The 913,667-nt window shown below is 71.7% G+C and carries 815 protein-coding genes, 15 tRNA genes, 2 other RNA genes, 9 pseudogenes and 3 riboswitches (1 of these 844 only partly in view); of the genes and pseudogenes, 453 read left to right on the forward strand and 388 right to left on the reverse strand.

Annotation, left to right across the window (positions count from 1 at the left end; translation table 11 throughout):
• Positions 1-384 carry the 5' portion of a GNAT family N-acetyltransferase gene (locus HEP81_RS23990; protein ID WP_037661678.1) on the reverse strand. Its footprint begins 189 nt before the window's first position, so only the first 384 of its 573 coding nucleotides appear in the window; it begins with the start codon at positions 382-384; its stop codon lies off the left edge, out of view.
• Positions 385-637: 253 nt separating this feature from the next.
• On the opposite strand from HEP81_RS23990, the gene secA reads away from it, so the two are divergent.
• Positions 638-3,451 carry a preprotein translocase subunit SecA gene (gene secA, locus HEP81_RS23995; RefSeq protein WP_037661619.1) on the forward strand — a complete coding sequence of 938 codons (2,814 nt, stop codon included), beginning with the start codon at positions 638-640 and terminating at the stop codon, positions 3,449-3,451.
• 158 nt (positions 3,452-3,609) lie between these two features.
• On the opposite strand, the gene HEP81_RS24000 is transcribed toward secA, so the two are convergent.
• A complete protein-coding gene (locus HEP81_RS24000; RefSeq protein ID WP_037661617.1) occupies positions 3,610-4,119 on the reverse strand; it encodes an Rv3235 family protein in 510 nt (169 codons plus the stop codon).
• 288 nt (positions 4,120-4,407) lie between these two features.
• Between HEP81_RS24000 and HEP81_RS24005 the strand changes: the two genes are divergently transcribed.
• Both HEP81_RS24005 and HEP81_RS24010 read left to right on the forward strand, forming a co-directional pair.
• Positions 4,408-4,911, forward strand: a complete 504-nt coding sequence (locus tag HEP81_RS24005; protein ID WP_037661616.1) for a DUF6912 family protein — start codon at positions 4,408-4,410, stop codon at positions 4,909-4,911.
• 57 nt (positions 4,912-4,968) lie between these two features.
• Complete coding sequence (locus HEP81_RS24010) at positions 4,969-5,637, forward strand: HAD family hydrolase (RefSeq protein ID WP_037661614.1); 669 nt, start codon at positions 4,969-4,971, stop codon at positions 5,635-5,637.
• Positions 5,638-5,654: 17 nt separating this feature from the next.
• Here the strand turns inward: HEP81_RS24010 and HEP81_RS24015 are convergent, their stop codons facing one another.
• Positions 5,655-6,221 carry a DJ-1/PfpI family protein gene (locus HEP81_RS24015; RefSeq protein ID WP_037661611.1) on the reverse strand — a complete coding sequence of 189 codons (567 nt, stop codon included), beginning with the start codon at positions 6,219-6,221 and terminating at the stop codon, positions 5,655-5,657.
• Positions 6,222-6,808: 587 nt separating this feature from the next.
• Between HEP81_RS24015 and HEP81_RS24020 the strand changes: the two genes are divergently transcribed.
• Complete coding sequence (locus HEP81_RS24020; RefSeq protein ID WP_037661609.1) at positions 6,809-11,764, forward strand: NAD-glutamate dehydrogenase; 4,956 nt, start codon at positions 6,809-6,811, stop codon at positions 11,762-11,764.
• Positions 11,765-11,946: 182 nt separating this feature from the next.
• A complete protein-coding gene (locus HEP81_RS24025) occupies positions 11,947-13,461 on the forward strand; it encodes a hypothetical protein (protein WP_421673936.1) in 1,515 nt (504 codons plus the stop codon).
• 93 nt (positions 13,462-13,554) lie between these two features.
• Here HEP81_RS24025 and HEP81_RS24030 read toward each other — a convergent pair whose 3' ends face one another.
• From HEP81_RS24030 to HEP81_RS24045, 4 genes are all read right to left on the reverse strand, one after another.
• Complete coding sequence (locus tag HEP81_RS24030) at positions 13,555-15,228, reverse strand: glycosyltransferase family 2 protein (protein ID WP_037661603.1); 1,674 nt, start codon at positions 15,226-15,228, stop codon at positions 13,555-13,557.
• A complete protein-coding gene (locus tag HEP81_RS24035) occupies positions 15,225-17,420 on the reverse strand; it encodes a CDP-glycerol glycerophosphotransferase family protein (protein ID WP_037661600.1) in 2,196 nt (731 codons plus the stop codon). Before HEP81_RS24035 ends, HEP81_RS24030 begins: the two co-directional genes overlap by 4 nt.
• A gap of 181 nt (positions 17,421-17,601) precedes the next feature.
• Entirely contained in the window at positions 17,602-18,411 is an 810-nt protein-coding gene (locus tag HEP81_RS24040; protein WP_037661676.1) for an ABC transporter ATP-binding protein, read from the reverse strand.
• Between the two features lie 79 nt (positions 18,412-18,490).
• Entirely contained in the window at positions 18,491-19,402 is a 912-nt protein-coding gene (locus HEP81_RS24045; protein WP_037661598.1) for an ABC transporter permease, read from the reverse strand.
• Between the two features lie 208 nt (positions 19,403-19,610).
• Here HEP81_RS24045 and HEP81_RS24050 point away from each other — a divergent pair, with 208 nt between their 5' ends.
• On the forward strand, positions 19,611-20,249 hold the full coding sequence (locus HEP81_RS24050; RefSeq protein WP_037661674.1) for a TetR/AcrR family transcriptional regulator: 639 nt from the start codon (positions 19,611-19,613) through the stop codon (positions 20,247-20,249).
• Positions 20,250-20,344: 95 nt separating this feature from the next.
• Here the strand turns inward: HEP81_RS24050 and HEP81_RS24055 are convergent.
• The 4 genes and pseudogenes from HEP81_RS24055 to HEP81_RS24070 form a co-directional block, all read right to left on the reverse strand.
• A pseudogene (locus HEP81_RS24055) lies at positions 20,345-21,034 on the reverse strand (ADP-ribosylglycohydrolase family protein); the annotation flags it as partial.
• Between the two features lie 220 nt (positions 21,035-21,254).
• Positions 21,255-22,250 carry a UDP-glucose 4-epimerase GalE gene (gene galE, locus HEP81_RS24060; RefSeq protein ID WP_037661596.1) on the reverse strand — a complete coding sequence of 332 codons (996 nt, stop codon included), beginning with the start codon at positions 22,248-22,250 and terminating at the stop codon, positions 21,255-21,257.
• A 109-nt stretch (positions 22,251-22,359) separates the two neighbouring features.
• Positions 22,360-24,009: a glycosyltransferase family 2 protein gene (locus tag HEP81_RS24065; RefSeq protein WP_078967641.1), complete on the reverse strand. Its 1,650-nt coding sequence runs from the start codon at positions 24,007-24,009 to the stop codon at positions 22,360-22,362.
• A gap of 44 nt (positions 24,010-24,053) precedes the next feature.
• A complete protein-coding gene (locus HEP81_RS24070) occupies positions 24,054-25,325 on the reverse strand; it encodes a glycosyltransferase family 87 protein (RefSeq protein WP_037661593.1) in 1,272 nt (423 codons plus the stop codon).
• A 180-nt stretch (positions 25,326-25,505) separates the two neighbouring features.
• Between HEP81_RS24070 and HEP81_RS41630 the strand changes: the two genes are divergently transcribed.
• On the forward strand, positions 25,506-27,125 hold the full coding sequence (locus tag HEP81_RS41630; protein ID WP_243279578.1) for a glycosyltransferase family 39 protein: 1,620 nt from the start codon (positions 25,506-25,508) through the stop codon (positions 27,123-27,125).
• On the opposite strand, the gene HEP81_RS24080 is transcribed toward HEP81_RS41630, so the two are convergent.
• Positions 27,070-27,555 (reverse strand): MarR family winged helix-turn-helix transcriptional regulator, encoded by a 486-nt coding sequence (locus tag HEP81_RS24080; protein ID WP_037651366.1) that lies wholly within the window; start codon positions 27,553-27,555, stop codon positions 27,070-27,072. The genes HEP81_RS41630 and HEP81_RS24080 overlap by 56 nt on opposite strands.
• Before the next feature lie 123 nt (positions 27,556-27,678).
• Here HEP81_RS24080 and HEP81_RS24085 point away from each other — a divergent pair, with 123 nt between their 5' ends.
• Entirely contained in the window at positions 27,679-28,092 is a 414-nt protein-coding gene (locus HEP81_RS24085) for an organic hydroperoxide resistance protein (RefSeq protein ID WP_037651368.1), read from the forward strand.
• 121 nt (positions 28,093-28,213) lie between these two features.
• On the opposite strand, the gene HEP81_RS24090 is transcribed toward HEP81_RS24085, so the two are convergent.
• The 3 genes from HEP81_RS24090 to HEP81_RS24100 form a co-directional block, all read right to left on the reverse strand.
• On the reverse strand, positions 28,214-30,418 hold the full coding sequence (locus HEP81_RS24090) for a bifunctional glycosyltransferase/CDP-glycerol:glycerophosphate glycerophosphotransferase (RefSeq protein WP_037651370.1): 2,205 nt from the start codon (positions 30,416-30,418) through the stop codon (positions 28,214-28,216).
• Positions 30,419-30,420: 2 nt separating this feature from the next.
• Positions 30,421-32,622 (reverse strand): bifunctional glycosyltransferase/CDP-glycerol:glycerophosphate glycerophosphotransferase, encoded by a 2,202-nt coding sequence (locus tag HEP81_RS24095; protein WP_037651372.1) that lies wholly within the window; start codon positions 32,620-32,622, stop codon positions 30,421-30,423.
• Positions 32,623-32,791: 169 nt separating this feature from the next.
• The gene (locus HEP81_RS24100; RefSeq protein WP_037651374.1) at positions 32,792-35,041 is read right to left on the reverse strand and encodes a bifunctional glycosyltransferase/CDP-glycerol:glycerophosphate glycerophosphotransferase; all 2,250 of its coding nucleotides are present in this window, start codon (positions 35,039-35,041) and stop codon (positions 32,792-32,794) included.
• Positions 35,042-35,385: 344 nt separating this feature from the next.
• Between HEP81_RS24100 and HEP81_RS24105 the strand changes: the two are divergent.
• Positions 35,386-35,712: pseudogene (locus tag HEP81_RS24105) on the forward strand (DUF6879 family protein); the annotation flags it as partial.
• Positions 35,713-36,356: 644 nt separating this feature from the next.
• On the opposite strand, the pseudogene HEP81_RS42700 reads toward HEP81_RS24105, so the two are convergent.
• The 5 genes and pseudogenes from HEP81_RS42700 to HEP81_RS24135 form a co-directional block, all read right to left on the reverse strand.
• A pseudogene (locus HEP81_RS42700) lies at positions 36,357-36,655 on the reverse strand (IS256 family transposase); the annotation flags it as partial.
• A 617-nt stretch (positions 36,656-37,272) separates the two neighbouring features.
• Positions 37,273-38,178, reverse strand: coding sequence for a carbohydrate ABC transporter permease (locus HEP81_RS24120; protein ID WP_037651376.1), 906 nt, complete (start codon positions 38,176-38,178; stop codon positions 37,273-37,275).
• Positions 38,175-39,518: a carbohydrate ABC transporter permease gene (locus tag HEP81_RS24125; protein WP_078967132.1), complete on the reverse strand. Its 1,344-nt coding sequence runs from the start codon at positions 39,516-39,518 to the stop codon at positions 38,175-38,177. Before HEP81_RS24125 ends, HEP81_RS24120 begins: the two co-directional genes overlap by 4 nt.
• Before the next feature lie 7 nt (positions 39,519-39,525).
• Positions 39,526-40,902 (reverse strand): ABC transporter substrate-binding protein, encoded by a 1,377-nt coding sequence (locus HEP81_RS24130; RefSeq protein WP_037651378.1) that lies wholly within the window; start codon positions 40,900-40,902, stop codon positions 39,526-39,528.
• A 228-nt stretch (positions 40,903-41,130) separates the two neighbouring features.
• On the reverse strand, positions 41,131-44,448 hold the full coding sequence (locus tag HEP81_RS24135; RefSeq protein ID WP_037651380.1) for an FHA domain-containing protein: 3,318 nt from the start codon (positions 44,446-44,448) through the stop codon (positions 41,131-41,133).
• A gap of 416 nt (positions 44,449-44,864) precedes the next feature.
• On the opposite strand from HEP81_RS24135, the gene HEP81_RS24140 reads away from it, so the two are divergent.
• From HEP81_RS24140 to HEP81_RS24155, 4 genes are all read left to right on the forward strand, one after another.
• Positions 44,865-46,568: a serine/threonine-protein kinase gene (locus HEP81_RS24140; RefSeq protein WP_037651873.1), complete on the forward strand. Its 1,704-nt coding sequence runs from the start codon at positions 44,865-44,867 to the stop codon at positions 46,566-46,568.
• Positions 46,569-46,680: 112 nt separating this feature from the next.
• Positions 46,681-47,913 (forward strand): serine/threonine-protein kinase, encoded by a 1,233-nt coding sequence (locus HEP81_RS24145; RefSeq protein WP_037651382.1) that lies wholly within the window; start codon positions 46,681-46,683, stop codon positions 47,911-47,913.
• A 148-nt stretch (positions 47,914-48,061) separates the two neighbouring features.
• Positions 48,062-49,168, forward strand: coding sequence for a peptide chain release factor 2 (gene prfB, locus HEP81_RS24150; RefSeq protein WP_037651385.1), 1,107 nt, complete (start codon positions 48,062-48,064; stop codon positions 49,166-49,168).
• A gap of 306 nt (positions 49,169-49,474) precedes the next feature.
• Positions 49,475-50,383 carry a hypothetical protein gene (locus tag HEP81_RS24155; protein WP_037651387.1) on the forward strand — a complete coding sequence of 303 codons (909 nt, stop codon included), beginning with the start codon at positions 49,475-49,477 and terminating at the stop codon, positions 50,381-50,383.
• Between the two features lie 129 nt (positions 50,384-50,512).
• On the opposite strand, the gene HEP81_RS24160 is transcribed toward HEP81_RS24155, so the two are convergent.
• Positions 50,513-50,704, reverse strand: a complete 192-nt coding sequence (locus HEP81_RS24160; RefSeq protein ID WP_037651389.1) for a hypothetical protein — start codon at positions 50,702-50,704, stop codon at positions 50,513-50,515.
• Between the two features lie 227 nt (positions 50,705-50,931).
• On the opposite strand from HEP81_RS24160, the gene ftsE reads away from it, so the two are divergent.
• The 6 genes from ftsE to HEP81_RS24190 all read left to right on the forward strand — a co-directional run bounded on the left by ftsE (position 50,932) and on the right by HEP81_RS24190 (position 55,458).
• Positions 50,932-51,621, forward strand: a complete 690-nt coding sequence (ftsE, locus tag HEP81_RS24165) for a cell division ATP-binding protein FtsE (protein ID WP_037651391.1) — start codon at positions 50,932-50,934, stop codon at positions 51,619-51,621.
• A gap of 43 nt (positions 51,622-51,664) precedes the next feature.
• On the forward strand, positions 51,665-52,582 hold the full coding sequence (gene ftsX, locus HEP81_RS24170; RefSeq protein WP_037651393.1) for a permease-like cell division protein FtsX: 918 nt from the start codon (positions 51,665-51,667) through the stop codon (positions 52,580-52,582).
• 67 nt (positions 52,583-52,649) lie between these two features.
• The gene (locus tag HEP81_RS24175; protein ID WP_172636951.1) at positions 52,650-53,816 is read left to right on the forward strand and encodes a S41 family peptidase; all 1,167 of its coding nucleotides are present in this window, start codon (positions 52,650-52,652) and stop codon (positions 53,814-53,816) included.
• Between the two features lie 57 nt (positions 53,817-53,873).
• Positions 53,874-54,416: an SsrA-binding protein SmpB gene (smpB, locus tag HEP81_RS24180; RefSeq protein ID WP_037651396.1), complete on the forward strand. Its 543-nt coding sequence runs from the start codon at positions 53,874-53,876 to the stop codon at positions 54,414-54,416.
• 92 nt (positions 54,417-54,508) lie between these two features.
• Positions 54,509-54,877: a transfer-messenger RNA gene (gene ssrA, locus HEP81_RS24185) on the forward strand.
• 119 nt (positions 54,878-54,996) lie between these two features.
• Entirely contained in the window at positions 54,997-55,458 is a 462-nt protein-coding gene (locus HEP81_RS24190; protein WP_037651399.1) for an ankyrin repeat domain-containing protein, read from the forward strand.
• Here HEP81_RS24190 and HEP81_RS24195 read toward each other — a convergent pair.
• Complete coding sequence (locus HEP81_RS24195) at positions 55,415-56,239, reverse strand: class I SAM-dependent methyltransferase (RefSeq protein ID WP_037651401.1); 825 nt, start codon at positions 56,237-56,239, stop codon at positions 55,415-55,417. The two genes, HEP81_RS24190 and HEP81_RS24195, sit on opposite strands and share 44 nt — an antisense overlap.
• A 481-nt stretch (positions 56,240-56,720) precedes the next feature.
• Here HEP81_RS24195 and HEP81_RS24200 point away from each other — a divergent pair, with 481 nt between their 5' ends.
• The 5 genes from HEP81_RS24200 to HEP81_RS24220 all read left to right on the forward strand — a co-directional run bounded on the left by HEP81_RS24200 (position 56,721) and on the right by HEP81_RS24220 (position 63,672).
• Positions 56,721-58,133 carry an FAD-binding oxidoreductase gene (locus HEP81_RS24200; RefSeq protein ID WP_190276031.1) on the forward strand — a complete coding sequence of 471 codons (1,413 nt, stop codon included), beginning with the start codon at positions 56,721-56,723 and terminating at the stop codon, positions 58,131-58,133.
• Between the two features lie 105 nt (positions 58,134-58,238).
• A complete protein-coding gene (locus HEP81_RS24205) occupies positions 58,239-58,802 on the forward strand; it encodes a CGNR zinc finger domain-containing protein (RefSeq protein WP_037651404.1) in 564 nt (187 codons plus the stop codon).
• A 139-nt stretch (positions 58,803-58,941) separates the two neighbouring features.
• On the forward strand, positions 58,942-61,296 hold the full coding sequence (locus tag HEP81_RS24210; protein ID WP_037651406.1) for a HelD family protein: 2,355 nt from the start codon (positions 58,942-58,944) through the stop codon (positions 61,294-61,296).
• A 369-nt stretch (positions 61,297-61,665) separates the two neighbouring features.
• Entirely contained in the window at positions 61,666-63,081 is a 1,416-nt protein-coding gene (locus HEP81_RS24215) for an NAD-dependent malic enzyme (protein WP_037651408.1), read from the forward strand.
• 309 nt (positions 63,082-63,390) lie between these two features.
• A complete protein-coding gene (locus HEP81_RS24220; protein ID WP_014673024.1) occupies positions 63,391-63,672 on the forward strand; it encodes an HU family DNA-binding protein in 282 nt (93 codons plus the stop codon).
• Between the two features lie 185 nt (positions 63,673-63,857).
• On the opposite strand, the gene murA is transcribed toward HEP81_RS24220, so the two are convergent.
• On the reverse strand, positions 63,858-65,198 hold the full coding sequence (gene murA, locus HEP81_RS24225; RefSeq protein WP_037651411.1) for a UDP-N-acetylglucosamine 1-carboxyvinyltransferase: 1,341 nt from the start codon (positions 65,196-65,198) through the stop codon (positions 63,858-63,860).
• Positions 65,199-65,469: 271 nt separating this feature from the next.
• Between murA and HEP81_RS24230 the strand changes: the two genes are divergently transcribed.
• The 7 genes from HEP81_RS24230 to HEP81_RS24260 all read left to right on the forward strand — a co-directional run bounded on the left by HEP81_RS24230 (position 65,470) and on the right by HEP81_RS24260 (position 76,022).
• A complete protein-coding gene (locus HEP81_RS24230; RefSeq protein ID WP_037651413.1) occupies positions 65,470-66,042 on the forward strand; it encodes a YqgE/AlgH family protein in 573 nt (190 codons plus the stop codon).
• Positions 66,043-66,071: 29 nt separating this feature from the next.
• Entirely contained in the window at positions 66,072-66,365 is a 294-nt protein-coding gene (locus HEP81_RS24235; protein ID WP_037651876.1) for a DUF3039 domain-containing protein, read from the forward strand.
• 189 nt (positions 66,366-66,554) lie between these two features.
• A complete protein-coding gene (locus HEP81_RS24240) occupies positions 66,555-68,252 on the forward strand; it encodes a beta-N-acetylhexosaminidase (protein WP_078967133.1) in 1,698 nt (565 codons plus the stop codon).
• Between the two features lie 292 nt (positions 68,253-68,544).
• Positions 68,545-69,438, forward strand: coding sequence for an FAD binding domain-containing protein (locus HEP81_RS24245; protein ID WP_037651415.1), 894 nt, complete (start codon positions 68,545-68,547; stop codon positions 69,436-69,438).
• Positions 69,435-72,413 carry a 2Fe-2S iron-sulfur cluster-binding protein gene (locus tag HEP81_RS24250; RefSeq protein ID WP_037651417.1) on the forward strand — a complete coding sequence of 993 codons (2,979 nt, stop codon included), beginning with the start codon at positions 69,435-69,437 and terminating at the stop codon, positions 72,411-72,413. Before HEP81_RS24245 ends, HEP81_RS24250 begins: the two co-directional genes overlap by 4 nt.
• Positions 72,410-74,713, forward strand: a complete 2,304-nt coding sequence (locus HEP81_RS24255) for a xanthine dehydrogenase family protein molybdopterin-binding subunit (RefSeq protein ID WP_037651419.1) — start codon at positions 72,410-72,412, stop codon at positions 74,711-74,713. The genes HEP81_RS24250 and HEP81_RS24255 overlap by 4 nt, the downstream gene beginning before the upstream one ends.
• 148 nt (positions 74,714-74,861) lie before the next feature.
• Positions 74,862-76,022 carry an SUKH-4 family immunity protein gene (locus HEP81_RS24260; RefSeq protein ID WP_037651421.1) on the forward strand — a complete coding sequence of 387 codons (1,161 nt, stop codon included), beginning with the start codon at positions 74,862-74,864 and terminating at the stop codon, positions 76,020-76,022.
• Between the two features lie 127 nt (positions 76,023-76,149).
• Here the strand turns inward: HEP81_RS24260 and HEP81_RS24265 are convergent.
• A tRNA-Cys gene (locus HEP81_RS24265) sits at positions 76,150-76,224 on the reverse strand.
• Positions 76,225-76,398: 174 nt separating this feature from the next.
• Between HEP81_RS24265 and HEP81_RS24270 the strand changes: the two genes are divergently transcribed.
• From HEP81_RS24270 to HEP81_RS24295, 6 genes are all read left to right on the forward strand, one after another.
• The gene (locus HEP81_RS24270) at positions 76,399-77,847 is read left to right on the forward strand and encodes an MFS transporter (protein WP_037651423.1); all 1,449 of its coding nucleotides are present in this window, start codon (positions 76,399-76,401) and stop codon (positions 77,845-77,847) included.
• Positions 77,848-77,889: 42 nt separating this feature from the next.
• Complete coding sequence (locus HEP81_RS24275; RefSeq protein ID WP_037651424.1) at positions 77,890-78,090, forward strand: CopG family ribbon-helix-helix protein; 201 nt, start codon at positions 77,890-77,892, stop codon at positions 78,088-78,090.
• Complete coding sequence (locus HEP81_RS24280) at positions 78,087-78,482, forward strand: type II toxin-antitoxin system death-on-curing family toxin (RefSeq protein ID WP_037651426.1); 396 nt, start codon at positions 78,087-78,089, stop codon at positions 78,480-78,482. The genes HEP81_RS24275 and HEP81_RS24280 overlap by 4 nt, the downstream gene beginning before the upstream one ends.
• A 112-nt stretch (positions 78,483-78,594) precedes the next feature.
• Entirely contained in the window at positions 78,595-80,385 is a 1,791-nt protein-coding gene (locus HEP81_RS24285; protein WP_037651428.1) for a DEAD/DEAH box helicase, read from the forward strand.
• Between the two features lie 301 nt (positions 80,386-80,686).
• Positions 80,687-81,328, forward strand: coding sequence for an IclR family transcriptional regulator (locus HEP81_RS24290; protein ID WP_037651430.1), 642 nt, complete (start codon positions 80,687-80,689; stop codon positions 81,326-81,328).
• Between the two features lie 155 nt (positions 81,329-81,483).
• Positions 81,484-82,275 carry a S16 family serine protease gene (locus HEP81_RS24295; RefSeq protein ID WP_037651432.1) on the forward strand — a complete coding sequence of 264 codons (792 nt, stop codon included), beginning with the start codon at positions 81,484-81,486 and terminating at the stop codon, positions 82,273-82,275.
• Here HEP81_RS24295 and HEP81_RS24300 read toward each other — a convergent pair.
• The 3 genes from HEP81_RS24300 to HEP81_RS24310 form a co-directional block, all read right to left on the reverse strand.
• Complete coding sequence (locus tag HEP81_RS24300) at positions 82,272-82,487, reverse strand: hypothetical protein (RefSeq protein WP_421673937.1); 216 nt, start codon at positions 82,485-82,487, stop codon at positions 82,272-82,274. The genes HEP81_RS24295 and HEP81_RS24300 overlap by 4 nt on opposite strands.
• Positions 82,484-83,068, reverse strand: coding sequence for an ArsR/SmtB family transcription factor (locus HEP81_RS24305; RefSeq protein WP_037651435.1), 585 nt, complete (start codon positions 83,066-83,068; stop codon positions 82,484-82,486). Before HEP81_RS24305 ends, HEP81_RS24300 begins: the two co-directional genes overlap by 4 nt.
• A 97-nt stretch (positions 83,069-83,165) precedes the next feature.
• The gene (locus HEP81_RS24310) at positions 83,166-83,633 is read right to left on the reverse strand and encodes an Lrp/AsnC family transcriptional regulator (protein WP_037651437.1); all 468 of its coding nucleotides are present in this window, start codon (positions 83,631-83,633) and stop codon (positions 83,166-83,168) included.
• Positions 83,634-83,755: 122 nt separating this feature from the next.
• On the opposite strand from HEP81_RS24310, the gene hppD reads away from it, so the two are divergent.
• Positions 83,756-84,904, forward strand: coding sequence for a 4-hydroxyphenylpyruvate dioxygenase (hppD, locus tag HEP81_RS24315; protein WP_037651439.1), 1,149 nt, complete (start codon positions 83,756-83,758; stop codon positions 84,902-84,904).
• An 87-nt stretch (positions 84,905-84,991) separates the two neighbouring features.
• Here the strand turns inward: hppD and HEP81_RS24320 are convergent, their stop codons facing one another.
• Positions 84,992-86,482 carry a tetratricopeptide repeat protein gene (locus tag HEP81_RS24320; RefSeq protein WP_037651442.1) on the reverse strand — a complete coding sequence of 497 codons (1,491 nt, stop codon included), beginning with the start codon at positions 86,480-86,482 and terminating at the stop codon, positions 84,992-84,994.
• A 92-nt stretch (positions 86,483-86,574) separates the two neighbouring features.
• On the opposite strand from HEP81_RS24320, the gene HEP81_RS24325 reads away from it, so the two are divergent.
• On the forward strand, positions 86,575-87,999 hold the full coding sequence (locus HEP81_RS24325; RefSeq protein ID WP_037651444.1) for an FAD-binding oxidoreductase: 1,425 nt from the start codon (positions 86,575-86,577) through the stop codon (positions 87,997-87,999).
• A gap of 29 nt (positions 88,000-88,028) precedes the next feature.
• Here the strand turns inward: HEP81_RS24325 and HEP81_RS24330 are convergent, their stop codons facing one another.
• Positions 88,029-88,442: an SsgA family sporulation/cell division regulator gene (locus HEP81_RS24330; protein WP_037651445.1), complete on the reverse strand. Its 414-nt coding sequence runs from the start codon at positions 88,440-88,442 to the stop codon at positions 88,029-88,031.
• Positions 88,443-88,687: 245 nt separating this feature from the next.
• Here HEP81_RS24330 and HEP81_RS24335 point away from each other — a divergent pair, with 245 nt between their 5' ends.
• Positions 88,688-90,313: an RDD family protein gene (locus HEP81_RS24335; RefSeq protein WP_037651446.1), complete on the forward strand. Its 1,626-nt coding sequence runs from the start codon at positions 88,688-88,690 to the stop codon at positions 90,311-90,313.
• A 157-nt stretch (positions 90,314-90,470) separates the two neighbouring features.
• The gene (locus HEP81_RS24340) at positions 90,471-91,259 is read left to right on the forward strand and encodes an RDD family protein (protein ID WP_078967134.1); all 789 of its coding nucleotides are present in this window, start codon (positions 90,471-90,473) and stop codon (positions 91,257-91,259) included.
• A gap of 10 nt (positions 91,260-91,269) precedes the next feature.
• On the opposite strand, the gene HEP81_RS24345 is transcribed toward HEP81_RS24340, so the two are convergent.
• Positions 91,270-91,509: a hypothetical protein gene (locus HEP81_RS24345; RefSeq protein WP_037651448.1), complete on the reverse strand. Its 240-nt coding sequence runs from the start codon at positions 91,507-91,509 to the stop codon at positions 91,270-91,272.
• Between the two features lie 317 nt (positions 91,510-91,826).
• On the opposite strand from HEP81_RS24345, the gene HEP81_RS24350 reads away from it, so the two are divergent.
• Together HEP81_RS24350 and HEP81_RS24355 are read left to right on the forward strand one after the other, a co-directional pair.
• Entirely contained in the window at positions 91,827-94,184 is a 2,358-nt protein-coding gene (locus HEP81_RS24350; protein WP_037651450.1) for an immune inhibitor A domain-containing protein, read from the forward strand.
• 121 nt (positions 94,185-94,305) lie between these two features.
• Positions 94,306-94,626: a hypothetical protein gene (locus HEP81_RS24355; protein WP_037651452.1), complete on the forward strand. Its 321-nt coding sequence runs from the start codon at positions 94,306-94,308 to the stop codon at positions 94,624-94,626.
• A 4-nt stretch (positions 94,627-94,630) separates the two neighbouring features.
• Here HEP81_RS24355 and HEP81_RS24360 read toward each other — a convergent pair whose 3' ends face one another.
• Together HEP81_RS24360 and HEP81_RS24365 are read right to left on the reverse strand one after the other, a co-directional pair.
• Entirely contained in the window at positions 94,631-95,224 is a 594-nt protein-coding gene (locus tag HEP81_RS24360; protein WP_037651454.1) for a nicotinamidase, read from the reverse strand.
• An 83-nt stretch (positions 95,225-95,307) separates the two neighbouring features.
• Positions 95,308-96,654 (reverse strand): nicotinate phosphoribosyltransferase, encoded by a 1,347-nt coding sequence (locus HEP81_RS24365; RefSeq protein ID WP_037651455.1) that lies wholly within the window; start codon positions 96,652-96,654, stop codon positions 95,308-95,310.
• A gap of 56 nt (positions 96,655-96,710) precedes the next feature.
• On the opposite strand from HEP81_RS24365, the gene clpS reads away from it, so the two are divergent.
• The 8 genes from clpS to HEP81_RS24405 all read left to right on the forward strand — a co-directional run bounded on the left by clpS (position 96,711) and on the right by HEP81_RS24405 (position 104,447).
• Positions 96,711-97,028: an ATP-dependent Clp protease adapter ClpS gene (gene clpS / locus HEP81_RS24370; RefSeq protein ID WP_037651456.1), complete on the forward strand. Its 318-nt coding sequence runs from the start codon at positions 96,711-96,713 to the stop codon at positions 97,026-97,028.
• A gap of 12 nt (positions 97,029-97,040) precedes the next feature.
• On the forward strand, positions 97,041-97,646 hold the full coding sequence (locus HEP81_RS24375) for a DUF2017 domain-containing protein (RefSeq protein WP_037651458.1): 606 nt from the start codon (positions 97,041-97,043) through the stop codon (positions 97,644-97,646).
• Between the two features lie 327 nt (positions 97,647-97,973).
• Positions 97,974-99,407 (forward strand): amino acid permease, encoded by a 1,434-nt coding sequence (locus HEP81_RS24380; protein WP_037651459.1) that lies wholly within the window; start codon positions 97,974-97,976, stop codon positions 99,405-99,407.
• A 145-nt stretch (positions 99,408-99,552) separates the two neighbouring features.
• Positions 99,553-99,975 (forward strand): M67 family metallopeptidase, encoded by a 423-nt coding sequence (locus HEP81_RS24385; protein WP_037651880.1) that lies wholly within the window; start codon positions 99,553-99,555, stop codon positions 99,973-99,975.
• A gap of 187 nt (positions 99,976-100,162) precedes the next feature.
• The gene (locus HEP81_RS24390) at positions 100,163-100,507 is read left to right on the forward strand and encodes a MoaD/ThiS family protein (protein ID WP_037651460.1); all 345 of its coding nucleotides are present in this window, start codon (positions 100,163-100,165) and stop codon (positions 100,505-100,507) included.
• 5 nt (positions 100,508-100,512) lie between these two features.
• Positions 100,513-101,463 (forward strand): PLP-dependent cysteine synthase family protein, encoded by a 951-nt coding sequence (locus tag HEP81_RS24395; RefSeq protein WP_037651462.1) that lies wholly within the window; start codon positions 100,513-100,515, stop codon positions 101,461-101,463.
• A 283-nt stretch (positions 101,464-101,746) separates the two neighbouring features.
• A complete protein-coding gene (locus tag HEP81_RS24400) occupies positions 101,747-103,834 on the forward strand; it encodes a putative Ig domain-containing protein (RefSeq protein ID WP_037651464.1) in 2,088 nt (695 codons plus the stop codon).
• Between the two features lie 178 nt (positions 103,835-104,012).
• On the forward strand, positions 104,013-104,447 hold the full coding sequence (locus HEP81_RS24405) for a hypothetical protein (protein WP_037651465.1): 435 nt from the start codon (positions 104,013-104,015) through the stop codon (positions 104,445-104,447).
• A gap of 14 nt (positions 104,448-104,461) precedes the next feature.
• Here the strand turns inward: HEP81_RS24405 and HEP81_RS24410 are convergent, their stop codons facing one another.
• Positions 104,462-104,989 (reverse strand): type II toxin-antitoxin system PemK/MazF family toxin, encoded by a 528-nt coding sequence (locus HEP81_RS24410; protein ID WP_037651467.1) that lies wholly within the window; start codon positions 104,987-104,989, stop codon positions 104,462-104,464.
• A 247-nt stretch (positions 104,990-105,236) separates the two neighbouring features.
• Between HEP81_RS24410 and HEP81_RS24415 the strand changes: the two genes are divergently transcribed.
• Positions 105,237-105,989 (forward strand): MBL fold metallo-hydrolase, encoded by a 753-nt coding sequence (locus tag HEP81_RS24415; protein ID WP_037651469.1) that lies wholly within the window; start codon positions 105,237-105,239, stop codon positions 105,987-105,989.
• 67 nt (positions 105,990-106,056) lie between these two features.
• Here HEP81_RS24415 and HEP81_RS24420 read toward each other — a convergent pair whose 3' ends face one another.
• Entirely contained in the window at positions 106,057-107,322 is a 1,266-nt protein-coding gene (locus tag HEP81_RS24420) for a PTS transporter subunit EIIC (RefSeq protein WP_037651471.1), read from the reverse strand.
• 191 nt (positions 107,323-107,513) lie between these two features.
• The gene (locus HEP81_RS24425) at positions 107,514-108,806 is read right to left on the reverse strand and encodes a PTS transporter subunit EIIC (protein ID WP_037651473.1); all 1,293 of its coding nucleotides are present in this window, start codon (positions 108,804-108,806) and stop codon (positions 107,514-107,516) included.
• 197 nt (positions 108,807-109,003) lie between these two features.
• On the opposite strand from HEP81_RS24425, the gene HEP81_RS24430 reads away from it, so the two are divergent.
• The 3 genes from HEP81_RS24430 (at position 109,004) to HEP81_RS24440 (ending at position 110,534) form a co-directional block, all read left to right on the forward strand.
• A complete protein-coding gene (locus HEP81_RS24430) occupies positions 109,004-109,237 on the forward strand; it encodes a PTS sugar transporter subunit IIB (protein WP_037651475.1) in 234 nt (77 codons plus the stop codon).
• A 98-nt stretch (positions 109,238-109,335) separates the two neighbouring features.
• Positions 109,336-110,073, forward strand: coding sequence for a ribonuclease PH (gene rph, locus HEP81_RS24435; RefSeq protein ID WP_037651477.1), 738 nt, complete (start codon positions 109,336-109,338; stop codon positions 110,071-110,073).
• A gap of 74 nt (positions 110,074-110,147) precedes the next feature.
• On the forward strand, positions 110,148-110,534 hold the full coding sequence (locus tag HEP81_RS24440; protein ID WP_037651478.1) for a hypothetical protein: 387 nt from the start codon (positions 110,148-110,150) through the stop codon (positions 110,532-110,534).
• 21 nt (positions 110,535-110,555) lie between these two features.
• Here HEP81_RS24440 and HEP81_RS24445 read toward each other — a convergent pair whose 3' ends face one another.
• Genes HEP81_RS24445 through HEP81_RS24460 form a run of 4 tightly spaced genes read right to left on the reverse strand, consistent with a single transcriptional unit; the run spans position 110,556 to position 113,811 of the window.
• Complete coding sequence (locus HEP81_RS24445; RefSeq protein WP_037651480.1) at positions 110,556-111,218, reverse strand: DUF1707 SHOCT-like domain-containing protein; 663 nt, start codon at positions 111,216-111,218, stop codon at positions 110,556-110,558.
• A 9-nt stretch (positions 111,219-111,227) separates the two neighbouring features.
• Positions 111,228-112,190, reverse strand: a complete 963-nt coding sequence (locus HEP81_RS24450; RefSeq protein WP_037651482.1) for an ABC transporter ATP-binding protein — start codon at positions 112,188-112,190, stop codon at positions 111,228-111,230.
• Between the two features lie 6 nt (positions 112,191-112,196).
• Positions 112,197-112,961 carry an ABC transporter permease gene (locus tag HEP81_RS24455; RefSeq protein WP_093892982.1) on the reverse strand — a complete coding sequence of 255 codons (765 nt, stop codon included), beginning with the start codon at positions 112,959-112,961 and terminating at the stop codon, positions 112,197-112,199.
• Between the two features lie 49 nt (positions 112,962-113,010).
• Entirely contained in the window at positions 113,011-113,811 is an 801-nt protein-coding gene (locus HEP81_RS24460; RefSeq protein ID WP_037651484.1) for an ABC transporter permease, read from the reverse strand.
• 847 nt (positions 113,812-114,658) lie between these two features.
• Between HEP81_RS24460 and HEP81_RS24465 the strand changes: the two genes are divergently transcribed.
• Positions 114,659-117,463: a transglycosylase domain-containing protein gene (locus HEP81_RS24465; RefSeq protein ID WP_037651882.1), complete on the forward strand. Its 2,805-nt coding sequence runs from the start codon at positions 114,659-114,661 to the stop codon at positions 117,461-117,463.
• Between the two features lie 8 nt (positions 117,464-117,471).
• On the opposite strand, the gene HEP81_RS24470 is transcribed toward HEP81_RS24465, so the two are convergent.
• The 3 genes from HEP81_RS24470 to HEP81_RS24480 form a co-directional block, all read right to left on the reverse strand.
• Positions 117,472-117,789: a DMT family transporter gene (locus HEP81_RS24470; RefSeq protein ID WP_037651884.1), complete on the reverse strand. Its 318-nt coding sequence runs from the start codon at positions 117,787-117,789 to the stop codon at positions 117,472-117,474.
• Positions 117,790-117,825: 36 nt separating this feature from the next.
• A riboswitch (guanidine-III (ykkC-III) riboswitch) is annotated at positions 117,826-117,889 on the reverse strand.
• Between the two features lie 71 nt (positions 117,890-117,960).
• Entirely contained in the window at positions 117,961-118,320 is a 360-nt protein-coding gene (locus HEP81_RS24475) for a GroES family chaperonin (RefSeq protein ID WP_037651486.1), read from the reverse strand.
• Between the two features lie 75 nt (positions 118,321-118,395).
• Complete coding sequence (locus HEP81_RS24480; protein WP_037651488.1) at positions 118,396-118,722, reverse strand: DUF3618 domain-containing protein; 327 nt, start codon at positions 118,720-118,722, stop codon at positions 118,396-118,398.
• 103 nt (positions 118,723-118,825) lie between these two features.
• Between HEP81_RS24480 and bcp the strand changes: the two genes are divergently transcribed.
• The 4 genes from bcp (at position 118,826) to HEP81_RS24500 (ending at position 120,861) form a co-directional block, all read left to right on the forward strand.
• The gene (gene bcp, locus HEP81_RS24485; RefSeq protein ID WP_037651490.1) at positions 118,826-119,293 is read left to right on the forward strand and encodes a thioredoxin-dependent thiol peroxidase; all 468 of its coding nucleotides are present in this window, start codon (positions 118,826-118,828) and stop codon (positions 119,291-119,293) included.
• Positions 119,294-119,441: 148 nt separating this feature from the next.
• On the forward strand, positions 119,442-120,098 hold the full coding sequence (locus HEP81_RS24490) for an HNH endonuclease signature motif containing protein (RefSeq protein WP_037651491.1): 657 nt from the start codon (positions 119,442-119,444) through the stop codon (positions 120,096-120,098).
• Complete coding sequence (locus tag HEP81_RS24495; protein WP_037651493.1) at positions 120,095-120,760, forward strand: HNH endonuclease; 666 nt, start codon at positions 120,095-120,097, stop codon at positions 120,758-120,760. The genes HEP81_RS24490 and HEP81_RS24495 overlap by 4 nt, the downstream gene beginning before the upstream one ends.
• Positions 120,761-120,785: 25 nt before the next feature.
• A tRNA-Leu gene (locus tag HEP81_RS24500) sits at positions 120,786-120,861 on the forward strand.
• 52 nt (positions 120,862-120,913) lie between these two features.
• On the opposite strand, the gene rdgB is transcribed toward HEP81_RS24500, so the two are convergent.
• Together rdgB and HEP81_RS24510 are read right to left on the reverse strand one after the other, a co-directional pair.
• Positions 120,914-121,516: an RdgB/HAM1 family non-canonical purine NTP pyrophosphatase gene (gene rdgB, locus HEP81_RS24505; RefSeq protein WP_037651495.1), complete on the reverse strand. Its 603-nt coding sequence runs from the start codon at positions 121,514-121,516 to the stop codon at positions 120,914-120,916.
• A gap of 807 nt (positions 121,517-122,323) precedes the next feature.
• Positions 122,324-123,697 carry an SGNH/GDSL hydrolase family protein gene (locus HEP81_RS24510; RefSeq protein ID WP_421673958.1) on the reverse strand — a complete coding sequence of 458 codons (1,374 nt, stop codon included), beginning with the start codon at positions 123,695-123,697 and terminating at the stop codon, positions 122,324-122,326.
• A 220-nt stretch (positions 123,698-123,917) separates the two neighbouring features.
• Here HEP81_RS24510 and HEP81_RS24515 point away from each other — a divergent pair, with 220 nt between their 5' ends.
• Together HEP81_RS24515 and HEP81_RS24520 are read left to right on the forward strand one after the other, a co-directional pair.
• Positions 123,918-125,237 (forward strand): DUF445 domain-containing protein, encoded by a 1,320-nt coding sequence (locus HEP81_RS24515; RefSeq protein ID WP_243279580.1) that lies wholly within the window; start codon positions 123,918-123,920, stop codon positions 125,235-125,237.
• Between the two features lie 96 nt (positions 125,238-125,333).
• Positions 125,334-126,926, forward strand: coding sequence for an MFS transporter (locus tag HEP81_RS24520; protein WP_078967136.1), 1,593 nt, complete (start codon positions 125,334-125,336; stop codon positions 126,924-126,926).
• A gap of 73 nt (positions 126,927-126,999) precedes the next feature.
• Here HEP81_RS24520 and HEP81_RS24525 read toward each other — a convergent pair whose 3' ends face one another.
• Entirely contained in the window at positions 127,000-127,302 is a 303-nt protein-coding gene (locus HEP81_RS24525) for a hypothetical protein (protein ID WP_037651499.1), read from the reverse strand.
• A 194-nt stretch (positions 127,303-127,496) separates the two neighbouring features.
• Between HEP81_RS24525 and HEP81_RS24530 the strand changes: the two genes are divergently transcribed.
• Both HEP81_RS24530 and HEP81_RS24535 read left to right on the forward strand, forming a co-directional pair.
• Positions 127,497-127,922 carry an Hsp20/alpha crystallin family protein gene (locus HEP81_RS24530; protein WP_172636954.1) on the forward strand — a complete coding sequence of 142 codons (426 nt, stop codon included), beginning with the start codon at positions 127,497-127,499 and terminating at the stop codon, positions 127,920-127,922.
• 181 nt (positions 127,923-128,103) lie between these two features.
• On the forward strand, positions 128,104-128,712 hold the full coding sequence (locus HEP81_RS24535; RefSeq protein WP_243279582.1) for a DUF2267 domain-containing protein: 609 nt from the start codon (positions 128,104-128,106) through the stop codon (positions 128,710-128,712).
• A 111-nt stretch (positions 128,713-128,823) separates the two neighbouring features.
• Here the strand turns inward: HEP81_RS24535 and HEP81_RS24540 are convergent, their stop codons facing one another.
• Both HEP81_RS24540 and HEP81_RS24545 read right to left on the reverse strand, forming a co-directional pair.
• Complete coding sequence (locus HEP81_RS24540; RefSeq protein WP_051849861.1) at positions 128,824-129,237, reverse strand: very short patch repair endonuclease; 414 nt, start codon at positions 129,235-129,237, stop codon at positions 128,824-128,826.
• Between the two features lie 97 nt (positions 129,238-129,334).
• Positions 129,335-130,345 carry a hypothetical protein gene (locus HEP81_RS24545; protein ID WP_037651503.1) on the reverse strand — a complete coding sequence of 337 codons (1,011 nt, stop codon included), beginning with the start codon at positions 130,343-130,345 and terminating at the stop codon, positions 129,335-129,337.
• A 311-nt stretch (positions 130,346-130,656) separates the two neighbouring features.
• On the opposite strand from HEP81_RS24545, the gene HEP81_RS24550 reads away from it, so the two are divergent.
• From HEP81_RS24550 to HEP81_RS24560, 3 genes are all read left to right on the forward strand, one after another.
• Complete coding sequence (locus HEP81_RS24550) at positions 130,657-131,649, forward strand: permease (RefSeq protein ID WP_375139888.1); 993 nt, start codon at positions 130,657-130,659, stop codon at positions 131,647-131,649.
• Entirely contained in the window at positions 131,646-132,380 is a 735-nt protein-coding gene (locus HEP81_RS24555; RefSeq protein WP_037651506.1) for a TIGR03943 family putative permease subunit, read from the forward strand. Before HEP81_RS24550 ends, HEP81_RS24555 begins: the two co-directional genes overlap by 4 nt.
• A 75-nt stretch (positions 132,381-132,455) precedes the next feature.
• A complete protein-coding gene (locus HEP81_RS24560; protein WP_037651508.1) occupies positions 132,456-133,238 on the forward strand; it encodes a class E sortase in 783 nt (260 codons plus the stop codon).
• 35 nt (positions 133,239-133,273) lie between these two features.
• On the opposite strand, the gene HEP81_RS24565 is transcribed toward HEP81_RS24560, so the two are convergent.
• Positions 133,274-134,755, reverse strand: a complete 1,482-nt coding sequence (locus HEP81_RS24565; protein WP_078967153.1) for an MFS transporter — start codon at positions 134,753-134,755, stop codon at positions 133,274-133,276.
• Positions 134,756-134,909: 154 nt separating this feature from the next.
• Between HEP81_RS24565 and HEP81_RS24570 the strand changes: the two genes are divergently transcribed.
• From HEP81_RS24570 to HEP81_RS24585, 4 genes are all read left to right on the forward strand, one after another.
• The gene (locus tag HEP81_RS24570; protein ID WP_172636956.1) at positions 134,910-135,437 is read left to right on the forward strand and encodes a winged helix-turn-helix transcriptional regulator; all 528 of its coding nucleotides are present in this window, start codon (positions 134,910-134,912) and stop codon (positions 135,435-135,437) included.
• Between the two features lie 49 nt (positions 135,438-135,486).
• Positions 135,487-135,813 carry a DUF6412 domain-containing protein gene (locus HEP81_RS24575; protein ID WP_037651512.1) on the forward strand — a complete coding sequence of 109 codons (327 nt, stop codon included), beginning with the start codon at positions 135,487-135,489 and terminating at the stop codon, positions 135,811-135,813.
• A gap of 90 nt (positions 135,814-135,903) precedes the next feature.
• Entirely contained in the window at positions 135,904-136,623 is a 720-nt protein-coding gene (locus HEP81_RS24580; RefSeq protein WP_037651515.1) for a YidC/Oxa1 family membrane protein insertase, read from the forward strand.
• A gap of 136 nt (positions 136,624-136,759) precedes the next feature.
• On the forward strand, positions 136,760-137,617 hold the full coding sequence (locus HEP81_RS24585) for a fumarylacetoacetate hydrolase family protein (RefSeq protein WP_037651516.1): 858 nt from the start codon (positions 136,760-136,762) through the stop codon (positions 137,615-137,617).
• A gap of 216 nt (positions 137,618-137,833) precedes the next feature.
• On the opposite strand, the gene HEP81_RS24590 is transcribed toward HEP81_RS24585, so the two are convergent.
• The 3 genes from HEP81_RS24590 to HEP81_RS24600 all read right to left on the reverse strand — a co-directional run bounded on the left by HEP81_RS24590 (position 137,834) and on the right by HEP81_RS24600 (position 140,403).
• Complete coding sequence (locus HEP81_RS24590; RefSeq protein WP_037651517.1) at positions 137,834-138,709, reverse strand: LLM class F420-dependent oxidoreductase; 876 nt, start codon at positions 138,707-138,709, stop codon at positions 137,834-137,836.
• 120 nt (positions 138,710-138,829) lie between these two features.
• On the reverse strand, positions 138,830-139,342 hold the full coding sequence (locus HEP81_RS24595) for a heme-degrading domain-containing protein (protein ID WP_037651518.1): 513 nt from the start codon (positions 139,340-139,342) through the stop codon (positions 138,830-138,832).
• Positions 139,339-140,403: a Gfo/Idh/MocA family protein gene (locus HEP81_RS24600; RefSeq protein WP_037651520.1), complete on the reverse strand. Its 1,065-nt coding sequence runs from the start codon at positions 140,401-140,403 to the stop codon at positions 139,339-139,341. Before HEP81_RS24600 ends, HEP81_RS24595 begins: the two co-directional genes overlap by 4 nt.
• A 56-nt stretch (positions 140,404-140,459) precedes the next feature.
• Between HEP81_RS24600 and HEP81_RS24605 the strand changes: the two genes are divergently transcribed.
• From HEP81_RS24605 to HEP81_RS24670, 14 genes are all read left to right on the forward strand, one after another.
• Complete coding sequence (locus HEP81_RS24605) at positions 140,460-141,593, forward strand: ROK family transcriptional regulator (protein ID WP_037651522.1); 1,134 nt, start codon at positions 140,460-140,462, stop codon at positions 141,591-141,593.
• Positions 141,594-141,714: 121 nt separating this feature from the next.
• Entirely contained in the window at positions 141,715-142,050 is a 336-nt protein-coding gene (locus HEP81_RS24610; protein ID WP_063755197.1) for a hypothetical protein, read from the forward strand.
• Positions 142,051-142,114: 64 nt separating this feature from the next.
• A complete protein-coding gene (locus tag HEP81_RS24615; RefSeq protein WP_037651523.1) occupies positions 142,115-142,390 on the forward strand; it encodes a hypothetical protein in 276 nt (91 codons plus the stop codon).
• Positions 142,391-142,480: 90 nt separating this feature from the next.
• On the forward strand, positions 142,481-143,437 hold the full coding sequence (locus tag HEP81_RS24620; protein ID WP_157854314.1) for a hypothetical protein: 957 nt from the start codon (positions 142,481-142,483) through the stop codon (positions 143,435-143,437).
• 38 nt (positions 143,438-143,475) lie between these two features.
• Entirely contained in the window at positions 143,476-144,231 is a 756-nt protein-coding gene (locus tag HEP81_RS24625) for a GntR family transcriptional regulator (protein WP_037651526.1), read from the forward strand.
• A 153-nt stretch (positions 144,232-144,384) separates the two neighbouring features.
• Entirely contained in the window at positions 144,385-145,509 is a 1,125-nt protein-coding gene (locus HEP81_RS24630; RefSeq protein WP_078967137.1) for a TIGR03364 family FAD-dependent oxidoreductase, read from the forward strand.
• Positions 145,510-145,517: 8 nt separating this feature from the next.
• Positions 145,518-146,216, forward strand: coding sequence for an HAD family hydrolase (locus HEP81_RS24635; protein WP_037651898.1), 699 nt, complete (start codon positions 145,518-145,520; stop codon positions 146,214-146,216).
• Position 146,217: 1 nt separating this feature from the next.
• On the forward strand, positions 146,218-147,264 hold the full coding sequence (locus HEP81_RS24640; protein WP_037651528.1) for an ABC transporter ATP-binding protein: 1,047 nt from the start codon (positions 146,218-146,220) through the stop codon (positions 147,262-147,264).
• Complete coding sequence (locus HEP81_RS24645; RefSeq protein WP_051849863.1) at positions 147,257-148,135, forward strand: 2-aminoethylphosphonate ABC transporter permease subunit; 879 nt, start codon at positions 147,257-147,259, stop codon at positions 148,133-148,135. The genes HEP81_RS24640 and HEP81_RS24645 overlap by 8 nt, the downstream gene beginning before the upstream one ends.
• Positions 148,122-148,919, forward strand: coding sequence for an ABC transporter permease (locus tag HEP81_RS24650; RefSeq protein ID WP_172636959.1), 798 nt, complete (start codon positions 148,122-148,124; stop codon positions 148,917-148,919). Before HEP81_RS24645 ends, HEP81_RS24650 begins: the two co-directional genes overlap by 14 nt.
• A 54-nt stretch (positions 148,920-148,973) precedes the next feature.
• On the forward strand, positions 148,974-150,029 hold the full coding sequence (locus tag HEP81_RS24655) for a 2-aminoethylphosphonate ABC transporter substrate-binding protein (RefSeq protein WP_037651529.1): 1,056 nt from the start codon (positions 148,974-148,976) through the stop codon (positions 150,027-150,029).
• A gap of 70 nt (positions 150,030-150,099) precedes the next feature.
• Positions 150,100-150,921, forward strand: a complete 822-nt coding sequence (locus tag HEP81_RS24660) for an alkaline phosphatase family protein (protein WP_243279584.1) — start codon at positions 150,100-150,102, stop codon at positions 150,919-150,921.
• Positions 150,922-151,025: 104 nt separating this feature from the next.
• Entirely contained in the window at positions 151,026-151,805 is a 780-nt protein-coding gene (locus HEP81_RS24665; protein ID WP_037651530.1) for an HAD-IIA family hydrolase, read from the forward strand.
• Between the two features lie 108 nt (positions 151,806-151,913).
• Positions 151,914-152,420 carry a hypothetical protein gene (locus HEP81_RS24670; RefSeq protein ID WP_037651532.1) on the forward strand — a complete coding sequence of 169 codons (507 nt, stop codon included), beginning with the start codon at positions 151,914-151,916 and terminating at the stop codon, positions 152,418-152,420.
• A gap of 16 nt (positions 152,421-152,436) precedes the next feature.
• Here the strand turns inward: HEP81_RS24670 and HEP81_RS24675 are convergent, their stop codons facing one another.
• Positions 152,437-153,108, reverse strand: a complete 672-nt coding sequence (locus HEP81_RS24675) for a FadR/GntR family transcriptional regulator (RefSeq protein ID WP_037651534.1) — start codon at positions 153,106-153,108, stop codon at positions 152,437-152,439.
• 186 nt (positions 153,109-153,294) lie between these two features.
• Positions 153,295-153,368 (reverse strand) — tRNA-Lys (locus tag HEP81_RS24680).
• Positions 153,369-153,544: 176 nt separating this feature from the next.
• Here HEP81_RS24680 and HEP81_RS24685 point away from each other — a divergent pair.
• The 3 genes from HEP81_RS24685 to HEP81_RS24695 all read left to right on the forward strand — a co-directional run bounded on the left by HEP81_RS24685 (position 153,545) and on the right by HEP81_RS24695 (position 156,782).
• Positions 153,545-154,831: a peptidoglycan-binding protein gene (locus HEP81_RS24685; RefSeq protein ID WP_037651536.1), complete on the forward strand. Its 1,287-nt coding sequence runs from the start codon at positions 153,545-153,547 to the stop codon at positions 154,829-154,831.
• A gap of 73 nt (positions 154,832-154,904) precedes the next feature.
• The gene (locus tag HEP81_RS24690) at positions 154,905-156,107 is read left to right on the forward strand and encodes an SPFH domain-containing protein (RefSeq protein ID WP_051849865.1); all 1,203 of its coding nucleotides are present in this window, start codon (positions 154,905-154,907) and stop codon (positions 156,105-156,107) included.
• A gap of 69 nt (positions 156,108-156,176) precedes the next feature.
• Positions 156,177-156,782, forward strand: a complete 606-nt coding sequence (locus HEP81_RS24695) for a lytic polysaccharide monooxygenase auxiliary activity family 9 protein (protein ID WP_037651537.1) — start codon at positions 156,177-156,179, stop codon at positions 156,780-156,782.
• Between the two features lie 153 nt (positions 156,783-156,935).
• Here HEP81_RS24695 and HEP81_RS24700 read toward each other — a convergent pair.
• From HEP81_RS24700 to HEP81_RS24730, 7 genes are all read right to left on the reverse strand, one after another.
• Positions 156,936-157,009, reverse strand: a tRNA-Lys gene (locus tag HEP81_RS24700).
• A 98-nt stretch (positions 157,010-157,107) separates the two neighbouring features.
• Entirely contained in the window at positions 157,108-157,866 is a 759-nt protein-coding gene (locus tag HEP81_RS24705; RefSeq protein WP_037651539.1) for an IclR family transcriptional regulator, read from the reverse strand.
• 228 nt (positions 157,867-158,094) lie between these two features.
• On the reverse strand, positions 158,095-158,877 hold the full coding sequence (ehuA, locus tag HEP81_RS24710) for an ectoine/hydroxyectoine ABC transporter ATP-binding protein EhuA (protein ID WP_037651541.1): 783 nt from the start codon (positions 158,875-158,877) through the stop codon (positions 158,095-158,097).
• Complete coding sequence (gene ehuD / locus HEP81_RS24715) at positions 158,867-159,517, reverse strand: ectoine/hydroxyectoine ABC transporter permease subunit EhuD (protein WP_037651543.1); 651 nt, start codon at positions 159,515-159,517, stop codon at positions 158,867-158,869. The genes ehuA and ehuD overlap by 11 nt, the downstream gene beginning before the upstream one ends.
• Positions 159,514-160,233 (reverse strand): ectoine/hydroxyectoine ABC transporter permease subunit EhuC, encoded by a 720-nt coding sequence (gene ehuC, locus HEP81_RS24720; protein WP_037651545.1) that lies wholly within the window; start codon positions 160,231-160,233, stop codon positions 159,514-159,516. The genes ehuD and ehuC overlap by 4 nt, the downstream gene beginning before the upstream one ends.
• Entirely contained in the window at positions 160,230-161,144 is a 915-nt protein-coding gene (ehuB, locus tag HEP81_RS24725) for an ectoine/hydroxyectoine ABC transporter substrate-binding protein EhuB (protein ID WP_037651546.1), read from the reverse strand. Before ehuB ends, ehuC begins: the two co-directional genes overlap by 4 nt.
• 138 nt (positions 161,145-161,282) lie before the next feature.
• Positions 161,283-162,281: a D-2-hydroxyacid dehydrogenase gene (locus HEP81_RS24730; RefSeq protein WP_051849866.1), complete on the reverse strand. Its 999-nt coding sequence runs from the start codon at positions 162,279-162,281 to the stop codon at positions 161,283-161,285.
• 287 nt (positions 162,282-162,568) lie between these two features.
• Between HEP81_RS24730 and HEP81_RS24735 the strand changes: the two genes are divergently transcribed.
• Both HEP81_RS24735 and HEP81_RS24740 read left to right on the forward strand, forming a co-directional pair.
• The gene (locus tag HEP81_RS24735; RefSeq protein WP_037651547.1) at positions 162,569-163,300 is read left to right on the forward strand and encodes a maleate cis-trans isomerase family protein; all 732 of its coding nucleotides are present in this window, start codon (positions 162,569-162,571) and stop codon (positions 163,298-163,300) included.
• A 145-nt stretch (positions 163,301-163,445) separates the two neighbouring features.
• A complete protein-coding gene (locus HEP81_RS24740) occupies positions 163,446-164,576 on the forward strand; it encodes an LLM class flavin-dependent oxidoreductase (RefSeq protein ID WP_051849867.1) in 1,131 nt (376 codons plus the stop codon).
• Between the two features lie 90 nt (positions 164,577-164,666).
• Here the strand turns inward: HEP81_RS24740 and HEP81_RS24745 are convergent, their stop codons facing one another.
• Complete coding sequence (locus HEP81_RS24745) at positions 164,667-166,469, reverse strand: putative bifunctional diguanylate cyclase/phosphodiesterase (RefSeq protein WP_037651549.1); 1,803 nt, start codon at positions 166,467-166,469, stop codon at positions 164,667-164,669.
• Between the two features lie 323 nt (positions 166,470-166,792).
• On the opposite strand from HEP81_RS24745, the gene HEP81_RS24750 reads away from it, so the two are divergent.
• Positions 166,793-168,052 carry a M6 family metalloprotease domain-containing protein gene (locus HEP81_RS24750; RefSeq protein WP_037651551.1) on the forward strand — a complete coding sequence of 420 codons (1,260 nt, stop codon included), beginning with the start codon at positions 166,793-166,795 and terminating at the stop codon, positions 168,050-168,052.
• A gap of 90 nt (positions 168,053-168,142) precedes the next feature.
• On the opposite strand, the gene HEP81_RS24755 is transcribed toward HEP81_RS24750, so the two are convergent.
• The 7 genes from HEP81_RS24755 to HEP81_RS24785 form a co-directional block, all read right to left on the reverse strand.
• Positions 168,143-168,216: transfer RNA gene (locus tag HEP81_RS24755), tRNA-Lys, on the reverse strand.
• Positions 168,207-168,749, reverse strand: a complete 543-nt coding sequence (locus HEP81_RS24760) for a hypothetical protein (protein ID WP_063755185.1) — start codon at positions 168,747-168,749, stop codon at positions 168,207-168,209. Before HEP81_RS24760 ends, HEP81_RS24755 begins: the two co-directional genes overlap by 10 nt.
• 124 nt (positions 168,750-168,873) lie before the next feature.
• Entirely contained in the window at positions 168,874-169,242 is a 369-nt protein-coding gene (locus tag HEP81_RS24765) for a hypothetical protein (protein ID WP_037651553.1), read from the reverse strand.
• A gap of 492 nt (positions 169,243-169,734) precedes the next feature.
• The gene (locus HEP81_RS24770) at positions 169,735-171,072 is read right to left on the reverse strand and encodes an AAA domain-containing protein (protein WP_037651555.1); all 1,338 of its coding nucleotides are present in this window, start codon (positions 171,070-171,072) and stop codon (positions 169,735-169,737) included.
• A complete protein-coding gene (locus HEP81_RS24775) occupies positions 171,069-172,658 on the reverse strand; it encodes a hypothetical protein (RefSeq protein WP_037651556.1) in 1,590 nt (529 codons plus the stop codon). Before HEP81_RS24775 ends, HEP81_RS24770 begins: the two co-directional genes overlap by 4 nt.
• Positions 172,649-173,845, reverse strand: a complete 1,197-nt coding sequence (locus HEP81_RS24780; RefSeq protein WP_078967139.1) for a hypothetical protein — start codon at positions 173,843-173,845, stop codon at positions 172,649-172,651. The genes HEP81_RS24775 and HEP81_RS24780 overlap by 10 nt, the downstream gene beginning before the upstream one ends.
• Complete coding sequence (locus HEP81_RS24785) at positions 173,742-174,674, reverse strand: phosphatase PAP2 family protein (RefSeq protein ID WP_037651910.1); 933 nt, start codon at positions 174,672-174,674, stop codon at positions 173,742-173,744. The genes HEP81_RS24780 and HEP81_RS24785 overlap by 104 nt, the downstream gene beginning before the upstream one ends.
• Positions 174,675-174,912: 238 nt before the next feature.
• Between HEP81_RS24785 and HEP81_RS24790 the strand changes: the two genes are divergently transcribed.
• Positions 174,913-175,509, forward strand: a complete 597-nt coding sequence (locus tag HEP81_RS24790; RefSeq protein WP_037651559.1) for a histidine phosphatase family protein — start codon at positions 174,913-174,915, stop codon at positions 175,507-175,509.
• Between the two features lie 73 nt (positions 175,510-175,582).
• Here HEP81_RS24790 and HEP81_RS24795 read toward each other — a convergent pair whose 3' ends face one another.
• On the reverse strand, positions 175,583-177,064 hold the full coding sequence (locus HEP81_RS24795) for an NsdA family TPR-like regulatory protein (protein WP_106979835.1): 1,482 nt from the start codon (positions 177,062-177,064) through the stop codon (positions 175,583-175,585).
• A 266-nt stretch (positions 177,065-177,330) separates the two neighbouring features.
• Here HEP81_RS24795 and HEP81_RS24800 point away from each other — a divergent pair, with 266 nt between their 5' ends.
• Both HEP81_RS24800 and HEP81_RS24805 read left to right on the forward strand, forming a co-directional pair.
• Positions 177,331-177,738 (forward strand): hypothetical protein, encoded by a 408-nt coding sequence (locus tag HEP81_RS24800; RefSeq protein ID WP_051849868.1) that lies wholly within the window; start codon positions 177,331-177,333, stop codon positions 177,736-177,738.
• Between the two features lie 34 nt (positions 177,739-177,772).
• Positions 177,773-178,642 carry a spermidine synthase gene (locus HEP81_RS24805; protein ID WP_037651565.1) on the forward strand — a complete coding sequence of 290 codons (870 nt, stop codon included), beginning with the start codon at positions 177,773-177,775 and terminating at the stop codon, positions 178,640-178,642.
• 16 nt (positions 178,643-178,658) lie between these two features.
• Here HEP81_RS24805 and HEP81_RS24810 read toward each other — a convergent pair whose 3' ends face one another.
• Entirely contained in the window at positions 178,659-179,174 is a 516-nt protein-coding gene (locus tag HEP81_RS24810; protein WP_037651912.1) for a hypothetical protein, read from the reverse strand.
• Positions 179,175-179,284: 110 nt separating this feature from the next.
• On the opposite strand from HEP81_RS24810, the gene HEP81_RS24815 reads away from it, so the two are divergent.
• The 3 genes from HEP81_RS24815 (at position 179,285) to HEP81_RS24825 (ending at position 182,946) form a co-directional block, all read left to right on the forward strand.
• A complete protein-coding gene (locus HEP81_RS24815; RefSeq protein WP_037651566.1) occupies positions 179,285-179,992 on the forward strand; it encodes a response regulator transcription factor in 708 nt (235 codons plus the stop codon).
• Positions 179,989-181,392 carry a sensor histidine kinase gene (locus tag HEP81_RS24820; RefSeq protein WP_037651568.1) on the forward strand — a complete coding sequence of 468 codons (1,404 nt, stop codon included), beginning with the start codon at positions 179,989-179,991 and terminating at the stop codon, positions 181,390-181,392. Before HEP81_RS24815 ends, HEP81_RS24820 begins: the two co-directional genes overlap by 4 nt.
• A 111-nt stretch (positions 181,393-181,503) precedes the next feature.
• Positions 181,504-182,946 (forward strand): glycoside hydrolase family 18 protein, encoded by a 1,443-nt coding sequence (locus tag HEP81_RS24825; RefSeq protein WP_037651914.1) that lies wholly within the window; start codon positions 181,504-181,506, stop codon positions 182,944-182,946.
• 71 nt (positions 182,947-183,017) lie between these two features.
• On the opposite strand, the gene HEP81_RS24830 is transcribed toward HEP81_RS24825, so the two are convergent.
• The 4 genes from HEP81_RS24830 to HEP81_RS24845 all read right to left on the reverse strand — a co-directional run bounded on the left by HEP81_RS24830 (position 183,018) and on the right by HEP81_RS24845 (position 187,834).
• Positions 183,018-184,445 carry a GH1 family beta-glucosidase gene (locus HEP81_RS24830; protein ID WP_037651569.1) on the reverse strand — a complete coding sequence of 476 codons (1,428 nt, stop codon included), beginning with the start codon at positions 184,443-184,445 and terminating at the stop codon, positions 183,018-183,020.
• 154 nt (positions 184,446-184,599) lie between these two features.
• Positions 184,600-185,493: a carbohydrate ABC transporter permease gene (locus tag HEP81_RS24835; RefSeq protein ID WP_172636960.1), complete on the reverse strand. Its 894-nt coding sequence runs from the start codon at positions 185,491-185,493 to the stop codon at positions 184,600-184,602.
• Entirely contained in the window at positions 185,490-186,512 is a 1,023-nt protein-coding gene (locus HEP81_RS24840) for a carbohydrate ABC transporter permease (protein WP_037651572.1), read from the reverse strand. Before HEP81_RS24840 ends, HEP81_RS24835 begins: the two co-directional genes overlap by 4 nt.
• Positions 186,509-187,834, reverse strand: a complete 1,326-nt coding sequence (locus HEP81_RS24845; protein ID WP_037651574.1) for an ABC transporter substrate-binding protein — start codon at positions 187,832-187,834, stop codon at positions 186,509-186,511. Before HEP81_RS24845 ends, HEP81_RS24840 begins: the two co-directional genes overlap by 4 nt.
• A 348-nt stretch (positions 187,835-188,182) precedes the next feature.
• Here HEP81_RS24845 and HEP81_RS24850 point away from each other — a divergent pair, with 348 nt between their 5' ends.
• Positions 188,183-189,238, forward strand: coding sequence for a LacI family DNA-binding transcriptional regulator (locus HEP81_RS24850; protein ID WP_037651575.1), 1,056 nt, complete (start codon positions 188,183-188,185; stop codon positions 189,236-189,238).
• Between the two features lie 136 nt (positions 189,239-189,374).
• Here HEP81_RS24850 and HEP81_RS24855 read toward each other — a convergent pair whose 3' ends face one another.
• On the reverse strand, positions 189,375-189,902 hold the full coding sequence (locus tag HEP81_RS24855) for a universal stress protein (protein WP_037651576.1): 528 nt from the start codon (positions 189,900-189,902) through the stop codon (positions 189,375-189,377).
• 354 nt (positions 189,903-190,256) lie between these two features.
• On the opposite strand from HEP81_RS24855, the gene HEP81_RS24860 reads away from it, so the two are divergent.
• The 4 genes from HEP81_RS24860 (at position 190,257) to HEP81_RS24875 (ending at position 193,257) form a co-directional block, all read left to right on the forward strand.
• Positions 190,257-190,646, forward strand: a complete 390-nt coding sequence (locus tag HEP81_RS24860) for a hypothetical protein (RefSeq protein WP_037651577.1) — start codon at positions 190,257-190,259, stop codon at positions 190,644-190,646.
• 380 nt (positions 190,647-191,026) lie between these two features.
• Positions 191,027-192,253, forward strand: coding sequence for a helix-turn-helix domain-containing protein (locus tag HEP81_RS24865; protein WP_037651578.1), 1,227 nt, complete (start codon positions 191,027-191,029; stop codon positions 192,251-192,253).
• 163 nt (positions 192,254-192,416) lie between these two features.
• Positions 192,417-193,022, forward strand: coding sequence for an oligoribonuclease (orn, locus tag HEP81_RS24870; protein WP_037651580.1), 606 nt, complete (start codon positions 192,417-192,419; stop codon positions 193,020-193,022).
• Between the two features lie 162 nt (positions 193,023-193,184).
• Positions 193,185-193,257 (forward strand) — tRNA-His (locus HEP81_RS24875).
• A gap of 143 nt (positions 193,258-193,400) precedes the next feature.
• Here HEP81_RS24875 and glmS read toward each other — a convergent pair.
• Positions 193,401-195,218 carry a glutamine--fructose-6-phosphate transaminase (isomerizing) gene (gene glmS, locus HEP81_RS24880; RefSeq protein WP_037651581.1) on the reverse strand — a complete coding sequence of 606 codons (1,818 nt, stop codon included), beginning with the start codon at positions 195,216-195,218 and terminating at the stop codon, positions 193,401-193,403.
• A gap of 12 nt (positions 195,219-195,230) precedes the next feature.
• A complete protein-coding gene (locus tag HEP81_RS24885; RefSeq protein ID WP_037651583.1) occupies positions 195,231-195,488 on the reverse strand; it encodes a hypothetical protein in 258 nt (85 codons plus the stop codon).
• Positions 195,489-195,749: 261 nt separating this feature from the next.
• Between HEP81_RS24885 and HEP81_RS24890 the strand changes: the two genes are divergently transcribed.
• Positions 195,750-197,351: a beta-N-acetylhexosaminidase gene (locus HEP81_RS24890; RefSeq protein WP_037651585.1), complete on the forward strand. Its 1,602-nt coding sequence runs from the start codon at positions 195,750-195,752 to the stop codon at positions 197,349-197,351.
• A 64-nt stretch (positions 197,352-197,415) separates the two neighbouring features.
• On the opposite strand, the gene HEP81_RS24895 is transcribed toward HEP81_RS24890, so the two are convergent.
• From HEP81_RS24895 to HEP81_RS24940, 10 genes are all read right to left on the reverse strand, one after another.
• Entirely contained in the window at positions 197,416-199,185 is a 1,770-nt protein-coding gene (locus tag HEP81_RS24895) for an IucA/IucC family protein (protein ID WP_037651586.1), read from the reverse strand.
• Positions 199,182-199,715: a GNAT family N-acetyltransferase gene (locus HEP81_RS24900; RefSeq protein ID WP_037651589.1), complete on the reverse strand. Its 534-nt coding sequence runs from the start codon at positions 199,713-199,715 to the stop codon at positions 199,182-199,184. The genes HEP81_RS24895 and HEP81_RS24900 overlap by 4 nt, the downstream gene beginning before the upstream one ends.
• The gene (locus HEP81_RS24905; protein WP_037651591.1) at positions 199,712-200,995 is read right to left on the reverse strand and encodes a lysine N(6)-hydroxylase/L-ornithine N(5)-oxygenase family protein; all 1,284 of its coding nucleotides are present in this window, start codon (positions 200,993-200,995) and stop codon (positions 199,712-199,714) included. Before HEP81_RS24905 ends, HEP81_RS24900 begins: the two co-directional genes overlap by 4 nt.
• Positions 200,979-202,421, reverse strand: coding sequence for a lysine decarboxylase DesA (gene desA, locus HEP81_RS24910; protein WP_037651593.1), 1,443 nt, complete (start codon positions 202,419-202,421; stop codon positions 200,979-200,981). The genes HEP81_RS24905 and desA overlap by 17 nt, the downstream gene beginning before the upstream one ends.
• A gap of 146 nt (positions 202,422-202,567) precedes the next feature.
• Positions 202,568-203,413, reverse strand: coding sequence for a siderophore-interacting protein (locus HEP81_RS24915; RefSeq protein ID WP_037651594.1), 846 nt, complete (start codon positions 203,411-203,413; stop codon positions 202,568-202,570).
• 33 nt (positions 203,414-203,446) lie between these two features.
• Positions 203,447-204,493 (reverse strand): ABC transporter substrate-binding protein, encoded by a 1,047-nt coding sequence (locus HEP81_RS24920; RefSeq protein WP_037651596.1) that lies wholly within the window; start codon positions 204,491-204,493, stop codon positions 203,447-203,449.
• Between the two features lie 245 nt (positions 204,494-204,738).
• Positions 204,739-205,899: an acyl-CoA dehydrogenase family protein gene (locus tag HEP81_RS24925; protein WP_037651917.1), complete on the reverse strand. Its 1,161-nt coding sequence runs from the start codon at positions 205,897-205,899 to the stop codon at positions 204,739-204,741.
• Between the two features lie 5 nt (positions 205,900-205,904).
• Positions 205,905-206,828, reverse strand: coding sequence for a hydroxymethylglutaryl-CoA lyase (locus HEP81_RS24930; protein ID WP_182790104.1), 924 nt, complete (start codon positions 206,826-206,828; stop codon positions 205,905-205,907).
• Between the two features lie 17 nt (positions 206,829-206,845).
• Positions 206,846-208,759 (reverse strand): ATP-binding protein, encoded by a 1,914-nt coding sequence (locus tag HEP81_RS24935; RefSeq protein WP_037651600.1) that lies wholly within the window; start codon positions 208,757-208,759, stop codon positions 206,846-206,848.
• 11 nt (positions 208,760-208,770) lie between these two features.
• Positions 208,771-210,387 (reverse strand): carboxyl transferase domain-containing protein, encoded by a 1,617-nt coding sequence (locus tag HEP81_RS24940; protein ID WP_037651602.1) that lies wholly within the window; start codon positions 210,385-210,387, stop codon positions 208,771-208,773.
• Between the two features lie 97 nt (positions 210,388-210,484).
• Here HEP81_RS24940 and HEP81_RS24945 point away from each other — a divergent pair, with 97 nt between their 5' ends.
• From HEP81_RS24945 to HEP81_RS24960, 4 genes are all read left to right on the forward strand, one after another.
• A complete protein-coding gene (locus HEP81_RS24945) occupies positions 210,485-211,081 on the forward strand; it encodes an SACE_7040 family transcriptional regulator (protein WP_037651604.1) in 597 nt (198 codons plus the stop codon).
• Positions 211,082-211,259: 178 nt separating this feature from the next.
• Positions 211,260-212,417 carry an acyl-CoA dehydrogenase family protein gene (locus tag HEP81_RS24950; RefSeq protein ID WP_037651920.1) on the forward strand — a complete coding sequence of 386 codons (1,158 nt, stop codon included), beginning with the start codon at positions 211,260-211,262 and terminating at the stop codon, positions 212,415-212,417.
• Between the two features lie 36 nt (positions 212,418-212,453).
• Positions 212,454-213,383 (forward strand): acyl-CoA thioesterase II, encoded by a 930-nt coding sequence (gene tesB, locus HEP81_RS24955; RefSeq protein ID WP_051849869.1) that lies wholly within the window; start codon positions 212,454-212,456, stop codon positions 213,381-213,383.
• Between the two features lie 493 nt (positions 213,384-213,876).
• Positions 213,877-214,068: a hypothetical protein gene (locus HEP81_RS24960; protein ID WP_157854316.1), complete on the forward strand. Its 192-nt coding sequence runs from the start codon at positions 213,877-213,879 to the stop codon at positions 214,066-214,068.
• Between the two features lie 99 nt (positions 214,069-214,167).
• Here the strand turns inward: HEP81_RS24960 and HEP81_RS24965 are convergent, their stop codons facing one another.
• Together HEP81_RS24965 and HEP81_RS24970 are read right to left on the reverse strand one after the other, a co-directional pair.
• Positions 214,168-214,962: a phosphatase gene (locus tag HEP81_RS24965; protein WP_037651925.1), complete on the reverse strand. Its 795-nt coding sequence runs from the start codon at positions 214,960-214,962 to the stop codon at positions 214,168-214,170.
• Between the two features lie 90 nt (positions 214,963-215,052).
• Positions 215,053-216,687, reverse strand: coding sequence for a PucR family transcriptional regulator (locus tag HEP81_RS24970; protein ID WP_037651605.1), 1,635 nt, complete (start codon positions 216,685-216,687; stop codon positions 215,053-215,055).
• Between the two features lie 180 nt (positions 216,688-216,867).
• Between HEP81_RS24970 and speB the strand changes: the two genes are divergently transcribed.
• The 8 genes and pseudogenes from speB to HEP81_RS25010 all read left to right on the forward strand — a co-directional run bounded on the left by speB (position 216,868) and on the right by HEP81_RS25010 (position 229,257).
• Positions 216,868-217,839, forward strand: coding sequence for an agmatinase (gene speB / locus HEP81_RS24975; RefSeq protein ID WP_037651608.1), 972 nt, complete (start codon positions 216,868-216,870; stop codon positions 217,837-217,839).
• 5 nt (positions 217,840-217,844) lie between these two features.
• Positions 217,845-219,539 carry a thiamine pyrophosphate-binding protein gene (locus HEP81_RS24980; RefSeq protein WP_037651610.1) on the forward strand — a complete coding sequence of 565 codons (1,695 nt, stop codon included), beginning with the start codon at positions 217,845-217,847 and terminating at the stop codon, positions 219,537-219,539.
• 638 nt (positions 219,540-220,177) lie between these two features.
• Positions 220,178-220,720 (forward strand): annotated as a pseudogene (locus tag HEP81_RS24985) (GntR family transcriptional regulator); the annotation flags it as partial.
• A 183-nt stretch (positions 220,721-220,903) separates the two neighbouring features.
• Entirely contained in the window at positions 220,904-221,824 is a 921-nt protein-coding gene (locus tag HEP81_RS24990; RefSeq protein ID WP_037651612.1) for a serine hydrolase, read from the forward strand.
• 72 nt (positions 221,825-221,896) lie between these two features.
• Positions 221,897-222,946, forward strand: coding sequence for an esterase-like activity of phytase family protein (locus tag HEP81_RS24995; protein WP_037651615.1), 1,050 nt, complete (start codon positions 221,897-221,899; stop codon positions 222,944-222,946).
• Between the two features lie 83 nt (positions 222,947-223,029).
• Positions 223,030-226,755: an ABC transporter ATP-binding protein gene (locus HEP81_RS25000; RefSeq protein WP_037651617.1), complete on the forward strand. Its 3,726-nt coding sequence runs from the start codon at positions 223,030-223,032 to the stop codon at positions 226,753-226,755.
• Between the two features lie 133 nt (positions 226,756-226,888).
• The gene (locus HEP81_RS25005) at positions 226,889-227,278 is read left to right on the forward strand and encodes a hypothetical protein (protein ID WP_037651618.1); all 390 of its coding nucleotides are present in this window, start codon (positions 226,889-226,891) and stop codon (positions 227,276-227,278) included.
• Positions 227,279-227,397: 119 nt separating this feature from the next.
• Positions 227,398-229,257 carry a glycoside hydrolase family 3 protein gene (locus HEP81_RS25010; RefSeq protein WP_078967143.1) on the forward strand — a complete coding sequence of 620 codons (1,860 nt, stop codon included), beginning with the start codon at positions 227,398-227,400 and terminating at the stop codon, positions 229,255-229,257.
• Positions 229,258-229,341: 84 nt separating this feature from the next.
• On the opposite strand, the gene HEP81_RS25015 is transcribed toward HEP81_RS25010, so the two are convergent.
• The gene (locus tag HEP81_RS25015; RefSeq protein ID WP_037651620.1) at positions 229,342-230,136 is read right to left on the reverse strand and encodes a sugar phosphate isomerase/epimerase family protein; all 795 of its coding nucleotides are present in this window, start codon (positions 230,134-230,136) and stop codon (positions 229,342-229,344) included.
• Between the two features lie 175 nt (positions 230,137-230,311).
• Here HEP81_RS25015 and HEP81_RS25020 point away from each other — a divergent pair, with 175 nt between their 5' ends.
• Positions 230,312-231,739 (forward strand): alkaline phosphatase family protein, encoded by a 1,428-nt coding sequence (locus HEP81_RS25020; protein WP_037651622.1) that lies wholly within the window; start codon positions 230,312-230,314, stop codon positions 231,737-231,739.
• A gap of 378 nt (positions 231,740-232,117) precedes the next feature.
• On the opposite strand, the gene HEP81_RS25025 is transcribed toward HEP81_RS25020, so the two are convergent.
• Positions 232,118-233,164, reverse strand: coding sequence for a LacI family DNA-binding transcriptional regulator (locus HEP81_RS25025; protein WP_037651624.1), 1,047 nt, complete (start codon positions 233,162-233,164; stop codon positions 232,118-232,120).
• Between the two features lie 258 nt (positions 233,165-233,422).
• Here HEP81_RS25025 and HEP81_RS25030 point away from each other — a divergent pair, with 258 nt between their 5' ends.
• The 4 genes from HEP81_RS25030 to HEP81_RS25045 all read left to right on the forward strand — a co-directional run bounded on the left by HEP81_RS25030 (position 233,423) and on the right by HEP81_RS25045 (position 237,316).
• Complete coding sequence (locus HEP81_RS25030) at positions 233,423-234,577, forward strand: Gfo/Idh/MocA family protein (protein ID WP_037651931.1); 1,155 nt, start codon at positions 233,423-233,425, stop codon at positions 234,575-234,577.
• The gene (locus tag HEP81_RS25035; protein ID WP_037651625.1) at positions 234,574-235,725 is read left to right on the forward strand and encodes a dihydrodipicolinate synthase family protein; all 1,152 of its coding nucleotides are present in this window, start codon (positions 234,574-234,576) and stop codon (positions 235,723-235,725) included. The genes HEP81_RS25030 and HEP81_RS25035 overlap by 4 nt, the downstream gene beginning before the upstream one ends.
• Positions 235,726-235,760: 35 nt before the next feature.
• On the forward strand, positions 235,761-236,558 hold the full coding sequence (locus HEP81_RS25040; RefSeq protein WP_051849884.1) for a sugar phosphate isomerase/epimerase family protein: 798 nt from the start codon (positions 235,761-235,763) through the stop codon (positions 236,556-236,558).
• 68 nt (positions 236,559-236,626) lie between these two features.
• Positions 236,627-237,316, forward strand: a complete 690-nt coding sequence (locus tag HEP81_RS25045) for an SDR family oxidoreductase (RefSeq protein ID WP_037651627.1) — start codon at positions 236,627-236,629, stop codon at positions 237,314-237,316.
• A 31-nt stretch (positions 237,317-237,347) separates the two neighbouring features.
• Here the strand turns inward: HEP81_RS25045 and HEP81_RS25050 are convergent, their stop codons facing one another.
• From HEP81_RS25050 to HEP81_RS25060, 3 genes are all read right to left on the reverse strand, one after another.
• A complete protein-coding gene (locus HEP81_RS25050; RefSeq protein WP_037651629.1) occupies positions 237,348-238,562 on the reverse strand; it encodes an esterase/lipase family protein in 1,215 nt (404 codons plus the stop codon).
• A 145-nt stretch (positions 238,563-238,707) separates the two neighbouring features.
• Entirely contained in the window at positions 238,708-238,917 is a 210-nt protein-coding gene (locus HEP81_RS25055) for a DUF397 domain-containing protein (RefSeq protein WP_037651630.1), read from the reverse strand.
• On the reverse strand, positions 238,904-239,728 hold the full coding sequence (locus tag HEP81_RS25060) for a helix-turn-helix domain-containing protein (protein ID WP_037651632.1): 825 nt from the start codon (positions 239,726-239,728) through the stop codon (positions 238,904-238,906). Before HEP81_RS25060 ends, HEP81_RS25055 begins: the two co-directional genes overlap by 14 nt.
• Before the next feature lie 129 nt (positions 239,729-239,857).
• Here HEP81_RS25060 and HEP81_RS25065 point away from each other — a divergent pair, with 129 nt between their 5' ends.
• From HEP81_RS25065 to HEP81_RS25085, 5 genes are read left to right on the forward strand one after another with little or no spacing between them, the layout of a single operon-like run.
• Positions 239,858-240,049 (forward strand): hypothetical protein, encoded by a 192-nt coding sequence (locus tag HEP81_RS25065; RefSeq protein WP_037651633.1) that lies wholly within the window; start codon positions 239,858-239,860, stop codon positions 240,047-240,049.
• The gene (locus HEP81_RS25070; protein ID WP_037651635.1) at positions 240,046-240,342 is read left to right on the forward strand and encodes a hypothetical protein; all 297 of its coding nucleotides are present in this window, start codon (positions 240,046-240,048) and stop codon (positions 240,340-240,342) included. Before HEP81_RS25065 ends, HEP81_RS25070 begins: the two co-directional genes overlap by 4 nt.
• Positions 240,343-240,346: 4 nt before the next feature.
• Positions 240,347-240,832: a hypothetical protein gene (locus HEP81_RS25075; protein ID WP_037651637.1), complete on the forward strand. Its 486-nt coding sequence runs from the start codon at positions 240,347-240,349 to the stop codon at positions 240,830-240,832.
• Positions 240,833-240,869: 37 nt separating this feature from the next.
• Entirely contained in the window at positions 240,870-241,241 is a 372-nt protein-coding gene (locus HEP81_RS25080; protein WP_037651639.1) for a YciI family protein, read from the forward strand.
• Positions 241,238-242,500 carry an RNA polymerase sigma factor gene (locus HEP81_RS25085; RefSeq protein ID WP_051849871.1) on the forward strand — a complete coding sequence of 421 codons (1,263 nt, stop codon included), beginning with the start codon at positions 241,238-241,240 and terminating at the stop codon, positions 242,498-242,500. The genes HEP81_RS25080 and HEP81_RS25085 overlap by 4 nt, the downstream gene beginning before the upstream one ends.
• Here HEP81_RS25085 and HEP81_RS25090 read toward each other — a convergent pair.
• The 8 genes from HEP81_RS25090 to HEP81_RS25125 form a co-directional block, all read right to left on the reverse strand.
• Positions 242,451-243,260, reverse strand: a complete 810-nt coding sequence (locus tag HEP81_RS25090) for a hypothetical protein (protein ID WP_157854318.1) — start codon at positions 243,258-243,260, stop codon at positions 242,451-242,453. The genes HEP81_RS25085 and HEP81_RS25090 overlap by 50 nt on opposite strands.
• Positions 243,261-243,342: 82 nt before the next feature.
• Positions 243,343-243,723, reverse strand: coding sequence for a D-ribose pyranase (rbsD, locus tag HEP81_RS25095; protein WP_037651643.1), 381 nt, complete (start codon positions 243,721-243,723; stop codon positions 243,343-243,345).
• A complete protein-coding gene (locus HEP81_RS25100; protein ID WP_037651644.1) occupies positions 243,720-244,619 on the reverse strand; it encodes a ribokinase in 900 nt (299 codons plus the stop codon). Before HEP81_RS25100 ends, rbsD begins: the two co-directional genes overlap by 4 nt.
• A gap of 142 nt (positions 244,620-244,761) precedes the next feature.
• Positions 244,762-246,711, reverse strand: coding sequence for an ABC transporter permease/substrate-binding protein (locus HEP81_RS25105; RefSeq protein WP_037651646.1), 1,950 nt, complete (start codon positions 246,709-246,711; stop codon positions 244,762-244,764).
• Positions 246,701-248,236, reverse strand: a complete 1,536-nt coding sequence (locus HEP81_RS25110; protein ID WP_037651648.1) for a sugar ABC transporter ATP-binding protein — start codon at positions 248,234-248,236, stop codon at positions 246,701-246,703. The genes HEP81_RS25105 and HEP81_RS25110 overlap by 11 nt, the downstream gene beginning before the upstream one ends.
• On the reverse strand, positions 248,233-249,285 hold the full coding sequence (locus HEP81_RS25115) for a LacI family DNA-binding transcriptional regulator (protein ID WP_037651650.1): 1,053 nt from the start codon (positions 249,283-249,285) through the stop codon (positions 248,233-248,235). The genes HEP81_RS25110 and HEP81_RS25115 overlap by 4 nt, the downstream gene beginning before the upstream one ends.
• Before the next feature lie 226 nt (positions 249,286-249,511).
• Complete coding sequence (locus HEP81_RS25120; RefSeq protein WP_037651652.1) at positions 249,512-250,420, reverse strand: NADP-dependent oxidoreductase; 909 nt, start codon at positions 250,418-250,420, stop codon at positions 249,512-249,514.
• Positions 250,421-250,501: 81 nt separating this feature from the next.
• Positions 250,502-251,575, reverse strand: coding sequence for an alkene reductase (locus HEP81_RS25125; protein ID WP_037651935.1), 1,074 nt, complete (start codon positions 251,573-251,575; stop codon positions 250,502-250,504).
• A 183-nt stretch (positions 251,576-251,758) separates the two neighbouring features.
• Here HEP81_RS25125 and HEP81_RS25130 point away from each other — a divergent pair, with 183 nt between their 5' ends.
• Complete coding sequence (locus HEP81_RS25130) at positions 251,759-252,280, forward strand: MarR family winged helix-turn-helix transcriptional regulator (protein ID WP_078967144.1); 522 nt, start codon at positions 251,759-251,761, stop codon at positions 252,278-252,280.
• A 31-nt stretch (positions 252,281-252,311) separates the two neighbouring features.
• Here HEP81_RS25130 and HEP81_RS25135 read toward each other — a convergent pair whose 3' ends face one another.
• Both HEP81_RS25135 and HEP81_RS25140 read right to left on the reverse strand, forming a co-directional pair.
• Positions 252,312-252,554: a hypothetical protein gene (locus HEP81_RS25135; protein WP_037651654.1), complete on the reverse strand. Its 243-nt coding sequence runs from the start codon at positions 252,552-252,554 to the stop codon at positions 252,312-252,314.
• A gap of 29 nt (positions 252,555-252,583) precedes the next feature.
• Positions 252,584-253,477, reverse strand: coding sequence for a hypothetical protein (locus HEP81_RS25140; protein ID WP_037651656.1), 894 nt, complete (start codon positions 253,475-253,477; stop codon positions 252,584-252,586).
• Positions 253,478-253,603: 126 nt separating this feature from the next.
• Between HEP81_RS25140 and recD2 the strand changes: the two genes are divergently transcribed.
• Together recD2 and HEP81_RS25150 are read left to right on the forward strand one after the other, a co-directional pair.
• Complete coding sequence (gene recD2, locus HEP81_RS25145) at positions 253,604-255,877, forward strand: SF1B family DNA helicase RecD2 (protein ID WP_063755187.1); 2,274 nt, start codon at positions 253,604-253,606, stop codon at positions 255,875-255,877.
• 178 nt (positions 255,878-256,055) lie between these two features.
• Positions 256,056-257,345 (forward strand): citrate synthase, encoded by a 1,290-nt coding sequence (locus HEP81_RS25150; protein WP_037651658.1) that lies wholly within the window; start codon positions 256,056-256,058, stop codon positions 257,343-257,345.
• 512 nt (positions 257,346-257,857) lie between these two features.
• Here the strand turns inward: HEP81_RS25150 and HEP81_RS25155 are convergent.
• The 3 genes from HEP81_RS25155 to HEP81_RS25165 all read right to left on the reverse strand — a co-directional run bounded on the left by HEP81_RS25155 (position 257,858) and on the right by HEP81_RS25165 (position 261,498).
• Positions 257,858-260,131 carry a heavy metal translocating P-type ATPase gene (locus HEP81_RS25155; protein ID WP_037651659.1) on the reverse strand — a complete coding sequence of 758 codons (2,274 nt, stop codon included), beginning with the start codon at positions 260,129-260,131 and terminating at the stop codon, positions 257,858-257,860.
• An 86-nt stretch (positions 260,132-260,217) separates the two neighbouring features.
• Positions 260,218-260,457 (reverse strand): heavy-metal-associated domain-containing protein, encoded by a 240-nt coding sequence (locus HEP81_RS25160; protein ID WP_037651940.1) that lies wholly within the window; start codon positions 260,455-260,457, stop codon positions 260,218-260,220.
• 87 nt (positions 260,458-260,544) lie between these two features.
• Positions 260,545-261,498, reverse strand: coding sequence for a PrsW family glutamic-type intramembrane protease (locus tag HEP81_RS25165; RefSeq protein WP_037651661.1), 954 nt, complete (start codon positions 261,496-261,498; stop codon positions 260,545-260,547).
• A 183-nt stretch (positions 261,499-261,681) separates the two neighbouring features.
• On the opposite strand from HEP81_RS25165, the gene HEP81_RS25170 reads away from it, so the two are divergent.
• Positions 261,682-262,725, forward strand: a complete 1,044-nt coding sequence (locus tag HEP81_RS25170; RefSeq protein WP_037651663.1) for a zinc-dependent alcohol dehydrogenase family protein — start codon at positions 261,682-261,684, stop codon at positions 262,723-262,725.
• 35 nt (positions 262,726-262,760) lie between these two features.
• Here the strand turns inward: HEP81_RS25170 and HEP81_RS25175 are convergent, their stop codons facing one another.
• Positions 262,761-262,961 carry a helix-turn-helix transcriptional regulator gene (locus tag HEP81_RS25175; RefSeq protein WP_037651666.1) on the reverse strand — a complete coding sequence of 67 codons (201 nt, stop codon included), beginning with the start codon at positions 262,959-262,961 and terminating at the stop codon, positions 262,761-262,763.
• Positions 262,962-263,331: 370 nt separating this feature from the next.
• Between HEP81_RS25175 and iolC the strand changes: the two genes are divergently transcribed.
• The 8 genes from iolC to HEP81_RS25215 all read left to right on the forward strand — a co-directional run bounded on the left by iolC (position 263,332) and on the right by HEP81_RS25215 (position 274,968).
• Positions 263,332-264,282, forward strand: a complete 951-nt coding sequence (gene iolC, locus HEP81_RS25180) for a 5-dehydro-2-deoxygluconokinase (protein WP_037651669.1) — start codon at positions 263,332-263,334, stop codon at positions 264,280-264,282.
• 110 nt (positions 264,283-264,392) lie between these two features.
• Entirely contained in the window at positions 264,393-265,289 is an 897-nt protein-coding gene (locus HEP81_RS25185; protein WP_243279586.1) for a Cgl0159 family (beta/alpha)8-fold protein, read from the forward strand.
• Entirely contained in the window at positions 265,286-266,110 is an 825-nt protein-coding gene (gene iolB / locus HEP81_RS25190; protein ID WP_037651671.1) for a 5-deoxy-glucuronate isomerase, read from the forward strand. The genes HEP81_RS25185 and iolB overlap by 4 nt, the downstream gene beginning before the upstream one ends.
• Entirely contained in the window at positions 266,107-267,978 is a 1,872-nt protein-coding gene (iolD, locus tag HEP81_RS25195; RefSeq protein WP_037651674.1) for a 3D-(3,5/4)-trihydroxycyclohexane-1,2-dione acylhydrolase (decyclizing), read from the forward strand. The genes iolB and iolD overlap by 4 nt, the downstream gene beginning before the upstream one ends.
• 17 nt (positions 267,979-267,995) lie before the next feature.
• On the forward strand, positions 267,996-269,498 hold the full coding sequence (gene mmsA / locus HEP81_RS25200) for a CoA-acylating methylmalonate-semialdehyde dehydrogenase (protein WP_037651676.1): 1,503 nt from the start codon (positions 267,996-267,998) through the stop codon (positions 269,496-269,498).
• 398 nt (positions 269,499-269,896) lie between these two features.
• On the forward strand, positions 269,897-271,297 hold the full coding sequence (locus HEP81_RS25205) for an APC family permease (protein ID WP_037651678.1): 1,401 nt from the start codon (positions 269,897-269,899) through the stop codon (positions 271,295-271,297).
• 171 nt (positions 271,298-271,468) lie between these two features.
• Entirely contained in the window at positions 271,469-274,120 is a 2,652-nt protein-coding gene (locus HEP81_RS25210) for an alpha/beta fold hydrolase (RefSeq protein WP_037651679.1), read from the forward strand.
• The gene (locus tag HEP81_RS25215; RefSeq protein ID WP_037651680.1) at positions 274,117-274,968 is read left to right on the forward strand and encodes an ABC transporter permease; all 852 of its coding nucleotides are present in this window, start codon (positions 274,117-274,119) and stop codon (positions 274,966-274,968) included. Before HEP81_RS25210 ends, HEP81_RS25215 begins: the two co-directional genes overlap by 4 nt.
• Before the next feature lie 69 nt (positions 274,969-275,037).
• Here the strand turns inward: HEP81_RS25215 and HEP81_RS25220 are convergent, their stop codons facing one another.
• Together HEP81_RS25220 and HEP81_RS25225 are read right to left on the reverse strand one after the other, a co-directional pair.
• On the reverse strand, positions 275,038-275,445 hold the full coding sequence (locus tag HEP81_RS25220) for a rodlin (RefSeq protein ID WP_037651681.1): 408 nt from the start codon (positions 275,443-275,445) through the stop codon (positions 275,038-275,040).
• 204 nt (positions 275,446-275,649) lie between these two features.
• Positions 275,650-276,060 carry a rodlin gene (locus HEP81_RS25225; RefSeq protein WP_037651682.1) on the reverse strand — a complete coding sequence of 137 codons (411 nt, stop codon included), beginning with the start codon at positions 276,058-276,060 and terminating at the stop codon, positions 275,650-275,652.
• Positions 276,061-276,307: 247 nt separating this feature from the next.
• Between HEP81_RS25225 and HEP81_RS25230 the strand changes: the two genes are divergently transcribed.
• The 10 genes from HEP81_RS25230 (at position 276,308) to HEP81_RS25275 (ending at position 282,977) form a co-directional block, all read left to right on the forward strand.
• Positions 276,308-276,718, forward strand: coding sequence for a rodlin (locus HEP81_RS25230; RefSeq protein WP_037651683.1), 411 nt, complete (start codon positions 276,308-276,310; stop codon positions 276,716-276,718).
• A gap of 284 nt (positions 276,719-277,002) precedes the next feature.
• A complete protein-coding gene (locus HEP81_RS25235) occupies positions 277,003-277,230 on the forward strand; it encodes a chaplin (protein WP_037651685.1) in 228 nt (75 codons plus the stop codon).
• A 131-nt stretch (positions 277,231-277,361) separates the two neighbouring features.
• On the forward strand, positions 277,362-278,096 hold the full coding sequence (locus HEP81_RS25240) for a chaplin (RefSeq protein ID WP_037651687.1): 735 nt from the start codon (positions 277,362-277,364) through the stop codon (positions 278,094-278,096).
• Positions 278,097-278,312: 216 nt separating this feature from the next.
• On the forward strand, positions 278,313-278,552 hold the full coding sequence (locus HEP81_RS25245; RefSeq protein ID WP_037651690.1) for a chaplin: 240 nt from the start codon (positions 278,313-278,315) through the stop codon (positions 278,550-278,552).
• Between the two features lie 197 nt (positions 278,553-278,749).
• Positions 278,750-279,598, forward strand: coding sequence for a hypothetical protein (locus HEP81_RS25250; RefSeq protein WP_051849873.1), 849 nt, complete (start codon positions 278,750-278,752; stop codon positions 279,596-279,598).
• Between the two features lie 146 nt (positions 279,599-279,744).
• Positions 279,745-280,035, forward strand: coding sequence for a hypothetical protein (locus tag HEP81_RS25255; RefSeq protein WP_037651691.1), 291 nt, complete (start codon positions 279,745-279,747; stop codon positions 280,033-280,035).
• 154 nt (positions 280,036-280,189) lie between these two features.
• A complete protein-coding gene (locus HEP81_RS25260; RefSeq protein WP_037651692.1) occupies positions 280,190-280,681 on the forward strand; it encodes a DUF5949 family protein in 492 nt (163 codons plus the stop codon).
• A gap of 241 nt (positions 280,682-280,922) precedes the next feature.
• Positions 280,923-281,426, forward strand: a complete 504-nt coding sequence (locus HEP81_RS25265; RefSeq protein ID WP_037651694.1) for a hypothetical protein — start codon at positions 280,923-280,925, stop codon at positions 281,424-281,426.
• A 104-nt stretch (positions 281,427-281,530) separates the two neighbouring features.
• On the forward strand, positions 281,531-282,127 hold the full coding sequence (locus HEP81_RS42705; protein ID WP_078967145.1) for a tyrosinase cofactor: 597 nt from the start codon (positions 281,531-281,533) through the stop codon (positions 282,125-282,127).
• A complete protein-coding gene (locus tag HEP81_RS25275; RefSeq protein WP_037651696.1) occupies positions 282,111-282,977 on the forward strand; it encodes a tyrosinase family protein in 867 nt (288 codons plus the stop codon). Before HEP81_RS42705 ends, HEP81_RS25275 begins: the two co-directional genes overlap by 17 nt.
• A 132-nt stretch (positions 282,978-283,109) precedes the next feature.
• Here HEP81_RS25275 and HEP81_RS25280 read toward each other — a convergent pair whose 3' ends face one another.
• The 4 genes from HEP81_RS25280 to HEP81_RS25295 form a co-directional block, all read right to left on the reverse strand.
• Positions 283,110-283,406 carry a chaplin gene (locus tag HEP81_RS25280; protein WP_037651698.1) on the reverse strand — a complete coding sequence of 99 codons (297 nt, stop codon included), beginning with the start codon at positions 283,404-283,406 and terminating at the stop codon, positions 283,110-283,112.
• 139 nt (positions 283,407-283,545) lie between these two features.
• A complete protein-coding gene (locus HEP81_RS25285; RefSeq protein WP_037651700.1) occupies positions 283,546-284,505 on the reverse strand; it encodes a D-2-hydroxyacid dehydrogenase family protein in 960 nt (319 codons plus the stop codon).
• A 447-nt stretch (positions 284,506-284,952) separates the two neighbouring features.
• Positions 284,953-285,510, reverse strand: coding sequence for a GNAT family N-acetyltransferase (locus tag HEP81_RS25290; RefSeq protein WP_063755191.1), 558 nt, complete (start codon positions 285,508-285,510; stop codon positions 284,953-284,955).
• Positions 285,511-285,655: 145 nt separating this feature from the next.
• Positions 285,656-285,728 (reverse strand) — tRNA-Arg (locus HEP81_RS25295).
• Positions 285,729-286,002: 274 nt separating this feature from the next.
• On the opposite strand from HEP81_RS25295, the gene HEP81_RS25300 reads away from it, so the two are divergent.
• The 4 genes from HEP81_RS25300 (at position 286,003) to HEP81_RS25315 (ending at position 292,193) form a co-directional block, all read left to right on the forward strand.
• The gene (locus HEP81_RS25300; protein ID WP_037651701.1) at positions 286,003-287,625 is read left to right on the forward strand and encodes a dynamin family protein; all 1,623 of its coding nucleotides are present in this window, start codon (positions 286,003-286,005) and stop codon (positions 287,623-287,625) included.
• 315 nt (positions 287,626-287,940) lie between these two features.
• Positions 287,941-289,881: a GTPase gene (locus HEP81_RS25305; RefSeq protein ID WP_421673959.1), complete on the forward strand. Its 1,941-nt coding sequence runs from the start codon at positions 287,941-287,943 to the stop codon at positions 289,879-289,881.
• Positions 289,882-290,100: 219 nt separating this feature from the next.
• On the forward strand, positions 290,101-290,577 hold the full coding sequence (locus HEP81_RS25310) for a single-stranded DNA-binding protein (RefSeq protein WP_037651706.1): 477 nt from the start codon (positions 290,101-290,103) through the stop codon (positions 290,575-290,577).
• 215 nt (positions 290,578-290,792) lie between these two features.
• On the forward strand, positions 290,793-292,193 hold the full coding sequence (locus tag HEP81_RS25315) for a TQXA domain-containing protein (RefSeq protein ID WP_421673938.1): 1,401 nt from the start codon (positions 290,793-290,795) through the stop codon (positions 292,191-292,193).
• A gap of 21 nt (positions 292,194-292,214) precedes the next feature.
• Here HEP81_RS25315 and HEP81_RS25320 read toward each other — a convergent pair whose 3' ends face one another.
• On the reverse strand, positions 292,215-292,595 hold the full coding sequence (locus HEP81_RS25320) for a hypothetical protein (protein ID WP_037651708.1): 381 nt from the start codon (positions 292,593-292,595) through the stop codon (positions 292,215-292,217).
• A 120-nt stretch (positions 292,596-292,715) separates the two neighbouring features.
• Here HEP81_RS25320 and HEP81_RS25325 point away from each other — a divergent pair, with 120 nt between their 5' ends.
• The 4 genes from HEP81_RS25325 (at position 292,716) to HEP81_RS25340 (ending at position 295,816) form a co-directional block, all read left to right on the forward strand.
• Positions 292,716-292,913, forward strand: a complete 198-nt coding sequence (locus tag HEP81_RS25325) for a hypothetical protein (protein WP_157854320.1) — start codon at positions 292,716-292,718, stop codon at positions 292,911-292,913.
• A 120-nt stretch (positions 292,914-293,033) separates the two neighbouring features.
• Positions 293,034-294,698, forward strand: coding sequence for an energy-dependent translational throttle protein EttA (gene ettA, locus HEP81_RS25330; protein ID WP_037651712.1), 1,665 nt, complete (start codon positions 293,034-293,036; stop codon positions 294,696-294,698).
• Positions 294,699-294,704: 6 nt separating this feature from the next.
• Positions 294,705-295,127: an acyl-CoA thioesterase gene (locus HEP81_RS25335; protein ID WP_037651715.1), complete on the forward strand. Its 423-nt coding sequence runs from the start codon at positions 294,705-294,707 to the stop codon at positions 295,125-295,127.
• Positions 295,124-295,816, forward strand: a complete 693-nt coding sequence (locus HEP81_RS25340; RefSeq protein ID WP_037651716.1) for a DUF8185 domain-containing protein — start codon at positions 295,124-295,126, stop codon at positions 295,814-295,816. Before HEP81_RS25335 ends, HEP81_RS25340 begins: the two co-directional genes overlap by 4 nt.
• 24 nt (positions 295,817-295,840) lie before the next feature.
• On the opposite strand, the gene HEP81_RS25345 is transcribed toward HEP81_RS25340, so the two are convergent.
• Positions 295,841-296,245: a globin gene (locus HEP81_RS25345; RefSeq protein ID WP_037651720.1), complete on the reverse strand. Its 405-nt coding sequence runs from the start codon at positions 296,243-296,245 to the stop codon at positions 295,841-295,843.
• A gap of 80 nt (positions 296,246-296,325) precedes the next feature.
• On the opposite strand from HEP81_RS25345, the gene HEP81_RS25350 reads away from it, so the two are divergent.
• Positions 296,326-297,297 (forward strand): methyltransferase domain-containing protein, encoded by a 972-nt coding sequence (locus tag HEP81_RS25350; RefSeq protein ID WP_037651722.1) that lies wholly within the window; start codon positions 296,326-296,328, stop codon positions 297,295-297,297.
• Between the two features lie 28 nt (positions 297,298-297,325).
• On the opposite strand, the gene HEP81_RS25355 is transcribed toward HEP81_RS25350, so the two are convergent.
• The 15 genes from HEP81_RS25355 to HEP81_RS25425 all read right to left on the reverse strand — a co-directional run bounded on the left by HEP81_RS25355 (position 297,326) and on the right by HEP81_RS25425 (position 317,299).
• Positions 297,326-299,248 (reverse strand): FHA domain-containing protein, encoded by a 1,923-nt coding sequence (locus HEP81_RS25355; protein WP_190276033.1) that lies wholly within the window; start codon positions 299,246-299,248, stop codon positions 297,326-297,328.
• A gap of 59 nt (positions 299,249-299,307) precedes the next feature.
• Complete coding sequence (locus HEP81_RS25360; protein WP_037651727.1) at positions 299,308-300,645, reverse strand: vWA domain-containing protein; 1,338 nt, start codon at positions 300,643-300,645, stop codon at positions 299,308-299,310.
• A gap of 88 nt (positions 300,646-300,733) precedes the next feature.
• Entirely contained in the window at positions 300,734-302,098 is a 1,365-nt protein-coding gene (locus HEP81_RS25365) for a PP2C family protein-serine/threonine phosphatase (RefSeq protein ID WP_037651729.1), read from the reverse strand.
• A 3-nt stretch (positions 302,099-302,101) separates the two neighbouring features.
• A complete protein-coding gene (locus tag HEP81_RS25370; protein WP_063755193.1) occupies positions 302,102-304,588 on the reverse strand; it encodes a serine/threonine-protein kinase in 2,487 nt (828 codons plus the stop codon).
• Positions 304,588-305,859, reverse strand: coding sequence for a coiled-coil domain-containing protein (locus HEP81_RS25375; RefSeq protein ID WP_037651734.1), 1,272 nt, complete (start codon positions 305,857-305,859; stop codon positions 304,588-304,590). The genes HEP81_RS25370 and HEP81_RS25375 overlap by 1 nt, the downstream gene beginning before the upstream one ends.
• A 41-nt stretch (positions 305,860-305,900) precedes the next feature.
• The gene (locus tag HEP81_RS25380; protein WP_037651736.1) at positions 305,901-306,929 is read right to left on the reverse strand and encodes a glutamate ABC transporter substrate-binding protein; all 1,029 of its coding nucleotides are present in this window, start codon (positions 306,927-306,929) and stop codon (positions 305,901-305,903) included.
• Between the two features lie 14 nt (positions 306,930-306,943).
• Positions 306,944-308,413, reverse strand: a complete 1,470-nt coding sequence (locus tag HEP81_RS25385) for a hypothetical protein (RefSeq protein WP_037651738.1) — start codon at positions 308,411-308,413, stop codon at positions 306,944-306,946.
• 211 nt (positions 308,414-308,624) lie between these two features.
• On the reverse strand, positions 308,625-309,611 hold the full coding sequence (locus HEP81_RS25390) for an N-acetylglucosamine kinase (RefSeq protein ID WP_037651740.1): 987 nt from the start codon (positions 309,609-309,611) through the stop codon (positions 308,625-308,627).
• Positions 309,602-310,867, reverse strand: coding sequence for a 6-phospho-beta-glucosidase (locus HEP81_RS25395; RefSeq protein WP_037651742.1), 1,266 nt, complete (start codon positions 310,865-310,867; stop codon positions 309,602-309,604). Before HEP81_RS25395 ends, HEP81_RS25390 begins: the two co-directional genes overlap by 10 nt.
• A gap of 7 nt (positions 310,868-310,874) precedes the next feature.
• On the reverse strand, positions 310,875-311,768 hold the full coding sequence (locus HEP81_RS25400) for a carbohydrate ABC transporter permease (protein WP_037651744.1): 894 nt from the start codon (positions 311,766-311,768) through the stop codon (positions 310,875-310,877).
• Positions 311,769-311,770: 2 nt separating this feature from the next.
• Positions 311,771-312,712 (reverse strand): carbohydrate ABC transporter permease, encoded by a 942-nt coding sequence (locus HEP81_RS25405; RefSeq protein WP_037651746.1) that lies wholly within the window; start codon positions 312,710-312,712, stop codon positions 311,771-311,773.
• A gap of 3 nt (positions 312,713-312,715) precedes the next feature.
• Positions 312,716-314,068: an ABC transporter substrate-binding protein gene (locus HEP81_RS25410; RefSeq protein ID WP_167739831.1), complete on the reverse strand. Its 1,353-nt coding sequence runs from the start codon at positions 314,066-314,068 to the stop codon at positions 312,716-312,718.
• 88 nt (positions 314,069-314,156) lie between these two features.
• Entirely contained in the window at positions 314,157-315,368 is a 1,212-nt protein-coding gene (locus tag HEP81_RS25415) for an ROK family transcriptional regulator (RefSeq protein ID WP_037651747.1), read from the reverse strand.
• Positions 315,369-315,500: 132 nt separating this feature from the next.
• The gene (locus HEP81_RS25420) at positions 315,501-316,130 is read right to left on the reverse strand and encodes a Uma2 family endonuclease (RefSeq protein WP_037651749.1); all 630 of its coding nucleotides are present in this window, start codon (positions 316,128-316,130) and stop codon (positions 315,501-315,503) included.
• 83 nt (positions 316,131-316,213) lie between these two features.
• A complete protein-coding gene (locus HEP81_RS25425) occupies positions 316,214-317,299 on the reverse strand; it encodes a mechanosensitive ion channel family protein (protein WP_172637106.1) in 1,086 nt (361 codons plus the stop codon).
• Between the two features lie 349 nt (positions 317,300-317,648).
• On the opposite strand from HEP81_RS25425, the gene HEP81_RS25430 reads away from it, so the two are divergent.
• The 4 genes from HEP81_RS25430 (at position 317,649) to HEP81_RS25445 (ending at position 321,135) form a co-directional block, all read left to right on the forward strand.
• On the forward strand, positions 317,649-318,185 hold the full coding sequence (locus HEP81_RS25430) for an HNH endonuclease (RefSeq protein ID WP_037651754.1): 537 nt from the start codon (positions 317,649-317,651) through the stop codon (positions 318,183-318,185).
• A 174-nt stretch (positions 318,186-318,359) separates the two neighbouring features.
• The gene (locus HEP81_RS25435) at positions 318,360-318,647 is read left to right on the forward strand and encodes a hypothetical protein (protein ID WP_106979837.1); all 288 of its coding nucleotides are present in this window, start codon (positions 318,360-318,362) and stop codon (positions 318,645-318,647) included.
• Positions 318,648-320,795: a 4-alpha-glucanotransferase gene (gene malQ / locus HEP81_RS25440; protein WP_037651756.1), complete on the forward strand. Its 2,148-nt coding sequence runs from the start codon at positions 318,648-318,650 to the stop codon at positions 320,793-320,795.
• A gap of 58 nt (positions 320,796-320,853) precedes the next feature.
• Positions 320,854-321,135 carry a hypothetical protein gene (locus HEP81_RS25445; RefSeq protein WP_037651758.1) on the forward strand — a complete coding sequence of 94 codons (282 nt, stop codon included), beginning with the start codon at positions 320,854-320,856 and terminating at the stop codon, positions 321,133-321,135.
• A gap of 129 nt (positions 321,136-321,264) precedes the next feature.
• On the opposite strand, the gene HEP81_RS25450 is transcribed toward HEP81_RS25445, so the two are convergent.
• Both HEP81_RS25450 and HEP81_RS25455 read right to left on the reverse strand, forming a co-directional pair.
• Positions 321,265-321,627, reverse strand: coding sequence for a cytidine/deoxycytidylate deaminase family protein (locus tag HEP81_RS25450; protein ID WP_078967146.1), 363 nt, complete (start codon positions 321,625-321,627; stop codon positions 321,265-321,267).
• Between the two features lie 43 nt (positions 321,628-321,670).
• On the reverse strand, positions 321,671-322,258 hold the full coding sequence (locus HEP81_RS25455; protein WP_037651761.1) for a TetR/AcrR family transcriptional regulator: 588 nt from the start codon (positions 322,256-322,258) through the stop codon (positions 321,671-321,673).
• A 172-nt stretch (positions 322,259-322,430) separates the two neighbouring features.
• On the opposite strand from HEP81_RS25455, the gene HEP81_RS25460 reads away from it, so the two are divergent.
• Both HEP81_RS25460 and HEP81_RS25465 read left to right on the forward strand, forming a co-directional pair.
• Entirely contained in the window at positions 322,431-323,966 is a 1,536-nt protein-coding gene (locus HEP81_RS25460) for an FAD-dependent monooxygenase (RefSeq protein ID WP_037651763.1), read from the forward strand.
• A gap of 183 nt (positions 323,967-324,149) precedes the next feature.
• Positions 324,150-325,064 carry a methyltransferase domain-containing protein gene (locus HEP81_RS25465; RefSeq protein WP_078967155.1) on the forward strand — a complete coding sequence of 305 codons (915 nt, stop codon included), beginning with the start codon at positions 324,150-324,152 and terminating at the stop codon, positions 325,062-325,064.
• Here HEP81_RS25465 and HEP81_RS25470 read toward each other — a convergent pair.
• A complete protein-coding gene (locus HEP81_RS25470) occupies positions 324,985-325,455 on the reverse strand; it encodes a DUF1203 domain-containing protein (RefSeq protein ID WP_037651766.1) in 471 nt (156 codons plus the stop codon). The two genes, HEP81_RS25465 and HEP81_RS25470, sit on opposite strands and share 80 nt — an antisense overlap.
• Positions 325,456-325,567: 112 nt before the next feature.
• Between HEP81_RS25470 and pepN (HEP81_RS25475) the strand changes: the two genes are divergently transcribed.
• A complete protein-coding gene (gene pepN / locus HEP81_RS25475) occupies positions 325,568-328,144 on the forward strand; it encodes an aminopeptidase N (RefSeq protein ID WP_037651768.1) in 2,577 nt (858 codons plus the stop codon).
• A 60-nt stretch (positions 328,145-328,204) separates the two neighbouring features.
• On the opposite strand, the gene HEP81_RS25480 is transcribed toward pepN (HEP81_RS25475), so the two are convergent.
• Positions 328,205-329,224, reverse strand: coding sequence for an aspartate-semialdehyde dehydrogenase (locus HEP81_RS25480; RefSeq protein ID WP_037651770.1), 1,020 nt, complete (start codon positions 329,222-329,224; stop codon positions 328,205-328,207).
• 299 nt (positions 329,225-329,523) lie between these two features.
• Here HEP81_RS25480 and HEP81_RS25485 point away from each other — a divergent pair, with 299 nt between their 5' ends.
• From HEP81_RS25485 to HEP81_RS25500, 4 genes are all read left to right on the forward strand, one after another.
• Positions 329,524-330,072 (forward strand): RNA polymerase sigma factor, encoded by a 549-nt coding sequence (locus HEP81_RS25485; RefSeq protein WP_037651772.1) that lies wholly within the window; start codon positions 329,524-329,526, stop codon positions 330,070-330,072.
• Position 330,073: 1 nt separating this feature from the next.
• Entirely contained in the window at positions 330,074-330,967 is an 894-nt protein-coding gene (locus tag HEP81_RS25490) for a hypothetical protein (protein ID WP_051849874.1), read from the forward strand.
• 251 nt (positions 330,968-331,218) lie between these two features.
• A complete protein-coding gene (locus tag HEP81_RS25495; RefSeq protein WP_037651774.1) occupies positions 331,219-332,970 on the forward strand; it encodes a TIGR03767 family metallophosphoesterase in 1,752 nt (583 codons plus the stop codon).
• Positions 332,971-333,046: 76 nt separating this feature from the next.
• Complete coding sequence (locus HEP81_RS25500; protein WP_037651776.1) at positions 333,047-334,210, forward strand: serine hydrolase domain-containing protein; 1,164 nt, start codon at positions 333,047-333,049, stop codon at positions 334,208-334,210.
• Between the two features lie 31 nt (positions 334,211-334,241).
• On the opposite strand, the gene HEP81_RS25505 is transcribed toward HEP81_RS25500, so the two are convergent.
• Positions 334,242-334,688: a hypothetical protein gene (locus HEP81_RS25505; RefSeq protein WP_051849875.1), complete on the reverse strand. Its 447-nt coding sequence runs from the start codon at positions 334,686-334,688 to the stop codon at positions 334,242-334,244.
• Positions 334,689-334,698: 10 nt separating this feature from the next.
• Positions 334,699-335,454, reverse strand: coding sequence for a nucleotidyl cyclase domain-containing protein (locus HEP81_RS25510; protein WP_037651778.1), 756 nt, complete (start codon positions 335,452-335,454; stop codon positions 334,699-334,701).
• Between the two features lie 104 nt (positions 335,455-335,558).
• On the opposite strand from HEP81_RS25510, the gene HEP81_RS25515 reads away from it, so the two are divergent.
• The 3 genes from HEP81_RS25515 (at position 335,559) to HEP81_RS25525 (ending at position 339,170) form a co-directional block, all read left to right on the forward strand.
• Positions 335,559-336,290 (forward strand): Crp/Fnr family transcriptional regulator, encoded by a 732-nt coding sequence (locus HEP81_RS25515; protein WP_063755195.1) that lies wholly within the window; start codon positions 335,559-335,561, stop codon positions 336,288-336,290.
• A gap of 160 nt (positions 336,291-336,450) precedes the next feature.
• Positions 336,451-338,925: an ATP-binding protein gene (locus HEP81_RS25520; protein WP_051849876.1), complete on the forward strand. Its 2,475-nt coding sequence runs from the start codon at positions 336,451-336,453 to the stop codon at positions 338,923-338,925.
• Between the two features lie 23 nt (positions 338,926-338,948).
• Complete coding sequence (locus HEP81_RS25525; RefSeq protein ID WP_037651780.1) at positions 338,949-339,170, forward strand: hypothetical protein; 222 nt, start codon at positions 338,949-338,951, stop codon at positions 339,168-339,170.
• 1 nt (position 339,171) lies between these two features.
• On the opposite strand, the gene HEP81_RS25530 is transcribed toward HEP81_RS25525, so the two are convergent.
• Complete coding sequence (locus HEP81_RS25530) at positions 339,172-340,236, reverse strand: hypothetical protein (RefSeq protein WP_037651968.1); 1,065 nt, start codon at positions 340,234-340,236, stop codon at positions 339,172-339,174.
• Positions 340,237-340,477: 241 nt separating this feature from the next.
• On the reverse strand, positions 340,478-343,048 hold the full coding sequence (gene pepN, locus HEP81_RS25535; protein ID WP_037651782.1) for an aminopeptidase N: 2,571 nt from the start codon (positions 343,046-343,048) through the stop codon (positions 340,478-340,480).
• A gap of 140 nt (positions 343,049-343,188) precedes the next feature.
• Here pepN (HEP81_RS25535) and HEP81_RS25540 point away from each other — a divergent pair, with 140 nt between their 5' ends.
• Positions 343,189-343,851, forward strand: a complete 663-nt coding sequence (locus tag HEP81_RS25540) for a mycothiol-dependent nitroreductase Rv2466c family protein (RefSeq protein WP_037651784.1) — start codon at positions 343,189-343,191, stop codon at positions 343,849-343,851.
• 98 nt (positions 343,852-343,949) lie between these two features.
• Here the strand turns inward: HEP81_RS25540 and HEP81_RS25545 are convergent, their stop codons facing one another.
• Both HEP81_RS25545 and HEP81_RS25550 read right to left on the reverse strand, forming a co-directional pair.
• Positions 343,950-344,972, reverse strand: a complete 1,023-nt coding sequence (locus HEP81_RS25545; protein WP_037651786.1) for a 2-hydroxyacid dehydrogenase — start codon at positions 344,970-344,972, stop codon at positions 343,950-343,952.
• A 216-nt stretch (positions 344,973-345,188) separates the two neighbouring features.
• On the reverse strand, positions 345,189-345,836 hold the full coding sequence (locus tag HEP81_RS25550) for a superoxide dismutase (RefSeq protein WP_037651788.1): 648 nt from the start codon (positions 345,834-345,836) through the stop codon (positions 345,189-345,191).
• 107 nt (positions 345,837-345,943) lie between these two features.
• Here HEP81_RS25550 and HEP81_RS25555 point away from each other — a divergent pair, with 107 nt between their 5' ends.
• Positions 345,944-346,714 carry an HAD hydrolase family protein gene (locus tag HEP81_RS25555; protein ID WP_051849877.1) on the forward strand — a complete coding sequence of 257 codons (771 nt, stop codon included), beginning with the start codon at positions 345,944-345,946 and terminating at the stop codon, positions 346,712-346,714.
• Between the two features lie 88 nt (positions 346,715-346,802).
• Here the strand turns inward: HEP81_RS25555 and HEP81_RS25560 are convergent, their stop codons facing one another.
• The 7 genes from HEP81_RS25560 to HEP81_RS25590 all read right to left on the reverse strand — a co-directional run bounded on the left by HEP81_RS25560 (position 346,803) and on the right by HEP81_RS25590 (position 354,622).
• Entirely contained in the window at positions 346,803-348,185 is a 1,383-nt protein-coding gene (locus HEP81_RS25560; RefSeq protein ID WP_037651790.1) for an amino acid permease, read from the reverse strand.
• A 136-nt stretch (positions 348,186-348,321) separates the two neighbouring features.
• On the reverse strand, positions 348,322-349,236 hold the full coding sequence (locus tag HEP81_RS25565; RefSeq protein ID WP_037651792.1) for a TauD/TfdA dioxygenase family protein: 915 nt from the start codon (positions 349,234-349,236) through the stop codon (positions 348,322-348,324).
• Between the two features lie 25 nt (positions 349,237-349,261).
• Positions 349,262-350,599: an LLM class flavin-dependent oxidoreductase gene (locus HEP81_RS25570; protein WP_037651794.1), complete on the reverse strand. Its 1,338-nt coding sequence runs from the start codon at positions 350,597-350,599 to the stop codon at positions 349,262-349,264.
• Entirely contained in the window at positions 350,596-351,336 is a 741-nt protein-coding gene (locus tag HEP81_RS25575) for an ABC transporter ATP-binding protein (protein ID WP_037651796.1), read from the reverse strand. The genes HEP81_RS25570 and HEP81_RS25575 overlap by 4 nt, the downstream gene beginning before the upstream one ends.
• A complete protein-coding gene (locus HEP81_RS25580; protein WP_037651798.1) occupies positions 351,312-352,157 on the reverse strand; it encodes an ABC transporter permease in 846 nt (281 codons plus the stop codon). The genes HEP81_RS25575 and HEP81_RS25580 overlap by 25 nt, the downstream gene beginning before the upstream one ends.
• The gene (locus tag HEP81_RS25585) at positions 352,154-353,200 is read right to left on the reverse strand and encodes an ABC transporter substrate-binding protein (RefSeq protein WP_037651801.1); all 1,047 of its coding nucleotides are present in this window, start codon (positions 353,198-353,200) and stop codon (positions 352,154-352,156) included. The genes HEP81_RS25580 and HEP81_RS25585 overlap by 4 nt, the downstream gene beginning before the upstream one ends.
• Positions 353,201-353,413: 213 nt before the next feature.
• Positions 353,414-354,622 (reverse strand): ROK family transcriptional regulator, encoded by a 1,209-nt coding sequence (locus HEP81_RS25590; RefSeq protein WP_037651803.1) that lies wholly within the window; start codon positions 354,620-354,622, stop codon positions 353,414-353,416.
• Positions 354,623-355,110: 488 nt separating this feature from the next.
• Here HEP81_RS25590 and HEP81_RS25595 point away from each other — a divergent pair, with 488 nt between their 5' ends.
• Positions 355,111-355,692 carry a biotin transporter BioY gene (locus HEP81_RS25595; RefSeq protein WP_037651805.1) on the forward strand — a complete coding sequence of 194 codons (582 nt, stop codon included), beginning with the start codon at positions 355,111-355,113 and terminating at the stop codon, positions 355,690-355,692.
• An 82-nt stretch (positions 355,693-355,774) separates the two neighbouring features.
• Here HEP81_RS25595 and HEP81_RS25600 read toward each other — a convergent pair whose 3' ends face one another.
• Positions 355,775-357,196: an amino acid permease gene (locus tag HEP81_RS25600; RefSeq protein WP_037651807.1), complete on the reverse strand. Its 1,422-nt coding sequence runs from the start codon at positions 357,194-357,196 to the stop codon at positions 355,775-355,777.
• Positions 357,197-357,512: 316 nt separating this feature from the next.
• Between HEP81_RS25600 and HEP81_RS25605 the strand changes: the two genes are divergently transcribed.
• The 6 genes from HEP81_RS25605 (at position 357,513) to HEP81_RS25630 (ending at position 362,744) form a co-directional block, all read left to right on the forward strand.
• Positions 357,513-357,998, forward strand: a complete 486-nt coding sequence (locus HEP81_RS25605) for a ribose-5-phosphate isomerase (protein WP_037651808.1) — start codon at positions 357,513-357,515, stop codon at positions 357,996-357,998.
• 215 nt (positions 357,999-358,213) lie between these two features.
• Positions 358,214-359,023, forward strand: coding sequence for an Fpg/Nei family DNA glycosylase (locus HEP81_RS25610; RefSeq protein WP_037651809.1), 810 nt, complete (start codon positions 358,214-358,216; stop codon positions 359,021-359,023).
• 125 nt (positions 359,024-359,148) lie between these two features.
• On the forward strand, positions 359,149-360,321 hold the full coding sequence (locus tag HEP81_RS25615) for a PP2C family protein-serine/threonine phosphatase (RefSeq protein ID WP_037651811.1): 1,173 nt from the start codon (positions 359,149-359,151) through the stop codon (positions 360,319-360,321).
• Between the two features lie 165 nt (positions 360,322-360,486).
• Positions 360,487-360,819 carry a hypothetical protein gene (locus HEP81_RS25620; protein ID WP_037651814.1) on the forward strand — a complete coding sequence of 111 codons (333 nt, stop codon included), beginning with the start codon at positions 360,487-360,489 and terminating at the stop codon, positions 360,817-360,819.
• Positions 360,820-360,886: 67 nt separating this feature from the next.
• Entirely contained in the window at positions 360,887-361,201 is a 315-nt protein-coding gene (locus HEP81_RS25625; protein WP_037651816.1) for a pore-forming ESAT-6 family protein, read from the forward strand.
• A 37-nt stretch (positions 361,202-361,238) separates the two neighbouring features.
• Positions 361,239-362,744, forward strand: a complete 1,506-nt coding sequence (locus HEP81_RS25630; RefSeq protein ID WP_167739832.1) for a DUF6177 family protein — start codon at positions 361,239-361,241, stop codon at positions 362,742-362,744.
• A gap of 25 nt (positions 362,745-362,769) precedes the next feature.
• Here the strand turns inward: HEP81_RS25630 and HEP81_RS25635 are convergent, their stop codons facing one another.
• Positions 362,770-363,885, reverse strand: a complete 1,116-nt coding sequence (locus tag HEP81_RS25635) for an acyltransferase family protein (protein ID WP_037651817.1) — start codon at positions 363,883-363,885, stop codon at positions 362,770-362,772.
• Positions 363,886-364,418: 533 nt separating this feature from the next.
• On the opposite strand from HEP81_RS25635, the gene HEP81_RS25640 reads away from it, so the two are divergent.
• Complete coding sequence (locus tag HEP81_RS25640; protein WP_037651818.1) at positions 364,419-364,613, forward strand: hypothetical protein; 195 nt, start codon at positions 364,419-364,421, stop codon at positions 364,611-364,613.
• A gap of 98 nt (positions 364,614-364,711) precedes the next feature.
• Here HEP81_RS25640 and HEP81_RS25645 read toward each other — a convergent pair whose 3' ends face one another.
• The 3 genes from HEP81_RS25645 to HEP81_RS25655 form a co-directional block, all read right to left on the reverse strand.
• A complete protein-coding gene (locus tag HEP81_RS25645) occupies positions 364,712-365,350 on the reverse strand; it encodes a TetR/AcrR family transcriptional regulator (protein WP_037651819.1) in 639 nt (212 codons plus the stop codon).
• Positions 365,347-365,733 (reverse strand): VOC family protein, encoded by a 387-nt coding sequence (locus tag HEP81_RS25650; protein ID WP_037651820.1) that lies wholly within the window; start codon positions 365,731-365,733, stop codon positions 365,347-365,349. Before HEP81_RS25650 ends, HEP81_RS25645 begins: the two co-directional genes overlap by 4 nt.
• Positions 365,734-365,863: 130 nt before the next feature.
• Positions 365,864-365,934 (reverse strand) — tRNA-Gly (locus HEP81_RS25655).
• 160 nt (positions 365,935-366,094) lie between these two features.
• Here HEP81_RS25655 and HEP81_RS25660 point away from each other — a divergent pair.
• The 5 genes from HEP81_RS25660 to clpX all read left to right on the forward strand — a co-directional run bounded on the left by HEP81_RS25660 (position 366,095) and on the right by clpX (position 370,935).
• Positions 366,095-366,171, forward strand: a tRNA-Pro gene (locus HEP81_RS25660).
• A 243-nt stretch (positions 366,172-366,414) separates the two neighbouring features.
• Positions 366,415-367,782: a trigger factor gene (gene tig / locus HEP81_RS25665; RefSeq protein ID WP_037651823.1), complete on the forward strand. Its 1,368-nt coding sequence runs from the start codon at positions 366,415-366,417 to the stop codon at positions 367,780-367,782.
• 356 nt (positions 367,783-368,138) lie between these two features.
• Positions 368,139-368,744 (forward strand): ATP-dependent Clp protease proteolytic subunit, encoded by a 606-nt coding sequence (locus tag HEP81_RS25670; RefSeq protein WP_051849878.1) that lies wholly within the window; start codon positions 368,139-368,141, stop codon positions 368,742-368,744.
• 69 nt (positions 368,745-368,813) lie between these two features.
• Positions 368,814-369,479, forward strand: a complete 666-nt coding sequence (locus tag HEP81_RS25675; protein ID WP_037651827.1) for an ATP-dependent Clp protease proteolytic subunit — start codon at positions 368,814-368,816, stop codon at positions 369,477-369,479.
• 169 nt (positions 369,480-369,648) lie between these two features.
• The gene (gene clpX, locus HEP81_RS25680; protein WP_037651828.1) at positions 369,649-370,935 is read left to right on the forward strand and encodes an ATP-dependent Clp protease ATP-binding subunit ClpX; all 1,287 of its coding nucleotides are present in this window, start codon (positions 369,649-369,651) and stop codon (positions 370,933-370,935) included.
• Positions 370,936-371,043: 108 nt separating this feature from the next.
• On the opposite strand, the gene HEP81_RS25685 is transcribed toward clpX, so the two are convergent.
• Positions 371,044-372,051: a membrane protein gene (locus HEP81_RS25685; RefSeq protein WP_037651830.1), complete on the reverse strand. Its 1,008-nt coding sequence runs from the start codon at positions 372,049-372,051 to the stop codon at positions 371,044-371,046.
• 137 nt (positions 372,052-372,188) lie between these two features.
• Here HEP81_RS25685 and HEP81_RS25690 point away from each other — a divergent pair, with 137 nt between their 5' ends.
• The 11 genes from HEP81_RS25690 to HEP81_RS25740 all read left to right on the forward strand — a co-directional run bounded on the left by HEP81_RS25690 (position 372,189) and on the right by HEP81_RS25740 (position 387,681).
• Entirely contained in the window at positions 372,189-374,813 is a 2,625-nt protein-coding gene (locus tag HEP81_RS25690; protein ID WP_037651833.1) for a valine--tRNA ligase, read from the forward strand.
• 154 nt (positions 374,814-374,967) lie between these two features.
• Positions 374,968-376,512, forward strand: coding sequence for a bifunctional tetrahydrofolate synthase/dihydrofolate synthase (gene folC / locus HEP81_RS25695; protein WP_220511570.1), 1,545 nt, complete (start codon positions 374,968-374,970; stop codon positions 376,510-376,512).
• A gap of 10 nt (positions 376,513-376,522) precedes the next feature.
• Positions 376,523-376,876, forward strand: a complete 354-nt coding sequence (locus tag HEP81_RS25700) for a DUF4233 domain-containing protein (RefSeq protein ID WP_037651837.1) — start codon at positions 376,523-376,525, stop codon at positions 376,874-376,876.
• A gap of 66 nt (positions 376,877-376,942) precedes the next feature.
• Positions 376,943-377,356 carry a nucleoside-diphosphate kinase gene (ndk, locus tag HEP81_RS25705; RefSeq protein ID WP_037651838.1) on the forward strand — a complete coding sequence of 138 codons (414 nt, stop codon included), beginning with the start codon at positions 376,943-376,945 and terminating at the stop codon, positions 377,354-377,356.
• A 207-nt stretch (positions 377,357-377,563) separates the two neighbouring features.
• Complete coding sequence (locus tag HEP81_RS25710; RefSeq protein ID WP_037651840.1) at positions 377,564-378,583, forward strand: rod shape-determining protein; 1,020 nt, start codon at positions 377,564-377,566, stop codon at positions 378,581-378,583.
• Positions 378,584-378,749: 166 nt separating this feature from the next.
• Positions 378,750-379,760, forward strand: coding sequence for a rod shape-determining protein MreC (gene mreC, locus HEP81_RS25715; RefSeq protein WP_051849879.1), 1,011 nt, complete (start codon positions 378,750-378,752; stop codon positions 379,758-379,760).
• A 13-nt stretch (positions 379,761-379,773) separates the two neighbouring features.
• The gene (mreD, locus tag HEP81_RS25720; protein WP_037651842.1) at positions 379,774-380,454 is read left to right on the forward strand and encodes a rod shape-determining protein MreD; all 681 of its coding nucleotides are present in this window, start codon (positions 379,774-379,776) and stop codon (positions 380,452-380,454) included.
• 173 nt (positions 380,455-380,627) lie between these two features.
• Entirely contained in the window at positions 380,628-382,883 is a 2,256-nt protein-coding gene (gene mrdA / locus HEP81_RS25725; protein ID WP_037651844.1) for a penicillin-binding protein 2, read from the forward strand.
• Positions 382,880-384,076 (forward strand): rod shape-determining protein RodA, encoded by a 1,197-nt coding sequence (gene rodA, locus HEP81_RS25730; RefSeq protein WP_037651846.1) that lies wholly within the window; start codon positions 382,880-382,882, stop codon positions 384,074-384,076. Before mrdA ends, rodA begins: the two co-directional genes overlap by 4 nt.
• A gap of 73 nt (positions 384,077-384,149) precedes the next feature.
• Complete coding sequence (locus tag HEP81_RS25735; RefSeq protein ID WP_037651847.1) at positions 384,150-385,649, forward strand: CYTH and CHAD domain-containing protein; 1,500 nt, start codon at positions 384,150-384,152, stop codon at positions 385,647-385,649.
• Positions 385,650-385,719: 70 nt separating this feature from the next.
• A complete protein-coding gene (locus HEP81_RS25740) occupies positions 385,720-387,681 on the forward strand; it encodes a TIGR03960 family B12-binding radical SAM protein (protein ID WP_037651848.1) in 1,962 nt (653 codons plus the stop codon).
• Positions 387,682-387,726: 45 nt separating this feature from the next.
• Here the strand turns inward: HEP81_RS25740 and HEP81_RS25745 are convergent, their stop codons facing one another.
• Positions 387,727-388,071 carry a hypothetical protein gene (locus HEP81_RS25745; RefSeq protein WP_157854322.1) on the reverse strand — a complete coding sequence of 115 codons (345 nt, stop codon included), beginning with the start codon at positions 388,069-388,071 and terminating at the stop codon, positions 387,727-387,729.
• Between the two features lie 39 nt (positions 388,072-388,110).
• On the opposite strand from HEP81_RS25745, the gene HEP81_RS25750 reads away from it, so the two are divergent.
• Positions 388,111-388,305: a hypothetical protein gene (locus tag HEP81_RS25750; RefSeq protein ID WP_037651851.1), complete on the forward strand. Its 195-nt coding sequence runs from the start codon at positions 388,111-388,113 to the stop codon at positions 388,303-388,305.
• 300 nt (positions 388,306-388,605) lie between these two features.
• Here the strand turns inward: HEP81_RS25750 and HEP81_RS25755 are convergent, their stop codons facing one another.
• Entirely contained in the window at positions 388,606-389,472 is an 867-nt protein-coding gene (locus HEP81_RS25755; protein WP_274599498.1) for a YhjD/YihY/BrkB family envelope integrity protein, read from the reverse strand.
• A 272-nt stretch (positions 389,473-389,744) separates the two neighbouring features.
• Here HEP81_RS25755 and HEP81_RS25760 point away from each other — a divergent pair, with 272 nt between their 5' ends.
• From HEP81_RS25760 to obgE, 7 genes are all read left to right on the forward strand, one after another.
• On the forward strand, positions 389,745-390,521 hold the full coding sequence (locus tag HEP81_RS25760; RefSeq protein ID WP_037651853.1) for a TIGR03936 family radical SAM-associated protein: 777 nt from the start codon (positions 389,745-389,747) through the stop codon (positions 390,519-390,521).
• Positions 390,522-390,784: 263 nt separating this feature from the next.
• On the forward strand, positions 390,785-395,380 hold the full coding sequence (locus HEP81_RS25765; RefSeq protein ID WP_190276034.1) for an Rne/Rng family ribonuclease: 4,596 nt from the start codon (positions 390,785-390,787) through the stop codon (positions 395,378-395,380).
• A gap of 120 nt (positions 395,381-395,500) precedes the next feature.
• Complete coding sequence (locus HEP81_RS25770; protein ID WP_190276035.1) at positions 395,501-396,253, forward strand: phosphocholine cytidylyltransferase family protein; 753 nt, start codon at positions 395,501-395,503, stop codon at positions 396,251-396,253.
• Positions 396,241-397,308, forward strand: a complete 1,068-nt coding sequence (locus HEP81_RS25775; RefSeq protein ID WP_037651978.1) for an iron-containing alcohol dehydrogenase family protein — start codon at positions 396,241-396,243, stop codon at positions 397,306-397,308. The genes HEP81_RS25770 and HEP81_RS25775 overlap by 13 nt, the downstream gene beginning before the upstream one ends.
• Before the next feature lie 170 nt (positions 397,309-397,478).
• Positions 397,479-397,799, forward strand: a complete 321-nt coding sequence (gene rplU / locus HEP81_RS25780; RefSeq protein ID WP_009188585.1) for a 50S ribosomal protein L21 — start codon at positions 397,479-397,481, stop codon at positions 397,797-397,799.
• Between the two features lie 14 nt (positions 397,800-397,813).
• Positions 397,814-398,068: a 50S ribosomal protein L27 gene (rpmA, locus tag HEP81_RS25785; RefSeq protein WP_030779398.1), complete on the forward strand. Its 255-nt coding sequence runs from the start codon at positions 397,814-397,816 to the stop codon at positions 398,066-398,068.
• Between the two features lie 120 nt (positions 398,069-398,188).
• Positions 398,189-399,634: a GTPase ObgE gene (obgE, locus tag HEP81_RS25790; RefSeq protein ID WP_037651858.1), complete on the forward strand. Its 1,446-nt coding sequence runs from the start codon at positions 398,189-398,191 to the stop codon at positions 399,632-399,634.
• Positions 399,635-399,735: 101 nt separating this feature from the next.
• On the opposite strand, the gene galU is transcribed toward obgE, so the two are convergent.
• Both galU and HEP81_RS25800 read right to left on the reverse strand, forming a co-directional pair.
• Positions 399,736-400,644 carry a UTP--glucose-1-phosphate uridylyltransferase GalU gene (galU, locus tag HEP81_RS25795; protein WP_154823261.1) on the reverse strand — a complete coding sequence of 303 codons (909 nt, stop codon included), beginning with the start codon at positions 400,642-400,644 and terminating at the stop codon, positions 399,736-399,738.
• Positions 400,645-400,753: 109 nt separating this feature from the next.
• Positions 400,754-403,057: a bifunctional glycosyltransferase/CDP-glycerol:glycerophosphate glycerophosphotransferase gene (locus HEP81_RS25800; protein ID WP_037655007.1), complete on the reverse strand. Its 2,304-nt coding sequence runs from the start codon at positions 403,055-403,057 to the stop codon at positions 400,754-400,756.
• A gap of 779 nt (positions 403,058-403,836) precedes the next feature.
• Here HEP81_RS25800 and proB point away from each other — a divergent pair.
• From proB to HEP81_RS25825, 5 genes are all read left to right on the forward strand, one after another.
• Positions 403,837-404,955 carry a glutamate 5-kinase gene (proB, locus tag HEP81_RS25805; RefSeq protein WP_037655010.1) on the forward strand — a complete coding sequence of 373 codons (1,119 nt, stop codon included), beginning with the start codon at positions 403,837-403,839 and terminating at the stop codon, positions 404,953-404,955.
• Between the two features lie 132 nt (positions 404,956-405,087).
• Entirely contained in the window at positions 405,088-405,513 is a 426-nt protein-coding gene (locus HEP81_RS25810; protein ID WP_037655012.1) for a hypothetical protein, read from the forward strand.
• An 85-nt stretch (positions 405,514-405,598) separates the two neighbouring features.
• The gene (locus HEP81_RS25815; protein WP_037655015.1) at positions 405,599-406,885 is read left to right on the forward strand and encodes a glutamate-5-semialdehyde dehydrogenase; all 1,287 of its coding nucleotides are present in this window, start codon (positions 405,599-405,601) and stop codon (positions 406,883-406,885) included.
• Between the two features lie 86 nt (positions 406,886-406,971).
• The gene (locus tag HEP81_RS25820; RefSeq protein WP_037655017.1) at positions 406,972-407,520 is read left to right on the forward strand and encodes an SCO2584 family spore wall biosynthesis protein; all 549 of its coding nucleotides are present in this window, start codon (positions 406,972-406,974) and stop codon (positions 407,518-407,520) included.
• Between the two features lie 80 nt (positions 407,521-407,600).
• Positions 407,601-408,665 (forward strand): SCO2583 family membrane protein, encoded by a 1,065-nt coding sequence (locus HEP81_RS25825; RefSeq protein WP_037655019.1) that lies wholly within the window; start codon positions 407,601-407,603, stop codon positions 408,663-408,665.
• A 6-nt stretch (positions 408,666-408,671) separates the two neighbouring features.
• Here the strand turns inward: HEP81_RS25825 and HEP81_RS25830 are convergent, their stop codons facing one another.
• Entirely contained in the window at positions 408,672-409,751 is a 1,080-nt protein-coding gene (locus HEP81_RS25830; RefSeq protein ID WP_037655021.1) for a M48 family metallopeptidase, read from the reverse strand.
• A gap of 100 nt (positions 409,752-409,851) precedes the next feature.
• Here HEP81_RS25830 and HEP81_RS25835 point away from each other — a divergent pair, with 100 nt between their 5' ends.
• From HEP81_RS25835 to HEP81_RS25900, 14 genes are all read left to right on the forward strand, one after another.
• On the forward strand, positions 409,852-410,019 hold the full coding sequence (locus HEP81_RS25835; RefSeq protein ID WP_037655024.1) for a hypothetical protein: 168 nt from the start codon (positions 409,852-409,854) through the stop codon (positions 410,017-410,019).
• A 131-nt stretch (positions 410,020-410,150) separates the two neighbouring features.
• Positions 410,151-410,306, forward strand: coding sequence for a hypothetical protein (locus HEP81_RS25840; protein WP_164932529.1), 156 nt, complete (start codon positions 410,151-410,153; stop codon positions 410,304-410,306).
• Positions 410,307-410,362: 56 nt separating this feature from the next.
• Positions 410,363-411,064 carry a nicotinate-nucleotide adenylyltransferase gene (gene nadD, locus HEP81_RS25845; protein WP_037655026.1) on the forward strand — a complete coding sequence of 234 codons (702 nt, stop codon included), beginning with the start codon at positions 410,363-410,365 and terminating at the stop codon, positions 411,062-411,064.
• 16 nt (positions 411,065-411,080) lie between these two features.
• Positions 411,081-412,889: an LCP family protein gene (locus HEP81_RS25850; protein ID WP_037655028.1), complete on the forward strand. Its 1,809-nt coding sequence runs from the start codon at positions 411,081-411,083 to the stop codon at positions 412,887-412,889.
• 133 nt (positions 412,890-413,022) lie between these two features.
• Positions 413,023-413,466: a ribosome silencing factor gene (gene rsfS / locus HEP81_RS25855; protein ID WP_037655031.1), complete on the forward strand. Its 444-nt coding sequence runs from the start codon at positions 413,023-413,025 to the stop codon at positions 413,464-413,466.
• Positions 413,466-414,134, forward strand: coding sequence for a histidine phosphatase family protein (locus HEP81_RS25860; RefSeq protein ID WP_037655255.1), 669 nt, complete (start codon positions 413,466-413,468; stop codon positions 414,132-414,134). The genes rsfS and HEP81_RS25860 overlap by 1 nt, the downstream gene beginning before the upstream one ends.
• 97 nt (positions 414,135-414,231) lie before the next feature.
• Positions 414,232-414,304: transfer RNA gene (locus HEP81_RS25865), tRNA-Ala, on the forward strand.
• A gap of 133 nt (positions 414,305-414,437) precedes the next feature.
• On the forward strand, positions 414,438-414,671 hold the full coding sequence (locus HEP81_RS25870; RefSeq protein ID WP_037655034.1) for a hypothetical protein: 234 nt from the start codon (positions 414,438-414,440) through the stop codon (positions 414,669-414,671).
• Positions 414,672-414,796: 125 nt separating this feature from the next.
• Positions 414,797-414,869, forward strand: a tRNA-Ala gene (locus HEP81_RS25875).
• Positions 414,870-415,119: 250 nt separating this feature from the next.
• Positions 415,120-417,993 carry a leucine--tRNA ligase gene (leuS, locus tag HEP81_RS25880; RefSeq protein WP_037655035.1) on the forward strand — a complete coding sequence of 958 codons (2,874 nt, stop codon included), beginning with the start codon at positions 415,120-415,122 and terminating at the stop codon, positions 417,991-417,993.
• A gap of 128 nt (positions 417,994-418,121) precedes the next feature.
• Positions 418,122-418,778, forward strand: coding sequence for a hypothetical protein (locus HEP81_RS25885; protein ID WP_037655036.1), 657 nt, complete (start codon positions 418,122-418,124; stop codon positions 418,776-418,778).
• A gap of 126 nt (positions 418,779-418,904) precedes the next feature.
• Positions 418,905-419,750: a DegV family protein gene (locus tag HEP81_RS25890; RefSeq protein WP_037655038.1), complete on the forward strand. Its 846-nt coding sequence runs from the start codon at positions 418,905-418,907 to the stop codon at positions 419,748-419,750.
• A gap of 134 nt (positions 419,751-419,884) precedes the next feature.
• Complete coding sequence (locus HEP81_RS25895; protein WP_106979905.1) at positions 419,885-420,934, forward strand: ComEA family DNA-binding protein; 1,050 nt, start codon at positions 419,885-419,887, stop codon at positions 420,932-420,934.
• Entirely contained in the window at positions 420,931-423,753 is a 2,823-nt protein-coding gene (locus HEP81_RS25900; protein WP_078967333.1) for a ComEC/Rec2 family competence protein, read from the forward strand. Before HEP81_RS25895 ends, HEP81_RS25900 begins: the two co-directional genes overlap by 4 nt.
• On the opposite strand, the gene HEP81_RS25905 is transcribed toward HEP81_RS25900, so the two are convergent.
• Positions 423,750-424,289, reverse strand: coding sequence for a DUF3761 domain-containing protein (locus HEP81_RS25905; protein WP_037655043.1), 540 nt, complete (start codon positions 424,287-424,289; stop codon positions 423,750-423,752). The two genes, HEP81_RS25900 and HEP81_RS25905, sit on opposite strands and share 4 nt — an antisense overlap.
• A 254-nt stretch (positions 424,290-424,543) precedes the next feature.
• Here HEP81_RS25905 and HEP81_RS25910 point away from each other — a divergent pair, with 254 nt between their 5' ends.
• The 3 genes from HEP81_RS25910 to holA all read left to right on the forward strand — a co-directional run bounded on the left by HEP81_RS25910 (position 424,544) and on the right by holA (position 426,812).
• Positions 424,544-425,434 carry a YceI family protein gene (locus HEP81_RS25910; RefSeq protein ID WP_078967347.1) on the forward strand — a complete coding sequence of 297 codons (891 nt, stop codon included), beginning with the start codon at positions 424,544-424,546 and terminating at the stop codon, positions 425,432-425,434.
• 41 nt (positions 425,435-425,475) lie between these two features.
• Positions 425,476-425,721 (forward strand): hypothetical protein, encoded by a 246-nt coding sequence (locus HEP81_RS25915; RefSeq protein ID WP_037655046.1) that lies wholly within the window; start codon positions 425,476-425,478, stop codon positions 425,719-425,721.
• A 101-nt stretch (positions 425,722-425,822) separates the two neighbouring features.
• On the forward strand, positions 425,823-426,812 hold the full coding sequence (gene holA, locus HEP81_RS25920; protein WP_190276036.1) for a DNA polymerase III subunit delta: 990 nt from the start codon (positions 425,823-425,825) through the stop codon (positions 426,810-426,812).
• 203 nt (positions 426,813-427,015) lie between these two features.
• On the opposite strand, the gene rpsT is transcribed toward holA, so the two are convergent.
• Positions 427,016-427,282 carry a 30S ribosomal protein S20 gene (gene rpsT, locus HEP81_RS25925; RefSeq protein WP_037655051.1) on the reverse strand — a complete coding sequence of 89 codons (267 nt, stop codon included), beginning with the start codon at positions 427,280-427,282 and terminating at the stop codon, positions 427,016-427,018.
• A gap of 227 nt (positions 427,283-427,509) precedes the next feature.
• On the opposite strand from rpsT, the gene lepA reads away from it, so the two are divergent.
• From lepA to HEP81_RS42385, 5 genes and pseudogenes are all read left to right on the forward strand, one after another.
• A complete protein-coding gene (gene lepA / locus HEP81_RS25930) occupies positions 427,510-429,384 on the forward strand; it encodes a translation elongation factor 4 (protein WP_037655054.1) in 1,875 nt (624 codons plus the stop codon).
• Positions 429,385-429,655: 271 nt separating this feature from the next.
• The gene (locus tag HEP81_RS25935) at positions 429,656-431,533 is read left to right on the forward strand and encodes an AMP-dependent synthetase/ligase (protein ID WP_037655056.1); all 1,878 of its coding nucleotides are present in this window, start codon (positions 429,656-429,658) and stop codon (positions 431,531-431,533) included.
• Between the two features lie 161 nt (positions 431,534-431,694).
• A complete protein-coding gene (locus tag HEP81_RS25940; protein WP_172637108.1) occupies positions 431,695-433,491 on the forward strand; it encodes a SpoIIE family protein phosphatase in 1,797 nt (598 codons plus the stop codon).
• A 364-nt stretch (positions 433,492-433,855) separates the two neighbouring features.
• Positions 433,856-435,088 (forward strand): radical SAM family heme chaperone HemW, encoded by a 1,233-nt coding sequence (gene hemW, locus HEP81_RS25945; protein WP_037655058.1) that lies wholly within the window; start codon positions 433,856-433,858, stop codon positions 435,086-435,088.
• A gap of 193 nt (positions 435,089-435,281) precedes the next feature.
• A pseudogene (locus tag HEP81_RS42385) lies at positions 435,282-435,542 on the forward strand (Uma2 family endonuclease); the annotation flags it as partial.
• Here the strand turns inward: HEP81_RS42385 and HEP81_RS25955 are convergent.
• Both HEP81_RS25955 and HEP81_RS25960 read right to left on the reverse strand, forming a co-directional pair.
• The gene (locus tag HEP81_RS25955) at positions 435,520-436,389 is read right to left on the reverse strand and encodes a DUF3097 domain-containing protein (RefSeq protein ID WP_051850136.1); all 870 of its coding nucleotides are present in this window, start codon (positions 436,387-436,389) and stop codon (positions 435,520-435,522) included. The pseudogene HEP81_RS42385 and the gene HEP81_RS25955 sit on opposite strands and share 23 nt — an antisense overlap.
• Before the next feature lie 68 nt (positions 436,390-436,457).
• Positions 436,458-437,180 (reverse strand): MBL fold metallo-hydrolase, encoded by a 723-nt coding sequence (locus HEP81_RS25960; protein WP_037655060.1) that lies wholly within the window; start codon positions 437,178-437,180, stop codon positions 436,458-436,460.
• 172 nt (positions 437,181-437,352) lie between these two features.
• On the opposite strand from HEP81_RS25960, the gene hrcA reads away from it, so the two are divergent.
• From hrcA to HEP81_RS25995, 7 genes are all read left to right on the forward strand, one after another.
• Complete coding sequence (hrcA, locus tag HEP81_RS25965; RefSeq protein WP_037655062.1) at positions 437,353-438,369, forward strand: heat-inducible transcriptional repressor HrcA; 1,017 nt, start codon at positions 437,353-437,355, stop codon at positions 438,367-438,369.
• Positions 438,370-439,506 carry a molecular chaperone DnaJ gene (dnaJ, locus tag HEP81_RS25970; protein WP_037655064.1) on the forward strand — a complete coding sequence of 379 codons (1,137 nt, stop codon included), beginning with the start codon at positions 438,370-438,372 and terminating at the stop codon, positions 439,504-439,506.
• 156 nt (positions 439,507-439,662) lie between these two features.
• The gene (locus tag HEP81_RS25975; protein WP_037655065.1) at positions 439,663-440,736 is read left to right on the forward strand and encodes a nitronate monooxygenase; all 1,074 of its coding nucleotides are present in this window, start codon (positions 439,663-439,665) and stop codon (positions 440,734-440,736) included.
• Positions 440,733-441,479 carry a 16S rRNA (uracil(1498)-N(3))-methyltransferase gene (locus HEP81_RS25980; RefSeq protein ID WP_037655068.1) on the forward strand — a complete coding sequence of 249 codons (747 nt, stop codon included), beginning with the start codon at positions 440,733-440,735 and terminating at the stop codon, positions 441,477-441,479. Before HEP81_RS25975 ends, HEP81_RS25980 begins: the two co-directional genes overlap by 4 nt.
• Positions 441,480-441,496: 17 nt before the next feature.
• Complete coding sequence (locus tag HEP81_RS25985; RefSeq protein WP_037655071.1) at positions 441,497-441,889, forward strand: VOC family protein; 393 nt, start codon at positions 441,497-441,499, stop codon at positions 441,887-441,889.
• 115 nt (positions 441,890-442,004) lie between these two features.
• The gene (locus tag HEP81_RS25990; protein WP_243279591.1) at positions 442,005-442,538 is read left to right on the forward strand and encodes a hypothetical protein; all 534 of its coding nucleotides are present in this window, start codon (positions 442,005-442,007) and stop codon (positions 442,536-442,538) included.
• Between the two features lie 45 nt (positions 442,539-442,583).
• The gene (locus HEP81_RS25995) at positions 442,584-445,796 is read left to right on the forward strand and encodes a S41 family peptidase (RefSeq protein WP_037655075.1); all 3,213 of its coding nucleotides are present in this window, start codon (positions 442,584-442,586) and stop codon (positions 445,794-445,796) included.
• An 8-nt stretch (positions 445,797-445,804) separates the two neighbouring features.
• Here HEP81_RS25995 and HEP81_RS26000 read toward each other — a convergent pair whose 3' ends face one another.
• Positions 445,805-446,128: a putative quinol monooxygenase gene (locus tag HEP81_RS26000; protein ID WP_037655077.1), complete on the reverse strand. Its 324-nt coding sequence runs from the start codon at positions 446,126-446,128 to the stop codon at positions 445,805-445,807.
• Positions 446,129-446,241: 113 nt separating this feature from the next.
• On the opposite strand from HEP81_RS26000, the gene HEP81_RS26005 reads away from it, so the two are divergent.
• The 9 genes from HEP81_RS26005 to HEP81_RS26045 all read left to right on the forward strand — a co-directional run bounded on the left by HEP81_RS26005 (position 446,242) and on the right by HEP81_RS26045 (position 454,420).
• Positions 446,242-446,595, forward strand: a complete 354-nt coding sequence (locus HEP81_RS26005) for a histidine triad nucleotide-binding protein (protein WP_037655080.1) — start codon at positions 446,242-446,244, stop codon at positions 446,593-446,595.
• A gap of 6 nt (positions 446,596-446,601) precedes the next feature.
• Positions 446,602-447,507: a ribonuclease Z gene (locus HEP81_RS26010; RefSeq protein WP_037655082.1), complete on the forward strand. Its 906-nt coding sequence runs from the start codon at positions 446,602-446,604 to the stop codon at positions 447,505-447,507.
• Positions 447,508-447,527: 20 nt separating this feature from the next.
• Positions 447,528-448,517, forward strand: a complete 990-nt coding sequence (locus HEP81_RS26015; RefSeq protein ID WP_037655085.1) for an adenosine deaminase — start codon at positions 447,528-447,530, stop codon at positions 448,515-448,517.
• A 315-nt stretch (positions 448,518-448,832) separates the two neighbouring features.
• Positions 448,833-449,975: a carbohydrate kinase family protein gene (locus tag HEP81_RS26020; protein WP_037655086.1), complete on the forward strand. Its 1,143-nt coding sequence runs from the start codon at positions 448,833-448,835 to the stop codon at positions 449,973-449,975.
• A 147-nt stretch (positions 449,976-450,122) separates the two neighbouring features.
• A complete protein-coding gene (locus HEP81_RS26025) occupies positions 450,123-451,199 on the forward strand; it encodes a PhoH family protein (protein ID WP_078967336.1) in 1,077 nt (358 codons plus the stop codon).
• A gap of 12 nt (positions 451,200-451,211) precedes the next feature.
• Positions 451,212-451,709: an rRNA maturation RNase YbeY gene (gene ybeY, locus HEP81_RS26030; RefSeq protein WP_037655090.1), complete on the forward strand. Its 498-nt coding sequence runs from the start codon at positions 451,212-451,214 to the stop codon at positions 451,707-451,709.
• A gap of 9 nt (positions 451,710-451,718) precedes the next feature.
• Complete coding sequence (locus HEP81_RS26035; RefSeq protein ID WP_037655092.1) at positions 451,719-453,005, forward strand: hemolysin family protein; 1,287 nt, start codon at positions 451,719-451,721, stop codon at positions 453,003-453,005.
• Positions 453,002-453,361, forward strand: a complete 360-nt coding sequence (locus HEP81_RS26040; RefSeq protein ID WP_037655094.1) for an MmcQ/YjbR family DNA-binding protein — start codon at positions 453,002-453,004, stop codon at positions 453,359-453,361. The genes HEP81_RS26035 and HEP81_RS26040 overlap by 4 nt, the downstream gene beginning before the upstream one ends.
• A gap of 39 nt (positions 453,362-453,400) precedes the next feature.
• A complete protein-coding gene (locus HEP81_RS26045; RefSeq protein WP_037655096.1) occupies positions 453,401-454,420 on the forward strand; it encodes a S66 family peptidase in 1,020 nt (339 codons plus the stop codon).
• A 15-nt stretch (positions 454,421-454,435) separates the two neighbouring features.
• Here the strand turns inward: HEP81_RS26045 and HEP81_RS26050 are convergent, their stop codons facing one another.
• Complete coding sequence (locus tag HEP81_RS26050; RefSeq protein WP_037655097.1) at positions 454,436-455,854, reverse strand: MFS transporter; 1,419 nt, start codon at positions 455,852-455,854, stop codon at positions 454,436-454,438.
• A 119-nt stretch (positions 455,855-455,973) separates the two neighbouring features.
• Here HEP81_RS26050 and HEP81_RS26055 point away from each other — a divergent pair, with 119 nt between their 5' ends.
• The 6 genes from HEP81_RS26055 to era all read left to right on the forward strand — a co-directional run bounded on the left by HEP81_RS26055 (position 455,974) and on the right by era (position 461,473).
• Entirely contained in the window at positions 455,974-456,852 is an 879-nt protein-coding gene (locus HEP81_RS26055; RefSeq protein WP_037655099.1) for a helix-turn-helix transcriptional regulator, read from the forward strand.
• Positions 456,853-456,889: 37 nt separating this feature from the next.
• Positions 456,890-457,255, forward strand: coding sequence for a cytidine/deoxycytidylate deaminase family protein (locus HEP81_RS26060; RefSeq protein WP_037655101.1), 366 nt, complete (start codon positions 456,890-456,892; stop codon positions 457,253-457,255).
• A 243-nt stretch (positions 457,256-457,498) separates the two neighbouring features.
• The gene (locus HEP81_RS26065; protein WP_037655262.1) at positions 457,499-457,972 is read left to right on the forward strand and encodes a hypothetical protein; all 474 of its coding nucleotides are present in this window, start codon (positions 457,499-457,501) and stop codon (positions 457,970-457,972) included.
• A 167-nt stretch (positions 457,973-458,139) separates the two neighbouring features.
• On the forward strand, positions 458,140-459,462 hold the full coding sequence (locus tag HEP81_RS26070; protein ID WP_037655103.1) for a hypothetical protein: 1,323 nt from the start codon (positions 458,140-458,142) through the stop codon (positions 459,460-459,462).
• A 62-nt stretch (positions 459,463-459,524) separates the two neighbouring features.
• Positions 459,525-460,514, forward strand: a complete 990-nt coding sequence (locus HEP81_RS26075; protein WP_063755225.1) for a WxL protein peptidoglycan domain-containing protein — start codon at positions 459,525-459,527, stop codon at positions 460,512-460,514.
• 5 nt (positions 460,515-460,519) lie between these two features.
• Entirely contained in the window at positions 460,520-461,473 is a 954-nt protein-coding gene (gene era / locus HEP81_RS26080; RefSeq protein WP_037655106.1) for a GTPase Era, read from the forward strand.
• Between the two features lie 8 nt (positions 461,474-461,481).
• Here the strand turns inward: era and HEP81_RS26085 are convergent, their stop codons facing one another.
• A complete protein-coding gene (locus HEP81_RS26085; RefSeq protein WP_037655108.1) occupies positions 461,482-462,735 on the reverse strand; it encodes an MFS transporter in 1,254 nt (417 codons plus the stop codon).
• The gene (locus HEP81_RS26090) at positions 462,732-464,048 is read right to left on the reverse strand and encodes a GH1 family beta-glucosidase (protein ID WP_078967337.1); all 1,317 of its coding nucleotides are present in this window, start codon (positions 464,046-464,048) and stop codon (positions 462,732-462,734) included. Before HEP81_RS26090 ends, HEP81_RS26085 begins: the two co-directional genes overlap by 4 nt.
• A gap of 149 nt (positions 464,049-464,197) precedes the next feature.
• On the opposite strand from HEP81_RS26090, the gene HEP81_RS26095 reads away from it, so the two are divergent.
• Positions 464,198-465,214, forward strand: a complete 1,017-nt coding sequence (locus tag HEP81_RS26095) for a hypothetical protein (protein ID WP_037655109.1) — start codon at positions 464,198-464,200, stop codon at positions 465,212-465,214.
• Positions 465,215-465,228: 14 nt separating this feature from the next.
• Here HEP81_RS26095 and HEP81_RS26100 read toward each other — a convergent pair whose 3' ends face one another.
• Together HEP81_RS26100 and HEP81_RS26105 are read right to left on the reverse strand one after the other, a co-directional pair.
• Positions 465,229-465,495: a protealysin inhibitor emfourin gene (locus HEP81_RS26100; RefSeq protein WP_037655111.1), complete on the reverse strand. Its 267-nt coding sequence runs from the start codon at positions 465,493-465,495 to the stop codon at positions 465,229-465,231.
• A gap of 52 nt (positions 465,496-465,547) precedes the next feature.
• Entirely contained in the window at positions 465,548-466,618 is a 1,071-nt protein-coding gene (locus HEP81_RS26105; RefSeq protein WP_037655265.1) for a M4 family metallopeptidase, read from the reverse strand.
• A 374-nt stretch (positions 466,619-466,992) separates the two neighbouring features.
• Between HEP81_RS26105 and leuA the strand changes: the two genes are divergently transcribed.
• The 3 genes from leuA to HEP81_RS26120 all read left to right on the forward strand — a co-directional run bounded on the left by leuA (position 466,993) and on the right by HEP81_RS26120 (position 471,164).
• Entirely contained in the window at positions 466,993-468,714 is a 1,722-nt protein-coding gene (gene leuA / locus HEP81_RS26110) for a 2-isopropylmalate synthase (protein ID WP_037655113.1), read from the forward strand.
• A 184-nt stretch (positions 468,715-468,898) separates the two neighbouring features.
• Entirely contained in the window at positions 468,899-469,594 is a 696-nt protein-coding gene (locus HEP81_RS26115; RefSeq protein ID WP_037655116.1) for a TerB family tellurite resistance protein, read from the forward strand.
• A 346-nt stretch (positions 469,595-469,940) separates the two neighbouring features.
• Positions 469,941-471,164 carry a sialidase family protein gene (locus HEP81_RS26120; RefSeq protein WP_037655118.1) on the forward strand — a complete coding sequence of 408 codons (1,224 nt, stop codon included), beginning with the start codon at positions 469,941-469,943 and terminating at the stop codon, positions 471,162-471,164.
• Here HEP81_RS26120 and HEP81_RS26125 read toward each other — a convergent pair.
• The gene (locus HEP81_RS26125; protein WP_078967338.1) at positions 471,089-471,751 is read right to left on the reverse strand and encodes a ScbR family autoregulator-binding transcription factor; all 663 of its coding nucleotides are present in this window, start codon (positions 471,749-471,751) and stop codon (positions 471,089-471,091) included. The genes HEP81_RS26120 and HEP81_RS26125 overlap by 76 nt on opposite strands.
• Positions 471,752-472,084: 333 nt before the next feature.
• Here HEP81_RS26125 and HEP81_RS26130 point away from each other — a divergent pair, with 333 nt between their 5' ends.
• Positions 472,085-472,792 carry an HAD family hydrolase gene (locus HEP81_RS26130; RefSeq protein ID WP_037655120.1) on the forward strand — a complete coding sequence of 236 codons (708 nt, stop codon included), beginning with the start codon at positions 472,085-472,087 and terminating at the stop codon, positions 472,790-472,792.
• Positions 472,793-472,845: 53 nt separating this feature from the next.
• Here the strand turns inward: HEP81_RS26130 and HEP81_RS26135 are convergent, their stop codons facing one another.
• The 11 genes from HEP81_RS26135 to HEP81_RS26185 form a co-directional block, all read right to left on the reverse strand.
• Entirely contained in the window at positions 472,846-473,772 is a 927-nt protein-coding gene (locus HEP81_RS26135; protein WP_037655123.1) for a dihydrodipicolinate synthase family protein, read from the reverse strand.
• The gene (locus HEP81_RS26140; protein WP_037655268.1) at positions 473,769-474,791 is read right to left on the reverse strand and encodes an oligopeptide/dipeptide ABC transporter ATP-binding protein; all 1,023 of its coding nucleotides are present in this window, start codon (positions 474,789-474,791) and stop codon (positions 473,769-473,771) included. Before HEP81_RS26140 ends, HEP81_RS26135 begins: the two co-directional genes overlap by 4 nt.
• A 26-nt stretch (positions 474,792-474,817) precedes the next feature.
• Positions 474,818-476,773: a dipeptide/oligopeptide/nickel ABC transporter permease/ATP-binding protein gene (locus tag HEP81_RS26145; RefSeq protein WP_037655125.1), complete on the reverse strand. Its 1,956-nt coding sequence runs from the start codon at positions 476,771-476,773 to the stop codon at positions 474,818-474,820.
• Between the two features lie 2 nt (positions 476,774-476,775).
• On the reverse strand, positions 476,776-477,732 hold the full coding sequence (locus HEP81_RS26150; RefSeq protein WP_037655127.1) for an ABC transporter permease: 957 nt from the start codon (positions 477,730-477,732) through the stop codon (positions 476,776-476,778).
• A gap of 4 nt (positions 477,733-477,736) precedes the next feature.
• Entirely contained in the window at positions 477,737-479,368 is a 1,632-nt protein-coding gene (locus HEP81_RS26155; RefSeq protein ID WP_037655129.1) for an ABC transporter substrate-binding protein, read from the reverse strand.
• Between the two features lie 244 nt (positions 479,369-479,612).
• The gene (locus HEP81_RS26160) at positions 479,613-480,209 is read right to left on the reverse strand and encodes a hypothetical protein (RefSeq protein WP_243279592.1); all 597 of its coding nucleotides are present in this window, start codon (positions 480,207-480,209) and stop codon (positions 479,613-479,615) included.
• The gene (locus tag HEP81_RS26165) at positions 480,206-482,140 is read right to left on the reverse strand and encodes an alpha/beta hydrolase (protein WP_037655131.1); all 1,935 of its coding nucleotides are present in this window, start codon (positions 482,138-482,140) and stop codon (positions 480,206-480,208) included. Before HEP81_RS26165 ends, HEP81_RS26160 begins: the two co-directional genes overlap by 4 nt.
• Positions 482,137-482,574, reverse strand: a complete 438-nt coding sequence (locus tag HEP81_RS26170; RefSeq protein WP_037655134.1) for a hypothetical protein — start codon at positions 482,572-482,574, stop codon at positions 482,137-482,139. Before HEP81_RS26170 ends, HEP81_RS26165 begins: the two co-directional genes overlap by 4 nt.
• 159 nt (positions 482,575-482,733) lie before the next feature.
• Positions 482,734-483,882 carry an FAD-dependent oxidoreductase gene (locus tag HEP81_RS26175; protein ID WP_037655136.1) on the reverse strand — a complete coding sequence of 383 codons (1,149 nt, stop codon included), beginning with the start codon at positions 483,880-483,882 and terminating at the stop codon, positions 482,734-482,736.
• A gap of 124 nt (positions 483,883-484,006) precedes the next feature.
• Positions 484,007-484,702, reverse strand: coding sequence for a TetR/AcrR family transcriptional regulator (locus HEP81_RS26180; RefSeq protein WP_037655138.1), 696 nt, complete (start codon positions 484,700-484,702; stop codon positions 484,007-484,009).
• A gap of 147 nt (positions 484,703-484,849) precedes the next feature.
• Positions 484,850-485,086, reverse strand: coding sequence for a cellulose binding domain-containing protein (locus HEP81_RS26185; RefSeq protein ID WP_037655140.1), 237 nt, complete (start codon positions 485,084-485,086; stop codon positions 484,850-484,852).
• A 257-nt stretch (positions 485,087-485,343) separates the two neighbouring features.
• Here HEP81_RS26185 and HEP81_RS26190 point away from each other — a divergent pair, with 257 nt between their 5' ends.
• The 3 genes from HEP81_RS26190 to HEP81_RS26200 are packed head-to-tail and all read left to right on the forward strand — an operon-like array spanning position 485,344 to position 487,214.
• On the forward strand, positions 485,344-485,547 hold the full coding sequence (locus HEP81_RS26190; protein ID WP_037655141.1) for a helix-turn-helix domain-containing protein: 204 nt from the start codon (positions 485,344-485,346) through the stop codon (positions 485,545-485,547).
• Between the two features lie 37 nt (positions 485,548-485,584).
• Positions 485,585-486,334, forward strand: a complete 750-nt coding sequence (gene recO / locus HEP81_RS26195) for a DNA repair protein RecO (RefSeq protein WP_037655142.1) — start codon at positions 485,585-485,587, stop codon at positions 486,332-486,334.
• 49 nt (positions 486,335-486,383) lie between these two features.
• Complete coding sequence (locus HEP81_RS26200) at positions 486,384-487,214, forward strand: isoprenyl transferase (protein ID WP_037655145.1); 831 nt, start codon at positions 486,384-486,386, stop codon at positions 487,212-487,214.
• Between the two features lie 13 nt (positions 487,215-487,227).
• Here the strand turns inward: HEP81_RS26200 and HEP81_RS26205 are convergent, their stop codons facing one another.
• From HEP81_RS26205 to HEP81_RS26220, 4 genes are all read right to left on the reverse strand, one after another.
• Positions 487,228-487,644, reverse strand: a complete 417-nt coding sequence (locus tag HEP81_RS26205; RefSeq protein ID WP_037655147.1) for a Fur family transcriptional regulator — start codon at positions 487,642-487,644, stop codon at positions 487,228-487,230.
• 61 nt (positions 487,645-487,705) lie between these two features.
• On the reverse strand, positions 487,706-488,608 hold the full coding sequence (locus HEP81_RS26210; RefSeq protein ID WP_037655148.1) for a metal ABC transporter permease: 903 nt from the start codon (positions 488,606-488,608) through the stop codon (positions 487,706-487,708).
• A complete protein-coding gene (locus tag HEP81_RS26215) occupies positions 488,608-489,384 on the reverse strand; it encodes a metal ABC transporter ATP-binding protein (RefSeq protein ID WP_037655150.1) in 777 nt (258 codons plus the stop codon). Before HEP81_RS26215 ends, HEP81_RS26210 begins: the two co-directional genes overlap by 1 nt.
• 11 nt (positions 489,385-489,395) lie before the next feature.
• The gene (locus HEP81_RS26220) at positions 489,396-490,355 is read right to left on the reverse strand and encodes a metal ABC transporter substrate-binding protein (RefSeq protein WP_037655152.1); all 960 of its coding nucleotides are present in this window, start codon (positions 490,353-490,355) and stop codon (positions 489,396-489,398) included.
• 194 nt (positions 490,356-490,549) lie between these two features.
• On the opposite strand from HEP81_RS26220, the gene HEP81_RS26225 reads away from it, so the two are divergent.
• Positions 490,550-491,932, forward strand: a complete 1,383-nt coding sequence (locus tag HEP81_RS26225; RefSeq protein ID WP_037655153.1) for a glycine--tRNA ligase — start codon at positions 490,550-490,552, stop codon at positions 491,930-491,932.
• A 97-nt stretch (positions 491,933-492,029) separates the two neighbouring features.
• Here HEP81_RS26225 and HEP81_RS26230 read toward each other — a convergent pair whose 3' ends face one another.
• The gene (locus HEP81_RS26230; protein ID WP_037655155.1) at positions 492,030-493,076 is read right to left on the reverse strand and encodes a chitinase; all 1,047 of its coding nucleotides are present in this window, start codon (positions 493,074-493,076) and stop codon (positions 492,030-492,032) included.
• 171 nt (positions 493,077-493,247) lie between these two features.
• On the opposite strand from HEP81_RS26230, the gene HEP81_RS26235 reads away from it, so the two are divergent.
• Together HEP81_RS26235 and HEP81_RS26240 are read left to right on the forward strand one after the other, a co-directional pair.
• On the forward strand, positions 493,248-494,264 hold the full coding sequence (locus tag HEP81_RS26235) for an aldo/keto reductase (RefSeq protein ID WP_037655158.1): 1,017 nt from the start codon (positions 493,248-493,250) through the stop codon (positions 494,262-494,264).
• 25 nt (positions 494,265-494,289) lie between these two features.
• Entirely contained in the window at positions 494,290-494,877 is a 588-nt protein-coding gene (locus tag HEP81_RS26240; RefSeq protein WP_037655160.1) for a TetR/AcrR family transcriptional regulator, read from the forward strand.
• 15 nt (positions 494,878-494,892) lie between these two features.
• On the opposite strand, the gene HEP81_RS26245 is transcribed toward HEP81_RS26240, so the two are convergent.
• Together HEP81_RS26245 and HEP81_RS26250 are read right to left on the reverse strand one after the other, a co-directional pair.
• Complete coding sequence (locus HEP81_RS26245; protein WP_037655162.1) at positions 494,893-495,411, reverse strand: hypothetical protein; 519 nt, start codon at positions 495,409-495,411, stop codon at positions 494,893-494,895.
• Between the two features lie 219 nt (positions 495,412-495,630).
• The gene (locus HEP81_RS26250; RefSeq protein ID WP_037655164.1) at positions 495,631-497,061 is read right to left on the reverse strand and encodes an MFS transporter; all 1,431 of its coding nucleotides are present in this window, start codon (positions 497,059-497,061) and stop codon (positions 495,631-495,633) included.
• Between the two features lie 102 nt (positions 497,062-497,163).
• Between HEP81_RS26250 and HEP81_RS26255 the strand changes: the two genes are divergently transcribed.
• Together HEP81_RS26255 and HEP81_RS26260 are read left to right on the forward strand one after the other, a co-directional pair.
• Positions 497,164-498,045: a helix-turn-helix transcriptional regulator gene (locus HEP81_RS26255; protein ID WP_233359950.1), complete on the forward strand. Its 882-nt coding sequence runs from the start codon at positions 497,164-497,166 to the stop codon at positions 498,043-498,045.
• A 136-nt stretch (positions 498,046-498,181) separates the two neighbouring features.
• Positions 498,182-499,552 carry a S53 family peptidase gene (locus HEP81_RS26260; RefSeq protein WP_037655167.1) on the forward strand — a complete coding sequence of 457 codons (1,371 nt, stop codon included), beginning with the start codon at positions 498,182-498,184 and terminating at the stop codon, positions 499,550-499,552.
• Between the two features lie 72 nt (positions 499,553-499,624).
• Here the strand turns inward: HEP81_RS26260 and HEP81_RS26265 are convergent, their stop codons facing one another.
• Entirely contained in the window at positions 499,625-501,076 is a 1,452-nt protein-coding gene (locus HEP81_RS26265; RefSeq protein ID WP_037655275.1) for an MFS transporter, read from the reverse strand.
• Between the two features lie 166 nt (positions 501,077-501,242).
• Between HEP81_RS26265 and dusB the strand changes: the two genes are divergently transcribed.
• On the forward strand, positions 501,243-502,373 hold the full coding sequence (dusB, locus tag HEP81_RS26270) for a tRNA dihydrouridine synthase DusB (protein WP_037655168.1): 1,131 nt from the start codon (positions 501,243-501,245) through the stop codon (positions 502,371-502,373).
• Between the two features lie 119 nt (positions 502,374-502,492).
• On the opposite strand, the gene HEP81_RS26275 is transcribed toward dusB, so the two are convergent.
• Both HEP81_RS26275 and HEP81_RS26280 read right to left on the reverse strand, forming a co-directional pair.
• Positions 502,493-504,433 (reverse strand): amylo-alpha-1,6-glucosidase, encoded by a 1,941-nt coding sequence (locus HEP81_RS26275; protein WP_037655170.1) that lies wholly within the window; start codon positions 504,431-504,433, stop codon positions 502,493-502,495.
• A 147-nt stretch (positions 504,434-504,580) separates the two neighbouring features.
• Positions 504,581-505,936 carry an MGH1-like glycoside hydrolase domain-containing protein gene (locus HEP81_RS26280; protein ID WP_037655172.1) on the reverse strand — a complete coding sequence of 452 codons (1,356 nt, stop codon included), beginning with the start codon at positions 505,934-505,936 and terminating at the stop codon, positions 504,581-504,583.
• Between the two features lie 134 nt (positions 505,937-506,070).
• On the opposite strand from HEP81_RS26280, the gene HEP81_RS26285 reads away from it, so the two are divergent.
• A complete protein-coding gene (locus tag HEP81_RS26285) occupies positions 506,071-507,300 on the forward strand; it encodes an ROK family transcriptional regulator (RefSeq protein WP_182787601.1) in 1,230 nt (409 codons plus the stop codon).
• Positions 507,301-507,697: 397 nt separating this feature from the next.
• Entirely contained in the window at positions 507,698-510,418 is a 2,721-nt protein-coding gene (gene ppdK, locus HEP81_RS26290; protein WP_037655177.1) for a pyruvate, phosphate dikinase, read from the forward strand.
• 1,754 nt (positions 510,419-512,172) lie between these two features.
• Here ppdK and HEP81_RS26295 read toward each other — a convergent pair.
• Complete coding sequence (locus HEP81_RS26295; protein ID WP_051850137.1) at positions 512,173-512,529, reverse strand: ATP-binding protein; 357 nt, start codon at positions 512,527-512,529, stop codon at positions 512,173-512,175.
• 322 nt (positions 512,530-512,851) lie between these two features.
• Between HEP81_RS26295 and HEP81_RS26300 the strand changes: the two genes are divergently transcribed.
• Complete coding sequence (locus tag HEP81_RS26300; RefSeq protein WP_037655179.1) at positions 512,852-513,952, forward strand: helix-turn-helix domain-containing protein; 1,101 nt, start codon at positions 512,852-512,854, stop codon at positions 513,950-513,952.
• Between the two features lie 13 nt (positions 513,953-513,965).
• Positions 513,966-514,634 (forward strand): YdcF family protein, encoded by a 669-nt coding sequence (locus tag HEP81_RS26305; protein WP_037655181.1) that lies wholly within the window; start codon positions 513,966-513,968, stop codon positions 514,632-514,634.
• A gap of 293 nt (positions 514,635-514,927) precedes the next feature.
• Here HEP81_RS26305 and HEP81_RS26310 read toward each other — a convergent pair whose 3' ends face one another.
• Positions 514,928-515,560 carry a hypothetical protein gene (locus HEP81_RS26310; protein WP_157854423.1) on the reverse strand — a complete coding sequence of 211 codons (633 nt, stop codon included), beginning with the start codon at positions 515,558-515,560 and terminating at the stop codon, positions 514,928-514,930.
• A 267-nt stretch (positions 515,561-515,827) separates the two neighbouring features.
• On the opposite strand from HEP81_RS26310, the gene HEP81_RS26315 reads away from it, so the two are divergent.
• Genes HEP81_RS26315 through HEP81_RS26325 form a run of 3 tightly spaced genes read left to right on the forward strand, consistent with a single transcriptional unit; the run spans position 515,828 to position 518,829 of the window.
• Positions 515,828-517,084: an ABC transporter substrate-binding protein gene (locus HEP81_RS26315; RefSeq protein ID WP_190276037.1), complete on the forward strand. Its 1,257-nt coding sequence runs from the start codon at positions 515,828-515,830 to the stop codon at positions 517,082-517,084.
• Positions 517,081-517,980: a carbohydrate ABC transporter permease gene (locus HEP81_RS26320; RefSeq protein ID WP_037655188.1), complete on the forward strand. Its 900-nt coding sequence runs from the start codon at positions 517,081-517,083 to the stop codon at positions 517,978-517,980. Before HEP81_RS26315 ends, HEP81_RS26320 begins: the two co-directional genes overlap by 4 nt.
• Positions 517,981-517,995: 15 nt before the next feature.
• On the forward strand, positions 517,996-518,829 hold the full coding sequence (locus tag HEP81_RS26325) for a carbohydrate ABC transporter permease (protein WP_037655190.1): 834 nt from the start codon (positions 517,996-517,998) through the stop codon (positions 518,827-518,829).
• 39 nt (positions 518,830-518,868) lie between these two features.
• Here HEP81_RS26325 and HEP81_RS26330 read toward each other — a convergent pair whose 3' ends face one another.
• The 5 genes from HEP81_RS26330 to HEP81_RS26350 all read right to left on the reverse strand — a co-directional run bounded on the left by HEP81_RS26330 (position 518,869) and on the right by HEP81_RS26350 (position 524,560).
• The gene (locus HEP81_RS26330) at positions 518,869-519,546 is read right to left on the reverse strand and encodes a class F sortase (RefSeq protein WP_078967342.1); all 678 of its coding nucleotides are present in this window, start codon (positions 519,544-519,546) and stop codon (positions 518,869-518,871) included.
• Positions 519,547-519,705: 159 nt separating this feature from the next.
• Positions 519,706-520,254, reverse strand: coding sequence for a hypothetical protein (locus tag HEP81_RS26335; RefSeq protein ID WP_037655191.1), 549 nt, complete (start codon positions 520,252-520,254; stop codon positions 519,706-519,708).
• Positions 520,255-520,579: 325 nt separating this feature from the next.
• On the reverse strand, positions 520,580-522,229 hold the full coding sequence (locus HEP81_RS26340) for a M4 family metallopeptidase (protein WP_037655193.1): 1,650 nt from the start codon (positions 522,227-522,229) through the stop codon (positions 520,580-520,582).
• 149 nt (positions 522,230-522,378) lie between these two features.
• Entirely contained in the window at positions 522,379-523,848 is a 1,470-nt protein-coding gene (locus HEP81_RS26345) for a hypothetical protein (RefSeq protein ID WP_037655195.1), read from the reverse strand.
• A 4-nt stretch (positions 523,849-523,852) separates the two neighbouring features.
• The gene (locus HEP81_RS26350; RefSeq protein WP_037655197.1) at positions 523,853-524,560 is read right to left on the reverse strand and encodes a SanA/YdcF family protein; all 708 of its coding nucleotides are present in this window, start codon (positions 524,558-524,560) and stop codon (positions 523,853-523,855) included.
• 194 nt (positions 524,561-524,754) lie between these two features.
• Between HEP81_RS26350 and HEP81_RS26355 the strand changes: the two genes are divergently transcribed.
• The 4 genes from HEP81_RS26355 (at position 524,755) to HEP81_RS26370 (ending at position 530,600) form a co-directional block, all read left to right on the forward strand.
• On the forward strand, positions 524,755-526,044 hold the full coding sequence (locus HEP81_RS26355; RefSeq protein ID WP_037655199.1) for a deoxyguanosinetriphosphate triphosphohydrolase: 1,290 nt from the start codon (positions 524,755-524,757) through the stop codon (positions 526,042-526,044).
• A 104-nt stretch (positions 526,045-526,148) separates the two neighbouring features.
• Positions 526,149-527,414: an NAD(P)/FAD-dependent oxidoreductase gene (locus tag HEP81_RS26360; protein ID WP_037655202.1), complete on the forward strand. Its 1,266-nt coding sequence runs from the start codon at positions 526,149-526,151 to the stop codon at positions 527,412-527,414.
• Positions 527,415-527,461: 47 nt separating this feature from the next.
• Complete coding sequence (gene dnaG, locus HEP81_RS26365) at positions 527,462-529,369, forward strand: DNA primase (RefSeq protein WP_037655204.1); 1,908 nt, start codon at positions 527,462-527,464, stop codon at positions 529,367-529,369.
• A 115-nt stretch (positions 529,370-529,484) separates the two neighbouring features.
• On the forward strand, positions 529,485-530,600 hold the full coding sequence (locus HEP81_RS26370) for an RNA polymerase sigma factor (RefSeq protein WP_078967344.1): 1,116 nt from the start codon (positions 529,485-529,487) through the stop codon (positions 530,598-530,600).
• 64 nt (positions 530,601-530,664) lie between these two features.
• Here the strand turns inward: HEP81_RS26370 and HEP81_RS26375 are convergent, their stop codons facing one another.
• From HEP81_RS26375 to HEP81_RS26390, 4 genes are all read right to left on the reverse strand, one after another.
• Complete coding sequence (locus HEP81_RS26375; protein ID WP_037655207.1) at positions 530,665-532,593, reverse strand: ABC transporter ATP-binding protein; 1,929 nt, start codon at positions 532,591-532,593, stop codon at positions 530,665-530,667.
• Positions 532,593-534,326: an ABC transporter ATP-binding protein gene (locus HEP81_RS26380; RefSeq protein ID WP_037655209.1), complete on the reverse strand. Its 1,734-nt coding sequence runs from the start codon at positions 534,324-534,326 to the stop codon at positions 532,593-532,595. The genes HEP81_RS26375 and HEP81_RS26380 overlap by 1 nt, the downstream gene beginning before the upstream one ends.
• 179 nt (positions 534,327-534,505) lie before the next feature.
• Positions 534,506-535,954: a xylulokinase gene (locus tag HEP81_RS26385; protein WP_078967345.1), complete on the reverse strand. Its 1,449-nt coding sequence runs from the start codon at positions 535,952-535,954 to the stop codon at positions 534,506-534,508.
• 29 nt (positions 535,955-535,983) lie between these two features.
• The gene (locus tag HEP81_RS26390) at positions 535,984-536,289 is read right to left on the reverse strand and encodes a hypothetical protein (protein WP_037655214.1); all 306 of its coding nucleotides are present in this window, start codon (positions 536,287-536,289) and stop codon (positions 535,984-535,986) included.
• A 159-nt stretch (positions 536,290-536,448) separates the two neighbouring features.
• On the opposite strand from HEP81_RS26390, the gene HEP81_RS26395 reads away from it, so the two are divergent.
• The 3 genes from HEP81_RS26395 (at position 536,449) to HEP81_RS26405 (ending at position 536,853) form a co-directional block, all read left to right on the forward strand.
• Positions 536,449-536,521, forward strand: a tRNA-Asn gene (locus tag HEP81_RS26395).
• Positions 536,522-536,527: 6 nt separating this feature from the next.
• Positions 536,528-536,600, forward strand: a tRNA-Asn gene (locus HEP81_RS26400).
• A 176-nt stretch (positions 536,601-536,776) separates the two neighbouring features.
• Positions 536,777-536,853 (forward strand) — tRNA-Ile (locus HEP81_RS26405).
• A 686-nt stretch (positions 536,854-537,539) separates the two neighbouring features.
• Here HEP81_RS26405 and HEP81_RS26410 read toward each other — a convergent pair.
• The gene (locus HEP81_RS26410; RefSeq protein WP_037655216.1) at positions 537,540-538,223 is read right to left on the reverse strand and encodes an ANTAR domain-containing response regulator; all 684 of its coding nucleotides are present in this window, start codon (positions 538,221-538,223) and stop codon (positions 537,540-537,542) included.
• 177 nt (positions 538,224-538,400) lie between these two features.
• Here HEP81_RS26410 and HEP81_RS26415 point away from each other — a divergent pair.
• Positions 538,401-539,336: pseudogene (locus HEP81_RS26415) on the forward strand (anti-sigma factor RsbA family regulatory protein).
• A 57-nt stretch (positions 539,337-539,393) separates the two neighbouring features.
• Here the strand turns inward: HEP81_RS26415 and HEP81_RS26420 are convergent.
• Complete coding sequence (locus HEP81_RS26420) at positions 539,394-540,242, reverse strand: EamA family transporter (RefSeq protein WP_375139830.1); 849 nt, start codon at positions 540,240-540,242, stop codon at positions 539,394-539,396.
• Between the two features lie 112 nt (positions 540,243-540,354).
• On the opposite strand from HEP81_RS26420, the gene HEP81_RS26425 reads away from it, so the two are divergent.
• Positions 540,355-541,227: a MurR/RpiR family transcriptional regulator gene (locus tag HEP81_RS26425; protein WP_037655282.1), complete on the forward strand. Its 873-nt coding sequence runs from the start codon at positions 540,355-540,357 to the stop codon at positions 541,225-541,227.
• A gap of 23 nt (positions 541,228-541,250) precedes the next feature.
• Here the strand turns inward: HEP81_RS26425 and mreB are convergent, their stop codons facing one another.
• The 5 genes from mreB to HEP81_RS26450 all read right to left on the reverse strand — a co-directional run bounded on the left by mreB (position 541,251) and on the right by HEP81_RS26450 (position 549,809).
• On the reverse strand, positions 541,251-542,288 hold the full coding sequence (mreB, locus tag HEP81_RS26430) for a rod shape-determining protein (protein WP_037655219.1): 1,038 nt from the start codon (positions 542,286-542,288) through the stop codon (positions 541,251-541,253).
• 193 nt (positions 542,289-542,481) lie between these two features.
• A complete protein-coding gene (locus HEP81_RS26435) occupies positions 542,482-546,444 on the reverse strand; it encodes an SAV_2336 N-terminal domain-related protein (protein WP_037655222.1) in 3,963 nt (1,320 codons plus the stop codon).
• Positions 546,434-547,495 (reverse strand): AAA family ATPase, encoded by a 1,062-nt coding sequence (locus tag HEP81_RS26440; RefSeq protein WP_037655223.1) that lies wholly within the window; start codon positions 547,493-547,495, stop codon positions 546,434-546,436. The genes HEP81_RS26435 and HEP81_RS26440 overlap by 11 nt, the downstream gene beginning before the upstream one ends.
• 35 nt (positions 547,496-547,530) lie before the next feature.
• Positions 547,531-549,420 (reverse strand): VMAP-C domain-containing protein, encoded by a 1,890-nt coding sequence (locus tag HEP81_RS26445; protein ID WP_037655225.1) that lies wholly within the window; start codon positions 549,418-549,420, stop codon positions 547,531-547,533.
• Complete coding sequence (locus HEP81_RS26450; protein WP_037655227.1) at positions 549,417-549,809, reverse strand: CU044_2847 family protein; 393 nt, start codon at positions 549,807-549,809, stop codon at positions 549,417-549,419. The genes HEP81_RS26445 and HEP81_RS26450 overlap by 4 nt, the downstream gene beginning before the upstream one ends.
• 297 nt (positions 549,810-550,106) lie before the next feature.
• Here HEP81_RS26450 and HEP81_RS26455 point away from each other — a divergent pair, with 297 nt between their 5' ends.
• A complete protein-coding gene (locus HEP81_RS26455; RefSeq protein WP_037655228.1) occupies positions 550,107-553,745 on the forward strand; it encodes a S8 family serine peptidase in 3,639 nt (1,212 codons plus the stop codon).
• Here HEP81_RS26455 and HEP81_RS26460 read toward each other — a convergent pair.
• The 3 genes from HEP81_RS26460 to HEP81_RS26470 all read right to left on the reverse strand — a co-directional run bounded on the left by HEP81_RS26460 (position 553,723) and on the right by HEP81_RS26470 (position 557,992).
• On the reverse strand, positions 553,723-555,129 hold the full coding sequence (locus tag HEP81_RS26460) for a carboxyl transferase domain-containing protein (protein WP_078967346.1): 1,407 nt from the start codon (positions 555,127-555,129) through the stop codon (positions 553,723-553,725). The two genes, HEP81_RS26455 and HEP81_RS26460, sit on opposite strands and share 23 nt — an antisense overlap.
• Positions 555,122-556,585: an acyl-CoA synthetase gene (locus HEP81_RS26465; RefSeq protein ID WP_037655230.1), complete on the reverse strand. Its 1,464-nt coding sequence runs from the start codon at positions 556,583-556,585 to the stop codon at positions 555,122-555,124. Before HEP81_RS26465 ends, HEP81_RS26460 begins: the two co-directional genes overlap by 8 nt.
• A gap of 375 nt (positions 556,586-556,960) precedes the next feature.
• Entirely contained in the window at positions 556,961-557,992 is a 1,032-nt protein-coding gene (locus tag HEP81_RS26470; RefSeq protein ID WP_037655232.1) for a MerR family transcriptional regulator, read from the reverse strand.
• Between the two features lie 134 nt (positions 557,993-558,126).
• Between HEP81_RS26470 and HEP81_RS26475 the strand changes: the two genes are divergently transcribed.
• The 3 genes from HEP81_RS26475 to car all read left to right on the forward strand — a co-directional run bounded on the left by HEP81_RS26475 (position 558,127) and on the right by car (position 563,392).
• Entirely contained in the window at positions 558,127-559,008 is an 882-nt protein-coding gene (locus HEP81_RS26475) for an ATP-grasp domain-containing protein (RefSeq protein WP_037655234.1), read from the forward strand.
• A gap of 137 nt (positions 559,009-559,145) precedes the next feature.
• Positions 559,146-559,832: a FadR/GntR family transcriptional regulator gene (locus tag HEP81_RS26480; RefSeq protein WP_037655236.1), complete on the forward strand. Its 687-nt coding sequence runs from the start codon at positions 559,146-559,148 to the stop codon at positions 559,830-559,832.
• Positions 559,833-559,864: 32 nt separating this feature from the next.
• Positions 559,865-563,392 (forward strand): carboxylic acid reductase, encoded by a 3,528-nt coding sequence (gene car, locus HEP81_RS26485; protein WP_037655238.1) that lies wholly within the window; start codon positions 559,865-559,867, stop codon positions 563,390-563,392.
• On the opposite strand, the gene HEP81_RS26490 is transcribed toward car, so the two are convergent.
• From HEP81_RS26490 to HEP81_RS26505, 4 genes are all read right to left on the reverse strand, one after another.
• Positions 563,385-563,942 (reverse strand): hypothetical protein, encoded by a 558-nt coding sequence (locus HEP81_RS26490; protein WP_106979907.1) that lies wholly within the window; start codon positions 563,940-563,942, stop codon positions 563,385-563,387. The two genes, car and HEP81_RS26490, sit on opposite strands and share 8 nt — an antisense overlap.
• A gap of 53 nt (positions 563,943-563,995) precedes the next feature.
• Positions 563,996-565,225, reverse strand: coding sequence for an MAB_1171c family putative transporter (locus HEP81_RS26495; protein WP_037655243.1), 1,230 nt, complete (start codon positions 565,223-565,225; stop codon positions 563,996-563,998).
• Positions 565,222-565,827 (reverse strand): toxin-antitoxin system, toxin component family protein, encoded by a 606-nt coding sequence (locus tag HEP81_RS26500; protein WP_182787553.1) that lies wholly within the window; start codon positions 565,825-565,827, stop codon positions 565,222-565,224. The genes HEP81_RS26495 and HEP81_RS26500 overlap by 4 nt, the downstream gene beginning before the upstream one ends.
• A gap of 155 nt (positions 565,828-565,982) precedes the next feature.
• Positions 565,983-568,928, reverse strand: coding sequence for a glycoside hydrolase family 35 protein (locus HEP81_RS26505; RefSeq protein ID WP_037655245.1), 2,946 nt, complete (start codon positions 568,926-568,928; stop codon positions 565,983-565,985).
• 75 nt (positions 568,929-569,003) lie between these two features.
• Here HEP81_RS26505 and HEP81_RS26510 point away from each other — a divergent pair, with 75 nt between their 5' ends.
• Positions 569,004-569,462, forward strand: a complete 459-nt coding sequence (locus HEP81_RS26510) for an RrF2 family transcriptional regulator (RefSeq protein ID WP_037655247.1) — start codon at positions 569,004-569,006, stop codon at positions 569,460-569,462.
• Positions 569,463-569,492: 30 nt separating this feature from the next.
• Here the strand turns inward: HEP81_RS26510 and HEP81_RS26515 are convergent, their stop codons facing one another.
• Entirely contained in the window at positions 569,493-570,542 is a 1,050-nt protein-coding gene (locus tag HEP81_RS26515; RefSeq protein ID WP_051850139.1) for an Lrp/AsnC family transcriptional regulator, read from the reverse strand.
• A gap of 125 nt (positions 570,543-570,667) precedes the next feature.
• On the opposite strand from HEP81_RS26515, the gene HEP81_RS26520 reads away from it, so the two are divergent.
• Complete coding sequence (locus HEP81_RS26520) at positions 570,668-572,185, forward strand: DHA2 family efflux MFS transporter permease subunit (protein ID WP_037655249.1); 1,518 nt, start codon at positions 570,668-570,670, stop codon at positions 572,183-572,185.
• Positions 572,186-572,216: 31 nt separating this feature from the next.
• Here the strand turns inward: HEP81_RS26520 and HEP81_RS26525 are convergent, their stop codons facing one another.
• Both HEP81_RS26525 and HEP81_RS26530 read right to left on the reverse strand, forming a co-directional pair.
• Entirely contained in the window at positions 572,217-572,405 is a 189-nt protein-coding gene (locus HEP81_RS26525; protein WP_037655251.1) for a DUF397 domain-containing protein, read from the reverse strand.
• The gene (locus HEP81_RS26530) at positions 572,405-573,229 is read right to left on the reverse strand and encodes a helix-turn-helix domain-containing protein (protein WP_037655253.1); all 825 of its coding nucleotides are present in this window, start codon (positions 573,227-573,229) and stop codon (positions 572,405-572,407) included. The genes HEP81_RS26525 and HEP81_RS26530 overlap by 1 nt, the downstream gene beginning before the upstream one ends.
• A gap of 116 nt (positions 573,230-573,345) precedes the next feature.
• On the opposite strand from HEP81_RS26530, the gene HEP81_RS26535 reads away from it, so the two are divergent.
• From HEP81_RS26535 to HEP81_RS26545, 3 genes are all read left to right on the forward strand, one after another.
• Positions 573,346-573,828 (forward strand): ATP-binding protein, encoded by a 483-nt coding sequence (locus HEP81_RS26535; protein WP_051850140.1) that lies wholly within the window; start codon positions 573,346-573,348, stop codon positions 573,826-573,828.
• 37 nt (positions 573,829-573,865) lie between these two features.
• A complete protein-coding gene (locus tag HEP81_RS26540) occupies positions 573,866-574,549 on the forward strand; it encodes an SCO2400 family protein (protein ID WP_182787536.1) in 684 nt (227 codons plus the stop codon).
• A 115-nt stretch (positions 574,550-574,664) separates the two neighbouring features.
• Positions 574,665-575,825 (forward strand): EstA family serine hydrolase, encoded by a 1,161-nt coding sequence (locus HEP81_RS26545; RefSeq protein WP_037661487.1) that lies wholly within the window; start codon positions 574,665-574,667, stop codon positions 575,823-575,825.
• A gap of 115 nt (positions 575,826-575,940) precedes the next feature.
• Here HEP81_RS26545 and HEP81_RS26550 read toward each other — a convergent pair whose 3' ends face one another.
• Positions 575,941-576,966 carry an NADP-dependent oxidoreductase gene (locus HEP81_RS26550; RefSeq protein WP_037661488.1) on the reverse strand — a complete coding sequence of 342 codons (1,026 nt, stop codon included), beginning with the start codon at positions 576,964-576,966 and terminating at the stop codon, positions 575,941-575,943.
• 72 nt (positions 576,967-577,038) lie between these two features.
• On the opposite strand from HEP81_RS26550, the gene HEP81_RS26555 reads away from it, so the two are divergent.
• From HEP81_RS26555 to HEP81_RS42195, 4 genes are read left to right on the forward strand one after another with little or no spacing between them, the layout of a single operon-like run.
• A complete protein-coding gene (locus tag HEP81_RS26555) occupies positions 577,039-577,473 on the forward strand; it encodes a MarR family winged helix-turn-helix transcriptional regulator (protein WP_037661491.1) in 435 nt (144 codons plus the stop codon).
• Between the two features lie 10 nt (positions 577,474-577,483).
• Entirely contained in the window at positions 577,484-578,293 is an 810-nt protein-coding gene (locus HEP81_RS26560; RefSeq protein WP_037661492.1) for an EI24 domain-containing protein, read from the forward strand.
• A gap of 20 nt (positions 578,294-578,313) precedes the next feature.
• A complete protein-coding gene (locus tag HEP81_RS26565) occupies positions 578,314-578,514 on the forward strand; it encodes a hypothetical protein (protein WP_037661494.1) in 201 nt (66 codons plus the stop codon).
• Positions 578,514-578,648, forward strand: a complete 135-nt coding sequence (locus HEP81_RS42195) for a hypothetical protein (RefSeq protein WP_274599502.1) — start codon at positions 578,514-578,516, stop codon at positions 578,646-578,648. Before HEP81_RS26565 ends, HEP81_RS42195 begins: the two co-directional genes overlap by 1 nt.
• Positions 578,649-578,676: 28 nt before the next feature.
• Here the strand turns inward: HEP81_RS42195 and HEP81_RS26570 are convergent, their stop codons facing one another.
• On the reverse strand, positions 578,677-579,669 hold the full coding sequence (locus tag HEP81_RS26570; protein WP_037661497.1) for a GlxA family transcriptional regulator: 993 nt from the start codon (positions 579,667-579,669) through the stop codon (positions 578,677-578,679).
• A 41-nt stretch (positions 579,670-579,710) separates the two neighbouring features.
• Between HEP81_RS26570 and HEP81_RS26575 the strand changes: the two genes are divergently transcribed.
• The 3 genes from HEP81_RS26575 (at position 579,711) to HEP81_RS26585 (ending at position 582,257) form a co-directional block, all read left to right on the forward strand.
• Complete coding sequence (locus tag HEP81_RS26575; RefSeq protein WP_051850542.1) at positions 579,711-580,232, forward strand: cysteine hydrolase family protein; 522 nt, start codon at positions 579,711-579,713, stop codon at positions 580,230-580,232.
• Complete coding sequence (locus tag HEP81_RS26580; protein ID WP_078967637.1) at positions 580,232-580,951, forward strand: cysteine hydrolase family protein; 720 nt, start codon at positions 580,232-580,234, stop codon at positions 580,949-580,951. The genes HEP81_RS26575 and HEP81_RS26580 overlap by 1 nt, the downstream gene beginning before the upstream one ends.
• Positions 580,952-581,183: 232 nt before the next feature.
• On the forward strand, positions 581,184-582,257 hold the full coding sequence (locus tag HEP81_RS26585; RefSeq protein WP_243279596.1) for a hypothetical protein: 1,074 nt from the start codon (positions 581,184-581,186) through the stop codon (positions 582,255-582,257).
• Between the two features lie 51 nt (positions 582,258-582,308).
• On the opposite strand, the gene HEP81_RS26590 is transcribed toward HEP81_RS26585, so the two are convergent.
• Positions 582,309-583,286 (reverse strand): aldose epimerase family protein, encoded by a 978-nt coding sequence (locus tag HEP81_RS26590; protein WP_037661505.1) that lies wholly within the window; start codon positions 583,284-583,286, stop codon positions 582,309-582,311.
• Between the two features lie 46 nt (positions 583,287-583,332).
• On the opposite strand from HEP81_RS26590, the gene HEP81_RS26595 reads away from it, so the two are divergent.
• Complete coding sequence (locus HEP81_RS26595) at positions 583,333-583,830, forward strand: SRPBCC family protein (protein WP_037661507.1); 498 nt, start codon at positions 583,333-583,335, stop codon at positions 583,828-583,830.
• Here the strand turns inward: HEP81_RS26595 and HEP81_RS26600 are convergent.
• Positions 583,805-584,689 carry an SGNH/GDSL hydrolase family protein gene (locus HEP81_RS26600; protein ID WP_037661509.1) on the reverse strand — a complete coding sequence of 295 codons (885 nt, stop codon included), beginning with the start codon at positions 584,687-584,689 and terminating at the stop codon, positions 583,805-583,807. The genes HEP81_RS26595 and HEP81_RS26600 overlap by 26 nt on opposite strands.
• 256 nt (positions 584,690-584,945) lie before the next feature.
• Here HEP81_RS26600 and HEP81_RS26605 point away from each other — a divergent pair, with 256 nt between their 5' ends.
• Positions 584,946-585,440, forward strand: a complete 495-nt coding sequence (locus HEP81_RS26605) for a DUF3145 domain-containing protein (protein ID WP_037661510.1) — start codon at positions 584,946-584,948, stop codon at positions 585,438-585,440.
• Positions 585,441-585,532: 92 nt separating this feature from the next.
• Here HEP81_RS26605 and fabF read toward each other — a convergent pair whose 3' ends face one another.
• The 5 genes from fabF to HEP81_RS26630 form a co-directional block, all read right to left on the reverse strand.
• A complete protein-coding gene (gene fabF, locus HEP81_RS26610) occupies positions 585,533-586,795 on the reverse strand; it encodes a beta-ketoacyl-ACP synthase II (RefSeq protein WP_037661512.1) in 1,263 nt (420 codons plus the stop codon).
• Between the two features lie 114 nt (positions 586,796-586,909).
• Positions 586,910-587,158 (reverse strand): acyl carrier protein, encoded by a 249-nt coding sequence (locus HEP81_RS26615; RefSeq protein ID WP_037661514.1) that lies wholly within the window; start codon positions 587,156-587,158, stop codon positions 586,910-586,912.
• A gap of 81 nt (positions 587,159-587,239) precedes the next feature.
• Positions 587,240-588,271 carry a ketoacyl-ACP synthase III gene (locus tag HEP81_RS26620; RefSeq protein ID WP_037661516.1) on the reverse strand — a complete coding sequence of 344 codons (1,032 nt, stop codon included), beginning with the start codon at positions 588,269-588,271 and terminating at the stop codon, positions 587,240-587,242.
• Positions 588,272-588,305: 34 nt separating this feature from the next.
• Positions 588,306-589,232 (reverse strand): ACP S-malonyltransferase, encoded by a 927-nt coding sequence (locus HEP81_RS26625; RefSeq protein ID WP_037661519.1) that lies wholly within the window; start codon positions 589,230-589,232, stop codon positions 588,306-588,308.
• An 89-nt stretch (positions 589,233-589,321) separates the two neighbouring features.
• Positions 589,322-590,527, reverse strand: coding sequence for a PucR family transcriptional regulator (locus HEP81_RS26630; RefSeq protein ID WP_037661520.1), 1,206 nt, complete (start codon positions 590,525-590,527; stop codon positions 589,322-589,324).
• Between the two features lie 93 nt (positions 590,528-590,620).
• On the opposite strand from HEP81_RS26630, the gene HEP81_RS26635 reads away from it, so the two are divergent.
• Positions 590,621-591,277 (forward strand): pirin family protein, encoded by a 657-nt coding sequence (locus HEP81_RS26635; RefSeq protein ID WP_037661521.1) that lies wholly within the window; start codon positions 590,621-590,623, stop codon positions 591,275-591,277.
• Positions 591,278-591,281: 4 nt separating this feature from the next.
• On the opposite strand, the gene HEP81_RS26640 is transcribed toward HEP81_RS26635, so the two are convergent.
• From HEP81_RS26640 to HEP81_RS26650, 3 genes are all read right to left on the reverse strand, one after another.
• The gene (locus HEP81_RS26640; protein ID WP_037661523.1) at positions 591,282-593,006 is read right to left on the reverse strand and encodes a serine/threonine-protein kinase; all 1,725 of its coding nucleotides are present in this window, start codon (positions 593,004-593,006) and stop codon (positions 591,282-591,284) included.
• 76 nt (positions 593,007-593,082) lie between these two features.
• On the reverse strand, positions 593,083-593,910 hold the full coding sequence (locus tag HEP81_RS26645) for a serine hydrolase domain-containing protein (protein ID WP_037661525.1): 828 nt from the start codon (positions 593,908-593,910) through the stop codon (positions 593,083-593,085).
• Positions 593,911-593,929: 19 nt separating this feature from the next.
• Entirely contained in the window at positions 593,930-594,418 is a 489-nt protein-coding gene (locus HEP81_RS26650) for a GNAT family N-acetyltransferase (protein WP_037661527.1), read from the reverse strand.
• Between the two features lie 96 nt (positions 594,419-594,514).
• On the opposite strand from HEP81_RS26650, the gene HEP81_RS26655 reads away from it, so the two are divergent.
• Together HEP81_RS26655 and HEP81_RS26660 are read left to right on the forward strand one after the other, a co-directional pair.
• Positions 594,515-594,979 (forward strand): MerR family transcriptional regulator, encoded by a 465-nt coding sequence (locus HEP81_RS26655; RefSeq protein ID WP_037661530.1) that lies wholly within the window; start codon positions 594,515-594,517, stop codon positions 594,977-594,979.
• Positions 594,976-595,992 carry an aldo/keto reductase gene (locus HEP81_RS26660; protein WP_037661533.1) on the forward strand — a complete coding sequence of 339 codons (1,017 nt, stop codon included), beginning with the start codon at positions 594,976-594,978 and terminating at the stop codon, positions 595,990-595,992. Before HEP81_RS26655 ends, HEP81_RS26660 begins: the two co-directional genes overlap by 4 nt.
• Here the strand turns inward: HEP81_RS26660 and HEP81_RS26665 are convergent, their stop codons facing one another.
• The 3 genes from HEP81_RS26665 to HEP81_RS26675 form a co-directional block, all read right to left on the reverse strand.
• Positions 595,993-596,832 carry a DUF4429 domain-containing protein gene (locus HEP81_RS26665; protein WP_037661576.1) on the reverse strand — a complete coding sequence of 280 codons (840 nt, stop codon included), beginning with the start codon at positions 596,830-596,832 and terminating at the stop codon, positions 595,993-595,995. It abuts the gene before it with no gap.
• A gap of 66 nt (positions 596,833-596,898) precedes the next feature.
• A complete protein-coding gene (locus HEP81_RS26670) occupies positions 596,899-598,119 on the reverse strand; it encodes an alpha/beta hydrolase (RefSeq protein ID WP_037661536.1) in 1,221 nt (406 codons plus the stop codon).
• Positions 598,120-598,303: 184 nt separating this feature from the next.
• Positions 598,304-598,930 carry a TetR family transcriptional regulator gene (locus tag HEP81_RS26675; RefSeq protein ID WP_037661538.1) on the reverse strand — a complete coding sequence of 209 codons (627 nt, stop codon included), beginning with the start codon at positions 598,928-598,930 and terminating at the stop codon, positions 598,304-598,306.
• A 207-nt stretch (positions 598,931-599,137) separates the two neighbouring features.
• Here HEP81_RS26675 and HEP81_RS26680 point away from each other — a divergent pair, with 207 nt between their 5' ends.
• Entirely contained in the window at positions 599,138-600,673 is a 1,536-nt protein-coding gene (locus HEP81_RS26680) for an MFS transporter (protein WP_375139886.1), read from the forward strand.
• Positions 600,674-600,889: 216 nt separating this feature from the next.
• On the opposite strand, the gene aceE (HEP81_RS26685) is transcribed toward HEP81_RS26680, so the two are convergent.
• Positions 600,890-603,637 (reverse strand): pyruvate dehydrogenase (acetyl-transferring), homodimeric type, encoded by a 2,748-nt coding sequence (gene aceE, locus HEP81_RS26685; RefSeq protein ID WP_037661540.1) that lies wholly within the window; start codon positions 603,635-603,637, stop codon positions 600,890-600,892.
• Between the two features lie 460 nt (positions 603,638-604,097).
• Here aceE (HEP81_RS26685) and HEP81_RS26690 point away from each other — a divergent pair, with 460 nt between their 5' ends.
• The 6 genes from HEP81_RS26690 to HEP81_RS26715 all read left to right on the forward strand — a co-directional run bounded on the left by HEP81_RS26690 (position 604,098) and on the right by HEP81_RS26715 (position 608,523).
• Complete coding sequence (locus tag HEP81_RS26690; protein ID WP_037661542.1) at positions 604,098-604,535, forward strand: DUF3052 domain-containing protein; 438 nt, start codon at positions 604,098-604,100, stop codon at positions 604,533-604,535.
• A 121-nt stretch (positions 604,536-604,656) separates the two neighbouring features.
• Positions 604,657-605,115 carry a peroxiredoxin gene (locus HEP81_RS26695; protein ID WP_037661544.1) on the forward strand — a complete coding sequence of 153 codons (459 nt, stop codon included), beginning with the start codon at positions 604,657-604,659 and terminating at the stop codon, positions 605,113-605,115.
• A 138-nt stretch (positions 605,116-605,253) separates the two neighbouring features.
• On the forward strand, positions 605,254-605,829 hold the full coding sequence (locus HEP81_RS26700; RefSeq protein WP_037661546.1) for a calcium homeostasis/redox stress adaptation protein: 576 nt from the start codon (positions 605,254-605,256) through the stop codon (positions 605,827-605,829).
• Positions 605,830-605,926: 97 nt separating this feature from the next.
• Positions 605,927-606,505, forward strand: a complete 579-nt coding sequence (locus HEP81_RS26705; protein WP_037661547.1) for a TerD family protein — start codon at positions 605,927-605,929, stop codon at positions 606,503-606,505.
• Between the two features lie 63 nt (positions 606,506-606,568).
• On the forward strand, positions 606,569-607,708 hold the full coding sequence (locus tag HEP81_RS26710) for a DUF475 domain-containing protein (protein WP_037661549.1): 1,140 nt from the start codon (positions 606,569-606,571) through the stop codon (positions 607,706-607,708).
• An 89-nt stretch (positions 607,709-607,797) separates the two neighbouring features.
• Positions 607,798-608,523 carry a TerD family protein gene (locus HEP81_RS26715; RefSeq protein WP_037661551.1) on the forward strand — a complete coding sequence of 242 codons (726 nt, stop codon included), beginning with the start codon at positions 607,798-607,800 and terminating at the stop codon, positions 608,521-608,523.
• A 79-nt stretch (positions 608,524-608,602) separates the two neighbouring features.
• Here the strand turns inward: HEP81_RS26715 and HEP81_RS26720 are convergent, their stop codons facing one another.
• Positions 608,603-609,364, reverse strand: coding sequence for a TerD family protein (locus tag HEP81_RS26720; RefSeq protein ID WP_037661553.1), 762 nt, complete (start codon positions 609,362-609,364; stop codon positions 608,603-608,605).
• Between the two features lie 179 nt (positions 609,365-609,543).
• On the opposite strand from HEP81_RS26720, the gene HEP81_RS26725 reads away from it, so the two are divergent.
• From HEP81_RS26725 to HEP81_RS26735, 3 genes are read left to right on the forward strand one after another with little or no spacing between them, the layout of a single operon-like run.
• Positions 609,544-610,710 (forward strand): HpcH/HpaI aldolase/citrate lyase family protein, encoded by a 1,167-nt coding sequence (locus tag HEP81_RS26725; RefSeq protein WP_037661554.1) that lies wholly within the window; start codon positions 609,544-609,546, stop codon positions 610,708-610,710.
• Between the two features lie 35 nt (positions 610,711-610,745).
• On the forward strand, positions 610,746-613,220 hold the full coding sequence (locus HEP81_RS26730; protein WP_037661555.1) for a phosphoribosyltransferase: 2,475 nt from the start codon (positions 610,746-610,748) through the stop codon (positions 613,218-613,220).
• A complete protein-coding gene (locus tag HEP81_RS26735) occupies positions 613,220-614,035 on the forward strand; it encodes an HAD family hydrolase (RefSeq protein ID WP_037661557.1) in 816 nt (271 codons plus the stop codon). Before HEP81_RS26730 ends, HEP81_RS26735 begins: the two co-directional genes overlap by 1 nt.
• Positions 614,036-614,088: 53 nt before the next feature.
• Here the strand turns inward: HEP81_RS26735 and HEP81_RS26740 are convergent, their stop codons facing one another.
• Positions 614,089-614,292 (reverse strand): FmdB family zinc ribbon protein, encoded by a 204-nt coding sequence (locus HEP81_RS26740; protein WP_037661578.1) that lies wholly within the window; start codon positions 614,290-614,292, stop codon positions 614,089-614,091.
• A gap of 281 nt (positions 614,293-614,573) precedes the next feature.
• On the opposite strand from HEP81_RS26740, the gene HEP81_RS26745 reads away from it, so the two are divergent.
• The 3 genes from HEP81_RS26745 (at position 614,574) to HEP81_RS26755 (ending at position 619,367) form a co-directional block, all read left to right on the forward strand.
• A complete protein-coding gene (locus HEP81_RS26745) occupies positions 614,574-616,709 on the forward strand; it encodes a transglycosylase domain-containing protein (protein ID WP_078967640.1) in 2,136 nt (711 codons plus the stop codon).
• Between the two features lie 45 nt (positions 616,710-616,754).
• Positions 616,755-618,056: a polysaccharide deacetylase family protein gene (locus tag HEP81_RS26750; RefSeq protein WP_037661558.1), complete on the forward strand. Its 1,302-nt coding sequence runs from the start codon at positions 616,755-616,757 to the stop codon at positions 618,054-618,056.
• A gap of 174 nt (positions 618,057-618,230) precedes the next feature.
• Positions 618,231-619,367 carry an amidase domain-containing protein gene (locus tag HEP81_RS26755; RefSeq protein WP_243279826.1) on the forward strand — a complete coding sequence of 379 codons (1,137 nt, stop codon included), beginning with the start codon at positions 618,231-618,233 and terminating at the stop codon, positions 619,365-619,367.
• On the opposite strand, the gene HEP81_RS26760 is transcribed toward HEP81_RS26755, so the two are convergent.
• Complete coding sequence (locus HEP81_RS26760) at positions 619,355-619,951, reverse strand: DUF4383 domain-containing protein (RefSeq protein WP_037661563.1); 597 nt, start codon at positions 619,949-619,951, stop codon at positions 619,355-619,357. The genes HEP81_RS26755 and HEP81_RS26760 overlap by 13 nt on opposite strands.
• A gap of 104 nt (positions 619,952-620,055) precedes the next feature.
• Positions 620,056-621,459: a coiled-coil domain-containing protein gene (locus HEP81_RS26765; protein ID WP_037661564.1), complete on the reverse strand. Its 1,404-nt coding sequence runs from the start codon at positions 621,457-621,459 to the stop codon at positions 620,056-620,058.
• 320 nt (positions 621,460-621,779) lie between these two features.
• On the opposite strand from HEP81_RS26765, the gene HEP81_RS26770 reads away from it, so the two are divergent.
• Complete coding sequence (locus tag HEP81_RS26770; protein ID WP_051850545.1) at positions 621,780-623,363, forward strand: transposase; 1,584 nt, start codon at positions 621,780-621,782, stop codon at positions 623,361-623,363.
• Positions 623,364-623,433: 70 nt separating this feature from the next.
• Positions 623,434-623,505, forward strand: a tRNA-Val gene (locus HEP81_RS26775).
• A gap of 57 nt (positions 623,506-623,562) precedes the next feature.
• Here HEP81_RS26775 and HEP81_RS26780 read toward each other — a convergent pair.
• Genes HEP81_RS26780 through helR form a run of 3 tightly spaced genes read right to left on the reverse strand, consistent with a single transcriptional unit; the run spans position 623,563 to position 626,934 of the window.
• On the reverse strand, positions 623,563-624,285 hold the full coding sequence (locus tag HEP81_RS26780; RefSeq protein WP_157854564.1) for a lysoplasmalogenase family protein: 723 nt from the start codon (positions 624,283-624,285) through the stop codon (positions 623,563-623,565).
• A 57-nt stretch (positions 624,286-624,342) separates the two neighbouring features.
• The gene (locus HEP81_RS26785; protein WP_037661568.1) at positions 624,343-624,696 is read right to left on the reverse strand and encodes a hypothetical protein; all 354 of its coding nucleotides are present in this window, start codon (positions 624,694-624,696) and stop codon (positions 624,343-624,345) included.
• 51 nt (positions 624,697-624,747) lie between these two features.
• Positions 624,748-626,934, reverse strand: coding sequence for an RNA polymerase recycling motor ATPase HelR (helR, locus tag HEP81_RS26790; protein ID WP_051850544.1), 2,187 nt, complete (start codon positions 626,932-626,934; stop codon positions 624,748-624,750).
• Between the two features lie 289 nt (positions 626,935-627,223).
• Here helR and HEP81_RS26795 point away from each other — a divergent pair, with 289 nt between their 5' ends.
• From HEP81_RS26795 to HEP81_RS26805, 3 genes are all read left to right on the forward strand, one after another.
• The gene (locus tag HEP81_RS26795; protein ID WP_037661569.1) at positions 627,224-627,472 is read left to right on the forward strand and encodes a DUF2277 domain-containing protein; all 249 of its coding nucleotides are present in this window, start codon (positions 627,224-627,226) and stop codon (positions 627,470-627,472) included.
• 283 nt (positions 627,473-627,755) lie between these two features.
• Positions 627,756-628,214 carry a DoxX family protein gene (locus HEP81_RS26800; protein WP_037661570.1) on the forward strand — a complete coding sequence of 153 codons (459 nt, stop codon included), beginning with the start codon at positions 627,756-627,758 and terminating at the stop codon, positions 628,212-628,214.
• Between the two features lie 157 nt (positions 628,215-628,371).
• The gene (locus HEP81_RS26805; protein WP_037661571.1) at positions 628,372-628,995 is read left to right on the forward strand and encodes a DedA family protein; all 624 of its coding nucleotides are present in this window, start codon (positions 628,372-628,374) and stop codon (positions 628,993-628,995) included.
• 113 nt (positions 628,996-629,108) lie between these two features.
• Here HEP81_RS26805 and HEP81_RS26810 read toward each other — a convergent pair whose 3' ends face one another.
• The 3 genes from HEP81_RS26810 to HEP81_RS26820 all read right to left on the reverse strand — a co-directional run bounded on the left by HEP81_RS26810 (position 629,109) and on the right by HEP81_RS26820 (position 631,508).
• Positions 629,109-630,071 carry an IS481 family transposase gene (locus HEP81_RS26810; RefSeq protein WP_190275998.1) on the reverse strand — a complete coding sequence of 321 codons (963 nt, stop codon included), beginning with the start codon at positions 630,069-630,071 and terminating at the stop codon, positions 629,109-629,111.
• Positions 630,072-630,669: 598 nt separating this feature from the next.
• The gene (locus tag HEP81_RS26815) at positions 630,670-631,200 is read right to left on the reverse strand and encodes a hypothetical protein (RefSeq protein WP_037656185.1); all 531 of its coding nucleotides are present in this window, start codon (positions 631,198-631,200) and stop codon (positions 630,670-630,672) included.
• Positions 631,201-631,349: 149 nt separating this feature from the next.
• The gene (locus tag HEP81_RS26820; RefSeq protein ID WP_157854439.1) at positions 631,350-631,508 is read right to left on the reverse strand and encodes a hypothetical protein; all 159 of its coding nucleotides are present in this window, start codon (positions 631,506-631,508) and stop codon (positions 631,350-631,352) included.
• Positions 631,509-631,885: 377 nt separating this feature from the next.
• On the opposite strand from HEP81_RS26820, the gene HEP81_RS26825 reads away from it, so the two are divergent.
• Both HEP81_RS26825 and HEP81_RS26830 read left to right on the forward strand, forming a co-directional pair.
• Complete coding sequence (locus HEP81_RS26825; protein ID WP_037656187.1) at positions 631,886-632,467, forward strand: TMEM165/GDT1 family protein; 582 nt, start codon at positions 631,886-631,888, stop codon at positions 632,465-632,467.
• A 169-nt stretch (positions 632,468-632,636) separates the two neighbouring features.
• Complete coding sequence (locus HEP81_RS26830; protein WP_037656188.1) at positions 632,637-633,311, forward strand: HAD family hydrolase; 675 nt, start codon at positions 632,637-632,639, stop codon at positions 633,309-633,311.
• A gap of 168 nt (positions 633,312-633,479) precedes the next feature.
• Here HEP81_RS26830 and HEP81_RS26835 read toward each other — a convergent pair whose 3' ends face one another.
• A complete protein-coding gene (locus HEP81_RS26835; protein ID WP_037656190.1) occupies positions 633,480-634,382 on the reverse strand; it encodes a peptidoglycan-binding domain-containing protein in 903 nt (300 codons plus the stop codon).
• A 142-nt stretch (positions 634,383-634,524) separates the two neighbouring features.
• Here HEP81_RS26835 and HEP81_RS26840 point away from each other — a divergent pair, with 142 nt between their 5' ends.
• Positions 634,525-636,585: an MDR family MFS transporter gene (locus HEP81_RS26840; RefSeq protein WP_037656192.1), complete on the forward strand. Its 2,061-nt coding sequence runs from the start codon at positions 634,525-634,527 to the stop codon at positions 636,583-636,585.
• Here HEP81_RS26840 and HEP81_RS26845 read toward each other — a convergent pair.
• Positions 636,578-637,081 carry a GNAT family N-acetyltransferase gene (locus HEP81_RS26845; protein ID WP_397911643.1) on the reverse strand — a complete coding sequence of 168 codons (504 nt, stop codon included), beginning with the start codon at positions 637,079-637,081 and terminating at the stop codon, positions 636,578-636,580. The genes HEP81_RS26840 and HEP81_RS26845 overlap by 8 nt on opposite strands.
• Positions 637,082-637,241: 160 nt before the next feature.
• On the opposite strand from HEP81_RS26845, the gene HEP81_RS26850 reads away from it, so the two are divergent.
• Together HEP81_RS26850 and HEP81_RS26855 are read left to right on the forward strand one after the other, a co-directional pair.
• Positions 637,242-637,835 carry a hypothetical protein gene (locus HEP81_RS26850; protein ID WP_037656382.1) on the forward strand — a complete coding sequence of 198 codons (594 nt, stop codon included), beginning with the start codon at positions 637,242-637,244 and terminating at the stop codon, positions 637,833-637,835.
• Positions 637,836-638,262: 427 nt separating this feature from the next.
• On the forward strand, positions 638,263-638,745 hold the full coding sequence (locus HEP81_RS26855) for a hypothetical protein (RefSeq protein WP_172624857.1): 483 nt from the start codon (positions 638,263-638,265) through the stop codon (positions 638,743-638,745).
• 141 nt (positions 638,746-638,886) lie between these two features.
• Here HEP81_RS26855 and HEP81_RS26860 read toward each other — a convergent pair whose 3' ends face one another.
• A complete protein-coding gene (locus tag HEP81_RS26860) occupies positions 638,887-639,930 on the reverse strand; it encodes a zinc-dependent alcohol dehydrogenase family protein (protein WP_037656197.1) in 1,044 nt (347 codons plus the stop codon).
• A 158-nt stretch (positions 639,931-640,088) separates the two neighbouring features.
• On the opposite strand from HEP81_RS26860, the gene HEP81_RS26865 reads away from it, so the two are divergent.
• Positions 640,089-641,018, forward strand: a complete 930-nt coding sequence (locus tag HEP81_RS26865; protein ID WP_051850178.1) for a LysR family transcriptional regulator — start codon at positions 640,089-640,091, stop codon at positions 641,016-641,018.
• A 52-nt stretch (positions 641,019-641,070) separates the two neighbouring features.
• Here HEP81_RS26865 and HEP81_RS26870 read toward each other — a convergent pair whose 3' ends face one another.
• Positions 641,071-641,481, reverse strand: a complete 411-nt coding sequence (locus tag HEP81_RS26870; protein ID WP_037656200.1) for a DnaJ family domain-containing protein — start codon at positions 641,479-641,481, stop codon at positions 641,071-641,073.
• A gap of 102 nt (positions 641,482-641,583) precedes the next feature.
• On the opposite strand from HEP81_RS26870, the gene HEP81_RS26875 reads away from it, so the two are divergent.
• Positions 641,584-641,976 carry an FHA domain-containing protein gene (locus HEP81_RS26875; protein WP_037656201.1) on the forward strand — a complete coding sequence of 131 codons (393 nt, stop codon included), beginning with the start codon at positions 641,584-641,586 and terminating at the stop codon, positions 641,974-641,976.
• A gap of 9 nt (positions 641,977-641,985) precedes the next feature.
• On the opposite strand, the gene HEP81_RS26880 is transcribed toward HEP81_RS26875, so the two are convergent.
• The 3 genes from HEP81_RS26880 to proP all read right to left on the reverse strand — a co-directional run bounded on the left by HEP81_RS26880 (position 641,986) and on the right by proP (position 645,421).
• The gene (locus HEP81_RS26880) at positions 641,986-642,657 is read right to left on the reverse strand and encodes an O-methyltransferase (RefSeq protein WP_037656202.1); all 672 of its coding nucleotides are present in this window, start codon (positions 642,655-642,657) and stop codon (positions 641,986-641,988) included.
• A 114-nt stretch (positions 642,658-642,771) separates the two neighbouring features.
• Positions 642,772-643,884 carry a DUF2330 domain-containing protein gene (locus tag HEP81_RS26885; RefSeq protein ID WP_037656204.1) on the reverse strand — a complete coding sequence of 371 codons (1,113 nt, stop codon included), beginning with the start codon at positions 643,882-643,884 and terminating at the stop codon, positions 642,772-642,774.
• A 157-nt stretch (positions 643,885-644,041) separates the two neighbouring features.
• On the reverse strand, positions 644,042-645,421 hold the full coding sequence (gene proP, locus HEP81_RS26890) for a glycine betaine/L-proline transporter ProP (RefSeq protein WP_037656205.1): 1,380 nt from the start codon (positions 645,419-645,421) through the stop codon (positions 644,042-644,044).
• A 411-nt stretch (positions 645,422-645,832) separates the two neighbouring features.
• Between proP and HEP81_RS26895 the strand changes: the two genes are divergently transcribed.
• Entirely contained in the window at positions 645,833-647,860 is a 2,028-nt protein-coding gene (locus HEP81_RS26895) for a bifunctional glycosyltransferase 87/phosphatase PAP2 family protein (protein WP_037656207.1), read from the forward strand.
• Between the two features lie 45 nt (positions 647,861-647,905).
• On the opposite strand, the gene HEP81_RS26900 is transcribed toward HEP81_RS26895, so the two are convergent.
• Positions 647,906-649,075 (reverse strand): steroid 3-ketoacyl-CoA thiolase, encoded by a 1,170-nt coding sequence (locus HEP81_RS26900; protein WP_037656209.1) that lies wholly within the window; start codon positions 649,073-649,075, stop codon positions 647,906-647,908.
• Between the two features lie 271 nt (positions 649,076-649,346).
• Here HEP81_RS26900 and HEP81_RS26905 point away from each other — a divergent pair, with 271 nt between their 5' ends.
• Complete coding sequence (locus HEP81_RS26905; RefSeq protein WP_037656211.1) at positions 649,347-650,582, forward strand: cytochrome P450; 1,236 nt, start codon at positions 649,347-649,349, stop codon at positions 650,580-650,582.
• Positions 650,583-650,611: 29 nt separating this feature from the next.
• Here the strand turns inward: HEP81_RS26905 and HEP81_RS26910 are convergent, their stop codons facing one another.
• The 7 genes from HEP81_RS26910 to HEP81_RS26940 all read right to left on the reverse strand — a co-directional run bounded on the left by HEP81_RS26910 (position 650,612) and on the right by HEP81_RS26940 (position 657,827).
• Entirely contained in the window at positions 650,612-651,337 is a 726-nt protein-coding gene (locus tag HEP81_RS26910) for a YoaK family protein (RefSeq protein WP_078967388.1), read from the reverse strand.
• A 138-nt stretch (positions 651,338-651,475) separates the two neighbouring features.
• Positions 651,476-651,886, reverse strand: a complete 411-nt coding sequence (locus HEP81_RS26915; RefSeq protein WP_233534456.1) for an aggregation-promoting factor C-terminal-like domain-containing protein — start codon at positions 651,884-651,886, stop codon at positions 651,476-651,478.
• Positions 651,887-652,179: 293 nt separating this feature from the next.
• Positions 652,180-653,025 (reverse strand): ECF transporter S component, encoded by an 846-nt coding sequence (locus HEP81_RS26920; protein WP_051850179.1) that lies wholly within the window; start codon positions 653,023-653,025, stop codon positions 652,180-652,182.
• A complete protein-coding gene (locus HEP81_RS26925; RefSeq protein ID WP_037656212.1) occupies positions 653,022-654,707 on the reverse strand; it encodes an ABC transporter ATP-binding protein in 1,686 nt (561 codons plus the stop codon). The genes HEP81_RS26920 and HEP81_RS26925 overlap by 4 nt, the downstream gene beginning before the upstream one ends.
• A complete protein-coding gene (locus HEP81_RS26930; RefSeq protein ID WP_243279598.1) occupies positions 654,704-655,753 on the reverse strand; it encodes an energy-coupling factor transporter transmembrane component T in 1,050 nt (349 codons plus the stop codon). Before HEP81_RS26930 ends, HEP81_RS26925 begins: the two co-directional genes overlap by 4 nt.
• Positions 655,754-655,965: 212 nt before the next feature.
• Positions 655,966-656,619, reverse strand: coding sequence for an SCO2322 family protein (locus HEP81_RS26935; protein ID WP_037656213.1), 654 nt, complete (start codon positions 656,617-656,619; stop codon positions 655,966-655,968).
• Positions 656,616-657,827: a prenyltransferase/squalene oxidase repeat-containing protein gene (locus HEP81_RS26940; protein ID WP_037656215.1), complete on the reverse strand. Its 1,212-nt coding sequence runs from the start codon at positions 657,825-657,827 to the stop codon at positions 656,616-656,618. The genes HEP81_RS26935 and HEP81_RS26940 overlap by 4 nt, the downstream gene beginning before the upstream one ends.
• 347 nt (positions 657,828-658,174) lie before the next feature.
• On the opposite strand from HEP81_RS26940, the gene HEP81_RS26945 reads away from it, so the two are divergent.
• The 5 genes from HEP81_RS26945 to HEP81_RS26965 all read left to right on the forward strand — a co-directional run bounded on the left by HEP81_RS26945 (position 658,175) and on the right by HEP81_RS26965 (position 663,435).
• A complete protein-coding gene (locus HEP81_RS26945; RefSeq protein ID WP_037656217.1) occupies positions 658,175-658,846 on the forward strand; it encodes a phosphotransferase in 672 nt (223 codons plus the stop codon).
• 201 nt (positions 658,847-659,047) lie between these two features.
• The gene (locus HEP81_RS26950; RefSeq protein ID WP_233359941.1) at positions 659,048-659,587 is read left to right on the forward strand and encodes a toxin; all 540 of its coding nucleotides are present in this window, start codon (positions 659,048-659,050) and stop codon (positions 659,585-659,587) included.
• Positions 659,584-660,720 (forward strand): DUF6545 domain-containing protein, encoded by a 1,137-nt coding sequence (locus tag HEP81_RS26955; RefSeq protein WP_051850180.1) that lies wholly within the window; start codon positions 659,584-659,586, stop codon positions 660,718-660,720. The genes HEP81_RS26950 and HEP81_RS26955 overlap by 4 nt, the downstream gene beginning before the upstream one ends.
• Positions 660,721-660,736: 16 nt before the next feature.
• The gene (locus HEP81_RS26960; protein WP_037656219.1) at positions 660,737-661,918 is read left to right on the forward strand and encodes an MAB_1171c family putative transporter; all 1,182 of its coding nucleotides are present in this window, start codon (positions 660,737-660,739) and stop codon (positions 661,916-661,918) included.
• A gap of 110 nt (positions 661,919-662,028) precedes the next feature.
• On the forward strand, positions 662,029-663,435 hold the full coding sequence (locus HEP81_RS26965) for an NAD(P)/FAD-dependent oxidoreductase (protein WP_106979926.1): 1,407 nt from the start codon (positions 662,029-662,031) through the stop codon (positions 663,433-663,435).
• Here the strand turns inward: HEP81_RS26965 and HEP81_RS26970 are convergent.
• Together HEP81_RS26970 and HEP81_RS26975 are read right to left on the reverse strand one after the other, a co-directional pair.
• The gene (locus HEP81_RS26970; protein WP_037656221.1) at positions 663,419-663,865 is read right to left on the reverse strand and encodes a nuclear transport factor 2 family protein; all 447 of its coding nucleotides are present in this window, start codon (positions 663,863-663,865) and stop codon (positions 663,419-663,421) included. The genes HEP81_RS26965 and HEP81_RS26970 overlap by 17 nt on opposite strands.
• 42 nt (positions 663,866-663,907) lie before the next feature.
• Positions 663,908-664,939, reverse strand: a complete 1,032-nt coding sequence (locus HEP81_RS26975; RefSeq protein WP_037656222.1) for an MBL fold metallo-hydrolase — start codon at positions 664,937-664,939, stop codon at positions 663,908-663,910.
• Positions 664,940-665,060: 121 nt separating this feature from the next.
• On the opposite strand from HEP81_RS26975, the gene HEP81_RS26980 reads away from it, so the two are divergent.
• Together HEP81_RS26980 and HEP81_RS26985 are read left to right on the forward strand one after the other, a co-directional pair.
• The gene (locus tag HEP81_RS26980) at positions 665,061-666,512 is read left to right on the forward strand and encodes an aldehyde dehydrogenase (protein WP_037656223.1); all 1,452 of its coding nucleotides are present in this window, start codon (positions 665,061-665,063) and stop codon (positions 666,510-666,512) included.
• 3 nt (positions 666,513-666,515) lie between these two features.
• A complete protein-coding gene (locus HEP81_RS26985; RefSeq protein WP_037656224.1) occupies positions 666,516-666,749 on the forward strand; it encodes a ferredoxin in 234 nt (77 codons plus the stop codon).
• A 12-nt stretch (positions 666,750-666,761) separates the two neighbouring features.
• Here the strand turns inward: HEP81_RS26985 and HEP81_RS26990 are convergent, their stop codons facing one another.
• Positions 666,762-667,376 carry a TetR family transcriptional regulator gene (locus HEP81_RS26990; protein ID WP_037656226.1) on the reverse strand — a complete coding sequence of 205 codons (615 nt, stop codon included), beginning with the start codon at positions 667,374-667,376 and terminating at the stop codon, positions 666,762-666,764.
• A 220-nt stretch (positions 667,377-667,596) separates the two neighbouring features.
• Here HEP81_RS26990 and HEP81_RS26995 point away from each other — a divergent pair, with 220 nt between their 5' ends.
• From HEP81_RS26995 to HEP81_RS27010, 4 genes are all read left to right on the forward strand, one after another.
• On the forward strand, positions 667,597-669,060 hold the full coding sequence (locus HEP81_RS26995) for a glycosyltransferase family 4 protein (protein ID WP_037656228.1): 1,464 nt from the start codon (positions 667,597-667,599) through the stop codon (positions 669,058-669,060).
• Positions 669,054-669,800, forward strand: a complete 747-nt coding sequence (locus tag HEP81_RS27000) for a class I SAM-dependent methyltransferase (protein WP_037656231.1) — start codon at positions 669,054-669,056, stop codon at positions 669,798-669,800. The genes HEP81_RS26995 and HEP81_RS27000 overlap by 7 nt, the downstream gene beginning before the upstream one ends.
• Positions 669,797-670,864 (forward strand): prenyltransferase/squalene oxidase repeat-containing protein, encoded by a 1,068-nt coding sequence (locus tag HEP81_RS27005; RefSeq protein ID WP_037656233.1) that lies wholly within the window; start codon positions 669,797-669,799, stop codon positions 670,862-670,864. The genes HEP81_RS27000 and HEP81_RS27005 overlap by 4 nt, the downstream gene beginning before the upstream one ends.
• A gap of 129 nt (positions 670,865-670,993) precedes the next feature.
• On the forward strand, positions 670,994-671,581 hold the full coding sequence (locus HEP81_RS27010) for a hypothetical protein (protein ID WP_037656234.1): 588 nt from the start codon (positions 670,994-670,996) through the stop codon (positions 671,579-671,581).
• 14 nt (positions 671,582-671,595) lie between these two features.
• Here the strand turns inward: HEP81_RS27010 and HEP81_RS27015 are convergent, their stop codons facing one another.
• From HEP81_RS27015 to HEP81_RS27035, 5 genes are all read right to left on the reverse strand, one after another.
• A complete protein-coding gene (locus tag HEP81_RS27015) occupies positions 671,596-672,606 on the reverse strand; it encodes an LLM class F420-dependent oxidoreductase (RefSeq protein WP_037656235.1) in 1,011 nt (336 codons plus the stop codon).
• Positions 672,607-672,710: 104 nt separating this feature from the next.
• Complete coding sequence (locus HEP81_RS27020; protein WP_037656236.1) at positions 672,711-673,478, reverse strand: hypothetical protein; 768 nt, start codon at positions 673,476-673,478, stop codon at positions 672,711-672,713.
• A gap of 115 nt (positions 673,479-673,593) precedes the next feature.
• Positions 673,594-674,487 (reverse strand): N-acetylmuramoyl-L-alanine amidase, encoded by an 894-nt coding sequence (locus tag HEP81_RS27025; RefSeq protein ID WP_190276038.1) that lies wholly within the window; start codon positions 674,485-674,487, stop codon positions 673,594-673,596.
• Between the two features lie 22 nt (positions 674,488-674,509).
• On the reverse strand, positions 674,510-675,160 hold the full coding sequence (locus HEP81_RS27030; RefSeq protein ID WP_037656238.1) for a class I SAM-dependent methyltransferase: 651 nt from the start codon (positions 675,158-675,160) through the stop codon (positions 674,510-674,512).
• 126 nt (positions 675,161-675,286) lie between these two features.
• A complete protein-coding gene (locus tag HEP81_RS27035; protein ID WP_037656239.1) occupies positions 675,287-677,032 on the reverse strand; it encodes an MFS transporter in 1,746 nt (581 codons plus the stop codon).
• Positions 677,033-677,193: 161 nt separating this feature from the next.
• Here HEP81_RS27035 and HEP81_RS42710 point away from each other — a divergent pair, with 161 nt between their 5' ends.
• Both HEP81_RS42710 and HEP81_RS27050 read left to right on the forward strand, forming a co-directional pair.
• Complete coding sequence (locus HEP81_RS42710) at positions 677,194-677,535, forward strand: thiolase C-terminal domain-containing protein (RefSeq protein WP_037656241.1); 342 nt, start codon at positions 677,194-677,196, stop codon at positions 677,533-677,535.
• 87 nt (positions 677,536-677,622) lie between these two features.
• The gene (locus HEP81_RS27050; protein WP_106979927.1) at positions 677,623-679,053 is read left to right on the forward strand and encodes an MFS transporter; all 1,431 of its coding nucleotides are present in this window, start codon (positions 677,623-677,625) and stop codon (positions 679,051-679,053) included.
• Between the two features lie 94 nt (positions 679,054-679,147).
• Here HEP81_RS27050 and HEP81_RS27055 read toward each other — a convergent pair whose 3' ends face one another.
• Genes HEP81_RS27055 through HEP81_RS27070 form a run of 4 tightly spaced genes read right to left on the reverse strand, consistent with a single transcriptional unit; the run spans position 679,148 to position 682,802 of the window.
• Positions 679,148-679,774, reverse strand: coding sequence for a response regulator transcription factor (locus HEP81_RS27055; RefSeq protein ID WP_037656244.1), 627 nt, complete (start codon positions 679,772-679,774; stop codon positions 679,148-679,150).
• A gap of 24 nt (positions 679,775-679,798) precedes the next feature.
• Positions 679,799-681,094 carry a sensor histidine kinase gene (locus HEP81_RS27060; RefSeq protein ID WP_037656246.1) on the reverse strand — a complete coding sequence of 432 codons (1,296 nt, stop codon included), beginning with the start codon at positions 681,092-681,094 and terminating at the stop codon, positions 679,799-679,801.
• A gap of 17 nt (positions 681,095-681,111) precedes the next feature.
• Positions 681,112-681,828 (reverse strand): ABC transporter permease, encoded by a 717-nt coding sequence (locus tag HEP81_RS27065; protein ID WP_037656248.1) that lies wholly within the window; start codon positions 681,826-681,828, stop codon positions 681,112-681,114.
• A complete protein-coding gene (locus HEP81_RS27070) occupies positions 681,828-682,802 on the reverse strand; it encodes an ABC transporter ATP-binding protein (protein ID WP_106979928.1) in 975 nt (324 codons plus the stop codon). The genes HEP81_RS27065 and HEP81_RS27070 overlap by 1 nt, the downstream gene beginning before the upstream one ends.
• Positions 682,803-683,091: 289 nt before the next feature.
• Between HEP81_RS27070 and HEP81_RS27075 the strand changes: the two genes are divergently transcribed.
• Genes HEP81_RS27075 through HEP81_RS27085 form a run of 3 tightly spaced genes read left to right on the forward strand, consistent with a single transcriptional unit; the run spans position 683,092 to position 686,020 of the window.
• On the forward strand, positions 683,092-683,952 hold the full coding sequence (locus HEP81_RS27075; RefSeq protein WP_037656249.1) for a MaoC/PaaZ C-terminal domain-containing protein: 861 nt from the start codon (positions 683,092-683,094) through the stop codon (positions 683,950-683,952).
• Positions 683,953-683,986: 34 nt separating this feature from the next.
• Positions 683,987-685,063, forward strand: coding sequence for a Zn-dependent alcohol dehydrogenase (locus tag HEP81_RS27080; protein ID WP_037656251.1), 1,077 nt, complete (start codon positions 683,987-683,989; stop codon positions 685,061-685,063).
• A 12-nt stretch (positions 685,064-685,075) separates the two neighbouring features.
• Positions 685,076-686,020, forward strand: a complete 945-nt coding sequence (locus HEP81_RS27085) for a 3-oxoacyl-ACP reductase (RefSeq protein WP_037656253.1) — start codon at positions 685,076-685,078, stop codon at positions 686,018-686,020.
• 322 nt (positions 686,021-686,342) lie between these two features.
• On the opposite strand, the gene HEP81_RS27090 is transcribed toward HEP81_RS27085, so the two are convergent.
• Complete coding sequence (locus tag HEP81_RS27090) at positions 686,343-687,578, reverse strand: hypothetical protein (RefSeq protein ID WP_037656255.1); 1,236 nt, start codon at positions 687,576-687,578, stop codon at positions 686,343-686,345.
• Positions 687,579-687,764: 186 nt separating this feature from the next.
• Here HEP81_RS27090 and HEP81_RS27095 point away from each other — a divergent pair, with 186 nt between their 5' ends.
• From HEP81_RS27095 to HEP81_RS27105, 3 genes are read left to right on the forward strand one after another with little or no spacing between them, the layout of a single operon-like run.
• Positions 687,765-688,604 (forward strand): Nif3-like dinuclear metal center hexameric protein, encoded by an 840-nt coding sequence (locus tag HEP81_RS27095; protein ID WP_037656259.1) that lies wholly within the window; start codon positions 687,765-687,767, stop codon positions 688,602-688,604.
• A 13-nt stretch (positions 688,605-688,617) separates the two neighbouring features.
• A complete protein-coding gene (locus HEP81_RS27100; protein ID WP_078967394.1) occupies positions 688,618-689,361 on the forward strand; it encodes a zinc ribbon domain-containing protein in 744 nt (247 codons plus the stop codon).
• Between the two features lie 12 nt (positions 689,362-689,373).
• The gene (locus HEP81_RS27105) at positions 689,374-690,555 is read left to right on the forward strand and encodes a bifunctional RNase H/acid phosphatase (RefSeq protein WP_037656263.1); all 1,182 of its coding nucleotides are present in this window, start codon (positions 689,374-689,376) and stop codon (positions 690,553-690,555) included.
• Here the strand turns inward: HEP81_RS27105 and eda are convergent.
• Positions 690,541-691,200 (reverse strand): bifunctional 4-hydroxy-2-oxoglutarate aldolase/2-dehydro-3-deoxy-phosphogluconate aldolase, encoded by a 660-nt coding sequence (gene eda / locus HEP81_RS27110; RefSeq protein ID WP_037656397.1) that lies wholly within the window; start codon positions 691,198-691,200, stop codon positions 690,541-690,543. The two genes, HEP81_RS27105 and eda, sit on opposite strands and share 15 nt — an antisense overlap.
• Before the next feature lie 63 nt (positions 691,201-691,263).
• Positions 691,264-692,046, reverse strand: a complete 783-nt coding sequence (yaaA, locus tag HEP81_RS27115; RefSeq protein ID WP_037656264.1) for a peroxide stress protein YaaA — start codon at positions 692,044-692,046, stop codon at positions 691,264-691,266.
• A gap of 75 nt (positions 692,047-692,121) precedes the next feature.
• On the opposite strand from yaaA, the gene HEP81_RS27120 reads away from it, so the two are divergent.
• Complete coding sequence (locus HEP81_RS27120; protein ID WP_037656266.1) at positions 692,122-693,573, forward strand: RNB domain-containing ribonuclease; 1,452 nt, start codon at positions 692,122-692,124, stop codon at positions 693,571-693,573.
• Here the strand turns inward: HEP81_RS27120 and HEP81_RS42390 are convergent.
• A complete protein-coding gene (locus tag HEP81_RS42390) occupies positions 693,560-693,844 on the reverse strand; it encodes an aromatic-ring hydroxylase C-terminal domain-containing protein (protein ID WP_387904015.1) in 285 nt (94 codons plus the stop codon). The genes HEP81_RS27120 and HEP81_RS42390 overlap by 14 nt on opposite strands.
• Positions 693,845-694,272: 428 nt before the next feature.
• On the opposite strand from HEP81_RS42390, the gene HEP81_RS27125 reads away from it, so the two are divergent.
• From HEP81_RS27125 to rnpB, 3 genes and pseudogenes are all read left to right on the forward strand, one after another.
• Positions 694,273-695,118: an AraC family transcriptional regulator gene (locus tag HEP81_RS27125; RefSeq protein WP_037656270.1), complete on the forward strand. Its 846-nt coding sequence runs from the start codon at positions 694,273-694,275 to the stop codon at positions 695,116-695,118.
• Positions 695,119-695,173: 55 nt separating this feature from the next.
• Positions 695,174-695,920: pseudogene (locus tag HEP81_RS42715) on the forward strand (DMT family transporter); the annotation flags it as partial.
• A gap of 115 nt (positions 695,921-696,035) precedes the next feature.
• Positions 696,036-696,441: RNase P RNA component class A (gene rnpB / locus HEP81_RS27140), an RNA gene on the forward strand.
• Between the two features lie 4 nt (positions 696,442-696,445).
• On the opposite strand, the gene HEP81_RS27145 is transcribed toward rnpB, so the two are convergent.
• From HEP81_RS27145 to HEP81_RS27155, 3 genes and pseudogenes are all read right to left on the reverse strand, one after another.
• The gene (locus HEP81_RS27145) at positions 696,446-696,655 is read right to left on the reverse strand and encodes a DUF397 domain-containing protein (RefSeq protein ID WP_037656272.1); all 210 of its coding nucleotides are present in this window, start codon (positions 696,653-696,655) and stop codon (positions 696,446-696,448) included.
• Positions 696,642-696,863: a DUF397 domain-containing protein gene (locus HEP81_RS27150; RefSeq protein WP_037656275.1), complete on the reverse strand. Its 222-nt coding sequence runs from the start codon at positions 696,861-696,863 to the stop codon at positions 696,642-696,644. The genes HEP81_RS27145 and HEP81_RS27150 overlap by 14 nt, the downstream gene beginning before the upstream one ends.
• Positions 696,860-697,707: pseudogene (locus HEP81_RS27155) on the reverse strand (helix-turn-helix domain-containing protein). The gene HEP81_RS27150 and the pseudogene HEP81_RS27155 overlap by 4 nt, the downstream one beginning before the upstream one ends.
• Positions 697,708-697,856: 149 nt before the next feature.
• Here HEP81_RS27155 and HEP81_RS27160 point away from each other — a divergent pair.
• The 9 genes from HEP81_RS27160 (at position 697,857) to HEP81_RS27200 (ending at position 703,890) form a co-directional block, all read left to right on the forward strand.
• Positions 697,857-698,351: an ATP-binding protein gene (locus HEP81_RS27160; RefSeq protein ID WP_243279600.1), complete on the forward strand. Its 495-nt coding sequence runs from the start codon at positions 697,857-697,859 to the stop codon at positions 698,349-698,351.
• Positions 698,352-698,399: 48 nt separating this feature from the next.
• Positions 698,400-698,825: a WXG100 family type VII secretion target gene (locus HEP81_RS27165; protein ID WP_037656276.1), complete on the forward strand. Its 426-nt coding sequence runs from the start codon at positions 698,400-698,402 to the stop codon at positions 698,823-698,825.
• A 43-nt stretch (positions 698,826-698,868) separates the two neighbouring features.
• Positions 698,869-699,180 (forward strand): WXG100 family type VII secretion target, encoded by a 312-nt coding sequence (locus tag HEP81_RS27170; RefSeq protein WP_037656278.1) that lies wholly within the window; start codon positions 698,869-698,871, stop codon positions 699,178-699,180.
• Complete coding sequence (locus HEP81_RS27175; RefSeq protein WP_063755231.1) at positions 699,180-700,925, forward strand: RNase A-like domain-containing protein; 1,746 nt, start codon at positions 699,180-699,182, stop codon at positions 700,923-700,925. Before HEP81_RS27170 ends, HEP81_RS27175 begins: the two co-directional genes overlap by 1 nt.
• Positions 700,926-701,165: 240 nt before the next feature.
• Positions 701,166-701,597: a hypothetical protein gene (locus HEP81_RS27180; RefSeq protein ID WP_154823374.1), complete on the forward strand. Its 432-nt coding sequence runs from the start codon at positions 701,166-701,168 to the stop codon at positions 701,595-701,597.
• Entirely contained in the window at positions 701,587-702,324 is a 738-nt protein-coding gene (locus tag HEP81_RS27185) for a Fic family protein (RefSeq protein ID WP_063755232.1), read from the forward strand. The genes HEP81_RS27180 and HEP81_RS27185 overlap by 11 nt, the downstream gene beginning before the upstream one ends.
• 6 nt (positions 702,325-702,330) lie before the next feature.
• Positions 702,331-702,888, forward strand: coding sequence for a hypothetical protein (locus tag HEP81_RS27190; protein WP_037656282.1), 558 nt, complete (start codon positions 702,331-702,333; stop codon positions 702,886-702,888).
• 13 nt (positions 702,889-702,901) lie between these two features.
• A complete protein-coding gene (locus tag HEP81_RS27195) occupies positions 702,902-703,201 on the forward strand; it encodes an RNase A-like domain-containing protein (protein WP_037656285.1) in 300 nt (99 codons plus the stop codon).
• Between the two features lie 20 nt (positions 703,202-703,221).
• The gene (locus HEP81_RS27200) at positions 703,222-703,890 is read left to right on the forward strand and encodes a contact-dependent growth inhibition system immunity protein (RefSeq protein WP_037656287.1); all 669 of its coding nucleotides are present in this window, start codon (positions 703,222-703,224) and stop codon (positions 703,888-703,890) included.
• A 12-nt stretch (positions 703,891-703,902) separates the two neighbouring features.
• Here HEP81_RS27200 and HEP81_RS27205 read toward each other — a convergent pair whose 3' ends face one another.
• A complete protein-coding gene (locus HEP81_RS27205; RefSeq protein WP_037656289.1) occupies positions 703,903-704,247 on the reverse strand; it encodes a MazG-like family protein in 345 nt (114 codons plus the stop codon).
• Positions 704,248-704,299: 52 nt separating this feature from the next.
• Positions 704,300-704,848 (reverse strand): DoxX family protein, encoded by a 549-nt coding sequence (locus HEP81_RS27210; protein WP_037656290.1) that lies wholly within the window; start codon positions 704,846-704,848, stop codon positions 704,300-704,302.
• A gap of 126 nt (positions 704,849-704,974) precedes the next feature.
• On the opposite strand from HEP81_RS27210, the gene HEP81_RS27215 reads away from it, so the two are divergent.
• Together HEP81_RS27215 and HEP81_RS27220 are read left to right on the forward strand one after the other, a co-directional pair.
• Positions 704,975-705,301 carry a nuclear transport factor 2-like protein gene (locus tag HEP81_RS27215; RefSeq protein ID WP_037656292.1) on the forward strand — a complete coding sequence of 109 codons (327 nt, stop codon included), beginning with the start codon at positions 704,975-704,977 and terminating at the stop codon, positions 705,299-705,301.
• A gap of 119 nt (positions 705,302-705,420) precedes the next feature.
• Positions 705,421-706,689, forward strand: a complete 1,269-nt coding sequence (locus tag HEP81_RS27220) for a D-alanyl-D-alanine carboxypeptidase family protein (RefSeq protein ID WP_078967395.1) — start codon at positions 705,421-705,423, stop codon at positions 706,687-706,689.
• A gap of 211 nt (positions 706,690-706,900) precedes the next feature.
• Here HEP81_RS27220 and HEP81_RS27225 read toward each other — a convergent pair whose 3' ends face one another.
• Positions 706,901-707,659 carry an SDR family oxidoreductase gene (locus tag HEP81_RS27225; protein ID WP_037656294.1) on the reverse strand — a complete coding sequence of 253 codons (759 nt, stop codon included), beginning with the start codon at positions 707,657-707,659 and terminating at the stop codon, positions 706,901-706,903.
• 140 nt (positions 707,660-707,799) lie between these two features.
• On the opposite strand from HEP81_RS27225, the gene HEP81_RS27230 reads away from it, so the two are divergent.
• The 4 genes from HEP81_RS27230 (at position 707,800) to HEP81_RS27245 (ending at position 712,405) form a co-directional block, all read left to right on the forward strand.
• Positions 707,800-709,158 carry a multidrug effflux MFS transporter gene (locus tag HEP81_RS27230; RefSeq protein WP_037656296.1) on the forward strand — a complete coding sequence of 453 codons (1,359 nt, stop codon included), beginning with the start codon at positions 707,800-707,802 and terminating at the stop codon, positions 709,156-709,158.
• Positions 709,107-710,279 (forward strand): serine hydrolase domain-containing protein, encoded by a 1,173-nt coding sequence (locus HEP81_RS27235; protein WP_106979931.1) that lies wholly within the window; start codon positions 709,107-709,109, stop codon positions 710,277-710,279. Before HEP81_RS27230 ends, HEP81_RS27235 begins: the two co-directional genes overlap by 52 nt.
• Before the next feature lie 331 nt (positions 710,280-710,610).
• Positions 710,611-711,552, forward strand: a complete 942-nt coding sequence (locus tag HEP81_RS27240) for a small ribosomal subunit Rsm22 family protein (RefSeq protein WP_051850194.1) — start codon at positions 710,611-710,613, stop codon at positions 711,550-711,552.
• A 106-nt stretch (positions 711,553-711,658) separates the two neighbouring features.
• Positions 711,659-712,405 carry a bifunctional DNA primase/polymerase gene (locus HEP81_RS27245; protein ID WP_037656299.1) on the forward strand — a complete coding sequence of 249 codons (747 nt, stop codon included), beginning with the start codon at positions 711,659-711,661 and terminating at the stop codon, positions 712,403-712,405.
• 9 nt (positions 712,406-712,414) lie between these two features.
• Here the strand turns inward: HEP81_RS27245 and HEP81_RS27250 are convergent, their stop codons facing one another.
• From HEP81_RS27250 to HEP81_RS27270, 5 genes and pseudogenes are all read right to left on the reverse strand, one after another.
• Positions 712,415-713,407 (reverse strand): SCO2278 family lipoprotein, encoded by a 993-nt coding sequence (locus HEP81_RS27250; RefSeq protein WP_078967390.1) that lies wholly within the window; start codon positions 713,405-713,407, stop codon positions 712,415-712,417.
• Complete coding sequence (gene efeU / locus HEP81_RS27255; RefSeq protein ID WP_037656301.1) at positions 713,367-714,239, reverse strand: iron uptake transporter permease EfeU; 873 nt, start codon at positions 714,237-714,239, stop codon at positions 713,367-713,369. The genes HEP81_RS27250 and efeU overlap by 41 nt, the downstream gene beginning before the upstream one ends.
• Before the next feature lie 2 nt (positions 714,240-714,241).
• Positions 714,242-715,492, reverse strand: a complete 1,251-nt coding sequence (efeB, locus tag HEP81_RS27260) for an iron uptake transporter deferrochelatase/peroxidase subunit (protein WP_037656303.1) — start codon at positions 715,490-715,492, stop codon at positions 714,242-714,244.
• A 15-nt stretch (positions 715,493-715,507) separates the two neighbouring features.
• Positions 715,508-716,644 carry an iron uptake system protein EfeO gene (gene efeO, locus HEP81_RS27265; protein ID WP_037656305.1) on the reverse strand — a complete coding sequence of 379 codons (1,137 nt, stop codon included), beginning with the start codon at positions 716,642-716,644 and terminating at the stop codon, positions 715,508-715,510.
• A 90-nt stretch (positions 716,645-716,734) separates the two neighbouring features.
• A pseudogene (locus HEP81_RS27270) lies at positions 716,735-717,440 on the reverse strand (ATP-binding cassette domain-containing protein).
• 173 nt (positions 717,441-717,613) lie between these two features.
• On the opposite strand from HEP81_RS27270, the gene HEP81_RS27280 reads away from it, so the two are divergent.
• Complete coding sequence (locus HEP81_RS27280) at positions 717,614-718,258, forward strand: PhzF family phenazine biosynthesis protein (protein WP_037656306.1); 645 nt, start codon at positions 717,614-717,616, stop codon at positions 718,256-718,258.
• Between the two features lie 34 nt (positions 718,259-718,292).
• Here the strand turns inward: HEP81_RS27280 and HEP81_RS27285 are convergent, their stop codons facing one another.
• Both HEP81_RS27285 and map read right to left on the reverse strand, forming a co-directional pair.
• On the reverse strand, positions 718,293-718,940 hold the full coding sequence (locus HEP81_RS27285; RefSeq protein WP_037656307.1) for a biliverdin-producing heme oxygenase: 648 nt from the start codon (positions 718,938-718,940) through the stop codon (positions 718,293-718,295).
• A 154-nt stretch (positions 718,941-719,094) separates the two neighbouring features.
• The gene (gene map, locus HEP81_RS27290; protein ID WP_037656308.1) at positions 719,095-719,952 is read right to left on the reverse strand and encodes a type I methionyl aminopeptidase; all 858 of its coding nucleotides are present in this window, start codon (positions 719,950-719,952) and stop codon (positions 719,095-719,097) included.
• 62 nt (positions 719,953-720,014) lie between these two features.
• On the opposite strand from map, the gene HEP81_RS27295 reads away from it, so the two are divergent.
• On the forward strand, positions 720,015-720,254 hold the full coding sequence (locus HEP81_RS27295) for a hypothetical protein (protein ID WP_037656311.1): 240 nt from the start codon (positions 720,015-720,017) through the stop codon (positions 720,252-720,254).
• Here HEP81_RS27295 and HEP81_RS27300 read toward each other — a convergent pair whose 3' ends face one another.
• Complete coding sequence (locus HEP81_RS27300) at positions 720,255-721,532, reverse strand: MFS transporter (protein WP_078967391.1); 1,278 nt, start codon at positions 721,530-721,532, stop codon at positions 720,255-720,257. It lies immediately after the preceding gene.
• 161 nt (positions 721,533-721,693) lie between these two features.
• Between HEP81_RS27300 and npdG the strand changes: the two genes are divergently transcribed.
• The gene (gene npdG, locus HEP81_RS27305; RefSeq protein ID WP_037656313.1) at positions 721,694-722,398 is read left to right on the forward strand and encodes an NADPH-dependent F420 reductase; all 705 of its coding nucleotides are present in this window, start codon (positions 721,694-721,696) and stop codon (positions 722,396-722,398) included.
• 101 nt (positions 722,399-722,499) lie between these two features.
• Positions 722,500-722,706 carry a hypothetical protein gene (locus tag HEP81_RS27310; protein ID WP_037656317.1) on the forward strand — a complete coding sequence of 69 codons (207 nt, stop codon included), beginning with the start codon at positions 722,500-722,502 and terminating at the stop codon, positions 722,704-722,706.
• Here the strand turns inward: HEP81_RS27310 and HEP81_RS27315 are convergent.
• Positions 722,696-723,502 (reverse strand): site-2 protease family protein, encoded by an 807-nt coding sequence (locus HEP81_RS27315; protein WP_037656319.1) that lies wholly within the window; start codon positions 723,500-723,502, stop codon positions 722,696-722,698. The genes HEP81_RS27310 and HEP81_RS27315 overlap by 11 nt on opposite strands.
• 285 nt (positions 723,503-723,787) lie before the next feature.
• On the opposite strand from HEP81_RS27315, the gene HEP81_RS27320 reads away from it, so the two are divergent.
• Both HEP81_RS27320 and HEP81_RS27325 read left to right on the forward strand, forming a co-directional pair.
• Positions 723,788-723,925, forward strand: coding sequence for a hypothetical protein (locus tag HEP81_RS27320; RefSeq protein WP_157854441.1), 138 nt, complete (start codon positions 723,788-723,790; stop codon positions 723,923-723,925).
• A 35-nt stretch (positions 723,926-723,960) separates the two neighbouring features.
• Entirely contained in the window at positions 723,961-727,476 is a 3,516-nt protein-coding gene (locus HEP81_RS27325) for an AfsR/SARP family transcriptional regulator (protein WP_037656321.1), read from the forward strand.
• Between the two features lie 15 nt (positions 727,477-727,491).
• On the opposite strand, the gene HEP81_RS27330 is transcribed toward HEP81_RS27325, so the two are convergent.
• Both HEP81_RS27330 and HEP81_RS27335 read right to left on the reverse strand, forming a co-directional pair.
• Positions 727,492-728,316 (reverse strand): ABC transporter permease, encoded by an 825-nt coding sequence (locus HEP81_RS27330; RefSeq protein ID WP_037656324.1) that lies wholly within the window; start codon positions 728,314-728,316, stop codon positions 727,492-727,494.
• Positions 728,313-729,338: an ATP-binding cassette domain-containing protein gene (locus HEP81_RS27335; protein WP_037656325.1), complete on the reverse strand. Its 1,026-nt coding sequence runs from the start codon at positions 729,336-729,338 to the stop codon at positions 728,313-728,315. The genes HEP81_RS27330 and HEP81_RS27335 overlap by 4 nt, the downstream gene beginning before the upstream one ends.
• Positions 729,339-729,441: 103 nt before the next feature.
• Between HEP81_RS27335 and HEP81_RS27340 the strand changes: the two genes are divergently transcribed.
• On the forward strand, positions 729,442-730,320 hold the full coding sequence (locus tag HEP81_RS27340; RefSeq protein ID WP_037656327.1) for a class I SAM-dependent methyltransferase: 879 nt from the start codon (positions 729,442-729,444) through the stop codon (positions 730,318-730,320).
• 79 nt (positions 730,321-730,399) lie between these two features.
• On the opposite strand, the gene panB is transcribed toward HEP81_RS27340, so the two are convergent.
• On the reverse strand, positions 730,400-731,266 hold the full coding sequence (panB, locus tag HEP81_RS27345; protein WP_037656329.1) for a 3-methyl-2-oxobutanoate hydroxymethyltransferase: 867 nt from the start codon (positions 731,264-731,266) through the stop codon (positions 730,400-730,402).
• 227 nt (positions 731,267-731,493) lie between these two features.
• Between panB and HEP81_RS27350 the strand changes: the two genes are divergently transcribed.
• The 4 genes from HEP81_RS27350 to HEP81_RS27365 all read left to right on the forward strand — a co-directional run bounded on the left by HEP81_RS27350 (position 731,494) and on the right by HEP81_RS27365 (position 736,453).
• A complete protein-coding gene (locus HEP81_RS27350; RefSeq protein WP_172636980.1) occupies positions 731,494-733,080 on the forward strand; it encodes an MFS transporter in 1,587 nt (528 codons plus the stop codon).
• Positions 733,081-733,238: 158 nt separating this feature from the next.
• The gene (locus HEP81_RS27355; protein ID WP_172427494.1) at positions 733,239-733,868 is read left to right on the forward strand and encodes a TetR/AcrR family transcriptional regulator; all 630 of its coding nucleotides are present in this window, start codon (positions 733,239-733,241) and stop codon (positions 733,866-733,868) included.
• A gap of 273 nt (positions 733,869-734,141) precedes the next feature.
• On the forward strand, positions 734,142-735,101 hold the full coding sequence (locus HEP81_RS27360) for an endonuclease/exonuclease/phosphatase family protein (protein ID WP_063755235.1): 960 nt from the start codon (positions 734,142-734,144) through the stop codon (positions 735,099-735,101).
• A gap of 137 nt (positions 735,102-735,238) precedes the next feature.
• Entirely contained in the window at positions 735,239-736,453 is a 1,215-nt protein-coding gene (locus HEP81_RS27365) for an MFS transporter (protein WP_037656337.1), read from the forward strand.
• Positions 736,454-736,835: 382 nt separating this feature from the next.
• Here HEP81_RS27365 and HEP81_RS27370 read toward each other — a convergent pair whose 3' ends face one another.
• From HEP81_RS27370 to HEP81_RS27385, 4 genes are all read right to left on the reverse strand, one after another.
• Positions 736,836-737,300 carry a hypothetical protein gene (locus HEP81_RS27370; protein ID WP_051850185.1) on the reverse strand — a complete coding sequence of 155 codons (465 nt, stop codon included), beginning with the start codon at positions 737,298-737,300 and terminating at the stop codon, positions 736,836-736,838.
• Positions 737,301-737,408: 108 nt separating this feature from the next.
• Positions 737,409-738,410 (reverse strand): AraC-like ligand-binding domain-containing protein, encoded by a 1,002-nt coding sequence (locus tag HEP81_RS27375; RefSeq protein ID WP_051850195.1) that lies wholly within the window; start codon positions 738,408-738,410, stop codon positions 737,409-737,411.
• Positions 738,411-738,628: 218 nt separating this feature from the next.
• Positions 738,629-739,102 (reverse strand): ATP-binding protein, encoded by a 474-nt coding sequence (locus tag HEP81_RS27380; RefSeq protein WP_063755234.1) that lies wholly within the window; start codon positions 739,100-739,102, stop codon positions 738,629-738,631.
• On the reverse strand, positions 739,099-739,326 hold the full coding sequence (locus tag HEP81_RS27385; protein ID WP_037656341.1) for a hypothetical protein: 228 nt from the start codon (positions 739,324-739,326) through the stop codon (positions 739,099-739,101). The genes HEP81_RS27380 and HEP81_RS27385 overlap by 4 nt, the downstream gene beginning before the upstream one ends.
• 162 nt (positions 739,327-739,488) lie before the next feature.
• Between HEP81_RS27385 and HEP81_RS27390 the strand changes: the two genes are divergently transcribed.
• From HEP81_RS27390 to HEP81_RS27400, 3 genes are all read left to right on the forward strand, one after another.
• Positions 739,489-740,322, forward strand: a complete 834-nt coding sequence (locus tag HEP81_RS27390; protein ID WP_037656406.1) for a helix-turn-helix domain-containing protein — start codon at positions 739,489-739,491, stop codon at positions 740,320-740,322.
• The gene (locus tag HEP81_RS27395; RefSeq protein WP_037656344.1) at positions 740,294-740,569 is read left to right on the forward strand and encodes a DUF397 domain-containing protein; all 276 of its coding nucleotides are present in this window, start codon (positions 740,294-740,296) and stop codon (positions 740,567-740,569) included. The genes HEP81_RS27390 and HEP81_RS27395 overlap by 29 nt, the downstream gene beginning before the upstream one ends.
• A 226-nt stretch (positions 740,570-740,795) precedes the next feature.
• Positions 740,796-741,206 carry a hypothetical protein gene (locus HEP81_RS27400; RefSeq protein WP_037656345.1) on the forward strand — a complete coding sequence of 137 codons (411 nt, stop codon included), beginning with the start codon at positions 740,796-740,798 and terminating at the stop codon, positions 741,204-741,206.
• A gap of 73 nt (positions 741,207-741,279) precedes the next feature.
• Here the strand turns inward: HEP81_RS27400 and HEP81_RS27405 are convergent, their stop codons facing one another.
• A complete protein-coding gene (locus HEP81_RS27405) occupies positions 741,280-742,206 on the reverse strand; it encodes a DMT family transporter (protein ID WP_037656407.1) in 927 nt (308 codons plus the stop codon).
• A 93-nt stretch (positions 742,207-742,299) separates the two neighbouring features.
• Here HEP81_RS27405 and HEP81_RS27410 point away from each other — a divergent pair, with 93 nt between their 5' ends.
• The gene (locus HEP81_RS27410; protein ID WP_037656346.1) at positions 742,300-743,214 is read left to right on the forward strand and encodes a LysR family transcriptional regulator; all 915 of its coding nucleotides are present in this window, start codon (positions 742,300-742,302) and stop codon (positions 743,212-743,214) included.
• Between the two features lie 6 nt (positions 743,215-743,220).
• On the opposite strand, the gene cutA is transcribed toward HEP81_RS27410, so the two are convergent.
• The 5 genes from cutA to HEP81_RS27435 form a co-directional block, all read right to left on the reverse strand.
• The gene (gene cutA / locus HEP81_RS27415) at positions 743,221-743,553 is read right to left on the reverse strand and encodes a divalent-cation tolerance protein CutA (RefSeq protein WP_037656347.1); all 333 of its coding nucleotides are present in this window, start codon (positions 743,551-743,553) and stop codon (positions 743,221-743,223) included.
• Positions 743,554-743,596: 43 nt separating this feature from the next.
• Positions 743,597-744,826, reverse strand: a complete 1,230-nt coding sequence (locus tag HEP81_RS27420; protein ID WP_037656349.1) for an epoxide hydrolase family protein — start codon at positions 744,824-744,826, stop codon at positions 743,597-743,599.
• A gap of 427 nt (positions 744,827-745,253) precedes the next feature.
• Positions 745,254-747,173, reverse strand: coding sequence for a S53 family peptidase (locus HEP81_RS27425; protein WP_243279827.1), 1,920 nt, complete (start codon positions 747,171-747,173; stop codon positions 745,254-745,256).
• Between the two features lie 271 nt (positions 747,174-747,444).
• Positions 747,445-748,098 (reverse strand): DUF305 domain-containing protein, encoded by a 654-nt coding sequence (locus tag HEP81_RS27430; protein ID WP_037656352.1) that lies wholly within the window; start codon positions 748,096-748,098, stop codon positions 747,445-747,447.
• Positions 748,095-748,805 carry a DUF3105 domain-containing protein gene (locus HEP81_RS27435; protein WP_037656353.1) on the reverse strand — a complete coding sequence of 237 codons (711 nt, stop codon included), beginning with the start codon at positions 748,803-748,805 and terminating at the stop codon, positions 748,095-748,097. The genes HEP81_RS27430 and HEP81_RS27435 overlap by 4 nt, the downstream gene beginning before the upstream one ends.
• 141 nt (positions 748,806-748,946) lie before the next feature.
• On the opposite strand from HEP81_RS27435, the gene HEP81_RS27440 reads away from it, so the two are divergent.
• Positions 748,947-749,399, forward strand: coding sequence for an RrF2 family transcriptional regulator (locus HEP81_RS27440; RefSeq protein ID WP_037656355.1), 453 nt, complete (start codon positions 748,947-748,949; stop codon positions 749,397-749,399).
• A gap of 25 nt (positions 749,400-749,424) precedes the next feature.
• Here HEP81_RS27440 and HEP81_RS27445 read toward each other — a convergent pair whose 3' ends face one another.
• A complete protein-coding gene (locus HEP81_RS27445) occupies positions 749,425-750,606 on the reverse strand; it encodes a globin domain-containing protein (protein ID WP_037656357.1) in 1,182 nt (393 codons plus the stop codon).
• Positions 750,607-750,878: 272 nt separating this feature from the next.
• Between HEP81_RS27445 and HEP81_RS27450 the strand changes: the two genes are divergently transcribed.
• Positions 750,879-752,240, forward strand: a complete 1,362-nt coding sequence (locus HEP81_RS27450; RefSeq protein WP_037656358.1) for a glutamine synthetase family protein — start codon at positions 750,879-750,881, stop codon at positions 752,238-752,240.
• A 75-nt stretch (positions 752,241-752,315) separates the two neighbouring features.
• Here the strand turns inward: HEP81_RS27450 and HEP81_RS27455 are convergent, their stop codons facing one another.
• The 6 genes from HEP81_RS27455 to HEP81_RS27480 all read right to left on the reverse strand — a co-directional run bounded on the left by HEP81_RS27455 (position 752,316) and on the right by HEP81_RS27480 (position 758,010).
• A complete protein-coding gene (locus HEP81_RS27455) occupies positions 752,316-753,584 on the reverse strand; it encodes a tyrosine-type recombinase/integrase (RefSeq protein ID WP_037656359.1) in 1,269 nt (422 codons plus the stop codon).
• 88 nt (positions 753,585-753,672) lie between these two features.
• A complete protein-coding gene (locus tag HEP81_RS27460) occupies positions 753,673-753,915 on the reverse strand; it encodes a helix-turn-helix transcriptional regulator (protein ID WP_078967392.1) in 243 nt (80 codons plus the stop codon).
• 441 nt (positions 753,916-754,356) lie between these two features.
• Positions 754,357-755,829 carry a hypothetical protein gene (locus HEP81_RS27465; RefSeq protein WP_037656362.1) on the reverse strand — a complete coding sequence of 491 codons (1,473 nt, stop codon included), beginning with the start codon at positions 755,827-755,829 and terminating at the stop codon, positions 754,357-754,359.
• Between the two features lie 2 nt (positions 755,830-755,831).
• Complete coding sequence (locus tag HEP81_RS27470) at positions 755,832-756,671, reverse strand: bifunctional DNA primase/polymerase (protein WP_037656365.1); 840 nt, start codon at positions 756,669-756,671, stop codon at positions 755,832-755,834.
• On the reverse strand, positions 756,668-757,318 hold the full coding sequence (locus HEP81_RS27475; protein WP_190276039.1) for a DNA cytosine methyltransferase: 651 nt from the start codon (positions 757,316-757,318) through the stop codon (positions 756,668-756,670). Before HEP81_RS27475 ends, HEP81_RS27470 begins: the two co-directional genes overlap by 4 nt.
• A complete protein-coding gene (locus HEP81_RS27480) occupies positions 757,315-758,010 on the reverse strand; it encodes a class I SAM-dependent methyltransferase (RefSeq protein ID WP_037656367.1) in 696 nt (231 codons plus the stop codon). The genes HEP81_RS27475 and HEP81_RS27480 overlap by 4 nt, the downstream gene beginning before the upstream one ends.
• 198 nt (positions 758,011-758,208) lie before the next feature.
• Between HEP81_RS27480 and HEP81_RS27485 the strand changes: the two genes are divergently transcribed.
• Positions 758,209-759,126: an HNH endonuclease signature motif containing protein gene (locus HEP81_RS27485; protein WP_063755236.1), complete on the forward strand. Its 918-nt coding sequence runs from the start codon at positions 758,209-758,211 to the stop codon at positions 759,124-759,126.
• Positions 759,127-759,250: 124 nt separating this feature from the next.
• On the opposite strand, the gene HEP81_RS27490 is transcribed toward HEP81_RS27485, so the two are convergent.
• The 9 genes from HEP81_RS27490 to HEP81_RS27530 form a co-directional block, all read right to left on the reverse strand.
• Positions 759,251-759,754, reverse strand: coding sequence for a hypothetical protein (locus tag HEP81_RS27490; RefSeq protein WP_051850187.1), 504 nt, complete (start codon positions 759,752-759,754; stop codon positions 759,251-759,253).
• Positions 759,755-759,922: 168 nt separating this feature from the next.
• The gene (gene traB, locus HEP81_RS27495) at positions 759,923-761,968 is read right to left on the reverse strand and encodes a plasmid transfer protein TraB (RefSeq protein ID WP_106979929.1); all 2,046 of its coding nucleotides are present in this window, start codon (positions 761,966-761,968) and stop codon (positions 759,923-759,925) included.
• Between the two features lie 11 nt (positions 761,969-761,979).
• Positions 761,980-762,504: a plasmid transfer protein TraA gene (gene traA, locus HEP81_RS27500; RefSeq protein ID WP_037656369.1), complete on the reverse strand. Its 525-nt coding sequence runs from the start codon at positions 762,502-762,504 to the stop codon at positions 761,980-761,982.
• An 18-nt stretch (positions 762,505-762,522) separates the two neighbouring features.
• Positions 762,523-763,020, reverse strand: coding sequence for a hypothetical protein (locus HEP81_RS27505; RefSeq protein WP_037656370.1), 498 nt, complete (start codon positions 763,018-763,020; stop codon positions 762,523-762,525).
• 47 nt (positions 763,021-763,067) lie between these two features.
• Positions 763,068-763,406, reverse strand: coding sequence for an RRQRL motif-containing zinc-binding protein (locus tag HEP81_RS27510; RefSeq protein ID WP_037656372.1), 339 nt, complete (start codon positions 763,404-763,406; stop codon positions 763,068-763,070).
• A complete protein-coding gene (locus tag HEP81_RS27515; protein WP_037656373.1) occupies positions 763,406-764,413 on the reverse strand; it encodes a hypothetical protein in 1,008 nt (335 codons plus the stop codon). Before HEP81_RS27515 ends, HEP81_RS27510 begins: the two co-directional genes overlap by 1 nt.
• Positions 764,410-765,048, reverse strand: a complete 639-nt coding sequence (locus HEP81_RS27520) for a hypothetical protein (RefSeq protein ID WP_037656375.1) — start codon at positions 765,046-765,048, stop codon at positions 764,410-764,412. The genes HEP81_RS27515 and HEP81_RS27520 overlap by 4 nt, the downstream gene beginning before the upstream one ends.
• On the reverse strand, positions 765,045-765,308 hold the full coding sequence (locus HEP81_RS27525) for a DUF6284 family protein (protein ID WP_037656377.1): 264 nt from the start codon (positions 765,306-765,308) through the stop codon (positions 765,045-765,047). Before HEP81_RS27525 ends, HEP81_RS27520 begins: the two co-directional genes overlap by 4 nt.
• Positions 765,309-765,399: 91 nt before the next feature.
• Positions 765,400-765,852: a hypothetical protein gene (locus HEP81_RS27530; protein ID WP_037656378.1), complete on the reverse strand. Its 453-nt coding sequence runs from the start codon at positions 765,850-765,852 to the stop codon at positions 765,400-765,402.
• Between the two features lie 692 nt (positions 765,853-766,544).
• Here HEP81_RS27530 and HEP81_RS27535 point away from each other — a divergent pair.
• Positions 766,545-767,216, forward strand: coding sequence for a phospholipase D family protein (locus tag HEP81_RS27535; RefSeq protein WP_243279609.1), 672 nt, complete (start codon positions 766,545-766,547; stop codon positions 767,214-767,216).
• Complete coding sequence (locus tag HEP81_RS27540; RefSeq protein ID WP_037656380.1) at positions 767,213-767,683, forward strand: NUDIX domain-containing protein; 471 nt, start codon at positions 767,213-767,215, stop codon at positions 767,681-767,683. Before HEP81_RS27535 ends, HEP81_RS27540 begins: the two co-directional genes overlap by 4 nt.
• Here HEP81_RS27540 and HEP81_RS42720 read toward each other — a convergent pair.
• Both HEP81_RS42720 and HEP81_RS42725 read right to left on the reverse strand, forming a co-directional pair.
• On the reverse strand, positions 767,676-768,236 hold the full coding sequence (locus HEP81_RS42720; protein ID WP_078967393.1) for an HD domain-containing protein: 561 nt from the start codon (positions 768,234-768,236) through the stop codon (positions 767,676-767,678). The genes HEP81_RS27540 and HEP81_RS42720 overlap by 8 nt on opposite strands.
• A 4-nt stretch (positions 768,237-768,240) precedes the next feature.
• On the reverse strand, positions 768,241-768,705 hold the full coding sequence (locus HEP81_RS42725; protein ID WP_421673939.1) for a GntR family transcriptional regulator: 465 nt from the start codon (positions 768,703-768,705) through the stop codon (positions 768,241-768,243).
• A 735-nt stretch (positions 768,706-769,440) separates the two neighbouring features.
• On the opposite strand from HEP81_RS42725, the gene HEP81_RS27555 reads away from it, so the two are divergent.
• The 5 genes from HEP81_RS27555 to HEP81_RS27575 all read left to right on the forward strand — a co-directional run bounded on the left by HEP81_RS27555 (position 769,441) and on the right by HEP81_RS27575 (position 776,638).
• Complete coding sequence (locus HEP81_RS27555; RefSeq protein ID WP_157854443.1) at positions 769,441-770,880, forward strand: ApeA N-terminal domain 1-containing protein; 1,440 nt, start codon at positions 769,441-769,443, stop codon at positions 770,878-770,880.
• 92 nt (positions 770,881-770,972) lie between these two features.
• Complete coding sequence (locus HEP81_RS42730) at positions 770,973-771,209, forward strand: hypothetical protein (RefSeq protein WP_421673940.1); 237 nt, start codon at positions 770,973-770,975, stop codon at positions 771,207-771,209.
• Positions 771,210-771,307: 98 nt separating this feature from the next.
• Positions 771,308-771,937 carry a response regulator gene (locus HEP81_RS27565; RefSeq protein ID WP_051850189.1) on the forward strand — a complete coding sequence of 210 codons (630 nt, stop codon included), beginning with the start codon at positions 771,308-771,310 and terminating at the stop codon, positions 771,935-771,937.
• A gap of 46 nt (positions 771,938-771,983) precedes the next feature.
• Positions 771,984-772,838: a DUF72 domain-containing protein gene (locus tag HEP81_RS27570; RefSeq protein ID WP_093892951.1), complete on the forward strand. Its 855-nt coding sequence runs from the start codon at positions 771,984-771,986 to the stop codon at positions 772,836-772,838.
• 785 nt (positions 772,839-773,623) lie between these two features.
• Positions 773,624-776,638, forward strand: a complete 3,015-nt coding sequence (locus tag HEP81_RS27575) for a bifunctional [glutamine synthetase] adenylyltransferase/[glutamine synthetase]-adenylyl-L-tyrosine phosphorylase (protein WP_037652821.1) — start codon at positions 773,624-773,626, stop codon at positions 776,636-776,638.
• Here HEP81_RS27575 and HEP81_RS27580 read toward each other — a convergent pair.
• Positions 776,611-777,483: a phosphatase PAP2 family protein gene (locus HEP81_RS27580; protein WP_037652822.1), complete on the reverse strand. Its 873-nt coding sequence runs from the start codon at positions 777,481-777,483 to the stop codon at positions 776,611-776,613. The genes HEP81_RS27575 and HEP81_RS27580 overlap by 28 nt on opposite strands.
• Positions 777,484-777,571: 88 nt before the next feature.
• Positions 777,572-778,606 carry a LacI family DNA-binding transcriptional regulator gene (locus HEP81_RS27585; RefSeq protein WP_037652823.1) on the reverse strand — a complete coding sequence of 345 codons (1,035 nt, stop codon included), beginning with the start codon at positions 778,604-778,606 and terminating at the stop codon, positions 777,572-777,574.
• Between the two features lie 343 nt (positions 778,607-778,949).
• Here HEP81_RS27585 and HEP81_RS27590 point away from each other — a divergent pair, with 343 nt between their 5' ends.
• The 6 genes from HEP81_RS27590 to pulA all read left to right on the forward strand — a co-directional run bounded on the left by HEP81_RS27590 (position 778,950) and on the right by pulA (position 791,257).
• Positions 778,950-780,221: an extracellular solute-binding protein gene (locus HEP81_RS27590; protein WP_037652824.1), complete on the forward strand. Its 1,272-nt coding sequence runs from the start codon at positions 778,950-778,952 to the stop codon at positions 780,219-780,221.
• 96 nt (positions 780,222-780,317) lie between these two features.
• The gene (locus HEP81_RS27595; RefSeq protein WP_037652826.1) at positions 780,318-781,322 is read left to right on the forward strand and encodes a carbohydrate ABC transporter permease; all 1,005 of its coding nucleotides are present in this window, start codon (positions 780,318-780,320) and stop codon (positions 781,320-781,322) included.
• A gap of 19 nt (positions 781,323-781,341) precedes the next feature.
• Positions 781,342-782,247, forward strand: a complete 906-nt coding sequence (locus HEP81_RS27600) for a sugar ABC transporter permease (RefSeq protein ID WP_037652828.1) — start codon at positions 781,342-781,344, stop codon at positions 782,245-782,247.
• Positions 782,248-782,403: 156 nt separating this feature from the next.
• Complete coding sequence (locus tag HEP81_RS27605) at positions 782,404-784,143, forward strand: glycoside hydrolase family 13 protein (RefSeq protein WP_037652831.1); 1,740 nt, start codon at positions 782,404-782,406, stop codon at positions 784,141-784,143.
• Between the two features lie 136 nt (positions 784,144-784,279).
• Positions 784,280-785,653: an alpha-amylase gene (locus HEP81_RS27610; protein WP_172624307.1), complete on the forward strand. Its 1,374-nt coding sequence runs from the start codon at positions 784,280-784,282 to the stop codon at positions 785,651-785,653.
• 186 nt (positions 785,654-785,839) lie between these two features.
• Complete coding sequence (gene pulA / locus HEP81_RS27615; protein ID WP_243279612.1) at positions 785,840-791,257, forward strand: pullulanase-type alpha-1,6-glucosidase; 5,418 nt, start codon at positions 785,840-785,842, stop codon at positions 791,255-791,257.
• A 16-nt stretch (positions 791,258-791,273) separates the two neighbouring features.
• Here the strand turns inward: pulA and HEP81_RS27620 are convergent, their stop codons facing one another.
• The 12 genes from HEP81_RS27620 to HEP81_RS27675 all read right to left on the reverse strand — a co-directional run bounded on the left by HEP81_RS27620 (position 791,274) and on the right by HEP81_RS27675 (position 803,960).
• The gene (locus HEP81_RS27620; protein ID WP_172636984.1) at positions 791,274-791,990 is read right to left on the reverse strand and encodes a TetR/AcrR family transcriptional regulator; all 717 of its coding nucleotides are present in this window, start codon (positions 791,988-791,990) and stop codon (positions 791,274-791,276) included.
• Between the two features lie 68 nt (positions 791,991-792,058).
• Positions 792,059-793,108 carry a PDR/VanB family oxidoreductase gene (locus HEP81_RS27625; RefSeq protein WP_037652837.1) on the reverse strand — a complete coding sequence of 350 codons (1,050 nt, stop codon included), beginning with the start codon at positions 793,106-793,108 and terminating at the stop codon, positions 792,059-792,061.
• Entirely contained in the window at positions 793,108-794,031 is a 924-nt protein-coding gene (locus HEP81_RS27630) for a metal-dependent hydrolase (protein ID WP_037652840.1), read from the reverse strand. Before HEP81_RS27630 ends, HEP81_RS27625 begins: the two co-directional genes overlap by 1 nt.
• A 90-nt stretch (positions 794,032-794,121) precedes the next feature.
• Positions 794,122-796,053 carry a hypothetical protein gene (locus HEP81_RS27635; RefSeq protein ID WP_037652842.1) on the reverse strand — a complete coding sequence of 644 codons (1,932 nt, stop codon included), beginning with the start codon at positions 796,051-796,053 and terminating at the stop codon, positions 794,122-794,124.
• Positions 796,054-796,399: 346 nt separating this feature from the next.
• A complete protein-coding gene (locus tag HEP81_RS27640) occupies positions 796,400-796,906 on the reverse strand; it encodes a tetratricopeptide repeat protein (protein ID WP_190276040.1) in 507 nt (168 codons plus the stop codon).
• A 53-nt stretch (positions 796,907-796,959) separates the two neighbouring features.
• Positions 796,960-797,616 (reverse strand): LuxR C-terminal-related transcriptional regulator, encoded by a 657-nt coding sequence (locus HEP81_RS27645; RefSeq protein ID WP_037652848.1) that lies wholly within the window; start codon positions 797,614-797,616, stop codon positions 796,960-796,962.
• On the reverse strand, positions 797,601-798,860 hold the full coding sequence (locus HEP81_RS27650) for a sensor histidine kinase (RefSeq protein ID WP_051849975.1): 1,260 nt from the start codon (positions 798,858-798,860) through the stop codon (positions 797,601-797,603). Before HEP81_RS27650 ends, HEP81_RS27645 begins: the two co-directional genes overlap by 16 nt.
• Before the next feature lie 31 nt (positions 798,861-798,891).
• A complete protein-coding gene (locus HEP81_RS27655; protein WP_190276041.1) occupies positions 798,892-799,953 on the reverse strand; it encodes an NAD-dependent epimerase/dehydratase family protein in 1,062 nt (353 codons plus the stop codon).
• A 65-nt stretch (positions 799,954-800,018) separates the two neighbouring features.
• Positions 800,019-800,648: a winged helix-turn-helix domain-containing protein gene (locus HEP81_RS27660; protein ID WP_037652853.1), complete on the reverse strand. Its 630-nt coding sequence runs from the start codon at positions 800,646-800,648 to the stop codon at positions 800,019-800,021.
• Between the two features lie 527 nt (positions 800,649-801,175).
• Positions 801,176-802,207: a glutamine synthetase gene (gene glnII, locus HEP81_RS27665; RefSeq protein ID WP_037652855.1), complete on the reverse strand. Its 1,032-nt coding sequence runs from the start codon at positions 802,205-802,207 to the stop codon at positions 801,176-801,178.
• Between the two features lie 219 nt (positions 802,208-802,426).
• Entirely contained in the window at positions 802,427-803,356 is a 930-nt protein-coding gene (locus tag HEP81_RS27670) for a CDP-diacylglycerol diphosphatase (protein WP_037652857.1), read from the reverse strand.
• A 229-nt stretch (positions 803,357-803,585) separates the two neighbouring features.
• Positions 803,586-803,960, reverse strand: coding sequence for an arsenate reductase family protein (locus HEP81_RS27675; RefSeq protein ID WP_172636987.1), 375 nt, complete (start codon positions 803,958-803,960; stop codon positions 803,586-803,588).
• A 165-nt stretch (positions 803,961-804,125) separates the two neighbouring features.
• Here HEP81_RS27675 and HEP81_RS27680 point away from each other — a divergent pair, with 165 nt between their 5' ends.
• Positions 804,126-804,440, forward strand: coding sequence for a hypothetical protein (locus HEP81_RS27680; RefSeq protein ID WP_037652862.1), 315 nt, complete (start codon positions 804,126-804,128; stop codon positions 804,438-804,440).
• Here HEP81_RS27680 and HEP81_RS27685 read toward each other — a convergent pair.
• The 4 genes from HEP81_RS27685 to HEP81_RS27700 all read right to left on the reverse strand — a co-directional run bounded on the left by HEP81_RS27685 (position 804,428) and on the right by HEP81_RS27700 (position 806,607).
• Positions 804,428-804,628 carry a hypothetical protein gene (locus HEP81_RS27685; protein ID WP_157854340.1) on the reverse strand — a complete coding sequence of 67 codons (201 nt, stop codon included), beginning with the start codon at positions 804,626-804,628 and terminating at the stop codon, positions 804,428-804,430. The genes HEP81_RS27680 and HEP81_RS27685 overlap by 13 nt on opposite strands.
• A 10-nt stretch (positions 804,629-804,638) precedes the next feature.
• Positions 804,639-805,223, reverse strand: a complete 585-nt coding sequence (pspAB, locus tag HEP81_RS27690; protein WP_037652863.1) for a PspA-associated protein PspAB — start codon at positions 805,221-805,223, stop codon at positions 804,639-804,641.
• A 62-nt stretch (positions 805,224-805,285) separates the two neighbouring features.
• A complete protein-coding gene (htpX, locus tag HEP81_RS27695; RefSeq protein WP_078967208.1) occupies positions 805,286-806,212 on the reverse strand; it encodes a zinc metalloprotease HtpX in 927 nt (308 codons plus the stop codon).
• 137 nt (positions 806,213-806,349) lie between these two features.
• Positions 806,350-806,607, reverse strand: a complete 258-nt coding sequence (locus tag HEP81_RS27700) for an SCO2583/SCO2584 N-terminal domain-containing protein (protein ID WP_037652871.1) — start codon at positions 806,605-806,607, stop codon at positions 806,350-806,352.
• Positions 806,608-806,953: 346 nt separating this feature from the next.
• On the opposite strand from HEP81_RS27700, the gene HEP81_RS27705 reads away from it, so the two are divergent.
• Positions 806,954-807,214, forward strand: a complete 261-nt coding sequence (locus HEP81_RS27705) for a hypothetical protein (RefSeq protein ID WP_037652872.1) — start codon at positions 806,954-806,956, stop codon at positions 807,212-807,214.
• Between the two features lie 262 nt (positions 807,215-807,476).
• Here the strand turns inward: HEP81_RS27705 and HEP81_RS41660 are convergent, their stop codons facing one another.
• Entirely contained in the window at positions 807,477-807,845 is a 369-nt protein-coding gene (locus HEP81_RS41660; RefSeq protein ID WP_243279615.1) for a hypothetical protein, read from the reverse strand.
• 771 nt (positions 807,846-808,616) lie between these two features.
• On the reverse strand, positions 808,617-810,083 hold the full coding sequence (locus tag HEP81_RS27715) for a hypothetical protein (RefSeq protein ID WP_243279828.1): 1,467 nt from the start codon (positions 810,081-810,083) through the stop codon (positions 808,617-808,619).
• Between the two features lie 238 nt (positions 810,084-810,321).
• Here HEP81_RS27715 and HEP81_RS27720 point away from each other — a divergent pair, with 238 nt between their 5' ends.
• Positions 810,322-811,179, forward strand: a complete 858-nt coding sequence (locus HEP81_RS27720; RefSeq protein WP_243279616.1) for a hypothetical protein — start codon at positions 810,322-810,324, stop codon at positions 811,177-811,179.
• Positions 811,180-811,263: 84 nt separating this feature from the next.
• Here the strand turns inward: HEP81_RS27720 and glnA are convergent, their stop codons facing one another.
• Entirely contained in the window at positions 811,264-812,673 is a 1,410-nt protein-coding gene (glnA, locus tag HEP81_RS27725; protein WP_037652883.1) for a type I glutamate--ammonia ligase, read from the reverse strand.
• A gap of 210 nt (positions 812,674-812,883) precedes the next feature.
• Here glnA and HEP81_RS27730 point away from each other — a divergent pair, with 210 nt between their 5' ends.
• Positions 812,884-813,351 (forward strand): RDD family protein, encoded by a 468-nt coding sequence (locus HEP81_RS27730; RefSeq protein ID WP_037652885.1) that lies wholly within the window; start codon positions 812,884-812,886, stop codon positions 813,349-813,351.
• Positions 813,352-813,467: 116 nt separating this feature from the next.
• Here HEP81_RS27730 and HEP81_RS27735 read toward each other — a convergent pair whose 3' ends face one another.
• The 4 genes from HEP81_RS27735 to lipB form a co-directional block, all read right to left on the reverse strand.
• The gene (locus tag HEP81_RS27735) at positions 813,468-814,169 is read right to left on the reverse strand and encodes a DUF4191 domain-containing protein (RefSeq protein ID WP_037652887.1); all 702 of its coding nucleotides are present in this window, start codon (positions 814,167-814,169) and stop codon (positions 813,468-813,470) included.
• Between the two features lie 63 nt (positions 814,170-814,232).
• Positions 814,233-814,430, reverse strand: a complete 198-nt coding sequence (locus tag HEP81_RS27740) for an SCO2195 family GlnR-regulated protein (RefSeq protein ID WP_037652890.1) — start codon at positions 814,428-814,430, stop codon at positions 814,233-814,235.
• Positions 814,431-814,672: 242 nt separating this feature from the next.
• Complete coding sequence (gene lipA, locus HEP81_RS27745; protein WP_037652891.1) at positions 814,673-815,638, reverse strand: lipoyl synthase; 966 nt, start codon at positions 815,636-815,638, stop codon at positions 814,673-814,675.
• 116 nt (positions 815,639-815,754) lie between these two features.
• Complete coding sequence (lipB, locus tag HEP81_RS27750; RefSeq protein WP_037652892.1) at positions 815,755-816,552, reverse strand: lipoyl(octanoyl) transferase LipB; 798 nt, start codon at positions 816,550-816,552, stop codon at positions 815,755-815,757.
• Between the two features lie 232 nt (positions 816,553-816,784).
• Here lipB and HEP81_RS27755 point away from each other — a divergent pair, with 232 nt between their 5' ends.
• The gene (locus HEP81_RS27755) at positions 816,785-818,239 is read left to right on the forward strand and encodes an NsdA family TPR-like regulatory protein (RefSeq protein ID WP_037652895.1); all 1,455 of its coding nucleotides are present in this window, start codon (positions 816,785-816,787) and stop codon (positions 818,237-818,239) included.
• Positions 818,240-818,317: 78 nt separating this feature from the next.
• Here HEP81_RS27755 and HEP81_RS27760 read toward each other — a convergent pair whose 3' ends face one another.
• Positions 818,318-819,685 (reverse strand): NAD(P)/FAD-dependent oxidoreductase, encoded by a 1,368-nt coding sequence (locus tag HEP81_RS27760; protein WP_037652897.1) that lies wholly within the window; start codon positions 819,683-819,685, stop codon positions 818,318-818,320.
• Positions 819,686-819,996: 311 nt separating this feature from the next.
• Here HEP81_RS27760 and HEP81_RS27765 point away from each other — a divergent pair, with 311 nt between their 5' ends.
• On the forward strand, positions 819,997-820,485 hold the full coding sequence (locus tag HEP81_RS27765; protein WP_172636988.1) for a GNAT family N-acetyltransferase: 489 nt from the start codon (positions 819,997-819,999) through the stop codon (positions 820,483-820,485).
• A 28-nt stretch (positions 820,486-820,513) separates the two neighbouring features.
• Here HEP81_RS27765 and HEP81_RS27770 read toward each other — a convergent pair whose 3' ends face one another.
• Positions 820,514-821,695, reverse strand: coding sequence for a MarP family serine protease (locus tag HEP81_RS27770; protein WP_037652901.1), 1,182 nt, complete (start codon positions 821,693-821,695; stop codon positions 820,514-820,516).
• Between the two features lie 382 nt (positions 821,696-822,077).
• Here HEP81_RS27770 and HEP81_RS27775 point away from each other — a divergent pair, with 382 nt between their 5' ends.
• Positions 822,078-822,965, forward strand: coding sequence for a peptidoglycan recognition protein family protein (locus HEP81_RS27775; RefSeq protein ID WP_243279829.1), 888 nt, complete (start codon positions 822,078-822,080; stop codon positions 822,963-822,965).
• On the opposite strand, the gene HEP81_RS27780 is transcribed toward HEP81_RS27775, so the two are convergent.
• The 8 genes from HEP81_RS27780 to HEP81_RS27815 all read right to left on the reverse strand — a co-directional run bounded on the left by HEP81_RS27780 (position 822,955) and on the right by HEP81_RS27815 (position 834,654).
• A complete protein-coding gene (locus HEP81_RS27780) occupies positions 822,955-823,473 on the reverse strand; it encodes a DUF4240 domain-containing protein (protein WP_037652903.1) in 519 nt (172 codons plus the stop codon). The genes HEP81_RS27775 and HEP81_RS27780 overlap by 11 nt on opposite strands.
• A 58-nt stretch (positions 823,474-823,531) precedes the next feature.
• Positions 823,532-824,509, reverse strand: a complete 978-nt coding sequence (locus HEP81_RS27785; protein WP_037652906.1) for a helix-turn-helix transcriptional regulator — start codon at positions 824,507-824,509, stop codon at positions 823,532-823,534.
• 76 nt (positions 824,510-824,585) lie between these two features.
• On the reverse strand, positions 824,586-827,297 hold the full coding sequence (aceE, locus tag HEP81_RS27790; RefSeq protein ID WP_037652908.1) for a pyruvate dehydrogenase (acetyl-transferring), homodimeric type: 2,712 nt from the start codon (positions 827,295-827,297) through the stop codon (positions 824,586-824,588).
• A 315-nt stretch (positions 827,298-827,612) separates the two neighbouring features.
• Entirely contained in the window at positions 827,613-828,236 is a 624-nt protein-coding gene (locus HEP81_RS27795; RefSeq protein ID WP_037652910.1) for a GntR family transcriptional regulator, read from the reverse strand.
• A 192-nt stretch (positions 828,237-828,428) separates the two neighbouring features.
• A complete protein-coding gene (gene sucB, locus HEP81_RS27800; RefSeq protein ID WP_037652912.1) occupies positions 828,429-830,231 on the reverse strand; it encodes a 2-oxoglutarate dehydrogenase, E2 component, dihydrolipoamide succinyltransferase in 1,803 nt (600 codons plus the stop codon).
• Positions 830,232-830,291: 60 nt separating this feature from the next.
• Positions 830,292-831,680, reverse strand: coding sequence for a dihydrolipoyl dehydrogenase (gene lpdA / locus HEP81_RS27805; RefSeq protein ID WP_037652914.1), 1,389 nt, complete (start codon positions 831,678-831,680; stop codon positions 830,292-830,294).
• Between the two features lie 364 nt (positions 831,681-832,044).
• A complete protein-coding gene (locus tag HEP81_RS27810; RefSeq protein ID WP_037652917.1) occupies positions 832,045-833,589 on the reverse strand; it encodes a leucyl aminopeptidase in 1,545 nt (514 codons plus the stop codon).
• A 279-nt stretch (positions 833,590-833,868) separates the two neighbouring features.
• Positions 833,869-834,654: an adenosylcobinamide-GDP ribazoletransferase gene (locus tag HEP81_RS27815; RefSeq protein ID WP_037652919.1), complete on the reverse strand. Its 786-nt coding sequence runs from the start codon at positions 834,652-834,654 to the stop codon at positions 833,869-833,871.
• A 64-nt stretch (positions 834,655-834,718) separates the two neighbouring features.
• Here HEP81_RS27815 and HEP81_RS27820 point away from each other — a divergent pair, with 64 nt between their 5' ends.
• Complete coding sequence (locus tag HEP81_RS27820; protein ID WP_037652921.1) at positions 834,719-835,486, forward strand: hypothetical protein; 768 nt, start codon at positions 834,719-834,721, stop codon at positions 835,484-835,486.
• Here HEP81_RS27820 and HEP81_RS27825 read toward each other — a convergent pair.
• The 3 genes from HEP81_RS27825 to cobT form a co-directional block, all read right to left on the reverse strand.
• A complete protein-coding gene (locus tag HEP81_RS27825) occupies positions 835,423-836,145 on the reverse strand; it encodes a hypothetical protein (protein WP_037652923.1) in 723 nt (240 codons plus the stop codon). The genes HEP81_RS27820 and HEP81_RS27825 overlap by 64 nt on opposite strands.
• 24 nt (positions 836,146-836,169) lie before the next feature.
• Positions 836,170-837,984, reverse strand: coding sequence for a phosphatidylglycerol lysyltransferase domain-containing protein (locus HEP81_RS27830; protein WP_037652925.1), 1,815 nt, complete (start codon positions 837,982-837,984; stop codon positions 836,170-836,172).
• Positions 837,985-838,057: 73 nt separating this feature from the next.
• A complete protein-coding gene (cobT, locus tag HEP81_RS27835; RefSeq protein ID WP_037652927.1) occupies positions 838,058-839,140 on the reverse strand; it encodes a nicotinate-nucleotide--dimethylbenzimidazole phosphoribosyltransferase in 1,083 nt (360 codons plus the stop codon).
• A gap of 136 nt (positions 839,141-839,276) precedes the next feature.
• On the opposite strand from cobT, the gene HEP81_RS42395 reads away from it, so the two are divergent.
• Positions 839,277-839,819 carry a methyltransferase domain-containing protein gene (locus HEP81_RS42395; RefSeq protein WP_051849976.1) on the forward strand — a complete coding sequence of 181 codons (543 nt, stop codon included), beginning with the start codon at positions 839,277-839,279 and terminating at the stop codon, positions 839,817-839,819.
• A 26-nt stretch (positions 839,820-839,845) separates the two neighbouring features.
• Here HEP81_RS42395 and HEP81_RS27845 read toward each other — a convergent pair whose 3' ends face one another.
• Positions 839,846-841,048, reverse strand: coding sequence for a bifunctional adenosylcobinamide kinase/adenosylcobinamide-phosphate guanylyltransferase (locus tag HEP81_RS27845; RefSeq protein WP_037652928.1), 1,203 nt, complete (start codon positions 841,046-841,048; stop codon positions 839,846-839,848).
• Between the two features lie 80 nt (positions 841,049-841,128).
• Here HEP81_RS27845 and HEP81_RS27850 point away from each other — a divergent pair, with 80 nt between their 5' ends.
• The gene (locus HEP81_RS27850; RefSeq protein ID WP_037652930.1) at positions 841,129-841,341 is read left to right on the forward strand and encodes a hypothetical protein; all 213 of its coding nucleotides are present in this window, start codon (positions 841,129-841,131) and stop codon (positions 841,339-841,341) included.
• Between the two features lie 84 nt (positions 841,342-841,425).
• Here HEP81_RS27850 and HEP81_RS27855 read toward each other — a convergent pair whose 3' ends face one another.
• The 3 genes from HEP81_RS27855 to HEP81_RS27865 form a co-directional block, all read right to left on the reverse strand.
• Positions 841,426-842,508: a S1C family serine protease gene (locus HEP81_RS27855; RefSeq protein WP_037652932.1), complete on the reverse strand. Its 1,083-nt coding sequence runs from the start codon at positions 842,506-842,508 to the stop codon at positions 841,426-841,428.
• 115 nt (positions 842,509-842,623) lie between these two features.
• A complete protein-coding gene (locus tag HEP81_RS27860; RefSeq protein ID WP_037652934.1) occupies positions 842,624-843,325 on the reverse strand; it encodes a class I SAM-dependent methyltransferase in 702 nt (233 codons plus the stop codon).
• Between the two features lie 83 nt (positions 843,326-843,408).
• Positions 843,409-844,032, reverse strand: a complete 624-nt coding sequence (locus tag HEP81_RS27865; protein WP_086808848.1) for a DUF3043 domain-containing protein — start codon at positions 844,030-844,032, stop codon at positions 843,409-843,411.
• Between the two features lie 256 nt (positions 844,033-844,288).
• Here HEP81_RS27865 and HEP81_RS27870 point away from each other — a divergent pair, with 256 nt between their 5' ends.
• The 5 genes from HEP81_RS27870 to HEP81_RS27890 all read left to right on the forward strand — a co-directional run bounded on the left by HEP81_RS27870 (position 844,289) and on the right by HEP81_RS27890 (position 850,808).
• Positions 844,289-845,086 carry a PspA/IM30 family protein gene (locus HEP81_RS27870; RefSeq protein ID WP_037652938.1) on the forward strand — a complete coding sequence of 266 codons (798 nt, stop codon included), beginning with the start codon at positions 844,289-844,291 and terminating at the stop codon, positions 845,084-845,086.
• A 37-nt stretch (positions 845,087-845,123) separates the two neighbouring features.
• Positions 845,124-845,402: a PspA-associated protein PspAA gene (gene pspAA, locus HEP81_RS27875; protein WP_037652940.1), complete on the forward strand. Its 279-nt coding sequence runs from the start codon at positions 845,124-845,126 to the stop codon at positions 845,400-845,402.
• A gap of 76 nt (positions 845,403-845,478) precedes the next feature.
• A complete protein-coding gene (locus tag HEP81_RS27880; protein ID WP_037652942.1) occupies positions 845,479-846,756 on the forward strand; it encodes a sensor histidine kinase in 1,278 nt (425 codons plus the stop codon).
• On the forward strand, positions 846,753-847,433 hold the full coding sequence (locus tag HEP81_RS27885) for a response regulator (protein WP_037652945.1): 681 nt from the start codon (positions 846,753-846,755) through the stop codon (positions 847,431-847,433). Before HEP81_RS27880 ends, HEP81_RS27885 begins: the two co-directional genes overlap by 4 nt.
• Positions 847,434-847,703: 270 nt before the next feature.
• Positions 847,704-850,808 carry an efflux RND transporter permease subunit gene (locus tag HEP81_RS27890; protein WP_037652947.1) on the forward strand — a complete coding sequence of 1,035 codons (3,105 nt, stop codon included), beginning with the start codon at positions 847,704-847,706 and terminating at the stop codon, positions 850,806-850,808.
• Between the two features lie 202 nt (positions 850,809-851,010).
• Here the strand turns inward: HEP81_RS27890 and nadA are convergent, their stop codons facing one another.
• A complete protein-coding gene (gene nadA / locus HEP81_RS27895) occupies positions 851,011-852,195 on the reverse strand; it encodes a quinolinate synthase NadA (RefSeq protein WP_037653252.1) in 1,185 nt (394 codons plus the stop codon).
• Positions 852,196-852,471: 276 nt separating this feature from the next.
• Here nadA and HEP81_RS27900 point away from each other — a divergent pair, with 276 nt between their 5' ends.
• Positions 852,472-852,828, forward strand: a complete 357-nt coding sequence (locus HEP81_RS27900) for an iron-sulfur cluster assembly accessory protein (RefSeq protein ID WP_037652949.1) — start codon at positions 852,472-852,474, stop codon at positions 852,826-852,828.
• Positions 852,829-852,942: 114 nt separating this feature from the next.
• Here the strand turns inward: HEP81_RS27900 and HEP81_RS27905 are convergent, their stop codons facing one another.
• The 3 genes from HEP81_RS27905 to HEP81_RS42200 form a co-directional block, all read right to left on the reverse strand.
• Positions 852,943-853,962: a DUF4331 family protein gene (locus HEP81_RS27905; RefSeq protein WP_037652951.1), complete on the reverse strand. Its 1,020-nt coding sequence runs from the start codon at positions 853,960-853,962 to the stop codon at positions 852,943-852,945.
• 176 nt (positions 853,963-854,138) lie between these two features.
• Positions 854,139-855,527, reverse strand: a complete 1,389-nt coding sequence (locus HEP81_RS27910; protein ID WP_037652953.1) for a hypothetical protein — start codon at positions 855,525-855,527, stop codon at positions 854,139-854,141.
• Between the two features lie 111 nt (positions 855,528-855,638).
• On the reverse strand, positions 855,639-855,767 hold the full coding sequence (locus tag HEP81_RS42200) for a hypothetical protein (RefSeq protein WP_274599504.1): 129 nt from the start codon (positions 855,765-855,767) through the stop codon (positions 855,639-855,641).
• 238 nt (positions 855,768-856,005) lie between these two features.
• On the opposite strand from HEP81_RS42200, the gene HEP81_RS27915 reads away from it, so the two are divergent.
• Positions 856,006-856,980 carry a carbohydrate kinase family protein gene (locus HEP81_RS27915; protein WP_037652955.1) on the forward strand — a complete coding sequence of 325 codons (975 nt, stop codon included), beginning with the start codon at positions 856,006-856,008 and terminating at the stop codon, positions 856,978-856,980.
• Positions 856,981-857,008: 28 nt separating this feature from the next.
• Here HEP81_RS27915 and HEP81_RS27920 read toward each other — a convergent pair whose 3' ends face one another.
• The gene (locus tag HEP81_RS27920) at positions 857,009-858,391 is read right to left on the reverse strand and encodes a cysteine desulfurase/sulfurtransferase TusA family protein (protein WP_037652956.1); all 1,383 of its coding nucleotides are present in this window, start codon (positions 858,389-858,391) and stop codon (positions 857,009-857,011) included.
• A gap of 289 nt (positions 858,392-858,680) precedes the next feature.
• On the opposite strand from HEP81_RS27920, the gene ctaC reads away from it, so the two are divergent.
• From ctaC to HEP81_RS27940, 4 genes are all read left to right on the forward strand, one after another.
• Positions 858,681-859,640 carry an aa3-type cytochrome oxidase subunit II gene (ctaC, locus tag HEP81_RS27925; RefSeq protein WP_037652958.1) on the forward strand — a complete coding sequence of 320 codons (960 nt, stop codon included), beginning with the start codon at positions 858,681-858,683 and terminating at the stop codon, positions 859,638-859,640.
• Complete coding sequence (ctaD, locus tag HEP81_RS27930) at positions 859,637-861,370, forward strand: aa3-type cytochrome oxidase subunit I (RefSeq protein ID WP_037652960.1); 1,734 nt, start codon at positions 859,637-859,639, stop codon at positions 861,368-861,370. Before ctaC ends, ctaD begins: the two co-directional genes overlap by 4 nt.
• Positions 861,367-861,765: a cytochrome c oxidase subunit 4 gene (locus tag HEP81_RS27935; RefSeq protein ID WP_037652961.1), complete on the forward strand. Its 399-nt coding sequence runs from the start codon at positions 861,367-861,369 to the stop codon at positions 861,763-861,765. The genes ctaD and HEP81_RS27935 overlap by 4 nt, the downstream gene beginning before the upstream one ends.
• 160 nt (positions 861,766-861,925) lie before the next feature.
• Positions 861,926-863,185, forward strand: coding sequence for a L,D-transpeptidase (locus tag HEP81_RS27940; protein ID WP_037652963.1), 1,260 nt, complete (start codon positions 861,926-861,928; stop codon positions 863,183-863,185).
• A gap of 59 nt (positions 863,186-863,244) precedes the next feature.
• Here the strand turns inward: HEP81_RS27940 and HEP81_RS27945 are convergent, their stop codons facing one another.
• A complete protein-coding gene (locus HEP81_RS27945) occupies positions 863,245-863,646 on the reverse strand; it encodes a response regulator (protein WP_037652966.1) in 402 nt (133 codons plus the stop codon).
• Positions 863,647-863,803: 157 nt separating this feature from the next.
• Here HEP81_RS27945 and ctaE point away from each other — a divergent pair, with 157 nt between their 5' ends.
• The 6 genes from ctaE (at position 863,804) to HEP81_RS27975 (ending at position 870,877) form a co-directional block, all read left to right on the forward strand.
• The gene (ctaE, locus tag HEP81_RS27950; protein ID WP_037652968.1) at positions 863,804-864,424 is read left to right on the forward strand and encodes an aa3-type cytochrome oxidase subunit III; all 621 of its coding nucleotides are present in this window, start codon (positions 863,804-863,806) and stop codon (positions 864,422-864,424) included.
• A gap of 63 nt (positions 864,425-864,487) precedes the next feature.
• Complete coding sequence (qcrC, locus tag HEP81_RS27955; RefSeq protein ID WP_037652970.1) at positions 864,488-865,300, forward strand: cytochrome bc1 complex diheme cytochrome c subunit; 813 nt, start codon at positions 864,488-864,490, stop codon at positions 865,298-865,300.
• The gene (gene qcrA / locus HEP81_RS27960) at positions 865,297-866,355 is read left to right on the forward strand and encodes a cytochrome bc1 complex Rieske iron-sulfur subunit (protein WP_037652972.1); all 1,059 of its coding nucleotides are present in this window, start codon (positions 865,297-865,299) and stop codon (positions 866,353-866,355) included. The genes qcrC and qcrA overlap by 4 nt, the downstream gene beginning before the upstream one ends.
• Complete coding sequence (gene qcrB, locus HEP81_RS27965) at positions 866,352-867,989, forward strand: cytochrome bc1 complex cytochrome b subunit (RefSeq protein WP_037652974.1); 1,638 nt, start codon at positions 866,352-866,354, stop codon at positions 867,987-867,989. The genes qcrA and qcrB overlap by 4 nt, the downstream gene beginning before the upstream one ends.
• Before the next feature lie 122 nt (positions 867,990-868,111).
• Complete coding sequence (gene trpD / locus HEP81_RS27970) at positions 868,112-869,176, forward strand: anthranilate phosphoribosyltransferase (protein WP_037652976.1); 1,065 nt, start codon at positions 868,112-868,114, stop codon at positions 869,174-869,176.
• 82 nt (positions 869,177-869,258) lie between these two features.
• Positions 869,259-869,375, forward strand: a riboswitch (SAM riboswitch).
• A gap of 161 nt (positions 869,376-869,536) precedes the next feature.
• Entirely contained in the window at positions 869,537-870,877 is a 1,341-nt protein-coding gene (locus HEP81_RS27975; protein ID WP_037652977.1) for an aminotransferase class V-fold PLP-dependent enzyme, read from the forward strand.
• Between the two features lie 39 nt (positions 870,878-870,916).
• Here the strand turns inward: HEP81_RS27975 and HEP81_RS27980 are convergent, their stop codons facing one another.
• Positions 870,917-871,198 carry an Lrp/AsnC family transcriptional regulator gene (locus tag HEP81_RS27980; RefSeq protein ID WP_037652980.1) on the reverse strand — a complete coding sequence of 94 codons (282 nt, stop codon included), beginning with the start codon at positions 871,196-871,198 and terminating at the stop codon, positions 870,917-870,919.
• Positions 871,195-871,932: a rhomboid family intramembrane serine protease gene (locus tag HEP81_RS27985; RefSeq protein ID WP_051849988.1), complete on the reverse strand. Its 738-nt coding sequence runs from the start codon at positions 871,930-871,932 to the stop codon at positions 871,195-871,197. The genes HEP81_RS27980 and HEP81_RS27985 overlap by 4 nt, the downstream gene beginning before the upstream one ends.
• A gap of 148 nt (positions 871,933-872,080) precedes the next feature.
• Here HEP81_RS27985 and HEP81_RS27990 point away from each other — a divergent pair, with 148 nt between their 5' ends.
• From HEP81_RS27990 to HEP81_RS28010, 5 genes are all read left to right on the forward strand, one after another.
• On the forward strand, positions 872,081-872,320 hold the full coding sequence (locus tag HEP81_RS27990) for a hypothetical protein (RefSeq protein ID WP_037652985.1): 240 nt from the start codon (positions 872,081-872,083) through the stop codon (positions 872,318-872,320).
• 52 nt (positions 872,321-872,372) lie between these two features.
• Positions 872,373-873,716 carry an NYN domain-containing protein gene (locus HEP81_RS27995; protein WP_037652987.1) on the forward strand — a complete coding sequence of 448 codons (1,344 nt, stop codon included), beginning with the start codon at positions 872,373-872,375 and terminating at the stop codon, positions 873,714-873,716.
• A gap of 211 nt (positions 873,717-873,927) precedes the next feature.
• A complete protein-coding gene (locus HEP81_RS28000) occupies positions 873,928-874,962 on the forward strand; it encodes a C40 family peptidase (protein ID WP_037652991.1) in 1,035 nt (344 codons plus the stop codon).
• A 242-nt stretch (positions 874,963-875,204) separates the two neighbouring features.
• A complete protein-coding gene (locus HEP81_RS28005) occupies positions 875,205-876,248 on the forward strand; it encodes a C40 family peptidase (RefSeq protein ID WP_176736012.1) in 1,044 nt (347 codons plus the stop codon).
• 30 nt (positions 876,249-876,278) lie between these two features.
• Entirely contained in the window at positions 876,279-877,466 is a 1,188-nt protein-coding gene (locus tag HEP81_RS28010; RefSeq protein ID WP_051849977.1) for a hypothetical protein, read from the forward strand.
• Here HEP81_RS28010 and HEP81_RS28015 read toward each other — a convergent pair.
• The gene (locus tag HEP81_RS28015) at positions 877,447-877,980 is read right to left on the reverse strand and encodes a PadR family transcriptional regulator (protein ID WP_037653257.1); all 534 of its coding nucleotides are present in this window, start codon (positions 877,978-877,980) and stop codon (positions 877,447-877,449) included. The two genes, HEP81_RS28010 and HEP81_RS28015, sit on opposite strands and share 20 nt — an antisense overlap.
• 111 nt (positions 877,981-878,091) lie before the next feature.
• Here HEP81_RS28015 and HEP81_RS28020 point away from each other — a divergent pair, with 111 nt between their 5' ends.
• Positions 878,092-879,396 carry an MATE family efflux transporter gene (locus HEP81_RS28020; RefSeq protein ID WP_037652993.1) on the forward strand — a complete coding sequence of 435 codons (1,305 nt, stop codon included), beginning with the start codon at positions 878,092-878,094 and terminating at the stop codon, positions 879,394-879,396.
• Between the two features lie 6 nt (positions 879,397-879,402).
• Here the strand turns inward: HEP81_RS28020 and HEP81_RS28025 are convergent, their stop codons facing one another.
• Complete coding sequence (locus HEP81_RS28025; RefSeq protein WP_037652995.1) at positions 879,403-880,632, reverse strand: glycosyltransferase 87 family protein; 1,230 nt, start codon at positions 880,630-880,632, stop codon at positions 879,403-879,405.
• A gap of 131 nt (positions 880,633-880,763) precedes the next feature.
• On the opposite strand from HEP81_RS28025, the gene HEP81_RS28030 reads away from it, so the two are divergent.
• Positions 880,764-881,906 carry a glycosyltransferase family 4 protein gene (locus HEP81_RS28030; protein WP_037652997.1) on the forward strand — a complete coding sequence of 381 codons (1,143 nt, stop codon included), beginning with the start codon at positions 880,764-880,766 and terminating at the stop codon, positions 881,904-881,906.
• Between the two features lie 86 nt (positions 881,907-881,992).
• On the opposite strand, the gene HEP81_RS28035 is transcribed toward HEP81_RS28030, so the two are convergent.
• Entirely contained in the window at positions 881,993-883,789 is a 1,797-nt protein-coding gene (locus tag HEP81_RS28035; RefSeq protein ID WP_037652999.1) for an AMP-dependent synthetase/ligase, read from the reverse strand.
• Positions 883,790-884,087: 298 nt separating this feature from the next.
• Between HEP81_RS28035 and HEP81_RS28040 the strand changes: the two genes are divergently transcribed.
• The 6 genes from HEP81_RS28040 to HEP81_RS28065 all read left to right on the forward strand — a co-directional run bounded on the left by HEP81_RS28040 (position 884,088) and on the right by HEP81_RS28065 (position 889,121).
• A complete protein-coding gene (locus HEP81_RS28040) occupies positions 884,088-884,885 on the forward strand; it encodes a metallophosphoesterase family protein (RefSeq protein ID WP_078967223.1) in 798 nt (265 codons plus the stop codon).
• Positions 884,886-884,996: 111 nt separating this feature from the next.
• Positions 884,997-885,434 (forward strand): SRPBCC family protein, encoded by a 438-nt coding sequence (locus tag HEP81_RS28045; protein ID WP_037653004.1) that lies wholly within the window; start codon positions 884,997-884,999, stop codon positions 885,432-885,434.
• Positions 885,435-885,489: 55 nt separating this feature from the next.
• Positions 885,490-886,668, forward strand: coding sequence for an ArsA family ATPase (locus HEP81_RS28050; RefSeq protein ID WP_037653006.1), 1,179 nt, complete (start codon positions 885,490-885,492; stop codon positions 886,666-886,668).
• A gap of 63 nt (positions 886,669-886,731) precedes the next feature.
• Positions 886,732-887,232, forward strand: a complete 501-nt coding sequence (locus tag HEP81_RS28055) for a DUF5304 domain-containing protein (RefSeq protein ID WP_037653009.1) — start codon at positions 886,732-886,734, stop codon at positions 887,230-887,232.
• A 66-nt stretch (positions 887,233-887,298) separates the two neighbouring features.
• Positions 887,299-888,252: an ROK family glucokinase gene (locus tag HEP81_RS28060; RefSeq protein WP_037653011.1), complete on the forward strand. Its 954-nt coding sequence runs from the start codon at positions 887,299-887,301 to the stop codon at positions 888,250-888,252.
• A gap of 101 nt (positions 888,253-888,353) precedes the next feature.
• Positions 888,354-889,121 carry an endonuclease/exonuclease/phosphatase family protein gene (locus HEP81_RS28065; RefSeq protein WP_037653013.1) on the forward strand — a complete coding sequence of 256 codons (768 nt, stop codon included), beginning with the start codon at positions 888,354-888,356 and terminating at the stop codon, positions 889,119-889,121.
• Between the two features lie 161 nt (positions 889,122-889,282).
• Here the strand turns inward: HEP81_RS28065 and HEP81_RS28070 are convergent, their stop codons facing one another.
• Together HEP81_RS28070 and HEP81_RS28075 are read right to left on the reverse strand one after the other, a co-directional pair.
• Positions 889,283-889,921 (reverse strand): hypothetical protein, encoded by a 639-nt coding sequence (locus HEP81_RS28070; RefSeq protein WP_037653016.1) that lies wholly within the window; start codon positions 889,919-889,921, stop codon positions 889,283-889,285.
• Positions 889,914-890,693: an alpha/beta hydrolase gene (locus tag HEP81_RS28075; RefSeq protein WP_037653019.1), complete on the reverse strand. Its 780-nt coding sequence runs from the start codon at positions 890,691-890,693 to the stop codon at positions 889,914-889,916. Before HEP81_RS28075 ends, HEP81_RS28070 begins: the two co-directional genes overlap by 8 nt.
• A 174-nt stretch (positions 890,694-890,867) precedes the next feature.
• Here HEP81_RS28075 and HEP81_RS28080 point away from each other — a divergent pair, with 174 nt between their 5' ends.
• The 4 genes from HEP81_RS28080 (at position 890,868) to HEP81_RS28095 (ending at position 894,785) form a co-directional block, all read left to right on the forward strand.
• Entirely contained in the window at positions 890,868-891,644 is a 777-nt protein-coding gene (locus HEP81_RS28080; protein WP_037653259.1) for a lysophospholipid acyltransferase family protein, read from the forward strand.
• Positions 891,645-891,690: 46 nt separating this feature from the next.
• Positions 891,691-892,926 carry a MacS family sensor histidine kinase gene (gene macS / locus HEP81_RS28085; RefSeq protein WP_037653021.1) on the forward strand — a complete coding sequence of 412 codons (1,236 nt, stop codon included), beginning with the start codon at positions 891,691-891,693 and terminating at the stop codon, positions 892,924-892,926.
• Positions 892,923-893,600, forward strand: a complete 678-nt coding sequence (locus HEP81_RS28090; RefSeq protein WP_037653022.1) for a response regulator — start codon at positions 892,923-892,925, stop codon at positions 893,598-893,600. The genes macS and HEP81_RS28090 overlap by 4 nt, the downstream gene beginning before the upstream one ends.
• Positions 893,601-893,756: 156 nt before the next feature.
• Positions 893,757-894,785 carry a 6-phosphofructokinase gene (locus tag HEP81_RS28095; protein WP_037653023.1) on the forward strand — a complete coding sequence of 343 codons (1,029 nt, stop codon included), beginning with the start codon at positions 893,757-893,759 and terminating at the stop codon, positions 894,783-894,785.
• Positions 894,786-894,848: 63 nt separating this feature from the next.
• Here HEP81_RS28095 and HEP81_RS28100 read toward each other — a convergent pair whose 3' ends face one another.
• Together HEP81_RS28100 and HEP81_RS42735 are read right to left on the reverse strand one after the other, a co-directional pair.
• Positions 894,849-896,708 carry an anthranilate synthase family protein gene (locus HEP81_RS28100; RefSeq protein ID WP_037653024.1) on the reverse strand — a complete coding sequence of 620 codons (1,860 nt, stop codon included), beginning with the start codon at positions 896,706-896,708 and terminating at the stop codon, positions 894,849-894,851.
• Positions 896,709-896,830: 122 nt separating this feature from the next.
• Positions 896,831-896,887 (reverse strand): trp operon leader peptide, encoded by a 57-nt coding sequence (locus tag HEP81_RS42735; protein WP_359376605.1) that lies wholly within the window; start codon positions 896,885-896,887, stop codon positions 896,831-896,833.
• Between the two features lie 104 nt (positions 896,888-896,991).
• Here HEP81_RS42735 and HEP81_RS28110 point away from each other — a divergent pair, with 104 nt between their 5' ends.
• A complete protein-coding gene (locus HEP81_RS28110) occupies positions 896,992-898,344 on the forward strand; it encodes a class II 3-deoxy-7-phosphoheptulonate synthase (protein ID WP_037653260.1) in 1,353 nt (450 codons plus the stop codon).
• Positions 898,345-898,500: 156 nt separating this feature from the next.
• Positions 898,501-898,728: a (2Fe-2S)-binding protein gene (locus HEP81_RS28115; protein WP_037653026.1), complete on the forward strand. Its 228-nt coding sequence runs from the start codon at positions 898,501-898,503 to the stop codon at positions 898,726-898,728.
• A gap of 10 nt (positions 898,729-898,738) precedes the next feature.
• Here HEP81_RS28115 and bfr read toward each other — a convergent pair whose 3' ends face one another.
• Positions 898,739-899,248: a bacterioferritin gene (gene bfr / locus HEP81_RS28120; protein WP_037653027.1), complete on the reverse strand. Its 510-nt coding sequence runs from the start codon at positions 899,246-899,248 to the stop codon at positions 898,739-898,741.
• Positions 899,249-899,437: 189 nt separating this feature from the next.
• Here bfr and HEP81_RS28125 point away from each other — a divergent pair, with 189 nt between their 5' ends.
• On the forward strand, positions 899,438-900,070 hold the full coding sequence (locus HEP81_RS28125) for a sulfite oxidase-like oxidoreductase (protein WP_037653029.1): 633 nt from the start codon (positions 899,438-899,440) through the stop codon (positions 900,068-900,070).
• A 54-nt stretch (positions 900,071-900,124) separates the two neighbouring features.
• On the opposite strand, the gene HEP81_RS28130 is transcribed toward HEP81_RS28125, so the two are convergent.
• The 5 genes from HEP81_RS28130 to thiO form a co-directional block, all read right to left on the reverse strand.
• Positions 900,125-901,015 carry a deoxyribonuclease IV gene (locus HEP81_RS28130; RefSeq protein WP_078967212.1) on the reverse strand — a complete coding sequence of 297 codons (891 nt, stop codon included), beginning with the start codon at positions 901,013-901,015 and terminating at the stop codon, positions 900,125-900,127.
• 87 nt (positions 901,016-901,102) lie between these two features.
• Entirely contained in the window at positions 901,103-903,013 is a 1,911-nt protein-coding gene (gene pknB / locus HEP81_RS28135) for a Stk1 family PASTA domain-containing Ser/Thr kinase (protein WP_037653032.1), read from the reverse strand.
• Positions 903,014-903,230: 217 nt separating this feature from the next.
• Positions 903,231-904,025: a thiazole synthase gene (locus tag HEP81_RS28140; protein ID WP_037653035.1), complete on the reverse strand. Its 795-nt coding sequence runs from the start codon at positions 904,023-904,025 to the stop codon at positions 903,231-903,233.
• Positions 904,026-904,028: 3 nt separating this feature from the next.
• On the reverse strand, positions 904,029-904,250 hold the full coding sequence (thiS, locus tag HEP81_RS28145) for a sulfur carrier protein ThiS (RefSeq protein WP_037653037.1): 222 nt from the start codon (positions 904,248-904,250) through the stop codon (positions 904,029-904,031).
• Positions 904,247-905,440 carry a glycine oxidase ThiO gene (gene thiO, locus HEP81_RS28150; RefSeq protein ID WP_037653039.1) on the reverse strand — a complete coding sequence of 398 codons (1,194 nt, stop codon included), beginning with the start codon at positions 905,438-905,440 and terminating at the stop codon, positions 904,247-904,249. Before thiO ends, thiS begins: the two co-directional genes overlap by 4 nt.
• A 36-nt stretch (positions 905,441-905,476) precedes the next feature.
• A riboswitch (TPP riboswitch) is annotated at positions 905,477-905,588 on the reverse strand.
• 53 nt (positions 905,589-905,641) lie between these two features.
• Here thiO and HEP81_RS28155 point away from each other — a divergent pair.
• The 6 genes from HEP81_RS28155 (at position 905,642) to HEP81_RS28180 (ending at position 910,443) form a co-directional block, all read left to right on the forward strand.
• Positions 905,642-905,992, forward strand: a complete 351-nt coding sequence (locus HEP81_RS28155) for an avidin-fold protein (protein ID WP_037653042.1) — start codon at positions 905,642-905,644, stop codon at positions 905,990-905,992.
• Between the two features lie 32 nt (positions 905,993-906,024).
• Positions 906,025-907,257 (forward strand): NAD(P)/FAD-dependent oxidoreductase, encoded by a 1,233-nt coding sequence (locus tag HEP81_RS28160; protein WP_037653044.1) that lies wholly within the window; start codon positions 906,025-906,027, stop codon positions 907,255-907,257.
• Between the two features lie 61 nt (positions 907,258-907,318).
• A complete protein-coding gene (locus HEP81_RS28165) occupies positions 907,319-907,684 on the forward strand; it encodes an Rv2175c family DNA-binding protein (RefSeq protein ID WP_037653045.1) in 366 nt (121 codons plus the stop codon).
• Positions 907,685-907,789: 105 nt separating this feature from the next.
• Complete coding sequence (gene thiE, locus HEP81_RS28170; protein WP_037653047.1) at positions 907,790-908,437, forward strand: thiamine phosphate synthase; 648 nt, start codon at positions 907,790-907,792, stop codon at positions 908,435-908,437.
• Positions 908,438-908,545: 108 nt separating this feature from the next.
• Positions 908,546-909,469: a methylenetetrahydrofolate reductase [NAD(P)H] gene (gene metF, locus HEP81_RS28175; RefSeq protein WP_051849978.1), complete on the forward strand. Its 924-nt coding sequence runs from the start codon at positions 908,546-908,548 to the stop codon at positions 909,467-909,469.
• 56 nt (positions 909,470-909,525) lie between these two features.
• The gene (locus HEP81_RS28180) at positions 909,526-910,443 is read left to right on the forward strand and encodes an SCO2102 family sporulation regulator (RefSeq protein WP_037653051.1); all 918 of its coding nucleotides are present in this window, start codon (positions 909,526-909,528) and stop codon (positions 910,441-910,443) included.
• Positions 910,444-910,503: 60 nt separating this feature from the next.
• On the opposite strand, the gene HEP81_RS28185 is transcribed toward HEP81_RS28180, so the two are convergent.
• The 3 genes from HEP81_RS28185 to HEP81_RS28195 all read right to left on the reverse strand — a co-directional run bounded on the left by HEP81_RS28185 (position 910,504) and on the right by HEP81_RS28195 (position 913,654).
• On the reverse strand, positions 910,504-912,009 hold the full coding sequence (locus tag HEP81_RS28185) for a phytoene desaturase family protein (protein ID WP_037653053.1): 1,506 nt from the start codon (positions 912,007-912,009) through the stop codon (positions 910,504-910,506).
• 106 nt (positions 912,010-912,115) lie between these two features.
• Positions 912,116-912,718, reverse strand: coding sequence for a DUF4126 domain-containing protein (locus HEP81_RS28190; RefSeq protein ID WP_037653056.1), 603 nt, complete (start codon positions 912,716-912,718; stop codon positions 912,116-912,118).
• Between the two features lie 306 nt (positions 912,719-913,024).
• Positions 913,025-913,654 (reverse strand): TetR/AcrR family transcriptional regulator, encoded by a 630-nt coding sequence (locus HEP81_RS28195; protein WP_037653061.1) that lies wholly within the window; start codon positions 913,652-913,654, stop codon positions 913,025-913,027.
• Between the last annotated feature and the right edge of the window lie 13 nt (positions 913,655-913,667).

Consider the following 913,667-nt stretch of genomic DNA (forward strand, 5'->3'; position numbering starts at 1 on the left):
CTCGACCCGGTCGACGCCCAGGTCGGTGAAGATCCAGCGGCAGGCGGCGAGCACGGCCTCCGTGACATGGCCGAGGCCGCGGTGCTCCTTGGTGGCCCAGAAACCGACCTCCGCGGCCGCGGGGGCGCGCATGGTCAGGCTGAGCATGCCGGCCAGCTCCCCGCCGGCGAGGAAGATCCCCCAGGTGAACATCGAACCGTGCGCCCAGCCGCCCGGGACCATCTCCTCCGTGAAGCCGCGCGCGTGCTCGGGCAGGTACGGGGAGGGGATCGTGGTCCAGCGCTGGATGTCGGGGTCCTGGGCGGCCTCGTACACCGCCTCGGTGTCGGCCGGTCCGACGGCACGCAGACGAAGACGGCCGGTGGTGAGCGTGACGGGTTCCATCGGGCGATTCTGCTCGTACCGCCCGGCAAGGGCCATCGGTTTCCGCGATCCGTGAGCGCGCGATCACATTTCGCACAAATCCCTGCGCCGATGCGGCACTATCCGCATATCGCGTCCGTTGTTCCTGTGAAGCAGCGGCCGGGGTACCAGGCACTCCCGGCGCGGCGGGGTCCTCGCATACGATGGCCGTTGCTCAGTACGTCACATGGAAACCCGACCGTCCCAGGCCCGACCGGCAAGGAGACCAGCCCCCGTGTCCGTCCTCTCGAAGATCATGCGTGCAGGCGAAGGCAAGATCCTGCGCAAGCTGCACCGCATCGCGGACCAGGTCAACTCCATCGAAGAGGACTTCGTCGACCTCTCCGACGCCGAGCTGCGGGCCCTCACCGAGGAGTACAAGCAGCGGTACGCCGATGGTGAGAGCCTGGACGACCTGCTCCCCGAGGCGTTCGCCACCGTCCGCGAGGCCGCCAAGCGCGTCCTCGGCCAGCGTCACTACGACGTGCAGATGATGGGCGGCGCAGCCCTCCACCTCGGCTATGTGGCCGAGATGAAGACCGGCGAGGGCAAGACCCTCGTCGGCACCCTGCCCGCGTACCTGAACGCGCTGTCCGGCGACGGTGTCCACATCGTCACGGTCAATGACTACCTGGCCGAGCGCGACTCCGAGATGATGGGTCGCGTCCACAAGTTCCTGGGCCTCGACGTCGGCGTGATCCTCGCCAACATGACGCCGGCCCAGCGCCGCGAGCAGTACGCCTGCGACATCACCTACGGCACCAACAACGAGTTCGGCTTCGACTACCTGCGCGACAACATGGCGTGGTCGCAGGACGAACTGGTGCAGCGCGGCCACAACTTCGCCATCGTGGACGAGGTCGACTCCATCCTCGTGGACGAGGCCCGTACGCCGCTGATCATCTCCGGCCCGGCCGACCAGGCCACCAAGTGGTACGGCGACTTCGCCAAGCTCGTCCTGCGCCTGAAGAAGGGCGAGGCCGGAAATCCGCTCAAGGGCGTCGAGGAAACCGGCGACTATGACGTGGACGAGAAGAAGCGCACGGTCGCCATCCATGAGTCCGGTGTCAGCAAGGTCGAGGACTGGCTGGGCATCGACAACCTCTACGAGTCGGTGAACACCCCGCTCGTCGGCTATCTGAACAACGCCATCAAGGCGAAGGAACTGTTCAAGAAGGACAAGGACTACGTCGTCATCGACGGCGAGGTCATGATCGTCGACGAGCACACCGGCCGTATCCTCGCCGGCCGCCGCTACAACGAGGGCATGCACCAGGCGATCGAGGCGAAGGAGGGGGTGGACATCAAGGACGAGAACCAGACCCTCGCCACCATCACCCTCCAGAACTTCTTCCGCCTCTACAACAAGCTCTCCGGCATGACCGGTACGGCGATGACCGAGGCCGCCGAGTTCCACCAGATCTACAAGCTCGGCGTGGTCCCCATCCCGACCAACAAGCCGATGGTGCGCATGGACCAGTCGGACCTGATCTACCGCACCGAGGTGGCCAAGTTCGAGGCGGTCGTCGACGACATCGCCGAGAAGCACGAGAAGGGCCAGCCGATCCTCGTCGGCACCACCTCGGTCGAGAAGTCCGAGTACCTCTCGCAGCAGCTCAGCAAGCGCGGCATCCAGCACGAGGTGCTGAACGCCAAGCACCACGAGCGTGAGGCGTCGATCGTCGCCCAGGCCGGCCGCAAGGGCGCCGTCACCGTCGCCACCAACATGGCCGGCCGCGGTACGGACATCAAGCTCGGCGGCAACCCCGAGGACCTCGCCGAGGCGGAGCTGCGCCAGCGCGGCCTCGACCCCGAGGAGCACATCGAGGAGTGGGCCGCGGCGCTGCCCGCCGCCCTGGAGAAGGCCGAGCAGGCCGTCAAGGCGGAGAAGGACGAGGTCGAGGCGCTCGGCGGCCTGTACGTCCTCGGTACCGAGCGGCACGAGTCGCGACGTATCGACAACCAGCTGCGCGGTCGTTCCGGCCGTCAGGGCGACCCCGGCGAGTCCCGCTTCTACCTCTCCCTCGGCGACGACCTGATGCGCCTGTTCAAGGCCCAGATGGTCGAGCGCGTGATGTCCATGGCGAATGTGCCGGACGACGTGCCGATCGAGAACAAGATGGTCACCCGCGCGATCGCCTCCGCGCAGTCGCAGGTCGAGCAGCAGAACTTCGAGACGCGTAAGAACGTCCTGAAGTACGACGAGGTGCTCAACCGGCAGCGCGAGGTCATCTACGGCGAGCGCCGGCGTGTGCTGGAGGGCGAGGACCTGCACGAGCAGATCCAGCACTTCATGGACGACACCATCGACGCGTACGTCGCCGCGGAGACCGCCGAGGGCTTCCCCGAGGACTGGGACCTGGAGCGGCTGTGGGGCGCCTTCAAGCAGCTCTACCCGGTGAAGGTCACCGTCGAGGAGCTGGAGGAGGCGGCCGGTGACCGTGCCGGTCTGACCGCCGAGTTCATCTCGGAGTCCATCAAGGAGGACATCCACCAGCAGTACGAGTCCCGTGAGGGTCAGCTCGGCTCCGAGATCATGCGTGAGCTGGAGCGGCGGGTCGTGCTGTCGGTCCTCGACCGCAAGTGGCGCGAGCACCTCTACGAGATGGACTACCTCCAGGAGGGCATCGGCCTGCGCGCGATGGCGCAGAAGGACCCGCTGGTCGAGTACCAGCGCGAGGGCTTCGACATGTTCACCGCGATGATGGAGGGCATTAAGGAGGAGTCCGTCGGCTATCTGTTCAACCTGGAGGTCCAGGTCGAGCAGCAGGTCGAGGAGGTCCCGGTCGAGGAGGCCGAGCAGGTCGGCGAGGGTGTCGAGGACGCGGTGCCGGCGCAGGCCGGTGCGGGGCGCCCGGAGATCCGCGCCAAGGGGCTCGATGTCCCGCAGCGCCGGGATCTGCACTTCTCCGCGCCCACGGTGGACGGCGAGGGCGGCATCGTCGAGCGCGACCTGGAGGACGACGGGCCGGTGCGGTCCGAGTCGGACGGGCTGACGCGGGCGGAGCGGCGCAAGCAGGCGAAGGGTGGGCGTCGTCGCAAGAAGTGACGCGCACTCCGTGAGGGGGCCGGGTTCCTTTGGAGCCCGGTCCCCTTCGCGTTGCCGGTCTCTTGTGAAGCCGCCGGTCGCTAGTGAAGGGGCGCGGGGAACGGCGCGAGCGGCCACGACGGAGCCGCACCCGGCGGCGCGCGGGAGTGCCCGCCCGGCTACGGCATGGGCCGCGGGCCCGTTTCCACCGCTGTGCAGCGCCAGCGCAGGTCCGCGCCCCGTTCGAGGCGGAAGGCCAGGGCGCGGAGCCGGCTGCCCGCCCCGATGCGGGCGAAGACCTCCAGCGCGCCCTCGCCTGCGACGTAGTAGCCGATGTCGCGGACGACCGGCCGGGCGGCGCCCCGGGTGCGCAGGGGACCCTCGGCGGCGAGGCGGGCCAGGTCGTCGTAGGCGCGGCCCGCGGTGTGGCGGAGCATCCAGTGGACCGGGCGCTGACCACTGAGGACGGCCACCAGACGGTCCGCGAAGAGGTCCGTGGGGCGAGTGGGCCGGGCGGGCTCCTGAGGGGCCGTACGGGGCGGCTGGGGGCGTGCCGGGCGGGTGGTCGCGGTCGTACGGCTGTCGGCGGCCGCCCGGCGGGAGCCAGAGGAGGGGCGGCGGGTGTCGTGGCGGGTCGGCGGGCGGTGCCGGGGGCGGGGGTGAGGGGTGCGGCTCATGACCTTGTTCATGGGGGTCCCCGTTCGACGGCCCGGCGGATACCGGGCGGTAACTAGGTGGTGGGGATCTTGTACGGGGCCGGGGACCGCGCGGCAAGGACGTGGGCGGTGGTGGCGAGGGGCCGAGGGGATTCACCCTCCGGGGGGATGGACAGAGGGCTGAGCCCCGAGATCATGCGGGTGCCCCGGGTGAAGTACGACGTACGGGGCTGACACTTACGGGGTGTGGGCAGGGACTCGAAAGGGGACAGCCGCACGTATCCTGAAGCCCCCCGGAACGACCAGGAAAGAGCGGCGAGCATGCGCGTCTACGTCCCCCTGACCCTCCCCGGTCTCGCCGAGGCGCACAGGACGGGTGAGCTGGGGGCCGGCCCCTTCACCGGGTACGCCGTCACGCCCGCCCTGCGCGCCTGGTACCGCTCCGACGACGTCGAGGAACTGGAGTACGCCGCGCTCGGCCGGGCCGCGCTGGCCTCCCTGCGCCTGCTCGCGGCCGACGAGGACGCGCCGCGGCGCCGGATCGTGGTGGCCGTGGACGTGGCCGACGGCGCGGTCACGGCCGCGTCCGACGGCGGGGCCGAGCCGGGCGAGGTGAGCGTGAAGGTGACCGTGCCGCTCGCCAAAGCGGCGGCGGTCCACGCCGACGCCGACGACGCCGAGCGGGACGTGACCGCGGCGGCGCGGGCGCTGGCGGCGGCGGACGGCGGGGACGAGGCGGCGCAGACCACCGTGGACGAGGCGGAGGACCATGAGCTGCTGTGGTTCGCCACACAGGAGCTCCCCAACCTCCTCGGGCGGGCCTGACCAGGCAGGATCGGCCGACCTCCGGGATTGTCAGTGGGGGCGGGTACGGTCTTGGGCATGGGGAAGCACGCACGCGCGCACATCGTCTGGGACTGGAACGGCACGCTGTTCCATGACAACGAGGCGATCATCGAGGCGACCAACGCCGCCTTCGCGGAGCTGGGCCTGGCGCCGATCACGCTGGAGCAGTACCGCGCGCTGTACTGCGTGCCGGTGCCGAAGTTCTACGAGCGGCTGATGGGGCGGCTGCCGAGCCAGGCCGAGTGGGAGCTGATGGACGGGATATTCCATCAGCGGTACACGGAGCGGCGGGCGCGGTGCGCGCTGACCGAGGGGGCGGCTGAGCTGCTCCGCGGATGGCGGACGGCGGGGCACAGCCAGTCGCTGCTGAGCATGTACGGACACGAGGAACTGGTGCCGCTCGTGCGGGGGTTCGGGATCGAGGAGCAGTTCGTGCGCGTCGACGGGCGGACGGGGCCGTCCGGCGGGAGCAAGGCGGAGCACATGGTGCGGCATCTGTCGTGGCTCACCGGAGCGGTGGAGCCGGGGCGGACCGTGGTGATCGGGGACGCGGCGGACGACGCGGTCGCGGCGCGCCATGTGGGGGCCGGTGCGGTGCTGTACACCGGCGGGTCGCACAGCAGGGCCAGCCTGGAGGAGGTCGGCGTCCCGGTGGTGGACACGCTGGCGGAGGCGGTGGAGGTCGCACAGCGAATAGCCGTGTGAGGGGGCCTGCGCGGGTCTCAGTTCACCGGCGCCTTCGTCCGCAGCACCTTGATGAACTCCCGCATCCAGGACGGGTGGTCCGGCCAGGCCCGCGCGGAGACCAGTGTGCCGTCCGTCACCGTCTCCGTGTCCTGGAAGCTCGCGCCCGCGGCCTGCATGTCGGGTTCCAGGGCCGGGTAGGCCGTGACACGGCGGCCGCGCAGGGTGTCGATCGCGGCGGTGAGCAGCGGGCCGTGGCAGATCTGGGCGACCGGCTTGTCCGCGTCGAAGAAGGCCTTGAGGATCTTGCGCAGTTCGGGATCGTTGCGCAGATACTCGGGGGCCCGGCCGCCGGGGATGACCAGGGCGACGTACCCGCCGGGGTCCACCTCGGCGAAGGAGAGGTCGGCCGGCCAGGTGTACCCGGGCTTCTCGGTGTACGTGTCGTAACCGGGCTCGAAGTCGTGCACCACGAAGCGCAGCGTCTTGCGGGAGGGGGCCGCGATGTCGACGTCGTAGCCCTCCTCGCGCAGCCGCTGGTAGGGGTACATGACCTCCAGGGACTCCGCGGCGTCGCCGGTGACGATGAGGATCTTCGCGGGCATGTCGGCGCTCCTCGGGACGGACGGGGACGGACGGGGACGGACCCCTCGGCCGGACCCCCGGGGTCGTAGCTCTCAGGGTGCGGCGGAAGAGGCGGGGCCGCTACCCCACCCCGCCTACCACCTGGCCGAATCCGGTTACGCCACCCGGGCGGCCTCCGATGCTGTGCAGAACGTCAAACTTTGACCCCCTGTTTTGTACACATACGGCTCATGACGGTTCCGGGGTGAGGGGCGATAGCCTTGTGGCGTGATCAGCGCGATAGCTCGCGGGAGCGATCAGGCTCCCGCCCTGCGCCCGGGTTGCACGGAGGACCTCCGTGACCGGGCGGCGGTCGCTGGTCCGCGCGGGCGGGACGGGGGCGCCGCAGCCCCCAGGACGCCGAGGCCGGCCCGGAACACGACGGTGCCGAGAGCAGCGTCACATCCCGTGGTCGTGTCGGAAATGGCCGAATACCCCCCGCTCATCTCACCTGTCGGCATAGCGTCGGAACGGACCGGAAACTCCGGGCCGTGGCGTCGAGCCGCAGGGGAAGAGCCAGTACTTCCTTCTACGTCACGCAACGGCGCGCGACAGGAGCCAGAGGACAATGCAGACCAAGCTGGACGAAGCCAAGGCCGAGATGCTCGAACGGGCCGCTCGGGTAGCTGAGAACAGCCCGGTCGGGGGGAACCTACCGACCGGGTCGACGGGCGAGGGCTCCCCGGACACCCCGGACAGTGAGTCAACCCTCGCGTTCCTCCAGCGCTACTACCTGCACACCGCACCGGAAGACCTCACCGACCGCGACCCGGTGGACGCCTTCGGTGCCGCGGTCTCGCACTACCGCCTGGCCGAGAGCCGCCCCCAGGGCACCGCGAACGTCCGGGTGCACACCCCGACGGTCGAGGAGAACGGCTGGACGTGCAGCCACACGGTCGTCGAGGTCGTGACCGACGACATGCCGTTCCTGGTCGACTCCGTCACCAATGAGCTGACCCGGGGCGGGCGCGGCATCCATGTCGTGATCCACCCCCAGTTCGTGGTCCGCCGCGACATCACCGGCAAGCTGCTGGAGATCCTGCCGACCCCGGCCACCTCCGTCGACCCCGCCGAGCTGCCGCACGACGCGCACATCGAGTCGTGGATCCACGTCGAGATCGACCGCGAGACCGACCGCGCCGACCTCAAGCAGATCACCTCCGACCTGCTGCGCGTCCTGTCCGACGTCCGTGAGGCCGTCGAGGACTGGGACAAGATGCGGGAGGCGGCGGCCCGGGTCGCCGACGAGCTGGGGAGCGAGCCGGTCCCGGCCGACCTGCCGAAGGCCGAGGTCGAGGAGGCCCGCGAGCTGCTGCGCTGGCTCGCCACCGACCACTTCACCTTCCTGGGCTTCCGCGAGTACGAACTGCGCGGCGACGACACCCTGGCCGCCGTGCCCGGCACCGGCCTCGGCATCCTGCGCTCCGACCCGCAGCACGCCGAGGACGACCAGCACCCGGTCAGCCCCTCCTTCGAGCGGCTGCCGGCCGACGCCCGCGCCAAGGCCCGCGAGCACAAGCTGCTGGTGCTGACCAAGGCGAACAGCCGGGCCACCGTGCACCGGCCGTCGTACCTGGACTACATCGGCGTCAAGAAGTTCGACAAGGACGGCAATGTCGTCGGGGAGCGCCGCTTCCTCGGTCTGTTCTCCTCGGCCGCCTACACCGAGTCGGTGCGCCGGGTCCCGGTGATCCGCCGCAAGGTCGCCGAGGTCCTCGACCGCGCCGGGTTCTCGCCCAACAGCCACGACGGCCGCGATCTGCTCCAGATCCTGGAGACGTACCCGCGTGACGAGCTGTTCCAGACGCCGGCCGCCGAGCTCCAGTCGATCGTCACCAGCGTGCTCTACCTCCAGGAGCGCCGCCGGCTGCGCCTGTACCTGCGCCAGGACGAGTACGGCCGCTACTACTCGGCCCTCGTCTACCTGCCGCGCGACCGCTACACCACCGGCGTGCGCCTGCGGATCATCGACATCCTGAAGGAGGAGCTCGGCGGCACCAACGTCGACTTCACCGCCTGGAACACCGAGTCGATCCTGTCCCGGCTGCACTTCGTCGTCCGCGTCCCGCAGGGCACCGAGCTGCCCGAGCTGTCGGACGCCGACAAGGACCGTATCGAGACCCGCCTGGTCGAGGCCGCCCGCTCCTGGGTGGACGGATTCACCGAGGCGCTCAACGCCGAGCTGGGCGAGGAGCGCGCCGCAGAGCTGCTGCGCCGCTACACCAACGCCTTCCCCGAGGGCTACAAGGCCGACCACACCCCGCGCGCGGCCGTGGCCGACCTGGTGCACCTGGAGCGGCTGACCGAGGAGCCGGGCAACGACTTCGCGCTGAGCCTGTACGAGCCGGTCGGCGCCGCCCCCGACGAGCGCCGCTTCAAGATCTACCGCAAGGGTGCCTCCGTCTCCCTGTCCGCCGTGCTGCCGGTCCTCCAGCGCATCGGCGTCGAGGTCGTGGACGAGCGGCCGTACGAGCTGCGCTGCTCGGACCGCACCACCGGCTGGATCTACGACTTCGGACTGCGCATCCCCAAGTCGCCCGCCGGCGGCGACTACCTGGGCGACGACGGCCGTGAGCGCTTCCAGGAGGCGTTCGCCGCGACCTGGACCGGTCGCGCCGAGAACGACGGCTTCAACTCCCTCGTGCTCAGCGCCGGACTGAACTGGCGCGAGGCGATGGTGCTGCGCGCCTACGCCAAGTACCTGCGCCAGGCCGGTTCGACCTTCTCGCAGGACTACATGGAGGACACCCTCCGCAACAACGTCCACACCACCCGGCTGCTCGTCTCCCTGTTCGAGGCGCGGATGTCGCCGGAGCGGCAGCAGGCCGGCGTGGAGCTGACGGACGCGCTGCTGGAGGAGCTGGACGCGGCCCTGGACCAGGTGGCGAGCCTGGACGAGGACCGCATCCTGCGCTCCTTCCTGACCGTCATCAAGGCGACCCTGCGGACCAACTTCTTCCAGCGGCGCCCCGACGGCCACCCCCACGACTACGTGTCGATGAAGTTCGACCCGCAGGCCATCCCGGACCTGCCCGCGCCGCGCCCGGCCTTCGAGATCTGGGTGTACTCGCCGCGGGTCGAGGGCGTGCACCTGCGCTTCGGCAAGGTCGCGCGCGGTGGTCTGCGCTGGTCCGACCGGCGGGAGGACTTCCGTACCGAGATCCTCGGCCTGGTCAAGGCGCAGATGGTGAAGAACACCGTCATCGTGCCGGTCGGCGCCAAGGGCGGCTTCGTCGCCAAGCAGCTGCCGGACCCGGCGCAGGACCGGGACGCGTGGCTCGCGGAGGGCGTCGCCAGCTACAAGACGTTCATCTCGGCGCTGCTGGACATCACCGACAACATGGTCGGCGGCGAGGTCGTCCCGCCCAAGGACGTGGTGCGGCACGACGGCGACGACACGTACCTGGTCGTCGCTGCCGACAAGGGCACCGCCACCTTCTCCGACATCGCCAACGGGGTCGCCGAGAAGTACAACTTCTGGCTCGGCGACGCCTTCGCCTCCGGTGGTTCGGCGGGTTACGACCACAAGGGCATGGGCATCACCGCGCGCGGCGCGTGGGAGTCCGTCAAGCGGCACTTCCGCGAGCTGGGCGTGGACACCCAGTCCGAGGACTTCACGGTCGTCGGCATCGGCGACATGTCCGGTGACGTGTTCGGCAACGGCATGCTGCTGTCCGAGCACATCCGCCTGGTCGCCGCCTTCGACCACCGGCACATCTTCATCGACCCGAACCCGGACGCGGCGACCGGATACGCCGAGCGCCGCCGCCTGTTCGAGCTGCCCCGCTCCAGCTGGGCCGACTACAACACCGAGCTGCTCTCGGCCGGCGGCGGGATCTTCCCGCGCAGCGCCAAGTCGATCCAGCTCAACGCGCACATCCGCGAGGCCCTCGGCATCGAGGACAAGGTCGCCAAGATGACCCCGGCCGACCTGATGAAGACGATCCTCAAGGCGCCGGTCGACCTGCTGTGGAACGGCGGCATCGGCACCTACGTGAAGTCGTCCGCCGAGTCGAACGCGGACGTCGGCGACAAGGCCAACGACGCCATCCGCGTCGACGGCGCCGACCTGCGCGTGAAGGTCGTCGGCGAGGGCGGCAACCTGGGTCTGACCCAGCTCGGCCGTATCGAGTTCGCCCACCAGGGCGGCAAGATCAACACCGACGCGATCGACAACAGCGCCGGCGTGGACACCTCCGACCACGAGGTGAACATCAAGATCCTGCTGAACGGCCTGGTCGCGGACGGCGACATGACCGTCAAGCAGCGCAACAAGCTGCTCGCCGGGATGACCGACGAGGTCGGCGCGCTGGTGCTGCGCAACAACTACGCGCAGAACACCGCGCTCGCCAACGCGCTGTTCCAGGCCAAGGACATGCTCCACGCCCAGCAGCGCTTCCTGCGCCACCTGGTGCGCGAGGGCCACCTGGACCGGGCGCTGGAGTTCCTGCCCACCGACCGCCAGATCCGCGAGCGCCTGAACCAGGGCCAGGGCCTGACCGGCCCGGAGACGGCCGTCGTCATGGCGTACACGAAGATCACGGTCGCCGAGGAGCTGCTGGCCACCTCGCTGCCCGACGACCCGTATCTGCGCGGCCTGCTGCACGCGTACTTCCCCTCCGACCTGCGCGAGCGGTTCTCGGAGGCCGTCGACAACCACCCGCTGCGCCGCGAGATCACCACCACGGTGCTGGTCAACGACACGGTCAACACGGGCGGTACGACGTATCTGCACCGGCTGCGCGAGGAGACCGGCGCCTCCCTGGAGGAGATCGTCCGCGCCCAGACCGCGGCCCGCGCGATCTTCTGCTCGGCCCCGGTGTGGGACGCGGTGGAGGCCCTGGACAACCAGGTCGACGCGGCCGTGCAGACCCGCATCCGGCTGCACTCGCGGCGCCTGATCGAGCGCGGCACCCGCTGGCTGCTCAACAACCGGCCGCAGCCGCTCCAGCTCGCCGAGACGGTGGAGTTCTTCGCCGAGCGCGTCGAGCAGGTCTGGCAGCAGCTGCCCAAGCTGGTGCGCGGCGCGGACCTGGAGTGGTACCAGCACGTGTACGACGAGCTGTCCGCGGCCGGTGTCCCGGACGAACTCGCCACCCGCGTGGCCGGGTTCTCCTCCGCCTTCCCGGCGCTCGACATCGTCTCGGTGGCCGACCGCATGGGCAAGGAGCCGCTGGACGTCGCCGAGGTCTACTACGACCTCGCCGACCGCCTCGGCATCAGCCAGCTGATGGACCGCATCATCGAGCTGCCGCGCAACGACCGCTGGCAGTCCATGGCCCGCGCCTCCATCCGCGAGGACCTCTACGCGGCGCACGCGGCGCTCACCGCGGACGTGCTCGCGGTGGGCAACGGCACCGCGTCGCCGGAGCAGCGGTTCGCGGACTGGGAGCAGAAGAACGCCCCGATCCTGGGCCGGGCGCGCACCACCCTGGAGGAGATCCGCAGTTCGGACGCCTTCGACCTCGCCAACCTGTCGGTGGCGATGCGGACGATGCGGACGCTGCTGCGCACGCACTCGTAGCACTACCGCGTCAGCGGAGGGAACGCCCCGGGCCGATGGAGAATCGGTCCGGGGCGTTCCTTTTCTTGCCGTCCTTTGTACAAAGGAGATAGGCGGATTTACCGTTTCCTGCTTATCGGTGCGTTTCGGATAGGGTCTGCGCTGTAATTACCTGGGCTTCCACGATTGGGTGTTCCAGCAGAATGCACGCAGCACAGTCCGACCTCGAAGAACAGCTGAGCAGCCCGGAGTCCCCGGGAGGTGGCGCGCGGGTGGCCCGAGCGGTGCCGCAGGTGGCCGCGGTGCTGGTGATGGCGCTGCTGCTGGCGGTGATCGTCCGGCTGCCGTGGATCGGCGACCTCGGCATGCACGCGGCCACGATCCAACGCCTCGGCCACAGCCTGCTGCACCCCGGCAACCCGCTGGTCGACGCGGACACACCGAGTCCTTACTACTCGCCGTGGATGCTGCTGCTGGGCGCGCTCGCCAAGGTGACCGGTCTGTCGGTGTTCGTGGTGCTGCGCATCGGGGCGCTGATCGGGCTGACCCTGCTGGTCACCGGGGTGTGGCGGTACGTCCGGACGCTCAGCGCCCAACGCGCGGCGCCGGCGCTCGCGCTGCTGAGCCTGGTGCTGCTGTGGGGGACGGCCGTCCTCAACTGGAGCGGGTTCATCGGCCTGCACTCGCTCGCCCTGACCATCTCCTACCCGAGCGTGTTCGCGCTGGGCCTGAGCTTCCATTTCTGGGCCTGGCTCACCCGGGCACTGCGCGAGCGGGCGTCCTGGGGACGGTGGCTCGCCCTCGGGCTGCTGTGGGCGCTGATCCTGCTCTGCCACCAGTTCACGGGCGTCGTCGCCACGCTCGGGGCGCTGGCCATGGTCGTCTCCGCCCGTCCGGGGCGGCAGGTGTGGCTCCGGCTCGGGGCCGGGCTGCTGCTCGGGGCGGCGCTGCTGTGGGTGTGGCCGTACTACGACTTCTTCTCGCTGTTCTCCGCCGGGGCGGATCTGGAGGCCATCCACAAGTCGCTCTACCAGCATCTGTTCGCACGGTTCGGGCTGGTACTGCTGGGCGTGGTGGCGCTGGCGCTGCGGCTGCGGCGCGACCGGTGGGACGCGCTGGCGCTGTTCTTCGCGCTGGGCGCGCTGGTCGTCGCGGCGGGCGGGCTGACCGGGCACTACTCCTGGGGTCGCGCGATGCCCGCCGCGCTGATCCCGGCGCAGCTCGCGGCCGCGCTGGAGGTGGTGTCCGCGGGGCAGCGGGCGGTACGGGCCGGGTGGGCGTGCGTGCTCGGGCTCGCGCTGGCGGTGGGTTTCTGGGGACAGGCGGGGACGATCGGGTACGCGACGGGGAAGCCCGCGCTGCCGTCGGTGCTCGCGGACAAGTACGAGACACCGTGGGTCGGTTATCACTGGATCACACCGTGGGTGCGGTACGGGGACGTGGTGATGGCGCGGACGATCGCGGCGCGGCAGATCCCGGCGTACGGGGGATACACCGTGGCGCCGGGCTATCCGGATGTGTTCCTACGGGACTCGGCGCGCCGCTCCGCCGCGGTGGACCGGTTCTTCGCCGCGGGGACATCGGCGGCGGAGCGGCGGGGGATCCTGCGGGAGTACGGGGTGCGATGGGTCGTCGCCTCGGCCGACCTGGCCGGACCCGGCCTGCGGAAGGTGACGACGGGGCCCGGGGAGCAGGTGCTGTACCGAGTGGTGGGCTGAGCTGGGCCCGTGCCCCGAAGGGGCGCGGGAAACCGCGTGGGCGGCCACGACGCAGTCGCAGCCGCCCACGCGCCCGGAGCCCAGCGGCGCTCGCTACTTCAGCAGGCTCGCCACCAGCTTCGCCGCCTTCCGCACCCGCGGCCTCGCCACCTTGTGCAGGACCGGCCGGATCACCGCCGTCATCCCCACCGGCTCCCAGCGGAGCTGAAGCCGGCCGGGGTTGCGGCCCTCCGGCTCCACCGTGACCGTGTGCGGTGTCGTACCGGAGCGGTAGTCCACGCGGGTCGTGGCCGGCGGGAAGTCCAGCGGGGCCAGCAGGACACCGGAGTTCCACAGGCCCTGCTGGTTCAGACGGACCAGCGGATGCCGGATGCCCTGGAAGCCCTGGAGGGGGATCCGCGCGGCGGAGAGATCCAGCCGCACCGTGCCCTCGAAGACTCCGGGGCTGACCGGGTCGAGCCGGAAGGGCACCGTCATCCGGCGCCCACCGGGGGAGACGATCAGACCGGCGCGCTGCGGCCCGACGGGGAGCCGCAGCCCGGGGTCGTACGTCCGGACGGCGAGCGTCAGGGTCGCCCCGCCGCCCCTGCTCAGCTCCGTGATCTCGTGCCGGAACTGCGCCGTCGGGAACGGCCGGGTCTCCAGCTCCAGGTCGGCCACGGACAGTTCACGCCGGCCGCGCTCGGTGTCCGGGATGCTCCCGCCCCAGTACGGCACGCCCGCCGCGTCCGTCGTGACCTGGCGCGGCGCCACCTCCTGGCCCAGCCCCCGCGCCGCGAGCCGCGCGTCGGCGAGGCGCCCGGAGCGCAGCAGTTCGAGGACCACCCGCTCGGGCCGGGGCAGCCGGGCGAACGCGCCCGGGGCCAGGGTGTCGAGGTAGGGGTTCATGATGTCCGCGAACGCGGCCAGCCACTCCTCGTCCCGGTAGGGCAGGTCGCCCGCGTACATCCGGAAGTCGTGCTTGAGGAACTTGAAGTCCTTGTCCTCACGCAGCCCGGCGTGCCCGCTCTCCACCAGGAAGTCGTCGATGAGCCGCTGCACATGGACCCGGTCGCGCACATTGGTGACCTTGTGCCGCTGATTGGAGATGGACGCCGACGCGGCCGCCGCGAACGGGTCGATGTACCAGACGTACACCGGGTCCGGGATGATCGTGAACGCCTTCGCCAGGCAGTACGCCTGGGCCGAGAACAGCTGGTCCTCGTAGTGGATGCCCTCGGGGAAGCGCAGTTCGTGCCGGTCCAGGAAGGAACGCGCGTACATCTTGCTGGTCGACAGGTGCTCGAACAGCAGCCGGGGGTCCGCCTCGATGCCCTCGACCGTGCGCCGCTCGGCGACCAGGTGCGGCATCCAGGTCGTACGCCGGCCGTTGTCCACCCGTACCCGGCGCACCGCGCCCATGGTGAAGTCGACCTCGCGCTCGCGGTGCGCGGCCAGCAGCAACTCCACGGCCTGCGGAGGGAGTTCGTCGTCGCTGTCCAGGAACATCAGATAGGGCGCGCGGGCGATCTCGATGGCCCGGTTGCGCGGCGCGCTGCACCCGCCGCTGTTCTCCGGCAGCCGGAGGTAGCGCACCCGCGGGTCCTCCGCCTCCAGACGGCGCGCCACCGCGGGCGTGTCGTCGGTGGAGTGGTCGTCGCTGATGACGATCTCGATATTGGCGTGCGTCTGCGCGCGCAGCGAGGCGACCGCCCGGGGCAGGCGGTCCGCGTCGTTGAACACGATGACGGTGACCGTGACGTCGGGGGTCGTGGCCGGGGTCGTCATGCCGTGGCCTCCTCGGGGGTCGGGGCGGGGGTGCGGTCCTCGATCGGCAGCACCGGTGGCAGGGCGTCCTCCGGCTCTCCCAGGAACACCCGTCGTACGACCCGTTCGGCGGCGCGGCCGTCGTCGTACTCGCAGAACCGGCGCCGGAAGGCGGTGCGGGCCTTGGCCGCGGTCTCGTCGCGCCAGGCGCCGGAGCGGAAGATCTCCGTCAGCTCCTCCTGGGTGCGGGCGACCTGGCCCGGATGGTCCGTCATCAGGTCGAAGTAGACGCCGCGGGTGGTGCGGTAGGTCTCCCAGTCATCGGCGTAGACGACGATCGGGCGGTCCAGGTTGGCGTAGTCGAACATGATCGACGAGTAGTCCGTGACCAGCGCGTCGGCGGCCAGGCACAGCTCCTCGACGGGGTCGTAGGAGGAGACGTCGATGAGCCGCCCGGAGCGGCGCAGACCGGTCAGCGGGGAGGTGGCGCCGCCGTAGAAGTAGTGGGCGCGCACCAGCAGGACCGTGTCCTCGCCGAGCCGGTCGGCGAGTTCGGCGAGGTCGAGGCGGGGGGTGAAGCCGGCCTCGTAGTCGCGGTGGGTGGGGGCGTAGAGGACCGCCGTCTTGCCGGGGGCGATGCCGAGCCGGGCGCGGGCGGCGCGAACCGCGTCGGCGCCGCTGGTGTAGAAGACGTCGTTGCGTGGATAGCCGTGGTCCAGCGAGGTGTAGCGGGCCGGGTAGGCGCGCTCCCACATCCGGGTGGAGTGGCTGTTGGCGCTGACGCTGTAGTCCCAGCGGTCGATGCGGGCCAGCAGCGCTTCGAAGTCCAGTCCCTTGGCGGCGGCCGGGTGTTCGATCTGGTCCAGGCCCATGCGCTTGAGCGGGGTGCCGTGATGGGTCTGGAGGTGGATCGCGTCCGGCCGTTTGACCACCGCGTTGGGGAAGTTGACGTTGTTGACGAGGTACTTGGCGGTGGCCAGCACCTCCCAGTAGCGGCGGGTGCCGGGCACCACATGGTCGGTGCCGGGCGGCAGCAGGGCCGTGTTGTCCTTGGAGACCACCCACACCGGGTGGATGTGCGGGGCCAGTTCGGCCAGCTTGGCGGCGATCGCGGCCGGGTTGCAGGCCACCCCGCGCTCCCAGTAGGCCGCGAACACCGCGAGGTCCGCTTCGACGGGACGGCTCAGGGCGCGCCGGTACTGCTGCTCGCGCAGCTTGGCGCCGACCTGCCGCTTACGGGTGCGTACGCCCTTGCGGGCGGCGCGGCGGGCGCGGTTGGCGGCCTGGAACGCGCGGTACTTCGTGTACGCGCCCTCCTCCAGCAGCGCATGCCGTACGCCCTCCACGCCCGGCGGGTGCTCATGGCGCTCGGGCCGCCAGCGCACCGCCGCGAGGGAGGCGCGGCGGAAGAACTCGCGGGCCACCTCGTCGGGCAGGTTCTCGCCGGCGAAGGTGCGCACCAGGTCGCGCATCATCAGGTCGTAGAGCACCACGCGCGGGGCGCGCCGGTCGCGGGCGAGCGGCATCAGCGACTCGTAGCGCTCGACCAGCTCGAAGCGGTCCTCGGCGGCGAGCGGCGGCAGGCTCTCGGGGCGCAGCTCCCGGTTCTCGTACGCCACCTGGTTGAGGCAGGCGACGCGGCCCGCGCACAGCAGGGATGCGCTGGCGGCGCGCGGCTCGTCGTCGGTGGTCAGCCGCGCCTCGTGGGCCGCCCAGAACTCCCTGCGCAGGGCGCGGTTGCCGAGCAGCGGGGTCAGCCGGAGCAGGTCGACGGCCTCGTCCAGGGGGAGGGCGGCGCGGCCGACGGCGGCGAGGAAGCGGCCGTCGCGGGAGGGCCGGGCGGCGGCCTGCCAGGTGGTGGTGAGGTGGTCGAGGAGGAGGACGTCCACGGAGTCGTCCAGCTCGGCGGCGCGTTCGGCGATCAGACGGGGCGCACCGGCCGGCAGCCCGTCCTTGGCGTGCACGAAGTGCAGCCAGCGGCCCGTGGCGCGGGCGGCGCCGGCGGCCCGGGCGGCCGCGTCGGTGGTGCCGTCGGGCAGCGGGACCACGACCGTGTCGGGGGCGTGGGCCTCGGCCGTCTCCCGGGCCCAGTCACCGACCGCGGCGACCACGACCTCGGCGTCGGACAGGGGGTGCGCTTCCAGGGAGTCGAGCAGCTCCGTCAGATGCCCCTGCGCGTTGGGTCCGTAGACGATGACGCTGAGTTGGGGCATCGCGGTGGACTCCTTCGGATCGTCGGTGGAGGATCACCCTTCATAACATACTGTCACTAAGCGGATGAAAGGGATGACCACGTTCGGGGTAAGAAGAAAGGGACCCGGGTGTTAGACAGGCGTTCCGGGTCCCTGGTTGCCCTCTTGGCCACTTTCATGTGGTGAGGGGTTTGTGAGCGCGTTACGCGGCCTTCTTCGGGGCGGGCTTCTTCGCCTTGTCGCCGGTGAAGGCCTCGTACTCCTTGAGGACCTCCTCGGTGGGGCCGTCCAGGCGCAGCTCGCCGCGCTCCAGCCACAGCGTCCGCTCGCAGGTGTCGCGGATCGAGTTGTTGTTGTGGCTGACCAGGAACACGGTGCCCGCCGTCTCGCGCAGCTCGCGGATCCGCTCCTCCGAGCGCACCTGGAACCTGCGGTCGCCGGTGGCCAGGGCCTCGTCGATGAGCAGCACGTCGTGGTCCTTGGCGGCGGCGATGGAGAAGCGCAGCCGGGCGGCCATACCGGAGGAGTACGTGCGCATCGGCAGGGTGATGAAGTCGCCCTTCTCGTTGATCCCGGAGAAGTCGACGATGCCCTGGTAGCGCTCCTTGACCTGCTCGCGGGACATGCCCATGGCGAGGCCGCCGAGGTAGACGTTGCGCTCGCCGGTGAGGTCGTTCATCAGCGCCGCGTTGACGCCGAGGAGGGAGGGCTGGCCGTGGGTGTAGATGTGCCCGCTCTCCACCGGCAGCAGGCCGGCGACGGCCTTGAGCAGGGTGGACTTGCCGGAGCCGTTGGTGCCGATGAGGCCGATCGCCTCGCCCTTGTAGGCGACGAACGACACCTTCTTCACCGCGTGCACCCGGCGCACGCCGGCGGCCTTGTCGGCCTGCTTGCGGCGCATGATGCGGTTGAGGGCGGCGGTGGCGGAGCCGCGGCCCGTGCCGGTGCCGTTGACCCGGTAGACGATGTCGACGCTGTCGGCGACGACGGTGGGGATCCGCTCGCTCTGCATGCTCTGCCCGGTCTGCTGGGTCCGATGGGTGGTCTGCTGGGGCTGCTGGGGGGTGGTCTGCGGGATCCGCTCGCTCTGCTCAGCCACGGCCGTACGTCTCCTCAGCCTTCCAGAAGTAGATGAAGCCGCCGACACCGGCGAGCAGGGCCCAGCCGACGGCGATCGGCCACACATGCGGGGGCAGCTGCTTGGCGTGGAAGCTGTCGATCAGCGCGAAGCGCATGAGGTCGATGTAGACCGCGGCCGGGTTGGTCTGGAGCAGCACCGTGACGATGTGCGGCAGGTGGTCGTTCTTGGTGAGCTTCTCGATGCTCCACATCACGCCGGACACATACATCCAGGTGCGCAGGATGAACGGCATCAGCTGGGCGATGTCGGGGGTCTTGGCACCCCAGCGCGCCATGATCATCGCCACGCCGGCGTTGAAGGTGAACTGGAGGATCAGCGCGGGGATCACCAGCAGCCAGGAGGCGCTGACCGGCACGCCGAAGCAGAGCAGGATGACGACCAGGGCGGCCATCGAGAACAGCAGCTGCTGGAGCTGCTGGATGCAGAAGGAGATCGGCAGGGCGGCGCGCGGGAAGTGCAGGGCGCGCACCAGGCCGAGGTTGCCGGAGATCGCCCGGGTGCCGACCTGGATCGAGCTCTGCGTGAACGTCCATACGAACACGCCGGTGACCAGGAAGGGGACGTAGTCCGGGACGCCCCTCTTGGTGCCGAGCAGGACGCCGAAGATGAAGTAGTAGACCGCCGCGTTCAGCAGCGGGGTCATGACCTGCCAGACCTGGCCGAGCTTCGCCTCGCTGTACTGCGCGGTGAGCTTGGCGGTGGCGAAGGCGGTGATGAAGTGGCGGCGGGCCCACAGCTGGCGGATGTACTCCGGCAGGGAGGGGCGGGCGCCGCTGACCGACAGGCCGTGCCGGGCGGCCAGCGCCTTGAGGTCGTCGGCCGGGGCCTGGATCGGGGGCGGTGTGTCGAGGACCTGGCTCACATCCGCTGCTTTCGCTCGGGGGGAGGGGGGTGCCACGGCTCCGACTGTGTCCGGAACCAGGGCCAGCCGGTCCCGTCGTCCGGCGTTTCCTTACGTTTCTCTTCACGTTCTCTTACGACGGGACGGGACCGTATCGTCGTGACGTGAGCGTAGAACGTTGTGACGTCGCAACGCAACCGTTTCGTCGTAACGCCCTATGCTGGGATCCATGACCACGAACGCCGCCGAGCCCGCCGCCGAACCGCCGCAGCGCGCACGCCGCCGTACCCCTGCCGGGGCCGCGGTGCTGCGTCCGGATGTGACCGAGGCCATCCGGGCGGCCGTCTTCGAGGAACTGGCCGCGGTCGGCTACGCGCGCATGAGCATCGAGGGAATCGCGCGGCGGGCGGGGGTCGGCAAGACGGCGGTGTACCGGCGCTGGCGCTCCAAGCTGCATCTGGTGCTCGACGTGGTCTCCGCGATGGCGGTCCTCGGCCTGCCGGCGCCGGACACGGGCTCCCTGGAGGGCGATCTGCGGCTCCTCTACGAGGTGACCTCGCGCGCGCTGCGCCACCCCGTGGCCTCCCAGATCATCCCCGACCTCCAGGCCGAGGCGGCCCGCAACCCCGAGATCGCCGAGGCGTTCCAGAAGGCTCTGCGGGACGGTCAGGAGGGCGTGGCCAGCAAGGTCATCGCGGCGGCGACGGCCCGCGGCGAACTCACCCCCGACCTCGACCCCGACCTCGCCCTGGACCTCATCTCCGGCCCGCTGTACTGGCGCTCGGTGGTCATCCGCTCCCCGAAGCCGCCGAAGGGGTACCTGGAGAAGCTGGCACGGGCTACGGCGGGGGCGCTGAAGGCGTTGTGAGGGGGGCTCAGGGGTACCCGTGAGGCTCAGGGGGGCTCGGGGTGAGGCCGGGGACGAGGCTCAGAGGGGACTCGGGGCGAGGCTCGGGGTGCGGCTCAGGGGGAAGTGAGGCGGCGGGCGAGGGCGGTCAGCTCCGGCGTCCGCAGCACCCGCCCGTCGAAGCCGGGGAGCGGCACGTGCAGGGCGCGCGTCCACCGCTCCGGTACGGCCCCGAGCCCGTACACGGCACCCGCCAGCGCACCGGTGACCGCCGCCACGGTGTCCGTGTCGCCGCCCAGGTCGACGGCCGCGCGCACGGCCTCCTCGTACGACGCCGTGGTCCGCAGCGCCCATACGGCGGACCCCAGGCAGGGCCACACCGCGCCGTTGAACTCGGTCGCCTCGTCCGGATGCCAGCCGGGCGCGAGCACCACCGCGAACCGCTCACGCTGATCGGCCCGCACCGCGGCGAGCGCCTCCGGTACGGCGGCCGACGGATCCCCGCCGGCGAGCGCGACCCGGATCAGATCGTGCAGTACGGCGGTGCCCTCGCCGGCGGCGGGATCGCCGTGGGTCAGGGCGGAGAGGCGGCGGGCGGCATCGAGGGTGGCGCTACGGCCGTGCCGCGCGAAGTACACGGCGGAGGGTGCGGCCCGCATCAACGCACCGTTCCCGGCGGCCCGTTGACTGACCCGGAAGTGCAGGTCGGCGGCGGTGTCCCAGGGATGCCCGCCGGTCAGCACCGCCTCCGTCTGCAACCCGATGTCCTTGGGCTCGGCCGCGGCCCAGCGCCGGAACCGTCGGAAGGGTATCGAGGCGGTGGCACTTGGCCAGGGTGCAGCGCCGGTCCGTGTTCGACGGGCGGTGGGCGCAGTTCCCTCAGGAGCACGGGGAACCGCGCGACGAGCCACGGCATACCCGCACCCGGCGTACGACCTGCCCCCTACGGCGCACCCCGGCATACGCTCCGCCCCCTACGGCACGCTCCAGGCATACGACCCGCACCCCCCCACGGCGCGTCCCCGCTCAGTCCCTCAGCATCTTGTCGCGGACCGGGATCCATTCCAGGGCCGAGCGGATGCCCTCTTCCAGGGAGAGGGCCGGGGTCCAGCCGAGCAGGCGGGACGCGCGGTCGCTCGTGGTGTAGCCGCCGGCCACGTCCCCCGGCCGGGGATCCGTGTCGACCGTGGCCAGGGGCGTGCTCACGACGTTGTTGAAGGCCGCGCAGAGCTCGCGGACCGTCGTACCGGAGCCCGTGCCCAGGTTGATCGCGATCGACGGCGCGGACGCGGTGAGGAGGGTGTCGAAGCGCTCGATCGCCGCGATGTGGGCCGCCGCGAGGTCCCAGACGTGCACGTAGTCACGGATGCCCGTGCCGTCGCGGGTCGGATAGTTCACGCCGGTGACCGGGAACGGCGTCCCGGCCTGGTGGGCCCGGATCAGCATCCCCAGCGCATGGCTGGGCCGCTTGAGCTGGAGACCGGTGCGCAGCAGAGGATCCGCGCCGACCGGGTTGAAGTACCGCAGGGACAGCACCCGCATCTGCCCGGCCGCGGCGATGTCCGCGAACATCTCCTCGCACACCGCCTTGGTCCGCGCGTACGGGCTCTGCGGTGCCAGCGGCGAGTCCTCGGTGACGGGCGAGCCGTCCTCGGCCCGGTAGATGGACGCCGAACTGCTGAAGACGAGGCGGTCGCACCCGTTGCGCCGCAGATGCCCGACGAAGGCCAGGCTCTTGGTGACGTTCGCCTCGTAGTAGCCGATCGGATCCGCCACCGACTCCGGCACCACGATCAGCGCCGCGCAGTGCACCACCGCGGAGATGTCCGGGTGCTCGGCGAAGATCCGGTCGACCAGGGCGCCGTCCGCGATGTCGCCCTCGTAGAAGATGCGCCCCTCGGTGAACTCGGCACGGCCGCGGACCAGGCTGTCGAGGATCACCGGGGTGATGCCGGCGTCCAGACAGGCGGACGCGACGGTGCTTCCGATGTAACCCGCTCCACCGGCGATGAGGACAGACACGTTGATTCTCTTCCCGGTCTCGTTCCAGACCCAGTAGTTCCAGACGACCCAGCAGTTCCGGACGGTTCAGCAGTTCCGGACACAGTACGAGCAGGCGGCCCGCCGTCCGTCAGCGCAGCAGCCGCCGCAGCCGGCCGCGCAGTATCCGGGCGAGCCCGCGCACGCCCGTCGCCACGCGCAGCGCCAGCGCGCCGGAGTGCGTCGCGTACGGCTGTACGAGCAGCACGCCGTGCCGGAGGTCGGGCACTGCGCGTCGGCGCAACCGTCCGGCGCCCGCCCGGGCGGCCGCCGTGACCTCGCGCTCCGCGCCGTCCGCGAAACGCACGGCCAGCCGCAGATCCCAGACACCCGCACCGAACGCGCCCACGTCCAGGGGCAGTTCGGCCGCCCAGAGGTCCGGCCCGGCGGGGGCGAGGGCAGCCGTCGTACGCCCCCGGGTGCGCGCGTCGTCCCGGGACTCCCAGCGCACCTCCACCTCGCGCGGCCCCGCCTGTGCCACCCTGCCGTACAGCTCGTGCAGCCGCAGCGTGAGCGACCCGGTGCCCGCCCGCGGGCGCACCTCCGCGTCCAGCGCGAGGGGGAGCGTCTCGACGGGATCGGTCAGGAAGGGCGCGAGGGACACCTGGGGCAGGTCCGCGGACCAGACCGGGGCGCCGTCCGGGGTACGGGCGTACGGCGGGAGCAGCCGGCCGGGACGCGCGGCCAGGTCCCGCAGCCGGGGCAGATCGCGCGGCTCGGGCGACTCCAGGAGCAGCCGGCCCAGCAGCCGGCCGGGGGAGCCCGGATCCTGCTCCCAGTCGGCGGCGTCGTAGCGCCCGAGGTACGCACGGGTGTGCGTCCACCAGGCGCGCCGGTACTCCGCGTCGCGCAGACCCAGTTCCCGCGCGTACATCCGCACGTCATGGTCGAGGAACTTCGCCCGCGCCGCCCGCGCCAGCTCCTTCTGACCGGCGGCCAGCAGAATGTCGTACGCCAGCGCGCACGCCCGCGTGCGCGCCTCCCAGTTGTCGATGTGCCCCCGGTCGAGGGAGAGCGACAGCCGTTCGGCGGCGCGGCGCACATGCCAGACGTAGACACGGTCCGGCACCAGCGCGATGCGCGGACCCGCGGCCAGGACCCGGGCGGTGAAGACGAAGTCCTCGTAGAGGAAGCGGCCTTCGGGGAAGCGGATGCCGTGCTCGCGCAGGAAGTCGGTGCGGTACAGCTTGTTGACGCACAGCGTGTCGTGGACCAGAAGCGGACGCTGGGCGGGGCGCGCGAGAACGGAGTGCGCCGTGTAGAGGGGCTCCTGCCAGGGCTGTTCACGCCCCGAGGGCAGCTCCCGGCGCACGCACAGCCCGCTCGCCACCGCGGCGCCCGCCCCCTCGGCGGCCGTCAGCAGCGCGTCCACCGCGCCCGGCGGCAACACGTCGTCGCTGTCCAGGAACATGACGTACGGCGCCGTCACCGCGTCGATCCCGGTGTTGCGCGGACTGCCGCAGCCACCGCTGTTGACCTCCCGCCGGATCACCCGCAACCGGGCGTCGCCGGCGGCCATCCGGTCGAGCGACTCGGCGCTGCCGTCGGTGGACCGGTCGTCCACCGCGAGGACCTCCGCGACCGAGGGCCCCTGCGCGAGCGCCGAACGCACGGCGTCGGCCACATGGGCACGGTCGTTGTAGCCGATCACGACGACGCCGACGGCGCCGGTGCGCGGAGTGTTCTGTGGGGTCTGTGTGTTCTCGGAGTTCTCTGACTGGGCGGGCGAGTCGGGAAGCATAGGGTCCACAGGCCGGGAGCGTAGAAATGTTCGGTAATACTCCGTTAAGAGATGCTTAGGGCTCGGTTTGGTAGACGGTCGGAATCAGGGCAAGGTTGTGTTCTTTGCCTACGATTTACCATCGGTGCGGTCGTGGCCCGCCACAACCTGACGAAGGACAGCACCGCCGCGGCCGTCAGCAGCCCGTTGCGGCCCAGCATCAGCAGACAGCCGGCCCAACTCCCTCCGATCACCTGCCCGTAGCACAGCGGGTACACCACCGTGCTCAGCGCCGACGCCGCCAGAACCAGCACCGCCACCGGACGCTGACCGGTGTGCCGCGAGACCAGGCACACCGCGGCGAGCCCGATCAGCCAGACCATGTACTGCGGGCTGATCACCCGGCTGGTCACCGTGAACAGCAGCACCGCGGACAGCGCCGCGTCGGCCGCCGTCGCCTCGGTCCAGCGCCGCGCCCGCACCCGCCACAGCACCAGCAGCCCGAAGGCGGCCGCCGTCAGCGCGAGGGACACGGCGGCGACGACGGGCACGTACGGACCTACCAACTCGATGGCGCCGTACTGGTAGTGGGGCCGGCCGGACCACCCCGCGTGCCGGGCCAGATTGAGCGCCGTACCGCCCAGCGACTCGATCTGCACCCCGCGCCCGCCCTGTTCCGCAAGGAAGGACAGCGGATGCCGGAACGCGACGGACAGCAGCCCCAGGACGACGACCCCGGCGCCCGCCGCCCAGCTCCACGCGCTCCGCGTCGTCGCACCCCGGGGCGTGCCCAGCAGCACCAGCGCGGGCCAGCCTTTCACCAGCGCGCCGAGCGCCCCGAGCACACCGCCCGCGCGCGGGGAGCGCGTCAGTGTCAGCAGGGAGAGGACGGCGAGGGCGGTGACCTGGACGTCGTACCGCGCGAGCGGCAGATGCAGCAGCAGCGGGAGCCCGCCCGTCCACAGCGCCGCGCCGAGCAGACTCCGCCCCGGCCGCCGCCCCGCGCGCACCAGCGCCACCTCGATCAGCGCGTCCGCGGCCAGCGTGAGCGCCACGAACGCCTGGACGTACGACAACCCCGGCACCAGCCCCGGCGCCAGCAGCACCGCGCCCGCGCCCGGCGGGTACTGCCACAGGGTGTCGTGCACCGGGTACGACCCCTGTTCGAGCACGCCGTACCAGTGGACGTACAACCGCCCCACCTCCCGCGCCACCGAACCCCCGCTGAGCAGCGGCGAACTGTCATGCGCGAGCAGCCACAGCATCAACGCCCGGGTGGCGAACCAGCCGAGGGTGAGCTTGAGGACGGGGCCGGGGGTGACACGGGGACCGTTCATCGCGTTGGAGCCTAAGCCGGGTGGATGGAGTATCGGCGGCGATACGCCGCAAACACCCGCAAACATCGTCTCATCGCAAAAGATCGGGCCGTGGTGAACGTCGGGCTCCCTGTGGAAGCTGTCGAAGCTGTGCCAGCGCCGTCGCGGAAGCCGCCCGGGGGGCGGGGGCGGCGCGGGGTCGTGGTGGGGGTGCCGGCGGCGGTGATGCTGGCGTTCGGGCTGTGGGGCGTGGACCGGGGTGGGATGTGGCGGGACGAGGCGGTCACGTTCCAGGTCGCGGAGCGGACGGTGCCGCAGATCTGGCGGCTCGTGCACGGGGTCGACGCGGTGCACGGGCTCTACTACCTCCTCATGCACGCCGTGCTCGCCGTGCATGCCGACGAGGTGGTGCTGCGCCTGCCGTCGGTGGCCGGGGCGGTGCTGACCACGGCTCTGGTAGCCGAGGTGGGCGCGCGGCTGGCCCGGCCGCGGGCGGGGCTCTGGGCGGGGCTGCTCTACGCCGTGAACCCGATGGCCGGCCACTACGCGCAGGAGGGCCGGTCGTACGCGCTGGTCGCCGCCGGGGTGATGGGCGCGACGCTGCTGCTTCTGCGCGGGGCGTGGTGGGGGTACGGCCTCGTCCTCGGCGTCACCTGCTGGCTGCACGAGTTCGCGGTGCTGGTGGTGCTGGCCCATGGCCTGTCCCTGGCACTGGCCCGGGTACGGGGACGGGTCTGGCGGGGATGGGGCTGCGCGGCCGGGGCGGTCCTGCTCTCCCTGCTGCCGATGGTGGTGGTGTCACGGGCACAGGCGGCACAGGTGGCATGGCTGCGCAGGCCGACGGGGGAGACGGTGGCGGGGCTGGCGCGGCAGTTCTTCGGCGCGTCGGAGGGCGTGTACTGGGTCTGCCTGGGGCTCGCGGTGGTGGGGTTGCTGGCGGGGGCGGTCGGGGGGAGGGGCACGCGGAGGGGGGAGTTCGCGCTCGCGGGGGTGGCGGCGCCGTTGGTCGTGGTGCCGCCCGGGGTGCTGATGCTGGCTTCGCAGTCCTCGCCGCCGCTGTATGTCGACCGGTATGTGCTGTACGCGCTGGCGGGGGCGCCGCTGTTGGTCGCGGCGGGGGGCGAGTGGGTGGCGGGGACCGCGGAGCGCCTTCGGCACGGCGCCCGGCGTGCTGTCGCCCCCGCCCACCTTCGTCCACGCGGAAACACCAATCCCCGCCCGCACAGCGGCGATCGGCCGGAGACGGTGGGGCCGGAGGCGCCGGTGGCGGTGCGCCTGTCGCTCCGGACTTACTCCGGCACCCTCCTCGGTCTCCTCGCCGTCGCCCTCGTCCCCCTCCAGCAGTTCTCCCTCCTCCAGCAGGACCGCGACCCCGCCCGGCGTCCCGATGACCTCGCGGCGATCGCGCGGGCGGCGGCGTACGGGGTGCGGAAGGGGGACGCGGTGCTGTATCTGCCGGCGTACACGCGCAACACCGAGCTGGCGTACCCCGGGGCGTTTCGCGGGACGCGGGATCTGGTGCTCGCGCGGACCGGAGGCGTGTCCGGGACCCTGTACGGAGTGGAGGTCCCGGCCGCGGAGGTGCGCGGCCGGGTGGCCGGGGTCCAGCGGGTGTGGGTCGTCGCCGACCGGGCCGTGCTGGCGGGGCGGTGGACGCCGCGCGACCCCGGCGAGCGGGCCAAACTCGACCTGCTTCAGCGGGAGTTCACGGTGCGCGGCGAGGCCGTGCGCGGGCGGACCGCCGTACGTCTCTATGTACGGCCCCTCAGTCCCGCGAGTCTTCGGCCTCCGTCGCTGCCGCCGCGTCCAGCGCGCTGGTGAGCCGGTCGAGGCGGGCACGCAGCTCGGCGATCTCGGCGCGGTCGAAGCCGGTGGAACGCATGATGCGGCGCGGCACCTCCAGGGCCCGCTCGCGCAGGGCGGTGCCCTCCTCGGTGAGCAGCACCCGCACCGAGCGCTCGTCCTCGACGCTGCGCTCCCGACGCACCAGGCCCGCCGCCTCCAGCCGCTTGACCAGCGGGGACAGTGTGCCGGAGTCGAGCCGCAGCTGTTCGCCGAGCTTCTTGACCGGCAGATCGCCCTGCTCCCACAGCACCAGCATCACCAGGTACTGCGGATAGGTGAGGCCGAGGTCCTTGAGGACCACGCGGTAGACGCCGTTGAAGGCGCGGGACGCGGCGTGCAGCGAGAAGCAGATCTGGTTGTCCAGGCGGAGCCAGTCCGTCTCGGTCTCGGCGGGAGTAGCGGTCATGGGTCCAGGGTAGCTCTTCGTCCGGCATTTGATTGTGCGCAACTAAATTGTGTGCTCTACTTGTGGTGGCAGAAAGCCAACGAAGCAACACGACGCAGGACACATCGAGAGGGATGGTTCGTCATGGACGCGCTCTACACCGCCGTCGCCACCGCCACCCACGGCCGTGAGGGCCGTGCCGTCTCGTCCGACGGCAAGGTCGACGTCAAGCTGGCCCCGCCGGTGGAGCTGGGCGGCAACGGCGAGGGCACCAACCCCGAGCAGCTCTTCGCCGCCGGCTACGCGGCCTGCTTCGGCGGCGCCCTCGGTGTCGTCGGCCGCAAGGCGAAGGTGGATGTCACCGACGCCGCCGTCACCGCCGAGGTCGGCATCGGCAAGGTGGGCGAGGGCTTCGGTCTGAAGGTCACCCTGCGGGTCGAGCTGCCCGAGAGCGTGGACCAGGAGACCGGCCGCAAGCTCGTCGAGGCCGCCCACCAGGTCTGCCCCTACTCCAACGCGACCCGCGGCAACATCGAGGTCGACCTCGTCGTCGAGTAAGCCGGACAGGCCGGGAAAGTCCGGTGAGCCGAGCAGGACCGAGCAGGTCCTGTAGCCGCCGTACCGGCCGTGGTCCCCGCCATCGGCCGGTACGGCTTTTCGCGTACCGGCCGTACGGCCTTCACGCCGACGTCAGCGCGCCCCGTCCCGCCGTCGTCTGCCCCGGCAGCCGTACCGTGCCCGGCATCGGCTCGTCCAGGAGCAGGGTGCGCACGACGCGTTCGGCGGCTCGGCCGTCCTCGAACTCGCAGTGGCGGGCCCGGAATCGGGAGCGCAGGCGGGCCGACTCGCCGTCCTGCCAGCGCCCGGAGGCGAAGAGGGTCGCCAACTCCCGCTGGGAACGGGTGACATGCCCCGGCGGCTCGGCCATCAGGTCGAAGTAGACACCCCGGGTCTGCCGGTAGAGATCCCAGTCGTCGGCGTGGACCACGATCGGCCGGTCCAGGTTGGCGTAGTCGAACATCACGGACGAGTAGTCGGTGATCAGGGCGTCCGCCGCGAGCAGTACGTCCGCCAGCTCGGGCTCGTCCGTCGCGTCGAGCACGATGCCGCGCCGGGCCAGCTCCGTGAGGCCCAGACCGCGCGCGGGACCGGTCGCCAGCGCGGGATGCAGCCGGACCACAAGAGTGTGGCCCTCGCCGAGGTCGGCCGCGAGCCGGGCCACGTCGATCCGGTCCACATGACCGCCCCTGCGGTAGTCCCGGCGGGTCGGCGCGTACAGCACCACCGTGTGGTCGTCCGGGATGCCGTGCCGCTCACGGAAGTCGCTCGAACCGCCGTTGACCAGCACGTCGTTGCGCGGGCTTCCGGTGCGCGCCGAGGCGAAGTGGCAGGGGTAGGCCCGCTCGTACACCAGCTCCGCGTGGCGGCCGGCGACCAGGCTGTGGTCCCAGCGGTCGGCGCGGCGCAGCAGCTGCGGTACGTCGACGCCGAGCCGGGCGCCCGGCTTGTCCAGCAGATCGGCGCCGAGGTACTTCAGCGGGGTGCCCTGATGGGTGTGGATGTGCACACTGCCGGGCCGCTTGGCCGGGACCCCGGTCCAGGGCACGTCGTTCACCAGGAACGCGGCCCGCGCCATGATCTCGGCGCAGCGCCGGGTGCCCACGATCACATGCTCCACGTCCGGCGGCAGCCCCGCCGCCGTCTCCGCGTCCCGCACCACCCACACCCCGCGCAGCTGCGGGGCGATCCGCAGGGCCGCGCGATGGACCGCGGCCGGGTCGCCGAGGAAACCCCGGTGTGCGGACGCCGAGTACACCACCAGCTCGGGGTCGAGCGGCCGGCGGGCGTGCAGCGAGGCCCAGCCGGCGCGGGCCCGCCCGGCCGCCACCCGTCGTACCGCGCCCGCCCGCCGTGCCGCCCCCTGCCTGACCCGGCCCGCCTGCCGCCGCAGCCGGTAGCCCGCCCAGCCGCCCTGCAACAGGGCGGCCTCTCCGTCCACTTGGGCGCCCTCGGGCTTCAACCGGCGGAACAGATCGGCCGTACGGCGGAAGAACTCGGCCTTGTCGGCGGGCGGCAGCCGGTCCGGCTTCGCCAGGATGTCCAGGCAGTGCTCGCCCATCTTGCGGTGCAAGTAGGGCCGCCAGGAGTCGAGTTCGGGATGCGAGTCCAGGAAGGCGAAGACCCGCTCGTACTGGTCGTGCACGTCGAAGTGCTTGCGGCTGGTGGTGGACAGGATGTTGCCCTGCCTGCGCTGGCGGTAGTTCAGGCAGATCCGGTCCAGTGCGGCGATCCGCCCGGCGCTGAGCATGACCGGGAAGGTCCAGGGGGTGTCCTCGTAGTAGCCGGGCGGGAAGGTGAAGCCCCGCGCGGCGACGAACTCCCGCCGGTAGACCTTGTTCCACACCACCATCAGCAGATCCAGGATCCGCGGATACCCGGCCGCCGTGAAGGTGTCCGGGCCGGCCTCCGCGAGCACCTCCGCGAGCGCGTTGCGCCGGGTGCCGCCCCACCAGTACGTGCGCGCGTAGTCGAACACGAGCACATCCGGGTCGCCGCTCTCCGCCAGCCGGTCGGCGATCGCCGCGAGCGCGCCCGGGGTGAGGGTGTCGTCGCTGTCCAGGAAGAAGAGGTAGTCCCCGGTGGCGTGTGGCAGCCCGGCGTTGCGGGCGCGCCCGAGGCCCATGTTCTCCGGGAGGTGCAGCACCTTCACCCGGGGGTCGCGCGCGGCGTACTCGTCGAGGATCGCGCCGCAGTCGTCCGGCGAGCGGTCGTCCACGGCGATCACCTCCAGATCCCCGTACGACTGCGCCAGCACCGAGTCCAGGCACTCGCGGAGGTACGCCTGCACCTGGTAGCAGGGCACGATCACACTGAAGCGGGGCACGGTCAGCTCCTCACGAGGGTCACGGCGGCGGGGGCGGGGACGCGTTCGGCGAGCGGCAGCACCGGTGGGAGCGCCTGCGGCGGCTCGCCCAGCAGCACCCGCCGTACGACGCGTTCGGCGGCCCGGCCGTCGTCGAACTCGCAGAACCGTGCCCGGAATCCGGCCCGCAGTGCCGTCGACTCCGCGTCCGCGTAGACGCGTTCGCGGAAGACGGCGGCCAGTTCCTCAGGGGTGCGGGCGACCGGCCCCGGCGGCTCGGCCATCAGGTCGAAGTAGACGCCCCGCGACTGCCGGTAGACCTCCCAGTCATCGGCGTAGATCACGATCGGCCGGTCCAGGTTGGCGTAGTCGAACATGATGGACGAGTAGTCGGTGATCAGCGCGTCCGCGGCCAGGCACACGTCCTCGGTGCTGCGGTGCGCGGTGACGTCGATGATCCGGTCCGAGTGCCGGGTGCGGCCCTGGTCGTAGAAGTAATGGGCGCGCAGCAGTACGACGACGTCCTCGCCCGCGGCCGCGCAGAACTCCTCCAGGTCCAGGCCGGGTTCGAAGCCGGAGTGGTGGTCGCGATGGGTGGGGGCGTAGAGCACGGCGAGCCGGTTCTCGGGGATGCCCAACTCCCGCCGGATGCGGGCCACATCGGCGGCGGTCGCCGTGTAGAAGACGTCGTTGCGCGGATAGCCGTACTCCAGGGCCTCCCAGGAGCCGGGGAAGGCGCGCTCCCACATACGGGTGGAGTGCCGGTTGGCGGAGAGGTTGAAGTCCCAGCGGTCGACCCGGCCCAGCAACCGGGTGAAGCTGCCGGAGCGCGCGGCCACCACCGGGTATGTCGACTGGTCCACGCCCATCGTCTTCAGCGGGGTGCCGTGCTGGGTCTGGAGGTGCACGCTGCCGGGCCGTTTGACCACGCCCTCCGCGAAGTTGGCGTTGTTGACCAGATATGTGGCGCGGGCCAGCAGCTCCCAGGCGCGGTGCGAGCCGAGCACTGCGTACTCCACGTCCTCCGGCAGTGTGTGCTCCTGCCCGGCCTCCACCAGGAACACCGAGCGCAGCTGCGGGGCGAGTTCACGGGCCTTGGCGTGGATCGCGGCCGGGTTGCAGGCGTAGCCGCGGCCCCAATAGGCGCAGTACACAACGAGGTTGGGGTCCAGGGGGCGGCGCAGGGCGGCACGGTAGCGCAGCCGGGTGCGGACCGCGTGCGGGCGCGGCACGGTCTCGACGGCCCGGCCCGCGAGCCGGTTCGCGTCGCGCAGGGCGCGGAAGGCGTCGTACGCGCCGACCGCGAGCAGCCGGTGCTGCACCCCGAGGCTGCCGCGCGGCATCCGGTGCCCGGCCGGCCGGAACCGCCGGTACAGGCGGGCCGCGCGGCGGAAGAACGCCCGGTGTCCGCGGGCCAGCCGCTCCGGCCGGGCCGCGGTCTTCAGGACCAGCGCGAACAACTGGTCGAAGAGGGGCCCGGTGCGTTCGGCGGGCAGCGCGTGCTCGGCGGCCCGCGCGAGGACCAGTTCCACCTGGTCGAGCAGCGCGTGCTGGCCCTCGCCGGGCAGGTTCAGCCGGCTGCCCTGCCGACGCAGCCGGTGCCGGACCACGACCCGGCGCAGTACGGCGATCCGCCGGGCGGCGACCGTGACCAGGCCGCCCCAGCCGAGGTCCGTGAAGTGTCCGTCGGGGAAGCCGAGTTCATGCTCGGTGAGGAAGGTACGGCGGTACACCGCGCTCCACGCGGGCAGCGCGGCGCCGGTCAGCCCCGGCAGCTCGGCGGGGGCGAAGGCGCCCTTGGGGGCACCGGCGAACAGCGGCCCGACCGGGTTCACCGGATCGCCCTCCCACCACGGGGTGCGCTCATGCTCCACGTACAGCACATCCACCCCGGCGGTCTCGGTCAGCCGGGCGTCCACGGCCGCGAGCCCGCCCGGCAGCAGCAGGTCGTCGCCGTCCAGGAAGAGCACATACGCGCCGCCCGCCGCCCGCAGCCCGGCGTTGCGCGCCCCGCCGAGCCCGGCGGACGGCGGTGAGTGGACCGGCTTCACCCGGGGGTCCCGTCCGGCGTACCCGGCGGCCACCTCGGCGGCCGGGGCGTCGGGCGCGTCACAGACCGGGATCAGCTCCAGGTCGCCGAAGGACTGGCCGAGGACCGAGTCCAGCGCCTGGGACAGCCGGCCGGCGACCCCATGAGTGGGGACGATAATGCTGAAGCGGGGCATTCTGCTCTTTCTGTCGTTCTTCCTGACGTCCTGCGGACGCGTCTCTACGGCCCCGCGCGCACCCGGCCCACCGTGCGTCCCCGTCCCGGTCGGCCCGCCGGGCGCCAGGTGGGCGGGCGGCTCGGGGCGGGCCGTGTCGAGCCGAGGGGCAAGGGAACTCCCGTGGGGATCAACGGTGTTCGGCGGCCTTGGTGACGGGGCGCGGGCCGGTCGGATGCGGCACGGTGACCAGCGGGGACCGCGCCGGGTACGGGGTGTCCGCCATGGCGGAGCGGACCGGGCGGCGCTCGCCGAGCGGCACCACCGGGGACGGCTCGGTGCGGCCCAGCACGATGTGCCGTACGACCCGTTCGGCGGCCCGGCCGTCGTCCCACGGGCAGAACCGCTCCCGGAACGCGGCCCGCAGCAGCGCGGCCCGCGCGCCGTTCCAGTGGCCCTCGGTGAACACGTCGATCAGTTCGTCCTCGTCGCGCCCCACCGCGCCGGGCGGAGCGCCGGGAAGGTCGACATAGGCGCCCCGGACGGCCGCGTACGCCGCCCAGTCACCGGTGTGCAGCACGATCGGCCGGTCGAGCCCGGCGTAGTCGAACATGAGCGGCGACTGGTCGGTGATCAGCGCGTCCGCGGCCAGGCACAGGCCCTCGGGACAGGGGTGCGCGGAGACGTCGATGACCCGGGGGCCCTCGACCGGCACGTCCCCGTGGGCGCGGACGAGCAGCACGAAGCGCGAGCCGAGACCGCGCGCGAGCCTCGGCAGGTCCAGCGGGAGGTGCTGGGTACGGCGGTGGTCGCGGTGGGCGGGCGCGTAGAGGATCGCGACCGCGCCCGCGGGGATGCCCAGGGTGGCGCGCAGCCGGGCCACGTCGTCCGGGGTGGCCCGCTGGAAGACATCGGTGCGCGGGCTGCCGTACTCCAGGGCGGTCCAGCGGCCGGGGTGGACCCGCTGCCAGGTCAGCGTGGAGTGCCGGTTGCCGGAGATGACGTGGTCCCACCGGTCGACGTCCCGCAGCAGGCCCACGGGGTCGGCGCCGGGGACGGCCGCCGGCCGCTCCACCAGATCAAGTCCCGTATGGCCCAGGGGCGTTCCACCAAGCATGCGCACGACGATCTGCCCGTCCCGCTTGCGCAGGTCCCGGGTGAGGTGGGCGTCGCCGAACAGGTACGTGGAGCGGGCGAGCGCCGTCCAGTGGGCGGCCGTGCCGGGGACGACGAGGCGGGGCCCTGCCGGGAGCGGGCGCGGGTGCGCCGGGTCGGCGATCCAGGAGGAGCGCACATGCGGGGCGTACCGGCGCATCGCCTCCTCCAGCGCGGCCGGGTCCCCGCCGTACCCGCCCTCGACGGCGAACACCGCGCGCTCGGGCCGCAGCGGCAGCCGCAGCTGGATCCGGTAGTGCAGCCGGAGCGCGGCGGAGCGCACCGCGCGCGCCGGACCCAGTACGAGCCCCCGCAGACGGCGGCGGGCGGCGGCGATGTGGCGCAGGGCCCGGAAGGTGCGGTGCAGCCCGAACCGGATCAGCAGATGCCGGCGCCGCAGCCGCGCCTTCGGCACCCGGTAGCGGCGGTGGTGGTCGCGGGCCCGGCGCAGGAACTCCCCGTGGCTGCCGTGCGGCAGCCGTCCGGGGCGGGTGAACACCACGCCGTAGTGGTCGATCATCCGCCGGTACAACTCGGTTTTCCAGGAGGCGAGTTCGGGGTGGTCGGCGACATAGGCGAAGACCCGCTCGTACTGGTCGAACAGATCGAAGTGCTTACGGCTGGTGGTGGACAGGATGCTGCCCTGGCGGCGCTGCCGGTAGTGCACGCACACCCGGTCCAGCGTGGCGATCGAACGGGCCGCCATCAGCACCGGGAAGGTCCAGGGGGTGTCCTCGTAGTAGCCGGGCGGGAAGGTGAAGCCCTCGGCCGCGACGAACTCCCGCCGGTACGCCTTGTTCCAGGCCACCATCAGCACCCGCAGCAGCCCCGGCCGGTCCGCGAGCCGGAAGGGCGCCCGGCCCCACTCGCTCAGCTCGGCCGCGAGATGGTTGCGCACCCGCCGGCCGTCCCAGTACGTGCGCTCGTAGTCGTACACCAGCACATCCGGCCCGCCGGTCGCATCGATCCGCTCGGCGATCGCCGCGAGGGAACCCGGGGTGAGGGTGTCGTCGCTGTCCAGGAAGATCAGGTACTCGCCGCCGGCCTGCGCGATCCCGGCGTTGCGGGCCCGGCCGAGCCCCCGGTTCTCGGCCAGGTGTAAGGGCTTCACCCGGGGGTCCCGGGCCGCGTACTCATCGATGATCTCGCCGCACGCGTCCGGCGAGGCGTCGTCCACCGCGATCACTTCGAGATCCGGGTACGACTGCGACAGCACCGAGTCCAGGCACTCGGAGAGGTACGCCTGGACCTGGTACGCGGGGACGATGACACTGAACCTGGGCACGGGACATCCATGGGTCTGACGGCGCGGGCGTTCTGCCCGGGAACGGCCGAAAGGGTGACGGGGTTACGGGCCGTACGGCATTCGGGGGATGCCCGGGGAACGGGGAGGGGCGGATCGGCCCTGGCCTACAGGTGGCCAACACGCCTTCTACGGAGCCGCGTTCACGTCTCGGTCACCACATGACGACGACTCCCTCGTGCGCTCGAAGACAACCCGGGGGACTGTCGTACCGTGGAGTGCTACTTCCACGCGCACGTTGTCGGCGGCGCTGTAACTGCTTCTGAATCAACCGGCGTTCGCGGGCCGTCCCGTGGCTGACGTCTCGTTGATCAGGGAGGCGTGTGATGCCGTCGAGCGTGCCCGGTTTCGCTGAGCTGCTTGGCCAGTGCGAGCGGTCCGCCATCCACTTGGAGCTGCGTGACTCCTACGCGTCGACGGACCGCTTCGAGGCGTGGAAGCGGGGCGAGCGGATCAGCTGGGAGGACCGTGAGTCCTGGCGGCATCCCTACGATCAGTTGATCACTGACACCGCGGCCCGGGGCGTGACGATCCGCCGAGCCCGGGTGATCTCCGAGTCGGTATCGGACTACATCCGGTGGGAGCACTACGTCACCCGCGCCAACGTCACGGCCGGTGAGGAAGTGCGGTGGCTGCCACGGAGGCAGGCGGCGGCATCCAACGGGTTCGGTCCTATGCTGACGGTCGTGCAGGTACTGGGTGTGAGCAGTGATGACGAGATGGTCGCCTGCTTCTTGAGCGGCGAGCTGTCCAGCCAGAGGTTCGGCCAGAACCTCCGGTCCCACCTGGCGGCAGCCGGACAGGCCGAGCAGCTGCTGACGCATCCGGACCTCTCCGACACTGGAGCCAACCTCGCACGTCGCGCTCTGCTCGCTGCGACGCGCGGGTACGGCGAGAGCCGCGACCTGTTCGAGAACTTCCCCGATCACGTCACGTGGACCAGGGCACGCCTGTCCGCCGACGAGGCGGCCGGCGTGCGCTACCTCGACTATTCGTACTGGGTCGAACTGTCGGGTGGCAGCCGCCGGCCGACCGACGCAGCCGCACGTATCAAGGCAGGGATACGGGCGTTCGACGTGCCCAACGATCCGTTCGTCGACGCGGCCCACGCGTTCATCAGAGGTGAGCGATTTCCTCCGCTCATCCTCGTCGGCGAGAGGCAGGACAACCTGGTCTGTCTTGAGGGCCACCTGCGCCTGACCGCCTACGCCCTCGTTGGCTTCCCGACCGACATCGAGTGCCTGATCGGCACCGCGGCGGCCATGGGACGCTGGGCGCGGTAGTCCATTTCAGTCGCTCAAGCGGCCTGCTCCTCGCGTTCGACGAGGATGCCGTTCTCGAACTGTGCACCTGCGCGGACCGGCGGTACGAGGGGTGTGCTTTGGTGATCCCGCGCCGGCGGTTCTGGGCGGACTCGACGAGCTTGAACACCATCGCCAACGCGGCCGCCGGGCTGCCAGGCCCTAGGTGCGGAGCTTGACCGTGGAGAAAGTCGACTCCCTCGATCGCCTTCACCGCGCCGGGCTGGGCGGACTTCGGCAGGCGGTTGGTGACGTTGCGGGATTTGTGAACCCAGCACCTCTGCGGCCTGGCGGCCGACGACCGTGTGATCGCCACATGCGGCGTGCACACGGTGCCGGCTGACTGGCTCGCGCAGACACGACCCGGCGGTGAGGTCCTGGTCACGGTCGGCGGATGGACGCACGCATCCGAACTCGTACGGCTCACCGTGGCCGACGACGGCACGGCCGACGGCCCGGTACTCGGCGGACAGGTCTCGTTCATGCCGGCCCGCCCTCACCTTCCGCCCCCGCTGGGCATCCTGCCGAACCTCGGAGGAGGCGACGCGGTGCCCGCCGCACTGGGCGCGGATGTGCTCGACGACTGGACCGCCCGGTTCGTCGCGCAGTTCGCCGCGCCGCGCGCGCAGCAGCTCACCCTCGAACGCGACAGCCGCGCGGTGGATGGTCCGGCAGGGCGGCACCGCGCCTCTGTGGGACCGGATCACCGGGCGCGTCACACAGTGGCAGGCGGACGGGCGCCCCTCGGCCGACCGCATGCGGCTGCGCGTCGGCACCGAGGGGCGACGCCTCACCTGGACGTAGGGAGCCCGCCGCCGTTCAGGGCCCCTCCGTGATCGTCCCGCTGGAGTCGTAGACGGCCCCGGCCCCCCCTGAACGGGCACCAGGGCCGTCGCCGTCCTCAGGCGGTGCCTACTTCACCGCCCCCGCCATCACCCCCGACACGAACTGCCGCTGGAACGCGAAGAACACGGCCAGTGGGATCACCATGGAGATGAAGGCGCCGGGGGCCAGGACGTCGATGTTGTTGCCGAACTGGCGGACCTGGGTCTGGAGGGCGACCGTGATCGGTTGGGTGCCGGACTTGGTGAAGACCAGGGCGACCAGCATGTCGTTCCAGACCCAGAGGAACTGGAAGATGCCGAGGCTCGCGATGGCCGGGCCGCCCAGGGGCATCACCACGCGGGCGAACAGGCGCAGTTCACCGGCGCCGTCCAGGCGGGCGGCCTCCAGCAGTTCGCGGGGGATCTCGGCGAAGAAGTTCCGCAGCAGGAACACCGCGAACGGCAGTCCGAAGCCGGTGTGGAACAGGACCACGCCGAGGATCGTCCCGAACAGGCCGATCTTGCCGAAGAGTTCGGCGATCGGGATCAGCGCCACCTGCACCGGCACCACCAGCAGACTGACCACGCCGAGGAACCACCAGTCCCGGCCCGGGAACTCCATCCAGGCGAACGCGTATCCGGCGAGCGAGCCGATGACCACGACCAGGACGGTCGCCGGGACCGTGATCAGGACCGTGTTCAGCAGGGAGTGGGTGATGTCGCCGTTCTCCAGCAGCTTCTGGTAGCTGTCGAAGGTCAGCTGGGAGGGCTTGGTGAACACCGTCCACCAGCCGCTCGCGCTCATGTCGTCGGGGGAGCGGAGAGAGGAGATCAGCAGGCCGATGGTCGGCACCAGCCAGAAGAGGCCGACCAGGACGAGGACGACACGGACCAGGGGGCCGCCCAGCGCGCGAGTGATCCGGGCGCCGAGTGAGGGCCGGGGCGCGGAGGCGGGTGGGGTCGTCCCGCGTGTATCGGTGGCGAGTGCCGTCATCGTCGTACCTCCCGCCGAAGCCGTCGGATGTTGAACAGCATCACCGGGATCACCAGCACCAGCAGGAACACCGCGATCGCGCTCGCCACGCCCGGCTGGCCCTCCGCGAAGCCCCTGCGGTACAGCTCCAGGGCGAGCACGTTCGCGTCGTCCTGGGAGGAGCCGGGGGCGATGATGTAGACGAGGTCGAACACCTTGAGCACGTTGATCATCAGGGTGACGGCGACGACCGCGAGGACCGGTGCGAGCAGCGGTACGGTGATCCTGCGGAACACCTGCCACTCATTGGCGCCGTCCACCCGCGCGGCCTCCAGCAACTCCCGTGGCATGCCCGCGAGTCCGGCCGCGATCAGCACCATCGCGAAGCCCGCCCACATCCAGACGTACGCGCCGATGATCGCCGGGGTGACCAGCGAGGGGCCGAGCCATTCGACGCCGTTGTACGGCTCCCGGAAGTTGGCCGCGGGAAGCCGCAGCCGCGCCCCGTCGGCCGCCGCGGGCAGGGTGAAGGTGCCGTCCGCCGCCGCCTTCGTGGAGGCCACGACCTTGCCGTCCTTCACCGCCTCGATCCGCATCCCCGGATAGCCCAGCTCGCCCGGGTCGGGCGCGCCGAGCCGGCCGACGCCCTTGCCGCGGGTGAAGTCCTGCCAGGTGGTGCCGGTGACCTTGCCCGGCTCGGCGTGCGCGGCCGCCGCCCGGTGCGCGTCGCCGGGCATCTTGTCCGGGGCGACCCCGACGAGCGGCAGGGTGACCGGCTGCCCGGCGTGCACGGCGGCCCTGGTGACGAAGCCGCCGCTCTGCGGGACGAGCGGCGACTCGCGGCCCGGGTGGGCCATCGGGAACGCCGAGGACTGCGCGAAGGTGTCGTGCACCGACACCCACGCGGCGTTGGCGACGCCCTTGCCCGGGTCCTGGTCGTACACCAGCCGGAAGATGATCCCGGCCGCGAGCATCGAGATCGCCATCGGCATGAAGACGACCAGCTTGAACGCCGTTCCCCAGCGCACCCGTTCGGTCAGCACCGCGAAGATCAGCCCGAGCGCGGTGGAGACGGCGGGCGCGAACACCACCCAGATGACGTTGTTCTTCAGGGCGGTGAGGATGCCGTCGTCCGTGAAGACCGTCTTGTAGTTGTCGAGTCCGGCGAACCCGTGCCCGGAGTTCGTGCCGAAGCTGCGGACGATCGAGTACCCGATCGGGTAGACCACGAGCGCGCCCAGCAGCACCAGGGCGGGCAGCAGGAACAGCACTGCCACGGCCCTGCGGGTGCCGGTCACGCTCTTGCGCGCGCGGGGCGCGGCGGGACCCGGTGGGGCCCCGGCCGCCGCTGCCGACGCCATGGCCGGCTCAGCTCCCGCTTCCGTACGCGGCCGCCGCGTCCTTCTCCAGCGCGGCCTGGGCGCCCGCGACATCGCCCGGGTTCTTCAGGAAGTCCTGGAGATCCTTCCACTCGCCCTTGCCGGGGGTACCGCCGAACGCCTGCGGGGCCTGGTCGGACATGTCGAAGCGGAAGTCGTCACCGGACGCGATCAGCGACTTGGCGATCTTCTGCTGGACGCTGTTCGGGTACGCCGAGATCGCCACGTTCTTGTTCGGCGAGAGATAGCCGCCCAGCTCGGCCTGGATGGTGGCCGCGTCCGGGGAGGCGAGGAAGGTCATCAGGGCCTGCGCGGCCTTGGAGTCCTTCAGGGCGACCGCCGCGTCACCGCCGGAGACCACGGGCGCGGTGGAGCCGACGGCCGGGAACGGGAACACCTTGGCGTCCGTGCCCACCTTCGCCTTGGTCTCACCGATGTTGACCTGCACGAAGTCGCCCTCGTAGATCATCGCGGCCTTCGGCTGGTCGCCGCCGGTGAAGGTCTGGGTGACCGAGTTCGGGAACTCGGTCTGGAGCGCGCCGTCCTGGCCGCCCGCCAGATAGTCCTTCTTGCCCCAGATCTGCGCCAGCGTCTGGAGCGCCTGCTTCACCGAGGGATCGGTCCACTTGATCTTGTGCTGGGCGAGCTGGTCGTACTTCTCGGGCCCGGCCTGGGAGAGGTAGACGTTCTCGAACCAGTCCGTCAGCGGCCAGCCGTCCGCGCCCGGCACGGAGAAGGGCGTGACCCCGGAGTCGTAGACGGCCTGCGCGGTGGTCAGCAGGTCCTTCCACGTCGTGGGTTCCTTGGCGCCCGCGTTCTCGAAGACCTTGGCGTTGTACCAGATGAGCGACTTGTTGGCGGCCTTGTAGTAGACGCCGTACTGCTTGCCGTTCACCTTCCCGATGTCCTGCCAGCCCTGCGAGTAGTTCTTCTGGACCTCCTTGAGCGCGTCCGGCCCGACCGGCTTGGCCCAGCCCTTGTCCACGGCCTGCTTGATGGCGCCCGGCTGCGGCAGCAGCGCGATGTCCGGCGGCTGCCCGCCCGCGATCTTCGATCCGAGGAAGTTGATGATCGGGTCCTGCGCGGGCACGAAGGTGACCTGCGCGCCGGTCCGCTTCTCGAACTCCGCCAGTACCTTCTTGAAGTTGGTCTGCTCCTGCCCGGTCCACACGGCCGCGATCTCCAGATGCGCGCCGTCCAGCTTGGGCAGCGACACGGAGCCGCCGGCGGACGGCGCGCTCCCCTTGTCCTTCTTGTCGTCGCCGCCCCCGCCGGAGCACGCGCCGAGCACAAGGCCCCCCGCGAGCAACGCGGCGACCGCGCCGACGGCCCTGCCGGTCCGGATGGTGCTGCTCCTGCTGTGCATCACTTCCCCGTTCGTCGTTCTCCGCCGCGCACCGCGCACGTCCGCGCACCTCCGTGCACCGTCGACGTCCGTGCACCGTGAACGCCGGAACACTGTTCGTGCGCTCCGGTGTACGCGGGCCGCGCAGGCGGGGCAAGAGCGCCTGCGGGCGCGAAGGGGTGATCGTGACCGGGTCGTGATCAGCGGTGTATGCCCCTTGATCCAGGATGAGTTGGGGCGTACCGGCGCCTACAGCAGCGAGGGCACCTGGGCGGCCGCGACCTGGCGGGCGGCGCGTTCCACGGCACTGGCCAGCAGGGCCAGGTCGGTGGGGCCGTTGCCGAGTTCGCGGACGGGGCGGCGGGTGGGGGGATCGCCCATGCGGTGCCAGTCCAGCGGGACGACCGTGGGGCGCTGGGTCGCGGTGCGCGGGATACGGCCGGTGACCCGGCCCGCCTGGAACCCCACCGCGGACGCGTCCAGATGGGCCAACTCGCCGCGCCCCGGGGCCGGTTCGTCGGATCCCTGCTGGGGGGCCGCGAGCCGGATGCGGAGGGTCGCCCGGCGGGCCGGTTCGCTGTCCGCCGTACGGCCGTCCGTGCCGGCCGCCGCCACCAGGTGCACACCGAGCCGCTCGCCCTCCCGGGCCACCGCCTCCAGGGCCCGTGTCACCGAGCCCGCGGCGGGCCGGCCCGGGGCGCCGAGCGCGGGGGAGACCAGCGCGTCCAGATCGTCGACGACCACCACCAGTCGGGGCAACGGCGGTACCGCCTCGGCGCGTTGACGTGCCGCCGCGCCCGGCCGCAGCCGCAGCGTGGAGCTGGGCGGCGTCTCGATGTCCCCCGCGCCGGGCGGGGTGCGCTGTGCGATCACCCGGCCGGGTGCCACCCGCCCCGCGTGCCACTGCGCGAAGTCGGTCCGGCCCAGCAGCTCGGCGCGCCGCTTCAGCTCCGCGCTGAGCGACTGCGCGAACTCCCGCATGCGCACAGGGTCGTTGGCGATCAGATGGGTCGTCACATGGGGTATCTCCACGCAGACCCGCAGGCCCTCGTTGCGCCCGTTGCCGGTGCCGACGCCGTCCCGGCCGTCGATGAGCACCATGCCGAGCCGGTCCGGCCGTTCGGCCGCGGCCAGCGAGGCCACCACGGCCCGCAGCAGCTCGGTACGGCCGCTGCCCGCCGGGCCCTCGATCAGCAGATGCGGCCCGTCGGCCACCAGGTCCGCGGTGACCGGGCCGTGCGGTCCGGCGCCGAGCACGGCACGGGCCCGGCCGCCCAGCGCCTCCGGATCGTCGGCCGCGTCCGCCCAGCGGGCCATCAGCGAGGCGGGGGTGGCCCGGGCCAGGCCCAGCTCGTCCAGCAGCCGCGCCGACTGCGGCAGCGGCGCGGCCACCCGCGCGTGCCCGGCGCCGGCCGGGCCGTCCGGCCGCAGCGGGGCCAGCGCCCGCGCGAACCGCTCCGCCCACGCCGGGGACACCGCGTCCACCGTGGCGAGCACCCCGGGCGTCACCGGGCCGCCGGGCGCGACCCGCATCAGCTGGAGGGTGCCGGCCACATCGCCGCTGAGCAGGGCCACGGCCCCGCAGTGCCGCAGCGTCGGGGTCACCGTGCACGCGGTGTCGTAGGTGCGGGCCACCGGGGAGGCCGCCGAGGACGCGGAGACCTCCGCCAGACACAGCACATGCACCCCGGCCCGGGGGCCCACCGCGGCGAGCCGGGCCAGGGCCTCCTGGAGACCGGTCCCGCCGGGGTCGCCGTCGACCACGACCACCGTGTAGGGGCCGGGGAAGCCGGTGCCGCCCAGGTCGGCCTCGTCCTTGGCCCAGGACGGCCGGCGCGGGCTCCGGGGCGGCGTGCCGAAGGCGGGGGAGAGGGTGCCGGAGGCCGGGGCACCGAGCGGTCCGGCGGGCGTACCGGGCGTACCGGGCGTGCCGGGTGCCTGGCTCTGGTGGGGGATCAGCGGAGTGTCGTACGACCTCGGGTACGACCGCGTCCCGGAGCCCCCGGAGCCCCCGGAGCCCCCGGAGCCCCAGCCCACGGAGCCCCCGGTGTTCTGCGCCGGGATCGAGCGGGCCCCGGCGGTCCCCGTGCCGCGCGCCGTGAGGTCGTCCACCCGGCGCAGCAGTTCCTCCGTGCGGGCGGCGGCCTGTTCGCGGTCGTAGGCCAGCAGGAGGCGGCAGTCCTGGCCGTGGTTCGGACGGACATGCGGCAGCCAGCCCAGCCAGGACCACTCGGCGGCCCGCTCCTCCACCGGGCGGGAGCCGTCCGCGCTGATCAGCACGATCTCCAGCAGATCGGGGGAGTGCAGCGCGGCGAGCTGGGCCAGCACCGCACGGGCCAGCCCGGACAGCCGGGGCCGGGGACCGGCGAGGCCCAGCGCGCCCGCCTCCCGCAGCGCGGCGGTCACCGGTACGGCGGGCAGCAGGCCCGAGCCGTCCGGCGCGCTCCGGTCGGCGGTGCCGAGCCGCAGGGTCAGCGCCTCAGGATGGCCGGGGCCGCGCTCCCACAGCCGGGGGCCGGGGCCGAGCGCGGTGAGCAGCAGGGCCGCGGGGTCCGGCCAGGTGTCGGGCCGCCGCGGGACCCCGGCGTCCGGGGCGCCACCGGCCGAGGCCGCCTCGCCGTACCCGGGCGCGCCGTCCGCCGGCTGCTCCCCGCGCCCGCCGGCCAGCCGCCGGGCCCAGGCGCCGAGCCCCCGCCGCCGTACGCTCTGCGCCCCGTCGCCGACGCCGAACCGGCCCGCGTGGGTGTCGCCGTCGCGTCCGGTGAGTCCTGCGTCCGCGGCTCCCCAGGAGGCGGAGCCGTAGGCGTGCCCGGTGCCCTCTCCTGACGGCCGCGGTGCGTCGGCGGGACTGGTCCATGTCCCGCCGGGCGCGGCAGGGGGGAACCCGGTGTCCGGCGCAGCCGCACCGGGCCCCACGCGCAGGCAGCCCTCGCCGTCCGCGACCACCGGCACCCGCGTCCGCGGGCCCCCGGGCGCGAGGCGCAGCGCCGACTCCCCGACCCGCAGCAGGCCCCCGGCGGGCACCCGCACCGCCCGCTCCCCGATCCGGGTGCCGTCCAGCGTCGTACCGTTCGTGGAACCCAGGTCCGCCACGGACACCCGGCCGTCCGCGCCCACCGTCACCGCGCAGTGCAGCCGTGAGACATCGGGATCGTCCAGCGGTACGTCCGCGTCCGCGGAGCGCCCGACCGTGATCCGGCCGCCGTGCAGCAGATGCACCCCGCCCGCGTCCGGGCCCGCCACCACATGCAGCTGCGTGGGCGCGTCGTCCAGTTCGGGATGCGGTTCGGCGGCCAGGGGCGCGCCCAGGGCCAGTACGGCGCCGTCGACCAGCGGTGGCTCCCCGAGCACGGCGCGACGCGGATCCAGCCGCTCAGCACCGGCGTAGAGCACGACCGCCGCGCCCCCGGTGTCGCGGCCCGCGCCCTCCCCGGTGACCGCTCCGGCCAGCGCGGACGCGACCGCGGCGAGGTCGGTGCCCACGGGCGCCGTGACCAGCACATCCCGGCTCGCGCCTCGCTGTGGGGGCGGGCCCGGCGGGTCTACGACGGTCAGCCGGATCTGCATCGGCGTCAGCGGTCCCTTCTGCGCGGGTCTGCGCGGGCGCGGACTACCCCCCACCCCACATGAGCACGTCGGCCAGTACGGGGAGCATCCTCGCACCTGCCGCCGACACCGTGCCCGCCACCCGGTGCGAAGTGATCTTGATTGGTCGGCTCTGACCCCAAAAGTGCCTGACATGGACCACGGCGGCGATCAGTTGAGATCGGTCACGTCCCCTCTTATGGCGGCTTCCGTACCCTCCGATGGCTGCTTCCGGCTGCTTCCGTCCGGCTTCGGGCAACCGCGGACGAAAGACGCGCGTCTTTCCATCGAGCCTGCCCGGGAACGCTTACGTGGCGTCCCACGCGGCACCACTACAGTGGTTCGGAACATCCGGAATGCAGGCAAGCAGCATCAGCAAGCAGCAGGGAGCGCGTGACGTGCGGCCAGTCGGCAGCAAGTACCTGCTTGAGGAGCCGCTCGGACGCGGCGCCACAGGCACCGTCTGGCGTGCCCGCCAGCGCGAGACCGCGGGCGCGGAGGCGGCCGTCGCCGGCCAGCCGGGCGAAACGGTCGCGATCAAGGTCCTGAAGGAAGAGCTGGCGAGCGACCCGGACATCGTGATGCGCTTCCTGCGTGAGCGCTCCGTCCTGCTCCGGCTCACCCACCCGAACATCGTCCGGGTCCGCGACCTGGTCGTGGAGGGCGAGCTGCTGGCGCTGGTCATGGACCTGGTCGACGGTCCCGACCTGCACCGCTATCTGCGCGAGAACGGCCCCCTGACGCCGGTCGCCGCCTCCCTGCTGACCGCGCAGGTCGCCGACGCGCTCGCCGCGAGCCACCGCGACGGCGTCGTCCACCGCGACCTCAAGCCCGCCAACGTGCTGCTGCGGCAGCTGGACGGCGAGATGCACCCGATGCTGACCGACTTCGGCATCGCCCGCCTCGCCGACTCCCCGGGCCTGACCCGCACCCAGGAGTTCGTCGGCACGCCCGCCTACGTCGCGCCGGAGTCCGCCGAGGGCCGCCCGCAGACCTCCGCCGTCGATGTGTACGGCGCCGGCATCCTGCTGTACGAGCTGGTCACCGGTCGTCCGCCGTTCTCCGGCGCCACCTCGCTCGAAGTGCTGCACCAGCACCTCAGCGCCGAGGCGCGCCGGCCCTCCACCGTGCCGGACCCGCTGTGGACGGTGATCGAGCGCTGTCTGCGCAAGAACCCCCTGGAGCGGCCCAGCGCCGAGAACCTCGCGCGCGGCCTGCGGGTCGTCGCCGAGGGCGTCGGGGTGCACGCGAACTCCGCCCAGATCGCGGCGGCCGAGGGCGTCGGCGCGCTGCTCGCCCCCGACCCGGCCCCGACCTCGGTGCCGGGCGAGCCGGGCATCGTCGGCGCGGCCGATCCCACCGCCGTACTGCCGACGGGCGCCCCGCAGGGCTCGTACGACCCGAACGGCGCCACCAGCGTCCTGCCGCACACCGCGGGGCCCGCCGGTGCCGCCGACCCCACCGCCGTACTGCCGCACACCGGCGCGGCCGATCCGACGGCCGTGCTGCCGAACACCGGGCCGCAGGGAGCCGGGCCGCAGGGTTCCGGACCCGAGCAGCCGCACCCCTGGCAGAACCAGCTGCGGGCCGCCCGGGACCGCAATGAGCAGACGCAGATCCAGTACCTCTCCCCGGAGGACGACCCGCTGCACCACCGGCCCCAGCGGCAGGTGGCCCGCCCGCAGCACCAGCCGCGGCAGGCGCCGCAGCCGCGCCCGCAGCAGCCGCAGCAGCGCGGCCGGCAGCAGGGGCAGGGCCAGCAGGGCTACCAGCAGGGGTACGGCTACGCGCCCCAGCAGCCTCAGCAGCACCAGCCTCAGCGCCAGCCCCAGCAGTACGCCCCGCCGCAGCAGCCGCAGCGGCCCGCGCGGGAGCCCAGGGCGCCGCGGCAGCGCAGCGCCAACCCGATGAAGATCCCCGGGCTCGGCTGTCTGAAGGGCTGCCTGTTCACGATCGTCATCCTGGTGGTGGCGAGCTGGCTGATCTGGGAGCTGACACCGCTGCACACCTGGGTCGGCCAGGGCCGCGGCTACTGGCACCAGCTGTCCCACTGGGCCGGCCAGGTGAGCGACTGGGTGAAGGGCCTGGGCGGCAACAACTGATCCGTGGGGTAGTGGATTTGTCGACATCTGACGGGTGATTTCCGCCTCCACGGTGAAGGTTGGCTCCCCGGACGCGTAGTTTTAACGACAACACGCGTCTGTAGGAGCAGTCTTGGCACGGAAGATCGGCAGCCGGTACACCGCGCACCAGATCCTGGGGCGGGGCAGCGCCGGCACGGTGTGGCTGGGCGAGGGGCCCGAGGGACCCGTCGCGATCAAGCTGCTGCGGGAGGACCTCGCCTCGGACCAGGAGCTGGTCGGGCGCTTCGTCCAGGAGCGCACCGCGCTGCTCGGGCTGGAGCACCCGCACATCGTCACCGTGCGCGACCTCGTCGTCGACGGCAATGACCTGGCCCTGGTGATGGACCTGGTGCGTGGCACCGATCTGCGCACCCGCCTGGAGCGGGAGCGCAGGCTGGCGCCCGAGGCCGCGGTGGCGATCACCGCCGATGTCGCGGACGCGCTGGCCGCGGCGCACGCGGCGGGGGTCGTGCACCGGGACGTCAAGCCGGAGAACGTACTGCTCGACATGCAGGGACCGCTCGGCCCCGGCGGGGCGCATCCGGCGCTGCTGACCGACTTCGGGGTGGCCAAGCTGATCGACGCGCCCCGGCGGACCCGCGCCACGAAGATCATCGGTACACCGGACTATCTGGCCCCGGAGATCGTCGAGGGGCTGCCCCCGCGGGCCTCCGTGGACATCTACGCGCTGGCCACGGTGCTCTACGAGCTGCTGGCGGGTTTCACGCCGTTCGGCGGCGGCCACCCGGGCGCGGTGCTGCGCCGCCATGTCACCGAGACGGTGGTCCCCCTCCCCGGCATCCCCGAGGAGCTGTGGCAGCTGATCGTGCAGTGCCTCGCCAAGGCGCCCGCGTCCCGGCTGCGGGCCTCCGAGCTGGCGGCGCGGCTGCGGGAGCAGCTGCCCACACTGGCCGGGCTGCCGCCGCTGGACGTGGACGAGCCGGACCTCTCGGAGGAGGCGGCCGAGGAGGAACCGGCGACGCCCGCGCCCCCGGCGGGCGGTGAGCCGGTACGACGACGGGGCGCGGTCTCCCTCGTCCAGGGCTCCCGGCCCGACTCCAACCGCGACACGCACACGTCGATGCGGGTGCCCGCGCCCGACGAGCTGGCCGGCGGCGCGCACGGCACGGCCCGGGCACCGCGCTCCGCGGGAGCCCCCCGGCCGGGCTCGGCGAAGCACCGCGCGGCGGTACGGCGGCGGCGGATCACCCTGGGAGTGGCGGGCGTGGCCGTGGCCGCCCTGGTGTCGGCCGGCGCGTGGTGGGCCACCTCGGACTCCCCGCAGGACACTCCGCCCCCGGCCTCGACATCCTCGACCCCCTGACCCGCCCGCCCCGTCGTCCCCGCCCCGCACGAGGCACCCGGCATGCCCGCCCTTCCCGCTCGCCCACCGAGACGGGTGGACGGGTGGGCGAGACCCGGCCAGGAGCAGCGCGGCGGAGGTCGCTTGCCACAGCCGTTACGCTTGAACCGTGGCAGTCGTCGATGTATCCGAAGAGCTGAAGTCCCTCTCCTCGACCATGGAGTCGATCGAGGCCGTCCTGGACCTCGACAAGCTGAGGGCAGATATCGCCGCGCTTGAGGAGCAGGCGGCGGTCCCGTCCCTGTGGGACAACCCGGACGAGGCGCAGAAGATCACCAGCAAGCTCTCCCACCTCCAGGCCGAGGTCAGGAAGGCGGAGGCGCTGCGCGGTCGCATCGACGACCTCTCGGTCCTCTTCGAGATGGCCGAGGAGGAGGACGACCCGGACACCCGCGCCGAGGCCGAGTCCGAGCTGGCCGCCGTACGCAAGGCGCTGGACGAGATGGAGGTCCGTACCCTCCTGTCCGGCGAGTACGACTCCCGCGAGGCCCTGGTCAACATCCGCGCCGAGGCCGGTGGCGTCGACGCCGCCGACTTCGCCGAGAAGCTCCAGCGGATGTACCTGCGCTGGGCCGAGCAGCGCGGTTACAAGACGGAGCTCATCGAGACGTCGTACGCCGAAGAGGCCGGCATCAAGTCGACCACCTTCTCCGTGCAGGCGCCGTACGCCTACGGCACCCTCTCCGTCGAGCAGGGCACCCACCGCCTGGTGCGCATCTCGCCCTTCGACAACCAGGGCCGCCGCCAGACGTCCTTCGCCGGTGTCGAGGTGCTGCCCGTGGTCGAGCAGTCCGACCACGTGGAGATCGACGAGTCCGAGCTGCGCATCGACGTCTACCGCTCCTCCGGCCCCGGCGGCCAGGGCGTCAACACGACCGACTCCGCGGTCCGCATCACCCACCTGCCCACCGGCATCGTGGTCTCCTGCCAGAACGAGCGGTCGCAGATCCAGAACCGCGCCACCGCGATGAACGTCCTCCAGGCCAAGCTGCTGGAGCGCCGCCGCCAGGAGGAGCAGGCCAAGATGGACGCCCTCAAGGGCGACGGCGGCAACTCCTGGGGCAACCAGATGCGTTCGTACGTGCTCCACCCGTACCAGATGGTCAAGGACCTGCGTACCGAGCACGAGGTCGGCAACCCCGAGGCCGTCTTCAACGGTGAGATCGACGGTTTCCTGGAGGCCGGCATTCGCTGGCGCAAGCAGCAGGAGAAGTAAGTTTGTCGACATGACAACTGCCGCCCGTGTGGCGGCAGTTGTTGTTTTGTCCGGCTTTTACGTCACAGTCACACGTTTCAAATCCCCTTGAATCCCCTCCGGTTCGGGCAAAGCGAATAGAACGCCCTTGACGTTGCTTTGAAAAATCGGAAGGGTGAGCGCGGCATGCGTGTATCTGGGGTGCATGTGAACCGGGGGTGCCGAATCGCTCGACCTTGATTCGGGCTTCGCCGGCTGCCTCCGTCGATCACTGCCAGCCCCACTGCGCGGCCTCATTGACGAACAGCTACTGGGGGTAGCAACCATATGACGAAGAAGACGCGGATCCGGGTCGCGCGGATAGCCGCGGGCGCCGTGATCGCGGCCGGTGCGTCGCTGACCGCCGCCGGTGCGGCCTCCGCCCTGGACCTCAATGTCCAGGCGGGCCCGATCAGCCTCGGTGCGAGTGTCGACGGCCAGAACGACGGTGGCGACACCGATGGCGGCTGCCCGATCGGCATCTGCACCGACGGCGGCAACGACACCACGGGTGGCGACCAGACCACCGGTGGCGACACCACCACGACCGGCGGTGACCAGACCACCGGTGGGGACACCACCACGACCGGTGGCGACCAGACCACCGGCGGGGACACCACCACCACGGGCGGCGACCAGACCACCGGTGGCGACACCACCACGACCGGCGGTGACCAGACCACCGGCGGGGACACCACCACGACCGGTGGCGACCAGACCACCGGCGGCGACACCACCACCACCACCACGGGTGGCGACCAGACCACCGGCGGCAACGGCAACACCGGTGGCAACGGCAACTCTGGTGGCAACGGCAGCACCGGCGGCAACGGCAACACCGGTGGCCAGGGCAACTCCGGTGGCAACGGCACCGGCGGCGGCAACAGCGGCGGCAACGGCGGTGGCGGTCACCACGGCGGCGGCACCGGTGGCGGTTCCGGCACCGGCGGCAACGGCACCGGTGGCGACAGCCCCCAGGGCGGCGGCAATGACAACGCCACCCAGGAGGAGGGCTCCTCGGCCCTCACCGACACCGGGTCGGACAACCCGCAGCCGCAGACCGGTGGCAAGCAGCTCGCCGAGACCGGTGCCGGGCAGACCTCGTTCCTGATCATCGGCGCCGCGACGATGATCGCCGGCGGTATCGGCTTCCGCGTCCTGCCGCGCCTGGCGGGCCGGGGCGGCGCGGCCGCCTGACGGTAGCCGCCCGCGTACCCGGCGTACGCACAAGGGCCCGGAGCTTCCGCTCCGGGCCCTGACGTGTTTCTGGGGTTTTTCTCGGCCGCCTCTTACGCGACCGTCTCTTACCTGGCCGGGCTCACGGGGTCAGGCGGTCTGGTGGGCCAGCAGCACCACCGCGGCGATCAGCACCGCCAGCAGCGCGATCAGCGCCATGGGGTTGATCCCGCCCAGGAAGCCCTCCTGCTGGAGACGCTCGCGGTTGGCACGGCACACCGGGCACCGGCCCTCGCTCACGGGCGCCGCGCAGTTCGCGCACACCAACCGGTCGTACGTCATGCGCTCGCCCTCCTCGCACCGGCCGTATCACTTCGTACAACGCTCACAGGAACGCGAACGTTCCCCTCCCACTGTGCCAGTTTCCACCGCACCGTGCGCGGGGCCCCTGCCGCGGCGGCCGGTGCAAAAGCGTACAAGTCTTGCCCAACCTCTGCCTGCGCCTGCGCTTGCGCACCCGGTTCGCGTATGGTCACGCTCATCTACCCCCGGCGACCCGTGGTGCATCCGTGATCCGATTCGACAATGTCTCCAAGGTCTACCCCAAGCAGACCCGTCCCGCACTCAGGGATGTCTCACTGGAAGTGGAAAAGGGCGAGTTCGTCTTCCTCGTGGGGTCCTCCGGCTCCGGAAAGTCCACCTTCCTGAGGCTGGTCCTCCGTGAGGAGCGGTGCAGCCACGGCCAGGTGCACGTGCTGGGCAAGGACCTCGCCCGCCTCTCCAACTGGAAGGTGCCGCAGATGCGCCGCCAGCTGGGGACCGTGTTCCAGGACTTCCGCCTGCTGCCCAACAAGACGGTCGCGGAGAACGTGGCCTTCGCGCAGGAGGTGATCGGCAAGTCCCGCGGCGAGATCCGCAAGTCCGTGCCCCAGGTGCTCGACCTCGTCGGCCTCGGCGGCAAGGAGGACCGGATGCCCGGCGAGCTGTCCGGCGGTGAGCAGCAGCGCGTGGCCATCGCGCGCGCGTTCGTCAACCGGCCCAAGCTGCTGATCGCCGACGAGCCCACCGGTAACCTCGACCCGCAGACCTCCGTCGGCATCATGAAGCTGCTCGACCGGATCAACCGGACGGGCACCACCGTCATCATGGCGACGCACGACCAGAACATCGTGGACCAGATGCGCAAGCGCGTCATCGAGCTGGAGAAGGGCCGCCTCGTCCGCGACCAGACCCGCGGCGTCTACGGCTACCAGCACTGACCTCGCGCCCCAGTTCGTCCACGGAAAGGCACAACCCGACGCCATGCGCCCCCAGTTCGTCCTGTCGGAGATCGGTGTCGGTCTCCGCCGCAATCTGACGATGACCTTCGCGGTCATCGTCTCCGTCGCCCTGTCCCTGGCCCTCTTCGGCGGCTCCCTGCTGATGAGCGACCAGGTGAGCACCATGAAGGGCTACTGGTACGACAAGGTGAACGTCTCGATCTTCCTGTGCAACAAGCACGACGCCGAGCAGGACGTGCACTGCGCCAAGGGCGCGGTCACCGAGGACCAGAAGAAGCAGATCCTCTCTGACCTGCAGAAGATGCCGATCGTCGAGAAGGTGTCGTACGAGTCGCAGGACCAGGCGTACAAGCACTACAAGGAGCAGTTCGGCAACTCCCCGCTGGCCGGCTCGCTGACGCCGGACCAGATGCAGGAGTCGTACCGGATCAAGCTCAAGGACCCGCAGAAGTACCAGGTGGTCGCGACCGCGTTCAACGGCCGGGACGGCGTGCAGTCGGTGCAGGACCAGAAGGGCATCCTGGACAACCTCTTCCAGCTGCTCAACCTGATGAACCGCGGCGCGCTCGGCGTGATGGCGCTCATGCTGTTCGTGGCGCTGCTGCTGATCGTCAACACCGTGCGTGTGTCGGCGTTCAGCCGTCGGCGTGAGACCGGGATCATGCGCCTGGTCGGCGCCTCCGGTTTCTACATCCAGGCGCCGTTCATCGCCGAGGCCGCGGTCGCCGGGCTCATCGGCGGTGGTCTGGCCTGCGTCTTCCTGGTGGTCGGCCGGTACTTCACCATTGACCACGGCATGGACCTCTCGCACAAGCTGACGCTGATCAACTTCGTCGGCTGGGACTCGGTGCTGACCAAGCTGCCGCTGATCCTCGCGACCAGTGTGCTGATGCCGGCCCTGGCGGCGTTCTTCGCGTTGCGCAAGTACCTGAAGGTGTGACGCAAACCAAGACGGCGGGCGGGGCAACGGGCCGTGACAGGAGGCCCGTTGTCCTAGACTCACCGCCATGTCCGGCCGAGACCCGCTCTGTCCGCCTCGGCGCGCCCGTCAAGGGGCCGCGCTGACCTTGGTCTTCGCCGGAGTCCTCGCCGCCGGAGCGGTCACCGGGGCCTTCCCGGACCCCGACCATCCGGCCCGCCGTACGACGACGGTGCCCGTGGGCGCCGTCCGCAAGGAGGACGTACGGGAGGCCGCCGCCCGCGCGATGGCCGACGGCACGTCCCCGATGGAGGCCGCCGAGCGGGCCGTCAGCCGCAGCGGCGACCGCTGGGGCGCCGTCTACTCCGAGGGCGACTACCAGGAGTTCCAGGACTCCCTCGACGGCCGCTACACCGGCGTCGGACTCTCCGCGGCGCGCGAACAGGACGGCCGTATCGAGGTCACCGGGGTGCGGCCGGGCTCGCCCGCCGCCGCGGCCGGCATCCGCACCGGCGACCGGCTGCGCAGCGTCGACGGCGCCAGCGCGGACGGCCTCCCGGTCACCGAGGTGGTCTCCCGGCTGCGCGGCGACGCCGACGACGCGCCCGCAGGGACGACCGTCACCCTCGGCCTCCAGCGCGGCACCCGCGCCTGGTCCGAGACCCTGCGCCGGGCGACCCTGACGACCGACTCGGTCAGCGTCCGCCGGCTGTCGGCACGGGCCACCCTGATCAGGATCGCCGCCTTCACCAAGGGCACCGGCGCCCAGGTCCGCGAGGCGCTGCGGACCGCCCCGCCCGGCGACGGGATCGTGCTGGACCTGCGCGGCAACTCCGGCGGCCTGGTCGCCGAGGCCGTGGCCACCGCCTCCGCCTTCCTCGACGGCGGCCTGGTCGCCACCTATGACGTCGACGGCGCCCCGCGCGCCCTGCACGCCACCTCCGGCGGGGACACCGCCCGCCCCCTGGTCGCCCTGGTCGACGGCGGCACCATGAGCGCGGCCGAGCTGCTCACCGGCGCCCTCCAGGACCGGGGCCGCGCGGTGGTGATCGGCTCCCGCACCTTCGGCAAGGGCTCCATCCAGATGCCGACGAGCCTCCCGGACGGCTCGGTGGCCGAGCTGACCGTGGGCCACTACCGCACCCCTTCCGGGCACGCGGTCGACGGCCGGGGCATCACGCCCGACCTGGAGGCCGGGGACGGCGTGCTGCAACGCGCCGAGACCGTGCTCACCGGCCTGGGCGACGCCGAATAAGGGCTGGCCCCGAGCCCCCCGCGTAGTGCGAAAATGGACGGCACTATGAGCAAGGGAATGTACGTACCCAAGGAGTCCCAGCCCAAGCAGGGCGGCGGGGCGGGCAAGGCCAGGGACGGCGAGAAGGGCGGCAAGCGCAAGATCGTCGCCCAGAACAAGAAGGCCCGGCACGACTACGCGATCATCGACACCTACGAGGCCGGGATCGTGCTCACCGGCACCGAGGTCAAGTCGCTGCGCGAGGGCCGGACCTCGCTGACGGACGGCTTCGTCCACATCGACCGGGGTGAGGCGTGGCTGCACAACGCCCACATCCCCGAATACCACCAGGGCAGCTGGACCAACCACTCCGCGCGCCGCAAGCGCAAGCTGCTGCTGCACCGCGAGGAGATCGACAAGCTGGAGTCCAAGGCCCAGGAGACCGGTCACACCATCGTGCCGCTCGCCCTGTACTTCCGGGACGGCCGCGCGAAGGCCGAGATCGCGCTCGCCCGGGGCAAGAAGGAGTACGACAAGCGGCAGACCCTGCGGGAGAAGCAGGACCGTCGGGAGTCGGACCGCGCCATCGCCGCGGCGAAGCGGAGGCAGCGCGGCGTGTAGGGCGGGAATACGGTGGCACGGAGCCGCGTTGTTCCCGTACGATGGCGGCAGCATCGGACGTCAGCCCGGTGCGCACCTTGAAAAAACAACATGGGGATGATCGGTTTCGACAGCGGATGTCGAAGCAGGGGAAGCGTGTCGAGGAAGCGGCCATGATCTCGTAAACCACAGGCCGAAAACAATAATCGCCAACACCAAGCGCGATTCCTTCGCCCTCGCTGCCTAAGTAGCGACTTGCGAAGTGTCAGCCCGGGGCTGTTCCCGACCCGGATCCTGGCATCAGCTAGGGGACTAAACCTTGATCCCGGTCACGGGGTGAAGAGGGAAATCAAACAGTGACTGAGCCCGTCGGCGACTTGTTCGCGTGATCGCCGGGGCTGAGAAAAGCACAGCGAACTGCACACGGAGAAGCCCTGATTCCGCACCGTTGGACGCGGGTTCGATTCCCGCCATCTCCACGAACCTCCTCCGGGAGGTAACCCCATGTGGGCAAAGGCCCCGTCGCTTCACGCGGCGGGGCCTTTGTCATGCGCCTTTATCGCCGGCACCGCCCCATGGACGGCTTCTACTGTTGCCTCCCATGAATCAGCGGCGACGCAAGAAGCTCTCCCGACGCCTGTTCACCGCGATCCTGATGGGGGACGCGGCCGGTGTGAGGGCGGCCCTGCGCTCCGGGGCCGACCCCGCGGGCGCCGACGGCGACGGCACCACCCCCCTCTACACGGCGTCCGTGAACGGCGAGGCCGAGATCGCCCGGTTCCTGCTGACGGCCGGCGCCCACCCCGACACCGAGAGTGCCGGGCCGGGGGCGGAGGGGACGCCGTTGTGCGCGGCGGCGTGCTGGGGCCATACCGAGACGGTGCGCGCCCTGCTGGCCCACGGCGCCGACCCGAACCTCCGCGAGGATCACGGCACCGGCCGTACGCCCCTTCAGTGGGCGCTGATCGGCCCGCACACCGAGACCGCGGACCGGTTGGCCGCGGCGGGAGCCGTGTGCGTCAGACCGGCCGGGCGAGCCGTGCCGAGGCCAGGTGCACCGTGAACCCGCAGGGCACGATGCCGTCCGGCGTGACCAGGTCCGCGACCTCGGCGAGAAAGTCCTGACGGAGCCGGGCGACGGCCTTCTCGGTCATCGGCGCGAGATCGTAGAGCCCGGACATGGACTCCCACACCTGCTCCAGGGTCCCGCCGATGTCGATGGGCACGGTCTCCCACTCGACATCTCCGAACCCCACCGGCCGCAGCACCTCGTCGAGCCCTTCCCGGCTGCGCACCCGCCTGTCCCCCAACGCGGGGATGCGCGCGGGGTTTTCCTCGCCCGCGCGCCGCAGCAGCCGCACGAACCGCTCGTACGCCTCCCCGCCGACCGCCCCGCCGCCCATCACGCACGCGAGCACCCCACCCGGTACGAGGACCCGGGCCGTCTCGGCCGCGACCTGCTCGATGTCGCCCATGAGCATCAGCGCGAGGTGGGAGACACAGGCGTCGAAACTCCCCTCGGCGAAGGGCAGTTCCTGCGCCCGCCCGGTGTGCAGCCGTGCCCCGCTGAGCGCCGGCCGCCGCCGGGCGAGGGCCAGCGACCGGGGCGAGAGGTCCACCCCGGCCAGCTCCCTGTCGCCGTCCCGGGCGAGCAGTTCGAGCAACAGCCCGTCCCCGCAACCGAGATCGAGCACCCGCCGATGCCCGGCCACCCGGTCGCGCAGCAGCTCGTAACTGGACCGCCCGTCCGGCCCCCGCCCCCGCCCGAACGCCTCGGCGGTCACGGCGGGCCGGACGGCGTGGAAGGACCGGAGGAACTCCTCCTGCACAGCGCTGTTCGTCATCTCCCGACCCTACGGCTCCCCGTACCCCCTCGGCCCCGGTGCGCGAAACCCGATGGCGATCTCGGGAGTTCACCCCCCGACGATGGCCGTGTGACCGACCGACCCGTGCGCTGGACCAAGTCGACCGTTCACGCCGACATGTGGGTCGACCCGGAGGACGATCCGCGCGAGAGCGTCGGTGGCTCCGTGGCGGGCGGGTCGGCCACGCTGCGGGACCACCTGGCCGGCTGCTCGGCCTGGTGCGGCATCTCGCCGAGGTGGAGCGGGACCGGCGGGGCTGGATCGGTGACGAGGAGCCGCGACCGATGCCGCGTCGGCGGCGCATCCGGACCTCGGGGAGCGGCCGGGCGAGGACGGCATCCCGGTCCGTGAGCGCCGCCCGCTCCGAGGCCGGCGCCCGGCGTGCGAAGGCCCCGTCCCGGGCGGACAATGTTTGCGGCGTTTGGCAGGGGTTTTGCTGCGCGAACCGAGGTGTTCGGCCATGAGCGTCATCGACGAGACCGCTCTGGACATTCTGCGGGGGGCTCTGCGGGGAGGCGTCGTAGGACCGGGGGATCCCGGGTACGACCGGGCCCGCGGCATCTACAACGCCATGATCGACCGGCGCCCCGCCGCGTTCGCGCGGTGCGTGGACGTGGCGGACGTACGGACCGCGCTCGCCTTCGCACGGGACAACGGCATGGCGACGGCCGTGCGCGGGGGCGGGCACAGCGGACCGGGGCTGTGCCTGGTGGACGGCGCGCTCACCCTGGATCTGACGCCCATGCGCTGGGTGCACATCGACCCGGAGGCCCGGACCGCCCGGGTCGGCGGCGGGAGCCGGCTCGGCGATCTCGATCACGCGGCGCACACCTTCGGGCTGGGGGTGCCCTCGGGGATCATGTCGACCACCGGGGTCGGCGGGCTCACCCTCGGCGGTGGCCACGGACATCTCACCCGCCGTTACGGCCTGACCATCGACAGCCTGCTCGCCGCGGACGTGGTGCTCGCCGACGGGAGCTTCGTCACCGCCTCCGCCGACCGGCACCCCGATCTGTTCTGGGCGCTGCGGGGCGGTGGCGGGAACTTCGGCGTCGTCACGTCCTTCGCCTTCCGGCTGCACCCGGTGGACACCGTCGGGGTCGCGATCACCCTCTGGCCCGTCGACCAGGTGCGTGAAGTGCTGCGCTGGTACCGGGAGTTCCTGCCGGGCGCGCCTGAGGAGCTGAGCGGGTTCTTCGCGCTGCTGACGGTCCCGCCCGGGCCGCCGTTCCCCGAGCCGCTGCACGGAAGGAAGATGTGCGGGGTGGTGTGGTGCCACACGCCGGCGCACCCCGGGACGGCCCCGGAGGAGGAGCGGGCGCGGCTGGAGAAGGCCGTCGCCGGCGTGGCCGCCGCCGGGCCGCCCGCCTTCCACTTCACCACGGTCATGCCCTACCCCGCCCTCCAGACCATGTTCGACCAGCTGCTGCCCACGGGGCTCCAGTGGTACTGGCGCGGGGACTTCTTCGACGCCATCTCCGACGACGCCATCGCCGTGCACGAGAAGTACGGCCAGAACCTCCCCACCGGCCTGTCCACCATGCACCTGTACCCCGTGGACGGAGCGGCCCATCGCCCCGGCCCCGACGAGACGGCCTGGGCCTACCGGGACGCCCTGTGGTCCGGCGTCATCGCGGGCATCGACCCGGACCCGGCCAACGCCGCCCTGCTCCGCCGCTGGTGCGTCGACTACTGGACCGAGCTGCACCCGCACTCCATGGGCGGCGGCTACCTCAACTTCCTGGGCGAGGAAGAGTCCACCGACCGGGTACGGGCCACCTACCGCGCCAACTACGACCGACTGGCCGAGGTCAAACACACCTACGACCCGGCCAACTTCTTCCGGGCCAACCAGAACATCTCGCCGGCCTGAGCACGACCGGCCCCCGTGCGGGGGGTTCCGGGGAAGCGGTCGGACGGGCACTGTGGGAGGGAGGTGGCTGTACGACTCCCCGTATGCCTAGGCGGTGACAGGCACATGGCGCTGCGGTTCGATGCCGGACGGGTTTGTCTGGATCTGTTGGCGACCGGTCATCCAGGTGAACGGCTCGACTCCGTCCGGGCGTTGTGCGGCTGGATCGAGGAGGCCGGGCTGGTGCCGGCCGGCACGGGGCTCGGGCACGCCGACGAGACCTGGGTGGTGCGGTTCAGGGAAGTGCGGGAGGACATAGGGCAGTTGGTACGGCGCGGCGGCGGGACGGTGTCGTACGCAAGGGCGCTCGGACGGGTCAACGAGGCGGCGCGGGCGACACCGCCGGTGCCCTGTGCCGTACGGCACGGCGACGGGCCGCTCGTCCGGGAGCTGGTCGCGCCGCCCGGGCCCGCCGCCCTGCTGGCGCTCCTCGCCCGGGACGCCGTGGAGCTGCTCACCGACCCCGTCGCCCGAGCCGCCCTTCGCGAGTGCGAGGGGGACAAGTGTCCGCTCCTCTACCTCGACACCTCCCGGGGCCGCCGCCGGCGCTGGTGCTCCAGCGAAGTCTGCGGCAACCGCGAACGGGTGGCCCGCCACCGCCGCCGGGCGGCCGCCCTGACCCGTGCGTGAGCGCTGGGGCCCGCGCGTGAGCCGTCGGCACCCTCACATACAAGATCGCCGTATCCGGGAAAGCGCCCGGGTCCCGTAGCCTCGCCCGCCTCCCTTCGCGTACGGTTGACGGCTGCCCAGCACGTCAGAAGGGGGCCCGGTGGCCGCTCAGGTTCAGCATTCCGCGGTCGGCTCGGAACACGACGCACAGGACTCCGTGCGCGACCGAGAGATCAGCGTCGAACAGGCACATCTGGACCGGGTGTACCGGCGGCTGGAGGAGAAGATCCACGAGGCCGAGTTCCTGATGAACGACGCGGCCCAGCGGGGCCAGGTCGGCACCCCCGGCGCGCTCGCCGAGCGGGACGCGCAGGTCTTCCGCGCCGGGGTCCACCTGAACCGGCTGAACAACGAGTTCGAGGACTTCCTGTTCGGACGCATCGACCTGCTGCTCGGCAAGGACGGCAAGAAGGGGCCCGACGGGGCCTACACGGCGGTCGAGCCGGCCGAGGGCGCCGTGCGCGAGGACGACACCGCCGACATCGCCGAGACCCTGCACATCGGGCGGATCGGCGTCCTCGACGCGGACTACGCCCCGCTCGTCATCGACTGGCGCGCCCCCGCCGCCGCGCCCTTCTACCGGGCCACCCCCGTGGAGCCCGGACGGGTGGTGCGCCGGCGGGTCATCCGGTCCAAGGGGCGCCGGGTGCTCGGCGTCGAGGACGACCTGATGCGGCCCGCGCTCACCGCCTACCTCGACGGCCGGCAACTGCCCGTCATCGGCGACGGCGCCCTGATGGCCGCTCTCGGCCAGGCCCGCGGCCACACCATGCGGGACATCGTCTCCTCCATCCAGGCCGAGCAGGACCTCGTCATCCGGGCCCCCGCCGCCTCGATCACGTACGTGGAGGGCGGCCCCGGCACCGGCAAGACCGCCGTCGCCCTGCACCGCGCCGCCTACCTGCTCTACCAGGACCGCAGGCGGTACGCGGGCGGCATCCTGATCGTCTCCCCGACCCCGCTGCTCGTCGCCTACACCGAGGGCGTGCTGCCCTCGCTCGGCGAGGAGGGCCAGGTCGCGATCCGGGCGATCGGCTCGCTGGTCGACGGCGTGACGGCGACGCTGTACGACTCCCCGTCCGTGGCCCGCGCCAAGGGCTCGTACCGGATGCTGAAGGTGCTGCGGAAGGCCGCCAGGGGAGCCCTGGAGCTGGGCGCCGCCGTCCGGGCGGGCCACGAGGAGTACGACGACGACACGCCGCGTCCCGTCGACCCCGCCCGGCTGCGTGTCGTCGCCTTCGGCCGCCGGCTCGAACTGGAGGCCGCGGAGCTGGACCGCATCCGCCATGCGGCCCTCGGCGGCACCGCCCCCGTCAACCTGCTGCGCCCGCGCGCCCGCAAGCTGCTGCTGGACGCCCTGTGGCAGAAGTCCGGCGCCGGGTCCCGGCACACCGACCCGGAGCTGGCCGCCGAGCTGCGCTCCTCCTTCGACGAGGACATCACCGGCGAGGACGCCTTCATCGGCTTCCTGGACGCCTGGTGGCCGGAGCTGACCCCGGCGCGGGTGCTCGACGCCATGGCCGACGAGAAGCGGCTCGGCCGCTGGGCGCGCCGGATCCTCAACCCGGGCGAGGTGCGCAAGGTGGCCCGTTCGCTCAAGCGCGACGGCCGCACGGTGCACGACATCGCCCTGCTGGACGAGCTCCAGGCGATCCTCGGCGCCCCCGCCCGGCCCCGCAAGAAGCGGGAGCTCGACCCGCTGGACCAGCTCACCGGTCTGGAGGAGCTGATGCCGGTGCGCGAGGAGACCCAGCGGGAGCGGGCCGAGCGGCTGGCGCAGGAGCGCACCGAGTACGCGCACGTCATCGTGGACGAGGCGCAGGACCTCACCCCGATGCAGTGGCGGATGGTCGGCCGCCGCGGCCGGCACGCCACCTGGACGGTCGTCGGGGACCCGGCCCAGTCCTCCTGGTCCGACCCGGACGAGGCGGCCGAGGCCCGGGACGAGGCCCTGGGCAGCCGCCCCAGGCGCCGCTTCCAGCTCACCGTGAACTACCGCAACCCCGCCGAGATCGCCGAGCTGGCCGCCCGGGTGCTCGCGCTCGCCATGCCCGGCTCCGAGTCGCCCCGCGCCGTACGCTCCACCGGCGTCGCGCCGCGCTTCACCGTCGTACAGGAGTCCCTCCAGGCCACCGTGCGGGCCGAGGCGGAGCGGCTGCTGGACCTGGTGGACGGCACGGTCGGCGTGGTCGTCGCGATGAACCGGCGCGAGGAGGCGAGACGCTGGCTCGCCGGGCTCGGCGACCGGGTGGTGGCGCTCGGCAGCCTGGAGGCCAAGGGACTGGAGTACGACGCGACGGTCGTCGTCTCGCCCGCGGAGATCGCCGACGAGTCCCCGGCCGGGCTGCGCGTGCTCTACGTGGCGCTCACCCGGGCGACCCAGCAGCTCACGGTGGTGTCGGGGGAGCGGGACGAGCCGGATGCGGCCGGGGTGCCGGATCTGCTGCGCGACTGAGTTTTCGACGAACTCCCCGCGCGGGGAACGGCATCCGGCATCCGTTTGTTAGCCTGGGTACGGCACCGGCTCGATCCAAGCCCCCGGGCCCAACCTTCGTCCCTTCGAGGGACCACTTGCCGCGAGGCGAGCATGGCGGGTCGGTGTCATCAACGTGGGAGGCCCACGTCACGACAGAGTGACGTGGGCCTCTTTCTTATGTCTGACGACTCTCGTATGGTGGAAGTCGTTTTCCGAAAACGCGCACCACTCGGTAGCCACCCATGAACAAAACGTCCGCAACCGAGGGCGACTACCACGTACTGATCGGTAGGTGCGACGATCGGACGGCACAACTTAGCGACACGGTGAAAGCAGAGGAAGTCGGCCATGGCAACGGCGCCCAGCGTCTCCTACTCGATGACCATCCGGCTGGAGGTGCCCGCGAGCGGAACGGCCGTCTCGCAGCTCACCAACGCCGTGGAGTCCTCCGGAGGCTCGGTGACCGGCCTCGACGTCACCGCGTCCGGGCACGAGAAGCTCCGTATCGACGTGACCATCGCGGCCACCTCCACGGCCCACGCCGAGGAGATCGTCGAGAAGCTGCGCGGCATCGAGGGCGTCACCCTCGGCAAGGTCTCCGACCGTACGTTCCTGATGCACCTCGGCGGCAAGATCGAGATGCAGTCCAAGCACCCCATCCGCAACCGTGACGACCTCTCCATGGTCTACACGCCGGGCGTGGCGCGCGTCTGCATGGCGATCGCCGAGAACCCCGAGGACGCCCGCCGCCTCACCATCAAGCGCAACTCGGTTGCGGTCGTGACGGACGGCTCCGCGGTGCTCGGTCTCGGCAACATCGGCCCCAAGGCCGCGCTGCCGGTGATGGAGGGCAAGGCGGCCCTCTTCAAGCGCTTCGCCGGCATCGACGCCTGGCCGCTGTGCCTGGACACCCAGGACACCGACGCGATCGTGGAGATCGTCAAGGCGATCGCCCCCGGCTTCGCGGGCATCAACCTGGAGGACATCTCCGCGCCCCGCTGCTTCGAGATCGAGGCCCGGCTGCGCGAGGCCCTGGACATCCCGGTCTTCCACGACGACCAGCACGGCACCGCCATCGTCGTGCTCGCCGCGCTGACCAACGCGCTGCGCGTCACCGGCAAGGCGATCGAGAACATCCGGATCGTGATGTCCGGCGCCGGCGCGGCCGGTACGGCCATCCTCAAGCTGCTGCTCGCGGCGGGCGCCAAGAACGCCGTCGTCGCCGACATCCACGGCGTGGTGCACGCGGGCCGCGAGGACCTGGTGAACGCCCCGGCCGACTCGCCGCTGCGCTGGATCGCCGACAACACCAACCCGGAGGGCCTCACCGGCACCCTGAAGGAGGCCGTGCGCGGCGCGGACGTCTTCATCGGTGTCTCGGCCCCGAACGTCCTGGACGGCGACGACGTGGCCGCCATGGCGGACGGCGCGATCGTGTTCGCGCTCGCGAACCCGGATCCCGAGGTCGACCCGGCGATCGCCCGCCAGACGGCCGCGGTGGTGGCCACCGGCCGCTCGGACTTCCCCAATCAGATCAACAATGTGCTGGTCTTCCCGGGTGTCTTCCGCGGCCTGTTGGACGCGCAGTCCCGTACCGTCAACACTGAGATGATGCTCGCCGCCGCGAAGGCACTCGCCGATGTGGTCAGCGAGGACGAGCTGAACCCCAACTACATCATTCCGAGCGTCTTCAACGACAAGGTCGCGGGCGCTGTCGCCGGCGCGGTCCGTGAGGCCGCCAAGGCGGTCGGCGCAACGGTCTGACCAGGGCGGATCGCCCGATCACGGCGTGTCGCACGGTGCTGGGGGCTGTGAGGATCACCACGGTGGCCCCCCGCACCGGCGCGTCGTGGAACCACCTGACGCCGGGTGCCCTCTAGGGTGACGCCGATCAGGCGCTTTTCGTGTGACTCCCCAGGGTGTTCTCACGACTCCTACGGGTGCCGGATTGGCTTTCCCGCCGCAGGTAGGGGCAGGATGCGTCCCTGGGCGCGAGCGCATCGGCATCGCAGTGCCACGGGCATAACCGCCGCGTGGCGCACCCCAACGGCAAGAAAACACGGGAGTAACAACATGAACCGCAGTGAGCTGGTGGCCGCGCTGGCCGACCGTGCCGAGGTGACCCGCAAGGACGCCGACGCCGTGCTGGCCGCGTTCGCCGAGACCGTCGGCGAGATCGTCGCCAAGGGCGACGAGAAGGTCACCATCCCCGGCTTCCTGACCTTCGAGCGCACCCACCGTGCCGCTCGTACCGCGCGCAACCCGCAGACCGGCGAGCCGATCAACATCCCCGCCGGGTTCAGCGTGAAGGTCACCGCGGGCTCCAAGCTCAAGGAAGCGGCCAAGGGCAAGTAAGCGCTGCGCTTGCAACGCCGTTCACCGAAGCGCCGTTGCGCGCCAGCGCCGTGGGTGGCTGCGAGACCGCTGTGGCTGGTCGCGCAGTTCCCCGCGCCCCTTTCGGGGCATGTCAGCCGAAGGCGTGAAACAGGGCGGTCCCCCTCCTCGGAGGGGGACCGCCCTGTTTGCTTGTTTGCTCGGGGTCAGCCGAGGGCTTTGCCCGGGAGTTCGACCTTGGCGCCCAGTTCCACGAGCTTCTCCATGAAGTTCTCGTAGCCGCGGTTGATCAGCTCGATGCCGTGGACCCGGGAGGTGCCCTCGGCGGCGAGGGCCGCGATCAGGTAGGAGAAGCCGCCGCGCAGGTCGGGGATGACCAGGTCGGCGCCCTGGAGCCGGGTCGGCCCCGAGACGACCGCGGAGTGCAGGAAGTTGCGCTGGCCGAAGCGGCAGTCGGAGCCGCCCAGGCACTCGCGGTAGAGCTGGATGTGCGCACCCATCTGGTTGAGCGCCGAGGTGAAGCCCAGCCGGGACTCGTAGACCGTCTCGTGGATGATCGACAGGCCCGTGGCCTGGGTGAGCGCCACCACCAGCGGCTGCTGCCAGTCGGTCTGGAAACCGGGGTGCACGTCCGTCTCCAGCGCGATCGACTTCAGCTGGCCGCCCGGGTGCCAGAAGCGGATGCCCTCGTCGTCGATCTCGAAGGCGCCGCCGACCTTGCGGTAGGTGTTCAGGAACGTCATCATCGAGCGCTGCTGGGCGCCGCGGACGTAGATGTTGCCGTTGGTCGCCAGCGCCGCCGAGGCCCAGGACGCGGCCTCCAGGCGGTCCGACAGGGCCCGGTGGGTGTAGCCGCCGAGCTGGTCCACACCGGTGATGCGGATGGTCCGGTCGGTGTCCATCGCGATGATCGCGCCCATCTTCTGCAACACGCAGATGAGGTCCTCGATCTCCGGCTCGACGGCCGCGTTGGACAGCTCCGTGACGCCCTCGGCCAGTACGGCCGTCAGCAGCACCTGCTCGGTCGCGCCCACCGACGGGTACGGCAGCGTGATCTTCGTACCGCGCAGGCCCTTCGGCGCCTCCAGGTACTGCCCGTCCGCGCGCTTCTCGATGGTCGCGCCGAACTGCCGCAGCACATCGAAGTGGAAGTCGATGGGCCGGCCGCCGATGTCGCAGCCGCCGAGGCCGGGGATGAACGCGTGCCCGAGCCGGTGCAGCAGCGGGCCGCAGAACAGGATCGGGATACGGCTGGAGCCGGCGTGGGCATCGATGTCGGCCACGTTGGCGCTCTCGACGCGCGTCGGGTCGAGCACCAGCTCGCCGGGCTCCTCACCCGGACGGACCGTCACCCCGTGCAGCTGGAGCAGCCCGCGCACGACGCGCACGTCACGGATGTCCGGAACATTGCGCAGCCGGCTCGGCGCGCTGCCGAGCAGCGCGGCGACCATGGCCTTCGGCACGAGGTTCTTCGCACCGCGGACACGGATCTCGCCCTCAAGCGGGTTTCCGCCGTGGACAAGCAGGACATCGTCGTTGACGGTCATGAATCTCGCGTTCCGATCAGATGGGCATGGGGTCCGCCGATCACGGGCGGGCCGTGGGACAGGGTAATCGCCGATCACCCCCCGTCCGTAAGTCCGCGTACCGCCCTGTCGCGTCATGGGTGTGTCACAACACGAACCGTTTGCAATCGAACACACGGGGTCACCGGCCGTAAGTGTGCGCCGTGCCTGCTTCCACGCTCCTTGAACTGCGTTCACCCAGGCACTCCGATTGGCTCCCCACTCCGGGGGAAGATGCGGGATCATGTCTGGCATGACCGAGGTGTCCTCGCTCACAGGGCGGCTGCTCGTGGCCACCCCCGTCCTGGCGGACCCGAACTTCGACCGCGCGGTGGTGCTCCTCCTCGACCACGACGAGGAGGGTTCCCTCGGCGTCGTCCTCAACCGCCCCACCCCGGTGGGCGTCGGCGACATCCTGGAGGGCTGGGCCGAGCTGGCCGGCGAGCCCGGTGTCGTCTTCCAGGGCGGGCCGGTCTCGCTGGACTCCGCGCTCGGCGTGGCGGTCATCCCGGGCGGGGCGCACGGAGAAGGGGCCCCGCTGGGCTGGCGGCGGGTGCACGGCGCGATCGGCCTGGTCGACCTGGAGGCGCCGCCCGAGCTGCTCGCCCCGGCCGTCGGCTCGCTGCGGATCTTCGCCGGATACGCGGGCTGGGGGCCCGGCCAGCTGGAGGAGGAGCTGGCCGAGGGCGCCTGGTACGTGGTGGAGTCCGAGCCCGGCGACGTGTCCTCGCCGGAGCCCGAACGGCTGTGGCGCGAGGTGCTGCGCCGCCAGCGCAGCGAACTGGCGATGGTGGCCACGTATCCGGACGACCCTTCGCTCAACTGATGCCCGGCCGCTTCAGTACCCTGGGCAATATGAGCACTCTTGAGCCCGAGCGCGGGACTGGTACGGGGACCCTCGTAGAGCCGACGCCGCAGGTGTCCCACGGCGACGGCGACCACGAGCGCTACGCCCACTACGTCCAGAAGGACAAGATCATGGCGAGCGCCCTCGACGGCACCCCCGTCGTGGCGCTGTGCGGCAAGGTCTGGGTGCCGGGCCGCGACCCGAAGAAGTACCCCGTGTGCCCCATGTGCAAGGAGATCTACGAGTCCATGGGCAGCGGCGGCGACAAGGACAAGGGCGGCGACAAGGGCAAGGGCAAGTAAGGCCCCGCCTCCCGTGGTGACCCGCGAGGGCCCCGGCGCGCTTCGGTGTGCGCCGGGGCCCTTTGCATACCCGATTGGTCGAGACCTCTTGTGGGCCGGTTCCGGGGGTCCTAGCCTTCCTGCCGATCGACTGGTTGTGCGGAGCGAAACGGCTGTTGCACAGGGTGCAACACGGGGCGTGGAGGCCACATGGGTGAAATCGGCGGCGGGGAAGCGGCATCGGCCGGGGAGGCGGCGCTGATCCCGGCGCCGGACCGGGTCTCGGTGCCGGGCGGCGCGGCGGCGGGGGCACGCTGTGTGGTCGACACGGACACCGGGATCGAGGCCGCCGAGGGCACCGAACGGGTGGCCCGCTGGCTGCGGTCGACGGTCGGCGCGGCGACCGGGCTGCCCTTCGCGCCGTACCGCGAGAGTGAAAGCCGTCTACGGGACGGCCGGGTACGGCTGCGGATCGTGCCCGCACTCGCGGACGAACTCGGCGGCCCGGAGTCGTACCGGCTGACCGCCGAAAACAGGGTGGTCACCCTGGACGGGGCGAGCGAGGCCGGGCTGTTCTGGGCCGCGGGCACCTTCCGGCAGCTGCTCGGGCCCGAGGCCTTCCGGCGGGCCCCCGTCAGCAGCCGCGACACCTGGGAATTCCCCGCGCTCACCGTGCACGACAGCCCCCGATTCGGCTGGCGCGGGCTGCTGCTCGACGTGGCCCGGCACTTCATGCCCAAGGACGGGGTGCTGCGCTATCTCGATCTGATGGCCGCGCACAAACTCAATGTGCTGCATCTGCATCTGACGGACGACCAGGGCTGGCGGATCGAGATCAGGCGCTATCCGGAACTGACCGGGACCGGCTCCTGGCGGGCGCGGACGAAATTCGGTCACCGGGCCTCACCGCTGTGGGAGGAGAAGCCGCACGGGGGTTACTACACCCAGGACGACATCCGGGAGATCGTCGCCTACGCGGCCGAGCGGCATATCACCGTCGTGCCGGAAATCGATGTGCCGGGGCATTCGCAGGCGGCCGTCGCCGCGTATCCGGAACTCGGCAACACCGATGTCATCGACACCTCCGCGCTCTCCGTCTGGGACACCTGGGGGATCAACTCCAACGTACTGGCCCCCACCGACAACACCCTCCGGTTCTACGAAGGGGTGTTCGAGGAGGTCCTGGAGATGTTCCCGTCACGGTTCATCCACATCGGTGGTGACGAATGCCCGAAGGACCAGTGGCAGAAGTCGTCGGCCGCCCAGGAGCGCATCGCCGCTCTCGGCCTCGCCGACGAGGACCAGCTCCAGTCGTGGTTCGTACGGCATTTCGACACCTGGCTCGGGGCGCGCGGGCGCCGGCTGATCGGCTGGGACGAGATCCTCCAGGGCGGGCTCGCCCCGGGCGCCGCGGTCTCCTCCTGGCGCGGCTACGAGGGCGGGGTCACCGCCGCGCGCGCCGGACACGACGTCGTCATGTGCCCCGAGCAGTACGTGTACCTGGACCACCGGCAGGCCCCCGGCGACGAGGAACCCGTGCCGATCGGCTTCGTGCGCACCCTGGAGGACGTCTACCGCTTCGAACCCGTTCCCGCCGCGCTCACCGAGGCCGAGGCGCGCCATGTGCTCGGCACCCAGGCCAATGTGTGGACCGAGGTCCTGGAGGACGCCCGGCGCGTGGACTACCAGGCGTTTCCCCGGCTCGCCGCGTTCGCGGAGGTCGCCTGGAGCCGGCTGCCCGCGCCCGCGGAACGGGACTTCGCGGACTTCGAGCGCCGGATGACCGCGCACTACCGCCGACTTGACGCCCTGGGCGTCGCCTACCGGCCGCCTACCGGACCCCGGCCGTGGCAGCGGCGACCCGGTGTGCCGGGCCGCCCGCTCGACGGACCGCCGCCCAACAGGTGATCCCGAACGGCCGGAACCCGCCAGGTGCACCCCAACAGGCGCCCCACGCACGCGGATAGAACAGATAGCGGAAAAACCTCGCCAGCTTCACCGAAGAGTGGCAATTCGCGCGCACCGGTGAAGCGGTGCGAAACCGGACCATCTCCTCGGTGAGGTGGGCGAATGCCTCCTAGCGGACCCCCGCGTTCGAGCCTTGCGAAGATGTGCCAGAGTTGCCACGTCCGCCCTGTCAGCACGTACCGTACGGCGCAACAGGCGGGACCAGGTGGGGCAGCGGGAAGGGGCAGCCGGGTTGACCACGCACGCACCGCAGGTGGGGCAGGCCGTCACGCTGCCCACGACGCTGGACGAGGCGGTGGCGGCGCTCGCCGCGATGCCCGCCGCGGTCCCGGTCGCGGGCGGCACCGACCTGATGGCCGCCGTCAACTCCGGGCAACTGCGGCCCGCCGCCCTGGTCGGCCTCGGCCGGATCAGCGAGATCCGCGGCTGGCAGTACCAGGACGGCCACGCGCTGCTCGGCGCCGGACTCACCCTCGCGCGCATGGGCCGCCCCGACTTCGCGGCCCTGATCCCGGCGCTCGCCGCCGCCGCGCGCGCCGCGGGACCGCCGCACATCCGCAACGCGGGCACCCTCGGCGGCAACATCGCCTCCGCCGCGCCCACCGGGGACGCGCTGCCGGTGCTCGCCGCGCTGGAGGCGACGCTGATCGTCGCCGGACCGGGCGGGGCGCGCCGGGAGGTCCCGGTCTCGCACCTGCTGGCGGGCGTGGAGATGCTGGGCGCCGGCGAACTCATCGGCTTCGTGCGGGTGCCGCTGCTGCACGCCCCGCAGGTCTTCCTGAAGGCGACCGGCCGCACCGGACCCGGCCGCGCGCTGGCCTCCGTGGCCCTCGTCCTCGACCCCGCCCGGCGCGGTGTGCGCTGCGCGGTCGGGGCCATCGCGCCGATGCCGCTGCGGCCGCTGGAGGCCGAGCAGTGGGTCGCGCGGCTCATCGACTGGGACAACGACCGCGCGCTCGTCCCCGAGGCGCTCAGCGCCTTCGGCGAGTACGTCGCCGCGGCCTGCATCCCCGACCCGGCGCCGGAGGCGGACGGCACGGTGCCGTCGCTGCCGCCCGCCGTACTGCACCTGCGGCGCACCGTCGCCGCGCTGGCCCGACGAGCACTGGGGAGGGCGCTGTCGTGACCGACGACCGGCACGGAGAGGGCGCGCCCGAGGGCGGCGGCCGCTGGAACCCGCTGCCCCAGGGCGACTACGACGACGGCGCCACCGCCTTCGTCAAGCTCCCCGAGGGCGGCATAGACGCCCTGCTGTCCGGCAACAGCCCGCTGGCCGCGCCGGGCCACGGCTATGTGCCGCCGAGCATCCCGGGGGCACCGGCCGAGGGCGGCTGGCCCGCGCCGGAGGGCGGTGCCGCCCGGTGGCCCGACCCGAACGGCGGCCAGGGCAGCGGCCAGTGGCCCGACCCGGACACCGGGCAGGGGGCGACGCAGGGCGGCGACCGCTTCACGTACGACCCCGCGGCCACCCAGCACTGGAACTTCGAGGGGCCCGCGCCCGCCGCGCCCGGCCACGACGTCACCGGGCAGTGGTCCATCCCGGTCGCCGATGGGGAACTTCCGGACGAATCGGGCGAGTTCACCACGTCGTCCCTGGTGGAGCAGTGGGGCGGCACTCCGCCCGCCACCCTCCCGGGCGGCGCGCCGGCCCCTTGGGCCACCAACGCGGGCCAGCCCTGGGGCGACCAGGGAGAGACCGCGCAGGGACCGGACACGTACGGCTCCGGCGAGGCGTACGGGCACGAGACGTACGGCGCCGAAACCGGAGCGGGCGTCGAGGGCGAGGCGTTCGGCCCCGAGGCCAGCGGCCACGCCGAGGCGTACGACCCCGGGAGCGGCGAATTCCGCGCCGGGCGCGCGCAGAGCACGGCGCAAGGGGTCGGCAGCGCCCGCGCGCGCCGCCAGGCCCGCGCCCAGGCCGCGTACGAGCAGTCGGGGTACGAGCAGGGCGGGTACGAGCACGCGGGTCCCGAGCAGGACGCCCAGGGCCCGGCGGGTCACGGACACGCCGTGCAGGAGCAGCCGGGCGCCGCTTACGGCCCTGCCGCCCCTGGGCAGAACGGTCCCGTCCCGGGCGCACACGAGCAGAACGGCCGCGCGCCGGAGCACAGCGTTTCGGCGCCGGGCGCGTACGGCCAGGACACGCTGGGGCACGACGCGTACGAGCAGGGCGGCGCCGGGGAGCCCGCGGTGGCGCCGGGAGCGTACGACACCGGCGGGCATGCGCAGGGCGCGGACGCGCGGGGCGGCTACGAGCAGGGCGGCGCCGAGCGGGTCGAGGCGGCGCCGGGAGCGTACGACCCGTCCGGGCACGCGCCGGGCGCGCACGAACTCGGTGGGCCTGCGCAGGGCGCTGACGCACAAGGTGTGTACGAGCAGGGCGGCGCCGAGCAGTCCGGGATGGCGCCGGGCGCGCACGACCCCGCCGGGCAGGCACAGGGCGCCGATGTACAGGGCGCGTACGGCCAGGGCGGCTACGAGCGGCCCGGGCAGGCGGACGGTGCGGCCGTACCGGGTCCGGACGGGGCCGGGGCGCAGGAGCACGCCGCGCACGGGCAGGACGGCCGGCACGGCGGGGACGGGCGCGTAGAGGGCCCGTTCGGCCGGCCCGGACACGGGCAGCCGGGGCGCCCGGACGCCGGGCGCGGTCAGGTGCCGCAGGCGGGTCACGCGCCGGGGCACGCGCCCAGTGCGCATCCTCAGGACGGCGCCGTACCGGGACCCGAGCAGGGCGCGCACGAGCAGCTGGGCCATGAGCGGTCGGTCCGTGAGCAGGGGGGCCACGAACAGGCCGGTCACCCCGGTTCGGCGCACCCGGAGCAGGGGCTGGAGCCCGGCCCGGAGCCGGACCCCGAGACGGGACACGCCCAGCCCGGCGGCCACCCCGCCGCCGCGCATCTCCCCGCGCCCTCCGGCGAGCCGTCGTACCCCTCCCCGGACGGGCACCCGGCGCACCCGAGGGGCGACGCCGCGGCCGAGCACCGTACGCCGCCCGCGGGCGTCCCCGTGGGCCCGGACGGCCACGGCCCGGCCACGCCCCCCGTCGACGGTCCCGCCGAGCACACGGGCCAGGACAGCGCGCCCGAGGCCGCCACGCGGCCGGAGACGGCGCCCGACCCGGCCGCCACGCCGGCGCACGGCACCCCGGCATCCACCGCAGACCCGGCCGTACCCGTCGCCCCCGTCGTACCCGAACAGCGGTCCGGCGCGGCCGTGCCCGGCGTTCCCGGGCAGCGGTCCGACACGCCCGTGCCCGCGCCCGCCGTACCCACGGAGCCCGCTCCGGCGCACGACGGCGACACGCCGACCCCCGCGCCGGAGGCGGTCGAACACGCCGGCACCGAGCCCGAGCAGGCCGAGGCATCCGAAGCCCCCGAGGCGACGGAAGAGCCGGAGCCCGCGCCCCTCCCGCTCCACGACGACCACCCCCTCGCCTCCTTCGTCCTGCGGGTGAACGGCGCCGACCGGCCCGTCACCGACGCCTGGATCGGGGAGTCGCTGCTCTACGTGCTGCGCGAGCGGCTCGGCCTCGCCGGGGCCAAGGACGGCTGCTCGCAGGGCGAGTGCGGGGCCTGCAACGTGCAGGTCGACGGGCGGCTCGTGGCCTCCTGCCTGGTGCCCGCGGTCACCGCGGCCGGCACCGAGGTGCGCACCGTGGAGGGGCTGGCCCAGGACGGGCACCCCTCGGACGTGCAGCGGGCGCTGGCCCGGTGCGGTGCCGTGCAGTGCGGATTCTGCGTGCCCGGCATGGCGATGACCGTGCACGACCTGCTGGAGGGCAACCCCGCGCCCACCGAACTGGAGACCCGGCAGGCCCTGTGCGGCAACCTGTGCCGCTGCTCCGGCTACCGGGGCGTCGTCCAGGCCGTCCAGGAGGTCGTCGCCGAACGCGAGAGCGCGCACGCCCCCGAGCCGGAGACGGCCGCGGACGCAGACGACGCGCGCGTACCGCACCAGGCGGGCCCCGGCTCCGGCGGCATGGGCCCGTCGGTGTTCGAGGCGCCGGGCGTCTTCGACACGCCGCCACCCACCCCGGACGGCTACGGGGACACGCCCGGCCCGTACGACCAGCACTACGGCCAGGACGGAGGCCAGGCGTGAGCGACGAAGCCGCCACCGCCACCGCGGAACCCGCCCCCGAGCCCGAGCAGGTACTGCACGGCCTCGGCGTCTCGCTGCCGCACGCGGACGCCCGCGCCAAGACCGAGGGCACCTTCCCGTACGCCGCCGACCTGTGGGCCGAGGGCCTGCTCTGGGCGGCCGTCCTGCGCTCCCCGCACGCACACGCCCGGATCGTGTCCATCGACACCTCCCACGCCCGCGAGATGCCCGGTGTGCGCGCCGTCATCACCCACGAGGACGTGCCCGGCGCCCCCCGCCACGGCCGGGGCACCCCCGACCGGCCGGTGTTCGCCGCCGAGGTCGTACGGCACCACGGCGAGGCCATCGCCGCCGTCGCCGCCGACCACCCGGACACCGCGCGGATGGCCGCCGCCGCGATCATCGTCGAGTACGAGATCCTCGACCCGGTGACCGACCCCGAGCAGGCGTTCGAGGCCGAACCCCTGCACCCCGACGGCAACTTGATCCGGCACATCCCGCTGCGCCACGGCGACGCGGACGCGGCCGGCGAGGTCGTGGTCGAGGGGCTGTACCGGATCGGCCGCCAGGACCCCGCCCCGATCGGCGCCGAGGCCGGACTCGCGGTACCGCGCCCCGACGGCGGGGTGGAGCTGTACCTGGCCTCCACCGACCCGCACCACGACCGCGACACCGCCGCGGCCTGCTTCGGGCTGTCCCCGGATCGGGTGAAGATCGTGGTCACCGGGGTGCCCGGCGCCACCGCCGACCGCGAGGACGGGAGCTTCCAACTCCCGCTCGGCCTGCTGGCGTTGCGCACCGGCCTCCCGGTGAAGCTCACCGCGAGCCGCGAGGAGTCCTTCCTCGGTCACGCCCACCGCCACCCCACCCTGCTGCGCTACCGCCATCACGCGGACGCCGAGGGCAACCTGGTGAAGGTGGAGGCGCAGATCCTCCTCGACGCGGGCGCGTACGCCGACACCTCCGCGGAGGCGCTGGCGGCCGCCGTCTCCTTCGCGTGCGGGCCGTACGTCGTGCCGAACGCCTTCATCGAGGGCTGGGCCGTCCGCACCAACAACCCGCCCTCCGGCCATGTGCGCGGCGAGGGCGCGATGCAGGTGTGCGCCGCGTACGAGGCCCAAATGGACAAGCTGGCCCGCAAGTTGGACGTGGACCCGGCCGAACTGCGGCTGCGCAACGCCCTCGCGACCGGCGATGTGCTGCCCATCGGCCAGACCGTGACCTGCCCCGCGCCGGTCGCCGAACTCCTCCAGGCCGTACGGGACTTCCCGCTCCCGGAGCTGCCCAAGGACACCCCCGAGGAGGACTGGCTGCTGCCCGGCGGACCCGAGGGCGCGGGGGAGCCGGGCGCGGTGCGCCGGGGCGTCGGCTACGGCCTCGGCATGGTGCACATGCTCGGCGGGGAGGGCGCCGACGAGGTGTCCACGGCGACGGTCAAGGTCCACGACGGCATCGCGACCGTGCTGTGCGCGGCCGTGGAGGCCGGTCAGGGATTCACCACGCTGGCCCGCCAGATCGTCCAGGAGACCCTGGGCATCGAGGAGGTCCGGGTCGCCCCGGTCGACACCGACCAGCCGCCGTCAGGACCGGGCAGCCGGGGCCGGCACACCTGGGTGTCGGGCGGCGCGGTGGAGCGGGCCGCGAAGATGGTCCGCACCCAGCTTCTCCAGCCGCTGGCCCACAAGTTCGGCATGTCGACGGAGCTGCTCCAGATCGACGACGGCAAGATCACCTCGTACGACGGGGTGCTCTCGACCACCGTCACCGAGGCGCTGGACGGCAAGGAGCTGTGGGCCACCGCGCAGTGCCGTCCGCATCCCACGGAGCCGCTGGACGCGGCCGGGCAGGGTGACGCGTTCGTGGGCCTGGCGTTCTGCGCGATCCGCGCGGTGGTGGACGTGGACATCGAGCTGGGCTCGGTGCGGGTGGTGGAGCTGGCCGTCGCCCAGGACGTGGGCCGGGTGCTCAACCCCGCCCAGCTGGCGGCCCGGATCGAGGCGGGCGTCACCCAGGGCGTGGGCATCGCGCTCACCGAGAACCTGCGCACCCCGCGCGGGCTGATCCGGCACCCCGATCTGACCGGGTACGCCCTGCCGACCGCCCTGGACGTGCCGGACATCCGGATCGTCAAGCTGGTGGAGGAGCGGGACGTGGTCGCGCCGTTCGGCGCCAAGTCGGTCAGCGCGGTGCCGGTGGTGACGTCGCCGGCGGCCATCGCCTCCGCCGTCCGCGCGGCCACCGGGCGCCCGGTCAACCGGCTCCCGATCCGCCCCCAGGCGGCCGTGGTCACCGACCGCTGACCGTCGCCGCGCAACGCCTCGGGGCCGCCCGACGTCCCTCTGTCGAGGGGGCGTTGTCAGTGGGGCGGCGTAGTGTGCTCAGCGGTGGGGGAGCCGGGGCACGGGCGCTCATGCCTTTGTCACGCACGGGCACGATCGCGGGGGAGCGATGGGTACGACGACGGATGCCGGGACAGCGGCGATCACGCTGACCGAGGCCGAGCTGGACCGCCATGTCACGCATGCCGCGACGCGCGGACTGCTCGCGGGCCCCGGGCTGCCCGCCGTCACCGATGTGCTGACCTTCTCGACCCTGCGCGCCCACGGTCTGCGCACCCTCGCGGACGCGGCGGACGGCCCCTTCCATCTGGCGGAGGAGCTGCGGGACCGCCTGGTGATAGGTGAGCTGCTCAATCCGGTCGGCATGGAGCGCGAGTCGATCCTCCTCGACGGCGACACGGGCGAGATCACGACGGCGTATCTGCGGGACCCCGCCGCATGGCGCCCCTTCGCCCCGTCCCTGGACACGCTGCTGCGGTTCGCCGCCCTCACCGAGGAACTGGCGGGCCTGCGCGGCCGGTTCGCCTCGCTGGCCGGGCAGTACGGCCCGCGGACGGTCGCCGAGGCGTCCCGCAGGCTGCTCGCCCTCTTCGAGGAGGGCACGGACGGCCGGGTGCCGCCGTACTGGAAGGCGGCGGCCCTGATCCGCCCGCTCGCGCTCGCCGCGGGCCCCGGTGCGAGGTCCGGACTCACCCTGGACATCCCCGCGCGCGTCCTCGACCAGGAGTTCGGGCACGGCAGGGTGGCCCGCTTCGAGGACGTCGACTTCCCGGTCACGCTCACCCATGAGCCGACCCGCCGCTTCCTGTGCGAGACCGGGCTGCCCGAGGAGGCGGTCCTCTTCTTCACCGACCCGGACGCCCCGCTGCCGACGCTGCGCGAGTACTTCACCCTGGAGCGCGCCGACTATCCCCTGGCCGAACTCCCGGCCCATTGCGACCACTTGATCCGCCTCGGCCACCTGGTCGAGGACCACAGCCTGGTCGTCGACGGCCGCACGGGCGCGGTACTGACCTTCTCCGCCCCCGAGGCCGCCCTCTACCCCCTCAACACCGACGTCTCCACCCTCGCGTTCACCCTCTGGCTCCTCCACCACGAACGCACCATCGACCAGCACCTCTCCCACGAACTGACGACGACCTCCTACGACCAACTGGCCGCCGCCATGCTCCACACCCTGACCACCCTCGACCCCACCGCCACCCTCCCGGGCACGACCTGGCACTTCTGGACGGACACCTTCCAGGACGAGACGGGCGGGGTGCTCTGAGAACACCCCGCCCGTCGAAAAAGGCCGTGGCGGGATTCGAACCCGCGTAACTCCCCGCGAGCGGAGCTCGCCGATGGATGCGGTGCAGGCGAGCCCCTGAACCGCTCCGGCGCGCTCGGCCAGCGCTTGGAGGCCGTGGCGGGATTCGAACCCACGTAACTCGCTTTGCAGGCGAGCCCCTGAACCACTCGGGCACACGGCCGTGTTGATGGGACGACCGTATGGCGGGGGCGAAGGGGTGCTCAAGGGATCCGGGCCGGATGCAATGTGACTGCCATACGGCGTTCATGGGAGGGCGGACTAGGTCCAAGGTCGCAGAGGGAGCTGCGACCTTTGACAGGAGTCATTCGGGGTTGTGGGCCTTACCCTGGCGGGCATGAGTGTGCTGGGGTCCCGGGTCGACGACGTCGTGGTGGAAGAAGGCTTCGAGCAGGGCGGCGGGGTGCTGGGCCGGGCCCATCGGGCGCTGAGTGTCGGCATCGTGTCCGTCGTGTTCCTGATCGCCTTCGAGGCGACCGCGGTCGGCACCGCCATGCCCGTCGCGGCCCGCGAACTGAACGGCGTGGCGAGTTACGCCTTCGCGTTCTCCGGCTTCTTCACCACCAGCCTCTTCGGCATGGTCCTGGCCGGTCAGTGGGCCGACCGCCGCGGCCCGCTCGCCGCGCTGACCACCGGCATCGGCTCCTTCGCCGCGGGCCTGGTGATAGCCGGCACCGCCCAGACCATGTGGGTGTTCATCCTCGGCCGCGCCGTACAGGGACTCGGCGGCGGCCTCGTCATCGTCGCGCTGTACGTGGTCGTCGGCCGCGCCTACCCCGAGCGGCTGCGCCCCGCGATCATGGCGGCGTTCGCGGCCGGCTGGGTCGTGCCGTCCATCGTCGGCCCCCTCGCCTCCGGCGCCGTCACCGAACAGCTCGGCTGGCGCTGGGTCTTCCTCGGCATCCCCGTCCTCGTCGTGTTCCCGCTGGCCCTCGCCCTGCCCCAGATACGCCGCCGGGCGTCGGGACCGGTCGACGCGGAGGCCGCCCCCGCCCCCCTCGACCGCCGGCGCATCCGGCTCGCCCTCGGTATCGCCCTCGGCGCCGGGCTCGTCCAGTACGCCGCCCAGGACCTGCGCCCCCTCTCCCTGGTCCCCGCCGCGGCCGGCGCCGCTCTGCTGGTCCCCGCCGTCCTCGGCCTGCTGCCGCGCGGCACCTACCGCGCCGCCCGCGGTCTGCCCTCCGTCGTCCTGCTGCGCGGGGTGTGCGCCGGATCGTTCGTCGCCGCCGAGTCCTTCGTGCCGCTGATGCTCGTCACCCAGCGCGGCCTGTCGCCGACGCTCGCCGGACTCTCCCTGGCCGCGGGCGGCGGCACCTGGGCGCTGGGCTCCTGGCTCCAGTCCCGGCCGCGCCTCGCGCCGTACCGGGAGCGGCTGATGACGGCCGGGATGGTGCTGGTAGTCGCCGCCCTGGCGACCGCGCCGAGCGTGCTGCTGCCCGCAGTACCGGCCTGGATCGTCGCCGTCGTCTGGGCCTTCGGCTGCCTCGGCATGGGCCTGGTGATCTCCTCCACCAGCGTCCTGCTGCTGCGCCTGTCCGCCCCCGAGGAGGCCGGTGCCAACTCCGCCGCCCTCCAGATCTCCGACGCCCTCTCCAACGCCCTCCTCCTCGCCGCCGCGGGCGCCGCCTTCGCGGCCCTCGGCGGCGGCACCGCCGCCCACCCCGCCGCGTTCGCCGTCGTCTTCTTCGCCATGGCGGTGGTGGCCCTGGCGGGTGTGTGGGTGGCGACCCGTTGCGGGAGCGGGGACCGGCCGGCCACCGCGAAGACGGCTCCGGCGGGCTCGTAATCCCGTGGTCCTGCCCCTGATCACGCGCTCAGGGTGGCCGTCATGCGCTCACTGACCGTGCACCTCGACCCCGCCACCCACCAGGCACTCTCCGACCTCGCCGACGCACAGGGGCGCACGCCAGAGCAGGTGGTGGTGGAGGCCGTACGCCGGTATCTGGCGACGGAGGAGACGGCCGTGCGCGAGACCGCCGAGCGGCTGGCGGGCGCCCACGCCGACTTGCTGAGGAGGCTCGGCGAATGAACACCCGGGCCACCCCCGCCACCCGTCACCTCACCATCGCCGACGTCACCGCCCTCGCCACCCTCGCCTTCGGCGGTCGGCCGCCCGAGGCGCGGGAGCCGGGGCTGCTCGCCTCGGCCGTGCACCGCCCCCGCGCCCGGATGTTCGGCACCGCCGCCTACGACGACCTGTACGAACAGGCCGCCGCCCTGCTGCGCGCCCTCGCCGCGAACCACCCCCTGGTCGACGGCAACAAGCGCACCGCCTGGCTCGCCACCGCCACCTTCCTCGCGCTCAACGGGGTCGACCTGGCCGGAGTCGACCAGGACGCGGCGTACGCGCTGGTCATCGATGTGGCGGCGGGGACACAGAGCGACGTCGGCGTGATCGCGGGGCGGCTGCGGGGGCTGTGACGTGGGTCCCACCCGGCGGTGACCCCGGGTCGTTCGGGGCGGGAGGGGAGGGTGACGCCGGTAGGGTGGCCCGGTTGTCATACGTAGCCGACTGAACCTGACCACGGAGACCGTGACTACCACCGCCGCTTCCTCGCATCACCTTTCCCCCGCCTTCCCCGGCCGCGCGCCGTGGGGCACGGCCAACAAGCTGCGTGCCTGGCAGCAGGGGGCGATGGAGAAGTACATCCAGGAGCAGCCGCGTGACTTCCTCGCCGTCGCCACACCCGGCGCCGGCAAGACCACCTTCGCGCTGACGCTGGCCTCATGGCTGCTGCACCACCACGTGGTGCAGCAGGTGACCGTGGTCGCGCCCACCGAGCACCTGAAGAAGCAGTGGGCCGAGGCGGCGGCGCGGGTCGGCATCAAGCTCGACCCGGAGTACAGCGCCGGGCCGCTCGGCCGGGAGTACGACGGCGTCGCCGTCACCTACGCGGGCGTCGGCGTGCGGCCCATGCTGCACCGCAACCGCGCCGAGCAGCGCAAGACCCTGGTGATCCTGGACGAGATCCACCACGCCGGCGACTCCAAGTCCTGGGGCGAGGCGTGCCTGGAGGCGTTCGAGCCCGCGACCCGGCGGCTCGCGCTGACCGGTACGCCGTTCCGCTCCGACACCAACCCCATCCCCTTCGTGACGTACGAGGAGGACAACGCCGGCATCCGCCGCTCGGCCGCCGACTACACCTACGGGTACGGCTCCGCGCTCTCCGACGGCGTCGTGCGCCCGGTCATCTTCCTCTCCTACAGCGGGCAGATGCGCTGGCGCACCAAGGCCGGTGACGAGATCGCCGCCCGGCTCGGCGAGCCGATGACCAAGGACGCGGTCAGCCAGGCCTGGCGCACCGCGCTGGACCCGCGTGGAGAGTGGATGCCCAGCGTGCTGCGCGCCGCCGACCAGCGGCTCACCGAGGTCAGGAAGGCCATCCCGGACGCCGGCGCCCTCGTCATCGCCTCCGACCAGGACTCCGCCCGCGCCTACGCCAAGCTGATCCGCGAGATCACCGGTACGAAGGCCACGGTCGTCCTGTCCGACGACACCGGCGCCTCCAAGCGCATCGACGACTTCAGCGCGAGCGAGGACCGCTGGATGGTCGCGGTCCGCATGGTGTCCGAGGGCGTCGACGTGCCCCGCCTCGCGGTCGGCGTGTACGCCACCACCATCTCCACCCCGCTGTTCTTCGCGCAGGCCGTCGGCCGTTTCGTGCGCTCCCGGCGGCGCGGCGAGACCGCCTCCGTCTTCCTGCCGACCGTGCCCGACCTGCTCACCTTCGCCAACGAGATGGAGAAGGAACGGGACCACGCCCTCGACAAGCCGAAGAAGGAGGGCGAGGAGGACCCGTACGCCGAATCCGAGAAGGAGATGGAGGAGGCGAACAAGGAGCAGGACGAGGACACCGGCGAGCAGGAGCAGTTCTCCTTCGAGGCGCTGGAGTCCGAGGCCGTCTTCGATCGGGTGCTCTTCGACGGCGCCGAGTTCGGCATGCAGGCCCACCCGGGCAGCGAGGAGGAGCAGGACTACCTCGGCATCCCCGGACTGCTGGAGCCCGACCAGGTGCAGATGCTGCTCCAGAAGCGGCAGGCCCGGCAGATCGCGCACAGCAAGAAGAAGCCGGACACCGAGGCCGATCTGCTCGAACTGCCCGCCGAGCGGCGCCCCGTGGTCTCCCACAAGGAGATGATGGAGCTGCGCAAGCGGCTCAACACGCTCGTGAGCGCCTACGTCCACCAGAGCGGCAAGCCGCACGGAGTGATCCACACCGAGCTGCGCCGGGTGTGCGGCGGACCGCCGAGTGCGGAGGCGACGGCGGGACAGCTGAAGCAGCGGATCACCAAGGTGCAGGAGTGGGCGACCCGGATGCGCTGACGCGCGGCTGACGGGGCTGGTTACGCTGCCGTACGTATCCGGACGTATACCGTCAGTTCGTCTTCGTCCTTGCCCGGATTCTGGACCAAGACTTCCGCTCAGCGAACCCGCTTCGCTACTGTCCCGCTACGCAACGCCCCGTGGCAGCGCCGCCGCGGAGCGCAGCCGTGAAAGCGACAGGGTCCGGAGCCGCCGGGCCGTCCTGCCGATCGGCGGCCTCTGGAGCGCGTCGCCGACGGGACTCGGTGACGCATTTCCCGCTCGGGGGTACGCCGACCTCACCGCCGAAGGAGTGGGCGTCGTGACCGCGGAGACCTCTCAGACGCTCGACCGGGGACTGCGCGTCCTCAAGCTGCTCGCCGACACCGACCACGGCCTCACCGTCACCGAGCTGTCCAACAAACTGGGCGTGAACCGGACCGTGGTGTACCGGCTGCTCGCCACGCTGGAGCAGCACGCTCTGGTACGACGTGATCTGGGCGGCCGGGCCCGCGTCGGGCTGGGGGTGCTGCGGCTCGGGCGCCAGGTGCACCCGCTGGTCCGGGAGGCCGCGCTGCCCGCGCTGCGGTCGCTGGCGGAGGAGATAGGCGCGACGGCGCATCTCACGCTGGTCGACGGCACGGAGGCGCTGGCGGTGGCGGTGGTCGAGCCGACCTGGACCGACTACCACGTGGCGTACCGCGCGGGCTTCAGGCATCCGCTGGACCGGGGTGCCGCGGGCCGCGCGATCCTGGCCGCCCGCCGGGCCCCCGCCGCGGAACCGGCCTGCACCCTGACCCAGGGCGAACTGGAGACCGGCGCGTGCGGAGCGGCCGCGCCGCTGGTGGGGGTGACCGGGGTGGAGGGCAGCGTGGGCGTCGTCATGCTCGCGGACTCCGTACCGGAACGCGTGGGCCCGAGGGTGGTGGAGGCGGCCCGGGAGGTGGCGGAGGCGTTGCGCTGAGCCGCGGGACGCGTTGAGGGCGCCGCAGCGGCCCCTTGAGGGGCGCGGGGAACCGCGCGCGAAGGCCCCACCGGGCGGCAGCCGAAAACGGTGCCGTGCGCCCCTGTCGGTCACCGCCAGGCCGCCGGACGGCACACGTCACGTAAATTGAACTCGTGCTCTCACGTCTCACGCGCCCCCAGGCCCTCACCCTGTGCGCGCTTCCCGTCGTCGCGCTCCTCGCCACCGCGGTGTTCGCGCCGCTGCCGTTCTCCGTGGCGCAGCCCGGGATGACGGCGAACGTGCTGGGTTCGAACCGGGGCGCGCAGGTGATCACGGTCAAGGGCGCCGACACCCGCCGGACGAGCGGGCAGCTGCGGATGGTCACCATCGAGGCGACCGGCCCCGACGCCCGCCTCACCCTCTCGGACCTGGCCGGCGACTGGTTCCGTACCGACCGGGCCGTGATGCCCCGCGACGCGGTGTACCCGAGCGGCAATACGCTCAAGGAGATCGAGCAGCACAACACGGCGCAGATGCGGCAGTCGCAGGACGCGGCGACCAGCGCGGCGCTGAAGTACCTCGATCTGAGCCCCGACAAGGTCAAGGTCACACTGAAGCTGGCGGACGTGGGCGGCCCGAGCGCGGGCCTGCTGTTCACGCTGGGGATCATCGACAAGCTGGACGGCGACGGCCACGGCGGCGATCTCACCGGCGGCCGCACCGTCGCCGGTACGGGCACGATCGACGAGGCCGGCAATGTGGGCGCGGTCGGCGGGGTGGGCCTCAAGACGCAGGCCGCCCGCCGGGACGGTGCCACCGTCTTCCTGGTCCCGAGGGCCGAGTGCGCCGACGCCCGCGGCGATCTTCCCAAGGGCCTGCGCCTGGTCCCGGTGACCACCCTGAAGAGCGCGGTCGACTCCCTGCGCGCCCTGGAGACCGGCAAGGGCCCGGTACCGGCCTGCTAACGCGCGAGCGCCACCGCCGGGCGGGACGTGGAGACGAGCCGCAGCCCCAGGTCGACGAGGGTCCAGCCGACGCGGGTCCGCAGTTCCGTCGCCGGCTTCACCGCGGCGGCGTGGTGGTGGGCGCTGGCCCGGGCGCGGAGGTCGGCGTGGTGAAGCCGGGCGAGCTGGGCGTTGATCTCCATGGCGGTGCCTCTCACTTCGGGTCGGGTCACTTCGTGTCGATGGGGAACAGGTGCGTGTGGACGCGGACCTGCTCCGCCTCGGGAGCGTCCGCGGCGATCTCGCGGTCGCGGTAGCCGTCGATCAACTCATGCATCTTCTCGATGAGTTCGAGCGCGAGGTCGGGCGTGAGCCGCAGCTTCATGTCGCTCATGTCGGTGGCCCGGGACCATGCGGGCGACCATGCGTCGCGGGTGCCGAGCCAGGCGGCCAGCTCGCGGGCGTGCCGGGCGGCGCCCTCCTGGAGGAAGACCTCCGTGAGACCCCGTACCTCGGGGCTCGCGTCCTCGAAGTCCGTGCTGTCGTACGCCAGTCCCTGGGCGACCGCCTGCCACCAGCGCTCCCGGCCCCTGCCCAGTTCCGGCGCGTCCTCGACGAAGCCGTGGTCGGCGAGCTGGCGCAGGTGGTAGCTGGTCGCGCCGCTGGACTCACCGAGCCGCTCGGCCAGTTGGGACGCGGTGGCGGGGCCGTGGTCCCGCAGGGCGTCCAGCAGCTGCATCCGCAGGGGATGGGCGAGCCCGCGCAGTGAGCGGGCGTCCAGCCGGCGCTGTTTCGGTGTCTCGTGCTCCGTCATGCGTACAAAGGTAGCTATGCAAAGCCTCCTTTGCAACGCTTCTTTTGCATCAACTTCTTTGCGTCAACTCCCGCACGTCAGTCGTCCGTTGGTCCCCTCACTCCTCCGCCGCCTGCTCCACCAGCGGAATCACCCGCAACGGCACCGGGTTCTCCATCACGATCGCCGTGGAGGCCCGCACGATGCCCTCGAAGCCGACGACCCGGTCGATCACCCGTTGCAGATCGGCGTTCGAACGGGCCACCAGACGGCACAGCATGTCCCCGCTGCCGGTCGTGGTCAGCAGCTCCAGCACCTCCGGCACCGTGGTCAAGTACGCCCGCACGTCGGCCCCCTGGCCCTGCCGGATCTGGAGCGTGGCGAACGCGGTCACCGGATAGCCGAGGGCCGCGGGGTCCACCTGGGGGCCGAAGCCGCGGATCACGCCGTTGGACTGGAGCCGGTCGAGCCGGGCCTGCGCGGTGCCCCGGGCGACCCCGAGCCGCCGGGACATCTCCAGCACGCCGATCCGCGGCTCCCGCGCCAGCAGCACAATGATCTGCCCGTCCAGATGATCGATCGCCACAGCCGCTCCCGGGGTGGTCATCGTGTACAGAAAGTCCGGCCACTGGGCCGTTTCACCTAACAAAATGCCCAGTGAATACGGAAACTATTGCGCACCTTGCAGAGTCCGGTCACCCTTCCGCTATGACGCAGACCACACAGCACACTCCCGACGCGACCGCCCGGCAGGCCGACCCCTTCCCGGTCAAGGGAATGGACGCGGTCGTCTTCGCCGTGGGCAACGCCAAGCAGGCGGCGCACTACTACTCCTCCGCCTTCGGCATGAAGCTGGTCGCCTACTCCGGACCGGAGAACGGCAGCCGTGAGACCGCCAGTTACGTCCTGGAGAACGGCTCGGCCCGGTTCGTCTTCACCTCGGTGATCAAGCAGTCCAGCGAGTGGGGCCGCTTCATCGAGCAGCATGTCGCCGAGCACGGTGACGGCGTCATCGACCTGGCCATCGAGGTCCCGGACGCCCGCGCCGCGTACGAGTACGCCGTCGCGCAGGGCGCCCGCTCCATCGACGAGCCGTACGAGGTCAAGGACGAGCACGGCACCGTCGTCCTCGCGGCCATCGCCACCTACGGCGAGACCCGGCACACCCTGGTCGAGCGCACCGGCTACGAGGGCCCCTACCTTCCCGGCTTCGTGGCCGCCCAGCCGATCGTGCCGCAGCCCGAGCACCGCACCTTCCAGGCGATCGACCACTGCGTCGGCAACGTCGAGCTCGGCAAGATGGACGAGTGGGTCGGGTTCTACAACAACGTCATGGGCTTCACGAACATGAAGGAGTTCGTGGGCGACGACATCGCGACCGAGTACAGCGCGCTGATGTCGAAGGTCGTCGCGGACGGCACCCTGAAGGTGAAGTTCCCGCTCAACGAGCCCGCGATCGCCAAGAAGAAGTCCCAGATCGACGAGTACCTGGAGTTCTACGGCGGCCCCGGCGTCCAGCACATCGCGCTGAACTCCAACGACATCGTGCAGACCGTCCGCGACATGCGCGCGGCCGGCGTCGAGTTCCTCAACACCCCGGACTCGTACTACGAGACCCTCGGCGAGTGGGCCGGCGAGACCCGGGTGCCGGTGGAGACCCTGCGCGAGCTGAAGATCCTCGTCGACCGCGACGAGGACGGCTACCTGCTCCAGATCTTCACCAAGCCGGTCCAGGACCGTCCGACGGTGTTCTTCGAGATCATCGAGCGGCACGGCTCGATGGGCTTCGGCAAGGGCAACTTCAAGGCCCTGTTCGAGGCGATCGAGCGCGAGCAGGAGAAGCGCGGCAACCTCTAGGCGGCAACCTCTGGACAGAGCGACCGCCACCCCCCGCGTGACGGGGACCGCCCGGTGCCGCACCCACCGGCCGGTCCCCGTCACGGCTCAGCCCGGCACCGCCACATCCGGCGGATTCCCGAGCGCCGCCAGGGCCGACTTCGCCTCGCGGGCCCACAGCGGGGAGAACGCCGGGCTGATCTGGAGCGCCTCCTGGAGGCTGCGCCGGGCGGGCCCGTCCAGTTCCAGGGCGGATTCGATCGCGCCCCGGTGATAGGCGTACAGCGCGCTGCGCACGCCTCCGCCCTTCGTGCCGTCCGTGGCCGTCGTGGCGTACTCCAGGGCCTCGTCGTCCTCGCCGACCCGGTGCAGCGCCCAGCCGAGGGCGTCGGCCACCTCGGTGCCGGGCTGGCGGTCGTACTCGCCGCGCAGCCGCTCCACGGCCTGCTGCGCGTCCCCGTGGTCGGCCTCGTACCGGCCGAGCACCAGCTCGTCGTCCACCCCGTTCGAGGTCTCCCGCTGCGCCAGCTCCCGCACCCGGTCGTAGCTCTCGCGGGCCTGCGCGGCCATGCCCAGCGACTCGTACAGCTCGCCCAGGTCGAGCGCGTCGCGCGGGTCCGGGCGGCGGGCCAGCGCGGTGCGGTACGCGGTCACCGCCTCCGTCGAACGGCCCAGCGCCGCCAGCACCCGGGCCCGCCCCGCCGGCGCGGCCGGCTGGTCGGCGTCCTGGCGCAGGGCCGCGTCATAGTGCCGCAGCGCGTCCTGGAGATCGCCGCGCTCGAAGGCCAGCTGGCCCAACTGGGTGAGATACGTGGCCTGTTCGGCGGGGGTGCGGGCGGCGGCGGCCGCGTCGGTCAGCTGGGCCACCGCGTCCTCGCGCCAGCCCCGGTTGCGGTAGACCGCGGCAGCCCGCGCCATCACCGCGGGGCGCTCGGCCGCGCCCGGCTTGAGCGCCATCAGCTTGTCGAAGGAGTCGCCGACCGCGTCGTAGTCGCCGAGCCCGGTATCGGCGTCGATGAGCTGGGAGTACGACGACCACCGCGCCGGCGCCAGCTCCTGGGCCTGCTCGGCGTAACGTTTCGCCTCGGTGAAGTCACGGCGTGCCAGGGACAGCGCGGTCAGGCCGTCCAGCGCCTGGAGGTTCTGTTCCTCGTCCACCATCCGGAGCGAGGTCTCCAGCGCCTTCTCGGCCCGCGGGAAGTCCGCGGCCCCGGCGGTGGCGCGCCCCCGTTCGACGTACGCCGTCCCCAGCACCGCCCACGCCTTCGCGTCCTGCGGCTGGGCCCGTACCCGCTGCTCCTGCTGTCCGATCAGTGCCGTCAGGGCCGGCAGCGTCGCCGGCATCCCGGAGGTCACCGCGGTCAGCGCCTGCGCCGCCTGCGCCGGGGCGCGCAGCTGCGCCCGGTGGGCCCGCGGCCCCGGGGCCGGCGGACTCACGGCCTGGGGGCCGATCCCCGGCCAGATGGCAAGGACCGCTCCCGCGACCACCCCGCTGGTCAGCGCGGTGATCAGTACTCGCCGCAGCAACCGCCGGGAACGGCGGGGCGCGGGCGGCCCGCTCGGCAGGGGCGTTCCCGGCTCGCTCACTCGGTTGTCCATGGCGCTCACTGTGCGTCAATATGACAAGAAGATCGCGCCGGGCGTGGCGAGAGGCTGACGGGGTTCACACCGATGGCCGTGAGTGCGAACCTGTGATCATGAGCCGCATCGAAGCACGTCGCGATGAAGCCATCGAAGCCATCGCAGCAACCGGCAGCCTCACCGACCGGCTCCTGGCCGGACTGCCCCCCGAGGCCGTGCTGACCGACCCCGACGTCACGGCCGCCTACGCCCACGACATGGCCAGCTTCTGCCCCGCCGGAGCCCCCGCCGTCGTGGTCCTGCCGCGCACCGTGGAGCAGGTGCAGCACGTCATGCGCACCGCCACCGCACTGCGCGTCCCCGTCGTCCCCCAGGGCGCCCGCAGCGGACTGTCCGGCGCGGCCAACGCCTCGGACGGCTGCATCGTGCTGTCCCTCACCAAGATGGACCGCATCCTGGAGATCAGCCCCGTCGACCGGGTCGCCGTGGTCGAACCGGGCGTGATCAACGCGGACCTCTCCCGCGCCGTCGAGGAGCACGGACTGTACTACCCGCCGGACCCCTCCAGCTGGGAGATGTGCACCATCGGCGGCAACATCGGCACCGGCTCCGGCGGCCTGTGCTGTGTGAAGTACGGCGTGACCGCCGAGTACGTCCTCGGCCTGGACGTCGTCCTCGCCGACGGCCGGCTGATGTCCACCGGACGGCGCACCGCCAAGGGTGTCGCCGGCTACGACCTCACCCGGCTGTTCGTCGGCTCGGAAGGCTCCCTCGGCATCGTGGTGCGCGCGGTCCTCGGCCTCAAGCCCAAGCCGCCCCAGCAGCTCGTGCTGGCCGCCGAGTTCCCCTCCGCCGCGAGCGCCTGCGACGCCGTCTGCCGGATCATGGCCGGCGGCCACCTCCCCTCCCTCCTCGAACTGATGGACCGTACGACCGTCAAGGCGGTCAACGACCTGGCCCACATGGGCCTGCCGGAGACCACCGAGGCACTGCTGCTCGCCGCCTTCGACACCCCGGACCCGGCCGCCGACCTCGCCGCCCTCGGCGCCCTGTGCGAGGCCGCCGGCGCCACCGAGGTCGTCCCGGCCGAGGACGCGGCCGAGTCCGAGCTGCTCCTCAAGGCCCGGCGGCTCTCGCTGACCGCGCTGGAGGCGGTCAAGGGCACGACGATGATCGACGATGTGTGCGTACCCCGCTCCAAGCTCGGCGCCATGCTGGAGGGCATCGACCGGATCGCCGCGAAGTACGGCCTGACGATCGGTGTCTGCGCCCACGCGGGCGACGGCAACACCCACCCCACCGTCTGCTTCGACGCGCAGGACGAGGACGAGTCCCGCCGGGCCCGCGAGTCCTTCGACGAGATCATGGCCCTCGGCCTGGAACTGGGCGGCACCATCACCGGCGAACACGGCGTCGGGGTGCTGAAGAAGGACTGGCTGGCCCGGGAGATCGGGCCGGTCGGGGTGGAGATGCAGCGATCGGTGAAGCAGGTCTTCGATCCGCTCGGCATCCTCAACCCGGGCAAGCTCTTCTGAGGCCGCCGGGCGCGTCGCTCCGGCCGGTTTCACCGGGCGAGCAGCTGGTCGAGGGCGTCGTCGATGCCGAGCTGCCCGCCCTCCGTGCCCGGCGGGACCACCCGCAGGGTGCGCTCCAGCCAGGCGGAGACCTGCGGGGTCGGCGCCTCCAGGAGCGCGTCCCCGTCGGGCGAGGTCAGCGCCATCAGGACGACGCTGCGCCCCGCCGACTTCGTCGGCCACACCCGCACGTCCCCGTGCCCGCACGGCCGGAACACCCCCTCCACCAGCAGATCGCGGGCGAACGTCCAGTGCACCGGGAACTCGGAGTTGATGTGGAAGACGACATGGACGGCGTAGGGGTCGTCGGAGCGGTAGACGAGCCGGGCCGGGACCGGGATGCTCCGCTCGGGCGACAGGATCAGATTGAGTTCGAGCTCCCGCTCCACCACGGTGTGCTGCATGACCTGGGTTTCCTTTCGTGCCGGGGACTGCGCGGGGCCACTCGGCGCGGGCCCGTACCAGGGGAGAGGGGGCAACGGCCCGGGCATTACGCGGGTCCGGAGAAATTTTTTTCGGCCCGGTCCGTGCGGCGCGCGCGGCGTTGCCCGGATGGAGTGGGTCCTGCGGGACTGGCGGTGGCGCGTGCCCGCGTCTGATAGATGTGGGAGGCCCCATCCCACCCACGAGCAGATACGGGACGACGGACATGAGCGCCCCAACCCCGGCCCCCGGTGACGACCGGCCCCGCGAGGGCTACTACCCGGACCCGTCCATCCCCGGCTACGTCCGGTACTGGAACGGCGCCGCCTGGGTGCCCGGCACCAGCCGCCCGGCCCCGAAGGACGGCGAATCGCTCGCCCCGCCCCCGGGTGTCACCCCGGCCGTGGAGGAGACGGGCCCGCACTTCTTCGACGAGGAACCCGGCGGCCCGGCCGCCTCGGGCCCGGCGGTCACCGGCAACTCCGCCCAGCAGCCGGGGGGTTCGGGAGCGCCCGGGCCCTGGCCCGCGGCGGACGGAGCCGGTGCCCCGGGCCGGGCGGGGGTGCCCGGTCAAGGGGGCCACACGGGTGATTCCGGCCAACCTTCGGAAGCGGCGGGACAGTTGGGCCGCTCAGGTGCCGCCGCCGGCCGGCAGGGAGGCCGTCCGGGGCCGTCCGGGCAGCCCGGCGCGGGCGTGCCCGGCCAACATGCGGGCCAGGCAGGCGTGTCGGGGCCCGCGGGGGAGTGGGGCGGCAGGGCGGGGCAGGGCGGCCCCTGGGACCAGAGTGCCGCCGCCGGGCAGACCGGGCCCGCCGATCCGCGGCAGGCATCCGTGCCCGCGCAGGCCGGTGCCCCCTGGGGTGCCGACCCCCGGGTGCCCGCCGAGGGGACCGCACCGCCCGACGGGCGGGCCGAGCGCGCCGACGGCACCGCCACGATCCCGCCGGCCGATCGCGACGCCCCCGACCCCGGCACCTTCGTCTTCCGGCGCCCGGTCACCGGTCGTACGGACGACGGCACGATGACGATGCGTCCGGTACCGCCGAAGCAGGCCGATGTACCCGGCCGCCACACCCAGGGCCCGGTCGCCGCGCCGAACCCCGCGACACCCCTGACCCCCGCGACGCCCCCGGCGCCCGGCACGCCCGCGGCCCCCGCCCCGGGGCCCGGCTTCGGCGCCGTGCAGCCGCCCCAGAACCGGGGGCCCGCGCCCGCCGCCCCGCAGGTTCCGCCCCAGGGCGGGCCCGGACAAGGGTCCTGGGCGCAGCAGGTGCACCAACTGGCCGGGAGCGCGGCAGAGGAGCAGCCCGTCGCGCCGTGGAAGCCGCCGGTGGAGGACGTCTTCCAGGCGGCGGCGCGCAGACAGGCCGCCGCCCGCCCCGCCGGACTCGGCAGGCGGCTCGCGGCCCGGCTGATCGACACCGTGGTCGTGGGCGCCGTGACCGCCGTCGTGGCCGTCCCGCTCGGCACCCGGGCCCTCGACCACATCCAGCAGAAGGTGGACGCGGCCCGGCAGTCCGGGCACGAGGTCACCGTCTGGCTGCTCGACGGCGCCACCGGCACCAGCCTCGGCATCGTCATCGCCGTACTGCTCGTCCTCGGTGTCCTCTACGAAGTGCTGCCCACCGTCAAATGGGGCCGCACCCTCGGCAAGAAGCTGTGCGGCCTCGACGTCCGCGACATCGAGGGCCATGAGCCTCCGGCCTTCGCCCCGGCGCTGCGCCGCTGGCTGGTGTACAGCGTTCCGGGGCTGCTCGGCATCGGGATCGTGGGCGTGCTGTGGTGCCTGTTCGACCGGCCCTGGCACCAGTGCTGGCACGACAAGGCGGCGCACACCTTCGTCGCGGGCTGACCTAGGGCCTCTCGTTTGGATCAGCCCGGACTCGCGGGCCCTGATCCGGCCTGATCCAAACGAAAGACCCTAGGCCGTCGGCGGATCGGCCGTACCCCGTACCCCGTACGGCCGTCCGTCGGATGCGGAGCCGGGGCGTTCGCGATCCACTCGGGCCATGAGCAGCGCACCGCCCCCCGGCTCCGGAGAGCAGCCACCCGAGGACGACCCGTTCAGGAAGCCGCCCCCGCCGAACCAGGGGCAGGGCTCACCGTACGACTCCCCGCCCCCGGACGACGGCCGGCAACCGCCTCCCTACGACGGTCAGCAGCCCCCGCCCTACGGGGGTCAGCAGCCACCTCCTTACGGGGGGCAGCAACCCCCGCCCCCGGGCGGCCCTTACGGGAGCGGCCCCTACGGCGGCGGTCAGCCCCCGCCCGGTGGCGGCCCCTACGGGGGCGGCCCGCACGGCGCCGGGGGCTACCCCGCCGACCCGCTGGCCGGCATGCCCCCGCTCGCCGACAGCGCCAAGCGGACCCTCGCCCGGATCATCGACATGATCCTGGTCGGCATCGTCGTCTACCTGCTCACCTGGGCGTTCAACGTGCGCGAGTACGACGTGAACGGCGACCGGATCGACGCCGCCCGCTCCCTTGGGCAGTCCGTCATCGCCGCCGTGCTCTACATCGCCTACGACACCTTCCTCATCCACAAGACCGGCCAGACCCTCGGCAAGAAGTGGCTGCACATGCGGGTGGCCAACCTGTCCGACGGCGCCACCCCCAGCGCGCAGACCTCACTGACGCGCGCGCTGGTGCTGTGGCTGCCGTTCGCCTTCTGCTGCGCCTGCATCTGGACCGTGATCTGCGGCGGCTGGAGCTTCTTCGACAAGCCCTACAAACAGGGTCTGCACGACAAGGCCGCCAAGACGGTCGTGGTCAGCACCGAGACCGAACCGCGACGCTGAGCGGTCGGCCTCACAGGGCCGTCGGGACGCGCTCCCCCTCCGGGGCCGTTCCGGCGGCCTCCTGCTGTGCGCCGCGGGCCCCCGGCACTGGCACCGTCATCGCGACCAGCAGTCCGAGCGCGAGCGCCGCGAGGGCGATGACGGCGATCCCGACGCCCGAACTCGTCTGGGACAGCAGCAGCATGGCGAGGGTGGAGAAGATCACGGTGCTCGCGCCGTAGGCGAGCTGGGCGACGGTCGGACGAGGCATGGCAATCGTGTCCTCGGAGGTCTTCGGGTGTCGGGGTGGCCGTTCGACTCTCTCCTCGCCTGCATGCCCGAGCGGGCGTGCCGGTAAGCGTGACCTAACCCACGCCGCCGATGCACGGGGGGCGCACAGGAAGCACGCTCTGTCTAAAGCCGGTGTCAACTTCGCATAGTGCACCGAGCCTTACCGAGTCAAGATCTGTCTTTTCTTCTAAACCTCTAGTCAAATGTCGTCACTTGAACACGCGCTTGTCATGCGCGCACGGACTTCCGAACACGGGAACCCCCTGTCCGCGCGCGGGGCGCGGGGGAGGAACTCAAGTGACCAGCAGATCCTGGACGTTCAGAGCGGCGGCGATCGGTGTCACGATCGCGGCGGCCTCCGCCACGTTCGCCACCTTCGCGGTCGCGGAGGCGAGCACCCGGCAGGCACCGGCCGGCACCGTGCACCGGCACGACCCGGCCCCGGTGCAGCAGAAGTCGCACGACCTCGACGGCCCGCTGAGCAAGACCCAGAAGGCTCAGCGCGAAGAGGCGCTCAACCAGATCATCGCGGGCAAGGCGAGCGCGCAGGAGCGCGGCGGCTCCAAGGTCGTCAAGCTCAAGAGCGGCAAGGGCAAGAGCAAGTACGTCGAGCTCAGCCGCGAGAAGACCGACAAGATCTTCACGATCCTGGTGGAGTTCGGCGACAAGACCGATCCCAAGTTCGGCGGCACCCCCGGGCCGCTGCACAACACGATCGCCGCGCCGGACCGCAAGCAGGACAACTCCACGGCCTGGCAGAAGGACTACAACCAGAAGCACTTCCAGGACCTCTACTTCGGCACCGGCAACAAGACCGAGTCGCTGAAGAAGTACTACGAGAAGCAGTCCTCGGGCCGCTACTCCGTGGACGGCGAGGTCTCCGACTGGGTCAAGGTCCCCTACAACGAGGCCCGTTACGGCAACGACGCGTGCGGCTCCACCAACTGCACCAGCGTCTGGAACGTGGTCAGCGACGGCCTGAACTCCTGGGTCGCCCAGCAGAAGGCGGCCGGCAAGTCCGAGGCCGACATCAAGAAGGACCTCGCCAAGTACGACCAGTGGGACCGTTACGACTACGACGGTGACGGCAACTTCAACGAGCCCGACGGCTACATAGACCACTTCCAGCTGGTGCACGCCGGTGAGGACGAGTCCGCGGGCGGCGGCGCCCAGGGCACGGACGCCATCTGGGCCCACCGCTGGTACGCCTTCGGCACCGACGCCGGCGCCACCGGCCCCGACGCCAACAAGCTCGGCGGCGCGCAGATCGGCGACACCGGTGTCTGGGTCGGCGACTACACCATCCAGCCGGAGAACGGCGGACTCGGCGTCTTCGCCCACGAGTACGGCCACGACCTCGGGCTGCCGGACGAGTACGACACCGACGGCGGCGACAACTCCACCGGCTTCTGGACCCTGATGTCCTCCGGTTCCTGGCTGGGCACCGGCAAGGAGTCCATCGGTGACCTGCCCGGCGACATGAACGCCTGGGACAAGCTCCAGCTGGGCTGGCTCAACTACGACACCGCCAAGGCCGGCAAGAAGTCCTCGCACAAGCTGGGCGTCGCCGAGTACAACACCAAGAACAAGCAGGCCCTGGTGGTCAGCCTGCCCGACAAGGCGGTCACCACCGACATCACCCAGCCCGCGCAGGGTGCCACCCAGTGGTGGAGCGGCAGCGGCAACGACCTGAAGAACACGCTGACCCGGTCCGTCGACCTCACGGGCAAGTCCTCGGCCACCCTGAGCCTGGACGGCTGGTGGGCCATCGAGAACAACTACGACTACCTCTACACCGAGGTGTCCACCGACGGCGGCGCCAACTGGACCGCCCTGGACGGCACCGCGGACGGCCAGGCCATCCCGCGTGACGGCGGTGGCAAGCCCGCGCTGACCGGCTTCTCGGAGACCAGCAAGAAGCTGTCGTACTCCCTGGACGCCTACGCCGGCCAGAAGATCCAGCTGCGCTTCCGCTACCTCACGGACGGCGGCGTCGCGGAGAACGGCTTCACCGCGGACGAGATCACCGTGACCGCCGACGGCACCGCGCTCTTCTCGGACGACGCCGAGTCGGCGGACAACGCGTGGACCTCCAGCGGGTTCTCCCGCATCGGGGCGTCCTTCACCAAGGACTACAAGCAGTACTACATCGCCGAGAACCGCCAGTACGTGTCCTACGACACGACGCTCAAGACCGGCCCGTACAACTTCGGTTCGAAGGCGCGGCCCGACTGGGTGGAGCACTACCCGTACCAGAACGGCCTGTTGATCTGGAAGTGGGACCTGTCCCAGGCGGACAACAACACCAACGCCAAGGACCACCCGGGCGTCGGCCAGATCCTCCCGATCGACTCGCACCCGACCGCGCTGCGCTGGAACGACGGCACGCTGATGCGCAACCGTATGCAGGCGTACGACTCCCCGTTCAGCCTGTACCGCACGGACGGCCTGACGCTGCACAACGCGGACGTCGCGACGAAGATCAAGTCCTCCAAGGGCGTCTCGGTCTTCAACGACCACACCAGCACCTACTACGACCCGGCGAACCCGTCCGGTGGCGTGAAGGTAACTGACACCAACACCAAGATCTCGATCGTCCGCGAGGCCAAGGACGGCTCGACGATCTCGGTCAAGGTCGGACCCGCGGTGAAGTAACCAGAATCTTCGCAGGTCAGAGGCATATCGGCGGCAACCCCCTGGCGGGTTGCCGCCGATCGTGTTTAGGTGCGTTCTGTGATTCGCTTATTGACACCGACCGGAACGGGGATGTGACCGCATGGCCGCTGGAGGCTTCTGCAAACTGCCGAACGGCACCGTCGTCGTCGCGCTGAACCTGCCCGACGACGCCGTCGGCGTACGGGTCCTGGTGCACGCGGGCAACCGCGCCCGCGCCCTGACCCGGCTGCGCAATCTGGGCCTGCGGCCGATCTATCTGCGGGGCAACACCGCGCCTCCGACGCCGGACGAGATCACGGCGGTCCTGCACCACCCCGACGGCCTGATATGGCGCACGGCCCCCGCGGACAACGGTGTCCTGCCGCCGGAGCTCTGGCATCCGATCCGGGCGCTGCTGCGCAGGTCAGCGATGGTGCAGTAGCGGCTCAGCCGCTCACGACCGGCTTGCCGGCGAGCTCCACGCCCGCCTCCCGCAGCTCCTCCAGGGCCCGCTCCGTCGTCGCCGGGGAGACGCCCGCCGTCAGGTCCAGCAGGATCTGGGTGCGAAAGCCCTCCCGGACGGCGTCCAGGGCGGTCGCGCGCACACAGTGGTCCGTGGCGATGCCCACCACGTCCACCTCGTCGATCTCACGGGCCCGCAGCCAGTCGGCGAGCGGGGTGCCGTTCTCGTCGGCGCCCTCGAAACCGCTGTACGCGGCGGAGTAGGCACCCTTGTCGAACACGGCGTCGATCGCACCCGAGGCGACCGCCGGGGCGAAGTTCGGGTGGAAGCCCACCCCCTCCGTGCCGGCGACGCAGTGCGCCGGCCAGGAACGGACGTAGTCCGGGTCGTCCGCGAAGTGGCCGCCGGGCGCGATGTGGCAGTCCCGGGTGGCCACCACATGCCGGTACCCCGTGCCCCCCGCCTGCCCGATCAGCTCGGTGATCGCGGCGGCGACGTCCGCACCCCCGGCCACCGCGAGGCTGCCCCCCTCGCAGAAGTCGTTCTGCACATCCACGACGATCAACGCGCGACGCATGATGGTGTCCTTCTACTGGTGTGAAGTAACCGAGCCTAGAGAATGACGGGCCCGTAGGGGAGGGGGCGGACGACGGTCCCGCTCTAGCTACCCGAGCGCTCGTGGACGTACTCCGTCGGAAGGACCGGTTCCCCCCGCGACAGCTGCGTCGCGGACAGCGGGAGGTTCGCCCGCGCCGCGATGTGCCGCTCGCGCGCCACGTCCAGCGGCTCGCGCGCCACGACCCGGCCGGCCTCGACCAGCCGTACCAGCAGCTGCCGGTCGGCAAGCTCGGCCGGCACCGCTCCGGTGCCCACGACCTCCGCCTCGGCCACCCCGTCCGCGTCCAGCCGCCGCGCCGCCCACTTGCGGCCCCCGACGGACGCCTTGCCGCCGCTGGACTTCTTCGCGACCGGCACCAGCGGCGCCCCCGGATCCGCGGTCTCGGCTCGCGCGACCAGCTTGTAGACCATGGACGCGGTCGGATGCCCGGAACCGGTGACCAGCTGGGTGCCCACCCCGTACGCGTCCACGGGGGCCGCGGCCAGCGAGGCGATGGCGTACTCGTCCAGGTCCGAGGTGACCACGATCCTGGTCCCCGTCGCGCCCAGCTCGTCCAGCTGCTGGCGGACCCGGTGCGCGACCAGGAGCAGATCGCCGGAGTCGATGCGCACCGCGCCCAGCTCGGGCCCGGCCACCTCCACCGCCGTACGGACCGCCTCGGCGACGTCGTACGTGTCCACCAGCAGCGTGGTGCCGGGGCCGAGGGTGTCCACCTGGGCCCGGAAGGCGTCCCGCTCGCGGTCGTGCAGCAGGGTGAAGGCGTGCGCGGAGGTGCCGACGGTCGGGATGCCGTAGCGGAAGCCGGCCGCGAGGTCGGACGTGGTGGCGAAACCGCCGACGTAGGCGGCGCGCGCGGCGGCGACGGCCGCCAGCTCATGGGTGCGGCGGGCGCCCATCTCGATCAGCGGGCGCTCACCGGCGGCGGAGGCCATCCGGGAGGCGGCGGCCGCGATCGCCGAGTCGTGGTTGAGGATGGAGAGCATCACCGTCTCCAGCAGCACGCACTCGGCGAAGCTGCCCTCCACCCGCAGGATCGGGGAGCCCGGGAAGTACACCTCGCCCTCGGGGTAGCCCCAGATGTCCCCGGTGAACCGGTAGTCGGCGAGCCACGCCAGGGTCTCCTCGTCGACGATCCGCTGCTCGCGCAGGAAGCCGAGCTGGCCCTCGTCGAAGCGGAAGTTCTCCACCGCGTCCAGGACGCGCCCGGTGCCCGCGACCACGCCGTAGCGCCGCCCCTCCGGCAGCCGCCGGGTGAAGACCTCGAACACGCTGCGCCGCTCGGCCGTACCGGCCTTCAGCGCGGCCTGCAACATCGTCAGTTCGTACTGGTCCGTGAAGAGCGCCGTCGAGGGCACATCCACCGGCAGCCCAAGGTCCGCTGTGTTCATGGCGAGGATGGTACCCCCTATTCGTCAGTGTGACGATTTCCGGGCCACGTGGCAGCATGGGCACTGTGACGTCACCCGCGCCCGTAGAGATCGAACGCACCGAGTCGGCGGAGGATGCCTTCGCCGTACCCGAGCCCGACGTCCCCTGGGTCACCATCGTGCACAACGACCCGGTCAACCTCATGAGCTATGTGACGTACGTCTTCCAGACGTACTTCGGCTACTCCAAGGACAAGGCCAACAAGCTCATGCTCGACGTCCACCACAAGGGCCGGGCGGTCGTCTCCAGCGGAACCCGCGAGGAGATGGAGCGCGACGTGCAGGCGATGCACGGCTACGGTCTGTGGGCCACCCTCCAGCAGGACCGGAAGTAGCGACCCAAATCCATGCCCGGACAATTCGAACCGCTCCCCGGCGGCGGCGCGGCCGTCGCGCTCGACGATGTCGAGATCTCCATCATCCGCTCGCTGGCCGTCCAGCTCCTGGAGCTGATCGGACCGGGCCCCGGCGGGGACGCCCCCAGCGATCCGCTCGCCGAGCTGTTCGCGGAGGGCCCGAGCGAGCCGCCCGCCGACCCGGTGCTGCACCGGCTCTTCCCGGACGCGTACAGCGACCCGGAGAAGGCCCCGGACTCGCCCGCCCAGGCCGAGGAGCGGCGCGCGCACTCCGCCGAGTTCCGCCGCTTCACGGAGAACGACCTCAGGGCCGGCAAGCGGGAGAACGCCCTCGCGGTGATCCGCAGCCTCGACGCGCTCGCCCCGGTGGACGAGGGCAGCGCCGTACTGAAGCTGTCGCCCGAGGAGTCCCGGCGCTGGCTCGGCTCGCTCAATGACCTGCGCCTCGCGATCGGCTCCCGTCTGGAGATCGCGGACGACGACGACACCGAGCTGCTCTACCAGCTCCCCGACGAGGACCCGCGCAAGCCGATGGTGATGGCCTACCTGTGGCTGGGCGGCCTCCAGGAGACCCTGGTGTCGACTCTTATGTCGTGATTTTGGCGATCTCGGTGATTTATGCGTCCGCTCAGCGGACGCTCAAATCCGGATAACGATCCCGTCACCCTTGCAGCCGGGTTTGGCGTATTCACCGGCTCTTTGTCCGCTTTTCCCTGTGAAGCGCGCCACATTCCCGTCCCGCGATCAATATTGCGGTCGTGATAAATCTTCACGACCGCCCGGCGAACACCACCCTTGTCCGCCGGGTGCGCCACCGAGCCGACGACCGTCGGCCAGGCACCAACTCCATCAATCCGGGGGGATTCGAAACCCGGTCCGCGGCCGACGAAAGGCACGGACCGGAATGGAGAAAGGCGCACCACCATGACCTCAGCGCAGGTCGATCAGCGTCCCGACGGCACGGAGTCCGCGTCGGCGGAGGGCGGCGAGGGCGAGGGTTATCAGCGCGGGCTCGGCTCCCGCCAGATCCAGATGATCGCCATCGGCGGGGCCATCGGCACCGGTCTTTTCCTCGGCGCGGGCAAGGGCATCTCCAAGGCGGGACCCAGCCTCATCCTGGCGTACGCCGTCGCGGGCCTCGTCATCTTCTTCATCATGCGCGCGCTCGGCGAACTGCTGATGTACCGCCCGGTCTCCGGCTCGTTCTCGGAGTACGCGCGCGAGTTCATCGGCCCCTTCGCGGGCTTTGTCACCGGCTGGACGTACTGGCTGTTCTGGGTGGTCACCGGCATCACCGAGGTCACCGCCGCGGCCGCCTACATGACGTACTGGTTCGACATTCCGCAATGGGCCTCGGCGCTGATCTTCACGTTCGTGCTCTACGCCGCCAACCTGATCTCCGTGAAGCTCTTCGGTGAGCTGGAGTTCTGGTTCTCCATGGTCAAGGTGACCGCGATCATCGGCATGATCCTGATCTGCGCGGGCATTCTGACGGTCGGTTTCTCCGACGCGGGCGACACCGCCTCGGTGAGCCATCTGTGGAACCAGGGCGGCTTCTTCCCGCACGGCGTCGGCGGCACCCTGATGACGCTCCAGATGGTCATGTTCGCCTTCCTCGCCGTCGAACTGGTCGGTGTGACCGCGGGCGAGTCCAAGGACCCCAAGAAGGTGCTGCCCAAGGCGATCAACACCGTGCCGTGGCGGATCGCCGTCTTCTACGTCGGCGCGCTGATCATGATCCTGTCGGTGGTGCCGTGGACCGAGTTCCACCCGGGGGTCAGCCCTTTCGTGGCCGCCTTCCAGAAGATGGGCCTGTCGGTCGGCGCCGGCATCGTCAACTTCGTGGTCCTGACCGCCGCGCTGTCCTCCTGCAACTCCGGTATGTACTCCACCGGCCGCATGCTGCGTGACCTGGCGCTCAACAACCAGGGCCCCAAGCTGTTCACCCGGCTGACCCGCAGTGGTACCCCGCTCGTCGGCACCACGTTCTCCGCCGCGCTGATGCTCGTCGGTGTCTGGATCAACTACCAGTGGCCGGGCAAGGCGTTCGACTACGTCGTCTCCTTCGCGACCATCTCCGGCATGTGGGCGTGGATCGTCATCCTGATCTGCCACATCCGCTACCGGAGGGCCTCCGACCGCGGGCTCCTGCCCCGCTCGGAGTTCCGGGCCCCCGGCGCCCCGTACGCCAGCGTGCTCTCCCTGCTGTTCATCGGCATGGTGATCGTGCTGATGGGCATCGACAAGGACGCCCGGGTCTCGCTGTACTGCGCGCCGCTGTGGGGTCTGATCCTCGGCGTCTCCTACGCGGTGCTCAAGCGCCGCAACCCGGAGGCCGCGGCCTTCGCCAAGCGCTGACGCCACCGCCGGACCCTCACCGGGACGTCCGGCCGCCGGGAGCACTCGTGGCGCCCCCGGCGGCCGCCGCTCAAGGACGTCCAGCATGCGGGCCGTCTCGTACCATCCCTCGGTACGAGACGGCCCTTTGCTTATCCTGACCACCATGCTGACCATCACCCAGGCCCTGTACGACCAGATCGTCGCCCACGCCCGCAAGGATCACCCCGACGAGGCGTGCGGCGTCGTCGCGGGCCCGGCCGGTTCGGACCGCCCCGAGCGGTTCATCGCGATGCTGAACGCGGCCATGTCGCCGACCTTCTACGAGTTCGACTCCGGCGATCTGCTCAAGCTCTACCGCGAGCTCGACGACCGCGACGAGGAGCCGGTGGTCATCTACCACTCGCACACCGCGACCGAGGCGTACCCCTCGCGCACGGACATCTCGTACGCCAATGAGCCCGGTGCCCACTACGTCCTGGTGTCCACGGCCGACACGGACGGCCTCGGCGACTTCCAGTTCCGATCCTTCCGGATCGTGGACGGAGTGGTCACCGAGGAGGAGGTCAGGGTCGTCGAAACCTACTGATCTCAGCATCCGACCCGGATCCGTCCGCCAGATGGGATCACATTCCGGTCTGCGGACCGGGAATCGATACGATGAGCCCATGGTTACGACTGTGGTGCGCGCCCTGGGCTTCTGACGGTGGCGTGCCCCTCGGCTGACGTACCGAGCCCGCAGCCCCCGAAGACCCTTCCGACAGGAGCCCGCAACCATGGCCATCGAGGTCCGCATCCCGACCATCCTCCGCACGTACACCGACGGCCAGAAGGCCGTGGAGGGCAGCGGGAACACCCTCGCCGAGCTGTTCACCGACCTGGAGAGCCGGCACGCGGGCATCCAGGCCCGCATCGTGGACGGCGACCAGCTGCGCCGGTTCGTCAACGTCTATCTGAACGACGAGGACGTCCGCTTCCTGGACGGCATCAACACCAAGCTGTCGGACGGCGACAACGTGACGATCCTGCCGGCCGTCGCAGGAGGATCTGCCGCGGCGGAGCCGCGTCCGACCGGGGTTGGCGGTCGGGCGACGGGCGGGCATGCGCTGATCGGTCGCTGAACAGCATGCGCTACGACTCCCCGCTGGCCGCGGTGGGCAACACCCCCCTGGTGCGTCTGCCGCGGCTGTCGCCGTCCCCCGAGGTCCGGATCTGGGCGAAACTGGAGGACCGCAATCCCACCGGCTCGGTCAAGGACCGGCCCGCCCTGCACATGATCGAGCAGGCCGAGAAGGACGGCCGGCTCACCCCCGGCTGCACCATCCTGGAGCCGACCTCCGGCAACACCGGCATCTCGCTGGCCATGGCGGCCAAGCTCAAGGGGTACCGGATGGTGTGCGTGATGCCGGAGAACACCTCCCAGGAGCGCCGGGACCTGCTCGGCATGTGGGGCGCGGAGATCATCCCCTCGCCGGCCGCGGGCGGCTCCAACACCGCGGTGCGGGTGGCCAAGGAGCTGTCGGCCGAGCACCCGGACTGGGTGATGCTCTACCAGTACGGCAACCCGGACAACGCGGGCGCGCACTACGCCACGACGGGCCCGGAGATCCTCGCCGACCTGCCCTCGATCACCCACTTCGTCGCGGGCCTCGGCACCACGGGCACCCTGATGGGCGTGGGCCGCTACCTCCGCGAGCACAAGCCGGACGTCAGGATCGTGGCCGCCGAGCCGCGCTACGACGACCTGGTCTACGGCCTGCGCAACCTGGACGAGGGCTTCGTGCCTGAGCTGTACGACGCCTCGGTCCTCACCACCCGCTTCTCGGTGGGCTCCGCCGACGCGGTCACCCGCACCCGTGAACTCCTCCAGCAGGAGGGCATCTTCGCGGGCATCTCCACGGGCGCGGCCCTCCATGCCGCGATCGGTGTCGGCAACAAGGCGGTGAAGGCGGGCGAGTCCGCCGACATCGTCTTCATCGTGGCCGACGGCGGCTGGAAGTACCTCTCCACGGGCGTCTACACGGCCACCACCACGGAAGCCGCCATCGACACCCTTCAGGGCCAGCTCTGGGCGTAGATCCCCGGGCGCGGGTTTCGGCCGAGTTACGTCTCAAGTGATCACCGGCCCCCTCTCACGAGGGGGCTAAGCCGTTCCTATGGGGAAGCAAAGAAATCCTTCTGGCACTGCCCGCTGGTCGGTGTCCGGGGCTAGGTTCCTCCCGCACCCTGTCATGTCACGCTCAGCGACATGAGAGGGGTGTCTGAGGTGTCATGCTCATGACTGCGTGGTCGCCGCTACGCGCGTCACGGGCTGCCAACCAGTGCGAGAAACCCCACTTCCCGATGGAGGCAGTACCCACATGCGTGAGTCACGCCCGAGCGGACGAACCCGAAGTGCGCGAAGACTTCTGGCCGTCGCCTTTCCCGCTCTCTCCCTGACCGTCGCCGGATTCGCCGCCGCGCCGACGGCCGGCGCGGCCCAGCCCGCTGTCGCGGCCCACCCGCAGACCAGCAAGGTCACCACGAACAACAAGGCGCTGACCGACCCCGAGCGCCAGACGTTCCACTCGACCGGCAAGGCCGGCCAGAAGGTGCCCACGACCCACGTGTGCGCCGTGGACCACACGCCGGGTCACGCGTCCTGCTTCGCCCAGCGCCGCACGGACATCAAGCAGAAGCTGGCCGCGGCGATCACGCCCAACGCCACGCCCTCCGGCCTCTCCCCGGCCAACCTGCACAGCGCCTACAACCTGCCCACCGCGGCCGGTTCGGGCATGACCGTGGGCATCGTCGACGCCTACAACGACCCCAACGCCGAGTCGGACCTGGCCACTTACCGGTCCCAGTACGGCCTCTCCGCCTGCACCAAGGCCAACGGCTGCTTCAAGCAGGTCAGCCAGACCGGCTCCACCACCTCGCTGCCGACCAACGACAGCGGCTGGGCCGGCGAAGAGATGCTCGACATCGACATGGTCAGCGCGGTCTGCCCGAACTGCAACATCGTCCTCGTCGAGGCCAACTCGGCGAACGACACCGACCTCGGCATCGCCGAGAACGAGGCCGTCTCGCTCGGCGCCAAGTTCGTCTCCAACAGCTGGGGCGGCTCCGAGGCGTCGACGCAGACCTCCGAGGACACGTCGTACTTCAAGCACCCGGGCGTCGCGATCACCGTCTCCGCGGGTGACTCCGGCTACGGTGCCGAGTACCCGGCGACCTCCCAGTACGTGACCGCCGTCGGCGGTACCGCCCTCACCACCGCCTCCAACTCCCGCGGTTGGAGCGAGTCGGTGTGGAACACCAGCTCCACCGAGGGCACCGGCTCCGGCTGCTCGGCGTACGACCCCAAGCCGAGCTGGCAGACCGACACCGGCTGCTCCAAGCGCATGGAGTCCGACGTCTCCGCGGTCGCCGACCCGGCCACCGGTGTCGCGGTCTACGACACCTACGGCGGCAGCGGCTGGGCGGTCTACGGCGGCACCAGCGCCTCCTCGCCGATCATCGCCAGCGTCTACGCGCTCGCGGGTACCCCGGGCTCCAGTGACTACCCGGCGAAGTACCCCTACAGCCACACCAGCAACCTGAACGACGTGACGAGCGGCTCCAACGGCTCCTGCACCACGTCGTACTTCTGCAAGGCGACCACCGGCTACGACGGTCCGACCGGCTGGGGCACCCCGAACGGCACCGCCGCCTTCACCTCGGGTGGCAGCACCGGTGGCAACACCGTCTCCGTGACCAACCCGGGCAACCAGTCCACCACGACCGGCAGCTCCGTCAGCCTCTCCATCAAGGCTTCCGACAGCGCGGGCGCGGCCCTGACCTACAGCGCCTCCGGCCTGCCGACCGGCCTGTCGATCAACAGCTCCACCGGCGTGATCTCCGGAACCGCGTCCACCGCGGGCACCTACCAGGTCACCGTCACCGCGACGGACTCCACCGGCGCCACCGGCTCCACCTCCTTCACCTGGACCGTGGGCACCGGCGGCGGTGGCGGCTGCACCTCCTCGCAGCTGCTGGCCAACCCGGGCTTCGAGTCGGGCAACACCGGCTGGACCGCGTCCAGCGGTGTCATCACCAACGACACCGGTGAGGCCGCCCACGGCGGTTCGTACAAGGCGTGGATGAACGGCTACGGCACCTCGCACACCGACACCGTGTCCCAGTCGGTGACGATCCCCGCGGGCTGCAAGGCGACCCTGACCTTCTACCTGCACGTCGACACCGCCGAGACCTCCACCAGCACCGCGTACGACAAGCTGACGGTCACCGCCGGTTCGACCACCCTGGCGTCGTACTCGAACCTGAACGCCAACTCGGGCTACGCCCAGAAGACCTTCGACCTGTCCTCCCTGGCGGGCCAGACGGTCACCCTGAAGTTCAACGGCGTGGAGGACTCCTCGCTCCAGACCAGCTTCGTCGTGGACGACACCGCCCTGACGACCAGCTGATCGGCCGCACCACCCGCATCACCTGAACCACCTGCGATCCCGCACGCGGCAGTGTCCGCGTGCGGGATCCGTTCGTTGGCCGGTACTTTGCCTGATGGCGGGATCCGTTCGCGGCCGCGGTACGTCCCATCCGTACCAGGCGGGCCAACCGGCGGCCCCGCAGAAAGGCGGTCCCCCCATGCGCCGTACGACACTTCTCGCCCTCGCGGCCACCCCCCTGCTCCTCGCGGGCTGCGGCACCCACAGCAGTTCCAGCGCGAGCCAGAAGGTCTCCCCGGTCCCCGGGGGCCCGGTGTGCCGCAACGACGTCCGGCTGACGGCCGCCGACAGCGGCCGTACCGTCTGCGTGGCCAAGGGCGGAGAGGTACGGCTGAGCCTCGGCGGTACGAAGGAGCGCCCGTGGAAGCCGGTCACGGTCACCGGCGGCGCCCTCAAGGCGATCAACTCCGGTCTCGTCATCCGGCCGGGCAACGCCGAGGCCGCCTACCACGCGAGCGCACCCGGCACCGGGAAGCTGACGTCCTCCCGCCCCATGTGCGCGACCGCCCCCGGCCAGATGTCCTGCAAGGGCATCCAGGAATGGACGGTCACCGTGACGGTGAAGAGCGGCTGACCTGCTGACAGGCCCTAGCGGGCGAGGTGGCGCACCTGGTCCCACAGGACCGGGTCGACCACCCCCACCCGGCGGCGGAAGTCGCCGACCGGCACCTCGCGCAGCTCGTCGGTCTGGAGGAAGCTCGGGCGGCCCCGCGCGTCGCCCACCGCGCCGGGCGGCAGCGGGATCACCCCGGCGCGCTCGTCGTGGTACTTGGTGGTGATCTTCGCGACCGTGGCCCGGTCCCCGCGCACGGCCAGCACCAGACAGGGCCGGTCCTTCGCCCGCCCGTCGCCCGCCACCACCCTGTCCGACGCGCTGCGCGCGGCCCCATTGGAATCTGCCCGGTCTTCGTACGGCACGTTCGCCCACCAGATGTCGCCCGGCGCCGGGCGCCCGCCGCGGGGCGCCGCGGCATGCCGTTCCCGGGTGCCCGCCCGGCCCGGGGGACGCAGCCGCCGCCCGGCGGGCCGGCGCCCGCGGCCCCAGCCGTCGACGACCGTGGCCACCAGCGCGAGCAGCACCACCGCGGCGAGCGCCAGCCACCACGACGTGTCCATACGACGACGTTACCGGCGCGCGGCGCGGGCCGCGCGCCCTTGTACGGATCCCGTGCGCCCCGGGGTCCAGCCGAACCGGTGACAGCACAGGTGAGTTCGCCCACAACGGCCCCTGGCAGAGGAGCGGCCCGCGCCCGGGCGCCGTACGCTCGACGGACCGCACGACCCCCGTCAGCCCTTTTCGAGGTTCCTCGGCCCTGTGAGGACCCTCGACCCACCTGTCTTCGCCTACGGAGGTTTCTGCTTCATGAAGCTCACCGTCGTCGGCTGCTCGGGGTCGTTCCCGTCCGCGGAATCGGCCTGCTCGAGCTACCTCGTCGAGGCCGACGGCTTCCGGCTGCTTCTCGACATGGGCAACGGCGCCCTGGGCGAGTTGCAGCGCCACTGCGGTCTCTACGACCTCGACGCGATCTTCCTCAGCCATCTGCACGCCGATCACTGCATCGACATGCTCGGGTATTTCGTCGCACGCTACTACCGCCATGACGGCGGCCGCTGCGAGGCACTGCCGGTCTACGGCCCCGAGCGCACCGAGCACCGTCTGACCACGGCGCACGGCGACACGCCTGCCGCCTCCTCGATGAGCGAGGTCTTCGACTTCCGCACCGTCAAGCCGGCCACGTTCGAGATCGGCCCCTTCACGGTGCACGCCGACCGGGTCCGCCACCCCGTGGAGGCGTTCGGGATCCGGATCGAGCACGGGGGCAGGTCCCTCACGTACTCCGGGGACACCGGGGTCACCCCCGTACTGGACGAGCTGGCCCGGGACACCGACCTGTTCCTGTGCGAGGCCGCCTTCACGTACGGCAAGGAGGACATCCCCGATCTCCACCTCAACGGCCGCGAGGCCGGCGAAACCGCCACCCGCGCCGGCGCCCGCCGCCTGGTCCTGACCCACATCGCCCCCTGGACCGACCCTGAGGTCAACCTCCGCGACGCCCGCGAGGCATTCCCGGGCCCGGTCGAACTGGCGGCCAGGGGCGCGGTGTACGAGATCTGAGGGACGGTACGACAGGCCGAGGGCCCCGGAACCACCAAGGTTCCGGGGCCCTCGGCCGGTGCGGGTGCTACTTGGCCTCGGCCTTCTGGAGTTCGGCGAGTTCCTCGTCGGACTCGCGGCCCGGGGTGGGCAGGTTGAACTTGGTGATGGCGAAGCGGAAGACGACGTAGTACACGGCGCCGAAGCACAGGCCGACCAGGGCCAGGCCCCAGGGGTTGCTCGCGATGCCCAGGTTCAGCAGGAAGTCGATCGCGCCGGCGGAGAAGCCGAATCCGTCCTTCATGCCCAGCGCCCAGGTCAGCGCCAGCGCGACACCGGTGAGGACCGCGTGGATCGCGTACAGGGCCGGGGCGATGAACATGAACGTGAACTCGATGGGCTCCGTGACACCGGTGACGAAGGACGTCAGGGCGAGGGAGAGCATCATGCCGCCGACGACCTTGCGGCGCTCGGGGCGGGCGCAGTGCACGATGGCGAGGCAGGCGGCCGGCAGGCCGAACATCATGATCGGGAAGAAGCCGGTCATGAACTGCCCCGCGGTCGGGTCACCGGCCAGGAAGCGGGCGATGTCGCCGCTCTTGCCGTGGTACTCGCCGGCCTGGAGCCAGGGGAAGGAGTTCAGCAGGTGGTGCATGCCGATCGGGAGCAGCGCGCGGTTGGCGACACCGAAGATGCCCGCGCCGATCGCGCCCGACCCGACCAGCCACTCGCCGAAGTTGTGCAGACCCGTGCCGAGGACCGGCCAGATGTAACCGAAGACGACACCGAGCACCAGACCGGCGAAGGCCGAGAGGATCGGGACGAGCCGGCGGCCGCCGAAGAAGCCCGCCCAGTCGGGCAGCTTGGTGCGGTAGAACCGCTGGTATATGAGGGCGACGACGAGGCCCATCACCACACCGCCGAGGACCTTGGCGTCCGCCGTGGCGTCGACCATGACGACCTTGCCGTCGACGGCGGTGGCCACCTTCGGCAGGCTCTTGTCGGTGAACGTGCCCAGCACGTTCTTGAAGACCAGGTAGCCGACGACCGCGGCGAGCCCCGTCGAGCCGTCCGACTTCTTGGCGAAGCCGATCGCGATGCCGACCGCGAACAGCAGCGGCATGTTGTCGAGGATGGCGTTGCCGCCGGCCGACATGAAGGACGCGATCTTCGTCAGGAACGCCGGGAAGTCCGAGCGGCCGAGCATGTCGGTGTTGCCGAGGCGGACCAGCAGGGCGGCGGCCGGCAGCACCGCCACCGGCAGCATCAGGCTCCGGCCGATGCGCTGTAGTACAGCCATCACGCCGGCGCCCTTCTTCTTCTCGGCCGCCGGAGCGGTGGTCGCCGTGGTCACGTGTTCCTCCAGTAGGCAAGGCGCCGCCCGGGAACCATGGAAGGGGACGGCAGCGTCTCTGGTCTACACCACTCACTGGTGTAGACCTGTTGTAGCACGATGAAGGCGCCGTAAGGAACCACGAATTCCGCGACCGGAGCGCTACGCGCCGTGCAGGGCGAGGCCGCCGCCGCACGGGCGGGCCAGGAGGGTCAGAGTTCGGTCACGTCCTCGACCTCCGCCTCCGGCTCGCGGCCCGGGGTCTTGAGGTCGAAGCGGGTGATGGCGAAGCGGAAGACGGCGTAGTAGACCACCGCGAAGCACAGGCCGATCGGGATGATCAGCCACGGCTTGGTCGCCAGATGCCAGTTGATGACGTAGTCGATCAGCCCCGCCGAGAAGCTGAAGCCGTCATGCACCCCGAGCGCCCACGTCACCGCCATCGACACCCCGGTCAGCACCGCGTGGATCGCGTACAGGACCGGTGCGATGAACATGAACGAGTACTCGATCGGCTCGGTGATCCCGGTGACGAACGACGTCAGCGCCACCGACAGCATCAGCCCGCCGACCTCCTTGCGGCGATGCGGCTTGGCGCAGTGCGTGATCGCCAGCGCCGCGGCCGGCAGCGCGAACATCATGATCGGGAAGAAGCCCGAGGTGAACTGCCCCGCATGCGGATCACCCGCCAGGAACATGCTGATGTCACCGTGCACCACCGTCCCGTCCGGCTGGGTGTAACTGCCGAACTGGAACCAGATGGGCACGTTCAGGAACTGGTGCAGGCCCACCACCAGCAGCGCCCGGTTGGTGACACCGAACAGCCCCGCCCCCCACGCCCCGGCCGCGTGCAGCCAGTGGCTGAAGCTCTCCAGCCCCGCACCGATCGGCGGCCACACCCACAGGCACAGCGCCGCGAAGAGGATGGCCGCGAACGCCATCAGGATCGGCACCAGCCGGCGGCCGTTGAAGAAACCCAGCCAGTCCACCAGCCGCGTCCGGTGGAACCGTGCCCACAGGAACGCGGCCACCAGACCCAGCACGATCCCCCCGAAGACCCCCGGATTCTGGAAGGTGAACGCCGCGACCGTCCCGTCCCCGGCCCGGCAGCCGACCCCCGCCAGCGCCGTCGAACCGGCCGGACAGTCCTCGGGGAACTGGTGCAGCACCCCGTAGTAGACGAGGAAGCCCGCGACCGCCGCGAGCGCCGTGGAGCCGTCCGCCTTCTTCGCCATCCCGATCGCCACGCCCACACAGAACAGCAGCGGCAGCCCCAGCGAACCGTCCAGCAGCGCCCCGCCCGCACCCCGCATCACCTTCGCGACCGTCGTCCAGCCCAGCCCGTCGGCACCCACCACACCCTGCTGCCCGAGCCCGATCAGCAGCCCCGCCGCCGGCAGCACCGCGATCGGCAGCTGAAGACTCCGCCCCATCTTCTGCAGCCCCTGGAACAGCCGGCCCCAGCGCTCCCGCACCGCGCCCCCTGTCGCGCTCCCCTCGCTCATGGGCGTCCTCCGGCCACTCGGCGGCCACTCGACTCGGGCGCGGTTTGGCGACCGTCCCTCCGCTGGTGTAGACCAGTTGCCCGGACGGTTCCGCTGTCGTGAACGCCATCTTTCGGCACGGACGGCATGACCGCTCGCGAAGATGGGCCAACTGTGGGTTACTGCGACAAAGCGGTTCGGATCAGGGGAGAAGCAACATGGCCAGCAAGGCTGAGAAGATCGTCGCCGGCCTCGGCGGGATCGACAACATCGAGGAGATCGAGGGCTGCATCACCCGCCTGCGCACCGAGGTGTCGGACCCCTCGCTCGTGAACGACGCCGCCCTGAAGGCCGCCGGCGCCCATGGCGTCGTCAAGATGGGCACCGCCGTCCAGGTCGTCATCGGCACCGACGCCGACCCGATCGCCGCGGAGATCGAAGACATGATGTGAACCCCGGGACCCATGCGGGTTCCGCCGGGATTCACCGGTAAGGGGCTCTTCCCGACGCGGGAGGAGCCCCTTCCGTATCTACGGCTAGGCTCCATGCCATGTCTCGCATCGACGGCCGTACCCCCGATCAGCTCCGCCCGGTCACCATCGAACGCGGATGGAGCAAGCACGCCGAGGGCTCCGTCCTCGTCTCCTTCGGTGACACCAAGGTCTTCTGCACCGCCTCCGTGACCGAGGGCGTCCCGCGCTGGCGCAAGGGCAGCGGCGAGGGCTGGGTCACCGCGGAGTACTCCATGCTGCCCCGCGCCACCAACACCCGCGGCGACCGCGAGTCGGTCAAGGGCCGCATCGGCGGCCGTACCCACGAGATCTCCCGCCTCATCGGCCGCTCCCTGCGCGCCGTCATCGACTACAAGGCGCTCGGCGAGAACACCATCGTCCTCGACTGCGACGTCCTCCAGGCCGACGGCGGCACCCGGACCGCGGCCATCACCGGCGCGTACGTCGCCCTCGCCGACGCCGTCGCCTGGGCGCAGGGCAGGAAGCTGATCAAGGCCGGCCGGCAGCCGCTGACCGGCACGGTCAGCGCGGTCTCCGTCGGCATCGTCGGCGGCGTCCCCCTCCTCGACCTCTGCTACGAGGAGGACGTGCGCGCCGAGACCGACATGAACGTCGTCTGCACCGGCGACGGCCGCTTCGTCGAGGTCCAGGGCACCGCCGAGGCCGAGCCGTTCGCACGCGACGAGCTGAACGCGCTGCTCGACCTCGCCGTCGGCGGCTGCGACGCGCTGGCCGCGCACCAGCGGGCGGCCCTGGAAGCCACGCTCGCCTCCTGACGGGCAACCCGGCGGCCCCTCCCCGCGTCCTACCTCTACGCAGTAGAGGGACACCCGGGGAGGGGAACATCATCATGGCCGCCAGCCGAGGCCGTCTCGCCGCCGTCATGGCGACCGCCGCGCTCACCGCAGGCCTCGTCGGCGGCTGCGGCGCCGTGCACAAAGCGATGGACTGCGTGCACACCGCCGACACCATCGCCGACAGCGTCACGGATCTTCAGCAGGCGGTGGAGAACGCCGCGCACGACCCCGGGCGGGCCGATTCCGCGCTCGACGCGATCGAGAAGAACGTGCGGAAGATCGGCGACAAGACGGACGACGCCGATGTCAACAAGGCGGTGGACGATCTGAACAAGGCCGTGGGCCATGTCCGTACGGCCATCCGCGACGGGGACCGGACACCGGACGTCGGGCCGGTGACGGACGCGGCGGGGGAGCTGACGAAGGGGTGCGCGAAGTAGTCGGGTGCGGGCCCCTCGTGGTCAGTCGCGCAGCTCCCCGCGCTCCTTCTGGGCGCGCTTCAGCGACCGCTTGCTCGCCTTGCGCTCCACCCCCACCCCGCCCCAGAACGCGAAGCCGCCGATGACCACCCTCGGGGCGCCCGGCTCGCAGAGGCCCTCGTCCCGCGGGTGTTCGAACGCGCCCATGATGCCCAGACCGCGCACGACGACCTCGACGCCCGGCGGCACGGTGATCTGGGCGCCGCCGAGGAGGGCCACGATGTTGATCTCCACCTCGCGGTCGGCGAAGTTAGCGTCGCGCAGATCGAGATTGGCGCCGCCCAGGAACGCGAAGCACTTGAAGCGCTTGGGCACGGTCCAGCGGCCCTTGCGCTCGAAGCCGGACAGGATGGCGATGCCACCCGAGGACGAGCCCTCGCCGCCGACGATGCGGGAGGCCCAGCCGTCGTCGCCCTGAACCGGCGCCTTGCTGAAGGAGACCGGCGCGGGGGCCGAGCCCGCGGGCAGATCGCGGGTGATCGGGACCAGCTCGCCGTACGTACGCGCCGCGTACGTCGCCTCCAGCCGTTCCTCGAACTCGCCCATGTCGAGGCGCCCTTCGGCGAGGGCGTCACGCAGCACCTCGGCGACCCGCTCCCGGTCGGTGTCGGAGGCGCGGAGTTCGGGACGTGCGTCGTCGGTCATGGCAGCAGCCTACGAGACCGCCTTCTCCACGTACATCTTCGCGATGACGGCCTCGATGTCCGGCTCCCGCACCGACAGGTCCACCAGCGGATACCTCGCCGCGAGATCCGCGACCAGCGGCGCCGCCGACCGCCCCGCCGGGAACGCCAGCCACTGCCGGGGCCCCTCCACCCGCACCACCCGCGCCGACGGCACGTCCACCGGCGGCAGCTCCCGCTCCAGGTCCACCACCAGGGTGCGCTCGCTCTCCCCGGCCTCGTGCAGCCCCGTGAGCGGACCGTCGTACATCAGCCGGCCGTGGTCGATCACCATCACCCGGGAGCACAACTGCTCGATGTCCTGGAGGTCATGGGTGGTCAGCAGCACGGTCGTACCGCTCGCCGCGTTCAACTCCCGCAGGAACCCCCGCACCTTGGCCTTGGAGACGACGTCAAGACCGATCGTCGGCTCGTCCAGGTACAGCACCTCCGGATCGTGCAGCAGCGCCGCCGCGATGTCCCCGCGCATCCGCTGCCCCAGCGAGAGCTGGCGCACCGGCGTGTCCAACAGGGTGCGCAGCTCCAGGAGTTCGACCAGGCGGTCCAGATTCTCCCGGTAACGGGCGTCCGGGATGCGGTACATGCGATGGGCCAGCCGGTAGGAGTCGAGCAGCGGCAGGTCCCACCACAACGTGGTGCGCTGTCCGAACACCACCCCGATGCGATGCGCGAGACGCGCGCGCTCCCGCGAGGGGTCGATGCCCGCGACCCGCAGCCGGCCGCCGCTCGGCGTCAGGATGCCGGTCAGCATCTTGATCGTGGTGGACTTCCCGGCGCCGTTCGGCCCGATGTAGCCCACCATCTCCCCGCGCGCCACGGTGAACGACAGCGAGTCCACCGCCCGCACCTCGTGCCGCTCCCGCTTGAGGAAACCGGTCTTGCGGCGCACCGAGAAGACCTTCTCCACCTCTTCCAGCACGATGAAGTCGTCCATGAGGTCCTAGCTCCCTGTGCTCCGGTACGAACGAAGTCCCGCCCGCCAGGCCAGCCCGGCCAGCGCGCAGCAGCCCGCCGCCACCAGCGGGGTCGTCCAGGCCACCCAGCCCGGCAGGTCCAGCGGATAGGGCCGCCCGAGGATGTAGCTCGCGGGCAGCCAGTTGACGAAGGCCAGCGGCAGCACGAACGTCACCCCGCGCACCAGCTCCCTGCCGAACACCGTCGGCGGGTACTGGAGCAGCGTCGTACCGCCGTACGTGAACGCGTTCTGCACCTCGGCCGCGTCCTGCGCCACGAACTGGAAGGCCGCCCCCGCCACGAACACCGCGCAGAAGATCCCGCAGCCCGCGAGCAGCGCCACCGGCATCAGCAGCAGCCGGCCCACGCTCCAGTCGACGTCCAGCCGGGTCAGCGCCCAGCCCAGCACCAGCGAGCCCTGGGTCACCCGGCCGAGCCGGCGCAGCGCGAACCGGTCCGCCGCGACCTGCGCCAGTATCGGCGCCGGCCGCACCAGCAGCGCGTCCAGCGTGCCGTCCCGCAGCCGCCGGCCCAGCCGGTCCATCGAGCCGATCACCAGGTCCGCGAGACCGAAGGAGACCGCCGACAGGCCGTACAGGAACGCCACCTCGGGCAGCGTCCAGCCGCCGAGGGCACGCACCCGCGAGAACATCAGCATGATCGCGACGAAGTCGAAGAAGGTCGCCGCGAAACTCCCGAACGTGGTCATGGCGAACGACGCCCGGTACGCCATCGTCGACCGGATCCACATCCCGGCGATCAGCCCGTACGCCCGCACCCCCGCCACGAGCCGCCCCCGCTCAGCCACCCTGCACCACCACCCGCCGCGTCGCCACCGACTGGAGCAGCCGCCCGCCGCCCAGCAGCACCACGGCCCACGCCCCCTGGAACAGATACGTGCGCAGCAGATCCCCGTGCCCGAGCAGGATGTCCGCGGGCGCCTGGAGGAGCGAGGACCAGGGCAGCGCGCGTACGACGGTGCCGAGCGCCCCCGGGAACACGTTCAGCGGCAGCAGCATCCCCGAGCAGAAGTAGCCGAGCAGCCACGTCATCTGGCTCACCCCGGTGCCGTCCAGCAGCCAGAACGCGCTCAGCGCCACCAGATAGCGGATGCCGAAGCCGACCAGCATCGCCAGCAGCACGGCCAGCAGGAACGCGGCCCAGGTGCCCGGGTCCGTCGGCAGGTACGCCGGAAAGACCAGCGCGCCGAAGACGAACGGCACCACACCCCGCCCCAGCAGCTGGAAGAACGCCCGGCCCAGGTCGGCGGAGAGCCACCACAGCTGGAGGTCGGCCGGCCGGTACAGATCGATCGCCACGTCCCCCGTGCGGATGCGTTCCATCAGTTCGTCCTCGACGCCCCCGCCGCTGATCGCGAGCGTCGACAGGAAGGCCTGACCCAGCCACACATAGGTGACGGCCTGCGCCTGGTCGTATCCCCCCAGATGCGGTTTCAGGTCCCATAGGGCCTTGTAGGTGTAGACGAGAATGAGCCCGAAGACCGTGTTGGTGAAGACCCCTGCCGCAGTGGCGGCCTTATACGTCGCGTACCGTCTGAATCCCCCCAACGCGACGGCCACGTACAACCGTCCCGCGCCCACGTCAGTCGACCTCCTCGGACCGCTCGACACCGAAGCGCAGGAGCCTAGTCCGGAGGCCCGGCGGCCTGCCACGCATTTTGTGGCCGAAGCGTGCCGAAATCCGGGAACGGAACGCCAGGTGCGAGAGTCTTCAACGTGGGGGCGCAGAAGGCGTACGAGGCGTACGGGAACGTACGACGCGAAACAGGAGTCCGTGCACGACATGAGCGACGAGCCACAGCCGCAGCAGCCGAACGAAGGCGTGGCGCCGGATAAGCCGCTGCCGGCTGCGAGGCCCGGGACCCCGACGCCGGGATCCCCCGCCACCCCGTCCAAGGGGGCCGGCCGAGTGAAGGACACCGAGGAATCGGGGAGGGACGAGGAGTCGGAGACGGCCGGGGCATCGCCGAAGCCCGAGGGATCCGGGAAGACCGGGAGGCCCGAGCGGGCCGGGCGGTCCGAGGGGCGCGCCGAGGGCGTGGACCGGGGCGCGGGCGCCGAGCGCGGCGGGACGTCCGACGCGTCCCGGTCCGAGGGCTCCGGCAAGGCCGGGGCGGCCGGGAAGGCGCAGGGCGCCGACGAGACCCGGGGCGAGGACACGTCCGCCGGTGACCGTGGGGCGACCCGGGACTCCGGGGCGGCGACCGCGGACGCGGCGCGCCGTGCCGTGCCCGCGCCCCAGGACCGTACGGCCTCCATCGCCCGCGCCCGCCAGGCGGCGCGCGACGCCCGTACCGAGAAGGGCGCGGCCACGGCCGCCGAGGGCGAGGGCACCGCCGAGCGCGGCGGGACCGGCAGGCCCACCGGCGCCGGCAAGCCGCAGGTTCCGGGCGCCCGTACCCCCGAACAGCCGGCCGAGAGCACCCAGGTGCTGCGCCGGATCACGCCGCCCCGCGAGCCCGAGGGCCCCGCGAAGGGATCCGGCACGCCCGGTCAGCCCGGCAAGCCCGGCCAGGACACCCCGGCACCCGAGACGACCCAGGTGCTCCGCCGCGTCAACGCCCCGCGCAAGGGCGAGCCCGGCGGCCCCGCCACGGCGGGCACGTCCACGACCGGTTCGAACGCGAGCGGACCCACCGGCCACACGACCGGCTCCCGGCGCCCCTCCGCCCGCGCGGCGGGTGCGGCAGGCGCGGCCGCCGCGGGTGCCGCAGGTGCCGTGGGCGCCGCGAAGGCCGCGGGCACGGCCGGTGCCGCGAGCGCCGCGAACGCTGCCGACGGCGCCGCCCCCGGCCCCCGTACCGGCACCGGCCCGACCCCCGGCCAGACGCCCCCCGCCGCCTCGGACACCTCCACCGGCACCGGCGCGGACGACGGCAAGGGCAAGGGCAGGACCAAGGCCAAGAAGCCCAAGCGCACCGGATGGCGACGCCTCGTACCGACCTGGAAGATGGTGCTCGGCACCTTCGTCTTCCTGGTGCTCGCGGTCGTCGGCCTGTTCTTCGTGGGCTACTCGCTCGTCAACATCCCGCCCGCCAACGCCCTCGCCACCAAGCAGGCGAACGTCTACCTCTACGCCGACGGCTCCCAGATCGCCCGCGACACCCGCGACAGCCAGGTGAACCGGGAGAAGGTCACCCTCGCCGAGATCTCCAAGAACGCCCAGCACGCCGTACTGGCCGCCGAGGACCGCGACTTCTACACCGAGTCCGCCATCGACCCCAAGGCGATGCTCCGCGCCGCCTGGAACACCGCGACCGGCAAGGGCAAGCAGTCCGGATCCACGATCACCCAGCAGTACGTGAAGAACTACTACCTGGCCCAGGAACAGACGGTCACCCGTAAGGCCAAGGAGTTCTTCATCTCGATCAAGCTCGACCGGAACAAGTCCAAGGACGAGATCCTGGAGGGCTACCTCAACACCAGCTACTTCGGCCGCAACGCCTACGGCATCCAGGCCGCCGCCCAGGCCTACTACGGCCGCGACGCCAAGGACCTCGACCCGGCCCGCGCCGCCTACCTCGCCGCGCTCGTCAACGCGCCCAGCGAGTACGACGTCGTCGCGCACCCGGAGAACAAGTCCGCGGCCGTGGCCCGCTGGAACTACGTCCTGGACGGCATGGTCAAGCAGGGCTGGCTCAGCCAGTCCGAGCGCACCGGGATGAAGTTCCCGATGCCCAAGGAGCAGACGCTGTCCACCGGCATGTCCGGCCAGCGCGGCTACCTCGTGGACGCCGTCAAGCACTACCTGATCGCGAACCACATCCTCGACTCCGACCAGCTGGAGGCCGGTGGCTACCGCATCACCACCACCATCCAGAAGAGCAAGCAGGACGCCTTCGTCAAGGCCGTGAACGACCAGCTGGTCTCCAAGCTGGACAAGAAGACCTTCAAGGCCGACAACTACGTCCGCGCGGGCGGCGCCTCCGTCGACCCGAAGACCGGCCAGGTCGTCGCCATGTACGGCGGCATCGACTACGTGAAGCAGTACACCAACGGCGCGACCCGCGGTGACTTCCAGGTCGGCTCCACCTTCAAGCCGTTCGTCTTCGCCTCCGCGGTCCAGAACGGGTCCACCACCCAGGACGGCCGCCGCATCACCCCGAACACCCAGTACGACGGCACCAACGAACGCCCCGTACAGGGCTGGAGCGGCGGCGCGTACGCCCCGCAGAACGAGGACCAGAAGTCGTACGGCCAGATCACCGTCACCAAGGCCACCGACCTGTCGGTGAACGCGGTGTACGCGCAGATGGCCGTCGACGTCGGCCCGAGCAAGGTCAAGCAGACCGCGATCGACCTGGGTATCCCCGCCGACACCCCGGACCTCCAGCCGTACCCGTCCATCGCGCTCGGCCCCGCCACCGCCAGCGTCCTGGACATGGCGGAGGGGTACGCCACGCTCGCCAACCACGGCAAGCACGGCACGTACACCATGGTCAAGAAGATCACCCGCAACGGCACCGACGAGATCAAGCTGCCCGACAACACCGTCAAGCAGGCCGTCAGCCGCGCCGCCGCCGACACCACCACCGCCATGCTGAAGAGCGTGGTCCAGGGCGGCACCGCCACCGCCGCGCAGGCCTCGGGCCGGGTGGCGGCCGGTAAGACCGGTACCGCGGAGAACGACACCGCCGCCTGGTTCGCCGGCTACACCCCCGACCTCGCCACGGTGGTCTCCGTGATGGGCCAGGACCCGGTGACGGCCAAGCACATGCCGCTGTACGGCGCGCTCGGCCAGGCCCGTATGAACGGTGGCGGCCCGCCCACCCAGATCTGGGCCCAGTACACCCACGACGCGCTGAAGAACACCCCGGCCTCGTCCTTCGACCTCCAGCTCCAGGAGGGCGCGGACCAGCCGCAGCCGCCCGGCCCCGGCGACCCCAGCGCGTCCGCCACCACGGACGGCGGCGACACCGGCGGCTCCACCGAGCCCGGCGGCGGCACCCCGAGCGACACCCCGTCCGGCGGCACCACCGGCACCCCGACCGACGGCGGCGCGGCGACCGGCGGTGACACCACCGGCGGCGACACCACGGGCGGTGGCACGACCGGCCCCGGCCCGGCCACGGTCGGCGGCGGCACGGGCGGCGATCCCACCACCGGCGGCGGCACCGGGGCGGGCGGCGCCCCGGGCGGCGGCGATACGGCCACGGGCGGCGGGGGTACGGCCGCGGGCGGCGGCACCGGCACCATCGCCGGCGACGGCCCCGGCGGGGGCCCCGGCACCTGAGCCCCGCGTCAGCCGCTGGTCGCCTTCAGCCCCACCACGGCGACCAGCAGCAGACACACGAAGAAGATCCGGGCGGCGGTGGCCGGCTCACCGAGCACCACCATGCCGAGCACCGCCGCCCCGGCCGCGCCGATACCGACCCACACCCCGTAGGCGGTACCGATGGGCAGGGACCGGGCCGCGTACGACAGCAGCACCATGCTGGCGACGATCCCGGCACCGGTGAGCACACTGGGCACCGGCCGGGTGAAACCCTCGCTGTACTTCATCCCGATCGACCAGCCCACTTCCAGCAGACCGGCCACGACAAGCAGAACCCAGGCCACGACGGCCACCTCCGAGACGTACGACGTTTCTCTTCCGGTGCGTCGTCTTTGCCTGCATCCCGGTACGGCGCGTCTCGTCGGGCTCGCTCCCGAACCTAGCAAAACCACGAGGAGGAGGGCTGGTGACCGTGGTCACCAGCCCTCCTCCTCGTCGTTCGGGCCGCTACGGCCTCACAGATACAGCCCGGTCGAGTCCTCCGAACCCTCGAACCGGTCCGCGGCCACGGCATGCAGGTCGCGCTCGCGCATGAGCACGTACGCCACGCCCCGCACCTCGACCTCGGCCCGGTCCTCCGGGTCGAACAGGACGCGGTCGCCCGGCTCCACGGTCCGTACGTTCTGGCCGACCGCGACCACCTCGGCCCAGGCCAGCCGGCGTCCGACCGCCGCGGTGGCGGGAATCAGGATGCCACCCCCCGACCGCCGCTCGCCCTCACCGGTCTCCTGCTTGACCAGCACCCGGTCGTGCAGCATCCGGATGGGCAGCTTGTCGTGCTGCGGGGTGCTCTGCTCGTGTCTCTTGGCGCTCACGCCTCGAACCTACCTGCCTTCCACCCGCCCGTGGCCCCCTGGGTGGCCATCGTCCGCACCCGGTCGCCCGTGGCGTCAGCGCCCACGCCGCCGGGACAGCGCGACCAGACCCACTACTCCGACGACCACGAGCGCGGCCGGTACGACCCGCTCCGCGCGCAGCCGCCCGTCCTCGTCCGTGAACTGCGCCCTGACCTCGCTCACCACCCGGTTGACCTGCACATACGCCCGCCCGACGGTGTGGTCGATATTGGCCACGGCCTTGGCCTTCACATCCCCGACGATCGTCTTCGGGTGCACCCGCACCCCGATCTCGTCGAGGGTCTCGGCCAGCACCTCGCGGCGGCGCCTGATGTCCGCCTCGATCTGCGCCGGGGTTCTGGTGTCCGCCGTGTCCGCCACCGTACGGCCTCCGAAGTCTGCCGAAATCCTGCTGTCCTGTTCCGGACAGTCTGTCAGCTCCTGCCCGCGCCGCACCGCAAGGGGCCCCGGTTACGCTGGTCCGATGAGCGAGCGACTCCAGCCGGGGGACGTGGCCCCCGCCTTCACCCTCCCGGACGCCGACGGTAACGAGGTCTCCCTCGCGGACCACAAGGGCCGCAAGGTCATCGTGTACTTCTACCCCGCGGCGCTTACCCCGGGCTGCACCAAACAGGCCTGCGACTTCACCGACAACCTCGATCTGCTGGCCGGCGCCGGCTACGACGTCATCGGCATCTCCCCGGACAGCCCGGAGAAGCTTGCCAAGTTCCGTGAGAAGGAGTCCCTCAGGGTCACCCTCGTCGCCGACCCCGACAAAAAGGTCGCCGAGTCCTACGCCGCCTTCGGCGAGAAGAAGAACTACGGCAAGACCTACATGGGCATCATCCGCTCCACGTTCGTCGTCGACGAGGACGGCAAGATCTCCCACGCCTTCTACAACGTCCGCGCGACCGGCCATGTAGCCAAGATCATCAAGGATCTGGGCATCTGAGCGGTTCCCTCTCTCCGACGGCGGCCCGCACCAGGCGATCCTGGCGCGGGCCGCTTTCTCCTCCCCCCTCCCGGCCCGTGACCGTCCGACATCCGGTTCGTTGATCCATGCGGGCTACGAACATCTGCCCGAGACCGGAGGGGGCTCGATGGGGGTCAGCGCGTACACCGAGGAACGACTGCGAGAGGCGGCTCGCGGGGCACGGACGTTGTCGGAGGCGTTGGAGAGGTTGGGGGTGGAGCCGGGGAGTTCGACGCGGCGGTACCTCCTGGGACGGATGAAGAAACTCGGCGTCGACGTCTCCCACTTCGAGCGGGAGGGGGTGAAATGGACGAAGGAGCTGCTCGAAGAAGCCGTGGCCGCCTCCACGAACATGTGCGAGGTGTTGCGCCATCTCGGTCTGGAGGTCGTCGGCGGCCACCACACGTACATCAGCCGCAGGATCAAGGCGTACGGGATCGATACCTCGCACTTCCGGGTGCCGACGCAGCGAAGGAAGGCTTGGCGCGCCCGCACGCCGGAGGCGCTGCTCACCGAGCAGCCTGCCGGCCAGGCTCGGCGCATCCAGGGCGACCGGCTCAAGCGGGCGATGACGACCCTCGGTGTGCCGGAACGCTGCGCCCGCTGCGGCACGGATCCGGTGTGGCGGGGCCGCCCGCTGCCACTGGAGGTCGACCACATCGACGGCGACTGGCGGAACAACCGCATCGAGAACCTCCGCTTCCTCTGCCCCAACTGCCACTCGGTCACGGACAATTACCGGGGCCGGGGCAAGGGGCGCCGCGCGGGGTCAGGTGCGGTATGAGCGGCGGTGTGCGGTACACGCGTGAGCGGCTGGCGGAAGCCGCCGAGCAGTGCACGAGCCTGGACGAGGTGATGGCCTTCTTCGGTACCCGGCCGTACGTCAATGCGCGCCGCCATCTCGCCAGGCGGTTCGCCCACTTCGGTATCGACATCTCGCACTTCGACCACCGTGGCGCTCTGGCCGGGCGCAAGACCCGCCCTGCTGCCCAGGAACTGCGTACGGCGGTGGCCGAGTCGATCTCCATCGCCGGGGCGCTGCGCCGCCTTCAGCGCTCGGACACCTGCGTACAGCGCGCACTGCTGCGGAGGTGGATCGCCGAAGCGGGCATCTCCACCGCGCACTTCCTGGGGCAGGCGCACCACAGAGGCAGCACCGGGACCGTGCGCGCGAAGCGCCCCGAGGACATCCTGGTCAAGCACGACGGCCGGCGTCGGACACGCACCCGTCTGCTGCGCCGCGCGCTGCGCGAGGTGGGCGTACCGGAGCAGTGCGCCGAGTGCGGCATCGGTTCCGAGTGGCGCGGAGATCCCATGACGCTGGAGGTCGACCACATCGACGGAAACTGGTCCGACGACCGGCAGGAGAACTTGCGGCTACTGTGCCCCAACTGCCACGCGACGACCAGCACCTGGTGCAGAGGGGGCGGACGTCGAACGGCGTAGCACAGTAGAGTAGGGCGCGGTTTACGCGCCCGTACGCCAACGGCCGAGCGGCGATCTTTAGGTGGTCGTGTTTGTCGGTTCGAATCCGACCGGGCGCACCAGTAGAAACGGCCCCGCACCTTCGTTTCCAAGGTGCGGGGCCGTTCCATGAAGTCAGCCGAGCAGCTCCCGCATCACCGGCACCAGCGCCCGGAACGCCTTGCCGCGGTGGCTGATGGCGTTCTTCTCGTCGGCGGTGAGTTCCGCGCATGTGCGGGTGTCGCCGTCGGGCTGGAGGATCGGGTCGTAGCCGAAGCCGTTCGTGCCGGCGGGGCCGTGCCGCAGGGTGCCCCGGAGCTGGCCCTCGACCACGCGTTCCGTGCCGTCCGGCAGGGCCAGGGCGGCGGCGCAGGCGAAGTGGGCCGCGCGGTGCTCCTCGGCGATGTCGGCGATCTGGGCGAGAAGCAGATCGAGGTTGGCCTTGTCGTCGCCGTGCCGGCCGGCCCAGCGGGCGGAGAAGATGCCGGGGGCGCCGTTCATGACGTCCACGCACAGGCCGGAGTCGTCGGCGATCGCCGGCAGCCCGGTGGCCTGCGCCAGGGCGTGCGCCTTGAGCAGGGCGTTCTCGGCGAAGGTGACGCCGGTCTCCTTGACGTCGGGGATCTCGGGGTAGGCGTCGGCGCCGACCAGCTCATGGGGGAGCCCGGCATCGGCCAGGATGGCCCTCAGCTCGGTGATCTTTCCGGCATTACGGGTGGCGAGGATCAGGCGGGTCATGCCGCCCAGTATTCCTCGCCCCACCTGACCACCGACGCCCGCCTCCGAGCGCCGAGGCTCATACCGGACCGCCGATGCCGATGCCGAGCCGATGCCGATGTCGGCTCCGAGCACGGCTGCCCGCATCCGCGCCTCAACGCCTGCCTCCGCCCGGCGCGCCCGCATCCGCGCCTCAACGCCTCTCTCCGCCCGGCGACGCCCGCCTCCGAGCGCCGAGGCTCGTACCCGACCGCCGAGGCTGACGCCGACGCCGATGTCGGCTCCGAGTATCGCTGCCCGCATCCGCGCCTCAACCCCTGCATCCGCCCGGCGCGCCGTATCCGCCCCTCAACGCCCGCATCCGCCCGTCGACGCCCGCCTCCGAGTGCCTAAGCTTTCCGGCCGCCGCGTCCGCCCCGACCGCTGTCATCCGCTTTCGCGTATCGACGCGTGCCCCGGTCCCCGTAGTCGCTTTCGAGCACTGACGCGTGCCCCCGGTCTCCGTAGCCGCTTTCGAGCACCGACACCTGTCCCCGGTCTCCGTAGCCGCTTTCGAGCACCGACACCTGTCCCCGGTCTCCGTAGCCGCTTTCGAGCACCGACGCCCGCCCCCGGTCTCCGTACCCGCTTTCGAGCACCGACACCTGCCCCCGGCCCCGTACCCGCTTTCGAGCACCGACGCCCGCCCCCGGCCCCCGTACCCGCCTCCGAACACCGACGCCGCCGTACCCGTCGACTGCCGCCCGACGCACCCTCGGTATCGGCCCCCCGTCGCCCTGCCCGTTCCCGAATCGCCGGCCGCCCGTTTTCGAGTGCCGTCGCCCCGTCTCACAGCTCCGCCTGCCCGCCGCCCTTCAGCGTTCGCAGGTCGAAGACCTTGGCCATCGTGGCGAAGCCGAGATCGCTGGGGTGGAGATGGTCGCCCGAGTCGTAGTCGGGGCGCAGTCGGCGCGGGTCGTAGGGGTCGCGAAGGGCCTTGTCGAAGTCGGCGACCGCGTCGTACACCCCACCCGCGCGGATCTCCGCGTTGATCTGCTGTCGTACGGCCTCCCGGGCGGGGGTCCAGCCCCGGTGGCCCTTGAACGGCATCAGGGTCGCCCCCACGACCTTCAGACCGCGTGCGTGGGCCTCGCGGACCAGGGTGCGCAGGCCGGTGAGGATGCGGTCGGGGCCGTCGAGACGCGGATCGCGCAGAATGTCGTTGATGCCGAGGTCGATGACGACGACCTTGACGTCGGTGCGGGAGAGCGCGTCGCGCCCGAAGCGGCCCAGCCCGCTCTGGTTCTCCGCGGGGCGGCCGAGCCCGTCGGCGAGGACCTGGTTGCCGCTGATGCCCTCGTTGACGACGCTGTAGCGCGGCAGCCGCTGCCCGTTCGCGAGCGCGGACCGCAGCCGGTCGCCGAGGACGTCGGGCCAGCGGCGGTTGGCGTCGACGGTGGAGGTGATGCCGTCGGTGATGGAGTCGCCGAAGACGACGACCGTGCCGTCGGCCTCGTTGCTGAGCACGTCCAGCGCGGTCAGATACCGCCAGTACGGCGTCTGTTGGGTGTAGGGGGCACCGGTGGAGTCCTCGGTGCGGTCCCCGGTGGCGACGTACGAGGTCTGCTGCGCGTGCGGGTGGTAGGTGACCGGCCCGGAGGGGGTGGGTGAGTACGTGGTGACCAGGACGTCGGTGTTGTGGGGTATGAGAAGGTGCACGGCGTCGCTGACGACCTGTTCGCCCGCGGGTATGACGACACGGTTGGCGCCCCCGAAGGTGAGCCGCCGCATGGTGTCCGCGTCGGCGGCCGCCGTGGCGTCCCCCGCGGAGAGCGCGAGGGTGGCGTGGGTGATGTCCAGCGGTGTCTGGCCGTAGAGGTTGGAGAGCGTGATCCGGGCACTCGTACCCCCGGCGTCCGCGTGGACGACGTTGCGCACGGAGTGGCCCGCGAGGCCGGCCGTCTCGGTGCCCGGTTCGCCGCCGACGGGGGCGCTCGCCCAGGAGCCGACCCAGGTGCCGGTGGAGACGGGCGCGGCGGAGCCGCGGTGGGGGCGGTCGTCGGCGAGGGTGCCGCCGCGGGTGCGGTCGCCGGGCGCGGCGGTGACGTAGATACCGGCGCTGACGGCCACCACCAGCGCGACGAGCGCGCCGAGCAGGGCGAGGTACTTGGTGTGGTGCTGTGCGCGGGGGGCCTCGGGGGCTCCGTCGGGGCGCGTGGTCACGCTCGTGCCGTTCTCCTCGGGAGGGGAGTCCCGGGTCTCCTCGGGGAGGGACCTGCGGGCTCCGATCTTGATGGGGTCATGATGCTTCATGGGCCGGGCCGCACCGTCGGGGCCCAGGGCCCAAGCCCCCGCCGGAACAGACGCCGGGAACTCCTGTTCCGTTCCGGGAGTCGGTCAGGAGGGGACAATTGTGCGCGGGATCACCGAACGGGTGGAGCTGATGGAACCTACCGAGACCGGAACTGCCGGACCGGCCGTGTCGTCGTCGTACCGGACGATGACGGCCTTCACCCCTGCCGACGAGGAGCGCCGGCGCGGGGTGCGGCGGATGAAACTCACCGCGACGGGCCTGCTGCTGTTCGTCGCCGTGGTCTACGTCCTGGCCAAGCTGGCCGGGAACGCGGGCGCGGGGGCGTGGGCGGACTACGTCTCCGCGGCGGCGGAGGCGGGCATGGTGGGCGCGCTGGCGGACTGGTTCGCGGTGACCGCGCTGTTCCGGCATCCGCTCGGGCTGCCGATCCCGCACACCGCGATCATTCCGACCAAGAAGGATCAGCTGGGTGTCTCGCTGGGCGAGTTCGTGGGGGAGAACTTCCTGTCCCAGGATGTCGTACGGCAGCGGCTGCGCGCCGTCGGCATCGGCGCCCGGCTGGGTTCCTGGCTGGCCGAGCCGGAGCATGCGGACCGGGTGACGGCGGAGCTGGCGACCGCGTTGCGGGGCGCGCTCACGGTGTTGCGGGACTCGGATGTGCAGGCGGTGGTGGGGGAGGCGATCACCCGGCGGGCCGGGGCCCGGGAGATCGCGCCGGGGCTCGGCAAGATGCTGGAGAAGGTCGTCGCGGACGGCGGGCACAAGCGGGCCGTGGATCTGGTGGTCGCGCGGGCCCATGACTGGCTGGTGCTGCACGGCGAGAATGTGATGGGTGCGGTGCAGGGCGGGGCGCCGGGGTGGACGCCGCGGTTCGTGGACCGCAAGATCGGTGAGCGGGTCTACAAGGAGTTGCTGCGGTTCTGCGCGGAGATGCGGGACATGCCGTCCCATCCGGCGCGTGGCGCCCTGGACCGCTTCCTGACCGATTTCGCCTCCGACTTGCAGTCGGACACCGAGACCCGGGCGCGGGTGGAGCGGCTGAAGGGCGAGGTGCTGGGCCGGGGTGAGGTGCAGGATCTGATCGCGTCCGCCTGGACGGCCGTACGGTCGATGATCGTCGCGGCGGCGGAGGACGAGCGCAGTGAGCTGCGGACGCGGCTGCGGTCGGCGCTGCTGTCCCTGGGCGCGCGGATGGCGAGCGAGCCGAAGATGCAGGAGAAGGTGGACAGCTGGCTGGAGGGCGCGGCGGTGCATGTCGTGACCACCTACCGGGCGGAGATCACCTCGCTGATCACGGACACGGTGGCGGGCTGGGACGCCGAGCACACCACCCGGAAGATCGAGGCGCACATCGGGCGCGATCTGCAGTTCATCCGGATCAATGGCACGGTGGTGGGATCACTGGCGGGGCTGCTGATCTTCACGGTGTCGCGGGCGGTGGGTGGCTGACGGCGGGTCATCCGGCGCCTGGATCGGCGGCGCGGGGGTATCCGTCGTCCTGCCGTCCCCCCGCTTCGGGGGGCGTCCTCGACGAGGAGGAAGCCGATGACAGGAGCCGAGAAATCGTCCGCGGGGGCGTCTGCGGGGGCGTCTGCGGGGGCGTCCGGGGAGGCCGGTGCGGGCGGCCGGACGGGTGATGGTGGGCGGACCATCAGCACCGACATCCCCGCCCGCCTCGACCGCCTCCCGTGGTCCCGCTGGCACTGGACGATCGTGATCGGCCTCGGCACCGTATGGATCCTGGACGGCCTGGAGGTCACGGTCGTCGGCAACATCGCCAGCCGGTTGGCCGAACCGGGCAGCGGCCTGTCGATCACATCCGGTCAGATCACGGGCACGGCCGCCGCGCTGTATGTCGCGGGCGCGTGCGTGGGCGCGCTGTTCTGGGGCCGGCTGACCGACCGTTACGGCCGTAAGAAGCTGTTCATGATCACCCTGGCGGTGTATCTGGTGGCGACGGCCCTGACCGCGGTCTCCTGGGAGGCCTGGTGGTTCTTCCTCTTCCGCTTCCTGACCGGCTTCGGCATCGGCGGCGAGTACGCGGCGATCAACTCCGCGATCGACGAGCTGATCCCGGCCCACTACCGCGGCCGTGTCGACCTGATCATCAACGGCAGTTTCTGGCTGGGCGCGGTGGGCGGTTCGCTGCTGTCCATCGTGGCGCTGAACACCGGCCTGCTGGCGATGAACGTGGGCTGGCGGCTGACCTTCGCGCTGGGGGCCGTACTGGCGCTGGTGATCCTGCTCGTACGGCGGCACGTCCCGGAGAGTCCGCGGTGGCTGCTGATCCACGGCCGGGATGAGGAGGCGGAGGAGATCGTCACCGGCATCGAACGGCAGGTGGAGGCGGAGAAGGGCGTCCGGCTGCCGGCGACGGACGCGCGGCTGGCCATCCACCAGCGCAAGAGCGTCACCTTCCGGGAGATCGCCCACACGGTCTTCGGGCGGTACCGCAGGCGCGCGGTGCTCGGCTTCTCGCTCTTCATCGGGCAGGCGTTCCTGTACAACGCGATCACCTTCGGCTTCGGCGCGATCCTGACGAAGTTCTTCGCGGTGCCGACGGACCGTACGGGCTACTACTTCGCGGTCATCGCCGTCGGAAACTTCTGCGGCCCGCTGCTGCTGGGCAAGCTCTTCGACACGGTCGGCCGCCGGGTGATGATCTCCTCGACGTATCTGCTGTCGGGTCTGCTGCTGTTCGGTACGGCGTGGCTGTTCGACCGGGGTGTGCTCAACGCGACGACGCTGACGGCGTGCTGGTGCGCGGTTCTCTTCTTCGCCTCGGCGGGCGCGTCCAGCGCGTATCTGACGGTGTCGGAGATCTTCCCGATGGAGACGCGCGCGATGTCCATCGCCTTCTTCTACGCCCTGGGTACGGCGGCCGGCGGTATCAGCGGCCCGCTGCTCTTCGCGGACCTCACCGGCACGGGCCGGGTCGGCGACACGGTCCTGGCCTTCTCCATCGGGGCGGCGCTGATGTGCGCGGCGGGCTTGGTGGCGGCGGCGCTGGCGGTGCGGGCGGAGCGGCGGCCGCTGGAGGAGGTGGCGACGCCGTTGACGGCGGTCGCGGAGGGTACGGCGGCGTCGGCGGGCCCGGGCGCCGGTACCCAGGGCCCGCCGACGGTGGGCAGGGCGTGAGCCCCGGCGGTGGGCAGGGCGTGAGCCCCGCGCCTGCCCGCGTCCGTCCCTGGCCCTGGGCCCGCCTGTCCGCTCAGGCCCTGCGGTCGGCGACGGCCCAGGAGGCGAGGGCTACGGCACCGGCGACACCGAGGACGGAGGGCCAGGCGCCGATCTTCTTGGCGAGCGGGTGGGATCCCGCGAAGGCGCCGACATAGGCGGCGGTCAGCACACCGGCGGTGGCGTTCCCGGCCTGCTTGCGCCACTGCTGGGCGGCGGCGGCGCCGGCGACGGCGAGCACGGCCCCGCCGAGCGGCCGCTTCTTCGTCCACCGGGCGACCCCGTACCCGCCGACGAGCCCGCTCGCGGCGACGACAGCGCTGGGAACCCTGGCCATGCATGCCTCCGTATGTCGTATCCGAACGTCGTGTCCGGACGTCGTATCCGAATGTCCGTAGAGGATGCCGAGGCTAGCGCGCGGGCGGCGGCGCTTACCTAACCTGAGTCGCGGCTTGTCAACTTTCCGGCTGCGCGCTATATAAATACGCGTAGGGCATCGCACCCAGTACCTTGAGAAGGGAGTGACCCGTGATGCTCATGCGTACCGACCCGTTCCGCGAACTCGACCGACTCGCGCAGCAGGTGATCGGTGGCACCGCCCGTCCGTCGGCGATGCCGATGGACGCCTACCGTTCCGGTGACGAATTCCTGGTCCACTTCGACCTCCCCGGCATCGATCCGGAGACGATCGAACTGGACGTCGAACGCAATGTCCTCACTGTCCGCGCCGAGCGCCGCGATCCCGCCCCCGAGGACGCGCAGAAGCTGGTCGCGGAGCGGCCGACGGGCACCTTCACCCGGCAGCTCTTCCTCGGCGACACCCTGGACACGGAACGCATCGACGCCTCCTACGAGTCCGGCGTCCTGACCCTGCGCATCCCGGTCGCCGAGCAGGCGAAGCCGCGCCGCATCCGGATCACCGGCGGCACCCCCTCCCGCAAGCAGCTCACCGGCTGACCCCCTCCGGGGAGGGGCGGTACCCATAAGTCCCGCCCCTCCCCGGGCCGTTCGGCCCCCCGACCTGCCCACCCGTCCCGATCCACCCGTACGGCGACGGGGTACGGAACCACCGGACGTACCGGACGCCCGCGCGCCCCCGCAGAGGCAGCGGGGGCGCAGAAGGAGCGCAGAAGGAGCCATGACGATGACCACGACGGTGCCGAAGCCCGCTGTGCGGCCCACCGCGAAGAACGCGACGGCACCGCGGCCCGCCCCGAGCCTCGCCCGGGAGGACCTGGCGGCGCGGGAGGGAGCCTCAAGGGCCGCGTCGAAGGACTTGGGGGCGCCGGAGTCTGCCTTGAGGGCCGGCCGGGAGAATGCGGCGGCACCGAAGCCCGCCCCGCGGACCACCTGGGAGGCCCTGACCGAGGCCGTCCGTGAGACGGGCGGCTACCCGACCCGGGCACAGGCCGAACACCTCAGCCGCCTCGTCCTCACCGCCCTCGGCACCCACCTCACCGGCGACGAACGCGTCGCCCTGGCCCAGTCCCTCCCCCCGGAGGCCGGCCACCTGATCGCCTCCCAGATCCCCCTGCCCCACCCCCTGACGGCCCGCGAATTCGTGGACTCGGTGTCCACCCAGCTCCCCGACTCCACCCCGGCAACGGCCCGCTGGGACGTCAGCTCGGTCCTGACCGCCGTCTCCACCACAATCGGCCCCGCCCTGACGGACCAGGTCCTGTCTCAACTGCCGCGGGGGTACGCGTTGTTGTTCGGGAGGGCGGAGCTGGCGGCGGCTATGGCGTGACCTTGCTCAGCGAGTTGGTGATGCCAGCGGCGATGACCAACCGGGCTGGGAGAATCCCTCGGAGGCCGAGCGGCCCATCCGTCCTTGGCGACGGTGAGCCCGTCAGCCCGGTCATCGCCCCGCCCCCCTGGGTCGCCCCCGCTCCATGGCCGCTCGGCGTCGGCGGACGGTCTCCTCGATGCGCAGGGCCACCGTGACGGGTGATTCGTGTTCCCAGAAGCGCAGTACTTCCCAGCCGGCGGCCACGAGATGTTCCGTGGTCTCCGTGTCGCGGGCGATGTTGCGGTCCAGCTTCTGGCGCCACCACTGTGCGTTCGCCTTCGGGTGCGTCGCGTGTTCCGGGCAGCCGTGCCAGAAGCATCCGTCGATGAGGACGGCCACCTTGGTCGAGGTGAACGCCACGTCGATCCGGCGTCGGGCCATGCCCGGCACCGGGTATTCCACGCGATAGCGCAGCCCGGCCGCGTGCAGGAGGCGGCGTACGGCCAGCTCGGCCGCCGTGTCCTTGCTCACCTGCTTGCTCATGCGGGCGGAGACGGCGGCTGAGGAAGGGGTCACGTGGGACACGGGAGCATTTTGCCAGGGGGAGGACCATCGAGTGGAGCCCGGGAAGGGGACTGTCCTACGCCCCGTGGCACTCCACGTACCCCCGCCCCTCCCCACACCAGCACCCCGCCCCCCTCCCCGGAGGCCAGGCGATCGCCTTGCCCCGGGCTGCGAGGGTCGTCGCGTATTGGGGGAGCAGGGTCGGGTCGTCGGGGGAGGTTGCCTCGGAGGCGGCGAAGGCCTCGTAGGAGGGGACGGTGCCCGTGACGATGCCGAGGTTGTCGGTGCCGGAGGTGGAGAGTTCGCGGAGGGAGGACTCTATGGTCGCGAGGTGCGACTCGTGGGAGGGGTACTCCGTGGAGAGGGCGGGGTAGGCCGAGAGGAGTTCGGCCAGTTCCGGGGCCGGCCAGTGGAGGACGGCCACCGGGAAGGGGCGGGAGAGGGCCTCGCGGTAGGCGCCCAGTTCCGTGCGCAGGCGGGAGATCTCGGCCTCCAGCTCGGCCGGGTTGTCCGAGCCGAGGGACCAGACGCGCTTGGGGTCATGGAGCTCGTCCAGGGTGACCGGCGCGGTGTGCAGGGTGTCGGCCAGGGTGTCCCAGTCGTCGTGCGGCAGGCCCCGCATACGGCGGACGCGGTGGCGGCCGTAGAGGAGGGGGTGGAGGGCCTGCGGGGGCTCCGCGGCGTCCGGGAGCAGCAGCCGCGCCGCCTCCGTGAACGTCTCCTCCGCCGACTCCAGCTCGTCGTGGGCCTCCAGGGATTCCGCGATGATCACCCAGGGGCCCGGCTCGCGCGGGGCCGTCGTACGGATGCCGTCGATGATCGCCCGGGCCTCGGCCTCATGGCCGTACTCCCAGAGGTTGGACGCCTTCAGGGCCCGTACCAGCGACGGGTTCTCCAGGGTGGCCGGGGTGGACAGCAGGCGGTCGTAGAGGGTGGTGGCCGCGGGGCGGTCGCCGGACAGCTCCAGGTGGGCGGCAGCCCGCAGGAGCAGGGCCTCGGCGTCCTCCGGGTACAGGCCGGCGGTCCGCTCCAGGCGTGCCGCTTCGGCGGTGTGGTCGACGTTCTCGGCAGGCGTGTCGGGGCGCATGGGGGACACCGTACTGCCGGGCGCCGACAAACGTGAGGGCGGTCCGGTGGGGTGATCCCTGAGGGGGACACCTCGCATATAACGGCCGCTGTCGGGATATACCGGTCCGCCGGTCCAGCGGTCCGCCGGTCCGTGGATGCGCGGGGGTGCCGGGCTGTCACGCCCCGGCCCGCCGTACACAGGACCACTCGCTATCTTCTGTGCGTACATCGACATCCACGCGGACCTCCGGTCTGTGTGGACATCTGGACGTGGGGTCGTGGGTCGGGATGCGCGTGACGGGGGAGTCGGTCCACGCCGAGCGGGAGGGGCTGGACGCGGCCCGGGCGGAGGACGAGGGCGCGGGGGCGCTGCCCCGGTACTGGCCGCTGCTGCTCGTCGGGGCCGCCGTCGTGCCCGGCACCCTGCTCTTCCTCGTCGGGCGGTGGGGGGACGCCCCGGCCGTCGAGGCGTGGCGGACCGTGTGCCTGGCGGTGACGGTGCAGGCGCTGCCGTTCCTGCTGCTCGGTACGGCCCTGTCCGGGGCGATCAACGCCTTCGTGCCCGAGCGGGTGTTCCGGCGGATGCTGCCCCGGCGGCCCCTGCTCGCCGTGCCCGTGGCGGGGGTCGCGGGGGTGGTGCTGCCGGGCTGTGAGTGCGCGTCCGTGCCGGTGGCCAACAGCCTCATCGGGCGGGGGGTCACCCCGGCCGCCGCGTTCGCCTTCCTGCTGTCCGCGCCGGCCATCAACCCCGTCGTCCTCACCGCCACCGCGATCGCCTTCCCCGGCAACCCGGCCATGGTGCTGGCCCGGCTGCTCGCCTCCCTCGCGACGGCCGTCGCCATGGGGTGGCTGTGGCTGCGGTTCGGGCGCAGCGAGTGGCTGCGGCCCGCCGTACGGCACACCGGGCACCAGGCCGGGCACAGCAGGTGGGACGAGTTCCGGGCCGGGTTCCAGCACGACTTCCTGCACGCCGGCGGGTTCCTGGTGCTGGGCGCGATGGCGGCCGCCACCTTCAACGTCGGCGTGCCGCGCTCCGTGCTCGCCACCTTCACCGGCACGCCCTGGCCGGCCGTGCTCTTCCTGGCCGCCCTCGCCGTGCTGCTCGCCGTCTGCTCCGAGGCGGACGCCTTCCTCGCCGCCTCGCTCACCGGGTTCCCGCCGGTGGCGCGGCTGGCGTTCATGGTGGTGGGGCCCATGGTCGACCTGAAGCTGATCGCCCTCCAGGCGGGCACGTTCGGGCGGGCCTTCGCCGTACGGTTCTCCGCCGCCACCTTTGTCGTCGCCGTCGCGTGCAGCGCGCTGATCGGAGGTGCCCTGCTGTGAAGCGGACCCTGCAATCGGGGCTGCTGGTGCTGTGCGGGCTCGGCCTGCTGCGCATCTCCCTCGTCACCGACCTGTGCCTGCGGTACGTCAAGGAGAGCATGCGGCCCCTGCTCATCGCCTCCGGGTGCGTCCTGGTGCTGCTGGGGGTCGTGAGCGCGATTCTCGATCGGCGGGGGCGGCGGCGGGAGCACGACACGCACGGGCACGATCACTCGCATGTGCCCCGCGTCGCCTGGCTGTTGCTGCTGCCCGCGCTCAGCCTGCTCTGTTACGCCCCGCCCGCCCTCGGCGCCTACACCGCCTCCCGGCAGCCGCCCAGACCCATGGTCCAGCAGAGCGAGTTCGCGCCGCTGGCCGCCATCTCACCGCTGCCGATGACCCTGTCCGACTTCACCAGCCGGGTCCAGCAGGACCGCGCGCGGGCCATCAAGGGGCGCACCGTCCTGATGACCGGCATCGTCACACCGCACGGGAAGGGTGGCTGGGATCTCACCCGGATCATCATCAACTGCTGTGCGGCGGACGCCCAGTCGGTGAAGGTACGGGTCTACGGCGGTCCCGTGCCGCCCGCGAACACCTGGGTCACGGTCACCGGCGTCTGGCACCCCGCCGGCACCCTGGGCACCTCTTCCGCGGCGGTCGCGCTGGACGCCCGTACCGTCAAGAAGGTGCCCCGGCCCGTCAACGGCTACCAGGACGCCCTTCCGCTGCCCACCGCGCGCACCTCCTGAAACCGGGCTTCCCTCTGGCCAGTTGAGGGCGGCGCGCCTATCGTGCGGGCGGCTCCCGGTGGAGGTGGTGTGCGGATGCGGACCGCGGCGGGCGTCCGGGTCGTCGGGCACGGGGATCGACGTAGAAGTGTCCGGCACCGGCGGATCCTGTTCGGTGGCGGTGAACTGCTCGTCACCGTCGGGGTGTTGCTCCTGCTGCTGGTGGCGCACCAGTTGTGGTGGACCAACCGGGAGGCGCGGCAGGGGGCCGAGCGGACGGTGGCGGCGCTGGAGAGGCGGTGGGGGCCGCCTGCCGACGGCCCCGCGCCGGAGACGGGCCCGCCCACGACACCCGAGCCGACGGCACCCGCACCCCTCGCGCCGAATCCGTCGCGGCGGCCGTCGTACCCCGTCGTCCGGCCCCGCCCCGCCCAGGCGTACGCCGTCCTCGTCGTCCCCCGGCTCGGGCTGCGTGTCCCCGTCGCGGAGGGCGTCGGCAAGGCGGACGTCCTGGACAAGGGATACGTCGGCCACTACCCGGGCACCCAACAGCCGGGCCAGGAAGGGAACTTCGCGCTCGCCGGGCACCGGAACACCCACGGGGAGCCCTTCCGGTACCTGCCCCGGCTGCGGCGCGGGGACGCCATCGAGGTGGAGACGGGGGCGGCGACGTACACGTACGACGTGGACAGCGTGCTGCCGCGGACCTCGGCGACGGACTCCGGGGTCGTACGGCCTGTTCCGCGCTCCCTCGTCCGGCCGGGGTACGGGTACCGCGAGCCGGGCCGCTACATCACCCTCACCACCTGTACGCCCGAGTTCACCTCCCGGTACCGGATGGCGGTGTGGGGGAAGCTGGTGTCGGTCCGCCCCCGGTAGCGACCGCTCCCGGTAGCGACCGCCCCGGTGGTGGCCTACTTCCGGTCCCGCAGCACCAGCACGCCGATCGCGCCCGTGACCGCCAGGCCCGCCGAGACCAGCAGGGCGAGGTTCGTGCCGTGGGCGAGGTGGCCGCCGGAGGTGGCGAGGGCGATGGTCAGGGCGACGCCGACGCTGGAGCCGATGTAGCGCAGGGTCTGCTGGGCGCCGGAGCCCATGGCGGCGCGTTCGCGCGGGACGGATTCGACGGCGAGGAGCGGAAGGGCGCCGTTGAGGAGGCCGCTGCCCACACCGCTGATGATCAGACCGGGCAGCAGCCGGGTCCAGGAGCCGGAGCCGATGGCGCCGAGCATGGTCAGGGCGCCGACGGCGTGCAGGGCGAAGCCCAGGGCGAGTTGGCCGCGCGGGGGGATGGTCAGGCGCTTGACCTGGAGGGCGACGCCGAAGCTCAGACCGGACCAGAGCAGCAGCAGACCGGCGGTGGCCAGCGGGGAGAGGTGCATGGTCCGCTGGACGACCGAGGGCAGATAGCTGAAGACGGCGATCACCGCGAGGCCCGTGAACAGGCCGCCCGCCGAGGAGGCCAGGAAGCGGCGGTGGCGCAGCAGGCCCAGGTCGATCATCGGGGTGCCGGAGCGCCGTTCGACGGCGACGAAGACGGCGATCAGCGCCACGGCCGCCGCCAGGAGCAGGCCCACCGGCGCCCGCAGCCAGCCGTCCCGGCCCAGCGTCAGCGCCGCGACCAGGGCGACCAGCGCGAGTCCGAAGGTCAGTGCGCCGGGTATGTCGGGGCGGCCGCCGCGGGGTGCGCGGGACTCGGCGAGGGTGCGGGTGCCGAGCGCGGCCAGGAGCAGGGCGAGGGCGCCGAGGACGCCGTAGCCGACGCGCCAGTTCGGCAGCGCGGCCGCGACCAGGGGGCCCGCCGCGATACCGCCGCTGACGAACGCGCCCCAGACACCGGTGGCGTGCAGCCGGCCGCGCGGACTGGGGAAGGCGTGCACGATCAGGCCGAGGGCGCTGGCCAGCAGGGCCGCGCTGGCGGCGCCCTGGGCGATGCGGGCCAGGGTGAACTGCCAGGTCGAGGTGGTCAGCGCGCCGAGCGCGGTGGTCACACCGAGGGCCAGGGTGCCGGCGAGGAAGATCCGGCGGCGGCCGTAGTCGTCGGCGAGGCTGCCGGCCACCAGGAGCAGGGCGGCGAGGCCCAGCGGGGTGCCGTTCAGGAGCCATGCCTGGCCGGAGAGCGGGGTGTGCAGGGCGGCCGCGGTCCCCGGGAGCGTGACCATCGGGGCCGTGTAGTTCATCAGGGTCACGGCGGTCGCCGCGCTGACGAGGGCGAGGGTGGCGCGGGGGCGGACGGGGGAGGGGACGGTGGAGCCCGGCCCAGGGCGCGGGCCCGAGTGTGATTCCGGGTGTGATCCCGGGTGCGGGCCCCTGCCCGGGGCCGGCTTCGAGTCGTGAGCGCTGCCCGCCCCCGGTGCCTCGCGCGCTCCACGCGCTCCACGCGCCGCCTCTCGCACTCCCGGCGCCTCGTGCGCCTCGCCCACTGCGGCGGAATCGAGCCCGGTCATGGCAAGTCCTCAGTTCGGTCACTGAACCTAGCTGTCCCGGCCACCGTAACACGCTCGGTTCGATGACTGAACCTATCGTCGGAAAGTGGCTACAGTGGAGGGCATGGCACTGGGCAAGGACTACGCGACACAGGAGTGCTCGATCGCCCGCGCGCTCGAGATCGTCGGCGAGCGCTGGACGCTGCTCGTCGTACGGGACGCGCTGTACGGCGTACGGCGCTACAACGACTTCCTCGTCCACCTCGGCATCCCGCGCGCCGTCCTCGCCGCCCGGCTCCAGACGCTGACCGCGGAGGGGATCCTGGAGAAGCGCCGGTACCAGGAGTCGCCGCCCCGCGACGAGTACGTGCTCACCGAGCGCGGCATCGCCCTGTGGCCCACCCTGCGCGCCCTCGGCGCCTGGGGCCGCGAGCACTTCACCGACGGCCGGCTGCGTTACTTCCGGCATGCCGACTGCGGCACCGAACTCGGCCCGTACGGCGAATGCGCCCGGTGCGGAACCATCGTGCCGGTCGCCGACGTTCTCATGGAGCCTGGCCCCGGTCTCGATCCGGACCCGGTGGATCCGATCAGCCGCGCGCTCCTCAAGCCGCGCCGGCTGCTGGAGCCCATGGAGACCGACCAGGCATAATCCGGTGCGGGACGAGCACCGATCAGTGGAGTCAGGGGAGGGGGCGAGGATGAGCGGGACCATGGGCCGTGGCCCCGGCCGCGCCGTCGCGTTCCTGCTGGCCCCCCTGTTCTTCCTGCTCCCCCTCGCGCTCCTCGACACCGGTGGCCTCACCACCGCCGTCGCCCTCGCCGCGACCGCCGCCGCCGGTTCCGCGCTCGCCCTGTGCACCCTGATCGCCGCCGGCCGCGCACCCGCCGTACCGCCCACCCGTATCCGTACGGCGATACGCGACCGGGCCCGGCGTACGGCCTTCCTGCCCCAGCGTGATCCCGACGCGCGCGGCCGCCGCAGGCCCCGGGCGCCCGGGCGGACCCTTCCGGCGACCGCCGCGTAGGGCACGCTCCTCGTATGCCGTGACCCCGCGCGGGTCGTTCTGCCGAACTCACCTTTCCCCGGCACGACGAGACCCCCGGAGGGCTCACCCATGTCCGTCTTCTCCGTGTTCGCACACCTGGTCGAGCGGCTCGCCGACCTGCTCGCACCGCTCTGCCACGGCTCCGCGACCGCCGCCGCGATCGTCCTGTTCACCGCGCTCGTACGACTCCTCGTCCACCCGCTCTCCCGTGCCGCCGCCCGGGGTCAGCGGGCCCGTGCCGCGCTCCAGCCGAGAATCGCCGAGCTGCGCAAGCGGCACGGCAAGGACCAGGAGCGGTTCCGCAAGGCGCTGCTCGAACTGCACACCGAGGAAAAGGTCTCGCCGCTGTCCGGCATCCTGCCGAGCCTGCTCCAGCTCCCCGCGTTCTTCCTCCTGTACCACCTGTTCTCCAGCACCTCGGGCAACGCGCTGCTCGACCACCGGCTGTTCGCCGCGCCGCTCGGCGGACGGTGGGCCGACGCGCTCGCCGGTGGCGGGCTGTTCGGCGGCGCCGGGGTGGTCTACCTGGTGCTGTTCGCCCTGGTCGCGGGCGTCGCCACCTTCAACTACCTGCGCACGAAGAACCAGATGGCGCAGAACCCGGTCATGGCCGCCGCCGGTGGCGAGGAGCAGGTGCCGGGGCTCGGCGCGGTCGGCAAGGTGATGCCGTTTTTGTCCTTCCTCACCCTGGTCAGCGTGGCCGTCGTACCGCTGGCCGCCGCTCTGTACGTCGTCACCAGCACGACGTGGAGCGCGGTGGAGCGGGCGGCGCTGTACCGGCAGCCGTAGCGGCCGGACCCGCCGGGGTTACGGTCCAGTACGTGAACAGGGTCTTGCCGGGTGGACGGGGTGATTGGAGGATCGTCCAGCCCTCCGACGGCCGCACACGTCGGCCGGGCGCCCGCGATCGAGGGAGAGGGTGACCATGAAGTTGCTGCGAGTGGGTACGACGGGGGCCGAGCGGCCCGCGCTGCTCGACGCCGACGGAACCCTGCGTGACCTGTCCGCACTCGTGGACGACATCGACGGATCGCTGCTCGCCGACGCCGCCGCGCTCGGGCGGGTGCGGGACGCGGCCGCCGCCGGTGCACTGCCCGTACTGGACGCGGCGGGGCTGCGCGTCGGGCCGCCGCTCGGGCGGATCGGGAAGATCGTGTGCATCGGGCTGAACTACCACGACCACGCGCGCGAGACCGGCGCCGAGCCGCCCGCCGAGCCGGTCGTCTTCTTCAAGGCGCCGGACACGGTGGTCGGGCCGCACGACACCGTGCTGGTGCCGCGCGGCTCCGCCAAGACCGACTGGGAGGTGGAGCTGGCCGTCGTCATCGGGCGGACGGCACGCTACCTGGAGTCGGCCGAGGAGGGGCTCGCGCAGGTCGCCGGGTACGCGGTCGCGCACGATGTCTCCGAGCGGGAGTTCCAGATCGAGCGGGGCGGGACCTGGGACAAGGGCAAGAACTGCGAGACGTTCAACCCGCTCGGGCCCTGGCTGGTGACGGCCGACGAGGTCCCGGATCCGCAGCGGCTGTCGCTGCGGCTGTGGGTCAACGGGGAGCTGAAGCAGGACGGCACCACGGCCGAGCAGATCTTCCCGGTCGGTGAAGTGGTGCGCTACGTCAGCCAGTTCATGACCCTGTATCCCGGTGACGTGATCAACACGGGGACGCCGGCCGGAGTGGCGATGGGGCATCCCGAGCCGAAGCCGTATCTGCGGGCCGGGGACGTGGTGGAGCTGGAGGTCGAGGGGCTCGGGCGGCAGCGGCAGGAGTTCAAGGACGCGTAGGCGCTCCGCCGGGGCGGCCGGGGTACGGGTCCTCGCCGTCGGGCGCGGTCGGTTCGTGGTCCGTCGCGCCCGCACGGCGCAGTCGTGCGTCCGGACAGCCCCGCGCCCCTGATCCGGTCGGGGCCGGGGCACGCGTGCCGCGGGCCCCAGCCGGATCAGGGCGGGGGAGAACGCCTCGAACGGGCGGTGGCCGGGGGGGTAAGAGGGGTGGCCCGGTCACCGCAGCAGCAAGGCCAGCCTGCGCCATTGTTCGCGGGGGATGGTGTGGCCCGTTTCCTCCGTGACGACCTGGAGGGCCACATGGTCGGCGCCCGCCTCGTGGAAGGCGTGCACACGGCGGCGGATCCGGTCGTCGTCGCCCCAGGCGAAGACCGCGTCGATGAGCCGGTCGCTGCCGCCGCCCGCGACATCGGACTCGTCGAAGCCGAGGCGGAGGAAGTTGTTGGTGTAGTTGGGGAGTTCGAGGTAGCGGGCCAGATAGGCGCGGGCGATCTCGCGGGCGCGGGTCGGGTTCTGCTCCAGGACGACCTTGAACTCCGGGGCGAGCAGCGGGCCTTGGCCGAGGATCTCGCGGGCCTTCGCCGTGTGCTCGGGAGTGACGAGGTAGGGGATGGCGCCGGCCGCGCGGTCCCCGGCCAGGTTCAGCATCTTGGGGCCGAGGGCGGCGAGGACGCGGCGGCCGGCCGGGACACCGGCCTTGTCCAGCGCGTCCAGGTAGTCGACCATCGCGGAGTAGGGGCGGTGGTAGCCCTCCACCCGGGGCCCGTGGCTCACGCCGAGGCCCAGGAGGAAGCGGCCGGGGTGGGAGGACTCCAGCCGGGCGAAGTCGGCCGCGGTCGTGGCGGCGTCCTGCTGCCACACGCTCTGGATGCTGGTGCCGACCGTGATGTGGTGGGTGGCCTCGATGAGCGGGGTGGCGTTCGCGGCGGTGCTGTTGCCGCCGAGCCAGATCGCGCCGAAGTCGAGTTCCTCCAGCTCGGCGGCGGCGTCCTCCTGCTCGCCGCGGCGCGCGGGGTCCTCCGCGCGCAGCGCGACGTCCCAGACGCCGTGCCGGCCGAGGCGTTGCTTCAGCGTGCCTGTGCTCTGACTCATGCGGGCGATCCCTCCGGAGGGTGGGGCGGTGCTGTTGTGATCATCACGTCTGTGCCCACTGCCAACCGGAGGGCGTTCCCGCTGATTCCCGGGTTCCCTCGGTCTGATCGCCCGGTTCCCTCAGTCGGTCGAACCGCCGGGGGGCCGAGCCGGGCGGCCGAGGAACTTCTCCAGCGCCGCCACCACCAGCCGGTGGTCCTCGACCTGGGGCAGGCCCGAGACGGTCACGGCGCCGATGATGCCCGCCTGCTCCAGACGGATCGGGAAGGAGCCGCCGTGCGCCGCGTAGGTGTCCGCGTCGAGGCGGGAGGAGTTCTCGAAGGTGGTGCCCTTGGCGCGGAAGCGGGAGCCGACCAGATAGGAGGCGGCGCCGTAGCGCTCGACCACCCGGCGCTTGCGGACGATCCAGGCGTCGTTGTCCGGGGCGGAGCCGGGCAGGGCCGCGTGGAAGAGCTGCTGTCCGCCGCGGTGGATGTCGATCGCCACCGGCAGCCGGCGCTCACGGGCCAGCTCGACCATCAGGGAGCCGAGCGCCCACGCGTCGTCGTACGTGAACCGGTCGAACGTCAGGCGCTGTTCCTGCTCCTCCAACTCCTCGATGGAGGGCGCGAGCTGCTGCTGCTGTGTGGTCACAGGGTCACCGTCACCTTCTCCTGGGCGGACCTGCGGGCCGCCTCCAGTACGTCAAGGGCGGCGGCCGCCTCCAGGGCGGTCACCGGGTTGGGGCCCGCGCCGGTGAGGGCGGCGGCGACGGCCGCGTAGTAGGCGGGGTAGTCGCCGGGCAGGGTCTTCACCGGGGTGCCGCCGCCGGTCAGCGGGGACTCACCGGCGCCGATCCGGCCGTACAGGGACTCGGGCTCGGCGCCCCACCGGGGGCCGGGGTGCAGCCCCTCGCGCAGGGCGGCCTCCTGGGGGTCGAGGCCGTACTTCACATAGCCGGCCTCGGAGCCCAGTACCCGGAAGCGCGGGCCGAGTTGTGGGGTGGTCGCGGAGACGTAGAGGTGGGAGCGGACGCCGCTCGCATGGGTGAGCGCGATGAAGGTGTCGTCGTCGGCCTCGGCGCCCGGACGGCGGACGTCGGCCTCCGCGTACACCTCGGCCGCCGGGCCGAACAGCACCAGGGCCTGGTCGACGACATGGCTGCCGAGGTCGTAGAGCAGCCCGCCGATCTCCGCGGGGTCGCCGGACTCGCGCCAGCCGCCCTTGGGGCGCGGGCGCCAGCGCTCGAAGCGGGACTCGAAGCGGCGTACGTCGCCGAGCGCGCCGTCTTCGAGGAGGGCGCGCAGGGTGAGGAAGTCATTGTCCCAGCGGCGGTTCTGGAAGACGGACAGCAGCAGGCCGCGGTCCTCGGCGAGGGCGGCGAGCGCCCGGGCCTCGGCGGCGGTGCCGGCGACCGGCTTGTCCACGACCACGGGCAGGCCCGCCTCCAGGGCCGCGGTGGCGAGCGGGACATGCGTCTTGTTCGGGGAGGCGATGACGAGCAGGTCCAACTCGTCCGCACGGGCGAAGAGTTCCTCGGGGGTCGCGGCGAGCGTCACATCCGGGAACGCGTCGCGGGCCTGCTGCTGCCGCTCCGGGTTCGAGGTGACGACCGTGTCGAGGACGAGGCCCTCGGTGGCGGTGATCAGGGGGGCGTGGAAGACGGAGCCGGCGAGGCCGTAGCCGACCAGGCCGACGCGGAGGGGAGTGCTCATGCCCTCTACTTTCGCAACGCTGTTGCCAAAGTGCAAGCGACGAGGACAATGGGCGTGTGAGCGAGGACAGGGTGAACAGCGGGCGGGCCGGAGCGAACCTGGGGGCGGTGCGGTCGCACAACAGCGCGCTCGTGCTCGGGCTGCTGCGCGGGGCCGGGGCGGAGGGCATCAGCAGGCTGGAGGTGGCCGAGCGGACCGGGCTGACCCCGCAGGCCGTCAGCAAGATCACCGGACGGCTGCGGGAGACGGGGCTCGCGGCCGAGGCCGGCCGCCGGGCGTCCACGGGCGGCAAGCCGCGTACCGTGCTGCGCCTGGTGCCGGAGGCGGGGCACGCGGTGGGGGTGCAGCTGGACCGGGACGCGCTGCGCGTGGTGCTCGTGCGACTGGACGGTGCCGTGGTGGGGGAGCGGCGTGGTGAGCTGGACCTCGGGGCGGGCGCAGAGGCTGTGCTCGGGGTGGTCGTGGAGGCGGTGACGGGGCTGGTCCGCTCCTGCCTGGGGCCCTTCGGAGAGCTCGCCGAGGCGGGGTCGCTGCTGGGCGTGGGGGTGGCCCTGCCGGGGCCGCTCGACCATGTGCGGGGGGTGCTGCACCGGGTGACCGGCTTCCCGGGGTGGGACGGCTTCCCGCTGCGGGAAGCGCTGGGCGATCGGCTGGGGGTGCCGGTGGTCGTGGACAAGGACACGAACGCGGCGGCGGTGGGGCTCGCGGTCGGGGGCGCGGGCGGATCGTTCGCGTATCTGCACCTCGGTACGGGACTCGGGGCCGGGCTCGTGATCGGCGGGCGGGTGCACCGGGGCGCGCGGACCGGGGCGGGGGAGTTCGGGCATCAGGTCGTCCAGCTGGACGGGCCGCGCTGCGAGTGCGGGGACCGGGGGTGCCTGGAGGCGCTGTGCCTGTCCGCGGTGGCACGGGGCGAGACGGAGCGGGCGGCGCGGGTCCTCGGGGTGGGGGCCGGGAATCTGGTGGGGCTGCTGGACATCGACCGGGTGCTGCTCGGGGGGCGGACCGTGCTGGCGGACCCGGAACCGTTCATACGGGGGGTGTCGGCCGAGCTGGACGCGCGGGCACGGCGGGAGGGGCTCCGGGAGGGGGTCGCGGTGGATGTGGTGCGCCAGGGGGAGCGTGTCGTGGCGGAGGGGGCGGCGGAGATGGTGCTGGGGGCGCGGGTCTTCGGGAGGGGTGAGGGGTGAGGGGCTGACGAGGGCCGTGCCGGGCCGTCGGATTTCGGGCGCGCCGCGCGAGCGCCGGGGCCGGACATGGGTACTCATGCTGTTGGGGTTGCTCGTGGGACGGAGGTGCCCGGTGGGGTCGATGAGGGCCAGAGTGTTCGTCGGGGCGATCGGAATCGGTCTGCTCTGCGTTTCCGGGGGCGGCACGGCCGTCGCGGCGCAGGGCGCGAGCGTCCGGTACTGCGGAGCCGATCCCGCCTCCGGGCTCGGTGTGCTCGCGGGCAAGGGGGTGACCTGCGGCGTGGCCCGCCAGGTCGCGGCCGCCTATACGAAGGTCTGGCACGGCGCGCCGACCGGGGCCGAGGTGGGCGCGGCCGGGGCCCGCTGGAAGTGCGGGGAGCGGCAGGGGAACCCCGATCCGTACCAGGCATGTGTGGAGGTGAAGGGCAGCGGGCGCGTCGTCACGTTGTCCTCCTGAGCCGTAGCCGTAGCCGTACGTACGACCCGAACGACCCGTCACACCGGAGGTTCCCATGAGGTCCATGCGAACGTTCGCGGCCGGTGCCGTCGCGCTTCTCGCGTTCTCCTTCGCCGTGCCCACGGCCCACGCCGCCGCCCCCCGGACCGACTGCGACAAGGCCCTCGCCGCCGCCCAGCAGGCGGAGCGTTACTACGACGGCCTGAAGACCGACCTGCTGCGCAGCATCGCCGACGGCGGACACCCCGGCACCGCCCAGCGGCAGGCGCTGCAAAAGGCCGAGAGCGTACGGAACTCGACGTCCACCGAGGCCGAGCGGGTCTGCGCCGGCGCGTCCTGACCGACCGTCTCGGCCGATCGAGCGGCATTCCGGGCCGCCCCGGAGTGGCGGCCCGGCCCTCCGCCCCTGACCCGGCATGGTCATGTGTTCATGCGACTGCGTACGTCCCTGTCCCCCGGCCGCATCTCCCTCCGCCCCCTCGGCCTCGCCGCGGCCGCCGTCCTCGCCCCCTTTCCGGCGTCGGCTCTCGGCGGCCCCCTCCCGGTCGCTGCCGCCACCCCCGCGCCCCCCTGCGCCGTGCCCGGTGAGCACGCCTTCCCGCTGGCCACCCGGATCCGCGGCGGCCCCACCGAGTACCAGCCCGGCGATGGCTCCAGCACCTGGTACATCGATCTCACCAACACCACCCGCCGCTCCTGCGCGGGCATCCGCCCGGTCGTCGTCCTCGTCGACGACCGGCACGAACTCAAGGCCGGGCAGGCCCGGTTGGACTTCGACGACGGCTCCCGCGTCCACCCGGTGACGTTCGAGAGCACCGATGAGAAGGAGTTGGTCGGCGTGCTGGACGCACCCGGATTCGGCGGTTTCTCCGTACCGCCCGGCAAGACGGTCAGTGTGCGGGTCCGCCTCGCGCTCACCCAGGAGGCCGCCGTACCCGACCAGGTCACCGCCAACGCGGCCGCCGTGCAGCGACGCGGTCAGGACGGGGACTGGGTGGGCGAGTCCAACGCCTACCGGTTCGGGGTCGGCACCCCGATGTCCCCGGCGCCCGAGCCGCCCGGGGACCAGGACGGCACCCCGGTGGCCCAGGACCTCACCGGCACGGGTACGGGCACGGGCGCGGGGCAGACTCAGGGCACCGGCGGCAGCACCGGCCCCGGCACCCCGGCCCCCGGCACCGGCTCCGCCGGGCCCGGCACCCCGCGCCCCACGGGCACCGCCCCCGTCCCCTCCCTCCCCTTCGCCCGGGACGCCCAGGAGGCCGGGCGGCGCGCCCGCGAGCTCGCCCGGACCGGCCCCGCCCTCACCCACGGCCTGCTCGCCGCCGCCGGTGCCCTGCTCTGTGTGACCGGAGCCGCGTTCCTCCTGGCCCGCAGACGCCGCTGAGTTGAGGTGCCGCCACCTCCATCTGCAACGATCCCTGCGTGGACTACCCGTATGAGCAGGCCCCAGGCGCCCCCGTCCGGTCCGGCATCCCCGAGCACGGCCGGATCCCGAAGTACTACGCGGTGAAGGCGAGGATCGCCGGACTGCTGGAGCAGCTCGGGGAGGACAGCGTCATCCCGACCGAGCGGGACCTCGCCGAGCGCTACGACGTCGCCCGCGAGACGGTGCGCCAGGCGGTGCGGGAGCTGGTGCTGGAGGGGCGGCTGCGCAGGCGCGGGCGCGGGACCGTGGTGGCCGGGCCCAAGCTGGCCCAGCCGCTGTCGCTGGCGAGCTACACCGAGGGCGTGCGCCGCCAGGGCCGTACCCCCGGCCGTACCCTCGTCACCCTCGACCGCTTCCCCTGCCCGGCGCCCCTGGCCGCCGAGACCGGGCTGACGAGGGGCGAGCCGGTCTGGCACCTGGAGCGGGTGCTGCTCGCGGACGAGGAGCGGGTCGGCCTGGAGAGCACCTATGTCGCGGTCGAGCGGGTGCCCCGGCTGGACGCCGACTTCGACGCCGACTCCTCCTTCTACGGCTATCTCGCCGCCCAGGGCATCGGCTTCGGCGACGCCGACGAGCGTCTGGAGACCGTGCTCGCCACGCCCCGTGAGGCGCTGCTCATCGGCACCCCGCCCGCCCTGCCGATGCTGCTGATCCACCGGGTGTCCCGGGACACCGCCGGCCGGCCGCTGGAGCGGGTGCGGTCGCTGTACCGGGGGGACCGGTTCTCCTTCACCGCCCACCTCCAGGGCTGAGGAAAGTCCTCTTTCGGTAGAGAGATCCGGACATAGTCACCTCACCTTTGATCACGAGAAGATAACGGGTCTAGCCCAAACGTGATGGGCAGTTCACGCCCCCGTCGACCGGCGGACGCCTCCGGTTACCCGCCCCCGAGCACCGTTGGCGCCGTGAGAGTGACAGTCGTCGGAGGTGGCGTGGTCGGCACCATGCACGCCTGGCAAGCAATCGAACGTGGCCACGAGGTCGTCCAGATCGAGCGGGAGGCCGAGGCGCGCGGCGCCTCGCTGCGCAACTTCGGACAGATCTGGGTCAGTGGCAGGGCCGGGGGGGAAGAGCTGGAGACCGCGCTGCGGGCGCGGGAGCTGTGGGAGGGCATCGGCGGCCGGGTGGCCAAACTGGGCTTCCGTGCCACCGGCTCCCTGACCCCGGTGCGCACGGAGCTGGAACTGGCCGTCGCCGAGGCCGCCGTGGCCCGCCCGGACGCCGCGGCCCGCGGCTACAAGCTGCTGACCCCGGGCGAGGCCCGCGCCGTCAACCCCGCCCTGCGCGGCGAGTTCAGCGCCGCCCTCTTCTGCGAGCGGGACGCCGCAGTCGAGCCGCGCACCGCGCAGCTCGCCCTGCGCGAGGAGTTGCGCAGGTCCTCCAACTACACCTTCCTGCCGGGCCGCGAGGTCCGCGAGGTGGTCGGTACCGGGGCCGTCCGCGACGACCACGGGGACGTGCACCACGCCGACGCGGTCGTACTCGCCACCGGCGCCTGGCTCGGCGGCCTGGTCCGCGAGCTGGCGGGCCCCGACCTGCCGGTGCGCCGGGTCCGGCTCCAGATGATGCAGACCGACCCGCTGGGCGAGCCGCTGCCGACCTCGGTCGCCGACGGCGACAGCTTCCGCTACTACCCGGCCTACGCCTCGAAGGCGCTCGACGCGCTCAACGCCGGCCAGCCGCAGTCCGAGACGGCGGCCGCGCACAAGATGCAGCTGCTCATGGTGCAGCGCGCCGACGGCGGCCTGACCATCGGCGACACCCATGAGTACGAGCACCCCTTCGCCTTCGACACCGTCGAGGAGCCGTACGAGCACCTGACCGGCGTCGTGGAGCACCTGCTGGGCCGGCCGCTGCCACGCGTCCGGCACCGCTGGGCGGGCGTGTACGCGCAGTGCACCGACACGTCCCGCGTCGTGCACCGCCAGCAGGTCGCCGACGGGGTATGGCTGGTCACCGGGCCCGGCGGGCGCGGCATGACCTGCTCCCCCGCGATAGCCGAGACCACCGCGAACGAACTGGGCTGGTGAGCACCCCCATGACCGACACTTCCCCCGACATCCGGCTCGTCGTCCTCGACATGGCAGGTACGACCGTCGCCGACGGCGGCCTCGTGGAGCGCGCCTTCGCCGTGGCCGCCGCCGAACTCGGCGTCCAGGAGGGCACGGCCGAGCACGCCGAGCACCTCGCCTACGTCCGCGCCACCATGGGCGAGTCCAAGATCTCCGTCTTCCGGCACCTGTTCGGGGACGAGGAGCGGGCCCGGCGCGCCAACGCCGCCTTCGAGAAGGCGTACGGCGAACTGGTCGACGCCGGTCTGATCGCCCCCGTCCCCGGCGCCCGCGAGGCCATCGAGGAACTGCTCGCGAGCGGCCGCGCCGTCGTCCTGACCACCGGCTTCGCCCGGATCACCCAGGACGCCGTCCTCGCCGCCCTCGGCTGGGCGGACCTGGTGCCGCTCACCCTGTGCCCGGCCGACGCCGGCGGGCGCGGGCGGCCCTTCCCCGACATGGTCCTTGAGGCGTTCCTGCGCACCAAGGCCGCCGAGGACGTACGGCAGGTCGCCGTGGTCGGGGACACCTCCTACGACGTGCTCAGCGGCGTGCGCGCCGGGGCCGGGCTGGTCGCCGGCGTACGCACCGGGGCCCACGGCGACGCGGAGTTCCAGGCGGCGGGCGCCACCCGGGTCCTGGACTCGGTGGCCGACCTGCCCGCGCTGCTCACGGGAGCCCGGTGAGATGAGCATCCGCTTCGATTCCGTCACGGTCGCCTACGACGGCAATGTCGTCCTCGACAGTCTCGATCTGACCGTCGAGCCCGGCGAGGTCATGGCGCTCCTCGGGCCGTCCGGCTCCGGCAAGACCACCGCGCTGCGGGCGGTCGCCGGGTTCGTTCGGCCCACGTCCGGGCGGGTGCTCCTCGGCGGCCGGGACGTGACGGACCTGCCGCCGTACCGGCGGGGCATCGGGATGGTCGTCCAGCAGTACGCGCTCTTCCCGCATCTGCGGGTCGACGAGAACGTGGCCTTCGGGCTCAAGGCGCGCGGCACCGCCAGGAGCGAGATACGGCAACGGGTCGGCGAGGCCCTGGAGATGACCGGCATGGCCGGCTACGCCCGCCGCCATCCGCGCGAGCTGTCCGGCGGCCAGCAGCAGCGCGTCGCCATCGCCCGCGCGCTCGCCATCCGGCCCGGCGTGCTCCTCCTGGACGAGCCGCTGTCCGCGCTCGACACACAGCTGCGTTCCGGGATGCTCGCGGAACTCGCCCGGCTGCACCGGGAGCTGCCCGAGGTCTCGATGCTGTATGTCACCCACGACCAGGTCGAGGCACTGACCCTCGCGGACCGGATCGCGGTGATGGACAAGGCGAGGCTGCGGGCGTGCGGGACGCCGAAGGAGCTGTACCGGGCGCCCGCCGACGCGTTCACGGCCTCCTTCGTCGGCGGCGCCAACCTGCTGCCGGTGACGGTGAGTTCGGGCGGTGTCGACCTCGCGGGCCGGGAGGTGAAGGTCGACACGGCGGGCGTGGCCGCGGGGGCGCGGGCCACGCTGTGCGTCCGGCCGCATCTCGTGGGGATCGGTGAGGGCCCCAATCAACTCACCGGCATCGTCCAGGAGATCCAGTGGCGAGGGTCCACGCACCGGCTCCACGTCAGGATCGGCGAGCACGATGTCATGGCGGACGTACGGGAGTTGAGGGACCCGCCCTGGCGGGGTGACGAGGTCACGCTGCACTTCTCTCCCGATGACGCGGTGCTGCTGCGCGCGGGGGTCGGTCATGGCTGATGCCGTACCGGGAGTGCGGCTCGGCCGTGGCCGGTCGCGCAGCTCCCCGCGCCCCTTCAGGGCGCTCGTCTGGGCCCTGCCTCCCCTCGCGGGCCTCGCCCTCTGCTTCCTCTACCCCCTCGCCCTCGTCGTCCAGCAGTCCTTCCGGCCGGACAGCGGAGGGACCTCTGTCCAGCCGTACGCCGATGTGTTCGCCTCGGAGGCGTTCCAGCAGGCGTTGTGGACCACCGTGTGGCTGGCGCTCGCGTCGACCGCCGGGTGCCTGGTGCTGGGGTTCCTGCTGGCGCTGGTGATCGCTTTCGTGCCGTTCCCCGGGGCGAAGGCGGTGGCGCGGTTCGTGGATGTGTTCCTGTCCTTCCCGTCCTTCCTGATCACGCTGGCCCTGCTGTTCATCTACGGCGGCGTCGGCATGGCCAACGGGGCCTGGACCGGACTCACGGGCGCCGCGCAGGGGCCGTTCCAGTTCCTGAACACACCCTGGGGCGTACTGCTCGCGGAGATCACCTACTTCACGCCGTTCGTGATGCGCCCGCTGCTCGCCGCGTTCTCGCAGCTGGACACCGCCCAGCTGGAGGCGGCCAGTGCGCTGGGGGCGCGGGCGCCGCGGATCGTACGCCAGGTGATCCTGCCGGAGGCGCTGCCCGCGCTCGCGGCCGGCGGCAGCCTCGTCCTGGTGCTCTGCCTCAACGAGTTCGGCATCGTGCTCTTCACCGGCGCGAAGGGGGTCACCACCTTGCCGATGCTCGTCTACAGCAAGGCGATCCTGGAGTCCGACTATCCGGGCGCCTGTGTGGTCGCCGTGGTCAACGTCCTGATCTCCGTGGGTCTCTACGGCCTCTACCGGGTGGTGAGCCGTCGTGCTGGTGCATAGCCGATGGGCCGGACGGGCCCTGTGGGCGGTGTTCCTCGTCCTCTTCCTGCCGCTGTTCGCGCTGCCGCTGCTCGTGGTGCTCGGCGCCTCCTTCGCCACCCACTGGTCCAGCGTCCTGCCCTCGGGCCTGACGCTCGCCAACTACCGCTCCGCGACCCGCGGCGAGGCCCTCCAGGCGCTCGTCACCAGCCTGCTCACCGCCACCGGCGCCAGCCTTCTCGCGCTGGTCGTCGGCACCTGGGCGGCGCTCGCCGCAGCGGCCCTGGGAAAGCGCGGCAAACGGGTGCTGGACGCCCTGTTCGTGCTGCCGGTCGCCGTGCCCTCCGTGGTGGTGGGCCTGTCGGTCCTGGTGGCCTTCTCCCAGCCGCCGCTGCTGCTCAACGGCACCCGGTGGATCGTGATCCTCGCGCACACCGTGCTGGTCACCGCCTTCGCCCACCAGTCCGTGTCGGCGGCGATCACCCGCCTCGACCCGGCCTACGAACAGGCCGCCGCCTCCCTCGGCGCCCGGCCCTCCTATGTGCTGTGGCGGGTACGGCTGCCCCTGCTGCTGCCCTCACTGACCGCGGCCGCCGGCCTCTGCTTCGCCCTGTCCATGGGCGAGTTGAGCGCCACGATGATGCTCTATCCGCCGGACTGGACCCCGTTGCCCGTCCTGATCTACGCGGCCACCGACCGCGGCGCCCTGTTCACCGGCTCCGCCGTCGCCGTGGTGCTGATGGCCGCGACCCTGCTCGTCCTGTTCGCCGTCTCCCGGGTCCGCACCCGGGCGTCGTACCGCTGACCAGCCACTCCCGTACCCCCGATCGCCCTGAGAACGCCAGGAGTTCGTCTCGCCATGTCCAGGACCAGACTCTCGCTCGCCATAGCCGTCGCCCTGCTCGCCGCCCCCGCGCTGTCCGCCTGCGGTTCCTCCTCCGCCGCCTCCGACGCCAAGGAGGTCACCGTCTACAGCGCGGACGGCCTCAAGGGCGAGAACGGGGACGGCTGGTACGACAAGGTCTTCGCGGACTTCACCAAGAAGACCGGCATCAAGGTCAAGTACGTCGAGGGCGGCTCGGGCGAGGTGGTGCAGCGCGCCGTCCGCGAGAAGAGCAACCCGCAGGCCGATGTGCTGGTCACGCTGCCGCCGTTCATCCAGGAGGCCGACGCCAAGGGTCTGCTCCAGAAGTACGAGCCCGAGGGCTCGACCGCGGTCAGCGGCGCCGACAAGGCGCCCGACGGCACCTGGACCTCCGTCGTGAACAACTACTTCGGCTTCGTCTACAACAAGAAGGAGCTGAAGACGGCGCCGAAGACCTGGGACGACCTGCTCGACGCCTCGTACAAGAACAAGCTCCAGTACTCCACCCCGGGTGTCGCCGGTGACGGCACGGCCGTGCTGCTCCAGACCATGCACGACCTCGGCGGCAAGGACCAGGCCCTCGCCTATCTGAAGAGGCTCCAGGCCAACAACGTCGGCCCGTCCGCCTCCACCGGCAAGCTCGCGCCCAAGGTGGACAAGGGCGAACTGCTCGTCGCCAACGGCGATGTCCAGATGAACTACGCCCAGTCCAAGACCATGCCCAATCTCGGCATCTGGTTCCCGGCGGGCAAGGACGGCAAGCCCTCCACCTTCGCGCTGCCGTACGCCGCGGGCCTGGTCACGAAGGCCCCGCACAGCGCCAACGGCAAGAAGCTGCTCGACTTCATGCTCGCGCGGCGGGCGCAGGCCGAGGTCAGCTCCATCGGGGGCGGCTTCTCGGCCCGCGAGGACGTCAAGGCCACGGACGCCAACGCCATCGCCCTCACCAAGCTGATGGACGGCGTCGACTTCTTCCAGCCGGACTGGAACGACATCGACAAGAACCTGACGTCGTACGTCGAGGACTGGAAGTCGGCGACCGGGAGCTGATTGATTGGCAGGGCGCCGCCCCCGGCCCGCGCCGGGGCGGCGCCCTGCCGCCCTCTCCTCGGAGGTTTCCGTGCCCCGTACGCCCAAAGTGCTCGTCATCGGTCTGGACGGCGCCCTCCTCGGCCGCATCGAGGACGCCGACGCGCCCCACCTGGCCGCGCTGACGGCCGCCGGGCTCACCGCGCCGAGCCTCATCGAGCCGGGCGCGCCCACGCTGTCCGGGCCCGGCTGGGCCACGATCCTCACCGGTGCCCGGCCCGCCAAGCACCGGGTGCGGGACAACTCCTTCACCGGCAACGCGTTCGCGCGCTACCCGGACTTCCTCACCCGGCTCGCGTCCGCCGAGCGCGACCTGGCCACCTGCGCGATCACCTCCTGGGCGCCGCTCGCCGAGAAGGTCTTCTCCGCGCGGGTCGGCACCCGGGTGGCCACGCCGGACGCGGAGTACGACGCCGGTACGACGGACCGGGCGGTCGCCGAGCTGCGACACGGGAACCCGGACGCCCTGTTCGTCCAGCTGGACGCGATCGACGACGCCGGCCACCGGCACGGCGCCGCCTCCCCGCGGTACCTGGAGGCCATCCGCGGCGCCGACGCCCAGGTCGGACGGATGGTGGCCGCGGTCCGGGCGCGGCCCGCGGATGAGGACTGGCTGGTGCTGGTCACCGCCGACCACGGCCACACCGACACCGGCGGCCACGGCGGCCCCAGCCTCCCGGAACGGGAAACCTTCCTGATCGCCGTCGGCGACGGCCTCGCGCCCGGCTCGGTCCGCACGGACGTACGGATGCCGGACGTGGCCGCCACCGCCCTCGCCCATCTCGGACTCGCCCTCGACCCGGCCTGGGACCTGGACGGGCGCCCCCTGCGCGCGCCGCCGGCCACCGGCTGATCGGGGGGGTACGGATCAGCCGGGGCTGATTAGGCTGGGGGCGTCGGTACGCCGTGGTTCCGGCCCCCGCTCGTAGATCTCACGCATGCCAGGAGACGCACAACATGGCAGACCGCAAGCCGATCGAATCGTGGCTCACCGACATGGACGGCGTCCTGATCCACGAGGGCGTGCCGATCCCCGGTGCCGAGGCCTTCCTGAAGAAGCTGCGCGACTCGGGCCGCCCCTTCCTGGTCCTCACCAACAACTCCATCTACACCGCCCGCGATCTGCACGCCCGGCTGCGCCGGATGGGCCTGGACGTGCCGGCCGGGAACATCTGGACCTCGGCGCTGGCCACCGCCCAGTTCCTGAACGACCAGCGGCCCGGCGGCAGCGCCTATGTCATCGGCGAGGCCGGTCTGACCACCGCGCTGCACGACGTCGGCTACGTCCTCACCGACCACGAGCCCGACTTCGTGATCCTGGGCGAGACCCGCACCTACTCCTTCGAGGCCATGACCAAGGCCGTGCGGCTGATCAACGACGGCGCCCGGTTCATCGCCACCAACCCCGACAACGTCGGCCCCTCCACCGAGGGCGCGCTGCCCGCCACCGGCTCGGTCGCCGCCCTGATCACCGCCGCGACCGGCCGCAAGCCCTACTTCGTCGGCAAGCCCAACCCGCTGATGATGCGCGCGGGCCTGAACGCGATCGGCGCCCACTCCGAGACCTCCGCGATGATCGGCGACCGGATGGACACCGATGTCCTGGCGGGCCTGGAGGCCGGGATGCGCACCTTCCTGGTGCTCAGCGGGGTGACCCAGCCGCAGGAGGTGGACGCCTATCCGTTCCGGCCCTCCCAGGTAGTGGACTCCATCGCCGACCTGGTCGACCTCATCTGACATCGGCGGCTCAAACCCGGTCTCACCCGGACGGAGCAGCGGGGCACCCCTTCGGGATGCGGGGGCGCCCCGGCCGGGAGAACCTCCTTACGTGTCTGGAGGTTCACGATGGGCTCACTTCCCCTCACTGTGTGCAGCGGCCTGCTGGTCGTAGCCGCGCTCGGCCCGGCGGCCCAGGCCGCCCACGCGGCGGACGGCGGCACCCTCGTCGCGGCACCCGCCGCCCCCGCACCGGGGGCCGAGGTGGCCCTGAAGGTCAGCGGCTGCACCGGGAGCCAGGCCGTCGCCGCCTCGCGCGCCTTCACCGCCGACGCCCGCCTCACCGGCACTCAGGGCGCCCTCTCCGGGAGCGCCCGCGTCGGCTCCACGGTCGGGCCGGGCGCCTACGAGGTCAAGGTGACCTGCGCCGACCGGGTGGTGAACGGCAGGATCACGATCGCGGCCATGGGCAAAGGAGCCTCCGCCGCTCCGGTCGACGCCGCCGCGCACTTCGCCACCGTGGCCACCAGCGGCTCCGGACCCGACACCGCGCAGGCCATGACCGGGCTCGCGCTGGCCTCGATCGCCGCCGTCGCCGTGGGCCTGCGCACCCGCCGGGGCCGCCGTACCCGCTGAACCGCCGGCGGCGGGCTCATCCCGACAGACGGGTCCGTACGTTCCCGAAGTGGTCCCTTATGGCGCGCTCCGCACGCGGTGAGTCCCCGGAGCGGACCGCGTCCAGGATCTCCCGGTGCTGGCGGCAGGTCACCCGGGGGTCCTGCGGCACATCCAGCAGATCCCGGCGCACCCGGTGGAAGGCGTCCCAGAACGCCTCGAGGACCTCGCTGAGCAGGGCGTTGTCCAGACCCCGGTAGAGCGTGGCGTGGAAGGCGCGGTCGGTGTCGGCGAGCCCGGCGCCCTGGGCCGCCTGCTGCTCCATGCGGTCGACCAGCGCGTCCAGCTCGGCCAGGTCCGCCTGCGGCAGCCGCCCGGCGAGCCGGGAGACGAGGCCGGTCTCCACGGCCTCGCGCAGTTCGAGGAGCTGGAGCAGCGAGTCCTCGCCGCGATAGTGGCCGACGACCGTGCGGAAGGCGAGGCCCTCGATCATCGGCGCGAACGACATCGGGCCGACGTACGTCCCGAAGCCGTGCCGGATCTCCACGATGCCCATCGCCTGGAGCGCCTTGAGCGCCTCGCGCACCGAGTTCCGGCTCGCCCCGAGGAACTCCATCAGCTCCGGCTCGGTCGGCAGCGGGGCCCCGGGAGGCAGCCGCCGGTCCACGATCAGCCTCTTGATCCGCTCCTGAAGGTCCCGCGCTGCCATGGCCAGAGAGTAGCGGCCCCATGAAGCGGGGCATACGAAAAGGTCCCCCGCCGATGGGAGGGGCTGAGGCTGGGTTCCGGGGGGCGTGGGTGGCGAAGCCCCCACCGCGCGCGGCGAAGCCGCGCAATAACAGAGATGGCGACCTATTTCCGCGTTGTCTGCGGAAATAGGTCGCCATCGTCATCGTGCGCCGCCAGGGACTCGAACCCCGGACCCGCTGATTAAGAGTCAGCTGCTCTAACCAACTGAGCTAGCGGCGCCTGCTGACAGAGAGAACTCTACCTGACCTGTGCGGGTGCTTCTGACCGTCGGGAGGGGGCTTCGGAGGGGGCCGTACATCATTCGGACCGTCAAAGTGCGCGTCGCGCGGACAGTTGGGAAACTGATCAACGTGCACACAAGCGGACAAAAACACCATGAATGTGAGGCAGATCGCATGACCGCTCCGGCGTTCGAGGAGTTCGAACCCGCGCGCGACTGTGGCTGTCCCGGCTGTGTCCACCGGCGGCGCCCCCGTCCCCGCCAGCCACCCTGCCGCCCCGCCCGCCTCCCCGCGCGGCGCGGGATGGTCGTCGTGGCCGCCGTGTCCGCGGCCCTCGGCGTGGTGACCCCGGCGGCCGCCCTACCCGCCGGCCACCTCCCGCACCGCCAGGCCGTCCCCGGTGACGGCCCCGACACCCCCCAGGGCGCGGAGGCCCCCCTGCACGGCCCTGGCAGCGGCTCCACCCGGCCCGGCGGCGTCCTCACCCCGCGCACCACCCGCAACGCCATCATCAAGCGGGCCAAGTCCTGGGTGACCGCGAAGGTGCCGTACAGCATGGGCCGCTACTGGACCGACGGCTACCGGCAGGACTGCTCCGGCTATGTCTCCATGGCCTGGGGCCTGAACAGCAACCAGTGGACGGGCAGCCTCGCCAAGTACGGCGTGAAGATCAAGAAGTCTCAGCTCCAGCCCGGCGACATGCTGCTCTTCCACAACACCGCCAACCCACAGAACGGCTCGCACGTGGTGATCTTCGGCGGCTGGACGGACTCCGCCCACACCCACTACAAGGTCTACGAGCAGACACCCCCGCACACCCGCAGCCGGACGACCCCCTACCCCTACTGGAGCAACGCCGGGAAGTACGTCCCCTACCGCTACAGGGGCCTGGACACCGGCAGCGCGGGCGCCGAGGCGACCGGCGGCAAGACCTCCTTGGAGTTCCCCGGCGCGGACTCCTTCGGGCCGGGCGCGGTCAACGAGTACGTCACCGAGCTGGGCCGGATGCTGATGGCCCGGGGCGCGGCGCCGTACTACCCGAAGGGTCCGGGCCCGGCCTGGAGCGAGGCGGACCGGCGGGCCACCGAGGCGTTCCAGCGGGCCCAGGGCTGGGACGACGAGGAGGCCGACGGGCTGCCGGGACCGCGCACCTGGGACCTGCTCACCTCCGGCCGGGGCCGGGACATCGCCCCGGACGCGGCGGAGCCCGCCTCGCACGGCGTCTCCGGCTACCCCGGCAAGGGCTACTTCCGTCCGGGGCAGAGCAACGACTACGTCACCCGGCTCAGGGTCCAGCTGACCCGTAAGGGGTTCGGCCGGTTCTACGGCGACGGTCCGAGGCCGCGCTGGGATGAGGCGGACCGGCAGGCGGTGGCGGCCTTCCAGCGCGCCCAGGGCTGGCGGGGCGGCGCCGCCGACGGCTCGGTCGGCCCCGAGACCTGGCGCCGCCTGTTCCTCTGACCGGCCCCGACCGCGGTACCCCACCCATCAGTTCACGTTCATGACGCATCTGGCGCGGAGGCTGGAGGCACGCATGAGTACGACCACCCACACACCGTCCGAGTCCGAGGGGCGACCCCACCCGGCCACGGCCACCGGCACCCGCCCGGCCCGGCTGATCCGCAACGAGTCCACCACCGAGATCCCGGTCCATCTGCTCTTCCGCGACGACCCCGGGGGCCACGACCGTCCCGCGGCGGACGATCCCGTACGGGTGCCCCCCAAGCCCGCCGTGGTGAGCCGCCGGCAGGGCACCGGTGAACTGCCGCGCGCGAGCCGCCCGGCACCGCCGCCGCGGCGCCCGCTGCCCCGGCTCGACCCGGAGCTGACGGAACGGGAGGCACGGGTGCTGCCCGGGGCGGCCGGGGTGCTCGCCGGGGCCTGCGGGGTCACCGGCTGCCTGGCCGCCTCCTGGTGGGCGGGGGTGCTGCCGCCGCTCACCGCCCAGGCGCTGCGCCTGCCGCAGCCCGCGGGCACGGGGCTCGGCCCCGCGCAGTGGGCGGCGTACGCCGGGGCCGGACTGCTCGGCACGGCCGGGTTCGGCGGGCTGGCCCGGGGGCGCACCGGACGGGCCTGGGTGGTGGGCCTGTTCGGCCGCTACCGGGGGACGGTACGGCGCACCGGGCTGCTCTGGGTCAACCCGCTGCTGCGGCGCCGGCGGGTCGACGTACGGCTGCGGCACTGGCGCAGCGAGGCGCTCCCCGCGACCGATCCGGGCGGCACGCCGCTGCGGGTGGTGGTGCTCGTGGTGTGGCGGGTGCGGGACACCGCGCGGGCGGTGCTCGGCCTTGAGGACCATGAGCGGTATCTGCGCGAGTGCGTGGAGGCGGCGCTGGCCCGGGTGCCGGTGGAGCCCGCGGGCGGCGGCCGGGGCGGGCCCGCGGCGGCGGGGGAGACGCTGACCCGGCTGGTGACGGCGGAGACCGCGCCGACCGGTCTTGAGGTGTACTCCGTGCGGCCGCTGCGGGTGGAGTACGCGCCGGAGGTCGCGGCGGCGATGGAGCGCCGCCGGAACGCCGCGCTGGACGCCCGGCAGCGGGCCAGCATGCTCAGCTCGGTGGTGGACTCCGTGGAGGACACGGTGACCCGGCTGACCACGCGCGGCCTGGTCGAGCTGGACGAGGGCGAGCGCAAGGTGCTGGTGCGGGATCTCACGGTGGCGTTCTGCGCCGGGCACGGGGAGCTGGGGAGCACCGTCTCCGCCACTGGTATGGACATGCTCAAGTGCCGCCCATAATCTGTGACTTGGTCTAGACCTTCCCCTGCATGGCTCAGTGAACTCCCCACGTTCTCCAGGAGCGGCAGTATGCGCATCAAGACCAAAATGTCCGCAGTCGCGCTCGGGGTGGTGACCGCCGGAGCGTTCGCGCTCTCCACCGGCGGCGCCAGCGGGCACGGCTACACCGACCTCCCCATCAGCAGACAGAAGCTCTGCGCCAACGGCACGGTCAAGGGCTGCGGCGACATCCAGTACGAGCCGCAGAGCGTCGAGGGGCCCAAGGGCTTCCCGGCCACCGGGCCGGCCGACGGCCAGCTCTGCAACGGCAGCGTGGACCGTTTCGCCCAGCTCAGCTCACCGACCACGCCGTCCGGTGCCGCCTGGCCCACCACCCAGGTGACCGGCGGGCAGTCGTACACCTTCCGCTGGCAGTTCACGGCCCGGCACGCCACGACGGACTTCAAGTACTACGTCACCAAGCAGGGCTGGAACCAGAACCACCCGCTGTCCCGCTCGGACCTCAACCTCACGCCGTTCCTGACGGTGCCCTACAACGGCCAGCAGCCGCCGGCCACGCTCAGCCACAGCGGCGTCCTGCCGACGGGCCTGTCCGGACATCACGTGATCCTCGCGGTCTGGACGATCGCCGACACGGGCAACGCCTTCTACGCCTGCTCGGACGTCAACTTCTGAGGTACGCGGAAGGGCCCCTCGCTGTTGCGAGGGGCCCGACCTTGGCGTTGGGGGTGTGGGTGGCGAAGCCCCCACCGCGCGGCGAAGCCGCGAAAAACAGAGATGGCGGTCCATGTTCGCGCTTTTTGCGAACATGGACCGCCATCGTCATCGTGCGCCGCCAGGGACTCGAACCCCGGACCCGCTGATTAAGAGTCAGCTGCTCTAACCAACTGAGCTAGCGGCGCGTGACTCTCGCCTTCCGCTCTCGCGGCCGGCGACGAAGAAAATACTACCTGGTCCTCGGGGGTGCTCATGACCACCCGAGAGGCCGCCCGGGATCCGCTCAGATGGCCAGCGACAGCAGCACCGGCGCCGCGTTCCGGTTCAGCGTGTCCGCGGCCTGTTTCAGGCGGTGCGCGTGTTCCACCGGGAGGGACACGGCCAGGCAGCCCACCGAGGCGCCCGCGGTGATCGGGACGGCCGCGCAGACCGTGCCCACCGCGTACTCCTGGAGATCGAGCACCGGCACCGTCGGCGGCTGGGACTCCAGACGGGACAGCAGCAGCTTGTCGCTGGTGATGGTGCGCGAGGTGAGGCGGGCCATCTTGTGCCGGGCGAGATGGTCGCGGCGCCCGTTGTGGTCCAGCTGGGTCAGCAGGCTCTTGCCGACCGCCGTGGCGTGGGCCGAGTAGCGGAAGTCCACCCACTCGTTGACCGCGGGGGCGGTGGGCCCGGCCGCGTACTGGGTGATCTTGACCTCGCCGTCCACGTACCGGCTGATGTAGACCGCCGCGCCGACCGAGTCGCGCAGCCGGTCCAGCATGAGCTGGAGCTTGTCGGTGAGGGCCCGCTCGCGGTCCTGGGCCGAGGTCAGCCGGCGCAGCGTGTCGCCGGTGATGTACGCCCCGCCGCCGATCTGCTCCACATACCCCTCGCGGCGCAGCATCCGCAGCAGCACGGTGAGCCGCTCGGGACCGAGGCCGGTGTGCCGGGCCAGTTCGGTCTCGGTGACCCCGGCGGCGGTGTGCGCCACGGTCTCCAGCACGCGCAGCGCGTCCTGGGCGGAGTGGTACGGGGCGGTCGGCTCGTGCTTCAGCGCCACGGTGGGTCCCCCCTGCGCTCGCTTACTGGGCCGTGGATTCCGGACGGTGCGGCGCTACCACGATAACGGGCGAACGGCCGCCGGGGAGAGGGCGTTGACAAGTTCCCGGCTTGTCCCCCTCGCCCCGGCGGCCGTTCTCAACTGCGGTGAAGACCCACTGGCATATGCCACAGTCATGCTCCAGTGGCTGGACCTCGTCCGTTGCCCACGAATCTCACCCGGCCGCGCTCACAGCACCGCGCCGAGGAATTCCCGGGTGCGGTCCTGCTCCGGGTCGCTGAAGATCTTCTCCGGGGAGCCCGACTCGATCACCCGGCCGCCGTCGAACATCAGTACCTGGTCGGAGATGTCCCGGGCGAAGCCCATCTCATGGGTCACGCAGAGCATCGTGATGTCGGTGCTGCGCGCGATGTCCCGCAGCAGATCGAGGACGCCCGCGACCAGCTCCGGGTCGAGCGCGGACGTCACCTCGTCGAGCAGCAGCACCCGCGGCCGCATCGCCAGCGCCCGCGCGATCGCCACCCGCTGCTGCTGCCCGCCGGACAGCTGCGCCGGACGCGCCCCGCACTTGTCGGCGAGACCCACCAGCTCCAGCAGCTCCCGCGCCCGCTCCTCCGCCTCGTCCTTGGACAGGCCGAGGACCTGCACCGGCGCCTCGGTGAGATTGCGCAGCACCGACATGTTCGGGAACAGGTTGAAGTGCTGGAACACCATCCCGATCTTCTTGCGCACCTCCCGGACCTGCTTCTCCGGCGCCGGGAACAGCGGTTCGCCGTCGACGGTGATGGTCCCCTCGTCCGGTTTCGTCAGGGTCATCAGAAGTCTGAGGATCGTGGTCTTGCCGGAGCCGGAGGGCCCGATCAGGGTCACATGCCTGCCCGGCCGGACCGCGAAGTCCAGGTGGTCGAGCACGGTGTTGGCGCCGAACCGCTTGGTGACCTGCTCCAGACGGATCAGATCTGCCGGCCGGGCGGCGGTGGCGGAGGGCTCGGTACGGGTCTCAACGGACAAGGCGTCGCTCCAGGGCTCGCAGGAGAAGGGAGGCCAGGTAGGAGATGAGGACGAAGGCCACGCCGATCACGGTGAGCGGCTCGGTGAACTGGAAGCGCTGCTGGGAGAAGAGCCGGGCCTGGCCCAGCATCTCCAGCACGGTGATCACCATCAGCATCGGTGTGTCCTTGAGCATGGAGATCACGTAGTTGCCGAGTGCCGGGATCACCCGGCGGATCGCCTGCGGCAGGATCACCGCGGTCCAGGTCCGCCGCCTGGGCAGGTTCAGCGCGGTCGCCGCCTCCCACTGGCCGACCGGCACCGCCTCGATGCCGGCCCGGTAGACCTGCATGGTGTACGTCGAGTAGTGCAGCCCGATCGCGAAGACGCCGGTGGCCAGCGCGGAGAAGGTCAGGCCCCACTCCGGCAGTACGTAGAAGAGGAAGAACAACTGCACCAGCAACGGGGTGTTGCGCACGAACTCCGTGACCACCCCGACCGGCCAGCGCACCCAGCGGGTCGGCGCCCGCATCAGCAGCGTCCACACCAGGCCGAGGGTGAAGGACAGCAGCGAACCGAGGGCCAGCGCCTGAAGGGAGACCAGCAGGCCGTCCCAGAAGTGCGGCATGAAGTCGCTCACCGCGTGCCAGTCCCATGTCATACGACACCACCGCCCACCCCGGTCGTCCGCGCCCGCTTCAGCTCACGTGCCGCCGACTCCGTGCCGGGGTCCCGGCCGAGCCCCGCCTTCAGCCGCTTCTCCAGGCCGCGCATCAGCCGGGTCAGCACGAAGGCGATCACGAAGTAGATGACCAGCACATACGTGTAGATCTCCGCGCTCTGCTGGAGCGCGAGACGCACCAGGTTGGCGCTGAACGTCAGATCGCCCATGCCCATCACCGACACCAGCGCGGTGCCCTTGAGCAGCTCGATCAGCAGATTGCAGAAGGAGGGGATCATCTCCGGCACCGCCTGCGGCAGCACGATCAGCCGCATCCGCTGCGCCGGGGTGAAGCTCAGCGCGATCCCGCCCTCCTTCTGCGCCAGGTCCACCGAGTTCAGCGCGCCGCGCACGATCTCGGAGCCGTACGCGCCGTACGTCAGGCCGAGCGCCAGCGTGCCCGCCCACATCGGCACCAGCTGCCAGCCGAAGGCGATCGGCAGCACGAAGAACACCCAGAAGATCATCACCAGCGCGGAGGTGCCGCGGAAGATCTCGGTGTAGACGCCGGCCACGAAGCGCACGATCCACCGGCGGTGGGTGCGCGCGAGGCCGACGACGAAGGACACCGCGGCGGCCAGCAGCGCGCTGAACAGCAGCAGTTGGAGGGTGGTCCAGACGCCCTTGAGTACCAGTTCCCAGAGCCCCGAGGTCATTGCCCGCACAGCTCCTTCGCCGTCAGGTCCGTCATCTCGGCCTCGGTGAAGCCGAACGGCCGCAGGATCCGGAACAGTTCACCGGTCCGCTTGAGCTGGTGCAGCTCCGTGTTGAACGCGTCCCGCAGCCGGGTCTCGGTCGGCCGGAACGCGAACGCGCCTCCGTCGACGTGCCGTTCGCCCTTGACCAGCGGTGCGAACGGCGTGGTCGCCTCCGCCTTGGCCGACTTCTTCACCACCTCGCGGGTGGTGAGCGCCGTACCGGCGAACACATCGACCCGGCCCGCCTCGACCGCGTTCAGACCGGCCACCTGGTCCGGCACGATCAGGATGTCGCTCTGCCTGTAGCCCGCCTCGACGGCGTACTGGATCTCGGCGTATCCGGTGCCGGTCGCGAACTTCGCGTTCTTCGCGACGACGTCCCGGTAGGAGTGCAACCCCTTCGGGTTCCCCTTGCGGACGATGAACGAATCCAGCATCTGGTAGTCGGGATCCGCGAAGATGACCTGTTTGCAGCGGTCGGCGTTGACGTACATGCCGGCCGCGACGACATCGAACTGCTGTGAGTTCAGGCCGGGTATGAGCGAGCCGAACTCGGTCGGCACCGGCTGCACCCGGTCGACCCCCAGCCGCTTGAACACCGCCCTCGCCAACTCCGGTGCCTCACCGGTGAGATGGCCGTCCTTGTCGATGTATCCGAAGGGGATCTCACCCGCGATCCCGAGCCGTACGACGCCCTGTGCGCGGAGCCGGTCGAGCAGTTCGCCGCCGTTCCCGCTCGCGGCGGCCACCCGGGTACAGCCCGCGGCGCCCAGTGCCCCGAGCGCCGCGATCGAGCCGAGCAACGTCCGCCGGCTGGGTCTGAGTTCTGGCCGAAAAACATGTCCGTCGTTCCCATGTGGTGGAGCCATGGCGGCGCCGCTACCCAAGCCGATCCGGGGTATGCGCCTCGGTTTCCCGGCCGGACGGCGCGTCCCCGCTCCCCACCCCGCACCTCCACACAACCCCCACGGGAGCACCCGGTGGAGAGCTCCCGAGGTCCTGCCGGGTCAGTGGCCGGGCACGTACCCCCGCTTCTTGTCGACCACGTTCACCAGGGGTCTGCCCGCCGCCCAGCGCTCGTACAACTCCACGAACTGCCGACCGAGTTCGTCCCGCCAGCCCACCGTGTCCCCGCTCATGTGCGGGGAGACGATCAGACCGGGAAGGCCCCACAGCGGGCTGTCGGGCGGCAGCGGTTCGGCGGCGAACACGTCCAGGGCGGCGCCCGCGATCCAGCGCCGGGTCAGGGCGCGGGCGAGCGCGTCCTCGTCCACCAGATCGCCGCGCCCCACGTTCACGAAGAACGCCGAGGGCTGCATCACCCCGAAGACATGGGCACCGAACATGCGGTACGTCGCCTCCGTCAGCGGCGCCGCCGCGATCACCCAGTCCGCGCGGGAGACCAGCCGGTCCAGGTCGGCCGGGCCGTACACCCCGGTCCGCGGCACCCGTCCGACCAGCGCCGTCGTCACACCGAGCGCCTTGAGCAGCCGTACGATCGCCCGTCCGACGGGCCCCGACCCGACCACACAGGCACGGGTACCGGCCACCCGCCGGCTCTCCCGGTGCCGCCAGACCCGCTCCCGCTGCTGCTCCAGGGTGCGCGGCAGATCCTTGGCCACGGCCAGCACCAGCGCCGCCACGTACTCGGCGATCGGCTGGTCGAAGACCCCGCGCGCGTTGGTGACCACCGTGCCGGACGCGGCCAGCTCCGGGCACAGCAGATGGTCCACGCCCGCGCTCGCCGTGTGCACCCAGCGCGGCCGGGGCCCCGCGCCCGGCCATGCCTCGCGCACCGCGGTCGAGGTGAAGTCCCACACCAGCAGCGCGTCCGCGCCCGGCAGCCGCTCGGCCAGGTGCGCCGCGTCGGTGTGCACGATCCGGGCCCGTCCGGTCAGCCGGCCGAGCCGGGGCGGCGGCTCGGCGTCCAGCACGAGCAGGGTGGGGACGCCCCCCGTACGGGACGGCTCCGGGCCTTCGGCGGAACGGCTCCCGACCTCCGACATGCGCGGCTCCCGGCGATCCGTGGCGGGTGCTTCCGAGACGCCCCGGAGGTGCCCTCCGACCGCCCGGGATGCACGGATCGCCCACGCTCGCACCCGGATCCACCGGCGTCAACACGACCGGGTCCGCCATCGTCCGCCCCGTCCGCGAGCGGCGGCCTCGGCCGATCAGGTGCCGAGGTGGGCTGCCTCGTGAAGGCTGGGTACCCGGATGCCGGGGCAGTACCGCCTGCCGCCACGGCGGTGTGCGGCCGTCCCGTACCGCCCGATCGCACGCAGGAAGGCTGGACATGACCGCACTCGGATTCCTCTACCCGGGCCACTTCGCCGAGGACGACTATCCGCGCATCGAGCAGCTCCTGGGCAGCGACATCCGGGTGGACCTGGTCCACACCGAGATCGGCGAGGAGGCGCTCCGGGTCGAGGCACTGCGCGGGACGGGTTCCGCCGAGCGGCTCGGCGCGGGCATGGAGCGGCTGCGGCTCGCCGGTGCCGAGACCGTGGTGTGGGCGTGCACCGGCGGCGGCTTCGTGCACGGCTGGCAGGGCGCCCAGGACCAGGTGCGCACCCTGGCCCGGCTGGCCGGTATGCCGGCCTCCTCGACCTCCTTCGGCTTTGTGCACGCGGCCCATGAGCTGGGGGTACGACGGGTCGCCGTCGGCGCCACCTACCCCGAGGAGATCACCGCGCTGTTCGCGGAGTTCCTGCGGGCCGGGGGCCTGGAGGTGACCGGGACGCGCTCCTCGGGGGTCGGTACGGCCGCCGAGGTCGCGGGCTGGGGCGAGGAGGACGTACTGACCCTGGCACGGGCCGCGGACGACGCGGACGCGGAGGCGGTGCTGCTGCCGGACACCGCCCTGCACACGGCCGCCCACCTCGGCCTGCTGGAGAAGTCCCTGTCCAAGCCGGTGCTCACCGCCAACCAGGTCACCGTGTGGGAGGGGCTGCGGCTCGCCGACCGCCGGGTGAACGCGCCGGAGCTGGGGGCGCTGTTCACCCGGGAGCCGATCGTCCAGGTCTGAGGGGGCAGGGCGGGCAGGCGGGCCGGGATGGGGCGGGGCGGCTCCGGTGGCCGGGGGAGCGTGGTGCAGGCCGCGGAATAAGCGGGGAGAGCCACCTGTTACGACACTCCGGCACAGCTCACGCCGGAAACAGGAGGCCCCCACCGTGTCGGCAGACGAGGCAGCTCAGGCACACGAGAACCGCGAGGCCGCGGACGGCATCCGGGGTACGGCGCACGGCACCGCGCCCGTCCCGCTCTCCGTCCTTGACCTGGTGACCGTCGGCGCGGGCCGCACCGCCACCGACGCGCTGCGCACCAGCGTCGAGCTGTCCCGCCGTACCGAGGCCCGCGGCTTCCACCGGTACTGGGTGGCCGAACACCACTCCATGCCGGGCGTCGCCTCCTCCTCGCCTGCCGTGATCCTCGCGCATCTCGCCGCCCACACGGAGCGCATCCGGCTCGGTTCCGGCGGTGTGATGCTGCCCAACCACGCCCCGCTGGTGATCGCCGAGCAGTTCGGCACGCTGGAAGCGCTGGCACCGCGCCGGATCGACCTCGGCCTCGGCCGCGCCCCCGGCACCGACGGTGCCACGGCCGCCGCCCTGCGCCGCAGCGACACCCTGAACGAGGGCGCCGACGACTTCCCCGAGCAGCTCGCCGAGCTGATCCGCTTCCTGGACGACGACTTCCCCGACGGCCACCCCTACCGGCGCATCCACGCGATCCCCGGCCCGGTGCAGGGCAGCGCCCCCGGCGGGGTCCAGTCCGCGCATCGCCCGCCGGTCTGGCTGCTCGGCTCCTCCGGCTTCAGCGCGCAACTGGCCGGAATGCTCGGCCTGCCGTTCGCCTTCGCCCACCACTTCTCGGCGCAGAACACCGTCCCCGCGCTGGACCTGTACCGGCAGACCTTCCGCCCCTCCCCGGTGCTCGCCGAGCCGTACGCCCTCATCGGCGTCTCCGCCCTCGCCACCGACGAGGAGCGCGAGGCCCGCCGCCAGACCCGCGCCATGGCCCTCAACATGCTCCGCCTGCGGATGGGCCGTCCCGGCCTCTTCCCCGACCCCGCGGAAGCCGAACAGGCGGAACTCGGCGCCATGGAGGAGGAGTTCATCGCCTCCTGGTCCGCCAACGTGGTCCACGGCACCCCGGACGAGGTGCGCTCCGGCCTGAACGACCTGCAAAAGCGCACGGGCGCCGACGAGTTGATGCTCACCACGCATGCCCACCGGGGTGAGGTGCGGGTCCGTTCGTACGAACTCATCGCGGATGCCTACGAGTTGCCGATGGTCGGGTGACCGTCGGGGGCGGGGCACGGCGGCCACCTGACGTGGGCCCACGACGGCGGACGGGAGGCAGGCGTCACCCGCCCCGGCGCGGGGCCCGTCTCACGTCGTCGCCGTGTACGCCCGCGCCCCCAGCAGCTCGGAGATGCGGTCCGGCGGGACCGGGCGGGAGTACAGCCAGCCCTGGCCGGTGTCGCAGCCGATGCGGCGCAGGCGGGTGGCCTGGGCCGCGGTCTCCACGCACTCGGCGGTGACCGTGAGGCCCAGCCGGTGGGCAAGTTGGATCATCGCCTCCACGATCACCTCGTCGGCGGGGTTGGGCGCGGCTCCCTTGGACGCCTCCTCGTACTGGAAGCCGCGGACGAAGGAGCCGTCCAGCTTCAGCGCCGAGACCGGGAGCCGGCTGAGGTAGGCGAGGTTGGAGTAGCCGGTGCCGAAGTCGTCGATGGCGATGCGTACGCCCATGTCGCTGAGGGCCTGCAACGCCTGGAGCGGACGGCCCGCCGAGCCCATCACCGCGGACTCGGTCAGCTCCAACTGGAGCAGATGCGGGGCCAGTCCGGTGTCCGCCAGGGTCTGAGCCACATCGGCCACCAGGTCGGAGTCCCACACCTGGCGCACGGCCACGTTCACGCTGACGAAGATCGGCGGCTCACCGGGATGCGCCAACTGCCAGCGGCGGGCCTGCCGGCACGCGGTGACCAGCGCCCAGCGGCCGAGCTGGACGATCGAGCCGTCCTCCTCGGCCAGCCCGATGAACCGATTCGGCGTCAGCGTGCCGAACTGCGGATGGTGCCAGCGCACCAGCGCCTCCACCCCGGACAGCCGGCCGTCCTCCATGCCCACCAACGGCTGGTACTCCAGGGCGAATTCACCCCGCTCGATGGCGGGCCGCAGCGTGGAGGACAGCGCCTGCCGGGTCATCCGGTGCGCGTTGCGCTCGGGGTCGAACAGCGTCCAGCGGCCCTTGCCGTCGGCCTTCGCCCAGTAGAGCGTCGTATCCGCCGCCTGCATCAGACCGGTCGCCGTGGTGCCCGCCGCATGGCGCTCCACGACCCCGATGGACGCCGTCAGCGACAGCCGCTGACCGGCCAGGTCGAAGGGCTCCTGGAGGGCCCCGAGCGCCGACTCGGCGAGATCGGCGAGCTGTTCGGTGCCGGTGGAGTCCTCCACCAGCAGCGCGAACTCGTCCCCACCGAGCCGGGCCACCAAGGGAGTCGCGGCCCGCGCGAACCCGGCCTCGTCGGCGACCCTGGTCAGCCGCTCGGCCACGGCCGCGAGCAGCCGGTCCCCGACACGATGGCCGAGAGTGTCGTTGACCGCCTTGAACCCGTCGAGGTCCAGATAGCACAGCCCGATCCGGCCGGTGCCGCTCTGCTCGTACGACTCCGCCTCCAGCGCGGCCGAGAGGCGCTCGAAGAACAGGGTGCGGTTGGGCAGCCGGGTCACCGGGTCGTGCATCTGCAAGTGCCGCAGCCGCGCCTGGAGTTCACGGCGGGCGCTGATGTCGGCGACGGACAGCAGCACGCCCGCCTCGCCGTCGGCCAGCGGTACCACGGTGAGCTGCACCCACACCGAGGTGCCCCCGGGATGCTTCAGTCGGCGGGTGCAGCGCAGCCTGGCCTGCCGCCCGCACAGCACCTCCCGATAGGCATGCCAGGAACGCGCGTCGGCGGTCAGGTCCACCAGGTCGGCGGCCGACCTGCCGGAGAGTGTGTCGCAGTCGGTGCCGAGCAGCTCGCCGAAGGCCGGGTTCGCGCGCAGGACGAATCCCCCGCGATCCACGACGGCCATGGCGAGCGGCGCCGCTCCGAAGACACGGTCGTAGGTGATGTGATCACTGTCTGTGACGGCTGACCGGTCGAGGTCTGCCGCGGGCGTCGGCCCTTCGGACGTTCCGCTCACCGCTCGCTCCCGCAGTGCACTCGATCTCTGTCCGTGCCGGAAAGTGTGCCGATCATAGAGGCTGGCCCCGGGCCCTTCCAGCCATCGTCCAGTGTCCCGGACCGGACAGACTTTCTGACAGATCGTTTCTGCCCGCACCTGGACGGGTTATTGAGCCCCTCGACCAGTTGTGACGTTCCGTGAGTGAATCGGGGGTGTCGAGCGCCGTAGTGCGCCGGGCGCCCAAATGGGGAGCGCTCACCCTTCTGGTGCAGACAAAAAGGGCATTAAGTGGCGAAACATAGCAACCTGGGTGCGGGTCTGTCGAACCGCGTCCGGAGGTCATGTCCGTGCCCCTGCTGCGCAGCACCGCCGCCGTGTGCACCACGCTGTCGGCGCTGGCCGCGACCTCGATCTTCACCGGCCCGTCGGTCGCCGAGCCCTTCTCCACCGCCCCGTGTGCGCTGCATCGCACCGAGGCCCACCACTCCGAGGGCGTCGACACCTGGGACTCCGACTACACGCGCCCCATCCGGGCGCTTGACGCGGTGATGATCTTCCTGTCCTTCCCGGACGGCACCCCGCGCGCCACCCCGGCGGAACTGACCGCCGACCACTTCCCGCAGACCAGCCGCTACTTCGAGCAGGTCTCCTACGGCAGATTCACCGTTCGCCCGCATCCACTGACGCACTGGCTGCGTATGCCCCGTCCTTCGACGGCGTACGCCATGCGGCGGGACTGGGCCGCCGAGGACCGGGCCGCATATCTGAACGACGCCTTCAAAGTGGCCGACAAGGTGGTGGATTTCTCCCGCTACCAGGTCGTGTACCTCGTCGCCGATCCGGACGCGCCCGGCGTGGACTCCGACGCCACCAAAGTCGTCAACCTCGATACGCCCCTCCATGTGGACGGCACGGATGTGCGGCGGGTCGTCACGGTGTTCGAGAAGCATCCGCCGGATCGGCTGGTTCTCGCCCATGAGAGCGGGCATGTCTTCGATCTGCCCGACCTCTACCACCGCCCGGCCGACGGCAAGGGTGACTGGGACACGTACGTCGGCGACTGGGACCTGATGGGCAGCCAGTTCGGGCTCTCCCCCGATCTGTTCGCCTGGCACAAGTGGCGGCTGGGGTGGCTGGATCCGCGCCAGGTGATGTGTGTACGCGGCGCGGGTCCGACCCGGATCACCCTGGAACCCCTCGCCGCGGGGCCGGGCATCCCCGTCCAGGGCACCGGCGGGGCGCCCGCCTTCGGGCTCGGCGACGGGGTGAAGCTGGCGGTGGTGCGCACCGGTCCGGACAGCGCCCTCGCCTTCGAGGCCCGTGTCGCCGCCGGCAATGACCGAGCCACCTGCCGTGAGGGCATCCTCGTCTACCGGGTGCGCAGCGGTGCCGAGTCGGGCGGTGGCCCCATCGAGGTGGTCGACGCCCACCCGCACACCTCGGCCTGTCCCGACGACTCCGTCTACCCGCCCCTGGCCGACGCCCCGGTCGCCCTGGGGGAGAGCTTCACCGTGCCGGGGGAGGATGTGAAGGTCGAGGTGGAGGACAGGACGGCTGCCGGGGCGTGGACGGTGCGGATCACGCAGCGGATCAGGGGCTGACCCCTCACCTCGCGCGGTGAAGCCGCGCAGAAACAGCGATGGCGAGTCCGGACCGTGTTTCTACGGTCAGAACTCGCCATCACCATCGCGTGCGCCGCCAGGGACTCGAACCCCGGACCCGCTGATTAAGAGTCAGCTGCTCTAACCAACTGAGCTAGCGGCGCCTGCTGACGTCGTAGACCTTAGCATCCTGATCCGGGGGAGGAAAAATCGATATCCGCACCGCCGCCCTGGCCGCCCGCACCGCCGCCCACAGCAGCACCTCCGGGCCCGGTAGCCAGGGGTGACGCGCGTCCGGGGCGACCAGCCAGCGGGGGTCGGCCGAGGGGTCGCCGTCCGGCGCGGGGACGGTCACCGCGTCGCCGGTGCCGTGGCACAGCAGGGGCGGTACGGCCGCCGCCCGGTGCGAGCCCCATTCCTCCCAGGCCAGCAGCGAGGGCAGCCGGTGGGCGGTGCCGGGGGCGCAGAACAGCAGCATCCGGCCACGGGACATCGCGACCGGGCCTGAGCCGGGGCCGTTGTCCCAGAGCCGGTCCAGCATCCGGCGTCCGAAGACGGCCGGGGCGCTCACCACGTCGAAGACGGTGCCGCAGGGCAGGACGGCCGGGGCGGGCGCGCGCCGCGGGTACGGCCCGGCCGAGGCGAGCCAGGCGGCGCCGTCGGAGGTGACGCGGGTGACGTTCGGAGTACCGCTCATGCCGATCAGGTCTACCGGCAGTGAACAACCGGTTCTGCTGAGTTGCGGAAAACCGGGACAAGGGGTGGGGGAGAGGAGTATCTTGCCCGCCTGGCATATGCCAGGTGAGGGTCACGTCGGGTTATCACACGGGATCGGCGGTGGTACGGCCCTCGCTGTTCCCGCGCATCAGATCCCGGCCGAACTCGACCATCCTCTTGGCATAGTCCTCGGTCCACTCCGCGCGCTCGGCGATGTCGGCGGTGGTCAGCCGGTCGAACCGGCGCGGATCGGCGAGCTGTGCCGCGGCGATGGCCTGGAACTCCACGGCACGGTCGGCGGCGGCGCGGAACGCCTGGGTCAGCTCCGTCGCCCGGCACAGCAGCGCCCGGGGATCCTCGATGGACTCCAGCTGGAAGAAGTGCTCGGGATCGGCGGCCGCTTCCGCGGGCTCGAAGATCAGGGGCGCGGGGCGTAGCCGCGGTTCGTTCCGACGCGGCGTGGGCTCCGCCATGTCTTCATCTCCTCCTCGTACGGCTCTGACAACCGGACCCCGCGGGTCTGCCGGGCCATCGTCCATTGTCTCGCGCGTGCGCAAGGGCGCTGCCGCGCCGGGACCGTCGCGCCCGCCCGCCGTCGTGTTCCGCGGGTTCGCCGTGGCTGGTCGCGCAGTTCCCCGCGCCCCTGGGTAACTGCGGTGGTGTCGGCTGCCATGGCTCCGGGGCGTCGGCACGCGGTGTTCTGCCAAGTGCGCCAGGACCGTGTGGTTCGCCTCCCAGCCGTCCGGGCTGTTTCATCGGCCGCCTGCGGCGGCGTGCCGGACTCCGTCCGGCGGGGGGGCAGGGGGCTCCGGGGTGTCGGTCACGGTCGCCAGCGCACGCGGTGTTCCGCCAAGTGCGCCAGGACCGCGTGGTTGGCCTCCCAGCCGTCCGGGCTGTTTCATCGGCCGCCTGCGGCGGCGTGCCGGACTCCGTCCGGCGGGGGGCAGGGGGCTCCGGGGTGTCGGTCACGGTCGCCAGCGCACGCGGTGTTCCGCCAAGTGCGCCAGGACCGCGTGGTTCGCCTCCCAGCCGTCCGGAAACTTGACCAGGGTGCCCAGTTGGACCGGTTCCGTGGAGGGGTAGTCGTCCAGGAGGTCGCTCACGCCCTCGCGGCAGACCACGATGCAGGCGTGCCGGTGCCGGGAGGCGAGGACGCACAGGCGGCCGGTCTCCAGGTGGAAGGCGGTGGCGTCGGGGCGGCCGGAGAGCGGGTGCAGGACGACCGTGATGTCGTACTCGCGGCCCTGGAGCCGGTTCGCCGTGTCGACCGTCACCTCGAAGACGCCCAGGTCGGCCAGCGCGGAGCGGACCGCGGCCGCCTGGTCGCGATGGGCGGTGCCGACGGCGATCCGGGCGGCGGTCAGGGGGGCCGGGTCGGGGGAGCGCTCGGACACCGCCGCGCCGCCCCGGTCCAGCAGGCGGCGCACCACCGCGGCCACCGCGCGCACCGCCTCCGGGTCCGTGCGCGGAGTGTGCCGGGCGGGCAGCTCCAGCAGGCCCCAGCCGGTGGCGGCGGCCTCGTCGATCACCCGGTCGGGGCCCGAGCCGTCCGAGGGCACGGCGAAGGCGAGCCGGCGGTCACCGGGCCCGGTGCCGCTGCGGAACGGGGTGTACGGGTAGAACGCGTCCGAGACCAGGGGCGCCGCGGACGCGGGCAGCCGCCAGGAGACCGGCAACCGGTGCTGCGGCAGCCCGGGGTTGTGGGCGAGCAGCGTGGTGACGGCGGACACCGAGGGGTCGTACGACAGCCCCGCCCACTGCTCGCTGCCGACGATCGCGAACGGGTCCAGCTGGCCGGGGTCACCCACGAACAGCGCCCGCTCGAACAGGCCGGCCACCGCGAGCAGCGAGTCCGAGCGCATCTGGTACGCCTCGTCCACGATCGCGTGCCGCCAGGGCTCGTCCACCTTCACATGCGCCCACTTCGCCGCCGTGGACAGCACCACCGGCAGCCCGGCGAGGTCCGCCGCCTTCGCCGACGTACGCACCTGGGGCAGCTCGTCCAGCGCCTTGTCGTACGCCTCGGCGTCGCTGCTGTGCAGCCGGCCCACCGGCAGCTCGGGGTTCTTCTCGGCGAGGCGCAGCACCAGGTCGTCCACCTGGGCGTTGGTCTGCGCCACCACCATCAACGGGCGTCCCGCGTCCGCGAGTTCGAGCGCCGCCCGCACCACCAGGGTCGACTTGCCCGCGCCGGGCGGCGAGTCGACCACCACGCCCCGCTCGGTGGCGGCCAGCGTGTCGCGGAGGATCGCGTCCGTGGCGCGGGCGGCGGCGGCCCCGGGGTCGACGTCGACGGTCGTCACAGCACATCCTCCTCGGTGATCGGATCGGCGGCCTCCGCCACGGCCTCGTCGGGCGGTCCGCCGTGCGTCCACGGGGTCTCCTCCGGCTCGGGCAGCTTCGCCCCGCCGCGCTGCTCGTGCTCGAAGAGGGTGAAGCAGACCCGGTCGCCCTTCTCCGGCACCGAACCCGGCTCCGGCTCCTTGCCGCGGCCCATCTTGTCGAGGATCCGCAGCACGACCACGTCCTCGGCCGCCTGCTCCACGAACTCCGCCGACTGCGGGCGGCCGCCCAGCGAGCGGTACACCTTCGCCCGCTCCGCCGGCCGCGGCCGGTCGTCGGTGCGGACCGTCACCAGCGGGCGCGGGCTCGGCCGCCTGCCCTCGCTGTACGCCATGACGACCTCGATCACCTCGCCCGCGAACGCCTCACCGGCCAGCCGCCGCCCCGCCATCACCAGCGGATCGTCCAGCGCCTCCTGCGCCTCCAGACGGGCCTGCTCCCGCTCCCGGGTGGCCAGTTTGTTCGCCGCCGTCACCGCGTCGTCCCGGCGCGGCTGCGGCGGCTCCCCGGCCAGCACCCGGTCCCGGTGCCCGGTGAACGACCAGCGGTCCCGGACCCAGCGCTCCTCGGCCCGCCCGCCCTCCGGCAGCGCCCGCAGCAGGTCCAGGCCCCGCCACACCGCGTCCCAGGTGGGCCGGGCCTGGCTCTCGATCAGCTCGCGGATCTCCCGCTCGGCCCGGGTGAGCGCGGCCAGCCGGTCGTCGGCCTCCAACGGGTCCTCGGCGGCGGCGAGGGCGGTGCGCGCCCGGTCGTACCGCTCGATCGCCGGGGCCAGCAGCTTGTTGTCGAACGCCGGGTCGGTGGCGGGTCCGGCGGGCGGGCACCGCAGCTGCCCGGCCGGGTCCCGGTCCAGCTCGGCGGCCCGCGCGGCCTCGGCGCCGCTGCTGCCCGCCGGGGGGTCGAGCCAGGCCAGCAGCGCGCCCAGATGCTGGTCCTCCAGGCCCGACTGGCCGCTCGCCCAGTGCCGGGAGAGCACATCGGTGAGGGCGAGCAGCAGCGCGGAGCCGGGGACCCGGGACCGCTCCCCGTAGTGGGTCAGCCAGCGTCCGAGCAGCGGCACCCGGGGCGGCGCCGGATAGGGCGCCTCCGGGTCCTGTTCGGCGGTGCGGCGGAACCGCATGGAGCGGCCCAGCAGCCGGACGAACGCCAGGCCCGCCCGGCTCGGCACGATCAGCTGGGGCGCGTCCGCGCACAGCTCCGTCTCGACCTTGACCCGCTTGCCGGTCTCCGGGTCGGTCTCGGTGCGCTCGGCGGCCTCCACCTCGGTGGCGTAGGAGTCGATGTACGGCAGGATCACGTCGGCCAGCTCGGCGAGGAACGTAAAGCGCAGATCGCGGTCCCGGGGCTGCGGCACGACCAGCAGCCGGGGCGCGTCCCGGTCGGTGCCGACCAGCGCGCCGAGCGGGGCGCCGGCCTCGCCCGCGGTGGTGAGCGGCACGAACACCAGGGGACGGGCGGAGAGATGCCGGTGCCGCACCGTCGCGAGGGGCTGGGCCCGCCCGCTGCCGACGGCCTCCAGCCGGGCGAGGGTGTCGATCAGCGACATACGGCCGCCACCTCCCGCGCCCGGGCCTCCTGGAGCGCCTCCGCGCGCAGGGCCGCCGCCCTGCGCAGGGCCGCGACCGCCGGATCGTCCGGGTCGCCCAGCTCGCCGCGGGCCGCCGCGAGGACGTCCTCGACCGTGGTCAGGCCGCCCAGTTCGGCGCGCAGCGGGCGGCCGAGACGGGTGACCGCGCCGGCCGCGCGGGCCCGCTCCCGGCAGTGGAAGGCCAGTTCGCAGGTGGACAGGCAGTCCGGCGCGTACGTCGCCGGGACCGCCGCCACCGCGGCGGTCAGCTCCTCGGTGTCCCGGTCGGGCGCGAAACAGGTGCCCTCGGGCAGCGCGTCGGCGATCTCCTCGATCCGGGTGAGCCGGGCGAGCTGCCGCGCGGTGACCGCCCGCTGCTTGCGCACGTCGACCGCGGAGCCGGCCGGCAGGTTCGAGAAGTCCTTGGGGCACACCAGCAGCACCCGGTGGCGCACCCGCGGCGCCGGGTCGAGGCGGGCGGCGACGTCCTCCAGGGCGAGCACGTACACCGCGGCCTGCCGGGCGGCGGCGCCCACCTTCGCCGGGTCCGCCGAGCCGTCCAGCATCGGGAAGGACTTGATCTCCACCACGGACCAGCTGCCGTCCGGGTGCACCACCACCGCGTCCGGCTCCAGGAACGCGAGCGAGCCCGCCACGTCCAGGGCGAGCATCGGGTGGTCGAGCAGCGTCCAGCCGCCCGTGCGGGTGGCCTCGCGCAGCGCGAGTGCCGTACGCGCCGTACGGCCCTCGGGGCCCTGGGCGGTCAGGTCGGGCACCGCGGCGGCTTCCGGGGGCTCGGCGCCCGGGTCGAGCCGGGTGTGCGCGAGGCGCAGCAGCTCGGCGCCGCCGTCGGCCTTCACCTTCGCCTCGAACGCGTTGCCCCGGGTCAGCGCGAACTGCGACTGGCCGAAGCCGGAGGGCGCCCCCAGCGCGCTCGCCAGCTTGGCCTTGTCCACCCCGGCGCCGTCCAGGATCGCCCGTCTGCGGCACCCGGGGTTGGCGGCCAGCGCCGCGAGGGCGCGCGCGTCCAGGGCCTTCGCCGGTACGTCGGCGCCGCGCAGCTCAGCGAGCCGGTGCCGGAGCCTCGTCGCCCGCGTCCGTGGGGGAGGGGTCCGGCTCGGCTCCGGTGCCGGGCCGCGACTCGCGCTGCCGTGGAATTCGCTCACCCGCGGAAGTCTGGCATCCGCCACTGACAATCGGGGAACTCCCGGCTCCAAAGCCCTTGAACAGCCGGGCCCGGACCAGGTCGGCGGCCCGCAGCACACGCGGCGCGAGCAGGTGGCCGACGCCCATCACGGCGATGCCGGCGAGCGCGTCCAGGAGGTAGTGGTTGGCGGTGCCCATGACGACCAGCGCGGTGCCCAGCGGATAGAGCACGGCCAGCACCTTGGTGAGCCGGGTGCCGCCGTGCCGCCACAGCATCAGCCCGCACCACAGCGCCCAGCCGACGTGCAGGCTCGGCATCGCCGCGTACTGGTTGGTCATGCCGCCCAGGCCGCGCGGGGCGCTGGCGTCGCCGCCCCACCAGCCGTACGAGCTGTAGTGGGCCATGGTGTCCACGAAGCCCTCGTTCGCGGCGAGCAGCCGGGGCGGGCAGGTCGGCACCAGGGTGAAGCCGATCAGTCCGATGAACGTGGACGTCATCAGCCAGGCGCGGGCCCGCCGGTAGTGCTCGGCGCGGTTGTGGAACAGCCAGATCAGGATCGCGGGCGTGACCAGGTAGTGCAGCGAGGCGTACCAGAAGTCCGCGGGTATCCCGATCCAGGGCTCGCGGGTGAACAGGCGGTTGAGGGGGTGCTCGGCGTTCAGGTGGAGCAGCTTCTCGGCGCGCAGCAGCGCCAGTCCGTGGTCCACGGCGTCGTCGACGTCGCCGCGCACCAGGAGGCGGCCGGCCGAGTAGCAGCCGTAGACCAGCAGGAGAAGCGGCAGTTCGGTCCACCAGCGCAACCGGGTGCGGGGCGCCACCTCGGTGCCCGGTGTCTCGGTCTGCGCCATCCGATCGCCCTCCCCCTTCTGCGGTACGGCCGCCCCGGCGGGCGACCGTGCCACTTTACGGTGTCCATCTCCTGCCCCCGTGGGCGCTCCGGAGTCGTCAGCTGTGGACGGCCCCGGCCCACAAAGACGCCGAGACCGGGCGCGGGGTTGCCCCTGAGGGTGTGAGCGATGATGGAGGGGCCGACTCTTGTTGTTCCTGTGACGTCTCCTGGGCGTCCGTCTCCCGGAAAGGTCCCCCATGGCACCGCGCATCCTGCTGGCCCGGCACGGACAGACGGCTTGGTCGCTGTCCGGCAAGCACACCGGCAGGACCGATGTGCCGCTCCTGGAGGAGGGCCGGCACGGCGCGAAGCTGCTCGGGGAACGCCTGCACCGGGCGCCGCTGGACGGGCTGCCCGGTGTGGAGGTCCGCACCAGCCCCCTCGTGCGCGCCGCGGAGACCTGCGCGCTGGCCGGGTTCGGGGAGCGGGCCGAGCCCTGGGACGCGCTGCTGGAGTGGGACTACGGCGCGTACGAGGGCCTGACCCCGGCGGAGATCCAGGCGGTCCGCCCCGGCTGGCTGATCTGGCGCGACGGCGTCCCCGAAGGGGAGAGCGTCGCCGAGGTCACCGCCCGCGCGGACGAGGTCGTCACCTGGGCCCGCGCCGCCGACCGCGACGTCCTCCTCTTCGCCCACGGCCACATCCTGCGCTCCTTGGCCGCACGCTGGCTGGGCTTCCCCCTGGACTTCGCGGCCCGCATCCGTCTCAACCCGACCTCGCTGTCGATCCTGGGCTGGGCGTACGGCGAACCGGCACTGGAGAGCTGGAACGACGTGGGCCACTTGGCGGGCTGAGCCGGAAGCGCCCCGAAGGGGCGCGGGGCTGTGTTCGATCTGCGGCTCCGCCGCGTGGGCGCGCCGCGCACGGCTACGCCCCCGCGATCCTCGGATACGCCTTGTGCCGGTCGAGGAAGTCCGAGACCCCCGCCGCCCGTCGATGCGGCAGCAGCACCCGCGCCGTCCCGGCCAGCATCGTCTGGATACGGGACGACTGCACCTGGTCCAGCAGCGACAGGACCCGCATCCCCGCCTCCGCCGCTTCGTCGGGACGGCCCTCGCGGGCGAGGTCGTCGGCGAGCTCCGCCGTGTACAGGGCGATGTTCCGGGTGAAATGGGGGTCCTGGAGGTCCGCAGCCCGCTGGGCGTGCCGGGAGGCCCGCGGCCAGTCGCCCAGCATGGACCAGCACTGCGCCTCCAGCCCCTCCAGCTCGGCCTCGCCGTAGAAGCTCATCCACTCGGGGTCGGCCCCGGAGCGCCCCCGCGCGAACAGGGCCTGCGCCCGGGCGAGCGCCCGCGCGCAGCCGGTGCGGTCGGCCAGCCCCGCCCAGCCCCCCGCCTCGCGCAGCGCGAGCAGGGAGTTCAGCCGGTCGGAGCCGAGCGGCCGGGCCGCCCGCTGCGCGGCCTGCGCGGCGCGCACCGCCTCCCGGGGCCGCCCCGCGTCCCGCGCCAGGAACGCGGTGTTGCAGAAGGCGTGCGCCTCCAGCCCCTCGTCCCCGGTCATCCGGGCCGTGGCCAGCGCCTCCGCGTAGTGCGAGCGCGCGTCGTCGAAGCGGCCGGAGTCGTGCGCCAGCCAGCCCACGGAGATGGCGAGTTCACCTGCGCCCGTGTGCAGCCGCTCGACGGTGGACTGCCGGGTGGCGCCCGCGTCCAGCAGCGCGTACGCCGCGCGCAGGGGAGCCGCCGCGCGCCGGTAGAGGCCGTCCGCGCCGTGCCGGTCGTCCAGCAGCCGGATCCGGCGGACCGCCTCCTCCAGGGCCGTCGCCTCGGTGCTCCCGGGCCGGCGCGAGCGGCGGGGGGCGGGCACGGTGTGGGGGGTGAGCCCCAGCGGGCCCAGCGCGGCGGCGGCCACGGTGGCCCCGCCGGTCATGAATGCGCGACGCAGCACGTCGCTCTCCTCGTGGTTCGGATGGTCGTACGGGTACGGCCCCTGGGGGTCGCACACCTCGTGCGGGTCATACGGGTCGTGCGCGTGATGCTGGTCCTGCGGCTCGCCCGGGTACCCGGCGACGACCTCCCGCGCCCCGCCCGCGCCGAGCGCCCGCGGGGCCGTACGCGCCGCGCGGCCGCGGACGGACGAGCGGGGCGCGAAGCCGAGGTCGGCGAGCGTACGACCGGGGAACATGTGCAGGAACACCCGCTCGTAGGCGTAGTTCGGGCAGCGGATCTCACCCGCCTCGACCCGCCCGACGTAGCGCGCGTCACAGCTCACCCGCTCACCGATCTCCCGCGCCGCCCGCCGCACCAGCGCCGCGAACTCGGCCGGTGAGCGCCGGCCGCGCAGCCGCCGGAAGGCGAGGTTCGGCCGGGGTGGCCGTTCGGGCTGTGACGAGGTCACGGTAGACGACGCCATGGCCGGGTCCTCTCGTGCGAACCGTCGAACCATGCCGGTACCGGGGCGGGTTCGGGACGTGGCGCCCGAGTGGTGCCCTGGTTCCGGCGAGCAAGAACGTACCGGCTGTGAGGGTCCCGCCACGCCGGGTTTGGCCACAAAAGCGGATATCTCATCCGTGATCTGCCATGAAGTGCCATCCTTTGCGGCGCACTTGTGCCGTAGCCGTTGACAGGATGGCGCGTTGAACGTGTTGACCGCGACAGTGCTGTGTGGTGGAGGCGGGCATGGAGACCAGCCAGAGCAGTGAACCGTGTACCTCGCCGTCGCCGCCCGCCCCGGGCGACACGGTGTGCGACCTGGTGACCGTACCGGCCCGGCAGGGCCTGGAAGCGGTCGACATCCTGCGGCGCGGAGCCGCGGACGCGGTCGGGCCGGTGCTGCACGACGACGACCGGGACACCCTCGGCTTCCTGGTGCCCGCGGGCACCGCGGCCGGCTGGGACGTGCCGGGCAGCACCTGCACGGAGACCAACGGGCGCGGTCTGCGCCTCGCCCCGGAACCCCCGGTCGCGGGCGCCGACTGGCTGCTGCCCCCCGGTGACGACGCCGACCTCGCCACCGACCCGGCCGTCCTGCGCGAGGCCCTCGGCGAGGCTGCGCGCCTGATCGAGGCCGCCGACAAATGCTGCTGAAACGTTTACCGCGGGGACCTGAGAAAATAGCCGGATGGGCAGGTCAAGGAACCCGCGGCGGGCAGCGGCCGCCACCGCCGCCGTAGAGGAAGCAGTCGACGGCGGTCTCGCGCGGCTCGTCCCCGACCCGGACCGGAGCCGGGCCTGGACGCTGCTGATCGACGGGGCGCCCCAGTCGCATGTCGACCTGGACGACCCCGGGTATCTCTCCTTCGAGTACCAGCGCCGCCTCGGCCATGTCATCGATCTCGCCGCGCCGCCGGGCAAGCCCGTGCACGCCGTCCATCTGGGCGGCGGCGCCTTCACCCTCGCCCGCTATGTCGCCGCCACCCGGCCCCGGTCCACCCAGCAGGTCGTGGAGCGGGACGCGAGCCTTGTGCAGCTGGTCCGGCGGGAGCTGCCGTTGGATCCGAACGCCCGGATCCGGGTGCGCTCGGCGGACGCCCGTGCGGGACTCGGCAAGGTGCCCGACGGCTGGGCCGATCTGATCGTCGCCGATGTCTTCAGCGGCGCCCGCACCCCCGCCCACCTCACCTCCACCGAGTTCCTCGACGAGGTGCGCCGCGCCCTGAAACCGTCCGGGATCTACGCCGCCAACCTCGCCGACGGGCCGCCGCTCGCCCATCTGCGCGGCCAGATCGCCACCGCGGCCGCCCGGTTCGCCGAACTCGCGCTGATCGCCGACCCGGCCGTACTGCGCGGCAAACGCTTCGGCAACGCGATCCTGGTCGCCTCCGACCTGCCGCTGCCGCTGTCCGAACTCACCCGGCGCGCCGCCTCCGACCCGCACACCGCCCGGGTCGAACACGGCCGCCGGCTCACCGACTTCACCGGCGGCGCGCAGCCGGTGACGGACGCGGCGGCCGTGGACTCCCCGGCCCCGCCGCCCTCGGTGTTCCGCTGAGCACCGGTGTGCCGCCTCAGTAGGTGCCGATCTCCACGTGCGGCGGGCCGTCGTGCCAGGTGCAGAACACCGACACCCGGTCCGTGCCCCGGCTGAACTCCACCCGGATCCACGTCGCCGTCTTCCACACCTGCATCGACCAGCCGGTCCCCGGCGTCGCCGAGACGAGCGTGGCATCGGCCGCGCCCAGCTCGAACACCGCGTGGCCGCCGTCGGTGTCGTACGCCTTGACCTTGCCGGAGGGGGTAGGCGAGGAGGAGGGGCCCGGGGAGCGGCGGACGGTCGCCGTGGGGGAGGGGGAGGCGGACGGGGACGCGGGGTGGGATCGGGACGGCCGGTGAGGCGACGGCGCGACCGGGGCCGTGGCCGAGGTCGCCCTTGTCGTCGGGGAGCCCGCGCCCACGACGGGCAGCGCGCGCGGCGGGGCGTACGCCGTCCCCGCCATCACCGTGTGCACGCCCCACCACGACAGCGTGACCGCCGCGCCCGTCGCGAGCAGCCAGGCCAGTACGTGTACGAGTCCTCTGCGCATCGCGTCCATCCTGCCCCACCGGTCACACCCGATCGGCACCGGTTGTCCACAGCCGCGGAGTTGTCCACAGGCCCGCACCGGGCTCTCGCGCATGGCGTACGGTGCGGCGCATGGCAAGTGTGCTCGTCGTCGAGGACGACCAGTTCGTACGCTCGGCGCTCATCCGGCAGTTGACCGACGCCTCGCACACCGTGCGTTCCGTCGGTACGGCACTGGAGGCGCTGCGCGAGGTCGCCCATCACCGTTTCGACGTGGTCATCCTGGACCTCGGACTGCCGGACCTGGACGGCTCCGAGGCCCTGAAGATGCTGCGCGGCATCACCGACGTGCCGGTCATCATCGCCACCGCCCGGGACGACGAGGCGGAGATAGTGCGGCTGTTGAACGCGGGGGCGGACGACTATCTGACCAAGCCGTTCTCCGTGGGCCATCTCTCCGCCCGGATCTCGGCGGTGCTGCGCCGGGCCCGCGCCACCGGCGGCGAGGTCCCGCCCTCCACCGTGCTGCGCGTCGGCGGTCTGACCGTGGACCCGCTGCGCCGCCAGGCCGAGCTGGACGGCACCCGGCTCGACCTCACCCGCCGCGAGTTCGACCTGCTCGCCTTCCTCGCCGGCCGCCCCGGCGTCGTCGTCCCCCGCAGGGAACTGCTCGCCGAGGTCTGGCAGCAGTCGTACGGCGACGACCAGACCATCGACGTCCATCTGTCCTGGCTGCGCCGGAAACTGGGGGAGACGGCGGCCCGGCCGCGCTATCTGCACACGCTGCGGGGCGTCGGCGTGAAGCTGGAACCCCCGGCGGACCCGGAGCCGGCGCGATGAGGTGGGCCCTGGTCAAGGTCTGCCTGGCGGTCACCACCATGGTCGTCGTCGCCTTCGCGGTGCCGCTCGGCCTGGTGGTCAGGGAGATGGCCCGCGACCGCGCCTTCGCGGGCGCCGAGCGGGAGGCCGCCGCCGTGGCGCCCGCCCTGTCCATCACCACCGACCGGGACGAGCTGGAGCGGGTGGTGGCCGCCGCGGGCGCCGACTCCGGGATGGCCGTCCACCTGCCCGCCGAGGGCGCCCGCGGCGCGCTCGACATCGGCGCCTCCCGCGCCACCGGCCATGACATCCAGGCGGTACGACGGCTCGGCCGGGCCTCCACCACCACCGTCACCGGCGGCTTCGCCCTGCTGCAACCCGTGGCGCTCGGCTCCGGCGCGATCGCCGTGGTCGAGGTGTACGTCCCGGAGTCCGAGGTGACCAACGGCGTCGGCACCGCCTGGGCGGTGCTGGCCGGTGTCGGCCTCGCGCTGATCGTCGGCTCGGTCGCCGTCGCCGACCGGCTCGGGGTGCGCATGGTGCGGCCCGCGCGTCGGCTGGTCGAGGGCGCGCGGGAGCTGGGCGAGGGCGAGCTGGGCGCCCGGGTGCCGGAGGAGGGCCCGACCGAACTGCGGCTCGCGGCGGTCGCGTTCAACTCCATGGCCGACCAGGTCGTCCGGCTCCTCGCGGGCGAGCGGGAGCTGGCCGCCGACCTCTCCCACCGGCTGCGCACCCCGCTGACCGTCCTGCGGCTGAACGCTGCCTCGCTGGGCGCCGGACCGGCCGCCGAGCAGACCCGCGCGGCCGTCGCCCAGCTGGAGCGCGAGGTGGACACCATCATCCGCACGGCACGCGAGGCCAAGCCCCAGACGGCAGCTCCCGGACCCGGCGCCGGCTGCGACGCGGCCGAGGTGGTGGGCGAGCGGATGGAGTTCTGGTCCGCGCTCGCCGAGGACGAGGGCCGCACCTGGCGGGTGGCCGGGGTGGACCACCCGGCGCGGATACCCGTGGCCCGCGCCGAGCTGGCCGCCGCCCTCGACGCCCTGCTCGGCAATGTCTTCCGGCACACCCCGGAGGGCACCGCCTTCGCGGTGGACGTGCACCAGGGCGAGGACGCGGTGATCGTGCTGATCTCCGACGCGGGCCCCGGCATACCCGACCCCGAGGCGGCGCTGGCCCGCGGCCGGGGCTCGGGGACCACGGGCTCGACCGGGCTCGGCCTCGACATCGTGCGCCGACTCGCCGAGTCCACCGGCGGCGACGTCCGCATCGGCGCCTCGGTGCTGGGCGGCAGCGAGATACGCATCCGCTTCCAGCGGGACGCGCGCGGGCCGCAGCGGCGGGGACACCGGGGTGCCGTGCGGCGGCGCGGGGCACGCCGGCTGGTCCCGACCTTTAACCGGCCCCGATCCCTTCCTTAAGCGAACCCTAAGGACTGCAACGGCCGTCCGCATCAAGCGGTTTGCCCGATTCCGGCTCGCTAGCGTGCTGCCGCACCACACCCCCCGTGACGAACGAAGGCAGGCATGCGCATGAGCACCCACCGGCGCAGGATCAGTGGCAGGAACAAGGCGATAGGCGGCATCGTCGCCGCGGCCGTGGTCGGCGGCGGCGCGTTCCTGCTCACGGGCACGGCGAACGCCGCCGGGGTGAACGCCGCGTACACCAGGACCAGCGACTGGTCCACCGGCTACACCGGCCAGTACGTCGTCACCAACAACAGCACCCAGCAGGAGAAGACCTGGACCCTGGAGTTCGACCTGCCGGCCGGGGCGAAGCTGTCCTCGCTGTGGAACGGCGTATCGAGCGTCAGCGGAAGCCATGTCACGGTCCGCCCGGCGAGCTGGGACACCGCGGGGCTCGCCCCCGGCAAGTCGGTGACCGTCGGCTTCGTGGTCGAGGGCGGCGGCGCCCCGACGGGCTGTCGTATCGACAACAGCTCATGCTCCACCGACGACGGACCGGCCCCCGAACCGAGCGGCCGCCCCACCGAGACCGGGACTCCCACCCCGACCCCCACGCCCACCAGGACCGCCACCCCCACCCCCACGCCGACCACGAGCACCGGTTCCGGCACCACCGCGGCCGCCGGGTTCGCGCCCTACGTGGACACCTCCCTCTACCCGGCCTTCGACCTCCTCGGCGCGGCCGACGCCACCGGGGTGAAGAACTACAACCTGGCCTTCATCACCGACGGCGGCGGCTGCACCCCCAAGTGGGGCGGTGTCACCGATGTGAGCAGCGACGCCGTGGCCGCGCAGATCGGCGCCCTGCGTGCCAAGGGCGGTGACGTCCGGGTCTCCTTCGGCGGTGCCTCCGGCTCCGAGCTGGCCACCACCTGCACCTCCGCGGACGCGCTGGCGGCGGCGTACGGCAAGGCGATCGACGCGTTCAAGCTGACCAAGGTCGACTTCGACGTGGAGGGCGGCGCGCTGCCGAACACGGCCGCCAACACCCGCCGTGCCCAGGCCATCGCCAAGCTCCAGGCCCAGCACCCCGGCCTGGACGTCTCCTTCACCCTCCCGGTGATGCCCGAGGGCCTCACCCAGGACGGCGTCAACCTGCTGTCGAACGCCAAGGCCAACGGCGTCAGGACCGGCCTGGTCAACATCATGGCGATGGACTACGGATCCTCGTACAACGGCGACATGGGCGGCTACGCCGAGCAGGCCGCCACCGCCACCCAGGCCCAGGTCAAGAGCGTGCTGGGGCTCTCCGACGCGGCCGCCTGGAAGACCGTCGCCGTCACCCCGATGATCGGGGTCAACGACGTCTCCGCCGAGACCTTCACGGTCTCCGACGCCACCCAGCTGGCGGGCTTCGCCGCGACCAAGGGCCTGGGCGGTCTGTCCATGTGGTCCGCCGCCCGCGACCAGCAGTGCCCCGGCGGCCCCAAGCCCTCCGCCGACCCCACGTGCAGCTCCGTCGCCCAGGACAAGTGGGCGTTCTCGAAGGCCTTCGCTGCCTTCAAGTGAGGCAGGTGAGGCGTGGGCACGTGTCAGGGGCGCGGCAGCGGGATGCCGCGCCCCTCGCGCACGCGGTCAGCTCACGCCGCGTCGACCGGCGGCAGCTCGCCCGTCCGCGCCGCCCTGCCGTACCAGTGGGCGCTCGACTTCGGGGTGCGCTCCAGGGTCGCGTAGTCGACGTACACCGCGCCGAACCGCTTGCCGTAGCCGTACGCCCACTCGAAGTTGTCCATCAGGGACCACAGGTAGTAGCCGCGCACATCGGCCCCGTCCGCGATGGCTCGCTCGACCTCGGCGAGGTGGGCGCGCAGATAGGCGATGCGCTCGGGGTCGTGCACCCGGCCCTCGGCGTCCGGCTTGTCGTCGTAGGCCGCGCCGTTCTCCGTGATGTACAGCCGCAGCCCCGGGGCCTCCCGGGAGTAGCGCATGATCAGCTCGTGCAGGCCGCTCGGGTCGATGGTCCAGCCCATCTCGGTACGCTCACCCGGCGTCTGATGGAACAGCACGTCGTCGGCGCCGGGCCAGGGGGAGTGCTCGCTGGCGCCGTGGCCGTCCGCGCGCGGGCCCGCGACCTTGCCGGGGGCGGCCGAGACGAGCGCGGGGGTGTAGTAGTTCAGGCCCAGCGCATCCAGCGGCGCCTTGGCCGCAGCCAGGTCGCCGTCCCGTACGAACGACCAGTCGGTGACCGAGGCGGTGTCCGCCAGCAGCGAGGCGGGGTACGCGCCGTGCAGCATCGGACCGTGGAAGACGCCGTTGGCCAGGTCGTCGATGCGCCGGACCGCCGCGAGGTCGGCCGGGTCCTGCGAGAGCGGCCGTACCACCGAGGAGTTGAGGCTGACCGCGATCTGGTTGCGGGCGGGCATCACCGAGCGCAGCGCCGAGACGGCGAGGCCGTGGCCCAGGTTGAGGTGGTGCGCGGCGCGCAGCGAGGCCGCCGGATCGGTGCGGCCGGGGGCGTGCACCCCGGAGCCGTAGCCCAGGAAGGCGCTGCACCAGGGCTCGTTGAGGGTGATCCAGTGCTGCACCCGGTCGCCCAGGGCGTCCCCGACGAGCTGGGCGTACTCCGCGAAGCGCAGCGCGGTCTCGCGCTCCGGCCAGCCGCCCGCGTCCTCCAGCTCCTGCGGCAGGTCCCAGTGGTAGAGGGTGACGGCGGGCTGGATGTCGTGCTCCAGCAGGTCGTCCACGAGCCGGCGGTAGAAGTCCAGGCCCACCTGGACCGCGGGGCCCCGGCCGGTCGGCTGCACCCGGGACCAGGAGACGGAGAACCGGTAGGCGTTCAGGCCGAGGTCGGCCATGAGCGCGACGTCCTCGCGGTAGCGGTGGTAGTGGTCCACGGCGATGTCACCGTGGTCACCGCCCGCCGTCCTGCCCGGGGTATGGCTGAACGTGTCCCAGATCGAGGGGGTGCGGCCGCCCTCCCGTACCGCGCCCTCGATCTGGTACGCCGAGGTCGCACAGCCCCAGAGGAAGTCGGTCGGGAAGGTGACGGGGGTGAGGGGTTCAGGCATGGAAGCGCTCCCATGAGAGTTGGAGGGACCGGAGGTGGGGTGCGGGCCGTGCGGGGCGGGCCCCGGGGCGCGGACCGGCGCGGGCCGGGGCGGGCGGACGAGGGGGCCGGGCGGTGAGGGCCCGGCCCCGTGCGGGGTGATCGGCCGGCCGGGCTCAACCCTTGATCGCGCCCTGCATGATCCCGCCCACGATCTGCTTGCCGAACAGCAGGAAGGCGATCAGCAGCGGCAGGGTGCCGAGGAGCGCGCCCGCCATGATCACCGACTGGTCCGGGACATAGCCCGTGCCCAGCGAGTTCAGGGCCACCTGCACGGTCGGGTTCTGCTGGTTCAGGGCGATGATCGGCCACAGGAAGTCGTTCCAGGCGAACACGAAGGTCAGCAGGCCGAGCACCGCCATCGCGGGCCGCGCGGCCGGGAAGACCACATGCCAGACGATGCGCAGACTGCTCGCCCCGTCCACCCGGGCCGCCTCCACCAGCTCCGAGGGCAGCGCCTGTACCAGGTACTGCCGCATGAAGAAGGTGCCGAAGGCGGTCACCAGGCTCGGCAGGATCACCGTCTGGAGCTGGTTCGACCAGCCGAGGTCCGCCATCCACAGATACAGCGGTACGACGGCCAGCTGCGGCGGGATCATCATGGTGCCGATGGTCAGCAGCAACAGCAGCCCGGAGAAGCGGAACCGGAGCTTGGCGAAGGCGAACCCGGCCAGCGTCGCGAACAGCACCGTGCTGACCGTGATGGTGCCCGCCACGAACACCGAGTTGACCATCGCGGTGCCGAGCCCGGCCTGGTCCCAGGCCGCCTGGAGGTTGCTGAACAGATTGCCGCCGAACCACAGCGGGGGCGGGGTCTGCGCGAGCCGCCGGTCGGTGCGGGAGGCCGCGATCGCCGTCCACACCAGCGGGGCGAGCGAGACCAGCGCGAAGACGGCCAGGACGACGTACGTCACCGGGCCCGCGTGCAGCTGCTTGCCGGCGCCCAGCACCCGGCGCCGGGCGCGCGTGGGCCGCGCCTTCGGCGGCAGCGTCAGTTCACTGGTGGTCATTGGGATTTCCTCAGCCGTCGGGTGAGCAGCAGATTGACCGCGGCGATGATCAGCAGGATCAGGAACATCGACCAGGCGATCGCGGACGCCTTGCCGAGATTGCCGACGATCCAGCCCTGGTCGTACATGTACAGACCGAGCGTCTGGTACTGGTGCTCGGAGCCGCCCTTGGACCCGCTGACCCCGCCGAACAGCAGCGGCTCACCGAAGAGTTGGGTCGCGCCGATGGTGGAGACCACGACCGTGAACAGGATCGTCGGGCGCAGCTGCGGGACGGTGACATGGCGGAACTGCTGCCAGCGGTTGGCACCGTCGAGCGCCGCCGACTCGTACAGGTCGGCGGGTATCGCCTGCATGGCGGCGAGATAGATCAGCGCGTTGTAGCCGGTCCACCGCCAGACCACGATGGACGACACCGCGAACTGCGAACCCCAGTCGGACTCACGCCAGTTGACCGGGCCCACCCCGACGAAGTGCAGCAGCCAGTTGATCATGCCGCCGTCCCACGAGTACAGCAGCGTGAACACCAGGGTCGCCGCGGCCACCGAGGTGGCGTACGGGGTCAGCATCACCACGCGCCACACGGTCGAGCCGCGCAGCCGGTAGTTCAGCAGATGGGCGAGCCCGAGCGCGGCCAGCAGCTGCGGCACGGTCGAGATCACACCGATGGTGAAGGTGTTCTTCAGCGCGTTCCAGAAGAAGTCCGAGGACAACAGGTTCTTGTAGTTGTCCAGGCCGGTCCAGGTCTGGTGGTCCAGCGAGGAAAGCTGCACATTGTGCAGTGAGTACCAGGCCGTGTAGAGCAGCGGGACCAGGGTGAAGGCCCCGAACAGGATGAAGAAGGGGGCGACGAACGCGTATGGCGACCCCTTCATGTCCCAGCGGTAGAGCCTGCTGCGCCAGGAGTCGGCCGCAGGTCCGCCGGGGCCGTGAGCGCCCCGGGCCGCGCCCGGCGGGGTGCCGGGCGCGGCCTCGGCGCTCGACGCGGAGTGCGCGAGAGCCTCTTTGGAGCTGGTCACTGGCCGAGCACGTCCTTGATCTCCTTGGACGCGGCGTCCCAGCCCTGGGCCGGCGTCTTGCCCTTCTGCTCGACCTGGAGGATGCCGACGTCCGTGATGGCGGTGGTCATCGGCTGGTCCTTGATGCCGAAGATCTGCGTCGGGATCGTCTTCGCCGAGTCGGAGAAGATCTGGGTGAGCGGTGCGTTCGAGAAGTAGGCGGTGGTGTCCGCGGCCGGCTTCAGGTTCGGGTAGGCCGAGGGGGTCGACGGGAAGCTCGCCTGCTTGGAGAACACCTTCTCCTGCTGCGCGGGCTCGGTCAGCCACTTGGCCAGTGCGATGGCCTCCTTCTGGTGCTTGCCCGCGTTCGGCACACCGATCCAGGAGCCGCCCCAGTTGGACGCGGTGGGCGCCGCCGCCACGTCCCAGTTGCCCTTGCCGGAGTCACCGGACTTCTGTTCGATGTAGCCGACCATCCAGGCCGGGCAGGCGACGGTGGCGAAGGAGGCGTTGGCGTAGCCCTGGTCCCAGGTCGGGTCGAACTGCTTGAGCTTCGCCGACATGTTGCTGGTGGCGACGGTCATCGCCACGTTCCAGGCCTTCTTCACGCCCTGCGACTTGTCCCAGATGACGTTGCCGTCCTTGTCGTAGTAGCGGTCCGCGCCGCCACCGAGGGCCGCGTTGTACACGGAGGCCGCCGAGTCGACGTACTTGGTGCCCTTGGGTGCCTTCTGCATGTACTGCTTGCCGACGTCGACGTACTTGGCCCAGTCGCCCTTCCACATCTGGGCGAGCTTGTCCCGGTCGGTGGGCAGGCCCGCCTTCTGGAACAGGTCCTTGCGGTAGCAGATCGCCATCGGGCCGATGTCGGTCCCGAGTCCGATCAGCTTGCCGTCCTTGGTCGTGGCCTGGGCGTTCTTCCAGTCCAGCCACTGGGACTTGTCGACGTACTTGCTCATGTCGACGAACTTGTCGGCCTGGGTCTGCACGGCCTCGGTGATGTTGCCGATCTCGATGGCCTGAATGTCATCGGTACCGGAGCCGGCCTGGAGGCGGGTGAGCACCTTCGGCCAGTAGACGTCGGTGCGGGTGGTGACGTTCTCCTTGATGTTGATGTCCGGGTGGAGCTTCATGTACTCGTCGTAGAGGCCGGCCTGCTTGTAGCCGAAGACGCCGTAGGTCCCGACGGTCAGCGTGATCTTGCCTTTGCCGTTGCCGCCGCCCGCGTCGTCCGAGGAGCCGTCCTTGGCGTCCTTGGCGCAGCCGGCCAACAAACTCGTGGTCAGCGCGGCGACGGCCGCCAGGGCCATCATCCGCCTGGACCGGCGGAAGTTCGTGCGCATTGCGTCCTCCTGTTGCCTGACGTGCCGACCCCCCGGCCGACTGCATGGAATCGGGCCCGTTCGTCACGCGCTGCGGCTCGGGCGGGGAACGTGCGGGTTGTGTAGGTGTCAGGTACTGTGGGAGCGCTCCCACAAGTGATGGCTTGAAGAGTCGTCGGTTCGGAGCGGGGTGTCAAGGGACCTGACGCGGGGGGTTGAGTTCAGTTATCGGAGCGTTAACTGGCCCGCACAGGTGGGGCGTTCGGGGCGCCGGGGGCATACGGGGCCGATGGGGTCCCGGGTGGGACTGTTAGATTCCAGCCAACCGGAGGAAGCGGCCGACCGGAGGAAGCGAGGGAGGCGGAGCACATGGCGAGCCACGGAGTGCGGGGCCGGAGCGGGGGCCGACCCACGCTGGAGGAGGTCGCCGCGCGTGCGGGGGTCGGCCGGGGCACGGTCTCCCGGGTGATCAACGGCTCGCCCCGGGTCAGCGACGCGACCCGCGCCGCGGTGCAGGCGGCCGTCGCCGAGCTGGGCTATGTCCCCAATACGGCGGCCCGCGCACTGGCCGCCAACCGCACCGATGCCATCGCGCTCGTCGTCCCCGAGCCGGAGACCCGGTTCTTCGCGGAGCCGTACTTCTCCGACATGCTGCGCGGGGTCGGCGCCGAACTGGCCGACACCCAGATGCAGTTGCTGCTGATCTTCGCGGGCAACGACCGGGAACGGCGGCGCCTCGCCGAGTACTTGGCCGCCCACCGCGTCGACGGCGTCCTCCTGGTCTCGGTGCACGCCGACGACCCGCTCCCCGAACTGCTCTCCCAGCTGGAGATCCCGGCCGTGGTCAGCGGCCCGCGCTCGGCCGAGGAGACGCTCACCTCGGTCGACTCGGACAACTACGGCGGCGCCCGCGCGGCCGTGGAGCACCTGCTGGGACGCGGCCGCACCCGGGTCGCCCACATCACCGGCCGCCTGGACGTCTACGGCGCCCGCCGCCGTGTCGACGGCTACCGCGACGCCCTGCGCGCGGCGGGCCATGAGGTGGACGAACTCCTCATAGAATCCGGCGACTTCACCGAGGAGGGCGGCCGCAAGGCGATGTCCGCCCTGCTGTCCCGCCGCCCCGACCTGGACGCCGTCTTCGCCGGCTCCGACGTCACGGCCGCGGGCGCCCGCCAGGTCCTGCGCGAGTCCGGACTGCGCATCCCGGAGGACGTCGCCCTCGTCGGCTACGACGACTCCGCCATCGCCCGCCACATGGACCCGCCCCTGACCAGCGTCCGCCAGCCCATCGACAACATGGGCCGCGCCATGATCGACCTCCTGCTGACCGAGATATCCGACAAACGCCCCTCGGGACTCCGCCGGGGCGAACGACGCCACGCGGTGCTGCCGACGGAACTGGTGGTGCGGGCGTCGTCGTAGGGGATTGCCTTCCGCCGGCCCCGACCCTCGTACAAGGCTTGAACCCGGGGATACCCGGAATCCACCCCGGAGGGTGACGACGTCGGCCGTCACTTCTTCGAGCCGGCCGAGGCCGAGGGCGCTCTCAGGGAACCCCTCAGGGGATGACGATCACCGGTCGCCGTGCCCGGCGGGCGAGGCGGCCCGCTACGGAGCCGAAGATGCGGCCCACGATGCCGTGCGTGGAGCCGACGACGATCGCGTCCGCCTCGTACTCCCGCCCCACCTCTTCGAGTTCATGGCAGATGTCACCGCCGCGCTCGACGAGGATCCAGGGCACCTCGGACAGATAGTCCGCGCAGGCGAGTTCGAGACCGAGCACCTCCGTACGGTGATCCGGCACGTCCACGAAGACCGGTGGCTCGCAGCCCGCCCATACCGTGGTGGGCAACCGGTTGGCGACATGCACGATGATCAGACCGGAGTGGGAACGGTGTGCCATGCCGATCGCGTACGCGAGGGCGCGCTCACTGGAGGTGGAGCCGTCGAAGCCGACGACGACTCCGTGCCGGAAGGCGGGGTCGCAGGAATGACGTGACTCTTCGGCCGCCTGGGGATCGGCCGCCGTGGGATCGGCGACCGGTCGCTTGCGGTCCGCGGGTTCGGAGTATTCGTGACCGGCCATGGCTGTCTCGGCGTTGTGATCCTTTATGGGATGGAACGACAGTGTGCGGCGGAGCTGTGTCCGGGAAACATCTTCCCCACCCCATACCCCCAAGGGTACGGCGGCACGCCTCCCGAGCCCAGATCCCTTGCACGCTCCGTGAGCGGCACCCCGACATCCGTAGGGGTTCACCGGAGCATGCACGAGCCGCGCCCGTTACGCAATGCTCGCTGCCCCGTACAGGCGCTTTGCACAGCGTTCGCGGACGCACGCCCGGTGACCGACCGGTCGGCCGGGCGTTGAACGGGGTGAGCCACCGCCACAGGGAGCCACCAGGAGCCACCGGCCGACACGGTTCGCCACAGGGAGTACGAGATGTCCGGACCCCGGTCCCGCCATGAGGAGCCCGGCGCACAGGACAGCACGGGCGAGCTGATCCGCTGGGCCGCCTTCACCTGCGTCCTCGTCCCGGTGGTCCTGCTCTGGTACGGCACCTCGCTCGCCGGCGCCACGGGCACCGCGCTGGGCCTGGCCGCCGTCACGAGCGCGTGCCGGCTTCTGCTACGACGTTCGGAGCGCGCGGCGCGGCGCGGCGCACGCCGGGGTGCGGGTGGGCGCCGGGGGCGTGGATCACGGCGCGCCGGGACGCGGGCGGCCGGGCGGGACGGCGGCCGGGGCGAGGGCCGTAACGGCACCCGGGGCGGCGGGCGTTGCGGCGTGCAAAGAGGTGGACGTCACACCCGGGAGCGGACACCGGTCGACTGACCGGTTTCCGCGCCTCCAAGCGCTTCTTTTCAGCCAACTTCTTGATATCGCCCAAGTGGGGTCCCCACCACCCCCCAACCCCCGTTCCACCTGCACGGAAAGGGTCTACGGGGCGCTGCGCACCCTACGCGGTTTGGCCACTGCCCGGAGGCGCACTTCCCTGCACGGCCCGCGAGTGCAACGCTTCGTGATCGAATGCTTCACGCCAAGTTGTCATGTCGACAATGTGCCGCATTTGGAACTGGTCACCGTGTGTCCGCGGGACCCAGTAGATTTCGATCTTGACTGTCTTTACGGCGGGGGACTCGTGCAGGACCGAGGGGAAACGTGCAGGAGCGACACAACCGAGGAGCCGCGACCACCGAGGGGGGCTTAGCAGTATGAGCCACGACTCCACTGCCGCGCCGGAAGCCGCTGTCCGGAAACTGTCCGGGCGTCGCCGCAAGGAGATCGTCGCGGTGCTGCTGTTCAGCGGCGGCCCCATCTTCGAGAGTTCCATACCGCTGTCGGTGTTCGGCATCGACCGCCAGGACGCCGGGGTGCCGCGCTACCGACTGCTGGTCTGCGGCGGCGAGGAAGGTCCGCTGCGGACCACCGGCGGTCTCGAACTCACCGCACCGCATGGGCTGGAGGCGATCGCCCGCGCAGGAACGGTCGTCGTACCGGCCTGGCGCTCGATCACCGCGCCACCGCCCGAGGAGGCGCTCGACGCACTGCGCCGGGCGCATGAAGAGGGCGCCCGCATCGTAGGGCTGTGCACCGGCGCGTTCGTGCTCGCGGCCGCCGGACTGCTCGACGGCCGCCCGGCGACCACCCACTGGATGTACGCGCCGACGCTGGCCAAGCGCTATCCGTCGGTGCACGTCGATCCGCGGGAGCTGTTCGTCGACGACGGCGACGTGCTGACCTCCGCGGGTACGGCGGCCGGAATCGATCTCTGTCTGCATATCGTGCGGACGGACCACGGCAATGAGGCGGCCGGCGCGCTGGCCCGCCGACTGGTGGTCCCGCCGCGCCGATCGGGCGGTCAGGAGCGCTACCTCGACCGGTCTTTGCCCGAGGAGATCGGCGCCGACCCGCTCGCCGAGGTCGTCGCCTGGGCGCTGGAGCACCTCCACGAGCAGTTCGACGTGGAGACGCTGGCGGCACGCGCGTACATGAGCCGTCGTACGTTCGACCGCAGGTTCCGTTCGCTCACCGGCAGCGCGCCGTTGCAGTGGCTGATCACCCAGCGGGTGCTCCAGGCGCAGCGACTGCTGGAGACCTCGGACTACTCGGTGGACGAGGTGGCCGGCCGGTGCGGGTTCCGCTCGCCGGTCGCGCTGCGCGGGCACTTCCGTCGCCAGCTCGGCTCCTCCCCCGCCGCGTACCGGGCCGCGTACCGGGCCCGTCGGCCCGGTGCCGACAAGCAGGGTGAGGCGGAGGCCGCGCTCCACCAGTCGGCAGGGCAGCCGTTGCCGCCCGCGGGGCTGCCGGGTCCGGGGCCGCTGGCCGCGATGCCCTCGGTGCTGCACGCCGAGCGGGACAACGGGGTGCCGATGCAGAGCAGGCGCACGGCCGCGGCCGGGGCGATGACGCTGCTTCCGGGACCGCGTTCCGGAAGCTGAGCGGAGTTCCGCGGCCGCAAGGCCGGGGTGAGGGGGTACGGGGTCCAGACTCCGTACCCCCTTGCTTCGTCCCCGCCGCTCCGCCGACTCGTCCCCGCCGCTCCACCGACTTCCGGGCCGCCGCGGGGCATCCAAAAGGCGAGGTCCGCCTTAGGGTGGTCGCATGAACGATCGCATGGTGTGGATCGACTGCGAGATGACCGGCCTCTCGCTGTCCGACGACGCTCTCATCGAGGTTGCCGCCCTCGTCACCGACTCCGAGCTGAACGTACTCGGCGAGGGGGTGGACATCGTCATCCGCCCGCCGGAGCGGGCGCTGGAGACGATGCCGGAGGTGGTGCGTCAGATGCACACCGCGTCCGGGCTGCTCGCCGAGCTCCCGAACGGTACGACCCTTGAGGACGCCGAGGAGCAGGTCCTGGCGTACATCAAGGAGCATGTGAAGGAGCCCGGCAAGGCTCCGCTGTGCGGCAACTCGGTCGGCACCGACCGCGGCTTCCTGCTGCGGGACATGCCGACGCTGGAGGACTGGCTGCACTACCGGATCGTGGACGTCTCCTCGGTCAAGGAGCTGGCCCGCCGCTGGTACCCGAGGGCGTACTTCAACAGCCCGGAGAAGAACGGCAACCACCGGGCGCTCGCCGACATCCGCGAGTCCATCGCCGAACTGCGCTACTACCGCGAGGCCGTCTTCGTCCCGCAGCCGGGACCGGACTCGGAGACGGCGCGGGCGATCGCGGCGAAGCACGTGCTGCCGGCGGCGAAGTAGCCGACGGCGCAGGCGGTCCCGGGTCCACCCGGAGGCCGTTCGGGGTCCGTTCGGGGTCCGCTGGGGGGTCGCGCGAAAACGTGTGCGCGAGCACCCCCTCGGACCCTGTAGACTTCTTCTCGGCCGGTCGGGGAAACGACAAGTTTCCAAGCGCCGGTCATGGTGGGTGTAGCTCAGCTGGTAGAGCACCTGGTTGTGGTCCAGGATGCCGCGGGTTCGAGTCCCGTCACTCACCCTCCTCATAAGAGGCCGGTGACCTGCATTAATGCGGTCACCGGCCTCTTTGCGTTCGCGGGTGTGGGTCGATGCGTCGACCGATACGAAGGCGCCCCTGCCCCTTGGGATCACCAAGGGGCAGGGGCGCCTTCGGCACGTCTTCTACTCGACCGTCACCGACTTCGCCAGGTTCCTCGGCTTGTCGATGTCGCGGCCCAGGGCCTTCGCCGTGTGGTAGGCGAGGAGCTGGAGCGGGATGCCCATCAGGATCGGGTCGAGCTCGTCCTCGTTCTTCGGGACGAGGATCGTCTGATCGGCCTTCTCCTGGTCCCGGTGGGCCACGGCGAGGATCTTGCCCTCGCGCGCCTTGATCTCCTCCAGCGCGGCGCGGTTCTTCTCCAGCAGATCGTCGTCCGGGATGATCGCGACCGTCGGCAGCGCGGGCTCGATCAGGGCCAGCGGGCCGTGCTTCAGCTCGGAGGCGGGGTAGGCCTCGGCGTGGATGTACGAGACCTCCTTGAGCTTGAGGGAGGCCTCGCGGGCGACCGGGTAGCCGCGGACCCGGCCGATGAAGAGCATCGAGCGGGCGTCGGCGTACAGCTCGGCCAGCTCCTTGATCTGCTCCTCCTGCTTGAGGATCTCGGTGATCTGGTCGGGCAGCCTGCGCAGGCCCTCGATGATCCGCTTGCCGTCGCGCACCGAGAGGTCGCGGGTGCGGCCCAGGTGCAGCGCGAGCAGCGCGAAGGCGACCGTGGTGTTGGTGAAGCACTTGGTCGAGACGACGCAGACCTCGGGGCCCGCGTGGACGTAGATCCCGGCGTCCGCCTCCCGGGCGATCGCGGAACCCACCACGTTGACCACGCCGAAGACCCGCGCGCCCTTGCGCTTGAGCTCCTGCACGGCGGCGAGCACGTCGTACGTCTCACCGGACTGGGAGACCGCGACGTACAGCGTGTCGGGGTCCACGACCGCGTTGCGGTAGCGGAACTCGGAGGCCGGCTCGGCGTCCGCGGGGATGCGGGCCAGCTCCTCGATCATCTGGGCGCCGATGAGCCCGGCGTGGTACGAGGTGCCGCAGCCGAGGATCTTCACCCGGCGGATCTGCCGGGCCTCGCGGGCGTCCAGGTTGAGGCCGCCGAGGTGCACGGTGGAGAAGCGGTCGTCGATCCGGCCGCGCAGCACACGGTCGACCGCGTCGGCCTGCTCGAAGATCTCCTTGTGCATATAGGTGTCGTGGCCGCCCATGTCGTACGACTCGGCCTCCCACTCCACCGTGGTGGGCTCGGCGGTGGTGCGCGTGCCCTCGGTGGTGTAGGTGCGGAAGTCGTCGGCCTTGAGGGTGGCCATCTCGCCGTCGTCCAGCGTCACTATCTGCCGGGTGTGCATGACCAGCGCGGCGATGTCCGAGGCGACGAACATCTCCTTCTCGCCGATGCCGAGCACGACCGGGGAGCCGTTGCGGGCCACCACGATGCGGTCGGGGAAGTCGGCGTGCAGCACGGCGATGCCGTAGGTGCCCTCGATCAGCCGGACGGCCTGGCGGACCTTGTCCTCCAGCTTGTCGGCGCCGGCGCGGGCGATGAGGTGGGTGAGGACCTCGGTGTCGGTCTCGGAGAGGAACTCGACGCCGTCCGCCTCCAGCTTGCGGCGCAGGTCGGCGGCGTTGTCGATGATGCCGTTGTGGACGACGGCGACCTTGTTGTCGGCCGACATGTGCGGGTGCGCGTTCACGTCGGAGGGGGCGCCGTGGGTGGCCCAGCGGGTGTGGGCGATGCCGGTGGTGCCCTTGAAGCGCGCCGGGACCTTGGCCTCCAGGTCGCGCACCCGGCCCTTGGCCTTGACCATCTTCAGGCCGGGCGCCTTCGGGGAGGTGACCACGATGCCCGCGGAGTCGTACCCGCGGTACTCCAGCCGCTGGAGGCCCTCCAGGAGGAGGGGGGCGACGTCACGCTTCCCGATGTAACCGACAATTCCGCACATATAAAGGTATTCCTAGCCGTAGACCATGCGGCGCAGCTGCCTGAGCGTCAGCTCGGGCGGTGCCACCGCTCGATATCTGAGGTCCGCCCCGATCCGTTCGAAGATCTCCGCGTTCACCAGGCCCTGGGTCTGGAGCTCGCGGTGGCGGCGACGGACGAAATCCTCCGTCGACTCGTCGAAATAGGCGAGCACGTCCTGGATCACCCGCAGCGCCTCGCCCCTGCCGAGGGGCGTGGACCGCGTCAGATGATCTACGAGTTCGTCGTGCACCCGTAGATCCTCGGGTACCGGCGCGGGTTTCGCAAGAATCCTGCCCGATATCGGGCACCGGGGGTGGGTGGCGTACTGAACTCTTGTCCACCCGCTGTGTTCTCCGTCACGCCATGACGGAGCCAGGAGTCGGTCCAGTTCCCGGCGAAGCCATCCTTCCGGATGATTTCCGCCATGGCGGGATCGTTCAGCCGGATCCGTCGGGAGGATTTCGGCGGATCTGCGGGAGAGTGGTCACGACCAGACTCGAAGGGAGCGCATGTGACACGGAACGACCGTACGACTCCCCGAACCGCCCGCGTCCTTGGTTCGCTGCTGCTCGTCGCGGCAGCCGGTGCCTTCACCCTCGGCGCCGCGCCCGCCCCGCCCGAGGGCCCCGTCACCCCCTTGAGCCAGGTGGTCCCGGCCCCCGCCTCCGTCACCCCGGGCGGAGCGCCGTACCGCCTCACCCGTGCCACCGCCGTCCGGGTGGACGGCTCGGCCGAGGTCCGGCGCGTCGGCGGCTATCTCGCCGGCATCCTGCGGCCCTCCACCGGCTATCCGCTGCCGCTCACCGAGCACGGCGCCGGGGGCATCCGACTGCACCTGGAGAAGGGGGACTTCGGCGCCGAGGGCTACCGGCTGCGCAGCGGCCCCACCGGTGTCACGCTCACCGCGAGCGCTCCGGCCGGCCTCTTCCACGGTGTGCAGACGCTGCGCCAACTCCTCCCGGCAGCCGTGGAGAAGAGGACGGTCCAGCACCAGGACTGGCGCATCGCCGGCGGCACCGTCGAGGACCGTCCCCGCTACGCCTACCGGGGTGCCATGCTGGACGTCTCCCGGCACTTCTTCACCGTCGCCCAGGTGGAGCGGTACATCGACGAACTCGCGCTGTACAAGGTCAATGAGCTGCATCTGCACCTCAGCGACGACCAGGGCTGGCGCATCGCCATCAACTCCTGGCCACGGCTGGCGGGTTACGGCGGCGCGAGCGAGGTCGGCGGCGGCAAGGGCGGCTTCTACACCCAGGCCGAGTACCGGCACCTCGTCTCCTACGCGGCCGCCCGCTATGTGGAGGTCGTGCCCGAGATCGACATGCCCGGCCACACCAACGCGGCCCTCGCCTCCTACGCGAAGCTCAACTGCGACGGGGTGGCGCCCCCGCGCTACACGGGCACCGAGGTCGGCTTCAGCTCGCTGTGCGTGTCCAAGGACGTCACGTACACCTTCGTGGACGACGTCATCAGGGAGCTGGCCGCGCTCACCCCGGGCCGCTATCTGCACATCGGCGGCGACGAGGCGCACTCCACCAGCCATGCCGACTATGTGACCTTCATGGACCGGGTCCAGCCGATCGTCGCCAAGTACGGCAAGAAGATCATCGGCTGGCATCAGCTCACCGGCGCGCACCCCGCGAAGGGCGCGCTGGCCCAGTACTGGGGGCTGGACAGCACCAGTGCGGCCGAGAAGGAGCAGGTCGCACAGGCCGCCCGCAACGGCACCGGGCTGATCCTGTCCCCGGCCGACCGGGTCTACCTCGACATGAAGTACACGAAGGACACCCCGCTGGGGCTCAGTTGGGCCGGGCTGGTCGAGGTGCGGCGGTCGTACGACTGGGACCCGGGCGCCTATCTGGCGGGTGTGCCCGCGTCGGCGGTGAAGGGGGTGGAGGCGCCCCTGTGGTCGGAGACGCTGAAGACCTCGGCCGACATCGACTACATGGCGTTCCCGCGGCTGCCCGGCGCGGCCGAGCTGGGCTGGTCGCCCGCCGCCACCCACGACTGGGACACCTACAAGGTACGGCTGGCCGCCCAGGGTCCGCGCTGGGACGCCCTCGGCATCGGCTACTACCACTCGCCGCAGGTGCCCTGGCCCAGCGGCTGAGAAGAAGGTGAACGGGCGCCCCGGAGGACCGTACTCCGGGGCGCCCGTCCGTCGGTGTCCGCCGTCAGCGGCCGGCCAGCGGATTGCGCAGCGTGCCCACCAGCTGGAGCGCCCCGGAGGGGTCCGCGAGGTCCACCATCTGCCGGTTGTCGCGCAGCTGGAGCCGGTTGAGGCAGGACAGCGCGAACTCGGGCGCGAACAGGTCGTACCGCGCGAACCGGTCGGCGAGTCCGGGGTTCGCCTCCTGGTACTCGCGGGAGATCTCCGCGACCGTCCCCCAGAACGCGTCCTCGGTGAGGATGCCCTCGGCGGCGAGGTTCGCGGCGAGGAAGCGGAAGAAGCAGTCGAAGACATCGGTGAAGATCGACAGCAGCTTCTGGTCCTCGGGGATGTCGGCCCGGATCCGGGCGACCTCCGGCGGCAGCACGGCGTCCGGGTCCATCACCACGATCTCCTCGGCGATGTCCTTGTAGACGGCCCGCTGTACGACCCCGTCCCGCAGCACCAGGATGGTGTTCTCGCCGTGCGGCATGAACGCCAGGTCGTAGGCGTAGAGGCTGTGCAGCAGCGGGGTGTAGTACGCCCGCAGGTACCGGCGCAGCCACTCGGCGGGCGCGAGCCCCGACCGCTCGATCAGGACGCCCGCGACGGACGCGCCCTCGTGGTCGACATGGAGCAGGGAGGCCATGGTGGCGAGCGTCTCGCCGTCCGCGAGGGAGGGCACCGGGCTCTCCCGCCACAGCGCGGCCAGCATCTTGCGGTAGGGGGAGTAGCGGTCGGTGGCCCGCTCGTACTCCAGATGCCGGTAGCCGACGGCGGCCCGCTCGCGGATGATCGTCAGGCCGCTGCCCTTGAGCACCGGGTCGTTCTCGATCAGCTGGGCGAGCCAGTCGTTGATGGCGGGGGTGGCCTCCATGTAGGCGGCCGAGAGTCCGCGCATGAAGCCCATGTTGAGCACGGACAGGGCCGTCTTCACATAGTGCTTGTGCGGGGCGCTGGTGTTGAAGAAGGTCCGGATGGACTGCTGGGCGAGGTATTCGTCCTCGCCCTCGCCGAGCGGCACGAGGTGCTTGCGGGCCACTTCCGCGGCGAAGGTGACGGACAGCTTGTTCCACCACTGCCAGGGGTGGACGGGGATGAGGAGGTAGTCGGCCGGGTCGAGTCCCTGGGCGGTCAGCGTCCGCCCGAACCGCTCGACCGTCTCCTCGCCCAGCTCCGCCCGGATGAAGCCCTCGTACTCGATGCCGGTGCCCGCGGTGAAGGCGGCGCGGGAGCGGTGCGCGGCCAGCCACACCAGCCGGACGGGGTGCGCGGTCTCCGGGGCGTACGACAGGTACTCGTGGACCCCGAAGCCGAGCCGCCCGTTGTTCGCGACGAAGCAGGGGTGGCCCTCGGTCATCCCGGTCTCGATCGCCTGGAAGCCGCTCGCCGCCAGCTCGGCCGACGTGACCTGGTGCTTGGTGAGCTTGTAGCAGGTGCCGGAGAGGGTGGAGGAGATCTCCTCCAGGTAGACGGGCAGGATGGCGTCGCTCAGGCCGAGGGAGTCCTTCAGCTCGATGAAGAAGTCCAGCGCGGCGAGCGGGAGTTCCTCGCCGTCGCGGTGCCGGGTGATCGAGCCGGCGTCGACCTCCCAGTGGTCCAGGGCGCGGCGCACGGCGGTGAACCGGTAGGCGGTGAGCCCGTCGTCGCCGCGGACGACGTAGCCCGCGCCGTCCGCCTCGGGGGTGATCAGGCGCTCGTGCGCGAACTCGGCGAGCGCCTTGCGGATCAGCAGCCGGTTGGCCTGCGCCCAGCGCTCGGGGGACAGATGGGCCACGGACTCGGCGGGGGTCATGCGGACACCGCCTTGGTGAACTGCTCGCGGGTGCAGAAGCTCAGCAGGGCTTCCTTCTCCGGCTTCTGTATCTCGCGCTCGGCCACGAAGCCGACGGCCGCGTTCAGCGCGTGCACCGCCTTGTTGCGCACATCCGGCTCCACGACGACGCGCTCGACGGCCGGGTCCTCGAAGAGGTGGGCCATGACGGCGGTGATGACGGCCTTGGTGAACCCGTGCTCGGGGGTGTCGGTCGCGGGGGTCAGGAAGTGCATCCCGACATCGCCCGGCCGGGGCTCGTAGAGGCCGACCAGTTCCCGGTGGACGGGGTCGTACCGCTCCACGAGGAAGGCGGGGGCGCCGTCCCGGAGCCCGAGCAGTGCCTGCTGGTGCTCGTCGGCGGCTATCTCCATGTACGCCCGCTCGATGTCCTCCAGTTTCGCGTCCTGCATCATCCAGAAGGCGGCCTTCGGGTGGGTGATCCAGGAGTGCAGCAGCTCGGCGTCCGTGGCCGGGTCGACGGGCCGGAAGGAGAAGGTCAGGTCGGTCATACGGCGAACTCCTGGAAGGCGATGGACTTCTCGACCGGGTAGTACTCGCTGCCGAGCACCTCGCGGATGATGCTCGCGTTGCGGTAGGGGCCCATGCCCAGGTCGGGGCTGGTGATGCTGTGGGTGTGGACGCCGGCGTTCTGGAGGAAGACACCGCGTCCGGTGACGTCGATGGCGTAGTTGCGGGCGACGTCGAAGCGGCCGTGGCCGTCGAAGCGCAGCCGCTCGCGCAGCGGGGCGAGGAAGGCCGGGGTCGCGTAGTGGTAGCCGGTGGCCAGCACCAGGCCCTCGGTGCGGATCTCGAAGTCCTTGCCCTGCTCGTCCTGGCGGAAGCCGAGGGTGTACGCCCCCTCGTCGTAACGCGCGCTGTGCAGCGAGGAGTTGGTGAGCAGCCTGGTGGGCACCGGCCGGTCCCCGCTCGCCACGTTCTTCTGGTAGAGCAGGTCGAAGATCGCGTCGATGAGGTCCGAGTTGATGCCCTTGAACAGCCCCTTCTGCTGCTTCTCCAGCCGGTAGCGGGTCTCCTCGGGCAGCGCGCGGAAGTAGTCGATGTAGTCCGGGGAGGTCATCTCCAGGGTCAGCTTGGTGTACTCCAGCGGGAAGAACCGCGGGGAGCGGGTGACCCAGTTGAGCTGGTAGCCGTGGACGTCGATCTCGGACAGCAGCTCGTAGTAGATCTCGGCCGCGCTCTGCCCGCTGCCGACGACCGTGATGGACTTCTTCCCCTGCAACTCTTCCTTGCGGTGCATGTACTGGGAGGTGTGCAGGAGGTCCCCGCCCAGGTCACGGCAGGACTCGGGGAGGTAGGGCACCGTGCCCGTGCCGAGCACGAGATGCCGGGCGCGGAGGATCTCACCGGCCGCGGTCTGCACGACGTACACGTCGTCCTCGTACGACACCTCGGTGACGGTCGTGCCGAAGCGGACGCAGCTCAGCTTGCCGGCGGCCCAGCGGCAGTAGTCGTCGTACTCAACCCGCAGCGGATAGAAGTTCTCCCGGATGTAGAAGGAGTACAGCCGGCCCTTCTCCTTCAGGTAGTTGAGGAAGGAGTACGGCGAGGTGGGGTCGGCGAGAGTGACCAGGTCCGACATGAACGGGGTCTGGAGGTGGGCGCCGTCCAGGAACATCCCGGCGTGCCACTCGAAGTCGGGCTTCGACTCCAGGAAGACGGCGTCCAGTTCGGCGATCGGCTCGGTCAGGCAGGCGAGGCCGAGGTTGAAGGGGCCGAGCCCGATCCCCACGAGGTCGTGGATGCGGCTGGATTCAGGAAGCGCGGTCAAGGGACTCTCCCAGGTACTGCTCGGCGTGGCCGGCGATGAGATCGAGGACGGCGGCGATGTCGGACGGCGTCGTCTCGGGGTTGAGCAGGGTGAACTTCAGGTAGTGGCGGCCGCCCACCTTGGTGCCCGCGACCACGGCGTCGCCGGAGGCGAACAGGGCCTTGCGGGCATGGAGGTTGGCGCGGTCGATCTCGGCCGGGTCGGTGACGGCGGCCGGTATGCAGCGGAAGACGAGGGTGGACAGGGACGGCTCGACCACGACGTCGTAGCGCGGGTCGGCGGCGAGCAGATGCCAGCCCTGGACGGCCAGGTCGCAGACCTCGTCGAAGAGTTCGCCGATGCCGTCGGCGCCCATGACGCGCAGGGTCAGCCACAGCTTGAGGGCGTCGAAGCGGCGGGTGGTCTGGAGGGACTTGTCGACCTGGTTGGGGATGCGCTCCCGCACCGCGCGGCGCGGGTTGAGGTACTCCGCGTGGTAGGTGGCGTGCCGCAGCGTGGCCGCGTCGCGCACCAGCAGCGCGGACGAACTCACCGGCTGGAAGAAGGACTTGTGGTAGTCCACGGTGACCGAGTCGGCGCGCTCGATGCCGTCGATGCGGTGCCGGTACTTGCGCGAGGCGAGCAGCCCGCAGCCGTAGGCCGCGTCCACATGCATCCAGGCGCCGTGGCGGTCGCAGAGTTCGGCGATCCCGGGCAGCGGGTCGATGGAGCCGAAGTCGGTGGTCCCGGCGGTGGCCACGACCGCCATGGGCACCAGCCCCTCGGCCTGGCAGCGCTCCAGCTCACGGGCCAGCGCGACGGTCTGCATCCGCTTGTCGCGGTCGACGGGGACGGTGACGACCGCGTCGGGGCCGAGCCCGAGCAGTTTCGCCGACTTCTGCACGCTGAAGTGGCCGGCCTCGGAGGCGAAGATCCGCAGTTTCCCGAGGCCCTCGCTCTTGGCCTCCTCGCGGGCCAGCAGCAGCGCCTGGAGGTTGGACTGGCTGCCGCCGGAGGTGAACACCCCGTCGGCGGCGGGCCCGAGGCCGATCCGCGCGGTCGTCCAGTCGATCAGCTTGCGCTCGATGAGCGTGCCGCCGGCCGACTGGTCCCAGGTGTCCAGCGAGGAGTTGACCGCGGAGAGCACGGCCTCGCCGAGCACGGCCGGGATGACGACCGGGCAGTTGAGGTGGGCGAGGTAGCGCGGGTGGTGGAAGTAGACCGCGTCCTTCAGATAGACGTCCTCCAGCTCGTCGAGGACGGCGGCGGTGTCGCCGAGCGGGCGGTCCAGGTCGATGGCGTCGACGCGGGGGGACAGTTCGTCCACGGCGACGCCGGTGAACGGGCGCTCGGTGGCGGCGAGTTTGGCCGCCACCCGCTCCACTCCTTCGGTCACGGAACGGCGGTAGTGCTCCGCGGTGAGGCCATTGAGCAGGTGGGAGCGCATGGGGGGTCCTCCGGGGGGAAGTCCGTGGGAATGAAGCTTAGGTTAGCCTAACCTAAGTTCTTTGGGTCGAGGTATACGTGTGCCGAAGGGTGGGGGCGAGGGGCAACGGGGTGGAAGCGGGTGGGGCGGAGGTGAGGCGGGGGTGACTATTCGCCGGTCGCCCGGAGCTGTTCCTCGCTCAGACCGCGCCGCCAGTACCCGACGAAGGTCACCCGGCGCCGGTCGACCCCGCGGTCCCTGACGAAGTGCCGCCGCAGCGCCTTCACCTGCCCGGACTCGCCGGCGATCCAGACGTACGGGTGCGCCGCGTCGGGGAGTTGGGCGCTCTGGAGGGCGGCGAGCGGCTCGGGGGCGCCCTCGCCGCGCACCAGCCAGGTGATCTCCGCGTCGGCGTCCGTGCGCACGTCCTGTATGTCACCGGGGTGCGGCACCTGGAGCCAGGCGCGCACCCGGGTGCCGGCCGGGAGGGATTCGAGGATCGCGGTCGCGGCGGGTACGGCGGTCTCGTCGCCCCACATCACCACGAGGTCGGTGTCCTCGGGCGGGCGGAACCGGATGGCCCGGTTGTCGGCGAGCACCGGCCCGAGGACCAGCACCCGGTCGCCGGGAACGGCCCGCGCGGCCCACCGGGAGGCGGGCCCGGCGGGGGTGGCGGCGCCGGGTCCGACCCCGTGCAGGGCGAAGTCGATGTCGATCTCGTCCGGCTCGCGCCGCAGCTCCCGCAGGGTGTACGAGCGCATCACGGCCCGTACGTCCTCCGGGAGTTCGCGGTACTCCTGCCACCACGCCTCGCCCAGGTCGCGCGGCACCACGGGCTCCTTCTGCCCGGGGTGCGGCAGGAACAGGGAGAGGGACTGATCGCGTCCGTCGGAGTGGAAGCCCTTCAGGCCGGCCCCGTCGAAGGTGACCCGCACCAGGGAGGGCCCGAGCCTTCTGGTGCGGGTGACCTGGAGGGAGAACAGCGTGAAGGGTTCGACGGCGGCCGTGGCCATGGGGGCTCCTGTCGGAAGGGGTGGGGGCGGCTTCTAGCTGACCTTCTTCGCCTTCTCCAGAGCCTCGGCGAGGCTCGTCAGCAGCGGGACGCACTTGTCGTACGACAGGATCGGCTCGGGGGAGCGGGCGATGACCTGTCCCGCCTTGACCGCCGGCAGCTTCTTCCAGGTCGGCTTGGTGATGTCCGCGGGCTGGATGGCCGAGGAGCGGTCGTCCATCATGATGATGTCGGCCTGGTACTTGTCGACGTTCTCCCAGCTCAGCGACTCGTACCAGCCGCCGCCCTGCTTCTTCGCGCTCTCCGGCGGCTCCACGAAGTTCACGCCGAGGGCCTTGAAGTACTCCAGGTCTATGGACAGACGCGTCCCCGAGACGTAGAAGAGCTGGTCGCTCGCGCTGCCGGCCATCACCTTGAGGTGCGGCTTGGCCTTGGCGGCGGCGCGCAGCCGGGCGGCGGCCGCCTCGAACCGCTTCTTCGCGTCGGTGACCTTGGCGGCCTTCATGTCCGCGCCGAGCGACTCGGCGAGGTCCCACATCCGCTGGAGCGGCTGGGTGATCTGCCGGTCGTACACGGAGATGCCGACGCTGGGGGCGAGTTCGGCGATCTGCTTGGTGGACTGCTCGGGGACGTACCAGAGGGTGCCGGCGCCGTCGAACATCGTGGTGATCAGCACGTCGGGGGCGAGGGCGGCGTACTTCTCGACGTTGAACTGGCCCCAGGCGTTGCCGAGGACGGTCACCTTGCTGACGTCCATGTCGCCGGCCTGGACGTCGGGCTTGCCGCCCGTGGTCGTGGTGGGGCCGAAGACGCCCTTGACCTGGACGCCGTAGTCGTAGAGCGCGGCGCCGACGCCGGTGAAGGCGACGATGTTCGCCGGGACCTTGTCGAGCTTCACGGTCTTTCCGCGGTCGTCCTTGAACGTCCAGGGACCCGACTTCGCCGCGGCCGACCCGCTGCCGCCGTCCTTGGCTTCGCCCTTGTCGTCCCCGCAGGCCGCGAGCGCGACGCCGAGCCCTACGGCGCCGCCCGCGGCGAGCAGGCCGCGGCGAGAGAGGTGGATGGCACGGGCATGGGACATGGAGAGGACCGCTTTCGAACGGGGCGGGACGCCCGCCGGACAAGTGCGAGACTTAGGTTAGCCTAACCTTGTCTGCTGTCCAGGGGGCCCTCCCGGCGGACCGCTCGGCCCACGGAACGGAGCGGCGACCGCGGACCGGTGCGGCGGCTGGGTCCGGTGACCGGGTTCCGTGGCGTAGAACAGGAGTGAGGGGCATGTCCACCGGGACGCCGGCGGACATGCCCCTCACCCGTGCTTCGGCAGGCTCAGCCCGCGAGCCCCAACTCCCGTGCGATCAGCATCCGCTGCACCTCGCTGGTGCCCTCGCCGATCTCCAGGATCTTGGAGTCGCGCCACATCCGGGCCACCGGGTACTCGTTCATGAAGCCGTAGCCACCGTGGACCTGCGTGGCCTCACGGGCGTTGTCGACGGCGATCGTGGAGGAGTACAGCTTCGCCATCGCTGCCTCCTTCTTGAAGGGCTCACCGGCGACCAGCCGGTAGGCCGCGTCACGCCAGGCGAGCCGCGCCGTGTACGCCTTCATCTCCATGTCGGCGATCTTGAACTGGATCGCCTGGTTGGCGCCGATCGGCCGGCCGAAGGCGTGCCGCTCCTTGGCGTACTTCACCGACTCGTCCACACAGCCCTGCGCCAGACCCGTCGCCAGGGCGGCGATGGCGATGCGGCCCTCGTCCAGGATGCGCAGGAACTGGGCGTACCCGCGGCCCTCCTGGCCGACCAGGTTGGCGGCGGGCACCCGTACGTCCACGAAGGAGAGTTCACGGGTGTCGGAGGCGTTCCAGCCCACCTTGGAGTACGGCGCCGCCACCGTGAAGCCCGGGGTGCCGGACGGCACGATGATCGAGGAGATCAGCGGCTTGCCGTCGGGCTTGCGGCCGGTGACCGCGGTGACCGTGACCAGCCCGGTGATGTCCGTACCCGAGTTGGTGATGAAGCACTTGGTGCCGTTGATCACCCATTCGTCGGTGTCGGGGTCGAGCCGGGCCGTCGTACGGGTGCCGCCCGCGTCCGAGCCGCAGTCAGGCTCGGTCAGGCCGAAGCCGCCGAGGATCTCGCCCGCGCACAGCCGGGGCAGCCACTCGCGCTTCTGCTCCTCGGTGCCGAACAGATAGATGGGCATCGCGCCCAGCGAGACACCGGCCTCCAGGGTGATCGCCACCGAGGAGTCCACCCGGGCCAGCTCCTCCAGGGCGATACCGAGCGCCAGGTAGTTGCCGCCCATGCCGCCGTACTCCTCCGGGAACGGCAGCCCGAACAGACCCATCCGGCCCATCTCGCGGACGATCTCGTACGGGAACTCGTGCCGCTCGTAGAAGTCGCCGATCTTCGGCGCCACGACGTCGTGCGCGAACTCCTCCACCGTACGGCGGAGTTCCTCGAGCTCGGGGCTGAGGCGGTGGTCCATGCTGATCACTGGTCCTTGTGGGAGAGAGCGCGGACGGTACGGGAGGGGCTGGGCCGGTCCAGGTGGGCGGCCATCCACACGCTGGTGGCGGTCAGCCGGCCGAGGTCGACGCCGGTCTCGATGCCGAGGCCGTGCAGCATCCAGACCAGGTCCTCGGTGGCGAGGTTGCCGGTGGCGGACTTGGCGTACGGGCAGCCGCCGAGCCCGCCGGCGGACGCGTCGATGGTCGTCACGCCGTGCTCCAGGGCCGCGTAGGTGTTCGCGAGCGCCTGGCCGTAGGTGTCGTGGAAGTGCACGCCGATCTCGTTGGTCGGCACGCCCTCCTCGTTGAGCAGGTTCAGGAGTTCCTGGACATGCCCGGGGGTGGCCACGCCGATGGTGTCGCCGAGGCTCAGCTCGTCACAGCCCATGTTCCGCAGGGCGGTGCAGACGCGGGCCACCTGATGCAGCGGGACCGCGCCTTCCCACGGGTCGCCGAAGCACATGGAGACATAGCCGCGCACCCGCGCGCCCGCGTCCTTGGCCTGGCGCACCACCGGCTCGAACACCGCGAGGGACTCGTCCACCGTGCGGTTGAGATTGGCCTTGGCGAAGGACTCGGTGGCGCTGGCGAACACCGCGATCCGCTCCGCACCGAGGGCCAGCGCCCGGTCCAGCCCGCGCTGGTTGGGCACCAGGACGGGCAGCTCGACCCCGGCCAGCTCGCGCACCCGCGGGAACAGCTCTTCCGCGTCGGCGAGTTGGGGCACCCACTTGGGGTGCACGAAGCTCGTCGCCTCGATCGTGGTCAGGCCCGCCTCGGCGAGGCGGCGGATGAACTCCGCCTTCACCTCGGTCGGTACGGCGCCCTTCTCGTTCTGTAGTCCGTCGCGCGCGCCGACCTCGTAGATGCGCACCCGGGCGGGCAGGTCCGAGGCCGGTAGGACCATGGGCAGCTGCTCGGCGCTCACTCCGTCTCCTCCTTCGGCGCGATGACGGCCAGCACCTGGTCCATGGCGACCGTGCTGCCCGGCGTGACATCCAGCTCGGCGACGGTGCCCGCGTGCGGGGCGGAGACGACGTGCTCCATCTTCATCGCCTCCACCACCAACAGGCTCTGCCCGGCGGTCACTTCGTCCCCGACGGCGACCTTGACGACGGTCACCGTGCCGGGCATCGGCGCGGTCAGCGAGTCGGCGCCCGCGTGCGCCGCCTGGGACAGCGAGTCGGCCACCGGGTCGTGGTCGCGCACCTGCCAGGCGTCGCCGTCCCGGCCGATCCAGTCACCGGCGCGGCGGAAGGTGTGCCGCAGCCCGTCGAGGGTGACGGCGACCGTGTCGCCGGAGACGGTGGCGGTGCCGCGCGGGGTGTACGTCACCGGGTCCTGGGCCTTCAGATGGAAGGAGGGCGGCTTCGGGGTGCCGCCGAGCCGCCAGCCGTTCGGCACCGAGAAGGGGTCGGTCCAGCCCTCGCCGGTGGGCTTCAGCGCCTCCAGTCGTACGGCCGCCGCCGCCTCGTACACCTCCTCCGGTACCTCCGTGCCGACCAGGTCGGCCACGACCCGCTCCACCAGGCCGGTGTCCAACTCGCCCGCCACCACGGCCGGATGGCCGAGCAGCCGGCGCAGGAAGCCCGCGTTCGTCTGCACGCCCAGCGTGACCGTCTCCGCGAGCGCCGCCCGGAGCCTGCGCAGCGCGGTCGCGCGGTCGGGGCCGTACGCGATCACCTTGGAGAGCATCGGGTCGTACAGGCTGCCGACCTCGGTGCCCTCGCTGAGCCCGGAGTCGGTGCGCACGCCGTCGCCCGCCGGTTCGTCCAGCAGCAGGACCGTGCCGCCGGAGGGCAGGAAGCCGCGGGCCGGGTCCTCGGCGCAGATACGGGCCTCGACGGCGTGGCCGGTCAGTGTCACCTCGTCCTGGGTGAAGCCCAGCGGCTCGCCCGCGGCCACCCGCAGCTGCCACTCGACCAGGTCGAGGCCGGTCACCAGCTCGGTGACCGGGTGCTCGACCTGGAGCCGGGTGTTCATCTCCATGAAGTAGTACTGGGAGGGGTCGCCGCCCGGCACGATGAACTCCACGGTGCCCGCGCCCCGGTAGCCGCAGGAGCGGGCCGCCTGCACGGCCGCCTCGCCCATCGCCGCGCGCGTGGCCTCGTCCAGGAGGACGCTGGGCGCCTCCTCGATGATCTTCTGGTGGCGCCGCTGGAGCGAGCACTCGCGCTCGCCGAGGTGCACCACATTGCCGTGGCCGTCGGCCAGCACCTGGATCTCGATGTGCCGGGGACGGTCGATCCACCGCTCCACCAGCAGGGTGTCGTCGCCGAAGGAGGCGCGGGCCTCGCGGCGGGCGGCGGCGATCTCCTCGTCCAGGACGGTGAGGTCCCGCACCAGGCGCATGCCCTTGCCGCCACCGCCGGCCGACGGCTTCAGCAGCACCGGCGGGCCCAAGGCGCGGGCGGCCTCGGCGAGTTCCGGGTCACGGCCGCCGGGGACCACCGGCACTCCGGCGGCCTCCACCGTCTCCTTGGCGCGGATCTTGTCGCCCATCAGCGCGATGGCGTCGGCCGAGGGGCCGATGAAGACCAGGCCCGCCTCCTCGCAGGCCCGCGCGAAGGCGGCGTTCTCGGCGAGGAAGCCGTAGCCGGGGTGGACGGCCTGCGCGCCGGTGCGGGCCGCGGCCTCCAGCAGCCGCTCCACCGACAGATAGCTCTCGGCCGCGGGCGCCGGGCCGATCCGGACCGCCGTGTCGGCCTCCCGGACGTGCCGCGCTTGCGCGTCGGCGTCGGAGAAGACCGCCACCGAGCGCACGCCCAGCTCGCGGAGCGTACGGATGACCCGTACCGCGATCTCGCCCCGGTTGGCGACCAGCACTGTGTCGAACACGATTCCCCTCCTCACATCCGGAAGACGCCGAACTGGGGCTCTCCCAGTGGCGCGTTGGCGCAGGCCGTCAGGGCGAGTCCGAGCACCTGGCGGGTCTCCATCGGGTCGATCACGCCGTCGTCCCACAGCCGGGCGGTCGCGTAGTAGGCGTTGCCCTGGGTCTCGTACTGCGCGCGGATCGGCGCCTTGAACGTCTCCTCGTCCTCGGCGGACCAGCTCTCGCCGCGGCCCTCCAGCTGGTCCCGCTTGACCGTGGCGAGGACGCTGGCGGCCTGCTCGCCGCCCATGACGGAGATCTTGGCGTTGGGCCACATCCACAGGAAGCGGGGGGAGTAGGCCCGGCCGCACATCGAGTAGTTGCCCGCGCCGTACGAACCGCCGACCACGACCGTCAGCTTGGGCACCCGGGTGCAGGCCACCGCGGTCACCATCTTGGCGCCGTGCTTGGCGATGCCGCCCGCCTCGTAGTCCTTGCCGACCATGAAGCCGGAGATGTTCTGGAGGAACACCAGCGGGATGCCGCGCTGGTCGCACAGCTCGATGAAGTGCGCGCCCTTCTGCGCGGACTCGGCGAACAGGATGCCGTTGTTGGCGACGATCCCGACCGGGTGCCCGTGGATGCGCGCGAAACCGGTGATCAGCGTCTGGCCGTACTCGCTCTTGAACTCGGCGAACCGGGAGCCGTCGACCACGCGGGCGATGATCTCCCGGACGTCGTACGGCGTGCGGGAGTCGACCGGCACCGCGCCGTACAGCCCGGCCGGGTCCACCTTCGGCTCGATCGCCGCGGTGACCTCCCAGGGCGGCGACTGCCGGGCCGGGAGGGTGGCGACGATGTTCCGGACGATGCGCAGCGCGTGCGCGTCGTCCTCCGCGAGATGGTCGGTGACACCGGAGATCCGGGAGTGGACCTCGCCGCCGCCCAGCTCCTCCGCCGTGACCACCTCGCCGGTGGCTGCCTTCACCAGCGGGGGGCCGCCCAGGAAGATGGTGCCCTGATTGCGGACGATGACCGCTTCGTCGCTCATCGCCGGGACGTACGCGCCGCCCGCCGTGCAGGAGCCGAGGACGGCCGCGATCTGCGGGATGCCCGCGCCGGACATCCGGGCCTGGTTGTAGAAGATCCGCCCGAAGTGCTCGCGGTCCGGGAAGACCTCGTCCTGCATCGGCAGGAAGGCGCCACCGGAGTCGACCAGATAGACGCAGGGCAGCCGGTTGTCGAGGGCCACCTCCTGGGCGCGCAGATGCTTCTTCACCGTCATCGGGTAGTACGTGCCGCCCTTGACGGTCGCGTCATTGGCGACGATCACGCACTCGCGCCCGCTGACCCGGCCGATCCCGGCGATCACGCCGGCGGCCGGCGCCTGCCCGTCGTACAGCCCGTCAGCCGCGAGCGGGGCCAGCTCAAGGAACGGTGAGCCCGGATCGAGGAGTGTGTCGACCCTGTCCCTCGGCAGCAGCTTGCCGCGCGCGGTGTGCCGGGCGCGCGCCCGCTCCCCGCCGCCGAGCGCCGCCGCGGCGAGCTTGCCGCGCAGCTCCTCGACCAGCGCGAGATGGGCCACTTCATTGGCCCGCCAGGCCTCCGACGCGGGCTCGGCCGCGCTCCGGAGTTCCGGTGCCTCCTGCATCCTGCGGTCCCCTCACCCGGCGCTCGAACCGGTTAATGAGCGTTAACCATTTCCTTCAGGTTAACGACCGCTAACCGCGCTGTCTAGAATTGTCTTCATGGCCAGAACCGACGCCCCGACCCGCCGCGAGCAGATCCTCAAGGAGGCCGCCCGCCTCTTCGCCGAGCGCGGCTTCCACGGCGTCGGCGTGGACGAGATAGGGGCGGCCGTCGGCATCAGCGGTCCCGGCCTCTACCGGCACTTCCCCGGCAAGGACGCGATGCTCGCCGAACTCCTGGTCGGCATCAGCGGCCAGCTGCTCACCGGGGCCAGGCGGCGGCTCGCGGAGGCCGACGGGGACGCCCGCGCCACCGCGGTCCTGGACTCCCTGATCGAGGGCCATATCGACTTCGCCCTGGACGACCGGCCGCTGATCACCCTGCACGACCGCGAGCTGGACCGGCTGCGCGACAGCGACCGCAAGCTGGTGCGCCAGCTCCAGCGGCAGTACGTCGAGCTGTGGGTCGGCGTGGTCCGCGAGGTCTACCCGGCGCTGACCGAGCCGACCGCCCGCTCCGCCGTCCACTCGGTCTTCGGCCTGCTCAACTCCACCCCCCACCTGGGCCGCGCGGGCACCCTCCCCGGCCGGGGGGCGACGGCGACGCTGCTGCACCGGATGGCGCGGGGGGCGTTCGAGGCCGCGGGCGCCGCGTAGCGCTTCTGGCCGCCGCCGGCCCCTGCCCGCGTGCGGTTCCCGGCCCGGCTGGCCGCGCGTGACGAGCGTTACCACCGACCACCTCTGGACGCCCTCCCTACCCGCCGGTACGCTCGGATGAGCAAGCGCTTAGACATGCCCCTTTCCGGCATGCCCGAGGTACGTGGAGGTGGACGGCGTGCGCCGTACGGTGTTCAACGAGGATCACGAGGCGTTCCGGGAGACCCTGCGCGCCTTCATCGAGGCCGAGGTCGTACCGGTGTACGACGAGTGGTTCGCGGCGGGCCAGGCACCCCGCGACTTCTACTACAAGCTCGGTGAGCTGGGTATCTTCGGCATCAACGTCCCCGAGGAGTTCGGCGGCGCGGGCCTGGACAGCCACAAGTTCGAGGCCGTCCTCTATGAGGAGACCGCCCGCGCGGGCGTCCAGTTCGGCGGCTCCGGCGTGCATGTGCTGCTCGCCCTGCCGTACATCAAGATGCTGGCCACGGACGAGCAGAAGAAGCGCTACCTGCCGAAGTTCGTCACCGGCGAGGAGATGTGGGCCATCGCGATGACGGAGCCGGGCACCGGTTCCGACCTCGCGGGCATGAAGTCCACCGCCAAGCTCAGCGAGGACGGCACCCACTACGTCCTCAACGGCGCCAAGACCTTCATCACCGGCGGTGTGCACGCCGACCGGGTGATCGTCTGCGCCCGCACCGCCGCGCCCACCGCCGAGGACCGCCGCCACGGCATCTCCCTGTTCGCGGTGGACACCAAGTCCGAGGGCTACTCCGTCGGCCGCAAGCTGGACAAGCTCGGCCTGAAGACCTCCGACACCGCCGAGCTGGCCTTCGTGGACGTCAAGGTCCCCGTCGAGGACCTGCTGGGCGAGGAGAACAAGGGCTTCTACTACCTCGGCCACAACCTGGCCTCCGAGCGCTGGGGCATCGCCTTCGGCGCCTACGCGCAGGCCAAGGCCGCCGTCCGGTTCGCCAAGCAGTACGTCCAGGAGCGCACCGTCTTCGGCAAGCCGGTCGCGCACTTCCAGAACACCAAGTTCGAGCTGGCTTCCTGCCAGGCCGAGGTGGACGCCGCCGAGGCCGTCGCCGACCGCGCGACCGAGGCCCTGGACGCCGGCGAGCTGACCCCCGCCGAGGCCGCCTCCGCCAAGCTGTTCTGCACCGAGGTCGCGCACCGCGTCATCGACCGCTGCCTCCAGCTGCACGGCGGCTACGGGTACATGAACGAGTACCCGATCGCCCGCCTGTACGCGGACAACCGCGTCAACCGCATCTACGGTGGCACGAGCGAGATCATGAAGACGATCATCGCCAAGGACATGGGTCTGTAAGGACCCGGCAATCACCGCCCGGTACAACTGATCGCCATGAGCCAGGCACTCCAGGACCTCCTCGATCTGCTCGACCTCGAACAGATCGAGGAGGACATCTTCCGCGGCCGGTCCCGCTCCGCCGTCGTCCCCCGTGTCTTCGGGGGGCAGGTCGCGGCGCAGGCGCTGGTCGCCGCCGGGCGCACGGTCCCTGCGGACCGTCCCGCCCACTCCCTGCACGCGTACTTCCTGCGCCCCGGTGACCCCGGCGCGCCCATCGTCTACACGGTCGACCGCATCCGCGACGGCCGGTCCTTCACCACCCGCCGCGTGGTCGCCGTCCAGCACGGCAAGCCGATCTTCCATCTCTCGGCGTCCTTCCAGACGTACGAGGAAGGGCTCGAACACCAGGCGCCGATGCCGTCGGCGCCCGACCCGGCGACCCTGCCGACCTCCCACGAGCGGCTGCGCGGCTACAGCCATCTCGCGCCGGACGTGGTGGAACGCTTCCTGGAGGCACGCGAGGCGGTCGACCTGAGGTACGTGGACGAGCCGCCGTACGGCCGCTTCGGCGAGCCGCGCGAGCCGCACAGCCAGGTGTGGTTCCGCACCAACGGCAAGCTGGACGACGACCCGCTGCTGCACGTCGTCCTCGCCACCTATGTCTCCGACATGACCCTGCTCGACTCCGTGCTGCTCGCGCACGGCCGCGGCGGCTGGGCGGTCGGCGACGTGGTGGGCGCCTCCCTGGACCACGCGATGTGGTTCCACCGCCCCTTCCGCGCCGACGAATGGCTGCTGTACGACCAGGAGTCGCCCTCCGCGCACGGCGGCCGCGGCCTCGGCCAGGCCCGTATATACACCCAGGACGGACAGCTGGCCATCACCGTCATCCAGGAGGGTGTCGTCCGCGTCCCGCGTCAGCCGGACGTGGACCGGCTTCCTGAGGTGCCAAGTGACGTGCGGGGTACTAGGCTCAGTGAGTGAAAGCCGCGAATGCACGGTATGAGCGGCCGGCGAGGTTTCGGGACACCTCTGACCTCAGCCGCGGCACCTGATGACGCGCCAGCGTCCGGGTGGGCCGCAGGCGTCGACCGTAAAGACGTACCGTGCCACACATTGATCTCGCGGTGACATCCGAAGACCGCGCCGTGCGTCTGTCCGTGCGGCGGCGGCCATCCACCTCGCCGTGTTCCCCCTGGGGGCCGCGAGAGACGATGGAAGGTTATTCCCATGCGAGCAACACGCACGCGGCGCCTCGTCGCCATGTCCGCCACCGGCCTGCTGCTGGCAGGCGGAGCCGCGATCGGCGCGGCGGGCACCGCCTCGGCGAGCCCGTCCAACGTTCACAGCTCCTACAGCAGTGACTGGGGCGGCGGTCACGGTGACCACGGTCGCGGAGGACATGGCGGCTGGTGGGGCAACGACGATGACGACTGGGGCTACGGCGGCTACGGCGGCTATGGCCACGGAGACCACGGTGGCTACGGCGGCGATCACGGTGGCGGAGGCTACGGTGGCGGCCACGGTGGCGGTGGCTACGGTGGTGGCGGCCACGGTGGCGGTGGCTACGGTGGCGGCGGCCACGGCGGTGGAGGCCACGGCGGTGGAGGCCACGGCGGTGGAGGCCACGGTGGCGGAGGTCGCTGAGCCGGGTCCCGACCCGATGTGACACGATGTGCGGCTCCGTGCGCGGGGCCGCAGATCCCTTTGTCCCCGGCTTTGTTCGGACCGGCCTCGCGCAGAGGGGCCTCGTCCGAACCGGCCTCGTTCAGTCCTCGGTCAGACCCGCCGCGGCCAGCAGATACGCGGTCATCGGGTCGTAGTGGCGCGGGCTGACCACATGGTCGTCCAGCGGCACGGCGACCTGGAGGGTGCCCTCCGACTCGGCGAGGAACAGCGCGGGGTCGTTGCAGTCCGCGTAGCCGACCGAGTCGAGGCCGTGCTGCGCGGCGTACCCGGCCCAGCCGTGGTCGGCGACCACCAGGTCCGGCAGCGGCCGTCCGGCCCGCTCAAGTCCGGTGAGGATGGCCCGCATCGGCTCCCCGGAGTGCGTGTGCCACAGCGTCGCGCCGTGCTCCAGGACAGCCACGTCCGCGAACTGCATGACGTACCCCTCGTCCGTCTGGAGCCCGTCCGGGATGACGACGATCTCGCAGCCGGCGGTGCGCAGCGCGGCGGCCGTGGCCCGGTGCACATCCAGCAGCCCGCCGGGGTGACCGGTCGCGAACAGCACCCGTTCGCGCCCCTCGGCCGCCTTGCGCAGCCGCGCCGCGAGCCGGTCCAGGCCGTCCACGGTCAGTTCCGGGTCGATGTTGTCCTGGCCGAACCGGTACTCCGGGTCGTCGTTGACACCCACCCGCTCGGCCATCACCGCGAGCACGTCCTGCTCGTCCGCCCAGCGGTCGCCCAGCTCAAGACCGAGCCAGAAGTTGCGGTCGCCGTTGGCCAGCAGCCGGTAGTGGGAGAGGTTGTTCTCGCGGGGCGTGGCGACGTCCCCCGCGATACGGGTCCTCACCAGGTGGTCGACGAGCTGGGCGCGGCTGGGTGTCCCGGATATCGGCATGGCACCCATTGTGGGGCAGCCCGGTGCGGGCGTCCCAGAGGTTTCGCCCGCTGGGACGGGTATCACCTTCGCCCGGGCGGATGCGCGGGATCAGGAGTGCCGCAGCGCGAACCACAACTCCATGCGTACGTCCGGGTCGTCCAGGTCGGCGCCGAGCAGCAGGGCAGCGCGGGCGACGCGTTGCCGCACGGTGTTGCGGTGCACGCCCAGCGCGACCGCGGTGCGGTCCCAACTGCCGTGCAGGGAGAGCCAGGTACGGAGGGTGTCCGTCAGCGCGGGCTGCGCGGCGAGCGGCGCGAGCAGGGCCTGGGCATGGGCCCGCGCCGCCGTCTCGGGCACCAGCTCGGACAGCCCGGGGCGGGCGCCGTGCCGGACCAGCGGGACGCGGGTGGCGCGGGCGCGGGCCAGGGCGCGGGCCGCCTGGGCGTCGGCGGCCGGCCAGCCGCCGGCTCCCGCGGGCGCGCTGACCCCGAGGGTCCAGCCGGGAACCGGGGCGGGTCCCCGTCCGGCGGGCACCAGCAGCCGTACGACCTCCCCGTCGGGGTCGAGGTCGACCAGGGGCGTGCCCAGGGCGGTGCCGAGGGCGGCGGCGGCCACGGCGTCCGGGGTCTGCCGGTCGGGGCGCGCGTGGACGACGATCCGCTCGCCGCCGCTTGTACCGTCGCCGGTGTCGAGCAGCGGTGCGACCTCCTCGGGCGTGGCCCCGAGCAGCAGCCGTACCAGCGCGGAGGAGCGGGCGGCCCCGGCCCCGCTGTGGTGCTCCCCGGTCAGCAGCGACAGCAGCACCGCGCCCACCGAGGCGATGGTGTGGTCCCCGCCGTCGCGCCGACCGGCGGCGACCCCGAGCACGAAGCCCTCGCCTGAGCCGAGGGCGTACGCGGACAGATGGACGCCGTCGGCGGTGTCGGTGGCGGAGGCGGGCCTGGCGGGGGCGGGTCCGGCGGGGGCGGTCGGCGGCTTTCCGGGCGGAGCTTGGCCGGTCGGGGCTCGGCTGGTCTGGGCTTGGCCGGGTGGGGCTTGCCCGGTCTGGGCTTGCCCGGGCGGGGTGGCCGGGCGGACCACCGTCGCGAGCTTCCGCAGGGCCTCGGTGACGGCGGGCGCGGGGGCCCGGCCGGCCGCCGCGATCCCGGTGCCGTCCGGGCCGTAGAGCACCGCGTGCCCGCCGAGCCGCTGGGCGAGGCGGCGCAGCACGGACGGCACCGGGTCGGCGTGGGCCGCGGCGGTGGCCAGGCTCTGCTGGGCCTCGGTGACCCGGCGCAGTTCGGCGAGGCGGGCCTGCGCCATCAGCTGCCACACCGCGCGGGCCACCCCCGAGAAGGTGGTCCCCGGCGGGACCTCCAGCAGCGGCAGTCCGTGGGTGGCGCAGGCGGTGACCAGAGCGTCCGGCACCGAGTCGTGCACCGGGGCGAGCCCGAAGCCGAGGGCGGCACCGCCCGCCGCGACGACCCGGGCGACGTAGGAGTCGAAGAAGGTGTCGGGGAAGGGGGCGTCGGGGAACTGGACCCCGGCCGTGAGGAGCAGTTCGCCGCCGAGGAGATAGGGGAAGGGGTCGACCATCTCGGAGGTGTGCGCCCAGTGGATGACGACGTCCGGGCCGGTGGGACCGGCGAGCTGGCGCAGCGCGAGGTCGTCCCGGGCGAGGAGAGCGGAGAGGGGGACTGGCGGGGTCGGTGGAACGGGGGCCCCGGCCGGGGCGGTCGGGGCCGTGGGGCGCGCGTCGGCCATGGTGTGCACTTCCTCCACTCCAGGTCCCTTGTATGGATAAAACGTACACTTCGTAGTGGCTGCCCGGCCACCTAGTGTCGATCCCAGGAAATCGCGGCGAGAAGCCGGTCGGACCGCAGTCGGGACGCGGTCGGACCGCGGCCGGGCCGCGGTCAGGACGCAGGAAAGAAGGCACACGCAATGAGCAGCAACGAGACGCCCCGCGGCCCCGTCGACTCCTCCCGCGTCCCGCGGTACGCCGGCCCCGCGACCTTCGCCCGGCTGCCCCGCCTGGACGAGGTCGGTACCGCCGACGTCGCCGTGGTGGGCGTCCCGTTCGACTCCGGTGTCTCCTACCGGCCCGGCGCCCGCTTCGGCGGCAACGCGATCCGCGAGGCGTCCCGGCTGCTGCGCCCCTACAACCCCGCGCAGGACGCGTCCCCCTTCGCGCTCGCGCAGGTCGCGGACGGCGGCGACATCGCGGTGAACCCGTTCAACATCAACGAGGCCGTCGAGACGATCGAGGCCGCGGCGGACGACCTGCTGGGCACCGGCGCCCGTCTGATGACCCTGGGCGGCGACCACACCATCGCGCTGCCGCTGCTGCGCTCGGTGGCCAAGAAGCACGGCCCGGTCGCGCTGCTGCACTTCGACGCCCACCTGGACACCTGGGACACGTACTTCGGCGCCGAGTACACGCACGGCACGCCGTTCCGCCGCGCGGTGGAGGAGGGCATCCTCGACACCTCCGCCCTCTCGCACGTGGGCACGCGCGGCCCGCTGTACGGCAAGCAGGACCTCACCGACGACGAGAAGATGGGCTTCGGCATCGTCACCTCGGCGGACGTCTACCGCCGGGGCGCCGACGAGGTGGCCGACCAGCTCCGCCAGCGCATCGGCGACCGCCCGCTGTACATCTCCATCGACATCGACTGCCTCGACCCGGCGCACGCCCCCGGCACGGGCACGCCGGAGGCGGGCGGCATGACCTCGCGCGAGCTGCTGGAGATCCTGCGCGGCCTGGCCTCCTGCAACCTGGTCTCGGCGGACGTGGTCGAGGTCGCCCCGGCCTACGACCACGCCGAGATCACGTCCGTGGCGGCCTCCCACACGGCGTACGAACTGACCACCATCATGTCCCGCCAGATCGCGGCGGCCCGGAAGGACGCGTAACCGACGTGACGCACGACCACGACCTGGTACTCCGCCCGACCGCAGCCCAGCGGGAGGCCGCGCTGAACCCTCCCCCCGGCCGCAACGGCGGAGACCTGGTCGTGGAGACCCTGGCCGGGCTGGGCGCGACGACCGTCTTCGGCCTGCCGGGCCAGCACGCGCTGGGCGTGTTCGACGCCCTGCGCAGGTCGTCCCTCCGCTATGTGGGCCTGCGGGTGGAGAACAACGCGGGCTTCGCGGCGGACGCGTACGGCCGGATCACCGGCGAGGCGGCCCCGCTGCTGCTGTCGACCGGCCCCGGCGCGCTGACCTCGCTGGCCGCGCTCCAGGAGGCGGCCGCCGCCTCCGCCCCCGTGCTCGCGATCAGCAGCCAGATCCCGACGGCGGGCCTGGGCGGCGGCCGCCACGGCTATCTCCATGAACTCCCCGACCAGGCCGCGTCGTTCCGGGGCGTGGTGAAGTCGGTGCACACGGCCCGCACCCAGTCCCAGATCCCCTCGGCGATCGCCGAGGCCTGGAAGTCCGCGCTGACGGCCCCGCACGGCCCGGTGTGGGTCGAGATCCCCCAGGACGTCCTGCTGGCCCCGGCGTCACTGCCGGTGGTGACGGCGATGGACGCGACCCCGGACGACCTGGTCCCCCGCCCCGAACTGACGGCGGTGGCAGCGGAGTTGCTGTCGGGCGCGGCCCGCCCGGCGATCATCGCGGGCGGCGGCGTCGTACGCTCGGACGCCTCCGGCAAGCTGCGCCGGCTGGCGGAACTGCTGGACGCCCCGGTGGTCACGACGTACGGCGGCAAGGGCGCGTTCCCCTGGGCGCACCCGCTGTCCCTCCAGTCCTGGCTGGAGGACCGGCACACGACCGACTTCCTGGAGGACGCCGACGTCCTGCTGGTCGTGGGCTCGGGCCTTGGTGAACTCTCCTCGAACTACCACACGTTCAGGCCGCGCGGCCGGGTCATCCAGATCGAGGCGGACCTCGGGAAGCTGGAGTCGAACCACCCCGCGCTGGGGATCCACGCGGACGCCCGCCCGGCGCTCCAGGCGCTGCTGGAAACGGCGACGGAGCGGCGTGATCCCGGGGCGGCGGAGCGGGTGCGCGAGGTGCTCTCCCGCGTCTCGGACCGCATCGCGTCCCAGGAACTCACCCTGGAACAGTCGCTGTTGGCCGCCGTCCGCCGCGCGCTGCCGGCCCGCTCCCCGTCCTTCTGGGACATGACGATCCTGTCCTACTGGGCCTGGTGCGGCTTCGACCCCAAGGGTACGAACCTGATGCACTCCTCCCAGGGCTCGGGCGGCCTCGGCTACGCCTTCCCGGCTGCCCTGGGCGCGGCGGTCGCCGACGCGACCCACCCGGTCCTCGCGGTCTCCGGCGACGGCGGCGCCCTCTACTCCATCGCCGAACTGGCCACGGCCCGCCAGCACGACCTCCCCGTCACCTGGCTGATCATCGACGACGGCGGCTACGGCATCCTGCGCGAATACATGACGGACGCCTTCGGCAAACCGACGGCCACGGAACTGACCCGCCCCGACTACGTCGCCCTGTCGGAGTCCTTCGGCGTCCCGGGCGTACGCACGACCCCGGAATCCCTGGAATCGGACCTGACCCGCGCCCTGTCGACGCCGGGCCCTTCGGTGGTCGTACTCCCCGCCGTGCTGCGGATGTTCGCGCCGACGCATCTGGGACAGGGCGCGTAGCGAGCCCCGGCTACCCGGCGTGGACGCGGACGGGGTCGAGGTGGAGTTCATTGGGGCCCATGCAATCGGCGGCCCAGGTCGCGAGGCGCGAGCCGCAGGCACAGGCCAGATTGGGGCCGTTCGCACCCGAGGGCCCACAACAGCCCGCCCAATTGGCCCCGCATGTGAAGGGGGTGAGGCGGGGCAGAACGTCCTCGGGGTGCACGACGACACTGCCAGGCCGCCCCGCGGAGACGGTTTCCCAACCGTAGGGCCGCATCAACTCTCTTCCTGAGTCGCGCACCTGCCGCCGGGGCGCCTCGACAGGAACGAAGGGCGCGCCCCACGGATCGGGGTCGATGGCACAGCATCCACGAGGGACTGTGGACCGGGCCCGCCCGCCCTTCTTGTCCCGGCCGTCGTCAGGGTCGTCGACATCCGGGACGGCAGGCAGAACCACCAGGTCCCCGGTGAGCTCGATCCCGCACTTGGCGCAGTAGAAGACGGTCACACACCGGTTTCTGTCCCCGAACCCTCGGCGTTGGCCACGGCCTGTGCCGTCGGGTTCGAGTTCGCCGTACCGTCGTATGTGGTCGGCGCCGACCACGAGGGCATGCGGGGTGGGTCATATGAGCGGTCAGGACATGGAACGGACGCCGTTCGTACGGGAATTCCGGCCGATCCGCCGCCGTGGCATCGAGCGGCTCGCCCGGGAGCAGTGGGGCGAGGGCCGGTCCGTCTGGGCGACGGACATCGGGGGCCGTGAACTCGCCGTCGACTCCGTCGAGGTGACGCATGAGCCCGCGTCGGCGGGCGTCGCCGGGGTCATGGGTCTGGACGAGGCCGTGAGCCTCTGCGTCCGCCGCCGTCGCTTCGTCCTCGACGGCAAGGCGGTCCTGCTGTCCACGTCCTACCTGCCGGCCGGCCTCGTCGCGAACTCCCCGATCACCGAGCCGGACACGGGCCCCGGCGGTGTCTACGCCCGCCTCGCCGACCTCGGCCACGCCCCGGCCCGCTTCCGTGAGGAACTCCGCTCCCGGATGCCCACCCGGCCCGAGGCCGACCGCCTGGAACTGCCGCCCGGCGCCCCCGTGATCCACCTCACCCGCACGGCCTTCGACGCGGAGGGCCGGGTGGTCGAGCTCAACGAGATGGTCCTCGACTCCGCCGCGTACGTCCTGGAGTACGACTTCGAGGCGTGACCCGGCCGCGCCTCAAGGCGGGATTCGTCCCGCTCCGTCATGGACGAAGCATTGCCGGCTGCTGGCCAGTTGGAGCGCTCACTTTGAGAACATGTGTGCAACTTCCGATCGCCCTTGCGAGTCAAAGGGCCGTACGTGCCCGCAAGGGGTGCGTTCACACGTCGTTTTCAGGGGGACCCCTCCATGACCCACCGCTTCAGCCGGCGCGCCAAGGCGTCGGCCGCGGCGCTCGGTGCCGCGCTGCTCATACCCACCGTCGCGGCCGCCACCCCGGCCGCCGCGACGACGCCCGCCGTGAGCTGCACGTCGGGCAAGGCCGGCCTCGCCGCCAAGCTGACCAAGGACATCACCGCGGCGCTCGCGAACCGCAAGAGCACCGTCGCCATCGGCCTGTACGACCGCAGTACCAAGACCACCTGCACCCTGCGCGGCACCACCGCGTACGACTCGGCCAGCACCGTCAAGGTCACCGTGCTCGCCACCCTGCTGTGGGACGCCAAGAAGCACAACCGGTACCTGACGAGCACCGAGACCTCGCTCGCCACCGCCATGATCACCAAGTCGGACAACGACGCCACCAGCAAGCTGTGGAAGCAGCTGGGCCTGACGAAGATCAAGGGCTTCCTGGCCGCCGCCAAGATGACCAAGACCGTGCCGGGCAGCGGCGGTTACTGGGGCCTGACCCAGGAGAACGCCGCCGACGAGCAGAAGCTGCTCCAGCTGGTCACCGCCAAGAACAGCGTGCTCAGTGACAACTCCCGCGCGTACATACAGAAGTTGATGGGGCAGGTCGTCTCCGACCAGCGGTGGGGCACCCCCGCCGGCGCGCCGTCCACCGTCTCCGTGCACGTCAAGAACGGCTGGCTCCAGCGCTCCACGCACGGCTGGCGCGTGCACAGCCTCGGCACCTTCAACGGCGCGGGCCACGACTACATGATGTCCGTGCTGACCCAGGACAACAGCACCATGGACTACGGCGTCACGACCATCCAGAACGTCGCCAAGGCCATCCACAAGGACCTCGTGCCGACCACCGCCAAGACGGCGCGCTACGTGCCCACGAGCAGGCCCAGCGAGGCGTTCGTCGCCGCGCCCGCACAGTAGCCACAAGCTTTCATCACGAAGTCAACACAGAGGCTCCCGCGCGTAGTTGACTCACCGCTACGGTGATCGACTATGCGCCTGAGACATGTCATAGCCACCCTCACCGCCGGCCTGGCGGCCGCCACCACGCTGACCGCCGCCGGGCCCGCCGCGGCCCAGCCCGCCCACCTCGGCTCCAACACACGCGCGGGCCACGCCTGTTCGTCCACCGTCTCCATCGACCGCTTCTCCGACGCGCTCGACAAGACGACGTACAACGGCACCTTCGTCGGCAACTTCTCCGCCCTCGCCGTGGACCGCGACGGATCGCTCGCCGCCCTGGAGGACCGGTCCCAGCTGTTCGACCTGGACGCCCGGACGCTCCAGCCGAAGTCCGCCGTCCACCTCGCGGACGAGAACGGCGCCGACCTGGACTCCGAGGGCCTGGTCATCGACCGCGACGGCACCCGCCTCATCACCTCCGAGGTGGAGCCCTCCATCCGGCGCTACTCCCGTGACGGCAAGATCCTCGACCGGCTCCCCGTGCCGTCCGCCCTCCTCGTCGCCCCCGCGGGCCGCGCCACCTCCAACCAGACCTTCGAGGGTCTGACCCTGCTGCCCGGCGGCCACACCCTCCTCGCGTCCATGGAGGACCCGATCGCGGGCGACAACGCCGACCTCGTCCGCTTCCAGACCTGGACCCGGACCAAGGGCGACCACTTCCGGCTCGCCGCGCAGTACGCGTACCGCATCGACGCCGGGCTCGGCGTACCCGAGGTGCAGGCCACGCCCGACGGCCGGCTCCTCGTCCTGGAGCGCGGCTTCACCGCGGGCGTCGGCAACACCGTCCGCCTCTACCTGGCCGACCCGCGCCACGCCACGGACACCAGCGGCATCGAGAACCTCACCGGCCAGAGCGGCGTCCGGGTGATGAAGAAGACGCTGCTCGCCGACATCGCCGACTGCCCCTCCCTCGGCGCCACCGCCAAGGAGACCCAGCCCAACCCGCTCCTGGACAACATCGAGGGCATGGCCGTCACGGACCGCGACCGCACCGGCCGCCTGAAGGTCGTCCTGGTCAGCGACGACAACCAGAACCCGGTCCAGATCACGCGCTTCTACTACCTGCGGGTGCGCGTCTGACAGCCGATTGTTACGGCGGGATGAAATCGCCCCGCGCCCGCGTTGGTGCCTTCCGGAAAAGTACGACAACCGGGAGGCACCGCGTGGAACCACATCGGGCATGGGCACGACGACTCGCGGGCTACGCATGGCGCTACCCCAAGGACGTCCTCCTCGCCCTCGGCTCCTCGCTCGCCGGTATGGCCGTCACCGCCGTCGTCCCCCTGATCACCAAGGTGATCATCGACGATGTGATCGGCGCCCACACCCGCTCCATGGCCCCCTGGGCCGGCGCCCTCGTCGCCGCCGCCGTGCTCGTCTACGCCGCCACCTACGTCCGCCGCTACTACGGCGGCCGGCTCGCCCTCGACGTCCAGCACGACCTGCGGACGGAGATGTACGACACGATCACCCGACTCGACGGCCGCCGCCAGGACGAGCTGTCGACCGGGCAGGTCGTGGGCCGCGCCACCAGCGACCTCCAGCTGATCCAGGGCCTGCTCTTCATGCTCCCGATGACCATCGGGAACGTGCTGCTCTTCCTCGTCTCCCTGGTGATCATGGCGTGGCTGTCGCTGCCGCTGACCCTCGTCGCCCTCGCCGTCGCCCCGGCGCTCGGCTGGATCGCCCGGCGCAGCCGCAGCAAGCTGCACCCCGCCACCTGGTACGCCCAGGCCCAGGCCGCCGCCGTCGCGGGCGTGGTCGACGGCGCGGTGAGCGGCGTACGCGTGGTCAAGGGCTTTGGGCAGGAGGCGCAGGAGACCGGCAAGCTGCGCGAGGTCGGCCGCAAGCTGTTCGCGGGCCGGCTGCGCACCATCCGCCTGAACAGCAGGTACACCCCCGCCCTCCAGTCCGTCCCGGCGCTCGGCCAGGTCGCCATGCTCGCCCTCGGCGGCTGGCTCGCGGTGCGCGGGCACATCACGCTGGGCACCTTCGTCGCCTTCTCCACCTACCTCGCCCAGCTGGTCGGCCCGGTCCGCATGCTCGCGATGGTCCTCACCGTCGGCCAGCAGGCCCGCGCCGGCACCGAACGCGTCCTGGAGCTGATCGACACCGAGCCGACCATGAAGGACGGCACCCGGGAGCTGCCCGCCGACGCGCCCGCTACCGTCGAGTTCGACGACGTGTCCTTCGGGTACGCCGACGACACCAAGGTCCTGGACGGGCTCAGCTTCGAGATACGCCAGGGTGAGACGCTGGCCGTGGTCGGCTCCTCCGGCTCCGGCAAGTCCACCCTCTCCCTGCTCCTGCCGCGCTTCTACGACGTCACCCACGGCGCCGTCCTGATCGGCGGCCACGACGTCCGCGAGCTGACCCACTCCTCGCTGCGCGCCGCGATCGGACTGGTCCCGGAGGACTCGTTCCTCTTCTCCGACACGGTCCGCTCCAACATCGCGTACGGCCGCCCCGACGCCACCCAGGACGAGATCGAGGCCGCCGCCCGCGCCGCCCAGGCCGACCGCTTCATCCGGGAACTGCCCGAGGGCTACGACACCAAGGTCGGCGAGCACGGCCTCACCCTCTCCGGCGGCCAGCGCCAGCGCGTCGCGCTCGCCCGCGCCCTGCTCACCGACCCCCGCCTGCTGGTCCTGGACGACGCCACCTCCGCCGTGGACGCCCGCGTCGAACACGAGATCCACGAGGCACTCAAGGAGGTCATGCGCGGCCGTACGACCCTGCTGATCGCCCACCGCCGCTCCACCCTGAACCTCGCCGACCGCATCGCCGTACTCGACCGCGGCCGGCTCGCCGACCTCGGCACCCACGAGGAGCTCCAGCGCCGCTCCGCCCTCTACCGCAGGCTGCTGACCGACCCGGACGAGCTGGGCGGCGTCTCGCCCGGCCACACCCCGCCGGAGGACGGCGAGCCGGTCGAGGACGACAGCCTGCGGGCCGAGCTGGACGCCGAGTACGACGCCGAGCGCGGCGTCACCCCCCACCTGTGGACCGGTGACCGCGCGCCGAAGGACATGGCGCTGGCCGGCACCCCCGCCACCCCCGCACTCCTCGCCCAGGTGGACGCCCTGCCCCCGGCCGCCGACACCCCCGACGTCGACGAGGACAAGGCGGTACGGCCCGAGGACTCCTACGGCCTGCGCCGGCTGCTGCACGGCTTCGGGCTGCCGCTGCTGGTCAGCCTGGCGCTGGTCGCCGTCGACGCGGGCGCGAGCCTGGTGCTGCCGGTGCTGATCCGGCACGGCATCGACGCGGGCGTCACCAAGCTGGCCATCGGCGCCGTCTGGTCGGCCTCGCTGCTCGCCCTGCTGGTGGTGCTGGTGCAGTGGGTCGCGCAGATCGGCGAGACGAGGATGACCGGCCGTACCGGCGAACGCGTCCTCTACACGCTCCGGCTCAAGATCTTCGCCCACCTCCAGCGGCTCGGCCTCGACTACTACGAGCGCGAGCTGACCGGCCGGGTGATGACCCGGATGACCACCGACGTCGACGCGCTGAGCACCTTCCTCCAGACCGGCCTGGTCACCGCGTTCGTCTCGGTCGTCACCTTCTTCGGCATCATGGTCGTCCTGCTGGTGATCGACATCCAGCTCGCCCTGGTCGTCTTCGTCACGCTGCCCCCGCTGATCATCGCCACCTTCTTCTTCCGCCGGGCCAGCGTGAAGGCGTACGAGCTCGCCCGCGAGCGCGTCTCCTCGGTCAACGCCGATCTCCAGGAGTCGGTGTCCGGGCTGCGGATCGTGCAGGCGTTCCGCCGCGAGCGGGACGGCGGCCGGCGGTTCGCCGGGCGCAGCGACGGCTATCGCGCGGCCCGGCTGCGCGGCCAGTGGCTGATATCGATCTACTTCCCGTTCGTCCAGCTGCTGTCCTCGCTCGCCGCGGCCGCGGTGCTGATCGCGGGCGCGGGCCGGGTGGAGGCCGCCACCCTCACCACCGGCGCCCTGGTCGCCTACCTCCTCTACATCGACCTCTTCTTCGCCCCCGTGCAGCAGCTGTCCCAGGTCTTCGACGGCTACCAGCAGGCCACCGTCTCCCTCGGCCGTATCCAGGAGCTGCTGCGCGAGCCCACGTCCACGAAGGAGGCGGAGCAGCCGCGCGATGTCACGTCGTTGCGCGGCGACATCGCCTTCGAGGGCGTGTCCTTCGCGTACGGCGAGGACGAAGCCGCCCTCGCCGACGTCGAGTTGACGATCCCCGCAGGTCAGACGGTCGCCTTCGTCGGCGAGACCGGCGCCGGAAAGTCCACGCTGGTCAAGCTGGTGGCCCGGTTCTACGACCCGACGGCCGGGCGGGTCACCGTCGACGGCACCGATCTGCGCGACCTGGACCTGACCGCCTACCGGCACCGGCTCGGCGTGGTGCCGCAGGAGGCGTACCTGTTCCCGGGCACCGTCCGGGACGCCATCGCCTACGGCCGCCCCGATGCCACCGACGCCGAGGTGGAGGCGGCCGCGCGGGCGGTCGGCGCGCACGAGATGATCGCCACCCTCGACGGCGGCTATCTGCACGAGGTCGCCGAGCGCGGCCGCAACCTCTCGGCCGGCCAGCGCCAGCTGATCGCGCTCGCCCGCGCCGAACTGGTCGACCCGGACATCCTGCTCCTGGACGAGGCCACGGCCGCGCTGGACCTGGCCACCGAAGCCCAGGTCAACCAGGCCACCGACCGCCTCGCCGGCCGTCGTACCACGCTGGTGGTCGCCCACCGGCTGACCACCGCCGCCCGCGCCGACCGGGTGGTGGTCATGGACCACGGCCGGGTCGCCGAGGACGGCACCCACGAGGAACTGCTCGCCCTCGGCGGCCGGTACGCCGAGCTGTGGCGGACCTTCGCCGGGCGCGCCGAGCCGGAGGAGCCGGTGGGCGCGGTCCGCTGAGCGCCGCTGATCCGCGCGGATGCCGTTGATCCGCGCGGATGACGATCGTGCAACCATCCGGCATACCCCCTGCGTCGTACATGCGTACGGCCGCCGGGGGACGGCCTGGACGCGTTTCAGGGAGGACGAACACGTGGAAAGTGGTGCGATACGCCGGCGTCTCACGCTCGGTCCGGTCCTGCTGGCCGCGGCCGGACTGCTGGCCTTCGCGGCCGCCGGCACCGCACAGGCGGCACCCAGCAGCTGCTCGGGGGAACAGGTCAGAACCCTCTCCTTCGCCTCCGGCGTCACCCGCGTCTACCGGCAGGGCGACTACATCTGCGCCATGACCCTCGCCCGCAGCCCCGGCACCGTCCGCGCGATGTCGGTCAGCGTCCAGGCCCGCGGCAGCCGCCCGGTCAAGGACAACGGGCGCTTTCTGCACCACGCCGGGCCGGTGACCGTGCACGCCGGGCACCGCTGTGTCTGGATCCGCGGCGCGGTCGGCCAGAACAGTGTCAGCTCGGGCTGGATCCTCTGCTGAACCGCCGCCCGCGTCGACACGCTGGCCGCTGTGCGTTCCCTTGACGGAAAGAAACTTCCCGGATATTGGTGACTCCTTGGAAGTTTCCTTCAGCAGTTCTCCTCTGGGAAGGAGCGCACGTGCCCGACACCAGCACGGGAAGCGACACCAGCAAGAGAGGCACAGGAAACACCGGGGGCGGCGCCCGGCTGTCCCGGCGGACCGTCCTCGCCGCGGGGGCCGGGATCACCGCCGCGCTGACCGTGCCCACCACGGCCCGCGCCGCCACCCCCGACGAGCGCCGCCTCAAGGCCCTGATCTCCAGGATGTCGCTCCAGGAGAAGGTCGGCCAGCTCTTCGTGATGCGGGTCTACGGCGCCTCCGCCACCGCCCCCGACCAGGCCGACATCGACGCCAACCTCAGCGAGCTGGGCGTGCGCACCGCGGCCGAGCTGATCCAGAAGTACCGGGTCGGCGGGATCATCTACTTCACCTGGGCCCACAACACCCAGAACCCGTACCAGATCGCGGAGTTGTCCAACGGCATCCAGAAGGCGTCCCTGGACCAGCCGCGCGGCCTGCCGATGCTGATCGCCACCGACCAGGAGCACGGCGCGGTGTGCCGGGTGGGCGAACCCGCCACGCTCTTCCCCGGCGCGATGGCGATCGGGGCGGGCGGGTCCACGGCCGACGCGCGCACCCTCGGCCGGATCTCCGGCACCGAACTGCGCGCCCTCGGCATCAACCAGGACTACTCGCCCGACGCCGATGTGAACGTCAACCCGGCCAACCCGGTGATCGGGGTGCGCTCCTTCGGCGCCGACCCGGCGGCGGTCGCGGAGCTGGTCGCGGCCGAGGTGAAGGGCTATCAGTCGGCTCACGTCGCCGCCACCGCCAAGCACTTCCCGGGCCACGGGGACACCGCGGTCGACAGCCACTACGGCTTCCCGGTCATCACGCACAGCCGGGAGCTGTGGGAGAAGCTGGACGCGGTGCCGTTCCGGTCGGCGATCGCGGCGGGCATCGACTCGATCATGACCGCGCACATCGAGTTCCCGGCCCTGGACGACTCCGGCGACCCGGCCACCCTCTCCGAGCCCATCCTCACCGGCATCCTGCGCGGTGAACTCGGCTACGACGGCGTGGTGATCACCGACTCCCTCGGTATGGAGGGCGTGCGCACCAAGTACGGCGACGACCGGGTGCCGGTGCTCGCGCTGAAGGCCGGCGTGGACCAGTTGCTCAATCCGCCGTCCATCGACACGGCCTGGAACGCGGTCCTGAAGGCCGTCCAGGACGGTGAGCTGACCGAGGCCCGCCTCGACGAATCGATCCTGCGCATCCTGCGGCTGAAGTCCCGGCTCGGCCTCTTCGACGGCGTCCACGTGGACCGGAAGGGCGTCGACCACGCGGTCGGCACCAAGTCCCATCTGGCCACGGCCGACCGCATCGCCGAGCGCACGACGACCCTGCTGGTCAACGAGGACGGCACTCTGCCCCTGAACCGCCGTACCCAGCACCGCCTTCTGGTGGTCGGTGCCGACCCGGACTCCCCGTCCGGTACGACGGGCCCGCCGACCGGCGTCCTGGCCGCCGCCCTCACCGAGGCGGGCTTCACCGCCACCGCTCTGCCGACCGGCACGAGTCCGTCCGCGGCGGCCATCGACCGGGCGGTGGCCGCCGCCCAGGACGCGGACGCGGTGGTGGTCGGCACCTACAACGTGAGCGCGAGCAGCTCCCAACGCACCCTGGTGGAACGCCTGTCGGCGACCGGAAAGCCCGTGGTGGCGCTCGCCGTGCGCAACCCCTACGACGTGGCCCAACTCCCCGGTGTCCGGGCCTGCCTGGCGTCGTACTGCTGGACCGACGTCGAACTCCGGGCCGCCGCGAAGGTGATCGCGGGCCGCGTCAAGCCGCGCGGCAAGCTCCCCGTGCCGGTGCAGCGGGCCGACGACCCGACGAAGATCCTGTACCCCATCGGCCACGGTCTGACCTACTAGGGCCGACCTACCAGGACGGTCGGACCCCCGCCGGGCCGCGCCCGACGGGGGTCCACCGGCTACGCCCCACAGGGCCCCACCGGGCTACGCCGCCTCGCCGAGCAGCCGTACGAGATGATCGCGGCCCGCGGCGAGCAGGCCGGGCAGCGGTGCGGCCTGCTCGTACCACCGCTTCTCGTACTCCCAGCACAGCCAGCCGTCCCAGCCGCCCCGGCTCAGCACCTCCACACACTCGGTGAGCGGCAGCACGCCCGCGCCGAGCGGCAGCGGGGTGGTGTCCTCGACCGAGGCGATGTCCTTGACCTGCACATATCCCAGCTGCGGGGCGAGCGCCGCATACGTCTGTGCGGGCTGCTCGCCCCCCAGCCAGGTGTGCATCACATCCCACAGCGCCCCCACCTGCCGATGCCCCACCGGGCCCAGCACCCGGATGGCGTCGGCGCCGGTGCGGTGCGAGTCATGGGTCTCCAGCAGGATCCGCACCCCGAGCGCGGACGCGTCCTCGGCGGCGGTCCCGAGCCGCCGGGCCGCGATCGCGTCGGCCTCCTCGCGCGGGCCCTCCCCGCCGGGAAAGACCCGGACGAAGGGCGCGCCGAGATCATGGGCGAGCCGCAGCAGCCCGCGCAGCTCGCCGAGCACCGCCGCGTCGTCACCGGGCGCGGCGACCCGCGCGTACCCGGCCACGCACAGCGGTTCGATGCCGGAGCCGCGGAACAGCGCGGCGACATCGGCGCGTTCGGCGGGGGAGAGGCCGGGGTGGACCGGTTCCTCGGGATGGGCGCGCAGTTCGACTCCGTGGTAGCCGTGCTCGGACGCGAGCGCCAGGACGTCCGGGACGGGCAGGCCGGGGACACCGAGAGTGGAGAACGCCAGCTTCATGCACAGCGAGCCTACTCGCCCGTCGCGCGCCCCGCCGTCGCGCCACAATGTCATGACTTCTCTAAAAAGAACCCAGGTATTGCCGCTTTTTCGCCACCGACCGATGTCACCCGATCTGCCCGGGTAGAGATCGAGCGCTGTTCCGGTCCGCAAAGACGCACAAGAAGGGCAATACATGGCAGAGTTGACTCGACGCAGACTCCTGGGCTCGGCCGCCGGCGCGCTGGGCGGCGCGGCGGCCCTCTCCCTCCTCCCGCCGAGCGTCCAGAAGGCGGTCGCCGCCGGACCACCCCGGAAAAGCTCCCTGCGCGACATCGAGCATGTGGTCCTGCTGATGCAGGAGAACAGGTCCTTCGACCACTACTTCGGCACGCTCTCCGGCGTGCGCGGCTTCGCCGACCCCAAGGCGCTGCGGCTGCGCTCCGGGCGCAGCGTCTTCTACCAGCCGGACACCGGGAACCCGAAGGGCTATCTGCTGCCCTTCCACCTCGACACCCGCGCCTCCAGCGCCCAGGCCATCCCCTCCACTAGCCATGCCTGGGAGGTGCAGCACCAGACGTGGAACGGCGGCCGGATGGACCAGTGGCTGGCCGCCCACCGCAAGGCCGACGGCGTCAACGGCCCGTACGTCATGGGCTATTACACGCGCGAGGACATCCCGTTCCAGTTCGCGCTCGCGGAGACCTTCACCATCTGCGACAGCTACTTCTGCTCCGTCCTCGGCCCCACCTGGCCCAACCGGCTGATGTGGATGACCGGTTCGATCGACCCGGGCGGCACCCGCGGCGGCCCGGTCACCACCAACTCGGCGCCCGATCCGTACCGTTGGACGACGTACGCCGAGCGCCTCCAGGCCGCGAAGATCAGCTGGAAGGTGTACCACCAGGACGACGACTACGGCTGCAACATGCTGAACCAGTTCGCCGCCTTCCAGAACGCGAAACCCGGCTCGGACCTCTATGAGCGCGGGGTGCGCCCGCAGCCCGCGGGCACCTTCGAGGACGACGCCCGCGCCGACCGGCTCCCGGCCGTGAGCTGGATCGTGCCGCCCGGCCACCAGTCCGAGCACCCGGACTATCTGCCCGCCGCCGGGGCCGACTTCGTGGCGTCGAAGATCGAGGCCATCGCCGCCAACCCCAAGGTGTGGCAGAAGACGGCGTTCATCCTCTGCTACGACGAGAACGACGGCCTCTTCGACCATGTGCCCCCGCCGACCCCGCGCGCCGGGACGAAGGACGAGTTCATCGGCGGGCAACCGATCGGCGGCGGCTTCCGGGTCCCGGCGATCGTCATCTCGCCCTGGACCGTGGGCGGCTGGGTCGCCACCGAGACGCTCGACCACACCTCGGCACTGCGGCTCCTGGAGCGCTTCACCGGGGTCGCCGAGCCCAATCTGAGCGCCTGGCGACGGAAGACCTTCGGCGACTTCACCAGCGCCTTCCGTTTCTCGGAGGGCCGCAAGAGTTCGCCCAGGCTGCCGGGTGGCACCGCGGCGCAGCTCCAGAAGGCGCAGAAGGAGGTGGCGACCCTGCCCGCGCCGCGGCTGCCCGGCGCGAACCAGACGTTCCCGCACCAGGAACAGGGACACCGGCCGCAGGTGTAGGGGTCGGGCGGCGGCCGCCACCGATCCCTGGTGGCGGCCGGTCCGGCTGCGGCCGGGGACTCTCGCCCCGTCCCGGACGCGCGAACCCCCGGCGTGCCTGCGAGAAGCGACCCACGGACTCCGGCACCGCGCCGACGGCCGCCGACCAGCCCGCCCCCGTCGATTGCCCCGCGGCCTGCCGAGTGCTGCGCCGCGCGATGCCGGTCCGCCCCCGGCGTCCGCGCCGCCCCGGTTCGCGGCTCGCCCGTGTCCCTGTCCGGCCGCCTGTCGGCCGGTGCCCGTGCCGGTGGCCCGGCGCCGCCCCCGGGCCGCCGCTCACCTCGGCGGCACCCCGCCCGCCTCCAGAGCGCCCCGTCGGCACCCGCCCCGGTCGCCCCCTCAGTCCCGCGCCACCCCCGTCGACCCCCGCACCACCAGCTCCCCTCGCACCCCGCCGATCCCCCCGGCCGGGGCCTCCTCGCGGCCCATGGCGATGCGGCCGGCGCGGGCTGCCGCCTCGGTCAGGGGGAGGCGGAGGGTCGTCAGGCCGGGGGCGACGTCCATGGCCACCGGGAGGTCGTCGAAGCCGGTGACGGACACGTCCTCGGGGATGCGCAGGCCGGACTCCCGCAGGGCGGCGCAGGCCCCCGCAGCGACGGAGTCGTTCGCGGCGACCAGAGCCGTCAACGACCGGTCGCGGCCCAGGAGTTCCAGCGCGCCCTGGTAGCCGGAGCGCCGGTCGAACTGTCCATGGACGGTCCGGCGCGGATCCTCCTCGATGCCCGCCGAGGCCAGCGCGGCGCGATGTCCCTCCAGGCGGTGCCGGGTCGTCGACCGCTCCTCGGGCCCGGCGAGGTACCCGAGCCGCCGATGCCCGAGCCCCACCAGATGCTCCGTCACCGCCCGCGCCCCGCCGAGGTTGTCGAAGGTGAGCGCGACCGCCCGCGCGTCCGGCACCGGAGGCCGTCCGCACAGCACCACCCGCGTCCCGCCCTCCCCGAGCTTGCGCAGCTTCGCCGCGACCGCCGCCGCGTGCGGCGCGTCCAGGACCGCGCCGCCGGTCAGTACGACCGCGGCCGCCCGCTGCCGTTGCAGCAGCGTCAGGTACTTCAGCTCCCGCTCCGGCGAGCCCCCCGTGTTGCAGACCACCGCGAGCCGCTCACCGCCCGCCCGCCCCCCGGTGCCCCCGATCTCCGCCTGGATCGCGCTCGCCATGATCCCGAAGAAGGGGTCCGCGATGTCGTTGACGAGGATGCCGACCAGGTCGGACGTGGCGGCGGCCAGCGCGCTCGCGGGCCCGTTGAGGACGTAGTCCAGCTCGTCCACCGCGCGCAGCACCCGCTCCCGGGTCGGCGCCGCCACCGGGTAGTTGCCGTTCAGCACGCGCGACACCGTCGCGGGGGAGACCTGGGCGCGCGCGGCCACGTCCGCCAGGGTCACGGTCATCTCGTCGTCCTCCGGTCGCGCATCTCGTGGTCTCGTCAGGCCAGGTAGACGGCCTGAACAGGGCTGCGGTTCCCGCGCCCCACCGGCGTGCTTCCTGACGGAAAAGGGCCCGGAACCCGGACAGGTCTTGTGCCGACCGCCGTCCGAGGCTAGCTTCCTCCCCTGTAGAAAGCGCTTGCTATGACGATTGTCGCAGGGGACACACGGCGCACAGCGCCACGGAAGAGGACCCGGACAGGGCCCGTGGAGGGGACCGACGTGACTCGCGAGACGACGGTGCGCATCGCCATGAACGGCGTGACCGGGCGCATGGGCCACCGCCAGCATCTGCTGCGCTCGATCCTCGCCCTGCGCGAGCAGGGCGGCCTCGACCTGGGCGACGGCACCGTGCTGTGGCCGGAGCCGATCCTGCTCGGCCGCCGCGAGCACGCGCTGCGGGAGATCGCCGAACGGCACGGCCTGGAGCACATCTCCACCGACCTGGACGCCGTGCTCGCCGACCCGTCCGTCGACATCTACTTCGACGCGCAGGTCACCGCCGCCCGCGAGGAGGCGATCAGGAAGGCGATCGCCGCGGGCAAGCACATCTACACCGAGAAGCCGACGGCCACCGGTCTCGACGGCGCCCTCGAACTCGCCCGGCTGGCACGGGAGAAGGGCGTCCGGCACGGCGTCGTCCAGGACAAGCTGTTCCTGCCGGGCCTGCGGAAGCTGAAGCGGCTCGTCGACGGCGGCTTCTTCGGCCGGATCCTGTCCGTGCGTGGCGAGTTCGGCTACTGGGTCTTCGAGGGCGACTGGCAGGACGCCCAGCGCCCCTCCTGGAACTACCGCGCGCAGGACGGCGGCGGCATCGTCGTCGACATGTTCCCGCACTGGGAGTACGTGCTGCACGAACTGTTCGGCCGCGTCACCTCCGTGCAGGCACTCACCGCCACCCACATCCCGCGACGCTGGGACGAGCACGGCAAGCCGTACGACGCGACGGCCGACGACGCCGCGTACGGCGTCTTCGAACTCGACGGCGGTGTGATCGCGCAGATCAACTCCTCCTGGGCGGTGCGCGTCAACCGCGACGAACTGGTCGAGTTCCAGGTCGACGGCACGGAGGGTTCGGCGGTGGCCGGCCTGCGCAACTGCCGCGTCCAGCACCGCGGTACGACCCCCAAGCCGGTCTGGAACCCGGACATCCCGGCCACCGAGCCGTTCCGCGAGCAGTGGCAGGAGGTCCCGGACAACGGGGAGTTCGACAACGGCTTCAAGGCGCAGTGGGAGCTGTTCCTGCGGCATGTGTACGCCGACGCGCCCTACCGCTGGGACCTGCTGGCCGGCGCCCGCGGCGTCCAACTCGCCGAGCTGGGCCTGAGGTCGGCGGCGGAGGGCCGCCGTATCGCGGTACCGGAGATCACGCTGTGACCATCCGACTTCCCTCGCCCGACGGCACCTTGCGCACGTATGAGCCGCGCCCCGAGCCCTTCCGGTCGTCCTCCGGCACGGCCTTCACCTCCCGTACGGTCTTCTCCGCGGCCCATGTCGTCGCCGACCCGTACGCGGACGTCTCGCCCGACTCGCCCGCCGCCGTCGACTGGGACGCGACCCTCGCCTTCCGCCGCCATCTGTGGGCGCACGGCCTCGGGGTCGCCGAGGCGATGGACACCGCGCAGCGCGGGATGGGCCTGGACTGGGCGGGGGCCGCCGAGCTGATCCGGCGCAGCGCGGCCGAGGCGAAGGCGGTCGGCGGGCGCCTCGCCTGCGGGGTCGGCACCGACCAGCTCACCGGCGGGAGTCTCAAGGACATCCGCGCGGCCTACGAGGAACAGCTCGCGGTCGTGGCGGAGGCGGGCGCCCAGGCGATCCTGATGGCCTCGCGCGCCCTGGCCGCGACGGCGACCGGGCCCGAGGACTACCAGGAGATCTACGGCCACCTGCTCCGGCAGTCCGACGAGCCGGTCGTCCTGCACTGGCTCGGCCCGATGTTCGACCCGGCGCTGGAGGGCTACTGGGGCTCGGCCGACCTGGACGCCGCCACCGAGGTGTTCCTCGATGTGATCGCGGCGCACCCGGACAAGGTCGACGGCATCAAGATCTCCCTCCTGGACGCGGGGCGGGAGATCGACCTGCGCCGCCGGCTCCCGGCGGGCGTGCGCTGCTACACCGGCGACGACTTCCACTACCCGGAGCTGATCGCGGGCGACGAGCGGGGCTTCAGCCATGCCCTGCTCGGCATCTTCGACCCGCTCGCCCCGCTGGCGGCCCGGGCGGTACGGCACCTCGACACCGGGGACGTGTCCGGCTTCCGCGAACTCCTGGACCCCACGGTGGAGTTGTCCCGCCACCTCTTCCAGGCCCCCACCCGCTTCTACAAGACCGGCGTCGTCCTCCTCGCCTGGCTGGCCGGCCATCAGTCGCACTTCTCCATGCTGGGCGGCCTCCAGTCCGCCCGCTCCCTCCCGCACCTGGCCCGCGCCTACGAACTCGCCGACGGACTGGGCCTGTTCCCGGACCCGGGGCTCGCCGAGAGCCGCATGAAGACCCTTCTCACCCTGTACGGAGTCCAGCAGTGACCGGTGGTGCGCTCGACCGCTTCTCCGTCAACCAGATGACGGTGAAGCAGCTGTCCCTGCCCGAACTGGTCACCGCCTGCGGCGAGTTCGGCATCGCGAAGGTGGGCCTGTGGCGCGAGCCGGTGCGGGCGTACGGCGTCCCGGCGGCCGCCGCGCTGGTCCGTTCGGCGGGTCTTGAGGTGACCACGCTCTGCCGGGGCGGGTTCCTCACCGCCGTCGAGCCCGGTGAGCGGGCCGCCGCACTGGCCGACAACCGGCGCGCGGTGGACGAGGCCGCGGCGCTCGGCACCGACACCCTGGTCCTGGTCTCCGGCGGTCTCCCGGCGGGCAGCAGGGATCTGGCCGGGGCCCGCGAACGCGTCGCCGACGCCCTCGCCGAACTGGCCCCCTACGCCGGGTCCCACGGCGTCCGCCTCGCCATCGAGCCCCTGCACCCGATGTTCGCCGCCGACCGCTGCGTGGTGTCGACCCTGGCCCAGGCCCTCGACCTCGCCGAGCGCTTCCCCGCGCACCAGGTGGGGGTGGCCGTGGACACGTACCACATCTGGTGGGACGACCAGGCTCCGGCGGGGATCGCTCGCGCGGGCGCGGGGGGCCGTATCCACACCTTCCAACTCGCCGACTGGACGACACCGTTGCCCGCGGGCGTCCTCAACGGCCGGGGGCAGATCGGGGACGGCGCGATCGACATGCGGGCGTGGCGCGGGTGGGTGGAGAGAGCGGGCTACACCGGTCCGATCGAAGTCGAGCTGTTCAACGAGGAGTTGTGGGCGCGGGACGGCCGGGAGGTGCTGAAGGAGACGGCGGCGCGCTACCTGGAACACGCCGTCTGAGGGGTCGTGGCCCGGACACGCCGCAAACCATTGGCCGATCGCGTCCTCCCGGAGAGAGCCTGTCCCTCATGACGACAACCTTGATCACCGGGGCCAACAAGGGCCTCGGCCACGAGACCGCCCGCCGGCTGATCGCCGCGGGCCACACCGTCTACGTGGGAGCGCGCGACATCGAGCGGGGCAGGGCGGCCGCGGCCTGGCTCGGCGCGCGGTTCGTGCAACTCGACGTCACCGACGACGCGTCGGTCGCCGCGGCGGCGGCCACCATCGAGGCCGAGGGCGGCCTGGACGTCCTGGTCAACAACGCCGGGATCGAGGTGCGCTCCCCGGAAGGCGAGATCATCGGCGCGGCGGACCTGACCGCCGACGTGATGCGGGAGGTGTTCGAGACCAACGTCTTCGGCGTGGTCCGGGTGACCCACGCCTTCCTGCCGCTGCTGGAGCGCTCCGCCGCGCCGGTCGTGGTCAATGTCAGCAGCAGCCTGGCCTCGCTGGCCGAGGCCGGGAAGGGCTACCCGGGGGTCGCCTACCCGGCCTCCAAGACCGCGGTCAACATGCTCACCGTGCAGTACGCCAAGGCGTTCCCGCGGCTGCGGATCAACTCCGTGGAGCCCGGCTACACCGCGACGGACCTGAACCAGCACGCGGGCATGCAGACCGTCGAGCAGGGCGCCGAGATCATCGTCCGGATGGCCCAGCTGGGCCCGGACGGCCCGACCGGCGGCTACTTCGACGCGGCGGGCCCGCTGCCCTGGTAGGCCGGGCCCGACGCCCTCTGCCCGCCTCGGTTCAGTAGGCGAGCCGGTCGATCAGCCAGGTGCCCAGTTCCTCGGTGACGGCGGTGTGCGTGGTGGTCGTGGACGAGCAGTAGAAGTCGTCCAGATCGCTCTCGTCCGGCGGGAGTTCGTCCACCTTCACATAGAGGTCCTCCTGCCGGCCGATGTCCCGTACGGACACCGCGCTGATCGTCGGCACGAAGCAGATGTCCGGGTGCCGCAGATCCACCGTGCCGCCGCCCTTCTCCAGCGCGTTGGCGAGGATGCGGTACGTGTTGAGCGTGCCGCCGGGGGCGCCGTCGACCTCCGGGAAGCCGTCGGTGGTGATCGTCTTCTCGGCCTTCGGGAAGCGCCGGTTCAGGTAGGCGGCGGTCACGTCGTCGCCCTGGGCCTGGGTGTAGAAGGTGGTGCCCGGGTAGATCCGCTCGACGCGCAGCGCGGTCTCCCCGGGCCGTACCTCGGGCAGCCCCACGCCGTCCCCGCGTCCGCTGGCGACGCCGAGCAGCCGGGGAACGCGGGGCCAGCCACCCAGCCGCGCCAGCTCGTCCAGCAGATCCTTGCGCTCCTTGGCCACCCCGATCTTGCCGGTGTCCTTGTCGTAGTGCTGCCACAGCATCTGGCGGGCGGCCGGGCTGTTCATCTGCCGGGCGAAGTCGTTGTTCGGGAACGGGATGAAGTACGAGAACGCCTGGACGCCGACGGGGATGGTGGCGCCGCGGTGCGGGGTGTCGAACGAGAAGTACGTGCCGGTCTGGTGGTCGAAGCGGTCCGACTCCAGCTTGGCGAGCGCGTACCGGGTCACCAGACCGCCCATGCTGAACCCGCCGACGACCAGCCGCTCCCCGCCCAGCCGCTCGGCGGTGGCCCGCAGGATCGCCGCGATGGCCGCCTGGGCGTTGGTCTGGATGGCGGCGGTGCGCTCGTTGTAGCCGAGCAGGATGACGTCCCGGCCGCGGCGGCGCAGTTCGCTGATGAGGGGGTAGTCGCTCTCCAGGAACTGGTAGAGCTTGTCGAGTTCGCTCCGGCCGAGACTGAAGCCGTCGGAGATGATCACCGGCCGGACGAGGCCCCGGTTCCCCTCCCCGTGAAAGACCCAGGCGAAGCCTTCCGGCAGGCTCCACTCGTTGTCCGGGGACGGTACGTCGACAGGGTTGTGCACCCGCTGGTCGAGCGGGTCGCTGATGGTCAGTCCGGCGAGTTCCGGTTCGGCCGAGTCCTGAGGCGACATGGTGGTGCTCCTAGGTGTCGTCGCGGAGGGCAAGACACCGCCATGGTGGAGCCGCGTTCAGGTCGTACTCGGCGTGTTGGCCTGCGGGTTCATCAGATGGGATGGAACGTGCCGGGGGACCGTTTGATCCCCCCGGCACATGCGTTCAGCCCTTGACAGCCCCGACGAACGCCGCCCAGCTGTCCACGGAGAAGAGCAGCGCCGGACCGGAGGTGTTCTTGCTGTCGCGGACGGGGATGGTGGCGTGACCGGAAGCGATCTCCACGCAGTTGTCGTGGTTGCCGCCGCTGTAGCTGGACTTGTACCACCCGGTGAGGGTGGACGCGTCGGAGACGGTGTGTTCATTCCTCAGCATGTGCGTGTTCCTCCGCTGCCGCTCTGACGAGGGCAAGTGACTCCTGTTGCGACAACGCGTCGCTCAAGGCCAGAGCGTAGGCGGTCTGGCTGGCCTTCACCATCGATGGATCATCCATCAAGTTGCCGGTGAAAACGGCCTCTACGTAGGCCACCGGAGCGGAGTCCGCGAAGCTCATGAGGGTGAGGTCGCTCTGCATGAGGGCGTGCGCTCCGACGCGATACGGAAGCACATGGAGCCGTAGCCGTCCTGCCTCGGCCATGTCGGCCAGCTTGTGCAGCTGTTCGGCCATGACCTCGGGGCCACCGACGCGGTGTCGCAGCGCTGACTCGCTGAGCAGTGTCCAGACGACCGGCTGCTCGGGGCCCTCGAACATGCGGTGGCGTTTCATTCGGTTGACGAGGAACGTTTCAAGTTCCCCGGCCGTGTAGTTCGGCCAGAAGGAACGGAACACGGCGCTTGCGTAGCCCTCGGTCTGGAGCACACCAGGGACCAGAGACAGCCCGTACTGCTGGACGAGCGTGGCCTCTTGCTCAAGCTCGGCCGCGACGGCGAAGTAGTCGCTGTACTTCGACTCCAGGTCCTCCAGCCACCGCTCGAAGAACCCATCTGATCCGAGCGCCCGATCGATCCGCCGTGCGTCGTCGGGTTTGGGCAGCCGTCTGCCCGACTCGTAATGGCTGATCAACGTCGGCGAGCACACGATCTGCTCGCTCAGTTCTTCCTGGGTGAGTCCGGCTGACAATCGCCGCAGCCTCAACTCCTCCCCGTACTTCTCGCGCGGTGTCCGTGGTCTGCGGTCAACGCTCATCCGGATAACTCCCTTGCTGACAAGCGCAAATGTCAACCCCCCACCTCTAGAAAGCGTAGCCACTGCCACCCCACGCTGTGACCAATTCGCCACACACCGCAGTCACCGCACACGAATGGGCAGGTCGGCATGACAAAACTCCTCGCCTGGCTGGTCGAGTTGTTGCTCCACGGGCGGCGCCGCCGCAGGCCGGTGTACCCGCCGTACTCCTGCCCCTACGTCGGCGCGGCCACGACCTACCACCGCGGCCAGGCCCCCCTCCGCGGCGAGGACAGCCGACTCGTCCGCCCCTACCTCGACCTCGTGGAGATCTACGCATGAACGAACGTCTGCTTCCCTGGACCGGCTCCGAGGAGAAGCCCTGCTATCTCATCGGGGACGGCGACGGGTACGTCTCCCGGATCGCGGACCAGGTCGAGGGCGTACAACTCGGCATGGCGGGGAGCCTGCTGGATCACACCGCCGAACTCCTCTCGGGCGAGGGGCTGACCAAGGAGGAGCTGCACTACCTGGTCCGGCGCCTCATCGAGTCCCTGAGGGAGATCAAGCGCATCGCGGAGAGCCGGGGAGCGCGGCTGGCCGGAGCGGCCGACCAGCCGATCGTGGAGACTTGACCGGATGATCAGGATATCGACCCGCCGCCGTACCACCGCACTCGCCGTCCCGCTGCTGCTCGGCGCCGCCCTGACCGGCTGTGCCGACGACAAGCACCTGGACTACCTGACGGACTACTCGAACCACCGCCCCCTGCGCGTCACCGGCTACCCGAGCACTGACAGCCTGCAAGCCGTCCAGAAGGTCGTCTGGCGGCTGGCCGACGGGGACGTCGACGGTCTCGCCGCCCTGAGCACCGAGGGCGGTGACGCGCGGCCCGCGGCCCGTGCCTGGATCAAGGAGTACGGCAAGGCGGCCCGCGGCGAGGTGTCGGCGGACTTCGAGGAGGATTTCGCCGTGCGGCAATCGGTCGTTCTCCACTTCACCGGCCCGAGCCGCACCGAGGAGATCACGGCGCGACCCGGCCCGCACGACACCTGGGGAATCGTGCTGGTGAATCCCGAGCCGAAGGATGTCAAGAAGTCCGGCCCCGCTCCGACTAAAAGGTGAAGGGCCCCGCAGGGGGCCATGAACCGAGGAGTACGCCATGCAGTTCCTGATCTGCCTGCACATCAACCCCGCCGTGCTGGACGCGCTGACCGACGACGAGAAGACCGCGGTCCAGGAGGGGCACGGGAAGTTCATCGAGACGCTGAAGGAGTCCGGTGAGCTGCTCACCACGCAGGCGCTGGCCGACCCCTCCCAGTCCGCCGTCGTCACCGTGCGCGGTGGGAAGACGGTCGTCACCGACGGCCCGTTCCTGGAGGCCAAGGAGCACCTGGGCGGCTTCTACCTGGTCGACTGCGAGGACCGGGAGCGGGCGATCGAGCTGGCCGCGCTGATCCCGGACGCCGGGATCGAGGGCCTGGGCGTCGAGGTGCGCCAGGTGATGTTCGCCTGCGGACAATTGGAGGCATGAGCACACCCAGCCCGGCACCGGACGTCGAGGGCCTGCTGCGCGACCTCGCGCCGCGGGTCCTCGGCGCGCTGGTCCGCGGGAACGGCCGGTTCGAGGACTGCGAGGACGCCGTGCAGGAAGCCGTCCTCGCCGCCACCACCCAGTGGCCGGCCGAGGGCGTGCCCGGCAACCCGCGCGGCTGGCTGACCACGGTCGCCGCCCGCCGGCTGATCGACCAGGCGCGCAGTGATCTCGCCCGGCGGGAGCGGGAGGCCGCGACCGCCGCCGAGGTCGGCCCCGGCGAGGTGCCGGACACCGACGACACGCTGCTCCTGCTGTTCCTGTGCTGCCATCCGACGCTGACCCCGGCCTCCCAGACCGCCCTGACCCTGCGGGCCGTCGGCGGTCTGACCACGGCCGAGATCGCCGGTGCCTTCCTGGTGCCGGAGGCCACGATGGCGGCCCGGATCAGCCGGGCCAAGCAGCGGGTCAGGGCGGCGGGCAGCACCTTCGGGCCACCGGAAGGACCGGAACTCCAGGAGCGGCTGCCGGTCGTCCTGCACGTCCTGTACCTGATCTTCAACGAGGGGTACACCGCCTCCTCGGGCGACCGCCTGGACCGTCCCGACCTCGCCCACGAGGCCATCCGGCTCACCCGGGCCGTGCACACCCAGCTCCCCGAGGACGGCGAGGTCACCGGGCTGCTCGCCCTGATGCTGCTGACCGAGGCCCGGCGCCCGGCCCGTACCACCGCCTCCGGCGACCTGGTGCCGCTGGTGGAGCAGGACCGTACGGCATGGGACCGCACCCTGATCGAGGAGGGCACCGCACTGGTCAGGACTGCCCTCGCCGGACCGGCACTCGGCCCCTATCTGCTCCAGGCCGCCATCGCCGCGACCCACGCCGACGCGGCCAAGGCGGAGGAGACCAACTGGGCGCAGGTGCATGCCCTTTACCTCATCCTGGAGCGGATCGCGCCCAACCCGATGGTCACCCTCAACCGCGCCATCGCCCTTGCCGAGACCGAGAGCCCCGAGGCAGGTCTCACCCTCCTCGCCACCCTGGACGGCGACGACCGCATGGCCCGCCACCACCGGCTGCTGTCCGTCCGCGCACACCTGCTGGAACGCGCCGGTGACACCCAGGGGGCGTACGAGCACTACCGGCGCGCCGCGAAGGCCACGGCCAGCCTCGCCGAACAGCGGTATCTCCAGGCGCGGGCGGCCCGGCTCAGCGGCGGGACATCCGGCGGTAGGCCCGGCCCCGGAAGAAGAGGATGACGAAGGTGATCGCGGCGATGAAGCAGATCATCATGCCGAAGGACAGCAGGGCGAATCCCGCCTCGCTGATGCCCGGCGCGTCGGTCACCGTGGCCATGCCGAGGGCGGTCCGCTCCTGGTGCTCATGGTCGGGATGGTCCACGATGTAGAGGACCTGCGCCGCGATCGCCAGTACGAAGAGCGCCGCCCAGGCCAGGAGCCAGCCGCCCGCCCTGCCCCACCAGGGGATCCGCGGGCGCAGGGCGACCTGCGGGCAGCGGGCCAGCAGGACCCGCCCCAGGTCCCCGGCGTACGCGGCGAGCCCGTCCGTCCGCAGCCGGCGGCCGTCGTCGAAGGTGATCTCGACGCGGTAGCCGTTGCCCAGCCGGGTCGCGAGACGGTTCACGGCGTCGCCCTCGATGTGGAGGTCGGTGACGCGGTCCCACGTCCAGCCGTCGGCCCCTCGCCGCGAGCCGTGGACCAGGCCCAGCTCCCGTACCTCGAAGTACTCTCCGGGCGCGCCGCGCAGCGCCCGCCAGATCTGGACCGCCGCGATCCATACGGCGCCCAGCGCGAGACCGATCAGCAGGCCGATCGCGCGGTTGCCGCCGGCGGAGCGCCCGCTGGTGGCGAAGGCGCTCCACACCCCGAGCCAGCCCGCCGGCACGGCGACGACCAGGGCCCAGGCGGCGTTCACCCACCGCCTGCGATGGTCGACCGGATGCCGGCTGAGCACCGGACCGAGCCGGTCAAGAGCGCTCGCTCCCTCGATAGCAGTCACCGGCCAAGTCAAACACCGCCGGTACGGATGCTCAACACCCGTGTCCGTCAGCGGAGTTGACCGCCCCCTTTCGACGCGTTCCCTAGAAGAACACCCCGCACCGCAGCAGCACATTGGCGTACGGGCTCGCCTCACCGGTGCGCACGATCAGCCGCGCCCCCGCCGACAACTCCTTGAGCCGCTCGTGCGGTACGAAGTCCAGGTTGGCGAACTGCCGCTCCACCAGGTCGAGATGGGCGCCGCGCAGTTCCTCCGCGACCGTGGCGCCCTCCAGGACCAGCTCGTCCACCAGACCGGCGAAGACCTCCGCGAAGGACGGCACACCGGCCCGGAAGGCCAGGTCCACCACGCGCGGACCGCTGGGGATCGGCATGCCCGCGTCGCAGACCAGCACCTCGTCCCCGTGCCCCAACTCGGCCAGCGCGCCCGCCAGATGGCGGTTCAGGATGCCCGACTTCTTCACAGCTGCTCGACCTCCTCGGCCGTCGGGTACGACTCCTGCGCCCCCGCCCTCGTCACGGCCGCCGCGCCCACCCGGGCCGCGTAGCCCGCCGCCTCGGTGAGGGCCGCGCCCGCGCCCAGCTTCCAGGCCAGGGCGGCCGTGAAGGCGTCGCCCGCGCCCGTGGTGTCCACCGCGTCGACCTTCACCGACGCCACCCGGGCCGCGCCCGAGCCGTCGTACACCAGCGCGCCCTCGGCGCCGAGCGTGACCACGACCGAGCGCGGGCCCATCGCCAGCAGCCCGCGCGCCCAGTCCTCGGGCTCCGCCCCGGCGTCCGCGCCCAGGATCACCCGCGCCTCGTGCTCGTTGACGATCAACGGGTCGCAGGCCGCCAGCACCTCGGCGGGCAGCGGGCGCGGCGGGGAGGGGTTGAGCACGAACCGGGTGCCGGACGGCAGCTGCCGTACGACCTCCGCCACCGTCTCCAGCGGGATCTCCAGCTGCGCCGAGATCACGCGCGCCGCCCGGAGCAGCGCGGCGGACTCCCGGACGTCCGCCGGGGTGAGACGGGCGTTCGCGCCGGGCGACACCACGATGCTGTTGTCCCCGGACGGGTCGACGGTGATCAGCGCGACCCCGGTCGGCGCCCCGCCCTCCAGCACGCCCGACGGGTCGACCCCGGCCGAGCGCAGGGAGTCGAGCAGCAGCCGGCCGTGGCCGTCCTCGCCGACGCGCGCCAGCAGGGCCGTACGGGCGCCCAGCCGGGCCGCGGCGACCGCCTGGTTGGCGCCCTTGCCGCCCGGATGCGTGGACAGATCCCCGCCGAGCACCGTCTCACCGGCGGCCGGCCGCCGCTCGACCCCGATCACCAGGTCGGCGTTGGCCGAACCCACGACCAACAGGTCGTAGTCGTACATCAGTTGACTCCCATGAACCCTTTGAATCCGATGCGTCCGCGAACCCGGGGAACGAGCCCGGGCGGACGGTCGCCCCCAGGGTGCCCCGAGGGTGCCCCCATGGTGTACGACCGCCCGCCCGAGCCTTCCCCGCCCGGCTCCGTCAGCCGGTGAACCCGGCCACGTTGTCCTTCGTGACCACCTTCACCGGCACCTTCACCGTCTGCTGCACCTTCTTGCCCTGGGACGCCTTGAGCGCGTTGTCCACGGCGATCCGGCCGAGCTGGGTCGGCTGCTGCGCGACGGAGGCGTACAGCGTGCCCGCCTTGACCGCGTTCAGGCCGTCCGGGGTGCCGTCGAAGCCGACCACCGGCACCGACGTACCGGCCTTGGAACCCAGCGCCTTGATCGCGCCGAGCGCCATCTCGTCGTTGGCGGCGATGACGCCCTGCACGTCCGGGTGGGCCTGGAGCAGGTTCGACATCACATCGAGGCCCTTGGTGCGGTCGAAGTCGGCGGGTTGCTGGGCGACCACCTTGATGCCCGGGTACGCCTTCAGCCCGTTGGCGAAGCCCTGCGCACGCTCACGCGCCGCCGAGGTGCCCGCCTGACCCTGGAGGATCACGATCTTGCCCTTGCCGCCCAGCTTCTCGGCGATCGTCCTGGCCGCCTGCTCGCCACCGGCGATGTTGTCCGAGGCCACCAGGGCGTCCACGGCGGCCTTGTTGACCCCGCGGTCGACCGCGATCACCGGGATCTTCGCCTTGTCGGCGGCCTTGACCGAGTTGCTCGCCGCGTCCGAGTCCACGGGGTTGACGATGATCGCGTCAAGGCTCGAACTGGTGAAGTTCTGGAGCTGGTTGGCCTGCTGGGAGGCGTCGTTCTGTGCGTCGGTGACCGTCAGGTCCACGCCCAGCTTCTTCGCCTCGGCCTGCGCGCCGGAGCGGACGCCCACGAAGAACGGGTTGTTGAGGGTCGACAGCGACAGGCCCACCTTCGGGTTCGCCGAGGCCGAGGAGCCGTTGTGCAGGAAGGAGGTCGCGCCGACGATCGCCACCGTCACCACGGCCGCGAGCCCGTACGTCGCCGCCTGCCTGCCCTTGTTGCCGCCGCCACCGGAGGTCACCGGGGTGGCACCCGCCTTGCGGCGCACCGTGTCGAGCAGCACCGCCAGCGCGATGACGACACCGATCACGACCTGCTGCCAGAACGCGGAGACGTTCAGCAGGTTCAGGCCGTTGCGCAGCACCGCGAGGATCAGCGCGCCGACCAGGGTGCCGGACGCCTTGCCGGTGCCGCCCGCGAGCGAGGCACCGCCGATGACGACCGCCGCGATCGCGTCCAGCTCATAGCCGTCGGCGGCCTGCGGTTGCGCGGAGGACAGCCGGGAGGCCAGCACGATGCCGGCCACCGCCGCGAACACACCGGACAGGGCGTAGATCGCGAGCTTCTGCTTCTTGACCCGCAGGCCCGAAAGGCGCGCGGCCTCCTCGTTGCCGCCGATCGCGTACATCGAACGGCCGATGTAGGTGCGGGCGAGCACGAACGCGGCCAGCAGCCCCATCACGATCATCACCAGGACCGGCACCGGCAGCCAGTCGCCGAGCGTGTCACCGAGGTGCGAGACCGAGTCCGGGAACGGGATCGGCACACCACCGGAGATCACCAGCGACAGACCGCGCCCCACCGACAGCATCGCGAGCGTCGCGATGAACGGCGGCAGCTTGCCGTAGGCGATGAGGAAACCGTTCACCAGACCGGCCGCGACACCCGTGGCCACCGCCAGGACGACGGCCAGCACGACCGGCACCCCGTGCTGGGTGGCGCTCCACGCCAGCACCGTCGCCGACAGCGCGGCCACCGAGCCGACCGACAGGTCGATGCCCGCGGCCACGATCACGAAGGTGACACCGAAGGCCAGGATCGCCGTCACGGCCGCCTGGACACCGATGTTCAGCAGGTTGTCCGTCGTGAGGAAGTCACCGGACAGCGCCGACAGGGCGATGACCAGGACGATCAGCGCGGTCAGCGCGCCGTTGTCGAGCAGCAGCCGGCGCAGGCCGCCCGGGGCGCCACTCGCTCCCGTCGTGCTCTTGAGCGTGTCAGTGGCCACGGGTGGCCTCCTTCGCGGTGTCGGTGTTCTGAAGCGTGGGGGTGGATACGGCGAGCGCCATCACGGCGTCCTGGGTGGCCTCGTCGGCCGCGAGTTCTCCGGCGATCCGGCCCTGGGCCATCACCAGCACCCGGTCGCTCATGCCGAGCACCTCGGGCAGATCGCTGGAGATCATCAGTACGGCGGCACCGGCGGCCGTCAGCTCGTTGATCAGCTGATAGATCTCGACCTTGGCGCCGACGTCGATACCGCGCGTCGGCTCGTCGAGGATCAGCACCTTGGTGTCGGCCAGCAGCCACTTGCCGATGACGACCTTCTGCTGGTTGCCGCCGGACAACGTGCGCACATGCTGACCGAGCCCGGCCATCCGCACCCCCAGCTGACCGGCGATCCGCTCCGCCGACACGTGCTGCGCCTTGCGGTCGACCAGCCCGGCGCGGGTCGCGGCCCGCATGGTCACCAGGCCCAGGTTCTCCTCGACCGAGGCGTCCAGCACGAGGCCCTGCCCCTTGCGGTCCTCGGGCACGAGCCCGATCCCCGCCGCCATGGCGGCGTTCACATCGGAGCGCCGGAGCGCGGTGCCGCCGACCTTCACGGACCCGTCGTCGTACGGATCCGCGCCGAACACGGCCCGTACGACCTCGGTCCGCCCGGCGCCCACCAGCCCGGCGATGCCGACGACCTCGCCGGCGTGCACCTCGAAGCTCACATCGTGGAAGACGCCGTTCCGGGTCAGCCCCTCGACACTGAGCAACGCGGCGCCCTTGTCGGGGCGTTGACGCGGGTACTGCTGCTCGATGGAGCGCCCGACCATGAGCCGTACCAGCTCGTCCTCGGGGGTGGCGGCGGGCACCTGGCCCACGCTCTTGCCGTCCCGGATGACGGTGACCCGGTCGCCCAGGGCGGCGATCTCGTCGAGGTGGTGCGTGATGAAGACGATCCCCACGCCGTCCGCCCGCAGCTGCCGCACGATGGCGAAGAGCTTGTCGACCTCCTCCGAGGTCAGCACGGCGGTCGGCTCGTCCATGATGAGCACCCGCGCGTCCAGGCTGAGCGCCTTGGCGATCTCCACCATCTGAAGCCGGGCGATGCCCAGGTCGCGCACCCGGGCCCGGGGCGAGACCTGCACGCCGACCCGCTCCAGGAGCTTCGCGGCCTCGGCCTCCATCCGCTTCCGGTCGATCATCCCGAGGCGGCGCGGCTGCCGGCCGAGGAAGATGTTCTCGGCGACGGTCAGGTCCGGAACCAGGTTGAACTCCTGGTAGATGGTGGCGATCCCGAGCCGCTCGGAGTCCTGCGCACCATGGATGCGGGTCTCCCGACCGCCGACGAGGATCCGCCCGGCGTCGGGCGTATAGGCACCGGAGAGCATCTTGATGAGCGTGCTCTTGCCGGCGCCGTTCTCACCGAGCAGCACATGCACCTCGCCCCGGCGCAGGTCGAAGTCGACACCGTCGAGCGCGACCACGCCGGGAAAGGTCTTGCGTATGCCCTCGATGCGCAGCAACTCGTCCGGGTTGCTCACGTCGTGCTCCTTTGCACTGGGGGGAGGGACGGGGTGGGGATGATGCGGGCCGTCTCCGGCGCCTCACCGCAGGAGCGGCGTACGACCAGCCGGGCGGCGAGGGTGACGGACGCGGCCGGCCGCCCCTCGATCCGGTCGACCAGGGCGCGTACGGCGGCCCGGCCCAACTCGCCGGTGGGCTGGGCGATCGCGGTGACCGGGGGATCGGTGTGCACGAACCACGGGATGTCGTCGAACGCGGCGAGCGCGATGTCGTCGGGCACCCGCAGCCCGCGCGCCCGGACGGCGTCCAGGGCACCGAGCGCCATCAGGTTGTCCGCCGCGAAGACGGCGTCCGGCGGCTCGGGAAGATCGAGGAACCCCTCGGTGACCCGGCGCCCGCTGGCGGCCTGGAAGTCGCCCTGGCCGATATAGACGTCGGGCAGGGGGAGTCCGTACGCGGCCAGCGCGGCGCGGAACGCCTCGACGCGCTCGCTGCCGGTGGTGGTCGCGGCGGGCCCCGCGATGATCGCGACCCGCCGGTGCCCGAGGGCGTGCAGATGCGCGACGAGGTCCTGTACGGCGGCTCGTCCGTCGGCGCGTACGACGGGGACGTCGACGCCGGGGATCCAGCGGTCCACGAACACCATGGGGGTACCGGCGCGGGCGGCGTCCAGCATCAGCGGGGAGCCGCCGTCGGTGGGGGAGACGAGGAGTCCGTCGATCCGCCGGTCGAGCAGGTTCCGTACGTGGTGGTCCTGGAGGTCGGGCCGCTCGTCGGCGTTCCCGATGATGACGCTGTACCCGAGCGCGCGGGCCTCCTCCTCCACCGAGCGGGCCAGCTCGGTGAAGTAGGGGTTCAGCACATCGCTGATCACGAGGCCGAGGGTGTGGGTCTGATCGGTGCGCAGCGAACGCGCCACGGCGTTCGGGCGGTACCCCAGCGACTCCACGGCGGCCAGCACCCGGGCCCGGGCGTCCGCACTCACGGACGGATGCGCGTTCAGCACCCGCGAAACCGTCGCGACGGACACGCCCGCCGCGGCGGCGACGTCCTTGATACTCGCCACCTCCGGCCCACCTCCTTGTGAACTCGTGACGCTTGGAATCGATTACATCGAGACGAGAAACGATTGGAATCGATTACATGGGTGGTGACAAGGGGGTGGGGGTGGCCGAAACGGAATCGTGACCTGGCGTGAAAGTGCGGTACTTGGGGGTCGCCCGCCCCCGGGGGCGGGCGGAAGGCGTCGGCCTTCAGGTCAGGCGAGCCTTCGGGTCAGGCGAGCCTTCGGGTCAGGGGAGGAGGACGACCTTGCCCCGGACGCGGCGGGACTCGATGTCGGCGTGGGCGCGGGCGGCGTCCGCCAGGGGGTAGGTGCCGCCCAGCGGGAGGACGAGCCGGCCCGCGGCCGCCGCCACGACCAGTTCCGGCAGGGCCTCGGGGAGCCGGTCGGCCGGCCCGCCGGCGCTGAAGCGCACGCCGTGCTGCGCCGCGGACATGTCGGCGATGGTGAGCACCCGCGCGGCGTCCCCGGTCAGCGCGACCGAGTCGGCCAGTACGCCCGCGTCGGAGCAGTCGAGCACCCGGTCCACACCCTGCGGCGCGGCGGCCCGCACCCGCTCCGCCCAGCCCTCCCCGTACGGCACGGCGGTGGCGCCGAGTCCGGTGAGCCCCTCGGTGTCGTGCTCCCCGGCGGTGGTGACCACGGTGATGCCCCGGGCCGTGGCGAGCTGGACGGCGAGGATGCCGACGCTGCCGCCCGCGCCGTGGACCAGCAGGGTCTCGCCCGCCCGGGGGTCCAGTTGGTGCAGCGCGCGGTAGGCGGTCTCGCCCACCGTCACCAGCGCGGCGGCGATCTCGAAGGAGATCTCCGCGGGCTTGCGGATCGGCCGCTCCAGCAGGACGTACTCGCTGTAGCCGCCGTTCGGGGTGGCGCCGAGGACCTCGTCGCCGACGCGTACGCCGGCGCCCTGGCCCGCCTTGTCGACGACACCGGCCACATCGAGGCCCGGCCGTACCGGGAACTCGGCGGGGAAGGCCTTGGCCATCGCGCCGGAACGGATCTTCAGGTCGATCGGATTGACCGCGGCCGCCCGGACCCTGATCCGGACCTGGCCCGGCCCCGGCTCGGGCACGTCGGTCTCGGAGAGGGTCAGCACGTCGGGGCCGCCGAAGTGCGTGTAGCTGATGGTGCGGGACATCGGGAACTCCAGGGAGGGGAGGGGAGGGGGTGGGGGTACGAGGACGGTCGTACCCGGAACCGGGCCGCGCGGTCGGTGTGATCAGCCGGCGAGGGTCGGGTAGTCGGTGTAGCCGTGCTCGTCGCCGCCGTAGAACGTGGCGCGGTCGGGCTCGTTGAAGGGGCCGCCGGAAGCCAGCCGGGCGGGCAGGTCGGGGTTGGCGAGGAACAGGCCGCCGAAGCTGAGGAGATCGGCGGTGCCGTCCTCGATCAGCGTCAGCTCGCCGGGGCCGGTCGGGGTCCCCCCGGTCTGGGGGTTGAGGACGAGGACGCCGCCGAACAGCTTGCGCAGCTCCAGGGTCAGCTCACGGTCCGGGCCCTCCAGCACATGCAGATAGGCGAGGCCGAGCGGCTCGATCGCGGAGACGAGGGCGCGGTAGGTGTCGCGGTGGCCGTCCTCGACGATGTCGTTGAACGGGACGGCCGGGGAGATCCGCAGCCCCACGCGGTGCGCGCCGATGGCCTCGGTCACGGCGCGGGCGACCTCGACGGTGAAGCGGATCCGGCCCGCGACCGAGCCGCCCCAGCCGTCGGTGCGCAGATTGGCGTTGGTGGACAGGAACTGGTGCGGCAGGTAGCCGTTGGCGCCGTGCAGTTCGACGCCGTCGAAACCGGCCTCGACGGCGTTGCGGGCCGCGCGGGCGAAGTCCTCGATGGTCCCCTCGATCTCGGCCTCGGTCAGCTCGGCCGGGACGACGAAGTCCTTCATGCCCTCATGGGTGAACACCTGCCCGGCCGCGGCGACCGGCGAGGGGCCGACGGGTACGAGCCCGTCGGGCAGCAGCGCGGGGTGCCCGATCCGGCCGGTGTGCATGAGCTGCGCGAAGATCACGCCGCCCGCGCGGTGCACGGCGTCGGTGACCTGCCGCCAGGCCGCGACCTGCTCCTCGGAGTGCAGGCCGGGGGTGTCCGGGTATCCCTGGCCGACCACCGACGGCTGCACGCCCTCGGTGATGATCAGCCCGGCTCCGGCGCGCTGTGCGTAGTACGTCGCCATCGTCTCGGTCGCGCTCGCGCCGGGTCCGTAGGCGCGGCTGCGGGTCATCGGCGCCATGGCGATGCGGTTGGCGAGGCGTGTGCCGCCCAGGTCGATCGGGTCGAAAGCGGTGGTGGTCATGATCAAGCCCTCCATGTGATGGCGATTTACCTGTCCGAACAGTAAAACTGCCCGCAGGTATTCCGCAACCAGGAGTGACGGCGGCCACGAAGGAGCTTTTGTACTCGCCGGGAGCGGGGAGTAGCCGGTCCGGACGGGTTATCCTGTCCGAGCAGGATCTATTGCTCGAAGGAGACGCAGGCGATGAAGGCATCCGCAGCCGAAGGTGCGGGCGAGGAGGGCACCACGCCCCCGGCGGACGTGGCGGTGGCGGTGCCCTCGGCCGCGACGGGTGGCCCGGTCAGCCATGCGATCTTCCGCGTGGCCCGCACGCACCGCATGATCGCCGGGCAACTGCTGCGCCGGGTGGGTCTGCATCCCGGCCAGGAGCTGGTCATGATGCAGCTGTGGGAACTCGGCCCGCAGCGGCAGGCCGACCTCGTCCGCCTGCTCGACTCCGACGCGGCGACCATGGCCCGCACGGTCCGCCGCCTGGAGCAGGCCGGCTTCGTACGCCGCTGTCCCTGCGCCGACGACAAACGCGCCTACCTGATCGAGGCCACCACCGCGAGCCACGCGCTGCGCGAGCAGGTCGAATCCCTGTGGCGCCAACTGGAGGACGCCACCCTCGCCAACCTCTCCCCGGCCGAACAGGCGGACGTCCTCCACGTCCTGGAGGGCTTGGAATCCCGCCTCACCCACGCCGCCGCACAACTGGGGGCGTGAGCCCGGCGGTTCACTCCCCTGGGCCGCGGGTTCACTCCTCGGTGAACAACTCCTCCAGCTTCACCGCGTGCAGGGCTCCCTCGAACCAGGTCTCCAGCTGGTCGAGGTCGGTGCAGGCCTGGATGCGCGCGCGGGCGGTGTCGGGGAGGGGACCGCGGCTCCATTCGAGGAAGCGGAGGAGCATCCGCCGGCAAGCTTCACGGACCTCCTCCCGCCCCTCCTCACGCACCTGTAGGGCGAGAGGGTGACGCCAGAAGTACTGGATCTGTCCCATCTATGCCACCTCCCATTCCCGGTACTGGATCACTCGTCGGTGAACAATTCGTCGGCGTCCGCCGCGTGTACGGCCCGCTCGGCCCACGCCTCCAGCTGGCCGAGGTCGGTGCAGTCCTCAATGCGCGCGCGGGCGGTGCCGGAAACGGGGATGCGGCGCGATTGGAGGAGGAGGAAGACCATCCGCCGACAAGCTTCCCGGCCCTCTTCCCGTCCTTCCACGCGCCCCTCCTCACGCACCTGTTCCGCCAGCGGGTGTCGCCAGAAGTACTGGACGGTCTTCATCAAGTCCCTCCACATCTGCTTCGCTTGGGAGTCGGTCAAGCAGGAGTCGACAAACTGCGCGTAGGCCGACGCGGTATCCGGATCGACGGTCTTCAGAATGGCTGCCAGGGATTCCAGTATGGCCGGAGCCTGGGGCCCGCGTCCGTGTGTCATCGCCGAGAACACCGAGAGGGACGGGTCCTGCTCGCCCCAGTGCTCGTCGGTGATCACCGGCACGTTGTCCGGCCCCAGCACCAGCGGACGCACCGTCATCGAGTGCCAGCCATGGAAGCCGAACCGGATCGGCCGCGAGGCCCACTTGGCGGTCGTGCTGCTCTGCGTGACCACGATCAGCACCGGTTCGCAGCGGTACTTCTCGTACAAGTAGGCGAGGTAGTAGGGCCAACTGCCCCGCTTCCGGTCGTCCACCCTCCCCTGCGACTCCACCACCAGCAGATACGTGCCCTCGTCCGTCTCCGCCCGCATCAACGTGTCCACCCGGCGCTCGACCGGTTCGATCTCGGTGAGGTCCACGTTCATGGCCACGATCTCCCGCGGCTCCGGAAACGGCACGTGCAGCACCCGCTGTAACGCCTTCGTCAACACCGAGGGATCCTTCTGGAAGATCCGGTGCAGCGCCTCGTGCGACGAGCCGACCATCGACACCCCCTCCTGTCGTACGACGTGACCAACGAGCCGGACGGCAAGAGGTTGCATATGCCTCGGGAATATGACTTCGGACGGCTGCCAGCACCCCTTGTCACCCCCCACCGCTACCGTCGACCCATGGCGCAAGAGGCGGGGACGCACACCGGTGAGCGGCGGATGGCTGTGCTCGAAGGTGTGCTGGAGCGGATCACGTACGCCAATGAGGAGAACGGGTACACCGTGGCCCGGGTCGATACGGGCAGGGGCGGGGGTGATCTGCTCACCGTCGTCGGGGCGTTGCTCGGGGCCCAGGTCGGGGAGTCCCTGCGGATGGAGGGGCGGTGGGGGAGTCATCCCCAGCACGGGAAGCAGTTCCAGGTCGAGAACTACAGCACCGTGCTCCCGGCCACCGTGCAGGGCATGCGGCGCTACCTCGGCTCCGGGCTGGTCAAGGGGATCGGGCCGGTCTTCGCCGACCGGATCACCCGGCACTTCGGCGTCGACACCCTCCGCGTCATCGAGGAGGAACCCAAGCGGCTGATCGAGGTGCCGGGGCTCGGGCCCAAGCGGACCAGGAAGATCGCCGAGGCCTGGGAGGAGCAGAAGGCGATCAAGGAGGTCATGCTCTTCCTCCAGACCGTCGAGGTGTCCACCTCCATCGCCGTGCGGATCTACAAGAAGTACGGGGATCAGTCGATCGACGTCGTCAGGAAGAATCCCTATCGGCTCGCCGCCGATGTCTGGGGGATCGGGTTCCTCACCGCCGACAAGATCGCCCAGTCCGTCGGCATCCCCCACGACAGCCCCGAACGCGTCAAGGCCGGCCTCCAGTACGCCCTCTCCCAGTCCGCCGACCAGGGCAACTGCTATCTGCCCGAGGAACGCCTGATCGCGGACGCCGTCAAACTCCTCCAGGTCGACACCGGCCTCGTCATCGAGTGCCTCGGGGAGCTGGCCCGAGAACCGGAGGACGGCACCGACCCCGGCGTCGTACGGGAGAAGGTGCCAGGGCCGGACGGGGGCGAGCCCGTCACCGCCGTGTACCTCGTGCCCTTCCATCGCGCCGAGCTGTCCCTCGCCGCCCAGCTGCTGCGCCTCCTGCGCACCGACGAGGACCGGATGCCCGGCTTCCAGGACGTCGACTGGGGCAAGGCCCTCGGCTGGCTCCACGGGCGCACCGGCACCGACCTCGCGCCCGAGCAGGAGGCCGCCGTCCGGCTCGCGCTCACGCAAAAGGTCGCCGTGCTCACCGGCGGCCCCGGCTGCGGCAAGTCCTTCACCGTCCGCTCCGTCGTGGAGCTGGCCCGCGCCCGGCGGGCCAAGGTGGTGCTCGCCGCCCCGACCGGCCGCGCCGCCAAACGGCTGGCCGAGCTGACCGGCGCCGAAGCCTCCACCGTGCACCGGCTGCTGGAGCTGAAGCCCGGCGGCGACGCGGCGTACGACCGGGAACGGCCGCTCGACGCCGACCTGGTGGTCGTGGACGAGGCGTCCATGCTGGACCTCCTCCTCGCCAACAAGCTGGTGAAGGCCGTACCGCCCGGAGCGCATCTGCTCTTCGTCGGGGATGTCGACCAGCTGCCCAGCGTCGGCGCCGGAGAGGTCCTGCGCGACCTCCTCGCGCCCGGCAGCCCGGTCCCCGCCGTCCGTCTCACCCGCGTCTTCCGGCAGGCCCAGCAGTCCGGCGTCGTCACCAACGCGCACCGGATCAACGAGGGGAAGCACCCTCTCACCGACGGGCTCAAGGACTTCTTCCTCTTCGTGGAGGACGACACCGAGGAGGCCGGGCGGCTCACCGTGGACGTGGCGGCGCGGCGCCTGCCCGCCAGGTTCGGGCTCGACCCGCGGCGCGATGTCCAGGTGCTCGCGCCCATGCACCGGGGCCCGGCCGGTGCCGGGGCGCTCAACGGGCTGCTCCAGCAGGCCATCACGCCCGCCCGCCCCGATGTGCCGGAGAAGCGGTTCGGCGGCCGGGTCTTCCGGGTCGGCGACAAGGTGACCCAGATTCGCAACAATTACGAGAAGGGGAAGAACGGGGTCTTCAACGGCACCGTGGGCGTCGTCACCGCGCTCGATCCCGTCGACCAGCGGCTCACGGTGCTGACCGACGAGGACGAGGAGGTTCCGTATGAATACGACGAACTGGACGAACTCGCGCACGCGTACGCGGTGACCATCCACCGTTCACAGGGAAGTGAATATCCCGCCGTGGTGATTCCCGTCACCACGGGAGCATGGATGATGCTGCAACGGAACCTGCTCTACACGGCCGTCACCCGGGCCAAGAAGCTGGTCGTGCTGGTGGGTTCGCGCCGGGCGATCGGCCAGGCCGTACGCACGGTGTCAGCCGGACGGCGGTGTACAGCCCTGGACTTCAGGCTCGCCGGGAAAAATGATCGATCAAAGGAGTCGTGAAGGTCACAGAGCACTTCCAGATGCCTCGCCGAGGGGGCAGGATGAGCAGGTTGGCGGCACTGAGTGCCGTCAATAGGCCCAATGGTCGACCCCGAGTGCACTCTCCTGAGCCAAATGGGGGATGGTAGAGACAGTCAGGGCACCTCGAAGATGAGGCACTACGTCGGTGAGGGAAGACGTGAGCGACAACTCTGTAGTACTGCGGTACGGCGACGGCGAGTACACCTACCCGGTGGTCGACAGCACCGTCGGCGACAAGGGCTTCGACATCGGGAAGCTGCGCGCCCAGACCGGGCTGGTGACCCTCGACAGCGGGTACGGCAACACGGCCGCCTATAAATCCGCGGTCACCTACCTCGACGGCGAGGCGGGCATCCTCCGCTACCGCGGCTACCCCATCGAGCAGCTGGCCGAGCGCTCCACCTTCCTGGAGGTGGCCTACCTGCTGATCAACGGTGAGCTGCCCACCGTCGACGAGCTGACGACGTTCAAGGGCGAGATCACGCGGCACACGCTGCTGCACGAGGACGTCAAGAACTTCTACAAGGGCTTCCCGCGCGACGCCCACCCGATGGCCATGCTGTCCTCGGTCGTCTCGGCGCTGTCCACCTTCTACCAGGACAGCCACAACCCGTTCGACGAGAAGCAGCGCAACCTCTCCACGATCCGGCTGCTCGCCAAGCTTCCGACGATCGCGGCGTACGCGTACAAGAAGTCGATCGGCCACCCGTTCGTCTACCCGCGCAACGACCTCGGCTACGTCGAGAACTTCCTGCGCATGACGTTCTCGGTCCCCGCCGACGAGTACGAGCTGGACCCGGTCGTCGTCTCCGCGCTGGACAAGCTGCTGATCCTGCACGCCGACCACGAGCAGAACTGTTCGACCTCCACGGTCCGCCTCGTCGGCTCCTCGCAGGCCAACATGTTCGCGTCGATCTCGGCCGGCATCAACGCGCTCTGGGGCCCGCTGCACGGCGGCGCCAACCAGTCCGTCCTGGAGATGCTGGAAGGCATCCGTGACTCGGGCTCCGACGTCGACACCTTCATCCGCAAGGTGAAGAACAAGGAGGACGGCGTCCGTCTGATGGGCTTCGGCCACCGGGTCTACAAGAACTTCGACCCGCGCGCCAAGATCATCAAGGCCGCCGCGCACGACGTCCTCTCGGCCCTCGGCAAGTCCGACGAGCTGCTGGACATCGCGCTCAAGCTGGAGGAGCACGCGCTCTCCGACGACTACTTCGTCTCGCGCAGCCTCTACCCGAACGTGGACTTCTACACCGGTCTGATCTACCGGGCCATGGGCTTCCCGGCGGAGATGTTCACCGTGCTGTTCTCCCTCGGCCGCCTCCCGGGCTGGATCGCCCAGTGGACCGAGATGATCAAGGAGCCCGGTTCCCGCATCGGCCGTCCGCGGCAGATCTACACGGGCGTGGTCGAGCGCGACTTCGTGCCGGTCGAGGCCCGCTGAGCCGCAGCCGCACCGCCTGAGACACGGGCAGAGAAGAAGGCGCCCTGAGTCGCCGGTCCCCCCACGGGCCGACGACCAGGGCGCCTTCCCATGTCCCGGTGCGGATTCCCCCCACGGGATCCGGGCCGGGCGCTCAGAGAGGACAGCGCCTGAATCGCTGTCGATTGCGGTCTGCCGGGACAGGCACGCCGGGAGGGCCGCTCAAAGACTTCCCGGTGTACGTGCCCCGGCAACGCATCTCCGGAGACGTCCCCCAAGACATCCCCAGACGTCGGAACAGCGCCCCCCAAGACGCCGATCCGACATCGCCAACTTAGACCTTCGAACCCCTTCGATGGTTACGTTCACATCACTGTGATCTGCGTCTCTTGCATATGTCCCTTTGATGCGCAAGAGCCCCGATCTGGCGATCGGGGCCTGCGCGTAAGGAAGATGCGCGAGCCTTGTGAAGAGCTTATGTGAGGCTCGCGCCCGTCTCTAGAGGGACTCCGGTTTCGCCTTCGAGCGGTATCTCACCGGAACCGGCGCAGCCGCAGGCTGTTGGTCACCACGAAGACCGAGGAGAAGGCCATCGCGGCGCCCGCGATCATCGGGTTCAGCAGGCCGGCGGCGGCCAGCGGCAGCGCGGCCACGTTGTAGCCGAACGCCCAGACGAGATTGCCCTTGATGGTGGCCAGCGTCCGCCGGGACAGCCGGATCGCGTCGGCGGCCGTGCGCAGGTCACCGCGGACCAGCGTCAGATCGCCCGCCTCGATCGCCGCGTCCGTGCCGGTGCCCATCGCGAGGCCCAGATCGGCGGTGGCGAGGGCGGCCGCGTCATTGACCCCGTCGCCGACCATGGCCACCGCGCGGCCCTCGGCCCGCAGGCGCCGTACGACGTCCACCTTGTCCTCGGGCAGCACCTCCGCGTACACGTGGGCCGCGTCGATACCGACTGCCCTGGCGACCGACTCGGCGACCGTCCGGTTGTCCCCGGTGAGCAGCACCGGCGTCAGTCCGAGGGCGCGTAGCTCGCGGATCGCCGCGGCGCTGGTCTCCTTGATCGCGTCGGCGACCGCGAGCACCCCGCGGGCCCGGCCGTCCCAGCCCGCCAGGACGGCCGTACGGCCCTCCCGCTCGGCCTCGGCGGCCGCCCGGGCCAGCTCCTCGGGAACGTCGTCGTACAGGCGCCCCACGGCCACCTCACGGCCGTCCACGCGCCCGCGCACGCCCCGCCCGGGGACGTTCTCGAAGTGCTCGACCGCGGGGAGTGTGCCGACGCGTTCCTCGGCGCCCGCCGCGACGGCGCGGGCGACCGGGTGCTCGGAGGCGTGTTCCAGGGCGCCCGCGAGGCGCAGCAGCTCCTGCTCGTCCTCGCCGTCGGCGGCGTACACCGTCTGGAGGGTCATCCGGCCGGTGGTGACGGTGCCGGTCTTGTCCAGGACGACGGTGTCCACGCGGCGCGTGGACTCCAGGACCTCGGGGCCCTTGATCAGGATGCCGAGCTGGGCGCCGCGCCCGGTGCCGACCATCAGCGCGGTCGGCGTGGCGAGGCCCAGCGCACAGGGGCAGGCGATGATCAGCACGGCGACGGCGGCGGTGAACGCGGAGACCGCGTCCCCGGTGACGCCGAGCCAGACCCCGAAGGTGGCCAGCGCGATCAGGATGACCACGGGCACGAACACCGCGGAGACCCGGTCGGCCAGCCGCTGCACCTCGGCCTTGCCGTTCTGCGCGTCCTCCACCAGCTTGGCCATCCGGGCCAGCTGGGTGTCGGCGCCGACCCGGGTGGCCTCGACGACGAGCCGCCCGCCCGCGTTGACCGTGGCGCCGGTGACCTGGTCGCCGGGGCCGACGTCCACCGGCACCGACTCGCCGGTCAGCATGGCGGCGTCGACCGCGGAGACGCCCTCGACCACGGTGCCGTCGGTGGCGACCTTCTCGCCGGGCCGTACGACGAACCGGTCGCCGACCGCCAGCGCCGAGACCGGCACCCGCACCTCACGCCCGTCCCGCAGCACCGCCACGTCCTTGGCGCCCAGCTCCAGCAGCGCCTTCAGGGCCGCGCCGGCGCGCCGCTTGGAGCGGGCCTCCAGATAGCGGCCGAGCAGGATCAGCGCGATGACGCCGGAGGCGACCTCCAGATAGATGGTGGAGGCGCCGTCCATCCGGGAGACGGTGAGGCGGAACTCGTCGTGCATGCCGGTCATCCCGGCGTGGCCGAAGAACAGGGCCCACAGCGACCAGCCGAACGCGGCCAGCGTGCCGACCGAGACCAGGGTGTCCATGGTGGCCGCGCCGTGCCGGGCGTTGGTCCAGGCGGCGCGGTGGAAGGGCGCGCCGCCCCAGACGACGACGGGCGCGGCGAGGGTGAGCGAGAGCCACTGCCAGTTGTCGAACTGGAGGGCCGGGATCATCGCGAGCAGCGCGACGGGCAGGGCGAGCAGCGCGGAGACGAGCAGCCGGTGGCGCAGCGCGCCGAGTTCGGGGTCCTGCCCGGCGGAATCCGGGGCCTCGGCCTCCGGTTCGGGCCGCGGCGGGGCGGGTTCCTCGGCGGTGTACCCGGTCTTGACGACGGTCGCGATCAGATCGGCGACCTCGACGCCCGTGCCGTAGCTGACCTTCGCCTTCTCGGTGGCGAAGTTGACGGTGGCGCTGACGCCGTCCATCCGGTTGAGCTTCTTCTCGACGCGGGCCGCGCAGGAGGCGCAGGTCATCCCGCCGATGAGCAGCTCGACCTCGGACGACGTACCGGGGGTTATGGCGGTGTCCGCTTGCTCTGCTTGCTCTGCGATGGTGCTGGTCATGTCCGGACTCCAGACATCGGACCGGACCGCACGGAGCCAGTATCAGCTGGTCGGCACGGCCGGTCGGGACTGTGGAAAAGCGGTGCTCAGGCCTTGCCGGCCAGCTCGAAGCCGGCCTCGTCCACGGCGGCGCGGACGGCCTCGTCGTCCAGCGGGGCCGCGGAGACGACGGTCACCTCGCCGCTCGACGCGACGGCCTTCACCGAGGTGACGCCGGGGAGCCGGGAGATCTCGCCGGAGACGGATCCCTCGCAGTGCCCGCAGCTCATGCCGGTCACCTGGTAGACGGTGGTGACGGAGGCCGGGGTGTCGGTCTGGGCGCTCAATTCGTTCTCCTCGTCGTGGCACATGGGGCCGGTGGTGTTCGCCGGTGCTGTTCCCGATGGTTTCCCCACCCTCGCCAGAGTATACCCCTAGGGGGTATTTTTCCAAGGAGGGTACGGAGGATTGCGTCGGGCGAGTGACAGCGCCCAGAAGAGTCCGGCCAGCGCGACGAGGGCCGGGCCGAGGGCGGAGACCAGGGTCAGCAGATGCTGCTGAGCGGCGCTCGGCTGCGGCGGGTACCCCGGCGCGAACAGCCCGGTCTCCACGCCCCGGCCGGTGAGCCGTACGACCAGCCAGGGCGAAAGGCCGCGCGCCGTGTCCGCCAGCGCGTGCAGCAGGGCGGCGCCCATCCCGGCGGCGACCACCGGCGGCGCGTACCGGAAGCGGCCGTCGGGGCGGCGCAGCGCCAGCAGCACACCGCCCGCGACCGCGCTCCAGGCGCCCTGCCCGAGGGGTGCGAGCAGCCCGCGCACCAGCTCCGTCTCCAGCTGCCCCCAGGGGTCCGGCGCCCACAGGGCCGCGTCGAGGGCGTGCCCGGTGCTCTCCAGGGCCGCGAAGCCGGCGCCCACGGCGGCGCCCAGCACCAGCCCGGCCCGCATCCCGTGGACGGCCGGCTGGCGGCGCAGCGCGAACGCCAGCGCCCCCAGCTTGGCCGCCTCCTCGGCCAGGGCGACGGTCAGATACCGGCCCGTGGAGGGGTGGGGCACGGACGCGGCCGTGAGGCAGGCGCCGAGCACGCCGAGCGCGCCGCCGGCCAGGAAGCAGCCGAGCACCGCGCTGACGCCGAGGTCGCGGCCGTGCCGTTCGTACGCCCACAGCACGAAGACCACCGGCGCCAGGAACGCGCCCAGCAGGACGGGCACCGCGAGCGCCGCCGCGCTCCGGGTCGCGAGGGCCAGTCCCGCGGCCGGCACCCACACCGCGAGCCCGCCGACCAGACAGCGCCGCCACAGCCCCGCGCCGATGCGCGGGTACGGGGGCGGGGGCTGCTGCGGGTGGGGGATGCGGGCCTTGGGTGTGCCGGGCGGCGGGGGGTGGCTCACGTGGGTCGTCCCGTCGGGCTGGGGCAGGGGCGGGTCACCGAGTGGTGCGCGAAGGGGGTGCGGGGGGTGGTGGGTGATTCCTCCGCACCTTAGGCAGATGTGCCGGTTCGTCGCCGTTCTCCTGCGCCGTACGCGTGAAGTCCGCGGGGCGGCGGTGCGCGGGTGCGTGAAAAGGTGAGCCGCATGAGAGCGGTGGTGTTCGAGGAGTTCGGGAAGCCCGCCGAGGTGCGGGAGGTGCCCGACCCGGCGCCCGCGGAGCACGGGGTCGTGGTGCGGGTCGAGGCGACCGGGCTGTGCCGCAGCGACTGGCACGGCTGGATGGGCCACGACACGGACATCGTGCTGCCGCATGTGCCCGGACATGAACTCGCCGGTGTGGTCGAGGCGGTGGGCACCCGGGTGACCGGTTGGCGGCCCGGCGACCGGGTCACCGTGCCGTTCGTCTGCGCCTGCGGCAGCTGTCCGGCCTGCGCGGCGGGCGACCAGCAGGTGTGCGAACGGCAGACCCAGCCCGGCTTCAGTCACTGGGGCTCCTTCGCCGACTACGTCGCCCTCGACCACGCCGACGTCAACCTGGTGGCGATCCCGGACGGCATGGCGTACGGCACCGCCGCGGGCCTCGGCTGCCGCTTCGCCACCGCCTTCCGTGCCGTGGTGCAGCAGGGGCGGGCCGCGGCCGGTCAGTGGGTCGCGGTGCACGGCTGCGGCGGGGTCGGCCTGTCCGCGGTGATGATCGCGGCGGCTGCCGGGGCACGGGTGGTCGCCGTCGACATCGCGCCCGGGGCGCTGGAGCTGGCGCGCAGGTTCGGCGCGGCGCACTGCCTGGACGCGAGCACGGTGCCCGATACGGCCGCCGCGGTACGGGAGTTGACCGGCGGCGGCGCCCATCTCTCCCTGGACGCCCTCGGCTCGCCCGCCACCTGTGCCGCCTCCGTCGACTCCCTGCGCCGCCGCGGCCGGCATGTCCAGGTCGGGCTGCTGCCCTCGGCCGACGGCACCACCCCGGTGCCGATGGCCCGCGCGATCGCCCTGGAACTGGAACTCCTGGGCAGCCACGGCATGGCCGCCCACACCTACCCCGGCATGCTGGAGCTGGTCCGCTCCGGCGTCCTGCGCCCCGACCTCCTGGTGACCTCCGCCGTCCCGCTCGACGCCGCCCCGGCGGCCCTCGCCCGGATGGGGGAGGCGCCGGGGGCCGGGGTGACCGTCATCGAACCGTGGTCGTGACCGCGCTGTAGGCAGTGGGACGCGCTGCCGGGGCCTCAGTCGGGGCGGCGGCCGCGGCTGCTCGGCCGGGAGGCGACCCAGGCGCGGACGGTGTCGGCGTACCAGTAGGGCTTGCCGCCCTCCACATGGTCCGGCGGCGGCAGCAGCCCGTGCTTGCGGTACGACCGCACGGTGTCCGGCTGCACCTTGATGTGCGCCGCGATCTCCTTGTAGGACCAGAGCCGGCGGTCGGTCATGAGCTGCACCTCCCCGCGCGCACCGCGGCGGCGGCCGGGGACGGCCGTCGGGGGAACCGGGCGCTGCGCTGGCGATCATCAAGCCTGCGCCCGGACAACGACGCACCGTCACCAACGGTCAGCCCCTGTCGACCGGGTGTGACGCGGTGCCCGCGTACGCGCAACATGTGTGACGGAAGAGGGGCATTTGTGACACGGCTGACGCAAAGTGGGGCGCGGGCGCGCGCATGGCCGGCCCCGCGCCCGGGAACGAGCATGAAACCCCTCATCGTCCGAATGTCCGGACAAAGCATTGACAGTGTTCCGTGGGCAGGACTAGAAAGCCGGGGGAGTCGTGACGAACCGGGGGAGCCGTGACGAAGGGGAGCCGATGGCGTACGACCTGATCACCATGGGCCGGATCGGAGTGGACCTTTATCCGCTCCAGGCCGGCGTCCCGCTCGCGCAGGTGACGTCCTTCGGCAAGTTCCTCGGTGGCTCGGCGACCAACGTCGCGGTGGCGGCGGCGCGGCTGGGCCGGACCACCGCCGTGATCACCCGTACCGGCGACGACCCCTTCGGCACCTATCTGCACGACGCGCTGCGCGCCTTCGGCGTCGACGACCGCTGGGTCACCTCCGTGCCCGGACTCCCCACCCCCGTCACCTTCTGCGAGATCTTCCCGCCGGACGACTTCCCGCTGTACTTCTACCGGCAGCCCAAGGCCCCCGACCTGGAGATCGAGGCGGGCGAGCTGAACCTCGAGGCCATCGCCGCCGCCCGCGTCTTCTGGGTGACCGGCACGGGGCTCAGCGAGGAACCCAGCCGTACCGCCACCCTCACCGCCCTCGCCCACCGGAAGAGGGCCGGGACCACCGTGTTCGACCTCGACTGGCGGCCGATGTTCTGGCGCGACCCCGAGGCCGCCCGCCCCTTCTACGCCGAGGCCCTGCGCCACACCACCGTCGCCGTCGGCAATCTGGACGAGGTGGAGATCGCCACCGGCACCCGCGAACCGCACGCCGCCGCACGGGCGTTGCTGGACGCGGGGGTCCGGCTCGCGGTGGTGAAACAGGGGCCCAAGGGGGTTCTCGCCGTCGGCGCGGACGGCACGGTGGTGGAGGTGCCCCCGCTCCCCGTCACCGTCCTCAACGGCCTCGGCGCCGGGGACGCGTTCGGGGGCTCCCTGTGCCACGGGCTGCTGGCCGACCGGGACCTGGAGACCACCCTGCGGAGCGCCAACGCGGCCGGCGCCATCGTCGCCTCCCGCCTGGAGTGCTCCTCCGCGATGCCCACCTCGGACGAGGTGGCCGCGGCCCTCGCGGCCGGAGCGGTGCGGTGAGCACGGGCGGCGTCCCGGACGGGGGCGGAGGCGCGGACCGGGACGGAGGCGGGGGCGCGGACCGGAGCGGGGGCGGGGGCCGGAGCGGCACTCCGAACCGGAGCGGCACCGTGGACATCGCGGGCTTGGTCCGCGTCCGCGTCCAAAACCCCGAGGCGATCGCCGAGGCCGCCGCTCGGCGCCGGCGCCGGCCCCTGCTGAACGACACCGGCCGGCTGTTGATCGTCGCCGCCGACCATCCCGCCCGCGGCGCCCTCGCCGTCGGCGACCGCGAGCTCGCCATGGCCGACCGCGCCGACCTGCTCGGACGCCTCTGCCTCGCGCTGTCGAGGCCCGGCGTCGACGGCGTCCTCGCCACCGCCGACATCCTGGACGACCTGCTGCTGCTCGGCGCCCTGGAGAACAAGGTGGTCATGGGCTCGATGAACCGCGGCGGGCTGCGCGGCGCGCGCTTCGAACTGGACGACCGGTTCACCGGATACCGCCCCGAGGACATCGACCGCCTCGGCTTCGACGCGGGCAAGCTGCTGCTGCGCCTCGACTACACCGACCCCGGCTCCCTGACCACCCTGGAGTCCGCCGCCCGCGCCGTCGACGCGATGGCCGCACGCCGGCTCCCGGTCTTCGTGGAGCCCTTCATCAGCCGCCGCACCCCCGCGGGCGCACTCGTCAACGACCTCTCCGCCGAGGCCGTCACCCGCTCCATCGCCATCGCCTCGGGCCTCGGCGGCAGTTCGGCCTACACCTGGCTGAAGGTGCCGGTCACCGAGGACCCGCGGGACATGGCCCGCGTCCTGGCCGCCTCCACCCTCCCCGCCGTACTGCTCGGCGGTGACATAGGCGACGCACCCGCCGACCGCGACGCCGCCCACGAGAAGTGGTGTGGCGCGCTCCACTTGCCCACCGTACGCGGCCTGGTGGCCGGCCGCTCGCTGCTGTACCCGGCGGACGGCGATGTGGCCGCCGCCGTGGACACCGCCACCGCACTGCTGCGAGAGGCCGCATGACCAGCGACGACCTGTATCTGCCCCGAGGTACCGCGGCGAGCGCCGAGTACGTCCTCGACATCCGCCCCGAGCGCGCCGGTTGGACGTACAGCGCCCTGCGTATCGTCGAGTTGTCCCCGGGTGGTAGCCATACGTTCATCACAGGGAACAGCGAGTGGATCGTGCTTCCGCTGGAAGGCGGATGTACCGTTCGAATCGAGGAAAGCGAGTTCCAACTCCTGGGTCGGGACAGCGTGTTCGCGGGGGCCTCGGACTTCGCGTACGCGCCCCGTGACGCCCGGGTCCAGATCGCCTCCGGCGCGGGAGGCCGCTTCGCCCTGGCAGGAGCGAAGTGCGAGCGACGACTCCCCGCCCGCTACGGCCCCGCGCCGGAGGTTCCCGTCGAGCAGCGCGGCAGCGGCACCTGCGCCCGCCGGGTGCGCAACTTCGCCGCCGCCGACGCGTTCGACTGCGACCGGCTGATCGCCGTCGAGGTCCTCACTCCCGGCGGCAACTGGTCCTCGTACCCGCCGCACAAGCACGACGAGCACCGGCCGGGCGAGGAATGCGAACTGGAGGAGATCTACTACTTCGAGATCGAGGGTCCAGGCGGCCTCGGCTACCAGCGGGTGTTCCCCTCCCGCCCGGGCGGTGCCGACGTCCTCGCCGAGGTCCGCTCCGGCGACGCCGTCCTCGTCCCCGACGGCTGGCACGGCCCCTCCATCGCCCAGCCGGGACACGCCATGTACTACCTGAACGTGATGGCCGGGCCCGGCGAGAACAGGGAGTGGCGGATCCGCTTCCACCCCGACCACACCGAGACCACCGGGGGTTACCGATGACGACCCGGCTCACCGTCGCCCAGGCGCTCGTCCGCTTCCTCACCGCCCAGCACACCGAACGCGACGGCGAGCGGCGCCGGCTGATCGGCGCCACCTGGGGCATCTTCGGCCACGGAAACGTCGCGGGCATCGGGCAGGCACTGGTCGAGTACGCGGGCGTGATGCCGTACCACCAGGGCCGCAACGAGCAGTCCATGGTGCACGCGGCCGTCGGCTACGCCCGCCAGTGCGGCCGCCTCGCCACCCACGCGGTGACGACCTCCATCGGGCCCGGCGCCACCAACCTCGTCACCGGCGCCGCCCTCGCCACCGTCAACCACCTCCCCGTCCTGCTGCTCCCCGGCGACGTCTTCGCCACCCGCCCCGCCGACCCGGTCCTCCAGCAGCTGGAGGTGCCGTACGCGGGCGATGTCTCGGTCAACGACACGCTGCGCCCGGTCTCCCGCTACTTCGACCGGATCACCCGCCCCGAGCAGCTGATCCCGAGCGCGCTCGCGGCCATGCGGGTGCTCACCGACCCCGTGGAGACCGGCGCGGTCACCCTCGCCCTGCCGCAGGACGTGCAGGCGGAGGCGTACGACTGGCCCGAGGAGTTCTTCGCCGAGCGGGTGTGGAGCGTACGCCGCCCGGGCCCGGACCCCGCCGAACTGGCCCGCGCGGCAGCCGCCGTCCGGGCCGCCCGCCGCCCCCTGCTCGTCGCGGGCGGCGGGATCCGCCACAGCCGCGCCCAGGCGGCCCTCGCCGCGTTCGCCGAGGCGACCGGCATCCCCGTGGCGTCCACCCAGGCGGGCAAGGGCGCGCTGCGGTACGACCATCCGCGAGACGTCGGCGGGATCGGCCACACCGGTACCGCGACCGCCGACGAACTGGCGCGCACCGCGGACCTGGTGATCGGCGTCGGTACCCGCTTCACCGACTTCACCACCGCCTCCGGCACCCTCTTCCAGCACCCGGACGTCCGCTTCCTGCACCTCAACATCGCACCCCACGACGCCCACAAACTGGCCGCGCTGCCCCTGGTCGCGGACGCCCGCACCGGCCTGGAGGAGCTGACCGGGGCGCTGGCGTCCTACAAGACGGACGGCGCGTACACGGCCGAGTACACGGCGGCCAAGGAGCGCTGGGAGCGGCGTGTCGACGCCTGCTTCGCGAGCCCCGACCCCGACGCGCGGCCGACCCAGCCGCAGGTCCTCGGCGCGCTGGACGCCCTGGTGGACGAGTCGGACATCGTGATCAACGCGGCCGGTTCGCTCCCCGGCGATCTGCACAAGCTGTGGCGGGCGCGCTCCCGTGACCAGTACCACCTGGAGTACGGCTACTCCTGCATGGGCTACGAGATCCCGGCCGCGCTCGGCGTGAAGCTGGCGGCGCCCGAGCGCGAGGTCTGGGCACTGGTCGGCGACGGCACGTATCTGATGATGCCGACCGAGATCGTGACCGCCGTCCAGGAGGGCGTCGCGATCAAGGTGCTGCTGGTGCAGAACCACGGGTACGCCTCCATCGGGGGGCTCTCGGCGGCGGTGGGCGGCGAGCGGTTCGGCACCGCGTACCGGTTCCGGACGCAGGAGGGCACCTACACGGGCGCCCCGCTGCCCGTCGATCTGGCGGCCAACGCGGCCAGCCTGGGGATGCGGGTACTGCGGGCGGGGAGCGTCCGGGAACTGCGCGTGGCGCTCGCCGAGGCGCGGGCCGCCGACACTCCCACATGTGTCTACGTCGAGACCGAAACGTCCGACACTGTGTCGGGCGCGCCCGAGGCACAGGCCTGGTGGGATGTTCCTGTGGCCGCGAGCGCGACCCGAACCCCCGCGGTCACGGCACGTGAGCAGTACGAACGGCACGTCTCGACCCGACGCCGCCATCTGTGAACAAGGAGTCTCTGGGCATGACGAAGATCGTCAACCACTGGATCGGCGGGAAGACCGTCGAAGGCGCGTCGGGCACGTACGGGCCGGTCACCGACCCGGCGACCGGCGCGGTCACCACCAAGGTCGCGTTCGCCTCCGTCGAGGAGGTCGACGCCGCGGTCGCCGCGGCCAAGGACGCCTTCGCGAGCTGGGGCCAGTCCTCGCTGGCGCAGCGCACCACGATCCTCTTCAGGTTCCGGGCGCTGCTGGACGCGCACCGGGACGAGATCGCGGAGCTGATCACCGCCGAGCACGGCAAGGTGCACTCCGACGCGCTCGGCGAGGTGGCCCGCGGCCTGGAGATCGTGGACCTGGCCTGCGGCATCAACGTGCAGCTCAAGGGCGAGCTGTCCACGCAGGTCGCGAGCCGCGTGGACGTGGCCTCGATCCGCCAGCCGCTCGGCGTGGTCGCGGGCATCACGCCGTTCAACTTCCCGGCGATGGTCCCGATGTGGATGTTCCCGATCGCCATCGCGACCGGCAACACCTTCGTGCTCAAGCCGAGCGAGAAGGACCCCTCCGCCTCCCTGCGCATCGCCGAGCTGCTGGCCGAGGCCGGGCTCCCGGACGGTGTGTTCAACGTGGTGCAGGGCGACAAGGTGGCCGTGGACCGCCTCCTGGAGCACCCGGACGTGAAGGCCGTCTCCTTCGTCGGCTCCACCCCGATCGCCCGCTACATCCACACCACCGCCTCCGCCAACGGCAAGCGCGTGCAGGCCCTGGGCGGCGCCAAGAACCACATGCTGGTGCTGCCGGACGCCGACCTGGACGCGGCGGCCGACGCGGCCGTCTCCGCGGCCTACGGCTCGGCCGGCGAGCGCTGCATGGCGATCTCGGCGGTCGTCGCGGTCGGCGCCATCGGCGACGAGCTGGTGGCGAAGATCCGCGAGCGCGCCGAGAAGATCAAGATCGGTCCGGGCAACGACCCCACCTCCGAGATGGGCCCGCTGATCACCGCCGCCCACCGCGACAAGGTGGCCTCCTACGTCACCGGCGCGGCCGCCGAGGGCGCCGAGGTGGTCCTGGACGGCACCGGCCACACGGTCGAGGGGTACGAGGACGGCCACTGGATCGGCATCTCGCTGCTGGACAAGGTGCCGACGACCGCCAAGGCGTACCAGGACGAGATCTTCGGCCCGGTGCTGTGCGTGCTGCGCGTGGACACGTACGACGAGGGCGTGGCCCTCATGAACGCCTCGCCGTTCGGCAACGGCACCGCGATCTTCACCCGGGACGGCGGCGCCGCCCGCCGCTTCCAGATGGAGATCGAGGCCGGCATGGTCGGCGTCAACGTGCCGATCCCGGTGCCGGTGGGCTACCACTCCTTCGGTGGCTGGAAGGACTCGCTCTTCGGCGACCACCACATCTACGGCAACGACGGCACGCACTTCTACACCCGCGGCAAGGTCGTCACCACCCGCTGGCCCGACCCGGCCGACGCCCCCACCGGTGTCGACCTCGGGTTCCCGCGCAACCACTGAGCGGCACCCGGAATCCCCGCTCTCCCCTCGTCAGGCCGTCCGGATACCGGACGGCCTGACATTTTTTTGAAACGTCGGCTGCGGTTCCCGTTCATGTGGATGAAACGGGTGACGAAGGGGTTGCCGGGAGATGACCTTCGAAAGCAAGGTCAGATCACATACAGGCTTGATGGATGCACCAATGGGGCCTTGTTGCCTGCGAATCTGATCCACAGCCGTGCGGGCCCTTGGTGCGGATTCCGAAGGTAAACACCCATTGACGTGGCGGTTTTCGTCGGGGTTCCCTATGGGCGCCGGGAGCGGACGAAGACGACCGTACGACGACGATCCGCCCGGAGGCGATAGCGCTCCCGACCCCTCACCCTCACGCACGACACGAGTCGATCGGATTCCGCCGCATGACCGACACGCTCCGCCCTGTCGAGACGAGCCTCCCCGAGGCCACGGACAGCCCTCAGAAGCTCAAGCGCTCCATCGGCGTGGTCGGCGGCACTCTGCTCACCCTCTCGTGCGTCACACCGGCCTCCACGCTCTTCGTGATCGTGCCGGACCTGTTCTCCAGCCTCGGCACGGCGACCGCGCTCTGCCTCGCCATCGGCGCGCTGCTCTGTATCCCCGTCGCCTTCTGCTACTCGGAGCTGGGCACCCTGATCCCCAGCGCGGGCGGCGAGTACGCCATGGTCTCCACCCTGGCGGGCCGGCTGTCGGGCTGGCTGGCCTTCGTGATGTCGCTCCTCGTCGTGATGATCGTCCCCCCGGTCATCGCGATGGGCACCGCCGACTACCTCGCCCCGATCGTCCATCTCGACCCGTCCTGGACCGGCGCGGGCGTGATGATCGCGGCCACCCTCGCGGGCCTGCTCGACCTGCGCGCCAACGCCTGGATCACCGGCATCTTCCTGGTCCTGGAGGTCATCGCGGCCGGTGTCGTCGCCGTCCTCGGCTTCGCCCACTCCCACCGCGGTCTGGGCTCCCTCACCTCCTTCCAGATCGCCGGCGAGCACGCCCACGTCAACCCGGTGACGGCCATGATGGTCCTCTCGGGGCTCGCCATCGCGCTCTTCGCCACCCAGGGCTTCTCCACCGCCGTCTACCTCTCCGAGGAGCTGGAGAACCCGCGCCGCAACGTAGCCCGCACCGTCCTCGCGACGCTGGCCATCTCCAGCGTGGTCATCCTGGTGCCGGTCACCGCGATCACCCTGGGCGCCGGCGACCTGACCTCCCTGACCGGCGGCAACATCTCCAGCATGGTCATCGCCTGGAGCAACTCGGCGGTCGGCACCTTCGTCAGCCTCTGCGTCGCCCTCGCGATCATCAACGCGGGCATCGTGATGGTCATCCAGAACTCCCGCGTCCTGTTCGCCTCCGCCCGCGACAAGGCCTGGCCCTCGCCGGTCAACAACGCCCTGTCCAAGCTCGGCCGCTTCGGCTCCCCCTGGGTCGCCACCCTGGTCGTGGGCGTCCCCGGCGCGTTCCTCTGCTTCGTCAACCTGGACACGCTCTACGGCGTGACCGGCGTCGCCGTCACCGCCCTCTACCTGCTGGTCGCCGTCGCCGCCCTGCTCGCCCGCCGCGGCCACCACGGCACCCGCAAGGCCTGGCGGATGCCGCTGTGGCCCGCCATGCCGGTCCTGCTGATCGCCGTCCTGGTCTACATCCTGGTCGAGCAGGAGGTCTCCTACCTGATCTGGACCGGTGGCATCACCCTCGTCGCCACCCTCTACTGGGCCCTCTACCTCCGCCCGCGCCAGGAGACCCGCTGGCTGGTGTCCATCCCCGAGGACACCCAGGAGGCCTGAGCCCTCCCCGGCGCGCGCGGCCCCCGGTACCCCCCTCACCTCCGGTACCGGGGGCCGCGCCGTACTACTGCGGATGAAGTACGGGGCCGCCGCCCCTACTCCCGCCGGAGGGGCCCCGGTTCAGCCCCGGGGGGTCCGGCGGATGTCAGTGGCGGCCCGTACCGTTGAGGCATGGATCTTCGTGTGGCCCGGCTGCGAGGGCTGCTCAAGGGACCGCGGCGGCTGCTGGCCGCCGCGGCCGCCGTCGTGGTGCTCGCGGGCGCGGGCACCTGGACGGCCGCCGCCTCCGGCGGACCCGAGCCCGTGCACCGCGCCGACCGGATGATGGCCATGCCGGGCGGCGTGCGCCTGGACACCTCGTACTTCACCGCGGGCCCCGCAGGGCGGCGCCCCGCCGTCCTGCTCGCGCACGGATTCGGCGGCAGCAAGGACGACATGCGGCAGCAGGCCGAGGACCTCGCCCGCGACGGGTACGCGGTCCTGACCTGGTCGGCCCGCGGCTTCGGCAGCTCCACCGGCAAGATCGGACTGAACGACCCGAAGACCGAGGTCGCCGACGTCTCCCGGCTCATCGACTGGCTCGCGAAACAGCCCCAGGTGCGCCTCGACAAGCCCGGCGACCCCCGCGTCGGCGTGGCCGGCGGTTCGTACGGCGGTGCCGTCTCTCTGCTCGCCGCGGGCCACGACCGGCGGGTGGACGCCATTGCCCCGGCCCTCACCTACTGGAACCTCGCCGACGCCCTCTTCCCGAACGGCGTCTACAAGAAGCTGTGGGCCGGGGTCTTCTTCGGCGAGGGCGGCGGCTGCGCCCGCTTCGAGCCCGCCCTGTGCCGGATGTACGAACGGGTCGCCACCTCGGGCACCCCGGACGCCGCCGCCCGCGCCCTGCTCCAGGAACGCTCGCCGTCCGCCGTCGGCTCCCGCATCAAGGTGCCCACCCTGCTGGTGCAGGGCCAGACCGACTCGCTCTTCCCGCTCGGCCAGGCCGACGCCGCCGAGCACGCCATCAAGGCCAACGGCGCCCCCGTCGACGTCGACTGGGTCGCGGGCGGCCATGACGGCGGCGACCTGGAGACCGGCCGCGTCCAGAACCGGGTGCGCACCTGGTTCGACCGGTATCTGAAGGGCGACAAGGCCGCCGACACCGGCCCCGCCTTCCGGATCACCCGCACCGGCGGCGTCGACTCCACGGACGGCACCGCCCAGCTGCGCGGGGCGAGCGCGGACAGCTACCCGGGCCTGCGCGCCGACCGGCAGGACATCGCCCTGTCCGGCCGCGCACAGCACATCATCAACCCGGCCGGCGCGAGCCCGCCCGCCGTCTCCGCGCTGCCCGGCCTCGGCGGCTCCGGCGGCCTCGGCCAGCTGTCCGCGCTCGGCCTCGGCACCGCCCTCGACTTCCCCGGCCAGTACGCCCGCTTCGACTCCGCGCCGCTCACCCGCACCCTCCAGATCACCGGCACCCCCACCGCCCGCGTCCACATCACCTCCGCCAGCGGCGACGCCGTGCTGTTCGGCAAGGTCTACGACGTCGGCCCCGACGGCAAACGCCAGGTGCTGCCCTCCCAGCTCGTCACCCCCTTCCGGGTGACCGGCGCCCAAAGCGGCAAGGACGTCACGGTCACCCTCCCGGCGATCGACCACGAGGTGCAGAAGGGCCACCGGCTTCGCCTGGTCCTCGCCACCACCGACCTGGGCTACGCCTCACCGGCCGCCCCGGCCACCTACACCGTCACCCTGAAGAGCGCGCTGAGCGTCCCGACCGCACCCGCCGTGCGCACCGCCGCGGCCCCGCTGCCCTCCTGGGTGTGGTGGCTGCCGCTCGCCGGAGCGGGCATCGCGGCCGCCCTGCTGCTGACCGCCCGCCGCCGTACGACCGCCCCCGCGCCCGACCCCGCGCTGGCGGAGGTCCCGCTGGTCATCAAGGACCTGGGCAAGCGGTACGCCGGAGCCGCCGACCGGTACGCGGTGCGCGAGCTGTCCTTCCGCGTCGAGCGCGGCCAGGTGCTCGGCCTGCTCGGGCCCAACGGCGCGGGCAAGACCACCACCCTGCGCATGCTGATGGGCCTGATCACCCCGGACGACGGCGAGATCCGCGTCTTCGGGCACGCCATCCGCCCCGGCGCCCCGGTGCTCTCCCGGGTCGGCGCCTTCGTGGAGGGCGCGGGCTTCCTGCCGCACCTGTCCGGGCGGGAGAACCTGGAGCTGTACTGGCGGGCCACCGGCCGCCCCGCCGCGGACGCCCATCTGGACGAAGCCCTGGAGATCGCCGGGCTCGGCGACGCGCTGGCCCGCGCGGTGCGCACCTACTCCCAGGGCATGCGCCAGCGCCTGGCCATCGCCCAGGCCATGCTCGGCCTGCCCGATCTGCTCATCCTGGACGAGCCCACCAACGGCCTCGACCCGCCCCAGATACGCGAGATGCGCGAGGTGATGATCCGCTACGCGGCCGCCGGCCGCACCGTGATCGTCTCCAGCCACCTCCTCTCCGAGGTCGAGCAGTCCTGCACCCACCTCGTGGTGATGGACCGCGGCCGGCTCGTCCAGGCCGGACCCGTGCGCGACATCATCGGCTCCGGCGACACCCTGCTCGTCGGCACTGCGGGCCCCGTGGAGGAGCCGGTGATGGAGAAGGTGGCCGCCCTGCCCGGCGTCGCCTCCGCCGTGCGCACCGACGACGGGCTGCTGGTCCGGCTGGCGGCGGGCGGCACCGCCGAGCGGCTGGTCGTGGAGCTGGTGCGGCTCTCGGTGCCGGTCGCCTCGGTCGGCCCGCACCGCCGCCTGGAGGACGCGTTCCTCACCCTGATCGGAGGTTCCGCATGAGCACGCTCACCGAGGTGGCCTCCGGCTATCGCACCCGGGGCACCCTGCCGCTGCGCGTGGAGCTGGTCCGCCAGCTCAAGCGGCGCCGCACCCTGGTCATGGGCGCGCTCCTCGCCGTACTGCCGTTCGTGCTGGTCATCGCCTTCGCCGTCGGCCACCCCTCGGGGCGCGACGGCCAGGTCACCCTGATGGACACGGCCACCGCGTCCGGGGCCAACTTCGCCGCGGTGAACCTGTTCGTCTCGGCCGGCTTCCTGCTGGTCGTGCCGGTCGCCCTGTTCTGCGGGGACACCGTGGCCTCGGAGGCCAACTGGTCCTCCCTGCGCTATCTGCTGGCCGCGCCCGTGCCCAGGGCCCGGCTGCTGTGGTCCAAGCTGGTCGTGGCGCTCGGGCTGAGCCTCGCCGCGATGGTGCTGCTGCCGGTCGTCGCCCTCGCGGTCGGCACCGCCGCGTACGGCTGGGGGCCGCTCCAGATACCCACCGGCGGCGAACTGGACCCCGGTACGGCCGTGGGGCGGCTCGCGGTGGCGGTGGCGTACATCTTCGTGTCCCAACTGGTCACCGCGGGGCTCGCGTTCTGGCTGTCGACCCGGACGGACGCCCCGCTCGGCGCGGTCGGCGGCGCGGTCGGGCTGACCATCGTCGGCAATGTCCTGGACGCCGTCACCGCGCTGGGCCACTGGCGCGACTTCCTGCCCGCGCACTGGCAGTTCGCCTGGGCCGACGCCGTCCAGCCGCATGCCGAGTGGTCCGGGATGATCCAGGGCTGCGCGCTCTCGGTGACCTGCGCGCTCGTCCTGTTCGCGCTGGCCTTCCGGGGGTTCGCCCGCAAGGACATCGTCTCCTAGCCGGGTCTACACAGCGAAACGGCGGGCCACCGGGGGAACCGGTGACCCGCCGTCGCGGGGATCGTCCGCTCAGCTGCCGACGGCGCCGTTGCCCGACAGGGCGGAGATGTCGTCCAGGATGTGCGAGAGCGGCTCGTCGCCCTTCGCCTGCGTGGAGTTCTCCGTGCACTGCTGGGTCTGCGGCGAGGACAGGATCGGGATGTCCTGGACACCGACGTTGACCAGGGCGACCAGCGACTGGGCGTCGATCTTCGCCGGCAGGCCGATGCAGGGCTTGTTGAGCGAGCCCTCGACCAGCGAGAGCTGCGGGCTCATGCTGCCGGAGGTGGCCGAGTTGCCGAAGGACGACGTGGCGCCGTTGCCGCTGAGCGACGTGGTGCCGTGGTCGTTGCCGATGGCGAGGGCCTGGGGAGCCGCGGCACCGGCGAGACCGGCGACGGAGGCGGCAACGGCCGCGGTTGCCCACAGCTTCTTCATGTTCGTTCCCTTTCGAAAGGCGGACTCCGGGGAGGAGCTGCGTGACCGTCAACTGCCCCAGCGGTGCCGTGGTTGCGGCGTTTGCCCCGTTCGGAGCAGTGCGGTCGGATGAATGGATGAACGTCCCCCGGCCGAACCGGCACCGGGACGTCGAAACGGCGGGCCACCGGGAGGACCGGCGACCCGCCGTCGCGGGGATCGGGCTCAGCTGCCGGCGGCGCCGTTGCCCGACAGGGCGGAGATGTCGTCCAGGATGTGCGACAGGGCCTCGTCGCCCTTCGCCTGCGTGGAGTTCTCCACGCACTGCTGGGTCTGCGGCGAGGACAGGATCGGGATGTCCTGAACGCCGACGTTGACCAGACCGACCAGCGACTGGAGGTCCGCCTTCGCCGGCAGACCGATGCAGGGCTTGTTGAACGAGCCCTGGATGAGCGCCATCTGCGGGCTCATGTTGCCGTACGTGGCCGAGTTGCCGTACGTCTGCGCGGCGCCGTTGCCGCTGTAGGACGTCGTCCCGGTGTCGTTGCCGATGGCCAGGGCCGGGGCCGCGGCGGCGGCGGAGGCACCGACGACGGCGGAGGCGACCGCGGCGGTGGCCAGAACCTTCTTGATCACTTGCTGTTCCCTTCTGAAGACACCCCGTCCACCGGAGCGATCTGGTTCAACGGCTCCGCACGCCCGCGGGTTGTCCTCGTTCACTCCAATGGCCCACATGTCACCGGATGCCGGCGAATGGCCGGTGAATGCCCCCGAATACCGCCGGACGATCCGAACGGGTGACGCCCCGCAACCAAACGGCGGCGGCCCGGTTGATGCCAGGGCAGGAACGTGCTCTTGGCGAAAGCCCGGAAAGGAAAGCGAAATGCTGAAGAAGGCAATGGCCGCGGCGGCGGTCGCCGCGTCTTTCATCGGTGTGTCCGCGGCGGTGGCCCCCCAGGCGCTTGCCATCGGCAACGACACGGGCACCACGTCGGCCAGCGGCAACGGTGCCCATGAGTCGTTCGGGAACGCCGTGACCACCGGCAACCTGAGCCCGCAGGCCACCCTGGTGGGCGGCTCGCTCAACGACCTGTGCGTCGGTCTGCCGGTGAAGGCGGACGTCCAGTCGGTGCTCGCCCTGGTCAACGTCGGTGTCCAGGACATCCCCGTGCTGTCCTCGCCGCAGGTGCAGCAGTGCGCCGAGAACTCGTCGCAGGCCAAGGACGACGAGCCGCTCTCGCACCTCGCGGACGACATCTCCGTCCTCGCGGGCAACGGCGCCGTCGGCAGCTGAGCAGGCCCCACCCCGAGTGCCGTCCGGGCGTCGCACCTATTTTTCGGTGCGGCGCCCGGGCGGTTTCTTCGTTCTTCCCGAAGAAGCACCTATCCGTTAATCGTCCAAGGTGTCAATTCTATGGGGGCGTTCGAGTGAATTAGGGGGCCGGGCACGTTCCAGGGTTTCTCCGGCTGTCTATCCCTCGTTTTACAACCTGCCGGTCATGGTGCGAGCCGTTCAAGGCCGTGCTCGCTCGGTTTCGACCGCTCATAGGGGCATGACCGTCAGAGAAGGGAAAATTCATGAAGAAGAGCGCTGCTGTCATCGCCGGTGCCCTCCTGGCGCTGGGCGGGGCCGCCCCCGCCTTCGCCGACTCCGGGGCCGGGGCCGTCGCCGCCAACTCCCCGGGTGTGCTCTCCGGCAACGTGATCCAGATCCCTGTGCACGTCCCGATCAACCTGTGCGGCGACTCCGTCGACGTCATCGGTCTGCTGAACCCCGCGTTCGGCAACACCTGCGCCAACGGCTGACGTTCGGTACCCACCGCACGCCAGCCCGCCGGCTGCGTACAGGCCGGTCCCGGACCGTCGATCCATAGATCTCTTGGCCCGGGGCCGGCTTTTCCACATCTCCGAGCAGTTCGAGTAGGAAGACTACGAGATTGCGACAGACCCTCAGCAAGGGCATGGTCGTGGCCGCAGCTGCCGCGACCGGCGTGCTTTCGTTGTACGGCACGGCCGCGCTCGCCGACTCCAACGCGCAGTCACTGGCCCAGGGTTCACCGGGCGTGCTGTCCGGCAACAGCATCCAGGTCCCGGTGCACGTGCCGGTCAATGTCTGCGGCAACTCCGTGGACGTGGCCGCGCTGCTGAACCCCGCGTTCGGCAACTCCTGTGCCAATGTCGGCCATTCGGTCACCCCGCGCCCCACCGGTTACGGCAACGACGCGTACGGTCACGACGACCCGACCCCGCCGGTCTCCTACGGCAAGCCGGAACCGACGCCGACCCCGACGTCGTACGGTCATGACGACCCCACGCCGCCGGCGTACGGCAGCCCCGAGCCGACGCCGACCCCCACGTCGTACGGCAGCGACGAGCCCACCCCGACCCCCACGTCGTACGGCAGCGACGAGCCCACCCCGACTCCCACCTCCTACGGGAGCGACGAGCCCACGCCGCCGTCCTCCTACGGGAGCGACGAGCCGACCCCGCCGTCCTCCTACGGCAGTGACGAGCCGACCCCGCCCGGTTCGTACGGCAACGACGAGCCGCCGACCCTGCCGCACACCGGTGGCAACGCCAAGGCCATGATCGCCACATCGGCCGCCAGCGCCGCGCTGATCATGGCGGGTGCGGTGCTGTACCGCCGCGGCCGGACGGCCGCCCGTCGGTGACCTGCCGGGTGCCGGACCCCGAGCGTCCGGCACCCGCCGCCCAGGACCCCCGCGCGGATGCGTGCGGGGGTTTTCGGCATGGGCGGCCACGCCCCCTCCGGGCGGCCTCCGGCGCACATCACCCCTTTGGCGGCACAACCCGGGGGAGCGGGACGCGTTGACACAACGCCGGGCAGTCGCCCGGATGTTTGTGTCTATTTCAAGGAGCACCTCTCCATGTCGCGTATCGCGAAGGGTCTGGTCCTGACCTCTGCCGCCGTCGCGGCCGTCGCCGGCGCCGCCGGTGCCGCCGCCGCCTCCTCCGGCGCGGACGGCGTTGCCGCCAACTCGCCCGGTGTCATCTCGGGCAATGTCATTCAGGTCCCGGTCCACGTCCCGGTCAACGTCTGCGGTGACAGCATCGACGTCATCGGTCTGCTGAACCCGGCGTTCGGCAACACCTGCGTCAACGGCTGACGTCCGGGGCGCACACCCCCTCGACCGGCCGTCCACTCCGCGCATCCGTCGCGGCGGTGGGCGGCCGGTTCTCGTTCCCCCGGTCGGGGCAGGGGCGAGCCCGGACGGGGCATGTGGCCCAGCGAGCGGTTGCGGGGCGGATGGGGCGAACTGACGGTGGGTTTTCAGACCCCGAAGTCTTGCCGAAAGGAACCCCCATGCGTGCTCTGCCCGCACGGCGCCTCGCGTCCACCGCCCTCAGCGCCGCCGTCATCGCCGCGCTCACCGGCCCGGTCGCCGTCGCCGTCGACACCGCGCGAGGCCACGGCGACGCCCCCGCCACCCAGGCCGCCCTGCCCGGTGCCGCGAAACTCCTCGCCCAGGTCAGAGCCCTGGATCACGCGGGCGCCCTGCCCAAGCCGGTCGCCGAACTGCTCGACCGCTCACTGACGGAGGGCCGACTGCCCGCGGCGGAGGCCGAGCGACTCGGCGCCGCGGCCAAGCAGGCCGTCGTACGGGCGGCGGCGCAGGGCACGCTCGGCGGGGCGAAGGCCCCCGGTGAGCCGACGACGCCCGCGGCTCCGGGTGTTGCCGGTGAGCCGACGACACCTGCGGCGCCGGTGGTGCCCGCGGCGCCTGCCGTATCCCAGACCGCGACTCCCGCAGCCGCCGCGAGCCCGGCCACCACCCCGGCCGGCGCGGCCACGCCCGCCGCTCCTTCTGCGCCCGCCCCGGTCCCCTCGGGGTCCGAGTCCCAGTCGGCGCTGCCCAAGCCGTCCGCGTCACCCGCCGTGCCGCTCAACCCGGCCCCGCAGAGCGTCGCCCGCAGCGTGCCCGGCGCCCGTGACCTCGTCGGCGATGTGCTGGCCGCGGTGGACGCCCTGGTGAAGGCGGTCGTCTCCGATGTCGACCAGGTGGTCGCCGCCGCCAACGCCCTGGTCGCCCAGGTGCTCGCCGCCCTCCCCGGCACCGGCCTGCCGACCCCCACCGCCACCCCGACGACGCTCCCGAGCGTGGCCGCCCTGCCGAGCACACCGGCGCTCCCGGCCACGCCCGCGACCGGCTGACCCCGACCGGTCCACGAGACCCTCCCTTTCCGGCCGAGGCATATGCATATGTCTTCCCGAGGCATGTTCATATGTCTTCTCGGCCACGGGGTTTCCGCCCCGCCACGGTGCTCGTTGGACACGTCGTTGCCGAAGAAAGGAACACGATGAAGTCCCTGAAGGCTGCCGCCGTCCTGGCCGGTTCCGTTGCCCTCGCCGGCGTCGCCGCGCCCGCGTTCGCCTACAACGCCACCGATCTGACGCCCTCCAGCCTCAACGGCGCCGTCAACCAGCTCGCCAAGGGTGACTTCACCCTGCGGGACGTGATGCCGCTCCAGCACCAGTCCAACGCCCTCGACACCGAGGACAAGGACTCCGTGCTGCACTCGGTCAAGGGCGCCACCACCGCGCTGAACCAGCACAACCCGCTGCTCGGTGGCCTGCCTTTGCAGAGCTGACACCCCTGCGCGACCGGGGCCGGTACCGCATCCGCGGTGCCGGCCCCGCCCCTTTCGAGGCCGCTTCCCTCGTTCGTGTGGAGCCCTTCGGTCCACTGGTCCGGACGGGTGAGAAGCCGCCGGGCCGCCCCGGGCGCGTCGATATGGTCGCGCGGTGACCTCAACCCCCACGGAACTGCGCCCCGCCGACCTCGGCACGCTGGTCGTGCTGCCCTGGAGCGGCGCGGCCCCCGACGGCACCGACATGCCCTACCTGCTGGCCTACTCCCTGGGGGACGCCGCGGGCGGCCCCCAGGTCACCACGGCCGCGGTCGAGCAGCTGCTGGTGAGCAACGGACTGCCGGTCGGCGGCGACCTGGTCGACGGCACCCACCGGCCCAGCCTCCCCATCACTCTGCTGGTGGAGGCCGGCCAGGCCGTCGTACGGATGCCGCGGCTGATCGCGCAGGCCCCCGCGCCGCCGGAGTGGCTCGCCGCCGTCCGGGCCCGCGGCTTCGCCTACCTGGTGTTCACCACCCGCGCCTGGCCCGAGGGCGCGCCCGGCAGGGTCGTGCAGCCGGCCGCGCTGGCCGCGTTCGCCGGCGCCCCGGAGACCCTGCACGCCGCCGCGCATGTCGTACTGCCGGCCACCAGCCTGCGCGGCTGACGGCAGGGACGAAGGCCGGGGCGTCGGCATGGCGTGACCTGCCGGTGAGCGTGAACGGCCGGTCGGTGGCGGGTGCGACCGGCCGGTGGCGGGTGCGACCGGCCGACCGCTCATGAAGATGACCAGCCGACTATTACGGCAGCCGGGGGAATTGTCGCGCCGCCCCCGTTCTCCGTCCCGGCCACGCCAGTTACGCGGTACGGACGCCGAACACCCGCACCCGGAAAGGGCCGTATCCGAGATGAAGCCGACCACCCGAGGAACCCTCGCCGCCGTGCTGACCGGCGTCGCGGCCGCCGCGAGCGCGACCGCCCCCGCCGCCGCGGCCGGCGCGGTCCCCGTGCCTGTACCGCTCCAGGGCGTCTCCCACTCCCTCGGCACGCGGATGCCCGAGGCCACGCTGGACGTGCCGCTGCTGACCCCGGGCGCGCCCGACGGGCCGCGCTATGTCACCGGCCGGCTGCTGCCCGAGCCGATCCTGCCGAGGCTGCCGATCGCGGGGACGCTGCCCGGCGCCGATCTGCGGGCGCCGCTGCCGCATCCGCTCGGCGACCGGCTCGGCCTCGACGCCCCCGCCGCCGACCTGCACACCGCCGGACCCGGTCTGAACCTGGTCGCCCCCCTGACCGCGCCCGATCCCGACCTGTTCGGCCTGCCCGCTCCCCGGCTCCCCGAGGCCGGCCTGCTCGCCCCGGCGCTGCGCACCGTCGCCGGCGGCGACCTGGGCGTGGGCCCGGCCCGGTAACCCCCAGGGCTCCCTCACCAGCGCCGTTCGGCCGTACGCCGGTTACCCGGCCCCTCCATGTCCGTTAGCGGGTACGACATCTGTTCCCGGACGAGGAGAGTGCGATGGTCGACGGCGACGACGCAGCTGCGGCGGGCGCGACAGAGCAGATCAGAGCGGATACGACGGCCGGTCCTGGGCGACGGCGGATGATGCGGGGGCTGTTGTCCTGCGCCGCCGCCCTCGCCCTCGCGCCGGTCGTCGCCGCCTCCCGGCCGGCGCCCCCGGCAGCCGGCGGTGACTCCTTCGACGAGACGTACCGGGGCCGGCGCATCCAGGGCGTCCGGCTGCCGGAGGCCGGCCGCAGCACGTCCGACGACGCCTGGCGGATCACCATCGACGGCCGCCCGCTGCATCTGATGCGGCGGGCCGACGGCACCTGGCTGAGCATGGTGGACCACTACACGTCGTACCGCACACCCCTGGAGGCGGCGCGGGCCGCGGTGGACGAACTCGGCCCCGGCCAGCGGCTCAGCGACCTCTCCCCGGACCCGCTGGACGGCATGCTGCCCGACGGCGTCAAGGACATGATGGGCCGCATGGGCCTGACCGTGGACACGGGCGGCATGGGCGGCATGGACATGAGCGGTGGCGGCGGGACGGGCGCGCCCGTCCCGGACATGGGCATGGGGGCGGGGGGCCGGCATGGCGTACGTGCGTAAGAACGCCGGAGCCCTCACCGCGACCGAGCGGAAACGATTCGTGGACGCCGTACTGGAGGTCAAGAGGCGCGGGGAGTACGACGAGTTCGTGCGCACCCACGTCGCCTACTTCGCCGCCGACGGCGAGACCCAACTGCGCACCGCCCACATGGCGCCGTCCTTCCTGCCCTGGCACCGCCGGTTCCTGCTGGACATGGAGAACGCGCTGCGCCGCGTCGACGGGTCGGTGACCCTGCCGTACTGGGACTGGACCCGGGACCGCACGGCGACCTCGGTGCCCTGGACCAAGGATCTGCTCGGCGGCAACGGCCGGCGCTCCGACCAGCAGGTGACGACCGGTCCGTTCGCCTATGCGACGGGCAACTGGACCATCAAGGTGGGTGTCACCGACGGCCGCTACCTCACCCGTGACCTCGGCCGCGCCGCCTCGCCCATCCAACTGCCCACGAAGGACGACGTGAGCTGGGCGCTGAACGACCCGGTCTACGACGTAAAGCCCTGGGACTCCACCGTCACCCAGGGCTTCCGGAACAAGCTGGAGGGCTGGGGCACCGGCAGCGGCAGCGCCTCCTGGCACAACCACAACCGGGTGCACCGCTGGGTCGGCGGGGCGATGCTCGGCGCCGCGTCGGTCAACGACCCGGTGTTCTGGCTCCACCACGCCTATCTGGACATGCAGTGGGAGCGCTGGCAGCAGGCGCACAGCAGCCACCGCTATCTGCCGGCCGCTCCGCCCGGCACCGGTGACGCGCAGCACGGCCGGGTCGTCGCCCGGCACGACAAGCTGCCGCCGTGGAGCGACACCCCGGATCAGCTGGAGAACATGAGCGGGGTCTACCGGTACGAGTGAGTTCGTACCGGTGAGTTCGGACCGGCGAGTTCGTGATGGTGAGCCTGTGCCGGTGGGTTTGGACCGGTGAGGAACGCGAAGAGCCCCGGCGCTCGGAGGTGCCGGGGCTCTTCGCGGTGCGCGAACGGGGTCTCAGCCGCCGTAGCTGCTGTTGCTGCCGTAGCCGTTGCCGGGCTGCGCGAGAGTGCCGCCCTGGTTGACGCAGGTGTTGCCGAAGGCCGGGTTCAGCAGACCGATGACGTCGACCGAGTCGCCGCACACGTTCACCGGGATGTTGACCGGAACCTGGATCACGTTGCCGGACAGCACGCCGGGCGAACCGACGGCCGCGCCCTGGGCGCCCGCGTCGGCCAGAGCCAGCCCGGCCCCACCGATCACCACGGCACCGGTGCCGAGGGCCACGGCGGCTGCCTTCGCGATGCGAGACATCACGTTCCTCCTGTCGATCGGGATACGCGACGGCTGGTCCTGCCGTCGCACTCCCCGTTCAACGCGGCCGTCCGACAGGGGTCACGGTGATCAGCGGGGGATCACCCTTTCAACAGGCCGGTATCCGTTCTCGGATATTTCACGGCAATTGTCGTACCGGAGATTTCGCCAGATAGGCCTGGATGTCCTCCACCGCCTGAGTGAAGTACGTGCGGTAGTTGGCCGCGGAGACATAGCCGAGGTGCGGGGTGGCGAGCAGGCGGGGGGCGGTGCGCATCGGGTGGTCGGCGGGCAGGGGCTCGATGTCGAAGACGTCGATGCCGGCACCCGCGATCCGGCCCTCGTGCAGCGCGGCGAGCAGGGCGTCCTGGTCCACCACCGAGGCACGGGAGGTGTTGATCAGGTAGGCGGTCGGCTTCAGGAGGGCGAGTTCGGCGGCGCCGACCAGACCCCGGGTGTGCTCGCCGCCGGGCACATGCACGCAGACGAAGTCGCTCTCGGCCAGCAACTCCTCCTTGGAGGCGGCCAGTTCGACCCCGGCGGCCGCGGCACGCTCCTCGGTCAGCCGCGGGCTCCATGCGGCGACACGCATCCCGAAGGCGAGTCCGACCCGCGCGACCTTGCCGCCGATCCGGCCGAGCCCGAGCACTCCGAGGCGGGCGCCGTGCAGATCGGCGCCGACGGTGGACTGCCAGGGCCCGCCGGTGCGCAGCGCGGTGTTCTCCTGGACGATCCCCCGGGCGAGCCCGAGCAGCAGCGCCCAGGTCAGCTCGACCGGGGGAGTCCCGGAGCTCTGCGTCCCGCACACGGTGACGCCGTACTTCTCGGCCGCGGCGTAGTCGATCACGGTGTTGCGCATCCCGGTCGCCACGATCAGCCGCAGCCGGGGCAGCCGGGCGAGCAACGAGCCCGGGAAGCCGACGCGTTCGCGCAGGGTGACGACGATGTCGTACTCGGCGAGCGCCGCGGCGAGCGCGTCCTCGTCGGCCAGGTGGGTACGCAGCGATACGACCTCCACCGTGTCCCCGAGCACCGACCAGTCGGCCGACTCGACGGCCACGCCCTGGAAGTCGTCCAGCACCGCACAGCGAAGTCGCACGCCGTTCTCCCCTCACGATCCGAGCACTCCGAAGTGTTTTCCGAGCGCGTCGAAGTATGTCGAACGGCGGGGTGCGCTCACGCGGGGGTGGGTGCGGCCGTCGCCGACTTCCCCTCGGCGAACTCCAGATCGGCCGCGATGCGCGCCCGCTCCGGCTCCTCGGCGTCCCGCAGATACTCCTTCCGCCTCCTCTCGTCCCGCCCCCGACGGTGAGGATGTGGGCCCCCTCCAACGTCCCGGTGCTGTGGGGCGCGTCGCACGTGATGTGCTCGTGGAGCACCCCTTCGTACCGCCACGGCAGCCGCGTGGCGACCCGGGCCGGATGCGCGTCTCGACGCCGACGACGGCGTATTTGCGGGGCTGAGGCTGTTCGACGCCGACGGCACGGGGCCCAGGACAGAGCCCTGGCGACCAGGCGACCGCCCTTTGTGACGGCTGGCGACGGCTTCACTCCGGGCGACGCGGGCGGGCCTTTTCGACGGGTCGGCCCGCGTTGTGCCGCAGGGCCTCGTCGGCGAGCCGCTTCACATACCGATGCGCGGGTACCGTGACCTGTCCTTGGTCGCGCGGTGCGAATTGCTCGAACGGCCCTTGGTCCGTCCACCCGTTGCGCTCGTAGAACCGTCGCGCCCGAGCGTTGCCCGGTACGACGGCCAGCCACGCCTGACGGTGCCCACCGGCCGCGACAAGGCGCTCCGCCTCCTCCAGCAGCACCGCGGCCACCCCGACGCCTCTGTGCCGCTCGGCGACGTAAACCTGCTCGACCTCGTCGTCGACCACCATGACGAACCCCGCGACCTCACCACCGACGACCGCGACCGTCGTGTCGGCCAGCCGGCGCGGGGCCCGTTCCGCGAAGGACTCCCGCGTCCGCACCGCGACCAGCGCGTCAGGAACGTTCCCCAGGTGCCCGTCGCACCAACCGCGGTACCAGATCTCCGCCACAGCCACCGCGTCCGCACGGCACGCTGCCCGCAGCTCGACGTGCTCGACCTCGACGGACATGCGGGCAGCCTAACAACGGGCCCCTTGTCCTCCGGACCTCAGACGGCCGATTCGCGAAGGGGGCCACCCACGAGTACGACCAGCACATCGACAGGACACGCCCCGGCCGGCAAAAAGCCCTCCCCGAAGGGAGGGCGACGGACGGCGCCCCCGGCAGGACTCGAACCTGCGGCCAAGCGCTTAGAAGGCGCCTGCTCTATCCGCTGAGCTACGGGGGCCTGGTGGCGCGTTCAAGGATAAAGGTCCCTGCTCGCCGACCCTGTCGCTTCGCCTCCGTGGCTCGATGTGGAGGTTCGGTGAAGCGGTCCTGATAATCGCAGGCAGGTACGAATCGTGCAGTGCTTTTGGCGTCCGACGCCACCGGGTGTTGTGCACTCGTTATGCCTGGCCCGCGCCCATGTCCCAGTCGCCCTATCCGCCCTTTCTGTTCCGTCGGCGCGCAGACATGTCCATATGCTTCAGAATTCCCCTAAAATTGGGCATTCTTCACATGTGGTGACCTTGGACGTACGGCCTCAGCTGCTCGACACACTCTCCGCTCTGCGCGACCGTGTCGCCGCCGCACGCTTTCCGCTGCCCCTGGCCGGTGCCCCACGCGCGCGTGCCAACCGCGACGAACTCCTCGCCCAGCTGGACGACTACCTCGTACCCAGACTACGGGCACCCGAGGCGCCGCTGCTGGCCGTGGTCGGCGGGTCCACCGGCGCGGGGAAGTCGACCCTCGTCAACTCCCTCGTAGGGCGCCGTGTGAGCGAGGCCGGCGTGCTCAGGCCGACGACCCGCACCCCGGTCCTGGTCTGCCATCCGGCAGATCATCACTGGTTCAGCGGCATGCGCGTCCTGCCCGACCTCGCGCGCGTCTGGGTGCCCCACCACGACTCCCGCGACGACGACCTCCTGCTCCCGGGCGACCTTCCCGGCGACCAGCCGGTCCGAGCCCTGCGCGTCGAGACCGCCGACACCCTCCCGCGCGGCCTCGCCCTCCTCGACGCCCCCGACGTCGACTCCCTGGTCGCCGAGAACCGCGTCCTCGCCGCCGAACTGCTCTGCGCCGCCGACATCTGGGTCATGGTCACCAGCGCGGCCCGCTACGCCGACGCCGTCCCCTGGCACCTGCTGCGCACCGCCAAGGAGTACGACGCCACACTCGTCACCGTCCTCGACCGCGTGCCCCACCAGGTCGTCTCCGAGGTCTCCCGGCAGTACGCCGCCCTGCTCACCAAGGCCGGCCTCGGCGACGTACCCCGCTTCACCGTGCCGGAGCTGCCCGAGTCCGTCTGGAGCGCGGGTCTGCTGCCCGCCACCGCCGTCGCGGCCCTGCGCACCTGGCTCGTCCAGCACGCCCAGGACCCCGGCGCCCGGCAGTACGTCATGGCCCGTACCGTCCACGGCCTCCTCGACTCGCTGAGAACCCGCATGCCCGAGCTGGCCGGCGCCGCCGCCGCCCAGTACGCGGCCGCGCTCCGGCTCACCACCGCGGTCGAGGGGGCGTACGACCGGGAGTACGCGCGTCTGCGCCACCGCCTCCAGTCCGGCGCCGTCCTTGCCGGGGGCGCCCTCAAACGCTGGCGCGCCTTCCCCCTGGACTGCACCGCGGGCGAACTCCTCGACGCCCTCGTGGAGAGCCTCGGCGCGCTGCTGCTGTGCGCCGTCACCGCCGCCGACGAGCAGGTGGCCGACGCCTGGCGCCGCGAACCCGCCGCCTCCGCCCCGGGACTCGCCGGGTGCGATCCCTCGCCGGAGAGCGCGGAACACCGTATCGGCCTCGCCGTACGGCGCTGGCGGCGCGAGCTGGAGGAGTACGCCGAGGACGAGGCGCGCGAGCTGGACCGCAGCGTCGCGCCCGACCCCGAGGCCGTCGCCGCCCTCGTCGCCACGGCCCTGCTGGGCGGCCGACGGGGGCGCCACGCGGGCGAACGGCTCGCCGACCGGGTCGGCGCCCATGGCGCGCTGCGCCTGCGCGACCGTGCCGAACGGCTGCTCACCGAGCATGTGGACCGCGTCGTCCACCGCGAACGCGAACGCCGGCTCGCCCCGCTCGACGCCCTCGAAATCCATCCCGAGCCCCAGGCCGAACTCATCGCCGCCCTGTCCGTACTGCAGAAGGAGAGGTGACCGGTGGCCGCCGTCACTGACCAGGAGCACATGGACCACGCAGACCGCGTCGAGCCCAGGGACCATATGAGCCCCACCGATCCCACCAATCCCATCCACCCCACCAATCCCATCCGACCCGTCATTCCCGTGGGGTCCATGGGCCCCGGCAACCCCATCGATCGCATCGCGGGGCCGAGGGTCGTCGACATCGGGAAGCAGGGGGAGGGCGCCCGAGGGGACCAGGCGGGAGCGGGGGACGGCGGCGCGGACGGAGACGGTACGACGGCCACCGCCGCGCCCGCCGCGGAGGACCGGGGCGAGGGAGGTACGCCGATGCCGGACGCGGACGGGGTCGTGGAGGACGAGGCACGGAAGGGCGGCGGGGACGGGGAGAAAGCGGCCCCGGGCGTGCGGGGAGAGGCAAGCGGCCCCGGTGCGCCGGAAAGTGCGCCCGGCGGCTCCCATCGCGCCGCCGCGCGCGCCCCTCGTACCCCAGGCACCGACAGCGCCCCGGCCGCCCCCGCCAGATCGCCGGAGCCTTCCGGCAGCCCGGCCCCCTCCGGTTCCTGGGACGACGGGCTCATCGCCCGCCGTATCACCGACGCCTCGGCCGCCGCCGCGCTCGCCGCCCCCCTGGAGCCGGTCCCGGCCCGTCGCGCGGCCGCCCGTACCGTCGTACCGCTCGCCTACGAAGGCCCGCTCCGCTCCCGCCTCGACGCCCTGCGGGAGCTCGTCGGGCTCTCCCGGGCGCGGCTGGACAGCCAGACCCTCGCCGAGGCGGGCCGGGTGCTGGACGAGGCGGCGGACCGGCGCAAGCTGTCCGGGCGGCACACGGTCGTCGCGATCGCGGGTGCCACCGGCAGCGGCAAGTCGCAGCTGTTCAACTCCCTCGCAGGGGTGGCCATCTCGGAGACCGGGGTACGACGCCCGACCACCTCCTCGCCGATCGCGTGCAGCTGGAGCGACGGCGCCGCGGGACTCATCGACCGGCTCGGCATCCCGGGCCGGCTGCGCCGCCGTCCGCTGAACAACCCCGAATCGGAGGAGCAGTTGCGCGGGCTGGTCCTGATCGACCTGCCCGACCACGACTCCGCGGCCGTGCAGCACCGGGAGCAGGTCGACCGGATCCTGAAGCTGGTGGACGCGGTGATCTGGGTGGTCGATCCGGAGAAGTACGCCGACGCCGTGCTGCACGAGCGCTATCTGCGGCCCATGGCCGGGCACGCCGAGGTCATGTTCGTCGTGCTCAACCAGGTCGACCGGCTGCCCGGCGAGGCCGCCGACCAGGTCCTGGACGATCTGCGGCGGCTGCTGGACGAGGACGGTGTGGCGCTCGGGGAGCACGGGGAGCCCGGCGCCATCGTGCTCGCGCTGTCCGCGCTCACCGGCGAGGGCGTCGGTGAACTGCGCGAGTCGCTCGGCGAGTTCGTGGCCGAGCGGGGCGCGGCGGCCCGCCGGGTCGCCGCCGATGTGGACGCCGCCGCGGCCGGGCTGCGGCCCGTCTACGCCGCCGGGCGCTGGGCCGGCCTCAGCGAGGAGGCGCGCGAGGATTTCGCCGCGCGGCTCGCCGACGCGGTGGGCGCCACCGCGGCGGGCGAGGCCGCCGAACGCGCCTGGCTGCGCAACGCCAACCGGGCCTGCGGCACGCCCTGGCTACGGCTGTGGCGCTGGTACCAGAAGCGCGGTACGGCGGCGACCGGCCGCCATCAGACGGGCGCCCAGGCCGACGAGGAGGCGACGGCACGCCAGCGCGTGGAACAGGCGGTCCGTACGGTGGCCGACCGGGCCTCGGCCGGGCTGCCGGTGCCCTGGGCGCAGGCGGTGCGCGAGGCGGCCGTACGCGGTGCGCAGGGGCTGCCGGAGGCGCTGGACGAGCTGGCGGAGCGGGCCGGGGGCCCCTCCGGGCGGCCGCCGCGTCCCGGCTGGTGGCCGGTGGCGGTGCTGGTCCAGGCGGCGATGACGCTGCTCCAGATCGCGGGCGGGCTGTGGCTGGTCGGGCAGATCGCCGGGGTGATGGCGCCCAATCTGGGGGTTCCGGTGCTGTTGATGGTGTGCGGGATCGTCGGCGGGCCGCTGGTGGAGTGGGGCTGCCGGATGGCCGCGCGAGGGCCCGCGAGGCGGTACGGCCAGGACGCGGAACGGCGATTGCGCGAGTCGGCCGCGAGCTGTGGACGGGCGCGGGTGCTGGATCCGGTGGCGTCGGAGCTGCTGCGGTACGGAGAGGTGCGGGAGCAGTACGGGAGGGTGGTGCGGGCGGAGGCCGGGGTGGGGTGAGCTCGGGGCCGTACGGTCCGCCGGCGGTGGTGTGCCGGTGGTGGTCACTCGTGCGGGTGGCGGAGTTTTCCACAGGTGCGGGGGCCGTCCACAGGGCTCAGCGGGCTCGGCCCGGCGGAGGCAGTCTGAGGTCGTGGCAGACGCCACCGTACGGGACGGGCCCGTACGTACGTCCGCCCGCCCGGCCGAGTGCGCCGGGCGGGGGAGGGGAGCGCGAAGATGCACGAGACCGTGGTCTGTGTGGTGGGCAATGTGGCGACCGCGCCGGTGTACCGAGAGCTGGCGGCGGGGCCGTCGCTGCGGTTCCGGCTCGCGGCGACCGCGCGTTACTGGGACCGGGAGAAGAGCACCTGGACGGACGGGCACACCAACTTCTTCACGGTGTGGGCCAACCGCCAGCTCGCCGCCAACGCGATGGCGTCGGTGGAGGTGGGGCAGCCGCTGGTCGTGCAGGGCTGGCTGAAGGTGCGCACCGACGGGCGCGACGGGCAGCAGCAGTGGGCGTCGGCGGACATCGACGCCACCGCGATCGGCCATGACCTCTCGCGGGGTACGGCGGTCTTCCGTCGCGCGGGCAAACCGGAACCCCCTGCCGGGGCCGCCCGGCCCGAGCCCGACTGGGCGACTCCGAGCCCGCCGGACACAGGTGAGGACACCGCCGCCCAACAGGCCTCGGAACCAGCCACAGTGACGTGAAGTCAGCTGTTCGCCCGGGTGGATTTATCGATATCCACTGTTCAAGGGCGGTCCGGCGATAACGATTCCGGATCGGAAACGCCATCGGATCATCCGACCGGCCAGAGAGGCACAGCCCGAGTCCATAGGATGCCGGGCGTGCCCCTCGGGGCCGCCGATTCTGCTGGTGGGACCCGTCCCCCACGTCCAACGGGTCCTGCTCGAAGGGGAATTCTGTGCTTGCTGCGCTCTCTGGTTTCCGCCGGTCCACCACCGTGGCCCGCCTGGCCGCCACCGCCACGGTGTCCGGGCTCGTGGCGGCCGGCGTGCTGTCCGGCGCGGGTACGGCCGCGGCCGATGTGGCCCCGCAGACCGAGGGCGGGGCGAGCGCCGCCCTGGACGGCCTGAAGATCTTCGGCGAGGCCGTGGTCCATGAGGCCGGCGGCGACCAGCGGGTGTCGGCGGGCCTGTTCGAGATGTCCGTGGACGGCGGCGGCACCCTACAGACGTACGGCGTCGATCTGCACAGCCCGGTCCAGCGCGACGCCCGCTACCAGGAGACGTCCTGGAGCGGTACCTCGCTGGGCACCAACCGGGATGCGGGCAAGATCGACTGGATCGTGCAGCACTCCTACCCCCAGGTCAACGACCTCGCCGCGCTCGCCCACCGGGCCGGCGTGGGAAGCCTCACCGAGCAGGACGCGGCGACCGGCACCCAGGTGGCCATCTGGCGGTACTCGGACCACGCCAAGGTCGACGCGGTGGCCCCGGGCGCCGAGAAGCTGGCCGACTACCTCCAGCGCAGCGCCCGCGCCGGCGGCGAGCCGGGAGCCTCGCTGACCCTGGACCCGGCCGCGGTCTCCGGCCGCCCCGGGAGCGTGGTCGGACCGGTGACCGTGCACACCAACGCGGGCGCGGTCGCGGTGATACCGCCCGCGGACGCGGCGACCAGCGGGGTGCGGATCACCGACAAGACCGGCAAGGCCATCACCACGGCGAAGAACGGCAGCCGGATCTACTTCGACATCCCCGCGGACGCGGCGGACGGCTCCGCCCAGCTGAGCGTGCAGGCGTCGACGACGGTCCCGGTGGGGCGCGCCCTCGCCTCCGACAGCCGCGGCCAGACCCAGATCCTGGCCGGCTCCAGCGAGTCCGCGGTCTCCGCGAGCGCGACGGCCGACTGGGCCGCGCAGGGCGCGATACCGGCGGTGTCGGCGCGCAAGGACTGCGCCAGGGGCACGGTGGACATCACGGCCGTCGACAAGGGCGACCAGCCCTTCACCTTCAGCCTGATGGGCACCGAGCACACCGTCCCGGCCGGCGCCACGCGCACCGTCCCGGTCTCCCTCCAGGAGGACCAGGGCTACGACTTCACGATCACCGGCCCGAACGGCTTCACCCGCCGCTTCACCGGCGTCCTGGACTGCAAGATCCAGGGCACGATCGTCTCCAAGGCCGCAGCCCAGACCGTCGGCGAACCGACCCCGCTCACCACCCCCACCCCGGACGACGCCGACCTCGCCGCGACCGGCGGCTCGGCCGTCACCCCTGTGATCGCCGGCGCCGCGATAGGCCTGGTCGTCATCGGCGGCGCGGTCCTGGTCCTGCTGCGCAAGCGGGAACAGCCGGGCGAGTGACCTCGCCGATGGGCGGACGGATCAGCGGTCCGCCCACCGGGCGCCTCGCGCCACGTGCCTGACGAGCGTGGACACGAGGGCGGTGGCGAACAGGCTCCCGTGCAGGACCAGGGCCACCCCGATCACGAAGAGCCCGGTGGAGTCGTCGGACCAGTCGCACCAGGCGGCGACGGTCATCCCGGCCGTCGTCCCGGCCACCGCTGCCACGGCATGCCGCCGGAACGCCGCCCAGCAGACCACCACCAGCAGACTCAGCACCAGCCCGGCCACCTGCCACACCTCGTACGGCCCGCTCTCCGTACCCCCCAGCCAACCGGCCCACAGCCCCGCCGCGACGACCCCCATCCCGAGCATCCACACCGACTGCCCGGCCGACTTCTTCCACCACACTCCTCGACGCATACCCGAAGCGTCACCCCCAGCCCCCGCCCACGCGCAGCGCGCGCGTACTCACCGCGCCCCCGTACTCCTACTCACCCGCCCCTTCCATGAAGTCCCGGGGGCAATCGGCCCTACGAACGCGTGGCGAACTTCCCGCGCGCGACCATGAGGGCAATCCATCCGGACGCCATCACGAGCGCGGCCACCACGGTCAACCGAGCACTGAACTGGACACCGAAAACTGCCAAGGAGACCCCCAGCATCACCATGGCGGCGGCGGCCGACTCGGCCCGAAGCCGGGGAGCGGAATGCCCGTTCGCCGACGGCTTGATGGGCTGACGGCTGAGAAGCCCCAGGTCAGCGCCCCGGACCGTAACGAGTTTCCGCACAGGGGTGGCCGTACGGCAAGATGGGGTGTATCTGCCCACTGCCAGATTTCAAGCTGCCGGACGGTTTCTCTTGGCTGAGTTCATTTACACCATGCGCAAGGCGCGCAAAGCGCACGGCGACAAGGTGATCCTCGACGACGTCACCCTGAACTTCCTGCCGGGTGCCAAGATCGGCGTCGTCGGTCCGAACGGTGCCGGTAAGTCGACCGTGCTGAAGATCATGGCGGGGTTGGAGCAGCCGTCCAACGGTGACGCGTACCTGTCGCCCGGCTACACCGTCGGCATCCTGCTCCAGGAGCCCCCGCTCGACGAGGACAAGACGGTCCTGGAGAACGTCCAGGACGGCGTCCGCGAGGTCAAGGGCAAGCTCGACCGGTTCAACGAGATCGCCGAGCAGATGGCGACCGACTACTCGGACGCGCTGCTGGAGGAGATGGGCAAGCTCCAGGAGGAGCTGGACCACGCCAACGCCTGGGACCTCGACGCCCAGCTGGAGCAGGCCATGGACGCGCTCGGGTGCCCCCCGGGCGACTGGCCGGTCGTCAACCTCTCCGGTGGTGAGAAGCGCCGCGTCGCGCTCTGCAAGCTGCTTCTGGAGCAGCCCGACCTGCTGCTCCTCGACGAGCCCACCAACCACCTCGACGCCGAGTCGGTGAACTGGCTGGAGCAGCACCTGGCCAAGTACCCGGGCACCGTCGTCGCCGTCACCCACGACCGGTACTTCCTGGACAACGTCGCCGGCTGGATCTGCGAGGTCGACCGCGGCCGTCTGCACGGCTACGAGGGCAACTACTCCAAGTACCTGGAAACCAAGGCCGCCCGACTCAAGGTCGAGGGCCAGAAGGACGCCAAGCGGCAGAAGCGCCTCAAGGAGGAGCTGGACTGGGTGCGGTCCAACGCCAAGGGGCGTCAGGCCAAGTCCAAGGCCCGCCTCGCCCGGTACGAGGAGATGGCCGCCGAGGCCGACAAGATGCGGAAGCTGGACTTCGAGGAGATCCAGATCCCGCCGGGCCCGCGCCTGGGCAACGTCGTGGTCGAGGTCGAGCAGCTGAACAAGGCCTTCGGCGAGAAGATCCTGGTCGACGACCTGTCCTTCACGCTGCCGCGCAACGGCATCGTCGGCGTCATCGGCCCGAACGGCGCCGGCAAGACCACGCTCTTCAAGATGATCCAGGGTCTGGAGACCCCCGACTCCGGCACCATCAAGGTCGGCGACACCGTCAAGGTCTCCTACGTCGACCAGGGCCGCGCCAACATCGACCCGAAGAAGACGCTGTGGGAGGTCGTCTCCGACGGGCTCGACTACATCAACGTCGGCCAGGTCGAGATGCCCAGCCGCGCCTACGTCTCCGCCTTCGGCTTCAAGGGCCCCGACCAGCAGAAGCCGGCCGGCATCCTGTCCGGCGGTGAGCGCAACCGCCTCAACCTCGCGCTCACCCTGAAGCAGGGCGGCAACCTGCTGCTCCTCGACGAGCCCACCAACGACCTCGACGTCGAGACCCTCTCCAGCCTGGAGAACGCGCTCCTGGAGTTCCCCGGCTGCGCCGTCGTCGTCTCCCACGACCGCTGGTTCCTCGACCGGGTCGCCACCCACATCCTCGCCTACGAGGGCGACTCCAAGTGGTTCTGGTTCGAGGGCAACTTCGAGTCGTACGAGAAGAACAAGGTCGAGCGCCTCGGCGCGGACGCCGCGCGTCCGCACCGGGCGACCTACAAGAAGCTGACGCGGGGCTGATCGGTCTTGCGCCACATCTACGCGTGCCCGCTGCGCTGGTCCGACATGGACGCCTACGGCCATGTCAACAACGCGGTCTTCGTCCGCTACCTGGAGGAAGCCCGGATCAACTTCCTGTTCCGACCGGACAAGGAGTTCCAGCAGGGCTCCGTGGTGGCGCGCCACGAGATCGACTACAAGCGCCAGCTCGTCCACCGGCACCACCCGGTGGACATCGAGCTGTGGATCACCGAGATCCGGGCCGCGTCCTTCACCATCGCCTACGAGGTGAAGGACGCGGACGTGGTCTATGTGCGGGCCTCGACCGTCGTCGTACCGTTCGACTTCGAGGCACAGCGGCCGCGCCGGATCACCTCCGAGGAGCGCGAGTTCCTCCAGGAGTACCTGGAGAAGGCCGGCGCCGAAGAGGGCGAGGCCGTCGCGGCATGACGGTGCTGCACCTCGTGGACGAGACGGAGACGGCGGACCTCGCCGCCTTCCTCGCCCGGCTGCTCCACTACGACCGCGGTGCCGCGGTACGCCTCCAGGCGGCCGGCACCGCGCTCGCCGTCTTCGGCCGGCCGCCGTCCTTCGAGGTGCTCGCGGTACGCGCGGTACGGCTCGCGAAGCCGTACGAGGACGGTCTCCGTGTCTCCCTCGACAGCACCGTCTCCGCGGGCGAACTGCTGGAGTCGGTGTCCGAGCGGGCGGCCACCGCGGCCGTGCCGGGCGCGGTCACCGGGCCGCCGTGGGCCGGTGTGCTGCCGCCGCGGGGCGGCTGGCGGACCGAGCCGGGGCTGCCGGCACCGGACGCGCTGCGGGCGACGGTCGCCGCGGCGGTCGGTGAATTCCGGGCGCGCAGCGAGGAGTTGGCGCCCGAGCGACGCAACCGGGCGGAGCTGGACCGGATCGGGCGGGACATCTGGTCCCGCGAGATCGGGCACACCCGGCTGCCCGTGCGCGCCGTGCACGCGGCACAGTCCCTGGGCTTCCTGCGCCCGGGCACCGAGGCGGCCGACACCGGCCTGCTGTCCTCGGGCGCGTGGCTGCGGCTGCGCACGCCGTACGGCTCGATCGCGGTACGGCGGGCCGGGGCGCTCGGCTCCCTTGGGGCGCTGGGCGTCAGCGTCGGCCGCTGAACCGCCGCCGGTCCAACAGGGGGCTCAGTCCGCGGTGTTGACCATCGAGGCGGCGGCGTACGTCAGGTAGTTCCACAGCGTCCGCTCGTGCTCCTCGGACAGGCCCAGGTCGTCCACGGCCGCCCGCATGTGCCGCAGCCAGGCGTCGTGCGCCGCCCGGTCCACCGCGAAGGGCGCGTGCCGCATCCGCAGCCGGGGATGGCCGCGGCGCTCGCTGTAGGTGGAGGGGCCGCCCCAGTACTGCATCAGGAACAGCCTCAGCCGCTCCTCCGCCGGGCCCAGGTCCTCCTCCGGGTACATCGCCCGCAGCTCGGGATCCTCGGCGACCCCCTCGTAGAAACGGTGGACGAGCCGGCGGAAGGTGTCCTCCCCGCCGACCTGCTCGTAGAAGGTCTGCTCCTGAAGCGTGCCGCGCCGAATCTCATTCACCCGTCCATGGTCTCAGACGGGACGGCCCACGACTCAGGTCCTAGGACCAGTGAGAAGATCGGGGGTTCTAGGGTGGTCGTATGGGTGCCTACGACACCGGGGAACTCGCCGCCGCGGCGCGGGCCGGGATGGTGCGGGAGATCGCGGCGGAGGGCGCCTTCGCGGCGGACCCCGGATGGCGGGAGCCGTTCGCGCGGGTGCCCCGGCATCTGTTCGTGCCGTACTACTTCGTCGCCGGTCCGCGCGGCTACGAGCGGCGCTGGGGCGAGAGCCCCGACCCCCGGGCCCGGGAGCGCTGGGTGCGCGGCGCCTACGCGGACGAGCCGCTGGCCACCCGGCTGCGCGACGGCGAGCTGCTCTCCTCCAGCAGCCAGCCCTCCCTGATGGCCCGGATGCTGGCCGCGCTGCGCGTCGAGGACGGCGACCGGGTCCTGGAGGTGGGCGCGGGCACCGGATACAACGCGGCCCTGCTGGCCGAGCGGCTCGGCGACGACGATCTGGTCACCAGCGTGGAGCTGGAGCCGGAGATCACCGAGTCGGCGCGGGCGCATCTGGCCGCGGCCGGGTACCGCCCGACGGTCGTCACCGGGGACGGGGCGCGCGGGGTGCCCGGACGCGCCCCCTTCGACCGGATCATCGCGACCTGCGCGCTGCCCACGGTGCCGCGCGCCTGGCTCGCGCAGTGCCGCCCCGGCGCGCGCGTCCTGCTGCCGCTGGCGACCGGACTGCTCGCGCTCACCGTGCGGGACGCGGAGCACGCCGAGGGCCGCTTCCTCGACACGGCAGCCTATTTCGTGCCGCTGCGCGGACAGGGCCGTGCCGAACCCGAGGGCGTCCGCTGCGCGGGGCTGCCGCACAGGGCCCGTGAGCAGGACACCTTCCGCTTCCTGCTGGCGCTGAGCCGGGGCGCGCTCGATCCGCAGGAGGCGTACACGCTGTGGGAGCGCGAGGAGGAACCGGAGCGCGAACGGTACGGCGTCACGCTCGCCGGCGCGCACGGCTGGGCCTGGCTGGACGACCCGGAGGGGCCGTACGCCTGGCCCCTCCCGTGACCGCCTTGCCGCCGGGCTCGGGGTCTGACTAACCCCGGCGGACCGTGATCGTCGTCCAGGCGCCCACGTGCACCCGGTCGCCGTCGCGCAGCGGAACCGGCACGAACGGCTGGATCGGCTCCTCCGACATGTTGACCGTGGTGCCGTTGGTCGAGTTCTGGTCGACCACCGCCCAGCTGCCGTCCGGCTGCTGCACCAGCATCGCGTGCTGGTGCGAGACGCCCGGGTCCTCCGGCGGCACGGCCAGGTCGATGTCCGGGGTGTCGCCGGTGGAGTGCCGGCGGCGGCCGATCGTCACCTGGTCGCCGGTGAGAGTGCGCTGCTGCTCGGGGGAGTACGCGGGCAGGTTCAGGCCCGTGGCCTCGGGGCCGGAGCGGTGCATCATCGCCATGAAGTACTCGCGGTCCGGGCCGATGGTCGCGGTCCAGGTGGACTGACCCGCGGCGTCCGGGAAGCCCGGACCCGCGGGGGCCTTCTGGAAGCCGGGGTGCGCGGGGGCCTGGGTGCCACCGGGCTGGGGGTAGCCGTAGCCGCCGCCCTGGCCGGGGCCCGAGGGGTTGGCGGACGACGGCGGGGAGATCACCCAGTCGTCGTCACCGCCGCCGAAGGAGGGACCGCCGGAGCCGGGGCCACCGGAGCCCGGTCCGCCACCGGGACCACCGAAGGGGCCGCCCTGCGGACCGCCGGCCGGGGGACGCCCGGTCTCCTGCGGGAACGCCGGGGGCGCGGGCGGGCCACCGGCCGCCGACGGGAACGCCTGCGAAGCGCCGCCGGGACCCTGACCGGGACCACCAGGACCTTGACCGGGACCACCAGGACCCTGACCGGGACCGGCAGGGCCGCCCTGGCCGCCGGGGCCCGTGGGCCGGGAGGGGTCGCCGAAGGGGCCCTGGCCGGGGCCGCTTCCGAAGGGCGAGGGGCCGCCGCCCTGACCACCGGGGCCCGTGCCGGGGCCGCGGTCGCCGCCGAAGCTCGGGGGCGGGGGCGGGGACTGAGGGTTGCCGGGCTGGGGGTAGCCGTAGCCGCCCTCGCCCTGACCGCCGGGACCCTGACCGGGACCGGAGGGGCCACCGGCCGGACCGCCTGTGCCGGGACCCTGGCCCGGGGCGTTGCCGAAGGGCGAGGGGCGACCGGCCGGAGCGCGGTCACCGCCGAAGCTCGGGGGCGGCGGAGGGGACTGGGTGCCACCGGGCTGGGGGTAGCCGTAGCCGCCACCCTGGCCCTGGCCACCGGGACCTTGCCCACCGGGACCCTGACCCGGGCCGGAAGGGGCGCCGGGGCCCGTGCCGGGGCCGCGGTCACCGCCGAAGCTCGGGGGCGGGGACTGGGTGCCACCGGGCTGGGGGTAGCCGTAGCCGCCACCCTGGCCCTGGCCACCGGGACCTTGCCCACCGGGACCCTGACCCGGGCCGGAAGGGGCGCCGGGTGCGCCCTGGCCCGGGATCCGCCCGAAGGCGGGCGGGGCCGGGGGACCGGGGGAGGTCGGCGGGCTCGGCGGGGTGCGGTCGAACGGGGTCGGGCCCGAGGGCTCGCTGCCGAACGACGGGATCGGCTCGGCCGGACGGTTCACCTGCGAGGGCCGGGAGCCCTGGTACTCGAACCCGTCACCGCCGCCGAACGGCGTGTTCGGCGACTGGAAGTGCGGGCCGCCCGTGGGGCGCGGGGCCGCCGGGGTGTACGAGGTCGCGGTGTTGGTCAGGAAGTTCCACCGGCACTCCTCGCAGAAGGGCGCGCCGCCCTCGCGGGGCGTACGGCACTGCGGGCACAGCTCGGCCTCGCCGGTGGCGGCCGGCGGGCGGGCGCCCTGCCGGCCGGCCCCGGGGGGCGGGAAGCCGTAACCGCCGGGCGGCGGGGGCGGCGGAGGCGGAGGTACGGCACCGGCCATGCGGTGACCGCAGACCTCGCACCAGTCGTCGGAACCCGACTGGTGTCCGTTCGGGCAGGTCGGCATGTCGGTGCTTCCCCTTCTTCCTCTAAGGGTCCGGCTGGATCGCTAGGGTCGCTTCCAGGTCACTTCTTTACACGAACAGTCTTTGTGGACCGGGTCTCCAGAGTCATCTCATCGGCCTGAGCGACCCTCGTCTTCAACCGCACAGTACCTGTCGCGGCGTCGACCACGTCCACCACCTTCGAAAGCAGTTTCGCAGTATCCGCGTTCCCCGAGGCGCTCGCCAACTGAACGGCCCGTCCCAGTTTGGCCGTTGCTCCATCGAAATCGCCCACTTTGCGCAGATCGAGGCCCTGTTTGATGACTTGTGCCAGTTCGGCCTGACCTGTGTAGTGGGCGACCTGAGGGCTGATCGCGGTGGAGGCCGTCATGTCGTCGGTCCATACGGCCCGCACCAGGCCCTGCGCGCCGAGGTTCTGTGCCGAGCCGTCCGGCTGCGGAACCACCAACGACACCCGCGCGGCCAGCATTTCGCGGCCGAGGCCGGCCGGTGGGACCTCCACGCACAGGTGGTAGTCGCGGGACTCGTCGCCCCAGGACCCGGTCGGATAGTCCCCGGCGCGCGGCCCGGCCTCGGTGCGGCGGGCGGTCAAGTCCTCGACGGCGGGGGCGACTTGCTTGACATAGCGGAGGGTGGTGCCGACCGGCGTCCACACCCGCAGGGCGACGTCGGCGACCTCTTTGCCCATCGCCGTCTCCATCATCCGGGTGAAGTCGGCGGCGAGACCCGCCGGATCGGCGACGATGTCGGCGGTGCCGAGGAGCGCCGAGGCGATCCCTGTGACTTCTTTCACTTCCCAGTCGGTGCCCACGCCCCGCGCGTCACAGGTGAACCGCCCGGCGCAGGCGTCGAGGGCGGCGCGCAGATCCTCCGGCGACTCGTGCTCATTGCGCCCGTCGGTGAGCAGGATGCCGTGCCGCAGGGCGACGTCCGCCGAGGACAGCAGCCGGTCGGCGAGGCGCAGCCAGGTGCCGATGGCCGTACCGCCGCCCGAGGCGAGCCGTCGCAGCGCCTGCTTGGCCCGGTGCCGGGTGGTGGGGCTCGCGACGGCCAGGCCCCCGTCGCCCGGGTAGACCTCGGTGGCCACATGGGTGCCGGCGATGACCGCGAAGTGGGTGCCGTCGCGCAGGGTGTCGACGGCGGCGGCCGTGGCGTCCCGGGCGTTGCGCATCTTCGTCGGCGGATAGTCCATGGAGCCCGAGCAGTCGACCATGATCGCCACGGCGGCGGAGGGCCGCCCGTCCGAGGCGGCGGGGCTCAGGCCCCCGCCCAGCGTGCCGCCCCCCGTCGCCGTCACCGTGACGATGGCGTTGACCTCGCGGCCGCCCTCGGGCAGGTACTCATTCTGGTACACGTCCACCGAGAACCGTGGCACGCTCGGCTTCGCGAAATTGGCCATACGAACTCAAATCCCCCTCCACCGGCTCGCTCACGCGCGGCGGTGCTGTGTACGGGCCGGTCCCCTCCGGCCCGTGGCCCCCGTGGCCTCAGGCCGATCCTGCCCCCTGCGGTGGTGCGGGGAACGGCAGCACGGCCACTGTTACGTTGTCGTGCCCCCCGCCGTCCAGGGCGTGGCCGACCAGGACACGGGCGCTGTGCAGCGGCCGGGCGGCGGCGTCCGCCGGGATCGTCTCGGCCATCTCCCGCGCCGTCTCGGCGTAGTTCCACAGCCCGTCGGTGCACACCACCACCACACCGGGCCGGTCCGGCTTGAACGACGCGGTGTGCGGGTCCAGTTCATAGGCGTCCGCGCCGAGCCAGCCGGTGATCGCGTGGGCGCGCTCGTCGGCGTACGCCTCGGCCTCGCTCATCAGTCCGGCGGCGACCATCTGCGCGGCCCAGGAGTCGTCCTCGGTCAGCCGGGCGGGCGGCGCGTCGCGGTCGTCCGGCACCCAGTAGGCGCGGCTGTCGCCGACCCAGCCGACCACCAGGAGTCCGGCGGCGACCACGGCGGAGACGAGGGTGCAGGCCGGGGCGTTCTGGTGCGGGTCGTGCTCGCGGGCCGCGTCCGGCTCCCCGGCCAGCGCGTTGACGGCCTGGGCGGCGGCGACGATCGCCTCGTGCATGGCCGCCTGCGGATGCGTACCGCGCGGCAGGGCGGCGAGCAGGACGTCACCGGCCGCACGCGCGGCGGCGGCCGACGCCTCGTCGGGGCGGGTCGCCGAGGAGACGCCGTCGCAGACGACGGCGAGCGTGGCGGGGCCGCCGTCGGGCAGCGCGGTGTGGCCGAGGGCGAAGGAGTCCTCGTTGCGGTGGTGGCGCAGTCCGCGGTCGCTGACGGCGGCCACCGGGCCCGACTCCCGCTCCATGTGGTCGCGTTCGCGGGGCTGGGCGTGCCCGCAGTTCTCGCAGTAGCCGTCGCTGTCCACGCGGCCGGCGCGGCAGGCGACACAGGTGGTGGCGGGCTGCGCGTGCTCCTCGGGCCGCTGTTCAGGGTCGGGGGTCTCGCCTGCGGCGCGGGGGTCGGGGGCCTGCAAGGGGTACTCCTCGGGTTCCGCCGGCCGGTCGAGGCGGACGCCGGACGCGGGCGCTCCCGCGGGCGCCCCCGGAGTGCCGGGGTGCAGCGGGTGGCCGCCCGAGTCGGTGCCGGGCAGATCGGTCGGCAGATGCGTCTTGGGGGAGATGGAGTCGGAGCCCGGGGGCTCGGGGGCGGGCCACTCCACGCCGGCCCTGGGCGCCGGGACACCGGAGTCCCGGGGGCCGGTCATGGCCGGCGTGGCGTGGTCCCGGGGCGGGGCGGGCAGCACCGAGAGGTCATGACCGCACGCACCACAGAAGAGGTCGTCCGGTTCGACGGGTTCCGCGCAGCTCGGGCACGTGGCCGGGGCTGCCTGCTGGGGCATCTGGGACATCAACTACACCCACGTCCGGGGGCGGTAACGGTTGGCCCGTTCCACCAGTTCGTTCCTCTCCTGGCCGCCGGGGGCCAGCCGGGCCAGCGTGCGGTAGGCGCGCTCCAGGCCGAAGCGCAGGCCCCGCTCGTCCAGTCCGCTGCCCAGCAGCACCCGCCCGCCAAAAGCCGTCCGGGCGGTGTTCCGGTCCCCGGAGAGTATCCAGTCCAGCGCACAGCCGAGCACTTCCGCCGACAGCACCTCGCGCCGCGCCGGGTCGAGCCCGTACGCCTGGAGCGCCTCGACCTGCCCGGCGGCGGCGGTCAGATCCTCCAGGAACGGTACGTCACCCGCGGCCGCGGTGCGCCCTCTGAGCCGGGCGCGGACGGCGGCGACCCGGGCGGCCGTGTAGTGGATGGACGACTCCGGCACCGACTCCAGTGTGCGCACCGCGCCCTGCCGGTCCCCGGCGGCGAGCCGCACCCGGGCGAGCCCGAACGCCGCGCTCACATAACTGGGATCGGTCGTCCACACCAGGTGGTAGTAGTCGGCCGCGTTGTCCAGCTGGCCCAGCACCTCGGCGCAGGCGCCGAGCGCCAGCTTGGGCGCGGCCTCGCCGGGAAAGGCGTCGTAGATCGCGTCGAAGGCGAGCGCGGCGCCCTCGAAGTCGCCGGTGACCAGCGCGGCCAGGCCCCGGTACCAGACCACCCGCCAGTCCTCGGGCCGCTCCTCGTCCAGCGCGGCCAGAGCGGTCCCCGCACCGTGGTGGTCCGCGGTCTCCAGCCGCGAGCGCACCTGCCGCAGCCGGGTCTCCACGCTCTGCGCGGGCGCCGCCGCCAGCGCCCCGAGCAGCTCACCGGGCGCGGACCCCACGAGACCCGCCAGCAGACCGGCGTTGGGGTCGCTCGGGTCGACCAGGGGCACGGGCAGCGCGAGGGCGGCGGCGGGGAAGTCGAGCGGCTTGACCAGGACGGCCGGCGCCGGGGCCGGTGCGGGGGCGGCGCTGCCGCGCTTGCGCCCCGGGATCTCCCGCGCTCCGAGCCGCGACACGTCTGCGTGCAGCCGGGGGAACAACTCCGGGTCGGTGACCCGCACTTCGGGCCCGAACAGGGTCGACAGGGCCGGCCGTGCCTGGCCGCTCTGGAGGGCCACGACCTCCCGCAGCACCCCCGTCAGCTGCTCCGCCATCTCCTGCGCGGAGCCGAAGCGGCGGGCCGGGTCGGGGTCGGTGGCGCGGACCAGGAGGCGGTAGAAGGACTCGTAGCGGCGGAAGACCTCGACGGTCTCGGGGTCCGGCAGCGAGTCGGCGTAGACGTTGGTGTAGCCCTGGAAGTCGAAGGTGAGCACGGCGAGGGTGCGGCCCACGGTGTACAGGTCGCTCGCCACCGAGGGGCCCACGTCGGCGACCTCGGGGGCCTGGTAGCCGACGGTGCCGTAGATCGCGGACTCGTCGTCGTCCATGCGGCGCACCGCGCCCATGTCGATCAGCTTGAGCTGGTCCTCGGTCTGGATGGCGTTGTCGACCTTGAAGTCGCAGTACAGCAGGTTCCGGCTGTGCAGATGGCCGAGTGCCTCCAGCGCCTCGATGCCGTACGCGCACGCCTGCTCCACCGGCAGCGGATCGCGTCTGCCGTCAAGCGTGCGGCGGGCGTTGGCGATCTCCTTGAGGGACTTGCCGCCGACGTACTCCATGACGATGTAGCCGTCGAGGGAGCCGGTGCGCTGGTCCAGGTGCTCCACGAAGTTGTAGATCCGCACGATGTTGGCGTGCTCGATCTCCGCGAGGAAGCGCCGCTCGGAGATCGCGGCGGCCATCGCGTCCTGGTCCCCGGTGTCCAGCAGGCCCTTGAGCACCACCCAGCGGTCCGAGACGGCACGGTCCACGGCGAGATAGACCCAGCCAAGGCCGCCGTGCGCGAGACAGCCCGCGACCTCGTACTGGCCGTGCACGATGTCCCCGGCCTTCAGCTTGGGCACGAAGGAGTACGGGTGGCCGCACTTGGTGCAGAACCCCTCGGTACGGCCCGGCCGTTCGCCCCGGGCCCGGCCCACCGGCGCCCCGCAGTCCGAGCGGGAGCAGAACCGTTTGCGTTCGGGCACCTCGGGGTTGTCCAGGACCATGGTGTGCGGGTCGGGCCGCGGCACCTGCGGCACATCCACCAGGCCCGCGCCCAGCCGGCCGCGCCCCGAGGATCCCGAGGACGAGCCGGAGCTGCGCACCGACACCGAGCGGGCGGTGGCGGCGCCGCCGGACAGGGACCGCGACAGGCGCCCCGACACCGAGCGCCGCGACCTGGACGACTGCGAGGACGTGCGCGCGCTGCGGGCACTGCCAAAACCCCGGCTCCCGGCGGCGCCCCGGGTGACCCCGGTGGGCGGCGAGCCGACCATCCCGGTCGCCGACACCACCGGCGCCAGACCGCAGGTGTCGCAGTACAGCTCGCCGCCGCCGACGTCCTCGTACGACCCCTCGCAGCCCGGCCGCTGACAGGCCCGCCCGGCCCCGCTCATCACTGGTCCCCCTTACGGTCCTCGGGCGCGCCGTCCAGCAGTTCGGCCGCCGCCCGCTGATAGCGCCGCACCGCGCCCTCGGCCACCCGCAGATCGCAGGGCGCGCTCCACAGCATCCGCCGGGCGGCGTCGTACCGCTCCACCAGGAACGGGTCCTCGGCCAGGCCGTGCCGGGCGACCTTCGCCTTGTAGGCGTCGAGCCGGCCGCGCAGTTCGGCGCGGACCGCGAGCGGCGCGGTGACCGCGGTCAACTGCTCGCGGGCACGCAGCAGTTCGTCCTCGGCCCGCTGTTCGAGGGACTCCAGCAGCGGGGACAGCCGGTGCCACTGGGCGCCCCGCCGGTACTCGGCCGCCGTCGCCAGCTGCTCCTGGAGCACGGTCGGCGGGCCGCTGACCACCGGCACCTCGGTGGCGGCGATCTTCGCCAGCACCTCGCCGCGCGCCGTGCGGGCCTCGGCGAGGGTGCGGTCCGCACGCGAGAGGACGTCCCGGAGCCGGATCAGCCGGGCCTCCGCGTCCTGGCGCACGGTCAGCACCGCGTCGATCTCCCGGCGCACGTCCTCCAGGGCGCGCGCCTCGCGGTCGTACACCGTGGTGTCCGGGCGGCCGCCGCCGGGCGCCGAACTGCCCCGGGCGGGCACCCAGAAGGCGAGCGGGTCGCGGATCACGTCCTCGCGCAGCCGGGTCAGGGTGCGGGTGATCCGCTCCAGGTCGTCCCCGGCCGGGTGCTCGCCGGGGCGCACGCCGACGGAGTGCGCGAGCTGCCGGGTGCGCTGGAGCTCGGCGGCGAGCAGATCGATCCGCGCGGGCAGCGCCGACCAGACCGCGTCGGCGGTGACGACCAGGTCCAGGCTGCTCGCGTACATCTCGTTCATCCGGTCCACGAGCTCGGCCAGCGAGAAGCTCTCGCTGAGCCGGCCGGTTTCGGGCGCGGCGACCGCGACGGAGGTGCCGCGCAGCAGCTCGGTCAGCTCGGCCAGGTCCTCCCGGCTGGACCAGCGGCGCCGGGCGCGGATCTCGCGGGCGCCGCGCAGCGCGGCCGTATAGGCGTCGAAGTACGACCACAGCAGGGTGATCCGGTCCTCCGTGGCCTGCCAGCGCTCCTGGGTGACGCCGGACAGTTCGGCGCCCTCCAGGAGTCTGCGGCCCGCGTGGTCCTGGAGGGCGAGCAGCGAGGTCTCGATGGCCTCGTGCTCCTGGCCGAGCCGCGCCAGCGCACGGTCCACCTCGTCCCGGTCCATCACCGGCCCGGCGGGGTCCGTGACGCCCATCGATCACCTCTCGCTTGCTGTGTGTTCCGGTCGGCCGTGGTTCAACTGGTGCGCAGATACCGCGGTGCGGGCGGCTTGGACGCCGAGGAGTCCTTTCCCAGTGTGGCCGACAGCCATGTGTCGTACGACGCCTGCCAGCCACTGGCGCGGTAGGCGACCAGGACCCGGTTGACCCGGCGCACCAGATCGGAGGCGTCCTTCTTCATCGCCACTCCGTAGTACTCGGTCGTGAAGGGCGCGCCCTTGAGCTCCACGGCCGGATCCTGTGCGGCCTGGCTCGCGGCGAGGGCGCCGTCGGTGACCACCGCGTCCACCTCGCCGAGCTGGAGCCGCACCAGGCAGTCCAGCTGGTTGGGCACGGTGGTGGAGATGTCGGTGGAGGCGGGCAGCGTCCCGGCCTTCTTGTCCGCGTCCAGCTTCGCGTACCCGGTCGAACCGGCGGCCGTGCACACCCTCTTGTGCGCCAGCGTGTCGTTGTACCCGGTGATCGTCGACGACTTGGGCGCGAGGACCTGCTGGCCGGTCTTGAAGTACGGCGCCGAGAACGCGACTTGCCCGAGCCGCTCGCAGGTGATCGTCATCGTACGGACGACCATGTCCACCCGGCCGTCCTGGATCGCCGGGATGCGCTGGTTGGTCGGTATCGCCTTGAACTGGACCGCGTCCGGGTCGCCGAGGATGTCCTGGGCGATCCGGTGCACCAGGTCGATGTCGAAGCCCTCCAGCTGGGCGCCCTCGGTGTTGGGGTTGCGATAGCCCCAGCGGTAGCTGTTCTGGTCGACGCCGACGATCAGCTTGCGCCGGGCGCCCTCGCGGGCCTTGATGGCGTCGATGGTCGCCCCGTCCGCGCCGGACGGGGCGAGGGTCTGCTTCTGCGCCTCGGAGTCCTGGCAGGACCCGGCGCGCACCTGGCTGCCCTCGGCGAGCTGCTGCCCGGCCCGGTCCGGGGCGGCGTGGTGGTGGTGCGCGATCTGTGTGCACGGCAGCAGCAGGACGAAGGCCAGCGCCAGGGCGCACAGGACCGCCATCGTGCCGACCCCGCCCCAGCCGCGCAGCCGGCTCGCGTCCATCGCCCCGCCCCTTCTCACCGGTACTCCGAAAGCCTGCGGCCGATCCCGGCGAGGGCGCCCGCCGCGCCGAGCACCGCGAGGGCGGCGGCGCCGACGGGCAGCCCGGTCATGGCGTCCCGCCCGCTCGTGGCGGCCCGCTGGAACTCGGCCTGCTCATGACCTATCGCGCGGGCGAGGTCGCTGTCGACACCGTCGAAGCATTCGCCGGTGGTGCCCTTGGCGCCGATCACCTTGTCCAGCGCCTGCTGGTAGTCGCCGTTCTCGTCCTCGGCGCGGGCCGCGCTGTGGCGCTGCTTCCACAGCGCGGTGCCGGCCTCGGCGGACTTCACGGGCGCGGTGCCGCCGGAGTCGTCGGCGAGCCGCTCCGCCCGGGCGAGGCCCTTGCCGAGCACGGTCATGTCCTTGTCGAAGTCGTAGTAGTACGTGTCGTACTGCTCGCCGCCGACCGTGACGGTCTCGGCGCCGCGCGCCACCAGGCTCAGATTCTCGTTGCCCCGCGCCTTCAGGGAGGCGATGCGGGCGTCGTGCAGGACGGTCAGGGAGCGGATGCCGTGGTCGTAGGAGCCGGTCAGCTCGGAGCGCGCGACGGTGTGTCCCACGGTGAGCCACAGCAGGGCGACGGCGGTGGCGCAGCCGGCGCCGACCAGGCCGTGGTTGAGGACGCGGTTGGTGCGCAGGTAGTCCCGGCGCTGGGCCCAGCCGAGCCCGGCCAGGGTGAGCACACCGAGCGCGATGGCCGCCCAGGGGTACGGCGTCGCGTCCCCGTAGTCGGCGTCCAGGCGCGCGTTCTCCTTGGTGTAGAGGTCCTCCGCGGCCGGGAGCATCTCCGACTGCATCTTCTCGTTCGCGTACCGCAGATACGCGCCGCCGACCGGGTAGCCCTGGCGGTTGTAGGTGCGGGCCCGCTCGATGAGGCCCTTGTACTCGGGCAGCAGCCGGTTCAGCCGGGCGATGGTGGCCTCGGAGGCGGATCCCGGCTCCGCGTTGGCGGCGGCCGTGACCAGGCCGGAGGCGGCCGCGCTGATGTCCTTCTCGTACCGGTCGCGGGTCGACGCGGGTTCCTGGCCGCCCGCCAGGAAGCCGCTGGAGGCGGCGGTGTTGGCGTCCGCCAGCGAGCGGTAGATGTCGGCGGCGCCGGAGCTGAGCGGCTGGCTGCGGTGCAGCACATCGTCCGCGGCGGCCGCGCGCTCGCTGCTCTGCCAGGCGGTGACCGCGCCGAACGTCACGACCAGCAGGGCGAGTACGGCACCGATGAGGCGCAGCCGGCCCGGCTCGGTGGTCGCCGCGGCCCGCAGCTTCTCGGCGCCCTCGGCGAAGGCGGTCCGCCGGGGGCGCGGCGCCCGGGGCGGCTGCGGCGCGTGGGACGGGTGCGGTGCGTGGCCCGGCGCCGGAGCGGGCCGGCCGGGCTGGGCGGGGATGCCGGGGGCGGCGGGCACGGCGGAGCCCGCGATGGGTGGTGCTGCGCTCTGCGGCGGGTGTGTCACTCGACCTCCCCCATGGTCATCCGTACGCAGCCAAGTATCGCCGCACGGACCGACATTCCGCACCGGCCTTCACTGGATCTTGCGCGGATCCCAGTGTGCGCTGCCCCTATACACGCCGGGAGCAGGTGTTCGGTTCCTCGGGCCGGGGCGTGGCCCATGCCCTGACCTGCCCCGAGGAAACCGTTTCTCCACAGGGGCGTTCAGGGCGGATTCACGGCGCTTCCCAGTACCTCCGCGCCCGCTCCTGCGCCCCCGCCGCCGCCCCGAGCCGGTCCAGTCCGAGGAGGACGGCGCCGAGCACCGGACGCGCGTTGACGACATGCACGGCGGCCTTGGGGGCGCGGGCCGCGAGCCGGGCGCGGATGCCGTCGTCCAGCCGGTCGTGCCCGGCCGTCAGCACGCTCCCGCCGAGCAGCACCGGCACCTGTTCGTCCAGCAGCTCAAGGCGGGTCAGCGCGACCGTGGCCAGCACCGTCACCTCGTCCGCGAGCCGGTCCACGATCGCCCGCGCCACCGGGTCGCCGCCGTCCGCCGTGGCGAACAGCACCGGGGCCAGCTCGCCCCGCCGCTCCGGCGCCAGATGCTCCAGGTGCAGCGCCTCGATCAGCGCGTACATGGAGGACAGCCCGAAGTGGGCGGGCAGGGTGCGCGCGAGCGCCGTCGCCTCGCCCCGGCCGTCCTCGGCCCGCGCCGCGAACCACAGCGCCTCCTCCGCGAGGCCCCAGCCGCCGCCCCAGTCGCCGGAGATCCGGCCGATCGCCGGGAAGCGCGCGGTACGGCCGTCGGGCCGCATCCCCACGCAGTTGATGCCCGCCCCGCAGACCACCGCCACGCCCCGGGGCTCGGCGACGCCCGCGCGCAGGATCGCGAAGGTGTCGTTGCGCACCTCCACCGCCCCGCCCCATCCGCGCTCGTGCAGCGCGGCCGCCAACTGCTCCTCCTCCACCGGCAGATCGGCGTTGGCCAGGCACGCGGAGACACGGGTGGCACGGTCCAGGCCCGCGTCCGCCAGCGCGCGGCGCACCGGCTCGGCGAGCGCGTCGAAGGCCGCCGCGACGCCGACCGCGGGCGGCCGGAAGCCCCCGCCGCGCGCCGTGGCCAGCACCTCGCCCGCGGCACTGACCACGGCCACGTCGGTCTTGCTGTTGCCCGCGTCGATGGCGAGCACGCTCGCGGTGTCGGTCGAGGTCAGGCCCACGCGAGATGCTCCCGGTTGTGTGCGATCAGTCTGTCGGTCAGGGTCTCGGCGTACTCGTACTGGCCGATCAGCGGGTGCGCGAGCAGGGCGCGGAAGACCCGGTCCCGGCCACCGCGCAGCGCCGCCTCCAGGGCCAGCTCCTCGTACGCCGTCACGTTGGCGATCAGGCCCGCGTACAGCGGGTCCACCTCCGGCACCGGCAGCGGCGCGGGACCGGTCGGGCCGACCGCGGCCTGCACCTCGATCACCGCGTCGTCGGCGAGGAACGGCAGCGTGCCCTTGTTCAGCGTGTTCACCACCTGGTACGGGCTGCCCTCGCCGCGCAGCAGCGCCGCCGCCAGGTCCACCGCGGCCTCCGAGTAGTAGGCCCCGCCTCGCTCGGCGAGCAGCGCCGGCTTCTCGTCCAGGGCCGGATCGCCGTACATCTCCAGCAACTCCCGCTCCATCCGCGCCACTTCCTCGGCCCGCGAGGGCTTGGTGCGCAGCTCCCGTACGACCTCGTCGTGGGCGTAGAAGTAGCGCAGGTAGTACGAGGGGACGACACCGAGGCGGTCGAGGAGGGCGCGCGGCAGCCGCAGGTCGTCGGCGATGGCGTCGCCGTGCTCGGCGAGCAGCTTGGGCAGCACGTTCTCGCCCTCGGGCCCGCCGAGCCGTACGGCGGTCTCCCAGGTGAGGTGGTTGAGGCCCACGTGCGCGAGGTGCACGTCCTGCGGGGTCACTCCGAGGCGGTCGGCGAACTTGCGCTGGAGGCCGATCGCCACATTGCACAGCCCGACCGCGCGGTGCCCGGCGTGCAGCAGGGCGCGGGTGACGATGCCGACCGGGTTGGTGAAGTCGATGATCCAGGCGCGCGGATTGCCGCGCCGGACCCGCTCGGCGATGTCCAGCACGACCGGTACGGTGCGCAGCGCCTTGGCGAGGCCGCCCGCGCCGGTGGTCTCCTGGCCGACGCAGCCGCACTCCAGCGGCCAGGTCTCGTCCTGCCGCCGGGCCGCCTGGCCGCCGACGCGCAGCTGGAGCAGCACCGCGTCGGCGCCGTCGATGCCCGCGTCCAGGTCGGCGGTGGTCACGATCCGGCCGCCGTGCCCCTGCCTGGCGAAGATCCGCCGGGCCAACCCGCCCACCAGCTCCAGGCGTTCGGCGTCCGGGTCCACCAGGACCAGTTCCTCGACGGGCAGGATGTCCCTGAGCCGGGCGAAGCCGTCGACGAGTTCGGGGGTGTAGGTCGAGCCGCCGCCGACCACGGTGAGTTTCATACAGAGATCAACCCTTCACTCCGGTGAGCGTGACGCCTTCGACGAATGCCTTCTGGGCGAAGAAGAACACGAGGATCACGGGGGCCATGACCAGTACCGTCGCGGCCATGGTGAGGTTCCAGTCGGTGTGGTGCGCGCCCTTGAAGGACTCCAGGCCGTAACTCAGCGTCCAGGCACCGGGGTTCTCGGAGGCGTAGATCTGGGGGCCGAAGTAGTCGTTCCAGGCGTTGAAGAACTGGAAGAGGGCCACGGCGGCGATGCCGGGCTTGGCCATCGGCAGCACGACCCGGACGAGGGTGCGCAGTTCGCCGCAGCCGTCCACCCGGGCGGCGTCGACGTACTCGTTCGGGATCGTCATCAGGAACTGGCGCAGCAGGAAGATGGAGAACGCGTCGCCGAACGCCATCGGGATGATCAGCGGCCACAGCGTCCCGGACAGGCCCAGCTGTTTCGCCCAGAAGAGGTACATCGGGATGACGACGACCTGCGGGGGCAGCATCATCATCGAGATCACCAGCATCAGGGCCAGATTGCGGCCCGGGAAGCGGAACTTGGCGAGCGCGTACGCCACCGGGACCGAGGACACCACGGTCAGTGCGGTGCCGAGTCCCGCGTAGATCAGGGTGTTGCGCCACCAGGTGAGGAAGCCGGGTGTGTCGAAGACCTTGCGGTAGTTGCCCCACTCCCAGGTGCCCGGGATCAGGTCCCGGCTCAGTGCCTGGCTGTCGCTCATCAGCGAGGTCAGCAGCACGAACACGAAGGGCAGCACGAAGAAGAGCGCGGCGGCGACGCCGAGGGAGTGCACCGCGATCCACCGGAGCAGCTCCTTGCGGCGGGCGGTGCGTCGGGCGGGCGCGGACGAGGGCACCAACTCTGCTGGTGTGGCGAGTACTTGGGTCATGGTCAGTCACCTGCCTGGATCAGGCCGCCCCGGCGCCGCATCAGAAGCGCGGTGAATGCCATGGAGAGGGCGAAGAGTACGAGGGCGACGACGCACGCGGAGCCGTAGTCGAAGCGCTGGAAGCCGAGGTTGTAGACGAGCTGGGGCAGGGTGAGCGTGGACTTGTCCGGGTAGCCGGGCTCGAACTGGGCGCCCGCGCCCTGGATCACCCCGGAGGCCACCTTCCCCGCGACCAGCGGCTCCGTGTAGCACTGCATCGCCTGGATCACCCCGGTGACGACGGCGAACATCACGATGGGGGAGATGTTCGGCAGTGTCACGTACCGGAACCGCTGCCAGGCGGAGGCGCCGTCCAGCTCGGCCGCCTCGTACTGCTCCCTCGGTACGTCGAGCAGCGCGGCCATGAAGATCACCATCAGATCGCCGATGCCCCACAGCGCGAGCAGGGTCAGTGCCGGCTTGGACCAGTCCGGGTCGTCGAACCAGCCCGGCGCCGGGATCCCCGCCTTCTCCAGGAGTGAATTGACCGGCCCGGTACCGGGATTGAGCAGGAAGGCGAAGGCCATGGTGGCGGCGACCGGCGGGGCGAGGTAGGGCAGATAGAACAGGGTGCGGAAGACGCCGGTACCCGTCTTGATCTTCGTGATGAGCATCCCGATGCCGAGCCCGAAGGCCACGCGCAGGGTCACCATCACCACGACCAGCCACAGCGTGTTGCGCAGCGCGGGCCAGAACAGCGGGTAGTGCGTGAAGACGTACGTCCAGTTCTTCCCGCCGCTCCAGATGGGCGGCCGGAAGCCGTCGTAGTGCATGAAGGAGAAGTAGACCGTCGAGATCAGCGGGTACGCGAAGAACACCGCGAAGCCGATCAGCCACGGCGACAGGAAGGCGAGCGTGCGCAGCGCCGAGCGGCGGCGCTTGGCGGCCAGGGTGAGCGTGCCCATCGGCTACTTCGCCTGCGCGATGTCCGTGTCGATCTGCGCGGCGGCCTTCTTCAGCCCGGCCGTCAGATCCGTGACCCTGCCGCTCTCGTAGTCGTAGCCCAACTGCTGGAGCGTCACCAGGTACTGGCCGCCGTTGAGGGAGGCGGGTGTGGTGGTGGAGTCGGGGTCGGCGGCGATGTCCAGGAAGGTCTTGAAGCGCGGATCGTACTTCAGCCTGGGGGACTTGAGGGCCGCGAGGGTGGACGGCACATTGTGGATGTCATTGGCGAAGCCGACCACCGCGTCCGTGTCCGTGCTGATGTACTTCACGAACTCCCAGGCGGCGTTCTGCTTGCGGCTGGTGGCGGCGATGCCGGTGATGGTGCCGGTGATGTAGCCCTTGCCGTACTGGTCCAACTGATCGTCCGGTACGGGCAGCGGGGCGACGCCTATCTCGAACTTCGGCCTGGCCTGCTCGGCCATCCCGAGCCGCCACTCGCCGTCCAGCTGCATGGCCACCTGGCCGGTGTGGAAGGGGTGTTTGGCGCCCCACTCGTCGCCGAGGGTGGAGCGGAACCGCTCCAGCTTCCGGAATCCGCCGAGTTCGTCCACGAGCCGCTTCTGGAGCGCGAACCCCTGCTGGAACGCCGGGTCCTTGGCGACGTTCGACTTGCCGTCCGCGGTGAAGTACTTCGGCGAGAACTGGCCGAAGTAGTGCTCGGTGGTGGTCTCCCAGCCGTGGTAGTCGGGCATGAACCCGAGCTGCTTGTACGAGTCCCCGGCGGGCACGGTCAGCCGCTTGGCGTCGGCCTCGAACTCGCTCCAGGTCCTTGGGGGTTGCTTGATCCCGGCCTTCGCGAACGCCGTCTTGTTGTAGTACAGCCCGTACGCGTCGCCGAGCAGGGGCACGGTGCAGCGGTCGCCGTCGAACCGGGTGTACTCGTTCATCGCCTTCGGGAAGGTGCGCGCGGGGTCGATGCCCGCCTTCTTCAGGAAGGGGTCGAGGTCGATCAGCGCGCCGGAGGAGCAGAACTTGCCCACGTTGTTGGTGGTGAAGGAGGAGATCACGTCCGGGGCGTCGCCGCCGCCCGTGCGCAGCGCCTGGTTGATCTTGTCGTCGGTCATGTTGCCGACGATGTGCACATGGATGTTGGGGTGCGCCTTCTCGAACCCGGCGACCAGGGACTTGACCGCCGCGACCTCGTTCGGCGCGCTCCAGGCGTGCCAGAAGTTGATCGTCGTGTCCTTGGTGGGATCGTCCGTGGCACCCGCGTCGGACTGCCCGGTGCAGGCGGCGGTCAGCAGCACGGCGGAGGCGGCGAGGGCGAGGGCGGCTTTGCGGGTGGCTCTGATGACTCCGGGTGCTGCTGTGGGCATGGCGGATCTCCCAGGACGGTTCGGGTCGGGGTGGGGAGGGCGCGGTGCGGGGGTTTTCGTGGCCCGGGTTTATCGGGGCCGGGGGCGGTCAGCGCGAGGTGTCGAAGACCTCGTCCCGGGTGGTGGCGAGCGCGGACTCCAACGCGCCGCGCAGGACGGGGTGTTCACGGATGTCGCCGAGGACGAGCCGCGGCCGGGCCGCCGCCAGCTCCTCCAACTCGGCCTGGATCAGGGCGCGCAGCACCTCGCCGCCCGCGGTCAGGGCGGAGCCGCTGAGGACGACGAGTTCGGGGTCGAGGACCGAGACGAGCGCGGCGAGACCGGTGGCGAGACGGGTCGCGTACGCCGTCAGCAGCTCCCGGTGCGGGCCGTCCGCGTGGTCGGCGGCGCGCGCCAGCAGCTCGCGGGCCGACTCGGTGTACGGCCCCGGCGGCACGTCAGGGACGCCCAGTTCGCGGGCCAGCTTCGGCAGTTCCTGGGCGCCGGCCAGCTCCTGGTAGCCGCCGCTGTTGGCCCGGGTCACCTGGCGCACCAGGGGCGTGCCCGGCACCGGCAGGAAGCCGACCTCGCCTGCGCCGCCGGTCCAGCCGCGGTGCAGCCGGCCGCCGAGGACGAGGGCGGCGCCGAGCCCCTCCTCGTTCCACAGCAGCACGAAGTCCCCGTGGCCGCGGGCGGCTCCCAGGCGCTGTTCGGCGACGGCGACGAGATTGACGTCGTTCTCGTACTCGACCGGCATCGGCAGCGCGGCGGCGAGTTCGTCGAGCAGCGTGGGGGAGTGCCAGCCGGGCAGGTGCGAGGCGTAGCGCAGCCGCCCGGTGTTCGGGTCGAACGCGCCCGGCGTGCCGATGACGACCCGGTGCAGCTCGCCGCGCGCCAGCCCGGCCGCCTTCACGGCGCCGTCGAGGGCGTCGGTGACCTGTCGTACGACGGACTGCGCGGGCCTTCTGCCGGGGGTGGGCAGCTCGTACTCGCCGATGGTGCGGCCGGTGATGTCGGCGACGGCGGCGCGGATGCGGTCCGGGGCGACGTCGAGGCCGGCGGCGTAGGCGGCACCGGGGTGCACCGCGTACAGCTGGGCGCTGGGCCCCGGCCGCCCCTCGCTGGTCCCGGTGACCCTGACCAGCCCCGCGGCCTCCAGCCGGGCCAGCAGCTGGGAGGCGGTGGGCTTGGACAGCCCCGTCAGGTTCCCGATCCGGGTCCGGGACAACGGCCCGTGCTCCAGCAGCAGATCCAGCGCGGCACGATCATTCATCGCCCGCAGCACGCGCGGAGTCCCCGGCGTACCGGCCGTTCCTGCCATGGGTCCCGACACCTGCCTCACTGTTAGGAAACTTTCCTATTCCGCCCGAACGTAAGCCCGGCGGGGAGGGGGCGTCAATACGCGAGACCCCCGAGGCAACAGAGTCGTTATCTCGGGGGTGCGGAGGGCTCGTCAGCCGGTGACGAGGAAGGGGCTGGTGTCGAGGGCGGGGTACGGCGCCGGAAGGGGGAGGGGGTCGCCGAGGTCGGCCTTGGTGTCCTGCTCGTAGTAGGCGTCGGCGGGGTCGTCGCCGGGCGGGGCCGGGTTCGTGTCGCAGTGGGCGGTCCTGGAACGGCGGTCGATGAGGACGTAGACGGGGATGCCGGCGGCGGAGTGGGCGCGGAGTTTGGGGCCGGTGTCGATTTCGTGGTCGGCGGAGGTGACCTCGCCGACCAGGTCGAGCATGTCGCTGGGGTGCCAGCCCGGACATGCCGCGTAGTGGGCCTCGTCGGCGCTGGTCGCCTTTCGGCTCCGGACGTGGATGTCGGGGACGAGCAACCCGGCCGCGCTGCCGGTCCGGCCGGTGAACCGGTACCCGTTGCCCGTGCCGATGCCCGGGACCGCTGCCGACCGGAACTGGAGGAGCAAGCTCATGACCGCGCTGCCGTGCCCGTGATCGGGCGGCGACTGCGGCAGGTAGGCGCGGCCTTCGAGGAACTCGGGGCGTACGGGCATGGGTGACACCGCCTCGTACGCCGCCAGCAGGCGGTCCGGCTCCAGCTGCGCCATGAGGTCCGGAGCGGCATCACCGGTACTGTCCATGGACAGCACCGTGGGGCACCCCGAACGCCACCGCGCCGGAATGCCCCACCTCTTCACTCGAACGAGCGTGCTGAACCGTTCCCCTACTTCCTCGGCGGAACCGTCCGCTGCGTCGTGATCGGGGTCGCCGCCATCGACTGCGGGGAGTCGGAGTTGGAGAAGGCGGAGGGGGCGGCGACCGCGGCGGTGGGGTCGGGGAGGTCCTCCACGTCCTCGACGGCCGTCGCGCCGCCCACGATGCGGATGTGCGCCGCGTCGAAGGCGCGCTTGATGCGCCAGCGCAGCTCGCGTTCGACGGTGACGGACTTGCCGGGCATGGTCTTGGCGGAGACGCGGACCACCATGGAGTCGATGAGCACGGAGTCCAGGCCGAGGACCTCGATCGGGCCCCACAGCAGCTCGTTCCAGGGCTCTTCCTTGCTGGTCTTCTCGGCGACCTCGTCCAGCGTCGCCTTGACCTTGTCCAGGTCCTCGCTCGCCCGCACGGTCACATCGACCCCGGCCGTCGCCCAGCCCTGGGACAGGTTGCCGATCCGCTTGACCTCGCCGTTGCGGACGTACCAGATCTCGCCCTCGGCGCCGCGCAGCTTCGTCACGCGCAGCCCGACCTCGATCACCTCGCCGGTGGCCACGCCCGCGTCGATCACGTCACCGACGCCGTACTGGTCCTCCAGGATCATGAACACGCCGGACAGGAAGTCCGTGACGAGGTTCCGCGCGCCGAAACCGATCGCGACACCGGCGACACCGGCGGACGCCAGCAGCGGGGCCAGGTTGATCTTGAAGGTGGACAGCACCATCAGCGCCGCCGTACCGAGGATCAGGAAGCTCGCCACCGAGCGCAGCACGGACCCTATCGCCGCCGACCGCTGCCGCCGCCGCTCCGCGTTGACCAGCAGCCCGCCCAGCGCGGTGCCGTCCACGGCCTGCGCGGTCCGGGCCATCCGCTCTATCAGCTTGGTGATCGCCCGCCGTACCACCGATCTCAGCGCGACCGCCACGACGATGATCAACAGGATCTGGAGCCCCATGGCGAGCCACGTCGACCAGTTCTGCTCGACCCAGCTCGCCGCGTTCGTCGCGCTCTCCTGGGCGCCCTGGAGCGTCGGCACCGCGGGCGCCGTACCCGAAGGGGACGGCGACGGGGACGAAGACGCACCGGCGGCCATCAGGACCACGGGCAAGGACGACACGGCAGGTACCTCCAGGTGCTGCACGGTCCGTACCGGTGGGGCGGGCAGGGTCTGCGAGGTCACGAAAAGATCACCGGACGGCCAGCACCACCACACTAACGGGGCATTGTGGGTGTCCTGTGCGGATCCGCCAAGGAGGGGCGCAGGAGAGACACGGCTCACCCTGGCTTGAACAGGCCGTGATCCTGGGGATGTATCACCTGTGGTCGAAAACACTCCCAGCCCGTTACCGGGACATGGTGGCGCCGCCACCAGGCATGAGGGGAGACTGGGTGCAGATCGTCCCGGCGCGAGCCACGCGCCGCCGACGCCCAAGGAGGCACCCGTGCCGCATGTCCTGGTCCTCAACGCGTCGTACGAGCCGCTCGGCGTCGTACCGCTCCGCCGCGCGCTCATCCTCGTCCTGGAGAACAAGGCCGTCTCCCTGGAGGAATCCGGCGCCTTCATGCACAGCGCGACCGTCACACTCCCCGCACCCAGCGTGGTCCGGCTCAAGCGATTCGTCCGGGTTCCCTACCGCGGGCCCGTTCCGCTCACCCGCCGTGCGCTCTTCGCACGCGACGGGGGCCGGTGCATGTACTGCGGTGGCGTCGCAACCAGCGTCGACCACGTCATCCCGCGCAGCCGCGGGGGCAAGCACGTCTGGGACAACGTGGTGGCCTCCTGCCGCCGCTGCAACCACGTGAAGGCCGACCGCCACCTCGTCGAACTGGGCTGGCGCCTGCACCACAAACCGGCCCCGCCCACCGGTCTGGCCTGGCGCATCATCGGCACCGGCCATAGGGACCCGCGCTGGCTGCCCTACCTACAGCCGTACGGCGCGGAAGACGCCATGGCCCGGATCGACGGCATCTCAGCCTGACGATCCGGGCCTTCGCGCATCCACCCCGCGCCCTGCCCGGCAGGACGGGACGCGGGGGTCGGTGGTGTGCGCGCCGTTTCGAGGACGTGACGCAGCTCCGCCGTTCGGGGACGTCTGTCATCGCGCTCACTGGGTAGGCCTGCCCTGACCGGCCCTGAGCGACAAGGAGTCCCCGTGCCCGTACCGGCCCGAACCCAGATCCCGGCGCAGTGGAAACACCGCCGTACCGACAGCCTGCGCAAACCCCTGGCGGAGACGTCCGCCGAGACCATCGAGTCGATCGAGTCGACCGAGACCGGAGAGATCAGGCTGTACGCGTTCAACGCGGAGGCCGCCGCCACCACGGCGCCGCTCACCAGTGAGCCGCCGCTGCCCGCCGCCGAGCCCCTGACCAGCGAGCCGCCGCTCGCCGACACCAGCACTCTCACCAGCGAGTCGGACGCCTACGCGGCGGGGTCGTAGATGACGGGGGCGCGCACGGACGAGCTGGCACGGCTCGCCGAGCTGCACGGGGTCGCCGTCTCCTACCGCCCCGCCCCGGACCGTACGGTCACCGTCCCCGACTCCGCCGTCGTCGCCGCGCTGCATGCCCTCGGCGTCGACGCCACCACCCCCGAAGCGGTCCGCGCCGCGCTCGCCGACCGGGAACGCGCGCTGCGCGAACGCCTGCTGCCGCCGACCGTCGTGCACTGGGCCGGCGACCCCCATGACCCCGCCGCCCTCACCGCCCTGCCGCCCGGCACCCGGGTACGCGTCGAGACGGAGGAGGGCGAGGAGTCGTACCGCGTGAGCGCGCCCCTCGTCGCCGGGCTGCCCCTCGGTGTCCACCGGGTCACCGCCACCGCCCCCGACGGCCGCACCGCTCACGCCCACCTCGTCGTCGCCCCCGACCGGCTGCCCGCGCCGCCCGGACGCTCCTACGGGCTCCTCGTCCAGCTGTACTCCCTGCTCTCCCGCCGTTCCTGGGGGATGGGCGACCTCGGGGACCTCGCCGAGCTGGCCGGTTGGGCCGGGAGGGTCGCCGGAGCCGGGTTCGTGCAGGTCAACCCGCTGCACTCGGCCGTGCCCGGCGCGCCCACGGACCCCTCGCCGTACCGGCCCTCCTCCCGGCGCTTCCCCGACCCCGTGCATCTGCGGGTCGAGGACGTCCCCGAGTACGCGTACGCCGAGGACCGCGAGAGGCTCGCCGGGCTCCTGGAGCGGGCCGCGCGGCTGCGGGCCGCCGTGCTCGACAAGGGCGCCCTGATCGACCGCGACGCGGTGTGGGAGCTCAAGCGCGAGGCACTGGAGACGGTCCTCGCCGTCCCCCTCGGACCCGGCCGCCGCGCCGCCTACGACGCCTTCCGCGCCGCCCACGGCCAGGCCCTCGACGACCACGCCACGTACTACGCCCTCGCCGAGATCCACGGCCCCGACTGGACCACCTGGCCCGACGGCCTGTGCGACCCGCGCTCCGCGGCGACCGCCCGCGCCCGTGCCGGACTCGCCGACCGCGTCGCCTTCCACACCCGCCTCGCCTGGCTCACCGACGGACAGCTGCGGGCCGCACAGCGCACCGCCCGGGAGGCCGGGATGCCGGTCGGGATCGTGCACGACCTCGCCGTCGGCGTGCACCCCGCGGGCGCCGACTCCTGGGCCCAGCAGGACGTCTTCGCCGCCGGTATGTCGGTCGGCGCGCCCCCGGACGCCTTCAACGCGCGCGGCCAGGACTGGGGCCTGCCGCCCTGGCGCCCCGACCGCCTCGCCGCCTGCGGCTACGCCCCCTTCCGCGAGCTCCTGCGCGCCCTGTTCCGCTACGCGGGCGCCCTGCGCATCGACCACGTCATGGGCCTGTTCCGGCTCTGGTGGATCCCCCAGGGCAGCCCGCCCACCGAGGGCACGTACGTCCATTACGACGCCGAGGCCATGCTCGCCGTCCTCGCCCTGGAGGCCGGGCGCGCCGGATCCGTCGTCATCGGCGAGGACCTCGGCACCGTGGAGCCGGGCGTCCGCGAGACCCTGCAACGGCGCGGCGTGCTCGGCACCTCCGTGCTCTGGTTCGAACGCGACTGGACCGGCGACGGCCGCCCGCTGCCCCCCGAGCGCTGGCGCGCCGACTGCCTCGCCACCGCCACCACCCACGATCTGCCGCCCACCGCGGCCCGCCTCACCGGCGACCACGTCGAACTGCGCGACCGGCTCGGCCTGCTCACCCGTCCCGCCGCCGAGGAACGCGCCGAGGCCGTCGCCGACGCCGCCGAGTGGCTCGCCCTGCTGGGCGGCCTCGGACTGGTGGACAGCGTCGGACCGGCGGACAGCCTCGGACCGGCGGACAGCCTCGGACCGGTGGGCGGTACGGCGACCGGGCCGCCCGGCACCGACGAGGAGGCGCAGGTCCGTGCCGTCCACCGGTTCCTGCTGCGCACCCCGGCCCGGCTGATCGGCGTCTGGCTCCCGGACGGCGTGGGTGACCGCCGCCCGCAGAATCTGCCGGGCACCTGCGCCGAATACCCCAACTGGCGGTTGCCGATCGCGGACCGCGAGGGCAGGGCGGTGCCGCTGGAGGAATTGACGGCCGCCCCGCGGCTGCGCGCTCTCCTGGAGGTGTTCGCCCAGCTCAGACAGGGTTGAGGGGGCGCTACGGGACCCCGGGCGCGCGCCCTTCCGGGTGATTCGCTAACTTGAGATCGTGGACAAGAAGAACGCCCTGCGCGCCGGCACCCTGGGCGCCGGTACGACGCTGATGATGCTGCTCATGTCGTCCCCTGCGCTCGCGCTGATCCGCGACGACGGCGACGACCCCGGTCCGGGCCTGAGCGTCGTCCAGACGCTGGGTCTGTACGTGCTGCTCCCGCTGGTCCTCTTCGGGGTCATCGCCGGTCTGGTGATGGCGCTGGACAAGTCCCGCGGCAAGGGCAAGACCACCTCGTCCAACATCAACGTCAAGCCCGACGCCCAGGCCAAGGTCTGATCGCCGGATCATCGGTTCTTACGCCGGGGGCGCCTGTCCTCCCGTCGGTACGTGCCCGTCGCGTACCCGGGTGAGGTCGGCGCCCTCGGCGTTTCCGCGCCCGGGGCGCTCTACGGCCGCTGCGGCTTCCTAAGGCTGGGGTGCCGACCGGCTGAAGGCGGCCGGGAGCGGCTCGGCGACGGGCAGCCGGGTCAGCCGCCGCCCCTTGGGCTGGACCAGGACGTCGATGCCGGGGAAATAGTCGATCAGGACCTGCCGGCAGCGGCCGCAGAGCGGGATCACCGCCATGTCGCGCGAGCGCACGGCGACCATCGGGGTCAGCTCGTACGCCCCCTGCCCCGCGGCGGCGCCGATCACGACCAGCTCGGCGCAGGGGCCGCCGGTGAAGTGACAGACGTTCTCGGCCGTGACGATCCCGCCGTCACCGGTGCGCGCGGCGGCGACGAGGGCGAGGTCCTCGTCGGTTCCGTCGGTGCCGTCAGTGGTCTTCACGGGCAGCGGGTCTCTCCCGGCGGGAGGCGTACCGCACCTTGTTTCACGGGTTCGGCGCGGTCAGGTAGCGCTGCACCGTCGGGCCCATCCAGGCCACCAGTTCCTCCCTGGTCAGCGCCTGCGAGGCGGGCATGCGGAGGACGAAGCGGGTGAGCGCCAGGCCGAGGAGCTGGGCGGCGCAGAGCGCGGCGCGGGCCGGGACCTGCTCGGGGTCGGGGCACACCTGCCGGGCCACCGGGAGCAACTGGTCGCGGAAGACACCCTGTATCCGCTCGGCCCCGGCCTGGTTGGTGACGCCGACCCGCAGCATGGCCCGCAGCTGCTCGTTTCCCTCCCACAGATCGAGGAAGTGGCTCACCAGCGCGCGGCCGGCCTCCTCCCGCGGCACCGGCGTGAGGTCGGGCAGCCGCAGATCGACGTCGATGGCCGCGGCGAACAGCCCCTCCTTGCTGCCGAAGTAGCGCATCACCATCGACGGGTCGATCCCCGCGTCCTTGGCGATGGCGCGGATGGTGGCCCGGTCGTAGCCGTCGGCGGCGAAGCGTTCGCGGGCGGCGGTGAGGATCGCGGTGCGGGTGGTGTCGGAACGGCGGGGTGCGGGTGCGGGCGGGGACGGGTGCTTTTCGGTCACATCAACGAGCGTAGGCCAACACACGTAGGCCAACAAGTGTTGACCCATTTCCGGCCCCGCACTACCGTTGTCAACGGACGTTGGCCAACATGTGTTGACCAGCAAGCGTTGGCCGACAGAGGTTGGCCAACAAACGTTGACCCACGGGCGTTGGCACCCACAGGAGGCCACCATGACCGGCACCAACGGAAATCCCACTGACACCACCGACACCACCGGCCCCACCGACCACACCGGCGTCATCGTCGTCGGCTCCGGACCCACCGGCCTCCTCCTCGCCGGTGATCTCGCCACCGCCGGCATCCCGGTCACCGTGCTGGAGAAGCGCCCCCGGAAGATCAGCAACCTCTCCCGCGCCTTCGCCCTGCACGCCCGCAGCCTCGAACAGCTCGACGCCCGCGGCCTCGCCGACGAGCTGGAGGCCACCGGCCGCCCCCTCGACCGGCTCCGCCTCTTCGGCCGCCTCTCCATCGACCTCACCGCCCTCCCCTCCCGCTTCAACCACGTCCTCGTCCTCCCGCAGTACGAGGTCGAGAAGGCGCTGGCGCGGCGGGCCGTCGAGGCGGGGGCCGGGTTCCGGTACGACACCGAGATGACCGGGCTCGTCCAGGACGCGGACGGGGTGACGGTCGGGACCCGCGGCCCGGACGGCCGTACGGAGTCGCTGCGGGCCGCGTACGTCGTCGGCGCGGACGGCATGCGCAGCGCGGTGCGCGGTGCGATCGGGCTGCCGTTCCCCGGGAAGTCGGTGATCCGCTCCGTCGTACTGGCCGATGTGCAGCTCGCCGAGCAGCCGGACGAGCTGCTCACGGTCAGCGCGGTGGGCGACGCGTTCGCGTTCCTCGCGCCGTTCGGGGACGGGTATTACCGGGTGATCGGCTGGCACCGCGGCCACGATGTGCCCGACACCGAGCCGCTGGACCTGGCCGAGGTCAAGGAGATCACCCGGCTCGCGCTCGGCCGTGACTACGGGATGCACGACGCCCGCTGGATGTCCCGCTTCCACAGTGACGAGCGGCAGGCGCCGGCGTACCGGGTCGGGCGGGTGTTCCTCGCCGGGGACGCCGCGCACGTGCACACCCCGGCCGGTGGACAGGGCATGAACACCGGCCTCCAGGACGCGGCCAACCTCAGCTGGAAGCTGGTCTCCGTCCTCGCCGGGCACGCGGACCCGGCCCTGCTCGACACCTACCAGTCCGAACGGCACCCCGTCGGCAAGGCGGTCCTGCGCAGCAGCGGCGGGCTCGTGCGGCTGGCGATGGCCAAGCGCCCCTGGACCCGGGCCGCCCGTGCCGGGCTCACCGGGCTCGTGAGCCATGTCGGCCCCGCCCGCCGCAAGGCCACCGCCCAGGTCACCGGCATCGGCTACCGCTACCCCGCGCCCCGCGGCACCCACCCGCTCACCGGCACCCGCGTCCCCGACGTCCGCCTCGCCGACGGCAGCCGCCTCTACGAGGCCCTGCGCGACGGCCGCTTCGTCCTGATCACCCCGGCCCACGAGCCGGCCCACGAGCCCTTCTCTCCTGAGCTCCCGCCCCACCCCGACCGCCTGACCACGGCCCACTGGGCGAGCGCCCGCCGCACCACCCTCCTGGTCCGCCCCGACGGCTACGCGGCCTGGGCCTCGGACACCGCCCCCGACCCCGGCGCCCTGCGATCCGCCCTGACCGCCCACCTGGGCCCCGCCCCCGCCCGCCAACTCCACTGAGAACGACGCCGCCTAGACTCCCCATGTGGCATTCCTGAGCACCCCGCACCACTGCTTCCTCTGACCGGAGGACGACGAGGGCGACGCCGTACGGCATCGCCCTCCTCGCTGTGCCCGGCGGCGTGAACCCCGGGCACCGTCCCCTCCCGTCGGTCCGCCAGGAGTGCCTTTCCCATGTCCGCCATGCCCGCGCCGTTTTCGCGCGCCCTCGTACCCCTCCTCGACCTGCTGCGCTGCCCCACCTGCCGCACATCCCGCCTGAGCCCCGCCCCCGGCGCCCTGCGCTGCCCGGCCGGGCACACCTTCGACATCGCCCGCCCCGGCTACGCCGCCCTCCTCACCGGTGCCCGCGCCACCAGCGGCGACGACGCGCCCATGGTCCGCGCCAGGGAACGCTTCCTGGCCACCGGCGGATACGCGCCGCTGCGGCGGGCCGTGGCCCGGCTGGCCGCCGGGACGGGGACGCACCCGGCCACGGTCGTGGACGCGGGCTGCGGCACCGGCTACTACCTCGCCGGTGTCCTCGACCGGCTGCCCGGCGCCCGCGGCCTCGGTCTGGACTCCTCCGCGCGCGCCCTGCGTTCGGCCGCGCGGGCCCACGACCGGGCCGCCGCGGCGAGCTGGGACCTCTTCCGCCCGCTCCCACTGGCCGACGGCACGGCCGACGTCGTCCTGGTCGTGTTCGCCCCGCGCAATCCCGCCGAGTTCCACCGGGTGCTGCGCCCGCACGGCCGCCTGGTCGTCGTCCGCCCCACCCCCCGGCACCTCGCCGAACTGCGCGTCCGGCTGCCCGGAATGGTCGCCGTCGACCCGGACAAGGAGCGGCGGCTGCACCGCGCGCTGGACCCCTACTTCGAGCACGGCGGCACCGAACGGGTCGAGTACGGGCTGGACCTGGGCGCGGCGCAGGCCCTCGACCTGGTCGCGATGACCCCGAGCGCGCGCCACCTGGAGCCCACCGGAGCGGCCGGGCGGGTCACCGTCTCCGCCCTGGCCACCGTCTACCGGCGGCGGCCGCTCAGCCCCGCCGCACCTCGTACAGGAAGCACCCGTACTCCACCGCCCGCACATGGACCGACGCCACCTCCGGGTCGCTGAACGCCCGGGCGAGGGCCGCCGGGAAGTCCTCGCTCACCAGTTCCCCGCCGAGGATGTGCCCCTGCGCCGAGTAGCGGCGCAGGACGCGGTGGGTGTTGGTGAAGGGCAGCTCGGGGCCGGGCCGGCCGGGGCAGCCGTCCGCGTGCACGAAGACCGGCCCCCGCTCGTCGTACGCGCCGGGGCGGGCGCCGGTCTCCGCCGCCCAGCGGCGCAGCGGGGCGTACGAGACCAGGGCGATGCGCTCCCCGGGTGTGCTGCGGCGCAGACAGCAGCGCAGCGGAGCGCCGCCCTCCGGGTCGGTGTGACCCGCCGCGGGAACGCCCGCGTCGTCCTCGGTGAGCAGCGCGGCGAGAGTGCCGGCGGGAATGGGACACACGGTGTACGTCGTCATGAGTCCACCTTCCGGCGACGCGGCCCACGTCACCGGCGGCATACGGACATCGCGTTCCCGCCGGACGGCATGGAAGGATGGCGCAACCCACACATAACGAGGAGATGACCGCGTGCCTGGCACAAACCTGACTCGCGAAGAGGCGCGGCAGCGGGCTGAGCTGCTCAACGTTGACTCGTACGAGATCGATCTCGACCTCTCCGGCGCGCAGGAGGGCGGTACCTACAGGTCCGTGACCACGGTGCGCTTCGACGTCGCCCGCAACGGGGCGGAGTCCTTCATCGACCTGGTGGCCCCGGCCGTCCACGAGGTCGTGCTCAACGGCGACCGGCTGGAGCCGGCCGAGGTGTTCGCGGACTCGCGGATCACGCTGCCGGGTCTGCTGGAGGGCCGCAACGTCCTGCGGGTCGTGGCCGACTGCGCGTACACCAACACCGGTGAGGGCCTGCACCGGTTCGTCGACCCGGTCGACGAGCAGGCCTATCTGTACACCCAGTTCGAGGTCCCGGACGCGCGCCGCGTCTTCGCCTCCTTCGAGCAGCCGGACCTGAAGGCCACCTTCCAGTTCACCGTGAAGGCCCCCGAGGGCTGGACCGTGGTGTCCAACTCGCCGACGCCCGAGCCGCGGGACAACGTCTGGACGTTCGCGCCGACGCCCCGCATCTCGTCGTACATCACCGCGCTGATCGTCGGCCCGTACCACTCGGTGCACAGCGTCTACGAGAAGGACGGCCAGAGCGTGCCGCTCGGCATCTACTGCCGGCCCTCGCTCGCCGAGTTCCTCGACTCGGACGCGATCTTCGAGGTCACCCGGCAGGGCTTCGACTGGTTCCAGGAGAAGTTCGACTGCGCGTACCCCTTCGAGAAGTACGACCAGCTGTTCGTGCCCGAGTTCAACGCGGGCGCCATGGAGAACGCGGGCGCGGTCACCATCCGCGACCAGTACGTCTTCCGGTCCAAGGTGACCGACGCGGCGTACGAGCTGCGCGCGGAGACGCTGCTGCACGAGCTGGCCCACATGTGGTTCGGCGACCTGGTCACCATGGAGTGGTGGAACGACCTGTGGCTGAACGAGTCGTTCGCCACCTACACCTCCATCGCCTGCCAGGCCGCCGCCCCCGGCTCGCGCTGGCCGCACTCGTGGACCACGTTCGCCAACTCCATGAAGACCTGGGCGTACCGGCAGGACCAGCTGCCCTCCACGCACCCGATCATGGCGGACATCCGCGACCTGGACGACGTCCTCGTCAACTTCGACGGCATCACCTACGCCAAGGGCGCCTCCGTCCTCAAGCAGCTGGTGGCGTACGTCGGCGAGGACGAGTTCTTCAAGGGCGTGCAGGCGTACTTCAAGCGGCACGCGTTCGGCAACACCCGCCTGTCCGACCTGCTGGGCGCCCTGGAGGAGACCTCCGGACGCGACCTGAAGACCTGGTCGAAGAAGTGGCTGGAGACCGCCGGGATCAACGTCCTGCGGCCCGAGGTCGAAACGGACGCCGAGGGGGTCATCACCTCCTTCGCCGTGCGCCAGGAGGCCCCCGCGCTGCCCGCCGGCGCCCAGGGCGAGCCGACCCTGCGCCCGCACCGCATCGCGATCGGCCTGTACGACCTCGACGCGGCCGGCAAGCTGGTGCGCACCGAGCGGATCGAGCTGGACGTCGACGGTGAGCTGACCGCCGTACCGCAGCTGACCGGCAAGGCGCGCCCGGCCGTGATCCTGCTCAACGACGACGACCTGTCGTACGCCAAGGTCCGCCTGGACGAGCGGTCCCTCGCGTTCGTCACCGAGCACCTCGGCGACTTCGAGGCGTCCCTGCCGCGCGCCCTGTGCTGGGCCTCCGCGTGGGACATGACGCGGGACGCCGAGCTGGCCACCCGCGACTACCTTTCGCTGGTGCTGTCCGGCATCGGCAAGGAGTCCGACATCGGCGTCGTGCAGTCGCTGCACCGCCAGGTGAAGCTGGCCGTCGACCTGTACGCCGACCCGGCCGCCCGTGAGGCCCTGCTCACCCGCTGGACCGACGCCACGCTCGCGCACCTGCGCGGCGCCGAGGCGGGCAGCGACCACCAGCTGGCCTGGGCGCGGGCCTTCGCGGCGACCGCCCGCACCCCCGAGCAGCTGGACCTCCTGGAGGCCCTGCTGGACGGTTCCCAGACCATCGAGGGCCTGGCGGTGGACACCGAGCTGCGCTGGGCGTTCGTGGAGCGCCTCGCGGCCGTCGGCCGGTACGACGAGGCGGAGATCGCCGGCGAGTACGAGCGGGACAAGACCGCCGCCGGTGAGCGGCATGCGGCCACCGCCCGTGCGGCGCGGCCGACCGAGGAGGCGAAGGCGGAGGCCTGGTCCTCGGTGGTCGACTCCGACAAGCTGCCCAACGCGGTGCAGGAGGCCGTGATCGGCGGCTTCGTGCAGACGGACCAGCGCGAGCTGCTGGCGCCGTACGCCGAGCGGTACTTCGAGATCGTCAAGGACGCCTGGGACTCGCGTTCGCACGAGATCGCCCAGCAGATCGCCGTCGGCCTCTACCCGTCGCTCCAGATCTCCGGCGAGATCCTGGACCGCACGGACGCCTGGCTGGCCTCGGCCGAGCCCGGCGCGGCCCTGCGCCGTCTGGTCTCCGAGTCCCGCGCGGGCATCGAGCGCGCGCTGAAGGCCCAGGCCGCGGACGGCGCCGCCAGTAGCAGGTAGTACGGAACAAAGGAAGGGGCGCCCGGCGACTCGCCGGGCGCCCCTTGCGCGCGTCGGGGGTTACCTGGCGGTCAGCTCCGCCGCCACCAGCTCCGCGAGCTGGACCGCGTTCAGCGCGGCGCCCTTGCGGAGGTTGTCGTTGGAGACGAACAGCGCGAGGCCGTGGTCCACGGTCTCGTCGCCGCGGATCCGGCCGACGTACGACGGGTCCTGGCCGGCCGCCTGGAGCGGGGTCGGGATGTCGGAGAGGGCGACGCCGGGGGCCTTCGCGAGCAGCTCGGTGGCGCGCTCCGGGGAGATCGGGCGGGCGAACCGGGCGTTGATCTGAAGCGAGTGGCCGGAGAAGACCGGTACGCGCACACAGGTGCCGGAGACCTTCAGCCCGGGGATCTCAAGGATCTTGCGGGACTCGTTGCGGAGCTTCTGCTCCTCGTCGGTCTCGTGCAGACCGTCGTCCACGATCGAGCCGGCCAGCGGGAGCACGTTGAAGGCGATCGGGCGCTTGTACACCGCGGGCTCGGGGAAGTCGACCGCCGCGCCGTCATGGGTCAGCTTGTCGGCCTCGGCGGCGACCTTCTGCACCTGGCCGTGCAGCTCCGCCACACCCGCGAGCCCGGATCCGGACACCGCCTGGTACGTGGCGACGATCAGGCCCTCCAGGCCCGCCTCCTCGTGCAGCGGCTTGAGGACCGGCATCGCGGCCATGGTGGTGCAGTTCGGGTTGGCGATGATGCCCTTGGGGCGGTCGGCGATCGCGTGCGGGTTCACCTCGGCGACGACCAGCGGCACCTCGGGGTCCCGGCGCCACGCCGAGGAGTTGTCGATCACCACGGCGCCCTGCGAGGCGACCTTTTCGGCCAGTGCCCTGGAGGTCGCGCCGCCCGCGGAGAAGAGCACGATGTCCAGGTCGGAGTAGTCGGCGGTCGCCGCGTCCTCCACCGTTACGCCGTCGAGCACCGTCCCGGCCGAGCGGGCCGAGGCGAACAGGCGCAGCTGCGTGACCGGGAAGTTCCGCTCCACGAGGATCCTGCGCATGACCGTGCCGACCTGACCGGTGGCTCCGACGATTCCGACCCTCACGACGACTCCCTCTGTCCGATTCCTGCCTGGCCCCGGGATGACCGGGGCGTTTCCATGATGCGGCCGCCCCCGGTCCACCTGTCCAATTCTTTGCGACATGTGCCCGAGGAGTGGGACACCATCGGCCGCGGGGACGGTTCCGGTTCCACGGGCGTCCCCTGGCCCGCCCCTGCCCCTACGGATCGCGCTCATACGACGATGTGACGTACGCCTCTGCCCATCGCCCGAGCCGGTCCGAACGTTTCCGCCCGCCGCCGCGTCGTAGGGGCGTCGTAGGGCGGAAGGGGAGGGGGTGGCCCGTGCGGTGGGGAGGGGCGCGCCGGGGCGGCGGCGGTACGGCGGCCACGCGCGGTGGCGACGGCGACGATCCGCTGGACGCCGTGCAGGAGCGGCGGGTGCGGGCGGTGCTGGCGCTCGGCGGGGTGCCGCAGTCGGAGCTGGCGGACGGGGTGCAGCAGGTGCGGCTGCGGCTGCTGGAGCGCTCCGCGAGCGGGCAGGAGGCGCCGCGGGACGTCTCGGCGTGGGCGGCGGTGGTCGCCTCCCGGCTCGCGCTGGACTGGCACCGGGCCAGGAAGCGGCAGGAACGGCTGGGGGAGCGGCTGGCCGCGCTGCCGGTACCGGCGCCCGCGGCCGGCGAGGAGTCCCGCGTGCTCTCCCTCGTCCTCGGACAGGGTCTGGACGAACTCCCGCCCGCCCAGCGCCAGGTGCTCGTGCTGCGCTTCTACGCCGACCTGCCGGTACGGGACATCGCCGAGGCCCTGGGCATCCCCGAGGGCACGGTCAAGAGCAGGCTGCACACGGCGGTCCGCGCCCTGCGCGCCCGGCTGCACAAGGACGGGGTGGTGTGACATGAGCACCGGGGACGAGCGGTACGACGGCGGCGGCGACGGTCTGGACGCGCTGATGGCCGCGATCACCGGGGAGCCGCTGCCGGAGGAGGCCCGCCGGGACCCGGCGTTCCTGGCGGAGCACCGGGCGGCCCAGGCGGACCTCGCGGCGCTGCGGGCCGGGCTGGAGCGGCTGGCGACGGCACTGGACCCCCCTCCGGCGCCTCGGTGCTCCGAAGGGGCGCGGGGAACTGCGCGCCCGGCCACGGACGGCCCGCACCCGTCTACGATCCACGCCCCGCAGGCGATGAGGCGCGGCGGCGGGGGCGACTCACCTTCGGCTCCCGCACGTCCCGTGCCCACCGGAAAACCCCTGCCCACCGCACATCCCGTACGCCCCGCGCATCCCGCCCGGCCCGCACCTCCGGCCGGCCGGGATCGCCGTGCCCGCCGCCCCCTCCGTATCGCCCTCGGCTCTCTCGGGGTCGCCGCCGCCCTCTCCCTGGTCGCCGGGATCGGCTGGCTCGGTGCCCACCCGGGCGGCGGCGTCTCGGCGGACGGGGCCGGCCAAGGGGGCAAGGCGGCGCGGCCCGGCGAGAAGGCAGGGGGACAGGACGGACGGGGGCCGGGCTGTGCGGTGACGGTCGTGGAAGGGACGGTGACCGAGGTCGAGCCCCAGGGGACCGGCCACAGGGTCACCGTGGCCGTCGTACGGTCGTACGAACCCGCACGGGGTCCTGCCGGGGTCGGCTTCCTGCTCGGCGGGGACGCGCGCCCGGCGCCGCACCAAGGTCAGCATGTGCTCGTCGAGATCGGGCACGGGGGCCGGGAGGCGAGCCGGTGGACCGTCGGGGACGCCGCGGTGGCCGCCGAGCGCGCCCGGATCGAGGCGGCCTGCACGGATCCCGGCAGATGACGTGCCGGGGGCCGGGAAGCCTCTCGTACCCCGGTAGTTGAACGGAAGGCGACCGGCCCCCGGCGAGGCGCGGACGAGTCCATGGCCGGGTCGGGGGCCATAGATCCACGTACGGTGATCGGCGTCCCGAGTTGCCGTGGCGTTCGCATGAATGCCATCCCCGTTGCCAAGGGTCCATAGCAAGCGGGGCGTTCGCGTCCGTGACGGCCCGCGGCCACTGCCGACGCGTTCGCACTCGGGGAGATCGCACCATGTCGCGTCCACGCTCTGCCGCCACCTCCGTAGCGGGGGTCGACCGCCGTGCCGTCCTCACCGCCGTCGGAGCGGTCTCGCTCGCCGCGGGTGTCGGCTTCGCCCTGCGTCCCACCGACAGCGAGGCCGCCACCGCCGCCACCGGGCAGACCCCGGTCGCCCAGTCCCGGCCGGCCGCCGCCGCACCGCTCGCCCCCTACCGCACCGGCACCACCCTCGCCACCGTCTCCACCCCGCACGGCTCCGGCTACCGGCGGCTCGCCGACGGCCCCGGCTGGCAGCGGGTGGTACGCACCGAGCTGGCCAAGCCCAAGGTCGGCCGCGACAAGCGCCGCCGTGCCATCGCAGCGTTCGTGCAGTTCACCGATCTGCACCTGCAAGATGTGCAGCACCCGCTGCGCCTGGAGTATCTGCGCGCCGCCCACCAGGACGTCTGGCGGCCGCACGAGGCGCTCACCGTGCCCGGCGCCGTCTCGCTGGTGGAGCGGGTCAACGCGCTGCGCGGCGCCCCCGTCACCGGCGCCCCGCTCCAGTTCGTGATGACCACCGGCGACAACACCGACAACAACGCCCGCTCCGAACTGGAGTGGTTCATGAAGGTGATGAGCGGCGGCCGGATCACCCCCAACACCGGCGACCCGAGACACTACGAGGGCGTGCAGAACAGCGGCCTCTCCCTGTACTGGCAGCCCGAGTCCACCGCCGGGGACAGCGACAAGGCACTCGGCTTCCCGCACCTGGACGGCTTCCTCGCCGCCGCGATCCGCGAGGTGCGCAGCCCCGGGCTCAACCTGCCCTGGTACTCAACCGTCGGCAACCACGACGCGCTCCCGCTCGGCATCTACGGCGCCCACGGCGACCCCTACCTCGCCGAGGCCGCGATCGCCGGCAAGAAGCTGTTCAGCGTCAGCGCCGCCGACGCCAAGAAGCTCCAGGACTCCATCTGGAGCGGCAAGGACCCCAAGGGCGCCGGCTACCGCGACTTCCTCAAGTCCCAGGCGGGCGGCATGCGTTCGGTCACAGCCGACGAGTCGCGCGCCCTGTACACCCCGGCCGAGTACCTCAAGGCCCATCTGGACCCCGCCTACCAGGGGCACGGCCCGGCGGGCCACGGCTACTCCTCGGCGAACCTCGACGCGGGCACCCAGTACTACGCCTTCCGGATCGCCGAGGACGTCATCGGCATCAGCCTGGACACCACCGACGCGGGCGGCCACTACCAGGGGTCCGTCGGAAGCACCCAGCTGAAGTGGCTGGAGAAGACCTTGCAGGACAACAAGGGCTCCCACGCGGTCGTCTTCAGCCACCACACCAGCGACTCGATGACCAACCAGCGCCCCGACCCGGCCCGCCCCGGCGAGCTGCGGCACACCGGCGCCGAGGTGGTCAGCCTGCTGGCCCGGCACGCCAATGTGCTGGCCTGGGTCAACGGGCACAAGCACGAGAACGAGATCACCCCGCACCGCAACAGCGCGGGCGGCTCCTTCTGGGAGATCTCCACCGCCTCCCACATCGACCACCCGCACCTGGCCCGCATCATCGAGCTGGTCGACAACAAGGACGGCACGATCTCCCTGTTCACCACCCTGATCGAGTCCGCCGCCCCGGCCCGCACCGACTTCACCGACTTCTCCCAGACCGGACTGGCCTCCCTCTACCGGGAGTTGGCCTTCAACGCCCCCGGCGCGAAGACCAACCTGGCGGGCAACTCGGTCGACCGCAACGCCGAACTGGTCCTCAAGAAGGGCTGACGCACGCGCCGGGCCGGCACGGGACGGGCCGAACAGGTATCTTCCCCCGACCGCATACCACCGGCTGGGGGAAGACATGCGCGTCCGCACCGCCCTGGCGAGCACCACCGCCCTGCTCCTGACGACCGCCCTCGCGACGGCCTTCACGCCCCCGACGGCCCCCGCCCCCGCCCACACCGCGACCGTACGGGCCCTCGAAGCGGCGGTGCGCTCGGGCGTCCCCGGTGCGGCCGTCACCGTCCGCGACACCCACGGCACCTGGTCCGCCACCGCCGGGACCGGCGACCTGCGCACCGGCAAGTCCCGTTCCCCCGACGACCGTTACCGCATCGGCAGTCTGACCAAGACCTTCGTCGCCACCGTCCTGCTCCAGCTGGAGGCGGAGGGCAGGCTGTCCCTGGACGACACCGTGGACGAGTGGCTGCCGGGCCTGGTCGAGGGCCACGGGAACGACGGGCGCCGGATCACCCTGCGCCAACTCCTCCGCCACACCAGCGGAATACCCGACTACACCGCCGACCCGGACTTCCGCGCCCGGTACCTCACCGAGGACGGCTTCCGGCAGCACCGCCACGACACGCTCGCCCCGCGCCAGTTGGTGGCCATCGCCCTGCGCCACGCGCCCGACTTCGCGCCGGGCACCTCCTGGCGCTACTCCAACACCAACTACGTGATCGCCGGGATGGTCATCGAGAAGGCGACCGGACGGTCGTACGCCACCGAGATCACCCGGCGTCTCATCGAACCGCTGCGGCTGACGGCGACGTCCGTGCCCGTCGGAAAGACCGAGGTGCCCCGGCCCAGCAGCCGGGCCTACTCGACGTTCGACGGCTCGGCGGGGGAGCCGTACGACGTCACCGACCTCGATCCCTCCCTCGCCGCCGCCTCCGGCGCGATGATCTCCGACTCGGCCGACCTGGACCGCTTCTACGCCGCCCTGCTCGGCGGGCGGCTGCTTCCCGCGCGCCAGTCGAGGGAGCTGCGGACCACCGTGGCGATCGCCAAGGCCCCGGACGTCCGCTACGGCCTCGGGCTGATGGACCGGCGGCTGTCCTGCGGTGTCCATGTCTGGACCCACACCGGCGACATCCTGGGCTCCACCTCGGTCGCCGCCACGACGCCCGACGGCCGGCACACGCTCGCCCTGAACTTCGACGGGGACTGGGCGGGGGACACCACCGCGGTGCTGGACGCCGAGTACTGCGGCGCCGCGGACCGATCCGCGCGGCGCAGCAACTGACGTGCGCGTAGGCCTAGTTACGGCCCTGTGACTACGCCCCCTCCGGCCCCTGCGCCCACTCCGCCTGCGCGCCGTAGGCATGCTGGTCGCCCTGCTGCACGGCGAACACGGTCCCGGAGCCGTGCGCCGTGTTCGTCTGCCGCAGCACCCGCCCCCGGGCCCCGCCCCCGGGCGCGTCCTCGACGGCCGCGGCGAGCCGTTCCAGCGCGGCACGGACGGCCGGGTCGCGCCGGAGCAGCGCGGTCAGCTCCAGGGTCCAGTAGGAGAAGAGCGCCCGCCGGGCCGCGTCGGGGTCCGGGGCCTGCCGGACGAGCGTCGCGTTGCCGTCGAGCTGGCTCTCCAGGGCGGCCCTTCGGCGGCGGTCCGGGCGGAAGAGGGCGACGACGGCGCCGCGGGTCTCCTGCCACAGGTCGGTGGCCATCGCGGTGACCACGGCGGCGGCCCCGGCCTCGGCGAGCACGGTCAGTTCGTCGTTCATACGGCCTTCCTCAGTGCTTTCTCTCGATCCGGATGTGCTGGGTGCCGTGCTGGGTGGCGTAGACGACGCCGTGACCGGAGGCCTTGTTGACCATCTTCGAACCGGCCGTCTTCGAACCGGCCGTCTCCGAACCGGCGGGCTCCTCCTGGGCGTCGGCCGGTTCGGGCGCGGCCTCCGCCGGCGGCTGCCGGCCCGGCAACTGGAGCCAGGCGTCGGCCGTGTGCTCCTTCACCGTGAAGCCGACCTTGCGGAAGTCCTCGGGGAACAGGCCGAGATGACCGTGCCGTACCGTCTCGTCGTAGAAGTGCCCGGACAGCAGCAGCGACGCGGGCACCGTCTTTGGCGCCCCGGCCAGCGCGGCCCGTGCGGGCGGCGCGTCGAGCAGCCTGGCCAGGACCTCCAGCGGACTCCCGGCGACCGTCCCGTCCGGGGAGACATGGACATCGCCCGCGTGCAGCGCGATCCGCACCCGGATCCGGGTCAGCGGCCCGGCCCCCCGGTTGTACGTGCGCAGCCGCAGGGCGAGTTCGGGCACCAGCGGATGGACGAGCGCCGCCTTGCGGGTGCCCGCCGGTGCCGTCACCCGCAGCCCGTCGCCCAGATCGTGGCGCAGACACGCGGACCAGTCGACACCGCTCGCCTCGAACGCCTCCTTGAGCATCTCCGTGAGCCGCGCCCGGATCTCCAGGAGCGCCCGGTCCCCGCGCCCGGCGGACCGCTCGATGTCCACGGCCAGCACGGCCCGGTACTCCAACTCGTCGTTCATGGCACCCGCTTCGGCTCGGCGGCGGAGGTGACGTACTCCAGTCTTCCCGCGCCGGTGTGCGCACAACTCGTAGGAATACGGGGTTGGGCGGGGATACTGGGGCCATGGTGGACGGCACACGGTCCCTCGCGCGTTCCGGACGGCGGCCGCGCGAGGAGTGGGACTGGCCGGCGCCCAGCCTGCTCGGCGGCCTCGGCGGTGACGCGCGCGCCCGCTTACTGGGCCTCGGGACACGGGTGCGCTACGACGCGGACCGGATCCTGATCCGGGAGGCCGACCGCACCGACTTCGTGCTGATCCTGCTGGACGGCGTGGTGAAGGCCACCGGCCGCACCCAGGACGGCCGGGACGCCCTGCTCGCCGTGCGGATGGGCGGCGATCTGGTGGGCGAACTCGCCGCCGTGGACGGCGATCCGCGCTCGGCCACCGTCACCACCTGCGGTCCGCTCGTGGCCCGGATGGCGACCCGCGCGGCCTTCCTGGACTGCCTGCGCCGGGACGCGCGGATCGCGGACGCCGTGAACCGCGCCATCGTGGCCAAACTGCGCCTGGCCAACGCCCATCGCATCAACTTCACCGGCTGCGACGTCGGCACCCGCCTCGCCCGGGTGCTGCACCATCTCGCGATGACCTACGGGGAGCGCACGGGCGCCGGCGCGGTGATCCACTGGCCGATCACCCAGCCCGAACTGGCCACCCTGGCGGGCGCGGCCGAGCCCAGCGTGCACAAGGCGCTGCGCGCGCTGCGCCGTTCGGGCGCCGTCGCCACCGGCTACCGCAGCGTCCGCATCGAAAACCTCGCCCTGCTGCACCGCATCGCCTACCCGGAACCCTGAACTCCCTTGTGCAGAAGTGGTGTCGAGAGCCCCCGAGCCGCTCGAAATCGGTCCGGGAAAACCGTACTTTGACGACAGCCCGGTGCCCGCCCGTGGCTAGCGTGGCGGCAGGGCGCCGGCGCGACAGGGCTCCGGGGCCGCCTGCGCAACGGGGGTTGTCATGACGGACAGGGACACGAGCGGGCCCGCTCCGGCCGACGAGGGACGGCCCGGGGCAGGGCCCGAGGGGCAGCCCGAGCGGCGACCCGGACGAGGGCCCGAAGGAGGGTCCGAGCGGAGGATCGACATCGCGGGCGACGCGGGCGGCCCGGTCGTCGCCGGTGATCACAACGTCGTCATCGACGCCCAGCACGGCTCCACCGTCACCCTCCTCATGGAGGGCCGCAGGCCCCGCCCGGTGCGCCGCGACCGGGTGGCCCTGCTGCCCCGGCGGCAGCACGCGCCGCTAGGCCGGGACACCGACCTGGCCCGGCTCGCGACCGCCGTCCGCGACGGCGGCCCGGTCCAGCTGTGGGGCGCGCCCGGCGTCGGCAAGAGCACCCTGCTGCGGCACGCGGCCCGCACCCTCACCCCGGAACGCGACGGCGTGCTCTTCCTCGACGCGGCCCGGCGCGAACCCGAGGACCTCGCCCAGGACATGTTCGAGGCCTGCTACGAGACCCGGGGGTACGCCCCCTCCAGCCCCGAACTGCGCCGTCTGATGACCGGCGTGCGCGTCACCGTCTACGTCGACAACGCCGACTTCTCCCCGGAGGGCCTGCGCACCCTCATGGACGCGGCGCCCGACGCCACGTTCGTCGTCGCGGGCCGGGACAGATCCTTGCTCGGCGACGGCACCGCCCTGCGCCTGGACGGCATCGGCCGCGCCCCCGCCCTCGACCTGCTCGCACGCGAACTGGGCCGGCCCGTGGGCGCGGGCGCGGAGGGCGCCACGGCGGGCGACCTGTGGGAGACGTCGTCCGGACGCCCCCTGCTGCTGCTGCGCGCGGCCGCCCTCACCCGGCTGGAACCGGCCGGCACCGGCGTCCTGCCCCGCCCCGCCGAGGTCGGCGATCTGCTGCCCCTGCTGCTCGGCCGGCTGGACGCCGAACCGCTGCGCGTCCTGCGGCTGTTGACCACCCTCGACGACGCCGATCTCGACGTCGGCCACATCGAGGCCCTCGGCGGCGCCCGGGACACCGACGTGCTCTGCGGCCGGCTGGTGGACCTGGGCCTCGCGGAGCAGACCCAGCGCGGCTACCGCGCCGTGGCCGATGTCGTACCGGCGCTGCGCGAACGCGACCCCGAGCCGTTCTCCGTCGAGGTGCTGTGCGAGCACTTCGCCACCTGGATCGCCCGCCCCGCCACCACCGCCGCGCAGGTCGAACAGCACGCCCGTGCCCTGGAGGTGGTGGCCGAACTCGCCGAGCGGGACGGCCGCCCGGAGCTGGCGGTACGGATCGTACGGGCCGCGTCCCCGGCACTGGCCCGCTCGCTGCGGTTCGGTGTGTGGGGCAGGCTGCTGGACCTCGGGCTGCCCGCCGCCCAGCTGGCCGGCGACCGGCGGGCCGTCGCGTACTTCACCCATGAGCAGGGCATCCGCAGCCTGCTCACCGGGCGCCGGGTGATGGCGGCCGTCCTGCTCACCGAGGCGGCCGTCCTGTGGCGCCAACTGGGCGATGTGCACGGCGCGAACGCGGCCGCCGGGGCCCACCAGTACGTCCCCTCGCACGCCGCGAACGCCCAGGGCACCCTGCTCCAGCCGGACGGCGGCGCCTCCCACCTCGCCTCCTCGGGACCCTCCGCAGGGCCCTCCGCCCCCGACCCGTCCACCGCCCACGCGGCGGGCGCACACGGCACGGCGGCCCACGCGCCCGCTACCGCGACGGACCCCGGCACGACGGCCCACACGACGGCGGCCCAGCACACGACGGCCACCACACACACCACGGCCACCTCGCACACGGCGGCCACGACACACACGGCCGCCACCCCGCACGCGGCGAACGCCGGCGCGGCGAAGGCAGGGGCCGCGAAGGCGGGTGCCGCGAAGGCGGGTGCGGCCAAAGCCGGTGCCGCCGCGCACTCCGCCGGTGCCGCGCACGCCGGAGCCTCGGCGGCGACCGGTGCCGCGGGGACGGGCGCGGCGGGTGCGGGCGCCGCGGGTGCGGGCGCGGCCGGTGCCGGGGCCTCCATGGCGGGGGCCTCCGTGGTGCTCAAGGTCGTCGCGGTGATCGTCGCCGTCGTCGTGGGCCGGGTCGTCGTCAGCCAGGCGGTGCACTCGTTCGCGGAGAGCCGCTCCGGCTCGTCCAGTTCGTCCAGTTCCTCGGACACCGGTCTCGCGGGACGCTGGACGGGCAGCGACGGCGCGACGTACGAGTTCGACGCCTCGGGCGGCGGCTACGTCTCCCGCGGGCGCGACGCCTGCGGCCAGGACGCGAGCACCGAGTTCACCGGCAGCGGCGACACCTACAGCGCCGAGCGGCCCATCTACGACACCACCAGCGGCTCCTGCACCGGCCTCCTCGGCGAGGCCACCACCACGATCACCCTCAGCGGCGACTCCGCCAAGGTCACCACCACCATGACCAAGTCCTACCAGCAGGGCGTGCAGTGCTTCAGCTGCGGAACGCTCTACCTGACCCGCCAGCAGTGACCCCCGCCCCCGGAAAGGCCCCCATGTCCCGTGCACCCGGTAACAGCATCCGCATCGGCGGCGACGCGTCCGGCCCGGTCGTCGCCGGGAACGACAACCGCGTCGAGGTCCGCCAGGCCGCCCCCGAGGCCGACCGGGAGGCCGCCGGTCCCGTCCAGAACAACACGGCCGACGGCCACGGCACCGTCTACACCGTGATGAACGGCGATCTGCACGTCCACCACGAGCCCCCGGACGAGACCTGAACTACCGGGGCAGGACCACCACATAGGCGGCGGGCTCGCGGTCGTCCGCCGCCATCAGGGCCGTACGGACCACCGTGGCCTGCTGCTCCATCGCGTCCCTGAGCTTCCTCGGGGTCAGATGGACGACCGTGATGCCGAGCCGCTCCAGGTGCTCCCGCTTGCGGGCGTGGCGCGACCACTCCGACTCCTCGTCGGCCTCGCCCTCCGCGGGCCCGTGCGGCGCCCGGGTGTCCAGCTCGACCGCGACCGCCTGGTCCGGCCAGTACGCGTCCAGGGCACCGAGGCGGGGCCCGCCGGGCAGCCGCAGCTCGACGTTCCACAGCGGGTCCGGCAGTCCGTGCTCGCGCACCATCCGGTACAGCCGGCTCTCCGCGATCGCGCGGCCCTCCGCCACCAGCGAGCCCACCGCGTCCCTCACCTGCGGCAGCCCGAGCAGCTTCGCGTTCGTGAACTCCCGGACGACGGCGGCCGGTTCGCAGTGCCCATCGCGCACCGCCTCGGTCAGCAGCCGCCGTACCGCCGCCCCGTCCCGCAGCTCCGCGGCCGCGTCCGCCAGTGCCCGCGGCACCGGTGCCACCGGCAGCCCGCCCACCGTGGCGGGGGTGGGCAGGTCGGCGGTGCGCAGGACGCGGACGTAGCCGGTGGAGCGCAGCCGGCGCTGCCGGGGCACCAGGACGTCGACGCACTCCAGATCCGCCGGCGCCGGTGTCTGCGTGAAGCCGTACAGGGCGAGCGCCGCGAGGCCGGTGAGCACCGCGCCCGGGTAGGGCGGCCGGTACGCGTGCCGCCCGGTCGGCTGGACCGGGACGCCCGGCGCGGGTTCCCGGGCCGCGTACCGCAGGGCGCCGTGCAGCCGCTCCTCGCCCGTCGGCGGTCCGGGGTGCAACAAGTAGACGTGCGGCAGCAGTTGGGACCAGGGTCCACCCGGGCGGCATCGTGCGGAGAGTTCGGCCGCGGTCACTCCGTGGGCGCGCAGCTGGGCCGTGGTCAGGACCCGCTGATGGGGCTCGGCGAGCGGGCCGAGGCGACGGAGGGAGCGGGAGGAGAGCGGTGCATTGTGCGTCATGCCCATCGGATGCCCACCCTCGGTCCCCCCTTTAACCGCTGTTACACGGTCGTCGAGAAATGCGGACAAGGTAGTACTAAAGGTCAGGTGTTCGGATGCCGAAAGGGCACCGGAAACCCCTGGTCCGCCCGGGTGCGGACCAGGGGTTACGGCCTTGCGGGTACGGGTCCCGTAACGGTCACCGACCGCCAAAGCTCAGGCCAAAGCCCGGTTCAGGCCAAAGCTCAGCTCGGGCGACAGGTCAGCCGGCCTGTGCGTCGCGCTCCTGTGCGCGCAGGGCACGCGCCAGATCGTCCCGCGCCTCCAGCACCAGCCGCCGCAGCGCCGGCGCCGCGTCCTCGTGCGCCGCGAGCCACGCGTCCGTCGCGGCCAGCGTCCCGGGCCGGTCCTGGAGCGCCGGGAACAGTCCGCTGACGATGTCCATGCCGATCTGGATCGAACGCTCCTGCCAGAGCCGGTCGATGGCCGCGAAGTACTTCTCGGCGTACGGCGCGGTCAGCTCCCGCTGGGAGGGCTGGTCGAAGCCCGCGATAGTGGCCTCCACCAGCGCGTTCGACAGCGTGTCGGACTCCACCACCTGCGCCCACGCCTGCGCCTTGACGGCCGCCGACGGACGGGCCGCCAGGCAGCGCACCTGGTGGCGTTTGCCGGACGCGGTGTCGTCCCTGGCCAGCTCGGCGGCGATCACGGACTCGTCCGCCACGCCATGGGCGGCCAGCGGGCCGAGGAACGCCCAGCGCAGCTCCTGGTCCACCTCCAGGCCCTCGATGGACGTGGTGCCGTCCAGCAGGTCCTTCAGCAGCGCGAGATCCGGCTCGGCCGAGGCCGTCGAGGCGAAGAAGCGCGCCCAGGCCAGCTGGTGCTCGCTGCCCGCGCCGGCCGCCCGCAGCTGACGCAGCGCGCCCTCGGCGAGCAGCGCGCCACCCGTCTCCCGCCAGTCGGGGGCGGCGTAGCGGTCCAGCGCGGTGTGGGTCCAGGCGTGCAGCATCTGGAGCACACCGATGTCGGACTCGCGGCTCGCGAACCGCAGCACCAGGGCGATGAAGTCCCGGGCCGGCAGCAGCGCGTCCCGGGTCATGTTCCACAGCGCCGACCAGCACAGCGCGCGCGCCAGCGGGTCGGTCAGACCGCCCAGGTGCTCGCGGAGCGTGTCCAGCGAGGCCGCGTCGAAGCGGATCTTGCAGTAGGTGAGGTCGTCGTCATTGACCAGCACCAGGTCCGGGGCCTCGGCACCGGCGAGGTCCGCCACGACCGTGCGCGGGCCCTCCACGTCCGTCTCCGCCCGCGCGTACCGTTCCAGGGCGCCGCCCTCGGTCAGCCGGTACAGGCCCACCGCGACCCGGTGCGGGCGCAGCTCGGGGTGCGACTCGGCGGCCTCCTGGAGCACCGCCAGCTCGGCGACGCGGGAGTCCTCCAGGAGCACCTGCGGCGTCAGCGCGTTCACCCCGGCCGTCTGGAGCCAGGACCGCGACCAGGCCGTCATGTCCCGGCCGCTGGTCTCGCCGAGCACCGACAGCAGGTCACCCAGGCGCGTGTTGCCGTACGCGTGCCGCTTGAAGTAGCGACGGGCGCCCTCCAGGAAGGCGTCCTGGCCGACGTACGCCACCAGCTGCTTGAGGACGGAGGCGCCCTTGGCGTACGTGATGCCGTCGAAGTTGAGCTTGGCGTCCTGGAGGTCGCGGATGTCCGCGGTGATCGGGTGGGTGGAGGGCAGCTGGTCCGCGCGGTACGCCCAGGCCTTGCGGCGGTTGGCGAAGGTGATCCAGGCGTCCTTGAAGCGAGTCGCGCCGACATTGCCGAACGTGCCCATGAAGTCCGCGAAGGACTCCTTCAGCCACAGGTCGTCCCACCAGGCCATGGTGACCAGGTCGCCGAACCACATGTGCGCCATCTCGTGCAGGATCACATTGGCGCGGGCCTCGTACGACGCCTGCGTCACCTTGCCGCGGAAGATGTACTCCTCGCGGAAGGTCACCAGGCCCGGGTTCTCCATCGCGCCCAGGTTGTACTCCGGCACGAACGCCTGGTCGTACTTCCCGAACGGGTACGGATAGTCGAAGTTCTCGTGGAAGAAGTCCAGGCCCTGCTTGGTGACCAGGAAGACGTCGTCGGCGTCGAAGTGCGGCGCGAGCCCCTTGCGGCACATGGCGCCCAGCGGGATCTCCAGCGTCGTACCGTCCGCGAACGTACGGGAGTAGGAGTCCGTCACATAGTGGTACGGCCCCGCCACCACACAGGTGATGTACGTCGAGATCGGTTTCGTCTCCGCGAACTTCCAGACGCCGTCGGTGAGTTCACCGGCGCCGTTGCTCCACGCGGTCCAGCCCTCGGGCGCGCGCACCTCGAAGCGGAAGGGCGCCTTGAGGTCCGGCTGCTCGAAGTTGGCGAACACCCGGCGGGAGTCGGCCGGTTCGTACTGCGTGTAGAGGTAGACCTCGCCGTCCTCGGGGTCCACGAACCGGTGCAGGCCCTCGCCGGTGCGGGAGTAGGCGCACTGGGCGTCGACCACCAGCTCGTTCTCCGCGGCCAGGTCCTCAAGGGCGATCCGGGCGCCGTCGAAGACGTCGCTCGGGTCGAGGTCCTTGCCGTTGAGCGACACCGCGGTCACGCTCGGCGCGATCAGGTCGGCGAAGCTGGACGCGCCCGGCTCGTTGCAGCGGAAGCGGATCGTGGTGACCGAGCGGAAGGTGCGCGGCTCGCCCTCCGCGTCGCCGACGGCCGACCTGAGGTCCAGGGACACGTCGTATCCCTCGACGGAAAGCAGTGCGGCCCGCTCCCGGGCCTCGTCGCGGGAAAGATTCTCACCGGGCACGGCGGCACTCCCTTGTGATCGCGTGATTCAGGGCTGAACAGCACCGATCCTGCCATGTGCCCCTGACAGGAATCATCGGGGAATGCCCTCCGGGACGACGTCGTTGACGCCTCAAGAAGACCGTTTCGCTGAGGAGAGCCATGTCCGAGACCGCTTCCCCGTCCGGCAAGACCCCTGTCGACTTCTGGTTCGACCCGCTGTGCCCGTGGGCCTGGATGACCTCCCGCTGGGTCCTGGAGGTGGAGAAGCTCCGCGACATCGAGGTCCGCTGGCACGTCATGAGCCTCGCCGTCCTCAACGAGGACAAGCTGGACACGCTGCCCGAGGAGTACCGGGAGATGCTCGCCGTGCGTGCCTGGCAGGGCGTCCGGGTCGTCACCGCCGCCTGGCAGAAGCACGGCCAGGAGGTCGTCGGCCCGCTGTACACCGCGCTCGGCACCCGCATCCACAACAACGGCGAGGGCGTCACCCTGGAGTCCATCGCCGGGGCCCTCGCCGACGTCGGCCTGCCCGCCGAGCTGATCGACTACGCCGAGCAGCAGGACTTCGAGTTCGACGCCGAGCTGCGCGCCTCCCACAAGGAGGGCATCGACAAGGTCGGCCAGGAGGTCGGCACCCCGGTCATCGCCGTCCCCGGCGACGACGGCGAGCAGATCGCCTTCTTCGGCCCCGTCGTCACCCCCGCCCCCAAGGGCGAACAGGCCGCCCGCCTCTGGGACGGCACCCTGGCGGTCGCCTCGGTCCCGGGCTTCTACGAGATCAAGCGGACGCGGACGCAGGGGCCCGATTTCAGCAACCTGTAGGTCGTACGGGTGCGGGGGCTCGGCGGGCGCCGGGCCCCCGTGACCGACGGAGGGGCACCCCCTGCGGCGCGCCTCCGCCCACAGCACCGCGCCACAGGTCACGTAAGACAGTGCGCCAGCGCTTCCCCCCGCACCCACCGCCCCACCTCCGCCGCCGCGATCCGCGCCCCCTTCTCCGCCACCGCCCGACTCGCCCCGCCGACGTGCGGCGTCAGCACCACCCGCGCCCCGACCGTCCGCAACCGCGAGTCCGCCGGCAGCGGCTCGTCGGCGTACGTGTCCAGCGCCGCCACCGCGAGCCGCCCGTCCTCCAGCGCGTCGCACAGCGCCCCCTCGTCCAGCAGCGCCCCCCGCGCCGCGTTCACCACCACCGCCCCCGGCGGCAGCAGCGCCAGCTCCCGCGCCCCGATCAGCCCCCGCGTCTCCTCGGTGACCCGGGCATGCAGGCTGATCACCCGCGAGCGCCGCAGCAGCTCGTCCAGCGAGGCCATCCGCAGCCCGTACATCTCCCCGCGCGCGTACGGGTCGTACACCATCACCCGCGCCCCGAGCGCGCCCAGCACCCGCGCCACCCGGCTGCCGACCGCGCCGTACCCGATGAGTCCGACGGGCAGGTCCTCCACCTCGAGGCCGCTGTGCTCGTACGTGTAGTACCGGGAGCCCGCCCAACTCCCTTGCGCGGTCAGGCGGTCATGGGCCTGCGGGATGCGCCGCAGGGCGGCGAGCAGCAGTCCGACGGTGAACTCGGCGGCCGCCGCGGCCTTGCGGCCGGGGGCGCAGCACACCCGGACCCCGTGGGCGCGGGCCGCGTCGAGATTGACGTTCACCGGGCGGGCCCGGCAGACCGCGACCAGCCGTAACTCGGGGCGGGCGGCGAGGACCCGTCCGGTGACCGGCGCCATCTGGGTGACGAGGACGTCCGCCCCGGCGAGGGCCGCGATCAGCTCGTCCTCCGCGTCACTGGCCTCCTCCACCTCGGCGACGGTGCCGAACGGTTTCTGCGGCCAGTCGAGTGTCAACTCCCGCACATCGCAGTGGGCTTGTCTGGCCAGCGCGGCCGTGATCAGCGAGGGGAGCACGAAGCGGTCGCCGGCGGCCAGTACCCGCACACTGGAGGTCATCACAGGAACACAGGTTGTAATGATCGCCCGAGGGGCGTCAATCCCTGGTGTGTGGGGAAAGCGGGGAAACTCCGAACGCGCCCGGCGGGGACGGCGAAAGGCCCTCCGTGAGTCACGTCCTCACGGAGGGCCTCCCCTCATCCGCCTGCCGCCGTGAAGGGTGAGAAGACGATCACGAGGCAGGGCGCTTCAGCGGCGCGCGGGGCGCGCCGGGGCTCACGGAGCCAGCAACAGCGTGTTCGCGCGCGAGGCGGCGGCCTCGTAACGGCGGGCCACGTCCTGCCAGTTGACGACGGCCCACATGGCGTCGATGAAGTCGACCTTCTGGTTCTTGTACTGGAGGTAGAAGGCGTGCTCCCAGGCGTCGAAGACCAGGATCGGGGTGGCGCCCTGGCCGACGTTGCCCTGGTGGTCGTAGACCTGCTCCACGATCAGCCGCCCGCTCAGCGGCTCGTACGCGAGGACGCCCCAGCCGGAGCCCTGCGTGGTGGCCGCGGCCTTGGTCAGCTGGGCCTTGAAGCCGGCGAAGGAGCCGAAGGACTCCTTGATCGCGTCGGCGAGCGCGCCCACGCCGTCGGTGGCCAGCGGCTCGCCGCCGCCGTCCTTCGGGCCGGTCATGTTCTGCCAGTAGATGCTGTGCAGGATGTGTCCGGAGAGGTGGAAGGCCAGGTTCTTCTCCAGGCCGTTGATCGAGCCCCAGGACTCCTTGTCGCGCGCCTCGGCCAGCTGCTCCAGCGTGTCGTTGGCGCCCTTCACATAGGCCGCGTGGTGCTTGTCGTGGTGCAGCTCGATGATCTCGGGGCTGATCACGGGGGCCAGCGCGGAGTAGTCGTAGGGCAGCTCGGGCAGCGTGTAGACGGGCATGGGTGATCCCCTCCGGAACCTTATTGCAAACTCCTTGCAACTACACGCTAGCAACAACTGCATCGGGGCGACAGGAAGGCTTGCCTTAGTGTCGATACGATCGCGCGGTGATCACCTCCAGTGCCCGCACCACGGTCTTCGACGTCGACGGCACGCTCTGCTTCGACGGCCGGACGATCGACGGCAGGATCCGTACCGCCATCGAGACCTGCGAGCGCGCCGGTCACCACCTGGTCTTCGCCTCCGCCCGGCCGGTCCGCGATCTGCTGCCGGTCCTCGGCGGGGCCTTCCCCACCGCCACGCTGATCGGCGGGAACGGCAGCCTGGTCTCCGTCGGCGGCGAGGTCCGGGCACGGGCCGCGTTCGGATCCTGCGAACTCGGCAAGCTGCTGATCGAGGCCGACCGCTTCCGCGCGGGCTACCTCGCCGACGGGCCCTGGGACTACGCCTACACCGGACCGGCCGGGCACCCGATCCTCGGCCGCGTCGACCAGGGCCGGCTCGCCCGCCGGGTCGACCTCGCGGGCCTGCCCGCCGTGGTGAAGTTCCTCGTGGTGGACGCGACCGACATGGCCGCGCTCGCCGAGGCGGGCCGCGTGCTCGGCATGACCGTCAACCACCATCTCGACGAGGCGATCATCGACTTCGCGCCCGGCACCACGAACAAGTGGGAGGCCCTGGCCTCGCTGGGCGTCGACCGCTACAACGCCTTCGGCAACGACATCAACGACCTCGACCTGCTGCGCCACGCCCACCACTCGGTCCGGGTCGGCGCCCACCCGGCCCTGGACGGCATCGCCCACCGCACCGTCGCCCCCGACCCGGAAGCGGTCGCCGCCGAGATCTCCCGGCTCGCCGCCCTGCCGCCCGCGGTCTGAGCGCCGCACGGCCCCCGCACGGTGACGGCCGGGCCCCCTGTGTCGCACAGGGGGGCCCGGCCGTTGATGTCTGTCGTGCGCGTGCGGGTCAGCGCTTGGCGCGCACCCGCTGCCAGGCGTACCCCGCCGCCGCGAGCACGAGCGTCATCGCGCCCGAGGAGTACAGCTGGACGCGGGTGTCGGGCTGCCGTGCCATCAGGACGAAGACCGCGGCCATGCCCGCGAGCGCCACCCAGGTGAGGTACGGGAACGCCCACATCTTCACGACCAGCTTCTCCGGGGCCTCGCGTTCGATGCGGCGGCGCAGCAGCAGCTGGGAGACGGCGATGAAGATCCAGACGACCAGGATCACCGCGCCGATCATGTTCAGCAGCCACGGGAAGACGTCATTGGGCCGCCAGTAGCTCAGCAGCACGCAGACGAAGCCGACCAGGCAGGAGGTGGCCACGCCGATCCGGGGCACCCCGCCGGACACCTTCGCCAGCACCTTCGGGCCCTGACCGCGCTGGACCAGGGAGTAGGCGATGCGCGAGGAGCCGTAGATGTTGGCGTTCATCGCGGACAGCAGGGCCACGAACACCACGATGTTCATGAGCTGGCCCGCGCCCGGGATGCCGAGGTGGTCCAGGGTCGCCACGTAGGGGCCGCGCGCCACGACCTCCGGGTCGTTCCAGGGCACCAGGGCGACGACGACGGCCATGGAGCCGATGTAGAAGACCGCGATCCGCCACATCGCCGTCTTCACCGCGCGCGCCACACCCCGCACCGGGTCCTCGGACTCCGCCGCCGCGATGGTGACCGTCTCCAGGCCGCCGTACGCGAAGACCGAGGCGAGCAGACCGATGACCAGGCCCTGGCCGCCGTGCGGCAGGAACTGGGTGAGATGGGCGGTGCCGGGGGAGTCCGTGCCGGGCAGCACGCCCGTGAGCGCGAGCACGCCGAGCACCAGGAACAGCGAGATCGCGCCGACCTTGAGCGCGGCGAACCAGAACTCGAACTCGCCGAAGTTCTTCACGGCGGCCAGGTTCGTGCCCAGGAAGACCACCATGAACAGGGCGACCCACAGCCACTGCGGGCTGCCGGGCACCCAGCCCTGCGCGATCTTCGCCGCGCCGATGCCCTCCAGGCCGACCGCGGTGCACAGCAGCACCCAGAACGCCCACCCGGCGGCGAACCCGGCCCAGGGCCCGATCGCCCGCTCGGCGTGCGCGGAGAAGGAACCGGAGGACGGGTACGCCGCCGACATCTCGCCGAGCATCCGCATGACCAGCATCACCAGCAGCCCGGACAGGGCGTAGGCGATCACGATGGACGGTCCGGCGGCGGCGATGCCCGCGCCCGACCCGACGAAGAGCCCCGCGCCGATCACACCGCCGAGGGCGATCATCGACAGATGGCGCTGCTTGAGACCATGGGAGAGGGCGGGGTTCTCCGCCAGGCGTGGTGTGTCCGAGCGGGTGGGGCTGGGCATGGGCGCGGCTCTCCCGATGCAATAGGCGGGCGTGCAATAGGCGGGCAAAAACTAACCCAGTCTGGGCGGCCCGTCCGCTCACACGGAGAGACCGCCCAGTATCCGGACACCCGCCATTCGGAGAGTGAGACTCCGGTTACACCGCCGCGGGCTCTGGCGCCGGGGTGTGTACGGGTGTGTAGTGCGCGGCGTCGCCCTCGATGGAGTAGCTCTCCTTGCCCTCGACGCCGACCGGGACATCACCGGCGACGGTCACCCGGTGCAGCCGGCGCGGCAGGTCGTCGTAGTTGTCGATGGCGTAGTGCTGGGTGATCCGGTTGTCGAACAGGACCAGTTCCCGCTCCGCCCAGCGGTGCCGCAGGATGTTCTCGGGCCGGGTCACGTACGACTGGAGCAGGTCGAGGATCTTGCGGGACTCGCCGACCGACAGGCCCACGATCCGCTGCGCGAACCCGCCGACGAACAGCCCGCGCTCCCCGGTCAGCGGATGGACGCGCACCACCGGATGGGCGGTGCGGAAGGTGATCGAGGTGAACTGGGCGCGGTGGGCTGCCTGCTCCGCGTCGATCTCCTCGTCCGGTACGGCGTAGTCGTAGTCGTTGGTGTGCTCGGCCCACAGCGTGTCGGCGAAGCGGCGCAGCGGCTCGGGCAGATCGCGGTAGGCGGCGGCCGCGTTCGCGATCAGCGTCTCGCCGCCGTACGGCGGGACCGTGATCGAGCGCAGGGTGCTGGCCTGGGGCGGGTTGAGGACGAAGGTGACGTCCGTGTGCCAGTGGTTGGCGCGGCCCCGCTCGCTGTCCACGGGCAGCACGTTCGGGGCGCCCTCCACGGCGCCGACCGTCGGATGGGCGGTGGTCAGCGCGCCGAAGTGCCGGGCGAACGCCTGCTGGCCGGTGTCGTCCAGGCCCTCGGCGGCGAAGACCAGCGCCTTGTGGACGTTCAGCGCCTCGCGGATGCCGGTCACCTCCGCCTCGGTGAGCGGCCGGGTGAGGTCGACGCCCGAGACACGGGCGCCGATGCGCGCGGTGACCTTGGTGATCTCCAGGGACATGGGAGTTCCTTTCCGGAAGGGGATGTCAGGCGAAGGCGGGGGACAGATGCTGGTTCGCGGGGCGCGGCAGGCCGTAGCGCTCGCGCAGGGTCCGCTTCGGGCCGTACTCCGTGCGGAACAGGCCCCGGGCGCGCAGGATCGGTACGACGTGGTCCACGAAGGCGTCCAGGCCCGAGGGCAGCACGGGCGGCATGATGTTGAAGCCGTCGGCCGCGCCCCGGGTGAACCAGGTCTCGATGCGGTCGGCGATCTGCTCGGGCGTCCCGGCGAAGGTCTGGTGCCCGCGCCCGCCGCCGAGCCGGCCGATCAGCTGCCGCACGGTGAGCCGCTCGCGCCGGGCCAGCTCCACCACCAGCGTGTACCGGCTCTTGGCACCCTCCACCGCGGACTCGGGCGGCAGCTCGGCGGGCAGCTGCCCGTCCAAATCGAGGTCGCCGGGCGCGAGTTGGAGCAGCCGCTCCAGGCGCCGCAGCCCGTGCTCGGGCACGATGTGGTCCTCCAGGACCTGCTCGGCCGCCCGCGCCTCGGCCTCCGTGGAGCCGAGCACGGGCACGATCCCGGGCAGCACCTTGAGATGTTCGGGATTCCGCCCGGCCCGCTCGGTGCGGTCCTTGAGGTCCGCGTAGAAGGACTGCGCGTCGGCGAGGGTCTGCTGCGCGGTGAACACCGCCTCCGCGTACCGTGCCGCGAACGCCTTGCCGTCCGCCGAGGAGCCCGCCTGCACCAGCAGCGGGTAACCCTGCGGGGAACGCGGCACGTTGAGGGCGCCCGCGACCCGGAAGTACGGCCCCTCGTGCCCGGCCGGATGGATCTTGCCGTCGTCGCCCCAGACGCCGGCCGCCTTGTCGGCGACGATCGTGTCGTCCTCCCAGCTGTCCCACAGCTTCAGCGCCACATCGAGGAACTCGGCGGCCCGCGCGTACCGTTCGGCGTGCGCGGGCTCCTGTTCCAGGCCGAAGTTGCGGGCCGCCTCCGCGCCCGCGGTGGTGACGATGTTCCAGCCCGCCCGGCCGCCGCTGACGATGTCCAGCGAGGCGAGTCTGCGGGCCAGGTTGTAGGGGGAGTTGTAGGAGGTGGACGCGGTGGCGATCAGGCCGATGTGCTCGGTGGCCGTCGCCAGCGCGGTCAGCAGGGTCAGCGGCTCCAGGGCACCGGCCGGACGCTGGCCGAGCTCGCCCCACAACTGGGGGCTGTCGGCGAGGAACAGGCTGTCGAAGGTGCCGCGTTCGGCGGTCCGGGCCAGCCGTGTGTAGTGCCGCGGATCGACATGCGCGTACGGATCGCTCTCCGGAAGCCGCCAGGACGCCTCGTGGTGCCCGGTGCTCATCAGGAACGCGTTCAGGTGGAGTCGGCGGGTGGTCATCGGTGGTCCTCCGTGACACCGAGGGCGCCCAGCAGCCGCTCCCGGTACTCGCCCAGGACCGGCTCCCGGTAGGAGCGCGGGTGGGGACGGTCGATGGTCAGATCGAGGCCGATACGGCCCCGCTCCAGGACGAGCACCCGGTCGGCGAGCACGATCGCCTCGTCCACGTCATGGGTGACGAGCAGCACGGAGGGCCGATGGCGCTCCCACAGCTCGCGCAGCAGATGGTGCATACGGATCCGGGTCAGCGCGTCCAGCGCCCCGAACGGCTCGTCCGCCAGCAGGAGTTCGGGTTCACGCACCAGGGCGCGGGCCAGCGCGGCGCGCTGTGCCTCACCGCCGGACAGCTCGCCCGGCCAGGCCCGCTCCCGCCCTTCGAGGCCGACCTCCGCGAGGGCGGCCCGGCCGCGCCGCGCCGCGTCCTTCCCGTCCAGGCCCAGCAGCACGTTGTCCAGCACCCCGCGCCAGGGCAGCAGCCGGGAGTCCTGGAACACCACCGAGACCTGTCTCGGCGCCGCGACCTGCCCGGACCCGGCCACCCCGTGATCGAGCCCGGCGATGGCCCGCAGCAGGGTGGACTTCCCGGACCCCGAGTGCCCGAGCAGCGCCGTGAACTGTCCGGCGGGCAGTTCGAGATCGATGCCGTCGAGGATCGTACGTTCGCCGAACGATCGGTGCAGAGAACGCAGTTGGACGGCGGTGGCGGGCCGGGTCAGCTGCTCAGTGTGCGGCGCCATGACAGCACCCTCCGTTCGATCAGACGGACCGCGCTGTCGGAGACCAGGCCGAAGACGCCGTAGATCAGCAGGCCGACGAGGATGGTGTCGGTACGGCCGTAGTTCTGCGCCTGGAACATCAGATAGCCGAGCCCGCTGGTGGCGTTGATCTGCTCCAGGACCACCAGGCCCAGCCAGGAGCCGGTCACCCCGAGCCGCAGCCCCACGAAGAACCCGGGCAGCGCCCCCGGGATCACCACCTGCCGCACGAAGCCGAGCCTCGACAGGCCCTGGACCTCGGCCAGTTCGACATAGCGGCTGTCGATCCCGGCCAGCGCGGCATGCGTGTTCAGATAGACCGGGACGTAGACGACGATCGCGATGATGGCGATCTTGAAGGTCTCCCCGATGCCCAGCCAGAGGATGAACAGCGGGATCAGGCCGAGGGTCGGGATCGCCCGGTTGAGCTGCACCGTCCCGTCGATCAGCGCCTCCCCGGTGCGGCTGAGCCCGGACAGCAGCGCCAGCAGCACCCCGGCGACCAGCCCGATCGTGAAGCCGTACGCGGCCCGGCGCAGCGAGGTCAGCACATCGGTGGGCAGGGTGCCGTCGGTCCACAGACGACCGAGGGTGCGTAGCACCGTCCAGGGCGCGGGTATCGCGGCCGGGTCGAGCTGCCCGGCGGCCGAGGCGATCGCCCAGGCGGCCAGCACCAGCAGGGGACCGGCCAGCCGGGCGGCGGGCAGCCGGCGCCCGGGGGAGAGGCGGCGCCGCCGGCGGACCGGGGGCGGCTCCCCGGACGCGATGGCCGTCGGGGTCGGTGTGGTCGTCACGGCGGTCATTTCCGGTACTCCTCGGGCACGGCCCGGGCGGCGATCGCCTCGAAGCGGTGGTCGAACAGACCGGACACATCCGTCTTCTTCACGAAGCCGCCCTCGGCGAGCAGATCCGCGGTCTCCTGCTCCCATCTGATCGCCTCGTCCCAGCTCGGCGGGAACAGCGGCTTGTTGGCGAGCGCGGTGATGGACTGGGCCTGCGGGAGGGTCAGGTTCTGCGTCTTGACGTAGAACTCCTCGTTCCACCGGTCCGGATGCTCGTACTGCCACACCTGGCCCTGGGCCCACCGCGGGATGTACGCGGCGATCGCGGCGGCCTTGGCGGGATCGTTCAGCGCGGCCTGCGGCGCCCAGAGCAGATTGAGCAGGTCGACCACGTCGGTGGTGACGGTGCGGGCACCCTTCGCCGCGTACTGCTTGAGATAGGCGGGCGCCTGGCTGTTGGCGAGCGGGGCCACGTCCACCTGGCCGGACTGGAGGGCGGTCAGGAACTGGTTGCTGGTCAGCGGCACCAGCTCGGCGTCGTCGTACGCCAGACCCGCCTTCTTCAGGGCCCGCAGCAGGACCACGCCCTGCGCCTGCCCCTGCGAGAAGGCGAGCCGCTTGCCCTTGAAGTCGGCCACGGTGCGGATGTCACTGCCGGGCCGGGTCGCGAACAGGTAGTTCGGCCTGCGGGTCAGCTCGATCGCCACGATCTTCGCCGCGAGGCCCTGGAACTGCGCCTGGATCGGCGGGATGCCCGCGTTGTTGGCGACATCCAGCGACCTGGCGCGGAAGGCGTTGATGACATCGGGACCGGCGCCGATGTTCACCCAGTCGGACACGGTGAACGGCAGCGGCGGGAACTTCCCCAGTCTGAACTGGAGTTGCTCCACCCCTTGGTACGAGGTGATCTTCAGGCTGGTCCCGGCGGGGACCTTGGCCGCGAGGGGCCGGGTGGCGGCGGCGCCGCCGGTGTCGGCGGTGGCCACGCCCTTGGCGCAACCGTCGAGTCCGGCGACGGCGGCGGACGCGCCCAGCAATGAGGTGAGAAAGAGGCGACGGTGCATGGGGGTCTCCCGGAAAGAGCCGGTCAACGGAAACACAGAGAAACTCAGGGAAATGCGAAGAAGCCCTGGGAAATTCACGGCAACACGCGTGTCACACGCGGCAAGATGTCAGCAACAGAAGGCGTGACACTCGGTTCGACAGCTCGTGAAGGGGCGCATGACCAGCATGTTCCAGGTCCCCGGTGACCCATGTCAACATTCCGAGTTTCTGAATTAAATACCCTCAGGTGAGGCGCCCAGCGGATCCCGGAACAACGCGTCGAGCAGTACCGAACCGCCCGCGACCGCGAGTACGGAATCCGGGAAACTCGTCGGCAGCACCGCCGCGGACCGGGAATTCCCGGCCGCCTCCCGCAGTGCGTCCAGGCACTCCTCGAAGTGGATGACCCCCACCTCGGTGACCACGACCGTCTCCGGGTTGAGCACATCGAGCAGCAGCGCGGCCGCCCGTCCCGTCGCCCGCGCCCGCTCGACCAGCAGCCGCCGGGCCACCGCGTCCCCGGCCGCCGCCGCGGCCACGACATGCATCGGATTGGCCGAGTCGGTGACCCCGGCCGCGCGCGCCCTGCGGCACAACGTCCGTTCCCCCAGCTCCACCTGAAGACAGCCGGTACGGCCGCACGGGCACGGCTCGGTGCCGCCCGGCACCGGCAGATGCGCGATGGCGCCGGCCGCGGACCGGGGACCATGGTGCACCTCGTCATGGGTGGCGAAAGCGGCGTCGACCACATTGCCCACGAACAGATGCAGCACGCTCCGGCTGCCCCGGGCCCGCCCGAACAGACGCTCACCGTTCACCAACGCCCGGGCGTGCCCGTCGACTTGGACCGGCAGACCGGTACGGGCGGCGAGCAGCTCCCGCACCGGTACCTCCCGCCAGCCCAGCAGCTCGTGCTCCACCACGGTGCCCGTCTCCCGGTCCACCCAGCCGCCGACGGCGACCCCGACCCCCAGCGGGCGCCGCCCGGACGCCTCGGCGAACAACGCGGCGAGCCCCTCGGCGGCCCGCGCCAACACCCGCCCGGGATCGGTCCGTTCATGCTTCAGCTCACGCCGGGCCAGCACCCGGCCGCGCAGATCCAGCAGCGCCACGGTGGTGTACGGCACCGCCACATGCACCCCGCCCACCACGAACCGGGCGTCGTCCAGCTCGACCGGCACATGCGGCCGCCCCACCCCGCGCGAGCGGCGCGGCGCCGGGGACTCCCGGATCAGCCCGAGCCCGGCGAGCCGCGCACAGTACTCGGTCACCGACGCGGGGGAGAGGCCGGTCAGCCGCGCCACCGTACTGCGCGCCACCGGGCCGTGCTCCAGCACGGACCGCAGCACGGAACTGGCACTGGTGCGCCGCCGGTCGCGCTCGGCGGCGCGGGGCACGGGGGAGACAGGGAAGACAAGGGTGGACGCCGCACTGCGGGGCATGGAGAACCGTCCTCGGGACCGGAGCCGGTACATCGGAAGACCGGAAAGGACGAGGCGGTCGGGCACCAGCGGCGGGCCGCCCCTATCCCGAACGACGACAGGTGGCCGCGCCCTGGCGCCGCAGGTCGACATAGCGACGCGACGTGAAGTACCGGGCCTGCGCAACCATGCCCCCGAAGCTAGCAAACCCCCCGAGCACTGCCCACCCCACGCCCACCGACCGAGACGACCGGGGACCGTCGCACCGGGAGCCGCCCCCGCTTTGGGGGATCCCTACAGTCACGTCGGCAACTCATGAGGTCTGCTGAAGCACTCCACCTCAGTGACCACCGTCACGCCGAACCCGGTGTGAGTCGTGCTTTTGTGCGGAGCCCACCAAGCTGTCGATCAACCCTTTGTCGAGCGCTGACGGTGATCGGCCGCGGGGCGCCGGTATAGCGTCGCGATGTCCCACCTGTCCCCCGTCCCCTTCACCCCGCGGAGTCCCCATGAGCACCGCCACCGTCAGCGCCCGTCCGGGTGCCGTCCTCGCCGATCTGCTGCCCGCGTCCCGCGCCCGTGACGCCGTCCTCGTGCTCGGCGGTGCCGCGCTCACCGGGCTCGCCGCCCAGCTGTCGGTGCCCGTGCCCGGCTCCCCGGTGCCGGTGACCGGCCAGACCTTCGCCGCGCTGCTGGTCGGCACCGCGCTCGGCGCCCGCCGCGGCTTCCTCTCCCTCGCCCTGTACACGGTGGCCGGCATGATCGGCGTGCCGTGGTTCGCGGAGGGCGACTCCGGCACCGGCGCGGTCTCCTTCGGCTACGTCCTCGGCATGCTGCTCGCCTCCGCCGTCGTGGGCGCCCTCGCCCGCCGCGGCGCCGACCGCTCCCCGCTGCGCATGGCGGGCACGATGATCCTCGGCTCGGCCGTCATCTACGCCGTCGGTGTCCCCTACCTGGCCCTGGCCGCCCACCTCTCCCTCGGCCAGGCGGTCGCCGCCGGTCTCGTCCCGTTCCTGATCGGCGACGCCCTCAAGGCCGCCCTCGCGATGGGCCTGCTGCCCACCACGTGGAAGCTCGCCGGCAAGCGCTAGCCGCCCACCAGCACACAGCAACGGCCGCGGGGCCTGACGAAGTTCGTCAGGCCCCGCGGCCGTCGTACGTGCGAAGAGCGGGTCAGCCGATGGAGACCTTGTCCGCCGGGGCCTCCGCGGCCGGGGCCGGACGGTCGCCCGTGACCTTCTGCTTGATGAACGCGATGGCCACCACGATCGCCGCGACCAGCAGCGACAGCAGCACGGTCTCCCGGCCGTCGTGTGCGGTGTCGAAGAGCATGTACACCAGGACCGCCACGATCACCGCGGCCGCCGCCCAGGTCAGGTACGGGTACAGCCACATCCGCACGACGAGCTTCTCCGGCGCCTCGCGCTGGATGATCCGGCGCATCCGCAGCTGCGAGAAGCAGATGACCAGCCACACGAACAGGGCCACCGCACCACTGGAGTTGACCAGGAAGAGGAAGACGGTGTCCGGGAACTCGTAGTTGAAGAAGACCGCCACGAAGCCGAAGACGACCGAGGCGAGGATCGCCGCCATCGGCACACCGCGGGAGGTGGTGCGGGCGAACGCCTTCGGCGCGTCACCGCGCTGGCCGAGCGAGAAGGCCATACGGGAGGCCGTGTACAGACCGGAGTTGAGACAGGACAGCACCGCGGTCAGCACGATGACGTTCATGATCTGACCGGCGTGCGCGATCCCGAGGGAGTTCAGCGCGGCGACGTACGAGCCCTGCTTCTCCAGCGACGCGTCGTTCCACGGCAGCAGCGTGACCACGACGAGGATCGAGCCCAGGTAGAAGACACCGATACGCCAGATGATGCTGTTGGTGGCCTTGGTGACCGCGCGCTGCGGGTCCTCGGACTCACCGGCCGCCAGGGTGGCGATCTCACTGCCCATGAAGGAGAAGACGACCAGCAGCACACCGGTGAGGATCGCGCCCGGACCGTGTGGCAGGAATCCGCCGTGGTTGGTGAGGTTGGCGAAGGACGCCTTGTCGGTGTGCGCGCCCGGCAGCACCCCGAAGATCGCGAGCAGGCCGACGACGATGAACGCGCCGATCGCCACGACCTTGATACCGGCGAACCAGAACTCGAACTCGCCGTAGGAGCCGACCGACACGAGGTTCGACGCGGTCAGCACCAGCATCACGATGAGGGCCCAGCCCCACTGCGGTACCGCAGGCACCCAGCCCGACAGGATCTTGGCGCCGGCCGTTCCCTCGACCGCGAGCACCACGACCCAGAAGAACCAGTACAGCCAGCCGATGGAGAAACCGGCCCAGCGGCCGAGCGCACGGTCGGCGTGCTCGGAGAAGGAGCCGGAGGTCGGGTTGGCGGCGGACATCTCGCCCAGCATTCGCATCACGAGGACGACGAGGGTGCCGACGAGGGCGTAGGACAGCAGAATGCCCGGTCCGGCCGCGGCGATGCCGGAGCTGGAGCCGACGAACAGTCCGGCGCCGATCACACCGCCGATGGCGATCATCGTCAGGTGTCGGTTCTTGAGGCCTGCTTGAAGTCCGGAACCAGGAGGGGTCATGGACGGATTCCTTTGCGCCTGTTGAGCGGGGGTTCTCGTACGGAAACGGGGGTGCCGCTGTGGGGTCCGGTACGGGATTCGTACGAGCGGTGTACGAGTCGGTCCAGTGAATCCGAGGCGAACGAATTCGGGAACCTCTGAATCCGGATTGTTACTTGAGGTTCCCTTGAGGTTCTATGGCCCCGCTCACATTTGACGACGAAATCCGTAGGTCTCCGGGTGTCGTATGAGTCACCTCCGGATGCCTTGACGGACGCCCCTCGAATGCCGTGGACCCCGGGCTGCTGCCCCGATTCCGGCGTGTCACACTCGTCCCATGCGCGTGTACCTCGGCTCCGACCATGCGGGCTTTGAACTCAAGAACCACCTCGTCGAGTGGCTCAAGGCGGCGGGGCACGAGCCCGTCGACTGCGGGCCGCACATCTACGACGCCCAGGACGACTACCCGCCCTTCTGTCTGCGCGCCGCCGAGCGTACGGCTGCCGACGCCGACGCCCTCGGCATCGTGATCGGCGGCTCCGGCAACGGGGAGCAGATCGCCGCGAACAAGGTGAAGGGTGTGCGCGCGGCGCTGGCCTGGAGCGAGGAGACGGCCTCGCTCGGCCGTCAGCACAACAACGCCAATGTGGTGGCCGTCGGTGCGCGCATGCACAGCACCGAGGAGGCGACCAAGTTCGTCGAGACGTTCCTCGCCACCCCGTTCTCCGGTGACGAGCGCCACATCCGCCGCATCGACATGCTGAGCGACTACGAGACGACGGGCGACCTCCCCCCGGTCCCCGCCCACCACCCCCAGCAGTAACCCGCCCCCTTCCCCCTGCGCCCACCCCTCGCCGATCCGCTCGGCGGGCGGTGGGCGCTGTGCGTGCCGGGGGTCGAGCTGTGCGTGGCGGGGATCCGCCGGACGCGGGAAGGGCGGCCGGGGAACGCGCCTAGGCTGAGGGGCGAGGGCTGCCCGCCAGTCGAATGAGTCGAGTGGGCGGGCGGGAAGAGAAGAAGAGGAAAGGACGGCCCGCCTTGCCGGAAGGGCACACCATTCACCGGTTGGCGCAGGACTACGCCGCCCGCTTCCAGGGCACCGCCCCCCGCGTCACCAGCCCCCAGGGCAAGTTCTCCGACGCCGCCGCCCTCCTGGACCGCGCCGAGCTGACCGCCACCGAGGCGCACGGCAAGCACCTGTTCCTGCGGTTCCGCGACAGCGACTGGGTCCACATCCACCTCGGTCTGTTCGGCAAGGTCGGCTTCGGCGACGCCCCCGCGCCCCCGCCCACCGACACCGTCCGGCTCCGGCTCGCGAACGACCTGTCGTACGTCGATCTGCGCGGCCCCACCACCTGCGCCCTGATCACCGACGACGAGAAACGCGCCGTCCACTCCCGCCTCGGCCCCGACCCGCTCAGGCAGGACGCCGACCCGGCGGCGGCGTACCGGAGGATCAGCCGCAGCCGTACGACGATCGCCGCCCTGCTCATGGACCAGAAGATCGTGGCCGGCGTCGGCAACGTCTACCGCGCCGAGGTCCTCTTCCGGAGTGGCATCGACCCCTACCGCGCGGGCCGCGACCTCACCCCCGCCGAATGGGACGCGATCTGGACCGACCTCGCCGCCCTGATGCGCGAGGGCGTGCGCGACAACCGGATCGACACCGTACGGCCGGAGCACACCCCCGAGGCCATGGGCCGCCCGCCCCGCGTGGACGACCACGGCGGCGAGGTCTACGTCTACCGCCGCGCCACCCAGCCCTGCCACATCTGCGGCGACCACATCCGCACCGCGGGGCTCGCCGCCCGCAACCTCTTCTGGTGCCCCACCTGTCAGAAGCACTGACACTCCTTCGGGTGGGTTTACGGAATTCCGGTGCCTGAGCGAACCTGTGAACCCGAGCCTCGCACGGGGGACAAGTAGGACCTCCCGTGCCAAGGGGCCGGTGCGATGGATAGGGTCCCGAACTAATGGCAGCAGGACGAGAGACGCGCGCGAAGGCCGACACGCTCACGGCCCGGTGGAAGATGCAGTGGCACCGGGCCCGCGTCGGGCTGCGCCGAAGCGCCGTCGACTACTTCCGCGGCGACGGCTCCGACTGGATCGCCTTCGCCGGACTCCTCCTGACCATCCCCGTCTTCGCCGCCCTGACCCTGTTCGACTCCGTGTGGTGCTCCCCGGCCATGCTCGTCCTGCCGATCGTCGCAGGCGGGCTGCTGCTGCGCCCGGCCAGCCTGCTCGGCCTGTACGCGACGGCGGCCACCGCGCTGATCGTGGAGTCGGTGCGTCTCGGCCCGTACACCGAGGGCCCCTCGCGGGTCACCCCGGGCGTCGTCCTGGTGGTCGCCGCCTGCGGTTTCTTCGGACTGCTCACCGCCCAGTTCCGCAGCCGCGTCGGCGTGCCCTGGCGGCGCGGCGGCACCATGCTGTTCGACCTGCGCGAGCGGATCCGGGTGCAGTCCACCCTGCCCAAGCTGCCCCAGGGCTGGCACCACGAGATGGCGCTGCGGCCCGCCGGCGGCCAGTCCTTCTCCGGTGACTTCGTGGTGGCCGCCCGCACCAACGGCGGCCGCAGCCTGGAGGTCGTCCTCACCGATGTCTCCGGCAAGGGCATGGACGCCGGCTCCCGCGCCCTCCTGCTGTCCGGCGCCTTCGGCGGCCTGCTCGGCTCCCTGCCCCCGCACGCCTTCCTGCCCGCCGCCAACGGCTATCTGCTCCGCCAGGACTGGGACGAGGGCTTCGCCACCTCCATCCACCTCGTCCTGGACCTCGACTCCGGGGACTACGAGCTGTACTCCGCGGGCCATCCACCGGGCCTCCAGCTCAGCGCCGGCACCGGACGCTGGGAGGAGAAGTCCGCCGAGGGCCCGCTCCTCGGTGTCTACGACGGCGCCCAGTTCGACTCCGTCAAGGGCTCGTTGCGCCCCGGCGACGTCCTGATGCTGTTCACCGACGGCCTGGTGGAGACCTCCGACCGCGACATCGTGGAAGGCATCGACCGCCTCACCGGCGAGGCCGACCGCTATGTCGCCGGCGGCTTCCACGGCGCCGCCTGGCACCTCATCGAGGCCGTCGCCAAGGACGTCAACGACGACCGGGCGCTCCTGCTGATCTGCCGCGAATCCGCCGCGCACGCCCGCTGACACCGGCCGCCGAGGCCGCTTCCCGCCAAGCCCTTGTCACGGAAATTCGCTGATCCTGTGACAGACCGGACCCTGGCTCGCCCGCTCACGCCCGGGAGTTCATAATCCTAGGCGGTATGTGACATGAGCGGCAGGCGCCGTGGGAGCCCATACGGGGGAGGCGACATGAAGTTCGACATGGGTGCGCAGACACTGTCGACGCTGATGCGTGACTCGCGCGGGTCCAGCCAGGATCTGGGCACGCTGATCCGGCAGTTGGTGCAGGCGGCCGAGCCGTTGGAGGGGAAGTTCAACGGTGCGGGGCGTACGGCGTTCGACCAGTTCAAGGCGCGCGCGGACGGCATCACGAAGGAGCTGAACGGCTCGCTGGCGGCGATCCTGGGCGGTCAGTCCGGGATGGAGGGCGCGTTCAGCTCGGGCGACCAGGAGCAGGGCGAGAACGCCAAGTCGCAGATGGGCGCCGCCAACTTCGACGCGGCGCGGTTCTCGGGCCGCTGAGCCGCACGCGTCCGGGTTGTTCTGAATTCTTCGAGACGTTCGGTCTCTTCACGGGGAGTGGTGTGTGATGGCGGGTTCTGGTGCGGATCGCCGGTCGTACGACACGGGGGCGTCGGCGGATGTGCAGGGGAATCTCGCGGGGGTGATCGCCCAACTGGAGTCGGTGATCGCTGCGCGGGACAAGCAGGTGAAGAAGGCGATGACGGACTTCACGGCCGACGGTGTGGCGGACGAGTACCACGGCAAGGAGCAGCGCTGGAACAACGCGTCGCAGGAGGTGCGCAACATCATCCACCTGCTGAAGACGACGATGGAGAAGAACGACTCGACGGCGCATTCGACCCTGGCGAAGGCGAAGTCGGCGGTCGACAACATCGGTTGACCGGTGGTCGGTTCACGACGGTCATGGGGGATCGGGTATGACGGGCTGGGATCTGCGTCCGCAGGGCATCAGTCAGGTGCTGTCGACGACGGGGAAGACGGCGTCGCATCTGGAGACGCAGGCCAAGGACTTCGGCAAGCATCTCCAGTCGGCGGCGTCGAGCGCGGGCATGATCTGTGCGGGCGACGGCTCGGGCGGCTCCGGCGGCCAGGGTGGTCAGGGCGGCGAGGACGGCGGCAAGACGCAGGGCGGCCTGGTGGCGCTGGCGTTGTCGGAGTACGCCGAGCACGCGACCAAGGACCTTCAGTTCATCGCGGCGCGGGCGAGCGAGCCGGAGGTGCCGTACTGGTGGACCGAGGCCCGCGCCACCACCGGCGTCAAGCAGGCCGAGGAACTCGCCGGGGCCTTCGCGGCCCGTATCGCCACCCTGGTCGGCGGCACCGCCTGGCCGCGGGAGGCAGCGCGTTCGCTGGCGGTGGTCAAGACCGACGGGATACGCGCGGTGCCGACTCCGGCCGCGGCGCAGCCCGCCGTGGACGTGCTCACGGACCGGGTCGCCGTGGTGATCCAGGACCGTCCGGTGGTCGCGATGACCGCCTGGCTCGCGGATGCCTTCCGGGCCGTCGCCGAAGCCGAACTCGGCCTGCAGATCGTCACCCCCGCCGGCACGCGGCTGTCCCCGGCGGTCCGCAACAACCTGCCGGGCTGGCCCTCGCGCTGGGTGGTGCAGGACGAGAAGGGCGGCTACTACGACGGCCTGTCCGGAGCGGCGCTGCACTGGGACAACGGCATGTTCGCGCCGGTCGCGTCCCCCGACCCGGAGGCCACCCGGGAGGACCCCCGCGCCCCGATGGCGGACTCGTTCGCCCCGACGACCGCGGATGACGGCGAACGCCAGCTGGCCGTGTCCTTCCGGGCGATCCACCCGGCGGACGAACGGCTCGTGCTCGGCGGTGCGCTGGAGGCCGTATGGCGTGAACTCACCGGTGAGCCGCCGGCCGGCTGGGGCACCGAGGAGCCCGCCAATCTGCCGTGGTCACCGCGCCAGTTGACGGATGTGGCGTACGAGCGTGCCCCTCAGCCGACCTGGCTGGTGGCCGTCGGCAGCCCGGAGCGCCCGGGGCTCGCGACGGTCCGGATCAGCCGTACCGAGGGCGGGGTGGAGGAGGACGTCACGCTGGCGTTCGGCTACGGCCCGGGGGAGGAGATGCCGACGGACACCGAGGTGATCCGGGCGGCCGAGGTTCTCGCCACCCGGCACGACCTCCAGTCGATGCTGGTCCAGGTCCGCAGGGCCCGCCGTGACCTGTCCGTACCCCCGCGCTTCGAGGGCCCCGGCGTCCCGTACGCCTTCGTCCTGGGCGCCGACGAGGTGCGGGAGATGCCCGGCGACCGGGCCCGGCGCACGCCGTTGCCCCAGCCGCCGCGCGAGCTGGGCCCGAAGCGCCGTCCGGCGTTGTACTACCCGTTCCCGGGCAACCCCTCGGACCTCTCGGGATGGACGGACTTCGAGCGCCTGATGAGCCACCTCAAGGGGCTCTGAAGTAAGGGGCTCTGACGTAAGGGGCTCAGACGCCCGCCTTCACCGGCTCCCGTTCCTTGAGCTGCCGTTCGCGGGCCAGTTCGGTGGCGTCCTGGACGAAGGCCCAGGCCATCTTGGGCTCCATGGCGAAGCGGAACACCCGTTGCACCGGCTTGGTGCACAGGAGGGTGACGGTGGCCACCGCGAGGACGGTGACGACGGCCGAGCCGTAGTCGCCGTAGCGCTGGGCGATGTCGAAGCCGCCGAGGAAGAGCACGCTCTTGATCACGAAGCCGTGCAGCAGATAGCCGTACAGGGTGCCCGCGCCGAGCGCCGTGAACCAGGTGCGGCGGCCCGGCACCCAGGCCAGGAAGCAGGCGGTCAGCAGCACCGCGCAGCCGAACATGGCCAGCGTCATCAGCGGCCCGATCCACCACGGGGCGCCGAGTTCCTGGGCGGCGTTCTGGCGGTAGAACCAGTTGTCGTTCATGTGCGGCGCGGTCCACCAGCCGATGGCCAGGGCCGCCGCGAACACCGGCAGCGACACGATCCGCATCCGGCGGGTACGCATCAGCGCGAAGTGCTCCGGCTTCAGCAGCAGTCCGAGGACGAAACACGGCAGGAACTGGAGGATGCGGCCGAAGTCCAGGCTGCCGTCCACCCCCGGGGTGACAGATCCGATCATGGCGAGGCCGAGCGCGATCGGCAGCGGCCAGCGCACCAGCTTCCACAGCGGGGTGGTCATCCGCCACACGAACAGCGCGAGCAGGAACCACGTCAGGTAGTACGGCGAGAAGAGGTTGATCGGGCCGTCCATGTGACCCGCGTACCGCTTGAACAGCGAGTAGGCGAGCTGGAACAGCACATATGGCACCGCGACGCCGGTGATCAGGCGCTTCACCCGGTCCGGGCGCATGTCGAAACTGCGGGAGAAATAGCCGGAGATGACGATGAACGCCGGCATGTGGAACGTGTAGACGACGTTGTACAGGTCTTCCAGCGCCCGGTTGTCCGTCTTCAGGGGGGACCAGGAGTGCCCGATCGCCACCAGTGCGATCGCCAGGTACTTGGCGTTGTCGAAGAACGGATCGCGCTCTTTGCCGGGTCTGACTGCCTTCGCCTGCTCCTCCTGCGCACGCTGCGGGGCACGCGGTCCGGGCACTCCATCCGCCGGCGACTGTGCCGGGGGGAGCGGCCGTGGGTTCTGGCCGGGGGACGAGGCGGCGTCAAACATCTCAGGCACCCTAGCGTCGTCGGCGGGATTTCGTAAAACCCCCCTAGTCATTCCTGGTTATCCCCTTCGTATGCCCCGGGATTTCCCGAACTTGCCTCCCCCGCGCACGTGATGATGCACACACAGAGGTCCACCGTTGGCTCCTGATGTACCGATTCATCCCCAATAATTGGGGCATACCGCACCTCGGCACCCTCTGGATGTAGTCAAGGTGTCATCAATTCGAATTACCTGCACACGAGATGTGTGGACACGGAAACGAACGCGCACAATTACGGCCGGAGTCCCGCGCGCCCGTCCATCGAATTGCAGTGCGGTACGACCCCTGCGCGGGGACGGCCTGTCCGACATCCTGTCAGCGGCCGCATGGAGCAGGCCTGTTGGTGGCACGATGGTTCTGGCGGGGGTGCGGGCCGTACCCCCGGGCCGGCAGAGGGACCGACCGAGGGTTGTGATCAGTTGTGGCCATTTCGCTGTCCGTAGTGGTGCTGTTGGCGGTCATCCTGGTGGTGCTCATAAGAGGGAAGAGCCTCAAGGCGGGACCGGCCCTGGTGGCCGTGCTCTTCGGCTTCTTCCTGGCCTCCAGCGGCATGGCGCCGTCCATCCAGCGGTTCCTGAACTCGATAGCGGACTCGATCTCCTCGATCAAGTTCTGACCGTCGACGATCACGCTCCGACCGTCGGACCCCGACGAGCCGGCACCCCCGGTGCCGGCCGCCGCCCGCGGCGCGGGTACCGCCGGGCACGGGTACCGCTAGTGGTACAGATGCCGCTGCTCGGCCGGCTGCCGGCTGATGAACACCAGGCGGTCGAAGTCCACGGCCACCCCGCGCAGCAGCAGGTCCACCAGCGCGCGCGCCGAGGACGCGTCGACGGGTGCCTCGCCCAGCAGCGCCCGCCGGTACACCACCGACGCGAGCAGGTCCACGAACAGCTCGGGATCCACGTCCGGCTGGAGGTCCCCGCGCTCGACGGCCCGCCGCACCGCGACCGCGGCGGCCGCCCGGCCGGGCTGTACGAGGCTGCGCAGCAGGTACTCATGGAGGCCGGGGTCGGCGGAGCAGTCGGCGATCAGCGGCGCGAGCACCCCGGCCGGCAGCCGCTCGTGCAGCACCTCGGCGAGCAGCCGCACACTCTGGTGCAGATCGCAGCGCGTGCAGCCGTTGTCCGGCGCGGGCGGCACGACGAGGACCGAGGCGAGCGCGTCGATCACCAGACGCTGCCGCTGGGGCCAGCGGCGGCGGATCGCGGCCTTGCTGGTGCCCGCGAGGGCCGCCACCTTCTCCAGCGCGAGCGCGCCGTAGCCGTCCTCGCGCAGCAGTTCCACGGTCGCCGTCAGCACCGCCGCGTCGATCGCCGGGTCCCTGGGCCGGCCGCCGGCCGCCGGGCTCACGCGGCGACATCCTCGGGGTACCAGCGCAGCTCCACGGTGTTTCCCTCGGGATCGCGCACATAGACCGACTGGGCGGACCCCCGGGCGCCCCACCGCGGCACGGGCCCCTCGATCACGTCGAAGACGCCGGAGCCGATGACCTCCTGCCAGTCCAGCGGGTCCACCACCAGGCAGATGTGGTCGACATTGGACTCGCCGCGCGGCCGCTCGAACAGGTCGATGACGGTGGTGGCGCTGACCCGCACGGACGGGAACGACACCTTCCCGGCCCGCCACTCCTCCACCCGCTCACCGGCGAGTCCCAGCGGCCCGGTGTAGAACGCCAGTGCCCGCTCGACGTCCGAGACGTTGAGCACCAGGTGGTCGAAGTCCTTGATCCGCATGATGAATTTCCCCCTGCTGTGGTCGTTCCGAGTTATGTTCCGTACCGGTGCGGAACATAACTCATGTGCGACGGAACGGCAAAGGCCCAGGGAGAGGAGGCAACCTCTCACCTGGGCCTTCGGCATCCAGAGCGGGCGACGGGAATCGAACCCGCGTAGCTAGTTTGGAAGACTAGGGCTCTACCATTGAGCTACGCCCGCAGCGCTGCGCCGCAGGTCGAGGACCGCGGCACTCAGGCATCGTAGCGGGTCCTCCGCCGCTTGGGCCAACATGTCCGATCACCGAACACCATGCGCCCCGCCTCGAAGAATGCGGCCGACGCGGGCCGCCGGGCCATGTACCCTACGTCTCGCACACAGACGGGGTGTGGCGCAGCTTGGTAGCGCGTCCGCTTTGGGAGCGGAAGGCCGTGGGTTCAAATCCCGCCACCCCGACCATCGATCGGCCTTTTCGCCGAGTCCTTCGCCCAGTCCTGGTCGAGTTCCGGCCGCGTTCCGGCCGCGTCCGCCGGTGGCGCCACGAAGATCGCCTTTTGGGGCGCCGAACGCGTGCGGTTACTATGCAAGCTGCACGCCCGTGTGCCCGGCCCTCACGGCCTACGTACTCCTCCGGGCGGCGAATCCGCCGGACCTGTCTGGCTCCGGCAGAACCCAAGCAGTCAGCCACAAGGAGACCGAACCGTGAAGAGCGCCGTGGAGACCCTGAACCCGACCCGGGTTCGGCTCACTGTCGAGGTGCCCTTCGAGGAGCTCAAGGACAGCCTCGACGCGGCGTACAGCAAGATCAACCAGCAGGTCACGGTGAAGGGCTTCCGCAAGGGCAAGATCCCTGCCCGCGTCATCGACCAGCGGTTCGGCCGCGGTGCGGTCCTGGAGGAGGCGGTCAACGACGCGCTTCCGAAGTTCTACACCGAGGCGGTCAACGAGGCCGAGCTGAGCCCGCTGGGCCAGCCCGACGTCGACATCACCGAGCTGAAGGACGGCGAGACGCTGAACTTCACCGCCGAGGTCGACGTCCGCCCGGCCCTCGAGATCCCGGACTACTCCGGCATCGAGGTCGAGGTCGACGCCATCGAGGTCACCGACGAGGACATCGAGAAGTCGGTGGAGCAGCTCCGCGAGCGCTTCGCCTCCACCACCCCGGTGGAGCGCGCCGCCGAGGACGGCGACGTCGTCACCATCGACCTGGAGGCCAAGGTCGACGGCGAGGTGCTGGAGGACGGCATCGCCAGCGGCGTCTCCTACACCATCGGCTCCGGCGAGCTGCTCGACGGCATCGACGAGGCCGTCAAGGGCCTGTCCGCCGGCGAGGAGGCCACCTTCACCTCCGAGCTGAAGGGCGGCTCCGCCGCGGGCAAGGAGGCCGAGGTCTCCGTCAAGGTCACCCAGGTCGCCAAGCGCGAACTGCCGGAGCTGGACGACGAGTTCGCGCAGCTCGCCTCCGAGTTCGACACGCTGGACGAGCTCAGGGCCGACAGCCGCAAGCGCCTCGCGAACATGAAGGAGTTCGACCAGGCCACGCAGGCCCAGGAGCGCGTCCTGGAGAAGCTCCTGGAGCTGCTCGAGGTCCCGGTCCCCGAGAAGCTGCTCGAGGACGAGGTCAACACCCGCAAGCACAACCTGGAGCACCACCAGCTCGGCCAGATGGGCCTGACCCTCGACAAGTACCTGGAGATCCAGGGCAAGACCGCCGAAGAGTTCGAGACCGAGACCCGCGAGGCCGCGGTCAAGGGCATCAAGACCCAGTTCGTCCTGGACGAGCTGGTCAAGAAGGAGCAGCTGAACGTCAACCAGGAGGAGCTCACCGAGCACCTCATGCGGCGTGCGGCCTCCTCCGGCATGTCCCCCGACCAGTTCGCCCAGGCCGTCGTCGAGGGTGGCCAGGTGCCGCTCCTCGTCGGCGAGGTCGCCCGCGGCAAGGCCCTGGCCGTCGTGGTCGAGGCCGCCACGGTGAAGGACACCAACGGCGAGATCGTGGACCTCGGCGACGAGGACGAGGAGACCGAGGCCACCGAGGCCGAGGCCGCCGAGGAGACCACCGAGGCCTGAGCTGCCCCACGGCACCTCTGACGCTCGTACGACGGGCCCCCGGGACTTTCCCGGGGGCCCGTCGGCGTACCGCGACGTGGCCGGCCGGCCCGGAGCCTGCCGTCGTACCGGCGAGGACAAGCCATTCCCGCGTACGACCCGCACCTCGGCACCCCGCTCCGCACCCGGCCTGACCGGGCGGAGCGCTACGCCCCCGGCGAACAGTCGCTACTCCGGGATTCCCCGAACGTGCCCGAGCGTTAGGGTCCATGAGTACGGGGGCAGGGGAGTCTCCTGAAACCCCCGAACCTCCGGCAGGACGACTGAGACGGCTCGGCGCCGTCGTGAGACGACCAGGTGGATACGTGACGAATCTGATGCCCTCCGCCGCCGGCGAGCCCTCCATCGGTGGCGGCCTCGGCGACCAGGTCTACAACCGGCTGCTCGGCGAGCGGATCATCTTCCTCGGCCAGCAGGTCGACGATGACATCGCCAACAAGATCACCGCTCAGCTGCTGCTCCTTGCCGCCGATCCGGACAAGGACATCTACCTCTACATCAACAGCCCCGGCGGCTCGGTGACGGCCGGCATGGCGATCTACGACACCATGCAGTACATCCCGAACGACGTGGTCACCATCGCGATGGGCATGGCGGCCTCCATGGGCCAGTTCCTGCTCACCGGCGGTGCCGCGGGCAAGCGCTTCGCCCTGCCGCACGCCGACATCATGATGCACCAGGGCTCCGCGGGCCTCGGCGGTTCGGTCACGGACATCAAGATCCAGGCCGAGTACCTGCTGCGCACCAAGCACCGCATGGCGGAGCTGACCGCGATGCACTCCGGCCAGACCTTCGAGACGATCACCCGGGACGCGGACCGCGACCGCTGGTTCACCCCGGAAGAGGCCAAGGAGTACGGTCTCATTGACGAGATCATCACGAACGCCTCGGGTGTTCCGGGAGGCGGCGGCACCGGTGCCTGACCGGCCCGGCCATGCCACGCACCGCCACCACCCACGCCCCCAGAACGCCACCAGGACGGTGAACATCCCATGAGCAACTTCCCCGGCGCGGCCAGCGGCCTGTACGAAGGGCCCCGGCCCGACGCGCGCTATGTGATCCCGCGCTTCGTCGAGCGCACCTCCCAGGGCGTCCGCGAGTACGACCCGTACGCGAAGCTCTTCGAAGAGCGCGTGATCTTCCTGGGCGTGCAGATCGACGACGCCTCCGCCAACGACGTCATGGCGCAGCTGCTGTGCCTGGAGTCGATGGACCCGGACCGGGACATCTCGATCTACATCAACAGCCCGGGCGGCGACATGACCGCCCTGACGGCGATCTACGACACGATGCAGTTCGTGAAGCCCGACATCCAGACGGTGTGCATGGGCCAGGCGGCCTCCGCCGCGGCCGTGCTGCTCGCCGCCGGCACCCCGGGCAAGCGCATGGCGCTGCCGAACTCCCGGATCCTGATCCACCAGCCGGCCGGTTCCAGCGGCCGCGGGCAGCTCTCCGACCTGGAGATCATCGCCAAGGAGTTCACCCGGATGCGTGAGCAGCTGGAGAACATGCTGGCCAAGCACTCGAACCAGCCGCTGGAGAAGGTCCGCGAGGACATCGAGCGCGACAAGATCCTCACGGCCGAGGAGGCGCTGGAGTACGGCCTCGTCGACCAGATCATCTCCACCCGCAAGCTGAACAACGCCGACGTCCGCTGACGCGGAGCGGCGCGCTCTCAAGCCCCCCACGGCAGGGCTCACGGCAAGTGAACCCTGCCAAGGGGGGCCCGAACATCGGGCCCGGCAAGGTACCGTCGGACATAAGGCAGCACCAGGAGCCGCTGGAACGCAGTGTCCAGGCGGCTCCCAGGCGAAGGGGAAGCACACCGTGGCACGCATCGGTGACGGCGGCGATCTGCTCAAGTGCTCGTTCTGCGGCAAGAGCCAGAAGCAGGTCAAGAAGCTCATCGCAGGGCCCGGTGTGTACATCTGCGACGAGTGCATCGATCTCTGCAACGAGATCATCGAGGAAGAGCTGGCCGAGACCAGCGAGGTGCGCTGGGAAGAGCTGCCCAAGCCCCGCGAGATCTACGAGTTCCTCGAGGGCTACGTGGTCGGCCAGGAGGCCGCCAAGAAGGCGCTGTCCGTCGCGGTGTACAACCACTACAAGCGGGTCCAGGCGGGCGAGAACGGCGGCGCGAGCGGCCGTGACGACGCCATCGAGCTGGCGAAGTCCAACATCCTCCTGCTGGGCCCCACGGGCTCCGGCAAGACCCTCCTCGCCCAGACCCTGGCGCGCATGCTGAACGTGCCGTTCGCCATCGCCGACGCGACCGCGCTGACGGAGGCGGGCTATGTCGGCGAGGACGTGGAGAACATCCTCCTCAAGCTCATCCAGGCCGCCGACTACGACGTCAAGAAGGCCGAGACGGGCATCATCTACATCGACGAGATCGACAAGGTGGCCCGCAAGAGCGAGAACCCGTCGATCACCCGGGACGTCAGCGGCGAGGGCGTGCAGCAGGCCCTGCTGAAGATCCTGGAGGGCACCACCGCCTCGGTGCCGCCGCAGGGCGGCCGCAAGCACCCGCACCAGGAGTTCATCCAGATCGACACGACGAACGTGCTGTTCATCGTGGGCGGTGCCTTCGCCGGTCTGGAGAAGATCATCGAGTCGCGGGCGGGCGCCAAGGGCATCGGCTTCGGCGCGACGATCCTGTCCAAGCGCGAGCTGGAGGCCAAGGACGTCTTCGAGGACGTCATGCCGGAGGACCTGGTCAAGTTCGGCATGATCCCCGAGTTCATCGGCCGGCTGCCGGTGATCACCTCGGTCCACAACCTGGACCGCGAGGCCCTGCTACAGATCCTGGTCGAGCCGCGCAACGCGCTCGTCAAGCAGTACCAGCGCCTCTTCGAACTCGACGGCGTGGAGCTGGACTTCGAGCGCGAGGCCCTGGAGGCCATCGCCGACCAGGCCATCCTCCGCCAGACCGGCGCCCGCGGCCTGCGCGCCATCATGGAGGAAGTCCTCCAGGGCGTGATGTACGAGGTCCCGTCCCGCAAGGACGTCGCCCGCGTCGTCATCACCGCCGACGTGGTCCTCTCGAACGTCAACCCGACCCTGATCCCCCGCGACGCCCGCGGACGGGGTTCGGGGGAGCAGAAGACGGCGTAGCCAGCCGCCCGAACGACGTGGAAGGGGCCCCGGTCATCAGACCGGGGCCCCTTCCGCGTGCCTGGGGGCGGACGCCAACGGGCCTACGCCCCTGGGCGGTTACGCCGGTTACGCCTTGACCCGCACGTCGTTGCGCAGCTTCGTCGCCAGTTCGGCGGTCTCGTCCAGGGAGCCGGACTGGCCGGAGGCGAGGGAGGCCACGCTGTAGTCGGACACGAAGGCGACGGTGCTGTGGTCGCCCCAGATGCACATCGGCATCTTGAAGCTCTTCGGCATGCCGGAGGACGAGGACGAGGAGTCGGTGTTGTCGATCTGCGCCACCTGGCACTTCATGACGCCGTTGGAGAACCCGGCCGGGTGCACGGTCTCCGGACTGCCGAGCATCTTGCCCTTGGTGGTGGAGTCGCTCTGGTCCTTCGACGACTCGGTCTTGATCTTGGCGAACATCGCGTCCACCACGGCCTCGGGGTTGTCGATGGTGCCGTACACCCCGCTGAAGGACAGGCCCTTCTTGGTCAGCCCGGTGCCGGTCTCGTAGCTGGAGCTGACCTCCGTGGGGTTCTGCACACCCCACTTCTGGAAGTCCGACTTGTCGGAGTCGCTGAGCCCGTCCGAGGACCCGTCCGAGCCGTCCTGCTTGGTGTAGGTCCCGTTGATCACCGTCGCCGGCGTTATCAGCTTGTGCGCGCCGTCGTTCGCGACGGTGCTGCTGCCGTCGCTGCCGCCGAGCAGGAAGACCGCGCCCACCACGATCGCCGCCACGACCACGACCGAGCCGATGATCAGGCCGGTCTTCTTCTTGCCGCCACCCGGCTGGGGCGGCTGCGGCATGCCGCCGTAGGGCTGCTGCTGGCCATAGGGCTGCTGGCCGTACGGACCGGGCTGCTGGGGCATCCCCGGCTGCTGGGGGTAGCCGTACCCCGGCTGCTGCGGCGGGGCCTGCTGGGGGTAGCCGTAGCCGGGCTGCGGCGGCTGTCCGTAGGGGCCGCCCTGCGGCTGCTGACCGTACGGACCCGGCTGCTGCGGCTGCCCGTACGGACCGGGCTGACCCGGCTGTCCGTAGGGACCCGGCTGCTGGGGTGGCTGACCGTACGGGCCCGGCTGGTTGTTGCTCATCTCTGGGATCCCCCTAGGACGCTTATATGTCCCTGACATCCTGAACCAGGCCGAAGAACCGCAGGGCACCGGGGGCGGCACCGTTACAGAACAAACGCGTTTCGGGACCGGCCCGTGACCCCTCTAAACTGAGCCCCGTGACCGAGAACGCTCAGCAGCAGCCACCCGCGCCCGACACCGAACTGCCGACCCAGTACGCGCCGGCCGATGTAGAGGGGCCGCTGTACGAGCGCTGGGTAGAGCGGGGGTACTTCGAGGCGGACGCGAAGAGCGAGAAGCCGCCGTACACCGTCGTCATCCCGCCGCCCAACGTCACCGGCTCCCTCCACCTGGGCCACGCCTTCGAGCACACGCTCATCGACGCCCTGACCCGCCGCAAGCGCATGCAGGGCTACGAGACCCTGTGGCAGCCCGGCATGGACCACGCCGGCATCGCCACCCAGAACGTCGTCGAGCGCGAGCTCGGCAAGGAGGGCAAGTCCCGCCACGACCTGGGCCGCGAGGCATTCGTGGAGCGCGTCTGGAAGTGGAAGGGCGAGTCCGGCGGCCAGATCTCCGGCCAGATGCGCCGCCTCGGCGACGGCGTCGACTGGTCCCGTGAGCGCTTCACCATGGACGAGGGCCTCTCCCAGGCCGTCCAGACCATCTTCAAGCGCCTGTACGACGACGAGCTGATCTACCGCGCCGAGCGCATCATCAACTGGTGCCCCCGCTGTCTGACCGCCATCTCGGACATCGAGGTGGAGTACCAGGACGACGACGGCGAGCTGGTCTCCATGAAGTACGGCGAGGGGGACGACGCCATCGTCGTCGCCACCACCCGTGCCGAGACGATGCTCGGTGACACGGCCGTCGCCGTCCACCCCGAGGACGAGCGCTACCGGCACCTGGTCGGCAAGCTCATCAAGCTCCCGCTGACCGACCGCTCCATCCCGGTCGTCGCCGACGCCCATGTCGACCCCGAGTTCGGCACCGGCGCCGTCAAGGTGACCCCGGCGCACGACCCGAACGACTTCGAGATCGGCCAGCGCCACGACCTGCCGTCCATCACCGTGATGGACGAACACGCCGTGATCACCGTGCACGGCCCCTTCCAGGGCATGGACCGCCTGGAGGCCCGCTCCGCCATCGTGGCCGCGCTGCGCGCCGAGGGCCGGATCGTCGCCGAGAAGCGGCCGTACGTCCACTCCGTCGGCCACTGCTCGCGCTGCAAGACCACCATCGAGCCGCGGCTGTCCATGCAGTGGTGGGTCAAGGTCGGCCCGCTCGCCAAGGCCGCGGGTGACGCGGTCCGCGAGGGCAAGGTCAAGATCCATCCGCAGGAGATGGAGAAGCGGTACTTCGACTGGGTCGACAACCTCCACGACTGGTGCATCTCGCGCCAGTTGTGGTGGGGCCACCGGATCCCGGTGTGGTACGGCCCCGAGGGCGAGGTCGTCTGCGTCGGCCCCGGCGAGCAGCCGCCCGCCGGCGAGGGCTGGCACCAGGACACCGACGTCCTCGACACCTGGTTCTCCTCCGGCCTGTGGCCCTTCTCCACCCTGGGCTGGCCGGAACAGACCGAGTCGCTCGCGAAGTTCTACCCGAACTCCGTCCTGGTCACCGGCTACGACATCCTCTTCTTCTGGGTCGCCCGGATGATGATGTTCGGCCTGTACGCGATGGACGGCACCCCGCCGTTCCACACCATCGCCCTGCACGGCATGGTCCGCGACCAGTTCGGCAAGAAGATGTCGAAGTCCTTCGGCAACGCGGTCAACCCGCTGGACTGGATGGACAAGTACGGCAGCGACGCCCTGCGCTTCACGCTGGCCCGCGGCGCCAACCCGGGCGTCGACGTGCCGATCGGCGAGGACTGGGTCCAGGGCTCGCGCAACTTCGCCAACAAGATCTGGAACGCCACGCGCTTCGCGCTGATGAACGGCGCGACGGTCGAGGGTCCGCTGCCCGAGGCGTCGAAGCTCTCGGCGACGGACCGCTGGATCCTCTCCCGCCTCAACTCGGTCGTGGCCGAAGTCGACGCGCTGTACGAGGACTTCCAGTTCGCCAAGCTGTCGGACGCCCTCTTCCACTTCGCGTGGGACGAGGTCTTCGACTGGTACGTCGAGCTGTCCAAGACCGTCTTCCAGGCGGGCGGCGAGCAGGCCGAGGTCTCCAAGCGGGTCCTGGGCGAGGTCCTGGACGTCACCCTGAAGCTGCTGCACCCGGTGGTCCCGTTCGTCACGGAGACGCTGTGGACGACGCTGACCGGCGGCGAGTCGATCGTCATCGCCGAGTGGCCGACCGACAGCGGCTTCCGTGACGCGGCCGCCGAGCAGGAGATCTCCGCGCTCCAGTCCGTGATCACCGAGGTCCGCCGCTTCCGCGCCGACCAGGGCCTCCAGCCCGGCCAGCGGGTCCCGGCCCGGCTGACCCTGGACGGCACGGCGCTGGCGCCGCACGAGGCGGCCATCCGCCAGCTGCTGCGCCTCCAGCCGGAGGGCGACTCCTTCACGGCGACGGCCACCCTGCCGATCGCCGGCGCCGAGGTCGCCCTCGACCTCTCCGGCACCATCGACGTGGCCGCCGAGCGCAAGCGCCTCGCGAAGGACCTGGCGGCAGCGCAGAAGGAGCGTCAGCAGGCCGAGGCCAAGCTGGGCAACGAGGCGTTCCTGGCGAAGGCCCCGGACCACGTCGTGGAGAAGATCCGCACGCGGCTCACGAAGGCCGACGAGGACATCTCGCGGATCGAGAGCCAGCTGGCGAAGCTGCCAGAAGCGTGAGTCACTCACGCCGGTCAGTGTGGGGGACTCGCACATGACCAGCGTGAACCGGTTCGCGCCGGGGCTGAAGAACCTCACGCATGACCAAGCGTGAACCGGTTCACGCTGGCCGAAGGCCCCGGTACCGACCAGGCACCGGGGCCTTCGCCCACCCATGTCAGTGGGGCTCCGTAGACTGATACCCGTGAGCGACCTCCCGCACGAGAACGACCAGCCCGATCCCCTCGACCCGTTCGAGGAGATCATCGAGGCCGAGACCGACCGCGACCCCGACCTCGCCGTCATCGAGGCAGGCAGCCGTACCCTGCGTACCCAGGGCGGCGCGCCGCAGGCCGATGTGCCCGCGCGGCCCGAGGACCCGGAAGTCGACAAGGCGCTGCGCGAGGTCGAGGCGGAGCTGGCGACCCGCTGGGGCGAGACCAAGCTGGAGCCCTCGGTCAGCAGGATCTCCGCGCTGATGGACGTGCTGGGCGACCCCCAGCGCTCGTACCCCTCGATCCACATCACGGGTACGAACGGCAAGACCTCCACCGCCCGCATGATCGAGTGCCTGCTCGGCGCCTTCGAGCTGCGCACCGGCCGCTACACCAGCCCCCATGTGCAGTCGATCACCGAGCGGATCAGCCTGGACGGCGCCCCGGTCTCCGCCGAGCGCTTCATCGAGACGTACCAGGACATCAAGCCGTACATCGAGATGGTGGACGCCGCCCAGGAGTACCGGCTGTCCTTCTTCGAGGTCCTCACCGGCATGGCCTACGCCGCCTTCGCGGACGCGCCGGTCGACGTGGCCGTCGTGGAGGTCGGCATGGGCGGCTCCTGGGACGCCACCAATGTGATCGACGGCGATGTCGCCGTCGTCACCCCGATCGGCCTGGACCACACCGACCGCCTCGGCGAGACCACCGGCGAGATCGCCGGCGAGAAGGCCGGCGTCATCAAGCAGGGTGCCACCGTCATCCTGGCCCAGCAGCCCGTGGACGCCGCCCAGGTGCTGCTGAAGAAGGCCGTGGAGGTCGACGCCACCGTGGCCCGCGAGGGCCTGGAGTTCGGCATCGTGGCCCGCCAGGTCGCCGTCGGCGGACAGATGCTCACCCTGCGCGGCCTCGGCGGCGAGTACCCCGAGGTCTACCTCCCGCTGCACGGCGCCCACCAGGCGCACAACGCGGCCGTGGCGCTCGCCGCCGTGGAGGCCTTCTTCGGCGTCGGCGCCCAGCGTGCCGAGCCGCTGGACATCGACACCGTCCGCAAGGCGTTCGCCGCCGTCTCCTCCCCGGGCCGCCTGGAGGTCGTACGACGCTCTCCCACCGTCGTCCTGGACGCCGCGCACAACCCGGCCGGCGCCGAGGCCACCGCAGAGGCGGTGCGCGAGGCGTTCGACTTCACGCGGCTGATCGGCGTGGTCGGCGCGAGCGGCGACAAGAACGTGCGCGGGCTGCTGGAGGCCTTCGAGCCGATCTTCGCCGAGGTCGTCGTCACCCAGAACTCCAGCCACCGCGCCATGGACGCGGACGAACTGGCCGCCATCGCCGTCGAGGTCTTCGGTGACGAGCGGGTCCAGGTCGAACCGAGGCTGCCCGACGCCCTGGAGGCCGCGATCACGCTGGCCGAGGAGGAGGGCGAGTTCGCGGGCGGCGGTGTGCTGGTCACCGGTTCCGTCATCACGGTCGGCGAGGCCCGGCTGCTGCTGGGCAAGGGCTGAGGAGTCCGACGTGCGTACGCTCTGTTCATCCACGCTGATCGGCGAGTTCTTCGTCATCGGTTTCGCCGGTCTGGTCGCCATGAAGGACCCGAGCCTGTCGGTCTCCACGGTCTGGCTGGTCAGCGGCATCGCCATGGCCCTGTGTGTGCTGCTGTGCGGCATGGTGACCCGGCCCGGGGGCGTCGCCCTCGGCTGGGCCCTTCAGATCGCCCTGGTCGCCTCCGGTGTCTTCGTGCCGACCATGTATTTCATGGGCGTGGTGTTCGCCGCCCTGTGGTGGGCCTCGGTGCACTTCGGGCGAAAGGTGGACGAGGCCAAGGCCCGGTTCGCGGCCCAGGCCGAGTCCTCGGCTGACGCTGCGTAACGGGCGCCCGGATACGCCCTGTAACCTCGTCCCACCGCACACGTCCCACGCGTAAGGAGTCCCCTCGTGAGCCAGCGCACCCTCGTCCTGCTCAAGCCCGACGCCGTCCGTCGCGGCCTGACCGGCGAGATCATCAGCCGTATCGAGCGCAAGGCCGGCTGGCAGATCACCGCGCTGGAACTGCGCTCCCTGGACCAGGACACGCTGGAGCTGCACTACGGCGAGCACAAGGGCAAGCCCTTCTACGAGCCGCTGGTCGCGTTCATGTCCTCCGGTCCGGTCGTCGCCCTGATCGTCGAGGGCGAGCGGGTCATCGAGGGCGTGCGCCAGCTCGCCGGTCCGACCGACCCGATCGCCGCCCAGCCCGGCTCCATCCGCGGCGACTTCGGCGTCATCGTCCGGGAGAACCTGATCCACGCCTCCGACTCCGAGGAGTCCGCCGAGCGCGAGGTGAAGATCTTCTTCCCGGGCCGCGCGTAATACCGGCGATAGAGGGAACGCGCGCCCCCGAACGCCCGTCTCCACAAGCGGGGCGGCCCGCCATCTGGTGACAATGGCGGAGACCCTCGCGCAGTGTTCGTGCAAGCGCGTTTACGATGGAAGCCTTCACGTCACAGCACCCGCCTCGCCTGCCTGACATGCCCTCAAAAGCTCAGGAAGGCCAGATGAATCCGGATGGGGAACTCAATGTCGTTCATCGGCCGTGACATGGCTGTCGACCTCGGGACCGCCAACACGCTGGTGTACGTCAGGGGTCGCGGAATCGTGCTCAACGAGCCGTCCGTCGTCGCGATCAACACCAACACCGGTGGCATCCTGGCGGTCGGCGCCGAAGCGAAGAAGATGATCGGCCGGACGCCGGGGAACATCGTGGCGGTCCGGCCGCTGAAGGACGGCGTCATCGCCGACTTCGAGATCACCGAGCGGATGCTGCGCTACTTCATCCTGAAGATCCACAAGCGCCGGTATCTGGCCCGCCCGCGCGTCGTGGTCTGTGTGCCCTCGGGCATCACGGGCGTCGAGCGCCGCGCGGTCATCGAGGCCTCCAGCCAGGCGGGCGCCCGCCAGGTGCACATCATCGAGGAGCCCATGGCCGCGGCCATCGGCTCCGGCCTGCCGGTCCATGAGGCCACGGGCAACATGGTGGTGGACATCGGCGGCGGCACCACGGAGGTCGCGGTCATCTCCCTCGGCGGCATCGTCACCGCCCAGTCGATCCGGGTGGCGGGCGACGAGCTGGACAACGCGATCATCCAGTACATCAAGAAGGAGTACAGCCTTCTCCTGGGTGAGCGCACCGCCGAGCAGATCAAGATCACCATCGGTTCCGCGTACGCACTCGACTCCGACGAGCACACCGAAGTCCGCGGCCGGGACCTGGTGTCCGGGCTGCCCAAGACCGTCGTCATCTCGGCCGCCGAGGTCCGCAAGGCGATCGAGGAGCCGGTCAACGCGATCGTGGACGCGGTCAAGACGACCCTCGACAAGTGCCCGCCGGAGCTGTCCGGCGACATCATGGACCGGGGCATCGTGCTGACCGGCGGCGGCGCCCTGCTGCGCGGCCTGGACGAGCGGCTGCGCCGCGAGACCGGTATGCCGATCCATATCGCCGAGGACCCGCTGGACAGCGTGGCGCTCGGATCCGGAAAGTGCGTCGAGGAGTTCGAGGCGCTCCAGCAGGTTCTGGACGCGCAGCCGCGTCGATGACACGGCGCATCGATTCCGCCGTACGAGACGTTCTCCTCTCGTACGGCGGATCGTTGATATAGAGGCATAAGCTCCCCCAATGGGCCGCTTGGATTTGCGCCGTACCTTTCGCGCTTTTCCGGTGGTCCGATGAATTCCTACTTGAGGAAGGGCACGGCCGCCGCACGTGAGGGACACCAAAGAGAGCCGGCTGCTCCTGGTCCTGCTGATCGCCATCGCGTTCGCGTTGATCACCGTGGATATCCGAGGGGGCCGGAACTCCCCGGTCGACGGTGCCCGGCAGGCCGCGGCCACCGTGTTCGGCCCGGTGGAGGACGGACTGTCCTCGGCGGTCGACCCGGTCGGCAACGCCGTCTCCGCGATCCGCGACTCGGGCGAACGGCACAGCAGGCTCGCCACGCTGGAGAAGGAGAACGCGGCCCTCAAGGCGAAGCTCGGCAGCGACGACCGCAGCCGCAGCCGCCTCAACCAGCTCGACAGCATGATGAAGCTCGCCGGTGAGGGCCAGTACGGCATCAAGGGCGCCCAGGTCGTCGCCATAGGGTCGGCGCAGGGCTTCTCCTGGACCATCACCATCGACGTCGGCGCGAGCGACGGCATCAAGCGGGACATGACCGTCCTGAACGCCGACGGCCTGGTCGGCCGGGTCACCACGGTCGGGCCCGACACGTCCACCGTGCTGCTCGCCAACGACCCGGACTTCACCGTCGGCACCCGGATGGAGGGCAGCGACGAACTCGGCTTCGCCTCCGGCCAGGGCGACCGCCCGCTGCGCGTCCAACTCCTCAACGGCAAGGCCGAGGTGAAGAAGGGCGACCGCCTGGTCACCTTCGGCTCGGAGTCCGACAAGCCGTTCGTGCCGGGGGTGCCGGTCGGTGTGGTCTCGCGTGTCGACCCCTCCGGCGGCGGTCTGACCCGCACCCTGTACGTCACCCCGTACGTCAGCTTCACCAAGCTCGACATCGTCGGCGTGGTCGTCCAGGCGCCGAAGAAGGACCCGCGCGACGAGGTCCTGCCGAGCAAGCCCAAGCCGGTCCCGACGCCCACGGTGACCGTCACGGTCACCCCGTCCACGGGCGCGAACCAGGGCGGCGGGCAGAGCGATCAGTCGCAGAGCGACCAGTCGCGGTCCGACCCGTCCCAGACCGACGAACCACAGACCGACCAGCAGCGGTAGGAGCTCAATCCCCATGCGTGTCAACCGGATCCTGCTCTCCGTGCCGCTGGTCGTGGTCGCCCTGGTGATCCAGGTGAGCGTCCTCGCCCGCCTCCATCTGCCGGGCGCCGTCCCCGATCTGCTGCTCCTGACCGTCCTCGGCCTCGCCATGGTGTACGGCCATGTCGGCGGCGCCCTCGTGGGGTTCGCGGCCGGTCTGCTGGCCGACCTGGCCCCGCCCGCGGACCACGCGGCGGGCCGCTACGCCCTGGTGCTCTGTGTGACCGGCTACTTCGCCGGTCTGGTCAAGCCGGAGAACGGCCGGCTGAGGTCGGCGACCGGCCCGATGGCCGTGGTCGTCGCCGCCGCGATCGGCTCCACGCTGCTGTACGCCGGGGTGGGCGCCCTGGTCGGCGACACCGCCGCCCGCCATGTCGGACTGCCCGGACTGCTGTTCTCGGCCGCCCTGTACGACCTGCTGCTGGCCCCGTTCGTGGTACCGGCGGTGATGTGGCTGGCCCGCCGCTGCGACAACGATCCGCTGGCCGAGACCACCGCCACCAGCGCCAAGGCGGCCGACATCTCCTCGGGCTGGCTGTCCTCCGGCACCGGGCTGCGCATCGGCAGCCAGCGCGGCGGCCTCGGCGCGCTCAAGGCCAAGGCCCGCACCCGCTCCGCCAGGGTCGGCCGGATCAAGGGGGTCAAGCGGCTGTGAACAGTTGTCAGGCCCCCGGAGAGCCCGGGCCATGCACATTCACTCGTACGGGTCGGCTGTCGCGGAACGCGGGCTCACAGACTGATCGTTCATCATTCGTACGCGCGCGGTCCGGTCGCACACACGCGCCGCGCGTCCGGACGTCCGTGCGCTGAGAGGGGGAGCAGCCCGCAGTGACCAACATCCCCGAGACCGGCCGGACCCCACGGGTCCAGATCCGGCTCGTCGTGATCCAGATCCTCGTCCTCTCCCTGCTCGGCACGCTCGGCGGCCGGCTGTGGTACCTCCAGATCCGGGAGGGCGCGCAGTACCAGAAGGAGGCGTCGGGCAACCACGTCCAGCAGGTCGTCCAGCCCGCCGTGCGCGGCGAGATCCTGGACGCCCGCGGCGTGCCCCTCGCGGACAACGAGACCCGTCTGGTGGTCTCCGCCTCCCGCACCGACCTGCTCAAGCAGAAGGACGACGGCAAGGCGGTCCTGACCAAGCTGGCCGGGGTCCTCGGCATGCCGACCGAGGACGTCATGCAGAAGGTCCGCCTCTGCGACGCCAAGACCCCCCAGCCCTGCTGGAACGGATCGCCGTACCAGCCGATCCCGATCACCGACAAGGCCACGCCCCGCCAGGCCCTACAGATCCGCGAGCGCTCCGAGGACTTCCCCGGCATCACCGCCGAGCCCGAGGCCGTGCGCCGCTATCCGAGCCCCGGCAAGTCCAACACCGCGCAGGTCCTCGGCTATCTCTCGCCGGTCACCGACGACGAGATCCAGAAGGCCAAGGACACCAGCTCGCCCTATCTGCGCTCGGACATGGTCGGCCGCTCGGGCCTGGAGCGGGAGTACGACAAGGAGCTGCGCGGCAAGGCCGGCGTGACCCGCTACGAGGTGGACAACCTCGGCCGGGTCATCGGCAAGGCCAAGTCGGACGCGGCCGAGCCCGGTTCGAACGTGGTCACCAGCATCGACTCCCGAGTCCAGCGCGTCGCGGAGTACGAACTGGACAAGGCGATGAAGGCCGCCCGCACCCAGTTCGACTCCATCACCGGTGAGAACTACAAGGCCGACTCCGGCGCCGTCGTGGTGATGGAGGCCAAGACCGGCCGCATCGTCGCCATGGCCTCGGCGCCCACGTACGACCCGAACGCCTGGGTGGGCGGTATCTCCGCCAAGGACTACAAGGCCCTCACCGGCAAGAACTCCGACTATCCGCTGCTCAACCGGGCCATACAGGGTCAGGCGGCGCCCGGCTCGACCTTCAAGGTGGTCTCCACGGCCGCCGCCGTCCAGGCGGGCTACGCGTGGGACGGCGGCTACCCCTGCACCAGCGACTACCGGGTGGGCAACCAGATCTTCAAGAACTTCGAGGGCGAGAACTTCGGCGACATCTCGCTGGGCCGCGCCCTGGAGGTCTCCTGCGACACCGTGTTCTACGGCATCGCGGACAAGGAGTGGAAGCGGGACGGCGGCATCAACCCGAAGAAGGGCCAGCCGAAGGACTACTTCTTCAAGACCGCCCATCAGTTCGGACTCGGCAAGCCGACCGGCGTCGACCTGCCCAACGAGGTGGGCGGCCGGGTCCCGGACCGCCAGTGGAAGCTGGACTACTGGAAGGCCAACAAGGACTCCTGGTGCAAGACCGGCAAGAAGGACGGCACCTACGTCGAGAAGATCGCCTACGAGAACTGCCTCGAAGGCGACAAGATGCGCGAGGGTGACGAGATCAACTACTCCATCGGCCAGGGCGACACCCTCGTCACCCCGATCCAGGAGGCGATGATCTACGGCGCCGTCGCCAACGGCGGCACCGAGTACGTCCCGACCATCGGCAAGGCGATCGTCAGCCCCGACGGCAGGACCGTCCAGGAGATCAAGCCCCAGGTGCAGCGCAAGCTGCCGATCACCCAGGCCACCCTCAAGGGCATGAACGACGCCTTCGCGGGCGTCATCACCCGGGGTACGGCCGCCTGGAAGTTCAACGGCTGGCCGCAGGACAAGATCCCGCTGCACGGCAAGACCGGTACGGCGGAGGTCTACGGCAAGCAGACCACCTCCTGGATGGCCACCTACTCCAAGGACTACACGGTGATCATGACGATCGCCCAGGCAGGTACGGGTTCCGGTGCCTCCGGTGAGGCCGTGCGCAATATCTACAGCGCGCTCTACGGCGTCCAGGGCGACGGCTCCATCGACCAGAAGAAGGCGTTCCTGCCCGAGCCGCAGGCGTCCCTGCCGAAGGTCCGCACCGATGGCACCATCGTCGCCCCCGCGGTCCCCAAGGACGCGGCGAAGGACACCGAGGCCGCCCAGAAGAACAACCCGAGCAACGGCAGCGACCAGCAGCCCGCGGGCACAGCCCCGCCCACCGGCGACAACACCAACCACCGAAGGCGGCGGCCGCGCCGTAAGCGCGGAAGCCGGAGGATGCCCTCATGACCGGCGCGAACAGCTTCTCCGTCTCCGGTTACGGACCCGCGCGGGCCGGCTGGACCAGGCTCTTCGCCCGCGACTCGCTCGCGCGGCGCCTGGACTGGCCGATACTGCTGTCCGCGATCGCCCTGTCGCTGATGGGCTCGATGCTGGTCTTCTCGGCGACCCGCAACCGCACCGAGATCAACCAGGGAGACCCGTACTTCTTCCTGGAGCGGCATCTGATGAACCTGGGCATCGGGTTCGCCCTGATGCTCGCCACCCTCTGGCTGGGCCACCGCGCCCTGCGCAACGCGGTGCCGGTCCTCTACGGCGCCTCGGTCCTGCTCGCCCTGGTGGTGCTCACCCCGCTCGGCGCGACCATCAACGGCCAGCGCAACTGGATCGTGATCGGCGGCTTCTCCGTCCAGCCCGCCGAGTTCCTCAAGATCGCGATCATCCTCGGCATGGCGATGCTGCTGTCCGCGCGGGTGGACGCGGGCGACAAGCCGTTCCCGGACCACCGCACCGTGGCGCAGTCCCTGGGCCTCGCCGCCGTGCCCTGCATGATCCTGCTGCTGATGCCGGACCTCGGCTCGGTGCTGGCGATGGTGGCCATCATCCTGGGCGTCCTGCTCGCCTCCGGCTCCTCCAACCGCTGGGTGTTCGGGCTGCTCGCCGCCGGTGTGGTCGGCTGTATCGCCATCTGGCAGCTGCACATCCTGGACCAGTACCAGATCAACCGCTTCGCGGCCTTCGCCAACCCGGACCTCGACCCGGCCGGCGTCGGCTACAACACCAACCAGGCCCGCATCGCCATCGGCTCCGGCGGACTGACCGGCGCCGGGCTGTTCCACGGCTCGCAGACCACCGGCCAGTTCGTGCCCGAGCAGCAGACCGACTTCGTGTTCACGGTCGCGGGCGAGGAACTGGGCTTTCTGGGCGCCGGTTTCATCATCTTCCTGATCGGCGTCATCCTGTGGCGCGCCTGCCGGATCGCCCGGGACTCGACCGAGCTGTACGGCACCATCGTGGCCGCGGGCATCGTGGCCTGGTTCGCCTTCCAGTCGTTCGAGAACATCGGGATGACCCTCGGCATCATGCCGGTCACCGGTCTGCCGCTGCCGTTCGTGTCGTACGGCGGATCATCGATGTTCGCGGTGTGGGTGGCCGTAGGACTACTGCAATCGATCAAGGTGCAGCGGCCGATGTCGGCATAAGGGCTCACCACGGCGGAGGGCGTCCTTGGGGCGCCCTCTGCCGCACCGGGCCGCCGCGCACTAGATTCGGTTCATGGCGGAGACGAAACGCGAGATCGAGCGCAAGTACGAGTCCGATGAGGGCGGGCTGCCCGACCTGACCGGCATCGGCTCGGTGGCCGCCGTACTCGACAAGGGCCTCGTCGAGCTGGACGCCACCTACTACGACACCGCCGACCAGCGCCTCGCCGCCGCCTCCCTCACCCTGCGCCGCCGTACCGGCGGCTCCGACGCCGGCTGGCACCTCAAGCTCCCGGTCGCCCCCGGAGTCCGCGACGAGATCCGGGCCCCGCTCTCCGACACCCTCCCCGAGGAACTCGCCGCCCTGGTCCGCTCCCGGGTCCGCGAGGCGCGGCCGGTCCCGCTGGTCCGGCTGCGTTCCGCCCGGGACGTGCGCCATCTGGTGGACGCGGACGGCGCCCTGCTGGCCGAGGCGAGCGTGGACGCGGTGACCGCCGAGCGGCTCACCGGCGCGGGCGGGACCGTCCAGTGGACCGAGATCGAGGTGGAGCTGGCCGACGGGGGAGACCCGGCGTTCCTCGACCAGGTGGAGAAACGCCTGGCCAGGGCGGGTGTACGACCGTCCGCCTCGCCCTCCAAACTGGCCCGCGCCCTCGAACTCACCGGGGGCCTGCGCCGCCCGCCCGCAGCGCGCGCCGAGCCGGTCACCGCGGGCGACCATGTCCTCGCCTATCTCCGGGCCCAGCGGGACGCCCTGGTCGCCCTCGACCCCGCCGTACGACTCGACACCCCCGACGCGGTGCACCGGATGCGGGTCGCCACCCGCCGCGCCCGCAGCACCCTGCGCACCTTCCGTACCGTCCTGGACCGCGCCGTCACCGAGCCCGTCGCCGCCGAGCTGAAGTGGCTCGCGGGCGAGCTGGGCGTCGACCGCGATCGGGAGGTGCTGGCCGAGCGGCTGACCAGCGCCCTCGACGCCCTCCCGCCCGCCCTGGCCACCGGCCGGATCCAGGAGCGCCTCACCTCCTGGGCCCGGGCCGAGGGCGCCGCCGCCCCCGCCCACCTCACCGGCGTCCTGGACTCCCCCCGCCACCTCGCCCTCCTGAACACCCTGGACGCCCTGCTCGCGGACCCGCCGCTGCGCGCGGCGGCCGCGCGGAAACCGAAGAAGGTGCTCGGCGCGGCCGTACGCAAGGACCTCGCGCGGCTCACCACGCAGGTCGAGCGGGCGCTGGCGCTGCCGCCCGGCACCGAGCGCGACCTCGCCCTGCACGAGGCGCGCAAGAAGGCCAAGCGCACCCGGTACGCCGCCGAGGCCGCCACCGACGCCCTCGGCGCCCCCGCCCGCGAGCTCACCGCCGCCATGAAGTCCCTCACCACCCTCCTCGGCGACCACCAGGACAGCGTCATGGCCCGCCATACCCTGCGCGAGCTGGCCGCGGTGGCTCATGCGGCGGGGGAGAGCGCGTTCCCCTACGGGGTGCTGTACGGCAGGGAGGAGGCCCGGGCGGCGGCAGCGGAGGCCGAGCTGCCGAAGCGGTGGCGCAAGGCCACGGACCGCTTCCTCGGCTGACCGTTCGGAGGAGGCTCCCGGGCGGGTTACGCTGGATGGTCACCCCTGTCAGCTCATGAAGGTTCGCGAGATGCCTGTCGAGTCGGTTTTCCCGCAGCTCGAAGCTCTGCTCCCGCACGTGCAGAAGCCGATCCAGTACGTAGGCGGAGAACTCAACTCCACCGTCAAGGACTGGGACGAGTGCGACGTCCGCTGGGCGCTCATGTACCCGGACGCTTACGAGGTCGGTCTGCCCAACCAGGGCGTCATGATCCTCTACGAGGTGCTCAACGAGCAGAAGGGCGTCCTCGCCGAGCGCACGTACAGCGTGTGGCCGGACCTGGAGGCGCTGATGCGTGAGCACCGCGTACCGCAGTTCACGGTGGACGGCCACCGCCCGGTGCGCGCCTTCGACGTGTTCGGCCTCAGCTTCTCCACGGAGCTGGGCTACACGAACATGCTCACCGCCCTCGACCTGGCCGGCATCCCGCTGGAGTCCAGGGACCGCACCGAGGACGACCCGATCGTGCTGGCCGGCGGCCACGCCGCGTTCAACCCGGAGCCGATCGCCGACTTCATCGACGCGGCGATCATCGGCGACGGCGAGCAGGCCGTGCTGGACATGACCCGGATCATCCGGGAGTGGAAGGCCGAGGGCCGCCCCGGCGGCCGAGAGGAGGTCCTCTTCCGGCTGGCGAAGACGGGCTCGGTGTACATCCCGGCGTTCTACGACGTCGAGTACCTCCCCGACGGCCGGATCGGCCGCGTCGTGCCGAACAAGTCGGGCGTGCCGTGGCGGGTCTCCAAGCACACCGTCATGGACCTGGACGAATGGCCGTACCCCAAGCAGCCGCTCGTGCCGCTGGCCGAGACCGTCCATGAGCGCATGTCGGTGGAGATCTTCCGCGGCTGCACCCGCGGCTGCCGCTTCTGCCAGGCGGGCATGATCACCCGCCCGGTGCGCGAGCGCTCGATCACGGGCATCGGCGACATGGTGGAGCGCGGTCTGAACGCCACCGGCTTCGAGGAGGTGGGCCTGCTCTCCCTGTCCTCCGCGGACCACTCGGAGATCGGCGAGATCGCCAAGGGCCTGGCGGACCGCTACACGGACGACAAGATCGGCCTGTCGCTGCCCTCCACCCGCGTGGACGCCTTCAACGTCGACCTGGCCAACGAGCTGACCCGCAACGGCCGCCGCTCCGGTCTGACCTTCGCCCCCGAGGGCGGCTCCGAGCGCATGCGCAAGGTCATCAACAAGATGGTCTCCGAGGAGGACCTGATCCGTACGGTCGCCACGGCCTACGGCAACGGCTGGCGCCAGGTGAAGCTGTACTTCATGTGCGGCCTGCCCACGGAGACCGACGAGGACGTGCTCCAGATCGCCGACATGGCGACGCATGTCATCCAGAAGGGCCGCGAGGTGTCGGGGGCCAACGACATCCGCTGTACCGTCTCGATCGGCGGTTTCGTGCCCAAGCCGCACACCCCCTTCCAGTGGGCGCCGCAGCTGTCGGCGGAGGAGACGGACGCACGGCTCCAGAAGCTGCGCGACAAGATCCGCGGCGACAAGAAGTACGGCCGTTCCATCGGCTTCCGCTACCACGACGGCAAGCCCGGCATCGTGGAGGGCCTGCTGTCCCGCGGTGACCGCCGTATCGGCGATGTCATCCGCGCCGTCTACGAGGACGGCGGCCGCTTCGACGGCTGGCGCGAGCACTTCTCCTACGACCGCTGGATGGCCTGCGCCGACAAGGCCCTTGCCGCCCACGGCGTGGACGTCGACTGGTACACCACCCGCGAGCGCACCTACGAGGAGGTCCTTCCCTGGGACCACCTCGACTCCGGTCTCGACAAGGACTGGCTCTGGGAGGACTGGCAGGACGCCCTCGACGAGACCGAGGTCGAGGACTGCCGCTGGACCCCGTGCTTCGACTGCGGTGTCTGCCCGCAGATGGACACGCACATCCAGATCGGCCCGACGGGCAAGAAGCTGCTTCCGCTGACCGTGAAGAACGCCGGTCCGGCGTCGGCGGCGAGCGGGCACGCGCACTGACGTGACCGAGTGACGAGTGAGCCCCTTCCCGGACCGGGAAGGGGCTCACTGGCGTAACCGCCCGGTGCGGCCGGGGTCGGTGACGCCGGGCGGGCAGGCGAACAGGCCGGAACCGACGTGCTGGATGCACTCGTGAGGGCGTCGTTCATGCCGAGCTTGCCCCTTCCTCAGCGGCTCCGCCCGCACGGAGGCCGGCAGCCCACCGGCGGAGCCGTCGTCGACTGGGTACTCGTGCGGAGGCTGCTTGACCTGCGAGACGAAGAGGGGATGCCGTTTCTGGGCGGATATCAAGCACAGCGGGGGCGGCAGGAAGAAGGTCGACGTGTCAGAATACTCCGGCGCCGGCCGGAACAAACCCTGGCGACTTCCGGCGGTCTTGGCTCGCTTCATCGCTGGAATTCTGTCGGTCACCCTCTTAACCCGGAAACGGTGGACATCGTCGCCAAGGACGACACCCGGAAGCAGCGCACCGACACCGCTGTCCAGGCGAATGAGTGGCTCGGCGAGGCGGCGACGTCGGCCTTCGGAAAGGGCACCGAGATCACCGGAAGCAGCGTGGAGGAAGTCGGCAAGAGGCTGAAAGTCACTGCTGAGACCAACCGTGGCGGAATCGCCGGCTGGTGACCCGAGAGGCGGCTTGAGAGTGCCTGGGTCCAAGAATGATCGCGGCGCCCGCGGGAATTCCGGATCCGAGGCCACGGCGGCGGTGGCCGAGCGATTCGCGCGGATATGGTTCCCCGATGAATTCGTAGGCGGCAAGCGACACGTGCGCACCCTCGGGGAAGGCTCCGGTCGCGTTGATCTGGTGACCTACAGTCGATACAAAGACGGCGTCCGTATGCCTGTGCGTCTGGATGTCACCGTCATCACCGACCGGCGCGTCATCGGCTTCCATGCCGGACCGGCTCCCCTTCCCGGTGGGGCTCAATGGCCGGGCGGGGTGTCCGTGTGATGGCGGATCACCTGTCGGCGGACCGAGCGCCAGCGGGAGCGGGTTTGGGAGACGACGTCGTTCCATTGGCGGCGGACCTCGTCGTCGGGGGTGCGTTCGCCGTGGGAGATGCGGGTCAGTTCGTCGCGGATCTCGCGGCCCATCACCGAGGCGCCGACGATGCAGAGCATGACCGCGAAGAGGGCGGAGATCATCGCGAACACCGCGCCGACGACGCCGTAGCGCTGTGCCGAGGTGTTGAACAGGTGCGGGAGATAGAGGGTCGCGCCCACGGAGTAGACCGCGATGGCCACCGCGCCGGTGACGCCGAAGGGGATCAGATCGCGCCAGGCGATCCGGCGGGCGGACAGCAGGACGCCGGTCCAGACCAGGAAGACCGCGGTCACCGGCAGCTCGACCGCCGCGCTGAGCAGATGCGCCCGGCTCTCGCTCGGCAGCGACTGGATCAGGGCACTGATCGCCATGTAGCAGGCGCCGGAGAGCAGCCAGCCCAGCCCGTTGCGGGTGTTGCGCACGCTGAGGGACCGGAGCTCCCAGGTCTGCTCGAACAGACGTTGCAGGGCTCGGGTGAAGCTCAGCGCCGACACCGCGAGGAACAGCACGCCGAGGACACTGACGTTCACCTGCTCCTGCTCGGGGGAGAAGAGCGCGTCGACCGCCGCCGCGCCCTCGTCGGTCAGGCCGTACCGGGTGATCAGCTGATGCGCGATGTCGTACGAGCCGACGCTGGTCAGCACCGCCGCGCCCAGGATCACCAGCGGCACCAGCGCGGTCAGGGCGCTGGAGGCGAGGGCCATGGAGCGATCGAAGCCCGCGACCCGCTGGAAGCGGCCCAGCACCCGCAGCGTGAACGCAGGACGCAGCCAGAAAGTGAGGGTCCTGAGCAGGCGCCGGCCGCGGTTCTCCGCCGTCGTACCCTCCGGGGATCGTTCAGAAGGGGGAAAAGTCAGCAAAAGGGAGGGTAACCGTCCGTGCCCGTTCCGCTCCCGGTCGACACGGCGGGAACCCCGGAGCGCCGTGGCACGTACTCTTGGGAGGAGTACGACCGCTCTCACGAAGGACTAGGACACTGGGCAAGCGACAGCCCGAAGGCCCGCCGCCCGCACCCGCGGTGCAGCGCATCCGACTGCGCTACACCAAGCGCGGCCGCCTGAGGTTCACCAGCCACCGAGACTTCCAGCGCGCCTTCGAGCGTGCGCTGCGCCGCGCCGAGGTGCCCATGGCTTACTCGGCCGGATTCACGCCGCACCCGAAGGTGTCGTATGCCAATGCCGCACCCACCGGCACCGGCAGCGAGGCGGAGTACCTGGAGATCGCGCTCACCGCGTCGCGCGACCCCGAGCAACTGCGCGTCCTCCTCGACGAGTCGCTGCCCACCGGGCTCGACATCGTCGACGCGGTCGAGGCGCACACCTCGGGTCTCGCCGACCGGCTGACGGCCTCCGTCTGGGAGCTCAGGCTCACCGGAGTCGATCCGGCCGACGCCGAGCGCGCGGTCGAGGCCTTCAACGGGGCCGAGTCCGTCGAGGTGCAGCGCATGGCCAAGAACGGTGTGCGCACCTTCGACGCCCGCCCGGCCGTGGCGAGCCTTCAGGCGTACGGCGCACCGGCTGATGGGCCGACCGACCAGCCCTGTGCGATACTGCGGCTGGTTGTTCGGCACGTGACGCCTGCCGTACGACCCGACGACGTCCTGTCCGGTCTCCGCGCCGTGGCCGACCTGGCGCCGCCGGTCCCCGCAGCGGTGACCAGGCTGGCGCAGGGGCTGTTCGATGAAGAGACCGGCACGGTGACCGACCCGCTCGCGCCCGACCGCGAGGCAGCCACGGCCCAAACGGCCGTACCGGCTGCCGCCGCGACGGTGCAGGTGCCGGAAGGTCCCGCGTAGGACGCACGCCGTAGCGCCGCCCTTGTACTCGGGAGCCACCTGGGTCGGGCAGCGCACCGACCAGAAGACTTTCGCCAGGCCGTACCGACAAGGCGTACGGAACCGGCGAGACAGGACACAGAGTGCTCCCGTGCGGCGCCCGCGCCCCGGACGGCGGCCAATCGCGCATCGCGCGGGCCGCGGACGTCACCGGTGGACGGCCCCTTCGGGCCGGTGCCGGAACCAGGCGCGGCGCCCGGGAGCCTGACGGGAGAAACGCCCGCATGCTTGAGCCGACCGAACCCATCGAGGGTTCCGAACTGAACACACCGAGCGACACCCTGCCGCCGCGCAGGCGTCGCCGTGCCGCCTCCCGCCCCGCGGGTCCGCCCGTCGCGGCGGAGGCACCCACCGAGGTCACCGTCCCGGCCATACCGGCCGCGGAGGACACCGAGGAGCCGGTGGAGACCGCCGGGGCCCAGGCCCCGCAGGCGGCCGAGGAGGCCGCACCGGCCGCGCGCCCGCGCCGCCGTGCCGCACGTCGCGCCTCCGCGCCCGCCGGGGCGCCCGCCGCCGAGGCCGTCGAGCCCGCGGAGACCGTCGCACCGGCCGCCGCGGAGGTCACCGAGGGCGGCGAGGTCGTCGTCGGCGAGGAGGCCGCACCGCGGCGCACCCGCCGCCGCGCCACCCGCAGCGTCGCGACGCCGGCCGCGGAGGCGGCCGCCGCCGAGACCCCGGCCGCGACCACCACTGAGCCCGCGCCCGAGGACGAGGCGCCCGCCGCGCGTCCGCGCCGCCGCGCCGCCCGTCGTGCCGCCGCGCCCGCCGCCGAGGTCACCGAGACCGTCGCACCCACCGCCGAGGCCGCCGAGACCACGGCCGCCGAGGCCGAGCCGGTCGAGGAGGCGCCCGCCGCGCGCCCCCGCCGTCGTGCCACGCGTCGTGCGTCGGCGCCCGCCGGTGCGCCCGCCGCCACCGAGGTGGCGGAGGCCGTCGAGCAGGCGGACACCGTCGTGCCGCCGACCGCCGCCCCGGCCGAGCCGGTCCAGGCGGAGGCGCCCGCCGCCCCCGCCCGTCGCCGTGCCGCCCGCCGCGCCTCCGCGCCCGCCGGCTCGCCCGAGGCTGCCGAGGCCACCGAGACCGTCGTCCGGGCCACCGTCGAGGACGCTTCCGAGGTCGCCCCGGCCGAGGAGGAGCCCGCGGCCGAGGCCGCCCCCGCCCGTACCCGCCGCCGTGCCACCCGCCGCGCCTCCGCGCCCGCCGGCTCGCCCGAGGCTGCCGAGGCCACCGAGACCGTCGTCCGGGCCACCGTCGAGGACGCTTCCGAGGTCGCCCCGGCCGAGGAGGAGCCCGCGGCCGAGGCCGCCCCCGCCCGTACCCGCCGCCGTGCCACCCGCCGCGCCTCCGCGCCCACCGGTGCGCCGAAGGCCGCCGAGGAGACCCCCGCGGAGCCGGTTGCCGAGTCGGTCGCCGAGCCCGCCGTCGAGGCGCAGGCCCCCGCCGTCGAGGCCGAGAGCGCCGTGAGCGCCGAGAGCGAGGACGACGCCGCCCCGCGCCGTGCCCGCCGTCGCGCCACCCGCCGGGTCACCGCGCCCGAGAGCGCCCCCGCCGAGGCCGCGCACACCCCGGAGGTTCCCGTCACCACGCACACCACCGAGCCCGCGCCGGCCGCCGAGGCCGTCCCGGCCGCCGCCGAGGCGTCCGGGGCCGCCGAGACCCCCGCGCCGCGCCGCGCCCGGCGCCGGTCCGTGCGCCCCGCGTCCGGGTTCTCCGAGCCCGCGCGCGGCGCCGGGGCCGAGGAGGGCTCGCGCCGTCCGGCCCGTCCCGCCGTCGCCGTCTTCCAGGCGCCGGTGTTCGCCGAGCCGCGCTTCCAGACCCCCGAGCGGGCCGCCGCCGAGGCCGCCGCGGGAGCCACTGAGCCCGCCGAGCCCGCCGAGCCCGTCGAGGCCGAGCAGCCCGCGGAGCCGCAGCAGCGCGCGGAGTACACCGAGGAGCGTGCCGAGGCCGGTTCGCGCCGTCGCCGTCGCCGCCGCGCCGAGCGCGTGGAGGAGGCCCCGGTCGCCGAGGCCGCCGCCGAGGAGGAGGACGAGGAGCCGGAGGGCGCCGAGGGCGAGGCCGAGGACGCCGAGGGCTACGAGGAGTCCTCCTCGCGCCGCCGTCGCCGCCGGGGTGGCCGTCGCCGCCGTCGCGGGGACGCCGCCGAGGGCGAGGGCGGCGAGGAGTCCGAGGAGCTGGCCGCCGAGCAGGCCGCGCAGGACGCCGAGGACACCGCCGAGCAGGAGGAAGAGGACGACGAGGAGGCGCACGGCGAGGAGTCGGGCGGCTCCAGCGCCGGCAGCCGTCGCCGTCGTCGCCGCCGCCGTCGTGCCGGTGAGTCCGCCGCGGACGGCGAGCCGTCCTCCGACGACCCGGAGCGTACGGTCGTCAAGGTCCGCGAGCCGCGCAAGCAGAGCGAGCCGTCCGACGAGGTGCAGTCCATCAAGGGCTCGACCCGTCTGGAGGCGAAGAAGCAGCGCCGCCGCGAGGGCCGTGAGCAGGGCCGCCGCCGTGTCCCGATCATCACCGAGGCCGAGTTCCTGGCCCGTCGTGAGGCCGTCGACCGGGTGATGGTCGTCCGCCAGCACGGCGAGCGCACCCAGATCGGCGTCCTTGAGGACAACGTGCTCGTGGAGCACTACGTCAACAAGGAGCAGTCGACGTCGTACGTCGGCAACGTCTACCTCGGCAAGGTGCAGAACGTGCTGCCGTCGATGGAGGCCGCCTTCATCGACATCGGCAAGGGCCGCAACGCCGTGCTGTACGCCGGTGAGGTCAACTTCGGCGCGCTCGGCATGGGCAACGGCCCGCGGCGCATCGAGTCCGCCCTCAAGTCCGGGCAGTCGGTCCTGGTGCAGGTCACCAAGGACCCGATCGGGCACAAGGGCGCGCGTCTGACCAGCCAGGTCTCCCTGCCGGGCCGCTACCTCGTGTACGTCCCCGAGGGCTCCATGACCGGCATCAGCCGCAAGCTGCCCGACACCGAGCGGGCCCGGCTGAAGACGATCCTCAAGAAGATCGTCCCCGAGGACGCGGGCGTCATCGTGCGCACCGCCGCCGAGGGCGCGAGCGAGGACGAGCTGCGCCGCGACGTCGAGCGGCTCCAGGCGCAGTGGGAGGACATCCAGAAGAAGGCCAAGAGCGGCAACGCGCCGACGCTGCTCTACGGCGAGCCGGACATGACCGTCCGGGTCGTGCGCGACATCTTCAACGAGGACTTCTCCAAGGTCATCGTCAGCGGTGACGAGGCCTGGCAGACGATCCACGGGTACGTCGCGCACGTCGCGCCCGACCTCGCGGGCCGCCTGTCGAAGTGGACCTCCGAGGTCGACGTCTTCGCCACCTACCGGATCGACGAGCAGCTCGCCAAGGCGCTGGACCGCAAGGTCTGGCTGCCCAGCGGCGGTTCGCTGGTGATCGACCGGACCGAGGCGATGGTCGTCGTCGACGTCAACACCGGCAAGTTCACCGGCCAGGGCGGCAACCTGGAGGAGACGGTCACCAGGAACAACCTGGAGGCGGCCGAGGAGATCGTGCGCCAGCTGCGGCTGCGCGACCTCGGCGGCATCATCGTGATCGACTTCATCGACATGGTCCTGGAGTCCAACCGGGACCTGGTGCTGCGCCGTCTGCTGGAGTGCCTGGGCCGCGACCGTACGAAGCACCAGGTGGCCGAGGTGACCTCGCTCGGCCTGGTGCAGATGACCCGTAAGCGGGTCGGCCAGGGTCTGCTGGAGTCCTTCTCCGAGACCTGTGTGCACTGCAACGGCCGCGGTGTCATCGTGCACATGGAGCAGCCCGGTTCCGCCGGTGGCGGCGGCAAGCGCAAGAAGCGCGGCCGCGGCGGCGACGCGCAGGAGCAGCCGCACGAGCACGAGCATGTGCACGAGACCGCCGCGGTCGCCGTGGACAGCGGTGAGGCCGTCGAGCCGGAGATCGAGACGGCCGCCGAGGTGGCCGCCGAGATCGCCGAGCCGGTCGCCCTGACGGCCCCGGAGTTCTCGCCGGACGAGGAGCTGTACAGCAGCGTCGCCGAGGCGGAGGCGGCGGCCGGTCGCGGCCGTTCCCGCCGCCGGGCGAGCCGTCGCGCGTCGGCCCCGGCGGGCGCGCCGAAGGCGGAGAAGTCCGCCAGGAAGGCCGCCCGGACGCAGGACGCCGACACCGAGCAGGACGTCGCGCAGCACGCCGGCGCCGAAGCCGCCGTGCCGACCGCACAGGACGTCACCGCCGAACAGGCCGCGGCCCGCCCGGTGCGGCCCGAGCCGGCCGCCGAGGCGCTGGCCGAGCCCGCCGCCGCCGAGGACCAGGTGGTTCCGGCCCCCGAGGCCGCCGAGGAGGCGCCCAAGGGCCGTACCCGCCGTCGGGCGACCCGGAAGGTGTCCGCACCGGCCGGTTCCCCCGCGGGTGCCGAGGCCACCGTGGTGACCGTCGCCGAGACCGCGCCCGCGGCCCCGGTGGCGGAGCCCGCCGCCGAGGAGGCGCCGGCGCCCGCCGAGAGCGCCGCGCCGGCCCGTCCGCGCCGTCGCGCGGTGCGGCAGACGGCCGCGCCGACCGCGTCCGAGGAGACGGCCGTGGTGGTCGTCCCGGCGGCCGCGGAAGAGGCGCCCGCGGCGGAGGCTCCCGCTGAGGAAGCCCCCGCCGAGGAGGCTCCGGCCAAGAAGACCGCCCGCAAGGCGGCCAAGAAGGCCACGGCCAAGAAGGCGGCCACCAAGAAGACGGCGGCGAAGAAGACCGCCGCCAAGAAGACCGCCGCGAAGAAGACGACGGCCAAGAAGGCGGCCGCCACGAAGAAGACGGCGGCGAAGAAGACCGCGGCGACCCCGCAGTCGGCCTCCGTCGACTGACCGGTCACCGGCACGTCTGGGTGCGGTCCTGTCCGCGAGGAGAGGGCCGCACCTGCTTTTTGGCGGGCCCGGGGCACCGCGCCCCCGGCCCGCCCCCCTGAACCGAAGGAGAGAACCGCGATGATAGGCCTCGTGCTGGCGGCCGGCGCCGGACGGCGACTGCGCCCCTACACGGACACCCTGCCCAAGGCCCTGGTGCCGGTCGGCGCACAGGACGCGCCCGAGGCCGTCTCCGTCCTGGACCTGACCCTGGGCAACTTCGCGGAGATCGGGCTGACCGAGGTCGCGGTCATCGTCGGCTACCGCAAGGAGGCCGTCTACGCGCGCCGGGCCGAGTTCGAGGAGAAGTACGGCCTGAAGCTGACGCTCATCGACAACGACAAGGCCGAGGAGTGGAACAACGCCTACTCCCTGTGGTGCGGGCGCGACGCGCTCAAGGACGGTGTGATCCTCGCCAACGGCGACACCGTGCACCCGGTCTCGGTCGAGAAGACGCTGCTGGCCGCCCGCGGTGACGGCAAGAAGATCATCCTCGCGCTGGACACCTTGAAGTCCCTGGCGGACGAGGAGATGAAGGTCGTCGTCGACCCCGCCAAGGGCATGACGAAGATCACCAAGCTGATGGACCCCGCCGAGGCGACCGGTGAGTACATCGGCGTGACCCTGATCGAGGGCGACGCGGCCGAGGAGCTGGCCGACGCGCTGCGTACGACCTTCGAGCGCGACCCCCAGCTGTACTACGAGGACGGCTACCAGGAGCTGGTCGACCGCGGCTTCCGGATCGACGTGGCGCCCATCGGCGACGTCGACTGGGTCGAGATCGACAACCACGAGGACCTCGCCCGCGGGCGGGAGATCGCATGCCGGTACTGACCCGGCTGTTCCCCTCGCCGATCGTCATGGACATCCGCGCGGGTGCCCTGGACGATCTGGCGGGCGTGCTCGCCGACCAGCGCATCTCGGACTCCGGGCGGCTCGCCGTCGCCGTCAGCCGCGGCTACGGCGCCCAGCTGCGCGAACGCCTCGCCCCCTCGCTGCCCGCCGCCACCTGGTTCGAGGTGGGCGGCGGCACCCTGGACGAGGCGGTCGACCTGGCCGACCGGATGAAGTCCGGCGACTTCGACGCGGTCGTGGGCATCGGCGGCGGCAAGATCATCGACTGTGCGAAGTACTCCGCGGCGCGGATCGGGCTGCCCCTGGTCGTGGTGCCGACGAACCTCTCGCACGACGGCATCTGCTCGCCCGTGTCCAACCTGGACAACGACGCCGGGCGCGGCTCCTACGGAGTGCCCGCGCCCATCGCCCTGTTCATCGACCTGGACGTGATCCGCGAGGCCCCGCTGCGCTTCGTGCGCTCGGGGATCGGGGACGCCCTGTCCAACATCTCCGCGGTCGCGGACTGGGAGCTGGACCACCGGGTCAACGGCGAGAAGATCGACGGTCTCGCCGCGGCCATGGCCCGTCAGGCCGGCGAGGCGGTCCTGCGGCACCCCGGCGGCTGCGGCGACGACGGGTTCCTCACCGTGCTCTCCGAGGGTCTGGTGCTGACCGGTATCGCCATGTCGATAGCGGGGCACACCCGGCCCTCCTCGGGCGCCTGCCACGAGATCAGCCACGCGCTGGACCTGCTCTACCCCCGCCGGGCCGCCGCGCACGGCGAACAGGTGGGCCTCGGCGCCGCGTTCGCCACGTATCTGCGCGGCGACCACGACGGCTCCCGGCTGATCGTGGAGGGCCTGCGCCGGCACGGGCTGCCCGTGGTGGCCGAGGAGATCGGCTTCAGCGACGAGGAGTTCGTCCGGGCCGTGGCGTTCGCGCCGGAGACCCGGCCGGGCCGCTACACCATCCTGGAGCACCTCGGGCTGTCCGCCGAGGGGATCACGGAGGCGTACGCCGGGTACGTCGCCGCGGCCGGACGCCCAGTTTGACCCCTACGGCCCCGGCCCGTAACCTTGACCGTCGGCGTGTCATAGAGCCCGCCACATCCCCGTAAACCTGTTCCTCCCGGACGCTAGGCCGGCCGGGAGAGGTCGCCCATGCGTATGCCGGGCGGCTGGCCTGCGGGGGTGCCGTTTCTTCGAGCGAAAGAGAGATCCGCGTGTACGCCATCGTGCGCAGCGGTGGTCGCCAGCACAAGGTTGCTGTCGGCGACATCGTTGAGGTTGACAAGATTTCCACCGCCAAGGTTGGCGACACGGTCGAGCTCTCGACCCTGCTCGTTGTCGACGGCGACGCTGTGACCAGCGACCCGTGGGTGCTGGCCGGCATCAAGGTCCAGGCCGAGGTCGTGGACCACCACAAGGGCCAGAAGATCGACATTCTGCGCTACAAGAACAAGACCGGCTACCGCCGTCGGCAGGGCCACCGCCAGCAGTACACGGCGATCAAGGTCACGTCGATCCCCACGGCTGCGAAGTAAGGGACTGAGAAGACATGGCACACAAGAAGGGCGCATCGTCCACCCGGAACGGTCGCGACTCCAATGCCCAGCGGCTCGGCGTGAAGCGCTTCGGCGGTCAGGTCGTCAACGCTGGTGAGATCCTGGTCCGCCAGCGCGGTACCCACTTCCACCCCGGCGCCGGTGTCGGCCGTGGCGGCGACGACACCCTGTTCGCCCTGCTGCCGGGCGCGGTGGAGTTCGGTACCCACCGTGGCCGCAAGGTCGTGAACATCGTTCCGGTCGCCTGAATCAGCTGATTCGGCATCGAACGTTTCGCGAGGCGGACCTCACTTCCCGTTCGGGAAGGCGGGTCCGCCTTTCGCGTGTTAGTACCAAGACATACCCGTAATTTCTGGAGGCACTGAACCATGACCACCTTCGTGGACCGCGTCGAACTGCATGTCGCCGCGGGTAACGGGGGCCACGGCTGTGCCTCCGTCCACCGTGAGAAGTTCAAGCCGCTGGGCGGCCCGGACGGCGGTAACGGCGGGCGTGGCGGTGACGTCATCCTGACCGTGGAGCAGTCGGTCACCACGCTGCTCGACTACCACCACTCCCCGCACCGCAAGGCCACCAACGGCAAGCCCGGCGAGGGCGGCAACCGCGCCGGCAAGGACGGCCAGGACCTGATCCTGCCGGTCCCGGACGGCACCGTGGTGCTCGACAAGGCGGGCAATGTCCTCGCCGACCTGGTCGGGCAGGGGACGTCGTACATCGCCGCCCAGGGCGGCCGCGGCGGCCTCGGCAACGCGGCGCTGTCCTCGGCCCGCCGCAAGGCGCCCGGCTTCGCGCTGCTCGGTGTGCCCGGGGAGCTCCAGGACGTCGTCCTGGAGCTGAAGACCGTCGCCGACGTGGCGCTGGTCGGCTATCCGAGCGCCGGCAAGTCCTCGCTGATCTCGGTGCTCAGCGCCGCCAAGCCGAAGATCGCGGACTACCCCTTCACCACCCTGGTGCCCAACCTCGGTGTGGTCACCGCGGGCTCCACCGTCTACACCATCGCCGACGTGCCGGGACTGATCCCGGGCGCCAGCCAGGGCAAGGGCCTGGGCCTGGAGTTCCTGCGGCATGTGGAGCGGTGCAGCGTGCTGGTGCACGTCCTGGACACCGCGACCCTGGAGTCCGACCGCGACCCGCTCTCCGACCTCGACATCATCGAGGAGGAGCTGCGGCAGTACGGCGGTCTCGACAACCGGCCCCGCATCGTCGTCCTGAACAAGATCGACGTGCCCGACGGCAAGGACCTCGCCGAGATGGTCCGCCCCGATCTGGAGGCTCGCGGCTACCGCGTCTTCGAGGTGTCGGCGGTCGCCCACATCGGTCTGCGCGAGCTGTCCTTCGCCCTCGGTGAGCTGGTCGGCAAGGCGCGTGCGGCCAAGCCCAAGGAAGAGGCCACGCGGATCGTCATCCGGCCCAAGGCCGTGGACGACGCCGGCTTCACCGTCACCCGTGAGGGTACCGACGCCGAGCCGCTGTTCCGGGTGCGCGGCGAGAAGCCCGAGCGCTGGGTGCGGCAGACCGACTTCAACAACGACGAGGCCGTCGGCTATCTCGCCGACCGGCTCAACCGCCTCGGTGTGGAAGAGAAGTTGATGAAGGCGGGCGCCCGGGGCGGCGACGGCGTCGCCATCGGCCCCGAGGAGAACGCGGTCGTCTTCGACTGGGAGCCGTCGGTCACGGCGGGCGCCGAGATGCTCGGCCGCCGCGGCGAGGACCACCGCTTCGAGGCACCCCGCCCCGCGGCCCAGCGCCGCCGGGACCGGGACGCCGAACGGGACGAGGCCGGCCGGGAGTTCGACGACTTCGAGCCGTTCTAGACAGAGCCGATGACGGTTTGAACAGAGCCGATGGCAGAGGGCGGGCCCGGAGGAGAAATCCTCCGGGCCCGCCCTCTGTCGTATCCGCCGCGGGGGCCGGATCAGCCCTCGCTCAGCTCCTGGCCGACGTAGCCGCGCAGCCAGGTCCGGAACTCCGGTCCCAGGTCCTCGCGTTCGCAGGCGAGCCGGACGATGGCGCGCAGGTAGTCGCCGCGGTCGCCGGTGTCGTAGCGGCGGCCGCGGAAGACGACGCCGTGCACCGGGCCGCCCAGCTTCTCGTCGGTGGCGAGTTGCTGGAGCGCGTCGGTCAGCTGGATCTCGCCGCCGCGGCCCGGCTCGGTCTCGCGCAGGACATCGAAGATCTGCGGGGCCAGCACATAGCGGCCGATGACCGCGTAGTTGGAGGGGGCGTCGGCCGGGTCGGGCTTCTCGACCAGTCCGCTGATCCTGACGACATCGCCCTCGGCGGTGGCCTCGACGGCGGCGCAGCCGTAGAGGTGGATCTGCTCGGGCGCGACCTCCATGAGGGCGATCACGCTGCCGCCGTGCTGCTCCTGGATCTCGATCATGCGCTGGAGCAGGGGGTCGCGGGGGTCGATCAGGTCGTCGCCGAGCAGGACCGCGAAGGGCTCGTGGCCGACGTGCGGGGCCGCGCACAGCACGGCGTGGCCGAGGCCCCTGGGGTCGCCCTGGCGGACGTAGTGCATGGTCGCCAGGTCGCTGGATTCCTGCACCTTGGCGAGCCGGCTCGCGTCGCCCTTCTTCTGAAGGGCCGACTCCAGCTCGTAGTTGCGGTCGAAGTGGTCCTCCAGGGGACGCTTGTTACGACCGGTGATCATCAGGACGTCGTCGAGCCCCGCGGACACGGCCTCCTCGACCACGTACTGGATCGCGGGCTTGTCGACGACCGGCAGCATCTCCTTGGGAGTCGCCTTGGTCGCCGGCAGGAACCGGGTACCGAGACCCGCCGCCGGTATGACCGCCTTGGAAATGGTGGGGCGGGAAGCCATCAGGTGTTCGTCTCTCTCGTTTAGCGCGTCGGGCGCCGGTGCGGCCGGGGGTCGGTCCCGGCCGCGTTCGGGCGTCGATGAGCCGTGCTCAGGCACGGCTGGGCCCGGCTCAGGCGTCGATGAGGCCGTGCTCACCGGTGGGCTGCCGCGGGATGCGGGCCTGGGCGAGCGTCCCCGGTGCGGGCGCGGGCGTCCGCTCGTCCAGCGGAAGCACCGCGGGGGTGGTCTCCCGCTGGCCGAGGTAGAGCCGGCGCACCACACGCTCGGCCGCGTTTCCGTCGTCGAACTGCACGAAGCGCTCACGGAACGCGGCACGCAGCTCGGCGGCCTTGGAGCCGTTCCAGGCACCGGAACGGAAGACCTCGATCAGCTGGTCCTCGTCGGTCGCGGTCGCACCCGGCGTCTCGCCCGGCTGGCCGGAGAGGATGTCGAAGTAGACACCGCGGGCCTTGCGGTAGACCTCCCAGTCGTCCGCGTAGGTGACGATCGGGCGGTCCAGGCACGCGTAGTCGAACATGATGGACGAGTAGTCCGTGATCAGCGCGTCGGCGGCCAGGCAGAGGTCCTCCACCACCGGGTACGTCGACACGTCCTTGATCAGACCACGCTCCTGGAGGGCCTCCAGGCGGGGGTCGGCGCCGTAGAAGTAGTGCGTGCGCACCAGGACGACGAAGTCCGGGCCGAGCTCGGAGCAGAAGCGCTCCAGGTCGATCCGGGGGACGTAGCCCTTCTGGTAGTCGCGCACGGTCGGGCAGTACAGGATGGCCTTCTTGCCGTCCTCGATGCCCAGCTCGCGGCGGATGCGCAGGACGTCGTCACCGTCGGTGCGGAAGAAGACGTCGTTGCGCGGGTAGCCGAACTCGATCGCCTCGAACGCGCAGGGGTAGACCCGCTCCCAGTTCTCCGTGGAGTGCTGGTTGGAGGTGAGGCTCAGGTCCCACTTGTCGGCCCGCTCCAGCATCTTGGCGAAGCTCATGTTCTTCGCCGCCGCCGGGTACTTCTGCTGGTCGATGCCCATCTGCTTCAGCGGGGTGCCGTGATGGGTCTGGAGGAAGACCTGCTCGGGGCGCTTGACGATGTTGTTCGGGAAGTTGACGTTGTTGACGAGGTACTTGGCGCGGGCCATGACCTCCCAGTAACGCGGCGAGTTGGCCACCACGTAGTCGACGCCCGCGGGGATGTTGTCCACCATGTCGCGGCGCACGATCCACACCCCGTGCACGTTCGGGGCGAGTTCCTTGGCCTTGTGGTAGATGGCCGCGGGGTTGCAGGCGACACCGCGGTTCCAGTAGGCCGCGTAGACCGCGAGGTTCTCGTCCACCGGGCGGCGCAGATGCAGCCGGTACAGCCGGTTGTAGGCGGTCTTGCCGAGCTTGGTCTTGACCTTGGTGGCGCGCTGGATGACCTGGCGGCGGGTGTTGCCGGCGGCGGTCACCGTGGCGTACGCCGTGTAGGAGCCGCGCTCCAGCAGCTGGAACCGGACGCCCTGGGAGCCCTCGGGGAGCATGAAGCCCTTGGGCTTGTAGCGCTTGTACGAGGCGGCCGCGAGCTTGAAGAACTCCGCGCGGTCCTTGGGGACGATGCGGTCCTCGCGGGCCAGCGTGAACAGGTAGTGGCTCGCCGCGCGCTCGAACAGCAGGGCGCGCACGGGCTCGGTCTCGGGGTGCTGGTCGAGGAACTCGAACAGGCGCGCGTACTGCTGGAAGATGCCGAAGTGCTTGCGGCCGGGCGTCCGCATGGAGTTGCCCTGGCGGCGCTGGCGGTACTCGACGCAGACGTGGTCGGTGGCGGCGATGGTCTGCGCGGTCAGCATGGTCTTGTAGACCATGAGCGCGTCCTCGTAGATGCCGTCCGTGAAGATGAAGTTGTTGCCGACGTAGAACTCGCGGCGGTAGGCGCGGTTCCAGACGACGGCGAACATGGTGAGGAAGTCCGGCCGTTCGAGCGCCGTGAAGACGTCCGTGCCCGCGCTCGCGAGGAGTTCACCGGCCGCGCTCGCCTGGACCCGGTTGTTCCAGTACGTGCGGACGTGGTTGAGCAGCAGGATGTCGGGGTCGCCCGTGGCCTCCAGCCGGTCGGCGATCGCCTGGAGCGCGCCGTCGGCCAGGGTGTCGTCGCTGTCCAGGAAGAGGATGTACTCGCCGCGGGACTTCAGCGCACCGGCGTCACGCGCCTTTCCGATGCCCTGGTTCTCCTCCAGGTGCACGGGTATGACGCGGCTGTCGAGGGCGGCGTATTCATCGAGTATCCGACCGCAGGCGTCCGGCGAGTGGTCGTCGATGGCGACGATCTCGAAATCCTCGAAGGACTGGGACAGAATGGAGTCCAAGCACGCACGGAGATATCCCTGGACTTTGTAGACAGGGACGACAACGCTTATTTTCGGCGAAGCGTTTCCATTCGCTACGGGCATGCTTGGGGCTCCTGGACTGTCGGTCAGACTCTCAACCGCCTCCCGCTGCCGGTGCGGAGCGGAAGGCGAGAGGCACAAGGAGTGCGAGGTTAAGGGGCGTTTAACCCTACCCTAACGTGCCCTACCGGATGGTCTCACCGTATGACCGGACGGGACCCGGTCGCCCGGGTGTGGCGTGACTCACGGGCGGGTGCGCAGGGCTTCCGAAGTGGCCGGATCCGGGGTTGCGGGCAGGGCGGTGCCGATACGTGCCGATGGCCGCCCGCCCGGGTAAGAGAAGGTGAGCCCACGGTGAGAACGGCGCTTCCAGCGGCGCGAACCGGACGATCCGGTCAACCCGCCCCGCGCGGTCCGGCCGGGGCCCGTGGTGCGGATGTTGTGCGTTCCGGTCCATGGTTTCGGGCGGGATGTGGTGGATTCGACACCGATCCACACGGCGCGGTCGCAAGCCCTGTGCCCGGCCGGGCGCCCATCGGCGGCATCCGGTGCGGTGGCGGTGGCGGCACCTCGCGCGGTGAAATGAGGGCCGGCACGGCGAAGAATTCCCCCGAGAACCGGAAATGAAAAAAGCCACGCGCCTTTCGTGAATTGCACATCTCGTGAATGGTCGCGCGCTCTCCCTTTCCCATCGGTTACTCGGACACCGTCCGCCCGCCGGACGGTGTCCGCTCGGCGAAACCGGAGCGCACCGAAGCCCCCCGGTCGCGTACATTGCGCAGCACGAGGCCGGTACACGGGCGAAAGGGACGGCGGGCAAGGTGGCAAGCGCGAGGCAGGCCGTGGGCACGGCCCGCAGGATCGTCGTCAAGGTGGGGTCCTCCTCGCTGACCAGTGCGGCGGGCGGGCTGGACGCCGACCGGGTGGACGCCCTGGTGGATGTGCTGGCCAAGAGCCGCGGCACCGGGGACAGGGAGGGGAACAGGGAGGTCGTCCTCGTCTCCTCCGGAGCCATCGCCGCCGGGCTCGCGCCGCTCGGGCTGCGCCGCCGGCCCCGGGACCTCGCCCGGCAGCAGGCCGCCGCCAGCGTCGGACAGGGGCTGCTGGTCGCCCGGTACACCGCCTCCTTCGCCCGGTACGGCGTCCGCGTCGGCCAAGTCCTGCTCACCAGCGACGACATGAGCCGCCGCGCCCATCACCGCAACGCCTCGCGCACCCTCGACAAGCTCCTCGCGATGGGCGCCCTGCCGATCGTCAACGAGAACGACACCGTCGCCACCGACGAGATCCGCTTCGGCGACAACGACCGGCTCGCCGCCCTCGTCGCCCACCTCGTCCACGCCGACCTGCTCGTCCTCCTCTCCGACGTGGACGGCGTCTACGACGGGGACCCCAGCAGGCCCGGCACCTCCCGGATAGCGGAGATCCACGGCCCCGAGGACCTCGAGGGCGTCGAGATCGGCAGCGCGGGCAAGGCGGGCGTCGGCACCGGCGGCATGGTGACCAAGGTGGAGGCCGCCCGGATCGCGGCCGCCGCCGGCATCCCGGTGGTGCTGACCTCCGCCGTGCACGCGGCGGACGCTCTCGGCGGCGGCGACACCGGCACGTACTTCCACCCCACCGGCAAGCGCTCCGCCGACCGGCTGCTCTGGCTCCAGCACGCCTCCACCCCACAGGGCGCGCTCACGTTGGACGACGGCGCAGTGGCGGCGGTCGTCCAGGGCCGCAAGTCGCTGCTGCCCGCCGGGATCGCCGCCGTCGAGGGCGAGTTCAGTGCGGGCGACCCCGTGGAGCTGCGGGACGCCGATGGCCGCGCGGTGGCGCGAGGGCTCGTCAGCTTCGACGCCAAGGAGATCCCCCGGCTGATCGGTCGTTCGACCCACGAGCTGGCACGCGAGCTGGGTCCGGCGTACGAACGCGAGGTCGTACACAGGGACGACCTGGTGCTCCTGCACGGGTGACACTCGTACAGCGGGGCGCCCCCGGGGGCCTCCGGTGGGGGACGTTCCGTGAAACCGCCCCGCGAAGCCTTACGGCCTGCTCAACTTTGTGTGCGAGACATGTTTCCGAGCACTTGGGTGAAGGAGGCCGTCGTGAGACGAGTGCGCCCTGGGGGTACCACCCGAGGTGCCCTGACGAGCGTCGCGGCCGGGACCACCTACGAGGAACCCAGGGACCTGCCCCGGCTGTGGCACGTCACGCTCAGCGTGGCCGGCAAGAGCGTCCCCCTCACGGACCTGCGGCGGGCCCTGGAACAGCTGGCTCACGACCACCCCTTCCTGCTGACCAGCAGATACGCGAGTGATCACGCCGAGATCCGGTACTGGGAAGAGGCCCGCGACCTGCATGACGCGGCCGCGGTCGCACTGCGCCTGTGGGGCGAGCACCGGCTCAGCTCCGGACTGCCCCCGTGGGAGATCGTCGGTCTGGAGGTCATCGACCGCGAGACGTACCACCAGCGCATCGCGGAGGGGTACGGACCGTTGCCCGCGACCCCCGTAGGGGTCCACCCCTTCTGAGCCCTTACCGGGGTTTTCCGGGGTTTTCGTCTCGGGGTGTGGAACACGCGCGGAAGGGCTCCGCACCCCGCACTACCCTTCCCCCATGACCACGCTCTCGCCGTACGACTCGATGTCCCCGGTCACCCAGGCCGCCTACCGGGCCAGGGCCGCCGCCGCCGACCTCGCGCCGCTGCCGCGCGCCGTGAAGGACGACGCGCTGCTGGCGATCGCCGACGCCCTGGAGGTACGGACCGGGGAGATCATCGAGGCCAACGCCAAGGACGTGGCCAAGGCGCGCGAGAGCGGCACCAGCGAGGCCATCGTGGACCGGCTCACCCTCACCCCCGAGCGGGTCCGGGCCATCGCCGCCGACGTCCGCGACGTGGCAGGGCTGCCCGACCCGGTCGGCGAGGTGGTCCGCGGCTCCACCCTGCCCAACGGCATCGACCTGCGCCAGGTCCGCGTCCCGCTCGGCGTCGTCGGCATCGTCTACGAGGCCCGCCCCAATGTCACCGCGGACGCCGCCGCGCTCTGCCTGAAGTCCGGCAACGCGGTCCTGCTGCGCGGCTCCGCCTCCGCCTACGAGTCCAACACCGCCCTCGTCCGGGTGATCCGGGACGCGGTCGGCGGCGCCGGGCTGCCCGCCGACGCCGTACAGCTGGTGCCGGGGGAGAGCCGTGAGTCCGTGCGCGAGCTGATGCGCGCCCGGGGCCTGGTCGACGTCCTCATCCCGCGCGGCGGCGCCTCCCTGATCAGGACCGTGGTCAGCGAGTCCACCGTGCCCGTCATCGAGACCGGCACCGGCAACTGCCATGTCTACGTCGACGCACAGGCCGACATCGACATGGCGATCGACATCCTCGTCAACTCCAAGGCCCAGCGGGTCAGCGTGTGCAACGCGGCCGAGACCCTGCTGGTCCACCAGGACATCGCCGCCGAGTTCCTGCCGCGTGCCCTGGACGCGCTGGCCGAGGCCGGTGTCACCGTGCACGCGGACGAGCGGGTCATGGCCCACGCCGAGGGCTCGAAGGCCACCGTGGTCGAGGCGACCCCGGAGGACTGGGAGACCGAGTACCTGTCGTACGACATCGCCGCCGCCGTCGTGGACTCCCTCGACAAGGCCGTCGAGCACATCCGGCTGTGGACCTCCGGGCACACCGAGGCGATCGTCACCACCTCGCAGCAGGCCGCCCGCCGCTTCACCCAGTTGGTCGACTCGACCACGGTCGCCGTGAACGCCTCCACCCGGTTCACCGACGGCGGCCAGTTCGGCTTCGGCGCGGAGATCGGCATCTCCACCCAGAAGCTGCACGCCCGGGGCCCGATGGGCCTGCCGGAGCTGACCAGCACCAAGTACATCGTCACCGGCGACGGACACATCCGCCGCTGACCTCTCGCCTCCGGGGGGCGTCTCGACAGGCGGATGAATTTCCGTACCGTCTGCCCAAATTGACCCCCCAGGTCTACTCTGGTCATGTGCCGGAGGACGTGGGGGGCACGCCGTTCCCTGACGGCTGGGAGCCCGACGACGACCACGACCGCGGGGTGTCGGACGAAGAGTTCGCCTCCGTGGTCTTCGACGAGGAATTCGTACGGGCGGCCACTGTCCATGAGCCGACCGCCGTCGAACGCCTCCTTGCCGCCGCGGAGGCCAGAGCCGAGGCATCCGAGGCCGCCCGCCGCGCCCGCGCCCGGGGCGAGCGGTACGACGACGCCTACGGGGGCGCCGAATTCGGCGAGGACCCGGACGACGACGATCTCGACGACCTGGACGACGTCTACGCCCTCGACCGGGGGCCCTTCGACGGCCATGGCAGACAGGCCCGCTGGCACCGGCCGGTGGCCTGGGTGCTCGCCGTGGTGATGGGCGTCGGCATGGTGGCCCTCGCCTTCGCCGCGGTCTACCGGGGCGCCTCCTCGGGCACCCGGGACCAGCTGCCGTCGTCCACCACGACGGGCCAGAACCGGATCCCCACGGTCGCTCCCGTGCGCCCCACGGTGTCGGCGGTGCCCCACCTGCCCTGATCGGCTCCGGGTGAGGAGTTGTCAGAAGTTGTGGCAGAGCGGGGCGTTTACCCGGGGCCCCACAAACCCACTCTGAAAGTATGGGCGGGCCTGGAGACCCACCGGAGGGGACACCCGAGGGCGGCCCCGGTGGTGCGGAGGACGAATACCGATCCGTCGTGTTCGACGAGTCGTTCGTGCGCGCTGCCCGCCTCCAGGAGTACTCGGCCGAGGAGCGGATGGCCGACCACGCGCCCGCCGTGCGCCGCCGGCCACTGCACCGGGGGCTCGTCCGCCAGGCGATGATCCTGGTGCTGCTGATCGCCGTGGCCTTCGGCACCGCCGTCTACATGGGGGTGCGCCATCCGTACGACTCCGCCGAGGCCCCCCGGCCCGTGGAACCGCTGCGGATGACGGTGATACCGCTCGCCCCGCAGGGCAAGGTGCCCGGGGGGTTGGACGCGGAGACGCTGTACGCGCACAGCCCCGCCGCGCGGTTCGACATCGGCGCCGAGGGGGTCCCGCTGCCGGCCGCCCGGGGCACCGCGCACTTCTCCGACAGTCAGGTCATGACGGCGCTGACCACGGCCAAGGACTACATCGTCCGCTCCGCGCTCTACCCGGAGGTGCTCACCGGGCACGAGACGGCCCCCGCGCGGGCGCTGGTGGACTCCGACCAGCTCGCCCAGTTCGACCAGAGCTTCGACCGTCCGGCGGCGGACGGGCGGCACGCCCCGACCGGCTGGGTGGTGCGCCTGGACCCGGCCCGCGACCTGCTGGCCGACGACCGGATCCGGGTCCAGGGCGAGCTGCGCTTCACCGAGGCGGACCCGGCGACCCTGGAGGTCAGCGCCGACCACACCTTCGTCTACGCCCTGCGCCCCACCGGCACCGCGAGTGCCCCCGTCTCCCTCTTCACCGTCCGCCGCGCGCTGACCTTCCGCTTCACCCGCGACGACCTGCGCACCCGCCAGGTCCAGCTGACCACGGCCTACGTCGAGGCCGGCCCGCTGTCCTGCGCCGAGGACTCCACGTCCTACCTCCGCCCCCTGCTGGCGGGCCAGGCTCCCCACCCGGGCGCCCCCGCGGGCACCGATCCGTACCGGACGGACAGCCCCGCCTCCTTGTGCGGCACGCTGGCCACGGGGGCGCAGCCGAGGGCCTGAGGGGGCCTACTCGGCCGCCGGGGCCGGACCGCCCTTGGCCGGCGGCGGGCTCTTGAAACCGTCGAAGCCGCGCTTGACGCGGCCGCCCAGATCGCCCGCGCCGCCCGCCAGATCGCTGACCAGCTTCATCAGCGGGTCCTTGGAGTCCTTGACATCGCTCGCGTAGCTCGCCGCGGACTCCCGGAAGGAGTCGCTGACCCTGGCGTCCTTGTCGTCGTCGCGGCGCGGGTAGTGGCCGTCCATGATCCGCTGGTAGTCCCGCGACTCGGCCCACTTCTTCAGCTCGGCGGCGCGCACGGTGGTGAACGGGTGCGAGCGGGGCAGCACATTGAGGATCTTCAGCACGGAGTCGCGCAGGTCGCCGCCGGAGTCGTACTCCTCGGCCTGCTCCAGGAACGCGTCCACGTTCATCTCGTGCAGGTGGTTGCCGCCCGCGATCTTCATCAGGCCGCGCATCGAGGCCCGTACGTCCTGGCCCACCAGCAGTCCGGCCCGGTCCGCGGAGAGTTCGGACTTGCGGAACCACTCCCGCAGCGCCGCGATGATCGCCATGATCGCGAGATTGCCCAGCGGGATCCAGGCGACCTTGATCGCCAGGTTCGTCAGGAACAGCAGCACGGTGCGGTACACGGAGTGCCCGGACAGCGCGTGGCCGACCTCATGGCCGACGACCGCGCGCATCTCCTCCTCGTCCAGCAGCTCCACCAGACCCGTGGAGATCACGATGATCGGCTCGTCCAGGCCGATGCACATCGCGTTCGGCTGCGGGTCCTGGGTGACGTACATCGGCGGGACCTTCGGCAGGTCCAGGATGTAGCAGGCGTCCAGCAGCATGTCGTGCAGATGACCGAACTGCCGTTCGGAGACGCGCACCGAGTCGGACAGGAACAGCAGCCGCAGGCTCCGCTCCGGCAGCAGTCCGCTCAGTGCCTTGAACACCTGGTCGAACCCGCTGAGCTTGCGCAGCGCCACCAGGGCGGACCGGTCCGCCGGGTGCTCGTACGCCCGCGAGGAGATCCCCGGAAAGCGCGTGCGCTGCCTGCTGGGCACCCGCTCGTGCCCGCCCTGCCGATCGCCGTCGTGCATGTCTTCCCCCAAGTGCGTGTGAGTGCGGTGAGCCCCCGAGGCGGGGTTCAGCCTAGGCGGAGATACCGTGGACGGGCAGACAGCCGAAGGAGTCCACGCCATGGAGCACCACCCCGCAGCCGCCCGGCTGACCGAGGCCGCAGCGAGCGCCGCCCAGCAGCAGGGGGGCGGAGGAGACCTGCTCCGCATCGTGCTGATCGTGATGTTCCTGGGCTGCGCGCTGACCGCCTGGTTCCTGCTGCGCGGCTACAAGCAGAAGGACGACTGAGGAGCGGTGGGAGTTCCCCGCCCCGGCCCCCGCGCTTCCCAACGGCGGAGTCGGCGTGATCGCCGAAGGACCGCCCGCATACGATGAGTCGACGTCTTTATCCCGCCCACACGCGATAGGTCCTGTCGAAGATGATGCTCACCAGCGCCGCAGCCCCGCTGATCTCCCTCGCCGCCGAAGAGGGCGGCCACCACGACAGCCTGAACCCCGCCGTCACCGGCGGCGCCGCCTTCATCATCCTGCTTCTCCTGCTGTGGATCACCACCCGCTTCAACCGCGACCGCTGAGCCGGGGGACCGGCCCCGGCCGGACGCCGAGGACCGGGCCGGTAGGGTCTGCACGCATGGGAGAGCAGGACATGCCTACCGGTCCGGCGCACGATGGCGCCGCCGACGCCGACATGACCGACCAGCCGCAGTACCGCAGGCACCGGCCGGGCCACGGCCCCGCCCGCACCGGCAAGCGGCGCCTGGGCGTCATGGGCGGCACCTTCGACCCGATCCACCACGGGCACCTCGTGGCGGCCAGCGAGGTCGCCGCGCAGTTCCAGCTGGACGAGGTGGTGTTCGTCCCCACCGGCCAGCCGTGGCAGAAGTCCCACCGCCTGGTCTCCCCGGCCGAGGACCGCTATCTGATGACGGTCATCGCCACCGCCGAGAACCCGCAGTTCTCCGTCAGCCGTATCGACATCGACCGCGGCGGCCCCACCTACACCGTGGACACCCTGCGCGACCTGCGCGCCCTCAACCCGGACACCGACCTGTTCTTCATCACCGGTGCCGACGCCCTCGCCCAGCTGCTGACCTGGCGCGACAGCAAGGAGCTGTTCTCCCTCTCGCACTTCATCGGCGTCACCCGGCCCGGCCACCACCTCAGCAACCCGGGACTGCCGGAGGACGGCGTCTCGTTGGTCGAGGTTCCGGCGCTCGCCATTTCCTCCACAGACTGCCGTGCGAGAGTCGCCAAGGGCGACCCCATCTGGTACATGGTGCCGGACGGAGTCGTGCGCTACATCGACAAGCGCGAGCTGTACCGCGGCGAGTGAGCCGAGAGGGGCACCGGTGAACGACCGATACGACGCGGGACAGTACGAGATCGTCGGCTACGACGAGTACGGACAGCCCGTCTACCGCCAGGTTCCGGCGCAGCAGGCCCCGGGCGGCCCCGGGCCCGGGGCCGGGACCTACGACCCCTATGCCCAGCAGCAGGGATACGGCTACGACCCCTACGGCACCGGCACCTCTCAGCCGGCGCACCCGTACGGGTCGTACGGCACCGGGCAGCAGCCGCAGGTCCCGTCGTACCCCTCGGCCGACGGCTACTCCGACAACGATGGCTACCACGGCAACGACGGCTACGGCGGTTACGACCCCTACGGGACCCAGGGCCAGGGGCACGGGGGGAATTCCGGGCATTCCGGGTACGACCCCTACGGGCAGGCCGCGAGCAGCGGGCAGCAGCCCCGGGTCGCCGAGCAGACCGCGCACATCCCCCAGCAGGCGCGCCCCCAGGACCCGCCCCGGCACAACCCCTACGCGGAACTCGCGAGCGACGACGGGGACGACGCCGCCGACAGGCACGCGGACGGCGAACCGGACTACCGCACCGAGCAGTTCGCGTTCGTGGAGGAGCCGGACGGCGACTCCGATGACGTCATCGACTGGCTGACGTTCACCGAGAACCGCACCGAGCGCCGCGAGGAGGCCCGCCGCCGCGCCCGCAGTCGGCTCGTCGCCCTCGGCGTCGTCCTCGCCCTGGTCGCGGCCGGCGGCGTCGGCTACCTCTGGTACGCCGGGAAGCTGCCCTTCCTGTCCTCCTCCGGCGGCGGCGGGGGCGCGGCCGTGGCGGCCGGCGCCCAGAAGCGCGATGTGATCGTCGTCCATCTGCACAACACCGGCAAACGCGGCACCTCCACCGTGCTGCTGGTCGACAACACCACCACCAAGCGGGGCAGCACCGTCCTGCTGCCCAACTCCCTGGCGCTGACCGACGACGACGGTTCCACCACGACCCTCGCCAAGTCGGTGGACGAGGACGGCTCCTCCGGCACCCGCGACCAGCTGGACACCGTCCTCGGCACCAGCATCCAGGGCACCTGGCGTCTGGACACGCCCTACTTGCAGAACCTGGTCGACCTCGTCGGCAACATCGACATGGACACCAATGTCGCCGTGCCAGACCCGGACGCCAAGAAGAAGGGCGCCGAGCCGCTCGTCGCCAAGGGCAGCGATCAGACCCTCAGCGGCAAGATGGCCGTCGCCTACGCCACCTACCGGGCCCCGGGCGAGTCGGAGAACGCCCAGCTGGAGCGGTTCGGGCAGGTCATGCAGGGCGTGCTGCGCAAGATCTCGACCGACGCCTCGGACGCCACGGTCACCGTGCAGAGCCTCGCGCAGATCCTCGACCCCTCGCTCACCGACAAGGACCTCGGCACCTTCCTGGCCAAGCTCGCCGGCCTCGCCAAGGAGGGCGACTACAGGACGGCTCTCCTGCCGGTGCAGCCGGACGGCACGCTCACCGCCCGGACCAGCGACAGCGTGGTCAAGGACATCCTCGGCGGCACCGCCAAGAGCCCCGACGCCGGCAGCGCGGTCCGGGTCTCGGTGCAGAACGCCACCGGCGTCAAGGACGACACCGAGCAGGCCCGCGTGGTGCTCCTGAACGGCGGCTTCACCTTCCTGGAGGGCGGCAGCGGCGGCAGCCGGGCGACCTCGGAGGTCGTCTACCAGGACGCCTCGGACAAGCAGAACGCCACCGAGGTCGCCAAGACCCTCGGCCTGCCCGCGGGCTCCGTCACCAAGGGCTCGGTCTCCTCGGGCGCCGATGTCTCGGTGGTCCTGGGCCAGGACTACAAGCCGTCCGGCTCCTGAGCGCACGCCGGGGCGCCTTCCGTGAGCCGCTGCTCGCGGGGGGCGCCCTTGGCGATGCCGTTAATCACGTGGGGTGCCCCCGGCGGTCCGTGAGACCCTTGAGGTTCAGTGCCCGCCGACGGAAAGCCACGCAGTGACCGCCACCGATCGTTCCCTTGAGCTCATCCACACCGCCGCCCAGGCGGCTGCCGACAAGCTCGCCCATGACGTCATCGCCTACGACGTCAGCGACGTCCTGTCGATCACGGACGCCTTCCTGCTCGCTTCCGCGCCGAACGACCGCCAGGTCAAGGCCATCGTCGACGAGATCGAGGAGCGCCTCCAGAAGGAGCTCGGCGCCAAGCCGGTGCGCCGCGAGGGCGACCGCGACGCCCGCTGGATCCTGCTCGACTACGTCGACATCGTGGTCCATGTCCAGCACAGCGAGGAGCGTGTCTTCTACGCCCTGGAGCGGCTGTGGAAGGACTGCCCCGAGCTGGAGCTGCCGGCCGACGCCAAGGCCACCCGCGGCAAGGGCGAGGAGCACGCCAAGCTCCTGGAGTCCGAGGCCGACGGGGAGCCGGGCGGGCAGTGGTGATGAGCGCCACCGGTGAGGTGACCGACCGCCGGGACCGCGGCCGCCGCGTCATCCTGTGGCGGCACGGCCAGACCTCGTGGAACGTGGAGCGCCGCTTCCAGGGCAGCACCGATGTGCCGCTGACCGAGACCGGTGTCGGGCAGGCCCGCCGCGCCGCCCGGCTGCTGGCCTCCCTGCGCCCCGACGCGATCGTCTCCTCGGACCTGGCGCGGGCCGCTGACACGGCCGCCGAGCTGGCCGCCCTCACCGGTCTCGACGTCACCCGCGAGGAGGGCCTGCGGGAGACCTACGCGGGCGTCTGGCAGGGGCTGACGCACGCGGAGATCATCGCCCGCCACGGCGACGAGTACGCCGCCTGGAAGCGCGGTGAGGCGATCCGCCGCGGCGGGGGCGAACTGGAGACCGAGGTCGCCGACCGGGCCGCGCCCGTCGTCCTGCGGCATGTGGAGAAGCTGCCGGTGGACGGCACCCTGGTGGTCGTCAGCCACGGCGGCACCATCCGCACCACCATCGGCCGGCTGCTCGGCCTCCAGGCCCCGCACTGGGAGAGCCTCGGCGGCCTCTCCAACTGCTGCTGGTCCGTGCTGGGCGAGGGCGCGCGCGGCTGGCGCCTGCTGGAGCACAACGCGGGCACCCTCCCCGAGCCGGTCCTCGGCGACGACGACTGAGCCCGCGGCGGCGCCGCACACCCCGGATTTCACTTTCCGGCAGGTCACAGGCTAAAGTTCTTCTTGTTCGCCCCGCCGAGCGGGAAGAACACAGCAAGGGGCTATAGCTCAGTTGGTAGAGCGCCTGCATGGCATGCAGGAGGTCAGGAGTTCAATTCTCCTTAGCTCCACAGGAGGAAGATCCCGTCCCCGTCAGGGGGCGGGATCTTCTGTTTGTGCTACTGAAGCGTCGCTGACCGTGTCGGTCCCCTCATGGCAGAATCGGACGGCCGGAAGGGGGTGCGGTCCGACGGGAGCTGATCGATGGGTGCACACAGGCGGAAGTGCGACTGGTGCGGCAGCGGTACGCCCATCGTGCGCGACATGGAGCCGGTCAACGCCGACTACCAGTACTGGTGCGAGGAATGCGCGCGGGCGCTGATCATAAAAGGCGACCCCATCGAGACGTACCGGGAGCTGGAGGGCGAGCCGATCTACGGCCGCCTCCTGGAGGAGCACTGCACCCTCAAGCGGTTCTACTCCTTCGTCGCCGCCTGAGTCGATCATCATAGAAACGGACATTCGCGACCAATTGGTCGCAGTGGAAACCGATTTGGCGCTCCGCCCCCGTGCCTGTAATGTTTACGACGTCGCCGGGGGAACCGGGCGGAGAAACAAAACAAGGGGCTATAGCTCAGTTGGTAGAGCGCCTGCATGGCATGCAGGAGGTCAGGAGTTCAATTCTCCTTAGCTCCACAGAAGTCGAGAGCGGACCATCCGGAAGGATGGTCCGCTCTCGGCCCATTTGTGCCCTGTGTCCCCGTCGGATCGACGCCTGCGGTACCCTAGGCGCCATGCGTGCCGTACGCCTTCTGCTTAGCGGGCCGCGCTGATCAGTACCGACCCCGGTGGTACCCGTGAGGTCGGCATCGGCGCGGCGTCCCCTCCTGCGTGAGGGGATTTTTCATTTCTGCTGGCAGAGACGATCGATGGAGCTTTGAGGATCATGAGCGAGACGAACCCCGCTGCCGCCGCGACCCCGGCGGAAGCCGCCCCGTACCGCTACACGGCCGCCATGGCCGCCGACATCGAGGCACGCTGGCAGGACTTCTGGGACGCCGACGGCACGTATGCCGCGGACAACCCCAAGGGCGACCTGGCGGGCGAGGACGCCGCCAAGCCCAAGAAGTTCATCATGGACATGTTCCCGTACCCCTCCGGCGCCGGCCTGCACGTCGGCCACCCGCTGGGCTACATCGCCACCGACGTCTACGCCCGGTTCCAGCGCATGACCGGCCACAACGTCCTGCACACCCTGGGCTTCGACGCCTTCGGCCTGCCCGCCGAGCAGTACGCCGTGCAGACCGGCACGCACCCGCGCGTGTCCACCGAGGCCAACATGGAGAACATGAAGGCCCAGCTGCGCCGGCTGGGCCTGGGCCACGACAAGCGCCGCTCCTTCGCCACGATCGACCCGGACTACTACAAGTGGACCCAGTGGATCTTCTTGCAGATCTTCAACTCCTGGTACGACGACGAGGCCGGCAAGGCCCGCCCGATCGCCGAGCTGATCGCCCAGTTCGAGACCGGTGAGCGCGCGATCGAGGGCACCACGCGCGGCTGGAACGAGCTGAGCGCCACCGAGCGCGCCGACGTCCTGGGCGAGTACCGCCTGGCCTACGCCTCCGACGCGCCGGTCAACTGGTGCCCCGGCCTGGGCACCGTGCTGGCCAACGAGGAGGTCACCGCCGACGGCCGCAGCGAGCGCGGCAACTTCCCCGTCTTCAAGTCCAAGCTGCGCCAGTGGAACATGCGCATCACCGCCTACGCGGACCGTCTGCTGGCGGACCTGGAGGAGCTGGACTGGCCCGAGGCCATCAAGTTGCAGCAGCGCAACTGGATCGGCCGCAGCGAGGGCGCCCGCGTCGACTTCCCCGTCGACGGCGAGAAGATCACGGTCTTCACCACCCGCCCGGACACCCTGTTCGGCGCCACCTACATGGTGCTGGCGCCCGAGCATCCCCTGGCCGACAAGTTCACCCCCGCAGCCTGGCCCGAGGGCACCCGTGAGGCGTGGACCGGCGGCCACGCCACCCCCGCCGAGGCCGTCGCCGCCTACCGCGCGCAGGCCGCCGCCAAGTCCGACGTCGAGCGCCAGGCCGAGGCCAAGGACAAGACCGGCGTCTTCACCGGTGTCTTCGCCGTCAACCCGGTCAACGGCGAGCAGGTACCCGTCTTCATCGCCGACTACGTGCTGATGGGCTACGGCACCGGCGCGATCATGGCCGTCCCCGCGCACGACACCCGTGACTTCGCCTTCGCGCGCGCCTTCGAGCTGCCCGTGCGCTGTGTGGTCGAGCCGACCGACGGCCGCGGTACCGACACCGCCGACTGGGACGACGCGTTCGCCTCGTACGACGCGAAGATCGTCAACTCGACGGGCGAGGGCATCACCCTGGACGGCCTGGGCGTCACCGAGGCCAAGGCGCGCATCACCGAGTGGCTGGAGCGCAAGGGCATCGGCCGGGGCACCGTCAACTTCCGCCTGCGCGACTGGCTGTTCAGCCGCCAGCGCTACTGGGGCGAGCCCTTCCCGATCGTCTACGACGAGGACGGCATCGCGCACTCGCTGCCCGAGTCGATGCTGCCGCTGGAGCTGCCCGAGGTCGAGGACTACAGCCCGCGCACCTTCGACCCGGACGACGCGAACACCCAGCCCGAGACCCCCCTGTCGCGCAACGACGAGTGGGTCCACGTCACCCTGGACCTGGGCGACGGGCCGAAGAAGTACCGCCGCGAGACCAACACCATGCCCAACTGGGCCGGTTCCTGCTGGTACGAATTCCGCTACCTGGACCCGCACAACGACCAGAAGATGGTCAACCCGGAGATCGAGCGGTACTGGATGGGCCCGCGCGAGGGCCGGCCGCACGGCGGTGTCGACCTGTACGTGGGCGGCGCCGAGCACGCCGTACTGCACCTGCTGTACGCCCGCTTCTGGTCCAAGGTGCTGTTCGACCTGGGGCACGTCTCCTCCGCGGAGCCGTTCCACAAGCTGTTCAACCAGGGCATGATCCAGGCCTACGTGTACCGCGACAGCCGCGGCATCGCCGTGCCGGCCGCCGAGGTGGAGGAGCGCGACGGCGCGTACTACTACCAGGGCGAGAAGGTCAGCCGCCTGCTGGGCAAGATGGGCAAGTCCCTGAAGAACGCGGTGACCCCGGACGAGATCGCCGCCGAGTACGGCGCCGACACCCTGCGCCTGTACGAGATGGCCATGGGCCCGCTGGACGTCTCCCGCCCCTGGGACACGCGCGCGGTCGTCGGCCAGTTCCGGCTGTTGCAGCGGCTGTGGCGCAACATCGTGGACGAGAACACCGGCGAGCCGACCGTGACCGACGCGGCGCCCGACGAGGACACGCTGCGCGCCCTGCACAAGGCGATCGACGGGGTGCGCCAGGACCTGGAGGGCCTGCGCTTCAACACCGCCATCGCCAAGGTCACCGAGCTGAACAACCACCTGACCAAGGCCAACGCCGCCCTGCCGAAGTCGGTGGCCGAGCCGCTGGTGCTGATGGTCGCCCCGCTGGCCCCGCACGTCGCCGAGGAGCTGTGGCGCCGCCTGGGCCACACCGACTCGGTCGTCCACCAGGACTTCCCGGTCGCCGACCCTCAGTACGTGGTCGATGACACCGTGACGTGCGTCGTCCAGATCAAGGGCAAGGTCAAGGCCCGCCTGGAGGTGCCCCCGGGCATCTCCGAGGAGGAGCTGGAGAAGGTGGCCCTGTCCGACGAGAAGGTCGTCGCGGCACTGGACGGCGCGGGCATCCGCAAGGTCATCGTGCGCGCGCCGAAGCTGGTGAACATCGTTCCGGCGTAATCGCGACGCCTCTCGGGGTACTCCCCTACGGGCAGGTTCGGGGTTTTTCTGGAACCCCGGGCCTGCCCGTTGCGTTTACCGTTGAGGAGTGCCGCGACACGCGGCGCACCTGCCCGAGGAGGAGCGCCGTGGAAGCAGTGATCATCGTCATCTCCCTGTTCTTCCTGGCCTTCGTCGCCCTGGGCGCGTATGCCACGATCAAGGTGGTGAGCGCCGCCAAGCGCGGCGTGGACCGCACCATCGTCCAGGCCCGGCGCACCGTCGAGGACCACACGCTGCGCGCCAAGTCCTTTGCCCAGGTGGGCCCGGCCGCCGAGCTGGCCCAGTTGCGGCTCACGCTGCGCACCTCCATGCGCGCCACCCAGGACGCGCTGCACGCGGGCGCGGCCGAGGACGAGTCGCTGAAGGAGTCCCTGGGCCTCTTCGAGCGCCTCAGCGCTCATGGACATGAGCTGGACGCCGACCTCAAGCGCCTGGAGTCCGAGCCCGACCGCGGCACGCTCGCCGCCCGGCTGCCCGGTCTGCGCGCCCGCACCGAGCGGATCACCCAGTCCGCCGACGCGCTGCGCTGGGCCGTCCGCGACCGCGCCCGCCGCTTCGCCGACGACGATCTCGGCACCCTCAGCGCCCAGATCGACATAGAGGCCGACGCGCTGCGCCACTGGACCCGGCCCGGCACCGCCGACGAGCCGGCCCCGGAGCCCGCGCCGCACTCCCTGACCCCGCCGACGCCGCGCCCGTCGTACCCGTGGCAGAAGAGCCCCCGCCCGGAGAGCACCACCTGACCGTCGTCGGGTCACCCGGGGTGCCGGGCTTGCCCGGGGCTCGATCCGGGCTTGCGGGGGCCGGCCGCGGGCACACGTCAGGGGCCGGGCTGCCACGCGTGCGCCCCGGCGGGTAACCTCCAGCTCATGTCCCGCCATGTCGCCATCGTCACCGATTCCACGGCCTACTTGCCGCACCGGACGATGGAGCGGCACGGCATCACCGCGGTCCCCCTGACCGTGGTCCTCGGCGACCAGGCGCTCGAAGAGGGCTCCGAGATCTCCACCCGCGCCCTCGCCCAGGCCCTGACCAAGCGGCGCCCCGTCACCACCTCGCGTCCGAGCCCCCAGGTGTTCGCCGAGACCTACCGCCGGGTCGCCGAGTCCGGCGCGCGCGGCATCGTCTCCCTGCATCTGTCCGGCGAACTGTCCGGCACCTACGACGCGGCCGTCCTCGCGGCCCGCGAGGCGCCGGTGCCCGTGCGGGTGGTGGACACCGGGATGGTCGCGATGGCCCTCGGCTTCTGCGCCCTCGCCGCGGCCGAGACGGCGGAGGCGGGCGGCACCCTGGACGAGGCCGTCACCGCCGCCGAGAAACGGGCCGCCGGCACCTCCGCCTACTTCTACGTCGACACCCTCGACTATCTGCGCCGCGGTGGCCGTATCGGTGCCGCCCAGGCCCTGCTCGGCTCCGCGCTCGCGGTCAAGCCCCTGCTCAGCCTCGACGGCGGCCGCATCGAGCTGCTGGAGAAGGTCCGTACGGCCTCGAGGGCGATCGCCCGCCTGGAGGAGCTCGCCGCCGAGCGGGCCGGCGGCGCGGAGGTCGACATCGCCGTCCACCACCTGGCCGCCCCCGAACGCGCCGCCGCGCTCGCCGACCGGCTGCGGGAACGGGTGCCGGGGCTGGGGGAGTTGCATGTCAGCGAGGTGGGCGCGGTGATCGGGGCGCACACCGGGCCGGGGCTGCTGGGCGCGGTGGTCTCGCCGCGGTGAGACCGGGACGAGGTGCGGCCGGGGTGGGGATGGGGGTCACCCACACGAGTGGCGGAGTTATCCACAACTCATCCGGTTTCCCCGGGAATTGACCAAGATCATCGCGAAGTGACGGGATGTCCGATCCTCGTCGCATGGCACTTCGATCACGTCCTCGCACCGTCACCCCGACCAGCGGCCCCGGCCGCGGTCCCGCCTCCGACGTCCGCATGCGGCATCGCGCGTCCGAGCACGGCCGGGTCCGGCACCGCGCGCACGCACCCGCGGAGGATCTGCGGCGCCGTGCGGAACTCCTCTTCGGCGAACAGGCCGTGCAGCGGCGGGAGTCGGAAGGGCGGGAGCCGGAATCGCGCGAGTCGGAACGCCGGGAGTCGGAACGCCGCAAGCCGGGAAAGGCGCCGCCCGCTGCGAGCACTCCCGCACCGGTGGAGGGGCCGTCGGAGCACGTGGGTCGCCCGTCGGAGCGCGTGGATCGGCCGCCGGAGTACATGGATCCGCCGCCCCCGGACTGGCGGGAGCGGGCCGGGACCGCGCTGCGGGAGCGGCTGCCGGTGTGGTTGCAGTCGCGATGCGGGGTGGAGCGGCGCGGGACCGTGGCGCTCGCCGTGCTGCTGGTGGTGGCCGCGCTCTTCGCCGTGCAGCACTTCTGGGTGGGCCGGCCGGAGTCGGTGAGCGCGCCCCAAGTGGTGCGCACACGGCCGACCTACCCGAAGGGACCCGGCGCGAGTGGGGACGTCGGGGGCGGCCCCGCGACTCCGGGTGGGCAGATCGTCGTGGACATCGGCGGCAAGGTCCGCGCTCCGGGGATCCGCCGCCTCCCCGCGGGTTCCCGGGTGGCCGACGCGTTGCGGGCGGCGGGCGGGGTCCGGCCCGGCGTGAACACCGACGGCCTCAACCGGGCCCGCTTCCTGGTCGACGGTGAGCAGGTGGTCGTCGGCGAGTCGGCGGCCGCCGTCGCCCCCGCCGGCACCGCGGCACCGTCCGGCCCGGCCGCGCAGGTCTCCCTCAACACGGCCACCGAGGACCAGCTCGACACCCTGCCGGGAGTCGGCCCGGTGCTGGCCCGCCACATCATCGACTACCGCACCCGGCACGCCGGTTTCCGCTCGGTGGACGAACTCCGCCAGGTCAACGGCATCGGCGACCGCCGCTTCACCGACCTTCGCGACCTGGTACGACCATGAGCGCGACCCTTCCGCACGGCACCGGGCCCGACCCCGAGCCGGGCCCCCTGGATCTGCGCCTGGTGCCACCCGCGCTCGCCGCCTGGGCCACGGCGGCGCTCACCCTGGATGCCCCGACGGACCGGACCGTGTGGATCGTGGCCGTCTCCCTGCTCGGCGGGATCGTCCTGCTGGGCACGAGCCGGAGGGGTCCCGAGCCCCCGGCGCCCCCGGGCCGCCGGTCCGCCTGGGCGCGGGCCTCCCTCGCCGCGGTGCTCCTCTGCGTCGCCGCGTCGGCCACCTCCGCCGGGTTGCAGGGCGCGGACGTACGACGCGGACCGGTCCCCGAACTGGCCCGCCGCTCCGCCATCGTCACCGCCGACATCGAGCTGACCGGCGACCCCTGGCTGAGCAGACCCCGGGTGCGTGGGGACCACACGGCTCCGGCGGCGGTGCTGATCCGGGCAAGGGTGCGGCGGGTCGAGGAGAGCGACGGGAGGAGCACGCGGACCCGGGCGCCGGTTCTGCTGGTGGTCGACGGAGGTGTCGCGGGACCGGAGAGGAGTAGCGGACCGGGGGCGGAACAGGAGCCTCCCGAGATCCCGGAGGTACCGGACCGGGTGCGCGGGGCGGCCGGAGACGGGTCGGCGTCGGCTGCCGGAGGCTCCGGGGCGCCATCGGACGGGGTGGTGGCGTCGGTCGAAGGTTCCGGGGCGCCGTCGGAGAAGGCGGCGGCGTCGGCCGGAGGCTTTCGGGCGCGTGCCGGGCAGGCCGGCTGGCTGAGGCTGCTGCCGTCCACGCGGTTGCGGGTGGGTGGACGGCTGGCGCCCGCTCTCGTCGGGGGTGACCGGACGGCGGCCGTGCTCAGAGTGCGGGGGTCGCCCGGGGCGCGGGTCCTGGCGGGGCCGAGCGGCCCACAGCGGTGGGCGGGGCGGCTGCGGGACGGGCTGCGGGCGGCGACCGACGGACTGCCCGGGGACGCGCGGGCGTTGCTGCCCGGCCTCGTCGTCGGGGACACCGCGCGGATCACGCCCGAGCTGGACGACGCCTTCAAGGCGACCGACCTGACCCACACCCTCGCGGTCTCCGGCAGCAACCTCACCGTGCTGCTCGCCCTGCTCACCGGGCCGCCAGGGCTGGCCCGGCTGACCGAACGCCGGGGCCTGGCCCCGCGGCTGGGGCTCTCCCTCAGGGCGACCGCCCTGTTCGCGGGGGCGCTCACGCTGGGATTCGTGCTGGTGTGCCGGCCCGACCCCAGCGTGCTGCGGGCCGCCGTCTGCGGAGCGATCGCGCTGCTCGCCCTGGCCACGGGCCGCCGCAGATCCCTCGTCCCCGCCCTGGCCACAGCCGTACTGCTCCTGGTCCTGTACGACCCCTGGCTCGCCCGCGGCTACGGCTTCCTGCTCTCCGTGCTGGCCACCGGCGCCCTGCTGGTACTGGCCCCGGGCTGGAGCGAGGGGCTGCGGCGGCGCGGGGTGCCACCGAGGCTCGCCGAGGCGCTGGGCGCGGCCGCCGCGGCACAGGCGGTGTGCGCGCCGGTCGTGGCGGTGCTGTCGGCCCGGGTGAGCCTGGTGGCGGTGCCGTGCAATCTGCTGGCGGAGGCGGCGGTGGCACCCGCGACCGTGCTGGGGTTCGCCGCGCTGGCGACCGCGCCGGTGGCGATGCCCCTGGCCAGACTGTTGGCCTGGGGAGCGAGTTGGCCGACCCGGTGGATCGCCGGTGTCGCCAGGGCCGGGGCCGCGCTGCCCGGCGCGGGCGTGGACTGGCCGGGCACCTGGCCGGGGGCGCTGCTGCTCGCGGCGGTCACGGTGGCCGTCGTCCTGGCCGGGCGGCGGCTGGTGCGGCACCCATGGTGGTGCGGGCTGTTCGGGGCGCTGCTCCTGCTGGCACTGGTGCGCCCCGCGCCGCTGACCCGGGTGGTGACGGGCTGGCCGCCGCCGGGGTGGCGGTACGCGATGTGCGATGTCGGGCAGGGCGACGCGACCGTGCTGGCGGCGGGCGCCGGAGCGGGGGTGGTCGTGGACGCCGGCCCCGATCCGGCGGCGGTGGACCGCTGTCTACGGCAACTGGGCATCACCCGCGTCCCCCTCCTCGTGCTGACCCACTTCCACGCCGACCATGTGGCGGGGCTGCCCGGGGTGCTGCGGGGGCGGGAGGTGGCCGCGATCGAGACGACGGGGTTCGAAGAGCCCGGGCAGGAGGCGGAGTTCGTGAGGAGGGAGGCGGCCGGGCGCCATATCCCGGTCACCCGGGCCGTCGCGGGCGAGGAGCGGCGCACCGGACCACTGTCCTGGCGGGTGCTGTGGCCACCCGCGGACACGGGCCGGCCGACGGCCGCCGGCCCACCGCCGGTCACTGGCCCACTCGCGGGACCCGGCGTACCCGCCGGACCCGGTCCGCTGGCGGGACCCGCCCCGCCTCCCCCCGACGGCCCGGTCGCCGCCCCCGAGTTCGACGGGCCGAACGATGCCAGCGTGGCGCTGCTGGTCCGCGCGGGAGGGCTGCGGTTACTGCTGCTCGGGGACCTCGAACCCCCTGATCAGCAGGCGCTGCTGAGGTCTCCGGAGGCGGCGGGGATGGCCGGGGTGGATGTGCTGAAGGTGGCCCACCATGGATCGGCTTACCAGGACCCGGAGTTGATACGGCTCGTGGCGCCCCGGGTGGCGCTCATCTCGTGCGGCACCGGGAACCCTTATGGGCACCCGGCCCCGTCGACGGTGGCCGCGTTGCGGGCCGGTGGCGCGCTGGTGCTGCGGACCGACCGGGACGGGGCGCTCGCGGTGGGCGGGGCCGGGGGCGCGGACAGGGAAGTGAGGGTGACGCGGGACGAGAGGCCCTAGCGGTAGAAGACGGCCACCCCGCCGTGGTGCGAGCAGGCGCCCTGGTGATGGGCGGCGTAGGAGTAGGTGCCGTCGTTGCACAGGGCGGTGGCACCGTTGCCCGCGCTCGTCGAGCCCCCCGAGGAGCCGGAGCCGCCGCCGCTCGACGAACCGCCGGACGAACCCCCCGAAGACCCGCCGGAGGAGCCGCCCGACGAGCCCCCGCTGTTGCCCGAACCGGTGGCCGGCGCGTGCGCGGTGACGGTCACCTTCACCTTGACGGTCTTCGTCGCCGTGACCGTCGGCGCGGGCCCGGGGGTCGCCGTCTGCGTGGCGGTGGCGGTCGCCGTGACCGTGGCGGTCGGCTGCACTTTGGCGGCCGTCGGCTTGGCGTCGGTCCCGTTGTCCTGACCGCTCGCACCGGCCCCGATACCGAGGAAGAAGGCGAGCCCGAGGGCGGGCAGCACATAGCGCTTCCGCGCCCACTTGGGGGCGGTCCGGGTGGGTGGCTGCGGTGGCTGCGGTGGCATGGCGTACGGCTGGTACGGGTTGCTCATGGGTCCCCCCAAGGTGCGTCGGAGGTAAGACCGTAACTCCATATGTGATGTTCATGTGAAGTTTCCGTAAGGAGATCGCTGGTTCGTGCCGTGGTGAAGATGATGCGAAACAGGCATTGGGCGATCAAATGCGCTCAGTTGTGGCGCATGCGCTGGATTCCTGTGATGTGGGCCCGTGTTGCCTCGAAAGCCGCAACAGTGATCGAATGGATCTTCGGCAGCAGAAGATGTCGAGGCGTACAGGGGTGCAGTGGATGTTCGGCCGCTGGCTGGGTAACCGGACGAACGGGATACAACCGGCGAGCCCTCTGGGGGCGGTTCGGACGCCGGCCGGTGCGGGGGTGATCGGCTGCCGGGTGGTCGATCCGGTCAACCAGCCCGTCACGGGCGCCGAGTTCACGGTCAGCGACACCATGGGGCGCAAGGTGGTGACCGGGGGGACGGATCCGTACGGATCGTTCCTGGCGACCGTGCCGGCGGGGGAGTACCGGCTCGCGGTGACGGCCGAGGGGTACACGCCCTACCGGGCCACCGCGCTGGTCGCTGAGGACACCCTCGCCTCGCTGGGCGATGTCACCCTCCAGGTCGCCCCGCCGCCGGAGCCCCCGGCGGCCGGCGAGTGGCAGCTCGACCCCGGACACTCCTCGATCGGTTTCACCGCGCGGCACATCGGCCTGGCCCGGATCCACGGGCGCTTCAACTCCTTCGCGGGCGCGGTGCGGATCGCCGAGCGGATCGAGCGGTCGGCGATGCATGTGGTGATCGACGCGGCGTCCATCGACACCGGGGTGCGGATGCGCGACGACCATCTGCGGTCGGGGGACTTCCTGGACGTACGGCGGTTCCCCACGCTGGAGTTCTACAGCGATCGGCTCAGCCACCGGGGCGGCAGCCGGTGGGTGGTCACCGGCGCGCTGTCGCTGCACGGAGTGACCCGCACGGTGACGCTCGACACCGAGTACCTCGGGCTCGGCAACGGCATCGAGGGCGAGACGCGGACCGCCTGCCGGGCCACCACCGAGCTGCACCGGGACGACTTCACGGTCAGCTGGCAGTCGATGCTGGCCCGGGGGATCGCGGCGGTGGGGCCGAGCATCCGCGTCGACCTGGATGTCCAGCTCGTGCCCCAGGGGCCCACGGGCTGACCTGGCGATTCGGTGCCACGGGCGTGCCGGACAATGGCGGCGTGAGCGATGTGAGACATGTGCTGGTGCTGCCCGACCGGGACGCGGCGGAGGCGGTGGCGGAGGCGCTCGGGGAGCGGTTCGCCCTCGACGAGGAACCCCGGCTGCTCCGGGACGCGCTGGCCGGCGAGGACGATGCCGAGGACGCGCAGTGGCTGGTCGTACTGGCCGACGAGGAGCAGCGGCTGGACCCCCGCGAGCTGGACGAGTTCGCGGCGGAGTGGGACGGGTGGCGCGAGGAGCCGTGAGCCGCGGGAAGCCGTGACCCCGGGTGCCTCGTGCCGCTGGGAGCGGCGGTGGCGGCAGCGGGCCGGGGGCGTTGTCGGTGGGGCGTGGGATGCTTGGTGCGATGGCCAGGAAGACTGCGAATGACGATGTTCTCGCCCCGGTGACGCTTGCCGTGGGCCAGGAGGACCTGCTGCTGGACCGCGCCGTGCGGGAGGTGGTGGCCGCCGCGCGCGCCGCCGACGCCGACACGGATGTACGGGACCTGACCCCGGACCAGTTGCAGCCCGGCACGCTCGCCGAGCTGACCAGCCCGTCACTGTTCGCCGAGCGCAAGGTCGTCGTCGTGCGCAACGCGCAGGATCTGTCGGCCGACACCGTCAAGGACGTGAAGGGGTACCTCGGCTCGCCCGCCGAGGAGATCACGCTGGTGCTGCTGCACGCGGGCGGCGCCAAGGGCAAGGGCCTGCTGGACGCCGCGCGCAAGGCGGGGGCGCGGGAGGTGGCCTGCCCGAAGATGACCAAGCCGGCGGACCGGCTGGCGTTCGTGCGGGGGGAGTTCCGTACGACGGGGCGGTCCGCGACGCCGGAGGCGTGCCAAGCGTTGTGCGACGCGATCGGGAGCGATCTGCGGGAGCTGGCCTCGGCGGTGGCGCAGTTGACCGCGGACGTCGAGGGGACCATCGACGAGGCCGTCGTCGGGCGTTACTACACCGGGCGGGCCGAGGCCTCCAGTTTCACGGTCGCGGACCGGGCGGTGGAGGGCCGTACGGCGGAGGCGCTGGAGGCCCTTCGCTGGTCGCTGTCGACGGGGGTGGCGCCGGTGATGATCACGAGCGCGCTGGCCCAGGGGGTGCGGGCGATCGGGAAGCTGTCGTCCGCGCGGGGCGGGCGGCCGGGTGATCTCGCGCGGGAGCTGGGGATGCCGCCCTGGAAGATCGACCGGGTGCGGCAGCAGATGCGCGGCTGGACGCCGGACGGGGTGTCGGTGGCGATGCGGGCGATCGCCGAGGCGGACGCGGGTGTGAAGGGCGGCGGCGACGACCCCGAGTACGCCCTGGAGAGAGCCGTCGTCACCATCGCCCGCGCGGCCCGCTCACGGGGTCGCGGCTAGCATTCATAAAGCCGTCCTCCGGCATGCCGAGAACCCCACCTCCCGCCCTGGGGAAGGGCGGGTGACGGGGTTCTCGGTTCACGATGCTGAAGCCTCACCCGCGTGGCGAACGCAGGCCGCGTGAGGCTTCGGGGCTGCCGGTCGGGAGCGGATGAGAGAGGGCCCGCTCTTGGTCTTTCCGGCGGTCAGATCAAAGGGGTTGTTCAGCCCTTGATGGACGCGACCTTGGAAGCAAGCGCCGACTTCTTGTTGGCGGCCTGGTTCTTGTGGATGACGCCCTTGGAGACGGCCTTGTCGAGCGCACGCGCCGCGGCGCGCTGCAGCTCGGTCGCCTTGGCGGTGTCACCCGCGGCAGCGGCCTCGCGGGCCTTGCGGATCGCGGTCTTCAGGGAGGACTTGACGGCCTTGTTGCGCAGCCGAGCCTTCTCGTTGGTCTTGATCCGCTTGATCTGGGACTTGATGTTCGCCACGAAGGAGCCTTTTCAGGTTCAGGCGCGGGGCCGCAGGGGTCCCGTGCCGGTGATCCAAAATTTCTCTGATCGTGCCTCGGGCCGAGAGGGCATGAGGCACAGCCATCTACAGTACCAGTGGCCCTGCGAGCGGCCCAAAACGCCCTTCGGTCCCTCCGCGTGGGACCATGGAGACTACGTATCGATCCGACCCGAGGCATAAGGCGCCTCAAGAGACAGGACCCTGCGTGCCCGCGACCCCTAACCACGTGCCCGAGCCGAGCCGTACCGCCCCGGCGCTGATCCGCAATTTCTGCATCATCGCGCACATCGACCACGGCAAGTCCACGCTCGCCGACCGGATGCTCCAGCTGACCGGTGTGGTCGAGCAGCGGCAGATGCGTGCTCAGTACCTCGACCGGATGGACATCGAGCGCGAGCGCGGCATCACGATCAAGTCCCAGGCGGTGCGTCTGCCCTGGGCCCCCACCGAGGGCCCCGACCAGGGCACGACGCACATCCTCAACATGATCGACACCCCGGGGCACGTCGACTTCACCTATGAGGTCTCGCGGTCGCTGGCCGCCTGCGAGGGGACCGTCCTCCTCGTCGACGCCGCCCAGGGCATCGAGGCGCAGACCCTCGCCAACCTCTACCTGGCGATGGAGAACGACCTCAAGATCATCCCCGTGCTCAACAAGATCGATCTGCCGGCCGCCCAGCCGGAGAAGTTCGCCGAGGAGCTGGCGAACCTGATCGGCTGCCAGCCGGAGGACGTGCTCAAGGTCTCCGCCAAGACGGGTCTGGGTGTCGAGGCGCTGCTGGACAAGGTCGTCGAGGAGATCCCGGCCCCGGTCGGGGTCGCCGACGCCCCCGCCCGCGCGATGATCTTCGACTCGGTCTATGACTCCTACCGCGGTGTCGTGACGTACGTCCGTGTCATCGACGGCCAGCTCAACAAGCGCGAGCGCATCAAGATGATGTCGACCGGCGCGACCCACGAGCTGCTGGAGATCGGCGTCAGCTCACCCGAGATGCTCCCGGCCGACGGCCTGGGCGTCGGCGAGGTGGGCTACCTGATCACCGGTGTGAAGGACGTCCGCCAGTCCAAGGTCGGTGACACCGTCACCAGCCAGAGCAAGGGCGCCACCGAGGCCCTCGGCGGTTACAAGGACCCGAAGCCGATGGTGTTCTCGGGCCTGTATCCGCTGGACGGCTCCGACTACCCCGAGCTGCGCGAGGCCCTGGACAAGCTCCAGCTCAACGATGCCGCCCTGGTCTACGAGCCGGAGACCTCCGCCGCCCTCGGCTTCGGCTTCCGCGTCGGCTTCCTCGGTCTGCTGCACCTGGACGTGATCCGCGAGCGCCTGGAGCGCGAGTTCGGTCTCGACCTGATCGCCACCGCCCCGAACGTGGTCTACCGCGTGGTCATGGAGGACGGCGCCGAGTACACGGTGACCAACCCGAGCGAGTTCCCCGAGGGGAAGATCGACGAGGTCTACGAGCCGGTCGTACGGGCCACGATCCTCGCGCCCACCGAGTTCATCGGCGCGATCATGGAGCTGTGCCAGACCCGGCGCGGCACCCTGCTCGGCATGGACTACCTCTCCGAGGACCGCGTCGAGATCCGCTACACGCTGCCCCTCGCGGAGATCGTCTTCGACTTCTTCGACCAGCTGAAGTCCAAGACCCGCGGCTACGCCTCGCTCGACTACGAGCCCACCGGCGAGCAGTCCAGCAGCCTGGTCAAGGTCGACATCCTGCTGCACGGCGACAAGGTGGACGCCTTCTCGGCGATCACCCACAAGGACCAGGCGTACGCGTACGGCGTACGGCTCGTCGCCAAGCTCAGGGAGCTGATCCCGCGGCAGAGCTTCGAGGTGCCGGTCCAGGCGGCCGTCGGCTCCCGGGTGATCGCCCGCGAGACCATCCGCGCCATCCGCAAGGACGTCCTCGCCAAGTGCTACGGCGGCGACATCTCCCGTAAGCGCAAGCTGCTGGAGAAGCAGAAGGAAGGCAAGAAGCGGATGAAGATGGTGGGTTCGGTGGAGGTTCCGCAGGAGGCCTTCATCGCCGTCCTGTCCAGCGATGACAGCGCGGGGTCGGCCAAGGGCAAGAAGTAACCGAAGGTAACAAACGGTTGCGTCCACAAAACGGACAGCAGGGGGCCCGTCGTGCGAAAGCGCGGCGGGCCCCTGTGCGTGGGTGCGGTCACTCCGCGTCGACACTGAGGGGAAAGAGACAGGGTGAAGCCCCTTACGCAGCGGGCGGTCGCGCCTTACTCTGATGCCTGCTCGATAGTTACTCGCGAGTTAAACAACAGCTCGAACCCCACCGTGAGTTAACCCAGCCGCACGAGTACCAACCGCGCTGTCGCGGGCCCCGGAGGATGTCGTGAGCGACACACAGACCCAGATCGAGAACCGTCCGCCGTCCGTCGCGGCCCTCTTCCTTGAGCGCGTCGCGGCGACACCGGACGCCGAGGCCTACCGCTACCCGGTTCCTCCCGCCGCCGGGCAGGGCCCGGACGACTGGAAGTCGCTGAGCTGGGCCCAGTCGGCCGACCGGGTGTACGCGATCGCGGCCGGACTCACCGAGCTGGGCATCGAGCCCGAGCAGCGCGTGGCGCTCGCCTCCTCCACCCGGGTCGAGTGGATCCTCGCCGACCTCGGCATCATGTGCGCCGGCGGCGCCACCACCACGATCTACCCGCAGACCAACGCCGACGAGTCCGCGTTCATCCTCGCCGACTCCGAGAGCCGGGTGCTGATCGCCGAGAACGCCGCCCAGGTCGCCAAGGCGGCCGAGAAGCGCGCCGAGCTGCCCGAACTGATCAAGGTCGTCGTCATCGACCCGGCCGGTGTGCCCGAGGGCGACGACTGGGTGATCACCCTCGCCGAGCTGGAGAAGCGCGGCACCGCCTACCTGGAGCAGCACCCGCAGCTGATCAAGGAGCGGGTCAGCGCGATCACCAAGGACCAGCTCGCCACCCTCATCTACACCTCCGGCACCACCGGCCGCCCCAAGGGCGTACGGCTGCCGCACGACAACTGGTCGTACATGGCCAAGGCCATCGTCTCGACCGGGTTCCTCGGTCCGGACGACGTGCAGTACCTGTGGCTGCCGCTCGCGCATGTCTTCGGCAAGGTGCTCATCTCCGGCCAGATCGAGACCGGGCACGTCACCGCCGTGGACGGCCGCGTCGACAAGATCATCGAGAACCTTCCGGTGGTGCGGCCGACGTACATGGCCGCCGTGCCGCGCATCTTCGAGAAGGTCTACAACGGTGTCGCGGCCAAGGCCCGGGAGGGCGGCGCGGCCAAGTACAGGATCTTCCAGTGGGCGGCCGAGGTCGCCCGCGAGTACGCCAAGGCCGAGCAGGACAACTTCCGGCACACCGGCAACCGCACGGTGCCCTTCGGCCTCGCCGCCAAGCACAAGGTCGCCGACACCCTCGTCTACGCCAAGATCCGCGAGGCGTTCGGCGGCCGGCTGCGCGCCTGTGTCTCCGGCTCCGCCGCGCTCGCGCCCGAGATCGGCTACTTCTTCGCCGGCGCGGGCGTCCATATCCTGGAGGGCTACGGCCTGACCGAGTCCTCCGCGGCCTCCTTCGTGAACCCCGGGGAGGCGTACCGCACCGGCACGGTCGGCAAGCCGCTGCCCGGCACGGAGGTGCGGATCGCGGACGACGGCGAGATCCTGCTGCGCGGCCCCGGCATCATGCAGGGCTACCACAAGCTGTCCGACAAGACCGCCGAGGTGCTGGAGTCCGACGGCTGGTTCCACACCGGCGACATCGGCGAGCTCTCGCCCGACGGGTATCTGCGGATCACCGACCGCAAGAAGGACCTGATCAAGACCTCCGGCGGCAAGTACGTCGCACCGGCCGAGGTCGAGGGCCAGTTCAAGGCGGTGTGCCCCTACGTCTCCAACATCCTGGTGCACGGCGCCGACCGGAACTACTGCACCGCCCTCATCTCCCTGGACGAGCTCGCGCTCGCGGACTGGGCCAAGGAGAACGGCCTGGGCGGCAAGCCGTACGCCGAGATCGTCGCGGCGCCGCAGACCGTGGAGATGGTCGACGGGTACGTCCAGCAGCTCAACGCCGGGCTCCAGCGCTGGCAGACCATCAAGAAGTTCCGGCTGCTGCCGCGGGATCTCGATGTGGAGCACGGCGAGATCACGCCGAGCCTGAAGCTGAAGCGGCCGGTGGTGGAGCGGACGTACAAGGGGCTGATCGACGAGATGTACGCCGGGGCGCGGGAGAAGTAGGGCTCCCGCTCGGGTCCGGCTCAGGGGCGCGTTTTTGGCCACCAGCGCTCGAAAAGGTTCCCCTTACGATGCCGTCCTAGCACGCTTCTCGGCCATGCGTGGCCACTTCGGTGACTTCACGCTTATGCGCGATCCCCGTCTGTCACCCTGGCCGCATGGACATGGCGGCCATACCCACGCAGCGGGAGACGGCGGGCCGGGCGCGCGGGCACGCCGCGCTGCCCGGCAGTCCGCTCGCGCCGGGCTCCGCGCGGGCCCTGGTGCGGGCCGCGCTGGCCGACGCACCCGTGGCGCCCCGGCTCGTCGACGACGCCATGGCGGTCGTCAGCGAGCTGGTCACCAACGCCGTGGTGCACGCGGGCACCGAGATATCCCTCGACTGGTGCCTGGAGGACGGCGGAACGTTCCTGGTCGAGGTCGGGGACCAGCACCCGGCCCGGCCACCGCGGGACGCGACCGCGGGCGAGCCGTCGTACGACACCCTGGAGTACGGCCGCGGGCTGCGCCTGGTCGGGGCGCTCGCCGAGTCCTGGGGGGTCACCTACCGCACCGGCGCCAAGTCGGTGTGGGCCAGGCTGCCCCGGGGCGGCAGCGAGCCGCCGGCCGGTGCCGGAGCCCAGGACGCGCTGGAGGTCGCCGAGGCGCTGGCCCCGCAGTCGCAGCGCACGGACAGCGACCGGGACTGGCTCGGCCGGGGCGCGCTGTCCTTCCTCGCCGAGGCGTCCGACCTGCTCGCGGGCCAGCTGGACGAGAACCTGGTCACGGCCCTCACCGGCCAGCTGATCGTGCCCCGGCTCGCCGACTGGTGCGCGGTGTGGCTGGAGGACGAGGCGTCGGCGCGCGGCGGGTCGTACGACGGCCCGGCGCGGGTCTGGCACGCCAGCGAGAACCGCATCGAGGAACTGCGCCGCACCCTGGAGAAGGAGCCGCCGCTGCCGGGGGACGGGGTCGGCTTCGGGCCCTCGCCCTACCCCTGGCCCGGTGACGCGCTGGGCGCCCAGGGCGCGGACGGTACGGCGCTTGCGTACCGGCTGGTCGCGGGCGGGCGGCCACTGGGCACGCTGGTCATCGGGCGGTGCGGGCTCGCGCGCTTCCCCGACGAGATCACCGGCCTGGTGGAGGATCTGGGCCGCCGGGTGGCCCTCGCCATCGGCGCGGCCCGGCAGTACGCCCGGCAGGCCACCATCAGCGCCATCCTCCAGCGCGGGCTGCTGCCCGGCGCGGTCGCCGAGATCCCCGGGATGAGCAGCGCGCTGGTCTACGAGCCGTGCGACAAGAGCGGCCCCAGCGGCGACTTCTACGACCTGTTCCCGGCGGGCGACGGCCGCTGGTGCTTCGCGATCGGCGATGTGCAGGGCAAGGGCCCGGAGGCGGCGGTCGTGATCGGCCTCGCCCGGCCCTGGCTGCGGCTGCTCGCCCGCGAGGGCTACCGGGTCGCCGATGTCCTCGACCGCCTCAACCAGCTCCTCCTGGACGACGCCACGGAGGCCGCCGACGCCGCGGCGCGCGCCCTGGTCGCGGTGGACGGCCGCGGGGAGGGCCCGCAGACGCGTTTCCTCTCGCTCCTGTACGGCGAGCTGATCCCGTACGAGGGCGGGGTCCGCTGCACCCTCGCCTCCGCCGGACATCCCCTGCCGCTGGTCCTCGGCCCCGACGGTACGGTGCGCACCGCGGCCCGCCCGCAGACGCTGCTCGGCGTGGTCGAGGACGAGACCTACACCAGCGAGACGCTGGACCTCGGGCCCGGCGACAGCCTGCTGTGCGTCACCGACGGTGTGACCGAACGCCGTCGCGGCCCCCACCAGTTCGACGACTCCGACGGCCTCGCCACCGCCCTCGCCTCCTGCGCCGGCCTGACCGCCGACGAGATCGCCGAAAGGATCCGCCACCTGGTCCACACCTTCGGCGAGGCTCCTCCGGAGGACGACCTGGCCCTGCTGGTGCTCCAGGCGGAGTGAGAGGGCGTTACGGGCGGGGTCCGGCGGGCGTTGGTACGAAGAGGGGCCGGCGGATCGGGTGTCGGCCGTGACGGGGCCTGGCGGATCGGGTGGCGGTCGTGGCGGGCGTCGACGGGCGGGCGGGCGCCGGTCTTGCGGCCCGCCGGGCAGGGCCGGGGCGGTCCGGAGGAGGCGGGGCTGCCGGGTCTTTGTCTCATCGAGGGCGCCGGGCCCCCGGGCCCGGCCTACCCGGTGCCGGGCGGCCGGGCCCCGTGGCGGTCGGGCCCCGGCCGCCGCCGTTCTCCGGCGGCCAGGCGCTACCCCCGCCCCCGCCCCCGCCGTGCTCGGCGCCCGGGGAATCCCGGCGGTGCTGGACAATGGGCCTATGCCTTCCGCACTCCCCGACGGTGAGCCCGTACCCGACGACGGCGCGTTGCCCCCGCACGCGCTCGACGGGGCGGGGGAGCGTCCGCTCGGTTTCTATCTGCATGTCCCGTACTGCGCGACCCGCTGCGGGTACTGCGACTTCAACACGTACACCGCGACCGAGCTGCGCGGCACCGGCGGGGTGCTGGCGTCCCGTGACAACTACGCCGAGACGCTGGTCGACGAGGTCCGGCTGGCCCGCAAAGTGCTCGGGGACGATCCCCGGCCGGTGCGCACGGTGTTCGTCGGCGGCGGTACGCCCACGCTGCTGGCCGCCGACGATCTCGTACGGATGCTGGCGGCGATCCGTGACGAGTTCGGGCTCGCCCCGGACGCCGAGGTCACCACGGAGGCGAACCCCGAGTCGGTCGACCCGGCCTATCTCGCGACCCTCCGCGCGGGCGGCTTCAACCGGATCTCCTTCGGGATGCAGAGCGCGCGGCAGCATGTGCTGAAGATCCTCGACCGCACCCACACCCCCGGCCGCCCGGAGGCGTGTGTCGCGGAGGCCCGTGCGGCGGGCTTCGCGCATGTGAACCTCGACCTGATCTACGGCACCCCCGGCGAGAGCGACGACGACTGGCGGGCCTCCCTCGACGCGGCGATCGGCGCAGGACCCGACCACGTCAGCGCGTACGCCCTCATCGTGGAGGAGGGCACGCAGCTCGCGCGCCGGATCCGCCGGGGCGAGGTCCCGATGACCGACGACGACGTCCATGCCGACCGCTATCTGATCGCCGAGGAGACCCTCTCCGCGGCGGGCTTCGACTGGTACGAGGTCTCCAACTGGGCCACCTCCGAGGCGGGCCGCTGTCTGCACAACGAGCTGTACTGGCGCGGCGCGGACTGGTGGGGCGCGGGCCCCGGCGCGCACTCCCATGTGGGCGGCGTGCGCTGGTGGAACGTGAAGCACCCCGGCGCGTACGCCTCCGCCCTGGCTGCGGGCCGCTCCCCGGGCGCGGGCCGCGAGCTGCTGTCCGCGGAGGACCGCCGCGTCGAGCGCATCCTGCTGGAACTCCGGCTGCGCGAGGGCGTCCCGCTCTCCCTGTTGAAGGAACCGGGCCTCGCCGCCTCCCGCCGCGCCCTGTCCGACGGCCTCCTCCAGCAGACGCCGTACGCCGAGGGCCGCGCCACCCTCACCCTGCGCGGCCGCCTGCTGGCGGACGCGGTGGTACGGGACCTGGTGGACTGATCACCCGGCCGGGTGAACCCCTACGGGAGCCCGGCCGGTGAGCGGCTCACTTCGTAGGGTGCGGCTGTGAGAGATCGGATCATCGTCGAGTACTTCCAGGGGCTGCGCCCGCCCGAGGGTGCCGGGGCCGAGTTGCTGCGGGGGACCATCGTCATCGCACCGAGCTCGGGTGCGATCCACGACGGGAACGTGTCGGCCCAGCGTGTGCCGCGATTACCTGATCAAGCGTTCGATCTACGCCGCCGCACAAGTGCCCGCGTACCTGATCGTCGACCCCGTCATGGCCCAATGCGTACTGTTCACCGAGCCCACGGGACACGGAGAGGACGCCGACTACCGATGCCGGCGGATCACCGCGTTCGGTGATTCCACGCCGCTGGAGCCCGTCGGCATCGAGCTGGACACCAGCCGGTTCGCGGTCTACGAGAACGTCAGGCCCCACCGCTACCCGTGACGAAGTCGATCAGCTCCTCCACCCGTCCCAGCAGTTCCGGCTCCAGGTCCTTGTAGGAGTGCACGCGTTTCAGGATGGCCTGCCACACCGCGCCGGTGTTGTCCGAGGGCCAGCCCAGGGCGCGGCACACTCCGGTCTTCCAGTCCTGGCCGCGTGGTACCCGGGGCCACTCCGGGATGCCCAGTGAGGCGGGTTTCACCGCTTCCCAGATGTCGATGTAGGGGTGGCCCACCACCAGCGCGTGGTCGCTGGTCACCGACCGCGCGATGTGGAACTCCTTCGAGCCCGGCACGAGGTGGTCCACGAGGACGCCGAGGCGGGCGTCGGGGCCCGGGGCGAAGTCGGTGACGATCGAGGGGAGGTGGTCCACGCCCTCCAGGTACTCCACGACGACACCCTCGATGCGCAGGTCGTCGCCCCAGACCTTCTCGACCAGCTCGGCGTCGTGCCGGCCCTCGACGTAGATGCGGCCGGCCCGGGCCACCCGGGCGCGGGCGCCGGGGACGGCGACGGAACCGGAGGCGGTGCGGGCGGGGCGCGCGGGTCCGGCGGCAGGTCGTACGAGGGTCACCGCCCTGCCCTCCAGCAGGAAGCCGCGCGGCTCCAGCGGGAACACCCGGTGCTTGCCGAAGCGGTCCTCCAGCGTCACCGTGCCCGCCTCGCAGCGGATCACCGCCCCGCAGAACCCGGTGCCGGGCTCCTCCACGACCAGACCCGGGTCAGCGGGTACCTCGGGTACCGGCTGGGGCTTCTTCCAGGGTGGGGTCAGGTCGGCGGAGTACCGGCGGGAGCGCGGGCCCGAAGGGCTCTCGTTGGAAGGGCGGTGGTGGGAGACGGGTGGGCGCATTCGGATGACGATAGGAGAAGCGGCGGGTCGGCGCTCACGACACGCCGGAATCCAGGCGCCGGTGCGGCTCAGTTCACGCCGAACCGCGTGGCCAGCGCGTCCCGTTGACGTCGTACGAAGGCCGCGTCGACCACCGCGCCGTGACCGGGCACGTACAGCGCGTCCTCGCCGCCCAGCGCCAGCAGCCGGTCCAGCGCGTCCGGCCAGCGCGACGGTACGGCGTCCGGGCCCGCCTGGGGCTCGCCGGACTCCTCCACCAGGTCCCCGCAGAACACCACCTCGGGGTCGCCCGGCACCAGCACCACCAGGTCATGGGCGGTGTGCCCGGGGCCCACGTCGGCCAGCAGCGCCTGGCGGCCGCCGCCCAGGTCCAGGGTCCGCTCCCCGGAGACCAGCTGCCGGGGCGGCACCAGCGCCAGCGCCGCCTCCTCGGCCTCGTCCGCCGGGAGCCCGTGGTGGACGGCGTCGTGCCGCAGCTCGTCCCGCCCGCGGCGGAACACCCCGTCCGCCCCCACCGCCGCGTACACCGCGGCCCCCGCGAAGGCCGCCGCCCCGAAGACATGGTCGAAATGGACATGGGTCAGCGCGAGATGGGTCACACGTCCACCGGCGAGCGCCTGCGCCGCGGACCGCAGCCGAGCCCCCTCCGCGAGGCTCGACCCGGCGTCCACCATCAGCGCCGTGCCCGCGCCCAGGACCAGCCCCGCCGTGCAGTCCCAGCCCGGCAGCCGGCACCGCCCCACCCCGGCGGCGAGCCGCTCCCATCCGTGCTCTTCCCAAGTCACCGTCATACCGCGACGCTAGCCGCAGCCGGGGTCGCGAGGGCACCGACCTTGCCCGATGCGTACCCCACGGCCGTACACTGGCCGGGGAACGCTGGCACTCACATGCGAAGAGTGCCAAGACGGACACAAGAGGGAGAACCACGCGAGTGCGGGGACGACGTGCTGGAGGTGCGCGCCGATGCTGAGTGAACGCAGGCTTCAGGTGCTGCGCGCCATCGTCCAGGACTATGTCGGCACCGAGGAGCCGGTCGGCTCCAAGGCCCTGACCGAGCGGCACAACCTCGGCGTGTCCCCGGCGACCGTCCGCAATGACATGTCGGCCCTGGAGGACGAGGGATACATCGCGCAGCCGCACACCAGCGCGGGGCGCATCCCCACCGACAAGGGCTACCGGCTGTTCGTCGACAAGCTCGCGGGCGTCAAGCCGATGACCGCGCCCGAGCGCCGCGCGATCCAGAACTTCCTGGACGGCGCGGTCGACCTGGACGACGTCGTGGCGCGCACGGTGCGGCTGCTCGCGCAGCTGACCCGGCAGGTCGCCGTCGTGCAGTACCCGTCCCTGACCCGGTCCACCGTGCGGCACGTGGAACTGCTCGCGCTCGCCCCGGCGCGCGTGATGCTCGTGCTGATCACGGACACCGGCCGGGTCGAGCAGCGGATGGTCGACTGCCCGGCGCCCTTCGGCGAGCCATCCCTCGCGGATCTGCGCGCCCGGCTCAACAGCCGGGTCGCGGGCCGCCGGTTCGCGGATGTGCCGCAGCTGGTCGAGGACCTGCCGGACGCCTTCGAACACGAGGATCGCGGTACGGTCTCCACGGTGCTCTCCACCCTTCTGGAGACACTGGTCGAGGAGAACGAGGAGCGGTTGATGATCGGCGGCACCGCCAATCTCACCCGCTTCGGACATGATTTCCCCCTCACGATCCGGCCCGTCCTGGAGGCCCTTGAGGAGCAGGTCGTGCTCCTCAAACTCCTCGGCGAGGCCAAGGATCCGGGCATGACCGTGCGCATCGGGCACGAGATCGCCCATGAAGGACTCAACTCCACCTCCGTGGTGTCGGTGGGCTACGGTTCGGGCGGCGAGGCGGTTGCCAAGCTCGGCGTGGTCGGACCGACCCGCATGGACTACCCGGGAACGATGGGAGCGGTACGCGCAGTGGCACGGTACGTCGGACAGATCCTGGCGGAGTCGTAAGTGGCCACGGACTACTACGCCGTTCTCGGCGTGCGCCGCGACGCGTCGCAGGATGAGATCAAGAAGGCGTTCCGTCGGCTCGCACGCGAGCTGCACCCGGACGTCAACCCCGATCCGAAGACCCAGGAGCGGTTCAAGGAGATCAACGCCGCTTACGAGGTGCTGTCGGACCCGCAGAAGAAGCAGGTCTACGACCTCGGCGGGGATCCCCTCTCGCAGTCCGGCGGCGCCGGCGCGGGCGGCTTCGGGGCCGGTGGCTTCGGCAACTTCTCCGACATCATGGACGCGTTCTTCGGCACGGCGTCGCAGCGCGGGCCGCGCTCGCGCACCCGCCGCGGCCAGGACGCGATGATCCGGATCGAGGTGGAACTGGACGAGGCGGCCTTCGGGACGACCAAGGAGATCCAGGTCGACACCGCGATCGTCTGCAACACCTGCAACGGTGAGGGCGCGGCTCCGGGCACCTCGGCGCAGACCTGTGACATGTGCCGCGGCCGCGGTGAGGTCTCGCAGGTCACCCGGTCCTTCCTGGGCCAGGTCATGACCTCGCGGCCGTGCCCCCAGTGCCAGGGCTTCGGGACCGTGGTCCCCACGCCCTGCCCGGAGTGCGCCGGTGACGGCCGGGTCCGCTCGCGGCGCACGCTGACCGTGAAGATCCCGGCCGGTGTCGACAACGGCACCCGGATCCAGCTCGCCGGTGAGGGCGAGGTCGGCCCCGGCGGCGGTCCGGCCGGCGACCTGTACGTCGAGATCCACGAGCTGCCGCACGCGCGGTTCCAGCGCCGCGGCGACGATCTGCACTGCACGGTCACCATCCCGATGACCGCGGCGGCCCTCGGCACCAAGGTGCCGCTGGAGACGCTGGACGGCATGGAGGAGATCGACATTCGGCCCGGGACGCAGTCCGGGCAGTCGATCCCGCTGCACGGCCGCGGTGTCACGCATCTGCGGGGCGGCGGCCGGGGCGACCTGATCGTGCATGTCGAGGTGCAGACGCCGACGAAGCTCGACGCCGAGCAGGAGCGGCTGCTGCGCGAGCTGTCCAAGCTGCGCGGTGAGGAGCGTCCGCAGGGGCAGTTCCAGCCGGGGCAGCAGGGGCTGTTCTCGCGGCTGAAGGACGCGTTCAACGGGCGCTGACCGCCCGGCCGCGACGGGTGTCGCGACGGCCTCCGACCGGAGGCCGTCGACACCTTCGACCGGTGGCCGCCACCGCCTCTGACCGGGCACGTAGTGGAATATGCCGATCGTGACACCCGATTCGGACTTGTTCAAAGGACGTGACACCATGCGGTCATGTCCTCCGCACTGACCGATCTCCTTGCTCACCCGATCGTGCAGGCCCCCATGGCGGGCGGCGTCTCCGGGCCCGAGCTCGCCGCCGCCGTGTCCGAGGCCGGCGGACTCGGGTTCCTGGCCGCCGGGTACAAGACGGCCGACGGGGTGTACCAGGAGATCAAGCGGCTGCGGAGCCTCACCGACCGGCCCTTCGGCGTGAATGTGTTCATGCCCCAGCCCGAGTATGCGGAGAGCGGCGCGGTCGAGGTCTACGCCCATCAGCTCGCGGGCGAGGCCGCCTGGTACGAGACCGAGCTGGGCGATCCGGACAGCGGCCGCGACGACGGCTACGACGCCAAGCTCGCGGTGCTCCTGGACGATCCGGTGCCCGTCGTCTCCTTCCACTTCGGGGTGCCGAGCCGGGAGGCGCTGGAGCGGCTGCGGCGGGCCGGGACCTTCACGCTGGTCACCGCCACCACCGCCGAGGAGGCCGTCGCGGTGGAGCGGGCCGGGGCGGACGCGGTGATCGCCCAGGGGGTGGAGGCGGGCGGCCACCAGGGCACGCACCGGGACGTCCCGGAGAACGACGGCACCGGCCTCGGTCTGCTGTCCCTGATCACGCAGATCCGTGAGGCGGTGCACATCCCCGTCGTCGCCGCCGGCGGGATCATGCGCGGCGCCCAGATCGCGGCGGTCCTCGCGGCGGGTGCGAGCGCGGCCCAGCTGGGCACCGCCTTCCTCGCCACCCCCGAGTCCGGCGCGCCCGCCGTGCACAAGGAGGCGCTGACCAACCCCCTGTTCGTCCGCACCGAGTTGACCCGCGCGTTCACCGGCCGGCCGGCCCGCGGGCTGGTCAACCGCTTCCTGCGCGAGCACGGACCGTACGCGCCCCCCGCGTACCCGGAGATCAACCACCTCACCTCGCCGCTGCGCAAGGCCGCCGCGAAGGCCGGGGACGCGCAGGGCATGGCGCTGTGGGCGGGCCAGGGCCACCGGCTGGCGCGGGACCTGCCCGCCGGGCAACTGGTGGAGGTGCTGGCGGCCGAACTCGCCGAGGCACGCGCGGCGTTCGCCGACGGGGGTGCCCGATGACCGCGCCTGTGTTCGTCGTGGCGGACTTCGCCGCGGACGGCGGCCGCTATGTCCTGGACGGCCCGGAGGGCCGGCACGCGGTCTCGGTCAAGCGTCTTGAGGCCGGCGAGGAGGTCGTGCTCACCGACGGCGCGGGGCGCTACGCGGTGTGCGAGGTGCTCGGCAGCGAGGGCAAGGACCGGCTGGTCGTACGGATGCCGGAGGTGTCCGAGGAGCCCGCGCCGCGGCCCCGGATCACGGTCGTACAGGCGCTTCCCAAGGGCGACCGGGGGGAGTTGGCCGTCGAGACGATGACCGAGGTCGGGGTCGACGCGATCGTGCCGTGGCAGGCCGCGCGCTGCATCACGCAGTGGCGGGGCGAGCGGGGGCTGAAGGCGCTCGGCAAATGGCGGGCGACCGCGCGCGAGGCCGGGAAGCAGTCCCGGCGGGTGCGGTTCCCACAGGTCGCGGAGGCGGCGAGCACCAAGCAGGTCGCGGCGCTTTTGGCCGGGGCCGACTTCGCGGGGGTGCTGCACTCCGACTTCGAGCACACCAGCGCGCCGCTGGCCACCGCCGAACTGCCCGCCGAGGGCGAGATCGTGCTGGTCGTCGGCCCCGAAGGAGGCGTCTCCCGGGACGAGTTGGCGCTCTTCGAGGAGGCGGGCGCGAAGGCGTACGTCCTCGGACCCAGCGTGTTGCGCACATCCACCGCCGGTACGGCGGCCGCGGCCCTCCTCCTGGGGCGCACCGGCCGCTGGTCCTGAACTCCCCTGGGGGACCCATGGAACTCGCCCAAGTACGGCTTCTGGTCACCGACTTCGCCGCCTGCTACCACTTCTACGCCGATGTCCTCGGCCTGAAGCCGCAGTCCGGCGCGACCGAGGGCCCCTACGAGAAGTTCAGCCCCCACACGGGCTCCGCGGGCATCGCCCTCCAGGACCGCGCCATGATGGCCGAACTCCTCCCCGAACTCGCCGACCCCGCCGACGGCCACCGCTCCCTGGTCGTCCTGCGCGTCGACGACCTCGACACGTACTGCGCCGAGATCACCGCCCGCGGCGCCGCCCTCCTCCAGCCCCCCACCCCCCTGACCGACCGCATGCGCGTCGCCCACCTCAAGGACCCCGAGGACAACCTGGTGGAACTTCAGGAGTGGCTGCTGCTGCGGGGCTGAGGGAGCGGCAACCGCCCCTCGGCGGACGCCGTTTCGAAGGAACCGGCACGCCGAACGGGTGAGTGCTCGGGATCGGGCTTCCGCCCGGTGCTCCCCTGGTGGCACTCTGCCGTGCATGGGGGCATTCCTGTGGGTTCGGGCGCGGATGGTCGCTGTTGTCGGGATCGCCGTCGCGGCCGGTGTCGGTGTCGTGGGGTGCCAGTCGGATGTGCTCGGGTCGGCCGGGGTGGCCTACACCACCGGGACCATGGCGAGCGCGCGGCTGGAGCAGGCGGACGTGGACGTCAGCTGGCTCAACTGCGTGGGTGATCAGGGCGGGAGCGCCGGGGCGACGGTCGCGCCGGGGCAGAGCGCGGTCGTCTCCGTGGACTGCCAGGGCGAGACCAGGGACCGCGGGCGGATCACCGTCAACGGAGAGGTGACCCGGGCCGTGGACGGCGCCTGTGTGCGGGGCGATCTGCGGGCCAGGGTCGGCGGCAGGCAGGTGTTCCACGTCAGCGGGCTCGGCGACTGCTCGGCCGCGCCGGGACCGACGTACCGCCCGCCCAGCTATCCGCCCGTCGGCGCGCAACCCGCCGTCACGGTCACCGTCACCCGGACCCTCTGGTGCCAGAGCGACCCCAACTGCCTGCCCGTGGCGGGCAAGTGATCGAAAAGGGACCCGCGGACGGCGAGCGCTGCGTAAGGTGACGGGGTGACTCAGGGCGCTTCGACAGGAACCTCCGGCTACCTCCGATTCCCGCACCTGCACGGCGACTTGGTGACATTCGTCGCCGAGGACGACGTGTGGCTCGCCCCCCACGAAGGGGGCCGCGCCTGGCGGGCCAGTGCCGACAACATCCCGGTGAACCACCCCCGTATCTCGCCCGACGGCACCACCCTCGCCTGGACCTCCACCCGCGACGGCGCTCCCGAGGTGCACATCGCCCCCGTCGACGGCGGACCGGCCAAACGCCTCACCCACTGGGGCAGTTGGCGGACCCAGGTCCGCGGCTGGACCCCCGAGGGCCAGGTCCTCGCGCTGAGCACCACCGGCCAGCCCAGCCTGCGCCGCACCTGGGCCCGTGCCGTCCCCCTCGACGGCGGCCCCGCCACCACCCTGCCGTACGGTCCGGTCGGCGACGTCGCCCACGGCCCGCACCCGGTGCTGCTGTCCGCCCCGATGGGCCGCGAGGCCGCCTGGTGGAAGCGCTACCGCGGCGGCACCGCGGGCAAGCTGTGGATCGACCGCGACGGGGACGGCGAGTTCACCCGGCTGCACCAGGAACTCGACGGCAACATCGAGTACCCCCTGTGGGTCGGCGACCGTATCGCCTTCCTCTGCGACCACGAGGGCACCGGCGCCCTCTACTCCTCCCGCGCCGACGCCACCGACCTGCGCCGGCACACCCCGATCGACGGCTTCTACGCCCGCCACGCCGCCACCGACGGCACCCGCGTCGTCTACACCAGCGCCGGCCGGCTCTGGCTCCTCGACGACCTCGACGGCAGCGCCCCGCGCCCTCTGGACATCCGCCTCGGCGGCCCCCGCGTCGACCTCCGGCCCTTCCAGGCGAGCACCTCCCACTGGTTCGGCTCGGCCGCACCCGACCACACCGCCCGCGGCAGCGCCGTCGGCCTGCGCGGCGCCGTCCACTGGGTCACCCACCGCTCCGGCCCGGTGCGCGCCCTCGCCGCCACACCCGGCGTCCGCACCCGGCTGCCCCGCACCTTCCGCGCCGACGGCGAGGAATGGGTCGTCTGGGTCACCGACGCCGAGGGCGAGGACGCCCTGGAGTTCGCTCCCGCCACCGGCCCCGCCCTCGGCGCCACCCCGCGCAGGCTCGCCGCCGGACGCCTCGGCCGGGTCCTGGAACTCGCCATGGCCCCCGACGGCAGCCGCGCCGCCGTCGCCGCCCACGACGGCCGGCTCCTCCTGGTCGAACGGGAGACCGGCGAGGTCCGCGAGGTCGACCGCGGTGAGGACGGCGACGTCTGCGACCTCACCTTCTCGCCCGACTCCGCCTGGCTCGCCTGGACCCACCCCGGACCCCGCCCGCTGAGCCAGCTGCGCCTCGCCCACACCACCGACCTGACCGTCAGCGAGGCCACCCCGCTGCGCTTCCAGGACCACGCGCCCGCCTTCACCCTCGACGGCAAGCACCTCGCCTTCCTCTCCAACCGCTCCTTCGACCCGGTCTACGACGAACACGCCTTCGACCTGGCCTTCGTGGGCGGCACCCGCCCCTACCTGATCACCCTCGCCGCGACCACCCCCTCCCCGTTCGGACCGCAGCGCCACGGCCGCCCGTTCGAGACCTCCGACAAGGAGGAGACCCCCGACAGCGAGGGCGTCCCCTCCACCCGGATCGACCTGGACGGGCTCGCCGACCGCATCGTGCCCTTCCCGGTCGAGTCCGCCCGCTACGGCAATCTGCGCGCGGCCAAGGACGGCGTGCTCTGGCTGCGCCACCCGCTGCACGGCGTCCTCGGCACCACCCGCGCCACCCCCGACGCGGCCGGCCCCAGCACCGAGCTGGAGCGCTACGACCTCGCCCAGCAGCGCCTGGAGCATCTCGCCGCGGACGCCGACCACTTCGAGGTCAGCGGCGACGGCAAGCGGGTCCTGCTGTGGACCGACGGCAAGCTCAAGGTCGTACCCAGCGACCGCCGTGCCTCGGCCGACGAGGACAGCGACTCCAACATCACCGTGGACCTCGGCCGCATCCGGCAGACCGTCGACCCCGCCGCCGAGTGGCGGCAGATGTACGACGAGACCGGCCGCCTCATGCGCGACAACTTCTGGCGCCCCGACCTCGGCGGCGTCGACTGGGACGGCGTCCTCGACCGCTACCGCCCGGTCCTGGACCGCCTCGCCACCCATGACGACCTGGTGGACCTGCTGTGGGAGGTGCACGGCGAACTCGGCACCTCGCACGCCTATGTCATCCCGCGCGGCGGCCACGGCCACGGCCCCCGCCAAGGTCTGCTCGGCGCCGACATCTCCCGGCACGAGGACGGCGGTTGGCGTATCGACCGCATCCTGCCCTCGGAGACCTCCGACCCAGGGGCCCGCAGCCCGCTCGCCGCACCCGGTGTCGCCGTCCGCCCCGGGGACGCGATCCTCGCCGTCGCCGGCCACCCCGTCGACCCGGTGACCGGACCCGGCCCCCTGCTCATCGGCACGGCCGGCCGGACCGTCGAACTCACCGTCTCACCCGCGGCCGGCGGCGACCCCCGGCATGTCGTGGTCGTGCCGCTCGCCGACGAGGAACCCCTGCGCTACCACGCCTGGGTCGCGGATCGCCGCGCCCACGTCCACGAGAGCTCCGGCGGCCGCCTCGGCTATCTGCACGTCCCCGACATGCAGGCCCCCGGCTGGGCCCAGATCCACCGGGATCTGCGCGTCGAGGTCGCCCGCGAGGGCCTGATCGTGGACGTCCGGGAGAACCGCGGCGGCCACACCTCCCAGCTCGTCGTGGAGATACTGGCCCGCCGCATCGTCGGCTGGGACATGCCCCGCGGCCGCAGCGCCTTCAGCTACCCCCGGCACGCCCCGCGCGGCCCCGTCGTCGCCGTCGCCAACGAGTTCTCCGGCTCCGACGGCGACATCGTCAACGCCGCCATCAAGGCCCTCGGTATCGGCCCGGTCGTCGGCACCCGCACCTGGGGCGGCGTCATCGGCATCGACAGCCGCTACCGCCTGGTCGACGGCACCCTGGTCACCCAGCCCAAGTACGCCATGTGGCTGGAGGGCCCCGGCTGGGCCATGGAGAACCACGGCGTCGACCCGGACGTGGAGGTCGTACAGCGCCCCCAGGACTGGGCGCGGGGCGCGGACCCGCAACTGGACGAGGCGGTCTGGCTGGCACTGGAAGCGCTGGAGGCGGCACCCGCCAAGACACCTCCGGCGCTACCGCCCCGCTAGGGCCCGCGTCAGCCGATGGAGAGCTCGCCCATCGCGTTCCAGCCGTCCGCTCCCTCGATGGTGGTGCTGACGATGTCGGGGGTGCGGCGCAGCAGCGGGCGCATCGCTTCGAGGCCGGCGCGGAAGTGGTCGGACTGGACGTGCGCCTCGCCGGTGCCGTCCCGGAAGGCCTCGACGAGGACGTAGGTGTCGGGGTCCTCCAGACTGCGGGACCACTCGAACCACAGATTGCCGGGTTCGGCGCGGGTGGCCCGGGTGAAGGCCTCGACGTGCTGCGGCCACGCCTCGGTGTGCTCGGGCTTCACGGGGAACTTGACGACGATGAAGATCATCGATCGATGATATGCCGCCGGGCTTCCCGGGGGCGTGAACACCACAACTCACCGGCGCCCCACCGACTACGATGATCCCGAATCCGATCCCGGCGAAAGCGAGCGCACGCGAAATGGCTGGAGAACCGCAGGACGACTGCCTGTTCTGCAATATCGTCGCGGGCCGCGTCCCGGCCACCGTCGTCCGCGAGACGGAGACCACCGTCGCCTTCCGGGACATCAACCCCCAGGCCCCCACGCACATCCTGGTGATCCCCAAGGTCCACTACCGGGACGCCGCCGCGCTCGCCGCCGGTGCCCCCGAGGTCGCCGCGGACGTACTGCGCGAGACCCAGGCCGTGGCCGACGAGGAGAAGCTGGACAGCTACCGCGTCGTCTTCAACACCGGGACCGGCGCCGGTCAGACCGTCTGGCACGCCCATGGGCATGTGCTCGGCGGCCGCGGTCTCGAATGGCCGCCCGGATAGTCCGCCGTGTCCGTCCGTGAACTCGTCGTCCTCGGCACCGCGAGCCAGGTCCCGACCCGGCACCGCAACCACAACGGCTATCTGCTGCGCTGGGACGGCGAGGGCATCCTCTTCGACCCCGGCGAGGGCACCCAGCGGCAGATGCTGCGCGCCGGGGTCGCCGCGCACGACCTGAACCGCCTGTGCGTCACCCACTTCCACGGCGACCACAGCCTCGGCCTCGCCGGGGTCATCCAGCGCATCAACCTGGACCGGGTGCCGCACGAGATCACCGCGCACTACCCGGCCTCCGGACAGCGCTTCTTCGACCGGCTGCGGTACGCCACCGCGTACCGGGAGACCGTCGGTGTCACCGAGGTCCCGGTGAGCGCCGACGGCACCCTCGCGGTGACGCCGTCGTACACCCTGGACGCCCGCAGGCTGTCGCACCCGGTGGAGTCCTACGGATACCGGCTGACCGAGCCCGACGGCCGCCGGATGCTGCCCGAGCGGCTCGCCGCGCACGGCATCAAGGGCCCGGCCGTGGGGGTGCTCCAGCGCGAGGGGCGGCTCGGGGACGTGACGCTGGAGGAGGTCAGCGAGGTACGGCGCGGGCAGCGGTTCGCGTTCGTCATGGACACCCGGCTCTGCGAGGGCGTGTACACGCTGGCCGAGGGCTGCGACCTGCTGGTCATCGAGTCCACCTTCCTGGACGAGGACGAGGAACTCGCCGTGGAGCACGGGCACTTGACGGCTGGGCAGGCGGGGGCGGTGGCGCGCGGGGCAGGGGTACGGCATCTCGTGCTCACCCACTTCAGCCAGCGGTACTCGGAGCCCGACGAGTTCGAGCGCCAGGCACGGGCCGCCGGCTTCGAGGGTGAGCTGACCGTGGCGTACGACCTTCAGCGAGTGCCGGTTCCGAAACGACGGTAAGTGCGCCGTACGATGCTTTGATGTCCCTCCCCAAAGCAGAACTGCACCTCCACATCGAAGGCACCCTGGAGCCGGAGCTGGCCTTCGACCTGGCCGCCCGCAACGGCGTGAAGCTGCGCTACGCCGACACGGAAGAGCTGCGCGAGGCGTATCGGTTCGAGGATCTCCAGTCCTTTCTGAACCTGTACTACGAGCTGATGACCGTCCTGCGTACCGAGCGGGACTTCGAGGACCTGGCCAACGCCTATCTGGCCCGCGCCGCGGCGCAGGGCGTACGGCACGCGGAGATCTTCTTCGACCCGCAGGCCCACCTCGCCCGCGGCCTGGACATGCGCACCGTCGTGGAAGGGCTGTGGCGGGCGCTCGGCCGCAGCGAGGAGAACCACGGCGTCTCCACCCGGCTCATCCTGTGCTTCCTGCGCGACGAGTCCGCCGACTCCGCGCTGGAGACCCTGGAGGCCGCCCGGCCGTACCTCGACCGGATCACCGGCATCGGCCTGGACTCCGCCGAGGTCGGGCACCCGCCGGCGAAGTTCCGCCAGGTGTACGAGACCGCCGCCGGGCTCGGGCTGCGCCGGGTGGCGCACGCCGGTGAGGAGGGCCCGCCGGAGTACATCACCCAGTCCCTGGACCTGCTCGGCATCGAGCGCGTCGACCACGGGCTGCGCTGCATGGAGGACCCCGAGCTGGTGGAGCGGCTGGTGCGCGAGCGCATTCCGCTCACCCTGTGCCCGCTGTCCAACGTCCGGCTGCGCACGGTGGACACCCTGGCCGACCACCCGCTGCCGGCCATGCTGGACGCGGGGCTGCTGTGCACGGTCAACTCCGACGACCCGGCCTACTTCGGCGGGTACGCCGACGACAACTTCCACGCGGTGCGCGAGAGTCTCGGGCTGACCGAGGACCGGCTGCGCGAACTGGCCCGCAACTCCTTCCTCGCCTCCTTCCTGGAGGACGACGAGGAGCGCCGTGCCCGGTACCTCGCCGAGGTGGACGCGTACGTGTTCTGACGCGTACGGGCGTTCCCCGTGTGTTCGGCACCGGCCCCGGCATGGGCTATGATTGATCATGTCGAGGCCGCCGGAACTCCGGTAGCCGGACAGTGCGTTGGTGGTCCAAGGAAAGACGCCCCGCTTCCTGCGGGGAAATGCAGGTGCAAGGCCTGCCCGGCGCTCCATTGCAGAGCCCCGTCCCGCCGTGTGCGGGGCGGGGCTCTGTGCTGTGCGCGCGGACCTGTCCAGGTGTGCGCATCCCCGGCCGTATGCCCCTGCGCGGCGGCCCCGGTGGTGCACACTGGCCAGACCCAGCACACCAGGGAGCGCACCGTGACCTCGTCGCACACCCTCATCGGAGAGGAACCCGAGCACCTCACCCGGGCGGGGCACCGCCAGGCCCAGGTCGATCCGCTCGCCGCGCGGCGCGCCCCCGGGGATCCGCCCTGGGACGTCTATCTCACGGGCACCGTCTTCCTCGACATCATCTTCACCGGCCTGGACTCGGCGCCCGTGCGCGGCACGGAGTCCTGGGCCCGCGGCATGGGCTCCAGCCCCGGCGGGGTCGCCAACATGGCCAGCGCGCTGGCCCGGCTCGGGCTGCGGACCTCGCTCGCGGCCGCGTTCGGGGACGACCACTACGGGGAGTACTGCTGGGACGCCCTCGAACAGGGCGAGGGCATCGACCTCACCCCGTCGCGGACGGTGCCCGGCTGGCACTCGCCGGTGACCGTGTCCATGGCGTACGAGGGCGAGCGGACCATGGTCTCGCACGGGCACGAGCCGCCGCCGGAGGAGCCGGCCCCCGACTGCCCGCCGCGCGCCCGGGCCGCCGTCGCCTCCCTCACACCGGGCCGCCGCGCCCCCTGGATCGCCCAGGCCGCGCGCGGCGGGACCCGGATCTTCGCCGATGTCGGCTGGGACGAGACCGGCGCCTGGGATCTCTCGGGGCTGTCCGACCTCGAACACTGCGAGGCGTTTTTGCCCAACGCCGAGGAGGCGAAGCGGTACACGGGCGCCGACTGCCCCCGCCTGGCCGCGCACGCGCTCACCGAGTACGTGCCGGTGGCGGTGGTGACGCTGGGCTCGGAGGGCGCGTACGCGGTGGACCGCCGTACCGGTGAGGCCGCGGAGGTCCCGGCGATCGCGGTGGAGGCGCTGGACCCCACGGGCGCGGGGGACGTCTTCGTCGCCGGCTTCGTGACGGGCTCCCTCGCGGGCTGGCCGCTGGCCGACCGGCTGGCGTTCGCGGGACTCACGGCCGCACTGTCCGTGCAGGAGTTCGGCGGCTCCCTGTCGGCGCCGGGCTGGTCGGAGATCGGCGCGTGGTGGCGGCGGGTGCAGTCCCTGCCGACCCAGGACCCCATGGCGCTCCAGCGGTACGCCTTCCTCGACCGGCTGGTCCCGGAGGAGCTGGACCGCCCCTGGCCGCTGCGCCGGGCCGTGCCCACCATCGGCTTCCGGGGGTCCGGCTGACGGGCGGCGGCGCGGTGGCGGCGTACCCCGGCCGGAGGAAAAGTCCTACAGGCTTCTGAGCCGTCCGGCGTACTCTGGACAGCGACGAGGCCGCCCTAGGTTGCGCGGTCGCGAGGAGGAGGAAGCACCAGGCCTTCGCGCCGGCCCATGACACAGACACCCACAGCTCACACCCCCACGCAGGAGCAGACGAGAGCGCAGCTCACCGTCCCCGCCCAGCACCCCATGGTGACCGTTCTGGGTTCCGGCGACTCCCTCCTGCGCGTGATCGAGAGGGCCTTCCCGGCGGCCGACATCCATGTCCGGGGCAATGAGATCAGCGCGGTCGGCGAGCGCGCCGACGTCGTCCTGATCTCACGCGTGTTCGACGAGATGATGCTGGTGCTCCGCACCGGGCAGCCGATGACGGAGGACGCAGTGGAGCGCTCGATCGCCATGCTCAAGGCGAGCGACAACGGTACGGGCGAAGGCTCGGAGACCCCGGCCGAGGTGCTGACGCAGAACATCCTGTCCTCGCGCGGCCGCACCATCCGCCCCAAGACCCTCAACCAGAAGCGCTATGTCGACGCCATCGACAAGCACACGATCGTCTTCGGCATCGGCCCCGCCGGTACCGGCAAGACCTACCTGGCCATGGCCAAGGCCGTCCAGGCCCTCCAGTCCAAGCAGGTCAACCGGATCATCCTGACCCGCCCCGCGGTCGAGGCCGGCGAGCGGCTGGGCTTCCTGCCCGGCACGCTCTACGAGAAGATCGACCCCTATCTGCGCCCGCTGTACGACGCGCTGCACGACATGCTCGACCCGGACTCCATCCCCAAGCTGATGGCCGCCGGGACCATCGAGGTGGCACCGCTGGCGTACATGCGCGGCCGTACCCTCAATGACGCGTTCATCATCCTGGACGAGGCCCAGAACACGAGCCCCGAGCAGATGAAGATGTTCCTCACCCGCCTCGGCTTCGACTCGAAGATCGTGATCACGGGCGATGTGACGCAGGTCGACCTGCCGAACGGCACGAAGTCGGGTCTGCGCCAGGTCCAGGAGATCCTGGAGGGCGTCGAGGACGTGCACTTCTCCCGGCTGACGTCCCACGATGTCGTACGGCACAAGCTGGTGGGCCGTATTGTCGACGCGTACGAGAAGTACGACAGCAAGAACGGCACCGAGAACGGCTCCCACCCGGGCCGTGGCAGGACCGGCGCCAAGGGCACCAAGGGGAAGTAGACCGGCACGAGCATGTCGATCGACGTCAACAACGAATCCGGCACCGAGGTCGACGAGCAGGCGATCCTCGACATCGCCCGCTACGCGCTCGCGCGCATGCGCATCCACCCGCTCTCCGAACTCTCGGTGATCGTCGTGGACGAAGACGCCATGGAGCAGCTGCACATCCAGTGGATGGATCTGCCCGGGCCCACCGATGTCATGTCCTTCCCGATGGACGAGCTGCGTCCGCCGGGCAAGGACGACGAGGAGCCCCCGCAGGGGCTGCTCGGTGACATCGTGCTGTGCCCGGAGGTCGCGGCCAAGCAGGGGGCCGACGCCCCGACGCAGCACTCCATGGACGAGGAGCTCCAGCTGCTCACCGTCCACGGCGTGCTGCATCTGCTCGGCTACGACCACGAGGAGCCGGACGAGAAGGCCGAGATGTTCGGGTTGCAGGCCGCCATCGTGGACGGCTGGCGGGCCGAGCAGGGCCTGACCGGCCCGTCTCCGGCACCGACCGTCTCGTAAGCCGGCCGGATGTCCCCGCAGATCGTGATCGGCGCGATCGCGCTGGTCGTCGTCGCCTGGCTCGCCGCCTGCGCGGAGGCGGGCCTCGCCCGGGTCTCCAGCTTCCGGGCCGAGGAGGCCGTGAAGTCCGGGCGGCGCGGCGGCGAGAAGCTGGCGCAGATCGCCGCCGACCCCACCCGCTATCTCAATGTGGCCCTGCTGGTCCGCGTCGCCTGTGAGATGGCGGCCGCGGCCCTGGTCACCTACGCCTGCCTGGAGGCCTTTTCGGCCACCTGGCAGGCCCTGCTGGTCGCCATCGGTGTGATGGTCCTGGTGTCGTACGTCGCCGTCGGGGTCTCCCCGCGCACCATCGGCCGCCAGCACCCGCTGAACACCGCGACCGTGGCCGCCTACGTCCTGGTGCCGCTGGCCCGGGTGATGGGCCCGATCCCCTCGCTGCTGATCCTCATCGGCAACGCGCTCACCCCCGGCAAGGGCTTCCGGCGCGGTCCGTTCGCCTCCGAGGCGGAGCTGCGCGCGCTGGTCGACCTCGCCGAGAAGGAGTCGCTGATCGAGGACGAGGAGCGCCGTATGGTGCACTCCGTCTTCGAGCTGGGCGACACCCTGGTGCGCGAGGTCATGGTGCCGCGCACCGACCTGGTCACCATCGAGCGCTTCAAGACCATCCGGCAGGCCCTCACCCTCGCCCTGCGCTCCGGGTTCTCCCGGATACCGGTCACCGGGGAGAGCGAGGACGACATCGTCGGGATCGTGTATCTCAAGGACCTGGTCCGCAAGACGCACATCAGCCGGGACGCGGAGAGCGACCTGGTCTCCACGGCCATGCGCCCGGCGGTCTTCGTGCCCGACACCAAGAACGCGGGCGACCTGCTGCGGGAGATGCAGAAGGAGCGCAACCACGTCGCCGTCGTGATCGACGAGTACGGCGGCACCGCGGGCATCGTCACCATCGAGGACATCCTGGAGGAGATCGTCGGCGAGATCACCGACGAGTACGACCGGGAACTGCCGCCCGTGGTGGACCTCGGCGAGGGTCGCTTCCGGGTCACCGCCCGTCTGGACATCACCGACCTCGGCGAGCTGTACGGCCTGGAGGAGTACGACGACGAGGACGTGGAGACCGTCGGCGGACTGCTCGCCAAGGCGCTCGGCCGGGTGCCGATCGCGGGCGCGTCCGCCGAGGTGGAACTCCCCGACGAGCGGCGGCTGAAGCTCACCGCGGAGTCCTCCGCCGGCCGCCGGAACAAGATCGTCACCGTGCTGGTGGAGCCTGCCGAGGAGACGAAGGCCGAGTGAGACCCGAGGAACTGCGCGCCTTCTGCCTGTCCTTCAACGCGGCTGTGGAGGACTTCCCGTTCAACCCGGAGACCTCGGTCTTCAAGGTGCTGGGCAAGCTGTTCGCTCTGACGAACCTGGACGCGCGGCCCCTGACGGTCAATCTCAAGTGCGACCCGGAGGACGCGGTGCGGCTGCGCGCCGACCACGAGGGCCTGATCGTCCCCGGCTGGCACATGAACAAGCGCCACTGGAACACCGTCACCGTCGACGGCGGCCTCCCGGACCCGCTGCTGCGCGAGCTGATCGAGGACTCGTACGACCTGGTCGTCGCGGGACTGCCGAGGGCGGAGCGGCTGCGGCTGGACCGCCCGTAATCGCGTTGCCCGGGCCCGCGGACTTCGAGAGCATCCCGTATGACCATTCGATATCCGCGCCCTCTGCGCCCCGGTGACCGTGTCGGTGTGACCTCTCCCTCCTCGGGCGTGGCCGAACCCCTCAGGGCGCGCCTCGATGTCGCGGTCGAGGAGATCGAGCGGCGCGGTTACGAGGTGGTCGTCGGCCGGTGCATGGACGGCACCACCCACATCAGCGCCCCGGCCGCCGAACGCGCCGCCGAGCTGACGCAGATGCTGACCGACCCCGCCGTCCGGGCCGTCGTCCCCCCGTGGGGAGGCGAGCTGGCCATCGACCTGATGCCCCACCTGGACTTCGAGGCGATCGGCCGGGCCGAACCCACCTGGCTGGTCGGCTACTCGGACATGTCGACCCTGCTCGCCCCGCTGACCCTGCTGACCGGGGTGGCGACCGTGCACGGCAACAACCTCATGGACACCCCGTACCGGGTGCCCGAGGGGCTGACGTCCTGGCTGGACATCGTGGCCGCGCCGCAGGGCGAGCCGTTCACCCAGACCCCGCCCGGCCGGCACCGCACCGGCGGCTGGGACGACTGGACCCGCGACCCGGGGACCGCCGAGTTCACCCTGGACGGCGCGGGCGGCTGGCGGCGGCTCGACGGCGAGGGGGACGTGGAGGTCGAGGGGCGGCTGATCGGCGGCTGTATCGAGACCGTCGCCCCGCTCGCCGGGAGCCGCTACCTCGACACCACGCGCTTCGCGGGCGCGGAACCGCTGCTCGTCTACGTCGAGGCCTGCGAGGACAACGCGCTGATCATCGCCCGCCATCTGCACGGCATGCGGCTGGCCGGGTTCTTCGACCGGGCCGCCGCCGTGCTCGTCGGCCGCACCCACGCCCCCGACGCGCCCACCCTCACCCAGGACGCGGCCGTCCTCGACGCCCTCGGGCCGCTGGGTGTGCCGATCCTCGCCGATGTCGAGTGCGGGCATGTGGCGCCGTACCTCCCGCTGGTCAACGGCGCGCGTGGCCGTGTGGTGCACACGGCCACGCGAAGCGAGATCATCCAGACCCTGGACTGAGGCCCCGGCCCTGGTTCAGGCCCGGGAGCGGCGCAGGCCGAGGCCGGTGAGGAGCGCGGCGCCGAGCACGATCGCCGCGTCCAGGGCGATCACCGTGTGCACACCGCTCAGCAGGTCGCCCGAGGTGGTGGCCAGCACGCCGAGCAACGGGATGCCGACCGTGATGCCGACCTGCTGGGTGGACGTCACCAGGCCGGTGGCCAGGCCCTGTTCCGCGTCCGGGACACCGGAGGTGACCGTCACGCCGTACGAGATGATCGCGCCCAGGTGGCACATGCTGGCCAGCGCCACCGCGGCCGTGGCCAGCCACGCCGACCAGACGTGGGTGTTCAGCAGGAGCAGCGACGCGGTCAGCGCGCCCTGGCCGGCCAGCGAGCCGACCAGGGTGCGGCGGGCGCCGAGACGGCCGATGACCTTCGGGGCGAGGGTGCCGGCGACCACGGACAGCACGCCCTGGAAGCCGAAGACCAGCCCGGTCTCGAAGGCGGAAAGGCCCAGGATCTCCTGGAGGTACAGGGTCAGCACGAACACGATCGTGGACATCATCGAGAAGGTGACAAGACCGCCGATGTTGCCCCAGGCCACCGTGCGCCGGCGCAGCATCGGCAGCGAGACCAGGGGCGCCGCCGAGCGGGACTCCACCAGCACGAACGCGGCCAGCAGCAGCAGCCCGGCGGCCAGGGCCGCGAGGACGTCGGGGCGGCCGAAGCCGTGGTCGGCGGCGGTGGACAGGGCGTAGATCAGCGAGAGCAGTCCGGTGGTGACGGTGACGGCGCCGGGCACGTCCAGGCGCGGCCGGTCCGGGGTGCGGGACTCCGGCAGCAGGCCGGGCGCCAGCGGCAGCACGATCAGCGCGAACAGGGTCAGCAGGGCCATCGTGGAGCGCCAGCCGAAGGTGTCGGTGAGGGTGCCGCCCGCGACCATGCCGACGGTGAAGCCCAGCGACAGCAGGGTGCCGGAGATGCCGAGGGCGCGGTCGCGGGCCGGGCCCTCCGGGAAGGTGGTGGTCAGCAGGGACATGCCGGTCGGTACGATCGCCGCCGCGCCGAGCCCCTGGAGGGCGCGCCCGGCGAGGAACGAGGCCGGGTCCCAGGCCAGGGTGGACAGCAGCGAGGCCGCGCCGAACAGGGCGAGACCGGCGAGGAAGAGTCTGCGGCGCCCGAACAGGTCGCCGACGCGGCCGAACAGCAGCAGGAAGCCGCCGGAGGGCAGCGCGAACGCGGTGACGGCCCACTGGAGCGCGGAGGTGTTCATGCCGAGGTCGCGGCCGAGGCCGGGCAGCGCCACGTTCAGCACGGAGAAGTCCAGCGCGACCATGAACTGGGCCGCGCACAGAACGAACAGGACCAGCTTGTCACGCGTCGACAACCGGGGGATGCCGGGCGCCGCGGTGTCCGCTGCGGGGGAGGTCTGGGTGGTGGTGTCGATCGCCATGGGAAGAGCTTCGGGCGTACGGAATACCGGTGGGGAGTCGGAACTTATGGTGGTGGTGGCACCACCAGAGAGGTCACCGGAGCGACCACTGGACAGGACCGACGGGGGAGGGGCGGCACATGCCTGCTGCTGAGGCGACGCGCAGTCATCGGCGTGACGAACTGCGGGAGTTCCTGATGAGCCGGCGCGCCCGGGTCAGTCCCGAGGAGGCCGGACTGCCCGCCGGCGGCGGCAGGCGCCGTACGCCCGGACTGCGCCGCGAGGAGGTCGCCGTGCTCGCCGGGGTGGGCGCTTCCTGGTACCAGTGGCTGGAGCAGGGGCGGGACATCTCGGTCTCCCCGCAGGTGCTGGACGCGGTCGCCCGGGTGCTCCGGCTCAGCGACGCCGAGCGCCGGCACCTGTATCTGCTGGCCGGGCTGAACCCGCCGACACCCCAGGTGGTGCCCGGCAGGAAGGACATGTGCGACGGGCTGCGGCGGCTCATCGACACCTGGATGCCGTACCCGGCGCACATCATGGACCTCTACTACAACTGCGTGCAGTACAACGACGCGGCCGCGATCGTGCTCGGCATGCGCCCCGGCATCACCCAGAACTGCCTGATCGACTTCTTCACCGACCCGCTGTACCGCGAGCGCAGCCACAGCTGGGAGCGCAACGCGCGCACGGTGGTGGCGCAGTTCCGGGCCGCCTGCGCGGCGCGCCCCGACGACGAGGGGTTCCGGGAGGTGCTGGCCGAGGTGAGCGCCGCCAGCGAGGAGTTCACGGCGCTGTGGGCGGAGCGGGACATCGAGGACCAGGGGCAGGTCCGCAAGGAGTTGTCGCATCCGCTGGCCGGGCTGCTGGTCGTGGAGTCGACGGTCCTGAAGATCCCCGCCCGACCCGATCTGATGATCGTGCTGCACACTCCGCTGGACGAGGCGAACACCGCCGAGAAGCTGGAGTGGCTGGCCTCCCCGGAGGGCCGGCGGGGCGCGATGTACCCCGTGGCGGGGTGAGCGTCGGGGGCCTTCTGTGTCTTCGTATGCTCGGGGCATGACCGAGAGCAGCGCGCTTGACCCCGAGGACCGCAAGATCGTGACCCTGGCCCGTTCCGCGCGGGCCCGCAACGCCGTGCCCGAGGGGGCGGCCGTACGGGACGACACCGGGCGCACCTATGTCGCCGGCACGGTGGACCTGGCCTCGCTGAAGCTCAGCGCGCTGCGCACCGCCGTCGCCATGGCGGTGGCGTCCGGGGCCGCGTCGCTGGAGGCGGCGGCGGTGGTCGGCGAGGCGGAGTCGGTGCCGGCCGAGGACCTGGCCGCGGTGGCCGACCTCGGGGGCGCGGACACGCCGGTGCTGCTCGCGGGGGTGGACGGCACGGTCCGTACGACCGTGGCCGCGGGCCGCGCCGAGAGCTGACCGCTCGCGCGGGAATCCGCGGGCCGGCCGAAGAGTACCGACCGAAAGGTCGGCTGGAATTCAACCTTGCTGGGTCGGGGGGCGCGCGCGTCAATGAACGCGTACGTCCCGACGACCCGTCAGATCCGCACCGCCGTCCGGCGCGTCCGCACCCGCCCGACCGGCCTGCCGTTCGTCGGCGCACCTTCCGATCACCCCACACGGCACGTCCGGCGTGCCCAGCAGGAAGGAAAGCGGATCCCCATGAGAGCCAAGCGCACGGCAACAGGTGCGGCCCTGGCGGCCGGGGCCCTCGCGGTCACCGGTCTCGCCCTCGCACCCTCCGCGGCCGCCGTCACTCCCCAGTCGGCGACCATCACCGCGAGCTGCGGCATCTTCGGCGGTGGCCCGGCCACGCTCACCGCCACCCAGAGCGGCACCTCGGCCACCCTGAGCCTCACCTCCACCGCGATCAGCGCCCCGGTCACGGTGGCCGCGGACTCGATCACCTCCACGCTCACCATGGCCAAGGCGGGCGGCGGCAGCGTCGTGTTCAGCGGCACCAAGAACCCGGTCATGAACCCGGGCGACCCGGTCAGCGTCGGCCCGCTCTCCGGGACCGTCGCCTCCGGGTACAGGCTCGACGCTTACGGCGGTTCGCTGAAGATGGTGATCTTCGGCATCACCGTGACGTGTACCGCGAGCGGTCCGCAGTCGCCGGGTCCGTTCGTGTTCTGAGCCGCCCCGGCCGACCGGTCCGTTCCGGTTCTCCCCTGGATGCCGCAGGATCTGACGAGTAGTCAGGATTCTGCGGCATCTCCCTTGACTTCTCATCTCGCCGCCCCGCCAATGCCCCCTGTCGGGGCGCCCGTTCGGCCGCGCCCACCACCCTCAGGAGGGGGCCCATGGGTCTCACCACCCGAAGATCCGGACGGTGGCGCTGGGCGTCACTGCTCGGCGCGACCGCGCTCGCGGTCTCCGCGGGCGGCGCGCTGGCCTGCCCGGCCGGCGCCGCCGGCACCGACGTGGACTTCGCCACGCACTGCATCCCGCCCGCCATCGCGGGTCTGCCGCCGATCGACGGCACCACGACCGCCACCGTGTCGGCGGACAACACCAGCCCGAAGGTCGGCGACACCGTCACCGTCACCTACACCGTGGTCGGGGCCGCCGCGAGCAACCCCACCGATCTGGCGCTGCCTGCCGACATCATGACCCCGACCGGCAAGGTCACGCTGGGCGGCGCCCAGAGCGGTGACATCACGGTCGCCGGACCCAAGAAGAACCCCCCGGTACCGGGGAAGGCCGCCTTCCCGTCCTTCTCCATGACGGGCACGTTCACCGTCACCAAGGCCGGGAAGATCACTCTCGCGCCGGGCGACTACAACATCCACACCAGCTACATCATGGAACTGGACACCCCCTGCACGGTCACGAACCCGCCCGCACCGGCGTCCGAGACCATCACGGCGACGGCGGGGGCCCCGGTCAACACCCGGGCGATCACGCTGGGTTCGGCCACCGGAGACCCGGGCGCGACCGTCAGGGTCAGCGGTACGGGCTTCACCCCGGGCGCCGCCGTCACCCTGGCCGGACGCTCCGGGACCAGCCAGACCGGGGACACCGCGAGCGTGTCCGCGGACGGGCAGGGCTCCTTCAGCGGTTCCCTCGTCGTGAACGACGCCTCGACCACCGGGATCGTCGCGTACGAGGGTGGCTCCTGGAACGCCGACACCGGCGCGGGCCCCGCGGCCTATGTCGTCAACGCGCCGGTGCCGCCCGGCAGTCAGAAGCTCACCACGAGCGTCACGGCGGGCACGCTCGCCATGACCCAGGCCGGGGACTCGGTCGCGCTGTCGGGGGTCGACTTCGGCCGGGGCGGCGCCTCGACCGGCGCGCTTTGGACCGTGACGGTCAAGGACTTCCGCGGCGGACCGGCGGGCTGGTCGCTGACCGGCAGGGTCACCGACTTCACCGGGCCCGGCGGCAGGATCGGCGCGGACCGGCTGAGTTGGACGCCGTCGTGTGCGAGCAAGGCGGGCAGTCCCAGTACCTGTACGGCGGGTTCGGCGGGCCCGGTGGGCTCCTCGGGGGCCACCCTCGCGGGGACCCCGGACGGGACGCTGACCGGCGGCGAGTTCACCGTGAACGCCGGACTCTCCCTGGACGTACCGGCGTTCACGCCTCCGGGCGGGTACTCCGGCGTGCTCACGCTGACGCTGTCATGAGCGTACGGGCGCCCGCACCCGCCCGTGCCACGGGCCACCCCCGGCCGTGGGGGTCCGCACCCATGCGCAAGGCGTACGTCGTCGTGGTGAGCCTGCTGCTGGCCGTACTGCCGGTGGTGCCCGCACGGGCCGCCGACAACGGCAGCTGGTCCGTGTACCCGGTCGCCGCCCAGGCCGCGGCCCGGCCCTACTTCTACCTCTCCGCCGACCCCGGCCAGAGACTCACCGACAAGGTCGCCGTCCAGAACAGGACCGCCGAGCCGCTCACCTTCCGGCTGTACGCGGCCGACGCCTACAACACGCCCCGGGACGGCGGCTTCGCCGTGCGCACGGCGGACGAGACGATGCGCGGGGTGGGCGCGTGGGCGCGGCTCGCCAGAAGCCGGATCACGGTGCCGGGGCATCGGACGGTGACCGTGCCGTTCACGCTGCGGGTGCCGACGGGCGCCGAACCCGGCGACCATCCCGGAGCGATCGTCGCGCTGGACGAGCGGACCGAGCCGGGTGGCGGGAAGCTGGCGCTGGGGATCCGGCGGGCGGTCGGCGCGCGGGTGTATCTGCGGGTGAGCGGTCCGACGCTGCCCGCGCTTGCGGTGTCCCGGCTGAGCGTCGGCCGCCACCGGCCGCTGCTCTTCGGCACGGGTACGGCGACCGTGTCGTACACCCTGCGCAACACGGGCAATGTCACGCTGCGGCCGAGCGCGCAGCTGACGGCGCGCGGACTGTTCGGCCGTACCCTGCTGGAGCGGCGGGCGGCCCGGGTGCCCGCCGAGCTGCTGCCCGGGCAGTCGGTACGGCTCACCGAGACCTGGCGCGGCACACCGGTGCTCGACCGGGCGGCGATCACGGTGAGCGCGCGGGCGCGGGGGGCGTCGGCGTCGGCGGGGGCGTCGTTCTACGCGGTGCCGTGGCCCCCGCTGGTGGTGCTGGTGCTCGTGGTGGTGGCGGTGGTGATCGTGTGGCGGATGCGGTCACGTTCCGGTGAAGGGGCGGTGACGCGGCGTGAGCATCGCTTCGCGGTGCGGCGGGGGCTCCGGGATCAGGGACAATGAACGGCATGAGCGTTCGCACCCAGTCATCCGAGCAGCCGGCGGAAACCGTCCACCGCGCCGGCTTCGCCTGCTTCGTGGGCCGCCCCAACGCGGGCAAGTCCACCCTCACGAACGCTCTGGTCGGGCAGAAGGTGGCGATCACCTCGAACCGGCCGCAGACCACGCGGCACACCGTGCGGGGCATCGTGCACCGCCCGGACGCCCAGCTGATCCTGGTCGACACCCCCGGGCTGCACAAGCCGCGCACGCTGCTGGGCGAGCGGCTGAACGACGTCGTGCGCACCACGTGGGCCGAGGTCGACGTGATCGGGTTCTGCCTGCCGGCCGACCAGAAGCTCGGCCCCGGTGACCGGTTCATCGCGAAGGAACTGGCCGGGATCAAGAAGACACCCAAGGTCGCCGTCGTCACCAAGACCGACCTCGTGGACTCCAAGACCCTCGCCGAGCAGCTGATCGCCATCGATCAGCTCGCCAAGGAGCTGGGCTTCGAGTGGGCGGAGATCGTGCCGGTGTCCGCGGTCGGCGACCAGCAGGTGGAGCTGCTGGCCGACCTGCTGGTGCCGCTGCTGCCCGAGGGGCCCGCGCTCTACCCCGAGGGCGACCTCACGGACGAGCCCGAGCAGGTGATGGTCGCCGAGCTGATCCGCGAGGCGGCGCTGGAGGGCGTGCGCGACGAGCTGCCGCACTCCATCGCGGTGGTCGTCGAGGAGATGCTGCCGCGCGAGGACCGGCCGGCGGAGCGTCCGCTGCTCGACATCCACGCGAACGTCTACATCGAGCGCCCCAGCCAGAAGGGGATCATCATCGGCCCCAAGGGCAAGCGCCTCAAGGAAGTCGGCATCAAGTCCCGCAAGCAGATCGAGGCCCTGCTGGGCACGCCGGTCTTCCTCGACCTCCATGTCAAGGTCGCCAAGGACTGGCAGCGCGACCCGAAGCAGCTCCGCAAGCTCGGCTTCTGACCCTCCCTTCAGTCGACCGCCCTGATCCGCCCCACCAGCACCGCCCCCGCCAGCCCGATCGCCGCCGACACCAGATACAGCACCCGGTATCCGCCCAGATACGTCACCAGGGGGGCCGCCAGAGCCGGGGCGGCCGCCTGGGGGAGGGCGTTGGCGATGTTGATGAGGCCCAGGTCCTTGCCGCGGCCCGCGGCGTGCGGGAGGACGTCGGTCATCAGGGCGAAGTCGACGGAGGTGAAGACGCCGAAGCCGATGCCCAGGACGGCGGCCGCGGTCACCGCGCCCGGCCAGGTCCCCCAGCCGGCCAGCGCCGCCGTCGCCACCGCCATCAGCACGCCCGACCAGACGACGAACGGCTTGCGGCGGCCCGTGCGGTCGGACCAGACGCCGCCGATCACCACCGTAGCCAGCAGCGTCACGCCGTTCACCGCGGTCAGGATCAGGACGCCCCGGCCGGGGTCGGGGTAGTGGACCCGGTCGCGGAGGTAGTAGAGCAGGTAGAGCAGCACCAGCGAGTTGCTGAGGTTGATCAGGAAGCGGGTCAGCCAGGCCCAGCCCAGGTCGGGATACCGGCGCGGGCTCAGCCAGAAGCCCGCCAGGAAGCCCCGCCAGGACCACGGGGGCCGGTCCTGGGGCGGGAGGGGGAGGTCGCGGAAGAGCAGGACGTACGGGAGGACGCCCGCCGCCGTGCACACCGCGCAGGCCACGTACCCCGCGCCGATACCGCCCGCCGCCGTCGCCAGCCCCGTGCCCACGACCACGCCCAGGATCTGCGCCGCGCCCAACCAGCCGCCCACCACGCCCCGTTGGCGCCTGGGCACCCGGTCAGGGACCGCCGCCGTCACCGCCGCGAACGCCGCGTTCAGGGTGAACTGGACAAGGCACCAGCCCAGCGCCATCGACCACGGCCCGCCCGCGCCCGCGAGCAGCAGCAGGGACAGCGCCCCGCCCGCCGCCCCGGCCACGATCCACGGCGTCCGGCGGCCCGCCCGGGCGGTCGTACGGTCGGACAGCGCGCCGAAGAACGGGTTCGCGAGCAGGGACACCACCGCGCCCGTGCCGGTCACCCAGGCCAGCAGGGTCTCCTTGGACATCCCGGTACCGGGCGCGAGGTCCTTCGACTGGAAGGCCAGCAGGATCTGGAGCGGGCCGAACCAGCCCACCCAGATCGCCCCGTTGGCCAGCGAGAGGGCCGCCGTCCAGCCCCGCCCCACCGCCTCGACCGGCTCGGCGAGCGCGGCCGACGGGCGGCCGGTGGTCATCTCTGCGCCCGCAGCACTTCCCGGAACCAGTGGTACGACGCCTTCGGCACCCGTTCCAGCGTCTCGTAGTCCACGTGCACCAGGCCGAAGCGCCGTGCGTAGCCCTCGGCCCACTCGAAGTTGTCCATGAGGGACCACACGAAGTAGCCGCGCACATCCACCCCGGCCGTCAACGCGTCGTGCAGGGCGCGCAGATGAGCGTCCAGGTAGGCGATGCGTTCCTGGTCGTCGAGGCCCTCGTACGAGCAGCCGTTCTCGGTGATGACGATCGGCGGGAGCCGGTCGCCGTACCGCTCCCGGAACCCGCACAGCAGCTCGGTCAGCCCCTCCGGGACCACCGGCCAGCCGAAGTCGGTCCGGGGCCGGTCCGCTATCTCCCGCACCGAGAAGGGGAGTTCGGCGGGTATGGGCACGCCGCCGAACTCCGTCTCCGTGCCGAGCGGAGCGCCCACCAGTGTCGGGGCGTAGTAGTTGACGCCGTACCAGTCGAGGGGTTCCGCGATCGCCTTCAGGTCCGCCGAGAGGTCGGCCGCGGGCATCAACTCGCCGAGGCCCGCCGGGTACTCGCCGAGCAGGATCGGGTCCGCGAACAGACGGTTGAGCAGGGTGTCGTAGAAGTCCGCCGCCTCCGTGTCCGCCGGGTCGGCCGAGGCCGGCCATGTCGGGCCGTGGGAGTTGGCGATGCCGATGTCGGCCGCGCCGGCCGCGCGCAGCGCCCGGACCGCGAGACCGTGGGCGAGCAGCTGGTGATGGGCCACCGGGAGCGCGTCGAACAGCAGCCGCCGGCCGGGGGCGTGGACGCCGAGGGCGTGACCGAGCAGGGTGTGCTCGGCGGGCTCGTTGAGAGTGATCCACTTGCTGACCCGGTCGGTCAGGCGTTCGGCGACCACGGACACATGGTCGGCGAACCGGGAGGCCGTGTCCCGCTCCAGCCAGTCGAGGGACGCGGGCAGATCCCAGTGGAAGAGGGTGGGGACCGGCCGGACCCCCGCCGCGCACAGCTCGTCCACCAGCCGGTCGTAGAAGTCCAGGCCGCCCGGGGAGCTGACACGGGGCCAGGAGACGGAGAAGCGGTAGGCGTCCACACCGAGACCGGCCAGGAGCGCCACGTCCTCGGGGTAGCGGTGGTAGTGGTCGCAGGCCACCGCCGCCGTCGAACCGTCCTTCACCCGGCCCGGCCCGGCGGTGAACACGTCCCACACCGAGAGCCCGCGCTCGTCCACCGCCCCCTCGATCTGATGGGCGGAGGTCGACACGCCCCACAGGAAGCCGGCCGGGAACCGAGGGAGCGGATTGCCTGCGTCAGTCGCCATGGCCGGATCATCCGTACCGCCGGTAACGAAGTCAACGCCCGTGCGCGGGTCAACGCCTGTGCGCACAACGGTTCCAGCGTTCACCGGATGTGGGCCGCATGGCCCAATCGACTGGCCTTCGGGGCCCGATAGTTCCGAAACTGAACCGCATGACAGTCCATCAGCTGATCGCCAGGCCGCGTACCCGGCTGCTCACCGTGCTCGCGGCATGTCTGTTCGTCCTGCTGGGCGGCGTGCCCGGCGCGCTCGCCGACACCCGCCGCGACCCGGCGTCCACCGACTGCATCTCCACTCCGGCCGAGTACAAGGCCGCCTGGGACGCCCGCCAGGTGCGCTGTGTGTCCCCGTCCCTGTTCGGCACCACCCACACCCGGGGCGACACCACCCTCTACCCGAGCGGCTTCTGGTACGCGTGGGCGGGCTCGAACACCAATCTGGAGCGGTACCTCCAGCTGCGCAGCCGGTACGGCGACCAGCCCCCGAAGACCGGCATCGGCGTCCTGTCCTTCGTCGGCTACCCGGGGCTCGACAGCTGGGACACCCCGACCGATCTCGCCGTCTACACCCTGCCGGCCGGGACCCGCGCCCAGGTCCCGGCGTTCGAGACCTGGTTCCGGCTGCTGGACGAGAAGTTCGGCCACACGGACGCCTACCCGCTCGCCGCCCAGCGCGACCTCGTGCTCGCCTACTCACGCCTCGGCCAGGGCGAGGACGTCGTCGGCGCCTTCCAGGACGTGACCGGGTGCAAGCGCGCCCGGCTGCTCAAGGGGGCGGCGCCCTCCGCGGCGATCGGGTGCAGCCGCGACTTCCTGGACGCGCTGGCCGCCGCGGGACCCTCCCCGTACGACGGCGCGTCCTCGCTGGCCTGCTTCGCCAACTTCCAGTCCGGCTACACCGGACCGCGCGACGCCGCCGCCCTGCGCGGGGTGCTGTACCAGTGCCAGGACGCCGGGTTCCTCAACACCGGCGTGGGCCTCGGCTACAACACGTACGCCAACCCGTTCGTGTGCAGGTCCGCCGCCGCCCAGACCGTACGACAGCGGTACACCGGCCGGGAGTTCGTGCTGCCGAACGCGTCCTTCGGGGAGCTGCCGAGCCATGTCGACATCCCGCTGGACCTCGGCAGCCCGAACCAGCGCGGCTTCCTCCAGAAGGGCTACTGCTGAGGCGAGGGCCGCGGCTAAGCGCCTTCCTTGAGTACCAGGGAGACCAACTCCCGCTGGTCCTCGGTCAGTCGGGGGTCGGCCGCGTACACCGTGCGGCCGTCCACCGAGATCTCGTAGCTGAAGCCGTCCGGTACACCGGCCGGCGGGGTGGCCAGGCCGGACGCGAGGACGCGTCCGGCCAGTGCCTGCCACTCCTCGGCGTCGGGCCGGGTCGAGGTGTCCACCTCGGCCCGGCGCTCGATGCCCGCGAAACCGCCCGTGCGCCTCACCTGAATCCGCATGGGTCCAGTGTCGCAGCGCGGGCGGTCCCGTGGGTGGACTACCGGACGCGTACTACCGCGTATGCACCCCGACCTGTTCCCACGCCTTCTGTACGGCCTCCAGTTCGTCGGCGCCGAACCGCTCGCGGGCCGCCTTCGCGGTGAGCGTGGCGAAGTCGGCGAACTGCGCGTCCGACTTGAGATCGCCGCCGGTCAGCGCGTCGTACCAGACCTGTCCCGCCTTCTCCCAGGCATGGCCGCCGAGGGCCTTGGCGGCGAGGTAGAAGGCGTGGTTGGGGATGCCGGAGTTGATGTGCACCCCGCCGTTGTCGCGACCGGTATGCACATAGTGCTCCATGGTCGCGGGCTGCGGGTCCTTGCCGAGGTTCGGGTCGTCGTACGCCGTGCCCGGCGCCTTCATCGAGCGCAGCGCGGTGCCGTGCACGCCCGGGGCGAGGAGTCCCGCGCCGATCAGCCAGTCGGCCTCGGCGGCGGTCTGGCCCAGCGCGTACTGCTTGATCAGCGAGCCGAAGACATCGGAGACCGATTCGTTCAGCGCACCGGACTGGCCGAAGTACTCCAGGTTGGCGGTGTGCTGGGTGACGCCGTGGGTCAGCTCGTGGCCGATGACGTCGACCGGGATGGTGAAGTCGAGGAAGACCTTTCCGTCGCCGTCGCCGAACACCATCTGCTCGCCGTTCCAGAAGGCGTTGTCATAGCCCTCCCCGAAGTGCACGGTGGCGTCGAGCGGGAGTCCGCTGCCGTCGATGGAGTGGCGGCCGTAGACCTTCAGATACAGGTCGAAGGTGGCGCCGAGGCCGGCGTAGGCGCGGTTGACGGAGGCGTCCGAGCCCGCCTTCGAGCCCTCCTCGCGGACCTTGTCGCCGGGCAGGTCCTGGGAGTGGTGGGTGTCGTAGATGGTGCGGTGCGGCTGGTCGGCGGCGGCGCCCTCGGGCGCGGCGGCGGCACGCGCGCCGATGACCGTGGTGAGCCGGCGCCGGGTGCGCTGGTAGGCGTCGTGTTCCAGGGAGCGGCGGGCGGGAGCCGACACATCGGGGTCCCCGGCCCGGGAGAGCTGGTCGAGGACGTGCGGCGGCACGATGGTGCAGAAGACGGGCTCGAGGGCCCCGTTCCTCGTCGTCATGTCATCGACCATCGCACTGAGTGATGCCAAAGTCACTACTCGCAACCATGATTGGTGAAATACCGGGACAGGGGGCGCGACGGAGCGTGACACTGTGCTACGGCGATGCGCCCCCTGTGGGTCGGCTGTGCGGCACCCCTGTGGTCTGCCGCACTTTTTGCCCCTATTTGTCATACCGGTCCCGCATACTGGACCGCGTCCCCACATCCTGAACCGCTCGGCTAGGCTGCGCTGCATCATGCGTTTCGTGCTGCTTCTTCTTAGCTGCCGCGGCGAGGGTCTGTAGTCGAGGCCGACTCCCTCCCCGCGGAGCTTGGCGTTGCGTCGTCGGCCGTCCACTCGGACATCCGGACCCCCTTGAGGAGCCACGCACCATGGCCAACCGCCAGCAGCCCAGTTCCATGCCGATCCACAAGTACGGCCGCTACGAGCAGGTGGACATCCCGGACCGCACCTGGCCCGGCGAGCGGATCACCGTAGCCCCCCGCTGGCTCTCCACCGATCTGCGCGACGGCAACCAGGCGCTGATCGACCCGATGTCACCCGAGCGCAAGCGCCGGATGTTCGACCAACTGGTCAAGATGGGCTACAAGGAGATCGAGGTCGGCTTCCCCGCCTCCGGCCAGACCGACTTCGACTTCGTGCGCTCGATCATCGAGGAAGAGGGCGCGATCCCCGAGGACGTGACGATCTCCGTCCTGACCCAGGCCCGCGAGGACCTGATCGAGCGGACCGTGGAGTCCCTGAAGGGCGCCCGCCGCGCCACCGTCCACCTGTACAACGCCACCGCCCCGGTCTTCCGCCGGGTCGTCTTCCGCGGCTCCAAGGACGACATCAAGCAGATCGCCGTCGACGGCACCCGCCTGGTGATGGAGTACGCGGAGAAGCTGCTGGGCCCGGAGACCGAGTTCGGCTACCAGTACAGCCCCGAGATCTTCACGGACACCGAGCTGGACTTCGCCCTGGAGGTCTGCGAGGCGGTCATGGACGTCTACCAGCCGGGCCCGGGCCGCGAGATCATCCTCAACCTGCCCGCCACGGTGGAGCGTTCGGCGCCCTCCACGCACGCGGACCGCTTCGAGTGGATGCACCGCAACCTGTCCCGCCGCGAGCACGTATGCCTGTCCGTGCACCCGCACAACGACCGCGGTACGGCGGTGGCGGCGGCCGAGCTGGCCGTGATGGCCGGCGCCGACCGCGTCGAGGGCTGCCTGTTCGGCCAGGGCGAGCGCACCGGCAACGTCGACCTGGTCACCCTGGGCATGAACCTGTTCTCCCAGGGCGTCGACCCGCAGATCGACTTCTCCGACATCGACGAGATCCGTCGTACGTGGGAGTACTGCAACCAGATGGAGGTCCACCCGCGCCACCCGTACGTGGGCGACCTGGTCTACACGTCCTTCTCCGGCTCCCACCAGGACGCCATCAAGAAGGGCTTCGACGCGATGGAGGCCGACGCGCTGGCCAAGGGCGTTACGGTCGACGACCTGGAGTGGGCGGTGCCGTACCTGCCCATCGACCCCAAGGACGTCGGCCGCTCCTACGAGGCCGTCATCCGCGTCAACTCGCAGTCCGGCAAGGGCGGCATCTCGTACGTCCTGAAGAACGACCACAAGCTGGACCTGCCGCGCCGGATGCAGATCGAGTTCTCGAAGATCATCCAGGCCAGGACGGACGCCGAGGGCGGCGAGATCACCCCGAAGGACATCTGGGCGGCCTTCCAGGACGAGTACCTGCCCAACTCCGGCAACCCGTGGGGCCGCATCCAGGTCAGGAACGGCCAGTCGACCACGGACAACGACGGCGTGGACACGCTGACCGTCGAGGCCACCGTGGACGGCGAGGACCGCGTGCTGACCGGCTCCGGCAACGGTCCGATCTCGGCCTTCTTCGACGCCCTCCAGGCCGTCGGCATCGATGTGCGCCTGCTGGACTACCAGGAGCACACGATGAGCGAGGGCGCCTCCGCGCAGGCCGCCTCGTACATCGAGTGCGCGATCGACGGCCAGGTCCTGTGGGGCATCGGCATCGACGCGAACACGACGCGTGCCTCCCTGAAGGCGGTCGTCTCCGCCGTCAACCGCGCCACCCGCTGACCCACCCCCACCGGGGGTTTCGAGGCTCCGGCCGCCGCATACGGCGGCCGGAGCCTCGTCGCTTCTCGGCCACAGGGCCGGACAGGTCACAGATTGGTCTCGTCCGGGGTACTGACTCAGCCTCCGTGATGTGGCTAACATCACGCCAGCGCGGCGATGGTGCCGTGCTCTAGGGAGGTGCGACGTGCTGCCGGTAAGGGGACGAGACGACCGTGCCACCAGGGCCCTGTGCGTCCTGGGCACGCGCACCGCGTGGACGCCCGTCGGCGACGGCGAGTTCTACTGCCCCGGCTGCGGGGGCGACCGCAACTACCAGCGGCTCACCGGCCGCCGCCGGCTCACCCTGCTCGGGGTGCCGGTACTGCCGCGCGGCACCACCGGGCCCGTCGTGGAGTGCGCCGCCTGCGGCCATCACTACGGCACCGACGTCCTGGACCACCCCACCACCCGGCGCTTCTCCGCGATGCTCCGCGACGGCGTGCACACCGTCGCCCTCGCCGTCCTCGCCGCGGGCGGCACCGGCTCCCGCGCGCCCCTGGAGACAGCCTGCGCCGCGGTCCGCGCGGGCGGCGTCGAGGACTGCACCGAGGACCAACTCGCCGCCCTGGTCGACGCCCTGGCCGCCGACACCGGGCGGGTCCTGGGTGATCCCTGCGGGGCCAGCCTGACGATAGAGCTGCACGAGGCGCTGGACCCGCTCGCCCCGCACCTCGCCCCGGCCGGACGTGAGGCCCTGCTCCTCCAGGGCGCCCACATCGCCCTCGCCGACGGCCCCTACACCCCCGCCGAACGCGACGCCCTCACCACGGTCGGCGCGGCCCTGACACTCCCGGCCGAGGACGTGACCCGCCTCCTGGCGGCCGCCCGCACCCCGTCCTGACCCCGAGGCCGCCCGCGCCCTGCCCCTGGCTCTGGCGGTCGTCCGCACCCCGTCCTGACCCCGACGCCACCCGCACCCCGTCCTGGCTCTGGCGGTCGTCCGCGCCCCGTCCTGGCTCTGGCGGTCGTCCGCGCCCTGCCCCTGACCTCGACGGCCGCCCGCGCCCTGGCCTTGACCCTGGCGGTCGTCCGCACCCCGTCCTGACCCCGACGCCGTCCGTACCCTGCCCCTGACCCCGACGGCCGCCCGCACCCCGTCCCGCCCCCTCGGCGGCCGTCCCGTGGGCTCCCGCCGATTAGCTCGAACGGAGTAGTGGCGTGCGCCCGTACCGGGGCAGCATCACGGCGTGACTCCGCTGCGACGCACCGTACTCACCAGCCTCACCCTCCTCGCCGCCCTCGCGACGGCCCCGCTGCCCGCCGCCGCGAGACCGCTCGACTCCGCGCCCGGCTGCGCCTTTTCACGGCCGTACGTCTCCGGGCGGGGCGGGTACGCCGCCTACCGCATCCCCGCGGTGGTCCGCACCCTGCGCGGCACCGTGCTCGCCTTCGCCGAGGGCCGGCGCCACGGCTCGGGCGACAGCGGCGACATCGACGTGGTGCTGCGTCGCTCCACCGACGGCGGCTGCACCTGGGGCCCGCTCGCCGTGGTGGCCGCGGGCGGCGGGGACACCCGGGGCAACCCGGCCCCCGCCGTCGACCCGCGCACCGGCATCATCATCCTCGTGACCTGCGGAAACGCGGGAGATGTGACCGAGGACCAGATCATGCGGGGCCAGGTCACGGCCGCCCGGGGACGCCGGGTCTATGTGCAGCGCAGCTCGGACGACGGCCGCACCTTCACCGCGCCCCAGGACATCACCACCGCGGTGAAACGGCCCGACTGGCGGTGGTACGCCACCGGTCCCGGCCATGCCGTCGCCCTCACCCGTGGCCCGCACGCCGGGCGGATCCTGGTCCCCGCCAACCACTCCACCACCCCGCCCAAGGGCTCCAGGGGCACCGGCCGCGAGTCCCGCTACTACGCCGGCCACACCCTCTACAGCGACGACGGCGGCCGCGCCTGGCACCTCGGCCTCACCGCCACCGGGCCCAGCGGGGTGGTCAATGTCAACGAGACCAGCGCCACCCAACTCCCCGACGGACGGCTCTACTTCAGCGCCCGCGACCAGTACGGCAGCGCCCCGGGCAACCGCGTCGACACCTACTCCTCCGACGGTGGCGCCACCCTCGACCGCCCCTACGCCGCCCAGGACACCCTCAAGGACGTCCCGGTGGTCCAGGGCAGCGTGCTCCAACTCCAGGGCGCCCGTGCCCCGTTGCTGTTCTCCGCGCCCTCCGTGCCGACCGCCAGGCGCGCCATGGCCGTGTGGTCAAGCACCGACGCCGGCCGCAGCTTCTCCCGTTTGATCACCCTGGACGACGGCCCGGCCGCCTACTCCGACCTGGTCCAGCTCGGCACCGGCGCGGTGGGGGTGCTGTACGAGACGGGTTCCTACGACGGACTGTCCTTCCGCCGGCTCACCGGGATCGGCGCCCACTCACCCGCCGGGGCGCCGTCCCACGGGTGAATCCCCGGGGCGGCACCGAGCGAGGGCAGGGTCAGCCGCCACCAGTCGGTGAGCCGGTCGGCGACGGTGGCCGCGCCCTCCAGTGCCTCGGTGAGGGAGCACAGCCCGAAGAAGGCGCGCACCAGGGTCCGGGCGGTGGGCGCGGGACGTACGTGTTTGGCCAGGTCACCGGCGTTGCGGGCCTCGGCGAGCAGCCGGGTCGCGGCGGCGGTCCACAGCGCGAAGGGGTCGGGCAGGGGGGCCTCGATGGTGGCGCGCTCGGCCCACAGGCGTGCGCCCGCGCGCGTCAGCGGATCCTCGGCGAGGGCCCGGGCGATGTCGTAGCTGAGGGCCACGAGCCGCTGGACTGGGGGGACGGCCGCGTCCGCGTAGCGCGCGGTGAGCTGGGGCCAGGTGGCGAAGCGGTCCTGGACGACGGCGAGGGCGATGCCCTCCTTGCTGGCGTAGTGGAAGTAGACGGCGCCGCTGGTCCGGCCGGACCGGGCGCTTATGTCATTGATGCTCGTGCCCGCGTATCCCTGTTCGGAGAAGAGCTGGGCGGCCGCTTCCAGAAGTGATCTGCGGGTTGTCCTGGCCCGTTCCTGCAACGTTCCGCCTGCCCTCGCTCGGCATTTCCGACGGCCAAGAATGTAGTGCGCCCGCGTACGCCGGGAGCAACCAGGGATCATACTCGCGCGGTAATTACGTATTTCTTTCGAGGGGGAACGCGAGCGGGTGGTAAGGGACGTGTTCTCTCTGTCCCATACACCCGGACAGCGCCGCGGTCCAGTCCCTCCATGGGGTTATTGCTTGATTTGCCGCCGCGAAAATATCGTAGTCATCGCTATCTTTCCGTTTCCTGTGGAACGTCGGGAATGACGCATTTCAGAGCCGCGTGCACCGCACGTCACCCCCTGTCCCTGCCACCCTAGGAGGCCATTGTGACCCCTCATGTCCGCCCTCTGCTCGACTGGTCGCCCGAGGCCGTCGTCTTCGACTGCGACGGCACCCTGATGGACAGCGAACGCCATTGGGTGGAGGCCCGCACCCTGGCCTTCCGGGAATTCGGCCTCCAGGCGCCACCCGGGTTCGCCGAGCAGGCCAAGGGCATGCACTACGAGGAGTGCGGCCGCCTGATGGCGGACTCGGTGCACAAACCCGAGCTGGCGGCCGGCCTCACCGGAGCGCTCCTCGACCACTTCCTGGAGCTGGTCACCGACGACCCGGTCACCATGCCGGGCGCCGTCCAGCTCGTACGGACCCTGTCCGGGCGACTGCCGCTGGCGGTGGCCAGCAACTGCCCGATGGTGGTGGTCGAGGGCAGCCTCGAACGGGCCGGGCTGCGCACCCACTTCCAGCACATCGTCGTCCCCGAGACCGGGGACTCCGTACGTCCCAAGCCCTGGCCGGACGTGTACCTCCTGGCGGCCCGGCTGTGCGGTGTGCCCCCGCTCAGGGCGCTCGCCGTCGAGGACTCCCTGACCGGGGTGGAGTCCGCCCATCGCGCCGGACTGCGGGTGCTCGGAGTCGGCCCCCGCCCGGCCGGGGACGGCGCGAAGCGGGCCGACCTGTGGCTGCCGACGCTGCGCGAACCGGAGCTGCTCAGCTGGGCGGAGACCCGCGTCACCGGAGGACCGGAACCGGACTGAGCGGAACCGGGCGGGTGCGGGTCCGACCCCGGACAGATCCAGGCGCGGGCCGGCTACAGCAGGCCCGCCGAGGCGAGGAACTTGGCGACCTTCTCCGTCTCCTCGCCCGACAGCGGCACCTGCGGCTCCGCGGTGACCGGGCAGTCGATCACGCCCCGCAGATGCAGGGCCGCCTTGAACGCGCCCAGCGCCGAGGAGCTGCCGCCCATCCGCGCCGGATCACCCGCCCCGGTCAGCCCGAACAGCGCGCACAGCCGGTCCTGTTCGGCCCGCGCTCCCTCCCAGTCGCCCGCCCGGTACTGCCGGTAGAGCCGTACGTACCCGTGCGGATCGACGTTGGCCAGCCCCGGCACCGCCCCGTCCGCGCCCAGCGCGAGCGCGGCGTCGGCGATCAGCTCGGAGCCGGTCAGCACGGCGAAACCGGGATGGGCGCGGGCCCCGGTGACCAGCTCGCGGAAGGCCGCCAGATCCCCGCTGGAGTCCTTCACCCCGGCCAGCACCCCGTCCCCGGCGAGCCCCAGCACCAGCTCGGGGGGCAGCTTCGTGTGCACGGCGACCGGGATGTCGTAGGCGATCACCGGCACCGGACTCAGGGCCGCGATCCTGCGGTAGTGGTGGACGATCTCCGAGGGGTGGGTGCGGGCGTAGAACGGCGCGGTGACCACGACCGCCTCCGCGCCCGCCGCCGTGACCGCCCGGACATGGTCCAGGACCCTCGGCGTCGTCATGTCGATCACCCCGGCCAGCACCGGCAGTTGGCCGCCGACATGGCCCGCGACCGCCTCCACCACCCGGCGCCGCTGGGCGTCGGTGAGGAAGGCCGCCTCCGAGGTCGAGCCGAGCACGAATAGTCCGTGCACCCCCGCGCCCACGAGATGGTCCACCAGCCGCAGCAGCGAGGGCACATCGACCTCGCGCTCGGGCGTCAGGGGCGTGCAGAGGGGCGGGACGACTCCGGTGAGCGGGGCGGGGAAGGTCATTCACGGCTCCTGCGGGTGAGGTCGCGGGTCGACAGGTCCTCCTCCACAGGATGGTGACAGCGGTAGCGATGTGCCGGGTGCGACGCGGCCGAGAAGTCCGGCATCACCTGTGCGCACACCGCGTCCGCCTTCCAGCACCGGGTGCGGAAGGGGCAGCCGCTCGGCGGACGGGTCGCCGACGGCACCGGGCCGGCCAGCGGGATCGGGTCGATGGGGTGCAGCAGTCCGGGAGTGGCCGAGAACAGGGCGCGGGTGTACGGGTGCCGGGCCCGGTCGGTCACCCGGTCCGCCGGGGTCTCCTCCACGATCCGGCCCAGGTACATGGTGACCACCCGGTCGCTCATCCGCCGTACCGTCTGGATGTCGTGCGAGACGAACACCAGCGCGAGCCCGAGCCGGTCCTTCAGATCGAGCAGCAGATTGAGGATCTGCGCCCGCACCGACACGTCCAGCGCGCTGGTCGGTTCGTCGGCGACGACCAGCGCCGGGTCCAGGGCGAGCGCCCGGGCGATGGCGACGCGCTGCCGCTGCCCGCCGGACAACTGCCCGGGCAACACCTCCGCAAGCCCCCGGGGCAGCCCGACAAGCCCCATCAACTCCCGTACCCGTGCCTCTCGTTGTGCCCGGGTGCCGCGCTCGTGCACATCCAGTGGATCGCGCAGGATGCGGCGGACGGTGAGCCGCCGGTTCAGGGCGGTCGAGGGGTCCTGGAAGATCATGCCGGTGCCCGCGCCGACCGCGGCCCGCCGCTCGGCGCCCGGCATCGCCCACAGGTCCCGCCCCCGGAACGCCACCGTCCCCGCGACCGGCCGCTCCACCCCGACCAGCACCTTCGCCAGCGTCGACTTCCCGCACCCCGACTCGCCGACGACCCCCACCGTCTCACCGGCCGCCACCGCGAGATCGGCGCCCGTCAGCGCGTACACCCGGTCCCGGGCGAACAGGCCCCCGGTGCGCGCCTTGTGCACCACGTGCGCGCCCCGCACCTCCACGACAGGGGTTTCCACCAGGGGTTCCATCGGGCGGTCCCTCTCCGGTACGACGGTCACCGGACGACCTCCTCGCTGTCGGCCGGGGCCGGGTGATGGCAGGCGACCATGTGGGTCGCGGGGCCGGTGAGGACCGGAGCCCGCGCGTGGCACACCTCGCTCGCCCGTGGGCAGCGTCCGGCGAAGCGGCAGCCCGGTGGGAAGTCGGCGGGGGCCGGTACGACGCCCTGGATCTGGGTCATCCGCGCCGCCGCGGACTCCAGTGAGAGCACGCTGCCGAGCAGCCCGCGCGAGTAGTGGTGGGCCGGGGCCGCCACCAGTTCGGCGGTCACCGCGCTCTCCACGATCTGCCCGCCGTACATCACCACCACCCGGTCGGTGACATCCGCGACCAGCGCCAGGTCGTGCGAGACCAGGACGAGCGCGAAGCCCAGTTCCGCGCGCAGCCGCAGCAGCAGTTCCATCACCTGGGCCTGCACGGTGACGTCCAGCGCGGTCGTCGGCTCGTCGGCGATGATCAGGCTCGGGTCGCGGGACAGCGCCATGGCGATCAGCACCCGCTGCCGCTGCCCACCGGACAGCTCGTGCGGATAGCTGCGCAGGGTGCGCTCGGGATCGAGGCCGACGAGGCCCAGCAGTTCGGCCGGGCCGCGCCGCCCTCCGCGTCGTACCAGCTGTTTGAGCTGGGCGCGGACGGTCATGGCCGGGTTCAGGGAGGACAGGGCGTCCTGGTAGACCATCGCCATCTCATGGCCCAGCAACTTCCGCCGGGCGCGGGCGGGCTCGGCGAGCAGGTCGCGTTGCCGGAAGCGGATCCGGCCGCGCACCCGGGCGCCGGGCGGCTGGAGCCCCATGACGTTGAGCGCGGTCAGCGACTTCCCGCACCCCGACTCGCCGACCAGGCCCAGCACTTCACCGGGGTACACCTCGAAGCCGACCCCGGCGACGATGTCCACACCCCGGTGCCGGCCGGGAAATCCGATGGTCAGGTCCTCCACGGCGAGCACCGGCGGGCCGGTGCGGTCCGGGAGCGGCCGGGCGCGGGAGCGCAGCCCCCGGGCGGCCTCGGCGAGACCGGGCAGCTTCAGCACCTCACCCGAACCCACCTGCTCCACGGGCTCGTCGGCCGCCTCGACCTCCCTGGGCGCGGGCGCGGCCCACGCGTCCGAGACGCCCTCGGAGAGGATGTTCAGGGAGAGCACGGTCAGCAGGATCAGCAGCCCGGGGAAGACGGTCGCCCACCAACCCCCGGTCAGCACCATGTTCTTGCCGTCCGCGATCACACTGCCCCAGGACGGGTCCGGGGGCCGCACCCCCGCCCCGATGAAGGACAGCGACGCCTCGAACACGATCGCCTCGGCGACCTGGACGGTGCAGAACACCAGGACCGGAGCAGCACAGTTGACGGCCACATGGCGCAGCACGATGTACGGGGTGCGGGCGCCGATCACCCGTTCCGCGGTGACGTAGTCCTCGCCGTACTGGTCGAGCACATTGGCCCGTACGACGCGTGCCACCGGCGGGATGAACAGGAAGGCGATGGCGCAGATCAGCACTCCGATCCCGCCGCCGAACACCGCCACGAGCACGGCGGCCAGCGCGATCCCCGGGAACGCCATCACCACGTCCAGGCAGCGCATCAGCGTCTCGTCGACGGCCTTGCGCGAGGTCGCCGCGACCGCGCCCAGGACCGCCCCGACGACCAGGGCGAGCCCGGTGGCGCCGAGCCCGGTCGCCAGCGACCACCGGGCGCCGTACATCAGCCTGCTGAGGATGTCCCGGCCGAGGCTGTCCTGTCCCATCCAGTGCGCGGCGGAGGGATGCCCGGTGCCGCCCACCGGGTCCTGCTGGTCGAGCGGGTCGTCGGGGGCGAGCAGGGGCGCGAGGAGGGCGGCCAGGACGACGAGGGCGAGGAAGCAGACGGCGAGCTTGGACAGCGGTGGCAGCCGGCGCAGGGCGCGCGGGGTCACCCGGGGGCCGGAGAGCCGTTCGGCGAGTTCGGCGCGGGTCATCGTCAGGCCGCCCGCAGCCGGGGGTTGACCAGCAGATACAGGATGTCGATGACGAGATTGACGACGACGAACCCGGTGGCCGTGGTCAGGACGACGCCCTGGACCACCGCGGGATCGCCGTTCTGCACGGCGTCGATCATCAGCTTCCCCATCCCCGGCAGCGAGAAGATCGTCTCGATCACGACGGCGCCGCCCAGCAGGTAGCCGACCCGCAGGCCGAGCACGGTCAGCGGGTTGACCAGGGCGTTCCTGAGGACGTTGCGCCCGACGACGACCCAGGGCGGCAGCCCGCCGCCGATCGCGGTGCGCACGTAGTCCTTGTCCAGCTCCTCCACCACCGAGGTCCGCACGATCCGGGTCAGCTGGGCGGCCACCGGCAGGGACAGCGCGACGGCGGGCAGCGCCATGGTCCGCAGCCAGCCGGTGACGGAGTCGGCGGGGTTGATGTAGCCGCCGGTCGGGAACCAGCCCCGGTCCACCGCCAGGTACTGGATCATCAGCAGCGCCAGCCAGAAGCCGGGCGCGGCGACCCCGATGAGCGAGACGACCCGGATGGCCTGGTCGGGGAACCGGTCCCGGTACACGGCGGCGGTCACCCCGCCTGCGAGCGCCAGGACGACCGCGAACGCGAGGCCCAGGAAGGCCAGTTGGAGGGTGAGCGGGAGTGCGGTGGTGACCTGCTCGGCGACGGGGGCGCGGGTGAGGGCGCTGGTGCCGAGGTCGCCGTGCAGCAGGGCGCCGACGAAGTGGGCGTACCGCAGGGGCAGCGGGTCCAACAGGCCGTTGCGTTGCCGGAATTGGTGCAGCTGCTGGGGGGTCGGGTTGGCGCCCTGGAAGAACGCGGAGGCCGGGTCGACGTCCGAGAACCGCATCACCAGGAACACGAAGAGCACGATCCCCAGCATCAGCGGCACCAGCAGGGCGATCCGGCGCAGCAGGATGCGGACGACGGCCGTCATCCGGTCAGACCCACGCGGCCTGGAGCACGTTGATCCCCGGGTACGGCTGGGCTCTTATCCCGGTGAGCAGGCGCGGGTCCCAGGCGGTCATCAACTCGTTGTGGACGACCGGGTAGAGCACGGCCTGTTCGGCGACGACGTCGATGTAGTCCTGGACCATCGCCTTCTTGCGCCCGGCGTCCGGCTCCCGGGTGGCGCGGTCCATGTCCTTGAAGAGCTGCTGGGCGACGGGGTGGTCGGCCCAGCGGGTGTACCGCATCCAGAGGTTCTGGGGCCCGTAGTTGTAGTGCATGATCAGGTCGGCGTCGAGCCCGAACTGGTTCGGGTTGGAGGCCGCGGCGACGACCTGGTAGTCCTGCCGCTGGTCCATCTTGGTGAAGACGGCGGTGGTCTCCTGCGGCGCCAGGGTGGTGCGGACGCCGATCGCGTCCCAGGACGCCTTGATGGTCGGCAGGCAGTCCGCGATCCAACTGACGTTGACGGCGAGGACGTTGATGCTCAGACCCGTGACGCCGGCGGCCTTCAGCAGCGCCTTCGCCTTGTCCGGGTCGTAGTCGTAGACGGTCCTGGCCCGCCGGTACGAGGGGTTCCCCTGGTCGAGGAAGGAGGAGGCGGCCCTGCCATGCCCCTTGAGCGCGACCTTGACCATCTTCTCCTTGTCGATGGCGTAGTGCAGGGCCTGGCGTACCCGGATGTCGTCGAACGGCTTGTGCCGGGTGTCGAACATCAGGAACAGGTTGTTCATCCCGGCCCCGCCGGCGACCTTCAGGCCGCCCTGTTCGAGCCTGCTGATGTTGGCGTACGGGATGTTGTCCGCGATCTGCGCGCCCGCGTCGGTCCCGGAGATCTTGGCGACGCGGGGGGCGGCGTCCACGATGGTCAGCCAGTTCATCTTCCTGAACGCGGGCCTGCGGGGGCCGTTGTAGGCGTCGAACGCCTCGAACGTCGTATTGGACTTCGGGTGATGGGCGGTCTGCCGATACGGCCCCGACCCCACGGCCAGCCCCTTGATCGCGTCGTCCCACGCACCGGGCCGCCCGAACACATGCTTGGGCATGATCTTGGCGAGCGTGAGCCGTGAAAGCCCGTCGGGGAAGGGGAACTTGAGCACGAGCTCGACACTGTCGCTGCCAGTCTTCCTGACTCCTTGAAGCCAGCTCTCGAAGAACCCCTTGGCGAGGGTCTGGGTCTTCGGGTCGAGGATCCTGTCGAACACGAAGACGACGTCGTCGGCGGTGACGGGTTTCCCGTCGTGAAAGGTGGCACCGGGCCGCAGCCGGAACCGCCAGGTGGTGGCGCCGGAATCCTTCGGCACCTCGGTGCCGAGCGCGGGATACGGCACCCGGGTGATCGGATCGGTGTCCAACAACCCTTCGTAGACATGGTTGTTGGCCGCCATGGAGAACGCCGACGCCGTCTGCGTCGGATCCCAGCTGCCGTCATTGCCGTACCCGATCACCGCGGTGAGCGTCCGGTCCTTGCCGCTGCCGCCGCTCCCGGTGTCGTTCGTGGACTGCGGCCCCGCGGAGCAGGCGCCGAGGCCGGGCAGCGCGGCGGCCACCCCGAACCCCCCGACCCCTCTGAGCAGGGCCCGCCGGCCCGGGGCCGCCACATCACGGATCACGTCGTCACGCACGGGTCCTCCAGCAAGGTCGGGGAGGCGGGAAGAGGTACGACGTCCTACGTCCGGTTCGATCAGCGTGACCATAAAAGCGCCCATGTGGGCGGTCAAGGGGGCGCACACGAATGGGCTAGTTGCCAGAGGTCGGACCACAGAGGGACGCAGAAACCCGCGGCTTGACCGGGGGTCCGGGGGAGCAAGATCCCCCGGACGCCCTCACTCGGACACGAGCCGCAGCTCGGAGTGCTGCGAGCTGCCGCTACGACCGTGCGCCGTCCGGGGTGATCGGGGCGGTCGATGACCAGAAGGCGGAGTGCACATTGGGGCGAGGGATGGGGTAGTCGTAGTCGGGCCCGTTCGAAGGGGTGGTCGGAGCCGCCACCTTCGACGGTTTGACGCACGGGGAATCCACCTCGAATGCGATCTGTCCGGCTCCGCCCACCACCAGAGAGATACCGAATCCATCGGCCGACCGGGCGAAGACGGCGGGAAATTCGGCGCTCTTGTTCACGGACTTGATCCGGTATCCGCTTTTCTCCCAGAATCGCTGGACGATGCCGAGGAAGTTCCCGCGCCGTTCTTTGGAGACGATCGTCATCACTGTCCGCGAGCGCGATACGTCGCACGTACCCGTGGAGGTGCCGCTGTGAGTCCAGTGCACCTCGGGCCTGATCGCGTCGAGCGTCGCGTCGAGCATCCCGTCCGCGCGTTCCGCCGCCTGCTGCATGGTGATGTTCATGGTCGGCTCACGCCTTTCGTTCGAAAGCTGTTTCGCGGACTCGTGCGCCGTGGCACATCCGGTCAGCAGGGCGGCGGCCACCACAGCGACCGGAAGAGTCGTCCGCAGCTTCTTCATCGAGGTTGCTCCACCTGGATCTGATCAGAACGCCCCGCCACGATGAGGGCGATGTTATTCGCTGACTCTTTGTCTTTTACCGGATTGAAGTAGTTCGAGTGAGCCGGTGCCGGGTCCTGGAGCGAGGGCATCGGACCGGGATCGACATGGAAGCGGCGGGCGCCGAAGTCCTTGCTCGCCGGGTCGGTTCCGAACCAGAGTTCGTGGGGGGCGGAGGCGCTGTGCCCGAGGTGGTACCCGACGGTGCCGCCCGCACCCGCGCCGAGCACGGTGTCCGTCATCTGGTCGATGACACTCCCGCCGGAGAGGTGGCCCAGGAACGCACCCTCGACCGCGCCTATGTAAGAGCCCATCCCTGTACCGGCCGCCTCCTTGTGGCTGGGGAGCATGGTCACGGGGTCGTGGTCGGCAGCGCCCACGAAGACGTGGTTCTTGCCGACATTGAGGTCCGCCGCCTTGTCCACGCCGGTACCGGGGCTGCCCACGAGAACGATGTCGTCCGCCCCGGGGATGCCGCCGTGACGCTGTGCTGCCTGACCGACAGTGAGAGAGCCATAGGAGTGGCCGATGGCGGTGATGTGAGGGTCCGTATGGTCGTTCGTCGCCGAGATGCCGGCCATGAAGTGGTTGTAGGCGGTCGCTCCGACTCTGGCGTCGTGTGTGCTCATGACGTCCGCGTTGTGTATTCCCTCCGAGGCCGAAATCTGCGGGGCGTCGTATCCGAGCCAGACGATCGACGCGCTCGAAGGGTCGTAGAACTGGGCGTCCTTGGCCGTGTCTCGTGCTCTCTTGAGATCGCCACCGGCGAAATCGGTGTCGAGAGATGTGCCGAGGCCCGGGACATACGCCGACACGTTCTTCGCCGTGTCAGGATTCCCGTAGCTGACAATAGCCCGGCCGTTTCCGCTGTCTCCGATTCCGAGCAGGTACATGGGCGGGAACTTCGGGTCCGGGTGCCTCAACTGGTCCTCGATGGACTTCAGTCCGTCCAGCATGGTCTTCGACTTCGCGTCGTCTCTGCCCGAGAGCTTCCCGATGAGGAGGTCGATGTTCTCACGGTTGGCCTGGTCGCGCGCAGCCGCCGGAATTCCGTCCATGTTCCCGATCACGTCGGGGTAGACCGCCAGGTATTCCTCCCGCTGCTCCTGCGTGAGGTGGTCCCACCACTTCTTGCGAGCGGCGGGGGACTTGTCGAGCGGGACAGCGTCTTTCAGGCGATGCGCTTCGGCCTCGCCCACGGCCTCGACGTCCGCGGCGGCGTCGGCCCACGTCTTCGCGTCGACCGTGAGCCCAGGTCCTGCCTTGAGCTTGATCAGCGCCTGCCGGTATCGCTCGTCGATCTCCCCGGCCTCGCGTACGGCGCGGGCGATGCGGTCGGCGATGTCCTGCGCTTTGGCGAAGTTGGGGTTGACCCCGATCAGGCCGGATGCCGCGGGGCCTGTGCCCGGTACGTAGTGCCCATGGACGTCGGGCGGGTACAGCCCCTTGTTGCTGGGCAGAAGCGTGCCGTCGTTGCCTACGACCATTCCGCCGGGGATCTCCTCCCCGGTCGTGTCGTTCCTGCCCTTCGGATAGGCGACGCTCCCATCCGCGTTCACGGTGTACGACAGGGTGGCGGCATCGTCCAGGGCGGCCTTCAGATGCCGCTGTGGTGTGGAGAGTTCCGCGGAAAGCCCTTCCACCGCGGAGCGGATCAGCCCGGCCTCGGCGTGGATGTAGTGGTAGTTGTCGCTCAGTCGGTCCAGCCGTCGGAGGGCCGCGTCCGCGGACTCGCTCTCCTGTGTCTTCGCCAGGCGGCCGGCCATCTCTGAACCCACGCGCTGGGCCGCGGAGTCGGCGTGTTTCGAGACCGCGGCCCAGCCGTCGGCCGCGTCATCCAACTCCGTCAGTCTCAGATCACGCAGTTGCTGCCAGGTCAGCGCCGAGGTCACCGGCTGTTGCCTCCGCCCGCCACGTGCACGGCCCGAGCCTTGTCGGCCACGGCGACGTCCGTCTCGCCCATGTCCCGGGCGACGGCACGCATTTTGGGCTCCAGCGATGTGCACTCGTCCCGCACCGCTTCCAGCCGCTTCTCCCAGGAGCTGAGTACGGTCTTCAACGCCCCCAGGCTCGCCAGGCCCGCGGCACCCGTCGATACGCCGGTATGGCTCGACCGCAGGCCTTTCTTCACCGACTCCGTGCTGGTCTTCAGGTCGTCGGCGGTGTTCGCCGCGGTGCCCCACGGGCCGTTGGTGTGCCGCAGGGTGCCCGAGACGCCCTTGGAAGGGCTTCCCGTGAAATCACCTGGCAGGTGGTTGAGCCGCATTGGAGTGGAGTGCCGCTCGGCCGACGCGGCCTTGATTTCTTCCCACTCGTCCCATGCCACCAGCCGATTCCTCCCCGTTTACGCTCACGCCGCGCCGGCCGGAGCGGGCGCGGCGTCCAGACGCTATCCCGCCGCCGGAACGCACCGTATCCGCCCGATTCCCTACCGGGACTGAGTACACATACTCATGTTCGGGGAGCTGTGTGGCGGCCGGAGATGTCACGCAGCCGACGGGTCTGCCGTGAAGAAGGCGGCCATTTGGGACAGGCCGTTGTCGCTGAACATCGTGTCCAGGCTGGCCGCGGACTCGGTGGCGGAGGCGTGGCTGCGGGGGAAGAGGGTGGACTCGTAGGCGGTCAGGGCGAGTTCGGGGTCGTTCGGGTGGGCGGCGATGGCCTCGGCGAGCTGCGCGCCGTCGTACATGGCCAGGTTGGCGCCCTCGCCGGCGAAGGGGGACATCAGGTGGGCGGCGTCGCCCAGCAGGGTCACCCCCGGGACCCGGTCCCAGCGGTGGTCGGCGGGCAGGGCGTGGATATGGCGCGGTGTGAGCGGGCCGTCGGCGTCCGCGACCAGCCCCCGCAGGCCCTCGTCCCAGCCCTCGAAGCCCGCGAGGACCGCTGTCTTCGCCGCCGCCGCGTCGTCGAAGTCGATCGTGCCGAGCCAGCCCTCGTCCGCCCTCACCGCCGTGTAGACGTGCAGGCTCCCGTCGGTCTCCCGGTGGGCCAGGAAGCCGCGGTCGCCGCCCAGGCTGATGAAGAACCCGCCGCCGATCAGCGCCGCGCTGCGCGGATGACGGGCGTCCGCGTCCAGCAGATCCGTCTCCACGAAGGAGATCCCGGTGTACGCGGGCCGCGCGGACGTCACCAGCGGCCGGATCCGTGACCACGCGCCGTCCGCGCCGATCAGCAGATCCGTCGTGACGGTCGAACCGTCCGCGAACGTCACCTCGTGCCGGCCCCCGCCCAGCCCCCGCGCCCCGGTCACCTTGGCGCCCCAGCGGACCGTGCCCTGCGGCAGCGAGTTCAGCAGCAGATCGCGCAGGTCACCGCGGTCCACCTCGGGGCGCCCGCCGTCGCCGTCGTCCTCCCGGGAGATCAGCACGGTGCCGTCGGGGCCGACCAGCCGCATCGCCTGGCCGCCCTCGTGGATCAGCTCCCGGAACGCGTCGTGCAGACCCGCGGCGTGCAGGGCCCGCTGTCCGTTCTCCTCGTGGATGTCGAGCATGCCGCCCTGCCTACGGGCCGCCGCGGACGCCTCCGCCTCGAAGACCGTCGCCTCGATCCCGTGCACCCGCAGCACCCGGGCGGCCGTCAGACCGCCGAGCCCCGCGCCGATGATCGCGATGGGGACGTGGTTGTCGTGTGTCACAGGGGGCCTCCCGACCGGCCAAGGGGTCTCTGGCGAACACCTTCACCTTAACGAACATGTTCGTAACGAACAAGTTCGTCGATGTGCAGGAGGAGGCCGAGGGAGGGGGCGGGGGTGCGTTCGCTCAGTCCGTCGTGGGCGGGACCGGTGTCTGTGTGATGCCGTTGACCAGCACGTCGAAGCTCCAGCGCATCCGGTCCTGCACCGCGCCGCCGAGCAGCATCGGCATGTGCGCCTTGATCGCCGGATGCGTCGTCCCGTTCACCGCGTGCAGGGCGCGGGCGAGGGCGTCCCAGTCGTCCGCGTTCGCGGGGTCGTGCGCCTGTGTCGCATGCTCGGCGGCCGCCGCCGTGGCGTCCTGGAGCAGCTTGTCGACGCCCCACGCGACCTGTTCGCGCGCCGCGCCGCTGCGGGAGAGCAGATCCAGGATCCGCTCCACCAGCCGCAGATAGTTCTCGCCGCTGGGCCGCGCGACGAGGGCCGACCGCGCGAGCTGCGGGTGCGTGAACAGGACGAGGGTGTACGACGCGAGTACGGCCCGAAGCCGCTCCCGCCAGTCCTCCCCGGCACCCTCGGCCACCAGGTCGACCTCGCCGAGCAGCGCGTCCAGTACGGCCGCGTGCAGCTCGGCGGTGTTGGCCACGTACACGTACAGCGAGGCCGGGCCGGTGTCCAGCTCCTGCGCCAGGCGGCGCATGGTGACCTTCTCCAGCCCCTCGGCGCGCATGAGCCGTACGGCGGTGTCCACGATGCCCTGCCGGGTCAGCGCGGGCTTCGCGGGACGCTCCCTACGGCTGGCCGGCTCTCTTCTCGCTGTCATACCGCGATCGTAACGAACGCGTTCGTGGTGCCGTTCGGATCGGCCTCGGGACAGATCGGCCGCCGCCGCGGCGAGGCCGGGGCGGCGGCCGACCTGGGCGGGTCGACGGTGTCGCTTACGTGTGGCACGACACCGTCGAACGCCGTGTCAGCCGGTGGTGCAGGTCGCCGTCGGGGCGCCGTTGCTGCCCGAGTAGTTGGCGTTGAAGCCGAAGGAGGCGCCGGCGCCGAGCGAGCCGTTGTTGCTCGCGTTCTTCACCGTGACCGTGTTGCCGGACTGGATGTAACTGCCGTTCCAGAGGCTGCTGACCGTCTGGTTTCCGGGGAAGGTCAGCTTGACGGTCCAGCCGTTGATGGCGGCGGAGCCGTTGTTCTTGACCGCCACCGAGCCGGAACGAATTCCTGTACCCCCGGTGCGTCGACCGGGCCCTCGGCACCGTCACCGGCGGCCGGGCCGGGCTCGCCACCGTCGAACAGGCCCTCGCTCTGCTGCGCACCGACTGCACCGATGCCCAGCTGATCGCCGCGCTCGCCGCCCACGGCCGGCTGCTCGCCGCCGCCGGACACCTCACCGCCGCCCGCGGTGCCCTGCGGGAGGCCGTCCGGCACGCCGAGCGGATCGGCGCCGGACGCTGGTGCGCGGTGGTCGCCGCCCTGCTCGCCGCCGCCGGAGCCCGCCGGGCCACCGCCTCCCAGACCGGCGTGCCCGCCCTCACCGGCAGCGAACGGCGGATCTGCGCACTGGCCGCGCAAGGGCACTCCAACAGCTTCCGCAAGCAAGGGGTGCGGCGGCGCACCGAACTGGCCGGGTGGCTCGCCGCCGAGCCCGCCGTACCGGAGCGGTAGCGAAGGGCCACCGGCCCCATGGGGGAGAATGGGGGGCATGAGTCTGTTCCGCGACGACGGCATCGTGCTGCGCACCCAGAAGCTGGGTGAGGCGGACCGGATCATCACCCTGCTCACCCGGGGCCACGGCCGGGTCCGGGCGGTGGCGCGGGGTGTGCGGCGCACCAAGTCGAAGTTCGGGGCCCGTCTTGAGCCCTTCTCCCATGTGGATGTGCAGTTCTTCGCGCGCGGCAGCGAACTGGTCGGCCGCGGGCTGCCGCTGTGCACCCAGAGTGAGACCATCGCGCCGTACGGTGGCGGCATCGTGACCGACTACGGGCGCTACACCGCCGGTACGGCCATGCTGGAGACCGCCGAGCGGTTCACCGACCATGAGGGCGAGCCGGCCGTACAGCAGTACCTGCTGCTGGTCGGCGCCCTGCGGACGCTGGCCCGGGGGGAGCACGCCCCGAATCTGGTGCTGGACGCGTTCCTGTTGCGCTCGCTCGCCGTCAACGGGTACGCGCCCAGCTTCGGTGACTGCGCCAGATGCGGGATGCCCGGGCCCAACCGGTTCTTCTCCGTCGCCTCCGGCGGCTCCGTGTGCGTCGACTGCCGGGTGCCCGGCAGTGTCGTACCGTCCCCGGGGACCCTGGTACTGCTGGGCGCGCTGCTTACGGGAGACTGGGAGACCGCGGACGCCTGCGAGGCGCGGTTCGTCCGGGAGGGCAGTGGGCTGGTCTCCGCCTATCTGCACTGGCATCTGGAACGCGGGCTGCGGTCGCTGCGGTACGTGGAAAAGTCCTAGCCGGGCCAGGAGAGCCGGCCCGGAGAAGTCGTAGAGGGAGTCGGAGCACATGGTGGTACGCGGGATCCTGGGGCGCCAGCGGCGCGAGTACACGGCGCCGGAGCCGCACCCGTCCGGCGCCCGTCCGCCGAGGCTCCCCGGTGAGCTGGTCCCGAACCATGTGGCGATCGTCATGGACGGCAACGGGCGGTGGGCCAAGGAGCGGGGGCTGCCGCGGACCGAGGGGCACAAGGTCGGCGCCGAGCAGGTGCTCGATGTGCTCCAGGGCGCGATCGAGATGGGCGTGGGCAACATCTCGCTGTACGCCTTCTCCACCGAGAACTGGAAGCGCTCGCCCGAGGAGGTGCGCTTCCTCATGAACTTCAACCGCGACTTCATCCGCAAGAGCCGGGACCAACTGGACGGGCTGGGTGTGCGGGTGCGCTGGGCCGGGCGGATGCCCCGGCTGTGGAAGTCGGTCGCCAAGGAGCTCCAGGTCGCGCAGGAGCAGACCAAGGACAACGACAAGCTCACGCTGTACTTCTGCATGAACTACGGCGGCCGGGCCGAACTCGCCGACGCGGCCAAGGCGTTGGCGGAGGATGTGCGGGCCGGACGGCTGGATCCGTCGAAGGTGTCCGAGAAGACGATCCAGAAGTACCTGTACTACCCGGACATGCCGGACGTCGACATGTTCCTGCGGCCCAGCGGGGAGCAGCGGACGTCCAACTACCTGCTCTGGCAGAGCGCTTACGCCGAGCTGGTCTTCCAGGACGTGCTGTGGCCGGACTTCGACCGGCGCGATCTGTGGCGGGCGTGCCTCGAATTCGCCTCCCGCGACCGGCGGTTCGGCGGCGCGATCCCGAACGAGGAGCTGCTGGCGATGGAGGGCGACGGCTGAGCCGCCTCCCCTCTCAGCTGTTCCGCGTGGCGCACTCCGCGCAGGTGCCGAAGATCTCCACGGTGTGCGCCACGTTCACATAGCCGTGCTCCGCGGCGATCGCCTCCGCCCATTTCTCCACCGCCGGGCCCTCCACCTCGACCGCCTTGCCGCAGCCGCGGCAGACGAGATGGTGGTGGTGCTCGCCGGTGGAGCAGCGGCGGTAGACGGACTCGCCCTCGGAGGTGCGCAGTACGTCCACCTCGCCGGCGTCGGCGAGGGACTGGAGCGTGCGGTAGACGGTGGTGAGCCCGACGGAGTCGCCCTTGTGCTTGAGCATGTCGTGGAGCTCCTGCGCGCTGCGGAACTCGTCGACCTCGTCCAGCGCGGCGGCCACTGCTGCCCGCTGACGGGTCGCGCGGCCCTTCACGGGCGGTCCAGCGGTCGTCACTGCTGCCTCCTCACGTCTCACCCCTGACCCGGGCCATTGTGCCAGCCCGGCGCCCCGGAGGTCAGGCGCTGATCTCCTCTCCCGTGCCGCGCGCGGCCGGAATCACACACTCCGCCGGATCCCCGCCGGGCCCCGCCGCCGTGGCCGCGCGGGCGCGTCGGCGGGCCAGCGGGGCGGCCAGCGCGGTCAGTACGACGAACGCGGCGATGGTGAGCAGGACGATCGTCGCGCCGGGCGGGACGTCCTGGTAGAACGACGCGATCGTGCCGCTGACGGTCACGGTGATGCCGAGCGCCACCGCGATCGCGAACGTCATCGCGAAGCTCCGGGTGAGCTGCTGGGCCGCCGCCACCGGCACCACCATCAGCGCGGAGACCAGCAGCAGTCCGACGACGCGCATGGCGACCGTCACCGTCACCGCCGCCGTGACCGCCGTCAGCAGGTTCAGGGCGCGCACCGGCAGCCCGGTCACCCGCGCGAACTCCTCGTCCTGGCTGACCGCGAACAGCTGGCGGCGCAGGCCGAGGGTGACCAGCACCACGAACGCGGCCAGCAGGCAGATCGCGTTGACGTCGGAGGGGGAGACCGTGGACAGGGAGCCGAAGAGGTAGGTCGTCAGGTTGGCGTTGGAGCCGGTCGGCGCCATGTTGATGAACATCACGCCGCCCGCCATGCCGCCGTAGAAGAGCATGGCCAGCGCGATGTCGCCGCGCGTCCTGCCGTACCAGCGGATCAGCTCCATCAGGAGGGCGCCGAGCACGGAGACCGCCGTCGCCATCCAGACCGGGGAGGTGGACAGCAGGAAGCCGAGGCCGACACCGGTCATGGCGACATGTCCGATGCCGTCGCCCATCAGGGCCTGGCGGCGCTGGACCAGGTAGATGCCGATGGCGGGGGCGGTGATGCCGACGAGGACGGCGGCGAGCAGGGCCCGCTGCATGAAGGCGTAGTTCAGGAAGTCCATCAGCTCAGCAGTCCCGTCCGGATCGGTTCGGCACCCGCGGGTGCGTGCGGGTGTACGTGGTCGTGGCCGGGCAGGGCATGCTGGCCGACGGCTCTCGGGGGCGGCCCGTCGTGCAGGACGCAGCCGTCGCGCAGGACGACCGCGCGGTCGATCAGCGGTTCCAGGGGACCCAGTTCATGCAGCACGAGCAGGACCGTCGTACCGGCCTCCACCTGGGTCTTCAGCGTCCGGGCCAGGATCTCCTGGCTGGCCAGGTCGACGCCGGCCATCGGCTCGTCCATGATCAGCAGTTCGGGGCGGGCGACGAGCGCGCGGGCGATCAGCACCCGCTGGTGCTGGCCCCCGGACAGGGCGTTCACCGAGTCCTTGGCGCGGTCCGCCATGCCGACCCGCTCCAGGGCCTCGCGCACGGCGTCCCGGTCGCCCTTGCCGAAGAGGCCGAAGCGGGTGCGGGCGAGGCGGCCGGAGGAGACGATCTCGGTGACCGTCGCCGGGACGCCGCCCGCGGCCGTGGTGCGCTGCGGTACGTAGCCCACGCGGGACCAGTCGCGGAAGGCGCGCCGGGGGGTGCCGAACAGCTCGATGGTGCCGTCGGCCAGGGGTACCTGGCCGATGATCGTACGGATCGCCGTGGACTTGCCGGAGCCGTTGGCGCCGAGGAGGGCCACGACCTCGCCGCGCGCGACGGTGAGGTCGATGCCGCGCAGCACCGGGCGGCCGCCGAGGTCGGCCCGTACGCCGCGCAGGGATATGACGGGTTCGCCGTGGGTCTCCATGCTGACTCCTGTCACTTGGTGCCCAGCGCCTTCTGGAGCGCCTTGAGGTTGGCGTTCTGGACGGAGAAGTAGTCCTTGCCGCGGGACTTGCCCGTGATCCCCTCGATCGGGTCGAGGACATCGGTCTTCAGGTTCGCGTCGTGCGCGATGGTCTTCGCGGTCTTGTCGCTGACGAGCGTCTCGTAGAAGACCGTCGAGACATGGTCGGCCTTCGCCATCCGCTCCAGGTCCCGCACGCGCGCGGCGCTCGGCTCCGAGTCGGGGTCGAGGCCGTTGATCGCCTCCTCGGTGAGCCCGTAGCGCTCGGCGAGGTAGCCGAAGGCGGCGTGCGTGGTGACGAAGACCTTGGACTCGGTGTGCGCGAGGCCGGTGCGGAAGCGCTGGTCCAGGTCGCCGAGCTGCTCGACCAGGGCCGCGGTGTTCTTCTTGTAGTCGGCCGCGTGCTTGGGGTCGGCCTTCTCCAGGGCCGTGCCGACGCCCTGGGCGACCTGGGCGTAGCGCACCGGGTCCAGCCAGATGTGCGGGTCCTTGCCCGCGGACTCCTCGCCCTTGCTGCTGTCGTGCTCGGCCGCGTGCCCGCCGACCTCGTTGCCGTGCGCCTCCAGGGAGACCAGGGAGGCGGCGTCGACCTTCGTCTTCACCGAGGACTGCGCGACCGCGGCGTCCACGGAGGGCTGGAGGTTCTTGAGGTAGAGGACGGCGTCGGCGTCGTCGATCGCGGCGATCTGCTTGGGGCTGATCTCCAGGTCGTGCGGCTCCTGGCCGGGTGTGGTGAGACTGGTGACGTGGACGTGGTCGCCGCCGATCCGCTCGGCGAGGAAGGACATCGGATAGAAGGACGCGATGACGTCGAGCCTGCCGTCACCCCTCGCCGCGGTGCTGCTCCCGGAGCAGCCGGAGAGGGTGCCGAGGCCGAGGGCGGTGACGGCGGTCAGGGCGGCGGCCGGTATGAGGCGTCCACGTATGTTCATGACAGTCATTTTCAACAAAAATGGAAACCGTTGTCAACAAGCCCGTCGAGATGCCCCGGGACGCCCTCGGGATGCCCCGGGATGCCCGTTAGGACAGGGGCCGATTTGGTCGTGGGGGAGCCTGCGCCGGTAACCTGAAGCATTCGCTGGAAGCATCTCGCTTCAACGCCCGTCGTCGTAATGAAGAGAGCACCGTGGCCGCCGACAAGATCGACACCATCGTCAGCCTGAGCAAGCGCCGTGGCTTCGTTTTCCCGTGCAGTGAGATCTACGGCGGTCAGCGTGCCGCCTGGGACTACGGACCGCTGGGTGTCGAGCTCAAGGAGAACATCAAGCGCCAGTGGTGGCGCTACATGGTGACGTCCCGCGAGGACGTGGTCGGTATCGACTCGTCCGTCATCCTGGCCCCCGAGGTCTGGGTCGCGTCCGGCCACGTCGCCACCTTCACGGACCCGCTGACCGAGTGCACCGCGTGCCACAAGCGGTTCCGTGCCGACCACCTCGAAGAGTCCTACGAGGAGAAGAAGGGCCACGCCCCGGCGAACGGCCTGGCCGACATCAACTGCCCGAACTGCGGCAACAAGGGCCAGTTCACCGAGCCCAAGCAGTTCTCCGGCCTGCTCTCCACGCACCTCGGCCCGACCCAGGACTCCGGTTCGGTCGCCTACCTGCGCCCCGAGACCGCCCAGGGCATCTTCACCAACTTCGCCCAGGTGCAGACCACCTCGCGCCGCAAGCCGCCGTTCGGCATCGCCCAGATGGGCAAGTCGTTCCGCAACGAGATCACGCCGGGCAACTTCATCTTCCGCACCCGCGAGTTCGAGCAGATGGAGATGGAGTTCTTCGTCAAGCCCGGCGAGGACGAGCAGTGGCAGGAATACTGGATGGAGCAGCGCTGGAACTGGTACACGGGCCTCGGCCTGCGCACCGAGAACATGCGCTGGTACGAGCACCCGAAGGAGAAGCTCTCCCACTACTCGAAGCGGACCGCGGACATCGAGTACCGCTTCCAGTTCGGTGGCAGTGAGTGGGGCGAGCTGGAGGGTGTCGCCAACCGCACGGACTACGACCTCGGCGCGCACGCCAAGGCCTCCGGCCAGGACCTCTCCTACTTCGACCAGGAGGCCGGGGAGCGCTGGACGCCGTACGTCATCGAGCCGGCGGCGGGTGTCGGCCGCACCATGCTGGCCTTCCTGCTCGACGCGTACGTCGAGGACGAGGCGCCCAACGCCAAGGGCAAGATGGAGAAGCGCACGGTGCTGCGCCTCGACCACCGTCTCGCCCCGGTGAAGGTGGCCGTGCTGCCGCTGTCCCGCAACCCGGAGCTGTCGCCGAAGGCCAAGGGCCTCGCGCAGGCGCTGCGGCAGAACTGGAACATCGACTTCGACGACGCGGGCGCCATCGGCCGCCGCTACCGCCGTCAGGACGAGATCGGTACGCCGTTCTGTGTGACCGTCGACTTCGACACGCTTGAGGACAACGCGGTCACCGTGCGCGAGCGCGACACGATGAAGCAGGAGCGGGTCTCCCTCGACCAGATCGAGGGCTACCTGGCGCAGCGCCTCATCGGCGCGTAGGTGCTCCACCGGGGGGCGCCGCCGACGGATGGTCGTCCGTCCGCGGCGCCCCCCGGCTTGTCGCGCAGCTCGCCGCGCCCCTTCGGGGGCGCTTTGTTCAACGCCCTTGCAGCGCCTTGACGTTGTCGCCGAAGGTCCAGTTCTTCGAGCCGTCCCAGTTGAGGGACCAGTCCATCAGGCCCTTGAGTGATGTGCCGTAGTGCCCCCAGGACTGGGCGACCAGGGACGGGGACATGTAGCCGCCGCCCGCGCCGGGCTGGGCCGGCAGCCCCGGGACCTGCTTGTCGTAGGGCACCTTGACGGTCGTGCCCTGCACCACCAGGCCCTTGTTCAGGCAGTCGGTCTGGGCCGTGAAGCCCGCCACCGTTCCGGCCTCGTAGGAGTCGCCGGAGCAGCCGTACATGCTGCCGTTGTAGTACTGCATGTTCAGCCACCACAGCCGGCCGTTGTCCGCGTACTTCTTGATGACCGGCAGATACGCGCCCCAGATCGAGCCGTAGGTGATGCTGCCACCGGTGACGTACGCCGTCTCCGGGGCCATCGTCAGTCCGAAGCCGGCCGGCATCTGCGCGAGGATGCCGTCGATGATGCGGACCAAGTTGGCCTGGGACGTGGACAGTTGGTTGATGTTCCCGCTGCCCGTCAGGCCGGTCTCGATGTCGATGTCGATGCCGTCGAAGTTGTACTGCTTCAGGATCGGTACGACGGTCGAGACGAACTTGTCCGCGACCGCGCTGGAGTTGAGGTCGATACCGGCCGTCGCGCCCCCGATGGAGAGCAGGATCGTCTCGCCGGACGCCTTCGCCGCGCACATCTCCGCGGGCGTGGGCACCTTCACCCCGGTGTCCATGCCGTCCGCCCACAGCGCCGTGCCGTCGGAACGGATCACCGGGAAGGCCGCGTTGATGACGTTATAACCGTGCGCGGGGATACGGGAGTCGGTGATCGGGGTCCAGCCGAAGGGCGGATGGACCCCGTTGGCGGCGCCGTCCCAGTTCTCCCAGTAGCCCTGGAGCACCTTGCCCGCCGGGCGGGACTTCACCGCGCAGGTGTCGGCGGCCGAGGCGGGGTGCGCGGCGGGGAGCTGGGTGAGGGCGGCGGTCGCGAGGGCGGCGGCGAGCAGGGGCAGCGTGCGGCGGAGCATGGGGCCTCCCGGGTCATGTCCTGGCATGTCCTGTACATGACGGTGCTCTGGTCCAGACCATTCGTCAATAGGTCTGGACCAAAGAGGAGGGCGACGGGGGGCGTGAAAGGGGAGGGTGCGTGACAGATGACAGATATTGAAATCTGTCATCTGTCATGCCATGCTGGATCCATGACGAAGACCCCGCACACCCGAAACCTCGGCACCACCGGCCCCCAGGTCTCCGCCCTCGGCCTCGGCTGCATGGGCATGTCCGCGCTGTACGGCGACGCCGACCGCGCCGAGTCCATCGCGACCGTCCACGCCGCCCTGGAGGCGGGCGTGACCCTGCTGGACACCGGCGACTTCTACGCCATGGGGCACAACGAGATGCTGCTCGGCGAGGCCCTGCGCACCGCGCCCGCCGCGCTGCGCGAACAGGCCCTGGTCAGCGTGAAGTTCGGCGCCCTGCGCGACCCGGAGGGCAACTGGAGCGGCTACGACGGCCGGCCCGCCGCCGTGAAGAACTTCGCCGCCTACTCCCTCCAGCGCCTGGGCGTCGACCACATCGACGTCTACCGGATCGCCCGCCTCGACCCGGACGTCCCGATCGAGGAGACCGTCGGCGCCATCGCCGAACTGATCGAGAAGGGGTACGTCCGCCATGTCGGCCTCAGCGAGGTCGGCGCCGAGACGATCCGCCGGGCCGCCGCCACCGCGCCGGTCTCCGACCTCCAGATCGAGTACTCGCTGATCTCCCGGGGCATCGAGCGGGACATCCTGCCCACCACCCGTGAGCTGGGCATCGGCATCACCGCGTACGGCGTGCTCTCCCGGGGCCTGATCTCCGGCCACTTCACCCGGGACCGGCAGCTCGCCGCGGGCGACTTCCGGGCCCACTCGCCCCGCTTCCAAGGCGACAACCTCCAGCACAACCTGAACCTGGTCGACGCGCTGCGCGAGATCGCCGAGCGCAAGGGCGCCACCGTGGCGCAGACCGCCATCGCCTGGGTGCTCTCCCGCGGCGAGGACATCGTGCCGCTGATCGGCGCCCGCACCCGGGAGCGGCTGACCGAGTCGCTGGGTGCCCTTGATGTGACGCTGGACGCGGCCGACCTGGCGGCGATCGAGAAGGCCGTGCCGGCGGACGCCGCGGCCGGCGACCGCTACCCGAGCGCGCAGATGGCACACCTCGACAGCGAGCGCTGATCCCGATGCCGGGTACGGTCTAGGCATGGCATCGACCAGCGAGATCCTGACCGCCGAGCGCATTCTGGCGGCGACCGAGGAAGTGCTGCGCCGGCACGGCCCGGCCAAGGCCACCGTGGTGGACGTGGCCCGCGCGCTCGGCGTCAGCCACGGCAGTGTCTACCGGCACTTCCGTACCAAGGCCGCGCTGCGCGAGGCGGTCACCAAGCGCTGGCTGGACCGGACCTCGCAGAAGCTCGCCGTGATCGCCGCCGCGAGCGAGCGGGACCCCGAGGCCCGGCTGCGGGACTGGCTCGCCGCGCTGTTCGAGGCCAAGCGGCACAAGGCGGGCGACGACCCGGAGCTGTTCGCCACGTACACCGTGCTGACGGACGAGAACGGCGGGGTCGTCGGCGAGCACATAGCCGAGCTGACCGCGCAGCTGACCGGGATCATCACGCAAGGGGCCGGGTCGGGCACCTTCTCGGTGCCCGACCCGGCCGCCGCGGCCCGAGCCGTCTTCCAGGCCACCGGCCGGTTCCACGATCCCTGTTATGCCAGGGAGTGGACCCGGCCCGGCGTCGGCGAGGAGTTCACGGCCGTCGTGGACCTGTTGGTGCGGGGTCTTCGCTGACGTCGCCTGCCGGCGTCAGCTGACCTTCACGCTGACCGGCGAGGACATGACCTTGCCGTCCTTCGTCACCACGCGCACCGTCTCGTTGCCCTTGGCGGTGAAGGCGCGGCGGATGGTGAAGGTGCCGTTCCGGTTGACGGCGGTCGTGGTCCGCAGTGTGGTCCACTTGCCGTTCATCCGGTGCTGGAGGACCAGCACCGTGCCGGCCTTCACACCCTTGACACGGCCGGCGAAGGCCACGGCCTCGCCGTGCTTGACGGTCTTGTGGGAGGCCGCGACGGTGATCGAGCCCGCAGCGGTGGTCGCCGCCGCAGTCTTCGGCATCGCCTTCTTGGTCGCCGAGCGCGTCGGCATCGGTTTCGGCTTCATCGTCGCCGTGCGGGTGGGCATCGGCCTCTTGGTCGTGGTCACCTTCGGGCTGGGGGTGCTGGTCGCGGCGAAGGCTCCGGCCGTACCGCCGGAGAGCAGCGCCACGGACAGTACACCGGCGCCCAGAGCACGGCCGTAGCGGTGGTGGCGGAGTGCGGAAGTCATGGTTCTCTCCTGTCGCTCGATCGTTCGCTCGATCGGACGTAACCCAGGCTGACCCGACTTCGCTCCGTCGGCCACTCGAAGCGCTGTGTAACCGGAGCTCGGGATCTATGAACGTGCAGGTCAGCGTCGATATGAAGCGGGTTCAGAGACCCGCTTCGCGCACCCGGCCACGCGCCGCCCGCACTCCACCACGACCCACCCGCACCCGACCACGAACCCTCAGCCCACCTTCTTCGGCAGCCGGAGCCCCAGCGCCCCCGTCAGCACGATCCCGCCCAGCTGCGCGAGCAGCGTGATGACCAGCGCCTCCCGCATCCCCACGTGCGGCACCAGGGTGAGGAACAGCGTCCCCAGCGTCGCCACCCCGAGCGCCAGCCCGGACTGCTGCGTGGTGACCAGCACCCCACCGCCCACACCGGCACGCGCCGCCGGTACCTCGGACAGCACCAGCCGCATCACATTGGGGAGTTGGAGCGCCTGCCCGGCACCGGCCACCGCCACCCCCGGCAGCAGCGCGGCGACACTCACCTGCGGCCAGTCCCGCCAGACGGCCGCCGCGATCAGCAGCACACCGACGCCCTGTACGAGGGACCCGGCCGGTATCACCCGGGTGCCGAACCGCCCCATCAGCCGCGGGCCGGCGAGCGACACGAACAGGAACACCACGGCCATCGGCGCGAGCGCGAGCCCCGCCGACACCGGGCCCAGACGGGCCCCCTGCTGGAGCGCCAGCGCGATCACGAACATGAACCCGCTGAAGCCGACCGAGAACGGCACGATCAGCACCAGCCCGCGCCGCAGCGAGGCGAGCCGCAGCAGGCTCGGCGGCACCAGGGGAGTGCGCCCCGCCCGGTCCTCCCGCCGCTCCACCAGCCAGAACCCGGCCGCCGCGAACGGGAACGCGGCCAGCGACAGCCAGGTCCACAGCGGCCAGCCCGCCGCCCGGCCCTCGGTGAGCGGCGCGAGCAGCGTCAGCAGGGACACCGCGAGCAGCGCGGTGCCGGGGCCGTCGACGGGCTCCGGGTGCTGCGAGCGGGTCTCGGGTACGAGTCGTACGGCCAGCACCAGGCCCAGCGCGACCACCGGCACATTGACGAGGAACACCGCCCGCCAGCCGCTGCCGGCGATGTCGGCGGCGACCAGGACCCCGCCGAGCACCTGCCCGGCCACCATGGACAGACCGGCCGTGGCGCCGTACAGGCTCATCGCCTTGGCGCGGCGCGCGCCCTCGGTGGCGGACTGGATGGTGGCGAGCACCTGCGGCAGCATCGCGGCGGCCGCGGCGCCCTGCGCCACCCGCGCGGCCACCAGGCTCCACGCGTCCGGCGCGAGCCCGCAGGCCAGTGAGGTCAGCCCGAAGGCCGCCATACCGCCGAGGAACAGCCGGCGGCGCCCGAACAGGTCCCCGAGCCGTCCGCCGAGCACGAGCAGCACGGCGTAGGCGACGCCGTACCCCGCGACCACCAGCTCCAGCACGGCCTCGCCCGCGTGCAGATCGGTGCCCATGGTCGGCAGGGCGACATTGACGATGAAGAAGTCGACCAGCGGCAGCGCCGCGGCCAGCAGAACGGTGAACAGCCCGGGGCCGCCGAGCACGGGCGCTGCGGCGGCCGCCCGGCGGACGGTGGGGACGGTGACGGTCTCACTCATGACACCGAGCCTGCGCCGCGGCCCAGACGGGTACCAGAGTGTCCTCATCCTGGTACCAGGAGTACCTGGAAACAGGCTGACCGACGCGGCACCCTGGAGGGCATGGCCACCATGACGAGCACCGCGACGGATCAGGCGAGCGCCGCGGGCGGCGCGGAGATCCGGCGGCACGAACTGGCCGCCTTCCTGCGCAGCCGGCGCGAGCGCATCGCCCCCGAGCAGGTCGGCCTGCCGCGCGGTCCCCGCCGTCGTACGCCGGGACTGCGCCGCGAGGAGGTGGCGCATCTGTCCGCCGTCGGCGTCACCTGGTACACGTGGCTTGAACAGGCGCGTGCCATCCAGGTCTCCGTACAGGTCCTGGACGCCCTCGCGCGCACCCTGCGGCTCGACGCCAGCGAACGCGCCCATCTGTTCCAGCTGGCCGGTGCCAACGACCCGGCGCCGGGGGCCCGTTGCCCGAGCGTGACGCCCGCGCTGCGGGAGATGCTGGACCGGCTCGGACCGATCCCCGCCTCCGTGCAGAACAGCCGGTACGACATCGTCGCCTACAACCGCACCTACGCCCTCCTCATGGGCGCCGACCTGGACGAGATCCCGCCCGAGGACCGCAACTGCATCCTGCTCGCCTACACCGACCCCCACTGGCGGGCCGCGATCGTGCACCTGGAGGAGAGCCAGCGGCTGATGGCGGCCCGGCTGCGCGCGGCCCTCGCCGGTCATCTCGGCGAGCCCGCCTGGAAGATGCTGCTCAAACGCCTTGAGGAATCACCGGAGTTCCGGGAGAACTGGGAGCGCTACGAGGTGGTCGGGCACCGCTCCAAGACCAAGGAGTTCGTCAACCCCCATGTGGGGCTGCTGACGTTGGAGCACACCGATCTGTGGCTGGCCCCCGAACTGGGCGGCCGGATGGTGACGTACACCCCGAAGAACGAGGAGACGCGCGAGCGTCTGGAGCGGCTCCACCGACTGGCGCAGGGAAGCTGATTCAATCCGCCGCTTACGGGTGCGGTTTCGGTAAAAGGTTCGAAATCTACAGTTCAATAGGGTTGTCCTGTGCATGACTTGCTCGATGGGATGCGCGAGACCACTTCGGTCGACACCAGACCTCTCAGGGGATTTCATGCACATATCCCGTACCGGGCGAGGCATCGCGGCCGCCACCACCGGGGCTGCCGCTCTCGTCGCCGCCGCGCTGGCGACCGCCGCCCCCGCGAGTGTCGCCACCGCGACCCCCGCGGTCGTGCCGCACACCTTCGCGGCTCCGGCCATCGCCGGGCACGCCCTCGCCCATGACGTGGACAGCCCGATCTCCATCGCCCAGTGCCAGGCCAAGTGGCACATCAACTGCTACACCCCGCTCCAGTACCGCACCGCGTACAACCTCAACTCGCTGTACCGCAAGGGCATCACGGGCAAGGGGCGCACGATCGTCATCGTGGACTCGTTCGGCTCTCCGACGATCCAGCACGACCTCGACGTGTACAGCAAGCAGTTCGGCATGGCGAGCACCAAGGTCTCGGTCGTCAAGTGGGGCAAGGTGCCCCCCTTCGACCCGAAGAACGGCGACATGACGGGCTGGGCGGGCGAGACCACCCTGGATGTCGAGATGGCCCACGCCGCCGCGCCCGGCGCCAGGATCGTGCTGGTCGAGACGGGTGTCGCGGAGACCGAGGGCGTCACCGGTCTGCCGGAGATGATGAGCGCCGAGAAGTCCCTGATCGACCACGGGATCGGCGATGTCATCACGCAGAGCTTCGACGCGACCGAGAACACCTTCCCGGGCGTCGACCAGGGCGACTCCTCCAGCATCCAGAAGCTGCGGTACGCGTTCAAGGACGCGGCCCGCAAGCAGGTGACCGTCCTCGCCTCCTCCGGCGACGACGGCCCCACCAACGGCACGCTGGACGACTCGGGCGACTACACCAAGCAGGTCAACTCCTGGCCCTCCGCCGACCCGTTGGTCACCTCCGTCGGCGGCACCCAGCTGCACCTGGACGACCAGGGCAACCGGATCAAGCCCGACAGCGTGTACAACGACTACGGCGCGGGCGGCGGCGGTGTCTCCCACGTGTTCTCCCGGCCCGCCTTCCAGAACGGCGTGAAGAAGATCGTCGGCAACCACCGCGGCACCCCGGACATCTCGATGTCCGCCGCCGTCAACGGCGGTGCCTGGGTCTACTCCAGCTACGACCCGACGGCCGTCGGCTGGGACGTCTACGGCGGCACCAGCGAGTCCAGCCCGCTCTTCTCGGGCATCGTCGCGCTCGCCGACCAGGTCGCCGGGCACCGTCTGGGCAATGTCAACGCCGCGCTCTACAGCCTCGCCAAGCACAAGGGCACCGGCATCGTGGACGTCAACGACGGCACGGACAACACCTACGGCGGCGTCACCGGCTACAAGGCCGTCGACGGCTACGACATGGCCACCGGCGTCGGCACCCTGGACGCGCCGAGCTTCGTGAAGTCGCTGGCGAAGGCCACGCGCCGCTGAGCGGAGCACCGCACGAGAAGGAGCCGGCCCGGGTGTCGTACCCGGGCCGGCTCCTTCTCGATCCGCGCGCCGTCAGACGCGGCCGGGAGCGCCCACCGCCTGGCGGATCTCCGCGGTCTCCAGCCGCTCCGCCGCGTGCTCGGCCGTACGGCGGGCCCAGCGGCCGCTGGTGAGCAGGCCCAGGGCGAGCACCGCGAGACCGCAGACGGTGAGGATCCACCAGCCGGGCCGGGCGGCGTCCACGAAGGTGCTGCGGTACGACGACGAGCCGATGCCCGCGGCGAGGACCGCGCCGATCACCGCGACGCCCAGGGTCTGGCCCAGCTGCCGGCTGGTGGAGGCCACGGCGGCGGCGACCCCGGCCTGGGCGCGGGGCATGCCGGAGACCGCCGTGTTGGTGATCGGCGCGTTGACGAAGCCGAAGCCGATGCCGAACAGGACGTACCCGATGAACAGGGTGCTGTTCGAGGTCTCGGCCTCGAACAGCGCGAACATGAGGCCGCTGGCGGTCATGGCCGTACCGGCGATCAGGAGCGGCAGCCGGGGGCCGCGGGTGCCGACCAGCCGGCCGGACAGCGGGGCGCACAGGAAGGTCGGCGCGGCCATGGGGAGCATCCACAGGCCCGCGTGCAGGGCGTCGAGCCCGCGTACGTTCTGGAGGTACAGCGTCGACATGAACAGGAAGCCGCCGAGCGCGGCGAACGCGCTGATCGCGATCACGGTCGCCCCGCTGAACGGCGCGGAGCGGAAGAAGCGCAGATCGATGAGGGGTTCGTCACGCCGGGGCTCGTACCAGAGCAGGGCGGCCAGGGCGGCGACGGCGATCACGAAGTACGGCGCGACCGAGGCGAGGCCGGAGTCGGGCGCCTGGATGATGCCGTACGTCAGCGCGCCGAACAGGGCGATCACCAGCACCTGGCCCACCGGGTCCGGGCGGCGGCCCTTGGGGGCGCGGGACTCCGGGACGAAGCGCAGGGTCAGCAGCAGGGCCGCGAGGCCGATCGGCAGGTTGATCCAGAAGATCGCGCGCCAGCTCACGGACTGCACCAGCAGGCCGCCGACCAGCGGGCCGAGCGCCATGGATATGCCGACCACCGCGCCCCAGACGCCGATGGCGCGGGCGCGCTCACGGGCGTCGGTGAAGGTGTTGGTGATGATCGACATGGCGACCGGGTTGAGCATCGAGCCGCCGATCGCCTGGACCATGCGGAAGACGACGAGCAGGGACAGGCTGGGGGCGAGCGAGCACAGCACCGAACCGATGGTGAACACCACGAGGCCGGCCATGAAGACGCGCTTGCGGCCGATCCGGTCGGCGGTGGACCCGGCGAGCATCAGCAGCGAGGCCAGGACCAGGGTGTAGGCGTCGATGGTCCATTGCAGACCGGAGGTGGTGGCGTGCAGATCGCGCTGCATCGAGGGCAGCGCCACGTTCAGCACGGTGTTGTCGAGGCTCACGATCAGCAGGCTCATGCAGCAGATCGCGAGCACGAGCATGCGCCTGCGGGGACTCAACTCTGGCATGCGCGCCATCGTACGCCGATTTCGATAGTGCGTCTAACTAATGACTATTACACGGGATCCGGGCACCTCGGCCGGTGAGGGACAATGGTTCCTTGCCCGGCGCTGTCCCAGCTCTCTTATCTCTCTTCGCTGTCCTTCCGTTGCACATCCGTCCCGGAGCCGTCTGATGACCCACCCGCTCTCCATCGGCCCGCACACCGTGACCCCGCCCGTCGTGCTCGCACCCATGGCGGGGATCACGAACGCGCCCTTCCGCACGCTGTGCCGCGAGTTCAGCGGGGGCAAGGGGCTGTACGTCAGTGAGATGATCACGACCCGGGCGCTGGTCGAGCGCAATGCGAAGACCATGCAGCTGATCAGGTTCGACGCGAGCGAGACGCCGCGGTCGATCCAGCTGTACGGCGTCGACCCCGCGACCGTCGGGAAGGCCGTCCGCATGATCGCGGAGGAGGGCCTGGCCGATCACATCGACCTGAACTTCGGCTGCCCGGTCCCCAAGGTGACCCGCAAGGGCGGCGGCTCGGCGCTGCCGTACAAGCGGAACCTGCTGCGGGCGATCCTGCGCGAGGCGGTGTCCGGGGCGGGCGATCTGCCGGTGACGATGAAGATGCGCAAGGGCATCGACGACGACCACATCACCTACCTCGACGCCGGGCGGATCGCCGTCGAGGAGGGCGTGACGGCGATCGCGCTGCACGGCCGTACGGCGGCCCAGCACTACGGCGGCACCGCCGACTGGTCCGCGATCGCGCGGCTGAAGGAGCATGTGCCGGAGATCCCGGTGCTCGGCAACGGGGACATCTGGTCGGCGCAGGACGCGCTGCGGATGGTCCGGGAGACCGGGTGCGACGGTGTGGTCGTGGGCCGCGGCTGCCTGGGCCGCCCCTGGCTCTTCGCCGACCTGGTCGCGGCGTTCGAGGGCCGCTCCGACTTCCACCGGCCCGCGCTGCGGGAGGTCGCCGACGTGATGGTCCGGCATGCCCGGCTCCTCGGCGAGTGGCTCGGCGACGAGTCCAAGGGCGTGATCGACTTCCGCAAGCATGTCGCCTGGTACCTGAAGGGCTTCGCGGTCGGCTCCGAGATGCGCAAGCGCCTCGCGATCACCTCCTCCCTCGACGAACTGCGCGCGGGGCTGGACGAACTCGACCTCTCCCAGCCCTGGCCCACCGGCGCCGACGGCCCCCGCGGCCGCACCTCCGGCAACAACCGCGTCGTCCTCCCGGACGGCTGGCTGAAGGACCCGTACGACTGCGCGGGCGTGACGGAAGACGCGGAACTGGACACGTCGGGCGGCTGAGCCGTCCCCGGCCACCCACCTCACCGGGCGAACCCCCTCCCTGCCAGGGGCTCCGGCTCGCGCCCACCCACCAGACCATCGGCTGGAGGGCGGGCCATCGGCCGGGAAGCGGCCCTACCTCACGCTCCCCCCACCGCCGTCAGCAGCGCCAGTGGGGCCGCTGCGGAGCGGGATTCGCGGGTGCAGGCGTGGGGGTAGGGGACCGGTTCGGGGTGGGTGGTGCGGGGGTAGCCGGCCAGGACCTCGGGGAGGCGGTGGGCGGGGGAGAAGGACGCCGCGTCGATCAGCGCGTGCGCCACCGCGCGGGCCTCGTCGTGCAGGCCGTAGCGGGCCAGGCCCAGGGCGATCAGCGCGTTGTCGTGGGGCCAGACGGAACCCCGGTGCGGGGAGAGGGGATGGTAGGCGGGCTGGCCGGCGGCCAGGGTGCGTACGCCCCAGCCGGAGAAGAAGTCGGGCTCCAGCAGCCGCCGCCCCACCACCTCCCCGTACTCCTTGTCCAGCAGACCGGTCCACAGCAGATGCCCCGCGTCCGAGGCCAGCGCGTCGATCCCGCGGCCCTCGCCGTCCAGGGCCAGCGCCGGGAAGGACGCCTCCCGCATCCAGAAGTCCCGCTGGAAGCGGTCGCGCAGATCGGCCGCCGCCTGCTCCAGCAGCGCCGCGTACGTCTCGTCGGCCCACACCGCCCGCGCCACCCACGCCGTCCGCCGTAACGCGTCGTACGCATAGCCCTGCGCGCCCGCCGCCATCACCGGCCCGCTCGGCCGCGTTCCGTCGGCGCGGCAGATCGCGCCGGGCGAGTCCTTCCAGTTCTGGTTGGCCAGACCGCCCTCGTCGGCGCGGTAGACGAGATAGCCGCGCGAGGTCAGTCCGCCGTGGTCCAGCATCCAGCCGACCGCGGCCCGCGCGTGCGCCTCAAGGCGGCGGGCCGGCGCGAGGTCACCGGTCTGCTCGGTGTACGCGCCGAGCAGCACGAGGAAGAGCGGGGTCGCGTCGACCGAGCCGTAGTACCGCGCGTACGGCACCTGCCCGAAGTGCGCCAGCTCCCCGTGCCGCACCTCGTGCACGATCTTCCCCGGCTCCGCGCCCCGCGCGCCCCCGGGCCCGCCCGCCTGGGTCGCGGCCAGCGCGAAGAGCGTCGCGGCCGCCGGGCGGGGCCGGTAGGGAAGCGCGAACAGGGAGGTGAGCAGCGCGTCCCGGGCGAGCAGCGTCAGATACCAGGGCGCCCCACCGGCCGGCACCCGCAGCTCCTCGCCGTCCGGGCCCGTCGCCGGGATCTGGAGCGCCGCCAGATCCGTGAGCCCCCGCGCACAGGCCGCCGCCAGCTCCGGCCAGCCGGTCGGGAAGGCCACGCCCTCCACGAACTCGGCCTCGGAAGCGGTGAGTTGGGCTGCCATGGCGGACGGGTCCCGGGGCACCCGCAGCGCCCGCCGGTCGCCGTGCGGCCGCGCCATCACCCGCAGGACCAGGTCCCGGGTGCCACCCGGGGGCAGTTCCAGCGTCCACACCAGCCGACGGGCGCCCGTACCCGTCTCCTCCACCGCCTCCGGCGCCGGATCGGCCGTGATCGTCGTACACGAACGCCATTCCGCACGCCGGTAGGCGAACTCGATCCCGTCGTCCAGCACGATCCGCGAGCGCAGGGCACCCGCCTTGACGTACGTACGGTGATCGGGGCGCAGCTCGAACTGGTCGGCGAAGTCCGCGTCCGCGGTGATCGCAAGCCGGATCGTCGTCGGCACCGGGCGATTGCTCGTCACCCGGACCGTCTCCACGAACGAGCTGTCCCCGACCGCCTGTTCACGGAAGAGCGTGTGCGCGGGCGGCTCCGGACGCGCCCCGCGCGGTACGAGGACACAGCGCGCGGTGCCGCCGTCCGCGACCGGTGTGAGCAACTCGGGCACCGCGCCGTCCACGGTGAGCTGCCAGCGGCTGAGATGCCGGGCGTCGCGCACGAACAACCCGTCCGGGGAGCCGCCGCCCCGGACCCCGCTGATGTCGCCCCGATCGCCCACGGCGGCGAACGTCGCGCCGTGCACGAGCAGATGATGCCGGTCGGTCATCCCCGGTCCCTTCCCTCGTCACTCCTCATCGAACGTGCCGGTGCCCGCCTTGGACACGCCTCGCGACGGGCGTTTGAGCTCTTCATGCAGGTCGCTTGAGACGCCCTTTAGCCGCCTGAGACGCCCTTCGTGCGCGGGAGTGGCCCGTCAGCCGGGCCGGTCGAGAAGCCTCTGGTGCAGATCGAGCGCGAGCGCCGCGGTCCAGCCGAAGCCGGTCGCGCCGCACGCCTCGCCCGTGAACGGATCGACGTACTCGGCGAAGCCGGACGCCTCGGCCAGCTCCAGCAGCGCCGCCCCGAGCGCGTCGGCCGGCGCCCGCTCGCCGTGCAGCCGCAGCCCCCGCTCCACCAGCCAGCTGGTGTTGAACCAGGCCGGGCCCCGCCAGTACCGGTGCGGATCGAACGCCTCACCGAGCAGGTCGTAACTGGGTACGAGCCGGGTCGCGCCGCCGAGCCCGAAGTGCGGGCCGGTCAGGGTGCGCACCAGCGCGCTGACCAACTCGCCGGGGAGCATGGGCAGAAGGAGCGGGATCAGGCCGGACACCCCGCGTTCGGGGATCAGTTCGCCGCCGCTCACGTCCCGGCACAGGAACATCCCGGACTCCGCGCTCCACAGCCGCTCCACCAGCGCCGCCGTCAGCCGCTCGGCCCGCGCGTGCCGGGGGGCCGAACCGGCGCCCAACTCGGCCGCGATATGGGCGAGGGCGTGCTCGGAGGCGATCAGCAGCGCGTTGAAGGACGGGTCCTCCACCGCGAACTCCCCCTGCCCGTCGGCGTATCGGGCGTCCCGGTACTCGACGGCCAGCCGTACGTACCGCCCGTAGTCCAGATCCGTCGGCCGGTCCTCCGGCGCGCCGTGGTCCAGGTCGGCCCGGCGGAAGGAGCGGGCCGGCGCCGGGTCGATCCGCGCGAGCGGCGCGTCCCAGCAGGGGCTGTTGTCCATCCCCTGCTCCCAGGGGTGTACGACGGACACCAGACCGCCGCCGCCCAGGTCCCGGCGCCGCAGCAGATAGCGGTGCCAGGCCGCCAGCCTCGGATAGACCCGGGCCAGGAAGCCCCGGGCGTGCGAGAGTCCGGGGTCGGCGCGGTGCACAAGCCAGGCCGCCAGCGCGTGCACCGGTGGCTGCACGATGCCGGACGTCTGTACGGTGCGCGGGGCGCCCGCCGCGCGCCCGGCGGTGGTGGAGCGCCAGAAGTCGGGGCCGGGGAAGTAGGCGTCGAGGGGGACGGAGGGGTTGAAGACGATGTGCGGCACACGTCCGTCCGTCCACTGGGCGGCCAGCAGCGTCTCCAGCTCGGTCTGGGCGCGCAGCGGCGACAGATGCCGCAGCCCGATCGCGATGAACGCCGAGTCCCAGGACCACTGGTGGGGGTACAGGCCCCGGGAGGGGACCGTCGAGGCGCCCGTCCAGTTGGCGTCGAGCACCCGCGCGGCCCGTACCGGCAGGGCCTCCGGGGGCGCGTACGACAGTGCGTGGGCGGTGAGTTGGGCGGTGCGGTCCACTCGGAACTCCCCCAAGACGACGACGTCCGGACGCACGGCCGACGAGGTTCGGCATCGGCCGCCGTAGAGTTACGTCTATTTAACACGCAAAACCCACTATGTAATGCACGCTTGGGAAACACAAGGGGGTGCGCATGATCGGACGTCCGGGGAGGAACGGGATGAACTCCAGGAGCGGCAGTCAGGCAGGCGCCGGGGATCTGCTCGAACTGGTGCGCAGCGGACGGGCGGTGACCAGGGGCGCGCTCCAGCAGGCGACCGGGCTGTCCCGGGCCACCGTCGGCCAGCGCCTGGACCGGCTGTTCCGGGCCGGCTGGCTGCGCGAGGGAGCCGGCGGCCCGGTCGGCTCGCCGCTCGGCGGACGCCCCTCCATCACCCTGGAGTTCGACGGCGACCACGCGGTCGTCCTCGTCGCCGACCTCGACACCCGGCACGCGCGCGCCGCCGTGCTCTCCCTGACCGGCGAGATTCTGGCCGAGCACTCCGGCACCCTGGTGATCGGGGAGGGCCCGGACCTGGTCCTCGCCGAACTCGGGCGCTGGTTCGGCGAGTTGCTGGAGAAGGCCGGGCAGCGGCCGGCGGAGGTGTGCGGCATCGGGCTCGCGGTCCCGGGCCCGGTGGACAGCGCGACCGGCCGGGTGGTGCAGCCCCCGATGATGCCCGGCTGGGACGGCTACGACATAACGGGCCGCCTCTCCCGCGCTCTCACCGAACACACCGGGGCGCCGCCGGTGCCGGTCCTGGTGGACAACGACGCCAACCTCATGGCGTACGGCGAACAGCGCGCCGGGCACCCGGACTGCGCGGCCTTCGTCCTGGTCAAGGTGTCCACCGGCATAGGCGCGGGCGTCGTGGTCGACGGCTCCATATACCGGGGGATCGACGGCGGCGCGGGCGACATCGGGCACATAAGGGTGGGCGCGGACGCGCTGTGCCGGTGCGGTTCGTACGGCTGTCTCGCCGCCGTCGCGAGCGGTGGTGCCGTGGCCCGGCGCCTTGCGGCCTCCGGGGTGCCGGCCGCCTCCGGTTCGGACGTACGGGACCTGCTGGCGGCGGGGCACCCGGAGGCGGCGGCGCTGGCCCGGGAGGCCGGGCGCCGGGTCGGGGACGTCCTGGCGACCGTCGTCACGCTGCTCAACCCGGGCGTCCTGATGATCGCCGGAGATCTGGCCGGAACACCCTTCCTCACCGGCGTACGGGAGCTGCTCTACCAGCGGGCGCTGCCGCGCTCCACGGCCCACCTGGACGTGGTCACCTCCCGGCTGGGGGAGCGGGCCGCGCTCATCGGAGCAGGGGCGCTGGTGGTGGAACACCTCTACGCGCCGGAGCGGGTGGAGGAGCGGCTGCGGGCGCTGGGGGTGTGACAGTGCGCCGGAGCGGGGTCCGGATGGTGAAATCCGGGGCTCTGTGACAGCGTGATTCTCGCCACCCCTGATAAGGGCTGCGCTCATATGAGCGTTTGAAAGGTGGTTGCACTTCTCCAAAGGGTGGCACCCAGTGCCACCCTTTGATCGTTCATCGATCGAACTCAGGCGTGGCGTGTGACGCTCATCTGAGCATTAAACCCACTCATTCGGTGGGTTTGCCTTCAAGAAGTGAACGAATGGTCGCGTGTCGCCTTGCCAAGCTTTGACTTTCGATCCGCTGGCGGACGGGTGGTTACATGCACATGACCCGCAAGTGGACGTACCCATGTGCCTTCGATCTGGGTATGTTCCTGGCCGTCAGGGCAGCCACCGTGGCCTCAAGGAGTCGAGTCCCGTGTCGGAAAACAAAGCACCCCACGTAGCGAAGTTCGTTTACGACTTCACCGAGGGAAACAAGGACCTCAAAGACCTCCTCGGTGGCAAGGGCGCGAACCTCGCCGAGATGACCAACCTGGGTCTTCCGGTTCCTCCCGGTTTCACCATCACCACGGAGGCCTGCAAGGGCTACCTGGAGAACGGCGAGGAGCCGGCGGCACTGCGTGACGAGGTGAGTGCGCACCTCGACGCCCTTGAGGCCCGCATGGGCAAGAAGCTCGGCCAGGCGGACGACCCGCTGCTGGTGTCGGTGCGCTCGGGCGCCAAGTTCTCCATGCCCGGCATGATGGACACGGTCCTGAACATCGGTCTGTCGGACAAGTCGGTCCAGGGCCTGGCCAAGCAGGCCGGCGACGAGCGCTTCGCGTGGGACTCCTACCGCCGCCTCATCCAGATGTTCGGCAAGACCGTCCTCGGCGTCGAGGGCGACCTCTTCGAGGAGGCCCTGGAGAAGGCCAAGGACGCCAAGAAGGTCAAGGTCGACACCGACCTGGAGGCCGCCGACCTCAAGAAGCTGGTCACCGCCTTCAAGAAGATCGTCAAGAAGGAGGCCGGCCGGGACTTCCCGCAGGACCCGCGGGAGCAGATGGACCTCGCCATCAAGGCCGTCTTCGAGTCCTGGAACGGCGACCGCGCCAAGCTCTACCGCCGCCAGGAGCGCATCCCGCACGACCTGGGCACGGCCGTCAACATCTGCTCGATGGTCTTCGGCAACCTCGGCCCCGACTCCGGCACCGGCGTCGCCTTCACCCGCGACCCCGCCTCCGGCCACCAGGGCGTCTACGGCGACTACCTCCAGAACGCCCAGGGCGAGGACGTGGTGGCGGGCATCCGCAACACCGTCCCGCTGGCGGAGCTGGAGCGGATCGACAAGAAGTCGTACGACCAGCTGATGCAGATCATGGAGACGCTGGAGAACCACTACAAGGACCTCTGCGACATCGAGTTCACGATCGAGCGCGGTCAGCTGTGGATGCTCCAGACCCGGGTCGGCAAGCGCACCGCGGGCGCCGCGTTCCGTATCGCCACCCAGCTCGTCGACCAGGGCCTGATCGACGAGACCGAGGCGCTCCAGCGCGTCACCGGCGCCCAGCTCGCCCAGCTGATGTTCCCGCGCTTCGACGAGAAGACGAAGGTCGAGCAGGTCGGACGCGGCATCGCGGCCTCCCCGGGCGCGGCGGTCGGCAAGGCGGTCTTCGACTCGTACACGGCCGTCAAGTGGTCGCGCTCGGGTGAGAAGGTCATCCTGGTCCGCCGCGAGACCAACCCCGACGACCTCGACGGCATGATCGCGGCCGAGGGCATCCTGACCTCGCGCGGCGGCAAGACCTCCCACGCGGCCGTGGTCGCGCGCGGCATGGGCAAGACCTGTGTCTGCGGCGCGGAGGAGCTGGAGGTCGACACCAAGCGGCGCCGTATGACGGTCCCCGGCGGCCATGTGGTCGAGGAGGGCGACGTCATCTCCATCGACGGCTCCACCGGCAAGGTCTACCTGGGCGAGGTCCCGGTGGTCCCCTCCCCGGTCGTGGAGTACTTCGAGGGCCGGATGCACCCGGGCGCGGACGACGCGGACGAGCTGGTGGAGGCCGTGCACCGGATGATGGCCTTCGCCGACCGCAAGCGCCGGCTGCGGGTACGCGCCAACGCGGACAACGCCGAGGACGCGCTGCGCGCCCGCCGCTTCGGCGCCCAGGGCATCGGCCTGTGCCGCACCGAGCACATGTTCCTCGGTGAGCGCCGCGAGATGGTCGAGAAGCTGATCCTCGCGGACACGGGCGAGGAGCGCGAGGCGGCTCTCACCGAGCTGCTCCCGCTCCAGAAGAAGGACTTCGTCGAGCTCTTCGAGGCGATGGACGGCCTGCCCGTCACCATCCGCCTCCTCGACCCGCCGCTGCACGAGTTCCTGCCCGACATCACGGAGCTCTCGGTCCGCGTGGCCCTCGCCGAGTCCCGGCAGGAGCCGCACGAGAACGACCTGCGCCTGCTCCAGGCCGTGCACCGGCTGCACGAGCAGAACCCCATGCTGGGCCTGCGCGGCGTCCGCCTCGGTCTGGTCATCCCCGGTCTGTTCGCGATGCAGGTCCGCGCGATCGCCGAGGCGGCCGCGGAGCGCAAGAACGCGAAGGGCGACCCGCGCGCCGAGATCATGATTCCGCTCGTCGGCACCGTCCAGGAGCTGGAGATCGTCCGCGAGGAGGCCGACAAGGTCATCGCGGAGGTGCAGGCGGCGACGGGCACCGAGCTGAAGCTGGCGATCGGCACGATGATCGAGCTGCCGCGCGCCGCGCTGACCGCCGGTCAGATCGCGGAGGCGGCGGAGTTCTTCTCCTTCGGCACGAACGACCTCACGCAGACGGTCTGGGGCTTCAGCCGCGACGACGTGGAGGCATCCTTCTTCACGGCCTACCTGGAGAAGGGCATCTTCGGCGTCTCCCCCTTCGAGACGATCGACAAGGACGGCGTGGGCTCCCTGGTGAAGCTGGCCGCGGAGGCCGGCCGCCGCACCCGCCCCGACCTCAAGCTCGGCGTCTGCGGCGAGCACGGCGGCGACCCGGAGTCGGTCCACTTCTTCCACGAGGTCGGCCTGGACTACGTCTCCTGCTCCCCGTTCCGCATCCCGGTCGCCCGCCTCGAAGCGGGCCGCGCGGCAACCCAGTCCACGGGCAGCGACCACCGCTGACCCCTACCGGCCCCCGAACCCCGGGCCCGTCGTCGGTCCCCGACCCTCACCCGATCGACGACGGCCCCGGCGCACGAAAGAGGCGGCACCCTGTGCGGGGGTGCCGCCTCTCGGCGCATCATCTGCGGAGGATGTCAGGTCACGTCGCTGACCAGGCTAAACAGCGTTGGCCGGCGTTGAGTGCCGTTGAGCTTGGCTGGGGCTGTTGTGCCCTCGATGTGCCCTCCCGCGCGGCCGGTCCCCGGCACGTCCCGTCACCACAGAGCCTCGTCGATGCTGGGTGGTACTGGTTACTGCTCGACGGCCCATTCTTGGGGACCAGCGCTTGGACAAGAGGGCTGCGTAGGGAGACATGATCAGGCGAAGAGTGTCGCCTGAGGAGTTTGGTCTGACTGCCTGTCCACTCATGCTGCACGGGGCGGCCGTGGCCGTGTCAGACCGCGCCGTCGCTGTCCGCTGTCGCTGATGTCAGCCATGGATGTCACCTCACACTGGCTGGGGTCACTTGCGACGCTTGCGTGTCTTCGCCTTGCGTTCCGCTTCCTTGCGCTTCTCGATGGTGTACGACGACCACTCGCCACGGTGTAGGTCGCATCGCGACGCACCGACCACCACCAGCCGCCGGCAGCGAGTGCCCTTTCCCGTGAACGCTCCACACCTGGACTGCGTCCGAGCCACGTATCCCACCCCGGTCTCGATCGTCGTGCGGACCACTGCAAGATCGCCGGGCGCATGTCCTCTGTGGAAGGGTGAACTGCTCCGCGTAGTGGTGCATTGTGGCCAAGAAGGTTGCTCGGGGGCGCGCTTTCCGCCTGTGTTGGTGGGGTGGTGAGCCTTATGCAGCGTCGTTCACCTGCGCTCATGGCTGACCGAGCCCCGGGACGGGCCTCGCTCACGGCCCGATCTGAACGGCCCTGTACGGGGATGAATGAGACGGGAACTGAGACGGCCCGGCCAGTGACTGGGCCGTCTCATGAGCTGCGTGACCTTCTGATTCGTAGCTCTATGCGGTGCGGATGCCAGTCATAGCGACCGCATCAAAGGCCCAGATAGACGGACTGGTTCGTCGGCGGCCGCAGGGGTGAGACGAGCACGATCACGACGATGACAGGATCGCTTCGAGTTGGTGACGCGTGTTTGACACGCATCGCACGGTAAGGGGCAAACTCATGTCTGAGTCTCCGGGTTCAGTCGCCCACCTGCCGCTTGGCCTGCCAGCATGTGCGGCCAGGTGGGCTTCGTTGTGACCTGAAGGATGCTAGCCAGCACAGGGCGTGCGACCTGTGCGGTGCAGTTACTCCCGGTCCTCAACCCACCACCCGGCCCAGCTCCCATCCCGTACGGGATGGGAGCACCCCACGCACGCCACGACGGGCCGCGGGCGGAAACTGAGCCCCTCCCATCCCGTGTCGTCCCCACCGGAGGCAGGAGCATTGCCCGCAGCGGAGCCGGGAAGCGCGCCCGGCGGAGCGGAGCGCAGCCGGGGCTTGAGAGGTAGGGGGATCTGTAACGACGGCCTCAGGATTGCTCGTCGTCCTCCGGCTCAGCGCCGTCAGGAGCGGCAGCCGAGGCCGAGCTGTCTGGGTCGGGAGCAGAGGTTGTGCGGAGCCGCAGGCACCCGTCCGTGCCGAACATGGCGATCAGTTGGGACAGGTGGGCTCGGGCCAGGCTGCGCGTGGGGGTTTCTCCGCCAGTCACCCGTGTGCCTCCAGGTCTGCCCACACGACCTTCCCCCAGCGCCGCTCGTCCGCGCCTCAGTTCGCCGCCAGCGCCACGACGAGGGCCAGGCCGCGTCCGCCCTCCTCGTCGTCCTTCGGCGCGTACGGCACGGGCAGTGCACGGGAGAAGTCCGCGACGGCCACCCGTACCGTGCGCGGCGCGATGCGTTCCACCATCACGCGGATGGACCGCCGCCGGGTGTGCCGAACGGCGTTGGCCACCAGTTCGGAGACGATCAGAACAGCGTCGTCGGTCAGGTCGTCGAGCCCCCAGGTGGAGATGGCGGCTCGTACGAGGCCGCGTGCGGTCGCGGCGCTTTCGGGATCACGCGGCAGTGTCTCGCTGTAGCTGGGGTGCCCGGTCGGGCGGACCCGCGTTGTAGGTTGCGGCATGTCGGTCTGCTTTCTCAGATCGGCCGGGCCCTGGGGCCGTTCGCGCGGTCGCCAGGGCGTTGTGCGTTCCGGAAGCCGAAGCCCAGCGGGAGAAGCCGGCTCCTCACGGTGGGCTTCGGAGGCCCGTATCACCGGTCTGCTGATCAGGCGGTGTTCAGTGAGAGGGCCGTGCGGGAACCACCCATTGGGTCGCCAAGTGGTGACGGACACGAGCATGGGCGACACCGAGCTTCCGGCCAATCACCCGTCGTTCTACTTTCGTTCCACTTTCGTCCCGCGGCATACGCGCGTCTGCTTCGATGACGGTGGAAGGGAGTGACGCGTGGCCACCGTGCACCAGTGGACCGGCTTAGAAACCAGGGCCCTGCGTCTCGCCTTGCGGTTGAGCGTGCGAGCCTTCGCCGAGCACCTCGGAGTTGCCGTCGCCACGGTCTCGAAGTGGGAGAGCAAGCGCGCGGCAACCGAGCCACGACCCGACACGCAGGCCATCCTCGACACCGCCCTCGCCCGCGCGGATGCCTCCGCCCATCTGCGCTTCGAGACGATCTTGTCCGGGATGGCCGGCACCGTACAGAATGCCGCCCGTCGCGTCATCGGCACCGGCCCTCGCGCGTGGGAGTACGAATCGTGGGCCGAGGACCTGGACCGCGTGGTGATCGCGCTCTCCCAGCAGAACTTCGCCTTCGCCGACAGCCTCCTCAGCCGCTGGCTGACCCGGTACGACGCCCGGGAACTGGACGAGAAGGGCCTGTATCTTTTCGCCCACTCGACCGCACTGCTCGGTGATCTCAAACGCGACCAAGGCTGTGTACTCGGTCCCCTTTCCGCTCAGCACTCGTATGCGGCGGCACGCGCGGTCTTCACTCAGCTGGGCATCCCGCGTCGGGTCGCCCAGCTCGACCTCTCCCTCGCGGTGGTCGCGGAAATGTCCGGCAAGTTGGAGATCGCAGCCCGCCAATACGAAACCCTCGCCGCCGACGACCGGCTCTCCCCCCGGGACCGTGCCAGGGCTCGCCTGTGGGTCGGTACCGCGCTGAGCAAGAACGGCCGGCATGGCTACGCGACCCGCGTCATGCAGGCCGCGACCCGCGACTTCGAGGACCTGACCGAACCCGATGACTGGTCGGTGGCCCACCAGAAACTCGCCCTTGCCCGCCGTGGTGCAGGCGACCTCACCCAAGCCCTGCACTTCATCGGCATCGCCCGCAGCAGTGGGACCACCGACTCGCCGATGCAACGCGTACGGCTGGACACCGCCTACGGCCACATCCTGCTGTCCGATCCGGCGACCCGGGATGATGGACTCCTCGTCCTCGATCAAGCCATTCGCACGGCCGCCCAGTACGGACTGGTGCACCAACTGCGCAGCATCGAGGGCATCAAGGCCACGAGAGAGAGCCGGATTGGCCCCCGGCGACGGTGACAGGGAGAGACGCGTGGGCGACAACCAGCAGGCCATCACCGAGGACCAGTGGCACCGGGCCGCGCTGATCTGGGAGTACCACCAGATGGACCACGCGCTGCGGACCGTCGACGTGGCGATCGGCCTGGGCAGTCACGACCTCGGCGTCGCCACCCGCTCCGCCGAGCTGTACCGCGCCGGGCTGTTCCCGACCCTGGTCTTCACCGGCGGCAACAGCCCCACCACCGCCAAGGTCTTCCCACGCGGCGAAGCCGTCCACTTCCGCGAGCACGCCATCGGCCTCGGCGTCCCCTCCGAGGCGATCCTCCTGGAACCGTCCGCCGGCAACACCGGCGAGAACATCACCCTCTCCCGTGAGCTCCTCGCCGCCGCCGGTATCACCCCGGCCACCGTGCTGCTGGTCTCCAAGCCCTACATGGAACGGCGCTCGTACGCGACCGCGCGCAAGCTGTGGCCCGACGTCGAGTTCCTCTGCGCGTCGGAGCCGTTGGAACTCGACGACTACGTGAAGTCCATCGGAGACGAGAAGCTCGTCCTGGACATGCTCGTCGGTGATCTCCAGCGGGTGATCGAGTACCCGAAGCGCGGATTCGCCATCGAACAGGAGGTCCCGGCAGACGTGCGTGGAGCGTACGAATCCCTCATCCGCGATGGCTTCACCAGCCGACTGATCGCTTCCTGACCTGCCGTCCCGGGGTACTGCCGCACGAACGCGAGCATCCACCACTAACGCCAGAGGCCCCGGATTTCTCCGGGGCCTCTGGTCTGATGTGCACTCGGCCGGATTCGAACCTGCAACCTTCTGGTCCGTAGCTCTACGGAGATTGGTCAACTGGGGTCATAGAGGTCATCTGAAGTTCCCCGAGAGGTTGTGCGAGCCATGGCCGGTTGATGCGGTTGCTGTACTTCGCTGCTGTACGGCGGACGTGCGTACAGCGGAAGCGTGAAGCCCGCGCGACCTCGTATAGCCGTTCCTCAACTGCCGTCGGCTGGGTCTTGCCAGTGCCAGGGCACCGTCGGAGGGAGCCAAGGAACGCTGTCGCTCCGGTCAAGCGCGGGAGCTTCGCAGTCATCAGGTAAGGGGCTTCCGTCGATCACGGCCTCCAGAGTGAACTGGACATAGCGCAGGTATCCGCGCACGTCGTGGATCTGGCGCCCGCGGTTGCTCTGGCTGATGCCTCGCCACCCGACGTCGTAGCCCAGCCGCACGAGAGTTCTGTACCGGGCACGAACGCGATCGTTGCCTATGGAGAGAAGGTCGGTTTGCATGCCTTGGCGGAGCGAGTTGAGGGCCGCTGTGCAATGCTCACGAGCGTGGAGGCTCAACTGCGGTTCTTCCAGGGCGAGGTCCGGCAGTGACGGCAGCCATGCATAAAGCTCCGCGAGCCGTTCCAGGAGCCGCTGCGCGGCCTCGGCGGAGCGCTGCTGCGTCCATTGCCGACGCGCTGACGCGCTGGTGGCAGCTTCTTGAGAAGCAGCAAGTTCGGCCTGGGCCTCGATCGTCCTTGCGGTTTGCCAGCGTGCCACGTGCACCGTGATAGCGCCGCCAGCCAACGTTCCTATGAGTGCACTGACAGTCTGGCCTGCCAGATCCCCCCAGCTGCTCATGCTTGCGATCTTGGGCGCCCTACGTGCGCATCAAACCCTCGCCGTCGAGCCTGGGACGAGCTTGAACCAGAGCAGGGGGTTGCCATATGGACAGGCGCTCTCAGCTTCGGAAGCTGCGGTCAGTTAGCGACGCGATGCAGGAGACGGTCCGGGCTGCCATCGAGGAGTCCAAGGAGCGGTGACACACCGCCGCAACCCCCCTTTCGTAATCGCCCCGCATGGTTGATCGTTGGGCCGTGCGTGGAGGATCGACGTCAGGGGGAGTGCATGACGATCAGCCGTAGGACGCTGCTGGGTGCGGGTGCCGGGATCGGAGTGGGGGTGGTGAGTGGTTGTGGGTCCAATACCGGGCGTGGGGGCGGGAGTTCCGGTGGGGTGCGGCTTGCGCAGTGGTATCACCAGTACGGGGAGGCCGGGACCGAGCAGGCGGTGAAGCGGTATGCCGCGGCCTATACGAAGGCGCGGGTCACCGTGCAGTGGCGGCCCGGGAATTACGATCAGCAGACGGCCGCGGCGCTGCTCACCGATTCCGGGCCCGATGTGTTCGAGGTCAACGGGCCCTCGCTCGACCAGATCCAGGGCGGACAGGTCGAGGATCTGACCGCGTTGCTGGACGGGGTCAAGGGCGACTTCAATCCGGCGGTGCTGGCGCCGAAGACGTATCAGGGGAAGGTCTACGGCATTCCGCAGACCGTTGACATGCAGATGCTCTACTACCGCAAGAGCATGTTGCGGGACGCGGGGGTCGAGCCGCCGCGGACGCTCGATGAACTCGTCGACGCCGCGAAGAAGTTGAGCAACAGCAAGGTCAAGGGACTCTTCCTCGGCAATGACGGCGGTGCCGGGGTGCTCGGCGGGACGCCCCTGTACGCGGCCGGGCTTCAGCTGGTCACCCAGGACGGGAAGGTCGGGTTCGACGACCCGGCGGCGGCGCGGGCGCTCGGGAAGCTGAGGGAGCTGTACGCCGGCAAGGCGCTGCTCCTCGGCGCGCCCACCGACTGGTCCGACCCGTCGGCCTTTCTCCAGGGGCTCACCGCGATGCAGTGGTCCGGGCTGTGGGCGCTGCCACAGGTGCAGAAGGAACTCGGGGACGATTTCGGGGTGTTGCCGTTCCCGGGGGAGGAGACTCAAGGGAAGCCGACGGTTCCCGTCGGGGCGTACGGGGCAGCCGTCAGCGCGCGCAGCAGGCACAAGGAGGCGGCGAGAGAGTATGTGAAGTGGCTCTGGGTGGAACGGACCGACTATCAGGAGGATTTCGCGCTCGGGTACGGCTTCCACATCCCCGCGCGGATCTCGCTCGCGAAGAAGGCCGGCAAGCTGAGGACCGGCGCGGCCGCCGACGCCGTACGGTTCGCCACCGAGCACGGGTACGCCCAGCCGCTGCTGTGGACCCCCGCCTCCCAGACCGCCTACCAGGACGCCCTGAGCCGGATCATCAAGGACGGCGCGAACCCGGAGAGTGAACTGCGGGGTGTCGTACGGAAGGTGTCCGCGGAACTCGACCGGGTCAAGCACACCTCGTGAGGCGCCGCAGGGCTCTCTGGTTCTGGGTGTTCGTCGGGCCCTTCGCGGCCGGGCTCGCGCTGTTCACGTACGTCCCGCTGCTGTGGAGCGTCGGGCTGAGCTTCTTCGACGCGCACAACACCGTGACGCCCACGGACTTCGTCGGCCTGGACAACTACACGGCGATGCTGAAGGACGGCGCGTTCACCGGGAGCCTGCGCACCTTCCTCCTGTTCACCGCCTTCATCGTGCCCGTCACCTTCGCCCTCTCCCTGGCCCTCGCGCTGATGGTCAACCGGGTGCGGCGGGCCCAGGCGTTCTTCCGCTCGGTGTTCTTCCTGCCGGCCGCGTGCAGTTACGTCGTGGCCGCGCTGATCTGGAAGATGTCGATCTTCAACGGGGTGCGCTTCGGGCTCGCCAACACCGTTCTCGGCTGGTTCGGCACCGACCCCGTGGCCTGGCTGTCCACCACCCATCCGCCCTGGTACTGGCTGGTCATCGTGACCGTACGGCTGTGGCTCCAGGCCGGGTTCTACATGATCCTGTTCCTCGCCGGGCTCCAGCGGATCGATCCGGTGCTGTACGAGGCCGCCGCCGTGGACGGGGCCCGGCCGGGCTGGACGGTGCTGCGGCACATCACCCTGCCCCAACTGCGCGCCACCTCCGTCGCGGTGGTGCTGCTGCTCGTCATCAACGCCTTCCAGGCATTCGACGAGTTCTACAACCTGCTGTCGGACGCGCGGGGTTATCCACCGTACGCCCGCCCGCCGCTCGTCTACCTCTACTACACCGCCCTCGGCCAGGGGCAGAACCTGGGGCTCGGCAGCGCGGGCGCCGTGATCCTCGCGCTGATCATCGCGATCGTCACGGTGGGGCAGGCGCGCTGGCTCAAGCTCGGGAAAAGCGGGGAGGAATGAGGAGGAGTGAGGACGATGGATGACGCCCTGGTGAGGGTCGGGCGGGCGCTGCGGGCCGTGGTGCTCGTCGTGCTCGCACTGCTCTTCCTCATCCCCTTCTATCTGCTGGTGCGCAACGGGCTGTCCAGCGAGCGGGACATCACCTCGCCCGAATGGACCTTCTTCCCCACCGAGTTGAGATGGGGGAACGTACGGGAACTGTTCGACGACCCCTCCGTACCGTTCGCCCGCTCGCTGCTCAACTCCGCCCTGATCGCCGTCGCCACCACCCTCGGCACTCTGCTGCTCGCCTCCCTCGCGGGGTACGGCCTCGCCCGCATCCCCTACCGGCACGCGAACAAGGTGTTCTACGGCATCCTCGGCACCCTGCTGGTCCCGGCCGCCGTCACCTTCGTACCGACCTTCGTGCTGGTGTCCTCCCTCGGCTGGGTCTCCACGCTGCGCGGGCTGATCGTGCCGACCCTGTTCTCGGCGTTCGCCTGCTTCGTCTTCCGGCAGTACTTCCTGGGATTCCCGCGAGAGTTGGAGGACGCGGCCCAGGTCGACGGGCTCGGCTACTGGCGGACGTACTGGCTGGTGGTCGTGCCCAACGCGCGGCCGGTGTTCGCGGCGGTCGGCACCATCGTCTTCCTCGGCGCCTGGAACTCCTTCCTGTGGCCGCTGGTGATCGGGCAGGACCAGAACGCCTGGACGGTCCAGGTGGCGCTGTCCTCCTTCACCACCGCCCAAGTCGTGCGCCTGCACGAACTGTTCATCGCGGCGGGCGCCTCGATCCTGCCGCTGCTGGTGGTGTTCCTGTGCTTCCAGCGCTGGATCGTGGCGGGGGTGGAGCGCTCCGGCATCGACTGAGGCCGAGACGGAGACTGAAGAGGGGGGTGGGACGGCGGCTCAGCGGCTGCCGGTCAGATGGGCGAAGACCACCACATTGCCCTGGTAGCCGGTGGTCTTCGAGTAGCCGCCGCCGCAGGTGATCACGCGCAACTCGGGGCGGGAGGCGGCGCCGTAGACCTTCTGGTCGGGGAAGTCGCGGGCGGCGTAGACCTCGACGGCGTCCACGGCGAACTCGGCCACCGTGCCGTCCCGGCGGTCCACCTCGATCCGGGCGCCCCGCTTGAGCGCGCCCAGATTGTAGAAGACGGCCGGCCCCTCCGTGTTGTCCACATGTCCGGCGACGATCGAGGTCCCGCGCTCGCCCGGCGTGGTCCCCGCCTCGTACCAGCCGGCCAGATTCTTGTTCTGCGCCGGCGGCACGTCCAGGCTGCCGGAGGAGGTGAGGGCGAGGCCCATCAGCGGGGCGTTCACGCGGATGGCCGGGATACGGATGCGCAGCGGCGGGGACGGCGGCAGCGAGGGCGCGGACAGGCGCTCCTCGCCGGGGTCGGGGCGGCCCTCGGCGGCCGCCGGCTGCGGGGGAGTGTGCGACTGGCCGCCCAGCAGCCAGACCCCAGAGGCGAGGGCCACGACGGTGACCGCGGCTATCGCGGTGTCCCCGAGCCGCCGGGAGCCGCGCCCGCGGACTCCGCGGATGCCACGGGTACGGCTCCCGGTCGGACGTGTGCTGCGCATACGAACCCCTCTCCCGGGAGCGGACCCCCGAACTGGGCCTGGGGCGGATCCCCGAACTGGACCCGGGGTGGACCCCCTCCCCCTCCGGGCCGCGAGGGGCATCGGACCCGGAGGGGGCGGGACGTGCGGTACCGGCGGACGGACAGCGGAGGGTGTCCGTCAGATCCCGTCGCCTCTCGCCCGGCGATGCAGGAGCCAGGTACCGCCCGCGGCGGCGACGGCCAGCGCCGTCACGCCCGCCGCGGTCTGCACGGGGTCGGGACCGAGCGCGCCGCCGACCCCCGTCTTCAGGCTGCCCCGCGGCTGCATCTGCTCGTGCGCCGCGCCGAGGGCAACCACCAGGTCGCCCGTCACCTGTCTGCTGCCCTCCGCACACTTCGCGACGATCTCGTACGTCCCCGGCTGCGCGCTGGGCGGCACCTGGAACTGACCGATCGCCTCGCCCTGGTGCGTGGTGGGCGCCAGGGTGAAGACACCGGCGCCGACCGCGCCCGCGTCCCCGGTCGCGCCGCCCTTGTCCCCGCAGGCGGCGGTGTTCACCGTGACCTGTCCGCCGGGGATCGCGGTGGACGGGTACACCTCCAGACTGCCGGTAGGGGCGCGCACGGGGCGCGTGGCCGCGGCGCCGCCGTAGGCGGGCGCGGCGGCGAGCGCCGCCGTTCCCACGGCGAGCGCGGTACCGGTCAGCAGACGGGCGGTGCGGCGCATGGTGCTCCCCGAAGCTTGTCGAGCTTGTCCGACTGGTGTGTCCCCTGCCCTTCCGAGGTAAAGGGCTCGCGCCGGGATTCGCTTGCCGAGAGATCGGCCGGACTGCGGTGAACGGGTGGCGGGCGCGGCGGCCATACGGCTGAGCCGTGGCGGAGTCGGGGCAGGTCAGGGGTGGTGTGCCGGGGAGCACAAGAAGAAAGTACGAAGAACACACGAATGGAGCGACGAGGGGCCGTTGAACGGGTGACCGGGTGGCCAGCTGAGTGACGGGACGTCAGCCGGGCCCGGGGGTATGCCTCCGGGCCCGTACCGCCGACCGGTTCGGTCAGTTGACGTTGACCGCGCTCCAGGCCGCCGCCACCGCGTTGTACTCCGCGCTGCCCGCGCCGTAGAGGTCCTTGGCCGCGTTGAGGGTGGCCGTGCGGGCGCCCGCGTAGTTGGTGGAGGACGTCATGTAGACCGTCAGTGCCCGGTACCAGATCTTGCCGACCTTGTCGTGGCCGATCCCGGTGACCGTGGAGCCTTTGTACGTGGGCGAGTTGTAGCTGACGCCGTTGATGACCTTGGCGCCGCTGCCCTCCGCGAGGAGGTAGGCGAAGTGGTTGGCGACGCCGGAGGAGTAGTGGACGTCGAGGTTGCCCACCGAGCTGCTCCAGTAGTCGGCCGAACTGCCGTCCCTGGAGGGCTTGTCCATGTAGCGCAGGGCGGTCCCGCCGAAGCCGGGGCGGACGATCTGCTCGCCGATGAGGTAATCACCGGGATCCGAGGGGTTGTTCGCGTACCACTCGACCATCGTGCCGAGGATGTCGGAGGTGGCCTCGTTCAGGCCGCCGGACTCGCCCGAGTAGGTCAGGCCGGCCGTCTTGGAGGTGACGCCGTGCGACATCTCGTGCCCGGCGACGTCCAGCGCGACCAGTGGCCCGAAGGTGGTCCCGTCACCGTCGCCGTACGTCATGCAGAAGCAACTGTCGTCCCAGAAGGCGTTGTTGTAGTTGCTGCCGTAGTGGACGCGGTTGTACGAGCCCTTGCCGTCGCCCGCGATGCCGTTGCGGCCGTGGACGTTCTTGTAGTAGTCCCAGGTCTCGTCGGTGCCGTACTGGGCGTCGACCGCGGCCGAGGAGCGGTCGGCGGTGGCACCCGTGCCCCAGTGGTTGTCGGTGTCCGTGAACACGGTCGAGGGCGCACGGCTGATGCAGATGCCGAAGATGCACAGATCGGTCTTGTTCGCGGCGTCCCCGGTGTAGGTGTTGCCCCGGGTCGGGTCCTTGAGCTGGTACGACGATCCGGACTGGGTCGTCTCCAGCGGCACCGTGCCGCTGTACAGCGACCGGCCGTCGCCGGTGGCGGTCTCGATGCTGTCCCAGGCGTCGATCCGGGCGCCGGTGCGGGCGTCGGTCAGCACGGTGCGCGCGACCGGGTTGCCGAGCGAGTCCAGAGCGACCGCGTCGGTACGCCAGGCCAGCCTGGGGGTCCCGTGCAGCGCGTCCACGATCAGCTGCGGCTTGGCTTTCACCTGCCGGAGCCGGTTCCCGAGGTTGGCCGCGCGCAGCGCGTTCGTCGCGAGGTCGGCGGCCTCGGGCGCGGACACCTCGGGCGTGGTCGAGGGCAGTGCGAGCGCGGCGCGGCTCGCCCGGTCGGCACCCCGGTAGCCGCCGTCCGCGCCGATGTGGACGACGAAGTCGCCGCCCAGCACCGGGAGTCGGTGATAGGTACGGTCGTAGCGGACGTGCTGGCTGCCGTCCTTGTCCACGATCACGTCGCGGACGCTCGTGGCCTGCGCGGAGTCCAGCCCCAGGCTCGACGCGTGCGCGCGGAGCGCCGCGGCCGCGTGCTGCACGGCGGCGGCCCGGCTGGGTCTGGGGGCGGCATGGGCGGCGGGGGAGAGGGTGACGGCCAGCAGGGTCGCGCTGCTGACGGCGACACCGGCGGTGGCGAGACGACGGGATCCTCGGACGTGCTGCCGTATTCGGCTCATCTGTCTCCTCGGAAAGGGCGCCATCCAGGCATGGGGGGATGACGCTGGACGCCCCTGAGATTTAAGGGGGCATGACAATTAATGTCCATAGGGAGTTCACAGGAAGGGGAGAAGGGGCCCTTGTCCGGCCTGTTCCGACTGCCTGTCGGCTACTGCCGGTTCAGGGAGCGGGTGATGCCCGCCGCGATCGTCGTGGCCAGCACCCAGCCCAGCGCGATCAGCAGGTACGACAGCCACTGGAAGCCGCCGCGCGGGGCGTACGCGCTCTCCTGGCCGAAGTCGATGATCGGCAGAAGCAGGTCCAGGGTGTAGAAGAGCGGGTTGAAGGCGGGGGCCTCGGAGGGTTTGAGGGCGGGCGGATGGTGCAGGGCGAAGACGAGGGTGCCCGTGCCCAGCAGCAGGAGGAGCCAGAGCGCGGCGCGCATCGGACGGAAGCCGTAGCCGACGGCGGCGTCCTGGAGGTAGCCCCACAGCCGGGCGTACACCGGCAGGGTGCCGCGGCGGCGGCGGAGCTTGGCGAGCTGGACGGTACGGGCGGCGTCGTCGTCGCCCACCGTGCGGTAGGCGGTGGTCAACTGCTCGTAGGGGTACGGGAGATACCCGTCCGGTTCGCGTTCCAGCAGTGGCAGCCGCTGTTCGGGGGGCAGGTGCGGGGTCAGCACGCGGTAGGCGAGGCCGTCGAGTTGGACCCGTTCGGGCCATACCTCGGGCGGCACATGCAGCAGATCGAGCTGGGCGCGGCGCAGATTGACCGTGCCCTCGATCGGCGCGGCCGAGCGCAGCCACAGCTCGCCGACGACCGCGCTGCTGGCGCGCAGGGCATGGCCGCCGGGGTTCGACAACCGGGCGTACGCCAGGTTGAGTTGGCGGGGGATGCGGGCGCCGCTGAGGTTCACCCGGCCCAGGGCGCGCAGCCGCATCGCGTGCAGATCGGTGCCGACCGCGAGCACCTCGGCGTGCAGCGCGGTGCCACCGGGGGCGTCGAGCACCGCGTCGTTGAGATTCACCTGGCCGCCGACGACGGCCCCGTTCAACTGCACCGTGCCGTGCGCGACCAGCCCCGGCGCCCAGACGTCCGTGGCCACCTCGGCGTGGTTGAGCTGGAGCACGGCCTCCTCCGGGTCCGCCCCGGGCGCCCCGAGCCGCGCCCCGTTGGCGAAGAACGCCCCGGCCAGCTTGGCGCCCTGGAGCCGTACCGGGCCCGCGATGCGGCAGCAGGTGATCCGTAGGACCCCGTCGGCGCGCAGCGTCCCGGCCGTCAGCCCCGGCAGCACCGAGTCGGTGAGGACCAGGGCGCTGATCCGCGCCCCGTACAGGTCGGGCGCCTGCTCGAAATGGCAGGCGCGCAGCCGGACGGCGCAGGTGACGGTGCCGTACTTCAGGTCGAGCCGCCCGGTGACGCGGGCGCCCGCCACCTTCAGGCCCGCCGTACGGCCCTCCGCCACCGGGCCCGCCAGCAGCAACTCCCGCAGGAATCCGGCCCGTAGGGTCCGCTCCGGCCCCCAGTCCGCGCCCCGCCCGGGATCGTCCTCATCGCCCTCCCGGAAGTCGACCCCCTCGCCGAGCGGGAAGGCGTCACGGACCCGGCGCTCGGCGGGCGTCAGATCGGTGAGGTCCATGGGCTCAGCCCTGCTCGCGCCGGCTCGTACGCGGACTCCCCGCCCCGGCCAGGGCGTCGGCGACCCCCTTGTCCCGGGGCCCCAGGAATTTCGGGTCCGGGCGGAAGACCGTGTCCAGCAGTGCCTTGTCCGCCGCGAACACCTCGCGCGTGCCGCCGTAGTACCAGGTCGCGTCGTGCGGCTCGTCGACCCCGACGCCGTACGAGTCGATGCCCGCCGCCTCGCACAGCGCGACCGCCCGCCGGATGTGGAAGCCCTGGCTGACCAGGACGGCACGGTCCACGCCGAAGATCTTCTTGGCCCGTACGCAGGAGTCCCAGGTGTCGAAGCCGGCGTAGTCGCGCACGATCCTGCCGCCCGGCACACCGTGCTTGGTGAGGTACGTGCGCATGGCGTCCGGCTCGTCGTAGTCCTTGCGGCTGTTGTCCCCGGTGACCAGGACGACCTCGACCCGGCCCGCGCGGTACAGCGCCGCCGTCGCGTCCAGGCGGCGCGCGAGGTAGGGCGAGGGCTCCCCGTTCCACAGCCCGGCCCCGAACACCACCGCGACCGGCGCGGTCGGCACGTCCGCGACCGTGCGCAGCCGGTCCGCCGTGGAGGTGAACAGCCAGGCCCCCGGCAGCAGCACCAGCACACAGCCGGCCACCACGGCCCGCACCAGCCGCCGCTGCCCGGTACGGGTGCGCGGCAACCGCGGTCTCCTGATCCTCATACGGCCCCCCTCGGCACGAACACGGCCCTCCTCGGCACGAGAACGGCCCCCTCGGCGAGGACGCCACCGGAGGCCGTCCGGTTCGCCTCGGTGTGCGAATCCGCCCCGCCGGGACGGCCGAATTCCCGCTCCCGCCATACGACTGGGCCACCCGGCACCCCCCATTCGTCACCCCTTGCGTCTACTGTCGAATCATGGAAGGCAGCGCACCCCCCGGCCCCTGCGGCCCCGACCCCTACGGACCCGCGGACCTGGAGCGCTTCGCGCCCGAACCCGACAAACGCCCCGGCCGCACCGCCTTCCAGCGCGACCGCGCCCGCATCCTGCACTCCGCCGCGCTGCGCCGCCTCGCGGGCAAGACACAGGTCGTGACGCCGGGCAGCCACAGCCAGGTCTGGGACGCCAGCCCCCGCACCCGGCTCACCCACTCCCTGGAGTGCGCCCAGGTCGGCCGGGAACTGGGCGCGGCCCTCGGCTGCGACCCCGACCTCGTGGAGGCCGCCTGCCTCTCCCACGACCTGGGCCATCCGCCCTTCGGCCACAACGGCGAACAGGCACTCAACGCGTTCGCGGACGACTGCGGCGGCTTCGAGGGCAACGCCCAGTCGCTGCGGCTGCTCACCCGCATCGAGCCCAAGCGGTTCACCGAGCGGGGCTCCGTCGGCCTCAACCTCACCCGCGCCGCGCTCGACGCCGCCACCAAGTACCCCTGGCCGCGCGGCGCCCACCCCAGCGACCCCGGGTCCGGGAAATTCGGTGTGTACGAGGACGACCGCCCGGTGTTCGACTGGGTCAGGGCCGGCGCCCCCGGCACCCGTACCTGCTTCGAGGCCCAGGTCATGGACTGGTCCGACGACGTGGCCTACTCGGTGCACGACGTCGAGGACGGCCTGCACGCCGGCCACATCGACCCCAACTGCCTGCACGCCGAGCCCGAACGGCAGGCCGTGTTCGAGGTGGCCATCGGCCGCTACGTCCCCGCCGGCACCGAACCGGCCGAACTCGCGGACGCCCTCGACCGCCTCCAGGACGCCGAGTGGTGGCCGCACGGCTACGACGGCACCGCGGTCGCCCAGGCCCGTCTGAAGGATGCCACCAGTCAGCTCATCGGACGGTTCTGTCTGGCCGCCGAGGGCGCCACCCGCGCCGCCTACGGAACCGGCCGGCTCACCCGCTACGACGCGCGTCTGGTCGTGCCCAGGGAGACCCGGATGGAGTGCGCGGTGCTCAAGGCGGTCGCCGACCGGTATGTGATGCAGCGCGCCGAGCAGGAGCGACTGCGGGCCGATCAGCGGGTGATCGTGGCGGAGCTGGCCGAGGCGCTCACCGCCCGCGCGCCGGACGGCCTGGATCCGCAGTTTCGGGCCCTGTTCGACGGGGCATCCGACGACCACGCGCGCAAGCGGGTGATCGTCGACCAGATCGCATCCCTCACCGACGCCTCCGCGCTCTCGCTGCACGCGAGACTGACCGGGCATATGTGAGAGGAACGTGCACCGGGTGGCCTGATCGGGTCACCCCCCCTTCCCGCGGCACGCCGTGTGCGGGACGCTCGCGGGTGGCGGCACCCTTACGAGGAGGCATACAAGTGGTCGACGCGGATCAGACATTCGTCATCGTCGGAGGCGGCCTCGTCGGCGCGAAGGCGGCGGAGACGCTCCGCGCGGAGGGCTTCACCGGCAGGGTGATACTGATCTGCGACGAACGCGACCACCCGTACGAGCGACCGCCGCTGTCCAAGGGCTTCCTGCTCGGCAAGGAGGAGCGCGACAGCGTCTTCGTGCACGAACCCGCCTGGTACGCGCGCAACGACATCGAGCTGCACCTCGGCCAGAGCGTCGACCGCGTCGACCGCGGGGCCAAGACCGTGCGCTACGGCGACGACGGCACCCTTGTCCGGTACGACAAGCTGCTGCTGTGCACCGGCGCCGAACCGCGCCGCCTGGACATCCCCGGCACCGATCTCGCGGGCGTGCACCATCTGCGCCGGCTCGCGCACGCCGAGCGGCTCAAGGGCGTGCTGGCCTCCCTCGGCCGGGACAACGGGCATCTCGTGATCGCCGGCGCCGGCTGGATCGGCCTGGAGGTCGCGGCGGCGGCGCGCGAGTACGGCGCGGAGGTCACCGTGATCGAGCCGGAGCCGACCCCGCTGCACGGCGTGCTCGGGCCCGAGCTGGGCAATGTCTTCGCCCAGCTGCACAGCGGGCACGGGGTGCGCTTCCAGTTCGGGCGGCGGCTCACCGAGATCATCGGCCAGGACGGTCTGGTCCTCGCGGTACGCACCGACGACGGCGAGGAGCACCCGGCGCACGACGTCCTCGCGGCGATCGGCGCGGTGCCGCGGGCCGCGCTCGCGGAGGCGGCGGGCCTGGAGATCGCCGACCGGGCGCACGGCGGCGGGATCGTGGTGGACGAGCGGCTGCGGACGTCCGACCCCGACATCTACGCCGCCGGTGACGTGGCCGCGTTCCCGCTGGAGCTGTTCGGCACCCGGATCCGGGTCGAGCACTGGGCCAACGCGCTCAACGGGGGACCGGCGGCGGCGCGCTCGATGCTCGGGCAGGACACCGTGTACGACCGGGTGCCGTACTTCTTCACCGACCAGTACGACCTGGGGATGGAGTACAGCGGCTGGGCGCCGCCGGGGTCGTACGACCAGGTGGTCATCCGGGGCGACATGGGCAAGCGGGAGTTCATCGCGTTCTGGGTGCGCGAGGGGCGGGTGCTCGCGGGCATGAACGTGAATGTGTGGAACGTCACGGAACAGATCCAGCGGCTGATCCGGTCCCGGGCCCAGGTGGACTCGGACGCGCTGGCCGACCCGCATGTGCCGCTGGACCACCTCGTCCCCTGAACCCCCGAAGCCCCGGAGCGCTCCTTCCGCCACCGTAGAATTCATCCGTGGCAGGACGGATCAACGACGAGGACGTGAAGGCGGTACGGGACGCGGTCCCGATCGACGCCGTGGTCTCCGAGTACCTCCAGCTGCGCAACGCGGGTGGCGGCAACCTCAAGGGACTGTGCCCGTTCCATGACGAGAAGTCGCCGTCCTTCCAGGTCAGCCCCAGTAAGGGACTCTTCCACTGCTTCGGGTGCCAGGAGGGCGGCGACACCATCACCTTCGTGATGAAGGTGGACCACCTCTCCTTCTCGGAGGCGGTGGAGCGGCTCGCCGCCCAGGCCGGGATCACGCTGCGGTACGAGGAGGGCGGGTACAACCCGGCCTCCCAGCGCGGCGAACGCATCCGGCTGGTCGAGGCGCACAAGATCGCCGCGCAGTGGTACGCCGAGCAGCTGGCGGACAGCGCGGAGGCGGAGACCGGCCGGGTCTTCCTCGCCGAGCGCGGCTTCGACCAGGGCGCGGCGGTGCACTTCGGCGTCGGCTACAGCCCCCAGGGCTGGGACCACCTCACCCGCTATCTGCGCGGCAAGGGCTTCAGCGACAAGGAACTGATCCTCTCCGGCCTCTCCCAGGAAGGCCGGCGCGGACCGATCGACCGCTTCCGGGGCCGGCTGATGTGGCCGATCCGGGACATCGGCGGCGAGGTCGTCGGCTTCGGCGCCCGCAAGCTGTACGAGTCCGACAACGGGCCCAAGTACCTCAACACCCCCGAGACCGCGATCTACAAGAAGTCGCAGGTCCTCTACGGCATCGACCTGGCCAAGAAGGAGATCGCGAAGTCCAGCCGGGCGGTCGTGGTCGAGGGCTACACCGATGTCATGGCCTGCCATCTGGCCGGGGTGAAGACGGCCATCGCGACCTGCGGTACGGCCTTCGGCGGCGAGCACATCAAGATCCTGCGCCGGCTGCTGATGGACAACGGCTCGGCCCGGGTGATCTTCACCTTCGACGGTGACGCGGCCGGCCAGAAGGCGGCGCTGCGGGCGTTCGAGGACGACCAGAAGTTCGCAGCCGAGACGTACATCGCGATCGCGCCGGACGGCATGGACCCCTGCGAGCTGCGGCTCGCCAAGGGCGACGAGGCGGTGGCCGACCTGGCCGAACCCCGCACACCGCTCTTCGAGTTCGCGCTGCGGCAGGTCGTCAGCCGGTACGACCTGGACACCTCGGGGGGCCGCGCCGCCGCCCTGGACGAGGCCGCGCCGATCGTGGCCCGGATCAAGAACAGCGGCGCACAGCACGAGGTCGCGGTCGAACTGGCCGGGCTGCTCGGCATCCTGGACACGCAGTTCGTGGTGCGCAGGGTGGCCCAGCTGGCCCGCTGGGCGCGCGACCGGGGCGGCCGGGGCCCGGCGCAGGACCGGCCGCGCGGCGGCGATCAGCAGTGGGTGCAGGCCCCGCGCGCCGCCAGCTCGGGACCCGCACTCACGCTGCGCAACCCGGTGTACGCCGCCGAACGCGAACTCCTCAAACTCGCCCTCCAGCGGCCCGAGTTGGTCTCGCCCGCCTTCGACGCGTACGGGGTGGACGAGTTCACCGCCCCGCCTTACGCCGCCGTACGGCAGACCATCGCGGAGGCGGGCGGCGCGGAGTTCGGCGTGTCCGATCCGCAGGAGTACCTGGTCCGGGTCCGCGAGGCGGCGCCGGACGACGCCGCGCGCGCCATGGTCACCGAACTCGCCGTCGAGCCGATCCTGCGCCGCACGGTCGACGAGACCTACGCCGGCACCGTCCTGGTCCAGATCCGCCGCCGCGCCGTCGAACGCCGCATCCGCGACATCGAGTTCCAGATGACCCGCCTCTCCTCCGGCGGCGACCCGGGCCAACTGGCCGCCGTCCAGAACGAGATGTGGATCCTCCAGCAGTACGACCAGTCCCTGCGCGAACGGGGCGCGGCGGCGCTCTAGGGGCCGTCGAGGCGCTCCTCGGACGGGCGAAGTCAGCAGCGGGTCACGGATCGGACGCAAAAAGTCACCGCACACCCCTCGTGGCGGTGATGTGTCGTACTCCACACTGTGGGGGATGCCGAGTCCGGCGTACATCCTGGAGGTCGCCCTCGTGCAGACCCAGACCCTCACCCCTACTGCCCAGAGCACCGGTGCCGGCGTGGACGAGACGGACGCGGAGCCCGACGGCGTCGCGGCCGTGCCGCCGCAGGGGCGTGCCCCGCTGCATCCGGAGGCGGGTGCCGAGGAGGCGCCGGCCGCGGCGCGGACCGAGAGCGGCGGGCCGTCCGCCGATCTGTTCCGGCAGTACCTGCGCGAGATAGGCCGCATCCCGCTGCTCACCGCCGCCGAGGAGGTCGAGCTGGCCCGCCGGGTCGAGGCCGGGCTGTTCGCGGAGGAGAAACTGAGCAACACCCCCGATCTGGACGGCGAGTTGGCGCATGAACTGGACCAACTGGTGGTCATGGGGAGACTGGCCAAGCGCAGGCTGATCGAGGCCAATCTGCGGCTCGTCGTCTCCGTCGCCAAGCGGTACATCGGCCGCGGGCTCACCATGCTCGACCTCGTGCAGGAGGGAAACCTCGGGCTGATCCGCGCCGTGGAGAAGTTCGACTACGCGCGCGGCTACAAGTTCTCCACGTACGCCACCTGGTGGATCCGCCAGGCCATGTCCCGCGCCCTCGCCGACCAGGCCCGCACCATCCGCGTCCCGGTCCATGTCGTGGAGCTGATCAACCGCGTCGTACGGGTGCAGCGCCGGATGCTCCAGGAGCGCGGGTACGAGCCGACACCCGAGGAGGTCGCCGCCCATCTCGAACTTCCGCCCGAGCGGGTCGGCGAGGTGCTGCGGCTCGCCCAGGAGCCCATCTCGCTGCACGCCCCCGTCGGCGAGGAGGACGATGTGGCGCTCGGCGACCTCATCGAGGACGGCGACGCCGCGAGCCCCATGGAGTCCGCCGCGTTCCTGCTGCTCAAACAGCATCTGGAGGCCGTGCTGTCCACGCTGGGCGAGCGCGAGCGCAAGGTCGTACAGCTGCGCTACGGCCTCCTCGACGGCCGCCCCCGCACCCTGGAGGAGATCGGCCGCCTCTTCGGCGTCACCCGCGAGCGGATACGGCAGATCGAGTCCAAGACGCTGAACAAGCTCAGGGACCACGCGTACGCCGACCAGTTGCGGGGCTACCTCGACTGAGGCCGGAGCAGGAGAAAGGGGCCGCCCGGAGACACTCCGGAGGCGGCCCCCTTTCCCTTCCCGCCTAGTCCACCTCGGCGACCGCCTGTGCGAACTGGGCCTTGTACAGCCGGGCATACGCCCCGTCCGCCGCCAACAGCTCGGTGTGCGCCCCTTGTTCGACGATGGAGCCGTTCTCCATGACGAGGATCGTGTCCGCGTCCCGGATGGTCGACAACCGGTGCGCGATCACGAACGACGTACGCCCGGCGGCGAGTTTGGCCATGGCCTTCTGGATCAGCACCTCGGTCCGCGTGTCCACGGAACTCGTCGCCTCGTCCAGAACCAGGATCACCGGGTCGGACAGGAACGCCCGCGCGATGGTGATGAGCTGCTTCTCACCGGCGCTCACCCCCGTGCCCTCGTCGTCGATCACCGTGTCGTAGCCCTCGGGCAGCGTCCGGATGAACCGGTCGGCGTGCGCGGCCCGCGCGGCCTCCTCGATCTCGCCCCGGGTGACCTCCCGCGAGGCGCCGTACGCGATGTTCTCCGCGATGGTGCCGCCGAACAGCCAGGTGTCCTGGAGCACCATGCCGATCCCGGACCGCAGCTCGTCCCGGGTCATCTTCCGTACGTCCACCCCGTCCAGGGTGATCCGCCCGCCGGAGACGTCGTAGAACCGCATGAGCAGGTTGACCAGCGTGGTCTTGCCCGCCCCCGTGGGGCCGACGATGGCCACCGTATGGCCGGGCTCCACCGTGAGCGAGAGGTCCTCGATCAGCGGCTTCTCCGGGTCGTACCGGAAGGACACATGCTCAAGGCGCACCCGCCCGCGCAGCTCCGCGGGCCGCTCGCCCGGTACCGGGTCCGCCTCCTGCTCCTCGGCGTCCAGGAGTTCGAAGACCCGCTCCGCCGAGGCCACACCGGACTGCACCAGGTTCGCCATGGAGGCCACCTGCGTCAGCGGCATGGAGAACTGCCGCGAGTACTGGATGAACGCCTGCACATCACCGATGGACAGCGCGCCGGACGCGACCCGCAGGCCACCGACGACCGCCACCAGCACATAGTTCAGGTTCGACACGAACATCATCAGCGGCTGCATCACACCGCTGTTGAACTGCGCCTTGAACGCGGCCTCGTACAGCGCCTCGTTCTGCTCCGCGAACTGCTTCGCCGACTCCTCCTGCCGCCCGAACACCTTCACCAGCGTGTGCCCGGTGTACATCTCCTCCACATGGGCGTTGAGCTTGCCCGTGGAGCGCCACTGCTGCACGAAGTGCGGCTGCGAACGCTTGCCGACCCGGGTGGCGACGAAGAACGACAGCGGCACCGTGACCAGCGCGACCAGCGCGAGGATCCAGGAGACCCAGAACATCATCGCCAGCACACCGACGATGGTCAGCACCGAGTTGATCAGCTGGCCCATCGACTGCTGGAGCGTCTGCCCGATGTTGTCGATGTCGTTGGTCGCACGCGAGAGCACCTCGCCGCGCTGGCGCTTGTCGAAGTACGACAGCGGCAGCCGGGACAGCTTCGTCTGCACGGACTCGCGCAGCCGGTACATGGTGCGGTTCACCGACCGGTTGACCAGCCGCGTCGCCACGGCCATCAGCAGCCCGGCGACCGTGAAGGTGATGAGCGCGAGCAGCAGTACGTCGCCGACCGCGCCGAAGTCGATGCCCTTGCCCGGGGTGAAGTCGGTGCTCTGGAGCATGTCCGCGACGGCACCCTTGCCGTGCGCCCGCATCTGCTCCAGCACCTGCGCCTTGGTGGCCCCGGCGGGCATCTGCCGGCCGATGATGCCGGAGAAGACCAGGTCGGTGGCGCGGCCGAGGATCTTCGGGCCGATCACGCTGAGGGCCACGCTGACCACCACGCAGACCAGCAGGCCGTACACGGTGAGCCGTTCGGGCTTGAACTGGGCGAGCAGTCGTTTGCCCGACCCCTTGAAGTCCATCGACCGCTGGTCGGGGCCGCCCCCGGCCATCATGCGTCCCATGGGCCCGGACATCAGGCGGCCTCCGCTTCCGTCAGCTGGGAGAGCACGATCTCCCGGTAGGTGTCGTTGCTCGCCATTAGCTCCTGGTGCCGGCCGGAGCCGACCACCCGGCCCTCGTCGAGGACGATGATCCGGTCGGCGTCCCGGATGGTCGCCACCCGCTGGGCGACGATGACGACGGTCGCCTCGGCGGTCTCCTGCGCCAGCGCGGCACGCAGGGCCGCGTCGGTGGCGTAGTCGAGCGCGGAGAAGGAGTCGTCGAACAGATAGATCTCCGGGCGCTGCACGAGCGTGCGGGCGATCGCGAGCCGCTGGCGCTGACCGCCCGACACATTGGTGCCGCCCTGGGCGATCGGCGCGTCCAGGCCGCCCTCCAGCTCGGAGACGAACTCCTTGGCCTGCGCCACCTCCAGCGCGTGCCACAGCTCCTCGTCGGTGGCGTCCGGATTGCCGTAGCGCAGGTTGGTGGCGACGGTGCCCGCGAAGAGGTACGGCTTCTGCGGCACGAGTCCGACCGTCCGTGCCAGCAGCGCGGGGTCGACCTCGCGGACGTCCACGCCGTTCACCAGGACCTCGCCCTCGGTGGCGTCGAACAGCCGCGGGACCAGCCCGAGCAGCGTCGACTTGCCGCTGCCGGTGGACCCGATCACGGCCGTGGTCTCGCCGGGCCTGGCCTCCAGGGCGACGGAGCGCAGTACCGGCTCCTCGGCGCCCGGATAGCGGAAGCCGGCCTCGCGGATCTCCAGATGCCCGTGCCGGCGCAGCTCGGTGACCGGCGCGAGCGGCGGCAGCACGCTGGAACCGGTGTCCATGACCTCCTGGACCCGCTCGGCGCACACCTCGGCGCGCGGCACCATCATGAACATGAAGGTGGCCATCATCACGGACATCACGATCTGCATCAGATAGGCGAGGAACGCCGTCAGGTCGCCGATCTGCATCCCGCCGCTGTCGATGCGGTGCGCGCCGAACCACACCACCGCGATGGAGGACACGTTCACGACGGTCATCACCATCGGGAACATCAGCGACAGCAGCCGCCCGGTGGCCAGCTGCATCTCGGTCAGCTCGCCGTTGACCCGGCCGAAGCGGGCCTGCTCGTACTCGTCGCGGACGAAGGCGCGGATCACCCGGTTGCCGGTGATCTGCTCGCGCAGCACCTGGTTCACCTTGTCCAGGCGGGTCTGCATGGTGCGGAACAGCGGGCGCAGCTTGCGCACGATCAGCGTCACACAGATGGCCAGCACCGGGACGACCGCGATCAGCACCCCGGACAGCGGCACGTCCAGGCCGAGCGCCAGCACGATGCCGCCGACGCACATGATGGGCGCCGAGACCATCAGCGTGAACGTCATCAGGACCAGCATCTGGATCTGCTGGACGTCGTTCGTGGTGCGGGTGATGAGCGAGGGCGCCCCGAAGTGACCCACCTCACGCGCGGAGAAGGACTGCACCCGGTCGAAGACGGCGGCGCGCATGTCCCGGCCGAGCGCCGAGGCGGTGCGGGCGCCCAGGTAGACGGCGCCGATGTTGCACACGACCTGCACCAGCGAGATGCCGATCATCAGGGCGCCGAAGGACAGGATGTATCCCGTGTCCCCCTTCACGACGCCGTTGTCGATGATGTGGGCGTTCAGGTTGGGCAGGTACAGGGTGGCGCAGGTCTGCAAGAACTGGAGCAGGACCTGCACGGTGATGGGTTTCTTGTAGGGCCTGAGATAGGTCCGTAGAAGTCGTATGAGCACGCTACGTCTCTCGGAGTGGGCGGCAGGGGCAGGACGGTGTGCCCTTGGCCCCTATCGTCGGACACTCCACCCGCGTTACCTCAACTGATTAACCCAACAGCGCATTTTTGTACGGCCTTCTGGGTGCCGGGTATTGCGGGATGTTTTGTGGCGTTCTGCCCTCATGGGCCGAGTGGGGTTCAGTGGAACGCGCCCGGGTGGGTCTGCTCCCGCACCGTCGTGAACTGCTGCCGTACCGCCTGCCCCGCGGCCAGCTCCTCGCCCGGCTCCAGGACCTGCGCCGCCGCGCCCTGCCAGGCCGGGGGAGTGCGCGGGTCCAGGGTGCCCCCCGAGACCCCCAGCGCCCAGGCCGCCTGCCGGGCCGCGCCGATCGCCGTGTAGTCCGCGGGCTGCGGTACGACGACCTGGGCGCCGAACAGCGAGGGCGCCGCGGCTTGCACGGCGGGCAGCTCGGCGGCCGGGCCCAGCAGGAAGATCCGCCGTACCTCCACGCCACGGCCGCGCAGCACGTCCAGCGCGTCGGCGAGCCCGCACAGCATGCCCTCGAACGCGGCCCGCGCCAGGTGCTCCGGCTTCATCGACTCCCGCCGCAGCCCGGTGAGGGTGCCCGCGGCGTGCGGCAGATTCGGGGTGCGCTCGCCCTCCAGGTAGGGGAGCAGGACGAGGCCGTGCGCGCCCGGTGTGGACTTCATCGCCAGCTCGGACAGGCCCTCCAGATCGGGCAGTCCGAGGAGTTCGGCGGTGCCGCGCAGGGTGCGTACGGCGTTCTGGGTGGTGACGACCGGCAGGTGCATGCCGGTGGCGTCGGCGAGCGAGGTGATCATCCCGGACTGGTCGGCCAGCGCCTCGGGATGCACGGCCATCACCGAGCCGGAGGCGCCGAGGGACACCACCGCGTCCCCGAGCCCGATCCCGAGCCCGAACGCGGCCGCCATGGTCTCCCCGGTGCCGGCCGAGATCAGCAGTCCCTCCGGGGTCGTGCCGGCCGCCTCGGAGGGGCCGATCACCTCCGGCAGCATCGCCTGGTGGCCGAGCGCCAGCTCGACCAGATCGGGACGGTAGACACCGGTGGTCGCCGACCAGTACCCGGTGCCGGAGGCCCCGCCGCGGTCGGTGGTACGGCGCGCCGGGCGCCCCAGCAGCTGCCAGACCAGCCAGTCGTGGGCCTGGAGCAGGGCGGCGGTGCGCCGGGCGTTCTCGGGCTCGTTCTTGGCGAGCCAGCGCAGCTTGGTGACCGGCTGCGCCGCCCCCGGCACACAGCCGACGGCGTGCGCCCAGGCCTCCCGGGAGCCCAGGGCGTCCACGAGATCGGCGGCGGCGACCTGTGCGCGCCGGTCACCGCCGACGAGGGCCGGGCGCACCGTGTTGCCGTGGGCGTCCAGCGGGATCAGCGCGTGCTGCTGGGCGGAGACCCCGATGGCCTGGACACCCTCCAGCAGGCCGCCACCCGCGGCTTCCCCGAGGGAGAGCAGCCAGGCCTGGGGGTCGATGTCGCTCGGGCGGCCGCCCTCGGGGGGATCGACCGGATGGGGGGCGTACCCCTGCCTGAGCACGGCACCGGTGTCTGTGTCGCAGACCACGATGCGGGTGAAATCAGGTGAGCTGTCCAAACCGGCGACTATCCCCATGCGGAGAATATTGCCGCATGCGCGAGGGGCTAGGTGTTGCTGGTGCCCCAGTCGTCGCCCGCCGAGCCGCCCGCGGTGCGGTCACGCAGGGAGCGGACCCGCTCGGCGACGGAGGAGGGCACATGGTCGCCCACCTTGTCCGTGACCGTGTGCATGGCCTTGCCGGCGTACGCGCGGCCCTGCTGGGCGGCGGTCTCGGCGGTGTTGCGGACGGCCGGGTTCTGGGCGAACTGACGAGCGGACTTCTTCAACTGCTCGTAGCGCTCGCGTCCGGCCCGTGTGCCGAGTACGTAACCGAGGGCCAGTCCGGCGATGAACGTGAGCCGGTAGCGCATGGCTGCCACCCTTCCCGTGTGTAGGTGTCTGGTGCGGCGCAGGATCCGGAGGGTACCGATTGGCGGAGCACCCCCCTGCTTGCGCTAATGTATGTGTCGCAGCGAGCAACCGCCCCCCGGCGAATACCCAGGGAGGCGCGTTCGATGCAATCGAGGCGATCCTCCGTAGCTCAATTGGCAGAGCAGCCGGCTGTTAACCGGCAGGTTACTGGTTCGAGTCCAGTCGGGGGAGCTTCGGTCCTCCGTAGCTCAATTGGCAGAGCAGCCGGCTGTTAACCGGCAGGTTACTGGTTCGAGTCCAGTCGGGGGAGCACGCTGAACGAGGGCCCCTCAGGGGTCCTTTTTCATGTCCGCGGGAACCGCTGAGCCTGCACGGATGTCCTCATCGTCGTGAGCAGAGCGGAAGCCGACCATCCGAAGCAGGAGATCGTATGAGCGGCTATGCTGCGGCAGACGGCGCGCACACTTGTACGCGACACGCCGCTATGGGGCGGTAGCTCAGCCGGTTAGAGCAGCGGACTCATAATCCGTCGGCCGTGGGTTCGAGTCCCACCCGCCCCACCACCACGCGTCACCGCAGGACCGTTTCTATCTGCGGAAGCGTGAGAACGGGGACCGCCACTCGACCGGGGCGGGCCCCGTTCAGTCGTTCGGAGCAAGATTTGGAGCCGGGTCCCCTGGCCGAAACCGTGCCGTCGAGGATCGTGTCCAGAGTCCGGCGGACCTCGATGCTCGGGGCGGAAATCGTCATCCGGCTCGAAGGCCGGGCCTCCCCGGAGTCACCGCGCTGAGCACGCCTGCCCGGAGCCGCGCGTTCCGCGGGGCGGTGGTGACTCCTGGCTGGTTTCCGGCTGTTGGTGAATGCCGTTGCCGTGCAGATCCCTCCGTCCCCGGGGGCTTGAAGCCCCTTCCGCGTGGGCACGGACCTCCTACCGAAGTCGGCAGGAGGAGGCGTCATGGAGCGTCGGATCCGGGTACGTGTCAGCCGGCGGCCCATCGCGCCGCGGGAGCAGGAGATCGATCGCAGGACGCCGTCGGGGCGCGTGCTGCCGTACTGAGGCCGAACGGCCGCGGCGGCGCTCAGGGCCGGCTGGACCAGCGGGAGCCGGGAGAGCTGGGTAGCGGCCGACCGAAGTGATCTGCTGGGTAGGCCCGTTGCAGAGGCATTCGTGGTCGAGGTTCGGCAGGGGGCGGGGGCGATGAGGACCAAGTGGTCGGCAGCGGCCTGCCGTACTGAAGGCGCCCGCGTCTCACGGGGCGTGATGGGCCGCCGCTGTGCGCAGGGCGCGGCGTAGGGGTTCGGGTGGGGGTGGGCCGTCGGGGGTCGCGCTCGCGGTGACGGCGGCGGCGATGCGGTGGAGTTTGGTGTTGGAGTGCTGGGACGCCTCGCGCAGGATCTCCCAGGCCTGGTCGGGGGTGCAGCCGTGGGCGGCCATCAGGACACCGCGGGCCTGGTCGATCACCGGACGGGAGTCCAGCGCCTGCCGCAGCTGCGCTATCTCCAGGCGCAGCATGTCCAGTTGCTCGGTACGTTCCCGGGCGACCGCGGAGGCGGTGCGGACCGGGAGGTCGGCGGAGTCGGCCCCACCGGTGCGCAGGGGGTCCGTCGCGTCCAGGCCCACCAGTTCCAGGACCCGGCGCGGCTGGCCCCGCCACCCGTGCGTGGTGACCCGTACGTCGTGCTGACCGACGTACTCGTTCAGCAGATCCAGGCAGGTCAGGCCCGTCGTGTCCAGGAAGGACACCCCGGCCAGGTCCAGTTCGATCGTGGTGATGCCCGGCGGCAGCGCGGCCAGGGCGTCGCCCAGGGTGTCCGTGCCGCCGTGGACCAGTTCGCCACGGGCCGTCAGAAGGGCACGCCGTCCCTTCTGCCGGGCGTCGATCACCAGGGCGTTCAGTCTCATGGTGTGGGCTGCCAGTCCCGCTGAGGTCATGTCTCCCCTCCCGCTCGGTCCTTGGGCGCCATGCGATCGCCTGCCCTGCGTATGGATGCCTACACCCCCCGTGGTCGAAAGCATGGCCGAATCGCGCGGGGTAAAAGGCGCCGCATGGTCCGTACCGCCGAGGGAAGGTGCGGGCGTGGTTCGCGCTGCCGGGAAGCGAGGTGTCTCATGAGCGGCGAGCCCTTCGCGCATCCCGCGCTCTTCTACGGCGGCCCGCGCGCCTACCTCGACGGCACCGTCCCCTTCGTCCGCGCCGCGCCGGCCGCGGGGGGAGCCGGTCGCCGTCGCCGTGCCCGGGGAGAAGCCGGCGCTGATCCGGGACGCGCTGGGCGCCGAGCGGGAAGAGGTGCGGTTTCTCGACATGCGGGAGGCCGGGCGCAACCCCGGCCGGATCATCCCCGGTGTGCTGTGCGCCTTCGCCGACGCCCAGCCGCCCCGCCTGCGCACCCGGATCATCGGCGAACCGGTCTGGGCGGGCCGGGACCGGGCCGAGCACCCCGCCTGCGTCCAGCACGAGGCGCTGATCAACGCCGCGTTCCGGGGACGGTGGAGGTCACCATCCTGTGCCCGTACGACACCGCCGCGCTGCACCCGAGGGCGCCGGCCGACGCCCGGACCACCCATCCCGTCGTCATCGAGGGCGCCGAGCAGCGGCCCGGCGCGGCCTACGACCCGGAGGGTGCCGTCGCCCGCCGCAACCTGCCGCTGCCGCCCGCCCCCGCCGCCGGCCCCGGGGTGCTCCACGCCCGGTTCGACGCCGAACGGCTGTCCGCCGTAGGGCACTTGGCCGCGGACCACGGTGCGGGGCTCGGGCTCGCCGGTGAGGCGCTGGAGAATCTCACGCTGGTCACCGCGGAGCTGACCACCAACAGCGTGGTGCACGGCGGCGGCCGCGGCACGCCGACCGTGTGGGCGGCGGGCGGCCAGGTGCTGTGCGAGGTACGCGACCGGGGCCGGCTGACCGATCCGCCGGCCGGGCGCCGTCCCGCCGCCCCGGGCCGGCGCGGCGGCCGGGGCCTGCTCCTGGACGATCTGCCGGCCGCCCTGGTGCGCACGCACACGAGCCCGGCCGGTACGACGATCCGCTGTCACCTCGGCGCATGAGTCCGGAGGGTACGGTGATCCGCCGCCGTACGACGGCCACGACGGCCGTCGCCGGGCTCAGCGCATGAGTCCGATCCCGGTCAGGACCACCGCCCCCGCCACCAGCCGCAGCCGTCCGAACGGCTCCCGGAACAGCAGCGTCGCGATGATCGCGGCGACCAGGATGCCCGTCTCCCGCAGCGCCGCGACCGCCGCGACCTCGCCGTGTGCCTGGGCCCAGACGACCAGGCCGTACGCCGTCATGGACAGCACCCCGCCCAGCAGCCCGGTGCCGAGAACCGGGCGTACCTGGGTGAACAGCTTCCCGCGGCGCCTGGTCAGCGCGATCAGCGGCATGAGCGGGCCCTGGAGCAGGAAGAGCCAGGCGGTGTAGGCGAGGGCGTCGGGTGAGTGGCGTACGCCCAGGCTGTCGACCAGGGTGTACGACGCGATGATCGTGCCCGAGCCGAGCGCGGCGCCGAGGGCCGGCAGCTGGGCGCGGCGGATGCGGCCGGAGGCCAGGGCCAGGGTGGCGAGGCCGCCGGAGACCAGCAGTACGCCCGCCGCCTGGAGCGGACTGAGCGCGCCGCCGAGCAGGGTGACCGAGGCGATGGCCACGAGCAGCGGGGCGACGCCGCGGGCCAGCGGGTACATCTGCCCGAAGTCGCCCAGCTGGTAGGCGCGCAGCAGGAACAGCTGCGAGGCGACCTGGAGCGCGGCCGAGGCCGCGAGGAACGGCCAGGCGCCCGCGGGGGGCAGCGGGGTGAGGCAGACCAGGACGGCCGCGCAGCCGGTGCACGCGACGCTGATCAGCGTGAATCCGATGAGCTTGTCCGGTATCCGGTGGGCGATCGAGTTCCAGACCGCGTGCAGCACCGCGGCCGTCAGGACGGCGGTGAGCACGGGGGCGGACATGGTTCCTGGCATGGCGAAGCGACTCCTGGCGGGGAGGTGCGAGCGGGCGGGGAGGGGCTGTGAGGGGGCGGGGACGTGGTCGTGGAGCTGATTGTGGAACTGAATTCCACGGTACGCTATGTACATGGAACAGAATTCCGCCACTGGTCCCAGCGGTCCCAGCGGTCCCAGCGGTTCCCTCTCCGCCCGGATCCGGGCCCGCCTGTCCGAGCTGCGCGAGACCGAGGCCCGGGTGGCGCAGGTGGTGCTGGATCAGGGCGCCGCGCTGGTCCACCTCAGCGTCAGCGATGTGGCCGCGCTGGCCGGCACCGCGTCCTCCACCGTCGTACGCACCTGCCAGCGGCTCGGCTTCCGGGGGTTCCAGGAGCTGAAGCTGGAGGCCGCCAGGCAGGCGCCCGAACCGCCCCCGCCGCCGGTGGACGAGCCCGCCGCGCACGCGCTCGCCGCCACCCTGCACGCCTCCCGCGACGCCCTGGACGGCGTCGCCGCGACCCTCGACACCGGCGCGCTCACCGCCGCGGCCGAGGCCCTGCACACGGCGTCCCGGGTTGTCGTCGTGGGCGCGGGGCTCTCCGGGGCGGTCGCGCTCGACGCGGCCTACCGGCTGCGCGCCCTCGGCTGCCAGGTCGACGCCCCGCCCGACCCCCTCACCGCGCAGCTCGCGGCCGCCCAACTCCCGCCGGACGGCGTCTGTTTCGCGATCAGCCACACCGGTGCCACCCGCACCACGGTCGACACCGCCCGGCGCGCCCGACAGGCCGGGGCCACCGTCGTCACGCTCACCAGTTACGCCCGTTCACCGCTGAGCGAGACCAGCAGTCAGGTGCTCGTCGCCGGTGGCCAGGACCTCGTATTCGGCCTGGAGACCTCCGCCAGCCGGATCGCCCACCTCGCCGCGGTGGACGCCCTGACCCATCTCCTGATGAGCCTGCGCCCCGAGATCGCGCGCCGCCATCTCGATCTGTCGGCGGACATCACGGCCGACCACGCCTACTGAACGACCCCTGAATGAAGAGGAGTTCAGGCGGCCAGCGGATCCAGGACCAGCGGTTCGATCCGGCCCTCCAGCATCTCGCCGAGCCCCCGGGCCGCGCACAGGTCCGGGCGCTCGGCGATGAACACCGGCATCCCGGTGGCCTCGCGCACCATCTGGTCGAAGCCGGACAGCAGCGCCGAACCGCCGACCATGATGATCCCGCGGTCGGCGAGATCGGCCACCAGATCCGGCGGGCACTCGCGCAGCACCTTGCCGATGCCGTCCAGGACGGCCGTCAGCGGGGTCTGGATCGCCTCCCGCACGGCCGAGGTGTCCACCCGTACGGTGCGCGGCAGCCCGGTGGCCACGTCCCGGCCGTTGATCTCGGTCTGGGGCGGGCCCTGCGGGGTGAGCCCGTTGCCGGACAGCGCCAGTTGCAGCGGCCGTACCGACTGGCTCGGCAGCAGGAGTTCATGGCTGTGCCGCAGGTACTGCACGATCGCGTGGTCCACGGCCTCGCCGCCCACCGGGATCCGCTGGGCCGTGACGATCGAGCCCAGCGACAGCACCGCGACCTGCGTGGTCGCCGCCCCGCACACCATGATCATGGTGGCCTCGGGCCGCTCCACCGGCAGTCCGCAGCCCACCGCCGCCGCGATCAGCGTGTCCACCAGCTCCACCCGGCGCGCGCCGAGTCCGAGCAGCGTCTCGATCGTCGCCCGCTGGGCCAGCGGATCGGCGTCGTGCGGGGTGCACGCGGCGGCGCGCAGACGGGCCCTGCGGCGCAGCGCCCGGCGCATCTTGTCGCCCATAAGATGCCGCAGCATCCGCTGGGCCATGTCGATGTCGACCACCGTGCCACCGGAGATGGGCCGTACGACCCTGATGTAGTCGGGGGTGCGGCCGGTCATCTGCTCCGCGAAGTCGCCCACCGCGATCAGCGAGCCGGAACGGACGTTCACGGCCGCGACCGAGGGCTGGTCCACGACGAGCCCCGCGCCCTTCACATACACCCGGGTGCGGGCCGCGCCCAGGTCGACGGCGAAGTGACAGCGGCGCAACTGCTCCAGGCTGACGGACACAGCAGCTCCTTCCGGGCGTGGGATTCGGCTCTTCCTGCTCTCCGTATCCTGCGCGGCGCGTGGCCCGGACCGCCTTTTCTGGGGGGCCGGGCGGGGCGCCGCCGAACGGGGGTAATCACCCGGGTCCCCGGAGTGTCGCCGGGTCAAGTGGCCTGGCCGGCCTGCGGGTCACGCGGCGCGGCGCGGTCCCGGGTCAGCCGGTCCGCACCGCGTCCAGCAGCGGCTCCAGCGAGGAGACCACCGCCTTCGCGCCGCCCTCGCGCAGCAGCCGGCGCCCGGCGGCGGTGGCGGAGAACCCGACGAAGGGCAGGCCGAGGTGCTGGGCCGCGGTCAGCTCGGCGACCGAGGAACCGAGCAGCACCCCGCGCCCGGCCGGTGTGCCGAGATGCTCCAGGGCCCGCAGCAGACAGTGCGGATCCGGCGTCAGCAGCCTGAGGTCCTCGCGCCGTCCGTGCACCCCCGCGAGCGGCAGCCGGTACGACTGCACGCCCCGCTGCACCGCCCGGGGACTCACGTCCGAGACCACGCTCACCCGCCGCCCGGACTTGTGCAGCGCCCGCACCAGCGCGAGCGAACGATGCGTCATGGGCGCGTCCGGTACGGCCGCCAGCTCCAGCTCCCCCAGCCGGTCCCGCAGCAGCGGCCCGAGCCGGTCGTGGGAGAACGCGCGCAGCAGATCCAGCGGATGCGGGAACGCCTCCCGGCCCGCCGGCCCTGCGACCGGCGGCCGGCCCGCCAACGCCTCGTCGGGATCGCGGTGTTCGGCCACGACGGCCAGCAGATCGAGGACGGCCGCCCGCGCGCTGTGCGCCGTGAACAGCCGGGCGAGCGGGCCGTCGTAGCCGATCAGGACGCAGTCGGCCGCGGTGAGCAGGGCCTCGGGGGGCGGGGCGGCGGTGGGCGCGGGGCCGGGTGCGCCGTCCGCGCCCAGCCGCACGGAGTACGACACGGTGAGCCCCGGCACCGGCCAGTCGCGCACCCCGTCGTTGACCGCGTGCTCGGCAGCGGTCGTCCGGCGTGCCGGGTGCCGGGCGGTGATCCGGGCGGCCGCGTCGCGCAGGTGCTCCAGGAGCAGCGCGGAGACCCCGGCCGCCCCGGACCGTACGAGGGCGACGGGATCGCCGACCTGCCAGCTCAGCTCCGCCACCGCCCTGAACGCGGCCTTCCCCGAGCTGGGCAGGGACAGGGTCCCCCGCCTCTGCTGCGGGGTGAGGTCGACCGTGTAGTACGTCTCCGCGCGCGGCTCCCGCCCACCGTACGGCCGGATCGGATCGAGCAGGGTCAGCGGTCCGTCGGCACGGGTGTGGACGACGGCGGTACGGCCCGGGGTGGGCACGCCCAGCTCGCGCAGGTCCTGGGTGATGAACGGGCCTTGGACCAGCTCGCGTCGGGGACGGTCGGTGGTGAGCGGGCAGTACCAGGCGAGCGGCGGCGCGTCCGGGGCGTCGTCGGCGTACAGCGGCTCGAAGGGCGGGGCGTCGCGGGCGGCGGAGCTGGCGGCGAACTCGTCGTAGAGCGCCGGGGACACGACGACGTCGATGCCCGCGGGGGGCTCCGGCAGGGAGACGGGGCCCGGCCAGAAGGACACCCGCAGCCGGGGCGGATCCGCCGATCCGGCCATGGCGTACGGGAGTTCGCGCAGTACGGAGACCAGGACCGGCAGCACATAGGCGCCGGGCGCGGGGCGCATCAGATAGCCGTCCGGGCGGACGTACATCTGGAACTGGCCGGCGGCGAGGGAGCGGGAGAAGATCTCGTGCACGGCGGCTTCGAGGGTGATGCGGGCCTCGGGCCGCCCGGCGAGACGGTCGGTCGTGAAGAGGATGCCGGTGGGGTCCTCGGTCCGGTGCACGGGCAGGTCGCGGAGCCTTTCGGCGCCCAGCAGCTGGTCCTCCGGACCGGACAGGAGGTTGGCCCTGGCCCGGTTCAGCTGGACGCGGAGCCCGGCGGAGACACCCGAGCGCAGGGCGCGCGTGATCTCGCCGAGCGCGCGCAGTGTGGTCCCGTGACCGCCGTTGCCCAGGGGCGCCGAGTCCAGACAGGCCAGGACCGGCCGGTCGCCGAGGACGACGGTGTGGGTGTTCAGCGCACCGTGCGGCCCGTCCTGCGCGAGCAGGGCGAGGACCGCCTCGGCGAGCGGCGGCAGCAGATCGAGTACTTCGTCGTCGGACAGCCCGCCCGGGCCGGCGATCGCGAGCCGCTGGTGCAGGGTCTGCCCTCCGGCGAACTCCCGTACCAAGTAAGGGATTCCGTCGGCGACGCCATGGTCGAGGACTCGGGCGACACCGGGATGGTCCACCCGGCTGAGGGCCCGGCAGAGCTCGGGGAACGAGGAGTCGTTCCCGGCGGCGGGGTAGGTGCGCACCACGACCCGGGTGTCGCCCTCCCGGGTGTCCTCGGCGACCCACCCCCGGTCCTCGGTCCCCGCCGCCGCGGTCGGCCGCAACAGGCGGTACCGGCCCGCGAACAATTCCGCCGTGGCCCCCGGCGCCAGCCGCCGCACGCTCTCCGCGCTGAGCATGGCGACCGGCTCGTGCTCCACCGGTGTGGGCAGACCCCGTCCGGACGGCACCACCGCCCGGAACCCGCCCGGCGCCCGCCCCGCCAGTTCGTCGATGAACTCGCCCATGCGATCGAGGAGTTCGACCGTGCGGTTGCGCTCGGTGCGGGGCAGGCCGAGGAGCAGGAGTTCCCGTACGCCCTCCCGGAACGCGTACGAGCCGGCCGGTGCCCCCGGCAGCGCGGTCAGCATGCCGCTGAGCACCACCTCGGCCAGGTGCCGGGGCCGGGGATCCGGTTCCACCGCGGCCTGCACCAGCCGCATCACCGGTAGATCGGGCCGCCCCACCGCGAGATGCCCGGCCAGCCGGAACGCCTCCGGGGACGCCGTCGCCCGGAACCGCAGCACCAACTCCTCGGCGGACAACCGGCCGACGTCCGTACGGTTCTCCGCGTCGACCGGCAGCGGACGCGTCAACCGGGCCGCGGCGGCCGGGAACCGGGTGCCGCCGGGCGTGCTGATCAGCCCGGCCCAGTTCGCCAGCCAGCGCGGCTCGGGCTCCAGCACCGGGAGGACCACCGCGCCCGGCCCGTCACCGAACTCCGGTTCGTCGTACGGCGCGAAGGCGAGCGCGGCCGAGGGCGCCACGGGATGCGGGGCCGAGATCCGGCCGGGGGCGGCGGGCAACGCCGATTCCCGCCACAGGTGTTCGGGCAGCGGCTGGACGACGGCCAGCGGCATCCGGCGCGCCCAGCGGTGCAGGGTGGCGTACCACAGGGTGCCCGCGTGGCCCTGTCGCCACTGCGGTCCCATGCAGTCGCTGATCAGCAGGGTGACGGTACGGCCGTCCGCCGGGAGCTGTCCGTCGGGGCCGCGCACCGTGCCGTCGGCGTCGGCGCGGTACAGGGTGACCGTGCGGAAGGCGCCCGACTGGGCCAGCGCGGTGTGCAGTTCATGGATCAGGGGCCGCCAGACCGGCATCGTGGGACCGGCGTCGTACACCAGGTTGAGGCTCAGCCAGCGTTCCCGGGCGGGCCGCAGCACCGGGAGCCAGCGGTCGGGGTCGGCGCCGAGGCGGGCGATGCGGTCGGCGGTCGCCCGCTCGTCCAGCTCCTGTCCCACGGGCGCGTCGACCCGGCGCCGCAGCGGGCGCAGCGCGCGCTGGAGGGCGAGCGGGTGGCGCAGCATCGGGGGCGCGGGGGCCATCAGGGTGGTGTGGGGCGCGCGCTCCGGGGACGGGGTGGGGGAGGGGAGGCGCAGCGGGATCCGGGAGGGGGCGCCGGGCGCCCGGCGCGGGCCCTCGGGCGGCCCGGGGGCGTGGGCGGGGCCGGGCGGTGGGTCCGGCTCCGTGGCCCTGCCGTCATCGGAGTTCTCGGGGTCCTCGGGGTTCTTCGGGTTCTCGGTGTCGCCGGGGCCCCCGCTCTTCCCGGCGGTGTCCCCGGTGTTCCCGTCGTCCCCGCCCTCGCCGGTGCCCGTCGCGCTCCCGGTGCCCATGTGCCCGGCCAGCCACAGCAGTTCGGCCAGTTCACGCGGTGTCGGGGGCACGCCCTGGGCCGCCTCGGCCAGTACGGCGGCGAGACGGGCCAGGGAGTCCGGGGAATCCGGGGAATCCGGGGCGGCCGGGGAGTCCCGGGAGGCCGGGGTGTCAGAAGACATCGGTCTGCGCGCTCTGCCCCAGGTGGGGCATCAACTGCTCGGCCAGCTGGTCCAGGGACCCGGTGTCCAGATTGCTGGTGCGGGCCAGGTAGATCGCGTTGAGGAGCTGATCGGTCGCCAGGTCGCCGGCGCTGGTGCGGTCCAGGAAGCGGCCGATCAACTCCCGTGCGTAGTCGTCCGGTTCGCCCAGGTGGGCGCGGACGATGTCGGCGAGGTGCCCGTCGTCCGGCCGGCGCAGACGCAGGGTGACACAGCGGCGCAGGAAGGCGGGCGGGAACTCGCGCTCGCCGTTGCTGGTGAGGACGACGAACGGGAAGGCACGGCAGCGGACCTGTCCGCGCACCACCGGGACCGCCTCGCCGGTGCCGTCGGCCGGGACCCGGGCGGTGCCGTCCGGGGTGAGCCGGGCCGCGCGCACCAGCTCGGGGATCTGGTACTGGCCCTCCTCCAGCACATTCAGCAGATCGTTGGGCAGGTCCAGGTCGCTCTTGTCGATCTCGTCGATGAGCAGCGCGCGGGGACGGGCGTACGGCAGCAGGGCGGTGCCGAGCGGGCCGAGCCGCAGATGGTGCTCGATGCCCGTCTCGTCCGGCGCCGCGGGCCCGGTCTCCTCGGGCCCGGCCCCCTGGGGCGCGGCTTGATGCGCGGCCTGCTGCCGGGCCGCGTAGAGCCGGGACAGGGGGTCGTAGCTGTAGAGCCCGTCGTGGAGCGTGCTGCGGCTGGTGATGTTCCAGCGCAGCACCGGGCCGAGCCGCAGCTCCCGCGCGACGGCGTAGACCAGGGAGGACTTGCCGGTGCCGGGCGGGCCGGTGACCAGCAGCGGGCGGCGCAGATACAGGGCCGCGTTGACCAGTTGCACCGTGTCCTCGGTGGCCCGGTACGTCTCGGCGCGGTGCACCCGGTCGGGGGAGACGGCCGAGCGGTCGGCGGTCGCGTCCGGCGGATCCAGTAGCGGACCGCCGTCGAAGGCACGCCAGGGCGGCGGCGGGGGCAGCCGCTCGATGCCGTCGTGCGGCGCGTTCGTACCGGTGTAGACGGGCCACAGGGGCATGGCTTCTTCTTCTCCGTGGTGGGGGTGCGGGCGGGTCAGTCGACTGGGGAGCGCAGGCTGGCGGCGGGCTCGGGGAAGCAGCGGGGGTCGTCCCAGAGCAGCTGGAGGTCCCGGGCCCAGTGCCGGTCGGGTTCGTCGGCGGCGTCCGCGGTCACCCGTAACGACAGGATGTGGCGCGGGAGTTCGGCGGGCGGCACCTCGGCGACGGCGGCGGCCAGCTGGTCCAGGAACGCGGTCCCGGGGCAGGGGGCGGCGGTCTCGGCGCGGGGCCGGGCGGCGGTCGCGGTACCGGTGGCGGCCGGGTCCCGGGGGCCGCTCCAGGCCCGGCGCGGATCCTCGTACCCGCCCCTGCCGTGCCCCGCCCCGGCGCACCGCGGCTCCCCGTGCTCCCCGGCGGGGCAGCCCGTACGGGACCACAGCAGGACCGGGACCGGGACGGTGAGGCCGATCTCGAAGTGCTCCCGGGCGGCCGTCGGCGGGACCGCGAACCCGGCGAGTCCCGCGTCGCCGTCCCACAGCCGCTTGCGCAGGCTCGGCGGCCGCTCCTGGCTGCCGCACTCCACGCGGTGCACCGGCGCGGGGCGCCCGGCATCCAGCTTCTGCCACTTCTTGCGCAGCTGGTGGCGCAACCGGTTGCTGCGGTGCCGGGCGCGGTCGGTCACCACGAGGGGATAGGCGCAGCCGAGCGGTGTGCTGTCGTCCGCGCCGCACTCCCAGTGCGCCACCGCCTCGTTGAGCCACTCGCGGGGCAGCACGAAGGTCACCAGTTCCTCGGCGTCCGGGTCGAGATGGGCGACGGCCTCGTCGATGCGGCGCTGCACGTACGACCGTACGCCCGAGCGCGGCAGCCGCCGGGTGCCCACCGGGCGGCGCTGCCCGTCGCGGTACGCCGACACCTCGACGGTCACCTGGTCGGGACCGGCGCCGCTGTGGTCGATCTCCACGACGACCGGTGCCCAGGGCGGGGACATCCGCGCGACCTTCGTGTCCTGTGCGGTCTCCGCGCTCTGCGTGCTCTGCGTGCCCTGCGTGCTCTTTGCGGCCGTCGTGGCCTTCGCGAGCGGCGCGGCGGGCGTGACCGCCGGCCCCGCGCCCACCAGTTCCCGCAGCCGCCCCGCGAACCGGTCCATCGCCGCCGGGTCGGGCACCTCCCACTGCACATACGCGGCGGCCGCCTGGAGCGTCGTGAACCCGCCCGCGGGCAGTGGCGGCCCGAAGGCGCCCACCGCGTCCACGTACAGCCGGTTGGGGTCGCAGTCCGGGGCGCCCGGGGCGCTCCGCAGCAGCTCGTACAACTCCCTCAGGACATCGGTGCGATGGCCCGGGGTGGGCACCAGCTCGCCCAACTCCGGCCAGTGGCGGGCCAGTACGTCCAGCGGCAGCATCCGGCCCTTGCGCACGTCCGGCACCTCCGAGGCGGAGGTGACCATGCCGACCACCCGGCCGTCCGGCAGGGTCGCCGCCGCCCCGCTGAACCCGGCCACGATCGGCTGTCCGTGCCCCTGCCAGGCCACCAGCTCCAGCCACTCGCCCGCGATCAACTGCCCGGAGACGGCCCGGTATTCGGCGAGTGTGCCCTCGTCGTAGCCCACCGGGAAGCCGTAGGCGACCAGCCGGGGACGCGGCTCGGTGTAGGCGGCCTCCGGCGGTGCGAAGCCGGCCGGGGCGAGGGGGACGTCCCGGTCGAGTTCGAGCACGGCCACATCGCCGGGGTCGGTGAGGCCGCCCGCCCATCCGCCGTGCGCGACGACCGACGCGGACACCTCGCCCAGCTCCCTGGCGTGCGGGAAGACCACGGTCACCGCGTCCAGGCCGCCGGCCCGCACGACATGGGCGCAGGTGAGCACCCGGCGGGCGGTGATCAGGAAGCCCGCGCCCACCTCATGACCGCAGTGGATCCGGGCATGCCAGGCGGCGCTGTTCATGGGCGCTCGGCGGACTCCGGCCCGGCGGCGGCCTGGCCCGGTACGGCGGGCAGCGCGCCGCCCGCCGAACTCCCCGGCGTCCAGTGGAGCTTGACGACCAGCTGGCCCTCCGCGGAACCCTTGGCGATGATCGCGCCGGCCTCCGCGGACATCTTCACGCCGAACTCGATCTCCACCGCGTCGGGCCGCAGGGCGCCGTCCCGGAAGACCCGCAGCGCGGCCTCCGCCGCCGCCCGTACGCCGTCCAGCGCGCCCTCGAAGGTGCGTGCCGCCCGCACCACCTCGTCGCCGCGCGAGACCAGCCGGGTGCCGGGCCGGGGGGTGACACCGGCCCCCTCCACCACGACGAGCGCGCCGTCCTCGGTCGTGAACTCCATCAGTTGGTCCATGCCGCCGCTCGCTCCCCCTCGTAGAAGACCTGTCGGGGCAGGTCCTTGAGCAACCCCCATGGTACGGACGGCGCTTCGCCCGGCCCACTCTTTACGCCCCGGCGGGTCAATCGGTCCGGCGTGGCGAGAACCCGCCAAGGTGACAACCCGCCATGCCCGGCCCCCTGTGCGCTCCCGGCGCGCGCACCACACTCTTCTCTGCACACAGGGCATGTACACGACAGCAACGGCTGGCCGCCCCGGCGCGCGATCCGGACCGGGACGAGCACCCGAACGAGCACGTGGAAGAGGGCGTGGATGACCAGAGGAGCAGCCGGACGCCGGGCGGCGCTGCTGTCGGCAGGGCTCGTGCTGGCCGCGGTGCCGGCACCCGGGGCGGTCGCCGCGCAGGGGGTGGCGCCGGTGGTGAAGGCGGTGCCGGGGAAGCGGACCGGGCCCGCCCCGAAGACCGTCACCCTGGTCACCGGCGACAAGGTGACCGTCACCGACCTCGGACACGGCAAGGAGACCGCCACCGTCGAGCGGCCGCCCGGCGCCACCGGAGCCGTACGGACGCAGACCAGCGACGGTGATCTGACCGTCGTACCGGACGAGGCGCTGCCGTATCTGCGCTCCGGGAAGCTGGACCGGCGGTTGTTCGACGTGAGCGCGCTGATCCGGCAGGGCCTCGCCGACACCCGTGCCACGTCCCTGCCGCTGATCGTCGGCTACGGCAAGGGCACCCGCGTCCCCGCCGCCGCCCCGGCCGGCACCACCCGCACCCGGAGCCTGCCCAGCCTCCGTGGCGCGGCCGTCGAGGCGGGCAAGGGGCGTACGTTCTGGCGGTCGTTCACGCGCGGTGACGGCGCCGACAAGGTGTGGCTGGACGGGCGGGTGAAGGCCGACATGGCCGAGAGCAACGCCCAGATCGGCACACCGGCCGCCTGGGACGCGGGGCTGACCGGCAAGGGCGTCACCGTCGCGGTGCTCGACTCCGGCGCCGACCTGACCCACCCCGACCTGGTCGACCGGATCACTCGGTCCAGGAGTTTCATCGACGGCGAGGAGGTCGCCGACCGCGACGGCCACGGCACCCATGTCACCTCCACCGTCGGCGGCAGCGGCGCCGCCTCCGACGGCAAGGAGAAGGGCGTGGCACCGGACGCCACCCTCGCGGTCGGCAAGGTGCTCAGCGACGAGGGCTCGGGCAGCGAGTCGCAGATCATCGCCGGGATGGAGTGGGCCGCACGGGACGTGCACGCCCGGATCGTCTCGATGAGCCTCGGCTCCAGCGACCCGGGCGACGGCACCGACCCGATGTCCCAGGCCCTCGACAGCCTCTCCCAGGAGACCGGCGCGCTCTTCGTCGTGGCCGCCGGGAACACCGGCGCGCCCTCCTCCATCAGCTCACCCGGCGCCGCCGACGCGGCCCTGACCGTCGGCGCGGTCGACTCCGCCGACCAGCCCGCCTATTTCACCAGCGCCGGCCCCCGCGCGGGCGACGACGCCCTCAAGCCCGATCTGTCCGCCCCCGGCGTCGACATCCTCGCCGCCCGCTCCCAACTCATCGACGGCAGCGGCTACTACACGACCATGAGCGGTACGTCGATGGCGACCCCGCATGTCGCCGGGGTGGCCGCGCTGCTCGCGCAGGAGCATCCCGACTGGACCGGCGCGCAGTTGAAGGACGCGCTGATGTCGACGTCCGAGCAACTCGGCGTCTCCGCCTACACGGTGGGCGCCGGACGGGTGAGCGTGCCGGACGCCGTGCAGGCCACGGTGACCGCCACCGGCAGTGCCGACCTCGGCTTCTACCGCTGGCCCTACCCCGCGGACAAGCCGGTCACCCGAACCCTGGCCTACACCAACTCGGCCGACCGGCCCGTCCACTTGACACTCTCGGCCCAGGGCGCCCCGGACGGCGTCGCCATCCTCGCCGACTCCTCCCTCACCGTCCCCGCGCACGGCACCGCCACCACCACTGTCACCGGCGACGGCTCCAAGGCGCCGGTCGGCACCACCAGCGGGCAGATCGTGGCCACCGACGACACCGGCGCGGTGCGCGCGCACACCGTGTTCGGGCTGGTCAAGGAGGACGAGCGGTACACCCTCACGGTCCACGTCAAGGACCGCGCGGGCGCTCCCGCGGCCGCCGACCTCACCGTGCAGCGACTCGCCCAGGGCGCCGACCCCGAGTCGGACCACGTCGGCGACTCCGGCACGATCGCGCTCCGGCTGAAGCCGGGCACCTACGCCCTCACCTCCTTCCTCGATGTGCACGGCAGCCACGGCGCCGACTCGCTCGGCCTCGGCTTCCTCTCCGCACCCGAGGTCACCCTCGACCACGACAGGGAAGTCACTCTCGACGGCACGGAGTTGCGCGAGATCAAGGCGGCGGTCCCGCGCCGCACCGAGACCCACCAGCTCCTGATGGAGTACGACCGCGCCGCGAACGGCGCCGATCTGTCCGGCGCGGTCCAGGTACCCCTCACCTACGACAGCGTCTTCGCCGCGCCCACGCCCCGGGTCACCCAGGGCAGCTTCGAGTACCGCACGGTGTGGCGGCTGGCGAAGCCGCAACTGGAGGTCAAGGGCATCGGCGAGGCGACGGTACAGACCGGCGGCACCCTGACCTCCGGACGGCGCAGACTCCCGCTGGTGGACGTCGGCGAGGGCCCCGTGCCCGCCTCCGCCGCCGGCAAGGCGGTGCTGGCCCACCTCGCCGACGGCGCGGACCCGCCGGCGCTCGCCCGGGCCGCGCAGGACGCGGGCGCCGAGGCGCTGTTCGTCACGGACGACGCGCCGGGACGGCTGATGGACTGGTGGGGCAACGACGACAACACCGACCGGCCGCTGCTGATCGCCACGGTGAACCAGGCGGACGCGGCCCGGCTGCGGGCGTCCTCGACGGTCGACATGACCGGCACGCCCGACTCCCCCTACGTGTACGACCTGTCCGAGGGCCACACCGGGGCGATCCCCGACCACGACCTCACCTACCGGCCCTCGCCGGGCCAACTCGCCGCCCTGCACGTCTCGTTCCACGCGGCAGGGCCGACGAGCGGTGGTGAGTTCCGCTACTCCGTCACCGACACCTTCCCCGTCGGCATCGGCTTCCAGGAGAACATCGACCTGCCCGCCGAGCGCACGGACTACGTCTCCACCGGCCCCGGCCAGCGGTGGACCGAGTCCGTCACGATCGGCATGGGCACCCTGGAGGAGCGCAGCGGCCTGGTCCGCTACCAGGGCGGCAGCCGGGCCCGACTGCACTGGTTCCAGCCGGTGTGGCACCCCTGGCTCGGTACCGGGCTCGGCTGGGGCGAGCAGCGCACCGGGGACCAGATCCAGCTGAACACGCCCGGCTGGGGCGACTCGGGACCCGACCACACCGGGTTCGGCGATGTGTGGGGCGACAGCGGCATGACCCAGACCACCTCCGTCTACCAGGACGGCACCCTCGCCGACAGCGAGTCCGGCTCGACCGCGTTCGTCTGGGCCGCCCCGGCCGACGCGCACACCTACCAGGTGGTGACCGACACCGCCCTCGACGCGGACCACTGGAAGCTGACGACGCGGGGGCACACCGAGTGGACGTTCCGGTCGGCCCGGACACCGGACGACCACGCGACGACGCTGCCGCTGATCAACCTCTCCTACGGCCTGGACACCGACCTCGCGGGCACGGTGCCCGGCGGGCGGCGGCTGCCGGTGACACTGGGCGCGCGGTACATGGCGGGCGCCTCGGGGACGGGCACGCTCGGCGGGGGCCGGCTGGAGGTGTCGTACGACGAGGGGACGACATGGACGGCGGTGGCTCTTCGCGGGGCCGGGGCGTCCTGGCGCGGAACGCTGGAGGTGCCGGGCGCGGCCACGTCCGTCTCCTTGCGGGCGTCGGCGCGGGACGACAAGGGCGGGTCGGTCTCGGAGGAGATCATCAGGGCGGTGGGGGTGAGGTAGCGGGGGCGCCTTCCTGCCCGGAGCTCTGCACGATGCCCCGGACGACTCCCAGCTCCACCAGGTCCTGCGGGCGGATACGGAGCTGGTCGGCGGTGTTCTCGATCTCCTCTTCCGGGCGTTTGAGGATGGCCGCCGCCAGCTCCGGGGCGATCACCGAGAAGTAACTGTCCGGCGTGGCCCAGGTGTTGTCCGGAGCGGCCAGGGCGAGGGCGCCGCCTGAGCCGCCCTCGCCGATCACCAGGGTGGTCACCGGCACCCGCGCCCCGGCCACCGCCCCGAACACCTCGGCGATGGCCGCACCGGCCCCCTGCCGCTCGGCCTCCGCGTCGTTCGCGGCGCCGGGGGTGTCCACCAGCGTCAGCACCGGCACCCCGAGCCGGTCCGCCAACCGGATCAGCCGCGCCGCCGTCCGGTACCCGGCGGGCCGCGTCCCGGTCCCGGTCTGCGCGGCGAACGCGACGGTACGACCGTGATGTTCACCGAACCCGCAGAGGATGCCGTCGGGGTCGGTACCGCCGCACCGGTCACCGCTGATGTGGACGCGGGTGGTGAAGTAGGCGTCCAAGTAGGCGTGCGCGCGCGGGCGTTCGGGGGAGCGGGCGCGCTGGACCGCGGCCCAGCCGGTGGCGGGCAGGTCGGTGGCGGCGAGGGCCGCGGGGACGGGCGCGGGGGTGGGCGACGGCGAGGGCGAGGTCCGGTCATCCGTCCCGGACAGCAGCCGCAGCCACCGCCCCAGGACCCCCTTCAGATCCTGTGGCCGTACGACCGCGTCCGCCGCTCCCGCCGTGAGCTGGGCCTCGGCCGTGTACGCGGCCGGGTCGGCGTCGGACGGGCGGACGCGGGAGCCGGCGAAGCCCACTTGGACACCGGGGAGGGCCAGGACGACGTCCGCGCCGGCGCCCAGGGTGGCCCAGCCGCCGCCCGTGGTGGGGTCGCGCAGCACGGCGATCTGGGGCAGGCCCGCCGCCCGGGTGAGCGCCGACTGGCGGGCGACCCGCTGGAGTTGGGTCAGCGCGACCATGCCCTCCTGCATCCGGCTGCCCCCGGTCGCGATCAACGGCACGACGGGCAGCCGGTGTTCACGGGCGTGCGCGTACGCCTCCTCCAGCCGGTCCCCGGTGCGCTCGCCCAGGGAGCCGCCGAGGAAGCCGAACTCGAAGGCGATCAGCACGGCACGGGCGCCCTCGACGGTCGCGGTGCCGCAGACGACGGAGTCCTCCTCGCCGGTGCGTTCGGCGGCGCGGGCGCGCGAGGCGTCGTACCCCTGCCAGCCGAGCGGGCCGTCCGGCCTGGACTCCCGGACGGGGGGCGGGAGTTCGGCGAAGCTGCCGTCGTCCGTGACGAGGGCCAGCACCTCGCGCGCGGTGCGCCGCTGATCAGGCATCGGTATCGGTGCCGGCAGGGGTGAGGGACCGCTTCATGATCTTCCCCATGTCGTTGCGGGGCAGGACGTCCAGGAGGCGTACGACGCGGGGCCGCTTGTGCGGGGCGAGTCGGCGGGCCACATGGTCGGCCAACTCCGCCACCCCCGGCGGGGTTTCCGGATCGGCCGGGACGATCCAGGCGACGATCCGCTCGCCCAGGTCCGCGTCCGGCTCCCCGGTGACCGCCGCCTCCCGGACGCCCGGGTGTTCCAGGAGCGCGTTCTCGATCTCGCCCGCGCCGATCTTGTAACCGCCGCTCTTGATGAGGTCGGTGGCCTTGCGCCCGACGATCCGCACATAGCCGTCCGGCTCGCGTACGGCCATGTCGCCGGTGCGGAACCAGCCGTCGGCGGTGAACGCGGCGGCGGTGGCGTCCGGCCGGTTCAGATACTCGGTGAACAGGTTGGGCCCGCGGACCTGGATCTCCCCGACGGTCTCCCCGTCGCGGGCGCAGATCTCGCTGCCGTCCTCCTCCACGAGCCGCAGCTCGACACCGGGCAACGGCACCCCGACCGTCCCCGCGCGTGCCTCCCCGTCCGCGCGGACGCTGGTGTTCATCAGGGTCTCGGTCATGCCGTACCGCTCGATGACCCGGCGTCCGGTGGCCGCCGCGATCCGCTCGTGGTCGTGGACCGGCAGCGCGGCCGAGCCGGAGACCAGCAGCCGGGCCCCGCCGAGCGCCTTGGCCAGCTCGGGGTCGCCGGGGAGGGTCTCGGCGATGCGGTGGTACATCGTCGGCACCCCGAACAGCATGGTCGCGCCGTCGGCCAGGGCGCGGGCCACGCCCTCCGTCGAGAACCTTCCCAGATGCCGCACGGAGCCGCCGCGGCGCAGCGGGCCGAGGACGCCGAGCACGAGTCCGTGCACATGGAAGAGCGGCAGCCCGTGCACCAGCACATCGGCCTCGGTCCACTGCCAGGCGTCGGCGAGCGCGTCCAGGGTGGAGGTGAGGGCCCGGCGGGGAAGTACGGCGCCCTTGGGCGGACCGGTGGTGCCGGAGGTGTAGACGACGAGGGCGGGGGCGTCGTCCGGGAGTTCGGGGTGCGGGAAGTCCGCGCGGGCGTCGACGTCGACATCGACGCGTGCCAAGTTGCCCAGGGACGACGGAAGTTGGTCGCCCGGAGCCGCGAGGACGAGGGACGGCGCGCTGTCGGAGACGATATGGGCCAGCTCCTTCTCCCCGGACTTGGGGTTGAGCGGCACGGCGGCGGCACCGGCGAGCAGCACGCCGACGACGGCGACCACGGTCTCCAGCTCGGGCGTCGCCCACACGGCCACGCGATCGCCCCGCCGGACCCGCCGCGCCACCGCCCCGGCGGCGTCCGCGAGCCCGCGGTACGTCAACGACCGCCCGCCGAACCCCACCGCGGCCCGCTCCCGCGACCCCCCGACCAGCCCAGGAAAAAGTGACGACACCCCACGCACCCCTTCACACTCGCGACCATTCAGCCCCTTCCTACACCAGGATCGACCGGCGGACGACTGTGCCTCGGCGGGGGGGTGGGGTGGGCGGAGACGCTGGGTACGGTCGCGGCGGACGGCGCGCCCCCGGAGGTCCACCCCTCAGCCGACGGTTTCCGGCGGGTGGGGGGGGAAGCGTGGCCGGGGGCGGCGCCGGGTGCCGATGCGGGGGTGTGCGGTCCCGTGGCCCACCCCTCGTCGAGCGAGTCGGGTGGGCGGGTGGGAGAAGAGGGCCGGCGGCAGCCCCGAGCGCCGATGGGGGGCGCCGTCCCCGTGCCCGGCCTCTCAGCCGACCGAGTCGGGCGGCCGGTGGGAGGAAGGCCGGCCCCCTCACCCCGCCGCGACGGCCATGTCAGCGACGACGCACGTCACATTGTCCGGCGCGCCCGCCGCCAACGCCGCCGCCACCAACTCCCGCGGCCCGGCCCCCGCCACCAGCAGCTCCCTGATGAGCGCATCGGGCACCGCCTCCGTGAGACCGTCGGAGCACAGCAGATACCGGTCCCCCTCCAGCGGCTCCTGAAGGCGCAGGTCCGGCACCGGATCCACGCCACCGCCCAGCGCCTTGGACAGCAGCAGTTCCTGGGGCGAGACCCGATGGTCCTGGGTGATCCGGTACAGCTCCCCGCCCCGCAGCAGATACGCCCGCGAGTCCCCGATGTGCGCGAGCGCCAGCCGGGACCCGGTCCACAGCAGCGCCGTGAGCGTGGTGCCGTCCTCTCCCGTGCCGCCCGCGAGATCCGCCACCGCCGCCCCCGCGGCCCGCACCGCGTCCTCCAGCGCCCCGAGCACCCCCAGCTCCCCGAGTTCCCCGTCCACGGGCAGCGTCTCCGCCTCGTCCAGGTACCGCAGCGCCGCCACCGCCGCCCCGCTCGCCGCGAGACCCGCGGGCCCGAACCCGTCGGCGACGGCGAGCAGCCTGCGGCCCGCGTAGAGGGTGTCCTGGTTGGCGGGGCGGACGAGTCCGCGGTCGGTGCGCGCGGAGTGCTTCAGTTCCAGCATCATCATGGGTTCCCTTCCCGATGTGTCGGGCGTGCCGGTCAGCTGGTCGACGAGAAACGCCGCGAGATCCCGCCGCATCGCCGTCTCCGCCTCGACCCGCGCCCAGTACGCGCCGATCTCCCGCGCGGCCTCGCCCGGTTCCAGCGCGCACACGGCGCGTATCTCGGCGAGCGGCATCCCGAGCCGCCGCAGCCAGGCCACGAGCCGTGCCCGCCCCAACTGCCCGGCGGCGTAGTACCGGTAGCCGGTGTCGGGGTCGACGCGGGCGGGCCGCAGCAGGGCCAGCTCGTCGTACAGCCGAAGTGCCTTCGGCGACAGCCGGCTCACCCTGGCGAACGCCCCGATCGTCAGCAGTTCCATCACGCCCCCGTCTCTCGTCGTCCACCACCGATGCTGGGGCTTCACCGAAGGTGAAGGTCAAACCCCCTGTCCCGGTTCCGGGCCGCTTGTTAGCCTCGCGGGTGTTCGAACGTCGTACGAAAGGGAGTCACGCCGTGCCCCGCATAGCCCTCGCCACCTACGACCCCGGCACCGCCCCGAGCAAGGACGCGGACCTGCCGGTGCTGGTGCGGGCGCTGAACGACGCCGGCGCTCGGGCCGACGCCCCCTACTGGGACGACCCCGGGGTCGACTGGTCGGCGTACGACCTCGTCGTCGTCCGCTCCACCTGGGACTACAGCTGGCGCGCGGCGGAGTTCACGGCCTGGCTGGAGCGGGTGGCCCGCGCGACCCGGATCGCCAACCCCGCCGAGGTCATCCGCTGGAACCTCGACAAGCGCTACCTGGGCGAGCTGGCCGCCGCCGGTGTCCCCACCGTCCCGACGAGCTATCTCGCCCCGGGCGAGGACGGCGCCCCGGTCCTGCCCACGGACCACGACTACGTCATCAAGCCGACCTCCGGCGCGGGCGCCCGCTTCGCCGCCCGCTACGCGCCCGCCGAGCACGAGACGGCCGTACGACACCTCGCGCGGATGCACGCCGAGGGCTTCACCGCGATGGTGCAGCCCTACCTCCAGGGCATCGACGTCACCGGCGAACGCGCCCTCCAGTTCTTCGGCGGCCGCCTGCTGCACGCGAGCCGCAAGGGCGCCGTCCTTTCCCCCGGCACCCCGTACGACGCCGACAAGGTCGCCCACCCCGATCTCACCCCCTGGCAGCCGACGGACGCCGAACTCGCCGTGGCCAAGAAGGCGTTGGCGGCCGTACCCGGCTCCGCCGCGCCCCTCCTGTACGCCCGCGTGGACCTCGCCGACGGCCCGGACGGCACCCCCCGTCTGATGGAACTCGAACTGGTCGAACCGAACCTCTTCCTCTTCCTGCACCCGGACTCCCTGCCCCGGACGGCAGCCGCGATCCTCGCCGAGGCGACGGCCTAGGGACCCCCGCGGCGCGCGCTCCCGATCCGAGCCGGGCAGCGCGGTGTCGCACCGCGCGAGTCCACCGGTCTGATGTTTGAACACCGACATTCAAACGCCCTATATCCAAACGTCTGATGTTTGTATACGGTGTTCCCATGAAACGCATCAACGCACCGCGCCGGACGGCCAGTCTGTCCGCTCAGCTCGTGGACAGCCTCCGCTCGCACATCGAGGCGGGCGGCTGGCCCGTGGGGACCCGGATCCCCTCGGAGCAGTCCCTCATCGAGGAGCTGGGGGTCGGCCGCAGCACCCTGCGGGAGGCGATCGGCGCGCTCGTGCACCTGGGGCTGCTGGAGCCCCGGGCCGGGGACGGCACCTATGTCCGCTCGTCGAGCGAGCTTCAGTCGGTCATGGTGCGGCGGGCGAGTTCCGTGGAGCGGGACAAGGTGCTGGAGCTGCGGACCGTGCTGGAGGAGTACGCCTCGGGAGCCGCGGCCCTGCGCCGTGACGAGACGCAGCTGCGCCAGTTGCGGGAGCTGCTGGCCGACGCCGAAGCGGCCGCCGCCGGTGCGGACCCGTCCGCGGCCATGAACGTCGACGCCCTCTTCCACCGGGCCGTGGTCCGCGCGAGCGGCAACGATCTGCTGGTCGAGGTCTACGACTACCTCGGTACCGCCCTCACCTCGTCCCTGGGCGGCCTGACCTGGGACACCGCCCACGCGGAGGACCACGCCCGGCTGCACCGGCGGCTCGTCGACGCGATCGAGGCACAGAGCGCGGACGAGGCGCGGGACGCGGCTGCCGCGATCGTCCGGCTCACCCGCGACCACGAGACCGAGTGACCAGGTTCCCCAGCCGCATAAGGAGACTGCCCATGCACCCCTCCCGAATCCCCGCCGGCGAACTCGACGCCCGTACCGCTCGCCGAGGCGCCCACCTGTACGCCACCGACACGCAGTTCCGCGACACCGCGCCCCTGGACACCGTCACGGCGGCGGTCCGGCGGCCCGGATTACCCCTGGCCGCCCTGGTGGCCACCGTGATGGAGGCGTACGCGGACCGCCCCGCCCTGGGCGAGCGCGCCACGGAGCCGTTCACCGACCCGGAGACGGGCCGCACCACGCTCCGCCTCCTGAACCGGTTCGACACGCTCACCTACGGCGAGCTCTGGGAACGGGCCGGCGCCGTGGCCGCCGAGTGGCGGCACCAGCGGCATCACCCCGAACATGCCGTGCGGCCAGGCGACTTCGTCGCCCTCCTCGGTCGCCCGGGCACCGAGTACACCATGGTGGAGCTGGCCTGCGTCCGCTCCGGAGCGGTGTCCGTTCCGCTGCCGGCCGGTGCCTCCGCGGAACAACTGGCCCCCCTCGTCGAGCAGACCGGACCGCGGCTGCTCGCGGTGGACACCGACCAGCTGGAGGTCGCCCTCCGGATCGCGGCGAACACGCCCTCGCCGCCCAGGATCGTCGTCCTCGGCCACCGCCCTGAAGTCACCGCGCACCAGGCGGACTTGGCCGCCGCACGCGACCGGCTCGCGGCCCACGGCGCCAGCCTGGACACCTTGGCATCGGTCATCGACCGGGGACGGACCCTGCCCCCGCTCCCGCGGGTTCCCGAGACATCGGCGGCCGACGCGCTCAGCACACTGATCTACACCTCGGGCAGCACCGGCACCCCCAAGGGCGCCATGTACACCGAGCGTGTGGTCAGGCAGTTCTGGGTCGACTTCGTACCCGGCCAGGCGGCGCGGCCGTCCATCGTGCTGAACTACCTGCCGCTCAGTCACATGGTGGGCAGGGGAGTGCTGTTCGGTACGCTCGCCAAGGGCGGGCTTGCCTGCTTCGCGGCGTCCGGTGACCTGTCGACGCTCTTCGAGGACCTCTCCCTGGTGCGCCCCACCGAGTTCATCATGGTGCCCCGCATCGCCGACCTCCTCCTGCGGCACTACCGGGACGAGCTGTCACGCAGGGGCGGGACGGGCACGGACCTGGCCGAGATCGAGGCGCGGGTGAAGGAGGAACTGCGGGAAGAGGTCATGGGCGGCCGCCTCCTGTGGGCCGTCAGCGCCTCGGCTCCGCTCAGCGCGGAGACGACGGCGTTCGTGGAGAGCTGCCTCCAGGTCAGGCTGCTCGACGGCTACGGCTCGACGGAAGCCGGGATCGTCCTGCTCGACGGCCGTGTGCTGCGCCCGCCGGTGACCGACCACAAGCTGGCCGACGTTCCCGAGCTGGGATACTTCGGCACCGACTCGCCGTACCCCAGGGGCGAGTTGCTGGTCAGGTCCGAGCGGCTGGTGCCGGGCTACTTCCGGCGCCCGGACGCCACCTCCGAGGTCTTCGACGAGCACGGCTTCTACCGCACCGGCGACATCATGGCCCGCGTCGGACCCGACGAGCTGAGGTACGTGGACCGCCGCGCCAACGTACTCAAGCTGTCACAGGGCGAGTTCGTGGCGGTCTCCCGCCTGGAGGCGCTCTTCGGCGGCAGCCCGGCGGTCCGGCAGATCTTCCTGTACGGCAACAGCGCCCGCGCCTACCTGCTCGCGGTCGTCGTACCCACGCGGGACGCCCTCGACCGCGCCGACGGGGACACCCGGCGCCTGAGGACGGCGCTGCGGGAATCCCTGCGGAGCCTCGCGGCCGAGGCGGGACTGAACTCCTACGAGGTGCCACGGGAGTTCCTCGTGGAGACCGAGCCGTTCAGCCAGGAGAACGGATTGCTCTCGGGGGTGCGCAAGCCGCTGCGACCGGCCCTGACGAAACGGTACGGCGAGCGACTGGAAGCGCTGTACGCCGAGTTGTCCGACCGCGAGGCCACCGAGCTGGAGGCACTGCGCCGGGTCGGCGCCGACGAGCCGGTCCTGGACACCGTGCTGCGGGCGGTACGGGCGCATCTCGGGCAGGAGGACGCCGCGGTGGAGCCCGGGACACGCTTCCTCGAACTCGGCGGTGACAGCCTCACGGCGCTGTCGTTCTCCCGGACCCTGAAGGAGATCTTCCAGGTCGACGTCCCCGTCGATGTGGTCATCAGCCCGGTCAACACGCTGCGGCAGGTGGCGGAGCACATCGAGCGGGCGCTCGCGCCGGACCACCGCCGGCCCACCGCCGACCGCGTCCACGGCCCCGACGCGACCCGGCTCGACGCCGCCGATCTACGGCTGGACGCGTTCCTCGACGCGCGTTCCGCCGCGCGCAGGCCGGCCGGTCCGCCGCCCGAGGCCCGGACCGTCCTGCTGACCGGCGCCAACGGCTACCTCGGCCGCTTCCTGTGCCTCGAGTGGCTGGAGCGCCTCGCCGAGCGCGACGGCACCCTGGTGTGCCTGGTCCGCGGCTCCTCCGCCGACGAGGCCCGGGCACGGCTCGACGCGGCGTTCGACAGCGGCGACCCGGAACTCCTCAAGCGCTACCACGAGGTTGCCGATCGGCACCTTCACGTGATCCCCGGCGACATCGGGGAACCGGACCTCGGGCTCGACGGCGAGACCTGGCGGCGACTGGCCGACACCGTGGACCTGATCGTCCATCCGGCGGCGCAGGTCAACCACCTCCTGCCCTACGGCCAGCTGTTCGGCCCCAATGTGCTGGGCACGGCCGAACTGATCAGGCTCGCGATCACCTCCCGGATCAAGCGGTTCACCTACCTCTCGACGGTCGCCGTCGTCTTCGGCGACGAGGCGGCGGCCGACGAGTCCGCGGACATCCGCACCGCCTGCCCGACCCGTGACCTCAAGGGCGAGTACGCCGACGGTTACGCGGCCGCCAAGTGGGCCGGCGAGGTGCTGCTGCGCGAGGCGCACGACGCGTTCGGACTGCCGGTCGCCGTCTTCCGCTCGAACCTGATCCTCGCGCACCCGCGCTACGCCGGTCAGCTCAACGTCTCGGACGTCTTCACCCGCCTCCTGCTGAGCCTGCTGGCCACCGGGATCGCGCCCGGCAGCTTCTACGCCCCGGGCACCGGTGCCGGCGGCGGACACTACGACGCGCTCCCCGTGGACTTCACGGCCCGTGCCGTCACCGCCCTGGGCGACGACGCGCGAGCGGGCTTCCGGACGTACAACGTGGTCAACCCGCACGAGGACGGCATCTCTCTGGACACGTTCGTCGACTGGCTGGCGGCGGCCGGCCACCCGCTGACCCGCGTGCCGGACCACACCGAGTGGTTCGGCCGCTTCGAGACCGCCCTACGCGCCCTGCCCGACCGCCTGCGGCAGCATTCGCTGCTCCCGCTGCTGCACGCCTTCGCCGCCCCGGAACCGCCGCTCAGCGGATCCGCCCTGCCGGCGGAGCGGTTCCGCTCGGCGGTACGGGCCGCGTCCCTCGGTGGGGACAACGACATCCCGCATCTGTCGCCGGAACTGATCACCAAGTACGTGACCGATCTCCGGGCGCTGCGCCTCATCTGACCTGTGCGGTGCGCTGGAGCAGGCCCCAGGTGAACTCGGCGACCATGTCGTGGGGTACGCCGTCCTGGTCGGGAGCGGTGAAGGCGAGGCCCCAGCGGGTCGGGGCGGTGCCCTCCAGGGGGCGGGCCGGAGGGAAGGCGCGGGCGACCTCGTCCACGGTGCAGGACCAGGGGGTGAGGTCGTCCAGGGTGCGCGGGGTGGCGGGGGCGGCGCCGGGGGCTCGTACGAGCCATTCGTTCCATACGGCGCCGTCGGGGCCGACCAGTACCTCGAACCGCAGGTCGGGCCAGAGCGGGAGCGCCCAGCGGCGGGCCTCGCACTCCGCGTCGCCGAGTTTGCGGGGTACGACGCTCTCCGGCTCCCCGAGGACCGACCGGTACCGCGCCGCCGCGCCCCGTGTCCTCGGCGACCGCACCATCGCCTGCCAGCGCTTGTTGGCCTCCCGCATCTCCCCGATCGAGGCGCCCAGCGTTCTGCGGGCCTCGTCCACGAGCTCCGGATTGTGATCGGCCATACGACGCAGCAGCACCAGCTGAAAATCGAGAGTCACGGGTCCATGGTGCCCGGGGAGGTGGGGATGCTCACCGGCGCCGGCCGGGTGCGTCACTCCGGGACCGTGATGCTCGGCGGAGCCGGTGTCGCCGCCGACAGCGCACGGACCGCCGCCAGGTTCTTCGGATGCCGCAGCGCCGAGGAGATCGCCGCGATGTCCCGCAGGAGCACCGTGGGGTCGGCGTCCCCCCGCACCGCCCCGCCGCCGTTCTCGACCACGTCCAGGACGCCCACCGCCGCCGACACCGCACGGGCCCGCGACACCGGATGGCCCACCGCGAGCGCCGCCGCGTACGCCCGCTCGGTCAGATCGGTGTCCACATGGCGGGCGAGCGGTAGCAGGGCGTCCCGGATGTACGTCTCCCGGCGGATCAGCCGGAGTTCCCCCGTGGCCCGCAGCGAGAAGCGCGGCCCCGCTCCCGCCGTCGACCGCAGCACCCGGTACAGCGGACCCAGCCGGTGGTACGCCAGCCGGACCCGGCACCGGTCGTGCAGGGCTTGCCCGGCATGCGGAAGGATGAAGCCGGCCGCCAGCAGGATCGCGGAGAGCGAGGCCACCGGCGGCGCCAGATTCGTGCTGAGCCAGTCCGGGTCCCGGCCGAACCACCGCGCGACCACCGCCGTCACCTTGGCCGCGTCGTACAGCAGGCTCAGCGCGTACCCCCCGCCCAGCAGCCGCAGCCCCCAGCGCAGCCACGCGTCCAGCCCCCGGTCCCGTACCCAGTCCCAGATGACCCGGGAACTCAGCGCACAGGCGACCGTGTGGGCCAGCAGATAGAGCAGGATCTCCTCGCGCATGAAGGGCGTACGGGCGTAGTACGTGTCCAGGTCCCGCACCCGCTCCACCGGCACGTCGGCCAGCAGGAACAGCACCCACAGCGCGACGACCACCAGGATGTACCCCGAGACGATCCACCGGGTCGCCCGCCGGGTGCGCGCCGACCGTCCGGCACGCCCGCCCCGGCCGTTGCGCCAGGTGACGATGAACAGCAGGCCCGCCCCGGAGTTCGCGGTGATCAGCGAATAGCACCAGGGCGCCGAGAAGTTGGGCACCCCGGTGAGCGCGTTCATCCGGTGGATCATCGACGGCACGCAGAACACGAACACCGTGCAGGCGAACAGGAGCACCCCGCCGACCGCGCGCAGCAACGGGTCCCGCCACAGCCGGATGATCGTGGGCAGCTTCAGCAGCAGCGCGACGGTCAGCAGCGCCGTCGGGATCCAGAAGGAGATGTACAGACGGCCGAGCAGCACCGAAGGGTCCAGTGCCAGCGTGCTCACCGCGCCGCTCCGCCCCGCCCGCGATAGCCGAGGGCACGCTGCAAGGGGTCCTGCTGGGTGTCACCGGACCCGCTGAGCCGGGCCCGGAACAGAGCGGCGAGCCGATGGCCGAAGTCGTCCGCCTCGGCCTCGTCCGTCTCCCGGGAGCCGTTGCGCGCGGCCACCGTGAGCGCCGTCTCCGGCCAGCCGGGCGTGTCCGCGAAGGCGCGGGCCGCCGCGTCACCGGCGAGGTGATGGTGCCGGTGCCCGGCGTGCAGATGCCACAACTCATGTCCGAGAATGACCAGTTGCTGCACGTCCTCGGCCCGGTCCTCCACGATGACCAGGTCGAAGTCGGCGAACTCCACCCACAGCCCGGTCACTTCGATCTCGTCCGGGAAGCGTTCGAAGCGCAGCTCCAGCGGCCGTCCGCCGCGCAGCACGCTCATCTCCTCGCACAGCGCCCGGCACAACCCCCGTACGCCGTCGGGGGCTTCGGGCCGGGCGCGGACCGCCGAGGCCAGTTCGCCGGCGAGGGAACGCATGGCGGTGCCGGAGCCGCCGGGGCGTCGCAGTCGTGCGGTCAGCTGTGCCGTCCGCCGGCGCGCGCCCGCGATGCCCATCCGTTCCCTTTCCCGCCGTCCGCCGCTTCCCGCGATTCGCCGCGACTCCTCATGGCTCACGGCTCTTCACGGCTCCGCGCGACTCCTCGCCGCCGGAGCCCCATCGAGCGTACGCGCCGGGATATGCCCGCGTCACGCGATCTCAGGGGCGTGGTTCAAGACACAACCAACCCTCCGGCGGCCTTGCCCAGCAGCGTCAGGCAGACCTCGCCCGGACCCGACAGCGTGGTGAACTCGGACAGCACGGCCAGCGCGAGCGTGTTCTCGCCGCGCGTCCGCAGCACCCCGTTGGGCAGCGCGAACGTGTGCTGCGGGCCCACGTTGTTGATGTACTGGCCCATGTTCCAGCCGTTGAGGAAGATCTGCGCCCGGTAGGCCCGGTACGGATCGTCCTGAAGCGTCAGCCCGACCGAGGCGTCCACATCGCCGGGCACCGCCAGCCGGAAGGTCGTGCGGTACCAGGTCACTCCCTGATACCGCTCGGCGCGCGGGAAGTCCACAAACTCCCAGTCGCGGTCCTCGAACCCCGGCAGATGCCAGCCCGAACGCTCGCCGTGCAGACCGCCGTTGTTCAGCGGCCCGCGCACCGGGTCGGCGCGGCCCTCGCCCTGGATCCGCCAACTCACCTCGGGCGACGCCCCCTTGAAGACCGCCGCGGTAAGACCCCGGGCGGCCTTGTGGGTGTCGTCCGACGTGCCGTCCTGGTCGTGCTGCATCCGCCGGACGAGGACGGACAGCACATGGCGGCCGGGGGAGCGCAGCGCGTCGCGCACCGGGAAGGAGGCCGTGTCCGACCAGGTCCCCTTGCGGATCGTGGCGGCGTCCGGCACCGGCATCCGGTGCGTGCCCAGCGGTTCCCCGTCCAGCCAGGCCATCAGCATCCCCTGGGTGCCGGTGCTGTAGCCGAGCGCGACCTCGGAGATGTCGCCGGAGTCCTCGAAGACACCCCGGTACCAGACGTCCCCGTAGTGGAACCCGTAGTCGTCGGCGAACAGCACCGGCTGACCGTCCGGGACGGCCGAAGTGCTGTACGACGTCTTCTTGTCCGCCTTCTTCCACTTCGAGTCGTCGTAGCTCGGGCCCACCTCGGGGTTCTCCCGGCACATCCGCCACCTGCCCAGCGCGGGCAGCCGGACGTCCGGTACGGCGGGCAGCATCTCGGTGGTCATCAGGCTGCCGGACATCGTCACCCGGGTGGCCAGCCTGCGCCCGTTCCACACCAGCCGGGAGATGCCGCGCGGCCCCCACACCTCCACGCTCGTCGGGTCGGTGATGTCACCGGTCAAGTGGACCTCGGCGCCGCGCAGTTCGACATGGCGCAGCAGCTGGGGGCCGTAGACCAGCAGGGACCCGGACGGGGTGTCGTACGGGAACAGCCGTACGGAGGTGGCGTCGTCGGCGAAGAGCAGGAGCAGCGGGGTGTCGGTGTCGCCCTTCTCCACCAGCACCCGGATCAGGCCGCTCTGCCCGAGGGGGGCGTTCACATGCAGGCCCGAGTCGTCCACGCCCCAGGCGGCCTCCGGGTCGAGCCGCATGACGTCCGGGTCGGCGTCGCACTCCAGCACCAGCTCGGCCATCTCGCCCTTGCGCCCGGTGAACACGGCGACGTCCTGCCGCCCGGCGGTCAGGCACATGGCCGGCTGCACGGTCGCGTACTTCAGCTTCCGCCTGCCCAGCGATAGACCGGTGGTCAGCAGCTTGGCGTCCTTGCCCGGCACGGTGATCCGCACCCGCCCCTCGGCGGTGGGCAGATCGGCCGCGACCGGTTCGGCGGCGTCGTTGCGCGCGATGTACACATGGGCGCCGGTGTCCGGGTTGGCCAGGTGGTAGACCTTCAGCCCCTTGGCGCGCACCTCCGCCGCGCGGTCCAGCTTGGCGAAGTCGGGTACGCGTTGCAGCAGATGCCCGAGCTGGTGCATCGGGGCGATCTTCGCGGTGACGTTGCGGGCCTCGTCGATCGCGGCGCCGTAGTCGTACGACGTGTAGACGACCGGCGCGGGCAGCCAGCCCCAGGAGGTGCCGCCGAAGGTCATGTAGACGTTGTGCAGCGTGATGCCGTTGGCCAAGTTGGTCAGGTAGAAGCGGCGTTCGTAGGCGGAGTCCCGGCTGCGGCGGGCCTCGGCATAGCCCTTGCCGTCGTAGAAGGAACCACCCCACGGGTCGAACCAGCCACCGCCGAACTCGGGCACGAACCCGGGCGTGGCGGGCGAGGCGCTGGCGCCGCCCTTCGCCCCGCCGGGCCCGAACGTCCCCCAGTCCGGCGGGGTCTGGGACGGCGAGGGGTACCCGTCGAAGCCGTACAGCCAACCGCCGTGCTCACCACCGGTGTCGAAGGAGCCGGGGGTCCAGTACCCGTTGCGCCCCTTGTCGTTGTGGAACAGCGGTACGTCGATGCCGTCGGCGCGCACCTTCTTGTACAGGTGGGACATGTAGGCGCGGCTGTCGGCCGAATCCACGTGCGCGTCGAACTCGTTCTCGATCTGGTAGAGCAGCACGGTGCCCTTGCCCTGCGTGAACAGGTGCTCGCGGGCGATCCGGTTCACCCGCGTCAGCCACTCGTCCACATGGCCGAGGTACGTCGGGTCGGCCGAGCGGGCGCGCCCCTTCGTCGCGGTCAGCCAGCCGGGGAAACCGCCGCCGTCCACCTCGGCGTTGATGTACGGGCCCGGGCGCAGGATGACGTAGAGCCCGGTCTCGGCGGCCGTGCGCAGGAACAGGTCCAGGTCGCGGACGCCGGAGAAGTCGTAGCTGCCCGGGGCGGGGGAGTGGTAGTTCCAGGCGACGTAGATGCTCACCGCGTTGTAGCCGTGCGCGCGCATCTTCTGGAGCACGTCCCGCCACAGGGCGGGGCTCGGCAGCCGGAAGGGGTGCAGTTCGCCGGACCACACGACCAGTCGTCTGCCGTCCACCAGCAGGGAGTAGCGGTCGTACCCGATGGTGTGGTGCTCGCCGTCGGCGCGCGGCGGGGCGGGCACCGGGCCGGTCGGCACGCTGCGGGCCGCGTACGCCGAGGGCGCTCCGGTTCCGCCGCTGCCGCCCAGGGCGAGGCCGAGCGCGGCCGAGCCGGTCAGGGCACTGAAGGTACGTCTGCTGAGCGCCAAGGTGGATCCTCCCGGCGATCTTACGGGGCGCGGATTCCGGCCATTCTCCACGCGAGGACGTCCCACAATGGATCCATGAGGATCTCGGCACGGGCGGATTACGCGGTACGGGCGGTACTGGAGCTGGCCGTACGGCAGGGTAACGGCCCGGTGAAGGCAGAGGAAATCGCGGCCGCGCAGGGGATTCCGCACAAGTTCCTGGAAGGGATCCTCGGTGATCTGCGGCGCGCCGGGATCGTGGACAGCAGGCGTGGCGGGGGCGGCGGTTACCGGCTCGCCCGCGAGGCTCCGGCGATCACCGTGGCCGATGTCATCCGGGGCGTGGACGGCCCGATCGTCTCCGTGCGCGGCGAACGCCCGACGGGCCTGACCTACACCGGCACCGCCGAACCCCTGCTCCCGCTGTGGATCGCCCTGCGCGCGGGCGTCCGCCGCATCCTGGAGGGCGTGACGATCGGGGACCTGGCGTCGGGCACGCTGCCGGACCCGGTCCGGGCGCTGGCGGCGGAACCGGCGGCGTGGGAGAACCCGTAGACCGCCGACCGGTGCACGGAGCCCGCCCGGTCATGTCCCCTTCGGGCTGCGGGGCCGCTCACCGCGGCCCGTGCCCCGCGGGCGGACGTAGGGCCCCGGGGCCGGTGTGAGACGCCCTCCGGTGATGAGGGAACCGGCCTGTTTCAAGCCGCGGACACGGATGCTCACCTCGTAGCCGCCGATGTCCGGGATCGACGCGATCTGCCGGGTCAGGAAGCGGTAGAGGTCGTCGGTGTCACGGCAGATGACGACGGCCATGATGTTGTCGGGTCCGCTGATGGCACCGGCGAAGGCGATCTGGTCGTGCCGGGCGATCTCCTCGCCGACCGCCTCAAGCCGGCGCGGCGGGACACGCAGCCAGAGCGTGGCGTGGAGATGGTGCCCGAGCAGTTCGGGGAGCAGGTCCACGTCGTAGGCGAGGGCGCCGGACTCCTCCAGCGCCGCCAGCCTGCGCAGGACCCGGCCCTTGCTCCAGCCCGTCTCGGCGGCCAGCCGGGCATGGGTGGCACGGCCGTCCTCGGCGAGCGCGGCGAGCAGCGGCCGGTCCTCGTCCGTGATCTCCCGGTACGGCCCCGACGGGAGTGCGGCGCCGGCGGTCAGCAGGGCCTGCTGCTCCGCCGTCAGATGGCCGCCGTAGCCGTTCCATTCGGCGGACAGCCCGGTGCCGAAGCCGTGCAGGATCATGTCGATGTGCAGGTTCAGCACGGCCGAGGTGCGGGGGAGCTCCTTCAGGAGCACGGTGTCCCCGGAGTCGCCCGCCGAGGAGCGCAGCAGGCAGATGATCTCCGAGCCGCCCGAGGCGAGCCGCGCGAACGACACCTCGGGGCGGCGCACCAGGGCCTCGGCCAGCGCCCCCACCCGGTCCGGCCGGCAGGCGATCCGGGCGACCCACTCGACCTGCCCGTACGAGGCGGGGGTGACCCGGCCGTGGACGCGGACCACACCGCTGCGCACCAGCGCCTGGTAGCGGCGGGCGACGGTCTGCTCGGAAGCGCCCACCGCCTCGGCGATCCGGGCGAAGGGGGCGCGGGCCGAGCACTGGAGAGCGCGGATGATCTGTCGGTCCATGGCGTCGGGCATGAGCGAATCGTTCCATGAAGAGCTGGACTATGGAGGTTTTGGCCCGGCGCGAGGGGTCTGTTTGGAGCACGGCCCGATGGTCGCCGAAGGTGAGGGGCGTACCAATGGAAAGGACGCGTGTTCCCATGCGTAAATGGCTGCCCCTCCTGGCGGTCTGTCTCGGCTCGTTCATGCTGCTGATCGACGTCACCATCGTGAATGTCGCCCTCCCCGACATGTCCCTCGCCCTGCACAGCACGTTCGCCTCGCTGCAATGGGTGATCGACGCCTACGCCCTGGCCCTCGCCGTGGTGCTGCTCGGCGTGGGAGCGCTTGCCGACCTGACCGGGCACCGGCGCGTCTATCTGGGCGGCCTCGTGGCCTTCGCGCTCGCCTCCGCGGTGTGCGGCGCGGCGCCGAACCCGGGCCTGCTGATCGCGGCCCGCGCCGTACAGGGGCTCGGGGGCGCCGCGATGTTCGCGACCGCGTTCCCGCTCCTGAACGCCTCCTACCAGGGGCGCGACCGGGGCACCGCGTACGGCGTGTGGGGCGCGGTCTCCGGCGCCGCGGCCGCGGTCGGGCCCGTCCTCGGCGGTCTGCTCACCGAGGCCGTCGACTGGCGGTGGATCTTCTACGTCAACATCCCGATCAGCGTGGTGGCGGTCCTGCTGGCGGTGAAGGCCCTGTCCGCGGACCGGCCCACGTCCGGGCGCCGCCCCGACTGGACGGGAACCGCGCTGTTCACCGTGGCCGCCGCGGCCCTCGTCCTCGGGGTGATCCGGGCCCAGGAGCACGGCTGGACCTCCGGCGCGGTCCTGGGCCTGTTCGCCCTCGCCGTCGTCGCCTTCCTCGTCTTCCTGGCCGTCCAGGTCCGCTCGCCGCACGCGATGCTCGACCTGTCCCTGTTCCGCAGCCGCTCGTTCAGCGGGATCATGATCGCGTCGCTGACGGTGAACGTCGCGGCGTTCGCGATGCTCGCCTACACGTCGATCTGGCTCCAGTCCCTGCTCGGGCTGACTCCGCTGGAGGCGGGGCTGACCGGACTGCCGCTGTCCGTGGCCTCGTTCTTCACCTCGCTGGTCGTCGGCCGCTTCCTGCACGGCGCCCGCCCGCAGCTGCTGATAGGCGGCGGCATGGTGCTGATCGGTGCCGGTGCCCTGGCCGAGAGCGTGCTGATCGGCGCGGGCTCCGACTGGACGGCGCTGATCGTCGGCTACGCGGTGATCGGCGTCGGAGTCGGCGCGACGCTGCCCACGCTGGGCTCCTCGGCCACCGCGGCGGTGGGCTTCCAGCGCGCCGGGATGGCCGCGGGCGCGACCAACAGCGCCCGCCAGCTGGGCCATGCGATCGGCATCGCCGTGCTCGGCAGCGTCTTCGCGTCCGCGTCGGCCGCGTGGCTCACCGACCACCACATCCAGGGCGGCACCGCCCTCGGCCGGGCCCTCTCCGGGGGCGGCGCGGGCCACGTCCTGGCCGCGACCCCGCCCACGGACCGCGCGCAGCTGGCCGACGCCCTGCACGGCGCCGCCGCGCACGCCCTGCGGGCCGGCTTCACCGTCGCCGGCGTCGTGGGCCTGGTCGCCGGCCTCCTGGCCCTGCTCCTGATGCGCCCCCAGCGGGTCGCCCCGGCGGTGGAACAACCGCCGGTCCCCGCCCACGCCTGACCGGGCCCAGCCTCTCGCCTACGCCGGCGTGCTAGCTCTGCGCGCCGGCGTAGGCGACGAACGCCGACCAGGTGGTGGGGGTGAGGGCGAGCTGGGGGCCCTGTTTGGCTTTGGAGTCGCGGATGTGGATGGTGGCGGGGGTAGTGGCGACTTCGATGCAGTCATCCCCTGAGCCGCTGCTGTAGCTGCTCTTGTACCAGGCAAGTTCGGAGGTGCTCATTAGTCTCCTAGCATCCGTTGCAACAGGCCCCGTGAACCCGCAATGGAGAGAGCCTGTGAACGCATCCTGGCATACCTTGACTGTACGACGCTGACCACGTTCGAGTCGGACATGAGCAGCCCGCACTCCTGACCTTCGTGGTACGCGAACCACTTGTGCTTCGGTGTTTCCAGCAGCCGAATCGGCCCATGCAGCCCGGCGTGTGAGTCCCTTTCCAAGGGCATGATCTGGATCTCGACATTGCGGAGTTCCGACACTTCCAGAAGGTGGCGGACCACTCCACGCGTGACCTCCCGGCCGCCAGTGTGACGCAGGAGCACCTGTTCCTCGATGATGAAGCTGAAAGACGTGTTCGGGCGCTCCCAAAGCAGTCGCTGGCGTTCGGCCCGAGCGGCCCAGCTGTCTTCGATCTGCTCGTCGGTCAAGGGCGGCAGCTCATCCAGGAACAACTGGCGTGCGTACGCCTCTGTCTGCAACAGCCCCGGGACCATCCGGCACTCGTAGGTGTAGAGCGTGATCGCCAGCTTCTCCAGCTCCGCCCACCTGCGGAACCACGCGGCCAGTCCCGGCTGCCGCTCCAGGTGCTTGAACGCCCTCTTCAACGCACCCGTGTTGCCCAGCGCTTCCTCCGCCGCCTCCACGAAGTCGAGATCCGGCATCCGGCGCCCCAACTCGATGGACGCGATGGTGTGTTTGGAGAACCCCACCAGCTCCCCAAGCTCCTCCCGGGTGAGTCGGTGATGTTCCCGGAGGGCCTGTACAACCGCTCCGAACGTACGCAGACTGTCCGACGACTCCGGCTCACCGCCGATTCCTGGTGCCATGTGACAGATCGTCACGCCCCGTCATGAGTACTGTCCAGTCCGTGACCGCGTACGCCCGCGCAGCGTACACGCGTCACCCCTGGTGAACCCCCCTCCCCGCACCCCACATTGGGCGCATGACAGCACTCCCGGTCATCACCCCCACACTCGTCCAGCGCCTCAGTTCCACCCCCCGCGGCGCACGCCTCGCGCGGCGGCTCGCCGTGGCGCAGTTGGATGGCTGGGGGTACGCCCATGACAGTGAGACCACCGAGGCCGTCGCCCTCGTCGTCGCCGAGCTCGCCGCGAACGCCGTCACCCACGGGCGCGTGCCGGGGCGGGACTTCGAGTTGCGGCTCGCCCGGGACGCGCACGGTATCCGGATCGAGGTGAGTGACACCCGGTCGGAGTGTCAGCCGCCCGGGCCGGGAAACGTGACCCCGCCCTCCCGCCTCGCCGAGTCCGGGCGCGGGCTGCTGCTCGTGGACGCGGTGGCCCGGTGCTGGGAGGTGGTGGACAAGGAGCCGCCGCCCGGGAAGACCGTGCGGGCCCTCGTCGCCGTACCGGCGTCTTTCGAGAACGTTTTCGATCCTGCGCCAAACATTCACAGCCGTGCCTAGGAACGTGACGCGCGTCGACCCTAGTCTTCCGGGCGTCATGGACTACTGCCTCCCGTGCCGACGGCACCTCAACGGCGCCCTGGTCTGCCCGGGGTGCGGAACACCGGCTGACCGAATACCCGGTCCGGCGGCGGTGGAGCCGGAGCCTGGGGAGCCCGAGAAGGGCCCAGGAGAGGGGCACCCGGAAGGGGAGGCCGTAGGGGGAAGAGCGGAGCGGCGGGGGCGCAAGGCCGCCGCACACCGGCGGCGGCGTCGCCGTACCGCCCTCCTCGCCGCCGGCTTCGTGCTCGCCGCCGGCGGCCTCGGCTTCGCCGAACTCGGCACCGACGCGCCGCTGCCCTTCACCGGCGGCGGCACGGCCACCGTCAAGGACACCTCGGCCGACGAGGGTGACGGCGGCAGCTCGGGCCCCTCCGGCCGTACGACCGCCCCGCCCCAGGTCACCGACGTCTCGGCGACCTCCGGCGCGACGGCCTCCGCGAGTGGGTCCCCGTCCGCGGGGGCCTCCGGCTCCGGCTCCCCCTCCGCCACCGCCGGCGGTACGACGAAGGCGTCACCCTCCGCCACCACCGCCCCCGGCTCACCTGTCACCGCCCCCACCGCCCCGCCCCCGACGCGGCCGACCGCCGCACCCCCCACCACCGCCCCCGCGACCTCAGCCCCGCCCCCGGCTCCGTCCCCGACCCGCACCTGCGACCGCTTCCTGTGGTGGTGCACCTGATCAGGGCCGCCGGAATTGCGCCTCTCCGATGCCATCGGCCGTTCGGGGCATCGATGACACCGAAGGGCCTTCCCGGCGGTTGAGTCGTTACAGGGACAGGTTCTGAGGAGAACGGATGACACAGGACATCGCCGTGCACGGCACGGTCGCCGAGGGTTTCGAGGCGGTACGCGAGGAATTCGCCGCATTAGTCGCGGGTGAACGGGACGACTACGAGGGCCAGGTGTGCGCCTATGTGCGCGGACGGTGTGTCGTGGACCTGTGGGCGGGCGAGGCCGGAACCGGTGACGCGCTGTACGGCGTGTTCTCGGCCACCAAGGGCGCGGCCCACCTGGTCGCGGCGCTGCTGGTGCAGGACGGCACGCTGGAGCTGAACCGCAAAGTCAGGTACTACTGGCCGGAGTTCGCGGCCGAGGGCAAGGGCGAGCTGACCCTGCGGGACCTGCTCGCGCACCGGGCCGGACTGGTCGGCACGGACGCCGGGTTCACCCGCACGGAGCTGGCGGACGACCGCGCGATCGCCGAACACCTCGCCGACCAGCGGCCGTTCTGGCGCCCGGGCGCCGCGTTCGGCTATCACGCCCTGGTCATCGGCGCGTTGACGGGCGAGGTGGTGCGCCGGGCGACGGGCCGTACGATCCAGGACCTGTACGAGGACCGGGTCCGCGCCCCCTACGGGCTCGACTTCCACCTGGGCCTCCCGGCCACCGCCGACCCCCGCTTCCGTGCCGTCCAGCCGCCGCTCCCCGCCCCCGGACAGCAGGCGCTCATCGACGCCTCGCCGCGCGGCCCGCACACCCTGGAGGCGATCGCCTACAACCGGCACGGCGCCGAACCGACCGACCTGGAGCGGCTGTACGAGGACCCGCTGATCCGCGCCAAGGGCCCCGCCTCGCAGGGCGGGATCGCCTCGGCGCGGGGGCTCGCGCGGATGTACGCGGCGATGATCGGGGAGGTCGACGGCAAGGCGCCGCTGCTGAAGGCGGACACCGTCGCCGAGTTCGGCCGGATCCACTCCGCCGGCTATGACCTGGTGACCCGCGACCACCGGTCCTTCGGCCTCGGCTTCCAGGCCACCGCCGACCTCTGGTACCCCTTCCTGGGCGCCGGCTCCGTGGGCCACAGCGGCGCCAACGGCACCCAGGCGTTCGCCGACCCGCACGCGGGGCTCGCGTACGGGTACACCCGGCGACGGTTCACCTTCCCGTACGGGGCGGCGCCGGAGAACGAACGGCTGGTACGGGCGGCGCACCGGGCGGCGACGGCCGTCGGGTGACGGCCCTCACGGGTGGGGACGCGCCTCCCCACCCAGCGGCCCGGCCCGCCGGGGGTCACGGCCCAGCCCCGACCGCGACCTCGCCGCCCGAACCAGGCGGCCCGGCCTGCCGGGGCTACGGCTTGACGACCATCTTCCCCGTGTTGTCACCCCGCAGCAGCCCCAGGAAGGCCTCCACCGTGTTCTCGATGCCGTCCACCACGGTCTCGCGGTACTTCAGCCGCCCCGAGGCCACCCACGGCCCGACCTCCCGCACGAACTGCGGCTGGAGATCGCGGTGGTCGTTGACGAGGAAGCCCTCGATCCGGCCCCGGGTCTGGATCAGCCGCGCCAGGTTGCGCGGGCCCGGCGCGGGCTCGGTGTCGTTGTAGACCGAGATCATGCCGCAGACGGCGATCCGGCCGTCCCGTCGCAGGGAGCCGATCGCCGCCTCCAGGTGGTCCCCGCCGACGTTGTCGAAGTACACGTCGATGCCGTCGGGCGCGGCCTCGCGCAGCTGCTTCGACACCGGGCCGTTCTTGTAGTTGAAGGCCGCGTCGAAGCCGTACTCCTCCACCAGTAGCCGCACCTTCTCGTCCGAGCCGGCCGAGCCGATCACCCGCGAGGCACCCTTGAGCTTCGCGATCTGCCCCACCTGGCTGCCGACGGCCCCCGCGGCGCCGGACACGAACACGATGTCGCCCTCCTTGAAGGAGGCGGTGCGCAGCAGGCCCGCGTACGCGGTCAGGCCGGTCATGCCGAGCACCCCGAGGTACGCCGACAGGGGCGCCGCCTCCGGGTCCACCCGTACGGTGTGCTGCGCGTCCACCACGGCGTACTCGCGCCAGCCGAGGGAGTGCAGCACATGGTCGCCGACGGCGATCCCCTCGGCGCGGGACTCGATCACCTCGCCGACCGCGCCGCCCTCCATGGCCTTGCCCAGTTCGAACGGGGCGACGTACGACTTCGCGGCACTCATCCGGCCCCGCATGTACGGGTCCACGGAGAGGTACGTGTTCCGTACCAGGATCTGGCCCTCGCCCGGGGTCGGGACGGGCGTCTCCACGAGCGCGAAGTCCTCGGGCTTCGGCCAGCCGACGGGGCGGCTGAGCAGGTGCCATTCGCGGTTGGTGTGCGTCGTCATCGCGATCGTGCCTTTCATTTATTTCATCACCTGAAACAATAGTTAGGCTGAATATTTCATGTTGTCAAGTAACGGGGTAGGCTGGAGGGCATGGCACCACCGCATCCCCGCCGTCCGGACCAGCTGACCCTGGACGTCGTAGAACTGATCGCCGAGGTCGTGGCCCGCTATCACGCGGACTATGACGAGGCGGCGGCCGGGCACGCCCTGACCGGCGCGCAGGCCAAGCTCCTCAGCCTGCTGTCCCTCGGGCCGCTGCCCATGCGCAAGCTCGCGCAGAAGCTGAAGTGCGAGCCGTCGAACGTGACGGGGATCGTGGACCGCCTGGAGGCCCGGGGCCTGGCCGAGCGCCGCCCGGACCCCGCCGACCGCCGGATCAAGATGGCCGCGGCCACGGAGGAGGGGCTGCGGGTGGCCCGCGATCTGCGGGAGGGGCTGCACTTCGCGCGGGAGCCGCTGGCCGGGCTGTCGGCGGACGAGCGGGGGACCCTGCGGGATCTGCTGCGGCGCATGCTCGACGCGTAAGGTTTCCGCCATGCGTGATCTGGGGGCGGGATTCAAGTACCTGGTCGAGGGCCAGCGGTGGGTGGTCCGGCACGGCCGGCAGTACGGCTTCGCCCTGCTGCCGGGCCTGATAGCACTGGTCCTCTATGTGGCCGCGCTGGTCGCGCTGGCGATATGGGGCGAGGGCGTGGTGACCTGGGCCACCCCCTTCGCGGACCACTGGTCGAGCCCCTGGGGCACGCTGTTCCGCGGCTTCCTGACGGCCGTGCTGTTCGCGCTGGGCCTGCTGCTCGCGGTGCTCACCTTCACCGCGGTGACCCTGGTGATCGGGCAGCCGTTCTACGACAACCTCTCGGAGCGGGTCGACGCCTCCGAGTCGCCCGACGGTACGGCACCCCAGTCCACGCTTCCCTTCTGGCGGGAGCTGTGGCTGTCGGCCCGCGACAGCGTCCGCATCCTGATCCGGGCGACGGTGTGGGGCGTCCTGCTGTTCGCGCTCGGCCTGCTGCCGTTCGTCGGCCAGACGGTGATACCAGTGCTGGGCTTCTTCGTGCTGGGCTTCTTCCTCGCGGAGGAGCTGACCTCGATCCCCTTGCAGCGCCGGGGCCTCGACCTGCGCACCCGCCTCACCCTGCTGCGTTCACGCCGCCTGCTGGTCTGGGGCTACGGCACCCCGCTCGGCCTCGCCTTCCTGGTCCCCTTCGTCGCCGTCTTCCTGATGCCGGGCGCGGTCGCCGGCGCGACGCTGCTGGCACGGGATCTGCTGGGGGAGGAGTCCGGGCCGGAATCCGGTTCGGCGGAACCCGAGCCCGCCACCCAGGAGCAGACCACGGACCGCTGATCACGCTCCCGGCCAAGCCGATGTCCTACGGGATGGTGCTCGGGCTGCCGCTGACCTTCGGCGGGCCGCACTACGGGTTCACCCGGGGCCCGATCGGCTTCGCGGCGGCGGTCGTCGGAGCCGGGCTGCTCGCCTTCGGGGTCTGGTCGCTGTTCCAGATGCGGGGACCGCGCCACCTTCGCCGCGTATCTGAACGGCCCGCTCCGGATTCGGCGCCCTGATGACCGCCGCGGCGCTGCCGTCCGGCGCCGCGAGCACCCTGCTGATCCGCGCCACCGCCATGACCCTCCTCAAGCGGGCGGCCGCCCGGATGCGCGGCGAGCACCCGGGCTCCCTCCGCGCCGGCCGGGACTGACCCGAACCCACCTGCTGGGCAAGGGACTTCAGGCGGGCGTCGTCCGGAACCGGCGGCGGTATTCCGTAGGGGTGGTGTCCAGCCTGCGGCGGAAGGACCGGACGAGCGTGTCCAGGGTGCCGAACCCGCAGGCCGAGGCGACGCGTTCGAGGGTGGCGTCGGTGGACTCCAGCTGATGGCGGGCGCGTTCGACGCGGACCGACTCGATATAGGAGTGCGGGGTCGTACCCAGCTCGTTCTTGAAGATCCGGGTCAGCTGCCGGTCGCTGATGTGGGCGTGCTCGGCGAGCTGGGTGACGGTCAGCGGCTCGGCGATATGGCGCAGGATGTAGTGGCGCAGATCCTCGATCCGCCGGGTCGTGGACGCCTGCTCCAGCGGCACGCTGAACTGGCTCTGCCCGCTGGGCCGTTTCAGGTACATCACCAGCTGCCGGGCGACCCGCAGCGCGACGGCCTCGCCGAGGTCGTCGGCGATCAGCGCGAGGGACAGATCCAGGCAGGCGCTGATACCGGCGCCGGTCCACACATCGCCCTGGCGGATGAAGATCGGGTCGGCGTCGACCTCCACGGCCGGATGGTCGGCGGCGAGCTGCTGCGCGGTCGACCAGTGCGTGGTGGCCCGCTTGCCGTCGAGCAGCCCGGCGGCCGCGAGGATGTGCGCCCCGACGCAGACCGAGGTCATCCGCCGGGCGCGCGCGGAGAGTTGCCGTACCCGCCGTACGACCACCGGGTCCACCGTCGGCCGCAGCCGGCCGTCGTCGCCGGGCTCGACCGCCCCCGGCACGATCACGGTGTCGATGCTGCGGGACGCCAGCGCGTCGAAGGTGACATCGGGCAGCACCCGGACCCCGGCGGCCGTCACGACCGGGTCCATGGTCTCGGCCGCGAGCACGACGTCGTACGCCGCGGCCTCCTCCGTCTCCCGGCGGGCCAGATGGAAGACCTCCGGCGGCCCCGTGACATCGAGCAGGTCCACCTGGTCGAAGAGGACGATCACGATCAGCTGGTCGACGGTGTGCACAGGCCCCCCGGGCAACGGAATACGACGGTGTCGGTTTCTGCATGCTAGACGTCATTGCCGACGTACGGGGAGGAGCCATTGTGATGGAGCTGGACGGCTGGCAGCCCGCCCTGGACGCGGCCGCCCGGCTGCTGGAGCGCGCCCGCCGGGAGGGCGCCCGGGTCATCCACGTCGTCAACGACGGCGGCGAGGGCACCCCCTACGACATCCGCGCCGAGATCGGGCAGATCCACCCGAGCGTCGCCCCGGCCGACGGCGAGTCCGTCGTCGTCAAGCAGGCCCCCGACGCCTTCCACGGCACCGACCTGGGGCAGCTGGTGGACGAGGCCGGTCGCGGTGACCTGGTCATCGCCGGCTTCATGACCCATATGTGCGTCGCCTTCACCGCCCAGGGCGCCTTCCTGCGCGGCAACCGCCCCACCGTGGTCGCCGACGCCTGCGCCACCCGCGCACTGCCGGTCGCCGGGAAGGAGGTGGACGCCCACGGCGTGCACCTCAGCGCCCTGGCCACCATCGCCGACCTGTACGGGGTCGTCGTAGCCGGTCAGGAGGACATCGGCTGATGAACACCACACGCCGTACCGCCGCGCTCGGCATCGCCGCCCTGCTCACGGCCACGCTCGCCGCCTGCGGCTCCGACTCGGACTCCGCCTCCCCCAAGAAGGAGTCCGCCGCGCCCGCCGCCCGGACGAACGTGGCCAAGGACACCACGACGCTCCGCAAGCTCAACGGCCTCGGTGAGACCCCGGCCACGCTCTCCGACGCGACGCTCATCCTGGTCGACTACCAGAACACCTACACCGACGGTGTGATGGAACTCGACGGCTGGAAGCCCGCCCTGGCCAACGCCAAGGCCCTGCTGAACCGGGCCCGCGCGGCGGGCACCCCGGTCATCCACATCGTGGACAAGGGCTACGACCTGAAGTCCAAGGGCGGGCAGATCGTCCCGGAGCTCAAGCCCGCCAAGGGCGAGCCGGTGGTCGAGAAGAGCGTCCCCGACGGCTTCCACGGCACCGACCTCGCCCAGAAGGTGAAGCAGGCCGGGCGCAAGAACGTCATCGTCGCCGGCTTCATGACCAATATGTGCGTCCTGTTCACCACCCAGGGCGCGTTCCTCGCCGGATACCACCCGACCGTCGTCGCCGACGCCTCGGCCACCCGGCCGCTGCCGCTGAAGGGCGACCCCGAGGGCATTCCCGCGCGGCAGGTCCACGAAGCCGCCCTCGCCACGGTCCAGGACCTCTACGGGGTCGTCGTACCCACGCAGAAGTCCCTGAGCTGACCTGAACCGGGCCCATCCGGTCCGACCCGGTGAGACGTCCGCCGCCGGGGCCGTGGCGAACCCCATGGCCCCGGCGACTCCCCCCTCGCCGGTGCACCACCCCCGAGAACTCCCCCCACATCTTTCCCCCCACCCCACAGGAGCACGACCACTCATCACGGAAAGACGGGGCATGACCACTCGTAGAGGATTTCTGGGGACCGTTACCGCAGTAGGCGCAGCCACCCTCCTCATGGAGACCCAGGCGGCCACCGGCGCGTCGGCCGCGACCGGCGCCGCCAGCGCGACCGACGAGAAGGCCGCGCGGGACGCGATACGCAATGTCAACGCCGGGATGCGCGCCAACTACGCGTCCCTCAAGTCCGAACTGACCAAGCACCTCAGCCCGGTCGTCGTCGTGCAGAACAACGCCGTCGGCGGGCGCTTCACCCTGATCGACAAGGGGGTGCAGGTCGAGACCGTGGACCCGGTGCCGGAGTACTTCGAACTGGCCAAGTCCATCGCCCATGTACCGCTCGGCGTCTACTCGGTCATCGCCGCCTACCTCAGCGACAAGGTGCCGAACATCGCCAACTCCGAGCGCATCGACCCGCACGACCTGGACATGGTCGCCTTCAAGCCCGCGGGCGACACCGGCTGGATCACCCCGCTGACCGGCTTCCGGAGCACCCTCGCCACGGCCCGCACCAAGCTGCCGACCGCCAACCTCCCCGCCGACCTGGCGGCCTCCAGCGACAAGATCCTCACCGAGGCCATCAAGTTCATCGACACAGCCGTCGGTGCCAAGTCCTTCGACATGGTGGCCTTCAACCAGTTCGCCGCCACCGTGTACCCGTCCATCCGCGTCAACATGACCGCCGCGGCCACCGCGCAGATCACCGGGATCGAAGCGCTGATGAAGCGGTGGCGGGCGCGGATCGGCGAACAGGCGTGGAGCGACCTGTACGTCATGGTGCTGTCGATCTGGACCACCGCCGAACTCAACCAGGCGTCCATCATCATCCGGCGCACCATGAACCAGGCCAAGGTGAACACCCACCTCATCGACCTGCCGACCGCGGAGACCCCCGCCGACCCGATCGGCGTGGCCCTGGAGAACCTGGCCCGCATCGTCCAGGACAACGTGGCCGCCGAGATGGTCTTCAACGCCGCCCTCGACGTCGCGGACGCGCTCAAGGGCAAGGAGGACCTGCTCTCGAAGGAGATCCTCCAGCAGATCGGCGGCACGGCACCCGCGCACACCGCCGCCTTCGGCGCCGCCGCGGCCGGCACCTGCCCGATCACCGGGCGGACCGCCACGGCGTGAGCAGCGGTGTCCCCCGGCCGGCGACGGCCGGGGGACACCCGCGGGGCACCGTCAGCGCACGGAGAAGCCGTACACCGTCTCCGACCGGTACACCTCGCCGGGGCGCAGCACCGTGGACGGGAAGTCCGGATGGTTCGGGGAGTCCGGGAAGTGCTGGGTCTCCAGGGCGATCCCGTCGCAGGGGGCGAAGGGCGCCGGGAGATGGTCGCCGGTGTAGAGCTGGAGGCCGGGCTCGGTCGTCGCGACGGTGAGGGTACGGCCGGACGACGGGTCGTGCAGCTCGGCGACCTGCTCGGGTACCCCGGTAACTCCCTTGTCCAGCACGAAGTTGTGGTCGTACCCCGTGCCCACCTTGCGGGCACTACGGAAGTCGAAGCGCGAGCCGGCCACCTCGCGCAGCTCGCCCGTGGGGATCAGATCCTCGCCGGTCGGCGTCAACCGGGAGGCGGCCAGCCGCAGTTCGTGCCCGGCCGCCGAACCCGCCCCGGAACCGGCCAGGTTGAAGTAGCCGTGGCTGGTGAGCGCGACCACCGTCGGCGCGTCCGTCCTCGCCTCGTACGCGATCCGCAGCGCACCGTCGGCGTCCAGCGTGTACGTCACCGCCACGTCCAGCCGGCCGGGGAAGCCCTCCTCGCCGTGCGGACTCACCCGGGCCAGCCGCACCCCGTGCTCGACGCCGGTCGCCTCCCACACCCGCTTGTCGAACCCGTGCGCACCTCCGTGCAGCACATTGGGCCCCTCGTTCGGCTCCAGGGCGTACACCACGTCGTCCAGCGGGAACCGCGCCCCCGCGAGCCGGTTGGCGTACCGCCCGATCAACGCGCCCAGGTACGGCTCCGGATGCGCGAGATAGCCGTCGAGACCGGCGAACCCGAGCACCACGTCCGCCGTCCGCCCCTCCCGGTCCGGCACCTCCACGGAGCGCACGATCCCGCCGTACGTCAGAACCTCCACCCGCGTCCCGCCCCGCTGAAGCGTCCAGCGGTGGACCTCGGTGCCGTCGGGAAGTGTGCCGAAGAGTTCGCTCATGCCGAAACCCTAGGTGACCGGGGCGGGGCTCTGTAGCGTGCCGGGCATGCGACCCGTGACCGTGTCGACCGAGGTTCCGTACCCGCCCGAGCGGGTCCATGACTTCCTCGAAGTGATGGCCCACCACGAGCGGTTCACCGACCACTATCTGACCGACTGGCGCTACAGCGGCCCGAGCCGCGGCTTCGGCGCCCGCGCCACCGTCACCGCAGCCCTCGGCGGCACGCGGACCGATGTCGGCATCGAGGTGATCAACTCCGAGCCGCCGCACCGCATCGTCGAGCACAACGTCAGCGCGGGCGGCCGCCGCCAGGCCCATGGCATATACGCCATCGCCCCGCTCCCGGACGGCGCCGGCAGCCGGGTCTCCTTCACCTACACCTGGCTGTGCGCACCGCTGCCCGAACGCCTGCTGGCCCCCGTCGTGCGCGCCGCGATGCGCCGCGCCAACCACACGGTCATGCGCCGCCTGGCCGCCGAGCTGGCCCGGTACGAGGGGGAGGACGACGGCATGGGTGCTACGCCACCGGACCGGCGGCCGTGACCGTCCGGTAGGCGATCGACGCCAGCCGGGCCTGGCCGTCCCTGCTGGGGTGGAACCAGTCCCAGTGGCTGAGCTGGTCGGTGTCGAAGCGGTAGTCGTACACCGCGTTGCCGTCGAAGCGGCAGCGGCGGTCGGTGGCGCAGACCTCCTTCAGCACCTTGTTGTAGGCCACCACCCGGTCCTCGACCTGGTCGCGCCGGTGCTCGGCCGCCTCGCCCAGGTCGTCGGCGTCGCCCAGCATCGAGGGGCAGATACCGAGCTTCCAGACCTCCTTGCCCAGCGGATTGCCCCGGCCCTGCTCCCAGAGCCGCTTCAGGTTCGGCACGCTGGCGACGTACACCTGTGTCTTCGGGGCGGTCGCGCGCAGGGTGCGCAGGGCCTCCTCGAAGTCCGCGCGGAAGCCTGCCACCGGGGTCATCGCCCGGGTGGAGGAGCGGCAGGCGTCGTTCGCGCCGACCATCACGGTGACCAGTTCCGGGTCGCGACTCGCCGCATCGGCCATCTGCTGCGAAAGATCCGCCATTCGGGCGCCCGTCATCGCGTAGTTCCAGCTGTGCGTGGCCGCGCCCGCCGCGCCGAGGAGTCGTACCGCCAGACTCTCCACCTGGGCGTCGCTGCCCGTCGCCCAGGAGACCTCGGGGCAGTCGGACAGCACCGTGCACGCGTCGAAGCCCCGGGTGATGGAGTCGCCGACCGCGGCGATCGAGGCCGGACTGCGGTTCCACACCGGTGCCTTGACGGCCTGGGCCCCGGTGGACCTGGCCGCGGGCGAGCCCTGGGCGTCGCACCCGGCGACGCCCAGGGCGGTGGCCGCCGCCACGGCCAGGGCGAGCCGCGCCCGGTGGCTTCGCTTCCGCATTCCTGGTGCTCTCCTCGTTCGAAGTCGGGTGCTTTCCCCCATAACAACGTGCGAGGGTTCCCGGCGCCGGGTCCGCTGGAACGAACGGGGCCCGTACAAGCGTCCCCCTGGGTGAATGGTGAAGGATTCCTGGCACCGGGACCGACGGTACGTCACACTCCTTGCCCCGCCGCAAGGTAGCCTCGCCATCAGCGCGGCCGTGGTGCCACAGCCGCCGGCAAGCCAGCAAGATGTCCCGCTCTGCCCGGAGGTTCCGGTGACGACACGTGGAGTTCTGTACGTGCACTCCGCGCCGCGCGCGCTGTGCCCGCACGTCGAGTGGGCCATCGCCGGGGTGCTCGGCACGCGCGTCAACCTCGACTGGATCCGGCAGCCCGCCGCTCCCGGCACCTGGCGCTCGGAGTTCTCCTGGCAGGGCCGGCCCGGCACCGCCTCCAAGCTGGCCTCCGCGCTGCGCGGCTGGCATCTGCTGCGCTTCGAGGTCACCGCGGAGCCCTGCGCCACCGCCGAGGGCGAGCGCTACAGCTGCACCCCCGACCTGGGCATCTTCCACGCCGTCACCGGTATCCACGGCGACATCCTCATCCCCGAGGACCGTCTGCGCGCCGCCCTCACCCGCTCCCAGCGCGAGGAGACCGACCTGGAGGCCGAGATCGCCAAGCTGCTCGGCAAGCCGTGGGACGACGAGCTGGAGCCGTTCCGGTACGCCGGTGAGGGCGCGCCGGTGCGGTGGCTGCACCAGGTGGTCTGAGCACGGCCGGTTTCACCCGCGTACGTATGCGTTCGTTCGCGTGCACGAGGAAGGGCCCCCACCAGCCGGTGGGGGCCCTTCTCGCCGCGTACTCAGACCGTGCGGAACGCCAGCACCACGTTGTGGCCGCCGAACCCGAACGAGTCGTTCAGCGCGGCGATCCGGCCCTCCGGAAGCTGCCGGGCCTCGCCGACCACGACATCAGCGTTGACCTCGGGGTCGAGGTCCTTCAGGTTGATCGTCGGGGGCGCCGTACGGTTCACCAGCGCCAGGATCGACGCCACCGTCTCGATGCCGCCGGCGCCACCGAGCAGATGACCGGTCATCGACTTGGTGGCGGAGATCGCCAGGTGCTCGACGTCGTCGCCGAGCACCTTCCACAGCGCCTTGATCTCGGCGACATCACCCTGCGGGGTGGACGTGGCGTGCGCGTTGACGTGTACGACCTCGGCCGGCTTCAGATCCGTGCTGTCCAGCAGGTTCTGGAGCGCGTGCGCGATCCCGTTGCCCGAGGGCTCCGGCTGCGTGATGTGGTGGCTGTCGGCGGAGATGCCCTGGCCGACCGCCTCCACGTAGATCCGGGCGCCGCGCGCCTTCGCGTGCTCCTCGGACTCCAGGATGACCACACCGGCGCCCTCGCCGAGCACGAAACCGTCGCGGCCCGTGTCGAAGGGCCGGGACGCGCCCGAGGGGTCGTCGTTGTTCTTGGACATCGCCATCATGTTGCCGAAGGCGACGATGGGCAGCGGGTGGATCGCGGCCTCGGTGCCACCGGCGATGACCACGTCCGCACGCCCGGTGCGGATCATCTCGATCGCGTACCCGATGGCCTCGGCGCCGGAGGCGCAGGCCGACACGGGGGTGTGCACGCCGGCGCGGGCGCCCAGGTCGATACCGACGTTGGCCGCCGGGGAGTTGGGCATGAGCATCGGCACGGTGTGCGGGGAGACACGGCGTACGCCCTTCTCCCGCAGCACGTCGTACTGGTCGAGCAGCGTCGTCACACCGCCGATGCCGGAGGCGATCACCGTGCCGAGGCGGTCGGGGTTGACGGACGTGTCCTCGCCGGCCCGTGCGGTGAAGCCGGCGTCCTGCCAGGCCTCACGCGCGGCGATCAGCGCGAACTGCGCCGAGCGGTCGAGCTTGCGGGCCTGCGGCCGGGGGATGATCTCACCCGGCTCGACGGCGATACGAGCGGCGATGCGGACCGGCAGGTCCGTCGCCCACTCCTCTTCCAGGAGACGGACACCGGACTTGCCGGCGACCAGGGCCTCCCAGAACGAAGCTACGTCGCCACCCAGCGGTGTGGTTGCGCCGATACCGGTGACGACCACGGTGCGATTGGTCGGGCTCACGGGAATTCTTTCTCCAACGGATGCGGGAATCTACGGCGCCACCGCCGGGTGGCGGGGCCTTGCCGGCCCGATGGCCTCGCGGCCTGACGGGCCGTAAGGGCCTCAGCGTATGGCTCAGGCCTGGTGCTTGAGGATGTAGTCGGTCGCGTCGCCGACGGTCTTGAGGTTCTTGACGTCCTCGTCCGGGATCTTCACGTCGAAGCGCTCCTCGGCGGCGACGACGACCTCGACCATGGACAGCGAGTCGACGTCCAGGTCGTCGGTGAAGGACTTGTCCACCTGGACGTCCTCAACCGGGATGCCGGCGATCTCGTTGACGATTTCGGCGAGACCTTCGACGATCTCTTCCTGGGTGGCGGCCATGTCAGGCGCTCCTTCTTCGATGTTCCAGACGGTTTGTGGCATTTGTCCCCCCACCGGATCGCACGATCCGGCACGGAGTGCCTAGGGGAGGGTAACGACCGTGGCGGCGTAGACGAGACCCGCCCCGAATCCGATGACGAGCGCGGTGTCACCGCTCTTCGCCTCCCCGGTCGCCAGGAGCCGCTCCATGGCGAGCGGGATCGAGGCGGCCGAGGTGTTGCCGGTGGTGCGGATGTCACGGGCGACCGTGACATGCTCCGGCAGCTTGAGAGTCTTCACCATCGAGTCGATGATCCGCACATTGGCCTGGTGCGGGATGAAGACGTCCAGGTCCTCCGAGGTGATCCCGGCCGCGTCCAGCGCCTGCTGGGCGACCTTCGCCATCTCGAACACGGCCCAGCGGAACACCGCCTGGCCCTCCTGCGTGATCGCGGGGAACTTGATGTTTCCCTCGCGGTCCAGCGGAAGCTCGTTGACATCGCCGACGTGGAAACGGTCCCACGAGACGGTCTGCTTGATGATCGTGGACTTGTCGCCCTCGGAGCCCCACACGGTCGGGCCGATGGCCGGCTCCTTGGAGGGGCCGACGACGACCGCGCCCGCGCCGTCACCGAACAGGAAGGCCGTGGCCCGGTCCTCCAGGTCGGTCAGGTCGCTGAGCCGCTCCACGCCGATCACCACGACGTACTCGGCGGAGCCCTCCACGACCATGCCCTTGGCCAGGGTGAGGCCGTAGCCGAAGCCCGCGCAGCCGGCCGAGATGTCGAAGGCGGCCGCCTTCTCGGTGCCGAGCTGGTCGGCGATCGAGGTGGCGATGGCCGGGGTCTGGGCGAAGTGCGACACCGTCGACACGACGACCGCGCCGACCTGCGAGGCATCGATACCGGCGTCGGCGATCGCCTTGCCGGCCGCCTCGACCGACATCGCGGCCACCGTCTCCTCGGGGCCCGCCCAGTGCCGGGTCTCGATGCCGGAGCGCGAGCGGATCCACTCGTCGGACGAGTCGATCTTCTCCAGGATCACCTCGTTGGGCACCACACGGGTCGGACGGTAGCCGCCGACACCGAGGATGCGCGCGTACGGGGCGCCCTTGCTGGGCTTGATCTTCGCCATCTACGGCTCCTTATGCGTCAGGCGTCGGCATGCGTCAGGCTTCGGCGTGCTCGGCGATGAGCGCACGGGCGGCGTCGAGGTCGTCGGGGGTCTTCAGGGCCAGCGTCTTGACGCCGGGCAGCGCCCGCTTGGCCAGTCCGGTGAGCGTGCCGCCGGGGCACACCTCGATGAGCGCGGTGACGCCCAGCTCCTTGAACGTCTCCATGCACAGGTCCCAGCGCACCGGGTTGGCCACCTGGCCGACCAGGCGCTCCAGTACCTCGGCGCCGGATGTGACGGACCTGCCGTCCTTGTTGGACACGTAGGGGACCTCGGGGTCGGCGGGCACGAGGTCGGCGGCGGCCTTGGCCAGCGTCTCGACCGCGGGGGCCATGTGCCGGGTGTGGAAGGCGCCGGCCACCTTCAGCGGGACGACCTTGCGCACGCCTTCGGGCTTGTCCTCGCTCAGCGCGGCCAGCTGCTCCAGCGTGCCCGCCGCGACGATCTGCCCCGCGCCGTTGATGTTCGCCGGCGTCAGGCCCAGCTTCTCCAGGTGCGCGACCGAGGTCTCCGGGTCGCCGCCGAGCAGCGCCGACATACCGGTCTCGGTGATCGCGGCGGCGTCCGCCATGGCGAGGCCACGGGTGCGGACCAGCTGGAGGGCCGCGGCGTCCGACAGCACGCCCGCGAAGGCGGCCGCGGTGATCTCGCCGACGCTGTGCCCGGCCACCGCGCCCGGCGCGATCTCCGACATGGCACCGAGTGCCGCGGCGGACAGGATCCCGGCGGCGACCAGCAGCGGCTGGGCCACGGCGGTGTCACGGATCGCGTCGGCGTCGGCCTGGGTTCCGTAGTGCACCAGATCGAGGCCGATGGCGTCCGACCACGCGGCGACACGGTCGGCGGCACCGGGGAGTTCGAGCCAGGGGGTCAGGAAGCCGGGCGTCTGGGCGCCCTGGCCGGGAGCGACGAGTACGAGCACTCTCACACTCTCTCTTGGGTACGGGCACGGCCGCCCGTGGGGACAGGGACGAAGAACACGAAGGGCTTTTGTTGACCTCTGACAAAACGCTATGCCTGAGGGTCACCGTCGGCCAGGCGCCCCAGGATGAGCGCGATCCGTAGCGTGAACGCGGATCGTACATCCGAAGGCGACCACCCGGTGACGTCTGTCACACGTCGGAGCCGGTAGCGCACGGTGTTCGGGTGAACGAAGAGCATCCGTGCCGCGCCCTCCAGGCTGCTCGCCTGCTCCAGGTAGACACTCAGGGTTTCCAGGAGTGCCGAGCCGGCCTCTCCCAGCGGTCTGTAGATCTCCTCCACCAACTGCTCACGGGCGCCCGGATCGCCCGCGATCGCGCGCTCCGGCAGCAGATCGTCCGCCAGCACGGGCCGCGGCGCGTCCTGCCACGCCGTGCACGCCTTCAGCCCGGCCGCGGCGGCCTGCGCGGACCGGGTGGCGGCCAGCAGGTCCGGTACGACGGGACCGGCGACCACCGGGCCCGCCGCGTAGGGCCCGATCAGTGACTTCGCCACCGCGAGCGGGTTGGGGCTGCCGCCCGCGATCACCACGAGGCGATTGCCCAGCACCCCGGTGAGCACCTGGAGTTTGGCGTGCCGCGCCGCCCGCCGGATCGCCTCCACGGTCAGCTCGCTGTCCCCGTCCGGGGCGGTGCCGAGGACGACGCACACATGCTCGGGAGAGTTCCAGCCCAGCGCGGCGGCCCGGCTGACGGCGCCCTCGTCGGCCTCGCCGCTGAGCACGGCGTTGACCACCAGCGACTCCAGACGCGCGTCCCAGGCACCGCGTGCCTCGGCGGCCTGGGCGTACACCTGGGCGGTCGCGAAGGCGATCTCCCGCGCGTACACCAGCAGTGCCTCGCGCAGCACCCGCTCGTCGCCCGGGGCGGCCACCTCGTCGATGGCGCTCTCCATGACCTCGATGGTGGTGCGCACCATCTCCACGGTCTGCCGCAGCGTGATCGCCCGGGTCAGCTCGCGCGGCGCGGTCCCGAAGACGTCCGTGGAGATCGCCTGCGGGGTGTCCGGGCGCCGGAACCACTCGGTGAACGCCGCGATGCCCGCCTGGGCGACCAGCCCGATCCAGGACCGGTTCTCCGGGGGCATCGCCCGGTACCACGGCAGGGTCTCGTCCATCCGTGCGATCGCCTGGGCCGCGAGACTCCCGGAGGACTTCTCCAGCCGTTTCAGGGTCGCCGCGTGCGTATGGACGACGGACGCTGCGGGGTCACCAGGGTGGGATTCGGGTTCGGGCACGGGGACAAGAGTGCCTTATCCGGACGGGAGCATGCGTCGCCGGGTCGGCAACCCGGGGCCCGCGCGCACCGGGGACGGGACTACGGTGGGGACGTGATCGACGTACGGCGCGCCGCCGAGCGCTATCCGGGCGGGGACCCGGCGGCCGGGATCGAGACCCGCCACGCCTTCTCCTTCGGCCCGCACTACGACCCCGACAACCTGCGCTTCGGCCCGCTGATCGCCTGCAACGAGGAACGGCTCGCGCCCGGCGCCGGGTTCGACGAACACCCGCACAGCCACACCGAGATCGTCACCTGGGTGATCGAGGGCGAGCTGACCCACCGCGACTCCGCGGGCCATGAGCGGACCGTGCGCGCGGGGGACGTCCAGCATCTGAGCGCGGCGGCGGGCGTCCGGCACGTCGAACGCAACGACGGCGAGGGCCCGTTGGCCTTCCTCCAGATGTGGCTGGCCCCGCTGGAGCCGGGCGGCGAGCCGTCGTACGACATCGTCCCGGGCATCGCCGACGCCACCCCCTACGCCGTCCCGGCCGCGGGCGCCATGCTGCATGTGCGCCGCCTGGGCGCGGGGGAGCGGACCGCCGTACCGGACGCGGCGTCCCTGTACGTCCATGTCGTACGCGGCGCGGTGCGGCTGGAGGGCGCGGAGCTGGGCGCGGGGGACGCGGCCCGAATCACCGGCGCGCAGGGCCTTGCCGCGGTCGCGGTGACGCCCGCCGAGCTGCTGGTCTGGGAGCTGTCCGGCTGACGGCTCACTGCTCGTCGTCGCTCGCGGGCTCCGCGTTGCGCCAGACGGTCAGGTCGACGGTGATGTAGTCGCTGGGGCTGCCGCGGCCCGCCGCGCCGCGGTAGGTGACCAGGCCGATATGGCCGGAAACCGTGTGCACACAGATCTGCGAGCCCTTGCTGAGCTGGGACAGATGGATGTTCTCGGCGTAGCGGGTCACCCTGCGGCAGGTGGCCAGGGAGCCGTGCTCGGCGTTGTTGAGCAGGACCACCTTGTCGCCTGCGGTGCCCACGACGGGCGTCTGGTCCTCGGAGTAGTCCGGGTCGTCGTCGTAGTAGAAGTCGGCGTTCTTGCCGAAGCTGGCGTTGGAGGTGTTCTGCTCGTCCGTCGGCTTCGGCGGCGAGTCCGCGAACCGCACCCAGTAGCCCCGGGGGATGTTGATGCCCTTGAAGCTGACCGGCCTGGGGTCGGGGCGGTGCTGCCCGGACGCGCCGGCGGGGGTCCGCGAGGAGCTGCCGTCCGTGCTGTCGCCGAGGCGGCTGAGCACCGAGACGCAGCCCGCGCCCCACAGCAGGGCGATCCCGACTGCCGCGCCGATGGCTATCTTCCGGCCGACGCTCCGCTTCGGCTTGGGCGGCTGCCAGCCGTACGGCTGGATGTACGGCGGGTACGGCTGCGGCGGCGCCGGGTGCCGGTACCCGGGGGCGCGCGGCGGCTGGGCGGGTGTTCCCCCGGCCGGGCCCGGATGGGGCAGCCGCGCGGTCGGCGCGGGGGTGCCGGGCCCGGGCAGCACTCTGGTGGGCGGCGGGGCGGCCGGTGCGACCGTCGGGGACGCGGCGAGCGCCGCCGAGGCGGAGACCCGCCGGGTGATCTGCGCGGTCAGCGCCTCCGGCAGCCAGGAACCGGACTGCCGCAGCGGCGCGGGCGACGCCTCCTGGCACAGTGCGACCACCTCGGCCGGGGTGGGACGTGCGGCCGGATCCTTCGCCAGGCACCGCGCCACGAAGGCCAGTTCGGCGGGCATCCCCGCAAGATCCGGCTCCTCGTGCACGATCCGGTACAGCACCGCGTGCGAGGGCCCTTCGCCGTACGCGCCCTGGCCGCGCGCCGCGAACACCGCGACCTGGCCGAGCGCGAACACGTCCGAGGCGGGTGTGACCGGCCGGCCCGCCGCCTGCTCGGGCGACATGAACGCGGGGGTGCCGATGGAGACACCGGTGCCGGTCAGCGCGGTGGCGTCGGCGGCCCGGGCGATACCGAAGTCGATCACCCGGGGGCCGTCGGCGGCCAGCAGCACATTGGACGGCTTCAGATCCCGGTGCACGATGCCCGCGCCATGGATCACCGACAGCGCCTCGGCCATCCCCGCGAGCAGCAGCAGGACCGACGGCAGCGGCAGCGGGCCGTGCTCGGCCACCGCCGAGGCCAGCGAGGGCCCCGCGACATAGGCGGTGGCCAGCCAGGGCCGGGCGCCCTCGGTGTCATGGTCGATGACCGGCGCGGTGTACAGGCCCTGCACCCGCTGCGCCGCCCGCACCTCCTGCCGGAACCGGCGCCGGAACTCCGGGTCCTCGCTCAGCTCCGGCCGGATCGTCTTCAGGGCGATCGGATGCCCGCCCGGCGTGTACGACAGATACACCGTGCCCATGCCGCCCGAACCGAGCCGGGCGGCGAGCCGGTAGCCCGCCACCGCCTGCGGATCACCGCTGTCCAACGGCCGGAACTCGCCGTCGGCCCGAACCCCGTTCATCACTGTCCCCCGATACCCGCTGCCGTGCGCCGCCGGTGAATCCCCGTGCGCACGGGGGAGGTTATCGGACCGGCGATCAGCGCGGGCCGCGCGTCTCGGCCAGCACCGCGTCGGTGAAGACCGGCCATGCCTCGATCGCCCAGGGGCCGAAGGCGCGGTCGGCGAGGGCGGCGCAGGCGAGACCCGCGTCCGGGTCGATCCACAGGAAGGTGCCGGCCTGGCCGAAGTGGCCGAAGGTACGGGGGGAGGAGGAACCGCCGGTCCAGTGCGGGGACTTGCCGTCACGGATCTCGAAGCCGAGGCCCCAGTCATTGGGGTTCTGATGGCCGTAGCCCGGCAACACGCCCTTCGTGCCCGGGAACTGGACGGTCATCGCCGCCGCGACCGTGCGCGGGTCCAGCAGCCGGGGGGCCTGCACCTCCGCCGCGAACAGCAGCAGGTCCGCCACCGTCGAGACGCCGTCCTTCGCCGGGGAGCCCAGGAGCGAGGTGGACGTCATGCCCAGCGGCTCCAGCACCGCCTGCCGCGCGTAGTCCGCGAACGGGATGTCCGTCGCCTTGGCGATGTGGTCGCCGAGCTGCTCGAACCCGGCGTTGGAGTACAGCCGCCGCTCCCCGGGCGGCGCCATCACCCGGTGCTCGTCGAAGGCGAGGCCGGAGGTGTGCGCCAGCAGATGCCGCACCGTCGCCCCGGGCGGCCCGGCCGGCTCGTCCAGCTCGATCGCCCCCTCCTCGTACGCCACCAGCGCCGCGTAGGCGGCCAGCGGCTTGGTGACGGAGGCGAGGGGGAAGCGGTGGGCGAGGGGTCCGTGCGTCCCGAGGACGGTCCCGTCGGCTCGTACGACACCCGCGGCCGCGGTGGGCACGGGCCAGTTCTCGATCGACGCCAGGCTGTTCAACGACATGCCGTCGAGCCTATGCGGCTCACAGCATGAGCCGCATCGACGGGTCGGGATCCCGGGTGAAGCCCAGCGACTCGTACAGCGGCTGGGCGTCCGGGGAGGCGGTGAGCAGGACATGCCCGGCGCCCCGCGCCCGGAACCAGGCCAGCAGCTCGTCCATGCAGGCCCGCGCGTATCCCCGGCGCCGGGCGTCCGGGTCGGTGGCCACGCTGAAGACATAGCCGACCCGGCCGAGCGGATTGTGAGGGGTGCCGACGCGGTAGTCCACGGTGCCCGCCGCCAGCGCGGCCAGCCGGCCCGGCCGCTCCGGGGACTCGACGACGAACGCCCCGAAGTCACCGTCGGCGTCGCCCTCGCTCGGCGCGAGCCGCTCGCGCAGCAGCGGCAGGGACTCGGCGTGCCAGCCCGTCGCCCCGGTGAATCCCGGCCTGCCCAGTGAATCGATCATGACCTGGCGCAGGCGCAGTACTTCGGCGGCGTCCTCGGGCCCGGCCCGGCGTGCGAGACTCATGCCCCGCACGCTATCCAGCCACCCGGCGCCCGGTCCTGCGGATTTCTTACCGGCCCGGCTTGCTTGGAGTGCACTCGAAGGTCATAGCGTTGAGGCATGACGGTGATGCAGACCACGCCTGCGACCCTTGAGGACTCACACCCTGCCGACATCTGCTCCGCCCGGCCGCCGCGCCACCCGCGCCCGGACGGCCAGGACCGCTACACGATCAGCGAGGTCGTCGCCTGCACCGGCCTGACCGCGCACACGCTGCGCTGGTACGAACGGATCGGCCTGATGCCGCACGTCGACCGCTCGCACACGGGTCAGCGCCGGTACACCAACCGCGACCTGGACTGGCTGGACCTGGTGACCAAGCTGCGGCTGACCGGCATGCCGGTGGCGGACATGGTCAGGTACGCGGAGCTGGTGCGTGAGGGCGCCGGGACCTACCGGGAGCGGCAGGAACTGCTGGAGCAGACCCGCCGGGACGTGCTCGGCCGGATCGCGGAGCTGCGGGAAACGCTCGCCGTGCTCGACCGCAAGATCGATTTTTACGCCACTGAGGGGAACACGCGATGACCGACACCAGGATTCCGACGGCCCGCCTGGGAGCGCAGGGACCCGAGGTCGGTGTGCAGGGACTCGGCTGCATGGGCATGAGCTTCGGCTACGGCCCCACCGACACCGACCAGGCGCGCGCCGCCCTCGACCGGGCGCTGGAGCTCGGCGTGACCCTCTACGACACCGCCGACGCGTACGGCGCCGGCGAGAACGAGCGGTTCCTCGCCCCGTTCTTCCGGGCCCACCGCGACGAGGTGGTGATCGCCACCAAGTTCGCCCTGTCCATCCCGAAGGACGACCCGACGCGGCGGATCATCCGCAATGACTCCCCGTACATCCGTGAGGCCGTCGAGGGCAGCCTCCAGCGGCTCGGCGTGGAGGCGATCGACCTCTACTACATGCACCGCCGCGATGTGAACGTGCCCATCGAGGAGACCGTGGGCACGATGGCGGAGCTGGTGCGCGAGGGCAAGGTCAAGTACCTGGGCCTCAGCGAGGTCACCGCCGAGGAGCTGCGCGCCGCGCACGCCGTGCACCCGATCGCGGCCGTGCAGTCGGAGTGGTCCCTGTTCAGCCGGGACATCGAGGCACACGTCGTGCCCGCCGCACGGGAGCTGGGCGTCGCCCTGGTGCCGTACTCGCCGCTCGGCCGGGGCTTCCTCACGGGCGCGTTCGCCAACGCGGACAAGGACCTCTCCTCCGACGACTTCCGCCGTCAGCAGCCCCGCTTCACCGGTGACAACGCCGCCGCCAACGCGGCCCTCCTGAAGCCCCTGCACACCATCGCCGCCGCCCATGACGCGAGCGCCGCCCAGATCGCCCTGGCCTGGGTCCAGCAGCGCGCGACGGTCGACTCCCTCTCGGTGATCCCGATCCCGGGCACCCGCAAGGCGAGCCGGGTGGAGGAGAACGTGGGCGCGACCCGGATCACCCTGACCGAGGACGAGCTGGCGCAGCTGGAGCCGATCGCGGGCAAGGTGGCGGGCGAGCGGTACGCGGACATGGCGTTCACCTCGGCCGGCCGCGAGTGATCACAGCTCCGCGAGCAGTTCCGCCTTCTTGCCGGCGAACTCCTCGTCGGTCACCAGCCCGGCTTGGTGCAGCTCGCCGAGGTGTCTGATCCGCTCGGCGATGTCCGCGGGGTCGCGGCGGCACTGCGACACCGCGGGCACCGGCCGCCGCGAACGCACGGCCGCGAGCACCGCGGCGGCGAACGGCAGCGACTCGTGCACGGGGCCGTAGCCCAGCCCGAACACCACCGCCGCCGGGTCCTGGTCGGGCTCCGGGACCGCCGCCGCACCCGAGGCGCGCAGCCGCAGGAACCCCTCCAGGGCCTCCGGTGAGCGCCATTCCACCCCGCTGACGTCGGCGATCGCGTAACTCTGGTCGCCGGCCTTCCACTTGGCCGTGGACGCGCCCGTCCAGGACCAGCGGAACTGCACCGACGTCCCGTCGAACGTCGCCTTTCCGTCGTACGCCTTGAACTGGAGCGGCGCCGCGGGCGCGGCCACCAGATACCGGTCCGCGGGGCCCGACTCCGTCAGCCGTGCCGCCAGCTCCTCCGCGCAGGACGCCGCCTGGGGCTCCCGCTCGGCCGGCAGCACCAGCCGATAGGGGTCGGACCCCTCCTTCAGCTGTCCGTCCGCCGCCTCCATGAGCGGATCCGCGCCCGCCCGGGGCACCAGCCGCAGAACGAGGGTGCCACGCCGGCCCGGAGCGAGTGTGACCTCCTCCAGCGCGGACAGCGGGATCCGCCGCTCACCGAGCGCCTGGAACAACTTCGGTGTTCGAATCCCCCGTTCGTAGCGGATGAGCACGGAGTCGGACTCGAACTCCCAGACGGCATGAAAACCCGCCAGTACGTCACCCATGCGGCTCATCGTATGCGGCACGTCCTTCTCCGTCGCCACCTTCACGGACCGCACTTCCTGCTGCTTCTACGCGTGTTGGGCCGTCGTCGTCGCGCCCAGACCGGCCCGGCACATGTCACTTTCACCGGCGCACGTCACCGAGTCGTACGCGCCCGTGCCGATGTCGGCGAGGTTGCGCAGGCTGTCCGTGCCCGGGGTGAAGTACCCGGCGTGGCCCTGCGCGTCCCGCGCGGACAGCACCCGGGCGCCGAAGCCCGCGGCGACCGGATCGGCGCCGTGCCCGAGCCCGCCCAGCTCCAGGTACGGGACGTCCTGGATCCAGTCGGTGGCGTCCCGCATGGCCCACACCCGGGCGGTGGTGTCCAGGTCGGCGGCCCGGGAGACCCGCATCCCGGGGCTGGCGGCCACCGCTATGTCGGCGACCCGCCCGGGCATGTCGTGCGCGGCGACCCCGCACAGCACGGAGCCGTAGCTGTGGCAGAACATCGACACCGGGGCCCGGCCGGGCAGCGCCCGCAGCAGCGCGTTCAGCCGCAGGGAGCCCTCCGCCGCGCGCGCCCCGGTGGCCGCGTCCACGCCGAGGCCGTCGGGGGAGGTGTAGTCGGCCCAGGCGATCACGGCCGTACGCGTCTTCGGGGCGGCGGTGCGCTCCGCCGCGTACAGCGCCTTGGCCATGCCGACCGGGGCGGTGTAGGGGCGGTTGGTCTTCTGGAAGGTGAGCAGGTCGGTGTCGACGCCGGGGACGACGACCGAGATCCGCTGCGCCTTCGTCAGGTTCCCGAACACCTCGGAGATGCGGCCGGTGCCCGACGGGTCGAAGGAGAGGATCTGGCGGCCGGGGGTCAGCAGCGAGTCGTAGCGGTGCATACGACGGCCCGCGTCCTGCTGGCCGGCCGCGCTGAGCCGGCTGTCGTGCATGCGCTCGCGCTCGACCGCGCGCTGCTGCTCCAGGGCGAGATGGTTGGCCTGGTAGCGCAGGGAGACCGGCGCGCCGTTCATGTTGCCCACCGCGAGCGGATAGCGGTGGGCGAGGCGGGAGCGGTCCTGCGCGGAGAGCGAGACGAAGAAGCGGGTGAGCCGCGCCGGGTCGGCCTCCGGGTCCGGCAGCCGCAGCCCGTGCAGGCTGCCGTGGGTCCACTTGTCGCGGGACGCCTGGAGTTCGCCGGACTCCCGGTGGGTGCGCAGGGCGGTCCAACCGGTGGTGGCGAGCATCACGAACACGACGGCCAGCGCCAGCATCGCGCGCCAGACGTTGAGTTGCGGGGAGGAGGTATCGAAGGAAGTCACTGGGAGGACACACTAGGAGAACGAGACGGTCTCGCGGTAACCAGGTGACCGGGATCACGTTTCGGCAGAGATCGAACACGCGGTGAACGATCTTTCGAACCTGTCGCAGTCGATCTGCTGAACACCACATCGGCGGCCCCCCGGACGCACTTCCGTCGATCTTTCCGACGTCGTGCCAACGGCCTCAGTTCGCGCGCCAGTTCCCCTGGAGGGCCGAACTCACCTGATCGAGGTACGACACGGTGAGCGATCTGACGGCCTCCAGGCTGAAGTCCCGGCCCAGGCACCACTGCCGTTCCGTGACCCGAATCACCCCGCCGAACACCGCCACCGCGAGCCTCGGCCGGGGGTCCGTGTCCACGTCCACGCCCTCCCGCTCGGCCAGCAGCCGCGCGAGGCTCTCCTCGACGGCGGTGGAGCGGCGCAGATGTGCGGCGAGCAGCGCGGGCGTCGACTCGATCGTCCGGTACATGCGCAGATACAGCTCCATCGGCACGGCCGACTCGACGGTCTCGCGGATCGAGTCCCAGTCCTGGAGGGCGGCCTGCCGCAGCGCCTCCATCGGCGCCTCGTGCGGCGGCCGGGCGCGCAGGGCGGCCAGGAAGTGGGCCTCCGTCATCTCCTGGACCGCGAAGGCGGCGTCCTCCTTGCCCGCGAAATAGCGGAAGAAGGTGCGCTGCGAGACCTCGCAGGCCGCGGCGATCTCGTCCACCGTCGTGCGCTCGTACCCCTGGGAGGTGAACAGTTCGAGAGCGGCCCGCAGCAGCGACTCCCGGGTACGCCGCTTCTTGCGCTCGCGCAGCGTCTCCATGGCCCCTCGACTGCCCCTTCCCGACCGTTCGACCAGCTCAGCCTATGTGGAAGTCCGCACTGTCAGTTACCGACTTATGAAAATGTTTGTCAACTGTCAGTGGCTGTCACTAGTCTCGAACGCATGACTGGTCAGACCACCATCGACACGACGGGCCCGGGTGACGGAGCCCCGCCGGCCCCGGCGGAGCACGCGCCGGCCACAGGGATGCGCGGCCACCCGTGGCTCACCCTGATCACCGTCGCCGTAGGGGTCATGATGGTGGCCCTGGACGGCACCATCGTGGCCATCGCCAACCCGGCCATCCGCGACCATCTGCACGCGACCTTCGCCGATGTGCAGTGGATCACCAACGCCTACTTCCTCGCCCTCGCGGTCACCCTGATCACCGCGGGCAAGCTCGGTGACCGTTTCGGGCACCGGCAGACCTTCCTCATCGGCGTGACCGGCTTCGCCGCCGCCTCCGGCGCGATCGGGCTGTCGAACAGCATCGCCGCCGTCGTCACCTTCCGCGTCTTCCAGGGCCTGTTCGGCGCGCTGCTGATGCCGGCCGCGCTCGGCCTGCTGCGGGCCACGTTCCCGGCCGAGAAGCTGAACATGGCCATCGGCATCTGGGGCATGGTGATCGGCGCGTCCACCGCGGGCGGCCCGATCCTCGGCGGCGTGCTCGTACAGCACGTCAACTGGCAGTCGGTGTTCTTCATCAATGTGCCGGTCGGCGCGATCGCCCTGGTCCTGGGCCTGCTGATCCTGCTCGACCACCGCGCCCAGAACGCGCCGCGCTCCTTCGACGTGCTCGGCATCGCGCTGCTGTCCGGCGCGATGTTCTGCCTCGTCTGGGCCCTCATCAAGGCGCCGAGCTGGGGCTGGGGCGCGGGCGAGACCTGGGGCTTCATCATCGCCTCGGTCCTGCTCTTCGCGTTCTTCGCGTTCTGGGAGACCAAGGTCGCCGAACCGCTCATCCCGCTCGGCCTGTTCCGCTCCGTGCCGCTGTCGGCCGGTGTGGTCCTGATGGTCCTGATGGCCATCGCCTTCATGGGCGGCCTGTTCTTCGTGACCTTCTACCTCCAGAACGTGCACGGGATGTCGCCGGTCGACGCGGGCCTGCACCTGCTGCCGCTCACCGGCATGATGATCGTCGCCTCGCCGCTCGCCGGCGCCGCGATCACCAAGCTCGGCCCGCGGGTCCCGCTGGCCGGCGGCATGGCCGCGACCGCGATCGCCATGTACGGCATGTCCACCCTCAAGGCCGGCACGGGCAGCGGCGTGATGTCCGTCTGGTTCGCCCTCCTCGGCCTCGGTCTCGCACCGGTCATGGTCGGCGCGACGGAGGTCATCGTCGGCAACGCGCCGATGGAGCTGTCCGGTGTGGCCGGTGGTCTCCAGCAGGCCGCCATGCAGATCGGCGGCAGCCTCGGTACGGCGGTGCTGGGCGCGGTGATGGCCTCCAAGGTCGACAGCGCGCTGCCGGGCAACTGGTCCCACGCGGGGCTGCCGCCGCTGACGCCGGCCCAGCTGGACCAGGCGTCGGAGGCCGTGCAGGCGGGTGTGGCGCCGGTGCAGAAGGGGATACCGGCCGAGATCGCCGCCAAGATCACGGCCGTGGCGCACGACACGTTCATCTCCGGGATGAGCCTCGCGTGCCTGGTCGCCGCCGGTGTCGCCGTGGTCGCGGTGCTGGTGGCCTTCCTGACCAAGCGGGGCGGGAACGCGGAGGCGGGGGCGGGCGTGGGGCATATCTGAGCCCGGTCATCTGACCCCGGTCGTCCGGCCGGGTGATGTGAGGGGCGTTCGCTGGCGCGGCGCGGCCGGGCCGGGACAGAGTTCCACCGGCAGCCGGGTTTGCGGACGCGCACGGCAGGAGGGGGGCGGTGCGCGTCTGCGGCTGCGGATCCGCCGTGGCTTGTCGGGCAGCCGGGTGGCCACTTGCGTGGCCACCCGGCTGCGCCTACGGCACCGCTACGCGTCGCCCCCCGCCGCCCCCGGATGCGCCGCCGTCACGTCCAGCACCTGATACCGGTCGATCGCCTGCTTCAGTACCGAGCGGTCCACCTGCCCCGCCCGCGCCAGCTCCGTGAGTACCGCCACCACGATCGACTGCGCGTCGATGTGGAAGAAGCGCCGCGCCGCCCCCCGCGTGTCGGCGAAGCCGAAGCCGTCCGCGCCGAGGGACTGGTAGGGACCGGGGATCCAGCGCGAGATCTGGTCCGGCACCGACCGCATCCAGTCGGACACCGCGACGAACGGCCCCTCCGAACCGCTCAGTTTGCGCGTCACGTACGGCACGAGCTGCTCCTCCTCCGGGTGCAGGAGGTTGTGCTGCTCGCAGGCCACCGCCTCACGCCGCAGCTCGTTCCAGGACGTCGCGGACCACACCGAGGCCCGTACGTTCCAGTCCTCCGCGAGGATCCGCTGCGCCTCCAGCGCCCACGGCACCGCGACACCCGACGCCATGATCTGCGCCGGGACCGCCCCGCCGGGACCGTCGGACAGCTTGTGGATGCCCTTGACGATGCCCTCGACATCCACCCCGGCCGGCTCCGCGGGATGCTGGATGGGCTCGTTGTAGACGGTGAGGTAGTAGAAGACGTCCTCGCCGTGCGGGTGCTCCGCCGAGCTGCCGTACATACGGCGCAGGCCGTCCTGCACGATGTGCGCGATCTCGTAGGCGTACGCCGGGTCGTACGCGACGCACGCCGGGTTCGTGGAGGCCAGCAACTGCGAGTGCCCGTCGGCGTGTTGCAGTCCCTCGCCGGTGAGCGTCGTACGGCCCGCCGTCGCCCCGAGGACGAATCCGCGCGCCAGCTGGTCGGCCATCTGCCAGAACTGGTCGCCGGTGCGCTGGAACCCGAACATCGAGTAGAAGACGTACACCGGGATCATCGGCTCGCCGTGCGTCGCGTACGCGGACCCCGCCGCGATCAGCGAGGCCGTGCAGCCCGCCTCGGAGATGCCGTCGTGCAGCATCTGGCCGGTCGGCGACTCCTTGTAGGCGAGGAGCAGTTCCCGGTCCACCGACTCGTACTGCTGGCCCAGCGGGTTGTAGATCTTCGCGCTCGGGAAGAAGGAGTCCATGCCGAACGTGCGGTACTCGTCCGGCGCGATCAGTACGAAGCGCCGCCCGATCTCCTTGTCCCGCATGAGGTCCTTGAGCAGCCGTACGAAGGCCATCGTGGTCGCGATGGACTGCTGGCCGGTGCCCTTCTTCACGGTCGCGTAGGCCCTGTCGTCCGGCAGCGCGAGCGCCTTGGAGCGCACCACGCGCGTGGGGACGTACCCGCCGAGGCCCTTGCGGCGGTCGTGCATGTACTGGATCTCCTCCGAGTTCCGCCCCGGGTGGTAGTACGGCGGCAGGCCGGACTCCAGCTCCCGGTCGGAGATCGGCAGATGCAGCCGGTCCCGGAAGCGCTTCAGGTCGTCGACCGTCAGCTTCTTCATCTGGTGCGTGGCGTTGCGGCCCTCGAAGTTCGGGCCCAGCGTCCAGCCCTTGATCGTCTTGGCCAGGATGACCGTCGGCTGGCCCTTGTGCTCATTGGCCGCCTTGAACGCCGCGAAGATCTTGCGGTGGTCGTGGCCGCCGCGGCCCAGGTGCAGGATCTGGTCGTCGCTCAGGTTCTCGACCATCGCGCGCAGCCGCTGGTCGTCGCCGAAGAAGTGCTGCCGGATGTAGGCGCCCGACTCGGTGGCGTACGTCTGGAACTGCCCGTCCGGCGTCATGTTCATCTTGTTGACCAGGACGCCGTCCCGGTCCTGCGCGAGCAGCGGGTCCCAGGAGCGGTCCCAGATCAGCTTGATCACATTCCAGCCGGCGCCCCGGAAGACCGACTCCAGCTCCTGGATGATCTTTCCGTTGCCGCGCACCGGGCCGTCCAGGCGCTGGAGGTTGCAGTTGACCACGAAGGTCAGGTTGTCCAGGCCCTCCCGGGCCGCGAGCGTGAGCTGGCCGAGCGACTCCGGCTCGTCCATCTCGCCGTCGCCGAGGAACGCCCACACATGCGACTTGGAGGTGTCCGCGATGCCGCGCGCCTCCATGTAGCGGTTCATCCGCGCCTGGTAGATCGCGCCCAGCGGGCCCAGGCCCATGGAGACCGTCGGGAACTCCCAGAAGTCCGGCATGGAGCGCGGATGCGGGTAGCTGGACAGGCCGTTCGGGTACGCCGACTTCTCCTGGCGGAAGCCGTCCAGCTGGTTCTCGGTGAGCCGGTCCAGCAGATAGGCGCGGGCGTAGATGCCGGGGGAGGCGTGCCCCTGGAAGAAGACCTGGTCGCCGCCGTCGCCCTCGTCCTTGCCGCGGAAGAAGTGGTTGAAGCCCACGTCGTACAGGGACGCCGAGGAGGCGAACGTGGCGATGTGCCCGCCCACGCCGATGCCGGGGCGCTGGGCGCGCGAGACCATCACGGCCGCGTTCCAGCGCGTCGCGTTCAGGATCCTGCGTTCGATCTCCTCGTTGCCCGGGAAGAACGGCTCGCTCTTGGTCGGGATCGTGTTGACGTAGTCCGTGCTGCGCATCTCGGGCACGGCCACGCGCTTCTCGCGGGCCCGCTCGATCAGCCGCAGCATGAGATAGCGCGCCCGCTCCCGGCCGCGCTCGTCCACGACCGCGTCCAGGGAGTCGAGCCACTCCTGGGTCTCTTCGGGATCGAAGTCAGGAACCTGACTCGGAAGGCCGCCAATGATGATCGGGGTGCGATCGGATCCGGAAGCCACGCTGTTCCTTACCTGTCGGAGGGCCGGTTGTCGCTGCTCGTGCCTACTGCTCGTAGACGCTGCCGCTCATGCCTACTGCCAGTGCCCGCGCCGTTCCCCATCGTGTACCTCGGGGGGACGCCCGTCATCTCCACCTGCGCCACCCCGCGTACCGCCGGAGCACACCGCCGGTCAAAACGCAACGATACGCCCGGGGTGTGACGCGCTTGGCAAAGTTGTTCGATGGTTCCATGCGCGGATGATTCCGCTGAACGCAAACCGGGCACATGCGGGTGATGTGGGTGGCGAGGAATCGAGATACGGTGCCAGGAGTTGCCACGACACGGCCGGTATCGTCACCGTTTCGGCGGTCCGGACGGCCGGGTACTTGCGCTATCCGCCCCGCCCGTGTGGACTACGGCCAATGCTTCGCGCACGCGCGTGGCTGAGATATTCACCAGACATGATCAGGAGGCAACCCGTGAGCGCGACCGCGGACCACGCGGAGGAGCGGACGAACCCTGCCGCCAGGCTGGGGTTCCAGCCCGGACAGGTGGTCCAGGAGATCGGCTACGACGACGACGTCGACCAGGAACTCCGCCAGGCCATCGAGGAAGCCGTCGAGGGCGACCTGATGGACGAGGAATACGACGATGTGGCCGACGCCGTCGTGCTCTGGTTCCGGGACGACGACGGCGACCTGACGGATGCGCTGGTGGACGCCACCACGTACATCGAAGAGGGCGGCGCAATTCTGCTCCTCACGCCGAAGACCGGCCGTTCGGGATACGTCGAGCCGAGCGACATCTCGGAAGCCGCGACGACGGCCGGCCTGACCGCCGCGAAGAGCGTCAGCGTCGGCAAGGACTGGAGCGGCAGCCGGCTGGCCACGCCGAAGGCGGCCAAGTCGAAGCGGTGACCGCGACCGGACGGGCCGGATCTCGCCCCGGCCCGTCCGGAACCCAGGTGATCGCTGCGTAGGGTGGACCAGAGCGTTTGCTGTGCTCTCACCCGAACAGCCCACCGAAGGGAAGCACGACATGGCGATCCAGGTCGGAGACAAGGCGCCCGACTTCGAGCTCAAGGACAACCACGGCCGCACCGTGCGGCTCGCCGACTTCCGCGGCGAGAAGAACGTGGTTCTGCTCTTCTACCCCTTCGCCTTCACCGGCGTGTGCACCGGCGAGCTGTGCGAGCTGCGTGACAACCTGCCGAAGTTCGCCGACCGCGACACCCAGCTGCTCGCCGTCTCGAACGACTCCATCCACAGCCTGCGGGTCTTCGCCGAGCAGGAGGGCCTGGAGTACCCGCTGCTCAGCGACTTCTGGCCGCATGGCAACGTCTCGCGCGACTACGGCGTCTTCGACGAGGACAAGGGCTGCGCGGTGCGGGGCACCTTCATCATCGACAAGGACGGCGTCGTGCGCTGGACCGTGGTCAACGGGCTGCCGGACGCGCGCGATCTGAACGAGTACGTGAAGGCACTCGACACCCTCTAGTCGGCCGGTCGGCCGAACCTGGGAACCTTCGGGTCCAGGGTCTGCGGGGGGCGGGAACTCGTCACTAGGATCGGCTCGTTGATCCCATATCCGAAGCACGACGGGGCTCCCCGCCCCTCGACACCACTTGGAGGACTCGTGGGAGTCAGCCTCAGCAAGGGCGGCAACGTCTCGCTGACCAAGGAGGCCCCGGGCCTGACCGCCGTCATCGTCGGACTGGGCTGGGACGTGCGCACCACGACCGGCACGGACTTCGACCTCGACGCGAGCGCGCTGCTGCTCAACAACTCCGGCAAGGTCATCAGCGACCAGCACTTCGTCTTCTTCAACAACCTCAAGAGCCCCGACGGCTCCGTGGAGCACACCGGCGACAACATCACCGGTGAGGGCGAGGGCGACGACGAGCAGATCAAGATCAACCTCGCCGGCGTGCCCGCCGACGTGGACAAGATCGTCTTCCCGGTGTCGATCTATGACGCCGAGAACCGCCAGCAGTCCTTCGGCCAGGTGCGCAACGCGTTCATCCGCGTCGTCAACCAGGCCGGCGAGGCCGAGATCGCCCGCTACGACCTGAGCGAGGACGCCTCCACCGAGACCGCCATGGTCTTCGGCGAGCTGTACCGCAACGGCGCGGAGTGGAAGTTCCGCGCCATCGGCCAGGGCTACGCGTCCGGGCTGCGCGGCATCGCTCAGGACTTCGGCGTCAACGTCTGACGTCCGGGAGCTGGGACACCGTCCGGCGCCGCGCCGTTCACGGCCGGCGCCGGACGCGCAGGAAACAGAAAGCACTGTCAGGGGAGGACCAGCAATCATGGGCGTGACGCTCGCCAAGGGGGGCAATGTCTCCCTCTCCAAGGCCGCACCGAACCTCACCAACGTCATGATCGGGCTCGGCTGGGACGCGCGCTCCACCACCGGCGCCCCCTTCGACCTGGACGCCAGCGCGCTGCTGTGCGGCGCCAACAACCGGGTGATGGGCGACGAGTGGTTCGTCTTCTACAACCAGCTCAAGAGCCCGGACGGTTCGGTCGAGCACACCGGCGACAACCTCACGGGTGAGGGCGAGGGCGACGACGAGTCGATCCTGGTGGACCTCCCCAAGGTCCCGCCCCAGTGCGAGAAGATCATCTTCCCGGTCTCCATCCATATGGCCGACGAGCGCGGACAGACCTTCGGACAGGTCTCGAACGCGTTCATCCGGGTGGTCAACCAGTCGGACGGTCAAGAACTCGCCCGGTACGACCTCAGCGAGGACGCCTCCACCGAAACCGCCATGATCTTCGGCGAGCTGTACCGCTACCAGGGCGAATGGAAATTCCGGGCGGTCGGTCAGGGGTACGCGTCGGGACTGCGCGGCATCGCTCTAGACTTTGGGGTCAACGTTTCGTAAAGCCGTGCTCGGCGCGGGGGAGACCCTCATGGGAGGCGCCCCCACAACACGATGGGGTAACCAGTGCTACTGAAAACCTTCGGCTGGTCGTTCGCGGTCACCGCGCTCGGCCTGGTCGCCGCCGTCTTCTACGGGGGGTGGGAGGGCTTCGGGGTGGTGGCGATCCTCGCCGTCCTGGAGATCTCGCTGTCCTTCGACAACGCGGTGGTCAACGCCGGGATCCTGAAGAAGATGAGCGCCTTCTGGCAGAAGATCTTCCTCACGGTCGGTGTCCTCATCGCCGTCTTCGGCATGCGGCTGGTCTTCCCCGTCGTCATCGTGGCGATCACCGCCAAGCTCAACCCCATCGACGCGGTGCACCTCGCCTTCGCCGACAAGGACCGCTACCAGCAGCTGGTCACCGACGCCCACCCGGCGATCGCGGCCTTCGGTGGCATGTTCCTGCTGATGATCTTCCTGGACTTCATCTTCGAGGACCGGGACATCAAGTGGCTCCAGTGGATCGAGCGGCCGCTGGCCAAGCTCGGCAAGGTCGACATGCTGTCGGTCTGTATCGCCCTGATCGTCCTGCTGGTCACCTCCTTCACCTTCGCCACCCACGCCCACCAGCACGGCGGCGCGCACATCGACAAGGCGCAGACGGTCCTGATCTCCGGCATCGCCGGCCTGATCACGTACATGATCGTCGGCGGTCTCTCCGGCTTCTTCGAGGAACGCCTGGAGGAAGAGGAGGAGCGTGAGCACGAGGAGGAGGAAGAGGCCGCCCGCACCGGCAAGAAGAAGTCGGCCGTCCTGCTGGCCGGCCAGGCCGCGTTCTTCATGTTCCTCTACCTGGAGGTCCTGGACGCGTCCTTCTCCTTCGACGGTGTGATCGGCGCCTTCGCCATCACCAACGACATCGTGATGATGGCCCTCGGCCTCGGCATCGGCGCGATGTACGTCCGTTCGCTCACCGTCTACCTGGTCCGCCAGGGCACCCTCGACGACTACGTCTACCTGGAGCACGGCGCCCACTACGCGATCGGCGCCCTGGCCATCATCCTGATGGTCACCATCCAGTACGAGATCAACGAGGTGATCACCGGCCTCGTCGGCGTCGTCCTGATCGCCCTGTCCTTCTGGTCCTCCGTACGGCGCAACCGGGCCCTCGAAGCGGCCGAAGGCGGCAGCGGGGAGAAGGCCGAGGTCTCCTCCGGGGTGTGACACCCTGATCCATGAGGAACGCTCTGTTCGGGGCGGCGGGCACGGCCGGCCGCCCCGAACGCATGCGGACGATGACCTGGGGGCGGGAAATGGGCTTCTTCGACGGACTGCTGGGCGCACGGGCGGTCGACTTCGACTCCGGCAACGCCACCAACGCCATCGAGCTCACCAAGCGGCGCCAGTCGGCGTCCCTCACCAAGCAGGGCGCGGCCACCGGGCATCTGCGCGTCAACCTCACCTGGCGGATGCGCACCTCCGACTTCGGCGCCCAGCGCCCCAGCCTGCTGCGGCACCCCCTCAAGGCCCTCAAGCCGCCGGAGATCCAGGGCCACGGACAGAGCATGGTCGACGTCGACCTCGACCTGGGCTGCCTGTACGAACTGACCGACGGCACCAAGGGCGTCGTACAGCCGCTGGGCGACTACCTGGGCGACATCAACGCGGTGCCGTACATCAAGATCAGCGGTGACGACCGGTTCGGCTCGGGCTCCGGCGAGACGATGTACATCAACCTCGACCACCGCGAGTCCATCAAACGCATCCTGGTCTTCGTCTACATCTACGACCAGACCCCGGCGTTCGACCGCACCCACGCCATCGTCACCCTGTACCCCAGCAGCGGCCCCCGCCTGGAGATCAGCCTGGACGAACGGCATCCCCAGGCCCGCTCCTGCGCAGTCCTGCTCATCGAGAACGTCAAGGGCGAGCTGATGGTCCGCCGCGAGGTCAAGTTCGTCTACGGCTTCCAGGCCGAACTGGACCGGCTGTACGGATGGGGGCTCCAGTGGGGCCGGGGTTACAAGACGAAGGTCTAGGTCCTCTCGTTTGGATCATGCCGGGCTCGCGGGGTCTGGCCTGATCCAAACGAAAGACCCTAGTTCCCGCCGCCGACCGCTACCGCCCGATGAACTGCGGGCCCTGCGGCGGCAGCCGGAAGTTCGGGTCGGGGGTGAAGGGCGCGGGCGCGGGCTGCGGATAGCCGTACGCCGGGGCCGAGGCCGGCGGGGGGAACGCGTATCCCGGCTGCGGCGGCACCGCCGACGTCGGCTGCTCCGGGGGCAGCGGCCGGGAGACCGTGGCCCCCTCGTCCACCGCGGGCGGCGCCTGCTCCTCCGACTCGTCCACCGAGATGCCGAAATCCGTGGCCAGGCCCTTGAGGCCGTTGGAATAGCCCTCGCCCAGCGCCCGGAACTTCCAGCCCTCCCCGCGGCGGTACAGCTCGCCGCAGATCATCGCCGTCTCCGCGCCGGTCTCCGGCTTGATCTCGAACACCGCCCACGGCTCACCGTCGGCGACGGCGGCGTCGTACAGCGTGACGCTCAGGTTCGGCACCCGGTCGAAGGTGATCCCGTCCGCGGACGCGACCAGCAGGATCCGCCCGATCTCCGGCTCGACCCCCGTCAGCTCCGCCTGGATCGTGTCGGTCAGACCCTCGGTGACCCGCTTCTTGCCCAGCCGCCACACCTTCCCCGAGGGATGCCGGGGCTGGTTGTAGAAGACGAAGTCCTCGTCCGAGCGCACACGGCCACCGGGGCCAAGGAGCAGCGCCGAGGCGTCCACGTCCGGGACCGACGTCCCCGGTGTCCAGCGCAGCACGGCGCGCACCGTGGTGGCCTCCAGCGGGACGTTCGACCCCTTCAGCATCGCGTGCGTCATGCCGTCATCCTGCCCTCTCGGTCCTGGCCACGACAATGCGGGGGGTGGCGGTGACCGACACAGTGGAGTTACCGGAAGTTCACGCCTGGAGGGAACCTCGGACAGGTCACCCTACGTACTATTACCGGCCACCCTTTACCGAATCCTCAATCCCGGGTTGCGACTCTTGGGGGAGTCCTATGCGTCATTTCGGGCACATCGCCCCCGAGGCCCGGCAGCGCCTCTTCCACCGGGAGCCGTGCGAGTTCACCGCCGACTCCCCGGCCCGGCTGCTCGCCGCCGCCCTCGGCGCCACGTTGTACAGCCCGGCCACCCGGCCCCGGCTCGCCGACGACATCCTCCGGCAGGCGGGCAACGGCGTGGTCTCCATGGTGCTGTGCCTGGAGGACTCCATCGGCGACGCGGATGTGGTGGCCGGTGAGGAGAACCTGGTCCGGCAGTTCGCCGACCTCGACTCCCGGGCGTCCGCCGAGCCGCCGCTGCTGTTCATCCGGGTGCGCACCCCCGAGCAGATCCCCGACCTCGTACGCCGGCTCGGCGCCTCCGTGCGGCTGCTGTCCGGATTCGTGCTGCCCAAGTTCACCGGGGAGCGCGGCCTGCCCTTCCTGGAGGCCCTGACCGCCGCCGAGGCGGACGCCGGACACCGGCTCTTCGCCATGCCGGTCCTGGAGTCCCCGGAGCTGCTCTACCGCGAGTCGCGCGTGGAGACCCTGGAGGGCATCTTCCGCGCCGTCGACAAGTACCGCGACCGCGTCCTCGCGCTGCGCCTCGGCGTCACCGACTTCTGCTCCTCCTACGGCCTGCGCCGCGCCCCCGACATGACCGCCTACGACGTCCAGGTCGTCGCCTCCGTCATCGCCGACGTGGTGAACATGCTGGGCCGCGCCGACGGCACCGGGTTCACGGTCACCGGGCCGGTGTGGGAGTACTTCCGCCTCTCCGAGCGCATGTTCAAGCCCCAGCTGCGGCAGAGCCCCTTCCTTGAGATGCAGGCCGTCGAGCTGCGCGAGAAGCTGCTGGAGCACGCCATGGACGGGCTGCTGCGCGAGATCTCCCTCGACCAGGCCAACGGCCTGCTCGGCAAGACCTGCATCCACCCCTCCCATGTCCTGCCCGTGCACACGCTGTCCGTGGTCAGCCATGAGGAGTACAGCGACGCCCAGGACATCCTGCGGCCGGAACGCGGCGGCGGAGGTGTCCTCAGGTCCGCCTATACGAACAAGATGAACGAGGTGAAACCCCACCGCGCCTGGGCCGAGCGGACCCTGCTGCGCGCGGAGGTGTTCGGCGTCGCGCACGAGGACGTCAGCTTCGTGGAACTGCTCGCCGCCGGAATACCCGACTGACCTCTCCCGCACCGGGAGACGCATCCAAGGAACGCATGAACAACGCAGTGAACGACGGGGTCTGGTCCGGCAGCTGGGTCGCCGAGCGACTCGGGGTCGGACTCCGGGGCGACGACGGCCGGGGCGGCGAGGAGCTGAGGGCCATGCTGGGCCTCGCCCTGCGCCGCAATCCCAAGCGGGCCCATCTGCTGGTCTCCCATGTGCTCGGCAAGCACGTACCGCAGACACCTTCGGTGGTGTACGGCCACGGGGTGCGGCTCGGCCGGCGGGTGCACGCGCTGCTCGGCCCGCAGCAGGCGGCCCGCGCGGTCGTCCTCGGGTACGCGGAGACCGCGACGGGACTGGGGCACGCGGTGGCCGACGGGCTCGGCACGGCGCCGTATCTGCACTCCACGCGCCGCCCGGTCGCCGGGGTGGCCCCCGCGGGCGGGTTCGAGGAGTCGCACTCCCACGCCACCTCGCATCTGCTGCTGCCCGCGGATCCCGCGCTGCTGGCCGGGCACGGGCCGCTGGTGCTGGTGGACGACGAGTTCTCCACCGGGAACACGGTGCTGAACACGATCCGCGATCTGCACGCCCGCTGTCCGCGCAAGCGGTACGTGGTGGTCGCGCTGGTGGACATGCGCTCGGCCGAGGACGTCCGGCGGCTGGAGGAGTTCGCGGGGGAGATCGGGGCGCGGGTGGATCTCGTCGCCGAGGTCTCGGGCACGGTGGTGCTTCCGGCGGACGTCCTGGAGAAGGGGCAGGAGCTGGTGGCCCGCCATGAGGCGGCCGGTCGCGCCCATGCGAAGCCACGGCAGGTCGCGCCCCGCGCCCCCGGGACCGTGGACCTCGGCTGGCCCGCCGGCCTTCCCGACGGCGGCCGGCACGGCTTCACCCCCGGCCACCGCGCCCGCCTCGAAGCCGCCCTCCCCGCGATGGCCGGCCGCATATCCGACGCCCTGCCCGCCGATGCCCGCAGCGTCCTGGTCCTCGGCTTCGAGGAGCTGATGTACGCCCCCCTGCGGCTCGCCGGGGAGCTGGAGCGGACGCTGGACGGCGAGGTGCGGTTCTCCACCACCACGCGGTCGCCCGTGCTCGCGGTGGACGACCCGGAGTACGCGATCCGCAGCCGTATCGTCTTCCCGGCGCACGACGACCCGGCCGACGGGCCGGGGGAGCGGTACGCCTACAACGTGGCGGGCGGCGGATTCGACGCCGTCGTCGCCGTGGTCGACTCGGCCGGCGACACCCCCGCGCTGCACGCGCCGGACGGCCTGCTCGCGCGGCTCGCCGAGCAGGTGCCGCACGTACTGCTCGCGGTCGTCCCCTCCTACGTCCCCGCGCCCCCGCACGCTCCCGAAAGGCCGGCCATGCTGCCCGAGCCCCTCCGTGGCCCCGCATTCTCCTCGTACCCGCCCGAGGAGGTCGGCTGGCTGCTCCAGGACCTCTCCGACGTCACCCTGGAGGCGCCGACCGAGGAGCGGGAGGAGGCCATCCAGAGCGGCGGGGCGCACTACGCCGAGTCGCTGCCGGTGGAGTACCAGCCCAGCGCCCAGTACCAGGAGCTGTTCCACGCGGCCCTCGACACCTCGGCCGCGCGGATCGCCCGCGCCGTCGGCGTGGTCACCGAGACGGTCCTCGCCGAACGGACGCCGCGCCCGGTGCTGGTGTCGCTGGCCCGCGCCGGGACCCCGGTCGGGGTGCTGATGCGCCGCTGGGCGCGCTTCCGGCACGGCCTCGAACTGCCGCACTACGCCGTGTCGATCGTGCGCGGCCGGGGCATCGACGCCAACGCGCTGCGCTGGCTCGCCGCCCATCACGACCCCAGGGACGTCGTGTTCGTGGACGGCTGGACAGGCAAGGGCGCCATCACCCGTGAACTCGCCCGAGCCGTCGAGGAGTTCGAGAAGGCGGAGGGTGTCAGCGGCTTCGACCCGGAGATCGCCGTGCTCGCCGACCCGGGCTCCTGCGTGCGCACCTACGGCACCCGCGAGGACTTCCTGATCCCCTCCGCCTGCCTCAACTCGACCGTCTCCGGGCTGATCTCCCGCACGGTCCTGCGCGCCGACCTGGTCGGTCCCGACGACTTCCACGGCGCGAAGTTCTACCGCGAACTCGCCGGCGCCGATGTCTCCATGGCCTTCCTCGACGCCGTCGAGGCACGCTTTGGTGAGGTCACCGAGGACGTGGCCGAGGCGGCCAAGGAACTGCTGGCCGAGGACCGCACACCGACCTGGGCGGGCTGGCGGGCCGTCGAGCGGATCAGCGAGGAGTACGGCATCCACGACATCAATCTCGTCAAGCCGGGCGTCGGCGAGACCACCCGGGTGCTGCTGCGCCGGGTGCCCTGGAAGATCCTCGCGCACAAGGGCGCGGGCGCCGACCTGGACCATGTCAGGCTGCTCGCCCGGCAGCGCGGGGTGCCGGTCGAGGAAGTGGACGAACTGCCGTACACCTGCGTCGGGCTGATCCATCCCCAGTACACGCGCGGGGCGACCGGCGCCGACGGAAAGGCCGTGAACGTCTGATGCCGGTGCTGGTGGCGAGCGATCTCGACCGTACGCTGATCTACTCCTCGGCGGCCCTCGCGCTGACCATGCCGGACGCCCGCGCGCCCCGGCTGCTGTGCGTGGAGGTGCACGAGAGCAGACCGCTGTCGTACATGACCGAGACGGCGGCGCAGTTGCTGACCGAGCTCGGGGACGCGGCCGTGTTCGTGCCGACCACGACCCGGACCCGCAAGCAGTACCAGCGCATCAATCTGCCGGGCCCGCAGCCCGCGTTCGCGATCTGCGCCAACGGCGGCCATCTGCTGGTCGACGGCGTCACCGACACCGACTGGCACGCCCGGGTGCTGACCCGGCTCGCCGACGAGTGCGCGCCGCTGGCCGAGGTCCAGGAGCAGCTGACGCGGACGGCCGAGCCGGTGTGGCTGCGCAAACAACGGGTCGCCGAGGACCTGTTCGCCTATCTCGTGGTCGAGCGCGAGCTGCTCCCCCCGGACTGGGTGAAGGAGTTCGCCGCCTGGGCCGAGAACCGCGGCTGGACCGTCTCCCTCCAGGGCCGCAAGCTCTACGCCGTACCGAAGCCGCTCACCAAGAGCGCCGCCGTCCACGAGGTGGCCCGGCGCACCGGCGCGGAGCTGACCCTGGCCGCCGGTGACTCGCTGCTGGACGCCGACCTCCTGCTGGCCGCGGACCGGGGCTGGCGACCGGGCCACGGCGAACTGGCGGAGACGGAGTGGCTGGCGCCGCGGATCAGCGCGCTGCCGGAGCGAGGGGTCCTGGCGGGGGAGCGGATCTTGCGGGAGTTCCTGCGAGGGGCCAGGCAGCAGTGCCCCTGAAAGGGGCGCGGTGAACCGCGCGATCAGCCACCACGGCGCAGCGCCTGGGGGGACTATCCGCAGCAGCCCCCGCCACAGCACCCTCCACCACTGGATGCCGGAGCCGATGAGCTGCCGCCCACCGCGACCGTGGACAGCAGCTTCACCGTGTCCGTGTGGCCGGCGGGGCATTCCGCCGGTGCCGCCGACTCCGACATCGGCCGGCTCAGTTCGAACGTGTCGCCGCAGCTCCGGCAGCGGTACTCATAGCGAGGCATGAGCACAGCGTAACCGCGGGGGCAAACGTGGCGTCTCAATGTTTGATGAGTGTTGGGATACACCCGGTACTCGTGCGGAGGAATCGAAAACTTCGCTGATAACTTGTGAACGCCGTTGCGAGGACGCTCAGCTCACCGCGCGAGCAGGAGCGAGTGCGGAGGGGAGACGCATAGTGACCGATGCGTCGCAAGGGGAGGGCCGTTCCGGCCGGGGTGAGCAGCCGCTCGACGCCGACCGGACCCTGCATCTGAGAGTGGACGCTCTCAGGGCCGACGAGACGATGCAGTTGCGCGTGCCCGCGCCGCCCGAGCCGCCACCCGGCGGCGGACGGGCCGAGCGCAGGCGCAGCGCGCGCCCCTCCACACGGGAGCGTGCGGGGAGCGTCACGGCCCGAATACTGGGCCTGCCGGCGCCACTGACGCGCCGGCTCGCGCCGTACCTGCGCCCGCTCGCGCCCTACGCACGGCGCCTCAAGCCCGCCTACCCCCGCCCCGGCCGCAGCGGCTGGCGGCGCTGGACGCCCTCCTGGCGGCAGTGGCTCGGCGGCGCCCTCGCCTCCTTCGGCCTGCTCAGCGCCTTCCTGGTGACCGCCTACGCGCTCACCGACATACCGAGCGACCTGAACTCGTACGCCACCCAGCAGGACAACGTCTACTTCTGGTCCGACGGCACCCCGATGGCCCGTACGGGCTGGGTGCAGCGCCAGGCGATGCCCCTGAAGGACATCCCCCCGGACGTCCGCTGGGCGGTGCTCGCCGCGGAGAACGAGACCTTCTACTCCGACCCCGGAATTTCCGTGAAGGGCATCAGCCGCGCCCTGTTCCGCACCGTGGGAGAGGGGGACACCCAGGGCGGTTCCACTATTACTCAGCAGTACGTGAAGAACGTCTATCTGAACCAGAACCAGACCGTCAGCCGTAAGTTCACCGAGGCGATGATCTCGCTCAAGCTCGACAACAAGATGAGCAAGGACAAGATCCTCGAGGGCTATCTCAACACCAGCTGGTTCGGCCGCGGCACCTACGGCATCCAGCGCGCCTCCCAGGCCTACTACGGCAAGGACGTCAGCAAGCTCAACGCGTCCGAGGCGGCCATGCTCGCCGGACTGCTCAAGGGCGCGGGCCTGTACGACCCCACCCTGAGCAAGGCCAACCACCAGCGGGCCGAGGAACGCTGGTCCTGGATCCTCGACCGCATGGTCAAGATCCACAAGCTGACGCCGGCCCAGCGCGCCCAGTACAAGACGTTTCCCGAGCCGCTGAAGGCCAACCCGCTCTACAACACCGGCGAGCAGAGCGACTACCTGGTGGAACTGGCCTCCCAGTACGCCAAGAAGTCCGCGCACCTGACCGACCAGCAGTTCGACCTCGGCGGCTACCAGATCTACACCACCTTCGACCGCAAGCGGGAGAAGGCACTCACCGACGCCGTCACCAAGGCCCGCAAAAAATCCAAGCAGGACAACCCCGACGCCGCGAAGAACGGCCACTACGGGGCCGCCTCCGTCGCCACCGACGGCCGGATACTCGCCGTCTACGGCGGCCCCGACCACCGCACCCAGGGCTACAACGAGTCCAACGCGACCACCGTCCCGGCCGGCACCGCCTTCCTGCCCTTCGTCTACGCCGCCGGGCTCGAACACGGCGTCCACAAGACACGCGGCGGGCCCGCCACCCCGGTCACCCCGGACAGCGTCTACGACGGCGACGACGCCGTGCCCGTCACCACCCCCGAGGGCCCCTACTGGGACCGCAGCGGCAAGAAGGTCTCCGCACACAACGACGGCAACAAGTCGTACGGCGAGATCACCCTGCGCGAGGCCCTCGCCAAATCGGTCAACACCCCGTTCATGCAGCTCGGCATGGACACCGGCCTCGGACAGGTCCGCCAGACCGCCCAGGCCTCCGGGCTGCTGTCCACCAGCATCGGCCCCCAGGTGCCCACCCTCTCGCTCGGCAGCTCCACGCCCAGCGCCATCCGGATGGCCAGCGGATACGCCACCTTCGCGGCCGACGGCACCCACACGGAGCCGTACTCGGTGCGCCGTATCACCCGCAACGGCGCCCCCCTCGCCCTCGCCACCCCGCGCCCCACCCGCGCGATCGGCCCCGAGGTCGCGAAGGACGTCGACCAGGCGCTCACCGACTCCTTCCGCGCCGCCCACCCGGGCGTCGCCGCCCCGGACGCGGCGGGCAAGGCCGGGACCGCCGACCAGGGCACCACCGGCGAGGACGACACGGGCCTGAACACCGCCGCCTGGTACGCCGGTACGGCCGACTCCGTGTCCACGGCGGTCGTCGTCTACCGCATGGACCTGGCCAAGTCCCTGGAACCGCTACCCCTGAAGGGTCTCGCGGGCACCTCGCCGGACACCGTGCCCTACGCCCTCTGGTCGGCCGCCATGGGCCTGGACTGACCGCCCGGGCCCCGAACCCTCGACCACACGGAGATTGAGCCGCGCATGTCTCGCAAGAAGCAACAGACGGGCCGGGGCCGGCGTCGCGCCCCCGGCCGCCGCCGCGTCCCCGCCGCCACCCGCCCGCAGATCTTCACGCTCGCCGCCTTCCTCGTCGTGGCCTCCCTGGTGGCCGGCTACCTCGCCCTGAGCCGCCCCGACGACACCACGCCCACCGCCGCCTCCGGCAAGGGCGGCAAAGCGGGCGGCCCCACGCCCTCCCCGACCGCCACCTGGGACGGCAAGACCCACGTCCTCGGCGACGGCTCCACCTCCGACACCGGACCGCAGAAGGGCACCCTGAAGCCCGTACCGCTCAAGCCCGGTGAGAAGCCGCCCCAGTTCGTCGTCTTCTCCTGGGACGGCGCCCTGGAGGGCGACGACCATCTCTTCTCGCACTACCGGGAGATGGCCAAGGAGTACAACGCCCACATGACCTTCTTCCTCACCGGCATCTACCTGCTGCCCAAGAGCAAGAAGGACCTCTACCACGGCCCGATGCACGAGGCCGGCGACGCCGCCATCGACTACCCCACCGACGGGCACATCCGCACCACCCTGGAACAGCTCCGCCTCGCCTACGAGCAGGGCAACGACATCGGCACCCACTTCAACGGCCACTTCTGCGGCGCCAAGGGCGGCGGCGACTGGAGCGTCCAGCAGTGGAAGAGCGAGATCGACCAGTTCTACTCCTTCGTGGAGAACTGGAAGACGAACACCGGATACACCGACATCCCGCCCCTGCCCTTCGACTTCAAGCAGGAGGTCACCGGCGGCCGCGCACCCTGCCTGGAGGGCCAGCCCAACCTGCTGAAGGCCATCAAGAGCTACGGCTGGCGCTACGACGCCAGCTCCCCGGGCGACTTCCAGATATGGCCCGCCAAGAAGGACGGCGTCTGGGACTTCCCGCTCCAGATGCTCCCGTACGAGAACGGCAAGTTCCAAGGCCTGTCCATGGACTTCAACTTCCTCTACAACCAGTCCAACGGCGAGACGGACGGCGACCCGGCCAAGTACGCGCAGTGGGAACAGCAGACGGTCGACTCCTACATGGCCGGCTTCAACCGCGTCTACTACGGCAGCCGCGCACCGCTGTTCTTCGGCAACCACTTCGAGCACTGGAACGGCAGCATCTACATGAAGTCCATCGACCAGATCATCCCGAAGATCTGCACCAAGAAGGGCGTCAAGTGCGTCTCCTTCAAGGAACTCGCCGACTGGATGGACGTCCAGAAGCCCTCGACGCTGGCCGCGCTGCGCGGCCTCGACCCCGCCCAGTCCCCGGACTGGTCCACCGTCGTCAAATGACATAAACGCAGGCCCGGTTCCACTTGTGCAACCCCCTTCACACGCGCCCCGGAAGCCATGCGAAGATGCCCCCTCCCGGTAGGTGTACCGGCATAGAGGGGAACATCATTGAAGTCAAGAAGACTCAGCCGTAAGGGGCGTCGCACCACCATCGTCGGGGCCTCCGCCGCCGCCGTGGTCGCCGGAGTGGCGCTCATACCCAACTGGAGCGCGGGCGCGGCGGTCACCAACGACCCGACCGTGGACGCGGCCACCAAGGCGACCTTCCAGAAGCTCGCCGACGCGGTCTTCACCGACCGCACCCAGGCACTGGTGGACGGCTCCACCAGCGCCCGCACCCAGCACACCAAGGGCTTCCACGGCTCCGTCCGACTCTCCGGCGGCCAGAGCCACCAGCAGTCCTCCGCCCTCGGCCAGCTGCGCGTCCGCAAGGACCGCCTCGCCAAGCTGGGCGAGAAGTACAGCGCCGGCACCACCTCGGTGACGCTCGACGCCACCGAGGTACACGGACACAGCGCCAAGGTCGCCGTCACCGAGACCACGTCGCTGACCTACAAGCCGGGCACCACCTCGGCCAAGGGCCCGAAGACCACGGGATTCCAGGCCCACCACGAGCTGACCTTCCAGGCCGGCCGGCACGGGGACTGGCAGCTCACGGGCATCAAGGACACGGACGACGGCTACCTCGCCGTCAACCAGGTCGAGACGCCCTCCGCGCCCAAGGACAACGCCTCGGCGTCGCCGTCCGCCTCCTCCGACGACGGCCCGCCCACCGCGCCCCGCGCGGCCACCAGCTACCCGGCACCGGCGAACCCCAAGAAGCTCACCGGGGGTACGTACGACTACAAGGCGATGGTCACGTACGCGCAGAAGTACTGGAACCACTACAACACCGCGTACCCGGACTACAACGGTGAGGGCGCCGGCGGCGACTGCACCAACTTCGTCAGCCAGGTGCTGAAGGCGGGCGGCTGGAAGCACGTCCCCGGCTACACCGACGACTACACCAAGTGGTTCGGCACCGCCGACATCCAGTCCGACTCCTTCGTCGGCGTCAACGAGTTCTCCTGGTTCGCGCTGTCCTCCAAGCGCGTCACCCCGCTCGCCAACGTGTACCAGGCGGACCTCGGTGACGTGATCCAGATGGACTTCAACCGGGACGGGTCCAAGGACCACTCCATGGTCGTCACCTACCGGGACGGCTCCGGCGTGCCGTACGTGACGTACCACTCCACCAACACCTACAACAGGTCGGTGGCCAGCCTGGTCGCGTCCTACCCGACGGCGTACTACTACGCCTACAGGACCTGACCGCGCCGGTCCTGCCGCCCCGGGCCCTCCCGCATCTCACGCGTGCCGTGCGCATCCCGCGCCCCGGCCGCGTCGTGCGGGGCGGCCTCGGGGTGGCGGGCCCGCCAGTACGGATTGTCGTGCGGCAGCGCGTGACCGACCCGGCCGTACATCCCGAAGGTCATCAGCAGCAGCCCCACCACAAAGCTGAACAGCACATTCTGGATCCTGAACGCCAGGAAGTTGTTCGGAGTGTCCAGCAGGGCCAGGAACAGGAACCCGTTCAGCAGGAACAGGATGCCCAGCACCATGTTCAGCGTGGACGCGACGTTCCCCCCGATCACCATGCCGACCAGCAGCAGCGCGCCGATGCAGATCGACAGCACACTGAGCGTGCCGTTCGTGTTCAGACCGGCGACCGTCGCACCGCCGATGTCGAAGAACCCGATGTGGTTGATCAGACCCAGGATGCCGAAGACGACGAGGAACGCGCCGATCAGCCCCGCACCGATCCGGTACACCAGATTCAGCCGGTGATCGACGGGGAGATGCTGATCGAACCGGATCCGCTGCTTGTCGTGCGTATGCGCTGCGTGCGTGGCCATCTCGGCCTCCCTCGGGGCGCTGGCGGCGGCCGTCCATCCCAGAACGTGGCTCTCACAAATATCCGCCCGAACCGGGGCACCCGGCAACATGACGACCCGCCGCCTCAGTGCGCGGCACCCCCGCGCTCCTCCCGGATCCGCGCCACCACCTGCGCCGCCGCCTGCCGCACCGCGTCCGTCTCGGTCAGGAAGTGCCAGTAGTCCGGATGCCGGCCGCCCTCAAGACCCGCCACCGCCCGGTCCAGCCGCGCCACCGCGTCGTCCAGCGGCCGGGCATGACGCGGATCCGGCGTCGCCCGACCCGTCATCGCCAGCCGCTGCGCGTCCCGGATCGCGAACCGCGTCCGCTCGATCTCCGCCTGCGGATCCTTCTGCACCGCGTTCAGCCGCGCCAGCCGGTCACCGGCGGCCGAGACCGAGTCGTCCGTCGCGTTCAGCAGCGCCCGCACCGTCGACAGCAGCGAGGTCGCCTCCGCCCAGCGCTGCGCGTCCCGCGCCGCCTTCGCCTCGGCCAGCTTCCGCTCGGCCTGCCGTACGTTCTCCACCGCCTGGGCCGGCACCTGCTGGAGGTCCTGCCAGCACGCCGCCGCGAACCGCCGCCGCAACTCGCTGAGCACCGGATCCACCTGTCCCGCCCGCGTGGTCAGTGCCTGCGCACGGGTCCGCAGCGAGACCAGCCGGTGGTCGATCTCGGCCGCCTTCTCCGGCAGCCCCTCGGCCTCCGCCCGGATCGCCCCGGCCTCCCGCTGCACCCGCTCCGCCCGCTCCAGCGTCTGCTGCACCCCGTGCTGCCCCGCGCCCTGGTTCAGCTTCGTCAGCTCGGGCGCCAGCGCGGCCAGCCGGCCCGCGAGGTCATCGGCGCGCAGCCCCTGCTCCCGGACGCCGTCCAGCGCGTTGCTCGCGGCCAGCAGCGCCTGGCGGGCCCGCTCCACGGCCGGCGCCACCCGGGCGAGCAGCGTCTCGGCCGAACCCAGCAGCGGACCGAGCGAGCCGCCGAAGCGCTCCAGCTCCTGCTTGACCCGCACCAGCTCGTCCCGGGCCGCCGTCAACTCGGCGCGGGCCCGTGTCGCCGCCGCGGCCTCCAGGTCGGCCCGGTCCAGGTCATGGGCGTCGACCGCCTGGATGTACCGCTGGCTGACCTCGTCGATCCGCCGGCCGAGGCCCTCGAAGTCCGAGGCGGCACGCCGGGCGGCGGGGGAGTCGTCGACCGCCGTGATGGTCTCGATGGAGATCCGCAGATCCCGTTGCGCGGTGTCCAGTTCGTAGAACGCGGCCGCCGCCGCGTCCTTCGCCTCCTGCGCCTGCGCCCGCTGGCTCTCCGCCCGGCCGCCGAACCAGCGCCGGGTGCCGCCACCAGCGAAGGCGGCGGGCAGCGCCAGCGCGACGAGCGCCGGCAGACTCATCAGGGTGAGGGTGTCGCGGAGCGCGGCGGTGGCCCCATGCCGGGTCCTCGCGATGGACGACGGTGGGTACGGCTGCGTCACTGGCGTGCCCGGTCTCGCCGTCACATCCCTCTCCCGCGCTGTGGTCCGCCCTGAGTGGTGCCATTCTCCCACCCCGTACAGACGAACACACGGGCCCGTCAGTTCACCGTACGCACTGTGACCTTTCCGCCGGCGGAGCAGGCGACCGACGGGCCCGTCGAAGCGACGGGGGTGGGGCGGGGGCATCGCGCACAGGGGAATAGGGGACATGCGTTCCCTGGTCGAATGGGTGACCTTTTCCGCCGGGCGTCGTTGAAGTCGGTGAGTGGTTCTCCGGGCATGTCGAGGGGGTGGGTGAGGTGCGTGAACTGGCGGCGCCGTTCGTCGTGCCCGGCCCCCTCGCCATGACGATCCGGACGCGACTGCGGGTATCGCTCGGGGACGCGGCGGTGCTGACCGAAGTGGGCGACTTTCTCGGTTCCTTGGCGTCCCGGGACCTCGCGGTGCGATCGCGGCAGGGGCTGGGCCATGACGGCGCCTCCTGGGCCGCGCGAAAACGGGCGCTGACGGAGGCGTCGTCGGCGCGGTGGGCCGGCAGCATCACCAGGGCCACGCACGACCAGTGGGCGCTGGCCAGACGCGGGCAGGCCGACGAGATGGCGTGGCTGCGGGGACAGACCGCACAGATCGAGGCCAGGCTGGCCCGGCCGCTGGGCGCGAAGGCCGACAAGAGGGCCGGACTGGCGCGCGGTTGTGCGACCCGGGCCGAATGGCACGCCAAATCGCGCCGCCTCCGTCTGCTTCGGGACCGGTCGGCCGCGCTGGAGGCGGACCTGCGCGCCGGTCGGGTGCATGTGGTGCGGGGCGGCAAGCGGCTCGCCCGGCTCCGGCACCATCCGGTGGCGGAAGGAGCGAACCCGGCGGAATGGACGTCGCGCTGGCGAGCCGCCCGGATGTTCCTGTCGGCGGACGGAGAGTCCGGCAAACGCTGGGGGAACGAGACCATCCGTGTCACCGGCAGCGGAGAGGTCTCGATCAGGCTCCCGGCCGCGCTGGCCCACCTGGCCAACGCGCCGCACGGCCGCTATGTGCTCGACGCGGCCGTGGCCTTCACCCACCGGGCGGACGAGTGGCAGGACCGGATCGCCGCGCACCGGGCGGTGGCGTACCGCATCCACCACGACCCCCTGCGGGACCGCTGGTACGTGACCGCCTCATGGCAGCGCGCGGCGGCCCCGGCGGTACCACTCCGAGCGGCTCTGGCACGCGGTGTCGTGGGAGTGGACATAAATGACGACCACCTCGCCGTCCGGCGTCTCGACGCGCAGGGCAATCCGGTCGGTGTGCCCCGGAGGTTCCGTTACGACCTCTCGGGTAGCGCGTCGCACCGGGACGCTCAGATCCGGCACGCCCTCACCCGGCTGCTGCACTACACCCGGCGGTGCGGCGTGAAGGCGATCGCTGTCGAGGACCTCCACTTCGCGGACGGCACGAGCCGTGAACAGGGCGGTGGGGGCAAGCGGTTCCGGCGTCTGCTCTCCCGCTTTCCGACCGCGCGCCTCAGAGCCCGGCTCGTGTCGATGGCGGCGGAACAGAACGTGGCGATCGTGGCCGTCGATCCGGCCTACACGTCGCGCTGGGGTGCCCAGCACTGGCAGCGACCGCTGACCACCGCCACCCGTGAGACCACCCGCCACGACGCCGCGGCCGTGGCGATCGGACGGCGCGCCCTCGGGTATGCGATCCGGCGACGTTCGGCGCCGCCCCCGTACGACCGGAGAGATCGTGCGGGGCATCGGACCGTACAGGCCGGACCGGATCCCTGGGCGTGCGAGGGACCCCGCCCTCGCCTTCCCGGACCACGGACCCGATCCGTGCCGCCCGGAGGCGATGCGAAAGCGGGCGACCAGCGTGCCCAGGACCGCTGCGGGCACGCGGCCGAGCGGGGGGTGTTCCGGCATGGGAACGCCTCCCGGCTCGGTCCTTAGGGCTCCTGCCCGGCCCGGAACACGGTTTGCGGCACGGCCCTGGTGGCCGTGTAGGCTGTCGACCTGTCCCGGGTGCGTAGCTCAGTGGTAGAGCGCCTGCCTTACAAGCAGGATGTCGGCGGTTCGAAACCGTCCGCGCCCACCGATGGGGAGAGCCCCCGGCCGAATGTGGCCGGGGGCTCTTTGTGTTGAGGTTGGGCTAGGTCGTGGCCCGGGTGGGGTGGGGGTGGGTGGTGAAGGCGGTGACCAGGAGGGCCAGGGCGGCGATGTAGGTGGTCATGCAGAGGGTGGAGCGGCCGGGGAAGTCGAGGCCCGCGGCGCCCAGGCCGATCAGGGAGTCGGAGGCGACGAAGATCAGGCCGCCCCAGAGGGCCTTGGGGCCGAGGGCGCGGGCGGTCAGGGCCATGGTGAGCAGGGCGAGGGCGTAGACGGCCACGGCGGGGCCCAGGGCGGGGCCCAGGGCGGGGCCCAGGGTGGGGGCGAGGGTAGCGACGGCGGCGGCCCAGACCGCGAGGTAGGCGGCGCAGACGGCGCGGCGGGTGCGCAGATGGTCGAGGGCGCCGGCGCGCAGGAAGGCCGTGATCCAGCAGAGCTGGGCGCCCAGGAAGAGGGCGAGGCCGATGCCGAAGGCCGGGGTGCCGGGGATCAGCAGGGCGATGTCCCCGGCGGCGGCGAGCAGCAGCCCGGTCAGGACGTAGGCGTGCCGGGTGCCGGTCAGGCGCCACAGGTGGGCGGCCAGGAGCGGGGCCAGGAGGGGTTTGGCGACCCACTCCACGGCGTGCCTCCCGGTCGCCACCCCGATGAGTTCGACGACGCAGAGCACCGCGAAGACCACGATCAGCGGCGACGTCCCGGCCGTCCGCGCCGGACGCTGGAGGGCCGGTCGTGGGTCGCCTCGCTCCGGTATATGTCCCTCAGCCATGGCGATCAGGGTGGAGGTACCGGGGGTGGTGGTCAACTGGTTGGACCAGATTGATCGTCACGAGTTTCCGGAGGCCCCGGGTGCCTGCTCCTCGTGGACGTGTTTCAGGCGGCTGCGGGCCTGCATGCGCTGTTCGGCCGCGACCTCGGCCCAGAAGCGGTGGGTGCTGATGAACACCGCGAGCTCGTGTTCGCGGCGGCGGAGCTTCTCCACCTCGGCCTGTTCGTCGGCCGTCCAGCCCGGGGAGGCGGGGCGCTCCACCTTGCGCCAGCCGTTGTCGTCACTGAAGCCGTCGACCGGCTCGACCGACCAGGGCAGCCGCCTGAGCAGGGCCGACAGCTCGGCCCTGACCTGGTGCAGCTCCTCCTGGCCGGCGAGGAGGTCACTGGGGAATTCATAGGTCGTAGCCACGCCGCAATGCTACGCCTGTTCGATTTACGGTTGCGAGTTCGATCGAGAGGTTCATCCGAACGGGTGTTCATCCGCGGCGGCGGGCCCCGCGGCGGGGCTCGTGAGGATGATCAGCTGCTGAGTGGCCCTGGTCATCGCCACATAACGGTCCACGGCGCCCGCCACGCCCTCCCCGAAACACTCGGGATCGACCAGTACCACCAGATCGAACTCCAGGCCCTTCGACAGGCCGGGGGACAGTGAGCGGACCCGGGGGCTCGACGGGCGGAAGGCCGGGGCGCCGATGACGCAGACGGTGCCTTCGGGGTGCGTGGCGAGCCAGTCGTCGAGGACCGCGGTCAGGTCGGCCGCCGAACCGCGGCCCACCGGCAGGCCGTTGCCGCGGATCGAGGTCGGCACATTGGCGTCCGGCAGCGCGGCCCGTACGACCGGCTCGGCCTCCGCCATGATCTCCTTCGGCGTACGGTAGTTGACCGTCAGGCCGGCCAACTCGACCCGGCCGAAGCCGATTCGGGCGAGCCGCTCCTGCCAGGACTCGGTGAATCCGTGCCGGGCCTGGGCGCGGTCGCCGACGATGGTGAAGCTGCGCGACGGGCACCGCGACAGCAGCATCTGCCATTCCGCGTCGGTGAGTTCCTGCGCCTCGTCCACCACGATGTGCGCGAACGGCCCCGCGAGCGCGTCCGGTTCGGCGGTGGGCAGCACCGTCTCGTCGATCAGCGCGTCCCGCAGGTCCTGTCCGTGCAGCATCGTCACCGCGCCCTCGCCGTCGTGGTCGGCCTGGAGCATGTTGTCGATGACGCCGGCCATCCGCGCGTGTTCCGCGGCGACCGCGGCCTTGCGCCGGCGTTCGCGCACCGCCGCCTTCGGGTCGCCGAGCCGCTGCCGTGCCGCGTCCAGGAACGGCAGGTCGGACACCGTCCAGGCCTGCGCGTCCGCGCGCCGCAGCAGTCGTACCTCCGCCGGGGTGAGCCAGGGGGCGCACAGCCGCAGATACGCCGGTACCGACCAGAGGTCGCCGACGAGGTCGGCCGCCTCCAGCAGCGGCCAGGAGCGGTCGAAGGCCGTGCGCAGCTCCCGGTCGCCCGCAAGCGACCTGCGCAGGAGTTCGGTGGGGGCGCCTTCGTGCCGGTCGGCCAGGAGGGTGAGGAGTTCGTCCCAGACCTGTGCGCGTGCCTCGTTGTGCGGAGTGCCGGGCTCGGCCGAGTCGAACGCCGACTCCCAGTCGGAGACGGTCAGTTCGAGCTCGCCCCAGGGGGTGGTGACCGTCAACGGCTCGGTGGGCGGCTCCTCGTAGAACCGTACGGCCCGCTCGATCGCCCCCACCAGCCGCGCGGACGACTTCAGCCGGGCGACCTCGGGGTCGGGCTCGGTGCGCGCGGTGGCGCCCTCGGCGACGAGGTCCCGCAGGACGCAGGTCTGCACACCCTCCTCGCCGAGGCTCGGCAGCACATCGGAGACGTACGCCAGATACGGCCGGTGCGGGCCGACGAACAGCACCCCGCCGCGCCGGTGGCCGAGCCGCGGGTCGGAGTAGAGGAGATAGGCGGAGCGGTGCAGGGCGACGACCGTCTTGCCGGTGCCGGGGCCGCCGTCCACGACGAGGGCGCCGCGCGAGCCGGCCCGGATGATGGCGTCCTGATCGGCCTGGATGGTGCCGAGCACATCGCGCATCCGCGGCGAGCGGTTGCCGCCCAGGCTCGCGATGAACGCCGACTGGTCGTCCAGCGCGGCGTGTCCGTCCAGCGCGTCAGGGGCGAACACCTCGTCCCAGTAGTCGCGGATCCGGCCGTCCGCCCAGCGGTATCTGCGGCGGCTCGCCAGGCCCATCGGATTGCCGTGGGTGGCGCCGAAGAAGGGCTCCGCGGCCGGGGAGCGCCAGTCCAGCAGCAGCCGGCGGCCGGTGTGGTCGGTCAGGCCGAGCCGGCCGACGTAGACGGGCTCGTCGGGGTGCTCGGCGCTCACCATGCGGCCGAGGCAGAGGTCGAGGCCGAAGCGGCGCAGGGCGCGCAGGCGGGTGGTCAGCCGGTGCACCTCGGCGTCCCGGTCCAGCGCCTGCCGGCCCAGTCCGCCGGGGGCCCGGCGCTCCTGGTCGAGCTGGTCGGAGACCTCGGCGATGGTCCGCTCCAGGCATCGCGCGATCGCCGCGAAGTGCTCCTCGTCGGTGGCGATCAGCTCCGGGGCGGCCTTGGCGGAGAGGCGGTCGGGGAGATCGAAGGCGCTGGTGGCGGTGGACACGGGGAGGCTCCGGTTCAGGAAGGTTCAGGAAGATTCAAGAAGGGGACGGGAGAGGAGGGGTGCTCTGCTCCCCGATTCGGCGGCTTTTGGGTCAGACGGGCGATTCTGCGGCATCAGGGGGGCCTTGCCGCAAGGCCCCCCGTGCGCTATACGTTGAGAGTGGCAAGGAGTCCGGTGACGTCCTTGCCGCTATTTTTTTTCCGTCCCCGGCGCCTCCCGCGCCTCTCCCCTTTTGTGTGCCTCTCCCGCGCCCCTCCCGCTGCACCGGCCGCGGCGCGAGACTGAAGGCATGTGCCGGAGTATCAAGACGCTGCGTCCGCCCGTGCTGCCCACCGAGGCCACGGAGGAGGACATCCACGCCGCCGCGCTGCAATATGTGCGCAAGGTCTCGGGCTTTCGCGCCCCCGCCGCCCACAACCGCGAGGTCTTCGACGCCGCCGTGGCCGCCGTCGCCCGTGCCACGGCCGAACTGCTCGACGGCCTGGAGGTGCGCGGGAGCGTGCCACGCGCTGTTACGGAAGCGGAAGGACGCCCGTAACACTGCGCCCGTAGCGTCCCTCGTGGCGCCTTTCATGCGGTCGATCCGGTCGGCCAGGGCCAGTTTCGGTCATCTTTTCGGGTGCCCGGGCGCAGACCCATACGACCCTACATGCTGTCGGGTCAGGGGCAGGGCTCTCACCTGACGTGGAGCGTTGGCCAGAACTTGAACTTGCAAGCATTGGTTAGGTGCGCCTAACCTATACCCCTCATTCGGTACCGCCACCCCCACCGGTCCGCCTGTCCCCGGCGGGCTCGTCCGACACCGAGAGGGTCAACCTCCCATGCCTTCCGCTCGCCTCAACTCCGTACAGCCCTATGCTCTCGGGCTGTTCCGCATCGTCGTCGGCCTGCTCTTCACCGCGCACGGCGCCGCCTCGCTCTTCGGCGTCTTCGGTGGGGCCATGGGCACCCATGGCGGCACCGTGGCCACCGGCACCTGGCCCGGCTGGTACGCGGCCGTGATCCAGCTGGTCGCCGGCGCCCTGGTGCTCGTCGGCCTCGGCACCCGCGGCGCCGCGCTGGTCGCCTCCGGCTCGATGGCGTTCGCGTACTTCGACATCCACCAGCAGCACGCGCTGCTGCCCATCCAGAACGGCGGTGAGCCCGCGGTCATGTTCTGCTGGGCCTTCCTCCTGCTGGTCTTCACCGGCTCCGGCGCCTTCGGCCTCGACCGGCTCTTCGTCCGGCGTGCGGCGGCGCAGGGCGAGCGGGTTCCGGAGCAGGCGCCGATAGCCGCGTGACGGGACTCTCCCGCGTCGTCCCCACGGCGCCCTGCTCCGGCCCGGCCGGAGCGGGGCGCCGTACCGTTCGACCGGTTCCGTAGCCCCCCGCGCACCTCCTGTCACACCCTCGGCGTACGCTGTACGGCTGTCATCGGGGGAAGTAACAGGAGAAGACGTGTTCGAGAGTGTGGGGTCGCTGGCGGCCGGACCGTGGATCTATGCCGTGGTGTCCCTGTCCGTGCTGCTGGACGTGTTCCTGCCGGTGCTGCCGAGCGGTGTGCTCGTCATCACGGCGGGCACGGCGGCGGCCGCGGGCTCGGGCGCGGCGAGCGCGGCGACCGGCCGGGTCCCGCACGGGGTGCCGGACCTGCTGGCCCTGGTCCTGCTGGCCGCGGCGGCCTCGCTCCTCGGCGATCTGGTGGCCTACCGGCTGGCCTGGCGGGGCGGGGAGCGACTGGACCGCGCGATAGCCCGCTCCCGGCGGCTGACCACCGCGCAGGAACGTCTCGGTGGCGCACTGGCCCGGGGCGGCGGCGCGCTCGTCGTCCTCGCCCGCTTCGCCCCCGCGGGGCGCTCGGTCGTCTCCTTCTGGGCCGGCGCCGCCCACCGCAGGGCCCGTGACTTCCTGCCCTGGTCCGCCCTCGCCGGTCTGTCCTGGGCCGCCTACAGCGTCGCCCTCGGCTACTTCGGCGCGCGCTGGCTCGGCGCCACCTGGCTGGCGACCGGGGTGTCCCTGGCCGCGCTGTTCGGGGCGGGCGCGGCGGCGGGCTTCCTGATGCGCAGGCAGCCCGCTTCCTGAGGGTGGCCGTGCACGCGTCGTCGTAGCGGCCGTACGGGTCGCGACAGCCGTCACAGTCGTGACGGCGAAGAGCCCGGCCGGAGTCGATCCGGCCGGGCTCTCGCGCGTGGGGCCTAGGTGTGCTGTTCGGACAGGTTGGTGACGCGGCTGGCGGGTGGTTGGCCGCTGATGCCGGTGTGGGGTCGGTGGTAGTTGTACCAGTCGAGCCAGTCGGGAAACGCGGCCTGTCGTTCGGCGTCTGAGGTGTAGGGCCGGTGGTAGGCCCATTCGTCGAGCAGGGTGCGGTGGAAGCGTTCGACCTTGCCGTTGGTCTGCGGGCGCCAGGGCCGGGTCCAGCGGGGGCTGATACCCAGGTCGCGGCAGGTGTCGCGCCAGGTGTTCTTGGTGTAGGCCCAGGCGTTGTCGGTCAGGACGCGTTCGACGGTCATGCCGCATTCGGCGAACCAGGCGACTGCTCGCCGCAGGAAGCCGGCGCAGGTGGCGGCGGTTTCGTCGGGCAGGTCTTCGGTGTAGGCGAGGCGGGTGTGGTCGTCCAGGGCGGTGTGCAGGTAGGCGTAGCCGGCTCCGTTGCGGCGGTCCTTGTTCGGGCTGCCGGCCGCCCGGCCGAGGACTTTGTGGCCGCCGCCGTCGGGGATGCGGCCGAGTTTCTTGACGTCGATGTGGACCAGTTCGCCGGGCCGGGAGCGTTCGTAGCGGCGGATGGGCTCGCCGGTGGCCCGGTCCGTGGCGGCCAGGGCGGGCAGGCCGTGCCGGGCCAGGATGCGGTGGGCGGTGGAAGCGGCGACACCGGCTCGGGCGGCCAGCCGCACCGGCCCGATCCGGTGCTGGCGCCGAAGCCGCACGACTTGCAGCTCGACCGCGGCAGGAGTCTGGCGCGGGCTGTTGTGCGGGCGGCTGGAGCGGTCGTGCATTGCGGCCTCGCCCAGTTGCCGGTAGCGGTTCGCCCAGCGGGCGGCGGTCGTATGGCTGACCTGGAAGCGTTCCGCGGCCTGCCGCAGCGGCCAGCCGTCGTCCACGACACACCGGGCCAGACGCAGCCTGCCGGTCGGAGTCAGCGGGGCATTACGGTGGGACACGAGGGCCTCCTGGGCGTTGGTGCAGATGTCGCAATTCACACCGAACCCAGAAGGCCCTCACCTGTTCAAGCACCCAGCACGCGTGTCACCAACGTCCCGGGACAGCACACCTAGGGCCTCTCGTTTGGATCAGGCCGGGCTCGCGGGCCCTGGCGCCGCGCCTCGCGGCGTTGTCGTCGGTTGCCATGGCTCCGCCATGTCGCCCTCCTCCGCCTTGCGACGCACGGCACCAGACCCCGCTCCCTGATCCGGCCTGATCCAAACGAAAGACCCTAGGTCAGCAGCCCGAGAGGTCGTTCTGGAGCGCGGTCTTCTCCGCCGGATCGAACGGCACCGCGCCAAGGACGCATCGGCTTCCGCAGCGCCCGCAGACCCGCCGGGAGACTCGTCGGCCCCAGCCGCCGTGAGGGCGCTCAGCGGCCGCCTCAGACGTCAACAGGAGGCCCACCGTGAGGAAGTGACGAGGTTCCGCAAGGCCCTGGAAGTCGCGCAGGGCGAGAATCTGACTCTACGGAGGAGGCTCGCCCAATACGAGTGACTGACGGGGCTGGAACTGGCCTGCCTCGCCCGATGCGCGATTCACCGGCCAGGTTCATGGTCAGCCGATGCCGGTGACATTCAGCGCGGTGGTCCAGTTCGTCTTGATGGCGGAGCGCGCGGCGGACAGGGTGATCCGGCCATCGCACACGGCGTTCTTCAGCTTCGTCTCCACGCCGTCCTTGGTGTACGCGGTGGGGGAACCGTAATGGGGCTCCGGCCACAGGTTGTTGGGATCGCGCGGCGCACCGCCAAGTTCCAGGGGAACGAGATGGTCTTCCTCGTAATCGGCGGTGCTGGTGTCCGAGTAGCCGTAGTCGGCGATGCCCTGCACCTTGAGCGGATTGGTGTAGGAGGTCGGCGGACGAACGGTGCTGGTCCACCCGGAGACACAGATGGTCGAGTTGATGGTCGACTGAGTGACATCGGGGTTGTACGCGCCAGGCGTGCAGGAGGAGTCCGGCAGCGGCAGGCGGGACTGCGAGCAGGTGCTGGCCTGCGCCGGGCCGGCGCCGACGCCGAGGACGAGGCCGCTGACCGCCAGGACGAGGGCGGAGCCGGCGGCAGTTGATATGCGGGCGGGAGAAAGCATGGGGAACTCCTCGTGAATAGTCATGCTCATGACATATGGGGATCAAGGTCTTGCGCCGCGATCGGTTCGCAGGGGGGGTGTGGTTCGTCGGCCGGAGCCTGGTCCGGTGAGGTGTGGCCGACATGCCGCCGACGGTCCGGCCAGGGGGATCAGGTGAGCTGGGAGAGGTAGCTGCGGGCGGTGGACCCGGCGATCGGCGTCGGTAGGGCCGCGGAGGCGGTGGGGGAGTTGAACAGCGCGGTGGTGGCGACCAGGCCGGTGAGACCGGCGAGTACGCTGAGGCGTCGACGCGCGTAGAAGTTGGGCATTGCTGAACTCCCGTGTGGGGGTGGGGCTTTGGGCCACGAGTCAGGGAATCCTCGCGACGAGGGGTTACCGCAGGGTGAGCGCCCAGTAAGAAGCTAGTGACATGCGCATGTCACTGCAAGGTTGAGGGGCGGACTTTGCCGTCCCGTATCATGGGGGGCGCAGAAGGGGAGTAGCTCTTCGCCGGACCGTCGACATACTGCTCAGCCAGCCTGAGCCGGCGCCCGGAGGCGGACCCTCGGTACCGCCAGCGAGACCTTCGGCAAAGCAGTGCACGTCCGCGCGACCAGGTGCGGGCGCCGAGTGTGCTGCCGCGCCGAGGTGTCGTCGGAAGATGTAGCGCACTCTCGGCGGGGTGGCCCCGACCGATTGAGGACCCTTGATCAGCATCACCGTGACGGCGCTCGTCTTCGGCGTCATCTTCCTCGCCGAACTGCCGGACAAGACCGCGCTCGCCGGTCTTGTGCTCGGCACCCGCTATCGCGCCGGATACGTCTTCGCGGGTGTCGCCGCGGCCTTCCTGGTGCATGTCGTGCTCGCGGTGGCCGCGGGCAGCGTGCTCACCCTGCTGCCCCAGCGGCTCGTGCACGCCATCACCGGTCTGCTCTTCCTCGGTGGCGCCGCGATGCTGCTGCTGCACAAGGAGGAGGGTGAGGAGGAGATCAAGAAGCCCGCCGACCAGTCCTTCTGGAAGGTCGCGGGTACGGGCTTCATGCTCATCCTGGTCGCCGAGTTCGGCGATCTCACCCAGATCATGACCGCCAACCTCGCCGCCCGCTACGACGACCCGATCTCTGTCGGCCTCGGCGCGGTGCTCGGTCTGTGGGCCGTCGCCGGACTCGGCATCGTGGGCGGAAAGGCCCTGATGAAGAAGGTTCCGCTGCGGCTGATCACCCAGATCGCGGCGCTGCTGATGGTGGGCCTCGGCGCCTGGAGCCTGTACGAGGCGGTCGCGGGCTGAGCTGAACGTCGGGTGAATCATCGCGGGGGTGGTGGCGGGAATGCCGCCAGGTTTTGTACCGTAGGAGAACAAAGTGGCTCCCGCTCGTTTTCCCTGACCGGCGGGCGGGGCCGCCTTGTCCCTCCCCGCCGCGCCCGTGCGGGGCCTTTCGTTCCTGGAGCAACTGCCGATGACGGCCACCCCCACGCCCGCCCCCACCGTCCTCGACGCCGGCGCCCTGCTGCTCGACATGGACGGCACCCTCGTCAACTCGGATGCCGTGGTCGAACGCGTCTGGCGGCGCTGGGCGGGGCGGCACGGGCTGGACGGCGACGCCGTGATGAAGGTCGTCCACGGCCGCCAGGGGCACGCCACAATGGCCGCGCTGCTGCCCCAGCGGCCCGTGGAGCAGAACCTCGCGGAGAACGCGCGGATGCTCGCCGAGGAGACCGCGGACATGGACGGCGTGATCGAGATCGCCGGGGCCTCGGTCTTTCTCGCCGCGCTGCGTGATCTGCCGCACGCCCTGGTGACCTCGGCGGACGTCGGCCTGTCCACCGCCCGGATGAACGCGGCGGGGCTCCCGCTGCCCGAGGTCCGGGTCACCGCCGAATCGGTCGGCGCGAGCAAGCCGGACCCCGAGGGCTTCCTCAAGGGCGCCGCCGAACTGGGCGTCGCCCCGGCCGAGTGCGTCGTCTTCGAGGACTCCGGCGCGGGGATCGAGGCGGGCCGGGCCGCGGGGATGGTCGTGGTGGGGGTGGGCCCCCGGGCGGCGGCCCATGGCCCCGACGTCGTGGTGCCGGACCTGACCCGGGTCCGGGTGGAGGCCCTGCCGGGCACCCGGATCCGGCTGCACATCGGCTGACGGCCACGGGTTCCTGGCCGTTCAGGGGCCGACGGCAACGCCTGTCGGCCCTTACGGGTCCTGCGGCCCCTACGGCCCCTACGGCCCTTACGGGTCCTGCGGCCCCTGCGGCCCCTGCGGCCCCTGCGGGCCTTGCGGGTCCTTCGGGCCTTATGGGCCTTACGGGCCCTACGGGTCCTGCGTCTCCGACTCCAGGCTTGCCCGGGTCTGCGGCCCGTAGACCCCGAGGGGGTCGCCCTGGATGCCCCGGGCCAGTTGATATGTGCTGACGGCGTTCTCCACGGGGTGCGTGTAGACGCCGTTCATGTCACCGTCGTACAGGTTCAACTCCCACAGCCGGTACTCCAGTTCGACGACCTGCGGTCCGGAGTCGCCGCGTTCCAGGACCGCCGTGCTCGCCGGGGTGCCCGGCGCGGAGGCGGTGGGGGAGGGGGCCCGGGACGGCGTCCGGCTCGGGGTCGGTGTCGGGGGCGGCGACGGCGACCGTGTCGGGGTGGGCGAGGGGCTCGGCGGGAGCGCGGGTACCGAGCGTGCCGTCGAGCGGGACGGCGCGGAGGTGTCGTGCGCCGAGGGGGTCGCGGTGGTCGGCGGCGGCAGGTCCGGGACGCTCTCCCTGACCTCCGGGGCCGCGTCGTCGCGGGACGGCGTGTGGTACGAGAACAGCGCGACACCGGCCGCCGCGACGACCGCCGCGCCCGCGCCCGCCGCGGCGAGCAACGCGGTACGGCGGAATCGCCGGCGCCGGACCGGCTCCCCGGGCGCCCCGGCGGACGCGGACGGCGGGCCGGGCTCGCCGGGGGCCTGCTCGAAGAGCCGTACGTCGGCGGGCTCGGCCACCGGGCGCAGCGGCATCGTGGCCTCGACGGGCGGGAGATCCTCGTCGTCCCCGGTCCCCACGTCCACGTAGGGGCGTATGCGCAGCGGGTCGAAGTCCTCCGCCGCTGCCGCCTGTGTCGTACGGGTGCGGCGCAGTGTCTCGGCCGCGCGCTCGGCGCAGTCGCAGGACGGGGCGCCCGCCGCGTCCCTCGGTATGCCGCACTCCGGGCAGGCCGTGCCCTTCTCCCCGGTCACGTTCGTCCCCTCCCCTGGAACCCCCGAAGCCACACAGGGTATGCCCATTCCCTCCACAACCGCAGGACTCGACAGGCCATAAACCGTGACACCGCCCAGGATGGAAGGGGCGCATCCCAGCCCCCAGCCCCGGGAGGTCCCCATGGCCCTGGACACGCACGGTGCGGCGAAGGACGTGAGCGGGGAGGAACCCGTGGCGCGCGGCGTGTTCGTCTCGATCGGGGCGCTGCTCCTCGGGCTGCTGCTCGCCGCGCTCGACCAGACCATCGTGTCGACCGCGCTGCCCACCATCGTCAGCGACCTCGGCGGCCTCGAACACCTGTCCTGGGTGGTCACCGCCTATCTGCTGGCCTCGACCGCCGCGACCCCGCTGTGGGGCAAGCTCGGCGACCAGTACGGGCGCAAGAAGCTGTTCCAGACCGCCATCGTGATCTTCCTGGTCGGCTCGGCGCTGTGCGGCATGGCACGGAACATGCCCGAGCTGATCGGCTTCCGGGCGCTCCAGGGTCTGGGCGGCGGCGGGCTGATGGTGCTGTCGATGGCGATCGTCGGCGACATCGTGCCGCCCCGCGACCGGGGTCGCTACCAGGGTCTGTTCGGCGCCGTGTTCGGCGCGACCAGCGTGCTCGGACCGCTGCTGGGCGGGCTGTTCACCGAGCATCTGAGCTGGCGCTGGGTGTTCTACGTCAACCTGCCCATCGGCATCGTGGCGCTCGCCGTGATCGCCGCCGCCCTGCGCATACCGGTGCGCAGCGCCCGCCATGTCATCGACTACCTCGGCACCTTCCTGATCGCCTGCGTTGCCACCTGCCTGGTCCTGGTGGCCTCCCTCGGCGGCACCACCTGGGCCTGGGGCTCGCCGCAGATCGTCTCGCTCGCGGTGGTCGGCGTGCTGCTCGCGGTCGCGTTCGTGGCGGTGGAGCGCCGGGCCGCCGAACCGGTGCTCCCGCTGGGGCTGTTCCGCATCCGCACCTTCACCCTCGCCGCCGTCATCAGCTTCATCGTCGGCTTCGCGATGTTCGGCGCGATGACCTATCTGCCGACCTTCCTCCAGGTCGTGCACGGCGTCTCCCCGACCATGTCCGGGGTGTACATGCTGCCGATGGTCTTCGGGCTGCTGCTGTCCTCCACCGTCTCCGGGCAGATCGTCAGCCGCACCGGCCGCTGGAAGGTCTTCCCGGTCACCGGCACCGCCGTCACCGCCATCGGACTGCTCCTGCTGCACCGCCTGGACGAGACCAGCTCCACCGCCGAGATGAGCACCTACTTCTTCGTCTTCGGCCTCGGACTCGGCCTGGTCATGCAGGTCCTGGTGCTGATCGTGCAGAACGCCGTCTCGTACGAGGATCTGGGCGTCGCCACCTCCGGGGCCACCTTCTTCCGCTCCATCGGGGCGTCCTTCGGCGTCGCCATCTTCGGCACCGTCTTCGCGAGCCGCCTCGCCGACAAGCTCACCGCCGCCTTCGCGGGCGTCCATCTGCCGCCCGGCGTGAACCCGGACACCCTCAAGGCCGATCCGCGCGGCATCGCGGCCCTGCCGCCCGCCCTGCGCCCCGCCGCCCTGCACGCCTACGCGTCGTCCATCACCGACGTCTTCCTCTACGCCGCCCCCGTCGCCCTCCTCGGTTTCCTGCTGGCCTGGCTGCTCAGGGAGGACCCGCTGCGCGGCTCGGTCACCGCGCCGGACGTCTCCGAGACCCTCGCGCCCAACCCGGTCGAGCGCTCCTCCTACGACGAGGTGTGCCGTGCCCTGTCGGTGCTCGGCACCCGCGAGGGGCGCCGCGAGATCTACCGGGACATCACCGAGCGGGCCGAGTACGACCTGCTGCCCGCGGCCAGTTGGCTGCTGCTGCGGATCCGCCGCAACGGCTCCGTGGAACCCGGGGTGCTCGCCGAGCGCAGCCCCGTCCCGCTGGAGGCCGTCATGGCCGCCGCGCGCCAGGTCGAGGAACGGCGGCTGGCCGAACGCCGGGGCCTGGACCTGTACTTGACCGCGACCGGGCGGGAGGCCGCCGAACGGCTCGCCGTGGCCCGTGAGGAGTCGCTGGCCGAACTGCTCGGCGACTGGTGGCAGCCCGGCCGCTCCACCGACCTGGTGAAGCTGGTCAGGGAACTGTCCGCGGAACTGTGCGGCGCCGAACGGGAACGCCCGCACACCGTGCCCGAGCATCCGCACAACCTGCCTGAGACCAGGCTCAGTTGACGGGCACCAGCTCTTTGCGGAACCAGTGCTCGGCGTACCGGTCGGCGTTGTGGGGTCCGGTCTCGGTGTAGCCGAGGCGGGCGTACAGTGCGCGGGCCTCGACCAGGTCGCCGCGGGTGTCGAGGACGAGCCGGCGGGCGCCGAGCGCGCGGGCGGTGTCCTCGGCGGCGGCCACCAGCAGCGCCGCCCCGCCCCTGCCGCGCATGTCCTCCGCCACGAACACCCGGGTCAGCTCGGCGGTCTGGGCATCGAGCAGTCGTACGCCCGCGCTGCCGGCCGGTGTCCCGTCGTACCGCCCCACCAGCAACCGCCCGTACGGCGGGGCGAGTTCGGCGCCGGTGGCGGCCGCGATCTCCCGCTCCAGCTCCGCCGGATCGGTGCGGTGGCCTTCGTGCAGCAGGTACCAGCGGTCGCTGACCTCGGTGTAGTACGCCCGCCACAGCGCGGCCGCGACCGGGGAGCCGGGCGCCTCCGGGGTGATCGTCCACGTCGTCATGCGGGCCATTGTGAGGCGCGGGCCCGGACCGGTCCGAGGGGTTTTCCGGGCCTGGCCGCCCCGGTGTGCGCCCGTGCGCCGTTTGTGGGCGGGCTTCCGGGTGACCCGCATGGAGGGACCGGTCCGCCGGACCGGTCCGCGATCCGAGCGGAAGGCAGCCATGTCCACAGGCTTGATCATCTTGTTGGTCGTGATCGTGGCGCTCGTGGTCGTCGCCGCGCTGGTGACGGTGCTGATCGGCCACCGCAGCGGCGCCGGACCCGGTCTCAAGCGGCGGTTCGGTCCCGAGTACGAGCGGGCCCTGGCCGCCCACGACGGGGACATCCGGGCCACCGAACGTGAGCTGAACGAGCGCGTCGAACGCCACGGCGATCTGCGCGAACGGCCCCTCGCGCAGGAGGAGCGGGACCGGTACGCGGCCCGCTGGACGAGCGTCCAGGAACATTTCGTGGAGTCTCCGCGGCAGGCGGTGGCCGAGGCCGACCAGCTGCTCGGGGAGGTCGCCGCGGTGCGAGGCTACCCCGACGGCGGACGGTACGACGAGCAGCTGGCCGCGCTGTCCGTGCACCACGCCGAGCACGTCGACGGCTACCGCCGGGTCCACCGGATGGCCCGGGCCGCCGGGACGAGTGCCGCGCCGGGCGCCGGGACCGAGGAGATGCGGTCGGCGCTGGTCGGGGCGCACGAGCTGTTCGACGACCTGACCGGCGCCGGCAGCGGCGCGTCGGTGACCGACCGGCATCGCGCGGCCTGACCGTGCGGCCCGACCGGGGCCGCCCCGGCGAAGCCTCGGCGAAGCATCTACGGAGAAGGGACGAACCACCATGCCGGACAGGAGAAACGGCCCCGGTGACGAGCGGTACCCCACCAGCCGCTACGCCCGCCCGCCGGACGAGGAGTGGGCACCGGAGACCGAGCAGCGGGAAGAACACGGTACGGAGGGGCTGCGGCCCGGTACCGAGCAAATGGGGGCGCCGGGACGCGAGCCGGGCACGATCGGGCGTGAGCCGGGTACGGCGGGCCGGGACCCGGGAGCGGCCGGACGCGATCCGGGGACAGCTCGGCGCGACCCGGAGATGGCCCGACGCGATCGGGACATGGCTGGGCGCGAGCCGGGCACGGCCGGGCGTGATCAGGAGGTCGCAGGACGTGACCCGGGGGTTGCCGGGCGGGATCGGTCCATGACCGCGCGGGGTGAGTCCGACCTCGGGACGTCCGCGCCCGCCCCGGACACGGCGCGGATGCCGGACGACGGGCTCGGCGCGCCCGCGCCCGGGGACCTCAGCGGACGTGAGGCGCGCACCACGGAGGGCACCGCGCCGGACGCCTGGCCTGCGAGGGCGGGCGACGGGGCCGCGGGTGCGTCCTCGGCGGCCGTCGCCCCGCTGCTGCCGCACGAGGAGACCGAGCGGTGGGAGGAGCGGATGCGGCAGGTGGCGGCCGGGTTCGTGGACCGGCCCAGGGCGGCCGTGGAGGAGGCCGACCGGGCGCTGGAGGAGATCGCCGCGCGGTTCGGCGAGGCCGTGACCCGGCGCCGCCGCAGCCTGCGGATGTCCTGGGAGGACGGCGAGGAGCGCGGCCCGGCGAACGAGACCGACACCGAGCAGCTGCGGCTGGCGATGCGGGACTACCGCGACCTGGCGGAACGGCTGCTGCACAGCTAGGGTCCTTCGTTTGGATCAGACCAGGGCCCGCGAGCCCGGCGTGATCCAAACGAGAGGCCCTGGGCGCGCCGGTGACACGGCCCCGCGTCGCCCGTACGTACGGCGGGCGGCGCGGGGCATCGCGTCGGCGGCGGGCGGCCGTCAGAAGGCGATGCGGACCTTCAGCGCCGACCGGTCGTCCATGGCGCGGTAGCCGTCCGGAACACCGTCGAGGCCGACGGTCCGGTCGAACACCGGGGCGGGGTCGATGACGCCCGCCAGTACGTCGGTGAGCAGCTCGGGTATGTAGGCGCGGGCCGGGGCGACGCCGCCCGCCAGCGTGATGTTGCGGTTGAACATCTGGCTGATGTCCACGCCCGCGCTGCCGCCGTGGGGTACGCCGACGTAGCCCACGGCGCCACCGTCGCGGGCGATGGACAGGGCGGTGCGCATCGACTCCTCGGTGCCGACGGCTTCCAGCACGGCGTGGGCGCCCTGGCCGCCGGTCAGTTCCCGGATCGCCTCGATCGCCGCCTCGCCCCGTTCCGCGACGACGTCGGTGGCGCCGAAGGAGCGGGCGATGTCCGTGCGGGCGCGGTGGCGGCCGAGCGTGATGATCCGCTCGGCGCCGAGGCGGCGGGCGGCGAGCACCCCGCACAGGCCGACGGCGCCGTCACCGACGACCGCGACGGTGGCACCGGGCCGGACCCGCGCCGAGACGGCGGCGTGGTGCCCGGTGCTCAGCACGTCGGACAGGGCCAGCAGGGCGGGGACGAGCGCGTCGTCGGTGGCGGCGTCCTTGGGCAGCCGCACCAGGGTCCCGTCGGCGTACGGCACCCGGACGGCCTCGCCCTGGCCGCCGTCGGAGCCGACCTCGCCCCAGAACCCGCCGTGCGGGCAGGAGGTCTGAAGACCCTCCCGGCAGTGGTCGCAGGTACCGTCCGACCAGACGAAGGGCGCGACCACGAAATCGCCGGGCGCGAAGCCGGTGACCGCGGAGCCGGTCTCCTCGACGACACCGAGGAACTCGTGCCCGATGCGCTGCCCCGGCACCCGCGCGGCCACTCCCCGGTAGGCCCAGAGGTCGCTGCCGCAGATGCAGGCGCTCACCACCCGCACCACCGCGTCGGAGGGCTGCTGGATCCGGGGATCCGGTACCTCTTCGATCCGGATGTCGTTCGGGCCGTGGATCACGGTGGCGCGCATACGGGAACTCCTGGTGCTGCGGGACTGACGCCGTGGGACTGATACCGCGAGCGGCACGGGACGGCGCGGGGGCGGAACGGGGACGGACGCCCAGCGTCCCCGCCCGGAGTTCCTTGTGTCCAGCTACATCGTCTACAGCATTCACTTAAGCTCAGCTGATGCTCGATGTCCGAAGGCTCGTCCTCCTGCGTGATCTGGCCGCCCACGGCACCGTGACCGCCGTGGCCGAACTGCACCGTGTCACCCCGTCCGCCGTCTCCCAGCAGCTCCGGCTCCTGGAGGAGGAGACCCGCACCCGCCTGCTGGAACGCACGGGCCGCTCCATCCACCTCACCGCGGCCGGGCGCCGGCTGGCCGAGGACACCGAGCGCGTGCTCGACGCCCTGGACCAGGCGCGGAGCCACCTCCACAGCGAGCCCGCGGAACCGGCCGGGCCGCTCCACCTCGCCTGCTTCCCCAGCGCCCTCGTGCCGCTGGCCGCCCCGCTCGGCCGGGCGCTCCAGGACACTCATCCGGGTCTGCGCCTGCACATCACCGAGGCCGAGCCCGAGCCGGCGGCGCGCCTGCTGCTCCAGCGGCGCGTCGACCTGGCGCTGACCTACCGCTACACCAACCTGGCCGACCCCACGCCCTCCGGTGTCGAGTCCCTCGTCCTGGGCGTCGACCCGCTGGTCGCCGTACTGCGGGACGACCACCCGGCGGCCCGGGCGGGGGGCTCTCCCGTCGAGCTGCGGGAGCTGGCGGACAGCGAATGGATCACCGCCCCCGCGCACACCGCGTGCGGCACGGCTGTCCTGCACGCCTGCCGGTCCGCGGGATTCGCCCCGCGGGTACGGCACACCTGCACCGACTTCACCGCCATGATCGCCCTGACCGCGAGCTGCGGCCTCCCCGTCGTCCTCCCCCGGATGGCGGCGGACCGGCTGCCGCCCGGGCTCGTCGTACGGCCGGTGGCCGACCCCGCGCTCGCCCGCACCATCGAGGTCGCCGTACGGCGCGGAGCGACCCATGAGCCCCCGGTCGCGGCCTGCCTGGAGGCGGTGCGAGCCCTCGTCCCGGCGGCGGACGGCGGCGCACCGCACGCCTGATCAAGCGTCAGCTGCCCTCGCGCGGGCTGGACTTACCGGTGACGGGACGCGCTCAGGTCCGCGTCTCCCGCAGCCGCCGCCACTCCCGTACGACGTCCTCCACGTCGTACGGTTTCTTGCCCAGCGGGGGGCCCGGCGGCGGCTTGAACATCATGTCGCGGATCTTGACGTTGACGTCCTCGATGATCTTCCGGGCCATCCGCTCCGAGGGCGCCGCGTACGCCGCCGTCAGCGCGTCCTCGGCCTCCTTGCGCAGGGCCAGGGCGGGCGGCAGTACCGCGAGGCCCTCGCGCGCCATCTTCCGCTTGACCCACCACAGCTCGTCGTAGGTGGAGTCGACCTCGGCGGGCAGCGGCTCGCCCACCCCGGGCAGCCGCTCGAACTCGCCGCGTGCCTGCGCGTCCTGGATCTGCTTGTCGACCCAGCTCTCGAACGGCACACCGGGTGGCTTTCGCTCGGTCATGACCCCATTGTGCCGGACGGAGCCCGGCCGCGCGTTCTATCATGCGGCGGCGGCACGCGGGGCAACGGCCCGTCGCGCAACGACGTTTCAGGGGGAACGCAGGTGCTCGAACTCACCATGGCCACCGTCTCCGCGGCCGACGCGGGGGCCACGGCCGGTATGACGATGGCCCAGGCGCCGAGCGAGCCGGGCGCGGTGCTGCGGGTCGGCCGGGACGCCGCCGGATGCCGGCTGGTCACCCCCGAGGACTGGCTGTTCGTCTCCCGCGTCCATCTGGAGTTCCGCTGCGGACCCGACGGCGTCTGGCGGCTGACCTGGCTGCGCGGCTCCCAGCCCGACCCGGCGTCCGAGGTGCGGCTGACGGCCGGGGGGAGCGACCAGCCGCTGGTCTACGGCGCGACCGTGCCGCTGCCGCGCGGGGGCTCCGGCGAGATAGTCGTCCAGGACCGCAGCGGGCCGCGCAGCGTCAACGTCGGCTTCTACCAGGAGATTTGAGAGTCGGCGTCAGCCCAGCACCCGGATGAGCGCGAAGCCGTCGTACCCCTTGGTGCCGACCGTCTGGATGGCCGTACCGCTGAGCCTCGGGTGGGAGGCGATCAGCTCGATCGCGGCACGGGTGCCGACCACGTCCGGATCGGTGGCGCCCGGGTCGGCGACCCGGCCGCCGCGCACCACGTTGTCCAGCACGATCAGGCTGCCCGCGCGGGTCAGGCGCAGCGCCCACTCCACGTAGTGGGCGTTGTTGGCCTTGTCCGCGTCGATGAAGACCAGGTCGAAGGGGGCCGGGTTCTCGTCGGCCAGCTTGGGCAGCGACTCCAGGGCCGGGCCCACCCGCACCTGGGCGACCCGGTCCAGGCCCGCGCGCGCGATGTTGCGGGTGGCCACCTCGGCGTGCCGGGCGCTGTACTCCAGGGTGACCAGCCTGCCGTCCTCGGGCAGGGCGCGGGCCAGCCAGATGGTGCTGTAGCCGCCGAGCGTGCCGATCTCCAGGATGGCCCGCGCGCCCTGCACCTGGGCGAGCAGCTGGAGCAGTTTGCCCTGGGCCGCGGTGACCCCGATGGGCGGCAGCCCGGCGGCGTCGTTCTCCCGCAGGGCCGCCCGCAGCGCCTCGTCGTCGGGCGAGAGGGTGTTGATGAAGTAGTCGTCGACGTCGTCCCACAGCTGCTGCCCGCTCATGCGCCTGCTGCCTTTCCCGAGTGCCTGCCGGGGCCGCCTTGCCGCCCTCTTTCGATCATCTCAGTTAGGCGGTGACGAGGGGCCGAGAATCGGCCGGGCGCGCGATCGCCGGATTCAGGCCAGTGGCGGGGGCGGGGCGACGGGCGGCGGGGGCGCCACCGGACGCCGTGCACGTCGTACGGCGAGGACGGCGAGCGCGGCCGCCAGGAGCACGGCGAGGCCGCCGACCGTGAGCAGCCAGGCCGGTATCCCGGCGACCCGGTCCAGCTCGTCGTCGTGGATCACCTGCTGGACGGGGGTGTCCGAGGCGGCCCGGCGCAGTTCGTGGTCGCCGGAGATACGGGCGGGCTGCGGGAACCGCTGGGTGAGCGCGGTCAGGTACGGCGCTCCGTGGGCGAGGGTCCCGAGGGCGCCGCCGGGGTCGGTGAGGCGGCCCGCGTAGACGGTGCGCGGCGGCGGTCCGCCGATCGCCGTGGCCGGTTCCATGCGGTGCGCGGCGAGGACGTAGAGGCCCAGCGACTGGGGGGTGGTGGCCAGCCGGGACAGGCGCATCGGGTAGACGGCGCGGTCGGCGGCGAAGGTGAGGTGCAGCGGGTCGAGGGCGCCGCGCAGGGCGGTGTCCGCGGTGTCGGGGGCGAGGCGGATCGCGACGTACTCCCAGTGCTCGGCCACGTACGGCGCGAGGGCCGTCTTCAGCCGGGCGGGGAGCGTGAAGCCGTTGGCGCGCAGCCAGGTGTCCAGGGCGGCCGGGTCGGTGGCGGTCAGCCGGGCCACGTCGAACGGGCCGAGGCGCTGGCGTCCGACGACGCCCACGGCGGCGCCGGGCCGCGGGGCGGCGGCCGCGGCGCCGTCCGCCCGCTCGTCGAAGGGCCAGTCGCCGTTGCGCGGCCAGAAGTGGGACCGGGTGCGGTGCACCGGGGCGGCGGCCCGGGCCAGCTGGTCGAAGACGGCGGGGTCCCCGAGGCGGACGGTGGCGCGATGCGGGACGGGCATGATCCAGGCGGCGTTCCGCGCGTCGCCGCTGACGGTCAGGCGCATGACGATCTGCTCCTGGCGGCCGTCCCAGCGCAGCACGGACTGCTCGTTCGACACGGCGATCCGCTGGGCCGGATCCACGACCATCGCGCCGCAGCCACAGGCCCAGGCGGGCGAGATCAGCCAGGTGAGCTGGATGCCGAGGAGTGCGAGGACGACCGAGAGTATTCGTGCGGTCCTTGGCGTGCGCAATGTCCGTCCCCCCGTTGTGCGGCTACGCACGGTACGGACGAGGGGAGTGAGATCGCGGTTCCCTCAGCAGGGGCAGCGCCCCGAAGGGGCGCGGGGAACTGCGCGATCAGCCACGACGGAACCGCGGCCGGCGACGCACCCGCACCCCTCTCGGCGATCAGCGACCCTCTACTGCCGGGGCGGAACCCGGCAGCGGGCGGCCCGCCGTCTCCGACATCCGCCACACCGCGAACCCGCCGATCACGGCCGCGGCCATCATGTAGTACGCGGGCATCATCATGTTGCCCGTCGCCCCGATCAGCGCCGTCACCACCAGCGGCGTCGTCCCGCCGAACAGCGACACGGAGACGTTGAACCCGATGGACAGCGACCCGTACCGCACCCGCGTCGGGAAGAGCGCGGGCAGCGCGGCCGGCATCGCCGCCGTGAAGCAGACCAGCAGCAGACCCAGCGCGCCCATGCCGAGCGCCACCGCGAGCAGGCTGCCCTGGCGGATCAGCAGCAGCGCCGGGACGGAGAGGAACAGGAAGCCCGCACAGCCCGCCGCGATCACCGGGCGGCGGCCGATCCGGTCGGTCAGCGCACCGGCGAACGGCTGGACGATCATCATCAGCGCCATCACGCCGAGCACCACGAGCAGGCCGTGCGTCTCGTCGTACTTCAGCTCACTGGTGAGATAGCTCGGCATGTACGACAGCAGCATGTAGTCGGTGACGTTGAAGACCAGCACCAGACCCACGCACAGCAGCAGCGCCCTCCACTGGCCCGCCACCATCTCCCGCAGCGGCACCTTCGGGCGCTCCGCCTCCGCCTTCTCGACCTCCGCCGCGAACGCCGGGGTCTCCTCCAGGCGCATCCGCAGATACAGGCCGATGACGCCCATCGGACCGGCGATCAGGAACGGGACGCGCCAGCCCCAGGAGAGCAGGTCGGCCGAGGACAGCAGCGCCGTCATCAGCGTCACCAGACCCGCGCCGCCGATGTACCCCGCGAGCGTGCCGAACTCCAGCCAGCTGCCGAAGAAGCCGCGCCTCTTGTCGGGGGCGTACTCGGCGATGAAGGTCGAGGCGCCGGCGTACTCGCCACCGGTGGAGAAGCCCTGCACCAGCCGGGCCGCGAGCAGCAGCAGCGGCGCGCCCACGCCGATCGAGCCGTAGGAGGGGATCAGACCGATCGCGAACGTGCCCGCCGCCATCATGATCATGGTGAGCGCGAGGACCTTCTGCCGGCCCACCCGGTCGCCGAGCGGGCCGAAGACCATGCCGCCGAGCGGGCGCACCAGGAACGCCGCCGCGAAGGCGCCGAACGTCGACAGCAGCTGGGCCGTCGGGTTGCCGGACGGGAAGAAGACCTTGCCGAGGGTGACCGCGATGTAGCTGTAGACACCGAAGTCGAACCATTCCATGGCATTGCCGAGCGCGGCCGCCTTCACGGCGCGCTTGACCAGCGCGGGATCGGTGACGGTGACGTCGCGGGCGGCCGCCGGAGCGGCCCCGCGGGCCTTCAGCTGGGGAGTGACGGCTGTGACGGTCGCCAAAACGGGGCTCGCCTGCCTTTCGTCGGGGACAAGGACGCGGCCCCCGACGACAGCGCGGGAACGCCTGACGTGCGCAGGGCCGAAAATCGACCATAGGCGCGGATTGCGCCATTACGTATCGCGCACGGATGCGTGCATAGTGCAGCTAAAGGGCGCGTCAACAGGTAACTCTGCCCGCTCGTGACCGGCCGATCCGCGCCCCCGCTGTGATGCTTCTCGCGCCCCCGCACGGCAACCGCAACCCCCGCGCACTATCGTCATCCGGGCAAAAGGGGAGCGGGCGCCAGGTGAACCGGGGGTTGCCTGCGTCCCCTTCCGGGGGGTCTGCGAGCCTCGTAGGGTTGCGCAGAGGTGACCCGGCGTGCACGACGCACGGCCGGGACGAAAAACGGGGCGGGAGGCCGACGCGGCGTGGCGAACGTGGAACACGGTGGGGGACCGGGGGAGGGCTTCGGGACGCCGGACGCCGAAGGACGGCTGCGCGCGGCGCGGCTCGCGCTGTGGGCGGTGGCCGCGATCCTCGCGGTCCGCCAGCTGACCGCCGTCCTCACCACCCCGAGCGGCAAACGCCTGACCGATCTGGAGACCTGGGTCGGCCCGAACGGCGTGCTGCACGTCAAGGGCTCCCTGTACGACTCCACGCAGTTCACCGGCACCCCCTTCGCCGGGCTCGTGCTCAAGCCGCTCACCCGGGCCGCGGAGGCCGCCCTCGGCTGGAGCTGGACCTTCGCCACCCTGCTGCTGGTGGTCGCGCTCGGCATGATCGCCGCCCGCGCGCTGCCCCAGCCGGTGAGCCGGCGCACCTCCCTGCTGGCCGCGCCGGTCGCCATCAGCCTGCTGATGCTCTCGCTGCCGGTGCGCAACGCGCTCTGGCTCGGGCAGACCAGCATCATCCCGGTACTGCTGGTCCTGCTCGGCTGCTTCACCGTCCGCGGGGAACGGGCCAGTGGGCTGTGCCTGGGCCTGGCCGCGGCGCTCCAGCCCACCGTGCTCCTGTTCGTACCGCTGCTGTGGTTCACCGGCCGCCGCCGGGCCGCCCTCAGCGGTGCCGGCACCTTCGCCGCGCTGACCGCGCTCGCCTGGGCCGCGCTGCCGCACGACTCGGTCACCTACTGGCTCCAGCACACGGCAGGAGTCGGCCTCGGCGGCAAGGCCGACGCCCTCGGCAACCAGTCCCTGCACGGCGCCCTGCTCCGCCTCGGCCTCACCGGGCCGCTGGAGATCACGCTGTTCCTGCTGCTCGGCGCGGCCGTCTCCGTCCTCGCCCTGCGCCGCGCGGTCCGCTACGCGCGGGACGGGCAGCTGCTGCTCGCCGTGGCGATCACCGGCTGCGCCGCGGTCGCCGTCTCGCCCACCACCTGGCAGCACCAGCTGCTGTGGCTGCTGCTCGCGGTGGTCGGCCGGGTCGGCCGCCGGGCCTCGGACCGCAGCGTGTGGCCGGTCGCGGTGGTGCTGGTGATGACCCTGCCGGCGAAGATGATGCTGCCGAACACCCCCGCGCTGTACGCCCTGCGCGACGACCTGGTGCTGGTCGCGGCGCTGGCCGCCGCCGTCGCCGTACCGTTCCTGTCCCGCAGCTCGCCGTACTACCAGGAGCCCGTACCCACCGAGTACGCCCCCGCGGTCCCCGCCCGCTTCCGGGGCATCCCGCTGCTGCCCTTCCTGCGCCGGGTCCTCACCCGCCCGAACCTTCTGCTCGAGCTGCTGCTGATCCGGGTCGTGTACGCCGCGTACGCGCGGGTCCGGCTGGCCGCGGGCGCGAGCGGGGACGACCAGGGGCGGGCGAGGGCGGAACACCACGGGCGGATGGTGTTCGACACCGAGCGGTTCCTGCACATAGACATCGAGCACTGGCTCAACCACACGGTGGCGGGGATCGGCTGGCTGCGGGACTTCTTCGACTTCTACTACGAGTCCTTCCACTTCGTGCTGCCGCTCACGGTCCTCGCGGTCCTGTACTGGCGCCGCCCGGTCGACTATCGCTGGGCCCGCACCTCCCTCGGCTTCGCCACCTTCCTCGCCCTGATCGGCTTCTGGCTCTTCCCGCTGGCCCCGCCGCGGCTGATGCCGGGCCTCGGCTTCATCGACACCGTGCACGGCGCGCAGGACCTCGCCCACCCGGACTACGGCGCGATGACGGCCCTCACCAACCAGTACGCGGCGATGCCGTCCCTGCACTTCGGCTGGTCCCTGTGGTGCGGTGTCGTGATCGTGGTCCTCGCCCCCAAGTGGTGGATGAAGGCCCTCGGTCTGCTGCACCCCCTGTGCACCATCACCGCCATCCTCGCCACCGCCAATCACTGGGTCCTCGACGCGGTCGGCGGCGCCGTGGTGGTCACCGCGGGCTTCGCCCTGTCGTACGTCGTCCAGGGGCCGCGCACGGCCCGGGCCCCGGCGCTCGACGCGGCGGGGCTGATGGAACCGGTGCCGGTGAAGTAGGGCGACGGGGGCGGCCGGGGCCGCCGGGACGCGCCCGGCGGTCCGCTACAGGCGCTGGATGATCGTGCCGGTCGCCAGGCCGCCCCCCGCGCACATCGTGATCAGCGCGAACTCCTTGTCGGTGCGCTCCAGTTCATGCAGTGCCGTGGTGATCAGACGGGCGCCCGTCGAGCCGACCGGGTGGCCGAGCGCGATCGCGCCGCCGTTGACATTGACCTTCGCGAGGTCCTGTTCGAAGACCTGCGCCCAGCTCAGCACCACCGACGCGAACGCCTCGTTGATCTCCACCAGGTCGATGTCCTTCAGTGACATCCCCGCCTTGCCCAGCACCGCCCGGGTCGCGTCGATCGGCCCGTCGAGATGGAAGTGCGGGTCGGCGCCCACCAGCGCCTGCGCGACGATCCGCGCCCGGGGCTTCAGCTTCAGCGCGCGGGCCATCCGCTTGGACGCCCACATGATCGCGGCCGAACCGTCCGAGATCTGCGAGGAGTTGCCCGCCGTGTGCACCGCGGTCGGCATCACCGGCTTGAGCCGGGCCAGCGCCTCCAGGGAGGTGTCCCGCAGCCCCTCGTCCCTGTCGACCAGGCGCCACATGCCCTGCCCCGCGTACTGCTCCTCCTCCGTGGTGGGCACCTGCACCGCGAACGTCTCCCGCTTGAAGCGCTCCTCCGCCCAGGCGAGCGCCGCCCGCTCCTGGGACAGCAGTCCGAACGCGTCCACGTCCGCGCGCGTCAGCCCCCGATGACGCGCGATCCGCTCGGCCGCCTCGAACTGGTTGGGCAGATCGACGTTCCACTCGTCGGGGAAGGGCTTGCCCGGCCCGTGCTTGGAGCCGGAGCCCAGCGGCACCCGGGACATCGCCTCCACACCGCAGCTGATGCCGACGTCGATGACGCCCGCCGCGACCATGTTGGCCACCATGTGCGACGCCTGCTGCGAGGACCCGCACTGGCAGTCCACGGTCGTCGCGGCGGTCTCGTACGGCAGCCCCACGGTCAGCCAGGCGGTGCGCGCGGGGTTCATGGACTGCTCGCCGGCATGGGTCACCGTGCCGCCGACGATCTGCTCGACCGCGTCGGCGGGAATGCCGGTACGGCCGAGGAGCTCACGGTAGGTCTCGCCCAGCAGATAGGCGGGGTGCAGGTTGGCGAGCGCGCCGCCGCGCTTGCCGATCGGGGTTCGGACGGCTTCGACGATCACGGGTTCCGCGGCCATGCGTGCGGGTCCTCTCCGAGGGGGGCGCTCCTCCAGAACTAGAACGCGTACTAGTTCTGTGGTGCAGTCTGGGGACGTGTCGTACGTCACCGCAAGGGGCGTGCAGTCGCCGAAGTCGTGATCTGCACGAATTCCGCACGGATTGGCCGGACCTCGCCCCTTGCCACTTCTGGAACCCGTTATTACGTTCGGGGACATCAGCTGATGGTTCGTCAGATATCTCTTCGGATGTCTCGTCAGATCCCCGCGGAATGGATGGCTGGAGCCGCCGATGCACTGCCCCGCGCTGCCCGACGGGTTCGACTTCACCGACCCCGACCTGCTGCACCACCGTGTGCCCCTGCCGGAGTTCGCCGAGCTGCGCCGCGCCGAGCCGGTCCGCTGGATACCGCAACCGCACGGCATCGCCGGATTCGCCGACACCGGCTACTGGGCCGTGACCCGGCACGCGGACGTCAGGCACGTCTCCACCCACCCGGAGCTGTTCTCCTCCTTCCTCAACACCGCCGTCATCCGCTTCAACGAGCACATCTCACGCGACGCCATCGATGTGCAGCGGCTGATCCTGCTCAACATGGATCCCCCGGAACATACGCGGGTACGGCAGATCGTGCAGCGCGGCTTCACGCCACGCTCGATCCGCGCCCTTCAGGACCGGCTGCGCGCCCGCGCCGAGGCGATCGTCGGCGCGGCCCGCACCCGCACGGAGCCCTTCGACTTCGTCACCGAGGTCGCCTGCGAACTGCCGCTCCAGGCCATCGCCGAGCTGATCGGGGTGCCCCAGGAGGACCGGACGAAGATCTTCGACTGGTCGAACAAGATGATCGCCTACGACGACCCCGAGTACGCCATCACCGAGGAGATCGGCGCCCGGTCCGCGGCCGAGATCATCTCCTACGCGATGAACATGGCCGCAGAACGCAAGCGCTGCCCGGCCCGGGACATCGTCACCACGCTGGTCGCGGCGGAGGACGAGGGCAACCTGAGCTCCGACGAGTTCGGCTTCTTCGTGCTGATGCTCGCGGTCGCCGGCAACGAGACGACGCGCAACGCCATCACCCACGGCATGCACGCCTTCCTCACCCACCCCGAGCAGTGGGACCTCTTCCGGCGGGAGCGCCCGGCGACCACGGCCGAGGAGATCGTGCGCTGGGCGACCCCGGTCAACTCCTTCCAGCGCACGGCCACCCAGGACACCGAACTCGGCGGGGCGCTCATCAGGAAGGGTGACCGGGTGGGCCTCTTCTACGCCTCCGCCAACCACGACCCGGCCGTCTTCACCGACCCCGAGTCCTTCGACATCACCCGCGACCCCAACCCCCACCTCGGCTTCGGCGGCGGCGGACCCCACTACTGCCTGGGCAAGTCCCTCGCCGTCCTGGAGATCGACCTCATCTTCCACGCCATCGCCGACGCGATGCCGGGCCTCAGGCTGGTCGACGCCCCGCGCCGGCTGCGCTCGGCCTGGATCAACGGCATCAAGCAGCTTCAGGTGACCACCGGCTGACGGACGTCACTCGCTGCCTTCGGCGGTCGTCACTCCTTACCGGAGGCGGACACCGCGAGCACCGCCGAGGCGAGGGCCGCGATCAGCAGCGGGATGCCCAGGCCGTGGTGCAGCACCAGCCAGGCGCCGAGGAAGGCGCCGCCGAGCATGGCGACCACCGAGGCGGTACGGCGCGGGGAACGGTGCCCCGTGCCGTTGCCGAGGCGGGAATCGGCGGCCAGCCCGGTCAGAGTCATCGTCAGCACCGTGGTCGTCAGATCGGGGACCCCGAGCTTGCGGACCGTCGCATTGCGCACGCCCATCGCGAAGGCGGTGAGGGCGATGAGGGCGTAGACCGTGCCGGTGCGGTCCGGCCAGCCGAAGGCGGCCGCCGCCGACAGCCCCACCAGGACCGCCTCGGCCGCCAGTGTCAGCCGTGCCCAGCGGCGCCGGGACCCGCCCCCGAACCGGGTCGCCACCCGGCCGCCCGCCACCGCGCCGAGCAGGAAGCAGCACAGCGAGGTCGCGGTGCGCGGCACCGAGAAACCGGGCGCCCCGGCCGCCGCGAAGCCCAGCACCACCACATTGCCGGTCATGTTCGCCGTGAAGACCCGGCCAAGGCCCAGATAGCTGACGGCGTCGATCAGGCCGCTCACCACGGTCAGCGTGATCAGTACGAGCACCAGCCGCAGCCCGCGCGCCTCCGGATCCGGCGCGGGGTCCGCCCCGGATCCGGAGACGGGCGGCGTGGTCGGGGGTGTCGGTGGTGTCGTCACGGTTCCTCCGGTGCGCCGGGCGGACGGGGGCGGGGACCACTTCACCACGCGCCGCCCGGCAATGCCCGGACATGCGGAAAGCACCCTCGCCGAGCGGGGCGAGGGTGCTTTGCGAGGTTCCGGCTACCGGGGGTCGGCTCAGTACCAGTGGTTGGTCTGCCAGAAGGCCCAGGCCTTGGCGGGGCTGCCGTAGCGGGAGTTCATGTAGTCCAGGCCCCACTTGATCTGGGTGGCCGGGTTGGTCTTCCAGTCGGCGCCCGCGGACGCCATCTTCGAACCCGGCAGCGCCTGGACCAGGCCGTAGGCGCCGGAGGAGGCGTTGGTGGCGCTCGGGTTCCAGCCGCTCTCGCGCTGGACGATCTGGCTGAACGCGTTGAACTGCGCGGCGTCCGGGATCATCTTGTGCGCGATCGCCTGGGCCGAGGAGGCCGAGGCCGGGGCGGCGGCCTGGGCGGGGGCGGCGGACAGCGCCATACCGGCGGTGGCGGCGGCCACGGCGGCGACGGTGAGGGCCTTCTTCGGGGAAGCGATGCGGCGGATGACGGACACGGAGCACCTCTTGCGTCGGGGACGGGGGATCACCGGCCCGAACCCCTGGGGGCTCGTGCTGCCTGGCGACGCGACCAGATAAGCAGCCCGGAAATCCGTCCGCAATCACCCCTTTTACTAGTTGTGGCCGGATGGGGCGGGATTGCGCGTTCTGTGGCGCAGCTCTCAAACCGCAGGTCGGCAGGGGTGCGCGACGGAACATATCGGACATGACCCTCTACGACCCCGCCTCGTAGGTGAGCTGCGTCATGTGGGGTGCTTCACCGCCCCGCTCACCGCGTGGGTACGGCCCCTCACGCCCCGGGGCCGTCGAAGGTGACCGGCGTCTCGAACGCGGCCCGCCGGGTGGCCCGGCGCAGCGCGCGCAGCACCGCGGGGCCGAGCGCGCAGGTCAGCACCACCGTGCACAGGGCCCGGCCCAGGTCCCAGCCGAGGGAGGTGGCCAGGCAGTAGGCGACGAAGCGGGCCAGATTGGCGGCGACCGAGGCACCCGGGTGGAAGGAGATGCCCGAGGCGCCGGCGCCCATGAAGGGCCAGCCGGCCAGGTTCATGACCGTGCCGTAGGCGAGGGAGGCGAGGAAGCCGTACCCGGCCAGAAGCAGCAGCTCGGCCCGGCCGCGCAGCCGCACCGGGCCCGGCAGCAGTCCCGCGCCCATCGCGAACCAGCCCATCGACAGCATCTGGAACGGCAGCCAGGGGCCGACGCCGCCGGTCAGCAGCGCGGACGCGAACATCGTGACCGAGCCCAGCGCGAAGCCGAAGCCGGGGCCCAGGACGCGGCCGCTGAGCACCAGCAGGAAGAACATCGGCTCGATCCCGGCGGTGCCCGCGCCGATCGGGCGCAGCGCGGCACCGGTGGCGGCGAGCACGCCCAGCATCGCGACCGCCTTCGGGCCGAGGTCCGACTCCGAGATCGTCGCCGCGACCACCGCCACGAGCAGGATCAGCAGACCGGCGAACAGCCAGGGGGCGTCCTGGGCGTGCGCGCTGAGCTGGGAGGCGGGCGGCGCGAGGAAGGGCCAGCCGAAGGCGATCACACCGACGGCGGTGGCGAGGACGAGGGCGGCGACGGAGCGGGGGCCGAGCCGGACGGCGTGGACGCGTGGGGGCACGGCGGTGGGTGCGGGCGGGGTCGTCATCCCAGAGCCTCCTGGACCTGGGACACGGTCAGCCACCGCTGGGGGGCGAGGATCTTGGTCACCTGCGGGGCGAAGGAGGGGGAGGACACCACGATCTCCGCCGTCGGACCGTCCGCGATCATCTCGCCCTCGGCCAGCAGCACCACCCGGTGGGCGATCTCCGCCGCCAGCTCCACATCGTGCGTGGCCAGGACGATCGCATGCCCCTCGGCGGCGAGTTCGCGCAGCGCGGTGACCAGGCGGGCCTTCGCGGCGTAGTCCAGGCCGCGGGTCGGCTCGTCCAGGAGCAGCAGGGGCGGGCGGGCGGTCAGTACGACGGCCAGCGCGAGGGCGAGGCACTGGCCCTCGGAGAGGTCGCGGGGATGGGTGTCGTCGGCGATCCCTGGGAGGAGCCGGTCCAGGAGGGCGCGGCAGGTGCCGGGGTCCGCGTCGGCGTCCTGGTCGGCGGCGGCGCACTCCGTGGCCACGGTGTCGGCGTAGAGGAGGTCCCTCGGTTCCTGGGGGACCAGGCCGACGTGGCGGATCAGATCGCGGGGCGGGGTGCGGTGGGGGGTCCGGCCGCCGACGGTCACCGTGCCGGTGGTGGGTTCGAGGAGGCCGACGAAGGTATTGAGGAGGGTGGATTTGCCGGCGCCGTTGCGGCCCATGAGGGCGATGGTCTCGCCGGGGGTGACGGTGAGGTCGATGTGGTGGAGGGCGGTGAGGTGGTCGCGGCGGACGGTGAGGCGGTGGGCGTCGGCGGGGTGGGGGGGGCGGGTTTCGGTGTTCTTGGTACGGCGTCCGAACAGGCGCCCGGGGTTGCCGCGGGCCGGGGGTGGGGACGCTTGCCCGCCCCGGTGGGGTCCGGCGGGGGCGGCCGGGGCCGCGTCGGCGAGGCGGTCGCGCAGGTCACCGGCCTTGCGACGGGCGTCGCGCACGGTCAACGGCAGGGGGGACCAGTTGGCCAGGCGGCCCAGGGCCACCACCGGCGGGTGGACCGGGGAGACGGACATGATCTCCGAGGGGGTGCCGGTGACGGGGGGTGCGCCGGGGGTGGGGAGGAGGATGACGCGGTCGGCGTAGTGGATGACGCGTTCCAGGCGGTGCTCGGCCATGAGGACGGTCGTACCGAGGTCGTGCACCAGGCGCTGGAGCACCGCGAGGACCTCTTCCGCGGCGGCGGGGTCCAGCGCGGAGGTCGGTTCGTCGAGGACGAGGACCTGGGGGTGCGGGGTGAGCACCGAGCCGATGGCGACGCGCTGGCGCTGGCCGCCGGAGAGGGTGGCGATGGGGCGGTCCCGCAGCCCCGCGAGGCCCAGCAGATCGAGGGTCTCCTCGACCCGGCGGCGCATCACCTCGGGCGCGAGGCCCAACGACTCCATGCCGTAGGCGAGTTCGTCCTCGACGGTGTCCGTGACGAAATGCGCGAGCGGATCCTGGCCCACCGTGCCGACGACATCGGCGAGTTCACGGGGCTTGTGGGTACGGGTGTCACGCCCGGCCACGGTCACCCGGCCGCCCAGGGTGCCGCCGGTGAAGTGCGGGACGAGCCCGCTGACCGCGCCGAGCACGGTGGACTTGCCGACCCCGGACGGGCCGACGAGCAGCGCCAGTTCGCCCTCCGGCACCTCGAAGTCGACGTCGCGGACGGTGGGTTCGGGGGCACCGTCGTACGTGACGCTGACCTTCTCGAAGCGGATCACGAGTGCTCCCTCGGAACGACGAAGGCGGGCAGCAGGGCGAGCAGGATCGACGCGGCCGGCCACAGCGGCAGGGTGGGCGCGGTCAGCGGGACCACACCCGGGTGCAGGGCCTCGGGGGCGCGGGACGAGGCGAGCGTCAGCAGCGCGGCCACGGCGACACCGGAACCGGTCACCAGCCAGGCGCGGGGGCCCCAGGGGTCGGGCCGGTACCGGGTGCGCAGCGAACGGCGGCCGCCGAGGCGCAGTCCGGCGAGGGCGGCGACGATCCCGGCGAGCAGCAGCGGGGCGCCGTAGCTGCCGCCCTCGGCGGTGAGCAGCCCGTAGGTGCCCGCGCAGACGCCGAGCAGACCACCGAGGGTGAGGGCGGCGGTCGTACGGCGGACCCGGGCGGGGACGTCCGCGCTGCGGCCGTAGCCGCGGGCCTCCATGGCGGCGGCGAGTGCGACGGAGCGCTCCAACGCGCCCTCCAGGACCGGGAGTCCGACCTGGAGCAGCCCCCGGACGCCCCGGTCCGGGCGGCCGCGCAGCCGGCGGGCGGCACGCAGCCGCTGGACGTCGGCGATGAGGTGCGGCGCGAAGGTGAGGGCGACGACGACGGCGACGCCGGTCTCGTACAGGGCGCCGGGCAGGGACTTCAGCAGGCGGGAGGGGCTGGCGAGGGCGTTCGCGGCGCCGACGCAGATCAGCAGGGTGGCCAGCTTCAGCCCGTCGTACGCCGCGAAGACGAGCGCCTCCGCGGTGACCTCGCCACCGAGCCGGATGCCCTGGGCCCAGTGCGGCAGCGGGATCTCCGGGAGGGTGAGGAGGACATGGGTACCGGGGATCGGGGAGCCGAGGGCCACCGCGAAGACCAGGCGGATGAGCAGCACGGCGAACGCCAGCTTGGCGAACGCGGAGTAGGAACGGGCCCAGGGGGCGGGGGAGCGGTGCGTCGCCACGACGTACGCCGACACGACGATGAGCAGGCCGAGCAGCAGCGGATTGGTGGTGCGGGTCGCCGCAGTGCCCAGCGATATCGCCCAGACCCACCAGGCCCCGGGGTGCACGCCCGCACGGCCCCTTTCACGCCCCGGTGCGGCGGTGGGGTCAGGACGGTCGCCGTCCCGGCCGGATCCGTGCCCCGAAGGGGCGCGGGGAACTGCGCGACCAGCCACGGACGACCCGCACCCGGACACGGCCGTCGGGTCAGGACGATCGCCGCCCCCGACACCCTCCCGCCCGCGAGGAACCGCACGCCCCACCGGCCGATCCGACGGAGTCACCGGCGGCGACGCCACTGCCACACCGCCGCGCCCGCCAGCACGACGACGACACCGGCACCGATCGGCAGCCCCAACGAGGGGCCACCGGAGGAGGACGTCCGGTTCTCCGTGCGGCCCGGAGTCGTCAACGCCCCGCTCCCCGACGACACCTGCTCCCCGCACCCCTTGCGCGGATACCCGGAGATCGCGCACAGCAGCGCGTTCGTGTCGTACCGCAGCGGCTTGGCCACCGCGGCCAGCGCCTCCGCGGTGGAGGCCGACGGCGCGACCCGGGCGCACGCCGTGCGGCGGGCCGGCGGGGTCTCGCCGGAGGGCGCGTCCGCCGGGACGCCGAAGTCGATGACCAGCGCCACCCGCTTCGTGCCCGCCTCGGCGGCCGTACCCGAACAGATCGTGGCGAAGTCCGCCGTACCGCGCGGCTTGCTCGCGTCGCCGGAGTCCGCGCTCACGGAGAAGCGGAAGCCCTCCACGGCGCCGTCGTCGGGGCGGGCGAGCGAGGGGCCCTGGGTGGCGTACGTCCAGTGGTCGCCGGAGCGTTCCCAGAACGACCAGTAGCGGTACCCCGTGGCCGCCGCCTGCCCGGCACCCGTGCCGAGCAGCAGGGCGAGCGCGGCCAGCAGTACCGGCACGGCACGGCGGACGGCGGTCACGACTGCTGCTTCTTGCGGGTGCTGAGCAGGAAGCCGATGCCGATGCCCGCGACGAGGCAGATGCCGACGCTCCACCAGACCCCGGCGTGCGAGCTGCCGTCGGACGCCTTGGCGTGCTTGTCGGCGGCGGCCTGCATCCGCGGCTCGGGGCCGAGGGCGTTGAGGGAGGTGACGAGGCTGGTGCCGCCGAAGTCGCCGGGCTGGGCGCCGACGGCGTGCGCGGCGAGGATCAGCTGGGCGTACGCCGCGGGGCCGGTCTGGGCGGCCCAGGGGCCCGCGCTCTTCTCCAGGAAGGCGTACGCCTTCTTCGCCGCCGCGGTGCGTCCGTCCGCGGCGAGGGCGACGACGGTGTCGGCGGTGTTGCCGTAGTCGGGCTGGTCCGTGGCGCCGGGCATCACGGACATCAGATGGCCGCTCTTGGCGACCGCGGCCGCCAGATACGCGCCGCCGTTGTCGGCGATCTGCGCCGGGGTGGGGTGGCCGGCCTTGGCGCAGGCGTCCGCGGCGGGGGCCTTGCCGGTCCGCGCGACGAAGCCCGTGCCGAGCGCGGCGGTCACCCCGGCGGCGGTGGCGTCGGCGTTGGCGGCCAGCTTGCCCTTCTTGTCCGGCTGGTAGGCCAGCGCGCCGCCGCCGTCCTGGTCGCAGGGGATGGACCAGGTGGCCAGCGCGTCGTACGGGGACTTGCCGTCCTTGCGGACGCCCGCCGGGTCGGCGCCGGTCGCGGCGAGCGCGCCGACGACGACGGAGGTGGAGTTGGTGTCGCTGGGGCTGCCGGGGTTGTAGCCCCAGCCGCCGTCCTTGTTCTGCACGGACTTCAGCCAGTCAACGGCCTTGGTGACGGCGGCGTCATGGCCGCCGGTCGCGTGCAGGGCCTGGACCGCGGCGGCCGTGCTGTTGGTGTCCACCATGGTCTTGGCGTCGCAGGACGCGGCGGGGGTGGCGCGGAAGGCGGCGAAGGAGCCGTTCGCGCACTGCTGGCCGGTGAGCCAGTCGACGGCGGCGGTGGCCGGGCGGTAGCCGAGGGTGCGCTGGGCGACGAGGGTGAGCGACTGGCGCCACACACCGTCGTAGGTGGGGTCCGACGTGCCGTAGAGACCGGCCGGGACCGATGCCTTGGGGGAAGGGGACGGGCCGGCGGCCACGGCGGGTGCGGCGGCTGCCAGCACGCCTATGGCGGCGAGAGCCGCGGCATTGCGGCGGACGTTCATGGTCGGCGACTGCCTCTCCCTGCGGGGAGCCGGGCAGCGCACGGGAGGGGACCCGGGCGGCTCGACTCCGTATACCTCGACGGTGCCGTGCGCGGCGAAGGGGCCGACGCACGCGAGCCGGTCACGTCCGCCCCGGGGCGTTCCGGCTCACCGGACCTTGCGGAACGGCTCACGGATTGGGGTCTCCCCGATCCGAGCGAAGCCGAGGATTGGGGAAGGGTCAGCGCCGGAATTGCACCGGCTTCCCCCCGTACGGGTGTGATGACGACCCCGCCACTTTACCGGCAGCCCCACGGGACCCGGCGAGTGCCCGTGAGCACACCGTGACGGTGATTAGGGTCACGGCCATGACAACACCGGGAAAGCTCCTCGGCTCGGGTCGTACGGCCGACGTCTACGAGATCGACACCGCGTGGGTGCTGCGCCGCGACCGCCAGGGCTGGGGGGACGCGGCGGCCGAGGCGACCGTGATGACGTACGTACGACGACACGGCTACCCGGCGCCCCGGGTCCGCCCCACCGGCTCGCGCACCGAGCTGGTCCTGGAGCGGCTGTCCGGCCCGACCCTGCTCACCGCCCTCGTCGAGGGCCGGGTGGGTCCGGCGGAGGCGGGAGCGCTGCTCGCCGGGCTGCTGCGCCGGCTGCACGCCCTGCCCGGGCGGGACCCGGCCGATCCCGGGGCGCGGGTGCTGCACCTGGATCTGCACCCCGACAACGTGATGCTCACCCCGGACGGGCCCCGTGTCATCGACTGGTCCAACGCGCAGGACGGGAGCCCGGCCCTGGACTGGGGCATGTCCGCGGTGATCCTCGCCCAGGTCGCCGTGGGGTCCACCGATCTCGCTGCCCCGGCCCGTGCGCTGCTCGGAGCGCTGCTCGCCGACCCCTCCCGGCTCACCGAGGAGGGGGTCGGGGAGGCGCTGCGGCGCAGGGCGGGGAATCCGACGATGAGCGCGGGGGAGACGGAATCGCTGGGAGGGGCGGGGGAGTTGGTGCGGCGTATGGCGCAACTGGCCTGACGGCCCTTCCGGGTTGGCTGAAAGTAAGGGTTCCGCACCGGAGTGCGGAGTGGTTGTTTCGGCCAGCGGACGGGGTGGGCCCTGTCCCGTTGGTGTGGTACGTCGCGTTTGTGTCGGCCGGATGTCCCGGGTGAAGGTGGCTTGGGCGGCGCGGAGTTGGCATATTGCGGTCAGACGTGACCGCTCGCAGCCTCCGGGGGAATGGTGCGGACAACCAGGAAGATGCGCCGGTTCGCCAACGAGCTGATCGACCCCCTGCGCGTGTCGATCCCCGCCGACCCCGGCGATCTGCTGGCCGCCCTGGTCGAGTCCGCGATCCGCTGGCGCGGTCGCCCCATCGTCGTCCATCAGGCGAACTTTCCGCCGGGGACCTCCGCGACCGGACTGTGGATCGAGCGCGCCGGCCGCGACGACATCGTGATCGAGGCCGACGCCCCGCCCTGGATGAAGCTCGTGATCCTGGGTCACGAGCTGTGGCACATGGCCGACGACGACCCCGCGCACCGCGCCGCGCACACCGAGGCCGCCCCCGCGCCCGACGGCACCGTGGCGACCGCCGCCCGCACCCGTTTCCTGGAGGCCGCGGAGCAGCGCGCCGACCTCTTCGGCATGCTGATCGGCGACCGGCTGCGGCCCTGGCTGAAAGCCTCCCCCGACTCCGGGTACGCGGCGCACACCTCCGGCCACGACGACCTCGCCGGACGCATCGGCGCGGCCCTCAACTACCGCGGGGCCAGATGAGCGACCTGATCAACTACGCCAGCTGCGGGCTGCTCTGGCTCGGGCTGCTGACCAAGGCACCCGATCTGGCGCGCCGCTGGCGGGACCCCTTCCTGCTCACCCTCAGCGCCGTGCTGGCCCTGTCCTCGCTGTGCTTCCTGCTCGGCGCCCCCGGCACGGTCGGCTTCGTCAACGGCGCCAGCGGCGTGCCCAACCTCGCCGCCCCGCTGACGTACGGAACCGTCACCGCGTACGGCGCCGCCTCCCTCACGCTCGTCATGCGCTGGCGCGGCGGCCCCGGCACCGCACGCGCGATCCGCCGCTGGATCCTCGGCTACACCGCCGTACTCGCGGGCATCGCCGCCCTGTTCGTCCTCGGTGACGCGGCCGTGGAGCGCCGTACGGACTTCGACACGTACTACGCCACCACGCCGTACATCGCCGAGATGATCGTTCTCTACCTCGGCGCGCATCTGACCGCCGTCGTCGTCACCGCGTGCCGATCCCTTTCCTGGGCCCGGCAGTTGCGCGGCTCGCTGCGCGCGGGCCTGGTGATGATGGGCGCGGGGAACCTCGTCGGCTGCGGCTACAGCCTGGCCAAACTCCTTGCCGTGGGCGCCCGTTGGTGCGACCGGGACTGGTCCGTGCTCGCCACGACCTTCCCGGCGGCCTGCGCCGGAGGCGGGGCCGCGATCACCGTCATCGGCATCGTGATCCCGCTGTTCGCCCCCTTCCTGGCCGTCCGGGCGCGCTGCTGGCGGGCGTACACCCGGCTCGGCCCGCTGGAGCGGACACTGACCGGGCTGCTCACCCGCGAGAGCCTGCGCGCGCCGCGCCCGCTGTGGCCCTCCGCCACCCGCTGGCTGACCTGGCGGCAGAGCTCCATCTACAACGGACTGCACTATCTGGGGCGCCACTTGGACGAGAGCCTGTTCCGGCAGACGTACGCAGAGCGCGCCCGGGCCGGCGCCGACCCGCAGCAGGCGGAGGCCGCCGCGTGGGCCGCCGTCATCGCCGCCGCCGTCCGGGCGCCGTACGAGGAGCGGGCGGATGCGGTCGTACCGCTCGCCGACCACCCCGACCTGCCGGTGCTGCTGCGCGTCTCCGACGCCCTCGCCGAGGGCAGCGGCGATCGCGCCCTGGCCGTGTGCTGAGGGGGCCGGCCGCACCATGAGCCTGATCGTGTACACGGTGGCGAGCCTGTTCACCGTGACCGCCCTGCTGATCTTCCGCCGGCCGCGCCTCGCCCTGCGGGACCCGCTGACCGCCTCCACCTGTGTGTCCATCTTCCTCGGCGGGCTCTGCTTCTTCTGCTCGGCCCCCGTCACCCTGGGCGCGGTCAACGACCTCACCCGTGTCCCCAACTTCGGCGCCCCGATGACCTACAGCGTCATCTCCGCCTACAGCGCCTCCCTGCTGATCCTGCTGATCAACTGGCGCGGAGGACCGGCCGACCGGGTGCGGAGCCAGGTGGTGCGGGTCGCCACCGTGTACAGCCTGCTGATCATCGCCGTCATCACCCTGTTCGCGCTCGCCCACGCGCCCGTCGAACGGCTGCGGGACCTCGACACCTACTACGCGAACACGCCGTACATGCGCGAGATGATCGTGCTGTACCTGTTCGGGCACGGCGCCTGCGCGGTGATCACCATCTATGTGTGTCTGCGCTGGTCCCGGGAGGTGACCGGGATCCTGCGGACCGGGCTGCGGCTCATCATGGCCGGCCTGGCCGTGGATGTGCTCGGCTTCGAAGGCGCCAAGTCGACGGCGGTCGTGGCCCGTTGGGCGGGGTACGACCTGGACCGGCTGTCCACCGGGCTCGCCCCGCGCGCCGCCGCGCTGGGCGCCCTGCTGTGCGCGGCGGGCTTCGTGCTGCCCCGGCTGCTGCCCGCGACCCTCGCCCAGTGGCGCAGCATCTGGGACTACCGGGCGCTCGGCCCCCTGTGGGCGGAGCTGCGGCATGTGCCGACCGCGTCCAAACCCGCCCCGCCGCGCTGGCAGTTGCCGCGCGGCCGGCTGTACTACCGCGAGCTGCGCATCCTCGACGCGCTGCTCGCCCTCCAGTCCCGCTGCGACGGCCGGGTGCGCGAGACGGCGTACCGGCAGGCCCGCGGCCAGGGCAGCCCGCCGGGCGAGGCGCACTTCATCGCGGCCGCCGCGATGGTCGTGGACGCCGCCCACCAGGCGGGGCGGCCGCGGCCCCCGGAGAGCCCCGAGCCGGAGAGCGGCTCCCGGCTGCACACCGCTCTCTTCTCCGACACCGGTGAACTGGTGCGGCTGGCAAGGGCGTTGACCGGATCACCGGTCGTCCGCGCGGCCCGGGAGGACTCGGCACGGACCGCCCGCGGCTGAGCGGGCCCGGGCCGAGGCACCCGTCCGCCCGGCGCGGGAGCCGGGGCGATAACCATGCGCACGTGTCACCGGGCGTCCACCGGGACGTCTCACCAGAAGAATGGGGAACCGTGAACGCACGAAGAGCCGTTGTCATCGGGGCCGGACCGGCCGGTCTGCTCGCCGCCGCCGCGCTCGCGCCCGCCGTGGCCGAGGTCGTCGTACTCGACCACGACGAGCTGCCCGAGGCACCCGCGCACCGCAAGGGAGTGCCCCAGTCCCGGCACGCCCATCTGCTGATGCCCGGCGGCATGGCGGTGATGGAGGAACTGCTCCCCGGCGCCGACCTGCGGGGGCGGCTGGTGGCGGCCGGCGCCAGGGAGATGGCACTGAGCTCGGACCTGCTGGCGCTCGCCCCGACGGGCTGGTTCCGGCGCTGGCGGCACCGCACCTTCATCACCATGACCGCGAGCAGACCGCTCCTCGAATGGGGCGTGCGCCGGGCGGTGCTGGAGACGAACCCGCAGATCACGGTGCGCCGCGCCCGGGTGAGCGGGCTGCGCGGCAGCGCCCGCCGGGTGACCGGCGTACGGCTGGCCGGCGCCGACGGCGGCCCGCTTGAGGACCTGGACGCCGACTGGGTGGTGGACGCGAGCGGCCGGGGCACCCGGCTGCTGCCCTGGCTCGACGTCCTCGGCGTGGGCGCCATCCGCGAGCGCCATGTCGACAGCGGTCTGGCCAACGCCACCCGCGTCTACCGCGTCCCGCCCGGCGCCCCGGACTGGCCGATGACCCTGGTGCAGGCCGACCCCTGGAGCGGGCGGCCCGGCCGCAGCGGCATGATCGTGCCGATCGAGGACGGCAGATGGATGGTCAGCCTCGGCGGGATGCGGGGCAGCGAGCCGCCGAAGGACCCGGACGCCTTCGTCGCCTACGCGCTGAACCTGCCGAGCCCCCTGGTGGGCCGGCTGATCGAGGCCGCCGAGCCGCTCGGCCCGGTGCACGTCAGCCGCAGCACCAGCAACTCCCGGCGGTATCTGGAGGACGCGCGTCTGTGGCCGGAGCGGCTGGTGGCGATCGGGGACGCGGCGGCCACCTTCAACCCGATCTACGGGCAGGGCATGTCCGCCGCCGCGCTCGGCGCCCGCGCGCTGGCACAGACGGTGCGCGAGCACGGCATCGAGGCGCCGGGGCTGGCCCGGCGGGTGCAGCGGGCGGTGGCCCGTGCGGCACAGGGCGCGTGGACGGCGGCCGTCAGTACCGATGTCCTCTACCCGGGGGTGGAGGGCGCCCGTCCGACGGTCGGGGACCGGCTGGCCGCCGTCTACTCCCGGCGCCTGAACCACGCCGCCACCGGCTCCTACACCGCGGCCTGCGCCCTCTGGGACGTCACCACCCTGCGCACCTCGCCCGCCCGTCTCTTCCGCCCCGACGCCCTGCTGCACGCCCTCACCGGATCCCCGCTGCCCGCCCTGCCGGGCCCCCCGCTGACGGCCGCCGAACGGGACTTCCTGTCCGGCCTCAAACCCTGGGTGTAGGGCCGCCGAAGGGCAGGTGGAGCACCCGGGAGGCGAGCAGCCAGCGCCCGCCGGTGCGGCGGAACCGGTCCGCGTAGTGCCCGATCTGCACCGGCGGCCCGGCGGGCACCAGGCCGCCGGTGTAGCCGTCGACGCGGTGGGTGGAGAAGTACGACACCGCCGTCGCCGCATTCGGGGAGACGACCGTGACCAGGACGTTGGACATCAGCCGCCGGGAGAGCCGGTCGGCGGGGCGCCCGCCGAAGTACTCCCGCAGCGCCGCCCGGCCCCGCACCGCGCGCCCGTCCCCGGGCGGGGGCCACTCCCAGCTGCCGTCCTCGGTGAACAGCTCGGCCACCTCGGCCGGTTCACCGAGGTCGAGGCGGTGGACGAACTCCAGGATCAGGCGCTCACAGGCGCGCTCGGCGAGAAGCCGCTGCACAGGGTCCATGCGCCTGTGTACCAGCCTGAGCGCCCCCGGCGGGAAGATAATTCACACCGCCGCGTACGTCACCGGATCACTCCCCGGCACCGGTTCCACCCGGCCCTGCTTGAACAGATGGCGCAGATGGGACTCGGCCTCCGAGACGGCGATGGTGCGGGAGGAGGGCGGGATGTCGGCCCAGGGCCGGTTCCAGCGCATCCGTTCGGCCAGCTGCCAGGGGGTGAGCGGGACGGCGAGCAGGGCGAGGAGAGACCGCAGCCGCTCCTCGTGGTGGTCAAGCAACTCCCGTACCCGGGCGGGCGCGTCGGTGAAGGCGTGCCGGTGCGCGGGCAGCACCTCCGCGGGCCCGAGACGGCCGACCCGCTCCAGGGAGTCGAGGTAGTCGCCGAGTGGATCGGTCACCGTCGCGTCCTCGGGATCCTCGTACAGGCCGATGTGCGGGGTGATCCCGGGGAGCATGTGATCGCCGCTGAACAGCCGTCCCCGGCCCGGGAGTTCACCCGGATGCTCCTCCTCCAGATGCAGACAGACATGGCCGGGGGTGTGCCCCGGGGTCCAGATCGCGCGCAGCCGGCGGCCCGGCAGATCGAGGAGTTCACCGGGGACGATCTCCCGGTCCGGCGGCGCGGGGGAGAACCGGGGCAGCTCACGGCCGCCCGCCGCGGCCGCCCGCAGCGGCGCCACCTGCTCCCGCGGCGCCCCCGCCGCTGTCAGCTTGGCGGCCATGTAGGCGTACCACCGCTCGGGCCGCGCCTCGCGGGTCCTGCGCACGATCGCCGCGTCCGCCGCGTGCATCGCCACCCACGCCCCGGACGCCTCGCGCACCCGCCCGCACAGCCCGTGGTGGTCCGGGTGATGATGGGTGACGACCACCCCGGTCACCTCCGACACCCCGGTGCCGCAGGCGTCGAGGCCCGCCACCAGGACGTCCCAGGACCCGGGGTCGTCCCAGCCGGTGTCGACGAGCACCGGCCCCCGGTCGGTCTCCACCACGTACACCAGCGTGTAGCCGAGCGGGTTGTCCGGGATGGGCACCCGGATCGACCGCACGCCCCCGCCGTGATCGAACGTCCGCGCCATGGTCCGCCCCTTTGCCCGCCGGTCTCCGACCCGACCATTGCCCACTATTACCGGAACTGATATCAGTTCTGATGCATCGTCAGAAAGTAGTGTGCGGCAGGCGGCGCGCTGGGAGGCAGCCATGACCGGGCTCGTGGAACACGGACAGCTCTACATCGGCGGGGAGTTGACCGAGCCGCTGGGCGAGGACGTCATCGAGGTGATCTCCCCGCACACCGAGGAGGTCATCGGCCGGGTCCCGCACGCCTCGCGCGCGGACGTGGACCGGGCGGTGGCCGCGGCCCGCCGGGCCTTCGACGAGGGACCCTGGCCGCGCATGACCCCCGAGGAGCGGATCGGCGTCGTCACCCGGATCAAGGACGGCATCGCCGCCCGGCACGAGGAGATCGCCCGGGTGATCTCCGCCGAGAACGGCTCCCCGTACTCCTGGAGCGTCCTCGCCCAGGCGCTCGGCGCCATGATGGTGTGGGACTCGGCGATCCGCGTGGCCCGGGAGTATGTGTACGAGGAGCGGCGCGACGGCGCCCTCGGACCGCTGCTGGTGCGCCGGGAGCCGGTCGGGGTGGTGGCGGCCGTGGTGCCGTGGAACGTGCCCCAGTTCGTCGCCGCCGCCAAGCTCGCGCCCGCGCTGCTGACCGGCTGCACCGTCGTACTCAAACCCTCACCGGAATCCCCGCTGGACGCCTATCTGCTCGGCGACATCGCCCGTGCGGCCGGGCTGCCCGAGGGAGTCCTGTCCATCCTGCCCGCCGACCGGGAGGTCAGCGAGTACCTGGTCGGGCATCCCGGTCTGGACAAGGTGTCCTTCACCGGGTCGGTAGCGGCCGGCAAGCGGGTGATGGAGGTCGCATCCCGGCAACTCACCCGGGTCACATTGGAGTTGGGCGGCAAGTCGGCGGCGATCGTGCTGCCGGACGCGGATCTCGCGACGGCCGTCGCGGGGATCGTACCGGCGGCCTGGATGAACAACGGGCAAGCCTGTGTGGCCCAGACCCGCATCCTCGTGCCGCGCGCCCGCTACGACGAGTTCGCCGACGCCTTCGCCCGCGCCGCGGCCGACCTCGTGGTCGGCGACCCGCTGGACCCCGCCACCCAGGTCGGCCCGCTGGTCGCCCGGCGCCAGCAGGCGCGCAGCCTCGACTACATCCGCGTCGGCCAGGAGGAGGGCGCCAAAGTCCTCGCCGGCGGCGGCCGCCCGGCAGGTCTTGAGCGCGGCTGGTACGTCGAGCCGACCCTCTTCGGGGGCGTCGACAACGCCATGCGGATCGCCCGCGAGGAGATCTTCGGGCCGGTCATCTGCCTGCTGCCGTACGGCGACGAGCGGGAGGCCGTACGGATCGCCGACGACTCCGAGTACGGCCTCTCCGGCAGCGTATGGACCGCCGACGTCGAGCGCGGCGTCGAGGTCGCCCGCCGGGTGCGCACCGGCACCTACAGCGTCAACACCTTCAGCCTGGACATGCTGGGCCCCTTCGGCGGCTACAAGAACTCCGGGATCGGGCGGGAGTTCGGGCCCGAGGGGTACGGCGCCTATCTGGAGCACAAGATGATCCATCTCCCGGCGGGGGCGTGAGCCATGGCCGACCGCTGGCACATCGAGGTCGACCGCTCCCTGTGTGTCGGCTCGGGCCAGTGCCTGCACCACGCGCCGGAGCACTTCCGCCTCGACTCCGCCCGCCGGTCCCTTCCGACGGAGCCGGACACCGACGCCGCCGAACCCGTTCTCACCGCGGCCGAGACCTGTCCCGCGGAAGCCATCTCGATCACCCTGCGGGGCAGCGGGGAACCGGTGTTCCCGCCCGAGGAGTGAGCGGGCCCCGTGCTACTCCTGCGGGACGGTCAGGTCGATCAGCCGGCAGACCGTCTCGATGTCGATCTTCACCTGGGCGATGGAGGCACGGCCGGAGAGCCAGGTGATGAGGGCCGAGTGCCAGGTGTGCTCGATGACCCGCACGGCGGAGAGCTGCTCGGGGCTCGGGTCGTCCAGGCCCATCGCGTCCAGGATGATCGCCGTGGTCTGCCGGGACACCTGGTCCACCTCGGGGCTGACACTGCGGTCCGCGAAGGTCAGCGCGCGGACCATGGCGTCGGCCAGATGCGGCTCGCGTTGCAGGGCCCGGAAGGCCCGCATCAGGGTCTCGGCGACCCGCTCGGCCGCGGTGTCACCGGCGGGCGGCTTGCGGCGCAGGGTGCCGTGCATCCGCTCCAACTGGTCCTGCATGGTGGCCACCAGCAGATGCACCTTGGACGGGAAGTACCGGTACAGCGTGCCCAGAGCCACCTGGGAGGACTCGGCCACCTCGCGCATCTGCACCGCGTCGAACCCGCCCCGGCCCGCCAGTTGCGCGCTCGCGTGCAGGATCCGGCGACGGCGGGCTTCCTGACGCTCCGTGAGGGGCGGCGAGGGAGGGCGCGACGTACTGGCTTCCGCAGGCATGGGTCCCGTTCCGTGACAATCGGTGAGGGTGTCGGTAGGGCACGTGATCAGACAGCATGGCAGGGCCGCGCGCCGTGGCGCGAATCACCTGATCCACTGCTCACAGCACCCCTACCTGCCGGTAGATTCAGAGGCTCTTGAACGATCAAGTCTGAAACTTGTTCTAGATTAGCGTCCCGTCGTAGTCTCGCGGGACAGTGCAGGCAGAAGGGGGCACAGAGTGACCGCCGAGGCCCGGGAAGCGGGTGCCCGTGAGGACTTCGCCGCCGACGGGGAGCGACCGCTCGACATCGCGCTCCTCACCTATAAAGGGAACCCGTTCTGCGGCGGGCAGGGCGTCTACGTACGGCACCTCTCGCGCGAGCTGGCCCGCCTCGGACACCGCGTCGAGGTCATCGGCTCCCAGCCCTACCCCGTGCTCGACGAGGGCTACCCCGCGCTCACCCTGACCGAGCTGCCGAGCCTCGACCTCTACCGCCAGCCCGACCCCTTCCGCACCCCCGGCCGCGGCGAGTACCGGGACTGGATCGACGCCCTGGAAGTGGGCACGATGTGGACCGGCGGCTTCCCCGAGCCGCTCACCTTCTCGCTGCGCGCCCGCCGGATGCTGCGGGCCCGGCGCGGCGACTTCGACGTCGTCCACGACAACCAGACCCTCGGCTACGGCCTCCTCGGCGACATCGGCGCTCCGCTGGTCACCACCATCCACCACCCCATCACCGTGGACCGGCAGCTGGAGCTGGACGCGGCCGAGGGCCGGCAGCGCCGGTACTCGGTACGCCGCTGGTACGCCTTCACCCGGATGCAGAAGCGGGTCGCGCGCCGGCTGCCCTCGGTGCTCACCGTCTCCGGCAGCTCCCGGCAGGAGATCGTCGACCACCTCGGGGTGCGGCAGGACCGCATCCACGTGGTCCATATCGGCGCCGACACCGATCTGTTCGCGCCGAATCCGGCGGTGCCCGAGGTGCCGGGGCGGATCGTCACCACCTCCAGCGCCGATGTGCCGCTCAAGGGGCTGGTGTTCCTCGTGGAGGCGCTGGCCAAGGTGCGCACCGAGCACCCGGCCGCGCATCTCGTCGTCGTCGGCAAGCGCCCCGAGGAGGGGCCGGTCGCCCAGGCGATCGAACGGTACGGCCTGGACGGCGCCGTCGAGTTCGTCAAGGGCATCTCGGACGCCGAACTGGTCGACCTGATCCGCTCCGCCGAGGTCGCCTGCGTGCCCTCGCTGTACGAGGGGTTCTCGCTGCCCGCCGCGGAGGCCATGGCCACCGGGACTCCGCTGCTCGCCACCACCGGCGGCGCGATCCCCGAGGTCGCGGGCCGTGACGGCGAGACCTGCCTCGCGGTGCCGCCCGGCGACGCGGGAGCACTGGCGGCGGGCCTCGGCCGGCTGCTGGGCGACGCCGAACTGCGCGCCCGGCTCGGCGCGGCGGGCCGCGAACGGGTCCTGGCCAACTTCACCTGGGCCCGGGCGGCCCAGGGCACCGTGGCGCGGTACCGCGAGGCCATCGCCCGCTCCGCGCCCGGCGCCTTCGCCGCGGCCCCCCGCCGCTCCGCGCCCCCGACCCCCGGCCGCGCCGCGGCCCCCGCCGAGGCCGCCGACACGGCCTCGGCCGGCGTCGCCGTCGCCGCGACCCCTCCGAGTGACACCAGCGTCTATCCCGAAAGCAGGGCCACGTGCTGACCGTCGACTTCTCCCGGTTCCCCATCGCCCCGGGAGACCGCGTCCTGGACCTCGGCTGCGGAGCCGGCCGGCATGCGTTCGAGTGTTACCGGCGCGGCGCCCAGGTCGTGGCCCTCGACCAGAACGCCGAGGAAATCCGCGAGGTCACCAAGTGGTTCGCGGCGATGAAGGAGGCCGGCGAGGCCCCCCAGGGCGCCACCGCGACCGCGATGGAGGGCGACGCGCTGGCGCTGCCGTTCCCGGACGACTCGTTCGACGTGGTGATCATCTCCGAGGTGATGGAGCACATCCCCGACGACAAGGGCGTGCTCGCCGAGATGGTGCGCGTGCTGCGCCCCGGCGGCCGGATCGCGGTCACCGTGCCCCGCTACGGCCCGGAGAAGATCTGCTGGGCGCTGTCCGACGCCTACCACGAGGTCGAGGGCGGCCACATCCGCATCTACAAGGCGGACGAGCTGGTGGCGAAGGTCCGCGAGGCCGGTCTGAAGCCGTACGGCAGCCACCACGCGCACGCCCTGCACGCCCCCTACTGGTGGCTGAAGTGCGCCTTCGGCGTCGACAACGACAAGGCGCTGCCGGTGCGCGCGTACCACAAGCTCCTGGTCTGGGACATCATGAAGAAGCCGCTGGCCACCCGGCTCGCCGAGCGCACCCTCAACCCGGTGATGGGCAAGAGCTTCGTGGTCTACGCGACCAAGCCGCACCTGCCCCGGCTCGCCGAGGAGGCGGCCGCCCAGTGACCACCCCCCGGACAGAACACCTCGTCCTGCCCGGGGTCCTCACCGCCGAGCAGGCTGCCGCGACCGTACGCGGCATCCTCGCCGTACAGCGGGAGGACGGCGCGATCCCGTGGTTCCGGGGCCACCACCTGGACCCGTGGGACCACACCGAGGCCGCGATGGCCCTGGACGCGGCCGGTGAGCACGAAGCCGCCGAGCGTGCCTACCTATGGCTCGCCCGGCACCAGAACGAGGACGGCTCCTGGTACGCGGCCTACGCGGACGGCGCCCATGACGAGATCACCGACCGCGCCCGCGAGTCCAACTTCGTGGCGTACATAGCCGTCGGCGTCTGGCACCACTACCTGTCCACGGGCGACGACACGTTCCTGGACCGCATGTGGCCCTGCGTCTACGCGGCCGTGGAATGGGTGCTCGGCCTCCAGCAGCCCGGCGGGCAGATCGGCTGGCGGCGCGACGAGGACGGGACGCCGGCCACGGACGCCCTGCTCACCGGCAGTTCCTCCATCCACCAGGCGCTGCGCTGTGCGCTCGCCATCGCCGAGCAGCGTGAAGAGGCGCAGCCGGACTGGGAGCTGGCGGCCGGCGCGCTGCGGCACGCGATCCGCAGGCACCCGGAGCGGTTCCTGGACAAGGACCGCTACTCGATGGACTGGTACTACCCCGTCCTCGGCGGCGCCCTGACCGGCGCGGAGGCCGAGGCGCGGATAGCGGAGTCCTGGGACCGGTTCGTCGTACCGGGCCTCGGGGTGCGCTGTGTCGTACCCAACCCCTGGGTGACCGGCGGCGAGTCCTGCGAACTGGCGCTCGCGCTGTGGGCGGTGGGGGAACCGGACCGGGCGCTTGAGATCCTGAAGTCCGTGCAGCATCTGCGGGACGCCGACTCCGGTCTGTACTGGACGGGTTACGTCTTCGACGACGAGGCGATCTGGCCGCGCGAACTGACCACCTGGACGGCGGGTTCCCTGCTGCTCGCGGTCGCCGCGCTCGGCGGGCACGAGGCGACCTGCGCGGTCTTCGGCGGCACGCGTCTCCCGGCGGGCCTCGACCCGGACTGCTGCTGACCTGTCCGTCGTCGGCGTCGTCTTCCGGCGTCGTCCTCCCGGCGTTTCCCCCGAGTGGCGTAACCGCGTGTGCGGAGTAACGGTGGAGAAGGAAGCTCCCCACTCGGAAAGACACGTCGGGAGGACCTCGTGCCTGTACCGATACGGCGACTCTGCCTGGCGCTGGCCGTGTGCTGCGCCCTGGTGGCCGGTGGCACGGCCTGCGGAAACAGCAGTGCCGGTTCCCACACCAACACCAAGACGGCGGTCACCGCCGCGGCACTGAACCAGCCCGCGGCCGAGCCCAGCCCCACCACCTCCGCCGAGAAACAGCGGTTCGCCAAGACCAGGTTCGTGGCGAACGCGGGCCTCGCGGCCGGTGCCACCTACGAGTGGATCTACAAGCCGTGGAAGGCGGGCAAGTTCAAGAAGGGTGCCCATGGCCGCAGGGTGGCCCTGGTGAAGGCCGGTGTCGCCGGTCTGTTCACCTACAACCGGCTGAAGGCCGCCGAGCGCAATGCCAAGGGCGACCCGCTGCTCTCCAAGGCCCTCGCGCCGCTGAGCAAGAGCATCGAGAACCTGAAGGACCTGCCAGCCAAGCTGCGGCACGGTGACACCGGCGCGGCGAGCGACTTCAACAATGTCATCAACAACGTGAAGGACGCGGGGAAGGGCGCGGGCGCCCCGGTCCAGAACAAGATTCCGTCGCCGAGCGAACTTCGCAGCGGCGGCCAGTAAGTCCCTCGAAGCGCCTAGGAGTTCAGCTCCGCCAGTACACGGAGTGTGCAGGGGTCCGGTGACAGGGCCAGCAGGTCGGTCACCGGACCCCTGCGCCATGCCTCCAGCCGCTTCGCGATCCGGGCGCGGGGGCCGACCAGCGAGATCTCGTCGGCGAAGGCGTCCGGGACGGCGCGCACCGCCTCCTCGCGCCGTCCCGCCAGGAACAACTCCTGTACCCGGCGGGCCGATTCGGGATATCCCATCCGGGCCATCAGATCGGCATGGAAGTTCCGGGAGGCGTGTCCCATGCCGCCGATGTAGAAGCCGAGCATCGCCTTCACCGGCAGCAGTCCCTCGGCCACGTCGTCGCACACCCGCACCCGGACCATGGGCGCCACCCGGAACCCCGCGGGCAGGTCCCGCACCGCGTCGCCGTACACCTCGGGCCGGTCCGGCGCCCAGTACAGCGGCAGCCAGCCGTCGGCGATCCGTACCGTCTGCGCCACGTTCCGGGGGCCCTCCGCGCCGAGCAGCACGGGGAGCCGGGCCCGCAGCGGATGCGTGATCGGCTTGAGCGGCTTGCCCAACCCGGTGCCGTCCGGGCCCCGGTACGGCAGCGGATGGAACCGCCCGTCCAGCGACACCGGCGCGGTGCGGCGCAGCACCTGCCGTACGACATCCACGTACTCCCGGGTCGCGGTCAGCGGCGACGCCGGGAACGGGCGGCCGTACCAGCCCTCCACCACCTGCGGCCCGGACAGCCCGAGCCCCAGCATCATCCGCCCGCCGGAGAGGTGGTCCAGGGTGAGCGCGTGCATCGCGGTGGTGACCGGGGAGCGTGCCGCCATCTGGGCGACCGCCGTACCCAGCTTGATCGTCGAGGTCCGCGCGGCGATCCAGGTGAGCGGGGTGAAGGCGTCCGAGCCCCAGGACTCGGCCGTCCACACGGAGTCGTAGCCGAGCCGTTCCGCCTCCTGCGCGAGCGGCACATGGGTGGCGTCCGGGCCCCGCCCCCAGTACCCGAGCGCGAGACCGAGCCGCATGTGAACCCCTCCTGACACCCCGTCAGTTCTCCGGCTGGAGGCGACTGTACGACAACGGCCCCCCACCCGGAAGGGCGAGGGGCCGTGGCCCTGGGTGTGACTGCTCAGCCGCGCTGGATGCCCGAGGTGTCCTGGAGCACGCCGCGACGGCCGTCCTGGGTCTGGGCGATCAGCGTGGCGCCACGCTGCTCGACCGCCAAGTACCAGGTGCCCGGCGCCAGTTCGGCGATCGGGGCGGGCGAACCGTCCTCCGCGAACAGCGGACGGGTCACCGGCACCGCGAACCAGAACGGCGAGAAGTCCGCCGGAGCGGCCTGCTGCGGCGCGGCACCCCCCGCGGGCGCCGGCTGCGGCGATCCGTACGGCTGGCCCTGCTGCGGCTGGGCGCCGTACGGCTGCTGCGGGGCACCCTGGGCGCCCGGGTAGCCGTAACCGGCGGACGGCTGCGCGCCGTACGGGCTCGGCGCGACCGGCTTGGGCGCCGGGACCAGCGCGCCCTGGAGCGCCGGGACCAGCGGGCCGGCGACGGCGGCACCGGCGAGGATCAGCGCGGCGATGAACCCGAGCACGAGCCCGGCGCCCGCGCTGAGCCCGGACGGCACGTCCACCAGCGTCCAGAACAGGGTCCAGGCGGAGAGGATCGTGAATGCCGTGCCCACCACGCCGAGATCCAGGCCGAGCACCTTGCGCGGCTGCGGCAGGCAGCGGTTGAGCACGATCAGTACGGCACCGATGACGGCCCCCATGTACGTGCCGAGGCCCGTCCCGAGGTTGTCCCACACGCCCTGGCTGCCCGAGTATCCGGCGGCCGAGTAGGAGTAGAGATCGAGGAACGACGCGATGAACAGCAACACCGCTGCTCCGATCACCACGCCGTCGCCTCTAGTGAGGGAGCGGATGTTCACTTCAGGTCCTTCGTGAGTCGTCTCGTCGTCGCTAGACCCTACCGTCCGCAAGATCCGGCTGTCCGGCCGGTCGAGGCCCCGGTCAGGACTCGCGCAGGAAACTCACGATTCCCTCAGACATCCCCTGCGCGGCCTTCTGCCGCCAGGAGCCGCTGGTCAGCAGGGCGGCGTCCTTGTCGTCGCGCATGTTCCCGCACTCGATGAACACCTTGGGAACCGTTGACAGATTGAGACCGCCGAGGTCCGTGCGGGTATCGAGCGCGGTGCCGTGGCCGATGTAGTTGGACGGCGGCTCACCGGTCACCCGCCGGAAGTCCGACGCGATGCGCTCACCCAGATCGCGCGAGGGCCCGACGATCGGCCGGGTGTCGGCGCCGCCCGCGTGCACGGCGCCCGGCAGGATCACATGGAAGCCCCGGTCGCCCACCGGCGCACCGTCTGCGTGGATCGAGATCGCCGCGTCCGCGTGCGCCTTGTTGCCGATCTCCGCCCGCTCGTCCACGCAGGGCCCCCAGTCCGGGCCCTTCTCGTCATGGGTCAGCCGTACGGCGGCACCCTGCCGCTCCAGCAACGCGCGCAGCCGGTGCGCCACGTCGAGCGTGAACCGCGCCTCGGCGTAACCGTCGTTCGTGGACGTACCGGTGGTGTCGCACTCCTTGCGGCCGTTGCCGACATCCACCTGGCGGTTGATCTCGGCCGTGTGCCGGAAGTTGTCCACGTTGTGCCCGGGGTCGATGACCACGACCTTGCCCTTGAGCGGCGCGGCCGCCTTGTCATCGGCGCTCGGCGCAACGGACGGCGAACTCGGCGCCACCGGCTTCGCCGCACCACCACTCTCGGCCGCTCCGCCGCCCGCCGCGTACACCCCCCACCCGACGAGCCCCCCGACCACCAGCGCCCCACCGGCCACAACCATCGGCATCCGCCAGGAACGACGCTGCTGCGGGGGTTCGGATTCCGGATCTGTGTATGACACGTCAGCGACTCTAACCGGGACCTCAGATCCCCGCCCCCGTTCGCCGCAGGACCCGCAGGGAGCCGGTGGCGGTGGTTTCGGTGAAGGCGCCGGAGGCGAGGGCGCGGAGGTAGATGCGGTAGGGGGCCTGGCCGGTGAACTCGTCCTTCGGGTCGGGGAAGACGTCGTGGATGGCGAGCAGTCCGCCGTCGGCGATGTGCGGCGCCCAGCCCTCGTAGTCGGCGGTGGCGTGTTCGTCGGTGTGGCCGCCGTCGATGAAGACGAAGCCCAGCGGGCCGCCCCACACCGCCGCGACCTGCGGCGACCGGCCGACCAGTGCGATCACTTGCTCTTCGAGGCCCGCCTTGAACAGCGTGCGCCGGAAGGTGGGCAGCGTGTCCATCAGCCCGACCTCGGGGTCGACGGTCTCCGGGTCGTGGTAGTCCCAGCCCGGCTGCTGCTCCTCGCTGCCCCGGTGATGGTCCACGGTCAGCGCGGTCACCCCCGCCGCCCGCGCCGCGTCGGCCACCAGCACGGTCGACCGCCCGCAGTACGTGCCCACCTCCAGCAGGGGCAGCCCCAGCGCCCCCGCCTCCACCGCCGCCGCGTACAGGGCGAGCCCCTCGTCCACGGGCATGAACCCCTTGGCCGCCTCGAACGCGGTGAGAATCTCGGGCTGGGGGGCGGTGGCCATAGGACGCCTTTCGCAGGTGGCACGGCTGTTCGGGCTGTTCGGGTCCCATGCTGCCGCACGCTGTGAACGGGCGTGACGTGGGGCGCCCTTAGGGGGGCGCCCCCAAGGGCGTCTCCCTAAGGAGAGCTACACACTCACCGCTTCACCCGGCAGGGACAGGTCCATCTCGACCGCCCGCTCCTCACCGTGATGCGTCGCCGCGGAAGCGAGCGGTCCGTGGCCGTAAGCCCGCGCCGCGAGGACGTACGCCCCCCGCGCCGGCACCGCGAGCTGGTACCGGCCCGCCTCGTCGGAGACGGCCGCCCCGGCCTGCCGGCCGCGGTGGTCGATCAGCGTCACCTTGGCCCGGGCGACGGGCACACCGGTCGCGTCCAGCACCCGCCCCCGGAACCCACGCAGCACCTCCTCCGCCAGCTCCAGCACGGCCTCGTCCGCCTCGCTGCTGGCCCGCAGCTGCACCTGCCGCACCGGGCGGCCGGCCTTCGGCAGGAACAGGGCGAGCACCAGGCCCGCCGCCACCGCCCCCGTCGCGATGAGGAACGACACCCGGAACCCGTGCATCGTCGGGATCGCCATACCCCCCACGGTGTGCGCCGTGTTGGCGAGCACCATGCCGATGACGGCGCTGGACACCGACGTACCGATCGACCGCATCAGCGTGTTGAGCCCGTTCGCCGCGCCCGTCTCCGAGGCCGGTACCGCGCCGACGATCAGCGCGGGCAGCGAGGAGTACGCGAGCCCGATGCCCGCGCCGAGGATCACGGACGTGACGATCGTCTCCCAGGCCGCCTGCATCAGGCCGAGCCCGCCGCCGTAGCCGATCGCGATGATCAGGAGGCCCATGATCAGGGTGGTCTTCGGGCCGTAGCGGGCGGAGAGACGGGCGTACACCGGCGCGGTGAACATCATCGTCAGGCCCAGCGGCGCCACGCACAGACCGGCGACGACCATCGACTGGCCGAGCCCGTACCCGGTGGCCTTCGGCAGCTGGAGCAGCTGGGGCAGGACGAGCGAGACGACGTAGAACGCGACGCCGACCATGATCGACGCCAGGTTGGTGAAGAGCACCGCGGGGCGCGCGGTGGTGCGCAGATCGACCAGCGGCGCCTTGGCGCGCAGCTCGTACAGGCCCCACAGGAGAAGCACGACGACGGCCGCGACGAACAGGCCGAGGGTCGTCGCCGAGGACCAGCCCCAGTCGCTGCCCTTGGTGATGGGCAGCAGGAGCAGCACCAGACCGGCGGAGAGCCCGAGCGCGCCGGGCAGGTCGAAGGTGCCCGCCGCGCGCATCGGGGACTCGGGGACGGTGAGCAGGGTGAGGGCGATGGCGAGCACGCCGAGCCCGGCGGCGCCGTAGAACAGCGCGTGCCAGTTCATGTGCTGGGCGACCAGCGCGGCGGCGGGCAGGGCGAGGCCACCGCCCACGCCTATGGAGGAGCTCATCAGGGCCATCGCCGAGCCGAGCCGTTCGCGCGGCAGCATGTCCCGCATCAGGCCGATGCCGAGGGGGATCGCACCCATGGCGAAGCCCTGGAGGGTACGGCCCACGATCATGACGAGCAGCTGGCTGGTGAGCGCGCTGACCAGCGCGCCGATCACCATCACGGCGAGGCTGGCGATCAGCATGCGCCGCTTGCCGTACAGATCGCCGAGCCGGCCCATGATCGGGGTGGCGACGGCGCCGGACAGCAGGGTCGAGGTGAGTACCCAGGTGGCGTTGCTGGGCGCGGTGTGCAGCAGCAGGGGCAGGTCTTTGATGACCGGCACGAGCAGGGTCTGCATCACCGCGACCACGATGCCGGCGAAGGCGAGCACCGGGACGACGGCTCCGCTCGCCTCGCGCCGGGGTTCGTCGGTCGTCGTGTGGGTCATTGAGGGCGGCCTCCCGTAGAGCATGAGTGCGGCGTAAACCTCGTATGCACAGGCAACTATTCCGTTGCTTCGGGCCCCTAAAGATTATTTGACCATCCTATGGGTTTCTGATTCGGCGTCAGGAATGGTCATTGTGTGGAACACGTTCTAGTCTGCGCGCCATGAAGGCCTATGTAGCCGGGGTCGGGATGACCAGGTTCGAGAAGCCCGAGACCCGTGACTGGCAGTACTGGGACATGGTGCGGGAGGCCGGTGGGGTCGCGCTCGCGGACGCCCGGATCGGATACGACGAGGTGGAACAGGTTCCAGTCGGTTACTTCTCCGGCGGTCTGATCTCCAAGGGGCATCCGCTCGGCGCGACCGGCGTCGCCCAGACCGCCGAACTGGTCTGGCAGCGGCGCGGCGCGGCGGCCCGGCGGCAGGTCGAGGGGGCGCGGGTGGGGCTCGCGCACAACATCGGTCTTGGCGGGGCGGCGGTGGTGACCGTACTGAAGGCGGTGTGATCAGGGCGGGCGGGGTGACGTAGTCCGCGCGGAGTAGGACCCCCTGGTCCGAAATGCCGATGCAAGGACCGTAACGGGCCTGAGACCATGACATCCATGCTGGAGACCGCCGACACCCCGCCCCTCATATCCCGACGTACGACGCCCCCGACCTGGTTGGTGGTGGCGCTGGCCTGCGCCGGACAGTTCTTGGTGGTGCTGGACGTCTCCGTGGTGAACGTCGCGCTGCCGTCCATGCGCACGGACCTCGGCCTCAGCGTCTCCGGCCTGCAATGGGTGGTGAACGCGTACGCGATCGCCTTCGCCGGGCTCATGCTCCTCGGCGGCCGGGCCGGCGATCTGTACGGCCGCAAGCGGATGTTCCTCGTCGGCCTCGGCCTGTTCACCCTGGCCTCGCTGGGCGGCGGCCTCGCCCAGGAGGGCTGGCAACTGCTGCTCGCCCGCGCGGTGCAGGGCCTCGGCGCGGCGGTCCTCGCGCCCTCCACGCTCACCCTGCTGACCGCCGCGGTGCCCGAGGGCGCAGCCCGCGCACGGGCCATCGCCACCTGGGCCGCGGTCGGCGCGGGCGGCGGCGCCGCGGGCGGACTCGTCGGCGGGGTCCTGGTGGACGTGCTGTCCTGGCGCTGGGTGCTGCTGATCAATGTGCCGGTGGGCGCGGTCGTACTGGCCGGCTCGCTGCGCTGGCTGGTGGAGAGCCGCGCCGGGGACCGCCGCCGCCTCGACCTGCCCGGCGCGCTGCTGGTCACCGCCGGTCTGGGCACGCTGGCGTACGGCATCTCACGCACCCAGGAGAGGGGCTGGACCGACCCGGCGAGCCTGCTGCCGCTGGCCGCCGGCGTGCTGCTGCTCGCCCTGTTCCTGCTGGTCGAGGCGCGGACCCCGGCCCCGCTGATGCCGCTCGGACTGCTGCGGCGGCGTCCGGTGGCCTCGGCGAACGCGGCGATGCTGGTGTCCGGTTCGGCGATGTTCTGCATGTGGTACTTCATGACGCTGTACGCGCAGAACGTGCTCGGCTACTCTCCGCTGGCGGCCGGTGCCGCGCTGGTGCCCAGCTCGCTCGCCGTGATCATCGGTTCCAAGGTGGCGCCGCGGCTGATGCGCACGGCCGGGCCGCGCTTCGTGGCGGTGCTCGGCACGCTGATCGGCGCGAGCGGATTCGCCTGGCAGTCCACGATGAGCGCGCACGAGGCGTATGTCACCGCGATCATGTGCCCGGGCATCCTGATGATGCTGGGCGGCGGTCTGGCGATGACCCCGCTGGCCGCGCTGGCGACCTCGGGGGCGGCGGTCGGCGAGGCCGGGGTGGTCTCGGGCCTGGTCAACACCTCGCGCACGATGGGCGGTTCGCTCGGTCTCGCGGTGATGTCGACCATCGCCGCGTCCGGCACGGGCACCGGCACCGGGCCCCAGGCCCTGACCGACGGCTACGCGCTGGCCTTCCGCGCCTCCACGGCGGTGCTGCTGGGCGGGGCGCTGCTGATGGCGCTGTGGCTGCCGCGCCATCTGCCGCAGAAGTGACCGTCTGCCGGGGCCGTTCGCGCGGCGGGGCCCGCGGCCGTCCTTGGCACGGGCCCCACGGCCGTCCGTACCGCCGCTCTCCCCGCCACCGGTCCTACAACCACCCCTGCTGACGGGCCTCCCGCACCGCCTCCGCGCGGTTGCGGGTTCCGGTCTTGCCGATGGCCGAGGACAGGTAGTTGCGCACGGTGGACTCGGACAGATGCAGCCGGCCCGCGACATCGGCGACGGTCGCCCCGTCCACGGACGCCGTCAGCACCTCGCACTCGCGCGGGGTGAGCGGATTCGGCCCGGCGCTGAGCGCGGCCGTCGCCAGCGCCGGATCGACCACGGTCTCCCCGGCCAGCACCCGCCGCACCGCCGCCGCCAGCTCCTCCACCGGCCCGTCCTTGACCAGGAACCCGGCCGCCCCGGCCTCCAGGGCCCGGCGCAGATACCCCGGCCGCCCGAAGGTCGTCAGGATCAGCACCCGGCAGCCCGGCGCCCGCGCCCGCAACGCCTCCGCCGCGTCGAGCCCGCTCATCCCGGGCAGCTCGATGTCCAGCAGCGCGACATCCGGCTCGTGCCGGAGCACGGCGTCCACGATGGCGTCCCCCGCGGCCACCTGCGCCACGACCTCGATGTCCGCCTCCATCCCGAGCAACAGGGCGAGCGCGCCGCGCATCATGCCCTGGTCCTCGGCGAGGAGAACCCGGATCGCCCCCCGGGGTGTCTCGTTCATGGAGTCAGCGTACGGCCGACCGCCTCACGAAGGATCCGGCGCCGCCGACCGGGCCGCCGCCGACTCCTGCGCCACCAGCGGGAGTTCCGCCGTCACCGTGAAACCGCCGCGTGGCGCGGGGCCCGCCGTGAGGGAGCCGCCCGCGGCGGCCAGGCGTTCGGTGAGGCCCGTGAGGCCGGTGCCGCCGATGCCCGGGGCGGAGCGGCTGACCGGGGCGCCGGAGCCGTCGTCGGTGACCGTCAGCCGGACGCGTTCCGCGGCGCTGGTCACGGTGATCTCGCAGCGGCCCGCGTCGCTGTGCCGGATCACATTGGTGACCGCCTCCCGGACCACCCACCCCAGCAGGGCCTCCGTCTGCGGTGCGAGCGCGGTGCCGGACCGGCGGAAGACCGGCTCGACGCCCGCCGCCGTCAACGCCGAGCGGGCGCGGTCCAGTTCGGTCGCCAGACTGCCCTCGCGATAGCCGGTGACCGCCTCCCGGATCTCGGTCAGCGCCTGCCGGCCCACCGACTCGATGTCCGTGATCTGGCCGAGCGCCGCGTCCATGTCGCGCGGGGCCAGCCGACGGGCCGCCTCGGACTTCACCACGATCACCGACAGGGTGTGGCCCAGCAGATCGTGCAGATCGCGGGAGAAGCGCGCCCGCTCCTCCTCCACCGCGCGCCGGGCCAGTTCCTCGCGGGCGGCACGCAACTCCCGTACCGCCTCGGACAGTCCGAGGATCGCGGCGGTCACCATGGTGGACAGGAAGGTGGCGTACCCGATGTTCGTCGCGTCCGACCAGCCGCCGCGCACCCCGGACAGCGCGGCCGCGTAGACCGCCAGCAGGATCCCCGATCGGCCCAGCCACGGTCCGCGCAGGGCGGCGCCCGTGGCCAGGCCGAGCAGCGGGAAGAACATCAGCCAGTTGCCGCCGTAGCCGACCGCGAGACCCGTGGTCAGCAGGCCCATCAGCAGCAGCGCCACCCGGGTGCGCGGCTCCTCGCGCCTGGTCCGGTCGAAGGAGCGGAAGGTGACGTAGATGTACAGGCTGTTGAAGACGAACAGACCCAGCCCGCCGACCAGCGGGTCCGGGGTCCGCCCCTGGAGCAGATTGGCGAAGGCCCCCATCCCCATCAGCAGCCAGGGCAGCAGAGCGAAGCCGGTGGGCGGCGGCCCGGGATCGCTGACCGCAGGTGTCTCACCCCGCTTCCGGGCGTCCCGCGAGGCGGCCTTGAGCCGCTCGTTCTCCGCCTTCCAGCGGTCCAGATCCGCCTTCCACTCCAGCCGCGCCGCCCGCCAGGCCCGCGCCTGGCACCGCACCCTCCGCCACCCCGACATATCTTCGTTCCCCCAGGTCAGACGGTTCCCGCCCTGCGGCGGTACGACAGCACGGCGTACGATCCGAAGACCAGCAGCCAGCCCGTCAGCACGATGATCGCACCGGCCTCGGGGGCGTGCCCCTCCGCGACCGCGCCGCCCAGCTCGGCGAACCGGTTGGTCGGTGTGTACACCGAGACCGACCGCAGCCACCCGGGGAACAGCGTGGTCGGGAACCACAGCCCGCCCAGCACGGCCAGGCCCAGATTGCACGCCATGTTGGCCACGCCCGTGGCGGGACCGGTCAGCCGGTAGCCGTTGCCGAGGCCCAGCAGCGTGAACGGCACCGAGCCCAGCCACAGCAGGAGTGCGACCGCCGCCCACTGCCACACCGCGAGCCGCACCCCGTTGACCAGGCCGCCCGCCGCCAGCACGGCGACGATCGAGGGCAGCACCGTCACCACACCGGTCAGCGTCCGCCCGGTAACCACCTCGCGCGGGGTCATCGGCGTCACCCGCAGCTGCCGCAGCCAGCCCACCGCGCGGTCCTCGGCGACCGCGCCGCCGGTGTTCAGGGCGGAGCCGACGGCGCCGTACGCCGCCATGCCGACCATCGCCGCCGTACGCCATGCCCCGTCGTTCTCACCGATGTTGGTGAACAGCAGGTACATCATGACGGGCATCAGGATCCCGCCGATCACAAATCCCAGGTCGCGCAGGGTGCGACGGATCTCCAGCCGGACGTAGGCGAGCATCACAGGGCCTTCACGGTGTCGAGGGGAACGGATGTCCGGTGCTCCGGGCCGGTGCCGGGCTCCGCCGACGACGTGAGCGCCAGGAACGCGTCGTCCAGCGAAGCCGGAGCCACCTCCAGGCGGCGGATCGCGCCCAGTTCGGCCAGCGCGATCACCGTCGCGTCGGAGTCGTCCGTGCGCAGCCGGACCCGGTCGCCGGCCACCACCTCCAGGGAGCGCACGCCGGGCAGCAGGGCGAGGGCGTCCGGGGTGCGGCCGGCGAGGTCGACGCAGACCAGGCTGCCGCCCGCGGCCCGCCGCAGCTCCTCGCCCGTGCCGTCCGCGACGATCCGGCCCCGGTCCATCACCACGATCCGGTCGGCGAAGGAGTCCGCCTCCTCCAGATAGTGGGTGGAGAAGAGCACGGTGTGCCCGCGCCGGGCGTACCCGCGCATCGACTCCCAGAACACATGCCGCGCCTCCACGTCCAGCGCCGCCGTCGGCTCGTCGAGGACCAGCAGCGAGGGATCGCCCGCCAGCGCCACCGCGAACCGCACCCGCTGCACCTGCCCGCCGGACAGCCGGTCCACCCGGCGCCCGGCCAGCGCGGAGATCCCGGCCAGCTCCAGGGCCCGGGAGACCGGCATCGGCGCCGGATAGCGCGAGGCCACGAAGCCGACCAGCTCGCCGACGGTGACCCGGGGCACCGGCCGGGCGTCCTGGAGCATCGCGCCCACCCGGCCGGCCCGCACCGCGCGCTCCGGCTCGGTCCCGAACAGCTCCACCCGGCCGGCGTCCGGCGGGTACAGCCCCAGCAGCATCCCGATGGTGGTCGACTTGCCGGCGCCGTTGCGGCCCAGCAGGGCCACGGTCTCCCCGCGCCCGATCCTCAGGTCCACCCCGTCCACGGCGCGCACGGACCCGAACGCGCGGACCGCCCCCGTGAAGGACACGGCGGTGGTGTCCTCGTCCGTGTCCTCGTCCCTCTGTGTCATGTCTACGACGGTAGAAGCCGGACCCGGCACCCCGGCAGACGCAGTTGTACGGACTCGGGCAGTACAAATGTCACGGGTTCCACGGCGAGCTGACGCACCGTCAGAAGCCTTCACAACTGCGGAGGGCTGGGCTATACAGGGGGCGCCGGACTGGAACGCGTTCTAGGCCCGTCGACCGTGCGGCGCACTCCCGTCGGCCGTACGGCGTTCCGCGTCCGCCCGTGGCGACCTCGGCGCGGCCGACGGTGCGGACGACCGCGCCGAGGTCTCGATACCTCTTTGGAGCCCCATGCCCATCGACGCAGCCAAGGCCCTCGCCGCCGAACCCCGCTCGGGCGAGATCACCTGGACCGCGAAGGATGTCCAGCTCTACCACCTGGGCATCGGCGCGGGCCGCCCCGCCACCGACCCGGACGAGCTGCGCTACACACTGGAGTCCCGACTGCATGTGCTGCCGAGCTTCGCCACCGTCGCGGGCGCCGGCAAGTCCGGGGTGACCGGCGGGCTGTCCATGCCGGGCGTCGACGTCGATCTGGCCAGGGTGCTGCACGGCGGACAGACCCTGCGAGTGCACCGGCCCATACCGGTCGAAGGCAGCGCCACCGCCACGTCCCGCATCGCGGCGGTGTACGACAAGGGCAAGGCCGCCGTCCTGGTGCTGCGCACCGAAGTCGGCGACGCGCAGGGCCCGTTGTGGACCAATGACGCGCAGATCTTCGTCCGGGGCGAGGGCGGCTGGAGCGGCGACCGGGGCCCCTCGGCCCGCCTGCCGGAACCGGGCGGCGAGCCGGACCGTACCGTCGAGCGCCCGATCCGCCCCGACCAGGCCCTGCTCTACCGGCTCTCCGGCGATCTCAACCCGCTGCACGCGGACCCCGAGTTCGCCAAGCTCGCCGGGTTCGACCGGCCCATCCTGCACGGGCTGTGCACCTACGGCATGACGCTCAAGGCCGTGGTCGACACCCTCCTCGACGGCGATGTGGGCCGGGTCCGGTCGTACACCACCCGGTTCGCGGGCGTCGTCTTCCCGGGCGAGACCCTGCGCATCCGGATGTGGCGCGAGGCGGCGGACCGGGTGCGGGTCGCCGTCGCAGCCGCCGAACGGGACGACGCGCCGGTGCTCGCGGACACCGTCGTGGAGCACTCCTGAACCCAGTACCGCCAGTATCGAGGGGAGTCACGGCATGCGCGCAGCCGTACTGCACGAGATCGGCCAGGACAAGCTCGACGTCCTCGACGACATCGAGGCGGCCGGATTCGGCCCGGGCAAGGTCCGTATCAGGGTGCGGGCCACCGGGCTGTGCCACTCGGACCTGTCCGCGATGAACGGCGTACTGCCTCAGCCCGCACCGTTCGTACCGGGCCATGAGGGAGCGGGCGAGGTGCTCGAAGTCGGCGAGAGAGTAAGGCACTTGAAGCCGGGCGACCGGGTGGTCGTCTGCTGGCTGCCCGCCTGCGGCACCTGTCCGGCGTGCCGGCGCGGCCAGACCGAGCTGTGCCTGGCCGGGTTCATGAACGCGGGCACCCCCAACTTCCGTCGCCCCGGCGGCGATGTCTTCGGCTTCGCGGGCACCGGCACCTTCGCCGAGGAGGTCGTCCTGGACGCCGGCTGCGCCGTCCCGCTCCCGGACGATGTGCCGTACGACATCGCCGCGCTGATCGGCTGCGGTGTCACCACCGGACTCGGCGCCGCCCTCAACACCGCGGATCTGGCGGCCGGTTCATCGGTCGCCGTCATCGGCTGCGGAGGCGTCGGCATCTCCGCGATCCAGGGGGCGCGGCTGAAGGGCGCCGCCGAGATCGTCGCCGTCGACCCGGTGGCCGCCCGCCGCGAGGCCGCCCTCGGGTTCGGCGCCACCAGGGCCGTGTCCCCCGACGGACTGGCCGAGGCCAAGCAGCAGGTCACCGGCGGCGAGGGCTTCGACTACGTCTTCGAGGTCGTCGGCAGGTCCGCGACCGCCCGCACCGCCTACGAGAACACCCGGCGCGGCGGCACCCTCGTGGTGGTCGGCGCCGGTGCCATGGACGACTTCCTCCAACTCAACATGTTCGAGATGTTCTTCGACGAGAAGCGCATCCTGCCGTCCCTCTACGGCGGCGGGGACGTGGTCCGTTCCTACGAGCGCGCCATCGCCCTGTGGCGGGCCGGCCGGATCGACCTGGCCGGGCTGATCACCCACCGGGTACCGCTCGCCGCGGTCAACGAGGCACTGGACCAGATGCGTACCGGGACCGCCCTGCGTACGTGCATCGAGATCTGAGGAACGCCGCCCATGACACTGCCACTTCAGGGGCTGTCCGCCGTCGTCACCGGGGCCGGGCGCGGGCTCGGCCGGGTCGAGGCCCTCGAACTCGCCCGCCTCGGCGCGGCCGTCGTCGTCAACGACTACGGCCGCCCGGGCCGGGACGGGACCGGGGACGCCTCGGCCGGACCCGCCGAACAGGTCGTCGCCGAGATCCGCGACACCCTCGGCGGCACCGCCCTCGCCCACACCGGGGACGTCGCCGACTGCGAACAGGCCGGAGAACTCGTCGAGTTGGCGATCCGCGCGTTCGGCAAGCTGGACATCCTCGTCAACAACGCGGGCATCCTGCGCGACCGGATGATCTTCTCCATGACCGAGGACGAGTGGGACTCGGTGCTCCGCGTCCATCTCAAGGGACACTTCAACACCACCCGCTCCGCCGCCGCGCACTGGCGCCGGCGCGCCAAGGCCGCCGGGGAACCGGTCTACGGGCGGATCATCAACACCTCCTCGGAAGCCTTCCTCGCCGGATCCGCCGGACAGCCCAACTACGCGGCCGCCAAGGGCGGGATCGTCGGCCTCACCACCTCCACGGCCCTCGCCCTCGCCAAGTACGGCGTCACCGCCAACGCCATCTGCCCGCGCGCCCGTACCCGGATGACCGAGGACGTCTTCGCGGGTCTGAAGGCGCCGGACGAGGGCCTGGACCCGCTCGCCCCCGAGCATGTCGCCCCGCTCGTCGGCTACTTGGCCGCACCGGCCGCCGCCCGCGTCAGCGGACAGCTGTTCGTGGTGCACGGCGGCATGGTGGCGATCGTCGAACGGCCCAAAGTCCGGGAGCGGTTCGACAGCAAGCAGGAGACATTCACCTACGACGAACTCGACGCGCTGCTCACCCCGCACTACGCGCGGCGGCCGCCGGGGGAGACGTTCGCGGCGGCGGAGGTGCTGGCCCTGAAACGCGGGCGGTAGCGCCCGGGGCGCGGAAAGCGGGAAGAGGGGGCACCCTTGCGGGTGCCCCCTCTTCCGTTCACTGCCTTCAGGCAGCCGCCTCGGTGGTCTCCTCAGCGGCCCTGCGGTGCCGGCCGTGCGGAGACGTGTCGGTCTCCGTGGCCGATACCGGGCCCCGGTGCCGGCCGTGGCCGGCGTCTTCCAGAGAGTCGGCAGACAGCTGCTTTGTCGTGCTGGTGTCGCTCATTGGACGTATTCACCCCGTCAACATCATCTTTCGTACAGCCGGAGGAGTGTAACCGGCACACCGCGGGCCGAATCCAGGCGCACACGCCAACCGGCACTAGTTCGTTACAAGACGTCCCAGAGGTGCCTGCGCCAAGGGCACCGGACGCGGCGCCGCCGGTTCCGAGACGCCCGGACCGGCCGCCTCGGCGATCTCCTCGGCCGGCGCACCGGCCGGCGCGTCGGCGGCCGTGGCGGCGACCGGGTCCGCACCGCCCGCCCGCGTGCGCGCCCCAGCCGGTTCCGTACCGACCGCCCGGTTCCGTGACTCACCCGCGGGCGCCCGCAGCTCGGCCACCCCGCAGGGCGTCTCCCGGGTGGCGTACGGCAGCCGCAGCACCCCCTCCGGTGTCCACAGCCCCGACCCGGTCAACCATCCCTTCGGCGCGGCGAGATGCCGTACCCGCCGCTCGGCCGGCCTCCAGATGCCCACCCAGGTGCCCACCGGCCCCTCGATGCGCAGCGCCACCGCGCAGTTCTCCGGCTCCAGCACCTGACCCGGCTGGATCGCGAACGGCACCGCCGTGCACTCCGGCAGCCGCAGCGAGGTGGGGAAGCGCACCGGCAGGGTGGAACCGAGGACGCCCCAGCCCAATCGTTCCTGCCCCGGCGAGGGCGCGTCGGAGGAGATCAGCAGCAGCCCGCTGTCCGGGTCGGCCATGAGCAGCCGGTCGTCGCTGCCCGGCGTGATCTGGAGCAGCGGGGTCACCTCGCCCAGCTCCAGATCGACCACGACCGTCTTGACGCGCCCCTCCAGCTCCCGGTCCAGCGCCAGCAGCCGCCCGGTGCGGTCCAGCCAGACCCCGCCCGAGCAGCGCCCCGGCACCTCCACCAGCCGCTCGGGCCCGCCCGAACCGCCCGCCACCTGCCACACCGAGCTGCTCCGGGAGCCGACCGTGACGGCGTACGCCCGCGTGCCCCCCGGCGCCGGGGGCAGCAGATCGAGCCGGACCCCGGGCCCGGCGCACTCCATGGCGCCCAGCGGCAGCTCGCCGGTACCGGGCCCGGTCGGATACAGCAGCGCGAAGAGGTGCCGTACCCCCGCCCGCCGGTGGATCAGGACCCGTCCGTCGCCCAGCGGCTGGAGCTCGGTGCCGGGCTCCTCCGGCTGGTTGCCGGGCAGCGGCACCGCGTACGGCTCCGGGCCGTCCAGCGTCCAGCGCTCCGGGAACCAGGAGTCACCGTCCCGCGTGAGCCGCGCGGCGTACGCGCCGTCCGCCGTGAGTACGCAACCGCGCTCCGGGGAGCGGTCGTCCGTACCGACGGACGGGGATTCGATTGCACAGGCCGTCATCGTTCGGTCACCTCCGGCGACGAAGCTAGTTTTGAACGCACGGCCGTGCGGGGGGCCGACCACCGCTTCACACATACGGGTGGCGCAGAAGCGATTCCTCTGAGGAGGCGGGCATGACTGTGCTGCGGGCGGCCGGCAGGGGCGGACGCGGTACGGCCCCGCCGAACAGCCAGGTAGCCTTTTCCCGTGCCCCGTCTGTCTGAAGTCATCGCCGCGCTGGAGAAGCTGTGGCCCGCCGAGCGGGCCGAGTCCTGGGACGCGGTCGGCACGGTCGTGGGCGACCCCGACCAGGAGGTCACCCGGGTCCTGTTCGCCGTCGACCCCGTCCAGGAGATCGTCGACGAGGCCGTGCGGCTGGGCGCCGACCTGCTGGTCACCCACCATCCGCTCTATCTGCGCGGCACGACCACGGTCGCTGCCTCGCACTTCAAGGGCCGGGTCGTGCACACGCTGATCAAGAACGACATCGCGCTGCACGTCGCCCACACCAACGCCGACACCGCCGACCCGGGTGTCTCCGACGCCCTCGCGGGCGCGCTCGACGTCCGTGTCGTACGCCCCCTCGTGCCGGACCCCACCGACCCGAACGGGCGGCGGGGCCTCGGCCGGGTGTGCGAGCTCGATCATCCGCTCACCCTGCGGGAACTGGCCGCACGCGCCGCCGAGCGGCTGCCCGCCACCGCGCAGGGCATCCGGGTGGCCGGCGACCCCGACACCGTCGTCCGCACCCTCGCGGTCAGCGGCGGCTCCGGCGACAGCCTCTTCGACCAGGTGCGCGCGGCCGGTGCGGACGCCTTCCTCACCGCCGACCTGCGCCACCACCCGGCCTCCGAGGCCGTGGCGCGATCCCCGCTCGCGCTGCTCGACGCGGCGCACTGGGCCACCGAGTGGCCCTGGTGCGAGCAGGCCGCCGGCCAGCTCGACGAGATCTCCGACCGCCACGGCTGGGGCCTGCGGGTCCATGTCTCCACGACGGTCACCGACCCCTGGACCGCCCACGCGGCGTCCTCCGCCACCACTAAATAATGGGAGCCCCCAACTGAACGCCGCGCCCGCCGACCAGATCCGACTCCTCGACGTCCAGGCCCTCGACGTCCGCCTCCAGCAGCTCGCGCACAAGCGGAGGTCGCTGCCCGAGCACGCCGAGATCGAGACGCTGAACAAGGACCTCACCCAGCTGCGCGACCTGCTCGTGGCCGCGCAGACCGAGGAGAGCGACTGCGCCCGCGAGCAGACCAAGGCCGAGCAGGACGTCGACCAGGTGCGCCAGCGCGCCACCCGCGACCAGCAGCGCCTGGACTCCGGCGCGGTCACCTCGCCGAAGGACCTGGCCAACCTCCAGCACGAGATCGTCTCGCTCGCCAAACGGCAGGGTGACCTGGAGGACGTCGTCCTGGAGGTCATGGAGCGCCGCGAGTCCGCGCAGGAGCGGGTGAACGAGCTGACCGAGCGGGTCGCCTCCGTCCAGTCGAAGATCGACGACGCGACCGGCCGCCGGGACGCCGCGTTCGAGGAGATCGACCGCGAGGCCGCGTCCGTCACCAAGGAGCGCGAGGTCGTGGCGGGTTCCGTCCCGGCGGACCTGCTCAAGCTGTACGACAAGCTGCGCGCGCAGCAGGGCGGCATCGGCGCGGCCAAGCTGTACGCCCGCACCTGCCAGGGCTGCCGCCAGGAGCTGGCCATCACCGAGCTGAACGAGGTCCGCTCGGCCGCCCCCGACACCGTGGTGCGCTGCGAGAACTGCCGCCGGATCCTGGTGCGTACGGCCGAGTCCGGGCTGTAGGGGGCTCACGGCGTGCGGGAGTTCATCGTCGAGGCGGACGGCGGTTCCCGGGGCAACCCGGGCCCCGCGGGCTACGGCGCGGTGGTCTGCGACGCGGCGACGGGCCAGACGCTGCTGGAGGCGGCCGAGTACATCGGCGTCGCCACCAACAATGTCGCCGAGTACCGGGGCCTGCTGGCCGGTCTGCGCGCCGCCCACACCCTGGACCCCGCCGCCACCGTCCATGTCCGCATGGACTCCAAGCTGGTCATCGAGCAGATGTCCGGCCGCTGGAAGATCAAGCACCCCTCGATGAAGCCCCTGGCGACTCAGGCCCGAGGGATCTTCCCCCCGGACCGGGTGACGTACGAGTGGATCCCCCGCGCCGAGAACAAACACGCCGACCGCCTGGCGAACGAGGCGATGGACGCGGGGGCGCGGGGGGAGCAGTGGAGCCCGGGGGACTCGGTGGCGGACATGGACGTAGCCGCGGGCAGCAGTGCCGCCGCGAGCACGCCTGCCGTCGTAGCCGCGGGCCATCAGGACGCACCCGGCACCACCACGCGGGGCTGGACCTCGGCCCCCGACCTCGGCGCACCCGCCACCCTCGTCCTCCTCCGCCACGGTGAAACCCCCCTGACCCCCCAGAAGCGCTTCTCGGGCAGCGGCGGCACCGACCCGGCCCTCTCCGCCGCCGGCCGCGACCAGGCCCACCGTGTGGCCGACGCCCTGGCGAGACGCGGCACCGTCCAGACCGTCCTCGCCTCCCCCCTCACCCGCACCCGCGAGACCGCCGAGATCGTCGCCGCCCGCCTGGGCCTGGACCTCGTCGTCGAGGACGGCCTGCGCGAAACGGACTTCGGCGCCTGGGAGGGCCTGACCTTCGGCGAGGTCCGCGACCGCTACCCGGACGACCTGAACGCCTGGCTCGCCGACCCCGCCGCCCGCCCCACCGGCGGCGGCGAGAGCTTCGCCGAGGTCGCCGCCCGGATCGCCGTCACGAAGGACGAGCTGGTCACCGCGCACGCGGGCCGCACCGTCCTGCTCGTCACCCATGTGACGCCGATCAAGACGCTCGTCCGGCTCGCCCTCGGCGCCCCGCCGGAGTCCCTGTTCCGCATGGAACTCTCGGCCGCCTCGCTCTCCGCGGTGGCGTACTACGCCGACGGCAACGCGAGCGTCCGCCTCTTCAACGACACCTCACACCTGCGCTGACGCCGGCCCGCGCAGCCCGGCCGCCGCCCGCGCGAGCGCTTCGATCCGCGCCCAGTCCCCGGCCGCCACGGCGTCCGCCGGCACCATCCAACTCCCGCCCACACAGCCGACGTTGGGCAGCGCCAGATACTCCGCCGCGTTCCCGGGCCCGATCCCGCCGGTCGGACAGAACCGCGCCTGCGGCAACGGCCCGGCCAGCGACCGCAGATACGCCGTACCCCCCGCGGCCTGGGCCGGGAAGAACTTCATCTCCCGCACCCCGTGCTCCAGCAGCGCCACGACCTCCGAAGCGGTCGACACCCCCGGCAGGAACGGCACCCCGCACCCCCGCATCGCCGCCAGCAGCCCCTCCGTCCACCCGGGACTGACGAGAAACCGCGCCCCGGCCGCGACAGCCGCCGCCACCTGCCCCGGCGTGATCACCGTCCCCGCCCCGACCACGGCCTCGGGCACCTCCTCGGCGATCGCCCGGATCGCCTCCAACGCGGCAGGCGTACGAAGCGTCACCTCGACCCCCCGCAACCCTCCACCCACAAGCGCCCGCGCGACCGGCACGGCATCGGACACCTCCGCGATGACGACCACCGGCACCACGGCCGCGAGATCAAGCACGGAGTCCACCTGCGACGACAACGGCAACGGCATGCCCTCATCGTCCCGACCGGTCACACTCCCCGCAATCACCGTTGCACCCAGTGCAACGCCCCCTTAGTGGACCTCCTCCACCAACACATCCAGCCCCCACGCCTTCCCCGCCCGCGCCGGGGCCTGGGCTTCCACCTCGTAGCCCAATTCCCTTAGCGCGTCGACCAGTTCGGCGGGGTCGCGAGGTGTGCGGCCGGTCGAGAGGAGGGAGCGGACGAGGCGGCCCTTGGTGGCCTTGTTGAAGTGGCTGACGACCTTGCGGGTCGGTGCGTGCAGGACCCGTACCGTCGCCGTACGGCCCGCGATCTCGCCCTTCGGCTTCCATGCCGCCGCGTACGCCGCCGAGCGCAGATCCAGCACCAGACCGTCCCCGGCCGCCTCCGGCAGCACCTCGGCCATCGGGGCCCGCCAGTGCGCGGCCGGCGCGCCGAGCCCGGGCAGCTTGATCCCCATCGAGCAGCGGTAGGAGGGGATGCGGTCGGTCACCCGCACCGCGCCCCACAGCCCGGAGAAGACCAGCAGCGAGCGCGCCGCCCGCCGCTTCGCCGCCGCGTCCAGGGAGGCGAGGTCCAGGGCGTCGTACAGGACACCGGTGTAGATCTCCCCGGCGGGGCGCGTGCCGGCCGTGCGCAGGGCCGCGTTCTTGGCGACCTCGCCGCGCAGCCCCTCACTGAGCCCCAGCACCTCGCGCGCCTTCTCCTCGTCGCCCGCGCACAGCTCGACCAGCTCCCCGAGCACGGCCTCGCGCGCGCCGGTCAGCCCCGGCAGGGACAGCGACTCCAGCCGCAGCGGGGCACCCTTGCCCGAGTCGGCCTTACCTTCCGAGGGCGGCAGCAGGACCAGCAACACGTACTCCTTCTCTTGCGCTCAGGCGCCAGCGTACGGGGTGCTGCCCGGGCCCCCGCGCCCTACGCTCGACTCATGCTCAGCCGCAGGATCCGCGTGACCGGCGCCCCCGAGGCACCCCTGAGGGCCGCGCTCGCCGCCCTGCGCGCCCGCCTGGGCGTCCCGGAGGGGTTCCCGCCGGAGGTGGGGGAGGAGGCCGAGCGCGCGGCGAAGAGCCCGCCGCCACCGTCGTACGACGCGACGGACCTCCCCTTCTTCACCCTCGACCCGCCCGGCTCCCCGGACCTCGACCAGGCGACGCATCTGTCCCGGCGGGGGACCGGCTACCGGGTGCGGTACGCCATCGCCGACGTCGCCGCCTTCGTCGCCCCCGGTGGAGCGCTGGACGCGGAGGCGCAGCGGCGGGTGAACACCCTGTACTTCCCCGACGAGCGGGTCCCGCTGCACCCCGCGGTGCTCAGCGAGGGCGCGGCCAGTCTGCTGCCCGGGCGGACCCGGCCCGCCGTGCTGTGGACGATCGACCTGGACGCGGAGGGGCGGGCGCTCGCGGTCGAGGTGCGCCGGGCCCTGGTGCGCAGCCGCGCCCGGCTCGACTACGCGGGCGTCCAGCGGGCCATCGACACGGGGACGGCGGAGGAGCCGGTCGCGCTGCTCAGGGAGATCGGCCGGGCGCGGGAGCGGCAGGAGGCCGCGCGCGGAGGCATCTCGCTGACGGTGCCCGAGCAGGAGATCACGGAACGGGACCACACCTACGCGCTGTCGTACCGCGCCCCGCTGCCCGCCGAGGCGTGGAACGCCCAGCTGTCCCTGCTCACCGGCATGGCCGCCGCGGATCTGATGCTCGCGCGGGGCACCGGCATCCTGCGCACGCTGCCGCCCGCCCCGGACGGGGCGGTGGCCCGGCTGCGCCGTACCGCGCGGGCCCTCGGCATCGACTGGCCGCACCACGTGCCGTACGCGGCCGTGATCAGCGCCCTCGACCCGCGGGTGCCGCACCACGCGGCGTTCCTCCAGGAGTGCACCACGCTGCTGCGCGGCGCGGGCTACACGGTCTTCCGGGACGGCGCGCTCCCGGCGATCACCACCCATGCCGCGATGGCCGCCCCTTACACCCACTGCACCGCCCCCCTACGGCGCCTCGCCGACCGCTACGCCCTGGAACTCTCCCTGTCCGCCGCCTCGAACGACCCACCGCCCGACTGGGTCCTCGCCGCCCTCGACGCCCTGCCGCACCGGATGGCCGACGGCGCGCAGCGCGCGAGCACGGTCGAGCACGAGTCCATCGACATCGTCGCCGCGGCCCTGCTCAAGGACCGCGTCGGGGAGACCTTCGACGCCTGCGTGGTCGACCTGGACGACCACCGCGCGGGCGTCGGAACCGTACAGCTGGCCTCACCGGCCGTCCTCGGCCGCGTCGAGGGCCCCGACCTCCCCCTGGGTGACCCCCTACGGGTCCGCCTCGTCAAGGCGTCCCCTGACTCCTCCGGATCCCCCGGCACGGCCAAACCCCTGTTCATCCCCGCGTGAGCGCCCTCGCGCCGGCCCCGGACCCTCCGACCCAGCGCTCCAGAGCCGCGACGAGTGCCTCCTGGTCCTGCTTCTCCTCCCCGTCCGTGTCGGCGGCCCAGGCCACGAAGCCGTCCGGGCGGACCAGGAGGGCCTTGCGGGTGGGCCTGGTCGGGCAGGTGGTGGTGAGGAGGGTCAGGCGGTCGGCGTAGGGGGCGGTCAGGGTGTCCGGGGCGGGGGAGCCGGTGAGGCCGAGGAGGAGGGGGCGCCCGCTGTGCAGGTGCTCGCCCAGGCGGGTGCCGTCGGAGAGCGGCGGGTCGGGGGCGCTCGGACGTCTCCGCCATGACGGTCTTCAACTACGGCGCGTCGTCATCGGCTCCCCGGCCCTGCGCGCCCGCGCCCGCGAGGGCGTCGAGGAGGTGGAGACCGCGCTCGCGGCGGCCCTCGCCGACACCGGCACGCCCGACCCTGACCTCCTCGCGGCCCTCGTCGTCGCCGCGTACCGCACGGTCTTCGTCGGCACGCCCGCCGGCTCCTCGCCGGTGACCCGGCGGCAGAGGTCGCCGAGGACCACCGGGCCCGCCTGGAGACGGCGTTCACCGCGCTGGAGCGGACCGGGCCCGGCCGACGACCCTCCGACTGACCTGCGCGGAAGGAAGCGGGGACCGGTGGGCGTTCCAACGGCGGGCGAGGTGATCGCCGTACGACGAGGGGGCGTCCATGACCGAAGCAGTGATCGCATCCGGGCCCGAACGGGCCCAGTGGCGACGGGCCAGACTCGGCCACGAGGGACCGCCCCTCGACCTGCTCACCGCGAGCTTCCAGCGGCACACCTACGCCCCGCACGCCCACGACGAGTACACGATCGGCGTCTGCGTCGGCGGTTACGAGGTGATCGACTACCGGGGCGGCCACATACGCACCGGAGCCGGAACCATCGTCGTGCTGGACCCCGGTGAGATGCACACCGGCGGCCCCGGCAACGCCACCGACGGATACGCCTACCGCGCGCTGTACGCCGAGCCGTCCCTGCTGGGGGAGGGCACCGCCGGGGGCGCCCCGCACTTTCCCGAACCCCTGCTGGACGACCCCGAGCTGGCCCTGGCGCTGGCCCGCGCGCACGCCGAACTCAGCGCCTGCCCCGACCCGTTGGAGGCCGAGTCCCGGCTGCCCTGGCTGCTCACCGCGCTCGCCCGGCGGCACTCCTCGGCCCGGCCGGTGCCCGACCGCGTACCCGGCGCCGCCGGCATCGCGCGAACGGTCCGCGACCGGCTCGCCGACGAGCTGACCGCCCCGCCGACGCTCGCCTCGCTCGCCGCCGACCTGGGACTTTCCCGCTACCAGCTGCTGCGGGCCTTCCGTACGGCGACGGGCATACCGCCGTACGCCTGGCTCGCCCAGTACCGGGTGGGCAGGGCGCGGGTGCTGCTGGAGGCGGGGCTGCGGCCGGCGGAGGTGGCGGGGCTGGTCGGTTTCGCGGACCAGGCGCATCTGACCCGCTGGTTCCGCAGGGTGCTCGGGGTGACCCCGGCGGTATACCGCAACAGCGTTCAAGACACCCGCTGAGCAAGTGGCCGAGACTCGCCGCATGACTGCACGTGGCTGGTTCCTGTTCTCCCTGATGGGAGTGGTCTGGGGCATCCCCTATCTGCTGATCAAGGTCGCGGTGGCCGAGGTGTCGCCGCCCGTCCTGGTGTTCACCCGCTGTGCGCTGGGCGCGGCCCTGCTGCTGCCGTTCGCGCTGCGCCAGGGCGGCCTGCCCCGCACCGTCCGCACCCACTGGCGCCCCATGCTGGCCTTCGCGGTCCTGGAGATCGTCGTTCCCTGGTTCACCCTGACCGACGCCGAACGGCATCTGTCCAGCTCCACATCGGGCCTGCTGATCGCGGGGGTGCCGATCGTGGGCCTCATCGCGGCCCGCTTCCTCGGCAGCACGGAGCACTTCGGTCCCCGGCGGCTGGTCGGCCTCACCCTGGGCCTCGCCGGGGTCACGGTCCTGGCCCTGCCCCATCTCACCGGCGGCGACGCCCGCTCCCTCGCCGAGGTCCTGCTCACCGTCGTCGGCTACGCCACGGCACCCCTGATAGCCGCCCGGCACCTAGGGGATGTCCCCTCCCTGCACCTGACGGCCCCCTGCCTCACCCTGGCCGCCCTGGTCTACGCCCCCGCCGCCGTCCTCACCCACCCGACCACGCTCCCCTCCGCCCAGGCCCTGGCCGCCCTCGCCGCGCTGGGCGTGATCTGCACCGCCCTCGCCTTCGTGGCCTTCCTGGAACTGATCAAGGAGGCGGGCCCCACCCGCGCCACGGTCATCACCTACGTGAACCCGGCCGTGGCGGTCGCCGCGGGCGCGGCCTTCCTGCACGAGCCGCTGACCCTCACGGTGCTGCTGGCCTTCGCGTTCATCCTGGCGGGCTCGGTGCTGGCGACGGCGGCCGGTCCGCGGCGGCGCACACGACCGGTACCATGGTCGGCACGGCAGACGAGCCGGGCGGACGGCCGCGTGGAGTCCCCTTAGGGGGCTTCCCGAGGAACGTCCGGGCTCCACAGGGCAGGGTGATGGCTAACGGCCACCCGGGGTGACCCGCGGGACAGTGCCACAGAAAACAGACCGCCGGGGACCTCGGTCCCCGGTAAGGGTGAAACGGTGGTGTAAGAGACCACCAGTGCCCAGGGTGACCTGGGCAGCTAGGTAAACCCCACCCGGAGCAAGGTCAAAAGGAGCGCCGTGAAAAGCGCTCTGCGCGGACGTTCGAGGGCTGCCCGCCCGAGTCCGCGGGTAGACCGCACGAGGCCAACGGCAACGTTGGCCCTAGATGGATGGCCGTCGCTCCAGGGTCCGCGAGGACCCCGGAGAAACAGAACCCGGCGTACGGCCCGGCTCGTCTGCCGCCTACGTCTCCGACGAGGCCGACCCGATGAACCCCGCCCACGTCTCGCGTGACACGGTGAGCAGGGGCCCGGCGACGGCCTTGGAGTCCCGGATGTGAACGGTGGTCGTATCGGCTGCGACCTCTACGCACTGGCCGCCCTCGGTTCCGCTGTAGCTGCTCTTGAACCAGTCAAGGTCGGACGCAACGGTCGAGGGTTCAGCGTTGCTCATAGCTCGCCTCCGAGGCCAGCCCGATGAACCCGGCCCATGCTTCGCGTGACACGGTGAGCAGGGGTCCGGCGACGGCCTTGGAGTCCCGGATGTGCACGGTGGCTGTACCGGCCGCGACCTCCACACAGTCGCCGCCCTCGGTTCCGCTGTAGCTGCTCTTGAACCAGTCGAGGCCGGATGTGATGGTCGAGGGCTCAGCGTTGTTCACAGCGATCCCAGCACCCCTTCGATGAACTCGAGTGACTCTCCTGGGTCGAGAGCCTGTGATCGGATGGTCCCATAGCGTGCGCCAGCCACAACTGTTTGCTCAGGGTCGGTCTGCAATGAGCCGATCCCCTGCGCCTCGGAGTACGCGAACACCTGCCGTCCTGGCGTGTGACGACGGTGAACGGTCCGTTCACGCCCGCGTTGTCCTCGCGATCGACCGGCATGACCTGAATCTCGACGTTGCGCTTTTCGCCGATCAGCAGCAGGTGCTCCAACTGCCCCCGCAGCACGGCCTTGCCTCCGTACGGACGATGCAGGATCGACTCGTCGAGCACGAAGCTCAGGAAGGGAGCGGGGCGGCGATCGAAGATTTCCTGCCGGGCCAAGCGCGCGGCCACGCGCTGCTCGATGATCTCCTGTTCCAGAACCGGACGTCGCATCGCCAACAGCGCCCTCGTGTACCCCTCGGTCTGGAGCAGACCCTTGACCACCAGCGTGTCGTACGCGACCAGCTCCATGGCCTCCTTCTCCAACTGGGCCATCCCCTGGAAGAACACCGGATACTGAGCCCTCTCCACCTCCTCCTTCCACACGCTCAGCAGTCCGCCCGCGCCCAGCGCCTCGTCCGCCTTGTCGATCGTCTTCGGGGACGGGATCCTCCGCCCCTGCTCGAACGAGGCGACCGTGGACGCCGAGTAGCCGATGCGCCGTCCGCACTCCGCCCGGTCCAGCCCCGCTCGGAGCCGCAGGGTCTTCAGGGTCCGCCCGAAGGCCGCGACGACACCCGTCCCGGGACCCTCCGGCACCGACCCGGCCTCCGCCGTCGTATCCGCGTCTTCTGTCATTTCCACCACCGCCTCCCCCGGCCAACGCCCCACAGGGGAACGCCGTCACGCCGCACGCCTCGTACTCGTGGACACAACGCACGTACAACCGGCGGGCGTCAGTGCGTCACCACTCGTCACGCTACGCCACCGACGGCACCGTGATCAGCGTGACGACGAAACCCGCCAGCACCACTGGCACTCCCCAACTCACGACTTTCCAGATGCGGTTCACCTCCACCCCGCGCGGGGCCCGCCTCGCCCGCAGGCTGGCCGCCGTACGGCTGGACGAGTGGGGCATCCTGTACGGCACCGTGCCGCACGACGACATCGTGCTGATCGTCGCCGAGCTGTCCGCGAACGCCGTACGGCACGGCCGCGTACCCGGCCGGGACTTCCACTTCGGTCTCCACTTCACGCCCCTCTCCGGGACCGTCCGCGTCGAGACCACCGACACCCGGGGCGAACGCCTCCCCGCCGCTCCCGAGGGTGCCGATGCCGAAGAGGCCGGCCGCGGGCTGCTCCTCGTGTCCCACCTGGCGGCCCGCTGGGGCTGGTGTCCGCGCGCCGAGGGCCCGGGCAAGACGGTGTGGGCGGAGTACGCGATCCGGCCGGCCAACGCCCCGACAGGCAAGGGGCCTTCCGAGGGGGTCGCCGTAGAATGACCACGTCGGCGGGTCGTTGGTACCGCCGGTGACCGGGGGAGACACGACATGAGCACACGAGGGACGGGGCAGGGGCACCGGCAAGGCGCCGACCTGCATGTGTCGTCCGAGGACCTGACCAAACTGGCCAATGACCTCGACCACATGCAGAGCCATCTCGACCAACAGGTTCGCCGCATGGATGAGTTGGTCGACCGCGTCGAGGCCGGCTGGCGGGGGCCCGCGGCGACGGCGTACCGGGAGTTCCACCGCGCGGCGGCCGAGGACGCCGTGCGGATCCGGGAAGTGATGAAGGGCCTGGAGCAGGCGGTGCGGCTCAGCCGTGACGGCTTCAGCAGCGACGACCTGCACGTGCTGGAGCAGATGCGGCGCATCCATGTGGACATCGACAGCGAGGTCGACAAGCTGTCCACGCCGAACGCCTCGGCGGACGACGCGTCGAGGCGCCCGCACAGCAGCCTGGACGGCTTCTGACGCGCCTGTCCCACCACCGCGTGACCGACAACAAGGGGGAAACATGTCGACCGGTGCCGACGACGACCACATCACCGTCTCGTTCGCCACGCTCCACGAACTCGCCACGGACCTTGAGGACATCCTCAAGAAGCTCAACGGCGAACTCGGCGACCTGTACGACCGCGTCGAACCGGTCGTGCTGTCCTGGAAGGGCGAGGCCCGCGAGATCTTCGTCGAGAAGCTCGATGAATGGGACCGCTCCGCACAGGACTTGCAGGCGGCCCAGAAGTGGCTGCACGCGTACGTCACCACCGGCCACGCCAACTACGCGGCGGCCCACCGGGCGGTGCTGCGCGGCTGGGGAGCGGCCTGATGGGTACGCCGCCTCCGTCGGCGGGCGGGAACATTGACGTAAAGCCCTCCAACCTGCACTTCGTTGCGGGCTCCTTTGCTGGGCAGCAGACCCCCTTCGACAAGGCCGCCAAGGACTTGCTCACCCAGCTCCACACTTACCCAGACGCCGGCGGCTACGGGACCGCTGCCCAGAATTTCGCCAAGGCGTACGTCGAGGTCGGCAATCTTTACCTCGATGTATGGGCCAGATCCGTGGAGAGCATAGGCGGCGCTGCCGTCGGATTCGCCACTACTGCGAACAACTACTCGAAGGCCGAGGCGGCGAACGACGCGTCCGGGAAGACGAAGCCTCAGATCCAGGCGCCTCCGCAAGTCATCCACAAGGCACCGGACTACGGCTCGGTACCCGATCTGAAATGGGGCGACGACGACGGGGGCGACGACTTCATCCGCTCGCTGCTCGAGTACATACCCGACATCGTGTGGCACGTCATCCGCCCCTTGCTCAAAGACGCCTTCCGCTGGGGCAAGGTGGCCGATGTCTACCCCTTTCCGCAGCAGCACTACCTCAACTCCCTCTCCCAGGCGTGGGCGGATATGACCATCGCGCTCTCCACAGCGGAGAGCATGCTGACCGGCTACGTGAACGGCATCACGCAGCAGAGCAACAGTGAGTGGTACGACGCCATGCGCCAGTTCTGCAGCGCGCTATGGGGAACGACGGCCTGGGGTAAGAACAATCCAGATGGCTCCCCCTATCAGTGGGCGCATGACAAGGCGTCCAGCCCTACCGCGACGCACCCGGTCATGTCGGTGCTCTTCGACAGCGGTGAAAAGATCAGTGATCTCCTCCGGGAACTGGCGGAGGCTGCGGTCGATCTCAACCACAAGGTCTGGAACATTTATTTCGCTGCGGTGAAACAGGCAGTCAAGAGCATCGATTTCAGCGACGGATTCGACATGGACGACGTCAAAGCAGGAGTCAAAACTGTCGGTCGGCTTCTTGGCGGCCTACTGGAGAAGGGTGCGGAAGTCGGAGCCGAGATCACTCTCAACATCGACACCGGCGCTCTGAACGCCGCAGTGGATCACTACACCACGCGAGTCAACGCTCTCACGCCAAAATTCCATGCGCTGAAACCGTACTTGGATGAAGCGAAACTCAGTGCTCCGAGGTACCACGCGGAGGAGGCGCGAGCCGAGGCATTCGGTATGCGCGCGCTCAACGATTTCAAGCACGATCGGCAATGGGGGAACAAGGAAGACGCCGACAACGGAATCTACAAGGTCGACCTCGCGAGCGATGAATGGCTGGGGGGAGGACACACACTGGACAAGCATGTCGGCAAGAGCGATGCGCAGCTGGCGCAGCGCCTGCGCGACCAGGGCGACCCTCCGACTCCTGCGTGGCCCTACGGCAAACCCAAGGTCGGTGCTGCCTCCACCTTCACCACGACCGAACAAGCGCAGAAGCTGACCCAGTACAATGTCGATCTGAATTCAGCCGCTATCAAAGAATGGCTGGGACGTCCGCCGCAGGCGGCTAACGGCGATCTGAAACTGCCTCTCGACTGCACTGCTCCGAACGGCGAGGACAGCGGGCGGAGTGTCACCAAGCAGCCGAACAACGTGAACGGAGAAGGTTTTAAGAACAAGGGGTTGGATGCTCGGGCGATTCCAGTCAAGAATGTGCGGACCGTCCTCAAGTACGACCCCTCGCTCACTCCGCCGTTCGTTGTTCTGACGTCCATGCCGACTCTCTGATTCCCACACCACTCAGGAGTAGCGATTACCAGCGTTTGGTACCCCGATTCGATGACATGGGCGGACATGGATCCGGCCACGCATCCGTTCGATCCCGGTCGAGCTCTCGCCGTAGTACGCGAAGTGGTGTCCTCGTCCGACCCGGCGACGGGTAGACCACGAGGGCTGGCGTCGTCCCATTCGGTGGCCCGTGGCTTGGCCGAACGTTATGGACCCTGGGCTTTCGGCTGGTACGGGAACGTGGATCAGAACCCCGACGCGGGCGCCCTCATCAGGAAGCCTCTCGGTGACTCCGCCGATGACCTGGATGCTCAAGTACAGAGGTATACAGCGGTTTTGCTGGAGTGGCGTTCATGGCTGGAGGAACTGGCCGCGCTCTTCGCCGAGTCCGCTCCCGACGTCGATGCCGACGAGGAAGAAAGGCGACGCTCCCGCGAGCGCGGCGTGGCCCCCGTGGTGGCTCTCGTGGTGGAGCGTACCGACGCGGGTGAGCTCTGGCGTGCCGCGTGTGCGCGGGCACTGACCTGGTACCTCGAATCGACGGGCGTGGCCGCCGAGGACGCGGAGGAGCTGGCGGACGACGTCGTCGACGGAGAGTTCGAGAGCTGGGTCGCGCCGGACGCCGAGGCGCTGGGAAAGGCGCGCGACATCATCGGTGAGCATGGTGCGTGATGACCTGCGGACCTGGCTTCGCGTCCGTCAGGAGGTGGATTGGGGCGACGTCCGGGAGGTGACCGGTCCGATCCGTGGGCGCCGCGACGGAATCCTGGCCGCCGCCGCGCTGCGGGACAAGCCGGGGGAGACCACGAGAGGCGACGGCCTGCGGGCCGCCTGGCGGCAGGCGCGCACTGACGCGGCGGCCGGAGAGGCCCTCGGGTTCCGCCTGCTTCAGGAGTGGCAGAAGCTCGTACTGGGCCTGCCCGAGGTCCCTTTCCGCACGCTGCCCGCCTTTGCCAAGGAGGGACGGGAACGGTACGGCCTCAGCGCCGAGACACCCCTGCTTTTCGATGCCTGTCTGGCCGAGAGCGGCACCCCGCACCTTTCCCTGACCGCACGCGCCGCCCGCCTGTATCTCGACGTCTGCTTCTTCCACCCGTTTGACGACGGCAATGGCCGCGCCGCCCTGCTGGCACTGGGCTTCGTACTGGCACGAGAACAGATCCTGCTGGACGAAGTGGGCCCCATCCAGATCCGCAGGTACGCGGACGATCCCGTTGGTGCGCTCTCGCTGGCCCGGATCGTTCGCGCCTTGGCTGTGGCAACTGAGCGGCGCGGGCAACTTTCCGTCGGCCGCCCAGCTATGACGGAAGCAAGGCGGGCCTGCCGGGCTGCGCGCCGGGATGTTTCGACCCGGAGGCGATCTCCCGAACTCATGAACGAATTTATAGCGGAATGGTGAATTATCGTGGTTGATGCTGCGTCGTGGGAGTCCGCCCTCTTCGACCTTTACGGGAGCGGCTGGACCTTCGCACGGGTGGGGCCGAGACAACATGAGGACTGGCGGCGGGACGTCGCGGCGGTGATGGCCCTCAAGGTCACCGACCCGCGTGGCTGGAAGACGTTCAACTACGCACCGGAGGTCAACGAGGACCGAAGCGGCATCGGGGCTCCCTTCGTACTGTGGTCCCCCGAGGACCTGGGGGAGAGCCTCTATGAAATCGGCAGAGAGTCGGCCGCCCAGCTCTTGGTGGCACTCAAGGGAGAGTTCTTCCAAGCGGCCGGTATTCTCGATTTCGAAAGCCGCAAGGAAGGCTTGTTCAAGAGCTCCGAGGAAATCCTCTCAAGGTTTGATTCGAACTCTCTCTTCTTCACCAATGCAGGGGATGCCCGCGAGAATCGAGATGCCGATCTGCTGAACCCGGACACCGAGTGGTCCTGTCTCTCCGTGTACACCACGGACTGCGGAGTCGTGGTCGTGTCGGACACAGAGGTAGCGGCTTTCTGGGCGTTCTGGGAAGACTGAAAGGAAATCCGAGATGCGCACCAGAAGTGCCACCTACCCCGACCGCGACACCGCCCAATGGGCCATCCAGCAGGTCGTCACCGCCAATGAGCAGCTCATCCACCGCTGGCTCGCGCAGTCCACGCGGGCGCGGTTGAGCGTCGAGGCGGCCTGGCCCGCGCGGGAGGAGCCGGTCGGGCGGGTGCTGTTGCAGGCGATGATGCTGGCCGGCCGGGAGCCCGTCGAGGTGCGGGCCGCCCGGGTGGTCCTCAGACGGGACCCCGCCCGCCCGCACGGCTTCACCGTGTACTCCACGTTCCCGATCTATCTGTAGACCCGTAGAGGCTGACCACCGTGCCCCTGAGCCCCCTCGAACACGACCGCCGCTACGGCGAACTCGACCAGGTCATGCGCGCCTACCTCGGGCAACCCGCGGACGACACCCCGGAACAGCCCGGCCCGGCCCTGACCGCCTACCTCCGGCACACCTGGCACACCCGGCCGTGGGCCCTCGCCACCGCCGAACGGCAGTTGCGGGAGTACGCCGACAACCCGCCGGGACGACTCCGGCTGCGGCTCGGCGAGTTCTACGCCATCCCCGACGTCGGCCTGCCCCAGGGCGAGATCCAGTCCTGGCTGCGCTGCCTCGCCGACCACATCAAGCACAGCATCGAGACGGGAGAGGTGCCCCCGCCCGGGGTTCCGGCCACGCACTGGGAGTGGCACGCCCGGTTTCCGGAGCTGGGGCAGTTCCTCGGGGGATGGTTCTCCCAGGACATGCCGGACGAGTTCGACGACCATCATGCCGCCGTCGAGGACTACCGGAACTCCACCGACCGCCACCTCGTGGCCCGCCTCGTCGGGGAATTGCAGGAACTGCTTACCTTGGACCTGGACGAGCCCGACCTCGCCCTCGCCGTCGCGGAACTCGGCATGGAGGTCGACCCTCCCGCCCCCTACTCGCCCAGCGGCTGGCTGTCGGCCGTCGCGGGCCAACTCGCCGTGCCGACTGGCGAAGGCTGAGCGAGCAGGCTCCTACACCGACGGCCTCAGCGGACGCTCCCGTACCCCCCTCAGATGCCGTTCGAACACATCCCTTGGCTCCGGGGTCAGGGTCCGGAGGGCGACCAAGGCGGTGATGACGACGTCGCACAGTTCGGCCTGGACGTCGTCCCAGGTGTGGGTGACGCCCTTGCGGGGGTTCTGGCCGGTCGCGCCGATCACCGCCTCCGCGACCTCGCCGGCCTCCTCCGACAGCTTGAGGATGCGCAACAGCAGGGCCTCTCGGCCGGGTTGGGCCGTCTGAGTGGCCTCCAGACGGGAGAAGAGTTCGTCGATGGCGGGCCAGAGGGCGAGGGGAGCGGGGTGCTGGTCGGTCATGCGGGGCAGCCTGCCACGGGCGGGCGTCCGGCACGCCGTACGAGCGCGCGGCTCACTCCTCCTCGAACAGTGCCTCCTGCTTCCCCTCCGCCTTCGCCCGTACCCGCCTCGTCCGCGCCCCCACCACCGCCGCCGTGCCCGCCGCCGTCGCCGCGAGGGCGGCGGGGACCATCCAGCCGCGGTTGAAGACGTGGCCGAGGGCGTGGTCCAGGGAGAGCCGGCCCGGGCCGGTGATCGCGAGGCCCACCGCGGCCAGGCCCAGGGTCGCCGCGTACTCGTAGCCGCCCGCCTGGGCGAAGAAGCCGTTCGGGGCATGTACGGCCGCCGCTCCCGCCATCGCGCCCGCGGCCGCCGCGCCCGCCGCCGGAGTGGCCAGGCCCAGGGCGAGCAGGGCGCCGCCGCCGGTCTCCGCAAGCCCCGCGGCCGTGGCGCTCGCCTTGCCGGGGGCGTAGCCGACGGACTCCATGAACTGGCCGGTGCCCTCCAGGCCATGGCCGCCGAACCAGCCGAACAGCTTCTGCGCGCCGTGCGCCGCCAGCACCCCGCCCGTCCCCAGCCGAAGCAGCAGCAGGCCCAGATCGCGTCGGTCGTAACAGGTCATGGCGACTCCCAAGCCCAGATGACAAAGCCTCTCCTGTGTTACCACCGTCACACCGGTCACACCATCGGATGCGTCCCACCGCGAGCTCCGGTGGCGGTGCCGGTGACCCGGTGTGAGCCTGGCGCCATGACGATTCAGCCAGCCAAACTCAGCGATCCGGCCGTCCGGGCCTTCGTCAGTGCCGTCAACGCCCATGATCGCGAGGGCTTCCTGGCGCTGCTCACGCCTGACGCGACCATGTCGGACGACGGCTCCGACCGCGATCTCGCCGACTGGATCGACCGGGAGATCTTCTCGTCCCACGGTCATATGGACGTCGACAACGAGTCCCGTGGTGGCCGCGCCCTGGTCGCCCGCTACAGCAACGACACCTGGGGCGAGATGAAAACCCGGTGGAGTTTCACCGTCGACGAGGACGGACGGATCTCGCGCTTCGAGACCGGTCAGGCGTGAAGCTGCTCACGTAGGCCACGTCACGTTATCCGGTCAGATTTTCATAACGTGGCAAATTCCCTGGCCGTCACCACCCTTCGGTGCCGAATCCGCTGCTCGGCGCGGTGTACCGTCCCGGGGTGCGCGAATCCACCCGGCTCAGCCGGCGTGCCGTCCTCGGGCTGACGGCCGCCGCCCTTCCCACGTCCGCCGTCCTCCCGCTGACCGCGGCCGCCCCGGCCCGCGCCGCGTCCCCGGCCACCGCCATCGGCGGCGAACGGCTGGCCCGCGGCGGGCTCCAGGTGGACGGCGCGGCGGCGGTGCCCACCAAGCTGCTCACCGCGCGCGCGTGGCTGGTCGCCGACGGTACGACCGGTGAGGTGCTCGCCTCCTTCAACGCCCATCAGCGCCTCGCGCCCGCGTCCACGCTGAAGATGCTGTTCGCGGACACCGTGCTGAAGAAGTTCGACCGCACCGAGAAGTACACGGTCAAGGACTCCGACATCTCCGACGTCCCGGCCGGCTCCAGTCTCGTCGGGGTCAAGGCGGGCATCACCTACACCGTCGAGCAGCTGTGGCAGGGCGTGTTCCTGCGCTCCGGCAACGACGCCGTGCACGTCCTCGCGCACATGAACGGCGGCATCGCCAAGACCGTCGCCGAGATGCAGGCCAGGGCGCAGGACCTCCAGGCCCTCGACACCCATGTGGTCAGCCCCGACGGCTTCGACCATCCCGGCCAGCTCTCCTCGGCGTACGACCTCACGCTCTTCGCCCGGCACGGGCTCGCGGACCCCGACTTCCGGGGCTACTGCGGCACCCGGATCGCGAACTTCCCCGCGGGCGGCAAGAAGACCTTCCAGATCCAGAACACCGACCGCCTGCTCACCGGGGCGTGGGGCCTGAAGACGTACGACGGCCTGATCGGCGTGAAGAACGGTTACACCAGCCACGCGGGCAACACCTTCACCGGCGCCGCCACCCGCGACGGCCGCACCCTGCTGGTGACGGTCATGCACCCGGCCACCGGCAGCAACGCCGTCTACGAGCAGACCGCCGCCCTCCTCGACTGGGGCTTCACCCACGGCCGTACGGCACGGCCGGTGGGCGCGCTGGTCAAGCCGCTCAGCGAGGGCGGCGCGGCCGCGTCCCCCGCGCCCGCGGGCGGCCAGGCGCCGGCCGGCGCACCGGCCAAGGGTCCCTCCGCCGCCCGCCTCGTGGAGGGCGCGGCGGGCACCGCGGCCCTGCTCGCGGCGGCCGGCGGCTTTCTGCTGCGGCGCCGCCGTCGGGCCGTCGAGGCCCGGGAGGCGCCCGGTGACCACCGGCCCCCCGCGCCCCGCGCGGCGGAGCCGGACCCCCAGGAGCCCCCCGCCCCCACCGACCCCTCGGGCGGCGGCCGGCATCGGCGCTGACGTCGTACGGCGGTCGTCCCGCCGCCGGTGAGATGGCCGGTGCGGTGGGACGACCGCCGTATCCCCCCTCGCGATGGTCTCGGAATACGTCTGCCCCAAGTGTGAAGCTCTTGTGGAGGAGAGTTGACCACAGGGGATCAACTTGTCGCAATACCCGGGGTGTTGGAATTCTGACGGAACGTATGTGCGTACGGGTGGCGGGAGTTGGGGATCAGCCGCGTCCGATGTACGGCATCGCCGTCGCCAGTACCGTCGCGAACTGGACGTTCGCCTCCAGCGGCAGCTCCGCCATGTGCCGTACGGTGCGCGCCACTTCGGCCACGTCCATCATCGGCTCGGGCGCCGTCTCGCCGTTCGCCTGGAGCACGCCGGTGCTCATCCGCCGTGTCATCTCCGTCGCCGCGTTGCCGATGTCGATCTGCCCGACCGCGATCCGGTACGGACGCCCGTCCAGGGAGAGGGACTTGGTCAGGCCGGTCAGCGCGTGCTTGGTCGCGGTGTAGGCGACCGAGTGCGGGCGGGGCGCGTGCGCGGAGATCGAGCCGTTGTTGATGATCCGGCCGCCCTGCGGGCTCTGCTCCTTCATCGTCCGGTACGCCGTCTGCGCGCACAGGAACGCCCCGTTGAGGTTGGTGTCCACCACATGCCGCCAGGCGTCGTAGGGGAGTTCCTCGACCGGGACCCCGCCGGGCCCGAAGGTGCCCGCGTTGTTGAACAGCAGATCCAGCCGCCCGAACCGGTCCACGGTCGCCCCGAAGAGCGCCGCCACGTTCTCGGGCCGCGCCACATCGGTGCGTACGGCGATCGAGGGCGCCCCGGGCGCGAGTGCCGCCGTCTCCTCCAGCGTCTCGATGTGCCGTCCGGCCAGCGCCACCGACCAGCCGGTGCGCAGCAGCTCCACGGCGACCGCCCGGCCGATCCCGGAACCGGCGCCGGTCACCACCGCGATCTTCGATTGCGTGTCAGTCATGGCACGGAGCGTAGGCGGACCGATCGTCGCTCGTATGTTCCTCGGCAGTTTGTCTGAGCTGGGAACATAGGAGTCGCGCTTCAGTGGAAGTTTCAAGCAAGGTGTCCCGGGCGGGACGCCTCGACCCAGGGAGGGGACTCATGCCCGAGCACGCGGCGGCACCGACACCGCGGACGGACCAGGACCAGGGCCAGGGTCATGACCAGGGGGGTCAGGGGCATGACCCCGGCAGTGACAGTCCGGAGAACGCCACCGCGTCCGCCGCCGACCGCCGCACCGGGCTCCTCGTCACCTTCGTACTCGGCGGCCTCACCGCGACGCCCCCCCTCGCCATGGACATGTACCTCCCGTCCCTGCCGGAGGTCACCCGGTCCCTGCACGCGCCCGCCGCCACCGTCCAGCTCACCCTCACCGCGTGCCTGCTGGGCATGGCCCTCGGACAGCTGGTCGTCGGGCCGATGAGCGACCGCTGGGGGCGGCGCGGGCCGCTGCTGATCGGCCTCGCCGTGAACCTCGTGGCGACCGCCCTGTGCGCCCTCGCCCCGAACGTCGAGACACTGGTCGCCTTCCGGCTGGTCCAGGGCCTCGCGGGCGCGGCCGGCATCGTCATCGCGCGAGCCGTCGTACGCGACCTCTACGACGGTGTCGCCATGGCCCGCTTCTTCTCCACCCTGATGCTGATCTCCGGGGTCGCGCCGGTCGTGGCGCCGCTGATCGGCGGGCAGATCCTGCGGGTGACCGACTGGCGCGGGGTGTTCCTGGTGCTCACCGTGATCGGGGCGCTGCTCGGCGCGCTGGTCTGGCTGCGGCTGCCCGAGACGCTGCCGCCGACGGACCGGCACGGCGGGGGAGTGGGGCACGCCCTGCGCTCCATGCGCGCGCTCCTCGCCGACCTCCCCTTCACCGGCTACATGCTGGCCGGCGGCTTCGCCTTCGCCGCGCTGTTCGCCTACATATCCGCCTCCCCCTTCGTCATCCAGGAGATCTACGGCGCCTCCCCGCAGACCTTCAGCCTGCTGTTCGGCCTCAACTCGGTGGGTCTGGTGGTCGCCGGGCAGATCAACGGCAAGGTGCTGGTCGGCCGGGTCAGCCTGGACAAGGTGCTGGGCGCCGGGCTCGCGGTGATCACGCTCGCCGCGACCGCGCTGCTGCTGATGTCCACCGGCGTCTTCGGCGAGGTGGGGCTCGCGCCCATCGCTGCCGCGCTGTTCGTCCTGATGTCCGCGATGGGCCTGGCCCTGCCCAACGCCCAGACCCTCGCCCTGCTGCGCACCAAGTACGCCGCCGGGTCCGCGTCCGCGCTGCTCGGCACCTCCTCCTTCCTCGTCGGCGCGGTCGCCTCGCCGCTCGTCGGGATCGCCGGTGAGCACACCGCCGTCCCGATGGCCGTCGTCCAACTGGCGGCCGCGCTGGTCGCGGGGGCCTGCTTCGTGGGAATGTGCCGTCCCTGGAACACGCGGGAGAACACGCGTGCGGGGTCGGAAGGAGACGAGAGCTGAGCGCACCGAGACTGCGCGCCGACACACCCCAGCGGGCCGGGCTGGCCCCCGACGCGCTCGGGCACCTGGTCGCCGAGGTGCGTGCCCGCACCGCCGGGCCGCGCCCCTGGGCGGCCGGCGCGGTCGTACTGGCCGGGCGCGGACCCGTGATCGCGGTGGCCGAGGCGGCGGGCTGGGCCGTCCGCTACGCCTCCTACGACCCGCGCACCGACACCGGTGTCGAGCTGCGGCCCGAGGACCGGGTGCCGGTCACCGTGGACACCCCCTTCGATCTGGCCTCGCTGACCAAGCTGTTCACCTCGGTCGCGGCCGTGCAGCAGATCGAGCGCGGCACGCTGGCCATGGACGCCCCAGTGGGCCACTATCTGCCGGAGTTCCGGATCCTGTCCGAACACCGGGTCACGGTACGGCAGTTGCTCACCCATACCTCCGGGCTGCGCCCCGAACTCCCGTTGTACGACTGCCCGGACCGCACCGCCCGGCTGACGATGCTGCGCGCCGAGGCGCCGTCCGGGCCGCCCGGCACCTACCGCTACTCGGACCTGAACATGCTGTTCCTCCAGTTCGTCCTGGAGCGCGTCACCGGGCGGACCCTCGACGTCCTCGTGCGCAACGGCATCACCCGGCCGCTCGGCATGACCGCGACCGGGTTCGGGCCCTGTCCGGGGGCGGCGGCCACCGAGGACCAGTGGCGGCCGTGGGCCAAGGCCGACCGGGGGATGCTGCGGGGGGTCGTGCACGACGAGAACGCCTGGGCGCTCGGCGGCATCGCGGGGCACGCGGGCCTCTTCTCCACGGCCCGCGACCTCGCCGTCTTCTGCCGCACCCTGCTCGGCGGCGGCTCCTACGGCCCCGCCCGCATCCTCGCCCCCGACTTCACCGACCTCCTCCTCACCCCGCCCGGCCTCGGCTTCGCCCTCGACCAGCCCTGGTTCATGGGCGCCCTGGCCGGCCGCGGCGCCGCGGGCCACACCGGTTTCACCGGCACGTCCCTGGTCCTCGACCGGGCGACGGACACGTTCGTGGTCCTGCTGGCGAACACGGTCCATCCCCGCCGCCGACCGGCGGACAGCACCCCGAGGGCGGCGATCGGCACCTGGCTGGCACGGGCGGTGGCGTGAGGGGCCGACGCTACCGGTCCGGAAGCCGGCCGCTACGGGTCCGGGTGCCGGGCGGAACCGGCTCCGATGCCGGGCGGAACCGGTTCGGTTGCCGGGCGACAGCGGTCCGGGTGCTGGGCGGCGGTGGCCCGGGTGCCGGGTGCCGGGCGGCGCTGGCTCGGATGCCGGTGCGACGGCGGTCCGGGTGGCGGTGGGCCGGGTGTCGGGTGCCGGGCGGGAGCGGCCCGAGTGCCGAGGGCGGCCGGTCCGGTGTTCCCGTTGCGCGCCATAGAATCTCCAGGTGACCGACCCCGTACCACCGGCCGAAGTACTCCGCCGCAGCCTCGCCCAGATGTTCGACGGACTGCCGCCAAGCCAGGCCGCCGGCGCCGTCGAGCGGCTCATCGCCGCCTATCGCGGCGACACCCCGACGCACGCGCCGATCCTCCGCGATCGCGCCGATGTCGCCGCGTACGCCGCCTACCGGATGCCGGCCACCTTCGAGGCCGTGCGCTCGGCCCTCGGGGCGTTCGCCGATGCCGTGCCCGGCTGGGTTCCCGGCAGCCATGTGGACATCGGCGGCGGCACCGGCGCCGCGACCTGGGCGGTCACCGACACCTGGGCCGGCACCCGCCCGGTGACCGTCCTCGACTGGGCCGAGCCCGCGCTCGCCCTCGGCCGGGAGCTGGCCGCCGCCAACCCGGCCCTGGCCGGCGCCCGCTGGCAGCGCGCCCGCATCGGCTCCGGGCTCGACCTGGAACCCGCCGATCTGCTCACGGTGTCGTACGTCCTCAACGAGCTGACCGAGTCCGACCGCACCGCGCTCGTCGACGCCGCCGCGGCCGCCGCGCGGAGCGTGGTGATCGTGGAGGCCGGTACGCCCGCCGGGTACGCCCGGGTCATCGAGGCCCGCGACCGGTTGATCCGCGCCGGGTTCGAGATCGCCGCGCCCTGCCCGCACAGCGCCGCCTGCCCGATCGCCCCCGGCACCGACTGGTGCCACTTCTCCGCCCGCGTCCCCCGTTCCTCCCTGCACCGCAGGGTCAAGGGCGGCTCCCTGGCCTACGAGGACGAGAAGTTCTCCTACGTCGCCGCCACCCGGCTGCCCGCCGAGGCCGCCCCCGCCCGCGTCGTACGCCGCCCCCAGATCCGCAAGGGCCAGGTCCTCCTCGACCTGTGCGAGGCGGACGAGGAACTGCGCCGTACGACGATCACCAAACGCCACGGCGACCTGTACAAGGCGGCCCGCGACACGGACTGGGGCTCCGCCTGGCCCCCGGAACCGGCACTGTGAGGTACGTCTCGTCCGATTCCCCCCGTATCCACCTGCCGCCCCCCGAAGCGCACGAAGGTGGGACCATGAGGCATGCTGTCCGCACACCAGCGAGGCAAGGGGATAGATGAGCGGGACGTTCGGCGGCCACAGCGGCCGGCAGGGCAAACTCTCCCAGTGGCTGCGCGGACGCCGCCCGAAGGAAGCCGCCGCCACCGACGACGGCGGACGTGAGGCCCTGCTGCTCGCCGCCGCCGAGGCCGGGCTTCCGCTCGCGCCGGCCGCGTATCCCGCGCCCGGTTACCGATGTTCCTGCGACCGCGTGGGCTGTCCCACCCCGGCCCGGCACCCCGTGTCGTTCGCCTGGCAGACGCAGTCCACGATCGACCGCCCCCAGATCGAGCGCTGGGCCCGGCATCAGCCGCAGGCCAACTTCATCACCGCGACCGGCATGGTCCACGACGTCCTGGACGTGCCCGCGCAGGCCGGCCGGGAGGCGCTGGACCGGCTGCTCGCCGAGGGCGTCGAGGTGGGGCCGGTCGCCGAGAGCGACGACGGCCGGATGCTGTTCTTCACCCTCACCCGGGGCACCCCCGAGGACGAGGACGAGTGGTGGCCCTGCGAGCTGGACTGCCACCCCGAGACGATGGCCGAGCACCCCGGTCTGCGCTGGCACTGCCGGGGCTCCTACGTCCTCGTACCCCCGGCCCGGCTGCCCGGCGACGACGACCGGCAGGTCCGCTGGCTGCGCGGCCCGGAGCATCCGCTGCCCGAGCCCCTGACCCTGCTGGAATCCCTCACCGATGCCTGCGCCCGGCACGCCGCCGGTGACTCCACCCCCGACCTGGGCCGGCCCTGGCCGTTGCACAACTGAGGGTCCGGGCTACTCGCCCTTCGCCCCCGTCACCCCGTTCACCTTCGCCACGATCGACACCGCCCCCTCGCCCGCCGGGTCGAGCGCGGCCTGGCCGGCCACCGATTCCAGCGTGAGGGACTGGTGGATCTCGCCCGTCGTGAGGGCCTGTACGGCCTTGCCGGGCGTCGGCACCGAGGTGTTCGCGGCGGCGGTCTCCTTCTCGTAGTGGTGCGTGGTGAAGAAGACCAGCGCGCCGCCGTCCGCCGTGCGCAGCGCCAGCGGGGCGTAGTCGCCGCGGGTCAGCGGCTGGTCGATGTACTGGCGCACCAGCCCAGGCTTACGGGTCTGGCCCTGGCGGTAGGCGCGCAGCTCACTCGTGTTCGGCCCGTCGGCGAACGCCTTGCCGCCCTTTTTCAGGTAGTTGACGTACGAGCGGCTCAAGTCGTCCGGTGCCACGGCCAGTTGAGCCGAGGAAGCAGGCACCGCCTCGCCCCACCCGTCCTTGTCCCTCTTGAATCGCGGTACGGCGCCCGGCGCCGCCAGCGTCAGATACGCCACCCGCCACCGTTCACCGAGGTCCGCCCGCGTGAACACCAGCAACCAGCGGTAGTTCCCGGCCTTGTTGCCCCGCGCGTCCGCGAGGAACCAGCGGGGCCAGCCCGCCTTCTTCGGGATCGTGATCTTCACGTCCGACAGCTTCAGCGGTACGTGACTCGCGTTGCCGGAGGGGCTGTTGACGTGCCCCGCCTTCAGCCGGGCGGCGTCGATGTCGGCGAGCGGCCCGGTGACATAGGGCGCGTCGAGCGAACTGTCGTACGCCTTGTCGGCCTTGTTGTACGCGTCGGTGAAAGCGGCCACGGCCTTCGCGGCCTCCGCCCGGGTGGCGCCGGGCAGCACCGTACGCTCCCCGTGCACCACCACGCATCCGCTCGCCGTGAAAGACAAGGCGGTCAGTGCGGCCGCTATCAGTGCGTTCCGGTCACGCCGGCGAAGCCGTCGAGGGCTGCGTTCCCTGGTCATCGGGCTCCTTCACCTTCCCCTTCCCGGAGGCGAACCCTACCGGGGCGAGGAACACGGTGAGCACCGGGACCAAGTACAGGGCCCAGACCGTGACCTGGACGACCGTCGGGTCCGGCTGGAAGTTGAACACGCCCTTCAGGAGCGTGCCGTACCAGCTGTCCGGCTCGACGGTGTCGCTGATGTCGAAGGCCAGGTGGGTGAGGCCGGGAACCCAGTCGGCCTCCTGGAGGTCGTGGAAGCCGTACGCGAGCACGCCCGCCGCGACCACGACCAGCATGCCGCCGGTCCAGGTGAAGAACTTCGCCAAGTTGATGCGCAGCGCGCCCCGGTAGAACAGCCAGCCCAGCACCACCGCCGTGGCGAGGCCGAGGGCGACGCCGATCAGCGGGCGCGGGCTGCCGTCCCCGGCCGCGTGCACCGAGGCCCACACGAACAGCGCGGTCTCCAGGCCCTCCCGGCCGACCGCGAGGAACGCCGTGGCGACCAGCGCGCCGGTGCCCATCGCGAGCGCCGCGTCCAGCTTGGCGCCCAGCTCGGACTTCAGATGCCGGGCGGTGCGCCGCATCCAGAACACCATCCAGGTCACCAGGCCCACCGCGAGGATCGACAGCGAGCCGCCGAGCGCCTCCTGCGCCTGGAACGTCATCTCCTGGGAGCCGAATTCGAGCGCGCAGCCGAAGCCGAGGGCCAGCGCGATCGCCACGGCGATGCCGGTCCAGATGGGCCGCAGGGCGTCCCGGCGGCCGGTCTTGACCAGATACGCGACCAGGATGCAGACGACGAGCGACGCCTCCAGCCCTTCCCGCAGGCCGATCAGGTAGTTGGAGAACACGGCTACGCCTCCTTCGAGAACAGTGAACGGCCCCACCAGTCATCGGCGTCCCGGACACCCGGCGGGACGGCGAAGACCGCGGAACCCACGTGCTGGATGTACTCGTTGAGCGCGTCGTGCGCGGACAGCTTGCGCTGGAGCGGGATGAAGCCGCGGCGCACATCGCGCTGGTAGGCCAGGAAGAACAGGCCCGCGTCCAGCCGGCCGAGGCCGTCGGTGCCGTCGGTGAAGGAGTAGCCGCGGCGCAGGATGGTGATCCCGGAGTTGGCGTCCGGGTGCGCGAGCCGTACGTGCGCGGTGGGCTTCATCGCCTTCAGGAACGGCGCGTCGTGCTCACCCGCCCTGCCGACCGGGGCGCCCTCGCGCTTGTCCCGCCCGAACACGTCCTCCTGCTCCTGGAGCGAGGTGCGGTCCCAGGTCTCGATGTTCATCCGGATGCGCCGGGCGACCAGGTACGAGCCGCCGCTCATCCAGTCCGGGCCGTCCCCGTCGCCGACCCACACATGCTTCGCCAGCCGGTCGGTCTCGGTGCCCGCGATGTTGCGGGTGCCGTCCTTGAAGCCGAACAGATTGCGCGGGGTCTGCGCGTCGGGTGTGGTCGAGGAGGTCTTGCCGAAGCCGAGCTGGGACCAGCGCACGGCGACCTTGCCGAAGCCGATCCGGGCGAGGTTGCGGATGGCGTGCACGGCGACCTGGGGGTCGTCCGCGCAGGCCTGGACGCACAGATCGCCGCCGGTGCGGGTCTTCTCCAGGTTGTCGCCGGGGAACTCGGGCAGGTCGACGAGGGCTTCGGGCCGCTTACCGCGCAGCCCGAACCGGTCGAAGAGGGAGGGGCCGAAGCCGATGGTCAGGGTCAGCCGGCAGGGGGTGAGGCCCAGCGCCTCGCCGGTGTCGTCCGGCGGTGCCTCGGGGAGCCCGCCGTAGGCGCCCTCACCGACCGGTTTGCCCGCGGTCATCCGGCGGGCCGCGGCCGTCCAGTCCTTCAGCAGCTGGACGAACTCCTCGCGGTCGTCGGTCTTCACGTCGAACGCGGCGAAGTGCAGCCGGTCCTGCACGGGCGTCGCGATGCCCGCCTGGTGGGCGCCGTGGAACTCCACCGCGCCCCCGGCCCCGGCCGCGTCCGCCGTGCCGGACCCCGCGCCGGTCAGCGCCACCGCGCCCCCGGCCGCCACGGCCCCGAGCGCGATCCCGGCCCCGCCCCAGCCGATCAGCGCACGGCGCGAGGGGCGGCGGGTCTCCTCAACCTCGTTCATCTTCCCGGCCCTTGCTTACTTCACGACCGCGGCGGCGAGCTTCGACAGCGGCTCGGCGAGCGCGTTCACCGCGTCCGACAGCTCCTTGCGCTGGGTCTCGGTGACCTTGTCGTAGGAGACGAAGTCGTACGACGCCTGGTCCGAGCGGTAGCCGTCCAGCACCTTGTTCAGCGCGGTGAACTGCTTGTCCAGGTCCTTGGTGAGCGCCGGGTCGTTCTTGACGGCGACCGGCTTGAGCAGCTCGTACGACTTCTGCGCGCCCTCGACGTTGCCCTTGAAGTCGGCCAGGTCGGTGTGCGAGTAGCGGTCCTCCTCACCGGTGACCTTGCCGGTGGCGACCTCGTCCAGCAGCTCCTTGGCGCCGTTGGCCATGGACGTCGGGGTGATCTCGGCCTTGCCGACCCGCCGCTGCCAGTCCTTGAGGTCGCTCACCAGCTGGTCGGCGAGGGTCTTCTCCTCGGCGCCGATCTTCTTGTCGGCCCACAGGGCCTTCTCCAGGCGGTGCCAGCCGGTCCACTTCTGGCCCTTCTCCAGGCCGTCGGCGCGGGTGTCGGTCTTCGGGTCGATGTCACCGAAGGACTCCGCGACCGGCTCGGTGCGCTCCCAGCCCAGACGGGAGGGGGCGTAGGCCTTCTTGGCCGCGTCGAGGTCGCCGGCCTTGATCGCGTCGGCGAACTTCTGGGCGAGCGGCACGGTGGCGTCGGCCTGGTCCTGCGCGTACTGCCGGTACTCGGCGACCGCCCGGTCCAGCTTCGGGTCCCGCTTCGCCGCCGCCGAGCCACCGGTGACGGTGAGCTTCTGCCGGACGCCGTGGCCCTTCATACCGGGGCGGCAGGCTATCTCGTACGACCCCGCCTTCACCTCGGCGGTCAGCGTGTACTTGGTGCCCGGGCCGATGTTCTCCTTCTCGGAGACGATCCGGTCGTCCGGGAAGAGGATCTCCACCTCGGTGGCCTTGGCGCCCTTGTTCTCTATCTTCAGGGTGACCTGGCCGGCCGGGACGGACGTGGCGGAGGTGTCGCACGTCGAGTCCGCGGCGGTGACCTGGATGGCGTCGCCGTCCTTGGCCTCGCTCTTGGCGGTGCAGGCCGAAAGGGCGGTCAGTGCGGCCGCGGTGACGGCGGCGATGACGGTCGGACGGACGGCACGCATGCGGACTCCCTGGCGATCCAGTGTGGTGAGGCTGCCCTAACTTACCTGAGCCTTACCCTTCTCATACCCTCGGGGTGCGTGATCCGGATCTCACGGCGTACGGCGCGGGCCGACGACGACGCCGGTGCCGCGGGGGTGGGGGAACACCTCCACCGGGTGCTCGTACACCTCGGACAGCAGGGGCTCGGTGAACACCCCCGCCGGTGGTCCCGCCGCCGCGACCCGGCCGCCGCGCAGGACGACCGCCCGGTGCGCGTAGGCCGCCGCGAGCGCCAGATCGTGCAGCACGACCACCACCGCGTCCCCGGCCCGCGCCCGCTCCCGGCACAGCCGCAGCACCGCCTCCTGATGCTTGAGGTCGAGCGCGGCGGTCGGCTCGTCGAGCAGCAGCGGCGGGGCGCGCTGGGCCAGCACCCGGGCCGGCGCGACCCGGGCCCGCTCGCCGCCGCTGAGCGCGCCGAACGGCCGCCCGGCGAAGCCGGTGACCTCGGTCGCCGCCATCGCCTCAGCGACAGCCAGGTCGTGAGTTCGGCGGCCGTCCACCCGCCGACCGGGCGGCCGTGTAGTCGTACGCCACCCCCGGCGGCCGGGACGTCCCCGCGAGCGCGCCCAACAGGGTCGACTTTCCCGCCCCGTGTGGTGGGTTCCCTTCCTCGGCGGCTGGTTGATCCTCGACGGCCATGACCGCGCGGTCGTCGCGCTCGCCGAGGGCGGCACCCCGGAGTGCGTGGTGCTCACCCGGCTGCCGGAGGAGGCGCGGTGGCGCGAGGAGGCCGAGCAACTGACCGAGGGCCACCGGCAGCGCGCGGCGCGGCTCACCGCTGTCCCCGGGCACCGGCAAAAGGCCATGGACCAGGGGTACGGCGACCTCCTGGCCGGGCTGCCCTACGAGACTCCCCACCTGGCCCCTGCCCGGCGGCGCCCCCGCCTGGGACGCGCTCGCGGCGCGCGCGGTGTTTCAATTCCCCGGTGACTGACTACGACGTACTGCGCGTCTTCTGCGCACCGCACGGCGGCTACGGCAATGAGCTGGGCGTCGTCCGCGACGGCTCCACGCTGCCCGAGCCCGCCGACCGGCAGGCGTTCGCCGCCAAACTCGGCTTCAGCGAGACCGTGTTCGTGGACGACCCCGAGCGCGGGGTGATCGACATCTACACGCCCTCCACCCGGCTGCGGTTCGCCGGATACCCGTGCGTCGGCGCCGCCTGGCTGCTGGACGTGCCCGAACTCGTCGTCCCGGCCGGGACGGTGGGCGCCCGGCAGGACGGCGAGTTCTGCTGGATCGAGGCCCGCCCGGAGTGGGCCGCGCCGCGCACCCTGCGCCGATACCCGTCCCCCGCGGAGGTCGACGCGCTCCAAGTGCCCCCGCCCGGCGAGTGGTTGTACGCCTGGGCCTGGGAGGACGAGGCGGCCGGGCGGATCCGCGCCCGGGGCTTCCCCGGCCGCGGCGACGGCATCGAGGAGGACGAGGCCACCGGCGCGGCGGCGCTCCAGCTCACCGGCCGCCTCGACCGCGCCCTCAACATCACCCAGGGCAAGGGCTCCCAACTCCTCACCGCCCCGCAGCCGGCGGGCTGGGTCGAGCTGGGCGGCCGGGTGTTCCTGGAGCGCTGACCCCCGGCCTGGCACGCGCCGCGGGGCACGGGGCTCAGGCCGAGAGCGGGAACTCCTCGCCCAGGGCACGGAAGACGGCCGTGTTCAGGGCGAACGCCCGCTTGCACTCGGCCGTGACGCGCTGCTTCTCCAGGTCGTCCGCCCGTATCCCGTCCAGCAGTTCCCGGTACTCGCGCTTGAAGGCGGCCGGGTTGGAGATCTCCTCGAAGACGTAGAAGCGCACCCCGGCGCCCTTCCTGGCGAAGCCCCAGGTCCTTTCCGCCCGGTCGCGGATGATCTGACCGCCCGACAGGTCGCCCAGGTAGCGGGTGTAGTGATGGGCGACGTACCCGCCGGGCCACTCCTCGGCGCACTCGCGCACCCGGTCGGCGTACGCCCGGGTCGCGGGCAGGGCGTCCAGGCCCGCCCGCCAGTCGGGGCCCCGCAGATGCGCCAGGTCCTGCTCCAGGGCGGCCAGCCGCAGCAGTTCCGGCCGGATGAACGGACCCGCCACCGGGTCGCCGGCCAGCCGCTCGGCCGCGCTCTCCAGTGCCTCGTAGACGAACCACAGCTGTTCGGTGTAGCGGGCGTAGGCGTCCACACCGAGCCGGCCGCCGAGCAGATCGCTCATGAACGTCGAGGTCTCCGCCTCCGTGTGCTGTTCGTGGGACGCGGTGCGGATGAGGCACGAGAAAGAGTCCATGAAGCACATCCTCTAAGGTAAGGCTTACCTAAGTCAATGGCTTTACCGACCTCACGTCGGCAACGTTCCCGACAGTGTGTCGGTAAAATCGTACAAGAGAAGACCCGCCCTCGCAGGGGCGGGTTCTTCTCGGAGCGAGCGCTGGTCGGGGCGGTCAGGGCAGGGTCAGGATGTCCGCGCCGTCGTCCGTGACCACCAGCGTGTGCTCGAACTGCGCGGTGCGCCTGCGGTCCTTCGTCACGACCGTCCAGCCGTCCTCCCACATGTCGTACTCGTGGGTGCCCAGGGTCAGCATCGGCTCGATGGTGAAGGTCATGCCCGGCTGCATCACCGTGGTGGCGTGCGGGCTGTCGTAGTGCGGGATGATCAGCCCGGAGTGGAACGACGAGTTGATGCCGTGCCCGGTGAAGTCCCGCACCACGCCGTAGCCGAACCGCTTGGCGTACGACTCGATGACCCTGCCGATGATGTTGATCTGGCGGCCCGGCTTGACCGCCTTGATCGCTCGGCTGAGGGCCTCGCGGGTGCGCTCCACCAGCAGCCGCGACTCCTCGTCCACGTCCCCGACCAGGTACGTGGCGTTGTTGTCGCCGTGCACCCCGCCGATGTACGCGGTCACGTCCAGGTTGACGATGTCGCCGTCCTGGAGGACCGTCGAGTCCGGGATGCCGTGGCAGATGACCTCGTTGACCGAGGTGCACAGGGACTTGGGGAAACCGCGGTAGCCGAGCGTGGACGGGTAGGCGCCGTGGTCGCACATGTACTCATGGGCCACCTTGTCCAACTGGTCCGTGGTGACCCCGGGCGCGATGATCTTCGCGGCCTCCTCCATCGCCTGGGCGGCGATCCGCCCGGCGACCCGCATCGCCTCGACGGTCTCCGGGGTCTGCACCTCGGGCCCGGTGTACGGCGTCGGCGCGGGCTTGCCGACGTACTCGGGGCGTCGGATGTTCCCCGGGACGGAGCGAATGGGGGACTGTTCCCCCGGTACGAGCAGCGACTGGCCAGACATGTCGGCGAGTCTATCCAGCGGGCATGGGGGAACATGTCGTTGGTCGGTGAGAGGAGCAGTCCATGGCCCTGTTCAAGAAGCGAACCGTGGGCAAGCCGGGTGAGTGGTACTACTGCCTGGAGCACAAGAAGGTCGAGGAGGGGCCGGACTGTCCGGGCAAGGACCGGTTCGGGCCGTACGCCTCCCCGCAAGAGGCCCAGCACGCGATGGAGTTGGCGGCCGAGCGGAATCTGGAGTGGGAGAACGACCCCCGGTGGCACGACTCCTCCAAGACGGACTCCGGGGGCGCCGAGGAGGACTGATCACACCTTCGCGGGGGCGGTCTCGGCGCGGCGCTCCCGCATCCGTACCGCGTGCGCGTTCGTCCGCGCGTCGTACGTCATCAGACCCGGCAGGCACAGCGCGAGCAGGCCCACCGCACCCGCGCAGGCCAGTCCGCCGCACGCGATGGACGTGCGCAGACCGGTCCACGCGGCGAGGCCGCCCGCGCGGACCTGGCCCAGCTGAGGACCTACGGAGTAGGACAGCAGTTCGATCCCGGCGAGTCGGCCGCGCAGCTCGTCGGGGATCGTCTGGTTCCACATGGCGGACCGGAAGATGCCGCTGACCATGTCGAACCCGCCGGCGACGGTGAGCAGAAGCAGCACCAGCCAGACCTGGCGGGTCAGCCCCACCGCCGCGATCGACAGGCCCCAGCCGGCCGCCGCAAGCACCACCATCAGGCCGTGCCGGTGCACCCGCGAGGCCCAGCCGCTGGTCAGGCTCACCAGCAGGGCCCCGGCCGGGATGCTCGCGTACATCAGCCCGAGCGCCCAGTCGGCGTCCAGCGCGTCGGCGAGGAACGGCAGCACCGCGAGCGGCATCGCCAGGGACATCGCCGCGAGGTCCACGACATAGGTGCCGAGGAGTTCCTTGCGGCTCCACGCGTACCGGGCGCCCTCCGCGATCGCCCGCAGCGAGGGCTTCGCGGCCTCGTGGGCGGCCGGGGAGGCCGCGATCCGCACGATGTACGCCAGCGAGACGGCGAAGGTCAGCACATCGACGGCGTACGCCCAGCCCAGGCCCGCGTACGCCACCACCACACCGGCGAGCGCCGGGCCCGCGACGCCGCCCACGGTCCAGCGCAGCGAGTTCAGCGAGGCCGCGGCGGGCATGTCGTCGTGCGCGACGATCCGCGGCCACAGCGAGTCCAGGGCCGGGCGCTGCACCGCGGCGAGCGCGGAGGAGAGCGCGGCGACGGCGTACAGGGGCCAGATCGCGGGGCCCGGGAGCAGGGCGTTGAGCAGCAGCACCGCACTGAGCAGCCCCTGCCCGGCCTCCGTCCACAGGATCAGGCCCCGCTTGTCCAACGCGTCGGCCAGCGCCCCGCCGTACAGCCCGCACACGATCAGCGGCAGCAGCTCCACCGCGCCGATCGCCCCGACGGCCGCGGTGGACTCCGTCAGGTCCTTCAACTGCACGGGCAGCGCGACCAGGGTCAGAAAACTGCCGAAGTTGCTGATCAGCCCCGACTTCCACAACCGCCGGAAGTCGACGGAGGCCCGCCAGGGAGCAAGATCGGGAAGCAGCGCGGAAGTCACCCGGGAATGCTCGACCGAGGGGGGCGCGGGGGCAACTGCTTTTCTCCGCCCGCCCGTCGCCGACCACACCCGCGTACTACCCCGACCCCACCCGCGTACTTCCCGGCCGCACCTGTGCTCTTCCCGGTCACCGTGCGCACCCGGCGACGTAGAGTCGCCCCATGACCTCTACCGACAGCGCACAGAAGGCCCCCGCCAAGGATCCCTGGGATCTGCCCGATGTCTCCGGGTACGTCGTCGGCGTGCTCGGTGGTACCGGGCCGCAGGGCAAGGGGCTCGCCTACCGGCTCGCCAGGGCCGGCCAGAAGGTGATCATCGGGTCCCGGTCCGCCGACCGCGCCCGGGCCGCCGCGGACGAGCTCGGCCATGGCGTCGAGGGCGCCGACAACGCCGAGGCCGCGCGCCGCAGCGACATCGTGATCGTCGCCGTACCGTGGGACGGGCACGGCGACACGCTGAAGTCGCTCGCCGCCGACCTGGCCGGCAAGCTCGTCGTGGACTGCGTCAACCCGCTCGGCTTCGACAAGAAGGGCGCCTACGCGCTCAAGCCCGAGGAGGGCAGCGCCGCCGAGCAGGCCGCCGCGCTGCTGCCGGACTCCCGGGTCGCCGCCGCCTTCCACCATCTGTCGGCCGTCCTGCTCCAGGACCCCGAGGTCGAGCAGATCGACACCGACGTCATGGTGCTCGGCGAGGAGCGCGCCGACGTGGAGATCGTGCAGGCGCTCGCCGGGCGCATCCCCGGTATGCGCGGCATCTTCGCGGGCCGGCTGCGCAACGCCCACCAGGTCGAGTCCCTGGTCGCCAACCTGATCTCGGTCAACCGCCGCTACAAGGCGCACGCGGGGCTCCGGCTCACCGACGTGTGAGCCGTTCTCCGGCGAGCCCGGGCCGACCTTCCTGTGAGCCGGCCATGGCCATGGGGGACACTGTTCGCCGTAGCAGTGTCCCCCGACAGGAGCCACCCGTCATGCCCCGCATCGCCCTCTACACCCTCGTCGTCTGCGTCCTCTCGCTGGCCGCGGCCGTGGTCTCCTTCGTACAGGGCAGCTGGCTGGGGATCGTCTGGGTGCTGCTGGCGGGCCTGTCGTCCAACATGACCTGGTACTACGTCAAGCGCGCCCGCGCCGCCGAGCGGGACCGGGCCGCCCTTCAGGACGGGCCGGTCACGGGCTGACCGTGCACACCTCCGGCGTCCCGTTCCAGAAGCGGTAGAGCCAGTACCCGCAGTCCGAGTAGGCCGAGTCCACCCCGAGCCCGCGCAGGATGTCGTGGATCAGGCCGAAGAACGCGATGTTCAGCGACGGGATCCACAGCAGCGCGAACACGATCAGCAGCCCGAACATCGGGAACGCCTCCACCTGCCGCTTCACCCTGTACGGCAGCCACGGCTCCAGTACGCCGTACCCGTCCAGGCCCGGCACCGGCAGCAGGTTCAGCAGCGCCGCCGTCACCTGGAGCAGCGCGAGGAACGCCAGCGCGAAGCGGAACACCATCGGCACCCCGTCCAGCGCGTGCAGCCAGAACGGCGCCGTGCACACCACCGCGAACAGCGCGTTCGTCAGCGGGCCCGCCGCCGAGATCAGGCTCAGCCGTCCGCGGCCCCTGATCCGGCCCCGCTCGATGAACACCGCGCCGCCCGGCAGACCGATCCCGCCCATGATCACGAACAGCACCGGCAGCACGATGCTCAGCAGCGCGTGCGTGTACTTCAGCGGGTTCAGCGTGAGATAGCCCTTCGCGCCGATCGTGATGTCGCCGCTGTGCAGGGCGGTGCGCGCGTGCGCGTACTCGTGCAGGCACAGGGAGACGACCCAGGCGGCGGTCACGAACAGGAACACCGCGATGCCCGGCCGCTGCGCGTACCCGGTCCAGGTGGCCCAGCCGGCCACCGCCGCGACGGCCAGGATCCCGATGAACACCGGGCTGATCCGCCGGTCGCCGCCGGATCGTCGGGTGGTGGCGGTGGTCATGAGCGGCTCCTGTGGTGGGCGGACGGATCGAGGGGGCGGGCTGGTCGGACGGGCGGATCGGCGGGCCGGACGGCCCCGGCCGACACGCGGAAAACGTCTCGCACGTGCCGTCCGGTTCCTGGAGAGTGGGTGAATGCCACGGAAGAGCGCGCCCACGCGGACCGGCGGCGGGGATGCCGTGGGACGCCGTTCGCGGGGGACACCGGGCCGGAAGCAGGGTCCGGGCCGGGCCTGGTCCCGCCGCCCGCGGGGTGCCGTCTGGAACCGCTCGCCCGGTCCGTGACAATGGAGTCCGCCCAAGGTTGCCCGAACCGGTTCGAGGAGACCGGCCTCGGCGCCGCGGACGGCCCGCGCCGGATCCGTCGTACCGTGGGCGTCCTCGTCACCCTGGACCTCACCGGGAGCGCCCGCCGCGCCCGGTGACCACCCCCTGACCACTTCCCGAGCCCCCGGAGACAATGGACCCCGTGCGCTATCGCCTTCTCGGCCCCACTCAGGCGCTCCGCCCCGACGGTACGGCCGTCCCGGTCGGCGGAGCGCGGCTGCGCGCGCTGCTCAGCGTGCTGGCGCTGCGGGCCGGACGGACCGTGCCCGTGGGCGTGCTGGTGGACGAGGTGTGGGGCGCGGACCCGCCCGCCGACGCCGCCGGCGCGCTCCAGGCGCTCGTGGGCCGGCTGCGGCGCGCGCTCGGCGCGGACGCCGTGGCCTCCGCCGACGGCGGGTACCGGCTCACCGCCGTCGCCGACGACATCGACCTCACCCGCTTCGACCGGCTGACCGGCGACGGCCTCACCGCCCTCGCCGAGGGCGACCCCGCCAAGGCCGCCGGCCTGCTGGACGACGCCCTCGCGCTGTGGCACGGCCAGGCCCTCGCCGACCTGCCCGACCGCACCGCCGAGGCCGCCCGCTGGGAGACCCGGCGCCTGGACGCACAGCGCGCCCGGCACACCGCGGCCCTCGCCCTCGGCCAGGCCGAGGGCGCCCTGCCCGAACTGACCGCCCTGTGCGACGCCCACCCGCTGGACGAACCCCTCCAGGCACTGCGGCTGCGCGCCCTGCGCGACCTCGGCCGCCCGGCCCAGGCCCTCGCCGGGTACGAGGACGTACGACGCCTCCTCGCCGACCGGCTGGGCTCCGACCCGGGCGCCGAACTGCGCGCGCTGCACGCGGAGTTGCTGGGCACGGACGGTGGGTCCGGGCGGGACTCCGGGGCGGCGCGGGGCAGTCGGGGCCGGGCTGTCAGACCCGGCGACCACGAGGGCGGCGACGGTGTGCGGGGCGGCGTGGGCTTCCTGGCCGGCGGCCGGGGCGGCGATGTCGGTCGGGGTGTCCACCCCGACCGTCGTACCCCCGACGGCCGGTTGCACGCGTCCCACGGGTTCCACACGTCCGGCCATTCCCGGTCCACCGGATTCCACTCCGCCGACCGGTCCCAGGCCGCCAGCGACCGGTCCCATGCCCCCGACCGGCCCGCGCAGGGCAACCTCCCCGCCCGTCTCACCTCCTTCGTCGGCCGTGAAGCCGACCTCGCGGCCCTGGGCACCGACCTGGAGACCGCCCGCCTCGTCACCCTGCTCGGGCCCGGCGGCGCGGGCAAGACCCGGCTGTCGCAGGAGGCCGCCGCGGCGGTGGGGCACCGGGCGCGCGACGGGGTGTGGCTCGCCGAACTCGCGCCCGTGGACGACCCCGAAGCCGTACCCCAGGCCGTACTCACCGCCATCGGCGCCCGCGAGACCGTGCTGCACGGCGCCGGCGCCGAGAGCATCCGCGCGGTGGTCGACGGGCACGATCCGCTGGACCGGCTGGTGGAGCACTGCGCCCGGCGCCGGATGCTGATCGTCCTCGACAACTGCGAGCACGTCATCGAGGCCGCCGCCCACCTCGCCGAACGGCTGCTGGCCCGCTGCCCCGAGCTGACCGTCCTCGCCACCAGCCGCGAACCCCTCGGCGTGCCGGGGGAGTTGGTGCGTCCGGTGGAGCCGCTGCCCGAACCCGTCGCGCTGCGGCTGTTCGCCGAGCGCGGCGCGGCGGCGCGGCCCGGGTTCCGGGTCGCGGACGACCCGGAGGCCTGCGCCGAGATCTGCCGCCGCCTCGACGGACTGCCCCTCGCCATCGAACTGGCCGCGGCCCGGCTGCGGATGCTCACCCCCCGGCAGATCGCGGACCGCCTCGACGACCGGTTCCGGCTGCTCACCTCCGGCAGCCGCACCGTCCTGCCCCGCCAGCAGACCCTGCGCGCCGTCGTGGACTGGTCCTGGGACCTGCTGGACGCCGACGAACGCGAGGTGCTCGCCCGGCTGTCCGTCTTCGCGGGCGGCTGCGACCTGGCCGCCGCCGAGGCCGTGTGCGGATCCGTCGCCCTGGAAGCCCTCGGCTCCCTGGTCGACAAGTCCCTGGTGGTGGCCGCCCCTTCGGCCGACGGCACCATGCGCTACCGGCTCCTTGAGACCGTCGCCGAGTACGCCGGTGAGCGGCTGGCCGAGACCGGCCACCGCACCGAGGCCGAGCGCGCCCATCTGACGTACTACCGCGAACTCGCCCGCGCCACCGACGCGTTGCTGCGCGGCCCCGGCCAGCGCGCCGCCATCGAACGCTTCCAGGCGGAGTACGAGAACGTGCGCACCGCCCTCAGGCACGCCGTCGCCGCCCGCGACGAGCAGGAGGGGCTGTGCCTGGTGCTGTCCCTGGTGTGGTTCTGGCAGATGCGGGACCAGCGCCTGGAGACCCGCACCTGGTGCCGTGAGGTCATGGCGCTCGGCCCGGACCCGTTCGCCGAACCGGTGCGCCGCGCCGAACCGGTGTGGCAGCGCTGCAACGACAACCCGCCGCCCTACACCGGCGAGGTCCTCCAGGAGGCCCGGCGCGGCATCCACCTCGCCCATATCGCCTGCATGGACACCGAGTTGGAGGCATGGCAGACCCCCGCGGCGCAGGCCAAGCTGCGCGCCGTCGCCCAGGTCTACGAGGAGGGCATGCCGCAGACCTGCCGATCGCCCGGCATGGTGTGGTACTTCGCGGTGATGCTCACGGGTGGGACCGGGCGGATACGGACGATCGCCGACGCCAACGTGGAGACCTGTCGCAACACCCCCGGCTTCGAGTGGGAGCTGGCCAACGCCCTCCAGATGCGCGCCAACTTCCTCGCCAACCGCACCGCCTGGGCCGGCGACGCCACCCGCGACGCCGACGAGGCGCTCGCCATCTACCGCCGCCTCGGCGACGACTGGGGCACCGCCGAGGCGCTGTCCGCCCGCGGTGAGTCCCTTGAGCGCAAGGGCCTGTACGCCGAGGCCGCCGCCGACTACCGCGCCGCCATCGAACACGCCGAACGCCTCGGAGCCCGCGCCCAGACCGCCGTGCTCGGCGCCCGCCTCGGCAGTGTGCTCATGGAGTCGGGCGAGGTGGAGGAGGGTGAACGGCTGCTGCGGGAGGTGGTCGAGAGCCAGGACGCCATGCACACCGAGGCGATGCCCGCCGCGCGGCTCTTCCTGGCCTGCTGGCTGGGCCTGACCGAGCGCACCGCCGAGGCCCGGGAACAACTCCGGCTGCTGCGCGAGGAGTTCAGGATCGCGAACTTCGTCGTCTTCGACGCGCTGCTGCTCTGCCAGGAGGCCTGGGTGGACGCGGCGGACGACCGCAACGAGGAGGCGCTGGAGAAGATCCGCACGGCGCTCGGGCACGCCACCGACCCGCTCGCCGAAGCCGTCATCCCCCAACTGCCCTCCACCGCCCTCACCGTGGGCGCCATGGCGCTCGCCCGCATCGACTCCGGCGCCCGCGCCGCCGAGGCCGCCCGGGTGCTGGCCGCCGCCGACCACCTGCTGCCCGTCGGCCATGTGTCCTCCGGCGTGGAGCGGCGGGGCCGCGGCATCACCGAGGCCCGGATCCGCGAAGCGCTGGACGAGGAGTCGTACGAGAGGGCGTACGCCGAAGGCGGTGGCCTCTCCCTCGTGGAGGCCACCGCCCTGGTGTGACGTACGGCGCGAACGTCAGCTCTTCGTACGGAACTTGTGGATCGCGACCGGTGCCATCACCGCGGTGATCGCCACCGACCAGCCCACGGTCACCCAGAGATCGTGTGTCACCGGGCCGCCGATCATCAGGCCCCGGGCCGCGTCCGCGAGCGTGGACAGCGGGTTGTAGTCGGTGAAGGCCTGGAGCCAGCCCGGCATCGACGCGGTCGGCGCGAAGATCGAGGAGCCGAACTGGAGCGGGAACAGCACCAGGAAGCCCACGCCCTGCACGGACTGCGCGCTCTTCAGGATCACGCCGAGGGTGAGGAACACCCACATGATCGAGGAGGCGAACAGCGCCGACAGACCCACCGTGGCGAACAGGCCGGGCCAGTTGGTGATGTGGAAGCCGACCAGCACGGCGACGACCATCAGGATGGCGGTCGCGAACAGCATCCGGCCCAGCTCCACCGCGATCTTCGCGAACAGCACCGAGCCGCGCCCGATCGGCAGCGACCGGAACCGGTCCATCACACCGCTGTTGAAGTCCTGGCTGAAGCCGGTGCCGACACCCTGGGACAGGGTCATGCTCATCATCGCGAGCATGCCCGGGATGACGTACTGGACGTATCTCTCCTGGCCGCCGCCGAGCGCCTGACCGATCGAGCCGCCGAAGACGTACACGAACAGCAGGGTGAAGACGATCGGCATCAGCAGCGCGTCGAACATGGACTCCGGGTCCTGCCGGATCCACAGCAGATTGCGCCGGATGAGCGCGCCGGTGTGCCGCAGATGCCCGCGCAGCGGGATCCGGACGTCGTCGGCGCCGGCAGCGGCAGTGGTGGTGGTGACGGCGCTCATACGGCGACCTCCTGGCGGGCGTCGGCGGGCTCGGTGTCCTGGGTGTCACCGGCGCGGTGGCCGGTGAGGGAGAGGAACACCTCGTCCAGGCTGGGCAGTTCGGTGGTGATGGAGGAGAGGGTGATACCGCGCGCGGTGACCGCGCCGACCACGGCGGTCAGCTGCTCGTCGCTGAGGATCGGCACCAGCAGGGTGCCGGTCTCGCTGTCCACGGTGGTGGCCGCGAGGCCGGTGATGCCCAGCTCGTCCAGCATCGAGGCGAGCGGGCGCAGCTCCAGCGGGTCCACCGGGCGCACCCGCAGGGTGCGGCCGCCGACCCGGGCCTTCAGCTCCTCGATGCCACCGGTCGCGATCACCTTGCCGCGGTCCACCACGGTCAGCTCCGAGGCGAGCTGCTCGGCCTCCTCCATGTACTGGGTGGTGAGCAGCACGGTCACGCCCTCGCCGACCATCGCCTGGACCTCGTCCCACACCTCGTTGCGGGTACGGGGGTCGAGGCCGGTCGTCGGCTCGTCCAGGTACAGCACGGCCGGGCGGCCGATCATCGAGGCGGCCAGGTCCAGCCGGCGGCGCATACCGCCGGAGTACGTGCTCGCCGGGCGCTTGGCGGCCTCCGTCAGGGAGAACCGCTCCAGCAGTTCGTCGGCACGGGTGCGGGCGTCCTTGCGGGACAGGTCCAGCAGCCGGCCGATCATGTACAGGTTCTCCCAGCCCGGGAGCTTCTCGTCCACGGAGGCGTACTGGCCGGTCAGGCCGATCACCTTCCGCAGCTGCCGGGGCTGTCGCACGACGTCGTACCCGGCCACCGTCGCCGCTCCGGCGTCCGGGGTGATCAGGGTCGACAGAATCCGCACCAGCGTGGTCTTGCCGGCGCCGTTCGGACCGAGCACGCCCATCACGGTGCCCTCGCGCACATCCAGGTCGACGCCGTCCAGCGCCTTGGTCTCGCCGTAGTGCTTGACCAGTCCCCGCACAGTCACGGCGTTGCGTCCGCCGCCGGGGTTCTCATCGATTCGCGTCATGCCCTTGACAGTGCCAGGCCCCACCGACAAACCACCGACAGTGCCCCGACAGCGTGCCGACAGCCCCGCTCCGGGCGGCGACGGGTGGTGTTGAATCGGGCCCATGAGCGAGAACGAGCGCGCGGCGAGCCGTACGGCGGTACTGGTCTGCCAGGGGCGGGCGGTCGCGGACGGCAGGTCGGCGGTGGGCCGGTTCGCCGACCCGGTGGCGGTGCGGCTGCTGCGCGCCGAGGAGCGTACGCGGGTGGACGAGGTGCGCGCGGGGACCCCGCCGCAGGGCTGGCAGGCGCGCACGGCATACGAGAGTGTGCGGGCGTGCGCCGAGGTGGTGGGGCCGCGCACGGTCGCTATCGACGAGGCACTGCGCGCCCGTCCTACCGGCCAGCTGGTGATCCTCGGCGCCGGCCTGGACACCCGCGCCTGGCGGCTGCCCGAGCTGGCCGGGACGGATGTCTGGGAGGTCGACCACCCCGCCTCCCAGCGCGACAAGCGCGCCCGCCTCGGCGAGGCCGAACCCGAACCGGTGGCCGTCGCCCGTTCCGTACGGTTCACCCCGGTCGACTTCGCCGTCGACGATCTCGGCGCGGCCCTGGACGCCGCGGGCCACGACCCCGCGGCGCCGACGACCTGGCTGTGGGAGGGCGTCGTCCCCTATCTGACCCGCGACCAGGTCCGCGCCACCCTGACCGACCTCACCGCCCGCACGGCCCCCGGCAGCACCCTGGTCGTCAACTACCAGACCCCCTCCCCGAAAGCCACCGTCGGCCGGCTGCTGGCCCGCGTCCTCGGCAACTCCGCCACCGCGGGCGAGCCCTGGCTCTCCCTGTGGAAACCGGAGCAGATGGCCGCCCTGCTCACGGAGTACGGCCTGCACATCACCTCCGACGACGGCCTCCTCACCCTCGCCCGCTCCTTCGGCATCCCGGTCCGCAGCCGGACGTCCCTGGACTCGGGCCGGGTCGCGGTCGCGGAGCGCCGCTGACATACGGCCGGGAAAGGGGGCAGCCCCGCTGACGGGGGAAGATCAGCGGGGCTGCCGGTGGTGCCGTGGTGGTCCGGGGTCAGTGGACGGAGTGCTCCTCGGCCGGGAACGCGCTGTCGACCACGTCCTGGGCGAAGGACTTCGCCGCGGAGCCCATCACCTCGCGCAGATCGGCGTACTTCTTGACGAACTTCGGGACGCGCCCGGAGGTCAGGCCCAGCATGTCCGTCCAGACCAGGACCTGCGCGTCGGTGTCGGGACCCGCGCCGATGCCGACCGTGGGGATCTGGAGCGAGCGCGTCACCTCGGCGGCGAGCTCGGCCGGGACCAGTTCGAGGACGACCGCGAAGGCGCCCGCGTCCTGCACGGCCTTGGCGTCCTGGAGCATCCGCGCGGCCGCCTCCTCGCCGCGCCCCTGTACGCGGTAGCCCATCGCGTTGACGGACTGCGGGGTCAGCCCGATGTGGGCCATGACCGGGATGCCGGCCTCGACCAGCAGCCGGATCTGCTCGTGCGAGCGCTGGCCGCCCTCCAGCTTGACCGCGCCGACCCCGGCCTCCTTGACCAGCCGGGTGGCCGAGCGCAGCGCCTGCGTCGCGCCCTCCTGGTACGTGCCGAAGGGCAGGTCGGCGACGATCAGGGAGCGGCTGGTGCCCCGCACGACCGCCGACGAGAGCATCGTCATCTCGTCGAGGGTGACGGGCACCGTGGTGTCGTACCCGAGGTGACAGTTGCCCGCCGAGTCGCCGACCAGCAGGACCGGGATGCCGGCCTCGTCGAAGACGGACGCGGTCATCGCGTCGTAGGCGGTGAGCATGGGCCACTTCTCGCCGCGTTCCTTGGCGAGAGCGATGTCGCGGACCGTGATGCGGCGGGTGCCCTTACCCCCGTACAGCGCCTTGCTGCCGTCGGAGGGCTGGTTCTGGACAGCCGAAAGCTGCGTCATGGCAACGGCTCCTTCATGTCATCTCGAGGCGCCCTGACGGCGTCCCCGGATCCCCTCCATGGTGGCACCTCGTGCCAACCAGGGCCAGAGGGGTCCCTGTGATCCTCCCCGTGGCCGAACCCACCGCTCCACTTCGAGCAATGCCATGCCCCCGAACGAGTAAGGTCTCGGTAAATAGATTCCGATACGAGACGGTTCCGTATCGGAATCCCTCTACGCTCGAACACATGACAACTTCCGTCCCTGCCTCCCGCATACCGGAGGCGGTGCACCGCCGCCGTTGGGCGATCCTCGGCGTGTTGATGTTGAGCCTGCTCATCGTGGTGCTCGACAACTCGATCCTGAACGTCGCCATCAAGACCATCTCCACCCCGGCCCCCGTCGGCCTGGGCGCCACTCAGAGCCAGATCGAGTGGGCGATCAACGCGTACACCCTCGTCTTCGCGGGCCTGCTGTTCACCTCCGGCCTGATCGGTGACCGCCTCGGCCGCAAGAAGGTGCTGCTGGGCGGCATCGCCGTCTTCGGCATCGGCTCCGCCCTCGCCGCCGAGTCCGGCTCCCCGGGCCAGCTGATCGCCTACCGCGCGCTGATGGCCCTCGGTGCCGCGTTCGTCATGCCGGCCACGCTGGCCGTCCTGATGAACGTCTTCGAGCGCGAGGAGCAGCCGAAGGCCATCGGCATCTGGGCAGGCGGCGTCGGCCTCGCCATCGCCATCGGCCCGATCACCGGCGGCGCCCTCCTCGACCACTTCTGGTGGGGCTCGGTCTTCTTCATCAACGTGCCGATCGTGATCATCGCGCTCGTGCTGATGGTCTGGCTCGTGCCCGACTCCCGCGACCCGCGCCCGGGCCGCCTCGACCCGATCGGCGTCGTGCTGTCCGTCGTCGGCCTCGTCCTGCTGGTCTACGGCATCATCAAGGGCGGCCAGCTTGCCGACTTCACCGACCCGACCGTGCTCGCCACGATCGGCGCGGGCGTCGTCGTACTCGCCGCGTTCGTGGTGTTCGAGAAGCGCAGCGACCACCCGTCGCTGGACGTCAGCTACTTCAAGAACAAGGTGTTCTCCAGTGCCATGGCCGCCATCGCGCTGGTCTTCTTCGCGCTGATGGGCGTCACCTTCTTCTCTGTCTTCTACACCCAGAGCGTGCGGGGCTACTCGCCGCTCCAGTCCGGTCTGCTGATGCTGCCGCTGGCCGCCGCGCAGATGATCTTCGCGCCGCGCGCCCGCCTGGTGGTCCAGCGGTTCGGCAACAAGGCCACCACGACCGCCGGCCTGGTGGTGATCGCCGGCACCCTGGCGGCCTTCGCCACCTTCGACGCCGACACGCCGATCTGGCTGCTGGAGGTCGTCTTCTTCCTGATGGGCACCGGCATGGCGCACATCATGACGCCGACCTCCGTCGTCATCATGCAGGCGCTGCCCCGCGAGAAGGCCGGTTCCGCCTCCGCGCTGAGCAACACCTTCCGCCAGGTCGGCGGCGCCCTCGGCATCGCCGTCCTCGGCTCGGTGCTCGCCACCGCCTACCGCAACGGCATCGAGGACAAGCTCGCCGCGCTGCCCGCGGGCCTGCGCGACAAGGCCGGCGACTCCATCGAGGCCACCCTCGGCATCGCCCAGAAGCTCGGCCCGCAGGGCAAGCTCCTGGTCGGTCCGGCCGACGACGCCTTCCTGCACGCCATGCACGTCACCGCCTTCTGGGGTGCGGGCGTGGCGCTGATCGGCGCCGTGATCACGGCCCTGTACCTGCCGGGCCGGACGCGGGCGGACGAGCAGGAGAACGCGGAAGAGGAACTGGTCGCCGCCCTCGACTGAGGCCAGGGAACGGGGCACCGGCCCCGCACCCGGCCCGGTGTGCCGGCCGGACGGACGACACACCGGGCCCGCGGCCATCGATGGCTCCACGGCGGCTCCACGGGGGAAGGAGGCGGCTGCGGGAGAATTCCCGCAGCACAGTGAGAGGACGGATCGACGTGAGCTTTGCCGACAACCGGTCCTGCCCGGCCGGACCCGCTCGGGGCCGGCCCCGCAGCGAGGCCGTGGAACAGGCCATCCTGGAGGGCGTGATGCAGCTCCTGGAGGACGGCGTACCCCTCGCCGAACTCTCCATCGAGCGCATCGCGCGCACCGCCGGGGTCGGCAAGGCCACCATCTACCGCCGCTGGAGCGGCAAGGAAGAGCTGTTCGTCGACGTCCTGCGCACCGCCGAACCGCCCGACCCCGAACTCCCCGGCACCTCCATGCGCGACGATCTGATCGTCATCCTGGAGTCCCTGCGCCAACGCGGCCTGGTCAGCCGCTCGTCGGCCATCCTGCACAACGTGTACGTGCAGATGAAGACCAGCCCCCGCATCTGGGCGGCGTACCACGCGGGTGTCGTCGCCCCTCGGCGCGTCCTCATGCTCGACGTGCTGCGGCGCGGTCAGCGCGACGGCGAACTGCGCCCCGACATCGACCTCGACCTGGCCAACGACATGTTCGTCGGCGCCATGCTGGTACGCACCGTCATGCGCCCCGACGGCGACCTGCCCGAGGACCTGGCGGAACACATCGTGGACATCACCCTGGAAGGGCTACGACCCGTCAGCTCCACAGTCTCGTAGCGCTGATGTGCATGTTTTGTCACAGACCACGCCGATCGCACCGCTGATCGGAACTCCCCGCGCCACCCGTTCGTCATCGTCTTCCGTACGGCCGTCATGGGACGGCGAGAACGGAGCCGATCATCCCCTAGGGTCGGAAACAGGGGGCGAACGGTGTGCACGGCGGGCAGTGAGGCAGACGGCATGGCGCAGCAGGCATACATGACGGAGACGGCGGACGGCGGCTCGGGGCCCGAGCGACCGGGATCCCGGCTCCGACGTCTGCTGCACCGGATGCTCGCCCCTTGGCGCAACGACTCCGGCATCTGGCGCCGGGGCGCCGTCTTCACCGCGCTCGCGCTGCTGCTCGCGCTGGTGATGCTGCTGCACGCGCATGTGCCCAACACCGTGGGCAACCTCGGCAGCCTCACCGAGACGTTCCTGCCGTGGCTGGGCGTGTTCGTGCCGGTCCTGCTGCTGCTCGGCCTGTGGCGCAAGTCGGCGATCACCCTGATCGCCGTACTCCTGCCGGCGATCGTCTGGCTCAACCTCTTCGGCGGACTGCTCACCGACAAGTCGGGCGGCGGCGGCGAGCTGATGGTGGCCACGCACAACGTCAATGCCGACAACCCCGACCCGGTCGGCACCGCCCGCGCGGTGGCCGGCTCCGGCGCCGACATCCTCGCGCTGGAGGAGGTCCCCGCGTCCAAGGTGTCGGTCTACGAGCAGGCGCTCGCGCCGACGTACAAGTACCACGCGGTCGAGGGCACGGTCGGGCTGTGGAGCAAGTACCCGATGACCGGCGTACAGGCCGTGGACATCAAGCTCGGCTGGAAGCGGGCGATGCGCGCGACCGTGACCACCCCCGAGGGGCCGGTCGCGGTGTACGTCGCCCACATGCCCTCGGTGCGGGTGAAGCTGAAGGCCGGCTTCACCGCCCGGCAGCGGGACACCAGCGCCGACGCGCTCGGCGAGGCCGTGGCCGACGAGACCCTGAGCCGGGTCATCCTCCTCGGCGACCTCAACGGCACGATGAACGACCGCTCGCTCAACGGCGTCACCTCCCAGCTGCGCTCCACCCAGGGCGCGGCGGGCAGCGGCTTCGGGTTCAGCTGGCCGGCCGCGTTCCCGATGGCCCGGATCGACCAGATCATGGTCAAGGGCGTCGAGCCGGAGAGCAGCTGGACCCTGCCGCGCACGGGCAGCGACCACCTCCCGGTGGCGGCCCGTGTGAACCTGGACACGCCCTCGTAACCCCGTGGAATAGCGGGCCTGAGAGACTTTGTTCCGTACCTGAACTTAGACATGTCCCCGGTACGACGCGTGCCCGGTACGACACGTCCCGTGGTACGACGCTCTCCTCCACGCTCCCGAAAGGCACAGGCCCCTCCATGCCCCTGGCCCTGCTCGCGCTGGCCGTCGGCGCCTTCGGTATCGGAACCACCGAATTCGTGATGATGGGACTGCTCCCCGACGTCGCGTCCGACCTGCACATCTCCATACCCTCGGCCGGGCACCTGGTCTCGGCCTACGCGCTGGGCGTCGTCATCGGCGCCCCGCTGCTGGCCGCCGTCACGGCCCGGATGTCCCGCCGTACGGTCCTGATCGCCCTGATGGCCCTGTTCGTCGTGGGCAACGCGCTCTCCGCGTTCGCCCCCGGCAACGGCTCCCTGCTCGCCGCGCGCTTCCTCAGCGGGCTGCCGCACGGGGCGTTCTTCGGGGTGGGCGCGGTGGTGGCGACCACCATGGTCCCGCCGGAGCGCAAGGCACGCTCGGTCTCCCTGATGTTTCTCGGTCTGACGGTCGCCAACATCGCGGGCGTCCCGGCGGCCACGCTGATGGGCCAGCACCTGGGCTGGCGGGCCACCTTCCTCGGGGTGAGCGCGATCGGCCTCGCCGCGATCGCCTCCCTGGCCCTCCTGATCCCGCACGACCACAGCCACGCCTCCGCGACCGGCCTGCGCGGTGAACTGGCCGCGCTGCGCCCCCTGCCGGTGTGGCTCGCGCTCGGTACGACGGTGGCGGGTTTCGGCGCCCTGTTCGCGGCGTACAGCTATGTGACGCCGATGCTGACGGACGCGGCGGGCTACGCGGAGACGAGCGTGACCCTTCTGCTGGCCCTGTTCGGGGTCGGCGCGACGGCGGGCAACCTCCTGGGCGGCCGCCTGGCCGACCACTCCCTGCGCGGCACCCTGTTCGGCGGCCTGATCTCCCTCGCCGTGGTCCTGGCCCTGTTCCCGCTCCTGATGCGGGCGGAATGGAGCGCGGCCCTGGCGGTCACCCTGCTGGGCACGGCCGCCTTCATCACCGGCTCCCCCCTCCAGCTGATGGTGATGGAAAAGGCCTCGGCCGCCCCCTCCCTGGCCTCCTCCGCCAACCAGGCCGCCTTCAACCTGGCCAACGCGGGCGGCGCCTGGGTCGGCGGCATCGCCCTGGCCGCGGGCTACGGCACGACCTCCCCGGCCCTCGCGGGCGCGGCGCTCGCGGTGCTGGGACTGGGGGTGGCGGGGGCGGCGTACCTCGTGGACCGGCGGCGTACGGTCCCCTCGGCGGGCCGGGTCGTCACGTCCCATGTGCCCGAGGGATCGGGCGCGCTGCACTCCTGACGGCTCGTGCCGAGAGGCGGGGCCGACGCCGGCCGGTCGTCCTCGTGGCGGGCGGCCGGAACACCCCGGAAGCACGCGGTCGGCCGGCTGCGACGGTGATCTGAAGCCTCCCGGCGTGGCGCGCGGCACCGCGTGACGGCGCGTCCTATGCGATGAGCCTGCGCCTCCGCGCCCCCGCCACCGTGCCCCCGCCGATGACGGGGGCACGGTGGCGGCGTGTCGGACGGCGGTCATCTCTGGTGTGAGGTCGTCCGCGGGGCGGGCACGTGGACCGGTCCCGCGCTGGTCGGCTCCGCCCGGCTGCCGGGTCGACGGTCTCCATCATGGCGCCGGAGACCCTGACCCCCGCCTCTCGGCTCACACCACCTCGATGCGCCCCGGCTCAGACGTTCGGCGACACACCGAGGTTCACGTCGTTGGCCTCCCCCACCGAGTTCACCGGGCCGCTCTGGCTGAGGGTCGGTCCGAAGCACACCGACCAGGATGTCGCCCCCACCCCCGATGACGGGCATGCCCAGGAGCCGAGGGAGGCGCTGGAAGTCGCCAGGTCCATGGCCGCTTGCACGCTGTAGAGGCTCGATCGGTTGTTACGCACGATCACCGCGCCCTGTACGGCGCCCCCACCCGGCGACCTGATCGCGCAGACCTGCGCGGACACATCGGTGGCGACCGGTACGGTGCTGGCGCAACGCCATGTGCTGGAGCTGGAGGTGATCGGATTGGTGTTGCCGTAAGCATGCCAGCTGCCACCCCCCGCGGCCGCGGCGGAGCCCGCGGTGGCCAGGCTCAGCCCGAGGGTGGCGGTGACGGCGGCGGTCAGCCCCGCGACCATTCGTGTGACGCGCATGTTGATCCTTCCGGACCGGACGAAGAAACCGTTCTGTCGAGCACGAGTGTGCTTGCCATCAGCGGGCATGTCGTTGACGGACAGTGACACGGTCTTTGACGATGCGTCTCATCCGAACCCGGGGCTCGGCCGGGAGATCCAAGAACGCCGCACCACGGTCGCGGAGTCGTGGCGATACTCCGTGGGGGACGCGCCGTAGGCGGAGCGGAAGGCTCTGGTGAAGGTCGGGTGGTCCTTGAAGCCCCAGCGGGTCGCGATGAGGTGGATGGGTACGTCGCGCAGTGCTGGATCGGCGAGGTCGCGGCGGGCGCGTTCCAGACGTTCCCGGCGGATCCAGGCGGCGACGGTGGCCTCGCGGGTCCGGAACAGGCGGTGCAGATGACCGACCGAGATGTGATGGGCGCTCGCGACCGTTTCCGGTGACAGCCCGGGATCGCCGAGATGCTGTCGGACGAACTTCTCGATGCTCAGCAGCAGCATGCTCCGGCTTGAGCCGGGCGCCTCCGTGCCGTCCGCCCCGAGGTGGTGGGCGACCGTCGAGGCCAGCAACTCCTGGGCCAGCACGGCTATCCGGGGAAGATCGTGCGGGCGGTAGCCGGTGGAACTCGACGTCACATCGGCGAGGAGCCGGGCCAGCAGCCCCTCGAACCCCGCGGCCGCCGACAACGGTCCCGGCGGCAACCGCTTCAGTCCGTCGGCGGGTAACCTCAGCAGCGCGCGCGGTATATGGGCGCGCACCAGTCTGGTCGCCCCTTCCATCGTCGTGAACCGGATACGGAACGGCTGCGAACTGTCGTAGAGGGCGAGTTCGCCGGCGCCCAGCGTGATGTCGTGCCCGGCCTGGCTGACCGTGAGTGTGCCGCTCAGGGGCACGATGACCGAGCACAGCTCGGGGTCGGCCCGCCGGATCAGCTTCGGCGTGCGCAGCACCTCGCACGGCGAGACCGCCAGTCCCACCACGTTCACCGCTCCGAGGTCCAGCATCCGCACCGTCGCCCGGAAATGCTCGGCAGCGTCACTGACCACCCGCATGGGGTGCGTGTCATTGGCCCAGAGCTCGTCCAGCGCGGCCAGCCGCTCCTGCGCCGGTAGATCTTCGCTGCGAAACACCGTCTCGCTCAGCACCCGAAGCCCCCACTGTCGGTCATGCTTCCCTTGCGGTCACTGCCCACCGCACGTCAACGGCGCCGACGCCCCGGCGCGAGCGACTGCCGACGCCGGTGAACGGTCCGGCCGACGGATCCCGGCAGAAGCTCATCGCCAGATGCTCATCGGCTGCGCGCGGGTCTCGAACGCCGACCAGAACCCCGGATCACCGGATCGGCGCATCACTCTGCCACGGAATCGACCTCGACACGCTGAAGACCACCCGGCTCGCCGTCGGGCTCGACATCCTGGTGACGGTGGGCGCGGGGAACGACCTCGCCGAAGTCGGCTGCCCCCCGCCCCCGGACCACCTCGCACCAGACCGTCTTGCCCCCGGGCCCGCGCTCCACCCCCCAACGCTCCGCCAGCGCGGCCACGAGAACGAGCCCCCGCCCGCACTCCGCCGTTTCGGCCGCCGACAGAAGCGCCGGCATTCGGCGCGGGTCCGGATCGGTCACCTCGACGCGGGTACGGCCGGGACCGTCCGGAGCGACGAGTCGCACGCGCACCGGAGTTCCGTCCCCGACGTGTTCGATGACGTTCGTCAGCAGCTCTGTCGCGCACAGGCGGACGTCGTAGTCGTACCCATAGAGCCGATGCCGCAGCTCCGGTACGGCCTTCGGTGTCGCGGGCATGTGCAGCTCGACGTCCCTCATTCCTCGCCCGCCGTCTTCTTGAGCACGGCGGCGAGCGCCCGCGCCGTGGCCATGTTGCAGTTCCCCAGCGTGACGAGCCCCTGCGTGTGCCCGTACTTCCCCGCGAAGCTCGGCAGATGGATGGTCAGGGAGGGCAACTTTATGTCGTGCAGGGCGAGGGCGGCGCGGAGTTCTTCCACGCAGAGGGTGACGTCGTAGGGGGTGATGGGGGAGTGGTCGGACATGGGGTATCCAGCCTTCTGTGCGTTGTGTGACGAACGCCTCACAGCCTGTCGCCTGGGCCGCTACCGTGGAAGACGTTCCGCGTCCACGGCGCGAACAGCGGAATCGGCACGGTGAGTTACGGCGGTGAGCGCGTGGTGCGGCGTAAGGACATCGACGGCTCGATGAGCGTCCCGACCTTCTACGGCAAGGAGTTGCGGTGGAAGCGGGAGGCGGCGGGGCTGTCGTTGGAGACGTTCCTGAAGGGCAGCTACTTCGGCAAGACCTACCTCAGCGACATCGAACACGGTCAGCGCAGGATGCCGATCGAGTTGGCGAGGCATGCGGATCTGGTCCTGAAGACCGATGGCTTCTTCGAGCGGCGCTGTGAGGATGTGCAGAAGGCCCGGAGGGGACCACATGCTGCCTATTTCGAGAAGGCGCTTGAAGCGGAGCGGCACGCTGAATCCATTGAGGAGTGGTGTCCCGTCACGTTCCCCGGACTGCTCCAGACAGCGCCGTACGCACGGGCGCTGGTCAGGTCGGCCCACCCGGCGGCGTCCGATGAGTGGGTTGAGGAAAAGGTGACGGCCAGGCTTGCTCGGGCCCGTCTCTTCGAAGAGGACCACGCGATCCCGGAGTACTGGGTAGTCCTGCACGCCTCCCTGATCTGGGATCCCATGCTTCCCGCGCCGGACATGGCCGCACAACTGGGACGGGTCGTGGAGTTGGCCGAGCGGCACCGGATTACTCCGCAGATCGTTCCGCGGAAGTGCGCGGCGTATCCCCTCATGGCCGCGTCCGTCATGGTCATGGACTTTCCGGACGCTCCGCCGCTGGTCTACACCGAGGCGTCCTACAGTGGCGACACCATCGATGATCCGGCGCTCGTGAAGCAGTACCGCAAGGCATACGATCGGCTCAGGGCCGTCGCGCTGGCACCAGACACGTCCCTCGCCAAGATCAAGGCTGCGGCAGAGGATTACCGAAATGGCAAGCACCCGGAACGACTTGAGTGACGCTCTCTGGCTGAAGAGCAGCTACAGCAATGGCGACGGCGGCAACTGTGTCGAGATTGCCAGCGACTTCCCCGGCGCTGCCCTCTGGCGCAAGTCGACCTACAGCAACGAGAGCGGCGGCAACTGCCTCGAAGTGCGGGACAACGTGCCCGGCGTCGTCCCCGTCCGCGACTCCAAGGTGCCCGACGGTCCCGCCCTCCTCCTCACGGCCACCGCCTGGGCCCCGTTCATCGGGTCGCTCAAGTAGAACCGCGTCGTCCGGCCTCCGGGCACGCTCCGTGCCCTGGGCCTCCCCGTCAACTGAGCTTCGCTCTCCCCGCGTTGGGTGGTTTGGCAGGATTGCGTAAAGTCGTCGTACGAGACCCAACCCGACCGGCCACCCCACCCATCTGAAGAACCAGCGAGGCGCGATCAGGCGCTTTCGGAAGGAAACGGGTCCCTCCAGACCAGGGGGACCCGGGGGAAGGAAACAGATGAACGGGACGAAGAAGGCGCGGGGCCTCCGGGCGGTCGTGATCGGGGCGCTGGGGCTGGCCTCGGTGACGCTCGCCGCCGTACCGGCGTTCGCCAAGGGGGACGTGACCGTCTCGGTGCCGCGCACGGCGCACGTCGGCAAGGCGTTCACCATCAAGGCGGACGGCGACGACGACATCGCCGGCTACCTGCACCAGCTGTGCCTGGAAGAGCGCACCGGCAAGCAGACCTGGCACCAGGAGAACTGCACCACCGCGGTCAGGGCCGACGCCCGCCTCACCACCCACGGCTCGGCCGCCCACCGCGGCGACCTGCAATTCCGCGCCGTGCTCTACGGCCTGAAGAACAAGCACGACCACCACCCCGTGCGCCTGCACACCTCCGGCGTGGCCACGGTCCACATCCGCTGAGCCCCCGCCGGTGCCGGTGGCCGCCTCCGTCCGAGGCGGTCACCGGCACCGGCACCGGCACCGGCCGAGGCGATCAGACCCCGGTCGGCGCCATCACCGGGCACGCCGTACGGTCTCTCACCCCGCTCGCCGCACGATGCCTCCGCTCGATGCTCTGCCCCCAATACGTCCCCCCGACCATGAGCACCGCCCCCGACATCGCCCACAGCGTGAACCGTTCGCCGCCGAGAGCGACCCCGAAGGCGACGGCCCAGATGGGCTCCGTGCCCAGGAGCAGGCTGGCCCGGGTGGCGGAGGTGCCCTGGACGGCCCAGGTCTGGGCGAGGAAGGCGAACACGCTGCACAACAGGGCGAGATAGACGAGCTGGGTCCAGGTGGCGGCGCCGCTGCGGGTCAGGGCGGGCAGGAAGGGGACGGCGGCCGGGAGGAAGACGGCGGAGCCGAGGGCGGTCTGGACGGTCGTCAGGTGCAGGGGGTCGATACGACGGCCCGTCGTGAGGCGTCCGACGAGCGTGACGTGAGCCGCCCGGACCACGGCGGCGGCCAGCATCAGCGCGTCGCCGAGCCGAGGCGCGTGCAGCCCGTTGCCCGCGGTGAGGAGCCCGACTGCCAGTACGCAGAGGCCGGCGGCGAGGAAGAAGGTCCGGGGGAGCCGACGGTCGCCGGTCCGGTCCAGCAGCGGTGTCAGCACGATCGTCAGGCTGATGATCAGCCCGGCGTTCGCGGCGCTGGTGTGCGCCACCCCGTACGTCTCCAGCAAGAGCACCGCCGCCTGGGTGACCCCCAGCAGCGAGCCGACGCGGAACTCCGCCCGGGTCCAGGACCGGCGGGACCGGAAGGCGACCAGCGCCCCGCACGCCAGCGCGGAGATCGCGTACCGGGCGAAGAGCACCGCCAGGACCGGCAGCGCGGCGGTGGCCGTCTTGGCCGCGAGATAGCTGGAACCCCAGACCAGCGCGACCAGCAGAAGTACCGCATCGGTACGGCGAGCGACGTTCATGCCTCCACGCTGCCCCAGCAGGACGTTGAAGGCCATGACCAACCTCTACAAGGAAGATGTAGCGCACCTACACTGTGCACCTACACTGTCACCGTGGACGAACGGCAGCTGCGGATCCTGCGCGAACTCGGAGACCTGGGCAGCGTCAGCGCCGTGGCCGAGGCGCTGCATGTGACGCCGTCCGCGATCTCGCAGCAGCTGCGGCTGCTCCAGCGCGCGATCCCGGTCCCGCTCACCGAACGCGCGGGCCGTCGTGTCGTACTGACCGACGCCGGACATGCCCTGGCCGCGGCCGCCATCGAGGTCGAGTCCGCCCTGGCCCGGGCCCGGCACGCCGTGGCCGACTTCGCCGAGCAGCCCGCCGGAGTCGTATCGGTGGCCGCGTTCCACAGCGCCGCCTCGGCGTTCTTCCCGCTCCTGCTGCACGGCCTCTCCGGCCCGGACCACCCCCGCCTCGCGCTCGCCGACGAGGACGTCGCCCAGGACCGCTTCCCCGCGCTCACCCGCGACCACGACCTGGTGCTCGCCCACCGCCTCGACCACGCCCCGCCCTGGCCGCGCACCGTCACCTCGGCCACGCTGCTGCGCGAGCCCCTCGACGTGGCCCTGCCGGTGGGCCATCCGCTGGCCGCCGAGCCGGTGCTCTCGCCCCGGGACGTGGCGGACCAGCCGTGGATCACGGTCCACGACGGTTTCCCGCTGATGGCCACCATCGAGGCCATCGCCGCCTTCGCCGACCGCGCGCTCGACATCGTCCATCGGATCAATGAGTTCACCGTGGTCGCCGAGGTGGTGGCCGCGGGCGGCGGCGTCGCGCTGATGCCCCGCTGGACCGCCCGCCCGCACCCCGGCATCGTCCTCAGACCGCTGAGCGGAGTGCATGCCCGGCGCCGCATCGACGTACTCCACCGGCCCGAGCGGACCGCCCGCAAGGCCGTACGGACCGTCCTCGCCGAACTGCGCACCACCGCCGCGCGGATCCAGGGCCGGGACACCTCCGAGACCTGAGAAGCCTCACCCGGCCGTGTGCGGTGCGGTCTCCTCGGCCACCCAGCGCAGATACGCCTCGGAACCCCCGGTCACCGGCAGGGTGATCCACTCCGGGACCTCGTAGTCGTGCCGCTCGGCGACCCAGGCCGCCAGCTCCGGCAGCCGGTCGGTGGTCGTCTTGTACGAGATCCGCCACTCCTGAGCGGTCTCAAGAGCCCCCTGCCACCGATACACCGCGGTGAACGGCGGATCGATGTGGGCGCAGGCGGCCAGGCGGTTCTCCACCGCGCCCCGGGCGAGGGCGTTCGCGCGCTCCTCGTCGTCGATGGTCGTCTGCGCGATCACGATCTCGGTCATACAACTGCCCTTCCAGGTCAAGGAAATTGGACCCTGTCCACCCTCACGACGAGGCCGCGCCGCCCCCGCCGCCCGCTTCGCCCGCGCCGCGCAAGTCGCGGAAGAACGCCCTGATGTCACCGACCAGCAGCTCCGGCTGCTCCATCGCCGCGAAGTGGCCGCCCCGGTCGAACTCCGTCCAGCGGACGATGTTGTCGGTGCGTTCGGCGACATGGCGGAGCGCGATGAAGTTCTCCCGCGGGAAGGAGGCGAACGCGGTGGGGGTCAAGGACGGCTCCGGCGGGTGGCCCCAGTAGGGGGCGTGGGCGCGCTCGTAGTAGACGCGGGCGGCGGAGGTGGCGGTGTTCGTCAGCCAGTACAGCATCACGTTCGTCAGCAGATGATCGCGGTCGACGGCGTCCTCCGGGCGGTCGGCCGAGTCCGTCCACTCCTTGAACTTCTCGGTGATCCAGGCGAGTTGGCCGATGGGTGAGTCGGAGAGCCCGTAGCCGAGGGTGTGCGGACGGGTGGACTGGATGTCCGCGTAGCCCTGTTGCTCGCGGCTCCAGGCCCGCATCCGCTCCCAGGACGCCCGGGTGCGCTGCTGCTCCGCCGGGGTGAGCGCGGCGAGTTCCTCCGGCGCCGGCTCGGCCGTGGCGCCGGCGCCGGGGAGCAGGTTCAGATGGACGCCGATGACCTGGTCCGGGCGGACACGGCCCAGCTCCCGGGAGACGGCCGCGCCCCAGTCGCCGCCCTGGGCGCCGTAACGGCCGTACCCCAGACGGGACATCAGCTCGGCGAACGCGGCCGCGACCCTGCGGTACTCCCAGCCCTTCTCGCGGGTGGGGCCGGAGAAGCCGAAGCCGGGGATGCTCGGCAGGACCAGATGGAAGGCGTCCGCGGGGTCGGCGCCGTGCGCCCGCGGGTCTGTGAGCGGCCCTGCGATCCGCTCGAACTCGACGAGGGAGCCCGGCCAGCCGTGCGTGATGATCAGCGGGGTGGCGTCCGGTTCCGGGGAACGGATGTGCGCGAAGTGGAGGTTGGCGCCGTCGATCGTGGTCGTGAACTGCGGCCACCGGTTCAGCCGGGCCTCCGCCGCCCGCCAGTCGTACTCGTGCCGCCAATAGCGCGCGAGTTCCCGCAGATAGCTCACCGGGACGCCGTACTCCCAGCCTGCGCCCGGCAGTTCGTCCGGCCAGCGGGTGCGGTCCAGACGGCTCCTCAGATCCTCCAGCTCACCCTCCGGGACCGCGACGCGGAACGGTCGGATGCTGTCCTGCGATGCAGTCGTCATGGAGATGCAGCCTAGGCGCCCGACCTCACCCGCACCGGGAGGCACCCCCGGGCGCGGCCACCCCGCCGCCCCCCCCCGCGACCGAACGCCACCCCCGTGACCACCGTCACGCCTCCTCAACCCACATGCGCAGGCGCCGACTTGGGAAGCCTCGCGGAGCGCTGAGCCGTGCTGAACACGGGGGTCGACTCGGCCTCGTCCGCACCGGGGGGAACCGCGCGCGGCAGAACCACCGCATCCGTCGGACAGCGCGGCGCGCCGTGGGGCTGGTTCCTGGCCTGGGCCACTCCAACCACGGCGACGCGGGAAGTGAACCCCGGACCCCCGGCCTTTCCCGGAACATTTTCCGGAACGCGAAGGGGACGCGAGGCCGGTGATGGCCCCACGTCCCCTTCTTCAGAAGCTCAGTTCAGCTCGACGGAGCCGTTCAGTGCTTCTTGCTGCTGTTGTTGGCGTACGACGAGACATAGCCGTTCGCCGGGGAGCCCACGCCCGTCACGTCGTCGTAGCCCTTGGTCGCGGACAGCGAGCTGTCCTTGCCCAGGCTGCGGACGGAGTAGAGCAGGCCGCCGGTGGCGTCGATGCCGTTGGCGTAGTCCACGCGGACGACACCCAGGCCGTGGCCCGTGGGGTTGTCCGTGACGTCGTGGTAGACGCCCTCCTTGCCGAACTTCGCGTAGATCGACGGGTTGGCGAAACCGATCGCCTTGCCGCCGCGCGCCTGCTCGGCCAGAGCCTGGACCGCCGCGATGGTCGGCGCGGCCAGCGAGGTGCCGCCGATGCGGTACTCGCTGTACTGCTGCGACCCGTCGGGGAAGGTCTGCGTCTGGCCCACCAGGAACCCGGTGTTCGGGTCGGCGATGGCCGCGATGTCCGGGACGACACGGTTGCCGGAGGCGTTGTTCGCCTTGGCGAGCGAGTCCGGGACGACGCCCTTCTGGTAGTACGGCTCGGCGACCGTGCTGCTGGTGCCGCCGCCCGCGCCCGAGGTGAAGGCGCCGGGGAAGTTGGTCCAGCTCTTGCCGTCGGCCGACAGGCTGGACTTCTCGGTGCCCCAGCCGGTCTCCCACAGGTACTTGTCACCCTTGCCGACCGCGAGGGAGGTGCCGCCGACGGCGGTCACCCAGGCGGAGTTGGCCGGGGTGTCGACCTGCTTGGTGCCGGTGTTGGCGACCTGGTCGCCGTCGTCACCGGAGGAGAAGTAGAAGCCGATGCCCTGCACCGCGCCCAGCTGGAAGACCTGGTCGTAGGCGGCCGCGAGGTCCGGCGTCTGGTTGGCCTCGACGTCGCCCCACGAGTTGGAGACGATGTCGGCCAGGTGGTTGTCGACCACCTTGCTCAGCGAGTCGAGCAGGTCGTCGTCGTAGCAGGACGCCGCACCGACGTAGGTGACATCGGCGTCCGGCGCGACCGCGTGCACGGCCTCGACGTCGAGGGTCTCCTCGCCGTACCAGCCCGACGCCTTGCACTCGTCGGTCCGGGTGAAGTTGGCCGGAAGCGACTGGTGCAGCTGACCGGTCTTCCATGCCTTGTCGCCGTTCTTCGCCGCGTACGTGCCGGCGTCGTAGGCGATGGTCGGCGAGGCGTAGGCGTCGGTGATGGCGACGCGGACACCCTTGCCGGTGTACTTGCCGGCGCCGTAGACCGAGCGCAGCTGCTTGCCGGTGTAACCCTTGACGGCGTAGGGCAGCTTGGTGCCGTACGCGTCCGGCAGCGTGCTCGCGGTCTTCGAGCCGTAGTACGACGAGAACGGGCCGGCGTTCTTGAACACCGCGTCCGGGGGCGGCAGCGTGTCGTCGTGGTCGGCCTTGTGCGGGGCGCTGTCCAGACCGGTGACGGTCAGGACGGTGCCCTTGAGGCCCGCCGGGACGGAGGCCGCCTGCGCCGGGGCGCGGTAGGTCTTCGCACCCTTGGCGTAGTTGTGCAGCTGGGTGCCGAACGCCTTCTCGGTGGAGGCGACGTCACCGGAGACGGCGACGTAGTGCTGCGTGACCTCGGTGACCTTCAGACCGGCCGACGTCAGCCAGGACTTGACGGCGGCGACCTGGGCCTTGGTGGCACCGAAGCGGGCCTGGGCCTGCTTGGGGGCCAGGTACTTGCCGTAGTACGGCGAGCTGGGGTCGGACACGGCCTTGGCGTAGGCCGCGAGGCCCGACGCGTCCCGACCGGCCAGGTACACCCGGGCCTTGACCTGGGCACCGTTGTTGGTGGCGCCCTTGTCCGCCTTGGCCGTGGCCCACAGCGGCTTGGTGCCCTTCAGAGCATTACGGGCGGGGCTGTCCGCGGCGTGGGCCGCGGGTATGCCCAGCGCCAGCGCACCGGCGATCATGGGCAGCGCGGCTGCCATGCTCACGGCGCGCGTCTTGGCGCTATTGGATCTCATAGAACCCCCTGCGATGCGTTGCGCATGCACGTAGTAGGTAGGTACACGCGGCTCCGCGCCGGCCGGCGGCGGTGGTGAACAGCCGGCGAATGGATCACACGATGGGGGCAACTCTGACCGATGAACCGTTCATGCCAGGTAAATGGGACGGAAAGAGAAGCTCAAGTAACCGTCACCTAGGGGGATTTGAGCGATTTTTCCTTACAGCTGTATTACGAAGGGACTTGTTCCCTGGTCATGAGAGCGGCTTGGCTCCGCGCTCCTTGAGCATCCCGGCCATCACCTGGAGCTCCGACTGCTGCGCGTCCACCATGCCCTGGGCCAGCCGTTTCTCCACGCCCACCGTGCACTTGGCCACGCAGCCCTCGGCCATGTGGATGCCGCCCTTGTGATGGTTCGTCATCAGCTGGAGATAGAAGATCTCGGCCTGCTTCCCGTTCAGGGTCGCGAGCTTCTTCATCTGCGTATTGGTGGCCATACCGGGCATCAGCGAGCCGTCCTTGGCCGTGACCATGCCGCCCATGCCCATCCAGGTCATCGGCGGGTCCGCGGACACCTTCGGCAGCCCCCACAGATCCAGCCAACCCAGCAGCATCCCGCGCTGGTTGGCCTGCGTCTGCGCGATGTCGTAGGCGAGCCGCCGCACGTCCTCGTTCTTCGTGTGGTCGCGGACGATGTACGACATCTCGACGGCCTGCTGGTGATGCACCGCCATGTCCCGCGCGAAGCCCGCGTCCGCCGAGTCCGCACTCGGCGTCCGCTGCGCCGCCTTGCCGTCACCGGAGCCGGATCCGGAGCCCGAGTCGGCGACCGCGTACGTGACGGCACCGGCCGCGACGAGCACCGCCGCCGCGGCCCCCGCCGCCCAGCCGATGGCGCGCCGGCTCACTTCATCACCCCACCGGTGCACGAGGCACCCGGCTCGGGCGTCTGCGGCCCCTGCACGAAGTCCGCGAAGAACTTGTTCACTTCGGGATCGCTCGCGCTCTTCACGGCCACCTGGTGTCCCCACGCCGACAGCATCAGCGGCGCGGCCTGGTTCTCGTACGGGCTCATCAGCGAGTACGGCGTCTTCTTCACCTTCGCCGAGAGCGCCTCGATGTCGGCCTTCGCCGCCTTGGGGGTGTACGTCACCCACACCGCGCCGTGCTCCAGCGAGTGCACCGCGTTCTCGTCGTGCAACTGCTGCGTGTAGACGTCACCGTTGCAGTCCGCCCACACCGGGTTGTGGTTGCCGCCCACCGGCGGCTGCATCGGATACGACACCGGGGTCGTCACATGGGTCCGCGCCAGCGTGCCCTTCCAGGTGCGCACCCCGTCCTTCCCGGTCGTGAAGTGCCCGGAGTCCCCGGAGCTCTTGCTGTTCACATCCCCGGTGCCCTTGCCGTTGTCGCCGCTCGCGGCCGTGTCCTTCTTCCCGGACCCGGAGCCGGAGTCCGCGAGGACGACACCGCCCACGACGAGCCCGGCGACGACGACCACGGACGCGGCGATGACGAGCGTCCGGTTCCGGCGCGCGCGCGAACGCTCGGCGCGCCGCATCTCCTCGATGCGCGCCTTGCGCGCCGCGCTGTTGCTGTTGTTGGCGGAACCCATGAGGCGATGTCCTTCTGGGGGAGCGGGCGGACAGGGGGTGGAGCCCGCTGATCGTAATGGGGGAGTGGGGGGCCGCCGTAGAGCGTGCACGGCAAAAGGGTTAAATTTGCACCTGGGATGCGTATTATTTACGCTCGCGGAATGAGGCTGCTGCGTTCCACCGACCTCGCCCTGCGCATCCTGATGCGCCTCGCCGTATCCACCGAGGACACGCCCGCGACCCGCAAGGTCGCCGAGGACATGGGCGTGCCCTATACGCATGCCGCGAAGGTCGTCGCCGAACTCCAGCACCTGGGCCTGGTCGACGCCCGCCGCGGCCGCGGCGGCGGCCTGGCGCTCACCGAACGGGGCCGTACGGCCTCCGTCGGCGCGATCGTGCGCACCTTCGAGGGTGACGACGAGGTGGTGGAGTGCGAGGGCGCCACCCCCTGCCCGCTGCGCTCGGACTGCCGGCTGCGCGGCGCGCTGCGCCGGGCCCAGGAGGCGTTCTACGGCTCCCTGGACCCGATCACCCTGGACCAGATCGTCACGGACCCCACCGGCCCGGTCCTGCTGGGCATCTCGATGCGCCCTCCCGGAGCCCCGCTCTCCTGAACGCCTTCCCCGCTTCCGTCCACCGTCAGGCGGCGAGCCACAGATCGGGCCCGAAGACCTCGTAGTGGATGTCGGCCGGTGCCACGCCCTTCTCGATCAGCTGGCCGCGCACGGCGCGCATGAACGGCAGCGGCCCGCAGAGGTAGGCGCAGGTGCCGGGCGCGATGTCGATCCAGGACAGGTCGACCAGGCCGGTACGGCCGCCGGGCTCGGCGTCCCGCTCGTAGAAGAAGGTGACGTCCGAGTCCGCGAGCTTGTCCGCGTACGCCTGGTGGTCCACGCGCAGGGCGTGGTCCGCGGGGGAGCGGTCGCCGTGCACGACGGTGACCGGCGCGTCGTGCCCGTCGGCCGCGAGCGAGGCCAGCATGGCGACCATCGGGGTCACACCGATACCCGCGGAGGCGAGCAGCAGGGGCCGCCCGGCCACACCGTCGAGCACCAGATCGCCGTACGGCTCCGACAGTTCAAGGACGTCACCCACCCGTACGCGCGCGTGCAGTTGACTGGACACCTCCCCGTCCGGCGCCGCACCCCCGTGCACCCGCTTGACGCTGAACTGCCGTACGTCCTCGCCCGGCGCCCCGGACAGGCTGTACTGCCGTATCTGCCGCGCCCCGTCGGCCAGTTTCACCCCCACGGAGACGTACTGCCCCGCCCGGAAGCCCCGCACGGGGGACCCGTCGACGGGCCGCACCCGGAAGGAGACGACATCGGCGGTCTCCTCTTCCCGCCCCACGACCTCCCACTTCCGGAACTCCTGGCTGCCACTCTCCTCGTACAGCCGCTTCTCGATGGCGATGAGGGCGTTGGCCATCAGCCAGTAGACCTCGGTCCAGGCGGCGGCGACCTCGGGGGTGACGGCGGCGCCGAGGATCTCCGCGATGGCCGCGAAGAGGTGCTCGTGCACGACCGGGTACTGCTCTGGTACGACACCCAGCGAGGCGTGTTTGTGGGCGATGCGGCTCAGCATCGCGTCCGGCCGCTGGTCCGGGTGCTCGACCAGGTGTCCGGCGAACGCGGCGATGGAGCCCGCGAGGGCCGACTTCTGGGCGCCGGAGGCCTGGTTGCCGCGGTTGAACAGGTCCCGCAGCAGCTCGGGGTGGGCGTCGAAGAGCCGGGCGTAGAAGCGCTCGGTGATCTGCTCGATGGCGGCCCCCACGGCGGGGTGGGTGGCGCGGACGGTGGCGGCGGACTGCTCGGACAACATCGCGGACTCCTTGCGATCTCGACTGATCGAACGCTATTTAAATATGCATATGAGATGCAAATTTAAGGGGGGTGTCCTGCCTCACGTCCCCGCCCCACCCCGCCCGGCCGTTACGGATGCCGCCGCCGACAGGCAAGATGGGCGGCAGGGCAGTACACCTGCCGTAAGAGAGGCGTTCAGAAGGTGGACGTCGGGGTGATCAAGGTCCGCAACACGGATGAAACGGTGTTGTGGTGGGATGCTCCTGACCAGCAAGGATGGGGAATCGGAAGATGGACAAGCAGCAGGAGTTCGTGCTCCGCACCTTGGAGGAGCGCGACATCCGGTTCGTACGCCTGTGGTTCACGGACGTGCTGGGCTTCCTCAAGTCCGTCGCCGTGGCCCCCGCCGAGCTGGAGCAGGCCTTCGACGAGGGCATCGGCTTCGACGGCTCCGCCATCGAGGGCTTCGCCCGTGTCTACGAGTCCGACATGATCGCCAAGCCGGACCCGTCGACCTTCCAGATGCTGCCGTGGCGCGCGGAGACCCCCGGTACGGCCCGGATGTTCTGCGACATCCTGATGCCGGACGGCTCCCCGTCCTTCGCCGACCCGCGCTACGTCCTCAAGCGCGCGCTGGCCCGCACCTCCGACCTGGGCTTCACCTTCTACACCCACCCGGAGATCGAGTTCTTCCTGCTGAAGGACCGCCCGCTGGACGGCACCCGCCCGACGCCGGCCGACAACTCGGGCTACTTCGACCACACGCCGACCAGCGTGGGCATGGACTTCCGCCGCCAGGCGATCACGATGCTGGAGTCGATGGGCATCTCGGTGGAGTTCTCCCACCACGAGGGCGCCCCGGGCCAGCAGGAGATCGACCTGCGCTACGCCGACGCCCTCTCGACGGCCGACAACATCATGACCTTCCGCCTGGTCATGAAGCAGGTCGCGCTGGAACAGGGCGTCCAGGCCACCTTCATGCCCAAGCCGTTCTCCGAGCACCCGGGCAGCGGCATGCACACCCACCTCTCCCTCTTCGAGGGCGACCGCAACGCGTTCTACGAGTCCGGCGCGGAGTACCAGCTCTCCAAGGTGGGCCGCTCCTTCATCGCGGGCCTGCTCAAGCACGCCGCGGAGGCCGCCGCCGTCACCAACCAGTGGGTCAACTCCTACAAGCGCATCTGGGGCGGCTCCGAGCGCACGGCGGGGGCGGGCGGCGAGGCCCCCTCCTACATCTGCTGGGGCCACAACAACCGCAGCGCCCTGGTCCGCGTCCCGATGTACAAGCCCGGCAAGACCGGCTCGGCCCGCGTCGAGGTCCGCTCCCTGGACTCCGGCGCCAACCCCTACCTGGCCTACGCCGTCCTCCTCGCCGCCGGCCTGAAGGGCATCGAGGAGGGCTACGAGCTCCCGCCGGGCGCCGAGGACGACGTCTGGGCCCTCTCGGACGCCGAACGCCGCGCGATGGGCATCGAACCGCTCCCGCAGAACCTGGGCGAGGCCCTGACCCTGATGGAACGCAGCGACCTGGTCGCCGAGACCCTGGGCGAACACGTCTTCGACTTCTTCCTCCGCAACAAGCGCCAGGAATGGGAGGAGTACCGCTCGGAGGTCACGGCGTTCGAGCTGCGGAAGAACCTGCCGGTGCTGTAGGTGCAGGTCAGAGTAGGTTTCTTGTAGACCAGTCGTGTGGGGCCGACGGTTCGCAGCTGTCGGCCCCACGTCGTGTCAGTGCCCGTGGGCCGTCTGTGGGCCGTCCGGCGCCGGATCTGTGGCCGTGTACAGACCGTCCACGGCGTTCCGGGCCCGTGCGTCGCTACTCGGCATGAGGTGCGTGTACACCCGCAGCGTGAACCCTGGATCGTTGTGCCCCAGGTAGTGGCTCAACGCCTTGATGTTCTCCCCGGCATTCAGCAGAACCGACGCGTAGAAGTGCCGCAGCGCGTGCATGCCGTGCTCGCGTGCAGCCTGGTGACGCTCACCGGGCTTCGGCTCGGGGATGACCCCAGCCGCGACAAGAGCGGGCTTCCAGGCACGGTCGTTGAAGTCGGTACGCCGCACCGCGCCCGCGCCGTCGAGACGGGTGAACAGCAACTGGCGCGTTACCATGCGGCCGTCCTTCCGGAGCCACGGCAGAGTGATCGAGACCGGTGGGAACTCCTTCATATGGCGCTTGAGGATGTCAGCCACACGGTCAGGCAGTGGAACGTCACGAAGCTTGTCCCGCTTCGGCGGGCCGAAGACGAGACCGCCGGTCGTCACCTTCACCTGGTTCACGATGTGCAGCCAGCCGGACTCGAAGTCGATCTCATCGACGGGGAGTCCGAAGATCTCCCCTTGGCGCAGACCGCATCCCGCTCCGAGGTCGACCGCCGCACGGAAGCGCTCCGGAAGTGCTTCCCGGACTCCGAAGACACGCTCAGCCGTCCACGGCACCACGCGGCCGGTCCCTGGTGCGGGAGGACGCACGGACTGCGCGCGGCAGGGGTTCTTCGGCAAGTGGCCGTCGTCCACAGCCGCGTTGAGGATGGTCGACACATTGTTGTAGATCACGCGCCGGTACGACGTCGCGGGCAGTGCCCGCTCCAACTCGCTCAGCCAGTCCCGGATGTGCTCGGGCTTGAAGGAACCGAGGGGGCGCGTGCCAAGGTAGGGGATCGCGTGTCCTCGAACCGCGGAGGTGACCGTCTCGCGGGTCGTCAGGTCGGTGGTCTGGGTGCTCAGCCACTTCTCGGCGTACTGCCCGAACGTCACTCGGCCGGCAGCCGGGTCCACGTAGGTGCCGCTGGTCATGTCGGCTTCCGTCTTGCTGAGCCACTTCTCGGCGAGGCGCTTCTGTCCGTCGCGGAAGCTCTTGGACTTCTCGGTGCCGTCGGGGCCGACGTAGCGGGCCCGGTAGCGCAGCCCGGTGCCGTGGCGGCCGGTCTTGACACGGACGGTCTTGCCGTCGGCGCCGGGCTCGGTCTTGTACCAGCGGTCTTGGATGTGACCTGCCACTTTGAGTGACGATCCCTTCTGGACGTGACAAGGGGAGGGCCACGGGTGTGACCCTCCCCTTAGCCGATGCTCGTGGTGGGCGGACGTTTCAGGCAGCGTCCTGGTCTTCGCTCTTGCGCTGGGTGACGTAAGCCTGAACGTCGGCTGGGTCGTAGCGGACGTGCTTGCCGATGCGAAAACCAGGCGGACCGATGCGCTTCTTGCGCCACTGGTAGACCGTTTCCTTGGGCACTTCGAAGATCTCGGCGATGTCGTCGGGGGTGAGATAGCGGTCCGGGAGTCCGCCACGGAGGAGGGCCCGGGGGTCCGGCCGATTGAGTGCGGTATCGATGAGTCGCCTCCGTACGGCACATGTCGGGGGCAGCGTCTGTCCGAGGTGGGGATTTCTGCGTCATCTCCGTCATCTGCGTCATTCAGGCTTCTGACCTGCTGGTTTCGGGTGACGCAGAGCGTTGGGGGTGCGTCATCGGTGACGCAGGCTGTCCGTCATCGGTGACGCAGGTGACGCGGGGTGACGCAGAGATGGGCCGTCTGCGTCACCCCTTTCTGCGCAGGTCACCCGCCGTTTTCGAGGCTCGGGTGACGCAGGTGACGCAGCGCTTCCTACTTAGGAAAAAAGAGGCGGGTGTGTGGTGGTTGCAGTGCGCCTCAGGGCGTGAAGAAGGAGCCGCTTCGCGGCGCGTCCATCGCAGGGCGGCGTTGCCGCCGAACAGCAAGAGGAGCACCCCGGGCGCCGGTGCTCCTCTTGCTTGTACGGCCGGTGCCGACGCCGTCAGAACGCCTGTTGCTCGTGCGGCGTCTGCGCGGCGAGGCGGGTCATTTCGAGGTAGCGGCCGTCTTTGGTGCGCCCGGAGTCGATGAGGACGCCGCGGGCGGCCAGGGTGGGCTGGAGGCGCTTGAGGCGGTCGGAGAGGACTTTGCCGGTGGTGGGCCAGCCCTTGGGCAGGGGGCGGAAGTCCTCGCCGGTGTAGAGGCGGGTGAGGCAGTGCAGCCACTCGGTTGAGGTCATCCGCGGCGCTGCGCCCGGTTCGATGTCCGCGGCGTGCCTCAGGACGGTCTGCGCGAGGAGGTCGCCTTCGATCACGTCGTCGTTGAGATCGTCCAGGCTGGCCCGGTAGGCGGTGAGCGCTCCGAGGCCGGTTGCCGCGTCGAGTTGCGCGCACAGGTGCGCGAAGTCCGCCATGCGCAGGTCGGTGGGGGTCTCCGCCTCCACTGCGCGGACCTTGACCGTGAGGTCCAGGAGCGAGCCGAGGACGACGGGCAGCACCTCCGCGTACTCCGCCCACAGTTCCGCCTCGGTGCGCCGGACCTTCGGCCGCTCCAGGCGCAGAGGCAGGAGCCGCTCCGCAAGGTCGGGACGGATGACTCCCACGTCGATACCGGTCAGGAGCAGGGGGCGGCGGTAGCGGGCGCGGAAGACGTCTCCGTCGGTGAAGAGGGCGCGTTTGACGTTCTCGGCGCCGGTGACGATGCAGCACATGGCGTCGGAGAGTTCCGGGGTCATGTGGGAGAGGTTGTCCAGGGCGGTGACCCATCCTGCCGCCACTGCTGTGATCAGGTTCTCTTCGTCCTTCGGGGCGCGGCGCAGGTCGCCGCTCATGCCCTCGATGACCCGGACGAGCATCCGTCCGCCGGTGGACTTGCCGGCGCCCTGCGGGCCGGTGAGGAACGGGGCGGGGACGGGCACGGACGGGCCGAGGCAGCCGATCAGCCAGGCGATGGCCAGGCACTCGGTCTCCGCGGTGGCGAAGTTGCACAGCCGCAGCAGCAGGTCGATGCCCTTGCCGTCGGTGTCCTTGGTGGGCAGGGGGAGTTCGCCGGTGAGCTGGGTGCGCCGCCAGCACACCTCACGCGGGTCGGGGACGGCGATGTCCCACCCGGTGGGGTGGATACGGACGGACTGGCCGTCGCTGCGGCCCAGGTCCAGCCAGGTCGCGCCGTCGAACCCGGGCGCCACGCGGATGTGGACGGCCTGTACGTCCTCGGTCATCGCGAGTGCTTCGATCAAGTCCAACGCTTCCTTGAGCGCGGTGCCGTTGAACACGCCGATCCCGTCCTTGAACAGGCCGACCATGAGTTCCTGCCGGTGGCTTCCCGACGTGCCCTGCGAGCGGATCGGGCGGGCCACAGGGTGCCCGTTCTTCTGCGCGTACACGGTGCCGTCGGCGGTGCGGAAGTACCGGAAGTGCGATTGCGCGTAGTCGGTGATGACCTCGCGGGCCGGGTTCTTGTCGTCCTCGGACACGGCTACATCCCCAGTGCGGTGCGGGCGTTGGTCCACGCGTCGGTGCAGTGCCGCGGGGACTCGCCCTTGGCCTGCGCCGCGGTGAACAACCGCTGCACGTGGGTGTCGGTGAGGCAGCCGCACCGGCCATGCGTCGACAGCACCGCGAGGAACGTCCCGTACACGGTCGCGTGCACCCCGCCGGTGGCGGCGGTGATGCGCTGTTCGGCCATGGCGATCCCGCGTTCCAGGAAGGCGGGCGTGCGGTGACGGCACTCCCCGCCCCCGGTCGGCGCCGGCGCGGTGATGGTGCGCGCCGTCGCCCGGACTGTGCCGGGTTCCTTCACGATCAGCGCGCGCACGACGTCCGGCAGCTCCGTCACGGGGCCGGTGCCGGGGCGGAGCCACCGGGCGTAGGCCATCAGGGACTTGATGTCGACGCCGGGCCGGACGCCGTTGGCGGACGCCATCGTGCCCCGGTAGATCCAGTGTTCTCCGCGCGTGGTCGCCACGGTCCGCGTCGCGGGCAGGGCCTCTCGTGCCCACGCGATGGCGGCCAGGTTGTCGAGGTCCACGACGCTGAGGCCGGCGCCGCCGGGGTGGTAGGCCACGGCCGCCGCGTGCCGCCACGCCGACGCCCACGCGGGCGACGCGATGACGTCGTGGTCGGTGGTGGCGGCGGCCCAGCCGTGGCAGGGGGTCGGGCAGGCGCAGGGGCCGGGGGTCTTCATGTTCGGCCGACCGCCGCAGGCGTTGAGGGTGCATGCCGGGCAGTTCCCGTACGGGAGCTTGCCCGCCCGCAGGGGCAGTACCGGGACACCGGCCGCCGCGAGGTGGAGCGCGGTGTGCAGGTGGGTGGTCATGCGGCGTTCCTCTCTTCGAGGGTGAGGAACTGGGTGGCGATCCAGTGGGTGTAGGCGGGGGGTACGGCTTTGCGGGCTTCGAGGTTGGTCATCCAGGTGCAGCCCATGGCGTCGGCGTAGGCGCGCTCGCCCTTGTGCTCGAACGCGAGCAGCCCCTTGTGGTGCCAGCATGGCGGGACCAGGTCCCCGCCCCCGCCCCACGACGTCTCGAACCCGCGATGGCGGCGGACCCTGAGCCCGAACTGGGTCCCGCACAGCAGGTAGTCCGGCCGCAGCAGACCCGCGATCGCGGTCTCGGGCACGTTCTCCATCACCCACGGCCGCCCCGTCGCCTGCATCACCTCCCTGCCGGGGCCGATCAGGTCGGGGTGGTCGTCGGGGTTGCCGCGCCAGCGGGTGACGGTGGCGTAGCGCTCGCACGGCCACGAACCGTGGACCAGGTCGAAGGTGTGGCCGTACCGGGCGCAGTACTCCAGGCCGTCGGCCTGGACGAAGGTGAAGGGGTAGTTCGGCTGGGGGTTGATGTCGACGCCGGTGACGTCGAACCCGGCGAGGTAGTAGCCCATGGACAGGCCGCCGGCACCGCAGCACAGGTCCAGCACCCGCATGCCGTTCGGCCGCCGCAGCGGCAGCACGCTCGCGCTCATGCGGCCACCCCCAGACCGGCCGCGGCCAGATAGGCGAGTGCGTGGTGGCCGATGTGCTCGGTGTAGGTCGGGGGGATGCACTCGCGGATGCCGTCGCGGTTCATCCACGGCACCCCCAGAACCCGCCGGGCCAGGCCGACGCCGGAGAAGTTCCCGACGAACTGCCCGTAGTGGCCGGGCGGGACGGGACGCCCCATCTTGGCCTGCGGCACCAGGTGCGCCGGGTGGCCGGGCTGGGTGAGGGTGAAGCCTCCGCCGGGCTCGAAGTAGCGGTGGCGGTAGTTGGCCAGGCGGAACATCTGCCCGCACAGCATCACCGGCCCCCGCAGCTTCGGGACGGCGCCGCCCACGTTCTCCATCACCCACGGCCGTCCGGTGGTCTCCAGGGCGGTGCGGGTGGGGGCGATCAGGTCGGGGTGCTCGCGGCCCTGGATGCGCTGGCATGCGGTGTCGTGCTGGCACGGGGGCGAGGCGTGGATGAAGTCGAACTCCGCCCCGTGCTCCAGCACGAACGCGATCGCGTCGGCCTGGACGAACCGGTACGGGTAGCGGGGCTGGGGGGCGATGTCGACGCCGGTGACGTCGAACCCGGCGTCGGAGTAGCCCTTGGCGGCGCCGCCCTGGCAGCAGTACAGGTCCAGCAGTCGCGGACGCTGCCCGCGTACTCGCCGGATGACGGTCGGATGGGTCATGCTGGAGACCTCCACTGTTCAGTTGGATGGGTGGAACGAGGGCGGCCCTGGACTTTGGCGAGACGGGGGCCGCCCTTCGTATGTGGTGCCACTGGCTGCCCCGCGGGGGCTGTCAGTGGCAGGGGTTAGGTTGGCCGGGCGTGCTGTCTGGCACGTGAGGACCGGCTAGCGGGGGTGTTGATGTCGACGGTGTGGTTCGTGCTGGCTGTGGGCGGAGAGCGTCAGCACGGCGGGAACGACGGGTACGACGACGACCCGTCCCGCCACTACAGCTGGGACGACACCGTTCCCCAGCACGGGAACATCGCCGCGGGCGACGTCATCGCGCTGTGGGACAAGAAGACACTGCTGGGCATGTCGGTCATCGAGAAGATCGACGTGGGCAGCATGGTGAAGAAGGTCTACTTCCACGAGGCGTGCGGCAAGGCGGATTTCAAGAGCCTGAAGACCGGTGACCTGCGCTGGTGGTGCAACAAGTGCGAGGTCCGATTCGGCGAACGCCGCAGCCGCGACAGGTTCACCAGGACCTACCGGTCGCACCACAGCCGGGGATGGCAGGACATGGCCGGCCGCCTCACCGGCCAGCAGATCCGCGGCCTGTGTGACAAGCCGCGCTCACAGCACAGCATGCGGCCCGCCCGCTGGGAGAAGGTCCGTGCAGCCCTCGAAGAGGCTGGAGCCACCATGCCGGCCGCGGTCACGGACAAGGCGAGGGCAGTCATCCGCGGAGGACGCCGCCCGGCCACCGTCCAAGTCCGTGACGGGCAGGGCCCGTTCCGCAAGCGACTGCTGGAGGACTACGGCGAGGTGTGTGCGTTCAGCGGCCCGACACCGGCCGCCGCCCTGGAAGCAGCACACCTCTACAGCTTCGCCGACGACAGCGAGCACCACGATTACGGCGGCTTCCTGCTGCGCCGTGACCTCCACCGGCTCTTCGACCTCGGCCACATCGCCGTCAATCCCGAGACCGGGAGGCTGGACGTCGGCAAGACTGTGAGGGACTACCCCCTCTACGGCGACCTCGACGGCCGCGAGCTGACCGTGGAGCTGCGGACCGAACAGCGCGTATGGCTCGGAGCCCACTGGGACAAGCACCGCGCCATCGAGGAGAACTGACCGGCGGAAGTGTCAGAGGGCCTGTGAGCTGCGGTTTCACAAGCTCTCAATCTTCACTCACTTACTCACTCACACGAGCTGGGCCGGGTGCCCGTGATGAGGCCGCCATGCGGGTGTTCTTGTCTCACTGGTAGTCGTGGTGACTGCGGACGATCAGGCCCCGGGTGTGGGTGATGGTCTGTTCCTGGCGGACCGGGCCCGCGTAGTGGTTGTGGGTCTCGGTGTGCGCGGCCTTGGCCGAACGCGCGGCGGACCCGATGGCGGTGGCGACGGCGGCCAGGGCGGCGATGGGCAACGTAATGAAGAGCACGGAGGCGAGGGTGACGGCGGCGAATCCCTGGCAGGCGAGCCAGATGCCGCAGCCGACTCCGACGCAGGTGGCGCCGACGCCGATCCCGGCCACCGCCGTCCCGGCGGCCCACGCGGGCACGATCCGCCGGTCCGGCTGGGCGATCGGGGGTGCGCTGCCGTACGCGGGCAGTGGGGTGGTGTCCCGGTAGGCGGTGGGCGTCTCGGGGAGGGGGCGGTAGGCGTCGGCGATGATCCGGCGGGCTTCCGCGTCGGCTTCGGTGTCGGTCAGGTGGGGGTCGGCGCGGATGGGTTCGGGGGCGTGCTCGGGGTGGGGCATGGTGTGCTCCTGAGGGTGGGGCGCGGGCCCGCGCCGGCGCGTGCGTGGGCGGGCCCGCGTGCGGGTGTCAGGCAGGTGTCAGGAGTGTCAGACGTGGGGCGTCACGCGGTTCTGACACCGGGTTTGCCTAGGGGTTTGGGTGTCAGGGGTGCGTGACGGTGTCAGGTGTCAGGCGGCCGTCAGGACGGGGACGATCCGCCACCGGCCGGTGGCGTTGGTGGGCTGCAAACGCCCGTCCTCGGCGGCTTCCTTCAACCGGGCGGACACCCACGGGCGGGAGAGGTGGTGCCGGTCGCACCAGTCCATGAAGTCCTTCGGGCCCACGATCATCTGACCGTCGGACTCGAACTCCTCCAGCGCCTGCGCGAACAGGCGCCGGGCCTCCTCCGGGGAGGGCTTACGGCCGGTGGCCTGTCCGAAGATCGGGGTGTCGTCGCCCTGCTCGGTGCCGGGGAGTTCGGCTTCGGGGTCGATGTCGGCGTCCTCGGGATCGACCAGGAGCCCGTTGTCCGACATGGCGTCGTCCTCCTTGACCATGCGCAGCGGCGCGGACTGCTCGGTGCCGGCCGGGGTGCGGCCGGTGTAGGCGTTGCCGGCGACGGCGGACGCGGCCCCGGCGGTGACGGGGTCGGCGGTGGCGCCGTTGCGCTGCGCCCACTGGGCGAGGATTTCCATGACGGGCACGGCGCGGCTGGGGAAGGAGCGGGTGCGGGCCGGGGAGGCGTAGCGGTCCTCGGGGACGCCGGGGGAGACGACGTAGCAGTAGCCGGGCCGCCGGTTGCCCCATGCCCCCGGGTGCGCGCCCGCGGCCAGCACCTCGTCCGGCAACACGAAGCCCTCGTCGCGGGCGTCGCAGCCCAGCGCGATGACGGAGGGCAGGGAGGCGCGGGTGGAGGTGGACATCTGGTCGTAGGAGGGCCGCTGAAGCGACACGATCAGCGAGACCCCCGCTGACCGGGCTTCCTGGGCGATGCCGGTGAATGCGTCGTCGCCCATCTTGCGCAGGGTGTTGGCGGCTTCCTCGAACCAGGTGACCAGGAACGGCATGCCGGGGCAGCCGCATGCCCGGCCGTCGGGGCGGCAGGTGTGCTTGCTGCTGGTCTGCTGCCCGGCGGCCTCCGGGACCCACTGGCGGTAGCCGTGGGCACCGAGCCAGCCCGTGCGGGCCGGGATGACCGCCTCCACCGCGGCGACCAGGATCTCGGTGGGGGTTCCGCCCTCGGCCGCCCAGTCCAGGCCGGGCAGCAGGGGGCGGAAGTCCTGGAACGCCTTGGGGTCGGAGAACCAGACGATGACGTCCCGGCGGGACAGGATCTCGGTGAGCAGGTTGAGGGCGGTCTCGCCCTTGCCGGAACCGGTGCCGCCCGCGATGAGCAGGTGGGTGGAGTTCCGCTTGATCTCCGGGTCCCCGGGCAGCCAGACCACGAGCGGAGCGCCGTCGTCGTAGCGGCCGATTACCAGGGGGTCGGCGATCGAGCCGCCCAGGTTCGAGGGCTCCTGCCAGTCCACGACTTCGGCGAGCATGTCCTCGGGGACGATGACGAGTTCACCGCGGCGGGAGGAGGCCGGGTCGGGGTTGTAGCGGACGGCGGACGTGGGCAGGTCCAGGGCGGAGGCGATCCGCCCGAGGCTCTTGGTCACGTCGTCGTTGGTCTGCTCGCCGGCCTCGACCGCGAGCGGGGCGGTGACCCGGTTGGGCTCCACCTTCGCGGCCCCCAACTGGGCGCGGGCCAGTCCGACCTTCTCCAGGAGCCCCTTGTCGGTGCTGTCGCCGGAGGCGTCGGTGGTCTGGCGCAGGACCATGCGGATGTTCCAGGACAGGGCCAGGGCCGGGCCGCCCATCAGGTAGAGGTCGCCGACCGGGTGTGCGGTGGGGCCGGCGAGGCAGGCGGCGGTCAGCCAGGCGGAGCCCGCGGCCACGGTGATGGCCGAGTGCAGGCGCCGCTGCTGGCTGGTCGACTTCCCCGCCCACCACGTCACCCCCGTGACGGCCACGGAGGCGAGGGTGAGTCCGACGCCGGCGGCGGCGCTGTCGGCCCACCGCCAGTTCCCCAGCGCCCCGGCGATGCCGGTACCGGCCCAGGCGAGCCACGGCGGCAGATGGGGCTTGGCCCGGTGCAGCAGGTAGCGGCCCACGCCCCCGGCGTCCGAGCCGCCCTGAAGCTGAAGTTCGAGCAGCTCAGCGACCTGACGCTGCGCATTGCGTTCAACCATCACCAACCCCCTTACTGCTCGGCCCAGTTGACGGTCGGCTGCTGTGGCCGGCGGGCGCGGTGACGGACTCGGTTGATCTCCTCCTCGTACTCCTGCTGGAACGCGGAGTAGCAGGCGGCGGCGTTCTTCGCGGCGTCCCGCAGCGCGTCCGCGGACTTCTGGAGCTTGCGCGCCACCTTGCCGGCGCGGGTCCGGGACCCGAACGGGCGTCCCTCGGGGTCGGGGACGGCGGAGAGGACGCCCTTCATGATCTCGGCGCCCATGGCGACCTGGAAGGACAGCGAGAACGCGGCGGCCCGCAGGCTGTTGCAGTACTCGCGGACCCGGGCCGGGGAGGAGAAGTCGGGGTCCGGCAGCAGCGTCTCCACACTGCCACCACCCTCGCCACCGGCACCGACGCCGGTGGTGCCGGTGGTGGTCTTGTTGGCGTTGACGTTGATGGTGAAGCCGGGGGCGAACATGGTCTTGTTGTTCATCGCGCTCTTGGCCTGGGAGCCGTTGGCTCCGGCGCCTGGCGCGGCGTAGGCGGTTGCCATCAGGGTTTTTCCCTTCGGTCAGTGGGCGCGGCGGACGATGAGCCAGACGGCCTGCGCGATGGACCAGGCCAGCAGCCAGATCAGCGGGAGCGGTCCCGCGAGCGGCCCGAAGCCGGCCGCGAACGCGAGCCAGGCGGCGGCGACCGTGGCGAGCAGCGCCAGACCCGCCCTCCAGGCGACGGCGGCAGTGCGGGCGGGGCGGCGGAGCTGGACGAAGCCGAACCACAGCAGCGGAGCGACGGCCACGGGGGCGAGCGTGAGGGCGGACCACCAGGCGAGGGCGTGCAGGATCGCGGCCAGCGGCCACGCCAGCAGGGCCAGGAAGGTGGGTGCGAGCGCGCCGCGGAAGTGCCACAGCATCCGCCCCACGAACCCGAGCGCCTCGCGGGTCAGCGTGGGGCGTTCGGGGATGACGACGACGAACGGCTCGGCGCGGCGCCCGCGCTGACGCGGAACGCGGATGGTGTGGACGCCGGCGGCGCTCTTCACGCCGCGGGCACGGGTACGACTGGACACAGCGAAGACTCCTGATCAGCAGGAAGTGGAAGGGGTGCTGTTCCGGTTCAGGCGGCGGACTGTTCGCTCAGGCCGGTGCACGGCACGCACATCCCCAGCTCGGCGGGGATGACGTAACCGGCGTCGTTGCCGCACTGCGGGCACACGCGGCGGGCGGCGTTCGCCTTGGCCAGCGCGGCGCGCTTGGCCGGCGTCATCGGCCGCACCGGCTTGGCCAGCCCGATGGAGTACAGGTAGGCGACCAGCGGGTCGCGGCGGCGACGCGGGCGCTCGATCTGTGCGACCACGTCCTGACCGCCCGGCCGAAGCCCGAGAGCACGCAGTTGCCGGACCGTGGCGAGCCCCTCAGGCGCGAGCCGCCACGGGTAGACAGGGATCGCGGCCATCAGCGGCCCGCGATCGCCAACTCGGCACCGCCCGCGGCGGGATCGCGGTGCTCGGCGTAGCGGGAGGAGACCCAGCCGACCGACCAGCCGCACAACTCCGCCGCCGACCGGACCGGCAGCCCGGCACCGAACGCGGCGGCCACGATCTGGCGGGCCTCGTCCTCGGGGAGCTTGGTCGTAGCCGGGCCGCGCTCCAGCAGCACGGCGCGTTCACGCTCGGCCCGCTCCTCACGCTCACGCTGTTCACGGCGTTCACGCTCGACCCGCTCCGCAGCCTCACGGGCGCGGCGCTCGGCGGCCTCACGCTCGATGCGCTCACGGTCCCGCTCACGCTGTTCACGCTCGCGTTCACGGCGTTCACGCTCGGCCTGCTCGGCACGTTCGCGGGCGGCCCGCTCCTCCTGCTCCCGCAGCTGGCGGCGCTCCTCCCGCTCGGCCGCCTCGCGGGCCAACCGGGCTTCGTGTTCACGCTGTTCACGGGCCAGCGCCGCAGCGTGCTCACGCTCCTCACGCGCCTCCCGCCGGGCAGCCTCCGCACGCTCGCGGGCCGCCTGTTCGACCCGCTCACGCTCGGCCCGCCGCTCTTCCTCCAGCCGCTTGACGGCGGTGGTGATGGCGCGTCGGTAGGCCAGACCGGTCTCCGCCGTGACGATCAGCAGCAGCGGCGCCACCGCGTGCACGGCCACGCCCACCAGGTCGTTCTTCAGGGCGGAGTCGGCGACGTTCAGGGCCAGGGTCATGCAGCCGGTCATCCACCGCAGCACGATGGGCCACCGGCCACCGTGCCCGCCGAGACGGGCGAGCACGGCGTCCAGGCGCACGACGATGACGACCGCCGCGTCCACGACCAGGGGCAGGATCGGCGCGGTCCACGCCCACCGGGCGGGGGTGTGAGCGGCGGCGAGCGGGGTCACGGTGAGGACCGAGTAGAGCACCGCCCCGGCCACGATCGCCCACGTGCCCACCGACAGGGCCTTCTCCGCTGAACGGATATGAACGCCGTTCACGCCGCCCCCTCGATCTGCTTCGGGGCGGGCATGTGAAGGCGCCGGAAGCCGTTGGAGACCGGGTTGTAGATGAACGCCTCGCATCGCCACGTGAACGCCGATGCCGGGCGGTCGTCGCAGGGCTTCCAGACGTGGTCCGCCGGCAGGCCGTGGGTGGCGGTGTCGGCGTGGGCGTCCTCGCGGGAGGCGTAGATGGTGTGCGGCTCACCGTGGTGCAGCAGCACCGTCAGCGATTGTCCCTCCATCGACTCTCCATCCAGCTCCTCACGGAGTCGGCGGATCTCGCTGTCCTTCAGCAGCAGCTCCTGCTGCGCGGCGGACAACGCGTCCATGGCGTGGGAGAGGAGGACGCCCACCTCGTCGGTGGTGGCCTCCGCCCTCTCCAGCGCGTCCTCCAACTCCACGACGTGCTCGCGCAGGCGCTTCGCCTCCGTCTCGGCGGTGTCCTTGTCCCAGCGGGCGGCGGACGCAGCCGCCTCGGCCTGCTCGGCACGGGCGGTCAGCTCGACGGCGTTGTGCACGTGGCGGCCCAGCGCGGTATCCGCCTGCACCTGCACCTCCCGCACCCGAGCGCGGGCCCGGTCGGCGTCCTGCTCCAGCCGCTGAAGACGGCCGGTGGTGACGATGCGGATCATGCCGCCTCCCCCGCGGTCGCAGCGGACCGGTTGGTCAGCTCACGCCGCGCGGCCAGCACCCGGCGGCGGGCCCGCCGCAGCCGGCGCGCGCCCAGCTCCGACGGCGCCTGGTCCAGGAGGGCGATCTGCACGTCCAGCAGCTCGACCTGCGCGCGGATGAGCGGCAACTCGGTCTCAATCGCGTCCAGCTCCGCGGCCGTGGGCTCGCGGTCGTACTCGTCGGCGGTAACAACTGCCTGAACAGCAGCGATGGCATCCATGGGTCGTTGTTCCTCTCACAGGGATGGAACGGCCCGAAGAGCACCCCCCGGAGGGCAATCCGGGGGGTGCGGCCGTTTGTGGTGGGGTGGGTCAGGGGCGGGACAGTAGATGGGCCGCCGAGGCGGCCAGGGAGTCGGCAGCAGAGATGGCCGACTCACGCCGGGTCGCCAGCGCCTCCGTGCTCGCGGCGCCGCGCATGTCGTATGCGGCCCGCACCGCCGCGTTCACGTCCAGACGGAGCTGCGGAAGCAGGACCGTCAGGGCGATCTGCGGGGCGGTGACGGCGGACCGGGTGCGGTGGCTCGCCTCACGGGCGGCAGCGACATCGGCCGGGGCCGCGCCGGACAGCCGCAGGTTCTCACGCACCCACATCGCACGGCGGTGATCCGCCAGCGCGGTACTCAGCTCGGACAAGGCCGTCAGGGCCCGGTCCCGCAGCGCCTGCCGGCGCTGGGAGCGGACCGCGTAGTACTGCTGGACACCGACAACACCGGCACCCAGCACGGTGCCGACGACCGCGACAACCGCGGCAGCGATCTCCATCGAACTCCCCCTCTCGGGGCCAGACCTTCCGGCTCCCCGCACTCCCGCCCGTACGGCCCCGCACACGGCAGGCTCGGACGGACGGGAGAGGCAGCCGGCCGCAGCTCAGGCGCTGCGAAGCCAGGAAGCGGACCAGGAAGGAAGGGACGCCGCTGGCCGGTCCGCGTACCGGGGCGCCTTGGTATGTCGTCGGCCCATGGCCGACCTCCCGTAGATGCAGGGACAAGGGAGCGCGGCCCTATGCCGCGCGGATCCGTCTTTTCGACTCGGGGAGACGGGGCCCACCTATTCAGTTCTCAAGCAACGAGCACTCCCCGGTGAGCGAGGTAACCCTGCTCAGAGCGGCTCCCGTTTGCACGGGACCCACCGGGCGATTCGCCCGCTCAGCACGCATCGCACCGCATTTGGTGCATGCGATACATGCTGAGCATGTATCTCAAGGTGCCGTGCTTCGTTCCGGGTGTCAAGTCCTTCTCCGGAAATGGCGCGCCGCCCTGATGTGCCCTCAGCTTGCCGAGGCAGGGCGGGACGAAGTGACCACGCTGCTGGACGACTTGGGACGTCCTAGATACCGTCCAGGGGTGTGAGTACGTCCCTAGACGTCCCTTGGGGGTGGGGTGGCAAACGAGCGACTCAGGTCAGCCATGCTGACGAGGGGAGTCAACGCCGATGACCTTGCAGAGCACTGTGCAGTGGATCCGAAGACGGTGGAACGCTGGGTAACCAGCGGTCGGGCGCCCTACCGTCGACATCGGCTCAAGGTGGCTGCCTACCTACGCGAGGACGAGGGATACCTGTGGCCCGACGGTCTACCTGATGGGCAGCGCAAGGATGCTGCTGATGCGGAAGTGATCAAGGTCTATCCGCATCGCAGCTACGTGCCCCCAGAGCTGTGGCTGCAACTGTTTGGCCGCGCAGAGCGTGAGATTGGAGTCTTGGTGCACGCCGGGGTCTTCCTGGCCGAGAACCCTCGATGGCTGCAATTGCTACGCGCTAAGGCTGCTAGTGGAGTACATGCGCGCATTCTCCTAGGAGACCCTGACAGTCCGGAGATTGCTCGACGGGGAGAAGAGGAAGAAATCGGGGAGGGTGTGGCCTATAAGGTCCGCGAAGTAATGAAACTCTATCGCCCTCTGTACGGCGTGGAGGGCGTGGAGTTCCGTATGCACAGATCCACTCTGCATAACTCGCTCTATCGGGCCGATGACGAGTGGCTAGTGAATGTGCAGGTATACGGCATCAGTGCGCCATATACCCCGGTCCTGCACCTTCGCAAGGTAGCGGGCGCTGAACTGGTGTCCACCTATACGCAGAGTTTTGAGAAAGTGTGGACCGAAGCGGTCCCGATCGAGAGGAAAGCGTGAGTCGTACAGATTACTTCGATGACCCGGCGGCACCTTCGGCTACGCGAATCGTGCCAGCGGTTACCGCGTTCGTGCGGGACGAACGCGGATTCTTGCTGCTAGAGCGTCGCTCCGACAATGGCCGATGGGGGATGCCGGGTGGGGTGCAAGAGATTGGAGAGACCATTAGTCAGACCGTCGTTCGCGAAGTAGCCGAAGAGACCGGCGTCACGGTCGAGGTGACGGGGCTGGTGGGAATCTTCACAGACCCTGGTCACGTCATCGAATTCTCCGATGGCGAGGTTCGGCAGGAATTCTCCCTGTGCTTCCGCGCCCGGCCGGTGACTGGAGAGATCTCCGTCAGCTCGGAATCTTTCGAGGTGCGTTGGGTCGATCCAGCCGAACTCTCATCGCTGGATATGTCACCAACGACCCGCAGGCGAATCGCGGAGGGCATGAAGGATCTGACTAATCCCGTGATCAGTTGAGTTCATGTGCCGATGAAGCCGTGACCCCGTCTCGAACACGTTGCACCATTCGAAGGAGTTCCGGGCGCGCTGCTGACACGGCTCGAAATACGACGTGCCCTGGGCCGTAGCGGCGCAAGACTTCTTCGAGGCGGTCCTCAGGGTCAACAGGTTGCCCATCAGGACTGCTGCTCAGATCGCAGTACGTGATGGCGTCCACGAGGTATCCCGGAACAGGCACAAATTCATTAAGGGCATCCGACAGTCCCAACTCGGCAGCCTCCCACGGCGACGACGTATGCAAGGCGACTACGGCACATAGGCGGCGGTCTGCTCCCACTCGTTGGAGGTATCGCCCCCCGTCGATCATGTGTTGGCCAGTGCTCACGGCGACGTCCGCATATCCAACGTCATGGGCGATAGCCGCAGCAGCGAGTAGGTCTGCGTCGTCGCCGAGCATCGGAGCGAGATCCAGCGCCTGCCTGTAGACCTGCTGAGAGTGAGCCCATCGCTTCGGCAGGCTGTCCGCCAGCAATCCTTCGGCCACGTCGTACGCCCATGAGGTCAGAGTCATACCTTCACCCTTCGTCTGCTGTCGTTCGTACAACCCTGCCCACGCCCTGACGAGACTCGACCCGGCCGGCCGCTTCAAGTGCTGCGAGTGCCCGTCGCACGGTCCCGCGTGAGACCCCGTACTCGGTGGCCAGTGCGGGCTCTGATGGCATCCTCTCGCCGACGGTGAGGCGCCCGTCGCGCATGCGTGACAGCAGGTCATCCCGTACGCGCTCGTAAGGAGCTTGATGCGCCACGTCGCTCGCTACGCGGCGTCCCAGCCCCGCGAGCGACTCGATCACACCCTCACTCTCAAGTCTCGCCAACGCTCGCCTGACCGTGGTTCGTGCAATACCGAACTCGGACGCGATCGCCGCCTCTGACGGCACCTGGTCTGTGATGGCGCCACTCTCGATGCGCTGCCTCAGCGCTTCGGCAACCTGCAAGTAGGTTCCGCGCGGACTGGCCTCCGGCACTTCGGTTCCTCTCACGTCGCTCCGTCCCTCGCTGCCAAGGGTCCCATGCCTGCCCTTGCCAAGGTGGATGCCCTGTCGGGCCGTTGAGTCTGACGATCACGTGAGGTCGCTCCGGGCCGACTCAGGGCGGGGGCGAGCCGCGTCCTGAGGGCACAACAGCTCCAGGGGAGTTCAGCGGCAGCCAACGCCAACAAACGCCATTACCCCTGGTCAGCGATGTGTCTTGACACTCTCCGCAGATCATGCGCCGAGAGGCGGCACCCCCGCACAGGAGTGTAAGAACACCGCCCTGAACAGTGGATCGGCCTCCGGCTGGTCCTGTGCCTCTACCTGTCTCCGCCCGCTCCAGTCCGGCCGGTGCCAGTGCGGTGCGCACAGCATCAGCCGCCTGACGTTAGAGAAGGGGTGCGTCGTGGCTGGGGCGGTCTGTTTCAAGGCTTTAGGCAGCCACCTCGGCGCGAGCCTCGAAGGTCACGACTTCCACGTCGTCTTTTACCGGGCAGGCCCACGGACCGCCCGACGCATCGGAAGCTCACGGAGCCATGGTCAATCGCGCCCAAGCAGCTCCAGCACAGAGCCGTTTCCGCCGATTTCGAAACCAGCTGCACGCAAGGTGTCGCGGAAGGTACGTTATCGCCCTGGATCACGATGAGCCCTCCTGCGGCACGAGATGACACCGAACGCTAGTGCTCGACGGTGAGGATGGGGCAATGTGTTCCCGGAACGTTCGGATTTAGGAGTGGAGGCCAGGTGGAAGGTTTCGAGACAGAAGGGATCTTTTGGCTAGCATCAGAGTCCGAGAGGCCGCTAGCAGGAAATCTAACCTTCGACCCCGCTGACGGCACGACACTGTCCGTATTCGGAAAATTCTCAACCCTCGGATCCCTTAATTCCAGTGAACCGCCAGCATTGGTGCGGATTTACGGCAATACATCTCGCGGTGAATTCACTTTGGAGAACTGCTGGTCGAGAAATTACACTCACCATACCGGCGGCATCGAGAAGGAAACATTTCATGTCGGCTATGCGCTGTCTGGCGGTCACATCCCTGATGATTTTTCACTAGAATTCGACGCCTTCTCGGCCAACTTCGATCAGCTCGCACCCTGGGTGCGCCGAGGTCAACTAAAGTGGGAGATCGACAGTCCAGAGCCCAATAAATGGAGTGCTGCGACAGCGGTCAGATTTCAGTACTCTGTACCTCAGGAGGAGTCCGCATCTATCGGATTGGATAAGGTCTACCTCAAATCGACCTGGGCCACGAATAGTGATGCGCTGACCCGTGCAGAGGTGAAGCAGAGCCCATTTTTCAAAGTTGAGTATGGCGAGCGGAAGTCACTCGCAGAGATAATTTTGGACGTCAACGGGTTGCAGGACCTAGTCACCCTCTCTGTGGATGCCCCAACGGCACCTACTGAGCTTACTCTCTGGCGGAACGACCTGGAGCGGGAGATCGGTGAAGGACGCAACATTCCGGCGATGTTGACGCTTTACGCAGCAAACATGGCGGAGCATGTACGCCAAGGTGATCACCAGTCTGTGGCCAAGATTTTGTTTCCTTTCGATGAAATAGGAGGGATTGAGACTACGGCCCGCTGGCTGGGTGTATCTCGACGTTATAGGGCCGTCCTTGGTGGCCTACTTACCATCAAGTATGCCGTTAGGCTATACGAGGAGAATCAGTACTCCAACGTCATAACCGCAGCAGAATCATTTCATCGCTTGCGATTTGCTAATGAGATAATTCCCAAGGTCGAGGCCAAAGCTCGACGCCGCAAGATCGTTAGAATGGTCCGTCATGCAATAGGCCGTCAGACGGCGGAATGGCTGAATAATCAGCTGTTGTTCAGTAACGAACCTCGACTACGGCAGCGATTGCATGAGCTCACTGAGTACGCCGGGAATCACTTCGGTGACGTGGTTGGCCCCATCGACCAATGGGTCTCTGTGGTGAGTGGGATTCGGAACAGGCTCACCCATCACGATGAGAATCAGCCGCTAGATCGCCGCCCTGGAGACGTCTATTTTCTCACCCAGAGCGTCTACGTCTTGGTGATGCTTTGTCTGTTGCGAGAATGCGGCGTGGAAGCTGACTCTTTCGCGCGATTCGAGAAGTCGCCGGCGATCAGGTTCTTGAGCGAGAAAGTAAGCGAGATAGTCCCTCGGTATACTTTGGGACTTCGCGGCTAGGTCTCTGAGTCGCCGAAGCCATGGTTCCCTACCTTTTCGAGTAGGGAACCATGGTCGTCGGCGTTACACCTGTGGCGACCGGCATACGTGGGTTGGACCGGTCGACCGAGGAACCCTGGGGCCGTCTGTGGGCCGTCGAAGGGGGACCTGCATCGACCAACGACGACCGCCGACAACCGCTCGGCGGCTGGCTGGTGCTCGGTTGGCGACAGCCTTCTCAGTTCGCTCCAGGTCCGCGCCACTTCCTCCGCAACAAGCGGCAGGAGTGGGAGGAGTACCGCTCGGAGGTCACGGCCTTCGAACTCCGCAAGAACCTCCCCGTCCTGTAGCCGTGTCCCTCCCGGGGCCGCCGTCCGAAAACGACCGGCCCCGCCCCCTCCCTCCTGCCAGAATCGGGCGCACGCCTATTCGACCTCGGGGGAGAGCCGTGAAGGACGCGACAGAACTGATCAAGGCCCTCACCGGCCTGGCCTGGCCACTGATGGCGGGCGTCGCGCTGTGGCGCCTCTTCCCCCTGATCAAGGAGATAGTCCGCTCCCGGGGTTTCACGATCAAGGTGGGCGAGGCCGAGCTGTCGGTGCAGGAGGTCTCGGAGAGCCTGATCCGCACCACCGCCGACCTCCAGGGCCGACTGGCCTCCGTCCGCGCACCGGCGGCCACGCGCGTCCTGGACTCCGTGCTCTGGGTGGACGACCGCCCGGAGAACAACGCCACCGAGGTGGCCCAACTCCGCGCCCTGGGCGTCGAGGTCACCCTGGCGAAGTCCACCGACGAGGCCCTGCGCGCCCTCGCCCGCCCCAACCGCCCCTTCGACGCCGTGATCTCGGACATGAGCCGCTGGGAACGCACCCGCCCCAACCGCACCGCCGGCCTCGACCTGATCCGGGAACTGCGCGCCCAGGACGACCCGATCCCGGTCTTCATCTTCGCCACCGCCCGCGCCCTCGCCCTGCGCGAGGAGATCACGAACGCGGGCGGCACCGGAGTCGTCGGCTCCTCCACCGAACTCTTCCAACTCCTGCGAGGCGTGGGCGAGTTCCCGACCCAGCGCGCCTGAGCCGAGGGGACCCGTAGCCGACGCGCCCCGGGGTACTCCCGCCCCCATGGCGAACATCCTCATCGGAACCTGCGGCTGGACCGACCGCGCCCTCCTCACCAGCGGCTGGTATCCGCCCGGCCACCGCGACACCGAGGGCCGCCTGCGCCACTACGCCACCCGCTTCCCCCTGGTCGAGGTGGACTCCCCGTACTACGCCCTGCCCACCGTCCGCACCACCACCCACTGGGCGGAGCGCACCCCCGACGGCTTCCGCTTCGACGTCAAGGCACACTCCCTCCTCACCGGCCACCCCACCCGCCCCTCCGCCCTCCCCGAGGACCTGCGCGCACACCCCCGCGACGACGCCCTCCTGACCGAACTCTGGACCCGCTACGCCGAGGCCCTGGACCCCCTCCGCCGCACCGGCCGCCTCGGCACCCTCCTCTTCCAGTACCCGCCGAGCCTCACCCCCGGCCCCACCGCCGAGGCCTTCATCCGCACGGCCCGCGAACGAGCCCGCGACTGGCCCTTCGCCGTCGAGTTCCGCAACCCCGCCTGGTGGCACAGCGCCCGCACCCTCCCCTTCCTCACCGACCTCGACGCCACCGCCGTGTCCGTGGACGCCCCCACCCTCCCCCCGACCCCCCTCGTCACCACCCCCCACCTCTCCCTGATCCGCTTCCACGGCCACAGCCCCCACTGGGGCACCGGCACCAAAGAGGACCGCTTCCGCCACACCTACACCCCCCAAGAACTGGCGGATTGGCTCCCCCGCATCCACCACCTGGCCGCCCACACCGACGAGGTCCACCTCCTCTTCAACAACTGCTGCGGCGACGCCGCCGCGAAAGCGGCGGAGACGATGCGGACGACCCTCCTCACCACGACGCTGCCGCGCCCGCGCACGGCGGGCAGGTGACACGGCGGGTGGTGTCCGCCCGCAGCGGCCGGCGAAAACCCCTCGCACCCCTGAACCCCCGGAACGCCGGGCCGAGGACGGACACCACCCGCCGGGGCACCGACTCACCGCCTCCCCGAGGCGCGACAAAAGCCACGACGGCGCTGAGGGTGCCGCCGCAGGCATCCGTACGACAGTCCGCCGCAGGCGGGCAATTACGACGGCGCTGAGGGTGCCGCCGCAGGCATCCGCACGATGGCGAGCCAGCCGCAGGCGGGGAACCACGATGGGTGCCGCCGCAGGCATCCGTACGACAGTCCGCCGCAGGCGGGGAACCACGACGGCGCTGAGGGTGCCGCCGCAGGCATCCGCAGGACGGCGAGCCAGCCGCAGGCGGGGAACCACGACGGCGCTGAGGGTGCCGCCGCAGGCATCCGCAGGACGGCGAGCCAGCCGCAGGCGGGGAACCACGACGGCGCTGAGGGTGCCGCCGCAGGCATCCGCAGGACGGCGAGCCAGCCGCAGGCGGGGAACCACGACGGCGCTGAAGGCTCCGCCGCAGGCATCCGCAGGACGGCGAGCCAGCCGCAGGCGGGGAACCACAACGGCGCTGAGGGTGCCGCCGCGGGCATCCGCACGACGGCGGCCAGCCGCATGCGGGCGACCACGACGGCCGCTGAAGGGACCCGCCGCAGGCACCCGCACCACCACGGCGAGCCAGCCGCAGGCACCCGACCCGGCACAGCCCGCCGCAGGCGACTACGCTCCCTCCAGGACCAGAGCTGACCCCGAGGGGAGCCCCACAGATGACGCCGGGCCGCAGAAGCAGCACCTTCACGCGCCTGCTCCGACACGGCTTCACCGACGCCACCGCCGCCGAGCGCCTCCTCGACACCCCCGAACTCGCCCACGTCCGCGACGACCCCTTCCTCCTCGAAGCCCTGGGCGCCACCGCCGACCCCGACCTCGCCCTGCACGGCCTCGTCCGCCTCCTGGAAGCCCAGCCCGCCCCGAACTCCCACCGCGAACTCCTCGACACCCTCATCGCGGCCAAACCCCTGCGCGACCGCCTCCTGAGCGTCCTCGGCGCCTCCACCGCCCTCGCCGACCACCTCGCCCGCCACCCCTCCGACTGGCAGGCCCTGGTCACGTACGAGCCCCAGGACCTCCACCCCGGCGTCAGCGAATTCGAACGGGGCCTGGAGGGCGCCACCGACCCCGTCGCCCTCCGCGTCGCCTACCGCCGCTGCCTCCTCTCCATCGCCGCCCGCGACGTCTGCGGCACCACCGACGTCGCCGAGACCGCCGCCGAACTCGCCGACCTCGCCACCGCCACCCTCCGCGCCGCCCTCGCCATGGCCGAGGCCGCCGCCCCCGAGGACGCCGCCGCCTGCCGCCTCTCGGTGATCGGCATGGGCAAGTGCGGCGGCCACGAACTGAACTACGTCTCCGACGTGGACGTGATCTTCGTGGCGGAGGCCACCGAGGGCACCGACGAGACCAAGGCCCTGCGCGCGGCCACCAGCCTCGCGTCGCACCTGATGCGGATCTGCTCCGAGACCACCGTCGAGGGCTCCATCTGGCCGGTCGACGCCAACCTCCGCCCCGAGGGCCGCAACGGCCCCCTCGTGCGCACCCTCTCCTCCCATGTCGCCTACTACCAACGCTGGGCGAAGACCTGGGAGTTCCAGGCACTCCTCAAGGCCCGCCCGGTCGCCGGCGACGAGAACCTGGGCCGGGAGTACCTGGCCGCGCTGCACCCCCTGGTCTGGCAGGCCGCCGACCGCGACAACTTCGTCGCGGACGTGCAGAAGATGCGCCGCCGCGTGGTCGACAACATCCCCGCGGCCGAAGTGGACCGGGAACTCAAGCTGGGCCCCGGCGGCCTGCGGGACGTCGAATTCGCCGTACAGCTCCTCCAGTTGGTCCATGGCCGCACCGACCCCACCCTGCGCAGCGGCACCACCCTGGACGCCCTCAAGGCCCTCGCCGCCGGCGGCTACGTGGGCCGGGAGGACGCCGCCCGCCTGGACGAGGCGTACCGCTTCCTGCGCGCGATGGAGCACCGCATCCAGCTCTTCCGGCTGCGCCGCACCCACCTCGTCCCCACCGCCGAGGAGGACCTGCGCCGCCTGGGCCGCTCCCTCGGCCTGCGCGCCAACCCCGTCACCGAGCTGAACCGCGAGTGGAAGCGGCACGCCGGTGTCGTACGACGGCTGCACGAGAAGCTGTTCTACCGCCCGCTCCTGGACGCCGTCGCCCAGCTCGCCCCCGGCGAGGCCCGCCTGCGGCCCGAGGCCGCCCGGGAACGCCTGGTGGCCCTCGGCTACGCCGACCCCGCCGCGGCGCTGCGCCATCTGGAGGCCCTGGCCTCGGGCGTCACCCGCAAGGCCGCGATCCAGCGCACCCTGCTCCCCGTGCTCCTGGGCTGGTTCGCCGACTCCGCCGACCCGGACGCCGGTCTGCTGAACTTCCGCAAGGTCTCCGACGCCCTCGGCAAGACCCCCTGGTACCTGCGCCTGCTCCGCGACGAGGGCGCCGCCGCCGAGAACCTGGCCCGCGTCCTGTCGGCGGGCCGCCTGGCGCCCGACCTCCTGATGCGCGCCCCCGAGGCGGTCGCCCTGCTCGGCGACGGCGACGGCGCGGCGAGGGGCCTGACCCCCCGCAGCCGCAGCGCGCTGGAACAGGAGATCCTGGCCGCCGTCGGCCGGGCGGAGAACGCCGAGCAGGGCGTCACCGCCGCCCGCGGCGTCCGCCGCCGCGAACTGTTCCGTACCGCCGCCGCCGACATCGTGGCCTCCTACGGCACCGAGGCCACCCCCGTGCAGGCCGACCAGGGCGCCTTGGTCGATCTGGTCGGCGGTGCCGTCTCCGACCTCACCGCGGCCACCCTCGCGGGCACGCTGCGCGCGGTGGTGCGGGCCGGCTGGGGCGATCTGCTGCCCACCCGGTTCGCGATCATCGGCATGGGCCGGTTCGGCGGCCATGAACTGGGCTACGGCTCCGACGCGGACGTCCTGTTCGTGCATGAGCCGCAGGAGGGCGTGGACGAGCAGGAGGCCACCGCCGCCGCGAACAAGGTCGTCGCCGAGATGCGCCGGCTCCTCCAGCTGCCCAGCGCCGACCCGCCGCTGCTGATCGACGCCGACCTGCGCCCGGAGGGCAAGTCGGGCCCGCTGGTGCGCACCCTGAAGTCGTACGCGGCGTACTACCGCCGCTGGTCCCTGGTGTGGGAGTCGCAGGCGCTGCTGCGGGCGGAGCCGTTCGCGGGCGACGCCGACCTGGGCCGCCGCTTCGTGGAGCTGATCGACCCGCTGCGCTATCCGGCGCGCGGCCTGACCGAGGACTCGGTGCGCGAGATCCGCCGGCTGAAGGCCCGTATGGAGTCGGAACGGCTGCCCCGCGGCGCCGACCCCCGGCTGCACACCAAGCTGGGCCCCGGCGGCCTCTCGGACGTGGAGTGGACGGTCCAGCTGCTCCAGCTGCGGCACGCCCATGAGATCCCCGGGCTGCGTACGACCCGTACCCGGGCCGCGCTGGCGGCCGCGCGGGAGGCGGGCCTGCTGGGCGAGGAGGAGGCGGCCACCCTGGACGAGGCGTGGGTGCTGGCCACCCGGGTCCGCAACGCGGTGATGCTGGTGCGCGGCCGGGCGGGCGACACCTTCCCGACCCAGCCCCGGGAGCTGGCCGCGGTGGGCCGCTACCTGGGCTACGGCGAGGGCCATGTCGGCGACATGCTGGACGCGTACGGCCGTACGACCCGCAAGGCCCGCACCGTCATGGAGGAACTCTTCTACGACGACGAGGCGAAACCGGGCTGACGGCCCGCGCTCTCGCGCACCCCCCGGGGCAGCCCGTACGGCCCCGCCCCGTACCAGACCCGGGCCACCCCGAACCCGAACGAGAGGCAGAGCACGCCGCCCACCGCGTCCAGCCAGAAATGGTTGGCCGTGGAGACGATGACCACCAGCGTCGCCACCGGATACAGCAGCCCCAGCACCCGTACCCAGGGCACCGACGCCAGCGCGAAGATCGTCAGCCCGCACCACAGCGACCAGCCGATGTGCATGGACGGCATCGCCGCGTACTGGTTGGACATGTGCTTGAGGTCCCCGGAGGCCATCGAGCCCCAGGTGTGGTGCACCATCACCGTGTCCACGAACCCCCCGCCCCGCATCAGGCGGGGCGGGGCGAGCGGGAACAGGTAGTAGCCCGCCAACGCGCCCCCCGTGGTGGCGAAGAGCGCGAGGCGCGCGGCCGCGTACCGGCCCGGATGCCGGCGGTACAGCCACACCAGGACGCCGAGCGTCATGATGAAGTGCAGGGTGGCGTAGTAGTAGTTCATGCCGATGATCAGCCAAGTCACCGCGTTCACGGCGTGGTTGACGGACCGTTCGACATCGATGCCCAGCGTGTGCTCCGCCCGCCAGATCCAGTCCGCGTTGCGCAGCGCCTCGCCCTTCTGCTCGGGCACCGCGTTGCGGATCAGCGAGTACAGCCAGTAACTCACCGCGATCAGAAGGATCTCGAACCAGAGCCGGGGTCTGCGCGGCTCTCGCAGCCGGCCGAGCAGACCTCTCGCGCCGCTGCCGTCCCTGCCCGTGTCGGTCCGGGGACCGGCCGCCTCCTCGCGACCTTCCCACTGCGTCACGGTCGAGTCACTCATAGGCATCAAGTCTGCCAGAAAAGGCTCCGGAGCCCGATCATCCCAAGGCCGGGTCCATCCCGCACCTTCTGCGGGATGCGCAGGAGTTCTACGGCGTGCGCAGCAGATGCGGCGCCGAGGCCGTGGACCCGCGCACCACCAGCTCCGGCATGAACACGAACTCGCTGTGCGGCGCGGGCGTACCGCCGATCTCCTCAAGCAGCGTGCGCACCGCCGCCTGCCCCATCGCGGGGACCGGCTTGCGGACCGTGGTGAGCGGCGGGTCGGTGAAGGCGATCAGCGGGGAGTCGTCGAAACCGACCACGGACACGTCCCGCGGCACCTCCAGACCCCGCTGCCGGGCGGCCCGTATCGCGCCGAGGGCCATCATGTCGCTGGCACAGACCACCGCGGTGCAGTGCCGGTCGATCAGCGCCGTCGCGGCGGCCTGACCGCCCTCCAGGGTGTACAGCGAGTGCTGCACCAGCTCGGTCTCCACCACCTCGGCGCCGAGCCCCAACTGGTCCTGCATCGCCCGCACGAAGCCCTCGATCTTGCGCTGCACGGGCACGAACCGCTTGGGCCCGAGCGCGAGCCCGATCCGGGTGTGCCCGAGCGAGACGAGGTGGGTCACCGCGAGCGTCATCGCGGCACGGTCGTCGGGGGAGATGAACGGCGCCTGCACCCGCGGCGAGAACCCGTCCACCAGCACGAACGGCACGCCCTGCGCCCGCAGCCGCTCATAGCGCTGCATATCGGCGGTGGTGTCGGCGTGCAGTCCGGAGACGTAGATGATGCCCGCGACCCCGCGGTCCACCAGCATCTCGGTCAGCTCGTCCTCGGTGGAGCCGCCCGGGGTCTGGGTGGCGAGCACCGGGGTGTAGCCCTGGCGGGTCAGCGCCTGGCCGATGACCTGCGCCAGGGCAGGGAATATCGGGTTCTCCAGCTCCGGCGTGATGAGCCCGACCAGACCCTCGCTGCGCTGGCGCAGCCGTACCGGCCGTTCGTAGCCGAGCACATCGAGTGCGGCGAGCACGGACTGGCGGGTGGTGGCGGCGACGCCCGGCTTCCCGTTGAGGACCCGGCTGACGGTCGCTTCGCTCACCCCCGCCTGCGCTGCGATGTCGGCAAGCCGTGTGGTCACGCCACTGGACTGTACCGGTCGTCTCTCGCCTTGCACACCGCTCGGGCGCCGGGTGCGCCCGGTCGTACGACCCCCTGCGGGTTGCTGCCTCATTGCGCTCCCTTTGAGTTCGTCGTGGCAAGAGCTTGCAGAGTCTTGCACAACTTCCCGTGTGCCGCTGAGCGGTAACGACGGGGTAACCATCGTGTTCCCCTGCACTTTTTTTCTGCAAGGTCTTTCGCAACGCTTACATCGCTGTTACGTTCCTGGACGCCCGGCCACTGGCAACGGCGCAGTCGGCAAGTCGCAGGGGCGGGCGGGACCGCCCCCTGTACCACTCGGGCTCAACCCTCAAGGAGAACTCATGCGGCGTGGCATAGCGGCCTCCGCGCTGGTGGCGTCCCTCGCCCTCGCGGCGACGGCCTGCGGCGGCGGGAGCAGCGACAGCAAGTCGGACGGGCCGGTGACCATCACCTGGTGGGACACCTCCAACGCCACGAATGAGGCACCGACGTACAAGACCCTTGTGCAGAAGTTCGAAGCTGCGAACAAGAACATCAAGGTCAAGTACGTCAACGTCCCCTTCGACCAGGCGCAGAACAAGTTCGACACCGCCGCGGGTGCCTCCGGCGCCCCGGACGTGCTGCGCTCCGAGGTCGGCTGGACCCCCGCCTTCGCCAAGAAGGGCTACTTCCTGCCGCTGGACGGCACCGAGGCCCTCGCCGACAAGGCCAAGTTCGAGCCGAACCTGATCAAGCAGGCCCAGTACCAGGGCAAGACCTACGGCGTGCCGCTGGTCACCGACACCCTGGCCCTGGTCTACAACAAGGACCTGTTCAAGAAGGCCGGCATCACCACGCCGCCCAAGACCTGGGACGAGCTGAAGTCCGACGCGGCCAAGGTCAAGGACAAGACCGGCCAGGACGGCTACTGGGGCTCCACCGCGGGCTACTACGGCCAGCCCTTCCTGTACGGCGAGGGCACCGACACCGTCGACGTCGCCGCCAAGAAGGTCACCGTCGACTCGCCGGCCGCCAAGAAGGCGTACGCCACCTGGCTGAGCCTGTTCTCCGGCAAGGGTCTGCACAAGGCCGACACCACCGCGGACGCCTACGCGCACATCATGGACGCGTTCTCCAACGGCAAGGTCGCCGCGATCATCCAGGGCCCCTGGGAGAACACGAACATCTACAAGGGCAGCGCCTTCAAGGACAAGACCAACCTGGGTGTCGCGGTCGTCCCGGCCGGTTCCACCGGCAAGGCGGAGGCCCCGACCGGTGGTCACAACCTCGCGGTCTACGCCGGCTCCGACAAGGCGCACCAGGCGGCGGCCCTGAAGTTCGTCAACTTCATGACGTCGGCCTCCTCCCAGGAGACCATCGCCCTGAAGAACGCCACTCTGCCGACGCGTACGGACGCCTACACCGCCAAGGTCACGGCCGACCCGGGCACCGCCGGCTTCCAGAGCGTGCTGTCCGCCGCCCAGCCCCGCCCCTCGCTGCCCGAGTACGGCTCGCTGTGGGCGCCGCTCGACACCGAGCTGCCGAAGATCGCCAGCGGCAAGGAGTCGCTGGACCAGGGTCTGAGCAACGCCAGTACCGCCATCGGCAAGCTGGTCCCCGACTTCAGCAAGTAAGCCCGGATGGCCGCCGGCTGCCTCACCCACGAGGAGGCAGCCGGCGGCCACCGCCCTGTGCCCGGCCATCCTTGAACCATTTGAAGGTGTCGAACCATGACAGTCGCCATCGACCGCGCGACCGGCAAGAGCCGCGGTGACCGTGCGCCTCGGCCAGGGCTGGGGCAGCGCATGAAGAACAGCCTCCACAAATACTGGTACGCCTACGCGATGATCGCCCCGGTGGTCATCGTGCTCGCGGTGCTCGTCGGCTACCCGCTCGTGCGCGGCTTCTACATCACGCTGACCGACGCCAACAGCCTCAACTCGGCACGCACCATCGGCGTCAACCACATCGCCGCGACCTACAAGTTCGTCGGTCTGGACAACTACAAGAACATCCTGTTCGGCCCGCTGTCCTACGACCGCTTCTGGTCCCATGTGATCTGGACGATCGTCTGGACGGTCGCCTGCGTCACCCTGCACTACACCTTCGGCCTCGGCCTCGCGATGATGCTGAACCAGAAGCTGCGCGGCCGCACCGTCTACCGGGTGCTGCTCGTCCTGCCCTGGGCCGTGCCGACCTTCGTCACCGTCTTCTCCTGGCGGATCATGCTCGCCGACTCCGGCGCGATCAACCAGATCCTGCACGCGCTGCATCTGCCGCAGCCGCAGTGGCTGGAGGACACCTTCTGGCAGCGCTTCGCCGCGATCATGGTCAACACCTGGTGCGGTGTGCCGTTCATGATGCTCTCGCTGCTCGGCGGCCTCCAGTCCATCGACACCACCTTGTACGAGGCGGCGAAGATGGACGGCGCCAACTCCTGGCAGCGCTTCCGGCACGTCACCCTGCCCGGCCTGCGCTCGGTCAGCTCCACGGTGGTCCTGCTCGGTGTCATCTGGACCTTCAACCAGTTCGCCATCATCTTCCTGCTGTTCGGCCCGACCAGCGCCCCGGACGCCCAGATCCTCGTCACCTGGGCCTACTACCTGGGCTTCGGCCAGCAGCCGCGTGACTTCGCGCAGTCCGCCGCCTATGGCGTACTGCTGCTGTCGATCGTCACCGTCTTCACCTCCTTCTACTTCCGCTGGCTGAAGCGCAATGACCAGCTCGCCGTCTGACGCCGCAGGAGCCGCCGCCATGAGCACCACCACCCTTGAGAAGCAGGCCGACGCACCGGCCCCCGCCGTGACGCCCGCGGGGCGCGACCGCCGACCCGGCGAGCGCGGCCCCCTCGGCACCGTCCTGCTGCACGCCGGCCTCATGGTCGCGAGCCTCATCGCCCTGGCCCCGGTGGCCTGGCTGGTCTACCTCTCGCTCGGCCCGGACAAGAACGACTATCTGCACCCGGGCGGCATCGCCGGGAAGATGAGCTTCGCCAACTACAGCTTCGTGCTCCAGCACACCGAGTTCTTCAGCTGGTTCAAGTCCACGATGATCGTGGCCCTCGGCACCACCGTCGTCGGTGTGATGCTCGCCGCGACCACCGGCTACGCCGTCTCCCGGATGCGCTTTCCCGGCCACAAGCAGCTGATGTGGGTCCTGCTGCTCACCCAGGCGTTCCCGATCGCCGTCCTGATCGTGCCGATGTACCAGATCTTCAGCGACCTGGGCCTCATCGACTCCTACTGGGCGCTGATCCTCGTCAACTGCACCACCGCCGTGCCGTACAGCGCCTGGCTGCTCAAGGGCTACTTCGACACGATCCCGATCGAGATCGACGAGGCCGGCCGGGTGGACGGACTCACCCCGTTCGGCACCTTCTTCCGGCTGATCCTGCCGCTGGCCCGGCCGGGCCTGGCCGTCGCCGCGTTCTACAACTTCATCACCGCGGTCGCCGAGGTGGCCTTCGCGACCACCTTCATGCTGGACGACTCCAAGTACACCTTCTCCGTCGGCCTCCAGACCTTCGTCAGCGAGCACGACGCCGAGTGGAACTACATGGCCGCCACCGCGGTGCTGATCGCGATACCCGTCTCGCTGTTCTTCTACCTGGTGCAGAAGAACCTCGTCACCGGTCTCACCTCCGGCGGCACCAAGGGCTGACGCCCTTGACGCACTGAGGCTCCCGCGTGCCTGGCGCGCGGGTAGGCGGCCGCGGTGTCCATCCGACCCCGCTGACATCGCGGCCGCCTCGCATTCCGTTCCCCGGCCCGCCCGGGTGGTGCCCCCGTCCCGAATTCCGTTACCACCAAGGAAGCCATGAGCCAGCAGCACACCGCCGCCCCGGCCACCGACTCCGCCACCGCCACCGTCGCAGGCCACCGCCGCGACTGGTGGCGGGAGGCGGTCATCTACCAGGTCTACCCGCGCAGCTTCGCCGACAGCAACGGCGACGGCATGGGCGACCTGGAGGGCGTACGCTCCCGCCTGCCGTACCTGCGCGACCTCGGCGTCGACGCGGTGTGGCTCAGCCCCTTCTACGCCTCCCCGCAGGCCGACGCCGGCTACGACGTCGCCGACTACCGCGCGGTCGACCCGATGTTCGGCACCCTGCTGGACGCCGACGCGCTGATCCGCGAGGCCCACGGGCTCGGCCTGCGCATCATCGTGGACCTGGTGCCCAACCACTCCTCCGACCAGCACGAGTGGTTCAAGCGCGCCCTCGCCGAGGGCCCCGGCTCCCCGCTGCGGGAGCGCTACCACTTCCGCCCCGGCAAGGGCGCGGCGGGCGAACTGCCGCCCAACGACTGGGAGTCCATCTTCGGCGGCCCGGCCTGGACCCGCGTCACCGAGCCCGACGGCACGCCCGGGGAGTGGTACCTGCACCTCTTCGCCCCCGAGCAGCCCGACCTCAACTGGGAACACCCGGCGGTCGGCGACGAGTTCCGCTCCATCCTGCGCTTCTGGCTGGACATGGGCGTGGACGGCTTCCGCATCGATGTGGCGCACGGCCTGGTCAAGGCCGAGGGCCTGCCCGACCTCGGCTCCGGCGAGCAGCTGAAGCTGCTGGGCAACGATGTCATGCCGTTCTTCGACCAGGACGGCGTGCACGCCATCTACCGGCAGTGGCGCACGATCCTCGACGAGTACGCCAATAAAATGGGGCCCGAAGGGCCTTCGTCAGAAGGGCGGTGGTGGGAGACGGGCGGGCGGATCTTCGTCGCCGAGGCGTGGACCCCGACCGTCGAGCGCACCGCCAACTACGTCCGCCCGGACGAGCTGCACCAGGCGTTCAACTTCCAGTACCTGTCGACGGCTTGGGACGCGACCGAGCTGCGTACGGTCATCGACGGCACCCTGGAGGCGATGCGCCCGGTCGGCGCCCCGGCCACCTGGGTGCTGTCCAACCACGACGTCACCCGGCACGCCACCCGCTTCGCCAACCCGGCGGGACTCGGCACCCAGATCCGCACGGCCGGAGACCGCGAACTCGGCCTGCGCCGGGCCCGCGCCGCGACCCTGCTGATGCTGGCGCTGCCCGGCTCGGCCTACCTCTACCAGGGCGAGGAACTGGGCCTCCCGGACGTCGTGGACCTGCCCGACGAGGTGCGCCAGGACCCGGCGTACTTCCGCGGCGAGGGCCAGGACGGCTTCCGCGACGGCTGCCGGGTGCCGATCCCGTGGACCCGCACGGGGTCGTCGTACGGCTTCGGCGACGGCGGCAGCTGGCTCCCGCAGCCGGCGAGCTGGGGCGAGCTGAGCGTGGAGGCGCAGACCGGGACGGCGGGCTCCACCCTGGAGCTGTACCGCGCCGCCCTCGCCGCCCGCCGCGACCAGCCCGACCTGGGCGCCGGGGACACACTGGAGTGGCTGCGCGCCCCCGAGGGCGTCCTGGCCTTCCGCCGGGGCGAGTTCGTGTGCGTCGCCAACACCACGGGCGAGTCGGTGACGACCCCGGCGTACGGCCGGGTGCTGCTGGCGAGCGGTGAGGTGGCCGAGACCGGTGGCGAGGCGAAGGTGCCCGCCGACACCACGGTGTGGTGGACCGCGGCGGTCTGACGCCCCGTGTGAAAATTCTTGCATCAACTTCTCTACGGCCCGCTGCCTTTTCCGGCAGCGGGCCTTTAACATCTGCGTCACCGCAAGGTTTCTGAAACTTTGCAGCAAGCACCTTCAAGGACGAAGGAACCCCCACATGGTACGCAAGACGCTCTCCGGGGCGGTCGCCCTCGCCGCCGCCGCCCTTGTCATGACCCCGACGGCCGCGGACGCCTCCCCGCCCGGCACCAAGGACGTCACCGCCGTCCTGTTCGAGTGGAACTACGCCTCGGTGGCCCGCGAGTGCACCAGCACGCTGGGCCCCGCGGGCTACGGCTTCGTGCAGGTCTCGCCGCCCGAGGAGCACATACAGGGCTCCCAGTGGTGGACCTCGTACCAGCCCGTGTCGTACAAGATCGCGGGCCGGCTCGGCGACCGGACCACCTTCAAGAACATGATCGACACCTGCCACGCGGCCGGCGTCAAGGTCGTGGTCGACACCGTCATCAACCACATGACCGCCGGCAGCGGCACCGGCACCGGCGGCACGCAGTACACCAAGTACAACTACCCCGGCCTGTACGCGGACTCCGACTTCCACACCTGCCGGACCAACATCAGCAACTACCAGGACCGCTCGAACGTCCAGAACTGCGAACTGACGGGCCTGGCCGACCTGGACACCGGCGCGGAGCATGTGCGCGCCACCATCGCCGGGTACATGAACGACCTGCTCTCCCTCGGCGCCGACGGCTTCCGGATCGACGCGGCCAAGCACATCGCCGCCACCGACCTCGCGAACATCAAGAGCCGGCTGACCAACCCGAACGTCTACTGGAAGCAGGAGGTCATCTACGGCGCCGGCGAGGCGGTCCAGCCCACCGAGTACACGGGCAACGGGGACGTCCAGGAGTTCCGCTACGGCTACGACCTCAAGCGCGTCTTCAACAGCGAGAAGCTCGCCTATCTGAACAACTTCGGCGAGGGCTGGGGCTATATGCCCAGCAACGTGGCCGGCGTCTTCGTGGACAACCACGACACCGAGCGCAACGGCGCCACCCTGAACTACAAGGACGGCGCCAACTACACGCTGGCCAACGTCTTCATGCTGGCCTGGCCCTACGGCTCCCCGGACATCAACTCCGGCTACGAGTGGAGCGACGCGGACGCGGGCCCGCCCAACAACGGCCAGGTCAACGCCTGCTGGCAGGACGGCTGGAAGTGCCAGCACGCCTGGCCGGAGATCAAGTCCATGGTCGCCTTCCGCAACACCACCCACGGCCAGGCGGTCTCCAACTGGTGGGACGACGGCGACAACCTGATCGCCTTCGGTCGCGGCAGCAAGGGCTATGTGGTCATCAACCACGAGGGCGCGACCGCCAGTCGCTCGTTCCAGACCTCGCTGCCCGCCGGCACCTACTGCAACGTGCAGAACAACACCACGGTGACGGTCAACAGCACCGGCTGGTTCACGGCCTCGGTCGCCCCGAACACCGCGCTGGCGATCTACGCCGGCAAGTCCTCCTGCTGAACGAGGAGTCGGCCCGCACCGCGCCCCCATGGCGGTGCGGGCCGCGGTATTTGAAATTCCTTGCCGATGCTTTCACGACTCTTGCTGCAACCCTTTCGCGGAGGATACGGTCACGCGGGCGCCCGGCCTCGAAGCCGAGCCGCGGCGTGGGGTCGGACCCGAACGAGCCGCCATCGCAAGGAGTTCATGCCTGTGATACCGAGATGGCCGACGCCCGCACGGCGTCGCACCACCCACCGCAGGAGAGCCGCGGCCCTCGCCGTCGCCGCGCTCACGGCCGCACTCGTGCAGCCACTGGCCGCGCCCGCCGCGCAGGCCGCCACCCCGCCTCCGCCCCCGTCGGACTCGGCCCTCGCGGCCCAGCCGGCCCGGCACGGCGACACCCATGAGCAGTTCTACTTCGTCATGCCGGACCGGTTCGCCAACGGCGACAAGGCCAACGACAAGGGCGGGCTCACCGGTTCGCGCATGACGACCGGCTACGACCCCACCGACGAGGGCTTCTTCCAGGGCGGCGACCTCAAGGGCGTCACACAGAAGCTGGACTACATCAAGGGGCTCGGCACCACCGCCCTGTGGCTGGCGCCGATCTTCAAGAACATCCCGGTGCAGGGGACCGGTGCCAACGCCTCGGCGGGCTACCACGGTTACTGGATCACCGACTTCACCCAGGTCGACCCGCACTTCGGCACCAACCAGGACCTGAAGAACCTCATCTCCAAGGCACACGCCAAGGGCATGAAGGTCTTCTTCGACGTCATCACCAACCACACCGCCGACGTGGTGACGAACAAGGAGAACTCCTCCGACTACCGCTCCAAGGGCGCCTACCCGTACCTCACCAAGGACGGCAGGCCCTTCGACGACGCCGACTACGCGGACGGAACCAAGGAGTTCCCGGCCGTCTCGGACGCCTCCTTCCCGTACACCCCGCAGGTCACCGCCGCGTCCAAGGTCCCGGCCTGGCTCAACGACCCGACGATGTACCACAACCGGGGCGACTCCACCTTCGCCGGCGAGTCCGGCACCTACGGCGACTTCGACGGCTTGGACGACCTGTGGACCGAACGTCCCGAGGTCGTGCACGGCATGGAGCAGATCTACGAGCGGTGGGTGAAGGACTTCGCCGTCGACGGGTTCCGCATCGACACCGCCAAGAACGTCGACCTGGACTTCTGGACCCAGTGGGCCACCGCACTCGACCGCTACGCGGCGGCGCACGGCCGGAAGAACTTCTTCATGTTCGGCGAGACGTACGACACGGACACCTCGGTGACCGCCCCGTACGTCACCCAGGGCCGCCTCGACGCCACCCTCGACTTCCCCTTCCAGGGAGCGGCCCGCGGCTACGCCTCCCAGGGCGCGAGCGCCGGCAAGCTGGCGAGCGTCCTCGGCGACGACTACAAGTACACGACCGACCGGGCCAACGCCTATGAGCAGGTCACCTTCCTCGGCAACCACGACATGGGCCGCATCGGGTACTTCCTCGAGCAGGACAACCCGAAGGCCTCGGACGCCGAGCTGCTGAAGAAGGACGAGCTGGCGAACGAGGTGATGTTCCTCAGCCGCGGCAACCCGGTCGTCTACTACGGCGACGAACAGGGCTTCACCGGCAACGGCGGCGACAAGGAAGCCCGCCAGACCATGTTCGCCTCCCAGGTGCCCGGCTACCTCGCCGACGACGAGATCGGCACCGACCGCACCCACGCCAGCGACTCCTACGACACGAAGGCGCCGCTGTACCGGCAGATCGCCGGCCTCTCCGCCCTGCGCAAGGCCAACCCGGCCCTGACCGACGGCGTGCAGAGCGAGCGGTACGCGGCCGACGGCGCCGGGATCTACGCCTTCACCCGCACCGACGCCAGGAGCGGCCAGGAGTACATCGTCGCGTTCAACAACGCGAGCGAGGCCGAGTCGGCCACCTTCGCGACCGGTTCGGCGGACATGTCGTACCGGGGCGTCTACGGCGCGACGGGCAGCGTCGGTTCGGACGGCGGCCGCAAGGTCACCGTCACTGTCCCCGCCGAGTCCGCCGTCGTCTACAAGGCGTCCGGCACGCTCGACAAGCCGGCCACCAAGCCGACGCTCACCCTGAAGGCCCCGGCCGCCGGCGCCACCGGCACCGTGACCCTCGGCGCCGACGTCGACGGCGGGCAGCTGAACCGGGTGGTCTTCGCCGCCCAGGTCGGCAACGCCAAGTGGCAGGTACTCGGCTCCGCCGACCACGCCCCCTACCAGGTCACCCAGACCCTCGGCACCAAGGTCCCGGCCGGTACCGCGCTGCGCTACAAGGCCGTCGTGATCGACAGCGCGGGGCACACCGCGAGCGCCACGGCGCAGAGCACCACCGGCGCCGTACCCGCGCCCGCCCCGCCCACCGCCTCCTCGCGCGACTACGTGATCGTCCACTACCAGCGCACCGACGGCGACTACGACAACTGGGGCCTGTACGCCTGGGGCGACATCGCCGACGGCCAGTCCACCACCTGGCCGGCCGGACACCCCTTCACCGGCCGGGACGCCTGGGGCGCCTTCGCCTACGTCAAGGTCAAGCCGGGCGCCTCGAACGTGGGCTTCCTCGTCGTGGACAAGAACGGGAACAAGGACACCGACTCCGACCGGAGCATCGACGTCACCAGGACCGGTGAGGTCTGGGTGAAGCAGGGCGACGCCGGCGTCCAGACCCAGCGGCCTTCGTCGTACCCCGCGCCGGACACCGCCAAGGCCGTCATCCACTACCACCGCGCCGACGGCGACTACGACGGCTGGGGGCTGCACGTCTGGACGGGCGCCGCGAACCCCACCGACTGGTCGGCCCCCCTGAAGCCGGTGAAGACTGATGCCTATGGCGCCGTCTTCGAGGTCCCGCTCGCCGCGGGTGCCAGCAGCCTCAGCTACATCATCCACAACGGCGACGAGAAGGACCTCGCCGCCGACCAGTCCCTCGACCTCACGTCCGACGGCTACGAGGTGTGGCTGTTGAACGGCCAGGACAAGCATCTGCTGCCGCAGCCCGCGGGCAGCGCCGCCGACCTCGACCTGACCACCTCCAAGGCGGTCTGGATCGACCGGGACACCGTCGCCTGGGACGGCGCCGACGGTGCCGCCTCCACCCAGCTGGTCTACTCCCACGACGGCTCCATCACCGCCAAGGACGGGGCCCTGACCAGCGACGACGAGCGCTGTCTCCGGCTGGAGAAGACCACCCTCACGGACGCCCAGAAGGCCAAGTTCCCCTATCTGAAGGACTACACGGCCTGGTCCGTGGACCCGCGTGACCGCGGCCGGGTGCGCGCGGCGCTCACCGGCCAGCTGGTCGCCTCCCAGCGCGCCGCCGACGGTGCCGTGCTGGCCGCGACCGGTGTGCAGACCGCGGGCGTCCTGGACGACCTCTACCCGGCCGCCACCAAGGCACAGCTCGGCCCGGTCTTCCACGGCGGCCGGCCTACCCTCTCCGTGTGGGCACCCACCGCCCAGAGCGTCGCCCTGGAGATCGACGGCGCGGACCGGCCCATGCACCGCGACGACGCCACCGGCGTCTGGTCGGTCACCGGGCCCGCGTCCTGGAAGGGCAAGAGCTACCGGTACGTGGTCAAGGTGTGGGCGCCCAGCGTCCGGCAGCTGGTCACCAACAAGGTCACCGACCCCTACTCGGTCGCCCTCACCGCGAACTCCGAGCGCAGCGTCGTGGCCGATCTGGACGACAGGTCCCTCGCCCCGAGCGGCTGGTCCACCCTGCGCAAGCCCAAGGCCGTACCGCTGCGGGACGCGCAGATCCAGGAACTGCACGTCCGGGACTTCTCGGCCGCGGACAAGACCGTCCCGGCGCAGGACCAGGGCACCTACCTCGCCTTCACCGACAAGAACAGCGACGGCTCCAAGCACCTGAGGGAGCTGGCGAAGTCCGGGACGTCGTACGTGCATCTGCTGCCCGCCTTCGACTTCGCCACCGTGCCCGAGAAGAAGGCCGACCAGCAGAGCCCCGACTGCGATCTCGCCGCCTACCCGGCCGACTCCGACCAGCAGCAGGCCTGCGTGGCGAAGAGCGCCGCGAAGGACGCCTACAACTGGGGCTACGACCCGTACCACTTCACCGTCCCCGAGGGCTCCTACGCCACCGACCCGGACGGCACCGCGCGCACCGAGCAGTTCCGGCAGATGGTGCAGGGGATCAACCAGGACGGCCTGCGGGTCGTGATGGACGTCGTCTACAACCACACCTCGGCCAGCGGCCAGGCGGACACCTCCGTCCTGGACAAGATCGTGCCCGGCTACTACCAGCGGCTGCTCGCCGACGGCTCGGTGGCGAACTCCACCTGCTGCTCCAACACCGCTCCGGAGAACGCGATGATGGGCAAGCTGGTCGTGGACTCGATCGTCACCTGGGCCAAGGAGTACAAGGTCGACGGGTTCCGCTTCGACCTCATGGGCCACCACCCGAAGGCCAACATCCTCGCGGTCCGCAAGGCCCTCGACGCGCTCACCCTGAAGAAGGACGGCGTCGACGGAAAGAAGATCATCCTGTACGGCGAGGGCTGGAACTTCGGGGAGGTCGCCGACAACGCCCGCTTCGTGCAGGCCACCCAGGCGAACATGGCCGGTACCGGCATCGCCACCTTCTCCGACCGGGCCCGCGACGCGGTGCGCGGCGGCAGCCCCTTCGACTCCGACCCCGGCGTCCAGGGCTTCGCCTCCGGTCTGTACACCGACCCCAACGGCTCGGCGGCCAACGGTACGTCGGCCGAGCAGAAGGCCCGGCTGCTGCACTACCAGGACCTGATCAAGGTCGGGCTGACCGGCAACCTCGCCAAGTACCGCTTCACCGACACCGACGGCAAGGAGGTCACCGGCGCCGAGGTCGACTACAACGGCGCGCCCGCCGGATACGCGGCCGCGCCCGGCGACGCCCTCGCCTACGTCGACGCGCACGACAACGAGTCCCTGTTCGACGCGCTCGCCTACAAGCTGCCCCAGGGCACCTCGGCCGCCGACCGGGCCCGGATGCAGGTCCTGGCGATGGCCACGGCCACCCTCTCGCAGGGCCCGTCCCTGTCGCAGGCCGGCACCGATCTGCTGCGCTCGAAGTCGCTTGACCGCAACTCCTTCGACAGCGGCGACTGGTTCAACGCCATCCACTGGAACTGCGCCGACGGCAACGGCTTCGGCCGGGGCCTGCCCATGGCGGCCGACAACCAGGACAAGTGGTCGTACGCCGGACCGCTGCTGACCTCGGTCAAGGTCGGCTGCCCGCAGATCGAGGGCAGTTCGGCCGCCTACCAGGACCTGCTGAGGATCCGTACGACCGAGAAGGCGTTCTCGCTCGACACGGCGGGCCGGGTGCAGAGCGAGCTGTCCTTCCCGCTGTCCGGCAAGGACGAGACCCCGGGCGTGATCACCATGACCCTGGGTGACCTGGTCGTCGTCTTCAACGCCACCCCGCAGGCGCAGCGGCAGACGGTCTCCGCCCTGGCCGGAACCGGATACCGGCTGCACCCGGTGCAGGCGTCCGGCGCGGACCCGGTGGTGAAGACCTCCGGTTACACGGCGGCCACCGGCACCTTCACGGTGCCGGCCAGGACCGTGGCGGTGTTCACCCGCTCCTAGCGCGCTCCAGCGCGTTCTACGAAGTCAGAGAGGTGAGCCGGCCGATGAGCTCCGCGAAGGGGCCGTCGGCCGGTTCGTCCTTGAGGATGGCGCGCAGCACGTCCGCCATGCCCTCGTCCCGGGTCGCGCTCACCGCGACCAGGGCGGCGAAGTCGTGCACCAGCTGGAGTTCCAGTTCCTCGCGCGGGATCCGGCGGCCGTCCAGCCAGATCAGCGCGGTGGACTCGGCGAGCGAGATCCAGGAACGGATGACCAGCTCCAGGCGCGGGGGCGCCTCGGCGATCCCGAGATGGCCCAGCATCTGCTCGTACGCGGACTGCCGTACGTCGTCGATCAGCGCGTTGGTGGTCGAGACGTGCTCCTTCTCCCGGGAGCCGGGCGCGGACACGGCCGGGCCGCCGCGCATCAGGGCCGAGAAACCGGGGCCGTACTCGTCCACATGGGCGAAGAAGCGATGCATCACATGCAGCAGCCGGGCACCCAGCGGGCCCTCGTGCGGCTCGGTGAAGCGGGCCTTCAGCTCCTCCGAGGCGCGCCGCAACGCGGCCTCGTACAGGCTGAGTTTGCCCGGGAAGTAGTGGTACACCAGCGGCCGCGAGATACCCGCGGCCGCCGCTATGTCGTCGATGGAGACCTCGTCGGGCGAGCGGCGGCTGAACAGGTCGAGAGCGACGCTGATCAGCTGCTGCCGTCGCTCCTCGACACCCATCCTGCGGCGCACCCCGGTAGTCATACGAACACCTTACCGAGCGGATCCGGCCGCCAACGGTTCGGACCCGAACCGGTGTTCACATCACTGCGTCACAGATCGAGCACAAGGCGTTCGCCGCGGGCCCGGGACACACAGATCAGCATCGAGTCGTGGCGCTCCGCGTCCGTGAGCAGCTCGTCCCGGTGCTCCACCTCGCCCTCCAGGACCCGCTGCTGGCAGGTCCCGCAGAAGCCCTGCTCACAGGAGTAGACGGTGTCCGGCAGCTCCCGGCGCACCGCGGCCAGCACCGTGGAGTCGGCCGGCACGCTCACCGTGCGCCCGCTGCGCCGCAGTTCCACCTCGAACGCGGTGTTCCCGTCCGCCGAGGCGCGCGGCGCGAACCGCTCCAGATGCAGCGTGGCCCCCTCCGGCACCCGCGCCGCGACCGCCTCCATCAGCCCCTCGGGACCGCAGCAGTACACCGCCGTGCCCGGAGCCACCGCCGCGAACAGGGCGTCCAGGTCCGGCCGCCCGTCCTCGTCCTCCGCCACCAGGGTCAGCCGGTCCCCGGCCAGCTCCCGCACCTCGTCCAGGAAGGGCATCGAGGCCCGGGTCCGCCCGCAGTACAGCAGCCGCCAGGCGGCATCCTCCGGCAGCGCGCGCAGCATCGGCAGCACCGGCGTGATGCCGATCCCGCCGACGACGAAGACGTACGACCGCGCCTCGGCGAGCGGGAACCGGTTGCGCGGCCCGCGCACCTCCAGCTCCATGCCCTCGGCCAGCTGCTCGTGCACCTCCCGCGAACCGCCCCGCCCGTCCTCGACCAGCCGGGTGGCGACCGTGTACGCGGAGGTGTCCGCGGGGTCCCCGCACAGCGAGTACTGCCGCACCAGCCCCGAGGGCAGCACCAGATCCAGATGCGCGCCCGGCGTCCAGCGCGGCAACTCGGCACCCTCCAGACGCAGTCGTACGACACCGTCGGCGATCGGCTCGTGCGCGGTGAGCAGCAGCCGCAGTGCCCGGGAGCGGGGCCGCCCGGAGATCGGTGTCTCCAGCGCGGGCATCGGCCACAGCGGCGAGACCTGGACGCGGCGGCGCAGCGCGCTCCGGGTGAGCAGGGCCGCGCCCGCGAGCAGGGCGACCGTGAGCGGCTTCGGCATCAGGCGGCACCCTTCAGGGAGCGCTCCGCCTGCTCGGCGGCGAGCGCGGCCGGGGAGGCGGCCAGATAGGCGACGGCCTGGGCGGTGGAGAACTCGTGCGAGGGGTGGTAGTCCCGGCCGAGATAGCGCGGGATGGAGCGCAGCATGGCACCGGCGCCGGGCAGCACGCCCGCACGGCCGCGGTCGTAGAAGTCCTTGAAGGACGCCTTGGCCGCCTCGCGGCCGGTCAGCGTCGGGTCGTTCGCCATGAAGAAGCGGACCCCGCGCTGCCACAGGAAGAGCAGGGCCGAGAACGCGCTCGCCCAGGTGCGGGCCCGGCGCCGGTAGCTGCCGTCCAGATGGGTGAACAGGTCGAAGGCGACGGAGCGGTGCTCCACCTCCTCCGCGCCGTGCCAGCGCAGCAGGTCCAGCATGGTGGGATCGGCGCCGCGCCGGTCCAGCTCGGCCGCGCCGAGCACCCAGTCGCCGAGGAACGCGGTGTAGTGCTCGATCGCCGCGATGAGCGCCACCCGTTCGAGGAGCCACCAGCGGCGCGCCCGGCCCGGCGGCAGGGTGCGGTCGCCGAGCAGCTTCTCGAAGAACCAGTCGACCTGCGCGGTGTACGGCGTCGGATCCAGGCCCTGCTCGCGCAGATGCGGCAGCACCTCGTCATGGGACTGGGAGTGCATGGCCTCCTGCCCGATGAACCCGATGACGTCCTCGCGCAGCCGGTCGTCCTTGATCAGCGGCAGCGCCTGCTTGTACACCTGCACGAACCAGCGCTCGCCGGCGGGCAGCAGCAGGTGCAGCACATTGATGGTGTGCGTGGTGAACGGATCCCCGGGCACCCAGTGCAGCGGTGTGTCCTCCCAGGAGAAGGACACATTGCGGGCCTTGAGCGCGATGCGCTCGGACTCCACCGGCCGGGCCTGCGTATGAGACATGGCGTCAATGTACTGACGGGTAGGCGCTCTGAGAAGGGTTCCGGCGCGGCTTGTTTACGCGGATGTCAATAACATTCGTACGCGCGGCTCCTAGTGCAGCCCGTCGATCACCTTGCCGCCCGCCAGCGTGCCCTTCAGCTGGGCCTGCGCCCCCTTGGCGGCCTGGGAGATCAGCAGCGAGCCCGGCGCCGACGCGGTGATCCCGCCGCTCGCGTGGATCGCCACCGTGTCCGGGGCGCCCGCGGCCAGCAGATACCAGTGCCCGCCCTTGGACTTCCACAGCACCCCGGCCAGCACATGCGGATCGCGCGGACCGCACGCCGCGGTGTCGGTGCCCTTCGCCGTGACGGCACCGTAGCGGGAGCCGGGGACGCGGAACTGGGCCAGCGCCGCGGCGCCGTCGCCGCGCCAGGTCTCGGCGCGGGTGCAGACCCATTGGCCGGCCCCGCTGCCGTCCGGCAGCGGCTGCTCCGCGTAGTCCCAGGCGTTGACGCTGCGCACGCCCGAGGAGCGCTCGGTGGCCAGCGAGCAGGCGAACGGCGCCCACGCCTGGAGCCCCTCGGGCCCGGCGGCCGCACCGGGAGCGCCGGGACGGCCCGCGGTGAGCCGCGCCGGGACCAGCTCGCCGAGGTCGGTGGCGAGCTGGGTGCCGACGCCGCCGGAGACCTGGAGCACGGTCCAGGAGGTGCAGTTGCCGGTGGCCAGGGCGGGGCTGGTCAGTGGGGCGGTGACACCGCCGGTGACCGTGAGCGGGGTGGGCGCCGCGGCCGGCTTCAGCAGATCGCGGGTGGCCGCCTTCGTCACCCAGGGGGCCAGCAGATACTGCACATTGCCGTCGGCGCGACCGAGGACCAGGGCGCTCGCCTCGGCGCCGGTCGCGCCGTCCACCCGGGCGAAGTCCAGGGCGGCGCCCTGGGTGCCGTCGGCCGGTTCCGCGTAGCGGGCGATGCGCAGACCGTCGTAGAGGATCACCACCCGCGCGGCGTCGACCTGCCCCGCGTACAGCAGTTGGGGCGGGCCCGCGGGGCCGCCGGTCTGGGTGCCGGGGGTGGCCGAGACCCGGACGTTCTGTCCGGGCCGGGCCCAGACCGCGAGGGCGCGGCGCAGCAGGTCCTTGTCACCGGTGAGCGGGCCGCGCGCGGGCCAGGCCGAGAAGTCGGTGCGGGCCGCGGAGCGCCAGGCGGTGGGGGAGACCCGGGTCAGCTTGCCCGGGTCGAGGGCGGCCTGGGCGGCCGGGTTCTCGGCGTAGACGGGGGCGGCGGCGCCGTCCGGGCCCCAGCCGGAGTGCGGCAGCGCGAGCAGCGCCCCGCACACCGCGAGGGCGGCCGCGGCGCCGAGGGCGGCCCGGGTGTGCTGGCGGCGGCGCAGCAGATCGGTCGGCCGGGCCTGGAGGGTGCAGGGGTCGAACTCGGGGGAGGAGAGCAGGCCCGGCTGGGCGGGCACGCTGTTCGCCATGGCGAGTGCGCCGCCCGGGTCGTCCACCCCGGCCGTGTCGAGGATCTTGCGGATCTCCTGGTCCGGCAGCCGGTCAAGGCCGCGCAGCACATAGGCGGCGCGGGCCGGTGCGGACAGCTTCGACAGCCGCTGGTCCAGGGCGAGTTCATCGGCGCCGCCGGAGCGCGGGAGCAGCCGCAGGCCGAGGACGCGGGGGAGCAGCGGGGGCAGGCCGCGGTGCGGGCGGGCGGCGGTGAGGGCGGCGCGCAGGACCCGCTCGCGCAGATAGACATAGCCGGGGTCGCCCTCCCGGGCCGCCGGGTCACCGGCGTCCCGGCGGCTGTGGGTACGGCCCGAGGGCTGGGCCGGGATCAGGTCGGCCTGCTTGCGGCCCCGGGGCAGGGCGCGCTGGGTGAGGGCGTGTGCGGTCAGCACCCGGCGCCCGCGGCCGAGACTCGGCGGCAGCACCAGATAGGCGAGCCGGACCAGCTGTGGATAGTGCTCGACGAGCAGGGCCTCGGCTCGCTCGACGTCGGCCGGTCCGGAGGCGGCGGGGGCGTGACGGTGGGCTACATCCTGTGACTGCACGTCCGGAAGAACGAGCGAGCCCTTGGTTGGTCACCGTCAAGCGGCGCGTCGATGCGTCCGGGGCAGCGGGTCCGGGCCTCGACGCCGACGAGTCCGGGTCTCGCGGCCGACGCGTTCAGGCCCTCCGGTTCGGTGCGTCCAGGCCGGCGGGTTCGGCGTGTTCAGGCCCTCCGAACCGGTGCGTCCAGGCCTGCCGGTTCGGTGAGTTCACGTGGCCGGACGTGATGCGGGTGCGGCTCCGGTGCCGACCCGTTCATGCCGCCGGGCCCGGTCCGCTCGCGGCCCCGGTGTCGGCGCGCGCATCCGGCCGGCCGTCGGCGTGCTCGCGGCTTTGGAGTCGGCCCTTTCACGTCTCCGGATCGACCAGGGCGCGCGCGTAGTTGGCCATGGAACGCTGGTAGCGCGGCAGATGGGCGGCCAGCGCCTCGATCACCAGGGACAGGCCCTCGCGGTCGCGGCCCAGGCTGGAGAGGCACAGTGCGAGACAGGCGCGCACCGCGTCGTCCAACTCGTCGCTCGGCCCGTCCAGTTCGGGCGTGAGGAGCTTCACCCCCTCTTCCGGCTGCCCGATGTTGCGCAGCGAACTCGCCAGCTGGATCCGGGTCCGCCGCCCCCGGTAGCCGTCGAGGCCGCGCGCCAGCGCCTCCCGGTACAGCGGCACGGCCCGGTCCGAGTGCCCGGTCGAGTCGAAGGCGCAGGCCCGCTCGAAGGGGGCCCGCGGGCTGTCCTCGGGCAGTTCGGCGACAAGGCCGTCGATCAGGGCGCGGAACTGGGCCGCGCGCTCCTCGGGGTACTCGCCGTGGGCGAAGGCGGCCCAAGCGGCGTCCACCCGGTCTTCCCAGTCCTGGTTCACCGCGCCACCCTCGCACACATGTGCCCTCGGGGTCACCGGAATTGAACCGGTGCTCAGCGGGGCCCGCCGTCGAGATACGCCAGCACCGCGAGCACCCGCCGGTTGTCGTCGTCCGACACCTCCAGGCCGAGCTTGCCGAAGATGTTGGAGGTGTGCTTGGCCACCGCCCGTTCGGTGACGACCAGTTGGGCGGCGATGCCCGCGTTCGACCGGCCCTGCGCCATCAGCTCCAGCACCTCACGCTCGCGCGGGGTGAGCCGGCCGAGCGGCCGGTCCTCGGCCGAACTCCGGGCCAGCAGCTGCTGGATGACCTGCGGATCCATCGCCGTGCCTCCCGCCGCGACCCGCCGTACGGCGTCCACGAACTGCTCCGCGTCGAACACCCGGTCCTTGAGCAGATACCCGATCCCGCCGGCGCCGTCGGCGAGCAGCTCCCGCGCGTACAGCTGCTCCACATGCTGGGAGAGGACCAGTACCGGCAGCCCCGGCCGGGCCCGCCGGGCGGCCAGGGCGCACTGGAGGCCCTCGTCGGTGTGCGTGGGCGGCAGCCGTACGTCGACCACCGCCACATCCGGCGTCAACTCGGCCAGCGCCCGCGTCAGTTCGGGCCCCGACTCGACGGCCGCCGCGATCTCGAAGCCGTACGCCTCAAGCAGCCGGACCAGTCCGTCGCGCAGCAGGAAGAGGTCTTCGGCTAGGACAACACGCACGGGATCTCCATGGTCACCATGGTGGGGCCGCCCGCGGGAGAGCTGACGGCCAGGACGCCGTCGAATGTACCGAGCCGCTTCTCGATCCCGGCGAGCCCGGAGCCGGTCCCGACCGAGGCACCGCCCCTGCCGTTGTCGGTGACCGTGATCCGCAGCCGGCCGTCGGTGTGGTGCAGATCCACCCAGAGCCGGTCGGCGCCCGCGTGCTTGGCCGCGTTGGTGAGCACCTCGCTGACCGCGAAGTAGGCGGCCGACTCCACCGGCGCGTCGGCGCGGCCCGGCAGCTCCACCGTGACCTCGGCGGGCAGCGGCAGCCGCAGCGCCAAGGCCCTTACGGCGTCGCCGAGTCCGCGTTCGGCGAGCACCGGCGGATGGATGCCGCGGACCAGGTCGCGCAGCTCCTCCAGGGCGTCCACGGAGTTGCGCCTGGCCTGCGCGAGCAGTCGCCTGGCCTGCGCCGGGTCCTTGTCGAGCAGCATCTCGATGGTGCCGAGGTCCATGCCCATGGCGACGAGCCGGGCCTGGGCGCCGTCGTGCAGATCCCGTTCGATGCGGCGCAGTTCGGCGGCGGAGGTGTCCACCGCGTCCCGCCGGGTCTCGGTCAACACCCGTACGCGCTCCACGAGTTCTCCCTCGCTGTTGTCGAGCACCGCCCGGGCGAGCCGGAAGTGCGCGGTCAGCAGGTCCGGGGTGAACCGCAGGGCGAACCGCAGGATCACGAGGGCGAGGACGGCCGCGCCGATGGCGGTGGCCTCCCCGGTGACCGGGACGAACGCGTACCAGTAGGTGCCGCCCCGGGCGTACGCCCGCCACAGCCCGAAGGGCAGCAGCAGCCCCTCGACGGGGTAGAACAGCAGCAGGGCCGGGAGCAGCGCGCTGATGAAACCCGCCGTGAAGTCCACCGGCAGCCAGCGCACGTCCCGCCAGGTCTGGGGGTCGCCCAGCATGGTGAAGGTGCGCGTCCATGGATTGGTGCCGCGCGGGATCGGCCGGTACACCGCCCGGATCCGCACCCCGCACCACTCCGCCGCCAGCCTCCGGCGCACATCCGCCAGCGCCCTGACCCCCCTCAGTACGAGGGGGGTCGTGAGCAGTCCGATGCCGAGCGGGACGAAGGCGAGGGACACCAGGGTCAGCACCAGGAACGCGATGCCGAAGGGCATCGTGATCAGGGCCAGCACCAGTCCCCGCACGGCGGCCAGCAGGGACCGGCGGGCCCTGTCGCGCATGTTGTCGCTGTTCATACGGTGAGTCTCGCCGACCCGCCGACGGGGGTCACTGGCCCGAGGCCCCCTCTTGGGGGGTGGTGCCAGGTACACCATCGGCCTCGGGAACGCCGTCGCGCAGCGCGGCCAGCACCTTCGCCTCCACCTCCGGGTCGAGGCCCGGGGCGCCGCGCTCGGAACGCCGGGGCGGGGTGCCGCCGATCGAGGTCAGCCACCGCCAGGTGTCCGCGACGGTCTCCTGCACCGGGCGGCACGTCAGCCCGGTGGCGAGCGCCGGGGACACATCGGCCCGGTGGGCGGCGTCGTACATCTCACCGTCCGGCGGCACCCACACCGGCAGCTCGGTCCACGGCTCGATCCCGGCGTCCAGAACCGTCCGCGGCTCGGCCCAGCACAGCTCGGCGTCCGCGCCGGTGGCCGCGAGGCACGCGTCGAGGAACGCGCCCATGGTGGTGTGCCCCGGCGGGCTCACCAGGTCGTACGGCCCGCTCAGCTCCTGCTCCAGCGCGCCGAGAAGCCAGTCGGCGAGGTCGCGGGCGTCGATGTACTGGAGCGGCAGCCCGCGCGGACCGGGCGCGAGGACGGGACCCCCGCGGGCGATCCGGGTCAGCCACCAGGGCAGCCGGCCCACGTTCTCGTACGGTCCGAGGATCAGCCCCGCCCGCACCAGCAGCGAACCGTCCGCGCCGAAGGACTCCAGCGCGGCCAGCTCACCGCCCCGCTTGTCCACGGCGTACTCGCGCTGCTCGGCGTCCGCCGCCGCGCCCTCGACCAGCGGGGCGTCCGCCCTGGCCCCGGCCGGCCAGGGCCAGGCGTACACCGAGCAGCTGGAGACATACGCGTACCGCCCGACGCGGCCGCGCAGCAGCCGCGCCGTCTCGTGCACCGCGCGGGGCGCCGCCGACCAGGTGTCCACCACCGCGTCCCACTCGCCCTCGGCGAGCGCGTCCAGGCCGCCCGGCGCGGTGCGGTCACCGCGCAACACCGTTGCCCCGGGCGGCGGTCGGTGGCGTCCCCGGTTGAAGACGGTCACCTCCCAGCCGCGCCCGAGGGCCGCCTCGACGACGGCCCGCCCCACGAACTCCGTTCCACCCAGCACCAGAAGTCTCATGCCGGGCAGCCTGCCCGGTCGGGCGCCGGTCGGCACGGGAGTCCGCCGAGGGCGGAACCGAGGGGTCAACGCCCGGTCGGCGGAATGTACTTGTAGCCGACCCGGCGCACGGTCTGGATGGTCCGGCGGTGCTCGGCGCCCAGCTTGCGGCGCAGCCGGGCGATATGGACGTCGACCGTGCGGCCGTCGCCGACATGGCCGTACCCCCACACCGTGGTGACCAGCTGGTCGCGGGTGTGCACCCGGTGCGGATGGGCCACCAGATGCGCGAGCAGCTCGAACTCCAGGTAGGTCAGGTCGAGTTCACGGCCCTCGATGAAGGCGGTACGGCGCCCGGAGTCGATCCGGACCAGCGGCTCCCCGGCCGTCTGGCCCGAGGCGGCGGCCGGTGCCACCGGACCCGTCCGCACCGCGGGTCCCGCCTGTTCCGGCACCGCGACCGGCAGGAACGGCGGCTGCTGGTCGGCGGGGACCAGCACCAGATAGCCGACCATCGGCGGGCGGCCGGGCAGGACGGGCAGGGTGTGCTGGGGGGCGGGCAGCCAGGTGGCGCCGGGCGGCAGGAAGTCCGCGACATCGACCACCTCGTCCCGGTCGACGGCGCGCAGCCGGTGCCGGGCGGGGGCGTTCAGGGGGGCCGCGGAGGGGGCCGGGGAGACAGCGGAGACGGGGGAGACAGAACGAGTGGTCGCCATGAGAGGTCAGCTCTTTCGCGCGAGAGGTTCGTCGGGAAGGACGGCGGCCGCGATTCGTGGTCGGGGCACGCCGGGACGTACGTCGTTCCGCGCTGGCCGAAGGCCGGGGTTACGGCTTCACAGGGCCCGCGCGGATATCGCGCGACAACACACCCGGTCGAAGTCGTGATGCTGGCGGGAGGGCCAGAAGGGCTCGAGGTCGTGGCGACCCGTCGCGGTGATCTTCTGGAAGCTGGCCATGCGTCCATTGAAGCAGAGGTGGGTGCCGGGCACGAGAGTCCTCTCAAGGGTTGGACGTGGCATTGGCGTGAAGTCTGCGTTGCGAAGGCCGCTGGATCCGGAGTCAAGCCCCTGATCAGCGGGTTGTGGGCACGGAGAAGGCCGAATCGCTGTCTCAATATGCGGACAGCCGGGGGTGTGGAGTCCCGGTCGGGGTCCTGTGGGGCGCACCGGCGGGGCGTACCCGGGCATGCGACAGGGGCGCCCGCCGCGAACGGCGGGCGCCCCTGTCGGGGTCTGCGGGCGGATCAGACCTGACCGGCCTTCTCCAGCGCCGTGCAGCAGGTGTCCACCATCAGGCGGGTCACCAGGTAGGGGTCCACGTTGGCGTTCGGGCGGCGGTCCTCGATGTAGCCCTTGCCGTCCACCTCGACCTGCCACGGGATGCGCACCGAGGCACCGCGGTCGGAGACGCCGTAGGTGAACTCGTCCCACGGGGCGGTCTCGTGCAGACCGGTCAGCCGCTCGTCGATGCCGGCGCCGTAGTTCTTGACGTGGTCCAGCGGCTTGGAGCCCTCACCCAGCGACTCGCACGCGGTGATGATCGCGTCGTAGCCCTCGCGCATCGCCTTGGTGGAGAAGTTGGTGTGCGCGCCCGCGCCGTTCCAGTCGCCCTTGACCGGCTTGGGGTCGAGGGTCGCGGAGATCTTGAAGTCCTCGGCGGTGCGGTACAGCAGCCAGCGGGCCACCCACAGCTGGTCGGAGACCTCCAGCGGGGCGAGCGGGCCGACCTGGAACTCCCACTGGCCCGGCATGACCTCGGCGTTGATGCCGGAGATGCCGAGACCGGCCTTCAGGCAGTGGTCGAGGTGCGCCTCGACGACCTCGCGGCCGAAGATCTCGTCGGCGCCGACACCGCAGTAGTAGCCGCCCTGCGGGGCCGGGAAGCCGCCCTCGGGGAAGCCCAGCGGGCGGGTGCCGTCGAAGAAGGTGTACTCCTGCTCGATGCCGAAGATCGGCTCCTGCGCGGCGAACCGGGCGGAGACCTCGGCCAGTTCGGCGCGGGTGTTGGAGGCGTGCGGCGTCATGTCCGTGTTCAGGACCTCGCACAGCACCAGCACGTCGTCGCCGCCGCGGATCGGGTCCGGGCAGGTGAAGACCGGCTTGAGCACGCGGTCCGAGGCGTGGCCCTCGGCCTGGTTGGTGGAGGAGCCGTCGAAGCCCCACAGCGGCAGCGCGTCGAGACCGGCCGGAGCACCCGTGATGATCTTCGTCTTGGAACGGAGCTTGGCCGTCGGCGCGGTGCCGTCGATCCAGATGTACTCGGCCTTGAAGGTCACGGGGGGACACATCCTTCGGGGTGGTTCGGGCGCACTTGCGGGTGCCGGTGCGGCGCCGCGCGCCGTACTCTCGATCTGCCCGGAAGCCTGCCAACAGGCCGTTTCCCGACCATTGCCCTTATGTGAACCCCGTGTTACCTGGGGGTGCTGTGCCCCGGATCACGCAGGGGTCCGGGCCGGGGCGCAGTGATGCCGGCTGCTTGCGGCAGCGGTGCCCCGTCAGCTGTACACCAGCAGGTAGTCGCACGTGCTGGTGCCGTCGTGGAGGGAGGTGTCGCTGTTGAGGACGTAGAAGGAGCCGGCGAAGAATCCGGCGGCCGTCATCTTCGGGACCACGATGAGGGTCTGGTCCGCCATGTTCAGCGAGTTCGGGACCACCACGTTCCGGTACAGCAGCGTGAAGGGGTTCTGCTGGAGGTCCTGGAGCTTGAGGATGCGGTAGACGCGGTCACCCGAACCCGCGGGCCCCGACACGGGCGCCTGATTTCCCGGGGCGGCCCATTGGGAGGGCTGGGTGGCCATGCGGCCCTGGGCCTCGAGTTCCTGGAGCCGCCGCTGTGTGCTCGGTCTGATTCCGGCCATATGGATATGCAGCTGCTGATAGCGGCGCGCGTGCTGCGAATTGATTCCCAGCCCGATGTTCGCGTACTGAACGGGAATGCTCCCCCCGTGCCGCGCGTTCTCCCACGCTTCGTGCCAGTAGTTCGCCGCCGAGTCCATATGGATGAACGGGCATTCGATGCCCGTGATCCGGCACGAAGGAAGGAGGAGATAGTTGTGTGTGTTCTCCGGACTTCCGTGCAGCACGACGTAGTTCGGGGTCACCTTCAGGCAGTCGGGCTTGCCCTGCGACGGCGGCGGGGTGATGCCTTGCGTGCAGTACTTGACGTCGTTCCACAGCAGGTCGTCGTCATTGGGACTGCCGCAGAGGGGCTGGAGCTGAGAGGGGGGACAGGGGCTCGCCCCGCCGGGCGGAGGGGTGGTGGAACACGATGGGGTGGGCGTGGGGCCGCCGTGCGCCGCGTCCGCCGTGGCGGTCGTGCCCGCCATGACCCCCGCACCGGTCAGCAGCGCCGCGCCGCCGACGGTGCCCGAGAGCGCGACGAAGCGGCGCCTGGGGAATTCATCCGTGTTCTTCTGGTCGCTCATGCGCGTGATCTCCGATGGTGATGACTTCCGCTTCGGTTTCCGCCTCTCACCGATCCGTTCACAGAAAAGGGGCCGGGGAATCGGATTTCTCCTCGGATGCACCGGTCGGTGTGGCGCGTTCCGCCATTGAGGGGCGTTCCCTCTCATCACCCTCGACAGCGCGGCGCCGAGGTGGAACGGGGGGCCGGGACGGTGGTGCGCATTGCTCACCCGGTCCCGGGGCACCCCGTCACCCGGACGTCGCCCCGTGCCCGATCGCCTCCCGTACCGCCTCCTCCGTCCGGGCCACCAGGGCCGTGCCGTCGTCCGCCGTGATGATCGGCCGCTGGATCAGCTTCGGGTGTTCGGACAGCGCGCGGATCCAGCGGTCCCGGGAATCCTCGTCCCGGGCCCAGTCCTTGAGCCCCAGTTCCTTGGCCGCCGCCTCCTGGGTCCGGGTGATGTCCCACGGCTCCAGACCGAGGCGCCCGAGCACGGCCCTGATCTCGTCCTCGCTCGGCACGTCCTCCAGATAGCGCCGCACGGTGTACCCGACCCCCTCGGCGTCGAGCAGACTGATCGCGCTGCGGCACTTCGAACAGGCCGGATTGATCCAGATCTCCATGGCCCCCACGGTACGCGAAAACCCGTTCACCACCTCTGTCCCAGAGGCCCCGAAAGCCCTTGTGGCCAGGGCCTTTTGTCAGTGGTCCACCGTAGAATAGAAGCAGTGTTCGAGGGTGTCGCCGGGCTCGCCGGCCGGTGCCCTGATCGCGTCTGGAGGATGCCCGTGCCCGCTGCCGCTCTCAAGCCGAAGCCGTCGCCGACCCAGTCCACCGCTCAGCACCCCGTGCTCTTCGACTCGCCGTACGAGCCCACCACGAAGCGGCCCCTGCCGGCCGGGCGCCCCCGGGAGTGGTACGTCTCGCACAACCGGCGGCTGAAGGCCATGCGCCTGGCCATCGCCCTGCTCGACTCCGGTGTCTACCTGCCGGACCAGGCGCGCGACGACACCATCCGGGGCACCGCCGAGACGATCGGCATGCGCCCGCCGTCCGACACCACGTGCCGCATGGTGCGGGCGTTCATGCGCTACAACCGCTGATCCACCGCGGCGCCGGGCAGCGTGCCGACGGGGCTGCCCGGCGCCACCGGCGGTGTGCTCACCAACCGCCGTCCGTCCTCGGGGCGATCGCGGAACCGCCGGCCCAACGTATGGCCGACGTCCGGGGGTCCGAGCCGGGAGGCGGTAAGGGGGCGGCAGGACAGCGCCTCGTGCGGGGCTCGGGTCATGCCGGAGGGATCACAGGCCCGGGGCGCCCCACACCGGGAACCAGCGGGAGAGGTCCTGCTCGATCCGCAGATCATCGGCCAGTACGGACCGCACCTGGAGCTCCAGCGCGTTGTCCCGGCGCTCACCGCCCCCGGCCAGCGGGGCGAAGGGGTAGAACGTGCCCCGCTTGTAGAGGTAGACGAGCGCGAGGGCGCGCCCGGCGTCGTCGGTGAAGCCGGCCAGCGAGCACAGCAGCTGCGGACCGAAGCCGTTGAGCTCAAGGGAGCTGTTCACCGCGTGCAGGTCGTTGACCAGCTGCGGCAGCTGGTCGGGGGAGCGGCGGGAGACCAGCCACGAGTAGCCGTAATCGTCCCGGTGCAGCTCCACCGGTGATCCGGCGCGCTCCGCGTCCGCGTCCAGCAGCGCCTGTACCTCCCGGTGGGTCTGCTCGAAGGCCGCGCCCTCCACGGTCGCGAAGCACACCGCGCCCCGGCCGGTCGGCGTGAAGCCCATCGCGGCCTGGAGCGTGATGGCGGCGGACGGCAGCGCGAAGAGCTGGTCGAGATCGGGAGCGACGGGCTTGGTGCGCCCCAGCAGGATGTCCAGCAACCCCAACGCTCAGCCCGCCTTCTGTGGTGATGTCCGTGCCACCCGTGAGGTACCGGATTCCGCTCCGCTCATGCCCGGTCGGCCTCCGGCGGTACGGTCGTCTCGCCCAGCTCCGCCGAGATCCGGCCCAGCTGGTCCAGCCGCTGCTGGAGCGTCGGGTGAGTGGAGAAGAACCGCTCGATGCCCGGCTCCTTGCCGGTCGCCGGGGTGAAGTAGAAGGCGTTGAACGCCTGGGCCGTGCGCAGATCCTTGGTGGGGATGCGGGCGATGTCCCCGGTGACCTTGGTGAGCGCCGAGGCCAGCGCCGAGGGGCGCCCGGTCAGCTGCGCGGCGGCGCGGTCGGCGGCCAGCTCCCGGTACCGGGACAGCGCCCGGATCAGCAGGAAGCTGATCGCGTACACGGCCGCCGAGACGCCCATCACGCCCGCGAAGACGACGGCGGTGTTCTGGTCCCTGCGGCCCCCGCCGAAGATCTGCGAGTAGAAGGCGAACCGCACCAGCAGGCCCGCGACCACGCCGAGGAAGGAGGCGATGGTGATCACGGCGACGTCCTTGTGCGCCACATGCGACAGCTCGTGCGCCAGCACGCCCTCCAGCTCGCCGGGCTCCAGCCTGCGCAGCAGCCCGGTGGTCACACAGACCACGGCGTGATCGGGGTTGCGTCCCGTCGCGAACGCGTTCGGCATGTCCATCTCGGACACGGCGACCGTCGGTTTCGGCATGTCCGCCATCGCGCACAGCCGGTCCACCACCGCGTGCAGCTCGGGATACTCCTCGCGCTCCACGACCCGCCCGTGCATGGCGAACATCGCGATCCGGTCGGAGAACCAGAACTGGGCCACGAACATCACGCCCATCAGGACGACGACCAGCAGCCAGGACTTCAGCAGTACGAGCAGCGCGGCGATGAAGGCCACGTACAGCAGTCCGAGCAGAAACATCGTGACCGTCATCCGCACGGTCAGTCGCCGGTCGCTCCTAAAGCGGCTCTGCATCTTGCATCACCCCGCAGTCGGGCACCTTCGTCCCGCTGTCCAGTGTGCACCTGCCGCGCGGTATGGCGAGGGGGCCGACAGACCCCGCTCACCGACCTGCGGCCTTCGTCACCCTCGACGCTACTCTCGGTGACCGATCAGTAACCGTTCCGTATTCGAGCGTACCCCAGCAGCACGATGACTGCGGCCACACAGCCGAGGACCACGGCGGTCGACACCCAGGACGAGCGGCGGGACCCCGTGAGCTCCGGGTCGGCGCGGAAGGGGGCCGGGTCCGGCGGGTTCTCCTTCCAGCGGGCGGCGAGCATCCGGGCGCGGGCGGAAGGCTCCTTGTGCTGGGCGGAGTTCGCCCAACCAAGATCGAACTCCCGCTCCCAGTCGTCCTGTTCAGACATTCCCCGTTCAACCTCTCTCGTCCGGACAGCTGCGGGGGCATGATCCCGTGGGGCCCCCGGAAATAGGAAGCGCGAGCGGTACGAAAGGTTGCACAGCGGCTCTGAGCAGCCCGTTTACACCCGATTCGCGTCCGGATGCCGGGTGCTGATCCGGCCGCTAGCATTTTCAGCAGAGCCGCGCCGCAGGGTGCGCCGGACGTGCGCCATCCCCGTCGACCAGGGGAACGTCAGCCCTGCTTCCTGAATCCAGGCGGCATCACCCACGACCGCGTCCCGCCGACAGCGCGGGCGCGGCCATCTTCCGGTGCCCGAGACGGTGCCGGGGGAATGGAAGGAGGGCAGTTCGATGAATGCACAGCGCGCGAGGCGTCTCGCCGCGGTGTCCGCCGTCGGCGTTCTGCTGGCGGGCGGCGCCACCGTCGCCACCGCCGGCTCCGCGTCGGCGACCACCCAGACCCACGTCTCCACCAACCGTGGCTGCTACGGCCGTAACTGCTTCGGCTTCAACAACTTCAACCGCGGCTTCAACCGCGGCGGCTTCTTCGGCTTCAACAACGGCTTCGGCTACGGCTACAACTCCCCCGTGGTGGTGGTCGTGGTGCCCTGACGCACCCAGGCTGTGACGTACGTCCGGGGCCGCTTCCCGCGAGGGGGCGGCCCCGCGCATACGCATCTCCCATCCTTCGGCCGGCGTGAGCGCTATGGGGTGTCCTGGTCGTTAGGATTCGTCTCGTTGCGAAGCTCGCTCCGGACCTGTCGCCAGGCGCGAATGATGGGGGGAATTTTAGACAGAACCTCTCCTATCTGTGCCAGTAGAAGAGTGAGGCACCCAAAAGAGGCGAGGATGGCCAGGCTGAGGTTGTCCCAGCTCACAGGGTCACCCCCGATTTCTGTCTCAGGGATCCCCGCTGTCCTACCAGGCGCAATATCGCGCTGCCCAGGCGGACTTCGTGATGGTCGCCGGCATCACGTGCACTGGCGCTGGAAACACCTATGGGAGAAGCGGTCAGCGATGCGGCGACGTCTTCGACGAAGGGAAAGCCATTCCACTGGAGCGACCATCGGTTCCCGGAGCCCCGCAGCTGCTTCATGTACCGGTCTTCGCCGTGGTCGGTAAGCCAGCCGGGACGCATCAGGGGATCGGAGAACCAATTCCCGATCGCCCATTTGCCGTCAGCGTCCTGTGCGGCGATACGGCAGGTGAGGCCCGCCAGCAGACGCTCAGCGTCTTCGCTCATGTCGGGAACTTCGGCGAGCCGAGTCCGCTCAGCCCCCGTGAGGGGCTCGGTGACGGGGAAGAAGTCCCATCTCGGTGATCGGTGCGCCTTTCCTCCCCATGTTCCGGAGGGGTTGCCGGTTATGACGAGTTGAGCGCCTGTGGGCATATGTCGTGCTATGTACGTCCGCTTACCCCGGACCTCTTCCAGGCAGAGCCCCGGCAGAGAGCTTCCACCGTCACTGCTGGGCAGGAGATACGGGGCCACGTTATGTGGAACATCCGTGATGAGGACAAGGCTCTTGAATCGGGGCGAGACAATGATGTCGTACGCGACAAGCGTGTGGATCCCCCCAGCGGCGGCGCCGTGATGGGGCTGCCAGAACCCCGCTCGGTTGAACAGTCCAAGGGCTAGCAGAGCGCGAAGCTTCCGCTGCTCCGGAGAGCATGCGTCCAGACCGAGAGAGCCATCGCGAGGCACGGAGCCCAGCGCAGCTGCCTTGGGTTCACCCAAGTACTGCATACGAGCGCGGGCAACTGATTTATGGGTACTTCTGGGCATGTTGATACCTCGCGCCACCCCGGCTGGCACTTCAGGTCACATACCAAGTGAACCCACGAATGAATACTCGCGGAGCTGAGCGAACCACGCCCATATGCAGCGTCCCAAGGTGCCGGGCCCGTAGGAAGATGCTGCCCACCGACTCTCCGCGAGCCGGACACACCGATGCTACCCGGTGCGAAGGGCTTTTCCGGCTCGGACCTGTCGGTGACGGGTCGGCCGAGTGGAGCGCTAGCCGAGTAGCGCCTTGTCGCAGATCCAGTCGAGGGCATCTGCCCCCAACTGGTCGGGATCGTCGAGCAACCCGGTCTCAACTGCCGCGAGATCGGCGAGTGCCTTGGGCGCCTCCGACCGGTCCAGCGTGGCCAGTCGCTCCATCGCTGTGGTGACGGCTCCGGGCCAGCCCGGCATACCGAAGCAGGTGGCAGCCTTGATCGCGGCCGAGGTCGCTCTGTGGAGCAGCCCTGCGCGCCAGCCCTGTTCACGCATCACTTCCATGGTGAACCAGGCCCGGTTTTCGACGTGTTGAACGAACTCCTCCACCGGTTGGGCCGTTGCCCGCAGTGTGAAATGTGAACCTCCGGCCCAGGGGAGGTCCAGATCAGAGGCGACGGCAGTGAACGCGAGCAGCGCCTCGGGTCCTTCGTGCTGTGCGGCCACCAGAGCCGCACGGGCCCTGCGGTAGAGATCGACGCTCTGCGCGAAGATCTCCCCGTCGGTGGGCCCGTCGTCGGCCCTGTGGATCTCGTCCAGCGGCCCGTCGCGCCAGGCATCGGCGACGAGGCCGACTGCCGCCGCACTCGTCAGGACGTCCAGGTCGTCCGTCTCGATGCCGAAGTGCGCCAGAACCACGGAGGCTTGTTCCTCGATGTCCGGCAACGGAGCGCGTTTCTCCTCGGTCTCGCCCTTCTTCCCGAGGAGAGCCGCGAGCCGGGGCGACAGGGGTTCGGGCTCCGGCTTCTCCACGGCGATGCCGTGCTCGGCCAGGTCATCGAAGATGCTGTCCGGCCCGCAATCGATGTGCGAGGAGTCATGGCGCCCCGAGCAGTCCTCCGGGCATTCGAACTCCTCGCACATCTCGGGCTCGTCGGGCTGTGCCTCATTGATCAGGTGATAGGCGAGCCGCTCGGCCACCGCCTCACGCGCCGCGATCAGGGAAAGGTCGAGCCGGAAAGCCTCCTCCCTCAGCTCCGATTCGCCATCGTCCACAGAGGCAGGTGGTTCCGGTGCGTCCGGCATCCAGTTGAACGCCGATTCCAACGAGACCAGAAGCCAGGCGACCTGCTGTGCCTCGGCCTCCGTCCCCCGGGCCAGTTCTGCCACGGCCTCTGCGGCCTGCCGAACTCTGTCGAGCCGGGCGAGATGACGTTCGCGCACCGGCAACCAGGCCGCCTGCTCCGCCCGGACCTGCTCGGCTTTCCGGGTGAGCGAGGTGTCACGGGCCCGTCGCGCTTGTCTGACCAATCGGGTCAGACAAGGGCGGCATCCGAACAGTCCCGAGGTCGGCGTCGGCCCGAGCGGTATGGCGGCGAGGTCTTCGCCGAACGGCTCGTCGCATACGCAGCAATCCAGAGCCCCTACCTGGCGGGAGGTGGGAATGCCGGGCAACGCGGCGCGGATCGTGTCATGGGCGTAGGGCGGAATGTGCATGCGTGGTGACTCCTTGAGTGGTCGGCGCTTCACCGGCGCCTTCTCCATGCTCACCTCACCGATTGGCCGCGAGTCACGGTTTGGCGCCCCGAATGGTGAACTTGACGAAAGCTGACTCGGCTCCGGCCGACGGCTTCTGAGTCATCGGCGAACTTGACAACTCGAGCACGGAGGAACGTACGTGGCTGCTTCCAGCGCCCCGCCACAACCAGAAGGCCCGCACAAGGACTTGGTCGAAGCACTGCAAGAACTGCATCGTGCGGCCGGCCTGTTGAGCTTCCGGAAGGTGAGCACGCTCATCCGGGGCCGCGACGACAGGCTCTCGGATGCCAGCCACGAGAGCGTCAGGTCCGCCGTCCAGGGAATACGGGTGCCGCGGTGGGAGACCGTGCACGACATCGTCACGGCTCTGGCCGGGCAGTGCAGTCCGCCCCGGGACGAGGATCTGGAGACCGCCAGGTTCCTCCCGCTGTGGCGTGCCGTCCGCGAAGGGGAGTCGGGGGCGCTGAAGTCGTTCCAGGAGCTCGTCAACGGCGGTTGGGGAGGTGAGGACGGCAAGTGGACGCCGGAGATGATCATGGGCATCCTGGTGAACCCGTTCAGCGCCATCGAGATTCACCCCTCGCTCGCCGCCCCGCACGAGCCGCTGGTACCCGAAGACCACTGGGTGCAGGCGATGATGCGATTCATCGAGGAGCAGGGAGCCGAACATGCGCTCCGGGTCTTGCTGCACACGCTGAAAGGCGACTACATAGGCGCGGCGGAAGGCTCGCCGTACGGCTACAGCAATCCCGATCGGGAGGCCATGGAGGCGTACGCGGCTTTCCGCTACGGCTGCCAGGAGATACACCGGCGGCTGAGGCGCGAGCCGAATCTCCTCGCGGAGTCGATCCGTGCCATGCGTGCCGACGAGACGATGGACCGGGACGACCGGGCGGAGATGCTGGAGAACGAGTCGGACGTGAGTCTGATGCACGAGGTGATGATCGTGACCCCGGACACCTGGGACGAGGTCTCGGAGGAGGCGCATCACATGGTCTTCGGCTACCTGATCAAGCAGGTCAGCCCGGTCGGCCCGCTCGGGCTGCCCGACGCCGAACGCTTCCGGATCACGTGGCGCATCCCCGAGCCGACCGCGGAGTAGTCCCGCTCGTTGCGTGCACAGGGCCAGCGTGACGAAGGCTGCCACCCGTGCGGGTGGCAGCCTTCATTCCGGGGTGCGCGCGGCTTACACGTCGAAGTACAGCTCGAACTCGTGCGGGTGCGGGCGCAGCTGCAAGGGGGCGATTTCCTGGGTGCGCTTCAGGTCGATCCAGGTCTCGATCAGGTCGGACGTGAAGACGTCGCCCTGGAGGAGGAACTCGTGGTCGGACTCCAGGCGGTCGAGGACGGCGCCGAGGGAGGTCGGGACCTGGGCGACGCCCGCGTGCTCCTCGGGGGCCAGCTCGTAGAGGTCCTTGTCGATCGGCTCGGCCGGCTCGATCTTGTTCTTGATGCCGTCCAGGCCCGCCAGGAGCAGCGCCGAGAAGGCGAGGTAGGGGTTGCCGGAGGAGTCGGGCGCGCGGAACTCGACGCGCTTGGCCTTCGGGTTGGAGCCGGTGATCGGGATACGCATCGCGGCGGAGCGGTTGCGCTGCGAGTACACCAGGTTGATCGGCGCCTCGAAGCCCGGCACCAGGCGGTGGTACGAGTTCACCGTCGGGTTGGTGAAGGCCAGCAGCGACGGGGCGTGCTTGAGGATGCCGCCGATGTAGTAGCGAGCCGTGTCGGACAGGCCCGCGTACCCGGCCTCGTCGTAGAACAGCGGGTCGCCGTTGCTCCACAGCGACTGGTGGACGTGCATGCCCGAGCCGTTGTCACCGAAGATCGGCTTCGGCATGAAGGTCGCGGTCTTGCCGTTGCGCCAGGCCACGTTCTTCACGATGTACTTGAAGAGCTGGAGGTCGTCGGCGGCGGCGAGCAGCGTGTTGAACTTGTAGTTGATCTCCGCCTGGCCGGCCGTGCCCACCTCGTGGTGCTGGCGCTCCACCTTCAGGCCGGAGTTCTCCAGCTCCAGGGAGATCTCGGCGCGCAGGTCGGCGAAGTGGTCCACCGGCGCGACCGGGAAGTAGCCACCCTTGTAGCGGACCTTGTAGCCGCGGTTGTTCTCCACGGCGCCGGTGTTCCAGGCGCCCGCCTCGGAGTCGATGTGGTAGAAGGACTCGTTCGCGCTGGTCTGGAAGCGCACCGAGTCGAACACGTAGAACTCGGCCTCGGGACCGAAGAACGCGGTGTCCGCGATGCCGGTCGAGGCGAGGTACGCCTCCGCCTTGCGGGCCACGTTGCGCGGGTCACGGGAGTACTGCTCGCCCGTGATCGGGTCGTGGATGAAGAAGTTGATGTTGACCGTCTTGTCCCGGCGGAACGGGTCCACACGGGCCGTGGACAGATCGGCCCGCAGCGCCATGTCGGACTCGTGGATGGCCTGGAAACCGCGGATCGAGGATCCGTCGAAGGCCAGCTCCTCGTCCGGGTCGAACGCCTCCGCGGGCACGGTGAAGTGCTGCATGATGCCCGGCAGGTCGCAGAACCGGACGTCGATGAACTTGACGTCCTCGTCCGCGATGAACTTCTTGGCCTCGTCGGCGTTCTGGAACATCCAGCTCCTCCTACTCCCGACCGTCCTCGCCGGGGTGGTAGATCGTTCGTGCGGCCAGTGCGGTGGCACACGCTCGTCCTGACCCTAGAGACGGGTGATTTCTCCGGCGTGACCCGATTGTTTCGCAGAAGTTAACCGGCCACTCCTCAACCGTAGCCCCGGGACACCCCGGCGTCCCCCGGTCATATGGGGACGCAGTACCGTGGTCGGGTGGACAACAGGCAGGCAATCGGATCGTGGCTCTCCGGCCCTCGCGCGGCCATGGAAGACGCCGGCGCGGACTTCGGTTACCGGGGTGAGCAGCTGGGTCTCCCAGAGGAGGGCCCCAACTCGCTGGCCCGGCCGGGCAGGCGGCTCGGGGCCATCGCGGTCGACTGGGCGCTGTGCCTGCTGATCGCATACAGCTTGATCACGCATGGCTACGACCAGGGCACCGGCAACTGGGCGCTCGGTGTGTTCTTCGTCATGAGCGCCCTGCTGGTCGGCACCATCGGCTTCACCCCGGGCAAGCGCCTGTTCGGCATCCGGGTCGTGGCCCTGGAGACCGGCACCGTCAACCCGCTGCGCTCCCTGGTCCGCACCGTCCTGCTGTGCCTCGCCATCCCCGCCCTGGTCTGGGACCGGGACGGCCGCGGTCTGCACGACCGGCTGGCCAGGACGGTCGAGGTCCGGGTCTGAGCCCCTGAGGGCACGCGGTACGGGGCGGCAAGCGCTGTACGACGATGGGGGCGCCCGGTGTCACACCGGGCGCCCCCATCGTCGTACAGCGAGTCGAGTCGTCTCGCGTCGCGGGCCTAGCGGCCGCTCTTGCCGCCCTTCGGCATCCGCATGCCCTTGGGCATCGGACCCTTCGGCACCGGCATGTTGCTCATCAGGTCGCCGAGCGCGCGCAGCCGGTCGTTGGTGGTGGTCACCTGGGGGCCGGTCAGCACACGCGGCAGCTTCAGCATGGTGGTGCGCAGCTTCTTCAGCTCGACCTGGCCCTCGCCGGCGCCCACGATGATGTCGTGCACCGGCACATCGGCGACGATGCGGTTCATCTTCTTCTTCTCGGCGGCCAGCAGGCTCTTCACCCGGTTCGGGTTGCCCTCGGCGACCAGCACGATGCCGGCCTTGCCGACCGCGCGGTGCACCACGTCCTGGCTGCGGTTCATCGCCACCGCGGGGGTGGTGGTCCAGCCCCGCCCGACGTTGTCCAGCACCGCCGCCGCGGCACCCGGCTGGCCCTCCATCTGGCCGAAGGCGGCGCGCTCGGCCCGGCGGCCGAACACCACCGCCGCCCCCAGTAGGCCCACCAGCAGACCGAAGATGCCCAGGTACACCGGGTGGCCCAGCAAGAAGCCGATCACGAGGAACACCGCGAGCGTGCCGAGGCCGACCGCCGCGAGCACAAGGCCGATCTTGGTGTCGACCTTGCGGGTCATCTTGTATGTGAGGGCGATCTGCTTCAGTCGCCCGGCATTCGCGGCGTCCGCCGCGGTTTCCTTCCTCGCCATGGCACGAAGTCTACGTGGCCCCGGGAGCGCGGACGACGGCAGTGTCCGCGAGGGGCGGCGGTGCTACGAGCCGTCCGCGGACCGCTCGTAGAAGCGCTGCGCCTCCACCCGGTCCTTGGCCCGGCGGCGGTCCTCCAGGACCGAGGTCCAGGCGTTGCGGCGGGCGGTGCGCTGGCCGCCGCTCATCAGCAGCGACTCGACGGCGCGAAGGGCGTCGGTGAAGGAGGGGAGGGCGGTGGCGCGTACCGGCGAGGCCTGCATGGTCGAGATACCCCCTGCGAGCGGGTGGTGTACGAGGCGTGATTCGAGGGTCACTGATCGGTGTTACCAGGGCGTGTCCGAGCGGTCAAACACCAATGAAGCCTTGATATGGGACCCACAAACCCTGACGCGGCCCTGACGGGCGCCCCCATCAGGGAGGACGGTCAGGACCGCGTCGAACCGGCCGATACTGGCCGGTAATCACTTGTGCGCGAATTCACACACGGACGGGGGTGCGGGGCTCACACCGCCTGGCCGGCGACGTAGCTCCCGCGCTTCTCGATCGCCATCTGGTACAGGCGGCCGGCGCGGTACGAGGAGCGCACCAGCGGGCCGGACATCACACCGGAGAAGCCGAGCTGCTCGGCCTCCTCCTTCAGCTCCACGAACTCCTGCGGCTTCACCCAGCGCTCGACGGGGTGGTGGCGCACGGAGGGGCGCAGGTACTGCGTGATGGTGATCAGCTCGCAGCCGGCCTCGTGCAGCTGCCGGAGCGCCTCGCTGACCTCCTCGCGGGTCTCGCCCATGCCGAGGATCAGGTTGGACTTGGTGACCAGACCGAAGTCGCGGGCGTCCGTGATGACCTTCAGGGACCGCTCGTAGCGGAAGCCGGGGCGGATCCGCTTGAAGATCCGGGGCACGGTCTCGACGTTGTGCGCGAAGACCTCGGGGCGGGACTCGAAGACCTCGGCCAGCTGCTCGGGGACCGCGTTGAAGTCCGGGGCGAGCAGTTCGACCTTCGTACGGCCGCTCGCGCGCTCCGCGGTCTGCTGGTGGATCTGGCGCACGGTCTCGGCGTACAGCCAGGCACCGCCGTCCGCCAGGTCGTCGCGGGCGACACCGGTGATGGTGGCGTAGTTGAGGTCCATCGTGACCACGGACTCGCCCACCCGGCGGGGCTCGTCGCGGTCCAGCGCCTCGGGCTTGCCCGTGTCGATCTGGCAGAAGTCGCAGCGACGGGTGCACTGGTCGCCGCCGATGAGGAAGGTGGCCTCGCGGTCCTCCCAGCACTCGTAGATGTTCGGGCAGCCGGCTTCCTGGCAGACCGTGTGCAGGCCCTCGCTCTTCACGAGGTTCTGCATCTTGGTGTACTCGGGGCCCATTTTCGCCCGGGTCTTGATCCACTCGGGCTTGCGCTCGATGGGGGTCTGGCTGTTGCGGACCTCCAGGCGCAGCAATTTGCGTCCGTCGGGTGCGACTGCGGACACGACCGGCTCCCTCAGCTTTGATTCTTCGGCGTCCCCCAGGGTACGCCCGTGTTCTGCACGCCCTGGCGACGAGATCAACCTCATGACCGCAGGGCGCATTCCCGTCCGGGGGATCGTCAGGCGGACGCCTTCTCGATCGGCCGGGGCCTCAGGTCGGCGTGCTCCAGGACCTCCCGCAGATGCTTCTCGGCCACCGGTACGACCTCCTCCACCGTGACGTCCCGGCCCAGCTCGCTCGCCAGGGAGGCCACGCCCGCGTCGCGGATGCCGCAGGGGATGATGCGGTCGAACCACTTCATGTCGGGGCAGACATTGAACGAGAAGCCGTGCATGGTGACGCCCTTGGCGACCCGGATGCCGATCTGGGCGATCTTGCGGTCCTCGCGGCGCTGGCCGGCGTTGGAGGGGGCGTACTCGGGGCCGTTGAGACGAGGGTCGAACTCCTCGTCGGTCAGCCGGGGGTCGAAGTCGAGGGAGAGGCCGCCGATCGCGGGCCGCTGCTCGACGGGGTCACCGAGCACCCAGACACCGCTGCGCCCCTCGACCCGGGTGGTCTCCAGGCCGAACTCCGCGCAGGTGCGGATCAGGGCCTCTTCGAGGCGTCGTACATGCGCCACCACGTCCACCGGGCGCGGGAGCTTCTGGATCGGGTAGCCCACCAGCTGGCCCGGGCCGTGCCAGGTGATCTTGCCGCCGCGGTCCACGTCGATCACCGGGGTGCCGTCCAGCGGGCGCTCGCTGTCCTCGGTGCGCCGGCCCGCCGTGTAGACCGGGGGGTGCTCCAGGAGCAGCAGCGTGTCCGGGATCTCGTCGGCGAACCGGGCGGCGTGCACCCGGCGCTGCTCGTCCCATGCCTCCTGGTAGTCGACGGCCTCCGCGCCGAACCCCATACGGACGAACCGCAATTCACTCACGGCAAGCGCCTCCCTAGCGATGTCAGGCACGTAACGCGCCCACGCCACTGTACGTCCGTCCGCGAGCCGTCAGCCCTGCGGGCAATCCTCACACGATCGGATGAATGAAAGCTGAAGTATCCGACCGGGTGCTCACTCTCCGCTACATTCGCGCCGTTCATAAGGCCAAAAGGGCTGCTCACAGGCAATCCCGGCACGTCACGACGCCCGGAGGCAGGAGACCGCACCACAGATGACGGACCGACCCGCGCAGCGCACACCCAACCGCCAGCTCGCCGCGCTCATCGCAGAGGCGGGGTTCTCCAACGCGGGTCTGGCCCGGCGCGTCGACCAGCTCGGCCTGGAACACGGGCTGGATCTCAGATACGACAAGACCTCCGTCACCCGCTGGCTGCGCGGCCAGCAGCCGAGAGGTACGACGCCCGCGCTGATCGCCGAGGTGTTCACCCGCCGGCTCGGGCGCCGGCTCTCCGCCCAGGATCTCGGCCTGGACGCGTGTGCGCCGGTGTACGCCGGGCTGGAGTTCGCGGCCACCCCGGAGGAGGCCGTGGACATCGTCAGCGGGCTGTGGCGCAAGGACTCCGGCAGCCATGCCGAGCTGCGCAAGATCGCGTTCACCCCGGCGGGGCTCGTCGTGCCCAGCCGGGACTGGCTGATCGGCAAGCCCGACGACCGGGTAGCCCGGGAGCCGGCGCCCCGGGTGCCCGCACAGGGGCGTCCGGGAGTGCTGCGGACCCCGGTCGGGCGGCCCCGGCCGCGCGGACCCCTGGAGCGGATCCCCGGGCACCGGGTCGGCGCGGGCGACATCGCCGCGCTGCGCTCGGTGGGCGAGCTGTTCCGCACCCTGGACGACCGGTTCGGCGGCGGGCACGCGCGGCAGGCACTGGTGCGGTACCTGGAGCACGAGTGCGAGCCGATGCTGCGCGGCAGTTACGACGAGGGCACCGGGCGCCGGCTGTTCTCGGCGGCCGCGGACCTGACCCGGCTCGCGGGCTGGACCTCGTACGACATCGCCGCGCACGGGCTGGCCCAGCGGTACTTCGTGCAGGCGCTGCGGCTCGCGCAGGCGGCGGGGGACCGGCCGTACGGCTCCTTCGTGCTGGTCACGATGAGCAGGCAGGCGGTGTACCTCGGGCACGGCAGGGAGGCGGTGCAGCTCGCCCGGGTCGCCCAGCAGGGGATCGGCGCCGGGGGACCGCCGGCCGTGCAGTCGCTGCTGCACGCGGCGGAGGCACGGGCGCACGGCGTGCTGGGGGAGGTACGGGCGTGCACGGCGGCGCTGGTGCGGGCCGAGCGGGCGCTGGAGGCGGCCCGGCCCGGGGACGAAGTGCCGTACTGGGCACGGTTCTTCGACGAGGCGCAGCTCGCGGACGAGCTGGGGCACTGCCACCGGGACCTCCAGCAGTTCCGGGCGGCCGCACAACACGCGGAGCGTTCGCTCCAGTTGCGCGCCCCCGCGTACGCCCGCAGCCGGCTCTTCTGCCGGGTCGTCCTCGCCACGGCCCGCCTCGGCCTCGGTGAACTCGACCAGGCGTGCGCACTCGCCACCGAGGCCGCGGCCCAGGCCGCCGACATGCGCAGCGCCCGCGCCATCGAGTACATCCGCGACTTCGAGCGCCGCCTGGAGCCCTACAAGGACGCGGCCCCGGCGCGGACGTACCACGAGAAGGCGGCGGCCCTGAACTGACAACGGTCCCAGCCGACTTGGCCGGAGCGGGTACGGTACCGCCGGGTCACGCCGTGGTGGTGGCCCGGCGGGGCGGGGTCAGGCCGCCTTGGGCATGGTCGGGGCCGGGTCGGCGCTGTGCAGGGAGCCGGTGGCGCCCAGGTCGGACAGGATGGACCTGGCGGCGCGGTGCGCGGAGTGGAGGGCGCCCTGGAGGGTGCTGGTGCCGCGGTGGTCGCCGCAGACGTAGAGGCCGGCGAGCAGGCGCACCGGGCGGCGGAGGTCGTGCGGGGGGCGCATGACCGGGACCGCCTCCGGGGTGTGATGCACGGCCAGCGTCTCCCAGCGGCGCGTGGACATGCCGTACAGCCGGGAGAGATGGATACGGACCGCGGTGTCCACGCCCTCGGGCGGGGTGCCGAGCACCGTCGAGGAGATCAGCACCCGCCCGCCCGGCGCCCGGCTCGGGTCGACATTGCTGAGCACCGACGTGTGCGCCACCGGGCCGCCCCGGTCCGCGTCCAGCAGCAGCGACGCCCCGGTGGCGAACGCCGCCGCCGGCTCGTCCGTCGTGTGGTGGACCACCGTCACCGGATGGAACTCCGGCACCCTGAGCCCCGGCAGCAGCTCCGCCGCCGAGCGCGCGTCGGTCGCCAGCAGCACCGCACGGCAGCGGATCAGCCCGTGCTCCGCCGTGGTCACCGAGGTCGTGGACACCGAGGTGACCCGCACCCCGGTGCGCACCGTGCCCCGCGGCAGCCCCCGCGCCAGCAGCTCCGGCAGCATGTCCGCGCCGCCCTCCGGCACACACAGCCGCCCGCCCGCGAACGCTCGCAGCGCGAGGTCCGCACACCTGCTGGACGTCGTCAGCTCCGGGTCGCACAGCAGCGCGGCGAGCAGCGGCCGCAGGAACCCCTGGACCGTGCGGACCGGGACCCCCCGGGCGGCGAGGGCCTGGGCCGCGGGCAGTTCCGGGCGGGCGAGCAGCCGTTCGACCGGCATCGCGGCGATCCGGCTCAGCGCCGCGCCGAGCCGCGCCTGGTCCATCGCGCCGCCCACCGGCGCGCCACCGCCCCTTCCAGGTGGCGCCGCCGCTCCCCTGGGGGCGCTCGCCAGGGCGCGCACCGCATGGAGTGCGCCCCTCGCGCCTCCTCCATTCGCCGGCGCGCCCGCCCGATGGGTGCGCCCGTCGCGATGCAGCAGCACACCCGGTGCGAAGGACCGCAGGACCAGGGAGTCCAGCCCCGGCGTCAGCCGGAGCTCGGGATACGCCGTGGACAGCAGCTGTCCGATCCGGTCGAGCCGGAAACCGTCGACCTTCTCCGTCCCCATGCGGCCGCCGACACAGGAGGCGGCCTCCAGGACTGCGGTCGTTACTCCTGCGCTGGTGAGCCGGTGGGCCGCCGAGAGTCCGGCGATTCCGGCCCCCACGATGACGACGTCCACCTGGTTCGCGGGCTCAAGCACGAGGCCCCTCCTGTGGTTGCGCTGAGCGGTCGGTGGAGACGTAGTGCCCCAACCGGCTTCAGGGATACCCGAGTTCGGGTCGAGTATCAGCGCCCTGATCGGTCGTAAGGAGTCGCGCATGGACAGGGCACGGTCGCATGGAGGTCGCATACGGTCACATCCGTTCCGTGCGCCGCACGACGCCCTTGCGCGCCACCCTGAAGCGCCCGCGCGCGCCCGGAGCGCGGACGGGAAGGCCCCCTGAGCCACCCGAGGCGCGGACAAGGAAACCCCGTGGGCCGCCCGGGGGCCGCCGACTTAGGGTGACCACCATGCCCGAGTCGCACATACGCCCCGCCACGCTCGCCGACGAGGAACCCCTCGCCCACCTCGACCGGATCACCTGGTCCACCCTGCACGCGGTGATGCCCCGCCCCGAGCCGCCGTACCCGCCGCTCTTCGACGAGCGCCACCGGCCCGAGGACTTCCTCGTGGCCGAGCTGGACGGGCACGTCGTCGGGTACGTCCGCCTCGTCCAGATGATCCCGCTGCCCGCCCACGCGCACATCCTCACGATCCAGGGCTTCGTGGTCGCCGAGGAGGCCCGCGGCCGGGGCCTGGGGCGGGCGCTGATCCGGGCCGCCGTGGCCGAGGCCCGCGCACGCGGCGCACGCCGGCTCAACCTGCGGGTGCTCGGCCACAACACCCCGGCCAGGAAGCTCTACGAGGCGGAGGGCTTCGCCGTGGAGGGCGTCAGCCCGGAAGAGTTCTTCCTCGACGGCGCCTACGTCGACGACATCTCCATGGGCCGCGCCCTCTAGGCGGACCGGGCGGACCGGGCGGCCGTGCTCAGCCCACCAGCGCGCCCGTGTCCACCGCCGCCGTCGCCGTGGCCGCCCGCTGGGCGTCCGCCGCCACCTCGGACGCCGTCAGCACGTACCCGGTCTCGGCGTCCGAGGTGGAGCGGGCGAACACCACCCCGAACACCCGGCCGTCCGTCGTCAGCAGCGGCCCGCCGGAGTTGCCCGGGCGGACCGTGGAGCGGATCGAGTAGATCTCCCGGGTGACCGCGCCGTCGCTGTAGATGTTCTGCCCGGTCGCCCGCACCAGGTTCCCCAGGGTCGCCGCCTGGAGATTCAGGCTGCCGTCCTGCGGATAGCCCGCCACCACCGCCGAGTCCCCGCGCGAGGCACTGGTGTCGAAGCGCAGCACCGGCGCGTGGAGCCCCGGCACATACAGCACCGCCACATCACGGTCGGGGTCGAAGAGCACCACCCGCGCCGGATACACCGGGCCGACCCCGCCCACCCGCACGCTCGGCCGGGCGATACCCGCCACCACATGCGCGTTGGTCATCACCCGCCCCGGCGCGAACACGAACCCGCTGCCCTCCCGGCCCTCGCTGCCCGAGACCCCCTCGATCTTGACCGTGCTCGCCTTGGCGGCGTTCGTCGCGGCCGCCGTGACACTGTCCCCGGTGGGGCGCGGCACCTGCGCCGTCGACTCGTTCTCGAACGGGTTGAAGACCTGCGGGAAGCCCGCGTCGGTGAGCGCCGAGGTGGCCCGGGAGAACCAGGCAGGCGTCGTCTCCGGCATCGTCCGCTGGACGGCACCGAGCAGCGAGGAGTCCCGGATCGCCGTGGTCAGCGCGGGGGAGGGGGCCGCGCTGAGCACGCTCGCCGCCACCCAGGCCACGATCAGCACCGCGACCGCGTTGGCCGCCGCGCCCCCGACGCCGTCCACCACCCGCAGCGGGCCCTTGTCCAGGCCCCCGCGCAGCCGCAGCGCGAGCCGGCCCGCCAGCTCATGGCCCACCGCGGCGGGCACCAGCACGGTCAGCACCGCGAGCACCGTCGCCGTGGCCGTGCCCCGCGCCACCTGGCCGGTCACCCACGGCAGCGCCCATACGCCGACGACCGCGCCGCCGACGAACCCGGCCAGCGAGACACACCCGGCCACCAGGCCGCGCCGGTAACCGGACGCGGCGTACAGGAGGATCACGAGCACCAGGATCAGGTCGAGCAGGTCCACGGAGCCGCCTTTCTCTTCGGACCCCTCACACGGGCGGGTCGGGCCCGCTGAAGGGTCACAGGTACATGATCGGGCGCCGACGGCGAACCGGCCACGTGTGCCTGTAACCGCAGAAACGCCTCGGACCGGGACGTTGGTTCCGCCAGGTGGCACAGCGCACATCGCGGGCAGGGGCGGCCGGTCCGAGAGTGGGACCATGTCCGTCGTCCGAAGAGCCAGGGGGATCCGCGGCTCGCTCACCGCACGACTGCCGCGACTGCCGCGGCCCTCACGGCTGCTTCGCCGGTCCCGGTCACCGCGACCGGATCCGGCGCCCCGGCCATCCCGGCCGAGCCGGCTCCCCGGCCCGCTGCTGGTGCTGCTGGGCTCCCTGCCCGGTCTGATGGCCGTCCTCGCGCTCGCCCTGTACGCGCGCGGTGTGGAGCGGCCCGCCCGGATCCCGCTCGACCGGCCCGCCGCCCTCGACCTGCGCACCGCCGCGCCAGGGACCGGGATCACCCACCTCGCCGGCCGGCCCCTGATCGTGCCGCGCTCCGCCTGGCTGGCCGGCGCCCTCGCCGGGCACACCCAGCAGCCGCCGCGCTACGACGACAAGGTGATCGCCGTCTTCGTGCACCACACCGACTCGTCCAACACCTACAGGTGCGCGGACACCCCCGAGATCATCCGCCGTCTTTACGCCGGGCAGACCGGCGTACGGCAATGGGACGACATCGGCTACAACTTCCTCGTCGACCGCTGCGGCACGATCTACGAGGGCCGGGCGGGCGGCGCCGACCGGGCCGTCACCGGCGCCCACGCACAGGGCTTCAACCACCGCACCGCCGGGATCGCCGCGATCGGCACCTTCAACGCGGGCGTGCCGGTGCCGCGCGCCATGACCGACGCCATCGCGGCCCTCGCCGCCTGGAAACTGGGCCTGGCCGACATCGATCCGCGCGAGCGGGTGCGGCTGGTCTCCAGCAACGGGCACAGCCGCTTCCGCGCGGGCACCGCCGTCACCCTGCCCGCCGTCTCCGGTCACAACGACGGCTTCATGACCACCTGCCCGGGCGCCGCCCTCACCGCCCGGCTGCCGGAGATCAGGGAGACGGCGGCCCGCCTCCAGGGCCGGGCACCCACCACGCCGACGCCACGCGCCACGCACACACGCGCCACGCGGACGCCTGCCACGCAGACACCCGCCACGCGCACGCCCCCCACCTCGCACACCCCCAACACGCCCCCCGCGCCCACCCGGTCAGCTCCGTCCGCCCCCCTCAGCCCTTGAAGCGCGCCCAGAGCCTCGGGTAGAGCTCGGCGAGCAGCGTCTCGTTCTCCAGGTCGACCGGGGTGCCCGCCGGTTCCGCGGGCGCGGGCGGGATGCCGAGGTCGGCCGCCACGGTGCCGGTGAGCTGCTCGTACGCCTCGTCGGCCGCGTACCCCAGCTCCTCCGCGTCGCCGTCGACCTCCTCGTCGAAGTCGCCCAGCAGCCCGGCCAGCGCGTCCGGATCGTGCAGGGCGCCCTCGAACACCTCCCGGCCCTGGCCGATCAGCCAGCACCGGAAGAAGTCGAACGCGTCATCGCTCGCCCCGTCCAGAAGCACCCAGGCGGCGCCCCACAGGTCCCAGCGGTAGGCCCGGTTGTAGCGGGCCTCGAAGTGCCGGGCGAAGTCCAGGACCCGCTCCGGGTCCAGTTGGGTGAGCCGGTCCACCAGCAGCTCGGCCTGGTCCTCGGGATCGCCCCCGGCGGCCTCGCGCGTGCTGTCGATCAGCTCCCAGAACTCCGTCTCGTCCATCACCGCTCCAGCATCGGGCCTTCGCCGGTGGGGCGCACGCGGGAGTACGGCGGCCGCGTCACCCTTGTCCGTACAGCGCCGCGAGGCGCGCCGCGTCCCGCACGAAGCGCGCCCGCAGGCTCCCCGGCGCCAGCACCTCCACCTCGGGGCCGAGCCCGGTCAGCTGGGCGTAGGCGACCTCCTCCGACTCCACCGGCAGCGTCACCGTCACCCACCCCGCCCCGTCCGGCTCCCCGGCACCGGCCAGCCCCTCCCGGGCGGCCGGAACATCGACGGCGCCCGGCAGTCTGCGCACTCCCTCGGGGGAGAGCCGTACGACGGCCTCGGCGCGCAGCAGCGAGCGCGCGAACCGTTCGGCCTGCGCGGACCAGTGGGCGGGCAGGTCGAAGTCCTCGTCCCGGTGGAAACGGGTGTCCGCCGCCTCGACGGAGGTGAACCGGTCGACCCGGTAGGTGCGAAAGGCCCCCGGATCCGGCACCCGGGCGCACAGATACCAGGCGCCCGCCTTCAGCACGAGCCCGTACGGCTCCAGCAACCGCTCCACCTCGCCGTCCCCGCGCCGGTAGCGGGCCGTGACACAGCGGTCGTCCCACACCGCCTCGGCGAGCGCGGGCAGCAGCGCGGGTGTCTCGGGCGCGCGGAACCAGCCCGGCGCGTCCAGATGGAAGCGCTGGGCCGCGGCCCGGGGAGCGTCCTGGAGGGAGGGCAGCAGCGCAGCCGCCACCTTCAGCCGGGCCGCCGACGCCGCGTCCGCGAGCCCCATCTCCCGCAGGGCCCCCGGCACCCCGCTGAGGAACAGCGCCTCCGCCTCGTCGCGCCCCAGCCCCGTCAGCCGTGTCCGGTACCCCCCGACCAGCCGGTAGCCGCCGGCCCGCCCCCGGTCCGCGTACACCGGCACCCCCGCCTCCGACAGGGCCTGCGCGTCCCGGATCACCGTCCGCTCCGACACCTCCAGCTCCCGCGCCAGCTCACCGGCGGTCATGGCCGCCCGCGCCTGGAGGAGCAGGACCATCTTGATGAGCCGGGCCGCACGCATGGATCCATGATGCCGGGAGCCACTGACAAAGAAGGGATACGGCGAGCAGCCGTACCCCTTCTGGAAACCGCGGAGACTACAGCCCGTACTTCTCCCGGGCCTCCTTCACCGCCGTCGCCTTGACCTCGCCGCGCTTGGCGAGCTGGGCGAGGGCGGCGACCACGATGGACTCGGCGTCCACACCGAAGTGGCGGCGGGCGGCCGGACGGGTGTCCGAGATGCCGAAGCCGTCGGTGCCGAGCGAGGACCAGTCCTGGTCGACCCACTGCGCGATCTGGTCCGGGACCTGGCGCATGTAGTCGGAGACCGCGAGGACCGGGCCCTCGGCGCCCTGGAGCGCCCGGCGGACGAACGGCACCCGCTCCTCGCCGCGCAGCAGGGCCGCGTCGGCCTCCAGCGCGTCACGGCGCAGCTCGGTCCAGGACGTCGCCGACCAGACATCGGCCGCGACACCCCACTCCTCGGCCAGCAGGCGCTGCGCCTGAAGCGTCCAGTGGATCGCCGTACCGGAACCCAGCAGCTGGATGCGCGGGGCGTTGGCCGGGACGGTCACGCCCGCGGACTCCGCGGTGTTGAAGCGGTACAGGCCCTTGACGATGCCCTCGTCGACACCGGCGGCGCCCGGCTTGGCCGGCTGCGGCAGCGGCTCGTTGTAGACGGTGAGGTAGTAGAAGACGTTCTGGTCCTCGCCCGGCTTCGCCTCGCCGTACATCCGGCGCAGACCCTCGCGGACGATCACCGCGATCTCATAGGCGAACGCGGGGTCGTACGACAGCGCGGCCGGGTTGGTCGCGGCGATCACCGGCGAGTGGCCGTCGGCGTGCTGGAGGCCCTCGCCCGTCAGCGTCGTACGGCCGGCCGTGGCGCCGACGAGGAAGCCGCGGCCGAGCTGGTCGCCGAGCTGCCACATCTGGTCGGCGGTGCGCTGCCAGCCGAACATCGAGTAGAAGATGTAGAACGGGATCATCGCCTCGCCGTGCGTCGCGTACGCGGTGGACGCGGCGATGAAGTCGGCCATCGAACCGGCCTCGGTGATCCCCTCGTTGAGGATCTGGCCGTTCTTGGCCTCCTTGTAGTACATCAGCTGGTCGCGGTCGACCGGCTCGTACGTCTGGCCCTTGGGGGAGTAGATCCCGAGCGAGGGGAAGAGCGACTCCATACCGAAGGTGCGCGCCTCGTCCGGGACGATCGGCACCCAGCGCTTGCCGGTCTCCTTGTCGCGGACCAGGTCCTTGACGAGGCGGACGAAGGCCATCGTGGTCGCCACGTTCTGCGAACCGGAGCCCTTGTCGAAGGAGGCGAACGCCTTCTCGGCCGGGGCGGGCAGCGGGGCGAGCGGGTGCGTACGGCGGGCCGGGGCCGGGCCGCCGAGGGCCGCGCGGCGCTCCTGGAGGTAGCGGACCTCGGGGGAGTCGGCGCCCGGGTGGCCGTAGGGCACCACGCCGTCGGCGAAGTCGCTGTCCTTGATCGGCAGGCCGAGCAGGTCCCGCATCGTCTTGAACTCGTCCACCGTCAGCTTCTTCATCTGGTGGTTGGCGTTCTTCGACGCGAAGCCGTCGCCCAGGGTGTGGCCCTTGACCGTCTGGGCCAGGATCACGGTCGGCGCGCCCTTGTGCTCGACGGCCGCCTTGTACGCGGCGTAGACCTTGCGCGCCTCGTGACCGCCGCGGGAGAGGTGGAAGCACTCCAGGATCTTGTCGTCCGAGAGCAGCTTCGCCATCTCCACCAGCGCCGGGTCGGCGCCGAAGAAGTCCTGGCGGATGTAGGCGGCGTCGCGGGTCTGGTACGTCTGCACCTGGGCGTCCGGCACCTGGCGCAGCCGGCGGACCAGCGCGCCCGTGGTGTCGAGCGCGAACAGCTCGTCCCAGGCGGTGCCCCAGAGCGTCTTGACGACGTTCCAGCCGGCGCCGCGGAACTGGGCCTCCAGCTCCTGCACGATCTTGAAGTTGGCGCGGACCGGGCCGTCCAGGCGCTGAAGGTTGCAGTTGATGACGAAGGTCAGGTTGTCGAGACCCTCGCGGGAGGCGAGCGCGAGAGCCGCCGTGGACTCCGGCTCGTCCATCTCGCCGTCGCCGAGGAACGCCCATACGTGCGAGGACGAGACGTCCTTGATGCCGCGGTTGGTCAGGTAGCGGTTGAAGCGCGCCTGGTAGATCGCCGACAGCGGGCCGAGGCCCATGGAGACGGTCGGGAACTCCCACAGCCAGGGCAGCCGGCGCGGGTGCGGGTACGACGGCAGACCGTCGCCGCCCGCCTCCTGGCGGAAGTTGTCCAGCTGCGCCTCGCTCAGGCGGCCGTCCAGGAAGGCACGGGCGTAGATGCCGGGGGAGGCGTGGCCCTGGATGTACAGCTGGTCGCCGGACCCGGCGGCCTCCCCGGTGTCCTTGCCCTTGAAGAAGTGGTTGAAGCCGGTCTCGTAGAGCCAGGCCGCGGAGGCGAAGGTGGCGATGTGGCCGCCGACGCCGTGCTTGCTGCCCCGGGTGACCATCGCGGCCGCGTTCCAGCGGTTCCAGGCGGTGATCCGGGCCTCCATCTCCGGGTCACCGGGCAGGCCCGGCTCCGCGGAGGTGGGGATGGTGTTGACGTAGTCCGTCTCCAGCAGCTTCGGCAGCGCGATGCCGCCCGCCTCGGCGCGCTCCAGCGTGCGCCGCATCAGATACGCGGCGCGATGCGGGCCTGCCTCCCTGGCCACGGCGTCCAGGGAGGCCTGCCATTCGGCGGTCTCCTCAGGGTCGCGGTCCGGGAGCTGGTCGAGCTCGCTCGGCTGGATGGCGTGGGGGTCGGTCATGTCGCCGCCTTCCTCAGTCGAAGGGGGTTCCCTCATCGGTAAGGGTTCGGGGGTGCCCTTGGTCTTTGGCAGGACAGGGCAGAGGACCTCGGGTGGAAGTCCGTCGGTGACTGTAACTCCCTGATCGATGATCGATCAAAGGGTTGAGCGGGAAAACCTCTTGATTCCAAGAAAGTCGGCACCGGGTGCCTTGGAACTGGGCACCCGGTGCCGTATTTGATCAGGGATTTCCCAGGTGAGCGGGGGTGTGCTCGGGTGGTGGCGCGTCAGCCGGACATCAGGGCGCGTCAGCCAGACATCAGAAGCGGACGGACTTCAGGCGCGCGGGGCGCAGCCGAGGACATGCGCCTTCACGAGCTCCGCGATCCGCGGGTCCCGGCGCTTGAACGCCTGCACCAGCTCCTCGTGCTCCTCGGCGTACGACTGCTGCACCGTGCCCAGCCAGCGGATCGACAGGGCGGTGAAGACCTCGATGCCGAGGCCCTCCCAGGTGTGCAGCAGCACCGAGTTGTCGGCGGCGCGCACGAGCTCGCGGTGGAAGCCGACGGTGTGCCGCACCTGCGCGGTGCCGTCGGCGGCGCGGTCGGCCTCGTACAGGGCCAGCACATGGGGTTCCAGGGCCGAGCAGTCGAGGGAGAGGCGGTCGGCCGCCAGCTCGGCCGCGATGGCCTCAAGACCGGCCCTGACCGGGTAGCTCTCCTCCAGGTCCGCCGCGGTGAGATTGCGGACCCGCACGCCCTTGTTGGGCGCGGACTCGATCAGCCGCAGCGTCTCCAGCTCCCGCAGCGCCTCGCGCACCGGGGTCTGGCTGACCTCCAGCTCGGTGGCGATACGACGCTCCACGATGCGCTCGCCCGGCTGCCAGCGCCCGCTGACGATCCCCTCCACGATGTGCTCGCGGATCTGTTCGCGCAGCGAGTGGACTACGGGCGCGGTCATGAGGGCTCCTCCCGGGGGCTGACATCTAGACAATACGGCGGCTTCGCCCGGCGGGAGCGTGTGCGGGGGGCGCTTCGGTGCAGGTGAGACGAGGCTTACACGGGAGGCATGGCGACAAACACGAACACCCCGCCCGGAACGTTCCGGACGGGGTGTCGTACCGCTTGATCAGGCCAAAAGCCTCGATCGGGGTCAGAGGCCGAGCTCGACCTCGAACTCGCCGGCCTCCAGGATCGCCTTGACCGCCGTCAGGTAACGGGCCGCGTCGGCGCCGTCGACCAGACGGTGGTCGTAGGAGAGGGTCAGGTAGGTCATGTCGCGGACGCCGATGACCGTGCCCTCCTCGGTCTCGATGACGGCCGGACGCTTGACCGTGGCACCGATACCGAGGATCGCGACCTGGCCCGGCGGCACGATGATCGTGTCGAACAGAGCACCGCGCGAACCGGTGTTGGAGATGGTGAAGGTCCCGCCGGACAGCTCGTCCGGGGTGATCTTGTTGGCGCGGACCTTGCCCGCCAGCTCCGCCGTGGCCTTGGCGATGCCCGCGATGTTGAGGTCGCCGGCGTGCTTGATGACCGGGGTCATCAGGCCCTTCTCGGAGTCCACCGCGATACCGACGTTCTCGGTGTCGAAGTAGGTGATCGTGCCCTCGGCCTCGTTGATCTTGGCGTTGATGACCGGGTGGGCCTTCAGCGCCTGCGCGGCGGCCTTGACGAAGAACGGCATCGGGGAGAGCTTGACGCCCTCACGGGCCGCGAAGGAGTCCTTCGCCTGGCCGCGCAGCCGCATCAGCCGCGTCACGTCGACCTCGACGACCGACGACAGCTGGGCCTGCTCGTGCAGCGCCTTGACCATGTTGTCGCCGATGACCTTGCGGATGCGAGGCATCTTGACGGTCTGGCCGCGCAGCGGGGAGACCTCCAGCGCCGGGGCCTTCTTGGCGGCCGGGGCGGCCGCGGCGGCCGGAGCCGGAGCGGCGGCGGGCGCCTTCGCGGCCTCGGCGGCGGCGATGACGTCCTGCTTGCGGATACGGCCGCCGACGCCGGTGCCCTTGACGGTGGCCAGGTCGACGCCGTTCTCGGCGGCGAGCTTGCGCACCAGCGGGGTCACGTACGCGCCCTCGTCCGTCGCCTGGGTGGCGGTCGGGGAGGTCGGCGCGGTGGCCGGGGTGACCGGAGCCGGAGCGGGCGCCGGAGCCGGGGCGGCGGGCTGCACCGGGGCGGCCGGGGCCGGAGCCGGAGCGGCGGGAGCCGGGGCCGCGGGGGCGGCCGGAGCGGCCGGGGCGGGAGCCGGGGTGGGCTCGGCGACCGGGGCCGGGGCGGCGGCAGGGGCCGGAGCGGCCGGAGCCGGAGCGGCGGCCGGGGCGGCACCGGGGGCGCCGATGACGGCGAGCTTGGCGCCGACCTCGGCGGTCTCGTCCTCGGCGACCACGATCTCCAGCAGCACGCCGGAGGCGGGCGCCGGGATCTCGGTGTCGACCTTGTCCGTGGAGACCTCGAGCAGCGGCTCGTCGGCCTCGACGGAGTCGCCGACCGACTTCAGCCAACGGGTGACGGTGCCCTCGGTGACGGACTCACCGAGCGCGGGCAGCACCACGTCGGTGCCCTGGGCGCCACCGGCGGGGGCGGCGGCCGGAGCCGGTGCGGCGGGGGCCTCGGCGACCGGCGCCGGGGCGGGCTCGGCCACCGGGGCCGGAGCCTCGGCGGCGGGGGCCTCGGCGGCGGCCGGGGCCGGGGCGGCGGCGGGGGCGCCGCTGCCGTCGTCGATCAGGGCCAGCTCGGCACCGACCTCGACGGTCTCGTCCTCGGCGACCTTGATGGACGCCAGCACGCCGGAGACGGGCGAGGGGATCTCGGTGTCGACCTTGTCGGTCGAGACCTCGAGCAGTGGCTCGTCGGCCTCGACGCGTTCACCCTCGGCCTTCAGCCAGCGGGTGACGGTGCCCTCGGTGACGCTCTCACCGAGCGCCGGAAGGGTTACGGAAACCGCCATGGTTTCGGTTGCTCCTTACGAATTGCGGAAGTCTGTGTCGTCGCGCCCGTGACCGAGGGCTCAGTCGTGGGAGTGCAGCGGCTTGCCGGCCAGGGCCAGGTGGGCCTCGCCCATCGCCTCGTTCTGCGTCGGGTGGGCGTGGATGAGCTGGGCCACCTCGGCCGGCAGCGCCTCCCAGTTGTAGATCAGCTGGGCCTCGCCGACCTGCTCGCCCATGCGGTCGCCGACCATGTGGACGCCGACCACGGCACCGTCCTTCACCTGGACGAGCTTGATCTCGCCCGCGGTGTTCAGGATCTTGCTCTTGCCGTTGCCCGCCAGGTTGTACTTCAGAGCGACGACCTTGTCCGCGCCGTAGATCTCCTTGGCCTTGGCCTCGGTGATGCCGACGGAGGCGACCTCGGGGTGGCAGTACGTCACCCGCGGGACACCGTCGTAGTCGATCGGGACGGCCTTCAGACCGGCCAGGCGCTCCGCCACCAGGATGCCCTCGGCGAAGCCGACGTGCGCGAGCTGGAGGGTCGGGACCAGGTCACCGACGGCGGAGATGGTCGGGACGTTGGTCCGCATGTACTCGTCGACCAGGACGTAGCCACGGTCCATGGCGACACCCTGCTCCTCGTAGCCGAGGCCCTGGGAGACCGGGCCGCGGCCGACGGCGACGAGGAGGACCTCGGCCTCGAACTCCTTGCCGTCGGCGAGGGTGACCTTGACGCCGTCCTGGGTGTACTCGGCCTTCTGGAAGAAGGTGCCGAGGTTGAACTTGATGCCGCGCTTGCGGAACGCGCGCTCAAGAAGCTTCGAGGAGTTCTCGTCCTCGACCGGCACGAGGTGCTTGAGGCCCTCGATCACGGTCACGTCGGAGCCGAAGGACTTCCACGCGGAGGCGAACTCGACGCCGATGACACCGCCGCCCAGGATGATCGCGGACTTGGGCACGCGGTCCAGGACGAGGGCGTGGTCGGAGGAGATGATCCGGTTGCCGTCGATCTCCAGGCCCGGCAGCGACTTCGGCACGGAGCCGGTCGCCAGCAGGACGTGACGGCCCTGGACACGCTGACCGTTCACATCGACGGAGGTGGGGGAGGACAGCCGGCCCTCGCCCTCGATGTACGTCACCTTGCGGGACGCGATCAGACCCTGGAGGCCCTTGTACAGACCGGCGATCACGCCGTCCTTGTACTTGTGGACGGCCGGGACGTCGATGCCCTCGAAGGTGGCCTTGACGCCGAACTGCTCGCTCTCGCGGGCCTGGTCGGCGATCTCGCCCGCGTGCAGCAGGGCCTTGGTGGGGATGCAGCCCCGGTGCAGGCAGGTGCCGCCGACCTTGTCCTTCTCGATCAGGGCGACGTCCAGGCCCAGCTGCGCCCCGCGCAGGGCCGCGGCGTAACCACCGCTACCACCGCCGAGGATCACTAGGTCGAAAACGGTGCTGGCGTCGTTCGCCACGTCACGTCCTCCATGCATGTGCGCCTTGCGCCGATCTCCGATGACCGGCGGGCGGCTGGTGTCCGGCCGCTTGATGCTTCGGCCCTTCGGTGGGGGCCCTGTCCTGCCGGGCTCCATCTTTGCACTTGTTGGAGGCGGACGAGACGCCGGGCTGGTGTGTGAGACGTCCCACTCCAGGCACTCCTCAGGAGCGCGGGGCCGTGTCCGATGTGCGGCTCCGCCGCGTGGGCGCGAGCATTTGTCGGGTCTCACCTGCCAGGAAGTCCGGCCGCGGCCGACCTCGAGGGGCGCGGGGAACCGCGCGAGCAGCCACCCACGCCCCTGTGGTCGCCCCGCTACGGAAGCGACCGAGCTCTCAGGCGAGTCAGCCGAGCTCACCCGCGGCGGTCAGCTCCACGAGGCGCACCAGCGTACGGACCGCCGTGCCGGTGCCGCCCTTGGGCGTGTACCCGAAGGCCGCGCCCTCGTTGAAGGCCGGGCCGGCGATGTCGAGGTGCGCCCAGGCGATGCCCTCGCCCACGAACTCGCGCAGGAAGAGGCCGGCCAGCAGCCCGCCGCCCCAGCGCTCGCCGACGTTGGTCATGTCCGCGACCTGGGACTCCAGGCCCTTGGCCAGGTGCTCCGGCATCGGCATCGGCCACGCCGGCTCGCCGGTCTCCTCCGCCGCCTCGTACACCGCGGTGCGGAACGCGTCGTCGTTGGCGATGACACCCAGCGTCCGGCTGCCCAGCGCCACCATCATCGCGCCGGTCAGCGTCGCGACGTCCACGATCGCGTCCGGCGCCTCCTGCGAGGCCGCCCACAGCGCGTCGGCGAGCACCAGCCGGCCCTCGGCGTCGGTGTTGAGCACCTCCACCGTCTTGCCGCTGTACATGCGCAGCACGTCACCCGGGCGCACCGCCGAGCCGGACGGCATGTTCTCGGCCAGCGCCAGCCAGCCGGTGACGTTCGCCTCCAGGCCGAGCCGGGCCGCGGCGACGACGGCCGCGAAGACCGCAGCGGCACCCGCCATGTCGCACTTCATCGTCTCGTTGTGACCGGCCGGCTTCAGCGAGATGCCGCCCGAGTCGTAGGTGATGCCCTTGCCGACGAAGGCGAGGCTCCGCTCGGCCTTCGGGTGCGTGTACGCGATCTTGACCAGGCGCGGGGCCGCCGCCGAGCCGCCGCCGACGCCGAGGATGCCGCCGTAGCCGCCCTTGGTCAGCGCCTTCTCGTCGAGCACCTGCACCTTGAGGCCGTGCTCCTTGGCCGCGGCCTGCACGATGCCCGCGAAGCTCGCGGGGGTGAGGTCGTTCGGCGGGGTGTTGACCAGGTCGCGGGCGCGGTTCAGCTCCTCGCCGACCGCGAGGGCGCGGGTGAGGGCACCCTTGTGGGCGGCGTCGCGCGGCTTGCCGCCGAGCAGCACGGCCTCGCCCAGCGGGGCCTTGCCGTTCTTGGCGCGGGCGCCCTTCGCCTTGCCGTTGCTCTCCTTGTAGGAGTCGAAGGAGTACGCGCCGAGGAGCACGCCCTCGCCGATCGCCTCCAGGGCACCGGGGCCGTCCACGGGCAGCGCGAGCGCGGCCTTCTTGACGCCGGCGAGCGCCCGGGCCGCCGTGCCCGCGGCCTTGCGCAGCACCTCGGCGTCGAAACCGGCCGCCGCGTCCATGGTGTCCGGCTCCGCGCCCAGGCCCACCGCCACCACGAGCGGGGCCTTGAAGCCCGCCGGGGCGGGCAGCTTCGTCAGCTCGCCCTCCGCGCCCGAGGCGCCGAGGGTCTCCAGGACGCCGGCCAGGCTGCCGTCGTACGCCTTGTCCACGGCCTCGGCGCCCGGCGCGACGACGGGTCCCTTGGCGCCCTTGGCGACACCGATCACGATCGCGTCGGCCCGCAGGCCGGGCGCCGCGGCGGTGCTGAGAGTCAGAGCAGTCACGGTGGTGAATTCTCGCTTCCGATGTGAAGTTGCTTGGGGTGGGTCGACCGGGCCCGACAGCCGACCCCAGGTCAAGGTCTGGGGACAGGCGGCAACCGGGGCCCCCGCCTTGTAAGGCGGGCACCCGGGACGAGAGTACGCGCGTGCCCCGCCGCGCTCATGCCCCCGGTGTTCACCCGTAGGTGGCGCGGCGGCCCCCACCGCCCGCCCGGGCAGGCCCTGTGACCTTCCCTTTCATGGTCAAGTACGCCCTCGCGCGAGGAAGTTGCGGCCGCTCCGTCAGCGCCCGAAGGCCAGCACCACGAGGGACGCCGTCGCGGCCGTCTCCGCGAGCGCGCCGAACACATCCCCGGTCACCCCGCCGAAGCGGCGCACACAGCGGCGCAGCAGGAGTTCGGCGGCCCCGAGCGCGAACAGCACGGCGGCCGCGGCGCGCAGGGCGCCGTACGGGCCGGTCCCGGCACCCCAGGCGGCCGCGCCCGCGGTGCACAGCACGGTCAGCGCGAGCGCGCCCGGCACCGGCACCACCCCGGCGACGGCCGCCCCGAGCCCCTCGGGCCGCGCGGCCGGCACCCCGGTGCGGGCGGCCAGGGTGAGCGCGAGCCGGGCGGTCACCGCGGAGGTCACCGCCGCCGCGGCGCCGCGCGCCCACGAGTCGTCGTACGACTGCGCCAGCACGGCCACCTGGGCCAGCAGCGCCAGGACGAGGGTGAGCACCCCGAACGGGCCGATGTCCGACCGCTTCATGATGCGCAGCGCCTCCTCGGCCGGCTTGCCGCTGCCCAGCCCGTCCGCGGTGTCGGCGAGCCCGTCCAGATGCAGTCCGCGGGTGAGGACGGCGGGTACGGCGACCGAGCCGACGGCGGCGAGCAGCGGGCCCGCGCCCAGGAGCAGCAGGAGCAGCGCGAGGGCGGCCGAGAGGGCGCCGGCGACCAGGCCCACCAGGGCGGCGGCGAGCATGCCCCCGCGCGCGGCCCCGCGGTCCCAGCGGTGCACCCGTACGGGCAGCACGGTGAGCGTGCCGAAGGCGAACCGGAGACCGTCGAGGGGCGAGGACGTGCGCATCGGCGCAGGCTACCCGGCGGCCGCGGGCCCGCCGTCGGCCGGGCGCCGGGGATAAAGTGCCCACATGGGGCACTGGTGGGTGCGGAACATCATCGAGCCGGGCAAGCTTCCGCTGCTGCTCGCCCTCACCGCCTTCGTGCTGACGTTCGTCGTCACCCGGGTGATCACCCGTCTGATCCGGGCCGGCAAGGGCCCGTTCCGCAATGTCAGCGCGGGCGGCCTGCACATCCACCATGTCGTCCCCGGGGTCGTGCTCACCGTCGTCGGCGGCTTCGGCGCGGTCGCCAGCGACCGGCACGGCGCCGGCGGGGCGCTGGCCGCCGTGGTGTTCGGGATCGGCGCGGGCCTGGTCCTGGACGAGTTCGCGCTGATCCTGCATCTCCAGGACGTCTACTGGACCGAGGAGGGCCGCCAGAGCGTCGAGGCCGTGGTGCTCACCGCCGCCCTGGTGGGGCTGCTGCTCGCCGGGTTCGTGCCGTTCGGCGTCAACGACCTGACCCAGGAGGAACTCGCCGACCGCGGCACCGTCATCGCCAACGTCGCCGCCAACTTCGTGCTCTCCCTGGTCGCCCTGAGCAAGGGCAAGACGCGCACCGCGGTGTTCGGCGCGATCGTGCCGCTGGTCGCGCTGGTCGGCGCGCTCCGCCTGGCCCGCCCCGACTCCTTCTGGGCCCGCCGCTTCTACGGCCGCCGCCCCCGCGCCCGCGCCCGGGCCACCCTGCGCGCCTACCGCCACGACCGCCGCTGGACCCCGCGCAGCCGCGCCGTTCAGGACTGGATCGGCGGCAGGCCCGACCCGGACCCGGCCCGGCTGCCCGGCGGCCGCCGCTGAAGCAGCGGATGAGGGCGGTGCCGTACCGCCACCGCCAGGCACAGCGAGCCCACCGCCATCAGCGCGGCCAGATGCTCCTTGCCCGCCAGGTTCTCCTTGAGCAGCACCTCGGCGACCATCGCCACGGTCACCGCGCCCGTCGTGGCGTACGCGCCGTGCCGCCAGGCCACGAACACCGCGAGACCCACCACGGCGGCCGACGGGCCGGTGTCCACCACCTGCGCGTCCGTCCACGGCAGCCCGAACGGGGCGTGCGCGCCGAGGGTGATGCCGAGGCGCGCGTACAGCGTCCCGGCGAGCGTGGCGAGATACGCGATGACGAGCGTGCGCCACCAGCCCAGGCACAGCTCGGCGATCCCGAACACGAGCAGGATCTGCGCCAGCGCGCCCCACACCGGCAGGTCGAGGGCGGGCACGAACAGCGACAGGGGGGTGCGCAGCAGGCTCAGCCACAGGGGGTCCTCGGCCCGGACCGCGCCGAGGCTCTGCACCAGCCGGAAGCCCCACGGCCGGTTCTGCGCGAACTGGAGCAGCGCGGTCAGCAGCACCGCCGCGGTGGTCATCGGCATCGCCCACGGGCGCGGTCTCAGCAGAGGCCCGCGCACGCTGCCGTACAGCGGTCCCCACTCGGCGCGGGCCCAGCGAGTGAGCGATCCCATGCGAAAATTCCTACCCCGGTACGGTCATCGGCGCGCCCCGAGCCGGCCCCGGTGCAGCCACCTGGGCAGTCCCGGGGCCTCCAGGAAGCCCTCCGCGCGGGCCGAGGCGAGGCCGATGCGCGGCAGGTCCGCGCTCTTCTCGAAGAGCAGGAACCGCGGCTCCCAGATGGGCCGGTACTTGGCGTTGGCGCGGTACAGCGACTCGATCTGCCACCAGCGGGAGAAGAAGCTGAGCAGCGAGCGCCACAGCCGCAGCACCGGTCCGGCACCGAGCCGCGCGCCACGTTCGAAGACCGAGCGGAACATCGCGAAGTTGAGCGACACCTGTGTGATCCCGATCTCCCCGGCGCGCCGCAGCAGTTCGATGACCATGAACTCCATCAGCCCGTTCTCACAGGCGCGGTCGCGGCGCATCAGGTCCAGCGACAGCCCGCTCGGGCCCCAGGGCACGAAGGACAGCAGCGCCCGCGGGCGGCCCTCGGCGTCCGTGCACTCCAGCATCACGCACCGGCCGTCCGCCGGGTCCCCGAGCCGCCCGAGCGCCATGCTGAACCCGCGCTCGGTCGCCCCGTCCCGCCAGTCGTCCGCGCGCTCGACCAGCAGCGCCATCTCGGCCGCCGGAATGTCCTCGTGACGCCGTACGCGCACCTCGTACCCGGCCCGCCGCACGCGGTTGTACGCCTGCCGCACGGTGCGCATCGCCCGCCCCTCCAGGGTGAAGTCGGCGACCTCCACGAGCGCCTCGTCGCCGAGCTCCAGCGCGTCCAGGCCGTGCCGGCGGTAGACGGTGCCCGCCTCCTCGCCCGCCCCCATCACCGCCGGGATCCAGCCGTGCGCCCGCGCCTGTGCCAGCCACGGCACGATCGCGCCCGGCCAGGCCTCGGGGTCCCCGAGCGGATCCCCGGAGGCGAGGCTCACCCCGCCGACCACCCGATAGGCGACGGCCGCCTTGCCGGTCGGCGACCACACCACGCTCTTCTCCCGGCGCAGCGCGAAGTAGCCGAGGGAGTCCCGCTCGCCGTGCCGCTCCAGCAGCGCCCGCAGCCGCCGCTCGTCGTCCTCGGTGAGCGGGTCGACGGCGCGCCGGGAGCGGAAGGCGGCGTAGAACACGGCGAGGACCAGGACCGTACTGAGCACATTGACGACGACGTTGGCCCAGGTGGGCGGGGCGATGCCAGGGAAGTGGCGCTCGTCGGCGGAGACCGAGACCAGGCGCAGGGTGCCGTAGTGCCAGCGCTCCCAGAACGTCGAACGGGCCGCGTCCGGCGCCTGGTTGGTGACCGTCACCAGCAGCCCGGCCAGCAGGCTGGCGGCCAGCCCGCCGCCGACGGCGACGGTGGCCGCGAGCCGGGGATTGGCGCGGTCGCCCTTCGCGTAGAACTCCCGCCGCCCCACCAGCAGCGCCCCGACGAACGCGGCCGTCAGCACCAGCGACACCCAGTTCTGCGCGTACCGGTGGATCTCCGGGAACGCCATGGCGAACGCGAACAGCGCGAGGAAGACGCCGCTGAGCACGAGGTTGAGGATCCACGCCGCGCGCTTGCGGCGCCGCATCGTGATCGCCAGGAACGCGGTGAACACCCCGGAGGCGAAGCCTGCGGTCAGCAGGTACGGCGTGAAGAAGTCGTCCTGGTTGTGCCGGCGCACGTCCTGGTACAGCGAGACCCACACCGCGGTGAGGAAGTTGATGAACGCGACGACCCGCAGATACCAGACGGCGAATGCGGCGGCCTTGGGGGACACCCCGCCCGACCGCCGCCCGGCCGCACCCGACCGCTCCGCTTCGACCGACCGCTCCGCCACCACGCGCGGCGGGGTGGCAATCCGGGCTTCTCCCATGGTGATGGATCATATGGGGGTTGCCTGAACGAACGGCACTTATCGCCTCTTCGGGCCGGCTGTTTCCCGCCGACTACGCTTCCCCGGCCTCCGGCTCCTTCTCGGCCTCCGGCTCCCGCTCGGGCATCTCCGCGCCCAGCGCCGCCGCGGCCTGCACCAGGGGGAGTGCCAGCAGCGCGCCCGCGCCCTCGCCGACCTTCACGCCCTGCTGGAGCAGCGGTTCCAGGGCCATCCGGTCCAGCGCCTTCGCCTGGCCCGGCTCCCCGCTGTCGTGCGCCGCCAGCCACCAGTCCGGCGCCCGGAACGCGACCCGCTGCGCGACCAGCGCGCACGCCGCGCTCACCACGCCGTCCAGGATCACCGGCAGCTTGCGCACCGCGCACTGGAGCAGGAACCCGGTCATCGCCGCGAGGTCCGCCCCGCCGACCGTGGCCAGCAGCTGAGCCTGGTCGCCGAGCACCGGCCGCGCCCGGCGCAGCGCGTCCCGGATCGCCGCGCACTTGCGCATCCAGGTGAGGTCGTCGATCGCGACGCCGCCCCGGCCGGTCACCACCGACGCGTCGGTCCCGCACAGCGCCGCGATCAGCACCGCGGCCGCGGTGGTGCCGCCCACGCTGATGTCGCCGAGCACCACCAGGTCCGTACCGGAGTCGGCCTCCTCGTCGGCCACGGCGATACCGGCCCGCAGCGCGGCGTCCGCCTCCTCCGCGGTGAGCGCGTCCTCGATGTCGATACGACCGCTGCCGCGCCGCACCCGGTGCCGTCCGACGTCCTCGGGGAGGTCGCCCGGGTCGCAGTCCAGGGCCATGTCCACGACCCGGACCGGCACCTGGAGCCGGCGCGCCAGCACGGCGGCGGGGCTCGCGCCCTCCAGCACGTCGCGCACCAGCTCCCGCGCGCCGCCCGCGGGCCGCGTCGAGACATCCAGTTCGGCGATGCCGTGGTCGCCGGCGAAGAGGATCAGCCGCGGCCGTTCGACCGTCCGTACCGGTACGGCGCTCTGCGCGGCGGTCAGCCACTCGCCCAGCTCGTCCAGGCGCCCCAGCGCCCCCGGCGGCACGATCTGGCGCTCCCGCCGGGTCTCGGCGTCACGGCGCACGCCCCCGTCCGGGCGCTCGATCAGATCGGTGAAGTCGTCCAGATCAATCCTGCTCATTCGCCGAACAGTACCGCCAGCGGGCGAACGGTTCCGCGCCACATCGCCACCACGACCCGGCGATGTCATTGCGTCCAAGATCGCCATCCCATACGTTCCGTTTTGCCGCGAAATGTCGCACAGGAAGCCACTGTCCATGCCGACCTCGCCCCGCACGCTGAAGCCCCTTCTCCGACGCAGCTTCTACGAACACCAGTTGGCCCGGATCCGGCACCTGCTCACCGCCCGTGCGCTGTCCTCGCTCCCCGGGCTCCCCGAACCGGAGAGCTGGCTGGACGTGGGCACGGGATACGGCCATTTCCCGGAGGCGGCGAAGCGGTACTTCCCCTACACGAGCTTCGACGGCGTCGACCCGACGGACCGCGTACGGCGGGCGCTGGCGGAGGACCGGCTGGAAGAGGCGTACCAGGGCCGGCTGGCCGACGTGGCGCCGCGACTGCGTGCCCGCTATGACGTGGTGAGCGTCCTCGGGCCGCCGCCGCACGCCCCGGAGACCGAACTCGACGCGGCGTTCACCGTCCTGCGCCCCGGCGGCCACCTCGTCCTGGGCGCCTGCTGGGCACCTGCCGACGTGGAGGCGCTGGCCTGCGCGGTCCTCCCCGGCACCTTCCGGATCCCGTTCCTCCACCACCACCGGTTCGTGGCCCGGAAGGACATCGCGCGGCCGCACCATGGCTGATCGCGCACCTCGCGGGGCCGCTCGACTCACCCCCGCAGGACCACGGCCTGCCCCGCCACGATCAGCAGCACCTGCTCGCACTCCGAGGCGAACGCCGCGTTCAGACGCCCCAGTTCATCCCGGTAACGGCGCCCGGACGCCGTCGCGGGGACGATCCCCGAGCCCACCTCGTTCGACACGGCCACCACCGTCCGCCGCGCGCACCGCACCGCCTCCGTCAACTCCCGCACCCGCTCCCGCAGCGCCTTCTCACCCCCGCCCGCCCACTCCGCGTCGTCCCACGCCCCCACCTCGTCCATGACGTACGTCAGCCACAGCGACAGACAGTCGATCAGCACCGGCGGCCCGTCCGCCGCGAGCACCGGCACCAGATCCGTCGTCTCGGACGTACGCCACGACCCCGGCCGCCGCTCCCGGTGCGCCGCCACCCGCGCCGCCCACTCGGTGTCCCCGCCCCGCGTCCCGCCGGTCGCCACGTAGAGCACATCGGGGAAGGACTCCAACCGCCGCTCCGCCTCGACCGACTTCCCCGAGCGCGCCCCGCCGAGCACCAGCGTGCGCCGGGGCACATCGGGCACGTCCTCGTACGCGCCGACCACCAGCGTCGTACCGTCGGGCACCGCCCGCGCCCCCGCCGCCGCGAGCCGTCGCCGCAGCTCACCGCCGGGCGGCACATCGTGGTCGAGATGGACCGCGAGCACATCCGTCGTCGGCCCCACCGAACCGACCGCCCGCAGCCGGGCCAGCGCGTCCGGCCGGCCGACGGCATCCGCGAGGACCATGTCGTACGACTCCGCTGTCGCCGTCTCCAGACCCGCGGGCGCCCCGCCCGGCGGCAGATACAGCAGCCGCCTGCCGTCCGGACCGGTCACCGCGTACCCGGTGCCGCCCGCGTCCATCGCCACCGCGCGCACCCGATGCCCCGTCAGCAGCGTCAGCTCCCGCCCGTCCGGCACCCGTACCGGCTGCGGCAGCCCGGCCGGCACCTCCACCGGCGGCCCGTCGTGCGGGTGGGACAGCAGCACCTGGCGCACCCCGCCCAGCGAGTGCCCGGCCCGCGCCGCCGCGAAGGCCGCGCCAGGGGTGAGGTCGAGCAGCAGCGCGCCGTCCACCAGCAGCGCGGTGGCCGCCCGCGCGTCCGGACCCAGCGCCGTCGCGCAGGCGGCACAGGGGCAGTCGGGGCGGGGCAGGCCGGCGGGGGCACCGGTACCGAGCAGAGTCACTTCCACGGAACGATTTTCGCCTGTCCGATCGGGTATTGCGCTTCCGTCTACTCTTCCAGCAGGTGTCGGATCACTAGGAGGCCCACATGACGGCATGGACGTGGCGGTTCGAGAAGGCCGACGGGAGCGAGGTCCAGCCCGCGGTCCAGCCCGAGGAGTTCACCACCCAGGGGGACGCCGAGTCCTGGGTGGGGGAGCACTGGCGGGCCCTCATGGAGGGCGGCGCGGACCAGGTACGGCTGTTCGAGGAGACCACCGAGATCTACGGCCCGATGAGCCTGCACGCCGACGCCTCCTGACGCCCCGATGAGGAGGGGCGCACCCCGGAGGCCCGGCACCCGGAAGGTCGTACCCCTCCTCATCCGCGATCCGCGCGGTCGCCCTCACTGCTCGCCCAGCGTCACCTGCGCCGTCCGCTCCGCCCCGTCGCGCTGATACGTCACCGTCGTCCGCCGGCCCGGCTCGGCCGCCGCCAGGGCCTCCTGGAGCGAGGTGATGGTGGTGATGGGCCGGTCGCCGACCTTGGTGATGATGTCGCCGGCGCGCAGCCCCGCCTGTGCCGCGGGGCCCCCGCTGCGGACGGTCGCGATGGCGACCCCGGCCGGCTGGAGACGGTCGTCCACCACGGTCCGCCCGGTGATGCCGAGCGCGGCCCGGCCCGAGTCCACGACCCGGCCCTCGCGCACGATCTGACCGGCGATGGTCCGCGCCATCGACGCGGGGATGGCGAAGCCGATCCCGGCCGCCGCGCTGCCCAGATTGGGGTCGGCCGCGGCCAGTGTCGGAATGCCGACGACCTGCCCGTCGAGGTTGACCAGGGCGCCGCCGCTGTTGCCCGGGTTGATGGCCGCCGAGGTCTGCACCATGTTCGCGATGGTGGCGCCGGTGCCCCCGTCGCTGCTGCCCTCGCTGACGGTCCGCCCGGTCGCCGAGACGATCCCCTGGGTCACGCTGGAGGACAGCCCGAGCGGCGAGCCCATGGCCAGCACGATCTGGCCGACCTCCACCTTCTCGGAGTCCCCGAACACCGCGGGCTTCAGACCGTCCGGCACCCGGTCCAGCTTGATCACGGCCAGGTCCTGCTGGGGGTAGGAGTAGACCAGGCTCGCGGTGAGCGGCTCCTCGTTGCCCGCCGTGGTCACCCGGAAGGTCTTCTCGTCGCCCACCACATGCGCGTTGGTGACGATGTGCCCCCGGTCGTCGTACACGATCCCGGAGCCCAGATCACGGCTCGCCTCGATCTGCACGACCGAGGGCAGCGCCTGCCTGATCACCCGCTGGTAGGCGCTCTGGAGATCGTCCGCCGCCATCGGCACGGTCACCGGGCTGGCCGTCGCCGCGCCGGGCCGCCGCGCGCTCGGCGCGCCGGGACCCTCGCAGCCGGCGCCGAACACCGCGCAGCACAGCAGTACGAGGGCGAGGAAGGCGCGGCACCGGACAGGGGTACGGGAAGCGGAAGCGTCCATGCACCGAGTCTGGCCGCGCGTTGATCAGCGGGCCCGCCGTATTGCCCCGATCGGGCTCAGCCGCGCGCCCAGTGGGGGCCGCGCACTCTGTGGGGATCGCGCACCCCGCGGGGGTTCAGTCTCGTACCCCGCACAGATGCAGCAGCGCCGCGACGCCCCGGTAGGGATCCGTGCGGCCCGCCCGCTCCTCGGCCGCGAGCAGCGTCGGAAGATCGTCCGGCAGCGGCGCGTCGTCCCCCGCCAGATCCGTGAAGACCCGCACGCCGTACCAGGCGTGCAGCGGGGCGGCGATGCCCGCGAGGGTCGCCGTCAGCTCGGACAGCCGGTCGGCCCGCACATTCAGGCCGAGGCGGTTGGTGTACGCGGTGCTGTCGAAGGCGGCCAGCGCGCCCGCCGGGTCACCGGCGAGACCGGGCCGCATGGCGAGCGCGTCGCCGTTGCGCACCAGCAGCGAGAGCAGCCCCCCCGGCGCCAGCACCCGCGCCAGACCCGCCACCAGCGGATCGGGCTCGGTGACGTACATCAGCACACCGTGGCAGAGCACCAGGTCGAAGCTGCCCGGCAGGAAGTGCACCCCGGTGTCCCGGCCGTCGCCCTGCACCAGCCGCACCCGCTCCCGGATGCCCTCCGGCTCCCGGGCCAGCGCCTCGCGCGCCGCCGCGACCATCACCGGATCCTGCTCGACCCCGGTCACCTGATGGCCGAGGCGGGCCAGACGCAGGGCCTGGGTGCCCTGCCCGATCCCCACGTCGAGCACACGCAGCCGCCGCCCGACCGGGAACCGCCCGGCTATCTGCTCGTCCAGCTGCCGCGCCACCAGTTCCTGGCGTACGACATCCCGGAGCCCACCCACCTTGTCCAGCCAGGAATGCGCCGCACCCCCGGTGAAAGCGTCTGCGCTCAGGGCCGCTCTCCGCGCTTGACCTGCGGCTTCGGCAGCCGGAGCCGGCGCATCTGGAGCGAACGCATCAGGGCGTAGGGCACCGCGCCCCGCGTGTTGCCGTCCGGGAAGCGCTCCTTGAGGCGCTTCTTCAGCCGGAAACCGCTGACGGCGGCGTCGACCACGATCAGGACGATCACCACGGCCCACAGCAGCAGCGCGATGTTCTGGATCGAGGGCACCCGCACCACGCTGAGCACGAGGATCACGATGGCGAGGGGCAGGAAGAACTCCGCCACGTTGAACCGCGAGTCCACCCAGTCGCGGGCGAACCTGCGGACCGGGCCCTTGTCGCGGGCCGGCAGATAGCGCTCGTCACCACCGGCCAGCGCCTCGCGCTGCTTCTGGAGCGCCTGGCGGCGCTCCTCGCGCTGGCGCTTGGAGGCGTCCTTGCGCGTCGTCGGCGTATGGGCGACGCTGCGGCGCTGGGACTGGGCCTCACTGCGCTTGGGCGTGGGCCTGCCCTTCGGGGCCTGCGGGTCACGGGGCTGCTTGGAGAAGTTCACCGGCTTGTCGGCCTGGGACTTCTCTTCCTTGGCACGGCTACGGAACACAAAGACCAAGGGTAAGGGCATCCGAGGCATGGACCCCAGCCCGGCTGGGAACGATCCGGCAACACCGAGCGTCTGTACGACGCAGAGGGGGCGTTCCGGAGGCCCGGAGCGGGGTTCGACCGGGGGACCATCTCCTCCCTGCGCCGGAGCGGTACCGTCCGCAGTCGTTCTTGGGGATGAGCGCATCACGCCCCGGACAGTGCGGTAATGGAGTCAGGGCCCGTACTGTGGGTCTTGTCGCAGGATCGGTGAGCTGGAGTCCGTCAGAAGGGGGCGCGCGAAGCCCATGAGCGGTGTCATGAAGCGTATGGGGATGATCTTCCGCGCGAAAGCGAACAAGGCCCTTGACCGGGCCGAGGACCCGCGCGAGACCCTCGATTACTCGTACCAGAAGCAGCTGGAGCTGCTCCAGAAGGTGCGCCGCGGGGTCGCCGACGTGGCGACCAGCCGCAAGCGCCTGGAGTTGCAGCTCAACCAGCTCCAGCAGCAGTCCGGGAAGCTGGAGGACCAGGGCCGCAAGGCGCTCGCGCTCGGCCGCGAGGACCTGGCCCGCGAGGCGCTGTCCCGGCGCGCCGCGCTCCAGCAGCAGGTGACCGACCTGGAGACCCAGCACGCCACCCTCCAGGGCGAGGAGGAGAAGCTCACCCTGGCGGCACAGCGCCTTCAGGCCAAGGTGGACGCCTTCCGCACCAAGAAGGAGACCATCAAGGCCACCTACACCGCCGCCCAGGCCCAGACCCGGATCGGCGAGGCCTTCTCCGGCATCTCCGAGGAGATGGGCGACGTCGGCCTCGCGATCCAGCGGGCCGAGGACAAGACCCAGCAGCTCCAGGCCCGCGCCGGCGCCATCGACGAGCTGCTCGCCTCCGGCGCCCTGGACGACCCGACCGGCATGGCCAAGGACGACATCGCGGCCGAGCTGGACCGGCTCTCCGGTGGTAGCGATGTAGAGCTGGAGCTTCAGCGCATGAAGGCCGAGCTGGCCGGCGGCAGCCAGCAGCAGGCCATCGAGGGCGGCACCGGTCAGGGGCAGCCCCAGGCCCAGCAGCAGCCGCAGGACACCCCGCGCTTCGACAAGCAGTAGCGGGGCCGCAGCCGGGAGACGAGTCGAGGAGGCCGACGTGATCGTACGGATCATGGGGGAGGGCCAGGTCAGGCTGGACGACTCCCACTTCGCCGAGCTGAACAAGCTCGACGACGAGCTGCTGGCCGAGACGGAGAACGACGACGAGGAGGGCTTCCGGCGCACCCTGGGCGCCCTCCTCGACGCGGTCCGCCGACTCGGCACCCCCCTCGCGGACGACGAACTGGAACCCTCCGACCTGATCCTCCCGGCCCCGGACGCCTCCCTGGCGGAGGTCCGCCTGATGCTCAACGAGGACGGCCTGATCCCGGACTGAGCGTCCACCCCTCCCGCCCGGCCCCCGTACCGCGAACGCCGCCGTCCGCCGGTGCCCGGACCGTACTGTTCCTTGTGTGACCACTCTCGAACGCGCCCGCTGCGAGCTCAAGGCCCACCCCCTCGCGCTCGACGCGGCCCTCGCCGCGGCCGTTCTCGTCTGCATGGTCGCCGGCTCCCTCGCCACCCCCAAGGACGGGCAGGGCGTCACCTGGGGCACCCACGTCCCCGCGCCCCTGAGCCTGCTGCTGATGCTGCTGGCCGCCCTCACCCTCGTCTTCCGCCGCCGCGCCCCCCGCACCGTCCTCGCCCTCACCGGCACCCTCTCCGTCGTGGAGTGCGTCACCGGCGATCCCCGCGCGCCCGTCACGATGTCCGCCGTCGTCGCCCTGTACACCGTCGCCGCCACCACCGACCGCACCACCACCTTCCGCGTCGGCCTGCTCACCATGACCGTGCTGACCGCCGCCGCGATGCTCGCCGGGCCCCTGCCCTGGTACGCGCAGGAGAACCTGGGCGTCCTCGCCTGGACCGGCATCGGCGCCACCGCGGGCGATGCGGTGCGCAGCCGCAGGGCCGTCGTCCAGGCCATCCGGGAACGCGCCGAACGCGCCGAGCGCACCCGCGAGGAGGAGGCCCGCCGCCGGGTCGCCGAGGAGCGCCTGCGCATCGCCCGCGACCTGCACGACGTGGTCGCCCACCACATCGCCCTGGTCAATGTGCAGGCCGGTGTCGCCGCCCATGTCATGGACAAGCGCCCCGACCAGGCCAAGGAGGCCCTCGCCCATGTCCGCGAGGCCAGCCGCAGCGCGCTCAACGAGCTGCGCGCCACCGTCGGTCTGCTCCGCCAGTCCGGCGACCCGGAGGCGCCCACCGAACCCGCCCCGGGGCTCAGCCTCCTGGAAGAGCTGGCCGACACCTTCCGCAGCGCCGGCCTGCCGGTGGAGGTCGCCCGCACCGACCAGGACACCCATCTGCCCGCGGCCGTGGACCTCGCCGCCTACCGGATCGTCCAGGAGGCCCTGACCAACGTCCGCAAGCACGCGGGCACGGGCGCGCGGGCCGAGGTGAGCGTCGTACCCGTCGGACGGAACATCGAGATCACGGTCGTGGACGACGGCTCCGGCGAGACCGGTGCCCCCGGCACCCACCCCGAGGGCGCCCCTGACTCCGCCCCGGAGAAGGGCGGCGGCCACGGCCTGCTCGGCATGCGCGAACGCGTCGGCGCCCTCAACGGCACCCTCACCACCGGCCCCCGCTACGGCGGCGGTTTCCGGGTCCATGCGATCCTGCCGGTCAGCACCACCGACACCCGCATCGACGGCCGTACGACGGCACCGGGGGAGCCCGTATGACGATCCGTGTCCTGCTCGCCGACGACCAGGCCCTGCTGCGCAGCGCGTTCCGGGTGCTGGTCGACTCCGAGCCGGACATGGAGGTGGTGGGGGAGGCGTCCGACGGCGCGCAGGCGGTCCTGCTGGCCAAGGAGCGGCGCCCCGACGTCGTCCTCATGGACATCCGTATGCCCGGCACCGACGGCCTCGCCGCCACCCGTCTGATCAGCGAGGACGCCGATCTCGCCCAGGTCCACGTGGTCATCCTGACCACCTTCGAGGTGGACGACTACGTGGTGCAGTCGCTGCGCGCAGGCGCCTCCGGCTTCCTCGGCAAGGGCAGCGAACCGGAGGAGCTGCTCAGCGCCATCCGGATCGCCGCGGGCGGCGACGCCCTGCTCTCCCCGGCCGCCACCAAGGGCCTGATCGCCCGGTTCCTCGCCCAGGGCGACGGCGACGACGACCGCGCCCCGCTCCGCGCCGAGCGGCTCGGCGCGCTCACCGGACGCGAGCGCGAGGTGCTCGTCCAGGTCGCAGGAGGCCACTCCAACGACGAGATCGCCGAACGCCTCGCGGTCAGCCCGCTGACCGTGAAGACGCACGTCAACCGGGCCATGGCCAAGCTCGGCGCGCGCGACCGCGCGCAGCTCGTGGTGATCGCGTACGAGTCCGGTCTCGTCCGGCCGCGGGTGGACTGACGGTGGACCGACCTCCACCCGCCCGTACCCCCACTTCTCCACCCGCGTGTACTGCGCGCGGAGTAGGAGACGGGTAAGGAAACGGGACCTGCGGCCTACGCTGCGGGCCTCTCGGATGGCCGAGGGTGGTGGGGTGTGGACGCTCCTGGGCGTCCGTCGCCGCTTCCCGCGCACCCTGTGGGTCCCTTGGGTCCCATGTGTCCTCCGGGTCCCATGTGTCCTCGGTGACCGGAAGCGCTTCTGCCGCTCACGGAAGAGAGACCCTCACCCATGTCCTGGCTGTCCAGATTCAGCCTCGCCCAACGGGCCCTCATCGGCCTGATCTCGATCGTCGCCCTGGTCTTCGGCGCGATCGCGATACCGCAGATCAAGCAGCAGCTGCTGCCCACCATCGACCTGCCCATGGTGTCGGTGATCGCGCCGTACCAGGGCGCCGCCCCCGACGCCGTCGAGAAGCAGGTGGTCGAGCCGATCGAGGACGGCCTCCAGGGCGTCGACGGCGTCACCTCGGTCACCTCCACCGCGGGCGAGGGCAACGCCGTGATCATGGCGTCCTTCGACTACGGCAACGACACCCAGCAGATCGTCGCCGATGTGCAGCAGGCCGTGAACCGGGCCCGCAACCAGCTGCCGTCCGAGGTCGACCCGCAGGTGATCTCCGGCTCCACCGACGACATGCCGACCGTCGTGCTCGCCGCCACCTCCGGCACGGACCAGCAGGCGCTCGCCGACCAGCTCGACAAGACGGTCGTACCGGCCCTGAAGGACATCGACGGCGTCGGCCGCGTCCAGGTCACCGGCGTCCGCGACCTCCAGGTCGATGTCACCCCCGACAACGCCGAGCTCGCGCGGGACGGCCTCACCCCCGCCGACCTCGCCCAGGCCCTCCAGGCGGGCGGCGCGAGCGTCCCGGCCGGCTCCTTCGACGAGAACGGCGCCAACCGCACCGTCCAGGTCGGCGGCGGCTTCACCACGCTGGAGCAGATCAAGGACCTCACCGTCACCGGCGCGGGCGCCCACAAGGCCGTACGACTCGGTGACGTGGCCACCGTCAAGGAGCAGCCGGCCCCGGCCGACTCCCTCACCCGCACCGATGGCAGGCCCAGCCTCGCCGTCAACGTGACCATGGACCACGACGGCAGCGCGGTCACGATCTCCAACGCCGTCAAGGACAAGCTGCCCGGCCTGCGCGAACAGCTCGGCGCCGACGCCAAGTTGACGGTCGTCAGCGATCAGGGTCCGGCCGTCTCCAAGTCCATCAAGGGCCTGACCACCGAGGGCGCGCTCGGTCTGCTCTTCGCGGTCCTGGTCATCCTGCTCTTCCTCGCCTCGCTGCGCTCCACGCTGGTCACTGCGGTGTCCATCCCGCTGTCCGTCGTCCTCGCGCTGATCGTGCTGTGGACCGACGGCCTGTCCCTGAACATGCTCACGCTCGGCGCCCTGACCATCGCCATCGGCCGGGTCGTGGACGACTCGATCGTGGTCCTGGAGAACATCAAGCGGCACCTCGGCTACGGCGAGGAGCGCCGCTCGGCGATCATCGAGGCGGTCCGCGAGGTGGCCGGCGCGGTCACCTCCTCCACCCTCACCACGGTCGCGGTGTTCCTGCCGATCGGCCTGGTCGGCGGCATGGTGGGCGCGCTGTTCGGCTCCTTCAGCATCACCGTCACGGCGGCCCTGCTGGCCTCCCTGCTGGTCTCGCTGACCGTCGTCCCCGTGCTCTCCTACTGGTTCCTGCGCGCCCCCAAGGGCACCCCCGAGGACGCGGCGGAGGCCCGCCGCGAGGCCGAGGAGAAGGAGGCGAACAGCCGCCTCCAGCGCGCGTACGTCCCGGTGCTGCGCTTCGCTACGCGCCGCCGCCTCACCAGCGTGCTGATCGCGATCGTCGTCCTGGTCGTCACGTTCGGCATGTCCGGACTGCTCAAGACCAACTTCTTCGACCAGGGCGAGCAGGAGGTCATCACGATCAAGCAGGAGCTGAAGCCCGGCACCAGCCTCGCGGCGACCGACGCGCAGGCGAAGAAGGTCGAGAAGCTCCTGGCCACCACCGACGGCGTCAAGGACTACCAGGTCACCGTCGGCTCCTCCGGCTTCATGGCGGCCTTCGGCGGCGGCACGGACACCAACCAGGCGTCCTACCAGGTGATGCTGAAGGACTCGAAGTCGTACGACAGCGTGCAGAAGCACCTGGAGAGCGGCCTGAAGGACCTCAAGGGCATCGGTACGACCACGGTGTCGGCCGGTGACGGCTTCGGCAGCCAGAACCTCAGCGTCGTGGTGAAGTCCGCCGACGCCCAGACCCTGCGTACGGCGGCCGAGCAGGTCCGCTCCACGGTGGCCGGGCTGGACGGCGTCACCGACGTCACCAGCGACCTGTCCACCAGCGTGCCGCGGATCTCGGTGCGGGCCAACGCCAAGGCGGCCGCGGCCGGTTTCGACAACCAGAAGCTCGGCGCGGCGGTGGCCCAGGCGGTGCGCGGTACGACGGCGGCGAAGGCGACCCTCGACGACACCGAGCGCGATGTCGTCATCAAGTCGGCCGAGCCCGCCACGACCGTCGCCCAGCTGAAGAAGCTGCGCCTCGGCCCGGTCGAACTCGGTGACATCGCCACGGTGAAGCTGGTGGACGGCCCGGTCTCGCTGACCCGGATCGACGGTCAGCGTGCCGCGACGATCACGGCCAAGCCGACCGGTGACAACACGGGCGCGGTCAGCACCCAGCTCCAGTCGAAGATCAAGGCCCTGAAGCTGCCCGCGGGCGCCGAGGCCCAGATCGGCGGCGTCACCTCCGACCAGAACGACGCCTTCAAGAACCTCGGCCTCGCCATGCTGGCCGCGATCGCGATCGTCTTCATGCTCCTGGTCGCGACCTTCCGCTCGCTGGCGCAGCCGCTGATCCTGCTGGTCTCCATCCCGTTCGCGGCGACCGGCGCCCTGGGTCTGCTGATCATCACGGGCACCCCGATGGGTGTTCCGGCCATGATCGGCATGCTGATGCTGATCGGCATCGTGGTGACCAACGCGATCGTGCTGATCGACCTGATCAACCAGTACCGGGCCCAGGGGTACGGCGTGGTCGAGGCCGTGGTCGAGGGCGGCCGCCACCGCCTCCGCCCCATCCTGATGACGGCCCTGGCCACGATCTTCGCCCTGCTGCCGATGGCCCTGGGTGTCACGGGCGAGGGCGGCTTCATCGCCCAGCCGCTCGCGGTCGTGGTGATCGGCGGCCTGATCACCTCCACCCTGCTGACCCTCCTGCTGGTCCCGACCCTCTACGCCATGCTGGAACTCCGCAAGGAACGCCGCGCGAACAAGAAGTCGGCCAAGCACCAACCCCCGACACCGGCAGAACCCGACCTCCTGGCCCAGGTCTGACCCCGGCCCCACCCAAAGAGGGGCACCCCCTGGATATCCGGGGGATGCCCCTCCGGGCTTTCCGGCTCATGGACGACTCGTCCGCTCACAACTCCACAACCTGAAGGAGCTCCGCCCGGGCTCGTCTACCTGGAGACCCCGAGCGAGGATCCGGGGATCGACGCGCCCGAACGCGACCGGATGCAGGTCGAGCCGCCGGAGGCTACGGCAGGGCCAGCATCCGTTCCAGGGCCAGCTTTGCGAAGGTCTCCGTTTCCTCGTCGACCTGGATGTGGTTGACCAGGTTGCCCTCGGCGAGGGATTCCAGGGTCCAGACCAGGTGGGGGAGGTCGATGCGGTTCATGGTGGAGCAGAAGCAGACCGTGCGGTCGAGGAAGACGATCTCCTTGCCCTCGGGGGCGAAGCGGTTGGCGAGGCGGCGGACCAGGTTCAGTTCCGTGCCGATCGCCCACTTCGAGCCGGCGGGAGCCGCCTCCAGGGCCTTGATGATGTACTCGGTCGAGCCGACCTGGTCCGCCGCGGCCACGACCTCGTGCTTGCACTCCGGGTGCACCAGGACGTTCACCCCGGGGATACGGGCGCGCACATCGTTCACCGAGTCCAGGCTGAAGCGGCCGTGGACCGAGCAGTGGCCGCGCCACAGGATCATCTTCGCGGCGCGCAGCTCGTCCGCCGTCAGGCCGCCGTTCGGCTTGTGCGGGTTGTAGACGACGCAGTCCTCCAGGGACATCCCCATGTCCCGCACGGCGGTGTTGCGGCCCAGGTGCTGGTCGGGCAGGAAGAGCACCTTCTCGCCCTGCTCGAACGCCCAGTCCAGCGCGCGCTTGGCGTTGGAGGACGTGCAGATGGTCCCGCCGTGCTTGCCGGTGAACGCCTTGATGTCGGCCGAGGAGTTCATGTACGACACCGGGACGACCTGCTCGGATATCCCGGCCTCGGTCAGCACGTCCCAGCACTCCGCGACCTGTTCGGCCGTCGCCATGTCGGCCATGGAGCAGCCGGCCGCGAGGTCCGGCAGTACGACCTTCTGGTCGGCGGAGGTGAGGATGTCCGCCGACTCGGCCATGAAGTGCACACCGCAGAAGACGATGTACTCGGCCTCCGGACGCGCCGCCGCGTCCCGGGCCAGCTTGAAGGAGTCGCCCGTGACGTCGGCGAACTGGATCACCTCGTCACGCTGGTAGTGGTGACCGAGCACGAACACCTTGTCGCCGAGCTTCTCCTTGGCGGCGCGGGCGCGCTCGACCAGGGCGGGGTCGGAGGGCGACGGCAGATCGCCGGGGCACTCGACACCCCGCTCGCTCTTCGGGTCGGCCTCGCGGCCGAGCAGCAACAGGGCGAGCGGAGTCGGCTGGACGTCGAGCTCCGGGGTCTGGGCGGTGGTCACGGCACGCACCCTTTCTATTTCTCGTCTATCTGACGCTATCTATCATAAACGCTTCACGTCAGTTTGACGATGGCCCTCGTGTCCATGTGACGTGAATCCCGGCCCGGCCGCCCCGGATCCCCCCGCGGGCCGCTGTGCGCCTTCGCGCGCGTATGCGAGCATGAAGGGGCAGAAAGCAAAATCGCGACCACGTGACGCCCGGCCCGGAATGAATCCGCGGAAGCGCCGGTTGCACTCGTCGGCAAGCAGTCTCCGTACAACCCGGGAGAGATGTAGATGTCCGTATCGGACGAGACCACAACCGTCAGCGACGGCATCATCCTGACCGACGCCGCCGCGGCCAAGGTCAAGGCCCTGCTCGACCAGGAAGGCCGTGACGACCTCGCGCTGCGCGTCGCCGTTCAGCCCGGCGGCTGCTCGGGCCTGCGGTACCAGCTGTTCTTCGACGAGCGCGCCCTCGACGGCGACGTGGAGAAGGACTTCGGCGGGGTCAAGGTCGTCACCGACCGCATGAGCGCCCCGTACCTGGGCGGCGCCACCGTCGACTTCGTGGACACGATCGAGAAGCAGGGCTTCACGATCGACAACCCGAACGCGACCGGCTCCTGCGCCTGCGGCGACTCCTTCAGCTGAATCATCCGGCTGAGCCATCGCCATCGCGTGTGAAGATCGGCTGAAGACAGAGGCGGCGGCCCCCGTGCGGGGGGCTCGCCGCCTCTGTCGTACGACCTCGGGGGCCGGGCTCCGTCAGGAAGCCGCCGCCGGGTGCGGGTCGCCGAGGTACGGGAAATGGTCCAGGGTGTCGGTGTGCGGCGACAGACCGGTGGGCGGCGCCTCGTTCTTGGTCAGGAACGCCACGCGGATGTCGATGACGTCCTCCGTGAACGTCCGGCCGTTCGGATACACCGCGGGCCTGGACGGGTCGAAGTGCAGCACGTCCGGCAGGATGCCGTGCTCGTCGAGCGCGGCGATCGCCTCCTCGCGCGAGTAACCGCCGGTGTGGCCCAGCAGATGGACGAACTGGTCCGTCCATCTGGCCCGGTCGTTCGCCGGCTCGCTCGCGTTGTACTCCTCCTTCGTGTCGTCGGTGTTGAAGAAGCTGCTGATCGACGGGTGGCCGGCCCGGTCCGCGTGGACGAGTTCACCGTCGCGCAGCACGCTGCACCGGCCCCAGATCCGCAGTTCGGACTGGGGCGCCAGCTCGGCCGTCGGCAGTTCGATGGCCATGGAGAAGACATTGGCCGTGGTGTTGGAGTCGACGCCGGTCCACGGGGACTTCCCGCCCAGATGCGGCGCGGTGAAATTCCGTTTGCCGCTGGTGTCGAACAGATTCTTGATGCCGTCGAAGTCGAAGAAGAAGGCGTCGCTGCGGCTGCCGGCGGCCACCTGGTACTCGCCGAAGGTGACCACATTGGCCCGGGGGCCGAAGGAGACGGCGGCATCCGAGACGATCTTCGTGCCGACCGCCTCGGGGCTCCGGGACTCCGCGCCGGTCGCCATGTAGACGCTGTAGGTCTGCGAGCCGTCGGCCGCCGGCGGGCCGAAGACCCAGCTGAAGGCGACGTCGGTCAGCAGGTCGCCGTCATTGTCGATGTTCAGGCGGTACACGGCGTCGGGGTGCAGGGCGTCCGCGTTGGGGTTGGCGTTGAGGATGAGCACGGTCCTGCTCGGATCGCCGGGTGCCGTGAAGGCGTAGAGGTCGCACAGATCGAGGCGTTGGTCGCCGAGTGGTGGTCCAAGACTGAGGCCGGTGAAGTGGTTGGACATGCCAGGCCCTTCCGTTGCTCGCCCTGCGGAAAACCGCTGAAATGTCACGTTAGCCGTCATATCGTTCCGGCCATCGAGGGCGAAGGTGCGGTCATCGGACAACCGCTCGAACGGGTCACCGACGGCCGGGAGGCGATCACCTCCCGGTCCGGGAGCCGCCCTTCGGCGAGGGCGGGCTACGGCCGCGCGCCCTGCTTCGCCTGCGGGATCCGCGTGCCGTCCGCGCCGACCACCGCCCGGCCGTCCACCGGCGCCTTCAGTCGCACGGTCCGTGTGAACTCCTTGGCGATCATCGGGCAGATCTTGCCCTCCTGCCGGTGCTCGGTGACCGTGACCGTCACCCGGGTGGCGCTCTCCCGGGCCGCCACCGCGTAGTCGGCACACAGGCCGCCGTAGAAGCTCACGGTGAGTTTCCGGTCGTCGGCCGTGTAGCCGGTGACCTTGACCGAGCTGCCGGGGCCGGCCGTCGGTGACGCCGGGGGCGCCGAAGAGGTCAGATAGCGGGGATCGATCGCGGGGTACGACACCGTGCCCGAGTCCCGCGTCTCGAACAGCCAGGACGGCACCAGGGTCTGCCGGCCGCCGACCGAGTGCGCGGCCAGCCCGAACACCGCCCTGTCCACGGTGACCGTCCCGGCGGGCGCCGGGGACGCCTGCCCGCACGGCCCGTCCAGACGTGTCGCGAACCGCCCCGGGTCCGCACAGCCCCCGGGCCCCATCCGGTGGTCGCCCTTCGGCGCCGCGTTCATCAGCGCCAGGGTCTTCTCCGCGTCCAGGACGGGGTACGTCGCCCCCTTCACCGGCGTCGACAGCAGTCCGTGCCCGCCGACCACCTCGCCCTGCCCGCTGATCGTCAGCCCGGTCGCCCAGCCGGTGGTGGGCAGCCCGCCCACCACCGGGTCGGCGGTCACCACCCGCTGCTTGCCCATGACCTGGCCGGCATCGGTCCTCGCGCCCGCCAGACCGGCCGCGCGCAGCACCGGCGCCGCCGCCTTCTCGGCCACCGCCGCGCTCACCGGCGCCCCGGTGGGACCCACCGGCCCGGTCGCGCACAGGGGGCCCTTCTTGCAGTCGTCGGTGCCCGGCGCGTACCGGCTGAAGGTCCAGCTGCCCGGCGCCTCCCGGTTCACCTGGAGGGTCGGCCCGGAACCGTCCTTGCCGCCGAGCCGCCAGCCGTGCCCCTCGGCCACCGGCGTCCCGCTCACCCCGAGCGCCTTCGCCAGCCGGAGCACCTGGTCCACGCGGACCTCCGCCCCCGCTCCGTACACCGCCGCCGAGCCGGGCCCCCGGGGCAGCGCGCCCTGGGCCACGTAGTGGGCGCCGTAGGGGTCCGAGCCGTCGTCCAGGGCGAGCGGTGGGGGAGTGGTGGAGTCCGCGGCGGTGGGGGCCGTACGACCGCCCGGGCCGTCGCTCGCCGCGACGTACGCGCCACCGCCGCCGATCAGCAGGACGGCGGCCAGGGCGGAGAGGACGACGGCACGCGAGCGCCGTCGGGAACGCCCCGCCTCCCGCACGTCTGGCACCTCGGGGACATCCCCCGTGTTCTCAGGCCGCTCCGTGTTCACCGCATCGCTCCTCGCCGGTCCGTGTCCCGCGTGCCCCGCGTGAGGGGACGACCATGGGACGAGGGAGGGGAGCGGGAGGTTCCCGGGCCTACGCCGTACGGGTGAGCGGGATCAGTCGCCGTAGTCGGACATGCCGTCCAGCAGCCGGACGGAGTGCTGGGACACGGAGACCTTGTGGATGCGGGACGGCGGCACCGGGCGGGACGCGCTGCGCGCGGGCGCCGGCCAGCGCCGGGCCATCCGGGCGCAGTCGCCGCGCAGGGTGTCGAGGCCGCCCTCCAGATCGCCGGGGGCGGGGGGGGACGGGAGTGCCGGACGCGGCGGACGAGGAGCCCTTGAGGTTCGTCATGAGGGAACCGTAGGCACGGTCGAGCCTGCGAAGAAAGATCTACTATCGGGTAGTTTCGTCAACTACAGCGCCGTCCCCTGACCGGGTAGCGTGAACTGTCAATCCCGCCTCCCGCAGGAGAACCCCGTCGTGCGCATCGCAGTCACCGGCTCCATCGCCACCGACCACCTCATGACCTTTCCCGGCCGGTTCGCCGACCAGCTCGTCGCGGACCAGCTGCACACGGTTTCGCTCTCCTTCCTCGTCGACAACCTCGACGTGCGCCGTGGCGGTGTCGCCGCCAACATCGCGTTCGGCATGGGCCAGCTCGGCACCCGGCCGATCCTGGTCGGCGCCGCCGGCTTCGACTTCGACGAGTACCGGGCCTGGCTCGACCGGCACGGCGTCGACACCGAGTCGGTCCGCATCTCCGACACCCTGCACACCGCGCGCTTCGTGTGCACCACCGACGCCGACCACAACCAGATCGGCTCCTTCTACACGGGCGCGATGAGCGAGGCCCGGCTGATCGAGCTCAAGACGGTCGCCGACCGGGTGGGCGGCCTCGACCTGGTGCTGATCGGCGCCGACGACCCCGAGGCGATGCTCCGCCACACGGAGGAGTGCCGGTCCCGCTCGATCCCGTTCGCCGCGGACTTCTCGCAGCAGATCGCCCGCATGGAGGGCGAGGAGATCCGGATCCTGCTGGAGGGCGCCACGTACCTCTTCTCGAACGAGTACGAGAAGGGCCTCATCCAGACCAAGACCGGCCTCACCGACGAGGAGATCCTCGCGAAGGTCGGCCACCGGGTGACCACGCTCGGCTCGCGGGGCGTGCGCATCGAGCAGGCGGGCGCGGACCCGATCGAGGTCGGCTGCGCCGAGGAGGAGCGCAAGGCCGACCCCACGGGTGTCGGCGACGCCTTCCGCGCGGGCTTCCTGTCCGGCCTCGCCTGGGGCGTCTCGCTGGAGCGGGCGGCGCAGGTGGGCTGCATGCTCGCGACGCTGGTCATCGAGACCGTGGGCACGCAGGAGTACCAGCTGCGCCGCGGCCACTTCATGGAGCGCTTCGTGAAGGCGTACGGCGACGAGGCGGGCGAAGAGGTCCGCACGTACCTGCGCTGACGACCCGTACCCGCGCTGACGGCGCGGGTCAGCCGAGCCGGCGGACCAGGTACGCCGTTCCCCCGTCCGCCGGTTCCTCGCCCACGTACTCCTGTTCCCGCATCTCGCACCACGCCGGGATGTCCAGGCGGGCCGCCTCGTCGTCCGAGAGGACGCGGACGGTGCCGCCCACGGGGACGCCGGGGAACACCTTGGCCAGTTCGATGACCGGGATGGGGCACCGCTTGCCGAGGGCGTCCACGACCAGGGCGGCCGGCTCGGCAGCCGCGGGGGCGGCGGCCGCGGGGGCGCCCAGCTTGTCCCGCGCCCCGGCGACGACCCCCGGCAGCACGGCCAGGAAGCGTTCCACGTCCTCCTCCGCCGTGCCCAGCGGCAGCGACACCCGGACATTGCCCTCGCTGAGCACGCCCATGGCCTTCAGCACATGGCTCGGGGTCAGCGTGCTGCTGGTGCAGGAGGAGCCGGAGGAGACGGCGAAGCCCTCGCGGTCCAGCTCGTGCAGCAGGGTCTCCCCGTCGACATAGAGACATGAGAAGGTGACGATCCCCGGCAGCCGGTGCTCCGGGTCGCCCACCACCTCCACATCGGGCACCAGCCGCGGCACCCGCGCCCGGATCCGCTCCGTCAGCTCCCGCAGCCGTACCGACTCCTGGGCCGCCTCGGCCCGTACCGCGCGCAGCGAGGCGACCGCCGCCACGACGGCCGGGATGTTCTCGAACCCCGGGGCGCGCCCCGACTCCCGTTCGTCCGCCGGGCCTTGGGCGGCGAACCGCACCCCCTTGCGCACGACGAGCAGCCCGACCCCCGAAGGGCCGCCCCACTTGTGCGCGCTGGCCGCGAGCAGCGACCAGCCGCCCTCGACCGGCCCCCAGCCCAGCGACTGCGCCGCGTCCACCAGCAGCGGCACCCCGGCCGCCCGGCAGACCTCGGCCACCTCGGCCACCGGCTGGGCGGTGCCCACCTCGTGATTGGCCGACTGGAGCACGGCGAGGGCGGTGTCGGTACGGAGCGCGGCGGCGTAGCCCGAGGGGGACACGGCGCCCGTCCGGTGCACCGGCACCTGGGCCACCGAGCCGCCCTCCGCCTCGAACGCTTCCGCCGAATGGAGGACAGAGGAATGTTCGACCGCTGACACGATCAGGTGGCGTCCCACCCGGCTCCTTCCGGCCAACGCCCCCGCGACGCCCGTATGTACGGCCCGCGTCCCCGACGGGGTGAAGACCAGTTCGTCCGCCCGGCACCCGACCGCCTCGGCCGCCGCCTCCCGCGCCGCGTCCAGCAGCATCCGCGCCTTGCGGCCCTCCCGGTACAGCCGCGCGGGGTCGGCCCACCCGTCGTCGAGGGCGGCCAACAGAGCCTGGCGGGCGACGGGATGAAGGGGAGCGGCGGAAGCCGCGTCGAAGTAGGCCACGGTCCCACGGTAAAACGCCGGTGACCTGTACCGACCCGAGGGGCGCGCGTTAACCGCCACCACTGGCACCCGCCCCCCAAACCCCCACAACCCGAGCTATTGGGCGCCCATCCACACCCCAACTGAGTGAGGCGCGACGCGTATGCCCCCCTCCCCGCGAACCCCCGGAAGGCGTCGGCTAGGGTTTGGTCCGCATAAACATCCAAACCCCTGCCCGACGCAGGGCGGCGACCGACCAGCGAGAAGGCCGCAGCCGACCGCGCGGGCGAGACTCTCGGGAAGGCGCTACGTGAGTCCCAACGGCTCCGACCGCTCGCCGCGGCGCCCGATGCGGCGGAAGCTGCTGCAGGCACTGACCGCGGGCCTGGTCCTGGCGACCGCAACCGGTTGCACATACAAGGACTTCCCCCGCCTTGGCATGCCCACCCCGACCACGGAAGAGGCTCCGCGGATCCTCTCCCTGTGGCAGGGCTCCTGGGCTGCCGCGCTCGCCGTCGGCGTGCTGGTGTGGGGCCTGATCCTGTGGAGCGCCATGTTCCACCGGCGCAGCCGCACCAAGGTCGAGGTACCTCCGCAGACTCGGTACAACATGCCGATCGAGGCCCTGTACACGGTGGTCCCGATCATCATCATCTCGGTGCTGTTCTACTTCACGGCCCGGGACGAGACGAAGCTCCTGAGCCTCGACAAGAAGCCCGACGTCACGGTCAACGTGGTCGGCTTCCAGTGGAGCTGGGGCTTCAACTACATCGAGAACGTCCCCGGTGTCTCGGGTGACGCGAAGACGGACACCAACCTGTCCGCGATCCCCGACCGGTTCAAGGCCGCCTTCCCGGCGAACGCCGGCGGCGTCTACGACGTCGGCACCCCGGGCACGCGCAACCCGCAGACCGGCAACCCTGGTCCGACGCTCTGGCTCCCCAAGGGCAAGACGGTCCGTTTCGTTCTGACCTCGCGTGACGTCATCCACTCCTTCTGGGTGGTGCCGTTCCTCATGAAGCAGGACGTCATTCCGGGCCACACCAATGCCTTCCAGGTGACCCCCAACAAGGAGGGCACCTTCCTCGGCAAGTGTGCCGAGCTCTGCGGCGTCGACCACTCCCGGATGCTGTTCAACGTGAAGGTCGTCTCCCCGGCGGCCTACGAGCAGCACCTCAAGGACCTCGCCAAGAAGGGGCAGACCGGTTACATTCCCGCCGGCATCGCGCAGACGAGCCACGAGAAGAACCGGGAGACGAACAACCTGTGAGCATCCTCAACGAACCCCAGGGTGCCGCGGCCGCTGAAGGCTCGTACGTGGACGAGCAGCCGGTTCGGCGCAAGCAGCCCGGCAATTCCGCGGTGAAGTGGCTGACGACCACCGACCACAAGACGATCGGGACGATGTACCTCGTCACGTCGTTCGCGTTCTTCCTGATCGGCGGCGTCATGGCGCTGCTCATGCGCGCCGAGCTGGCCCGTCCGGGCCTGCAGATCATGACGAACGAGCAGTTCAACCAGGCGTTCACGATGCACGGCACGATCATGCTGCTGATGTTCGCGACGCCGCTGTTCGCGGGTTTCGCGAACTGGATCATGCCGCTCCAGATCGGCGCGCCCGACGTGGCGTTCCCGCGGCTGAACATGTTCGCCTACTGGCTGTACCTGTTCGGCTCGACGATCGCGGTGGGTGGCTTCCTCACCCCCGAGGGCGCGGCCGACTTCGGCTGGTTCGCCTACTCCCCGCTGTCGGACGCGGTCCGCTCGCCGGGCGCCGGCGCCGACATGTGGATCATGGGTCTGGCCCTGTCCGGCTTCGGCACCATCCTCGGCTCGGTCAACTTCATCACGACGATCATCTGCATGCGCGCTCCGGGCATGACGATGTTCCGTATGCCGATCTTCGTGTGGAACGTGCTGCTGACCGGTGTGCTGGTCCTGCTGGCCTTCCCGGTGCTCGCCGCCGCGCTGTTCGCCCTGGAGGCGGACCGTAAGTTCGGTGCGCATGTGTTCGACGCGGCAAACGGCGGCGCGTTGCTGTGGCAGCACCTCTTCTGGTTCTTCGGCCATCCAGAGGTGTACATCATCGCCCTGCCGTTCTTCGGCATCATCTCCGAAGTCATCCCGGTCTTCTCCCGCAAGCCGATGTTCGGCTACATGGGCCTGATCGCCGCGACGATCTCCATCGCGGGTCTGTCCGTGACGGTGTGGGCGCACCACATGTACGTGACCGGCGGTGTGCTGCTGCCGTTCTTCTCCTTCATGACCTTCCTGATCGCGGTACCGACCGGTGTGAAGTTCTTCAACTGGATCGGCACCATGTGGAAGGGCTCGCTGTCCTTCGAGACACCGATGCTCTGGGCGACCGGCTTCCTGATCACCTTCACCTTCGGTGGTCTGACCGGTGTCATCCTGGCCGCGCCGCCGATGGACTTCCACGTCTCGGACTCGTACTTCGTGGTGGCCCACTTCCACTACGTGGTCTTCGGTACGGTCGTCTTCGCGATGTTCTCCGGCTTCCACTTCTGGTGGCCGAAGTTCACCGGCAAGATGCTGGACGAGCGCCTCGGCAAGATCACCTTCTGGACGCTGTTCATCGGCTTCCACACCACCTTCCTCGTCCAGCACTGGCTGGGCGCCGAGGGTATGCCGCGGCGTTACGCCGACTACCTGGCGGCCGACGGCTTCACCGCGCTGAACACGGTGTCCACCATCGGTTCGTTCCTCCTCGGCCTGTCGATCCTGCCGTTCCTCTACAACGTCTGGAAGACGGCCAAGTACGGCAAGCCGGTCGGCGTGGACGACCCGTGGGGCTACGGCCGCTCGCTGGAGTGGGCGACCTCCTGCCCGCCGCCGCGGCACAACTTCACCACCCTGCCGCGGATCCGCAGTGAATCCCCGGCGTTCGACCTGCACCACCCCGAGATCGCCGCGCTCGAACAGCTCGAGTACGCCGGTCACGCGCCTGCCGTCGCGGGCAGCAAGGAGGCCGGCAAGTGAAGATCCAGGGCCGGATGTTCATCTGGCTGAGCTTCTTCATCCTGATCATGGCCATCGTGTATGGCGTGTGGTCGAAGGAGCCGGCCGGCACCACGGCGCTCTTCCTGGCCTTCGGCCTGTCGATCATGATCGGCTTCTACCTGGGCTTCACCGCCCGCCGGGTGGACGCCGGTGCGCAGGACGACACGGAGGCCGATGTCGCCGACGACGCGGGCGAGCTGGGCTTCTTCAGCCCGCACAGCTGGCAGCCGCTCATGCTGGGCTTCGGCGGTGCGATCGCCTTCCTCAGCATCGCGGTCGGCTGGTGGCTGATCTACTTCTCCGCGCCGTTCATCGTGATCGGTCTGTTCGGCTGGGTGTTCGAGTACTACCACGGTGAGAGCCGCACCCAGTAAGACCCCGAGCACCATCCGGAAGCCCGGACCCTCCGTCAAGAGGGTCCGGGCTTCCGGCTTTTTCGCGTGCCGAGCGGGTGTCCTTCGGGTGCGGGAGTGTCGTTCCCTCGTATGGGTTACGTACCGCGCCAGTAGGGTCTCCATCTCATAGCGTGATCGTATGAACCACATTCCGCGGACCCGTACCGTCGTCAGCTGTGTCGTGCTGGTGACCGCCCTGGGCGCGGGCATCACCGCCTGCGGTTCGGACGGCGACCCCCTGTCCGCTACGCCGTATGACGCAGCGGGCCTGATCTCCTTCAACGCCCCCACCCAGGTGGGCGAGCGGGCCGACCCGGACAAGCCCCTGGAGATCAGCGTCAAGGACGAGGGGCGCATCACCGACGTGACCGCCCAGGACTCCACAGGACGCTTTGTGGCGGGCGAACTCACCGCCGACGGCAGCCGCTGGCACAGCACCTCCCCGCTGGCCGCGAGCGCCCACTACACGGTCACGGTGAGCACCGAGGACGACGACGGGGCGCCCGGCCGCAAGGTCCTCAGCTTCGACACCACCCAGCCGACCGCCAAGAAGCAGCTGGGTGTCACCTTCGGGCCGGAGGCGGGGGAGTACGGCGTCGGGCAGATCATCACCGCCCAACTCAGCGAGGAGGTCAAGGACCCGGCGCAGCGGGCCGTGGTGGAGCGCGCCCTGCGGGTGGACTCCGTACCCGCCGTGCCCGGCTCCTGGTACTGGGTGAGCGGCAAGGAACTCCACTACCGGCCCAAGGACTACTGGCCCGCCCACGCCACGATCCTGGTGCACAGCAACCTGGAGGGCGTGAAGGTCGGCGACCGGCTGTGGGGCGGCAAGTCGAAGCCGGTGAAGCTCACCACGGGCGACCGGATCGAGGCCGTCACGGACGCCGCCGCGCACGAGCTGACGGTGTTCAAGAACGGCGCCGTGATCAATGCCATCCCGGTCACCACGGGCAAGCCCGGCTTCGAGACCCGCAACGGCGTCAAGGTGGTCCTGGAGAAGCAGTACTTCGTACGCATGCGCGGCACCACCGTCGGCATCGCCGAGGGCAGCAGGGACAACTACGACCTGCCGGTGTACTACGCCACTCGCGTCACCTGGTCCGGTGAATACGTGCACGCGGCGCCCTGGTCGGTCGGCTCACAGGGCTACGCCAACGTCAGCCACGGCTGCACCGGCATGAGTACGGCCAACGCGCGGTGGTTCTTCGACACCGTCCACGAGGGCGACATCGTCCGGGTCGTCAACTCCAACGGCCAGCCGATGGAACCGTTCGGCAACGGCTTCGGCGACTGGAACGTCACCTGGAAGAAGTGGCGTACGGGCTCCGCTTTGACGGGCACCCAGACCAACGGCCAGTCCTCCTCGGACACGGTCCGCCTCCAGCCAGCGGCCGTGTGAACAGCGCCTCGACGGGACGCGGGACCGTGTCGGCACACGGCCCGCGCCCCGTCGTCGGGCTAGGCGCGCACGAGCCTGTGCTGCCGCAGCAGGGCGGCCAGCGAGGCGGCGAACTCCACCGGGTCCACCGGCAGGGTCACCGCGGCGTCCGCACGGCTCCACGTGGCCAGCCAGGCGTCCTGGGGCCGGCCGATGAGCAGCAGCACGGGCGGGCACCGGAACACCTCGTCCTTGATCTGCCGGCACACCCCCATACCGCCCATCGGGACGGCCTCGCCGTCGAGCACGCACACATCGATGCCCCCACGGTCCAGCTCGCGCAGCACCGCCGCGGGCGTGGCGCACTCCACGAACTCCACTTGGGGCACATCCGGGGCGGGACGCCGCCCGGTGGCCAGCCGTACTTGCTCGCGGGTGTTGGAGTCGTCGCTGTAGACCAGCACGGTGGCGGTCGGCTGCATTGTTCCTCCGGGTCGACGTCGGCGTCGTACGGACAGGACGGACGGGGCCGTTTGGGCGGATGTTACTCCCATGAACACCACGTCAACACCGGTTCGGAGGGCAGCAACACTCCGAACGGCACCCCCCGGAGTGAGGGCGAGATAAGCGACCGACATAATGTCGGTCGTGGCGACAGCAACGACAGTAGAAACCGGGCACGCGCACCCGTCGGTCAACCGGCCGAACCTCACCAGCGTCGGAACCATCATCTGGCTGAGTTCCGAGCTGATGTTCTTCGCGGCCCTCTTCGCGATGTACTTCACCCTCCGGTCGGTGACCGGACCGGCTCACTGGAAGCACATGGCTTCAAGCCTCAATGTGCCTTTCTCCGCGACGAACACCACGATCCTGGTGCTCTCGTCGCTCACCTGTCAGCTCGGCGTGTTCGCGGCCGAGCGGGGCGATGTGAAGAAGCTCCGTGGCTGGTTCATCCTCACCTTCATCATGGGTGCGATCTTCATCGGCGGTCAGATCTACGAGTACACGAGCCTGGTGAGAGAGGACGGTCTCTCGCTGTCCTCCGATCCGTACGGCTCGGTGTTCTACCTGACCACCGGCTTCCACGGCCTGCATGTGACGGGCGGTCTCATCGCCTTCCTGCTGGTCCTCGGCCGCACCTACATGGCCAAGAGGTTCACCCACGAGCAGGCGACGGCCGCCATCGTCGTGTCCTACTACTGGCACTTCGTCGATGTCGTCTGGATCGGCCTCTTCGCCACGATCTATTTGATCAAGTAGCCGGGACCGCTCCCGCTAAGTCCAGAAGCACCGACGCAGAAGATCCTGACACCGGGGTAATCCGTGAAAAAGCTCTCCGTACGACGACGCCATCCGCTGGCGGCGGTCGTCGTCCTACTCCTCGCGCTGGCGGCCACTGGGGGGCTGTACGCCGCGTTCGCGCCCGCGGGCAAGGCGCAGGCCGACGCAGGCTCCCAGTCCTTGACCATCAAGGAGGGTAAGAAGCTCTTCGAGGTCGGCTGCGCCAGCTGCCACGGCACCGGTGGACAGGGATCCTCCGACGGGCCGAGCCTGGTCGGCGTGGGCGCCGCGGCCGTCGACTTCCAGGTCGGCACCGGCCGTATGCCGGCCGCGACCTCGCAGGGCGCCCAGGTCCCGCGCAAGAAGACCGTGTACACCCAGACCCAGATCGACCAGCTCGCCGCGTACATCGCGTCGCTGGGCGCCGGTCCGGTGGTGCCGACCAAGCAGCAGTACGGTCCGGACGGGGCGGACATCGCCAAGGGTGGCGAGCTGTTCCGCACCAACTGCGCGCAGTGCCACAACTTCACCGGCAAGGGTGGTGCCCTCACCAAGGGCAAGTTCGCCCCCACGCTGGAGGGTGTCGACCCGAAGCACATCTACGAGGCCATGCAGACGGGCCCGCAGAACATGCCGTCCTTCCCGGACACCACGCTGTCCTCGCAGAACAAGAAGGACATCATCGCGTACCTGCACGCGGTCGACAGCAGCGAGACGACGAACCCGGGCGGTCTGGAGCTGGGCGGCCTCGGGCCGGTCAGTGAGGGCCTGTTCGCCTGGATCTTCGGTCTCGGCGCGCTGATCGCCGTCGCCGTCTGGGTCGCCGCTCGGACCGCAAAGGCCAAGAAGTCATGAGTAGCCAAGACATTCCAGAAGAGAACCTGCCCGCTGAGCAGGACCACGCGCACGGCGCGGTAGCGGTCGCGGACGAGGAGAACCCGTTCGCCGACCCGGGGCTGCCGCCCCACGAGCACCGCATCCAGGACATCGACGAGCGGGCCGCCCGGCGGTCCGAGCGTATGGTCGCCCTGCTGTTCACGATCTCGATGCTGGCCACCGTCGGCTTCATCGTGTCGTACGTGACCATCCCGCACGACAAGAACATCTTCGTGTTCCCGATCGGGCACATCAGCGCGCTGAACTTCGCGCTGGGCCTGACCCTGGGCGTGGCGCTGTTCTGCATCGGCGCGGGCGCGGTCCACTGGGCCCGCACCCTGATGTCCGACGTCGAGGTCGCCGACGACCGGCACGCGATCGCGGCCTCTCCCGAGGTCCGGGCGAAGGTCCACGCGGACTTCCGCCAGGGCGCCAAGGAGTCGGCGCTCGGCCGCCGCAAGCTGATCCGCAACACGATGTTCGGCGCGCTGGCCCTGGTGCCGCTCTCCGGCGTCATGCTGCTGCGTGACCTCGGTCCGCTGCCCGGCACCTCGCTGCGGCACACCCTGTGGGCCAAGGGCAAGCGCCTGGTCAACATGAACACCAACCAGCCGCTGCGTCCCGAGGACATCGCGGTCGGTTCCCTCACCTTCGCCAAGCCGGACGGCCTGGAGGAGACGGACGAGGAGTTCCAGAACGAGCTGGCCAAGGCCGCGCTGATGATCGTCCGGCTCCAGCCGGACAACATCAAGGACAAGCGCGAGCTCGACTGGTCGCACGAGGGCGTCGTCGCGTTCTCCAAGATCTGCACCCACGTCGGGTGCCCGATCTCGCTGTACGAGCAGCAGACGCACCACGTGCTGTGCCCGTGCCACCAGTCCACCTTCGACCTCTCCGACGGCGCCCGAGTGATCTTCGGCCCCGCCGGCCACGCCCTGCCGCAGCTGCGCATCGGTGTGGACAGCGAGGGTTACCTCCAGGCGCTCGGCGACTTCGAGGAGCCCGTCGGTCCTGCATTCTGGGAGCGCGGATGAGTACTACGGCGAACGACACCTCCCGCGCACGCGGGAAGGCCCCGGCCGGCGAGCGCATCGCCGACTGGGCCGACGGCCGGCTCGGGATCTACTCCCTGGCCAAGGCCAACATGCGCAAGATCTTCCCCGACCACTGGTCGTTCATGTTGGGCGAAGTGTGCATGTACAGCTTCATCATCATCATCCTGACGGGTGTCTATCTGACACTGTTCTTCCACCCGTCGATGAACGAGGTCGTGTACCACGGCAGCTATGTCCCGCTCCAGGGGCAGATGATGTCGGAGGCGTTCAACTCGACCCTGCACATCTCCTTCGATGTGCGCGGTGGTCTGCTCGTCCGGCAGATCCACCACTGGGCCGCGCTGATCTTCCTCGCCGGCATGTTCGTGCACATGATGCGTGTGTTCTTCACCGGCGCGTTCCGCAAGCCGCGTGAGATCAACTGGCTGTTCGGCTTCCTGCTGTTCGTCCTCGGCATGTTCACCGGTTTCACCGGTTACTCGCTCCCGGACGACCTGCTCTCCGGCACCGGTGTGCGCTTCACCGAGGGTGCGATCCTGTCCATGCCGATCGTCGGCACGTACATCTCGTACTTCCTCTTCGGCGGTCAGTTCCCCGGCCACGACTTCGTCGCCCGGTTCTACTCGATCCACATCCTGCTGCTGCCGGGCATCATGCTCGGCCTGATGGTGGCGCACCTGATCCTGGTCTTCTACCACAAGCACACGCAGTTCGCGGGTCCGGGCAAGACCAACAACAACGTCGTCGGGATGCCGCTGCTGCCGGTCTACATGGCCAAGGCCGGAGGCTTCTTCTTCCTGGTCTTCGGCGTCATCGCGGCCATCGCCGCGGTCGCGCAGATCAACCCGATCTGGGCCATCGGCCCCTACCGGGTCGACCAGGTCTCCACCGGCGCCCAGCCCGACTGGTACATGGGCTTCGCCGAGGGTCTGATCCGCTTCATGCCGGGCTGGGAGATCAACTTCTGGGGCCACACCCTGGTCCTGGGCGTGTTCATCCCGCTGGTCCTCTTCGGCGTGGTGCTGGGCGCGATGGCGGCCTACCCGTTCATCGAGTCCTGGATCACCGGCGACAAGAGCGAGCACCACATCCTGGACCGCCCGCGCAACGCCCCGACCCGTACGGGTCTCGGTGTCGCCTGGGTGACGATGTACATGATCACGCTGGTCGGTGGTGGCAACGACCTGTGGGCCACCCACTTCCACCTGTCGATCAACGCCGTGACCTGGTTCGTGCGGATCTTCTTCTTCGTCGGTCCGGTCATCGCGTTCATCGCCACCAAGCGGATCTGCCTCGGCCTCCAGCGCCGCGACCGCGACAAGGTGCTGCACGGTCGCGAGACCGGCATCATCAAGCGGCTGCCGCACGGTGAGTTCATCGAGGTGCACGAGCCGCTCAGCCAGGAGCAGCTGCACACGCTCACCACGCACACGCAGTACGCGCCGGCCGAGATCGGGCCCGCGGTCGACGAGAACGGTGTCGAGCGCAAGGTGACGGCGTCCGAGAAGCTCCGGGCGAAGCTGTCCAACGCCTACTACGGCGAGGACAACCAGATCCCGAAGCCGACCTCCGAGGAGTACAAGGAGATCACGAGCGGCCACGGCCACCACTGATCCCCGCGTCGCCACGCCACAGAGGGGCCCCGTCCGCGAGCCGGACGGGGCCCTTCCCCGTGCCGGGGGCTCGATAAGGTGGTGTACGAGTTTCCACCCCTGTGTACGACAAGGAGCGGCCGATGAGCGCTGTGACCCCCGCTGGAGGCGACATCGCGGCGGGCCGCTCCTGGCCCGCCCTGCTGAACGGCCTGCTGACCGGCCAGAACCTGTCCGCGGACGACACCGCCTGGGCGATGGACCTGATCATGCGGGGCGAGGCGACCGACGCCCAGATCGCCGGGTTCATGGTGGCGCTGCGCGCCAAGGGCGAGACCGTCGAGGAGATCTCCGGTCTGGTGCGCACCATGTACGAGCACGCGAACGTGATCGAGGTGCCCGGCCCGGCCGTGGACATCGTCGGCACCGGCGGCGACGGCGCCAAGACGGTGAACATCTCCACCATGTCCTCGATCGTGGTCGCGGGCACCGGCGCCAAGGTCGTCAAGCACGGCAACCGCGCCGCCTCCTCCGCCTCCGGCTCCTCCGACGTCCTGGAGAAGCTGGGCATCAACCTCCAGCTGACCCCGAAACGGGTCGCCGAGGTCGCCGAGGAGGCCGGCATCACCATCTGCTTCGCGGTGAAGTTCCACCCCTCGCTGCGTCATGTCGCCGCCGCACGCGGCCAGTTGGGTATCCGTACGACCTTCAATGTGCTCGGTCCGCTGACCAACCCGGCGAAGGTGCGCGCCCAGGCGGTGGGCGTCGCCGACCCGCGGATGGCGCCCGTGGTGGCCGGGGTCTTCGCCGAGCGCGGCAACTCCGCGCTGGTCTTCCGCGGCGACGACGGCCTGGACGAGCTGACCGTCACCGCCACCTCCCGGGTGTGGGTGGTGCGCGACGGCAAGGTCTCCGAGGAGGTCTTCGACCCGCGGGACGTCGGCATCGAGCTGGTCCCGGTGGAGGCCCTGCGCGGCGCGGACGCGGCCTACAACGCGGAGGTCGCCCGCCGGGTGCTGGACGGCGAGCGGGGGGCCGTACGGGACGCGGTGCTGCTGAACTCCGCGGCGGCCCTCGTCGCCCTGGAGCCGGCCGACGCCCCGCTCACCGAGCAGCTGCGCGACCGGATGGCCAAGGCCGCCGAGTCCATCGACTCGGGCGCGGCCAAGCGCACGCTGGAGCGCTGGGTGGCCGTCAGCAACGCCTGACGCCCATCGGCTGACGACTGATCGTCCCGCGATCCGGACACGGCTTGCGGGACATCGATCTTTTCGCGTACGTTCCCTGTCAGGTCATGAGTGACAGTCATGAGGCCCCGGCCGACTGTCCGGCAACCCTCCGTCCGTGGCGGGGTGCCCCGGGTGAGGACCAGGTCGTAGGCAGCGAGGTCTACGGCAAGCGCGGACCCCTCGGGCGCTCTCGATAGCGCCGGGCCAGGGGTCCTGGCCGGTCGAGGGAGCCTTCCGTGAGCAAGCGAATGCGTTAGGGCCGCCGAGCCCCGCCTCCGCGCACCCCTTTCACCTTTTTCCGTACGCCGACTTCGGCGTGCGTTCTCACGGGAGTTCCCCATGTCTGTCTCCACCGTCGCCGTCGACCCCTCGGTTTGCACCCCGCTGCCCGTTCTCGGGCGAGATGTCACCGTGCCGCTCGTCACCGGCGGCACCATCACCTACGCGGCCCTCGACTACGCGGCCAGCGCCCCCGCCCTCCAGCGCGTCTGGGACGACGTCGCCGCCTACGCCCCGTACTACGGCAGCGTCCACCGGGGTGCCGGGTACCTCTCCCAGTTCTCCACCGACCTGTTCGAGAAGGCCCGCCGCACGGTCGCGGAGTTCCTCGGCTGCCGCGCCGACGACCAGGTGGTCTTCACCCGCTCGACCACGGACTCGCTGAACCTGCTGGCCCGGGTGGTCCCGGCCGGCTGCCGGGTCTTCGTCTTCGAGACCGAGCACCACGCCTCGCTGCTGCCCTGGCGGGACGACCAGGTCACCTACCTGGACGCACCGCGCAGCCCCCGGCAGGCCGTCGAGACGCTGGAGCGGGCCCTCGCCGACCGGGACCCGTACGGCCCGGCCCTGGTCTGCGTCACCGGTGCCTCCAATGTCACCGGGGAGCTGTGGCCGGTGCGCGAGCTGGCCGCCGCCGCGCACGCCCACGGCGCCCGGATCGTCCTGGACGCCGCCCAGCTGGCCCCGCACCACCCGGTCTCCCTCGCCGACCTGGACGTCGACTGGGTCGCCCTCTCCGGGCACAAGCTGTACGCCCCGTTCGGCGCGGGCGTGCTCGCCGGGCGCGCCGACTGGCTGCGGGACGCCGAGCCGTACCTCGCGGGCGGCGGCGCCAGTCGCAGTGTCGCCCGGCGTGCGGACGGGGGTGTGGAGGTGGAGTGGCACGAGAGCGCCGCCCGGCACGAGGCGGGTTCCCCGAACGTCATCGGCGCCTACGCCGTCGCCTCCGCCTGCCAGGCCCTCACCGAGGCCGGCTGGGACGCGCTGGTCGCCCGTGAGCAGTACCTGATCGACCGGGTGCGCGCGGGACTGGCCGAGATCCCGCAGGTCAGGGTGTTGTCCCTGTTCGGGGAGGACGCCCCGCGGGTCGGGGTGCTCTCCTTCGTGGTGGACGGCTGGAACAGCTCCCACTTCGCGGCCGCGCTCTCCGCCGAGTACGGCATCGGCGTCCGCGACGGCCTCTTCTGCGCCCACCCGCTGCTGCGCACCCTGCTGGGCACGGCCCCGGAGACCCCCGCGGAGTGCGGCGCCCCGTCCCTGAACGCCATCCGCGTGAGCTTCGGCGCGGGCACCCCGGACGAGCATGTGGACCGCTTCGTCACGGCCGTACGGCAGCTGGTGACGGAGGGCGCGAAGTGGACGTACCGCACGGAGGAGGGGCGCTGCGTGCCGGTGGCGTAGCGGCCCGAACGGGCCGGTGAGGCGGCTTTCGGCGGTCGGTCAGGAGTCCAGGCCGATCGCGAAGGCCGCCTCCAGGTCGTGCTGCGAGTACGTCCGGAACGCCACATGCGTGTCCGTCGCCTCGACGCCGGGGATCTTGCTGATCCGGCCGGGGATCACATCGGCGAGGTCCTCGTGCTCCCGCACCCGCACCATGGCGATCAGGTCGTACGTACCGGTGACGGAGAAGACCTCGCTCACCGACTCCAGCGAGGCGATCTGCTCGGCGATCTCGGGAATCCGGTCCACGCTGGTCTTGATGAGGACGATCGCGGTGATCACGGCTGGTTCTCTCCCTCGGGGGCCGGTTCAGGTGCGCATTTCACTCTATCCCCACGCCCATGGCGCACCCACGCGTAGACGAACCCCGCCCCGAACCCCACCAGGTGCGCCAGATACGCCACCCCCGGGCCCTGCGCCGAGCGCCCCGCCGCCAGCCACTGGAGGGTCACCCAGAACGGCAGCACGACCCAGGCGGGAAAGCGCAGTGGAAGGAAGAAGAGGAACGGCAGGAGACTGGTGACACGGGCCCGCGGGAACAGGAAGAGAAACGCCCCGAGCACCGCCGAGATCGCCCCCGACGCGCCCACCAGCGACTGCTCGGAGGTGTCGTTGGCGACGGCGTACCCCAGCAGGGCCAGATAGCCGCAGCCGATGTAGAAGAGGGTGAACTCCACCCGGCCCATCCGCTCCTCGGTCAGCACGCCGAAGACGAGGAGGAAGAGCATGTTGCCGAGCAGATGCACCCAGTTGCCATGCACGAACAGCGCCGTGACCGGGGTCAGCGCATGCCCCAGGGGTGCGGCGAACAGCTCGGCCGGGACCACCCCCCAGGTCCGGAAGTACACCCGCTGCGCGTCCTGGAGCACATACCCGGTGCCGTACCCGGGGACGATCCCGGAGGCCGGGCCCAGGACGAAGATCAGACAGCACAGGGCGATCAGGCCGTACGTCATCGGCGCGTCCCGAAGTGCCCTGAAGGTCCTGCCGGCCGCCGCTCTCCACTCGCTGATCATGAACACAGAGCATGACGTAACCGGACGCAAGCTGACAGACCGCCTCGCCGCCTCGGACGGACGGGCGGCGAGAGGCCGCCAGGCCGTAGGGTTACGAGCCACACGCGTCGGCCCGCCGGCGCGGTCCGACCGACCTGAGAAGGGCACGATGACGGTTCCCCAGCCGACCGCCACGACGCGATGGCGCTGCACCCTGTGCGGCAACCTCACCCGCTTCGACGTCACCCGCTCCTCGAAGGTCGTGGAGTATGTCCACCTCGATCTGGCGGGCGAGCCGACGGTGGAGGAGCGCCAGGTGGTCAGTGAGACCATCGAATCGGTGCGCTGCCGCTGGTGCAACGCGGTGGATCAGGTGGAGCTCGTGGACAGGCCGGGCACCGACTCCTGACGGGGCCGGGCCCGAAGAGGCATTTCTTCGGCAAGGTAGTGGGGTGTGACGGATGGTGGAGAGCGCAGGCGGGGGGCCGGGCGACGGCACCGCTGAGGTGCTTGACCGTCCGCTGTCCGACGGGGTGCGCCGCAGGGTCGTCGCGATCGTCTCGGAGTGCTTCGGCAAGCTGACCGTGGCCGAACTGCCCGCACAGCTGCGGCAGTACGCCCGGTTCGCCCCGAATCGTCGCGCGAAGTTCGCCGGGAACGCGATGGCCGCGGCGCTGGAGACCGACACACTGTTCCGGCAGCGGATCGGCGAGAAGTTCCGCGCCGCGCAGCCGGAGTTGGCCGGTGCCCTGGAGGCCGGCTCCGTGCCCGCGGCAGTCGACCCGCTCGATGTGGCGGCGGCCGCCTATGTGCTGCGCCCGGCGGGCTGGGTGAAGCTGGTCACCGCGGCCGGCGAGGAGGCGCAGCGCGCCGACGCCGAGCGGGCCGACGAGGAGAGCCGCGCCGAACTGGAGCGGCTGCGCGCCGAACTGGACCGCGCCCGCGAGCACACCAGGACCGAGACCGAACGGCTGCGTGGTGAGCTGGAGTCGGCGAAGCGGGACCTGGAGTCCCTGAACCGCAAGCTGCGCTCCGCGCAGAGCGATGTGCGCCGGGGCGAGGCCGCGCTGCGCAAGGCGCAGGGCGAGATGGACGCCGTACGCGCGGAGGCGGGCACCCGGGTGTCGGCCGCGGAGAGCGAGTCGCGGCGGCTCAAGGCGCGGCTCGGCGAGGCGGAGGCGGCCCTGGAGGCCACCCGCAAGGCCGCCCGCGAGGGGCGCAGCGTGGAGGACATGCGGGTACGGCTGCTGCTCGACACCCTGCTGGAGGCCACCCAGGGCCTGCGGCGCGAGCTGGCGCTGCCGCCGGTGTCCGTGCGCCCGGCCGAGACCGTCGACGCGGTGGAGCCGGGCCGGATGACGCCCAAGGACATCGCGGCGCGCGCCCTGTCCGAGCATGACCCGGCGATCCTCGACCAGTTGCTCGCGCTGCCGCAGGCGCATCTGGTCGTCGACGGGTACAACGTGACCAAGACCGGCTATCCGCAGATGCCGCTGGAGAAGCAGCGGCTGCGGCTGCTGGGCCAGTTGTCCGCGCTCGCCGCGCAGACCGGCGCCGAGGTGACCTGCGTCTTCGACGGCGCCGAGCTGGCCGCGCCGGTGCTGCTCGCGCCGCCGCGCGGGGTGCGGGTGCTGTTCTCCAAGCCGGGCGTCACGGCCGACGAGCTGATCCGCCAGCTGGTGCGCGCGGAGCCGCCGGGCCGGCCGGTCATCGTCGCCTCCACCGACCGCGAGGTGGCCGACGGTGTGGCGCGGGCGGGTGCCCGGCCCGTGGCCTCTGCGGTACTTCTGAAGCGACTGTCCTGAAGGCCCAACGGGCGTGGTTAATGCCCGAATTGGCCGTCCCCTCACGCAACGTAGGGTCAATCGGCCATCACTGCTCGTGGATTGTGTGCAAAGAATGCATTGCGTGACGGGAATTTTTGCCGTGAGGATTTGAATGATCACAACATGGTCACTAGGGTCGGGGCTCGAACCTCCGAACGGGTGAACACTCACAAGAAGGAGTTCGTCCTCCGTGGCGTCCCACCGTCGACCCAAACAGCAGAGCCGTGCACGCGTGACCGTGCTGACCACCGCAGCAGCCGCCGCCGTCGTGCTCAGCGCGAACGCCGCGAACGCCGCGCCGAGTGAGAAGCTCAGCAAGGACCAGGTCAAGTCCAAGGTCGACAAGCTGTACGAGCAGGCCGAGCAGGCCACCGAGAAGTACAACGGCGCCAAGGAGAAGCAGCAGAAGCTCCAGAAGGAGATCTCCACGATCCAGGACAACGTCGCGCGGGGTCAGGAAGACCTCAACAAGCTGCGCGACGGCCTGGGTTCGCTGGCCACGGCCCAGTACCGCTCCGGCGGTATCGACCCCTCGGTCCAGCTCTTCCTCTCCTCCAACCCGGACGACTTCCTCGACAAGGCGTCCACCCTCGACCAGCTGAGCGGTCAGCAGGTCGACGCGCTGCGCAAGATCCAGAGCAAGCAGCGCGAGCTCGCCCAGGAGCGCTCCGAGGCCACCGAGAAGCTCAAGGACCTCGCGGACACCCGCACCGAACTGGGCAACAAGAAGAAGGACGTCCAGGCCAAGCTCGCCGCGGCCCAGAAGATCCTCAACAGCCTCACCGCCAAGGAGAAGGCCGACCTCGCCGCCCAGCAGCAGCGCGCCGACCGCTCCTCCAGCGAGCGGGTGAACCTCGGTGACGCCCCGCCCGCCTCGGGCAGGGCCGCGGCCGCCTTCGCCGCCGCCCAGGGCCAGATCGGCAAGCCGTACGTCTACGGCGCCACCGGCCCCTCCTCCTTCGACTGCTCGGGTCTGACCTCCTACGCCTACGCGCAGGCCGGCGTCTCCATCCCGCGCACCTCCGAGGAGCAGGCCAACATAGGCACCCGGATCTACAGCCAGAGCCAGCTCAAGGTCGGCGACCTGGTGTTCTTCTACGGCGACATCCACCACGTCGGTCTGTACGCGGGCGGCGGTCAGGTGCTGCACGCCCCGCACACCGGTGCCGTGGTGCGCTATGAGGCGATGTCCGACATGCCGTTCCAGTTCGGCGTCCGGGTTTAAACCCCCGACGCTCCCGGGGAGGGCGCCCGATCGGGCGAATCCACGGGACGCAAACTGACTCCACGCCCCGCCGGTGACCTGCGTCAGCGGCGGGGCGTCACTCTTTGTTGCCGTCGCGGTCTTTGGCCGCGGCCCTTCCACACGGCTACTGTCTGCCGCGTTTCCCCGGCGCCGGGGCCTCCCCGTCCCCAGGCGCCGGGGAACGTCGTCCATGTCAGCCAGTGGAAGGGGTTCGGCGAACCGTGGGGTCCCATCGCCGCCTTGCACCGTCCGGTCAGCGCCGCGCACCGGGCGGATTCGACCGGGGTGCCGCAGCCCTGTGCGCCCTGTCGGCCGCCGCCGCGGCCCTCGGCGCAGTACCGGCGCACGCCGCGCCGCATCCCGACGCCCGCGCCGAGGTGGACCGGCTGTACACGGAGGCGGAGCAGGCGACCCAGGCCTACGACCGGGCCCAGGAGCGCACCGACGCGCTGCGCCGCGAGGTCAGCCACACCCAGGACCGGGTCGCCCGCCGCCAGCAGGACGTCAACACGCTGCGCGAGGAGCTGGGTTCGCTGGCCGGGGCGCAGTACCGCTCGGGCGGCATCGACCCGGCCGTCGCGCTGCTGTTCTCCGACGATCCCGACGACTACCTCGACAAGGCCGCCACCCTCGACCGGATCAGCGCCCAGGAGGCGGGCCGGCTGCGGGAGTTGCGCTCCGCGCTGCGCGAGCTGGAGCAGGAGCGGGCGGAGGCGGCCGACGAGCTGGACGCGCTGGACCGCGGCCGCCGTGAGGTCGCCGCGCACAAGCGGACGGTGGAGGGCAAGCTCGCCCGGGCCCGGCAACTGCTGAACACGCTGTCGGCGGCCGACCGCGCCGCCTACGACCGGTCCTCCCGCTCGGCCGGCCCCGACCGGCTCGGCCTGTCCGATCTGACCGGCCTGGCCGGTGCCCCCGACGCGCGCGCCGCCGCGGCCCTGGCCGCCGCCCGCTCCGCGCTCGGCCGCCCCTATGTGTGGGGCGCCAACGGGCCCTCCGGCTTCGACTGTTCGGGCCTGATGCAGTGGTCGTACGCGCACGCCGGCATCCAGCTGCCCCGCACCTCCCAGGAGCAGCGGTTCGCCGGGCGGCGCGTCCCGCTCTCCCAGGCCCGCCCCGGCGATCTGGTGGTGTACCGCTCCGACGCCAGCCATGTGGCGATGTACGTCGGCCACGGCCAGGTCATCCACGCGCCCCATCCGGGAGCCGCGGTGCGCTACGACCCGGTGGGGATGATGCCGATCTCCTCGGTGACCCGGCCCTGACGCCCCGGCGGCGCGCCGTACGATCGTGTGATGGCCGGTGGCAGGCGGGTGAGAAGCGGCGGGGCGGCGGCCCTGTGCCTGCTGCTGTCCCTGACCGGGTGCGCCGGGCGGACGGCGGCCGACTCCGCGAAGGGCGAGGTGCAGCACCTCCTGGACCTGCGCTCGGCGGCCCTGCTGCGGCATGACGCGGAGGCGTACGGCGCGACGGGCGCGAGCACCGAGTACACCAGGCTGCGCGCCCTGCCGCTGGCCTCCTGGGCGTACCGGATCACCACCCTGCGCCGCACCGCCGTGGGGGCCACCGCGGACGCCGACCTCACCTACAAGGTCGCCGGGTACGACCGGGCCCCCGTCGACACCCGGCGCACCCTCAGCCTGGCCCGCACCGCCTCCGGCACCTGGTACGTCAGCGCCGACCGGCCCGCCGACAAGTCCGGGCAGCAGCTGTGGGACCAGGGCACGGTGACCGCCGTACCCGGTGCGCACAGCCTGGTGCTCGGCACCGGGCAGTCGGCGGCCGATCTGCGCGCCTACGCGCGGATGGCCGACGAGGCGGTACCGGCGGTGTCCAAGGAGTGGGGTACCGACTGGACGCGCCGGGTCGTCGTCCTGGTCCCCAAGTCCCTGGCGGGCATGGCGGGTCTGCTCGGCTCGCCCGCCGCGAACTACCGGGGGATCGCCGCCGTGACCACCGGGGAGGCGGGCGGCGCGGGACAGACGCCGGCCGACCGGGTGGTGATCAACCCGGACGCGTACGCCGTCCTCGGCGCGATGGGCAAACAGGTCGTCCTCACCCACGAGACCGCCCATGTGGCCACCCGCACCCACACCACCGCGGCCACCCCCCTCTGGCTCTCCGAGGGCTACGCCGACTGGATCGGCTACCTGGGCACCGACCGCACCCCGGCCCAGGCCGCCCCGGAACTGGCCCGCGCCGTCGGCGCCGGCCAGGTGCCCGCCGCGCTCCCCACCGACAAGGACTTCGGCTTCACCAGCGACCCCACCGAGCTGGCCCGGGCCTACGAGAGCGGCTGGCTGGCCTGCCGCATGATCGCCGAGCAGTGGGGCGCGGCCCGCCTCGCCGCCTTCTACCGCGCCGTCGGCACCCGCACCACCCGCCCCGGCGCCGTCGAGAGCGCCCTGCACCACGTCCTCGGCCTGACCCCGGACGCCTTCACCACCCGCTGGCAGAAGTACGTCAAGGCGCAGCTGGGCTGAGGGTCTCGATCGCCTCCGTGAGCCAGGCCCGCTCCGCCGCTCCGGTGGCCCGCGCCACCCGCAGCATCCCCTCCCGGAACAGATCCCCCGCCTCCTCCGCCCGTACCGGCTCGCCGCCCCGGTAGAAGAAGCTCGACGGCGCGTTCAGGAACTCCAGGCGGCGGCGCAGCACTTCGGCCTGTTCCGCCGGGTCGGGCAGATACCGCAGGAACGACAGCACCGTGTTGAAGCGGACCTGGTCGCTGATCTCGACGGCCTTCGGCTCCCGCAGCCGCGCCAGCAACTCGGCCCGCCCCGCGGCGGTCAGCGACAGCACCTTGCGCGGCGCGGCGCTCGCGCCGTCCTGGGTGTGCTGTTCGAGCAGTCCGGCGGCGGCGAGCCGGTTGATCGCGGGGTAGAGCGCGCCGTCGCTGACCGGGCGGACGTGGCCGCTCAGCGCCTTGATGCGCTCCTTCAGCTCGTATCCGTGCAGCGGTCCCTCGGCGAGGAAACCGAGGATCGACAACTCCAGCACGCCCATTCCTCCTTGCGGCAGGCCCGTTCGCCATGCTAGCTCTTTTCGAGTTACCTCGAATCGAGGTAACTCGTTTCGATGTACAGCCTCCGAGGAACTCCAGGAGCCCTGGTGAACGCCCACCGCGCCCAGCTCATATCGCTCGCCCGGCCCGTCTACTTCTCCCTCCTCGCCTCCGTCGCCTCCGGGATCGTCGGCACTCTCTGGGTCTCCCGGCTCGGCGGGGCCGCCGTCGCGGCGGTGGCCGTGGCGACCAACACCGAGAACGTGCTGCTCGGGGTGGCACTGGTCTTCGCCTCCGGTACGACCGTGCTGGTGGCGCACGCGCGGGGGGCCCGGGACCCGGCCGGAGTGCGGACGGCGGTGCGGGGCGGCGCCGTGCTGTGCGCCCTGGTGACGCCGTCGGTCGTGGCGGCCGGGTTCACGCTGCGCGAGCCGCTCGCCCGGCTGGTGCTCGGCGGCTCCGACCCGGCGGTCCTGCGTCTGGCCACCGCCTACTTCGCGATCTCCCTGCCCGGCACGGCCGTGTTCTTCGCCCAGCAGCTCGTGGACGGCATTCTCAAGGGCACCGGTGACACCCGGACCCCGATGCGTCTCGCGCTGCTCGCCAACGGGCTGATCCTGGTCTGCGACCCGTTCCTCGTCCACCGCTACGGCGTGCGGGGCGCCGCCGTCTCCACCGTGCTGTGCCGGAGCGCGGCCCTCGCGGCGGGCATCGCGGTCCTGCGCCGCGATCCCCTGCTGCGTACGGCTGCCCGTGTGCGCCCCACCACGCGGCCCGGGCCCTCCGCCCTGCGTACCCTCGCCACCGGGCTGCCGATGTCCGCCGACTTCACCCTCCGGCAGGGCGGGGCTCTCGTCCTGGTGGCGGTGGTGGGGCGGCTCGGGGTCACCGCCGTGGCCGCGTACGCGATCGCCTACAAGACGCTGTACCTGGCCACCATGGCCTTCTACGCGGTGCGCCAGGCCGCCGCGATCCACACCGCGCACACCCGGGGCGCGGGCACGGACGCCCGCGGGGACATCGGCCGGCAGGCGGTACTGCTCTCCGGGGCGCTCGGCCTGACCGCGGCCGTCCTGTTCGCGGGCACCGCGCCCTGGGTCATGGCCGCGTTCGGCGCCGGACCCGCCGTCGCCCACCAGGGCGTGCTCTTCCTGCGCTGCGTCGGCCCCTATCTGCTGCTGATGGCCGGCTTCATCGCGCTCGGCGGAGTCTTCGAGGGCAGTGGGGGAGCGCCCGCGCTGCTGCGGATCACCCTGCTCGGCACCGCCGTCCAACTCCCGCTCGCCGCCGCCCTGTCGGGGCTCCGGCTGCCCGGCGTCGCACTGGCCCTCGCGGTCTCGATGGCCGTGCAGTGCGCGGCGGTGGCGACGCTGTCGCGGCGCGCCCTGAGCACGGCGGGCGTGCCGGCCTGAGCGGGGTCAGGGGGAGACCGAGGTCTCCCGGGGCGTGGGGAGCGGCTGGACGGGGGGCGTCGCCGGGGAGGTGGTGGCGCGCCACAGGCGGCGGGCCGCGAGCAGGGTGGCGGCGGCCAGGAGGGCGTTGCGCAGGAGCAGGAGGGTGATTCCGTACCAGTCGCTGGAGACCACATGGACGAAGCCGATGGGGAATTCCAGGAGGGTCAGGAAGGAGGCGGGCAGGACCAGGAGGGCCGGGGCGGTCATCCGGGAGGCGCGGTGGGTGAGGCAGACGGCGGCCAGGCCGATCAGCCAGACCAGGTACTGGGGGCTGATCACCCGGCTCGTGGTGGTGAAGAGGAGCACGGCGGTCAGCGCCGCGTCCGTCAGGACGTGCGGGGGGAAGCGGCGGGCCCTGAGGCGCCACAGCAGCAGCCAGCCGAACGCGCCCGCCGTCAGGGCCAGCGCCGCCGCGCTCACCTCGGGCACGTACGGGCCCAGGAACTCGATCGAGCCGTAGTTCAGCAGCACCTGCCCGCTCCAGCCGAAGTGCCGGGCCACATGGAAGACCAGGGCGCCCAGCGACTCCACCTCCGTACCCCGCTCCCGCTGGAAGGTCAGGAAGGCGAACGCGCCAGGCATCCACAGCGCGAACGCCGCCGCGAGCCCCGCCCCGGTCACCGCCGCCGACACCCATGCCCGGCGCCGTACCGCACCGGCCAGCAGCAGCGCAGGCCACACCTTCAGCAGCGCCCCGAAGGCCGCCAGCGCGCCCATCACCCGGGGATGCCGGGCCCCCGCGAGCAGCGCGGCCACGGCCACCGCGGTCACCATCACGTCGTAGCGCGCGTACACCGTCGGCCCGAGCAGCGGGGCACCCGCCACCCACACCCAGGCCCCGCGCCGGGACCGGCCGGGTTGCCGGGCCGAGCGCAGCAGGAGTGCCAGGACCACCAGGTCGGCGAGGAACGCCAGCGCGAAGAAGGCGTGCGGGTAGGAGAGGAACGGCAGCAGGGCGGGCGCGAGGATCGCCAGCGCGGCGGCCGGCGGGTACTGCCAGGTGACGTCGTCCAGCGGGAACGTGCCCTGGCGCAGCACCTCGTACCAGTTGCGGTAGATCACCGACACGTCCGTGGTGACGTCCGGGCCGGGGACGACGTACACCCCGAGGACGAGGAGCAGCAGCACCGCACGGGTGACGCACCAGGTCGCGAGCAGGTACGCCGGCGACCGCCGGGCGTCCTTGGTCTCCACGTGTTCCCCTGCCGTTCGATTTCGCTTCGAGTCCGGTGCCGCGGGACCATGATGTCCCGAGCGCCCCTGGCCGTGCCAACGCACCGGCCGCCGCCCGGCGCCGGACGGCCGATTCGGTAGGGTCGGCGACGATGCACAAGACCCTGATCGTGACCAACGACTTCCCGCCCCGGCCGGGCGGCATCCAGGCCTTCCTGCACAACATGGCGCTGCGCCTGGACCCCGACCGGCTGGTCGTCTACGCCTCCACCTGGAAGCGGGGCCGGGAGGGCGTCGAGGCGACCGCCGCCTTCGACGCCGAGCAGCCCTTCACCGTCGTACGCGACCGTACGACCATGCTGCTGCCGACCCCCGGGGCGACCCGGCGCGCGGCCGGGCTGCTGCGCGAGCACGGCTGCACCTCGGTGTGGTTCGGGGCCGCGGCACCGCTCGGCCTGATGGCGCCCGCGCTGCGCCGGGCCGGTGCCGAGCGCCTGGTGGCCACCACCCACGGGCACGAGGCCGGCTGGGCCCAGCTGCCCGCGGCCCGGCAGCTGCTGCGCCGGATCGGCGAGGCCACGGACACGATCACCTACCTGGGCGAGTACACCCGCTCCCGGATCGCCGGGGCGCTCACCCCGGCGGCGGCGCGGCGGATGGTCCAACTGCCGCCCGGCGTCGACGAGAAGACCTTCCACCCGGCCTCCGGCGGTGACGAGGTGCGCGCCCGGCTCGGCCTCACCGACCGCCCGGTCGTCGTCTGCGTCTCCCGGCTGGTGCCGCGCAAGGGCCAGGACACGCTGATCCGGGCCATGCCCGCGATCCTCGCCGCCGAGCCGGACGCCGTGCTGCTGATCGTCGGCGGCGGCCCCTACGAGCAGGAGCTGCGCCGCCTCGCCCGGGAGACCGGCGTCGCCGCCTCGGTCCGCTTCACCGGCGCCGTCCCCTGGTCGGAGCTGCCCGCCCACTACGGCGCGGGCGATGTCTTCGCCATGCCCTGCCGCACCCGCCGCGGCGGTCTCGACGTCGAGGGCCTCGGCATCGTCTATCTGGAGGCGTCCGCGACCGGTCTGCCGGTCATCGCGGGCGACTCCGGCGGCGCCCCGGACGCGGTCCTCGACGGGGAGACCGGCTGGGTGGTCCGCGGCGGCGAACCCGGCGAGGCCGCCGAGCGCATCGTCACCCTGCTCGGCGACCCCGAACTGCGCCGCCGGATGGGGGAGCGGGGCCGCCGGTGGGTGGAGGAGAAGTGGCGCTGGGACCTGCTGGCCGAGCGGTTGAAGGAACTTCTCTGACGGCCGGTTCATGAATTGACGGCCCGTCAATTCTTCCTGACGGGCCGTCGATTTCCTTGCGCTGCCGATCGCTTGAGGCGACTCGCCTACTTCGCGTAGATCGCCTCGATGTCGTCCGCGTAGTCCTTGGCCACCACGTTCCGCTTGAGCTTCAGCGACGGCGTGAGATGGCCCGAGTCCTCCGTGAACTGGGACGCGAGGATACGGAACTTGCGCACCGACTCGGCCTTGGACACCGCCGCGTTGCCGTCGTTCACGGCCTCCTGGATCGCGGCGTTCAGGTCCGGGTCGTCGCGCAGGGACGAGGCCGTGGAACCCGCCGGCTTGCCGTGCTCCGCCGCCCAGCGCGTCAGGAACTCCTCGTCCAGCGTGATCAGCGCGCCGACGAACGGCCGTCCGTCGCCGACCACCATGCACTCCGCGACCAGCGCGTGCGCGCGGATACGGTCCTCGATCACCGCGGGGGCCACGTTCTTGCCGCCCGCCGTGACGATGATCTCCTTCTTGCGGCCGGTGATCCGCAGATACCCGTCCTCGTCCAGGGTGCCGATGTCCCCGGTGTGGAACCACCCGTCGGCCAGCGCCTCCGCCGTCGCGCCCGGGTTGTTCCAGTACTCCTTGAACAGGTGCTCGCCGTGCAGCAGCACCTCGCCGTCGTCCGCTATCCGCACCACGGAACCGGGCAGCGGCTGGCCCACGGTGCCGATCTTCTGCCGGTCCCACGGGTTGAACGCGGTCGCCGCGCACGACTCGGTCAGGCCGTACCCCTCCAGCACCGTGAAGCCGATGCCCCGGAAGAAGTGGCCGAGCCGCTCGCCCAGCGGGGCGCCGCCGGAGATGGCGTACTCGCCCCGGCCGCCGAGGACCGCGCGCAGCTTGCCGTAGACCAGCTTGTCGAAGACCTTGTGCTTGATCTTCAGCCCCAACGACGGCCCGGACGCGGTGTCCTGGGCCTTGCTGTACGCGATCGCGGTGTCGGCCGCCTTGTCGAAGACGCCGCCCTTGCCGTCCGCCTGCGCCTTGGCGCGCGCGGAGTTGTAGACCTTCTCGAAGACGCGCGGCACACCGAGGATCAATGTCGGCCGGAACGCGGCCAGTTCATCGGTGAGGTGCTTGATGTCCGGGACGCAGCCCAGCTTGATGGGCGCCATCATCGGCGCGATCTGCACCAGCCGGCCGAAGACATGGGCCAGCGGCAGGAAGAGCAGCACCGAGCACTCGCCGGTGCGGAACAGCGGACGCAGCCGCTCCACGATGTTGCCGCACTCCGCGAAGAAGCTGCGGTGGGTGAGCACGCAGCCCTTGGGGCGGCCGGTGGTGCCGCTGGTGTAGACGATGGTGGCCGGATCGTCGGCGCGGGCGAGCGAGGAGCGCTCGTCCACCGTCTCCTCCGACACGTCCTGGCCGAGCCGCTCCAGCTCCTCGATGGCACCGGCCTCGATCTGCCAGACGTTCTTCAGCGCGGGCAGCGTGTCGCGTACGGCCTCCACGGCGGCCGCGTGCGCGTCCAGCTCCACGACGCAGGCGGTCGCGCCCGAGTCGGAGAGGATCCACTGCACCTGCTCGGGCGAGCTGGTCTCGTACACCGGCACGGTCACCGCGCCCGCGCTCCAGATGGCGAAGTCGAGGAGCGTCCACTCGTAGCGCGTCCGGGACATCAGGCCCACCCGGTCGCCCGGCTGCACCCCGGCGGCGATGAGTCCCTTGGCCGCGGTGTGCACCTCGGCGAGGAACTGCCGGGCCGTCACGTCCTGCCAGGTGCCGCCGGACTTGCGGGCGATCACGGCGACGTCGGGATGCTGCGCGGCGTTTCTGCGGACGATGTCGGTCAGGTTTCCGTCCGCAGGGACCTCGTACAAGGCCGGAAGGCTGAACTCGCGCAAGACTGCTGCTCCTCATAGGGCGCCGGCGCCACGACGTTGTGTGATGCGACGGTGCGGTCCAAGGCTCGGGCTGGTGCTCGGGGCCACCGGTGGCTGAAACCCAGAGCACGACTGGACTGCCCGGACGTTACCCGTCGGTATGCGGTTCCCGACAGGGGGTCCCGGCCAGATGTTCGCTGCGTCACACAGGATGGCGTTCCTTCGCGCACAGTAGTCCACGGCCTCTCCGACCGGCGAGTAACCGCAGGCCACGACCAGGACTGTTCACCTACGACACACACGCCTACGCTTGATCGCCATGGCATCCACACCCCCTCGAAGCAGCCGGCATCGCGTCCATGTGGTCAGCGATGTACACGGCAACGCCCGGGACCTGGCGCGGGCCGGCGAGGGTGCCGATGCCCTGATCTGCCTGGGCGATCTGGTGCTCTTCCTCGACTACGCCGACCACTCGCGCGGCATCTTCCCCGACCTGTTCGGGGAGGCGAACGCCGACCGCATCGTGGAGCTGCGCACCGCCCGGCGCTTCGAGGAGGCCCGGGCCTTCGGGGCCGAGCTGTGGGGCGGGATCGAGGGCGACCGCTTCACCGCCATCGAGAAGGCGGTACGCAAGCAGTACGCCGAACTCTTCGCCGCGTTCCCCACCCCGACGTACGCCACCTACGGCAATGTCGACATGCCGCAGCTGTGGCCGGAATACGCCGGTCCCGGTGTCACCGTCCTGGACGCGCAGCGGGTGGAGATCGGCGGCTGGACGTTCGGCTTCGTCGGCGGTGGGCTGCGCACGCCCATGCGGACGCCGTACGAGATCTCCGACGAGGAGTACGCCGCGAAGATCGAGGCCGTCGGCGAGGTCGACGTGCTGTGCACCCACATCCCGCCGGAGGTGCCGGAGCTGGTGTACGACACCGTCGCGCGCCGTTTCGAGCGGGGGAGCCGGGCGCTGCTGGACGCCATCCGGCGGACCCGGCCCCGGTATTCGCTCTTCGGGCATGTCCATCAGCCGCTGGCGCGCAGGATGCGGATCGGGGCGACGGAGTGCGTGAACGTCGGGCACTTCGCGGGCAGCGGCCGGCCGTGGGCCCTTCAGTGGTGACGGGGCGAGGGCGGGGCTGAAGCGGGCGCACGGTAGCCTTCACGCTGCACACACGTGCGCAGCAGCGCACGGCAAGAGTCTCTTCGGTCCGCATCTGGAGGAGCCACGGCGATGGCGGAACACACCAGTTCGAGCATCACGATCGAGGCGGCTCCGGCCGACGTCATGGCGGTGATCGCCGACTTCGCCCGCTACCCGGACTGGACCGGTGAGGTGAAGGAGGCGCAGGTCCTCAAGACCGACGAGCGGGGGCGTGCCCAGGAGGTACGGCTCGTCATGGACGCCGGCGCGATCAAGGACGACCAGACGCTCGCGTACACCTGGGCCGGTGACAACGAGGTCTCCTGGACGCTGGTCAAGTCCCAGATGCTGCGCTCGCTCGACGGGTCCTACCTGCTGGCACCGGCGGGCCAGGGCGGTACCGAGGTCACGTACCGGCTCACCGTCGACGTCAAGATCCCCATGCTCGGCATGATCAAGCGCAAGGCGGAGAAGGTCATCATCGACCGCGCCCTGGCGGGCCTGAAGAAGCGCGTCGAGACCCCCTGACACCGGTCCCCTCACCGCGACACCCCGCACGGAGTGTCCGTTACCGTTCGGACTCATGCGGACCATCCTGATCACGGGGCCCGGTGGCAGCGGGCGGACGACCGTCGCCGCCGCCACCGCGCTGCGCGCCGCCCGCGAGGGCAGTCGGACCCTGTTGTTGAGCGCGGAGCGTGCGGACACCCCCGGCGCGGTGCTGGGGACACCGACCGGGGCCCGGCCCGTGGAGATCGAGCCCCGGCTCACCGCCTGGCGCCCCGACGCCGTCGCCGGTTTCCGCCGGGACCTCGCCGAGTTCCAGCAGCGCGCCGCCGGCGTCCTCGATCTGCTCGGCGCCTCCCGGCTGGACGCCGAGGAGGTCACCCCGCTGCCCGGCGCCGAGGAACTGACGTTCCTTCGCGCCCTGCGCGACGCCGCGCTCTCCGAGCGGTACGACCTGCTCGTCGCGGACCTGCCGCCCCTGCCGGGGGCCCTCGCCCTGCTCGCCCTCCCCGAGGAACTGCGCCGCTATCTGCGCCGCCTGCTGCCCCCCGAGCGCCAGGCCGCCCGCGCCCTGCGCCCCGTGCTCGGCCGGCTCGCCGGTGTCCCCATGCCCGCCGACTGGCTGTACGAGACGGCGGGCCGCTGGGACGTGGAGCTGGCCGCCGTGGAGGCCGTACTCACCGACCGCGACACGGCCGTACGCCTCGTCGCCGAACCCACCCCCGCCGCCGTGGACGCCCTGCGTACCGCCCGCCTCGGCCTCGCCCTGCGCGGTCTGCGCACCGAGGCCCTCGTCGCCAACCGCCTCCTGCCCGACACCACCCCCGACACCTGGCTCGCCGGCCTGGTCGCCCAGCAGCGCAAGGCGCTCCGGGAGTGGGAGGGCGAGGAGGAGTGCGAGGTGCACGCCGTGCCGCACCTCGGCCGCGACCCGGGCTCCCCGGACGACCTCGCCGCCCTCGCCGTACCCGCCGTCACCGGCACCGACCGCCCCGTCGAGTGGCCCGTCGCCGACCGGATCGCCGAGGACGGGGTGCTGGTCTGGCACATCCCGCTGCCCGGCGCCATACGGGAGGAGCTCGACCTGATCCGGCGCGGCGACGAGCTCGTGATCACCGCGAGCGCCTTCCGGCGGATCGTCTCCCTGCCCTCAGCGCTGCGCCGCTGCACCGTCTCCGGCGCCGGTCTGCGCGAGGGCGAGCTGCGGGTGCGCTTCGCCCCGGACCCCGGTCTGTGGCCCGCCGCCGCACGGTGAACGGGTCACGGCGGTTCGGGTAACGTCGTATACGTAAGGGCGTACCGCAGTCAGGAGTCCGCCATGAGCGAAGAGCGCCCCGCCGAGCCGCACGAGGAGCCGCGGGTGAGCGACGCCGACGCCTGGGCCACGGCCTGCGCCGAGGACCTGGAGGCCGAGAAGGCCCGCCGCCGCACCACCTACGGCCCGCCCCCCGGCTCCGCCGCCGAGGAACTGAAGAAGCTCGTGGACTCGGTGGCCGACAAGCTGTCCGGCCTCCAGTCCCCCCTCGGCGCCCTCGCCGGACCCGCCGCCCAGCAGATGGTCAAGCAGGTCGTCCAGCAGGCGAAGGCCGCCGTCGAACCCGTCATAGAGCGCAACCCCGGCGTCTTCGACCATCTCGCCGCCGCCGGCGGCGAACTGCTCGCCGCCTACCGCTCCGCCGTCCAGTCCCAGGAACAGCGCTGGACCGCCGGTCCTGGCGACGTCACGGACGAGTGGCGCAAGGAGCGCGAGGGCGACGGCGGCAAGGGGCGCGACCGGGGCGAGGGGACCGGCTCCGGAGAGCGCATCGACCTGGACTGAAGCCCTCGCCCGTAAGGGCCTCGGGTACGGTTGGCCGTAGCGGGGCTCGACCGAACTGAGGGATTCATGGGACTCACCATCGGCGTCGACATCGGCGGCACCAAGATCGCGGCCGGCGTGGTCGACGAGGAAGGCAACATCCTCTCGACCTTCAAGGTGCCGACCCCCACCACGCCCGAGGCCATCGTGGACGCCATCGCCTCCGCGGTGGAGGGCGCGCGTGCCGGGCACGAGATCGTCGGCGTGGGCATCGGTGCGGCCGGTTACGTCAACCGGCAGCGCTCCACCGTCTACTTCGCCCCCAACATCGACTGGCGCAACGAGCCGCTCAAGGAAAAGGTCGAGGCCCGCACCGGCCTCCCCGTCGTGGTCGAGAACGACGCCAACGCCGCCGCCTGGGGCGAGTACAAGTTCGGCGCCGGCAAGGGCCACCGCAACGTCATCTGCATCACCCTCGGCACCGGCCTCGGCGGCGGCATCATCATCGGCAACAAGCTGCGCCGCGGCCACTTCGGCGTGGCCGCCGAGTTCGGCCACATCCGGATGGTCCCGGACGGCCTGCTGTGCGGCTGCGGCTCGCAGGGCTGCTGGGAGCAGTACGCCTCCGGGCGCGCCCTGGTCAGGTACGCCAAGCAGCGCGCCAACGCCACCCCCGAGAACGCGGAGGTGCTGCTCTCGCTCGGCGACGGCACCCCGGACGGCATCGAGGGCAAGCACATCTCCATGGCCGCCCGGCAGGGCGACCCGGTGGCCGTCGACTCCTACCGCGAGCTGGCCCGCTGGGCCGGCGCCGGACTCGCCGACCTGGCCTCCCTCTTCGACCCGTCCGCCTTCATCGTCGGCGGCGGCCTCTCCGACGAGGGCGAGCTGGTCCTCGACCCGATCCGCAAGTCGTACAAGCGGTGGCTGGTGGGCGGGAACTGGCGTCCCGTCGCCGATGTGATCGCGGCGCAGCTCGGCAACAAGGCGGGCATGGTCGGCGCGGCGGACCTGGCCCGTGAGCCCGATCCGATCATGTAGCGATCGCTGGTGAGGGGGGTGGACCCACCCACCTCGGGGCGCGGCCGGCCACCGGGAACCGGCTGCCGCGCACCCACCCCCCTGGGCGTACATTGATCCACATGGCGCCGCTCCCCAACTCCCACACAGAACCCGATGGTTCAGCCGTCGTCCGCGTGCTGAGCTACAACATCCGCTCCCTGCGCGACGACACCGACGCCCTCGCCCGGGTGATCACCGCCTGCGCGCCCGACCTGGTCCTCCTCCAGGAGGCGCCCCGGTTCTTCCGCTGGCGCAAGAAGCTCGCGCGGCTCGCCGGGGCCAGCGGTCTCGTCGTCCTCACCGGCGGCGGCACCGCCGCGGGCCCCGCGATCCTGTGCTCGCTGCGCGCCACCGTGGAGCGCACCGAGGACGTCCTGCTGCCGCTCACCCCCGGTCTGCACCGGCGCGGTCTGGCCACCGCGGTGGTCCGCTTCGGCGGCGCCCGGCTCGGGGTGATCAGCTGTCACCTCAGCCTCGACGGCACCGAGCGGTACGCCCAGGGCGGCCTGCTTCTCGACCGGCTCGACGGACTCGGTGTGGAACACGCCCTGGTGGGCGGCGATCTGAACGAGGGCCCCGACGGCCGCACCTTCCACCTGCTCGCCGGCGCCCTTCAGGACTGCCGGGCGGTGGCCCCCTGGGGCGGAGAGGAGACCTGGACGCGGGACGCGCCGGCACGGCGTATCGACGCGGTGTTCGCCACCAAGGGCATCGAGGTCCTCGGCTGCGGGGTCCCCGAGGACCTGCCGGGCGTCAGCCGGGCCGACCTGGCCGCCGCCACGGACCACCTCCCGGTCCTGGCCGCCCTGCACATCCCGGCCACCGAACAGGAAACCGAGCCGACCTGAGCCCATCAGCCCGGGTCCCGCCCGGCCCCGGGTCCCGCTCGGCCTCGGTTCTTCGCCCGGCCCCGGGTCTTCGCCCGGCCCCGGGTCTTCGCCCGGCCCCGGGTCTTCGCCCGGCCCCGGGTCCCGACCGGACCGGGTCTTCGGCCCGGCCCCGGACCCGACTAGACCACGGCGCCCCGGCCCGGATCATCGTCGTCGTCCTCGTCCGTCCGCATCCGCGCCACCAGCGTCGCGAAGCCGCCGAGGAAGCCGCCGATGCCGAGGGTGGTCAGCCACCAGGTCATGTCCCAGCCGAGCAGCACCGCCACCAGCAGCAGGATCGGCCCGCCGACCACACCGAGCCAGGCGAACTTCGACGTGGTGTCGCCGGTGTCCAGCGGGGGCGGCTCGGGCGGCACGAAGTGCCCCTCGTCGTCCTCGTCGAAGTCGTCCTCGGACGCCTCCGGCGCACGGTGGTCGCGGGGACCGACGCCGGGCGCGAATGAGATGGAGCTGCCCAGCGGCCGGGCGGGCCGCGGCTCCTCCCTCTTCTTCTCCTTGCCGCCGTCCTTCTCGCCGTCGTCGCCCTCGTGCGCCGCGGCGTCCTTCTCCAGCTTCTCCAGCAGCGCGTCCTTCTCCAGCAGCGCCAGGTCCTCCACCGGCTTGAAGGGCCTGCTGCCCGGCGGGTCCGGCGGCTCCTCGCCGTATCCGGCCACGATGGCCCGCCAGGCGGCGTCCTCGTCGAAACGCAGCCCGTTCTCCTCCGGCTCCCGGTCCTCCCGGTCCTCGCGGCCCTCGGGACCCGGGTCGTGCTCAGCCAACTGCGGCCGTCCCTTCCTTGCCCGGAATCGGTGCGAGCCGGCCGATGAAACCGAGGCTCTCCTCGAAGATCCGGTCCGCGTCCACATCCAACGTCGCGACGTGGTAGCTGTGTTCCAGCACGATCTCCCGGACATCGGCGGACGAGATCCGCTCCAGCACCCGGGCCGAGTCGACGGCCGGTACGACATGGTCCTGGGCGCTGCGCAGCAGCAGCAGCGGCTGGTCGATCCGGGGCAGCTCGCCGTCGAGACGGCGCAGGAACCGGCGCAGCGAGTGCGCCGCGTGCAGCGGCACCCGGTCGTAACCCGTCTCGGCCACGCCGCCCTTGGCGATGTCGCTGGCGATGCCCTTGGTGGACCGCACCAGGTACCGGGCCACGGGCAGGGCGTGCGCGGACAGGCCGTGGACCTTGTTCGCCGGATTGACAACGACCACGCCGCTGATCCGTTCGCCGTGCAGGGCGGCCAGCCGCAGCGCGAGGGCGCCGCCCATCGACAGGCCCGCGACGAACACCTGGGAACAGCGCTCGGACAGCAGCCGCAGCTCGCGGTCCACCTCCGCGTACCAGTCCTGCCAGCCCGTGAGCTGCATGTCCTCCCAGCGCGTGCCGTGTCCCGGCAGCAGGGGCAGCGACACCGTCAGGCCCCGCGCGGCGTGGTGCTCCGCCCAGGGGCGCAGTGACTGCGGGGAGCCGGTGAAGCCGTGACAGAAGAGGACGCCCACCTCGCCGCCGGAGTGGCGGTACGGCTCGGCTCCAGGGAGAACCGGCACCTTCGACGCTCCTGTTCCTGGGGAAGGGCCCCGCCGCCGTCGGCCGGGGCGTTGAGAGAACACGCGGATGTGCTTCACCGTACGCGACCGCACGGACACCGACCAGGGCCGTCGGGTGCTTTGACGGTCCAGGGGGTTAAGGTCTGTTCGACGGAAACGGGAGGCACACGGGTGTTGTACGGCACGATGAAGGTCGCCATCGGAGGGCCGCTGAAGCTCGCCTTCAGGCCCTGGGTGGAGGGTTTGGAGAACATTCCGGCCGAGGGAGCGGCCATCCTGGCCAGCAACCACCTGTCCTTCTCCGACTCGTTCTTCCTGCCGACGATGCTGGACCGCAAGGTCACCTTCATCGCGAAGGCCGAGTACTTCACCACGCCCGGGGTGAAGGGCCGGCTCACCGCCGCCTTCTTCAAGGGCGTCGGCCAGCTCCCGGTGGACCGTTCCGGTGCGCGCGGCGCCGGTGAGGCCGCGATCAAGAGCGGCATCGAGGTACTGGAGCGCGGCGAGCTGTTCGGCATCTACCCGGAGGGCACCCGCTCGCCCGACGGCCGGCTCTACCGGGGCAAGCCCGGCGGTCTCGCCCGGGTGGCGCTCGCGACCGGAGCACCGGTGATCCCGGTGGCGATGATCGACACCGAGAAGATCCAGCCGCCCGGCCAGGTGATGCCGAAGCTGATGCGGCCCGGCATCCGCATCGGCAAGCCCCTCGACTTCAGCCGCTACCAGGGCATGGAGCACGACCGCTTCGTACTGCGCGCGCTGACCGACGAGGTCATGTACGAGATCATGAAGCTCTCCGGCCAGGAGTACGTCGACATGTACGCGACCGCCGCCAAGCGGCAGATCGCGGAGGCGGCGAAGGCGGCCAAGGAAGCCGACAAGGCGGAGAAGGCCAGGGAAGTGGAGAAGGCCAAGGAAGCGGAGACGGCCAGGGAAGCGGAGAGCAAGTAGCCGCACGGGGTCAGCGGGTTCACGGGGTCTACGGGGGGCACGGGGGATGGCCGGGCGCGAGCGTGTGCTGAGGATGTCGGTGGAGCTGCCGCTGTGGCGCGCGCTCGCCGGGTACCGCGTGCTGACCATGCTGTACGCGCTCGGTCTGTGCGTCACCACGTACGACCAGTTCACCCGTCCGTGGATAGCGATCGGCTACGACGCCGTGCTCGCCGTCTGGACCCTCGCCACCCTGCCCCGGGTGCGCGGCGCGGCCAGCTGCACCAAGGGCTTCCTCGCCGCCGACCTGACCATCGCCCTCGCCGGCGTCCTGCTCACCGCGTTCGCCGACAGCCATCAGCGGATCGCGGGCGGCCCCACCCTGCCGACGATATGGACCGGCGGCGCCGTCCTCGCCTTCGCCGTCAAGGGCGGCTGGCGCTGGGCCGCCGTCGCCTCCACGGTGGTGGCCGCCGCCAACCTGGTCGAGCGCGGCCAGCTCGCGCGGGACACCCTGCACAGCCTGATCCTCGTCTGGGTGGCCTCGATCGGCATCGGCTACGTCGTGGAGGTGGCCCGCGTCTCCGAACGCACCCTCGCCCGCGCCCTGGAGATCCAGGCCGCGACCCGGGAACGGGAGCGGCTGGCCCGGGACATCCACGACAGCGTGCTCCAGGTCCTCGCGATGGTGAAGCGGCGCGGCACCGCCCTCGGCGGCGAGGCGGCCGAACTGGGCAGGCTGGCCGGGGAGCAGGAGGTGGCCCTGCGCACCCTGGTCGCCGGCGGGCTGCTGCCGGTCGCCCGGATCGCCGAGGACACCGCCGCACCGGTCGCGGAGCCGACGGGCCCGGCGGACCACGAAGGCCCGGACGGCACCGGGCCGGTCGATCTGCGCACCCTCCTCGCGCCGTTCGCCCGCGACGGGGTGAGCCTGGCCGAGCCCGGCGCCCCGGTGCCGCTGCCACCGGCCGCCGCCCGGGAGCTGGCCGCGGCCGTCGGTGCCGCCCTGGACAATGTGCGCAGGCACGCCGGTGCGGACGCGCGGGCCTGGATCCTGGTCGAGGACGAACCGGCGGACATCCTCGTCACCGTCCGGGACGACGGCCCCGGCATCCCCGAGGGACGGCTCGCCGAGGCCGAGGGCGAGGGGCGGCTCGGCGTCGCCCAGTCCATCCGGGGCAGACTGCGCGACCTCGGCGGCAGCGCCGAGCTGATCTCGGTGCCCGGCCAGGGCACGGAGGTCGAACTGAAGGTACCGAAGGGTGCCCTGGCGGCGCGGGGGAAGAAGGCGGAGCGGCGATGACACAGCGGCAGGACCCGATCAGGGTCATGGTGGTGGACGATCACCCCATGTGGCGTGACGCGGTCGCCCGGGACCTGGCCGAGTCCGGCTTCGAGGTGGTCGCCACCGCGGGCGACGGCGAACAGGCCGTGCGCCGCGCCAAGGCCGCCGCCCCCGAGGTGCTGGTCCTCGACCTCAACCTGCCCGCCAAGCCCGGCGTCCAGGTGTGCAAGGAACTCGTCGCGCACAACCCGGCGTTGCGTGTCCTGGTGCTGTCCGCGAGCGGTGAGCACGCCGATGTCCTGGAGGCGGTGAAGTCCGGCGCGACCGGCTATCTGCTGAAGTCCGCGTCCACCGGCGAACTGCTGGACGCGGTGCGCCGTACGGCCGTCGGCGACGCGGTGTTCACCCCGGGCCTCGCCGGACTGGTCCTCGGCGAGTACCGGCGGCTGGCCGCCGAACCGGTGCCCGCGCCCGACACCGACACCCCGGGCGCGCCCCGGCTGACCGAGCGGGAGACGGAGGTGCTGCGGCTGGTCGCCAAGGGCCTGAGCTACAAGCAGATCGCCGAACGCCTCGTCATCTCCCATCGCACCGTGCAGAACCACGTCCAGAACACCCTCGGCAAGCTCCAACTCCACAACCGCGTCGAGCTGGTGAGGTACGCGATCGAACGCGGCCTCGACGAGGAGTAGCGCCCGGCACATCCGCCGCACCGGTCCCGACTCCCGCGGGCGCGCCCCGACTTCCATGGAAATCCCCCCGATTCACCCGTACCGCCTCTCCCGATGTGACACGCATCACCATTAGCGTGACAAAGCGTCAGGCACTGCGGGTGAAGGGACATTTCCATGCGGGTCGGAGTACTGACCGGAGGCGGCGACTGCCCCGGGCTCAACGCCGTCATCCGAGGCATCGTGCGCAAGGGCGTGCAGAGTTACGACTACGAGTTCGTCGGTTTCCGGGACGGCTGGCGTGGCCCCCTCGAAGGCCGCGCCGTCCGCCTCGACATCCCCGCCGTGCGCGGCATCCTGCCCCGCGGCGGCACCATCCTCGGCTCCTCCAGGACCAACCCCCTCAAGATCGAGGGCGGCATCCGCCGGATCAAGGACAACCTCGCCAAGCAGGAGGTCGAGGCGCTGATCGCGATCGGCGGCGAGGACACCCTCGGGGTGGCCGCCCGGCTGTCCGGCGAGTACGGCGTGCCGTGCGTCGGCGTGCCCAAGACCATCGACAACGACCTGTCCGCCACCGACTACACCTTCGGCTTCGACACCGCCGTCAACATCGCCACCGAGGCCATCGACCGGCTGCACACCACCGCCGAGTCCCATATGCGGGTCCTGGTCTGCGAGGTGATGGGCCGGCACGCCGGCTGGATCGCCCTGCACTCGGGCCTCGCCGGCGGCGCCAACGTCATCCTCATCCCCGAGCAGCGCTTCGACCTCGACCAGGTGTGCGCCTGGATCACCTCGCGCTTCAAGGCGTCGTACGCCCCGATCGTGGTGGTCGCCGAGGGCGCCATGCCCAAGGACGGCGAGATGGTGCTCAAGGACCAGTCGCTGGACTCCTTCGGACATGTGCGGCTGTCCGGGGTCGGCGAGTGGCTGGCCAAGGAGATCGAGGAGCGCACCGGCAAGGAGGCCCGCACCACCGTCCTCGGGCACATCCAGCGCGGCGGCACTCCCAGCGCCTTCGACCGCTGGCTCGCCACCCGCTTCGGGCTGCACGCCGTGGACTGCGTGCGCGACGGCGACTTCGGCAAGATGGTCGCCCTGCGCGGCACCGACGTCGTACGTGTGCCCCTCGCCGAGGCGACCGCCAAGCTGAAGACGGTCGACCCGAAGCTCTACGAGGAGGTCGGGGTGTTCTTCGGCTGAGCCCGGCCGGCCGCACCGGGCTGTGGGCCGGACACCCGGCCCACAGCCCTTCGGCCGACGGCTTCAGACCGCGCTCGCGCCGCGCAGCCGGCCCATCGACTCCCCGACGATCGCCACCCCGTCGAGCGTCAGCACCGACTCCGGGTGGAACTGCACCCCCGCGAACCCGGGCCCCCGTACGGCATGCACCTCGCCGTTCGCCGCCCGGCTCACCTCGATCCCGTGCGCCGCCAGCTCCCGTGCCGCCTCCTCGTCGCAGCGGGCGGTGAAGCTGTTGTAGAAGCCGACGGTCTCGGGGCGTCCGAACAGCTCGATCTCCGTCTGCGCGCCCTGGTACGGCACCTCCTTGCGGACGATCTCCAACCCCAGCTCCGCCGCGAGCAGTTCATGGCCCAGGCACACCCCCAGCACCCCGTGCCGGTGCTCCCGCAGCACGGTCCGGGCCAGCTCCCGCAGGAAGCGCATCTTCGGATCGGCCAGGTCCGAGGGGTCCCCGGGGCCGGGGCCCAGCACCACCGGGCCCTCGTGCGCGAGCACCGCGGCCCGCAGCCCCGGCTCGTCGTAGCGCCGTACCGTCACCGCCAGGCCCGTCGCGCGCAGCAGATGGGCCAGCATCGCGGTGAAGGTGTCCTCCCCGTCGACCACCAGGGCATGCCCGCTCACCTCGGCGGCCGGCTGCTGCATCCGCAGCCAGAACGGGGCGAGAGCGGACCGCCGCCCGTCCAGCGCGGCCCGCACCCGGGGATCGTCGGCCAGCCGGGGCAGCTTCCGCTCCGCGCGCGGCCGCCCGGGCCGTACCCCGAGGGCCGCGAGCACGCCCGCCGCCTTGGCATGGGTCTCGGCGACCTCGCCCGCCGGCTCCGAACCGCGCACCAGCGTGGCCCCGACCGGCACCCGCAGCCGCCCGTCCGCGCCGATGTCGGCGGTGCGGATCAGGATGGGGGAGTCCAGGGTCTGCGTGCCGCCGGCGTCCCGCCCGAGCAGGGCCAGCGCACCGGCGTAGTACCCGCGCCCCCCGACCTCGTGCCGCTCGATCACCCGGCACGCGTTCTGCACCGGCGACCCGGTGACCGTCGCCGCGAACATGGTCTCCCGCAGCACCTCCCGGGCGTCCAGCGAGGACTTCCCGCGCAGCTCGTACTCGGTGTGCGCGAGATGCGCCATCTCCTTCAGCCGCGGTCCGACGACGACCCCGCCCATGTCGCCGACGGTGCACATCATCTTCAGCTCCTCGTCGACCACCATCGACAGCTCCTCGATCTCCTTGCCGTCGGCGAGGAAGCCCAGCAGATGCTCCGGCGTCGGCCCCTCGGCGGGATAGCGGTAGGTGCCGCTGATCGGGTTCATCACGACCGTGCCGCCCGACATCCGCACATGCACCTCGGGGCTCGCGCCGACCAGCGTCCGGTCCCCGGTGTGCACCACGAACGTCCAGTACGCCCCGCGCTCGCCCTCCAGCAGCCGCCGGAACAGCGCCAGCGCGTCCGCCCGGCCGAACCCCGGGATCTCGCCCTCGTACGTCCGCCGGATCACGAAGTTCGCGCCCTCGCCCCCGCCGATCTCCTCTTCCAGGACCCGCCCGACGATCCCGGCGTACTCCTCGTCGCCGACGTCGAAGCCGCCGCCCTCGACCCGGACCTCGTGCGCCGGGAGCCGCCGCAGCGCCTCGTCCAGCGGGATCTCGTACGACTCCTCGGGCGTCAGCACCAGGAGCGGGGTGCCGTCGTCGCGGACGTCGAAGCCGCGCTCGCGGATCTGCCGGAACGGCACCAGGGCGAGGCCCTCGTCCGGCAGCTCGGCGAGCCGGTCGCGGCTGCCGACCGGGCCGATCAGCACCTCCACCGGGTGCTCGGCGCGGCCCGGCACCCGGCGGCGCAGCAGGGCGAAGGGGCGGGGGTCGGACAGCAGGTCCCTGAGGTCCACGGGTCGGTCTCCTACTCGATCGGACGAAGCGGTCGCGAGGAACGCGAGGAAGGAGAGGAACGACCCCGGAAAACACCGAAGGCCGCCCTCGGGCGGCCTTCGCGAAATCTGGGTGCGCGCGATCAGTGGGCCGCCGGAGGAGCGGTCCACCACCAGTTCTGGTCGGAAAGCGCGAACATGCGAAAGACCCTACCCCACCCCGAACCGTCCACGAATCAGTCACCGCGTCTCATTTTCCGGGCGACTCGTGGAACACGGGACACGACCCCGTAATGTGTACGAGGTGACCGTGAACGCTAAGACCAGCGCGAGCGCTGGCAACACCTGGCGAGACCTGCCCGCGGCGCAGCAGCCCGAGTACCCCGACGCCGAGGCTCTGCGCGCAGTGATCGCGGACCTCGAGTCGTATCCGCCGCTCGTCTTCGCGGGCGAGTGCGACCAGCTGCGCGCCCGGATGGCGGCCGTCGCCAAGGGAGAGGCGTTCCTCCTCCAGGGCGGCGACTGCGCCGAGGCATTCGACGCGGTGTCCGCCGACCAGATCCGGCAGAAGCTCAAGACGCTGCTCCAGATGGGCGCCGTCCTCACCTACGCGGCCTCCGTGCCCGTGGTGAAGGTCGGCCGCATCGCCGGCCAGTACTCCAAGCCCCGCTCCAAGCCGACCGAGACCCGTGACGGGGTGACGCTGCCGACCTACCGGGGCGACTCCGTCAACGGCTTCGACTTCACCGAGGCCGCCCGCATCCCGGACCCCGAGCGGCTCAAGCGGATGTACAACGCCTCCGCGTCCACGCTGAACCTGGTGCGCGCCTTCACCACCGGCGGGTACGCCGACCTGCGCCAGGTGCACGCCTGGAACCAGGACTTCGTGAAGACCTCCCCATCCGGCCAGCGCTACGAGCAGCTGGCCCGGGAGATCGACAACGCGCTGAACTTCATGCGGGCCTGCGGCACCGACCCGGAGGAGTTCAAGACCGTCGAGTTCTTCTCCTCGCACGAGGCGCTGCTGCTGGACTACGAGTCCGCCCTGACCCGGGTCGACTCCCGCACCGGCAAGCTGTACGACGTCTCCGGGCACATGGTGTGGATCGGTGAGCGCACCCGCCAGCTGGACCACGCGCACATCGAGTTCGCCTCGAAGATCAACAACCCGATCGGCATCAAGCTCGGCCCGAGCACCACGGCCGAGGAGGCGCTGAAGTACATCGACCGCCTCGACCCCGACCGGGAGCCGGGCCGGCTGACCTTCATCGTCCGGATGGGCGCCGACAAGATCCGCGACCATCTGCCCGAGCTGGTCGAGAAGGTCACGGCGTCCGGCGCCACGGTGGCCTGGGTGACCGACCCGATGCACGGCAACACCTTCGAGGCGGCCTCCGGGCACAAGACCCGCCGCTTCGACGACGTGCTCGACGAGGTCAAGGGCTTCTTCGAGGTGCACAAGGGCCTCGGCACCCACCCGGGTGGCATCCATGTGGAGCTGACCGGCGACGATGTCACCGAGTGCGTGGGCGGCGGCGACGAGATCTTCGTGGACGACCTGCACCAGCGCTACGAGACGGCCTGCGACCCGCGGCTCAACCGCAGCCAGTCCCTCGACCTGGCCTTCCTGGTCGCGGAGATGTACCGGGACCAGTAGGCGATCCCTTCGTCAGAAGGCGGGCTGGGGCGCGGATCACATGGGATCCGCGCCCCTCGCCCTTTTGCGGTCGTGAAGCGGCGGGTAAGGTTAGGTTTGCCTCACCGGGAACGGGGACGGCAGAGTTACGGCGATCCCGTCGGGAGGTGAGTCCGCGTGTACGTGTGCAGCTGCTTCGGCATCACCGAGGCCCAGGTCCAGCAGCACGCCGAGGACGGCGCCGCCACCCCGCGCCAGATCGCCTCCGCGTGCAAGGCCGGCACGGACTGCGGCCGCTGCGTACGCCGCATCCAGGCGCTGCTCGGCCGGGGCGCCTGCCCCCGCCGTGAGCTGATCGAACAGCGCGCCCCGGCGACCCTCGGCCGACTGGACGACGCCGCCTGAGGCCCCGCGTCTAGAAGCTGCCGGTGCCCGGCCCCGAGGGGTCCGGCTGGCTCTGCTCGATCAGCGTGGAGATGTAGAGCGCCTCGCCCAGCTTGTCGACCAGTTCCAGCTGGGTGTCCAGATAGTCGATGTGGTGCTCCTCGTCGGCCAGGATCGCCTCGAAGATGTTCGCGGACGTGATGTCGTCCTTGTCGCGCATGATCTGCACGCCCCGGCGCAGCCGGTCGATCGCCTCGACCTCGATCTGCCGGTCGGCCCGGAACATCTCGGTCACCGTCTGCCCCACCTCGATGTGGGAGAGCCGCTGGTAGTTCGGCAGCCCGTCGAGCAGCAGGATGCGGTCGGTGAGGATCTCCGCGTGCCGCATCTCGTCGAACGACTCGCGCCGGGTGTACTCCGCCAGCTTGGACCACCCGCGGTGGTCCTGGATCTTGGAGTGCAGGAAGTACTGGTTGATCGCCGTCAGCTCGGCGGTCAACTGCTCGTTGAGCAGTTCGATGACGTCGGGGTCGCCCTGCATCGCAGCGGCTCCTTCCACACGGATGTCTCCCGCACGGATATCGGGGGAGGTGTGGGCCGCATGATTGCACCGGACGCGAAGATCGTCCAGTAAGTGCGGACTTAGTAAGTGTGCTGCGGTTTGATGGCGTTTGCCCGTTTCGGGGAGGGGCGGTCAAGGGCACTGCCCCAGGTCTGTCAGGATGGTTACATGGGTCATCCGGTGGAGCGAGAGTCTGGAGCAGCGGCAGGGTCCGAGCTTCCGCCGGGGCAGCGACTCCAGCGCGGCTGGCCGGTCACGCACTACGGACCCGTCCCCAAGTTCCGGCCCGAGCGCTGGGACTTCCGGGTCTTCGGCGCCACCGCCGACGGCGACAAGCACTGCTGGAACCACGAGGAGTTCACGGCCCTGCCGTACGCCACCGTGGTGGCCGATCTGCACTGCGTGACCAAGTTCAGCATGCTGGGCGCGGAGTGGGGCGGGGTCCCGGCCGCCGCGATCGTGGAGCTGGCACCGCCGGCCCCGGACGTCACCCATGTGATGGTCTGGGCGGAGTACGGCTTCAGCTCCAATCTGCGCCTCGCGGACTTCCTCTCCGACCGCACCCTCTTCGCCACCCACAAGGACGGCGAGCTGCTGACCGCCGAGCACGGCTTCCCGGTCCGTCTGATCGTGCCCCATCTGTACGCCTGGAAGGGGCCCAAGTGGGTGCGGGGCGTGGAGTACATGACGGCCGACCGGCGCGGGTTCTGGGAGGAGCGCGGGTACCACAACGTGGGCGATCCCTGGAAGGAACAGCGCTACTCCTACCAGGAGGAGCCGGGCGAGGGGCCGGAGCTGTGAGCGGACGGACCGCGACCCCCGAGGCACACGGTCCGGTGGTCCCGGAGGCCCGCGTCAGCCGTCCCTGAGGCGCTTGAGCCGGGCCACGTCCGCCGCGTGGCCCTCCTTGCCGCCAGGGGTCTCGATGACCAGCGGGACGCCCGCGGTCGCCGGGTGGTTCATCAGGGCGCGGAAGGGCTCCTCGCCGATGTGGCCGGAGCCGATGTTCTCGTGCCGGTCCTTGTGCGCGCCGACCACGTCCTTGGAGTCATTGGCGTGGATCAGCTTCAGCCGCCCCTCGCCGACGGTCTCCACCAGCAGGTCGAGCGTCTGGTTCATGCCGGCCGGGCCGGTCAGATCGTGCCCGGCGGCGAAGATGTGGCAGGTGTCCAGGCACACGCCCAGCTTGGGGTGGGCGTCCAGCGCCTCGAAGTACGGCCCGAAGTCCCAGGTCCGCGAGCACAGCGAGGCACCCTGGCCCGCGGTGGACTCCAGCAGCAGGAACGGATCGTCGTCCTGGGTCAGCTCGTCCAGCAGCGGCAGCATGTGCTCCCGCACCTGCTTCAGGGCCACCTCACGGGCCCGTCCGCCGGTCGCGCTGCCGGTGTGCACCACCACGCCGAGCGCGCCGATCTCCCGGCCGCGCCGCAGCGAGTGCCGCAGCGACTCCACCGACTTCTCCACGGTCGCCTCGGTGTGCGAGCCGAAGTTGATCAGGTAGGGGGCGTGCACGTACGCAGGTACCGACTCCTCGGCGCAGGCCGCGCGAAACGCCTCGTCCTGCTTCGGGTTCCCGGCGGGGGTGGCCCAGCCGCGCGGGTTGGCCACGAAGACCTGGACGGTCTCGGCCTTCAGCTCATGGGCGTACGACAGCCCCACGGAGTGCAGGCCGCCGGCCACCGGGACATGGCCGCCGACCGGATTGCGCGGAAGGGGCCGGGGGAGGGACGAGGAAACGGAACTCACCCGTTCAGGGTGTCATGTCCGCGGGTGCGCCCGGACCGGCCCCGGAGGTGAACCCGGTCACCGGCTCGCCGTCCGGGCGGCACGGCGTCACCTGATGGTGATCGTGATCGTGGACCCCTTGGGCGCGGTCTTCCCGCCCTCGACGGACTGCTTCTGCACGGTGTCGCCGAACAGCCCGAGGATCCCGCGGTCCTCGTTGACCTTGAACCCGGCGTCCTCCAGTGCCTGGTGGGCGTCGTCCACGCTGTCGCCGGTCACATCCGGGACCTCGATCATCTGCGGGCCCTTGGACAGGGTGAGCGTCACCGTGTCGCCCGCGGCGGCCTGCTTGCCGTCGCCGGGGCTCTGCCGGGCCACCTTGCCCTTGTCGTACTCGGAGTTGACCTGCTCGCTCGCGATCTTCACCTTGAGCCCGGCGCTCGTCAGCTCCTGCCGGGCGTCGGCGGGGTCGTCGCCGGTGACGTCCGGTACGTCGATCGGGCTGCCCTTGCTGACGGTCAGCGCGATCGCCGAGCCCGCGTGCCGCTCGGTGCCCGACGCGGGGGCGGTGGAGATCACGGCGCCCGCGTCGACGTCGTCGCTGAACTCCCGGCTGACCATGCCCGGCTCCAGACCGGCCGCCTTGAGCTTCTGCCGGGCCTCGGCGAGCGGCCGGCCGGCCAGGTCCGGCACCTTGACCGTCTCCGGGCCGAGCGAGACGGTCAGCGCCACCGCGTCATGGTCCCGGATCCGGGCGCCGGGCGCCGGGTCGGTGCTGATCACGGTGCCGCGCTCGACGGTGTCGTCGTAGGCCCGCTTCACCTTGCCGATGTGCAGCCCGGCGTCCTGGAGCCGGTCGCGGGCCTGTGCCTCGGTCTTCGTCAGCAGCGGCGGGACCTTGGTGAACTGGCCGGAGTTGATGTACCAGACCCCGGTGCCGGCGCCGAGCACCAGGAGCACGGCGACGGCGATGCTCAGCATGAGCCGCCGGGACCGGCGCGGGGGCGCCGCGGGCGCGGTCTGGAAGCGGGCGGTGCGGCTGACGCCGTCGCCGTCCTCGTTGACCGGCAGCGGCCGGGGCACGGTGAGCGCGCGCGGGATCACGCTCGTACGGTTCTCCGCGTTCTCGTGCTCCACCGTCCTGGCCCCCGGCGGCACGGCGTCCAGCTGCTCCTCGGTCAGCGCCTCGCGGGCCTCCCGGGCCTCGGCGAGCAGCGCGACCGCGTCGTACGGGCGCACCTCGGGGTCGCGGGCGGTGGCCGAGGCGACCAGTTCGTCCAGCTGCGGGGCAAGCCCCGGCGCCAGCGCGGAGGGCGGCGGCACGTCCTCGTTGATGTGCCGGTAGAGCACCTGTGCGGGGGAGTCCCCGGAGTGCGGCTTGGCGCCGGTCAGCATCTCGTAGAGCACGACACCGCAGGCGTACACGTCGACGCGCGGGTCGGCGGTGCCCTGGTCGATCTGCTCGGGGGCGAGGTAGGCGACGGTGCCGAGCACGGAGCCGGTCGTACTGGTCACCGTGTCCACGGAGCGGACCAGGCCGAAGTCGGCGACCTTGACCCGTCCGTCGTCGCCTATCAGCACGTTCTCGGGCTTCATGTCGCGGTGCACGAAACCGGCCCGGTGGGCGGCGCCGAGCGCGGCGAGCACCGGCTCCAGGATGTCCAGCGCGGCACGCGGCCGCAGTGCGCCGCGCTCGCGCAGCACATCACGCAGGGTGCACCCGGCGATGTACTCCATCGCCATGTACACATACGAGCTGTCGGTGCCCTGGTCGAAGACCTGCACCACATTCGGATGGTCGAGCCGGGCCGCGGACTTCGCCTCGCGGATGAACCGCTCCACGAAGACGCCGTCGGCCGCCAGCGCGGGATGCATCACCTTCAGCGCGAGCACCCGGTCCAGGCGCATGTCCAGCGCCCGGTACACCGTCGCCATCCCGCCGGCCGCGATCCGCGCGTCCACGCGGTACCGACCGTCGAGCACCTGCCCGACGAGGGCGTCCTGAAGGGTCATATCCACACGCCGAGTCTACGAGCCCCCACGGGCATCCCCCGCCCCTCCGCCTCTCCCACCAGGGCACTGAAGCCGACCTGTGACGCTTCTTACCCAGGGACGCCATATTCCGCGGGAGGCGCGGGCTCGCGTACGGGCGGAGAGCCGCCGACGGTGAGCGCGCCCCACGGGGAGGTCCGGGTGGTGCGTGGGTGGGAGAGGAAGGTGGTGTGCGGACGCGGGTTCAGAACGCGGGGCGCTCGGGGTCGAGCACGGCCAGGCCCGCCGCGGGCGAGGACGCCTCCGCCCAGTACCGGCGAGGTATCCGCCCCGCCACCCGCGCCAGCCGCCCCCCGGTCACCGCGTGCCGCATCGCCGCCGCCATCAGCTCCGGCTCCCGCGCCCGCGTCACCGCCGACGCCAGCATCACCCCCGCACACCCCAGCTCCATCGCCAGCGCCACGTCCGACGCCGTACCCGCCCCCGCGTCCAGGATCACCGGCACCCCCGCCCGCTCCACGATCAACTGGAAGTTGTGCGGATTGCGGATCCCGAGCCCCGACCCGATAGGCGACCCCAGCGGCATCACCGCCGCGCACCCCACGTCCTCCAGCTTCCGCGCGAGCACCGGATCGTCGTTGGTGTACGGCAGCACCGTGAACCCGTCGTCCACCAGCGTCTCCGCCGCCTCCAGCAGCTCCACCGGATCCGGCAGCAGCGTCCGCTCGTCGGCGATGACCTCCAGCTTCACCAGCGACGTGCCCAGCGCCTCCCGCGCGAGACGCGCCGTGAGCACGGCCTCCCCGGCGGTGAAGCACCCCGCCGTGTTCGGCAGCACCCGGATGCCGAGCTTCTCCAGCACGGACAGCACCGAGCCGTGCACGGACGGATCGACCCGCCGCATCGCGACCGTCGTCAGCTCCGTCCCCGAAGCCACCAGCGCCCGCTCCAGCACATCGAGGCTGGGTGCCCCGCCGGTGCCCATGATCAACCGCGACCCGAAGGCCGTACCCCCGATGACCAAACGATCGTCGGTCATCGCTCAGCCCCCCTGCACCGCGGTGAGCACCTCGACCCGGTCGCCCTCGGCGAGCGCGGTCCCGGCCCACTGCGCCCGCGGTACGACCGTCTCGTTGACGGCGGCCGCGACCCCGGCGGGGGCCCGCACGAGGGACCGTACGAGGGCGTCGAGCGCGGTACCCGGCGCGATCTGCCGGCGCTCCCCGTTGACGGAGACGGTGATGGTGGACGACACGGCGCTCATACGGTCTGCTCCAGTTGCTGCGTGCGCGGCGCGCCGAAGCGCTCCGGCGTGAACGGACGGGCTTCCTCGGGCAGCGGGCCTCCCGCCAGCAACTGCCCCATCACATCCCCGGTGACCGGCGTGAGCAGCACCCCGTTGCGGTGGTGCCCGGTCGCCAGCAGCAGCCCGTCGAGCCCGGACGGCCCGAGCAGCGGCGCGTTGTCGGGGGACCCGGGCCGCAGCCCGGCCCGGGTCTCGGTGAGCGGCAGCTCGGTGATGCCCGGCACCAGCTCGTGCGCGTCGCGCAGCAGCTCGTACACCCCGCCGGCGGTGACCGTCGTGTCCCAGCCCAGCTCCTCGCTGGTGGCGCCGACGACCAGCTCGCCGTTCTCCCGGGGCACCAGGTACAGCTGCCCGCCCCGGACCACGGCCCGCACGGTCCGGCTGAGGAACGGCGCGTACCGCTCGGGCACCGCCAGCCGCAGCACCTGTCCCTTCACCGGCCGCACCGGCGGTACCAGCTCCGGGGGCACCCCCGCGAGCCGCCCGCTGAGGCTGCCGCCCGCGAGCACCACCTGCCCGGCGGTGAGCGCCGTACCGTCCGCCGCGGTGACCCCGACGGCCCGGTCCCCATCGACGTCCAGCCGCTGCGCCCACACCCGGTGGAACACCACCCCGGCCCGCTCGCACGCGGTCACCAGCGCCGCGGCCAGCCGGCGCGGATCGATCTGGTGGTCGCCGTCGACCCGCAGCCCGCCACGCACCCCGGGCGCCAGCATCGGCTCCAGGCGGCGGCACTCCCGTCCCGACAGCCACTGCGCGTCCAGGCCGCAGCGCTGCTGGAGGGCGTGCAGTTCACGCAGATGGGCGCGGTCGTCGGCGTCCAGCGCGACCGCGAGCGTGCCGCAGCGCCGGTAGCCGAGGTCCCGGCCGCTCGCCTCGGTCAGCTCGGCCACGAAGTCGGGATAGCGGCGCGCCGACTCCAGATTGAGGGCGAGCAACGTCTCCTCGCCGTAGTGCAGTTCGGTGACCGCGGCCAGCATCCCGGCCGCGACCTGCGCGGCCCCGCCGCCCGGAGCCGGATCCACCAGGGCCGTCGCGAGCCCCCGGCGCGCCGCGCGCCAGGCCGTGACCAGACCGATGATCCCGCCCCCGACGACCAGGACGTCGGTTGTGCCCGACCCCTCGGACGCGGGGGACGTACGGGACACGTGTGGCGTATCGGATGTGTATGACGTACGTGACGGCATGGGCGTCCAGCCCCTCCCTTCGCCGGCATGACCCGGATCAGGTTCGTACGGTCGGAGGCCGCCAGCCTCCCTCTCAGCCCGGTGCGTCCGGGCTCCCGCGAGTGCTTGTACGGTGGCCACCCTAGCCCGCCCCCCTCCTCACCCGTAAGGGAGCCCTTGGTCATGGCCCCATCGCTGGACGGACTGGTCCTCGCCCCCGTCGCCGACCAGTCCGCAGGTCAGGTCGGTACGCGGACCCGCTTCGCCTACCACGAGCGGGACGGCGCGATCTGGGCCGAGTACCGGGGCGGCGACATCGTCCGCGGCCATCTGGTCGGCACCCGCGGGGGCGACCGCCTGGACTTCCGGTACGTGCAGCTGCGCACCGACGGCAGCACGGCCTGCGGCCACTGCGTGTCCACGGTCGTGGAACTGCCCGACGGCCGGGTGCGCCTGGAGGAGACCTGGGAGTGGGAGTCGGGACCCGGCTCCGGCACGAGCGTCGTGGAACAGGTCACCGCGCACGCCCCCTGACTGACTGATCGTCATCTGTCTATGGTGATCGGGTGAGCGAGCAGACAGCCCAGGAGGGCACGGCAGGGATCCGGCGCGTGGTCGTCGTCGGCGCGGGCATGGCCGGGGTGCAGACCGCGGTCGCCCTGCGGGAACGGGGTTTCGCGGGCGAGGTGAGCGTCATCGGCGCCGAACCGCACCAGCCGTACGACCGGCCGCCGCTGTCCAAGGCCGTCCTGCTCGGCAAGGCCGAGGACTCCGCCTTCGACCTCGACTTCGACGCGCTCGGCGTGGACCTCAGGCTCGGCTGCGAGGTCCTCGGGGCCCGCCCCGCCGACCATGAACTGGACACCGAGGCGGGCCCGGTGCCCTACGACGTCCTGGTGCTCGCCACCGGCGCCGAACCGGTCACCCTGCCCGGCACCGAGGGCGTCCCCGGTGTGCATCTGCTGCGCACCCTTGACGACGCCGAACGGCTGCGGCCCGTGCTCGCCCGGCAGCACGACATCGTGGTCGTCGGCGCCGGCTGGATCGGCGCCGAGTTCGCCACGGCCGCCCGGGAGGCCGGCTGCGCGGTGACCGTCGTCGAGGCCGCCGACCGGCCGCTCGCCGGGGTGCTGCCCGACGAGGTCGCAGCCCCCATGACCCGCTGGTACGCCGACAGCGGCGCCGAACTGCGCACCGGCGCACGCGTGGAGCGCGTCGAGCCCGGCGCGGTGGTGCTGGCGGACGGCACCCGGCTGCCCGCGGGCGCGGTCGTCGTCGGCATCGGTGCCCGCCCCGCCACGGGCTGGCTGACCGGCTCCGGCATCGAGCTGGGCGCGTCGGGCGAGGTCGTCACCGACGCGCGGCTGCGTGCCTCCGCGCCCGATGTGTACGCCGTCGGCGACTGCGCCTCCTTCCCCTCGTCCCGCTACGGCGAACGCCTTCTCGTGCACCACTGGGACAACGCCCTGCAGGGTCCGCGCACCGTCGCCGCCGGCATCCTCGGCGAGACCACCGCTGTCTACGACCCGGTGCCGTACTTCTGGTCCGAGCAGTTCGGCCGCTTCGTCCAGTACGCCGGGCATCACGCCGCCGCCGACCGGCTGGTCTGGCGCGGCGACCCCGAGGGCCCCGCCTGGACGGTGTGCTGGCTGCGCGAGGACCGCCTGGTCGCCCTGCTGGCCGTGGGCCGGCCGCGCGATCTCGCCCAGGGCCGCAAACTGATCGAGGCGGGCCGCCCGCTGGACGCGCGGGCGCTGGCGGATCCGGGCAGGCCGCTGAAGGACGCCATGACCGGCTGAGGCCGCCACCAGCACACCGGCATAAAGCACCACACCCGGCCGAACGCCTACGCTAGTACTCGTGACCGAGATTGACACGAAGATCGACGCTCTCGTCCCCGCCTGGCTCACCCTCCCCGACATCGCCGAACAGTTCGGCGTCGAGGTGACGCGTGTGCGGCAGATGGTCAAGGACGGCCAGCTCATCGCAGTACGCCGAGGTGAGAACCGTGCGCTGCACGTTCCCGCCGCCTTCATCGACGAGGACAAGATCGTCAAGGGCCTGACCGGAACCCTGACGCTCCTGCGGGACGACGGCTTCACGCCCGAAGAGATGATCGAATGGCTCTTCACCCCCGACCCGACCCTGCCCGGCACCCCCGCGCAGGCGCTCAGCGAGAATCGCGGCACGGAGGTGAAGCGCCGCGCCCAGGCGCTCGCCGTCTGAGCCCGGCCGTCTGAGCCCGACCGTCTGGGGGGTGGTGTACGACGCCCCGCGCGCCGTGCGCCACCGCCCGCCCAGCACCCACACCGACCCCCGGGGGGCCCACGCATGTCCGACACCGCCCGCGCCGAGCTCGCCGACGCCCGGCTGTACCTGTGCACGGACGCCCGCAGGCGCCAGGGCGACCTGCCCGAGTTCCTGGACGCGGTGCTGGCCGGCGGCGTCGACATCGTGCAGCTGCGCGACAAGGGCATGGAGGCCGCCGAGGAACTGGCCTGTCTGGAGATCCTCGCCGAGGCCTGCGCCCGGCACGGCAGACTCCTCGCGGTCAACGACCGGGCCGACGTCGCCCACGCCGCCGGCGCCGATGTGCTCCACCTCGGCCAGGGCGACCTGCCGGTCCCCGCGGCCCGCGCGATCCTCGGCGAGGACGTGCTGATCGGCCGATCCACCCACACCGAGGACGAGGCCGCCGCGGCCGCCGTCCAGGACGGTGTGGACTACTTCTGCACCGGGCCCTGCTGGCCCACCCCCACCAAGCCCGGCCGCCCCGCCCCGGGCCTCGACCTGGTCCGTCACACCGCCGCGCTCGGCACCGAGCGCCCCTGGTTCGCCATCGGCGGCATCGACCTCGGCAACCTGGACGAGGTCCTGGCGGCCGGGGCCCGCCGGGTGGTCGTGGTGCGCGCGCTCACCGAGGCCGACGACCCGGGCGCCGCCGCGGCCGAGTTCGCCCGGCGGCTGCGGCGGTCCTGAGGGGCCCGTCTCGGAAGCGCGTCCCAAGGGGTGGACAGTAAGTCGACAAATCGGGCAAATTTCCGGAGTTCGGTTGGGGGACCGCTGTCCCCTGGCTAACCTGCGGGTATGGCCCTCGGAACCGCATCCACCAGGACTGATCGCGCACGGACCGTGCGTGACATGCTCGCCGGCGGCAAGACCACGTACTCCTTCGAGTTCTCGGCGCCGAAGACCCCCAAGGGCGAGCGGAACCTGTGGACCGCGCTGCGCAGGGTCGAGGCGGTCGCCCCCGACTTCGTCTCCGTGACCTACGGCGCCGGCGGCTCGACCCGCGCGGGCACCGTCAGGGAGACGCAGCAGATCGTCGCCGACACCACGCTCACCCCGGTCGCCCACCTCACCGCGGTCGACCACTCCGTCGCCGAACTGCGCAACATCATCGGCCAGTACGCCGACGCCGGGATCCGCAACATGCTCGCCGTGCGCGGCGACCCGCCCGGCGACCCCATGGGCGCCTGGGTGGCGCACCCCAAGGGCCTGACCTACGCGGCCGAACTGGTGCGCCTCATCAAGGAGTCGGGCGACTTCTGCGTGGGCGTCGCCGCCTTCCCGGAGATGCACCCACGCTCCGCGGACTGGGACACCGATGTCGCCCACTTCGTGGACAAGTGCCGCGCGGGCGCCGACTACGCCATCACCCAGATGTTCTTCCAGCCCGAGTCCTATCTGCGGCTGCGCGACCGGGTGGTGGAGGCGGGTTGCGACACCCCGGTCATCCCGGAGATCCTGCCGGTCACCAGCGTGCGCATGCTGGAGCGGCTGCCCAAGCTCAGCAACGCTCAGTTCCCGGACGCCCTGAAAGAGCGGATCCTCGCGGCGAAGGACGATCCGGCGGCTGTACGCTCCATCGGTATCGACTTCGCCACGGAGTTCTGCGCGCGACTGCTGTCCGAAGGCGTGCCCGGACTGCACTTCATCACGCTCAACAGCTCCACGGCGACCCTGGAGATCTACGAGAACCTGGGCCTGCACCACCCCCCGCAGGCCTAGACCTGCCGCGTGGTGTTGAGACACACTGCGTAACGGCCACTGGGAGAGGGGCGTACATGGGCTGGACGGTCCTCTACATCGCATTCGGCGGCGTCGCGCTGTGGTTGCTCGGCGAGGTGCTGTTGCAGTACAAGGCGCGTCTGCGCTGGCGGCTGCTCGCCTTCGCGGGCTTCCTCGGGGTGGTGGTCGGCGTCCTGATGCCGTCCGTCCTCGTGATCGGGGCGGGCGCGATCGCCTTCGCCATCGGGCAGACCCTGGTCACGCTCTCCTTCCGCCGCGGCTTCGTGGCCGGTTGGGCGGTCCGGCGGCCCGAGGCCGACGCCGTGGGGAGCGGCGGCAGCAAGCGCCGCCGCGGCCGCGGCGACCGCAAGGCCCAGGCCGCGCAGGCCCCCGCGCCCGCCCCCACCGGCACGGACGACGACCTGGCCCCCGGTCAGGACCCCTACGCCCAGGACGGCTCCGTCCCGGACGGGTACGACGACTACGACCGCGACGACGTCTTCTCGCCCGCGCGTCCCCCGTCCGCCGAACCCGTCTCCGTCTACGAGCCGCTGCCCCTGCCCGACGACACCGGCAACTACGGCGTCTACGGCGACACCGCCACCCACGCCGCCCAGCAGCAGGGGCAGTCCTACGACCACTCCGGTTACGGACAGCAACAGGGCTACGGCTACGACGCCGCCGCCCAGCAGGGCTACGCCAACTACTCGGACCCCTACATCGGCAGCCAGTCCCACCCCGGCGACGGCTACGACCCCGGCTATGCCCAGCAGTACGGCCAGCAGGGCTACCCCCAGGACCCGTACGCCACCGGCGGTTACGGGGAGACCCCGGCCGGCGGGGTGTGGGTGCCGCAGCAGCGCACCGACGAGGGCCAGGGCGGCGAACTCCCGCAGGAGCAGCCGTACCCCTACCAGGGCCATGACCGGCAGCAGCCGGGCGCCGGGTACGACGAGCAGCAGTACCGCTACTGAGAACCGGGCGTCGGCCGGAGTGAGGCCCGGGCCCTCGTCGGGGCCCGGCTCACGTGTGGGTCACTGCGAGCCCCGGAAGTCCGGACCCTCCACGATCAGCCCGGACACCAGCGCGCCCGACATGCCCGCGTGCGGCAGCCCGCCGCCCGGGTGGGACCAGCCGCCGACCGCGAACAGGCCCGGTATCGCCGTGGTGTTGGCCGGGTGCAGCGCGCCTCGCGGCGCGGCCAGCGCGGGCGGCGGGACCGCGCCTCCGGTGGCGCCCGTCTCCCGGGCGGTGTCCAGGGGGGTGCGCACCTCGCGCCACAGGATCCGCTCCCGCAGCCCGGGCACCGCGCGCTCGGCGGCGGTGATCATGCGCTCGGCGAACGCGTCGGCGACACCCGGCGCGCCCCAGTCGTACCGCGTCGCCGCCGGGACCGTCGCCGTCAGCACCATCGACTCATGCACGTCGTCGGGGCGCAGCGCCGGGTCGTCAGGGCGGTCGACGCGGACCGTCGGCAGGCCCGGCGGGGTGCCGTGCCGGAACAGGTCCAGTTCGCCCTCGGGGTCGGCCGAGTGCACCACCGTGCGATGCGCGGCACCGGGATCGCGGGCGCCGCGCAGGGCCAGGCAGACCACCATCCGCCCCGGGAACCGGTCCTCGGGCTCCGGCGCGACCGCCCCCGGTCCGTACGGCACCCCCGCCACCAGGCCGGCCAGCCGCCAGGGCTCCGCCCCGACCACGAAGTCCGCCTCGGCCACGGTCCCGTCGGCCAGCTCGACCCCGGCCGCCCGGCCGTCCTCGACCAGGACCCGGGTGATCTCGGCGCCGAAGACGAACTCCACCCGCCGGGCCAGGCAGCGCTCGTACACCGCGCGCGCCAACTCCCGGATCCCGCCGCGCACATACCAGGTGCCGAAGGCATGCTCCATGTACGGCAGCACGGCCGCGCTCGCCGGGGCGGTGGCCGGGTCGACGCCATGGGCCAGGGCGTATCCGGCGAGCAGGGCCGACAGCCGGGGGTCGCGCAGCTCCCAGGCGCCGATCTCGGCCAGGGTGCTCGCCCGCCGGGTGCGCAGCAGTCGCTTGTGCGGGACCGCCGGATACGGCTCCTTGTCCCTCAGCACCTGCCAGTCGGGCCACAGGGGCTCCTCCAGCAGCGGCCGGCGGGTGCGGTCCCAGGCCTCGCGGGCCCGCACCAGGAAGTCGCCCCAGCGCCCGCCCGCGCCGCCGCCCAGCGCTTCGTCCAGCGCCGCGACGACGCCCGCGCGCGAGGCGTTGGGCAGGGCGGCCTCGGTGCCGTCCGCGAAGAGGTGCCGCGCGGACGGGTCGACCTGGACCAGCTCGACCCGGGCCTCCAGCGGCTCCTTGCCGGTCTTGACGAACAGATCGCGGTAGACGGCGGGCAGCGTCAGCAGCCCCGGGCCGGTGTCGAAGCCGAAGCCGTCCCGCTCGAAGCGGCGCACCCCACCGCCGTAGGTGTCCGTGCGCTCGTACACCACCACCCGGTGGCCCGCGACGGCCAGCCGGGCGGCGGCCGCCATCGCGCCCGTACCGGCGCCCATCACCGCGATCCGTGCCATGTCCGCGACTCTAGCGACCACCACTGACAACGCGATCTCGGGGCGGACTCCGCGCAGCTCAGGGCGCCCGTGAGATGGGCTCAGGCACCGTGAGGCCGTCTCAGGCTCAGGGCACCCGTGAGGCCAGCCGGCGCTCCTCGCGGCGCTGGGCTCGGCGGCGCAGGAAGCGCCGGATGCGGGAGACCAGGAAGAACAGCGCGGCCAGCCCCGCGGCCAGCAGCACCGCCGCGATGATCGCCGCCGCCTGCGGATGGAACATCGCGAAGGAGACCAGCGCGCCGACGCCCAGATCCTCGCCGATGCTCAGCGCGATATTGCTGAACGGCTCCGGCGAGGCGTTGACCGCCATCCGCGTCCCGGCCTTGACCGAGTGGCTGGCCAGCGCCGTCGAACCGCCGATCAGCGCGGCCGCCACCTCCGAGTACGAACCGCTGTGCCCGGCGAGCAGCGCGCCCACCCAGGCGCCGGCCGCGGGCCGGATCACGGTGTGCACGGAGTCCCATATCGAGTCGACGTAGGGCACCTTGTCGGCCGCCGCCTCGCACAGGAACAGCACGCCCGCGATGATCAGCACCTCGGGCCGCTGGAGGGCCCCGGGGACGTCGTCGCTCACCCCGCTCACGCCGAACAGGCCGAGCAGGAGCACCACCGCGTAGGCGTTGATGCCGCTGGCCCAGCCACTGGTGAAGACGAGCGGGAGTACGGACACGCAGGCGATCGTAGCGAGGCCCGGGGATGCCCGTCCTGGGCAGGTGCGCGCAGGTCTGAGTATCCGTACCTAGGCCGAGGGATGAGTAGGCGCACGGATGGGCCGGAGGGGCCCGGCACGGAAGAGTGGAGCTCGGCAAGGGGGCGCGGCCCGGTACCGCCGGCACGGGGCGGCGGAACGGTGCCCGCCGCCTGGCCATGACCCAGGGGGAGTACGGGGGAGTACGGGGGAGCGCGAAGGCGCCGGTCCAGCTGTGGACCGGCGCCTTCCGTGCGCCCTTCGGCGGCGCGCCGCCGCCCCGGTGGCTCAGACCCTGCCGCTGACCCGGCCCTGGAGCAGCCGGGACAGGGCCGCGTGCACATCGTCCAGGGAGCGCTGCGGCTGGAAGGACTTCCAGTCGAGCGCGGCCACCAGGACCATGCCGACCAGGGCCGCCGCCGTCAGCTGGACGTCGATCTCCTCGCTGAACTCGCCGCCCGCCACGCCCTCGCGCAGTACACCCTCGACCACGGCGACGGCCTCCTGGCGCACCACCATCAGCGTGGACTGCCAGGCCCGGTTGGTGCGCCACAGCTCGGCCACGTACAGCTGGGTGAAGGCCGGGTAGCGGTCGATGAAGACCAGTCCGGCGCGGACCATCGCGTCCAGCGCGTCCACCCTGCTGCCGCCCTCGTGCGCGGTCTGTTCGGCGGCCTCCTTCAGGGAGGCGGTGAGCAGGCTGACCCCGTGCCGCAGCAGCTCCTCGAAGAGGACCGACTTGCTGGCGAAGTTGTAGTAGACGGTGCCCTTGGCGACCCCCGCCCGCTCGGCGATCTCGTCCACGGTGGTCGCGGAGAAGCCCTGGTCGGCGATGAGCGTGACGGCCGCCTCGTAGAGCTTCTGCCGGGTCGCCTCCCGGCGCGTGCTGCCGCCGGACCTGGCGCTGCTGCTTTCCATGGCACCGATTCTC

Origin of the sequence: Streptomyces griseofuscus, from assembly GCF_014673495.1 — a bacterium.
Classification (GTDB): domain Bacteria; phylum Actinomycetota; class Actinomycetes; order Streptomycetales; family Streptomycetaceae; genus Streptomyces; species Streptomyces murinus.

What these genes read in the sequence shown, in the direction of transcription:
- HEP81_RS24000 (WP_037661617.1), bottom strand. Translation starts at nt 4,119, where the DNA reads ATGAACAAGGTCATGAGCCGCACCCCTCACCCCCGCCCCCGGCACCGC.
- HEP81_RS24005 (WP_037661616.1), top strand. Translation starts at nt 4,408, where the DNA reads ATGCGCGTCTACGTCCCCCTGACCCTCCCCGGTCTCGCCGAGGCGCAC.
- HEP81_RS24010 (WP_037661614.1), top strand. Translation starts at nt 4,969, where the DNA reads ATGGGGAAGCACGCACGCGCGCACATCGTCTGGGACTGGAACGGCACG.
- HEP81_RS24015 (WP_037661611.1), bottom strand. Translation starts at nt 6,221, where the DNA reads ATGCCCGCGAAGATCCTCATCGTCACCGGCGACGCCGCGGAGTCCCTG.
- HEP81_RS24020 (WP_037661609.1), top strand. Translation starts at nt 6,809, where the DNA reads ATGCAGACCAAGCTGGACGAAGCCAAGGCCGAGATGCTCGAACGGGCC.
- HEP81_RS24025 (WP_421673936.1), top strand. Translation starts at nt 11,947, where the DNA reads ATGCACGCAGCACAGTCCGACCTCGAAGAACAGCTGAGCAGCCCGGAG.
- HEP81_RS24030 (WP_037661603.1), bottom strand. Translation starts at nt 15,228, where the DNA reads ATGACGACCCCGGCCACGACCCCCGACGTCACGGTCACCGTCATCGTG.
- HEP81_RS24035 (WP_037661600.1), bottom strand. Translation starts at nt 17,420, where the DNA reads ATGCCCCAACTCAGCGTCATCGTCTACGGACCCAACGCGCAGGGGCAT.
- HEP81_RS24040 (WP_037661676.1), bottom strand. Translation starts at nt 18,411, where the DNA reads ATGCAGAGCGAGCGGATCCCCACCGTCGTCGCCGACAGCGTCGACATC.
- HEP81_RS24050 (WP_037661674.1), top strand. Translation starts at nt 19,611, where the DNA reads ATGACCACGAACGCCGCCGAGCCCGCCGCCGAACCGCCGCAGCGCGCA.
- HEP81_RS24065 (WP_078967641.1), bottom strand. Translation starts at nt 24,009, where the DNA reads ATGCTTCCCGACTCGCCCGCCCAGTCAGAGAACTCCGAGAACACACAG.
- HEP81_RS24070 (WP_037661593.1), bottom strand. Translation starts at nt 25,325, where the DNA reads ATGAACGGTCCCCGTGTCACCCCCGGCCCCGTCCTCAAGCTCACCCTC.
- HEP81_RS24080 (WP_037651366.1), bottom strand. Translation starts at nt 27,555, where the DNA reads ATGACCGCTACTCCCGCCGAGACCGAGACGGACTGGCTCCGCCTGGAC.
- HEP81_RS24085 (WP_037651368.1), top strand. Translation starts at nt 27,679, where the DNA reads ATGGACGCGCTCTACACCGCCGTCGCCACCGCCACCCACGGCCGTGAG.
- HEP81_RS24095 (WP_037651372.1), bottom strand. Translation starts at nt 32,622, where the DNA reads ATGCCCCGCTTCAGCATTATCGTCCCCACTCATGGGGTCGCCGGCCGG.
- HEP81_RS24120 (WP_037651376.1), bottom strand. Translation starts at nt 38,178, where the DNA reads ATGACGGCACTCGCCACCGATACACGCGGGACGACCCCACCCGCCTCC.
- HEP81_RS24125 (WP_078967132.1), bottom strand. Translation starts at nt 39,518, where the DNA reads ATGGCGTCGGCAGCGGCGGCCGGGGCCCCACCGGGTCCCGCCGCGCCC.
- HEP81_RS24130 (WP_037651378.1), bottom strand. Translation starts at nt 40,902, where the DNA reads ATGCACAGCAGGAGCAGCACCATCCGGACCGGCAGGGCCGTCGGCGCG.
- HEP81_RS24135 (WP_037651380.1), bottom strand. Translation starts at nt 44,448, where the DNA reads ATGCAGATCCGGCTGACCGTCGTAGACCCGCCGGGCCCGCCCCCACAG.
- HEP81_RS24155 (WP_037651387.1), top strand. Translation starts at nt 49,475, where the DNA reads ATGACGAAGAAGACGCGGATCCGGGTCGCGCGGATAGCCGCGGGCGCC.
- HEP81_RS24160 (WP_037651389.1), bottom strand. Translation starts at nt 50,704, where the DNA reads ATGACGTACGACCGGTTGGTGTGCGCGAACTGCGCGGCGCCCGTGAGC.
- ftsX (WP_037651393.1), top strand. Translation starts at nt 51,665, where the DNA reads ATGCGCCCCCAGTTCGTCCTGTCGGAGATCGGTGTCGGTCTCCGCCGC.
- HEP81_RS24175 (WP_172636951.1), top strand. Translation starts at nt 52,650, where the DNA reads ATGTCCGGCCGAGACCCGCTCTGTCCGCCTCGGCGCGCCCGTCAAGGG.
- smpB (WP_037651396.1), top strand. Translation starts at nt 53,874, where the DNA reads ATGTACGTACCCAAGGAGTCCCAGCCCAAGCAGGGCGGCGGGGCGGGC.
- HEP81_RS24190 (WP_037651399.1), top strand. Translation starts at nt 54,997, where the DNA reads ATGAATCAGCGGCGACGCAAGAAGCTCTCCCGACGCCTGTTCACCGCG.
- HEP81_RS24195 (WP_037651401.1), bottom strand. Translation starts at nt 56,239, where the DNA reads ATGACGAACAGCGCTGTGCAGGAGGAGTTCCTCCGGTCCTTCCACGCC.
- HEP81_RS24200 (WP_190276031.1), top strand. Translation starts at nt 56,721, where the DNA reads ATGAGCGTCATCGACGAGACCGCTCTGGACATTCTGCGGGGGGCTCTG.
- HEP81_RS24205 (WP_037651404.1), top strand. Translation starts at nt 58,239, where the DNA reads ATGGCGCTGCGGTTCGATGCCGGACGGGTTTGTCTGGATCTGTTGGCG.
- HEP81_RS24215 (WP_037651408.1), top strand. Translation starts at nt 61,666, where the DNA reads ATGGCAACGGCGCCCAGCGTCTCCTACTCGATGACCATCCGGCTGGAG.
- HEP81_RS24220 (WP_014673024.1), top strand. Translation starts at nt 63,391, where the DNA reads ATGAACCGCAGTGAGCTGGTGGCCGCGCTGGCCGACCGTGCCGAGGTG.
- murA (WP_037651411.1), bottom strand. Translation starts at nt 65,198, where the DNA reads ATGACCGTCAACGACGATGTCCTGCTTGTCCACGGCGGAAACCCGCTT.
- HEP81_RS24230 (WP_037651413.1), top strand. Translation starts at nt 65,470, where the DNA reads ATGACCGAGGTGTCCTCGCTCACAGGGCGGCTGCTCGTGGCCACCCCC.
- HEP81_RS24235 (WP_037651876.1), top strand. Translation starts at nt 66,072, where the DNA reads ATGAGCACTCTTGAGCCCGAGCGCGGGACTGGTACGGGGACCCTCGTA.
- HEP81_RS24240 (WP_078967133.1), top strand. Translation starts at nt 66,555, where the DNA reads ATGGGTGAAATCGGCGGCGGGGAAGCGGCATCGGCCGGGGAGGCGGCG.
- HEP81_RS24260 (WP_037651421.1), top strand. Translation starts at nt 74,862, where the DNA reads ATGGGTACGACGACGGATGCCGGGACAGCGGCGATCACGCTGACCGAG.
- HEP81_RS24270 (WP_037651423.1), top strand. Translation starts at nt 76,399, where the DNA reads ATGAGTGTGCTGGGGTCCCGGGTCGACGACGTCGTGGTGGAAGAAGGC.
- HEP81_RS24275 (WP_037651424.1), top strand. Translation starts at nt 77,890, where the DNA reads ATGCGCTCACTGACCGTGCACCTCGACCCCGCCACCCACCAGGCACTC.
- HEP81_RS24280 (WP_037651426.1), top strand. Translation starts at nt 78,087, where the DNA reads ATGAACACCCGGGCCACCCCCGCCACCCGTCACCTCACCATCGCCGAC.
- HEP81_RS24305 (WP_037651435.1), bottom strand. Translation starts at nt 83,068, where the DNA reads ATGACGGAGCACGAGACACCGAAACAGCGCCGGCTGGACGCCCGCTCA.
- hppD (WP_037651439.1), top strand. Translation starts at nt 83,756, where the DNA reads ATGACGCAGACCACACAGCACACTCCCGACGCGACCGCCCGGCAGGCC.
- HEP81_RS24320 (WP_037651442.1), bottom strand. Translation starts at nt 86,482, where the DNA reads ATGGACAACCGAGTGAGCGAGCCGGGAACGCCCCTGCCGAGCGGGCCG.
- HEP81_RS24330 (WP_037651445.1), bottom strand. Translation starts at nt 88,442, where the DNA reads ATGCAGCACACCGTGGTGGAGCGGGAGCTCGAACTCAATCTGATCCTG.
- HEP81_RS24335 (WP_037651446.1), top strand. Translation starts at nt 88,688, where the DNA reads ATGAGCGCCCCAACCCCGGCCCCCGGTGACGACCGGCCCCGCGAGGGC.
- HEP81_RS24340 (WP_078967134.1), top strand. Translation starts at nt 90,471, where the DNA reads ATGAGCAGCGCACCGCCCCCCGGCTCCGGAGAGCAGCCACCCGAGGAC.
- HEP81_RS24345 (WP_037651448.1), bottom strand. Translation starts at nt 91,509, where the DNA reads ATGCCTCGTCCGACCGTCGCCCAGCTCGCCTACGGCGCGAGCACCGTG.
- HEP81_RS24355 (WP_037651452.1), top strand. Translation starts at nt 94,306, where the DNA reads ATGGCCGCTGGAGGCTTCTGCAAACTGCCGAACGGCACCGTCGTCGTC.
- HEP81_RS24360 (WP_037651454.1), bottom strand. Translation starts at nt 95,224, where the DNA reads ATGCGTCGCGCGTTGATCGTCGTGGATGTGCAGAACGACTTCTGCGAG.
- HEP81_RS24365 (WP_037651455.1), bottom strand. Translation starts at nt 96,654, where the DNA reads ATGAACACAGCGGACCTTGGGCTGCCGGTGGATGTGCCCTCGACGGCG.
- clpS (WP_037651456.1), top strand. Translation starts at nt 96,711, where the DNA reads ATGGGCACTGTGACGTCACCCGCGCCCGTAGAGATCGAACGCACCGAG.
- HEP81_RS24375 (WP_037651458.1), top strand. Translation starts at nt 97,041, where the DNA reads ATGCCCGGACAATTCGAACCGCTCCCCGGCGGCGGCGCGGCCGTCGCG.
- HEP81_RS24380 (WP_037651459.1), top strand. Translation starts at nt 97,974, where the DNA reads ATGACCTCAGCGCAGGTCGATCAGCGTCCCGACGGCACGGAGTCCGCG.
- HEP81_RS24385 (WP_037651880.1), top strand. Translation starts at nt 99,553, where the DNA reads ATGCTGACCATCACCCAGGCCCTGTACGACCAGATCGTCGCCCACGCC.
- HEP81_RS24390 (WP_037651460.1), top strand. Translation starts at nt 100,163, where the DNA reads ATGGCCATCGAGGTCCGCATCCCGACCATCCTCCGCACGTACACCGAC.
- HEP81_RS24395 (WP_037651462.1), top strand. Translation starts at nt 100,513, where the DNA reads ATGCGCTACGACTCCCCGCTGGCCGCGGTGGGCAACACCCCCCTGGTG.
- HEP81_RS24400 (WP_037651464.1), top strand. Translation starts at nt 101,747, where the DNA reads ATGCGTGAGTCACGCCCGAGCGGACGAACCCGAAGTGCGCGAAGACTT.
- HEP81_RS24405 (WP_037651465.1), top strand. Translation starts at nt 104,013, where the DNA reads ATGCGCCGTACGACACTTCTCGCCCTCGCGGCCACCCCCCTGCTCCTC.
- HEP81_RS24410 (WP_037651467.1), bottom strand. Translation starts at nt 104,989, where the DNA reads ATGGACACGTCGTGGTGGCTGGCGCTCGCCGCGGTGGTGCTGCTCGCG.
- HEP81_RS24415 (WP_037651469.1), top strand. Translation starts at nt 105,237, where the DNA reads ATGAAGCTCACCGTCGTCGGCTGCTCGGGGTCGTTCCCGTCCGCGGAA.
- HEP81_RS24425 (WP_037651473.1), bottom strand. Translation starts at nt 108,806, where the DNA reads ATGAGCGAGGGGAGCGCGACAGGGGGCGCGGTGCGGGAGCGCTGGGGC.
- HEP81_RS24430 (WP_037651475.1), top strand. Translation starts at nt 109,004, where the DNA reads ATGGCCAGCAAGGCTGAGAAGATCGTCGCCGGCCTCGGCGGGATCGAC.
- rph (WP_037651477.1), top strand. Translation starts at nt 109,336, where the DNA reads ATGTCTCGCATCGACGGCCGTACCCCCGATCAGCTCCGCCCGGTCACC.
- HEP81_RS24440 (WP_037651478.1), top strand. Translation starts at nt 110,148, where the DNA reads ATGGCCGCCAGCCGAGGCCGTCTCGCCGCCGTCATGGCGACCGCCGCG.
- HEP81_RS24445 (WP_037651480.1), bottom strand. Translation starts at nt 111,218, where the DNA reads ATGACCGACGACGCACGTCCCGAACTCCGCGCCTCCGACACCGACCGG.
- HEP81_RS24450 (WP_037651482.1), bottom strand. Translation starts at nt 112,190, where the DNA reads ATGGACGACTTCATCGTGCTGGAAGAGGTGGAGAAGGTCTTCTCGGTG.
- HEP81_RS24455 (WP_093892982.1), bottom strand. Translation starts at nt 112,961, where the DNA reads ATGTGGATCCGGTCGACGATGGCGTACCGGGCGTCGTTCGCCATGACC.
- bcp (WP_037651490.1), top strand. Translation starts at nt 118,826, where the DNA reads ATGAGCGAGCGACTCCAGCCGGGGGACGTGGCCCCCGCCTTCACCCTC.
- HEP81_RS24490 (WP_037651491.1), top strand. Translation starts at nt 119,442, where the DNA reads ATGGGGGTCAGCGCGTACACCGAGGAACGACTGCGAGAGGCGGCTCGC.
- HEP81_RS24495 (WP_037651493.1), top strand. Translation starts at nt 120,095, where the DNA reads ATGAGCGGCGGTGTGCGGTACACGCGTGAGCGGCTGGCGGAAGCCGCC.
- rdgB (WP_037651495.1), bottom strand. Translation starts at nt 121,516, where the DNA reads ATGACCCGCCTGATCCTCGCCACCCGTAATGCCGGAAAGATCACCGAG.
- HEP81_RS24515 (WP_243279580.1), top strand. Translation starts at nt 123,918, where the DNA reads ATGGAACCTACCGAGACCGGAACTGCCGGACCGGCCGTGTCGTCGTCG.
- HEP81_RS24520 (WP_078967136.1), top strand. Translation starts at nt 125,334, where the DNA reads ATGACAGGAGCCGAGAAATCGTCCGCGGGGGCGTCTGCGGGGGCGTCT.
- HEP81_RS24525 (WP_037651499.1), bottom strand. Translation starts at nt 127,302, where the DNA reads ATGGCCAGGGTTCCCAGCGCTGTCGTCGCCGCGAGCGGGCTCGTCGGC.
- HEP81_RS24530 (WP_172636954.1), top strand. Translation starts at nt 127,497, where the DNA reads ATGCTCATGCGTACCGACCCGTTCCGCGAACTCGACCGACTCGCGCAG.
- HEP81_RS24535 (WP_243279582.1), top strand. Translation starts at nt 128,104, where the DNA reads ATGACGATGACCACGACGGTGCCGAAGCCCGCTGTGCGGCCCACCGCG.
- HEP81_RS24540 (WP_051849861.1), bottom strand. Translation starts at nt 129,237, where the DNA reads ATGAGCAAGCAGGTGAGCAAGGACACGGCGGCCGAGCTGGCCGTACGC.
- HEP81_RS24545 (WP_037651503.1), bottom strand. Translation starts at nt 130,345, where the DNA reads ATGCGCCCCGACACGCCTGCCGAGAACGTCGACCACACCGCCGAAGCG.
- HEP81_RS24560 (WP_037651508.1), top strand. Translation starts at nt 132,456, where the DNA reads ATGCGGACCGCGGCGGGCGTCCGGGTCGTCGGGCACGGGGATCGACGT.
- HEP81_RS24570 (WP_172636956.1), top strand. Translation starts at nt 134,910, where the DNA reads ATGGCACTGGGCAAGGACTACGCGACACAGGAGTGCTCGATCGCCCGC.
- HEP81_RS24575 (WP_037651512.1), top strand. Translation starts at nt 135,487, where the DNA reads ATGAGCGGGACCATGGGCCGTGGCCCCGGCCGCGCCGTCGCGTTCCTG.
- HEP81_RS24580 (WP_037651515.1), top strand. Translation starts at nt 135,904, where the DNA reads ATGTCCGTCTTCTCCGTGTTCGCACACCTGGTCGAGCGGCTCGCCGAC.
- HEP81_RS24585 (WP_037651516.1), top strand. Translation starts at nt 136,760, where the DNA reads ATGAAGTTGCTGCGAGTGGGTACGACGGGGGCCGAGCGGCCCGCGCTG.
- HEP81_RS24590 (WP_037651517.1), bottom strand. Translation starts at nt 138,709, where the DNA reads ATGAGTCAGAGCACAGGCACGCTGAAGCAACGCCTCGGCCGGCACGGC.
- HEP81_RS24600 (WP_037651520.1), bottom strand. Translation starts at nt 140,403, where the DNA reads ATGAGCACTCCCCTCCGCGTCGGCCTGGTCGGCTACGGCCTCGCCGGC.
- HEP81_RS24610 (WP_063755197.1), top strand. Translation starts at nt 141,715, where the DNA reads ATGAGGGCCAGAGTGTTCGTCGGGGCGATCGGAATCGGTCTGCTCTGC.
- HEP81_RS24615 (WP_037651523.1), top strand. Translation starts at nt 142,115, where the DNA reads ATGCGAACGTTCGCGGCCGGTGCCGTCGCGCTTCTCGCGTTCTCCTTC.
- HEP81_RS24620 (WP_157854314.1), top strand. Translation starts at nt 142,481, where the DNA reads ATGCGACTGCGTACGTCCCTGTCCCCCGGCCGCATCTCCCTCCGCCCC.
- HEP81_RS24635 (WP_037651898.1), top strand. Translation starts at nt 145,518, where the DNA reads ATGACCGACACTTCCCCCGACATCCGGCTCGTCGTCCTCGACATGGCA.
- HEP81_RS24640 (WP_037651528.1), top strand. Translation starts at nt 146,218, where the DNA reads ATGAGCATCCGCTTCGATTCCGTCACGGTCGCCTACGACGGCAATGTC.
- HEP81_RS24645 (WP_051849863.1), top strand. Translation starts at nt 147,257, where the DNA reads ATGGCTGATGCCGTACCGGGAGTGCGGCTCGGCCGTGGCCGGTCGCGC.
- HEP81_RS24655 (WP_037651529.1), top strand. Translation starts at nt 148,974, where the DNA reads ATGTCCAGGACCAGACTCTCGCTCGCCATAGCCGTCGCCCTGCTCGCC.
- HEP81_RS24665 (WP_037651530.1), top strand. Translation starts at nt 151,026, where the DNA reads ATGGCAGACCGCAAGCCGATCGAATCGTGGCTCACCGACATGGACGGC.
- HEP81_RS24670 (WP_037651532.1), top strand. Translation starts at nt 151,914, where the DNA reads ATGGGCTCACTTCCCCTCACTGTGTGCAGCGGCCTGCTGGTCGTAGCC.
- HEP81_RS24675 (WP_037651534.1), bottom strand. Translation starts at nt 153,108, where the DNA reads ATGGCAGCGCGGGACCTTCAGGAGCGGATCAAGAGGCTGATCGTGGAC.
- HEP81_RS24685 (WP_037651536.1), top strand. Translation starts at nt 153,545, where the DNA reads ATGACCGCTCCGGCGTTCGAGGAGTTCGAACCCGCGCGCGACTGTGGC.
- HEP81_RS24690 (WP_051849865.1), top strand. Translation starts at nt 154,905, where the DNA reads ATGAGTACGACCACCCACACACCGTCCGAGTCCGAGGGGCGACCCCAC.
- HEP81_RS24695 (WP_037651537.1), top strand. Translation starts at nt 156,177, where the DNA reads ATGCGCATCAAGACCAAAATGTCCGCAGTCGCGCTCGGGGTGGTGACC.
- ehuD (WP_037651543.1), bottom strand. Translation starts at nt 159,517, where the DNA reads ATGACATGGGACTGGCACGCGGTGAGCGACTTCATGCCGCACTTCTGG.
- ehuC (WP_037651545.1), bottom strand. Translation starts at nt 160,233, where the DNA reads ATGACCTCGGGGCTCTGGGAACTGGTACTCAAGGGCGTCTGGACCACC.
- ehuB (WP_037651546.1), bottom strand. Translation starts at nt 161,144, where the DNA reads ATGGCTCCACCACATGGGAACGACGGACATGTTTTTCGGCCAGAACTC.
- HEP81_RS24730 (WP_051849866.1), bottom strand. Translation starts at nt 162,281, where the DNA reads ATGTCGGAGGTCGGGAGCCGTTCCGCCGAAGGCCCGGAGCCGTCCCGT.
- HEP81_RS24735 (WP_037651547.1), top strand. Translation starts at nt 162,569, where the DNA reads ATGACCGCACTCGGATTCCTCTACCCGGGCCACTTCGCCGAGGACGAC.
- HEP81_RS24750 (WP_037651551.1), top strand. Translation starts at nt 166,793, where the DNA reads ATGTCCGTGCCCCTGCTGCGCAGCACCGCCGCCGTGTGCACCACGCTG.
- HEP81_RS24760 (WP_063755185.1), bottom strand. Translation starts at nt 168,749, where the DNA reads ATGAGCGGTACTCCGAACGTCACCCGCGTCACCTCCGACGGCGCCGCC.
- HEP81_RS24765 (WP_037651553.1), bottom strand. Translation starts at nt 169,242, where the DNA reads ATGGCGGAGCCCACGCCGCGTCGGAACGAACCGCGGCTACGCCCCGCG.
- HEP81_RS24775 (WP_037651556.1), bottom strand. Translation starts at nt 172,658, where the DNA reads ATGTCGCTGATCGACACCCTCGCCCGGCTGGAGGCCGTCGGCAGCGGG.
- HEP81_RS24785 (WP_037651910.1), bottom strand. Translation starts at nt 174,674, where the DNA reads ATGGCGCAGACCGAGACACCGGGCACCGAGGTGGCGCCCCGCACCCGG.
- HEP81_RS24790 (WP_037651559.1), top strand. Translation starts at nt 174,913, where the DNA reads ATGGCACCGCGCATCCTGCTGGCCCGGCACGGACAGACGGCTTGGTCG.
- HEP81_RS24795 (WP_106979835.1), bottom strand. Translation starts at nt 177,064, where the DNA reads ATGGCGTCGTCTACCGTGACCTCGTCACAGCCCGAACGGCCACCCCGG.
- HEP81_RS24800 (WP_051849868.1), top strand. Translation starts at nt 177,331, where the DNA reads ATGGAGACCAGCCAGAGCAGTGAACCGTGTACCTCGCCGTCGCCGCCC.
- HEP81_RS24805 (WP_037651565.1), top strand. Translation starts at nt 177,773, where the DNA reads ATGGGCAGGTCAAGGAACCCGCGGCGGGCAGCGGCCGCCACCGCCGCC.
- HEP81_RS24810 (WP_037651912.1), bottom strand. Translation starts at nt 179,174, where the DNA reads ATGCGCAGAGGACTCGTACACGTACTGGCCTGGCTGCTCGCGACGGGC.
- HEP81_RS24815 (WP_037651566.1), top strand. Translation starts at nt 179,285, where the DNA reads ATGGCAAGTGTGCTCGTCGTCGAGGACGACCAGTTCGTACGCTCGGCG.
- HEP81_RS24820 (WP_037651568.1), top strand. Translation starts at nt 179,989, where the DNA reads ATGAGGTGGGCCCTGGTCAAGGTCTGCCTGGCGGTCACCACCATGGTC.
- HEP81_RS24825 (WP_037651914.1), top strand. Translation starts at nt 181,504, where the DNA reads ATGAGCACCCACCGGCGCAGGATCAGTGGCAGGAACAAGGCGATAGGC.
- HEP81_RS24830 (WP_037651569.1), bottom strand. Translation starts at nt 184,445, where the DNA reads ATGCCTGAACCCCTCACCCCCGTCACCTTCCCGACCGACTTCCTCTGG.
- HEP81_RS24835 (WP_172636960.1), bottom strand. Translation starts at nt 185,493, where the DNA reads ATGACCACCAGTGAACTGACGCTGCCGCCGAAGGCGCGGCCCACGCGC.
- HEP81_RS24845 (WP_037651574.1), bottom strand. Translation starts at nt 187,834, where the DNA reads ATGCGCACGAACTTCCGCCGGTCCAGGCGGATGATGGCCCTGGCGGCC.
- HEP81_RS24850 (WP_037651575.1), top strand. Translation starts at nt 188,183, where the DNA reads ATGGCGAGCCACGGAGTGCGGGGCCGGAGCGGGGGCCGACCCACGCTG.
- HEP81_RS24855 (WP_037651576.1), bottom strand. Translation starts at nt 189,902, where the DNA reads ATGGCCGGTCACGAATACTCCGAACCCGCGGACCGCAAGCGACCGGTC.
- HEP81_RS24860 (WP_037651577.1), top strand. Translation starts at nt 190,257, where the DNA reads ATGTCCGGACCCCGGTCCCGCCATGAGGAGCCCGGCGCACAGGACAGC.
- HEP81_RS24865 (WP_037651578.1), top strand. Translation starts at nt 191,027, where the DNA reads ATGAGCCACGACTCCACTGCCGCGCCGGAAGCCGCTGTCCGGAAACTG.
- orn (WP_037651580.1), top strand. Translation starts at nt 192,417, where the DNA reads ATGAACGATCGCATGGTGTGGATCGACTGCGAGATGACCGGCCTCTCG.
- glmS (WP_037651581.1), bottom strand. Translation starts at nt 195,218, where the DNA reads ATGTGCGGAATTGTCGGTTACATCGGGAAGCGTGACGTCGCCCCCCTC.
- HEP81_RS24895 (WP_037651586.1), bottom strand. Translation starts at nt 199,185, where the DNA reads ATGACCCCCGCCGAGTCCGTGGCCCATCTGTCCCCCGAGCGCTGGGCG.
- HEP81_RS24900 (WP_037651589.1), bottom strand. Translation starts at nt 199,715, where the DNA reads ATGACCGACCTGACCTTCTCCTTCCGGCCCGTCGACCCGGCCACGGAC.
- desA (WP_037651593.1), bottom strand. Translation starts at nt 202,421, where the DNA reads ATGCGCTCCCACCTGCTCAATGGCCTCACCGCGGAGCACTACCGCCGT.
- HEP81_RS24915 (WP_037651594.1), bottom strand. Translation starts at nt 203,413, where the DNA reads ATGGCCACGGCCGCCGTCGAACCCTTCACGCTGTTCTCCCTCCAGGTC.
- HEP81_RS24920 (WP_037651596.1), bottom strand. Translation starts at nt 204,493, where the DNA reads ATGTCCCATGCCCGTGCCATCCACCTCTCTCGCCGCGGCCTGCTCGCC.
- HEP81_RS24925 (WP_037651917.1), bottom strand. Translation starts at nt 205,899, where the DNA reads ATGGACCACCGCCTCAGCCCCGAGCTCGAGGAACTCCGCCGTACGGTG.
- HEP81_RS24930 (WP_182790104.1), bottom strand. Translation starts at nt 206,828, where the DNA reads ATGGTCCTACCGGCCTCGGACCTGCCCGCCCGGGTGCGCATCTACGAG.
- HEP81_RS24940 (WP_037651602.1), bottom strand. Translation starts at nt 210,387, where the DNA reads ATGCAGGAGGCACCGGAACTCCGGAGCGCGGCCGAGCCCGCGTCGGAG.
- HEP81_RS24945 (WP_037651604.1), top strand. Translation starts at nt 210,485, where the DNA reads ATGGCCAGAACCGACGCCCCGACCCGCCGCGAGCAGATCCTCAAGGAG.
- tesB (WP_051849869.1), top strand. Translation starts at nt 212,454, where the DNA reads ATGAGCCAGGCACTCCAGGACCTCCTCGATCTGCTCGACCTCGAACAG.
- HEP81_RS24965 (WP_037651925.1), bottom strand. Translation starts at nt 214,962, where the DNA reads ATGCCGATATCCGGGACACCCAGCCGCGCCCAGCTCGTCGACCACCTG.
- HEP81_RS24970 (WP_037651605.1), bottom strand. Translation starts at nt 216,687, where the DNA reads ATGGCCGACGCGCGCCCCACGGCCCCGACCGCCCCGGCCGGGGCCCCC.
- speB (WP_037651608.1), top strand. Translation starts at nt 216,868, where the DNA reads ATGAGCAGCAACGAGACGCCCCGCGGCCCCGTCGACTCCTCCCGCGTC.
- HEP81_RS24990 (WP_037651612.1), top strand. Translation starts at nt 220,904, where the DNA reads ATGACCCACCGCTTCAGCCGGCGCGCCAAGGCGTCGGCCGCGGCGCTC.
- HEP81_RS24995 (WP_037651615.1), top strand. Translation starts at nt 221,897, where the DNA reads ATGCGCCTGAGACATGTCATAGCCACCCTCACCGCCGGCCTGGCGGCC.
- HEP81_RS25015 (WP_037651620.1), bottom strand. Translation starts at nt 230,136, where the DNA reads ATGAAGCTGGCGTTCTCCACTCTCGGTGTCCCCGGCCTGCCCGTCCCG.
- HEP81_RS25020 (WP_037651622.1), top strand. Translation starts at nt 230,312, where the DNA reads ATGGCAGAGTTGACTCGACGCAGACTCCTGGGCTCGGCCGCCGGCGCG.
- HEP81_RS25025 (WP_037651624.1), bottom strand. Translation starts at nt 233,164, where the DNA reads ATGACCGTGACCCTGGCGGACGTGGCCGCGCGCGCCCAGGTCTCCCCC.
- HEP81_RS25040 (WP_051849884.1), top strand. Translation starts at nt 235,761, where the DNA reads ATGACGGTGAAGCAGCTGTCCCTGCCCGAACTGGTCACCGCCTGCGGC.
- HEP81_RS25045 (WP_037651627.1), top strand. Translation starts at nt 236,627, where the DNA reads ATGACGACAACCTTGATCACCGGGGCCAACAAGGGCCTCGGCCACGAG.
- HEP81_RS25050 (WP_037651629.1), bottom strand. Translation starts at nt 238,562, where the DNA reads ATGTCGCCTCAGGACTCGGCCGAACCGGAACTCGCCGGACTGACCATC.
- HEP81_RS25055 (WP_037651630.1), bottom strand. Translation starts at nt 238,917, where the DNA reads ATGCTGAGGAATGAACACACCGTCTCCGACGCGTCCACCCTCACCGGG.
- HEP81_RS25060 (WP_037651632.1), bottom strand. Translation starts at nt 239,728, where the DNA reads ATGAGCGTTGACCGCAGACCACGGACACCGCGCGAGAAGTACGGGGAG.
- HEP81_RS25065 (WP_037651633.1), top strand. Translation starts at nt 239,858, where the DNA reads ATGACAAAACTCCTCGCCTGGCTGGTCGAGTTGTTGCTCCACGGGCGG.
- HEP81_RS25070 (WP_037651635.1), top strand. Translation starts at nt 240,046, where the DNA reads ATGAACGAACGTCTGCTTCCCTGGACCGGCTCCGAGGAGAAGCCCTGC.
- HEP81_RS25075 (WP_037651637.1), top strand. Translation starts at nt 240,347, where the DNA reads ATGATCAGGATATCGACCCGCCGCCGTACCACCGCACTCGCCGTCCCG.
- HEP81_RS25080 (WP_037651639.1), top strand. Translation starts at nt 240,870, where the DNA reads ATGCAGTTCCTGATCTGCCTGCACATCAACCCCGCCGTGCTGGACGCG.
- HEP81_RS25085 (WP_051849871.1), top strand. Translation starts at nt 241,238, where the DNA reads ATGAGCACACCCAGCCCGGCACCGGACGTCGAGGGCCTGCTGCGCGAC.
- HEP81_RS25100 (WP_037651644.1), bottom strand. Translation starts at nt 244,619, where the DNA reads ATGTACGACTACGACCTGTTGGTCGTGGGTTCGGCCAACGCCGACCTG.
- HEP81_RS25120 (WP_037651652.1), bottom strand. Translation starts at nt 250,420, where the DNA reads ATGTCCCGCACCATCAGCTACACGCACTTCGGCGGCCCCGACGTGCTG.
- HEP81_RS25125 (WP_037651935.1), bottom strand. Translation starts at nt 251,575, where the DNA reads ATGACCACCACCGCTTTCGACCCGATCGACCTGGGCGGCACACGCCTC.
- HEP81_RS25130 (WP_078967144.1), top strand. Translation starts at nt 251,759, where the DNA reads ATGAAGGCATCCGCAGCCGAAGGTGCGGGCGAGGAGGGCACCACGCCC.
- HEP81_RS25135 (WP_037651654.1), bottom strand. Translation starts at nt 252,554, where the DNA reads ATGGGACAGATCCAGTACTTCTGGCGTCACCCTCTCGCCCTACAGGTG.
- HEP81_RS25140 (WP_037651656.1), bottom strand. Translation starts at nt 253,477, where the DNA reads ATGGTCGGCTCGTCGCACGAGGCGCTGCACCGGATCTTCCAGAAGGAT.
- recD2 (WP_063755187.1), top strand. Translation starts at nt 253,604, where the DNA reads ATGGCGCAAGAGGCGGGGACGCACACCGGTGAGCGGCGGATGGCTGTG.
- HEP81_RS25155 (WP_037651659.1), bottom strand. Translation starts at nt 260,131, where the DNA reads ATGACCAGCACCATCGCAGAGCAAGCAGAGCAAGCGGACACCGCCATA.
- HEP81_RS25170 (WP_037651663.1), top strand. Translation starts at nt 261,682, where the DNA reads ATGAGAGCGGTGGTGTTCGAGGAGTTCGGGAAGCCCGCCGAGGTGCGG.
- HEP81_RS25175 (WP_037651666.1), bottom strand. Translation starts at nt 262,961, where the DNA reads ATGACCGACCGCCGGCTCTGGTCCTACAAGGAGATCGCGGCGCACATC.
- iolC (WP_037651669.1), top strand. Translation starts at nt 263,332, where the DNA reads ATGGCGTACGACCTGATCACCATGGGCCGGATCGGAGTGGACCTTTAT.
- iolB (WP_037651671.1), top strand. Translation starts at nt 265,286, where the DNA reads ATGACCAGCGACGACCTGTATCTGCCCCGAGGTACCGCGGCGAGCGCC.
- iolD (WP_037651674.1), top strand. Translation starts at nt 266,107, where the DNA reads ATGACGACCCGGCTCACCGTCGCCCAGGCGCTCGTCCGCTTCCTCACC.
- mmsA (WP_037651676.1), top strand. Translation starts at nt 267,996, where the DNA reads ATGACGAAGATCGTCAACCACTGGATCGGCGGGAAGACCGTCGAAGGC.
- HEP81_RS25205 (WP_037651678.1), top strand. Translation starts at nt 269,897, where the DNA reads ATGACCGACACGCTCCGCCCTGTCGAGACGAGCCTCCCCGAGGCCACG.
- HEP81_RS25210 (WP_037651679.1), top strand. Translation starts at nt 271,469, where the DNA reads ATGGATCTTCGTGTGGCCCGGCTGCGAGGGCTGCTCAAGGGACCGCGG.
- HEP81_RS25215 (WP_037651680.1), top strand. Translation starts at nt 274,117, where the DNA reads ATGAGCACGCTCACCGAGGTGGCCTCCGGCTATCGCACCCGGGGCACC.
- HEP81_RS25220 (WP_037651681.1), bottom strand. Translation starts at nt 275,445, where the DNA reads ATGAAGAAGCTGTGGGCAACCGCGGCCGTTGCCGCCTCCGTCGCCGGT.
- HEP81_RS25230 (WP_037651683.1), top strand. Translation starts at nt 276,308, where the DNA reads ATGCTGAAGAAGGCAATGGCCGCGGCGGCGGTCGCCGCGTCTTTCATC.
- HEP81_RS25235 (WP_037651685.1), top strand. Translation starts at nt 277,003, where the DNA reads ATGAAGAAGAGCGCTGCTGTCATCGCCGGTGCCCTCCTGGCGCTGGGC.
- HEP81_RS25245 (WP_037651690.1), top strand. Translation starts at nt 278,313, where the DNA reads ATGTCGCGTATCGCGAAGGGTCTGGTCCTGACCTCTGCCGCCGTCGCG.
- HEP81_RS25250 (WP_051849873.1), top strand. Translation starts at nt 278,750, where the DNA reads ATGCGTGCTCTGCCCGCACGGCGCCTCGCGTCCACCGCCCTCAGCGCC.
- HEP81_RS25255 (WP_037651691.1), top strand. Translation starts at nt 279,745, where the DNA reads ATGAAGTCCCTGAAGGCTGCCGCCGTCCTGGCCGGTTCCGTTGCCCTC.
- HEP81_RS25265 (WP_037651694.1), top strand. Translation starts at nt 280,923, where the DNA reads ATGAAGCCGACCACCCGAGGAACCCTCGCCGCCGTGCTGACCGGCGTC.
- HEP81_RS42705 (WP_078967145.1), top strand. Translation starts at nt 281,531, where the DNA reads ATGGTCGACGGCGACGACGCAGCTGCGGCGGGCGCGACAGAGCAGATC.
- HEP81_RS25275 (WP_037651696.1), top strand. Translation starts at nt 282,111, where the DNA reads ATGGCGTACGTGCGTAAGAACGCCGGAGCCCTCACCGCGACCGAGCGG.
- HEP81_RS25280 (WP_037651698.1), bottom strand. Translation starts at nt 283,406, where the DNA reads ATGTCTCGCATCGCGAAGGCAGCCGCCGTGGCCCTCGGCACCGGTGCC.
- HEP81_RS25290 (WP_063755191.1), bottom strand. Translation starts at nt 285,510, where the DNA reads ATGTCCGTCGAGGTCGAGCACGTCGAGCTGCGGGCAGCGTGCCGTGCG.
- HEP81_RS25305 (WP_421673959.1), top strand. Translation starts at nt 287,941, where the DNA reads ATGCCGGACGCGGACGGGGTCGTGGAGGACGAGGCACGGAAGGGCGGC.
- HEP81_RS25310 (WP_037651706.1), top strand. Translation starts at nt 290,101, where the DNA reads ATGCACGAGACCGTGGTCTGTGTGGTGGGCAATGTGGCGACCGCGCCG.
- HEP81_RS25320 (WP_037651708.1), bottom strand. Translation starts at nt 292,595, where the DNA reads ATGCGTCGAGGAGTGTGGTGGAAGAAGTCGGCCGGGCAGTCGGTGTGG.
- HEP81_RS25340 (WP_037651716.1), top strand. Translation starts at nt 295,124, where the DNA reads ATGACGGTGCTGCACCTCGTGGACGAGACGGAGACGGCGGACCTCGCC.
- HEP81_RS25350 (WP_037651722.1), top strand. Translation starts at nt 296,326, where the DNA reads ATGGGTGCCTACGACACCGGGGAACTCGCCGCCGCGGCGCGGGCCGGG.
- HEP81_RS25355 (WP_190276033.1), bottom strand. Translation starts at nt 299,248, where the DNA reads ATGCCGACCTGCCCGAACGGACACCAGTCGGGTTCCGACGACTGGTGC.
- HEP81_RS25360 (WP_037651727.1), bottom strand. Translation starts at nt 300,645, where the DNA reads ATGGCCAATTTCGCGAAGCCGAGCGTGCCACGGTTCTCGGTGGACGTG.
- HEP81_RS25365 (WP_037651729.1), bottom strand. Translation starts at nt 302,098, where the DNA reads ATGTCCCAGATGCCCCAGCAGGCAGCCCCGGCCACGTGCCCGAGCTGC.
- HEP81_RS25370 (WP_063755193.1), bottom strand. Translation starts at nt 304,588, where the DNA reads ATGAGCGGGGCCGGGCGGGCCTGTCAGCGGCCGGGCTGCGAGGGGTCG.
- HEP81_RS25375 (WP_037651734.1), bottom strand. Translation starts at nt 305,859, where the DNA reads ATGGGCGTCACGGACCCCGCCGGGCCGGTGATGGACCGGGACGAGGTG.
- HEP81_RS25380 (WP_037651736.1), bottom strand. Translation starts at nt 306,929, where the DNA reads ATGGACGCGAGCCGGCTGCGCGGCTGGGGCGGGGTCGGCACGATGGCG.
- HEP81_RS25395 (WP_037651742.1), bottom strand. Translation starts at nt 310,867, where the DNA reads ATGAAACTCACCGTGGTCGGCGGCGGCTCGACCTACACCCCCGAACTC.
- HEP81_RS25400 (WP_037651744.1), bottom strand. Translation starts at nt 311,768, where the DNA reads ATGACCCAAGTACTCGCCACACCAGCAGAGTTGGTGCCCTCGTCCGCG.
- HEP81_RS25405 (WP_037651746.1), bottom strand. Translation starts at nt 312,712, where the DNA reads ATGGGCACGCTCACCCTGGCCGCCAAGCGCCGCCGCTCGGCGCTGCGC.
- HEP81_RS25410 (WP_167739831.1), bottom strand. Translation starts at nt 314,068, where the DNA reads ATGCCCACAGCAGCACCCGGAGTCATCAGAGCCACCCGCAAAGCCGCC.
- HEP81_RS25415 (WP_037651747.1), bottom strand. Translation starts at nt 315,368, where the DNA reads ATGGCAGGAACGGCCGGTACGCCGGGGACTCCGCGCGTGCTGCGGGCG.
- HEP81_RS25420 (WP_037651749.1), bottom strand. Translation starts at nt 316,130, where the DNA reads ATGGACAGTACCGGTGATGCCGCTCCGGACCTCATGGCGCAGCTGGAG.
- HEP81_RS25425 (WP_172637106.1), bottom strand. Translation starts at nt 317,299, where the DNA reads ATGGCCGCCGGTGCGTCTTCGTCCCCGTCGCCGTCCCCTTCGGGTACG.
- malQ (WP_037651756.1), top strand. Translation starts at nt 318,648, where the DNA reads ATGACGGGGGCGCGCACGGACGAGCTGGCACGGCTCGCCGAGCTGCAC.
- HEP81_RS25460 (WP_037651763.1), top strand. Translation starts at nt 322,431, where the DNA reads ATGACCGGCACCAACGGAAATCCCACTGACACCACCGACACCACCGGC.
- HEP81_RS25465 (WP_078967155.1), top strand. Translation starts at nt 324,150, where the DNA reads ATGCCCGCGCCGTTTTCGCGCGCCCTCGTACCCCTCCTCGACCTGCTG.
- HEP81_RS25470 (WP_037651766.1), bottom strand. Translation starts at nt 325,455, where the DNA reads ATGACGACGTACACCGTGTGTCCCATTCCCGCCGGCACTCTCGCCGCG.
- HEP81_RS25490 (WP_051849874.1), top strand. Translation starts at nt 330,074, where the DNA reads ATGAGCACCGGGGACGAGCGGTACGACGGCGGCGGCGACGGTCTGGAC.
- HEP81_RS25495 (WP_037651774.1), top strand. Translation starts at nt 331,219, where the DNA reads ATGTCGCGTCCACGCTCTGCCGCCACCTCCGTAGCGGGGGTCGACCGC.
- HEP81_RS25500 (WP_037651776.1), top strand. Translation starts at nt 333,047, where the DNA reads ATGCGCGTCCGCACCGCCCTGGCGAGCACCACCGCCCTGCTCCTGACG.
- HEP81_RS25505 (WP_051849875.1), bottom strand. Translation starts at nt 334,688, where the DNA reads ATGAACGACGAACTGACCGTGCTCGCCGAGGCCGGGGCCGCCGCCGTG.
- HEP81_RS25510 (WP_037651778.1), bottom strand. Translation starts at nt 335,454, where the DNA reads ATGAACGACGAGTTGGAGTACCGGGCCGTGCTGGCCGTGGACATCGAG.
- HEP81_RS25515 (WP_063755195.1), top strand. Translation starts at nt 335,559, where the DNA reads ATGGTGGACGGCACACGGTCCCTCGCGCGTTCCGGACGGCGGCCGCGC.
- HEP81_RS25520 (WP_051849876.1), top strand. Translation starts at nt 336,451, where the DNA reads ATGACGGACAGGGACACGAGCGGGCCCGCTCCGGCCGACGAGGGACGG.
- HEP81_RS25525 (WP_037651780.1), top strand. Translation starts at nt 338,949, where the DNA reads ATGTCCCGTGCACCCGGTAACAGCATCCGCATCGGCGGCGACGCGTCC.
- HEP81_RS25530 (WP_037651968.1), bottom strand. Translation starts at nt 340,236, where the DNA reads ATGACGCACAATGCACCGCTCTCCTCCCGCTCCCTCCGTCGCCTCGGC.
- HEP81_RS25540 (WP_037651784.1), top strand. Translation starts at nt 343,189, where the DNA reads ATGTCCGAGACCGCTTCCCCGTCCGGCAAGACCCCTGTCGACTTCTGG.
- HEP81_RS25545 (WP_037651786.1), bottom strand. Translation starts at nt 344,972, where the DNA reads ATGACCTCCAGTGTGCGGGTACTGGCCGCCGGCGACCGCTTCGTGCTC.
- HEP81_RS25550 (WP_037651788.1), bottom strand. Translation starts at nt 345,836, where the DNA reads ATGCCCGTCTACACGCTGCCCGAGCTGCCCTACGACTACTCCGCGCTG.
- HEP81_RS25560 (WP_037651790.1), bottom strand. Translation starts at nt 348,185, where the DNA reads ATGCCCAGCCCCACCCGCTCGGACACACCACGCCTGGCGGAGAACCCC.
- HEP81_RS25565 (WP_037651792.1), bottom strand. Translation starts at nt 349,236, where the DNA reads ATGTCCCTGGAGATCACCAAGGTCACCGCGCGCATCGGCGCCCGTGTC.
- HEP81_RS25570 (WP_037651794.1), bottom strand. Translation starts at nt 350,599, where the DNA reads ATGACCACCCGCCGACTCCACCTGAACGCGTTCCTGATGAGCACCGGG.
- HEP81_RS25575 (WP_037651796.1), bottom strand. Translation starts at nt 351,336, where the DNA reads ATGGCGCCGCACACTGAGCAGCTGACCCGGCCCGCCACCGCCGTCCAA.
- HEP81_RS25580 (WP_037651798.1), bottom strand. Translation starts at nt 352,157, where the DNA reads ATGACCGCCGTGACGACCACACCGACCCCGACGGCCATCGCGTCCGGG.
- HEP81_RS25585 (WP_037651801.1), bottom strand. Translation starts at nt 353,200, where the DNA reads ATGCACCGTCGCCTCTTTCTCACCTCATTGCTGGGCGCGTCCGCCGCC.
- HEP81_RS25590 (WP_037651803.1), bottom strand. Translation starts at nt 354,622, where the DNA reads ATGCCCCGCAGTGCGGCGTCCACCCTTGTCTTCCCTGTCTCCCCCGTG.
- HEP81_RS25595 (WP_037651805.1), top strand. Translation starts at nt 355,111, where the DNA reads ATGAGCACCGCCACCGTCAGCGCCCGTCCGGGTGCCGTCCTCGCCGAT.
- HEP81_RS25600 (WP_037651807.1), bottom strand. Translation starts at nt 357,196, where the DNA reads ATGACCCCTCCTGGTTCCGGACTTCAAGCAGGCCTCAAGAACCGACAC.
- HEP81_RS25605 (WP_037651808.1), top strand. Translation starts at nt 357,513, where the DNA reads ATGCGCGTGTACCTCGGCTCCGACCATGCGGGCTTTGAACTCAAGAAC.
- HEP81_RS25615 (WP_037651811.1), top strand. Translation starts at nt 359,149, where the DNA reads ATGGCAGCAGGACGAGAGACGCGCGCGAAGGCCGACACGCTCACGGCC.
- HEP81_RS25620 (WP_037651814.1), top strand. Translation starts at nt 360,487, where the DNA reads ATGAAGTTCGACATGGGTGCGCAGACACTGTCGACGCTGATGCGTGAC.
- HEP81_RS25625 (WP_037651816.1), top strand. Translation starts at nt 360,887, where the DNA reads ATGGCGGGTTCTGGTGCGGATCGCCGGTCGTACGACACGGGGGCGTCG.
- HEP81_RS25630 (WP_167739832.1), top strand. Translation starts at nt 361,239, where the DNA reads ATGACGGGCTGGGATCTGCGTCCGCAGGGCATCAGTCAGGTGCTGTCG.
- HEP81_RS25650 (WP_037651820.1), bottom strand. Translation starts at nt 365,733, where the DNA reads ATGCGGATCAAGGACTTCGACCACCTGGTGCTCAACGTCTCGGACGTC.
- HEP81_RS25670 (WP_051849878.1), top strand. Translation starts at nt 368,139, where the DNA reads ATGCCCTCCGCCGCCGGCGAGCCCTCCATCGGTGGCGGCCTCGGCGAC.
- HEP81_RS25675 (WP_037651827.1), top strand. Translation starts at nt 368,814, where the DNA reads ATGAGCAACTTCCCCGGCGCGGCCAGCGGCCTGTACGAAGGGCCCCGG.
- HEP81_RS25685 (WP_037651830.1), bottom strand. Translation starts at nt 372,051, where the DNA reads ATGAGCAACAACCAGCCGGGCCCGTACGGTCAGCCACCCCAGCAGCCG.
- folC (WP_220511570.1), top strand. Translation starts at nt 374,968, where the DNA reads ATGTCAGTGGGGCTCCGTAGACTGATACCCGTGAGCGACCTCCCGCAC.
- HEP81_RS25710 (WP_037651840.1), top strand. Translation starts at nt 377,564, where the DNA reads ATGTCGTTCATCGGCCGTGACATGGCTGTCGACCTCGGGACCGCCAAC.
- mreD (WP_037651842.1), top strand. Translation starts at nt 379,774, where the DNA reads ATGCGTGTCAACCGGATCCTGCTCTCCGTGCCGCTGGTCGTGGTCGCC.
- rodA (WP_037651846.1), top strand. Translation starts at nt 382,880, where the DNA reads ATGACCGGCGCGAACAGCTTCTCCGTCTCCGGTTACGGACCCGCGCGG.
- HEP81_RS25735 (WP_037651847.1), top strand. Translation starts at nt 384,150, where the DNA reads ATGGCGGAGACGAAACGCGAGATCGAGCGCAAGTACGAGTCCGATGAG.
- HEP81_RS25740 (WP_037651848.1), top strand. Translation starts at nt 385,720, where the DNA reads ATGCCTGTCGAGTCGGTTTTCCCGCAGCTCGAAGCTCTGCTCCCGCAC.
- HEP81_RS25745 (WP_157854322.1), bottom strand. Translation starts at nt 388,071, where the DNA reads ATGAAGCGAGCCAAGACCGCCGGAAGTCGCCAGGGTTTGTTCCGGCCG.
- HEP81_RS25765 (WP_190276034.1), top strand. Translation starts at nt 390,785, where the DNA reads ATGCTTGAGCCGACCGAACCCATCGAGGGTTCCGAACTGAACACACCG.
- HEP81_RS25770 (WP_190276035.1), top strand. Translation starts at nt 395,501, where the DNA reads ATGATAGGCCTCGTGCTGGCGGCCGGCGCCGGACGGCGACTGCGCCCC.
- HEP81_RS25775 (WP_037651978.1), top strand. Translation starts at nt 396,241, where the DNA reads ATGCCGGTACTGACCCGGCTGTTCCCCTCGCCGATCGTCATGGACATC.
- rpmA (WP_030779398.1), top strand. Translation starts at nt 397,814, where the DNA reads ATGGCACACAAGAAGGGCGCATCGTCCACCCGGAACGGTCGCGACTCC.
- obgE (WP_037651858.1), top strand. Translation starts at nt 398,189, where the DNA reads ATGACCACCTTCGTGGACCGCGTCGAACTGCATGTCGCCGCGGGTAAC.
- galU (WP_154823261.1), bottom strand. Translation starts at nt 400,644, where the DNA reads ATGGCTTCCCGCCCCACCATTTCCAAGGCGGTCATACCGGCGGCGGGT.
- HEP81_RS25800 (WP_037655007.1), bottom strand. Translation starts at nt 403,057, where the DNA reads ATGCCCGTAGCGAATGGAAACGCTTCGCCGAAAATAAGCGTTGTCGTC.
- HEP81_RS25815 (WP_037655015.1), top strand. Translation starts at nt 405,599, where the DNA reads ATGACCACGCTCTCGCCGTACGACTCGATGTCCCCGGTCACCCAGGCC.
- HEP81_RS25825 (WP_037655019.1), top strand. Translation starts at nt 407,601, where the DNA reads ATGGGCGGGCCTGGAGACCCACCGGAGGGGACACCCGAGGGCGGCCCC.
- HEP81_RS25830 (WP_037655021.1), bottom strand. Translation starts at nt 409,751, where the DNA reads ATGCACGACGGCGATCGGCAGGGCGGGCACGAGCGGGTGCCCAGCAGG.
- HEP81_RS25835 (WP_037655024.1), top strand. Translation starts at nt 409,852, where the DNA reads ATGGAGCACCACCCCGCAGCCGCCCGGCTGACCGAGGCCGCAGCGAGC.
- HEP81_RS25840 (WP_164932529.1), top strand. Translation starts at nt 410,151, where the DNA reads ATGATGCTCACCAGCGCCGCAGCCCCGCTGATCTCCCTCGCCGCCGAA.
- nadD (WP_037655026.1), top strand. Translation starts at nt 410,363, where the DNA reads ATGGGAGAGCAGGACATGCCTACCGGTCCGGCGCACGATGGCGCCGCC.
- HEP81_RS25860 (WP_037655255.1), top strand. Translation starts at nt 413,466, where the DNA reads ATGAGCGCCACCGGTGAGGTGACCGACCGCCGGGACCGCGGCCGCCGC.
- HEP81_RS25870 (WP_037655034.1), top strand. Translation starts at nt 414,438, where the DNA reads ATGGGTGCACACAGGCGGAAGTGCGACTGGTGCGGCAGCGGTACGCCC.
- leuS (WP_037655035.1), top strand. Translation starts at nt 415,120, where the DNA reads ATGAGCGAGACGAACCCCGCTGCCGCCGCGACCCCGGCGGAAGCCGCC.
- HEP81_RS25890 (WP_037655038.1), top strand. Translation starts at nt 418,905, where the DNA reads ATGTCCCGCCATGTCGCCATCGTCACCGATTCCACGGCCTACTTGCCG.
- HEP81_RS25895 (WP_106979905.1), top strand. Translation starts at nt 419,885, where the DNA reads ATGGCACTTCGATCACGTCCTCGCACCGTCACCCCGACCAGCGGCCCC.
- HEP81_RS25900 (WP_078967333.1), top strand. Translation starts at nt 420,931, where the DNA reads ATGAGCGCGACCCTTCCGCACGGCACCGGGCCCGACCCCGAGCCGGGC.
- HEP81_RS25905 (WP_037655043.1), bottom strand. Translation starts at nt 424,289, where the DNA reads ATGAGCAACCCGTACCAGCCGTACGCCATGCCACCGCAGCCACCGCAG.
- HEP81_RS25910 (WP_078967347.1), top strand. Translation starts at nt 424,544, where the DNA reads ATGTTCGGCCGCTGGCTGGGTAACCGGACGAACGGGATACAACCGGCG.
- holA (WP_190276036.1), top strand. Translation starts at nt 425,823, where the DNA reads ATGGCCAGGAAGACTGCGAATGACGATGTTCTCGCCCCGGTGACGCTT.
- HEP81_RS25940 (WP_172637108.1), top strand. Translation starts at nt 431,695, where the DNA reads ATGGCGGCCATACCCACGCAGCGGGAGACGGCGGGCCGGGCGCGCGGG.
- hemW (WP_037655058.1), top strand. Translation starts at nt 433,856, where the DNA reads ATGCCTTCCGCACTCCCCGACGGTGAGCCCGTACCCGACGACGGCGCG.
- HEP81_RS25955 (WP_051850136.1), bottom strand. Translation starts at nt 436,389, where the DNA reads ATGCGCCCACCCGTCTCCCACCACCGCCCTTCCAACGAGAGCCCTTCG.
- HEP81_RS25960 (WP_037655060.1), bottom strand. Translation starts at nt 437,180, where the DNA reads ATGACGGTGACTTGGGAAGAGCACGGATGGGAGCGGCTCGCCGCCGGG.
- hrcA (WP_037655062.1), top strand. Translation starts at nt 437,353, where the DNA reads ATGCTGAGTGAACGCAGGCTTCAGGTGCTGCGCGCCATCGTCCAGGAC.
- HEP81_RS25975 (WP_037655065.1), top strand. Translation starts at nt 439,663, where the DNA reads ATGTCCTCCGCACTGACCGATCTCCTTGCTCACCCGATCGTGCAGGCC.
- HEP81_RS25980 (WP_037655068.1), top strand. Translation starts at nt 440,733, where the DNA reads ATGACCGCGCCTGTGTTCGTCGTGGCGGACTTCGCCGCGGACGGCGGC.
- HEP81_RS25985 (WP_037655071.1), top strand. Translation starts at nt 441,497, where the DNA reads ATGGAACTCGCCCAAGTACGGCTTCTGGTCACCGACTTCGCCGCCTGC.
- HEP81_RS25990 (WP_243279591.1), top strand. Translation starts at nt 442,005, where the DNA reads ATGGGGGCATTCCTGTGGGTTCGGGCGCGGATGGTCGCTGTTGTCGGG.
- HEP81_RS26000 (WP_037655077.1), bottom strand. Translation starts at nt 446,128, where the DNA reads ATGATCTTCATCGTCGTCAAGTTCCCCGTGAAGCCCGAGCACACCGAG.
- HEP81_RS26005 (WP_037655080.1), top strand. Translation starts at nt 446,242, where the DNA reads ATGGCTGGAGAACCGCAGGACGACTGCCTGTTCTGCAATATCGTCGCG.
- HEP81_RS26015 (WP_037655085.1), top strand. Translation starts at nt 447,528, where the DNA reads ATGTCCCTCCCCAAAGCAGAACTGCACCTCCACATCGAAGGCACCCTG.
- HEP81_RS26025 (WP_078967336.1), top strand. Translation starts at nt 450,123, where the DNA reads ATGACACAGACACCCACAGCTCACACCCCCACGCAGGAGCAGACGAGA.
- ybeY (WP_037655090.1), top strand. Translation starts at nt 451,212, where the DNA reads ATGTCGATCGACGTCAACAACGAATCCGGCACCGAGGTCGACGAGCAG.
- HEP81_RS26035 (WP_037655092.1), top strand. Translation starts at nt 451,719, where the DNA reads ATGTCCCCGCAGATCGTGATCGGCGCGATCGCGCTGGTCGTCGTCGCC.
- HEP81_RS26045 (WP_037655096.1), top strand. Translation starts at nt 453,401, where the DNA reads ATGACCATTCGATATCCGCGCCCTCTGCGCCCCGGTGACCGTGTCGGT.
- HEP81_RS26050 (WP_037655097.1), bottom strand. Translation starts at nt 455,854, where the DNA reads ATGGCGATCGACACCACCACCCAGACCTCCCCCGCAGCGGACACCGCG.
- HEP81_RS26055 (WP_037655099.1), top strand. Translation starts at nt 455,974, where the DNA reads ATGCCTGCTGCTGAGGCGACGCGCAGTCATCGGCGTGACGAACTGCGG.
- HEP81_RS26060 (WP_037655101.1), top strand. Translation starts at nt 456,890, where the DNA reads ATGACCGAGAGCAGCGCGCTTGACCCCGAGGACCGCAAGATCGTGACC.
- HEP81_RS26065 (WP_037655262.1), top strand. Translation starts at nt 457,499, where the DNA reads ATGAGAGCCAAGCGCACGGCAACAGGTGCGGCCCTGGCGGCCGGGGCC.
- HEP81_RS26070 (WP_037655103.1), top strand. Translation starts at nt 458,140, where the DNA reads ATGGGTCTCACCACCCGAAGATCCGGACGGTGGCGCTGGGCGTCACTG.
- HEP81_RS26075 (WP_063755225.1), top strand. Translation starts at nt 459,525, where the DNA reads ATGCGCAAGGCGTACGTCGTCGTGGTGAGCCTGCTGCTGGCCGTACTG.
- era (WP_037655106.1), top strand. Translation starts at nt 460,520, where the DNA reads ATGAGCGTTCGCACCCAGTCATCCGAGCAGCCGGCGGAAACCGTCCAC.
- HEP81_RS26085 (WP_037655108.1), bottom strand. Translation starts at nt 462,735, where the DNA reads ATGACCACCGGCCGCCCGTCGGCCGCGCTCGCCGAGCCGGTCGAGGCG.
- HEP81_RS26090 (WP_078967337.1), bottom strand. Translation starts at nt 464,048, where the DNA reads ATGGCGACTGACGCAGGCAATCCGCTCCCTCGGTTCCCGGCCGGCTTC.
- HEP81_RS26095 (WP_037655109.1), top strand. Translation starts at nt 464,198, where the DNA reads ATGACAGTCCATCAGCTGATCGCCAGGCCGCGTACCCGGCTGCTCACC.
- HEP81_RS26100 (WP_037655111.1), bottom strand. Translation starts at nt 465,495, where the DNA reads ATGCGGATTCAGGTGAGGCGCACGGGCGGTTTCGCGGGCATCGAGCGC.
- HEP81_RS26105 (WP_037655265.1), bottom strand. Translation starts at nt 466,618, where the DNA reads ATGACGACGAGGAACGGGGCCCTCGAGCCCGTCTTCTGCACCATCGTG.
- leuA (WP_037655113.1), top strand. Translation starts at nt 466,993, where the DNA reads ATGGCCAACCGCCAGCAGCCCAGTTCCATGCCGATCCACAAGTACGGC.
- HEP81_RS26135 (WP_037655123.1), bottom strand. Translation starts at nt 473,772, where the DNA reads ATGACCTTCCCCGCCCCGCTCACCGGAGTCGTCCCGCCCCTCTGCACG.
- HEP81_RS26140 (WP_037655268.1), bottom strand. Translation starts at nt 474,791, where the DNA reads ATGGAACCCCTGGTGGAAACCCCTGTCGTGGAGGTGCGGGGCGCGCAC.
- HEP81_RS26145 (WP_037655125.1), bottom strand. Translation starts at nt 476,773, where the DNA reads ATGACCCGCGCCGAACTCGCCGAACGGCTCTCCGGCCCCCGGGTGACC.
- HEP81_RS26150 (WP_037655127.1), bottom strand. Translation starts at nt 477,732, where the DNA reads ATGACGGCCGTCGTCCGCATCCTGCTGCGCCGGATCGCCCTGCTGGTG.
- HEP81_RS26160 (WP_243279592.1), bottom strand. Translation starts at nt 480,209, where the DNA reads ATGAAGAAGCTGCGGACGACTCTTCCGGTCGCTGTGGTGGCCGCCGCC.
- HEP81_RS26180 (WP_037655138.1), bottom strand. Translation starts at nt 484,702, where the DNA reads ATGACAGCGAGAAGAGAGCCGGCCAGCCGTAGGGAGCGTCCCGCGAAG.
- recO (WP_037655142.1), top strand. Translation starts at nt 485,585, where the DNA reads ATGAGTCTGTTCCGCGACGACGGCATCGTGCTGCGCACCCAGAAGCTG.
- HEP81_RS26200 (WP_037655145.1), top strand. Translation starts at nt 486,384, where the DNA reads ATGGTGGTACGCGGGATCCTGGGGCGCCAGCGGCGCGAGTACACGGCG.
- HEP81_RS26210 (WP_037655148.1), bottom strand. Translation starts at nt 488,608, where the DNA reads ATGGACTTCCTGAACTACGCCTTCATGCAGCGGGCCCTGCTCGCCGCC.
- HEP81_RS26215 (WP_037655150.1), bottom strand. Translation starts at nt 489,384, where the DNA reads ATGGAGACCCACGGCGAACCCGTCATATCCCTGCGCGGCGTACGGGCC.
- HEP81_RS26220 (WP_037655152.1), bottom strand. Translation starts at nt 490,355, where the DNA reads ATGAACATACGTGGACGCCTCATACCGGCCGCCGCCCTGACCGCCGTC.
- HEP81_RS26230 (WP_037655155.1), bottom strand. Translation starts at nt 493,076, where the DNA reads ATGCTCCGCCGCACGCTGCCCCTGCTCGCCGCCGCCCTCGCGACCGCC.
- HEP81_RS26235 (WP_037655158.1), top strand. Translation starts at nt 493,248, where the DNA reads ATGACGAAGACCCCGCACACCCGAAACCTCGGCACCACCGGCCCCCAG.
- HEP81_RS26240 (WP_037655160.1), top strand. Translation starts at nt 494,290, where the DNA reads ATGGCATCGACCAGCGAGATCCTGACCGCCGAGCGCATTCTGGCGGCG.
- HEP81_RS26245 (WP_037655162.1), bottom strand. Translation starts at nt 495,411, where the DNA reads ATGACTTCCGCACTCCGCCACCACCGCTACGGCCGTGCTCTGGGCGCC.
- HEP81_RS26250 (WP_037655164.1), bottom strand. Translation starts at nt 497,061, where the DNA reads ATGAGTGAGACCGTCACCGTCCCCACCGTCCGCCGGGCGGCCGCCGCA.
- HEP81_RS26255 (WP_233359950.1), top strand. Translation starts at nt 497,164, where the DNA reads ATGGCCACCATGACGAGCACCGCGACGGATCAGGCGAGCGCCGCGGGC.
- HEP81_RS26260 (WP_037655167.1), top strand. Translation starts at nt 498,182, where the DNA reads ATGCACATATCCCGTACCGGGCGAGGCATCGCGGCCGCCACCACCGGG.
- HEP81_RS26265 (WP_037655275.1), bottom strand. Translation starts at nt 501,076, where the DNA reads ATGCCAGAGTTGAGTCCCCGCAGGCGCATGCTCGTGCTCGCGATCTGC.
- dusB (WP_037655168.1), top strand. Translation starts at nt 501,243, where the DNA reads ATGACCCACCCGCTCTCCATCGGCCCGCACACCGTGACCCCGCCCGTC.
- HEP81_RS26275 (WP_037655170.1), bottom strand. Translation starts at nt 504,433, where the DNA reads ATGACCGACCGGCATCATCTGCTCGTGCACGGCGCGACGTTCGCCGCC.
- HEP81_RS26285 (WP_182787601.1), top strand. Translation starts at nt 506,071, where the DNA reads ATGATCGGACGTCCGGGGAGGAACGGGATGAACTCCAGGAGCGGCAGT.
- HEP81_RS26295 (WP_051850137.1), bottom strand. Translation starts at nt 512,529, where the DNA reads ATGCCGCAACCTACAACGCGGGTCCGCCCGACCGGGCACCCCAGCTAC.
- HEP81_RS26310 (WP_157854423.1), bottom strand. Translation starts at nt 515,560, where the DNA reads ATGAGCAGCTGGGGGGATCTGGCAGGCCAGACTGTCAGTGCACTCATA.
- HEP81_RS26315 (WP_190276037.1), top strand. Translation starts at nt 515,828, where the DNA reads ATGACGATCAGCCGTAGGACGCTGCTGGGTGCGGGTGCCGGGATCGGA.
- HEP81_RS26325 (WP_037655190.1), top strand. Translation starts at nt 517,996, where the DNA reads ATGGATGACGCCCTGGTGAGGGTCGGGCGGGCGCTGCGGGCCGTGGTG.
- HEP81_RS26330 (WP_078967342.1), bottom strand. Translation starts at nt 519,546, where the DNA reads ATGCGCAGCACACGTCCGACCGGGAGCCGTACCCGTGGCATCCGCGGA.
- HEP81_RS26335 (WP_037655191.1), bottom strand. Translation starts at nt 520,254, where the DNA reads ATGCGCCGCACCGCCCGTCTGCTGACCGGTACCGCGCTCGCCGTGGGA.
- HEP81_RS26340 (WP_037655193.1), bottom strand. Translation starts at nt 522,229, where the DNA reads ATGAGCCGAATACGGCAGCACGTCCGAGGATCCCGTCGTCTCGCCACC.
- HEP81_RS26345 (WP_037655195.1), bottom strand. Translation starts at nt 523,848, where the DNA reads ATGGACCTCACCGATCTGACGCCCGCCGAGCGCCGGGTCCGTGACGCC.
- HEP81_RS26350 (WP_037655197.1), bottom strand. Translation starts at nt 524,560, where the DNA reads ATGAGGATCAGGAGACCGCGGTTGCCGCGCACCCGTACCGGGCAGCGG.
- HEP81_RS26355 (WP_037655199.1), top strand. Translation starts at nt 524,755, where the DNA reads ATGGAAGGCAGCGCACCCCCCGGCCCCTGCGGCCCCGACCCCTACGGA.
- HEP81_RS26370 (WP_078967344.1), top strand. Translation starts at nt 529,485, where the DNA reads ATGCCGAGTCCGGCGTACATCCTGGAGGTCGCCCTCGTGCAGACCCAG.
- HEP81_RS26375 (WP_037655207.1), bottom strand. Translation starts at nt 532,593, where the DNA reads ATGTCCGGGCCCATGGGACGCATGATGGCCGGGGGCGGCCCCGACCAG.
- HEP81_RS26385 (WP_078967345.1), bottom strand. Translation starts at nt 535,954, where the DNA reads ATGGGGATAGTCGCCGGTTTGGACAGCTCACCTGATTTCACCCGCATC.
- HEP81_RS26390 (WP_037655214.1), bottom strand. Translation starts at nt 536,289, where the DNA reads ATGCGCTACCGGCTCACGTTCATCGCCGGACTGGCCCTCGGTTACGTA.
- HEP81_RS26410 (WP_037655216.1), bottom strand. Translation starts at nt 538,223, where the DNA reads ATGACCTCAGCGGGACTGGCAGCCCACACCATGAGACTGAACGCCCTG.
- HEP81_RS26420 (WP_375139830.1), bottom strand. Translation starts at nt 540,242, where the DNA reads ATGCCAGGAACCATGTCCGCCCCCGTGCTCACCGCCGTCCTGACGGCC.
- HEP81_RS26425 (WP_037655282.1), top strand. Translation starts at nt 540,355, where the DNA reads ATGGAACAGAATTCCGCCACTGGTCCCAGCGGTCCCAGCGGTCCCAGC.
- HEP81_RS26435 (WP_037655222.1), bottom strand. Translation starts at nt 546,444, where the DNA reads ATGTCTTCTGACACCCCGGCCTCCCGGGACTCCCCGGCCGCCCCGGAT.
- HEP81_RS26440 (WP_037655223.1), bottom strand. Translation starts at nt 547,495, where the DNA reads ATGCCCCTGTGGCCCGTCTACACCGGTACGAACGCGCCGCACGACGGC.
- HEP81_RS26445 (WP_037655225.1), bottom strand. Translation starts at nt 549,420, where the DNA reads ATGAACAGCGCCGCCTGGCATGCCCGGATCCACTGCGGTCATGAGGTG.
- HEP81_RS26450 (WP_037655227.1), bottom strand. Translation starts at nt 549,809, where the DNA reads ATGGACCAACTGATGGAGTTCACGACCGAGGACGGCGCGCTCGTCGTG.
- HEP81_RS26455 (WP_037655228.1), top strand. Translation starts at nt 550,107, where the DNA reads ATGACCAGAGGAGCAGCCGGACGCCGGGCGGCGCTGCTGTCGGCAGGG.
- HEP81_RS26460 (WP_078967346.1), bottom strand. Translation starts at nt 555,129, where the DNA reads ATGCCTGATCAGCGGCGCACCGCGCGCGAGGTGCTGGCCCTCGTCACG.
- HEP81_RS26470 (WP_037655232.1), bottom strand. Translation starts at nt 557,992, where the DNA reads ATGGAACTGCTGACGATCGGGGCGTTCGCCAGGGTGAGCCGGCTGTCG.
- HEP81_RS26480 (WP_037655236.1), top strand. Translation starts at nt 559,146, where the DNA reads ATGAAACGCATCAACGCACCGCGCCGGACGGCCAGTCTGTCCGCTCAG.
- car (WP_037655238.1), top strand. Translation starts at nt 559,865, where the DNA reads ATGCACCCCTCCCGAATCCCCGCCGGCGAACTCGACGCCCGTACCGCT.
- HEP81_RS26500 (WP_182787553.1), bottom strand. Translation starts at nt 565,827, where the DNA reads ATGGGCATCGCGGGCGCGCGCCGGCGGACGGCACAGCTGACCGCACGA.
- HEP81_RS26510 (WP_037655247.1), top strand. Translation starts at nt 569,004, where the DNA reads ATGAGGATCTCGGCACGGGCGGATTACGCGGTACGGGCGGTACTGGAG.
- HEP81_RS26515 (WP_051850139.1), bottom strand. Translation starts at nt 570,542, where the DNA reads ATGCCCGACGCCATGGACCGACAGATCATCCGCGCTCTCCAGTGCTCG.
- HEP81_RS26520 (WP_037655249.1), top strand. Translation starts at nt 570,668, where the DNA reads ATGCGTAAATGGCTGCCCCTCCTGGCGGTCTGTCTCGGCTCGTTCATG.
- HEP81_RS26525 (WP_037655251.1), bottom strand. Translation starts at nt 572,405, where the DNA reads ATGAGCACCTCCGAACTTGCCTGGTACAAGAGCAGCTACAGCAGCGGC.
- HEP81_RS26530 (WP_037655253.1), bottom strand. Translation starts at nt 573,229, where the DNA reads ATGGCACCAGGAATCGGCGGTGAGCCGGAGTCGTCGGACAGTCTGCGT.
- HEP81_RS26535 (WP_051850140.1), top strand. Translation starts at nt 573,346, where the DNA reads ATGACAGCACTCCCGGTCATCACCCCCACACTCGTCCAGCGCCTCAGT.
- HEP81_RS26540 (WP_182787536.1), top strand. Translation starts at nt 573,866, where the DNA reads ATGGACTACTGCCTCCCGTGCCGACGGCACCTCAACGGCGCCCTGGTC.
- HEP81_RS26545 (WP_037661487.1), top strand. Translation starts at nt 574,665, where the DNA reads ATGACACAGGACATCGCCGTGCACGGCACGGTCGCCGAGGGTTTCGAG.
- HEP81_RS26550 (WP_037661488.1), bottom strand. Translation starts at nt 576,966, where the DNA reads ATGAAAGGCACGATCGCGATGACGACGCACACCAACCGCGAATGGCAC.
- HEP81_RS26555 (WP_037661491.1), top strand. Translation starts at nt 577,039, where the DNA reads ATGGCACCACCGCATCCCCGCCGTCCGGACCAGCTGACCCTGGACGTC.
- HEP81_RS26560 (WP_037661492.1), top strand. Translation starts at nt 577,484, where the DNA reads ATGCGTGATCTGGGGGCGGGATTCAAGTACCTGGTCGAGGGCCAGCGG.
- HEP81_RS26565 (WP_037661494.1), top strand. Translation starts at nt 578,314, where the DNA reads ATGTCCTACGGGATGGTGCTCGGGCTGCCGCTGACCTTCGGCGGGCCG.
- HEP81_RS42195 (WP_274599502.1), top strand. Translation starts at nt 578,514, where the DNA reads ATGACCGCCGCGGCGCTGCCGTCCGGCGCCGCGAGCACCCTGCTGATC.
- HEP81_RS26575 (WP_051850542.1), top strand. Translation starts at nt 579,711, where the DNA reads ATGCTAGACGTCATTGCCGACGTACGGGGAGGAGCCATTGTGATGGAG.
- HEP81_RS26580 (WP_078967637.1), top strand. Translation starts at nt 580,232, where the DNA reads ATGAACACCACACGCCGTACCGCCGCGCTCGGCATCGCCGCCCTGCTC.
- HEP81_RS26585 (WP_243279596.1), top strand. Translation starts at nt 581,184, where the DNA reads ATGGAGACCCAGGCGGCCACCGGCGCGTCGGCCGCGACCGGCGCCGCC.
- HEP81_RS26590 (WP_037661505.1), bottom strand. Translation starts at nt 583,286, where the DNA reads ATGAGCGAACTCTTCGGCACACTTCCCGACGGCACCGAGGTCCACCGC.
- HEP81_RS26595 (WP_037661507.1), top strand. Translation starts at nt 583,333, where the DNA reads ATGCGACCCGTGACCGTGTCGACCGAGGTTCCGTACCCGCCCGAGCGG.
- HEP81_RS26600 (WP_037661509.1), bottom strand. Translation starts at nt 584,689, where the DNA reads ATGCGGAAGCGAAGCCACCGGGCGCGGCTCGCCCTGGCCGTGGCGGCG.
- HEP81_RS26615 (WP_037661514.1), bottom strand. Translation starts at nt 587,158, where the DNA reads ATGGCCGCCACCCAGGAAGAGATCGTCGAAGGTCTCGCCGAAATCGTC.
- HEP81_RS26620 (WP_037661516.1), bottom strand. Translation starts at nt 588,271, where the DNA reads ATGGCGAAGATCAAGCCCAGCAAGGGCGCCCCGTACGCGCGCATCCTC.
- HEP81_RS26640 (WP_037661523.1), bottom strand. Translation starts at nt 593,006, where the DNA reads ATGAACGGGGTTCGGGCCGACGGCGAGTTCCGGCCGTTGGACAGCGGT.
- HEP81_RS26645 (WP_037661525.1), bottom strand. Translation starts at nt 593,910, where the DNA reads ATGTCGTTGAACAGCCTGGCGTCGATCGAGAACTGGCCCGTGCCCACC.
- HEP81_RS26650 (WP_037661527.1), bottom strand. Translation starts at nt 594,418, where the DNA reads ATGAGTCTCGCACGCCGGGCCGGGCCCGAGGACGCCGCCGAAGTACTG.
- HEP81_RS26655 (WP_037661530.1), top strand. Translation starts at nt 594,515, where the DNA reads ATGACGGTGATGCAGACCACGCCTGCGACCCTTGAGGACTCACACCCT.
- HEP81_RS26660 (WP_037661533.1), top strand. Translation starts at nt 594,976, where the DNA reads ATGACCGACACCAGGATTCCGACGGCCCGCCTGGGAGCGCAGGGACCC.
- HEP81_RS26665 (WP_037661576.1), bottom strand. Translation starts at nt 596,832, where the DNA reads ATGGGTGACGTACTGGCGGGTTTTCATGCCGTCTGGGAGTTCGAGTCC.
- HEP81_RS26675 (WP_037661538.1), bottom strand. Translation starts at nt 598,930, where the DNA reads ATGGAGACGCTGCGCGAGCGCAAGAAGCGGCGTACCCGGGAGTCGCTG.
- HEP81_RS26680 (WP_375139886.1), top strand. Translation starts at nt 599,138, where the DNA reads ATGCGCGGCCACCCGTGGCTCACCCTGATCACCGTCGCCGTAGGGGTC.
- HEP81_RS26695 (WP_037661544.1), top strand. Translation starts at nt 604,657, where the DNA reads ATGGCGATCCAGGTCGGAGACAAGGCGCCCGACTTCGAGCTCAAGGAC.
- HEP81_RS26705 (WP_037661547.1), top strand. Translation starts at nt 605,927, where the DNA reads ATGGGCGTGACGCTCGCCAAGGGGGGCAATGTCTCCCTCTCCAAGGCC.
- HEP81_RS26715 (WP_037661551.1), top strand. Translation starts at nt 607,798, where the DNA reads ATGGGCTTCTTCGACGGACTGCTGGGCGCACGGGCGGTCGACTTCGAC.
- HEP81_RS26720 (WP_037661553.1), bottom strand. Translation starts at nt 609,364, where the DNA reads ATGACGCACGCGATGCTGAAGGGGTCGAACGTCCCGCTGGAGGCCACC.
- HEP81_RS26725 (WP_037661554.1), top strand. Translation starts at nt 609,544, where the DNA reads ATGCGTCATTTCGGGCACATCGCCCCCGAGGCCCGGCAGCGCCTCTTC.
- HEP81_RS26730 (WP_037661555.1), top strand. Translation starts at nt 610,746, where the DNA reads ATGAACAACGCAGTGAACGACGGGGTCTGGTCCGGCAGCTGGGTCGCC.
- HEP81_RS26735 (WP_037661557.1), top strand. Translation starts at nt 613,220, where the DNA reads ATGCCGGTGCTGGTGGCGAGCGATCTCGACCGTACGCTGATCTACTCC.
- HEP81_RS26740 (WP_037661578.1), bottom strand. Translation starts at nt 614,292, where the DNA reads ATGCCTCGCTATGAGTACCGCTGCCGGAGCTGCGGCGACACGTTCGAA.
- HEP81_RS26745 (WP_078967640.1), top strand. Translation starts at nt 614,574, where the DNA reads ATGCAGTTGCGCGTGCCCGCGCCGCCCGAGCCGCCACCCGGCGGCGGA.
- HEP81_RS26750 (WP_037661558.1), top strand. Translation starts at nt 616,755, where the DNA reads ATGTCTCGCAAGAAGCAACAGACGGGCCGGGGCCGGCGTCGCGCCCCC.
- HEP81_RS26760 (WP_037661563.1), bottom strand. Translation starts at nt 619,951, where the DNA reads ATGGCCACGCACGCAGCGCATACGCACGACAAGCAGCGGATCCGGTTC.
- HEP81_RS26770 (WP_051850545.1), top strand. Translation starts at nt 621,780, where the DNA reads ATGACGATCCGGACGCGACTGCGGGTATCGCTCGGGGACGCGGCGGTG.
- HEP81_RS26780 (WP_157854564.1), bottom strand. Translation starts at nt 624,285, where the DNA reads ATGGCTGAGGGACATATACCGGAGCGAGGCGACCCACGACCGGCCCTC.
- HEP81_RS26795 (WP_037661569.1), top strand. Translation starts at nt 627,224, where the DNA reads ATGTGCCGGAGTATCAAGACGCTGCGTCCGCCCGTGCTGCCCACCGAG.
- HEP81_RS26800 (WP_037661570.1), top strand. Translation starts at nt 627,756, where the DNA reads ATGCCTTCCGCTCGCCTCAACTCCGTACAGCCCTATGCTCTCGGGCTG.
- HEP81_RS26815 (WP_037656185.1), bottom strand. Translation starts at nt 631,200, where the DNA reads ATGCTTTCTCCCGCCCGCATATCAACTGCCGCCGGCTCCGCCCTCGTC.
- HEP81_RS26820 (WP_157854439.1), bottom strand. Translation starts at nt 631,508, where the DNA reads ATGCCCAACTTCTACGCGCGTCGACGCCTCAGCGTACTCGCCGGTCTC.
- HEP81_RS26830 (WP_037656188.1), top strand. Translation starts at nt 632,637, where the DNA reads ATGACGGCCACCCCCACGCCCGCCCCCACCGTCCTCGACGCCGGCGCC.
- HEP81_RS26840 (WP_037656192.1), top strand. Translation starts at nt 634,525, where the DNA reads ATGGCCCTGGACACGCACGGTGCGGCGAAGGACGTGAGCGGGGAGGAA.
- HEP81_RS26845 (WP_397911643.1), bottom strand. Translation starts at nt 637,081, where the DNA reads ATGACGACGTGGACGATCACCCCGGAGGCGCCCGGCTCCCCGGTCGCG.
- HEP81_RS26850 (WP_037656382.1), top strand. Translation starts at nt 637,242, where the DNA reads ATGTCCACAGGCTTGATCATCTTGTTGGTCGTGATCGTGGCGCTCGTG.
- HEP81_RS26855 (WP_172624857.1), top strand. Translation starts at nt 638,263, where the DNA reads ATGACCGCGCGGGGTGAGTCCGACCTCGGGACGTCCGCGCCCGCCCCG.
- HEP81_RS26860 (WP_037656197.1), bottom strand. Translation starts at nt 639,930, where the DNA reads ATGCGCGCCACCGTGATCCACGGCCCGAACGACATCCGGATCGAAGAG.
- HEP81_RS26865 (WP_051850178.1), top strand. Translation starts at nt 640,089, where the DNA reads ATGCTCGATGTCCGAAGGCTCGTCCTCCTGCGTGATCTGGCCGCCCAC.
- HEP81_RS26870 (WP_037656200.1), bottom strand. Translation starts at nt 641,481, where the DNA reads ATGACCGAGCGAAAGCCACCCGGTGTGCCGTTCGAGAGCTGGGTCGAC.
- HEP81_RS26880 (WP_037656202.1), bottom strand. Translation starts at nt 642,657, where the DNA reads ATGAGCGGGCAGCAGCTGTGGGACGACGTCGACGACTACTTCATCAAC.
- HEP81_RS26900 (WP_037656209.1), bottom strand. Translation starts at nt 649,075, where the DNA reads ATGGCCGCGGAACCCGTGATCGTCGAAGCCGTCCGAACCCCGATCGGC.
- HEP81_RS26905 (WP_037656211.1), top strand. Translation starts at nt 649,347, where the DNA reads ATGCACTGCCCCGCGCTGCCCGACGGGTTCGACTTCACCGACCCCGAC.
- HEP81_RS26920 (WP_051850179.1), bottom strand. Translation starts at nt 653,025, where the DNA reads ATGACGACCCCGCCCGCACCCACCGCCGTGCCCCCACGCGTCCACGCC.
- HEP81_RS26940 (WP_037656215.1), bottom strand. Translation starts at nt 657,827, where the DNA reads ATGAACGTCCGCCGCAATGCCGCGGCTCTCGCCGCCATAGGCGTGCTG.
- HEP81_RS26945 (WP_037656217.1), top strand. Translation starts at nt 658,175, where the DNA reads ATGACAACACCGGGAAAGCTCCTCGGCTCGGGTCGTACGGCCGACGTC.
- HEP81_RS26950 (WP_233359941.1), top strand. Translation starts at nt 659,048, where the DNA reads ATGGTGCGGACAACCAGGAAGATGCGCCGGTTCGCCAACGAGCTGATC.
- HEP81_RS26955 (WP_051850180.1), top strand. Translation starts at nt 659,584, where the DNA reads ATGAGCGACCTGATCAACTACGCCAGCTGCGGGCTGCTCTGGCTCGGG.
- HEP81_RS26960 (WP_037656219.1), top strand. Translation starts at nt 660,737, where the DNA reads ATGAGCCTGATCGTGTACACGGTGGCGAGCCTGTTCACCGTGACCGCC.
- HEP81_RS26970 (WP_037656221.1), bottom strand. Translation starts at nt 663,865, where the DNA reads ATGGACCCTGTGCAGCGGCTTCTCGCCGAGCGCGCCTGTGAGCGCCTG.
- HEP81_RS26975 (WP_037656222.1), bottom strand. Translation starts at nt 664,939, where the DNA reads ATGGCGCGGACGTTCGATCACGGCGGGGGCGTGCGGTCGATCCGGGTG.
- HEP81_RS26980 (WP_037656223.1), top strand. Translation starts at nt 665,061, where the DNA reads ATGACCGGGCTCGTGGAACACGGACAGCTCTACATCGGCGGGGAGTTG.
- HEP81_RS26985 (WP_037656224.1), top strand. Translation starts at nt 666,516, where the DNA reads ATGGCCGACCGCTGGCACATCGAGGTCGACCGCTCCCTGTGTGTCGGC.
- HEP81_RS26990 (WP_037656226.1), bottom strand. Translation starts at nt 667,376, where the DNA reads ATGCCTGCGGAAGCCAGTACGTCGCGCCCTCCCTCGCCGCCCCTCACG.
- HEP81_RS27015 (WP_037656235.1), bottom strand. Translation starts at nt 672,606, where the DNA reads ATGCGGCTCGGTCTCGCGCTCGGGTACTGGGGGCGGGGCCCGGACGCC.
- HEP81_RS27030 (WP_037656238.1), bottom strand. Translation starts at nt 675,160, where the DNA reads ATGGCCACCGCCCCCCAGCCCGAGATTCTCACCGCGTTCGAGGCGGCC.
- HEP81_RS27035 (WP_037656239.1), bottom strand. Translation starts at nt 677,032, where the DNA reads ATGACCCACACGACGACCGACGAACCCCGGCGCGAGGCGAGCGGAGCC.
- HEP81_RS42710 (WP_037656241.1), top strand. Translation starts at nt 677,194, where the DNA reads ATGAAGGCCTATGTAGCCGGGGTCGGGATGACCAGGTTCGAGAAGCCC.
- HEP81_RS27050 (WP_106979927.1), top strand. Translation starts at nt 677,623, where the DNA reads ATGACATCCATGCTGGAGACCGCCGACACCCCGCCCCTCATATCCCGA.
- HEP81_RS27055 (WP_037656244.1), bottom strand. Translation starts at nt 679,774, where the DNA reads ATGAACGAGACACCCCGGGGGGCGATCCGGGTTCTCCTCGCCGAGGAC.
- HEP81_RS27060 (WP_037656246.1), bottom strand. Translation starts at nt 681,094, where the DNA reads ATGTCGGGGTGGCGGAGGGTGCGGTGCCAGGCGCGGGCCTGGCGGGCG.
- HEP81_RS27065 (WP_037656248.1), bottom strand. Translation starts at nt 681,828, where the DNA reads ATGCTCGCCTACGTCCGGCTGGAGATCCGTCGCACCCTGCGCGACCTG.
- HEP81_RS27070 (WP_106979928.1), bottom strand. Translation starts at nt 682,802, where the DNA reads ATGACACAGAGGGACGAGGACACGGACGAGGACACCACCGCCGTGTCC.
- HEP81_RS27075 (WP_037656249.1), top strand. Translation starts at nt 683,092, where the DNA reads ATGCCCATCGACGCAGCCAAGGCCCTCGCCGCCGAACCCCGCTCGGGC.
- HEP81_RS27080 (WP_037656251.1), top strand. Translation starts at nt 683,987, where the DNA reads ATGCGCGCAGCCGTACTGCACGAGATCGGCCAGGACAAGCTCGACGTC.
- HEP81_RS27085 (WP_037656253.1), top strand. Translation starts at nt 685,076, where the DNA reads ATGACACTGCCACTTCAGGGGCTGTCCGCCGTCGTCACCGGGGCCGGG.
- HEP81_RS27090 (WP_037656255.1), bottom strand. Translation starts at nt 687,578, where the DNA reads ATGACGGCCTGTGCAATCGAATCCCCGTCCGTCGGTACGGACGACCGC.
- eda (WP_037656397.1), bottom strand. Translation starts at nt 691,200, where the DNA reads ATGCCGTTGCCGTTGTCGTCGCAGGTGGACTCCGTGCTTGATCTCGCG.
- HEP81_RS27120 (WP_037656266.1), top strand. Translation starts at nt 692,122, where the DNA reads ATGCTCAGCCGCAGGATCCGCGTGACCGGCGCCCCCGAGGCACCCCTG.
- HEP81_RS27125 (WP_037656270.1), top strand. Translation starts at nt 694,273, where the DNA reads ATGACCGAAGCAGTGATCGCATCCGGGCCCGAACGGGCCCAGTGGCGA.
- HEP81_RS27145 (WP_037656272.1), bottom strand. Translation starts at nt 696,655, where the DNA reads ATGAGCAACGCTGAACCCTCGACCGTTGCGTCCGACCTTGACTGGTTC.
- HEP81_RS27165 (WP_037656276.1), top strand. Translation starts at nt 698,400, where the DNA reads ATGAGCACACGAGGGACGGGGCAGGGGCACCGGCAAGGCGCCGACCTG.
- HEP81_RS27170 (WP_037656278.1), top strand. Translation starts at nt 698,869, where the DNA reads ATGTCGACCGGTGCCGACGACGACCACATCACCGTCTCGTTCGCCACG.
- HEP81_RS27175 (WP_063755231.1), top strand. Translation starts at nt 699,180, where the DNA reads ATGGGTACGCCGCCTCCGTCGGCGGGCGGGAACATTGACGTAAAGCCC.
- HEP81_RS27185 (WP_063755232.1), top strand. Translation starts at nt 701,587, where the DNA reads ATGGTGCGTGATGACCTGCGGACCTGGCTTCGCGTCCGTCAGGAGGTG.
- HEP81_RS27195 (WP_037656285.1), top strand. Translation starts at nt 702,902, where the DNA reads ATGCGCACCAGAAGTGCCACCTACCCCGACCGCGACACCGCCCAATGG.
- HEP81_RS27205 (WP_037656289.1), bottom strand. Translation starts at nt 704,247, where the DNA reads ATGACCGACCAGCACCCCGCTCCCCTCGCCCTCTGGCCCGCCATCGAC.
- HEP81_RS27210 (WP_037656290.1), bottom strand. Translation starts at nt 704,848, where the DNA reads ATGACCTGTTACGACCGACGCGATCTGGGCCTGCTGCTGCTTCGGCTG.
- HEP81_RS27215 (WP_037656292.1), top strand. Translation starts at nt 704,975, where the DNA reads ATGACGATTCAGCCAGCCAAACTCAGCGATCCGGCCGTCCGGGCCTTC.
- HEP81_RS27225 (WP_037656294.1), bottom strand. Translation starts at nt 707,659, where the DNA reads ATGACTGACACGCAATCGAAGATCGCGGTGGTGACCGGCGCCGGTTCC.
- HEP81_RS27230 (WP_037656296.1), top strand. Translation starts at nt 707,800, where the DNA reads ATGCCCGAGCACGCGGCGGCACCGACACCGCGGACGGACCAGGACCAG.
- HEP81_RS27240 (WP_051850194.1), top strand. Translation starts at nt 710,611, where the DNA reads ATGTTCGACGGACTGCCGCCAAGCCAGGCCGCCGGCGCCGTCGAGCGG.
- HEP81_RS27245 (WP_037656299.1), top strand. Translation starts at nt 711,659, where the DNA reads ATGAGCGGGACGTTCGGCGGCCACAGCGGCCGGCAGGGCAAACTCTCC.
- HEP81_RS27250 (WP_078967390.1), bottom strand. Translation starts at nt 713,407, where the DNA reads ATGACCAGGGAACGCAGCCCTCGACGGCTTCGCCGGCGTGACCGGAAC.
- efeB (WP_037656303.1), bottom strand. Translation starts at nt 715,492, where the DNA reads ATGAACGAGGTTGAGGAGACCCGCCGCCCCTCGCGCCGTGCGCTGATC.
- efeO (WP_037656305.1), bottom strand. Translation starts at nt 716,644, where the DNA reads ATGCGTGCCGTCCGTCCGACCGTCATCGCCGCCGTCACCGCGGCCGCA.
- HEP81_RS27285 (WP_037656307.1), bottom strand. Translation starts at nt 718,940, where the DNA reads ATGGACTCTTTCTCGTGCCTCATCCGCACCGCGTCCCACGAACAGCAC.
- map (WP_037656308.1), bottom strand. Translation starts at nt 719,952, where the DNA reads ATGTCTGGCCAGTCGCTGCTCGTACCGGGGGAACAGTCCCCCATTCGC.
- HEP81_RS27295 (WP_037656311.1), top strand. Translation starts at nt 720,015, where the DNA reads ATGGCCCTGTTCAAGAAGCGAACCGTGGGCAAGCCGGGTGAGTGGTAC.
- npdG (WP_037656313.1), top strand. Translation starts at nt 721,694, where the DNA reads ATGACCTCTACCGACAGCGCACAGAAGGCCCCCGCCAAGGATCCCTGG.
- HEP81_RS27310 (WP_037656317.1), top strand. Translation starts at nt 722,500, where the DNA reads ATGCCCCGCATCGCCCTCTACACCCTCGTCGTCTGCGTCCTCTCGCTG.
- HEP81_RS27315 (WP_037656319.1), bottom strand. Translation starts at nt 723,502, where the DNA reads ATGACCACCGCCACCACCCGACGATCCGGCGGCGACCGGCGGATCAGC.
- HEP81_RS27320 (WP_157854441.1), top strand. Translation starts at nt 723,788, where the DNA reads ATGGAGTCCGCCCAAGGTTGCCCGAACCGGTTCGAGGAGACCGGCCTC.
- HEP81_RS27325 (WP_037656321.1), top strand. Translation starts at nt 723,961, where the DNA reads ATGGACCCCGTGCGCTATCGCCTTCTCGGCCCCACTCAGGCGCTCCGC.
- HEP81_RS27330 (WP_037656324.1), bottom strand. Translation starts at nt 728,316, where the DNA reads ATGAGCGCCGTCACCACCACCACTGCCGCTGCCGGCGCCGACGACGTC.
- HEP81_RS27335 (WP_037656325.1), bottom strand. Translation starts at nt 729,338, where the DNA reads ATGACGCGAATCGATGAGAACCCCGGCGGCGGACGCAACGCCGTGACT.
- HEP81_RS27340 (WP_037656327.1), top strand. Translation starts at nt 729,442, where the DNA reads ATGAGCGAGAACGAGCGCGCGGCGAGCCGTACGGCGGTACTGGTCTGC.
- panB (WP_037656329.1), bottom strand. Translation starts at nt 731,266, where the DNA reads ATGACGCAGCTTTCGGCTGTCCAGAACCAGCCCTCCGACGGCAGCAAG.
- HEP81_RS27350 (WP_172636980.1), top strand. Translation starts at nt 731,494, where the DNA reads ATGACAACTTCCGTCCCTGCCTCCCGCATACCGGAGGCGGTGCACCGC.
- HEP81_RS27360 (WP_063755235.1), top strand. Translation starts at nt 734,142, where the DNA reads ATGCTCGCCCCTTGGCGCAACGACTCCGGCATCTGGCGCCGGGGCGCC.
- HEP81_RS27365 (WP_037656337.1), top strand. Translation starts at nt 735,239, where the DNA reads ATGCCCCTGGCCCTGCTCGCGCTGGCCGTCGGCGCCTTCGGTATCGGA.
- HEP81_RS27370 (WP_051850185.1), bottom strand. Translation starts at nt 737,300, where the DNA reads ATGCGCGTCACACGAATGGTCGCGGGGCTGACCGCCGCCGTCACCGCC.
- HEP81_RS27380 (WP_063755234.1), bottom strand. Translation starts at nt 739,102, where the DNA reads ATGAGGGACGTCGAGCTGCACATGCCCGCGACACCGAAGGCCGTACCG.
- HEP81_RS27385 (WP_037656341.1), bottom strand. Translation starts at nt 739,326, where the DNA reads ATGTCCGACCACTCCCCCATCACCCCCTACGACGTCACCCTCTGCGTG.
- HEP81_RS27390 (WP_037656406.1), top strand. Translation starts at nt 739,489, where the DNA reads ATGAGCGTCCCGACCTTCTACGGCAAGGAGTTGCGGTGGAAGCGGGAG.
- HEP81_RS27395 (WP_037656344.1), top strand. Translation starts at nt 740,294, where the DNA reads ATGGCAAGCACCCGGAACGACTTGAGTGACGCTCTCTGGCTGAAGAGC.
- HEP81_RS27400 (WP_037656345.1), top strand. Translation starts at nt 740,796, where the DNA reads ATGAACGGGACGAAGAAGGCGCGGGGCCTCCGGGCGGTCGTGATCGGG.
- HEP81_RS27405 (WP_037656407.1), bottom strand. Translation starts at nt 742,206, where the DNA reads ATGAACGTCGCTCGCCGTACCGATGCGGTACTTCTGCTGGTCGCGCTG.
- cutA (WP_037656347.1), bottom strand. Translation starts at nt 743,553, where the DNA reads ATGACCGAGATCGTGATCGCGCAGACGACCATCGACGACGAGGAGCGC.
- HEP81_RS27420 (WP_037656349.1), bottom strand. Translation starts at nt 744,826, where the DNA reads ATGACGACTGCATCGCAGGACAGCATCCGACCGTTCCGCGTCGCGGTC.
- HEP81_RS27425 (WP_243279827.1), bottom strand. Translation starts at nt 747,173, where the DNA reads ATGGCAGCCGCGCTGCCCATGATCGCCGGTGCGCTGGCGCTGGGCATA.
- HEP81_RS27435 (WP_037656353.1), bottom strand. Translation starts at nt 748,805, where the DNA reads ATGGGTTCCGCCAACAACAGCAACAGCGCGGCGCGCAAGGCGCGCATC.
- HEP81_RS27440 (WP_037656355.1), top strand. Translation starts at nt 748,947, where the DNA reads ATGAGGCTGCTGCGTTCCACCGACCTCGCCCTGCGCATCCTGATGCGC.
- HEP81_RS27445 (WP_037656357.1), bottom strand. Translation starts at nt 750,606, where the DNA reads ATGTTGTCCGAGCAGTCCGCCGCCACCGTCCGCGCCACCCACCCCGCC.
- HEP81_RS27450 (WP_037656358.1), top strand. Translation starts at nt 750,879, where the DNA reads ATGGACAAGCAGCAGGAGTTCGTGCTCCGCACCTTGGAGGAGCGCGAC.
- HEP81_RS27470 (WP_037656365.1), bottom strand. Translation starts at nt 756,671, where the DNA reads ATGACCACCCACCTGCACACCGCGCTCCACCTCGCGGCGGCCGGTGTC.
- HEP81_RS27475 (WP_190276039.1), bottom strand. Translation starts at nt 757,318, where the DNA reads ATGAGCGCGAGCGTGCTGCCGCTGCGGCGGCCGAACGGCATGCGGGTG.
- HEP81_RS27480 (WP_037656367.1), bottom strand. Translation starts at nt 758,010, where the DNA reads ATGACCCATCCGACCGTCATCCGGCGAGTACGCGGGCAGCGTCCGCGA.
- HEP81_RS27490 (WP_051850187.1), bottom strand. Translation starts at nt 759,754, where the DNA reads ATGCCCCACCCCGAGCACGCCCCCGAACCCATCCGCGCCGACCCCCAC.
- traB (WP_106979929.1), bottom strand. Translation starts at nt 761,968, where the DNA reads ATGGTTGAACGCAATGCGCAGCGTCAGGTCGCTGAGCTGCTCGAACTT.
- traA (WP_037656369.1), bottom strand. Translation starts at nt 762,504, where the DNA reads ATGGCAACCGCCTACGCCGCGCCAGGCGCCGGAGCCAACGGCTCCCAG.
- HEP81_RS27510 (WP_037656372.1), bottom strand. Translation starts at nt 763,406, where the DNA reads ATGGCCGCGATCCCTGTCTACCCGTGGCGGCTCGCGCCTGAGGGGCTC.
- HEP81_RS27520 (WP_037656375.1), bottom strand. Translation starts at nt 765,048, where the DNA reads ATGATCCGCATCGTCACCACCGGCCGTCTTCAGCGGCTGGAGCAGGAC.
- HEP81_RS27525 (WP_037656377.1), bottom strand. Translation starts at nt 765,308, where the DNA reads ATGGATGCCATCGCTGCTGTTCAGGCAGTTGTTACCGCCGACGAGTAC.
- HEP81_RS27530 (WP_037656378.1), bottom strand. Translation starts at nt 765,852, where the DNA reads ATGGAGATCGCTGCCGCGGTTGTCGCGGTCGTCGGCACCGTGCTGGGT.
- HEP81_RS42720 (WP_078967393.1), bottom strand. Translation starts at nt 768,236, where the DNA reads ATGACTCTGACCTCATGGGCGTACGACGTGGCCGAAGGATTGCTGGCG.
- HEP81_RS27570 (WP_093892951.1), top strand. Translation starts at nt 771,984, where the DNA reads ATGGCGAACATCCTCATCGGAACCTGCGGCTGGACCGACCGCGCCCTC.
- HEP81_RS27575 (WP_037652821.1), top strand. Translation starts at nt 773,624, where the DNA reads ATGACGCCGGGCCGCAGAAGCAGCACCTTCACGCGCCTGCTCCGACAC.
- HEP81_RS27580 (WP_037652822.1), bottom strand. Translation starts at nt 777,483, where the DNA reads ATGAGTGACTCGACCGTGACGCAGTGGGAAGGTCGCGAGGAGGCGGCC.
- HEP81_RS27590 (WP_037652824.1), top strand. Translation starts at nt 778,950, where the DNA reads ATGCGGCGTGGCATAGCGGCCTCCGCGCTGGTGGCGTCCCTCGCCCTC.
- HEP81_RS27595 (WP_037652826.1), top strand. Translation starts at nt 780,318, where the DNA reads ATGACAGTCGCCATCGACCGCGCGACCGGCAAGAGCCGCGGTGACCGT.
- HEP81_RS27600 (WP_037652828.1), top strand. Translation starts at nt 781,342, where the DNA reads ATGAGCACCACCACCCTTGAGAAGCAGGCCGACGCACCGGCCCCCGCC.
- HEP81_RS27605 (WP_037652831.1), top strand. Translation starts at nt 782,404, where the DNA reads ATGAGCCAGCAGCACACCGCCGCCCCGGCCACCGACTCCGCCACCGCC.
- HEP81_RS27610 (WP_172624307.1), top strand. Translation starts at nt 784,280, where the DNA reads ATGGTACGCAAGACGCTCTCCGGGGCGGTCGCCCTCGCCGCCGCCGCC.
- pulA (WP_243279612.1), top strand. Translation starts at nt 785,840, where the DNA reads ATGCCTGTGATACCGAGATGGCCGACGCCCGCACGGCGTCGCACCACC.
- HEP81_RS27620 (WP_172636984.1), bottom strand. Translation starts at nt 791,990, where the DNA reads ATGACTACCGGGGTGCGCCGCAGGATGGGTGTCGAGGAGCGACGGCAG.
- HEP81_RS27625 (WP_037652837.1), bottom strand. Translation starts at nt 793,108, where the DNA reads ATGCCGAAGCCGCTCACGGTCGCCCTGCTCGCGGGCGCGGCCCTGCTC.
- HEP81_RS27630 (WP_037652840.1), bottom strand. Translation starts at nt 794,031, where the DNA reads ATGTCTCATACGCAGGCCCGGCCGGTGGAGTCCGAGCGCATCGCGCTC.
- HEP81_RS27650 (WP_051849975.1), bottom strand. Translation starts at nt 798,860, where the DNA reads ATGAACAGCGACAACATGCGCGACAGGGCCCGCCGGTCCCTGCTGGCC.
- HEP81_RS27655 (WP_190276041.1), bottom strand. Translation starts at nt 799,953, where the DNA reads ATGAGACTTCTGGTGCTGGGTGGAACGGAGTTCGTGGGGCGGGCCGTC.
- HEP81_RS27660 (WP_037652853.1), bottom strand. Translation starts at nt 800,648, where the DNA reads ATGGCGACCACTCGTTCTGTCTCCCCCGTCTCCGCTGTCTCCCCGGCC.
- HEP81_RS27670 (WP_037652857.1), bottom strand. Translation starts at nt 803,356, where the DNA reads ATGAGCGACCAGAAGAACACGGATGAATTCCCCAGGCGCCGCTTCGTC.
- HEP81_RS27675 (WP_172636987.1), bottom strand. Translation starts at nt 803,960, where the DNA reads ATGGAGATCTGGATCAATCCGGCCTGTTCGAAGTGCCGCAGCGCGATC.
- HEP81_RS27685 (WP_157854340.1), bottom strand. Translation starts at nt 804,628, where the DNA reads ATGACCCGAGCCCCGCACGAGGCGCTGTCCTGCCGCCCCCTTACCGCC.
- htpX (WP_078967208.1), bottom strand. Translation starts at nt 806,212, where the DNA reads ATGCAGAGCCGCTTTAGGAGCGACCGGCGACTGACCGTGCGGATGACG.
- HEP81_RS27700 (WP_037652871.1), bottom strand. Translation starts at nt 806,607, where the DNA reads ATGTCTGAACAGGACGACTGGGAGCGGGAGTTCGATCTTGGTTGGGCG.
- HEP81_RS27705 (WP_037652872.1), top strand. Translation starts at nt 806,954, where the DNA reads ATGAATGCACAGCGCGCGAGGCGTCTCGCCGCGGTGTCCGCCGTCGGC.
- HEP81_RS41660 (WP_243279615.1), bottom strand. Translation starts at nt 807,845, where the DNA reads ATGAGCGAAGACGCTGAGCGTCTGCTGGCGGGCCTCACCTGCCGTATC.
- HEP81_RS27715 (WP_243279828.1), bottom strand. Translation starts at nt 810,083, where the DNA reads ATGGAGAAGGCGCCGGTGAAGCGCCGACCACTCAAGGAGTCACCACGC.
- glnA (WP_037652883.1), bottom strand. Translation starts at nt 812,673, where the DNA reads ATGTTCCAGAACGCCGACGAGGCCAAGAAGTTCATCGCGGACGAGGAC.
- HEP81_RS27735 (WP_037652887.1), bottom strand. Translation starts at nt 814,169, where the DNA reads ATGGCGAGGAAGGAAACCGCGGCGGACGCCGCGAATGCCGGGCGACTG.
- HEP81_RS27740 (WP_037652890.1), bottom strand. Translation starts at nt 814,430, where the DNA reads ATGCAGGCCTCGCCGGTACGCGCCACCGCCCTCCCCTCCTTCACCGAC.
- HEP81_RS27755 (WP_037652895.1), top strand. Translation starts at nt 816,785, where the DNA reads ATGACGGACCGACCCGCGCAGCGCACACCCAACCGCCAGCTCGCCGCG.
- HEP81_RS27765 (WP_172636988.1), top strand. Translation starts at nt 819,997, where the DNA reads ATGCCCGAGTCGCACATACGCCCCGCCACGCTCGCCGACGAGGAACCC.
- HEP81_RS27775 (WP_243279829.1), top strand. Translation starts at nt 822,078, where the DNA reads ATGGCCGTCCTCGCGCTCGCCCTGTACGCGCGCGGTGTGGAGCGGCCC.
- HEP81_RS27780 (WP_037652903.1), bottom strand. Translation starts at nt 823,473, where the DNA reads ATGGACGAGACGGAGTTCTGGGAGCTGATCGACAGCACGCGCGAGGCC.
- HEP81_RS27785 (WP_037652906.1), bottom strand. Translation starts at nt 824,509, where the DNA reads ATGCGTGCGGCCCGGCTCATCAAGATGGTCCTGCTCCTCCAGGCGCGG.
- aceE (WP_037652908.1), bottom strand. Translation starts at nt 827,297, where the DNA reads ATGACCGACCCCCACGCCATCCAGCCGAGCGAGCTCGACCAGCTCCCG.
- HEP81_RS27795 (WP_037652910.1), bottom strand. Translation starts at nt 828,236, where the DNA reads ATGACCGCGCCCGTAGTCCACTCGCTGCGCGAACAGATCCGCGAGCAC.
- sucB (WP_037652912.1), bottom strand. Translation starts at nt 830,231, where the DNA reads ATGGCGGTTTCCGTAACCCTTCCGGCGCTCGGTGAGAGCGTCACCGAG.
- HEP81_RS27815 (WP_037652919.1), bottom strand. Translation starts at nt 834,654, where the DNA reads ATGCGCACGTCCTCGCCCCTCGACGGTCTCCGGTTCGCCTTCGGCACG.
- HEP81_RS27820 (WP_037652921.1), top strand. Translation starts at nt 834,719, where the DNA reads ATGGGGCACTGGTGGGTGCGGAACATCATCGAGCCGGGCAAGCTTCCG.
- HEP81_RS27825 (WP_037652923.1), bottom strand. Translation starts at nt 836,145, where the DNA reads ATGGGATCGCTCACTCGCTGGGCCCGCGCCGAGTGGGGACCGCTGTAC.
- HEP81_RS27830 (WP_037652925.1), bottom strand. Translation starts at nt 837,984, where the DNA reads ATGGGAGAAGCCCGGATTGCCACCCCGCCGCGCGTGGTGGCGGAGCGG.
- cobT (WP_037652927.1), bottom strand. Translation starts at nt 839,140, where the DNA reads ATGAGCAGGATTGATCTGGACGACTTCACCGATCTGATCGAGCGCCCG.
- HEP81_RS42395 (WP_051849976.1), top strand. Translation starts at nt 839,277, where the DNA reads ATGCCGACCTCGCCCCGCACGCTGAAGCCCCTTCTCCGACGCAGCTTC.
- HEP81_RS27850 (WP_037652930.1), top strand. Translation starts at nt 841,129, where the DNA reads ATGACGGCATGGACGTGGCGGTTCGAGAAGGCCGACGGGAGCGAGGTC.
- HEP81_RS27855 (WP_037652932.1), bottom strand. Translation starts at nt 842,508, where the DNA reads ATGGACGCTTCCGCTTCCCGTACCCCTGTCCGGTGCCGCGCCTTCCTC.
- HEP81_RS27865 (WP_086808848.1), bottom strand. Translation starts at nt 844,032, where the DNA reads ATGCCTCGGATGCCCTTACCCTTGGTCTTTGTGTTCCGTAGCCGTGCC.
- HEP81_RS27870 (WP_037652938.1), top strand. Translation starts at nt 844,289, where the DNA reads ATGAGCGGTGTCATGAAGCGTATGGGGATGATCTTCCGCGCGAAAGCG.
- HEP81_RS27885 (WP_037652945.1), top strand. Translation starts at nt 846,753, where the DNA reads ATGACGATCCGTGTCCTGCTCGCCGACGACCAGGCCCTGCTGCGCAGC.
- HEP81_RS27890 (WP_037652947.1), top strand. Translation starts at nt 847,704, where the DNA reads ATGTCCTGGCTGTCCAGATTCAGCCTCGCCCAACGGGCCCTCATCGGC.
- HEP81_RS27900 (WP_037652949.1), top strand. Translation starts at nt 852,472, where the DNA reads ATGTCCGTATCGGACGAGACCACAACCGTCAGCGACGGCATCATCCTG.
- HEP81_RS27905 (WP_037652951.1), bottom strand. Translation starts at nt 853,962, where the DNA reads ATGTCCAACCACTTCACCGGCCTCAGTCTTGGACCACCACTCGGCGAC.
- HEP81_RS42200 (WP_274599504.1), bottom strand. Translation starts at nt 855,767, where the DNA reads ATGGCCCGGCGCTGGCCGGCGCCCGCGCGCAGCGCGTCCCGCCCGGTG.
- HEP81_RS27940 (WP_037652963.1), top strand. Translation starts at nt 861,926, where the DNA reads ATGAACCACATTCCGCGGACCCGTACCGTCGTCAGCTGTGTCGTGCTG.
- HEP81_RS27945 (WP_037652966.1), bottom strand. Translation starts at nt 863,646, where the DNA reads ATGCAGCCGACCGCCACCGTGCTGGTCTACAGCGACGACTCCAACACC.
- ctaE (WP_037652968.1), top strand. Translation starts at nt 863,804, where the DNA reads ATGTCGGTCGTGGCGACAGCAACGACAGTAGAAACCGGGCACGCGCAC.
- qcrA (WP_037652972.1), top strand. Translation starts at nt 865,297, where the DNA reads ATGAGTAGCCAAGACATTCCAGAAGAGAACCTGCCCGCTGAGCAGGAC.
- qcrB (WP_037652974.1), top strand. Translation starts at nt 866,352, where the DNA reads ATGAGTACTACGGCGAACGACACCTCCCGCGCACGCGGGAAGGCCCCG.
- trpD (WP_037652976.1), top strand. Translation starts at nt 868,112, where the DNA reads ATGAGCGCTGTGACCCCCGCTGGAGGCGACATCGCGGCGGGCCGCTCC.
- HEP81_RS27975 (WP_037652977.1), top strand. Translation starts at nt 869,537, where the DNA reads ATGTCTGTCTCCACCGTCGCCGTCGACCCCTCGGTTTGCACCCCGCTG.
- HEP81_RS27985 (WP_051849988.1), bottom strand. Translation starts at nt 871,932, where the DNA reads ATGATCAGCGAGTGGAGAGCGGCGGCCGGCAGGACCTTCAGGGCACTT.
- HEP81_RS27990 (WP_037652985.1), top strand. Translation starts at nt 872,081, where the DNA reads ATGACGGTTCCCCAGCCGACCGCCACGACGCGATGGCGCTGCACCCTG.
- HEP81_RS27995 (WP_037652987.1), top strand. Translation starts at nt 872,373, where the DNA reads ATGGTGGAGAGCGCAGGCGGGGGGCCGGGCGACGGCACCGCTGAGGTG.
- HEP81_RS28010 (WP_051849977.1), top strand. Translation starts at nt 876,279, where the DNA reads ATGGCCGGTGGCAGGCGGGTGAGAAGCGGCGGGGCGGCGGCCCTGTGC.
- HEP81_RS28030 (WP_037652997.1), top strand. Translation starts at nt 880,764, where the DNA reads ATGCACAAGACCCTGATCGTGACCAACGACTTCCCGCCCCGGCCGGGC.
- HEP81_RS28040 (WP_078967223.1), top strand. Translation starts at nt 884,088, where the DNA reads ATGGCATCCACACCCCCTCGAAGCAGCCGGCATCGCGTCCATGTGGTC.
- HEP81_RS28045 (WP_037653004.1), top strand. Translation starts at nt 884,997, where the DNA reads ATGGCGGAACACACCAGTTCGAGCATCACGATCGAGGCGGCTCCGGCC.
- HEP81_RS28050 (WP_037653006.1), top strand. Translation starts at nt 885,490, where the DNA reads ATGCGGACCATCCTGATCACGGGGCCCGGTGGCAGCGGGCGGACGACC.
- HEP81_RS28055 (WP_037653009.1), top strand. Translation starts at nt 886,732, where the DNA reads ATGAGCGAAGAGCGCCCCGCCGAGCCGCACGAGGAGCCGCGGGTGAGC.
- HEP81_RS28060 (WP_037653011.1), top strand. Translation starts at nt 887,299, where the DNA reads ATGGGACTCACCATCGGCGTCGACATCGGCGGCACCAAGATCGCGGCC.
- HEP81_RS28065 (WP_037653013.1), top strand. Translation starts at nt 888,354, where the DNA reads ATGGCGCCGCTCCCCAACTCCCACACAGAACCCGATGGTTCAGCCGTC.
- macS (WP_037653021.1), top strand. Translation starts at nt 891,691, where the DNA reads ATGGCCGGGCGCGAGCGTGTGCTGAGGATGTCGGTGGAGCTGCCGCTG.
- HEP81_RS28090 (WP_037653022.1), top strand. Translation starts at nt 892,923, where the DNA reads ATGACACAGCGGCAGGACCCGATCAGGGTCATGGTGGTGGACGATCAC.
- HEP81_RS28095 (WP_037653023.1), top strand. Translation starts at nt 893,757, where the DNA reads ATGCGGGTCGGAGTACTGACCGGAGGCGGCGACTGCCCCGGGCTCAAC.
- bfr (WP_037653027.1), bottom strand. Translation starts at nt 899,248, where the DNA reads ATGCAGGGCGACCCCGACGTCATCGAACTGCTCAACGAGCAGTTGACC.
- HEP81_RS28125 (WP_037653029.1), top strand. Translation starts at nt 899,438, where the DNA reads ATGGGTCATCCGGTGGAGCGAGAGTCTGGAGCAGCGGCAGGGTCCGAG.
- HEP81_RS28140 (WP_037653035.1), bottom strand. Translation starts at nt 904,025, where the DNA reads ATGACCGACGATCGTTTGGTCATCGGGGGTACGGCCTTCGGGTCGCGG.
- thiS (WP_037653037.1), bottom strand. Translation starts at nt 904,250, where the DNA reads ATGAGCGCCGTGTCGTCCACCATCACCGTCTCCGTCAACGGGGAGCGC.
- HEP81_RS28155 (WP_037653042.1), top strand. Translation starts at nt 905,642, where the DNA reads ATGGCCCCATCGCTGGACGGACTGGTCCTCGCCCCCGTCGCCGACCAG.
- thiE (WP_037653047.1), top strand. Translation starts at nt 907,790, where the DNA reads ATGTCCGACACCGCCCGCGCCGAGCTCGCCGACGCCCGGCTGTACCTG.
- metF (WP_051849978.1), top strand. Translation starts at nt 908,546, where the DNA reads ATGGCCCTCGGAACCGCATCCACCAGGACTGATCGCGCACGGACCGTG.
- HEP81_RS28180 (WP_037653051.1), top strand. Translation starts at nt 909,526, where the DNA reads ATGGGCTGGACGGTCCTCTACATCGCATTCGGCGGCGTCGCGCTGTGG.
- HEP81_RS28185 (WP_037653053.1), bottom strand. Translation starts at nt 912,009, where the DNA reads ATGGCACGGATCGCGGTGATGGGCGCCGGTACGGGCGCGATGGCGGCC.
- HEP81_RS28195 (WP_037653061.1), bottom strand. Translation starts at nt 913,654, where the DNA reads ATGGAAAGCAGCAGCGCCAGGTCCGGCGGCAGCACGCGCCGGGAGGCG.